Annotated in this window: 795 protein-coding genes, 9 tRNA genes, 9 rRNA genes, 1 other RNA gene, 12 pseudogenes, 1 riboswitch and 1 other annotated feature (1 of these 828 only partly in view); of the genes and pseudogenes, 477 read left to right on the forward strand and 349 right to left on the reverse strand. The window is 43.9% G+C overall.

Annotated features, from left to right (window positions below; all coding sequences use genetic code 11):
* From dnaA to ACIH2S_RS00025, 5 genes are all read left to right on the forward strand, one after another.
* A complete protein-coding gene (dnaA, locus tag ACIH2S_RS00005; RefSeq protein WP_036950671.1) occupies positions 1-1,392 on the forward strand; it encodes a chromosomal replication initiator protein DnaA in 1,392 nt (463 codons plus the stop codon).
* A 5-nt stretch (positions 1,393-1,397) separates the two neighbouring features.
* Positions 1,398-2,498, forward strand: a complete 1,101-nt coding sequence (gene dnaN, locus ACIH2S_RS00010; protein ID WP_132496996.1) for a DNA polymerase III subunit beta — start codon at positions 1,398-1,400, stop codon at positions 2,496-2,498.
* Between the two features lie 9 nt (positions 2,499-2,507).
* On the forward strand, positions 2,508-3,602 hold the full coding sequence (gene recF / locus ACIH2S_RS00015; RefSeq protein WP_430247881.1) for a DNA replication/repair protein RecF: 1,095 nt from the start codon (positions 2,508-2,510) through the stop codon (positions 3,600-3,602).
* An 18-nt stretch (positions 3,603-3,620) separates the two neighbouring features.
* Positions 3,621-6,035, forward strand: coding sequence for a DNA topoisomerase (ATP-hydrolyzing) subunit B (gene gyrB, locus ACIH2S_RS00020; protein WP_036950665.1), 2,415 nt, complete (start codon positions 3,621-3,623; stop codon positions 6,033-6,035).
* Between the two features lie 258 nt (positions 6,036-6,293).
* Entirely contained in the window at positions 6,294-9,281 is a 2,988-nt protein-coding gene (locus tag ACIH2S_RS00025; RefSeq protein WP_430247884.1) for an autotransporter domain-containing protein, read from the forward strand.
* A 97-nt stretch (positions 9,282-9,378) separates the two neighbouring features.
* On the opposite strand, the gene asd is transcribed toward ACIH2S_RS00025, so the two are convergent.
* Positions 9,379-10,485, reverse strand: a complete 1,107-nt coding sequence (gene asd / locus ACIH2S_RS00030) for an aspartate-semialdehyde dehydrogenase (protein ID WP_154603205.1) — start codon at positions 10,483-10,485, stop codon at positions 9,379-9,381.
* 325 nt (positions 10,486-10,810) lie between these two features.
* Between asd and ACIH2S_RS00035 the strand changes: the two genes are divergently transcribed.
* Both ACIH2S_RS00035 and yidZ read left to right on the forward strand, forming a co-directional pair.
* The gene (locus ACIH2S_RS00035) at positions 10,811-11,995 is read left to right on the forward strand and encodes an MdtL family multidrug efflux MFS transporter (protein ID WP_108479129.1); all 1,185 of its coding nucleotides are present in this window, start codon (positions 10,811-10,813) and stop codon (positions 11,993-11,995) included.
* Positions 11,988-12,953, forward strand: a complete 966-nt coding sequence (yidZ, locus tag ACIH2S_RS00040; RefSeq protein WP_036950656.1) for an HTH-type transcriptional regulator YidZ — start codon at positions 11,988-11,990, stop codon at positions 12,951-12,953. Before ACIH2S_RS00035 ends, yidZ begins: the two co-directional genes overlap by 8 nt.
* Positions 12,954-13,027: 74 nt before the next feature.
* Here yidZ and ykgO read toward each other — a convergent pair whose 3' ends face one another.
* Entirely contained in the window at positions 13,028-13,153 is a 126-nt protein-coding gene (gene ykgO / locus ACIH2S_RS00045) for a type B 50S ribosomal protein L36 (protein WP_006660624.1), read from the reverse strand.
* Positions 13,154-13,364: 211 nt separating this feature from the next.
* Here ykgO and nagK point away from each other — a divergent pair, with 211 nt between their 5' ends.
* From nagK to ACIH2S_RS00070, 5 genes and pseudogenes are all read left to right on the forward strand, one after another.
* Positions 13,365-14,276: an N-acetylglucosamine kinase gene (nagK, locus tag ACIH2S_RS00050; RefSeq protein WP_036950654.1), complete on the forward strand. Its 912-nt coding sequence runs from the start codon at positions 13,365-13,367 to the stop codon at positions 14,274-14,276.
* A 429-nt stretch (positions 14,277-14,705) separates the two neighbouring features.
* On the forward strand, positions 14,706-15,344 hold the full coding sequence (locus tag ACIH2S_RS00055; RefSeq protein WP_108479127.1) for an OB-fold-containig protein: 639 nt from the start codon (positions 14,706-14,708) through the stop codon (positions 15,342-15,344).
* A gap of 74 nt (positions 15,345-15,418) precedes the next feature.
* Positions 15,419-17,620, forward strand: a complete 2,202-nt coding sequence (locus ACIH2S_RS00060; RefSeq protein ID WP_036950649.1) for a flotillin family protein — start codon at positions 15,419-15,421, stop codon at positions 17,618-17,620.
* Between the two features lie 120 nt (positions 17,621-17,740).
* Positions 17,741-22,678, forward strand: a pseudogene (locus ACIH2S_RS00065) (DNA repair ATPase).
* The gene (locus ACIH2S_RS00070; RefSeq protein WP_187128525.1) at positions 22,678-23,256 is read left to right on the forward strand and encodes a rhomboid family intramembrane serine protease; all 579 of its coding nucleotides are present in this window, start codon (positions 22,678-22,680) and stop codon (positions 23,254-23,256) included. The pseudogene ACIH2S_RS00065 and the gene ACIH2S_RS00070 overlap by 1 nt, the downstream one beginning before the upstream one ends.
* On the opposite strand, the gene ACIH2S_RS00075 is transcribed toward ACIH2S_RS00070, so the two are convergent.
* A complete protein-coding gene (locus ACIH2S_RS00075) occupies positions 23,240-23,902 on the reverse strand; it encodes a helix-turn-helix transcriptional regulator (protein ID WP_187128526.1) in 663 nt (220 codons plus the stop codon). The genes ACIH2S_RS00070 and ACIH2S_RS00075 overlap by 17 nt on opposite strands.
* Before the next feature lie 74 nt (positions 23,903-23,976).
* On the opposite strand from ACIH2S_RS00075, the gene ACIH2S_RS00080 reads away from it, so the two are divergent.
* Positions 23,977-25,428, forward strand: a complete 1,452-nt coding sequence (locus ACIH2S_RS00080) for an MFS transporter (protein ID WP_349488156.1) — start codon at positions 23,977-23,979, stop codon at positions 25,426-25,428.
* 231 nt (positions 25,429-25,659) lie between these two features.
* Here the strand turns inward: ACIH2S_RS00080 and ACIH2S_RS00085 are convergent, their stop codons facing one another.
* Positions 25,660-27,150, reverse strand: a complete 1,491-nt coding sequence (locus ACIH2S_RS00085) for an MFS transporter (protein ID WP_108479122.1) — start codon at positions 27,148-27,150, stop codon at positions 25,660-25,662.
* Positions 27,151-27,243: 93 nt separating this feature from the next.
* On the opposite strand from ACIH2S_RS00085, the gene ACIH2S_RS00090 reads away from it, so the two are divergent.
* Entirely contained in the window at positions 27,244-27,783 is a 540-nt protein-coding gene (locus ACIH2S_RS00090) for a TetR/AcrR family transcriptional regulator (protein WP_430247887.1), read from the forward strand.
* Between the two features lie 69 nt (positions 27,784-27,852).
* On the forward strand, positions 27,853-28,785 hold the full coding sequence (locus tag ACIH2S_RS00095) for a hypothetical protein (RefSeq protein ID WP_430247888.1): 933 nt from the start codon (positions 27,853-27,855) through the stop codon (positions 28,783-28,785).
* A 61-nt stretch (positions 28,786-28,846) separates the two neighbouring features.
* Here ACIH2S_RS00095 and ACIH2S_RS00100 read toward each other — a convergent pair whose 3' ends face one another.
* A complete protein-coding gene (locus tag ACIH2S_RS00100) occupies positions 28,847-29,923 on the reverse strand; it encodes a nitrilase-related carbon-nitrogen hydrolase (RefSeq protein ID WP_108479119.1) in 1,077 nt (358 codons plus the stop codon).
* A 559-nt stretch (positions 29,924-30,482) separates the two neighbouring features.
* Between ACIH2S_RS00100 and ACIH2S_RS00105 the strand changes: the two genes are divergently transcribed.
* The gene (locus tag ACIH2S_RS00105; protein WP_108479118.1) at positions 30,483-31,775 is read left to right on the forward strand and encodes an MFS transporter; all 1,293 of its coding nucleotides are present in this window, start codon (positions 30,483-30,485) and stop codon (positions 31,773-31,775) included.
* A 53-nt stretch (positions 31,776-31,828) separates the two neighbouring features.
* Here ACIH2S_RS00105 and ACIH2S_RS00110 read toward each other — a convergent pair whose 3' ends face one another.
* The 3 genes from ACIH2S_RS00110 to ACIH2S_RS00120 all read right to left on the reverse strand — a co-directional run bounded on the left by ACIH2S_RS00110 (position 31,829) and on the right by ACIH2S_RS00120 (position 34,830).
* Complete coding sequence (locus ACIH2S_RS00110) at positions 31,829-32,473, reverse strand: 3-keto-L-gulonate-6-phosphate decarboxylase UlaD (protein ID WP_154599602.1); 645 nt, start codon at positions 32,471-32,473, stop codon at positions 31,829-31,831.
* 50 nt (positions 32,474-32,523) lie between these two features.
* Positions 32,524-32,991: a PTS sugar transporter subunit IIA gene (locus tag ACIH2S_RS00115; RefSeq protein ID WP_036950629.1), complete on the reverse strand. Its 468-nt coding sequence runs from the start codon at positions 32,989-32,991 to the stop codon at positions 32,524-32,526.
* Positions 32,992-33,057: 66 nt separating this feature from the next.
* Positions 33,058-34,830 (reverse strand): PTS ascorbate-specific subunit IIBC, encoded by a 1,773-nt coding sequence (locus ACIH2S_RS00120; protein WP_430247889.1) that lies wholly within the window; start codon positions 34,828-34,830, stop codon positions 33,058-33,060.
* Positions 34,831-35,257: 427 nt separating this feature from the next.
* Between ACIH2S_RS00120 and ulaR the strand changes: the two genes are divergently transcribed.
* Entirely contained in the window at positions 35,258-36,013 is a 756-nt protein-coding gene (gene ulaR / locus ACIH2S_RS00125) for an HTH-type transcriptional regulator UlaR (RefSeq protein ID WP_154599604.1), read from the forward strand.
* 115 nt (positions 36,014-36,128) lie between these two features.
* Complete coding sequence (gene ulaG / locus ACIH2S_RS00130; RefSeq protein WP_430247890.1) at positions 36,129-37,196, forward strand: L-ascorbate 6-phosphate lactonase; 1,068 nt, start codon at positions 36,129-36,131, stop codon at positions 37,194-37,196.
* Between the two features lie 105 nt (positions 37,197-37,301).
* Here ulaG and ACIH2S_RS00135 read toward each other — a convergent pair whose 3' ends face one another.
* A complete protein-coding gene (locus tag ACIH2S_RS00135) occupies positions 37,302-38,597 on the reverse strand; it encodes an SLC13 family permease (protein ID WP_154634338.1) in 1,296 nt (431 codons plus the stop codon).
* Positions 38,598-39,317: 720 nt separating this feature from the next.
* Here ACIH2S_RS00135 and ACIH2S_RS00140 point away from each other — a divergent pair.
* Entirely contained in the window at positions 39,318-39,557 is a 240-nt protein-coding gene (locus tag ACIH2S_RS00140; RefSeq protein WP_001353740.1) for a BrxA family protein, read from the forward strand.
* Between the two features lie 187 nt (positions 39,558-39,744).
* On the opposite strand, the pseudogene intI2 reads toward ACIH2S_RS00140, so the two are convergent.
* Positions 39,745-40,722: pseudogene (gene intI2, locus ACIH2S_RS00145) on the reverse strand (class 2 integron integrase IntI2).
* 322 nt (positions 40,723-41,044) lie between these two features.
* On the opposite strand from intI2, the gene sat2 reads away from it, so the two are divergent.
* The 6 genes and pseudogenes from sat2 to ACIH2S_RS00175 form a co-directional block, all read left to right on the forward strand.
* Entirely contained in the window at positions 41,045-41,569 is a 525-nt protein-coding gene (gene sat2, locus ACIH2S_RS00150) for a streptothricin N-acetyltransferase Sat2 (protein ID WP_000704156.1), read from the forward strand.
* Between the two features lie 57 nt (positions 41,570-41,626).
* A pseudogene (gene aadA1 / locus ACIH2S_RS00155) lies at positions 41,627-42,462 on the forward strand (ANT(3'')-Ia family aminoglycoside nucleotidyltransferase AadA1).
* 28 nt (positions 42,463-42,490) lie between these two features.
* Entirely contained in the window at positions 42,491-42,988 is a 498-nt protein-coding gene (locus ACIH2S_RS00160) for a hypothetical protein (RefSeq protein ID WP_001444089.1), read from the forward strand.
* Between the two features lie 291 nt (positions 42,989-43,279).
* On the forward strand, positions 43,280-43,420 hold the full coding sequence (locus ACIH2S_RS00165; protein WP_425326962.1) for a hypothetical protein: 141 nt from the start codon (positions 43,280-43,282) through the stop codon (positions 43,418-43,420).
* Between the two features lie 409 nt (positions 43,421-43,829).
* On the forward strand, positions 43,830-44,207 hold the full coding sequence (locus ACIH2S_RS00170; protein WP_001271300.1) for a hypothetical protein: 378 nt from the start codon (positions 43,830-43,832) through the stop codon (positions 44,205-44,207).
* 22 nt (positions 44,208-44,229) lie between these two features.
* Positions 44,230-44,382, forward strand: a pseudogene (locus ACIH2S_RS00175) (IS256 family transposase); the annotation flags it as partial.
* 55 nt (positions 44,383-44,437) lie between these two features.
* Here the strand turns inward: ACIH2S_RS00175 and ACIH2S_RS00180 are convergent.
* From ACIH2S_RS00180 to asnC, 20 genes are all read right to left on the reverse strand, one after another.
* The gene (locus ACIH2S_RS00180) at positions 44,438-46,054 is read right to left on the reverse strand and encodes a Tn7-like element transposition protein TnsE (protein WP_000251879.1); all 1,617 of its coding nucleotides are present in this window, start codon (positions 46,052-46,054) and stop codon (positions 44,438-44,440) included.
* Positions 46,055-47,581 carry a TnsD family Tn7-like transposition protein gene (locus tag ACIH2S_RS00185; RefSeq protein ID WP_001243518.1) on the reverse strand — a complete coding sequence of 509 codons (1,527 nt, stop codon included), beginning with the start codon at positions 47,579-47,581 and terminating at the stop codon, positions 46,055-46,057.
* 2 nt (positions 47,582-47,583) lie between these two features.
* A complete protein-coding gene (locus tag ACIH2S_RS00190; RefSeq protein WP_001276994.1) occupies positions 47,584-49,251 on the reverse strand; it encodes an AAA family ATPase in 1,668 nt (555 codons plus the stop codon).
* Entirely contained in the window at positions 49,248-51,356 is a 2,109-nt protein-coding gene (locus tag ACIH2S_RS00195; RefSeq protein ID WP_000267723.1) for a DDE-type integrase/transposase/recombinase, read from the reverse strand. The genes ACIH2S_RS00190 and ACIH2S_RS00195 overlap by 4 nt, the downstream gene beginning before the upstream one ends.
* Positions 51,343-52,164 (reverse strand): TnsA endonuclease N-terminal domain-containing protein, encoded by an 822-nt coding sequence (locus ACIH2S_RS00200; RefSeq protein WP_001029679.1) that lies wholly within the window; start codon positions 52,162-52,164, stop codon positions 51,343-51,345. Before ACIH2S_RS00200 ends, ACIH2S_RS00195 begins: the two co-directional genes overlap by 14 nt.
* Positions 52,165-52,323: 159 nt before the next feature.
* Entirely contained in the window at positions 52,324-54,156 is a 1,833-nt protein-coding gene (gene glmS, locus ACIH2S_RS00205) for a glutamine--fructose-6-phosphate transaminase (isomerizing) (RefSeq protein ID WP_036950619.1), read from the reverse strand.
* 261 nt (positions 54,157-54,417) lie between these two features.
* The gene (gene glmU / locus ACIH2S_RS00210) at positions 54,418-55,788 is read right to left on the reverse strand and encodes a bifunctional UDP-N-acetylglucosamine diphosphorylase/glucosamine-1-phosphate N-acetyltransferase GlmU (protein ID WP_108479114.1); all 1,371 of its coding nucleotides are present in this window, start codon (positions 55,786-55,788) and stop codon (positions 54,418-54,420) included.
* Positions 55,789-55,911: 123 nt separating this feature from the next.
* Entirely contained in the window at positions 55,912-56,337 is a 426-nt protein-coding gene (locus tag ACIH2S_RS00215; protein ID WP_006660646.1) for a F0F1 ATP synthase subunit epsilon, read from the reverse strand.
* A gap of 21 nt (positions 56,338-56,358) precedes the next feature.
* Positions 56,359-57,741 (reverse strand): F0F1 ATP synthase subunit beta, encoded by a 1,383-nt coding sequence (gene atpD / locus ACIH2S_RS00220; protein ID WP_006660647.1) that lies wholly within the window; start codon positions 57,739-57,741, stop codon positions 56,359-56,361.
* A 34-nt stretch (positions 57,742-57,775) separates the two neighbouring features.
* Positions 57,776-58,639, reverse strand: coding sequence for a F0F1 ATP synthase subunit gamma (atpG, locus tag ACIH2S_RS00225; RefSeq protein WP_006660648.1), 864 nt, complete (start codon positions 58,637-58,639; stop codon positions 57,776-57,778).
* 55 nt (positions 58,640-58,694) lie between these two features.
* Positions 58,695-60,236, reverse strand: coding sequence for a F0F1 ATP synthase subunit alpha (gene atpA / locus ACIH2S_RS00230; RefSeq protein WP_006660649.1), 1,542 nt, complete (start codon positions 60,234-60,236; stop codon positions 58,695-58,697).
* A 14-nt stretch (positions 60,237-60,250) separates the two neighbouring features.
* The gene (gene atpH, locus ACIH2S_RS00235) at positions 60,251-60,784 is read right to left on the reverse strand and encodes a F0F1 ATP synthase subunit delta (protein ID WP_036950613.1); all 534 of its coding nucleotides are present in this window, start codon (positions 60,782-60,784) and stop codon (positions 60,251-60,253) included.
* A 12-nt stretch (positions 60,785-60,796) separates the two neighbouring features.
* A complete protein-coding gene (gene atpF / locus ACIH2S_RS00240) occupies positions 60,797-61,267 on the reverse strand; it encodes a F0F1 ATP synthase subunit B (RefSeq protein ID WP_036950611.1) in 471 nt (156 codons plus the stop codon).
* A 57-nt stretch (positions 61,268-61,324) separates the two neighbouring features.
* Positions 61,325-61,564 carry a F0F1 ATP synthase subunit C gene (gene atpE, locus ACIH2S_RS00245; protein ID WP_004246596.1) on the reverse strand — a complete coding sequence of 80 codons (240 nt, stop codon included), beginning with the start codon at positions 61,562-61,564 and terminating at the stop codon, positions 61,325-61,327.
* 47 nt (positions 61,565-61,611) lie between these two features.
* The gene (gene atpB / locus ACIH2S_RS00250; RefSeq protein WP_006660652.1) at positions 61,612-62,430 is read right to left on the reverse strand and encodes a F0F1 ATP synthase subunit A; all 819 of its coding nucleotides are present in this window, start codon (positions 62,428-62,430) and stop codon (positions 61,612-61,614) included.
* A gap of 33 nt (positions 62,431-62,463) precedes the next feature.
* Entirely contained in the window at positions 62,464-62,838 is a 375-nt protein-coding gene (atpI, locus tag ACIH2S_RS00255; protein WP_036950608.1) for a F0F1 ATP synthase subunit I, read from the reverse strand.
* A 590-nt stretch (positions 62,839-63,428) separates the two neighbouring features.
* Positions 63,429-64,052 (reverse strand): 16S rRNA (guanine(527)-N(7))-methyltransferase RsmG, encoded by a 624-nt coding sequence (gene rsmG, locus ACIH2S_RS00260; protein WP_036950606.1) that lies wholly within the window; start codon positions 64,050-64,052, stop codon positions 63,429-63,431.
* 1 nt (position 64,053) lies between these two features.
* The gene (gene mnmG / locus ACIH2S_RS00265) at positions 64,054-65,943 is read right to left on the reverse strand and encodes a tRNA uridine-5-carboxymethylaminomethyl(34) synthesis enzyme MnmG (RefSeq protein WP_036950604.1); all 1,890 of its coding nucleotides are present in this window, start codon (positions 65,941-65,943) and stop codon (positions 64,054-64,056) included.
* Between the two features lie 376 nt (positions 65,944-66,319).
* Positions 66,320-66,766 carry an FMN-binding protein MioC gene (mioC, locus tag ACIH2S_RS00270; protein ID WP_036950602.1) on the reverse strand — a complete coding sequence of 149 codons (447 nt, stop codon included), beginning with the start codon at positions 66,764-66,766 and terminating at the stop codon, positions 66,320-66,322.
* Positions 66,767-66,857: 91 nt separating this feature from the next.
* Complete coding sequence (gene asnC / locus ACIH2S_RS00275; RefSeq protein WP_036950600.1) at positions 66,858-67,319, reverse strand: transcriptional regulator AsnC; 462 nt, start codon at positions 67,317-67,319, stop codon at positions 66,858-66,860.
* Between the two features lie 161 nt (positions 67,320-67,480).
* Here asnC and asnA point away from each other — a divergent pair, with 161 nt between their 5' ends.
* Positions 67,481-68,473, forward strand: a complete 993-nt coding sequence (gene asnA / locus ACIH2S_RS00280; protein WP_036950599.1) for an aspartate--ammonia ligase — start codon at positions 67,481-67,483, stop codon at positions 68,471-68,473.
* Here asnA and viaA read toward each other — a convergent pair whose 3' ends face one another.
* Positions 68,474-69,931 carry an ATPase RavA stimulator ViaA gene (viaA, locus tag ACIH2S_RS00285; RefSeq protein ID WP_036950597.1) on the reverse strand — a complete coding sequence of 486 codons (1,458 nt, stop codon included), beginning with the start codon at positions 69,929-69,931 and terminating at the stop codon, positions 68,474-68,476. It abuts the gene before it with no gap.
* Positions 69,928-71,451 (reverse strand): ATPase RavA, encoded by a 1,524-nt coding sequence (gene ravA / locus ACIH2S_RS00290; RefSeq protein WP_108479113.1) that lies wholly within the window; start codon positions 71,449-71,451, stop codon positions 69,928-69,930. Before ravA ends, viaA begins: the two co-directional genes overlap by 4 nt.
* Before the next feature lie 392 nt (positions 71,452-71,843).
* On the opposite strand from ravA, the gene rbsD reads away from it, so the two are divergent.
* The 6 genes from rbsD (at position 71,844) to rbsR (ending at position 77,712) form a co-directional block, all read left to right on the forward strand.
* Positions 71,844-72,263, forward strand: a complete 420-nt coding sequence (gene rbsD, locus ACIH2S_RS00295) for a D-ribose pyranase (RefSeq protein ID WP_108479112.1) — start codon at positions 71,844-71,846, stop codon at positions 72,261-72,263.
* Between the two features lie 7 nt (positions 72,264-72,270).
* Positions 72,271-73,785, forward strand: a complete 1,515-nt coding sequence (gene rbsA / locus ACIH2S_RS00300; RefSeq protein ID WP_108479111.1) for a ribose ABC transporter ATP-binding protein RbsA — start codon at positions 72,271-72,273, stop codon at positions 73,783-73,785.
* The gene (rbsC, locus tag ACIH2S_RS00305) at positions 73,782-74,744 is read left to right on the forward strand and encodes a ribose ABC transporter permease (RefSeq protein WP_036950589.1); all 963 of its coding nucleotides are present in this window, start codon (positions 73,782-73,784) and stop codon (positions 74,742-74,744) included. Before rbsA ends, rbsC begins: the two co-directional genes overlap by 4 nt.
* A gap of 39 nt (positions 74,745-74,783) precedes the next feature.
* A complete protein-coding gene (gene rbsB, locus ACIH2S_RS00310) occupies positions 74,784-75,674 on the forward strand; it encodes a ribose ABC transporter substrate-binding protein RbsB (RefSeq protein ID WP_108479110.1) in 891 nt (296 codons plus the stop codon).
* Positions 75,675-75,777: 103 nt separating this feature from the next.
* Positions 75,778-76,701, forward strand: coding sequence for a ribokinase (gene rbsK / locus ACIH2S_RS00315; protein ID WP_036950585.1), 924 nt, complete (start codon positions 75,778-75,780; stop codon positions 76,699-76,701).
* A 9-nt stretch (positions 76,702-76,710) separates the two neighbouring features.
* Positions 76,711-77,712, forward strand: coding sequence for a ribose operon transcriptional repressor RbsR (gene rbsR, locus ACIH2S_RS00320; protein WP_165906962.1), 1,002 nt, complete (start codon positions 76,711-76,713; stop codon positions 77,710-77,712).
* Here rbsR and mdtD read toward each other — a convergent pair.
* Both mdtD and ACIH2S_RS00330 read right to left on the reverse strand, forming a co-directional pair.
* Entirely contained in the window at positions 77,709-79,121 is a 1,413-nt protein-coding gene (gene mdtD, locus ACIH2S_RS00325) for a multidrug transporter subunit MdtD (RefSeq protein ID WP_108479109.1), read from the reverse strand. The genes rbsR and mdtD overlap by 4 nt on opposite strands.
* Positions 79,122-79,166: 45 nt before the next feature.
* The gene (locus ACIH2S_RS00330) at positions 79,167-79,859 is read right to left on the reverse strand and encodes a FadR/GntR family transcriptional regulator (protein WP_036950581.1); all 693 of its coding nucleotides are present in this window, start codon (positions 79,857-79,859) and stop codon (positions 79,167-79,169) included.
* Between the two features lie 529 nt (positions 79,860-80,388).
* Between ACIH2S_RS00330 and ACIH2S_RS00335 the strand changes: the two genes are divergently transcribed.
* From ACIH2S_RS00335 to ACIH2S_RS00360, 6 genes are all read left to right on the forward strand, one after another.
* Positions 80,389-81,928 (forward strand): 16S ribosomal RNA (locus tag ACIH2S_RS00335).
* Between the two features lie 65 nt (positions 81,929-81,993).
* Positions 81,994-82,070, forward strand: a tRNA-Ile gene (locus ACIH2S_RS00340).
* A gap of 133 nt (positions 82,071-82,203) precedes the next feature.
* Positions 82,204-82,279: transfer RNA gene (locus ACIH2S_RS00345), tRNA-Ala, on the forward strand.
* Between the two features lie 201 nt (positions 82,280-82,480).
* Positions 82,481-85,386 (forward strand): 23S ribosomal RNA (locus ACIH2S_RS00350).
* 139 nt (positions 85,387-85,525) lie between these two features.
* Positions 85,526-85,641 (forward strand): 5S ribosomal RNA (gene rrf / locus ACIH2S_RS00355).
* The 16S, 23S and 5S rRNA genes sit together here with 2 tRNA genes alongside, the layout of an rRNA operon.
* 387 nt (positions 85,642-86,028) lie before the next feature.
* On the forward strand, positions 86,029-86,457 hold the full coding sequence (locus ACIH2S_RS00360) for a hypothetical protein (protein ID WP_108479682.1): 429 nt from the start codon (positions 86,029-86,031) through the stop codon (positions 86,455-86,457).
* 58 nt (positions 86,458-86,515) lie between these two features.
* Here the strand turns inward: ACIH2S_RS00360 and actP are convergent, their stop codons facing one another.
* From actP to acs, 3 genes are all read right to left on the reverse strand, one after another.
* Positions 86,516-88,165 (reverse strand): cation/acetate symporter ActP, encoded by a 1,650-nt coding sequence (gene actP / locus ACIH2S_RS00365; RefSeq protein WP_036950135.1) that lies wholly within the window; start codon positions 88,163-88,165, stop codon positions 86,516-86,518.
* The gene (locus ACIH2S_RS00370) at positions 88,162-88,473 is read right to left on the reverse strand and encodes a DUF485 domain-containing protein (protein WP_006663518.1); all 312 of its coding nucleotides are present in this window, start codon (positions 88,471-88,473) and stop codon (positions 88,162-88,164) included. The genes actP and ACIH2S_RS00370 overlap by 4 nt, the downstream gene beginning before the upstream one ends.
* A 204-nt stretch (positions 88,474-88,677) precedes the next feature.
* Entirely contained in the window at positions 88,678-90,633 is a 1,956-nt protein-coding gene (acs, locus tag ACIH2S_RS00375) for an acetate--CoA ligase (protein WP_036950132.1), read from the reverse strand.
* Between the two features lie 397 nt (positions 90,634-91,030).
* Here acs and sodA point away from each other — a divergent pair, with 397 nt between their 5' ends.
* The 3 genes from sodA to ACIH2S_RS00390 all read left to right on the forward strand — a co-directional run bounded on the left by sodA (position 91,031) and on the right by ACIH2S_RS00390 (position 93,422).
* Positions 91,031-91,657 (forward strand): superoxide dismutase [Mn], encoded by a 627-nt coding sequence (gene sodA / locus ACIH2S_RS00380; protein WP_036950130.1) that lies wholly within the window; start codon positions 91,031-91,033, stop codon positions 91,655-91,657.
* Between the two features lie 142 nt (positions 91,658-91,799).
* Positions 91,800-92,480, forward strand: coding sequence for a 6-hydroxyaminopurine reductase (gene yiiM, locus ACIH2S_RS00385; RefSeq protein WP_108479683.1), 681 nt, complete (start codon positions 91,800-91,802; stop codon positions 92,478-92,480).
* Between the two features lie 36 nt (positions 92,481-92,516).
* Positions 92,517-93,422, forward strand: a complete 906-nt coding sequence (locus tag ACIH2S_RS00390) for a LysR substrate-binding domain-containing protein (RefSeq protein ID WP_036950127.1) — start codon at positions 92,517-92,519, stop codon at positions 93,420-93,422.
* A gap of 32 nt (positions 93,423-93,454) precedes the next feature.
* On the opposite strand, the gene ACIH2S_RS00395 is transcribed toward ACIH2S_RS00390, so the two are convergent.
* A complete protein-coding gene (locus ACIH2S_RS00395) occupies positions 93,455-94,333 on the reverse strand; it encodes a pirin family protein (protein WP_036950125.1) in 879 nt (292 codons plus the stop codon).
* Positions 94,334-94,629: 296 nt separating this feature from the next.
* Here ACIH2S_RS00395 and ACIH2S_RS00400 point away from each other — a divergent pair, with 296 nt between their 5' ends.
* Positions 94,630-95,175 carry a toxin-antitoxin system YwqK family antitoxin gene (locus ACIH2S_RS00400; protein ID WP_036950123.1) on the forward strand — a complete coding sequence of 182 codons (546 nt, stop codon included), beginning with the start codon at positions 94,630-94,632 and terminating at the stop codon, positions 95,173-95,175.
* Positions 95,176-95,253: 78 nt separating this feature from the next.
* On the opposite strand, the gene trpS is transcribed toward ACIH2S_RS00400, so the two are convergent.
* From trpS to pilM, 11 genes are all read right to left on the reverse strand, one after another.
* A complete protein-coding gene (gene trpS / locus ACIH2S_RS00405) occupies positions 95,254-96,297 on the reverse strand; it encodes a tryptophan--tRNA ligase (RefSeq protein ID WP_108479680.1) in 1,044 nt (347 codons plus the stop codon).
* Positions 96,298-96,377: 80 nt separating this feature from the next.
* Positions 96,378-97,064, reverse strand: a complete 687-nt coding sequence (locus tag ACIH2S_RS00410) for a phosphoglycolate phosphatase (RefSeq protein ID WP_036950119.1) — start codon at positions 97,062-97,064, stop codon at positions 96,378-96,380.
* Positions 97,061-97,735, reverse strand: a complete 675-nt coding sequence (gene rpe, locus ACIH2S_RS00415; protein WP_430247902.1) for a ribulose-phosphate 3-epimerase — start codon at positions 97,733-97,735, stop codon at positions 97,061-97,063. The genes ACIH2S_RS00410 and rpe overlap by 4 nt, the downstream gene beginning before the upstream one ends.
* Before the next feature lie 36 nt (positions 97,736-97,771).
* A complete protein-coding gene (gene dam / locus ACIH2S_RS00420; protein WP_108479678.1) occupies positions 97,772-98,608 on the reverse strand; it encodes an adenine-specific DNA-methyltransferase in 837 nt (278 codons plus the stop codon).
* An 83-nt stretch (positions 98,609-98,691) separates the two neighbouring features.
* Positions 98,692-99,621: an SPOR domain-containing protein gene (locus ACIH2S_RS00425; protein ID WP_036950113.1), complete on the reverse strand. Its 930-nt coding sequence runs from the start codon at positions 99,619-99,621 to the stop codon at positions 98,692-98,694.
* A gap of 284 nt (positions 99,622-99,905) precedes the next feature.
* Positions 99,906-100,994 (reverse strand): 3-dehydroquinate synthase, encoded by a 1,089-nt coding sequence (gene aroB, locus ACIH2S_RS00430; protein WP_036950111.1) that lies wholly within the window; start codon positions 100,992-100,994, stop codon positions 99,906-99,908.
* A gap of 40 nt (positions 100,995-101,034) precedes the next feature.
* The gene (gene aroK / locus ACIH2S_RS00435; protein WP_036950109.1) at positions 101,035-101,556 is read right to left on the reverse strand and encodes a shikimate kinase AroK; all 522 of its coding nucleotides are present in this window, start codon (positions 101,554-101,556) and stop codon (positions 101,035-101,037) included.
* A 505-nt stretch (positions 101,557-102,061) separates the two neighbouring features.
* The gene (locus ACIH2S_RS00440) at positions 102,062-103,105 is read right to left on the reverse strand and encodes a secretin N-terminal domain-containing protein (RefSeq protein WP_108479677.1); all 1,044 of its coding nucleotides are present in this window, start codon (positions 103,103-103,105) and stop codon (positions 102,062-102,064) included.
* Positions 103,092-103,634 (reverse strand): hypothetical protein, encoded by a 543-nt coding sequence (locus ACIH2S_RS00445; RefSeq protein WP_108479676.1) that lies wholly within the window; start codon positions 103,632-103,634, stop codon positions 103,092-103,094. Before ACIH2S_RS00445 ends, ACIH2S_RS00440 begins: the two co-directional genes overlap by 14 nt.
* On the reverse strand, positions 103,627-104,166 hold the full coding sequence (locus ACIH2S_RS00450; protein WP_108479675.1) for a PilN domain-containing protein: 540 nt from the start codon (positions 104,164-104,166) through the stop codon (positions 103,627-103,629). Before ACIH2S_RS00450 ends, ACIH2S_RS00445 begins: the two co-directional genes overlap by 8 nt.
* Before the next feature lies 1 nt (position 104,167).
* The gene (gene pilM / locus ACIH2S_RS00455; RefSeq protein ID WP_108479674.1) at positions 104,168-105,013 is read right to left on the reverse strand and encodes a pilus assembly protein PilM; all 846 of its coding nucleotides are present in this window, start codon (positions 105,011-105,013) and stop codon (positions 104,168-104,170) included.
* A 116-nt stretch (positions 105,014-105,129) separates the two neighbouring features.
* Here pilM and mrcA point away from each other — a divergent pair, with 116 nt between their 5' ends.
* Positions 105,130-107,670, forward strand: coding sequence for a peptidoglycan glycosyltransferase/peptidoglycan DD-transpeptidase MrcA (gene mrcA, locus ACIH2S_RS00460; RefSeq protein WP_036950099.1), 2,541 nt, complete (start codon positions 105,130-105,132; stop codon positions 107,668-107,670).
* A gap of 95 nt (positions 107,671-107,765) precedes the next feature.
* Here mrcA and nudE read toward each other — a convergent pair whose 3' ends face one another.
* Complete coding sequence (gene nudE, locus ACIH2S_RS00465) at positions 107,766-108,320, reverse strand: ADP compounds hydrolase NudE (RefSeq protein WP_108479672.1); 555 nt, start codon at positions 108,318-108,320, stop codon at positions 107,766-107,768.
* A 277-nt stretch (positions 108,321-108,597) separates the two neighbouring features.
* On the opposite strand from nudE, the gene ACIH2S_RS00470 reads away from it, so the two are divergent.
* From ACIH2S_RS00470 to pckA, 4 genes are all read left to right on the forward strand, one after another.
* Positions 108,598-110,697, forward strand: a complete 2,100-nt coding sequence (locus ACIH2S_RS00470; RefSeq protein WP_108479671.1) for an IgaA/UmoB family intracellular growth attenuator — start codon at positions 108,598-108,600, stop codon at positions 110,695-110,697.
* A gap of 67 nt (positions 110,698-110,764) precedes the next feature.
* On the forward strand, positions 110,765-111,205 hold the full coding sequence (gene hslR, locus ACIH2S_RS00475) for a ribosome-associated heat shock protein Hsp15 (protein ID WP_036950093.1): 441 nt from the start codon (positions 110,765-110,767) through the stop codon (positions 111,203-111,205).
* A 28-nt stretch (positions 111,206-111,233) separates the two neighbouring features.
* The gene (gene hslO, locus ACIH2S_RS00480; protein WP_036950091.1) at positions 111,234-112,106 is read left to right on the forward strand and encodes an Hsp33 family molecular chaperone HslO; all 873 of its coding nucleotides are present in this window, start codon (positions 111,234-111,236) and stop codon (positions 112,104-112,106) included.
* A 203-nt stretch (positions 112,107-112,309) separates the two neighbouring features.
* The gene (gene pckA, locus ACIH2S_RS00485; RefSeq protein ID WP_108479670.1) at positions 112,310-113,929 is read left to right on the forward strand and encodes a phosphoenolpyruvate carboxykinase (ATP); all 1,620 of its coding nucleotides are present in this window, start codon (positions 112,310-112,312) and stop codon (positions 113,927-113,929) included.
* Between the two features lie 100 nt (positions 113,930-114,029).
* Here the strand turns inward: pckA and ACIH2S_RS00490 are convergent, their stop codons facing one another.
* The gene (locus ACIH2S_RS00490; RefSeq protein ID WP_430247905.1) at positions 114,030-114,728 is read right to left on the reverse strand and encodes a pirin family protein; all 699 of its coding nucleotides are present in this window, start codon (positions 114,726-114,728) and stop codon (positions 114,030-114,032) included.
* A 448-nt stretch (positions 114,729-115,176) separates the two neighbouring features.
* A complete protein-coding gene (locus ACIH2S_RS00495; protein ID WP_036950085.1) occupies positions 115,177-116,373 on the reverse strand; it encodes an NAD(P)/FAD-dependent oxidoreductase in 1,197 nt (398 codons plus the stop codon).
* 378 nt (positions 116,374-116,751) lie between these two features.
* Here ACIH2S_RS00495 and pitA point away from each other — a divergent pair, with 378 nt between their 5' ends.
* Entirely contained in the window at positions 116,752-118,239 is a 1,488-nt protein-coding gene (gene pitA / locus ACIH2S_RS00500) for an inorganic phosphate transporter PitA (RefSeq protein WP_036950148.1), read from the forward strand.
* A 126-nt stretch (positions 118,240-118,365) separates the two neighbouring features.
* Here the strand turns inward: pitA and uspB are convergent, their stop codons facing one another.
* On the reverse strand, positions 118,366-118,701 hold the full coding sequence (gene uspB / locus ACIH2S_RS00505) for a universal stress protein UspB (RefSeq protein ID WP_036950083.1): 336 nt from the start codon (positions 118,699-118,701) through the stop codon (positions 118,366-118,368).
* Between the two features lie 433 nt (positions 118,702-119,134).
* Here uspB and uspA point away from each other — a divergent pair, with 433 nt between their 5' ends.
* Both uspA and gdhA read left to right on the forward strand, forming a co-directional pair.
* Entirely contained in the window at positions 119,135-119,569 is a 435-nt protein-coding gene (uspA, locus tag ACIH2S_RS00510; RefSeq protein WP_036950081.1) for a universal stress protein UspA, read from the forward strand.
* Between the two features lie 269 nt (positions 119,570-119,838).
* Positions 119,839-121,173, forward strand: a complete 1,335-nt coding sequence (gdhA, locus tag ACIH2S_RS00515; protein WP_036950079.1) for an NADP-specific glutamate dehydrogenase — start codon at positions 119,839-119,841, stop codon at positions 121,171-121,173.
* Positions 121,174-121,258: 85 nt separating this feature from the next.
* Here the strand turns inward: gdhA and rsmJ are convergent, their stop codons facing one another.
* Together rsmJ and prlC are read right to left on the reverse strand one after the other, a co-directional pair.
* The gene (rsmJ, locus tag ACIH2S_RS00520; protein WP_036950077.1) at positions 121,259-122,029 is read right to left on the reverse strand and encodes a 16S rRNA (guanine(1516)-N(2))-methyltransferase RsmJ; all 771 of its coding nucleotides are present in this window, start codon (positions 122,027-122,029) and stop codon (positions 121,259-121,261) included.
* The gene (prlC, locus tag ACIH2S_RS00525) at positions 122,022-124,064 is read right to left on the reverse strand and encodes an oligopeptidase A (protein ID WP_154610016.1); all 2,043 of its coding nucleotides are present in this window, start codon (positions 124,062-124,064) and stop codon (positions 122,022-122,024) included. The genes rsmJ and prlC overlap by 8 nt, the downstream gene beginning before the upstream one ends.
* 287 nt (positions 124,065-124,351) lie before the next feature.
* Here prlC and ACIH2S_RS00530 point away from each other — a divergent pair.
* Together ACIH2S_RS00530 and rhuM are read left to right on the forward strand one after the other, a co-directional pair.
* A tRNA-Sec gene (locus tag ACIH2S_RS00530) sits at positions 124,352-124,446 on the forward strand.
* Positions 124,447-124,540: 94 nt separating this feature from the next.
* Positions 124,541-124,738 (forward strand): RhuM family protein, encoded by a 198-nt coding sequence (gene rhuM / locus ACIH2S_RS00535; protein ID WP_430248549.1) that lies wholly within the window; start codon positions 124,541-124,543, stop codon positions 124,736-124,738.
* Here the strand turns inward: rhuM and ACIH2S_RS00540 are convergent.
* From ACIH2S_RS00540 to ACIH2S_RS00565, 6 genes are all read right to left on the reverse strand, one after another.
* Entirely contained in the window at positions 124,735-125,097 is a 363-nt protein-coding gene (locus ACIH2S_RS00540; protein WP_036950146.1) for a YibL family ribosome-associated protein, read from the reverse strand. The two genes, rhuM and ACIH2S_RS00540, sit on opposite strands and share 4 nt — an antisense overlap.
* A gap of 181 nt (positions 125,098-125,278) precedes the next feature.
* Positions 125,279-125,983, reverse strand: a complete 705-nt coding sequence (locus tag ACIH2S_RS00545; RefSeq protein WP_051422591.1) for a fimbrial biogenesis chaperone — start codon at positions 125,981-125,983, stop codon at positions 125,279-125,281.
* 2 nt (positions 125,984-125,985) lie between these two features.
* A complete protein-coding gene (locus ACIH2S_RS00550) occupies positions 125,986-127,344 on the reverse strand; it encodes a fimbrial protein (RefSeq protein WP_036950069.1) in 1,359 nt (452 codons plus the stop codon).
* 15 nt (positions 127,345-127,359) lie between these two features.
* Positions 127,360-129,915, reverse strand: coding sequence for a fimbria/pilus outer membrane usher protein (locus ACIH2S_RS00555; protein ID WP_051422589.1), 2,556 nt, complete (start codon positions 129,913-129,915; stop codon positions 127,360-127,362).
* A gap of 14 nt (positions 129,916-129,929) precedes the next feature.
* Positions 129,930-130,643, reverse strand: a complete 714-nt coding sequence (locus ACIH2S_RS00560) for a fimbrial biogenesis chaperone (protein ID WP_108479667.1) — start codon at positions 130,641-130,643, stop codon at positions 129,930-129,932.
* Between the two features lie 58 nt (positions 130,644-130,701).
* Positions 130,702-131,229, reverse strand: coding sequence for a fimbrial protein (locus ACIH2S_RS00565; protein WP_036950066.1), 528 nt, complete (start codon positions 131,227-131,229; stop codon positions 130,702-130,704).
* A gap of 1,211 nt (positions 131,230-132,440) precedes the next feature.
* Between ACIH2S_RS00565 and ACIH2S_RS00570 the strand changes: the two genes are divergently transcribed.
* Complete coding sequence (locus tag ACIH2S_RS00570; protein WP_108479666.1) at positions 132,441-132,761, forward strand: hypothetical protein; 321 nt, start codon at positions 132,441-132,443, stop codon at positions 132,759-132,761.
* Positions 132,762-132,907: 146 nt separating this feature from the next.
* On the opposite strand, the gene ACIH2S_RS00575 is transcribed toward ACIH2S_RS00570, so the two are convergent.
* The 10 genes from ACIH2S_RS00575 to ACIH2S_RS00620 form a co-directional block, all read right to left on the reverse strand.
* A complete protein-coding gene (locus ACIH2S_RS00575) occupies positions 132,908-134,116 on the reverse strand; it encodes a hypothetical protein (protein WP_272536008.1) in 1,209 nt (402 codons plus the stop codon).
* An 81-nt stretch (positions 134,117-134,197) separates the two neighbouring features.
* Positions 134,198-136,867, reverse strand: a complete 2,670-nt coding sequence (locus ACIH2S_RS00580) for a fimbria/pilus outer membrane usher protein (RefSeq protein ID WP_430247909.1) — start codon at positions 136,865-136,867, stop codon at positions 134,198-134,200.
* Positions 136,868-136,948: 81 nt separating this feature from the next.
* Positions 136,949-137,755, reverse strand: a complete 807-nt coding sequence (locus ACIH2S_RS00585) for a fimbrial biogenesis chaperone (RefSeq protein WP_430247912.1) — start codon at positions 137,753-137,755, stop codon at positions 136,949-136,951.
* The gene (locus tag ACIH2S_RS00590) at positions 137,742-138,509 is read right to left on the reverse strand and encodes a fimbrial biogenesis chaperone (protein ID WP_430247913.1); all 768 of its coding nucleotides are present in this window, start codon (positions 138,507-138,509) and stop codon (positions 137,742-137,744) included. The genes ACIH2S_RS00585 and ACIH2S_RS00590 overlap by 14 nt, the downstream gene beginning before the upstream one ends.
* 13 nt (positions 138,510-138,522) lie before the next feature.
* A complete protein-coding gene (locus ACIH2S_RS00595; RefSeq protein ID WP_108479723.1) occupies positions 138,523-139,101 on the reverse strand; it encodes a fimbrial protein in 579 nt (192 codons plus the stop codon).
* Between the two features lie 21 nt (positions 139,102-139,122).
* Positions 139,123-139,704, reverse strand: a complete 582-nt coding sequence (locus ACIH2S_RS00600) for a fimbrial protein (protein WP_108479724.1) — start codon at positions 139,702-139,704, stop codon at positions 139,123-139,125.
* Positions 139,705-139,726: 22 nt separating this feature from the next.
* Positions 139,727-140,218, reverse strand: coding sequence for a fimbrial protein (locus ACIH2S_RS00605; RefSeq protein ID WP_430247916.1), 492 nt, complete (start codon positions 140,216-140,218; stop codon positions 139,727-139,729).
* A 43-nt stretch (positions 140,219-140,261) separates the two neighbouring features.
* Complete coding sequence (locus ACIH2S_RS00610; protein ID WP_108479733.1) at positions 140,262-140,987, reverse strand: fimbrial biogenesis chaperone; 726 nt, start codon at positions 140,985-140,987, stop codon at positions 140,262-140,264.
* 84 nt (positions 140,988-141,071) lie between these two features.
* Positions 141,072-141,611 carry a hypothetical protein gene (locus tag ACIH2S_RS00615; RefSeq protein WP_036983819.1) on the reverse strand — a complete coding sequence of 180 codons (540 nt, stop codon included), beginning with the start codon at positions 141,609-141,611 and terminating at the stop codon, positions 141,072-141,074.
* Between the two features lie 380 nt (positions 141,612-141,991).
* Positions 141,992-142,453, reverse strand: coding sequence for a helix-turn-helix domain-containing protein (locus ACIH2S_RS00620; RefSeq protein WP_230082482.1), 462 nt, complete (start codon positions 142,451-142,453; stop codon positions 141,992-141,994).
* Between the two features lie 618 nt (positions 142,454-143,071).
* Between ACIH2S_RS00620 and ACIH2S_RS00625 the strand changes: the two genes are divergently transcribed.
* Complete coding sequence (locus ACIH2S_RS00625; protein ID WP_036950360.1) at positions 143,072-143,611, forward strand: DUF2058 domain-containing protein; 540 nt, start codon at positions 143,072-143,074, stop codon at positions 143,609-143,611.
* 4 nt (positions 143,612-143,615) lie between these two features.
* On the opposite strand, the gene ACIH2S_RS00630 is transcribed toward ACIH2S_RS00625, so the two are convergent.
* Positions 143,616-144,314, reverse strand: a complete 699-nt coding sequence (locus tag ACIH2S_RS00630) for an RluA family pseudouridine synthase (RefSeq protein ID WP_108478642.1) — start codon at positions 144,312-144,314, stop codon at positions 143,616-143,618.
* Positions 144,315-144,473: 159 nt separating this feature from the next.
* Between ACIH2S_RS00630 and ACIH2S_RS00635 the strand changes: the two genes are divergently transcribed.
* The 7 genes from ACIH2S_RS00635 to ACIH2S_RS00665 all read left to right on the forward strand — a co-directional run bounded on the left by ACIH2S_RS00635 (position 144,474) and on the right by ACIH2S_RS00665 (position 152,446).
* Positions 144,474-144,956, forward strand: coding sequence for a cold-shock protein (locus ACIH2S_RS00635; protein WP_181477794.1), 483 nt, complete (start codon positions 144,474-144,476; stop codon positions 144,954-144,956).
* A gap of 732 nt (positions 144,957-145,688) precedes the next feature.
* Positions 145,689-146,009 (forward strand): helix-turn-helix domain-containing protein, encoded by a 321-nt coding sequence (locus tag ACIH2S_RS00640; RefSeq protein WP_211887029.1) that lies wholly within the window; start codon positions 145,689-145,691, stop codon positions 146,007-146,009.
* Between the two features lie 163 nt (positions 146,010-146,172).
* Positions 146,173-146,781, forward strand: a complete 609-nt coding sequence (gene ecpA / locus ACIH2S_RS00645; RefSeq protein ID WP_108478643.1) for a common pilus major fimbrillin subunit EcpA — start codon at positions 146,173-146,175, stop codon at positions 146,779-146,781.
* Between the two features lie 95 nt (positions 146,782-146,876).
* The gene (locus ACIH2S_RS00650) at positions 146,877-147,560 is read left to right on the forward strand and encodes a hypothetical protein (protein WP_132496815.1); all 684 of its coding nucleotides are present in this window, start codon (positions 146,877-146,879) and stop codon (positions 147,558-147,560) included.
* 19 nt (positions 147,561-147,579) lie between these two features.
* Complete coding sequence (locus ACIH2S_RS00655) at positions 147,580-150,075, forward strand: TcfC E-set like domain-containing protein (RefSeq protein ID WP_430247921.1); 2,496 nt, start codon at positions 147,580-147,582, stop codon at positions 150,073-150,075.
* Positions 150,062-151,699 (forward strand): fimbrial protein, encoded by a 1,638-nt coding sequence (locus tag ACIH2S_RS00660; RefSeq protein ID WP_430248551.1) that lies wholly within the window; start codon positions 150,062-150,064, stop codon positions 151,697-151,699. Before ACIH2S_RS00655 ends, ACIH2S_RS00660 begins: the two co-directional genes overlap by 14 nt.
* A gap of 69 nt (positions 151,700-151,768) precedes the next feature.
* Entirely contained in the window at positions 151,769-152,446 is a 678-nt protein-coding gene (locus ACIH2S_RS00665) for a fimbrial protein (RefSeq protein ID WP_108478646.1), read from the forward strand.
* Between the two features lie 6 nt (positions 152,447-152,452).
* Here the strand turns inward: ACIH2S_RS00665 and ACIH2S_RS00670 are convergent, their stop codons facing one another.
* From ACIH2S_RS00670 to ACIH2S_RS00700, 7 genes are all read right to left on the reverse strand, one after another.
* Positions 152,453-152,989 (reverse strand): fimbrial protein, encoded by a 537-nt coding sequence (locus ACIH2S_RS00670; protein ID WP_108478647.1) that lies wholly within the window; start codon positions 152,987-152,989, stop codon positions 152,453-152,455.
* Between the two features lie 13 nt (positions 152,990-153,002).
* Positions 153,003-153,551, reverse strand: a complete 549-nt coding sequence (locus ACIH2S_RS00675; RefSeq protein ID WP_036950378.1) for a hypothetical protein — start codon at positions 153,549-153,551, stop codon at positions 153,003-153,005.
* A gap of 11 nt (positions 153,552-153,562) precedes the next feature.
* The gene (locus tag ACIH2S_RS00680; RefSeq protein ID WP_196712483.1) at positions 153,563-154,093 is read right to left on the reverse strand and encodes a spore coat protein U domain-containing protein; all 531 of its coding nucleotides are present in this window, start codon (positions 154,091-154,093) and stop codon (positions 153,563-153,565) included.
* An 11-nt stretch (positions 154,094-154,104) separates the two neighbouring features.
* The gene (locus tag ACIH2S_RS00685; protein WP_108478648.1) at positions 154,105-155,115 is read right to left on the reverse strand and encodes a fimbrial protein; all 1,011 of its coding nucleotides are present in this window, start codon (positions 155,113-155,115) and stop codon (positions 154,105-154,107) included.
* Positions 155,116-155,125: 10 nt separating this feature from the next.
* Entirely contained in the window at positions 155,126-155,794 is a 669-nt protein-coding gene (locus ACIH2S_RS00690) for a fimbrial chaperone (protein WP_108478649.1), read from the reverse strand.
* Positions 155,787-158,162 (reverse strand): PefC/AfrB family outer membrane usher protein, encoded by a 2,376-nt coding sequence (pefC, locus tag ACIH2S_RS00695; protein ID WP_196712482.1) that lies wholly within the window; start codon positions 158,160-158,162, stop codon positions 155,787-155,789. The genes ACIH2S_RS00690 and pefC overlap by 8 nt, the downstream gene beginning before the upstream one ends.
* 66 nt (positions 158,163-158,228) lie before the next feature.
* The gene (locus tag ACIH2S_RS00700; protein ID WP_036950387.1) at positions 158,229-158,747 is read right to left on the reverse strand and encodes a fimbrial protein; all 519 of its coding nucleotides are present in this window, start codon (positions 158,745-158,747) and stop codon (positions 158,229-158,231) included.
* A gap of 425 nt (positions 158,748-159,172) precedes the next feature.
* On the opposite strand from ACIH2S_RS00700, the gene ACIH2S_RS00705 reads away from it, so the two are divergent.
* Positions 159,173-160,078: a winged helix-turn-helix domain-containing protein gene (locus tag ACIH2S_RS00705; RefSeq protein WP_036950391.1), complete on the forward strand. Its 906-nt coding sequence runs from the start codon at positions 159,173-159,175 to the stop codon at positions 160,076-160,078.
* Positions 160,079-160,083: 5 nt separating this feature from the next.
* Complete coding sequence (locus tag ACIH2S_RS00710) at positions 160,084-160,545, forward strand: hypothetical protein (RefSeq protein ID WP_036950393.1); 462 nt, start codon at positions 160,084-160,086, stop codon at positions 160,543-160,545.
* Between the two features lie 58 nt (positions 160,546-160,603).
* Here ACIH2S_RS00710 and ACIH2S_RS00715 read toward each other — a convergent pair whose 3' ends face one another.
* Positions 160,604-160,936, reverse strand: a complete 333-nt coding sequence (locus tag ACIH2S_RS00715) for a helix-turn-helix domain-containing protein (RefSeq protein WP_051422597.1) — start codon at positions 160,934-160,936, stop codon at positions 160,604-160,606.
* A 690-nt stretch (positions 160,937-161,626) separates the two neighbouring features.
* On the opposite strand from ACIH2S_RS00715, the pseudogene dmsA reads away from it, so the two are divergent.
* The 4 genes and pseudogenes from dmsA to dmsD all read left to right on the forward strand — a co-directional run bounded on the left by dmsA (position 161,627) and on the right by dmsD (position 166,453).
* Positions 161,627-164,076, forward strand: a pseudogene (gene dmsA / locus ACIH2S_RS00720) (dimethylsulfoxide reductase subunit A).
* An 11-nt stretch (positions 164,077-164,087) separates the two neighbouring features.
* Entirely contained in the window at positions 164,088-164,705 is a 618-nt protein-coding gene (locus ACIH2S_RS00725; protein WP_036950397.1) for a DMSO/selenate family reductase complex B subunit, read from the forward strand.
* Between the two features lies 1 nt (position 164,706).
* Positions 164,707-165,564, forward strand: coding sequence for a DmsC/YnfH family molybdoenzyme membrane anchor subunit (locus ACIH2S_RS00730; RefSeq protein WP_108478652.1), 858 nt, complete (start codon positions 164,707-164,709; stop codon positions 165,562-165,564).
* Positions 165,565-165,838: 274 nt separating this feature from the next.
* Complete coding sequence (gene dmsD / locus ACIH2S_RS00735) at positions 165,839-166,453, forward strand: Tat proofreading chaperone DmsD (RefSeq protein WP_321146503.1); 615 nt, start codon at positions 165,839-165,841, stop codon at positions 166,451-166,453.
* A 36-nt stretch (positions 166,454-166,489) separates the two neighbouring features.
* On the opposite strand, the gene ACIH2S_RS00740 is transcribed toward dmsD, so the two are convergent.
* The 6 genes from ACIH2S_RS00740 to codB form a co-directional block, all read right to left on the reverse strand.
* A complete protein-coding gene (locus ACIH2S_RS00740; RefSeq protein ID WP_108478655.1) occupies positions 166,490-167,098 on the reverse strand; it encodes a sulfite oxidase heme-binding subunit YedZ in 609 nt (202 codons plus the stop codon).
* A complete protein-coding gene (gene msrP, locus ACIH2S_RS00745) occupies positions 167,098-168,105 on the reverse strand; it encodes a protein-methionine-sulfoxide reductase catalytic subunit MsrP (RefSeq protein WP_036949887.1) in 1,008 nt (335 codons plus the stop codon). The genes ACIH2S_RS00740 and msrP overlap by 1 nt, the downstream gene beginning before the upstream one ends.
* A gap of 109 nt (positions 168,106-168,214) precedes the next feature.
* Positions 168,215-169,576: a heavy metal sensor histidine kinase gene (locus tag ACIH2S_RS00750; protein ID WP_108478656.1), complete on the reverse strand. Its 1,362-nt coding sequence runs from the start codon at positions 169,574-169,576 to the stop codon at positions 168,215-168,217.
* Positions 169,573-170,244 (reverse strand): heavy metal response regulator transcription factor, encoded by a 672-nt coding sequence (locus ACIH2S_RS00755; protein WP_036949891.1) that lies wholly within the window; start codon positions 170,242-170,244, stop codon positions 169,573-169,575. The genes ACIH2S_RS00750 and ACIH2S_RS00755 overlap by 4 nt, the downstream gene beginning before the upstream one ends.
* A gap of 172 nt (positions 170,245-170,416) precedes the next feature.
* Positions 170,417-171,715: a cytosine deaminase gene (locus ACIH2S_RS00760; RefSeq protein ID WP_108478657.1), complete on the reverse strand. Its 1,299-nt coding sequence runs from the start codon at positions 171,713-171,715 to the stop codon at positions 170,417-170,419.
* Complete coding sequence (codB, locus tag ACIH2S_RS00765) at positions 171,708-172,955, reverse strand: cytosine permease (RefSeq protein ID WP_036949895.1); 1,248 nt, start codon at positions 172,953-172,955, stop codon at positions 171,708-171,710. Before codB ends, ACIH2S_RS00760 begins: the two co-directional genes overlap by 8 nt.
* An 801-nt stretch (positions 172,956-173,756) precedes the next feature.
* Between codB and dcuC (ACIH2S_RS00770) the strand changes: the two genes are divergently transcribed.
* Both dcuC (ACIH2S_RS00770) and ACIH2S_RS00775 read left to right on the forward strand, forming a co-directional pair.
* Positions 173,757-175,031, forward strand: coding sequence for a C4-dicarboxylate transporter DcuC (gene dcuC, locus ACIH2S_RS00770; RefSeq protein WP_036949897.1), 1,275 nt, complete (start codon positions 173,757-173,759; stop codon positions 175,029-175,031).
* Between the two features lie 15 nt (positions 175,032-175,046).
* Complete coding sequence (locus tag ACIH2S_RS00775) at positions 175,047-176,312, forward strand: amidohydrolase (RefSeq protein ID WP_036949898.1); 1,266 nt, start codon at positions 175,047-175,049, stop codon at positions 176,310-176,312.
* A 68-nt stretch (positions 176,313-176,380) separates the two neighbouring features.
* Here ACIH2S_RS00775 and ACIH2S_RS00780 read toward each other — a convergent pair whose 3' ends face one another.
* The 13 genes from ACIH2S_RS00780 to ACIH2S_RS00840 all read right to left on the reverse strand — a co-directional run bounded on the left by ACIH2S_RS00780 (position 176,381) and on the right by ACIH2S_RS00840 (position 188,787).
* A complete protein-coding gene (locus tag ACIH2S_RS00780; RefSeq protein ID WP_108478659.1) occupies positions 176,381-177,622 on the reverse strand; it encodes a Zn-dependent hydrolase in 1,242 nt (413 codons plus the stop codon).
* A gap of 398 nt (positions 177,623-178,020) precedes the next feature.
* Positions 178,021-179,847 (reverse strand): FUSC family protein, encoded by a 1,827-nt coding sequence (locus ACIH2S_RS00785; protein WP_154609763.1) that lies wholly within the window; start codon positions 179,845-179,847, stop codon positions 178,021-178,023.
* A gap of 222 nt (positions 179,848-180,069) precedes the next feature.
* Positions 180,070-180,354, reverse strand: a complete 285-nt coding sequence (locus ACIH2S_RS00790; protein ID WP_036949907.1) for a helix-turn-helix domain-containing protein — start codon at positions 180,352-180,354, stop codon at positions 180,070-180,072.
* A gap of 1,036 nt (positions 180,355-181,390) precedes the next feature.
* Positions 181,391-182,983, reverse strand: coding sequence for an inverse autotransporter beta domain-containing protein (locus tag ACIH2S_RS00795; RefSeq protein WP_108478661.1), 1,593 nt, complete (start codon positions 182,981-182,983; stop codon positions 181,391-181,393).
* 328 nt (positions 182,984-183,311) lie between these two features.
* Positions 183,312-183,737, reverse strand: coding sequence for a YbaY family lipoprotein (locus ACIH2S_RS00800; protein ID WP_036949911.1), 426 nt, complete (start codon positions 183,735-183,737; stop codon positions 183,312-183,314).
* Positions 183,738-183,763: 26 nt separating this feature from the next.
* Positions 183,764-184,192, reverse strand: coding sequence for a winged helix-turn-helix domain-containing protein (locus tag ACIH2S_RS00805; RefSeq protein ID WP_036949913.1), 429 nt, complete (start codon positions 184,190-184,192; stop codon positions 183,764-183,766).
* Between the two features lie 336 nt (positions 184,193-184,528).
* A complete protein-coding gene (locus tag ACIH2S_RS00810) occupies positions 184,529-185,014 on the reverse strand; it encodes a hypothetical protein (RefSeq protein WP_230082483.1) in 486 nt (161 codons plus the stop codon).
* A complete protein-coding gene (locus ACIH2S_RS00815; protein ID WP_051422580.1) occupies positions 185,004-185,684 on the reverse strand; it encodes a hypothetical protein in 681 nt (226 codons plus the stop codon). The genes ACIH2S_RS00810 and ACIH2S_RS00815 overlap by 11 nt, the downstream gene beginning before the upstream one ends.
* Positions 185,662-186,213, reverse strand: coding sequence for a hypothetical protein (locus tag ACIH2S_RS00820; RefSeq protein WP_036949918.1), 552 nt, complete (start codon positions 186,211-186,213; stop codon positions 185,662-185,664). The genes ACIH2S_RS00815 and ACIH2S_RS00820 overlap by 23 nt, the downstream gene beginning before the upstream one ends.
* The gene (sctJ, locus tag ACIH2S_RS00825; RefSeq protein WP_108478662.1) at positions 186,197-186,952 is read right to left on the reverse strand and encodes a type III secretion system inner membrane ring lipoprotein SctJ; all 756 of its coding nucleotides are present in this window, start codon (positions 186,950-186,952) and stop codon (positions 186,197-186,199) included. Before sctJ ends, ACIH2S_RS00820 begins: the two co-directional genes overlap by 17 nt.
* Positions 186,953-186,955: 3 nt before the next feature.
* On the reverse strand, positions 186,956-187,252 hold the full coding sequence (gene sctI, locus ACIH2S_RS00830; RefSeq protein ID WP_036949923.1) for a type III secretion system inner rod subunit SctI: 297 nt from the start codon (positions 187,250-187,252) through the stop codon (positions 186,956-186,958).
* A gap of 67 nt (positions 187,253-187,319) precedes the next feature.
* Positions 187,320-187,631, reverse strand: a complete 312-nt coding sequence (locus tag ACIH2S_RS00835; RefSeq protein WP_036949926.1) for an EscF/YscF/HrpA family type III secretion system needle major subunit — start codon at positions 187,629-187,631, stop codon at positions 187,320-187,322.
* A 13-nt stretch (positions 187,632-187,644) separates the two neighbouring features.
* Positions 187,645-188,787, reverse strand: coding sequence for a PrgH/EprH family type III secretion apparatus protein (locus tag ACIH2S_RS00840; protein WP_230083351.1), 1,143 nt, complete (start codon positions 188,785-188,787; stop codon positions 187,645-187,647).
* 269 nt (positions 188,788-189,056) lie between these two features.
* On the opposite strand from ACIH2S_RS00840, the gene ACIH2S_RS00845 reads away from it, so the two are divergent.
* The 19 genes from ACIH2S_RS00845 (at position 189,057) to ACIH2S_RS00935 (ending at position 209,153) form a co-directional block, all read left to right on the forward strand.
* A complete protein-coding gene (locus ACIH2S_RS00845; protein WP_036949931.1) occupies positions 189,057-189,872 on the forward strand; it encodes an AraC family transcriptional regulator in 816 nt (271 codons plus the stop codon).
* Positions 189,862-191,562, forward strand: a complete 1,701-nt coding sequence (gene sctC, locus ACIH2S_RS00850) for a type III secretion system outer membrane ring subunit SctC (protein ID WP_108478664.1) — start codon at positions 189,862-189,864, stop codon at positions 191,560-191,562. Before ACIH2S_RS00845 ends, sctC begins: the two co-directional genes overlap by 11 nt.
* Entirely contained in the window at positions 191,553-192,680 is a 1,128-nt protein-coding gene (gene sctW / locus ACIH2S_RS00855) for a type III secretion system gatekeeper subunit SctW (protein WP_036949938.1), read from the forward strand. The genes sctC and sctW overlap by 10 nt, the downstream gene beginning before the upstream one ends.
* A gap of 23 nt (positions 192,681-192,703) precedes the next feature.
* Entirely contained in the window at positions 192,704-194,770 is a 2,067-nt protein-coding gene (locus ACIH2S_RS00860; RefSeq protein WP_036949941.1) for an EscV/YscV/HrcV family type III secretion system export apparatus protein, read from the forward strand.
* 11 nt (positions 194,771-194,781) lie between these two features.
* Positions 194,782-195,186 carry a type III secretion system protein gene (locus ACIH2S_RS00865; RefSeq protein ID WP_036949943.1) on the forward strand — a complete coding sequence of 135 codons (405 nt, stop codon included), beginning with the start codon at positions 194,782-194,784 and terminating at the stop codon, positions 195,184-195,186.
* A gap of 6 nt (positions 195,187-195,192) precedes the next feature.
* A complete protein-coding gene (gene sctN, locus ACIH2S_RS00870) occupies positions 195,193-196,485 on the forward strand; it encodes a type III secretion system ATPase SctN (protein WP_108478767.1) in 1,293 nt (430 codons plus the stop codon).
* Positions 196,485-196,940 carry a hypothetical protein gene (locus ACIH2S_RS00875; RefSeq protein WP_036949946.1) on the forward strand — a complete coding sequence of 152 codons (456 nt, stop codon included), beginning with the start codon at positions 196,485-196,487 and terminating at the stop codon, positions 196,938-196,940. The genes sctN and ACIH2S_RS00875 overlap by 1 nt, the downstream gene beginning before the upstream one ends.
* On the forward strand, positions 196,912-198,180 hold the full coding sequence (locus ACIH2S_RS00880) for a type III secretion protein (protein WP_108478665.1): 1,269 nt from the start codon (positions 196,912-196,914) through the stop codon (positions 198,178-198,180). The genes ACIH2S_RS00875 and ACIH2S_RS00880 overlap by 29 nt, the downstream gene beginning before the upstream one ends.
* Complete coding sequence (locus ACIH2S_RS00885) at positions 198,180-199,109, forward strand: FliM/FliN family flagellar motor switch protein (RefSeq protein WP_036949950.1); 930 nt, start codon at positions 198,180-198,182, stop codon at positions 199,107-199,109. Before ACIH2S_RS00880 ends, ACIH2S_RS00885 begins: the two co-directional genes overlap by 1 nt.
* Positions 199,110-199,111: 2 nt before the next feature.
* Entirely contained in the window at positions 199,112-199,777 is a 666-nt protein-coding gene (locus ACIH2S_RS00890; RefSeq protein ID WP_036949952.1) for an EscR/YscR/HrcR family type III secretion system export apparatus protein, read from the forward strand.
* 16 nt (positions 199,778-199,793) lie between these two features.
* Entirely contained in the window at positions 199,794-200,066 is a 273-nt protein-coding gene (sctS, locus tag ACIH2S_RS00895; protein ID WP_036949954.1) for a type III secretion system export apparatus subunit SctS, read from the forward strand.
* Entirely contained in the window at positions 200,063-200,857 is a 795-nt protein-coding gene (sctT, locus tag ACIH2S_RS00900; RefSeq protein ID WP_036949956.1) for a type III secretion system export apparatus subunit SctT, read from the forward strand. The genes sctS and sctT overlap by 4 nt, the downstream gene beginning before the upstream one ends.
* A gap of 32 nt (positions 200,858-200,889) precedes the next feature.
* Entirely contained in the window at positions 200,890-201,963 is a 1,074-nt protein-coding gene (locus tag ACIH2S_RS00905; protein ID WP_108478666.1) for an EscU/YscU/HrcU family type III secretion system export apparatus switch protein, read from the forward strand.
* 128 nt (positions 201,964-202,091) lie between these two features.
* A complete protein-coding gene (gene sicA, locus ACIH2S_RS00910) occupies positions 202,092-202,625 on the forward strand; it encodes a type III secretion system translocator chaperone SicA (protein WP_108478667.1) in 534 nt (177 codons plus the stop codon).
* A 13-nt stretch (positions 202,626-202,638) separates the two neighbouring features.
* Positions 202,639-204,783 carry a type III secretion system translocon subunit SctE gene (gene sctE / locus ACIH2S_RS00915; protein WP_430247926.1) on the forward strand — a complete coding sequence of 715 codons (2,145 nt, stop codon included), beginning with the start codon at positions 202,639-202,641 and terminating at the stop codon, positions 204,781-204,783.
* 18 nt (positions 204,784-204,801) lie between these two features.
* Positions 204,802-206,118 carry an IpaC/SipC family type III secretion system effector gene (locus tag ACIH2S_RS00920; RefSeq protein ID WP_430247928.1) on the forward strand — a complete coding sequence of 439 codons (1,317 nt, stop codon included), beginning with the start codon at positions 204,802-204,804 and terminating at the stop codon, positions 206,116-206,118.
* A 5-nt stretch (positions 206,119-206,123) separates the two neighbouring features.
* Entirely contained in the window at positions 206,124-207,122 is a 999-nt protein-coding gene (locus ACIH2S_RS00925; RefSeq protein WP_196712478.1) for a hypothetical protein, read from the forward strand.
* 54 nt (positions 207,123-207,176) lie between these two features.
* On the forward strand, positions 207,177-208,883 hold the full coding sequence (locus ACIH2S_RS00930) for a hypothetical protein (RefSeq protein ID WP_349488121.1): 1,707 nt from the start codon (positions 207,177-207,179) through the stop codon (positions 208,881-208,883).
* A 9-nt stretch (positions 208,884-208,892) separates the two neighbouring features.
* Positions 208,893-209,153 (forward strand): acyl carrier protein, encoded by a 261-nt coding sequence (locus ACIH2S_RS00935; RefSeq protein WP_036949962.1) that lies wholly within the window; start codon positions 208,893-208,895, stop codon positions 209,151-209,153.
* Between the two features lie 65 nt (positions 209,154-209,218).
* On the opposite strand, the gene ACIH2S_RS00940 is transcribed toward ACIH2S_RS00935, so the two are convergent.
* Together ACIH2S_RS00940 and ACIH2S_RS00945 are read right to left on the reverse strand one after the other, a co-directional pair.
* On the reverse strand, positions 209,219-210,067 hold the full coding sequence (locus ACIH2S_RS00940) for an alpha/beta hydrolase (protein ID WP_430247929.1): 849 nt from the start codon (positions 210,065-210,067) through the stop codon (positions 209,219-209,221).
* 102 nt (positions 210,068-210,169) lie between these two features.
* Entirely contained in the window at positions 210,170-212,221 is a 2,052-nt protein-coding gene (locus ACIH2S_RS00945; RefSeq protein ID WP_187128594.1) for a TonB-dependent receptor domain-containing protein, read from the reverse strand.
* Between the two features lie 476 nt (positions 212,222-212,697).
* On the opposite strand from ACIH2S_RS00945, the gene emrA reads away from it, so the two are divergent.
* Together emrA and ACIH2S_RS00955 are read left to right on the forward strand one after the other, a co-directional pair.
* Positions 212,698-213,870: a multidrug efflux MFS transporter periplasmic adaptor subunit EmrA gene (gene emrA / locus ACIH2S_RS00950; RefSeq protein ID WP_108478675.1), complete on the forward strand. Its 1,173-nt coding sequence runs from the start codon at positions 212,698-212,700 to the stop codon at positions 213,868-213,870.
* A 4-nt stretch (positions 213,871-213,874) separates the two neighbouring features.
* Positions 213,875-215,404: a DHA2 family efflux MFS transporter permease subunit gene (locus ACIH2S_RS00955; RefSeq protein ID WP_036949968.1), complete on the forward strand. Its 1,530-nt coding sequence runs from the start codon at positions 213,875-213,877 to the stop codon at positions 215,402-215,404.
* Between the two features lie 97 nt (positions 215,405-215,501).
* Here ACIH2S_RS00955 and paaY read toward each other — a convergent pair whose 3' ends face one another.
* The 13 genes from paaY to paaA all read right to left on the reverse strand — a co-directional run bounded on the left by paaY (position 215,502) and on the right by paaA (position 226,984).
* A complete protein-coding gene (gene paaY / locus ACIH2S_RS00960) occupies positions 215,502-216,095 on the reverse strand; it encodes a phenylacetic acid degradation protein PaaY (RefSeq protein ID WP_349488123.1) in 594 nt (197 codons plus the stop codon).
* 22 nt (positions 216,096-216,117) lie between these two features.
* On the reverse strand, positions 216,118-217,059 hold the full coding sequence (gene paaX / locus ACIH2S_RS00965) for a phenylacetic acid degradation operon negative regulatory protein PaaX (RefSeq protein WP_036983814.1): 942 nt from the start codon (positions 217,057-217,059) through the stop codon (positions 216,118-216,120).
* Positions 217,060-217,212: 153 nt separating this feature from the next.
* Entirely contained in the window at positions 217,213-218,526 is a 1,314-nt protein-coding gene (gene paaK / locus ACIH2S_RS00970) for a phenylacetate--CoA ligase PaaK (RefSeq protein ID WP_108478678.1), read from the reverse strand.
* A 68-nt stretch (positions 218,527-218,594) separates the two neighbouring features.
* Complete coding sequence (gene pcaF, locus ACIH2S_RS00975) at positions 218,595-219,797, reverse strand: 3-oxoadipyl-CoA thiolase (RefSeq protein WP_036948369.1); 1,203 nt, start codon at positions 219,795-219,797, stop codon at positions 218,595-218,597.
* Positions 219,794-220,234 carry a hydroxyphenylacetyl-CoA thioesterase PaaI gene (gene paaI / locus ACIH2S_RS00980; protein ID WP_036948371.1) on the reverse strand — a complete coding sequence of 147 codons (441 nt, stop codon included), beginning with the start codon at positions 220,232-220,234 and terminating at the stop codon, positions 219,794-219,796. The genes pcaF and paaI overlap by 4 nt, the downstream gene beginning before the upstream one ends.
* Positions 220,231-221,799: a 3-hydroxyacyl-CoA dehydrogenase gene (locus ACIH2S_RS00985; protein ID WP_430247931.1), complete on the reverse strand. Its 1,569-nt coding sequence runs from the start codon at positions 221,797-221,799 to the stop codon at positions 220,231-220,233. Before ACIH2S_RS00985 ends, paaI begins: the two co-directional genes overlap by 4 nt.
* A gap of 2 nt (positions 221,800-221,801) precedes the next feature.
* Positions 221,802-222,611, reverse strand: a complete 810-nt coding sequence (paaG, locus tag ACIH2S_RS00990) for a 2-(1,2-epoxy-1,2-dihydrophenyl)acetyl-CoA isomerase PaaG (protein ID WP_430247934.1) — start codon at positions 222,609-222,611, stop codon at positions 221,802-221,804.
* Between the two features lie 2 nt (positions 222,612-222,613).
* Positions 222,614-223,387 (reverse strand): 2,3-dehydroadipyl-CoA hydratase PaaF, encoded by a 774-nt coding sequence (paaF, locus tag ACIH2S_RS00995; protein WP_323084744.1) that lies wholly within the window; start codon positions 223,385-223,387, stop codon positions 222,614-222,616.
* A 9-nt stretch (positions 223,388-223,396) separates the two neighbouring features.
* A complete protein-coding gene (paaE, locus tag ACIH2S_RS01000; RefSeq protein ID WP_430247935.1) occupies positions 223,397-224,452 on the reverse strand; it encodes a 1,2-phenylacetyl-CoA epoxidase subunit PaaE in 1,056 nt (351 codons plus the stop codon).
* Positions 224,453-224,462: 10 nt separating this feature from the next.
* A complete protein-coding gene (paaD, locus tag ACIH2S_RS01005; RefSeq protein ID WP_108478684.1) occupies positions 224,463-224,963 on the reverse strand; it encodes a 1,2-phenylacetyl-CoA epoxidase subunit PaaD in 501 nt (166 codons plus the stop codon).
* 5 nt (positions 224,964-224,968) lie between these two features.
* Complete coding sequence (paaC, locus tag ACIH2S_RS01010) at positions 224,969-225,727, reverse strand: 1,2-phenylacetyl-CoA epoxidase subunit PaaC (protein WP_430247937.1); 759 nt, start codon at positions 225,725-225,727, stop codon at positions 224,969-224,971.
* 10 nt (positions 225,728-225,737) lie between these two features.
* Entirely contained in the window at positions 225,738-226,025 is a 288-nt protein-coding gene (gene paaB / locus ACIH2S_RS01015; protein WP_036948387.1) for a 1,2-phenylacetyl-CoA epoxidase subunit PaaB, read from the reverse strand.
* 20 nt (positions 226,026-226,045) lie between these two features.
* The gene (paaA, locus tag ACIH2S_RS01020; protein WP_108478685.1) at positions 226,046-226,984 is read right to left on the reverse strand and encodes a 1,2-phenylacetyl-CoA epoxidase subunit PaaA; all 939 of its coding nucleotides are present in this window, start codon (positions 226,982-226,984) and stop codon (positions 226,046-226,048) included.
* A gap of 326 nt (positions 226,985-227,310) precedes the next feature.
* On the opposite strand from paaA, the gene paaZ reads away from it, so the two are divergent.
* Positions 227,311-229,371, forward strand: coding sequence for a phenylacetic acid degradation bifunctional protein PaaZ (paaZ, locus tag ACIH2S_RS01025; protein ID WP_321146810.1), 2,061 nt, complete (start codon positions 227,311-227,313; stop codon positions 229,369-229,371).
* Between the two features lie 43 nt (positions 229,372-229,414).
* On the opposite strand, the gene ACIH2S_RS01030 is transcribed toward paaZ, so the two are convergent.
* The 8 genes from ACIH2S_RS01030 to proP all read right to left on the reverse strand — a co-directional run bounded on the left by ACIH2S_RS01030 (position 229,415) and on the right by proP (position 236,062).
* On the reverse strand, positions 229,415-229,726 hold the full coding sequence (locus ACIH2S_RS01030; RefSeq protein ID WP_154602233.1) for a monooxygenase: 312 nt from the start codon (positions 229,724-229,726) through the stop codon (positions 229,415-229,417).
* Between the two features lie 116 nt (positions 229,727-229,842).
* Entirely contained in the window at positions 229,843-229,932 is a 90-nt protein-coding gene (locus tag ACIH2S_RS01035; protein WP_231138130.1) for a DUF6392 family protein, read from the reverse strand.
* Positions 229,929-230,438 carry a DUF6392 family protein gene (locus ACIH2S_RS01040; RefSeq protein WP_430247939.1) on the reverse strand — a complete coding sequence of 170 codons (510 nt, stop codon included), beginning with the start codon at positions 230,436-230,438 and terminating at the stop codon, positions 229,929-229,931. The genes ACIH2S_RS01035 and ACIH2S_RS01040 overlap by 4 nt, the downstream gene beginning before the upstream one ends.
* Positions 230,439-230,497: 59 nt before the next feature.
* Entirely contained in the window at positions 230,498-230,989 is a 492-nt protein-coding gene (locus ACIH2S_RS01045; RefSeq protein ID WP_430247940.1) for a DUF6392 family protein, read from the reverse strand.
* Positions 230,986-231,489, reverse strand: a complete 504-nt coding sequence (locus ACIH2S_RS01050) for a DUF6392 family protein (protein WP_349488125.1) — start codon at positions 231,487-231,489, stop codon at positions 230,986-230,988. The genes ACIH2S_RS01045 and ACIH2S_RS01050 overlap by 4 nt, the downstream gene beginning before the upstream one ends.
* On the reverse strand, positions 231,486-232,889 hold the full coding sequence (locus ACIH2S_RS01055) for an S-type pyocin domain-containing protein (RefSeq protein ID WP_349488126.1): 1,404 nt from the start codon (positions 232,887-232,889) through the stop codon (positions 231,486-231,488). Before ACIH2S_RS01055 ends, ACIH2S_RS01050 begins: the two co-directional genes overlap by 4 nt.
* A gap of 220 nt (positions 232,890-233,109) precedes the next feature.
* Complete coding sequence (gene phrB, locus ACIH2S_RS01060) at positions 233,110-234,534, reverse strand: deoxyribodipyrimidine photo-lyase (protein WP_430247941.1); 1,425 nt, start codon at positions 234,532-234,534, stop codon at positions 233,110-233,112.
* 25 nt (positions 234,535-234,559) lie between these two features.
* Positions 234,560-236,062, reverse strand: a complete 1,503-nt coding sequence (gene proP / locus ACIH2S_RS01065; protein WP_108478692.1) for a glycine betaine/L-proline transporter ProP — start codon at positions 236,060-236,062, stop codon at positions 234,560-234,562.
* 369 nt (positions 236,063-236,431) lie between these two features.
* On the opposite strand from proP, the gene ACIH2S_RS01070 reads away from it, so the two are divergent.
* Together ACIH2S_RS01070 and poxB are read left to right on the forward strand one after the other, a co-directional pair.
* Positions 236,432-237,400: a 3-oxoacyl-ACP synthase III family protein gene (locus ACIH2S_RS01070; protein ID WP_132496875.1), complete on the forward strand. Its 969-nt coding sequence runs from the start codon at positions 236,432-236,434 to the stop codon at positions 237,398-237,400.
* A 300-nt stretch (positions 237,401-237,700) separates the two neighbouring features.
* Positions 237,701-239,425 (forward strand): ubiquinone-dependent pyruvate dehydrogenase, encoded by a 1,725-nt coding sequence (gene poxB, locus ACIH2S_RS01075; protein WP_036948406.1) that lies wholly within the window; start codon positions 237,701-237,703, stop codon positions 239,423-239,425.
* Between the two features lie 81 nt (positions 239,426-239,506).
* On the opposite strand, the gene ACIH2S_RS01080 is transcribed toward poxB, so the two are convergent.
* On the reverse strand, positions 239,507-240,424 hold the full coding sequence (locus tag ACIH2S_RS01080; RefSeq protein WP_430247945.1) for a DNA-3-methyladenine glycosylase family protein: 918 nt from the start codon (positions 240,422-240,424) through the stop codon (positions 239,507-239,509).
* 210 nt (positions 240,425-240,634) lie between these two features.
* Here ACIH2S_RS01080 and ACIH2S_RS01085 point away from each other — a divergent pair, with 210 nt between their 5' ends.
* Genes ACIH2S_RS01085 through ACIH2S_RS01095 form a run of 3 tightly spaced genes read left to right on the forward strand, consistent with a single transcriptional unit; the run spans position 240,635 to position 242,064 of the window.
* A complete protein-coding gene (locus ACIH2S_RS01085) occupies positions 240,635-241,132 on the forward strand; it encodes a DUF2569 domain-containing protein (RefSeq protein ID WP_230085102.1) in 498 nt (165 codons plus the stop codon).
* A gap of 28 nt (positions 241,133-241,160) precedes the next feature.
* Positions 241,161-241,520 (forward strand): DUF488 domain-containing protein, encoded by a 360-nt coding sequence (locus ACIH2S_RS01090; protein ID WP_036948410.1) that lies wholly within the window; start codon positions 241,161-241,163, stop codon positions 241,518-241,520.
* 13 nt (positions 241,521-241,533) lie between these two features.
* Positions 241,534-242,064 carry a DUF2569 family protein gene (locus tag ACIH2S_RS01095; RefSeq protein ID WP_430247947.1) on the forward strand — a complete coding sequence of 177 codons (531 nt, stop codon included), beginning with the start codon at positions 241,534-241,536 and terminating at the stop codon, positions 242,062-242,064.
* Between the two features lie 48 nt (positions 242,065-242,112).
* Here ACIH2S_RS01095 and ACIH2S_RS01100 read toward each other — a convergent pair whose 3' ends face one another.
* Entirely contained in the window at positions 242,113-243,696 is a 1,584-nt protein-coding gene (locus tag ACIH2S_RS01100; protein WP_108478697.1) for an ATP-binding cassette domain-containing protein, read from the reverse strand.
* Positions 243,697-244,043: 347 nt separating this feature from the next.
* Here ACIH2S_RS01100 and ACIH2S_RS01105 point away from each other — a divergent pair, with 347 nt between their 5' ends.
* Together ACIH2S_RS01105 and ACIH2S_RS01110 are read left to right on the forward strand one after the other, a co-directional pair.
* On the forward strand, positions 244,044-244,352 hold the full coding sequence (locus ACIH2S_RS01105) for a helix-turn-helix transcriptional regulator (protein WP_036948418.1): 309 nt from the start codon (positions 244,044-244,046) through the stop codon (positions 244,350-244,352).
* A 1-nt stretch (position 244,353) separates the two neighbouring features.
* On the forward strand, positions 244,354-245,616 hold the full coding sequence (locus ACIH2S_RS01110; protein ID WP_108478698.1) for a type II toxin-antitoxin system HipA family toxin: 1,263 nt from the start codon (positions 244,354-244,356) through the stop codon (positions 245,614-245,616).
* Between the two features lie 95 nt (positions 245,617-245,711).
* On the opposite strand, the gene glpD is transcribed toward ACIH2S_RS01110, so the two are convergent.
* The 6 genes from glpD to ACIH2S_RS01140 form a co-directional block, all read right to left on the reverse strand.
* Complete coding sequence (gene glpD, locus ACIH2S_RS01115; protein WP_036948421.1) at positions 245,712-247,214, reverse strand: glycerol-3-phosphate dehydrogenase; 1,503 nt, start codon at positions 247,212-247,214, stop codon at positions 245,712-245,714.
* 258 nt (positions 247,215-247,472) lie between these two features.
* Positions 247,473-248,231, reverse strand: coding sequence for a DeoR/GlpR family transcriptional regulator (locus ACIH2S_RS01120; protein ID WP_036948423.1), 759 nt, complete (start codon positions 248,229-248,231; stop codon positions 247,473-247,475).
* Between the two features lie 27 nt (positions 248,232-248,258).
* Positions 248,259-249,104: a rhomboid family intramembrane serine protease GlpG gene (gene glpG / locus ACIH2S_RS01125; RefSeq protein ID WP_154599868.1), complete on the reverse strand. Its 846-nt coding sequence runs from the start codon at positions 249,102-249,104 to the stop codon at positions 248,259-248,261.
* Between the two features lie 16 nt (positions 249,105-249,120).
* A complete protein-coding gene (glpE, locus tag ACIH2S_RS01130; protein ID WP_430247949.1) occupies positions 249,121-249,444 on the reverse strand; it encodes a thiosulfate sulfurtransferase GlpE in 324 nt (107 codons plus the stop codon).
* 99 nt (positions 249,445-249,543) lie between these two features.
* Complete coding sequence (nfuA, locus tag ACIH2S_RS01135; protein WP_036948432.1) at positions 249,544-250,122, reverse strand: Fe-S biogenesis protein NfuA; 579 nt, start codon at positions 250,120-250,122, stop codon at positions 249,544-249,546.
* Between the two features lie 63 nt (positions 250,123-250,185).
* On the reverse strand, positions 250,186-250,869 hold the full coding sequence (locus ACIH2S_RS01140; protein WP_108478700.1) for a phosphoribosyltransferase family protein: 684 nt from the start codon (positions 250,867-250,869) through the stop codon (positions 250,186-250,188).
* 56 nt (positions 250,870-250,925) lie between these two features.
* Here ACIH2S_RS01140 and bioH point away from each other — a divergent pair, with 56 nt between their 5' ends.
* Positions 250,926-251,699 (forward strand): pimeloyl-ACP methyl ester esterase BioH, encoded by a 774-nt coding sequence (bioH, locus tag ACIH2S_RS01145; RefSeq protein ID WP_272535481.1) that lies wholly within the window; start codon positions 250,926-250,928, stop codon positions 251,697-251,699.
* 39 nt (positions 251,700-251,738) lie between these two features.
* Here bioH and ACIH2S_RS01150 read toward each other — a convergent pair whose 3' ends face one another.
* The 4 genes from ACIH2S_RS01150 to ACIH2S_RS01165 all read right to left on the reverse strand — a co-directional run bounded on the left by ACIH2S_RS01150 (position 251,739) and on the right by ACIH2S_RS01165 (position 257,374).
* Complete coding sequence (locus ACIH2S_RS01150) at positions 251,739-251,972, reverse strand: FeoC-like transcriptional regulator (protein ID WP_036948442.1); 234 nt, start codon at positions 251,970-251,972, stop codon at positions 251,739-251,741.
* A gap of 10 nt (positions 251,973-251,982) precedes the next feature.
* Positions 251,983-254,301, reverse strand: coding sequence for a Fe(2+) transporter permease subunit FeoB (feoB, locus tag ACIH2S_RS01155; RefSeq protein WP_108478701.1), 2,319 nt, complete (start codon positions 254,299-254,301; stop codon positions 251,983-251,985).
* 54 nt (positions 254,302-254,355) lie between these two features.
* Positions 254,356-254,586, reverse strand: coding sequence for a ferrous iron transporter A (gene feoA / locus ACIH2S_RS01160; RefSeq protein ID WP_036948447.1), 231 nt, complete (start codon positions 254,584-254,586; stop codon positions 254,356-254,358).
* A gap of 448 nt (positions 254,587-255,034) precedes the next feature.
* Positions 255,035-257,374, reverse strand: coding sequence for a Tex family protein (locus ACIH2S_RS01165; RefSeq protein ID WP_036948450.1), 2,340 nt, complete (start codon positions 257,372-257,374; stop codon positions 255,035-255,037).
* A gap of 162 nt (positions 257,375-257,536) precedes the next feature.
* On the opposite strand from ACIH2S_RS01165, the gene greB reads away from it, so the two are divergent.
* The 14 genes from greB (at position 257,537) to hemN (ending at position 271,933) form a co-directional block, all read left to right on the forward strand.
* Entirely contained in the window at positions 257,537-258,022 is a 486-nt protein-coding gene (gene greB / locus ACIH2S_RS01170; RefSeq protein ID WP_036948453.1) for a transcription elongation factor GreB, read from the forward strand.
* 114 nt (positions 258,023-258,136) lie between these two features.
* Positions 258,137-258,856 (forward strand): two-component system response regulator OmpR, encoded by a 720-nt coding sequence (ompR, locus tag ACIH2S_RS01175; protein WP_036948456.1) that lies wholly within the window; start codon positions 258,137-258,139, stop codon positions 258,854-258,856.
* Positions 258,853-260,184 (forward strand): two-component system sensor histidine kinase EnvZ, encoded by a 1,332-nt coding sequence (envZ, locus tag ACIH2S_RS01180; RefSeq protein WP_036948459.1) that lies wholly within the window; start codon positions 258,853-258,855, stop codon positions 260,182-260,184. The genes ompR and envZ overlap by 4 nt, the downstream gene beginning before the upstream one ends.
* 436 nt (positions 260,185-260,620) lie before the next feature.
* A complete protein-coding gene (pstS, locus tag ACIH2S_RS01185) occupies positions 260,621-261,664 on the forward strand; it encodes a phosphate ABC transporter substrate-binding protein PstS (protein ID WP_036948462.1) in 1,044 nt (347 codons plus the stop codon).
* 111 nt (positions 261,665-261,775) lie between these two features.
* Positions 261,776-262,732 carry a phosphate ABC transporter permease PstC gene (gene pstC / locus ACIH2S_RS01190; RefSeq protein ID WP_036948465.1) on the forward strand — a complete coding sequence of 319 codons (957 nt, stop codon included), beginning with the start codon at positions 261,776-261,778 and terminating at the stop codon, positions 262,730-262,732.
* Position 262,733: 1 nt separating this feature from the next.
* Positions 262,734-263,615 (forward strand): phosphate ABC transporter permease PstA, encoded by an 882-nt coding sequence (gene pstA, locus ACIH2S_RS01195; protein WP_036948467.1) that lies wholly within the window; start codon positions 262,734-262,736, stop codon positions 263,613-263,615.
* A gap of 38 nt (positions 263,616-263,653) precedes the next feature.
* Positions 263,654-264,430, forward strand: coding sequence for a phosphate ABC transporter ATP-binding protein PstB (gene pstB, locus ACIH2S_RS01200; protein WP_036948470.1), 777 nt, complete (start codon positions 263,654-263,656; stop codon positions 264,428-264,430).
* 13 nt (positions 264,431-264,443) lie between these two features.
* Positions 264,444-265,175 carry a phosphate signaling complex protein PhoU gene (gene phoU / locus ACIH2S_RS01205; RefSeq protein WP_006663093.1) on the forward strand — a complete coding sequence of 244 codons (732 nt, stop codon included), beginning with the start codon at positions 264,444-264,446 and terminating at the stop codon, positions 265,173-265,175.
* 241 nt (positions 265,176-265,416) lie between these two features.
* Entirely contained in the window at positions 265,417-266,256 is an 840-nt protein-coding gene (locus ACIH2S_RS01210; RefSeq protein ID WP_036948477.1) for an ABC transporter substrate-binding protein, read from the forward strand.
* Between the two features lie 74 nt (positions 266,257-266,330).
* Positions 266,331-267,083, forward strand: a complete 753-nt coding sequence (locus ACIH2S_RS01215; protein WP_036948481.1) for an amino acid ABC transporter permease — start codon at positions 266,331-266,333, stop codon at positions 267,081-267,083.
* Position 267,084: 1 nt separating this feature from the next.
* Positions 267,085-267,837: an amino acid ABC transporter permease gene (locus tag ACIH2S_RS01220; protein WP_036948484.1), complete on the forward strand. Its 753-nt coding sequence runs from the start codon at positions 267,085-267,087 to the stop codon at positions 267,835-267,837.
* Between the two features lie 227 nt (positions 267,838-268,064).
* Positions 268,065-269,399, forward strand: a complete 1,335-nt coding sequence (locus ACIH2S_RS01225; protein WP_108478703.1) for an NCS2 family permease — start codon at positions 268,065-268,067, stop codon at positions 269,397-269,399.
* 426 nt (positions 269,400-269,825) lie between these two features.
* Positions 269,826-270,344: a Der GTPase-activating protein YihI gene (gene yihI, locus ACIH2S_RS01230; RefSeq protein WP_036948490.1), complete on the forward strand. Its 519-nt coding sequence runs from the start codon at positions 269,826-269,828 to the stop codon at positions 270,342-270,344.
* Between the two features lie 215 nt (positions 270,345-270,559).
* Positions 270,560-271,933, forward strand: a complete 1,374-nt coding sequence (gene hemN / locus ACIH2S_RS01235) for an oxygen-independent coproporphyrinogen III oxidase (RefSeq protein ID WP_272535393.1) — start codon at positions 270,560-270,562, stop codon at positions 271,931-271,933.
* A gap of 190 nt (positions 271,934-272,123) precedes the next feature.
* Here hemN and ampC read toward each other — a convergent pair whose 3' ends face one another.
* Positions 272,124-273,266: a class C beta-lactamase gene (ampC, locus tag ACIH2S_RS01240; RefSeq protein ID WP_430247954.1), complete on the reverse strand. Its 1,143-nt coding sequence runs from the start codon at positions 273,264-273,266 to the stop codon at positions 272,124-272,126.
* A gap of 154 nt (positions 273,267-273,420) precedes the next feature.
* Here ampC and ACIH2S_RS01245 point away from each other — a divergent pair, with 154 nt between their 5' ends.
* Positions 273,421-274,311 carry a LysR family transcriptional regulator gene (locus ACIH2S_RS01245; RefSeq protein ID WP_036948499.1) on the forward strand — a complete coding sequence of 297 codons (891 nt, stop codon included), beginning with the start codon at positions 273,421-273,423 and terminating at the stop codon, positions 274,309-274,311.
* Positions 274,312-274,394: 83 nt separating this feature from the next.
* Here the strand turns inward: ACIH2S_RS01245 and ACIH2S_RS01250 are convergent, their stop codons facing one another.
* From ACIH2S_RS01250 to ACIH2S_RS01360, 23 genes are all read right to left on the reverse strand, one after another.
* Positions 274,395-274,682 (reverse strand): helix-turn-helix domain-containing protein, encoded by a 288-nt coding sequence (locus ACIH2S_RS01250; RefSeq protein ID WP_036948501.1) that lies wholly within the window; start codon positions 274,680-274,682, stop codon positions 274,395-274,397.
* 75 nt (positions 274,683-274,757) lie between these two features.
* A complete protein-coding gene (locus ACIH2S_RS01255) occupies positions 274,758-274,985 on the reverse strand; it encodes a helix-turn-helix domain-containing protein (RefSeq protein WP_108478706.1) in 228 nt (75 codons plus the stop codon).
* A gap of 186 nt (positions 274,986-275,171) precedes the next feature.
* A complete protein-coding gene (locus ACIH2S_RS01260; protein ID WP_108478707.1) occupies positions 275,172-275,432 on the reverse strand; it encodes a helix-turn-helix domain-containing protein in 261 nt (86 codons plus the stop codon).
* Positions 275,433-275,514: 82 nt separating this feature from the next.
* Entirely contained in the window at positions 275,515-276,504 is a 990-nt protein-coding gene (locus ACIH2S_RS01265) for a fimbrial protein (protein ID WP_108478708.1), read from the reverse strand.
* Positions 276,505-276,586: 82 nt separating this feature from the next.
* Positions 276,587-277,081: a fimbrial protein gene (locus ACIH2S_RS01270; RefSeq protein WP_108478709.1), complete on the reverse strand. Its 495-nt coding sequence runs from the start codon at positions 277,079-277,081 to the stop codon at positions 276,587-276,589.
* 10 nt (positions 277,082-277,091) lie between these two features.
* Positions 277,092-277,598, reverse strand: coding sequence for a fimbrial protein (locus ACIH2S_RS01275; protein WP_272535402.1), 507 nt, complete (start codon positions 277,596-277,598; stop codon positions 277,092-277,094).
* A 9-nt stretch (positions 277,599-277,607) separates the two neighbouring features.
* Positions 277,608-278,588 carry a fimbrial protein gene (locus tag ACIH2S_RS01280; protein ID WP_272535404.1) on the reverse strand — a complete coding sequence of 327 codons (981 nt, stop codon included), beginning with the start codon at positions 278,586-278,588 and terminating at the stop codon, positions 277,608-277,610.
* An 11-nt stretch (positions 278,589-278,599) separates the two neighbouring features.
* Positions 278,600-281,092: a fimbria/pilus outer membrane usher protein gene (locus tag ACIH2S_RS01285; RefSeq protein ID WP_430247958.1), complete on the reverse strand. Its 2,493-nt coding sequence runs from the start codon at positions 281,090-281,092 to the stop codon at positions 278,600-278,602.
* Positions 281,093-281,116: 24 nt separating this feature from the next.
* A complete protein-coding gene (locus ACIH2S_RS01290; protein ID WP_036948517.1) occupies positions 281,117-281,788 on the reverse strand; it encodes a fimbrial biogenesis chaperone in 672 nt (223 codons plus the stop codon).
* A gap of 59 nt (positions 281,789-281,847) precedes the next feature.
* A complete protein-coding gene (locus tag ACIH2S_RS01295; protein ID WP_036948519.1) occupies positions 281,848-282,378 on the reverse strand; it encodes a fimbrial protein in 531 nt (176 codons plus the stop codon).
* Positions 282,379-282,972: 594 nt separating this feature from the next.
* The gene (locus ACIH2S_RS01300; RefSeq protein ID WP_036948522.1) at positions 282,973-283,293 is read right to left on the reverse strand and encodes a helix-turn-helix domain-containing protein; all 321 of its coding nucleotides are present in this window, start codon (positions 283,291-283,293) and stop codon (positions 282,973-282,975) included.
* Between the two features lie 31 nt (positions 283,294-283,324).
* Positions 283,325-283,597, reverse strand: a complete 273-nt coding sequence (locus ACIH2S_RS01305) for a helix-turn-helix domain-containing protein (protein ID WP_036948525.1) — start codon at positions 283,595-283,597, stop codon at positions 283,325-283,327.
* Between the two features lie 272 nt (positions 283,598-283,869).
* The gene (locus ACIH2S_RS01310; protein WP_036948527.1) at positions 283,870-284,364 is read right to left on the reverse strand and encodes a fimbrial protein; all 495 of its coding nucleotides are present in this window, start codon (positions 284,362-284,364) and stop codon (positions 283,870-283,872) included.
* Between the two features lie 9 nt (positions 284,365-284,373).
* Positions 284,374-284,880, reverse strand: a complete 507-nt coding sequence (locus ACIH2S_RS01315; RefSeq protein WP_036948530.1) for a fimbrial protein — start codon at positions 284,878-284,880, stop codon at positions 284,374-284,376.
* Positions 284,881-284,889: 9 nt separating this feature from the next.
* A complete protein-coding gene (locus tag ACIH2S_RS01320) occupies positions 284,890-285,909 on the reverse strand; it encodes a fimbrial protein (RefSeq protein WP_430247959.1) in 1,020 nt (339 codons plus the stop codon).
* Complete coding sequence (locus ACIH2S_RS01325) at positions 285,900-288,389, reverse strand: fimbria/pilus outer membrane usher protein (protein WP_430247960.1); 2,490 nt, start codon at positions 288,387-288,389, stop codon at positions 285,900-285,902. Before ACIH2S_RS01325 ends, ACIH2S_RS01320 begins: the two co-directional genes overlap by 10 nt.
* Positions 288,390-288,413: 24 nt before the next feature.
* Complete coding sequence (locus tag ACIH2S_RS01330) at positions 288,414-289,085, reverse strand: fimbrial biogenesis chaperone (RefSeq protein WP_036948534.1); 672 nt, start codon at positions 289,083-289,085, stop codon at positions 288,414-288,416.
* 75 nt (positions 289,086-289,160) lie between these two features.
* Positions 289,161-289,691, reverse strand: a complete 531-nt coding sequence (locus ACIH2S_RS01335) for a fimbrial protein (protein ID WP_036948536.1) — start codon at positions 289,689-289,691, stop codon at positions 289,161-289,163.
* Between the two features lie 469 nt (positions 289,692-290,160).
* Positions 290,161-290,424: a helix-turn-helix domain-containing protein gene (locus ACIH2S_RS01340; RefSeq protein ID WP_108478719.1), complete on the reverse strand. Its 264-nt coding sequence runs from the start codon at positions 290,422-290,424 to the stop codon at positions 290,161-290,163.
* A gap of 179 nt (positions 290,425-290,603) precedes the next feature.
* Positions 290,604-292,052: a nitrogen regulation protein NR(I) gene (gene glnG / locus ACIH2S_RS01345; protein WP_430247962.1), complete on the reverse strand. Its 1,449-nt coding sequence runs from the start codon at positions 292,050-292,052 to the stop codon at positions 290,604-290,606.
* Positions 292,053-292,061: 9 nt separating this feature from the next.
* Positions 292,062-293,111: a nitrogen regulation protein NR(II) gene (gene glnL / locus ACIH2S_RS01350; RefSeq protein WP_036948543.1), complete on the reverse strand. Its 1,050-nt coding sequence runs from the start codon at positions 293,109-293,111 to the stop codon at positions 292,062-292,064.
* Between the two features lie 164 nt (positions 293,112-293,275).
* Positions 293,276-294,685, reverse strand: coding sequence for a glutamate--ammonia ligase (gene glnA, locus ACIH2S_RS01355; RefSeq protein WP_036948546.1), 1,410 nt, complete (start codon positions 294,683-294,685; stop codon positions 293,276-293,278).
* Between the two features lie 347 nt (positions 294,686-295,032).
* Positions 295,033-295,857 carry a helix-turn-helix transcriptional regulator gene (locus tag ACIH2S_RS01360; RefSeq protein WP_234413555.1) on the reverse strand — a complete coding sequence of 275 codons (825 nt, stop codon included), beginning with the start codon at positions 295,855-295,857 and terminating at the stop codon, positions 295,033-295,035.
* Between the two features lie 426 nt (positions 295,858-296,283).
* Between ACIH2S_RS01360 and typA the strand changes: the two genes are divergently transcribed.
* From typA to fabY, 4 genes are all read left to right on the forward strand, one after another.
* On the forward strand, positions 296,284-298,107 hold the full coding sequence (gene typA / locus ACIH2S_RS01365) for a ribosome-dependent GTPase TypA (RefSeq protein WP_036948555.1): 1,824 nt from the start codon (positions 296,284-296,286) through the stop codon (positions 298,105-298,107).
* 250 nt (positions 298,108-298,357) lie between these two features.
* Complete coding sequence (gene yihX, locus ACIH2S_RS01370; RefSeq protein ID WP_036948558.1) at positions 298,358-298,972, forward strand: glucose-1-phosphatase; 615 nt, start codon at positions 298,358-298,360, stop codon at positions 298,970-298,972.
* Positions 298,973-299,027: 55 nt separating this feature from the next.
* Positions 299,028-299,465 carry a D-aminoacyl-tRNA deacylase gene (dtd, locus tag ACIH2S_RS01375; RefSeq protein ID WP_108478723.1) on the forward strand — a complete coding sequence of 146 codons (438 nt, stop codon included), beginning with the start codon at positions 299,028-299,030 and terminating at the stop codon, positions 299,463-299,465.
* Positions 299,466-299,491: 26 nt separating this feature from the next.
* Positions 299,492-300,415, forward strand: a complete 924-nt coding sequence (gene fabY / locus ACIH2S_RS01380) for a fatty acid biosynthesis protein FabY (protein WP_036948563.1) — start codon at positions 299,492-299,494, stop codon at positions 300,413-300,415.
* A gap of 96 nt (positions 300,416-300,511) precedes the next feature.
* Here the strand turns inward: fabY and ACIH2S_RS01385 are convergent, their stop codons facing one another.
* The gene (locus ACIH2S_RS01385) at positions 300,512-302,305 is read right to left on the reverse strand and encodes an AsmA family protein (RefSeq protein ID WP_430247965.1); all 1,794 of its coding nucleotides are present in this window, start codon (positions 302,303-302,305) and stop codon (positions 300,512-300,514) included.
* A gap of 125 nt (positions 302,306-302,430) precedes the next feature.
* Entirely contained in the window at positions 302,431-303,819 is a 1,389-nt protein-coding gene (locus ACIH2S_RS01390) for a uracil-xanthine permease family protein (RefSeq protein WP_108478725.1), read from the reverse strand.
* Between the two features lie 233 nt (positions 303,820-304,052).
* Between ACIH2S_RS01390 and gltS the strand changes: the two genes are divergently transcribed.
* Complete coding sequence (gene gltS, locus ACIH2S_RS01395) at positions 304,053-305,267, forward strand: sodium/glutamate symporter (protein WP_036948572.1); 1,215 nt, start codon at positions 304,053-304,055, stop codon at positions 305,265-305,267.
* Between the two features lie 117 nt (positions 305,268-305,384).
* Here gltS and recG read toward each other — a convergent pair whose 3' ends face one another.
* The 5 genes from recG to gmk are packed head-to-tail and all read right to left on the reverse strand — an operon-like array spanning position 305,385 to position 311,324.
* Positions 305,385-307,466: an ATP-dependent DNA helicase RecG gene (gene recG / locus ACIH2S_RS01400; protein WP_108478726.1), complete on the reverse strand. Its 2,082-nt coding sequence runs from the start codon at positions 307,464-307,466 to the stop codon at positions 305,385-305,387.
* A gap of 9 nt (positions 307,467-307,475) precedes the next feature.
* Positions 307,476-308,189 (reverse strand): tRNA (guanosine(18)-2'-O)-methyltransferase TrmH, encoded by a 714-nt coding sequence (gene trmH, locus ACIH2S_RS01405; RefSeq protein WP_036948577.1) that lies wholly within the window; start codon positions 308,187-308,189, stop codon positions 307,476-307,478.
* Positions 308,190-308,219: 30 nt separating this feature from the next.
* Positions 308,220-310,349: a bifunctional GTP diphosphokinase/guanosine-3',5'-bis pyrophosphate 3'-pyrophosphohydrolase gene (spoT, locus tag ACIH2S_RS01410; protein ID WP_154599873.1), complete on the reverse strand. Its 2,130-nt coding sequence runs from the start codon at positions 310,347-310,349 to the stop codon at positions 308,220-308,222.
* A 19-nt stretch (positions 310,350-310,368) separates the two neighbouring features.
* Positions 310,369-310,644: a DNA-directed RNA polymerase subunit omega gene (gene rpoZ, locus ACIH2S_RS01415; RefSeq protein WP_006659598.1), complete on the reverse strand. Its 276-nt coding sequence runs from the start codon at positions 310,642-310,644 to the stop codon at positions 310,369-310,371.
* 56 nt (positions 310,645-310,700) lie between these two features.
* Positions 310,701-311,324, reverse strand: a complete 624-nt coding sequence (gmk, locus tag ACIH2S_RS01420) for a guanylate kinase (RefSeq protein ID WP_036948585.1) — start codon at positions 311,322-311,324, stop codon at positions 310,701-310,703.
* 310 nt (positions 311,325-311,634) lie between these two features.
* Here gmk and ligB point away from each other — a divergent pair, with 310 nt between their 5' ends.
* Complete coding sequence (gene ligB, locus ACIH2S_RS01425; protein WP_108478728.1) at positions 311,635-313,347, forward strand: NAD-dependent DNA ligase LigB; 1,713 nt, start codon at positions 311,635-311,637, stop codon at positions 313,345-313,347.
* 38 nt (positions 313,348-313,385) lie between these two features.
* On the opposite strand, the gene ACIH2S_RS01430 is transcribed toward ligB, so the two are convergent.
* Complete coding sequence (locus ACIH2S_RS01430; RefSeq protein ID WP_036948588.1) at positions 313,386-314,000, reverse strand: trimeric intracellular cation channel family protein; 615 nt, start codon at positions 313,998-314,000, stop codon at positions 313,386-313,388.
* Between the two features lie 123 nt (positions 314,001-314,123).
* On the opposite strand from ACIH2S_RS01430, the gene ACIH2S_RS01435 reads away from it, so the two are divergent.
* Positions 314,124-315,452, forward strand: coding sequence for a DUF3748 domain-containing protein (locus ACIH2S_RS01435; RefSeq protein ID WP_108478729.1), 1,329 nt, complete (start codon positions 314,124-314,126; stop codon positions 315,450-315,452).
* A gap of 288 nt (positions 315,453-315,740) precedes the next feature.
* Here the strand turns inward: ACIH2S_RS01435 and ACIH2S_RS01440 are convergent, their stop codons facing one another.
* On the reverse strand, positions 315,741-316,031 hold the full coding sequence (locus tag ACIH2S_RS01440) for a YceK/YidQ family lipoprotein (RefSeq protein WP_230083271.1): 291 nt from the start codon (positions 316,029-316,031) through the stop codon (positions 315,741-315,743).
* A 408-nt stretch (positions 316,032-316,439) separates the two neighbouring features.
* Here ACIH2S_RS01440 and ACIH2S_RS01445 point away from each other — a divergent pair, with 408 nt between their 5' ends.
* The gene (locus tag ACIH2S_RS01445; RefSeq protein ID WP_154599876.1) at positions 316,440-318,098 is read left to right on the forward strand and encodes a putative transporter; all 1,659 of its coding nucleotides are present in this window, start codon (positions 316,440-316,442) and stop codon (positions 318,096-318,098) included.
* A gap of 219 nt (positions 318,099-318,317) precedes the next feature.
* Here the strand turns inward: ACIH2S_RS01445 and ACIH2S_RS01450 are convergent, their stop codons facing one another.
* Positions 318,318-319,574, reverse strand: coding sequence for a valine--pyruvate transaminase (locus tag ACIH2S_RS01450; RefSeq protein ID WP_108478732.1), 1,257 nt, complete (start codon positions 319,572-319,574; stop codon positions 318,318-318,320).
* Positions 319,575-319,779: 205 nt separating this feature from the next.
* Positions 319,780-320,343: a DNA-3-methyladenine glycosylase I gene (locus ACIH2S_RS01455; RefSeq protein WP_154599877.1), complete on the reverse strand. Its 564-nt coding sequence runs from the start codon at positions 320,341-320,343 to the stop codon at positions 319,780-319,782.
* Between the two features lie 199 nt (positions 320,344-320,542).
* Between ACIH2S_RS01455 and glyQ the strand changes: the two genes are divergently transcribed.
* The 10 genes from glyQ (at position 320,543) to ACIH2S_RS01505 (ending at position 333,026) form a co-directional block, all read left to right on the forward strand.
* Positions 320,543-321,451, forward strand: a complete 909-nt coding sequence (gene glyQ / locus ACIH2S_RS01460) for a glycine--tRNA ligase subunit alpha (RefSeq protein WP_006659589.1) — start codon at positions 320,543-320,545, stop codon at positions 321,449-321,451.
* A gap of 9 nt (positions 321,452-321,460) precedes the next feature.
* On the forward strand, positions 321,461-323,530 hold the full coding sequence (gene glyS, locus ACIH2S_RS01465; protein ID WP_430247968.1) for a glycine--tRNA ligase subunit beta: 2,070 nt from the start codon (positions 321,461-321,463) through the stop codon (positions 323,528-323,530).
* Between the two features lie 231 nt (positions 323,531-323,761).
* Positions 323,762-323,838, forward strand: a tRNA-Pro gene (locus tag ACIH2S_RS01470).
* A 685-nt stretch (positions 323,839-324,523) separates the two neighbouring features.
* Positions 324,524-326,134 (forward strand): dipeptide ABC transporter periplasmic-binding protein DppA, encoded by a 1,611-nt coding sequence (gene dppA / locus ACIH2S_RS01475; protein ID WP_108478735.1) that lies wholly within the window; start codon positions 324,524-324,526, stop codon positions 326,132-326,134.
* Between the two features lie 176 nt (positions 326,135-326,310).
* Positions 326,311-327,330, forward strand: coding sequence for a dipeptide ABC transporter permease DppB (gene dppB / locus ACIH2S_RS01480; RefSeq protein ID WP_036948611.1), 1,020 nt, complete (start codon positions 326,311-326,313; stop codon positions 327,328-327,330).
* Positions 327,331-327,341: 11 nt separating this feature from the next.
* Positions 327,342-328,244 (forward strand): dipeptide ABC transporter permease DppC, encoded by a 903-nt coding sequence (gene dppC, locus ACIH2S_RS01485; RefSeq protein ID WP_108478736.1) that lies wholly within the window; start codon positions 327,342-327,344, stop codon positions 328,242-328,244.
* Positions 328,245-328,256: 12 nt separating this feature from the next.
* Entirely contained in the window at positions 328,257-329,237 is a 981-nt protein-coding gene (gene dppD, locus ACIH2S_RS01490) for a dipeptide ABC transporter ATP-binding protein (RefSeq protein WP_036948618.1), read from the forward strand.
* Positions 329,234-330,244 carry a dipeptide ABC transporter ATP-binding subunit DppF gene (gene dppF, locus ACIH2S_RS01495; RefSeq protein ID WP_036948621.1) on the forward strand — a complete coding sequence of 337 codons (1,011 nt, stop codon included), beginning with the start codon at positions 329,234-329,236 and terminating at the stop codon, positions 330,242-330,244. The genes dppD and dppF overlap by 4 nt, the downstream gene beginning before the upstream one ends.
* A gap of 196 nt (positions 330,245-330,440) precedes the next feature.
* Positions 330,441-331,139 (forward strand): HAMP domain-containing protein, encoded by a 699-nt coding sequence (locus ACIH2S_RS01500; RefSeq protein WP_036948625.1) that lies wholly within the window; start codon positions 330,441-330,443, stop codon positions 331,137-331,139.
* A gap of 354 nt (positions 331,140-331,493) precedes the next feature.
* The gene (locus ACIH2S_RS01505; RefSeq protein WP_108478737.1) at positions 331,494-333,026 is read left to right on the forward strand and encodes a M16 family metallopeptidase; all 1,533 of its coding nucleotides are present in this window, start codon (positions 331,494-331,496) and stop codon (positions 333,024-333,026) included.
* Positions 333,027-333,087: 61 nt separating this feature from the next.
* On the opposite strand, the gene ACIH2S_RS01510 is transcribed toward ACIH2S_RS01505, so the two are convergent.
* Positions 333,088-334,080, reverse strand: coding sequence for a serine hydrolase domain-containing protein (locus ACIH2S_RS01510; RefSeq protein WP_349488140.1), 993 nt, complete (start codon positions 334,078-334,080; stop codon positions 333,088-333,090).
* Between the two features lie 244 nt (positions 334,081-334,324).
* Here ACIH2S_RS01510 and ACIH2S_RS01515 point away from each other — a divergent pair, with 244 nt between their 5' ends.
* A complete protein-coding gene (locus tag ACIH2S_RS01515) occupies positions 334,325-335,383 on the forward strand; it encodes an NAD(P)H-dependent flavin oxidoreductase (RefSeq protein WP_036948633.1) in 1,059 nt (352 codons plus the stop codon).
* A gap of 62 nt (positions 335,384-335,445) precedes the next feature.
* Here ACIH2S_RS01515 and yhjD read toward each other — a convergent pair whose 3' ends face one another.
* Entirely contained in the window at positions 335,446-336,438 is a 993-nt protein-coding gene (gene yhjD, locus ACIH2S_RS01520) for an inner membrane protein YhjD (RefSeq protein ID WP_272535437.1), read from the reverse strand.
* 175 nt (positions 336,439-336,613) lie between these two features.
* The gene (locus ACIH2S_RS01525; RefSeq protein WP_272535439.1) at positions 336,614-337,015 is read right to left on the reverse strand and encodes a DUF1090 domain-containing protein; all 402 of its coding nucleotides are present in this window, start codon (positions 337,013-337,015) and stop codon (positions 336,614-336,616) included.
* A 229-nt stretch (positions 337,016-337,244) separates the two neighbouring features.
* Here ACIH2S_RS01525 and ACIH2S_RS01530 point away from each other — a divergent pair, with 229 nt between their 5' ends.
* Positions 337,245-338,087: a 23S rRNA (adenine(2030)-N(6))-methyltransferase RlmJ gene (locus ACIH2S_RS01530; protein ID WP_036948638.1), complete on the forward strand. Its 843-nt coding sequence runs from the start codon at positions 337,245-337,247 to the stop codon at positions 338,085-338,087.
* Between the two features lie 132 nt (positions 338,088-338,219).
* Positions 338,220-339,572 carry a glutathione-disulfide reductase gene (gene gorA / locus ACIH2S_RS01535; protein WP_108478741.1) on the forward strand — a complete coding sequence of 451 codons (1,353 nt, stop codon included), beginning with the start codon at positions 338,220-338,222 and terminating at the stop codon, positions 339,570-339,572.
* An 87-nt stretch (positions 339,573-339,659) separates the two neighbouring features.
* Here the strand turns inward: gorA and ACIH2S_RS01540 are convergent, their stop codons facing one another.
* Both ACIH2S_RS01540 and ACIH2S_RS01545 read right to left on the reverse strand, forming a co-directional pair.
* Positions 339,660-340,259, reverse strand: a complete 600-nt coding sequence (locus tag ACIH2S_RS01540) for a glutathione S-transferase family protein (protein ID WP_036948643.1) — start codon at positions 340,257-340,259, stop codon at positions 339,660-339,662.
* 51 nt (positions 340,260-340,310) lie between these two features.
* Complete coding sequence (locus ACIH2S_RS01545; RefSeq protein WP_430247976.1) at positions 340,311-341,009, reverse strand: helix-turn-helix transcriptional regulator; 699 nt, start codon at positions 341,007-341,009, stop codon at positions 340,311-340,313.
* Positions 341,010-341,230: 221 nt separating this feature from the next.
* Here ACIH2S_RS01545 and ACIH2S_RS01550 point away from each other — a divergent pair, with 221 nt between their 5' ends.
* The 6 genes from ACIH2S_RS01550 (at position 341,231) to ACIH2S_RS01575 (ending at position 346,984) form a co-directional block, all read left to right on the forward strand.
* Positions 341,231-342,448 carry an ABC transporter substrate-binding protein gene (locus ACIH2S_RS01550; protein WP_108478744.1) on the forward strand — a complete coding sequence of 406 codons (1,218 nt, stop codon included), beginning with the start codon at positions 341,231-341,233 and terminating at the stop codon, positions 342,446-342,448.
* Positions 342,449-342,512: 64 nt separating this feature from the next.
* A complete protein-coding gene (locus ACIH2S_RS01555) occupies positions 342,513-343,376 on the forward strand; it encodes a carbohydrate ABC transporter permease (RefSeq protein WP_036948646.1) in 864 nt (287 codons plus the stop codon).
* Positions 343,377-343,378: 2 nt separating this feature from the next.
* The gene (locus ACIH2S_RS01560; RefSeq protein WP_108478746.1) at positions 343,379-344,191 is read left to right on the forward strand and encodes a carbohydrate ABC transporter permease; all 813 of its coding nucleotides are present in this window, start codon (positions 343,379-343,381) and stop codon (positions 344,189-344,191) included.
* 12 nt (positions 344,192-344,203) lie between these two features.
* A complete protein-coding gene (locus ACIH2S_RS01565; protein ID WP_430247978.1) occupies positions 344,204-345,244 on the forward strand; it encodes an ABC transporter ATP-binding protein in 1,041 nt (346 codons plus the stop codon).
* A complete protein-coding gene (locus tag ACIH2S_RS01570; protein WP_430247979.1) occupies positions 345,234-345,974 on the forward strand; it encodes an MBL fold metallo-hydrolase in 741 nt (246 codons plus the stop codon). The genes ACIH2S_RS01565 and ACIH2S_RS01570 overlap by 11 nt, the downstream gene beginning before the upstream one ends.
* Positions 345,971-346,984, forward strand: a complete 1,014-nt coding sequence (locus tag ACIH2S_RS01575; RefSeq protein ID WP_036948654.1) for a LacI family DNA-binding transcriptional regulator — start codon at positions 345,971-345,973, stop codon at positions 346,982-346,984. The genes ACIH2S_RS01570 and ACIH2S_RS01575 overlap by 4 nt, the downstream gene beginning before the upstream one ends.
* A gap of 33 nt (positions 346,985-347,017) precedes the next feature.
* Here ACIH2S_RS01575 and mobB read toward each other — a convergent pair whose 3' ends face one another.
* Both mobB and mobA read right to left on the reverse strand, forming a co-directional pair.
* A complete protein-coding gene (gene mobB, locus ACIH2S_RS01580; RefSeq protein ID WP_108478748.1) occupies positions 347,018-347,536 on the reverse strand; it encodes a molybdopterin-guanine dinucleotide biosynthesis protein MobB in 519 nt (172 codons plus the stop codon).
* Positions 347,533-348,126, reverse strand: a complete 594-nt coding sequence (mobA, locus tag ACIH2S_RS01585; RefSeq protein WP_036948657.1) for a molybdenum cofactor guanylyltransferase MobA — start codon at positions 348,124-348,126, stop codon at positions 347,533-347,535. The genes mobB and mobA overlap by 4 nt, the downstream gene beginning before the upstream one ends.
* Before the next feature lie 214 nt (positions 348,127-348,340).
* Here mobA and ACIH2S_RS01590 point away from each other — a divergent pair, with 214 nt between their 5' ends.
* From ACIH2S_RS01590 to polA, 4 genes are all read left to right on the forward strand, one after another.
* Complete coding sequence (locus tag ACIH2S_RS01590) at positions 348,341-348,610, forward strand: YihD family protein (protein ID WP_006659561.1); 270 nt, start codon at positions 348,341-348,343, stop codon at positions 348,608-348,610.
* Entirely contained in the window at positions 348,611-349,612 is a 1,002-nt protein-coding gene (locus ACIH2S_RS01595) for a serine/threonine protein kinase (RefSeq protein WP_430247980.1), read from the forward strand. It begins immediately after the preceding gene.
* A gap of 33 nt (positions 349,613-349,645) precedes the next feature.
* Complete coding sequence (gene dsbA / locus ACIH2S_RS01600) at positions 349,646-350,269, forward strand: thiol:disulfide interchange protein DsbA (RefSeq protein ID WP_036948659.1); 624 nt, start codon at positions 349,646-349,648, stop codon at positions 350,267-350,269.
* 329 nt (positions 350,270-350,598) lie between these two features.
* On the forward strand, positions 350,599-353,403 hold the full coding sequence (gene polA / locus ACIH2S_RS01605) for a DNA polymerase I (RefSeq protein ID WP_430247981.1): 2,805 nt from the start codon (positions 350,599-350,601) through the stop codon (positions 353,401-353,403).
* A 708-nt stretch (positions 353,404-354,111) separates the two neighbouring features.
* On the opposite strand, the gene yihA is transcribed toward polA, so the two are convergent.
* Positions 354,112-354,732: a ribosome biogenesis GTP-binding protein YihA/YsxC gene (yihA, locus tag ACIH2S_RS01610; RefSeq protein ID WP_036948665.1), complete on the reverse strand. Its 621-nt coding sequence runs from the start codon at positions 354,730-354,732 to the stop codon at positions 354,112-354,114.
* A 268-nt stretch (positions 354,733-355,000) separates the two neighbouring features.
* Between yihA and ppiA the strand changes: the two genes are divergently transcribed.
* Positions 355,001-355,573 (forward strand): peptidylprolyl isomerase A, encoded by a 573-nt coding sequence (gene ppiA / locus ACIH2S_RS01615; protein WP_108478750.1) that lies wholly within the window; start codon positions 355,001-355,003, stop codon positions 355,571-355,573.
* 87 nt (positions 355,574-355,660) lie between these two features.
* Here ppiA and ACIH2S_RS01620 read toward each other — a convergent pair whose 3' ends face one another.
* Entirely contained in the window at positions 355,661-355,891 is a 231-nt protein-coding gene (locus ACIH2S_RS01620) for a plasmid stabilization protein (RefSeq protein WP_154637314.1), read from the reverse strand.
* Positions 355,892-356,288: 397 nt separating this feature from the next.
* On the opposite strand from ACIH2S_RS01620, the gene ACIH2S_RS01625 reads away from it, so the two are divergent.
* Together ACIH2S_RS01625 and ACIH2S_RS01630 are read left to right on the forward strand one after the other, a co-directional pair.
* Positions 356,289-356,864, forward strand: coding sequence for an aminodeoxychorismate synthase component II (locus ACIH2S_RS01625; protein ID WP_036948669.1), 576 nt, complete (start codon positions 356,289-356,291; stop codon positions 356,862-356,864).
* A 131-nt stretch (positions 356,865-356,995) separates the two neighbouring features.
* Positions 356,996-358,210 carry an aspartate aminotransferase family protein gene (locus ACIH2S_RS01630; RefSeq protein ID WP_430247982.1) on the forward strand — a complete coding sequence of 405 codons (1,215 nt, stop codon included), beginning with the start codon at positions 356,996-356,998 and terminating at the stop codon, positions 358,208-358,210.
* Positions 358,211-358,270: 60 nt separating this feature from the next.
* Here ACIH2S_RS01630 and ACIH2S_RS01635 read toward each other — a convergent pair whose 3' ends face one another.
* Positions 358,271-359,809 (reverse strand): hypothetical protein, encoded by a 1,539-nt coding sequence (locus tag ACIH2S_RS01635; RefSeq protein WP_349488148.1) that lies wholly within the window; start codon positions 359,807-359,809, stop codon positions 358,271-358,273.
* Between the two features lie 213 nt (positions 359,810-360,022).
* Positions 360,023-360,655 carry a cAMP-activated global transcriptional regulator CRP gene (crp, locus tag ACIH2S_RS01640; protein ID WP_006813718.1) on the reverse strand — a complete coding sequence of 211 codons (633 nt, stop codon included), beginning with the start codon at positions 360,653-360,655 and terminating at the stop codon, positions 360,023-360,025.
* Positions 360,656-360,978: 323 nt separating this feature from the next.
* Here crp and ACIH2S_RS01645 point away from each other — a divergent pair, with 323 nt between their 5' ends.
* Positions 360,979-361,383: an OsmC family protein gene (locus ACIH2S_RS01645; RefSeq protein ID WP_154626510.1), complete on the forward strand. Its 405-nt coding sequence runs from the start codon at positions 360,979-360,981 to the stop codon at positions 361,381-361,383.
* A 79-nt stretch (positions 361,384-361,462) separates the two neighbouring features.
* Here the strand turns inward: ACIH2S_RS01645 and ACIH2S_RS01650 are convergent, their stop codons facing one another.
* The 3 genes from ACIH2S_RS01650 to ACIH2S_RS01660 are packed head-to-tail and all read right to left on the reverse strand — an operon-like array spanning position 361,463 to position 363,576.
* Positions 361,463-362,329, reverse strand: a complete 867-nt coding sequence (locus ACIH2S_RS01650) for a phosphoribulokinase (protein WP_036948682.1) — start codon at positions 362,327-362,329, stop codon at positions 361,463-361,465.
* A 48-nt stretch (positions 362,330-362,377) separates the two neighbouring features.
* Positions 362,378-362,596: a YheU family protein gene (locus tag ACIH2S_RS01655; protein ID WP_108478754.1), complete on the reverse strand. Its 219-nt coding sequence runs from the start codon at positions 362,594-362,596 to the stop codon at positions 362,378-362,380.
* Positions 362,593-363,576 carry a hydrolase gene (locus ACIH2S_RS01660; RefSeq protein ID WP_108478755.1) on the reverse strand — a complete coding sequence of 328 codons (984 nt, stop codon included), beginning with the start codon at positions 363,574-363,576 and terminating at the stop codon, positions 362,593-362,595. The genes ACIH2S_RS01655 and ACIH2S_RS01660 overlap by 4 nt, the downstream gene beginning before the upstream one ends.
* A 113-nt stretch (positions 363,577-363,689) precedes the next feature.
* On the opposite strand from ACIH2S_RS01660, the gene ACIH2S_RS01665 reads away from it, so the two are divergent.
* Complete coding sequence (locus ACIH2S_RS01665) at positions 363,690-364,295, forward strand: LysE family translocator (RefSeq protein WP_108478756.1); 606 nt, start codon at positions 363,690-363,692, stop codon at positions 364,293-364,295.
* Between the two features lie 61 nt (positions 364,296-364,356).
* Here ACIH2S_RS01665 and murP read toward each other — a convergent pair whose 3' ends face one another.
* The gene (gene murP / locus ACIH2S_RS01670; protein WP_108478757.1) at positions 364,357-365,826 is read right to left on the reverse strand and encodes a PTS N-acetylmuramic acid transporter subunit IIBC; all 1,470 of its coding nucleotides are present in this window, start codon (positions 365,824-365,826) and stop codon (positions 364,357-364,359) included.
* 27 nt (positions 365,827-365,853) lie between these two features.
* Positions 365,854-366,765, reverse strand: a complete 912-nt coding sequence (murQ, locus tag ACIH2S_RS01675) for an N-acetylmuramic acid 6-phosphate etherase (protein WP_036948695.1) — start codon at positions 366,763-366,765, stop codon at positions 365,854-365,856.
* Positions 366,766-367,015: 250 nt separating this feature from the next.
* Here murQ and ACIH2S_RS01680 point away from each other — a divergent pair, with 250 nt between their 5' ends.
* Positions 367,016-367,876 carry a MurR/RpiR family transcriptional regulator gene (locus tag ACIH2S_RS01680; protein ID WP_108478758.1) on the forward strand — a complete coding sequence of 287 codons (861 nt, stop codon included), beginning with the start codon at positions 367,016-367,018 and terminating at the stop codon, positions 367,874-367,876.
* Between the two features lie 96 nt (positions 367,877-367,972).
* Positions 367,973-370,240 (forward strand): arginine decarboxylase, encoded by a 2,268-nt coding sequence (gene adiA / locus ACIH2S_RS01685; protein ID WP_430247986.1) that lies wholly within the window; start codon positions 367,973-367,975, stop codon positions 370,238-370,240.
* Positions 370,241-370,386: 146 nt separating this feature from the next.
* Here adiA and ACIH2S_RS01690 read toward each other — a convergent pair whose 3' ends face one another.
* The 3 genes from ACIH2S_RS01690 to ACIH2S_RS01700 form a co-directional block, all read right to left on the reverse strand.
* Positions 370,387-371,106, reverse strand: coding sequence for a DUF4105 domain-containing protein (locus ACIH2S_RS01690; protein ID WP_231138128.1), 720 nt, complete (start codon positions 371,104-371,106; stop codon positions 370,387-370,389).
* Between the two features lie 7 nt (positions 371,107-371,113).
* A complete protein-coding gene (locus tag ACIH2S_RS01695; protein ID WP_108478761.1) occupies positions 371,114-372,316 on the reverse strand; it encodes a peptidase in 1,203 nt (400 codons plus the stop codon).
* Between the two features lie 417 nt (positions 372,317-372,733).
* The gene (locus ACIH2S_RS01700) at positions 372,734-374,668 is read right to left on the reverse strand and encodes an ABC transporter ATP-binding protein (protein ID WP_108478762.1); all 1,935 of its coding nucleotides are present in this window, start codon (positions 374,666-374,668) and stop codon (positions 372,734-372,736) included.
* Positions 374,669-374,819: 151 nt separating this feature from the next.
* Here ACIH2S_RS01700 and kefG point away from each other — a divergent pair, with 151 nt between their 5' ends.
* The 5 genes from kefG (at position 374,820) to ACIH2S_RS01725 (ending at position 379,674) form a co-directional block, all read left to right on the forward strand.
* The gene (gene kefG / locus ACIH2S_RS01705) at positions 374,820-375,380 is read left to right on the forward strand and encodes a glutathione-regulated potassium-efflux system ancillary protein KefG (protein ID WP_108478763.1); all 561 of its coding nucleotides are present in this window, start codon (positions 374,820-374,822) and stop codon (positions 375,378-375,380) included.
* Entirely contained in the window at positions 375,373-377,181 is a 1,809-nt protein-coding gene (gene kefB / locus ACIH2S_RS01710) for a glutathione-regulated potassium-efflux system protein KefB (protein WP_036948714.1), read from the forward strand. The genes kefG and kefB overlap by 8 nt, the downstream gene beginning before the upstream one ends.
* Before the next feature lie 9 nt (positions 377,182-377,190).
* A complete protein-coding gene (locus ACIH2S_RS01715; protein WP_036948717.1) occupies positions 377,191-377,394 on the forward strand; it encodes a YheV family putative zinc ribbon protein in 204 nt (67 codons plus the stop codon).
* 86 nt (positions 377,395-377,480) lie between these two features.
* Entirely contained in the window at positions 377,481-378,086 is a 606-nt protein-coding gene (slyD, locus tag ACIH2S_RS01720; protein WP_006659533.1) for a peptidylprolyl isomerase, read from the forward strand.
* 250 nt (positions 378,087-378,336) lie between these two features.
* Complete coding sequence (locus ACIH2S_RS01725) at positions 378,337-379,674, forward strand: aryl-sulfate sulfotransferase (protein WP_430247987.1); 1,338 nt, start codon at positions 378,337-378,339, stop codon at positions 379,672-379,674.
* Between the two features lie 4 nt (positions 379,675-379,678).
* Here the strand turns inward: ACIH2S_RS01725 and ACIH2S_RS01730 are convergent, their stop codons facing one another.
* A complete protein-coding gene (locus ACIH2S_RS01730) occupies positions 379,679-379,900 on the reverse strand; it encodes a SlyX family protein (RefSeq protein ID WP_036948724.1) in 222 nt (73 codons plus the stop codon).
* Positions 379,901-380,133: 233 nt separating this feature from the next.
* On the opposite strand from ACIH2S_RS01730, the gene fkpA reads away from it, so the two are divergent.
* From fkpA to rpoC, 17 genes are all read left to right on the forward strand, one after another.
* Positions 380,134-380,877, forward strand: a complete 744-nt coding sequence (gene fkpA / locus ACIH2S_RS01735; RefSeq protein WP_430247988.1) for an FKBP-type peptidyl-prolyl cis-trans isomerase — start codon at positions 380,134-380,136, stop codon at positions 380,875-380,877.
* Positions 380,878-381,216: 339 nt separating this feature from the next.
* Positions 381,217-381,921: a helix-turn-helix transcriptional regulator gene (locus ACIH2S_RS01740; RefSeq protein WP_108478765.1), complete on the forward strand. Its 705-nt coding sequence runs from the start codon at positions 381,217-381,219 to the stop codon at positions 381,919-381,921.
* On the forward strand, positions 381,918-382,322 hold the full coding sequence (tusD, locus tag ACIH2S_RS01745) for a sulfurtransferase complex subunit TusD (RefSeq protein ID WP_430247989.1): 405 nt from the start codon (positions 381,918-381,920) through the stop codon (positions 382,320-382,322). The genes ACIH2S_RS01740 and tusD overlap by 4 nt, the downstream gene beginning before the upstream one ends.
* 45 nt (positions 382,323-382,367) lie before the next feature.
* Entirely contained in the window at positions 382,368-382,727 is a 360-nt protein-coding gene (gene tusC, locus ACIH2S_RS01750; protein WP_430247991.1) for a sulfurtransferase complex subunit TusC, read from the forward strand.
* A gap of 58 nt (positions 382,728-382,785) precedes the next feature.
* On the forward strand, positions 382,786-383,073 hold the full coding sequence (gene tusB, locus ACIH2S_RS01755) for a sulfurtransferase complex subunit TusB (RefSeq protein WP_036948734.1): 288 nt from the start codon (positions 382,786-382,788) through the stop codon (positions 383,071-383,073).
* A 136-nt stretch (positions 383,074-383,209) separates the two neighbouring features.
* A complete protein-coding gene (rpsL, locus tag ACIH2S_RS01760; RefSeq protein ID WP_004265905.1) occupies positions 383,210-383,584 on the forward strand; it encodes a 30S ribosomal protein S12 in 375 nt (124 codons plus the stop codon).
* A 98-nt stretch (positions 383,585-383,682) separates the two neighbouring features.
* The gene (gene rpsG, locus ACIH2S_RS01765; RefSeq protein WP_006813694.1) at positions 383,683-384,153 is read left to right on the forward strand and encodes a 30S ribosomal protein S7; all 471 of its coding nucleotides are present in this window, start codon (positions 383,683-383,685) and stop codon (positions 384,151-384,153) included.
* An 86-nt stretch (positions 384,154-384,239) separates the two neighbouring features.
* Positions 384,240-386,366 carry an elongation factor G gene (gene fusA, locus ACIH2S_RS01770; protein WP_036948738.1) on the forward strand — a complete coding sequence of 709 codons (2,127 nt, stop codon included), beginning with the start codon at positions 384,240-384,242 and terminating at the stop codon, positions 386,364-386,366.
* Between the two features lie 78 nt (positions 386,367-386,444).
* On the forward strand, positions 386,445-387,629 hold the full coding sequence (gene tuf, locus ACIH2S_RS01775; RefSeq protein WP_187128653.1) for an elongation factor Tu: 1,185 nt from the start codon (positions 386,445-386,447) through the stop codon (positions 387,627-387,629).
* 388 nt (positions 387,630-388,017) lie between these two features.
* A complete protein-coding gene (secE, locus tag ACIH2S_RS01780; protein ID WP_006657042.1) occupies positions 388,018-388,404 on the forward strand; it encodes a preprotein translocase subunit SecE in 387 nt (128 codons plus the stop codon).
* Positions 388,405-388,950, forward strand: coding sequence for a transcription termination/antitermination protein NusG (gene nusG, locus ACIH2S_RS01785; protein WP_006657043.1), 546 nt, complete (start codon positions 388,405-388,407; stop codon positions 388,948-388,950). It abuts the gene before it with no gap.
* Positions 388,951-389,117: 167 nt separating this feature from the next.
* Positions 389,118-389,546 carry a 50S ribosomal protein L11 gene (gene rplK / locus ACIH2S_RS01790; protein WP_006657044.1) on the forward strand — a complete coding sequence of 143 codons (429 nt, stop codon included), beginning with the start codon at positions 389,118-389,120 and terminating at the stop codon, positions 389,544-389,546.
* 4 nt (positions 389,547-389,550) lie between these two features.
* Positions 389,551-390,252, forward strand: coding sequence for a 50S ribosomal protein L1 (gene rplA / locus ACIH2S_RS01795; RefSeq protein ID WP_006657045.1), 702 nt, complete (start codon positions 389,551-389,553; stop codon positions 390,250-390,252).
* Positions 390,253-390,587: 335 nt separating this feature from the next.
* Positions 390,588-391,085 (forward strand): 50S ribosomal protein L10, encoded by a 498-nt coding sequence (gene rplJ / locus ACIH2S_RS01800; protein ID WP_006657046.1) that lies wholly within the window; start codon positions 390,588-390,590, stop codon positions 391,083-391,085.
* A gap of 60 nt (positions 391,086-391,145) precedes the next feature.
* A complete protein-coding gene (gene rplL / locus ACIH2S_RS01805; RefSeq protein ID WP_006657047.1) occupies positions 391,146-391,511 on the forward strand; it encodes a 50S ribosomal protein L7/L12 in 366 nt (121 codons plus the stop codon).
* A gap of 357 nt (positions 391,512-391,868) precedes the next feature.
* On the forward strand, positions 391,869-395,897 hold the full coding sequence (gene rpoB, locus ACIH2S_RS01810; RefSeq protein WP_154609798.1) for a DNA-directed RNA polymerase subunit beta: 4,029 nt from the start codon (positions 391,869-391,871) through the stop codon (positions 395,895-395,897).
* A gap of 109 nt (positions 395,898-396,006) precedes the next feature.
* On the forward strand, positions 396,007-400,230 hold the full coding sequence (rpoC, locus tag ACIH2S_RS01815; RefSeq protein WP_036953634.1) for a DNA-directed RNA polymerase subunit beta': 4,224 nt from the start codon (positions 396,007-396,009) through the stop codon (positions 400,228-400,230).
* A 74-nt stretch (positions 400,231-400,304) separates the two neighbouring features.
* On the opposite strand, the gene ACIH2S_RS01820 is transcribed toward rpoC, so the two are convergent.
* A complete protein-coding gene (locus ACIH2S_RS01820) occupies positions 400,305-400,814 on the reverse strand; it encodes a pyridoxamine 5'-phosphate oxidase family protein (protein ID WP_108479685.1) in 510 nt (169 codons plus the stop codon).
* Positions 400,815-400,892: 78 nt separating this feature from the next.
* Positions 400,893-401,615, reverse strand: a complete 723-nt coding sequence (locus tag ACIH2S_RS01825; RefSeq protein WP_036953632.1) for a class I SAM-dependent methyltransferase — start codon at positions 401,613-401,615, stop codon at positions 400,893-400,895.
* Positions 401,616-402,126: 511 nt separating this feature from the next.
* Here ACIH2S_RS01825 and ACIH2S_RS01830 point away from each other — a divergent pair.
* The gene (locus ACIH2S_RS01830; protein WP_154599619.1) at positions 402,127-403,107 is read left to right on the forward strand and encodes a VWA domain-containing protein; all 981 of its coding nucleotides are present in this window, start codon (positions 402,127-402,129) and stop codon (positions 403,105-403,107) included.
* Between the two features lie 172 nt (positions 403,108-403,279).
* Complete coding sequence (locus ACIH2S_RS01835; protein WP_108479687.1) at positions 403,280-403,735, forward strand: hypothetical protein; 456 nt, start codon at positions 403,280-403,282, stop codon at positions 403,733-403,735.
* Positions 403,736-403,816: 81 nt separating this feature from the next.
* Here the strand turns inward: ACIH2S_RS01835 and dcuC (ACIH2S_RS01840) are convergent, their stop codons facing one another.
* The 14 genes from dcuC (ACIH2S_RS01840) to ACIH2S_RS01905 form a co-directional block, all read right to left on the reverse strand.
* Positions 403,817-405,190, reverse strand: coding sequence for a C4-dicarboxylate transporter DcuC (gene dcuC, locus ACIH2S_RS01840; RefSeq protein WP_036953630.1), 1,374 nt, complete (start codon positions 405,188-405,190; stop codon positions 403,817-403,819).
* On the reverse strand, positions 405,187-406,440 hold the full coding sequence (pepT, locus tag ACIH2S_RS01845; RefSeq protein ID WP_036953623.1) for a peptidase T: 1,254 nt from the start codon (positions 406,438-406,440) through the stop codon (positions 405,187-405,189). Before pepT ends, dcuC (ACIH2S_RS01840) begins: the two co-directional genes overlap by 4 nt.
* Before the next feature lie 569 nt (positions 406,441-407,009).
* Positions 407,010-408,131, reverse strand: a complete 1,122-nt coding sequence (gene thiH / locus ACIH2S_RS01850; protein WP_036953614.1) for a 2-iminoacetate synthase ThiH — start codon at positions 408,129-408,131, stop codon at positions 407,010-407,012.
* Complete coding sequence (locus ACIH2S_RS01855) at positions 408,128-408,898, reverse strand: thiazole synthase (RefSeq protein ID WP_036953610.1); 771 nt, start codon at positions 408,896-408,898, stop codon at positions 408,128-408,130. Before ACIH2S_RS01855 ends, thiH begins: the two co-directional genes overlap by 4 nt.
* A gap of 2 nt (positions 408,899-408,900) precedes the next feature.
* On the reverse strand, positions 408,901-409,101 hold the full coding sequence (thiS, locus tag ACIH2S_RS01860; RefSeq protein ID WP_430247995.1) for a sulfur carrier protein ThiS: 201 nt from the start codon (positions 409,099-409,101) through the stop codon (positions 408,901-408,903).
* Positions 409,089-409,847, reverse strand: a complete 759-nt coding sequence (locus ACIH2S_RS01865) for a HesA/MoeB/ThiF family protein (protein ID WP_036953605.1) — start codon at positions 409,845-409,847, stop codon at positions 409,089-409,091. The genes thiS and ACIH2S_RS01865 overlap by 13 nt, the downstream gene beginning before the upstream one ends.
* Positions 409,837-410,514 (reverse strand): thiamine phosphate synthase, encoded by a 678-nt coding sequence (thiE, locus tag ACIH2S_RS01870; RefSeq protein WP_108479689.1) that lies wholly within the window; start codon positions 410,512-410,514, stop codon positions 409,837-409,839. Before thiE ends, ACIH2S_RS01865 begins: the two co-directional genes overlap by 11 nt.
* Complete coding sequence (gene thiC / locus ACIH2S_RS01875) at positions 410,498-412,474, reverse strand: phosphomethylpyrimidine synthase ThiC (RefSeq protein WP_108479690.1); 1,977 nt, start codon at positions 412,472-412,474, stop codon at positions 410,498-410,500. Before thiC ends, thiE begins: the two co-directional genes overlap by 17 nt.
* Positions 412,475-412,621: 147 nt before the next feature.
* Positions 412,622-412,734, reverse strand: a riboswitch (TPP riboswitch).
* Between the two features lie 208 nt (positions 412,735-412,942).
* Positions 412,943-413,620, reverse strand: a complete 678-nt coding sequence (locus ACIH2S_RS01880) for an HAD family hydrolase (protein WP_036953593.1) — start codon at positions 413,618-413,620, stop codon at positions 412,943-412,945.
* A gap of 32 nt (positions 413,621-413,652) precedes the next feature.
* Positions 413,653-414,669 (reverse strand): ABC transporter ATP-binding protein, encoded by a 1,017-nt coding sequence (locus tag ACIH2S_RS01885; protein WP_108479691.1) that lies wholly within the window; start codon positions 414,667-414,669, stop codon positions 413,653-413,655.
* The gene (locus ACIH2S_RS01890) at positions 414,666-415,481 is read right to left on the reverse strand and encodes an ABC transporter permease (protein WP_036953587.1); all 816 of its coding nucleotides are present in this window, start codon (positions 415,479-415,481) and stop codon (positions 414,666-414,668) included. The genes ACIH2S_RS01885 and ACIH2S_RS01890 overlap by 4 nt, the downstream gene beginning before the upstream one ends.
* Positions 415,468-416,373 carry an ABC transporter permease gene (locus ACIH2S_RS01895; RefSeq protein WP_349488222.1) on the reverse strand — a complete coding sequence of 302 codons (906 nt, stop codon included), beginning with the start codon at positions 416,371-416,373 and terminating at the stop codon, positions 415,468-415,470. The genes ACIH2S_RS01890 and ACIH2S_RS01895 overlap by 14 nt, the downstream gene beginning before the upstream one ends.
* Positions 416,373-417,191: an alkaline phosphatase family protein gene (locus tag ACIH2S_RS01900; RefSeq protein ID WP_108479694.1), complete on the reverse strand. Its 819-nt coding sequence runs from the start codon at positions 417,189-417,191 to the stop codon at positions 416,373-416,375. Before ACIH2S_RS01900 ends, ACIH2S_RS01895 begins: the two co-directional genes overlap by 1 nt.
* Positions 417,192-417,214: 23 nt before the next feature.
* A complete protein-coding gene (locus tag ACIH2S_RS01905; protein WP_108479695.1) occupies positions 417,215-418,267 on the reverse strand; it encodes an ABC transporter substrate-binding protein in 1,053 nt (350 codons plus the stop codon).
* A 226-nt stretch (positions 418,268-418,493) separates the two neighbouring features.
* Between ACIH2S_RS01905 and nudC the strand changes: the two genes are divergently transcribed.
* The 6 genes from nudC to ACIH2S_RS01935 all read left to right on the forward strand — a co-directional run bounded on the left by nudC (position 418,494) and on the right by ACIH2S_RS01935 (position 423,090).
* On the forward strand, positions 418,494-419,282 hold the full coding sequence (gene nudC, locus ACIH2S_RS01910) for an NAD(+) diphosphatase (RefSeq protein ID WP_108479696.1): 789 nt from the start codon (positions 418,494-418,496) through the stop codon (positions 419,280-419,282).
* Positions 419,283-419,370: 88 nt separating this feature from the next.
* Complete coding sequence (hemE, locus tag ACIH2S_RS01915) at positions 419,371-420,435, forward strand: uroporphyrinogen decarboxylase (RefSeq protein WP_108479697.1); 1,065 nt, start codon at positions 419,371-419,373, stop codon at positions 420,433-420,435.
* Between the two features lie 133 nt (positions 420,436-420,568).
* Positions 420,569-421,240: a deoxyribonuclease V gene (gene nfi / locus ACIH2S_RS01920; protein WP_036953569.1), complete on the forward strand. Its 672-nt coding sequence runs from the start codon at positions 420,569-420,571 to the stop codon at positions 421,238-421,240.
* A gap of 74 nt (positions 421,241-421,314) precedes the next feature.
* Positions 421,315-421,902 carry a YjaG family protein gene (locus ACIH2S_RS01925; protein ID WP_036953566.1) on the forward strand — a complete coding sequence of 196 codons (588 nt, stop codon included), beginning with the start codon at positions 421,315-421,317 and terminating at the stop codon, positions 421,900-421,902.
* A 199-nt stretch (positions 421,903-422,101) separates the two neighbouring features.
* Positions 422,102-422,374, forward strand: a complete 273-nt coding sequence (locus tag ACIH2S_RS01930) for an HU family DNA-binding protein (protein WP_006657071.1) — start codon at positions 422,102-422,104, stop codon at positions 422,372-422,374.
* Between the two features lie 32 nt (positions 422,375-422,406).
* Positions 422,407-423,090, forward strand: a complete 684-nt coding sequence (locus ACIH2S_RS01935; protein WP_430247999.1) for a DUF1481 domain-containing protein — start codon at positions 422,407-422,409, stop codon at positions 423,088-423,090.
* Between the two features lie 316 nt (positions 423,091-423,406).
* Here the strand turns inward: ACIH2S_RS01935 and purD are convergent, their stop codons facing one another.
* Positions 423,407-424,693, reverse strand: a complete 1,287-nt coding sequence (gene purD, locus ACIH2S_RS01940; protein ID WP_321146317.1) for a phosphoribosylamine--glycine ligase — start codon at positions 424,691-424,693, stop codon at positions 423,407-423,409.
* A gap of 15 nt (positions 424,694-424,708) precedes the next feature.
* Positions 424,709-426,298, reverse strand: coding sequence for a bifunctional phosphoribosylaminoimidazolecarboxamide formyltransferase/IMP cyclohydrolase (purH, locus tag ACIH2S_RS01945; protein ID WP_108479701.1), 1,590 nt, complete (start codon positions 426,296-426,298; stop codon positions 424,709-424,711).
* 642 nt (positions 426,299-426,940) lie between these two features.
* Here purH and ACIH2S_RS01950 point away from each other — a divergent pair.
* From ACIH2S_RS01950 to aceK, 8 genes are all read left to right on the forward strand, one after another.
* A 16S ribosomal RNA gene (locus tag ACIH2S_RS01950) occupies positions 426,941-428,480 on the forward strand.
* A gap of 85 nt (positions 428,481-428,565) precedes the next feature.
* Positions 428,566-428,641, forward strand: a tRNA-Glu gene (locus tag ACIH2S_RS01955).
* Between the two features lie 357 nt (positions 428,642-428,998).
* Positions 428,999-431,904 (forward strand): 23S ribosomal RNA (locus ACIH2S_RS01960).
* Between the two features lie 142 nt (positions 431,905-432,046).
* A 5S ribosomal RNA gene (gene rrf / locus ACIH2S_RS01965) occupies positions 432,047-432,162 on the forward strand.
* 464 nt (positions 432,163-432,626) lie between these two features.
* On the forward strand, positions 432,627-433,556 hold the full coding sequence (gene metA / locus ACIH2S_RS01970; RefSeq protein ID WP_036955456.1) for a homoserine O-acetyltransferase MetA: 930 nt from the start codon (positions 432,627-432,629) through the stop codon (positions 433,554-433,556).
* Positions 433,557-433,920: 364 nt separating this feature from the next.
* Entirely contained in the window at positions 433,921-435,519 is a 1,599-nt protein-coding gene (aceB, locus tag ACIH2S_RS01975) for a malate synthase A (protein ID WP_154599669.1), read from the forward strand.
* A 68-nt stretch (positions 435,520-435,587) separates the two neighbouring features.
* Positions 435,588-436,895 (forward strand): isocitrate lyase, encoded by a 1,308-nt coding sequence (gene aceA / locus ACIH2S_RS01980; RefSeq protein ID WP_187128664.1) that lies wholly within the window; start codon positions 435,588-435,590, stop codon positions 436,893-436,895.
* A 108-nt stretch (positions 436,896-437,003) separates the two neighbouring features.
* Positions 437,004-438,746: a bifunctional isocitrate dehydrogenase kinase/phosphatase gene (aceK, locus tag ACIH2S_RS01985; protein WP_036955445.1), complete on the forward strand. Its 1,743-nt coding sequence runs from the start codon at positions 437,004-437,006 to the stop codon at positions 438,744-438,746.
* A 42-nt stretch (positions 438,747-438,788) separates the two neighbouring features.
* Here the strand turns inward: aceK and ACIH2S_RS01990 are convergent, their stop codons facing one another.
* Positions 438,789-439,427, reverse strand: a complete 639-nt coding sequence (locus ACIH2S_RS01990; protein ID WP_108479271.1) for a bifunctional 4-hydroxy-2-oxoglutarate aldolase/2-dehydro-3-deoxy-phosphogluconate aldolase — start codon at positions 439,425-439,427, stop codon at positions 438,789-438,791.
* Between the two features lie 25 nt (positions 439,428-439,452).
* Positions 439,453-441,303, reverse strand: coding sequence for a phosphogluconate dehydratase (edd, locus tag ACIH2S_RS01995; RefSeq protein ID WP_108479272.1), 1,851 nt, complete (start codon positions 441,301-441,303; stop codon positions 439,453-439,455).
* Positions 441,304-441,537: 234 nt separating this feature from the next.
* On the opposite strand from edd, the gene ACIH2S_RS02000 reads away from it, so the two are divergent.
* The 3 genes from ACIH2S_RS02000 (at position 441,538) to ACIH2S_RS02010 (ending at position 444,238) form a co-directional block, all read left to right on the forward strand.
* Positions 441,538-442,332, forward strand: coding sequence for an N-acetylmuramoyl-L-alanine amidase-like domain-containing protein (locus ACIH2S_RS02000; RefSeq protein ID WP_051422797.1), 795 nt, complete (start codon positions 441,538-441,540; stop codon positions 442,330-442,332).
* A 411-nt stretch (positions 442,333-442,743) separates the two neighbouring features.
* Positions 442,744-443,022 carry a helix-turn-helix domain-containing protein gene (locus ACIH2S_RS02005; protein WP_036955440.1) on the forward strand — a complete coding sequence of 93 codons (279 nt, stop codon included), beginning with the start codon at positions 442,744-442,746 and terminating at the stop codon, positions 443,020-443,022.
* 328 nt (positions 443,023-443,350) lie between these two features.
* Positions 443,351-444,238, forward strand: a complete 888-nt coding sequence (locus ACIH2S_RS02010) for an N-acetylmuramoyl-L-alanine amidase (protein ID WP_036955437.1) — start codon at positions 443,351-443,353, stop codon at positions 444,236-444,238.
* A 56-nt stretch (positions 444,239-444,294) separates the two neighbouring features.
* Here the strand turns inward: ACIH2S_RS02010 and iclR are convergent, their stop codons facing one another.
* Complete coding sequence (iclR, locus tag ACIH2S_RS02015; protein ID WP_036955435.1) at positions 444,295-445,125, reverse strand: glyoxylate bypass operon transcriptional repressor IclR; 831 nt, start codon at positions 445,123-445,125, stop codon at positions 444,295-444,297.
* Positions 445,126-445,386: 261 nt separating this feature from the next.
* On the opposite strand from iclR, the gene metH reads away from it, so the two are divergent.
* The 4 genes from metH (at position 445,387) to ACIH2S_RS02035 (ending at position 452,067) form a co-directional block, all read left to right on the forward strand.
* On the forward strand, positions 445,387-449,070 hold the full coding sequence (gene metH, locus ACIH2S_RS02020; RefSeq protein WP_108479274.1) for a methionine synthase: 3,684 nt from the start codon (positions 445,387-445,389) through the stop codon (positions 449,068-449,070).
* A gap of 72 nt (positions 449,071-449,142) precedes the next feature.
* Positions 449,143-449,730, forward strand: coding sequence for a hypothetical protein (locus ACIH2S_RS02025; protein ID WP_036955429.1), 588 nt, complete (start codon positions 449,143-449,145; stop codon positions 449,728-449,730).
* A gap of 195 nt (positions 449,731-449,925) precedes the next feature.
* Complete coding sequence (locus ACIH2S_RS02030) at positions 449,926-451,482, forward strand: SEL1-like repeat protein (RefSeq protein ID WP_036955425.1); 1,557 nt, start codon at positions 449,926-449,928, stop codon at positions 451,480-451,482.
* A gap of 339 nt (positions 451,483-451,821) precedes the next feature.
* Positions 451,822-452,067 carry a hypothetical protein gene (locus tag ACIH2S_RS02035; protein ID WP_036955421.1) on the forward strand — a complete coding sequence of 82 codons (246 nt, stop codon included), beginning with the start codon at positions 451,822-451,824 and terminating at the stop codon, positions 452,065-452,067.
* Between the two features lie 90 nt (positions 452,068-452,157).
* On the opposite strand, the gene lysC is transcribed toward ACIH2S_RS02035, so the two are convergent.
* Positions 452,158-453,525 carry a lysine-sensitive aspartokinase 3 gene (lysC, locus tag ACIH2S_RS02040; RefSeq protein ID WP_036955418.1) on the reverse strand — a complete coding sequence of 456 codons (1,368 nt, stop codon included), beginning with the start codon at positions 453,523-453,525 and terminating at the stop codon, positions 452,158-452,160.
* Between the two features lie 359 nt (positions 453,526-453,884).
* Between lysC and pgi the strand changes: the two genes are divergently transcribed.
* From pgi to ubiA, 3 genes are all read left to right on the forward strand, one after another.
* Positions 453,885-455,531, forward strand: a complete 1,647-nt coding sequence (gene pgi / locus ACIH2S_RS02045) for a glucose-6-phosphate isomerase (protein WP_108479277.1) — start codon at positions 453,885-453,887, stop codon at positions 455,529-455,531.
* A 305-nt stretch (positions 455,532-455,836) separates the two neighbouring features.
* On the forward strand, positions 455,837-456,340 hold the full coding sequence (ubiC, locus tag ACIH2S_RS02050) for a chorismate lyase (RefSeq protein WP_036955412.1): 504 nt from the start codon (positions 455,837-455,839) through the stop codon (positions 456,338-456,340).
* Between the two features lie 74 nt (positions 456,341-456,414).
* Positions 456,415-457,269, forward strand: coding sequence for a 4-hydroxybenzoate octaprenyltransferase (gene ubiA / locus ACIH2S_RS02055; RefSeq protein ID WP_036955408.1), 855 nt, complete (start codon positions 456,415-456,417; stop codon positions 457,267-457,269).
* A 78-nt stretch (positions 457,270-457,347) separates the two neighbouring features.
* On the opposite strand, the gene plsB is transcribed toward ubiA, so the two are convergent.
* Entirely contained in the window at positions 457,348-459,852 is a 2,505-nt protein-coding gene (gene plsB / locus ACIH2S_RS02060) for a glycerol-3-phosphate 1-O-acyltransferase PlsB (RefSeq protein WP_430248003.1), read from the reverse strand.
* A gap of 124 nt (positions 459,853-459,976) precedes the next feature.
* Here plsB and ACIH2S_RS02065 point away from each other — a divergent pair, with 124 nt between their 5' ends.
* Together ACIH2S_RS02065 and lexA are read left to right on the forward strand one after the other, a co-directional pair.
* Entirely contained in the window at positions 459,977-460,351 is a 375-nt protein-coding gene (locus ACIH2S_RS02065; protein ID WP_430248004.1) for a diacylglycerol kinase, read from the forward strand.
* Positions 460,352-460,488: 137 nt separating this feature from the next.
* A complete protein-coding gene (lexA, locus tag ACIH2S_RS02070; RefSeq protein ID WP_108479281.1) occupies positions 460,489-461,106 on the forward strand; it encodes a transcriptional repressor LexA in 618 nt (205 codons plus the stop codon).
* A 158-nt stretch (positions 461,107-461,264) separates the two neighbouring features.
* On the opposite strand, the gene zur is transcribed toward lexA, so the two are convergent.
* Positions 461,265-461,780 carry a zinc uptake transcriptional repressor Zur gene (gene zur, locus ACIH2S_RS02075; RefSeq protein ID WP_036955395.1) on the reverse strand — a complete coding sequence of 172 codons (516 nt, stop codon included), beginning with the start codon at positions 461,778-461,780 and terminating at the stop codon, positions 461,265-461,267.
* Positions 461,781-462,745: 965 nt separating this feature from the next.
* On the opposite strand from zur, the gene ACIH2S_RS02080 reads away from it, so the two are divergent.
* The 7 genes from ACIH2S_RS02080 (at position 462,746) to ACIH2S_RS02110 (ending at position 469,158) form a co-directional block, all read left to right on the forward strand.
* The gene (locus tag ACIH2S_RS02080; RefSeq protein WP_036955392.1) at positions 462,746-463,324 is read left to right on the forward strand and encodes a fimbrial protein; all 579 of its coding nucleotides are present in this window, start codon (positions 462,746-462,748) and stop codon (positions 463,322-463,324) included.
* A gap of 92 nt (positions 463,325-463,416) precedes the next feature.
* Positions 463,417-465,906: a fimbria/pilus outer membrane usher protein gene (locus tag ACIH2S_RS02085; RefSeq protein WP_036955388.1), complete on the forward strand. Its 2,490-nt coding sequence runs from the start codon at positions 463,417-463,419 to the stop codon at positions 465,904-465,906.
* Between the two features lie 34 nt (positions 465,907-465,940).
* Entirely contained in the window at positions 465,941-466,678 is a 738-nt protein-coding gene (locus ACIH2S_RS02090) for a fimbria/pilus periplasmic chaperone (RefSeq protein ID WP_108479282.1), read from the forward strand.
* An 11-nt stretch (positions 466,679-466,689) separates the two neighbouring features.
* The gene (locus ACIH2S_RS02095) at positions 466,690-467,181 is read left to right on the forward strand and encodes a fimbrial protein (protein ID WP_036955381.1); all 492 of its coding nucleotides are present in this window, start codon (positions 466,690-466,692) and stop codon (positions 467,179-467,181) included.
* A gap of 11 nt (positions 467,182-467,192) precedes the next feature.
* Positions 467,193-467,687: a fimbrial protein gene (locus ACIH2S_RS02100; RefSeq protein WP_132497088.1), complete on the forward strand. Its 495-nt coding sequence runs from the start codon at positions 467,193-467,195 to the stop codon at positions 467,685-467,687.
* Positions 467,687-468,238 carry a fimbrial protein gene (locus tag ACIH2S_RS02105; protein ID WP_132497089.1) on the forward strand — a complete coding sequence of 184 codons (552 nt, stop codon included), beginning with the start codon at positions 467,687-467,689 and terminating at the stop codon, positions 468,236-468,238. Before ACIH2S_RS02100 ends, ACIH2S_RS02105 begins: the two co-directional genes overlap by 1 nt.
* A 65-nt stretch (positions 468,239-468,303) precedes the next feature.
* On the forward strand, positions 468,304-469,158 hold the full coding sequence (locus ACIH2S_RS02110; RefSeq protein WP_132497090.1) for a hypothetical protein: 855 nt from the start codon (positions 468,304-468,306) through the stop codon (positions 469,156-469,158).
* A gap of 147 nt (positions 469,159-469,305) precedes the next feature.
* Here the strand turns inward: ACIH2S_RS02110 and ACIH2S_RS02115 are convergent, their stop codons facing one another.
* The 8 genes from ACIH2S_RS02115 to ACIH2S_RS02150 form a co-directional block, all read right to left on the reverse strand.
* Complete coding sequence (locus ACIH2S_RS02115) at positions 469,306-469,782, reverse strand: FidL-like protein (protein ID WP_108479285.1); 477 nt, start codon at positions 469,780-469,782, stop codon at positions 469,306-469,308.
* A complete protein-coding gene (locus ACIH2S_RS02120) occupies positions 469,783-470,742 on the reverse strand; it encodes a winged helix-turn-helix domain-containing protein (RefSeq protein WP_108479286.1) in 960 nt (319 codons plus the stop codon).
* A gap of 452 nt (positions 470,743-471,194) precedes the next feature.
* Positions 471,195-473,225: a TonB-dependent receptor plug domain-containing protein gene (locus ACIH2S_RS02125; protein ID WP_349488181.1), complete on the reverse strand. Its 2,031-nt coding sequence runs from the start codon at positions 473,223-473,225 to the stop codon at positions 471,195-471,197.
* A gap of 141 nt (positions 473,226-473,366) precedes the next feature.
* On the reverse strand, positions 473,367-474,212 hold the full coding sequence (modD, locus tag ACIH2S_RS02130) for a ModD protein (protein WP_108479288.1): 846 nt from the start codon (positions 474,210-474,212) through the stop codon (positions 473,367-473,369).
* Complete coding sequence (locus ACIH2S_RS02135; RefSeq protein ID WP_154634465.1) at positions 474,209-475,027, reverse strand: class I SAM-dependent methyltransferase; 819 nt, start codon at positions 475,025-475,027, stop codon at positions 474,209-474,211. Before ACIH2S_RS02135 ends, modD begins: the two co-directional genes overlap by 4 nt.
* Positions 475,028-475,038: 11 nt before the next feature.
* Positions 475,039-475,806, reverse strand: a complete 768-nt coding sequence (locus tag ACIH2S_RS02140) for an ABC transporter ATP-binding protein (protein ID WP_430248009.1) — start codon at positions 475,804-475,806, stop codon at positions 475,039-475,041.
* On the reverse strand, positions 475,803-476,807 hold the full coding sequence (locus ACIH2S_RS02145) for a FecCD family ABC transporter permease (protein WP_349488184.1): 1,005 nt from the start codon (positions 476,805-476,807) through the stop codon (positions 475,803-475,805). The genes ACIH2S_RS02140 and ACIH2S_RS02145 overlap by 4 nt, the downstream gene beginning before the upstream one ends.
* Positions 476,804-477,835 (reverse strand): ABC transporter substrate-binding protein, encoded by a 1,032-nt coding sequence (locus ACIH2S_RS02150; protein ID WP_321146419.1) that lies wholly within the window; start codon positions 477,833-477,835, stop codon positions 476,804-476,806. Before ACIH2S_RS02150 ends, ACIH2S_RS02145 begins: the two co-directional genes overlap by 4 nt.
* 194 nt (positions 477,836-478,029) lie before the next feature.
* Between ACIH2S_RS02150 and gntR the strand changes: the two genes are divergently transcribed.
* From gntR to gntU, 3 genes are all read left to right on the forward strand, one after another.
* Positions 478,030-479,025, forward strand: a complete 996-nt coding sequence (gntR, locus tag ACIH2S_RS02155; RefSeq protein WP_036955346.1) for a gluconate operon transcriptional repressor GntR — start codon at positions 478,030-478,032, stop codon at positions 479,023-479,025.
* Between the two features lie 215 nt (positions 479,026-479,240).
* Positions 479,241-479,783 (forward strand): gluconokinase, encoded by a 543-nt coding sequence (gene gntK, locus ACIH2S_RS02160; protein ID WP_036955343.1) that lies wholly within the window; start codon positions 479,241-479,243, stop codon positions 479,781-479,783.
* Positions 479,780-481,138: a gluconate transporter gene (gntU, locus tag ACIH2S_RS02165; protein WP_036955341.1), complete on the forward strand. Its 1,359-nt coding sequence runs from the start codon at positions 479,780-479,782 to the stop codon at positions 481,136-481,138. The genes gntK and gntU overlap by 4 nt, the downstream gene beginning before the upstream one ends.
* A gap of 91 nt (positions 481,139-481,229) precedes the next feature.
* Here gntU and ACIH2S_RS02170 read toward each other — a convergent pair whose 3' ends face one another.
* The 8 genes from ACIH2S_RS02170 to ACIH2S_RS02205 all read right to left on the reverse strand — a co-directional run bounded on the left by ACIH2S_RS02170 (position 481,230) and on the right by ACIH2S_RS02205 (position 490,430).
* Positions 481,230-482,456: an SGNH/GDSL hydrolase family protein gene (locus ACIH2S_RS02170; protein WP_430248013.1), complete on the reverse strand. Its 1,227-nt coding sequence runs from the start codon at positions 482,454-482,456 to the stop codon at positions 481,230-481,232.
* Positions 482,407-483,591 carry an SGNH/GDSL hydrolase family protein gene (locus ACIH2S_RS02175; protein WP_430248016.1) on the reverse strand — a complete coding sequence of 395 codons (1,185 nt, stop codon included), beginning with the start codon at positions 483,589-483,591 and terminating at the stop codon, positions 482,407-482,409. Before ACIH2S_RS02175 ends, ACIH2S_RS02170 begins: the two co-directional genes overlap by 50 nt.
* Positions 483,578-484,996 carry an MBOAT family O-acyltransferase gene (locus tag ACIH2S_RS02180; protein WP_108479293.1) on the reverse strand — a complete coding sequence of 473 codons (1,419 nt, stop codon included), beginning with the start codon at positions 484,994-484,996 and terminating at the stop codon, positions 483,578-483,580. Before ACIH2S_RS02180 ends, ACIH2S_RS02175 begins: the two co-directional genes overlap by 14 nt.
* A 410-nt stretch (positions 484,997-485,406) precedes the next feature.
* On the reverse strand, positions 485,407-486,213 hold the full coding sequence (locus ACIH2S_RS02185; RefSeq protein WP_036955332.1) for a protein bax: 807 nt from the start codon (positions 486,211-486,213) through the stop codon (positions 485,407-485,409).
* A 471-nt stretch (positions 486,214-486,684) separates the two neighbouring features.
* The gene (locus ACIH2S_RS02190) at positions 486,685-487,836 is read right to left on the reverse strand and encodes a DUF4056 domain-containing protein (RefSeq protein WP_196712530.1); all 1,152 of its coding nucleotides are present in this window, start codon (positions 487,834-487,836) and stop codon (positions 486,685-486,687) included.
* Positions 487,836-488,981: a BamA/TamA family outer membrane protein gene (locus tag ACIH2S_RS02195; protein ID WP_349488187.1), complete on the reverse strand. Its 1,146-nt coding sequence runs from the start codon at positions 488,979-488,981 to the stop codon at positions 487,836-487,838. Before ACIH2S_RS02195 ends, ACIH2S_RS02190 begins: the two co-directional genes overlap by 1 nt.
* Positions 488,981-489,982, reverse strand: coding sequence for a hypothetical protein (locus tag ACIH2S_RS02200; protein WP_108479295.1), 1,002 nt, complete (start codon positions 489,980-489,982; stop codon positions 488,981-488,983). Before ACIH2S_RS02200 ends, ACIH2S_RS02195 begins: the two co-directional genes overlap by 1 nt.
* Positions 489,983-490,247: 265 nt before the next feature.
* Positions 490,248-490,430 carry a hypothetical protein gene (locus tag ACIH2S_RS02205; RefSeq protein ID WP_006658236.1) on the reverse strand — a complete coding sequence of 61 codons (183 nt, stop codon included), beginning with the start codon at positions 490,428-490,430 and terminating at the stop codon, positions 490,248-490,250.
* 263 nt (positions 490,431-490,693) lie between these two features.
* Between ACIH2S_RS02205 and ACIH2S_RS02210 the strand changes: the two genes are divergently transcribed.
* From ACIH2S_RS02210 to arnT, 6 genes are all read left to right on the forward strand, one after another.
* Complete coding sequence (locus ACIH2S_RS02210) at positions 490,694-492,142, forward strand: DUF4026 domain-containing protein (protein ID WP_108479296.1); 1,449 nt, start codon at positions 490,694-490,696, stop codon at positions 492,140-492,142.
* A 69-nt stretch (positions 492,143-492,211) separates the two neighbouring features.
* Positions 492,212-492,670 carry a regulatory protein RecX gene (locus tag ACIH2S_RS02215; RefSeq protein WP_108479297.1) on the forward strand — a complete coding sequence of 153 codons (459 nt, stop codon included), beginning with the start codon at positions 492,212-492,214 and terminating at the stop codon, positions 492,668-492,670.
* A gap of 280 nt (positions 492,671-492,950) precedes the next feature.
* A complete protein-coding gene (dcuC, locus tag ACIH2S_RS02220) occupies positions 492,951-494,309 on the forward strand; it encodes an anaerobic C4-dicarboxylate transporter DcuC (protein ID WP_036955315.1) in 1,359 nt (452 codons plus the stop codon).
* A gap of 478 nt (positions 494,310-494,787) precedes the next feature.
* On the forward strand, positions 494,788-496,047 hold the full coding sequence (locus ACIH2S_RS02225; protein WP_036955312.1) for an aromatic amino acid transport family protein: 1,260 nt from the start codon (positions 494,788-494,790) through the stop codon (positions 496,045-496,047).
* A 234-nt stretch (positions 496,048-496,281) separates the two neighbouring features.
* Positions 496,282-497,556 (forward strand): bifunctional O-acetylhomoserine aminocarboxypropyltransferase/cysteine synthase, encoded by a 1,275-nt coding sequence (locus ACIH2S_RS02230; protein WP_154599654.1) that lies wholly within the window; start codon positions 496,282-496,284, stop codon positions 497,554-497,556.
* A gap of 434 nt (positions 497,557-497,990) precedes the next feature.
* On the forward strand, positions 497,991-499,637 hold the full coding sequence (gene arnT / locus ACIH2S_RS02235) for a lipid IV(A) 4-amino-4-deoxy-L-arabinosyltransferase (RefSeq protein ID WP_430248019.1): 1,647 nt from the start codon (positions 497,991-497,993) through the stop codon (positions 499,635-499,637).
* A 112-nt stretch (positions 499,638-499,749) separates the two neighbouring features.
* Here the strand turns inward: arnT and ACIH2S_RS02240 are convergent, their stop codons facing one another.
* Genes ACIH2S_RS02240 through ACIH2S_RS02250 form a run of 3 tightly spaced genes read right to left on the reverse strand, consistent with a single transcriptional unit; the run spans position 499,750 to position 504,165 of the window.
* Positions 499,750-499,956: a hypothetical protein gene (locus ACIH2S_RS02240; RefSeq protein ID WP_430248020.1), complete on the reverse strand. Its 207-nt coding sequence runs from the start codon at positions 499,954-499,956 to the stop codon at positions 499,750-499,752.
* Positions 499,953-503,057 carry a MexW/MexI family multidrug efflux RND transporter permease subunit gene (locus ACIH2S_RS02245; RefSeq protein ID WP_132497107.1) on the reverse strand — a complete coding sequence of 1,035 codons (3,105 nt, stop codon included), beginning with the start codon at positions 503,055-503,057 and terminating at the stop codon, positions 499,953-499,955. Before ACIH2S_RS02245 ends, ACIH2S_RS02240 begins: the two co-directional genes overlap by 4 nt.
* A gap of 10 nt (positions 503,058-503,067) precedes the next feature.
* Positions 503,068-504,165, reverse strand: a complete 1,098-nt coding sequence (locus tag ACIH2S_RS02250) for an efflux RND transporter periplasmic adaptor subunit (RefSeq protein WP_108479302.1) — start codon at positions 504,163-504,165, stop codon at positions 503,068-503,070.
* A gap of 101 nt (positions 504,166-504,266) precedes the next feature.
* On the opposite strand from ACIH2S_RS02250, the gene soxR reads away from it, so the two are divergent.
* From soxR to ACIH2S_RS02285, 7 genes are all read left to right on the forward strand, one after another.
* Complete coding sequence (gene soxR / locus ACIH2S_RS02255; protein WP_430248023.1) at positions 504,267-504,749, forward strand: redox-sensitive transcriptional activator SoxR; 483 nt, start codon at positions 504,267-504,269, stop codon at positions 504,747-504,749.
* A gap of 194 nt (positions 504,750-504,943) precedes the next feature.
* Positions 504,944-505,729 carry an SDR family oxidoreductase gene (locus tag ACIH2S_RS02260; RefSeq protein WP_036955294.1) on the forward strand — a complete coding sequence of 262 codons (786 nt, stop codon included), beginning with the start codon at positions 504,944-504,946 and terminating at the stop codon, positions 505,727-505,729.
* Positions 505,730-505,764: 35 nt separating this feature from the next.
* Positions 505,765-507,012 carry a styrene monooxygenase/indole monooxygenase family protein gene (locus ACIH2S_RS02265; RefSeq protein WP_108479303.1) on the forward strand — a complete coding sequence of 416 codons (1,248 nt, stop codon included), beginning with the start codon at positions 505,765-505,767 and terminating at the stop codon, positions 507,010-507,012.
* A gap of 11 nt (positions 507,013-507,023) precedes the next feature.
* Positions 507,024-507,560, forward strand: coding sequence for a flavin reductase family protein (locus ACIH2S_RS02270; protein ID WP_230082440.1), 537 nt, complete (start codon positions 507,024-507,026; stop codon positions 507,558-507,560).
* Positions 507,561-507,574: 14 nt separating this feature from the next.
* Positions 507,575-508,357, forward strand: coding sequence for a cyclase family protein (locus tag ACIH2S_RS02275; RefSeq protein ID WP_036955285.1), 783 nt, complete (start codon positions 507,575-507,577; stop codon positions 508,355-508,357).
* A gap of 3 nt (positions 508,358-508,360) precedes the next feature.
* Positions 508,361-509,974, forward strand: a complete 1,614-nt coding sequence (locus tag ACIH2S_RS02280; RefSeq protein ID WP_321146436.1) for a phytoene desaturase family protein — start codon at positions 508,361-508,363, stop codon at positions 509,972-509,974.
* 110 nt (positions 509,975-510,084) lie between these two features.
* Positions 510,085-510,981 (forward strand): SphA family protein, encoded by an 897-nt coding sequence (locus tag ACIH2S_RS02285; protein WP_036955277.1) that lies wholly within the window; start codon positions 510,085-510,087, stop codon positions 510,979-510,981.
* A 175-nt stretch (positions 510,982-511,156) separates the two neighbouring features.
* Here the strand turns inward: ACIH2S_RS02285 and ACIH2S_RS02290 are convergent, their stop codons facing one another.
* Positions 511,157-512,164: an AraC family transcriptional regulator gene (locus ACIH2S_RS02290; protein ID WP_036955273.1), complete on the reverse strand. Its 1,008-nt coding sequence runs from the start codon at positions 512,162-512,164 to the stop codon at positions 511,157-511,159.
* A gap of 716 nt (positions 512,165-512,880) precedes the next feature.
* Here ACIH2S_RS02290 and ACIH2S_RS02295 point away from each other — a divergent pair.
* From ACIH2S_RS02295 to ACIH2S_RS02355, 13 genes are all read left to right on the forward strand, one after another.
* On the forward strand, positions 512,881-515,079 hold the full coding sequence (locus tag ACIH2S_RS02295; RefSeq protein ID WP_108479305.1) for an indolepyruvate ferredoxin oxidoreductase subunit alpha: 2,199 nt from the start codon (positions 512,881-512,883) through the stop codon (positions 515,077-515,079).
* 8 nt (positions 515,080-515,087) lie between these two features.
* Complete coding sequence (locus ACIH2S_RS02300) at positions 515,088-516,632, forward strand: indolepyruvate oxidoreductase subunit beta family protein (protein ID WP_272535842.1); 1,545 nt, start codon at positions 515,088-515,090, stop codon at positions 516,630-516,632.
* A gap of 10 nt (positions 516,633-516,642) precedes the next feature.
* Positions 516,643-517,065: an acyl-CoA thioesterase gene (locus tag ACIH2S_RS02305; RefSeq protein ID WP_036955269.1), complete on the forward strand. Its 423-nt coding sequence runs from the start codon at positions 516,643-516,645 to the stop codon at positions 517,063-517,065.
* 28 nt (positions 517,066-517,093) lie between these two features.
* Positions 517,094-519,409 (forward strand): bifunctional salicylyl-CoA 5-hydroxylase/oxidoreductase, encoded by a 2,316-nt coding sequence (locus ACIH2S_RS02310; RefSeq protein WP_272535837.1) that lies wholly within the window; start codon positions 517,094-517,096, stop codon positions 519,407-519,409.
* A gap of 28 nt (positions 519,410-519,437) precedes the next feature.
* Positions 519,438-520,565: a cupin domain-containing protein gene (locus ACIH2S_RS02315; protein WP_036955260.1), complete on the forward strand. Its 1,128-nt coding sequence runs from the start codon at positions 519,438-519,440 to the stop codon at positions 520,563-520,565.
* Between the two features lie 97 nt (positions 520,566-520,662).
* Positions 520,663-521,574, forward strand: a complete 912-nt coding sequence (locus ACIH2S_RS02320; RefSeq protein ID WP_272535834.1) for a fumarylacetoacetate hydrolase family protein — start codon at positions 520,663-520,665, stop codon at positions 521,572-521,574.
* A gap of 18 nt (positions 521,575-521,592) precedes the next feature.
* A complete protein-coding gene (locus tag ACIH2S_RS02325) occupies positions 521,593-522,624 on the forward strand; it encodes a carbon-nitrogen hydrolase family protein (RefSeq protein WP_036955252.1) in 1,032 nt (343 codons plus the stop codon).
* The gene (locus tag ACIH2S_RS02330) at positions 522,621-523,376 is read left to right on the forward strand and encodes a maleate cis-trans isomerase family protein (RefSeq protein ID WP_036955248.1); all 756 of its coding nucleotides are present in this window, start codon (positions 522,621-522,623) and stop codon (positions 523,374-523,376) included. Before ACIH2S_RS02325 ends, ACIH2S_RS02330 begins: the two co-directional genes overlap by 4 nt.
* Before the next feature lie 85 nt (positions 523,377-523,461).
* A complete protein-coding gene (locus ACIH2S_RS02335) occupies positions 523,462-523,914 on the forward strand; it encodes a MarR family winged helix-turn-helix transcriptional regulator (RefSeq protein ID WP_036955244.1) in 453 nt (150 codons plus the stop codon).
* Between the two features lie 274 nt (positions 523,915-524,188).
* Positions 524,189-525,835, forward strand: coding sequence for a Na+/H+ antiporter (locus ACIH2S_RS02340; protein ID WP_108479310.1), 1,647 nt, complete (start codon positions 524,189-524,191; stop codon positions 525,833-525,835).
* Positions 525,836-526,080: 245 nt separating this feature from the next.
* Complete coding sequence (locus tag ACIH2S_RS02345) at positions 526,081-526,497, forward strand: YybH family protein (RefSeq protein ID WP_036955236.1); 417 nt, start codon at positions 526,081-526,083, stop codon at positions 526,495-526,497.
* Positions 526,498-526,660: 163 nt separating this feature from the next.
* Positions 526,661-526,930 carry a zinc ribbon domain-containing protein gene (locus ACIH2S_RS02350; protein ID WP_108479311.1) on the forward strand — a complete coding sequence of 90 codons (270 nt, stop codon included), beginning with the start codon at positions 526,661-526,663 and terminating at the stop codon, positions 526,928-526,930.
* A 36-nt stretch (positions 526,931-526,966) separates the two neighbouring features.
* Positions 526,967-527,524, forward strand: a complete 558-nt coding sequence (locus tag ACIH2S_RS02355; protein WP_036955231.1) for a class I SAM-dependent methyltransferase — start codon at positions 526,967-526,969, stop codon at positions 527,522-527,524.
* A 46-nt stretch (positions 527,525-527,570) separates the two neighbouring features.
* On the opposite strand, the gene ACIH2S_RS02360 is transcribed toward ACIH2S_RS02355, so the two are convergent.
* Entirely contained in the window at positions 527,571-528,191 is a 621-nt protein-coding gene (locus ACIH2S_RS02360) for a flavin reductase family protein (RefSeq protein WP_036955226.1), read from the reverse strand.
* A gap of 680 nt (positions 528,192-528,871) precedes the next feature.
* Between ACIH2S_RS02360 and ACIH2S_RS02365 the strand changes: the two genes are divergently transcribed.
* The 9 genes from ACIH2S_RS02365 to ACIH2S_RS02405 all read left to right on the forward strand — a co-directional run bounded on the left by ACIH2S_RS02365 (position 528,872) and on the right by ACIH2S_RS02405 (position 536,474).
* Complete coding sequence (locus tag ACIH2S_RS02365) at positions 528,872-529,216, forward strand: helix-turn-helix domain-containing protein (protein ID WP_036955222.1); 345 nt, start codon at positions 528,872-528,874, stop codon at positions 529,214-529,216.
* Between the two features lie 131 nt (positions 529,217-529,347).
* Positions 529,348-529,899, forward strand: a complete 552-nt coding sequence (locus ACIH2S_RS02370) for a fimbrial protein (protein WP_108479312.1) — start codon at positions 529,348-529,350, stop codon at positions 529,897-529,899.
* 75 nt (positions 529,900-529,974) lie between these two features.
* The gene (locus ACIH2S_RS02375) at positions 529,975-530,556 is read left to right on the forward strand and encodes a fimbrial protein (RefSeq protein WP_413784993.1); all 582 of its coding nucleotides are present in this window, start codon (positions 529,975-529,977) and stop codon (positions 530,554-530,556) included.
* 72 nt (positions 530,557-530,628) lie between these two features.
* A complete protein-coding gene (locus ACIH2S_RS02380; protein WP_108479313.1) occupies positions 530,629-533,133 on the forward strand; it encodes a fimbria/pilus outer membrane usher protein in 2,505 nt (834 codons plus the stop codon).
* 54 nt (positions 533,134-533,187) lie between these two features.
* Positions 533,188-533,916 carry a fimbria/pilus periplasmic chaperone gene (locus tag ACIH2S_RS02385; RefSeq protein WP_108479314.1) on the forward strand — a complete coding sequence of 243 codons (729 nt, stop codon included), beginning with the start codon at positions 533,188-533,190 and terminating at the stop codon, positions 533,914-533,916.
* A gap of 31 nt (positions 533,917-533,947) precedes the next feature.
* Positions 533,948-534,340: a hypothetical protein gene (locus ACIH2S_RS02390; RefSeq protein WP_036955200.1), complete on the forward strand. Its 393-nt coding sequence runs from the start codon at positions 533,948-533,950 to the stop codon at positions 534,338-534,340.
* The gene (locus ACIH2S_RS02395; RefSeq protein WP_430248034.1) at positions 534,333-534,863 is read left to right on the forward strand and encodes a fimbrial protein; all 531 of its coding nucleotides are present in this window, start codon (positions 534,333-534,335) and stop codon (positions 534,861-534,863) included. The genes ACIH2S_RS02390 and ACIH2S_RS02395 overlap by 8 nt, the downstream gene beginning before the upstream one ends.
* Positions 534,863-535,396: a fimbrial protein gene (locus ACIH2S_RS02400; protein ID WP_036955195.1), complete on the forward strand. Its 534-nt coding sequence runs from the start codon at positions 534,863-534,865 to the stop codon at positions 535,394-535,396. Before ACIH2S_RS02395 ends, ACIH2S_RS02400 begins: the two co-directional genes overlap by 1 nt.
* A gap of 13 nt (positions 535,397-535,409) precedes the next feature.
* Positions 535,410-536,474, forward strand: coding sequence for an adhesin (locus ACIH2S_RS02405; protein ID WP_108479316.1), 1,065 nt, complete (start codon positions 535,410-535,412; stop codon positions 536,472-536,474).
* 2 nt (positions 536,475-536,476) lie between these two features.
* On the opposite strand, the gene ACIH2S_RS02410 is transcribed toward ACIH2S_RS02405, so the two are convergent.
* Positions 536,477-537,250: an AraC family transcriptional regulator gene (locus ACIH2S_RS02410; RefSeq protein ID WP_132497125.1), complete on the reverse strand. Its 774-nt coding sequence runs from the start codon at positions 537,248-537,250 to the stop codon at positions 536,477-536,479.
* Positions 537,251-537,455: 205 nt separating this feature from the next.
* On the opposite strand from ACIH2S_RS02410, the gene ACIH2S_RS02415 reads away from it, so the two are divergent.
* Genes ACIH2S_RS02415 through ACIH2S_RS02425 form a run of 3 tightly spaced genes read left to right on the forward strand, consistent with a single transcriptional unit; the run spans position 537,456 to position 541,374 of the window.
* Complete coding sequence (locus ACIH2S_RS02415) at positions 537,456-539,867, forward strand: DMSO/selenate family reductase complex A subunit (protein ID WP_196712528.1); 2,412 nt, start codon at positions 537,456-537,458, stop codon at positions 539,865-539,867.
* Positions 539,864-540,502: a DMSO/selenate family reductase complex B subunit gene (locus ACIH2S_RS02420; protein WP_036955182.1), complete on the forward strand. Its 639-nt coding sequence runs from the start codon at positions 539,864-539,866 to the stop codon at positions 540,500-540,502. Before ACIH2S_RS02415 ends, ACIH2S_RS02420 begins: the two co-directional genes overlap by 4 nt.
* Positions 540,499-541,374, forward strand: a complete 876-nt coding sequence (locus tag ACIH2S_RS02425) for a dimethyl sulfoxide reductase anchor subunit family protein (protein ID WP_108479320.1) — start codon at positions 540,499-540,501, stop codon at positions 541,372-541,374. Before ACIH2S_RS02420 ends, ACIH2S_RS02425 begins: the two co-directional genes overlap by 4 nt.
* Before the next feature lie 33 nt (positions 541,375-541,407).
* On the opposite strand, the gene ACIH2S_RS02430 is transcribed toward ACIH2S_RS02425, so the two are convergent.
* The 5 genes from ACIH2S_RS02430 to ACIH2S_RS02450 are packed head-to-tail and all read right to left on the reverse strand — an operon-like array spanning position 541,408 to position 547,069.
* Positions 541,408-542,109 carry a fimbrial biogenesis chaperone gene (locus ACIH2S_RS02430; RefSeq protein WP_108479321.1) on the reverse strand — a complete coding sequence of 234 codons (702 nt, stop codon included), beginning with the start codon at positions 542,107-542,109 and terminating at the stop codon, positions 541,408-541,410.
* Between the two features lie 11 nt (positions 542,110-542,120).
* Positions 542,121-543,197 (reverse strand): fimbrial protein, encoded by a 1,077-nt coding sequence (locus ACIH2S_RS02435; RefSeq protein WP_430248039.1) that lies wholly within the window; start codon positions 543,195-543,197, stop codon positions 542,121-542,123.
* 11 nt (positions 543,198-543,208) lie between these two features.
* A complete protein-coding gene (locus tag ACIH2S_RS02440; RefSeq protein WP_108479323.1) occupies positions 543,209-545,716 on the reverse strand; it encodes a fimbria/pilus outer membrane usher protein in 2,508 nt (835 codons plus the stop codon).
* Between the two features lie 14 nt (positions 545,717-545,730).
* The gene (locus ACIH2S_RS02445) at positions 545,731-546,423 is read right to left on the reverse strand and encodes a fimbrial biogenesis chaperone (protein WP_036955168.1); all 693 of its coding nucleotides are present in this window, start codon (positions 546,421-546,423) and stop codon (positions 545,731-545,733) included.
* Positions 546,424-546,475: 52 nt separating this feature from the next.
* On the reverse strand, positions 546,476-547,069 hold the full coding sequence (locus ACIH2S_RS02450; protein WP_006663314.1) for a fimbrial protein: 594 nt from the start codon (positions 547,067-547,069) through the stop codon (positions 546,476-546,478).
* Positions 547,070-547,719: 650 nt separating this feature from the next.
* Here ACIH2S_RS02450 and ACIH2S_RS02455 point away from each other — a divergent pair.
* Positions 547,720-548,142 carry a DoxX family protein gene (locus tag ACIH2S_RS02455; RefSeq protein WP_036955165.1) on the forward strand — a complete coding sequence of 141 codons (423 nt, stop codon included), beginning with the start codon at positions 547,720-547,722 and terminating at the stop codon, positions 548,140-548,142.
* Positions 548,143-548,203: 61 nt separating this feature from the next.
* Here the strand turns inward: ACIH2S_RS02455 and ACIH2S_RS02460 are convergent, their stop codons facing one another.
* The 3 genes from ACIH2S_RS02460 to ACIH2S_RS02470 are packed head-to-tail and all read right to left on the reverse strand — an operon-like array spanning position 548,204 to position 551,389.
* Positions 548,204-549,019, reverse strand: coding sequence for a nucleotidyltransferase domain-containing protein (locus tag ACIH2S_RS02460; protein WP_413784992.1), 816 nt, complete (start codon positions 549,017-549,019; stop codon positions 548,204-548,206).
* 22 nt (positions 549,020-549,041) lie between these two features.
* On the reverse strand, positions 549,042-550,268 hold the full coding sequence (locus ACIH2S_RS02465) for an RtcB family protein (RefSeq protein WP_006663311.1): 1,227 nt from the start codon (positions 550,266-550,268) through the stop codon (positions 549,042-549,044).
* Positions 550,269-550,270: 2 nt separating this feature from the next.
* On the reverse strand, positions 550,271-551,389 hold the full coding sequence (locus ACIH2S_RS02470; protein WP_108479324.1) for a slipin family protein: 1,119 nt from the start codon (positions 551,387-551,389) through the stop codon (positions 550,271-550,273).
* A 480-nt stretch (positions 551,390-551,869) separates the two neighbouring features.
* On the opposite strand from ACIH2S_RS02470, the gene rtcR reads away from it, so the two are divergent.
* Entirely contained in the window at positions 551,870-553,450 is a 1,581-nt protein-coding gene (rtcR, locus tag ACIH2S_RS02475) for an RNA repair transcriptional activator RtcR (RefSeq protein ID WP_108479325.1), read from the forward strand.
* A 30-nt stretch (positions 553,451-553,480) separates the two neighbouring features.
* Complete coding sequence (rnz, locus tag ACIH2S_RS02480) at positions 553,481-554,395, forward strand: ribonuclease Z (RefSeq protein WP_108479326.1); 915 nt, start codon at positions 553,481-553,483, stop codon at positions 554,393-554,395.
* A 154-nt stretch (positions 554,396-554,549) separates the two neighbouring features.
* Here the strand turns inward: rnz and ACIH2S_RS02485 are convergent, their stop codons facing one another.
* Together ACIH2S_RS02485 and deoC (ACIH2S_RS02490) are read right to left on the reverse strand one after the other, a co-directional pair.
* On the reverse strand, positions 554,550-555,329 hold the full coding sequence (locus ACIH2S_RS02485) for a DeoR family transcriptional regulator (protein ID WP_036955059.1): 780 nt from the start codon (positions 555,327-555,329) through the stop codon (positions 554,550-554,552).
* 46 nt (positions 555,330-555,375) lie between these two features.
* Positions 555,376-556,044, reverse strand: a complete 669-nt coding sequence (gene deoC, locus ACIH2S_RS02490) for a deoxyribose-phosphate aldolase (protein WP_036955058.1) — start codon at positions 556,042-556,044, stop codon at positions 555,376-555,378.
* A gap of 183 nt (positions 556,045-556,227) precedes the next feature.
* On the opposite strand from deoC (ACIH2S_RS02490), the gene rbsK (ACIH2S_RS02495) reads away from it, so the two are divergent.
* The 3 genes from rbsK (ACIH2S_RS02495) to ACIH2S_RS02505 all read left to right on the forward strand — a co-directional run bounded on the left by rbsK (ACIH2S_RS02495) (position 556,228) and on the right by ACIH2S_RS02505 (position 559,696).
* Positions 556,228-557,148: a ribokinase gene (gene rbsK / locus ACIH2S_RS02495; RefSeq protein ID WP_006663306.1), complete on the forward strand. Its 921-nt coding sequence runs from the start codon at positions 556,228-556,230 to the stop codon at positions 557,146-557,148.
* A 160-nt stretch (positions 557,149-557,308) separates the two neighbouring features.
* Positions 557,309-558,616: an L-fucose:H+ symporter permease gene (gene fucP, locus ACIH2S_RS02500; RefSeq protein ID WP_108479327.1), complete on the forward strand. Its 1,308-nt coding sequence runs from the start codon at positions 557,309-557,311 to the stop codon at positions 558,614-558,616.
* A 63-nt stretch (positions 558,617-558,679) separates the two neighbouring features.
* Positions 558,680-559,696, forward strand: a complete 1,017-nt coding sequence (locus tag ACIH2S_RS02505; protein ID WP_196712527.1) for an aldose 1-epimerase family protein — start codon at positions 558,680-558,682, stop codon at positions 559,694-559,696.
* Between the two features lie 44 nt (positions 559,697-559,740).
* On the opposite strand, the gene ACIH2S_RS02510 is transcribed toward ACIH2S_RS02505, so the two are convergent.
* Positions 559,741-560,148, reverse strand: coding sequence for a DUF2750 domain-containing protein (locus ACIH2S_RS02510; RefSeq protein WP_430248045.1), 408 nt, complete (start codon positions 560,146-560,148; stop codon positions 559,741-559,743).
* A 142-nt stretch (positions 560,149-560,290) separates the two neighbouring features.
* Here ACIH2S_RS02510 and ACIH2S_RS02515 point away from each other — a divergent pair, with 142 nt between their 5' ends.
* From ACIH2S_RS02515 to ACIH2S_RS02545, 7 genes are all read left to right on the forward strand, one after another.
* On the forward strand, positions 560,291-561,304 hold the full coding sequence (locus ACIH2S_RS02515) for a mechanosensitive ion channel family protein (RefSeq protein ID WP_036955051.1): 1,014 nt from the start codon (positions 560,291-560,293) through the stop codon (positions 561,302-561,304).
* A 272-nt stretch (positions 561,305-561,576) separates the two neighbouring features.
* Complete coding sequence (locus ACIH2S_RS02520) at positions 561,577-563,736, forward strand: ornithine decarboxylase (protein WP_108479329.1); 2,160 nt, start codon at positions 561,577-561,579, stop codon at positions 563,734-563,736.
* 99 nt (positions 563,737-563,835) lie between these two features.
* Positions 563,836-564,771 (forward strand): nucleoside hydrolase, encoded by a 936-nt coding sequence (locus tag ACIH2S_RS02525; protein ID WP_036955049.1) that lies wholly within the window; start codon positions 563,836-563,838, stop codon positions 564,769-564,771.
* 16 nt (positions 564,772-564,787) lie between these two features.
* Positions 564,788-565,261 (forward strand): DUF6882 domain-containing protein, encoded by a 474-nt coding sequence (locus ACIH2S_RS02530; protein ID WP_108479330.1) that lies wholly within the window; start codon positions 564,788-564,790, stop codon positions 565,259-565,261.
* A 197-nt stretch (positions 565,262-565,458) separates the two neighbouring features.
* Positions 565,459-566,124: a hypothetical protein gene (locus tag ACIH2S_RS02535; RefSeq protein WP_430248046.1), complete on the forward strand. Its 666-nt coding sequence runs from the start codon at positions 565,459-565,461 to the stop codon at positions 566,122-566,124.
* A gap of 214 nt (positions 566,125-566,338) precedes the next feature.
* A complete protein-coding gene (dusA, locus tag ACIH2S_RS02540) occupies positions 566,339-567,364 on the forward strand; it encodes a tRNA dihydrouridine(20/20a) synthase DusA (RefSeq protein ID WP_108479332.1) in 1,026 nt (341 codons plus the stop codon).
* Between the two features lie 97 nt (positions 567,365-567,461).
* Positions 567,462-567,635 carry a hypothetical protein gene (locus ACIH2S_RS02545; RefSeq protein WP_181477955.1) on the forward strand — a complete coding sequence of 58 codons (174 nt, stop codon included), beginning with the start codon at positions 567,462-567,464 and terminating at the stop codon, positions 567,633-567,635.
* Positions 567,636-567,740: 105 nt separating this feature from the next.
* Here the strand turns inward: ACIH2S_RS02545 and ACIH2S_RS02550 are convergent, their stop codons facing one another.
* A complete protein-coding gene (locus ACIH2S_RS02550; protein ID WP_036955043.1) occupies positions 567,741-568,724 on the reverse strand; it encodes a quinone oxidoreductase in 984 nt (327 codons plus the stop codon).
* Between the two features lie 212 nt (positions 568,725-568,936).
* Here ACIH2S_RS02550 and dnaB point away from each other — a divergent pair, with 212 nt between their 5' ends.
* From dnaB to ACIH2S_RS02565, 3 genes are all read left to right on the forward strand, one after another.
* The gene (dnaB, locus tag ACIH2S_RS02555; RefSeq protein WP_036955040.1) at positions 568,937-570,346 is read left to right on the forward strand and encodes a replicative DNA helicase; all 1,410 of its coding nucleotides are present in this window, start codon (positions 568,937-568,939) and stop codon (positions 570,344-570,346) included.
* Between the two features lie 195 nt (positions 570,347-570,541).
* Positions 570,542-571,624 carry an alanine racemase gene (gene alr / locus ACIH2S_RS02560; protein WP_108479333.1) on the forward strand — a complete coding sequence of 361 codons (1,083 nt, stop codon included), beginning with the start codon at positions 570,542-570,544 and terminating at the stop codon, positions 571,622-571,624.
* A gap of 64 nt (positions 571,625-571,688) precedes the next feature.
* On the forward strand, positions 571,689-572,885 hold the full coding sequence (locus ACIH2S_RS02565) for an aromatic amino acid transaminase (RefSeq protein WP_036955033.1): 1,197 nt from the start codon (positions 571,689-571,691) through the stop codon (positions 572,883-572,885).
* A gap of 103 nt (positions 572,886-572,988) precedes the next feature.
* On the opposite strand, the gene uvrA is transcribed toward ACIH2S_RS02565, so the two are convergent.
* Positions 572,989-575,823, reverse strand: coding sequence for an excinuclease ABC subunit UvrA (gene uvrA / locus ACIH2S_RS02570; protein WP_430248049.1), 2,835 nt, complete (start codon positions 575,821-575,823; stop codon positions 572,989-572,991).
* Between the two features lie 343 nt (positions 575,824-576,166).
* Here uvrA and ACIH2S_RS02575 point away from each other — a divergent pair, with 343 nt between their 5' ends.
* The 4 genes from ACIH2S_RS02575 to ilvN all read left to right on the forward strand — a co-directional run bounded on the left by ACIH2S_RS02575 (position 576,167) and on the right by ilvN (position 579,113).
* Positions 576,167-576,685: a single-stranded DNA-binding protein gene (locus ACIH2S_RS02575; protein WP_036955024.1), complete on the forward strand. Its 519-nt coding sequence runs from the start codon at positions 576,167-576,169 to the stop codon at positions 576,683-576,685.
* Positions 576,686-576,934: 249 nt separating this feature from the next.
* The gene (ivbL, locus tag ACIH2S_RS02580) at positions 576,935-577,024 is read left to right on the forward strand and encodes an ilvB operon leader peptide IvbL (protein WP_108479355.1); all 90 of its coding nucleotides are present in this window, start codon (positions 576,935-576,937) and stop codon (positions 577,022-577,024) included.
* A gap of 104 nt (positions 577,025-577,128) precedes the next feature.
* Positions 577,129-578,826, forward strand: coding sequence for an acetolactate synthase large subunit (ilvB, locus tag ACIH2S_RS02585; RefSeq protein WP_430248050.1), 1,698 nt, complete (start codon positions 577,129-577,131; stop codon positions 578,824-578,826).
* Positions 578,827-578,828: 2 nt separating this feature from the next.
* The gene (gene ilvN / locus ACIH2S_RS02590) at positions 578,829-579,113 is read left to right on the forward strand and encodes an acetolactate synthase small subunit (RefSeq protein WP_108479335.1); all 285 of its coding nucleotides are present in this window, start codon (positions 578,829-578,831) and stop codon (positions 579,111-579,113) included.
* A 45-nt stretch (positions 579,114-579,158) separates the two neighbouring features.
* On the opposite strand, the gene ACIH2S_RS02595 is transcribed toward ilvN, so the two are convergent.
* Entirely contained in the window at positions 579,159-579,716 is a 558-nt protein-coding gene (locus ACIH2S_RS02595) for a helix-turn-helix domain-containing protein (protein WP_036955464.1), read from the reverse strand.
* A 339-nt stretch (positions 579,717-580,055) separates the two neighbouring features.
* Here ACIH2S_RS02595 and ACIH2S_RS02600 point away from each other — a divergent pair, with 339 nt between their 5' ends.
* A complete protein-coding gene (locus tag ACIH2S_RS02600; protein ID WP_108479336.1) occupies positions 580,056-581,252 on the forward strand; it encodes an MFS transporter in 1,197 nt (398 codons plus the stop codon).
* Between the two features lie 68 nt (positions 581,253-581,320).
* On the opposite strand, the gene ACIH2S_RS02605 is transcribed toward ACIH2S_RS02600, so the two are convergent.
* Positions 581,321-583,006: an ArnT family glycosyltransferase gene (locus tag ACIH2S_RS02605; RefSeq protein ID WP_430248051.1), complete on the reverse strand. Its 1,686-nt coding sequence runs from the start codon at positions 583,004-583,006 to the stop codon at positions 581,321-581,323.
* A gap of 552 nt (positions 583,007-583,558) precedes the next feature.
* Between ACIH2S_RS02605 and ACIH2S_RS02610 the strand changes: the two genes are divergently transcribed.
* From ACIH2S_RS02610 to ACIH2S_RS02620, 3 genes are all read left to right on the forward strand, one after another.
* The gene (locus ACIH2S_RS02610) at positions 583,559-584,905 is read left to right on the forward strand and encodes an NCS2 family permease (RefSeq protein ID WP_036955005.1); all 1,347 of its coding nucleotides are present in this window, start codon (positions 583,559-583,561) and stop codon (positions 584,903-584,905) included.
* A 292-nt stretch (positions 584,906-585,197) separates the two neighbouring features.
* Entirely contained in the window at positions 585,198-586,847 is a 1,650-nt protein-coding gene (locus ACIH2S_RS02615; RefSeq protein ID WP_036955001.1) for a Na+/H+ antiporter, read from the forward strand.
* Between the two features lie 66 nt (positions 586,848-586,913).
* Positions 586,914-587,801 (forward strand): carboxylate/amino acid/amine transporter, encoded by an 888-nt coding sequence (locus ACIH2S_RS02620; protein ID WP_036983738.1) that lies wholly within the window; start codon positions 586,914-586,916, stop codon positions 587,799-587,801.
* Here the strand turns inward: ACIH2S_RS02620 and metR are convergent.
* The gene (gene metR, locus ACIH2S_RS02625; protein WP_036954997.1) at positions 587,698-588,654 is read right to left on the reverse strand and encodes an HTH-type transcriptional regulator MetR; all 957 of its coding nucleotides are present in this window, start codon (positions 588,652-588,654) and stop codon (positions 587,698-587,700) included. The two genes, ACIH2S_RS02620 and metR, sit on opposite strands and share 104 nt — an antisense overlap.
* A gap of 108 nt (positions 588,655-588,762) precedes the next feature.
* On the opposite strand from metR, the gene metE reads away from it, so the two are divergent.
* Complete coding sequence (gene metE / locus ACIH2S_RS02630) at positions 588,763-591,042, forward strand: 5-methyltetrahydropteroyltriglutamate--homocysteine S-methyltransferase (protein ID WP_272535788.1); 2,280 nt, start codon at positions 588,763-588,765, stop codon at positions 591,040-591,042.
* Between the two features lie 64 nt (positions 591,043-591,106).
* Here metE and ACIH2S_RS02635 read toward each other — a convergent pair whose 3' ends face one another.
* Positions 591,107-591,496, reverse strand: coding sequence for a YidB family protein (locus tag ACIH2S_RS02635; protein ID WP_036954990.1), 390 nt, complete (start codon positions 591,494-591,496; stop codon positions 591,107-591,109).
* Between the two features lie 421 nt (positions 591,497-591,917).
* On the opposite strand from ACIH2S_RS02635, the gene ltnD reads away from it, so the two are divergent.
* The 17 genes from ltnD to tatC all read left to right on the forward strand — a co-directional run bounded on the left by ltnD (position 591,918) and on the right by tatC (position 607,759).
* Positions 591,918-592,826 carry an L-threonate dehydrogenase gene (gene ltnD / locus ACIH2S_RS02640; RefSeq protein ID WP_430248055.1) on the forward strand — a complete coding sequence of 303 codons (909 nt, stop codon included), beginning with the start codon at positions 591,918-591,920 and terminating at the stop codon, positions 592,824-592,826.
* The gene (gene otnK, locus ACIH2S_RS02645) at positions 592,823-594,100 is read left to right on the forward strand and encodes a 3-oxo-tetronate kinase (protein ID WP_036954980.1); all 1,278 of its coding nucleotides are present in this window, start codon (positions 592,823-592,825) and stop codon (positions 594,098-594,100) included. The genes ltnD and otnK overlap by 4 nt, the downstream gene beginning before the upstream one ends.
* The gene (locus ACIH2S_RS02650) at positions 594,093-594,734 is read left to right on the forward strand and encodes an aldolase (protein WP_036954976.1); all 642 of its coding nucleotides are present in this window, start codon (positions 594,093-594,095) and stop codon (positions 594,732-594,734) included. The genes otnK and ACIH2S_RS02650 overlap by 8 nt, the downstream gene beginning before the upstream one ends.
* 10 nt (positions 594,735-594,744) lie before the next feature.
* Complete coding sequence (gene otnI / locus ACIH2S_RS02655) at positions 594,745-595,524, forward strand: 2-oxo-tetronate isomerase (RefSeq protein ID WP_036954971.1); 780 nt, start codon at positions 594,745-594,747, stop codon at positions 595,522-595,524.
* 9 nt (positions 595,525-595,533) lie between these two features.
* Entirely contained in the window at positions 595,534-596,301 is a 768-nt protein-coding gene (locus tag ACIH2S_RS02660; protein ID WP_036954967.1) for a DeoR/GlpR family DNA-binding transcription regulator, read from the forward strand.
* A gap of 56 nt (positions 596,302-596,357) precedes the next feature.
* Positions 596,358-597,317, forward strand: coding sequence for a D-erythronate dehydrogenase (denD, locus tag ACIH2S_RS02665; RefSeq protein ID WP_036954963.1), 960 nt, complete (start codon positions 596,358-596,360; stop codon positions 597,315-597,317).
* 11 nt (positions 597,318-597,328) lie between these two features.
* The gene (locus tag ACIH2S_RS02670; protein ID WP_036954960.1) at positions 597,329-598,705 is read left to right on the forward strand and encodes a GntP family permease; all 1,377 of its coding nucleotides are present in this window, start codon (positions 597,329-597,331) and stop codon (positions 598,703-598,705) included.
* A 282-nt stretch (positions 598,706-598,987) separates the two neighbouring features.
* The gene (gene udp / locus ACIH2S_RS02675) at positions 598,988-599,743 is read left to right on the forward strand and encodes a uridine phosphorylase (RefSeq protein ID WP_006658334.1); all 756 of its coding nucleotides are present in this window, start codon (positions 598,988-598,990) and stop codon (positions 599,741-599,743) included.
* A gap of 282 nt (positions 599,744-600,025) precedes the next feature.
* Entirely contained in the window at positions 600,026-600,808 is a 783-nt protein-coding gene (locus tag ACIH2S_RS02680) for a tyrosine-protein phosphatase (protein WP_036954957.1), read from the forward strand.
* 146 nt (positions 600,809-600,954) lie between these two features.
* Entirely contained in the window at positions 600,955-601,485 is a 531-nt protein-coding gene (locus ACIH2S_RS02685) for a DedA family protein (protein WP_036954954.1), read from the forward strand.
* A gap of 105 nt (positions 601,486-601,590) precedes the next feature.
* The gene (gene rmuC, locus ACIH2S_RS02690; protein ID WP_430248060.1) at positions 601,591-602,946 is read left to right on the forward strand and encodes a DNA recombination protein RmuC; all 1,356 of its coding nucleotides are present in this window, start codon (positions 601,591-601,593) and stop codon (positions 602,944-602,946) included.
* 75 nt (positions 602,947-603,021) lie between these two features.
* Positions 603,022-603,777: a bifunctional demethylmenaquinone methyltransferase/2-methoxy-6-polyprenyl-1,4-benzoquinol methylase UbiE gene (gene ubiE / locus ACIH2S_RS02695; protein WP_036954951.1), complete on the forward strand. Its 756-nt coding sequence runs from the start codon at positions 603,022-603,024 to the stop codon at positions 603,775-603,777.
* Between the two features lies 1 nt (position 603,778).
* The gene (locus ACIH2S_RS02700) at positions 603,779-604,432 is read left to right on the forward strand and encodes a ubiquinone biosynthesis accessory factor UbiJ (protein WP_036954948.1); all 654 of its coding nucleotides are present in this window, start codon (positions 603,779-603,781) and stop codon (positions 604,430-604,432) included.
* Entirely contained in the window at positions 604,419-606,053 is a 1,635-nt protein-coding gene (gene ubiB / locus ACIH2S_RS02705; RefSeq protein ID WP_108479344.1) for a ubiquinone biosynthesis regulatory protein kinase UbiB, read from the forward strand. Before ACIH2S_RS02700 ends, ubiB begins: the two co-directional genes overlap by 14 nt.
* Before the next feature lie 113 nt (positions 606,054-606,166).
* Positions 606,167-606,454, forward strand: coding sequence for a twin-arginine translocase TatA/TatE family subunit (gene tatA / locus ACIH2S_RS02710; protein WP_036954943.1), 288 nt, complete (start codon positions 606,167-606,169; stop codon positions 606,452-606,454).
* Between the two features lie 3 nt (positions 606,455-606,457).
* Positions 606,458-606,994 carry a Sec-independent protein translocase protein TatB gene (gene tatB / locus ACIH2S_RS02715; RefSeq protein WP_036954940.1) on the forward strand — a complete coding sequence of 179 codons (537 nt, stop codon included), beginning with the start codon at positions 606,458-606,460 and terminating at the stop codon, positions 606,992-606,994.
* A gap of 3 nt (positions 606,995-606,997) precedes the next feature.
* Complete coding sequence (gene tatC / locus ACIH2S_RS02720; protein WP_036954937.1) at positions 606,998-607,759, forward strand: Sec-independent protein translocase subunit TatC; 762 nt, start codon at positions 606,998-607,000, stop codon at positions 607,757-607,759.
* A 90-nt stretch (positions 607,760-607,849) separates the two neighbouring features.
* Here the strand turns inward: tatC and rfaH are convergent, their stop codons facing one another.
* Positions 607,850-608,344 carry a transcription/translation regulatory transformer protein RfaH gene (rfaH, locus tag ACIH2S_RS02725; RefSeq protein WP_036954935.1) on the reverse strand — a complete coding sequence of 165 codons (495 nt, stop codon included), beginning with the start codon at positions 608,342-608,344 and terminating at the stop codon, positions 607,850-607,852.
* A 174-nt stretch (positions 608,345-608,518) separates the two neighbouring features.
* On the opposite strand from rfaH, the gene pepE reads away from it, so the two are divergent.
* From pepE to fre, 3 genes are all read left to right on the forward strand, one after another.
* Positions 608,519-609,244, forward strand: coding sequence for a dipeptidase PepE (gene pepE, locus ACIH2S_RS02730; RefSeq protein ID WP_036954932.1), 726 nt, complete (start codon positions 608,519-608,521; stop codon positions 609,242-609,244).
* A gap of 111 nt (positions 609,245-609,355) precedes the next feature.
* Positions 609,356-610,828 carry a 4-hydroxy-3-polyprenylbenzoate decarboxylase gene (gene ubiD / locus ACIH2S_RS02735; protein ID WP_006658346.1) on the forward strand — a complete coding sequence of 491 codons (1,473 nt, stop codon included), beginning with the start codon at positions 609,356-609,358 and terminating at the stop codon, positions 610,826-610,828.
* 10 nt (positions 610,829-610,838) lie between these two features.
* The gene (gene fre / locus ACIH2S_RS02740) at positions 610,839-611,540 is read left to right on the forward strand and encodes an NAD(P)H-flavin reductase (RefSeq protein ID WP_036954929.1); all 702 of its coding nucleotides are present in this window, start codon (positions 610,839-610,841) and stop codon (positions 611,538-611,540) included.
* Positions 611,541-611,820: 280 nt separating this feature from the next.
* On the opposite strand, the gene fadA is transcribed toward fre, so the two are convergent.
* Together fadA and fadB are read right to left on the reverse strand one after the other, a co-directional pair.
* A complete protein-coding gene (gene fadA / locus ACIH2S_RS02745; protein WP_108479345.1) occupies positions 611,821-612,987 on the reverse strand; it encodes an acetyl-CoA C-acyltransferase FadA in 1,167 nt (388 codons plus the stop codon).
* 4 nt (positions 612,988-612,991) lie between these two features.
* Positions 612,992-615,184 carry a fatty acid oxidation complex subunit alpha FadB gene (fadB, locus tag ACIH2S_RS02750; protein WP_321146531.1) on the reverse strand — a complete coding sequence of 731 codons (2,193 nt, stop codon included), beginning with the start codon at positions 615,182-615,184 and terminating at the stop codon, positions 612,992-612,994.
* 258 nt (positions 615,185-615,442) lie between these two features.
* On the opposite strand from fadB, the gene pepQ reads away from it, so the two are divergent.
* From pepQ to rrf (ACIH2S_RS02790), 8 genes are all read left to right on the forward strand, one after another.
* Positions 615,443-616,777 (forward strand): Xaa-Pro dipeptidase, encoded by a 1,335-nt coding sequence (gene pepQ, locus ACIH2S_RS02755; RefSeq protein WP_036954921.1) that lies wholly within the window; start codon positions 615,443-615,445, stop codon positions 616,775-616,777.
* Positions 616,777-617,403: an IMPACT family protein gene (locus tag ACIH2S_RS02760; protein ID WP_036954919.1), complete on the forward strand. Its 627-nt coding sequence runs from the start codon at positions 616,777-616,779 to the stop codon at positions 617,401-617,403. Before pepQ ends, ACIH2S_RS02760 begins: the two co-directional genes overlap by 1 nt.
* A 15-nt stretch (positions 617,404-617,418) precedes the next feature.
* Positions 617,419-618,870, forward strand: a complete 1,452-nt coding sequence (gene trkH / locus ACIH2S_RS02765; protein ID WP_108479348.1) for a Trk system potassium transporter TrkH — start codon at positions 617,419-617,421, stop codon at positions 618,868-618,870.
* Between the two features lie 48 nt (positions 618,871-618,918).
* Entirely contained in the window at positions 618,919-619,443 is a 525-nt protein-coding gene (gene hemG / locus ACIH2S_RS02770; RefSeq protein WP_108479349.1) for a menaquinone-dependent protoporphyrinogen IX dehydrogenase, read from the forward strand.
* A gap of 459 nt (positions 619,444-619,902) precedes the next feature.
* A 16S ribosomal RNA gene (locus ACIH2S_RS02775) occupies positions 619,903-621,442 on the forward strand.
* Between the two features lie 85 nt (positions 621,443-621,527).
* A tRNA-Glu gene (locus ACIH2S_RS02780) sits at positions 621,528-621,603 on the forward strand.
* Positions 621,604-621,829: 226 nt separating this feature from the next.
* A 23S ribosomal RNA gene (locus ACIH2S_RS02785) occupies positions 621,830-624,735 on the forward strand.
* Between the two features lie 139 nt (positions 624,736-624,874).
* Positions 624,875-624,990 (forward strand): 5S ribosomal RNA (rrf, locus tag ACIH2S_RS02790).
* 391 nt (positions 624,991-625,381) lie between these two features.
* On the opposite strand, the gene idi is transcribed toward rrf (ACIH2S_RS02790), so the two are convergent.
* The 4 genes from idi to ACIH2S_RS02810 all read right to left on the reverse strand — a co-directional run bounded on the left by idi (position 625,382) and on the right by ACIH2S_RS02810 (position 629,548).
* Positions 625,382-625,903, reverse strand: coding sequence for an isopentenyl-diphosphate Delta-isomerase (gene idi, locus ACIH2S_RS02795; RefSeq protein WP_154599534.1), 522 nt, complete (start codon positions 625,901-625,903; stop codon positions 625,382-625,384).
* A gap of 178 nt (positions 625,904-626,081) precedes the next feature.
* The gene (gene narL, locus ACIH2S_RS02800; protein ID WP_080675620.1) at positions 626,082-626,738 is read right to left on the reverse strand and encodes a two-component system response regulator NarL; all 657 of its coding nucleotides are present in this window, start codon (positions 626,736-626,738) and stop codon (positions 626,082-626,084) included.
* 36 nt (positions 626,739-626,774) lie between these two features.
* Positions 626,775-628,553 carry a nitrate/nitrite two-component system sensor histidine kinase NarX gene (gene narX, locus ACIH2S_RS02805; RefSeq protein WP_108479617.1) on the reverse strand — a complete coding sequence of 593 codons (1,779 nt, stop codon included), beginning with the start codon at positions 628,551-628,553 and terminating at the stop codon, positions 626,775-626,777.
* Between the two features lie 74 nt (positions 628,554-628,627).
* Entirely contained in the window at positions 628,628-629,548 is a 921-nt protein-coding gene (locus ACIH2S_RS02810; protein WP_036950169.1) for a DUF808 domain-containing protein, read from the reverse strand.
* Between the two features lie 212 nt (positions 629,549-629,760).
* Here ACIH2S_RS02810 and ACIH2S_RS02815 point away from each other — a divergent pair, with 212 nt between their 5' ends.
* The 5 genes from ACIH2S_RS02815 to ACIH2S_RS02835 all read left to right on the forward strand — a co-directional run bounded on the left by ACIH2S_RS02815 (position 629,761) and on the right by ACIH2S_RS02835 (position 635,333).
* Positions 629,761-630,747 (forward strand): glycosyltransferase, encoded by a 987-nt coding sequence (locus ACIH2S_RS02815; protein WP_036950171.1) that lies wholly within the window; start codon positions 629,761-629,763, stop codon positions 630,745-630,747.
* A gap of 239 nt (positions 630,748-630,986) precedes the next feature.
* Positions 630,987-631,733 (forward strand): helix-turn-helix transcriptional regulator, encoded by a 747-nt coding sequence (locus tag ACIH2S_RS02820; RefSeq protein ID WP_036950174.1) that lies wholly within the window; start codon positions 630,987-630,989, stop codon positions 631,731-631,733.
* Positions 631,734-632,082: 349 nt separating this feature from the next.
* Positions 632,083-633,384, forward strand: a complete 1,302-nt coding sequence (locus ACIH2S_RS02825; RefSeq protein WP_036950176.1) for an NAD(P)/FAD-dependent oxidoreductase — start codon at positions 632,083-632,085, stop codon at positions 633,382-633,384.
* A 57-nt stretch (positions 633,385-633,441) separates the two neighbouring features.
* Positions 633,442-633,810 (forward strand): cupin domain-containing protein, encoded by a 369-nt coding sequence (locus tag ACIH2S_RS02830; protein WP_036950178.1) that lies wholly within the window; start codon positions 633,442-633,444, stop codon positions 633,808-633,810.
* Positions 633,811-633,839: 29 nt separating this feature from the next.
* Positions 633,840-635,333, forward strand: a complete 1,494-nt coding sequence (locus ACIH2S_RS02835) for an aldehyde dehydrogenase family protein (RefSeq protein ID WP_272534804.1) — start codon at positions 633,840-633,842, stop codon at positions 635,331-635,333.
* A 63-nt stretch (positions 635,334-635,396) separates the two neighbouring features.
* On the opposite strand, the gene ACIH2S_RS02840 is transcribed toward ACIH2S_RS02835, so the two are convergent.
* Positions 635,397-636,065 (reverse strand): helix-turn-helix transcriptional regulator, encoded by a 669-nt coding sequence (locus ACIH2S_RS02840; RefSeq protein ID WP_272534965.1) that lies wholly within the window; start codon positions 636,063-636,065, stop codon positions 635,397-635,399.
* Between the two features lie 397 nt (positions 636,066-636,462).
* Between ACIH2S_RS02840 and ACIH2S_RS02845 the strand changes: the two genes are divergently transcribed.
* The 5 genes from ACIH2S_RS02845 (at position 636,463) to ACIH2S_RS02865 (ending at position 641,298) form a co-directional block, all read left to right on the forward strand.
* The gene (locus tag ACIH2S_RS02845) at positions 636,463-637,956 is read left to right on the forward strand and encodes an APC family permease (protein WP_036950184.1); all 1,494 of its coding nucleotides are present in this window, start codon (positions 636,463-636,465) and stop codon (positions 637,954-637,956) included.
* A complete protein-coding gene (locus ACIH2S_RS02850) occupies positions 637,931-638,536 on the forward strand; it encodes a DUF3156 family protein (protein ID WP_231138138.1) in 606 nt (201 codons plus the stop codon). Before ACIH2S_RS02845 ends, ACIH2S_RS02850 begins: the two co-directional genes overlap by 26 nt.
* 196 nt (positions 638,537-638,732) lie before the next feature.
* The gene (phoA, locus tag ACIH2S_RS02855; RefSeq protein ID WP_036950188.1) at positions 638,733-640,172 is read left to right on the forward strand and encodes an alkaline phosphatase; all 1,440 of its coding nucleotides are present in this window, start codon (positions 638,733-638,735) and stop codon (positions 640,170-640,172) included.
* Between the two features lie 188 nt (positions 640,173-640,360).
* Positions 640,361-640,891, forward strand: a complete 531-nt coding sequence (locus ACIH2S_RS02860; protein ID WP_036950191.1) for a GNAT family N-acetyltransferase — start codon at positions 640,361-640,363, stop codon at positions 640,889-640,891.
* Positions 640,892-641,043: 152 nt separating this feature from the next.
* Positions 641,044-641,298, forward strand: coding sequence for a DUF1435 family protein (locus tag ACIH2S_RS02865; protein WP_036950193.1), 255 nt, complete (start codon positions 641,044-641,046; stop codon positions 641,296-641,298).
* 109 nt (positions 641,299-641,407) lie between these two features.
* On the opposite strand, the gene ACIH2S_RS02870 is transcribed toward ACIH2S_RS02865, so the two are convergent.
* The 3 genes from ACIH2S_RS02870 to rsmC form a co-directional block, all read right to left on the reverse strand.
* A tRNA-Leu gene (locus ACIH2S_RS02870) sits at positions 641,408-641,493 on the reverse strand.
* Between the two features lie 209 nt (positions 641,494-641,702).
* Positions 641,703-641,788 (reverse strand) — tRNA-Leu (locus tag ACIH2S_RS02875).
* Between the two features lie 174 nt (positions 641,789-641,962).
* The gene (rsmC, locus tag ACIH2S_RS02880) at positions 641,963-642,976 is read right to left on the reverse strand and encodes a 16S rRNA (guanine(1207)-N(2))-methyltransferase RsmC (RefSeq protein WP_349488012.1); all 1,014 of its coding nucleotides are present in this window, start codon (positions 642,974-642,976) and stop codon (positions 641,963-641,965) included.
* Between the two features lie 132 nt (positions 642,977-643,108).
* Here rsmC and ACIH2S_RS02885 point away from each other — a divergent pair, with 132 nt between their 5' ends.
* Positions 643,109-643,519: a DNA polymerase III subunit psi gene (locus tag ACIH2S_RS02885; RefSeq protein ID WP_036950197.1), complete on the forward strand. Its 411-nt coding sequence runs from the start codon at positions 643,109-643,111 to the stop codon at positions 643,517-643,519.
* A complete protein-coding gene (gene rimI, locus ACIH2S_RS02890; RefSeq protein ID WP_430248074.1) occupies positions 643,488-643,958 on the forward strand; it encodes a ribosomal protein S18-alanine N-acetyltransferase in 471 nt (156 codons plus the stop codon). The genes ACIH2S_RS02885 and rimI overlap by 32 nt, the downstream gene beginning before the upstream one ends.
* Positions 643,959-644,051: 93 nt before the next feature.
* On the opposite strand, the gene ACIH2S_RS02895 is transcribed toward rimI, so the two are convergent.
* The gene (locus ACIH2S_RS02895) at positions 644,052-645,614 is read right to left on the reverse strand and encodes a BCCT family transporter (RefSeq protein ID WP_430248076.1); all 1,563 of its coding nucleotides are present in this window, start codon (positions 645,612-645,614) and stop codon (positions 644,052-644,054) included.
* A gap of 292 nt (positions 645,615-645,906) precedes the next feature.
* On the opposite strand from ACIH2S_RS02895, the gene ACIH2S_RS02900 reads away from it, so the two are divergent.
* The 3 genes from ACIH2S_RS02900 to ACIH2S_RS02910 are packed head-to-tail and all read left to right on the forward strand — an operon-like array spanning position 645,907 to position 649,478.
* The gene (locus ACIH2S_RS02900) at positions 645,907-647,034 is read left to right on the forward strand and encodes an aromatic ring-hydroxylating oxygenase subunit alpha (protein ID WP_036950201.1); all 1,128 of its coding nucleotides are present in this window, start codon (positions 645,907-645,909) and stop codon (positions 647,032-647,034) included.
* A 24-nt stretch (positions 647,035-647,058) separates the two neighbouring features.
* A complete protein-coding gene (locus ACIH2S_RS02905) occupies positions 647,059-648,507 on the forward strand; it encodes an NAD-dependent succinate-semialdehyde dehydrogenase (RefSeq protein ID WP_154599531.1) in 1,449 nt (482 codons plus the stop codon).
* Positions 648,508-648,524: 17 nt separating this feature from the next.
* Complete coding sequence (locus tag ACIH2S_RS02910) at positions 648,525-649,478, forward strand: PDR/VanB family oxidoreductase (RefSeq protein ID WP_036950203.1); 954 nt, start codon at positions 648,525-648,527, stop codon at positions 649,476-649,478.
* A 62-nt stretch (positions 649,479-649,540) separates the two neighbouring features.
* Here ACIH2S_RS02910 and ACIH2S_RS02915 read toward each other — a convergent pair whose 3' ends face one another.
* Together ACIH2S_RS02915 and ACIH2S_RS02920 are read right to left on the reverse strand one after the other, a co-directional pair.
* A complete protein-coding gene (locus tag ACIH2S_RS02915; protein WP_036950205.1) occupies positions 649,541-650,446 on the reverse strand; it encodes a helix-turn-helix domain-containing protein in 906 nt (301 codons plus the stop codon).
* The gene (locus ACIH2S_RS02920; protein WP_036950207.1) at positions 650,446-651,390 is read right to left on the reverse strand and encodes a LysR substrate-binding domain-containing protein; all 945 of its coding nucleotides are present in this window, start codon (positions 651,388-651,390) and stop codon (positions 650,446-650,448) included. The genes ACIH2S_RS02915 and ACIH2S_RS02920 overlap by 1 nt, the downstream gene beginning before the upstream one ends.
* Positions 651,391-651,486: 96 nt before the next feature.
* Between ACIH2S_RS02920 and ACIH2S_RS02925 the strand changes: the two genes are divergently transcribed.
* Both ACIH2S_RS02925 and ACIH2S_RS02930 read left to right on the forward strand, forming a co-directional pair.
* Positions 651,487-652,557 (forward strand): tartrate dehydrogenase, encoded by a 1,071-nt coding sequence (locus ACIH2S_RS02925; protein ID WP_036950209.1) that lies wholly within the window; start codon positions 651,487-651,489, stop codon positions 652,555-652,557.
* Positions 652,558-653,416: 859 nt separating this feature from the next.
* Complete coding sequence (locus tag ACIH2S_RS02930; protein ID WP_000127614.1) at positions 653,417-653,611, forward strand: helix-turn-helix transcriptional regulator; 195 nt, start codon at positions 653,417-653,419, stop codon at positions 653,609-653,611.
* Between the two features lie 16 nt (positions 653,612-653,627).
* Here the strand turns inward: ACIH2S_RS02930 and ACIH2S_RS02935 are convergent, their stop codons facing one another.
* From ACIH2S_RS02935 to ACIH2S_RS02945, 3 genes are read right to left on the reverse strand one after another with little or no spacing between them, the layout of a single operon-like run.
* Positions 653,628-654,869, reverse strand: coding sequence for a tyrosine-type recombinase/integrase (locus ACIH2S_RS02935; protein ID WP_064497193.1), 1,242 nt, complete (start codon positions 654,867-654,869; stop codon positions 653,628-653,630).
* Between the two features lies 1 nt (position 654,870).
* Positions 654,871-655,140 (reverse strand): hypothetical protein, encoded by a 270-nt coding sequence (locus ACIH2S_RS02940; RefSeq protein ID WP_064497194.1) that lies wholly within the window; start codon positions 655,138-655,140, stop codon positions 654,871-654,873.
* Between the two features lie 2 nt (positions 655,141-655,142).
* Complete coding sequence (locus ACIH2S_RS02945; RefSeq protein WP_000497807.1) at positions 655,143-656,117, reverse strand: ParM/StbA family protein; 975 nt, start codon at positions 656,115-656,117, stop codon at positions 655,143-655,145.
* A 464-nt stretch (positions 656,118-656,581) separates the two neighbouring features.
* On the opposite strand from ACIH2S_RS02945, the gene mobI reads away from it, so the two are divergent.
* The gene (gene mobI, locus ACIH2S_RS02950) at positions 656,582-657,025 is read left to right on the forward strand and encodes a conjugative transfer protein MobI(A/C) (RefSeq protein WP_000348524.1); all 444 of its coding nucleotides are present in this window, start codon (positions 656,582-656,584) and stop codon (positions 657,023-657,025) included.
* Between the two features lie 10 nt (positions 657,026-657,035).
* Here mobI and umuC read toward each other — a convergent pair whose 3' ends face one another.
* Entirely contained in the window at positions 657,036-658,208 is a 1,173-nt protein-coding gene (umuC, locus tag ACIH2S_RS02955; protein ID WP_001142610.1) for a translesion error-prone DNA polymerase V subunit UmuC, read from the reverse strand.
* A gap of 283 nt (positions 658,209-658,491) precedes the next feature.
* On the opposite strand from umuC, the gene ACIH2S_RS02960 reads away from it, so the two are divergent.
* The 8 genes and pseudogenes from ACIH2S_RS02960 to ACIH2S_RS02995 all read left to right on the forward strand — a co-directional run.
* Positions 658,492-659,085 (forward strand): Tn3 family transposase, encoded by a 594-nt coding sequence (locus ACIH2S_RS02960; protein WP_000107352.1) that lies wholly within the window; start codon positions 658,492-658,494, stop codon positions 659,083-659,085.
* Positions 659,086-659,198: 113 nt separating this feature from the next.
* Complete coding sequence (locus ACIH2S_RS02965; protein WP_000985631.1) at positions 659,199-662,177, forward strand: Tn3 family transposase; 2,979 nt, start codon at positions 659,199-659,201, stop codon at positions 662,175-662,177.
* Between the two features lie 93 nt (positions 662,178-662,270).
* Positions 662,271-662,483 (forward strand): annotated as a pseudogene (locus ACIH2S_RS02970) (repA); the annotation flags it as partial.
* A gap of 111 nt (positions 662,484-662,594) precedes the next feature.
* A complete protein-coding gene (locus ACIH2S_RS02975) occupies positions 662,595-664,088 on the forward strand; it encodes an IS91-like element ISCR2 family transposase (protein WP_001120888.1) in 1,494 nt (497 codons plus the stop codon).
* 30 nt (positions 664,089-664,118) lie between these two features.
* On the forward strand, positions 664,119-665,003 hold the full coding sequence (locus tag ACIH2S_RS02980) for a DUF3363 domain-containing protein (protein ID WP_001447541.1): 885 nt from the start codon (positions 664,119-664,121) through the stop codon (positions 665,001-665,003).
* Between the two features lie 216 nt (positions 665,004-665,219).
* The gene (floR, locus tag ACIH2S_RS02985; RefSeq protein WP_000214122.1) at positions 665,220-666,434 is read left to right on the forward strand and encodes a chloramphenicol/florfenicol efflux MFS transporter FloR; all 1,215 of its coding nucleotides are present in this window, start codon (positions 665,220-665,222) and stop codon (positions 666,432-666,434) included.
* Between the two features lie 27 nt (positions 666,435-666,461).
* Complete coding sequence (locus tag ACIH2S_RS02990) at positions 666,462-666,767, forward strand: LysR family transcriptional regulator (protein WP_001255015.1); 306 nt, start codon at positions 666,462-666,464, stop codon at positions 666,765-666,767.
* A 111-nt stretch (positions 666,768-666,878) separates the two neighbouring features.
* Positions 666,879-667,283 (forward strand): annotated as a pseudogene (locus ACIH2S_RS02995) (IS91 family transposase); the annotation flags it as partial.
* A gap of 106 nt (positions 667,284-667,389) precedes the next feature.
* On the opposite strand, the gene ACIH2S_RS03000 reads toward ACIH2S_RS02995, so the two are convergent.
* The 3 genes from ACIH2S_RS03000 to sul2 are packed head-to-tail and all read right to left on the reverse strand — an operon-like array spanning position 667,390 to position 669,893.
* A complete protein-coding gene (locus ACIH2S_RS03000; protein ID WP_000480968.1) occupies positions 667,390-668,226 on the reverse strand; it encodes an aminoglycoside O-phosphotransferase APH(6)-Id in 837 nt (278 codons plus the stop codon).
* Positions 668,226-669,029, reverse strand: coding sequence for an aminoglycoside O-phosphotransferase APH(3'')-Ib (gene aph(3'')-Ib / locus ACIH2S_RS03005; RefSeq protein WP_001082319.1), 804 nt, complete (start codon positions 669,027-669,029; stop codon positions 668,226-668,228). Before aph(3'')-Ib ends, ACIH2S_RS03000 begins: the two co-directional genes overlap by 1 nt.
* A 60-nt stretch (positions 669,030-669,089) precedes the next feature.
* Positions 669,090-669,893, reverse strand: a complete 804-nt coding sequence (gene sul2 / locus ACIH2S_RS03010; protein WP_108947322.1) for a sulfonamide-resistant dihydropteroate synthase Sul2 — start codon at positions 669,891-669,893, stop codon at positions 669,090-669,092.
* 57 nt (positions 669,894-669,950) lie between these two features.
* On the opposite strand from sul2, the gene ACIH2S_RS03015 reads away from it, so the two are divergent.
* From ACIH2S_RS03015 to ACIH2S_RS03130, 24 genes are all read left to right on the forward strand, one after another.
* A protein-coding gene (locus tag ACIH2S_RS03015; RefSeq protein ID WP_102140835.1) for an IS3 family transposase occupies positions 669,951-671,104 on the forward strand; the annotation gives its coding sequence in 2 pieces (ribosomal slippage) (positions 669,951-670,197 and positions 670,197-671,104; 1,155 coding nt in all).
* Positions 671,105-671,223: 119 nt separating this feature from the next.
* On the forward strand, positions 671,224-673,374 hold the full coding sequence (gene mobH / locus ACIH2S_RS03020; protein WP_064497046.1) for a MobH family relaxase: 2,151 nt from the start codon (positions 671,224-671,226) through the stop codon (positions 673,372-673,374).
* Positions 673,375-673,422: 48 nt separating this feature from the next.
* A complete protein-coding gene (traD, locus tag ACIH2S_RS03025; protein ID WP_064497045.1) occupies positions 673,423-675,243 on the forward strand; it encodes a conjugative transfer system coupling protein TraD in 1,821 nt (606 codons plus the stop codon).
* A gap of 9 nt (positions 675,244-675,252) precedes the next feature.
* Positions 675,253-675,813: a hypothetical protein gene (locus ACIH2S_RS03030; RefSeq protein ID WP_064497044.1), complete on the forward strand. Its 561-nt coding sequence runs from the start codon at positions 675,253-675,255 to the stop codon at positions 675,811-675,813.
* Positions 675,800-676,435 (forward strand): DUF4400 domain-containing protein, encoded by a 636-nt coding sequence (locus tag ACIH2S_RS03035; RefSeq protein ID WP_064497043.1) that lies wholly within the window; start codon positions 675,800-675,802, stop codon positions 676,433-676,435. Before ACIH2S_RS03030 ends, ACIH2S_RS03035 begins: the two co-directional genes overlap by 14 nt.
* Positions 676,436-676,473: 38 nt before the next feature.
* Positions 676,474-677,145 carry a hypothetical protein gene (locus ACIH2S_RS03040; RefSeq protein ID WP_124724881.1) on the forward strand — a complete coding sequence of 224 codons (672 nt, stop codon included), beginning with the start codon at positions 676,474-676,476 and terminating at the stop codon, positions 677,143-677,145.
* The gene (locus ACIH2S_RS03045) at positions 677,138-678,244 is read left to right on the forward strand and encodes a helix-turn-helix domain-containing protein (protein ID WP_031500457.1); all 1,107 of its coding nucleotides are present in this window, start codon (positions 677,138-677,140) and stop codon (positions 678,242-678,244) included. Before ACIH2S_RS03040 ends, ACIH2S_RS03045 begins: the two co-directional genes overlap by 8 nt.
* Positions 678,245-678,380: 136 nt before the next feature.
* On the forward strand, positions 678,381-678,662 hold the full coding sequence (gene traL, locus ACIH2S_RS03050) for a type IV conjugative transfer system protein TraL (protein WP_000433891.1): 282 nt from the start codon (positions 678,381-678,383) through the stop codon (positions 678,660-678,662).
* A gap of 8 nt (positions 678,663-678,670) precedes the next feature.
* A complete protein-coding gene (locus ACIH2S_RS03055; RefSeq protein ID WP_430248098.1) occupies positions 678,671-679,285 on the forward strand; it encodes a TraE/TraK family type IV conjugative transfer system protein in 615 nt (204 codons plus the stop codon).
* Positions 679,266-680,165, forward strand: coding sequence for a TraK domain-containing protein (locus ACIH2S_RS03060; protein WP_342639964.1), 900 nt, complete (start codon positions 679,266-679,268; stop codon positions 680,163-680,165). Before ACIH2S_RS03055 ends, ACIH2S_RS03060 begins: the two co-directional genes overlap by 20 nt.
* A 2-nt stretch (positions 680,166-680,167) precedes the next feature.
* Entirely contained in the window at positions 680,168-681,457 is a 1,290-nt protein-coding gene (locus tag ACIH2S_RS03065; RefSeq protein WP_064497041.1) for a TraB/VirB10 family protein, read from the forward strand.
* 74 nt (positions 681,458-681,531) lie between these two features.
* A complete protein-coding gene (traV, locus tag ACIH2S_RS03070; protein WP_024008834.1) occupies positions 681,532-682,104 on the forward strand; it encodes a type IV conjugative transfer system lipoprotein TraV in 573 nt (190 codons plus the stop codon).
* The gene (traA, locus tag ACIH2S_RS03075; protein WP_032469918.1) at positions 682,101-682,487 is read left to right on the forward strand and encodes a TraA family conjugative transfer protein; all 387 of its coding nucleotides are present in this window, start codon (positions 682,101-682,103) and stop codon (positions 682,485-682,487) included. The genes traV and traA overlap by 4 nt, the downstream gene beginning before the upstream one ends.
* Before the next feature lie 178 nt (positions 682,488-682,665).
* Complete coding sequence (locus ACIH2S_RS03080; RefSeq protein ID WP_001883769.1) at positions 682,666-683,499, forward strand: type IV toxin-antitoxin system AbiEi family antitoxin; 834 nt, start codon at positions 682,666-682,668, stop codon at positions 683,497-683,499.
* Positions 683,492-684,430 carry a nucleotidyl transferase AbiEii/AbiGii toxin family protein gene (locus tag ACIH2S_RS03085; RefSeq protein WP_064497040.1) on the forward strand — a complete coding sequence of 313 codons (939 nt, stop codon included), beginning with the start codon at positions 683,492-683,494 and terminating at the stop codon, positions 684,428-684,430. The genes ACIH2S_RS03080 and ACIH2S_RS03085 overlap by 8 nt, the downstream gene beginning before the upstream one ends.
* A 131-nt stretch (positions 684,431-684,561) precedes the next feature.
* Entirely contained in the window at positions 684,562-685,254 is a 693-nt protein-coding gene (locus ACIH2S_RS03090) for a DsbC family protein (protein ID WP_001228924.1), read from the forward strand.
* The gene (traC, locus tag ACIH2S_RS03095) at positions 685,254-687,653 is read left to right on the forward strand and encodes a type IV secretion system protein TraC (protein WP_064497039.1); all 2,400 of its coding nucleotides are present in this window, start codon (positions 685,254-685,256) and stop codon (positions 687,651-687,653) included. Before ACIH2S_RS03090 ends, traC begins: the two co-directional genes overlap by 1 nt.
* The gene (locus ACIH2S_RS03100) at positions 687,646-687,993 is read left to right on the forward strand and encodes a hypothetical protein (RefSeq protein WP_064497038.1); all 348 of its coding nucleotides are present in this window, start codon (positions 687,646-687,648) and stop codon (positions 687,991-687,993) included. The genes traC and ACIH2S_RS03100 overlap by 8 nt, the downstream gene beginning before the upstream one ends.
* The gene (locus ACIH2S_RS03105; protein WP_175215521.1) at positions 687,977-688,489 is read left to right on the forward strand and encodes a S26 family signal peptidase; all 513 of its coding nucleotides are present in this window, start codon (positions 687,977-687,979) and stop codon (positions 688,487-688,489) included. The genes ACIH2S_RS03100 and ACIH2S_RS03105 overlap by 17 nt, the downstream gene beginning before the upstream one ends.
* A 121-nt stretch (positions 688,490-688,610) precedes the next feature.
* Positions 688,611-689,624 carry a TrbC family F-type conjugative pilus assembly protein gene (locus ACIH2S_RS03110; RefSeq protein ID WP_430248102.1) on the forward strand — a complete coding sequence of 338 codons (1,014 nt, stop codon included), beginning with the start codon at positions 688,611-688,613 and terminating at the stop codon, positions 689,622-689,624.
* Positions 689,608-690,636: a TraU family protein gene (locus ACIH2S_RS03115; RefSeq protein WP_000735887.1), complete on the forward strand. Its 1,029-nt coding sequence runs from the start codon at positions 689,608-689,610 to the stop codon at positions 690,634-690,636. Before ACIH2S_RS03110 ends, ACIH2S_RS03115 begins: the two co-directional genes overlap by 17 nt.
* Positions 690,637-690,638: 2 nt before the next feature.
* Positions 690,639-694,331 carry a conjugal transfer protein TraN gene (gene traN / locus ACIH2S_RS03120; protein ID WP_064497036.1) on the forward strand — a complete coding sequence of 1,231 codons (3,693 nt, stop codon included), beginning with the start codon at positions 690,639-690,641 and terminating at the stop codon, positions 694,329-694,331.
* Positions 694,332-694,789: 458 nt separating this feature from the next.
* Positions 694,790-696,208 carry an SIR2 family protein gene (locus ACIH2S_RS03125; protein ID WP_004249371.1) on the forward strand — a complete coding sequence of 473 codons (1,419 nt, stop codon included), beginning with the start codon at positions 694,790-694,792 and terminating at the stop codon, positions 696,206-696,208.
* Entirely contained in the window at positions 696,205-698,244 is a 2,040-nt protein-coding gene (locus ACIH2S_RS03130; protein WP_004249372.1) for an ATP-binding protein, read from the forward strand. The genes ACIH2S_RS03125 and ACIH2S_RS03130 overlap by 4 nt, the downstream gene beginning before the upstream one ends.
* Positions 698,245-698,652: 408 nt before the next feature.
* Here ACIH2S_RS03130 and ACIH2S_RS03135 read toward each other — a convergent pair whose 3' ends face one another.
* From ACIH2S_RS03135 to ACIH2S_RS03150, 4 genes and pseudogenes are all read right to left on the reverse strand, one after another.
* The gene (locus ACIH2S_RS03135) at positions 698,653-699,327 is read right to left on the reverse strand and encodes an endonuclease (RefSeq protein WP_048608563.1); all 675 of its coding nucleotides are present in this window, start codon (positions 699,325-699,327) and stop codon (positions 698,653-698,655) included.
* A gap of 41 nt (positions 699,328-699,368) precedes the next feature.
* Positions 699,369-700,656 (reverse strand): annotated as a pseudogene (locus ACIH2S_RS03140) (ISL3 family transposase).
* A 21-nt stretch (positions 700,657-700,677) separates the two neighbouring features.
* Positions 700,678-701,190 (reverse strand): signal peptidase II, encoded by a 513-nt coding sequence (gene lspA / locus ACIH2S_RS03145; RefSeq protein ID WP_003821921.1) that lies wholly within the window; start codon positions 701,188-701,190, stop codon positions 700,678-700,680.
* A 3-nt stretch (positions 701,191-701,193) separates the two neighbouring features.
* The gene (locus tag ACIH2S_RS03150; RefSeq protein WP_071192896.1) at positions 701,194-702,090 is read right to left on the reverse strand and encodes a cation transporter; all 897 of its coding nucleotides are present in this window, start codon (positions 702,088-702,090) and stop codon (positions 701,194-701,196) included.
* Between the two features lie 95 nt (positions 702,091-702,185).
* Here ACIH2S_RS03150 and cadR (ACIH2S_RS03155) point away from each other — a divergent pair, with 95 nt between their 5' ends.
* Complete coding sequence (gene cadR, locus ACIH2S_RS03155; protein WP_053409935.1) at positions 702,186-702,593, forward strand: Cd(II)/Pb(II)-responsive transcriptional regulator; 408 nt, start codon at positions 702,186-702,188, stop codon at positions 702,591-702,593.
* A gap of 463 nt (positions 702,594-703,056) precedes the next feature.
* Here cadR (ACIH2S_RS03155) and ACIH2S_RS03160 read toward each other — a convergent pair.
* The 4 genes and pseudogenes from ACIH2S_RS03160 to tet(C) all read right to left on the reverse strand — a co-directional run.
* Positions 703,057-703,326: pseudogene (locus ACIH2S_RS03160) on the reverse strand (site-specific recombinase); the annotation flags it as partial.
* An 11-nt stretch (positions 703,327-703,337) separates the two neighbouring features.
* A complete protein-coding gene (locus ACIH2S_RS03165) occupies positions 703,338-703,529 on the reverse strand; it encodes a hypothetical protein (RefSeq protein WP_009873362.1) in 192 nt (63 codons plus the stop codon).
* 4 nt (positions 703,530-703,533) lie between these two features.
* Positions 703,534-703,872: a hypothetical protein gene (locus tag ACIH2S_RS03170; RefSeq protein WP_002310911.1), complete on the reverse strand. Its 339-nt coding sequence runs from the start codon at positions 703,870-703,872 to the stop codon at positions 703,534-703,536.
* A complete protein-coding gene (gene tet(C), locus ACIH2S_RS03175; RefSeq protein ID WP_053409934.1) occupies positions 703,776-704,966 on the reverse strand; it encodes a tetracycline efflux MFS transporter Tet(C) in 1,191 nt (396 codons plus the stop codon). The genes ACIH2S_RS03170 and tet(C) overlap by 97 nt, the downstream gene beginning before the upstream one ends.
* Before the next feature lie 92 nt (positions 704,967-705,058).
* Between tet(C) and tetR(C) the strand changes: the two genes are divergently transcribed.
* The 3 genes from tetR(C) (at position 705,059) to ACIH2S_RS03190 (ending at position 707,255) form a co-directional block, all read left to right on the forward strand.
* Positions 705,059-705,718, forward strand: coding sequence for a tetracycline resistance transcriptional repressor TetR(C) (tetR(C), locus tag ACIH2S_RS03180; RefSeq protein WP_001038045.1), 660 nt, complete (start codon positions 705,059-705,061; stop codon positions 705,716-705,718).
* 67 nt (positions 705,719-705,785) lie between these two features.
* Positions 705,786-706,019 (forward strand): hypothetical protein, encoded by a 234-nt coding sequence (locus tag ACIH2S_RS03185; RefSeq protein ID WP_240774974.1) that lies wholly within the window; start codon positions 705,786-705,788, stop codon positions 706,017-706,019.
* A 531-nt stretch (positions 706,020-706,550) separates the two neighbouring features.
* Entirely contained in the window at positions 706,551-707,255 is a 705-nt protein-coding gene (locus tag ACIH2S_RS03190) for an IS6-like element IS26 family transposase (RefSeq protein ID WP_001067855.1), read from the forward strand.
* 189 nt (positions 707,256-707,444) lie between these two features.
* On the opposite strand, the gene ACIH2S_RS03195 is transcribed toward ACIH2S_RS03190, so the two are convergent.
* A complete protein-coding gene (locus ACIH2S_RS03195; protein ID WP_000018329.1) occupies positions 707,445-708,260 on the reverse strand; it encodes an aminoglycoside O-phosphotransferase APH(3')-Ia in 816 nt (271 codons plus the stop codon).
* A 129-nt stretch (positions 708,261-708,389) separates the two neighbouring features.
* Here ACIH2S_RS03195 and ACIH2S_RS03200 point away from each other — a divergent pair, with 129 nt between their 5' ends.
* Complete coding sequence (locus ACIH2S_RS03200; protein WP_001067855.1) at positions 708,390-709,094, forward strand: IS6-like element IS26 family transposase; 705 nt, start codon at positions 708,390-708,392, stop codon at positions 709,092-709,094.
* A gap of 52 nt (positions 709,095-709,146) precedes the next feature.
* Here the strand turns inward: ACIH2S_RS03200 and intI1 are convergent.
* A pseudogene (intI1, locus tag ACIH2S_RS03205) lies at positions 709,147-709,944 on the reverse strand (class 1 integron integrase IntI1); the annotation flags it as partial.
* 157 nt (positions 709,945-710,101) lie between these two features.
* Between intI1 and dfrA32 the strand changes: the two are divergent.
* The 3 genes and pseudogenes from dfrA32 (at position 710,102) to ACIH2S_RS03220 (ending at position 712,911) form a co-directional block, all read left to right on the forward strand.
* Positions 710,102-710,575, forward strand: a complete 474-nt coding sequence (gene dfrA32 / locus ACIH2S_RS03210; RefSeq protein ID WP_032084013.1) for a trimethoprim-resistant dihydrofolate reductase DfrA32 — start codon at positions 710,102-710,104, stop codon at positions 710,573-710,575.
* A 192-nt stretch (positions 710,576-710,767) separates the two neighbouring features.
* Positions 710,768-711,988, forward strand: coding sequence for an EreA family erythromycin esterase (gene ere(A) / locus ACIH2S_RS03215; protein WP_032084014.1), 1,221 nt, complete (start codon positions 710,768-710,770; stop codon positions 711,986-711,988).
* An 84-nt stretch (positions 711,989-712,072) separates the two neighbouring features.
* Positions 712,073-712,911, forward strand: a pseudogene (locus tag ACIH2S_RS03220) (AadA family aminoglycoside 3''-O-nucleotidyltransferase).
* Between the two features lie 132 nt (positions 712,912-713,043).
* On the opposite strand, the pseudogene ACIH2S_RS03225 reads toward ACIH2S_RS03220, so the two are convergent.
* The 3 genes and pseudogenes from ACIH2S_RS03225 to ACIH2S_RS03235 all read right to left on the reverse strand — a co-directional run bounded on the left by ACIH2S_RS03225 (position 713,044) and on the right by ACIH2S_RS03235 (position 715,767).
* Positions 713,044-714,333: pseudogene (locus ACIH2S_RS03225) on the reverse strand (ISL3-like element ISPpu12 family transposase).
* Between the two features lie 21 nt (positions 714,334-714,354).
* The gene (gene lspA / locus ACIH2S_RS03230; RefSeq protein WP_003821921.1) at positions 714,355-714,867 is read right to left on the reverse strand and encodes a signal peptidase II; all 513 of its coding nucleotides are present in this window, start codon (positions 714,865-714,867) and stop codon (positions 714,355-714,357) included.
* 3 nt (positions 714,868-714,870) lie between these two features.
* Positions 714,871-715,767, reverse strand: coding sequence for a cation transporter (locus ACIH2S_RS03235; RefSeq protein WP_071192896.1), 897 nt, complete (start codon positions 715,765-715,767; stop codon positions 714,871-714,873).
* A 95-nt stretch (positions 715,768-715,862) separates the two neighbouring features.
* On the opposite strand from ACIH2S_RS03235, the gene cadR (ACIH2S_RS03240) reads away from it, so the two are divergent.
* Positions 715,863-716,270: a Cd(II)/Pb(II)-responsive transcriptional regulator gene (gene cadR / locus ACIH2S_RS03240; RefSeq protein ID WP_053409935.1), complete on the forward strand. Its 408-nt coding sequence runs from the start codon at positions 715,863-715,865 to the stop codon at positions 716,268-716,270.
* 229 nt (positions 716,271-716,499) lie between these two features.
* On the opposite strand, the gene ACIH2S_RS03245 is transcribed toward cadR (ACIH2S_RS03240), so the two are convergent.
* Positions 716,500-717,102 carry a hypothetical protein gene (locus tag ACIH2S_RS03245; RefSeq protein ID WP_048608523.1) on the reverse strand — a complete coding sequence of 201 codons (603 nt, stop codon included), beginning with the start codon at positions 717,100-717,102 and terminating at the stop codon, positions 716,500-716,502.
* 366 nt (positions 717,103-717,468) lie between these two features.
* On the opposite strand from ACIH2S_RS03245, the gene ACIH2S_RS03250 reads away from it, so the two are divergent.
* From ACIH2S_RS03250 to ACIH2S_RS03330, 17 genes are all read left to right on the forward strand, one after another.
* Entirely contained in the window at positions 717,469-717,795 is a 327-nt protein-coding gene (locus ACIH2S_RS03250) for a hypothetical protein (protein WP_048608521.1), read from the forward strand.
* Positions 717,796-717,810: 15 nt separating this feature from the next.
* A complete protein-coding gene (locus ACIH2S_RS03255; protein WP_012368368.1) occupies positions 717,811-718,230 on the forward strand; it encodes a single-stranded DNA-binding protein in 420 nt (139 codons plus the stop codon).
* A gap of 79 nt (positions 718,231-718,309) precedes the next feature.
* Positions 718,310-719,128 carry a phage recombination protein Bet gene (gene bet, locus ACIH2S_RS03260; RefSeq protein WP_000414662.1) on the forward strand — a complete coding sequence of 273 codons (819 nt, stop codon included), beginning with the start codon at positions 718,310-718,312 and terminating at the stop codon, positions 719,126-719,128.
* 82 nt (positions 719,129-719,210) lie between these two features.
* The gene (locus ACIH2S_RS03265) at positions 719,211-719,354 is read left to right on the forward strand and encodes a hypothetical protein (RefSeq protein ID WP_015066581.1); all 144 of its coding nucleotides are present in this window, start codon (positions 719,211-719,213) and stop codon (positions 719,352-719,354) included.
* Between the two features lie 60 nt (positions 719,355-719,414).
* Entirely contained in the window at positions 719,415-720,431 is a 1,017-nt protein-coding gene (locus ACIH2S_RS03270; RefSeq protein WP_024015926.1) for a YqaJ viral recombinase family protein, read from the forward strand.
* A gap of 209 nt (positions 720,432-720,640) precedes the next feature.
* Positions 720,641-721,600 (forward strand): AAA family ATPase, encoded by a 960-nt coding sequence (locus tag ACIH2S_RS03275; RefSeq protein WP_024015927.1) that lies wholly within the window; start codon positions 720,641-720,643, stop codon positions 721,598-721,600.
* Positions 721,600-722,367 (forward strand): hypothetical protein, encoded by a 768-nt coding sequence (locus ACIH2S_RS03280; protein ID WP_053410253.1) that lies wholly within the window; start codon positions 721,600-721,602, stop codon positions 722,365-722,367. Before ACIH2S_RS03275 ends, ACIH2S_RS03280 begins: the two co-directional genes overlap by 1 nt.
* A gap of 98 nt (positions 722,368-722,465) precedes the next feature.
* Positions 722,466-723,419 (forward strand): DUF3150 domain-containing protein, encoded by a 954-nt coding sequence (locus ACIH2S_RS03285; RefSeq protein WP_000027441.1) that lies wholly within the window; start codon positions 722,466-722,468, stop codon positions 723,417-723,419.
* 61 nt (positions 723,420-723,480) lie between these two features.
* Positions 723,481-723,921 carry a hypothetical protein gene (locus ACIH2S_RS03290; RefSeq protein ID WP_024023027.1) on the forward strand — a complete coding sequence of 147 codons (441 nt, stop codon included), beginning with the start codon at positions 723,481-723,483 and terminating at the stop codon, positions 723,919-723,921.
* 69 nt (positions 723,922-723,990) lie between these two features.
* Entirely contained in the window at positions 723,991-725,646 is a 1,656-nt protein-coding gene (locus ACIH2S_RS03295) for a VWA domain-containing protein (protein ID WP_053410252.1), read from the forward strand.
* Positions 725,647-725,728: 82 nt separating this feature from the next.
* Positions 725,729-726,226, forward strand: a complete 498-nt coding sequence (radC, locus tag ACIH2S_RS03300; protein ID WP_000797298.1) for a RadC family protein — start codon at positions 725,729-725,731, stop codon at positions 726,224-726,226.
* Positions 726,226-726,567 (forward strand): hypothetical protein, encoded by a 342-nt coding sequence (locus ACIH2S_RS03305; protein WP_024023025.1) that lies wholly within the window; start codon positions 726,226-726,228, stop codon positions 726,565-726,567. Before radC ends, ACIH2S_RS03305 begins: the two co-directional genes overlap by 1 nt.
* Positions 726,568-726,658: 91 nt before the next feature.
* Entirely contained in the window at positions 726,659-727,732 is a 1,074-nt protein-coding gene (locus tag ACIH2S_RS03310; protein WP_024023024.1) for a DUF7146 domain-containing protein, read from the forward strand.
* 89 nt (positions 727,733-727,821) lie between these two features.
* Positions 727,822-728,526 (forward strand): hypothetical protein, encoded by a 705-nt coding sequence (locus tag ACIH2S_RS03315; RefSeq protein WP_024023022.1) that lies wholly within the window; start codon positions 727,822-727,824, stop codon positions 728,524-728,526.
* A 92-nt stretch (positions 728,527-728,618) separates the two neighbouring features.
* Entirely contained in the window at positions 728,619-729,563 is a 945-nt protein-coding gene (locus ACIH2S_RS03320; RefSeq protein ID WP_053410251.1) for a thioredoxin family protein, read from the forward strand.
* 2 nt (positions 729,564-729,565) lie between these two features.
* Entirely contained in the window at positions 729,566-730,954 is a 1,389-nt protein-coding gene (locus ACIH2S_RS03325; protein ID WP_064497420.1) for a conjugal transfer protein TraH, read from the forward strand.
* A 3-nt stretch (positions 730,955-730,957) separates the two neighbouring features.
* Positions 730,958-734,527, forward strand: coding sequence for a conjugal transfer protein TraG N-terminal domain-containing protein (locus tag ACIH2S_RS03330; protein WP_064497034.1), 3,570 nt, complete (start codon positions 730,958-730,960; stop codon positions 734,525-734,527).
* Positions 734,528-734,559: 32 nt separating this feature from the next.
* Here the strand turns inward: ACIH2S_RS03330 and eexS are convergent, their stop codons facing one another.
* Genes eexS through ACIH2S_RS03365 form a run of 7 tightly spaced genes read right to left on the reverse strand, consistent with a single transcriptional unit; the run spans position 734,560 to position 738,235 of the window.
* Positions 734,560-734,991, reverse strand: coding sequence for an entry exclusion protein EexS (eexS, locus tag ACIH2S_RS03335; RefSeq protein ID WP_024015938.1), 432 nt, complete (start codon positions 734,989-734,991; stop codon positions 734,560-734,562).
* A gap of 57 nt (positions 734,992-735,048) precedes the next feature.
* Positions 735,049-735,582: a FlhC family transcriptional regulator gene (locus tag ACIH2S_RS03340; RefSeq protein WP_000566755.1), complete on the reverse strand. Its 534-nt coding sequence runs from the start codon at positions 735,580-735,582 to the stop codon at positions 735,049-735,051.
* Positions 735,579-735,878, reverse strand: a complete 300-nt coding sequence (locus ACIH2S_RS03345) for a flagellar transcriptional regulator FlhD (RefSeq protein ID WP_000210563.1) — start codon at positions 735,876-735,878, stop codon at positions 735,579-735,581. The genes ACIH2S_RS03340 and ACIH2S_RS03345 overlap by 4 nt, the downstream gene beginning before the upstream one ends.
* Positions 735,875-736,423 (reverse strand): lytic transglycosylase domain-containing protein, encoded by a 549-nt coding sequence (locus tag ACIH2S_RS03350; protein WP_024015939.1) that lies wholly within the window; start codon positions 736,421-736,423, stop codon positions 735,875-735,877. Before ACIH2S_RS03350 ends, ACIH2S_RS03345 begins: the two co-directional genes overlap by 4 nt.
* A complete protein-coding gene (locus ACIH2S_RS03355; protein ID WP_024015940.1) occupies positions 736,410-737,072 on the reverse strand; it encodes a DUF6475 domain-containing protein in 663 nt (220 codons plus the stop codon). The genes ACIH2S_RS03350 and ACIH2S_RS03355 overlap by 14 nt, the downstream gene beginning before the upstream one ends.
* The gene (locus ACIH2S_RS03360; RefSeq protein WP_024015941.1) at positions 737,059-737,928 is read right to left on the reverse strand and encodes a hypothetical protein; all 870 of its coding nucleotides are present in this window, start codon (positions 737,926-737,928) and stop codon (positions 737,059-737,061) included. Before ACIH2S_RS03360 ends, ACIH2S_RS03355 begins: the two co-directional genes overlap by 14 nt.
* Before the next feature lie 55 nt (positions 737,929-737,983).
* Positions 737,984-738,235 (reverse strand): helix-turn-helix domain-containing protein, encoded by a 252-nt coding sequence (locus ACIH2S_RS03365; protein ID WP_024015942.1) that lies wholly within the window; start codon positions 738,233-738,235, stop codon positions 737,984-737,986.
* A 117-nt stretch (positions 738,236-738,352) separates the two neighbouring features.
* Here ACIH2S_RS03365 and ACIH2S_RS03370 point away from each other — a divergent pair, with 117 nt between their 5' ends.
* The 12 genes from ACIH2S_RS03370 to deoD all read left to right on the forward strand — a co-directional run bounded on the left by ACIH2S_RS03370 (position 738,353) and on the right by deoD (position 750,831).
* A complete protein-coding gene (locus ACIH2S_RS03370; RefSeq protein WP_000854920.1) occupies positions 738,353-739,000 on the forward strand; it encodes a LexA family protein in 648 nt (215 codons plus the stop codon).
* Positions 739,001-739,256: 256 nt separating this feature from the next.
* A complete protein-coding gene (gene prfC / locus ACIH2S_RS03375) occupies positions 739,257-740,846 on the forward strand; it encodes a peptide chain release factor 3 (protein ID WP_108479204.1) in 1,590 nt (529 codons plus the stop codon).
* 320 nt (positions 740,847-741,166) lie between these two features.
* A complete protein-coding gene (locus ACIH2S_RS03380) occupies positions 741,167-741,283 on the forward strand; it encodes a Hok/Gef family protein (protein ID WP_224061125.1) in 117 nt (38 codons plus the stop codon).
* A 395-nt stretch (positions 741,284-741,678) separates the two neighbouring features.
* Positions 741,679-741,795 (forward strand): Hok/Gef family protein, encoded by a 117-nt coding sequence (locus tag ACIH2S_RS03385; protein ID WP_430248554.1) that lies wholly within the window; start codon positions 741,679-741,681, stop codon positions 741,793-741,795.
* 266 nt (positions 741,796-742,061) lie between these two features.
* Positions 742,062-742,475, forward strand: coding sequence for a BON domain-containing protein (locus ACIH2S_RS03390; RefSeq protein ID WP_036950212.1), 414 nt, complete (start codon positions 742,062-742,064; stop codon positions 742,473-742,475).
* A gap of 142 nt (positions 742,476-742,617) precedes the next feature.
* Positions 742,618-743,694, forward strand: a complete 1,077-nt coding sequence (locus tag ACIH2S_RS03395; RefSeq protein WP_036950214.1) for a patatin-like phospholipase family protein — start codon at positions 742,618-742,620, stop codon at positions 743,692-743,694.
* A complete protein-coding gene (locus tag ACIH2S_RS03400; RefSeq protein ID WP_430248118.1) occupies positions 743,687-744,472 on the forward strand; it encodes a TatD family hydrolase in 786 nt (261 codons plus the stop codon). The genes ACIH2S_RS03395 and ACIH2S_RS03400 overlap by 8 nt, the downstream gene beginning before the upstream one ends.
* 295 nt (positions 744,473-744,767) lie before the next feature.
* Positions 744,768-746,063, forward strand: coding sequence for a NupC/NupG family nucleoside CNT transporter (locus tag ACIH2S_RS03405; protein WP_036950218.1), 1,296 nt, complete (start codon positions 744,768-744,770; stop codon positions 746,061-746,063).
* 460 nt (positions 746,064-746,523) lie between these two features.
* Positions 746,524-747,303 (forward strand): deoxyribose-phosphate aldolase, encoded by a 780-nt coding sequence (gene deoC / locus ACIH2S_RS03410; protein WP_108479208.1) that lies wholly within the window; start codon positions 746,524-746,526, stop codon positions 747,301-747,303.
* A 101-nt stretch (positions 747,304-747,404) separates the two neighbouring features.
* Positions 747,405-748,727, forward strand: coding sequence for a thymidine phosphorylase (gene deoA, locus ACIH2S_RS03415; RefSeq protein WP_036950222.1), 1,323 nt, complete (start codon positions 747,405-747,407; stop codon positions 748,725-748,727).
* Between the two features lie 80 nt (positions 748,728-748,807).
* Positions 748,808-750,031, forward strand: a complete 1,224-nt coding sequence (gene deoB / locus ACIH2S_RS03420; RefSeq protein WP_036950225.1) for a phosphopentomutase — start codon at positions 748,808-748,810, stop codon at positions 750,029-750,031.
* An 83-nt stretch (positions 750,032-750,114) separates the two neighbouring features.
* Positions 750,115-750,831 (forward strand): purine-nucleoside phosphorylase, encoded by a 717-nt coding sequence (gene deoD / locus ACIH2S_RS03425; RefSeq protein WP_006657106.1) that lies wholly within the window; start codon positions 750,115-750,117, stop codon positions 750,829-750,831.
* 72 nt (positions 750,832-750,903) lie between these two features.
* Here the strand turns inward: deoD and ACIH2S_RS03430 are convergent, their stop codons facing one another.
* Positions 750,904-751,404, reverse strand: coding sequence for a GNAT family N-acetyltransferase (locus ACIH2S_RS03430; protein WP_036950229.1), 501 nt, complete (start codon positions 751,402-751,404; stop codon positions 750,904-750,906).
* Between the two features lie 213 nt (positions 751,405-751,617).
* On the opposite strand from ACIH2S_RS03430, the gene ACIH2S_RS03435 reads away from it, so the two are divergent.
* Together ACIH2S_RS03435 and ACIH2S_RS03440 are read left to right on the forward strand one after the other, a co-directional pair.
* On the forward strand, positions 751,618-752,298 hold the full coding sequence (locus ACIH2S_RS03435; protein WP_196712521.1) for a hypothetical protein: 681 nt from the start codon (positions 751,618-751,620) through the stop codon (positions 752,296-752,298).
* A gap of 107 nt (positions 752,299-752,405) precedes the next feature.
* Positions 752,406-753,671: a hypothetical protein gene (locus tag ACIH2S_RS03440; RefSeq protein ID WP_108479210.1), complete on the forward strand. Its 1,266-nt coding sequence runs from the start codon at positions 752,406-752,408 to the stop codon at positions 753,669-753,671.
* An 81-nt stretch (positions 753,672-753,752) separates the two neighbouring features.
* Here ACIH2S_RS03440 and ACIH2S_RS03445 read toward each other — a convergent pair whose 3' ends face one another.
* The 5 genes from ACIH2S_RS03445 to ACIH2S_RS03465 form a co-directional block, all read right to left on the reverse strand.
* A complete protein-coding gene (locus ACIH2S_RS03445; protein WP_108479211.1) occupies positions 753,753-756,542 on the reverse strand; it encodes a M16 family metallopeptidase in 2,790 nt (929 codons plus the stop codon).
* Positions 756,532-758,238 carry an ABC transporter ATP-binding protein/permease gene (locus tag ACIH2S_RS03450; protein WP_108479212.1) on the reverse strand — a complete coding sequence of 569 codons (1,707 nt, stop codon included), beginning with the start codon at positions 758,236-758,238 and terminating at the stop codon, positions 756,532-756,534. Before ACIH2S_RS03450 ends, ACIH2S_RS03445 begins: the two co-directional genes overlap by 11 nt.
* Before the next feature lie 46 nt (positions 758,239-758,284).
* Positions 758,285-761,038 (reverse strand): secretin and TonB N-terminal domain-containing protein, encoded by a 2,754-nt coding sequence (locus ACIH2S_RS03455; protein WP_430248120.1) that lies wholly within the window; start codon positions 761,036-761,038, stop codon positions 758,285-758,287.
* Positions 761,039-761,155: 117 nt separating this feature from the next.
* Entirely contained in the window at positions 761,156-762,157 is a 1,002-nt protein-coding gene (locus ACIH2S_RS03460) for a FecR family protein (protein WP_051422595.1), read from the reverse strand.
* Positions 762,157-762,693, reverse strand: a complete 537-nt coding sequence (locus ACIH2S_RS03465) for an RNA polymerase sigma factor (protein WP_036950242.1) — start codon at positions 762,691-762,693, stop codon at positions 762,157-762,159. The genes ACIH2S_RS03460 and ACIH2S_RS03465 overlap by 1 nt, the downstream gene beginning before the upstream one ends.
* Positions 762,694-762,858: 165 nt before the next feature.
* On the opposite strand from ACIH2S_RS03465, the gene ACIH2S_RS03470 reads away from it, so the two are divergent.
* Positions 762,859-763,641 carry an energy transducer TonB gene (locus tag ACIH2S_RS03470; protein WP_036950244.1) on the forward strand — a complete coding sequence of 261 codons (783 nt, stop codon included), beginning with the start codon at positions 762,859-762,861 and terminating at the stop codon, positions 763,639-763,641.
* Positions 763,642-763,654: 13 nt separating this feature from the next.
* Here ACIH2S_RS03470 and ACIH2S_RS03475 read toward each other — a convergent pair whose 3' ends face one another.
* A complete protein-coding gene (locus ACIH2S_RS03475) occupies positions 763,655-764,416 on the reverse strand; it encodes an AhpA/YtjB family protein (RefSeq protein WP_430248121.1) in 762 nt (253 codons plus the stop codon).
* A gap of 141 nt (positions 764,417-764,557) precedes the next feature.
* Here ACIH2S_RS03475 and serB point away from each other — a divergent pair, with 141 nt between their 5' ends.
* The 3 genes from serB (at position 764,558) to nadR (ending at position 768,565) form a co-directional block, all read left to right on the forward strand.
* Entirely contained in the window at positions 764,558-765,535 is a 978-nt protein-coding gene (serB, locus tag ACIH2S_RS03480) for a phosphoserine phosphatase (protein WP_036950248.1), read from the forward strand.
* 204 nt (positions 765,536-765,739) lie between these two features.
* Positions 765,740-767,122 (forward strand): DNA repair protein RadA, encoded by a 1,383-nt coding sequence (gene radA, locus ACIH2S_RS03485; RefSeq protein WP_036950249.1) that lies wholly within the window; start codon positions 765,740-765,742, stop codon positions 767,120-767,122.
* A 198-nt stretch (positions 767,123-767,320) separates the two neighbouring features.
* Positions 767,321-768,565: a multifunctional transcriptional regulator/nicotinamide-nucleotide adenylyltransferase/ribosylnicotinamide kinase NadR gene (nadR, locus tag ACIH2S_RS03490; protein WP_036950251.1), complete on the forward strand. Its 1,245-nt coding sequence runs from the start codon at positions 767,321-767,323 to the stop codon at positions 768,563-768,565.
* A gap of 44 nt (positions 768,566-768,609) precedes the next feature.
* On the opposite strand, the gene ettA is transcribed toward nadR, so the two are convergent.
* From ettA to ACIH2S_RS03505, 3 genes are all read right to left on the reverse strand, one after another.
* On the reverse strand, positions 768,610-770,277 hold the full coding sequence (gene ettA / locus ACIH2S_RS03495; RefSeq protein WP_108479217.1) for an energy-dependent translational throttle protein EttA: 1,668 nt from the start codon (positions 770,275-770,277) through the stop codon (positions 768,610-768,612).
* 360 nt (positions 770,278-770,637) lie between these two features.
* Positions 770,638-771,831, reverse strand: a complete 1,194-nt coding sequence (locus tag ACIH2S_RS03500; RefSeq protein ID WP_230083164.1) for a hypothetical protein — start codon at positions 771,829-771,831, stop codon at positions 770,638-770,640.
* Positions 771,832-771,842: 11 nt separating this feature from the next.
* Positions 771,843-772,604, reverse strand: a complete 762-nt coding sequence (locus ACIH2S_RS03505; protein WP_036950255.1) for a hypothetical protein — start codon at positions 772,602-772,604, stop codon at positions 771,843-771,845.
* Positions 772,605-773,130: 526 nt separating this feature from the next.
* Here ACIH2S_RS03505 and sltY point away from each other — a divergent pair.
* Both sltY and trpR read left to right on the forward strand, forming a co-directional pair.
* Positions 773,131-775,047, forward strand: a complete 1,917-nt coding sequence (gene sltY, locus ACIH2S_RS03510; RefSeq protein WP_196712523.1) for a murein transglycosylase — start codon at positions 773,131-773,133, stop codon at positions 775,045-775,047.
* Between the two features lie 131 nt (positions 775,048-775,178).
* Positions 775,179-775,496, forward strand: coding sequence for a trp operon repressor (gene trpR, locus ACIH2S_RS03515; RefSeq protein ID WP_036950344.1), 318 nt, complete (start codon positions 775,179-775,181; stop codon positions 775,494-775,496).
* Positions 775,497-775,600: 104 nt separating this feature from the next.
* Here the strand turns inward: trpR and yjjX are convergent, their stop codons facing one another.
* Positions 775,601-776,137: an inosine/xanthosine triphosphatase gene (gene yjjX, locus ACIH2S_RS03520; protein ID WP_006657125.1), complete on the reverse strand. Its 537-nt coding sequence runs from the start codon at positions 776,135-776,137 to the stop codon at positions 775,601-775,603.
* Between the two features lie 52 nt (positions 776,138-776,189).
* Here yjjX and gpmB point away from each other — a divergent pair, with 52 nt between their 5' ends.
* Positions 776,190-776,837, forward strand: a complete 648-nt coding sequence (gpmB, locus tag ACIH2S_RS03525) for a 2,3-diphosphoglycerate-dependent phosphoglycerate mutase GpmB (protein ID WP_036950261.1) — start codon at positions 776,190-776,192, stop codon at positions 776,835-776,837.
* 132 nt (positions 776,838-776,969) lie between these two features.
* Here the strand turns inward: gpmB and ACIH2S_RS03530 are convergent, their stop codons facing one another.
* A complete protein-coding gene (locus tag ACIH2S_RS03530) occupies positions 776,970-777,374 on the reverse strand; it encodes a RidA family protein (protein WP_108479220.1) in 405 nt (134 codons plus the stop codon).
* Positions 777,375-777,746: 372 nt separating this feature from the next.
* Here ACIH2S_RS03530 and ACIH2S_RS03535 point away from each other — a divergent pair, with 372 nt between their 5' ends.
* Positions 777,747-778,184: a GNAT family N-acetyltransferase gene (locus ACIH2S_RS03535; protein ID WP_108479221.1), complete on the forward strand. Its 438-nt coding sequence runs from the start codon at positions 777,747-777,749 to the stop codon at positions 778,182-778,184.
* 203 nt (positions 778,185-778,387) lie between these two features.
* Here the strand turns inward: ACIH2S_RS03535 and robA are convergent, their stop codons facing one another.
* Positions 778,388-779,290, reverse strand: coding sequence for an MDR efflux pump AcrAB transcriptional activator RobA (gene robA / locus ACIH2S_RS03540; RefSeq protein WP_108479222.1), 903 nt, complete (start codon positions 779,288-779,290; stop codon positions 778,388-778,390).
* A gap of 251 nt (positions 779,291-779,541) precedes the next feature.
* On the opposite strand from robA, the gene creA reads away from it, so the two are divergent.
* On the forward strand, positions 779,542-779,979 hold the full coding sequence (gene creA / locus ACIH2S_RS03545; RefSeq protein ID WP_282560337.1) for a protein CreA: 438 nt from the start codon (positions 779,542-779,544) through the stop codon (positions 779,977-779,979).
* Between the two features lie 160 nt (positions 779,980-780,139).
* Here the strand turns inward: creA and arcA are convergent, their stop codons facing one another.
* A complete protein-coding gene (gene arcA / locus ACIH2S_RS03550) occupies positions 780,140-780,856 on the reverse strand; it encodes a two-component system response regulator ArcA (RefSeq protein WP_004905684.1) in 717 nt (238 codons plus the stop codon).
* Positions 780,857-781,979: 1,123 nt separating this feature from the next.
* Here arcA and thrL point away from each other — a divergent pair.
* The 4 genes from thrL (at position 781,980) to thrC (ending at position 786,824) form a co-directional block, all read left to right on the forward strand.
* Complete coding sequence (gene thrL, locus ACIH2S_RS03555) at positions 781,980-782,048, forward strand: thr operon leader peptide (RefSeq protein WP_108479263.1); 69 nt, start codon at positions 781,980-781,982, stop codon at positions 782,046-782,048.
* Positions 781,987-782,108: a sequence feature (Thr leader region), on the forward strand. (Overlaps the previous gene by 62 nt.)
* Positions 782,109-782,132: 24 nt before the next feature.
* On the forward strand, positions 782,133-784,592 hold the full coding sequence (thrA, locus tag ACIH2S_RS03560) for a bifunctional aspartate kinase/homoserine dehydrogenase I (protein ID WP_108479224.1): 2,460 nt from the start codon (positions 782,133-782,135) through the stop codon (positions 784,590-784,592).
* 3 nt (positions 784,593-784,595) lie between these two features.
* Positions 784,596-785,525, forward strand: a complete 930-nt coding sequence (thrB, locus tag ACIH2S_RS03565; RefSeq protein ID WP_108479225.1) for a homoserine kinase — start codon at positions 784,596-784,598, stop codon at positions 785,523-785,525.
* A 3-nt stretch (positions 785,526-785,528) separates the two neighbouring features.
* Positions 785,529-786,824, forward strand: a complete 1,296-nt coding sequence (gene thrC / locus ACIH2S_RS03570; RefSeq protein ID WP_036950269.1) for a threonine synthase — start codon at positions 785,529-785,531, stop codon at positions 786,822-786,824.
* 70 nt (positions 786,825-786,894) lie between these two features.
* Here thrC and ACIH2S_RS03575 read toward each other — a convergent pair whose 3' ends face one another.
* The 4 genes from ACIH2S_RS03575 to yaaA all read right to left on the reverse strand — a co-directional run bounded on the left by ACIH2S_RS03575 (position 786,895) and on the right by yaaA (position 790,029).
* On the reverse strand, positions 786,895-787,557 hold the full coding sequence (locus ACIH2S_RS03575) for a hypothetical protein (protein WP_230480589.1): 663 nt from the start codon (positions 787,555-787,557) through the stop codon (positions 786,895-786,897).
* A gap of 58 nt (positions 787,558-787,615) precedes the next feature.
* Positions 787,616-787,825 carry a hypothetical protein gene (locus ACIH2S_RS03580; protein WP_036950273.1) on the reverse strand — a complete coding sequence of 70 codons (210 nt, stop codon included), beginning with the start codon at positions 787,823-787,825 and terminating at the stop codon, positions 787,616-787,618.
* Positions 787,826-788,049: 224 nt separating this feature from the next.
* Positions 788,050-789,045 carry an aldo/keto reductase gene (locus ACIH2S_RS03585; RefSeq protein ID WP_108479226.1) on the reverse strand — a complete coding sequence of 332 codons (996 nt, stop codon included), beginning with the start codon at positions 789,043-789,045 and terminating at the stop codon, positions 788,050-788,052.
* 207 nt (positions 789,046-789,252) lie between these two features.
* Positions 789,253-790,029 carry a peroxide stress protein YaaA gene (gene yaaA, locus ACIH2S_RS03590; protein WP_036950277.1) on the reverse strand — a complete coding sequence of 259 codons (777 nt, stop codon included), beginning with the start codon at positions 790,027-790,029 and terminating at the stop codon, positions 789,253-789,255.
* A gap of 372 nt (positions 790,030-790,401) precedes the next feature.
* Here yaaA and tal point away from each other — a divergent pair, with 372 nt between their 5' ends.
* A complete protein-coding gene (tal, locus tag ACIH2S_RS03595) occupies positions 790,402-791,355 on the forward strand; it encodes a transaldolase (protein WP_036950279.1) in 954 nt (317 codons plus the stop codon).
* A gap of 221 nt (positions 791,356-791,576) precedes the next feature.
* A complete protein-coding gene (gene mog, locus ACIH2S_RS03600; protein ID WP_036950281.1) occupies positions 791,577-792,161 on the forward strand; it encodes a molybdopterin adenylyltransferase in 585 nt (194 codons plus the stop codon).
* A 92-nt stretch (positions 792,162-792,253) separates the two neighbouring features.
* On the opposite strand, the gene satP is transcribed toward mog, so the two are convergent.
* Positions 792,254-792,820 carry an acetate uptake transporter gene (gene satP, locus ACIH2S_RS03605; protein ID WP_036950283.1) on the reverse strand — a complete coding sequence of 189 codons (567 nt, stop codon included), beginning with the start codon at positions 792,818-792,820 and terminating at the stop codon, positions 792,254-792,256.
* A 352-nt stretch (positions 792,821-793,172) separates the two neighbouring features.
* Between satP and dnaK the strand changes: the two genes are divergently transcribed.
* Positions 793,173-795,080 (forward strand): molecular chaperone DnaK, encoded by a 1,908-nt coding sequence (dnaK, locus tag ACIH2S_RS03610; protein ID WP_430248124.1) that lies wholly within the window; start codon positions 793,173-793,175, stop codon positions 795,078-795,080.
* Between the two features lie 110 nt (positions 795,081-795,190).
* Positions 795,191-796,339: a molecular chaperone DnaJ gene (dnaJ, locus tag ACIH2S_RS03615; RefSeq protein WP_036950288.1), complete on the forward strand. Its 1,149-nt coding sequence runs from the start codon at positions 795,191-795,193 to the stop codon at positions 796,337-796,339.
* A 61-nt stretch (positions 796,340-796,400) separates the two neighbouring features.
* Here the strand turns inward: dnaJ and ACIH2S_RS03620 are convergent, their stop codons facing one another.
* Both ACIH2S_RS03620 and ACIH2S_RS03625 read right to left on the reverse strand, forming a co-directional pair.
* Complete coding sequence (locus ACIH2S_RS03620; protein ID WP_430248555.1) at positions 796,401-797,768, reverse strand: amidohydrolase; 1,368 nt, start codon at positions 797,766-797,768, stop codon at positions 796,401-796,403.
* A gap of 137 nt (positions 797,769-797,905) precedes the next feature.
* Entirely contained in the window at positions 797,906-798,754 is an 849-nt protein-coding gene (locus ACIH2S_RS03625) for an EamA family transporter (protein WP_036950292.1), read from the reverse strand.
* A gap of 394 nt (positions 798,755-799,148) precedes the next feature.
* Between ACIH2S_RS03625 and nhaA the strand changes: the two genes are divergently transcribed.
* Positions 799,149-800,336 (forward strand): Na+/H+ antiporter NhaA, encoded by a 1,188-nt coding sequence (gene nhaA / locus ACIH2S_RS03630; protein ID WP_430248125.1) that lies wholly within the window; start codon positions 799,149-799,151, stop codon positions 800,334-800,336.
* Positions 800,337-800,510: 174 nt separating this feature from the next.
* On the forward strand, positions 800,511-801,434 hold the full coding sequence (gene nhaR, locus ACIH2S_RS03635) for a transcriptional activator NhaR (RefSeq protein WP_036950297.1): 924 nt from the start codon (positions 800,511-800,513) through the stop codon (positions 801,432-801,434).
* Positions 801,435-801,511: 77 nt separating this feature from the next.
* Here the strand turns inward: nhaR and rpsT are convergent, their stop codons facing one another.
* Positions 801,512-801,772 (reverse strand): 30S ribosomal protein S20, encoded by a 261-nt coding sequence (gene rpsT, locus ACIH2S_RS03640; protein ID WP_036950300.1) that lies wholly within the window; start codon positions 801,770-801,772, stop codon positions 801,512-801,514.
* A 599-nt stretch (positions 801,773-802,371) separates the two neighbouring features.
* Here rpsT and ribF point away from each other — a divergent pair.
* The 9 genes from ribF (at position 802,372) to ACIH2S_RS03685 (ending at position 815,246) form a co-directional block, all read left to right on the forward strand.
* On the forward strand, positions 802,372-803,310 hold the full coding sequence (gene ribF / locus ACIH2S_RS03645; RefSeq protein ID WP_036950302.1) for a bifunctional riboflavin kinase/FAD synthetase: 939 nt from the start codon (positions 802,372-802,374) through the stop codon (positions 803,308-803,310).
* Between the two features lie 28 nt (positions 803,311-803,338).
* Positions 803,339-806,149 (forward strand): isoleucine--tRNA ligase, encoded by a 2,811-nt coding sequence (gene ileS, locus ACIH2S_RS03650; protein ID WP_108479229.1) that lies wholly within the window; start codon positions 803,339-803,341, stop codon positions 806,147-806,149.
* Positions 806,149-806,652 carry a signal peptidase II gene (gene lspA, locus ACIH2S_RS03655; protein ID WP_036950306.1) on the forward strand — a complete coding sequence of 168 codons (504 nt, stop codon included), beginning with the start codon at positions 806,149-806,151 and terminating at the stop codon, positions 806,650-806,652. The genes ileS and lspA (ACIH2S_RS03655) overlap by 1 nt, the downstream gene beginning before the upstream one ends.
* 102 nt (positions 806,653-806,754) lie before the next feature.
* Entirely contained in the window at positions 806,755-807,225 is a 471-nt protein-coding gene (fkpB, locus tag ACIH2S_RS03660; RefSeq protein WP_036950308.1) for an FKBP-type peptidyl-prolyl cis-trans isomerase, read from the forward strand.
* Positions 807,206-808,159: a 4-hydroxy-3-methylbut-2-enyl diphosphate reductase gene (ispH, locus tag ACIH2S_RS03665; RefSeq protein ID WP_132496157.1), complete on the forward strand. Its 954-nt coding sequence runs from the start codon at positions 807,206-807,208 to the stop codon at positions 808,157-808,159. The genes fkpB and ispH overlap by 20 nt, the downstream gene beginning before the upstream one ends.
* A 221-nt stretch (positions 808,160-808,380) precedes the next feature.
* Positions 808,381-809,202 (forward strand): 4-hydroxy-tetrahydrodipicolinate reductase, encoded by an 822-nt coding sequence (dapB, locus tag ACIH2S_RS03670; RefSeq protein ID WP_108479231.1) that lies wholly within the window; start codon positions 808,381-808,383, stop codon positions 809,200-809,202.
* Between the two features lie 448 nt (positions 809,203-809,650).
* Positions 809,651-810,814, forward strand: coding sequence for a glutamine-hydrolyzing carbamoyl-phosphate synthase small subunit (carA, locus tag ACIH2S_RS03675; RefSeq protein ID WP_108479264.1), 1,164 nt, complete (start codon positions 809,651-809,653; stop codon positions 810,812-810,814).
* Between the two features lie 14 nt (positions 810,815-810,828).
* On the forward strand, positions 810,829-814,050 hold the full coding sequence (carB, locus tag ACIH2S_RS03680; protein WP_108479232.1) for a carbamoyl-phosphate synthase large subunit: 3,222 nt from the start codon (positions 810,829-810,831) through the stop codon (positions 814,048-814,050).
* Positions 814,051-814,217: 167 nt separating this feature from the next.
* On the forward strand, positions 814,218-815,246 hold the full coding sequence (locus tag ACIH2S_RS03685) for a MerR family transcriptional regulator (protein ID WP_036950320.1): 1,029 nt from the start codon (positions 814,218-814,220) through the stop codon (positions 815,244-815,246).
* 83 nt (positions 815,247-815,329) lie between these two features.
* On the opposite strand, the gene ACIH2S_RS03690 is transcribed toward ACIH2S_RS03685, so the two are convergent.
* The 3 genes from ACIH2S_RS03690 to metC form a co-directional block, all read right to left on the reverse strand.
* Positions 815,330-816,229, reverse strand: a complete 900-nt coding sequence (locus ACIH2S_RS03690; RefSeq protein WP_036950323.1) for a PhzF family phenazine biosynthesis protein — start codon at positions 816,227-816,229, stop codon at positions 815,330-815,332.
* A 143-nt stretch (positions 816,230-816,372) separates the two neighbouring features.
* Positions 816,373-817,047, reverse strand: a complete 675-nt coding sequence (locus ACIH2S_RS03695; RefSeq protein ID WP_154628321.1) for a DedA family protein — start codon at positions 817,045-817,047, stop codon at positions 816,373-816,375.
* Between the two features lie 138 nt (positions 817,048-817,185).
* Positions 817,186-818,370, reverse strand: a complete 1,185-nt coding sequence (metC, locus tag ACIH2S_RS03700; RefSeq protein ID WP_036950327.1) for a cystathionine beta-lyase — start codon at positions 818,368-818,370, stop codon at positions 817,186-817,188.
* A 353-nt stretch (positions 818,371-818,723) separates the two neighbouring features.
* Between metC and exbB the strand changes: the two genes are divergently transcribed.
* From exbB to yedF, 4 genes are all read left to right on the forward strand, one after another.
* The gene (gene exbB, locus ACIH2S_RS03705) at positions 818,724-819,665 is read left to right on the forward strand and encodes a tonB-system energizer ExbB (RefSeq protein ID WP_108479234.1); all 942 of its coding nucleotides are present in this window, start codon (positions 818,724-818,726) and stop codon (positions 819,663-819,665) included.
* Positions 819,666-819,670: 5 nt separating this feature from the next.
* On the forward strand, positions 819,671-820,102 hold the full coding sequence (exbD, locus tag ACIH2S_RS03710; RefSeq protein ID WP_036950331.1) for a TonB system transport protein ExbD: 432 nt from the start codon (positions 819,671-819,673) through the stop codon (positions 820,100-820,102).
* A 1,376-nt stretch (positions 820,103-821,478) separates the two neighbouring features.
* A complete protein-coding gene (gene yedE / locus ACIH2S_RS03715; RefSeq protein WP_036950333.1) occupies positions 821,479-822,693 on the forward strand; it encodes a selenium metabolism membrane protein YedE/FdhT in 1,215 nt (404 codons plus the stop codon).
* Positions 822,690-822,929, forward strand: coding sequence for a sulfurtransferase-like selenium metabolism protein YedF (yedF, locus tag ACIH2S_RS03720; RefSeq protein WP_006657165.1), 240 nt, complete (start codon positions 822,690-822,692; stop codon positions 822,927-822,929). The genes yedE and yedF overlap by 4 nt, the downstream gene beginning before the upstream one ends.
* Before the next feature lie 585 nt (positions 822,930-823,514).
* On the opposite strand, the gene ACIH2S_RS03725 is transcribed toward yedF, so the two are convergent.
* Positions 823,515-824,024: a GNAT family N-acetyltransferase gene (locus ACIH2S_RS03725; RefSeq protein ID WP_108479236.1), complete on the reverse strand. Its 510-nt coding sequence runs from the start codon at positions 824,022-824,024 to the stop codon at positions 823,515-823,517.
* 236 nt (positions 824,025-824,260) lie between these two features.
* Complete coding sequence (rdgC, locus tag ACIH2S_RS03730) at positions 824,261-825,166, reverse strand: recombination-associated protein RdgC (RefSeq protein ID WP_108479237.1); 906 nt, start codon at positions 825,164-825,166, stop codon at positions 824,261-824,263.
* Between the two features lie 176 nt (positions 825,167-825,342).
* Here rdgC and mak point away from each other — a divergent pair, with 176 nt between their 5' ends.
* Entirely contained in the window at positions 825,343-826,251 is a 909-nt protein-coding gene (mak, locus tag ACIH2S_RS03735) for a fructokinase (protein ID WP_108479238.1), read from the forward strand.
* A 636-nt stretch (positions 826,252-826,887) separates the two neighbouring features.
* Positions 826,888-828,837 carry a bifunctional 2',3'-cyclic-nucleotide 2'-phosphodiesterase/3'-nucleotidase gene (locus ACIH2S_RS03740; RefSeq protein WP_272534868.1) on the forward strand — a complete coding sequence of 650 codons (1,950 nt, stop codon included), beginning with the start codon at positions 826,888-826,890 and terminating at the stop codon, positions 828,835-828,837.
* A 264-nt stretch (positions 828,838-829,101) separates the two neighbouring features.
* On the opposite strand, the gene ACIH2S_RS03745 is transcribed toward ACIH2S_RS03740, so the two are convergent.
* The 4 genes from ACIH2S_RS03745 to sbcD form a co-directional block, all read right to left on the reverse strand.
* Positions 829,102-829,401, reverse strand: a complete 300-nt coding sequence (locus ACIH2S_RS03745; protein WP_036953789.1) for a hypothetical protein — start codon at positions 829,399-829,401, stop codon at positions 829,102-829,104.
* A 451-nt stretch (positions 829,402-829,852) separates the two neighbouring features.
* Positions 829,853-830,452 (reverse strand): nitroreductase family protein, encoded by a 600-nt coding sequence (locus tag ACIH2S_RS03750; protein WP_036953792.1) that lies wholly within the window; start codon positions 830,450-830,452, stop codon positions 829,853-829,855.
* 216 nt (positions 830,453-830,668) lie between these two features.
* A complete protein-coding gene (locus ACIH2S_RS03755; protein ID WP_430248130.1) occupies positions 830,669-834,352 on the reverse strand; it encodes an AAA family ATPase in 3,684 nt (1,227 codons plus the stop codon).
* Positions 834,353-834,354: 2 nt separating this feature from the next.
* Positions 834,355-835,569 carry an exonuclease subunit SbcD gene (gene sbcD, locus ACIH2S_RS03760; RefSeq protein WP_154600149.1) on the reverse strand — a complete coding sequence of 405 codons (1,215 nt, stop codon included), beginning with the start codon at positions 835,567-835,569 and terminating at the stop codon, positions 834,355-834,357.
* Between the two features lie 333 nt (positions 835,570-835,902).
* Here sbcD and phoB point away from each other — a divergent pair, with 333 nt between their 5' ends.
* From phoB to brnQ, 3 genes are all read left to right on the forward strand, one after another.
* Complete coding sequence (gene phoB, locus ACIH2S_RS03765; RefSeq protein ID WP_036953802.1) at positions 835,903-836,592, forward strand: phosphate regulon transcriptional regulator PhoB; 690 nt, start codon at positions 835,903-835,905, stop codon at positions 836,590-836,592.
* A 23-nt stretch (positions 836,593-836,615) separates the two neighbouring features.
* The gene (phoR, locus tag ACIH2S_RS03770) at positions 836,616-837,935 is read left to right on the forward strand and encodes a phosphate regulon sensor histidine kinase PhoR (protein ID WP_036953805.1); all 1,320 of its coding nucleotides are present in this window, start codon (positions 836,616-836,618) and stop codon (positions 837,933-837,935) included.
* Positions 837,936-838,429: 494 nt separating this feature from the next.
* The gene (gene brnQ, locus ACIH2S_RS03775; RefSeq protein WP_036953807.1) at positions 838,430-839,758 is read left to right on the forward strand and encodes a branched-chain amino acid transport system II carrier protein; all 1,329 of its coding nucleotides are present in this window, start codon (positions 838,430-838,432) and stop codon (positions 839,756-839,758) included.
* A gap of 74 nt (positions 839,759-839,832) precedes the next feature.
* Here the strand turns inward: brnQ and ggt are convergent, their stop codons facing one another.
* The 3 genes from ggt to ACIH2S_RS03790 all read right to left on the reverse strand — a co-directional run bounded on the left by ggt (position 839,833) and on the right by ACIH2S_RS03790 (position 843,233).
* Positions 839,833-841,599: a gamma-glutamyltransferase gene (gene ggt / locus ACIH2S_RS03780; protein WP_154600150.1), complete on the reverse strand. Its 1,767-nt coding sequence runs from the start codon at positions 841,597-841,599 to the stop codon at positions 839,833-839,835.
* A 213-nt stretch (positions 841,600-841,812) separates the two neighbouring features.
* Positions 841,813-842,415 (reverse strand): peroxiredoxin C, encoded by a 603-nt coding sequence (locus ACIH2S_RS03785; protein WP_036953813.1) that lies wholly within the window; start codon positions 842,413-842,415, stop codon positions 841,813-841,815.
* 206 nt (positions 842,416-842,621) lie between these two features.
* Complete coding sequence (locus ACIH2S_RS03790) at positions 842,622-843,233, reverse strand: ACP phosphodiesterase (protein WP_272534879.1); 612 nt, start codon at positions 843,231-843,233, stop codon at positions 842,622-842,624.
* A gap of 193 nt (positions 843,234-843,426) precedes the next feature.
* Here ACIH2S_RS03790 and queA point away from each other — a divergent pair, with 193 nt between their 5' ends.
* The 19 genes from queA to ACIH2S_RS03885 all read left to right on the forward strand — a co-directional run bounded on the left by queA (position 843,427) and on the right by ACIH2S_RS03885 (position 861,912).
* On the forward strand, positions 843,427-844,503 hold the full coding sequence (gene queA / locus ACIH2S_RS03795; protein WP_430248132.1) for a tRNA preQ1(34) S-adenosylmethionine ribosyltransferase-isomerase QueA: 1,077 nt from the start codon (positions 843,427-843,429) through the stop codon (positions 844,501-844,503).
* Positions 844,504-844,584: 81 nt separating this feature from the next.
* Positions 844,585-845,712 (forward strand): tRNA guanosine(34) transglycosylase Tgt, encoded by a 1,128-nt coding sequence (gene tgt, locus ACIH2S_RS03800; protein WP_036953825.1) that lies wholly within the window; start codon positions 844,585-844,587, stop codon positions 845,710-845,712.
* 216 nt (positions 845,713-845,928) lie between these two features.
* Complete coding sequence (gene yajC, locus ACIH2S_RS03805; RefSeq protein WP_006657183.1) at positions 845,929-846,261, forward strand: preprotein translocase subunit YajC; 333 nt, start codon at positions 845,929-845,931, stop codon at positions 846,259-846,261.
* Between the two features lie 27 nt (positions 846,262-846,288).
* The gene (secD, locus tag ACIH2S_RS03810) at positions 846,289-848,136 is read left to right on the forward strand and encodes a protein translocase subunit SecD (RefSeq protein ID WP_071992161.1); all 1,848 of its coding nucleotides are present in this window, start codon (positions 846,289-846,291) and stop codon (positions 848,134-848,136) included.
* A 10-nt stretch (positions 848,137-848,146) separates the two neighbouring features.
* Entirely contained in the window at positions 848,147-849,115 is a 969-nt protein-coding gene (gene secF, locus ACIH2S_RS03815; RefSeq protein WP_036953831.1) for a protein translocase subunit SecF, read from the forward strand.
* A 116-nt stretch (positions 849,116-849,231) separates the two neighbouring features.
* Entirely contained in the window at positions 849,232-849,681 is a 450-nt protein-coding gene (gene nrdR / locus ACIH2S_RS03820; RefSeq protein WP_006662792.1) for a transcriptional regulator NrdR, read from the forward strand.
* 5 nt (positions 849,682-849,686) lie between these two features.
* Positions 849,687-850,802, forward strand: a complete 1,116-nt coding sequence (ribD, locus tag ACIH2S_RS03825) for a bifunctional diaminohydroxyphosphoribosylaminopyrimidine deaminase/5-amino-6-(5-phosphoribosylamino)uracil reductase RibD (RefSeq protein WP_430248134.1) — start codon at positions 849,687-849,689, stop codon at positions 850,800-850,802.
* 102 nt (positions 850,803-850,904) lie between these two features.
* Positions 850,905-851,378 (forward strand): 6,7-dimethyl-8-ribityllumazine synthase, encoded by a 474-nt coding sequence (gene ribH, locus ACIH2S_RS03830; protein WP_036953837.1) that lies wholly within the window; start codon positions 850,905-850,907, stop codon positions 851,376-851,378.
* A 69-nt stretch (positions 851,379-851,447) separates the two neighbouring features.
* On the forward strand, positions 851,448-851,864 hold the full coding sequence (gene nusB, locus ACIH2S_RS03835) for a transcription antitermination factor NusB (protein ID WP_036953841.1): 417 nt from the start codon (positions 851,448-851,450) through the stop codon (positions 851,862-851,864).
* A gap of 129 nt (positions 851,865-851,993) precedes the next feature.
* Positions 851,994-852,965, forward strand: a complete 972-nt coding sequence (gene thiL, locus ACIH2S_RS03840) for a thiamine-phosphate kinase (RefSeq protein ID WP_036953844.1) — start codon at positions 851,994-851,996, stop codon at positions 852,963-852,965.
* Between the two features lie 10 nt (positions 852,966-852,975).
* Positions 852,976-853,485, forward strand: coding sequence for a phosphatidylglycerophosphatase A (gene pgpA / locus ACIH2S_RS03845; RefSeq protein ID WP_132496181.1), 510 nt, complete (start codon positions 852,976-852,978; stop codon positions 853,483-853,485).
* A 760-nt stretch (positions 853,486-854,245) separates the two neighbouring features.
* Positions 854,246-854,785 carry a fimbrial protein gene (locus tag ACIH2S_RS03850; RefSeq protein WP_108479248.1) on the forward strand — a complete coding sequence of 180 codons (540 nt, stop codon included), beginning with the start codon at positions 854,246-854,248 and terminating at the stop codon, positions 854,783-854,785.
* Positions 854,786-854,848: 63 nt separating this feature from the next.
* Entirely contained in the window at positions 854,849-855,577 is a 729-nt protein-coding gene (locus ACIH2S_RS03855; protein ID WP_430248136.1) for a fimbrial biogenesis chaperone, read from the forward strand.
* Complete coding sequence (locus ACIH2S_RS03860) at positions 855,558-856,124, forward strand: fimbrial protein (RefSeq protein ID WP_234413564.1); 567 nt, start codon at positions 855,558-855,560, stop codon at positions 856,122-856,124. Before ACIH2S_RS03855 ends, ACIH2S_RS03860 begins: the two co-directional genes overlap by 20 nt.
* A gap of 11 nt (positions 856,125-856,135) precedes the next feature.
* Positions 856,136-856,672, forward strand: a complete 537-nt coding sequence (locus ACIH2S_RS03865) for a fimbrial protein (protein WP_222717601.1) — start codon at positions 856,136-856,138, stop codon at positions 856,670-856,672.
* A 56-nt stretch (positions 856,673-856,728) separates the two neighbouring features.
* The gene (locus tag ACIH2S_RS03870) at positions 856,729-857,481 is read left to right on the forward strand and encodes a fimbrial biogenesis chaperone (RefSeq protein ID WP_321146760.1); all 753 of its coding nucleotides are present in this window, start codon (positions 856,729-856,731) and stop codon (positions 857,479-857,481) included.
* Positions 857,472-858,221 carry a fimbrial biogenesis chaperone gene (locus ACIH2S_RS03875; protein WP_349487998.1) on the forward strand — a complete coding sequence of 250 codons (750 nt, stop codon included), beginning with the start codon at positions 857,472-857,474 and terminating at the stop codon, positions 858,219-858,221. Before ACIH2S_RS03870 ends, ACIH2S_RS03875 begins: the two co-directional genes overlap by 10 nt.
* Positions 858,211-860,793, forward strand: coding sequence for a fimbria/pilus outer membrane usher protein (locus tag ACIH2S_RS03880; RefSeq protein ID WP_231138141.1), 2,583 nt, complete (start codon positions 858,211-858,213; stop codon positions 860,791-860,793). Before ACIH2S_RS03875 ends, ACIH2S_RS03880 begins: the two co-directional genes overlap by 11 nt.
* 15 nt (positions 860,794-860,808) lie before the next feature.
* A complete protein-coding gene (locus ACIH2S_RS03885) occupies positions 860,809-861,912 on the forward strand; it encodes a hypothetical protein (protein ID WP_349487997.1) in 1,104 nt (367 codons plus the stop codon).
* Between the two features lie 66 nt (positions 861,913-861,978).
* Here the strand turns inward: ACIH2S_RS03885 and dxs are convergent, their stop codons facing one another.
* The 3 genes from dxs to xseB all read right to left on the reverse strand — a co-directional run bounded on the left by dxs (position 861,979) and on the right by xseB (position 865,191).
* Positions 861,979-863,844 carry a 1-deoxy-D-xylulose-5-phosphate synthase gene (gene dxs / locus ACIH2S_RS03890; RefSeq protein ID WP_036953864.1) on the reverse strand — a complete coding sequence of 622 codons (1,866 nt, stop codon included), beginning with the start codon at positions 863,842-863,844 and terminating at the stop codon, positions 861,979-861,981.
* Positions 863,845-864,018: 174 nt separating this feature from the next.
* The gene (gene ispA / locus ACIH2S_RS03895) at positions 864,019-864,936 is read right to left on the reverse strand and encodes a (2E,6E)-farnesyl diphosphate synthase (protein WP_036953867.1); all 918 of its coding nucleotides are present in this window, start codon (positions 864,934-864,936) and stop codon (positions 864,019-864,021) included.
* A 3-nt stretch (positions 864,937-864,939) separates the two neighbouring features.
* On the reverse strand, positions 864,940-865,191 hold the full coding sequence (gene xseB, locus ACIH2S_RS03900; RefSeq protein ID WP_036953869.1) for an exodeoxyribonuclease VII small subunit: 252 nt from the start codon (positions 865,189-865,191) through the stop codon (positions 864,940-864,942).
* A gap of 223 nt (positions 865,192-865,414) precedes the next feature.
* Between xseB and thiI the strand changes: the two genes are divergently transcribed.
* Positions 865,415-866,866 (forward strand): tRNA uracil 4-sulfurtransferase ThiI, encoded by a 1,452-nt coding sequence (thiI, locus tag ACIH2S_RS03905; protein ID WP_108479254.1) that lies wholly within the window; start codon positions 865,415-865,417, stop codon positions 866,864-866,866.
* 54 nt (positions 866,867-866,920) lie between these two features.
* Here thiI and yajL read toward each other — a convergent pair whose 3' ends face one another.
* Positions 866,921-867,514 (reverse strand): protein deglycase YajL, encoded by a 594-nt coding sequence (gene yajL / locus ACIH2S_RS03910; protein WP_036953876.1) that lies wholly within the window; start codon positions 867,512-867,514, stop codon positions 866,921-866,923.
* Positions 867,477-868,388, reverse strand: a complete 912-nt coding sequence (gene panE / locus ACIH2S_RS03915; protein WP_036953879.1) for a 2-dehydropantoate 2-reductase — start codon at positions 868,386-868,388, stop codon at positions 867,477-867,479. Before panE ends, yajL begins: the two co-directional genes overlap by 38 nt.
* Before the next feature lie 174 nt (positions 868,389-868,562).
* Here panE and ACIH2S_RS03920 point away from each other — a divergent pair, with 174 nt between their 5' ends.
* Positions 868,563-869,054: a YajQ family cyclic di-GMP-binding protein gene (locus ACIH2S_RS03920; protein WP_036953882.1), complete on the forward strand. Its 492-nt coding sequence runs from the start codon at positions 868,563-868,565 to the stop codon at positions 869,052-869,054.
* Positions 869,055-869,130: 76 nt separating this feature from the next.
* On the opposite strand, the gene ACIH2S_RS03925 is transcribed toward ACIH2S_RS03920, so the two are convergent.
* The 9 genes from ACIH2S_RS03925 to ACIH2S_RS03965 form a co-directional block, all read right to left on the reverse strand.
* On the reverse strand, positions 869,131-870,492 hold the full coding sequence (locus ACIH2S_RS03925; protein ID WP_036953884.1) for an MFS transporter: 1,362 nt from the start codon (positions 870,490-870,492) through the stop codon (positions 869,131-869,133).
* Between the two features lie 351 nt (positions 870,493-870,843).
* Positions 870,844-871,731, reverse strand: a complete 888-nt coding sequence (gene cyoE / locus ACIH2S_RS03930) for a heme o synthase (protein ID WP_036953887.1) — start codon at positions 871,729-871,731, stop codon at positions 870,844-870,846.
* Between the two features lie 12 nt (positions 871,732-871,743).
* The gene (locus tag ACIH2S_RS03935) at positions 871,744-872,076 is read right to left on the reverse strand and encodes a cytochrome o ubiquinol oxidase subunit IV (RefSeq protein WP_006657209.1); all 333 of its coding nucleotides are present in this window, start codon (positions 872,074-872,076) and stop codon (positions 871,744-871,746) included.
* Positions 872,077-872,691, reverse strand: a complete 615-nt coding sequence (locus tag ACIH2S_RS03940; protein WP_036953890.1) for a cytochrome o ubiquinol oxidase subunit III — start codon at positions 872,689-872,691, stop codon at positions 872,077-872,079.
* On the reverse strand, positions 872,681-874,672 hold the full coding sequence (gene cyoB, locus ACIH2S_RS03945) for a cytochrome o ubiquinol oxidase subunit I (RefSeq protein ID WP_036953892.1): 1,992 nt from the start codon (positions 874,670-874,672) through the stop codon (positions 872,681-872,683). Before cyoB ends, ACIH2S_RS03940 begins: the two co-directional genes overlap by 11 nt.
* A 4-nt stretch (positions 874,673-874,676) precedes the next feature.
* Positions 874,677-875,669: a cytochrome o ubiquinol oxidase subunit II gene (gene cyoA, locus ACIH2S_RS03950; RefSeq protein ID WP_036953895.1), complete on the reverse strand. Its 993-nt coding sequence runs from the start codon at positions 875,667-875,669 to the stop codon at positions 874,677-874,679.
* Between the two features lie 426 nt (positions 875,670-876,095).
* Entirely contained in the window at positions 876,096-876,869 is a 774-nt protein-coding gene (locus tag ACIH2S_RS03955; RefSeq protein WP_036953898.1) for an outer membrane protein OmpK, read from the reverse strand.
* Positions 876,870-877,146: 277 nt separating this feature from the next.
* Positions 877,147-878,673 (reverse strand): muropeptide MFS transporter AmpG, encoded by a 1,527-nt coding sequence (gene ampG, locus ACIH2S_RS03960; protein WP_036953900.1) that lies wholly within the window; start codon positions 878,671-878,673, stop codon positions 877,147-877,149.
* A gap of 182 nt (positions 878,674-878,855) precedes the next feature.
* Positions 878,856-879,437, reverse strand: coding sequence for a YajG family lipoprotein (locus ACIH2S_RS03965; RefSeq protein ID WP_108479255.1), 582 nt, complete (start codon positions 879,435-879,437; stop codon positions 878,856-878,858).
* Positions 879,438-879,700: 263 nt separating this feature from the next.
* Between ACIH2S_RS03965 and bolA the strand changes: the two genes are divergently transcribed.
* The 9 genes from bolA (at position 879,701) to ACIH2S_RS04010 (ending at position 890,598) form a co-directional block, all read left to right on the forward strand.
* Complete coding sequence (bolA, locus tag ACIH2S_RS03970; RefSeq protein WP_036953906.1) at positions 879,701-880,039, forward strand: transcriptional regulator BolA; 339 nt, start codon at positions 879,701-879,703, stop codon at positions 880,037-880,039.
* Between the two features lie 339 nt (positions 880,040-880,378).
* A complete protein-coding gene (tig, locus tag ACIH2S_RS03975) occupies positions 880,379-881,683 on the forward strand; it encodes a trigger factor (RefSeq protein ID WP_036953907.1) in 1,305 nt (434 codons plus the stop codon).
* A 502-nt stretch (positions 881,684-882,185) separates the two neighbouring features.
* A complete protein-coding gene (clpP, locus tag ACIH2S_RS03980; protein WP_006657219.1) occupies positions 882,186-882,806 on the forward strand; it encodes an ATP-dependent Clp endopeptidase proteolytic subunit ClpP in 621 nt (206 codons plus the stop codon).
* 117 nt (positions 882,807-882,923) lie between these two features.
* The gene (clpX, locus tag ACIH2S_RS03985; protein ID WP_006657220.1) at positions 882,924-884,201 is read left to right on the forward strand and encodes an ATP-dependent protease ATP-binding subunit ClpX; all 1,278 of its coding nucleotides are present in this window, start codon (positions 882,924-882,926) and stop codon (positions 884,199-884,201) included.
* Between the two features lie 233 nt (positions 884,202-884,434).
* Positions 884,435-886,864 carry an endopeptidase La gene (gene lon, locus ACIH2S_RS03990; protein WP_036953910.1) on the forward strand — a complete coding sequence of 810 codons (2,430 nt, stop codon included), beginning with the start codon at positions 884,435-884,437 and terminating at the stop codon, positions 886,862-886,864.
* 238 nt (positions 886,865-887,102) lie between these two features.
* On the forward strand, positions 887,103-887,378 hold the full coding sequence (gene hupB / locus ACIH2S_RS03995; RefSeq protein WP_006662768.1) for a nucleoid-associated protein HU-beta: 276 nt from the start codon (positions 887,103-887,105) through the stop codon (positions 887,376-887,378).
* Positions 887,379-887,551: 173 nt separating this feature from the next.
* Complete coding sequence (gene ppiD / locus ACIH2S_RS04000) at positions 887,552-889,420, forward strand: peptidylprolyl isomerase (protein ID WP_430248145.1); 1,869 nt, start codon at positions 887,552-887,554, stop codon at positions 889,418-889,420.
* A 163-nt stretch (positions 889,421-889,583) separates the two neighbouring features.
* Complete coding sequence (locus ACIH2S_RS04005) at positions 889,584-889,955, forward strand: ComEA family DNA-binding protein (RefSeq protein ID WP_108479256.1); 372 nt, start codon at positions 889,584-889,586, stop codon at positions 889,953-889,955.
* Positions 889,956-890,169: 214 nt separating this feature from the next.
* Positions 890,170-890,598 (forward strand): acyl-CoA thioesterase, encoded by a 429-nt coding sequence (locus ACIH2S_RS04010; protein ID WP_036953922.1) that lies wholly within the window; start codon positions 890,170-890,172, stop codon positions 890,596-890,598.
* A gap of 54 nt (positions 890,599-890,652) precedes the next feature.
* Here the strand turns inward: ACIH2S_RS04010 and queC are convergent, their stop codons facing one another.
* A complete protein-coding gene (gene queC, locus ACIH2S_RS04015; protein WP_036953925.1) occupies positions 890,653-891,354 on the reverse strand; it encodes a 7-cyano-7-deazaguanine synthase QueC in 702 nt (233 codons plus the stop codon).
* A 229-nt stretch (positions 891,355-891,583) separates the two neighbouring features.
* Here queC and ACIH2S_RS04020 point away from each other — a divergent pair, with 229 nt between their 5' ends.
* The 3 genes from ACIH2S_RS04020 (at position 891,584) to ACIH2S_RS04030 (ending at position 895,656) form a co-directional block, all read left to right on the forward strand.
* Complete coding sequence (locus tag ACIH2S_RS04020; RefSeq protein ID WP_036953928.1) at positions 891,584-892,045, forward strand: Lrp/AsnC family transcriptional regulator; 462 nt, start codon at positions 891,584-891,586, stop codon at positions 892,043-892,045.
* Positions 892,046-892,129: 84 nt separating this feature from the next.
* On the forward strand, positions 892,130-893,875 hold the full coding sequence (locus ACIH2S_RS04025) for a SmdA family multidrug ABC transporter permease/ATP-binding protein (RefSeq protein ID WP_036953931.1): 1,746 nt from the start codon (positions 892,130-892,132) through the stop codon (positions 893,873-893,875).
* On the forward strand, positions 893,872-895,656 hold the full coding sequence (locus tag ACIH2S_RS04030; protein WP_154600161.1) for a SmdB family multidrug efflux ABC transporter permease/ATP-binding protein: 1,785 nt from the start codon (positions 893,872-893,874) through the stop codon (positions 895,654-895,656). Before ACIH2S_RS04025 ends, ACIH2S_RS04030 begins: the two co-directional genes overlap by 4 nt.
* Positions 895,657-895,813: 157 nt before the next feature.
* Here the strand turns inward: ACIH2S_RS04030 and tesB are convergent, their stop codons facing one another.
* Positions 895,814-896,680 carry an acyl-CoA thioesterase II gene (gene tesB / locus ACIH2S_RS04035; RefSeq protein ID WP_272534906.1) on the reverse strand — a complete coding sequence of 289 codons (867 nt, stop codon included), beginning with the start codon at positions 896,678-896,680 and terminating at the stop codon, positions 895,814-895,816.
* A gap of 238 nt (positions 896,681-896,918) precedes the next feature.
* On the opposite strand from tesB, the gene ACIH2S_RS04040 reads away from it, so the two are divergent.
* Together ACIH2S_RS04040 and ffs are read left to right on the forward strand one after the other, a co-directional pair.
* The gene (locus ACIH2S_RS04040; RefSeq protein ID WP_036953939.1) at positions 896,919-897,377 is read left to right on the forward strand and encodes a YbaY family lipoprotein; all 459 of its coding nucleotides are present in this window, start codon (positions 896,919-896,921) and stop codon (positions 897,375-897,377) included.
* A gap of 180 nt (positions 897,378-897,557) precedes the next feature.
* An RNA gene (gene ffs / locus ACIH2S_RS04045) (signal recognition particle sRNA small type) lies at positions 897,558-897,654 on the forward strand.
* Between the two features lie 369 nt (positions 897,655-898,023).
* On the opposite strand, the gene ACIH2S_RS04050 is transcribed toward ffs, so the two are convergent.
* The 4 genes from ACIH2S_RS04050 to gloB all read right to left on the reverse strand — a co-directional run bounded on the left by ACIH2S_RS04050 (position 898,024) and on the right by gloB (position 901,410).
* Positions 898,024-898,227, reverse strand: a complete 204-nt coding sequence (locus tag ACIH2S_RS04050; protein ID WP_004905417.1) for an HHA domain-containing protein — start codon at positions 898,225-898,227, stop codon at positions 898,024-898,026.
* Between the two features lie 72 nt (positions 898,228-898,299).
* Positions 898,300-898,668, reverse strand: a complete 369-nt coding sequence (gene tomB, locus ACIH2S_RS04055; protein WP_036953942.1) for an Hha toxicity modulator TomB — start codon at positions 898,666-898,668, stop codon at positions 898,300-898,302.
* Between the two features lie 527 nt (positions 898,669-899,195).
* Entirely contained in the window at positions 899,196-900,575 is a 1,380-nt protein-coding gene (gene mltD / locus ACIH2S_RS04060; protein WP_430248150.1) for a murein transglycosylase D, read from the reverse strand.
* 82 nt (positions 900,576-900,657) lie between these two features.
* On the reverse strand, positions 900,658-901,410 hold the full coding sequence (gene gloB, locus ACIH2S_RS04065; protein WP_036953947.1) for a hydroxyacylglutathione hydrolase: 753 nt from the start codon (positions 901,408-901,410) through the stop codon (positions 900,658-900,660).
* 34 nt (positions 901,411-901,444) lie between these two features.
* On the opposite strand from gloB, the gene ACIH2S_RS04070 reads away from it, so the two are divergent.
* On the forward strand, positions 901,445-902,170 hold the full coding sequence (locus tag ACIH2S_RS04070; protein WP_108479261.1) for a class I SAM-dependent methyltransferase: 726 nt from the start codon (positions 901,445-901,447) through the stop codon (positions 902,168-902,170).
* A 12-nt stretch (positions 902,171-902,182) separates the two neighbouring features.
* Here ACIH2S_RS04070 and rnhA read toward each other — a convergent pair whose 3' ends face one another.
* Entirely contained in the window at positions 902,183-902,653 is a 471-nt protein-coding gene (gene rnhA / locus ACIH2S_RS04075; protein ID WP_036953952.1) for a ribonuclease HI, read from the reverse strand.
* A 54-nt stretch (positions 902,654-902,707) separates the two neighbouring features.
* On the opposite strand from rnhA, the gene dnaQ reads away from it, so the two are divergent.
* From dnaQ to fbaA, 11 genes are all read left to right on the forward strand, one after another.
* Entirely contained in the window at positions 902,708-903,469 is a 762-nt protein-coding gene (dnaQ, locus tag ACIH2S_RS04080; RefSeq protein WP_036953954.1) for a DNA polymerase III subunit epsilon, read from the forward strand.
* 122 nt (positions 903,470-903,591) lie between these two features.
* Positions 903,592-903,668, forward strand: a tRNA-Asp gene (locus ACIH2S_RS04085).
* Positions 903,669-904,757: 1,089 nt separating this feature from the next.
* Positions 904,758-905,267, forward strand: a complete 510-nt coding sequence (locus ACIH2S_RS04090; protein ID WP_036953956.1) for an OmpA family protein — start codon at positions 904,758-904,760, stop codon at positions 905,265-905,267.
* 65 nt (positions 905,268-905,332) lie between these two features.
* Positions 905,333-911,896 carry an Ig-like domain-containing protein gene (locus ACIH2S_RS04095; RefSeq protein WP_430248152.1) on the forward strand — a complete coding sequence of 2,188 codons (6,564 nt, stop codon included), beginning with the start codon at positions 905,333-905,335 and terminating at the stop codon, positions 911,894-911,896.
* 82 nt (positions 911,897-911,978) lie between these two features.
* The gene (locus ACIH2S_RS04100) at positions 911,979-913,238 is read left to right on the forward strand and encodes a TolC family protein (protein WP_108479492.1); all 1,260 of its coding nucleotides are present in this window, start codon (positions 911,979-911,981) and stop codon (positions 913,236-913,238) included.
* 3 nt (positions 913,239-913,241) lie between these two features.
* Complete coding sequence (locus ACIH2S_RS04105) at positions 913,242-915,458, forward strand: type I secretion system permease/ATPase (RefSeq protein ID WP_154609947.1); 2,217 nt, start codon at positions 913,242-913,244, stop codon at positions 915,456-915,458.
* Position 915,459: 1 nt separating this feature from the next.
* Positions 915,460-916,695, forward strand: a complete 1,236-nt coding sequence (locus tag ACIH2S_RS04110) for an HlyD family efflux transporter periplasmic adaptor subunit (protein WP_036953962.1) — start codon at positions 915,460-915,462, stop codon at positions 916,693-916,695.
* 481 nt (positions 916,696-917,176) lie between these two features.
* Complete coding sequence (tkt, locus tag ACIH2S_RS04115; protein WP_108479489.1) at positions 917,177-919,171, forward strand: transketolase; 1,995 nt, start codon at positions 917,177-917,179, stop codon at positions 919,169-919,171.
* Positions 919,172-919,508: 337 nt separating this feature from the next.
* Positions 919,509-920,528 carry an erythrose-4-phosphate dehydrogenase gene (gene epd, locus ACIH2S_RS04120; RefSeq protein WP_036953966.1) on the forward strand — a complete coding sequence of 340 codons (1,020 nt, stop codon included), beginning with the start codon at positions 919,509-919,511 and terminating at the stop codon, positions 920,526-920,528.
* A gap of 103 nt (positions 920,529-920,631) precedes the next feature.
* Positions 920,632-921,795, forward strand: coding sequence for a phosphoglycerate kinase (gene pgk, locus ACIH2S_RS04125; protein WP_036953968.1), 1,164 nt, complete (start codon positions 920,632-920,634; stop codon positions 921,793-921,795).
* A 60-nt stretch (positions 921,796-921,855) separates the two neighbouring features.
* Positions 921,856-922,746: the 5' portion of a class II fructose-bisphosphate aldolase gene (gene fbaA / locus ACIH2S_RS04130; protein ID WP_006657248.1), read on the forward strand. 186 nt of this gene lie beyond the right edge of the window; the window shows 891 of its 1,077 coding nt (coding positions 1-891); it begins with the start codon at positions 921,856-921,858; its stop codon lies beyond the right edge, outside the window.

Genomic DNA, 922,746 nt, shown 5'->3' on the forward strand with positions numbered 1-922,746 from the left:
GTGTCACTTTCGCTTTGGCAGCAATGTCTTGCCCGATTGCAGGATGAACTACCTGCCACAGAATTCAGTATGTGGATACGCCCTCTTCAAGCTGAATTAAACGATAATACACTGGCACTGTATGCCCCGAATCGTTTCGTCCTTGATTGGGTGAGAGATAAGTACATCAATAATATCAATGAATTATTGAATGACTTTTGCGGTTCTGATGCCCCTGCTCTACACTTTGAAGTAGGCAATAAACCGATGACCATCGCGCCGGTGAGCCCTCAAGTACGCACTAATAATGAAATGCCTGCGTTCGCCGCACCATCTGCACCAGTAAAGCCAAGTTGGGACAACTCAGCTAAAGTTCAACCAGACGTGTCATACCGTTCAAATGTGAACCCAAAACACACGTTTGATAACTTCGTTGAAGGTAAATCAAACCAACTGGCTCGCGCGGCAGCGAGGCAAGTTGCTGAAAACCCTGGCGGCGCTTATAACCCACTGTTCCTTTATGGTGGAACAGGTTTAGGTAAAACGCACTTATTACACGCCGTGGGTAATAGCATAATGCAGCACAAGGCCAACGCTCGCGTGGTCTATATGCATTCTGAACGATTTGTACAAGATATGGTCAAAGCATTGCAGAATAACGCCATTGAAGAATTCAAGCGCTATTACCGTTCTGTCGATGCCTTGCTGATTGATGATATTCAATTTTTTGCTAACAAAGAGCGTTCACAAGAAGAGTTTTTCCATACATTCAACGCCCTGCTTGAAGGCAATCAACAAATTATTTTGACCTCCGACCGTTATCCTAAAGAGATTAACGGCGTAGAAGATAGATTAAAGTCCCGTTTCGGCTGGGGTTTAACCGTTGCGATTGAACCACCTGAGTTAGAAACCCGTGTGGCTATTTTGATGAAAAAAGCCGATGAAAACGAAATCCAACTGCCCGGTGAAGTGGCATTTTTCATCGCAAAACGCTTACGTTCTAATGTGCGTGAGTTAGAAGGTGCATTAAACCGCGTTATTGCTAACGCGAATTTTACCGGTCGCGCTATCACTATCGATTTTGTTCGAGAAGCATTACGTGACCTATTAGCACTGCAAGAAAAGCTGGTAACTATTGATAATATTCAGAAAACTGTTGCTGAGTACTATAAAATCAAAGTCGCTGATTTACTTTCTAAACGTCGTTCTCGTTCTGTCGCTCGTCCGCGTCAGATGGCAATGGCACTGGCGAAAGAGCTGACAAACCATAGTTTACCTGAAATCGGGGATGCTTTTGGCGGTCGTGACCACACTACAGTGTTGCACGCTTGTCGTAAAATTGAACAATTACGAGAAGAAAGCCATGACATCAAAGAAGATTTTTCAAATCTAATCAGAACATTATCATCTTAATTGCTATGAAATTTATTATAGAACGCGAGCAGTTATTAAAACCGTTACAACAGGTTAGTGGCCCTTTAGGTGGACGTCCAACGTTGCCTATTTTAGGAAACCTTTTACTTCACGTAAAAGAAGGTGCCCTGCAACTGACGGGAACCGACCTAGAAATGGAGATGATGGCCAATGTTCCGCTCACTCGTGAGCATGAAATTGGTGCCACCACGGTGCCTGCGCGCAAGTTTTTTGATATTTGGCGTGGTTTACCGGAAGGTTCTGAAATCCAAGTCGAGCTTAATGATGACCGACTGCTTGTGCGTTCTGGACGCAGCCGTTTCTCATTATCCACTTTACCTGCTGCTGACTTCCCGAACTTAGATGACTGGCAAAGCGAAGTCGAATTCTCTCTGCCTCAATCCATACTGAAACGTTTAATTGAAGCGACCCAGTTTTCAATGGCGCACCAAGACGTTCGTTATTACCTGAACGGCATGCTGTTTGAAACAGAAGGGCAAATGCTGAGAACTGTCTCCACAGACGGTCACCGCCTTGCAGTTTGCTCAATGGATATTGGTCAAGAATTGCCATCCCATTCTGTGATAGTACCTCGCAAAGGTGTCATGGAACTGATGCGCCTACTCGATGGTGGCGATGCGTTATTGCAGCTACAAATTGGTAGCAACAATATTCGTGCTCATGTTGGCGACTTTATCTTTACCTCTAAACTCGTTGACGGTCGCTTCCCTGACTACCGCCGCGTTCTGCCAAAAAATCCAGATAAAACCTTAGAAGCTCGCTGTGATTTGCTCAAACAAGCTTTCTCACGCGCAGCGATTTTATCTAACGAAAAATTCCGTGGCGTACGCTTATTCTTCAGTGAAAACCAATTACGCATCACGGCGAATAACCCTGAGCAGGAAGAAGCGGAAGAGATTGTTGATGTGAATTACCAAGGTGGTGAGATGGAAATTGGCTTTAACGTCAGTTACATCCTCGACGTCTTGAACGCGCTGAAAAGCGAAAATGTCACCCTGTTTTTAACGGATGCCGTTTCTAGCGTACAAATTGAAGATTCAGCAAGCCGCTCTGCGGTCTATGTTGTTATGCCAATGCGTTTGTAATCAGTCCGTATGATCCTTTCGCGTTTATTGATCCGCGATTTTCGTAATATAGAAGACGCCGATCTCTCCCTTGCAACTGGGTTCAATTTTTTAATTGGACCTAATGGGAGTGGCAAAACCAGTGTACTGGAAGCAATTTATACACTTGGTCATGGACGAGCCTTTCGCAGCATTCAGGCGAATAGAGTTATCCGTCATGACCAAGAACAATTTATTTTACATGGTAAACTGGGACACTCAGACACCGAACGTAAAACATTGTCGCTGGGTTTGAGTAAAAACCGCGAAGGCGACAGCAAAGTCCGAATTGATGGCACCGACGGGCATAAAATTGCGGAACTCGCAAAGTTATTGCCAATGCAGCTCATTACCCCTGAAGGGTTTAACTTGCTGAATGGCGGTCCAAAATATCGACGTGCGTTTATCGATTGGGGATGCTTTCATAATGAAGCCCTCTTTTTTTCAACGTGGTCGGACTTAAAACGTTTGTTAAAGCAGCGGAATGCGGCTTTACGACAAGTGACTCGTTATGAGCAAATTCGCCATTGGGATCAGCAACTCGCCCCAATTTCCGAACAAATTAGCCAATGGCGCGGCGAGTATATTGCAGGTATCGCAGAAAATATTGAGCAAACCTGCAAACAATTTTTACCCGAATTTTCACTCTCAGTCTCTTTCCAGCGTGGTTGGGACAAAGAAATTGATTATTCAGAACAGTTAGAGCGGCAGTTTGAGCGCGATAGAGCGTTAACCTACACCGCATCGGGGCCACATAAAGCTGACCTGCGAATTCGAGCCAATGGCATTCCCGTTGAAGATATGCTCTCTCGCGGTCAACTGAAATTATTAATGTGTGCACTCAGGTTAGCGCAGGGTGAATATTTCACCCAACAGAGCGGGCAACAATGCCTGTATCTACTGGATGATTTTGCTTCAGAACTTGATTCTGGTCGCCGGCAATTATTAGCGGCTCGACTCAAAGCTACGCAAGCACAAGTGTTTGTAAGTGCTATTACACCGGCGCAAGTCAATGATATGATTGATGCCAACAGTAAGATGTTTAGTGTAGAGCAAGGCAAAATAGAAGTTCAACCTCAGGAATAGAAAGAGCAGGAAACGTTGATGTCGAATACATATGACTCCTCAAGTATCAAGGTATTAAAAGGACTGGATGCGGTGCGTAAGCGCCCGGGCATGTATATCGGTGATACCGACGATGGAACAGGTCTTCATCACATGGTCTTCGAGGTTGTGGATAACGCTATCGATGAAGCCTTAGCAGGTTTCTGTGACGATATCGTCATCACTATCCATGCCGATAACTCCGTCTCTGTCCAAGATGATGGACGTGGTATCCCTACGGGCATCCACGAAGAAGAAGGTGTCTCCGCTGCAGAAGTCATCATGACTGTTCTGCATGCTGGCGGTAAATTTGACGACAACTCCTATAAAGTTTCCGGTGGTCTGCACGGTGTAGGTGTTTCGGTTGTTAACGCCTTATCTGAAAAACTTGAATTAGTGATCCGCCGTGATGGTAAAGTCCACGAGCAAGTGTACAAGCACGGGGAGCCACAAGGTCCTCTGACTGTGGTTGGTGAAACTGACCAAACAGGGACTCGCGTACGTTTCTGGCCAAGCATGGATACCTTCAAAGGTGTCACCGAATTCGAATACGACATTCTGGCAAAACGCTTACGTGAACTTTCATTCCTAAACTCAGGAGTTTCCATCCGTTTAATTGATAAACGTGATGGCAAAGAAGACCATTTCCACTATGAAGGTGGGATCAAAGCATTCGTTGAGTACCTGAGCCGTAACAAAACCCCAATCCACCCATCCGTATTCTATTTCTCCACTGAGAAAGACGGCATCGGCGTGGAAGTTTCCATGCAATGGAACGATGGTTTCCAAGAGAATGTTTACTGCTTTACCAACAACATTCCTCAGCGCGACGGCGGTACCCACTTAGCGGGCTTCCGTGCTGCGATGACCCGTACCCTGAACAACTACATGGAAAAAGAAGGCTACCAGAAGAAAAGCAAAGTCAACGCAACAGGTGACGATGCTCGTGAAGGCTTAATTGCCGTTATTTCTGTGAAAGTGCCAGATCCAAAATTCTCTTCTCAGACCAAAGAAAAACTCGTTTCTTCAGAAGTAAAAACTGCTGTAGAAACCATGATGAATGAGAAGCTAGTTGAATATTTATTAGAAAATCCAAACGACGCTAAAATCGTTGTTGGCAAAATCATTGATGCTGCTCGTGCGCGTGAAGCTGCACGTAAAGCGCGTGAAATGACCCGCCGTAAAGGGGCATTAGATTTAGCAGGCTTGCCGGGTAAACTGGCAGACTGCCAAGAACGTGACCCAGCATTATCTGAACTGTACTTGGTGGAAGGGGACTCTGCGGGCGGCTCTGCAAAACAAGGTCGTAACCGTAAGAACCAAGCAATTTTGCCACTGAAAGGTAAAATCCTAAACGTGGAAAAAGCGCGTTTCGATAAAATGCTCTCTTCCCAAGAAGTCGCAACACTGATCACCGCATTAGGCTGTGGTATTGGTCGTGATGAATATAACCCAGATAAACTGCGTTATCACAGCATCATTATCATGACGGATGCTGATGTCGATGGTTCGCACATTCGTACGTTACTGTTGACCTTCTTCTACCGTCAAATGCCAGAAATCGTTGAACGTGGTCACATCTTTATTGCTCAGCCGCCACTGTATAAAGTAAAACGCGGTAAACAAGAGCAATACATTAAAGACGACGAAGCGATGGACGACTATCTGATCTCTATCGCGCTGGATGGCGCTGAGCTGCACTTAAGCGCAGAAGCCCCAGCAATGAAAGGCGAACAACTGGAAAAACTGGTTGTTGAATACAATGCTGCACACCGTATTATCCGCCGTCTTGAGCGCTTATATCCACAAGCGCTGCTGAACAGCTTAGTGTATCAATCCACACTGACTGAAGAAGCACTGAAAGATAGCGCGCAAGTTGAAGAGTGGGCAAAAACCTTAGTGGCACGTTTAGAAGAGAACGAGCAAGCGGGTAGCTCTTACAGCTATATCATTCATGAAAACCGCGAGCGTCAACTATTCGAACCAACTATTCGTATCCGTACCCATGGTGTTGATAGCGACTACAACCTCGATTTCGACTTCGTTCATGGTAGCGAATACCGCCGTATCACCGAATTAGGTGACATCATCGGTGGATTAATCGAAGAAGGCGCTTATATTCAACGTGGTGAACGTCGGCAGAATATCGACAACTTCGAGCAAGCATTAGATTGGTTAAGCCGTGAATCTCGTCGTGGTTTATCCGTACAGCGTTATAAAGGTCTTGGTGAAATGAACCCAGAACAACTTTGGGAAACCACCATGAACCCTGAAACTCGCCGCATGATGCGTGTAACGGTCAAAGATGCCATTGCAACTGACCAGCTGTTCACTACCCTGATGGGGGATGCGGTTGAACCTCGCCGTGCCTTTATCGAAGAGAACGCCTTAAAAGCCGCGAACATCGATATTTAATCGATTTTCCAGAGAAGTTATTAAATAACCCTATACTTCGGTATGGGGTTATTTTTTTATTTAATTTTAATCTTAAGCATCTATTTATTATTAATTCCAATTCAAATTTAATTAAATAAAATGACTAATTGAATTTCATTAATAGAATGAAGAATAAAAATAAAGTTTGTCTCATTTGATTTTTAATTTATAGAAAATAAAAATTACCGCATTAAGATGAAATAGATTTTACCCTCTCTAAAAATCTATAGGTCTATAATGAACAAAATAACTCCTGCTGTATCGTTCAGTTTATTTGCTCTATTTAACACCCAGATTACCTTTGCAAACTCAGATTATATCGATGCCAGTAAATTCATCATTGATCAGCGAAATCAGCGATTTGACGAACTAAAAAACCAAATCATCCCGCCGTACCCAGCCCCGCAGTCTCAAGCGGCGCAATGGGATAAAGACGTTAGCCAGCAAGCAACGCAATTAACAGGAAAGCGCAAAAAGAACGCTGAAAAAGATAAACAAAGCACACCAGAATATCTTTTTAACATTTACCTAGAATACGTATTTAATAAAAAAGGGTTTAATTATAATGATTTTAAACAAATTAAAGCCTATAACCGTTTAAATAATTTATTCCATTTAGCCACCTTTGCAGATGACCCAATTCAAAACCGAGCTCGCTCAATGGATTTTATTCTCAAAGACTATTATTTACGTGGTCGCCCAAATCAAGTTCTCGATGATAAAGGCGAATATCTCCTAAACTATGTCGATATTACAGGCTCTTCTTACCCAAGCGGACATACTTGGAATGGATTTAAACAAGCGGCTGTATTTGCCACAATTTTTCCAGAAAAAGGAGCTCAATTTTTTGATAGAGCCATCGGCTACGGGGAAAGCCGTGTGATTGTCGGCGCACATTTCCCAACCGATACCATTGCCTCGCGCGCCGCCAATTATTATCTTCTCGCCCATTTACTGAAAGAGGATAAAACCGCCAATGCACTGATTAGCCAAGCCAAAGAAGTACGCCAAGAACTGAACACTCAATGCACCATCAATGAAAAAAAATGCAAACCACCAATAGGCTCACTTCCCTCTTTTAATGAAAACCTAGGTTATTACGCTAAGCAAAGTGAGCAGCCATCTCAGGCACTTCGCGTTGATCAAGTCCCTGCTGACGCCGCGTATTTGCTACGCTCTCGCTTTGCCTATCTTAATAAATCTCAATGGCAGCAAATTATTGCAGGCACCGCCTATCCCACTAACTCTTTAGCGGGCTGGGAAGCTAAACAAAATCAACCCGAAAGCCACTGGGGGCTGATTAACTTACCGAAAGCCTATAAAGGGCCTACGCATTTCGCTGAAGATTGGGTCGTCAATCAACGGGTAACTCAAGACGACGTTGCAAACGTCGGCATTACCGATATTTGGAGTAATAACATCGATGGCAAAGGGCGGTTAATCAAACAAGGGGAAGGCTCATTAACCTTAGCTGGAATTAACCATTTTGCAGGGCTTGAAATACAGCAAGGCCGTGTGGTTTTAGTACAAGAAAACCACTTAACAGGCCCCGTCAATGTCAAGGGTGGAAAGCTTGAGGTCAAAGACATCCTACATGCGCCAGTCAACGTCACCAATGGCACATTACAGCTCACTCACAGCATTAAAAATACAGTGACATTAAACCAAGGAGCCCAATTTATAGCTTCTGGCTTGGTTGATGACTTAGTGGTTAATAGCGGTGCTATCTTAACCCCTGGAGATAATCTTAAAGACCCAACACGGCGTATGACGGTGAATAATACTGCTACCTTCCAACCCGGCAGTGCATTCCATGTGAGTCTTCAAACAACACACACACAGGAATTTGATGCCCTACATGCTGGCGGTACTGTGACTATTAACGGCGGTAAGGTCAAAGTGTTCTTCGCTGAAGAATCACCGCCATTCAATGAACGTATACCAAATGAAGATGAAATTCAGGGGCGATTTCGAACCGAATACAACATTATTCGCGCCCCCAATATCCAAGGGAAATTTGATAGCATCGAACCTAACTACCTGTTTATTGGTACTACATTGAATTATGGTACTGATCCTCGCTCCCCCTCGATGAAACTGGTTACACTCAATGTCGGTCGTAGTGAGCTGGCTTTTGATTCATTTGCAAAAACGCCAAACCAAACCGCCATCGCTCACGTCCTTGAAGATCTTCCATTGAATAACACCCTGTATAAACGCTTAATTCTCAGCAAAACCACAGCAGGGGTTTACGACCTTCTTCACACTCTATCCCCACAAATTCATATCGATACCCTAGCTAGCCAATTGAATAACCATCGCCAATATCACGGTACGCTGCTGCAACAAACTCGCGTATCGGAAAACATCGTCAAAGAGCGTGGAGATAACCGTGGCAATGTGTGGGTAAATATTCCCTACCATTGGGACAGAACCCAAAGCGATGGAAATGCTTCCGGCTTTACAAACAGCAATTATGGCGTGTTCTTAGGGACTGATAAGCATTTCTTCAATGATGACGTTATCTTTGGAATGAGCACCGGTTTTACCAAAAATTCCGTCTCTGGCGGAGTTGGTCATAGCCATAGTAACAACTATTATTTAGCCGCTTACGGTTCCCTGCAATTGGCACCAATCACCTTACGCGCAGGGCTTGGACACACATGGCACACCATCAAGACCGATAGAACAGTCACTTCATCCATTTATTCCGATCACAATACCGCCGACTACAAAGGCAAAACCAACCACCTGTTTATAGAAGCGACTTATCCGTGGAAATCGGCATTCATCAACGCCGAACCGTTTGCAAACTTTGCCTTTACCAATGCCGAAAGCCATGGATTTAAAGAAAAAGGGGAAAAAACCTCGCTGGTGACAGGTCGCCAATCCCTCGATGCCACGACCACAACGCTGGGATTACGTTTAGATAACCAATGGAAAGTGGGCAATACATCCTCAATCGATGTACACGGGGAATTCGGCTGGCAGCATCAATATGATAAGCGGGAGCGTGAAATGGCTTTCCGATTCGCCCACCGAGACCAGCTTGCACCACCGCTAAACTATCGCGGGATTAATGCGCCGAAAGATGGCATGGCTATCAAACTGGGCTCCAGCCTTCAGCTGACAGACAATTTCAAACTGTCCATGGATTACAGCCAATTTACTGCTAAGGGATATTTAGAAAATAATCTTGATGCCAAATTGTTAGTGTCGTTTTAATCCATCAACACCACAAACATTAACATAATAAAAAATGGCACTGGAGCGTTTAATCACTCCAGTGCCATTCCTATTTTAGTTCGTTAAGAGAAGCGAACTACAGCAGAATTCTCAACATACGGCGCAGAGGCTCCGCAGCCCCCCACAGTAACTGATCGCCCACGGTAAACGCAGACAGATACTCAGGTCCCATGTTTAACTTACGCAGACGCCCTACTGGTGTGCTCAGAGTCCCCGTCACTGCCGCAGGAGTCAGTTCACGCATTGTAATTTCACGGTCATTCGGCACCACTTTCACCCACTCATTATGGGAAGCCAGCAGTTGCTCCACTTCATTCAGTGGCACATCTTTTTTCAGTTTCAGCGTGAATGCTTGGCTATGGCAGCGTAATGCGCCCACACGAACACATAAACCATCAACCGGAATAATATTGCTGCCCGTTGCCAGAATTTTGTTGGTTTCTGCCTGCCCTTTCCACTCTTCGCGGCTTTGACCGTTTTCTAACGCTTTATCAATCCACGGGATCAAACTGCCCGCTAGCGGAACACCGAACGCATCCGTTGGCATGGAACCACTGCGCGTAAAGTCTGTGACTTTTTTCTCGATTTCTAAGATGGCCGATGCCGGATTTTGCAGCTCTTTCGCCACTTGCGCGTGTAAAGAACCCATTTGTGACAACAGCTCACGCATATTGCGTGCACCCGCACCGGATGCCGCTTGATATGTAGCCACGGAAGCCCACTCAACCAAGTTATTCGCAAACAGACCGCCCAACGACATCAGCATTAAACTCACCGTACAGTTACCGCCGACGAAGGTCTTAATGCCTTTATTTAAGCCGTCTTGGATATGCTGATGGTTCACTGGGTCTAAAATAATAATCGCATCGTCTTTCATACGCAGTGCAGACGCGGCATCAATCCAGTAACCTTTCCAGCCCGCTTCACGTAATTTTGGATACACTTCATTGGTATAATCGCCGCCTTGGCAGCTAATAATAATATCCAGTGCGCTCAGTGCATCGATATCAAATGCATCTTGCAACGTGCTGCGATGACCACCAAAAACAGGCGCCTCAGCCCCATGCTGGGAGGTGGTAAAAAAGACCGGGTGAATAACGTTAAAATCCCCTTCTTCTACCATTCTTTGCATCAATACGGAGCCGACCATTCCGCGCCAGCCAATAAACCCTACATTTTTCATTCTCTTCACCCTGTCTGTTTACATACATCACCCAAAAAATTTCTATCCTCGACTTTCACTTTGCCAATCGAAGCTGGAAATTTTTCGGAAAGATAAAATTCAGAAATCATCAATCAACCGTATTAAACGTGACAAAATATGAACCAGTGTGCAAGTGAATTTCATCACTAATAGCAAGAAGATTAGTAATGACGCTAATAATTAGTAAAAACTTATTGGTTGATAATTTCCATTTTGGAAAATACTATTTTCCAATTAATCCATACATTCCATCATTCAACCCCATTAAGATTAGCGAGTTAATCCTCACAAAGTAGCGTATCTCATGACCAAATATGTCCTTTTCAGTTTCTGGATCGTCCTTATCTATCCTTTGGGCGTTGACCTCCATTTAACCGGTATTCCTTATATTGCCGCCGATTTAAATGCCAATGAAAGCCAGCTCCATGTGGCATTTTCTATCTATTTAGCGGGTATGGCATCCACCATGTTAATTGCCGGATGGTGTGCCGATCATATTGGTCGAAAACCTGTCGTTTTAGTCGGTACGATGGTATTTGCCATCGCCTCTGTGATCGCCGGAAATGCCACCTCCATTGATACCTTCTTAGTATCGCGATTCTTTCAAGGGATTGGCGCAGGTTTCTGTTATGTCGTAACCTTCGCTATTTTGCGTGATGTACTGACACCGCAGCGCCGCACCAAAGTACTCGCCGCAATGAATGGTGTGACCTGCATCGCGCCCGTGTTAGCGCCTGTCATTGGATTTGCCATTTTGCTGATTCACCATTGGTCGGTGATGTTCTACTTTATGGCGGGTTATGCGGTTATCAGTATGCTATTTTGCTTAATCTCAATTAAAGAAACTAAGCCTTCTTCAGCATCACCAGCTATGCAATCGAATGCCCAACCAGTCACAGAAGAAAAGCTATTTAGCACCTTCTTTGTCACGCGCTTGATTATTTCCTGCTTCGGCATGGGCGTGATCCTGACTTACGTGAACGTCGCCCCAATTATCTTGATGGAAAACCTCGGTTTCACAACCGGCCAATACTCTACCGCCATGACCTTACTGGCGATGGTGAGTATGGGAACCTCATTCTTGATGCCAAAACTGATTTCGACATTTAATAGCCATACCTTGCTCAATACAGCCCTAAGCCTGTTTCTAGTTAATGGCATCCTGCTCTTCATCTATCTGCTGGCTCTCCCACATTTGGCGCTGCTGTACATCGTCTTCGCCTTCTGCGGTATTGGTTTCTCAATGCAGTTTGGCATCATTATGAGCCAAGCACTGTCACCATTTGCCCAAAAAGCGGGTATTGCCAGTTCTGTATTGGCCATCTCACAATTAAGCTGCGCCTCAGCGTATATTTGGGTGATGGGTGTGATGGGCGTTCCATCAATCAGTATGTTGTTAATTATCTTGCTTGCGGCGGGAATGATTGGCATGGTGTTGCTAAGAGTGCCCACCACGCAAGTCAACCAACAGGTCGCTACATGTGAATAAGCAACTGCATCGATTAGACTTAAATTTACTGGTTATTCTGCAATATCTGGTGGAAGAGCGCAGTGTTAGCCTCGCAGCTAAACGCCTTGCAATCACCCCATCATCGGTCAGTAAGTCGTTGTCTAAACTGCGCCAATGGTTTGATGACCCTCTATTTATCCGCAGCCCACAAGGGCTGCTTCCTACCCCACTCATGCTACGCATTGAAAAATCACTGCCTGAGTTTTTAAATCTCTCACACTATATTGCTGAAATTCGTGATACCGAGAAACCACGAGGCATGACTTTCCGCTTAATGATGGAAGCACCGTTAAACTTAATCATGCTCCATGATTTATCCCTGAATATCCTCAATCAATATCCAGAATCCGAGGTCATTGTACGAGATTGGGATTATAACTCGTTGGCAGCACTGATTGCGGGGGATGCCGATATTGGGTTAGTCGGTCGTGAAAGTTTTCATTTATCTAGAGAGTCGATAAGCCAACTACCCGATATTCTAAATTTCGAAGTGTTATTCACCGATAAACCTCTGGCGTTTATCCGCAGTGACCACCCCATTTTGCAAGAAGAATGGACGTTGGCAAATTACTTGAAATATCCCCATATCAGCACTGAATTTGGCAACCGTATTCCGTGGGCGCTCGATGATTTACTGGAAACCATGGGGTTACATCGCCAAATCCATTTATCCTTTTCGACCTTTGAACAATCCCTCTTAATGGCTTCTCGCCCCGACCATAACCTTATTACAAGCTCCCCGGGCTATTGCCAACATTATGTTAATGATTTTAACCTTGATTTAGTCTGCCTTCCTCTTCCTGTTGATGACATTCTCTACCAGCAGCTCGAAATCCCTTTTTTGATGCTGTGGCACAAACGTAATTCCTATAACTCAAAAACCTTATGGTTAAGAGAGCAGATCAAAAACAGTACGCTTGAGTTTGTAACAATATAAAAAAACGCCATGGCAAGGAGTATGAATTGCCACGGCGAAAGCAAGGATGCGAAGAAACAGAGAATAACGGAATACTAACCTTGAACGGCTTTGAAACGAGGATTGGTTTTACAAATTACGTAGATACGACCACGACGACGCACAACTTGGCAATCAGGATGGCGCTGCTTAGCGGTTTTTAATGAGCTGAGGACTTTCACGGTAACTCCCAATAACTATTTAATGTAAATAAAATACAATGTAATGTTATAACATAACATTCATGGGATATGACAATAATCGAATTAAAATCATCCCGCAATCATTTTTTGGGAAACTTTTGTATACTTAAGCCATTACTGACTCTCTGTCATTATTTATCAAATAGATACATTTCTATTTAATGAAATAGACCAATTTGAGGAAGATGAAATGTATTACGGCTTTGACATGGGCGGCACCAAAATTGAATTAGCAGTGTTCGACCAAGCGCTCAATCAAGTGTGGCAAAAACGTGTTCCAACCCCCAAAGATGACTATCTCGCGTTGCTCAATGCTTTTCGTGATTTAACGGCTGAAGCCGATGCGCAGTTTAACTGCCAAGGTAAAATTGGCATTGGTGTTCCGGGGATCGTCAATCACGCAGAAGGCGTGGTATTTACGACCAATGTCCCAAGCGCACAATACAAACCTTTCATTCATGACCTAACCAAGCTGTTAAATCGCCCAGTTAGAGTTGAAAATGATGCCAACTGCTTTGCCTTATCAGAAGCGTGGGATCCTGAATTCAAGCGTTACCCTAGCGTGTTAGGTTTGATTCTGGGCACTGGTGTTGGTGGCGGTTTCGTCATCAACGGCAAGGTCTTATCAGGGAAAAATGGCATTGCTGGGGAAATCGGACACATGAACATGAGTGTTCGTGCTGCAAAATATCTCGGGGACACCGTACCTGAAATTGTCTGTGGTTGCGGTCAAACAGCCTGTTTTGAAACCTACCTTTCAGGCCCCGGTTTCGAACGTATTTATGCCGCATTTACCGGTGAGAAACGCTCTGCTATCGAGATTATTGAACGTTATCACAACGGTGACATCGCTGCGAAACAGCATGTTGAACGCTATATGATGGTGCTGGCGATGTTTATGGGGCAAGTTATTACTGTCTTTGACCCTGACTTAGTGGTGATTGGCGGCGGCTTGTCACAATTTGATGAAATTTATCGCCTATTACCGGAAATGGTACCTCAATATCTTTATGGTATTGCGAAAATGCCCGTTATCGAAAAAGCCCGTTATGGTGCCTCTGGTGGTGCCCGTGGTGCTGCATTTTTGAACCTGGTCGATTAATTTTCCGCACTCATTAATACCCGTACTTAATGTCCGCAAACTGCTCTTTCCGCACATTATTCCGCAATCGCATCTCTACTCTTTCGACTTATCGAGAGTAGAGATGACCAATACCTCAAAATCACCAAAATATAATTGAGAATAGTTATCATCTTTGTTATTTTTAATTAAATTAGCTAATAATCAACAAGTTAAATCTTTTTTCTTTTTCAGATTAACTACAGAAAATTAACCATAGAAATCAGCGAGATAATCTAGAAACTAGACTTAGACTAGTCCTATGTTGTTAACGCGAAAAGAGCTTATGATTAACGTGGTTTTGCTCATTTTTAGATAAATTCGCGATAAAAACACAGTTAAAGGCCATACACGTAACAGACAGATACCCGCTAAAGTCACATTCAGCCACTTAACTAAAGAGAAAAATAAATGAATTTGTTTTTAGAAAATTGCTTGGCTTTCCCAACCATTATCTTTAGCGGTTTACTGATTATTGTCCTGTTTTACTGGCTTTGTGCCGCTTTTGGTCTGTTAGATATTGATTTATTTAATATCGATACCGAATTGGATGCTGACGGCATCGATCTCACTGGCTTTGCTGGCTGGCTGACAAAACTTGGTTTAGCCGGAATTCCCGTCACCATTATCTTGACGCTATTCACCCTCTTCGGCTGGCTGATTAGCTACTTTGCTGCGCATTTATTCCTACGCTTTATTGATATGACCTTGCTGCGTTACGCCGTTGGAGTCACGTCGCTAGTGATCACCGCCTTTATTTCCCTGCACTTAACCGCCATTTGCCTAAAACCCATCCGTAGCCGACTGGTTAATATTAATAAACCCAAAACGGTTCATCAGCTAATGGGAAAATTGGCAACCGTGCGCTCAGGGACTGTCACAGAACAAAATGGGGAAGCCACCTTAGAAGATGGCGGTGCGGGGCTGATTTTGCAGGTTAGAGCACCTAGCGCCGAAAATATTAAACGCGGGGATCGCGTCGTTATCATCAGTTATGACCCTCAATCCCACAGTTACCAAGTTGTCACCGAGAACGAATTCAGGCAGTAAACACAAAAAATAAACTACCTACTTTGCTAATTAATAAAGAATGACGACATCGTCAGAACCCATGGAGAAAAAATATGGATTTGGCTGAATACATGCCTTTTTTAACGGTTGTTGGGGGAGTGATCATCATCATTCTTGGGTTCTTTGGTTTATTTAAAGCCTTCTACATCAAAGTCCCTCAAGGTACCGCTCTGATTGTCAACGACATGTCGTCACAACCAAAAGTGCATTTCACGGGTGCGTTAGTGTATCCCGTTATCTACAAGAAAGAGTTTATGCGCATTTCGCTGCTGACGCTGGAAGTGGATCGCCGTGGTAAAGACGGCTTAATTTGCCAAGATAATTTACGTGCAGATATCACTGTTGCCTTCTATCTGCGTGTTAATGAAACCACCGAAGACGTCTTAAAAGTAGCAAAAGCCATCGGTGTTGAGCGCGCCTCTGACCATCAAGCCGTCAGCGCCCTATTCAGCGCTAAATTCTCTGAAGCCCTGAAAACGGTTGGTAAGCAATTAGAATTAGCCAAACTGTTTGAAGACCGTCAAAGCTTCCGTGACCGTATTGTTGATGTGATTGGTAAAGACCTTAATGGTTACGCGCTAGAAGACGTAGCAATCGACTATTTAGAACAAACGCCGAAATCTGCCCTCGATCCGAATAATATTTTCGACTCCGAAGGTATTCGCAAAATCACTGAAATTACCGCTATCCACAATATCGAAACTAACCAAAAAGAGCGCGACCAAGAGTTAGCTATCAAAAAGAAAAACGTGGAAACCCGCGAAGCGAGCTTAGCATTAGAGCGCCAACAAGCCGACGCTGAAGCCCGTCAAAAACGTGAAATTGATAATATCCGTGCACGAGAACAAGCTGAAACCCTACGCGTTCAAGAAGAAGAGCGCCTCAAGTCAGAGCAAGCGCGTATTCAAACTCAGCAAGAAATTGAAATTCGTGAAGAAAACCGCATGCGTGAAGTGGAAGTGGCTCAACAGAACCGCACCCGCGCCGTGGCTATCGAAGAAGAGCGTGTCAACCGTGCTCGCGAGCTAGAAATTGTCGCCCGTGAACGTGAAGTTGAGCTGCAACGTATTGAAAAAGAAAAAGCGCTAGAAGAAGAACGTAAAAATATCTCTAACGTGATCCGCGAACGTGTTGCCGTCGAAAAAACCGTCGCGCAGGAAGAGGAACGTATCAAGGAAGTCCGCGAAATTTCAGAAGCTGAGCGTATGAAGCAAGTCACCGTGATCAACGCCCAAGCGGAAGCTGAAGAAGCCTTAGTCCGCCAGGTGAAAAAAGCCGAAGCCGATGAAGCAAGTGCCAAGCACCGTGCAGAAGAAATCAGTACTATGGCACAAGCAGAACTGGAAGCTTCCGCCAAACAAGCTGAAGCCAAAAAACGCTTAGCGGAAGGGATTGAAGCAGAACATGCAGCATTAGGCTTAGCAGAAGCCCGTGTTCGCCAAGCCACTGCCGAAGCTGAAGAGAAAGAAGGTCTGGTTCAAGCCAATATCACCGCGGAAAAACTGTTAGCCGAAGCTCGTGGTCTGAAAGAAAAAGGCTTAACCGAAGCGCAAGTGATGGAAGCTAAAGCGAACGCCGAACGCCAGCAAGGTTTTGCCGAAGCGAAAATTCTGGAAGAAAAATTGGCAGCGCAGGCTCGTGGTGAAGAACAACAAGCCAACGCGAAAGAAAAACTGGGCTTGGCAGATGCAAAAGTCTTGGAAGAAAAACTGGCAGCCCAAGCTCGCGGTGAAGGTCAATTAGGGGCAGCGCAAGCCGAAGTGATTCGCCAGCGTCTGAAAGCGGAAGCTGACGGTCTGACTGATAAATTCCAATCTATGGATCACCTCAGTGATACGGCTCGTTCACATGAAGAGTTCCGTATGCGCCTTGAGAAAGAGTTCGAGCAATCCATGGCATCCATTGAAGCGAATAAAGAAATTGCTCGCGAGCAAGCGGATGTCCTGGCTGCGGCACTGAGCAAAACCAACATCGAAATTGTGGGCGGTGATGGCGACTTCTTTAACACCTTCTCCAAAGCGCTGAGCTTGGGTAAAGCCGTTGATGGGTTTATGGATAAAAGTAGCTTTGCCAAAGATAACCTTGAAAAGTTAGTCAATCGAGTCACAGAAGAGAAGAAAATTGATATCGCGTCCTTACTGCAACACCCTGAAGTCAAAGATTTAATCAATGGTTTTATGGCTGCAAAAAGCGCACCACAAACAGCGAAAAACATCGTGAACAAACCCGTGTCTTACGATGATAACCAAAGCTAATTTATCAATATTCAGGCTTTTCAAGTAAGTTTTATACCTCATCCCGCCAAGTTGCAGCACATAGGCAACTTGGCGGTTTATGAGCGTATCTTTTTTTAAGACCAAGGAAATTCGTTAAACATGTCAGAAACCCAAGATGTGAATCGCGAACAGGAAATTCTCGACAGTGCCGTCGCGGAAGGTGGTGCGTACGAAATATTACGCAAGCGCTTAACCGAACAAGGGCAGCAACTTCACCAAAAAGCAGCTCAACTCAACGACAGCCGGTTGACTGAATTTGGTCAAAGCCAGATGGACATTATCGGGCGTATCCGTATTCGTACCGAAAATAACTGCCAAGCAAGGGACATTGTCCGTGTCGGTGACTGGCTGCTATTTGGCTATAACGTTTTTCTGGGTCTGAAAAAAGAAACTCACATTGAAGATGTTTTTTCCTTATATCAACTCACTGAAAATGAAGGTGATTTTGATGTAATCTCTGTCCCTTACGAAGAGACATTCCTCAATGATACGCGCTTTGTTCAGGATTTTACTGAGCTATATACCTATTACAAAAACACGCAATTACTGCAATTGGTCGAGCGTGATGGCAAGCTGTTAGCCAGCTTCCAAATTGGTGATCGGTTAACCGACGTGCGTGTTTTCCGCTGGTCAATTTCCAGCGATAAATCCCGCATCGAATACATCGATAACCGGGGTGAACGTGATATCGCCCTACCCCCCACCAATGATTTCGAATGGGTACGTACTACGCGGGAAAATACCGTTAATGGACGCTATCCTCACATTAATATTCTCGATACCGTCTTTGTGGAAACCATCGGCGGCGACCTAACCATCAAATGTGAAAATAATACCGAAGATGGGTTGGGCATATACCGCGAAGCGGTACTCGATAAAAACCAATCCCTCGATGACGCCCAAATTGAATATGCTCAGACTGGCAGCCTAATTTTACTCAAAATCTTGCCATACCGCGAAGAGAGCTGGCGCTATCTGGTTTACAACATTCTGAATCAAACCGTTCACCGTATTGATGCCATAGGGCAAGCGTGCGTGCAGTTGCCGGAAGATCACGGAATTATCTTCCCAGGGGGTTACTACCTGCAAAACGGGGAGTACAAAACCTTCGAGCAACCAATGGATGGCATGCGTTTTCGTCGTCTGCGCCGCTCACCCAACGGGGAAGATGTGCTGTATGTGTTTTATTCCCCGAACCAAGGTCGTATCGCCCTTTTCAATTACAATTTAATTGAACGTAAACTTGCCGTACCATTAATCGGTCATGGTTATGCCATGCTCGAAGATGGCAAAATGGTGCTGTTCGAAGGGGAAGGTGACGAAGCCACTCGCGTTCACCCTATGCAGGTGTGGCAAACCCCATTCTATTCTGACGAATTTGCCGATAAGCAGCCGCCACGGGGTGGGTTTCTTGGGCGTATCGGTAATGCCGATTTAGTCCGCGGGATCTCCGAAATTCTCCATGTCGCCAAAGAGATTGAAGGCAACCAAGTTTCCGTTTCCCGCTATGAACAGCTCAGCCAGCAACCTAAAAACTTGCTGGATATTTTCTATTGGTTTAATGACGAACAATGCTTAGGTATTGGCAAACTCTTAAAAGAGATCGCTCAAACCAGTGAGTTGGTACTCGACGAATACGAGAAAGTCGAAAGCATCCGCCAGCAATCCGTCAAATCAATGAATGAGGCGGTCACTCGCCAACGCTCCTTACTGTCCCTCACATTGCCTGAAGGATGGACGGATATTCAACAATTTGTAGATGGGCTAAACGCCTTAAATGCCCAACAAGGGCATCTGATTTCATTGCGAGAATTCCGCTATATGGATCTCACAAAACTCAGTGAGATGGAAAATGAAATCACCGAAGCACAGCAACGCGTTTCCCAAGGCACTGCGCAATTTCTTGCCAGCAACAAAGCTCTGCAACCGTTTAAAACTCAGCTCGCGACCTTTGAAGAGTTAATTGAAAAAGCACAAACCAGCGCGCAGTTAGATGTCCCAATGAATGACATGGAAAAAATGTCAGCGGATTTGGACATGCTCTCTAATTTAATGGCTTCATTGAGTTTTGATGATGTCACCTTACAGACCCATATCATCGATGCCATTTCGCACATTTATGCCCAGTTAAACCAGTCCCGCGCCCGTTTGCAGCAAAAACGTAAATCTCAAACTAGCATTGAGAGCGTGGCGCAATTTGGGGCGCAGTTCCGCCTATTTAGCCAAGGTATCACCAACGCATTATCCCTCGCGACTGACCCAGAACGTTGTGATGATCAGTTATCCCGATTGCTGGTTCAATTAGAAGAGCTAGAAAGTCAGTTTAGCCATCACGATGAATTTCTTGATGATATTCTGGCAAAACGCGAAGAATTACTGGAAACGTTTGAATCCCATAAACAAATCCTGATTGATGACCGCCAGCGCCGTTCGCAGAATTTATTAACGGCCGCCGACCGCTTATTAGAAAGCCTTCAACGCCGTACTGTACGCTTGCAAAACCAAGATGAACTGAATGCGTTTTTTGCTACCGACCCGCTCGCACAAAAAACCCGTGAAATCATCGAGAAACTACGAGAAATCAACGATAACGTCAAAGCTGACGATATCGATGCCAGACTCAAAGCCTCTCGTGACCAAGCCATTCGCATTTTGCGGGATAAAACCGATATCTTTGAAGATGGCGGCAACATTATTAAGCTGGGTCGCCACCGTTTCAGTGTTAACACCCAAGAGCTTGACCTGACTATCTTGCCAAAAGATAACCAACTGTGGGTGTACCTCACCGGAACGGATTTCCAAGAACCCATTGAGAACGCCGAACTTACACAGTTGCAACCTTATTGGACAGCCAACCTTGAATCTGAATCTGATACCGTTTATCGCGCTGAATAGCTCGCGTACTCCATCATCTATGCCGCAGCAAAACGCCAAGATGGTTTGGATTACGACACCCTAAAAAGTGCGCTGTCTGCCCCTGAAAAAATCGACAAACTGGTGCGTGATTTTGCGGCTCCACGCTACAAAGAAGGCTACGAAAAAGGGATCCACGACCACGACGCTATCGCGATATTGAAAAAGCTGATCCCGATTGGTGAAAGCGCGGATTTACTGCGCTTCAACCCAACAGCTCGCGCCATTGCGGCGATTTTTTGGCATCACATTCAAAGCAACGAATACCCTGCCCAATGGCCAGAACGAGCCAGAACCGCGATGAATATCCGCCAGCTATTCAATAACGATGATGCCCTTTTAGATCTTCAAGCGGAGATCGAGGCAGATGTCAGCTTATTCCTGCAAGATAATCCAATTAATTGCCAAGCTCATGAGCAAGCTCAAGCTGCGGAATACCTCAGTTTTGCGTTAGCCAGAACGCCGATTGAATTGGTGTACAGCAAATATGCGCGGGACTTAGTGGCAGCACTACAAACGCGCTTAGAAGAAGCCCATATGTGGCTGGATTTCAATCATTCACAGCAAAACCTTGGCACTCGCTATGCTCAGCGCTGGGCGCTGTTGCAAAATTGGCTGCAAGGGCTGTGTTCGATTGACGAATTTGCACATTTACGTCCATACATTCCAGGCGCCATCGCCATTATTATCTTAGATAAAATGGCATCGGCACGTTATAGCGAAGCCGATTTATACTTTAAAGTTACTGGATTACTGGGGGATCACCCGACAATCCACAACCAAACTCTCTCGTTAAGTTTGGATGACTTTTTCAGTCGAATGCGCGAACAGCGCAAGCAATTTATTCCAGCCTTCCGTAAATACCAAGCACTGCGTCAGCGCATTGTGAGTGAAGAGCGCAGCCGCCTAAAACTTCATGAGTTCAAAGCTAAGCCACTGAGCTCATTTGTGCGTAACAAGCTGATCAATGACGTCTATTTACCGATTATCGGTGACAACATGGCGAAGCAAATTGGCGCTCTAGGCGAAAACAAGCGTACCGATTTAATGGGCTTGTTACTGATGATCTCCCCGCCAGGTTACGGTAAAACGACCCTGATGGAGTACGCGGCTGACCGCCTTGGTTTGATCTTTATGAAGATTAATGGTCCTGCGCTTGGGCATGATGTGCTGTCCCTCGACCCAGAGCAAGCCCCGAATGCTACCGCCAGACAAGAGCTGGAAAAACTAAACCTCGCCCTCGAAATGGGCAACAACGTGATGCTGTATGTGGATGATATTCAACATACTCACCCTGAATTTTTACAGAAATTTATCTCCCTGTGTGATGGAACCCGTCGCATCGAAGGGGTATGGAAAGACAAAACCAAAACCTACGATATGCGCGGTAAAAAATTCTGTGTTGTCATGGCGGGTAACCCGTATACCGAATCTGGCGAAGTGTTCCGTATCCCTGATATGCTCGCCAACCGTGCGGATATTTATAACCTGGGTGAAGTGCTCGGTGGGATGGATGATGCCTTTGCATTGAGCTACATAGAAAACAGCCTGACCTCAAACCCAGTATTAGCACCGTTGGCGCTGCGCGATTTAAATGATTTGTATTTGCTGGTGGATAAAGCCATGGGCAAATCAGTCTCCACTAATGCACTCAGCTACCCGTATTCCGATGCGGAAGTAAATGAAATTACTGCGGTTATTTCCCGATTACTCAGCCTGCGCGATGTGGTTCTGAAGGTAAACCAGCAATATATTGCCAGTGCCGCACAGTCCGATAAATATCGAACCGAGCCGGCATTCCGCCTGCAAGGCAGCTACCGAAATATGAACAAGCTCAGCGAGAAAGTCTCTTCCGTTATGAATGATGATGAATTAGAGAGATTGCTGGATGACCATTATCTTGGGGAAGCGCAATTATTAACGACAGGTGCTGAAGAGAACTTATTGAAGCTGGCAGAATTACGCGGAAGGCTGAATGAGAAAGATGCAGCACGCTGGCAGCAAATCAAGAAAGATTTCTTGCGTAACAAAGCATTAGGTGGTGATAATGCCGATGTGGGCGACCGCGTTGTCACTCAGCTCGCCCAACTGGTTGAAAGCGTACAATCTCTCGGACATCGATAATGCAAACTTGGCTAAGCCCGCGAATTAAATTACTGATTACCCTTGCGGGTTTGCTGATCGCTATTCAAATCGCCAATAGTTTAAGTGGCTACGCGCTTGTTGGGTTCGGCATCCAACCAAGAACGCTGCACGGGCTGGTGGGGATTATCTTCGCCCCACTGATCCACGGTGATTGGGCACATCTTCTGAGTAATCTGCCGCCGTTACTGGTTTTAAGCGCCCTGCTGCTGCATGATTCCATTCGAAAATATGCTTATGCCAGCGCGTTTATTATTGTGGTTGGCGGCTTGATTGTCTGGCTAGTGGGCAGAAATGCGCTGCACATTGGCGCTAGCGGCTGGATTTTTGGGCTTTGGGGCTTATTGATTGCCCAAGGTTTTTTCCGCCGCAAACTGTTAGATATCGTTATCGCCCTGTTAGTACTGTTCTATTTTGGTGCGATGGCGAGCGGGTTATTGCCTGTTCACCAGCAAATATCGACAGAATCCCATATTGCCGGTGCTATCGCCGGAATTGCCTATGCATGGTTAGCCAATAAAAAATTAAAAGCGACGCCGCCGACTACCCTTTCAAAGTAACCCGATATACACAGCGCCCTGCGCCATCAAGCAGGTATTGCTCCCGTTCAACATTCACCTTTTCCCCTAATACTTCGCGAAATAGTGCCAATTCAGAACGGCAAAAGTTTTGGCACGCGGTTGCCGCCGCGCAGATAGGGCAATGGTTTTCGATAAATAACCAGCTATCGCCTTCCTGCTCAACCTTCGCCATATAGCCCTCTTCGCTACGAACCTCAGCGAGTGCAGCTAAACATTGTTCTAATGGCAGCCCTTGGCAGCGCCCCAAATATTTACTGCGACTTTCCACTTCTCGCTGTTCAATCAGTTTTTCTAGCCCCTCATCACCAAAAATGGTTTTCACTGAATCAATGAGCTGCAAAGCCAGCTGGGCATGGGTATCGGGAAAACGTTGATGTCCCAGTTCCGTTAATACCCAATTTTGCCGAGGACGCCCAGCGCCAGATTGTGCGGTGCATTGAACACCTTCCACCAGCCCCAGTGACGTTAATTTATGGATATGCTGGCGTGCTGCTTCCCCCGTTAAACCCAGGTCATGGGCAATCACTGCTGTGGAAACGGGTCCTTTGGTTTTGATGCAAAACAGCACCTTATCCACTGCTTGAGTGAGATTTAGATTATCAAAGTATTTACTTGCTTTATTCATAGTGTAATTTTATTATCCAAGCCAATACTTGGATAATACCCTTTTCTTTACTCTTTCGTCCAGCAGGTCTGCGTATGAGCAACAAAACAGTCACCGAATCCAATAAAAACGGCACCAAATCCAATGAAACCAGTACCGAATCTCAAGGAAAATGGGCTGATTTACTCAGCGGCACCAATGCGTTATTGACGATAGCCCTCACAGGTGGCGTCGCACTTCATGCTATCAATATTTATATTGTCACCACGATTTTACCGAGTGTCGTCAATGATATTGGCGGTCTTGAATATTATGCGTGGAACACCACGCTGTTTGTGGCAACCTCCATTATTGGTTCTGCATTATCCAGTAAAGTACTGGACAGCCTAGGACCTAAACTTGCCTATCTTAGCGCTCTGTTACTGTTTTCCTTGGGCGCCATTTGGTGTGCATCCTCACCGTCCATGCTCACCTTATTGGGTGGGCGCGCCTTGCAAGGGCTTGGCGGCGGAATGTTATTCGCGCTTAGCTATGCGCTGATCCGTATTGTCTTCACGCCAAACTTGTGGTCTCGCGCCATGGGGGTGATATCCGGTATGTGGGGGATAGCTACGTTGTGTGGTCCTGCTATTGGCGGTATTTTTGCTCAAGGGGGTCATTGGCGCTGGGCTTTTTGGGCTTTATTGCCCGTGGCGGTTGTGCTGGCAGTAATTGTTATCAACCAATTGCCGGGGAAAAAATCTCAGCAATCGCAAACAACAAAAATTCCCATTTTTGCGATTTCACTGTTAGTTATTTCCGTACTTGCTATCTCAATTGGCAGTTTATCGGAAAGCTTGCTCAGCAATCTTATCGGATTATTTATTGGTATTGCCTTACTCATCACCATTGCGCTTATTGATGGTAAAAATGGAAAGCGTTTACTCCCCACAGGGGCTTACTCCCTAAAAACTCAGCTTGGGGTTATTTTCCTGACAATGGGTTTACTGGTGGGGGGAATGACCACCGAAATTTATGTGCCTTACTTCCTGCAAACCATTCACCAGTTTTCACCATTGATGGCAGGTTATTTAACTGCCGTGATGGCAGCGGGGTGGACGGTGGGTGCTTTACTCAGCGCTAATAAAACGGGTGCCATCGTTTTACGCATCCTTAAAGCGGGTCCCGTTATCATCCTGGTATCGCTGATAATTCTAGCGGTTCTAACCCCTAATCTGGATTTGGTTAACTCCATTCCATTATTTATTCTTTACCTACTCGCCATGATGGGAGTTGGATTAGGAATTGGCATCTGCTGGCCTCATTTAGTTCTGCGAGTATTTAATGCGGCACCTAAAGGGGAAGAAAACTTAGCATCCTCTTCAGTGATTACGATCCAATTGTATGCAACTGCCTTATCTGCGGCATTAGTGGGCGTGGTGGTCAATAATAGCGGATTGATTAATCCTGGTGGGTTAGTTGGTGCTCAACAAGCCTCTGTCTGGTTATTTACCCTGTTTGCTATTAGCCCATTCTTGGCTGCAGTTTTAATTCGCAAAGTTAAATAATCAGACCATAGAAGGATGCTCAATCACGAGCATCTTTCTATTTTGTTGATTATTTTTTAAATAAAAATAATGGGTTAGAAATTTCTCTCGAAAATTCCTTATTGGTTTTAAATTCCCGTAGAGATAGACACTCAGGCCCGTGAATCATTTTTTGTCTATTAAATGAAAAGTGCGCCTTTATTCGGCGCACTTTTTTCTTAATTTTTAGACAAGGTTATTTGAACAATATTGTTAGGCAGTACGCTTTTGACGAAAGAAAAAAGGTAGAACCAAAATACTCACCACCAGCACGATTACAGTAGCAATCATGACAGACATAAATGCGCTATCAAATGCTATACTCGCCTGACTCACTAAGAGACTTGCACTATCTTGCGATAACCCTTCAGCCACAATTAACGCTTCATCAAGGCTATCATAGACTTTGTCTGCTACCGTTAAACCTGCCGGTAATACCAGCTTCGCGGTATAAACTGCACTCATCAAGCCACCCATAAATGTTACACCGAGCACGCTACCTAGCTCGTAAGCCACTTCTTCAATGGATGCTGCCATTCCTGCTTTTTCATCTGGCGCATTTAACATGATGGTCGTTGATGCTGTGGTAAAAATGGCACCTAATCCGAATCCAACACAGAATAAGAATGACAGTAATACCAAGCCGGTTGAGGTTTTGAATACCCACGCAACCCCAATAACGCCCACTAGTGTGCAAATAAATCCTAAAATCATCATTAGCTTAGCGCCGACTTTATGCAGGTATATGCCCGCTAACGGAGACGCTAACACAGACGCAATCGGGATCGGAATAATGTATAACGCCGCCTCGAATGGGGTATAACCTAATACCAACTGCAAGCGCTGACTTAGCAAAAGCTCGACACCAACGATAATCACGATGGATAAAATCGCCATCATAATACCCGCAAAAAATCGAGGGTCGCCAAGTAATTTGAAATCAATCATGGGCGATTCTGATGCTAACTGTCGACGGCTAAAAATAACCAAGAAGGCAATGCCGATAGCCCCTGCAATAAGTAACGTGAACCAATCAATATTGGCTTTTCCAAGTTCTTTCAAGGCGTAAATTGAACCAATCAGCCCCACCAAGACAAACAAAGAGCCTAAATAATCAATCGGTTGCTGCGAATTTCTCGTACTTTTTGGTATTAAAGAAAGCGCAAATGGGATCACCAACAGCACGACAGGTACGTTGATTAAAAAGACGGAGCCCCACCAGAAATGATTAAGTAATACACCGCCGACTAATGGTCCAATTGCCGCACCACCCGATGCCACTGCAGACCAAATACCAATCGCCAGTGCCCGCTCTTTCGGATCTAAAAATACTTGGCGAACAATGGCTAATGTCGCTGGCATACTAATCGCAGCACCCACCGCTAAGAAACCTCGAGATAAAATTAAGCTCAATGCACTCGGCGAAAATGCCGCGCACAGAGAAGCCAAGGCGAATAAAGGCAGCCCAAGCATAAACATCCGCTTATGACCTACTTTATCACTTAACATACCCGCAGCAGGCAATAGCCCCGCAACCACTAGCGGGTAAGCATTCATGATCCATAATTTTTCAGACGCTGTTGCACCTAGATCATGGGTGAGCTTAGGCAGTGCGGTATATAGCACGGTGACATCAATGACGATGAGAAATAAAACACTCGATACTAAGAGTAGAATAATCCAACGTTTATAATCTGCTATCATAAAATCTTCTCAACTTGTTTAATTGATCACCTTGATGGATGATCGTGCTATAATATAATTCCATACGTACGTATTGAAAAGAGGTTTTTTTAAATGGGACGTCAACGAACAATCGATCGCGAAAAAGTGCTAGAAGCCGCAGAAGAGATTGTCATTAATCAAGGTGCTACCGCACTGACGATTGATGCAGTCGCCAAATCAATGGGGATTTCTAAAGGGGGAGTCCAATACTGCTTTGGTAACAAAGAAGCCTTAATTGATGCCATATTTGAACGCTGGAGCCACTCTTACGATGAAATTTTCAGTAAAGCAATAGCCCAAGATAACAGCCCTGAAGGTCGAGTGATTGCCCACATAAAAGCCACAGCGGATCACGATAAAACCAGTATCGCCAAAGGTGCCGCATTAATGGCTTCTCTGCTTCAAACACCTGAGTATTTAGAAAGCACCCGTAAATGGTATCGAGAACGCATTGCGCGTTTAGATTTATCAACCGAAAGTGGCAAACGCGCTAGATTGTTATTTTTAGCCACTGAAGGCACTTTTATTTTGCGCCATTTTGGTTTGATGGATATTGATGATGCAGAATGGCAATCAATATTCAGCGATATCGAAAACACGTTTAAAGTTTAGGTGAAAATCCATTTTTGATATATCTAACACTCTCTTTTTTATATTTTTATCTAAAAAGGAGAGTATTCAATGAAGAAAATAAGTCATGAGTATACAGGTAAAATACTGCAACCACATATTGAACAAAACCAATCCGCTTTGGCGAAACCTAAAAATAAAAAAAACGGGTTTATAGAGAGAGTAAACAGGTTGTTTAATACCTGCTTGTTTAACACATTGTTAAAACGCCCCAAGAAAACAAAAAATACAGAAATCATCCCTTCCCATCAAAGTTTCGTAAAGCTGACAATACCAGAGAATCCTTCTCCACAAAAAATAGAAAAAAATACGAATTTAGCGCCTAATGATATACATATTGAGCCTATAATCGCAAAAATAGTACCAAGCGAAATAGACCAGTTCACAGAAAAGTTGCATCGCCTCAATATCATCTTTAAAAATGATGCGTTCGGCGCTGATCATCGACCTATCTTTTTAGTCAAAAATCACTCGACATGTCGCGCGCGCTCCCTCAGCAAACACAATGAACTTGGTGAGAAGGAATATGACACGCTCACCCTCAACATGCGTCATTATCTTGGTAAAGGGGAATATGGAACCGCCTATCGCGTGGGTAACTTTGCGATTAAAATTCCTCATCGCGATTTAAACTTTAAATACAATAAATATGCGAAATATGATCGCTGCGCCAGAGTATTAAATGAGGTAAATCAAGATATTAACTTTGCACGATCTACTACGCTCGCAAATGGCAATGCCATTTTAGTCACTAAGTTTATTGATGGGAGATCGATAACAGGTAAGGAGGCTTCTGGTTTTGTTGAATCCCGGGGACGCACTCTTTTTGATCATGGCTCCGAAGGCAACGTAAGAAAAGATAGGCAGAATAACCTATTTTTAATTGATGCTGATTTTGCTGCGCAACCTAACCAGCTAAATCGCACCCTGTCTATAGGTACCATTAAAATCTATAAGCGTTATGAAAATAACGATATCCATTAGCTTAGAATTAAAAAAACCAACAACGTAATACACGCTGTTGGTTTTTGATTAATCGCGACCGTTATTGCTTATCATACACACTCGGTACAAACACATTTCGTCCGATCATTTTCTCGATTTGCTTATTTAAAATGGTTTCTCGGTAGTGTTTATGATTGCCTTGAGGCTCATGTAAGTAGGTATTTTTCGGGTAAATTGGCGTTTCATAAATGAGTTGAGCACATTCAGTCCGAATATCTTTCAGCCAATTACTGACCGAAGCATTGGCGCGGTGATGGCGCATCGCTTCGATATCAATCACCCCATAAACATAGGTAGAACCATTAGTATCCTCTTGTTTACCCACGATTTTACCCTTGTAGTCCACAATCAGTGAACGACCGCCACCACAGTCAATTGGCGCTTGTGTGGTTGGGAACATATACATTGAGCCAATATTCGGCGCCACAACATAGAAATTATTTTCCAACGCACGGGCGCGGTTAGAAATTTCAAACAGGTCATTTTCAGTAAATGGCGTTGGTAATGAAGCGCGGTACACCACTTCTGCCCCATTTAATGCCAGACCACGACCGTTTTCAGGGAAGTTTCCTTCCATGGCCATCATTACCCCTAATCGACCAATTTCAGTATCAACCACCGGCCAGAAAGATTGTAATGAACGCCCATATTTTTTTATCCACTCATCGTACAGATCATGAGGCGATGCCGAACGTTCACACGGCAACAAAGAGGACATTTTATGGTGTTTCAGGATAATGTTGCCTTTGGGATCAATAACAAACCCAACGTTAAACATAATTCCTGGCCAATCAGGATCACGAGTTTTCGCTTGCGCCATGATGTACACATTTTGAGATTTCGCTAATTCACCCAGTCTATCAGTCTCAGGGCCTGGAATATCAATAGCGCCATCTTTTAAGAATTCAGCAATCGGTAAATCCAATGCTTCATCGTTGAAACCTTGTAAAGCACCTTCAGGGAGAACAAGTAAACGAACAGGGAGATCCAATGAAGATAGCCACAGCGCACCGTGAGATAGCTCCTCAAGATGGTCGATATTTTTCATAATATCGCTACGCGTTTTTATTCCCCACGTTGTTGGCACTAAACCCACTACACCATATGGCTTTATCATAATAATTCTCCGATTTTATTTTCGATTTACCTGCATTTGGCATTGTTCAAAAATCAAACTCATCGAATATTATTCATATGTTAAATTTATGTCAAATAAATATTAAATTATACTTTTTGGATATTCACACTTAATCCATTCAATACTTCACGCTAATATTTAAAATAAAAAATCAGGCTATAAACATATTAACAATCTAGTGATTATCTTATTAGTTATAAATATAACCTCGCGTTACTTTATTTTAAAATACATAAATATCAATTAGATGAAAAATTATTGCTATTTTTAATTTCCTCATAAAATTAATATAGGAAAACATTTTCATTCTTAAAAACAGAAACAAAAACTGCGAGTAAACTTAAGTTTTATTAATATTTAATCCAAAAACAAAAACTGCAATAAATATCCTATTTCTGCATTTATTGTACATTTAATTAACATTTCTATTGTGATTTAACTTAAAAAAGTAAAGTGTAATGTCGGCTTTTCAGATTTAAAAAATATACGTACTTGCCATTAAAAAAATATCGGTCGAATAACGATTAGAGAGTGATTTATGACAATACAAACATCTGAAATTACATCTGTCTCCTCAAAACGCACGACCTTTAAAGTCATGTTGGTTTGCTGGCTAAGCATTTTATTTGAAGGTTATGACGTGGGGGTGATGGGTGCAGTTTTACCCACACTCTCTGAATATAAAGAGTGGAATTTAACCCCTATTGAATTAGGCGCCTTGAGCAGTTACACCCTTGTGGGAATGTTCTTCGGTGCTTTTATTATCGGAACGTTAAGCGAGTTATATGGTCGACGACGCATGCTACTAATCTGCGTTACGCTATTTTCGTCCACCATGTTAGCCACCGCTTTAGCGCCAACACCTTGGTTTTTTGGATTAATGCGTTTTATCGGCGGAATTGGACTTGGGGGCGTGATCCCCGTAGCCGCGGCTCTCACTATTGAATATTCACCAACTGAAAAACGGTCGTTTAACTATGCCATTATGTACTCAGGCTACTCTCTGGGTATCTTATGTGCTGCGCTAGTGGCGATTGCGATTCTTAGCCAATTTGGTTGGCGTGGTGTCATGATGATAGGGTCATTGCCTTTGTTATTAATTTGGCCAATGTCCCGCCTATTGCCTGAATCTATTGAATACCTGAATAACCGAGGGCAACACGAAAAAGCGAGAAAACTGGCGGAGAAACTTGAAGTTACCTATCACGAACCTGTGAAACAAGAAAAGCAGGCTTCCCGTAGCTTAAAAGAAGTTGTCGCGATTATCTTTTCCAAAGATTACCTGCGAGCAACCTGCTGTTTTTGGGTCGCTCTGTTCTGTGGTGGCTTCATCGTTTACGGCTTAAATACGTGGCTGCCATCCATTATGCGTAAAGAAGGTTATGATCTCGGCTCCAGCTTAACATTCTTAGTGGTGTTCAGTTTATCTTCTGCGCTAGGCGGGTTATTCCTCGGGAAAGTCGCCGATAAATGTGGCGCTCGCGGTACAGTTGCATTCTTCTTTATGCTAGGTGCAATGGGTATTGGATTGATGGTCTTCAAGCAAAATATCTATATGAATTATTTACTAGTGGGCCTCGCGGGGATTGGTTGTATTTCTGCGCCATTAATTTTGACGGGCTATGTCGCCCATTTCTATCCATCCAGTGTGCGGGCTTCTGCAACAGGTTGGACAATGAGTATTTCCCGTGTAGGTGCCATGTCTGGTCCCATGTTTGGCGCTTATATTGCCAGCCTTGGGGTCGCCAGCAGTTGGAACTTTGCCGCGTTCTCTGCGGTGACGGTAATAGGCGGTATTGCCGTAATGCTACTGCCAAGTAAACGCTTATAAACCCAAAAACAAAATCCCCTCGGTAATTTCGAGGGGATTTTTATCAATACCAATTACCAGAAACGAGCAATTTGTTCACGCAGAGCTTCTGCGGTGGCTTTTCCTTTTTCACCGACCAATGCGCGCCCAGCAATAAAGGCTTTGGCTTTGATACCTTCAAAAAGATGAATATCTTCCGGCACAATCCCGCCAGTTATCGACAGTTCGAGACCTAAATCAGAAAGTTGGCGCATTTTGGTGAGATCTTCAGGTCCCCAGCCCACGCCAGCGAGCTCAGCATCACGAGAACGATGGTAAATCGCCTGTTTGATCCCTAAATCTACCCAGCGCTGAGCATCGTCTAATGTCCAGTTACCATACAGCTCAATTTGGATTTCACGTCCAAATTCATCCGCCACTTTTTTACATGCCGTGATAGTGGCAATATGTGCCGCTGCTGAAACCGTGATCCAATCCGCACCTGCTTCGAACGCCATTTTCGATAAAATCGCACCGCCATCCGTGGTTTTCATATCGCAAACAATAATGTGTGATGGATGATTTTTACGTAGCGTTGAAACTGCATTCATACCTTCCGCAAAAGCCAAAATAGTACCAATTTCAATCACATCAACAAAAGACTCCACATTATCAGCAACCGCCAGCGCATCTTTCAGATTGGTTTGGTCTAATGCAATTTGAATTAAAGGTTTAGTCATTTGATTATCCTAGTGTTTTAGATTAAATCGGGTATCTGGTGAATAACTGCTTAAGCCAATGCGGCATCAATCACCTGATAGACCTCGTCTGCGCTGGTGCAGCGGCGAATTTTATCGAGATCAATCCCCGTTTCGCTCTCTTCATCATCCAGTACTTGAGTCACTTCCATTAAGCCTTCCATATGTTCATCAGAAGAACTTCCCGCGAGGGTAATAAGGACATCCACTGGCTCACTTTCCCCATCAAATACGATCGGTTCTTTTAATGTCACCAAGGCAAATGCGGTTTTTAAAACGCCATTTTCTGGGCGGGCATGAGGTAAGGCTAAATGAGGTGCAATACAGATATAAGGGCCTAACTCTTTGACGCTGCTAATAATGGCGTCATGGTAATCCGGCAAAATCGCCCCAGATGCGATGAGCATATCGGTGCCAATCTTAATCGCGTCCTGCCAATTATCCGCTGAGGCATGTAATTTAATGGAGTTGTTATCCATTAGAGATTGTTTGAAACCCATGACATTGCTCTCCTATCGTCATGGGCATACATCACTGAATCCCCATGACAAATTTAGTTATTGGATTTATTTCGACTCACTAAAGTTATTATGAATAATCGCCAGTAATTCATCGCCGAATGAGTTCGGATTTAACATATTCTGCACACCCAGTACGAATTTACCTTCCCCCGCATCCATTTCAGAAGAGAGATGCTTGGAAGAGACAATAATGTCTGTATTCGCCAGTTTGGATTTGTAATCAGAAACAGCGCAGGAATCCATCACATGAGGGATGCCTTTGCCTTCAAGGTACTTGGCAATTTTCATTTTCATCATCATTGATGAACCTTGCCCATTACCACACACCGCAAGAATACTGACGGGTCTAGCGCCTGTTGAAATAGGCAGTTCTGTTGGTTCAATCGGTGCATTTTCAACACTCAGCTCTACTTGTGGCTCAGCTTCCGCAGCGGCTTGCGCATCTTCTTCCGCACGTAATCTTTTCGACGCAAAGTACATGTAAACAAACGACAGCCCAATCAAAACAAAGAAGAAATATTTGGAGAAGGAAAGCCCCTGCATCACTTGTGGGAAAACTAACGCCCAGTCAGCCATCCCCATCCAGCCACTAAAATCCGTTCCTTGCTGGCTAAATAATGAAATCGCCCATGCAGACCCAAACACCTCAATGATCCCCATCACGAAACAGATTTTCATGACTGCTTTCCAGCCACCGAAATGGTTGGCAAATACCCCAATTGTCGCGTTGGAGAAGAACATCGGGATAAAGCCAGGAATAATCATGATCGGGGAGCTTAATCCCAACATAATCAACACCGCAGTAAACTGCCCCAACGCTCCCCACATAAAGCCGAATACCATGGCATTAGGAGAGAAGGCGTAAATTGCCGCACAGTCAATGGCGAGTACCGCATTAGGAATAACGCGCTCGGAAATCCCTTTAAACGCTTCAGAAAGCTCGGCAACAAACATCCGCACACCGGTAACAATAATCTGGATGGCGACGGCGAATTTCAAACCGGTTTCGAGAATATAGATGGTCCAATGGGTTTTCCCTGCCATTTCTTGCAAGTTAGTTAACCCAAAGGAAAGAAGAATGATGCCGAAGAAAACAGTCATCACAATCGCGGTGGCCGCGATGCTATCATGGAAAATATGCAACCATTTCGGTAGTTTAAGATTATCAACGCTATCGTTTTTATCACCGAGTTTATGGGCAATTTTAGTGGCGACCCATGATGCGACTTGCTGCTGGTGACCGATTGAAAACCCTGCCCCACCCGTGACTGATTCCGTTGGCTTGAACATAATATTGGATGAAATTCCCCAATACAGCGCCATGAGAACGGCTGAGTAAATAATGGTTTCCCACATGCTGGTGCCCAGCACAAAATAGAATACCGCGATCAACCCTGCTTGCTGGAACATGATATGTCCCGTCAGCATAATGGTTCGGATCCCCGTGATACGGCGGAAAAGCACCAAAAGAATATTAATCGCCAGTGCAATTAGAACCGTATATCCAACCCATGAATAGTTATCCCCCATGGTTTCCATGGTGGCCATCATTGAGGTATAAGGGTCGATAACTGAACCGGTAAGATGATGATATTCTGACATTTTTGCAATGACAGGTTTGAAGCTGGAGACTAATGTATCGGCTCCAACTTGCACTAACATAAAGCCGACAATCGTTTTTATGGTTCCCTTCAGGATGGTTGTGCCATCTCTCTTTAGAAGCCAGTAGCCAATCAATGTCACTAATCCCAGTAATAACGGGGCTTTGGTCATCACTTGGCTGTAAAAAATATAGAATGAGTCATACAGAAAATCCATATTTTTACCCCTAAATCAAATTTAGTGTGAATTATTATCTTATTTAAAATTACATTACCCTGATCACAGACAAGCATTCTCACGCTATAATCAAACAGTTCATCAATTCAATCACTCAAATACATTTTGTAATCATAAGTAATCACCATTTGCTCATTAATGATTATTTGAAGTGACACTTTTTGACCAGTAAAAAACCCTACATTTGTTGAGTCGATCACAACAAATATAGTAAAAATCAATATTTACATATAGTTAAAGAATTAAATTGGCATGGGTAATTTTTGAATTTAGTGAGTTGACAATTTTCATTATAATCATATAGAATCAAATCCAATCATTTTGAGTCAAAAGTTATCATGGAATCGTGATTATAATAATCATCACTAAAGACGAAAAATGATTATACAGAAATAAGGCGCTACACATGAATGAGACACAAAGACATCATGAAATATTGTCTTTATTGAAAGAAAATCAAATCATTAACGTATCTTTTATCACAAAACATTTTGATATCTCACCGGCAACTGCTCGCCGAGATATCGCCAAGCTGGATGAGCAAGGCAAACTCAAAAAAATACGTAATGGTGCAGAGCGCATTGAAGAAAAAAGACTCAGATGGTCACCGCTGAATATCAACAGCACCGACCATTATGAAGAAAAGTCACAAATCGCCATGAAAGCGGCAGAACTTTGCCAACCGGGAGATAGCGCTGTTATCAACTGTGGATCCACCGCATTTTTGCTAGGACAGCAACTGTGTGGAAAAGGGGTTCAGATAGTAACGAACTATTTCCCTCTCGCCAGCTACTTGATTGAAGAAGAGCATGAAGATGTGGTTCTGATTGGCGGGCAATATAACCGAACACAAGGTATTTTCCTCAATCCTGCATTAAGCACATTGATGGGATATGCCGGTAACTGGATGTTCACTTCAGGGAAAGGTTTAACCGAAACAGGGTTGTACAAAACAGATATGCTGACTGCGGTCGCGGAGCAACAGATGCTCGATCGTATTGATAAATTGGTTGTCGTTGTGGATAGCTCAAAAGTCGGAAGTCGAACGGGCATGTTATTTTGCCCTACCGAAAAAATTGACTATCTCATCACCGGTAAGAATGCCGACCCGAAAATTATCAAAGCCATCGAAGCCCAAGGCACGCAAGTCATCCTTGTATAATTAGATTAACTATCTAATTCAACGAATTAACAAATTTATTCTGTATTTCGCCTTATTTTCATTAATAAGGCGCTAATCCCTTACATTTGAAATTCTGGATAGGAAAGGTGTTGCTATGAGTAAAGTAAATGAAATTACCCGTGAATCTTGGATTTTAAGCACATTCCCTGAATGGGGAACCTGGCTCAATGAAGAGATCGAAAAAACCGTCGTAGAACCTAACACATTTTCTATGTGGTGGCTGGGCTGTACAGGTATTTGGTTGAAAAGCGAAGGTAACACTAACATATCCATCGATTTTTGGTGTGGCACTGGCAAGAAAACCCAGAAAAACCCACTGATGAATCAACAGCATCAAATGATGCGTATGGGGGGTGTTGAAGCTCTGCAACCTAACTTACGCACCGCGATTTTTCCCCTCGACCCATTTGCGATTAAAGATGTCAATGCCATTTTAGCGTCTCATGACCATGCGGATCATATTGACGTCAACGTTGCGGCGGCCGTACTACAAAATTGCGGAGACCACGTTAAATTTATTGGTCCACAAGCCTGCGTCAACCTATGGACAGGTTGGGGTGTACCAGAAGATCGCTGCATTGTGGCCAAAGTGGGCGATGTGATTGAAGTTGGCGATATGAAAATCCGTGTTTTAGATTCATTCGACCGTACCGCGCTAGTGACCTTACCAAAAGGCGTTTCTTCCTATGACAAAGCCATTTTAGACGGTATGGATGAACGTGCGGTGAACTATTTAATTGAAACCACAGGCGGCTCTTTGTATCACTCTGGGGATTCTCACTATTCCAACTACTATGCGGCACACGGTAATCGCTACAATATCGATGTTGCCCTGCTTTCTTACGGCGAAAACCCGCGCGGTGTCACCGACAAAATGACCTCTTCCGATATTTTACGTGCCGCAGAATCATTAGATTGCACGACAGTTATTCCATTCCACCACGATATTTGGGCTAACTTCCAAAATGACCCTCGTGAAATTGAAGTGTTATGGAATATGAAAAAAGAACGTCTGCAATATAAATTTGCCCCATTCTTCTGGCAAGTTGGCGGGAAATATACCTACCCAACTGATAAAGGACGCATGCATTATCAGCATTTCAGAGGCTTCCAAGACATCTTTAAAAACGAACCTGAATTGCCGTATAAAGCCTTCTTATAAGATTGTTATCGATTAAAAAAACAAAATCCGGTAAGGCATATACCCTACCGGATTTTTATTATCTTTATAAAATAGCTAACTTTATGTTAATCACCAAAATCGTGATTAAGGGATCACGCCCAGCAATTTAAACCAGAAATAATCCAGAGGCACCAAGAGGAAAAAGGTCAAAATAAACAAAATCAGACACAGCCTTACGCCATCCATTAACGGCACTTTGCCCATTCCCATCGCGACAACAATCGGAGACGCTTGATAAGGCAATAAAGGTGTTGAGTAACCGATGACTTGTACCATGAGAACCGCAATTAGTGGTAAGCCCGTGGCATTAGAGAGAGATTCTGCTAACGGGGTATACAGTGCTGGAACGCCGTTTGCCGTCACCACAAAGTTTAAGCCGCTAGTCAGTCCCACTAAGCTACCAAAATCCATAAACGGGCTATTTGGATCCAGTGGCAGCATCTTTTGTAAGTAAGTACCAACCACCATTCCAACGTTGGAATAACTCACCAATGTTGCTAGGCTCAAAATCCCTGCCACATAGATACAAGTACGGATATTCACCGCTTTAACAAACTCGTCATTGGTGACAAAACCGACTTTAGGCAGCAAGCAGAAACATGCCGCGACTAATCCCACCCATGCTGGTGAAATACCGTGTGTGGTATCCGTGATCCAGAAAAGCAATGTGACTGCCAGCACAACACCGAGCTTTTTCTCATCGCGGCTCATTGGCGGCAAGGTTTTTTGTTCAGCCACCGGCTGCAATTTGGCAGGAAATAGAAAATAGATACACAGGACCACCATTGCGCCTTTTATCAGCCCTAAGATTGGCATATGCAGGAACAGGTAATTCAAGTAGGAAAGTTTAAGGTGGTAAGTGGTTTCTATCGCCCCCGCCATGACGAGGTTGGGAACGTTCGCAGGCAGCACAGTTGCAGAAAGTTGGAAGGTACCAAAACCCACCGCCAGCGCTAACCCGATACGCCCTCGGCTGCCACTTTCTAGCCCGACTTTATCTGCTATTGCCATCACAATCGGCATCAGTAATGCAATTCGCCCCATATTCGACGGCATAATAAACGCCAATCCATAGGCGAGGATCACCACGCCAATGATCAATGAGAGCCAGGATTTTGTGAAACGCCCCGAGATATGCTGCGCAATCCGTTCCGCTAGCCCCACTTTATTGATGGCAAACCCAAGAATGAATCCGCTTAAAACGAGCCAAAATGCTTCCGAGGTGAACCCCGAGAAAATCACATTGGTTGGCGCTAGATGTAAGCATGCCGCTGCTGCTAAAAACAGTAATGCTACTAAATATTCCGGTAGTTTTCCTGTCGCCCAAAACCCTATTGTGATTGCGATGACAACCGCACTTAACCATTCTATCTCTGCCATCCACGTCGCCTTCTGCTGATTTTTATTGTTGTTTATTATTGCTCAATACTGCATCAAGAAAATTAAGTATACGTGAAATTGATAGCGAATAGATGCATGCAAAAGCAACTAATTAGCATCGGATTGTTATAGTTCAGTAGGGAAATTTTAATGGAGTGTAAGAATAGAGAAGCAATAAAAAGCCGGTGTTCTTTTACAGAACACCGGCTGGTGTGGGCGGACAAAATAGTTGGGAACTGGGAGGGGTGGAAATGGAGTTTTTAAGGATTATTTAGGGAAGAGTGACAAAATAGATGGGAACTGGGTGTAGCGTCGTAAGCTAATACGAAAATTAAAAATGACAAAATAGTTTGGAACTAGATTTCACTTATCTGGTTAACTAATCTAGCTAACCTGCCGCTCAGCTTAGTACGATCCTATATCCAACTGATCATAATCCTTTCATCAGTATCCCAAATTAAATCCCCCTCCTAGACTGCCTCACCAACACTTTACAGTGATCCCGTATTTCCGGACAGGTGATTGATTTTTTTCGCTTGTACAGGTGTTAAGCCACAGTTATCTTGATGTGGACATTATGCATTGTAATAGCCCATTAACATGCGCTAAGAGCATAAATTAATATACAGTAACAAGCATTACGAGGTGCTAATGTTTGGAAAGCAGCCTCTTCCAACTACAATAATAAGTTAACTATCCTCCACCCACAAATAATTACAAATGACCCCTTTCCGCTATAACTCCGATCTCACCAGCGGCTCGCTACAAACCCGAGAGTGTCGCATTATTACTGGCTTGTTACTCCAAGAGCTTGATGAAGCTGCCTGGGATAAAGCCATGTATAAGGAAAATGTGCTTCAGAAACGCACGCAATCTACGGTAAGACGTATTTCTTCAGCGCTTAGAAAACGCCTAGAACACCTAAGCTCTGACTTTTGGGCTTTTGCGTTTTTATGTTAGGCATTGTCTGGCAACTGGAGGAAGTGTAATGACCATGAATGGTCACTGTGATTGACAGTATCTTGCTTAAACTTATCTGAACAATGGTAGAACTGGCTCATATTTATCCCCTCTATGATTGTTTATCTTTTTCACCATAAAAAGTATCAGGGGCTACTCAGGGCTACATAAAGATATTTATCTACTTTTACTGATTGATAAGTAGCATCAGTCCATCCGCAGGACTGGTGGTGCCGGCAAAATGCTGACCCAACACATGCGTATAGATTTGCGTGGTCTTAACATCGTTATGCCCTAAGAGTTCTTGCACAGTGCGAATATCACGCCCCGCTTGTAATAGATGCGTAGCAAACGAGTGACGAAATGTATGACAAGTGACACGCTTGCTAACGATGCCTGCTTTTTGTACGGCTGCCTTCAATGCCTTTCGCGCAACGGAGTCATGCAGATGATGGCGGCATAATTTGCCGTTATACGGGTGGTTGCAGAGCGTGCTGGAGGGAAAGACAAACATCCACGCCGCTTGTCGATAAGCAGAAGGGTATTTGTGATCTAAAGCAAAAGGCAGCGATGGCCCTACGCCTTGTAAGTTGTCGTCTTGCTGAATAAGCCGCGCTTGCTCAATGAGTTATTTTATTGCTGGGATTAGGCGCGTGGGCAGTAGGCTGTTTCTGCTTTTCCCACCCTTACCGTCATGCACAGTGATGCAGCCATTATCAAAATCAAAATCTTTAACCCGCAAACGCAAGCATTCATTAATGCGCAAACCTGCACCATACAGCAGCGTAAAAATAACTTGGTTGCGAGTATCCATAACCTGCAAAATGCGTTGCACTTCATTTGCAGAGATAACAGAGGGTAGCCGTCTAGGCTTGCTTGCAGGGATATAATCAATATCGCCCAACGGCTGTTGTAAAAACCTGTTGTACAAAAAAGCTAGGGCATTTAAAGCGATTTTCTGCGTGTTTATGGCTACATGTCTGCTGTTTGCTAAGCTGGATAAAAACAGCCTGACCTCTTCACTGCCCATGGTCTGAGGATGACGTTTTTTGTGAAACAGAATAAAACGCTTAATCCAGTGCAGGTAAGTTTTTTCAGTTTTCAGCGCATAACCTTTTTGTCGCATATCCGTGCGTATAGAATTTAAAAATGGACTGTTAGACATAAAACGCTCCTTGTCTTGCAACTGTCTGCCTATACAGCCTATTCTAGCTGGGATTTAAAAAAGTGCCTGTTTTTTACGCCTAGAGATGCTTGTTTACCGGTAGAGTTTTAATTTAATGCTAAATAAATTAAAATGTTATGAGTTCTTTGGGTGAGATAATGTGCATCGTGCAAGCAGGATAGACGGCATGCACGATTTGTAATAACAGAGTGTCTTGTATTTTTAAAGAAAGTCTATTTAATACAAGTGATTATATTAATTAACGGTAAGCATCAGCGGGTGACAAAACGAGCATGCTTACTAATAAAATGTTAGGCGTCATATGAAGATTTCGGTGATCCCTGAGCAGGTGGCGGAAACATTGGATGCTGAGAACCATTTCATTGTTCGTGAAGTGTTCGATGTGCACCTATCCGACCAAGGCTTTGAACTATCTACCAGAAGTGTGAGCCCCTACCGGAAGGATTACATCTCGGATGATGACTCTGATGAAGACTCTGCTTGCTATGGCGCATTCATCGACCAAGAGCTTGTCGGGAAGATTGAACTCAACTCAACATGGAACGATCTAGCCTCTATCGAACACATTGTTGTGTCGCACACGCACCGAGGCAAAGGAGTCGCGCACAGTCTCATCGAATTTGCGAAAAAGTGGGCACTAAGCAGACAGCTCCTTGGCATACGATTAGAGACACAAACGAACAATGTACCTGCCTGCAATTTGTACGCAAAATGTGGCTTTACTCTCGGCGGCATTGACCTGTTCACGTATAAAACTAGACCTCAAGTCTCGAACGAAACAGCGATGTACTGGTACTGGTTCTCGGGAGCACAGGATGACGCCTAACAATTCATTCAAGCCGACACCGCTTCGCGGCGCGGCTTAATTCAGGAGTTAAACATCATGAGGGAAGCGGTGATCGCCGAAGTATCGACTCAACTATCAGAGGTAGTTGGCGTCATCGAGCGCCATCTCGAACCGACGTTGCTGGCCGTACATTTGTACGGCTCCGCAGTGGATGGCGGCCTGAAGCCACACAGTGATATTGATTTGCTGGTTACGGTGACCGTAAGGCTTGATGAAACAACGCGGCGAGCTTTGATCAACGACCTTTTGGAAACTTCGGCTTCCCCTGGAGAGAGCGAGATTCTCCGCGCTGTAGAAGTCACCATTGTTGTGCACGACGACATCATTCCGTGGCGTTATCCAGCTAAGCGCGAACTGCAATTTGGAGAATGGCAGCGCAATGACATTCTTGCAGGTATCTTCGAGCCAGCCACGATCGACATTGATCTGGCTATCTTGCTGACAAAAGCAAGAGAACATAGCGTTGCCTTGGTAGGTCCAGCGGCGGAGGAACTCTTTGATCCGGTTCCTGAACAGGATCTATTTGAGGCGCTAAATGAAACCTTAACGCTATGGAACTCGCCGCCCGACTGGGCTGGCGATGAGCGAAATGTAGTGCTTACGTTGTCCCGCATTTGGTACAGCGCAGTAACCGGCAAAATCGCGCCGAAGGATGTCGCTGCCGACTGGGCAATGGAGCGCCTGCCGGCCCAGTATCAGCCCGTCATACTTGAAGCTAGGCAGGCTTATCTTGGACAAGAAGATCGCTTGGCCTCGCGCGCAGATCAGTTGGAAGAATTTGTTCACTACGTGAAAGGCGAGATCACCAAGGTAGTCGGCAAATAATGTCTAACAATTCGTTCAAGCCGACGCCGCTTCGCGGCGCGGCTTAACTCAAGCGTTAGAGAGCTGGGGAAGACTATGCGCGATCTGTTGAAGGTGGTTCTAAGCCTCGTACTTGCGATGGCATCGGGGCAGGCACTTGCTGACCTGCCAATTGTTTTAGTGGATGAAGCTCGTCTTCCCTATGACTACTCCCCATCCAACTACGACATTTCTCCAAGCAACTACGACAACTCCATAAGCAATTACGACAATAGTCCATCAAATTACGACAACTCTGAGAGCAACTACGATAATAGTTCATCCAATTACGACAATAGTCGCAACGGAAATCGTAGGCTTATATATAGCGCAAATGGGTCTCGCACTTTCGCCGGCTACTACGTCATTGCCAACAATGGGACAACGAACTTCTTTTCCACATCTGGCAAAAGGATGTTCTACACCCCAAAAGGGGGGCGCGGCGTCTATGGCGGCAAAGATGGGAGCTTCTGCGGGGCATTGGTCGTCATAAATGGCCAATTTTCGCTTGCCCTGACAGATAACGGCCTGAAGATCATGTATCTAAGCAACTAGCCTGCTCTCTAATAAAATGTTAGGCCTCAACATCTAGTCGCAAGCTGAGGGGAACCACTAGTGTCATACGAACCTCCAAGAGACGGTTACACAAACGGGTACATTGTTGATGTCATGTATGACAATCGCCCAAGTAAGTATCCAGCTGTGTTCAGAACGTACGTCCGAATTCCAGACTATGTCGAACTAGATAACGCGGAGGAGCTGGCCGACGCAATCATTCGAGAGGTTGAGTTAAAGGAGGCATGGCTCACAAGGGTCTTGGGGAACTCAGCCGATCCTGACGCTTCTGTGGGCAAGTGGGACCGGCGCCTAGCGCAGTGCGGTGGTATTGATGAGATGTCAAGTGGGGTGCAGGCAACATACTTCAGTCCAAACGGTCAGCTGGTCGGCTTAGTGGCATACATTGATGCCGAATGGATGGATGAATAGCTCTGACGTTACGATTCAGGTGAGACAACCAGATGGGCATTGCGTACAAGCTCAGTTGCCACCGATGTGGCTACGAGTCTGATCTTCTTTACCTAGGCCAAGGTATGGCGATGCTTCCTGAGCAAATAGTCGGAACGTGCACATGCTGCGACAATCTAACGACGATTTCTATAAATGAAAGCTACGGAGTATGCTCACTTTGTGGGGCTAAGGATCGTGTGATATTTACAAGCTATCAGCATGAGGCAAGGCCAAGAAATCCCTGCTATCTAGAGAGAAGTTTCAAATATCAATGCCCAAGATGCCATGCCTTCAGTATGGAGCCTCCGGATCTACCGGAGATGCTTTGGGACTAATGCTCCGCTTTGCCTCGGGTATCCGTTCGACCTATGTTTAAGAGGAAACGCACGTGTCTGCCGCCAAAGCTCTTGCCTATGCACTTTGTGACAAGTTGGAAAGCAAAAAAGTTGATGAAGTCGTACGAAATCTTGTTTCTAGCGGCTGGAATATTAGGGAAGTGGCCTGGGAAGCTTCGTCCTTTGATCATGAAATGCCCTACTTTGACACGGGGCGGGACTTCGATATTGGATTTCCTGACACGCTGTCATCCAAGATTGAGTTTTTGACCGCGAATGGATCAATCGTCCAAGCACGTGCTCGCCTGCACTTCAAGCAGGCTCTAATTTTTGCCAAGGCGTCCAAACATGTCGCCGCGCTCAAGAACTCATTGGATTACTACTATGGATCGTCTGTAATCCCCCCTCAAAACCACGGAGGCTATTTGTAGAAAATTCCATTAATATGAACTCAAGGTGTTCCCTACGGACGAATCAGCGATGAAGGTGGTGTACCTGGCTATCCAGGCGGCGACCAAGAAATGGACGATGCCGATCCGCAACTGGAAGCCGGCCATGAACCGTTTTATGATCGAATTTGGTGACCGTTTAAATGGCCACCTTTAACTGACCGGCAAAAGCACTTACACAAAAGGGTTTACAGGCTCTTTCAGTCATTCCTTTAATGCGTAAATTGCTCTCTAACCACTCTCTCAGCCCACCCTTCCATATCCTCTCTCGATACTTGCAGCTCCCCCAACCCCTTTGGATGATTCACCCCTCTATGCCCGTCTTGTCCATATAATTGATCAAACAAACTATTTGGCCAATTCAATGAGCTCTTCACCACTCCACGCCGTATCTTTTCAAAATCATTCCGCCATGTTTCGCTATCAACGCCACTCAACACTTTGGTAGAAAGCATTTTCACCCCATCCGATGCATCCACCTCTAGCAATACAAATTCACTGCCATTACGTTGCACCCCAACGGCTTTAATCACTCTTGGTGAGCCATCTTTACACAGATGTAATCGGCTACGCCCAACTTTTGGCAAAACCAAGGTTTCTTCAAAAAGCACCCGACATGCAAATTTAGTTTTTAGAATTGAAAGTAGCTCATCAAAAGCAGCAAATCGATTAGCAAAAATAGAGTTGTAATTGGTTGCATCCTGCTTCCCACCCACATCTGCCGCTGCTAGGACACCACCTAAGTGTGGCTCATCAGTACTAACCAAATTACTATTTTCACTTGTTGTTGCTTCTTCTTTTTCTAAAATAGTTTGGCTACTTTTTCTTGCCCTGCGAGATTTTTCAATTCGACTAGGTCTACTAAAACTTATCCATGTCGGCTCAGCCTCTATGACTCGTGTGTCTGTGTCTATATTGGCTGTTTCCTCATCGTCCAACTGTAGATGCTCATCATCAACAACTGACTCTGTTGAAACCGCTATGTGCTGCGTACTACCATCACCTGCCTCCTTTTCCTGAAAAGAGGCATGGCTAATAGCTGTTGTGCTAGGAAGCATAGCGTTGATTTCTAAACCTACTATTTCCTCAACTAAATAATCCTTATCCTCGTTAGAAGAACGTCCTTTTACATGTAATTTCCAACCCTGCATGGGCGGAGGGTCAAAGCTAAAGCACCAGCTTTCAACGCCGTTCTTAATTTCTCTATTTTGTTGATAGTGCCTAAAAATACTTTCATACGAATCCATAACATCTTGATCCGAAAACAACCAAACCAAAAGCTGCACTACGGCCGACTGCTCTAACGCCCCTTTAGGAAACGATGAACTGGGTAAGATCCTTATCTCTAAATGATCTCGCTCAACCTCATACTGAACGTCGAACTCTTGCTGTAAAGCGGTACTGCTCAAACAGCTTCGACAGAAATAGGAGTTAATTAAAAATAATGACCGAGCTAGCTCTAACTGTGGGATGTGATAACGAGTCTTGCTATATGGTGTTTCAGCTTCGTAAATAAATGAACTCTGCGCTCCATCCTTGTTGCGTACGGAAGCAAAGGACGAGAGATTAGGAAAATCGATTATTTTGGCTCGTTGAAGATCCGATGCTTCAAACTCAATCACACGATCCGCCTTATTTATTTGCTTTGTTGTACTGTTAACCACCTTAGCTCGACTTAATAAAGGCAAATGAGTAAATCGAGTCCATTTCCGTTCTTGCATTGGATTAAACCAAACAAAAATACGCCACTCCTTATGACCCGAGTTACGGAATAAATGACCAATATGTACAACCTGCACATTGTCATTAAATGTAGCTAGCCTAACCACTCACTCTTCCCCATAAACCATTTCCAAGAATCTTTGTGCTTCCTCAGTTATCCGCTCTTTAGATAACGTTGCACTTCTTAATAATCGCCAGCGCCTAAGCTCAACATCTTCCTGTTTAAGCTTAATAAAAGCTTGGCTAATCCGTCTAATTTGATAATCTTCCACACTCTCTGAGTAACGCTTTAAGCAAAGCGCTACCAAAGGCAGTTTCTGTAGATTTTTTGCAAGAGAGGTTCCGTTAGGAGTTTGCTTTAACAGCCAGCTCGATGTCGCTCTTGGGTGATCAAGGCTACTATCTAGACGCTTTATGATTCTTAATAGTTGTCGTACAGCAATTCGATCTCTTTGGTTCCAATCAACTCTAGGGGCGGGTGCCAGACGCTCTTGTTGATGCTGTTGATTCCAGTGAACTAGCCAATCCCTGTCATGTCGGTAAAGCCAAGCGTATAGCACCCCACCCTCTAAAGACTGTCTTGCCGCCTTAATTCCTTGGTATTTATGCACTAGTTGCTGCCAGTCTTTATGCTTAACAGATAAATCTTCAGAGTTAGGTTGCACAGACTGGCTAACAGGTCTTGTCGTTATAGAGTGCTCAGTAAGAGCACTTGCCTGCTGTAGCGCTTCTATAACCGTTAGTTTTGGCAATAAGGCTTGCCACACAATACTATGCTGTAAATAACTAAAGGCTTTTCTATGCTTACGGAATATACTTTTCAGCCAACACGTGTCCTTGTTCTCTGCCAACTTTAAATCCAGTTTCTCTAGTGCCTCATCACTAAAAGTCTGCCTCACTCTCTCCGCCACCAAGTCATGACGAATGTGCTTGCTTTTGGTTAGCCCTAGATCCTGCGCTAAGCGCTGATAAAACAGCGTCCACTGCTCAAGGCTTGGGGAAAGCTCTTGCGCTCGTGGAGCATCTAACAGAGGGGCTATATAAGCAGCTAGTGCTGTTAATTGAGATAGGGAGTCTTTGGGGTAGTCTGAAAGCAGCTCAGTATGACCCAAAGCCCAAAATTGATGTCGGTGATCATCTACAGCTCTATCAAAGAAGACTAAAGCACCGTGTTTTGGACAATATGGCAAAGCGGGCAAATACCAATCTCGTTGCCAAAAGGCTTCCCCATACCTATTTAGCTGAAGAGCAACGCAATCAGGGCAGTATCTAAAGCGGTTATCGCTCTTAACTCTAGAAGCAGCGACTCCTAGCATTAAATGCACCGCACCTTGCGCTTGGTACTCCATTAACCGAATAGCTTCGTCTCGGCGCTCCTTGCCTACAAACGGAGCATATAAAGGGAATAAGGTATGCTCATAAATAAGCTGCTGAACAGCGTAACGTCCTGTTTGATGTAGATGTCTTGCTATCACACCTAAATGCGAGGGCAGACCTAAGGTAGCGACCACCTTGCGGTTGCCATACACCTCATCCAACAGCTGCTTAGGACTAACAATCCCTTGATAAACGCCTGCCCGTGCAATAGTGCTATAAATCAGCTCATTCGAGTACGGAACAGGAAAGTTTCTCATGGCTAACCTGCTTGTTTAAATAAGCTCGCCATATCCACTATTACCCCTTTCCCTTTTAACCGTTCATGCATGGTTTTTTCAGGTTGGCGTTGTGAATAGATATAACGTAAATCCGTATCAGGTAAGCTATCCCAGTCGCTGGGCTTGACTACCTTTATAGCCGAAACCTTTTTACTCTTGGAGGGCTTTTCTAGTTCTGACACTACCGTTTCGCCTTCCATCAACCACTGCAAAACAAGAGGCAGTAACTTTTGTCTTGTCATCGTTGGATTCTGGCTAAACGCTTTTTTAATAGTGGGAATTAACAGGCTTGAATCGTAATCCTCTTTCAGCATCAGATATAAATGACGCTGATCTTCGGTATCTAACTCTTGAAGGGCTTTTTCTTCTGGTGTTTGTTCTTGTATCGCTGCGATATCTAGCTGAAGTTGGATTAACCGTTTATCAATCTCGGGAACGACTAGATCAGAATAACGAGCAATGCGTTCTGGGATACCCGAGCGTAATGCCTCTAGCATGGGGTGCACAGGCTTTAACTCATCTTGATACACTTGCCGCAATAAACCAGCGGTAATACGCTCATTGCCTAAAGCTAGCGCACGGAGCTGAGCGAGTACAAAAAGTTTTACTACAATGTCCATCACTCCTTGGCTTAGCTCATACCACACATCACGGACCTCATCCGATAACAGCGCATCTTTGCGTTGTAAAAGCTGTAATTGCCAAAGATTATCCGTAAAAGCGATCCACTCTTGATTGGGCTTTCCACGTTGCGTTTGTTGTATAGGATCCCAGAATATAGCTCCAAACCCTGCCCCTCTACGTGCAGACCGCAAATCAGCCTCAAAAATCTCTCGTGCTTTAGGGGTACCAATCAACATCACTGGTACGCCAATAATATTCACCATCGTCACAAAAAAGTTCAGCATCTCTTGAGATCCACCCGAACGAGAGCGGCTTAAATGCTGAATTTCATCAATAACCAACAACCCTAAAGCATGTGCATTGGCTATTTGCGACATCAAAGCCAACATGGTTTCTATACCATGACGTTTTAAGCCATAACGACGCTCATAGTTCGAGCCCAAGGCTCGATCCAACGCTCTGAAAAAATTCAAGCAGATTTCTTTTAGCGAACCATTATGCGAGCAGTCTATTTTCAAATACACCACCTGCTCTACATTGAGTTCACGATGGTAAATCACCTGAGGATACGTGGCTAGAATACGATGAAGAGAGGTCGTCTTCCCACTACCAGAACAACCAATTAACAATAAGCTTTGTGCCGTAGATCGTGCCTCCTCAAAGCGAAATGTCTCCAACTCTCCCGTTTGAACACGCTCATAACCATTTTGTAAATGCTTTTGTAAATCTCCTGTTTTAGGATTTCTGCCTACGTAGCCACCTCGAATCATGACCGAAATACGCTCACTTAGTAGCAAATGCGTACCTAATGGCTGAAAATAGTCATCTGGAATACGACAAATGGTATGAGCTCTGATAACACGGGACTTTTGCAAGTCAGAGGAAGTAAGCTGTAAAGAGGATTTCAGTGATGCAGCACTATTCACTGACTCTTGTAATGGTGGTAAGGCCTCGATAAAAGGATTATCACGATAAGCCTCTACCCCCGTATCACGATAAACTGCTTGAATCCGGGTAGCACTCATGACTCATCCTTTTCTGGTGGATCCTGAAATAATTCAGGCACGTATGTGGGTAGGCTGTAATCTTCTTGATCATCCGCTTCCACTGCGTTGAAAGGAATAACTTTAGCCTCATCACCTGAAGAGCTTGGCTTCAAATGCTCCGCACGTTTTTTACGCTCCGAGGTCACGGCTTCTTTTTTATTAGTTTTAATCTGCTTAATGCGTGTTGATTTGGGCTCAGTAGTACTGGGCGTTAACTTATTCGCTTTCTGAATGGTTTGCTGAATAAACGCCTCAAGCTCCCTGCGTTTAGTTAACTCATCCTGCTTCGCATTGGCTTTATTGTGTTTTTCTTGTGCTTGTATATCCCAAACCTCCCAAAATGAGAGACCTTTAAACTGCCGACTACGTTCCGTCAGATTACAGCGCCAAAATACACGGCTGCCAACTTGCGGAAACAAATAAATCGTATCAACCAGCACTGGGTCATAAGCCGCTTCTAAATGTTGAGGTCTAGCTATATCAGTGCTCCGCTGCAACCAACCCTCACGCAGAATCTCTGACCCCGAGTAATACAAACCCCACAAATTAACGCCAAATGAAGAAATAGAGACCTTTCGGCGAGGCAGTAACGCTACTCGCAACTGCTCTTGCTCCACAGCCCTTAAACTACCTGTACGATGCTGCATACCCCATTGCCATAGCTGGACAGGAATAGACGGTAAATCTGTAGGAAAATCAGCATCTCGATCGTATTTATCCATCACCAGATGGTTATTTCTGAATAAGATCGTACGCAAAATAATTTGTGTGAACTCAAATACCGACAGAGATGCATCTAACCTATAGTCTGTTTCACCATGGCTTTTGATCCGACTGCCCTCTACAATGCCAGGTGCAAAGGACTTAAACTCGGCTTGTAGTGTTCTAAAAGTGCTTTCCACTATGCCTTTAGCATCGCCACGTCTAGGTGGAGCACTTTCCACTCGCACATTAAAACTAGAAACTAAGGCTTCGACCTGATGACTCATTAATTCGCCACGGTCCGCTAGCAACACATCTGGCAAACCTACACACGGCCAGTCTGAGCTACTAATCTCAATATCATGCTGGGCACAAATGGCCGTTTTGTCAGAGCAAGCATTTACAAAAGCCTGCATCGCCACCACATAAGACGGATTTTCAAAGCCGATATAAAAGCCCGTGATCATCCGACTAAACACATCAATCACAATGTAAAGCGTTGGTCTTCCTATGATTTTTTGGCGATCATGATGATCCACTAAATAAATATCAGCAATCGTGGCATCAATCTCATAACGACTCCCAGGGCCTAACGCCTGAGAAGTGGCTGTACTACTTAAGGGTCGTACGTCTTTTTTATATACCCCTGCTTTAACTCTAGACTTTAAGCGCTGAGCTTTAGGGTATTCTCGATCATAAAAATAACGAAACTGACGTAGTGTTGGGTAATCCTCTTGGGGAATGCGAGGAAAATACTGAGCAAACAAGTCCACAAATCGTCTATAGGCAACGGTGGTCTTTGTACCTTTTTGATTTAACAGGTGCTTTTCTATGGTCAACCTAAAAAGGCGTTCAATCTCGGGCGTTACCTTGGTTCCTTCACCCTTACCATATTCTCTGGCTCGGCCAATCTTTGCTGTTCCTGTCGCTGAACGTCTTTCCCCTGGTGCTCCGCTGTTTTTGTAGTCAGGAATTAATGCATTAGGCGTTTGACCACGCTGCCAGTAACGGCGTAACAACTTATAAACTGTAGCCTTAGTAACCTTATGTTCTTGGACCACATGCTCAACGAGTTCGCTTCTGACTTTAGGGTCGAAACGATCCTTACTATTAATAATAGGAAGAATTTTTCGATAATCCTCCTCGCGCTTCTGGAAGCTGACAGAATCTACAGACGGCTCTTCTAAATCAAGATGTACATAAGGGTCATCAGTTCTAACTAAGCGGCCTTCATCTAAATACTGCATTAGCAACAACTCAGCCCTAGCTTGTGGAACTCCTTTATCAGCGCTTATTTGCATCCAGACAACTTGGCCATCCTCTATAGCCAAAATGCGATACGGATCATTATCAAATAGCACAACCTCATTAATTTGCCACATAGCGCAACTCCTCCATATTCACTACTTGGCTAATACAGAGATCTGCACACTTATTTGCCCTGAAAGACTTATAAATATTGAACTTAATAAAACCATTTGCGGTTAAGGCTCGTATCTCACTCAATGTTTTGCCTAACTCCAAATCATAAGCAATATCAACCTGCTTACAGACATTGATAATGTTTTCATCTCCTTTTTCTTGCAGGATATGGGCCAATGGGGATAGTTGTGCTAAAAGCTCCGCAGAAACTTCTTCTGTTTTCACTGAATAAAGCCATTCAATATTTTCTTTTACTACGGGATTTATTTCTTTATCAGTAAAAATGAACCAAGGAATTTGCTTTTGCTGCCAATAGCGACGCTCTAGTTCTAGTTTTTCTAAGGTACGCTCGTCTTGTAAGGCTGCTGCAGGTTTGACTTGAATAGCAAACTGCTCAAAAGGACCATCTTTGCAGTCCACTAAAAAATCAGTAGACATAACCTGATCTACACCACGAATAACAGGATGCTTAATACCACTATCTATTGCAATCTGCCTGGTATCACTAGGTAATAAGGGGAACTGCTCGCGTATATCTAGCACGCTGCTCTCCCACTCAAGACTGAGAAAAACAGCAAGCTCTAAGTCAGATAGCAAATGATGGACTCGTCCCGTCTTATGAGAATAAATACGGTGGGAACGACCTGAAGAAGGAACTTCTTGTACTGTTAGCCATGGAATATAGTCTTTACCATGCCCTTGGCCACGCCCCTCTTTAATACGACGGGCAATTTGCACTTCAGAAAATGAAGAGTTTGCTTTAGCCATAACAAAAGTCCAGTATGCTTTTTCACAGCATAACTGGACTGATTTCAGTTTACAACTATTCTGTCTAGTTTAAGACTTTATTGTCATAGTTTAGATCTATTTTGTTCAGTTTAAGACTTTATTGTCCGCCCACAGCTGGATTTTTAAATCAGAACGAGATTACTCAACAGTCACTGATTTTGCTAAGTTACGCGGCTGATCCACGTCAGTTCCTTTGATTAACGCAACATGGTAAGAGAGCAGTTGCAGAGGAACAGTGTAGAAAATTGGTGCGATTAACTCTTCCACATGCGGCAGGGGAACAATTTTCATGTTTTCACTTGCCACAAAACCAGCATCTTGGTCAGCGAACACATACAGCAGACCACCACGCGCGCGAACTTCTTCAATGTTAGATTTCAGTTTTTCTAACAGTTCGTTGTTCGGAGCAACGATGATAACTGGCATATCTGCATCAATTAACGCTAATGGTCCATGTTTTAATTCGCCCGCTGCATACGCTTCGGCGTGGATATACGAAATCTCTTTCAGTTTCAGTGCGCCTTCAACGGCGATAGGGAACTGATCACCACGACCTAAGAACAGTGCGTGGTTTTTGTCTGAGAAATCTTCAGCTAACGCTTCAATCACTTTGTCTTGAGACAGCATGCTTTCAATACGCGCAGGCAGTGCGTGAAGCGCATGAGCAATACGCTCTTCCAGTTCTGGGTTTGCCCCTTTCAGGCGTCCCATATACGCCACCAGCATCAACAATACCGTTAACTGGGTTGTGAATGCTTTGGTGGAAGCAACGCCAATTTCCGCACCCGCTTTGGTCATCAGCGAAAACTCAGATTCGCGGACTAATGAAGATGCGCCAACGTTACAAATCGCCAGGGACGTTAAGTAACCCAGTTCTTTAGACAAGCGTAAAGCGGCTAAAGTATCTGCCGTTTCCCCTGATTGGGAAATGGTGATCATCAAGCTGCCTTTACGATGTGCCGGTTTACGGTAGCGGTATTCAGACGCAATTTCCACGTCACAAGGAATACCCGCCAATGATTCAAACCAGTAACGCGCAACCATACCAGCGTTGTACGAGGTTCCGCAGGCAACGATTTGGATATGGTCAACTTTGGACAGAATTTCGCTGGCTTTTGGACCTAACTCGCTAAGGTCGATACCATTATCTTGGTTAAAACGCCCTTCGAGGGTGTTTTTAATCGCCATTGGCTGTTCATAGATCTCTTTTTGCATGTAATGGCGGTATGCGCCTTTATCACCTGCATCGTATTGAACATTCGATTCGATTTGCTCACGTTCAACTGGTGCGCCTTGCTTATCAAAAATACGCACAGTGCGACGAGTAACTTCCGCAATATCCCCTTCTTCTAAGTAGATAAAACGGCGAGTCACAGGCAATAATGCCAGTTGGTCAGAAGCTAAGAAGTTTTCGCCAACACCCAGACCGATAACCAACGGGCTACCTGAACGTGCTGCGACTAATAATTCTGGGTTGCGGCTATCCATAATTACGGTGCCATAAGCGCCACGTAATTGTGGGATCACGCGCTGAACCACTTCCAGCAATGTGCCACCTTGCTGCTGTTCATGATGAACAAGGTGTGCAATCACTTCAGTGTCAGTGTCTGAACTAAAGATATAGCCAAGTTTTTTCAGCTCTTCTTTCAGTTCTAAATAGTTCTCAATAATTCCGTTATGAACAACGGCAATGTAACCCGAGGTATGAGGGTGAGCGTTACGCTCGCTTGGAATACCATGAGTCGCCCAGCGGGTATGCGCGATACCAGTTCCACCAGAAACCGGATTCTTTTCTGCTTCTTCCGCCAGCATTTGCACTTTACCGACTTCACGTAAGCGTTGCAGATGACCTTCGTGATCAACCACCGCCATACCCGCTGAGTCATAACCACGGTATTCTAAACGGCGAAGACCTTCTAACAGAATTTCCGCGATATCACGTTGTGCGACAGCACCAACAATTCCACACATATTAAGTTATTCCTAAATAAAGGGGTTATTCCCCTCTTATTGTCGCAACCTGATTATTGTTCAGCTTTCGCTGTTCCCCAGCCTTGTAGAAACGGGGAATTTTATTGTTTTGTTTGTTTGCTACTTTGTAGCGATTTTTATATTAAAAGATACTGACCGACATTGCTTAGACTGCTAATTCTTAGATAACTAATTCGTTCATAGCTAATCATAGGAGAGACTTGAATATCTCTCCTCTATATTTACTTATGTTTTATTTACTTATTTTTTCTTTACTGGGCGCTGCCAGTTTTTAATGTGTGTCTGTTTCACGCGGCTCACTACCAGCTCACCTTCGTTAATATCACGAGTGACCGTGGTACCAGCGCCAATGGTTGCGCCATTAGCCACACACACAGGAGCAACTAACTGAGTGTCAGAGCCAACAAACACATCATCACCAATAACCGTTTTAAATTTATTCACACCATCATAATTACAGGTGATCGTGCCCGCACCAATATTCACATTACTACCAATCTGAGCATCACCCAGATAGCTTAAGTGACCCGCTTTAGAGCCTAAGCCCAGCGTGGCATTTTTCATTTCAACAAAGTTACCCACATGGGATTTCGCTGCTAATTTAGCACCAGGGCGTAAACGAGCGAAAGGTCCAACAGTACATTCCGTGGATAATTCAGAATTTTCAATCACTGAGTATGGGCTGATAATTGAGTTATCGCCAATCACACAGTTTTTTAGTACGCAGCCTGTTTGGATCTGAACGTTATTACCCAGCGTCACGTTACCTTCGATGATCACGTTGGTGTCGATCACCACATCGCGACCGTGAGTTAAGGTTCCGCGAATATCAAAACGCGCAGGATCAATCAACATCACACCCGCTAACAGTAATTTTTCAGCTTGTTCTTTTTGGTAGATGCGCTCTAACGCAGCTAATTGCAGACGGTTATTAACCCCTTCCATTTCACTGAGATGGCTTGGGTGAACGGTCGCAATTTTGTTACCTTCTTTATGAGCAAGAGCAATGATGTCGGTAATGTAGTATTCACCTTGGGCATTGTTATTGTTCAGTTGGCTCAGCCAGCGGTTAAAGTCTTTTCCGCTTGCAACCATAATACCGGTGTTGATTTCTTGGATTTTACGCTGTTCTTCACTGGCATCTTTCTGTTCGATGATACCAACGACTTCGCCGTTTTCGCGGATAATGCGACCATAACCGGCTGGGTTATCTAGGATAACAGTGAGTAAGCCAATGCCGCCTTCTGGCTTAGCTTCTACCAGTCGTTGTAATGTGTCTTTAGCGATCAAAGGTACATCGCCATAAAGCATGACAATATCTTCATCATCTTGGAAGTGAGGAGCGGCTTGCTGCATCGCGTGGCCAGTACCCAGTTGCTCTGCTTGCAGAACCCAATTGAGGTTTTGTTCACCCAGTTTTTCTTTCAGTAAATCACCGCCATGTCCGTATACCAGATGAATATCCGACGCACCGATTGATTTCGCTGTATCAATCACATGCTGAACCATTGGTTTACCTGCGAGTAAATGCAGAACTTTAGGTAAGTCTGAATACATCCGTGTGCCTTTACCGGCAGCTAAAATCACGACACTTTTTCTTTGCACAGTCATATTTTCCTGAAACTCCAACTTTGGGGTGAAAGTAAACCTATTTCCTGTATAAATTACTACATATTTCGCACAAATAAAAAAGCCAGTTAGTCAAACTAACTGGCTTTTTCTATATTGCTATCATTACATAAGCTTTTTAGTTAACTCGATAACTCGAAGTTTCGCTATTGCTTTTGCAAGTTCTGCTGATGCCTGAGCATAATCAACATCGCCGTGTGCTTTGCGGACATGTTCTTCCGCTTTGCGTTTAGCTTCCACTGCACGAGCTTCGTCTAAATCTTTACCACGGATCGCTGTATCAGCGAGTACGATAACACCTGTTGGTTGAACTTCTAAAATACCGCCGGAGAGGTAAATTAGCTCTTCTTCACCAAACTGCTTCGTAATGCGTACCATGCCCGGTTTTATGGCAGTCAGCAGCGGGGTATGCTGCGGATAAATCCCCAACTCACCTTCACTACCTGTCACCTGAATTTTTTGTACTAAGCCTTCAAACATCTGTTTTTCCGCGCTTACTACTTTCAGGTAGTATGTCATTGCAGCTACCATATCAACCTCTCGTCAGATGGATTAAAGCTTTTTCGCTTTTTCCACAGCTTCTTCAATGGTACCAACCATGTAGAACGCTTGTTCTGGCAGGTGGTCGTAATCACCGTTCAGGATGCCGCTGAAGCCACGGATAGTGTCTTTCAGAGAAACGAACTTACCTGGTGAACCGGTAAAGACTTCTGCAACGAAGAATGGTTGAGACAGGAAGCGCTGGATCTTACGAGCACGAGCAACAACCAGTTTGTCTTCTTCAGACAGTTCATCCATACCCAGGATTGCAATGATATCTTTCAGTTCTTGGTAACGTTGCAGAATAGACTGAACGCCACGAGCAACATCATAGTGCTCTTGACCAACTACCAGTGGGTCTAATTGACGGCTGGTAGAATCCAGAGGGTCAACCGCAGGGTAGATACCCAGAGATGCGATTTGACGGCTCAGAACTACGGTTGCGTCTAAGTGAGCAAAGGTGGTTGCTGGTGATGGGTCAGTCAAGTCATCCGCTGGTACGTATACCGCTTGAACGGAAGTGATAGAACCAGTTTGAGTTGAGGTAATACGTTCTTGCAGAACACCCATCTCTTCCGCCAGCGTTGGTTGGTAACCTACCGCTGATGGCATACGACCTAACAGTGCTGATACTTCAGTACCTGCCAGTGTATAACGATAAATGTTGTCAACGAACAGCAGTACGTCACGACCTTCGTCACGGAATTTTTCAGCCATAGTCAGACCAGTCAGCGCAACACGCAGACGGTTTCCTGGTGGCTCGTTCATCTGGCCATAAACCAGTGATACTTTATCCAGAACGTTTGAGTCGGTCATTTCATGATAGAAGTCGTTACCTTCACGGGTACGCTCACCAACACCGGCGAACACTGAGTAACCTGAGTGCTCAATCGCGATGTTACGGATCAGTTCCATCATGTTTACTGTTTTACCAACACCCGCACCACCGAACAGACCTACTTTACCACCTTTCGCGAATGGACAGATTAAGTCCATTACTTTGATACCGGTTTCCAGCAGTTCAGTTGAGTTAGCTAACTCTTCGTAGCTTGGTGCAGCACGGTGAATAGACCAGCGCTCTTCTTCGCCGATATCACCTTTCATGTCGATTGGTTCACCCAGAACGTTCATGATACGTCCCAGAGTTGCTTTACCGACTGGTACTTCGATTGGGTGCTCTAGGTTTACAACTTCTAAACCACGGCTCAGACCGTCTGATGTACCCATTGCGATACAACGGACAACACCACCACCTAACTGTTGTTGAACTTCCAACACCAGTTTTTCTTTACCGTTAATAACCTCAAGAGCATCGTACACTTTTGGTACGTTATCTTGAGGGAACTCGACGTCCACAACGGCGCCGATTACCTGGATAATCTTTCCAGTAGCCATCTTGAATCCTCTACGTAATTCGTAAACCTAGCTGTTAAACCGCGGCAGCACCAGAAACGATCTCGGTCAGTTCCTGAGTAATGCTGGCCTGACGAGCTTTGTTGTAAACCAACTGCAACTCTTTGATCAGGTTTCCACCGTTATCTGTAGCGGCTTTCATCGCTACCATTCGAGCGGCCTGCTCACTAGCTAGGTTTTCAACGACGCCCTGATAAACCTGCGACTCGATATAACGACGCAGCAGGGTATCCAGCAACGCCTTAGGATCGGGTTCATATAAATAATCCCAAGATTTCTTCTTCAGTGTTTCGTCATCGCTTGCAGGCAATGGCAGTAACTGAAGAATCGTTGGCTCTTGAGACATTGTATTGACGAACTTGTTGTTCACCACATACAGTTTATCTAAACGCCCTTCATCATAGGCTTGTAGCATAGAGTTAACCGGGCCAATCAGGTCAGAAAGGGTCGGGTTATCCCCCATTCCGGTTACTTGTGAAACGACATTGCCGCCTACAGAACCGAAGAATGCTACCGCTTTAGAACCGATTAAAGCCAAATCAACCTGAACGTTTTTCTCAGACCACGTTTTCATATCTGCTAGCAGTTTTTTGAACAGGTTAACGTTCAAACCACCACACAGACCACGGTCTGTTGAAACAACCAAATACCCGACGCGCTTAACTTCGCGCTCTTCGAGATATGGGTGTTTATATTCCAGATTACCTAATGCAAGGTGACCAATCACACTGCGCATGGTTTCTGCATAAGGACGGCTGGCCGCCATGCGTTCCTGCGTTTTACGCATTTTGGACGCCGCGACCATTTCCATCGCTTTAGTGATCTTCTGTGTGTTTTGCACACTTCCAATCTTGGAACGTATCTCTTTTGCGCCGGCCATTTCTGCTTCTCCTTATTAACCAGACGGCCCATAAAAATTCACGGGCCGAATAGTATTACCAGGACTGGGTGGCTTTGAATGACTCGAGCAGTTTATTCAACTTAGCTTCGATATCATCGTTATATTTGCCCGCCAGACCAATTTCGTTCATAAGGTCAGCATGCTCGCGCTGTGCAAATGAAACTAATGCAGCTTCGAATGCACCAATTTTTGCTAACTCAACATCGTCCAGATATCCACGTTCTGCAGCGAACAGAGACAGTGCCTGCTCTGCTACTGACATTGGTGCATACTGTTTCTGTTTCAGCAGTTCAGTTACTTTCTGACCGTGGCTCAACTGTTTACGAGTTGCGTCATCGAGGTCGGAAGCAAACTGAGCAAACGCTGCCAGTTCACGGTATTGAGCCAGTGCTGTACGGATACCACCAGACAGTTTCTTAATGATTTTAGTCTGAGCAGCACCACCAACACGAGATACTGAAATACCTGGGTTAACCGCTGGACGAATACCAGAGTTAAACAGGTTAGATTCCAGGAAGATCTGACCATCAGTAATCGAAATTACGTTTGTTGGTACGAATGCAGAAACGTCACCCGCTTGAGTTTCAATGATTGGCAGAGCAGTCAATGAACCAGTTTTACCTTTCACTTCACCTTTAGTGAATGCTTCTACGTAATCAGCGTTAACACGAGCAGCACGCTCAAGTAAACGGGAGTGCAGATAGAAAACATCACCTGGGTATGCTTCACGTCCTGGTGGACGACGCAGCAACAGTGAAATTTGACGGTATGCGACAGCCTGTTTAGACAGGTCATCATAAACGATCAGAGCATCTTCACCGCGGTCACGGAAATATTCACCCATCGCGCAACCAGAGTATGGTGCTAAGTATTGCAGTGCAGCTGATTCAGATGCAGTTGCAACAACAACGATAGTGTTTTCCAGTGCGCCGTGTTCTTCGAGTTTACGTACTACGTTAGAGATAGTTGATGCTTTCTGCCCGATAGCAACGTAAACACATTTGATGCCAGAATCACGCTGGTTGATGATTGCATCGATCGCCAGAGCTGTTTTACCAGTTTGACGGTCACCGATGACAAGCTCACGCTGGCCACGGCCGATTGGAATCATCGCATCGACTGATTTATAACCAGTCTGTACAGGTTGATCAACTGATTGACGGTCGATAACACCCGGAGCAATAACTTCTACAGGAGAGAAGCCATCGTGCTCAACAGGACCTTTACCATCAATTGGTTGACCCAGTGTATTCACTACACGTCCTAACAGGCCACGGCCTACTGGAACTTCAAGAATACGACCAGTACATTTAACTTTCATGCCTTCTGCTAAGTCAGCATAAGGACCCATAACAACCGCACCAACAGAGTCACGCTCTAAGTTCAGTGCAATTGCGTAACGGTTGCCAGGCAGTGCGATCATTTCACCCTGCATGACTTCGGCTAAACCGTGAATACGAATGATACCGTCGTTAACGGAAACAATCGTACCTTCATTGTGAGCTTCACTCACAACATCGAACTGAGCAATACGCTGTTTGATCAGTTCGCTGATTTCGGTGGAATTCAGTTGCATATGCTCCAGTCCCCTTAAGACTGCAAGACGTCAGTTAAACGCTCTAAGCGACCGCGGACACTACCGTCAATGACGAGGTCTCCCGCACGAATGATCACTCCAGCAATAACAGACTTGTCAATTTTGCAATTCAGCTTAACTTTGCGTGACAGACGTTTTTCCATCGCGGCAGAAATTTTAGCTGACTGCTGTTCACTCAGTTCGTTCGCAGAAAGAACATCAACTTCAACAGTTGATTCCAGCGTATCGCGCAATTGGATAAATTGAGCTAATACTTCTGGCATCGTTGTTAAACGACCGTTTTCCGCCATAACACGAATCAGATTTTGAACATGCTCGTCAATTTCATCTCCACAAACAGAGATAAACGTTTTAGCTAATGTTTCTGGTGCAATAGAACCAGAAAGCAGCTCACCAACCTGTTCATTGCGCGTCACCTCAGAGGTGAAGGCCAGCATTTCCTGCCATTTAGCAACAGCTTGGTTTTCCACAGCAAAGTCAAAAGCTGCTTTGGCGTAGGGGCGAGCTACAGTAGCGATTTCAGACATGCCCCTCCCTCCTTACAGTTCAGCGACTAGTTTATCAACGATGTCGCTGTTAGCAGCTTCATCCACGGAACGTTCGATGATCTTCTCGGCACCTGCGATAGCAAGCATCGCAACCTGTTTACGTAACTCTTCACGTGCACGTTTACGCTCAGCATCAATTTCAGCTTGCGCTTGTGCTACGATTTTTGCACGTTCTGCTTCTGCTTCCGCTTTAGCTTCATCAATCATTTGAGTGCGTTGTTTATTCGCTTGTTCAATGATGATTTGAGCTTCAGCTTTCGCTTTTTTCAGTCGGTCGGTTGCGTCGGTTTGCGCCAGTTCCAGGTTCTTTTTAGCACGTTCTGCGGAAGATAAACCGTCAGCAATTTCTTTTTGACGTTTTTCTATGGCCGCCATAATCGGTGGCCATACATACTTCATACAGAACAAAACAAACAGGACAAACGCGATAGCCTGGCCGAGGATTGTTGCATTTAGATTCACAGACAATACCTCTTATTTATTAGTTAGTTAATGTTCTTAATGTGTGCCGAACGTTAATTAGGCAACAGCGAACATTACATATAAGCCCAGACCAACAGCAATCATCGGAATAGCATCGACCAGACCCATTACGATAAAGAACTGTGTACGCAGCAGAGGAATTAAATCTGGCTGACGAGCAGCGCCTTCTAAAAATTTACCACCTAGGATGCCGATACCGATCGCAGCACCGATCGCCGCTAAACCCATCATAATAGCGGCAGCCATGTACAGCAGATCCATACTCAGGTTTTCCATGACAGTCTCCAGTTTGTTTCAGTTAATACAATTATTGATTAATAAAATTAGTGCTCTTCAGAAGCCATCGACAGATAGACAACAGTCAGAACCATAAAAATAAAGGCTTGTAGCGTAATAATCAGTATGTGGAAGATAGCCCAAGGCAGGCTTAACAACCACTGTGACCACCACGGAAGCAGAGCCGCGATAAGAATAAAGATCAATTCACCTGCATACATGTTACCAAACAGTCGCAGACCGAGTGATACAGGTTTTGACAGCAGGCTAACCCCTTCAAGAATCAAGTTTACAGGGATAAATACCGGATGGTTGAAAGGCTGCATAGTGAGCTCTTTCGTGAATCCGCCAATTCCTTTCATCTTGATGCTGTAAAAGATTATTAGGATAAACACACCAATTGCCATCGACATCGTGATACTCACATCTGCGGTTGGAACAATACGCAGAGCAGGTAAACCTAAGTAGTGCTCACCGATGTATGGGATGAAATCAATTGGAAGTAGATCCAGAAGGTTCATTAAAAATACCCAGACGAACACCGTTAATGCCAGAGGGGCAATAACTTTGCTCTTCCCGTGATACATATCACGGACTGAGTTATCAACGAAACCAATGATCAGTTCTATTGCAGTCTGTAACTTACCGGGTACGCCACTAGTCGCATTGGCAGCAACTTTTCTAAATAGCCACAGGAATAAAGCCCCGAGAACTACTGAGAAAAAAAGCGAGTCAATGTTTAACGCCCAAAACGTTGGACTAGCGTGGGGATCGACCAACTCAAAGGTACGTAGATCCAACTGAAGGTTTCTCAGATGGTGACCTATGTACTCATTTGTAGTCATCACTTCTCCTGATGCAGACATGATGCCTCTTACCCTTTTGTAGTTTAAAAATACTTACCGTTTTACAACGGCTGGTGCAACAATCTGAACAATCAGCACCGCTAAATAGGTCAAACCCAGTGGTGTTATTGACGCTTTAAACACACCAAAAGCAACAACTAAGACAGTAATAGTTGTCACAACCTTTAACCCTGCTCCTAATGCAAAGAACCAGGCAATGCGGACAGGTTCATCCTCTTCTTTTGCTTTTTCAAAGCGTGATAGCAGCATAAATACGATATTAGGTAACCAGCATGCTAACCCACCAGCAAGAGCAGAGGCCCCCCATTCTATACTATTTGCACAGAAAGCCCCACTGAGGATTACAAAAGTTATTAACTGAATAGACAGTTGCTTAGAAGCATTACTGCCATAAAGGGAAACAGACATAACTTTGTGTACTCCCAGCTCTCTCAGCCTAAGAAACGCTAAGGGTTGTAATAAAACTGCCTTTGCTTAAATGTGTCAAGAGACAAAAACGTGCAAATTATACGGGCAGGCGAAATGAATTCAATCAGTAAGTAGCGAAAAGGTGAATAAATATTTAATTTTTTCGAGATAGCGCAGAATTAAGACAGGTAGGATTAATAATTTATTAACGATTCGTCGCCTAAAAATAACTTTATGTGATTAAGATCACAACAAATCTTAATCTCTTGATTAATAACCACACTCTTTATCCGGTTAGAACCCTATTTTTAAGCCATAAATCAAATAATTAAATTTGTTATTTTTTAGGCAAAAAAATGAAAAAATAATTTGGATATTTCATTATTAATGCTAAAACGATTTAGTAATAATATTAGATTAGGAATATTATTACGATTAATGTGATTATTTTTGATATATATTCGTTAATATTCTGTAAATAACAAGTGAATTTAAATTATCTTTATTTTAATTATATATAAAAATAGCCGTAACATTGTAAATGTACGGCTACCGCTCTAAAAGATAAAATAATTTTACTAGAAACTACGTTATTTTTTGAATAATTTAACCAAGTGACGCTGTTCGTCTAATTCTGGAATTTTTAGCTCTGTAATGGACTCAACTTCAAATCCTTCAGGTAGCTGTGTGAGTTCTTCGTTACGAACCACACCTTTTAACGCATAAAAGCGCCCTTCCCTTGCAGGAAGATGGTGGCACCAACTCAGCATATCGTTGAGTGATGCAAAGGCTCTGCTAATTACGCCATCAAATCCATCTTCAACAGGGTACTCTTCCACTCGAGATTGAACTGGCTCAATGTTAGTTAGCCCTAACTCATGCTGAACCTGTTTTAGGAAGCGTATACGCTTCCCTAAGCTATCCAATAAAACAAAGTGAGCATCAGGTCGTACAATCGCTAAAGGTACGCCAGGAAGCCCTGGGCCCGTTCCTACATCGATAAACTTGTCACCCTTAAGGTGATCGTTCACCACGATGCTGTCCATGATGTGGCGAACTAACATTTGTTCCGGCTCACGTACCGACGTTAAATTGTACGCTTTATTCCATTTGTGCAATAAACCAACATAATCAACTAACTGCTGTTTTTGCTTGCCAGTCAGTTGAATGTCGGCCTTTGCCAATAGCTTTGTCAGTTTGCTAAGTAAATCCATATTATGCACTCCGACGTAGCATGCCTTGTTTTTTGAGCCACACTAACAAAATTGAAATTGCTGCTGGTGTGATCCCTGAAATACGAGAAGCTTGACCAATTGACGTTGGTTTGTGGTCATTCAGTTTTGCCATGACTTCGTTGGATAAGCCTTTCACCTGCTTATAATCTAAATCAACAGGGAGTAAGGTATTTTCATTACGCAGTTGACGCTCGATCTCTTCTTGCTGACGAGCAATGTAACCTTCGTATTTCACTTGAATTTCAACTTGATCTGCAGCTTGAGGATCTTCAACTCCTGGAGCAAACAAATTCAAAGAAGTCAGCATTTGATAAGTCATTTCAGGACGGCGTAATAAATCTTCACCATTGGCTTCTTTCGATAATGGAACGGTTAAAATTTGGTCGATTTCTTCATGATTATCAGATTTAGGGTGAACCCAGATATCTTTTAAGCGTTGACGCTCTTTTTCGATCATTTCGACTTTGCGGTTGAAGTGCTCCCAACGAATATCATCCACAAGACCTAATTCACGTCCTTTTTCGGTTAAACGTAAATCTGCATTATCTTCGCGTAGCATCAAACGGTATTCCGCACGGGAAGTAAACATACGGTACGGTTCTTTAGTTCCTAATGTGCACAAGTCGTCAACTAATACGCCGACATAGGCTTGGTCACGACGAGGGAACCAACCTTCTAGGTCAAATGCATGTTGTGCAGCGTTAAGACCTGCTAATAAACCTTGAGCTGCGGCTTCTTCGTAACCTGTTGTACCGTTGATTTGACCCGCAAAGAACAAACCTTCGATAAATTTGCTTTCGAGAGTTTGTTTTAGATCGCGTGGGTCAAAGAAATCGTACTCAATGGCATAACCAGGGCGGACGATCCTTGCATTTTCCATTCCCTTCATGGAATGAACTATTTTCATTTGAACATCAAATGGCAAGCTGGTGGAGATCCCGTTTGGATAAATTTCGTTGCTAGTTAAACCTTCTGGCTCTAAGAAGATCTGATGTGCATTTTTATCCGCAAAACGCATGACTTTATCTTCAATTGAAGGACAGTAACGAGGGCCGATCCCTTCAATGATCCCTGCATACATAGGGCTGCGATCTAAATTATTACGGATCACATCATGAGTTTGCTCATTGGTATAGGTGATGTAGCAAGGCACTTGTTGTGGATGCTGCTCTTGCGAACCTAAAAATGAGAATACCGGCATTGGGTCGTCACCTAGCTGTTGAGCTAACTGACTGAAATCAATAGTTCTTGCATCAATACGTGGTGGTGTACCCGTTTTTAAGCGGTTTACACGTAATGGCAATTCTCTTAAACGTTGAGATAACGTAATTGCGGGTGGATCACCAGCACGACCACCACTGTAATTTTCTAAACCGATATGAATTTTTCCATCAAGGAAAGTACCTACGGTTAATACCACCGCTTTGGCTTTAAATTTTAAGCCCATGCGGGTAACAGCGCCAGTTACTCGGTTATTTTCAACAATCAGATCTTCAACAGGTTGTTGGAAGATCATTAAGTTTGGTTGGTTCTCTAATGCAGTTCTAACGGCTTGGCGATATAGCACGCGGTCTGCTTGTGCGCGAGTTGCACGAACCGCTGGGCCTTTACTTGCATTGAGTGTTCTAAATTGAATACCCGCTTTGTCAGTTGCGGTAGCCATTAAGCCACCGAGGGCATCAATTTCTCTTACCAGATGTCCCTTACCGATCCCACCGATGGCTGGGTTGCAAGACATCTGGCCCAATGTATCAATATTGTGAGTCAGTAATAGGGTTTGACGCCCCATACGTGCAGCTGCCATTGCTGCTTCAGTACCGGCATGACCACCACCAATTACGATGACGTCAAATTGCTCTGGATAAAACATGTGTGAACCTTAACGTTAGAAAATGCGGATTCTGCATTCGAGGAGTGAATTCTACTCAAGTTTGATGGAGAGACCAAGCCCTGGCCTCTCGCCTATATAATATAAAGATCTTTTTTATTTAAAGATCTCTTTATTAGATCTTTTATTAGGATCGACGGTTTCTGTGGATAAGTGAATTTTCACTTTAAAGATCATCAAAATGTAAAGGATCATATACTGTGAATGATCCGTGATCCTTTTGCGTATAAGCTGGGATCAAAACAGGAACTTATGCACAGGTCTTGGACGACCTAAAACTTATAATCTGGATAACTACCGGTTAATACCATGATCTTACCTGAGTTATCCACAGTTGTTTGCTGTTAATTTGAACAGATTAGAGTTCGTTTGCCCAAATTTTAACCCAAACACCAGCGGGATCTTCAGGAATTTCGTGTTGCTGAACATCAATTTCGAAGCAATCACCGATCCTTTTTGCACCATGATCCTGTAATAAGGTATCAAGGGTATGGATCGCACCACAAAAAGTGTCATATTCCGAACTACCAATCCCCACTGCACCGTATTTGATCTTACTCAGGTCTGGTGACTGAGATTGAATTGCTTCCGCTAACGGTTGGATATTTTCGGGAAGATCCCCTGCGCCATGTGTGGAGCTCACCACCAGCCATAACCCTTCAAGTGGTAAGTCATCTAGTTCAGGACCGTGCTGTATATCCGTTTCATAGCCGAGTTCTTCTAAAATCTCTGCCATATGCTCCGCTACATATTCGGCACTGCCCATGGTACTGCCACTAATTAAGGTTACTTTTGTTACGCTCATGGTCACTCTCTTTCACATTAACAGGCCGCTATTGTACGCTGTGAATGAGCTGGGATCTACCTGTGGATAATGTGGTTATATCATTTTTTTTCTACGGGGTGATCGTTCGCATGATCGGGTTCTGTAAGGAGATCAGCGTTTCGGTTGATTGTATTTCATCGATAGTCTGAATTTTGTTGATAAGTACATCTTGAAGGGAATCTATCGAGCGGCACATTACCTTAATAAAGATACTGTATTGACCCGTCGTATAGTAAACCTCCACGACTTCCTCTAAAGCATCTAACTTTTTGAGGGCAGTATGATAATCCTTGGCACTTTTTAAAATGATCCCTATAAAGCAGCAGACATCAAAACCCAATTGTTTTGCGCTGATATCGATACGGGTTCCTTTTATGATCCCAGCTTGCTTCATTTTTTCCACTCGCACATGAATAGTTCCGGGACTTACCGAGAATTTTTTGGCGAGTTCAGCATAAGGTGTACGTGCATTGACCATTAATTCGTGAAGTATGTCACGATCGAGATTATCGATTTGATAATTTTCTGGCATTATTTAGCCCTCATTTTGATGATTATTCATTTTTATACCCATTTTTTTAATGAAAATAAACAGTAAAGGCTTTTTTTAATGATGGATATTGAATTTATACCTCATTTTGTTGCTTAATCTACACATCGGCTAATTACAGCTAACAAATTATGGGTAAAATTATGGACAAGTCATTCATCGAACATCAGCAACAAATCAGCTTTGTTAAATCCTATTTCTCACGTTTACTTGAAAAAGAGCTTGGCTTAATCGAAGTTCAAGGTCCTATCCTGAGCCGTTTAGGTGATGGTACACAAGACAACTTATCAGGCTGCGAAAAAGCCGTTCAAGTAAAAGTGAAATCAATTCCTGGTGCAACGTTTGAAGTGGTTCACTCTTTGGCTAAATGGAAACGCAAAACCTTAGGTCGTTTTGGTTTCAGCGAAGGTCAAGGTCTGTACACACACATGAAAGCGTTACGTCCGGACGAGGATCGCTTAACCCCAATCCACTCCGTCTATGTTGACCAGTGGGATTGGGAAAAAGTGATGGCAGATGAGGATCGTACGCTTCCTTATCTGAAGCAGACAGTGGGTAAAATCTATAAGGCAATAAAAGAAACAGAAGCTGCCGTAAGTAAAGAATTTGGGCTGGCACCGTTCCTGCCAGACCAAATTCACTTTATCCACAGCGAAGAGCTGCTAAAACGTTATCCAGATTTAGACGCGAAAGGTCGTGAGCGTGCGATTGCGAAAGAATTGGGTGCGGTATTCTTAATCGGTATTGGTGGAAAACTGTCAAGCGGTGAATCCCACGATGTACGTGCACCAGACTACGATGACTGGACAACCGAAAACGAAGATGGCTTCAAAGGCCTAAACGGTGACATTATTGTTTGGAACCCAGTATTACAAGACGCATTTGAAATCTCTTCAATGGGGATCCGTGTCAGTCCTGAATGTTTAACTCGCCAACTCGCATTAACAGGTGATGAAAAACGTATGGAACTGGAATGGCATCAAGCGTTAGTCAAAGGTGAAATGCCGCAATCTATCGGTGGTGGTATTGGCCAATCTCGCTTAGTGATGTTACTGCTGCAACGTCAACATATCGGTCAAGTTCAGTGTGGTGTTTGGTCACCAGAAATGGCTGAAACAGTTGAAGATATGCTGTAATTAGCGATTAAAACGGCGTAGTAGTCGGCTTTTTAGCCCTGTATCAAAGCGCCAGATATGATCAAATATCTTCATGATACCGGGCTTCCCATAATTTGAGACGGATACCGCATGGAAGCGGTATTTACCAACCTTCTGAAGGGACTTAATCTTCTGAATTAACTCATCCGGTAAGCGTTGAGCCACAAAGTCCGAAATGACAACCGCATCGGCATCACTCCACTGTTTTGACTCTAATTTTACCGTTGTTTCTCGTAAACATGCTGCCAAGTCTGTTCCACCACGGAATGTTTGATGCAAGAAGCGCATGCATTGTTCTAAGCCATCCGCAGAGAGAAGGTCATAATGAACAATTTCAGTGGAAAACAGCATCACGTGACAAGCTCGGTTATCCGCCAGCGCGATTTTCATTAAAGCCAGACAGAACGCCTTTGCACAGCGTTCATTGATTCCACCCATAGAACCTGAAGTATCGATACATACCACAAATGGTCCTCTGGGCTGATCTTCATGTTGATGATGGGTCACAGGGCGTAAAACTTTGCGTTCTTGCCAGCTTTCCCCTTGTAAGCGATAGGTAATAAGCTGTTTCTCTAATAACTTGCGGTAGAACTCGAATTCAATATCTTCAAGCCCTAACATCGCAAGCTCAGCAGGTAATAGCCGCAGAATATCGTCACTCTGGTTTAAGCCATTCACTTGTTCAGGTACAGTTTCCGGGACTTTTTCCATCACCGTCATCGGCTCAAGGATCACATTATCATCCAGAATAGATTTGGCTGATTGGCTACGCCCCAGTAGCTGAGCAATTTTTTCAAGCTCGGGTTGCTGGCGCAAAAAATCACTGTAGCGCGCGATTAATTGATCATTATAAGCCGCTGGGTTACTAAACCCTTTGCTCAGATCCCATAATCGCCCAGAAGAGCGCTCATTTTCCCCTAGAATATCCTCAAGATTTCCGCTCAGTGCTAAACGGCGCTGTAATTCCGCCAGCAGTTGCTCTTTTTCCTGTTCTAAGAGTTCTTTATGTAATGTAGTCACCTGCAAAATCAAACTAATACGCCAACGCTGAACAATCAAAGATTGTCGCGCACTGCGATTTTCAATTTTTCCCTTTTGCAGTTGCAGGGCTTCACGGTAAAACGGGGAATCTAACTGCTCGAGCCGTGCTATCACATCGGGTAATTGCGTGAAAAACTTATCAGTGGGAATCCCCAATGACTTCTGATATAGCCCAAATTCTTCAGAAAGTTGCTGAGGAACTAACGCATCTTGCAGCTTCTGTTTAAGGTCTTTTTTCCAACTGGAGAGATCTTTTAATAGCGCCTTTTTCAATCGAGGATGCTTTTCAAAGAAAACCGCCAGCTGTGGGGTGGCGAGAAGAGAAATAATAATCTCTTCAATCAGCTGGCTTTCATTCACCGAAAGCAATAATTCGAGGGACGCTAGGCTCATCATAATGAGTTAGTCACCTTTCCCATAATTTGCTGGCGGAGCTGGGTCAATTTATCGCTAAGCTTAATAAAGCTCTCTTCAACATCCGCGAGCCAGTGCGCCTCGATAAACAGGTTAGGTTGCTGCTTCTCAAACTGATATTTAGCCCCTTGGATCTCATTTTGGATGGCATCAAGCTTATCCAACCACTCTTTATTATTGGTTGTCGGTGCCGCTGTAGGGTTTTTATCTTGTAAATATAAGGTTGATGCTTGATGGCTAACATCTAATAGTTGGATCTGGTTTAAATTATTCACTTCAGCGGCTAGCTCTTGCGCGAAACCAATCCCATTAAGATGAGCGGATAAGGTGGTGCCTTTATTAAGGAAATTTGCCAGTGATTTTTTCTCGGTGGTAATAAAGGTCACTTTCATATTATGTAGCTGTAATGGGCGATGTAAAAATAGGGTTACACGCCCTTCGCTAATATTCTCAGGCAACACATAAGAGGCTTTTCGTGCAAACATCGCGTTATTTTTTAAAACTTTAAAAGCATCTTGGTTATTTTGATCTTGGGTGGATGACATCCACTGTTGGTAAATTTGCTCAATTTCTCGTGTAAATTTACGTTGTTGCCAACCATCTTCTTGTACTAATGACTTGAGCAATTGGGGCAGTAAGTTCATTGACTGCATATCGTGCCATAAGCAATCTTTGAGTAGCACAATATCCAACGGTGAAACAGAGTTTCGACCATTAAAGAATGCGCTAGCCTGCAATAAATAAACGGCTTTTTTCCAACGTCTATCAGAGACATACAGATTCTTCTCTGTGGCATCAATTTGTTGGCGTAATTGGTAAATCAATTCAAAACAGTGATCGGGCAGCGAAACCTTGGGAATTTCTTTTTGCCATTCTCGGTACTCTTCTTCACTGATTTTTAGGTGATCAGGAACCAAATTTTCTTCTTGCTGAGATTTGCCAGTCAGCAGCGCACGGAAATTTTGTTTCTCTTGTACTTTATCCAGCCAAATTCGCAGCAACATCCTATCAAACAGCGCTTCAAGACTATTATCCGCATCCGGTAGCTCGTTGGATGCGGTGACTAGCAAGCGCATTGGGATATTTTTCTCTTCATCCCCATTACGGAATTTGCGTTCATTTATGGCAGTTAGTAAGGTATTTAAGATGGCAGGGCCTGCTTTCCAAATTTCATCCAAAAACACCACTTCCGCATCGGGCAGGTATCCTTTGGTTAAACGCTCATAACGCCCTTCATCTTTTAAGGCTTGAATGGAAAGCGGTCCAAAAATTTCTTCGGGGGTAGAAAAGCGCGTCATTAAATATTCAAACGCATTCGCTTGGCGGAAGGCATATTTCATGCGGCGGGCAATTAAGCTTTTCGCTATCCCAGGAGGACCCAGCAAGAACACGCTTTCCCCACTCAGCGTGGCGAGCAAACACAAACGAATAGCTTGCTGACGTTCATACAAACCACCTTCAAGGTAGTTGCTTAATTGGGCTATCCGTTCTGCTAATTGCATAAGGTGTTCCTTTTCTCTAAATAACTCTTCTAAGGGTTAGAGGGAGATGGTTATTGGCCAAGCTATTGCTAGGTTAGCTGTCCTTTTATTCATTGTGCAATCAGTTTTGTGATTTTTCTTTGATGTTATTTCGGATAAAGAGCAACAAATTTAGGTTGTAGCGAACAACTGAGTATTAATTAAGCAGGAACGATTCAGCGACAACTTATTCAATAAGTTAGCTTTTTATGCGTAAAAATAGGCTAACGAAACGTTTCGATAGTGATCACAAAACCAAGATAAGAACATTGAGTTGTGACTGTTCTTTACTATTATTGTATAAGCGAAACGTTTCGCTCATGCAGAGCCGAAACTCAAAAGTAGAAAAAATAGACTAAAAACGGTGGTAAAGAATGAAGAAAGGTATGTTGCTTAACTCAAATGTTGCTTCCGTGATTGCAAAACTCGGTCATACCGACCATATCACGCTGGGAGATGCAGGCTTACCCATTCCTGCCAGCGCTGAACGTATCGATCTGGCTGTGACGCAAGGACTACCGGATTTTATGTCTGTTTTGCGAGTGATCACCCAAGAGATGCAGGTAGAAAAAGCGATACTTGCTCAAGAAATCAGCAAAATAAATCCTCAAATGGAAAAAGCCATTTTAGCCCATCTTCATGAATTGGAAGCGGCACAGGGAAACCATATTGAAGTCATCTATTGCAGCCATGAACATTTCAAGCAACGTACTCATGAAAGCAAAGCCGTGATCCGAACAGGGGAATGTTCACCATACGCTAATATCATTCTTTGTTCTGGTGTGACTTTCTGAGGTGACTATGCAACCTTTATTAGAACTTATTGGCATTGATAAAGCCTTCCCCGGTGTAAAAGCTCTCTCGGGAGCCGCCTTAAAAGTCTACCCTGGTCGAGTGATGGCGCTGGTGGGGGAAAATGGTGCGGGTAAATCCACCATGATGAAAGTGCTCACGGGGATCTACAACAAAGATGCGGGCGCGATCCGTTACCTTGGTAAAGAAGTCGTGTTTAATGGTCCGAAAAGTTCCCAAGAAGCGGGGATCGGGATCATTCACCAAGAACTGAATTTAATTCCTGAACTTACCATCGCTGAAAACATTTTTTTAGGTCGCGAATTTGTGAACAAATTCGGCAAAATCGACTGGAAAAAAATGTTCAGCGAATCAGACAAACTGCTCCAGCGATTAAACCTTGATTACGATAGCCACCAAACTATCGCCGAATTATCTATCGGTGAACAACAAATGGTGGAAATTGCCAAAGTTCTCAGCTTTCAGTCTCAAGTCATCATTATGGATGAGCCGACGGACGCACTGACCGATACCGAAACTGCCTCACTTTTTCGCGTGATTGAAGATTTAAAATCCCAAGGCTGCGGCATTGTGTATATCTCTCACCGTTTAAAAGAGATCTTCGAAATTTGCGACGACGTGACTGTTTTTCGTGATGGCCAGTTTATTGGTGAAAAGCCAGTCAGTGAATTAGAAGAAGAAAAACTGATTGAGATGATGGTAGGACGCAAACTGGAAGACCAATATCCGCGAATCGATGTGCCTGTTGGCGATATTCGTCTGCAAGTTGAAAATGTTTCAGGACCTGGTGTCACCAATGCCAGTTTCACGCTAAAAAGCGGTGAAATTCTAGGAGTTTCAGGTTTGATGGGCGCAGGACGTACGGAGCTGATGAAAATCATCTACGGTGCAGCTCCGAAAAAATCTGGCAATATCCAGTTAGAAGGTAAAAACGTCACCTTAAAAACCCCGCAAGATGGTTTGAATAACGGCATCGTTTATATTTCGGAAGACCGTAAGCGCGATGGGTTAGTGCTGGGGATGTCAGTAAAAGAAAATATGTCCTTAACGGCATTAGGTTACTTCAGCCACTTTGGCGGCACATTAAAACATGGCGAAGAGCAAATGACCGTGGGGGATTTTATCCGCTTATTTAATATTAAAACCCCATCCATGGACCAAATTATTGGCAACTTATCTGGTGGTAACCAGCAAAAAGTGGCTATTGCCCGTGGACTAATGACACGACCGAAAGTGCTTATCCTCGATGAGCCAACCCGTGGTGTCGACGTCGGGGCAAAAAAAGAGATCTACCAACTCATCAACCAATTTAAAAAAGAAGGGCTGAGTATCATCCTCGTATCTTCAGAAATGCCTGAAGTGATTGGGATGAGCGATCGCATTTTGGTTATGCATGAAGGGCATATCAGCGGCGAATTCTCTGCCAAAGAAGCAACGCAGGAAGCCTTAATGGCGGCCGCAGTCGGTAAAAATTACGGCTCAGTTCAGGAGTTAACAGCATGAGTTCAACAACCGCACCATCAAAACGCTACTTCAGCAAAGCATGGCTAATGGAGCAAAAATCCTTAATCGCCCTATTAGTCTTAATTGCGATTGTTTCAACCCTAAGTCCTAACTTTTTTACGGTCAACAACCTGTTTAACATCTTGCAACAGACTTCTGTGAACGCGATTATGGCGGTGGGAATGACATTAGTGATTCTTACGTCGGGCATTGATTTGTCTGTGGGATCACTATTGGCATTAACAGGCGCAGTAGCTGCATCGATGGTCGGAGCTGAAGTGAATGCCTTTGTTGCTGTCGCAGGAGCATTAGCGCTCGGTGCTGCAATTGGTGCATGTACAGGGGTGATTGTTGCAAAAGGTAAAGTCCAAGCTTTTATCGCCACATTGGTCATGATGCTATTACTGCGTGGTGTAACCCGGGTTTATACCGATGGCAGCCCAATCAATACGGGTTTTAGTGATAACGCCGATTTATTTGGTTGGTTTGGTATTGGTCGCCCATTAGGTATTCCTACCCCAGTATGGTTAATGGTTATCGTCTTTGCGGCGGCTTGGTACATGCTACACCACACTCGCTTAGGTCGTTATATCTATGCGTTAGGCGGAAATGAATCAGCGACCCGCTTATCCGGTATTAATGTCGATAAAATTAAAATTATCGTTTACTCCCTGTGTGGTTTATTAGCAGCGCTGGCGAGTGTGATTGAAGTTGCACGTTTATCTTCAGCTCAGCCAATGGCGGGTAACGGTTATGAACTGGATGCGATTGCTGCGGTTGTACTGGGCGGCACAAGCCTTGCTGGTGGTAAAGGGCGCATTGTAGGTACGCTGATTGGTGCGCTGATCCTTGGTTTCTTAAACAATGGATTGAACTTACTCGGTATTTCCTCGAACTACCAAATGATCGTAAAAGCCGTTGTGATTTTATTAGCTGTACTTGTTGATAACAAAAAATAGTGATTCTGACCCCTACCCGATAATGACAGGAATTTTCTTATGAAACTGAACAAATTAGCGACTTTATTTACCGCTTTTGCACTAACAGCAACCGTCAGTGTGAACGCGATGGCCAAAGAGAGCATTGCGCTGGTTATTTCAACCCTGAACAACCCATTCTTTGTGACTATGAAAGATGCGGCACAAAAAGAAGCGGACAAACTGGGTTATGAACTGATTGTTTTGGATTCTCAAGATAACCCGGCGAAAGAGTTAGCGAACGTCCAAGATTTAACGGTACGTGGTACCAAATTAATGCTGATCAACCCAACTGACTCTGACGCAGTGGGTAACTCTATCCTGATGGCTAACAAAGCGAAAATCCCCGTGATCACCTTAGACCGCGCCGCTAACAAAGGTGAAGTGGTGAGCCATGTTGCTTCTGATAACCGCATGGGTGGAAAAATGGCGGCAGACTTTATTGCCAAGAAAACGGGCAATGACGCCAAAGTTATTCAATTAGAAGGGATTTCTGGAACGTCGGCAGCTCGTGAACGTGGTGAAGGTTTCAATACGGGTGCGAAAGAGCATAAATTCAACGTATTAGCGAGCCAACCTGCGGATTTCGACAGAACTAAAGGCTTGAACGTTATGCAAAACTTATTGACAGCGCACCCTGCAGTTCAGGCTGTTTTTGCACAAAACGATGAAATGGCATTAGGTGCGTTAAGAGCATTACAAACTGCTGGTCGTGATGACGTTTTAGTGGTTGGTTTTGATGGCACAAATGACGGTATCAAAGCAGTTCAAGGCGGAAAATTAGGCGCGACGATTGCTCAGCGCCCAGATCAAATTGGTATTGTTGGGGTGCAGATCGCAGATAAAGTATTAAAAGGCGAGAAAGTTGAAGCAACAGTTCCCGTTGAATTAGAACTCGTGGTAAAACAATAAATCTATATAAAGTAATTATCCTTGATAAAACAATAAGATTGGTAAATCGCCGTGAAACTTTGCGGCGGTTTATTTAATTGCGTAGCGAAAGGACATAAATGTGATGGCAGCAGCTAAACTGGTTGTTTTAGGTAGTATCAACGTTGACCACATTCTTAATGTGCAACAGTTTCCCCAGCCAGGCGAAACAGTAAGAGGTGATAGTTACCAAGTTGCTTTCGGCGGTAAAGGCGCGAACCAGGCAGTCGCCGCAGGTCGTAGTGGTGCTGATATCACATTTATTGCTTGTGTCGGTGATGACGATGTCGGCGTCAGCATCAAAAAACAACTGCAAAAAGATACGATTAAGATTGATTGCATCGACTCAGTTGCTGGCGAAACCACGGGTGTTGCACTTATTTACGTAAACGGGCAAGGCGAAAATATTATTGGGATTAATGCTGGGGCTAATGGTCATCTCTCCACAGAGCGACTGGCAGGGTATCAGCAAAAAATTGTCGATGCGGATGCGCTATTGATGCAGCTTGAGTCCCCAATTGAAACTGTCCAAATGGCCGCTGAGATTGCGCGCCAACATCAAACCCAAGTGATCTTAAATCCTGCGCCTGCACAAGCGTTACCTGATTCGCTACTGTCGCTGGTGGATGTGATCACGCCAAACGAAACGGAAGCGGAGCATTTAACGGGCATCGCTGTTAATGATGAAGAAGGCGCACAAAAAGCAGCACAAGCACTGCATCAAAAAGGCATTAATAAAGTGATGATTACATTAGGTGCCAGAGGGGTTTGGTTCAGTGAATCTGGCAAGCAAGGCAAAATAATTCCGGGCTTTAAAGTGAAAGCGGTGGACACCATTGCAGCAGGTGATACATTCAATGGGGCGTATGTAACTGCGCTACTTGAAGGTCAGTCCGATGAAGATGCGATTGTCTTTGCCCATGCGGCTGCTGCAATTGCAGTGACGCGTCCCGGCGCACAACCTTCTGTTCCATGGCGTAATGAAATAGACCAGTTTCTTCTTCAATAGGATTAATTTGTGGCAACAATGAAAGATGTTGCTCGCCTTGCTGGCGTGTCAACATCCACCGTCTCCCATGTTATCAATCAAAATCGCTATGTTAGCGAAAGCGTTACTTCACGGGTAAAAAGTGCCATCGAACAACTCAACTATGCGCCATCGGCCTTAGCGAGAAGTTTGAAGATGAACCGCACCAATACCATTGGAATGTTACTGACAGCCAGTAATAACCCGTTTTATGCGGAAGTCGTGCGTGGTGTAGAACGTAGTTGCTACGAATTGGGTTACAGTTTGATCCTGTGTAACACCGAAGGGGATTTTAAGCGGATGGATCATAGCTTAGAAACTCTTCTGCAAAAACGCGTCGATGGGCTTCTTATTATGTGCACCGAAGCGCAAGGTCCATCCAAAGCGGTATTTTCTCGTTATCCCTCCGTTCCTACAGTAATGATGGACTGGTCTCCGTTTGAATCAGCCGGAGATATTATTCAGGATAACTCGTTCCTCGGCGGTGAAATCGCCACGCGTCATTTAATCGATGCTGGGTTTACTCGAATCGCCTGTATTGCCGGTCCTCAAGATAAATCTCCCGCACAAGCGCGTTATCAAGGTTTTCTTCATGCCATGAAGGCTGCATCCCTCAAAATCCACGAAGAATATATTATCTTTAGTGATTTTGAATTTTCAGGTGGATTTGATTCAATGAATAAGCTTTTGGCGTTATCGAATCCTCCAGATGCTATTTTTGCGGGGAATGACGCGATGGCGGTCGGTGCTTACCAAGCTATTTACCAAAAAGGCATGAAAGTACCTGACGACATTTCCATTATTGGTTATGACGATATTGCACTCTCTTCTTATATGATCCCACCACTTACCACTGTTCATCAGCCAAAGGATGAACTTGGTCAGCAAGCGGTTAACCAACTTATTTATCGAATGGATAACCCAGATGCGGAACCCTCTGTTTTAGTTTTAACGCCAAAACTCGTGGAACGCCAATCAGTGAGGAAACGCTAATTCTGCGTTTTCTCAGATTTTTTGCTTTTGCCTTTAATCAAATTATCACCATCAGTTTTACTGAGTAATAAAAACACAAAGGCAGAAAGTAACGTGATAGCCCCGATAGTAATAAAGGTGTAATGGAAGTTATCCACGACATTACTATTTGGCTGGTTATCAAAAAAGCTCAAAATGGTGGCGCTCACCGCGATCCCAAAGCTAATCGAAAGCTGTTGAGTCACCGCTAGCATACTGTTGCCAGCGCTAGCGTTATTATCTGTTAAGTCCGCTAAGCAAATGGTATTCATGGCAGTGAACTGGGTGGACATCACCATTCCTAAAACAAACAACGGAACGATAAGCAGATAAATCGACATATCTGGAGATTGCAGCGAAAACTGCGAGACCATCAACCCAATAATCACCGTGACAGTAAATAGCGTATTACGGTATCCAAATCGGGTTAGAATTCTTGTGACTGCGGATTTTGCTGTAATCGAGCCAATGGCCAGCGGAGCCATCATCATTCCCGCCACCACAGCTTCATAACCAAATCCCACTTGCAGCATCAATGGCATTAGGAATGGAATGCTTCCAGTACCTAATCGAGTGGCGATGTTACCGCTAATACCGATGGAAAAGGTTCTCGTCTTAAATAAGTTAAGCGGAATAATGGCGTGCTTAATGCGCCTTGCATGAAGTATATAAAGAAGAAGACAAAGAAAACCGCCTAGAACAATAGCCAAAGGAATATAGCTAGATAATGATTTATCGCCAAACAGATCCAAACTGACGGAAAGCATGACCAAGCCAAACCCAAATAAAATAAATCCAAGGGTATCAAACTTGCGTTTTGGCATTTTAAAATCAGGCATATGCTTTAATGCATATACAATCCCAAGCACACCAATAGGGATATTAATAATAAATATCCAATGCCATGTGGCATAGGTGACGAGAATACCACCCAGCAGGGGGCCTAAGATGGGGCCAACTAATCCAGGGATGGTGACAAAATTCAAAATAGGCAAAAGTTCACTGCGCGGATACGCCCGAATTAATGCGAGTCGCGCTACTGGCATCATCATTGCTCCGCCAATTCCCTGGATAACGCGAGAAATAACGAGCACAGTTAATGAAGGGGAAAGAGCGCAGAGCAATGATCCTAAAGAAAACAGAGAAACTGCAATAATAAAGATACGTCGAGTACCAAATCTATCGGCAAACCAACCACTCACCGGAATTAACAGTGCAACTGTTAGGGTATAGCTCACCACGGCAGATTGCATCGCTAATGGGGAGTGATGCAAACTTTTGGCGATATCAGGCAGTGCCGTATTCAATATCGTGGCATCTAACGCTTGCATAAAGAAAGCCATCGCGGCAATCCATGGCAAACCCGACATATTTTTAGCAGTTTTAAACATCCGTTACCTATTGATAAATTTGGTGAGCGAATTCGTTCTGTTAGCTTATTTGTTCATTGTCGTTAATAAGGTATAGCAGAGATCGTAAGCTTCACGACTATTGCCATTAATAATAGCATCAGCAAGTTGTTGATGAAGTTCCACTTCAATCGCATCATTTTCTGTTATTGCATCAAAATAAAGCTGGTACACCGATCTAAACAGATTCGCGAACGAAATTAAAAAAGGATTACAGCACGCCCGATAGATAGTGAGATGAAAACGAAAATCAACTTTTATCCAGTGAGGTCTATCGAACTCTTTTTCTAAGGTTACCATTTCATTTGATAGTAATTGTAGAGACTGTTTTTGTTCTTCTGTGGCATTCAGTGCAGCGAGATAGCAAGCTTGAGGCTCAATGGCGAGACGAACAACTTGAAAGTGTGTAATTACCACTGACTTTTCTTCGCTGTTAATCCACCAATTTAATAAGTCTTGGTCGAGAAAGTTCCAATTCGATGAGGGCATGACTCGTGTACCAATTCGAGGGCGAGCTAAAACCATGCCTTTTGCTGCTAATGTTTTAATGGCTTCTCTTATGGCGGTTCGGCTGGCATTAAACTGCTTTGATAATTCTAATTCACTGGGAAGAATAGAGTCAGATAAGTAGGTGCCTTTTAATATGAGCTGTCCAAGACTCCGCGCAATAATAAAAGAGAGGTTTTTTTGTGAGGCATTTTGTTGCTTGCTCAATTCCATAATTCATCTCATACAGATACTAATCAATGATATGTTACGTGAGTAAATCAATTATTGCTGCTGAAATAGTCAAAAAACAGTAGTAATTTACGCTATTAAGTCATATTTGGCTAAAAAAAACGCGAACGAAATAAATATGTAAAAAAACACTTGCGAGATTTTTCGAGCTCCCTATAATGCGCATCCGTTGTCACGACAAACCGGCTCGAAGAAAACCTCGAAGCCCCGTGATAACAGAGGTGAAGAAAGAAAATAGTTGAAAATAATCGCTTGACTTTCTAAATAAAAAACGTAGTATACGACACCTCGCGACAACGACCTAAAGTCGATAATCAAAAGATTAAGTCGCACCGCTCTTTAACAATTTATCAGACAATCTGTGTGGGCACTCACAGGACACTATCAAAAAAATATTTGATTTTAAGTCTTGAAGAGTGACTAACACGTTAATTCATATATATGAACTAATAGGTAATTTGGTTTCTTCGGAAATCAAACGACAGTAACATTCTTTGAGCATCAAGCTTTTTAATTGAAGAGTTTGATCATGGCTCAGATTGAACGCTGGCGGCAGGCCTAACACATGCAAGTCGAGCGGTAACAGGGGAAGCTTGCTTCTCGCTGACGAGCGGCGGACGGGTGAGTAATGTATGGGGATCTGCCCGATAGAGGGGGATAACTACTGGAAACGGTAGCTAATACCGCATAATCTCTCAGGAGCAAAGCAGGGGAACTTCGGTCCTTGCGCTATCGGATGAACCCATATGGGATTAGCTAGTTGGTGAGGTAATGGCTCACCAAGGCGACGATCCCTAGCTGGTCTGAGAGGATGATCAGCCACACTGGGACTGAGACACGGCCCAGACTCCTACGGGAGGCAGCAGTGGGGAATATTGCACAATGGGCGCAAGCCTGATGCAGCCATGCCGCGTGTATGAAGAAGGCCTTAGGGTTGTAAAGTACTTTCAGTTGGGAGGAAGGCGTTGATGCTAATATCATCAGCGATTGACGTTACCAACAGAAGAAGCACCGGCTAACTCCGTGCCAGCAGCCGCGGTAATACGGAGGGTGCAAGCGTTAATCGGAATTACTGGGCGTAAAGCGCACGCAGGCGGTTGATTAAGTTAGATGTGAAATCCCCGGGCTTAACCTGGGAATGGCATCTAAGACTGGTCAGCTAGAGTCTTGTAGAGGGGGGTAGAATTCCATGTGTAGCGGTGAAATGCGTAGAGATGTGGAGGAATACCGGTGGCGAAGGCGGCCCCCTGGACAAAGACTGACGCTCAGGTGCGAAAGCGTGGGGAGCAAACAGGATTAGATACCCTGGTAGTCCACGCTGTAAACGATGTCGATTTGGAGGTTGTTCCCTAGAGGAGTGGCTTCCGGAGCTAACGCGTTAAATCGACCGCCTGGGGAGTACGGCCGCAAGGTTAAAACTCAAATGAATTGACGGGGGCCCGCACAAGCGGTGGAGCATGTGGTTTAATTCGATGCAACGCGAAGAACCTTACCTACTCTTGACATCCAGAGAATTTAGCAGAGATGCTTTAGTGCCTTCGGGAACTCTGAGACAGGTGCTGCATGGCTGTCGTCAGCTCGTGTTGTGAAATGTTGGGTTAAGTCCCGCAACGAGCGCAACCCTTATCCTTTGTTGCCAGCGATTCGGTCGGGAACTCAAAGGAGACTGCCGGTGATAAACCGGAGGAAGGTGGGGATGACGTCAAGTCATCATGGCCCTTACGAGTAGGGCTACACACGTGCTACAATGGCGTATACAAAGAGAAGCGACCTCGCGAGAGCAAGCGGAACTCATAAAGTACGTCGTAGTCCGGATTGGAGTCTGCAACTCGACTCCATGAAGTCGGAATCGCTAGTAATCGTAGATCAGAATGCTACGGTGAATACGTTCCCGGGCCTTGTACACACCGCCCGTCACACCATGGGAGTGGGTTGCAAAAGAAGTAGGTAGCTTAACCTTCGGGAGGGCGCTTACCACTTTGTGATTCATGACTGGGGTGAAGTCGTAACAAGGTAACCGTAGGGGAACCTGCGGTTGGATCACCTCCTTACCATTGAAGTGTTTTTGTGAAGTGCTCACACAGATTGTCTGATGAAATAGAGTAACGGTATCGATAGGCTTGTAGCTCAGGTGGTTAGAGCGCACCCCTGATAAGGGTGAGGTCGGTGGTTCAAGTCCACTCAGGCCTACCAAAATCGAATTGATGCTTCGTTATAACTCAGCTCGTTTACCAGACGTAAACGTCGCCAAGTTATGCCTTGCTTAAATTCGATTTAACTCAAAATTCTTTCTTAGTGAGAGAATCGATACTGGAATTACCTTTATGGGGCTATAGCTCAGCTGGGAGAGCGCCTGCCTTGCACGCAGGAGGTCAGCGGTTCGATCCCGCTTAGCTCCACCATAAACTTTCTGATTATTCAGAATAGATTAGAAATAGTCTATTGCGAATAATTATGCTCTTTAACAATCTGGAACAAGCTGAAAATTGAAAACAACGCACATTGTTTATCGCTTAAACAATGTGAGAGTCTCTCAAAAATCTCAACTTGAATGTGTTCAACTGGCCGTCGGGTCAGTTGGTAAAGACACCTTCGGGTTGTGAGGTTAAGCGACTAAGCGTACACGGTGGATGCCTAGGCAATCAGAGGCGATGAAGGACGTGCTAATCTGCGATAAGCGTCGGTAAGGTGATATGAACCGTTATAACCGACGATTTCCGAATGGGGAAACCCAGTGCAATTCGTTGCACTATCGTTTGATGAATACATAGTCAAACGAAGCGAACCGAGGGAACTGAAACATCTCAGTACCTCGAGGAAAAGAAATCAACCGAGATTCCCCTAGTAGCGGCGAGCGAACGGGGAGCAGCCCAGAGTCTTAATCAGCATTAGCATCAGGAGAACGGTCTGGAAAGGCCGGCAGTAAAGGGTGATAGCCCCGTATCCGAAGGTGTTGGTGTTGTGAACTCGACGAGTAGGGCGGGACACGTGTTATCCTGTCTGAATATGGGGGGACCATCCTCCAAGGCTAAATACTCCTGATTGACCGATAGTGAACCAGTACCGTGAGGGAAAGGCGAAAAGAACCCCGGCGAGGGGAGTGAAATAGAACCTGAAACCGTGTACGTACAAGCAGTGGGAGCACCTTTATGGTGTGACTGCGTACCTTTTGTATAATGGGTCAGCGACTTATATTCTGTAGCAAGGTTAACCGTATAGGGGAGCCGTAGGGAAACCGAGTCTTAACTGGGCGAATGAGTTGCAGGGTATAGACCCGAAACCCGGTGATCTAGCCATGGGCAGGTTGAAGGTTGGGTAACACTAACTGGAGGACCGAACCGACTAATGTTGAAAAATTAGCGGATGACTTGTGGCTGGGGGTGAAAGGCCAATCAAACCGGGAGATAGCTGGTTCTCCCCGAAAGCTATTTAGGTAGCGCCTCGTGAACTCATCTTCGGGGGTAGAGCACTGTTTCGACTAGGGGGTCATCCCGACTTACCAACTCGATGCAAACTACGAATACCGAAGAATGTTATCACGGGAGACACACGGCGGGTGCTAACGTTCGTCGTGAAGAGGGAAACAACCCAGACCGCCAGCTAAGGTCCCAAAGTCATAGTTAAGTGGGAAACGAAGTGGGAAGGCTCAGACAGCCAGGATGTTGGCTTAGAAGCAGCCATCATTTAAAGAAAGCGTAATAGCTCACTGGTCGAGTCGGCCTGCGCGGAAGATGTAACGGGGCTAAACTATGCACCGAAGCTGCGGCAGCGATATGTAAATATTGTTGGGTAGGGGAGCGTTCTGTAAGCCTGTGAAGGTGACCTGTGAGGGTTGCTGGAGGTATCAGAAGTGCGAATGCTGACATAAGTAACGATAATGCGGGTGAAAAACCCGCACGCCGGAAGACCAAGGGTTCCTGTCCAACGTTAATCGGGGCAGGGTGAGTCGACCCCTAAGGCGAGGCAGAAATGCGTAGTCGATGGGAAACGGGTTAATATTCCCGTACTGGTGATAATTGCGATGGGGGGACGGAGAAGGTTAGGCTGGCCGGGCGACGGTTGTCCCGGTTTAAGGATGTAGGCAGGTGAATTAGGCAAATCCGGTTCACTATATGCTGAGGTCTGATGACGAGTCACTACGGTGGCGAAGTAGCTCATACCCCGCTTCCAGGAAAAGCCTCTAAGCTCTAGATTATCATTAATCGTACCCCAAACCGACACAGGTGGTCAGGTAGAGAATACTCAGGCGCTTGAGAGAACTCGGGTGAAGGAACTAGGCAAAATGGTGCCGTAACTTCGGGAGAAGGCACGCTGGCATTAGGTGAAGTGATTTACTCATGGAGCTGAAGCCAGTCGCAGATACCAGCTGGCTGCAACTGTTTATTAAAAACACAGCACTGTGCAAACACGAAAGTGGACGTATACGGTGTGACGCCTGCCCGGTGCTGGAAGGTTAATTGATGGGGTTATCCGTAAGGAGAAGCTCTTGATCGAAGCCCCAGTAAACGGCGGCCGTAACTATAACGGTCCTAAGGTAGCGAAATTCCTTGTCGGGTAAGTTCCGACCTGCACGAATGGCGTAATGATGGCCAGGCTGTCTCCACCCGAGACTCAGTGAAATTGAACTCGCTGTGAAGATGCAGTGTACCCGCGGCAAGACGGAAAGACCCCGTGAACCTTTACTATAGCTTGACACTGAACATTGAGCCTTGATGTGTAGGATAGGTGGGAGGCTTTGAAGCGTGGACGCCAGTCTGCGTGGAGCCAACCTTGAAATACCACCCTTTAATGTTTGATGTTCTAACGTAGCCCCGTAATCCGGGGTGCGGACAGTGTCTGGTGGGTAGTTTGACTGGGGCGGTCTCCTCCCAAAGAGTAACGGAGGAGCACGAAGGTTGGCTAAGCATGGTCGGACATCATGCGGTTAGTGCAAAGGCATAAGCCAGCTTGACTGCGAGAGTGACGGCTCGAGCAGGTACGAAAGTAGGTCTTAGTGATCCGGTGGTTCTGTATGGAAGGGCCATCGCTCAACGGATAAAAGGTACTCCGGGGATAACAGGCTGATACCGCCCAAGAGTTCATATCGACGGCGGTGTTTGGCACCTCGATGTCGGCTCATCACATCCTGGGGCTGAAGTAGGTCCCAAGGGTACGGCTGTTCGCCGTTTAAAGTGGTACGCGAGCTGGGTTTAGAACGTCGTGAGACAGTTCGGTCCCTATCTGCCGTGGGCGTTGGAAGATTGAAAGGGGCTGCTCCTAGTACGAGAGGACCGGAGTGGACGCACCACTGGTGTTCGGGTTGTCATGCCAATGGCATTGCCCGGTAGCTAAGTGCGGAAGAGATAACCGCTGAAAGCATCTAAGCGGGAAACTTGCCTTGAGATGAGTCTTCCCTGACCCTTTAAGGGTCCTAAAGGAACGTTTAAGACTAAGACGTTGATAGGTTGGGTGTGTAAGCGTAGCGATACGTTGAGCTAACCAATACTAATGAACCGTGAGGCTTAACCTGACAACACCGAAGGTGTTTTCGGGATGAGAGATTAAGTTGATTTTCAAAGAAAGTGAGAAGCCGGAAGGTAGACACACAGCTTGTTCAGGATTGATATTCTGGTTTAAGAGAAAACTTAGACGGGAATAAACAGAATTTGTCTGGCGGCAATAGCGCGGTGGTCCCACCTGACCCCATGCCGAACTCAGTAGTGAAACGCCGTAGCGCCGATGGTAGTGTGGGGTCTCCCCATGTGAGAGTAGGGAACTGCCAGACATCAAATTAGCCGAGAAGCCACCCATTGGGTGGCTTTTTTGCGTTTGGGGGAAATGAATAATTGGTAATACATTGGCTTATTGTGACCCTAGTTATAAAAACTCTGTTATAAAAACCATTATTTTCACAATTGATTAAAATTAATAATCGCTCATCGAAATTAATTGATTATCATTTAAGCATCTAACACATTATTCTTTCTCTATTTTTTACACAGAATTCCCCCTCAATTACTCTAATGTAAAATATAATAGGTAAGTATTGTTAAATTGATGTTTAATTCCATTATTCATATACTATTAAAAATGGTTATTTTTAATCAATTAAGATGTTGAATTGTTAAATTTAGCGGAAAGAAGATGAGCATTCATCAAATAGGTGGGTTATATGAATAAAATGAAAAGCAGCAATAGCCAGATTTTTGAGCAGATTATTTCTGTGAATAAACAGCAAGAGAATGAATTTAACAATGGACAAGATGGCGCCATTATCCTTTCACTGTTAGTTATGTTTTTTGTACCCTTCTCTTTACTCGTGATGGTGAAAAATCACCTTGGGTTAGAGAACAATGCTATGGCAATTGTTTCAGTGGTTGTTCTTAGTATTGGAATTGCCGCTGGTTTATATAAAAGCTTTAGAATAGGGGCTAAGTTTGTCGATAAACGCCCTATGTTGGAGCAATTGCTTTCGCGTTATACACCTAAAGATAAAGCGGAGTATCAAAAGTTACTCGTTGAAAAGCAAAGTAACCCTCAAGGCTTTTATGCTTTAGTAGAAGATTGGTTAGCAATAGAAAAACGCGCTTACGCCAATTAAGTCTAAGCATTAAAAAAAGCGACTCATTTGAGTCGCTTTTTTGTTTCTATCGATGAATTTAGTGAGATTTGCCTTGCTCAATACCTAAGCCAATTTGTGAGCGTACAAACTGCTCTTTAAAGCGGGCTCTTTCCATTTTACCTCTCTCTGAATTATCGGTGACTGAGAATAGCCAAGATGCCGTAAACGCGACAATCAAGGAGAAGAATGCTGGGTATTCATAAGGGTAAATCGGCTTTTCATGATGCAGAATAGTCACCCAGATTGTTGGGCCTAAAATCATCAGAACAACCGCTGTAATCAAGCCTAACCAACCACCTGCAAGAGCACCTCGCGTGGTTAACTTGCTCCAATACATTGATAGTAGGATGATTGGGAAGTTACAGCTTGCTGCAATAGAGAAGGCTAAGCCCACCATGAAGGCGATATTTTGTTTCTCGAACAAAATTCCTAAACCAATCGCTACGAAGCCAAGGATCACCACGGTAATTTTTGATACGCGCAATTCATCGCGTTCATCGGCTTTACCATTTTTAATCGCCATCGCATACAGGTCGTGGGAAACCGCAGACGCACCCGCCAACGTTAAACCAGCAACAACCGCGAGAATGGTGGCGAAAGCAACCGCAGAGATAAACCCAAGGAAGAAGTTTCCACCTACAGCATCGGCGAGGTGTACCGCTGCCATGTTGGTACCACCGATTAAGGCGCCAGCTGCATCTTTAAAGTCAGGGTTTGAGCTAACCAGAACGATAGCTCCAAAACCGATGATAAATGTCAGAATGTAGAAGTAACCGATAAATCCAGTCGCGTAGAACACGCTCTTACGGGCTTCTTTTGCATCGCTAACGGTGAAGAAGCGCATAATGATGTGAGGTAAACCTGCTGTACCAAACATCAAGGCCAATCCAAGAGACAAGGCGGATATTGGGTCGGAAACCAGTCCTCCGGGGCTCATAATGGCGATACCATTTTTATGTACTTCAACGGCTTCTTTAAATAACGTATTGAAGTTGAAGCCGACATGTTTCATGACCATAACAGCCATAAAGGTTGCGCCTGCGAGTAACAAAATGGCTTTGATGATCTGTACCCATGTGGTTGCGAGCATCCCACCGAATAGGACATATAGCACCATCAATATCCCAACAATCACGACAGCAATATGATAGTTAAGCCCAAATAACAGCTCTATCAGCTTTCCTGCCCCAACCATCTGAGCGATTAGGTACAGTGCCACAACCACTAAGGAGCCCATTGCAGACAGAATGCGGATAGGTCTTTGTTGTAATCGATATGACGCGACATCCGCGAAAGTATAGCGACCTAAATTTCGTAAGCGCTCGGCAATTAAGAACAGAATAATTGGCCAGCCAATTAAGAAGCCGATGGAATAGATAAGCCCATCGTATCCCGAAGTATAAACTAGAGCCGAGATCCCTAAGAATGAAGCTGCGGACATAAAGTCACCCGCAATTGCCATTCCATTTTGGAAACCCGTAATTTTTCCGCCGGCAGTATAGTAATCAGAGCGAGAGCGAGTTCTTTTTGAAGCCCAGTAAGTGATATAAAGCGTAAAACCCACAAACAGCAAGAACATCACAATGGCTTGAATATTGACAGGTTGACGCTCAACATCGCCTGTCAGGGCATCAGCGAACGCCATTGACGAGGTAAAAAACAGAATAAGTGAGAGCAAGACTTTCATTTTTCTACCTCTTTTAAGATTTCGGCGGTTAAGCGGTCAAATTCACTGTTAGCACGGATGACATATAAACCCGTTAAGATAAACGAGATCACAATCAGCCCAACGCCTACAGGAATACCGCGGGTGATATAGGAACCTTCAGTTATTGGGGTTCCTAGCCAGCTTGGATCAAACGCGATAAGAAAGATAAAACCAACATACAGAACTAACGTTATTGCAGATAACAACCATGAAAAGCGACTACGTTTTCTCACTAATTCTTGAAAGAGAGGGTTTGCCTCGACCTTTTCGTAAGCAGTAGCATTCATCAGAGTTCTCCTCTGTTATTGTATTATTGGCATACTCTGATAGCTCAAAGGCGGATTTTAGGGCGACACATGGCTACCCAAGGAATTAACTGGGTATTCGGTCAGACTCTATTTTCTGCTGATTGAGTGATGCTGAGTATTGATTTTAGGTCGCCCGAAGGCGACCTGTAGTGCCATGAGCTATCTACACAACTATTTATATAGCTACGAGATACTCATTGACTGTTTTTCTTCGAGCAGTTTTTCGACAACACCTGGATCTGCCAGTGTGGAAGTATCTCCAAAATTACTGGTATCACCTGATGCAATTTTTCGTAGGATACGGCGCATAATCTTACCGGAACGCGTTTTCGGTAAAGAATCTGTCCAATGCAAAACGTCTGGCGTGGCAATTGGACCAATTTCTTTACGAACCCAATTACGCACTTCAGTGTACAACTCTGGGGATGGTTCCTCGCCAGAAATCAACGTGACATAGGCATAGATTGCCTGCCCTTTGATGCTATGAGGAATACCCACGACAGCAGCTTCAGCAACCTTCGGATGTGAAACGAGGGCAGATTCAATTTCTGCTGTCCCTAAACGGTGACCTGAAATATTCAGGACGTCATCAACACGACCTGTGATCCAGTAATAGCCATCTTCATCACGACGCGCACCATCACCACTAAAGTACATTCCTTTAAAGGTGGAGAAATAGGTTTGTTCGAAACGTTCATGGTCTCCAAACAGGGTACGAGCTTGACCCGGCCAAGAATCCACAATGACTAAGTTACCTTCCGTTGAGCCATCGAGCGGCTCACCAAGGTTATCAACCAATGCAGGGCGAACGCCAAAGAATGGCAGTGTTGCTGAACCTGGTTTTAACATCGTTGCACCCGGCAGTGGTGTGATCATGAAACCACCGGTTTCCGTTTGCCACCATGTATCAACCACTGGGCAGCGGCTGTTCCCCATTTTCTTGTAGAACCATTCCCACGCTTCTGGGTTGATTGGCTCACCGACCGATCCCAAAATACGTAGAGAATCGCGCTGGGTACCTTCAATCGCTTTATCACCTTCCGCCATCAGTGCACGAATAGCAGTTGGTGCGGTATATAGGATATTGACTTGGTGCTTATCAACGACTTGAGCCATGCGGTTAACCGCTGGATAATTTGGCACACCTTCGAACATTAAGGTTTTTGCACCATTAGATAACGGTCCATAAAGCAGATAGCTATGACCCGTTACCCAGCCCACATCCGCCGTACACCAGTAGACTTCATTTTCATGATAATCAAAGGTGTATTTGAATGTCAGCGTTGCATAAACCAGATAACCGCCCGTGGTGTGGAGAACCCCTTTAGGTTTACCTGTGGAGCCGGAAGTGTAGAGAATAAACAGCGGATCTTCTGCATTAATTTCTTCCGGTGGGCAATCTGCGCTTACGCCTTGGATAACGTCGTGCCACCAAAGGTCACGGCCTTCAACCCAGCTTGGTGCATTACCTGTACGGCGGTAAACAATCACATTCGCGACGGTAGTGACTTGTGGGTTTTGCAGTGCATCGTCCACGTTCTTTTTCAGTGGAATAGCGCGACCTGCACGCAAGCCTTCATCAGAGGTGATGATAAGCTTAGCTTTACAGTCAATAACGCGCCCAGAGACTGCCTCAGGGGAGAATCCCGCAAAGATGACGGTATGGATAGCACCGATACGCGCACATGCCAGCATCGCGACAGCGGCTTCAACCACCATTGGCATATAGATAGCGACGACATCCCCTTTGCGGATGCCTTGCTTCTTAAGAACGTTTGCGAACTGGCACACATCATGGTGCAGCTCACGGTAAGTGATATTTTTTGATTGGTTAGGGTCATCACCTTCCCAGATGATAGCGGTTTGGTCGCCACGAGTGGCTAGGTGACGGTCTAAACAGTTAGCGCTCAGGTTTAAGGTGCCATCTTCGAACCAGCGGATATTGACATGCCCTGGATCGAATGAGGTGTTCTTAACGCGAGTGTAAGGTTTAATCCAATCAACGATTTTCCCTTTTTCGCCCCAAAATCCTTCGGGGTCTTGAATCGAGCGTTGGTACTCATCGTTATACTGTTGTTCGTTTATCAGGGCATTTTTAGCAATATTAGCAGGAACGGGATGTTTAGTTATTTGTGTCATATTATTATCTCCTTGCAGATGTTAATAGTATGTCAAAAAACAGTTAACTGAAGTATGGATGGTTACTTTGTTTTTCTTTTGAGCGGAAGATCACGTATTAATAGTAATGGGATTTGCAGTATGATCATTTGATGCTAAATCCATGATTGAAATAAAAATTCAAAAATATAACTAACATTAGAATTAAAGAAAAACAAAGGCGAATTATAGTGGTATTAGTTACTGAATAATCTATTGATGATAGTTGTTGGAAAAATCCACAGAATTCACATGGATATGATAATGATTTTCATTAACACTAAAATAACTATAATGGGTGCGTGGTTAAAAACACGCAGTTACTGAAATCCTAATTCAGTCTGTGAGGTAGAAAGATAAGTCACTGGAGACAAACAATATGAGTTATACATTACCTGCTTTACCTTATGCTTACGATGCGCTGGAACCTCATTTTGATAAACAAACCATGGAAATCCATCACACCAAGCACCACCAAACTTACGTGAATAACACCAATACCGCCTTAGAAAAACTGCCTGAATTGGCGGGTTTAGATATTGATGTGTTAATCCAAAAATTAGACCAAATCCCCGCAGATCAACGTACTTTTGTACGTAATAACGCGGGCGGCCACTCAAACCATAGCCTGTTCTGGAAAGGGTTAAAATTAGGTACTGACCTGCAAGGCGAACTGAAAGCCGCTATTGAGCGTGACTTTGGTAGCGTTGATGCCTTTAAAGATCTGTTCGAAAAAGCCGCAGCTTCCCGTTTTGGTTCTGGCTGGGCGTGGCTGGTATTAAAAGCCGATGGCAAACTGGCTGTGGTTTCTACTGCAAACCAAGACAGCCCATTAATGGGTGAAGCAATTTCCGGCGCTTCAGGTTACCCAATCCTTGGTTTAGATGTTTGGGAGCACGCTTACTACCTGAAATATCAAAACCGTCGCCCTGACTACATCAAAGCTTTCTGGTCAGTTGTGAACTGGGATGAAGCAGCAAAACGCTTCGCAGAAAAAACCAAGTAATTTTTTTGCTAACTGATTTTTTTAATAAGCGCGGTTCTTAGGAGTCGCGTTTTTTGTTTTTACCGTCGGTATAACGTTGTTATCTCTATGGTCATTCTTTATGATGAAAACTCTTTCTGGCTGGGTTATCGGGAGCAAAACGGTGAAAATACATCCTCAAGTTTTTATTGGTACCATTCAAAGCACTGCCCATTGTGGAGTTAGCGCTATTCATAAGCGAGCAGTGGATGGGGTATTAACTTTAAACAGCTTAGGCATTGAAGGGGATGAACAAGCAGAAACGCGTTTTCACGGTGGGCCTGATAGAGCGTTATGTCATTACCCGCAAGAACATTATGAATTTTGGCGACAACGATACCCGCAATTAGAGGATTTATTCCTTCCTTCCGCTTTTGGTGAAAACCTGTCAACTCAAGGAATGACCGAAGAAAACGTTTTTATCGGTGATATTTATGCTTGGGGTGACGCACGTATTCAAGTCACTCAACCGCGTTCCCCTTGTTATAAACTCAATGGGTTAACGGGAGTGGAAAATTTTGCTCAAGTCATGCAGGACGAAGGTCGCTGTGGTTGGTTATATCGAGTCATTAAAGGCGGTAGTGTCGGTGTGGATACCCCACTTAAACTCTTGAGCCGTAATAGTGATGTCTCTATGCAAGAAGCGATTATGATAGCTTTCCATGCGCCGTATGATGAAGAGTTGTATCGTCGATTATTGTCTGCGGCGGGGCTATCGGCGAGTTGGAGCCTGACGATGCAAAATCGGTTAGAGCATCATAAAATTGAAGAGTTTAGCCACCGTTTATTTGGTCGACGCGGCTGATGGTTTATCACTGTCATTAGGATTGAGGAAAACAGCATGCAGTACGATTTAAATGATCTCTATTATTTCGTTAAAGTCGTTGAACATGGTGGTTTTTCTCAAGCAGGTGCGGCGCTTGGGATCCCAAAATCAAAACTCAGTCGTCGTATTGCCGACTTAGAGCAAAAACTAAATGTCTCACTGATTTATCGATCAACACGGCAATTTCATGTCACTGATATTGGACAAGTTTTTTATCAGCAATGTAAGAATGTCGTGGAAGAAGCGGATATCGCCCATGAACTGATTTGCTCAGTACAAACACATCCCAAAGGTACTATTAAGCTCTCGTGCCCCGTTACTTTATTACAAGTCTATTTGCAGGATTTACTGATTGATTTTATGGAAAAATACCCTGATATCGATGTGCAAATTCTGGCAGTTAACCGCCCCGTCGATGTGATCAGTGAAGGGTTGGATTTGGCATTACGCGTACGTTCATTACCCCTAGATGATTCTGGAATGATGATGAAAGTGTTGGGGTATTCTCGGCGGATATTAGTTGCAAATCCAAGCGTATTCCGTGAAAAAGGGGAACCATCAACCCCTGAACAGCTGGTGGATTACCCAGTTCTTGCCAATACGGAGCATTCACAGCGTTACACTCTATCTTTAAAAAACAGTGATGAGCTGAGTGTAACTGTGCATGTCACTCCCAAGCTAGCCACCACCGATATTTTAACGTTATACCGTGCTGCGGTAAGAGGGCTGGGGATCGCCCGTATACCCCGAGGTGTGGTTGAAAATGAGTTAAAAAGTGGTGAATTGGTGGAAGTGTTGCCAGATTGGCAATTTCCAGAAGATATCATTCATGCTGTGTACCCTTCCCGTAAAGGGTTGTTACCCGCAGTTCAGTTATTTCTAACTTATTTGGCTGAGAATATGGCGGCTGGGAAAAAATAAAGTCCCCTGAAAAAATTCAGAGGACTTTATGGTTATCTGGCATTCGGGATCCGACCAAATTTACCGCTATTAAAATCATTCACGGCTTCGTTGATTTCCTGGCTCGTATTCATCACAAATGGGCCATATCCCACCACTGGCTCATCGATAGGATCACCGCTAAGCAGCAGCACTAAAGCCTCATCGGTGGTGGCTTCTAACAGCACATTGCTATCAGTAGCATCGAGGATCATCAACTCACCTTCATTCAATGCAGTATGACCATCCACAAATAGGCTGCCTTTCAACATCACCAGTCCAACATTGCGACCAGTTTTGGTTGGCAATCCCACGACTTTCCCTTTATTCAGACGCAGATCCCAGACATCAAGGGCGGTAAATGTGCGTGCGGCGCCTGTGTTGCCTAGATAGTCGCCTGCAATGACCCGTAATGTGCCCGCCTCATTCGGTAAGTTAATGGTCGGGATAGCATCGCGAGTCAGCAATTGGTAACCCGGTGCAGCCAGCTTATCTTTAGCGGGTAAGTTGACCCACAACTGCACCATATCCAAAGTACCGCCATTTTTCATAAAGTTATCAGACTGATATTCTTGATGAAGTATTCCTGATGCCGCTGTCATCCACTGCACATCACCTGGTCCGATAACCCCACCTTCTCCAGTAGAATCGTGGTGAGCCACTTCGCCGTCATACACGATGGTAACGGTTTCAAAGCCTTTATGTGGATGCTCGCCAACACCACGGTTATCCCCTTCAGATGCTGGGAATGGGTGCGGACCCGCTCTGTCCAACAGTAAGAATGGGTTCAGGTATTTCCCGTGGTTGCTATAACTAAACATGGAGCGAACAGGGAAACCATCACCAACCCAGTGGCTACGTGGGGATTGATAAATACCAATAATCTTTTTCATGGTGAGACTCCAAACTGGTTTTATAAACTGATCAGTGTTATGAACTAATCATTTCGATGAACCAATAATAGAAGAGCCAAAGCAGGGTGAGTAGAGGCAAAAATAGGTTTGATTGTTCTATAAATAGAACAATGTAGTCATGGATGAGTGAGTTAAATGTCGGTTTCTAGTATGCTTCGGGTTAGCAAAAATCGGAGCGTTCCTCTTCATTTATTCATCTTAAACATGAACGATCAAGAATACTAAATAGGTATGATGTCTCCGAGTAAACCTGTGATTCCGATAAAAGGATTGTAATGAAAACAACTAATATCGCCATGGCATTTTCTGTTGCCTTCATGTTGTCTGGCTGCCTTTCTCAGCCAGCGCCTCAGTATGACAACAATGGTATACAGTTAGAAGAGTTTAAAGAGCTAGAAAGCTTGAGAATGCCAGAGCTGGATATTCCTGAAGGGGCGCCGGACGGGGACTATATTGAACGTTATGGAAATGGTGCCATTCAGTTTAAATCGTGGGTGAAAAACAACTGCTTAGATAAAAGCATTACGGTTTATTATAAAAATGGTCAGCCAAAAATGTTTATTCCTATAAAAAATTGCAAAGTGGATGGTGTCATTAAGTCTTACCATCCTAATGGAAATTTAGATACCGAGATGGGATATAGCAATGACCGACTCAACGGCGATTATAAATCCTATTACGACACGCCAAAGAATAATCTGCATCTTAAAACGAGTTTTGTTAATGGGGTTGCGGAAGGTGTTCTTGAAGAGCGCGGACAGGATGGCGAGCTATTAAAGCAGGGTCTGATTAAAGACGGTAAGTTATATACCGCGAAGTAAGTGGATTACAGATAAAATAAAAGCCAATTAACTGTGAGAAAGTTAATTGGCTTTTTGCTATTGAATAGCGATGTAAGATTAAAGCTGTGGGCGTTTTACAAAGCCGATTGCATCGTAAACCTTGTCTAAGGTTTCTTGAGCGCGAGCCGCTGCTTTGGTCGCGCCTTCATCCATAATTTGGTTCAGCAGCGCTTCATTATTGCGGAACTCATGGTAACGAGCTTGTAAGTTAGTCAGCATGTCGGAAACTGCTTCCGCGACCACACCTTTCAGATGACCGTACATTTTGCCTTCAAACTCGGCTTCCAGCATTTTCACGCTTTTGCCTGTCACGCCAGCAAGAATATCTAGCAGGTTAGAAACACCCGCTTTGTTTTCAACATCGTAGCAAATACGTGGTGGCTCTTCAGAGTCAGTCATGGCACGCTTGATTTTCTTCACAACGGATTTCGGATCTTCCAACAGCGCAATCACGTTATTGCGGTTGTCATCAGACTTAGACATTTTCTTGGTTGGCTCTTGTAATGCCATCACGCGAGCGCCGCCATCAGTTGGGATAAATGGCTCAGGTACGGTGAAAATATCTCCGTAAATGGCATTGAAGCGCTGAGCAATATCACGGCTCAGTTCAAGGTGCTGTTTCTGGTCAATTCCAACAGGAACTTGGTTAGTTTGGTAAACCAGAATATCGGCAGCCATCAGAACTGGGTAGTCAAACAGACCGGCGTTGATGTTTTCTGAGTGGCGAGCAGATTTGTCTTTGAACTGGGTCATGCGGCTCAGTTCACCGAAATAGGTGTAGCAGTTTAGTGCCCAGCTCAGTTGTGCATGTTGTGGCACATGTGACTGAACAAAAATGGTGCTTTTCTTAGGATCAATACCGCAAGCTAAGTAGAGCGCTAATGTATCAAGGGTTCTTTTACGCAGTTCAACAGGGTCTTGGCGAACGGTAATGGCGTGTTGGTCAACGATACAGTAGATGCAATCATAATCATCTTGCATTTTAACCCACTGACGTAACGCACCCATGTAGTTACCGATGGTTAATTCACCGGAAGGCTGTGCGCCGCTGAATACAATAGGTTTCTGGGTTTGTTTAGATTTCTCAGTGGGTGTGCTCATTTCTTTGTATGTCCTTGTAGTATTTTTATACCCTGTTAAGTTTCGAGCCACGCCGTTGGTGACTCGAATTATTGGGGATTTTATTTTGATAAATCAATAACGGAGAGTAGCTCAGAAAAGTGGCTTAACACGTAGTCGGGCTCGGTAATTGCGATTGATTCACCATAGTTGTAGCCGTAGGTTAACCCTACACTTGGGCAGCCTGCATTGTGGGCTGCGATAATATCATTACGGGAATCGCCGACAAAAAGCAATTCTTCTTTGCGTAAACCGAACTGACCCATTGTTAAATAGAGTGGCGCTGGGTGCGGTTTGGTTTTTACCACATCATCGCCACCAAGTACTAATGAAAAGTAGCTATCGATGCCCAGCTTTTCGAGTAATGGCGCCACAAATGGGGTTGGTTTGTTGGTTACAATCGCCATAGGCAAGTTGTGTTTCGCAATGGTTTCGAGGGTCTCTTTGACCTCAGGGAACAGCTGGCTACCGGTATTAACTGTCGTCGCATAATGTTCATCGAAGCGGATACGAGCTTGCTTTTTCAGCTCTGGCGTTACAGTCATTCCCGCCCATTCTAGCGCACGCTCTACGAGCATATCAGCGCCGTTACCTACCCAGATGGAGACACGCTCTTTGCCTGCTGGTGGTAAGTTAAGCTCTTCGAGGGTCTTGTCGATGGCGTCGGCTAAACCGCCGGCGCTGTCAACAAGGGTTCCATCCAAATCAAACGCAATCGCTTTAATACTCTCTAAAACCGCATATGTCATTGAGATACCTTTTTCAATTCTTGGCGCATTTCATCGATGACTTTTTTGTAATCTGACTGATCAAAAATCGCGGAACCAGCAACGAAGGTGTCTGCACCTGCTGCGGCAATTTCTGCAATGTTATTGACCTTCACGCCACCATCGACTTCTAAGCGAATATCATAACCACTTTCGTCAATCAATTTACGAACTTGGCGCAATTTGTTCAGGGTTTGTGGGATAAAAGATTGACCGCCGAATCCTGGGTTAACAGACATCAGTAGGATCATATCAACTTTATCCATCACATAATCGAGATAGCTAAGTGGGGTCGCTGGGTTAAATACCAGACCCGCAGTACAACCATTCTCTTTGATGAGTTGTAAGGTTCTATCGATGTGCTCGCTGGCTTCTGGGTGGAAACTGATGTGAGTCGCACCCGCTTTAGCGAAATCTGGAATAATGCGATCGACCGGTTTAACCATTAAGTGAACATCAATCGGGGCGGTGATACCGTAATTGCGCAGGGCTTTACAGATTGGTGCACCGAACGTGAGGTTCGGTACATAGTGGTTGTCCATCACGTCGAAATGGACAATGTCTGCGCCCGCAGCAAGAACTTTGGCGGTATCTTCGCCTAAACGTGCAAAGTCAGCAGATAAAATAGATGGGGCAATGAGAAAATCTTTCATAATTGTCTCCGATTATTCGTCGTTATCTGACAGCACCTATGATTTTTTAGATGCTCCCGCTCCCGCATATAAAGCCAAAAGCTCGTTGACTTTGGCACGGTTCAAAATATTTCTACTAATGGTGCGACGCACTTTTACGATATGTAACTGTGCTTGATAATACCACTCTCGAGTCACCGGGGTCTCATGATTTGAGATAAGAACTGGGATCTTGCGCTCAGATGACAACTTATGTGCCAAAAAAGCCAGATTCTGTTGTTCTTGCGCACTAAAGGCGTTGGTGTGATAGGCCGTAAAATTAGCGGTATCAGACAGCGGTGCATAAGGTGGATCGCAGTAGATGACTGAGCCATCCTGCGCATCGAGTAATGTTTTGCTGTAAGACTGCGTCACAAAGGTCGCTTTCTGAGCTTTTTCAGCAAACCACAGTAATTCGTCTTTCGGAAAATAGGGTTTTTTATAGCGCCCGAAAGGCACATTGAATTCACCACTTAAATTATAGCGGCATAGTCCGTTATAACAGTGGCGGTTAAGATACAAAAAGAGAATGCTACGTTTAGCTGGGTCATCTGATTGGTTAAATGCTCGGCGCATTAAATAATACTGTTCAGAGGTATTAAATTCAGGTGTGAACAGTTGCTGAGCTTCTTCGATAAAAGCATCAGAGCGATATTTAACCGTGTTGTAGAGGTTGATAAGATCGCTGTTAATATCTGCAAGTACGTACGAATCGTAGTTGGTATTTAAAAATACCGATCCTGCACCAACAAAAGGTTCTATTAAGCAATCTCCTTGTGGAAGATGTTTTTTGATCTCGTCCACAAGCGGGTATTTACCCCCAGCCCATTTTAAAAAAGCGCGTTTTTTTTTCATGCCGTCTTATTATTACAATCGTTTAAGAGCCGCCACTTGGCGGCTCTTTCAGGACAACATTATGCGCCCGGGGAAAAACGTTGTTATTTTTGATCCTGTTTAACTTGTTTCATATTACGCACCCACGGTTTTTTCGCTTGCACTGCGGCAGGTAAGGCTGCAATTGCATTTTTTGCTTCGCTCACTGAGCTGTAATTTCCGTGGATCAATACATACCAAGTTTGGCCATTACGAATGGTTTTATACACTTGATAGTTAGCAAGTTTATTCTCTTTTGCGAAAGCTTCCAGTGTATCTGAACGACTTGCGCTACTTAATTGCAATGTATAGCTTCCAGAGGGGGCTGCAACGGTACTACCACTTTGGCTTGTGCTAGTTGCTGGCTTAGTAGTTGTTTTTGGCTGAGCAGGTTGTTTTTGTTCAACAGGCTTAGTCGCTTTTGGTTGTGTTTTTTCTGGGGTGACAGGTTTAACTGTTGGCTGTTTTTCCACAGGTTTGACTTGTGGTGGTGTCAACGGTGTCACATTTTGTGGTGGCGTCGTGGTGCTTTCAGACGGCAGGTTTTGACCTTGGTTGAGAGCGTCGGCAACATCACCTGGAATTTCAATACGTTCACCAAGACCATTTTGTTGAGTCTGAGTGTCTGCTTGAGTTGGCATTGGGTTAATTTGCTGACCATTTAACTCTTGCGCTTGGCTTGTTTGCGGTTGCGTTGTGGATTGAGTATCTGAGTTGGTCAGTGATGAAGAACCTGATAAATCGATATTACGCTGATTAGCGCTATCATTTTGTAATTTCTCATGTTCTGTTGGTGCTTTTAATGCGGAACTGATTGCAATGATCAGCAGAAGCAGCACTAAAACGCCGACACCGATCATGATGTGTTGACGTGATAACGCAATTTTTGGCTTAGCTGCCGCAGCAGGACGCGCACGTCCGGTTGGTCTATCTGATGTATCAGGCCTTAAATCATTCTGTACTTGAGGCTGATTGTCTGGTTTAAATTCGTCCATTTTCCTCTCCCGAAATTAGTTCGCCTGTGTAGAGATGAAATGTCTCTTATCATTACGACCTGTTCACGACTAAGCAATTGCTTCTGCTCACTTTTAAAGAATAGATTGTTTAGCAATTTCATTCCAATTTCAATGAGATTGCGACCACCTTACTTCGTTACTCGTTATAGGTGCTAGGCGTGCGTATAATTTAACGGCTTTAGTTGATATCTGCCAGTAACATTTTAAAACCCCTGAAAATATTCAGGAGCCAATTAATGATTTTTACTTAGTTCAGTAATAATTTATGGCATACAAGCCGAAATAGCGGCAATTACTGTTGAGGCATCCACATCGGAACGCATTTCTGAACTACCGATAGTGGTTGGAAGGATAAGATGCAATTTGCCTCCCATGACTTTTTTATCTCGCATCATGTGAGGTAAATAGTCATCAGGTTGCATTTTTGCAGGACCAGTAACAGGTAGCTCGGCTCGTTTTAAAAGGGCGATGATGCGTTCTGTTTGTTCTGGGGTAAATTGGCCAATCAGCTCAGCGGTTTTAGCAGCCATGACCATACCAGTAGCAACAGCTTCTCCATGGAGCCATACACCGTAGCCCATTTCGGCTTCGATAGCATGACCAAAGGTATGCCCTAAATTTAATAGTGCACGTAGCCCGCTGGTTTCTTTTTCATCGGCGGCGACCACTTGTGCTTTCAGCTCGCAACAACGGCGAATACAGTACGCCATGGCTTGGTTATCTAATGCCATTAAGGCATCGATATTTTTTTCCAACCAGCTAAAAAATTCACCATCAAGAATGATGCCGTATTTAATGACTTCAGCCAGGCCAGAAGAGAGTTCGCGCTTAGGTAAGGTCTTTAAGCAATCGAGGTCAATCACGACGGAGGCCGGTTGATAAAATGCCCCAATCATATTTTTCCCCAATGGGTGGTTAACGGCGGTTTTTCCACCAACCGAAGAGTCCACTTGGGAGAGTAATGTAGTTGGAACCTGAATAAAGCGTACGCCACGTTGATAGCTAGCTGCTGCAAATCCAGTTAAGTCACCGATTACTCCCCCACCAAGGGCGATGAGGGTCGTGTCACGGTTATGGTGCTTTTCGAGTAATGCCGTAAAAACATCATTCATGATAAATAAAGATTTATACTGTTCGCCATCAGGTAAGACGATAGAATCGACTTTGACACCTGAGGCTTCAAGAACGGCTTGGATCTTATGTAGGTAAAGTGGAGCGAGAGTTTCGTTAGTCACTATCATTGCTCGCTGACCCGCAGTTAGTGGCCAAAATGCATCCTTGCCTTGGTACAAACCAGGTGCAATATTGATTGGATAACTGCGTTCATCCAGAGTAACAGTGACTTTTTCCATCTTGCTTTACCTTGAATTCATGACTTCTGATGTATAAAAATTAGTTTTTTTCTAACATTTCAATGATTTGATTGGCAACAACTTTTGCGCTTTGCTCATCAGTATGAATTGTTATATCCGCTATCTCTTCATACATAGGATTGCGTTCATCGGCTAATTTTTCTAAAACTTCGCGAGCGGGCTCATCCACTTGTAAAAGAGGACGTTTTTTATCGCGTTGTGTGCGGGATAATTGCTTCTCAATGGTGGTTTCGAGATACACGACAACCCCACGAGCGGACAAGCGGTTACGCGTCTCTTTGGATTTAACAGAGCCACCACCTGTCGCTAAGACAATGCCTTGCTTTTCAGTGAGTTCATTGATGACTTTCTCTTCGCGATCGCGAAAGCCTTCTTCACCTTCTAGGTCGAATACCCAACCTACATCTGCGCCAGTGCGTTTTTCAATCTCGTGATCGGAGTCAAAGAACTCCATATTAAGCTGTTGAGCTAACTGACGACCAATAGTGCTTTTTCCGGCTCCCATTGGTCCAACCAGAAAGATATTGCGTTTCTCTGCCATGTTTTTTGGTATTACTACGATTATTCGTTAATGATCACCCGCCCCGCCAATCAAATTAGCGGCGGGACCTAAACTGAAACCTCATAAGTGATGATGTGAGATCAGATAAGAAAATTATCTCAATACATCAACCTGAATTGCAACTATATAAATATGGCACTTAGAAAACAAAGTGCCATATTCTTCGTTGCGGGTTTCTATATATTTGAGCCGTCTACATTACATAATGCACTGTTTAGCGAGCTTATTAACAGGTTGTTTATTCCACTAAATGAATGGAACCTGTTAATTATAAAGCAAAATTTCTGTAGCTATTTTATAAGCGGCTGATAGTTTGTTCTTTCATCTACCGATAGTTAGAACACTCAATGGATAACCTTGTATGCTAAAACGACCTCAGCGTCAAATTTATCCGGTATGTTTATGGCACAAAAAGTAATAATTTCACGGTACTTTGAGGAATTAAACATTCAACTAATTGAATGTATAGGCGTTATTTTTTACGCTAAATCTTAATAAGTTTTGGTGTAATAAATACCAGTAAAACACGCTTATCAACGTGTTGTGTCTTATTGATAAATAAACTTCCTAATAGTGGGATTTGTGAAAGAAATGGGATACCTGAATCCGTTTTTTCTTGCTTCTGTTGAAAAATGCCACCCAATATTAGGGTGTTATTATTTTTGATAGTCACTGAGGTCGCAATTTCTTGTTTATTGATGGCGAGATGTTGGTTTGGATTGACGGTGAGAGCGGTATCTGGGGAGTTATGGCTGATTTTTAATACCATTTCGACTCTGTCATCCCGGGCAATGGTTGGCGTGACTTCCATACCTAACACCGCATCTTTAAACTGAACATGGCTTTTTTTATCGGAAGTGGTGACATAGGGAATTTCGCTGCCTTGTTGGATGCTGGCGGGCTGTTTATGGGATGCAACCAAACGTGGGCTCGCAATAATTGACAATAAATTTTCTTTTTCTAGGGCGTTAAGCTTCATTTCAAGTAGGCCTTCTCCGAGCCGTAATACATTTAATGCCATCTGTCCTGATTGGCTGCTGTAACGGTTATAGCGGCTATGGTGCCCATCAGTTACTGACTCACCTAGCATTCCCCACTCTAAACCTAACGCTTGTAAAGCGGTGCGTGAACTGCTGATGATGTGGGCCGTGATTTGTACTTGCTGCTGGGGAATATCTTTTTGGGCAAGCCATGTTTCAATTAATGCCAAGCGTTCTTTGGTGTCCGTAATGATCAAACTGTTGGTGGTGGCATCAAAGTGGGCTATGCCTTTATCGGATAGGAGGCGCATGTCAGGCTCCGTGATCTGTTGATGAACAGTTTGAGCGTCGATAGAGACTAATGGAAAAATTTTTTCAGTGAGAATTATTTCCGGTGCTTTAGGTGGAATGATGGTGTCTAAGAGCTGGGTATCTTCTTCTGTTGGGGATATGGGTTCAAAAGGGTCTCGGGGTGTTTGCGCATACCCGAAGAAAGCGCTGCATAGCATTAACATTAATATGGGAACGAAAAAATTAGTTTTGCTCATTAGGGTGTTCATCCTTGATAAATGTGAGCGACAAATTGGCGGTCAGTTGCTGATTTTTGGTAGTCAAAATGACATCAGAAAATTGCCAATGTTGCTGTGGGAGCGTATGGGTGAGTGATTGCATAAATTCGAGGAGATCATTAAATTTCCCTTGGATCTCAAGTTGGTACTGAGAATTCAACGGATCCGATGGCTGAAGCTGATTTAAGACAATATTGTAATTCGCAATGAGCTGCTGTAAGTGAAGAACAAAGAAATGAGGATCTAAGGTAATTTCCTCATTAGAAGGGAATGAAGCAAGTTCTTGTTCTAGCCAAACGCGAGTCGGATTTTGGGCGAAAAATTGGCTACTGGCTTGGTTTTGTAGGCGCAAGGCAGAGCTGTTTTGTTGTAAATCTGCCCATTGATTTCGCTTGTCTTGCCAAATAAAGGTATAGCCAGCGGTAATGCCTACCACCAAAATCAACGGTATCGTTAGATATTGCTGCCAAAGGGGGCGATACCAAAAAGCGGCAAAGTGGTTATTCATCAATGACACCTCGATAATCGGCAATAAGGTGTAGTTGGTTAACGGCAGCAACCCGCCGTAACGTGCGCAGTTGCACGTTATCGACCTGAGGTGTCTGGCTAAATTGAGTTAACAGCAAGTTCAGGTCTTGAAAGCGATAACTGAGCGCTTTAATTTCTAAACGACCTTCACGTAGCTGAAAGGTGGATAGCCAGCTTTTAGGTGGCGTGAGATTGGATAGCGACCTTAATAGGTTGAGTAAGGCATGGTTATGTTGTGCATAGGATTGACGCTGATTTTGCTGAAACGTGAATTTTTCTAGCTGTTGTTGCTGCGCTTGTAATTGTGTTTTTAGTTGTTCAATGTGCTGTTGATGTTGCTGCTGAGTAGCAAGGTATAAGTGGGCTTGCGATATATCCTCTAGAAGCAAACTGATTAAATAACCAAAGATAACGATGACAAAAATACAGCTGCTCCACGTCACCATTAAAAAATAGCGTCGCTGGCGAGTGAGCTTATCGGTTCGCCAAGGTAGGAAGTTAACCTGATACATATTAAAGATCCCCATGACGCAGAGCCAGCCCCGCAGCAATCACAAAGTCCCCCAATTGACGGGGTAATTTGATGGGGTATTGATGAAAAGCTTGCAGTAAATCCCATCGATACTCTATGCCTTGAATATCGTGGTCACTAATGCAGTAAATCGGTAATTTTAAGGCTTCAGGATCGTCAGTTAATAAGGATTGAATCTGGTTAATGTGCACTGATTGATTATCTTGAGTCGGATTATCGCTTTGAATATGACTATAACTTGCAGGTTGGCTGATAGGCCCTGACCAAAACCATTCGTTTTGGCGATAGTAAACAAGCCAACATTCGTTAGGCAGCTGAGCATGCCGAGCAAGGTAACGCAGCGCGATGGGGGCAATATCTACAGCCAGCAGGTGATAGCCGCTCTCCAGTAATAAATCTTGCCAGAAGGTAATATCAGATTGGCGTGCGGCATTGAAGTAAACTTGTTGCCCAATGATCCGATAATCTACAGCAAGCTCTTGGGCTTGCATGGGAAAAAGTTGGTCAACTTGCGCTTGTAAATACCAGCTTAGCTCAGGTTGCTGCAAGCTCATTTGGTTGGGAAGTGAGACCTGTTTTTGGAGAGACCTTAGTGAGGGTAATGCGATAGAAACAGAGCAGTTTTTAGGTAATTTCTGACGCCATTGTCGCAAAATATTGCGTAAAATTACGCGGTGTTCATCAAGGGTATGTGATGCGCTGTCAAAAGGTAGCGCTTGTTGCCAACATTCACATAACGACCAGAGTTTGCGATGTTTTTTTGCAGCAACTAACTGAATGTGGTGCTGAGATAGCTCAATTCCGATGTGCCATTTTGGTGAATACATACATAATATCCTTATCATTAACAATTAAATTACGTTTTCTATTGTGCTGTATAAGCTTTATACTATGCAGCAGTGATATCTAAACCCGCCTGTCAGTTGCATATGGGAATTCTTCGGTGAAGTTCGTAAAATATTTTTTAATTCTGATTTTCTGTTGCATTTTTTTGGGAAGCGCCTCGATTTATGGCATGTACAAATATGTCGAAGGTGAGCTGCCTGATGTCGCAACAATGAAAGACATTCGTCTGCAAACGCCAATGCAGGTATTCAGTGCAGATAATGAACTGATCGCCCAATATGGTGAAAAGCGCCGTATTCCATTGCCATTAACTGACATTCCTCCAATGTTAGTGCATGCCTTTATTGCAACAGAAGATAGCCGCTTCTATGAGCACCACGGTATTGATCCAATTGGTATCTTCCGTGCTGTGACTGTGATGGCTTCATCGGGTCATGCATCGCAAGGGGCGAGTACCATTACTCAGCAGCTGGCGAGAAACTTCTATTTAAGCCCAGAAAAAACCTTGATGCGTAAAGCAAAAGAGGCATTTTTGGCGATTCGTATCGAACAGTTATTTACCAAAGATGAAATTATGGAGCTGTACCTGAATAAAATTTATTTAGGTAACCGTGCTTATGGTGTGGGTGCAGCCGCTTATGTTTATTTTGGTAAAACAGTCAATGAGTTAACGCTAAGTGAAATGGCAATGATTGCCGGCTTACCGAAAGCGCCATCAACATTCAACCCGCTTTACTCTTATGACCGTGCGGTTAACCGCCGTAACGTCGTATTAATGCGGATGTTAGAAGAAAAATACATCACGCAAGATCAGTACGAGCAAGCGAAAAGTGAAAAAATTGTCGCTTCTTATCACGCACCAAAAGTGGATTTTTCTGCGCCTTATTTAGCGGAAATGGCACGCCAAACGATGTATGAAAAATACGGTGAAGATGCCTATACCGATGGTTATAAGGTGTACACCACGGTTGTGCGTAAAGACCAGTTAGCGGCGACCGAAGCTGTACGTAATAATTTGATAGATTACGATATTCGCCATGGTTATCGCGGTCCTGCAGAAGTGTTATGGAGCGGTAGCCAAGCCGCATGGGATAAAGAACAAATCGTTGAGAAACTGAAAAAATTACCAAACTATGGTTCATTGGTTCCAGCCGTTGTCACGTCTGCGAGCAGCAGCGATGCAAAAGTCATGCTGGCGGATGGATCGGACATCCAAATTACGATGGCGGGTGTGCGCTGGGCGCGTAAATTTATTTCAGATACTCAGCAAGGTGGTACGCCATCTGCCGTGAATAAAGTTGTGCAGCCTGGTGAGCAAATTTGGGTTCGTCAGGTTAAAGATAGCTGGTGGTTAGCACAAGTCCCTGATGTGAACGCAGCATTTGTTGCATTGAATCCGAATGATGGGGCGGTGATAGCCCTTGTGGGTGGTTTTGATTTTAATATGAGTGAATTTAACCGCGTGACGCAATCATTGCGCCAAGTGGGCTCAAATATTAAGCCATTCTTGTATACGGCTGCGATGGATAAAGGCTTAACGTTATCGTCATTACTCAATGATGTGCCGATTAGCCGTTGGGATGCGGGAGCTGGTTCAGACTGGCGTCCGAAGAACTCACCACCGCGCTATGATGGTCCTATCCGTTTACGTCAAGGTTTAGGTCAGTCGAAAAACGTGGTGATGGTGCGTGCGATGCGCGCCATGGGTGTGGATTATGCCGCAGATTATTTAACGCGTTTTGGTTTCCCGAAAGAGAATATTAACCGTACAGAAGCGTTGGCGCTGGGTGCTCCATCATTTACCCCAATGCAAATGGTGCGTGGTTACGCCGTGATGGTGAACGGGGGATACCTTGTTGATCCTTACTATATCTTGAAGATTGAGAATCACAGCGATGAAGTAATTTTCGAAGCGAAACCAAAAATTGCGTGTCCTGAGTGTACAAATATTCCGGTCATTTATGGGGATACGGCGCGTACGATTGCGCTGAGTGATTCTGAAGGCGAAGACGCAACAGAGGAAGTGACTCAATCGAATAATAATGTGGTGGAGCAAGAGCCAACGATGGCACTGTCTACGACCGCAGAACAGCAGAGCCCTGAAGACCAATATGCCCCGCATGTTATTAGCACACCGCTGGCGTTCTTAATTCGCGATGCGATGGTGACAAATATTTATGGTGAGCCAGGTTGGTCAGGTACCGGTTGGCGTGCGGGGCGTGATCTGGGCGGTCGTCGTGACATTGGCGGGAAAACAGGAACCACGAATAGCTCGAAAGATGCGTGGTTCTCCGGTTATGGTCCTGATATTGTTGCCTCAGCATGGATTGGCTTTGATGATAACAAGCGCACATTAGGTCGTACCGGAATAAGCGGTGGTGAAGCAGGTGCGAAGAGTGCTCAGCCGATTTGGGATGACTTTATGAAAGCCGCCCTTGACGGCGTTCCGGTGAAAACTATGCAACCACCAAAAGGAATTATTTCAGTCTCTATCGATACCCGTACAGGTAAACTCTCATCCGGTGGACCTTCTCGTAGTGAATACTTTATCGAAGGAACTGAGCCGAAAGAGCGCGCGGTACAAGAGGTTGGAACGACCATTTCAACGGAAAATGGAGCCAGCCAAGAGCTATTCTAATGAGCTGTTTTGAGTGTAAATAAACTGCACCCCATCGCCGTTTGGCATGGGGTGTACTTATTTAGGGTATTGGATAGATTGAATATCGAGTGGCGTTATTTCGCGTTATTTTTTAAGTAACGTTCCACATAAAACAACGCGCTAATATTGCGGGCTTCATTGAAGTCAGGGTGGTCGAGGAGCTCCATCATACGTGCAATCGGCCATTTGACTTGTTGGAGCGGTTCTGGCTCATCCCCCTCAAGTTTTTCGCTAAATAGGTCGTTAGCTATAAGTATGTTCATCTTGCTGGAAAAGTAAGATGGGGACATGGTGAGTTTTGCCAAAGGGGTAATTTGGCGAGCCCCATAACCGATTTCTTCTTTGAGTTCTCGCTGAGCTGCCTCAAGAGGGGCTTCTCCTGGGTCTACGGCTCCTTTAGGGAAGCCTAGCTCATAGTTTTCGATACCCACGGCGTATTCACGGATCAAAATCAGGTGATCATCAATGATGGGGACGATAAGAACTGCTTCACGCTTTGCGGGGCGCATTCTTTCATAAACACGTTTTTCGCCATTACTAAATTCGAGGTCAACAGATTGGATACTGAATAGTTTAGATTTAGCAACATCTTGAATATTCAGGATTTTTGGTTTTTTTAACTCTGTCATAACGATTTCCGAATCAGGTGAATGGGATCCATGAGGGCAAGCATACATTGTCTTTAACTATGACGCATATCAAAAAAAAATGATAGAGATTATAGGGTGGAGAAAATGCTGTTAGTATAATCTACTTATGAAAATCGCACTGATTAATAAGTAAAACATTTTATTTACAACATATTGTAAAATAAAACAAAAACTGAAAGAGAATAGGAATTGGCTTATATAGTGAATAGCATTACGTTGCTATGCTTTTTAAGTAGACAATTCTGTTGAGAAAAAAATGCTAAACACCGTCATTATACTGGCTCTGATAATAGCTAGCCTAATTATAATGGTTTCCGTTCTGTTCTTCCGGCGGGGACGGCGTTCTAGTGTCTATCAAATACCCTCTCTAGCAACACCCGCGTTTAAAAAAATGATTGAGTCTGATTTCCAGACTATCACCCAGTATCTTAATCACAGTGCATCTAAAAACCTTCATTCGCCTTCCCAAGCTGCATGGCAAATACGAAAAAATGCGACTGTTGCTACCATCTGTAATGCCATTACGCGATTTAATTTGCGTCAAGAGCAAGGGCAGGGTTGGCGTTATTTTATTGATACGATTGAAGTTCAGTTACCTTCTCAACTAGAACCGTTCTTACAACGACAAAATGCCATGGAAATTGTAGAAACGGATCATCTGCCTTTAATTGTGGCTCTCAATGGTCACTCATTGAAGGAATTTAGCTATGAATGGGAAGTCCCTTCAGAGGAGCCTAGGACTCAACCTGAGGCTGATATCCATGAAGGTGAACCGAACACCATTCAATTGCTGAAGATGCGTAAGGAAAGTAAAGAGGAGCATCGACTCCATAATTCTTCCGGGTGGTTAGGGGCGATTGTGGTGAGCCTCAGTTTTTTTATCGGCTATCTGACGATTGTTTCTATTCCCATTTTTCAAGGATGGGGGCTGACATTAGCTGCGGTGGTTTTTATCCTCGGAATGTTTTTATTATTCCGTTTACGTCTTTTTCCTAGACCCTATCAAGATGTGCAATGTATTTATGGGCAAGCCAAACGCTGGGAATTGTACGGAGAGTTAGATAAAAAATACTCATCCACCATTTCGATAGGGGGCGTAGATTTGCACTACCCCACCTATTGGCTCCCTTACCTAAAATATGAGCTAAACCATCCTACGAATATTGACCTCTATTCGACGGGAGAAGTGCTACGGTATGGTCGATATCTCTCAGTTCATGAAGAGGAACGCTATTACCCCTATAAACGATTTAAAAAGAATGTGCTGATGTTTTTCAGTGCATTGCTCGTTTTGGCGATGGTGTTTTCTTATCAATCGATTAGTTTGCCAGTAAAATTAGGTTTTGCGTGGATTGAAGGTGCGAAAAAAGTCAGTGTTGTTGACCCTTCAGATTTAACAGCGCGTAAAATTAGAGTTGGAGATACATTATCAGCGAAGGGAATGGGGATGTGTTATCGTCCTCCTAATTTGAATGATGCCAATCAAGCGTTGTTTGTGCCTTTTGATTGTTCGGGTGTGTATTGGAATAATATTAACCTGATTACTGAGCCGCAATCTGAGATTGTGAATCGAGCCATAGATTTATTGAATAGCGTAAAAAATCAATTACATCCAGATAAAGATGCCCCGGGAATTAACCCAAGATTGCAGCGTGAAATTATGAAATCGGGAATGAATATTATTTTCGATTTTTCAGAAATCGTATTAAAAACCAACGCGTTGTGTGATCAACAAGATCATTGCATTAAACTCAAAAGCGCATTGTCTAACTTGGGTGGAAGTGTGGATGATTGGCCGGGATTGGTAAATAAAGCGTCTTCAGGAAAATTAAGTGGTGCGCATGTTTTATTACGTGCAGGAAGTGCTGATGCCTTGGAAAACCTCGTTGAAGACACCACATATGATTTCATCAAGAAAGAACTTGAGAAGGAAGTTCGTAAACTCAATAGCCCACCACCAGGTGGGGTATTGTTGATCAGCGATGAAAACCGCCCGCTGGTAGATATAATGCCAGTAAGTTCACTGAGCGAAATGAACCAAGTTCAGCGATGGTATGAGTTAAAGCGCTTATCTAGCATTCTGATTAATACCCCATTTGATGTTGAAGGGGTTATCACGAACATTTCGACAGATGCCAATGGCACATTGCAAGTGGTGGTTCATGAACGCTTGGATGAAGATGTGTTATCAGAATATGTCTGCCGTTCAATGTTGGTTTTCTTCTTAATCATTTGTACCTTGATAAATGGAACATTAATTATTATTCGAGTTTTGAATAACAAACGGCGTTTGCGTAAAATCACTGAATATTACGATAAATGCTATGAGGCAGATAATCCTTCCGAGTCTAGATAGTATTATCCTTCCCTGACCATGGAGCCTCATTTTGGTTTGGCATTCAAACTAAGTGTGAGGAGGCACCATGAAGCCGTTATCGACAAATCAATCTTCAACAAAGCCATCATCCGCTGAACAAGTTCGCCTTGATAAATGGCTATGGGTTGCACGTTTTTATAAAACACGTTCCATTGCTCGTGAGATGATTGATGGCGGAAAAGTCCATTACAATGGGCAAAGAAGTAAGCCGGGCAAAATTGTTGAATTGGGTGCGATGATAAAAGTGCGTCAAGGAAATGATGAGCGGATTATCGAAGTGCTCGAGATCAGCAATCAACGTAAAGGCGCACCAGAAGCTCAGTTACTCTACCGTGAAACCGTAGAAAGCCTTGAACAACGTGAAAAGATGGCGATGGCACGTAAGATGAATGCACTCACGATGCCACATCCTGACAGACGTCCCGATAAAAAAGAGCGTCGGACTCTGCTAAAATTTAAACACACGAATTCCCATGAATCGTCTTAATAGACTGCCTGAGTAATAGAGAGAAATTATGGCTAAACAAGACCAACTCCACCGTTTCCTGTTCGAACAGCATGCGGTACGTGGAGAAATGATTACTGTCGATGAGACTTTTCATCATATTCTAGAAAATCATGATTACCCAGAAGCCGTCAAAATGCTGCTGGGAGAACTGCTGGTTGCGACCAGCTTACTGACTGCAACTTTAAAATTTGATGGTGACATTACCGTTCAAATCCAAGGTGATGGCCCTGTTAAGTTAGCCGTGATTAACGGTAATAACCTACAACAAATGCGCGGTGTTGCCCGTGTTGAGGGTCCTGTTGTCGCGGGAAGTACGTTGCAGCAAATGATTGGTAACGGGTTCATTGTCATCACAATTACACCAAAACAAGGTGAGCGTTATCAAGGGATTGTGGCGATTGAAGGCAACAGCATTGAAGAGAGTATTGATGCCTATTTCCGCCAATCTGAACAGTTACCAACCCGCCTGTTTATCCGTGTTAGTGAACAAGATGGCAAAGCGATTGCTGGCGGGATGTTGCTGCAAGTTTTACCAGCTGCAGGAGAGACTAGCCACGAGTTTTTTGATCACTTAGTGCAACTGACTGCGACTATCAAAGGCAAAGAGCTCAGCGAATTAGACGTGAAAGAGGTACTTCATCGTCTATATCATGAAGAAGATGTCACGCTGTATGACCCACAATCTGTTGAGTTCCGTTGCACTTGTTCACGTGAGCGTTGTGAAGCGTCTTTAGCGACATTAACCCATGAAGATGTTATGGATATTTTGCACAAAGATGGGAAAATTGATATGGAGTGTGAATATTGTGGCTCACACTATGTATTTATTGAATCCGATATCATCGGGTTAAATAATGAGCGAAATCAGCAACTTCACTGATACGATTTAGCAACCTAATTATGTGACGAGGGTGCAATTTTGCACCCTTTTTTTATAATTTTAAAGGATTATAACGTGCTCTAAGTCTCATTATGAATTAAAAAAAATTATACATTTTCAATTCTTTGATAACTATCGCTGTTAATTAGTCGTAAAGATTTATGATCGTCGGCAGAATAGCTATGTTTACCAGGAGCAATATAATGAGCGCTAAAAGCATTACCCTGAAGGATCTCGAAAAGTACGGCATTCATGACGTCGCTGAAGTTGTTTATAACCCAAGTTATGAGCTGTTATTTCAGGAAGAAACCAAGCCAGGTCTTGAAGGTTATGAACGCGGTACCGTCACTACGTTAGGTGCTGTTGCTGTTGATACCGGTATTTTTACAGGACGTTCCCCAAAAGATAAATATATCGTTCGCGATGATGTAACCCGTGATACCGTTTGGTGGGCTGACCAAGGTAAAGGTAAAAACGATAACAAACCAATGAGCCAAGAGGTTTGGAGCAGCCTGAAACACTTAGTGACTGAGCAGCTATCAGGCAAACGTTTGTTTGTTGTGGATGCATTCTGTGGTGCGAACGCAGATACTCGTCTGAAAGTCCGTTTTATCACTGAGGTTGCATGGCAAGCTCACTTCGTGAAAAACATGTTTATTCGTCCATCTGATGAAGAGTTAGTTGGTTTTGAACCAGACTTTATCGTGATGAACGGTGCAAAATGCACTAACCCGAATTGGAAAGAGCAAGGTCTGAACTCAGAAAACTTTGTTGCTTTCAACTTAACTGAGCGTATGCAGTTAATCGGCGGTTCTTGGTACGGCGGCGAAATGAAGAAAGGTATGTTCTCTATGATGAACTACCTGCTGCCATTAAAAGGCATCGCATCAATGCACTGCTCTGCAAACGTTGGTGAAAAAGGCGACGTTGCAATTTTCTTCGGCCTGTCTGGTACAGGTAAAACCACACTGTCTACAGATCCAAAACGTAAGTTAATTGGTGATGATGAGCATGGTTGGGATGATGACGGTGTATTCAACTTCGAAGGCGGTTGCTACGCGAAGACTATCAACCTGTCTAAAGAAGCTGAGCCAGATATCTATGGCGCAATCAAACGTGATGCGTTATTAGAAAACGTCATGGTATTGGCTGACGGTTCCGTTGATTTCAATGACGGTTCTAAAACTGAGAACACGCGTGTTTCTTACCCTATCTATCACATCGAAAACATCGTAAAACCAGTTTCTAAAGCTGGCCATGCGACAAAAGTTATCTTCCTGACGGCAGATGCATTCGGTGTGTTACCACCAGTTTCTCGCTTAACGCCAGAACAAACTCAGTACCACTTCCTGTCTGGTTTCACGGCGAAGTTAGCCGGTACAGAGCGTGGTGTGACTGAACCAACTCCAACATTCTCTGCATGTTTCGGCGCAGCATTCTTATCTCTGCACCCAACTCAATACGCGGAAGTATTAGTGAAGCGTATGGAAGCCGCAGGCGCGAAAGCATACTTAGTCAATACTGGTTGGAACGGTACAGGCAAACGTATCTCTATTAAAGATACGCGTGCAATCATCGATGCAATCTTAAGTGGCGATATCGAAAAAGCGGATACCATCAAGCTGCCAGTGTTTGATTTAGAAGTCCCAACAGCATTACCGGGTGTGGATACCAATATCCTTGACCCACGTAATACTTACGCTGATAAATCTCAGTGGGATGAAAAATCTAAAGACTTAGCGGAGCGCTTCGTGAAGAATTTCGATAAGTACACTGATACCCCTGCAGGTGCAGCACTGGTTAAAGCCGGTCCTAAACTGTAATTTCGGGTAGTACAGATAAAAGAAGGCTCTACAACGATTGAAGATAACATCATCGTGTAGAGCCTTTCCCATTGGTGTTAGCGTTTACTTACCTGAAAAATTATTCCGCAGCAGGCAAGTCAAAAACTAAAATTTCACTCTCTTCATCAGCTTTAATCGTTAGCTGATTTTCTTGCCAAATGGCTAAACCATCGCTAGTCGTTGCTTTCTGCCCATTAACTTCAATGTTGCCTTTAACGACTTGGATCCAAACAACACGTTTTTCTGCGATGTCGTGAGTGCTTTGCTCATTAGCTGGTAATGCCCAGCGCCATAAGGTCATGTCTTGGTTAACTTTTAGCGAGCCATCGCGTGCATCTGGTGATAACACCAATTGCTTACCACTTGTCGAATCAAAGCGTTTTTGCTCGTAACGTGGCTCGATGCCATTTTTATCTGGAATGATCCAGATTTGGTATAAACGCAGCTCTTTTTCATTACTTGGGTTGTATTCAGAGTGACGAACACCCGTTCCCGCGCTCATGATTTGGAATTCACCCGCAGGGATCTGTTCCATATTGCCCATGCTGTCTTTATGCTCAACGGCACCATCCAGCACGTAGGTCAATATTTCCATGTCTTTATGAGGGTGAGTACCAAACCCTTGTCCCGCAGCGATGTAGTCTTCATTGATGACTCTTAACGCTGAGAAACCCATAAATTTTTCATCGTAATAGTTAGCGAACGAGAAAGTGTGCCAGCTGTCCAGCCAACCGTGGTTTGCGTGTCCACGTTCATTTGCTTGGCGTAAATAGATCATTGAGTCATCTCCTTAAAAGCGGATATCCAATTTTCATTGGGCTCTTGCTTAACTTGTTGATGACAGTTTAGCCAAATTGTAGAAAGAGAAAAGTAGGCGACATTAACCATAGGATCCAAAAAATTTGAATAAGATTCTAGGATATCACCAAGATGATTTTCGGTATGAAATGGCAAGGTACAGATAAAAAAATAGCCAGCATATGCTGGCTAAAGTAAACACTGGAAGCAATGTGAGCAATGTCGTACCTCCTACAAGAGACTGACTAAGTTAAGTCGCCTGCGGAAGATGTGATAATGATAATAGTTATCACTATCGTTTGTAAAGAGTTATTTTTAACCAATTTTAGATTTATTTAAACTCAATGCTCAACTGCCTGATTTGGTTGAAATTAAATAATATCCATTATTTTTCAATGGATTAAATAATTTCATAAAAGCGTGCGCGATTAAGCTTGATGGAGCAAGTTTTCCGCACAAGCAGAAGCGGAACTCCACGCCCATTGGAAATTGTATCCCCCTAACCAACCCGTCACATCCATCACTTCGCCAATAAAATAAAGTCCGGGAGACTTGAGCGATTCCATGGTTTTGGATGAAATTTCATGGGTATCAACGCCACCAAGAGTCACTTCCGCAGTACGATAACCTTCTGTGCCGTTAGGTTGTACTTGCCAGTTATGCAACAAGTCATCAAGAGCATCAATCTGTGCGTGGGTGAGTTGTTTGAGTGGGCAATCTGGAATCTGTCCAAGTTGTTGTAAGACCTCAATTAAGCGTTTAGGTAACAGTGTCGCTAAGGTATTTTTGAGCGATTGATTAGGGCGCTGTTGTTTCTCATTGGTCAGAAATTCCCCCAATGAAATCTCTGGAAGTAAGTTAATACTCACATACTCGCCGGGTTGCCAGTAATTCGAAATTTGTAAAATTGCCGGACCTGATAGTCCCCTGTGAGTGAACAGGATATTTTCTTTAAATAGCACACCGCTGGCGGATGTAACGGTTGCCGCCACGGAAACCCCAGAAAGGGCTTGCAGTGCTTCAAGTAGAGGTTTGTGTAAGGTAAAAGGAACGAGTGCAGCACGGGTAGGGATGATGCTGTGCCCAAATTGCTCGGCAAGTCGATAACCAAACGGAGTTGCTCCTAAGCCTGGCATTGAAAGTCCGCCAGTTGCAACCACCAGTAAGCGAGTACTTACTTGATCTCCGTTCACCGTGACAACATAGCCGTCATCCGTTTTGTCGACTTGGGTGACTTCACTGCGTAGCTTGATAGTGACATTGGGCTGATCACACTCACTTTTCAGCATATCGACGATATCTTGCGCACTATTATCGCAAAATAGCTGTCCTAGGGTCTTTTCGTGATAAGGAATCTGATATTTGCCAACAAGCTCAATAAAATCCCATTGTGTATAGCGAGCAAGTGCTGACTTACAAAAATGAGGGTTAGTCGAGAGATAGTTATTGTGATCGGCGTACATATTGGTGAAATTACAGCGTCCACCGCCGGACATCAAAATTTTACGCCCTAATTTTTTACCGTTATCCAGTACAAGGGTATTTAAACCGCGCTTACCAGCGAGTGAAGCGCAAAATAATCCGGCCGCGCCTGCACCTAAAATAATAACGTCAATATTTCTCACAATCAGGGTTCTCTATATATATTTGATTTTTATCGTAATTACGAATATTTATGCCGCTATTTTACGCGATTTAACGTAGGTTGTAATGCAGCGGATCATCGAAGAATTAATGAAAAGTATGGTAGACGTATTATAATTAGGAAAAATCGCGAAAAAAGACTATTTCCCCCAGATTTTCACAAATTATCATAAAAAAAGTTTCAAAAATTCAGAATAACTTTAATTGTGGTAACTGGATGATATTAAAGGGATAGTTTGTATTTGATGATTTTTTGATTGGTATTTAAATCAAAAAAAGGTCAGATTTCGCTTCCACCGCTAGCGTTTGTCACTGATAATGCGCCGCGTTCATGTCCAACCAATAATGGCTTAACGTCTATGCTACATCTTTTTACAGGTTTAGAATTTTACACAGGTCTATTGTTAGTTCTAGCACTGTTATTTGTGCTGTTCTATGAGGCGATTAACGGATTCCATGATACTGCTAACGCGGTCGCAACGGTGATTTACACCCGAGCAATGCGCGCTCAGTTCGCGGTTGTCATGGCCGGGGTATTTAACTTTTTCGGTGTCTTGCTGGGAGGGCTGAGCGTGGCATATGCCATTGTTCATCTTTTACCAACAGACCTTCTCCTTAACGTGAGCTCTGCTCACGGCCTTGCAATGGTCTTTTCATTGCTACTGGCTGCTATCATCTGGAACCTTGGAACCTGGTATTTAGGTATTCCAGCATCAAGTTCTCACACGCTGATCGGTGCCATTATCGGTGTTGGTTTAACCAATGCGATAGTGACTGATACATCGGTGGTTGATGCGCTGAATATTCCTAAAATGATCAGTATTTTCATGTCCTTAATTCTTTCTCCGGCTATCGGTTTTGTGATTGCAGGGCTGATGATTTTCATGTTACGCCGTTATTGGAGCGGAACGAAAAAACGTCGCCGTATTCACTTAACGCCAGCTGAGCGTGAGAAGAAAGATGGTAAACGCAAACCACCATTTTGGACGCGTACTGCATTGATCCTGTCTGCTGTCGGCGTGAGCTTCTCTCACGGCGCGAATGATGGGCAAAAAGGTATCGGTCTGATTATGCTGGTGTTAATTGGTGTTGCACCAGCAGGCTTCGTCGTTAACATGAATTCAAACGGTTATGATATCGCGAGAACACATGATGCGGTGGTTCATCTGCAACAATACTATGAAACACATAAACCAGCCTTAAACCACGCAATTGAAAATACGCCTATGATGGCGGAGAACAAGCCAGAAGAAGGCGAGTTCCATTGTGACAGTTCGCGTACGCCAATTATCTTAAATCAAGCTCAGAAGATGCTCAGCGGCATTCAGAGCTATGATGAGTTAACACCTGACCAGCGCAACCAAACTCGTCGCCTGTTAATGTGTATCTCCGATACTGCGAATGCCGTGGCGAAGTTACCAGAAACTAGCGCAAAAGATGCGAGCTTACTGAAAAAGCTGAGTAATGACCTGCTGTATACTGTTGAGTATGCACCGTTATGGATTATCGTTGCCGTTGCGTTAGCACTGGCACTGGGTACCATGTTCGGTTGGCAGCGTGTTGCGGTGACTATCGGTGAGAAAATCGGTAAGAAAGGTATGACTTACGCACAAGGCGTATCGGCTCAGGTCACTGCGGCGGTATCTATCGGTGTGGCAAGTTATACAGGTATGCCTGTTTCAACAACCCAAGTTCTCTCTTCTGCGGTAGCGGGTACGATGGTAGTTGATGGTGGTGGTGTTCAGAGTAAAACGATTAAGAGCATTGCGCTTGCATGGTTACTGACGCTTCCTGTTTCCATCATTCTGTCCGGTGTACTGTACTGGATTGCTCTGAAGATTATCTAATCAGCGGTAGGGAGCCCAGTTAGGGCTTCCTGCACACTCTAAGCATAAGCATTCTAAAATAGTGATGATCGGTTTCCGGTCATCACTATTTTTTTGCCTTGAATAAAGGGAATAACAAACGCGAGGTTAATTGGCTATTACCATATAGACCAAACTCACAACGACTAAAATGCTTAATCGGCTGATCAACATAAACTGCTTGCGAATACGTTCACAACGGAATATTACATCAGGATCGTAGTGCTCAAGGTACTGTTTGGTATTGATATAACGGACAAGGCGCAATTGCTTGTTAAGCTGACCGTGAGTCGTGAAAAAGCCATTACCATCAACGGATTGATAAAGTAGAGGATCCGAATCCCTCAGAATAGATAATAAAACGCGAATAGAAGAAAAATAGCGCATCATATTTAAGATGCACAAAATGCAGAGTGCCCAAAATAATGCAATTACACTGAACATAATCCCCTCCTTAGAACGAACCTAAATTGCCCCGTTGTCACTAAAGGAAATACCGCCAAAATATTGCACTAACATCATTTATTTTCATTGTAGGGCATGTCGTTACTTAAACACAATTCATTGCTTAAAAAAAGTGCAGATGGTTCAAATTTTGACTTCAAAAAAGTGGGAGTCATAAACTGTTAATTTACAGATTGTTGATTACACTTACTGGCATTGCGGTAATTCGAATTTTGAACTGATATATATTAATATTGAATGAATGATGTTATTGTTTTATCAAATGTTCTGTCTTTTAATCCTTAAAAATTAATCTGCTAGATGTGATCAAAACGACACTTAGTTATCGCGATTAGCAGGTATAGTATATTCATAAGATATTGGTGAACGTCGTTAACCACCAGTTAAATCAGCATTTGGAAGGAGTTTACTTATGGCTTATAAACATATTCTTGTCGCGGTTGATTTATCACCTGAAAGTAAAGTTTTACTGGATAAAGCAGTTTCTATGGCGAAACCGTACGGAGCCAAAGTCTCTATGATCCATGTTGATGTTAATTACTCGGATCTGTACACCGGCCTTATCGATGTGAATTTAGGTGATATGCAACAACGCATCACTGACGAAACTCGTAATTCACTAAGAGACCTTTCCGCAGGTGCGGGTTATGACATCCAAGAAACCCTTAGCGGTAGCGGTGACTTAGGTCAGGTGTTAGTGGATGCTATCAAAAAATACGACATGGACTTAGTTGTCTGCGGACATCACCAAGATTTCTGGAGCAAGCTGATGTCTTCGGCTCGCCAGCTAATCAATACTGTTCATGTGGATATGCTGATTGTTCCACTGAATGACGAAGAAGAATAATTCTTCATCGATAAATTGAAATATTATTCACTGAAAACGCCTGCTTATGCAGGCGTTTTTTTTGCGGCAAAATAATCGTCTGAAGGGAGTGATTGGCAGGTCAAGCAATTTTTTTTTCAAATGAGTAAAAAAAAACCTTGAATTGAGAATATAAACTAATGATATATTCAATAGGCAAACACAAATCGACCTCACATTTCCTAAAAAAAAAAGATAAGAAATAGTGAGGCACCTCACAACAATATCCACATTGAAAAAGGAAGACAAAGATGGCTCAAACACTATCTTCATTCTTGGAGTCTGTCCAAAAAAGAGACCCTTCACAGCCTGAATTCCTACAAGCAGTGCGTGAAGTATTCACTTCTCTTTGGCCTTTCATTGAACAAAATTCAAAATATCGCGATCAAGCACTTCTCGAACGCTTCGTTGAGCCAGAAAGAGTGATCCAGTTCCGCGTATGTTGGATGGACGATCAAGGAAAGGTGCAAGTTAACCGCGCATGGCGTGTTCAATTCAGCTCTGCGATTGGTCCATTCAAAGGCGGCATGCGTTTCCACCCATCCGTTAACTTATCCATCCTGAAATTCTTAGGCTTCGAACAAACCCTTAAAAATGCACTCACAACCCTACCAATGGGTGGAGCAAAAGGCGGTTCTGACTTTGATCCTAAAGGAAAAAGCCATGGTGAAGTGATGCGTTTCTGCCAAGCATTAATGACAGAACTTTATCGCCACTTAGGGGCTGATACTGACGTTCCTGCTGGTGATATCGGTGTAGGCGGTCGTGAAGTTGGCTTTATGACTGGGATGATGAAAAAACTGTCTAATGACACCTCTTGCGTTTTCACCGGTAAAGGTCTGTCATTTGGTGGTAGCTTAATTCGTCCAGAAGCAACCGGTTACGGTCTTGTTTACTTCACTGACGCGATGCTCAAACGCCACGGTTTAGGTTTTGAAGGCATGCGAGTGGCTGTTTCAGGTTCGGGTAACGTTGCTCAATACACCATTGAAAAATGTATGGAATTAGGTGCAAAAGTCGTTACTGCATCCGACTCTAGCGGTACTGTCGTGGATGAAGCCGGTTTCACCCCTGAAAAACTTGCACGCTTAGAAGCTATTAAAAACAACTACGGTCGTGTTGAAGAATACGCGAAAGAGTTTGGTTTAACTTACTTAGCGGGTAAACAACCTTGGGGCGTTCCAGTGGATATCGCACTGCCATGTGCAACACAGAACGAACTGGATGTAGACGCGGCTAAAGTGCTGATCCAAAATGGCGTTAAAGCTGTCGCGGAAGGCGCAAACATGCCAACCACTATTCCTGCAACTGAGCTATTCCTTGAAGCAGGTGTTCTATTTGCTCCTGGTAAAGCAGCTAACGCTGGCGGTGTTGCAACTTCAGGTCTGGAAATGGCGCAGAACGCAGCACGCTTAAGCTGGAAAGCAGAAAAAGTGGATACGCGTTTACACCACATTATGTTGGACATTCACCACCACTGTGTTGAATTCGGTGGCGAAGCCAAACAAACCAACTACGTCCAAGGCGCGAACATTGCTGGCTTTGTTAAAGTCGCTGACGCTATGTTTGCACAAGGCGTTGTGTAAGGTTTAACTCAAAACGTAAGCGAAAGGGCGGTCGTACAAGTTTGTCGCTGTGATAAACCGTACAAACGCCCTTCGCCGTTACGTTTTAATCGCTGTGTTTAATACAGGGATAGATATCGAATCGATGGCTTTTGGTTGTGACTGCTGAAGGTGCTTTTTGCCCCGCAAGCGGTTCGGCGTAATCAGGTCGCTTAACCACAACACGGCGTTTTGCCAGCGCAATGGCTGGTGCCAGTAAAGAATCTGCATCATCATCAGCCCCGACCAATGACTGAAACACCCGCATCTCTTTCTTCACTAATGCACTTTTTTGCCGATGTGGGTACATCGGGTCGAGGTAAATCACGTCCGGCGCTTCAGTAATTTCGGCTAATGCGGTAATGCTCGATGCGTGGATCAGTGACATTCGTGATTGTAGCCATTCCCCAATTTCAGGGTCTTGATAACCACGTTGTAAACCATCATCAAGCAGTGCAGCTACCACTGGATGACGCTCTAACATCCGTACTTTACAGCCCAAAGCCGCCAGTACAAAAGCATCGCGCCCTAAACCGGCTGTCGCATCAATTACATCGGGCAGATACTCTTTTTTGATCCCCACCGCTTTAGCAACCGCCTCACCGCGTCCACCACCAAATTTACGGCGATGCGCCATCGCGCCTGAGACAAAATCCACAAAGATGCCGCCTAATTTTGGTTCATCCATTTTGCGTAATTGCAGGTTTTCGGGGGTTAACACCAATGCCATCAAGGCGTCAGGTGTATGTGTGAGTTGCCATTTTTCAGCAAGTTGATTGAGAGTGCCAATATCGGCACCCTCTTCACAGATTAATTGGATAGCAATATTTTCAGCCATGAATACCGTAGCTCTTCAACATCGCATCTAATTCTGGTTTACGACCACGGAAACGCTCGAACAGTACCATAGGCGCTTCAGAACCCCCGCGACTTAAAATATTGTCGAGGAAGGATTGACCAGTTTGGCGATTAAAAATGCCTTCTTCAGAGAAGCGAGAGAACGCATCAGCAGCCAACACATCCGCCCATAAATAGCTGTAATAACCCGCTGCGTAGCCGCCGGCAAAAATGTGGCTAAATGCGTGCGGGAAACGCCCCCATTTTGGTGATGGTACCACGGCAACTTTTTCTTTGATGGCATACAGCGTTGGCATCACTTGCGCGCCTTTTGCTGGGTCATATTCCGCGTGTAAGGTGAAATCAAACAGACCAAATTCAAGCTGGCGCAGTACAAACATCGCCGACTGGTAGTTTTTCGCGGCTAACATGCTTTGTAGCATATCGGCTGGCAAAGGTTCGCCAGTTTCATAGTGACCAGAGATAAACTCAAGGGCTTCAGGTTCCCAGCACCAGTTCTCCATAAATTGGCTTGGTAATTCCACGGCATCCCATGGAACCCCATTGATACCCGCCACATCGGCAACATCAATCTGGGTCAGCATATGGTGTAGACCATGACCAAATTCGTGGAACAGGGTGATGACTTCATCGTGGGTAAATAAAGCAGGCTTATCCCCTAGCGGCTTATTAAAGTTACAAGTTAAATAAGCCACAGGATTTTGCAGTGAACCATCTTTATGCACCATACGACCCACGCAATCATCCATCCATGCACCGCCGCGTTTGTGCTCGCGAGCATATAAATCGAGATAGAAGCTACCGCGTAGGGTATTGGTATCATCATACAGTTCGAAGAAACGGACATCATTGTGCCAAGTTTCAACATCCTGGCGCTCTTTAGCCGTTAAACCATAAATACGGTGAACGACTTCAAACAGCCCATTTAACACGCGCTGCTCTGGGAAATAAGGGCGCAATTGCTCATCATTAAGTGAGAATTTATGCTGTTTTTGTTTTTCGCTGTAATAGGCTAAATCCCAAGATTCGAGGGTATCAACACCATAATTTTCTTTCGCGAATGCGGTCAGTTCCGCGAGTTCTTCTTTACCTTGCTGATGAGCGCGGTTTGCTAAATCATTCAGGAAACCTAAAACTTGCTCAGGGGATTCTGCCATTTTGGTGGCGAGGGATTTTTCGGCAAAGTTTTTAAAACCAAGCAGTTGAGCCAGCTCATGGCGTAACGCCATTAACTCATCGATAAGTTCGCTGTTATCCCATTTACCTGCGTTAGGGCCTTGGTCGGAGGCGCGAGTGCTATAGGCATAGCTCATTTCGCGGCGTAGCTCTGCATTATCGGCGTAGGTCATGACAGGCAGGTAGCTTGGCATATCTAAAGTCAGTAAATAACCTTCTTCACCTTTAGATTCCGCCATGGCTTTTGCTGCGGCGATGGCGCTTTCTGGCATGCCTGCCAGCTCGCTTTCATCTTTAATGAGTTTTGACCAACCCATTGTGGAATCTAGGACGTTATTACCAAACTTAGAGGCGATCTCCGATAAACGTGCGACGATTTCACCATAACGTTGCTGTTTTTCAGCAGGTAAACCAATACCGGACAGTTCAAAATCACGCAGGGTATTTTCGATAGATTTGCGTTGAGCTTGGCTTAATTGATTAAATCCAGCGTCTTCTTTGAGGGATTTATAAGCTTGATACAGTGGCTCATGTTGTCCCATCCATGTACTGAATTCGGACAGTAATGGGAGGCATTGCTCATAAGCTTCACGTAGCTCAGGGCTATTTTTAACAGAATGTAGGTGGCTCACTGGGGACCAAACGCGGGAGAGTTTATCGCTCGCTTCTTCTAATGGTTGGCACAGGTTGTCCCAAGTGTAGTGGCTGTTGGCTGCCAGAATATTTTCAACGGTTTGGCGATATTCGCCTAAAACATGTTCAACTGCCGGGAAAATATGTGCAGGTTCAATATGTTCAAAACGGGGTAATGCGGAATCGGCTAATAATGAGTTTGTCATAAAAAAACATCCTTGAATGCAGGCTTGCGCTCGGGAGCCAAGGCTTACTGTGCTGACAATGAAAGTGTTGGCGGGGTGACTATTTGTGAAATCAGCGCGCCGTATGTAGACATGAATAAGTATATGGGGGCAATTGTATAAACCTCAATATCACATTTGTGCTTTTTGTTATCAGTTTTTGAGAATGGCGTGGCATTATTGGCGTGTATCAATAATTTGAATGGTTGTTCTCACAATACCTTGGAAAATAAATAATTCAGTTTATAATCGAACACCTACCAAATAGAGGAAGATCGTCGTCTCCGGTGAGGCGGCTGGATTTCAAATCCAGTTGGGGCTGCCAGCAGTCCCGGGCAGGTTCGACTCCTGTGATCTTCCGCCACTTTTCTCCCTCTATCTTCGTATTAATACCATTTTTTGTAGTTTGTCTTAATCTATAAAGACTTGCTCAAAACTCAATCATCCTGAAGTTCCGGATAGTTCGATTAGAGGGAAATGGTCAGGTTTCCAGAGAGGTCGATTACTATAGTTTACTTGCCATTCTTATGGTCGGTTACCGCGTCCGTTCTGTTCGCAGCACACAATTTGTCAGAGAACTGCACGCTTTCCAATATAGAAACCGCGCATTTTTTAATCTAGGCAAAACACGATCTAAGACAAATTTTTCTTATTAAAAATCAGTCTTAGAAAAACCGGTCATAGCATCCAACTCCATTTCGCGACCTAATGCTGTCATTGGGTGGACAATAACGAGGCCTCGTACGGATTTCTTCAGTTTGCCCATATCCGCTTGCTCTTTCTTTGTGATAGGGCGCTTGAATGGCATATCCATCAATTTCTGTGCTTCTTTACTTAGCTTCTTGTTACGCATTTCTTTCAGACGAGCGATTTCAACTTCCAGCGTCGCTTTTTCTTTTTCGAGCTCGGCGTATTTTTCCGCTTGGGTCGACAGTTGCATACTTGCCATTTGGTGACGAATAAGGTCTAAGCGGTCGCTAAGCGTTTTAATCTGTGTTTTTTCAGTTTCTTTCATCATTAATTAACCGTGAATAAATTTCCTGCCGGCAAGTATACATCATTCCGCATAAGAGGGCGAAAGGGGATAGCACCTATTAAGGCTCATCATCAAAATACGGTTATTTGCGATTTATCTATCACTATTTCACTGCTTATTTTTACTCAAAAACCAATTCGAAGCATGGTGAGTTGAATTATCAGCGGACAATTATTTCTTTTTCATAATGATTTTGTTCACCGGAATCATCAATGAGGCTAAACAGTATCTTGTTATTAGTATTATCTTTTTTAATTTCAGTCTGTTGCTCCGAAAAGGGGGGCAATAACATGGTCGGTAGTTGTTCTTCTGTTTTACCCATTTGTAGTTTATTGAACGTAATATAAAAAGGGGTGGGGTTTTTGATAGTTAAGCGTTGGCTTCCTTTATCTAACGTAAATTGGATTTGATCGCTTATTTCACCAATGGTCGCGTTAAGGTTATCAGGTCGGTAAAAGACCTTAATTTGTAGCCTGACTGCGACATTGATAATACTGGCATTGCCTTTTTCATTGTCAGGGGTCGGTGTGATTTCATATAAATTTAGCCAATAAAGTGATTCTCTGTCTGTTGAAGATGGCATAAATTTATTAACTAACCGAATGTATTTTAATTCGTTTTCATTAAGGCGGAAAATAGTAGGAATAGCAATGACAGGAGAGTGACTTGCTTTTTCTGGTGTGCCATCGGGAGCCCCATCATCAACCCAGCTTTGGATAATAACTGGGTATTTACTGGTATTTTTAATGGGCAATGTTGCTTCTCTTTGAGAATGCTTGATGATAACCCGTGAGCCTTCAATCATCATTGCTGCCTGACTATAAGAAGAAAGCAAGATCATTAACGCGAATAAGGTAGATTTCATTGTCATTGAACCTGAATAATCACTTGAACAGTTGCATCAAACTTTCCGGGTTTGACGACTTTACCTGGGATCTTTTCAAGTGAGGCATTGACTGTTTTAGAATACGTCGTCACGCCATTGACTACACCAACAGAAATAGCATCGGTCAGAACAGGGTACCACCCATTAGCCGCTCCTTGACCGGTGTTTGATAAAGACGATAGGTAATTTAAAGCCGTGCCGTTCAGTTGATACAATCTAACCCCGACGCCTGTTGCAATGTTTGGCATGCCATACCCATTTGACAGTAAATGCGTGACTCCGGATCCCGAACTAACGGTTAAGTTTTCTTGAATGGCAGAGGTAATATTTGCTGGGTTAGGTAAAAAACCCATCGCAGTTTGTGTATTTGCGGTTCCGCTGACAAACCCTGAAAGTCCGCTATTTGCAGGGGAGCCGGATTGGCACTGAAATCGAATATTAATAGGCGCGGTGACTTTCACATTATTATCGATCTCATTCTTAGAGATTAATGGGAAAAATACATTTGGTGTCACGTTTTCAACCATACAAGTGGCGGCTCGTCTAACAACGATGTTTTGGTGCAAATTAATGGCTCCGGGCCAATATAGATACCAACCATTATAGTAGTATGCGGAATCTGCATTCTCCGTTACGTTTAAAGAGCATTGCTTACATTTAAACGCCGTATAGGTAGAAGGTTGAGTCCAAGAAACAGTCCCCGTTGTTACGCTTGGCACGGGAACTCCTGAACCATAGTCAATTTTAAATAACTCTATGCTTGAGTCGGAAAAGTTTTTGGCTTTAACCAGAATCCAACCTTGGCTATCTCTATCTAGATTTGTTAGTGGGCGAGATTTCCAATAGCGAGAAAAATACTCCCCTGTATTGACATTCTTAACTCTAATTCCGACACCATTAACGATGGTTGTATAGGTCTGATCGAGCCCTAAAGCAGGGTTAGCTTGATACATGCCAGCATATGCTGAATCACCATTGGTGGCATAGAATTCTTTTAAAAACCCATCTTCATCAGCGGTGCAACGAAATAAAATTTGTTCCGGTTCATAACGTGCAGAACCTGAATCTAAAAAAGAAACATATCCTGTAGCGATTAAAGACCCTAAAGGTTGAAAGTTATTATTATTAATATTAATAACTCTTGGCGTTGTACCCATTGTACCCGATGAATCCGTAGACCCTCCCCAAGCACCAGCCGTTCCCTTTCCAGGTTCGGTATAATATACGCTACCAGAGTTCGTATTTATTGATGTGATTCGATAGCATGTTGCGAATGTATAGGTAGTAAAAGAAGAAAGTAGCAGGGCTAGCAATATTTTTGCAAAAGAAGATGTTGTCATTTTAATCGCCTTTACTTACTCGCAAGTTTCATTTAATAAAATAAGACTCAATGCTTTTTTGTCATCAGGAATGTTGTACGTTACGTGGCAATCGCCTAATTGCTGGGCAACGGATAGAGTGCCATTCAATTGTTCAACTCGAGCGTATATCTGATTTCCTTGTCCTACTAATCCAACGACTTGTTTGTTGGCATCATAAACGTCTGCACCCAGAGGTAATGATATAGATTGAGGTATAGAAATAAGGATAGGATAACCTACGGATGTATTAAACTTCAGTTTTACGTTGGCACCTGCGTAAGGTGCAATTTTTTGGGAGTTTTCAGCTAATGCAACATGATTATCCTCAATTTCTTTACTGTCTAAGCCAACGTTATTGTATTGATAAGGGATGAGAGACGGGATAATTGCATATCCGAACCTATCAATTGAAGCGCCAGAACCATTAATCACTCTAGCCCCTTTAGCGCCTTGCGCTTCAACTAACGCAAATGTGTCGCTAACATACGGACCCATGGTGACTCCTCCACCATGAGCAACGATGGCTCCCCTAGCAGAAAGGCTGCCTTGAGTATAATTTTCACCTTTAGATACACTGCCGGAAATTGTCGCTTCAGGAAATTGTTTCGTTAAATGAATTCCTGAGCTTACATTTCTATTATTCGCATCATAGTCGGCATTCACGCTGTAACTGAGTGTTTGGTCTTCTCCCATAATTCCAGATAGGTTGGCTTGATAGCTGGAATTACTGTCGCTATTTGTACCACCGAGCATCAGCATAGGAGAGTCATAGCTCCCTCCCAGAGGGACTGAAACCGTGAACATCACGATTTTATCGGTTTTTGAATTATCACGTTGATCACTATACGTGTAATTGTCGTTAACATGTCCAACTTTTTGTTGGCTATAAACAATACTGTATCCAATATTTTTATATGTGTTTGAATACCCTAGTTGGAATTGAGTATCGCGTTCACGGTTACCATAATAATTATTGATTGAACCCGATGTAAAAACTTGTCCCCACTCCCCTAAAGATTGGTTGATGTGTAGCACCATTTGGCTTTCTTGTTTATAGGTATTGGAGTTCCAGACTTCATTTTCTGATTTCATTCCTCTCACACCTAAAACATCAGCTAATTCACGAAACCCTTCAGTTGAATATTTATAGCCAGCTAATGTAATAATCGTATTTGTTGTCGACAAAGTACGGCTGTAATTTATGCCAACTCGCGCGCCCTGATGAGTTTCACCATTGATATCAGCATTAGAAAAGGCGGATTGTAGCCCAAAAGCACCAAATTGAGTCGCAAGTACTGTTCCAACAGAAGCCGCATAGTATTTATCTGCTGCACGGATACCACTGCTTAGCGTTAGCATGTTTGTTAAACCATGCTGAAAAGATGCATCAACAAACCGATTATTTATTCGGTTGAAATTCTTCAATTCACCCATCGCGATAGCATAGCGAGTATATCCTGGGCGAACAGACTCAGGTACGGCAGAGAAAGGCACAACAAATGATGTTACCTTGTCATTTGCTTCTTGAACTTCAACAAGCAGGTCGCCTTCATAGCTGGTTGGGTATAAATCTGTGATTTCAAATTGGCCTGGAGATACCGTCGTTTGGTAGATTTCAACGCCATTTTGCTTTACTGAGACGCGAGCGGTTGTTGTGGCGACACCACGGATAACGGGCGCATATCCTTTTTGCGAGTCAGGCAGCATCCGATCATCTGAAATTAACTGAATGCCTCTAAATGAAAGGCTGCCAAAAATTGAACCAGCGGTAGATATTTCACCAACTAACAATTGCGATTTTAGTGAAACAATAGGACGTTGCAGATAAGTTCTTATCCAATTAAATTTCGTTTTTTTGCCATTATTATTTTCTGTCGATGTGTAATTCATTGATGCTTGTTGGCGAAACTGCCATAAACCTAAATTTATTCCCCCGTTGAAACTGGCAAACGCATAATCAGAGTTGTACCCTTTGGACTTATTTTTGTAATAGTTGGTATCATAATTAGCGAAAAGCATCGCTGTTCCAGCATTTAAGCTACTTTCCGGGACAAATCCTTTAGCATCTTGTTTGATATAAATCTGTGGAATGAGGAGATTTAATCTTAAATTAGAAGAGTCAAAACTCACTTTAGCGTCAGGGATAATGTCTTGAATAAACAAGCATTGGGCGGATTCTGTTTCTATGGAAGCATTGGCTTTTTTGAGCAAAATGCCCATAGACTCTAATTCTTCAGGTGAAAAACATGGAGAGGTGGTATCTGTCTTATCTAACTTGAACTCAACCTCTTTTTTTTCATAGAAGTTACTGTTAACAAAAAGATTGACTAAATATTGCCCTGTTGGGACATAGTTATTCTCACTAAATTTATTAATATCAATATTTTGCCCTCCACCTAGTAACATACTTTGGTCAAAGACAAATGATTGCTCATGATGTTGAGCATTAGCTTTAGAGATAAATAAAACAGCAATAAAGCAATAAGATGCAATCTTGTATTTAAACGATAGGTTTTCTCTCCTTAAATAGGAACAACGTCTGATTGTCATCTTATTTTTATCCACTAATTATATTTATACGTGTATTCGACATTACCACCCAAATCGTTGGTAAATGAGAATATGACTTTGTCTTGCTTTGAATTTATGGTTTTTTCATCTTTAAGCGGCAATTTTTTACTGGCAAATGGCGGGATCATTGTTGGTATTAATTCTATTTTTTCACCTGCTTGACCGAATACTTTTACAGAGTTCAATGATAAAAAATAAGGTGAGTTGTTCTTAACTTCGATACCTGAAGACGTTATGCCTGAAAATGAGATATGTTTCCCTATGTCATCGGCTCCTGAGGAGAGTGATGTTGGACGGTAGAAAATTTTAATACGATGGCGAATTAAAAAAGAAAGTTCATTCTCACTTGAAGCAGCATCGCGAGGAGGAATTTGCACTAAATTTAAATAAAATAGGGATTCCTTATCTTGAGGTAAACTTCCTCCGGTATAAATTAAGTTCGCGTCTCTACCTGTATTTGGCTCAATACGAAATACTGTCGGTTGAACAATGAAAGGGCCATCTGCATCGGCTGGTGTTGAATTCGGATTATCGATATCCGTCCAGATTTGCATGATATAGGGGGTATTGTCGTTATTCTTTAATTTTAATGTTTCTGACTTGGTATCTGACAGATAAACAACACGAGTTTTTAACATCGTGACAGATGCTGATGCGCTTGAAACAAAGGCAAAAATAAAAAGAATAAAAAAAATAAATTTTTTCATTATTTGGCTCTTTTTATAAAAACAATCTCTCTTCTTTTTGAGAAGAGAGATTAGGGGCTTAATTATAAGAAATAGAATATTGAACACTTCCTAACACAGTACCCGCTTCAGCCTGACCTTCAGCATAATAACGAACGGCATAGTCATGAGTTGCCGATTTTTCATTTTGTTTTAATACTAATCCAGCATTAGATTTAGTACCTGTTACATCAAGTGCGGCTTTACTACCAGTTGGTTCAATGAGTTCTAAAGAAACATTAGTTGCCGTACCAGTATTACCAACGCGGTTACTGGATGTAATATTGTTAGCAACAAAAATGGTGTTGATATTTGTATCTGTAGTTGTCGATCCTGTACAGCCACTCACTGCGATGGTAAATGGTGTTTCACCAGCAGTACTACCTGATGATGCTAGGTCTTTCTTTGATACTGTTGGCAATAAAACAACAGGTAACGCGGTGTTTCCATTAATTGTTACAGTACATGTTTCATCAGCAACTTCGCCTTGAAAACGTATTGTATTATTAGAAGCAGCTATTGCATTAGAAGAAACAATACAGGCTGCGATAACTAAATATTTATTCATGATTACATTCTCTCCATTCAAAAATATGTAATTTTTATTTGCTTACAAAAAAGTATTAAATTGATACAAGAAAAACTAATACATTATTTATTAAAGATGCTAAAAGCCATCTCATTAATAAGTTAATGAGAGATGTTTAAAGGAGATGTTTAATTTTTCTTTGTTAGGAAAATAAAGTTATGAGAATGAATTTCATTTCTTTATTATCGTTACCACATTTAAAAATGTATCCCTATAAATACAAGGAAATTTAAATCAAAAAAATATTAACATAACTAATACTCACTTAAAAGGTGTGAAAAACAAATTTAGGGATGTAAATACTTTCAATTTGAAACAATTAAACATATTTTGATACAAAATCTTAAAGCATAAAAATAATTAATGATAAATAAGTGATGCTTATTATTCTGAAAAATCAAAAGGCTAATTAAATAAGTAAAAATGAATCACTCTAAGTTAACTTAGTTAGACTAATTTAAATTTAGGATAAGTAGAAAAACGTATGTAATAAATTTTTTAGTAAAAAATGTTTCCGCCTAAAAATTAAGATAATTCTTAATTCGTTATATAGAAAAGTAATAAAAAGCAATTTTTGATGGTGCATCTAATAAGGTGACTCGCTTTCTATGTACCTTATATTTCTTTTTGAATGTATCTGAATGTTGAGATGAAAATAATTTAAATTGTTGGTGGTGTTGTTGTATTTAGTTGTTTTTATTGGAGTTATATTCGGTTTTTAATTTTTTATTGATTGGGTTTTCTTGGGGGAGGTAATGATTATTTTTAATATATTAAATACTCGTTTTATTGGTAAAAATATGTCTTAAACATGAAGTTTAATAAGACTTAAGACTTAAGACTTAAGACTTAATACTTTAGTTTTAAAAGTCAGTAAGAGAATTTTAATAGTGATACTGAAGGGTATTAATAGCATCTCATTTAATGTATGACCCTTGATTAAAATTCAATGCTAATATTTAGTATCAGCCAGTTATATTAAGGTAACTAAATTATATTGATTAAACCATTATCGCATTAAAATTAACTAATTAATTTGGTAATGATAAAATAATATGCTAGTTTTGATTTTGTGAGGGTAATGTTTAAGTTTATTATTTAATGTTAATTTTATGATGTAATTTTGTTTCTTAATGCTTGAGGTTTTTTAAAATAACATTTTATGGTGAAGAGATACAAAGGACTTCCCAATGAAATATAAAATTATCTACAAAGACCAAATTATTGGGATGAGCGAACTTGAAAAAAGTGACCCGCCAATGGGATTTGTCTTTGGTGAATTAGTACCAACACCGTTTTATAAACCCAATATCAGTACCGTGAGCTGCAAACTGTATTGCAGTGATACCCATGAAGAGATCCTTTGTAAATCTATCATGATTGAAGATCATTCAGACAAGTTTGGTGAGCAATACATCGAGGTAACGGTTTTAGTCGAGTCAGCAGAAGAGTTCGAGAAATTTTTTAAGCATCATCTAGACGCTTATGAAGAACAATTTATCTCAGAATAATAGTGGAGAATGGCTGTAACCATCTCTTTAGATGCAATTTAAAGAGATGGTTAATTTTTAAAGGGAAGGAAAATAATTTAAATGATGATCAGCCGCTTTAGTTATTATTTAGAATAATCACTGTTTGACCAGAAAACTCACCTAGGTTATTCCCAATCAATGGTGACGGTAGCAGTGGCGGAGGCTGCGCCAATTTTAAAGCCTTCTCCAAGCGCACAGAGGCTAAAACGGTAAGGGACTTGGTGTGAACCGACGGTAAGTCCGCCTAAATCCACGACATTTCCTGGTTCAGGGTTTGTGCTGGGATCAAAATATATTCCGTCGGAGCTGCATGCTGATTTGATTGATTTAATTGACGCTCGTACGGTTGCAGGAGCAACTTCACCAGTGGCATCCATCGTCATTTTTAAGTCATTTGCATAACCTTGAGTGTTTCCCTTAAGTGTTAATTTAGCGGGAGAATGAGCGCCATTATCTCCAGTGCAGTTGATCATGAAATTCCCATCAGCCACCCCTAAAACATCCTTACGATTCCCTCCTGGTGTACCGGAAGTATTGCCTCCCCAATCCCAAACATTGACCTTACCGAAATCAATCTTAGGCGGGGTGTTAATGGTACACATCATTGGTTTCTCAATAGTAATAGTGCTATTACTAATAGTAAAAATTTTCGAGGCAATAGAACCCGACTCTTTACGCCAATAATAGTCGGGGATCACATAAGTACCAGCTGACGCTGATGGTGAAATATACAAAGAGTAACGTACATTGACACTGCTTGCCCCTGTATATTGATTATCTGACGGTGGTACAACCCCTGATGAACATAATCCAGTACTAAGGATATTCAGAGTATTAGTCAAACTATATGGAACACCACCACTTCCATTAAAACTAATAGTAAAGTTTTTTGTTGCGTTTGAATTAGTCGTTGCCTTAGTGGTACCTGTAACAGCACCATCAATTATCAATAATATTCCCTCTGCAATTTTTAACCCACTATATCCATCAATCGTAGTAAATGTAGGATAGTTTTCCGGATACGAACAACTACCACTATTACTGATTGTTGATATAGATATTGCGGTAGGGTAAACGTAATTATAAGGCGACCAATTACCACCCCCTACTTCAAGATTTTCGCTTTGCAATCCGACATCAGGTATCAAAGTACTTTTGCCTGATATGGCGGACCAAGTTTCTGCTGCGATAGCTATATTATAGTGACTACTGAAAATATAAAAAATTGCTAATATGTAAGACCTTAATATCATTAACTTACTTTTCTCATACAACAATTTCCAAGCCGTGCCCAAATAAGTGTTATTACGAGAATACGATTCATTCTTATGCATAATAGTGCTCCTCCGCTGGTGTCTGTCGCCAGCATTTTTGATGATCTAATTGCATTATTTTTCTCCTACTGGTGACTATAACTAACGCGTTTCTGGTGTATTCGATACCATAGGCTGAGCTTGCGGTTGCCCACTGACACAGCGATAAGAGACTTGGCGGATTGGCATATCCGCAGAGACGTCCACATGGCGCAAATCGAATTTCACCTGACATTGCTGTGCGGCGGTCTCTCCCCACTTCACTAACAATTCCCCGGTTTCTGGTAATCCCGTCAGGTACACCTGCCCGGCATCCCCCACAATGCTGCTAATGTTGTCAGCGCTGTTATCGGACGTTAAGGTGGCAATTGCCCCAAATGGCACATACTTGGCACCCTGTTTTAAGGTCATGAGCACTTGGTAGCCGATACGGGTACGGAAACTGGCTTTCACCACTGCGCCTTTGGTGGGGTAAACGTTGGTATTGGATTGCGGTAAATCGACGTTTTCAGGCAGCGTGCTTGGGTCTAAGCCAATGCTGTTTTTGTTATAGTCGGAAAGATAAGGTGCCACGGCATAGCCTCGCCAATCGGTCACGGCGGTTCCGCCATTAACACTGACCCCTTCGGCGCCCGGCGCGCTGATAAGCGCAACTGAATCCCCCATAGAGCGGCTTAATGTCAGCCCTTCGGCGTGCAGTAATGCGCCGCCGCTGGCATTCATATTGATTGACTGGGAATTATTGCTATAGCTATAACCGGTACTGATACTGCCTTTATCGCCTTGGTAGCCTGCATTTAGGTTGGTGTTCGCGATTTGCCCTTTATTTCCCCAGCTTTGTGACGCGCCATACGACAGCTTGCCATCCATAAAGCTGCCGCTCAGGCCGCTATTATTTTGCGTGCGTCCATTTTGGTCATGACTCATGGAGTAGGTGGCATAAATGGACTGCAAATCACGGTCTTGGGTAAACACACTGAACGGCACGCTTAAGTTAAAAGAGAGCTGGCGGTTTTCCGGCCAGTTATTGCGGCTGTCTTTCACGCGGTCGATATTGTAGTTCACACCGTAACTGACCCCTTTAAAGCTGTTGCTGTAGCCCATGGATAAACCCGTTAAGGTTCGGCTGCTGCCCCAGTAATCATCGCGGTTAGCACGAAAATGCAGTGAGCCATACTGTTGCATCTGTTGGCTGAGCTGGGTTTGGAAGCTGCTGCGACGACGCTGTAAAGTCCACGGGCTAAGACCCTCTTCAAGGCGATAACCTTGGCTGTTAAATTCGCTAAAATTATAGAAATGCTCGGTGGAGTAACGTAATGCGGTTAAATCCACCGACGTGCCGGTTGCCATTAAGCTTTTTGAATAACGGATACGGTAAGATTGCCCCGTTTTTCGCTCGCTAGAGCTGGTAACTGGGTTGGAATAAGTAAATTTAGCCGATGAGTGCGTGACGTCCGTGGAGACAGCACCGAAGTCACCTAAAGAGACTCCTGTTCCCACACTCAGAGATTGATAATCTTTTGCCAGCAAGGCGCCGCCATACACCGTGACATCGTTATGCAGCCCATAGACAGCGGTACCGAGAATAAAGTCAGAACGACGTGAGCTGGTGGTCAAGTTACCGTTATAGCGACCGGAGGCCACTTCGTATTTCCAGCCGCCGGGGCGCAGCATCACGGGTAAAGATGAGTAGGGCACCACAAACTGGCGTTCAGCGCCATCGGCTTCGGTGACTGTGACGTCATAATCCCCGGATAAGCCCGCTTGCTGGATATCATTGATATAAAAGGGCCCTGGAGCCACATAGGCTTCATACACGATATTGCCATTTTGGCGAATAGTGACGCGAGCGTTGCTGTTGGCAACACCACTGATCGCCGGCGCATAGCCGCGTAATTGGCTTGGCAGCATTTGCTCGTTAGAGGTTAGCTGCACGCCCTTAAAGGGCACACCATCAAACACATCGCTGCCCGTGCTGCTTTCACCGACTAACAATGTCGAGCGTAATGCCCGAATATCCCGTGATAGGGTGGTATTGGAAAAGTAGGTTTGGGTGTTGGTCGTGGCCGATTGGTTCTCGCTCCCGCTGTATTCGAAACGGGAATGGGTGAGGTTACTGCGCAGACGCCACGGCCCTGCATTGGCACCCAAGCGTGCGGACGCAAAGACGTTGGTATTTTGGTTTTTTTTGCCGTGATCATAGCGACTGGTGGTGCGACCTGCACTGACGTTATAGTTCGCCATGAGCGCCGGAATCCCATCGTCCCATAATGACGGATCGGCATTACGATTGACTTGAGATTGCATCGCCACTTGCGGCACGCTGATGTTTAATCGTAAGCGTGACAAATCTAATCGGGTTGTCGCTTGTGGGATCAGGGCGCCTAAATCTGAAATAAACTCGCCGTTAGGTAAGTCTTTCAGGACAGGAATTTGCGACACATTGACCCCAAATGTGTCGAGCTGCTCAGGGGTTAATTCCGGTGCGATTTCACCGTGGGTATTTTTGATAAAATTAAGCGTAAATTGCCCCACGTCCTGTTGGTTCACAAATACGGAAACGGTGTATTCCCCTTCAGCAACGCCACCGGCTTGTGAGAAGGCGGATAAATCCACGTCTGTGTTTTCACCTGCAACCCCTAAAAAACTGGGATCAAAGTAATCTTCGGCCTGTGTTGGAGCGACCGCCAATAGCAATACACACGCCAGCGGGTGATAACGGAAAAAAGGATTTTTTGGCTGGTGTTCAGCAATTTTATGGGCTTTTTTCATGGTCTTCCTTTATCTTGCGAATGCAAGAATCCCCCCGTTGCCAATGCGCATCGGGTGAATGTGTTTATCTGTCGGGTGTGGTTACATTGCTGAGAGTTGGCGTGTTCTCATTTTGTCGGTTCCGCCATCGTCTTCCATGAGCTGCCAATGAATGTCGCTTCCCATATGGCTGGCATCAAGGGGCCACTGCGCCTCCCCAAAGGGGGGGATCATGCGTGAGGAACTTAAATTCAGGGCGTTCTTCCCCACCGACAGTGACGCTAACGTGACATAAAAAGGCGTCGGGTTTTTCAGGGTTAGCGTGTTTTTTGTACGCTGAAATTGCAGCTGTTCGGCGATGTTGTCGAGATGATGTTCCGGTAATCCCGCGGGGCGATAAAACAGCTTCAGATTATTTTGTACGGCAAGGATCATTTGCGCGCCTTCCGCCGCCTCTTTTGATTGCGCGGGGATGGCTGTCAGTGACAACTGCGCAATCGACTCTTTATCTTGCGCGAGTAAATGATGTTTTTGAAGAATGCGCAATGTGAGTGTTTCACCCGGTTCGAAGCGCTGTAACGGCGGTAAAGCAATGAATGCCGTCAAATTTTCATCGGCGGCTTCGGTATTCTCGTTCGCCGTTTTGCTTGATGAATTTCCTTCCCACGGTAATAAGCGTGCCTGTAATAAATACGGTATCGCCGTATTATTGGTGATAGTGTACGTCACCCCGTTTTTGGCATCATGGGGGTAGATAATACGGGTTGAATGCAGTGTCAGCCCATTAATTTGGTCTTGGATGTTATTTGCCCATACAGTCTGGGTAAAAAGTGAAGCCAATAGGGCAATCCCGCCAATCAGGCGATACAACGCAGGTTTTTTAATCTTCAATAACTTAATGTTGTTCATCGCGAATATCTCCTGATTGAACCTTCCCCTGATACGCGGGGCTCATATCCCCATAATCCGTAATCACTCTCCACTCTGCACGTGTAGCACCGCCTTTGACGGGGTAAATTTGGGTGGAGAAGGGCGCAATCATGGGGCCCAGTTCTCGTACATCAATGGGATGCTGATCCACGCTCAATTGCGCCAACGTGATGTAATACGGCGTTGGGTTACGGACTTCGAGCTGTTGACCTTGCTGGCGAAAAACCAGTTGGCTTGAGGCGGTTTCGACGCTCATGGGTAACCCTTTCGGGCGATAAAACAGCTTGATAACGTTGCGGATCCCCACCGAAACTTGCGCACTGGTCATCTCACCTTCGGGGGCATTCGCTTTTGTGGTGGAAGGGATCGCTAATAAGCTTAAATAAAACACGGATTCTCGGTCTGTCGGCAGCTCTGCGGTACCATTACGCACAATGAGCAGCGTATTTTGGCTCTCTTTTTCTAAGCGAGACATGGGTGGGGTCACAATAAACGGGGGCGCGGGTTTGTGGGCATTCCCCTCAGGCGTATTGAGGACATCGGCTTTGATTAAGTAAACCTGCGGGCTGCTATTTTTGATGGCAATTCTGGCATTTGGGTTTGCCGCATCGAACACGACACGCGTTTGAGCCAAGCGTAAACCGCCTTCAGTAGCGGAAGCCAAGGCTGAAAAAACACCCCATATCAATACAATAATAAGCGTGTGAGAGTAAGAAAAACGATTCGAAAACATACTGATTACCCAATTAGTCATATACGAAGCTAAACGTGACGGTTGCGATAAGTTCACCGTTTTGCAAATTGTCACTGGCCGTGCAGGTGCCGCAGGCCAGCACAGCAGTAAAATCAAGCGAGCTGTTTAATCTTGCGACATCGCTGGTTCCATCCGATGGCCATGTCTTGATGGTGATCACCTCATTGCCGGGTTTCGCAGTATTGTCATTGGCATTAAAAAGCGTATTTCCGGGGGTGGATAGCCTGACGCCATAGCCTTTTGCGGTGCTGGATGCATCGGCATACAGCGATTCATTGTTATCTGCGGTGAACGTGTTCCCTTTGACCGCAATTCTGGGTGTTAAAAAATAGCCCTGGCACCCTGAGAGGGTTAACGTGAATCCGCTACGTTGCGGATTTTTCAGAATTTCATCGTAGGGCAGTGGTGCGCCATTGTTATACGTGACGGTATTTGGCACCGTCACATCGCAGCTACCGCCATAAAAAAAGGCGGAAAAGGAGAGGGTGGTTGAGGCACTGCCTGCCTGTAATTCACTGGCTGGTAATAGCAACCCTACAATCACGCTAAAGAAAGACAGTTTTCGTATCATTGTTATTAACGGCCTTCAAAATCAGTGATAGAAAAAATTAAATGTTAATGAGGCGGTTAACTCGCCGCCTTGTAAGTTATTGGCAGTACAGGTTCCACAACTGACGGTTGCCTTCAGTGGGATGGTTCCATTCAATGTGCTGGCAAAGGTTTTATTCCATTCTTTGGTGGTGAGAGCCGTGATTTTTTTATCCGTTGCCAGGTTGTCACTACCTTCGAAGTTAGTATTGCCAGCCGTCGACAATAAAATGCCATAGCCTGTACTGGTGCTGCCGGGACTCACAAACAGCGCTTCACCGGAGGCACTATCGGTGTCCCCTTCGAGGGTTATCGAGGGGGTTAACCCGTAACCTTTACAGCCAAGAATGGTGAGGTCAAAGGTTTCGCTGATATCACTGGTGGTGGTGATCTCTTCAGCAGGAATAAGATCCCCGTTACGGATCGAAACAGTTGAGGGCGCGGTAATTTGGCAGCCACCACCGACAATGCTGGCACTGATTTTAGTGGTGGCCGAGGTTGCCGCTATCGCGGATTGCCCCAGACTTGCCGCATACAATGCAGTGGGGATGAGCAGGGAATAGAGTGACTTTTGAGTCAGTGTCATGATGATTTCCTATTTTTAGGTCTTACTGAAAAATAAGGTTAAACGTCAATGAGGCTGAGAATTCACCAGGAATGGCTTCCCCATCCACGGGCCCCACTAACCCTACGAGAAAAGTCTCTTCGGTTTGGTGATGGTTCTCTTTGGTCAGTGGCGTTAAGGCAATCTGTTCACCGCGTTTAAAGGCTTTGCTTGTGTCATAAAAATCACTCAGGGAGAGCGGCGTGCCATCACTGAGGCGTAACATAAACCCTGTGCTATTTGGGGTACCATCCAAGAAAATCGTGCTTTCGTTATAGGGGGTATTTCCCTGTAATGTAATTTTTGGGGTCAGATTGCCCGTTTTATCCACACAGATAAATTGCGCTTTCAAGGGCTTAATTTGATGGGTGGTCACTGCGCCTTGAAAATCGGATGTGCGCATCGGGGTAAATTGCAATGAGTTAGGAATGCGAATTTCACACCCAACATCATCGGTAATGAGCGCTCTAATCTCGGTTTTTTCGGCCAGTGCCATGTGCCATCCGTTAAGTAACATGGCGAAAAAAAACATGCATAATTTATTGAATTTGCGCATGAAACTCGTCCTTTCCGCCATAGTCATTAATGGCTTTCCATTCAACCGAGCCTTGTCGTTGAACATGGGAATAGGTGATGCTGCTAAACGGCGCAATCATGTTATTTCCCTTTTTGGTACTCAGAGAAACGGGCTTATTGGCAATTTTTAAGCTGTCTAAGGTGATGTAGTACGGGGACGGATTGGACACTTGAACCCCATTATTTACACTCGAAAATTTCAGCGATTTCATGGCTTGTGGCTGGGTCATGCCTAACTGATTCGGGCGATAAAACAGCTTAATGATGTTTCCCGTCGACACTTGTACGGCACCATCAATATGATTTTGTGGGGCATTCAATCCTTTTTCGCTGGTCGGCATGGCGATGGTACGAAAATAAAAAACAGATTCTTTATCTTGCGGGAGCGCCACACTGTTTTTCATTATACGGACTTGATTGGTCGACCCTTTTTCTAAGCGGAATAAGGAGGGCGTCACCACAAAAGGGGTTTCTCCTTGCTCGCCATAAGGGTCACGCAACATTTGTGCTTTGACTAAATAAGGCGTGAGTGATTGATTCGAGCTGGTTATCCCCACACTTTTTCCGGTGGCGTTATCACTTTCTGAAAAGATAATTCGAGTGGTGTCGATAGCGATCCCGGCTATCGATGAACCTGATAGCAATAGCAAGCCACCGCAGATCCCTTGCATAAATCGGTTATTTCGCATTTGTCTATCCTCATAGTTTTCGTGGCAGAATATAGGTAAGACGGAGCCCGCCTTACCTCAATCGACTGAGTTAATTAAATCGAATTAGTCAACGATATAAGCCACTAAGATGGGTGCGCTGTAGGAACCTGCTTCAGGTGCATCTGTTGTTGTTGCCATACCAACTTTGAAGGTGTATTGCGCGTCAGTATTTTCTGCACCAATACCAAATGCGATTTTTTCGCCATTAGTGACAGTTTTATTCGCTTCGTTTTCAATCATAAAACCAACGGTTTTCGAATCGTCAGAAACAAAGAGGTTACGTTCGTTGTTACCTACGGAAGTAATCCCTTGAATGATCAAGTTGCCCTTTTCACCCTTGGTGCAACCGACTAAAGTCACTGGCATATCAACGGTTGTAGAGGACATTGCATTGACTGCGGTAAAGTCTGAACCTGCACCCACAGAGGTTTTTAAAACACCTACGTTTAAGACTGATTTACCGCCATTAATGGTGACATCACAGGTTGTGTTGGTCAGGATCCCTTGCAGAGTCACTTCTGCAGAAGGTGCTGCCATTGCATTTAAACTTACACAGGAAGCGCCAGCAAATAATGTTGTTAACGCTAATTTTTTAAAAGCCATATTGAAATTCCTTTATATATAAAAAACGAAATAAAACATACTTCAAGAAATCTGTGAAAGTGGTGATATCTTTACCCACATTCACAGTAAAAACAGATGCGCTCATTAAACTAACAGCAAGCGCATCTACAATGATTTTTCACTGATTTAATTTCTTTAATAAAAAAACAATAAATAGCTTTAAATACAGCTATTTTAGAAGCATTGATTAAAACAAATGGAAAATACCCATATGGAGTGGGTTTTTAAAATTGTTTTTTTATAGATTAAAAAACATTAATTTCAATTAATTATTTTTTAATTGAGAATGAATGATAATAAGTTTTAATTTAAGTGATTTTAAATTAAACGCTAATTTAGTGTTATTAATTCACTGTTATTTATTTTGAAATTAGAGCGCCATGTTGCTCAAATAATAAATTAAACTCATCGTAAAGCTCTGGTTCCTTGGCTTCTATGCGTTCAGAAACAAAGAAGAAGAACGATTCTAAAGATACACCCAAATAATGAAGTAAAAGACATAAGGTAGATAAAGTTATTTCACAGATACCATTTTCATAGCGTGAAATTTGTTGTTGGGAAACTCCAATGAGTGAGCCTAATTGTCTACCTGATAATAATTTTTTCCTTCTTAAGCTTGCAATTTCATCTGCGATAGCTTGAGAAAATGATTCTGTAATTCTCTCTATTTTTTTCAAACTCATCATAAACCTTAAATAAGAATCAATTTCAAAACATATTAAATAAAACAAATGCGTAAGCACATATCTGTTTTTATTTTTAAACAAATTAAGAGTAAAAAACAATAGGGTGAAATTTGACAATATTTCCAACCAAAGCATGATTTACACATTATCCTCAATGTGAGTTTGTTAAAATAAATAAATTACAAAAGGTTACGATATCCTTACTCGTAATATGGCTTAATGCGGCTTAATATGGTAGCGATAAATTCTATTATAATTCTTTTTTTGTAGGTAATTTTAGATTTATATGTCGTCAAAAATATATTTTCATAGTTACATTTTAAAAAATCAAAGAATATGAATGCATAACAATGAGGAATATAAAAATAACAATAAAATTCAGATGTATAGGCTATGCATTATTCAAGACATGCTTAGTAACAATTATGAATTCAAAAAATGAAATATACAAAATATGTCGAAATGTTATTTCGATTACATTTAATGACATTGAATTTGACTTAAGTTGTTGATGTTTGTGATTCAGATCACTTTAAGATGTATTGAAAATGACACATTCATTTAAGACGCGGGTTTTATTTATGGGGTTGAAACAAATTCAGATTATTGTTGGTCATACCGACATTTTTTGATGGGAATTGATGACATGATGTTTCCATCACTCATCAAGCAAGAATCGCAAAAGTAACCGAAAAGAAATCGAATTTGCAGGTATAATCTCTCCAATTTCATTCAACAGGCTTAGATACCCACATGGCAAAACTTACCTTACAAGAGCAAATGCTCCAAGCGGGACTCGTCACCAGTAAAAAAATGGCGAAAGTACAGCGCACAGCGAAGAAATCACGCGTGCAGGCTAGAGAAGCCAGAGAAGCGGTAGAAGAGAATAAAAAAGCGCAGCTTGAGCGCGATAAGCAACTGAGCGATCAACAAAAACAAGCGGCACTGACGAAAGAGTATAAAGCTCAGGTGAAGCAGCTGATTGAGATGAACAAAATTGACGTGGCGAAAGGCGATATCAGCTTTAACTTCACAGATAATAACCTCATCAAGCAAGTGACCGTCGATAAAACAACACAAAACCAACTTATTAGCGGCCGTCTCGCTATTGCGCGTTTAGCGACTGACAATCCAGAAATGAGCACTTACGCAATTATTCCTGCGAGTGTGGCGGATAAAATCGCTCAACGTGATGAAAGCAGCATCGTATTAAATAACGCCTTGAGTCAGGAAGAGCAGGATGAAGACGATCCGTACGCAGATTTTAAAATTCCTGACGATTTAATGTGGTAGTTGTTTAGAACGGGCTTTTGCTGTGTGCGTGAATGGATTTTCCAGTTATCGGATGAATAAAATTCAATTCACTGGCATGCAGCATCAGTCTCGGCGCAGGTTCAATATCTGCAAGCAGTAAGCCTCCATACAGATCGCATCCCAAAATAGGATGACCGAAAAGTTGGCTGTGAATGCGCAGCTGATGGGTTCGTCCTGTTTCTGGGATAAATTTCACCCTCGTCAGTGGCAACTTACGTCCATCGTCTAGCTCACGATAAAACCGCTCAATTACCTGATAATTGGAACGTGCCGGTTTACCGTGAGTCACGCAAATCGACATTCGGGGAAATAAAGCCGGATCTTTGGCTATCGGCGCATCTATCACACCATGATCATTTTCCACATGCCCACACAGTAACGCACTGTAGGCTTTCGTCACGGTTCGCTGGCTAAACTGTCGGCATAACTCTGCATTTATGGCTTTATTGCGAGCCACGACCATGACACCAGAAGTACCAAAATCAAGGCGGTGCACTAGGGTGCATTCAGGGAACAATTGAACGAGCCGGTAATGTACTGAATCGAGATTTTGTGGATTCTTTCCAGAGAGGCTCAGTAGCCCTGAAGGTTTATTGATAATAATAAGGTGCTCATCCTGCTCAATGATTTCAATGTCATCATGGCAAGGGGGCGCAATAAAGGTATCAATAATCGTCGACATCAGGTTATCCAGATAAAAAGTGGCTATGGATAATACCCAATTTTGCACTATCTGACGATAATGTTATTGGGTGTGTAAAACTAAAGGCGTAGTCTGGGCAGGCATTGTGTTTTATACTGCGCGCTGTGAAATTGAGTCAATATAGAAGGTGGTATGGCAATGAACGGAACAATCACAACGTGGTTTGAAGATAAAGGTTTTGGGTTTCTCAAAGATGAAAACGGGGATAACCGTTATTTTCATGTGATTAAAGTTGCCAACCCAGAACTGATTAAAAAAGGGGCGGCGGTTACGTTTGAGCCAACCACAAATAATAAAGGTTTATCCGCCTTTGCGGTTAAAGTGATCCCTGAAAGCAAATATATCTATATTGCTGGTGAGCGCATTAAGCTGACGGCTATCAAATCATTCCGTATCTATTATGAAGATGTTCCGGCAGATACACGTATTGATAAAGAAAATACCGTGTTATCGATTGGTGCATTAATGAACAGCATTAAACCTAAAACGAATATTAAGCCGGGGGCAACTCGAGCACTGAAAAAGCTAATTATTGAAACCCAGCATGGAACAACATTAACGTTCTCTGAAGATGAGATTGACGTGGATGAAACCATGAAACAGCTTAAAGGTGTTAAATAGCTTTCGACTGAACTAAAAAATCCTCCAACTCCATTGCCTCTCATTTAGAGGCAATGCTTTTCCAGCACTATTTGCGATACCCTTTCCTAAATTTGAATAAAAGATCAACAAATGATCTAAAAAGAGAATATTTTTAATAAGCAAACGCTACATATTAAGCAAGATGTATTAATATATGCGCGAACTGCATTCTGATACGTCCAATTTATAGCGCCTTTATGGCATACAATCTGGATTGTAAATATTATGATGCGAGTTGGTTGTTGTTAAGTTGGTAATCTAAATGAAAATTATTGCGGAATAACGAATTAAGCTGTAGAAATATATTTTTATATTGGTATATTACTCATCTCATGAGTTTTTTATTTTGCAAAAAACAATTTAGCTGTTTCAAATTGTAATTTGTTGTAATAAATGATGTATTTTATCTCGTTTTTATAGGATTTTACTCCTCCCACGTAAATTTTATTTTAAAAAAATAAAAAATATATTAAATAAATTGAACAACGCTTTATTTAATATATATCAGTTAGTTAATTCTACTTATCATATTAGGTGTACTCGCACTCGTTGTATCTTAATAAAGCCCGACGATCAATAAATTACTATTTGATAGGTGGTACCTATCAAAATAATCTTGTTCGATCGGTATAAACGTTTTTACTCTTATTTTAATGTATTTATTATTAATGGAAATTAAATAAATTGTTTCTTTATATTGGAGTGTGGTTAATGAAATCTAATATAATTAGTGGTCAGGTGGGAGCTTTTTTAAGAAAATCACGTAAAGAAAAGAACATGACGGGAAAGCAACTGGCGAAATTAATAGGAATCAGCCAGCAACAGATATCAAGATATGAAATGGGAATCACTGCGATTACTTTAGATCAGCTAGATGTTTTTTTAAATATTCTAGATAAACGATGGGTCGATGTCATTAAATATGTCGAAAAAGATACTGACTCTGAAAAAAGAATGGGTAATAAAGGAAGTGCGAGTAAATATACTTCCTGGGGAAATTACTCAACAAAAACCATCATAAATAACTGCTAATTTTTCCTCTTAAATTAGAAATAAAATAATCAGTTAATTCTGGTTATTTTATTAAGCATATTCTCTTGGAAATTCGATTGTTTTTTATAAAACACACAATGAATGTGTTTTTTATGCTATGCAATTAAATTTTTCTTCATGGATATTAAATAGAGAGAACAACATGTTAAATAAAAAAATGGCATCTGTTTTGCTATCAACAATTATTGCTGCTTCCTTTGCTACAGTTGCTAATGCTGACACGCGTACTGCTCAAGCGACAGCAACATGGCAAGCGACCGCAATTAAAGATACGACAAGTATGCTGGTTGTTACGCCATTAAAAAGCTTAACATTTAACTATGCAGAAGGTCAGAAAAGCTTTAACCAACAAAATGGCGCATTTGATATCGCTATTCAAGGTCAATCAGGTGCAACAGATTTTAAATTAGCATCAAAAATCATTTCTAACACTTTAGCGAGAACAACAGATGATTCTAAATTAACTGTTGGCGTTAAATGGAATGGTGAAGATCTGAATAAAACGACTGACACTGTGTTAATCGATACTTCAAAAGGCTTAACATCAGGTTTAGATAACTTAGCTGCAGATGGTATCTACAATGGTTCAGAGCGTGCAACTGACCGTGGTGAGTTCACCTTCGTTATCGCTAGCGCGGAAGCGGCTGGTGCAGCGACAGACTTCAAAGCACTGACCGACGGTTCATGGGATGGTGATGTTAAAGTTCAGTTCACTGCAACTTGGGATGGTACTTTCACACCAGCTCCTTAATTGATTATTTACGCTTAGTGAATAACTAATTTTCACGATAAAGATACTATAGGGAAATATTATCTTTATCGTTATCTTTTTTAAAATTAATAATTATGAAAAAAATAACACTAGCATTAGCTTTATTATCTATTCTCCCAATAAAAATGAGCTTGGCGGTTAATGTAGGTAATATTACTGAAATCATATCGTCAGATGAAGACTCATTAGCAAAAGAAATTGAAAATACAGTTAATACGGCAAGGCTCGTTAATTTAACTATCGAGAAAATAGACTCGCCACTTGAGAATGGAAAAGTCATTCCCGTTACGGATCCGAACGAAATATTATCAACCCCCGCTAATCTTATTTTGCCGGGGCAAGCAAAAGATGTTTTTAAAATTATTTATCAAGGTCCCAAAGACGATAAAGAACGTTATTACCGATTAAATTGGAAAGATGACCCTATTGGTGAAAGCGGTGTAACAAAAAGTGCAAAATCTGCCTCAGCGACAACGTCAGCAACCATTAGTACCATCTTGGTTGTTGCACCAAGAATTGAAAAATTTAATTACCAATATGCAAACTCTCAAGTTTCCAATATAGGGAATAGTTCATTTCGTGTGGTGGCATCAGGGCCATGTTTACCTGAAAAACAAAAATATAGCGTGGATGGTATTTGTCGTGAACGTTATTACCTCATGCCACATTTAGCTGTGAAACTACAGTTTGTCGATCTTAATAATAAAAAATCTAGCGTAGGTATTTGGCACAAAGGAGATTTCATTGTCGTCAAATAATTAATAACGGACTTTAATCATGCGTAAGAGTGTTATTGCTTTATCAATATTAAGCATTTTTTTTTCAAACACCATTCATGCTAGTGAGATGAAGAGTATTAAAATTGGTGGTTACATTATTCCTCCGGCATTTGTGAGTGCATTGGAAGAAGGAATGTCTGTGCCTGTTTTTCTACGATTAAGTGATGATGCTAAAAACAACCAAAGCGAAGATAAAATCGCGGATGCAGTTATTGTCATTGACCAAGGTAAAATTAAATTATCCAGTATTCACCTCATTGACAGTACGCAAGGTCCGCAACTGAATAGCTTGCTGGTTGATAAAATTGAAAATAAACAAGATGCCATTTTTGATGATAACAATGGTATTGTTATCGACAATAATGCAGTGCTGAAATTAAATATTTCATCATTCAATTTATCATTAGATGTTGATAAAGCTGCATTTGCACCGAAAACTCACGCAAGGCATTCTGTATTAGGTGATTCATCCGTTAATTCACTTTCGGCAGTGGCAAACTATGATTTAGGTGTATTCCAAAGTCAGGTAAAAAATGCAAAAAATAGCTCCAGTAGCTATTTCAATTTAGACGCGTTATTTGCCGCAGCAGAACACCATTTTAATATCAATGCATCGGCGTATAGCATCGGTAAATCCAATGCAAGTGTTGAATTATACCGAGCGATGTATGAGCGTGACTTTAATGGGCTGCGTGTCGCATTGGGTTTAATGAGTACGTGGAATTTACAATCCATTGCGAGCTTAACTGCGTTGAGCAGTAGCAAAATTTATGCGGTCACTATCGGGAATAACTCCGAGAGTGTCGTCAACAATAAACAGCAGTCACTGACCCCTATTTATGCCTTCTTAAATAGCCCTGGCGAAGTTCGTATTTATCGTCAAGGTAAGCTTCTTAATATCCAAAACTTCCCAATGGGTAACTTTGAAGTTGATACCAGTATGCTGCCTTTTGGTATTTATGATGTCACTATCGAAACGGTTGTCGATGGGAAAGTGGTCACCACTCAAAACCAGACAATTAATAAATCCTTAGGGGCAATCGGAGGAAACTTCGACAAACTGAATTGGGAAATGTACGGGGGCTATGTTGATTTCGATAAAAGAAATTATGCCCGTGGAGAAGGTCGCCATAGCCAAGCTCCAGAGAAAAGTTATTTAGCGGGAGCGTCATTCGCCTATAACTTCCCTGTGCTGTCGGGGATACGCTTCCAGATGTCAAACTATGGTTTTGATAAATTCCTAGTTCAAGAAACGAGCATTAACGCATCGATTAATAACTACATCTCAGTCTCTTGGCAGGGCATGCTGGAAAACCACGGCAGCCATCGCAACATTGGTACAATTTCTGTCAGTATTCCTGACGGTTATGGTTCTTTTTGGGCATCACGAGAGCGAACGGTGATCGAAGGGGATTTGCCGCTTTACGATGCGGATAACTATTCCTATGGCGCAACAGTTAACTTCGACAAGATTATTGATAGGACGGGTTCATTCACGATCAGTAATACCAAAGACCGTCGCGTAGGCAGTGATTCAATTAACTACGAATATGCAAATACGCTATTTTCTGGGCGCTATGGAACGGTTGGGCTCAGAGCCGGTGTACAGCGTTATCACTATGATAATCAAAACAGTACCAACGAAAAATATGTGAATCTGGACTTCTCATTACCGCTGTCTACGTGGTTAAGCACGGGCGTTTCTTCCACGAACGGTAATATGAAAGCCAATATTTATGCCAACAAAAGTTTTGAAAATTCACCGATTACCAATGCGGGAATTTCAGTCTCTAAGTTAGTGCGTGATAAAGATAATGGCGCTTCGGATTTTTCGACGCTGGCCTACGCCTCTTATGACATGAAATATAACTCGGGTACCGTCACGATTAACCGACCGGATAGCGACCGACTGAATGGTAACTTAACCTCTCGCGGATCGGTGGCTTACAGCAATGGGATGATCACACCAAGCGGCAACCAAGGAAAATCAGGGGTCATTATTAATTCTGAGATTCAAGGCGCCGGTAGCATGGTGGCAAAAGTGAATGGGCAAAATTACCCAATTAGCGGAAAAAATACCTTTATTCCATTGTCACCGTATTCAGATTACGACATCCAGTTAATGAACGACGGGAAGTCAAAAGACAGTTTTGACATTGTCTCTGGACGCAATAAATCCGTCACGCTGTATCCCGGCAATATCGCGTTTTATCAACCCGAAGTTCGTCAGTTGGTCACGGTGTTTGGACGGCTTAAATCACCGGATGGTGAATACATAAAATATGCCTCGATTCGTAACCATATAGGGCGAACAAAAACCGATAAAAATGGGGAGTTCTCCATGGACGTTGATGTGCGCTATCCCGTAATTTCGTTATTGCAAGAAGATGAGAAAACGATCTGCGAAGCCGATTTAAACCTACAAGGCGCACGCGGTGCTTTATGGGTCGGTGAGGTGACTTGTGAGCCGCAATCTAGTTATGCGAAAAGATAATGAGAATTTAACGATGAAGAGAAATAGATTTCTTATATTCATAATTGCTCCTTTTATTTTGAATTTTTTATTAAGCGCGGCAACGCACGCTGTCACTGTGACTAACAGCTATGTTTTTATTGAAAATAATGTTGATGACGAATATTTCATTACACCAAGAACAACGGATCCACGTTTTTCGGGGGCTAACAAATATACACGTTACTCAAAATCGCTACAGCTTAGTTTGGGCTATATGGGGTATGTGAATACAGCCATTCAAGCAAACCAATTTGTTGATATCTGGTTAGAAAATTCTCAAATAGATAGACCATTTACTGGGAATCGGTGTATGCGGGGATATTGCAATGACGACAGTGGTTATTGGCCTGCGCAATACCTTGGGAAAGATGGTGCATACAAGATAGTGCAAAGTAATATTAATGGGGAATCTTACTATGCGAGAGGGATCTTCAGCGACTCTGCTTACCAATATTTCCTTAAATTACCTGTGGGAACCGTCGAAAGTTATAGTTATAGATCTTGCATGACAAAAACAGATTATAACCCAAGCAAAGGTGAGACTTGCCAAAGTGTAGGTGGGCAGATTATTGCATCCCATGAATTCAATATTACTAAATCTGGGCATATCAAGCTGACTTCAACGGGAGCGCTGCAAGAGATTTTTATAGATAGTAATGGAAATCCAACCTTAGGATTAGGCTCTCAATTTTGCCGAGTTGGTATCGTATTAAGTCAAAATGGGATCATCTGTCAAGTTGTCGACCATGAGACAAAGGGAGAGATATTCGCCAATATTATGTTGAGTTTAAAAATTAATAATACATTGATTCCGTTTGTACCTGCGGCTAACACGATATTGATTGGTCCTGATGACGGGAGTAATAGTTGGTATTATTACAATACAACTTATCCGGCGAGCTATTATTTTAAAGGCAACAATAAGAATGTATCGATATTTTTATCTAATACATTTTTGAAGCAACTTGTGTCGTCGAATGTTGATTTTAAAAATAGCCAAGAGTTTTTTACGTTTTCATTTACTAACTCAGCGGTACCTCAATCTGGGTATTATGAGTTCACACCGTCTAATACTATTATTCTTAAACCTCGAGATTATGGGATCAGTATTATCCCTGCCGACTTTAACCCGAATCAATCGAAAACCGGGAAAGTGGGTAATGAAGAGCCGCCAATTGAATTTAATTATATTGTGACGACCAGCGGACCAAGGCAGGCAGATTCAATCACCGCCAAAGTGGAAGGTCCAAGCACCACGCTAAAAGGGCAATCGTACTGCTTATTTAGCTCAAATGATGACAAATTCAAAGTGCCATTTTCAGCGTATTTGTCATTTAAAAATCACACGGGAAGCTTAGAGTCTTACCGAGCCAGTTGCGATAGCAATGAAATTTCCCTCAAAAATGCGCTATGGGAAGAGACGCCGTGGGCAAGACCAAATGAAGATTTAGGTTCCTTTTATCGCACCAATTTAGACCTGCTATTCCCAATGAATGAGGCGAATTCTTTCTTCACGTTAGATGGCATTGATTGGCTAGGGACAGTCTCAGCAAGCGGAACGGTGACAGTAAAAGCCATCTGGACAGGGCCCGATATTCAATAAATTAATTCATTTTTTAGGCGACTCATTCAGTATGCAGTTGCCTTTTTCTTCAGCGCTAACAGGTTAATTATGAAACTCAATTCTTTGCTGAAATTCTTATTACTATGCACACTGTTTTCGTTTAATGCTAGCGTTCATGCGCTTTACATTAATTCGGATATCTCTTCGATGGATTCCGATAAAGAATTTTTTTCTAAGCCCTATATTAACGATACGAAAAAGACCAATTTATATAATTTTAGCGCGTATCAAATTGATAAACCGGGCAGCCATGAACAAGGGCGAGCCATTCATAATGGGGAAATTATCTTTACCCCACTGAAGAAAATTTTATTACCAGGAGAGCAGGAATTCTTTAAAATTTTTTATCGCGGAACCGCTGATAACCAAGAGCGCTATTACAAAATCATCATTAGTGAAACGCCGCTTGAAATGCAAAATGATCATGAGGAACGTAAACAGCCGCTGTTTTACCCAACGGTCAGTTTAGAAACGTACTTCGTCGTGAGACCCAAACAGCCTGATTTTAAATATACGCTCGACCAAAATGCAGGCATTTTGAAAAACACGGGGAATACCTACTTTAGAGTGCTTTTGCATAACAATTGTGATGCAGAGGATGATACTGAGCCTTACGTCCTTTACTTGCTACCTAATCAAACGTATCAAGATGCACGTTTAACCAAGAAAAGTCGCAAGTACATTGTGATTTTTGATAAATATTACGCCGTAGGTAACTGTGAGTAATCGTTATTATTTGTAGAGCGCACTAATAATAACGCTGCTTTTCATGATACCTTTTTCGACACTTGGTGATTGAGCATATGGCTTGGCAAAAAAGCTAATATCAAATTGGTTATTACCATTAGCACTGAATCGTTGGTTTTTTCCAGATAAATCAATAGGACTCTTATCCATCCAAGATAAATAAATTCCAACACCAGATAAGTTGGTTTTCAACTCACCACCAACACCATTATTAAGAGCCCCTTGAGCACCAGGATAAACTTTAATATCTATGTTATTAGGCTTAAAGCCACTTTTATTGCAATCCACAATAAATTGCGTTTTTACAGCAGGTTGTTTTCCTGCAAGTAAATCGGTTTCATTGATCACATCGAAATCGACAATTTTATTGAAGCCTTTCCCATCATTAATATCGCAAGTGATATTGACGATATCTAGCGAGATGCTCAGAACCGTGTCGGGTAAAATTTCATCGGCAACGGTATGCAAAGGGTAGCCACTCATCAGCATGAAAAGAAAGCAGAAGGGAAGTGTTTTATTCATCAATTCGCTCACATTAAAGGTATTTTATTTTGATTGTAATGTGGGTGCTCCCACTGCCTAGAGTCACGCTATTGCTGCCAATGGGTAGTGCAATAGGTTTTACTTTCAGTTTCACTTTCATTAATGAGGCGGTGGGTTTTTTAAGTAAAAGCTCTTTTCCCATCGGCACACCTGTGCCAAGGTCTCCAACTTGGCTATCTTCCCATGCGACTAAATAACCAAGAGTGTTGTTAACAGAACCAATATAGCCAGATGCCCCCATGGTTAAATGAGGGGTAGCGGGTTCAAATAAGAGTGAAACACGTTGTGGAACTATGGTTCCTGAGCAATCTAATGATAGTGTGGTATGCCCCTCTATTTCGCCAGATAAAACAGTTGCGCTATCTAATGCACCAAAAGCAATATTATCGATCGTTGCTGGCAGGCAAGTGGCAATTTTCACACTCATCCTAATTTGCGATGCCAGCTCTTGACCAACCATGGATGATTGTTTGGTGAGTGCTCCATAGCTATTGATATGTGTAAAAATCAATACGCTGATGAGCAAAATAGATTTGCGCATAGTCACCTCAACTAGTTGAATGTTAACTTAATATTTAATGCTGTACTGGCGGCTCCAGGTGAACCCGTCGTACCAAGTAAAACGGGTTTTACGTTAATAGGAATGGATACGTTAGGTGTTGTGGGTTTCGTGACAGGGGCTTTTGCAACGCCATCAACCAAAACGGGAGTATTGATGGCAGCCATTTCAGCGGTCTTCCATGTCAACTGATAACCTATAGTGGTATTTTGTTTGGTCTTCAAAATACTTTTTGTGGCATCAACGCCATCAGCCGAGGTTAATGCCATCGTATAAGATGCTAAAGTTGCATCACAAGTGATTGCAATCGTCATCGGTTTTTCAACCACTTTGCCATTTTTAATGTCACTGACAGATTGCTCGCCAAAGTCGATATCTGCTACTGAAGCGGCACAAGAAGCCTTGACCGTCATCTTAATATTCGAGGTGACTGTCCCGCCTGTTACGTTGGTCGCAAAGCTTGTTGCATTAGCATAAATAGAAAATAACGATGCAGTACAAAGGAAGAGAGATCTCTTGATCATAAAAAATCCTGTTAGTTTAGTTTTACATTAATGGTCAAGGCGGTATTAGCTGCCCCCACTGCCGTTTGAGTTGTTAACGGAACGGGTTTGACGGTAATTGGAATCGTGAAATTTGCTGTTGTTGGCTTGGTATTTGGTGCCATAGCCGCGCCATTGATAACGACGGCACTATTTACAGGTTTAAATGCACTATTACCCCATGTGAATTGATAACCAACGGATGGATTACTTTTCACATTGATAATTCCATTCGCAGCATTGTTGACACCATCCTTCCCTGAAAAACTTAAGGTATAGGCGGGTAGCACCGCATTACAGGTAAATGCGACGTTGATGGTTTTACCGGCAACAGATTTTGCGTTAACTGAACTTGCAGTTTGGTTGCCAAAATCCACATCGTTGACTGAGACCGCACATGATGCGTTATTGACGAGGGTCATCGATGTTGGGGCACTGAACGCGACACTCTCTGTCATTAACGTACGGCTGTTATTACCAATTCGTGAATAGAATTTTCTGGTTAACATGTAAGTAGGGTTTACAACCGTTTTTCCAACAGGGGGTTTTTTCTGTAAGTAAACGGTACCGGAGTCTGTTCCTCCGCCAGCATTGGCTAAATTGGTATAGCCCGTTCCACTGGTTTTGTAGTCTAAAACCAGTATCCAAGCACTGTTACTACAGCTTCCTGTTGATCGAAATCTTAAAATGCCATCGGATGAGGTTTTATCGACGGTTCCACCATTTGGGCAATCATTTGGTGATGCGCCATATTTATCAACAATATAAATAAAGTTACCTGTCGTATTCCCTGCACCACTTGAAGCACGTAAGCATTGCCCTGCTAAAGTTAATGGGACACCAGGGGCGCCAAAAGTATAGAGTTGATCGCCAACTTTTTTGTTCGTCACGTCGATTTGTGCTGGAAATGAATATTTGATGGATATATTTCGGCATCTTGCCGCAGAGGCATCTAACGCGAAAAAAAGCATCAATATTCCAAGGTAAAACCCTTTTTTTGCCATGATGATGTCCTTATTGCAGTTCGATCACACGTCGAGCGCCGTAGTCATCAATGGCTTCAACAGTGACTTTACCGGATAACGGGCGCTGTAAATCCATCTCGCTGAAAGGCGGGAATAAGCTAATTGAGCGTTCAACATCCGCGGATAAAGACAGTGGTTTGTTGTTGACGGAAACTTGTGTGAGTGCAAAGTAGTAAGGTGTTGGGTTCTTCAGAGTTGAACCGCTATACGTGATATTTTTTTCTGCATCCTCTCGGCTTTCTGCAAGGATTTTAGGGCGATAAATGAGCTTAACTTGTGTATTTAATGCCACAGCAAGGACATTGCCCTCTTCCGCAGAGGCAACTGGTGGGATTTCTTGAACATTCAGCCAAAACAGTGATTCCCTGTCTTTTGGCAGTATGTCATTAATATAAATTAAGCGAACAAGCTGTTTTTCATTGGCTGCGACTTTAAATAAGTTGGGTGCAGGAACAAAGAAAACATCATCCCCTTTGAGGTTATCGATCCAGACCTGCCCACCGTAGGCTTTTTCGCTATTATTCTTAACTTCAACCGCAATATTTTTACGACCTTCATCATAGATAAATCGAGTGCCATTCAGCGTGAATGCGGAATAGGCATTAAAACAGGTTAACAAAAATGGCAAGATAGCGAGTTTGGATATGAGCTTAATCATTGCATTCGATCTCCATGATTTGGTTTTCATTGGGTTCTACCCCATTCATATTTAAGGTGCATACCTCATCATTTGAGGAGGTAATGAAAATGGCATTAGGCTGACTTAATAAATTCAACAGCAAAACACCGCCATTGGAGACAAATCCCACATAGTCGTTATTTTCTGTTCGTGCTGAGCTACCGGCAGACACAAACTCACCGTTTTTCTTTTTCAGTCTTAAAATGTATCGATGTATGGTTGAGTATTTGAACTCGCGATAAACAATGGCTTTATCTGTTGGAACAACGCGTTGTACAGAATCGAGTAACTCAACGTTGTTTGGAACTTCCTCAGTATTGATTTTTAAATTATTTTCAATATAAGGGGAGACACCAATTACGGTATTTCCATGTCTATCTGTAGGCGGTGAGTCATTAAAAACAATATTTCCGATATTCTTAATGTTGGCGATGGCGACAGTATCTTGTCGCACATTGGTTAAAAATAAGCCGGTTTGTTGCGTGGCAAGCAAGCTACCGGAGGCATTGATAGAGCCTGTGGTTTGATGCTGGTTTTGGGCAATAGCCACACCTGTATTCACCCAGTCTTGGTTAAATCCAAAGTAAGCAGAGTTTGACCAACTATCACGATCTTTGCTGGTATTCACGCTATAGTTCACTTTTTCATTAATGTTCCCTGCGATACCAGAGTTAAAACTGGCTTTATTATCACGGTCATAGCTTACAGAGTTCGTCCAAAAATGGTTTTTATCAAACACACTAAACGGAATATTCACACCGATGGAAATGGCATAATTATCACGGTCATGGTCATTTAATTTTTGATAATCAGCGGATACCGAAAAGTCGATACCTTTGAAGGCTGTGTTATAAGTCACGTTAGCGCCGATTTCATTGCGGATACGATTACGGTAGGTTTGTACCCATCCCGACAGGCTGATAAAGCTGTTATCAAAATTTTGAGAAATAATGGTTTCATAGCGCTCTTTACGATTACTTCTTTGGTACAGCGCATTTTGGTTAAACTCATTAAAATCAACGTACTCTTTACCTGTATAACGGTAAGTTAAAAGCTGTAAGTTAGTCGTATTCGACAGTGAATTGGCATACTTCAGCATATAACTTATCCCTGATTGCTTAGCATCAGGTGATGTGGGAGTCTGTTTTTGAAAGTGACTGTTGGCCGCGTTCACGTTAAAAGAGACCGCACCAAATTGACCAAACTCTTTACTCAAACCAATTCCAGCACTTTGATAATCACTGTGTAAAATTCCCGCCGTTTGCAACGTAAAATACGTAAATCCATAATCAAGAGCGCCCAAAAGGAATGGGTGGCTTTCACGCTTTCCAGCTAGCTCTCGCTCACCAATGACGAGGTTGTAATCCATCTCATTGGCTCGTAATAATGATGGGAGTGTGGCAACTGGCACATATCTCACTGTTTTGGTTCCATTATCTTCTTCAACAGTAATGGTCAAATCACCATTACTGACGGGGGAAATATCATTTAATTGATATGCTCCCGCAGGAACGACTTGAGAACTAAGAACGTATCCATTTTGTGAAATAGTAATTTTTGCATTCGAACTGACCACACCTGAAATGACAGGGGCGTAACCTCGCATTTCCCATGGGCGCATATTTTTTTCTGAACGTAACGCCATTCCGTAAAACACAAAGTTAGGTAACATCGTCATTGATGTTATTGTTTTACCGGCAATAAAACTTCCCTGTATAGACTTCATGGCAGTTGAAATGGTAGCTTCTGAAGTCTCGGTTCCTGAATCTTTAAGATAACTACTGCGGACGTAGCCTACCCATCGACCAAAATTAGAATATAAGTCGAAATCCCCATAAAGTTGGGTATTAGCGGATGTTGTTTTAGAGACATACCCGGAATAGTTAACTTTGATCCCTGGTATTCCATAATCCCATTCTTGTTGATTTTTTGAGTTATCTAAGGCGACTTGTGGAATATTAAAAGTCAAAACCTGTTTTGCATTATCAAAGTCAATTTTAACACCTGGATAATAACCTAAGTTGTAGCAGTTTCTTTCTGCATCGAATTCATTTTCAAATAAGGATAAATTAATAGGCAATGAAAGCTCATTTATCCATGTTGTATTTAAACAAAGATTTTCTCTATCTTTGGTTAATATAATTAATTCTTTTTTTCCCATTGGGTGGCGATTAAAAATCACCTCTACAATATAGTGACCTTCAGGATATTTAACACTGTCATCAAAAATACTTGCTGCTTGAGATTGAACTCCTCCATGTAAGAAGTCCATATTCAAGTTTGCATATACACAAAATGGACTTACCAACAGGGATAATATAAAAGCATTGACTGGTTTTAAACGCATATATCCATCACTATTTGTAAGCGGTAATAAGGGTCAAAGACCCTTAATTTAAAAATATAAAACTAATTATTTATATGCCACTGCATAAGTTGCAGTAGAAATGATGGTACCTTCGGTAACAGTTTGACCTGTTGTTGCCAACATTCTTGCTTTGAAATTCATATTTCCAATAGCATCGGTTCCATTACCAAAATCAACTGTTTGGCTGTTATAAGTTACATCTTGATTTGGAGTGGTTGAGTTCATTGCGGTTAATTGAATAGAAACACCATTTGCTGTTCCTTTCATATTTGCAAGACCAGAATTAGTAAATCCAGCGCTTTGCCAACCTACTTGACCATTAGTTTTTTTCAAACATTCGTCAGTACGTGGAACTAAACTAAATTCAACGTAGTCACCATTGGTATCTGCTGTTGTCATTTTGCCTAAATCAATTGTAGATTTAACTAACCCACCGACTTCGGTATCAATATCACAAGTTGCAGAAGTTACCGCTCCAATAAATTGTACTTCCCCTGTATTTGCAAATGCAGCGCCACTAAGTAATACGCTGCTACAAATTAAAGGTAATAACATCTTTTTCATTTAATCATCCTCATAAGAGTATTTATATTTAATAATGTGTATTAAGAATCTCTGGATATGCATATCCAAAGATTCAAATTTAAATTTCACCATTTTTAATGTCAGGAACTGTGCAGGCGAAATGATAGATAATAAAAATCATTTACATCATTAAGAGATGAATGTTTTGGAGCCTGCTCGTTCTGTGATGCAGAATACTCTCACTCCTCAGCTGGATAAACTAAATAAACTACTTAAGTATTTTTATTTATATAGAATTCTAAAAATATTCATTATTAACAATAGGTTGTGGATTCATGGTGCTAAAAAACTCAATAAAACCTTCAAATTTATTTTAGTTTTTTATGATTTATTTCAATTTTCGGTTCACTCGCATGGGTAGTATAGTGTGGCGATGTTTTACTATATTAATAAAGAATGAAATTATGAAATCGAGTATAAAATATATAATTAATGACAAGTTTGAGTTTGACTACACCAATAAGAAAATCACATACATACTTAATGGAGATAAACGTAAAGTCTTAACGCCAGCTGCGAATATTCTTTTATTTTTAATAAAAAACAAGGTAGATGGAGATAATGAAGTTATTTCACAAGATGAGCTATTTAGTGCAGGTTGGGGTGAAAAAAAGAAGTTTGTGACAATCAATACGTTTTATCAAAACATTTTATTGTTACGAAAGGCATTTAGCGAACTCGAACACAATTTTGAGATAATAAAGAATATTCCTAAAAGAGGCTATAGGCTTGTTGATGATATACATATTCTTAACTCATCGATAAATAATGTAAATAGTAGTAGGTTTAGAAATAAACACAAAATTGATAGGAAATATGATGGGAAAATAGAAAAAATCCATATCCCTAAAGTGGAAAAAGTAGAAAACCATAAAAACATCAGCATAAATACTCCTCCTAAATATCCCTCTGGGTATATTAAAAAAAAGAATGTGTGGCTCAGTTTCTCAAATCGTGAAGTGAAAAGAACAATCATTATGCTAGTTCTAATTGTGTTGATGACAACAATTTTTTTTAGCTATATCGATTTTCAAAAAAAAAGTAGTAGCTTATCGAACTACACCCATTGTGGAGAAATTAATAGTAAAATAATACTCTGTAATAAGCAGATGGATTTAAATGCGAAATTATCTAAATTTCTCTCAGATGAAATTATTTCAAAGTCATTTGATGATTATCAATATATGTATGTGATAAGACGGAATTTCACTAATAAATTATCAATCATTTATTGCATCAGAGAGTTAGATTCATTTTCGTTAAAAGATAATGAATGTGTTTCGTATTACATCATGGATTGGGCTGGATAATAAAAATGAAAAAAAGCATCTTGAAAGCTGTTGTTTATACATCAGCAATTATTCTTTCTTCTATTGCTGTATACCAGGTTAATGAGTCAGATGACATTATTTGTCGATCCTCATTTAGGACTATTTCTATTGAAAACAATGTAAAACTCTCTTTGAGTATTTCTTACACCTTAGGCGATCATGAAGGGTGGGTGAATTTAAAGGGCAAGTTTAGCCAAAATGGTATTGAGAGTGAGGTAGCAAGAAAGGTTTATATCGATATTATAAAGATTGGCGATAGTCTTAAAATTAAATCTAAGAAAAATATTTTATTGAATTCGGATAATACGGACTCTTCGGAGTTAGAAAAATATTTGTCTCAGTCTTATTTGGACCCCAACCTAGATATGGATATCTTTCTCTATCCTCAGAAAAGTGGTGGGTATGTCTTTTTCACCAATGATATGTATGCTTTTTATTGCAAATGATTAAATATGAGCGTGATAGATAATCTATTCAATAAAAAGATTATCTATCACTACCTCTTTAATCCTGTGTATGTAGTCGTTTAACGATCATGACAAGGTCGTTGAGGAAAGTCTCAATATCCATGTCAAGTTTGCTAATAATTAAAAATAATCTCGGTAATGTGATATTGCTGATCCCTACCTCATACCGTGAAAACTGTTGCTGACTGACACCGACACGGCTAGCGATTTGGCTTCCAGTCAAACCCAGTTCTTTTCTTTTTTTTCTTATATAGTGCCCGATTAAATTGTTTATTTGAGCTTCATTCTCTCCGGCAAAGTAAAAGCTAATATCTTGAATGGGTAATTTATAGGCTTGCGTGCTTTCAAAGGAAAGGTGTTCACTCATCATATGTCCTCTTGCGTGATGGAATCATAATTGTTGTATTTCCACCGAGGGGTGTAAACCAAATTAAAAATCAAATAGTTTTTAGTCTTTTAATCTAGGTTTTTTATGTAGTTAGGGAATTTCTTTATTAAAAAATTAAGTTTTCATATTTTCTTAATTAAAAGCAAAATGAGTATTTTGAAAGAGAAATCGTTTGAAATGATAATAGAAACCAATCTTATTAAGATTATTATTTATTATTAGTGGTATCACAATAATTTGCGCAATATGATGTTTTTTAATCAAGGGTTCTTTTCGCAGGAATATCGATAAAAATAATCAGAAAATAATAAAGCTTTAAGCGTGTTATTTTTGAATAATCATTTGAATATAGACAGTTATATATTATAAATCTCTTTTTTATATATTTAATTATATAGCGAATAGGTGAAATAAACCGAGAATGAAGCGGCATAAACACATTGATGATGTTGATTATCAATGTATTTATTGATGTAAGACAATCTCTCGAGTTCCCCGATTGATATTATTAACTCAATCAAAACTCTAATTACCTCTAATTATGTGGCTGGCGGTTTTATCGCTAATGGCACACAAACTGCATTTTTTAATTCCATTGTTTTAACGAAAAAAATTTAGCGAAAAAACTTCTTATTATTTTAAGCAATTGCAATTTAAGTGAGCGAGTTATATATGGCCAATATAAAAGAGAAAGCTGCTATTTTTGCTCCTCTTAGCCGTCGCGGCTTTGTGAAAGCGGGCGCCGTGACAGGTTTAGCCGCCGCAGCGGGAGGATTTTCTCTTCCGTTTAGCGCTTCAGCGGAAACAGAGCAAAAAACATCGACACCATCAGGGAATGAAAAAGTTGTTTGGAGTGCATGTACAGTTAACTGCGGAAGCCGTTGCCCATTGCGCATGCATGTCGTAGATGGCGAGATCAAATACGTCGAAACCGATAATACGGGTAATGACGTGTATGAAGAGCTGCATCAAGTCCGTGCATGTTTACGTGGCCGCTCTATGCGCCGCCGCGTCTATAACCCTGACCGTCTGCGCTACCCAATGATGCGTGTAGGCAAACGCGGTGAAGGTAAATTTAAGCGAATCAGTTGGGAAGAAGCTTTCGACGCTATTGCCGATAACATGAAGCGTTTAATTAAAGATTATGGCAATGAGTCCATTTACCTGAACTACGGTACAGGTACTCTTGGCGGTACCATGACAAAATCATGGCCACCGGGCGCAACTTTGATTGCTCGCCTCATGAACTGCTGTGGTGGTTATTTAAATCATTATGGCGACTACAGTACCGCACAAATTGCGGCAGGTCTGAATTATACCTTTGGTGGCTGGGCAGACGAGACGGTAATAGCCCTTCAGACATCGAAAACTCTAAATTAGTGGTGATGTTTGGTAACAACCCTGGCGAAACGCGTATGAGCGGCGGCGGGGTGACTTACTATGTTGAACAAGCACGCGAAAAATCTAACGCGAAAATGATCATCATCGATCCTCGCTACACCGATACGGGTGCAGGGCGTGAAGATGAATGGATCCCAATTCGTCCGGGTACTGATGCGGCGCTCGTTAACGCCATTGCGTATGTGATGATCAAAGAAGACTTAGTGGATAAGCCATTCTTAGATAAATATTGCGTAGGCTACGATGAAACCACCATGCCAGCTGGCGCACTAAAAAATGCGCATTACAAAGCTTATATCCTGGGTGATGGTCCTGACGGTCAAGCGAAAACCCCTGAATGGGCGTCATCCATCACCGGTATTCCGGCAGATCGCATTGTAAAATTAGCCCGTGAAATTGGTACCGCAAAACCTGCGTATATTGTGCAAGGTTGGGGTCCTCAGCGTCGTTCGAATGGTGAGCTGACGTCTCGTGCTATCTCAATGCTGGCGATTTTAACTGGTAACATCGGTATTCATGGTGGTAACACGGGGGCTCGTGAAGGCTCTTACAGTATTCCATTCGTGCGTATGCCGACCTTAACTAACCCAGTGCAAACCAGCATTTCCATGTTTATGTGGACTGACGCCATCCTGCGTGGTCCTGAAATGACGGCTACCCGTGATGGTGTCCGTGGTAAAGATAAATTGGATGTGCCAATTAAAATGGTATGGAACTACGCAGGTAACTGTTTAGTTAACCAACATTCAGAAATCAACCGTACCCACGATATCCTGCAAGACGAATCGAAGTGCGAAATGATTGTGGTGATTGATAACCACATGACCGCCTCTGCAAAATATGCCGATATCTTACTGCCAGACTGTACTGCGTCTGAGCAAATGGATTTCTGTATGGATGCTTCCGCGGGGAATATGTCCTACGTTATTTTTGCTGACCAAGCTATCAAACCCCGTTTTGAAAGCCGAAATATCTATGAAATGACCAGCGAAATTGCCAAACGCATGGGTGTCGGTGAGCAGTTTACTGAAAATCGTACCCAAGAAGAGTGGTTACGTCATTTATACGAACAATCTCGCGCTGCATTACCTGAGCTGCCAACGTTCGAAGAATTCCGTGAGCAAGGTATCTTCAAAAAACGTGACCCTAAAGGTCACCATGTGGCTTATCAAAGTTTCCGTGAAGATCCGATTGCGAACCCATTAACCACGCCATCAGGCAAGATCGAGATCTATTCCGCGCAATTAGCGGAGCTGCAAAATTCATGGGAGCTGGAAGAGGGAGATGTTATCCATCCATTGCCAGTCTATTCCGTTGGGTTTGAGCAGTATGGCGATCCATTAATGGAGAAATTCCCATTACAGTTGACGGGCTTCCACTATAAATCACGTACCCACTCAACCTATGGCAACGTGGATGTATTGAAAGCGGCTTGTCCTCAAGAGTTATGGATCAACCCACAAGATGCGGCGAAACGCTCCCTGAAACATGGGGATTTAGTCCGCGTATACAATGACCGAGGCGAAGTGCGTGTCAAAGTCAAAGTTACCCCGCGTATTTTACCGGGTGTGGTTGGTTTAGGAGAGGGTGCATGGTATGACCCAGATGGTAACCGTATTGACCATGCGGGCAGCATTAACGTGCTGACCACGCAGCGTCCATCGCCACTGGCGAAAGGGAACCCATCACACTCTAATCTTGTTGAAGTTGTGAAAGCTTAAGGATGCCAGATATGTCAACGCAATATGGTTTTTATATCGATTCAAGTCGTTGCACTGGCTGCAAAACCTGTGAGTTAGCCTGCAAAGACTTTAAAAACTTATCTCCAGAAGTGAATTTCCGCCGTATTTATGAATACGCGGGCGGTGATTGGACTGAGCAAGATGGCGTTTATGGGCAGAATGTTTTCGCCTATTACCTGTCTATTTCGTGTAACCACTGCGATGATCCAGCGTGCGCTAAAGTGTGTCCAAGTGGTGCGATGCACAAACGCGAAGATGGGTTTGTGGTGGTGGATGAAGAAGTCTGTATTGGTTGCCGCTATTGCAGTATGGCATGCCCTTACGGTGCGCCTCAGTTTGACCAAGTCAAAGGTCATATGACCAAGTGTGATGGTTGCTATGAGCGTGTAGCAGAAGGCAAAAAACCAATTTGTGTGGAATCTTGCCCATTACGCGCATTGGATATGGCACCGATTGAAGAACTACGCGCTAAATATGGCGATTTAGCGGAAATCGCACCATTACCATCGGCTGAGTATACTCATCCAAATATCGTTTTAAAATTGAATGCCAATAGCAAACCTGTCGGTGATACCACGGGTCATCTGGCTAACCCGGAGGAAGTTTAATATGGGCGCGGGAATTCATGAATGGCCATTGATGTTTTTCACGGTTATTGGTCAAAGTGTTGCGGGTGCATTTATTGTGATGGCAGCGGTTTTATTAAGTGGAAAACTATCCCCTGAACTTAACCATAAAGTGCATTACAGCATGTTTGGTTTGTGGGTATTAATGGGAATTGGTTTCTTATTATCCACGATGCACATGGGGACACCACTGCGCGCATTTAATGCCTTTAATCGCTTAGGAGCTTCTTCACTGAGTAATGAAATTGCCAGTGGTGCAATCTTCTTTGCCTTTGGTGGCTTGTATTGGTTGTTGGCAGTGTTAAATAAAATGCCTGCTGCGCTAGGTAAACTGTGGTTAGTGGTGGTGGCTGTTCTTGCGGCTATCTTTGTGGTGGCGACTTCCCGTGTGTACCAAATCCCAACGGTACCAACATGGAATAACAGCTATACCATGATCAACTTCGTGCTAACGGCATTCTTAGGTGGACCTATCTTAGCCGCGCTGTTATTGCGTGTCGCTGGGTTTGACCTGCAATGCATTCGTCGTCTCCCTGCATTGAGTGCGATAGCATTATTAGTGAGCGCTGCTGCCGCAATCTCTCAAGGATTTGACTTGGCGAGCATTGAAACCGCAGTACAAAAAGCAACGGATTTAGTGCCTGATTACGGTTTCTTAATGGATATTAAGATTGTTGCCGTAGCGATGGGGCTGGGCTGCTGGATCATGCCGTTAATCGCAAAACGTAATCCATCCGTCATCAACTTGGGTATCGGTACTTTGTTAGTGTTGGCGGGCGAGATTGTTGGACGCGGTGTGTTCTATGGTCTGCACATGACCGTGGGCATGGCAGTTAACTAATCATCACCTCAAAGGCTTAGCAGATGGTTGCTAAGCCTAAGGTTGATGACAAAGAGGGATAAAAGCGTGGTTTTTCCCTCTTTGTGTTATCAGGCGAAAATCAATAAATTGATTTTCCTTGTTAATGTTACAACTCAAACGAGCCATTTCCAAACCTGATGGGTTTGGAAATGGTCTGGGGCTTAGCAGATGGTTGCTAAGCCTTTCGTTCCCAAGAATTTTTATCAATAATAAGCAAAACAAAAAATAACACATGAACAGTGGATTACACACCATGAACGAACTCGCTTTAAATGATGTTTCTGTGACAGCTCGGATCCTTGGTGCGGCATTCTATTATTCCCCTGACCAAGTGCCTGAGATTATCGAATTATTGGTATCCGGTGAATGGGTTGCAGATTGGCACTACGGCTTTGAAGAGCAAAAACAAGGGATTGCCGCAGAGATGGCGACAATGCAACGTGATGATGAAACCCTTGATGAAGCTTATCAACGCCTCTTTATTGGCCCTTACGCACTCCCTGCTCCACCATGGGGATCGGTCTGGCTCGATAAAGAAAATGTGCTGTTTGGCGAATCTACCTTGCAACTTCGCGAGTGGATGCAAGCCAATCAAATTGATATTCATTTAACCCAAAACGAGCCTGAAGACCATTTTGGTTTATTGATGATGATGGTGGCTTGGGTGGCGGAACATCAACCTGAAAATCTTTCTGAATTATTAGGGAAACATATTTTGCCGTGGGGCCTGCTGTATTTAGATAAAATGCAGGAAAAAGGCGATTCTCCCTTTTATGTGGGGCTGAGTAAGCTGGCGCATTTAACGCTGGTGGCTTGGCAGAATTCGATGAATATTGAAGTGGATAAAAAACTGATTTTTTATCGCTGATGAGTCGGTTGGCGATCTTGGGGATCGCCATTTATCCTAAGGTTTGATCGGCTGTTTTTGTTGGCTCCAAACACGATAAGCAAAAGCAGCACCCACTAATACTAAGTAAATCACTGGCTCAGGCGTTAGGGTTTTTAATGACAAAGCATAGTGGCAAAGTGCGAGTAATAGTGTTGGGTAAAGCAGCATGTGAATTCTTTTCCACCATACACCTAGGCTCATTCGTATGCGGTTGAACGAACTCACCGCCATCAAAAATAAGCATAGCCAAGCCATGGCGCCAATCACTAAGTAGACCCGCGAAAAAACCTCCTCAAAAAAGAGTGATAAATTATTGACGCCAATCTCCAATAATAAATAGCTACTCAAATGCAGTAGAGCCCAGAAAAAGCACCATAATCCCAGTAATTTTCGTGTCTGAAACAGCGTGGTAAATCGCAATAATTTAGCGATAACGGGGATCAGTGCGATAACGATGAGCAAACGCAAAGCGGCTATTCCCGTAAAATGTTGGATGTCTTTAGCGGGATCAGCGCCAAGTCGCTGAGTATCAATTAAAAAAATCAGCCATGCCAAAGGAAGCAGAGCAATAAGATGAAAGCCTCCTTTGGTTAATCTCACTAATAGCCTGTTTTCTTGGGGCATTAGAAGTATCTCCGCAAGTCCATTCCCTGATACAAGCTCGCGACTTGGTCTGCGTATCCATTAAAAAGTAACGTAGGCTGTCGGGTTACTTGACCTAAACCCCCCGCGCCAATAAAACGCTCGGTCGCTTGCGACCAACGAGGGTGATCAACTTGCGGGTTCACATTGGCAAAAAAACCATATTCACTGGGCGCGGATAGGTTCCATGTGGTATCTGGCATCTGTTCGGTTAGGCGAATTTTGACGATAGACTTAATTCCTTTAAAACCATATTTCCAAGGAACAACCAAGCGGATCGGTGCGCCATTTTGATTGGGTAATGTTTTTCCATATACGCCAGTGGCAAGTAAGGTTAGCGGATTCATGGCTTCATCTAAACGTAGCCCTTCAACATAGGGATAAGGTAAGCCACCGCCGATATAACGGCTTTTTTGTCCTGGCATTTGTTCGGGAGCATAACGAGTTTCAAAGGCGACATATTTGGCTTTGCTGGTGGGCTCCACCAATGCCAATAGTTTGGCTAACGGAAAGCCCACCCAAGGAATAACCATCGACCAAGCTTCGACGCAGCGCATGCGATAAATACGCTCCTCTAGGGGAAACTTGGCGTTGATATCATCTAAATTAAGGGTCAAAGGACGATTCACTTCCCCATCAATGGTTACTGTCCATTCGTCGGTAATGAGGGTATGCGCGTTTTCAGCTGGATCAGATTTTCCTAGCCCAAACTCATAAAAGTTATTATAGCCAGTCACTTTATCTTCAGGTGTCAGGGTTAACGATGACTGAAACTCTTCAGGTTGAATAAATGTCAGTGCTTTTCTTGGCGCTGAGGGCGTTGCTGGCGCATCGTCACTTAGCCAAGAAAATAAGCCCGCATTTGCTGTCGCTGCAACGGTTAAACCTGCTGCCCCCAGACCTAAGGCTTTGAGTAGCTGCCGGCGCTTCATAAAAAAAATGGATTCATCCGTGATTTGAGAGCCGGGGATTTTAGGTAACTTTTTCATTGTGCGCTCCATAGCAAAAAGAAGAATGAAATCAGTTATACCGAATGCGTGATAAAAGTGGCTGACAGTAAGATGACAAATTTGTCATCTTACTTAATTGTAGGAGATTTTAGATTGTAGGAAACGTTAGCGTAATGGTGCTGGTACCTGCTTCGTGTTCAAAACTAACCGAACCGCCATGCAGTTCAACAATCGCTTTGACAATCGCCAGCCCCAACCCAGTTCCCTCCGTGGTTCTGGCATTATCTCCGCGCCAAAAACGGGTGAAAATTTCCTCGCTATTTTGTAGGGAGTTCCCTTGGTTAGTGATGCGGATTTCTCTCTGCTGGGGAAGCTCAATGATCTGGGTGACCACGCGAGTATTTGGGTGAGAGTATTTAATCGCATTAGCGATAACATTCATGAATACACGGCTCAGTAATACCGGATCAGCATCAATCCTGAGAGTTGAAGGCTCACAATAAAGCGCAATCTGTTTCTCTTCTGCATAAGCCGAAAATAGTTCATAAACATCATTCACTAATTCTGATATTGAGAGATTTTCTCGATTTAACGTGATGTTTTTATTTTCAGCACGAGCAATAAATAACGTGCTTTGGATCATCTGTGCCAGCTTATCAAGCTCTTCAATATTGCTAATGATGACCTCTTCATATTCGCTCACATTACGGGAGCGTTGGAGTGTAATTTCATTTTGCACTCGAATGGCATTAATGGGCGTTCTTAGCTCATGGGCTAAGTCATCGGCGAACTGGGTTAGTTTAACAAAGTCATGTTTTAGCCGTTGGCGCATGGTATTCATTGATTCGCCCAGCTCTTTTAACTCTTGTGGAAGCTGATCAATATCGATCGGATCATTCAGCGCATGTACGTCCGTTTTGATCGTGATCTGGCTCAGTGATTGAATATCGGAGAGCCCTTTTTTCAGTAACCATAAACTCAGTAATCCCATCAACAATATTGAGAGGGCAGACACCAGCACGCTTTGGGTTAAATATTGGGTTAATACTCCGCTGCGGTCGACGGAGACTTTACCGAGTACCACATGGAGCTGCCCTAATGGTGAGTTCATGGCGAAATAGACCGCGGAGATGGGAATGTTTTGTGTGGTTTGCCAATGGTTGATGGCATGGATATTGAGCTGCTCAAGGTTTACTAGCCGCAGTGGTTGGGTATCCAGAAGTTCGCTGTTAGTCGCGACGAGTATATGCCCACTCGCATCAGAAATCTGGATCAAATCTTGGCGCATGTCCATCATGCTTTGGAAATACATCGGCAGCGTTTTGATATCGATGCCACCCGAAATTAATTTAGCGAGCTGCTCCGCACGGTTCACGAGCAAATTATTATCTTGTTCAGACAGCTCATTCTTCAGCGAGTGATATAAAACCCATGTCACGACGCCAGCATTAGCGACCATTAGAATGATAAACAGGGAAATAAGTTTAAAGCGTAGCGACTTTTTTTTCATTCTATTGGCCTATTTAATCGGTATCCCATCCCTCGAATGGTTTCGATAAGCTTAACTTCAAACTCATCATCAATTTTCTTTCTCAATCGACGAATGGCGACATCGATGATATTGGTATCACTGTCAAAATCGATGCCCCAAACTTCACTGGCAATTAAGGTTCTAGGTAAAATTTCATCGCTATGCAGCACGAAAAATAGCAACAAAGAAAATTCTTGGCGGGTTAAGATGATTTTCTTTCCTCCGCGTTCAACATCATGGCGGGTCAGATCTATCTTTAAATCTGCAATCGTCATGGTTGTCGAGGTTGGCTGATTCACTTTGAGTTGGTTTTTAACGCGCGCTAATAATTCAGAAAACGAAAATGGTTTCACAAGGTAGTCATTGGCACCGAGCTCTAAGCCTTTAATGCGATCATCTACGGCATCCCGCGCCGTGAGGCAAATAACGGGAATACTTTTCGCAGTGCGTAAGATTTTTAAAATATCCCAGCCACTCATACCCGGCAGCATGATATCGAGAATAACCAATTGATAATTGTTTTCTAAAGCAAAGTAGAGTCCATCACGGCCATCATTAGCGACATCCACCAGAAAACCCGCTTCTTCTAAGCCATTTTTAACCCAACCTTGGGTTTTAAGGTGATCTTCAATTAATAGTATTCTCATGGAAACCCAGCAATCGTTTTATTTGACTTAATTCATCTTAAAGAAACTTTTACTGTAAAGAAACAGTCTGGGGTTTAGCAATAAAAATGAGGTATATGAAGATATTTCAGGGGAAAAAAACACGGGGAACTCATTGATTGCAGGCTCAACAAGCCCCGTGTTGGGGTAATACTTAGTTTTCGCTATGTGGCTGATAACCGTAACGAATTGTCTCGACATCGTCGAGTTGAATTTGGGTCACGGTTGGCTGCGTAGTGGCAATGACGCGACCATCGCGGATGGAATAGCGTACTGGCACTTGGCGGCGTACAGCATCAAAACCGTTTTCAGCAGGCAGGATCAGTAAGCTTGCACGTTTCCCTTCATCAATACCGTAATTTTGCAAATTCAACGTTTTTGCACTGTGCTCAGTGATAAGCTTCAGACCATCATTAATCTGACCATAGCCCATCAATTGGCAAACATGCAGACCCATATGCAGCACTTGCAGCATATTTGCGGTACCCAGTGGATACCATGGATCGAACACATCGTCGTGACCGAAGCAGACATTAATATTGGCGGCGAGCATTTCCTTCACGCGGGTGATCCCTCGACGCTTTGGATAGGTATCGAAACGACCTTGTAAGTGAATGTTCACTAACGGGTTGGCGACAAAGTTAATCCCTGACATTTTCAGCAGACGGAATAAACGTGAAGCATATGCCCCGTTGTAAGAGTGCATCGCCGTTGTATGGCTGGCGGTAACGCGTGCGCCCATATTTTCACGGTGAGCAAGGGCGGCAACGGTTTCGACAAAACGTGACTGTTCATCATCAATTTCATCACAGTGAACATCAATTAAACGGTCATACTTTTGTGCCAGTGCAAAGGTCTTATGCAGGGATTCCACACCATATTCACGGGTGAATTCAAAGTGCGGGATAGCCCCGACCACATCCGCCCCTAAACGTAGCGCTTCTTCTAATAGCTCTTCGCCGTTTGGATAGGACATGATCCCCTCTTGAGGGAAAGCAACGATCTGCATATCCACCCAAGGCGCCACTTCTTTTTTCACTTCCAGCATGGCTTTCAGTGCCGTTAAAGTGGCATCGGAAACGTCAACGTGGGTACGAACATGTTGGATGCCGTTAGCAATCTGCCATTTTAGAGTTTGCCATGCACGCAGTTTCACATCGTCATGGGTCAGCATTGCTTTGCGTTCTGCCCAGCGTTCAATCCCTTCAAACAGGGTGCCAGACTGGTTCCAATTTGGCTGCCCAGCGGTTTGGGTTGTATCCAAATGGATATGTGGCTCAACAAACGGTGGAATGGCTAAGCCGCCTTCACCATCAAGGCTATTAGCGAGTACTTCACCTGCGGGCTGCGGAACGATAGCTTTAATTTGTTGATTTTCAATATCGATTCGCCACAGACCTTCACGCTCAGGTAAACGGACATTGTGGATATGTTGAATATGTTGATTAAGCACGGGTCATCTCCGAATTAGTGGCGCGTACGCGATTCAATAATGGATTCAGGATGGCGTAGCAGATAGCGCCGCCAAGCACTGCGTTAACAGGGACAATTCCCGGTAGCCAATGTCCTGCGGCAACACCCGCAGCCACGGCGATTAACGCACTGATATTCACATCGCGCATTTTGCTCATGTCAAAAGTGACATAGCGATGACGATACATTAAGTAATCCGCAATGATAATGCCACCAATCGGTGGAATGGCTGCGGATAAGAAGGTCAGCCAGCTAACAAAGTTGTTGTACAGCCACAGTGCGCAGAGTGTGCCCACTAAGCCGTTGATAATGGATAACGTCTTGCTGGATAAGCCTGTAATGTTGGCGAACCCTAAGCCGGAAGCGTACAGCGCGTTGTCGTTGGTTGTCCAAATGTTCAAACCAAGAACGATAATTGCTGGTAAGAGTAATCCTTGCGCGATCATTACGTCGGAGATATCCGCCATACCTAAGGAAGCTGCGCCCGCCGCACCGAAGATAAACATCAGTGAGTTGCCCAAGAAGAACGCCACAATGGCCACCAGTACCGCGATTTTCGGCTTACGCCCGAAGCGTACGAAGTCAGCGGTTAAGGTTCCTGCGCTGACAAACGAGCCGACGACCATCGCCAGTGCAAGGTTGAAATCGATTGGTTGTTCCGGTTTTACCATTTGCAGAGCGCTTAAACCACCGGCATCAGTGACAGCAAGATATACGGAGTAGCTTCCTAAGATAGCAATGGCAGGAACGGCGACAATGGACAGCACGGTTAACGCGGAGATACCGAAGAACACTGTGACGGTCATCAAAATACCGGAAATACCAATCAGTAAGTTGATATCCCAGCCTGTTGCTTTACCAACGGGAATGGCGAACATGGCAACGCCGACACCGAACCAGCCGACCTGTGTACCGCCAAGTAAGAAAGAAGGGAGCCAAGAGCCGCGAATACCGAAAGAATAACGTGCAAGAAGGTGGGTTGTTAAGCCTGTTTTAGAACCGATAAAACCAAGGAAGGCGGTGTAGACACCAAGAATAAGATTACCAATGAGAACTGCGAGGAAGAAATCGTTGAAACTAAGACCGGTACCGAGAGCGCCTCCGGTCCACATGCTGGCGGAAAAGAACGTTAAACCCAGCATTACAAAGGTTAATGCGAGCCCGCCTTTTCTTGCGGATATGGGTACTGGCTCATGACTATAATTTTTATCACCGGACACAATTGCCTCCTGTAGCTTTCCTCTGGCCAAAAAAATCTGACGAATTCTATAGCCGTAAAAATAAAAAGCAAACGGTTTCGCACATGCTTAAAAAGAATTAATGAATTGTGTTTTTGCTCATTTTTTATTCTAGTCTGTAGCGTAACTGGAAAGGGCGTGAGGCGGTAAACAGCTTGATGGGGTGGGATAAAGTCACGATAAAAACCAGCGGTTAGAATAGCCAATGATACAAACAAAAAACGTAAAATTAAGATAAAAGACTTCCGAATGTGTGGGTATCAATGATTCGTTTTTTTTATTTATATTTATTCAATAAAATATAATGTTTAAACAAATTTTAATATTTTATTTATTATTACGCATTTAAATTGTTGATTGGAATTTATTACTCCTTTTTTTGAGTAAAATATGATTTTAATCTAAATGAGAATCGATATTTATAAATCTAATTATTTACGTAATTTAATATTTAATTATTTAATGAGTAAAGAGTAAAAAAAGAGTTTCAATATTACCAAAATGATAACAACGTTAATTTTATCGTCATTTTGACGAAATTTAATGTTTCTTACTGGTTGATCATGATTATGTTTTTAAAGGATATTTTTTAATTTTGAATGATTTTTTTATAGTAAACATCGCGCTGATCACAAAATGAGGGTTAATTTCCAGATAGGGAATTAAAATTGATATCCCTCAATTAAATAAAACAATTAAAGTTCACAATGAATTACCAATTAAAAATTCATTCTTTTCTTTATTTGTTCTATCTATTTCTCCAGGGAATAAAAGAGGTCAGTCATGATAATACAAATTATCGCGGCATTAGTTATCGTTGCTACAATTTATCTTTTAATTAAAAAATATGAAACTCGGATGGTATTAATTGCTGCTGGGCTAGTACTCTGTATTATTAGCCTCGTGCCAATGGATGCCTTAAATGCATTTAGCGAGCGCATGGTTTCGGCTCCGCTGATCCAAGCCATTTGTTCCAGTATGGGTTTTGCCTATGTTATGAAATACACCAAGTGTGATAAACACTTAGTACTGGTGCTATCTCGTGTTCTAACTCGACTGGGCTTTTTCCTGATCCCCGCAGCAGTCGTACTGACTTTCTTTATTAATATCGCGATCCCTTCTGCGGCTGGGTGTGCTGCCGCGGTTGGTGCGACATTGATTCCGTTACTGATTGCTGCACGTATTCACCCAGCTATTGCTGGTGGTGCGGTGCTGTGCGGTACGATAGGGTCTATGCTGAGCCCTGGGTTGTCACATAACCCATTTGTGGCGCAGATGTCGAACATGAGTATTGTTGACTTAATTGCTCGCCACGGACCATACAGCTTAGCAGTTGGAGGCATCGCTGCCGTTTCCTTAGCTATCGTTGCTTTAGTGAAAAAAGAGTACAACATGAAAGCGGTTGTCGAAGTGAATGGCACCGCGGGCACAGAACAAAATGCAGCGGCAGAACAGCCAAACTATCTTTACGCGACAGCGCCGTTTATTCCATTAATCCTATTAATTCTGCCATTTATGGATGCGCTGAAAGCGTATCAAATTAGTGTGCCAGCAGCGATGGTCATTGGGGCAATTTATGCGTTAGTTATCACGCGTACTAACCCTTCAACCATTACTAAAGAGTTCTTTAAAGGGATGGGGAATGCCTATGGGGATGTTCTTGGGATCATCATCGCTGCTGCTGTTTTCTCTGCGGGTCTCAAAGCATCTGGCTTAATTGATTCCTTTATTGGTTTTCTGATCCACTCTCCTGAATTTGCACGTTGGGGAGGGACATTGGGCCCATTCTTAATGGGAATTATCACGGGTTCAGGTGATGCGGCCGCGTTTGCTTTCAACGAAACGGTAACACCATTTGCCCAGCAATTTGGTTATGAAATTCCTGATTTGGGGATGGCTTCTGCAATTTCAGGCGCATTGGGTAGAACCATGTCACCGTTAGCAGGTGCGGCTATCGTCTGTGCAGGTTTAGCCAATGTGAACCCGATGGAAATTGTGAAGCGTACTGCGCCTGGCATGATTGTTGGGGTGATCTTCATTGCGCTCATCATGCTTTAATTTTAAGGAGATAACATGTCAAATATTACATTAGAACAACTGACTCAATGGCGTCGTGAATTCCATCAATACCCTGAAATTGGTTGGTCTGAGTTTTTAACCACAGCAAAAATCGTTGAAGAACTGCGCCGTTTAAACTTGGACGTCAAAGTGGGTCCGCAGGTGATCAATCCTGAATATGCCTTTGGACGTCAACAGAAAGTGGTTGATAAAGGTTTAGCGGTGGCGAGAAAGCACCAAGTTGATGAAAATCTGCTGGCTGAAATGCAGGAGTTGACAGGGTGTGTTGCCATTTTCGATAGTGGCAAAGCAGGACCGACAATCGCACTGCGTTTTGACATTGACTGTGTCGGTGTGACAGAAAGTACTGATGAAACCCATCGCCCAAAAAATGATAATTTTAGCTCTTGTCATCCTGGTGAAATGCATGCGTGTGGTCATGATGGGCATATCGCGATTGGTTTAGCGGTCGCGCATTGGCTAGTAGCAAATAAAGAGAGCTTATCTGGCAAAGTAAAATTGTTATTCCAACCTGCGGAAGAAGGCGTTCGTGGTGCGAGAGCAATGGCAGAAAGTGGTATTGTGGATGATGTGGATTATTTCTTAGGGGCGCACTTAGGGTTCATTGCCAATAGCGGTGAAATTGTGATTAACCCAACCCATTTCCTCTGCACAACAAAACTGGATTTTCGCTTCAAAGGTGCACCATCCCACGCAGGAGCAGAGCCTGAATTGGGACGTAATGCGCTAGCCGGTGCTTGTCATGCTACAACGCAAATGTTGGGAATTTCAAGACACGGTAAAGGAATGTCGCGCATTAACGTTGGGGTACTGAATGCCGGTGAAGGGCGAAACGTGACGCCATCTTATGCTCAAATGCAGATAGAAGTCCGCGGCGAAAATGAAGAGATTAACCGCTTTATGAGCGAAAATGCGATTCGCATGGCAGAAGGCTCCGCACACAGCTTCCAGCTAGAAATGGAAAGTGAAGTGATGGGAGAAGCGGTTGATTTAACCAATGACCAAGAGTTGATTGACACCTTGGCTAGTGTGGTAGGGCAACATGGGGAATTAACTGCAGTAGCGACTCGACCGTTTGGTGGTAGCGAAGATGCCACTATTTTGGCAAAACGCGTCCAGCGTCACGGGGGTAAATCTCTGTATTTTGTTGTCGGTGCTGACAGAACCGCAGGGCATCACCAAGCTAATTTTGATTTTGATGAAAAACAGATGTTAACAGCCTATCAGCTGTATACCGGATGTTTGGTGTCATTAATGTAATTTTTTGGTGATAGGAAAAAGCCGCTGAGAGAGCAATCTCCCAGCGGCTTTTCTATTTCGCTAAGGCTTTATTTTGCTAATGAATACAGGGTATCTTTCAATAGATTAGCGGCAATAATGATGTCGTCGAAATCAGTGAATTCATCAGGGTGATGGCTAATTCCATTTTTTGATGGTGTGAAAATCATTGCGGTTGGGAATTTTTGGGCGAGATTCATAGAATCATGACCCGCACCGCTCAACATGGTCATATAACCGATGTTTTGTTCAAGGCAATGCTGTTCAATACACTGACAAATCTCGTTATCTAATTTCACTGGTGCTTCTGCTGAAATTTCACGAATTTGAATCGAAACATCGTTGTCTTGTTCAGATTTTCTAATGGAATTTTTCAAGTGAGTGGCAACGCGAGCAATACTTTCTGGTTCAATGCCGCGAATATCAACCAAGAAGTTCACTTCACCGGGAATAACGTTCATGGAATTTGGATATACATTGAGTTTCCCAATGGTACCGACGGTTCCCCATACAGATTCACGGCAAGCTGCTCGGTTCACATCGCTGATTATGGCGGCGCTGGCCACTAATGCATCGTGGCGTTGGTACATTGGGGTGGCGCCGGAGTGATCTGCATGCCCTGTAACCTGAACTTGGAAGCGGGTTGGAGCGGCAATTCCGTTCACAATTCCCACTGATTTTCCTTCAAGTTCAAGGCGCCGACCTTGTTCGATATGCATTTCGATAAAAGCTGAATAATGGTTATCAGCCAATTCGCACTGTTCAATTTCGTGGCTTGGATAACCAAGGCTATCGAGGACATCGAAAAAGCTGCGTCCATCATCATCTCGGTTGAGAGCCCATTTTTCACGATCAACTTTCCCAAGTAACACTTTGCTACCAATACAGGAAAAACCAAATCGGCTGGATTCTTCCGCCCTGAAAATGACGAGTTCAAGGGAGCGGGATAATTGCTGTGGCTTAAACTGCATCAGCGCATAAAATCCTGCCACGACACCAAGTGTACCATCATAAGCACCACCATTAGGAACCGTGTCCAAGTGAGAGCCAGTGCCAACAGCAGGCAAATCGGGATTTTTTCCCGGTAATCGGCAAAAAATATTCCCTATCGCATCTTGGCGAACAGTAAACCCAGCTTTTTGCATGGTTTCTATCATGTATTGGTGTGCCAATTGGTCTGTGGGTGTATAAGCCAAACGTGTCACACCTTTATTTTCAGGATAAACAGTAAAGGATGCTAATTTTTCAAATAATAATTTCATTTCATTAGTAGAAAATAATTCCCTAGTCATGAAAACCTCTTTCATAAATTGTAATCAGATATATTTAAATGTGTTGGAATAAATAGGATTGAAAATAAAAAGCAGAAAAGTATAAAAATTATTATGAGTACTACTATGCAAATAGAAATGGAGTAAGTCAAACAGAAGTATGAAAAAAAGAAGGTTGCATGATATTTATCAAATTACTGATATTAAACGAAAATATAACAAATTTTACGTTTGTAACAGATTGAAGTTATTAAGGGTTAATTTAAATATCTTTTAAATTAACCCTCGATTTTTTCATTATTTATTGATGATATTTTGGGGTTCTATAATTTAAGTAAGAGATTTATTTTTTTAAATCAATTTAGAACGGTAATTTATTTTATTGTTTTCAATCTCTCGCTGATTGTTATTTTTTATATTCAATTGTTAGTTTCTAAATAATGCAAGTAGAGATGAACATCATTATACAATTGACGTAATTCAGCACTGTTTTGTTGCCTACGTAATAGTGTTTTCAACAGGCGGTGAATTTTTTCAACATTAGGCTGTGGGTGCTGCAAACGTAAAACGAGTCCTTTTAGGGCTCGATTGTGTGATTCAGAGGTAGAGAACTGTTTATAAACTTGCATCAGATTGAGCCAAATAGCGTGGCGAACGGCAAAAAATTGTATTGTTCTATCAAATGGATAATCACTTTTACGAGCCAATATTAACCCGCTAAATAGGCGATGGCTCATCTGTGATGTTGATGGTTTTTGTCCGGTAATAATTTTATTAAGACCCAATTTAAATTGTTGTTCACTGAGTAAAATAAGGTTTTGGTAACGTTTCTTCGGATTTGTTGGGTAAATCCAATAAAAAGCCCCCATCGCGACTAACGGTCCACAAATAATGGCGATGGCATTACCGAGGCTTTCTGGAAAACTTAAGGTAAAAGGGTAGCTTGGTTGCAGTAAGATCAAAGAGACCATGATGTAATCAAAGGCAATTAAAATCAGTTTTTTGTGGGCAAAAACCAAAATTCCACTGATGATGACGGGCACAATGAATAAGGTCATTTGCCATGATGATGATGCAAATGGCCATAGACACCAAGTACAAATCAACGCGGCAAGTGCTCCGAAAGATTGTCCTGTGAAGATGTTTTTCATAAACCTAGCGGGGTAATCGAGGGATGCGAACAGAGCGATCATCACCGATAACCCGAGAGTTAAATATGCCAGTGCTTGCCACTGGGTCACTAGCCAGAGTAAGCCTACGGTGGCAATGGCAACGAACGAGCGCGCAAAAGCTTGCCAAGCAGCAATGCGATCATGGTGGAGCTTTAGCTTATCTACCCGGTATTTTGCCTTGATAGCTAACCCTTTTGACACGTAAAACAGTGGGATAAGAAGATTTTTCAATACGCCATTCGGGCATAGGGATAGGATATGTTTCCATTGTAATTCAGTCGGTTGTGTTGCTGGGAATGGAAATGCAGCTATCCCTTTAAACGTATCAAGTTGTAGCAAAATCTGGCTTTGCGCGAGTAGTTGTTGGCGGGCTTTTACGACTTGTTTACGGTGATAACGCCATCCAATACGGTTGGCTTCTAACTGCTCATCATAGGCGGCCATTTGCTGCCATAAGATGTCAATGTCCTGTTGTTCAATAGACTCTTTTCTATATAAAGAACGGTGCAAAATCTGGTAAAACTGCTGATCAATTTGTTGTTTGAGCGCGATGATAGAGGCTTGTTCTCGTTTAGGGGTAAATAAAAAGTTAAACAAAACTGCGCATAATACGCCAACTAAAATAGTCCAAAATCGATCCCATGCAACGGCAAAAATATTATCGGTGGCATGAACGCTAAGCATGCTCACCATCACCGCTGAGTAACCTGCCAAAAAAGTACCGTAGGCTACAAAGCCTTTTTGTAGCTGTCCGATACCGCTACATGCACCTAACCACCCCGCTAAACTGATCACAAATAATAATGGGCTGATTAGGTGAATTTGAATGAGAGCAATGCCAGCAACGACACCAATAACAGTACCTGCAAAACGCCACCAACTTTTTTCTAATAAGTTTTCACGCCAAGGTTGCGCGGAAGCCCATACAGTCATTGCTGCCCATTGGGGGTGAGTAAGTCCTGCATATTCAGCAATAAATAGTGCAAGAATGGATGCGCAGGCGGTGATTATTGCAAAGCGTAAACGGTCAGAATCAAATCCGAATCGCTGTATTAATGTAGTTGGCTGTGACATGGTTTTTCGCAGATGGGTGAATAAAACTGCGTATAGGGTAGTGCTTGTGGTGATAAATCGCAAACAGAGGTGGAAAGCGCCAATATTGGAAAACAGAGCTCGAGGTAAAATAAAAAGTAAAAGCCTTAAAATAGGCTTTTACTTTTTATGCAAGAGCATCATATATGGACTTTTTTAAATCAAAAAATAGTTGAAGTTAATACGGAATACCGATTACGCATATTATGCGTAAGATTCAACTGATTCTTGGATTTTATTTTCGTATTTAGTATCTTGATTGTCTTGAAATACATCACAAAATATATCACTGATATTAACATCTAATATTTTTGTTACTCTAGCTAAGCAATCAATATCAATACGATTAACACCTCGTTCATAACGGAATAGTTGTTGTTCACTGATATTGCATTCTCGTGCTAATTGAAACACAGTATAACCTTGAGACTTTCTTAATGACTTGATTTTTTGTCCGACAGCATAAGCGACAGGAAATTTTCTATTCATAAATATTCTCTATTAAATTATATTGTTGAGATAACAATCAATGTGAATTTTCAGATTTTATAAAAGTGATTTAATATAATCTGCGCATTTTAATTTTGGGCTAAATATATAGTGACCCTCAAGTGCCACTCACTGAATGATATACTATCCTTATAATTGTTTTCAATTAGTCCCAAAATGACGTCTAAAATATCTACATGTTTACGATTATTAATTTTAAATATTTAATGAAAGAATTATTTTTTCATTTTCAATGGTTTAAATTTAAATTCCTGCGATGTTATAACAAATGTAAATTTTAGTGTATTGTTTTTGATCAATATAATTTATCGTTAATTTTGATTAATTCAATATTTAAACCCAAAAAAACAGAAAATAAAACATTAACAATACAGGATTTCTATATTTAATCTCTGTAATTTGGTTTAATTATTTTTGGTTTTTGATTTATTTCATAAAGACATCAATCTAGGAAGATCGTTATTTGATCAATTTTTTTATGATTTTATGAAATATGTATATTCATGGCATCTTAATAAAGATCAAAATATTTTGATTTCTATTTTATTTTTTTGTTTCTAACGTGATAGTTATTTTAGTATCAAAGATTTGGTGAGCAAGTGGGAGGTTTGTATGATGATTAAAATTAAAACTTTGCATTAATCATTTTAAGTCAAATAGTACTAAATTGTCTGCCACTTTAGTAGTAAAGGATTTCCGATTTTAATCTTTGCAGTATAAATATTCGTTATACGGCTATCAATAAAGTAATAAATTTCAGATTATGATTTTCGCATATTTTAAAAACCTCCAAGATCTTACGTGTATTTACTTAGTGATTGTAATTTGTTGACCTGCAAATTCTAATATTGTGGTGAGATTTCTGTTACCTTTAAGATTCGCTTACAATTCATTCTTATTGCCTTAGATTTTCCATTGGCAGTCACCGTAATTTTGGCATCTCCGGCTTGCTTGCTGGTGAAGCCGCTTTTACCGTCAGCGATTAGATCAATTTTGCAGGATGAAATGACCCTTGTTAGGGGTGAATAACAGGTTGGGTAACCGAAACACGCACAATAGCTTTGGAAGAGGTATTCCCTTTCTTGTCGATAGCAATGGCGGTAATAGCGTAATTGTTCGCATTTTTGGTATTTTTATAGGAAGGCAACACAAGGTTATATTGACCATTTTCATTGAGTATGTGTCCGCCTGCGGCAACCAGTGCTTGAGCATCCCATTTTATGTGACTTAACCCATATTTGCTGGTCACTGTGAAATGTAAAGGGATCTTTTCCCCTGCGTAGCCCGTGATAGAGTCCGTTATGTTTAGGTGGATGACGTCATTTTTTTTATAATCCAGAACGATATGGTTGTTACGACTGACGAAATCATAGCGATTGCCCATCAATGAACGAAATGCATTGACGGATTCCGGATCCAAATGTTGCTTCAAGCTTTTGCCAAATTGGTAGTTGAGTTGTAAACCAATTCGCGAATCTTTCTTGCTGGCTTTTCCTTGGCGATGTTCCGCATTGAATGTGATTAATGGAACCGGAGTATAGTTAAGACCTATATTGATGGAATATGGATCACGTTGTAAATTTTTGGTGCCGAATAGCGCAACATCATCACCATAATATTGTTCGTAAGTGAGCTTTCCACCAATATGTGGATAGGTAGGTAACCAACCCTCTGCGCGGAGATCCCATCCATTAGATGGTCTAGCTGAATGATCGGTTAATTCTCGGGCATTGCGCCAGCTGCTAAGACGATGGTAGCTGTTACCTGACAATTTTAAGAAGTCACGACGATATTCAACACCTAATCCTAAACGAGAATGACCACGTGAAATATCGTAGTCAAAGAAGGTATTTCCGCCAACCATTTGATTTTCACCATACCAACGTGCCCCAAAGCCGAGGTTGGTTTCAATGCGCTGTTCTTGACGATGAAAACTACCTTGAGTAAAGAATAAACTTTCTTCGTTTTCATAAATTGGCAGCAGCAAATCAATTTGCGAATTTTTTAATGAAAATTTCTTATCCGCAACCAGCTTTATTTGTGAGCTACCAAAATGATTAAACCAATCTTGTAGATAGCTGCTTGCTGTGGTTGTGATTATCTCTTGGGTAAATGCTTTGGTTTTGTGATGATTAGGCTGCTTTGTAAAAAATTGGCCCGCTTTGGAAACAAACTGCGCCAGTTTAATTTCTTCTTCACTCGATGCTTCTGGTGGAATATAAACAGGTTTTTCGTTTTCCCATTCTAAAGTTGGTAACGGCGACATAGGAATATCTAGCTCATCGCCGGCTTTTAGGGTCTCGAAACTTTGAGAAAATGTTCTAAATTGATTAAGCTTACGTAATTGCTCCAAACTTATATTATATTTTTTGGCAATACTCTGAGTTGTTTCTCCCGCTTGTAGTGTATATGGCTGAGTTTCTCTTAAAGTAAGCGTATTTTTTTTGGGTAATAAAAACGTGCGTTGTTGATGGTTTTGCTCTGTAAATGCATTGGCTGCGACAGGTGCAAAAACTGATACTAAAGGAAAACTAATCTGCGTTGCAATATTTATCCACGCAATAAATGTAACATGATAAGGAATAAAATCCTTAGACTTGCGATTCATTAAGGAACTCCGAGAATATAGGGTTAATTAAATATCGTTGATGAGTATTTTAAAAATCCCTGATTTATAACAGTCCTTAAGATTTTCACAGTCATTAAAATAAGCTGCCAATACTCAACATCATTCTATTTATATTTGAATGAAGTATATTTACTTTTTTAAGATCTATTTTTTGAATAATTTTGAATTTTTCTTCAAAGAAAAGTAATTCCAATGAATTCTAGTGATGACTAATTCTTTGTTGTGTCGATTTATGCATTTAGCAATTTTTCATTAGGCATTAAAGTATTTAAGTGCTGTGGTTACTGATATTCTCTAACCTAATAAATCAAATAGAATTTACTTTTAAAGAAAATCTTTCAGATTTAGATTGATTTAATGGAGTAATTTGATTACTCATCATCAGTAATTCACCCTTTTTTTCAACTCTCACGCTTAATCCAAAATAGTGACCTTGGGTTAATAACGGTTCCGGTAAATTAATGGAAAAATTAACCGTTCTCGCTGATTTTCTGGTTGTCATAGTATAATCATAATGACTTTTTTCAGAGTAACTGTTTCCGTTTATTGGGGTGACCGAAACGGTAATTAGCGCATCACTAGGAATATCGATAGATTGGCTGTAAACATCACCTTGAATATTAAATGTATTTCGATTTTGATTTATTGGGTTATTACAAGCAAATAGAAATAAACAACACGCTAAAATAAAAATTGAATGTAAAATAAATTTTGATATAGCAATTCTTGGCATGATTTTTCTTCTTTTATATGAATAATTTATTGATATGAGCGATTAAATACTTTCTGAAAAAAACAGCGAACATACGCATACATGTTTTTTCGCTCATTAACTCTTGATAAAATTGGCATTTCTGATTTTTCGCCAGTATACAAGATACCAATTCTGGGCAGTGTCATGATAAGATTTTCATCTAACTCAACTTTCTTAAATGATTGTCGTAATTGTCTGACTAACTTGTAGTAACTGCTTTCAGTCACGATAGTTCCGCGCTTTTCCCAAATTTCATGCATCACCTCTCGCTTGCTATTCGTTTTTAATAACAACAGTTTTAAGAGGCAGGATTCATTTTCAGATAAATTCACGGTTCTTTTTCCGCGAGATAGCGTTCTCTTCAGAGGGTCATAAACGACTTGACCACATAAAAGCATCATTGGCTCTATTTTATTGTATTCCATGTTATTCATAATATTTCCCACAGATATAGTTCAATATAAAATTAATTATCGACATCGTAATCATCAGTAAAATTATGTTGAATATAAAAAAACAGTAGGGTAATGAGTTAATGAAAAATTAAGGCGTTTTTTTAAATTCGAACAATGTGTTTTGGTGATGTAAATTTAAACTACTATCTGTGAGTGTATATATCAATTTCAAATTTATTTTTTTTATGTTTTTTAAAAAGGAGGGAGTTAAAAAGCTTAGGTTATAAAAAATGTACTCTAAGCTTATAAATATTCGTCGGTGAGACGCTAAGTAATGAACTAATCTAATAGTACAAGGTTATCTAATCATTATGGTTATATGATTGATGAATCTTCATCTTCATCGCCATCAAGATTGAAGCTAGTCATGTTTTTATTCAATTGTTCAGTAAATGGAGTATTCATTAAACTTATCGACATATAACGTTGAATAGCTTTAGTGAAATATTTATATAAAGCAGGGTCAGATTCAGATGAAGACTTTAATGTTTGAACGATTTGAGTAATGAATGATTCTTTATCATTACGGTTCAAATTCACCATGGTTTTAAACACCAATGCGAATCGTGTTTTATCACTATCTTGGTGTTTAAATTCACTAATAAAACTTTGTATTTTAGTGTTTTTATCCTCAGAAATGTGGGGGATATTTTTTTCCTGATAGTTCTGTATCTCTTTCATGTTGATATGGGAATTCCAAAGGGTACTCATTTTAGTGTGTAGGTCGGATAGACTCGATGGCGTATTGCCATGAGTACGCGAAGCTGACAAAGTATTCAGCAAATTAGAGTCAATTTTCATATTTTCCCCTCCTTGTTTCTTCTTGTTGGAGTGCACGTTCTTGTTGGATTAGCCGTTTTTGTTGAATTAATAGTGCATAAGCTTGTTTGTGTTGTTGCAAAATTAAACAACGGGTCGAAATCGGAAAAATATGCGGTAATATTTTTTCTGCCGCCAGTTTCGGCGAGAATTGTGTAATTTCGTTATTCACTTCTAACGTGATTGAATTATCGGGGCTAGTACATATTTTGGTGCCGTTAGCTCTAGTGCTTATCTTGGTTTGCAAGGATGCCGGTATGTGTAATTGAACCTGGTGAGCTTCGGATTGTAATTGAGCAAAGTGTTCTACCACAATTTCTTGTAGACGCGCGTCAGTAAACAAACCGATGAGTAATTGAGTTAATTGGCTTTCTGTTTGGCTCACCTGATTTTGGTATTGGGCTTCACTGTCATTGAGGGCACCAATAAAATCATTCAAAAGCTGTGTTAATCCATCTTGGTAGCCTTGTTGATAGGCAATAGTATGAATATTTTTCTCAGACTGTTGAGCTTGTTGAATATGTGCTTTGGCTTTTTGATGTGCCTGTTTAACAACCGACTGGGCATATCTATTGGTGTCTAAAACCGGATACTTAATCAGCACATTTTCAATTAAAGTCTGCTGGATATTAGGTTGTGTGTTCTCTGACATAGCGGCAAGTTTCTTCAATAATATTCCAAGGTAGCAGAGTGGAAGCCGTGTGAGGGATCATCTGCTGTGTGCGGTGGCTAAACATATATTTTGCGCGGGTAGCATAGCCGTGACTAAAGGTGTTTAAACACATCAAAAGCTGCTCAGCGCCTAATGCAAGTAAATGCTGAGGCGTATCGATGGTCTGTGTTATGTCTTGCCATGAAGGGTGGCTAAATTTCTGATGCAATTGTCTATATTGAGATAGCTCTCCCCACCAAGGCAGAGGGCCTGGGTACTGAATAACCCCCAAACCCCACGCCACAGAAGGTAATAATGACCAATTTTCGGCAAGTATCTCGGGTAATATCAACGTTTTTTCATCGGGTAAATCTAATTGATATTGCTCAATAAGCTGCAAGTTTTGCAGCTGTTGTAGCGGAACGGGTAGCTGATGATAATGCTCATCAACGAACTCCGAGTGAAAATAATCCCCCGGTGCTAAGAAAATATTTTTTTGGTCAATCAGCAGCTTACTCAATTGGGGCATGATTTGATTTCTCCACCTCTTCTTCATTTTCATCGCTTTGTTTATTGTTGCGATGGTATAGATACAATCCAAATGCAATTAGCATACCGATTAATGCAGTGATTAAAGCAGAGGCAATCACTGGATTAAATGCTGGGGTTGGACCATTTTGGGTTTGATACAGCAGCGGAGGGCGGTTGACTATCACAACAGAAACATTGTCATAGGTGGTTTCGGCAAAGCTATTATTGAGGAATAACTTAATCTTATTCATCATCACTTTTGGGTCTTCATTACCTGAGTAAGTCACGAGACTGGAAACTTTTTGCGCCTGTTTTACGGGACCATTACCTGAGATAGGGTAGCTCACATGGACTCTCGCATTGACCACATTAGGAATGGTTAGTAGAGATTGCTCAAGCCGTTGTTCAATCAAAGATAATAATCGTGTTCGTTCAGCTTGCGGTGAGGCAACCAACGAATCTCCAGGAAAGGCATCAATAATTTCCACTGGATTTTTGGATGGCAGGTTGTATTGACGTAAAAGATCCACCGCAATAACAAAATCGTCAGGTGCTACGCGAATCGAGTCTCCATTTTTAGAATCCTGTTTACGCTTAGCATCAACCCCGTGCTCTTGCAAAATCGCAAGCACTTCGTTGCTTTGGCGCTGGCTTAAATTGCTCAGTAATAGCTGGTTATCACAGCCGAGCAGTAAGCTAATAAACCCGATTAATAGGAATTTCTTTAATATATTCATGGTCTATTGTGCTTTTAATACCGTATCGATGGCAGAAACACTTTTATGTGTGAGTGTGCTGACCATATTCAAGGCGAGGCTGTAATTACCGACTTGGTTTTGTAATTCCAATAATTTAGCGGGGTCGCTTGGGTCAACGGTATTCATTTTCTCCAGAAGATCCGCTTTTTCTTGGCTCACAGAGGTCGTGTACTCAGCAAATAACTGTTTCACTTTATCTTCCAATGGGATAGCCGCTGGAGTAACAGGTGCCATTTCAGCGATATTTGATAATACTGAAACAGGATTAATAGGTAACATAAGTATCTCCTATAAAAATAGAGCATCAGGATCAGTGATGCTCTGATGTAAATTAAACGTTGCGGGCTTACACGTTACGAATAATGGCTTGCGCCGCATCTTTAAAGGACTTCATTATGTTGCTTTGTAATTGACGTGCCATATTATAGTTACCGCTTAATGCTGTGATTTTACCCAGAGTCAGCGGGTTATCGACTTCCAGATTTGGGTTGTCGATCATAGACTTTAATTCATCAGCGATAGTTTTTGTTCTTTCGCTAATACCTGCGGAGCTGCGATACATCATGCCCCATTTATTATCTGTTGCTATGGTAGATGCTTGTTCTAATGCAGATGCATCCCAATTACCATTTGCATTACTAATGCCTGGAGTTGCCATATTTATTACCTCATTAATTAGGTTGATTTGAGTTAAATAACCAATGATTATTACCTAACAACGTAATACCATTAGAATTGGTGATAAACGATTTTCCAGCCAGTTCATTATTGGCAAGGGAGACGGAAAATTGAATTTGCTTGGTTCCCCACTTTTGACTAAATGAATTGGTGAAGCTAATTAAAGAGAGAGTCTGTTTATCATTTAAACTATCTCTTATAACAAAGATAATGTAGTTACCTTTGGTTATTCTTTGCCATTTCACATTACTTTCAGTCAATCCTAACTCTGCTCTCTTGATGAGTTCATCAAGAGGAATCTGTACAAGTTGGCTTTGGTTATAACAACTGAAGTAACTAGATAAAATGCGATTAATATTTTTATCATCATTATTCGGTAGTGGGTTTTTCACGACTCGAATGACGGGTTGACAAGGGTTGCTAATGTCAACCTTTAATAAATTGGGTACAGTATCTATTAACTTATCTTCAATTTCTTTTTCAAGAAGGTTTATTTTTTTGATGGTATATTTTTCTTGATAATCTGATTTTAGTAAAACTTGACGGCTCCAGTCTTCATCTCTTTGCGATTTGACGAGAATAAGTATTTCGCCATTTTTATTCTGCGTATAGATAATAGGGTAATAGCTTCCTTTTAATATATTATCTATATTTTTAATCTGTTTTGCAGCGTTATTTTTTGGATTAATTTGGAATTCAACGAATAATATAAAAATAACAACAAATGTTAATAATAAAACAAAAAGCCATTTCTTATTAAACTTTGGTTTCTGTTTTATGGCAGTGGATCTATTTTCTGTAAGCGATAGTGATTTAGATGACAATGGTTTTTGGTCTTTTTCGGGGTAATTCCATTCAGTATTCAATAGCTTAATTACGATTGGAAAGGTGTCAATGAGCAAGATTTCTTGTAGTGTGACAGTGAGGTGACGACTTTTTCCATCTTGTTTAAGATTAATTGCAAAATTATTACTATGTTCGTCATGAGAAACAATAGAAAACTCGCACTGGGTATGTTCGCTAGGAATATAATAGGTTGTGAAACCGTTTTCATCTATTTCAGTTTTGTATTTAGTATATTGCCCAACGATAATAAGATTTTTATCGATGTTAATCATTAGCTCTTGACTATTCATCGAACCACTAATGATTTTCATTATGCAGGTGTGGTATTTTGTTTCTATCATAAGATAATCTCAATTAATAAAAAATAGCGAATCATATTGACTTCAATGCTCAGCATTTAAATATAAGAACATAATATAGTCAGCTGAATTTATCTTATTCATTCACACCCTTTATTTTTATAGTTAATTCCAAACTATTCCAGAGTATTCATTTGTTTTTTTATATTTAATCAATGAACCTATATCAAGTAAAAATCAATGGATAAGGTCTATTTATAATGTCGAATGAAGATATTGCTAAATTATTGGCGAGTAGAAATAGTTGCTTTTCTTTACAAGACGTATTGGTCTTGTCAATACCAAAAGAAACTATAACCTCAATAGAAACTGTAACCACAGTAAAAGCGAAAGCGACGCTTTGTTATAAATCTCGGTATACAAATTTAAATATTAAAGTACAAGAACCCGCTATCTTTGTTTGCGGTTTGGATGAATTAACGATTGAAGATAAAGCCTTATGGGATATCTATACAATGGAATTATCTGAACTCGTTGAAACGCTGGCTATTATTGATACTGCAATGGGGCAATCCTTTCTTGCAAAAAAAGCCACCAGAGAGAGTGATGAAAACCAACTAGGTGAATTCATTCTATTTGACGATGAAATATCAGCACCTGTTTTAATTAAAAATATCGTAATTGATTTGATCATTAAAAAGCAGCCGTTATTTGATGATTGGTGTGATGTATTAAGACGCTATGAAGCGTATGGAATGATGCGCTTTTTAATTTCAGCCGCTCAGCAAGACAAAAACGCCAATATTAATCAACTGTGTGCCCGTTACGGCATTTCCGCTTCTTATTTTAGACAACTCTACCGAGAAAACTTTAATAAAACCGCTAAACGCAAAATTATGGGCGTACGTATGGGGGCGGCCATTTTGCAATTAATTGAAAGTGAAAGTTCTATTTTAGATGTTGGGTTAGAAGCAGGTTACTGCTCCGCCTCTCACTTCACGAATGATTTGAAAAAAGAATTGGGATTAACCCCATCAGAAATAAGGCACCTTGGAGCAACGTTATATGAACAGTAAAAAATTAATGGCGGTTTTTATCTCGCTGTTTTTACTGAGTGTAAATATCAATACCGCGCAATCAGAAATGATGATTGCAGAGCCGGTAACACAAGAAAGAAGTGCAGACACGTTTGTCGCGAATAATATCGCGGTAGGCAAAGTGTTTGATGCTGTAGCGGAACAAATTAACAAGCCGATTATTTTAAGTAAATTGGCATCCCAGAAAAAAGTGACGGGAAATTTTAACCTCGCGAATGCCGATGAAATGTTTAAAGCCTTAACGCGTCGTATCGCGTTAGTCTGGTATGACGATGGTGCAGGCATTTATGTCTATGATAATAGTGAAATGCGTAGTCTGATTATTCCAACTCATAAAGTCAGTAGCCAGCAAGTTCTCAGCTATATTCAACGTAATGGCATCTATGATGCGCGTTTTCCTGTTCGTTCCCAAGGTGGCGACACGATGTTATTTGTGTCGGGACCGCCGCTCTATGTTGAGTTGATTAAAGGTGCCGCGTTGTATCTTGGCGAGCAACGCAAACAAGAAGAAAAAACCAGTGGTAATGTTGCGGTACTCCCGCTGAAGCATGCCTCTGTAAGCGATCGAAGTTACTCATTACGTGGTCAATCGATCACGGTTCCCGGCATGTTATCGGTGATCAGTTCCCTGTTTAAAAATGGGGGCAGTAGCGTCGAAGAAACCCTCGAAATTTTACCTGCAAAGCTCAATACCGATGGGGATGAAATTGATGCCTTGATGGATGCACCCATTGGTGGCGCTCGTCCTGAAAATCGCCAAGTCACCGTCAAACGTGGTGGCGCATCAAATAGTAGCTTTTCTCTGGTTGCCCATCCTGACAGCAACAGCCTGATTGTGAAAGGTAGCCCTGAGCAGATCCGTTACGTCCGCGATTTGGTTAAAACATTAGATAACCGCCGCCGCCAAGTGGAGCTTTCTTTGTGGATCATCGATATCACGCGTTCTGAGTTAGATAACTTAGGGGTCAATTGGGAAGTCGGTTCTTTTAACGTAGGCGGTGGCTCTGTTTCTTTCAATCGAAGCACTTTACCCGATAGCAGCAAGTTTTTAGTACAAATTGATGCGCTAAGCAAAAATGGTAATAGCCAAATTGTCTCGCGTCCGGTGCTACTGACCCAAGAAAACGTTCCTGCGCTGTTTGATAACAACACCAGTTTCTACGCCAAGCTACAAGGTGAACGTACCGCAACTCTCGAATCTGTCACTTACGGCACGATGATCAGCGTCATGCCGCGCATTTCAGCCGGCCAAAGTGTTGAAATGGAAGTCAATATCGAAGACGGTGCAGAGAACCGTGATAGCAGCGGTAAAACGTCCAGCGTTGAAGGGCTTCCGACGGTTAACCGTACCAGCATTAATACCGTGGCACGTATCGCCAAAGATAGCAGTTTATTAATCGGTGGTTATACCCGCGACCAATATATTGAAAATGAAAGCAAAATTCCTCTTCTTGGTGATATTCCTTGGGTGGGTGGCTTATTCCGCCATAGTTCGACCAATCAACAAAAAATGGTGCGCATCTTTTTAATCCAGCCGCGTTTATTGGATGAAAACGAAGTGTGGGATGGGAGACAATTTTCCGAGAAAGCCCGTATTACACAAAAAGATAGCCAACTGCATGGAACTGTACAGTTTCTCCAGCAATACATGAGGGATTCATGGCAATAACCCCGCTGAGCTATAGCAATCGCACGCTACTGAACGCACAAGATAAGAGTCGTACAGCCACGAAAAGCAGTGATGACTCCGATGAAGCTGCGCGTGGTGCGGGGGTGATTGACAGTTCCAGCGAATACGCTTCGATGGCGATGTTGGCCGCGAGCCATGTTCGTCGAGGCGGTTCGAAAAAAGGGCAAGAAGAGGAGTGGATGCGCTTTGCTGAGCGCATCTTAGAAAACAATGCGGACGAAAAAGTGCTGAAGATTGAAGGAATACTCAATCGTCAGTTGATGACACCTCAGCAGCTACGCGCCTTTTTATTGCAGTTTTTCTCTGATCCTAGCGATTTACTGATGGTGCTTGCCGCGCTTATCAACCGTAAAAAACTCAAGCAGGAGCAGATTGATCATTTACAAGAGTTAGAGCGGTTACTGCTAACGGAAGATACCAACCGTACGGCGCAGGCAGGGGCAAACATCGCGCTAATTGCCAAAGCGTTTGCCCAAACTCTGCGTGAAAGTGCTGGGAACTTACGCACCTTATACCGCGAATTTATCGGTTATGACGGTCCAGTGGTCTATTTATACGAACAGTGGGTAGAAGAAATGGAACTGATTCAACGGGAAAACATGATGCGTTATCTCGCAAGGGCCTTGGCGTGTGACTTACAAGCACTGCCGCTGGGAGACCTCAATATCAGTGAGTTTGGCAGCTTCTTTACACGAATTGGTCGTCTGCGTGAATTGCAGTCACTAGACCGCACATTTAGTCAGCAATTTCTCCAATCGGGTCTGTTTCGCCAGCAAGCGAGCTTGTCACAAAAACAGTTGTCACAAAACCTCTTGCCGCAGAGCCAATTGGAGAAGGTGCTAAGCCAATTATTTACCAGTGGGATCCGTAGCCAAGAAAGTTTCAATGACAAGCTGGTGAATTTTATTCAGGAACAATTAAGTGCCATGACCACGGATCTACGTGCTCGCTTTGTTCAGCTTCTGATTATTGCGTTTTCAATTATCCCAGTTGCCATTTTTTACTCATTGGAAGCGCGTGATGAATTACTCGACCAATTAAAAATACAGATGGATCAACTGTTGGCGCAAGAGCAGCGCTTACGTCGACAACCCTAATTTGACAGGAAATACACGATTTCATGAAAAACTTAACCGGATTTTTATTGCAGATCCGTAATCGCCCTGAGCTGATGGTGCTAGTCATCATGGTGATGGTTATTGCGATGCTGATTATTCCGTTACCTACCGTCTTGGTCGATTTATTGATTGCACTGAACATTATGATTTCGGTGCTGATCTTTATGAGCTCGTTTTATATTACGCGAGTTCTTAACTTCCAATCCTTCCCGTCTATTTTGCTGATTAGCACGCTGTTTAGATTGGCGCTCTCTATTAGTACCAGCCGACTTATTCTGCTTGAAGCAGATGCTGGCGACATTATCGATACCTTCGGTGAGTTCGTTATTCAGGACAACTTAGTGGTAGGAATGGTGGTATTCGCCATCGTGACGATCGTGCAATTTATTGTTATCACTAAAGGTTCAGAACGTATTGCTGAAGTGGCAGCTCGCTTCTCCTTGGATGCGATGCCCGGAAAACAGATGAGCATCGATGCGGATTTACGCGCCGGGGTTATCGATGAAGCGACCGTGAAAATTAAACGTGGCGAACTGGAAAAAGAGAGCCAATTATTCGGTTCTTTTGACGGTGCGATGAAGTTCATCAAAGGGGATGCCATTGCCGGTATCGTGATTATTTTCGTCAACTTAATCGGCGGAATATCCGTGGGTACGGCTCAGCAAGGCATGGATCTCTCCACGGCATTAAATACCTTCACGTTATTAACCATCGGTGATGGGTTGGTCGCACAAATTCCAGCGCTTCTTATCTCTATCAGTGCGGGCTTTATTGTGACCCGCGTGGGTGGCAATGATAAAAACTTGGGTGAAAACATTGTTTCTGAACTTTTTGACAATGATTTCACCATCCTGATCACCGCATTTATCGTGCTATTCATGGGGTTTTTACCCGGATTTCCAACCGCCATTTTCTTATTCCTTGCGGCATTGCTGATGGGGTTATTTGCCACTCGCTATTTTAAAAAGCGTAAAGCACAGCGAAAAGAGCAGCAATTGGGTGAAGAAAATCTGCAAACCGAAGCCACTGAAGGGGAAACTCAGCGCGCGAATGATGATTTCGACGATGAGTATATTCCTGAAACTTTACCCGTCATTATCTCGGTTAATCAGCAATATAAGCAGCATCTAGAAGATAATAATTTTCTATCTCGCATGAAAAAAGATGTGTTTATTCGTTATGGATATCGCATTCCAGATATTGCTATTAACTATTCGCCTATCGTGCCAGAAAACAAAATTGTGGTGCTAATAAACGAAGTAAAAGCGGGTGAATACGATGTCTATTTTCATGGTCAACGCTTACTAACAGCGAATGATGAGCTGGAATACCTTGGTATGGAACTCATCAAATATACCGATGAATATGGTTCAGTCAGCACCTGGTTTGACAACCAATACAGCGAAAACGTCGAGCAACTCGGTCTATTAGTGCGCGATGACGTAACGGAAATGATTGATTGCGTCAGTACGCTGCTTTTACGCCACATCAATGAATTCTTCGGGATCCAAGAAACTAAAAATTTACTGGATGATCTTGAAAGAAAGTACCCCGAATTACTGAAAGAATGCTATCGCCACGCCACCGTACAAAAAGTCACGGAAGTTTTTCAACGTTTATTAATGGAAAAAATTTCGGTGCGCAATATGAAGCTAATTATTGAAACCTTAGTGCAATGGGTGCCCAAAGAGAAAGACAGCATGATGCTGGTAGAGCACATTCGCAGCTCAATGGCGCGTTATATCTCATCCCGTTTCTCGGTGGAAGGGCGTTTGAATGTCTTAATGGTGAATGCCGAACTGGAAGACACCATTCGCCAAGGTATCCGTCAATCATCTGGTGGCGTTTATTTGCATTTAGAACCTGAAAAAAGCAATGAGCTTATTCAGGCTGCTGAATTGGCATTAGAAAACAGTTACTTATCTGTTAGAGATGTCAATGTACTGGTACCAGTGGATATCCGCCGGTTTGTGAAAAAAATCTTAGAAGGTCGTTTCCCTGAACTTGAGGTGCTCTCATTTAATGAGGTTTCCGAAATGGTGAAGGTCAACGTTATTAAAACGATATAAGGAATACGTAAATGAAATACCGTTTTGTCGAAAAATTGAATGAATTTTTAAATGCCATGGGGCGCAGTGATTTAGTGAATCCGCAGCTTGATTGCCATTCCAATATTCAACTCGAAATGAGTGATGTACCTGCGATTAATATTGATTTGTCATCGGATGATTTAATTATTTGGTGCAGCTTAATGGAATGTAATTACAGCCGGCTCGATGCATCCCACGCTTCATTATTAAAAAGCATTTTAGAATATGTACCACGTAATTTTTATCCAGGGCAACCTGCACTCAATATTATGGAAAATAACTTGGTGCTGTCCGCGGTATTAAAGGAGACTTCATTGGATGACATGCAATTATTTGCTGATTCTTTTGAAGAATTCTTTGAACGCGTTAACGAATTGCGTCTGCAATTATCGTAATTGATGATGAAACTTTTTGACGTTTGCGCACATCCTGTGCGCATTCATGGATGCCTGATTGAAGCTCCATTGAATGGCGTATTTATTGGCGAGATCTGCTTTATTGAGCAGTCATTGGCACAGCCAAAAGTTATCGCCAAAGCGCAAGTAATAGGCTTCAAAGAAGGGCTAACTGTTTTGAGCCTCATTGGCCGTGCTCAGGGCTTCACTCGTGAAGTGGTTATTCGCCCAAGTGGCTACCCATTTGTATTCCAAATGGGGGAGCATCTTGCTGGGAATATTTTTAATGCTGCTGGGGAATTAGAAGGCGCATTAAGTCAGAAAAATAGCGAAATCACCCAGTTAAAAACCAAGCTGCAACGCATTGATAATCCTCCAGTGAGTGTGAATAAACGCCGTCCGGTGAATGAACCGATGGTCACAGGAATTCGCGCTATCGATGGATTGCTCACGTGCGGGTTAGGTCAGCGTATCGGTATTTTTGCAGCCGCGGGTAGCGGTAAAACCTCCTTAATGAACATGCTGATTAATCACGCTCACGGGGATATTCATATCGTGGCACTGATTGGTGAGCGTGGGCGAGAAGTGATTGAGTTTATTGAAGAACTCAAGCAGTCCCCCCATGCGGATAAAACCATTTTAGTGTATGCCACCTCCGACAGCCCGCCGATTGAGCGTTGTAATGCCGCCTTATTGGCGACAGCGATGGCGGAATATTTCCGCGATTTAGGAAAACAGGTTTTATTGTATGTCGATTCGATGACCCGTTATGCAAGGGCGTTGCGCGATGTGGCTCTTGCGGCAGGAGAGCTTCCTGCACGTCGTGGTTATCCTGCCTCTGTTTTCGAGCAACTTCCGTTATTACTCGAACGTCCAGGGCGCGTAAAACAGGGTTCTATTACTGCGTTTTACACCGTGTTATTAGAAAGCGAGGAAGAAGCCGACCCTATCGGAGATGAAATTCGCTCTATTTTGGATGGACACATTTATCTCAGTCATAAACTTGCGGGGCGAGGACATTACCCTGCGATTGATATTTTGCACAGTATTAGCCGTGTTTTTCAGAAGGTAACAACGCCGGAACATCGCCAATTTGCTGTCGATATTCGTGAAAATTTATCTCGCTTAGAGCAGATCAAGCTGTACCTCGAATTAGGGGAATACCAGCGAGGTGAAAGCCAAGAAAATGACCGTGCTTTAGATAAACAGCAGGATATCAATCATTTCTTACAACAAAACATGGATGAGTCAGAGGGCTTTGAGGAAATGTTAGCCCAATTACACCATTTGGCATCCTGATGATTAATCAATTATTAGCGTTGACTGAAAAGCGTCTCGAAAGAGTGCAGTTAGAGCAAAGCAAGCTGAAAATCGCCATTTTGCAGTTGCAGCAACAGCGCCAAGATATCCACCAACGGATCGCCATATTAACTCTACAAGTTGGGGTGTATGAAAAATCTGAAGAATTAACCCAAATGGATTTTTGGGAACGTCAACGGCAAAAAGCCGTGGTTTTATCAGAAATCGCCCAATGTGAATTTCAGATAGAAAACATCAACGCTGAATTATCTAAGTACCATTTATTGAAGCAGCAAATGACTGAAAGAACGTTCATTTTGCGTAATAAGTGCGAGAAATTCCGAAAATATCTCAAGCAACAACGTAGGGCGCGGTGGTTAAAATTAGAGCGTCAGCAACAAAATGAAATCGAGGAGCTGTTTGTTCATGTCGACAATAAAATCACTGCCCAGTGACAATACATTTAATTCCGTAATGGAAGCTAAAATTTCATCACTTGGTTTTAATCATCAAAAATATAACCAGCAAAAACCGGGTTTTCAAAAGCAGGGCAGTCAGCAGCATTCAGTCAAAAAAGCGGCTCAGGATATTGTTCAAAAAAAACTGACTCAAGTGACCGGTAATAATAAAAAGCCTAAAAAACCAGTAGAGGAGTTGGCAGTACCCGTTCTGTTGAACTTACCGACTCAAATCCAGCATATGCACTCTGGCGTGAAAGTGGCATTTCTCTCTGCAGAATATGGCTCAGATAAAAACAACAGCGAAGCGAACCATTCACTAAGTGCACAACCTGATGACTTATTAGGGCAAACGGTGAGTGAAGATGATATTCCTCAGATTACGTTTAACGCCAATGTTGAGGTGGTATCGATTGGTCAATTAACTAACGCGAAGACCGTTAAAACAAAAACTATAGAACAAAAAGCGGCTCGCTTTTTGTCAGATAACCCGACAAGTGTCAAGCAGACCCAATGGATGAGCATCCCATTAGCGCAGCAGACTGAAGTTGTGGATATCGCGGTATTGAAATCACCTTTGCGTGATGGTCAATCAAGTTTAGTGAGTGAAACTCACTCTGTGACTGAGCCTGTTATGCAAGCTCAGCATGATTTTGAGGGGCAGAATGCCTCTGCGAGTCACGAAAGCCGACCTGTGCCAAATGAGCGTCCTGTACCAAATGAGCGCCCGGCACCGCAACATTTTCCTGATATGAAAAGCTTCAATATTGAAAAATCAGAAGTCATTCAACCGGATGAAATGGATATTACCAAAAATATTTTAACGCAAGTGCGTGCAGAGATGGGAGATAAGCCACTGGCGGTGACGCCTCAAATTTCTACTTTTCAAACCTCGGCTTCTCAAACTTCAACACACACACAGCAAGCCTCTTCAATGGTAAACAAAGTCGCTGAATTGATGGCAGCTTCCGAAGTTGAAAGTTTCAAAACGGTGCCTTCTCGCACACTGAGTTACACCTTTAGCCAATGGCAAAATGCACCAACGGTCTCTTTTGCTTTAGCGAGTACCAACAAAGATCAGGTGGTGGCATCAACGCAAAGCGATGAGGTTCAGCAGGCTTTGCAAGACAACCAGCATTTATGGACAGGTGAACAAAAAATGGTAATCCGACGTGAAGAGCAGGAAGGTCAACAGCGTCAACGGCAGCAACAGCATCAGCAAGACGAGGAGTCCTAATGCTAAACATTCATCGAATTAGCCACCGAGAAAAGCAGGTGAGAGAGTGGCAGCAGCGTTTTCAATGGGACTTAGACATGCATATTCCCAAAGTTGGAGAGCGCTATTTTCAAGTCACTCTACACAGTAAAAAGCAGAAAACTCAAGTGCTGGTGAATGCTGAAGAGTGGTGCCGTCACCGCTGGCCTAAGTTGGCTCATTACGCATGGAATCTTTTAGATACCAAAAGCTTATGCAAAGTTTTTACTTATGAAAATACCGGAAAGGCGTTTTTCTCCGAGCAATTCCGTTGTCATGGCGTCGAGATTATTGATGATGAACAGCTCCTACAACCAAGGTTCACGGTGAAAGAAAAGAAACTTGGCATTGTGCTGTTAGCTGAGCCTATTGAAGGGCTAATCGAGCGTAAGGCGCAAAACGGGATAGCCGAGCAGCTTAAGCTGCAAGCCGACTGGATTTTAGGTTATAGCCATATCAGTCGCAAAATTTTGCAGTCTATCGCGCTTGGCGATGTGCTGCGTATTCAGCAATTACAATTAGATATGACCGTTGCAGGGCGTGTATTGGCCCATTTTCAAAAACAACAAGAAGGCATTTTTATGATTGAACAGTTAATGACAGCAGATGACGAACAGATAGATTCTGCGGTGGAAGAGGAGTTTGTTGATGAAACTGTTCGTCCTTTTAATTTGCACGACCTCACGGTCAAACTGACCTTTGTATTGGGTCATTCAGACATCAGTGTAGAGGAATTGGATTCACTCCAGCCGGGAGCAATCTACTCAATTGGTGAAAATAAAGAACGTGAAGTGAAGGTGTATGCCAACAAGCAACTGATCGCAGAAGGCGAGCTGACCTATATTGGTGATAGTGACGAATTAGGCTTAGAAATTAAGCGATTGGTAAGCTTAGGCGATAAAAGGTTATAAGCATGCCAACGGTTCCGAATGAAATACCTTTATTAGTCCTTATCGCCTTTTCCACACTGCTACCTTTTATTATTGCAGCGGGAACTTGCTATCTAAAAATCTCGATTGTGCTGATTATGGTGCGCAATGCGATGGGCGTACAACAAGTCCCTTCGACGATGGCACTTAATGGTATCGCCTTATTACTGTCCATTTTTGTGATGATGCCTGTGCTGCAAGATGTGAACAATTACATGCGCCACGAAAGCGTGGATTTTAGCAATGTGGAATCCATCGACAACTTCGTTGATAACGGACTAGGGCGTTATAAAGATTACTTAGTGAAATATTCCGATCCTCAATTAGTGAATTTCTTCGAGTCTATTCAGCAGGGTAAAACGGAAGCCGAGGTACAAGAAGAGCAAGCGGCGCCAACGCTATTTTCATTACTGCCAGCCTACGCATTGAGTGAAATTAAATCTGCGTTTGAAATTGGTTTTTATATCTATTTACCGTTTGTGGTTATCGACTTGGTGATCTCAAGCATTCTGTTGGCACTCGGTATGATGATGATGAGTCCCGTGACTATCTCAGTGCCAGTGAAATTGATTTTGTTTGTGGCAATTGATGGATGGTCACTGATTTCGAAAGGGCTGGTGATGCAGTATTTCGAACTCGCACAGCATTGACGTAAGGGAATAGAAAATGGATTCAATCATTTATGTCAGCAATAAAGCGATGTTGTTGATCGTCATATTGTCAGCGATTCCTGTGATTGTGGCGACGGTCGTGGGGTTGTTAGTCGGGCTTTTACAAACCGTGACCCAACTTCAGGAACAGACATTACCTTTTGGTATCAAGCTATTAGCCGTATTTGGTTCCTTGTTTATGATTTCAGGTTGGCTGGCGGATAAAGTGATGAATTACGCTATTGAAGTCATGACCACCGCTCTGCCTGCGATAGGGTTATTTGGATGAACCAGGAGATGCTCTCATTAGCGTCGTCCTTGTATTTTAATTTCCAACAAGGGCTAGTGAAGATTGCGTTTGCATGGTTGCGCATTGCCCCTGTGATGTTCTTCCTGCCTTTTTTGAGTAATAAATTACTCAATGGTGGGATCATTAAAAACTGTGTCGTTGCGTATTTGGCGTTAGGAATGTGGCCTTATCTTACCGCTCGCGAAATAAATTGGGATGAAATCAGCCTCAGTGAGGTTTTCATTTACGAAATCAGTATTGGCATTGTATTGGCGCTGATTTTAGGGCTGCCATTTATGATTGCCAATGTTATCGGCGAGTTGATAGATACCCAGCGGGGAGAAACCATTAGTAGTATTGTAGACCCTGCGAGTGGTACAGAAGCCTCTGAATTAGCAGTATTTATCAGTTATATCGTGTGTATGGTGTTTTTGGCGCAAGGGGGCATGTACCAACTCGCCAACGTATTTGCGCAAAGCTACCAATTATTGCCCTTTGCTCATGGGTTTACGTCATTCAATAGTTTACCGTTAGGGGAATGGATAAATAAGGCAGTAGTGAACGGAGTGATATTAACGGCACCGATTATTGTGACACTCTTTATTTCGGAAGTAGCGCTTGGGTTATATTCCCGTTTTTGTCCGCAATTAAACGCATTTTCATTGTCTTTGGCAATTAAGTCGATTATTGCTTTTATTGTATTTTTACTTTATTTCCAAAATGAAGTTCCAGATATTTTGGTCAATATGATTTCGATATCGCCATTAAAAACTATTTTTTATTCACCTTAATGATTATTGATACGGAATTATGAGGCTGTGCTATGGCTGAAAAAACAGAAAAGCCTACCGACAAAAAAATAAAAGACTCTGCCAAAAAAGGACAAAGTTATAAAAGTAAGGACACCATAGCAGCAATTGTTTTAGTCACTGGTGCATTTGTTATTGGCGGAATGTCCAGTTTATATGAACTGGGTGGGTTAATGAAAAAATTATTATTAAACCCACATGATATTCATATCGATAATTTACTTTGGCAATTCTCAAAAATATTTTTGAGCATAGTGGTGCCTATTTTGATTGCCTGTTTTTTATCAGGCACCATTATTTCACTATTACAGAGTCGGTTTAGATTAGCGACCGAGGCAATCAAACTCGATTTTACAAAATTAAACCCAATTGCCGGATTTAAAAAAATATTCTCTTTAAATTCGCTTAAAGAGCTGATTAAAGCCATTTTGTACTTATTGGTCTTTAGTGTTTCCGCTGCCACTTTTTTTGTGGTGTGGAGACACGAAATTTTCATGTTATATCGAACCACGATAAATGGCATGACTACGCAGTGGGTAACTCTTTGTATTATCTTTGTATTTGTCTTTCTTGCAGTGGCGCTCATTATTGTTTTAGTGGATGCAATTGCAGAGTTTTTCTTATTTATTAAAAACTTAAAAATGGAAAAACAGGAAGTTAAAAAAGAGTACAAAGATAATGAAGGTGACCCCCATATTAAAAGCGCACGTAAAGGGCTACACCAAGAAATATTATCAGAGGAAGTGAAGTCAAATATTAAAAACTCGACATTCGTTATGGCAAACCCGACACACATTGCCATGTTAATTTACTATGACTCGAATGTCGCACCACTGCCTTTCTTAATGTTAAAAACTCGCGGGGTACAAGCGAAAGCCGTTATTAAATATGCAGAGCAACAGAATGTACCTGTAGTACGAGATATTATTTTGGCTCGTCAAATATGGCGAAATTATAAAAAGAACAGCTTTATTGATGAAAATGGATTACAGGATGTTATGCAAATAATTACTTGGCTGATCCGCGTGGAATTAGAGAAATTAGGAATAGATGTTGATGAAGCATTGGAAAAGTTAATTTCATCATAAATTTATGATGCTATGAATTAATTATTCATACATTGAATCGTTTTTTATAAGAAATGAGAAATTTGATTAATTATGATGCAACAGAGCAGTTTGCATCATATATCACGTATTAATAACGAGGTGACTATATGAACCACACAGAAACAAGCAGTACCCAAACTAACAGCACTCAAATCGAAATGGAAGCATTACTCGACGGAATTACCACGGCACTCATGGATGGGGCAACGTATAAAGATATTCATGGTATTCCACAAACCACGATGGATGGCATTTATGCCTACGCTTATGAATTTTATCAGCAAGGCAAGTTAGAAGAAGCAGAAACCTTTTTCCGCTTTTTAAGTATTTACGATTTTTATAACACTGACTATGTCATGGGGTTAGCGGCTGTTTATCAATTAACAAAACGTTATGAGAAAGCAACGGAATTATACGCACTCGCCTTTGTTTTGGCGAAAAATGATTACCGACCATTATTCCACGCAGGGCAGTGCAACTTGATGCTGAAGAAAAGCAGTGCGGCAATTCACTGTTTTGAAAGCGTAATTGAAAACAGCCTTGATGCGGATTTACAGAAAAAATCAGAAGCTTATTTGAGTGCTTTGAAGGCAAATATCGAAAAAGCAGAGACATCAGAATTATCGAACTCTAACACCTAGAGAAGGAAACACCATGAGTCAAGTCACCATGCCAGGCGTAAGTCACGCTTCAGGTAATGATCGAATTAATAATATTCACACTTTCTTGCAAGGGAATAACCCTTTGGGGCTAGGTGAGGCGAGCGCAAAAGCGGTATTAGCCTTAGAAGAGGCATGTGGTGAACTGATGTCTTCAGAACAAATGAAACGTCAGCGTTCAGAGCATCTTCCAAAGCTAGTAAAGCCTAAAATGTCGGCAATGAAAATGTCACCTGAAGCTCAGCAAGCGAAAGGATTTAATGCCAACGCGGTACTGATTGAAACATTCTCAACCATCCGCCAGTTATTACATGAAGGTAATATCGGTGAGTTAAATAACCGCTTGCAGTTATTAAATATTGAGTCGGCTGCATTACGCCAAAAAGGTGCGGAGTTATTGGATTCCTTTGCTGGTTCCACTGACCAGCTGAGAGACACCCATGACAAAATTGCTGAAAAAAAGGCTCAATTAAAGCCGCTGAATCTTAAATCTAACGACTTGGTTAACCAGCGCTCGAAAAATGTCTCTTTATTTACAAGTAATGAGCAAAAGCTGACCGAGCTAAGCACTCAGTTAGCAGAAAACAAAACCGCATTAGCTCAATTAGATTCGCTCCCGAAGCCTTATACCGAAGAAGTGTATCAGCGAGAGGTGATGTTGGAAGCGAACATTGCGCAACTTTCGAGTGAAATTGAGCAAGTTACCCAACAGCAAAAAACGTTAGATTCAAGCATTACAGCCTTCGATAGCGAACTCAGCGTACTCAAAAATGAGATTAACCAGTTAAACGTATCATTAGATTCGTTGCTAGATGATTCTGCCAAGATAGCCGCAATTGCGGATAAAGATCGTCAAAAATTAAATCAATTTATAGAGACTGCACCGCTGCAAACGAATGTTGATGGTGAAAAATGGGAAAATACCATTGCGCTGTTAACCATGCTCACCGCACAGCTCAAAAAAGCGATGAATGAAGATTCAATCCGCAACATGAAAGAGCAAGAAGAGGTGATGATGAAAATCAATGAAGCCTCTCGTAAAGACTCTGATAAAAAAGCCAAAGAAGCGGCTGAAGCAGAACGTAAGGCGGCAGACGCCAATAAAGCAGCATCTTGCGCCAGTAAGATTTTCAGTTATGTGATGCTCGCAGTTTCTGTGATTGCCACGGTTGCTACGTTTGGTGCCGCCGCACCTTTAACGTTGGCCGTTGCCGCGATTGGTATTGCGATGTCTGTCGCGGATATTGTCTTGGAAGAGACCGGACAGGGGAGCTTGATGCAAATGTTGGCGACGGAAATTTCCAGTGTCGTCACGGATATGTTGATTACTTTTGGTGTGCCAGAAGCGGAAGCCAAAAAGATTGGCAGCATCGTGGGAATGGTTCTTGCCGCAGTGGCATTTTTGGCAATTTCACTACTTTCTATGTCTTCATTTGTTAAAAATATCGCAAATACAGTAACTAATGTCACCAAAATGTTGGCGAAGAACGTGGGAACTTTACTGAAAAGTGCCGTGAAAGCGATGCCGAAAAGTTTTACGAATGCGCTAGGCAATATGGCAACGAAAGGTACCAAAATGGGACAGGCCGTTGCAGATAATACGGATGAAATGGTGAAACTGACAAAATTCACCAAGCTAGCCGATAAATTCGATGATGTTCAAAGCTTTGCTAAGGCGACGGATCAATCTTCGGACTATGTTTCCCTTGGTGGGCAAATGGTAAAAGTGAGTGATACAACAAAACTTGCGAAAGCCGCTGATAAGCTTGATGACGTAAAAGATATTGGTAAAACAGTAGAAAAAGTCTCTTCTTCAGGAAAAACGCAAAGCGTCAATATGGCGCGTTTGGAAGTGGGTATGAAAGGAACTGGCGCAGGTCTTTCTGTTGCCAATGCGGCAACTTCAGGTGGGTTACGTCTAGAAGCAGCAGCTCAGATGCGTGATATGAAAGAGATGCTCGCAGGCATGATGCTCAATAATGAAAGTATCCAAATGCTGACGGAGCTAATTAATTTATTAATCAAATCTATGTCTAAAAGCCATGAGCAATTTGAGGAAATGTTCAGCGGCATGATGACCACTCTTCACCAATCAAATAACAATAAAGTCGATATGCTGAAAACGGCTCGCTTCGCTTAAATTTTGGAGAATTTTTATATGACAACTATCGCTCAATCATTAAATTTACCTGCACAGATCCAACATAATGGCATTGGGTTTTCGGTTATACCTAAAACACAGCCTTCTACAGTAAATAATGCGCGCCAAGATATTCAGTTGAATGATATTTCTGGTGATTTCTCTGAGAGCGCCATTGATAGACCTGCATTATCTGTACCTGCATCAATAATGACGCCAATACAACTGCAAGCTGCATTATCAAAGTTAGATTCAGTGGAAAAAAATGCGCTATTGAACGATTTATACGGCTTTACTCTAATAACGCCAGAACAAGCGCAACAAGCAGTAGAAAAAGTCTTCGCCGCAGAAAGTAAAACGCTTAATCAGGTGTTGGCTAATAACCAGCAGCTGGATGAAACTGATTACAAACAAATTGCCCTTGCCATTCAAGTGATGATTGGCAGCAGTTTCTTCGATGGGTCATCGAAAAATTCGGACGTGATTGAGTTGGATAAGAAATCCACCAAGTCACTAGAAGGTGCAAAAGCTCAGCAATTTGTTGGCATCATTAGTAGCGACATCATGTTGGAACTGATTAAGCTAGTTCGTAAAGTGGTTGCAGAGCTGAATATTTCGGACCGTAGAATTAGTGCCGAATTTTTAATGCTTAACGCGAAAATGGTTGAAGCGGCAGCAGAGTCAACCATCAAAGAAGGTAAAGAGATGTTCACGGGTGCATTGACGGGGTTCTTTACTGCCTTGGCAATTAGTACAGCAGGCGCAGCTTTCCAAGCAAAATCTCTCCATCAACAGAATCAATCAATTAAAAATAACTTGGTTAAGGCGAACCAAAATGGCTCAGCAGCAGACCGCTTGAATGAGCTGAATGCAAATTCTCTGTCTTCGTCTTCAAAAAACAGTTCACTGACACTGAAAAATAAAGAGGGTGTGAGTGTGGAACTCGTTGATCAAGCAACGCCAGCACAGCAGGCACTGGCTAACCAGCGTGGTGCAGAGGCTGCACAACGTACTAATAAATTGGGGCTGTCTGAGCGCGATGAACATGAGCGTATTATGAACAAAACCCGTACAAAGATGGGGATTGCTGAGCAAGGTGGGCGCTTATCTGACAACGCAGGTCAAATGGCAACATCAGCGAATCAGGTTAATGTCAAAGCGGAAGAAGCGAATAAAATGACGCAGCAATCTGTTGCGGATGTGGCACGGAGCGTCTCTGCGGATAAAGATAAGCAAATTGATAAAAGCATGGACTTGGTTAAACAGATGAATGAGCACCTGCGCGAGATCCGTGAAGGTCAATTGCGTACCTTCCAAAGCGTGGTAAGGGGTTAAGCACGATGGAAATCATCACACAGAGACATTTAAACCCACAATCACCAGTCAATGGATCAGCGACCAAGCATCTAGATGCTCAGGACTCTTCCCTTGTTATAGGGGAAGGGCTAGTACTAAACCCCTCTTTAGATGTCTACCAACAAGGTCTTCAATTTGCCGCACAATTGGGCTCAGAAGTGATTGAAACGCAATTTCGTGAGAGTGCTGTTTCGGGCAACCTTGATAAAGTCAAAGATCAATATCGCTCAATGATGATGGCGATGAAACATTCATCTGATCAGTTTCAACGTGCCTCTCAATTAGTTGAGGATGGTCGTAGCCATATTTCTGCAACTTTTAATTTAATTGAAGAAATTCACGGAGACTACCAGAAAAAATACGGTGAAATCGTTAAAGCATCGACGGAGTATATGCAGGATGTTAATACGGCTGTGGGCCTAATGAGTTCTTGTGTCCAGGCAGGGAAAGACGGCAAAATTAATTTTAAACCTCTCGATTTTTTACACAAATTAGAAGGTTCGGTTTCAAAATATGCGGACGATAAACTCACTACTCCTAAAGATCTGGCTATGCGAGTATCTGAACCAAGTACATATTATAAATCCTGGTCTAGTAAAGACTCTCAAACAAAGCCATTTGTTACGTTTGACTACACGGAGGCAGAATTTAAATTCTGGGAAAAAAAACTCAGTGGTCAAGGATTTATTGTTAGGAAAAAGGGTGAAAAAATTGAAATCTGCCCTGATTTAAAGCCTATACGTGAAATATTTAAGTCTGTTGTTGAATCATCAGCTGAGTGGGGGGGAAGTGACATCATGGCTCAGGAATTGCAGAGCCTACAAACAGCCATTGATGCCCAAAAAAATTCGGTTAATAGCAGTACTTCCCGTTTATTAGAGACTTTTCGTCAAGATAATAGTCATTTTGAAACACTAGTTCAGTTATTAATTCAATTAATTAAAGACTTAAATCAAAATAATAATAGTCTGATCAATATGTAATTTAAGTCATTTATCCTATTTAATTTTAATCATAAGTAATTATGAGGAGTTTTTATGCCTATTATTGGAAGCGCTAATTCCGAAATAAGACGTTCGTCAGATATATCATTAAATACTACATCGCTAGCGGGTAATAATCCTATCAGCTCACAAATTTCGGCTGTTAATTCGGTAGGGGATCAAAATAGTTTCCCTGGGCGTTCTATAACAAATGACCAAGTTGCGATTACCGGAGATCGTAATGAATTACACCGAGCTAATCATAATAAACAAGCTACGATTATTCATCGGATGTTAAATGAGGCATTTCCAACAATTTCAAAGGACATGATTTCATCGGCACTTTGTGCGGGTGCGAGTGGTAATTTGATTCAACAAGAGATTAATTATCGCCCAGAGAATAATTTAATTCTATTAACGTTATTAAAACCGGAAGAATTAAAAGCTGAAAGAGGTCTTATAGAGAGCGCCGCAAACCTAATTAAAAAACTGCATGTGATGGGTGAAAAAAACTCGCAGGCAAAACATGTACTGGGGAATGAAGAAAAAACATTCGATAAAAAAATCGAATCGGTAATCTCTGGATTGGGTCAAGATAAACTGCAAATATTAGCCCAGCGTTTTCAGCAACAGTATGTTGACCCTGCAATCAAAGAAACCCTCCTGACTTATTTCAATCAAGAGGAAATTGATAGTCGCCCGATCAACGATTTCTTAGTGAGTTCTCTGAATCATGGTTGTGAGCAACGAGCAGCGGGTGCGATTAATGAGTATCAGCAACATAAAAGCCAAGCATTTGTGGATAAAGCCTGCCAAATTCATAATCTATTTTTGGCGTTGGAGGAAAAAATTGAAACCATTCGCCCTTTAAAAGTGATTATGGATTTAGGTCAGTCTTCAGCTCAGACACAATCTCCAACCGAAGAATTACCTTTAAGGGCAAATCGCATGGGGGATGATGAAATTGACGCTGGAAGACCGCATTTCAGAGCCTCTCCATCAACGCCTTTAACACCGTCAACACCGTTATTGCCAAGCAGCACTAGCCATAATGAAAATATGTATAATACTTATACTACGTATAATACGACAAATAATAACTATGCCTTTCCTCATGAAACGACGAGCATCAATTCTGTTCCATCCAATGATGAAGGAAATGAAAAACCATTATTACCGACGTCATTTAAATCTGTTTTGAATATAGAATTAGCTTCACCTGTCGTTCAAACATTGGGAAGTGTGAAAACCACACTTGAAATCCCAAACATTAAGCAATACCAACCACAAGTTGCTGAAAAGTCATTTTTAGAAAGTAAGCTATTAGTAAGTGAGAAAACGGTTAAGAAAGAAACTAAGCCAGTAATTGAGCAAGAAACTCAGCCAGGCATTGAGTTAGAAACCACCGAGCAAGTTAAACAACCTCTAAAATATGTTGCGGATATTCAATGGCTATTGTCGAAAAATTCAGGTTTCCAGAATCGCTATATTCAAACGAAATCAGGCTGGAAATTGAGTAATGGATCAGAAAATGCAGCAAAACCCGTTGTCACGACAGTAGGAGGGTTAAACCGCAGCCAAGCAGATAAAGAGATTTATCAAGGGTTGCGTACAGCACCACAAACGGTACCTGCGGAGCAAATGTTTGCAGATTCTATCGCGAAAGCCGATGAGCTTTTCACGGGTACGGAGCATGGCGCTTTAAGACCAAACCAAGCGGAAGTCGAGCGGTATAACGATAACGCCAAACGTTTTCCATAAGGTAATGACATGACCACACAACAAGATATTGCGCAGCAATGGCTAGAACGCCATCTTCAGCAAATTCGTGAGTATTCAGGTATCAACAAAACCTATTCCATGGATGCAGAGCTGATTGCCGATGTGCATATCGATTCTTTAGAGCTGTTGGAATTGATTACAGCGATAGAGGAATATACTGAACAGCCATTAAAGGATGAGGTGTGGATGAAGTGGCGACGGTTACAAGATATTGTGGATTACCTCGTTAGCGCCACCATAGACAGTTAAGTTGTCTTGTCAGTTTTCATCAATAACAACTCGGTTTCGTGCTTTTGGGCAGGAAACCGAGTTTTTTATGGCTCGGATGTGGCGATTTCCAACGCTTTCTTGATGGCATCAGGAATGACGCCACCATGAGTTTTGCCCGAAAATAAGGTGAAATCACAAACCCGTTGAGGGCTGTTTATGGCTTCACACACTTCACGCGGAGAAATCCAACTTTTGCGCGTTTGATAATTCTGCTTCTGCTCATCGGTTAAACGGCTTAAATCTGGCGTCTCTTCTAACTCACCGAGAGTGATATCTAGCGGTGATGCCTTCGATGGGCGCGTTAACTTATCTAAATTCACCATTTTCCCTTCTCCCCACCACAATGATGGGCTTGCCGCGACAAAATGCTGGAAATCCGCAGGGTGGTCTTGGTATGCCATCAGGGTAAATAACCCCCCAAATGAGTGCCCAAATAAGGTTTCACGCTGGGTATCTATCGGGAACTGCTGCTCAGCCCATGGGCGAATGGTGAAGGTGAGAAACTGGTACAGAGATTCCGCACCGCCCCCGTGTTGGAATGCATCGCCAGCAACTTTCGGCGTGTAGTCGTATGTGCGTTCTTTGTTGGGAAAAGCCTCAGGGCTGGGATAGCCGATACCAATAATAATCGGTAATTTTTCAGGGGAAAATTGCTGCGCAGCCTGATTGACCGCGAGCGGGTACAGGCCGTTCCCGTCTAACATAAACAGCACGGGACGTTTTCCTGAAATATGCTGTGGAACGGCGCTGTAGATACGCAGCTCGCGCTGACCATTGCGCATGTCATGATGCTGCACCGTATATACGTCCGCCACACGCGCATCGAATTCAGGAATATTCGGGTTGGGACGCGCCCAAGTATTGCTTGCGATACACATACTTGCGATACACATCAAGAGACTCGCTATAAACCGTTTTTTTATCATTGGGATTGTCATCGAACTAAAAAGAATCAGCGGGTAATCAGCGATAAGCATCATACCCGCAATCAGGGATTAGAATGTCACGTTGACATTCGCCCAGTAACGGCGACCATCTTCAACATCCCAGTTACCGCCATTCTCAGCGTCAATCTTAGAGCCTTTCTCGTTGGCAATATTTAACACCGCAAAATTCAGCTTGGTATTTTTCAGTAGCTGATAAGTCGCGCCCACATCCATAGTGGTATAGCCTTTACGGTAACGTGGAACGGAAGAACCGTTACGCTGTGCAGCCCACACTTGCTCACCTTCGTAATGCGCACGGGTGTATAAGTTGAGGTCTGGGCTATATTGCCAATCTAACTTCGCATTGGCTAAGTGCTTCGGCGTTTTATCCAATGGGTAGCCTTTGAGGGATTCGCCACTGGTGAGTTTTTCATCATTACTTTTACGTTCTGAATCGGTGTAAGTGTAGTTCAGGCTAAGGTTCCAATCTTCGGCAAATGGAATACCTGCTGCGATTTCTACCCCTTTAATATTGGCTTCACCGACGTTGTCATAGGTGTACAGGTTTAAGCCTGTCACTGGGTCTTTATCACCGGTGTAGTAGCTGGTGAGCTTATTTTTAAAGTCAGTATTAAAGAACATCAGGCTCGCGTTGAAGCCAGATTCATGGTCATATGCGATACCAATTTCTTGGTTAAAGCTTTTTTCAGGTTTCAGGTTGTCATTACCGTAAATGATCCCTTTACCTTTTTCTGTCGAGGTTTTGTAGTTCGGGCTAATTTCACGCAGGGTTGGTGCACGGAATGCTTGCGAGACCCCACCTTTGATGGTGATTTCATCGGTTAAATGATAAATCGCATAGCCGCGTGGGTTCCAGTGGTCGCCATAGAATTCGTGGTGATCTAAACGAATGCCACCGGTTAAAATCAGGTTTTCAGTGGCAGTAAATTCATCTTCTAAGAACAGAGCGTATTGATCTGCGGTTAACGAGACATTTTCCGTGGTTTTCGCACCAGTTGCGGAGGTATCTTTCAGTTTGGCGTGTTGGTACTGAGTCCCCGCCGTTAAGATATTATCCGGCAAGAAGGCGGTGACTTTACCATCCACTACCGTGTTAGTAATTTCTGGTACGCGCGCTTCATAAGCGTAATTATACAGCCCCGTTTTTGCGTCTTTGGTTTCGGCTTTAGTCTTACGTTTGGTTTGTTCTTGATAAACACTCACTTCCGTTTGGATAACATCCCAATCGCCTTTGTAGGTCAGCGCCATATGGTTACGGTTATTGTGAGTTTCAGACTTGGTATTATCACGTTTTACACCATTGAACATGGAGTATTCCGCCAGTGATTTACCCGGTTCCGCATAGCGTTCTTGGGTGGTTCTACCCGCTTCAAATAAGAAGGTTTGATTTTCCATCGGCGTGAAGGTTAATTTCGCGGTCAGGCTTTTATTGTCCTTTTTATCATGACCATCTGGAATTTTGTCTTCTTTACGGTAATCCCCGCCACCGTACAGTTGTAAACCGAGTTTATCTTTGATCAGCGGACCAGACAGGTAGAAGTTACCGTCCATGGAATCGCCGCTTTCGCTATTTTCTTGAATAATTGCGCCCGTAGTCACGCTACCGTGCCATTCATTGGTCACTTTCTTGGTGATGATGTTAATGACGCCGCCCATGGCATCAGAGCCATACAGGGAGGACATAGGACCACGGATCACCTCGATACGCTCGATAGCTTCAACAGGCGGCATAAAGCCCGCTTCAAAGCCGCCGCTACCATTTGGGCGAGATTCACGGCTATTTTGACGACGACCATCCACCAAGATTAAGGTGTATTCGCCGGATAACCCGCGAATATTAATATCTTGTTTATTGGCGCTTCCGACGACGCTGACACCTTCAACATCTTTGACTGCATCGGCTAAGTCGCGCACAGGTTTGTTTTGTAGTTGCTCGGCGGTAATAACGGTAACACTGGCAGGAGCATCGCGTAATTGCTGGGAATAACCCGATGCCGTAACGATCATTTTGTCTGAATTTTCTTCTGCTGTGGCGCTAAATGAAGCCAATGCTGCGCAAACACCCGCAGCGATTAAAGAGTAGTGATAGTGCGTTTTCATGTTTTTCCCTAGTAAAACTAAATGATAATGATAATCATAATGTTTGCGAATATTAACACAGATGCAGATAGAAAATAAATAATTAGCGAGCTATTTTTTGGGCAAAGTTTGATCACGGTTAACATTTTTTGCGAGGGAACTAGAGAGAGTAAAAAGCCGTACACATGGTAGAAAATGGACTAAAAAACGAGAGAATGACTTTTCTGGAGTGAAAGAAATAAATACCAATTATTATTTAACGATTCGCAATTATCTTATTTAGAATGTTTTTTATTATCTTTAAATAATCTCATCTTTTTTTGATTGCATTTGATTTTTCTAATTTAAAAACAAGATTGAAGATTGATTTAAAACAGAAAATAAAAATTAAAATGGATATTTAGTTAATATAAAACAGTTGGCTATTGCATTATCACGGTGAGTTCGTAAAGATAGGTTTATTGCTTAAATAAAGTCTATTTCCCTTGAGAGTTATTATGGAACAACCGACAAATTCAATTGAAGAACATCAAAAAACGAAACAAGAAAATAAAAGAACACTGTGGATGATCATCGCCACGGTTATTTTTGTTTTGCTGTTTGTCGCCTATGGCGTGTATTGGTTTTTGGTTCTGCGTTTTCAAGAATATACCGATGATGCCTATGTGTCGGGTTTGCAGATCCCTATCGTTGCGCAAACTACCGGAAATGTCACTCAAGTGAACTTTGAGAATACCGACTTGGTGAAAGCAGGTGATGTGCTGGTGGTATTAGATAAAACCAATGCGCAACTGGCTTATGAACAGGCCAAACATGATTTAGCGTCTACGGTGCGCAAAACTAAAGAGTTGTATATCAATGGAGATCAGTACCAAGCCCAAATCCAACAAAATCGAGTTTCGCTTGCACAAGCGCAAAAAGATTATCAGCGCCGTGCCGCATTAGGTCGCAGTGGGACGATTTCAAAAGAGGACTTACAGCACTCTCAAGAAGCTGTTCAACTGGCGCAAGCGGCGCTGGATATTTCGATTCAACAATATAACGCCAACCGCGCGTTGTTGCGTAATACGGCACTGAAAAACCAGCCAGCGGTGCAACAAGCGGCTGATAGTGTGCGCAGTGCGTGGATCAATCTACAGCGGACAGAAATCAAAAGCCCGATGACGGGATATGTTTCTCGCCGTAATGTGCAAGTGGGTTCCCAAGTTAGCCCGCAAAGCTCGTTAATGGCGATTGTGCCGGTTCAGCCTGTTTGGGTCGATGCTAACTTTAAAGAGACGCAACTTGAAAATGTGCGTATCGGTCAGCCAGTCACGATTAACAGTGACTTTTATGGTAGCAATGTAAATTACAAAGGCACCGTAGTGGGGCTGGATATGGGGACGGGAAGTGCGTTCTCATTGCTACCTGCGCAAAATGCCACGGGGAACTGGATCAAAGTGGTGCAGCGCCTACCTGTCCGTGTGGAGTTAGACCCTGAGCAAGTGGCGAAATACCCGCTGCGCATCGGTTTATCCATGAATGTGACCATCGATATTAAAGACCAAAATGGTCCCGTGTTGTCAGAAGTTCAACGCACGACTCCTGCGTTTGAAAGTGATGTTTTGGTGCTGAAGTTAAACGATGTGGATCAGGTGATCGACACCATTATCAGCGATAACGCGGATTAGTCCCATGGCTGATATTCAACCGCTAAAAGGGGCTAAACTCGTCTGGGCGACTATCGCCCTGTCTCTGGCGACATTTATGCAGGTGTTGGACTCCACGATTGCTAACGTGGCTATCCCGACAATTGCGGGAAATCTTGGGGTGTCTGTCTCTCAGGGGACGTGGGTGATCACCTCGTTTGGGGTATCGAACGCCATCTCTATCGCGATTTCCGGTTTTCTAGCCAAACGGTTTGGGGAAATAAGAGTCTTCCTGTGGGCAACGGCACTGTTTACGCTATTTTCATTACTGTGTGGATTTTCTGATAGCCTTGGCATGCTGATTTTATTCCGTGTGCTACAAGGGGCGGTTGCTGGGCCTGTTATCCCGCTCTCGCAAAGTCTCATCATGCGGTGTTATCCGCCGAAAATGCAGAATATGGCATTGGCATTTTGGTCGATGACCATTATTTTAGCCCCTGTTTTTGGACCTATTTTTGGCGGCTATATTAGCGATAACTTCCATTGGAGCTGGATCTTCTTTATGAATATCCCTCTTGGGATCTTCGTGATCATTGTTGGCTCGATCATCCTCAAGGGAATGGAATCGACAGTGGTTAAAGTGCCATTCAATGTGATCGGTTTAGCGTTGTTATCTGTTGGTGTTGGCTGCTTGCAGGTATTGCTGGATAAAGGGAAAGAGCTCGGTTGGTTAGCGTCCAATGAGATTGTGATTCTTGCCGTGATTTCCACGATTGCGCTGGTGTTTATGGTTATTTGGGAACTGACCTCCAAAAACCCAATTGTCGAATTATCACTGTTTAAATCCCGCAATTTTACCATCGGGACGATTTCGGTCAGTTTGGCGTATATGGCATATTTTGGGGCGATCGTACTGTTGCCGCAGCTGCTGCAAGAAGTGTACGGCTATACCGCAACATGGGCGGGGTTAGCACTCGCGCCAATCGGTCTTTTGCCAGTCTTGTTCTCAGCACCTGTCGCAAAACTCTCTGACTTTTTAGATATTCGCTGGATAGTCACCTTTAGCTTCGTGTTTTATGCCATTTGCTTCTTCTGGCGCGCCTATACTTTTGAGCCATCCATGGGGTTCGATGCCGTTGTCTGGCCGCAGTTGGTGCAGGGGATGGCGGTAGCCTGTTTCTTTATGCCGTTGACCACCTTGACGCTGTCGGGGCTGCCTCCTGAAAAATTAGCCTCAGCTTCCAGCTTGGCGAACTTTTTCCGTACGTTGGCGGGCTCAATTGGGACATCGATCACCACCACACTGTGGAGTGATAGGGAGGCAGTGCATCATAGCCAGCTCACTGAATTTATTACGGATTACAACCCAGAATCCCTCGATATGTACCAAGGGATGGCGGCGCATGGCATGACCACGGAGCAAACCTCCGGCTTTATTGCTCAGCAGATCACTAGCCAAGGGCTGATTATCGCGGCGAATGAGATTTTCTGGTTATGTGGCTGGGTGTTTATCGCGTTGATTGTGACGGTGTGGTTTGCGAAGCCGCCGTTTGGCAGCAAAGCTAATAAATCATAAATACGGCGAGTCATTGATGGAAATAAGGGCGCGTGAGTGATTGGCACGCGCTTTTTTATGGTAGGTTTTTACAAAATAGTTTTTACAGAATGGTTTTTTACAGTCTGGACTTGGGAACAACATCGTCAAAGACCAGTTTCGGGCGGTTAGGCTCTTCCTCCGTCAGCGGCATCACTTCTTGGAACGTATTGAGGCAGCGGGTCACTAAGGTTTGGTAATCCAGTGTTCCCTTGCTTTTCCATTCAATTTCTTGCTCTGACAGGCTACGCAGTACTTTAGCGGGTGTTCCAACAATCAAACTGTTATCGGGGAATTGTGCATCCGCTTTGATAAATGCACAGGCGCCAACAATAGAATTTTCGCCCACTACCGCGCCATCCATCACCACGCTGTTCATGCCTATCAGTGCATTACGTTTAATATGGCAGCCATGCAAAATAGCCCCATGACCGATATGTCCATCTTCTTCAATGATAGTATCGAATTGCGGAAAACCGTGCATCACGCAGTTATCCTGCACATTCGCCCCATCTTTAATAATCAGTCGCCCAAAGTCCCCACGTAAACTGGCGTTAGGTCCAATATAAACACGTTTTCCAATCACGACATCGCCAATGATCACGGCGGTAGGGTGAACAAAACTTTCAGGGCTGACTACAGGGGTAATACCGTCAATTTGATAAAATGGCATAAAGGTTCCTTTAGCATAATGATTATGCGGCTGCTAGCTCCCGAAGAATACCGCCAAAACGTCGATAATAGGCGCTGGAGGGTTGTGGAAGTTCCCCAACGGTGGTTTCACACAAGCCAGTGACGTACTGGGTGGCACCTTGGTCGATACGCTGGTAAATATTGGTGCACAAATGGCGCGCAATGTGTCCTTCCCACTGTGCTGGAAGCAGCTCATCGGGCAGCAACGGGTCTTTTAATATCACGCGGCGATAAAAATGGATCAGTAATAGGCGTAGCTGGAAGCATAATTCAGGGGAAATCGCCTGTTCTCCATGCTCTTTCAGTAATAATGCGACTGGGCGGAATAAGCTGATAAATTGATGATAATGCTCTGAAATTTCAGGGAGAGACCAGGCATCAAACACTAACTCTTTTAATTTTTTCTCGGAGCGGTTGAAGGGATAATCGGCACGGAAGTAAATGACTTGATCAGCCGCGTTTAACTCCCCCAGTAAGGCGGGAATGTCGCTTTGTGTCCGGCTTGGCGCTGCCATCAAGCCGCTATTAAATTGCCCAAACCCGAGCCAACCAAACTCTTTTTTAAGGCGAATCTTTTCATCTTTATCTGCGCTTTCCAGCAGCAATAAATCCCATGTTCCATCCCATTCAGGTTGTTCGCTGAGGTAAATCTTGCTTTCCGCTCGACGAAAGCGATTTTGCCCACGCTCTGAAATACGGTAATAGCTACGGCGTCCTATTTTCTCGACATCCAGCCAGTTTTCTTTTTGTAGACGAAATACGGAAGTACGCACAAAGCGGTCGGAAAACCCCATAGGCTCAAGCAATTTGGTCAGGCTACCTAGCCAAACCTCGCCCCCACGGTGGTGCAAGGCATCCCCATATAGGGAGCTGATAAGCGATGTTCCGCTGATAGGTTGGCTCTCAATGGCGTAGTGTATAAATTGGCTGAGTTTGGTTTCCATTATGCTTTTATCCCTAAAATTAATGTATCAGGTACTTGGCAAATCTTAGACAAAAACCAGAAGGTTGTCTTGTTTTCATACCAAAGAGTGTGAGCATTGTGAGGAAACCTGCCGAGAGGCGTATTCATTATGAATACACCTCATTCTCGGAGATTAAATGGCAATTCGTGTATCAATCACTCGTTGGGCTTTGCCTTGTGAGCGGGGGATATCCCCACAGTTGACTATGCTTACGCGGGTGCTGATCCCCACCATGGATTTAATACGGTGTTTGAGGTTGTGGCAGATATTACAGCGTTCATCAAAGGTCAGTTGTTCAGGGTGTTTGAGCTCAACACGAATAGAGAGGTTATCCATGTTGCCTTGGCGACCGATTTCCAGCTGGTAGTGTGGAGATAACTCTTTGAATTGCATAATTTGCTCTTCAATTTGAGACGGGAAAACGTTCACGCCACGGATAATCATCATGTCATCGGAGCGCCCCGTGATTTTTCCGATACTGCGCATCTGGCGGTTTCCACCGGATTTTAGGTGAGTAAGGTCGCGGGTTCGATAGCGGATCACTGGCATGGCTTCTTTTGTAAGGGTAGTGAACACTAACTCACCATGCTCCCCATGACCGAGGGTTTTTAGGCTATTTGGGCAGATAATTTCAGGGTAAAAGTGGTCTTCCCAGATAGTTGGACCGCTTTCGTCGGAGTCTGCACACTCCATGGCAACGCCAGGTCCCATCACTTCAGATAAGCCATAAATATCTAAGGCTTTGATCCCCAAGCGAGTTTCAATTTCAGTTCTGAGGGATTCTGTCCACGGTTCTGCTCCAAAGACGCCAATTCTTAGTGAGCACTTACTAGCGTCTCCGCCCATGATTTTCTCAAGTTCGTCGATAATACTAAGGCAGTAAGATGGCGTTACCATGATGATATCGGGCTTAAAATCGACAATCAGCTGCGCTTGTTTCTCGGTTTGACCGCCGGACATGGGAATAACTGCCGCGCCAAGACGCTCAGCACCATAGTGTGCTCCGAGTCCGCCAGTAAATAGCCCGTAACCGTAAGCAACGTGGACTTTATCCCCGCGAGTGGCACCCGCAGAGCGCAGGCTACGAGCGATTAAATCTGCCCAATTATCAATATCTTGTTGGGTATAACCGACAACCGTCGGGCGCCCTGTGGTACCGGAAGAGGCGTGAATACGGATAATTTGATCCATTGGTACGGCAAAAGTATCGAATGGGTAGTTTTCACGTAAATCCTGCTTTGTGGTATAGGGAAATTTTTCGATGTCGCTAAGCTGTTTAAAATCGTCAGGGTGTACGCCTGCGGCATCGAATTTTTTGCGGTACATTGGCACATTTTCGTATGCGTGAGTGAGTGTCCACTTCATTCGTGAGAACTGCAACGCCTCGATCTCATCGCGGGAAGCAAACTCGATCGGGTCGATATTATCGTGTTGTGTCATGCTCATAATTGCCAATCCTTATTATTATTGATACTTGCCTGAACAGGTGTAGGGGAGTCAGGCAGTTTTGTTATTCAGACGCGTTCAATAATCATTGCAATACCTTGACCCACACCGATGCACATGGTGCATAACCCGTAGCGACCTTGCTTGCGGTGCAGTTCATTCATGGCGGAAATCACCAAGCGAGACCCGCTCATACCCAGCGGATGCCCTAAGGAGATAGCCCCACCATTGGGGTTAACCTGTGGGGCGTCATCTGGCAGACCTAAGCCCCGTAATACAGCCAGTGCTTGAGCGGCAAAGGCTTCGTTAAGTTCAATCACATCCATTTGTTCGATAGTCAGCCCTGCCATCTTTAAGACTTTTTGTGTGGCAGGTAGTGGACCAATGCCCATTAAGCGCGGTTCGACGCCACAAGTGGCTGTGGCAATGACTCGCGCTCTCGGGGTTAACCCTTGCTGCTTGGCAACCGCTTCGGAAGCGATAATTAATGCGGCAGCGCCATCATTGACTCCAGAAGCATTGCCTGCGGTGACGCTGCCATTTTCACGAAACGGTGTTTTTAGTTTTTGCAGCTGTTCGTGTGTGGTTTCAGGGCGTGGGTGCTCATCTTCAGTGACTTGCTTCTGTGCTTTGCGCAATGTCACGGTGACGGGAACAATCTCTTCGGCAAAGATACCTTTAAGGCGAGCCGCTTCGGTGCGCTGTTGGCTGCGCAGGGCAAAGGCATCTTGGTCTTCGCGGCTGATATTGTAGGTGTGCGCCACGTTTTCCGCGGTTTCTGGCATGGAGTCGGTGGAGAATTGCTGCTCCATTAATGGGTTGATAAACCGCCAGCCAATAGTGGTATCAAAAATTTGCGCTTGGCGAGAAAAGGCAGAATCTTGTTTTCCCATCACGAACGGCGCGCGGCTCATGGATTCTACACCACCGGCAATCATCAATCCCGATTCCCCTGCTTTGATACTGCGAGCGGCAAGAGCTATGGCATCTAAGCCAGAGCCACACAGGCGATTGATGGTGGTGCCGGAAACTGAAATTGGTAAGCCAGACAGTAGCCCCGCCATTCGCGCGACGTTGCGGTTATCTTCCCCCGCTTGGTTGGCGCAACCGAGGATAATGTCATCGGTCAGTGTCCAGTCCAGTTGTGGGTTACGTGCCATCAATGCTTTAAGAGTGACGGCAGAAAGGTCATCGGGACGCAGTGAGGATAATGCGCCGCCATAGCGACCAATCGGGGTGCGAATACCATCGCAAATATAGGCGTCATTCATGAGGCTTCTCCAACTAAACGGTGACCTAAACGGTGGGAACGGCCTTGAAACAGCGCCAGTGGCTTGCCATCTTGGTTGATGATCTCTACTTCATACAGCCCGCTGCGCTTACCTTGGTGCTGCATTTTTGCGGTGGCAGTCAGTACATCCCCTTCAAAACCGGGGCGCAAAAAATCGATAGAGCACATAGAGGCGACGGCGGCATAACCTTGGCTGTTGCAGGCATACGCAAACGCGGTATCTGCCAGACTAAACAACTGCCCGCCGTGGCAGGTTTTATGCCCGTTAAGCATATTGGGCATAACCACCATGGTGAGTTGCGCATAGCCTTCAGCAACATCTTCAATCACCATGCCCATGGCTTTAGCGCAAGTATCATCGCGATACATGGCATGTGCCGCTTGCTGAGCGAGGGTGATGTTGGGCAGTGAATTCATGACAACGCCTCCAATGAGAGTGATTGAAAACCGGCAGCAAGCTGGCGTAGTAATGGGTTGGGGCGATAGCGCGTGTCCCCATAGAAATCAGTTAACTGTTCAAGGGTGTGCAAAATATGTGACCAACCGATTTGCGCGCCCCATGCTAATGGCCCTTTCGGGTAATTCACGCCGAAACGCATCGCCAGATCAGTATCTTGGGCGCTTGAGACCCCTTTATTCACCACATCCAAAGCCTCATTGCACAACATGGCAACGGTACGCAGGGTTAACAGTGCAGGGTAGTCCGGCAGCACAATCACTTGCTTACCGAGGGACTGAAAAAAGGCAATCGCATCTTGGTTTTGCTGGTGGCTATTTTGTACTGCGCAACTGATAGCGATAGTGGTTGCCGCAACGTAGTTGGCGGATAAATCAAATTGCACTACGGGCTTATCAAGTTTTTGCGCAAGGGTGGATGTCATTTCACCATTTGTTAACATAATAATAACTCCGTTAACAACCAGTGAGGGTGACGGGCGCGTTTTTTGTTCAACTTCTTCGAGGCAGATCCCGTTTTGCTGTAAGAGTTGCTTAAGTTCAGGAAATATTTGCCAATTTCCATAGGCTTTGATGTCGAGCTGGCGAGGCTGTGTCACGGCAGGCGCAATATCGACCCGAGATGCGGATTTATTATGATCATCATAATTATCGGCGGTGTAATCATAAAATCCGCGACCTGATTTACGTCCTAGGTGCCCTGCTTGTACTAATGCCAATTGCGCAAAGGCGGTTTGGAAACGCGGGTCATAGCCAAATGCTTGAAACATGGATTCTGTCACGGCGTAATTAACATCATGCCCGATTAAATCGGTGAGCTGCAAAGGACCCATGGAAAAGCCTCCAGCATCACGCATGACACTGTCTAATGTGGCGGGGTTGCCCACTTGCTCTTCTAATGCGCGTAAGGCTTCTGCATAAAAAGGTCTTGCTACACGATTAACAATAAAGCCTGGCGTGGAGTGGCAAATCACCGGAATTTTATTGAACGACAGTGTCAGGGCTTTTAGGATTTCAATCACGTTCTCCGCGGTTTCGAGTCCGCGGATCACTTCTACCAGTTTCATCACGGGGGCAGGGTTAAAAAAGTGCAATCCAGCCATACGCTCAGGGTGTTTGAGTACGCTGGCAATTGCCGTGATAGATAATGACGAGGTGTTGCTGGAAAAAATAGTATTTTCGCGGCAAATGGCTTCAAGTTCACTGAAAATAGCCTGCTTAATGGCAAGTTTCTCTGCGACTGCTTCAATCACTAAATCGGCGTCAGCAAGGGCGGCAAGACTGTCGACAACATGGAGGCGATCAAGGATTTCTTCCGTGCATTTGGCGTCGGCTTTTCCTTGCTCAACGCGTTTGCGTAAATGAGTGATGAGTGCTGTTAAAGATTGCTGCAACACTTGGGCGTTCACGTCAAAAATGTGCACTTGTAGACCTACACTCGCAGCGACTTGCGCAATTCCAATCCCCATAGTACCTGCACCAATCACAGCGACATTTTGTATTGATGAGCTTAGTGAAGTCTTCATGGTTATTTCCCTTGGAACGTCGGTTCACGTTTATTTAAAAACGCATCGACGCCTTCGCGATAATCTTGGCTGCGCCCGCCTAAGCGCTGTAAATCTCGCTCTAAATTGAGCTGCTCATCAAGGGTATTGGTGGCGGCACTGTGAATCGCTTTTTTGATCAGCCCCAACCCATAGGTCGGTTGAGTTGCAAGGTGCTTCGCGAGGTTGTTGACGGTGGTGGCGAGTTGGTCATTTTCCGTGACTTGCCAAATCATACCCCACTGCAATGCTTGTTCCGCGCTAATTTTATCCCCTAGCATCGCCATACCCATGGCACGAGCACGACCGACTAATTGCGGTAAAAACCAGCTTCCCCCGGAGTCAGGCACCAGCCCAAGGCGGCAGAATGATTGAATAAAACTGGCGCTTTTCGCGGCGATAACAATATCTCCCGCAAGGGCAATCGCTGCTCCTGCACCTGCGGCAACGCCGTTCACAGCACAAATAATCGGTTTTGGTAAGGCGACGAGGCGGCGGATCAGCGGGTTGTAGTAAGTTTCGACGGAAAAGCCCAGATCAGGGGCTTTGGATCCGACGGAGACATTACGATCGTTAAGATCTTGCCCGGCGCAGAATCCACGGCCCGCTCCGGTGATCACTAAGCAACGGACGGTTTCGTCTTGTTCGGCGATTTTAATGGCTGCGCTCAGCTGGCGATGCATCTCATCGTTAAAGCTATTTAGGCGGTCAGGGCGGTTTAAGGTAATCGTGAGCACCCCATTTTCCAGCGTTGTAAGGATCATCTCGTCGGTGAGAGCGGTGTCATTTATCATGATTAGCGTCCTGTAAATTGGGGGGATCGTTTTTCGAAAAAGGCGGCGATCCCCTCTTGGCGATCGTCAGTACCCGCAAGGCTGACAAAGTATTGGCGCTCCAGTTTTAAGCCTTCGGTCAGGTGAGTTTCTTGGGCGCTCACTAGCGCAGCTTTGGCGGCGTTTACGGCTAAAGGCGCATGACCTGCAATGCGTTTGGCAATGGCTTGAGCGCGTTCAAGGGTGAGTGCGTCCACACACACTTCACTGACCAATCCGGCTTGTTGGGCTTGCTCAGCGCTGATGGTGTCTCCGGTCAGTACCATTTGCATGGCAAGGGATTTGCCCACGGCACGAATAAGGCGCTGAGTACCGCCCGCTCCGGGGATCAGTCCAAGGGTAATTTCCGGTAGACCAAAGCGAGCGGATTCCCCTGCAATAATGATGTCGCTGGCGAGCAATAACTCGAACCCCGCGCCTAACGCATAGCCATTAGCGGCACAAATAATCGGCTTGCTGATTTGCGCAAAGCGGCGCCAAACTTGCGGACGTTTATCTGTTATAGCGCTGGCAACGGTTTGCTGCTGAAGCTCTTTAAGATCAGCCCCTGCGGCAAAGAAACGCGGATTACCCGTGATGACGATAGCGCCGATATTGTCGTCGGTTTGCGCATGTTCAAGATGCTTAACCAGTAATTCAAGGCACGGTGTACTCAGTGCGTTGCGCACATCGGGGCGATTAAGCGTCAGCGTCAGAACGCGGTGATGTTGTTGAGATAAAATCCAATTATTTTCCATTGCTCATCCCTACACATCAAAGTCCAATACCACGCCATCCCCTTTTGGCCATGCTTGGCAACTGAGGATATAACCGGCGGCAATTTGGTCAGGTTCGAGACTGTAGTTCACGCCCATTTCAACTTCTCCTGAGCGCAACTTACATTTGCAAGTGGCGCAAACACCACCTTTACAGGCATAAGGCAGGTCAGCGCCTTGGCGCAGTGCGGCATCGAGGATGCTGTCATCTTGCCCATCCATATTGATATTTAAGGTGCGCCCATCTAATTGAAGGGTGACTTGGCGGTTTTCGCTGGTGGCAAGGGTCGGTTTGAATTTCGCGCCAGAGGTATTAAAGCGCTCAGTGTGTACGCGCTCTTGTGCCATGCCGTGATGAATTAAGGTTTCTTGAACCTCATCCATCATAGACTCTGGACCACAAATAAAGGTGCGGTTGAATTGGCTAAAATTGAGAAGGGATTTTCCTAAGGCACTAAGTTGTTGCGCATCAATGCGCCCGCTGAGCAACGCGCTTTCTTGAGGCTCTTGGCTAAACAGATACAGCACTTGAAAACGGGTGGCAAAGCGGTTTTTTAAGTCAGCGATGGCTTCTTTGAACATCACTGAGCGGCTATTGCGATTACCGTAAATCAGCACAAAGCGGCTATTTGGCTCGGTTTGCAGCGTAGCTTTGATGATGGATAACAGCGGGGTAATACCGGAGCCTGCCGCCACGGCTAAATAGTGTCCTTGTTGCTGGCTATCGGGTTGGTAGCCAAATTGCCCTTGAGGGATCATCACTTCTAAGCTATCTCCAACATTCAGTTGTTGGTTGATAAAGTTAGAAAATCGCCCTTCATAGATAGCTTTAACGCCAATTTTGAGCCCGTTTTCATCGGGGGCGCTACAAATGGAGTAGCAGCGACGAAGATTTTCGCCATTAATCGCGGCTTTTAGCGTCAAATGTTGACCTGGGCGGTAACGATACTGCGCTTGCAGCGATTCAGGAATATGAAAGGTGACCGCCACAGCATCGGGTGTGTCACGATCAATAGCGGCAATACTTAAACGGTGAAAGACAGTCATGAGTGTGCCCTTAAATACATTTAAAGTAATCAAACGGTTCTAAGCATTCGTTGCAGCGATATAGCGCTTTGCAGGCGGTAGAGCCAAACTCGCTAATTTTTTCCGTCTGTTCGCTGTCACAACGTGGGCAACGAATTGCCCCAGTATGTTCAGGATGCTCGCAGGCAACGCCTTGTGGGGGCGCAATGCCAAATTCACGTAAGCGCCTTTTGGCATCTTGGTTCATCCAGTCAGTGGTCCATGCGGGGGTTAATACTACTTCCACATCCACAGGCGAGAAGCCCGCGCTATCGAGAACCGTTTTGATTTCATTGATTAAAAATTCGGTGGCGGGGCAGCCTGAATAGGTTGGGGTAAACCCAATTTTCCAGCCTTGTTCGGTTGGCTTCACATGGCGCACCATACCAAGATCAGTAATAGACAGAGCCGGCAATTCAGGGTCTGGGATCTGCTGAAGTTGCTGCCAGATCTGATGAATATCGGGGGATTGAAGTTGCATTCTCTGTTCCATCACTATCACCATTGGCTGTTGGGGTAAGCGCGTTGCACAAATTGCAGCTGTGTGAGAATTAAACCGAGGTGCTCAGTATGGCTGCCTTGTTTACCGCCTAATCGGTAAGCTGCTTGTTCAGGCAGGCTGAGAGTGGCTTCTTCAAAGGTTTCATTCACAGTTTGCAGCCAAATATCGCGCAGCGTACGCGGGTCAACGGCAATGCCTGCCTCGCTTAATGCCATTTCAATGGCATCGGCATGGAACAATTCACCGGTAAAGCGCCATAAGCAGTTGATAGATTGCTGCAACTTCTGCTGGCTCAGTGGGGTGCCATCCCCTAAACGGATCATCCAGCCACGACTAAAACGCAGGTGGTACAGGGCTTCTTTGAGAGATTTTGCTGCAATGGCGGCCAGCTGCGGGTCGCGGCTTTGGGTCAGTGCGCTGTAAAGAGGCACATGGTAGGCATCGATAAAAAACTGGCGAACGAGGGTGTCGTTGAAGCCGTCATTTGGCTGCTCAACAAGCAGTAAATTGCTAAATTCACGCTCATCACGCAAGTAAGCCAGCTTATCTTCGTTGTAACCTGCGCCTTTGAGTTCAGCGGCGTAGCTAAGAAAGTTGCGCGCTTGCCCCAGTAAATCTAAGCCGATGTTAGATAGCGCTAGGTCAATTTCGATTTCAGGGGCGTGACCACACCACTCACACAGGCGTTGTGCCAGAATCAGTGGGGTATCTCCGAGGCGTAACACATAATGTTGGAGCTGCTGTTTTTCGGTCATTTCAAGCTCCTTACATGTTTTTGATGCCATCAGGGATGGTGTAAAAGGTTGGATGGCGGTAAACCTTGCTGTCCGCGGGGTCAAAAAATTGATCTTTTTCATCAGGTTGAGATGCGACCAAATGGGCGGCTTTGACGACCCAAATGGAGCAACCTTCACTACGGCGAGTGTAAGCATCGCGAGCATTTTCCAGTGCCATTTGGTCATCGGCGGCGTGCAAACTTCCCACATGGCGATGGGCTAAACCTTGTTTACTGCGAACAAACACTTCATACAGTGGCCAATCTTGATTGTTCATCGTCTTTTCCTTCTTGGTGGCTAAGCCGCAGATTTAATGGCTTTTTGTTTTTGACTGTGAGCCATTGCGCCTTCGCGCACCCAAGCTCCGTCTTCCCAACCTTTGCGCTTCGCATCAAGGCGTTCTTGGTTGCAGATCCCTTGCCCTTTAATCACTTGGTAGAACTCTTCCCAATCAATCTCACCAAAACGGTAGTGACCTAGCGCGTCATCCCAGTGCAGGTCAGGGTCGGGGATAGTCATGCCGAGGGCTTCCACCTGCGGCACGGTGTTATCCACAAATTTCTGGCGCAGCTCGTCATTACTGAAGCGCTTGATTTTCCACGCCATACTTTGCGCGCTATGAGGGGAGTCAGAATCATTCGGACCAAACATCATTAATACTGGCCACCAAAAGCGGTTGATAGAGTCTTGCAACATGGCTTTTTGCTCATCAGTCCCTTCAGCCAGTGCCATGACGGCTTCATAACCTTGGCGTTGATGAAAACTCTCCTCTTTGCAGATTTTCACCATCGCACGGGCGTAAGGCCCGTAAGAAGCGCGGCACAGCGCCACTTGGTTAACTATTGCTGCACCATCAACTAGCCAGCCAATCACGCCCACATCCGCCCAGTTGAGAGTTGGGTAGTTGAAAATGGAGGAGTATTTCATCTTTTCGTCGAGCATCTTTTGGTAGATGTCTTGGCGAGTGCATCCCAACGTTTCTGCGGCGCTGTAGAGGTATAAACCGTGTCCTGCTTCATCTTGAATTTTTGCCAGCAGAACAGCTTTACGGCGTAGAGTTGGGGCACGAGTGAGCCAGTTGGCTTCCGGCAGCATGCCAATCACTTCTGAATGGGCGTGTTGCCCAATCTGGCGAATGAGGTTTTGTCTGTAAGCATCGGGCATCCAATCTTTTGGCTCGATGGCGATGTCGGCTTCGATTTTGGCATCGAAGTGGATTTGGTTTTGCTCGCTCATTGTTATTTTCCATTAAAGTGATTCATAAAAATTAAGTTAATGTAAAAATATGGAACACATTTATTTAACATTAATGCTAGGAATAGTTAACAATAAGATCAATGCTGTTTGTGGGGTTTTTGCGATTCACCTCACAAGTAATTAAATTATATTCATATAAATCAATGTAATGAAATCATCATTTTTTGTTTGGTTCTTGCCGTAAACACTCAAATCAACCCTATTTGTATTTTATTTGTTAAATTTCGATTGGCATCTATGATTGTTTATGTGATACATATTTAACATCTAAAAATGGTTTATTGTCGTTTTTCTGGAGATGGAACATGCAACATTTAACAAGTTACATTATGGGGAAGTGGGCAACGGGTGCAGGGGAAGGTCGTCCGATTTTTCATGCGCTAACCAATGAAGCACTCTATGCCGTGACCTCTGAAGGGCTACCGTTAGCGCAAAGCTTACAGTACGGGCGTGATGTCGGTGGCGAGGCGCTAGGGAAATTAACGTTTCAACAGCGTGGAGAGATGCTTAAAGCAGTTGCTCGACATTTACTTGCCCATAAAGAGGCGTTATATGTCATTTCTGCCCAGACTGGCGCCACTAAATCAGACAGTTGGGTGGATATCGAAGGGGGGATCGGCACCCTATTTTCCTATGCGGGACTGGCAAGCCGTGAGCTGCCGGATGATACCGTGTGGTCAGAAGACGAGATGATCCCGCTATCAAAACAGGGGCAGTTTGTGGCCCGCCATATTTTAACATCGCGCCGTGGCGTGGCTTTGCACATCAATGCGTTCAACTTTCCGTGCTGGGGTATGCTAGAAAAACTGGCGCCAACATGGCTCGCGGGGATGCCTGCCATCATCAAACCCGCCACCGCATCCGCGCAACTGACTCACGCGATGGTGAAATTGATGATGGAGAGCGGGCTAGTTCCTGAAGGGGCGATTCAATTAATTTGTGGCGGCGTTGGGGATATGTTCGACCACTTGGATTTTGAAGATGTGGTGACCTTTACAGGCTCAGCGGGAACCGGACAAAAACTCAAATCTCACCCGCGCATCAATCAAAAATCTGTGCCTTTTACCATGGAAGCGGACTCATTGAACTGTGCGATTTTAGGTTCAGATGTTCAGCCTGAACAACCTGAATTTGCGCTGTTTATCAAAGAAGTGGTTAATGAAATGACGACGAAGGCAGGGCAAAAATGTACTGCAATTCGCCGAATTATCGTCCCTAAAACTCAGTTGGAGAATGTGAAAAATGCCCTCCTAAAACGCATCTCGAATGTCGCGGTGGGTGACCCTGCTGCCGAAGGGGTTCGAATGGGCGCATTGATTAACCTTGAACAGCGCCAAGATGTGCAGGACAAAGTGAATTATCTGCTAGCCAATGGCTGCGAACGCTTATGTGGTGGTAGCTTTGTCAATATGCAGGTGGTGGGTGGCGATAGCGAGAAAGGGGCATTTTTCCCACCGACATTGCTGTACTGTGCCGAGCCATTTGTGCATCAAGCGGTACACGAAACCGAAGCGTTTGGTCCCGTGGCGACATTAATGAGTTATGACGGGTTAGATCAAGCGGTGCAATTGGCGGCGCTAGGAGGCGGAAGCTTAGTCGGTTCGCTGGTGACTGCCGATAGCCAAGTAGCGCAGACGGTGATCCGCGCAACGGCACGGGCGCATGGGCGGATGTTTATTCTGGATGAAGCGGCATCAAAAGAATCCACAGGGCACGGCTCACCTTTGCCAATGTTGGTACATGGTGGACCGGGGCGTGCCGGGGGCGGTGAAGAGCTGGGCGGCTTGCGAGCAGTAAAACATTATATGCAGCGTACGGCACTGCAAGGCAGCCCATCCATGTTGACTGCGATTAGTAAGCAGTGGATGCGCGGCGCTGAGGCTATTGCTGATGTGGTGCATCCGTTCCGTAAATATTTCGAAGAGTTAGTGATTGGCGACACTCTACTGACCGCGAGACGCACGGTAACTGAAACGGATATTGTGAATTTTGCCTGTCTCAGCGGGGATAATTTCTATGTGCATGTGGATAAACTTGGCGCCGAGCAATCCATGTTTGGTGAGCGCATCGCCCACGGTTATTTTGTGGTATCGGCAGCAGCAGGGCTGTTTGTGGATGCGGGAGTAGGGCCTGTTATCGCGAACTATGGGATGGAAAACTTGCGTTTTATCGAGCCAGTCAAAATTGGCGATACTATCCAAGTGCGCTTAACGTGCAAGAAAAAGATCAAAAAAGCCCAGAAAAAAGCCGAAGATAAGCCTAATGGAGTTATCGAGTGGGATGTCCAAGTGTTTAATCAGCACAATGACATTGTGGCGCTGTACAGTATTTTAACGCTGGTGGAGCGTCGCCACGGGGATTTTTGAGGGCGAAGTTATCAGAGAGGGCAAAATGCCCTCTCCATTGAAACTATTTTTGAATAAATTGCGCTTGGTTCAGTTGGCTGAGTGCGGTATTCACACTAAAAATTTGCCCGCTCACTTCAGGTACGCCAAAGGATTTGAGTCGCGCGCTGTGCATTTCGAGATACGCTTGCGCATCGGCTTGGTTAGCAAATAAGTAAATGCCTCCCGCCCGTTGAGTTTGTTGGTTTTCAGTCCAAATTTTCCAAATAAATCCCGGCTCTTGGTTAATGGATTGCGCTAATCCTTCCATTGCCGCCGCCATCTCTTCACCCCATGGGCCTTGGTATGGGAAATCAACCTGTAAAATCACCTGCATTATTGCCTCCTATTGTTGTTGTCTGGTTATCATAACCAGTAATTTTTATTTAGGATTGATCAAATTGGGGATTGGGGGAGAAATAAGTGCAAGGAGTGTGGATATCATGATCTGAGTTACCTTGAGGTAGGGATTAACCTGTCGCGATAAAGTTCATCATAGGTATCCCCTAACCGTTGTACTAATGCTTCAATATTTACACTCATTTGTAATGATCTACTTTCCAGCGTTTTTCTAAATTCGCTAATAATTCAAAAGTAACTTCTTGAGCAAGCATTTTCATCTCGGGGTGAAAGCTCACAATCATAGCTATAGGCTCCATAGATTGCGTTGTAATGCTTAGCTTAAATACCTCAGTTTTTCCTATAGGGATACCTAAAATAACATCTTCAGGAGCTTGTCTTATTGGATTGCCTATATGCTCATAAAACCAAACATCAGACATCACTTGTTCTAATCCAAAGGGAATTTGGTTCGGGAAAATCCACCCATTACGCTTATTATCTGGTATGAGAGTCATAGTAATCTGTGATAATTTTTTGGACGGATTATCAAATGCTAAAAATGTATATTCCTTTGACATTCTAAGTGTTAATACATCATCTCCAGAGTTGCCTTGGGGCTTAGTTTTATAAGGGATTAATCCGTCACGATAAAGTGCATCATAGGTATCCCCTAAGCGTTGTACTAACGCTTCAATATTTACACTCATTTGTATAATCCTTTTGCTTAGCTCCTTTTGGATTAGTAGCACATTAGAGAATTACGATTTTATTGTTTCCATTCGTTCTCTAATACATCAAGGTATAAAAAAGTAACACTCTTAACATTTACTTTTTTATATCCATATAATATTGAAACTGCGATTTTTTTATCTAAAAGAGGAGATTTCAGAATGAAAACCTCTGTTTTTCCAAAACTAACCCCCATGATTATTTGTTCAGGTGCGCTTCTAATAGGCGAACCTAAATGTTCATGTACCCATTGTTCAGTCATTACTTGCTCTAGCCCAAAAGGAATATCATTCGGAAACTTCCACCCATTACGCATATCATCTGGAATAACCGTTATCGCGACTTCTCTTAACGTTTTTGACGGGTTATCAAAAGATAAAAAAACATATTCTTTTTTCATATCTAGCGTGACAACATCATCTCCTGAATTCCCTTGGGGCTTAGTTTTATAAGGGATTAACCCGTCACGATAAAGTTCATCATAGGTATCCCCTAACCGTTGTACTAACGCTTCAATATTTACACTCATTTGTAATGATCTACTTTCCAGCGTTTTTCTAAGTTATCTAACAATTCAAATGAAATGCTTTTAACATTAACAGTGTCATAGCCATAGCGGCAATGTATAGCAATATCATGAATCAAAGAGTTATTTCTAAACTTAAAAACCTCCGATTTACCTAAAGGCATCCCAACAACTATTTTTTTAGGTGCAACACGAATTGGGGAGCCAAAATGCTCATATAACCAACGTTCCGTCATTACTTGTTCTAGTCCAAAGGGAATATCATTCGGAAATTTCCAACCATTTCTCATGCCATCAGGCAATACAGTAATAGTTACTTCAATTAATTTCTTAGAGGGGTTTTCAAATGCTAAAAATGTATATTCCTTTGACATTCTAAGTGTTAATACATCATCTCCAGAGTTGCCTTGAGGTTTTGTTTTATAAGGGATTAATCCGTCACGATAAAGTTCATCATAGGTATCCCCTAACCGTTGTACTAATGCTTCAATATTTACACTCATTTGTATAATCCTTTTGCTTCGTTTAGTTCATGAATCTTATCTAATTTCTCATCCAGTAATTTACTATCGTAGCCTTCACTTTCTAAGCATTCTCGGTTCGCATCCCAATTTCGCTCAACGGCTTCTCGTAAATTTTTAGCATCCAACTCTTTTCGTCGTAACGACGTGCCATTGTCAAAGTCAACCCAACTGTTATTTCGTCCACCGTAAGTTTCGCTGCATTTACGATGAACCTCTTTCGGTATAGCTATTGATGCGATCTGACCTAACCTTAGATCTATATCCTCTTCACTCATATCTGGATATGTTTTTTTTAAATATATCCGAATTGCAGCTTGAGAAGGTAAATGATCGATTTCATACAACCCATTGCGGGGGCGTCCTTTAAAATTATCGTAATAATCCACTTCCAAATCATCGACTGGCTCTTTTTGAAAAAACACATAGATTGCAGGTACTTCCCCTCGAGGATCGACAATCACATAATCATTAAAATCCGTTTCGTGAATAGGCACCCATTCAATCCATCCCGTTGATTGTTCGGGTATCGGACTTACGGTTATTTCTGGTTTTTCAATATCGGGAATAGGATTTGGTAAGCTCCAAATTTTTTGCGGTTCAGGTAAAGGGGTTGGTGGGGATGTATGTCCAATTTCACCACCATCATGAACGATGCTTTCCCGACGTCCGTTATCTAAACTAAATTTAACGGATTGAAAACCTAATATTGGTTTTTCTGCGACTTCCTGAGCGGTGTAATCATTGTATTCCACCGTATTCTCTTTGAGATCCCAAACAAATTGTCCTTTAAACTCAGGGTCTGAAAATGTCGCCGTGCCATCCTCATGAATTTCAGCAAAGCGGACTCTCACCCTATCTAATCCACTTTTTTCATCCACTTCATACCCAGCAATTTTCGGATTTCCCGTTTCTTCGTCTACTATGACTCGAAAACGAACACGGGTTGTTACCGTACTTTTTGCCGCAGCTATTTCTCTTAAAAAGGCTTCAGACGTATAGTCATACGTAGATACCGTTGATGCAGAACGAGAAAAACCACCAAAAATGAGTCGCTTCTCAAAAGGACGACCAATAAAAATACGGTCCATTGTCGCATCACCCACACTCGGTGAGTAAAAGAGACCCATCAATAATATCGTCATCGGGTTTGGCGCTTTAACTACTTGAGTTAAAACATCTAAGGCATCTTTCGGGGATATTGATGGTTTTGGTATTGCGGTGGTTGGTGGAGAAAGCGGGATAGATTGCGCAGGAGCAAAAGATAGCGCTCTAGGCTCCATGAAAAATCGTAGTTTCGGGACAGTGACATAAACCGTTGTCGTTGATGTTCCTATATTTGTTCGGCTACTTGCACTTCCAATGTAGTTATTTTCTGGCATCCGAGCATCTCCTTTTAGCAGCAGGCTCCAATCTTAAAATGTCATGACCTTATTAAGACCATACAGTGAGATTAACTCAAATTCACCATTTAATTGATTTAGACTTAGTCTGAATTTTAGATAAGGTGGAATTATAGATTGAGGAAATAAGGATGTTTCAGAAAATGAAAAGGAAGCTTTATATCGGTATGGAGCTCGTGAAAAAATGGCGAAACTAACGCTATACAGCCCGCTTTCCTGCCTCAAATGCTTCCAACGTCATCAGCCGTGCTTGCTTATGGTCAACGATAGGCATTGGATAATTCAGAGAGACTTGGTGAGATTCAGCCCATGTATGGGGTTCGTGAATAAATTTCTCGGGAACATCGCGAAGTTCGGGAAGCCACTCGCGGATAAACGTGCCTTGTGGGTCGAATTTTTTCCCTTGAGTGGTTGGGTTAAAAATACGGAACCACGGCGAGGCATCAACCCCCGTTGACGCTGACCACTGCCAGCCGCCATTATTCGCCGCCAAAGTGCCATCGATTAACTGGCTCATAAAGTAGTGTTCGCCTTTACGCCAATCGACCAGCAAATCCTTGACTAAAAAACTCGCCACAATCATCCGTAGCCGGTTATGCATCCAGCCTGTTTGGTTGAGCTGGCGCATGGCGGCATCTACTATCGGGTAGCCTGTTTGTCCACTTTTCCATGCCGAAAATACAGCGTCATCAGGGTTCCATTGAATATGTTGCGTCCATTCAATAAATGGCTGGTGACGACAAAGGCGCGGAAAAGCGACCAATAGATGACTATAAAATTCTCGCCAAATTAATTCATTTAGCCAGCTAAAACCGCCACTTTCTTGGGAGTCAAAAACCTGCGGGTTCTCTGCCAATAAGCGATTCACACATTGGCGAGGCGAAAGCACTCCAAGGGCTAAATAGGGGGATAATTGGCTAGTACCATCAATGGCGGGAATATCTCGGTCGCGTTGGTAATCTTGTACGTACTCGCTGCAAAACTGCCGTAACTTCGCTAATGCAGCTTGTTCTCCGGCAATAAATTGCGGTGAAATTTCAACGGATTGGTGAGCAAAAAGTGGAGGTGTATTTTCAACGGCTAATGCCGCTCCCCGTGGTTTGGGGGCGGGAAACGAGCGAAAATCACTCATCATCAATTGGCTCAAAAAGGCGCGGCGAAACGGGGTATAGACTTGGTACATATCCCCTTTTTGCGTCGTCACTAAACCTGGCGTAAGTAATAGCGCATCATCATAGGTGAAAATATTCAGATGTTGCGCCTGCTGGCGTAACTGTTCATCCCGCAAGCGCTCATTTAACTCGTACTGGTGATTGAAATATAACCCTGTGGCATTTTGCTGTTGGGCAAAATCCAGCAACCATTTCACGGAATCCGCAAAGGTCGCAGTGGTATGGCAAATCAGGGGAATACCTCGTTTCGCTAAAGCGTGTTGTAGCTCCACCAGGTTTTGATGCAAAAAGGCAATTTGCCTTGGTGATACGTTGTGAGTTGCCCACTGTTCTGGCGTCGCAATATAGACGCCAATCACAGTGGCAGTAGGATCCTCACAAGCAAAGGTAAGCGCTTTATTATCGGTGACTCGTAGATCGTTGCGAAACCAAACTAAGTGACAAGCCGACATCGCTTTCCTCGCTATTTTTTAAGGGTTAATCTAATTTTGGGTGCTGGTTGATTAGCGATTGACGCTGTTTTTCCAGCTCAGCAATTTGTTGTTCGATATCTTCAACTTTCTGTTCGATATTGTCAAAATGCTCACTCAAAATTTCTTTTGCTTCCGCTTTATCTGAGGCCGCCGGTGTTGCACCACGTAGTGGTTTATTAGCCGTTTCTGGCATTCTAATACCGGTATACAGACCAATTAATGCAATGACTATCAGATAATAGGCAGGCATATACAAGTCATTAGTCGCTTCAACTAACCATGCCGCCGCCGTTGGTGTTGCACCCGCAATTAATACCGAAATATTAAAAGCGATGGCTAATGCACTATAACGAATATGGGTAGGGAAAATAGCGGGTAAAATCGATGCCATCACCCCGGTAAAGCAGTTGAGCAATACCGCAAGAATCAACAATCCGACAAAAATTAAGCCAACAGAACCGCTATTAATCATCATAAATGCGGGGTAAGCCAACACAATTAACCCCACGCTGCCCATGATAACGAAAGGTCGGCGACCAATTTTGTCACTGGCTAAACCAATGATTGGCTGTACAAACAGCATACCAATCATAATGGCGATAATAATCAACACACCGTGGTCGGTTGAGTAGTTCAAATTATGGGACAAATAGCTCGGCATATAGGTCAGCAGCATATAGTACGTCACGTTAGTGGCGATAACTAAGCCGACACAAATCATCAAGCTTTTCCAATATTTAGATGCAACTTCACGGAAAGAGACTTTCGGTGGATTCTGGATATTGGCTTTGTCTTGCTGCTCTAAACTTTCAATATGTTGCTGGAATGCAGGGGTTTCTTCCAATGAATGACGTAAATAGAGACCGATAATACCTAGCGGTAAGGCTAAGAAGAACGGAATTCTCCAGCCCCAATCGTGGAAGTTAGCTTCACCGACAAGGCTTGAAATCAGCACGACGACACCCGCACCCATCACAAAACCTGCGATAGAACCGAAATCTAACCAGCTGCCCATAAAGCCACGCTTACGGTCTGGGGAATACTCAGCAACAAAGATAGCTGCACCGGAATATTCACCACCCACGGAGAAACCTTGAGCCAGTTTAGCGAGCAGTAATAAGATAGGCGCCCAAATACCAATTCTCTCGTATGATGGGATCAGACCGATACAGAAGGTACTGATTGCCATAATAATAATGGTCATGGACAACACTTTTTGTCGGCCGTATTTATCTCCGAGAATACCGAAGACAACGCCCCCAAGGGGTCTAACCAAGAAAGGCACGGAGAAAGTGGCTAACGCCGCAATCATCTGAACGCTCGGTGATGCGTCCGGAAAGAAGACTTGACCCAGTACATAGGCTAAGAAGCCGTAAACACCGAAGTCGAACCATTCCATCGCATTACCCAGCGAAGCCGCTGTGATTGCTTTTTTCAATTTTCCATCATCAATAATTGTAATATCGTTGATATTTAATGGTTTTTCTTTTTTCTTTCTGATCTTCATGGAACCATCCTCTTATTTGAATTTTAAGATGTGGGTTTCCCGATCCGATTTGCTCGGACAATCTGCAAATAATGAAAATTAGTATGGATAATTAAATGCAGTATCTAAACTAATTGAATGGAAATTTATTGATTAATAAGCTTGTTGAATAAGCTATATCAAGTTTTTATAACGAAGTGTATTGATAGGGAAATACTGATTTATTGTGTTTTTAAAATAAAGCAAAAATGTCACCTTTAGATAGTCAAATATGATCCAATAATACAATAATATCGACAAAATGTAAAATGCGGTGGTTTGTGTCGATTGTTTTTTATTAATTGGTGGGTTATACCTTGTGGGTAAACTAATACAGATAAGGGAAATGCAATGAATGAGGCAATAAAAATTTCATCTATTCATATCTACCATCCTGAAAATATTAGGAATAACCAATATTATTTTGATAAGTATCCAAATGTCAAAAATTTACCGGAATTATTGAATGATTTTGGGCAGAAGCAGCGATATATCACGATCCAGCCTGATGAAAATGCGTTGACGATGTCGATTAATGCATTAGCCCCAATGAGTGATAAAGATATCGATGTTTTGATATTTGCCTCAACGACGATGGAATATTTGTCACCACTTAATGCCCTATATTTACATCATCATTTAGCCTTAAAAAATGAGTGTGTATGTATTGATATTAACGGTAATTGCCTCGGAATGTTAATGGCGTTAGAGCAGGCTGCGATCATACTAAAGATGAAAAAAACAGCTAAAAAAGCCCTTATTGTTGCCTCGGACCATCTTTCAAATCTATGTAATCAAAATGAGCTATTCCCATCAGTTCTCTTTGGGGATGCAGCAGTTGCTATGACATTAGAAAAAGTACAAAACGGGACAAGCTCTGGTTTGATGGATAGCTTTTATTATACGGATTCGAGTTTTTGCCGGGAGACTCGTTTTCCTAAGCATGGTTTTTCACAGAGCCAAAATATGCAAGATGAGAAAATTTACTGGGGTAAATTTACAACAAAAGAGTGTTTGCCTCATGCTATTTATCACATTGACAAATTATTAAAAAATAATGGGTTAACTATTGATGATATAAGTTGTTTTTTCTTTTCTCAGGTAATGAAAAGCAATATTTCAGAATTGGCAGAAGCATTAAATATTCCTAATAAAAAAATAGAATATATTGCGGATGAATATGGTTATACAGGGGCAACCAGCCCATTTATTGCTTATTATTGCCACCAGAAAAAGAATTTACTCCGTGATGAAGATATTGTCTTATTTTGGACGTTAGGTGCAGGTTATCAATTTGGAATCGTTCTTTGGAAAATATAAAGATATTTATGACTTTCGATGCGCGCAAAATAAACGGGATTTTGCTGGGTTGTTCATAACTGAAACTAACCCTCTTTTTACGACCTTAAATTTGTCCTGTTATCTCATTCTTCTTTCGATATTCGCGGATGAATATCTTGTTCTGTTTTTGAATGTACTGCATTGGTAGGAATGGGGAATCGATTTAGTTAGAATCAAATACATATTATTAAGCGTATTTGAAAATTAGCACCTCTTGTTAAATATGTCATTGTTAACAAGAATACATTGAATTTAATCCGACTTAAAAAGAGTGCCATTATGAAAAAACAGAGTATTGCATCCTATATTGCGAAAGTACTGGATAACGCAGGTGTTAAGCGCATCTGGGGAGTCACTGGGGACTCATTAAACGGTTTAACGGATAGTTTACGTAAGCAAGGGGCTATTGAGTGGTTAGGCACCCGTCATGAAGAAGTGGCTGCATTTGCCGCGGGCGCAGAAGCGCAACTAACGGGCGAGCTAGCGGTGTGCGCGGGGTCTTGTGGACCCGGTAACATGCACTTAATCAACGGGTTGTATGATTGCCATCGTAACCGTGTACCTGTATTAGCCATTGCTGCACATATACCATCGAGTGAAATCGGTAGTAATTACTTCCAAGAAACCCACCCAACAGAACTGTTCCGTGAATGTAGCCACTATTGTGAAATGGTAACTAACCCTGAGCAAATTCAACAAGTTCTGGGTATTGCGATGCGTAAAGCGATCCTGAATAAAGGCGTTTCCGTTGTCGTTATACCGGGTGATATCGCCCTGAAAGATGCACCAGAATCGGCGAAAGAAGAGTGGTATCAGCCACAAGCACCTTTGATCATGCCTCAGCGCCCTGAAATTGAAAAACTAGCAGAAGCATTGAATCAGTCAGAAAATATCACATTGTTCTGCGGTAATGGTTGTGCTGGCGCTCATGATGAAGTGGTGAAACTAGCAGAAACCTTGAATGCACCAGTGGTACATGCGCTGCGTGGTAAAGAGCATATTGAGTGGGATAACCCAAATAGCGTGGGCATGACGGGGTTAATCGGTTTCTCATCTGGCTACCACGCGATGATGAATGCGGATACCGTTGTATTGCTAGGCACCCAATTCCCGTATCGTCCGTTCTACCCAACTGATGCGAAAATTATTCAGATTGACCTGAATGCCGGAAGCTTAGGCTCCCATTGTCATATTGATATGGGGCTAATCGGGGATATTAAGGCGACATTGACTGCCTTACAGCCACATTTAACGGCGAAACAGAACCGCAAACATTTGGATGGCGCACTGAAGCACTATGCCGAGGCGCGTAAAGGGTTGGATGATTTGGCTAAGCCGGGTCATGAAGGGTTGATCCATCCACAATATTTAGCTACCAAATTGAGCGAGTTGGCGAACGACGACACTATCTTTACCTGCGATGTGGGCACACCAACGGTGTGGGCTGCGCGTTACTTAAAAATGAATGGTAAACGTCGTCTGATCGGTTCGTTTAACCACGGCTCGATGGCCAACGCAATGCCGCAAGCGATTGGTGCGCAAGCTGTTGATAAAAATCGCCAAGTGGTTGCGATGTGTGGTGATGGCGGTTTCAGTATGTTGATGGGTGACTTTATCTCACTGTCGCAGATGAAATTACCAGTAAAAATCATCATTCATAACAACGGTGTGTTGGGCTTTGTGGCGATGGAAATGAAGGTTGCAGGCTTTATGACTGCGGGCACCGATTTACAGAATCCAAACTTTGCTGCGATTGCCAATGCGGCAGGTATCAAAGGCATTCGCGTTGAGAAAAGTGAAGATCTGGACGGTGCGCTGAAAGAAGCTTTTGCCCATGATGGTCCAGTTGTTGTGGATGTATTGACGGCGAAGCAAGAGCTTTCAATGCCTCCGGAAATTGAAGCGCAAGAAGCCAAAGGCTTTAGCTTATATATGTTGAAGGCGATTATGAGCGGTCGTGGTGATGAAGTGGTGCAATTGGTGAAAACCAACTGGTTGCGTTAATTGTTATCTAATCGAGTAGCACCCTAAAATTAGTATCATAAATAAATCCCCAATTCGGTGTACTGGATTGGGGATTTTTGTTTAATAACCCGCAGCAGATTGGCTGCGCCAAAGGTGGGCTGCAACCAGTGCTCGCCACGGTGCAAATTGGGCTAGCCATTGCTGGGTTTCTTTCGCGGATGGTTGCGCATCTTGAACTAATAAAGTTTGTAGATTGCGCCGCACGGCAACATCCCCATGCAGGGAGCCATCTAGGTAATTAAATCCCCGCAGGAGACCATAGCTGACAGTCCAAGGCCCAATGCCTTTGATGGCTAGCAATTTTTCGGTGACATCATGGACATTTTCGGGGGTAACGGCGTTGTCTAAGTCTAATTCACCCGCTTGAATAGCGTTACAAAGCCCGCGTAAGGCGATGATTTTTCCAAGAGAAAACCCCGCTTGTCGTAACATTTCATCGTCCACATTGATGACTGAGGTAACGGTAGGAAAGCACCAAATTCCTGATGAGTGCTGTTGCCCAACAGCTTGAATAAAACGTCGGCGGATGGCGATGGCAGCAAGAACACTAATTTGTTGACCGATAATGGCCCATACGAGCGCTTCAAACGTGGTGGCGGATTGATACACTCGCACACCTCGCTGTGGCGCAATCAGTTTACCGAGTATTGGGTGGGTAAGGTATTTTTCTTCAAATTGCTCAACGGGTTGATTCAATCCGAGTAAATGAATCGCAAGTGTGTGTAGCTCATTTAAGAAAGGCGAGGTTTCTGTATTATCAACATCAAGCTGCAATATTGCTTGTTTATTGTCAGTGGCTTGGTCGTTAATGGATAGGCGAATTTGCGCAGCACGTTCCTGCCAGATAATCCCTTTGCGCAAGGTGTTTTTTTCAACAATCTCAGCGATATTTTGCGGATCTCGCAAGTGAAAAGCAAAAAAATCATCAATACGATAATAAGGTGGCAGTGATATAGAAACAGATTGTGTTGATGCCATAGTTCGTCTTCTTCTGATTTATGCTCATTTTTGGTTAAATTTTGACAAAAAACGTCAAACGCTACATTTTTAGCCGTTAGAGTATGTTAGCTTAGCAAAAAGGTGACTCAGATAATCATGTGCTAATTTAGCTTGCTCATATCTATTCAGCAAATTCTTGCGCAAATCGATGAGCAGATTAACTGCATAAATTAAATCAAGGATGTGAAGGTGAACGCAGTAAATAATGAAATGCCTCCTGTACCAAAACCTAAGCCTGAATTAAATGGTATCGGTGGATGGTTGATTCTCCCATTACTTGGGGTGATTTTTTCGGCACTATTTATGCCGTTTAGACTTTGGCATCATAATCAAGAAGTGATTGAATATTGGAGTGAATTGACGTCACCGGGTTCAGACTATTTCATTCCGCTATTCAAAGAAGTGATATATTTTGAAATGGTTGGTAACGCGATTATTTACGGTACAGTCTTGTATCTTTGTTATCTCTTTTTCACTAAGAAAAAATTAATTATTAAGGTGTATGCCTTTTTTCAAATTTTTTCATTGGCTGTGATGGTTTTTGATTTGGTGCTTGCCAATCAATTGTTAGACCTCGAAATAGATTCCAATGATATTCGTGAATTGATACGAGGATTATTTGGTTGTTTCGTTTGGGTGCCTTACTTTTTTGTCTCTGTGCGTGTTCGCAATACTTTTATTAATTAGTGAACCCCAATGACCGTGGAGCCTGCTAATGATTTACTGTAAACGAGTCTATGACCCTTGTAGTCCTCAGGATGGCTATCGCATCTTGGTGGATAGGCTGTGGCCTCGAGGGATCAAAAAGGTGGATTTGCAGTGTGATGAATGGAACAAAGCGGTTGCGCCCTCCAATGAATTGCGCAAATGGTTTCATCAACATACTGACCAGTTTGAGCAGTTTGTGACGAAATATCAGCAAGAACTTCAGCAAAATGATGAATGGTGTGCTGTATTTACGAAGGCGCAACAAGGAGATATCACGTTGTTATATAGCGCGAAAGATACGCAACATAATCAGGCGTTGGTTCTGAAAGCATTTATCGAAGAAAAACTCAAAGAGCGTAAAGAATAAAAAGGTTATTACTATGGATGTGAATTTATCATCTAATCCCGAATCATTGCCCGCGGCTCAAATACCTGCGCAGAGTCATACTAAACCTCAAAAATTCTTCCAAGGGATTGGAGGCTGGCTGATTTTACCTCTGTTAGGTCAACTGTATATGCTGGGTAATTTGGTCAAAATGATGGTGAATGATATTTCTGAGGTTCAAGGTGCTTGGTCGTTGGCAACGAATCCAGCATCGGACTTTTATATGTCAGGGTTTGCCTCTGGTTTTTATGCTGTACAGTTCAGCCTTGGGGTAATTATCGCATTAATGGTGGGGTCGTTAATTGCGGTGGTTAAAAAGAAAGCTATGGTTAAGTGCTTGTTTATCATTACGATGATGCTCTATGTCGTGGTAATTGGTGCCTCGCGCATCGCTTTTCCTGTCGCGTTTCACCTCGAAATCGACTATAGCTACATTACTAGCTTTTTTAATGGCAGTTTTTATTGCTTGATTTGGGTTCCTTATTTTCTGGTTTCTGCCCGCGTTAAAAATACCTTTGTGAATTAAAGAAAGGGCTGCGAAGCACAGCCCGCACAGTTAACTATCTAACCTTTATTAACCACCTAGTTGTAAATCATGGGTAATATTGCACTGTTCCACGAATGCTTCATCGTGAGAAACCAATAATAGTGTCCCTTGGTAATCCCGTAATAGCCCTTCCAATAGCTGTTTTGAATCTAAATCTAAGTGATTGTCTGGCTCATCGAGCAGTAAAACAGCGGGAGGATAAGGACTATGCGTCAGAGCTAGGAGCGTCGCTTTGAGCTGCTCACCACCACTAAGCTGGCACAATGGTAGTAACGATTTATCTCCTCGAATACGCAACATACCCAATTGAGTTCTCCAGTGCTCTACGGAAATTGCTGGTTGATATTGATAGAGAGCTTCGGCAACTGGTAACGATTTATCCAAAAGATTCAGATGTTGGTCTAAATAGCAAAAAGCACCGCTAATGCGGGATTCCCCAGAAAGTGCCTGCAACTTATTTGCCAACACTTTCAATAAGGTGGATTTCCCCGAGCCATTGCGTCCTTGAATATGCCAATGCTCACCGCTATAGGCAGTGAACGAGAGTGGCGCAATTTGCCCATAAGGTAGCTTTAATTGGGAGACAAAAATGCGCATTTTCCCACCTTCGCTTTGGTAATTGAGTACCATTTTTTGAGGTTGAATATGGCTGACTTTGTCTTGATTTTGCTGATGTTGATGTTGTAATTCGCCTAATACTCGCTGGTGACGCTCTGCTACATTGGATTGTCTTTTTTCGGCTCTGTTTTTCTGCATATCGAGCAACAGTAAGGATTGAGAACCGCCATAGCGAATATTTTCGCCTTGCTTACGTCGTTGAGCGGCTTTTTGTAGGTTGGCTTGCTGCTGTTTTTTCTCTTGGCGAATTTGTTTTTCGAGTTGTTCGCCTTCCGCTTCAATAGCGTTGATAGCAAAGGTTTTCTGCTCATCATACAGGGTGTAATTTCCGCCGTATTCCACTAAGCCTTTATCGGTTAATTCAAAAATTGCGTCCATCTCTTCGAGAAGATGCCGGTTATGGCTGATGACTAAACAGCCGGCTTTGTGCTGACTGAGTTTTTCGCTTAGCCATTGGCGTCCTTGTTGGTCAAGATGGTTGTCGGGTTCGTCGAGCAAAAGAAAGTGGTCAGGATGTAAAAATGCACGACATAGCGCTAAGCGAGTGCGTTCACCGCCGCTCAGTTGTTCAATAGCGGTATCCATTGATGCCGTTAGCTGCGCAGACGCTAACAGCGTTTCCCATGTTGCGGGTAGATGCCAATTATCTTCCGTTAGCTCGAAATCGGTCATGGTGCCGCGACCTTGTTCAATGCGCGAAAAAGCTTGCCAAAGTGCATCAATGCCTAGCGCTTGAGCAAGGGTATCGCCCGTTAAGCGGTTGAGTTGATCCACATGAATTATCGGTAAATGCCAATCAACTTTGCCGTGAGTTGGAGTGAGTTGTCGGGCAAGTAATCGCATTAATACGGATTTTCCACGACCATTGTGACCAATCAGCGCATTTTTTTGGCTAAATAAGCTACCACTCAATGGCGGAAAGAGTGTGGACTGATCGAACTCGATGGTTAATTGTGAAAAATGGCACGCGAGAGCTGGGTTAGCTATTGTCATAGAGACCTCCAAATAGAGGGGCAGACAACGTTACGCTATCTTTCGCACGATCATTTTTCGAAGCATTTTCTTTTAAAAAGCATATTTCGAAAAAGAAGCGATGAAAACTGTGTCTGCCAAGAACAGAAAAATAATGACCTTAAACAAGGCATTGTGGATATTTTCTGGCAGTACTTAGTTCATCGTCGGAAAGGCTCACTTTAAAAGGGGCAAAATTGCGGGTGAATTATAAACAGGATTGCGAGGTGGAAGCAAGCACGGGTTGTATGAAAAGTAAACTTGCAGTAATCGACTTCTAAATCCATAATATTGTGTGTTATTGGTAATATTTTAACTTAAGGCGCAATATGTTGGATTTAAGCTTGAGTAAGCCGAGTGAAATTGTCAAAAAACTCTGTGAAAGATTACGTTTAGAGCGACTGACATTAAAAATGACGCAGGCAGATGTCGCGGAACGTGCGGGTGTGAGTGCGAATACAGTTTCAAACCTAGAGGCAGGGAGAAATGTTAGTTTTGAGAACATGATCCGTATTGCGATGGTGCTTGGGCGCAGTAAAGAGCTTGAAGGATTGTTTATGCCAAATTTAAACAGCATTGATGATATTGTTCGTTACGATGAAAGCAAAAACCGTCAGCGCGTGAAAAAGGATAAGTGAAATGCTGAAGCAAGTTGATGTTTATTATAATGGCTGGGGGGAGCATTGGTTATGGGGGTCTTTGATTTCTAGTACCGCAATTACAGGTCGCCCACTTATTGCATTTGAATACTCCGATGCCGCTAAGCGCAGAGGACTTGAACTTTCACCTCTGCTCCTGCCACTGAAAGAGACTCAACTTCGCACTGATTTTCCTGCTCATCAATTAGGTTTACCTGGACCTGTCTATGATTCATTACCTGATGGCTGGGGAATGTTGTTGATGGACAGATTATTTCGACGAAGAGGCCTGAATGTGGCTCGTATCGGTGCATTAGAACGCTTAGTGTATGTTGGGCATAATGCAATTGGGGCAATGTCATTTGAGCCTGTTGCCACGGAGCTTCTTGATGAGCAAATTAATATTCCTCTCGACCAATTAGCGGAAGAAGTACAAGATGTTTTAAATGGTGAAGGCGAGCAGTTTTTACAGCAACTATTGCAAATTGGGGGTTCACCTCAAGGTGCTAGACCAAAAGCGCTTGTTTACCGAGACCCAAAATCGAATATTTTTACCACCGTTGCTGCGCCAAATCTTGAGGCTTGGCTAGTTAAATTCCCTGCAAAACATGAGCATCCTGAAGTTTGCGCTATTGAAATGGTCTATTCGGAATGTTTACGACGTTGCGGTATCCCAACCCCAAACACATTGCTGTTTAATTTAAAAAATGGGCTAGCTGCATTTGCATCTGAACGTTTTGATAGGCAGGGCGGCTTCAAAATTCCTGTTCAAAGTTTAGCGGCTTTGACTGGAGCAGATTATGCAATTCCAGGCAGCATTGATTATCTTAGTTTTCTTCGTGCAACACATAAATGCACGAATGATATTAGAGAGAAAAAATCTGCATTTGAACGTGTGGCCTTTAATGTCATCTTTAATAATCGTGATGACCACCCAAAGAATTTCGCTTACACCCTGTCTCAGTCGGGTCAATGGGCTTTGGCGCCTGCCTATGATGTGACGTTCTGTGAAGGGCCTGGAGGGTATCATCAAATGGATGTGATGGGTGAAGCGCTAAAAATTGGAAAGAGGCATTTGCTAGCATTGGCTGATGATGCGGATATCACTGCGCAAGAAGCTAATGAGACGATATCACGCCTATGCCATGTTGCTCGCAAATTTAGCGATATCGCAAATGAACATTATCCTAATAGAATTACGTCCACGACATTGAAACAGATCCAATCCAGAATTGATGACAACATCAAATTCTTAGAAAGATAATAAAGTAAAAGCGCCAGTCTGTGGGCACAGATAGGCGCTTTTGGTACAACAACGAGTTTTTTACGATTCTATCTTACTGCGTATCTCTTGCGAGATTATGCTGTCACAGCCACTTTAGTGTGCTCTGCAAGCCATTGTGCAATGTGCTGTTTCTCAGCGTCGTTCAGCCACATGCCCAATTTGGTACGACGCCAAATTGCATCGTCTAATTCTACAACCCACTCATTTTCGACTAAGTAGCGTAATTCGGCTTCATAGACGTTTGCGGCAAATGCTTCACCTAAATCAGACAGTGAGTTTGCACCTGCTAAAATCAACTTACTGTTGCTGCCGTAAGTTCTTGCATAACGCAGTGCTAAGCCTTCTGGGAGCCATGGGTAATGCTGGGTTAATACACGTGCGTAACCATCGCGGTCACAACCTTCGATATCGCCACCCGGTAACTGACCATTTTTAGTCCATGGACCGCTAGCGTTAGGGTAGTACGCCGCTAATTTACCCACAGCTGCTTCAGCCAGTTTACGGTAAGTCGTTAATTTACCACCGAAGACTGACAGTAATGGCGCTTTACCCTCTTCATCGTGAATATCTAAAGTGTAGTCACGAGTGATAGCTTGTGGAGAGTCTGACTCGTCATCACACAGAGGGCGAACACCAGAGTAATCCCACACAATATCTTGTTTAGTCAGCTGTTTTTTGAAGTGGTCGTTATACACTTTCAGCAGATAATTAACTTCGTTTTCGTCAATTTTCACATCTTTTGGATCCCCTTTGTACTCAACATCGGTGGTACCAATAATTGAGAATTCATCCATCCAAGGGATCACAAAGACAATTCGGTTATCTTCGTTTTGCAGGATATATGCTTGTGGTTCATCGTGAGCGCGTGGAACCACGATATGGCTGCCTTTGATCAGACGAATACCATAAGGGGATTTCAGTTTTAAGCCGTCATCGAAGAACTCTTTAACCCAAGGTCCTGTTGCATTGACCAGACCTTTAGCTTTCCAAGTATGAGTTTCGCCAGTACGTAAGTCTTGAGCTTCAACCACCCAAAGACCACCTTCACGGTATGCGCGAGTCACTTTTGTACGAGTGCGCACTTCACCGTTCTTGCGTACTACTTCTTGAGCGTTCAATACTACTAAACGCGCATCATCAACCCAACAATCTGAGTATTCGAAACCTTTGGTTAGTTCAGGTTTTAACACAGAATTCTGGTTGAATTTTAAGCTCTTGCTGCTTGGCAGACTAACGCGTTTACCTAAATGGTCGTACAGGAACAGGCCGATACGGATCATCCAAGCAGGGCGTAAGTGAGGCTGATGAGGTAGACGGAAGCGCATTGGAAATGCGATATGCGGAGCCAGTCGCAATAAGACTTCACGCTCTGCAAGTGCTTCACTCACCAGTCTAAATTCATAATGTTCGAGGTAGCGTAAACCACCGTGGATTAGTTTCGAACTTGCAGATGAAGTTGCACTCGCTAAGTCTTGAGATTCAAGCAGCAGTACAGATAATCCACGCCCAGCAGCATCAGCCGCAATACCAGCGCCGTTGATTCCGCCGCCAATTACAATCAAGTCTTTCGTTTCCATGCATCCCCCTGAGATGTTCGAACCATTTTCTATAATGTTCGTTTTCGCTCATTTGATTGTAATCAAATTTTGTACGTCTGCCAACCTGTAATCCATAAAAATAACAAGCGCGTGATGCTAATAACATTTTGTGTATAAATTTAATCTGTTTAATAAGTTGGCAATATGACAAAGGGATGACAACAGAATGAAAAGAAAGGAAAAAATAAGAATTGATGGTAGGCAAGCTACCATCATTGGGAGGTTAAAGCCAGGGGGCTAGCAGAGCTCTAATTGAACGTTATGCTGTTCGATAACCTTTAGGATACTGGCTGGAGGCGCTTGGGTGGTAAACAAGGTATTGATTAGGTTCATATTGCCTAAATTTACCATCGCATTTCGACCAAATTTGGAGTGGTCGGTAACCAACATGACATGACGAGAATTTTCGATAATCGCGCGCTTGGTGCGCACTTCATGATAATCAAACTCAAGCAATGAGCCGTCCATATCAATCCCGCTGATCCCCAGGATGCCGTAATCCAGCCTAAACTGAGAGATAAAGTCGAGGGTGGCTTCACCGACAATTCCGCCATCGCGAGAACGAACTTCACCGCCTGCAAGGATCAAACGAAAATCCTCTTTTGCCATGAGCAATGTTGCGACGTTCAAGTTGTTGGTCACTACTCGCAGGTTTTTATGATTAACCAATGCGTGAGCAACAGCCTCAGGGGTTGTGCCAATATCAATAAATAGGGTCGCGCCGTCAGGAATTTGGCTTGCCACACGTTGAGCAATACGCGCCTTTTCTTCAGACCACATAGTTTTGCGGTCATTATAGGCGGTATTGACGGAACTCGAAGGCAAGGCTGCGCCACCATGGTGTCGTAGGATTTTATTTTGTTCAGCAAGATCATTGAGGTCTCGGCGAATGGTCTGAGGGCTAACCTCAAACTGTTCGACAAGTTCTTCAGTACTGACATATCCCTGAAGACGCACAAGTTCAACAATTGCATCATGTCTCTGGGTTTGTTTCACAGCATTAGCCTCTAATTATAAAATGTTCTATTTGGAACCTTGGTGTTTAAAACTGAGCCTATTATCCCATATTCCCATCAATAATCCGATAATTAACCCTGAAGTATGTGCGGCATTAGCAATGTCCATACCAAGCAAGTCAAAGTAACCGAAAAATAACCAGATAATTGAGAATACCATGAGCCCGCGAGGGATGCCGATACCAATTTCTGGGCGACGTTCGCCAGTGAGCCAAACATAGCTAACCAGTGCATAAACGACACCCGATAAGCCGCCGAAGTTATTTTCACTGAATAGGGATTGACCCCAGTTACTGAATAATGCGGAGACTAATAAAATGGTGAACAGTTTTCCTGTGCCCATTTTTTTCTCAACTTGCCCGGCAAGAAACCACCAGAGCGCAAGGTTGAAACCGATGTGCGAAATAGAAAAGTGAACGAACGCTGGGCTTATCCAACGCCACAATTCACTTTGCTGATCACCAATAGGCCAACCTAGATAGTATAGAACGACACGGGGATCTGTCAGGGTGACCCAAAGATAGACCGCGATAGACAGCAAAATAACGGCGATAGTTAATGGGCCTGATTGCTGTTTTAAATAACTGAATGTCAGATAGTTTCGATACTGAAATTGGGCATCTGTGCGACCCGTTTGCCAGCTGGCTTCGAGGTAACGAGGATCATTAGGGTTACGCAAAAAGGTTTCTAACTCTTGGCGTACTTGCTCAGTATGCTGCTCATCGGCGAGCCAAAGTTCATAATGTTGTTGGTCGTTGGAAGGATGGAGTTGTAGTTGGATATTTTGTCCAGCCATATAATCGACAAACGCTTGAGCCATCCGTGGGTTTTCAAAAGAGATAATGTGGATCATAAATACGTTGTCTCGTTTAGAGCGCCGTTATGGCTTGTGGGTATTCCCGTGACCATGCCTCAAATCCGCCATTAATGCTATATACAGATTCAAAACCAATATTAATTAAGTATTGCGCCGCACCTTGGCTGCTGTGACCGTGGTAGCACATCACCATAATCGTTTGTTCGTAATCTGTTTTTTCGACAAACGGGCGAAGTGATTCATTGGTTAAGTGGTAAGCGCCTGTCGCGTGACCAGCACGAAAACTTTGGGGATCGCGAACATCGACAAGGATAGCAGTGCCATCTAGCCAGTGCTGATAAGCTTGTTCAGGTGTTAGTGTCTCAAAATGGTCCATAAAATACCGGAAAATTAGGGGAAATGTCATGAAAGAGCATCCACAGGAGTGCTGAGGATGCTCTAATACTCAGTAGAAAATGCGGGTGAGCAGAATCTATTAGTAGAAAGAGTGCTCGCCGCGTTGGTGCTCAGTCAGGTCTTTAACACCTTTTAATTCACCTTCGAACATTTTCAGTAATTCTTTTTCGATACCTTCTTTCAGCGTCACATCGACCATGGAACAACCATTACAGCCGCCGCCGAATTGCAGGATAGCAAAACCATCTTCGGTGATTTCCATTAAGGAAACACGACCGCCATGGCTCGCTAATTGTGGATTAATTTGTGATTGTAAAACGTATTCAACACGCTCAATTAATGGCGCATCTTCAGACACTTTACGCATTTTCGCGTTCGGTGCTTTTAAGGTTAACTGAGAGCCTAATTGGTCTGTGACGAAATCAATCTCAGCATCTTCTAAGAATGGAGCGCTAATTTCATCAACATAAGCAGAGAGTTTTTCAAACTTCAGCTCTTTATCGGTGGCTTCTACGGCACCAGGAGGGCAATAAGAAACACCACACTCAGCGGTTGGTGTGCCTGGGTTAATGACAAATACTCGAATTTGGGTTCCTGACTCTTGGCTTTCCAATAACTTGGAGAAGTGAGTCTGTGCTGCTTCTGTAATATTAATCATAATCTCTTGCTCAATAATAGTTGACTGCTTTAGTTGGTTATAATACGCCCATTTACACCCATCCTACAAGGTGCGACAGAGTGACCACGCGTCAACAGTATGCGCTCCCGCACAAATCAACAATTGAGCGGCGGCATGCATGGTTGAGCCAGTTGTAATCACATCATCAATAATAGCTATGTGTAGACCCGAAACCGAAGTTTCAAGGGTAAATGCCTCTTTTAGGTTATTGCGGCGCTGCTTACGTGTTAATGAAACTTGCGCCAGTGTATCACGAGAGCGCAATAATGAATTTTGCGAATAGGCAATATTTAACCATGTGGTTAAATTACCACCAATTAATGCCATGTGATCAAATCCTCGACGCCAACATCGTCGAGGGTGGGGAGGTATGGTTATCAATAAGTCGGGTTTTTTCCATTGCTGTTGGCGATATCCATTCAGCCAATAAAGTAAAAATATCCGCGTCAGGGGGATAGCTAACTGGGGTTGATAACGAAATTTATATTGATGGATAAGCTGGCGTAATGGCGCTTGATATGGCGTTACGGTAATCAACCTTTGCCAAGGCGGTGGCTGTACAAGGCAGCGCCCGCAAGGAAATTGATGATATTCACAAGGAAGAGCGCATTGTGGACAAACCTTCGGCATTGGCGGTAAGTTTTTGATACAAAAGCTGCATATTCCTTGCTGGGGAATTTTTAATAACTGCCGGCATAGCCAACAGACCCCTTCCATTGCTAGCATAGGCGAGTCCTAGATTGAAAAATCAGAATGAAAATAATATTGAAGAGAGTGTAACCATGGCGACGTTATATTGGCAGACAGTGGGTGAAGGAAAACAAGATATTGTGTTACTGCACGGATGGGGACTGAATGCCGAAGTCTGGCAAACAATTATTCCTCGACTGGCTTCGCAATTTCGCATCCATTTAGTTGATTTACCGGGTTATGGGCGTAGTCACGATTTCACTCCGATGACCATTCAATCAATGGCCAATGTTGTGTGGGAACAAGCACCTAAAAATGCGATTTGGCTGGGGTGGTCTTTAGGTGGGTTAGTAGCAAGCCGTATCGCGCTTGATCACCCTAATGAGGTAAAAGCCTTAATCACCGTGGCATCTTCCCCTTGCTTTGGGGCTCATGATGAGTGGCAAGGTATCAAGCCCGAAGTCTTACTTAATTTTGAGCAGATGCTGGCTGAAAATTTCCAGCGTACCGTTGAGCGTTTTCTGGCACTGCAAACATTGGGAACTGAAAGCGCCCGTGAGGATGCGCGTACATTGAAATCTGTGGTATTGGCGTTGCCAATGCCATCGGTTGAAGCCTTGAATATGGGGCTGGAATCTTTACGTACTGAAGATTTACGAGAGGAACTCAACCATTTACAGGTGCCTTTCTTACGCGTTTATGGTTATTTAGATGGCTTGGTCCCGCGTAAAATCGCAGGGAAATTAGATGAGTTGTATCCCAATTCATTATCCGTTGTGATGCGTAATAGCGCTCATGCGCCGTTTATTTCTCATCCCGATGAGTTTTGTGAAACATTGGTTCAGTTTGCGAAATCATTGAACTAAATCAGTGTATTAGAAGCTGATTCGCTGAGATGAAAACAACTATTTAATCTTATAGACAAAATGTGAGCAATCGTGACTCTCGGGGCATCCTTTACAACTGGTACCCGTAAGGCACGCGCTCACATCGATTTTTTCAATTTTCCCCATACTGACCAGCTTTTCAGCCATGGCATTGACCAGTGCAGCAGGGGCGTTTAGTTGAGAACTCAGAAGCGCAATGTCAGCTTGCCCATATAATGCAATTAAATCTCGGACTTGCAGCAAGCTGACCATCGTATTTTCCTTAGTGGCAACTGTTGTTAGAACAACCTGAACATTGTTGCGCTGTTTTGGATTTAATATTAAACGTCACACGGCTGCGCATACGGCGTAGAGCGGTGATCAGTACAATATTAAACAGTAGCACCGCGCCAATGGTGATCAAGCTGCTTTGTGGATGTTCGCTAAATGTAGCTGTTTGATAGAACAGTGCTGCGAGGCTATAAGCCACGTTTAATCCCCACAGAATAGAGAATGTCATCCAGCTTTTGTTGGTTTCACGGGCGATTGCTCCCATTACTGACACACAAGGCACATACAGCAGCACAAAGATTAGGTAACTATAAGCGGCGATATCTGAACCAAATTTCGCTGCCATGGTACCCATGGAGCCTGTTGCCATCTCGGCATCACCCATACTCGCTTCGATTGGGTTGGATAATGCACTGATGGAGAATGTCTCTTTTAAGCTATCCCACGTATCCGTGACTGCCCCACCTAACTCATCGAGCAGGTCAAACGATTCTGCATCGAAAGGTTCACTGGTAATCGCTTCGGCGGTGTACAGGGTATTTAAGGTCCCAACCACCACTTCTTTAGCCATTGCACCGGTGATCAAACCTACAGTCGCTTGCCAGTTATCATTGTGTACGCCGATAGGCTGTAATACTGGGGTGATCACTTTACTGACGGAAGCCAGCGCAGAGTCATTAATGTTGTCCACAGGCTTGCCGGATAACGAAAAGCTATTTAGCGCACCGATAAAAATACTCGCTACCACAATGACTTTACCTGCACGGATCACAAAGCCTTTTAAACGCTGCCAAGTTTGGATAAGCAATGTTTTTGCATGAGGTACATGGTAGACCGGCAGTTCCATCACAAACGGGGACGCTTCACCGCGCATCAAGGTATGTTTCAGTAGCAGGCCTGTTAGGATTGCCACGACAATACCGAGAATGTAGAGGGAGAACACGACGCTTGCGCCGTTTTTACCAAAGAATGCCGCTGCAAATACTGCGAAGATAGCTAAGCGAGCACCGCAGGACATAAACGGTGCCATAAGCACGGTGATCAAGCGTTCACGAGGTGCATCTAAGGTTCTTGCTCCCATGATAGAAGGTACGTTACAACCGAAGCCAACAATTAATGGAACAAAAGATTTACCCGGTAAACCAAGAGATTGCATCAGTCTATCCATAACGAAAGCTGCTCGAGCCATATAGCCTGAGTCTTCCAAGATAGATAAGAACAGATACATCATGCCGATTTGTGGCACCAGAGGCAGAACGGTATTGATACCACCGCCAACACCTTGAGCAAGGAAAACGGTCAACCAATCAGGGAAGTTTGCTGTTGCTCCAATCCATTGAATACCATGAATAAAGATAGCTTCAGAGGCCCCTTCAAAGAACGGTTGTAAAGCACCACCGATATTGATCGCAAGGACGAACATTAGATACATCACGAACAAGAAAATTGGCACGCCAAGCCAGCGGTTCAAGATAAATTTATCCAGCGCTTGAGTGAGTTTATTCGGCTCAGCGGCACTGTTATTAATCGCGGCGTCACAAATTGAGGCAATGGATTGATAGCGAGCGTCCGCAATGAGCAACTCGGGTTCTTCTTGCAAGGTATCTTTAAGTCTAAGGCGAGTTTCAGCAAATACTTGCTCAGAGATATCAGCTCGTTGGCGGCTATAAATATCGCCTTCTAAAATCTGGAGAGCTAACCAACGGCGCTGCTGCTGACTAAATTGCTGAGCAGAAATTTGCTCTGAAAGCATATCCACGGTTTGTAACAGTTGTGGCGGATATTGCACTAGGGCTTGTTGGCTATTTTGAGGATGGCTATCAATCGCTTGTTTGAGCTGTTCAAGGCCAGTTGCACGGGTAGAGATCATTGGGATAACAGGGCAACCGAGCTGTTTTTCGAGCTGTTTAACATCAATATCGATATGTTGGCTTTTGGCAATATCCAGCATGTTCAGTGCGACGATGCAGGGAACACCTAGTTCAACAAGCTGTAATGTCAGATATAAATTGCGCTCGAGGTTTGAGGCATCCACCACGTTGATCAACATGTCGGCTTCGCCACTTAAAATAAAGTAGCAGGCGATTTGCTCATCGAGGGAGGTTTGCTCTGAGATAGTTGTAAGGGAATAAGTACCTGGTAAATCAACGAGTTCAATCTTGTGTTCAGGTGTGTGGAAGCGTCCAACTTTACGTTCGACGGTCACTCCTGCCCAGTTACCGACGCGCTGACGTGACCCTGTTAACTGGTTAAACAAGGTTGTTTTACCTGCGTTAGGGTTGCCAATAAGGCCGATAGTTAATGGTTTCATAGTGTATGCCAGTCGTGAAAATGAAAATCTTTATTGGAATTAATCCAAAAATAATTAGTTCGCTTGAGCTTCATCTAAGTTAATCAGAGCTAAATCTTTTTTGCGTAATACTAAGCTGACGCGATGAGTTTCAATTTGCACGGGATCACCAAACGGCGCTACGCGCACAACTTTGAACACTGAGCCTGGAAGCAGACCGAGGGAAAGTAATTTTTGGCGATAGGCCGGACTTATCTCTGGTGAAAAGCCAAGTATTTTATAACTGCATTGAGGAAGTATGGACATAGTACCTTCCAATTACGGTTTATTCTGTTGATTTAACATGAAAACTGCGATGTTAAATTACAGAGAGTGTTATTAAGAATAATATTGATAATTATTATTATAAAAGTGGTTATCTTTAAAAGAAATAGAATGGAAGATAAAATTAAATCTAATTAACAATGAGAATCATAATCATCTACCATGATTATATTTAGCCTCTTTTTCGGGCAATATTAAATGATGTGGATCAAAAAGGGATTTAGTTGGCGGAGTTTTTTAAAACGAAAAGGCAGATGTTAGTATTGTTAATTAATATAATTAAATAAGACAAAATGCAGATAATAAATTGAATTAGTTATTTAATTTATTTCTATAAGAAAAATGGAATATGTTTAAATTAAGTACGGAGAGATGATTGAATACATTTTAATAAATGCCCTTACCGATGAAACAGCAAGGGCATCATATCTTAGCGCTTTTTACCAAAAGCAGCAGCCAGTGCATCACTCATCGCACTGTTGCTAGACGCAGAGCTAGATGATGAATTTCCTCGCGCATTCCCTCGTGAAGCAGGGGCTTTACGGGTATTTCTATCTTGCGCTGGAGCCGCACTGCGAGGTGCGCTGTTACCTTCACCCGCTTGTTCATCTAAGCGCATAGTGAGCGCAATACGCTTACGAGCAATATCCACATCCAGCACTTTGACTTTCACAATGTCACCCGTTTTGACGACTTTGTGAGGATCTTCAACATAGCTGTTTGAAAGGGAAGAAATATGCACTAGGCCATCTTGATGAACACCAATATCCACAAATGCCCCGAAATTAGTGACGTTAGTCACTGCACCTTCTAAGATCATTCCCGGTGTTAAGTCATTCATCGTTTCGACGCCGTCAGCAAAGGTTGCCGTTTTAAACTCAGGGCGTGGGTCACGGCCCGGTTTTTCCAGCTCTTTGATGATGTCTGTGACGGTAGGAACCCCAAACTGTTCGGTGGTAAATTCACGTGGGCTTAAGCCATTTAATACCTGTGAATTGCCCATGATCTCTTTGAGTGGCTGACGTACAGCTTCAAGGATTTTTTCAACAATTGGGTAGGCTTCTGGGTGAACCGTTGAGGCGTCCAGTGGGTTATCCCCATTGGTGATACGCAAGAAACCCGCACACTGTTCAAAGGCTTTCGGACCTAAGCGAGCGACTTTGAGTAACTGTTTTCTGTCATTGAATTGACCATTCGCATCACGCCAATCAACAACATTTTGCGCGATCATTTTGCTCAAGCCAGCAACACGGGTAAGTAGTGCCACGGAAGCGGTATTTAAATCGACGCCGACGGAGTTTACGCAGTCTTCAACGACTGCATCTAACTTACGGGCTAGCTGAGTTTGGCTGACATCATGCTGATATTGGCCGACACCAATAGATTTCGGGTCGATTTTCACCAGTTCAGCCAGCGGGTCTTGTAAGCGACGAGCAATAGAAACCGCGCCACGCAGAGATACGTCTAAATCAGGGAATTCTAATGCTGCCAGCTCAGAAGCGGAATAAACAGAGGCGCCTGCTTCACTGACAATGACTTTTTGCGCCGTGACGTCAGGGAACTGTTTTTGTACTTCAGCAAAGAAGCGTTCGGTTTCTCGTGATGCAGTTCCGTTACCAATCGCGACCAGCTCAACGTGGTATTTCTGGCATAATGCGGCAACGATAGCAGCCGCTTTGGCAGCTTGGCCTGTGTGCGGGTAAATGGTATCTGTCGCCATGACTTTACCCGTCGCATCAACGACCGCGACTTTGACACCTGTACGTAAACCCGGATCGAGACCCATCGTGGCACGCATACCCGCAGGAGCTGCCATCAATAAGTCACTGAGGTTACGGGCGAATACGTTAATTGCTTCTTCTTCCGCTTTCTCGCGCAGGGCGCTCATGATTTCGGTTTCTAGGTGCAGTAACACTTTGACTCGCCACGTCCAACTGATGACAGCTTTACGCCATTGGTCAGCGGGGGCATTGTTCAAACGAACATCTAAATGGCGAGTAATAATTTCTTCGCAATAACTCTCTTTTGGCGGCTCTTCAAACTGAGGGTCGCAGTTGAGGGATAACTGCAAAACACCTTCATTGCGACCACGGAACATGGCCAAAGCGCGGTGTGAAGGAACTTGAGCAACGGGTTCATGGTGATCAAAATAGTCGCTAAATTTTACACCCTCAGTCTGTTTGCCATCAGCAACAACAGAAACAATGTGCGCATTCTTCCAAATATAGTCGCGAACTTTCGCTAATAAGGTAGCATCTTCGGCGAAACGCTCCATTAAAATGTAGCGAGCACCATCTAAAGCGGCTTTGGTATCCGCAACGCCTTTATCTGCGTCAACATAGCTTTGTGCAAGTGTATCCGGTGACTGGCTTGGATCGTTCCACAGCGTATCCGCTAAGGGTTCTAAGCCCGCTTCGATAGCAATTTGCCCACGAGTACGGCGCTTTGGTTTGTAAGGGAGGTAAAGATCTTCGAGTTCGGTTTTATTCAGCGTTGTATTGATAGCAGAAGCGAGTTCTGGAGTAAGCTTACCTTGTTCATCAATGGATTTTAGAATGGTTTGCTTACGGTCGTTTAACTCTCTCAAATACCCTAAACGGCTCTCTAGCTGACGTAGCTGAGTGTCATCCAATCCCCCCGTAACCTCTTTACGGTAGCGGGCGATAAATGGGACGGTATTGCCTTCATCCAATAATGTAATGGCTGAAAACACCTGTTTTGGTTGGGCTTGTAGTTCGGCCGCAATAATTTGGCTTAGAGTTTCATTCATGTCGTGTTTAAATACCTACTCAAAGAACAGTGAAAATAGACTGCACAGTTATACTTGCTGGTAGACAGAATTGCCAGACAGAATTTTTGTCTAGTGGTAGGCAAGTCGCAGATTATATTTTATAAAATATTATAATTATCCGATTTATATACCTTTAATGAGATGAATAAGAGCCTTTTAATTACCCGTGAAGGATGGGACGCTTTAGACAAAGAACTTAAGTATCTTTGGAAAGAAGAGCGCCCTCGAGTGACGCAGTCTGTCTCTGAAGCCGCAGCCCAGGGGGATCGTTCCGAAAACGCAGAATATATCTACGGTAAAAAACGGTTGCGGGAAATAGACCGCCGTATTCGTTTTCTATCCAAAAGGTTGGATCAGCTTAGAATTGTTGAACCCGATCCTCGACAAGAGGGGCGTGTGTTTTTTGGCGCATGGGTTAAGCTTGAAGATGATAATGAAAATATCAGAATTTTCCGGTTAGTGGGGGCGGATGAATTTGATCCTGCTAAGCAGTGGATTTCTATCGATTCACCAGTCGCTCGCGCATTAATTGGCAAGCAGGTTGATGATGAAGTGGTCGTCACAACGCCGGGCGGAAAAGTCACCTATTTTGTGCTAGAGATTAGCTATAAACCATTAATCAGTTAACGAGTAAAATGATTCATTAAAGTTAGTGTTAATGGTAAATTAATGGCATGAATATTATTTTTGTTACTTTCATCAGCAGAATAATTCTAAAATTCCACACTTTGGGGGCTATAAATGCAGGAAAGTTATAAAGTTCTCGTCGTCGATGATGATATGCGTTTACGTGCTCTGCTTGAACGTTACCTCACCGAGCAGGGTTTTCAGGTAAGAAGTGCAGCGAATGCTGAACAGATGGACAGGATCCTAACACGGGAATCTATTCATTTAATCGTATTGGACTTGATGCTTCCTGGGGAAGATGGCTTATCTATTTGCCGTCGTTTACGTAGTCAAAATAACCCAATTCCAATCATTATGGTTACCGCGAAAGGCGAAGAAGTTGACCGTATTGTGGGCTTAGAAATTGGTGCGGATGACTATATCCCTAAACCGTTTAACCCTCGTGAACTGTTAGCGCGTATTCGTGCGGTGCTGCGTCGCCAAGCGAATGAGCTACCAGGTGCGCCATCGCAAGATGATGCCGTCATCACTTTTGGTAAATTCAAACTGAACCTCGGAACCCGTGAAATGTTCCAAGGCGAAGAGAATATGCCATTAACCAGTGGTGAGTTTGCGGTGTTGAAAGTATTAGTTTCTTATCCACGCGAACCATTATCTCGTGACAAGCTGATGAGTTTGGCTCGAGGTCGTGAATACAGTGCGATGGAGCGTTCTATCGACGTTCAAATTTCACGTTTACGCCGTATGATTGAAGAAGATCCTGCGCACCCACGTTACATTCAAACCGTTTGGGGCTTAGGATACGTATTTGTTCCAGATGGAAGTAAAGCATGAAGCGACTGAGGTTCTCACGACGTAGTACATTTTCTCGCTCGTTATTTTTGTTTGTCGCACTCCTGTTCGCAAGCCTTGTGACCAGCTACATGGTTGTATTGAATTTTGTTGTGATGCCAAGCTTACAGCAGTTCAATAAAGTGCTTGCCTATGAAGTACGTACATTGATGACAGAGAAAATGGTTCTACAAGATGGAACCTCAGTGCGAGTTTCACCCGCATTACGTAAAAAAATCTACAATGAGCTCGGTATTACCTTTTACGCCCATTCAGCGGCGATGGAAGAGGGATTAAACTGGGCAAAAGAGTATGATTTTCTAAGTGAAAACATGTCGGAATACTTGGGTGGCAAGGCCAGCGTGCATCTGGAACTTGGGCGTGAGTATCCGATATTGTGGTTAACATCCTACCTAGCACCAGATATTTGGGTGCGCGTTCCGCTCACCGAAATCGGCCAAAATCAGTTTTCTCAAGTTTTCCGCTATACACTCACGGTCTTCCTCACGATTTTTGCGGGGGTTTGGCTCTATATTCGCTATCAAAACAAGCCATTATTAGAGCTGGAATATCACGCGGGTGAGGTCGGTAAGGGGCATGTTATGCCGCCGATGCAAGAGAAAGGTGCCACAGAGGTTCGCGCGGCTATTCGCTCGTTCAACCATATGGCGGCAGGGATAAAATCCCTCGAAAATGACCGCACTGTATTAATGGCAGGGGTCAGCCATGACCTTCGAACGCCACTAACCCGCATTCGTCTCGCAACGGAAATGATGGGACCAGAAGATGGCTATCTCGCTGAATCTATCAACAAAGATATTGAAGAGTGCGACGCAATCATCGGTCAATTCATGTCTTACCTGAAAACAGGGCAAGAAATGGATATGGAGTTTTGCGACCTTAACGCTATTCTCAACGAAGCTGTTGTTGCTGAAACCAACGTCGTGGGAGAGATTGAAACCAATTTAGTCCCAGGACCAGTGATGTTCAACGGTAACCATCTTGCTATCAAACGCGCGATTACCAACATGATAGTCAACGCTTATCGCTACGGAAATGGCTGGATCAAAGTCAGCAGTGGTAAAAATGAAGATTATGTTTGGTTCCAAGTTGAAGATGATGGTGCAGGGATCAAAGAAGAAGACATTCAGCGCCTATTCCAGCCGTTCGTACAGGGTGAAAAAGCCCGTAGCAACAAAGGTACAGGGCTGGGACTCGCGATAATTCGCAGGATTATAGATGCTCACGAAGGGAATATTGAGATCCATAAAAGTGAGCGCGGCGGGTTTGCTATTCGGGCCTTGCTCCCTCTCAAAGAACGCGAAGACTAAATATCTCGTCGTATTTCGCGTTGTAGCGTTGTTGGCTGCGCTCGTTAACCCTAGTCACATACTTGTGTATGCTCCCAGGGCTTAACTCGTTTGCCGCCTAGCTACAACACGAAATACTTAGAGATATACTGTGTAGATAGAAAGATAGAAAGATAGAAAGATAGAAAGAGAAATAAATTTTTTCATTTATGACAATATGTCATATTCCAAACGCTAAGCTGTCACATTCGCTGTTCTTATTTAGTTTATTGAAAAATAAGTAAATAATCATTTCTGTACCATTCTGCTACACTTAATCATGTCGATAAAATCCGCAAATGTCATAAAACTGTCATAAAGATGACATATTGCCGTAACTCAATTGTCCTATTTTCCCTACCGTGACATACACCCAATAATTTAATACTTGATTATTTCTTACATCCCCGGAGGGATTATGAAAATGATGCGTACCACACTAGCAAGCGTAATGGCAGCAACCTTATCTCTGACTGCAATGTCTTCTTTTGCTGCTACCAGCCTGACCGGAGCTGGCGCGACATTCCCTGCTCCTGTTTATGCGAAGTGGGCAGATACTTATCAGAAAGAAACAGGTAATAAAATTAACTATCAGGGGATCGGTTCTTCTGGTGGTGTAAAACAAATTAATGCAAAAACAGTTGATTTCGGTGCGTCTGATGCGCCATTGACTGATGAAAAACTCAAAGAAGACGGCTTATTCCAATTCCCAACCGTGATTGGTGGCGTGGTTTTAGCGGTAAACGTTAAAGGCATCGAATCTAATCAACTGGTTCTTGATGGTAAAACTCTGGGCGACATCTACTTAGGCAAAATTGCAAAATGGAATGACCCAGCCATCGCAAAACTGAATCCAAACGTAAAATTACCTGACCAAAACATCGCTGTAGTTCGCCGCTCTGATGGTTCTGGTACCACATTCGTTTTCACAAGCTACTTAGCAAAAGTTAGCTCAAACTGGAAAGATGAAGTGGGTGCAGGTTCAACGGTTAACTGGCCGAAAAACAGCGTAGGCGGTAAAGGTAACGACGGCGTTGCAGCCTTTGTTCAACGTCTGCCAGGCTCTATCGGTTATGTAGAATATGCTTACGCAAAACAGAATAATCTTGCGTATACTAAGCTGGTTTCTGCAGATGGTCAGCCAGTTTCACCAACAGGTGAAAGCTTCAGCGCAGCAGCGAAAAAAGTGGATTGGTCTAAATCATTTGCACAAGACCTGACTAACCGTGAAGGCGCTAACGCATGGCCAATTACCTCAACCACATTCATCTTAGTTCACAAGCAACAAGCGGATGCTGAGAAAGGTAAAGCGGTTCTTGATTTCTTCAACTGGGCTTACGACAAAGGCGGTAAACAAGCAGAAGCATTAGATTACGCTGTGTTACCTCAAGAAGTTGTGACCGCAGTACGTGCAGCATGGAAAACAGAAGTAAAAGATAGCCAAGGTAAAGCACTGTTCTAAGTGCCCCTCGGGTTGGAAAAGGGTAAGCGGGGGCTGAGGAATAGCTCCCGCTTATTCACCGTAGTAACGTAAGTCCTACTGAAAAGTAGGCATGGAATGAGAACAAAGCGCATGGCCGAAAAAATAACGGCATTCAAAGCCCCTAGTAAATCGGGCGACGTGATTTTTAGTGCATTAGTTAAAATAGCAGCGCTAATCACTCTCCTCATGCTTGGTGGCATTATTATTTCCCTGATTTTCGCATCTTGGCCAAGTATGCAGAAATTCGGGTTTTCGTTTTTGTGGAATAAAGAGTGGGATGCGCCAGCAGAGCAGTTTGGTGCATTAGTGCCTATCTACGGCACCATCGTCACATCATTAATCGCTCTGATTATCGCCGTACCCGTGAGTTTTGGTATCGCATTATTCTTAACAGAGCTAGCGCCTAACTGGTTAAAACGCCCATTAGGTATTGCGATTGAGCTTCTCGCTGCAATCCCAAGTATTGTTTATGGTATGTGGGGACTGTTTGTCTTCGCTCCGTTATTTGCAGAATACTTCCAAGAACCAGTTGGTAATGTCATGTCGAGCATTCCAATTGTTGGCGAACTGTTCACCGGTCCTGCGTTTGGTATTGGTATTCTTGCGGCGGGTATTATCCTTGCCATTATGATCATTCCTTACATCGCCTCTGTAATGCGCGATGTATTTGAACAAACTCCTGTGATGATGAAAGAGTCAGCCTATGGAATTGGCTGTACTACATGGGAAGTGATTTGGAATATCGTTCTGCCTTATACCCGTAATGGGGTGATTGGTGGTGTGATGCTGGGGCTAGGTCGTGCATTGGGAGAAACCATGGCGGTTACCTTCGTCATCGGTAACACTTACCAGCTCGATAGCCCTTCACTGTTTATGCCGGGTAATAGTATTACCTCTGCGCTGGCGAACGAATTTGCTGAAGCGGAAAGTGGTTTACACACGGCGGCATTGATGGAACTTGGTTTAATTCTGTTTGTGATTACCTTCATCGTTCTGGCGATTTCCAAGCTGATGGTAATGCGCCTTGCTAAGAATGAGGGACGCTAATATGTCGATTTCTGAACCTGTTGTAGTGAATCAAAAAGAGCGTGCACGCCGCCAAGCATGGCGCCGTCAAGTCAACAGAATGGCATTATTAGTCTCCATGCTGACGATGGCATTTGGTCTGTTCTGGTTAGTGTGGATTTTATTCTCCACGGTAACCAAAGGGATTGATGGTATGTCCCTCAATCTGTTTACTGAAATGACACCGCCGCCAAACACTGAAGGCGGTGGTTTGGCGAACGCCATTGTGGGAAGTGGATTGCTTATCTTGTGGGCGACCGTTATCGGAACACCATTAGGGATTTTAGCGGGTATCTACTTAGCGGAATATGGTCGCAAATCGTGGTTAGCTTCGGTGACGCGTTTTATTAACGACATTCTGTTATCTGCGCCTTCAATTGTGGTTGGTCTGTTTGTTTACACCATTGTGGTGGCTCAAATGCAGCATTTCTCGGGTTGGGCGGGGGTAATTGCACTTGCATTACTGCAAATCCCAATTGTTATTCGTACCACTGAGAACATGTTGAAGCTCGTGCCTGATAGCCTGCGTGAAGCGGCATATGCACTGGGCACACCAAAATGGAAAATGATTTTATCCATTACATTAAAAGCATCTGTATCTGGGATTATTACCGGTATTTTGTTGGCTATCGCGCGTATTGCGGGGGAAACCGCACCGCTGCTGTTTACGTCACTCTCGAACCAATTCTGGAGCACCGACATGAATGAGCCAATTGCTAACTTACCAGTGACTATCTTCAAATTTGCAATGAGTCCGTTCTCTGAATGGCAGCAATTAGCATGGGCAGGGGTTCTCCTAATCACCTTATGTGTCCTGTTAATCAATATCATTGCCCGTGTTGTGTTTGCACAGAAAAAACACTAATCCCAGACGAATAAAAGAATTGATAGAGAGAAGTAGCCATGATTAATGCAAACGATATTGCAAACAGTAAAATTAAAGTTCGTGACCTTAACTTCTACTATGGAAAGTTTCACGCGCTGAAGAATATCTCTTTAGACATTGAAAAGAACAAAGTGACTGCGTTTATCGGCCCATCAGGTTGTGGTAAATCCACACTGCTGCGTACCTTCAACAAAATGTACGAACTGTATGGTGAGCAACGCGCAGAAGGCGAAATTTTACTGGATGGTCAAAACATCCTGACTGATAAACAAGACATCGCGTTATTACGTGCAAAAGTCGGTATGGTGTTCCAAAAACCAACGCCATTCCCGATGTCTATCTACGACAATATCGCGTTCGGTGTGCGTTTGTTTGAAAAGCTGTCCCGCGTCGAAATGGACGAGCGTGTGCAGTGGGCGCTAACAAAAGCGGCACTGTGGAATGAAACCAAAGATAAACTTCACCAAAGCGGCTACAGCCTCTCTGGTGGTCAGCAACAGCGTCTGTGTATTGCGCGTGGTATCGCCATTCGCCCAGAAGTTCTGTTACTCGATGAGCCATGTTCTGCTCTGGACCCAATCTCAACGGGGCGTATTGAAGAGCTGATCAGTGAATTGAAATCAGAATATACCGTGGTGATCGTTACCCACAATATGCAACAAGCGGCACGCTGCTCTGATTACACGGCATTTATGTACTTGGGTGAGTTGGTGGAATTTAATAACACTGACAAGATGTTCACCACCCCAGAAATGAAACAAACTGAAGATTATATTACTGGCCGCTACGGTTGATATGGAGCCGACGATGGATACGCTGAACCACAACAAACATATATCAGGGCAGTTCAACGCTGAACTGGAACATATCCATACTGAGTTGATGACCATGGGAGGGCTAGTTGAAGAGCAGCTCACCAAGGCTATCACTGCGATGCATAATCAGGATGAAGCCCTAGCGCGAGAAGTGATTGCCAATGACCATAAAGTCAACATGATGGAAGTGGCAATCGATGAAGAGTGCGTCAAAATCATCGCCAAGCGCCAGCCAACCGCGAGCGACTTGCGTTTGATTATGGCAATCTCAAAAACCATCGCTGAGCTGGAAAGAATCGGTGACGTCGCGGATAAAATCTGCCAAACCGCACTGGAAAAATTCTCTCAGCAGCACCAGCCATTGTTGGTGAGCTTGGAGTCATTAGGTCGCCATACCGTGCAAATGCTGCATGACGTGCTAGATGCTTTTGCGCGCATGGACTTGGAAGAAGCTATCCGTATTTATCGTGAAGATGAAAAGGTAGACCAAGAATACGAGGGGATTGTCCGTCAGTTAATGACGTATATGATGGAAGACCCGCGTACCATTCCAAGTGTTTTAACTGCGCTGTTCTGTGCTCGCTCCATTGAGCGTATCGGTGACCGTTGCCAGAACATTTGTGAATTTATTTTCTACTATGTTAAAGGGCAAGATTTCCGCCATGTAGGTGGAGACAGCCTTGAAAAAATGCTGACTAGCTCGAAAGACAGCAACAAAGAGTAACTGTTAAACCACTGGGGTGCTGGCCACCTCAGTGTTCATCTTCTTCATTTTCTTCTTGCTCGATAAGAGTCTTAATCTGCAACATTTTAGGGGTCGCTCCGATGGATTTTCGCCCCTTTTTTTATGTCTATTCATATTCCAAATTGATATAAATATATTATTTAATATTATTTCAAGTGCTAAGAAATAGTTGATAGCTTGTGATGGTCGATTTACACAAATTTACCGTTAGGGGTATTCAATGAAAGCTCGTTTTCTTACTTCCGCACTTTTAGTTGCAGGTCTGGCGCTGACAGCGAATGTCGCTAGCGCAGATAAATTAGATGATATTAAACAAGCGGGAGTGATCCGCATTTCTGTTTTTGACAGTAATCCCCCATTCGGATTTATTGATCCTAAAACCAAGAAACTCGCTGGCTATGATATCGATATCGCCCAAGCGATTGCTGATGATCTTGGCGTGAAATTAGAGCTGCGTCCAACCAACCCAGCTAACCGCATTCCACTGTTAACATCCGGCAAAGTTGACCTGATTGGTGCCAACTTCACAATTACAGATGAACGTGCAAAACAGGTGGATTTCTCCATTCCTGACTTTGCAACAGGGCAAAAATTTATCGCGCGTAAAGGCGTACTGAAAACCCCTGAAGATATCGCTCCACTGCGTATTGGTGCAGACAAAGGAACTGTTCAGGAAGTGACTCTGCGCGAACGTTTCCCGAATACCAAAGTTATCTCTTACGACGATACCCCGCAAGCTTTCGCAGCGCTACGTAACGGTAACGTACAAGCGATCACCCAAGATGATGCGAAGCTGGTGGGCTTGCTCGGTAACTTGCCAGAAAAAGTGAAAGCAGACTTTGAAATTTCACCATTTAGCTTAACCAAAGAGTACCAAGCGCTAGGCGCGAGCAAAGGAGAAACGCGTTTAATTGAAAACGTGAATGCTACCTTGCTGAAACTGGAGAAAGAAGGCAAAGCGAACGAGATTTATAACCGTTGGTTTGGTCCAGACACCAAAGCGGCACAACCACGTGGTGAATTCAAATTTGCCCCATTGAGCGAGCAGCCTAAATCTTAAGTTAGTCATGCAGTTTAGTGAGAGTAAACGCCCCTGCCATGTTGCAGGGGTTGTCAGTTATAGCGAGGCGAAATATGTTCGACAAATTTTTCAGCGGTGACTTCTGGTCTGCGCATCTACTAGCACCACAATACCTTGAGTGGTTTGGCTATGGCTTTTTGCTTACAGTCTGGATCTCGATTTGTACGATCATCGCTGCCACGCTATTAGGTTTTATTGCCGCCTCGGCAAGAGACAGCCAAATCGCGCCGCTACGCTGGTTTGTGACCGTTTATATTTCGATTTTCCGTAATACGCCACTACTGGTGCAACTGTTTTTCTGGTATTTCGCCTCGGGAGAAATTCTCCCTGAATCAGCGATGGAATGGCTGAATACTCCCCATGAAATTGAAATTTTAGGGATAACATTGGGTTGGCCATCCTTTGAATTTTTAGCCGGATTTGTCGGCTTAACGCTATACACCGTACCTTTCATTGCGGAAGAAGTGCGCTCTGGTATCCGAGGAGTGCGTCAAGGACAGAAACAAGCAGCTCTTGCTTTAGGGCTGACATCATGGCAGTCCATGCGTTTAGTGATTTTACCGCAAGCCGTAAAAATCGCGTTACCGCCGCTGTTAGGGCAATACATGAACGTCGTCAAAAACTCGTCATTAACGATGGCGATCGGGGTGGCTGAGCTTTCTTATGTATCACGCCAAGTAGATAGCCAATCATTACAAACATTTGCTGCATTTGGTTTAGCTACAGTACTGTACATTGCAATCATCGCATTTATGGAAGGCTGGGGTCAGTGGCGACAACAGCGTCAATTGGCCCAGGGGGTATAAGATGGATTTTTCAGTCATTACGGATAACTGGCAATATCTGCTATTTGGGGCTTATCCTGATGGTCCCTTGGAAGGGGCAGCACTGACGCTGATTATGAGCGTATTGGCTGGCGCTGCGTCTATTGTCCTCGGCACATTGGGTGGTATTGCGCTGGCGATGCTACGTGGCTTCTGGATGAATTTATTTGCCGCCGTTTTAGGTTTTTTCCGCGCCATTCCCGTCATCATGTTGATTTTCTGGACTTACTTCCTACTGCCTATTGTCTTCGGAACGGAAATTCCAGGCGTGACGGCGGTGGTGTGCGCATTAGCGCTGATCACTTCAGCCTATTTAGCGCACGGCGTGAAAGCGGGAATTTTAGCTATCGGTCAAGGGCAATGGAACGCTGGGCTTTCTCTCGGGTTTAACCGCTGGCAAGTTCTGTGGAATGTGGTGTTACCTCAGGCATTACGAATGATGGTGCCTTCCTTTATTAACCAATGGGTTGCGTTAATTAAAGATACCTCTCTGGCGTATATTGTGGGAGTGGCAGAGCTGTCATTCTTAGCAACACAGGTGAATAACCGTGAAATGATCTATCCGCTGGAAGTGTTCTTGTTTGTGGCATTTATCTACTTTGTGATGTGCCTGTCAGTAGAAATTATTGCCAATCAAGTGGCGAAAAAGCTCAGTGATAAAAGTGCAGCGCGCAGCCGTTCAGCAAAACGCGGTTGGCTGTTTTGGCGACGTCAAAAGCTGATTGCGCTTTCTTAATCGCACAAAGGCGGCTTAATCCCTCAATGGCGGTATGACAACCGCCATATCTCCCTCGATATTCATTTACAGTATCAGTCAGTTAGGAAATACGACTTATTTAAAATGACGCAATCGTTTTCTTTTGCATCGTTTAGTTGTACCATGAGCCGAAAAAAACTTTTTTTCGTGCCCACCACGCATCCATTGGCAATCTAGGGCATGACATTTCGACAAGGCGCATTTTAATGACTAATCAATCATCTGGCTCCTCGCAATCGCAGGGTCTGTTTCAGCGTGTGTTTAAATTACAAGAACACGGCACCACCGCAAGAACAGAGGTCGTTGCAGGGTTCACCACCTTCCTGACGATGGTATATATCGTTTTCGTTAACCCACAAATTTTGTCCGTCGCTGGCATGGATATCAAAGCGGTATTCGTGACCACCTGCTTAATCGCAGCCATCGGCAGTATTTTAATGGGCTTACTGGCTAACTTACCTATTGCTGTTGCACCCGCGATGGGGCTAAATGCCTTCTTTGCCTTTGTGGTCGTTGGGGCGATGGGCTATTCATGGCAAGTCGCTATGGGGGCGGTATTCTGGGGCGCAGTTGGCTTATTTATTCTAACGTTATTCCGTATTCGTTACTGGATTATCGCTAATATTCCCCTGAGTTTACGTGTGGGGATCACCAGCGGTATCGGTCTGTTTATCGCCATGATGGGACTGAAAAACTCCGGTATTATCGTCGCAAACCCAGATACCTTAGTGTCAATTGGTAACCTAACTCACCATAATGTGTGGTTAGGGGCATTAGGCTTTTTCATTATTGCCATTTTAGCTGCGCGTAATATTCATGCGGCAGTATTGGTATCTATCGCCGTGACGACGCTGATTGGTTTAGCGCTGGGTGATGTGAAATATACGGGCATTTTCTCAATGCCACCAAGCATTACCAGTGTTGTTGGACAAGTGGACTTTGCGGGCTCACTGGATCTGGCACTTTCTGGGGTTATCTTTGCCTTTATGTTAGTGAACCTGTTTGACTCCTCGGGCACCATGATTGGGGTAACAGACAAAGCGGGTATTACCAACGAGCGTGGAACTTTCCCTCGCATGAAACAAGCGCTGTATGTGGATAGCTTAAGTTCTGTGGCAGGCTCTGCAATGGGAACTTCGTCTGTAACGGCGTACATCGAAAGCTCTTCAGGGGTATCGGTGGGCGGTCGTACAGGTTTAACCGCGATTGTCGTCGGTGTGTTATTCCTGCTGACGATGTTTATCTCTCCGCTGGCAGGCATGGTTCCTGCTTATGCAACCGCAGGCGCGCTGATCTATGTTGGTGTTCTGATGACTTCAAGCTTAACGCGCGTGAAATGGGATGACTTAACGGAATCCGTTCCAGCGTTTATTACTGCGGTCATGATGCCATTTAGCTTCTCGATTACAGAAGGTATTGCGCTAGGCTTTATCGCGTATTGTGCGATGAAGATTGGTACAGGGCGCTGGCGTGATCTGGGTCTGTGTGTAATTTTAGTCGCGGCGATGTTTTTACTCAAAATGGTTCTCGTCGACGCCTAATATTCGTCATACTTCAAGCTGTGGCGTTGTTGTCTTCTCTCGGCTACTCGGGTCACATACTTATGTATGCTCCCCGAGATAACCTCGATTGACGCCTAGCCACAACTTGAATTATTTAGAATATTACTCAGGATATCTTTCTATTTTCTGGTGATATAGCTAGTTAGAGCATTGAAATGCTTAGGCAACTTGAGTTATTTAGAGCATTGCTCAAGGTGACTCTCTATTTTCTGGCGATACAGCTAGTTAGGCTCTCCCTTTTTGTTGCTTGCATGCAACTCAAATTATTTAAGGTATAATCATTAAAGTACTGTTGCGAATGCAAAGTGAGATAAAATTCACCTAAATTGCAAAGTAGTGCTTTCGCTGCTTAAGGGATCCTGCTAGATTCCGCTGCAGAAACTGATTTTATCAAGGTAGCAAACCATGAATTCACCGAAAAAACCGACCGCAAAACTGAAGAAAAAATACCGTAAGACGAAAGAAGAGCTCAACGCAGAAGGTCGTGAGCGTAAACGCGAGAAAAAACATCGCGGGCATAAGTCTGGTAGCCGTAACCAAGACGGTGCTTCGAATGGTCAAAAAAATGGGCAAAATGTTCAGGCTGACCCACGTATTGGCAGTAAAAAACCAATTCCACTGGTGGTTGAAAGTAACCAGCCAGTTGCGCGTCCTGTCGTGAAAGAAAAGCCAGTTGCTAAAGAAAAACTGACGCCAGAAAAAGAACTGGAAATGCTGGAAAGCAACGATCGCTTAGATGAGATTCTGGCACGACTGGAAGATGGCGAAACCATTACTGCGCAAGAGCAGCAATATGTTGATACCTGCTTAGATCGCATCGATGAACTGATGAATATCCTCGGTATTGAATATGCGGACGAAGACGGTGATGAAGAGGAAGAAGAGAAATTTGATGACATTATGCGCATCTTAAAAAGTAAATAATTGCCTCTCTATTCGTTCCTCCCGTGGTAAACGGGAGGAATTCTGCTTAATTTCTCGCCTATCTTCCTTTTCTTTGATGTTGCATCAAATCTGTTTTTCCTAACATCGCTATAATCTTTGCGGTATAGACTCTTTACATAAATAGCTAAAAAATAATCTAAAGAGATATAATTAACAGTGATGCTTTCGAGCTTGTGGTCAATTAAGGAATATCAATGTCAGAGCAAAATATCGTTTGGGATCTCTCTCTCATCCAGAAATATAACTATTCAGGTCCACGTTATACCTCTTATCCAACAGCCTTAGAGTTCAATCAAGACTACAACGAACAGGCTTTTGTTGAGGCAACCCAGCGTTATCCTGACCGTCCTTTGTCTCTGTATGTGCATATCCCGTTTTGCCACAAACTGTGCTATTTCTGCGGCTGTAATAAGCTAGTTACTCGCCAAAAACATAAAGCGGATGAGTATTTACAAGTCATTGAAAAAGAAATTATCCAGCGTGCCGCGTTACTTAAAAATCGTACAGTGACTCAAATGCACTGGGGCGGTGGTACACCAACGTATTTAGACAAGGTGCAAGTGAGCCATTTAGTTGGCTTGCTGAAAAAACATTTTCATTTTGCGCCTGATGCCGAGATGTCCATCGAAGTGGATCCCCGCGAAATCGAACTCGACATGATTGACCATCTGCGCAGTGAAGGCTTTAACCGCCTAAGCATGGGTGTTCAAGATTTTAATAAAGAAGTGCAAGTTCTGGTTAACCGCGAGCAAGATGAAGAGTTTATTTTTGCGCTCATTAAACGTGCCAAAGAGACTGGCTTCACTTCAACCAGTATCGACCTAATTTATGGTTTACCAAAACAAACCCCAGAAAGCTTCGCATTTACATTGAAAAAAGTGGCGGAGCTCGCTCCCGATCGTTTAAGCGTTTTCAACTATGCGCATTTACCGAATTTATTTGCAGCGCAGCGTAAAATTAAAGATGAAGACCTGCCAACGGCGGAGCAAAAACTGGATATTCTGCAAGATACTATCGCAACGCTGACATCCGACGGTTATCAATTTATCGGGATGGATCACTTTGCGCGCCCAGAAGATGAACTGGCGGTCGCACAGCGAGAAGGAATTTTACATCGTAATTTCCAAGGGTATACCACCCAAGGAGATTGCGATTTATTAGGATTAGGAGTATCAGCGATCAGCATGCTCGGCGATAACTACGCCCAAAATCAGAAAGATTTAAAAACTTACTACGCGCAAGTGGAAGAAAAGGGGCATGCCCTATGGCGTGGATTAGTGCTAACTGACGACGACTGCCTGCGCCGTGACGTGATCAAAACATTGATTTGCAACTTCCAATTGAGTTTTGCGCAAATAGAAGCGCTCTACCCAATTGACTTCAAAACCTATTTTAAAGAAGACCTAGAACTGCTGAAACCAATGGCAGAAGATGGGCTGGTGGAAGTCAGTGAAACGGGGATTAAAGTCACGCCACGCGGGCGTTTGCTGATTCGTAATGTGTGTATGTGTTTTGATGTTTACTTACGAAGTCAAATGAGGCAGCGCCAATTCTCCCGAGTCATCTAAATGTTCGTCATACTTCACGCCGTGGCTTTGTTGTCTGCTCTCGGTCACTCGGGTCACATACTTTTGTATGCTCCCCGAGATAACCTCGTTTGACGCCTAGCCACAACGTGAATTATTTAGAACATTGGATGCTTGGCATATGATTATTTTGAGTATTAAATTTCCTGCATATTCCGCGTTTGGCGCAGGGCTAGTGCTTCACTTTTTCGATGAGCTGGTAGGCAGTGTTGATGCGCTCAGGGATTGGGTACCATTGGTTGGAAAGCAGCACCACGGCGATTTTTTCTTCGGGAATAAATACCGCGTAGGTGGCGAATCCGCCGGTGGAGCCAGTTTTGTTATACAGTGAGCGAGATTCTGGTGGCATCGGTGGCTGAATGGCATCCACTTTTTGCGGTTTCAGTGCCATATCATCACGGTTACCTTGTTGTAACTGGGCGAGTGAAACTGGCCACGGATAACTTTCCCACATCAAATCTTGCACAAAAGAATCCGTCATATACACGCCAGCGTGCGTATCTTCCACCGCCTCTTGCCACGGTTTCGCTACGTTGGCCACTTGCATATTAATATCTAAAAAGTGGATCAAATCCTTCGCGTTGGATTTCAAGCCGTAGGCTTCATTATCTAAAATTTGTGGAGTTACACGCACCGGCTGATGCTGCTTGTTATACCCTTGAGCATAATTTTTTTGCTGATTTTGCGGTACCTGTAAATAAGTATGCTTCATGCCCAAAGCTGGTAACATCATCTTTTCTATTGCATCAGGGAATGACTGATTAAGTTGCTTAGCAGTCACCATGCCTAATAAACCCACACCAAGATTGGAGTATGAACGGTATTCACCAATAGGTTTTACAGGGGACCACTGCTGATAATAATGGATTAGCTCCGCGCGGTTAGTCACTGCATCCGGAACAAATAGCGATAAGCCTGAAGTGTGGGTGGCTAGATTCATCACTGTTACTTTATCAAATGCGCTATTTTTTAATTTGGGTAAATAATGGCTGACGGTTTGTGCAAAATCTAACTTACCTTGTCCTTGAGCATAGGCGGCAAGCGTGGCGGTAAAGGTCTTTGATAAAGAACCGATTTCATACAACGTATTGTTGCTCACAGGCACCTGAGTCTGTTTAGACTGCACGCCATAGTGATAGATAAAATGCTCACCATCCACGGAAATCGCAACAGACATTCCCGGAATTTGCTGCTGTTTCATCAACGGTTTAATAATGCTGTCCACATCGGATTGCGTTAATGCCACGCTAGATAGTGAGGTAAATGCCAAACTTAGGGCGACAAGCAGCCGTCCGCGACGAAAAAGATTTTTCATACAGATATCCATTTAAATAAAAGTTTTAGTTATGATGAGTGACAAACAAGAGGCGGTCACATACCAAAGGAAGCGTGATTCTGGTATCGGAGTATGCGGCTTTTTTGGCATTAGTTAAAACGATATAAAATTCGATGAGGTAAAAGAAAATCTTATGGCTGAAAATGCTCGCTACCGTTTACCCCTCAATGCACTCAGAGCCTTTGAGGCATCTGCGCGCCATCTAAGCTTTACTCGAGCAGGTATGGAGTTAAATGTCACTCAGGCAGCGGTAAGCCAGCAAGTTCGTGCGCTGGAAGAACAACTAGGCTTAGAGCTATTTATTCGTTTGCCTAGAGGGCTAGCACTGACCGATGAGGGGTTGGCATTATTGCCTGTCGTTAGCCGATCTTTCGACCAAATCGAATCATTATTGCAGCAATTCGAAGATGGTCATTATCATGAGGTTCTGAATGTTTCTGTGGTGGGTACCTTTGCGGCGGGCTGGCTATTACCGCGTTTATCGCATTTTTCCGATCTTTACCCTTATATTGATTTGCGCATTATGACCCATAATAACGTGGTGAATTTAGCTGGAGAAGGGGCTGATTTTGCGATCCGTTTTGGGGAAGGGCTTTGGCCATTAGTGGAAAATACGCCGTTATTTTCTGCGCCGCATACGGTGCTTTGTGCCGAAAAGGTCGCTCATAAACTTAAGCATCCCATTGATTTACAAAATTTTCCGTTGATGCGATCTTATCGTAAAGATGAATGGGAAAAATGGTTTTTAGCGGCGAATGTGGAACCGTGGCGTGTGAAAGGACCTGTTTTTGATTCTTCCCGTTTAATGGTGGAAGCGGCTTTATTGATGGACGGTGTTGCCATCGCACCAAGCTGTATGTTTGAGCGGGAGCTAAGTGCAGGGGATTTGGTTCAGCCATTTGATATTTCCGTGACTCTCGGGGGTTACTGGCTGAGTCGATTAAAATCCAAACCGATGACACCAGCTATGACGATTTTCCAGCAATGGTTACTTGAAGAATCCAAAAAGAAGGATCATTTATAGGGTGATAAATCGGTGCTTAAATTTTAAAGCACCGATTGTGAAATTAGCTAGGGTGTGGCGAGTATGAATTCAGAAACGTTCGTTCAGAAAACGACCGACTCGGCAGCGTAGTAACTTTTTTTATGGTCTTGCTCCTCGCGGCTGCTAGTTATTTCATTAAATTCTGCAAAGAAATAGGCAGGGTCGACCGAGAAAATAAGAGAGAAATGGTAGAGCGTGTCCACATGAATATTCACATCGCCATTTTCGTAGCGAGATAAATGTTGCTGACTGATCCCCAATTGTTCGCTCAGTTGTTTTCCACTGATTCCGTGGCTATCTCTTAGCGCTCTTATTTTTAGACCGACAGATTTTGATACTATTTTCTCCATATCGTTAACTCCTAGGTATATTTATTATGAGAGTTAATTAGATTGTTTTTAAATAAATAGAATATATCGAAACACTTATTTTTTATTGATATCTAAAAGGTCTTTTATACCAATTTCAAAATAGTCCGCATATTGCCCTAATCTATCTAAATTAATTCTATTAACTCCTCTTTCATAACGTGACTGCTGCTGCTCGCTAACACCAATGGTATCCGCAAGCTCCCTTAATGTGATTTCATTCATTTTGCGATAATAAATAATTTTACTACCGACCATTTTAGATATGAGATAATTTTTAGACATATTGAGCCTCCTTGTGAATAAGTGAATACATGGAAATAAATCAATCTTAATTAGACGATTTATTAAGCCTAACAAGCTCAATATGATTATTAACCTAGCATTAATTCTCAGGTTAAACTATAGATCTAGGTCAATAAATGAAAATTTCTCTTGTTGTACTTATATTGAATAATGGTCGATATTAGATTATCTATCAAAATGTATTTTTACATTTTTAGTTTCATGTTCACTCAGGTTAAAAAAATCTAATAAACCAATATTGAATATTTCTGCATACTGACTAAGTCTATCCAAATTAATACGGTTAATTCCTCGTTCATAACGAGATTGTTGCTGTTCACTAACATTAATCATTTTGGCAATATCGTAAAGAGATAATCCATTCATTTTTCGATAATAGGTAATTTTCTTGCCAATAATTCGGGACACAGGATAATATTCAGGCATCATCAACTCCTCTTTAATCATCTAATTCGATTATTATTCAATAAAATTTCTAATTAACGAAAATAGATAATCTATTTCTTACCTACTCATAGCGAATATTAACAGTTGCATTAGCATTTGCTGTTCCTGGTGTTACTATTGCTGCGGTTTTGATATAGCGTGCTTTCCAACCAAAAATATAGTCATTTGCAGGCACGGAATTTTGCTGTACTAATTTAGTATTTAACTGAATTGGGGTTCCAGCGTTATTCAGTAATTGCACAGCAATGCCTGTGGCTTTATTTGCTCCACTTAACCCAAGCCGCCCATTTGCTGCATTATCAACAGTATCTGAAGTTACTGTGTATTTTATATTGGTACCTGTTTGGCAACTTAATGTTATCGGAATATTAACCGTTCCTTGGAAATCACCAATATTTTTAAATTGGGTGTCATACCAATCGCCTAAATTAATATCATAGGTATTTTTACTGTTTTTTAGTGAACAACTAACGACGTTGATTCGATAGTTTGTTGGAAGACTTAATCTATTTCCTATAAATCGGGTTCCTGTTGTCGAATTACCTTGGGTTATATAGGCGATTTCTCCACCTCTTAATGTTCCTGAGGATGTAATAGTACCTGTTTTTACAATTTGAATATTCCAACCAGAGGGTGGCATCACCCAACTAGCTCCGCTTCCTGCATTAGATGACGTTATAGGAATATAGCTATTTGAACCAAAAGTACTGTAATTGATTCTAATACCTATACCAGCGATACCAGTTGCTGCTATTTTACTGGCATTAGCTGACCACCCATTCACATAATACAGATCTTGGTATCCACCGCATGCAACTCTGCCAGTGGCAGAGTCTGCAAAATTATAATTACTCGAAAATGCTTGCACATATTGTGTATCAAGAACGGTTCCGATTGCTGAGATATTATCGTACTGCACAGTAATCGTTTTTCCTGAAGCTGTACTTCTTAAGTTATTTTGCGGATTTTGAGCACATTCAGCCAAAGAGTAATGGGAATATAAAAATAAAGTCCCAATAACTAATATGGTGCGATAAATACGATTTTTCATTTTGTATACCTTATTAAAGATTTATCACAAGAGTGCTATTAAATATTATTAAGCTATTACAGTACATTTTTAAGATTGTGTTTTACTGATATGTCAGCGAAAACTCTAAATGGCTTTTAAAATCCCCAGGGGTAAACATGGGTTGAAGGCTAATCATTCTTGCAGATAACGGAATTTCGGCACTTTTGGTTGTGCTATTGATAGCCATATCTACCGCACTGCCATTTTTAATCGTGGCTTTATTACTCGTTTGTGCGAGATGCAGCAAGCTATTTGTAGAGCTACCTGTATTCACAAAATAGTTATTATCGGTGGCATCGGCAGTGCCATTAACACTGAATTTGGCATTTTTTGTTGAAACAGGGCAATCAACCAGTTTGATAGAAAAATCCACCCATGGGCTTTGCGCAGGGTTGCGATAATTCCAACGGTTTATCTTACCTAACTCCACGTTATAACTGGTATTTTCAACTTTGCAGGGCATAACAACGACATTACCATGCACATAGATATTGACGTTTTCTGCCATCACCGGCAGGGCGCACAATCCAAGTAAACTGAATAATATTCTTTTCATGATCAGCCTCTTATAAATAGGTAATCGTGGCGGTAATATTGGCGGATAAAGTGCCCGCGGTACCATTGCCGAGTGAGGAAAATGCCCTTGTGCGTAGGGGAATACTGACCAAAGGCTGCCCGTTGGTGGGAACCGTTAATATCTTGGTATTGCCTAGCGGTGTAGCCCCATCGCCACTTTGTAGTTGAATGGCAATATTGGTAGCGGTGCCGCTATTTTTATATAGGCTGGCGATATCGGCACTATCTGCGGTTCCTGTGAACGTTAATTTCACGCTATTAATAAATGAGGAGCAATCTTTTAATTCAATGGTAAACGATTTCCAATCTGAGGCTTTCGTTCCACTATAAAAAGTATCTAAAGGAATGGTGGTCAGATCCACATCCACATTATTACCGGTAGATAAATTGCACGTTGCAGCTTTTATATTTCCGGTAAATTTTAGATAGACAGTATTCGCAGCATAAGCCGTTATCGATATATTTAAGAATAGTAAGGCGAGCAGTAATTTTTTCATTTTAAACCTCTATTCATAAAGAATATTGACGGTAGCATTGGCATTTGCCGTTCCTGGTGTGACTGTTGCAGCCGTTTTAATATAACGGGCTTTCCAGCCAAATATATAATCCCCTTGGGAAACATTATTTTGTTGAGTAAATTTTTGATTTAATACAATAGGTGTTCCGGCATTATTTAATAATTGCACTGCAATACCTGTCGCTTTATCTGCACCGGTTAAACCCAGTCGACCATTCGCTGCATTATCAATTGTATCTGATGTTACCGTGACTTTAATATTGGTGCCAGCAAGACAACTTAGTGCAATTGGAATATCAACTGTACCTTGTGTATCATTAATATTTTTAAATTGGGTGTCATACCAGTCGCCCATATTAATATTATAGGTGCTTTGGCTGTTTTTTAATGAACAGCTTAATACGATTATTTTCATTGTATTTGCTGGAAGTATTGCTGTAGTTAAATTCCAAGCCCAACGTGTATTTACACCATTTTCATTACCAAGCCCTTGTAGTGTTCCTATAGTTCTAGCATTCACAGTTCCACCAGTCCGAACATAGCCTGTTTTTTGTACTTTAATTTCCCATAAAGGGCTATTAATATTGAGTAATGTACCACTATTTTGCCAAACACTAATTGGTTGACTTACTTTTAATGCCGCAGTTTCAGCAGTGAAAGTGATGCCTGGAATTGAAGTAGATATAGTTGTATTTGTTATTGGCGGGCTGTTGAGTAATTGTAGCCCAATATTGTAGCAACCACTCGGATTCGCAGTTACAGATAAAGGTGCAGTTCCATAAGTTAATTTGATGGTATCTAAAACTTTGGTGCTACTATCGTCATATTGAATAGTATATGTTCTAGCAGGAATATATTCAGTTCGATTATTTAAATTAGGATTCTTAGCACATGCAGCAGAATAGCCATAACCAGAATATAAAAATAAGCATCCAATGGTACATGTAAATTGAATAATGAGTTTTTTCATTTTATGTTCCCTTATTGGCAAACTGCAGTGGTTTTGTATAAGCCAATATAATTCGGTAAGCCCGCCAAGTTATAAGAAACTTGGCACTGCTGTTTATCGTTATATTGAATGGTAAATGAACCGCTTTCTGGCATTCCCGACAAATAAATTTCCCCGTCATTACCTACCATCGCATTGAGTTGATTATTATCTGGGAAAATCGCCTGCGCCCCGAATGGCACCGGTTTACCATCTTTAAAATTCAAAATTATGATAGCGCGATAGCCCACATTGGCATTAAAGCTGGCTTTAGCAATGGCTCCACGGCTTGGCGCCACGTTTTGGGTGGTTAACTCCATTTCGGTATCACTTGGTAATTTGCTGGTATCAATTTGAATCCCATTACTACGATACGCGGTGACATACGGCACTAAGGCATAGCCTTGCCCGTTAGTTTGAATACCGGTTTGGTTCAGAATCGGGACATTAGGCGCATCGGGAATTTCCACCAAGGCTGCCGTTTCACCCAGTTGCTGACCAAGAACTACCCCTCCGGAATGAGCGACCACACTGCCGCTGGCACCGTAATACAGGTTGTAATTGTTGGTGCTGTATCCCGTCCCCCCAGTGATTTCCCCATACTGCCCGCGGTAGCTGGCATTTAAGTTACCGGAAGCCCCTGAATCACGGGTTGGGAAGTTTTGCTGAGCACTCCAATTTAAGCGATTGTTCAGCTGGGTTGCTGAAATCCCCATGCTCCCTGACGAGCCATTGGCGCTGCTACTGGTACTGTTAAAGTTGTAATAGAAGGTGTCTTCAAACACGCTAAACGGCACGCTCACTGTAAAAGCAAATTGGTGATCATCATCTTTCGTGCGTCCACCACTATTCATGTTCGGGTTAGTATTTTTGTTATAGCTGTAATTCAATCCGTAACTGATATTATTCCAGCTATTGTTATAGCCAATAGTAGTGGATTGGGTTTTACGATCACTGTTCCAGTAATCTTCGCTAACAAAACCGACAGACAGTGAACCCCAGTTATCCCCTAAGCTTTGGCTAAGGGTGATTTCCCCGCGGTTACGGCGGCGTTCATACAGTGGGCTAAATCCACTTTTACGATAGCCATCAAACACTTCCGCCAAACTGTAGAAGCCTTGCGTAGAGTAGCGATACCCTGCGAGGGCAATGTTGGTACCAATATCATTTAGGTTTTTGTTATAGCGAAAACGGTAAGATTGCCCGCTTTCCGTGGTGCCATTATTTAAAGTGGAGTTGGCGTGGGTGACATCCACAGATAATGCCCCAAAGCGCCCTAAGTTTTGCCCCGCACCCACAGAATAGGCTTGGTATTTATCACTCAGTTGGCTACCCCCAAAGGCGGTGAGCCCCCACGGTAAGCCGTAGATCAATGTGAACTGGGCGAACGGTTTTTTATCTACGCTGCTGTCATAGCTGCGATATTGCCCACCCGTCACGCTATAGGAAACATAGCCTTCACGTTGTAAAACTGGCAAAGAGGCATACGGGATAATTTGATATTGCTCGCTACCATTGGCCTCTTTGATGGTGACGTGCAGATCTCCGCTACCGCCAGTGGGGTAGAGGTCGTTAATTTCAAACGGACCTGCTGCCACATCGGTTTGGTAAATGGTGTAACCGTTTTGGCGAATGGTGATCTGCGCATTACTGCGCGCAATACCGCGTACCACGGGTGCATACCCACGTAAGCTTTCTGGGTTCATATCATCATCGGTCGCCAACTGCGCCCCACGAAACGGCACGCTGTCAAAAATATCCGATGGTGATGTGCTATCCCCGAGAATCAGCTGGCTTTTTATCGCATTGATATTCCGGCTTAAATAGGTATATACCGTGTCCCATTTATTGCGCTGCCCGTCACTGCTTTGCCATGTGGTGTAGTTACGCAGACGCCACGGGCCGATATTGAGCCCCGGACGTAAGTTCACATAGTTGGAGTTGCTGCTGTTTTTGTCGTTTTTGCGATCGGTATTGCGTGAGCCGTTATAACTGTAATTGAGTAACAGGGCGTTGATCCCATCATCAATCGCCGCCAGATCCACATAGCCGCGCGGGTTCATATTCAACGCAATCTGCGGAATACTTAAATAGAGACGTTGAGAGCCAAATTCAAACTCACTTTTGGCATCGGGGATCGCGGATAGATTCACGCACGAATTCCCTGCGGTTTGTAGATTAGGATAATCTGTAACTTTCACACCCACATCTTTTAAATCGCTGAGCGTCAGGCATGGCTCCAGCTCTTTCTTGGCATTATTGGAAAAACTGACACTCTTTGAACCTATCAGGCTCTTATTAATGTAGATATCCACATAATATTGACCTGGTAATTGTTCATTACGTTCGAATTGCCCTAAGTCCACCGATTCTTTATTTGGTAGCTCAAGAAATTCAGGATCAAAATAGGTGTCTGGCTCTGCTGAGGACGTCGCAATATAGCCTAAGGCGATAAATAGGCTAAGGCATATTTTATTTATTTTCATAGATAAACCTAATTGCCATTAAGGCTATATTTTTATTTCCGCCGGATTATTGGCTGAGCCATAATCGTTGATCACTTCCCATTTAATGGTGCCGTGCAGTTCAGGGCTAATTAGTGAGAAAGACTTGCTGGAAAATGGTGCCACGTAAGAGACATCATTCACTTTTTTTCCATTAAAACTGATACTTTGGAAATTCATATAATAGGGGGTTGGGTTTTTGACGGTGATCGATTGACCGTCTTTTAACCAGGTTAATTTCTTCTGCTCTTCCAAAAAATCGACTTTACTAATGGCACTCGGGCGATAAATTAATTTCATCTGAGTTTTAAACGCGATTTTTAATGAGTTTTCTGTTTTCTTTTCAGTGGCTGGAATAGTTTTAATATTTAGCCAGAATAATGATTCTCTATCATTGGGTAGTGTATTTTGGGTTAAGAAAATACGTAATGTGTTGGTTTTTTCTTGGTTTAAACGAAAAAGTGGTGGCGTAATGGTAAAGTCCGTTTGCTTGCCTTCATTGGCATTTTCAATCCATGATTGAATTAAATAGGGCACTTTATCCGGATTTTCGACGCTAATACTGACATCCTTATTCCCTTCTGGATAAATTACGCGGGTTCCCCCAATAATCACACCGGCATAGGCCGACTGACTGAGCGCAAATAACATGATACAGACAGAGATAATTGTTTTCATATTGCCACCACTGGGTAAAAATAATTAAGGTTTATATCCGTATAAACCTTAATTAATCATTAGTTATAGTTAATTGTGAAGGTTGCTGTTGAATTCGCTAAACCGACGGTCACTGTGTCAGACATCGCAATATAACGCGCTGTAAAATCTAAGTTGTTCACAACGGTTTCTTGTAATGTGTATGGGCTAGAAGCGGTATACAGTGGGACAGTTAAGCCTTTAACGTCTTGAATTTGGATACCAACACCGGTTGCAACACCAGAGGTATTTGGATTAGTTAATTGAAGTACACTGTTGTTGCCTTCATAGGAAACACCATCAAATTTTACTGTTGCGGTGGTCACTGCCGCAGGGCAGTTTTCCAATTGGATAGTAAATTTAGTGGCAGCGGCGGTGCTACCTGTGCTTGGCAATGCCGTTCTAGAAACTTTCCCTAAATTTACTTGGATAGCATCTGAGCCCGCTGCAAGTTGACATGCGTTATCCGTAATTTCACCTGTGAAATTAATATCACCATCTTTAGCAAAGCTATTGGCAGAAATTAATAAGGTGCTCGTTGCAATTAAAGATGCAATGACGTGTTTTTTCATTTTTTACTCTCCGAAACTTAATTCGATATTCAATTTAATTGGGGGGGAATATATAAATTTGCTTATCTACTCAAAGCACGAGTATTTTGTGGCTATTTTTATAAATAAACAAGATGGGGGTATTTTGAATTTTAATAACAATATTTTTAATTTGTTATTACTAATTTTTATATAAACACATTATGCGCTAGCATTTGGTATCATTATTTAAATAAGGTGTTTTTATTGGGCTTCATTTATTTAAACTAAAGTAAAATAACAATATAAAACTAAAAATAATTATTTTATGATTTTAAACTATAAACTATCTCGCATATGGAGATTATTTAAACGTAAAATTTGAGGGGAGAATACGCTTTTATTATTAGTGACAAATATGTATTATCTAAAAATGAAAAATAAAACTTAACATTCTCAATAAGAATATCGAAATTAGTCTTAGGATGAGTATCTATACCGAAATAGCGTAAATGATTATAAATTTTAGTCTGTCATTAATGGGGGTTATTTTTGCTAATATTGGTCAGAGAGAAACTTTAAAAGGATACCTGCCAGTATCAATGATAAAAAAGATACCGGTAGGCGGCTTGAGTATTATTTAAACAGTGAAAAATCTTGTTCTGGTGAAATCAAAGATTCAGCCTGATAGCGACGACTGCGATCAGCCTTACAGACATAATTAAAACCATCTTCTTGTTCAGTGCCGTCACAGATTAATTCTATAATATCGATGTCTAAAATTTCAGCAATTGAATATAAGGTATCAACGTGAATACGCATATCGCCCAGTTCATGGCGGGAATGGTGTTGTTGGCTAATGCCCAGTAATTTGCTTAACTGTTGAATGCTCATATTTTGCTCTTTTCTGAATGAGCGAATGCGAGCGCCAACAATTTTGGAGGTGTTCTTTTTCATTATAATGACCAATATTGATTAAGTAAAAATACTATATATTTGGAGATCTTTTAAGACTCTGCTTTATTTTTTCCCTTTCACTTTCATTAAATAAAAAGAAGTCATTAATACTCGTATTGAAATAAATAGCATATTGTTTGAGCCGATCAATCGATATTCGATTATTCCCACGTTCATAACGAAGCTGTTGCTGTTCACTAATTCCAATCGATTGAGCTACAGTGAGTAGGGATAACCCTTTTTCTTTACGTAACTTTCGTATTTTATATCCAATAACAGCGGAGACTGGATAGCTATTTTCCATTAATTCACCTCTTTTTATTATTTGCGATATGTTAAATAAACTAACAGATGGCAAATGAATATTATTACCTCAAAGATATGTTTATCAGGTATTTAACTTGATATCTTGACTTAAATCACATCAATTAAAGTTATCCATTTTATATGGAGGTTAATAATTAAAATTTCAATTAGAGAATGCTATTTTCATCCTATTTATAATGTTTTTCATAATAAGAGCATTATATTAAGATTATCTTTAACGGATAACGATATGAATATCATATTCCTTTATTAAGGATATATAACGGAAAACTCTAAATGGCTTTTAAAATTTCCTGATATAAACATAGGCTGTAAACTTACCATTCTTGCCGATAGTGGAATTTCGGCACTTTTAGTGGCGCTATTGATAGCCACATCTACCATACTGCCATTTTTTATGGTGGCTTTATTGTTTGTCTGCGCGAGATGTAACAAGCTGCCTGTGGAACTACCTGTATTCACAAAATAGTTATTGTCGATGGCATCAGGTGTTCCATTAATACTGAATTTGGCATTTTTGGTTGTCACAGGGCAATCAACCAATTTAATAGAAAAATCCACCCATGGGCTTTGTGCAGGGTTACGGTAATTCCAACGATTTATCTTACCGAGCTCCACGTTATAACTGGTATTTTCAACTTTGCAGGGCATGGCAATCACATTGCCATGTACCTTAATATTGACGGTTTCTGCCATTGCAGGTAGCGCTAATAACCCCAATACACTGAATAAAAATATTTTCATTATTCGCTCCTATAGATAAGTAATGGTGGCAGTAATATTGGCGGATAAGGTGCCCGCGGTACCATTACCGAGTGAAGAAAATGCCCGTGTACGTAGGGGAACACTCACCAAAGGTTGCCCATTGGTGGGAACCGTTAATACCTTGGTATTGCCTAGCGGCGTTGCTCCGTCACCACTTTGCAGTTGAATGGCGATATTGGTGGCAGTGCCGCTGTTTTTATATAGGCTATTGATATCTGCGTTGTCAGCAATTCCTGCAAAGGAGAGCTTCACGCTATTAATAAAGGATGAGCAATCTTTTAATTCAATGGTAAACGGTTTCCAAGGTGAGGCGCCTTGTGCAGAAATAAAGGAATCTAAACCTATATTCGTAAGGTCAACATCAATATTATTTCCAGCAGATAAATTACAGGTTGCTGCTTTAATATTTCCGGTAAATTTTAAATAGACAGTATCTGCTGCGTAAGCTGTTATCGTTATATTCAAAAGTAGTAAGATAGCGAGCATTTTTTTCATTTTAACTACCTATTCATACGTAATATTGACTGTGGCGTTGGCATTTGCGATACCAGGTGTGACTGTTGCAGCCGTTTTAATATAACGAGCTTTCCAACCGAATATATAGTTGCCTTGGGCAGTGTTATCCCGCTGAGTAATTTGTTGATTCAATGTAATAGCTACTCCAGCATTATTTAATAACTGCACTGCAATACCGGTGGCTTTATCTATGCCTGTTAAGCCTATTCGGCCATTGGCTGCATCATCAATATTGTCTGAAGTGACAGTGACTTTAATATTTGTACCTGCAACACAAGATAATGAAATTGGAATATCAATATTATTACTTACATCTCCAATTTTATTAAATTTTGTATCAAACCAATCACCTAAATTTATATTAAAATTATTTGAACCATTTATTGTGCAACTAGCAACGGTAATACGAAAATTATTTGGAATGGCCAATTTACTGATGGTCTGTCTTCTGTCTATTGTGTAATCGAAAGTATAAAACTCAGCAAATGGACCCGCTTTGATAGTCTGTCCATTTGCATTACTTATAGGACCTGTTTTAATAATATAGACATTCCAGTTATACCCTCCAGGAATAGACATTTTTCCATTGGCATGAATAGGACTAGTTGTAAATGATACTGAATAACCGATAATATCCTTGTTCATTGGTGCTGCTCTTATACCTATTCCATTAATGTTTGTTTGAGCAATTTTATTGCTGGCATATTGATCCCAACCATTTAAATATTTAGAATTAAATGAAAAATTGCAGGTTCCTCCACTTAAGTAATAAGGATGGCCTACAGGATAAGTATAAACTTCGTAGCTTTTTAGTATCGTATTTACTGGTATCGACTCATCGGACTGTATAATAATATTATCTACGGGTAGGTAAACTGTTTTACCTAAATTAGAATTAGGTACACACCCTGCTGCATTTGCTAAAGAGTAAGGTAAGATAAATAAGGTAATGATGGTAACTAGTTTGTGTATCAATCTCTTCATTGTAAATATTCTCGCTATTGGCATACCGCCTCCGTTTTATATAAACCAATATAATTCGGTAATCCCGCTAAGTTATAATTCACCTGACACTGTTGCTTATCGTTATATTGAATGGTAAATGAACCACTCTCAGGCATTCCTGACAGATAAATTTCCCCATCATTACCGACCATCGCATTGAGCTGATTATTGCTTGGGAAAACTGCCTGCGCACCGAATGGCACTGGTTTGCCATCTTTAAAATGTAAGGTCATGATGGCGCGATAGCCCACATTGGCATTAAAGCTAGCTTTGGCAATTGCCCCACGGCTTGGCGCCACGTTCTGGGTGGTTAACTCCATTTCGGTATCATCTGGCAATTTACTGGTATCAATTTGGATACCATTGCTGCGATATGCAGTGACATACGGCACTAACGCATAGCCTTGCCCGTTAGTTTGAATACCAGTTTGGTTCAGAATAGGGACATTAGCCGCATCGGGAATTTCCACCAATGCCGCAGTTTCACCCAGTTGCTGACCGAGAACTACCCCTCCGGAATGGGCGACAACACTGCCGCTAGCACCGTAGTACAGGTTGTAATTATTGGTGCTGTAACCCGTACCCCCAGTGACTTCTCCATATTGTCCACGGTAGCTAGCATTTAAGTTACCGGAAGCCCCAGAATCGCGGGTTGGGAAGTTTTGCTGAGCACTCCAGTTCAAGCGATTATCCAGTTGCGTTGCTGAAACTCCCATGCTGCCCGAGGAGCCATTGCTACTGCTGTTTGTGCCGTTAAAGTTGTAATAGAAAGTGCTATCAAACAGGCTAAATGGCACACTCACCGTAAAGGCAAACTGGTGGTCATCGTCTTTATTGCGTCCATCGTAGTTATTTGGGTTGGTGTTTTTGTTATAGCTATAATTCACCCCATAGCTAATGTCGTTCCAGCTATTGTTATAGCCAATAGTTGTAGACTGCGTTTTGCGATCACTATTCCAGTAATCCTCGCTCACAAAGCCGACAGATAAGGAACCCCTGCCGTCCCCTAAGCTTTGGCTAAGGGTAATTTCTCCACGGTTACGGCGGCGCTCATGCAATGCGGTAAATGCTTCTTTTCGATAGCCATCAAATACTTCCGACAAGCTATAAAACCCTTTAGTGGAATAACGATAGCCCGCTAAGGCGATGTTGGTGCCAATATCATTCAGGTTTTTGTTATAGCGAAAACGGTAGGATTGTCCGCTCTCTTTTTCACCGTTACTGAGGGTCGAACTGGCGTGGGTGACATCGATAGATAACGCACCAAATCGCCCTAAGTTTTGCCCTGAACCGATAGAGTAAGCCTGATATTTGTCACTGACTTGGCTACCACCAAACAGAGTCACCCCCCAAGGCAGCCCGTAAGTCAATGCAAATTGGGCAAAGGTTTTTTTATCTACGCTACTGTCATAACTGCGGTATTGCCCGCCTGTCACGCTATAGGAGAGATACCCTTCACGTTGTAAAACCGGTAAAGAGGCAAACGGAATAATTTGGTACTGTTCACTACCGTTGGCTTCTTTAATCGTAACGTGTAAATCACCACTCCCCCCTGTAGGGTAGAGATCGTTGATTTCGAACGGACCCGCTGCCACATCGGTTTGGTAAATGGTGTAACCGTTTTGACGAATGGTGATCTGTGCATTACTGCGCGCGATACCCCGTACCACTGGTGCGTACCCACGTAGGCTTTCTGGATTCATATCATCGTCAGTGGAAAGTTGTACCCCACGAAACGGCACACTGTCGAAAATATCGGACGGTGATGAGCTGTCTCCAAGGATCAGCTGACTTTTTATCGCATTGATATTACGGCTTAAATAGGTATATACCGTGTCCCACTTATTGCGTTGTCCATCGCTACTTTGCCACGTGGTGTAGTTGCGCAGACGCCACGGACCGATATTCAGCCCCGGGCGCAAGTTCACATAGTTGGAATTGCTGCTGTTATTATCATTTTTACGATCGATACTGCGCGAGCCGTTATAGCTGTAATTGAGTAACAGGGCAGTGATCCCATTGTCGATCGCCGCGAGATCCACATAGCCGCGCGGGTTCATGTTCAATGCAATCTGCGGAATGCTTAAATAAAGGCGCTGAGAACCAAATTCAAACTCACTTTTGGCATCAGGAATCGCAGACAAATTAATACATTGGTTACCTGCGACTTGCAGCTCAGGGTATTCCCCGACTTTAACCCCAACATCTTTCAGGTCAGAGAGCGTTAAGCAAGGCTCCAGTTCATTATTTTTATTGGTGGAAAAGCTAACGCTTTTTGAGCCAATCAAGCTCTTATTAATGTAGATGTCCACATAATATTTACCCGGTAACTGTTCATTACGCTCAAACTGTTCTAAGTCCACGGATTCTTTATTCGGTAGCTCAAGAAATTCAGGATCAAAATAGGTGTCCGTTTCTGCCGAAGATGTCGCAATATAGCCTAGAGATAAAAATAGGCTAAGGCATATTTTATTTATTTTCATAGATAAACCTAACTATCCTTAAGGCTATATTTTTATTTCTGCTGGATTATTGGCGGAGCCATAATCATTAATCACTTCCCATTTAATGGTTCCATGTAATTCAGGATTGCTAATATTAAAACTTTTCTCTGAAAATGGTGCGACATAAGAAATATTTTCTGCGCTCTTCCCATTAAATTTAATACTCTGGAAATTCATATAATAAGGTGTAGGGTTATTCACCGTGATTACTTTACTGTTTTTCGACCATTTAAGTTTTTTTTGCTCTTCATGAAAATCGACATTCGTTAATGAATCAGGACGATAAATTAATTTCATTTGAGTTTTGAATGCGATCTTTAGTGAGTTTTCTGATTTTTTCTCTGTTGCAGGAATTGTTTTTACATTTAACCAGAATAAAGATTCTCTATCTTTTGGTAGAGAGTCTTGGGTTAGAAATATTCGTAAAGCATTTGTCTTTTCTTGGTTTAAACGAAAAAGTGGTGGCGTAATAGTAAAGTCCGTTTGCTTACCTTCATTGGCATTTTCAATCCATGACTGAATTAAATAAGGTATTTTATCTGGGTTTTCCACACTAATACTCACGTCTTTCTTTCCTTCAGGATAAATGACGCGGGTACCACCAATAATAACACCGGCATTGGCTGTACTGATAAATGTGAAAAAAAAGATAAAAATAGTAATTATTGATTTCATATAGCCACCACTGAGTTATAACAAAACAAAAAATAAATCACTAAGGCTTATATCCCTATAAACCTTAAATTGAAATTAGTTATAATTAATTGTGAATGTTGCCGTTGAGTTTGCTAAACCAGCACTGACAGCATCAGACATCGCAATATAACGTGCAGTAAAATCTAAATTATTTACAACTGTTTCTTTTAGTGTGTACTCATTGGATTCTGTATATAAAGGAACAGTCACCCCTTTAGCATCTTGGATCTGAATACCAACATCTTTAGCAATTCCAGATGCTCCCGCATTGGTTAACTGCAGAACGCTGCTATCACCTTCATAAGAAACGCCATCAAATTTTACCGTTGCAGTGGTTACTGCGGCAGGGCAGTTTTCTAATTGAATGGAAAACTTAGTGGCAGCAGCAGTACTACCAGTACTGGCTAATGATGTTTTAGAGACTTTACCTAAGTTCACTTGAATCGCATCAGAACCGGATGCTAACTGACATGCGTTATCGATAATTTCGCCTGTGAAATTAATATCACCATCTTTGGCAAAGCTATTAGCAGAAATTAATAAAGTTCCTGTTGCAATTAACGATGCAATAATCTGTTTTTTCATTTTAACTCTCCGAACTGAGTTCGATATAAATATAATTTCGTGAATGTTTTTCGCTTGTGAATTAAAGCTTAAGTATTTTGTGTTTGTTTTTATAAATAAACAAGTTTGTGTTTTTTTAGATTTTAAATTTCATCTTGAGTTACGGTTATTTATTTTTGTTTTAAATTCACTATACGGGTGGGGTTTTTATTTAGGTTAATTTGGAAAATTGAAATATTAATAATTTCAATTTCAATGTGAATTGAAAATAAAAATTAAATGTCAGGATTTATTTTAGAGTGCGAGATTGTACAAAAACACGCTTTATGGGTTGGGAGAGTGAGATTTTATCGTAAATGTAAAATATTGATGGCAGGTTTTGACATAAAACAATATTCTTATTTATACATTGATTTATTTTTTATGAAGTTAAATCATCCTATTTCAATCATGAAATAAGATTGGTCTATTTGCGTATATCTTATAGTGACTACTTTTTATTAAGATAATGTAAAATAAATTTCTTCTCCGCTTCACTAAATATAAAAAAGCTTAATAAACTAATCTCAAAATAGTCGGCGTATTGTTTTAGTTTATCGACGGGAATTCGTGCCTTTCCTTTTTCATATTTCAGCTGTTGAAATTCGCAAACACCAATTTCATCAGCTAGTTCTTTTAATGACAAATGATGATATTCACGGATTAGTGTTATTTTATGTCCAATAATTTCGGATATTGTATGGTTTTCGCTCATAGGAAACCCTCAATGACGGTATATTGACAGATGATGGTTATCGAGCATCGATATTCAATTAGTGCGGCTTTTTGATGATATTTTATTGATAATCAATATTAACCAATGAAAAGTTAACACGTTTTTTCGCGTGTTAACCTAATTAAATCATAGCTGCTAGATGGTGAGCTTTCTAGAAATTAATCTTCGATACCGAGCTCTTTTAATTTTCGCGTTAGGGTATTTCGACCCCAGCCTAATAAGCGAGCTGCTTCTTGCTTATGTCCGTGGGTATATTTGAGGGCGCAATTGAGCATGGTTTTCTCTAATAACGGCATGGCGTTATTAAATAAATTTTGCTGGCCGGCGTTCAGTGCGGAGTCAGTCCATTTTTCTAATAGATCAAACCACGCAAGGTTAGGATCTTGAGAATGGATGGCGGATGAAGCAGGATCTTTCGCTGACTTGTTGGATTCTTGCTTATTAAATAGATCGCTTGGTAAATCTTGCGGAAGCACCTCTTGGCTAGCTGCCATCACGGTTAACCAACGACAGACGTTCTCCAATTGGCGCACATTTCCCGACCAAGAATAGCGTTGAAGAATTTTAATGCTGTCAGGGTGCAGAACTTTGCTTTCTACCCCTAACTCCTTGGCGGTATTTTGCAAAAAGTAATGGGCCAGACGAGGAATATCTTCAACGCGTTCCCGTAATGGCGGAAGCTGTACGCGGATCACGTTCAGTCGATGGAACAAGTCTTCGCGGAATAATCCTTCTTCCACGCGTTTTTCTAAGTTTTGGTGCGTTGCGGCGATAATCCGCACGTCAACCTTAACAGGGGTATAGCCACCAATTCGATAAAATTGCCCTTCAGCCAGTACCCGCAATAAGCGCGTTTGCACATCCAGAGGCATGTCACCGATTTCATCGAGGAATAGTGAACCTCGATTAGCTTGCTCAAAGCGCCCTTGGCGAACTTGGGATGCGCCTGTAAAAGCCCCTTTTTCGTGACCAAATAGCTCAGATTCAATTAAATCTTTTGGAATAGCCGCCATATTTAAGGCGATAAAAGGCTCATTAGCACGTGGGCTGTGTTGATGCAACGCGTGGGCAACGAGCTCTTTACCCGTTCCAGATTCCCCGTTGATAAGTACACTAATTGAGGAGCGGGAAAGACGCCCAATGATCCGATACACCTCCTGCATAGCAGGGGCTTCGCCGATCATCGTTGACGAAATCACCGCGGCTTGCGGTTTATCGCTAGCAGCATTGTTTTGTTCACGGCTGTGGTTTAGTGCGCGCTCTACTAAGGCGACGGTTTCATCGATATCAAAAGGCTTAGGGAGATAGTCAAAAGCGCCAGATTGATAAGCGTTAACGGCGGCATCTAAATCGGAATGCGCGGTCATGATAATAATCGGCAGTAATGGATGGGACTGTTTTAGCTGGCTGAGTAAAGCGAGTCCGTCCATGCCCGGCATACGAATATCGGAGAGCAATACGTCAGGGACGTCATTGTTGAGGGCGGCAAGCACCGCATCGGCGCTGTCAAAACAGGTGCAATTAAGTTCGGCACTGTTGAGCGCTCGCTCTAGTACCCAGCGGATTGAACTGTCATCGTCAACAACCCAGATTTTTCCCTTCTGCATGGCTATCTCCTATTTTTTGATGGGTAGATAAATAGAAAACTCGGTGTGACCCGGCCAACTGTTAAACTCAATTTTCCCCGCATGTTGATCCACTAGACTGCGCGCGATAGATAAGCCTAAGCCAGTGCCATCAGGGCGACCGCTGACCATCGGGTAAAACAGCGTATCTTGGATAGCGAGTGGAATACCGGGACCGTTATCTTCAATATCAATCCGCGCAGCCAGCTTATAGCGCTCCCCTTGCAGCATCACTTGGAATGCGGTGCGCGTGCGCAAAGTGATGGTGCCACCCGTATCGCCAAGTGCTTGCAAGGCGTTACGCGTGATATTGAGCAGCACTTGCTCTACTTGGTCTGGGTAGTATTCCAGATCGGGAAGGCTTGGGTCGTAATCGCGAACCAGCGTGATATTGTCTGGTTTTTCTAACCCGACTAAGCGCATCACATTTTCCACACTATGATGGATACTTTGCTCGGTTTTCGGTCCCGGATATTGAGGTCCTAATAACCTATCGACTAAGGCACGTAGGCGATCGGCTTGCTCAATAATCACTTGGGTATATTCATTTAGCTGCGGGTCGGGCAGCGCCTTAGACAATAATTGCGCCGCACCACGTAATCCACCCAATGGGTTTTTGATTTCATGGGCAAGCCCACGGATCAATTCACGGGCAGCAAGCTGCTGGGCATTTTGCGCTAACTCTTGGCTAAGGCGTCGCTGGCTATCCAATTGGGACAGCTCGACAAGAATAAATTGGTCGGATAAAGGCTGAGCACTTAAAGACATCATGTGAGAGTGGTTATTAAGCACCAGAGTCACTTCGTTTTCGGTAAAACTGTGGCCGGTTTTGAGGCTATTGAGCATCTGTTCATCATTTAATGAACAATAGTTGAATAGTAACGGGAGCGGGGTGCCATAGAGCTTACGGGGGCTTTGTGCCAAAATTTGTAAGGCGGCATGGTTGGCATAATGAATGACTAAATCGTAATCCAGCACTAATACGCTGTTAATTAAGGAATCGAGGAGATGTTCGGGGACAGGTAAATGCTCGGCTTTCATGTAATATTGCTCCTGCACTATTTTGGTGCATTATACGTTATTTACTGATTAACCGATACGTCGAAGCCAATATTTGCTGTTTATCACTCGGTGCAGAGAAAAGGCCCCATCCAAAGATGGGGCAAGTGCTTCACGGCAACAAAGACTATCAGTGGAACGGCGTGTTACGCACTGTAGTACATTTCAAATTCGAGTGGGTGTGGTGCCATACGAACGCGTTGGATATCAGCACGCAGTAATTCGATGTAAGCGTCGATAGCATCGTCAGTAAATACACCACCACGAGTTAAGAACTCACGGTTTTTATCCAGTTCAGCCAGTGCTTCTTCTAAAGAACCCGCCACTGTTGGGATCTCTTTGGCTTCTTCTGGCGGTAAGTCATACAGGTTTTTGTCCATCGCATCGCCTGGGTGGATCTTGTTGATGATGCCATCAAGACCTGCCATTAACTGAGCAGCAAACGCTAAGTATGGGTTAGCCGCTGGGTCTGGGAAGCGAACTTCGATACGACGTGCTTTCGTGCTTGCAACCACTGGGATACGGATAGAAGCAGAGCGGTTACGTGCAGAGTAAGCCAGCATTACTGGTGCTTCAAAACCTGGGACTAAACGTTTGTAGGAGTTAGTCGTTGGGTTAGTGAATGCGTTCAGTGCGCGAGCGTGTTTGATGATACCGCCGATGTAGTACAGCGCCATCTCAGATAATCCGCCGTATTTATCGCCTGCAAATAGGTTCACACCACCTTTAGATAAAGACATGTGGCAGTGCATACCGGAACCGTTATCACCAACTAATGGTTTTGGCATAAAGGTCGCAGTTTTGCCGTATGCGTGTGCAACGTTATGGACAACGTATTTGTAAATTTGAGTCTCATCCGCTTTTTTGGTCATGGTATTAAAGCGAGTTGCGATTTCGTTTTGACCTGCAGTTGCCACTTCATGGTGGTGAGCTTCAACCACTAAGCCCATCTCTTCCATCGTGGTACACATAGCCGAACGTAAATCTTGTGATGAGTCTACTGGTGGTACTGGGAAGTAACCGCCTTTCACTGCTGGACGGTGACCTTTGTTACCGCCTTCGTATTTAGTGCCAGTGTTCCATGCGGCTTCGATATCATCGATGTGATAGTAGCTGCTGTGCATGCTGTTGCCGAAGCGAATGTCATCGAACACGAAAAATTCTGGTTCAGGTCCAAATAACACCATATCCGCAATGCCGCTAGAACGCAGGTAATCTTCAGCACGTTTAGAGATAGAGCGGGGGTCGCGATCATAACCTTGCATAGTGCCTGGCTCTAAAATGTCGCAACGAATGATTAAGGTATTATCGGCGTAGAATGGGTCTAACATTGCGGTAGATGCATCAGGCATTAATACCATGTCAGACTCGTTGATGCCTTTCCAGCCACCGATGGATGAGCCATCAAACATTTGACCTTCTTCAAAGAAGTCTTCGTCAACTTGATGAGCAGGGATAGTGATGTGTTGCTCTTTACCTTTTGTATCAGTAAAACGCAGATCAATAAATCTAACATTGTGCTCTTCGATTAACGATAAAACATGTTTAGCGGACATTCTCGGCTCTCCTGGTCGGGTCTAATCAACTCACGCAGCAATTAAGGTGCGCATGGGTTGGTTTATCTGGCTTCGCAAGATTAATGATTATTTCATTAACAATATTGCAAGCTCTCTAGGGTTATATAAGCGAAAAGCGTGCCAACTTTTAAAATCATCGTAAATGGGGATGATGACAAGAAGATGGCAATGATTAGGCTAAAAAACAGTCTATCATTGCGCTGTATTGGTGCAAGGAAAAGATTTGTCGCACTAATATGGTGCAATTAATGGAACGCGGAAACAAAAACGGTGTAGTGCCATTGATTGGCGCGACACCGTTGGTATTTTTAGAGATATAAAAAGGTTTATTCGTCATTACTGTCAGTTAATAACGTGTTTACTTCTTCAATTTGTTTGACGGCATCATTGATGATCGCTGCAATTTGATGAGTTTGTTCTTCATTTAATTGCTTGAGCACCATTTTGTGGCGGAGCAGGGCTTTAAAACGGCTCACAGCCATTTCGATATCTTCTGATAAGTTGGTGCCTTGCTGTAGTTCACGGGCTTTGGCTAATTTACGGCTGATAACGGCTTCAGTTTCTTTATTCTGCGCGAGGTGTTCAGCCCCTTCTGGAGTAATAGAGAAACTTTTGCGATTACGCTCGACAATTTGGGATTCCAAAAAGCCTTGTTCTTCTAATAGGGTTAAGGTTGGGTAGATGACCCCAGGGCTTGGTACATATAAGCCATTAGATGCTTCTTGGATGTCTTTGATGATTTCATAACCATAGCTTGGTTTTTTTGCCACTAAAGAGAGCACCATAATGTGCAGATCTCCATGGTCAAATAGGCGACGTAAGCCTTTGCCGCGTCCGCGACGCCCTTCGCCGTGGCAGCCTTCATTACGTCCATGACCGTGACGACCCTCGCCGTGACAGCCTTCACCGTGTCCACGACCGTGACGACCCTCGCCGTGACAGCCTTCACCGTGTCCACGACCGTGACGACCCTCGCCGTGGCAGCCTTCATCGTGTCCACGACCATGACGACCCTCGCCGTGACAACATTCCCCGTGGCCATGACCATGACGATGTTCTTGGTGCTCGCTATTGTGGCAGCAGCCACCGTGTCCTCGTTGATGTTCGTCATGATGTGAGGCATAAACATGACGGCATTGATGTATTCTCATAGGAACCTCTGTTATTATTTCGATATATCTAAATTGCGTTGATGGGTTCACTTTATTCCGATATATCTAAATTGTCAAATTAGATATATCTAAATAATAAAAAATACATTGAAATGAGTGATAGACGAAGAAAGTTTATTTTTTATTCTTTTTTTCGGCTGCTAATATTTCCTTTTTAGCGTATTATCCTGCCACTTTGTGATTTCCTAGTGCTGATAATTGCTATTTTTTTGAGCATCTTTGCACGACGACGCAACTGAATGTTTTTTAGCTAAAAACTTTTTTAATAGTGATGGCTTTCACATTTATTCCACTTGTGTGGAAAAACGTGTAAAATAACAGCAAATTAACGTAGAAAGTATGCTTTGGGCATTACAACAACTCATAAAGCATATTCCTTTCCTGTCAATTAAACGGTAAAAATCCTTGTCAATTCAAAACTTAAGAAACATCGCCATCATCGCTCACGTTGACCATGGCAAGACAACACTGGTTGGTAAATTACTGCAACAGTCCGGCACTTTCGGTGAACGTGAAACTGTTGATGAGCGTGTTATGGACTCCAATGACTTGGAGAAAGAGCGTGGTATTACAATCCTTGCTAAAAACACCGCTATCCAATGGAATGGTTATCACATCAATATCGTAGACACCCCAGGCCACGCCGACTTTGGTGGTGAAGTTGAACGTGTTATGTCCATGGTTGACTGCGTTCTGCTGGTTGTTGATGCGATGGACGGCCCAATGCCACAAACTCGCTTCGTAACGCAAAAAGCGTTCGACCACGGTTTACGTCCAATTGTTGTTATCAACAAAGTTGACCGCCCAGGCGCGCGTCCTGATTGGGTTGTTGACCAAGTATTCGACTTATTCGTGAACTTAGGTGCTACGGATGAGCAATTAGATTTCCCTATCGTTTATGCATCTGCATTAAACGGTATCGCTGGTCTTGACCATACTGACATGGCTGAAGACATGACTCCACTGTACGAAGCTATCGTGGAACACGTTGAGCCACCAGCAGTTGATCTGGAAGGTCCATTCCAGATGCAAGTTTCTCAGTTAGATTACAACAGCTACTTAGGCGTTATCGGTATCGGTCGCATCAAGCGTGGTACTGTTAAACCTAACCAACAAGTGACTGTTATCGATAGCGAAGGTAAGACTCGCAACGGTAAAATCGGTAAAGTTCTGACTCATTTAGGTTTAGAGCGTATTGATTCACAACAAGCTGAAGCTGGCGACATTGTTGCACTGACTGGTTTAGGTGAGCTGAATATTTCTGACACCATCTGCCAAGTGGGTAACGTTGAAGCATTGCCTGCACTGGCGGTTGATGAGCCTACAGTTAGCATGTTCTACTGTGTTAACACCTCACCATTCTGTGGTAAAGAAGGTAAGTTCGTTACTTCACGTCAAATCCTTGATCGTCTGAATAAAGAACTGGTTCACAACGTTGCACTGCGTGTTGAAGAAACTCAAGATCCAGATGCATTCCGCGTTTCTGGTCGTGGTGAGCTGCACTTATCTGTTCTGATCGAAAACATGCGTCGTGAAGGCTTCGAATTAGCCGTTTCTCGTCCAAAAGTTATCGTTCGTGAAATCGATGGTCGTAAACAAGAGCCATTCGAACAAGTGACTTTGGATGTTGAAGAACAAAACCAAGGCGACGTGATGAAAGCGTTAGGTGAGCGTAAAGGTGACCTGCGTGACATGATGCCAGATGGTAAAGGTCGTGTACGTTTAGACTATATCATTCCTAGCCGTGGCCTGATTGGCTTCCGTACTGAGTTCATGACTATGACTTCAGGTACTGGTTTACTGTACTCTACATTCAGCCATTACGATGATGTTCGCCCAGGCGAAATCGGCGGCCGTCAAAACGGTGTTCTGATCTCTAATGGTCAAGGTAAAGCAGTTGCATACGCACTGTACAGCCTGCAAGATCGCGGTAAGTTATTCTTAGGTCACGGTGCTGAAGTGTATGAAGGCCAAATCATCGGTATTCACTCACGTTCTAACGACCTGACTGTTAACTGCTTAACCGGTAAAAAACTGACTAACATGCGTGCATCAGGTACTGATGAAGCGACAACTCTGTCACCACCTATCAAAATGACTCTGGAACAAGCTCTTGAGTTTATCGATGATGATGAATTAGTTGAAGTAACTCCACTGTCAATTCGTCTGCGTAAGCGTCACTTGACAGAGAACGATCGCCGCCGTGCTGGCCGTTCTAAAGAAGATTAATCGTTAGTCTTTGAATTAAAATAGAAGGTGCCAAATATGGCACCTTTTTTTATGCCCAAAAATTGAACGATAAATGAATTTAGTTATATCGGAGGAAAAAATTTGTTTATCCAGACACAAACACAGTTTCTTTAGCCAATTTGCTTAATCGATAAATTGAAAAAATAACCTTAATAATCCTCAATTAGGGCTGTTCAGTTGCCTCAATAATGATTAAAGTAAATTTAATGAATAACTAAGAGGACAATTTATGCTGTATATCTTCGATATGGGTAATGTGATTATTGATATCGACTTCAATCGTGTGTTTGATAAGTGGTCTGAACTAAGTGGTACCCCAAGTTCAGAAATCAAAAAGCGATTCACTTTTGGCAATATCTTCCAGCTCCACGAGTGTGGCAAAATTTCAGATATCGAATTTGCTGAACTGCTCTGTGAAGAATTGGGTATCACCCTAAGCTTTGAAGATTTTGCGGAAGGCTGGCACTCAATTTTCATCTCACTAAGACCAGAAGTCATTGATATTATGGAACGTCTGCGTGAGCAAGGTCATCGCGTTGTCGTGTTATCTAACACTAACCGCCTGCATCTTGATTATTGGCCAGAACACTACCCTGAAATTGCAGCGTCCTCTGACTTCCTGTATCTATCCCAAGATTTAGGAATGCGTAAGCCAGACCCAGAAATTTTCAAATATGTTCTGGAATCTGAAGAATTTGAAGCAGCTGATGCGGTGTTCTTTGATGATGTAGAAGAAAACGTAAAAGCGGCGGAAGCACTTGGTATCAAAGGTGTTCATGTCTTGAATAAAGACACCGTTCCTGAATATTTTCGTACTTACGACTTTAGCGCCGAAGTCGAATAATCCAGTTCTTAATAAGGAGTAACGGTGACGTTACTCTTTTTTTTATCGAGTACCCATGATTGCATTAATCCAAAGAGTCACTCACGCGAGTGTGGTTGTTGATGAAAAAACAGTAGGGCAAATTGGTCCTGGTCTTTTAGTTTTGCTCGGTGTTGAAAAAGACGATGATGAGCAGAAAGCAAAACGCCTTTGTGAGAAAGTCCTTGGCTATCGTATTTTTAGCGACGAGCAAGGCAAAATGAACCTTAACGTTCAACAAGCTGGTGGAAGCTTATTAGTGGTTTCACAGTTCACGTTAGCCGCAGATACCAAGAAAGGGATGCGCCCAAGTTTCTCAGGCGGTGCGGAACCGGCGAAAGCGGATCAGCTGTATCAATATTTTGTTGAGCAAAGCCGTGCACAAGGCGTCGTGGCAGAAACCGGTGAATTTGCGGCGGACATGCAGGTTAGCCTGACCAATGATGGCCCCGTGACTTTTTGGCTACAAGTGTAGAAAAATCGCTTAAGGGAGGGGGAGAGATGTACCACCTACGGACACCAAAAGATGAACTTGAATTCGCTGCATACTACCAATTTCGCTGGTCAATGCTGCGAGAACCGTTCAAACAACCCCTTGGCTCTGAAAAAGACGGTTATGATTTAACCGCTCACCATCAAATGGTGGTTGATGAAAAAAATCGCATTTTGGCCATTGGGCGCCTATATATTAATGCCGATAATGAAGGCGCTATTCGCTTTCTCGCGGTTAATCCTGTCATGCAAGGCAAGGGTTTAGGCAAACTGATTATTATGGCGCTTGAAACCATTGCAAGGCGAGAAGGTGTTAAACGCATTGTGTCCAGTGTTCGAGAAGAAGCCGTACCTTTCTTCGCCAAAATGGGTTTTGAACGTCGTGGCGAAGTCACCGGGGAGCTAAAAACCCCAGTTCGACACTATTTGATGATCAAACCAATTGAAACCCTTGACCAAATTCTCCATCGTCCGGATTGGTGCGGTGAGCTCCAGCAAGCTTGGCACAAGCATATTCCATTGAGTGAAAAAATGGGTGTACGTATTGAACAGTACACAGGAAAGCGCTTTGTGACGACAATGCCAGAAGCAGGCAACCAAAACCCTCATAATACTATTTTTGCTGGAAGCCAGTTTTCTCTCGCCACGTTAACTGGCTGGGGAATGATTTGGTTGCTGCTACAAGAGCATCAATTAGGCGGAGAAATTGTTCTAGTCGATGCCAATATTCGCTACGCAAAACCCGTTAGTGGGCGTCCAACCGCAGTGGCTGATCTATCACACCTTAGTGGGGATTTAGATCGCCTCGCCCGAGGAAGTAAAGCGCGGGTAAAACTAGAAGTGCATGTGAGCAATGCAGAAAACCAAGTGGGTGCGGTATTTAGCGGCATATACATGGTGCTGCCAGAAACGAAAAAAGAGAAAAGCGAATAATGTTTTTAGGTGGCTGACTGTTTTTGGTGAAGAATCGAAAAAGCAGGCAATCCGAAGGGATGAGCCTGCTTTTTTATTGCTTACTAACTCACTGCTTTATTGAGTAGCCATATCAGGAACATGCCTATCAACAGGGTAGGTATTTTCTGCTGGTACAGTGTGTGATTCTAGCTTGGGTTGGGATTCTGCTGATGGCTCTACGGGGGCGACGCCAGACGCCACATGGCCATCAACCACAGTACGCAGTTGAGCGCTTCCTTGAAGTGGCTTAGCGGTTAATTTTCCGTTGAGGCTTGATACTAGAGGTGATGCGAGTAAATCCCCTTGTAATGAAGCCTCGAAATCTCCCCACATTTGTGGTGAAAAGCCTGACCAACCCCATTGGTTTAAATCACTTAAATCAATGTTGGTCCCTGATGCACGTAATTCAAAAGGTACTTTATTTGGCTCTTGCTGTGCCAGTAAACCAATTTTTGCGATACCACGGTCAACGCTGCCACTGAGGCTTGCGGCGGCACGCCCATTACTTCCTGCAATTTCTAAAAGTGGACGACGGATCATCACCTGGTTGATGGTACCTGTATCGGCATTGAAAGTAGCTTGCCCCTTCCAGATTCCCCACTGTTTCTGTTTGATCAGGTCAACATAGCGAATGTTGCCGCTTAACGCGGTAAATTCGAAAGGAAATTCAGGTTGAATATTCATCAGCAAAGATTGCGTGACGGTAAAATTATCAATGGCGAATGTGGATAACCACGCTGGTGTGGGTTGAGCAAAGAACGACAGCCAATTATCTGGCAAGGTATACAGAACCCCAGCGAGCGTACCGTCAGTGATGGTCAGTGATTTATCATTACGTTGCCAAACCGCACTGAGGTTAAAAATACCTTTATTGTAGTAGCCGGAGAGCTTATCAACATTGAAGTTATCACCGTCAATGTTCAGCTCACCGATGAGCGTATCAATTTGCTGGTCTTGGATAACCAATTGATCGACATTGAAATTAATATGGCTTTTCGAGCTGCTCCAACTCCCTCTCACCAAGGCAATTTGATCGACTTCGCTGCTCAGACCCGACAGTGCCCAATCGCGCCCTTGAATATCTACATTGGTTAGTTGTAATTGGTTGATTTGCAATGTTCGGTCACTGTTTATTGCATCAAACAGCGCATCAAAGGTTAAGTCATTCTGCCAGCCCACTTTATTCATCGACAGGTTATCAATGGTGATAGAACCGTCAGCAAACCATTTTCCTTTACCCGTGATCGCCCCATTATTGAGGTAGCCGCTGATTTGGCTAAAATCTGTTACCTTTTCTTGTAATTTCCCCGTGACCGCGACATTTCTAAAAGGGAGAGAATTCAAGGTTAATTGATTGGTAGTAAAGCGAAAATCACCATAACCAAATGGATTTTCAGTTGTTGGTTTCCATGGAGTTATACCCCCAGTAAACCCTGCGACTTGAACGGTGCTTTTGTCTTGAGTTAATTGAATCTGGCTATTTTCAAATTGTAGGACTTTTGCAGAAAGCGGTAACGGCGATGTGTTCTCGGTAAAGTTTGCAGATAAGTCTCCTTGAGTGATGGTTAAGCGTTGAATAGCTTCGCCACTGAAAATATGCCGCCAATTGACATCCACCACAATTTGCCGAGCATCTAATTCTAGCTGCTTGTTGCTTGATTCAATCTTAATGTCTTGGAAAATAAATTTACCCGGATCGGAGAATTGATGTCCCATAATGCCGACGTTAATGTCATAAGGCGTAAATTTGCTCAGAAGTTGGCTGGCGTAACCTGCTCCCCATCGAGTTTGTAAGGCAATATAGCAGGCAAGAAATACAATCAAAAGAAGCAGAAAAATATAGCCGAAAAACCTCAGTAACCCTTTCACGTTTGTCTGCTCCCTTATTAATCAGATAAAAATATAAATTGCCGATATGTTTAATATATCGGCAACTCAAGGATAGCATACAGAAGAACCGCCGGCGTGTTCAACTCTTGCGGCGGTATAGGGAATTATTTTTCGTGAGGGAAAATCAAGTTCAGTACAATCGCAGTTAAACCACCTGCTGCAATACCGGATGAAAACAGGGTTTTCAGCCAGTCAGGCGCAAATTGTAGGATTAACGGTTGCTGAGAAACCCCCATTCCTACGGCTAGAGACAATGCAATGATCATAATTGCGCGGCGATTGAGTGGCTCGCGAGAAACGATACGCACACCGGACGCAGCAATTGTGCCGAACATCACAATGGTAGCACCACCTAGAACAGGTTCAGGAATTTGTTGCACAAAACCTGCCACTGCTGGGAACAGACCCAGTAGCACTAGCATCAACGCCACTAAGTAACCCACATAGCGGCTAGCAACACCTGTTAATTGGATAACGCCATTATTCTGACCAAAGCAGGAGTTAGGAAAGGTATTAAACACCGCTGACACCATAGAATTTAGTCCATTGGCTAATACACCGCCTTTAATACGTTTCATATAGAGAGGTCCGCGTACTGGCTGCTCGGAGACATCTGACGTTGCTGTGATATCACCAATGGTTTCTAGCGACGTCACCATAAAAATTAGAATTAGTGGAATGAGTAAATTCCAGTCAAAAGAGAGACCATAATAAAAAGGTTCAGGGATCGTAATCAGAGATTGATTGGCATCACTGGCTTGCGTAGTTGGCAGCATATTCATCCACCAAGCAGCAAGGTAGCCTACTGCCATTGCAATCACTAATGATGCAACGCGTAAGTACGGGTTCTTCTGGCGAGTTAACAGGATAATGACGGCTAACACAATGCCTGCAAGAATGAGGTTATCAGGGGAACCGAATGTGTTATCGCTCAGTGCACTGTAACCCCCACCAATTGAGGTTAAACCGACTTGAATCAGTGATAAACCAATGATCATGACCACAACACCAGAAACCAGCGGCGTGATAACTCGGCGAGCTAAATGTAAGAAACGCGATAAGATAACTTCGGTCAGTGCTGCGACCATTAATGTGCCGAATAATGCCGCCATCATGGAAGGGATATCGGCTCCGCCTTGCTTGAGTGCAACTCCCCCCATAATCAACGGTGCAACAAAGTTGAAACTGGTGCCTTGAATGGAAAGTAATCCTGAGCCGACAGGACCCCACGCGCGGATCTGAATCAGAGAGGCGATTCCTGAAGCAAACAATGACATGCTGATGATTCGCTGGGTGTCATGAGCGGGTAGCCCAAGTGCTTGGCAGATAAGCATTGCGGGGGTAATCACCGCGACAAACATCGCTAATAGATGCTGTCCAGCAGCAAACAGCGCCTGAGGTAAAGGTGGCCTATCTTCAAGGCGATAGATCAGTTCGCTTTGGTTTTGTACTGTTTTTTCAACATTTTGTTCTTCAGATGCCGTTGCGTTCATTATTCCAATTCCACTAGCAAAAAGCGCATTTTAAAGAGAATAATACAAAAAGCAATCGGTTGCGCAAAAAAATTAAGGTGGATATTAAACTAAGAGCGTCACATTTTTATATGTTTTAACTTGTATTTATCGCGATTTTTTTTTCTAATCCATGCACCTGCTTTTGGCGTTTTAAGGAAAAAAATAACGTCTAATTAGTTTTAAATAATATTAACAACAGACGAGGTACATAAATGTATCATCTCGATGTCTACGGCACTCTGGTCGCTGCTACACTCGTGCTATTACTCGGACGTAAACTGGTAAAGTCAGTTTCATTTCTTGAAAAATACACTATCCCTGAACCCGTTGCAGGGGGATTATTAGTCGCTTTTACCCTGTTAGTGGTTAAGCAAGTATTTGATTGGAGCCTCTCCTTCGACTTATCACTGCAAGAACCGATGATGCTCGCATTCTTTGCGACCATTGGTTTGAATGCTAACTTAGCGAGCTTAAAAGCTGGCGGTAAAGCATTGTTAATTTTCATTTTTGTCGTTGTCGGTTTATTGCTAGTTCAAAACACAGTCGGTATCGCACTTGCGAAATTATTAGGTTTAGACCCTCTTATGGGGCTATTAGCCGGCTCAATCACTTTATCCGGTGGACATGGTACAGGCGCCGCTTGGGGTAAAATCTTTACTGAAGATTATGGCTTCAAGAGTGCAACTGAAGTTGCAATGGCTTGTGCAACCTTTGGTTTAGTACTTGGAGGGCTTATTGGTGGCCCTGTTGCACGTTTCTTAATTCGCAATATCCCAACACCTGGTACCGCGGATGAGGACAAAGATGTTCCTACCGCATTTGAAAAGCCACAATCCAACCGCATGATCAACTCGATGGTGTTGATTGAAACTATTGCGTTGATCGCTATCTGTTTGCTAGCAGGAAGCTGGATTGCAGGGCTACTATCAGGCACCGCATTTGCACTGCCTAAATTTGTTTGCGTATTGTTCGTCGGTGTTATCTTAAGTAACAGCCTATCTTTACTTGGTTTTTATCGAGTATTTGACCGCGCGGTTTCTGTGATGGGTAACGTCAGTCTATCCTTATTCTTAGCCATGGCATTAATGAGTTTAAAACTGTGGGAACTGGCGTCTTTAGCAATCCCAATGTTAGTCATTCTCGGCGTTCAAGCTTGCGTTATGGCAGGATATGCGATTTTTGTTACCTTCCGTGTGATGGGTAAAAACTATGATGCTGCTATTTTAGCGGCGGGTCATTGTGGTTTCGGTTTAGGGGCAACACCAACCGCTATCGCTAACATGCAAGCGGTAACCGATAAATTTGGTCCATCTCATCTAGCATTCTTAGTCGTGCCGATGGTAGGGGCATTCTTTATCGATATTGTGAATGCGTTAGTGATTAAGTTCTACTTATGGTTGCCAGTTTTCCCAACGATTGGCGGCTAGTACAGAACAAGTATTGAAGTAAATACAAACATATATAACTAAATGTATAAATAAAGCAGGTATTGCCGTGGACATGGATGTGTTCACGGCAATTTTCATTTTAAGGAAGGAAAAAGCTTAAGCGTGGCTATATTGCTCGCGCTCAGGGAGCCAGCGTTCAATAATCTTTTGAGCATGCTCAGGGTAGTTTTGTTGAATATGTCGTGCCAACCGTTGCACTTCTGGCAACATATATTGATCTCGTAGCAAGTCTGCCACTTTAAAGTCCGCATTCCCTGTCTGCCTGGTACCTAGCAGCTCTCCGGGGCCTCGAATTTCTAAGTCTTTTTGGGCAATCACAAAGCCATCATTACTGTCTCGTAAAACTTGTAAGCGCTGCTTGGCGGTATGAGTGAGTGGCGTTTTATAAAGTAGCACACAGTGAGATGCGACAGAGCCACGACCAACCCGCCCCCGTAGTTGGTGCAATTGTGCTAATCCAAGCCGTTCGGGGTTATCAATAATCATCAGGCTTGCGTTCGGAACATCCACCCCGACTTCGATAACGGTGGTAGCAACAAGTAACTGTATTTCGTTATTCTTAAATGCCGCCATAATGCTTTGCTTTTCGGCGGGTTTCATTCGACCATGGACTAGTCCAACTTTGAGTTCAGGTAGGGCCAACGCGAGTTCTTCGCTGGTAACTTGGGCAGCTTGCGCTTCAAGTACCTCTGAGTCATCAATCAATGTGCACACCCAATAAGCTTGCCGTCCTTCCTCTAAACAGGCTTGGCGAACGCGCTCGACAATATCACTACGTCGGGTGTCTGGAATCGCCACAGTAGTGACCGGAGTTCTTCCTGGTGGAAGCTCGTCAATCACTGAGGTATCGAGATCGGCGTAAGCAGTCATTGCCAGCGTGCGTGGGATTGGCGTAGCGGTCATGATTAATTGATGTGGGTGGAATCCTTGCTGTTCACCTTTCTCGCGCAAAGCGAGCCGCTGGTGAACGCCAAAGCGGTGTTGTTCATCAATGATGACTAACCCTAAAGAGTGAAAGCTCACTTGCTCTTGGAAGATGGCATGGGTACCGACTACCATCGAGACTTCACCACTCGCAATGGCATCTTGTTGTTGCTGGCGGGCTTTACCTTTTTGTTTACCTGCTAACCAGCCTACTTTGATACCTAGAGGTTCAAACCATTGCTTAAAGGTATTTGCGTGCTGCTCTGCAAGAATTTCAGTCGGTGCCATTAAGGCAACTTGTTTACCATTTTCAATGGCACACAGTGCGGCTAATGCAGCCACAAGTGTTTTACCGGAACCGACATCACCTTGGATCAAACGCATCATTGGGGCATTTTTTCGTAAATCAGTTTCGATTTCTGCTACGACGCGTTTTTGCGCGTTAGTTGGTGAGAACGGCAAATTTGCCAGTAAAGGCGTTTTAAACTTTCCAGATGAAACCAATGGTTCAGCATAGAGCCGTTCATTGCCAGCCCGAATGGCAAGCATACTTAAATGGTGAGCCAGTAACTCTTCGAGGATCAAACGCTTTTGGGCTGGGTGATGCCCTTTTTCCAACTCTTCTAACGAAACATCCGGTGGTGGAGTGTGTAACAGTCGGATGGCATCGGGGAGGCTAATTAGGCTACGGCTGAACTCTTCGGGCAGTAACTCTTGAATATTGCCACTTTCTAACATGGTGAGCGCTTGCTCCATCACTTTACGCAGTGTGGCTTGGCGGACACCTTCGGTTGTCGGATAAACCGGAGTTAGGTTCTCTTGAAGGGCGATATTATCCGTTTCTTGAGAGACTTTATATTCAGGGTGAATAATTTCAGGTCCTGTATTACCACGACGCACTTCTCCGTAGGCAGTCACTTGGCGACCTTCGGCTAAACTGTTTTTCATTGCAGCAGAGAAGTTGAAAAAACGCAGCGTTAGGTTGCCTGTACCATCGCTGATCAGGCAGGTCATCATTCTTTTACGTCCAAAAACGACTTTGGTTTGTAGAACGTGACCAGTGATAGTGGCTGTTGTGCCGGGCATCAAGTCTTTAATCTGATAAAGACGCGTATGATCTTCATAACGCAGTGGAAAATGCAGAAGCAAGTCCTGAACTGTGTTCAACCCGATTTTACTCATTTTTTCTGACTGGCTGGCACCAATGCCATGAAGTGAAGTCAGTGAAATGGTATTAAGCAGACCACGGTTCATGTTGATTCCTTAACTGAGTTGTTTTCTCTTCATTTTTTCAGAAAGCTGCATTTGTGCCCACCAAGCATCATCAGCTTCTATCTGACCTTGCTGATTGATAAATGGGCGAGGAAGCCCTTTGCGTTTAGCAACTTCAGCCAATACAGGATAGCCGCCTTCAAATAGCCATTCTTGTTGTTCTTGCTCAGATAATAGACTATTTTCTCGGTCATACATGCCTGCGAGTTGGCGCTGACGTTGGGCTTCATACAAAATAAGTGCAGAGGCGACAGAGACATTGAGTGACTGCACCATACCAACCATTGGGATGATAATATGTTGATCTGCAAGGGCTAATGCCTTATCCGAGATACCCGTTTTCTCTTGTCCCACCATAATACAGGTTGGGCGGGTATAATCAATTTCTCGAAAATCGACAGCCGTATCTGACAGATTCGTGACTAAAATCTGCATACCTTGGGATTTTATCTGAGTAATGGCGCTTTCGGTGGATTGGTGCGAGATGACTTTTACCCAACTATTACTTCCCGCTGCAGAGGAGACGGAGAGTTTAACCTGTTGGTCTGGCCAAATGGCATGAATTTTATGGATCCCGACTGCATCAGCACTGCGCACAATTGCAGAAACATTATGAGGCTTATGAATTTCTTCAAGACAAAGTGTTAGGTCGGGCTGCCGCATCGCCATCATTTGGCAAATGCGGCGATAGCGGCGTTCATTCATAGTGAGAGTTCGTATTTTTAATGATATCGACTAATTACGGTTACGGCTGACGCGTAGAACATCTGGCATGATACGAATTTTACGCATCACGTTAGCCAATTGAATACGGTTTTTAATCGACAAGCGAATAAAGGCGCAGTAAACACGACCATCTTTCTCTTCAGTGTTCATGCTTTGAATACTTGAGTTCGCATCATTGATAGCGGCGGTCAAGTTAGCAAGGGCACCTTGATGGTTTATCATATCAACTTTAATTTCAGCGATAAAATCCGTGTCTGTCTCGGTATCCCACTCAACAGCCATAAATTTATCCGGTTCTTTCTGATAACCACGGATATTACGGCAAGATTCATGGTGAATAACCAATCCTTTACCTGGGCTAATATGCGCAATAATTGGGTCGCCCGGGATAGGACGGCAGCATTTAGCAAAGGTAATTAAGACTCCATCAGCCCCTTTGATGGACAGCTTATTACGGTTCTCCGTAATCACTGGTTCTTCAACGGCACTTGACTGAGCACTCTGAGGGTTACTTTGCAAGTTACGAGCTACTACAACACTCATGGCATTACCTAAACCAATTTCGGCAAGTAAATCGTCAATAGAGTGGAGCTTCATGCGAGCTAATTCGGCATCAATACTTTCACGAGGTATATCCGTGATTTTGGTGCCTGTACCTAGCGCATGATTGAGTAGGCGACGACCTAAATTAACGGAGTCTTCGCGTTTTAAATTCTTCAGTAACTGACGGATTTTTGCACGTGCTTTTGAACTTACCACAAAGTTCAACCATGCCGCATTTGGTCGAGCGCCTGGAGCCGTAATAATTTCTACCGTTTGACCGCTAGAAAGTGACTGGGAGAGTGGGTAAGGTTGGCGATCAACTCGTGCACCCACACAGGCATGCCCGATGTCAGTATGCACGGCATACGCAAAGTCCACCGGTGTTGCACCTGTCGGTAATTCGACAATACGACCTTCGGGAGTGAAAACGTAAATTTCATCAGGAAAGAGATCTGATTTTACGCTTTCAATAAATTCAAATGAGCTTCCCGCACTCTGTTGGAGTTCGAGCAAGCTTTGCATCCAACGCTGAGCTTTCACCTGCGCAGTGGTTCCCAATTCGCCTTGTTCTTTATATGCCCAGTGAGCAGCAACACCCATTTCAGCCATTTGGTCCATATCTTCAGTACGAATTTGTACTTCGACAGGTACCCCATGAGGCCCAATTAATGAGGTGTGGAGGGATTGGTATCCGTTAGCTTTAGGAATAGCAATATAGTCTTTGATTCGCCCCGGACGAGGTTTATAAAGACTGTGCATTTGCCCTAAAACACGGTAGCAGGTATCAACGTCTTCAACGATGACCCTAAAAGCATAGATATCCATAATGGAATGGAATCGCTGCTCTTTTTGATGCATTTTCCGATAGATAGAATACAGATGTTTTTCGCGACCACTGACTGTACAGGGTACACCTGCTTCCGTTAATCGACCGTCAATTTCAGAAAGGATTTTTTGGATCATTTCTTTACGGTTACCACGAGCGGATTTCACCACTTCCTTGATAACACGATAACGGTTTGGATACAGCGCTTCGAAACCTAACTCTTCGAGTTCGGTTTTAATATGGTGGATACCTAAGCGATGCGCGAGAGGACTGTAAATTTCCAGTGTTTCACGCGCTATGCGGCGACGCTTATCGGGTCGTAATGACCCAAGCGTGCGCATATTGTGAGTACGGTCTGCCAGTTTGATCAAAATGACACGGATATCTTTCACCATTGCCATGATCATTTTACGGAAGTTTTCTGCTTGAGCTTCTTTCTTGTCGCGGAAATTCAGCTTATCCAGTTTGGAAACCCCTTCGACTAAGCCGGCGACGGTAGTTCCAAACAGCTGCTCTATGTCTTGAAATGTCGCTGGAGTATCTTCAATCACATCATGAAGTAGCGCAGCCATCAGTGTTTCATGATCCAAACGCATTTCAGCCAGAATACAAGCAACAGCAACAGGGTGAGTAATATAAGGCTCACCACTGGAACGGGTCTGCCCTTCATGAGCATCCCGTGCGACAACATAGGCTTTTTTCAGTAATTCAACTTGCTCTTTTGGGAGATATTGCTGAATTATTAGATTTAGGCTTTCAAACAGATACAAGGCAGACCCACCTTAGTAACTAGCGACGACCTTCAGCGATCGCAGAAACTGCCTGCATTTCAGCGGCTTCTTGCTCTTGCTGTTCTTGGCGTTCACGCACATCCAAAATGTGACCGTTAATTAAACCTTCTTCTACTTCACGTAGCGCGATAACAGTGTGCTTATCGTTTTCTTCTGGAACTAAAGGATCTTTACCACCAGTTTGTAACTGACGAGCTCTACGTGCTGCGACCAGTACGAGGTCAAAACGGTTACCAATTTTTTCTACTGCGTCTTGAACAGTTACGCGTGCCATAAGTGTGCTACTCCAAAGAAATAAAAAAATGACCTGATATGATACTGAAACTATTCTCAGTCTGCTAGTAATTTGCTGATTAAAGCATCATGTCGCTGGACTTGGCGACCTAATCTCAAGCGCTCAGCACGCATGATAGATTGTAAATCGCTCAGTGCGGTGTTGAAATCGTCGTTTACAATGACGTAATCGTATTCATTGTAATGCTCAATTTCGCCAACTGCTTGTGACATGCGCTTTTCAATGACTTCATCACTATCTTGACCACGACCACGCAGACGGCGATATAGCTCATCTTTTGATGGCGGTAGAATAAAAATACTACGTGCCTCTGGCATTTTCGCGCGAATTTGCTGAGCACCTTGCCAGTCAATATCGAGAAACACATCCACGCCACTATTTAAGACTTCCTCAATAATGGGTTTTGAGGTGCCGTAGTAGTTACCGAAAACACAGGCATGCTCTAAAAAGTCATTGTTCTCAACCATCTGAAGAAATTCAGCTTCAGAAACAAAGAAGTAATGCTCGCCATGAATTTCGCCTGGGCGTGCAGCTCGAGTTGTATGAGAAACAGAAACTTGAGTGTCATACAACGGTTGTGTCTTCAGTAATGCTTGGATAAGACTGGACTTACCTGCGCCACTAGGAGCAGAGAGAATATATAACGTGCCTTGTATCATGATGATTTCTTGAATATTTGTGGGTTAGACATAAAAGATAGTGATAAACCCTACATAGTATACACGTACTTAAGACAACATGCAGCGATATCAATTAACCATGAAATAAGAGTAAAAAAGTTTTGGTTATTGGAAAATTGTGAACGCCTTCCAGAAAATAAATTTAACTTAATGAAAATACCATCTGTTTTGCGAAGCGCTATGCAATTAACGGCATTGCCTGCTGCTACCCTTGATTTATTGACTCAGAATGCAATGCAACACATAGCGGTTCGGAACATGGTTTAAACTTAAATATAATAGGGACATTATGTATTATTTTTCAGTCAGGAAACTCTGGAAATTTGGTTGGTTCTGCCTATTACTTCAATCTGTTATTTCAATAGGCTATGGTGCGGAAACCGTATATTCTCAAAAAGCATGCCGTTCATTAGATAATGAATTAACAAGAATGGAACAGCGGCGGCTGGGAGAGCAGCTACAAGAGTGGGACAGGCAATATCAGATTGGCGGTGTGAGCGGTGTGAGTGACGAGGTTTATGACCAACTTTTGGCGAAGTGGCAGCAGGGGCAGCGCTGTCAAAATTTACCTGACACTCTAGTACAACCGTTACAGTCTAAAACTGAACGATTAATAAAGCATCCCATACCCCATACGGGATTGAAAAAATTAAAATCAGAAGAAATAGCAGCATGGATAAAGGCTCGTAATGAAGTTTGGTTGCAACCTAAAGTCGATGGTGTTGCGGTGACGCTGCACTATGAAAATGGACGTTTAGTGTCAATGATTAGCCGGGGCAATGGGAATGAAGGGCTTAATTGGCGAGATAAAGCCGACTTTATTCAAGCTATCCCCAAAACTATTTCAGCGAAGCAACATCTTGTTTTACAGGGTGAATTATTTTGGAGACTCAATGGACATGTACAAAATGTGGATGGTGGAAAAAATGCACGGAGTAAAATTGCGGGTTGGCTGATGCGCAAGGGGCTACCTACACAAGTCACGGGTGATATCGGCATTTTTATCTGGGCATGGCCAGATAACTCTGTCGCTATGAATCGTCAATTGAGTGAATTATCGACGCTAGGATTTGATTGGGTACAACGATATAGCCATCTAATCTCTGACTATCAATCAGCAGCCAAGTGGCGTGACCACTATTATTCAGCGCCAATGCCATTTGCAACCGATGGTATCGTTTTGAAAAGCTTTCCATCACCGCCTTCATTGTCTTGGCGAGCAAACCAAAACAGTTGGAGTGTGGCATGGAAATACCCGTTAAAAAGTGTGGTTTCAGAGGTTATGGATTTAACTTTTCGGGTAGGAAAATCAGGGGCTGTAAATGTGATTGCTAGCATTGAACCCGTCACGATCGATGACAAAAAAGTGAGTAAAATCCGCATTGGCTCGCTCAATTCCTGGAAACAAAAAGATGTGTTAGTTGGGGATAAAATCCAGCTAACGTTATCAGGACATGGGACGCCATTTATGGAGCAAGTCATTTGGCGGCGAGAGCCTAGGTTGCATCCGAATACATCCTCTCTCGAAAACTTTCATTCATTGAGCTGTTTAGCGTATACACCGGATTGTGCTCCCCAATTTGTTGCTCGCCTGGCTTGGCTAGGTAAACAATTAAAGATTCGCGGGGTGGGCGAAAAAACATGGAAGATATGGGTAGAGCAATATGGACTCTCAACGTTACTTGGCTGGCTTTCTCCTCATTGGCAAGATTCATTACCTAAGAATAAGAAAACGACAAATGCGCTTAGCCAGCTACAAAAAACATCTATGCAGCCAATAAAAAATTGGTTGAAGGGGATAGGAATTCCTTTAGAAATTAAACATCTAAGCATGATATCAACGATAGAAGAATTGAGTGAACAAGAGACTGTGGAGGCGCTGGGTTTATCTGAAAAGCGGAAGCAGGCATTAAAGTACTGGTTGGCAGAGCCTGAAATTCAGAAGGTGCTATACACTTTACAGGAACTGTATACTCTGCAGAAACTAGATATCAGCCATTAGCGGTTAAACGAATGGCTGATGGGAAAATCAGATTTTAGTTAATCTTGGCTTTCATAATTAAAAATAGGTAATCCCAAACGGTAGCGGATGGCAAGCAGCCTGGCACTTAAACCTGCGACCAACGTGATAATAACCACGATATCTTTAGGGAGCGGTGTATACAGCAAGCCGATATATAACCATGCGGCAGCAAAAGAGACGCCTGCGTAGACTTCTTTTTGGAAAACCAGAGGGATGGTGTTACACAGCATGTCACGAAGTACACCCCCAAATACACCGGTAACTACAGCCGCAATGGCGGCAATAATAGGGCTATAATTCATATCGAGGGCTATTTGAGCACCAAGAATAGAGAAGACGATTAAGCCAATTGCATCAAGTATTAAGAAGAGCCGACGAAGGTGTTTCATCATCGGGGCTATCCAGATGGTGACAATGGCGGCACCTGCTACGGTCATGATGTATTCGGGGTGGGCAACCCAACCTAGAGGATAGTGACCGAGTAGAATATCACGAACAGAGCCACCGCCGATGGCTGTCGCAGAAGCAATAATAATCACGCCAAAGACGTCCATTTTACGGCGTCCAGCAGCTAAAGCGCCTGTCATGGCTTCGGCAGTAATACCAATAATATAGAGAACACTTAATAACATGATGGTTTTATTCAATACTATAGTGATTGTCTAAGGGTAATATTACTTGTGAAACTTCTCGACTGAGATTTTTTATTCTCTTAAAGAATTGATTAGTTAAAGTAATCCGATAGCCTGTGTTAAATGATGTCAAAGGATAACAGATTGAACAATAAAATGCCTTATAAAGAAATGTGTATTACTGATGATTCGCGAAGTCATCAGCTTACAAATATTAATGTTTGGACACCAGATAGCCAGTGGTTAGCTTATGATGTTCGACCAAGTGGCAGTTCATTTACCGGGCAAACCATAGAAAAAATTCATGTTATTACCCATCAAAAAGTAGAAATTTATCGAGGGTTGCATGGTGCCCATGTTGGCGTAGTCACTGTAAGCGCTGAAAATCCTCCTCGTTATGCTTTTATTCAGGGGCCAGAGTATCCCGATGAGTCTTGGCAGTATGATTTCCATCATCGCCGAGGTGTTTACGTTGATGATTGCCAACTCGGTAATGCACATCCGATTGATGCAATGTGCATTACGTCACCCTATATGGCGGGTGCGCTCAGAGGTGGAACACATGTTCATGTTTTCAGCCCTGATGGGAAGTGGCTGAGCTTTACCTATAATGACCATGTTTTACATGAGCTCGATCTTCAATTAGACCAACGCAATGTGGCTGTTGCCGTACCTGCAGGCGCTGTGACTGTTGAACCTATTGGCCATGAAAGAGAATATAGCGGCGATTTTTTCTGTAGTGTTGTGACGAAGACGACTTTGGCGCCAACTCCGAATAGCGACGAGATTAGCCGAGCCTATGAAGAGGGGTGGGTTGGTCAACGTGGTTATATGAATCAACAAGGTCAGTGGCAACGGCGTGCATTAGCGTTTATTGGAGATACGCATCATCAAAATGGCGAAGTGATCCCTGAAGTTTACTTAGTTGATTTACCCGAAGATCCAAATGAATTCAAAATCCAAGGCGATGAACCTCTGCAAGGTACCGAAAAAACCATGCCAGCGCCGCCTAAGGATGTGAAACAAAGGCGTTTAACGTATACGCATCATCGGAAATTTCCAGGGTTAGCGAAACAGCCAAGACATTGGTTGCGTTCTTCACCAAATGGCGAATCAATCGCCTGTTTGATGCATGATGATCATGGCATTGTGCAATTATGGTTGGTGGCAACGGCAACAGGAGCGCTCACCCAGGTGACATTTGGCAAGTTTTCAATTCAGTCTGCATTTAGTTGGAATAAGACTGGTGAGTATCTCTGCTTTGTGTATGACAATAGCGTTGTACGTTGCCATGTGGCGACCGGAAATTTAGAACGGTTAACTCAGAGAACAGAAATAGCCCCTGTGGCAGATGCTGTTGTCTTTTCTCCAAATGATAAATTTGTAGCATTTATGCGAGATATTAATGGGTTTAGACAGATTTATATTGTTGAAACAGGGTTGTCTAATTAAAGTTTATCTGGAATAACACTCATGAAGAATAAAAAGGTGGGTATTCATCTTTTTATTCTTCAAAAAAAGAGGGGTTAAGTAATCATTAAATTAAATGCTCAATATTTGATTCATGTATATTGATTTGAAATTAATAAGTGGTGGGTTAATAGAATAGATTAAAAAAGATGGAAATTTGTTCAGTAAGATAAAGGATTTATTAACCTAAATTAACTTAATAATATTAATTGCATTTTAAGTATTATATTCCTGATTAGAGCATCAATAAGCTACTTTAATATAGGAAAATCATTGAGGGTTCTTTGGCGGTTGTTTATCAGATTGCAGCTTGTCAGATGATTGTTTATCAAGTCGCTGTTTATCAAGCTGTTCTACACGTTTTTTTGGTGAGTCTGCCTCTTGTGAACTGTTTGAATGCATATAATCCATCGGAATTAATAATGTATCCATGAGTGCAGTAAATGGTAAATCAATAACCAGCAACGGCTTAACTACCCAGCCAGTATCTTCATGCTGCAGCATATCAACGCTATTTTTTGTCCCAGGATAATAGCTATCAGTAGGACCAGCATGAGTCATAATACTGGAGCACCCACTTAATGTAAGAGTCAATAATGAGGAAAATGCTAACGACCTAAAAAAAATCAAGCTTGGCATATATATGTTGACCTGCATTTAAATGAATTTTGCCTAATCAGAGATCATAATAACTAAAAACTAAAAATTCACAATCGAGCAACTCTATTATTATTTAAGATACCCTCAGAATAATAGCTCTTTTTTGTATTATTTTATGTCGGTGATGTTAATAATTAGCAATTAAATTGTTTTTAACTAAAGTATGAAAATGCATAATTGAATTGCTGTGAATTGTGCTCTATCACACAACTTCCTCTGTGTTTATTTGGCACAATCGATTCAGTTGCAAATGTAATAACTCCGTATGTCCCGTATTTTGGTTCATTGTCGTCAAAAGGATAGCGGTCTATGAGTGAATTAGCGCTTACAGTCAGTTTATTAGCATTAGCTGCCGCACTAGGCTTATGGATAGGTAATTGGAAAATCCGCAACGTTGGCTTAGGGATTGGCGGGGTTCTTTTTGGTGGAATTATTGTTGGGCATTTTGCGCGAAGTTATGGCTTGTCTCTCAATAATGACATGCTGCATTTTATTCAAGAATTTGGTTTGATCCTCTTCGTTTATACCATCGGGATACAAGTTGGACCCGGTTTTTTCTCTTCTTTGCGTGTTTCAGGTTTAAAACTCAATGGATTTGCCTTGATGGTGGTTATTTTAGGGGCAGTCGTTACTGCTATTATCTATAAAATCGCAGATATCCCTTTACCTATTATTTTGGGCATTTTCTCGGGCGCAGTCACGAATACACCATCGTTAGGGGCTGGGCAGCAAATTCTATCTGATTTAGGGTCTGATCCGAGTTTGGTCGGGCAAATGGGAATGGGGTATGCGATGGCTTACCCTATGGGAATTTGCGGTATTTTGCTGGTGATGTGGCTCGTTCGTATTATTTTTCGTATCTCGGTAGATAAAGAATCCGCGGAGTTTAATAGTGCGAACGTTCAGCATCGTGACTCACTGCAAACGATGAACATCGCGGTGCGAAATACCAATCTTGATGGCTTGATGATGCAAGATATTCCCATGCTTGGCAGTGAAGACATTGTTTGCTCGCGGCTAAAGCGCGGGGAAATGCTGGTGGTGCCTCAGCCGACGACAGAAATACATCTTGGAGATCTACTGCATGTTGTTGGGCAAAGAGAAGACTTAAATAAAGTCCGCCTAATCCTTGGTGAGGAGGTTGAAGCTTCATTATCAACTTCAAGTTCTGTATTGCACTCTGTCCGAGTGGTCGTGACTAATGACGCTGTACTAAGTAAACGTTTAAAAGAACTGAATCTCAAGCAGAAGTATGATGTGGTGGTAACTCGTTTGAACCGGACTGGGATTGACCTGATGGCAAACAACAATTCTGTACTGCAATTTGGTGATATCCTCAATATTGTTGGGCGTCCTGAATCAATTGAAGCGGTCACAGCAATACTTGGAAACGCGAAACAAAAATTACAGCAAGTCCAGATGCTGCCTGTATTTATTGGAATAGGTTTGGGGGTTGTTTTAGGCTCGTTACCGATATTTGTACCGGGCTTTCCTGCTGCATTGAAGCTAGGTTTAGCGGGCGGACCATTAGTTGTTGCCTTGATCCTTGGACGAATAGGTACCATTGGACGACTGTATTGGTTTATGCCACCAAGTGCCAACTTAGCGTTGAGAGAGCTTGGAATTGTGATGTTCTTGGCAGTTGTCGGGCTGAATTCGGGAGGGAGTTTTATTGAAACTCTTATTCAAGGTGATGGGCTCACATGGATTGGCTATGGGCTATTAATTACCTTTATTCCTCTGTTTATCACCGGCTTAGTTGCACGCATTTTCGGAAAAATGAATTATTTAAGCCTATGTGGTGTATTGGCAGGCTCTATGACAGATCCACCAGCATTAGCTTTTGCAAATAATATCCATCCAACCAGCGGAGCACCGGCACTTTCTTATGCCACGGTATATCCTTTAGCGATGTTTTTACGCATTATTTCGCCGCAGTTATTAGCTATCTTATTTTGGGCATTATGATTGTGAATAAAGGAAGGAATAAGATATGGAGAAAAAGTATCCGTCTATATAAGGGCGTAATTGGTCTTTGTTCTAGCCATAACTGATATTGAAAAAGTGGTTTAATAACCGCGAATAAGATTTGTCGTGTACAAATATATTCGATTTCAATTATGGAGTTCTCGCTAATTTTGGCCCTTTCCTCAATGGAAAGGGCTTTTTTTAACCCTACAGCTAGATTTAGCGTTCAGATTCTTGATAGGCTTTTTCTAATTCTTGAGCAAGGATTTGAATCCCTTGCTCAATCTTTTCCGGCTCAGGAACATAGTTCATACGCATACATTCATGGGCATGTTGCCAATCTTCTTCAAGTCCTGGGAAAAAGTAATGTCCCGGAACCATCAATACACCACGTGCTTTTAAGCGGCGATAAAGTTCTAAACAGCTAATTGGCAGGTCTTTAAACCACAACCACAAGAAAATGGCGCCCTCAGGTTTATGAATAAGGCATTTATCTTCAGGGATATAGCGGCGAATGATCTTAATGACTTCTTCAACGCGCTGTTTATAGAATGGTCCTATAACATTTTGAGATAATTCAAATAAATCGTCACGCTGTAGCATTTCAAGTGCGATGCTTGGACCGATACCACCCGGAGCAAGACTAATAATGCCATTCATATTACTGATGGCACCAATCAACTCTTCATTACCAATAATAATACCGCAGCGAGTTCCCGGTAGACCGAGTTTTGATAAGCTCATACACAGGATGACATTGTCATTCCAAAATGGTGTGGCTTCGCTAAATATAATGCCGGGGAAGGGAACACCATACGCATTATCAATCAATAATGGAATATTATGTTGCTTAGCTAATTGGTCAAGATGCAGCACTTCCTCATCGGTGATCACGTTTCCTGTTGGATTCGTTGGGCGAGATACGCAAATTACACCAATATCTTCAGTAATTTCAAGGGTGTTGAAATCAACGTGATATTTAAACTGACCATCAGGCAAAAATTCAATTTGCGGCTTATTTGCCACAAAAAGATCATCATCAAGTCCAGAGTCTGCATAACCCACATATTCAGGGGCAATTGGGAAAAGCACTTTACGAGAGATACCATCTTCAAAGCGACCAGCAAGTAGGTTAAATAGATAGAAAAACGCACTTTGGCTGCCGTTTGTTAGCGCAATATTTTTCGCGCTGATATCCCAGCCTAGTTTCGCTTTTAGAGTTGCTGCTAGCGCTTTCAACATGGCATCTTTGCCTTGAGGACCATCATAGTTACACAAGGTATCGGTCAATTGCCCATTGGCACACATTTCAGCGAGGAGATCTTGGAAATATTTATCCATCTCAGGAATATGAGCAGGGTTCCCACCACCAAGCATAATAGCACCAGGGGTTCTGAGACCTTCATTCAAGTCTTTCATTAATTCTGAAATGCCTGAATTCTTAGCAAATTTATTACCAAATTTAGAGAAATTCATTGTATTTATTCACATTTGTTTATTAGGTTGTTAATGGAATTTCCAACATACCGCGCCCCCACCTAGAGTTCAATAGCTTAATTACAGTTCTTTTTCATATAAAATGTCAAACATAGGTAATAAATTAGTTTTTTGGGTTATCTTATTGATCAAGCTTAGTTTATTTGTGTTGTTATATATTCAGGTTCCATCGATAAATTTTGATTTATCGATACTGGCAACAATTTACAAGGTGGTCATTGACCATCCCAGTGGCTTGCATAAAGGCGTAGCAAGTAACAGAACCTACAAATTTGAAGCCATGTTTTTTCAGTGCGTTAGACAAGTTTTTAGAAAGTTCTGTTTCCGCAGGAACTTGGGCAGATTCCGTCCATTTATTCACAATAGATTGGTGGTCCACAAAGCCCCAAATGAAAGTAGAAAAATCTATTCCTTCGTTTTTCATCGCTAAATAAGCTTTGGCGTTAGCAATAATCGCGTTGATTTTTAATCTGTTACGAATAATTCTTGAGTCTTGCATAAGCCGCTCTACATCTTTTTCATCCATCAAGGCAATCTTTTCAGGATCAAATTGATGGAATAGGTCTCGGTACCCTTGGCGCTTTTTCAAAATAGTGTACCAAGAGAGCCCTGCTTGCTGGCCTTCGAGGCAGATCATTTCGAATAATTCTTGATTATCCTTGGTGGGTTTTCCCCATTCATTATCGTGATAGGCAATATATTCGGGATCTTGGTTGACCCAATGACAGCGAGTGAGTGAGGTTTCCATTTTCATCCTTTTTCTAATTATGTTCAGCTTGTGAGCAAGAATAGAATCTTTATACTGTATAAAAACACAGTTTTAAAGGGGTGAAATTAATTTTTTTTCTTTTTAGAATGGTTACAGACGTATTCATTGCTGTATATCTGGCGGTCAAAGGGTATACTGGTCACTTTCTTAAATTTCACGTATCGCGTGCGGATCTAACATGCAAAAGTTTGATACCAAAACCTTTCAAGGTCTTATCCTGACATTACAGGATTACTGGGCGCGCCAAGGCTGTACCATTGTTCAACCACTGGACATGGAAGTCGGCGCAGGTACTTCACACCCAATGACGTGTTTGCGCGCTTTAGGTCCAGAGCCTATCGCAGCAGCTTATGTTCAGCCATCTCGCCGACCAACTGATGGTCGCTATGGTGAAAACCCGAACCGTCTACAGCACTATTACCAATTTCAGGTGATCATTAAGCCTTCGCCTGACAATATCCAAGAGTTGTACTTAGGTTCATTAAAAGAACTTGGTATTGACCCAACTGTCCATGATATCCGCTTCGTTGAAGATAACTGGGAAAACCCAACACTGGGTGCTTGGGGGCTGGGTTGGGAAGTTTGGTTAAATGGTATGGAAGTGACTCAGTTTACTTACTTCCAGCAAGTGGGTGGTCTGGAGTGCAAACCTGTCACCGGTGAAATCACTTATGGTCTTGAGCGTCTTGCTATGTATATTCAAGGCGTTGATAGCGTGTACGATCTGGTTTGGTGCGATGGCCCACTGGGTAAAACCACGTATGGCGATATTTATCACCAAAACGAAGTTGAGCAATCCACGTATAACTTTGAACATGCCAATGTTGAATTCTTATTCAAATGCTTTGAAGAGTATGAAAAAGAAGCTCAATATCTGCTTGCTTTAGAAACGCCTCTGCCACTTCCGGCTTATGAGCGTATTTTAAAAGCGGCTCATACTTTTAACTTACTGGATGCCCGTAAGGCAATTTCAGTCACAGAACGCCAGCGCTATATTTTACGCATCCGTACCCTGACGAAAGGGGTGGCAGAAGCTTATTATGCTTCTCGTGAAGCGCTGGGTTTCCCTATGTGTCATAAGAACTAAGAGGCTGTCATGACTCAACAGACTTTCCTAGTGGAAATCGGTACAGAAGAGTTACCGCCGAAGGCTCTTCGTTCTCTTGCAGAATCATTCGCCGCTAACTTTACTGCGGAATTAGATGGTGCAGATATCGCTCATGGAGCAGTGAATTGGTTTGCTGCGCCTCGTCGTTTAGCGCTGAAAGTGGAAAACTTATCCGCGGCTCAGCCAGATCGCGAAGTTGAAAAACGTGGCCCTGCAATTTCCCAAGCATTTGATGCTGAAGGTAAACCAACAAAAGCAGCCGAAGGTTGGGCGCGTGGCTGTGGGATCACTGTTGATCAAGCAGAGCGCTTAACCACAGATAAAGGCGAATGGTTACTGTATCGCGCACAAATGAAAGGGCAGCCAGTCAGCGAATTACTGATTGATATGGTTAGCCGTTCACTAGCGAAATTACCTATCCCTAAATTAATGCGCTGGGCAGATAAAGAGACTCAGTTTGTACGTCCAGTACATACTGTGACATTACTGCTGGGTAGTGATGTTGTTAAGGGCGAAATTCTTGGTATTAAGAGCGATCGTATTATCCGCGGTCACCGTTTTATGGGTGAAGCTGAATTCACAATTGATAACGCGGAACAATACCCAGAAATTTTACGCACTCGCGGTAAAGTAATCGCAGATTACGCTGAGCGTAAAGCGACAATTATTGCTGATGCAGAAAAAGCCGCTCAAGCGTTGGGCGGTAAAGCAGATTTAACCGACAGCTTAGTTGAAGAAGTGGCTTCTTTGGTTGAATGGCCAGTAGTATTAACAGCAAAATTCGAAGAGAAATTCTTAGAAGTTCCTGCTGAAGCACTGGTATACACCATGAAAGGCGACCAAAAATATTTCCCTGTTTATGATAATGAAGGCAAGTTAATGCCGAACTTTATCTTCGTGGCGAATATTGAATCTTCAGATCCGCAGCAAATTATCTCCGGTAACGAAAAAGTTGTTCGTCCGCGTTTAGCGGATGCGGAATTCTTCTTCAAAACTGACCGTAAGCAGCGCTTAGAAGATAACTTACCACGTTTAGAAACCGTTCTGTTCCAGCAACAGCTAGGTACTCTGCGTGATAAAACTGACCGCTTAGAAGCATTATCGGGTTGGATTGCGAGCAAAATTGGCGCGGATGTAAATCACGCAACTCGTGCAGGCTTACTGGCTAAATGTGACTTGATGACTAACATGGTCTTTGAGTTCACAGATACCCAAGGTGTTATGGGGATGCACTATGCTCGCCATGATGGTGAGTCAGAAGATGTTGCTCTTGCGCTGAAAGAACAGTATCAACCGCGTTTCGCGGGTGATGAACTGCCATCTACCGATGTTTCTGCGGCATTAGCATTAGCAGAAAAAATGGATACTCTCGCAGGTATCTTCGGTATTGGTCAGCATCCTAAAGGGGATAAAGACCCATTCGCTCTGCGCCGTGCTGCATTAGGTGTGTTACGTATTATCGTTGAAAAAGGCTATCAGCTTGACCTTGTGGAAATGACCCAAGAAGCTGTGCGTCTGTATGGCGATAAACTGACTAACAAAAATGTCGTGGAAGATGTGGTTGAGTTCATGCTAGGCCGTTTCCGTTCTTGGTACCAAGAACTGGGCTACAGCATCGACACTATCCAAGCGGTATTAGCTCGTCGCCCAACTCAGCCAGCTGACTTCGACGCGCGTGTTAAAGCAGTGACTCACTTCCGTTCTTTAGAAGAAGCACAAGCGCTGGCAGCTGCCAACAAACGTGTTTCTAACATTCTGAGTAAGTCAGAAGAGAAACTCGCTGATAGCGTGTTAGCGTCTGTACTGAAAACGCCAGAAGAAGTGAAGTTAGCCACTCATCTTGTGGTACTGCAAGACAAGTTAGCGCCAATGTTTGCTGAACGTAACTACCAAGAAGCACTCGTAGAGTTAGCCTCATTACGCGAAGTAGTTGATGAATTTTTTGCGAACGTCATGGTGATGGATGAAGATCCTGCTGTGCGGAATAACCGTTTAACACTGTTAAGTCAGCTTCGTGAGTTATTCTTAAAAGTTGCAGATATTTCATTACTTCAATAGGTTGATTTTTAGTCAGTTATTTTTGATTTAGAAAATGATTGAATAAATATGACCTTCCCAGTGATTGGGATAAATAAGCGCTAAAATATTTTTAGCGCTTATTTTTTACCCAAAAATAGACGTAAAAATAAGAAACCATACCATTTTGATGGTTTTATCAGCATACGAACGGTTTTAGCGAAAAATAGGGTTGACGATCCCCATTCTTGGCAGTATTATTCACACCGTTTTCGGCGAGTAGCGCAGCTTGGTAGCGCAACTGGTTTGGGACCAGTGGGTCGGAGGTTCGAATCCTCTCTCGCCGACCAAATTCTAAAACCCACCTCATTGAGGTGGGTTTTTTCGTTTCTATCCCTCTCATTTTTCCAACTCCTTTTAGTTACCTCTATTACGCTCATTTAATGCACATTACGTATTAATAAGCTTTTCATTGCTTTTAAGCTCAGCGCTCAGAACAAAACAAACTTATCTAGCAAAACAAGTCTGTTAATCAAAACTAGCTTTCATAATCTGATTGGTATTTTCCCCCGCGATTCCTTGAAAACGGTAAGAGGATATATAAACCCGCCAATAATTCTTTTTAGTATAAAAAACATGCAAAACAATCAGCTAACAAATAGTTTCATGTGAATTCTATTTAGCGTTTTATGTTGCAGTTTTTTGTATTGCCCACTATTTCCGCTCAGTAATTCAGCACTTAATCACAAATATACAAATAATTAACGTCCTTATAAAAATCTATCCAGTAATGTTTCTGTGGTTATAACCGCTAGGAAATAAACATTTTTGTAACATATAAGGCTATATTTGCACCGAAATAATCCAATAAATGTTATTTAAGCGAAATTGTTACAGTGAATAATGCTATTGACGAAATGTATTCCAGTTGATTAATTGCACAGTGAATAACAAAAAATACAGATACGGCATCTGTCTTATTCAAGATGGATTTCAGTATTCGATAAAACAACATACACCACAGGAGCATTACCAATGACGCTCTCGATGAAAAAGACAGGTTTATTGACGGTAGGCTTAACATTAGCTGCTTTAGCAGTATCTGCCTCAGTACAGGCTAAAACACTGGTTTATTGTTCTGAAGGTTCACCTGAAGGGTTTAACCCGCAGTTATTCACCTCTGGAACAACTTATGATGCGAGTTCAATCCCTCTGTATAACCGTTTGGTTGAATTTAAGCTGGGTACGACTGAAATTGAGCCGGGCTTAGCAGAAAGCTGGGAAGTCAGTGACGATGGTAAAGTGTACACATTCCACCTGCGTAAAGGCGTGAAGTGGCACTCCAATAAAGAGTTCAAACCAAGCCGCGACTTAAATGCGGATGACGTGATCTATACGTTCATGCGCCAAAAAGATCCAAACCACCCATATCACAAAGTTTCTGGCGGTAGCTATGAATACTTTATGGGAATGGACATGGACAAAATCATCGACAAAGTTGAAAAAGTCGATGACAACACAGTTCGTATCACATTAACACGCCCAGAAGCGCCATTCTTAGCGGATATGGCAATGGACTTCGCATCAATTTTATCAGCGGAATATGCTGACCAAATGATGAAAGCGAAAACTCCAGAGAAAGTTGACCTGAACCCAATTGGAACAGGACCTTTTGAACTGCAACAGTATCAGAAAGACTCTCGTATTCTGTACAAAGCGAACAAAGATTACTGGGGCGCAGTACCGAAAATTGACCGTTTAGTTTTCTCTATTACCCCTGACGCGTCAGTACGTTATGCAAAACTGCAGAAAAATGAGTGCCAAGTAATGCCGTATCCAAACCCGGCTGACTTAGAGCGCATGAGAGCAGATAAAGAAATTACGTTAATGGAGCAGCCTGGTCTGAACGTAGGCTACCTGTCTTACAACGTTGAAAAGAAACCACTGGATAACCAAAAGGTTCGCCAAGCGCTGTCGATGGCTGTGAACAAAGACGCGATTATCCAAGCGGTTTATCAAGGTGCGGGTCAAAAAGCGAAAAACTTAATTCCACCAACTATGTGGGGTTACAACGACGCGATTAAAGATACCGAATATAATCCAGAAAAAGCCAAGAAATTGCTGGCGGAAGCGGGCTTCCCAGAAGGTTTTGAAATTGACCTGTGGGCAATGCCAGTTCAACGTCCATATAACCCGAATGCACGCCGAATGGCGGAAATGATCCAAGCTGACTGGGCGAAGATCGGGGTTAAATCGAAAGTGGTTAGCTACGAATGGGGTGAATACCTGAAACGTGCTAAGAGCGGCGAGCCTCAAACCGTAATGATGGGTTGGACTGGTGACAATGGTGACCCTGATAACTTCTTCGCGACCTTATTCAGCTGTGCTGCGAAAAAACAGGGTTCTAACTACTCTAAATGGTGTAATCAAAGCTTTGAAGACGTGATCCAGCCTGCACGTATGACATCTGATCACAACAAACGTGTAGAACTGTACAAACAAGCTCAAGTGATCATGAACGAACAAGCGCCAGCGCTGATCATCGCTCACTCCACCGTATTTGAGCCTGTGCGTAAAGAAGTAAAAGGCTACGTGGTTGATCCATTAGGTAAACACCACTTCGAAAACGTAGACATTGATAAGTAATTGTTTTTAATCTGTAAATGCCCTTCGCTGCCTCTTTGCAGCGGAGGGCGTTTTCTCCTCTGACGTTCAGAAGATGCAGATAAATTTAGTTATTTGTGAGCAGATGAAAACGTTGTTTTTCTGACCAGCCAAGCGGACTAAGAGCCGTCGACGGCATTATTAAAGAGACTCAGGATATGCTGCAATTTATCCTCCGACGATTCGGGCTCGTGATCCCCACCTTTATCGGTATCACGCTACTTACTTTTGCTTTCGTTCACATGATCCCAGGCGACCCAGTCATGATTATGGCGGGTGAACGCGGATTATCTCCAGAAAGACACGCATACTTAATGGCTGAATTAGGACTTGACCAGCCACTTTGGAAACAATACCTCCATTACCTGAACGGCATAATGCATGGTGATTTAGGGATCTCCTTAAAAAGCCGCATTGGCGTTTGGGAAGAATTTTTACCTCGCTTTTTAGCCACCGTAGAACTAGCCACTTGCGCCATGATTTTTGCGGTTTCTGTTGGGATCCCTGTCGGGGTTTTAGCGGCAGTTAAACGTGGTTCGATTTTCGATCACACTGCGATCGGGGTTTCATTAACAGGCTACTCTATGCCGATCTTCTGGTGGGGGATCATGTTGATCATGCTGGTCTCTGTTCAGTGGGATCTCACTCCTGTTGCGGGAAGGGTAAGCGACACAGTTTTCCTTGATGACTCGAATCCGCTCACGGGCTTTATGCTGATTGATACCCTAATTTGGGGGGAAGCGGGAGACTTCAAAGATGCAGTGGAGCACTTAATTTTGCCATCCATTGTACTCGGAACCATTCCACTGGCTGTGATTGTGCGTATGACTCGCTCGGCGATGCTGGAAGTATTAGGGGAAGACTATATTCGTACGGCGAGAGCCAAAGGTGTTAGCCGTGCTCGCGTGATTTTAATTCACGCCCTGCGTAACGCATTACTGCCGGTTGTCACGGTCATTGGTTTGCAGGTCGGTGTGATGCTCGCCGGTGCAATTTTGACGGAAACTATTTTTTCATGGCCGGGATTAGGTCGTTGGTTAATTGAAGGATTACAACGTCGAGATTACCCAGTGGTTCAAGGTGGCGTCTTACTTGTCGCAACGTTGATTATCTTCGTTAACTTAGTGGTTGATGTGCTGTATGGCATTGTTAACCCACGTATTCGTCATAAGAAATAAGGAGCGCAAACATGTCTCAAACAACTGAGTCGAAAGCTGTCAGCGCCCCGAAGCCGATGACACCCTTACAAGAATTCTGGCATTACTTTAAGCGCAACAAAGGCGCTGTTGTTGGTATGTTCTACATCATCTTGATGGTATTAATTGCTATCCTTGCGGGTGTATTAGCGCCTCATGCTCCTGATGAGCAATTCCGTCAGGCGTTACTGACGCCGCCAGTCTGGGAAGAAGGTGGCTCATGGGAGTTTATTCTTGGTACGGATGATGTCGGGCGCGATTTATTATCTCGCCTAATGTACGGAGCAAGGCTTTCGTTATTAGTGGGCTGTCTCGTGGTGGTGTTATCCCTAATTATGGGGGTCACTATTGGGGTGATTGCGGGCTATTTTGGCGGCGTAGTGGATGCGCTGATTATGCGTATCGTCGACATTATGTTGGCTCTGCCAAGTTTATTACTCGCATTGGTCTTGGTGGCAATTTTCGGACCTTCGATTGTCAATGCCTCGATAGCGTTAACCTTTGTGGCATTACCGCACTATATTCGTTTGACGCGAGCCGCGGTTCTCGTGGAAGTGAATCGTGACTATGTGACTGCCTCGAGAGTGGCGGGAGCAGGGGCGTTGCGTCAAATGTTCGTCAATATTTTACCTAACTGTCTGGCACCATTGATTGTACAGGCATCTTTAGGCTTCTCGAACGCCATCTTAGATATGGCTGCACTGGGTTTTCTGGGAATGGGGGCACAGCCACCAACACCAGAATGGGGAACTATGTTGTCTGATGTGTTGCAGTTTGCACAAAGCGCATGGTGGGTCGTAACGTTCCCAGGATTAGCAATTTTATTAACGGTATTAGCGTTTAACCTGATGGGTGATGGTTTACGTGACGCCTTTGATCCAAAACTCAAGCAGTGATGAGGTAATCTAATGGCATTGTTAAATGTAGAAGAACTCTCCGTTCACTTTGGTGACGAAGGGACACCGTTTCGCGCCGTTGACCGCATCAGCTACCAAGTTGAGAAAGGGCAAGTGGTGGGGATCGTAGGCGAATCAGGTTCCGGTAAATCAGTTAGTTCACTGGCGATTATGGGGTTAATTGATTACCCCGGCAAAGTGATGGCGAAATCGTTGCAGTTTGATGGACGCGATTTATTGTCGATTCCTGAAAAAGAGCGTCGCCAAATTGTCGGCGCAGATGTGGCAATGATTTTCCAAGATCCGATGACCAGTTTGAACCCATGCTTTACGGTCGGTTATCAGATCATGGAAGCGTTAAAAGTACACCAAGGGGGCAATAGAAGCACCCGTAAACAGCGGGCCATTGACCTGCTAAACATGGTGGGAATTCCTGATCCGCAGTCACGCCTTGATGTATATCCTCACCAGTTATCTGGCGGGATGAGTCAGCGAATTATGATTGCGATGGCGATTGCTTGTCGTCCAAAGTTGTTGATCGCCGATGAACCCACTACGGCGCTTGATGTGACCATTCAAGCACAAATCATTGAATTATTGTTGGAATTACAACAACAAGAAAATATGGCGCTAGTACTGATTACCCATGACTTAGCGTTAGTGTCAGAAGCCGCACACCATATTATCGTGATGTATGCAGGGCAAGTGGTCGAGTCTGCGAAAGCGAAGGATATTTTTAAACATCCGAGACACCCCTATACCCAAGCATTGCTGCGCGCATTGCCTGAGTTTGCTAGCAACAAATCGCGTTTAGCTTCTTTGCCGGGTGTTGTACCCGGTAAATATGACCGCCCTGAAGGATGCTTACTCAACCCGCGTTGCCCGTATGCAACGGATCGTTGTCGCCAAGAGGAGCCTGCGTTACAAACCATTGGTGACCGTCAGGTGAAATGTCACATGCCACTGGATGATATGGGGAGACCAACGCTATGAGTGAGCAACAAGCTAAAGGAATGCCGTTATTAAAAGCGGTGGACTTGAAAAAATACTATTCCGTGAAAGGCGGGGTCTTCTCGAAGGAGAAAACACTCAAAGCGCTTGATGGTGTCTCTTTTGAGTTAGAAAAAGGGAAAACATTGGCGGTGGTTGGGGAGTCAGGTTGTGGAAAATCCACACTTGGGCGCTTATTAACAATGATTGAGCAACCATCGGACGGTGAGCTGTATTATCGTGACCAAAACTTACTGATTGCTGATAAAGCAGCAGAGAAACTACGTCGCCAAAAAATCCAAATTGTCTTCCAAAACCCATATGGTTCGCTGAACCCGCGTAAAAAAGTCGGGCAAATTTTGGAAGAGCCTTTATTGATTAACACTTCGCTATCGAAAGAGCAGCGTAAAGAAAAAGTGTTATCCATGATGGCAAAAGTGGGTTTGAAAACAGAGCATTATAGCCGTTATCCGCACATGTTTTCTGGTGGGCAACGTCAACGTATCGCTATCGCTCGTGGGTTGATGTTAGACCCTGATGTGGTTGTGGCGGATGAGCCAGTATCGGCGTTGGATGTGTCCGTACGTGCTCAGGTATTGAACCTGATGATGGATTTACAGCAAGAATTGGGGCTTTCCTATGTGTTCATCTCCCACGATTTATCGGTGGTAGAGCATATCGCGGATGAAGTGATGGTGATGTATTTGGGGCGTTGTGTGGAAAAGGGGACTAAAGAGCAGATTTTTAACAATCCTCAGCATCCATACACTCAAGCGCTACTTTCTGCGACGCCACGTTTGAACCCTGACCAACGCCGTGAGCGCATCAAATTAACGGGAGAATTACCGAGCCCAATGAATCCGCCTCCGGGGTGTGCGTTTGCAGCACGTTGTCGACGCGCTTTTGGTCCTTGCACGCAATCTCAGCCTGCATTGAAAAATTACCGTGAGCAGTTAGTCGCTTGTTTTGCCGTTGATGAAGACGAAAAGCAGGTAATAGTCGCAAATTAATTACTTTAAACGGCAGAAAAGCAAACTTTCTGCCGTTTCTTTATGCTGTATCTACTCACTTTAGCGGTTAATTTGGAGCTTATCTTAAATAAGTGATCTTTCTTTTTTAAAGCTGCACCTTTATACAGAAAATCAAGTATACTGTTTGTCCGATTTTTTTCTTTAAAAAGCAGCTTGATTAGGAAGGTTGTGGGAAATGAACACTCGTGTCCAACGTTCACTCACGTTTAAGAGCATGGTCGTATTCTTTGTGATTACGTTGCTTTTTCTTGCACTTTTTTTGTCCATTCAATTTACTTACCTCTTAGAACAGCGCAAACAAGATTATTTAAATCAACTGAGCAATGCCGTAGTTCAAGTCCAAAAACCATTGACGGACTCACTACTTAGCTCTGATTTAAACGAAGCCAAAAGGCTACTTGTGAGCCTGAAAACCTCGGGGATTATGGGAAAAGCCATTGTTACGGTGGATAATGCGACGGTAATGAATTTAAGCTTTGCCACGCCGAAACCGATCCCAGAATGGTCTTTACCGCTTATTGGTATTCCGGTTGAGATGACTGTTCCATTGTATGCCTATGGTACGGTAGCGCCACAAGCGAAACCTCAAGGTTATTTGACGTTACAAGTGGATTCTAACCGGGTTTACCGTTTTGCACTCAACACCTTTGCGTTGCTAACGACAACGTATTTGCTGCTAGCGCTGATTATCTCCATTGCGATGACGTGGTGTGTGAGCCGCATGATTGTACGCCCACTGCGTAAAATGGCGGGGGAGTTGCAAGCAAATCAGTACGTCGACCATTTGGAAGTTTCTCAATATCATCAAGATGATGAGATAGGGTTATTGGCGAAAGGTTATAATCGTCAAATAAAACAACAAAATTCAGATTAAGCCATGAACATGTTATAAGGTTTGTGGTCTAATATCATTACACATACCTATCATATTGTTAGCAGCAAGATTTGGGCGACTTACTCACTATCTGTCGTATCCAAAATGCGAAATATCAGCAAATAAATGGTGATGTTTAACATGCATTTTAGTGATCAACTTAGCGACTTAGCGTATTGAGCGCCGCCCAATTATCTCAATAACATGCAGCGATGTTTTTTTCGGGTATAGTGATAATCAAATTTTTGATGAAGCCAAACTATATCGCTTAACCGAGTCAATTAGCGTTTTTCGTTAATTTTTCTGTTGCTGTTTACGGTTAAATACAAGGATATAAAGAACATAGGGGTCTACATGCAGGGTTTGAAAGTGCGATATATCATCGGCGTGGTACTTTTATCAGTCACTGGTTTTGCTAGTGCTGAACCTTTACAACCCGATCCAGCATGGCAGCAAGGAAAGCTCGAGAATGGCTTTAATTGGCAGTTATTACAAACACCACAGCGTCCAAATGATCGAATCCAACTTCGGTTAGCCATTAAAACAGGTTCGTTATCTGAAAAAGCCAGTGAAAAAGGGTACAGTTATCTGATCCCTCGAATGGCGCTATTCCATCAATCTGAAGCTTTTCCTGCTGCTACATTGCAAAATTTTTGGCGTCAGGCAACCGACCCTGATATGCCGTTACCTCCAGCCGTCGTTTCTTACGACTACACAATTTATAGTTTAAGTCTGCCTAACAACCGCCCTGATTTGGTGAAACAAGCATTAAGTTGGTTGGCAACGTCTGTGGCTGGGGCGCAATATACTGAGAATTCATTACAGAGTGGGTTAACTGTTCCCAATATTCCAGTGGCTACCTTACCAGTCAATGCCAACGACCCTGTTTGGCGTGCTCGTCTCAATGGGTCGGCGATGCTAGGTTATGATCCAGGGCAGAAGCCAAACGGTAAAGTCGATTTAGCCAGTGTGAATTCGTTCTATCAAAAATGGTACACACCTGATGTCATGACATTATATGTCGCGGGGCATGTGGATTCTCGCATGTTATCTGACAGTATCACTCAAGCGTTTTCATCGTTAGAAGGTAAGCGTTCTGAGCCTGTTTCAGTTGCTGTTTTATCGTCAGTGAAGCCTCAGGCAATTGATATCCTTCAAGACAAATCAACGCAAGATACCCTTTCGCTAATTTGGGATATCGATTGGTTGCCAATCAAAGATTCCAACGTGTTGCTGCGTTATTGGGGAAGTGACCTCGCTCGAGAAGCCATTTACCGCTCATTACAGAAGTCCTTTAAACAAAAGTTTGCGGAAGAGGGTGTGACGCCGGGCTTAGATTGTCGTGTTCAGTATCAAAAAGCGAGCTGTACGTTAGCGATTTCTGCACCACCAGAAAAAATGGCAGCAGTGGCAGACGTGGCGTTGAATGAGCTGGCGGCAATCAAACAAAATGGTATTGACCCAGAGCTGTTCAATGACATGATGAAAGAGAAGCAAGTTCAATTATCACAACTGTTTGCGGCATATGCGCGTACCAGTACCGATGTGTTAATTAGCCAGCGTTTGATTTCACAACAAAATGGCGTCGTGGATATCGCACCTGAGCAGTATCAATTACTCAGACAAGCGTTCTTAGGAACTCAAAATCTTGAACAAGTAAATATGGAAGCGCGTCGTTTACTGTCTCAAGAAGCGGCGATTGTCTTAGCACAGCCGAAAGAAAAACAGACCATGGATGCAGAGCAAATTCGCCAGAAATTCACGCAAGTGTTATGGCCTAAATTACCTGCGGTTGTGGAGCCGGCGCCAGAATCTCCAGCAGTCGCAGAGCCTCAAGAGGGCGGGCCTGCACCAGCGTTACCGATTCCAGCACCATTGACCCGTTAGTGATCAACTGAATAAAAATAGCCCTCACTGATGAGGGTTATTTTTTTGTGTTGATGGCGCTTTATTTAGACGTCAACAATGCTTCAATCGCGTTAATCAGTTCGTTCCGTGAATCTCGATTATCCACAAACCCCGCAGCGCTGGTTTGAGTTGCCGGTGAGTAGTACGCAACGGAACCCCAAAAGCCTAAATGGGAATAGAGTGTCATGCCGTTGACCTCGCTGACCATGATCCCTTGCCGATAGCCTTGCGCCCCTTCATGGGAGCCTGCACTTAACATGGTGTCTAGGGTTTCCGATTTGGTAAAAATCTTACCGCTAAATAGCGCTTCAAAGAACTGCGCCATTTGTTTCGAGGACATCACTAAGCCACCACCGCCATACACATCCATTGAAGGATCCATGTCGGAGCAATCGAGTTTTCCGAGGTACTGTTTTGCACGAGGTTCCGTTGTAGCAGGGAGTTCAAATGTTTCCCAGTAGGCGGTCTGCAAGCCAATTTCATTAAACTTCAAGAGTTCTCGGACGGCTTCTCCCAGTGCTTGTCCCGTCATTCGTTCAATAATATTCCCAAGCAGAATATAGCCCGTATCAGAATAGATAAAAGCTTCGGAGGGGCGGAAAAAGGGGTGATCTTGCTGAATATATAGCTCAATTTGCTCTGAACGTGTCCATTGATAATCAGGACGTTTTAAAACGTCTTTGAGGTATTCCTCGTTGGCATGATCCAATAGCCCACTACTGTGGTTGAGTAGGTGACGGATCGTAATCGCATCGGTGTCGTATTTTGGTGAGAGTAATTGATTGTATTTTGGTGAAATATAATGAGAAATACTGTCATCTACAAACAGCTTGCCCATCTCAGCCAAGCGTAAAATCGCCGCTGCAGTAAAGGGTTTAGTGTTACTCGCAATGCGCAAAGGCGTATCGACAGTTAATCGTTTCCCCGCAAGATCGCTACCTCGCGCACAGAATGTGCCAACGCAGTTTTGTGGCTGATTATGGTAATAAACGACGACACCACAAGATAGATTTTCCAATTGAGAGATTTGCATTGTCGGATTCCTTAGGCGTGAGTTCACTGTATCTTAGGCAGTTTGTTGCTATAACATACACGCTTAAAATGCGTTTAGTTTGCTAATTTTATGATAGTAATGAGAAATGCGGCTGTTATCACATTCCGAAAAACAGTTAGGTTCATTGAGTAAATATTGGGATAGAATGATAAAGATACATATTATATGCAATTTATTAACATGCTATTCATCTATCGCGTAAGCATAAAAAGGTAAGGAAAGTATGAGCCACTCCAATGTATTACTGCATCGCCTAAACCTACGTTATCCTATTATTCAAGCACCTATGGCGGTGGTTTCAACACCTGCGTTGGTGGCCGCTGTTTGTGAGGCGGGCGGATTGGGCTCCTTAGCACTGGGTGCCAGCTCGGTAGATCAAGCTAGGTCAATGATTGCAGCCACTCAAGCACTAACAAACAAACCATTTAATGTGAATGTGTTTTGCCATACGACACCACAACGCAATAGCCAGAACGAACAGGCTTGGTTGGCACATTTACAGCCTAAATTTCAGCAGTTTAACCATCAAGCCCCAGAGCAATTGGATGAAATTTATCTCTCATTTTTAGATAACCCAGCCATGTTGGAACTATTTTTAGAAATGAAGCCCGCAGTCGTGAGTTTCCACTTCAATGTGCCGTCTCGTGAAGTTATCAATGCTTTGAAAGAAAAAGGTATTTTTACGATGGCGACGGCAACAAACTTACATGAAGCCCAATTAATTGAACAAGCGGGCATTGATGCAATTGTGGCGCAAGGAATAGAAGCTGGTGGTCATCGTGGCATGTTTGATGTGCAATTAAAAGATGAAGAACTGACAACAAATCAGCTGGTTGCGCTACTTGCTAAACACACGCAATTACCGATTATTGCGACAGGGGGGATCATGGATGGTGCGGATATCAAGCAAGCCCTTGCTCATGGTGCTTCTGCCGCACAATTAGGAACCGCCTTTCTGTTATGCCCAGAATCTGCGGCAAATGAAGGATATCGTCGTAAACTGAAAAGCCAAACAACGGATAATACTTATTTAACAGCCGCTATTTCAGGGCGGCCTGCCCGAGGTATTTTCAACCAGTTTATGCAAGCGGGGCAGCAGTATGATGAAAGTAAATTGCCGGATTATCCCATCGCTTATGATGTGGGTAAGCAGCTGAATGCCGCGGCAACTCATTCCGGCAGTGATGAATTTGCCGCCCATTGGGCGGGACAAAATGTGGCAAAAGTCCGTGAAATGAGCACAAAAGATTTAATGGCGACGCTCATTAAAGAGATGGAATAAGCAAATAAATGGAATAAATGCGTGAGGGGAATGATGAATCCGTCATTCCCCTATGATTAGTATTAGGAAGTGAGAACGTCTTGTGCACCCCCCTTCGGCTCATCCGTGGCAATCCACGCAGCGCAAAAGAGTGTGAGTCGGGCAAAGAAATAGAAAAATGCCATTAACCCCAATACTGAACCAAAAGCTGCCCCCGATGGTGAAGAGGCTAAGGTTGGTAAAATCCATGTCATGATAGATTTGATGATTTCAAATCCAATCGCGGCGAGCAAGGTGCCTTTCAGCAGTGAGCGGCGACGGTGCTGCATGCGTGGTAAAATCCAGAAAATCCACAAAAATAATAAGAAGTTGGCGGTAATGGAAATTGCTAAGCCAATCAGTGTCCAAACGGGCTTAAGCCACTCGATGCTGTCTAGGCCAAGTGTACTGACAATGGTCGCTTGCGCAGAGCCTGCTACGGAGGTCAGTGTAATGGTGACAATTAACGCGATTAGCAAGCCTATTAGCGCGAAAAAGTCCCGAACATAGCGGAAAATGATATTTTCTTGTTCTGATTCGTTTCGTTCCCAAATGGTGCGAGATTGCGCTAAAATCGCTAAGCGCAAGTTATTTACCCAGTTAACGCCAGAATAGACCGCTAGTGCTAAACCAGTTAACCCCACGGTGGTACGCTGGCGGATAGCCGTATCAATGGTTTGTTCAAGGGTATTTGCGAGTGTGGGATCAGTAATGTTGGCAGAAATGCCACGAATGAGCTTCTCAAGTAATTCAGGATTGCTGGCTAACACAAAACCCGCCGCAGCGAAGCTAAACATCAGTACAGGGATCAGGGATAAAAACGAGAAATAGGTAATTGCGGCACCAAACTGGTTACCCATTCTATCGGTAAAACGTTGGGCAGTGCGGATTAAATGCGCAATAAATGGAATTGCACAAACAAAATCGACCACTCTCATTGAGAACGTTAGGGCTTTTTTACTGCCATCTAGGCTTTTGTTTAGAGTGGATTTTAATTTGTTGGTCTCTTTTTGTTGCTCATCTTGCATGTTTGACATGCGTTCCCCTTTTCACTGCTTAATCAAAATATTCTTATAATTCACCATTCTATATTCTTTTATACTATAGCCTAAGTTTGTTGATAATTTCACCCCATGCCTTTATTTATCCAAAATTAGGCATAGGGTGAGATAAAGAATAAAAATTAACTATTTGATTAAATTTAATTTTTTATTAAAGGGTATCTTTGTAGATGTCTGAGAGCTCTTGAGCTTCTTTAAGCTCAGCCTTTGCTTCGGCAACCTTGCGCTTATGTTTAGCGATTTTTTCAGGATCACCTTTTTGAATGGATTCTTGCAATTCAGCTTCACGCTCAGCGACTTTTTTCTGTTTTTCGGCAATTTTCTCCTGGCTATCGCGATACAGCGAATCAGAGGTACAGTAGCGGTTAACGTTCTCGAGTGCGCGCTCTAAGCCATTTACGCGGTAGGTATTACCGTGTGCTTTGGCATATTTGAGCTGAGTTTCAATTTTCTGCTTTTTGATTTCACATCCTTGGGATGAATTACCTGCCATTGCAGAATTATTCACTAAAAATAACGCTAAAATGGAAGATATTATAAATACTCGTTTCATTGGTTTCCCCTGTTGTGGTTTTTAATTTTGCTTAGGATAACTTTTTGCTAAGGAAAGGTCATGTGCAATTTTGTCATGTTTTGTCACTATGACAATCCCATCAAATTTTAGCTATAATGGCGCGAAAGAAATTATTTGGTCTATTTTTCATTCAACAGACCTTCTGTACAGATTCTATTAACAGCATTCACAAAAGTGACTGCTGAATTCCTCAGGAAATAAACGCGACATGTTAAGTTATCGTCATAGCTTTCACGCAGGCAACCATGCGGATGTTCTCAAACATACGGTGCAAAGCCTGATCATTGAATCTCTTAAAGAAAAAGAGAAACCATTTCTGTATCTGGATACCCATTCCGGCGCGGGTCGTTATCAATTAACCAGCGAACATTCAGAAAAAACAGGGGAATATCTCGAAGGGATTGCACGAGTATGGGAGCAACCGGATTTACCTGAGGAATTACTGCCCTATATGCAAGTTGTACGCCGTTTAAATGAAAATGGTCGCTTACGCTATTACCCGGGTTCGCCACTATTAGCGAAACATTTACTGCGTGAGCACGATAAACTGATTTTAACTGAGTTACATCCAAGTGATTATCCATTATTGCGTACTGAATTTTCTCGCGATGAACGTGCACAAGTTGCCCGTGAAGATGGCTATCAACAGTTAAAATCGAAATTACCTCCACAAAGCCGCCGTGGTTTTATGCTGATGGATCCACCTTATGAGATGAAATCAGACTATGAAGCGGTCGTAAAAGGCGTTGTTGAAGGTTATAAACGTTTCGCAACAGGCACTTATGCGATTTGGTATCCAGTGGTTTTGCGCCAACAAATCAAACGTATGGTGAACCAGCTAGAAGCAACGGGTATCCGTAAAATTCTGCAGATTGAATTAGCGGTGCGCCCTGACAGCGACCAACGCGGCATGACCGCATCCGGTATGATTGTCATTAACCCGCCTTGGAAACTTGAGCAGCAGATGAAAAATGTCCTGCCATGGTTACATAAAACACTGGTGCCAGAAGGCACTGGGCATACATTAGTTGAGTGGATTGTACCTGAGTAAATTGTACTTGAGTAATAATAGACTCTCGCTATTGCAGTAACAGGCAATAGCTATCTTAAATGTTTATGTTTACATAGCATAATAAGAGAATATTAACGTATTCGTAATTCAACAAATGGGAATCACCAAGTTATGAGCAAACATTACGACTATATTGCAATTGGCGGCGGTAGCGGCGGTATTGCGTCAATGAACCGTGCGGCAATGTACGGACAAAAGTGTGCCCTGATTGAAGCTAAAGAGTTAGGCGGCACTTGTGTTAACGTCGGTTGTGTACCGAAAAAAGTGATGTGGCATGCAGCGCAAATTTCTGAAGCTATTCGCGCCTATGGTCCAGACTATGGTTTCGATACCACTATCAATGATTTCAACTGGAAGAAATTAATTGAGAGCCGTACTGCTTATATCGATCGTATCCACCAATCTTACGATCGCGTACTTGGCAATAACAAAGTCGATGTGATCAAAGGTTTTGCTCGTTTTGTTGATGCACATACTGTTGAAGTGAATGGCGAGATTTACACCGCGGATCATATTCTGATCGCAACCGGTGGTCGTCCGGTGATCCCTGCGATCCCTGGCGCAGAATATGGCATGACTTCAGACGGTTTCTTTGAACTGGAAGCACTGCCTAAACGTGTTGCCGTTGTCGGCGCGGGTTACATTGCCGTTGAACTGGCTGGCGTACTGAATGGTTTAGGTAGCGAAGCGCACCTGTTTGTGCGTAAACATGCTCCACTGCGTGCGTTTGACCCGCTTATTGTTGAAACGTTAGTGGAAGTGATGAACGCAGAAGGCCCAACGCTGCACACAGAATCCATTCCGAAAGAAGTGGTCAAAAATGCAGACGGCTCACTGACACTGAAATTAGAAAATGGTCACGAGCAAACTGTTGATGCGCTGATTTGGGCAATCGGTCGTGAGCCAATGACGGATAACCTGAATATTGAAGCGGCAGGCGTTGAGCTAAATGCGAAAGGCTATATTAAAGTCGATAAATATCAGAATACCAATGTTGCGGGTGTTTACGCAGTGGGCGATAACACCGGCGCGGTAGAGTTAACGCCAGTCGCCGTTGCTGCGGGTCGCCGTTTGTCTGAGCGTTTATTTAATAACAAGCCTGACGAGCATTTAGATTACACCAACGTGCCAACGGTGGTATTCAGCCATCCGCCAATTGGTACAGTGGGTTTAACTGAGCCAGAAGCGATTGAAAAATATGGCGCAGATGCAGTGAAATGCTATAAATCTTCATTTACGGCGATGTATACCGCAGTCACTTCTCATCGCCAACCATGTCGCATGAAGCTGGTGTGTGTGGGTAAAGAAGAGAAAATTGTCGGCATCCACGGTATCGGTTTTGGTATGGATGAAATGCTGCAAGGCTTCGCGGTTGCTCTCAAAATGGGCGCAACCAAGAAAGATTTCGACAACACTGTCGCAATCCACCCGACTGCCGCCGAAGAGTTTGTGACAATGCGTTAAGCATCGTTTAACTCTCTTTAGCGAGAAATTAAAAAGGCGCAGGTTAATTCTGCGCCTTTTTGCATTTCACGGTGATGATAATAGGTACTACATCGCTAGCAGCGTAGCAATCTCTGGGTGTGTTGCTAGGCTATCCATATAGGTTTGCATTGGCGGTGTTGCGGTATACCCGCAATATTTGATTAAAAACATCACAAAGCAGCCCACATACACATCCACTGCGGTTAATGTTTCACCGCAAATATACGGTTTGGCACTGGCGAGGCAGACATCTAGCGTCGCTAAAGTGCGTTCAACGCTACCAAAGCCTGACGATTTTTGCTGTTCTTCTGTTAATTCCACACCTAAATCAAGGACGGTAAACGCAGATTCAATCGGACCTGCCGTGAATAAAAACCAGCGGTAATAAGCACCACGCTCAGGGCTATTAAGTGCGGGGGCAAAACCCTTTTCAATAAACTTATCGGCTAAATAAAGACAAATCGCCGCGCACTCAGTAACAACCACATCACCATCAACTAAAGCAGGTACTTTTGCCATTGGATTAATGGCAAGGTATTCCTTGGTGTGCATCTCTGCACCATAAGCTAATTCAATGCGCTTATAGGGAACGTCCATCATTTTTAATAGTAAATCAACGGTATTGCCGCGGGACATTGCATTGGTAAATAGAACTAGCTCGCTCATAGTGGTTTTTCCTTAAATTAAGTAGAGCACTGACTATAAGCGAAGGCGGTGTCAGAAATTGTCAGGAGTGACACACAAAACTTCTTTCTGCCAACGGCTGAGTAAATAGCCTTTCGGGTAGGGCAGCGACTCACCCAAGACGGTGTAAGCTTGGATTCTATCTAAGCGGAAATGGCGATAGTTTTGGCGCAATTCGCACCACGCCGCTAACACTTGGGTATCTTTCATATAACCCACCGCAATCGGCCAAATAATTCGTTCACTGGATTGTCCTTTAATATCCACATACGCGATTTTGGCTTTGCGCTCTTCCCGTAAACTCAGGCGTAAATTTTTAGCCACATGCTCGTCAATTTCATTAAGTTGGGTCGTTGGGGCAAATAGCGTATTACTGTTTAGGATGATCTGTGCCTCTTTACCCACCACAGCATTAATTTTATTGAGTGTGCGCAGGGCAGAGTTTTTGAGTTCTTCATCGGCATTACTTTGTACCCAGCGTAAACCTAAAATTAGCGCTTCTAGTTCATTCTCATCGAACATCAATGGTGGCAGTAACAATCCGCTTTTTAACTGATAACCAATGCCCGCTTCACCTGTAATTTCAGCTCCTTGGTCGCGTAGCGATTCGATATCCCGATAAATGGAACGAACACTCACCTCTAACTGACAGGCGAGGGCATCTGCGGTGACTGGATAGCGATTCTCTTTCAGGATCTGGATCAGCGTGAGTAAGCGTTGGGTGCGAGTCATTCGGCTCTCAGTTAGGATGTTATGCAAAGAATTGCCCATCATACTAAAGAAAGCGGCTATTGAATTCCAATCGTCTTTATCATTCGGAATAAAACCTTCACTTCACCTTCATTTGGTTGTCATCTTCTCGCCGTAGCCTGCCATGGCAATTTGAACGCGCGTGCAAAAAAACTCAACCGAAAATTCATACAAAAACAAGAGACATCCACTAGGAGAAGCAAATGATTAAGCGCACATTATTGGCATCCGCTCTGATAGCCTCAACACTTGGCGCTAGCGCCTCAGAATTAATTATTGCCGGACGAGATAGCAGCTACGGCGATGCGATGCAGTTTGTTGTCGACGAATATAAAAAAAATAATCCCAAGGCTGAAATCACCTTAGTTAAGCGTCCGAGTAAAGGGCTGTATGAAAGCGTCGTGCTCTCCATGCGCGAGAAAACCGGTAACTATGACGTGATTTTAATGGATGACACATGGGCACCTGAATTCCTTGCCAACAAGTGGTTATCCCCACTTCCTGACTCACTCCAAGATAAAGACTTTATTCAATCCACTGTGGACATCGGTCGCCAAGATGGCAAAGGTGCGAGCTATGCATTGCCAATGGTGGGTAACGTGGCAATGTTCGCGTGGAATAAAGACCTGTTCGATCAGTACAAACTTCAACAGCCGAAAACATGGACGGATGTGTTGAACTCAGCGAAAACCATTAGCCAAGATGGCAAAGCCAATGGCGTGGTGTACCGCGGAGTAAAAGGCAACCCAATCGTGACGGGATTTTTACCCATTCTGTGGGGATATGGTGGCGACGTTGTCGATAGTAACGGAAAACCGACCTTGAATACCCCGCAGGCTAAACAAGCGTTAGAAACCTTCTTAGCCATGAAGCAATATGCGCCGAAAGGGGTGGATGTGTTTAACGCAGATGAAGTTCGCGATGCATTACAAAAAGGTACCGCAGCGATGGCAATCGAAGTATGGCCAGCTTGGGTGCCGGATCTTGATAATGCCAAAGTCTCGAATGTGGTCGGCAAAATGGAAATGATGGCGCCACCAGCAGAAATAGGACAGCCATCACCGATGCTGGGTATCTGGCAGCTTGCGATTCCGGCGGATGCGAAAAACAAAGTGGAAGCGGAGCAATTCCTTGCATTTGCTAGCAGTGCCGAAATGCAAAAAGCGTTAGCACTAAACTTTGGTACACCGCCAACGCGCCATAGCGTCTACGCAGACCCGCAAGTTGTTAGTCAATACCGTTGGTATCCGCAACAAGCAGCCGCATTAGAAGCGGGTAAAGCACGCCCACGCATTCAAAACTGGGCAGAAGTGGAAAGTATTCTTGGGGACTTTTTACAAATGGCGATGATGGGGCAAATGACCGGAGATCAAGCTTTGGAACAAGCGCAAAAACGCATTGAACGTAGCACCAAAAAATAGCACCCAAAAAAATAGTGATGTTTTTCATGGCGCTAGTTTCTAGCGCCTTTATGGAATGCTGAGTATGTTATTTGAAAACCGTAAACAGTTGTTTTGGTTACTCCTCCCAGCGTTGATTATGCTGGGGTTATTGACGTTGTATCCCATCGTATCCGTGCTGTATCACGCATTTGGGCAAGTGGATTATATCGATGACAGCTATCACTTTATTGGCTGGTCGAATTTCTCGGAATTGTTCGATGACTTTTTCTTTCTGGCTGCGATTAAAAATACTTTCGTGTTTACCCTCGTGGCGTCCATTGCCCAAGTTCTTTTAGGGCTGTGGCTAGCACTGCTGTTTAACCGTCAATTTGCTGGGCGAAAATTTGCGTTGCCCATCATTATCTACCCGATGATGCTCTCCACGCTGGTGTGCTCCTCGATTTGGCGCTCTTGGTACAACTATGATTTTGGATTCTTAAATAGCCTGCTGGTGGCGGTGGGTTTACCCGCCCAAGAGTGGTTGTTCAATCCAGATTTAGCCTTATATTCCATAGCGTTAGTGGATACCTGGCAATGGACGCCAATGGCATTTCTGATCATTTTGGCGGGCTTGCAATCCATTCCTAAAGATATTGGCGAAGCGGCGATGGTGGATGGTGCAAAAGGCTGGAAATCCTTTGTCTACATCACGCTTCCGCTGATCAAAAAGCAACTGATGCTGGCATTTTTATTGCGCTCTATCGATACCTTTAAGTTATTCGACAAAGTGTATGTGATGACGGGGGGCGGTCCAGGAAATTCAACCGAGACATTATCTATGTTTGTCTATAAATACGGTTTCCGCTTCTTTGACTTAGGCATGGCGAGTGCGGCGGCGTTAGTGATGTTGGCGATTTCCTTGCTGATGACATTGATTTATGCCCGAAACGTAATGAAAGGACGCTGATCATGAAAGCCAAAATACATACATTGTTGGTTTGGTTGGCAGTGTTGATCATGACGCTGCCGATTATTTGGATGTTCGGCACGGCGTTTAAATCCCCGTCTGAAATTATGCAATCGGGGGCGCAATTACTACCAAGCCAACCGAGCTTATCGTCGTTTGAAAAGCTATTTGAAGGGGACTTGCTGCGCTTAGTGGGCAACACGGTTTTAGTCTCGGTAGGGGCAACGGCGGTTTCGGTGGTACTGGCGTTCTTTTGTGCTTACGCCTTAGTGCGTTATCGCTTCCCTGCTAAGCTCGATAACGTGTTTTTGCTCGGTGTATTGATTATTAAAATGATGCCGCCGATTGTGATTGCCATTCCGCTCTATTCCTTGATGAACCAAGTTGGGTTACTGAATACGCGCATTGGGCTGATTTTGTCTTATCAGGTGTATACCTTGCCGTTTTGTATCTGGATGCTGCTCGGTTTTATTCGCGATATTCCATTAGAGATTGAAGAGGCAGGGGCGATGGATGGGGCGAACTTACTGCGCCGTTTAGCCTATATTGTCTTTCCGCTTTGTGCGCCGGGGTTAGTCGCGACGGCGATTTTCTCCATGATCCTCGGTTGGAATGAGTTTTTATTCTCGCTGTTATTTATTCATACGCCAGACAAATTCACTATCCCATTATTTATCTCTAATTTTATGACTGAAGACGGTACTGCATGGGGAGAAATGATGGCGATAGGGATTGTTTCTTCGCTGCCGATGCTGGCGCTGGCGGGCTATATGCAGCGCTATTTATTACGTGGTTTCTCGATGGGATTGAAATAGTAGGCACTTATCATGAAAAAACTTGAACTGATTAATATTGGTAAAAGCTACGCAGGGCATTGCGTGATCCCACAGGTGGATTTAACCATCGATAATGGCGAATTCGTGGTGTTTGTTGGACCTTCTGGCTGCGGGAAATCCACGTTGCTACGTATGATTGCAGGGCTAGAATCCATCACTGAGGGGGAATTGAGACTCAATGGTCAACCGTTGAATGATGTGCATCCCTCACTGCGACAAGTGGCGATGGTGTTCCAATCCTATGCCCTATATCCCCACATGAGCGTGGAAAAGAATATGGGATTTCCGCTGAAGATGGCGGGAATGAGTGCGCGAGAAATTACCCAAAAAGTACGGGAAACCGCCGAGAATTTACAATTAACTCATTTGCTTGACAGACTACCATCGGCGCTGTCTGGTGGGCAGCGTCAACGGGTGGCGATTGGGCGCGCGATTGTGCGTGACCCTGAGTTATTTTTGTTTGATGAACCGCTGTCAAACCTTGATGCGAAGCTACGTGGCGAAATGCGCATTTACTTGAAGCAACTTCATCAAAACTTGAAAGCCACCATGATTTACGTGACTCACGACCAAGTTGAAGCGATGACTTTGGCTGACCGTATAGTGGTCTTAAATCAAGGACGTATTGAGCAAATCGGTACGCCTGAAACGTTGTACCAGAAGCCAGCCAATAAATTTGTAGCGTCATTTATTGGGTCACCGGTGATGAATTTTCTCCCACCGCAAATGTTCGATTCAATCGATATTTCGCTACCTGCTGGGACGGAGTGTATAGGCGTTCGTCCTAATCAAGTGGTGGTGGATAGCCAAAACCCAGATGCCTTTATGCCAATCACGGTGGTGGAGCCTCTAGGGCATTCACGACTTTACTATGGTTTATTAAAGGGGCAGCATTTTGTGGTGGAGAGTGACCAGATTTATGGATTGGGGGACAGGTTACCCATAAGCTTAGCGCGTTCGACGTTGCACCTTTTTGATGAGCAAGAACAACGGATTGAAATGGCTAAAACAAGGACAAACCATGCAGCCTAGTTTTCAAATTACGGTGGTGGGAACCGGGGATGCTTATGATAGCGAACGCGTCAATGCCAGCATTCTGGTGGAAGAGTCAGACTACCAATTGCTGGTGGATTGTGGTCCGACGGTGCCTCAAGCGCTGTTTGGACAAATGCATGTGGAAGAATTGGATGCTATCTATTTGACCCACACTCATCCGGATCACTGTTTGGGGCTAACCTCCTTGCTTAACTGGATGGATTCGTACCGACGAAAGCGCCCACTGACGATTATTGCTCAGCGGGAACAATGGGCGCTATTGACGCCGCTTCTTGCTTTTTCATATTGGCCTAAAGCGCAATTAGGTTTTGAGATCATTCAACAAAATAGTGAAGAGATTCAATTTATTGGTGATTGGAAAGTGACAACGGCGTTAACTCAACATTCGGTCAGTAACCGCAGTTTGCACCTGACGGCGAATTCGGGGCGTAGTCTGTTTTATTCAGGGGATGGTGAGATTTCACCCCAAGGGGAACAATTGGCGTTGCAAAGTGATTGGGTATTTTTGGAGTGTGAAACCCTCGATATTCATCCCAGTCATGGCTCTTGGGCATCACTACACCAGCGGTTGCAAAAGTTATCTCCCAAATCTAATAGCCAATGGCGGCTTTATCATATTGAGCCGCGTTACCGAGATAGCCTGCGTGAACATATTTCCGAATATCCGTTTCTTCAGTTGGCTCAGCAGGGGGAATGCTTATCATGATGCAAAATCGCAAAGTGACGGCATCGGATGTGGCTGAAGTGGCAGGCGTTTCCCGCTCGTCGGTATCCCGAGCATTTACCGAAGGTGCGAGTATCCACCCAAAAAAACAGCAAAAGATTTTAGACGCCGCGAAGCAGCTGGGTTATCAACCTAATTTTTTTGCTCGTACACTGAGTACGCCTAATCAGAAAAAACGTTCCAATATCGTGGCTATTCTTGTCAGTGACTTATCGAATCCGTATGAATCCTATTTGTTTGAAGCCTTATCCAGTGCATTACAAGGGCACGGAAAACAGCCAATGCTGTTGAATGTGAAAAAGGCGGGCGACCTTGATGAGGCGATTTTGCAATTATCGGGATATCAAATTGATGGGGTGGTTGCTGTCGTGGGGTCACTGCCAGTCGAGCATTTTCATCAATGTTTAAAACTCTCTTTACCGCTAATTACACTGGGACGCAGTGATGCTGCGGGATTGGTTCCATCAGTACAAACAGATAACCAATTAGCCGGAGAAATGGCGGCAAAATATCTATTAAGTTTAGGCTTAACTCGGTTGGGGTTTCTGGCTGGGCGTGGAGATGGGCAAGCATCAAATGAACGCTATCAAGGTTTTAAAAACTATTTAATGGCAGCGGGTTATCCTGAGCCAATGTGCTTATCTGCGGGGAGCTATCGTTATCAAGCGGGTTTTGAAGCGGCGTTGCAGCATCAGCAGCAACTACAATCGTTGGATGGCTTATTTTGTGCCGCAGATTCTTTGGCGCTCGGGGTAATGGATTGTTGCCGGCAAAAGTTGAATATCACGGTTTCTGAACAACTCAGGATCGTGGGGTGTGATGATATTCCGATGGCGGGGTGGGAAGGGTATCAGCTCACCACATTGGCGCAGCCTGTAAATCGTATTGCCCAGCAAGTGATTACCTTGCTTGAAGGCATTTGGGCGCAGTCAGAGAATCAACCGAATCTTATCAAGCTTGAACCTGAACTGGTTGTACGCAAAAGCGCATAAAAAATGCCTCGAATGAGGCATTTAGAGCGGCAATTACTGGCTTTTCTGCCACCAAGAAACAATATAATCCGCCACCTGTTCGGGGTTATTGATATCCAATTGTGGCACGTCGGTATCAATAATTTCGTCGCTGGCAACCGCCACGACATACTCGTCAATTAAGCCGTTTAGCGGCTTACCTACATCGGATCGAAATAGCGCGATTTTATCGATGGGCTCACTTTTGAATCCTTCCACTAAGATCAGATCTAGCGAAGCAGGATCAAAGCGGCTAGCCAGATAGCTCAGATTCATTTCATTGCATTCAGGGGTTTCGGTCATTAATGCCCAGCGCTGATTGCTGGCGACTAACGTTTGGGCTGCACCTGCTTTGCGTAATTCATAACTGTCTTTGCCCGGCGTATCAATTTCCATATCGTGATGCGTGTGTTTGATTAAGCCCACACGAACATGACGTAGTCTCAGTAAAGGGATAACTTTCTTGAGCAAAGTAGTTTTCCCGGTGCCACTGTAGGCGGTGATCCCGAGTAGAGGTAACGTGTTCTGGTTCATGATTTTTTTTGTTGTAACTCCCAGTTACGGCTATCTTCCGGCGTATTTAAATTAGCAAATGTGCCGGTTTCAGAGGTAAACATGACGCCTTTTGCATCGATTTCACGCATAAATAGCATCAGTTTGCGATCTCCTCTTGCGAGGTAATCATTCAACGGTTTCTGGAGAGACCGATGGAGTAGGGTAAATGTCGGGTGCTCTCGTTCGTTATCGCAGGCGTAGCAGGCAAGGTGCTCGCCTTTTTCGCGAAACATTTTTTCGGCTAAATCAGTTGGGAATTCGGGAACATCGCAAGGGACAAATAGCAGCCAATCGGTGGTGACCTGATGGAGTGCAGCTTGCATCCCTGCTAAGGGACCCGAAAAATCTGCGGTTAAATCCGTGAAAACGGGCAGCTGGCTTTGTGCATATTCTGCGTGGTGGCGATTAGCGTTGATCATCAATTGACCGACTTGCGGCTGCAAACGCTCAATAATATGGCGGTATAGCGGCTTACCCAATAAAGGAATTAAACCCTTATCTTGGCCTCCCATGCGGGTGCCTTTGCCCCCGGCGAGGATCACGCCTGTAATCGACTGACGAAATGACATGTTCAATATCTCTGAAAATCTTAGCGAAAATGTTTTAACGAACTTAAGTAGTTTTTTGAGTATAGTAACAGCTAAAATCTATTCTATTTTCCTATAAAATCAATGAATATTAATACAAGAAACGGTTAAACTTTACTTAGATTGACAACTGTTCCCTTTTTCTCTTGTAGGATTATTGGTAACTTGTATCGAATATTCGTGATAAGGAATAAACATGAAATGCCATCGTTTAAATGAAGTCATCGAACTTCTGCATCCAGTATGGAAGGACAATTCAGATTTAAATTTAGTGCAATTACTGCAAAAACTGGCAGATGAAGCGGGTTTTAAAGGCAGTTTATCTGAACTGACAGACGACGTATTAATTTATCATCTAAAAATGCGTGGCACTGACAGCAATGCGGTGATCCCCGGTATTCAAAAAGATTACGAAGATGATTTTAAAACGGCCATTCTACGTGCTCGTGGCATCATAAAAGATTAAATGAACATGGATTTAACAGAACAATCGAGCTTCCATTTTAGTGGGATCTCCCCTGATTTGATCCTTGATGCGCTGATGGAAGCGGGGATTTACCCAGAATCAGGGCTGACAGAGCTTAACAGCTACGAAAATCGCGTTTACCAATTTCAGGATGAAAATCGCCAACGCTATGTGGTGAAATTTTATCGTCCTGAGCGCTGGAACCGTTCTCAAATTCAAGAAGAGCATGATTTTACCCTTGAGCTACAAAATGAAGGCTTATCGGTGGCTGCGCCTTTAGAATTTGCCGGACAAACGGTATTAGAGTTTGGTGGGTTTATGTTTGCACTCTTTCCGAGTATCGGAGGGCGCCAATATGAAACGGATAATTTATTCCAGCTTGAGGGTGTCGGTCATTTATTAGGACGAGTGCATCAAATCGGTAAACAGCGAAACTTTGCATTTCGTCCGACTCTTGGTGTGGAAGAGTACCTTGACCAGCCGAGAAATATTATCGCCGCCAGTTCATTGATTACTGAACGTGATAAAGCACCTTTGATAGATTCATTGGATAAGTTGATTGCCCAAGTTAAAGCCCTGTGGCCTGCTCAACAATCTTTTATTCGCCTGCAAGGGGATTGCCACCCTGGCAATATTTTGTGGCGTGATGAAGCGTGGCTGGTGGATTTTGACGATGCGCGCAATGGCCCTGCGGTGCAAGATTTATGGATGTTGCTTAATGGTTCACGCCAAGAGCAAATTATCCAACTGGATACGTTATTAGAAGCGTATAACGAGTTTTGTGATTTTGATGTACGTGAGTTAAAGCTGATTGAACCGCTACGTGCGATGCGAATGGTGCATTATTTAGGATGGATCCTTCGTCGCTGGCAAGATCCCGCTTTCCCGAAAGCATTTTCTTGGATCCAATCTGCTGATTTTTGGCAAAAGCAATCTATCGAGTTTGCACAGCAAACTGAACGGTTGTTAGATGCTCCTTTGCAATTGAACCCGCAATTTTAATATTTAAGACTATGTTTTTGGAGAAAGTTTTCTATGAAAAAAATCATGTTGGCTTTGATTGGTATTGCCATGTCTTTTGGTGCTGCGGCAGCAAATTATTCAGAAGGTAAAGAGTACACGGATGTTAAGCCTCCGGTACAAGACTTACCGCAAGTTCTGGAGTTTTTCTCATTCTACTGCCCACACTGCTATCAGTTTGAAAGCATCTACAAAGTGCCACAAACGGTAGAGAAAAACCTGCCAGAAGGTGTAACTAAAGCGCGTTATCACGTTGATTTCTTAGGCCCTCTAGGTGCTCAAATGACTCAAGCGTGGGCTGTGGCGATGGTGCTGAAAGTTGAAGATAAAGTGACGCCAATTCTGTTTGAAGGCATTCAGAAAACCCAAACGATCAATACCCCTGCGGATATCCGTAATGCGTTTATTAAAGCGGGCGTAACGGGTGAAGAATACGATGCAGCGCTGAATAGCTTCGTCGTAAAATCGTTAGTTGCTAAGCAACAAAATGCCGCACAAGATTTAAAACTGCGTGGCGTGCCAGCGTTATTCGTCGATGGTAAATATCAAATCCGTAATAACGGAATTTCTGTCGATAACGCAGAGGATTATGCTAAAGAATACTCAAAAGTTGTGAACTTCTTAGTCAGCAAAAAATAATCAATGAAGATAGCGGCAACTTGCCGCTATCTTTTTATTTACTGATTGTCCGTTATCAATATCCACAATTCGACCATCCCCCCTGATTTGCGATAAATCAAAGCCTCATTAGCTAACTTATTGATTTTATTTTATTGTTTTCTTCTTGCAATTCTCTTACTCATTGAATCCTTTAGATAACTAAATTTTACTCACAAAGTTATCCACAGGAAGTTATCGCATAAGAAATGGGATAACTCAGCGGGAAATTGAATCTCAAGGTGTATCTGAAGCCACAATGTGGCATCCTATCCCCCATTCATTCCCGATAAAAAAGATGATGACAGATTATGGCTCAGATTGCTGAAAATCCCCTTATTTTGGTAGATGGCTCTTCCTACCTGTACCGTGCTTATCATGCATTCCCTCCATTGACCAACAGCGCTGGTGAACCTACCGGAGCGATGTATGGCGTGTTGAATATGCTGCGTAGCCTAATCATGCAATATACCCCGAGTCATGTGGCGGTTGTCTTTGATGCTAAGGGAAAAACGTTCCGTGATGAACTGTTTGAAAGCTACAAATCCCATCGTCCGCCAATGCCGGACGATCTGCGCGCTCAAATTGCACCATTGCATGAAATGGTGGAAGCCATGGGGCTGCCGCTGCTAGTGGTACCTGGTGTGGAAGCGGATGACGTCATCGGTACGTTGGCGCGTGAAGCCAGCAGTAAAGGGATGCCAGTGCTGATCAGTACGGGCGATAAAGATATGGCTCAGTTGGTTGAACCGAATATCACTCTGATCAACACAATGACCAACACCATCTTAGGTCCTGAAGAAGTGGAAGCGAAGTATGGGGTTCCACCAAGCCTAATTATCGACTTTTTAGCCTTAATGGGGGACTCATCCGATAATATTCCGGGTGTACCGGGTGTCGGTGAAAAAACCGCATTAGCATTATTGCAAGGTATTGGTAGCTTAGACGACATCTATAAAAACTTAGATGCGATTGCTCCACTCGGTTTCCGTGGCTCTAAAACCCTCGCACCAAAAATGGAAGAAAACCGCGAACTCGCACTGTTATCTTACCAACTGGCGACGATTAAAACGGATGTTGAGCTAGAAAAACCGTGTGAAGAACTCAAAGTGACGGAACTGGATGCGGATAAACTTCATTCACTGTTTAGCCGTTATGAATTTAAACGCTGGTTGGCCGATGTTGAAAATGGTAGCTGGATGGACGGCAAAGGGGGGAAACCAACTAAAGCCGCAGAAAGTTACCGTGCACCAGCAAGCCAGCCTGCGGCAAAATCTAAGCCAGTAGTTCCAACGCTATGTGCTGAAAATTACCAAACAATTCTCGATAAAGAACAGTTAGATAGCTGGGTGAAAAAACTCAGCGAAGCGACGCTGTTTGCCTTTGATACAGAAACTGACAGCCTGGATACTCAAGAAGCTCGTTTAGTCGGTATGTCATTTGCCATCGAAGCCGGTCATGCCGCCTATTTACCTGTCGGGCATGACTATCTTGATGCGCCAGATCAGTTGCCTTTAAAAGACGTTTTGGCAGCGATGAAGCCTATCTTAGAAAATGAGAAAATCGGCAAAATCGGTCAAAATCTAAAATACGATGCGGAAGTGTTATTAAATTACGATATTTCGCTAAAAGGCATCGCGTTTGACACTATGTTGGAATCTTATGTATTGAACAGTGTGGCAGGCATGGGACGTCATGATATGGACAGCCTTGCAGATCGCCATCTCAACCATAAGACCGTGAGTTTTGAAGAGATAGCGGGTAAAGGCAAAAAGCAGTTAACCTTTAACCAAATTCCATTGGAACAAGCGGCAAATTATGCGGCGGAAGATGCGGATGTGACATTGTTACTGCATCAAGCGCTGTATCCACAACTGGAAGCAGAGCCAAAATTAGCCCACGTTTTCCAAAATATCGAAATGCCGTTGGTGCCTGTGTTAGTGCGTATGGAACGTAAAGGTGTGCTGATTGACGCGGCGGCATTAGGGGCGCAGTCTCAGGTGATCACCGCGCGTTTAGCGGAGTTGGAAAAACAGGCGTTTGAGTTAGCGGGTGAAGAGTTCAATCTGGCATCTCCGAAACAGTTGCAGACGATTTTATTCGAAAAGCTGCAATTGCCAGTTATCAAGAAAACACCAAGTGGCGCTGCTTCAACCAACGAAGAAGTGTTGGAAGAGCTGGCATTAAACCATGCACTACCAAAATTACTGTTAGAGCATCGTAGCTTAGCGAAGCTAAAATCCACCTATACGGATAAGCTGCCGCTGATGATTAATCCAAAAACTCATCGCGTGCATACCTCTTATCACCAAGCAGTAACAGCGACGGGACGTTTATCTTCCCGTGACCCGAACTTGCAAAATATTCCAGTGCGTACCGAAGAAGGTCGACGTATCCGCCAAGCGTTTGTGGCGCGTGATGGTTACAAAGTGATGGCAGCGGACTATTCACAAATTGAATTGCGTATTATGGCGCACCTTTCCCAAGATAAAGGCTTATTGAAGGCGTTTGCGGAAGGGAAAGATATCCATAGAGCCACCGCAGCCGAGGTATTTGGTGTTCCGTTAGAGGAAGTCACCAGCGACCAACGCCGTAGTGCAAAAGCGATTAACTTCGGTTTGATTTATGGCATGAGTGCATTTGGTTTGGCTCGCCAGTTAGGCATCCCACGTGGAGAAGCACAGCGTTATATGGATCTCTACTTTGAGCGTTATCCAGGTGTGCTGCGTTATATGGAAAATACCCGCCTGCAAGCGTCTGAACAAGGTTATGTTGAGACATTAGAAGGGCGTAGATTGTATCTTGCCGATATTAAATCTAGCAATGGCATGCGCCGTAAAGCAGCAGAACGCGAAGCGATCAATGCTCCAATGCAAGGTACAGCAGCTGATATCATCAAAAAAGCGATGATAGCAGTAGATAATTGGCTCGAAACCGAAAAACCAGATGCAGATATGCTCATGCAGGTGCACGATGAACTGGTGTTTGAAGTCAAAGAGTCCGAGTTAGAGAAGGTACAAGCGAAGGTTCAGGCGCTGATGGAGCAGAGTATGACGCTGGATGTTCCTCTCAAAGTGGAGGTGGGTGTCGGCTCGAACTGGGACGAAGCGCACTAATACTCGTCATATTTCACGCTGTGGCTGTGTTGGTTTCACTCAGCCACTTGGGTCACATACTTGTGTATGCTCCCCAAGCTGTCTTCGCTCACCGCCTTGCCACAACATGAACTATTTAGAGTATTGGTTGGTAAAACGATCTTAGAAGTAAAAACTAAAAGCAAAAGCAAAAGCAAAAGCAAAAGCTAAGAGTTAAGTAGAAGATAATGTAAGGCACCCCAAAGGTTGGAGACAATTTTTGGGGTGTTTTTTTATGCTTAGAATATTTTTTATAGTGGTATTTACGCAGCTAATTGGAGGCGTTTTATTCCCTTTAAATTTCACATAATTCATGGGTAAAACACTGAATTTTAAATATATCGTTGGGATGGCGAAGGCTGTTATTATGCGACTTAGATCTCATAAATATGTAGTAAAAATACGTTTTTAACGAATTATTAGGCAATTTGCAGGGCTGAATCGTAGTAAGCTTTGAAAAAAAACTACAAAAAGCCTTTTTTTCGAGCGGAAAATAAAGTACATTATCAGGCGTAGGGTACAGAGGTAAGATGTTCTATCTTTCAGACCTTTTACTTCACGTAATCGGATTTAGCTGAATATTAGCTGCTCCAGTCAAGTTTTTGACTGGAGCATTTTTTTTGCATAAATTTTGATGCGCTAACGGCATAGACCGTTGTACGCCGAATGGGCGTACAAGGAATGAAAAGATTATTCTGCGGCGTTACTGTACCAACTGTCGAGTTTGATACGTAATTTATCGATACCCATTTTTTTCAGTGCAGAAAAATATTCCACTTCAATATCGCCTTCCACTGATAACGGCGCTAATGCTTGGCGAACTTCCATTAACTGTTTCTTTCTTGCGCCTGAAGCGAGCTTATCCGCTTTGGTGAGTAGAACAAGAACAGGAATGCTCATGGCGACTGACCATTCGATCATCTGCATATCGAGGTCTTTTAATGGATGACGGATATCCATCAAAATCACTAACCCTTTGATACATTCTCTTTTCTGTAAATATTCACCGAGAGCTTGCTGCCATTTGCGCTTCATCTCTTCAGGTACTTCGGCATAACCGTAGCCCGGAAGGTCAACTAGGCGAATGCCCTCTTCAACTTCAAACAGGTTGATAAGCTGAGTTCTTCCCGGTGTTTTACTGGTTCGCGCTAAGCTTTTTTGCTGTGTTAATGCATTTAATGCACTGGATTTGCCCGCGTTAGATCGGCCAGCAAACGCCACCTCAATGCCCGTATCTTTTGGTAGATGACGGATATCGGGGGCACTGATGACAAATTTTGTCATGTGGTAGTTGTGGTTTTTAATTGCCATTGGTGGTTCTCCCTGAGTAGCCTCAAAAGGCTGGGGGATTATAGCGACTGAATAGCATACAAACAACAAAAGGGGGATATTTGGTGCGATATCTATTTGAGAATGACATTAAGCGAAGGTTTTTTCATTAAATGGCTCTACAATTAATTTAATTCAGCAAAATTTAACTATTTGGCGTAAATATAGGTAAATCTTTAGCAATTACTCCCGCTTCGCTCTAGAATTGGGCAATTAATATGTTTTTGGGTATTAACAAAAGGGATCTTGAATGTTGAAACGAATTTTTGTGCCATTATTGGCAATCTGTGCAATGAGCACAACTTCTCTTGCATTAGCCGCGGGTGAAACTTACGTTAAATTAGTCACCTCCGCAGGTAATATTGAATTAGAACTCAATAGTAAAAAAGCCCCTGTTAGTACTGAAAACTTCCTGCAATATGTTAATGAAGGCTATTACAACGGTACAACCTTCCATCGTGTTATTCCTGGATTTATGATCCAAGGCGGCGGTTTTAATAAAGAATTGCAGCAAAAACAAACCCGTGCACCAATCGCTAACGAAGCTGATAATGGATTACGTAATTTACGTGGCACTATTTCAATGGCTCGTAGCGCAAATAAAGACAGTGCAACCAGCCAATTCTTTATTAATGTTGCTGACAATGCGTTTTTAGATCATGGGCAACGTGATTTCGGCTATGCGGTATTTGGTAAAGTCGTTAAAGGAATGGATGTTGCAGACAAAATTTCTAAAGTGAAAACAGAGAACGTAGGCCCATATCAAAATGTTCCTGTTGAACCTATTACGATTATTTCCGCGGAAGTGATTAAAAAGCCTTAATATCATTTCTAATAAAGAGGGTGGTTTATTGCAATCATCCTCTTATCTACAAAGCCTTTCTTTGCATTTTTTCTTACACTCTTTCCATTATAAGTCATCCCAACTCACTTCTATTTCATCATCATCCATGCGTGCGATTGCTTTTTCTAATAGGAGTTGATCGCCAAGTTTTTCTACCATTAGCTCGAATAAATCGGTAGGTACGCAGTAGAAGATCGCTTTGTTGTGGCTCAAAATGGCAACAGGCTCTCCATTTGATTCATTCATTGCGGCGGAGGGTTTTTTTAAATTCGCTAATTGATGATGTTTTTTTAGCAAGAAGCGTTTTGGTATACATAGCAACCTCTAAAATTAGCACTAAATATGGAGCTTATTTTAGAGTGAAAAAATATTGTACATGAAATACACAACATGAAGGGCAATCTAATTTAGTCTGGCTGCTGCTATTTTATTCCATTGTATTTAAAGCAATTATTATCAAATTTTGAATGTTGTTATATTCTTGTGAATATAATCCCATGATTTTTATATGGAAATTTTATACTGAAAGTGGGTTACTTGACGTAAATAGGCTATTTTCCTGTCTTGGCTGTGCTATGATAGCCGCCCTTTGTGATAATTTATGGTTTTTGGGACGCGTTCTAATTGCTAACCGCCACAAATTATGCATAAACAAAAAAACTTATAATGATAAAAATCAGTCGGATAGGCTACTATGCTTTTACTTATTGATAATTACGATTCATTTACATACAACTTATACCAATATTTCTGCGAACTAGGGGCGGAAGTGCTGGTGAAACGTAATGACGAAATTACCATTGAAGAAATTGAACAATTGGCTCCAACCCATTTGGTCATTTCACCGGGTCCTTGCACGCCTGATGAGGCAGGGATTTCTCTGGAAGCGATAAAACATTTTGCCGGGAAAGTCCCCATTTTGGGGATCTGCTTAGGTCATCAAGCCATTGGGCAAGCTTTTGGTGCCTCTGTCGTGAAAGCGAGAGAAGTGATGCACGGCAAAACGTCATCTATCCACCATAATCATCAAGGGGTATTTAAAGGACTTAATCGGCCTTTAACGGTGACTCGCTATCACTCTTTAGTGATTGCGGCAGAAACACTACCAGCCTCTTTTGATGTCTCCGCATGGTCACTGAATAACGGGGATATCGATGAAATTATGGGGATCCGCCATAAAACCCTGCCAATTGAAGGGGTTCAATTCCATCCTGAAAGTATTCTCAGCGAACAAGGTCATGAGTTGTTGAGTAACTTTCTCAAATATTAGTGGTTGATTTTCGCGAATAGCAAAATTAATTATGCATATTTTACCCTTCCCTATTGCTCTTTATTGATTTTTTATTCATATTTGATGCTTATATTTTCACTTAGGCATTCGATAAAGAGCAGGTGAGGGGTATGTCAGAACAACACGCAGTCAATCGGCAAACTTTTGATCAGGTTATGTTACCTATTTTTTCGCCAGCTGAATTTATTCCAGTTAAAGGCGAAGGTAGTCGCGTTTGGGATCAGCAAGGTAAAGAATATATTGATTTTGCAGGTGGGATCGCGGTTTTAGCGCTGGGTCATTGCCATCCAAGTTTAGTCGCTGCTGTTCGTGAACAAAGCGAAAAACTGTGGCATGTGAGCAATGTTTTTACCAATGAGCAGGCGTTAAAGCTGGCTCAAAAATTAACCAAAGCAACATTTGCAGACCGTGCATTTTTTGTGAACTCTGGCTCTGAAGCGAATGAAGCCGCATTCAAGTTAGCGCGTCGTTATGCCATCACCAAATATAGCCCATATAAAACGAAGATCATTGCATTCAAGCAAGCGTTTCACGGCAGAACATTATTTACTGTCTCAGTCGGTGGACAAGCGAAATATGCAGATGGTTTTGGTCCAAAGCCTGCGGATATTATTCATGTGCCTTTTAATGACCTTGATGCCGTTAAAGCCGTGATCGATGAAAATACCTGTGCAGTGGTTTTGGAGCCAGTTCAAGGGGAAGGCGGGGTAACCCCAGCAACACCAGAATTTCTGCAAGGAGTTCGTAAGCTTTGCGATGAAAATAATACATTACTTATTTTTGACGAAGTGCAAAGTGGAATGGGGCGTACGGGGAAATTATTCTCTTATATGCACTATGATGTCGTTCCCGATATTTTAACCACAGCAAAAGCCCTCGGCGGCGGCTTCCCGATTAGTGCGATGATTACAACCGCTGAAATTGCTAAGACTATGGAAGTGGGCTCACACGGAACCACTTATGGTGGTAATCCGCTGGCGTGTGCGGTGGGTAATGCCGCTTTTGATATTATCAATACCGATGAAGTACTTGATGGGGTTGCTAAGCGCCGTGAGTTATTTGTCGCCCATTTAAACAAGCTTAATGACCAATATGGCATTTTTGCTGAAATTCGTGGAATGGGCTTATTAATTGGTGCAGAACTAAATGGCAAATTACTGAATCGCTCAAAAGATATTCTACAAGCTTGCGCGGCTGAAGGGCTGATGATGCTGAATGCGGGTACAAATGTATTGCGCTTTACACCATCACTGATTATTTCTGAAGATGAAATTAATAGCGGGATGGCGAAGTTAGAAACGGCAATTAGTAAGTTGCTAGCCTAATTGTATTTTTATAGTGACAGAGGCATATTTGCCTCTGTCACTGATCAATTACTCAAGCTGTTACTTGTTATTAAGCTTAGCTAATTTCGCTTGAATTATCGCAGAGTGTGCTTCTTCTTTGGCTATTTGTTTGCTCAGATTATTTATTTCATTCATGGTTTTTTCTGTTTTATCCAACATAGCATCTAAATTTTTAGTATTGGGTTTTCCTTTATTTGATGCTATTTTTGATGAGTTTTCATTTGATGAAAACTGATATTTTTCACTATTATGTTTGGCTCTTAACATTGATGTTCTAGTTTGGTTAATTTTTCCATTAAATTGATATGTTTTTTTCTTTGGCTTCACGACAATGTGTGTTTTTTTATGAGGCGTCTCTGTATTCTCTGTTTCTTTGTTTTTTAATTCTTTATTTTTTTGAGTAGCAATATGATCATTTTTTACATGTATCTTTGCTGTTTCTTCTGAACTATATCCTGATTCATCCGTTTTTTCTGAAAAATAGCCGGATGAGTTGGAGTTTAAACTTTCATTACTGGAATGAATTTTATTTTCAAGTTCATTCAGTGTGTCCATATTTTTAAGATGTCGATTTATTGATTTCATGTCAGTTTCATCAACAAGTAATTTATTTAGTTGATGTGTTGATGGAGTTGATAAGCGAACCAAACTGCCGTTAATTTTTTTGTGTAAATTATGACTCCAATCACTAGTGTCATTATCCCACTCAAGCTCATCATTGAACTCAAATTCGTTATTATTGCTCTTTATTTTATTCTCATCATTTATTTTTAAAATAGAAGTTTTCTGTATCATGCTTGATTCAGCTTCTTTTTTTATTCTCTCTTCATCTGCTTTTATTGCATTTTCTTTGTCTGTCTCTGTTTTTTTCAGTTGCTCAGCTAGGTTAGCTTTTAATGATTTTAGCGTGTTAAGATTATCTTCAACCTTTTGAGTCGAAGCGGTATTTTGATAAGTGATTACATTGTTTTCTTTTGTTATTTCATGTTTTTTTTGGGTTTCGATTTCCTTTTTAAAGGTGACTAAAAATTGTTCACTCTTGTTTTTTTTAAAGATGTTTTTTAAATAGCGAATACCTTTTTCATGGGTCGATTTTATTTCTAAAATTAAGTTTGAAAATCGGCTTGATGAACGTTTTAAATTAAATTCTTTAAAAACATTGGTTTCTGGAGTACTTGTTTTATCAATTAGCATTAGTTTGGCATCCTGTTTTTCATTAATAAGTGGCTGGTTTTTTATTGAGACGGAATGGTTAAAAACACGTGGGGATTTAAGAATTAAAAAATGGTCATTAACTTCAATAGCTTCATGATATTTATAGGGAAGTGTTATTTTTTCTACAGGAGGTGAGTATTTAATTAGATTAATTTCTTTTTGTTCACTTGGCTCAAAGTGACAAGTCGATATAGCGAAATGTTTTTTTTGATAATGTAAATTAGATAGGCGATTATTATCGGGTATGCATGAATCAATATTATTGGTTTTTTTTATTTTATTAGATAATGATGAAGTGGTTATGATTTTATTATCATTGATATTAATAATGCTTTCGTTTCTTGGATTGATATTTTTAATCATCGTGTTGTCAACTCTCAATAATGGTTTAGTTACCACTATCTTAATTTGACAATTAACTATAATTATATAAAGAAACGATACTCATCAATGAACGTATATAAATGAGAGGGAGAATATAAAGGTTCTTAATTAAGAGAAAATAGCTTTGTACGTGAAGTATAAAGCTATTTCAATATCGAAGCCTCACCAAGAAAGGTGAGGCTGACAGGTAAATTAGCGAGTGCCGTAAACAACGATTGTTTTGCCGTGTGCGGAGATTAAGTTTTGATCTTCCAGCATCTTTAAAATACGACCGACAGTTTCGCGAGAACAACCTACGATTTGACCGATTTCCTGACGAGTAATTTTGATTTGCATACCGTCTGGGTGAGTCATCGCATCAGGCTGTTTAGCTAAATTCAACAATGTTTGAGCAATACGACCAGTAACATCTAAGAATGCAAGGTTACCAACTTTTTCAGACGTGGTTTGCAAACGACTTGCCATTTGCGCGGAAAGGCGCATCAGGATATCAGGATTGACTTGAATCAGCTGACGGAATTTCTTGTAAGAAATTTCAGCGACTTCGCAAGCAACTTTCGCGCGAACCCACGCAGTACGTTCTTGCCCTTCTTCAAATAACCCAAGTTCGCCAATGAAATCTCCCTGATTGAGGTAAGAGAGAATCATTTCCTTGCCTTCTTCATCTTTGATTAAAACAGCCACTGAACCTTTAACAATGTAGTAAAGGGTTTCTGCTTTTTCACCCTGATGGATCAGAGTGCTCTTGGATGGATACTTATGAATATGGCAGTGTGACAAAAACCATTCAAGAGTAGGGTCTGTTTGTGGCTTGCCGAGAACCATTAGCGTTATCCTCTGTATGTTATTGCAACCTTTCGAAAAGTAGGGAAAGGCTGACTTTAAAGTGTCTAGCTTAGCATATTAAGTCACATTGATGCCTATTATTAATGCTGCTCTAGGCTAACGTAAATTAATATCAATTGTATAATATAATCAATTAAATCGTTGAGTTTTGATCTTAATCCTATCAACTGACCATTGTTTGTATCATATCCAATGCCGAAAGTCTTCCCTGTATCGCTTCAGCCTAATAATGCTGATATAACATTGTCTAGATATATGGAACAATGTGACGATAAATATCACTATTTTCGAGAGGAATAAAAATGGAAGCACGCGTAAAGTGGGTTGAAGGGCTCTCTTTTCTAGGTGAGTCGGCATCAGGTCATCAAATCATGATGGATGGTAATGCGGGCGACAAAGCACCGAGTCCGATGGAAATGGTTTTAATGGCAGCAGGCGGATGCAGCGCGATTGATGTGGTTTCTATTCTGCAAAAAGGTCGTCAGGATATTGTTGATTGTGAAGTGAAATTAACTTCACAACGCCGTGAAGAAGCCCCGCGTTATTTTACGGATATCAACCTGCACTTTATTGTGACGGGACGTGAATTAACGGACAAAGTGGTAGAGCGTGCGGTTCAACTTTCTGCTGAAAAATATTGTTCAGTTGCTATCATGTTAGAAAAAACGGTTAACGTGACTCATAGCTTCGAAATTAAAACGCCGTAATTATTTTCTTGATATTAAGATGCTTATCGATAATTAAGATAAGCATCTTGTTATTTATCTATTTAATGAGAATCTCAAACTACCCATTTCGTTGTTTCATTAATTTTTCCACTAATGGCATCATAATAAGCTCCATCGCGAGCCCTAATTTCCCTCCGGGTACCACAATGGTATTCATTGCTGAAATAAACGAGCCATTTAACATGGATAATAAATAAGGAAAATCGATCTGCTCTAATCCTCTAAAGCGAATAACAATAAAACTTTCGTCCTGTGAAGGAATGGCTTTGGCAGAAAAAGGGTTAGAGGTGTCAACGGTAGGAACCCGCTGGAAGTTAATATGGGTACGAGAAAACTGCGGCGTAATATAGTTAATATAATCCCCCATCGAACGGACTACAGAATCCATTACGGCTTCACGAGAATGCCCTCGCTCGGTGGTATCGCGGATCAATTTCTGGATCCATTCAAGGTTAACAATCGGTACTACACCGACAAGTAAATCAACATGCTGAGCAACATCATGCTCTGGGGTGACTACGCCACCATGTAATCCTTCATAAAACAGCACATCAGTATTAGCGGGTAATGGCTCCCATGGCGTAAATGTGCCGGGTTGTAGACCATAAGGCACGGCTTCATCGTAAGTGTGTAAATATTTCCGAGATTGACCGCCACCCGTTTGGGCATAATCAATGAGGGTTTGTTCCAGTAGAGAAAAATCATTGGCTTCTGGGCCGAAATAACTGATATGGCGCCCTTGCTCGCGAGCTTTACGAATAGCCATATCCATTTCAGGGCGGGTATAACGATGAAAACTATCCCCCTCAAGGGTGGCTGGGCGGATATTTAATTGATGGAAAATTTTACGAAAAGCTTGGCTCGTTGAGGTTGTTCCTGCGCCACTCGAACCCGTCACTGCAATAATCGGATGCTTCTTCGACATAGTGGACTCCCTGTTTTACGCCATGACCACTATTTTTGAGAAACAGCGCTACGGGCGAAACTGGTTATTAGGCATGAAATTTACCGATTCATGTAACTCAGACCAGACTAGCACAATTTCGCCGGAAACTAACTGCCGTTTCACATCATTGACTTTGTCCTGCAAGCTTTTTTCGTGAACGCCATAATCGGTTCCTTCGCGCAAAACATAACTCTCGATAAGATTTTCGAGGGTTTCAGGTGCGAGATCTTTCCACGGAATAATCATGATTTTTGCTCATTCAAATACGCAGTTAGCCACAGAGGGATGCGAGTTTCTAACCACATTTGTGGTTTTCTAAAACTACCGCCGACAAACCCGACGTGCCCACCATGCTCCGTCATTTGGTATTCAATATTTTCGGGTAAATGGCTTAAATCAGGCACGACTTCGGGCGCCATGAATGGGTCGTCTTTTGCGTGAATAATCAGGGTTGGCTTAGTAATTTGAGATAACTTAGGTAGCGCACTGCATTTTTGGTAATAATCAGCAGCGTCATCAAAACCATGAATACGCGCGGTGATCACATCATCGAATTCACGAATGCGTTTTAACTGTTTTAGCTGCAACAAATTAAGAGGAAGTGAACCCGGATAACGCACCAGTTTGCGGGTGGCGTTACGTTTCAATCCATTTAATAGGTAACGTTGATAGAGCTGAGAAATTCCTTTCTCCATTTTCATGGAGCAGGCTTCAAGCATTAATGGCGCCGAGACAACGACGCCAGCATCTAATTCAGCATTCTCACCGTTTTCAGCTAAATAACAGGCGAGCATATTACCGCCAAGGGAATAGCCTACCGCGGCGGTGGGGGCATCACCCCATGTCTGTTTTAGCCAATGTAAAAAATAGCGTGCATCACTGGTTTCACCGGAATGGTAAATACGTTTTTGGCGATTAGGTTCACCACTGCATCCTCTAAAATGCATGATCACGCCGAGCCACCCTTGTTTCTGGGCGCTTTCTAACATCCCGTGGGCATAGGGGCTTTTAAAATTTCCTTCCAACCCATGAAAAATCACTAAACGAGGCTTTTCGCTCGCTTGTTCTGGGTTTTCACTCCAAGCAAGATCGATAAAATCACCGTCAGGCAATTCTAATCGCTGCCATGTTGGGATAATTTTCGGGGTACGGCGAAAGATCCTTGGCAATAAGGTTTGGAGATGTGGGTTCTTTGCCCAACTCATAGGGCGGAAATTTTCTGACATGGCCTTATTTTTTATTTAGTGGAACGCTTGTGAGTGACATAACATACTGTTATTTTTCTGTGATGCAAGTAAACAAATCTAGAAACAAATTTAGGTTGAGGAACATAGTATAAATGACTCTGGGGCTAATTTTTTCGCTTTTTACGTTTTTATTCATTGCAGCAGTCACACCCGGCCCTAACAACATGTTGTTGACCTCTTGTGCAGCTAACTACGGTTTTCGTCGCAGTATCGGATTATTATTAGGAATAATGCTGGGCATGCAGTCAATTTTATATTTGTCTGCCTTCGGTGTTGCCGCGCTATTACTATTATATCCTGCAATTCATATTGTGCTGAAAATCATTGGTAGCGTTTATTTATTATGGCTAGCGTGGAAAACAGCCACTGCCAGTTACGAGCCACTCAAAACAGACAGTAAAGCCTCTAAAAGCGTTACTTGGTTTCAAGGCGGACTGTTGCAGTTCTTAAACCCGAAAGCATGGATGATGGGGCTAGGCGCAGTAGGGAGTTTTAGTCTTCCAGGCGAGTTATTTACTCAGTCTATTATCGTGATGAGCATAGCGTTTGTGATTGTGAATTTCGTCGCGGGCTTGATTTGGATGGGCTTTGGTTCCTTGATCGGAGTTTTCTTACGTAGCCGCCGCGCATGGTTTATTTTTAACCTAGTGATGGGGATACTGACCGCAGCGTGTGTACCGTTAATTTGGCTGGAGTAAGTTTTTCTACGAGAAAAAAGGCACGTTAGGTGCCTTTTTGCTTTTCAATCCACACTATTCTCTAGTCCAAATCGACATTTTTACTACCAAATAGATAAGTGAAAATAAACCCGCATAGATAAGAGACTAAGACACCGCCTGCATACACTGCCATTGCAGGAAGCACGCCTTGATCTGACGTCATCAACGGAATAGCGATTAGCCCTGAAGGACCGAATACAGTATTTAACCCAACAGGTAAACCCATCCACGCGACCGCTCCGATAAAGAAACCACCAGCAGCGCCCCCTAAACAAGCGGTTACAAACGGTTTCACGCGCGGTAACGTCACCCCGTAAATTAATGGTTCACCAATGCCTAAGAAGCCGGGGAATAGGGCACCACCAATTTGACTACGGGTAACAGAGCCTTTTTTGGCTTTCACGTACAGCGCTAATGCGGCGCCTACTTGACCCGCACCCGCCATCGCTAAGATTGGGAATAACGAGTTAAACCCTTGCGCTTCAACTAACGCGACATACACCGGAATAAAGCCTTGGTGGACACCAAACATTACCGCAATTAAGAACAGACCCGCTAAGACGGCTGTGCCGATAGGGTTTCCGTTTAAATGCATGAATAGCCAAGACATCCCTTCGAATAACCACACGCCAATAGGCATGATGAAAACAAAGGTCGCAGCACCGACGATTAACAGCGTAATCGTTGAGGTTAAAATAATATCCAAGCTGGCTGGAATGATTTTACGTACTTGTTTTTCAACCCAAGCACCAAAAATACAGGCAATTAGGATCCCGATAATGTTGCCTCTCGGGTCGATATACCAACCAAAGAAGTCTGTCATGCCGGAATAGAAGCCTTTAGTGGCCGCCGGGTCGTAACCTAAAATAAACAGCGCAGCGATAATGGCACCGTTAACACCGCTTCCCCCAAACGCTTTTTGGGCATTATAACCAATCAACAATCCCATAAAGGTGAATAACCCTTTACCGAATACACTCATATACGCAATTAAGCTTTTGAGATGGGCAAGTTGGGTTGAATCCGCAGGAAATAAGTTTTGGTTCGCCGATAATAATGTGAGCAATGACGCCAAGCCCATTAATAGACCTGCGCCAATAAAGCCCGGAATTAATGGCGTAAAAATAGTCGCAAATTTAGATAGAAAGCGGTGAACGGCGCTGGTTTGTTTCTTTTTCATCTGCTGTTTATTGGCAGAAGCAATCTCTTTCAGATCTTGGGTCGCGTTAGCGTCATGAGCTTCATCCGCTTCGCCATTTTCTAACATTTGCTTCATTAAATCCGCGGCTGTTTGGGCTTTTCCTGGACCCAAAACAATTTGCAGCTGGTCGTCACTTTCAATCACGCCCAGTACGCCGGGGATTTTTTTGATTTCGGTTTTATCGATAAACTGATCATCATGTAAGGTGAGCCGTAAACGCGTCATGCAGTTACCGCACTGCTTGATATTACGACTGCCCCCCACGTGTTGCAGGATCTGCTGTATCATTTCATTTGTTATTTTAGCCATACTGTTTCTCTCATAGAGATCCGCTGATTAGACGGATTTTGCGATGTTGAGGGCAGTGCGAATAAAGCCATGATTTTTAGCGAGCAATTGACGAGCTTCATCGGCATTTAAGCCAGATAAAATCATCAAAATCGCGGTCTTACAGTGTCTATCACATTGTTGTAATGCAGATTCTGCGCTTTGGCGGTCACATTCGGTTGCTTCCATCACAATTTTAGTCTGGCGCTCAATGAGCTTGGCGTTGGTCGCCTCCACATCTACCATTAAATTGCCAAAGACTTTACCGATGCGGATCATCGCCCCTGTGGTGATCATATTTAAAATCAGTTTTTGTGCGGTTCCCGCTTTCATGCGCGAAGAGCCAGTGACAACTTCAGCACCCACAATCGGGGTGATGGCAATGTCAGCAGCTTGGGAAACAGGGCTATCAGGGTTGCAGCTAATTGAGGCAACGGTTGCACCTAAGGAGCGAGCATATTTCATGGCTCCCAGAACATAAGGCGTGCGACCACTAGCGGCGATGCCAACTAGAATATCTTTTTGATTAAAATCGATATTCTTTAAGTCTTGCTCTCCTAACTCGGGTTTATCTTCCGCATTTTCAACTGCACGGAAGATGGCTTGGTGACCACCAGCAATCAGCCCAATAACTTGTTCATGAGGGGTTCCATAGGTCGGTGGACACTCACTGGCATCGAGGATCCCTAAACGTCCCGAAGTACCTGCACCGGAATAAATCAGACGGCCACCTTGCTGGAAAGCTGCCGCAACTTTATCGACCAATTCTGCAATTTGCGGTAAGGTTTTTTCGACAGCCAAAGGGACTTTTTTATCTTCATTGTTGATTACTTGAAGCATTTCAATGGTAGATAATTGGTCAATGTGGGTACTGGCTTCGTTACGGCTTTCCGTGACCATCTTGCTTAAATCAATCGACATAGTAATAACTCCTTAAACGTATCATGGGGGTATGCTATGGAATTATTTATTCCTTTGATGTGATGGTTATCACGGTGCTATCTATTCTCTCTTGCCAATATAAGCGAATAAATTTAGTCGCTTATTGCTCGATAAAATAATATTTATTTGAATTTAAATGATTAAATGACAAGCATTGAGTTTTTATTGAAGGAATAATTTATTTGTAAATTTATTCTGTTGATGAGGCTTTACCTTTTTGAGGGCTACTATGACACTACTCGATACCATCACGTACCTCTTGCCGCGATTAGCGGAAAATCAACGCAAAATTGCACAATTTATCTTAGAAAGTCCGGAAAATGTGCTGAAACTGTCGTCTTCGCAGTTAGCGGGGCAGTTGGGGATCAGTCAATCCGCTATTGTGAAGTTTAGTCAAAAATTAGGTGTAAAGGGGTATCCCGCGCTGAAATTGGCGTTGAGTGAAATCATTGGCCGCCAACAGCAAGAGTTGGGGGAGCCTCACAGTGCGTTGCATAACCGTATTACTCAAACGGATAGCTTGATGGTGGTCGCGCAGAAGCTGGCATTAGAGAAAAATTATTCCATCACAGAAACAACGAAACGCCTTGATTTTAAACAGTTTGAAAAAATTATTGAACGTATAGACAGTGCGCAACGTGTGCAGATTGTTGGGATTGGTGGCTCAGGGCTCACTGCGAAAGATTTAAGCTATAAACTTCAGAAAATCGGTATTACCACTCTCGTGGAGCCGGATCATCACGTTCAAATTGCTGCCGCCTTAACCTTGACGCCGAAAGATGTGCAAATTGTTATTTCCTTCTCTGGAAAGCGTAAAGATATGCTCACTGCCGCGAATATTGGGCATCAAAATGGTGCTTGTGTTATCGCTATCACGCGCTCCAAAGATTCACCCCTCGCTCAAATGTCAGACTATATGTTGGAAAGTGTGGCGGAAGAGAACGAATGGCGGAGCTCATCAATTTCGTCAAGAACGGCACAAAATACCCTTACCGATTTGCTGTTTATGGCGTTGTTACAAAAACGGGAAGATAAAGCGAAAGCATTGGTGATGAATGCCAAAGTGATGATTAATAAACTTGACGAATAGCTATTAATGTCTCGATAACTTTGCAAAATAATCTTATCTGCGTTAAGACTAAAGGAGGCATTATTTAGCTTAAAATAATTCATTGAGGGAGAGTCCATGAGGGCATTGATCGTTTATACCGAGCTTACAGACGAAGATTCTGTGATAAGCCATGCGGTTGCGCGGCTGGCAAGCGAACTGAATGACGAACACGTCGAAACGGTCATTATCCGTGATTTTGAAGACGGTCTCGCCTATATTCGCTCAAACACCAGCATTGACTGCTTACTTTACGGACGAGATATGTCCGATAAGGAAGAACAGGCTCAAGCTCACCGGCTGATCACCCAACTACATCGTCGCCAAGAAGATGTGCCCGTTTTTCTGTTGAGTGATCGTGAAGAAGCCTTAGTGGCATTTGATAGAAAAATGATGGAGCAAGTGGATGAATTTGCATGGATTTTAGAGGACTCCGCGGACTTTATTGCCGGACGTGTTCTTGCTGCTATCATCCGTTACCGTGCGCAATTGCTCCCACCATTAATGAAAAGTTTGATTAAATACAGTGATGTACACGAACACTCATGGGCAGCACCGGGACATCAAGGCGGAGTGGGTTTCACTAAAACGCCAGCAGGGCGTATTTATCACGATTTTTTTGGCGAAAATTTATTCCGCACAGATATCGGCATCGAGCGAGTTGCCGTTGGTTCATTGCTCGATCACACTGGGGCATTTGGCGAGTGTGAGAAAAACGCAGCACGGATTTTTGGTGCAGATCAATCCTATTCTGTAGTGGTCGGGACTTCGGGCTCGAACCGCACCATTATGCAAGCTTGCATGACGGATGACGATGTGGTGGTCATTGACCGAAACTGCCATAAATCCATCGAACAAGGCTTGATTTTAACGGGAGCAAAGCCTGTTTATATGGTCCCGAGTCGTAACCGTTATGGAATTATTGGACCGATTTACCCCACAGAAATGTCCCCTGAAGCTATTCAGAAAAAGATTACTGATAATCCATTTACTACCGATAAAATCGGGAAAAAACCGGCGTATAGCGTGGTAACAAACTGTACTTATGATGGTGTTTGCTACAACGCGCGCAAAGTGCAAAATTTATTGGATAAATCCCTCGATAGAATTCATTTCGATGAGGCATGGTATGGCTACGCGCGATTCAATCCGATTTATCGTGACCATTTTGCGATGCGTGATGAAGAGCGCAAAGACGATGACCCTACCATTTTCGCTACTCACTCAACGCACAAATTATTGAATGCGCTGTCGCAAGCTTCGTTCATTCATGTTCGTAATGGACGTAATGCCATTGATTTTAATCGCTTTAATCAAGCCTATCACATGCATGCAACCACATCGCCGTTGTATGCCATTTGCGCATCGAACGATATTGCGGCAGATATGATGGATGGAAATAGTGGGCGCTCATTAACCGATGAAGTGATCCGCGAAGCCATCGACTTTCGTCAATCACTCGGCTATCTGTACAAAGAGTTCCAAAATGATGGTGAGTGGTTTTTCAAACCGTGGAATCAGGAAACGGTGAAGGATCCTGCAACTGGTGAGCGTTATGATTTTGAGTTTGCCCCTGTTGAATTGTTGATGAAAGAGCAAAGCTGCTGGGTAATGAACCCTGAAGATACGTGGCATGGTTTCAAAAATATTCCTGCAGATTGGGCGATGTTAGACCCTATCAAAGTGAGTATTTTGGCACCAGGAATGGGGGACGATGGCAAGCTACTTGATTCCGGTGTTCCTGCGGCGCTCGTCACCGCATGGCTAAATCACTATGGTATTGTGCCGACCCGCACTACCGATTTCCAAATTATGTTCCTATTTTCTATGGGGATCACCAAAGGAAAATGGGGCACATTAGTCAATGCATTGCTCTCCTTTAAACGCCACTATGATACCAACACTCAACTGAAAAAAGTGTTACCTGAAGTGGTGGAAGTGGCGCCTGAAATTTATGGTGAGATGGGGCTGAGGGACTTGGGGGATAAGATGTTTGCTTATTTGCAGCGTAATAATCCGGGAAGTCAGCTAAATCAAGCCTATTCAGAGTTACCCAATGTCATGATGAGCCCACGTGATGCCTATCAACAGATTGTTGCGAATCGCGTTGAAGCTGTGCCGTTAGATAAGCTGGCTGGGCGTATTGCAGCGAACTCGATTATTCCTTATCCACCGGGGATCCCAATGTTGTTATCCGGCGAAAGCTTTGGAGAAACTAACAGCCCGCATATTGGCTATTTGCGTAGTTTACAAGCATGGGATAGTGAGTTCCCGGGTTTTGAACATGAAACGGAAGGCACAGGAAAAATTGATGGCGAATACCATGTTATGTGCGTGAAGGTGTGAAACGACACCCTATAACAATTGCATGAAATGCGTCTAATATTTTTTATTCTTGTACTGCCTAGCCAAATTGATTTAGCCTGTTTTTGCCATACATTTCAACGCTGCCTTCGCTATTTTTTATAGCGTTTGGCAGGTTTTTTTCATTATTATCGGCGTATTATTTGAGAAAATTGGTTATCGACCAATTGGATTAATGGGATTTGTTGTTTGTTAAAATAATCTTTATCTTCAATAAAGCCTAATTGATGGCAATAATGTGAAGCGTAGCCACTGACTAACAGTTTCCAGTTAAATTTAAAATCAGGGTAGGTTTTTTTGGCGATTTTATAAATGCTGGTTGTGCAGTTATTCCACATGGAATGGTATTTTTCGTTGGTCTCTTTGAGCTGATTAAGTTTGCTCATATAATTGAGAAACAGTTCTGTAATAAGTGGCTTATCTAAATTTAAGGGATAAATATAGACTTGCTCATTGCGTAAATTAACGCGAGTACCAATTAAATCCTGCTCATCAGCAACTACATAGATAATATCGTAGTTATAGAAAAATCCCTTCCAAACTGAAAATTGTTGATGTGCTTTTCGCCTTGTCTCGATAGAAAAAGAGACATAATCCCCATTGGAAAAACCGAAGCTCAGAAAAACATGGGCGATCATTTTGCCAGACCAGTGGGATTGTACTAAATCTACACTTTGCAAGTTAGACAGATTGTAATGCTTAGTATCCCAAGTATATTCATTTTTGTCGGCAAACTGAAAAGAGCGAAAATTATGGATGGAGATGTCTGAAGTTTCGTTATTAAAATCCATATGGGATTTATAGCGATACTCCGTTCTCCACTCATTCTGAGGTAATAGATTGCTCATCTGCACGCTACATTTTCAATAAAACGGACATGGCGCGGGAATAATCTAAAACAATGCCCGGTGTCCACGTCATAATACTTGCATGTTTTCTGAGTTGGGACATAACCCAAAGCTCAGGGCTAAAGAGCAATTTAAGCAGTAGCATGAAACCGCCTTTTTTCTCAGTAAAATATCCCTCGGTACTTTTTATCAGCGCCAAAGAAACGACGGTTGAACAATTACGACTAGTTAAATTGTAGGTCGTGTCTTTACTGTATTCTTGCCAGAATGCGTCTAGCTTTTCTTTACTGATCCCTTCAATGGTTAATTTGAAGTTTGATGGTGGCGCAATTTTCATTTCATCAAGATAACTGATTTGAAAAACGCCTGTGTCATTGTTTTCTTCGGTGGATTTTAATATCTGCAAGAATTGCGCGGTATCGCGGTCAATATCTTTCTCTGGGTAGTGGCTGATATAAATTTCATCCAGCTCGAAAGCAACATGCCCAGTACTAATCACACCCAATGAATTACGGGAAACAATATAACGCTGGATAATTTTAAAAAATAGCGGCAGTTGCCCGGTAGTTGTCCATACATGTAGTGTGCCGCGCTCTCTATTTGAAGCGTCATTATTGCGCGTAAATACCATATGATTGGCATTGGGAATTTGGCTGCTCACAACAAAGTAGTAAACAAAGAATGAGTCGAGGGAGAAGATCATAATCAGCGTGCCGACATCCCAATAAACTTGGCGAGATGAATAGTCAAAAGACCAAGGAATGAAATTCCATAAACCTAATGAGAATTCAATAATGGAGACAGTGAGCATCAACTTCCAGCGTTTAAATTTCAAAACCACGCTATTGGACATTTTCCAGATAGCGCTGACCATGAGATATAAGCCAGTAATAAATCCAGAGAGAACGGTTTCCCACGCATGTATTTTAGAAAACAAGACAATGTAGACCATTAAAAGTAGCACTAATCCGCGACTGATCCTCAGTCCTCGGGTAGCACCTTGGCAATACATCGCGCAGACAAACGAGCGAATGGCTTCCAATAAAATTGGAATACAGAGGAAGATCATAAACTCATGGGGATCAGCAAAAAAAGGTAATAGAAAAAAGCAGGCACCAATCAGTACACCAAATAATGTGAGTGCCAGAATAAACCAGAAATATTTTTTTGCTGTGTCTCTGCCATAGAGCATCGTAATGATATAAATCATGCTGCACCAACCATAGAATCTTGATAAGTGCTAATGCCTTATCTTTATAGGTTTTTATTTTTAGTTTGTAGAATTGGCTTCATTATAATGGGGATATTTAAGCGACAAAATAGATGGCAATTAGTGCGTTTTATGGTGATTTTAATTCATTGAAGAATAAGTGTTATTTCTTGTGTTACACTTTGATTGTGTGGCTATAACTGCTTCAGGTTAACGATATGTTAATATTTAATTCTATTAATAATACGTCAACGCTTCGGATTATGTTTTAAAGAAACCTTAAATAAGATTTTTATGTGTAATTAAATTTTCAAATGCAAGAAATCCAATTATGATTATCTTTTTTGGTTGTTTATTGAAATAACCCCTTATTAATTTGATTTTAATAAAGGGTTATTATTGAAAGGCTATTACGAATTAGCCAGCTTCAAACTCATTGGTCATAGTTTCTAACTGCTCTTGCAGATCCATCCATTCCATTTCAACGTCTTCAAGGGCTGATTTATGCTCAGTTTGCTTTTTCAAACAGTCAGTTAGCTCCGCTTTTTTATCTTGCTCATAAATGGCAGCATCGGATAACTTCGCCTCTAACTCAGCTAATGATGCAGAGTGTTTTTCCATTTTCTTTTCCAACTCCGTGATTTTTTTACGGATAGGCTGGGTCAGCTGACGGAATTCGGCTTCACGGCGTTTTTGGTCTTTTCTATCTTGCGCCGTCACGGTTGATGTGCTGGCTGGCTTTTCTTTATCAAGCAGATCACGAGCTTGCTGTAGCTCCATTTTGTTCTGCTCGGCTAACCATTGTTGGTAATCCTCAAGATCTCCATCAAACTGCTCGACTTTTCCGCCATGAACCAGATACAGCTCATCGGTGGTCGTGCGCAGTAAGTGCCTATCATGGGAAACCACAACCAATGCGCCTTCGAAAGCCATTAACGCTTCGGTCAGTGCTTGGCGCATATCCAAATCTAAGTGGTTGGTTGGCTCATCGAGTAACAGTAAGTTAGGGCGCTGCCAGACAATTAGAGCTAATACTAAGCGGGCTTTTTCTCCACCGGAGAAACGTCCGCTAGGATCCGTCACTTGGTCACCTTTAAAACCAAAGCCGCCAAGGTAATCACGTAATTGCTGCTCGGTTTGCTCTGGCGCAAGGCGAGCAAGATGCTGTAATGGGGACTCATCCGCATGCAAATATTCTAATTGATGCTGGGCGAAATACCCCAGTTTGATCCCTTTAGCGAGTGAGATTTCGCCGTGTAATGGCGGCAAGTCGCCTGCTAGCATTTTGATTAATGTGGATTTACCGGCACCGTTACGGCCGAGTAACCCAATGCGAGAACCCGGAACTAAATTTAATTTGATGGATTCTAATACCACTTTTTCGCCGTAACCTGCGCTGACTTTTTCCATTTTTAATAATGGATTAGGCAGGCTTTCCGGTTGACGGAATGAAAAATGGAATGGGTTATCCACGTGCGCAGGGGCGACCATCTCCATACGTTCAAGCATTTTAATTCGGCTTTGTGCCTGTTTAGCTTTGGTGGCCTGCACTCTAAAGCGGTCAATATAGCTTTGTAAGTGGGCGGCTTTAGCTTGTTGGCTTTCATACAAGGCTTGTTGCTGCGCCAGCTTAGTGGCACGTTGGCGTTCGAATGAAGAGTAGTTGCCTGTGTATTCGAACATGGTTTCTTGTTCGATATGCAGCACTTTGTCGATGATTGGGTCGAGGAAGTCCCTATCATGGGAAATCAAAATTAAGGTGCCAGAATAGCTCTTAAGCCATTTTTCCAGCCAAATCACCGCATCTAAATCTAAGTGGTTCGTCGGTTCATCGAGAAGTAATAAATCGGAGCGGCACAGTAAGGCTTGTGCAAGGTTCAGGCGCATACGCCACCCACCGGAGAATGATTTTACCGGAGACTGTAGCTGTGCTTGGCTAAAGCCAAGACCATGTAGCAAACTCGCTGCACGGGATTGAATTGTCCACGCATCAATCGCATCTAATTGCCCATGAATAACGGCGATAGCGTGACCGTCATTTTTTTCGTTCGCCTGTTGGAGTTTATGTTCTAAGGCACGAAATTCACGATCGCCATCAATCACATACTCAATACAAGGTACATCAAGGGCTGGGGTTTCTTGGTTCACCCATGCCATAGACCAATTGCTTGGAAAGGTTGCTGATCCTGCTTCCGCTTGCAATTCACCCTTTAACAGTGCCAGCAATGTGGATTTTCCGCAGCCGTTTTTACCCACTAACCCGACTTTTTGCCCCGGATTGATAGTCGCAGTTGCATTGTCCAGCAGAACACGTACACCTCGGCGAATTTGTAATGAAGAGAAAACAATCATAGAAACCGTCTATTGAAAATATGTTAAATTATTGAGTTAGATATATTCGAATAATAAAGTTATTACTGAAATATATTAAGCTTAAAGTACATTTAGCAGGCTGCATGGTAACGGAAAATTATCCGCCTGACACGCCTTTGAGGAGGGAAAGATGTCAAATACGCCAAAAGTGCTCGTGGTCTATGCTCACCCAGACCCCCATGAATCTGTTGCTAATCGTCTGTTGTTAAATGCAGTGCGCGGTTTTGACAATGTCACTATCCACGATTTATACGCAACATATCCCGATTATTTTATTGATGTCACCGCAGAACAAAAGCTGCTTTGCCAGCATGATGTCATCGTATTTCAGCACCCGCTGTATACTTATAGTTGTCCCGCGCTATTAAAAGAGTGGTTTGACCAAGTTCTGACTCGCCGATTTGCCACAGACCAAGGATACCAAAAATTGAAAGGCAAATATTGGCGCTCGATTATTACTACTGGAGAGCCAGAAGAAGCTTACCAATATGGTGGCTATAATCGTTATCCATTATCTGAAATCCTTCGTCCATTTGAGTTGACCTCATTGATGTGTGATATGCACTGGATGGAACCGAACATTATCTATTCTGCCCGCCGACAGAGCCCACAACAGTTACAGCAAATGGTTGAAGAGTATAAGCAATGGATGAGACAACCCCTCAATACGGGAGACATTTCAAATGGATGAATTAAATCTATTTGAATCGGTGATCATATTTTTATGCGCCGGTGTGGTGATGGTGCCGATTGCCCAAAAAATCCGTTTGGGTGCGGTCTTAGGTTATTTACTGGCAGGGATTGCGATTGGTCCATTTGTATTGGGCTTTATTCGCAATGTGGATGACATCCTGCATTTCTCGGAACTGGGTGTTGTCTTCTTAATGTTTTTGATTGGGTTGGAACTGAAGCCCTCGAAATTATGGGAGTTGCGTCGGTCGATTTTTGGTGTCGGCACCATTCAAGTGGTTGTGACCGCAGCTTTGATGGCAGGTATCCTGATCCTTGCTCAGTTTTCTTGGCAGGCAGCAGTGGTTGGTGGGCTGGGAATGGCGATGTCCTCCACGGCAATGGCGCTGCAATTAATGAATGAAAAAGGGATGTCCAACCAAGAAAGTGGGCAGCTTGGCTTTTCTGTTTTACTGTTCCAAGATATGGCTGTGATCCCGATTATGGCGCTGATTCCGCTGTTGGCAGGTGATACGGGAAGCAGCGATTGGTACAAAATTGGATTGAAAGTGGTGGCGTTTGCAGGGTTATGGATTGTCGGACGTTATTTACTACGTCCATTATTTAGGCTTGCAGCGAAATCGGGCGTGCATGAAATTTTTACCGCAGCGGCGTTGTTAGTCGTACTGGGTTCCGCATTGATAATGGAAAGCCTTGGCTTTTCAATGGCCTTGGGGACGTTTATGGCGGGGGTGATGCTCGCTGAGACGGAATTTCGTCATGAACTTGAAATCAATATCGAGCCGTTTAAAGGTTTGCTGCTGGGGCTGTTTTTCATTTCCGTCGGTATGTCATTAAATTTACAAGTCTTGTGGGCTTATCTCCCTCAAGTTTTATTGGCAGTTTTGGTGCTGGTCGCTGTGAAAGCGCTTGTCTTATATGTGCTGGGATTTGTGGCACGTTTACGTACAGGCGCCCGAGCGCAATTCTCAGGGGTGCTTAGCCAAGGTGGTGAGTTCGCCTTTGTGATTTATGCCACGGCATTCGGAGCTAGCGTGATTGATGAAAGGCAAATGGATTTATTGTTGGTGGTGGTGACGCTATCGATGATGACAACGCCACTTGTGATGCAGCTGATAGATGCGTATCTCAACCGCCGTTATAATCAGCAGCCAACCTCTACCGAAAAACCGTTTGTGGAAGACACCAATCCTCACGTGATTTTAGTGGGATTTGGACGAATGGGGCAGGTGGTTGGTCGTCTATTGATGGCGAACAAAGTGAATATTACGGTGCTTGAACAAGATGTTACCGCGATTAGTACCATGCGCCGCTACGGTTACACCGTTTATTATGGGGATGCGCGAGAACTACAACTTCTACGCTCAGCGGGAGCGGATAAAGCCAAAGCCATTGTGATCACCAGCAACGTTCCTGAAGAAGTGATGGAAATTGTGCGTATTTGCCAAGAAAACTTCCCGAACTTGCATATTATTGCCCGTGCAAAAGGGCGTTTAGAGGCTCACGAATTACTGCATAGTGGCGTGACGGATTTTAGCCGTGAAACCTTCTCAAGCGCGTTAGAAATGGGAAGTAAGGCACTGATTAGTACAGGTATGCATCCTCATAAAGCTTATCGTGCAAAACAGCATTTTCGCCGGCTTGATATGCGTATGTTAAGGGATATCATTCCTGAAAATGAGAATAGCGATAGCGGGCAAATTTCGCGTATTAAAGAGGCGCGGCGTGAACTCAACGAACTTTTCGAAAAAGAGATGCAAAGAGAAAATCGCCAACCGCACAGCTGGAATAATGAACAGTAAGGTAGAAAAATGGCAGCAACACGTAAGCGTTTTATTGCTGGGGCAACCTGCCCTAAATGCAAGTCTCAAGACACCTTAATGATGTGGCGAGAAGATAAAATTGATGTGGTTGAATGTGTCAATTGCGGGGATCAACAACGTCAAGCTGAAGGCGATGCGACTGAGCATGTGAGAAAGCAAGAACAAGTTATTGGAATTTTTACCCCAGAATAAGAGAATTTTGTCAATTCTCAATACAGCACAATTGTTTTCCGGTACAATTGGCAAAAATTTTTCCCTTACGGGTCGTAGGAGATGTCATGAAAGTAGCAAAAGACTTGGTTGTAAGCTTAGCTTACCAAGTAAGAACAGAAGACGGTGTTTTAGTTGATGAGTCCCCGGCAAATGCGCCAATGGACTATCTGCATGGCCGTGGTTCTTTAATTTCTGGTCTGGAAAAAGCATTAGAAGGTCGTGAAGTTGGCGAACATTTCGATGTTGAAGTCGCTTCAGACGATGCATATGGTCAATATGATGACAACTTAGTTCAACGCGTACCGAAAGATGTATTCATGGGCGTTGATGAGCTGGAAGTGGGTATGCGTTTCTTAGCGGATACTGACATGGGTCCAGTTCCAGTTGAAATCACTGGCATCGAAGGCGATGAAGTTATCGTTGACGGTAACCATATGTTAGCAGGTCAAAACCTGAAATTTAATGTTGAAGTCATGGCTATCCGTGAAGCAACTGAAGAAGAAATCGCTCATGGCCACGTCCATGGTGCTGATGGTCACGACCACGACCATGACCACGAAGGTGGTTGCTGTGGCGGTGGCGGTCATAGCCACGGTTCAGAAGGCGGTTGCTGTGGTGGTGGCGAAGGTCAAGGTCACGGTCACAAGCATGGCGGTTGTGGTTGCCACTAATCTCTAAAAGAGAGATTCAATAAAAAGCGAACTCGTTTTTTATTTCGAAAGTAGGCTCAACATTTTTATGTTGGGCTTTTTTTTGCTCAAAATTCGGTCTCAAGCATTCCCCGTCATTAAATTTAGTAATCACTAAAATTTATTATAAATCAATTGGTTAATTTTCTGTCTTATAATTCCCATGATGTTTATCGAGATTAATTTCTTTGTTTATCTCGCGTCATAGTCTCAATCATCTAGGAAAATTATTATGGGAACTCCCTCTATTTACCCTACAAAAACAACAATTTATAGACCAGATAAAGCATGGGATGGTTATACATTATTCTCAGCGGCGAATAAGGGCGCTGTGCTTATTGATATGAATGGCAATGAAGTTCATGTTTGGCAGGACAGTGATGGCGTGCCTTGCAAAATGTTACCTCAAGGCAATCTGCTGAGCTATGAAAAGCCAAAAGAGGGTAATAAATATCGCGAATATACCAGGTTGGTTCAGCGGGATTGGGATAATAACGAAGTTTGGTCATTCGATCGTGTAGAGTCATTGACGGATGATGTCGGAAAACAATATTGGTCTGCAAGGGCGCATCATGATTTTCAACGAGAAGGAAATCCCGTCGGGTATTATACGCCTGGCTTGATATCCCCTGTTCATAATGGAAAAACATTATTACTTTGCCATCGAAATATTCAAAATCCTCAAATATCAGATAAGCCATTACTGGATGACGTCTTTGTTGAGATTGATTGGCAGGGAAATATTGTATGGGCATGGGCGTTCAGTGATTACTTTTCGGAGCTCGGTTTTTCTGAAACTGCTAAAAATGTCTTTTATCGTAATCCTAATCTCATCGCTGGTGATGTGGGGGATTATTTGCATATCAATAGCCTATCTTGGCTTGGCCCCAACAAACACTATGATAATGGCAATGCTGATTTTCATCCTGAGAATATAATATGGAGCTCTCGGGAAGCGAACATTATTGGAATTACCAGCCGTGAAACAAGAAAGATTGTATGGCAAATTGGGCCTGATTATACCCATGATAATATTAAACATTTAGGGGGAATTATTGGTCAACATCATGCCCATCTTATTCCTCAAGGGTTACCGGGGGCTGGGAATATTTTACTGTTTGATAATGGCTGGCAAGCAGGCTATGGGCAAGCAACGCCAACCTCGCTTTATGGATTAAAAAATGCGGGTCGTGACTATTCTCGAGTCTTGGAGATAGACCCGATCAGTTTAGATATTGTTTGGCAGCATTCTGCAAATGAGCAGGGATTTAAAATACCGACGAATCGTTTTCGATTTTATAGTCCGCATGTTAGCAGTGCGCAACGATTACTTAATGGTAATACTCTGATTACAGAGGGCGCGGATGGACGAATTATTGAAGTTACCAAGGAAAATAAAATTGTTTGGGAATATATTTCCCCTTATACCGACGAGCAATACGCATGGAATAACATGATTTATCGGGCTTATCGAGTCCCCTATGAATGGGTTCCTCAGTTGAATAAGCCCGAAGAAGTGGCATTGCCTGATATTGATATCTCCCAATTTCATATCAAGGCGAATAGCTGAGAGATTAATAATGTGGAGGGGGAGTCTCTTCTTCAGGGCGGGCAAGATGAGATGATTGCGACGCTTTCAACCTCTCCGCAACGATGCGTAAATGTTCTTGCATTTTTGACAGCTGCATTTGTTGTTCTGTAATCACTTGGTTAAGCTGCTCAATGGTCAATTCTTGGAAAGCAACTTTGCTTTCTAAAAGTTCTAAACGCTGTTCAAAATTGTCTGATGAATCCATTTTAGACTCTCCTTATGGGTTCTCACCATGAAAAAAACATCATAATAACCGAACATTACAAATCAACAGATAAGTTTTATTTAAAGGTGTAGGCGTTGAAACCTCTTTTTGTTAATGTGGTCTAAGATATTCTTATATTTTTTGTGTTAACTGACAGCTTGTTTTTTAAGATAAGGAACAGCTATCAATAAAAATGAGCCGTATGGCTCGAATAATAGCTATCGGAGATTAGGATGAAATCACTGTTTAAGGCAAGTCTATTAGCAACAACATTAGCATTCGCTTTTACTGCCCCACAAGTTATGGCAGAAGAAGCAAAAACACAAACGAGCGCTTTCAAAAATGCTGAAGAGCGTAACGCATACGCATTAGGTGCCTCTTTAGGCCGCTATATGCAGAATTCTTTAGAAGAACAAAAATCGATCGGTATTAATCTGGACAAAGCTCAATTACTGGCTGGTGTTCAAGATGCATTCAACGGCAAAAGCAAAATGACTGATGCTCAAGTTGAAGAAACATTACGTCAATTCGAAGGACAAGTGAAAAAAGCAGCTGAAGATAAAATCAAAGCTGAATCAGTAGCTAACGTGAAGAAAGGTGACGAATATCGCGAGAAATTTGCAAAAGAAAAGGGCGTAGTGAAAACTAAGTCTGGCCTACTGTACAAAATTGAGAAAGATGGCACTGGCGCAAAACCTAAAGAAGACGAAACCGTTGTTGTTCACTATAAAGGCTCTTTAGTCGATGGCACAGAATTCGATAGCTCTTATTCTCGTAACGAGCCACTGACTATTCCATTAAACTCAGTGATCAAAGGCTGGACTGAAGGTTTATCTAACCTGAAGAAAGGCGGCAAGATGACATTAGTTATCCCACCAGAATTAGCTTACGGTGAAAATGGCGTTCCAGGTATCCCTGCAAACTCAACGCTTGTCTTCGATGTTGAGTTATTAGACATCAAACCTGCTGCAAAATAAGATTTCACATCGTTAAAAATAAAAAAGCTCAGATTCGTTCTGGGCTTTTTTCATTGAGTTACGCAATCCAATGCTAAAAAAGCAGAGTTGTGTCATTCTCGATTAAAAATTTGCATTTAAAAATCTTATATTCTTTAAAACTTGTGATAAAACATACTCTCTTGCATTCATTCGCTTGACGGCAACGCCTCGGAGTTTTAACTTCAATAGATTCGTTTTTATTTTTAATCATCACATCCGTTGACTATGTACGATAAAATGAAGGCAAATGAGTCGAATAATGAATGCCTCATTGGTTGACGTGATGAATTTTATACACTTTAGAAGGATGACGTTGAAATGTCTGATGCATTACAATCCCAAGACCTCAGTGATATTAATATTCTTGATAACCAGCCGTTTACTGAGACTGACCACGAAATTTTAAAATCATATGAAGCTGCGGTTGACGGGCTCGCTATGCTAATTGGTGAGCATTGTGAAATTGTTCTTCACTCTTTAGAAGACCTCAAATGTTCAGCAGTGAGAATAGCGAATGGTCAGCATACAGGGCGTAAGATTGGCTCCCCTATCACTGACTTAGCATTAAGAATGCTTCATGATATGGCGGATGCAGAATCCAATGTCTCTAAAGCCTATTTTACGAAAGCAAAAAGTGGCGACTTAATGAAGTCTGTGACGATTGCGATTCGTAACCGTAAGCAACGTGTTATCGGCTTACTGTGTATCAACATGAACTTGGATGTGCCATTCTCTGAAATCATTAAGTCTTTTGTGCCAGAAGAAAAGCAAGACGTGACTTCGGATGTCAACTTCGCGTCTTCAGTCGATGACTTGGTTGCACAAACATTAGAATACACCATCGAAGAAGTTAGCAATGACCGTAATGTTTCTAACAACGCGAAAAATAAACAAGTGGTTCTGAACTTGTACGAAAAAGGTATCTTTGATATCAAAGATGCTATCAACCAAGTGGCTGACCGCCTGAATATTTCTAAGCACACCGTCTATTTATATATCCGCCAATTTAAGAGTGGTGAATGAGTAAAACAACCCCGCTAACCTATTGTTTGTTAGTGACTGGCCCCGCATACGGCACTTCACAATCAGCAAGTGCCTATCAATTTGCCAAGGCCCTTCTTAAAGAGGGGCATTTATTGAAGACGGTGTTTTTTTATCAAGATGGCGTTCTTAATGGCAATGCTTTAACTTCCCCTGCAAATGATGAATTTGACCTGGTCAAAGCATGGTGCCAACTGGCACAAGAATCGGGCTGTGAAATGAATGTCTGTGTTGCCGCAGGGTTACGTCGTGGTATTACAGATAAAGAACAAGCTAACGCGCTATCGCTATCTGCTCATAACTTATCTGAAAGTTTTACCATGAGCGGTTTAGGCAGTCTTGCTGAATCCATGTTAACCGCTGACCGCACCATCCAGTTTTAAACCTGAACATCATGAACGACGTCACTCTATAAGATAAGGTCTCTTGTGAAGAAAATAGCCTTTGTTTTTACGACTATACCACATGGTAGTGCCAGTGGGCGCGAAGGACTGGATGCATTATTAGCAACCTCGGCACTGACAGAAGAAATTAGCGTATTCTTCCTTTCTGATGGTGTATGCCAATTACTCGCTCATCAGCAGCCTAAAGAAATTTTAGCTCGGGACTATATTTCGACGTTCAAGATCTTACCTCTCTATGACATTGAAAATATTTACCTATGTTTAGAGTCATTAAAGGAAAGAGGTCTTAGCCAGCAAAATGAGTGGGTTGTGACACCTGAATTCTTAACACCCCAGCAGATCCAAGAGAGGCTATCCGCCTGTGATGTTGTGCTCAAATTTTGAGATTGTGTTCAAAATTTGATCTTGTGTTCGGATTTTGATCTATAGTAGGATCCTACCTATGCTATACACTCTAGCCACTTCTCCATTTAAATGTGATTTCTCAGCGCTATTGCGTTTAATCACCAATGAAGACGCTATATTGCTTTTCCAAGATGGTGTGATTGCCGCTGTTTCACAATCCAAATATCTTGCGGAACTACAAAATAGCGGTGCCCAAATCTATGCCTTGGATGCAGATATTCATGCCCGAGGGCTACAAGATCAGGTAGCTGATGACGTTTCTATCATCTCATATCAAGGTTTTGTAAAGCTAACTGAAGCTCATAAGCAACATTTTGCCTTATAAAGTCACTAAAAGTTGTATATTTCTTGACACCTGAGCCAGTCGGCAATAAAATTTCGCGTCCTCGTGTATCGTCATGTTGGCGAACGAGGTCAAAATCCGTGTTTACGAAGCAAAAAAACCAGGAGCTTTTTTAATAATGGCAACTATTAATCAGCTGGTACGCAAATCTCGTAGCTCGAAAGTTGTGAAAAGCAACGTTCCAGCACTGGAAGCTTGCCCGCAAAAACGTGGCGTATGTACTCGTGTATATACTACCACTCCTAAAAAACCAAACTCAGCATTACGTAAAGTATGCCGTGTTCGTTTAACTAACGGTTTCGAAGTATCTTCCTACATCGGTGGTGAAGGCCACAACTTGCAGGAACACTCCGTAATCCTGATCCGTGGCGGTCGTGTTAAAGACTTGCCAGGTGTGCGTTATCACACCGTTCGCGGCGCACTGGACTGTTCTGGTGTTAAAGACCGTAAGCAAGCTCGTTCTAAATACGGCGCGAAGAAACCTAAGGCTTAATGGATTTCCGTTAAGTAAGGCCAAACATTTTTAATCTTAATGTCAAAATACTCTCGTAGAGTTTTGGACAAACCTGAATTAACAACGGAGTCATATCCATGCCACGTCGTCGCGTAATTGGTCAACGTAAAATTCTTCCAGATCCTAAGTTCGGATCAGAATTACTGGCCAAATTTGTAAATATCCTGATGGTAGACGGGAAAAAATCTACTGCTGAAGCAATCGTATATAACGCACTTGAGCTCCTTGCTCAGCGTTCTGGTAAAACTGAACTTGACGCATTCGAATTAGCACTTGATAACGTGCGTCCGACTGTGGAAGTTAAATCCCGCCGTGTTGGTGGTTCAACTTACCAAGTTCCAGTTGAAGTTCGCCCGGTTCGTCGTAATGCCCTGGCAATGCGTTGGATCGTTGATGCTGCTCGTAAACGCGGTGATAAATCTATGGCACTTCGCCTGGCAAACGAATTATCAGACGCTGCTGAGAACAAAGGTTCATCTGTTAAGAAACGTGAAGACGTTCACCGTATGGCAGAAGCTAACAAGGCGTTCGCACACTACCGTTGGTAATCTCTTACCAATCTTAGTGATGTATCTCAGGGTAGCTTTCAGCTGCCCTTTATATGAAGAATTGAACGCCCACGAGAGAGGAAAAAATGGCTCGTCAAACGCCCATAGCACGCTATCGTAACATCGGTATCAGTGCACACATCGACGCCGGTAAAACCACAACTTCTGAACGTATTCTGTTCTATACTGGTGTAAACCATAAGATCGGTGAAACCCACGAAGGTTCTGCAACAATGGACTGGATGGAGCAGGAGCAAGAGCGTGGTATTACTATCACTTCAGCTGCGACTACTGCATTCTGGTCTGGTATGGCTAAGCAGTATGAACCACACCGTATCAACATCATCGACACCCCGGGACACGTTGACTTCACAATCGAAGTAGAACGTTCTATGCGTGTTCTTGATGGCGCGGTAATGGTTTACTGTGCGGTTGGTGGTGTTCAGCCACAGTCTGAAACTGTATGGCGTCAGGCTAACAAATATAAAGTTCCACGTATCGCGTTCGTTAACAAAATGGACCGTATGGGTGCGAACTTCTTACGTGTTGTTGAGCAGTTAAAAACTCGTTTAGCAGCTACTGCAGTTCCACTGCAATTACCAGTTGGCGCAGAAGAGTCGTTCACTGGTGTTGTTGACTTGCTGAAAATGAAAGCAATCAAATGGAACGATGAAGACCAAGGCGTTACCTTCGAATACGAAGATATCCCTGCGGACATGCAAGAGCTGGCTGAAGAGTGGCACAACAACCTGATCGAATCCGCTGCAGAAGCATCAGAAGAACTGATGGAAAAATATCTGGGCGGTGAAGAACTGACTGAAGCAGAAATCAAAGGTGCTTTACGTCAACGTGTTCTTGCTAGCGAAATTATCCTGGTTACCTGTGGTTCTGCCTTTAAGAACAAAGGTGTTCAGGCGATGCTGGATGCGGTCGTGGATTACTTACCAGCTCCTACAGATGTACCGGCAATTAACGGTGTTCTGGACGATGGTAAAGATACTCCAGCTGAACGTCATGCAAGTGACGAAGAGCCGTTCTCATCTTTAGCATTTAAAATTGCAACTGACCCATTCGTTGGTAACCTGACATTCTTCCGTGTTTACTCCGGTGTTGTTAACTCAGGTGATACCGTTCTGAACGCTGTTAAAGCGAAGAAAGAGCGTTTTGGTCGTATCGTTCAGATGCACGCTAACAAGCGTGAAGAGATTAAAGAAGTTCGCGCTGGTGACATCGCGGCTGCTATCGGTCTGAAAGACGTAACTACAGGTGATACTTTATGTGCAGTTGATGCACCAATCATCCTGGAGCGTATGGAATTCCCAGAGCCAGTAATCTCTGTTGCAATCGAACCAAAAACTAAAGCTGACCAAGAAAAAATGGGTATCGCATTAGGCCGCCTGGCTCAAGAAGACCCATCATTCCGCGTATCAAGTGATGAAGAGACTAATCAGACTATCATCGCTGGTATGGGTGAATTGCACTTGGACGTTCTGGTTGACCGTATGCGTCGTGAATTCAAAGTTGAAGCGAACGTTGGTAAACCACAAGTAGCTTACCGCGAAGCAATCACTGCTAAAGTGACTGATATCGAAGGTAAACACGCGAAACAGTCTGGTGGTCGTGGTCAGTACGGTCATGTCGTTATCGATATGTACCCACTGGACAAGAAAGACAAAGATGGTCTGCCAATGGACTACGAATTTGTCAACGAAATCAAAGGTGGTGTAATCCCTACGGAATACATTCCTGCGGTTGACAAAGGTCTGCAAGAGCAGCTGAAGTCTGGTCCATTAGCTGGTTATCCAGTAGTTAACATGGGTGTTCGTCTGCATTTCGGTTCTTACCATGATGTTGACTCCTCTGAATTGGCGTTTAAATTGGCAGCATCGCTGGCATTTAAAGACGGCTTCAAAAAAGCGAAACCAGTTCTGCTTGAGCCAATCATGAAAGTTGAAGTGGAAACTCCAGAAGACTACATGGGCGATGTAATTGGTGACCTGAACCGTCGTCGTGGTATGATTGAAGGTATGGATGACTTACCTACTGGTAAAGTTGTTCGTGCACAAGTACCATTGTCCGAAATGTTCGGTTATGCTACTGACCTGCGTTCTCAGACTCAAGGTCGTGCTTCATACTCTATGGAGTTCCTGAAGTACAATGAAGCGCCAAACAACGTTGCACAAGCTGTAATCGAAGCTCGTAACGCTAGATAATCGATTTTTATCGATTTAACTACTTTAATTTAAGTTCCTTCTTTATCGTGAAGAGGGAACTCCATAAGGAATAGAGTCGTGTCTAAAGAAAAATTTGAACGTTCAAAACCGCACGTTAACGTTGGTACAATCGGCCACGTTGACCATGGTAAAACTACCCTGACAGCAGCAATCACTACTGTTCTGGCGAAAACTTACGGCGGTAACGCTCGTGCATTCGACCAAATCGATAACGCACCAGAAGAAAAAGCGCGTGGTATCACCATTTCTACTTCTCACGTAGAATACGATACTCCAACTCGCCACTACGCACACGTAGACTGCCCAGGTCACGCCGACTATGTTAAAAACATGATCACTGGTGCTGCGCAGATGGACGGTGCAATTCTGGTTGTTGCTGCGACTGATGGCCCAATGCCACAAACTCGTGAGCACATCCTGTTAGGTCGCCAAGTAGGTGTTCCTTACATCATCGTTTTCCTGAACAAATGTGACATGGTAGACGACGAAGAACTGTTAGAATTAGTTGAAATGGAAGTTCGTGAACTTCTGTCTCAATACGATTTCCCAGGCGACGACACTCCAGTTGTTCGCGGTTCAGCACTGAAAGCGCTGGAAGGCAACCCAGAGTGGGAAGCGAAAATTGTTGAATTAGCAGGCTACCTGGATTCTTACATCCCAGAACCAGAGCGTGCAATTGACAAGCCATTCCTGCTGCCAATCGAAGACGTATTCTCAATCTCTGGTCGTGGTACAGTAGTAACAGGCCGTGTTGAGCGTGGTATCATCAAAGTTGGTGAAGAAGTTGAAATCGTTGGTATCCAAGCAACGGCTAAGACGACTTGTACTGGCGTTGAAATGTTCCGTAAACTGCTGGACGAAGGTCGTGCGGGTGAGAACGTTGGTGTTCTGCTGCGTGGTACTAAGCGTGAAGAAATTCAACGTGGTCAAGTACTGGCTAAACCAGGTTCAATCAAGCCACACACTCAATTCGAATCAGAAGTTTATATTCTGAGCAAAGATGAAGGTGGTCGTCATACTCCATTCTTCAAAGGCTACCGTCCACAGTTCTACTTCCGTACAACTGACGTAACCGGTACTATCGAACTGCCAGAAGGCGTAGAGATGGTAATGCCAGGCGACAACATCAACATGATCGTGACTCTGATTCACCCAATCGCGATGGATGATGGTTTACGTTTCGCAATCCGTGAAGGTGGTCGTACTGTAGGTGCGGGTGTTGTTGCAAAAATCATTGCATAATACCGCTCTTTCTGAATAAGAAAGAACCACTTTAGTAAAAAGGGCATCGACTGATGCCCTTTTTATACTCAAGTTTTTAAAATGTTAGCGTTTAAACCTAAGAACCTATCTCATCAATCGTTTTCATAATTATTGGTGAGATAGGCTCTGAAACAACGATTTACTGACTGTATTGAAAGCCCGATGCAGTTATATGAGATTTATTAAGGTTTTGCTCAGAAGTTATGGTATATTTTACCGCTGCCACGAAAAGAAATTTATTTTCGAAATAGGGTGGTGATTAAATTTACTGGGTATGCTGGCATATTCTATTGGTGTGCTCTGATTGCCATACTGCAAAGGTAAGGCAAGCGAGCTTTATACATACTTCATGGTAACAGGTTGAATTATGAGTGCGAATAGCGAAGCTCAAGGAAGTGGACGCAGTGCAGACATCTTCAAATGGGTAGTTGTCTGTGCCTTATTATTAGTTGCTATCGTAGGCAACTATTACTTCCGTCAATATAATCTCGCACTGCGTGCTTTTGCAGTTGTGGCTGTAGTAGCTATTGCTGGTGCTGTTGCTTTGTGGACCACAAAAGGTAAAGCAACTCTGGCGTTTGCGCGCGAAGCTCGCATCGAGGTGAAGAAAGTCATTTGGCCTACTCGCCAGGAAGCATTACAAACGACTTTGATTGTTGCTGCTGTAACGGCTGTAATGTCACTAATCCTGTGGGGATTAGATGGTATCCTAGTGCGTTTAGTTTCATTTATTACAAGCCTGAGGTTATTCTAAATGTCAGATTTACCTAAAAAACGCTGGTATGTCATTCAGGCATTCTCTGGTTTTGAAGGTCGCGTAGCACAGTCTCTGCGTGAACATATCAAATTACATAATATGGAAGAGTTGTTTGGCGATGTTATGGTTCCAACTGAAGAAGTTGTTGAGATCCGTAGCGGCCAGCGCCGTAAAAGTGAGCGCAAATTCTTCCCTGGTTACGTATTAGTTCAAATGGTCATGAATGATGACTCTTGGCACTTAGTACGCAGTGTTCCGCGTGTAATGGGCTTTATCGGTGGGACTTCAGATCGTCCAGCACCAATTAGTGATAAAGAAGTTGATGCGATTATGAATCGCTTACAACAAGTGGGTGATAAGCCACGTCCTAAAACGCTATTTGAACCAGGTGAAATGGTTCGTGTTAGTGAAGGTCCATTCGCTGACTTCAACGGTGTTGTTGAAGAAATCGACTATGAAAAGAGCCGCTTAAAAGTCTCTGTTTCTATTTTTGGTCGTGCAACTCCAGTTGAGTTAGACTTCGGACAGGTAGAAAAAGCCTAACAATTCCGAATAGCAGACTTGCAAAAGGCGCGAAATTTTCATACAATTTCGCGCCTTTTGTTTTTTATGCTTGGCATCATACTGTGCAAACGGTGTTTTGCGGGGCGTTAATGTAACGGGGAGCCTTAATCCATTAAGGCGTTATTACCCAATTTGAGGAAATATTCATGGCTAAGAAAGTACAAGCCTACGTTAAGCTGCAAGTAGCAGCTGGTATGGCAAACCCAAGTCCACCTGTTGGTCCAGCACTGGGTCAGCAAGGTGTGAACATCATGGAATTCTGTAAAGCGTTCAACGCAAAAACAGACAGCCTGGAAAAAGGTTTACCAATTCCTGTTGTTATTACTGTTTATGCAGACCGTTCATTCACTTTCGTAACTAAAACTCCACCGGCAGCAGTTCTGCTGAAAAAAGCGGCTGGCGTTAAGTCTGGTTCTGGTAAGCCGAACAAAGACAAAGTTGGTAAAGTGACTTCTGCACAGGTTCGCGAAATCGCAGAAACTAAAGCTGCGGATATGACTGGTGCTGACGTTGACGCGATGATGCGTTCAATCGCTGGTACTGCTCGTTCCATGGGCCTGGTAGTGGAGGACTAATAGAATGGCTAAACTGACTAAGCGCATGCGCAATATCCGTGAGAAAGTTGATGTAACTAAACAGTATGACATCAATGAAGCCGTTGCTCTGCTGAAAGAATTAGCGACTGCTAAATTCGTTGAAAGCGTTGACGTAGCTATCAATCTTGGTATCGATGCTCGTAAATCTGACCAGAACGTTCGCGGTGCAACTGTACTGCCACACGGTACTGGCCGTTCAGTTCGCGTTGCTGTGTTCGCACAAGGCGCAAACGCTGAAGCTGCTAAAGCTGCTGGCGCTGAACTGGTTGGTATGGAAGATCTGGCTGATAAAATCAAAGCTGGTGAAATGAACTTTGACGTTGTTATTGCTTCTCCAGATGCAATGCGCGTTGTTGGCCAATTAGGTCAAGTTCTGGGCCCACGTGGTCTGATGCCAAACCCGAAAGTTGGTACTGTAACTCCTAACGTTGCTGAAGCAGTTAATAACGCTAAAGCTGGTCAGGTTCGTTACCGTAACGACAAAAACGGAATCATCCATACCACTATCGGTAAAGCTGATTTCGACGCTGACAAACTGAAAGAAAACTTAGAAGCACTGCTGATCGCGCTGAAAAAAGCAAAACCAGCTTCTGCTAAAGGTGTTTTCATCAAGAAAATCAGCCTGTCCACTACCATGGGCGCAGGTGTTGCTATCGACCAATCTGGTCTGTCAGCAGCAGTTTAATTCCGTTAGCATTTGCTAATCGGCAATTAGGCTTTACCTTTGCGTCAAATTTGTATAAAATTTGACGCCTCGAGTTTGTTGGGTATAGAAATATGCTCAACAAACCACAAATTTCGGTATGGAGTCTGGCCTTTCCAGACCCCGTCCAAGACCGCAGGTGTAGTTTATTAGTTACTAGTAGCTACTTAATTTACCTGCGTAGACGGTGACAGAGATACCTAGAATTTAATTCTGGATTTCTATTCTGCTCACCGTGTTTTAGCGCTCTTACATAATGTTGTGTTTGAGTGATGTGAGTCCCGGGTTTTCCCGGTTAATCCAGGAGCAAGAAGCTAATGGCACTAAATCTTCAAGACAAACAAGCGATTGTTGCTGAAGTCAGCGAAGTAGCCAAAGGCGCGCTTTCTGCAGTTGTTGCTGATTCACGCGGCGTAACTGTAGCAAAAATGACTGAACTGCGTAAAGCAGGTCGCGAAGCTGGCGTTTATATCCGTGTTGTTCGTAACACACTGATTCGCCGTGCTGTTGAAGGTACAGCTTATGATGTACTGAAAGACGCGTTTGTTGGTCCAACCTTAATTGCTTTCTCTAACGAACATCCGGGCGCTGGCGCTCGTCTGTTCAAAGAGTTCGCGAAAGCGAATCCAGCATTTGAGATTAAAGCTGCGGCCTTTGAAGGTGAGTTAATCCAAGCGAAAGATATCGATCGTCTGGCAACTCTCCCAACTTACGATGAAGCAATCGCACGCCTGATGGCAACCATGAAAGAAGCCGCTGCCGGCAAATTGGTTCGTACTCTGGCTGCTCTGCGCGATCAGAAAGAAGCTGCATAAGCCCTTTCCTTCGTTGCTTTTTAACGTATAAACTATTTCTGAATTTTAGGAACACTTGTTATGTCTATCACTAAAGACCAAATCCTTGATGCAGTTGCAGAAATGTCTGTAATGGACGTTGTTGAACTGATTACTATGATGGAAGAAAAATTCGGCGTTTCTGCTGCTGCAGCTGTTGCTGTTGCTGCGGGTCCAGCTGAAGCTGCTGAAGAAAAAACTGAATTCGACGTTGTTCTGGCATCTGTTGGTGCGAACAAAGTTGCAGTTATCAAAGCAGTTCGTGGCGCAACCGGTCTTGGCCTGAAAGAAGCTAAAGATATGGTAGAATCAGCTCCAGCAGTTATCAAAGAAGCTGCAAGCAAAGACGAAGCTGAAACTCTGAAAAAATCTCTTGAAGAAGCAGGCGCTTCTGTTGAACTTAAATAAGTTCAATTTCAAGAACGCAGCTTAAGTAATTAGGCTGATGGCTGGTGATTTTTTAATCACCAGCCTTTTTGCGCTGTAAAGCGTGATGGGTGTTAACAGCTTTTCACGCAGTTTTAATGTTAACAAACAACCCTCCAATACTTCTTTCTATTTGACGACTTAATATACTGTGTTCTGCGCTACGACCCGCTCGGGTAGCTCGGTAGCAACTGCAACGCAATGAAATGATTTAAGAGTAATAGAAATGGGTATTCAGGAAAGTATTCATTTTCCATTTCTTCAAAAAACGCGTTCCTGTTCTGCCCTTAATCCAAAGGCGAACGATTTGGGTCACTGATCAACGAGCTGAGGAAACCTATGGTTTACTCCTATACCGAGAAAAAACGTATTCGTAAGGATTTTGGTAAACGTCCACAAGTTTTGGATATACCTTATCTCCTTTCCATCCAACTTGACTCGTTCCAGAAGTTTATCGAGCAAGATCCTGATGGCCAGAATGGTCTGGAAGCTGCTTTCCGTTCCGTATTCCCAATTCAGAGCTACAGCGGTAATGCTGAGCTGCAATATGTCAGCTATCGTTTAGGTGAGCCTGTTTTTGACGTTAAAGAATGTCAAATTCGCGGCGTGACCTATTCTGCACCACTGCGTGTAAAACTGCGCCTGATCGTGTATGAGCGAGAAGCTCCAGAAGGCACCGTTAAAGACATCAAAGAACAAGAAGTCTACATGGGTGAAATTCCACTCATGACTGAAAACGGAACTTTTGTTATCAACGGTACTGAGCGTGTTATCGTTTCTCAGTTACACCGTAGTCCTGGTGTATTCTTCGATAGCGATAAAGGTAAAACTCACTCTTCAGGTAAAGTGCTGTATAACGCACGTATTATTCCTTACCGTGGTTCATGGCTTGATTTCGAATTCGATCCGAAAGATAACCTGTTTGTACGTATTGACCGTCGCCGTAAATTACCTGCGACCATTATTCTGCGTGCAATGGATTACAACACCGAAGAAATCTTAAATCTGTTCTTCGACAAAACTGTATTCCAAATCCGCGATAACAAACTGATGATGACGCTGGTTCCTGAGCGTCTGCGTGGTGAAACTGCTTCTTTCGATATCGAAGCAAACGGCAAAGTGTATGTTGAAAAAGGCCGTCGTATCACTGCTCGTCATATTCGTCAGTTAGAAAAAGAAGAAGTTAGCAACATCGAAGTTCCTGTTGAATACATCGCAGGTAAAGTTGTTGCAAGAGATTACATCGATGAGAGCACCGGTGAGCTGATTTGTGCAGCGAACATGGAACTGTCATTAGATATGTTGGCACGTCTGAGCCAGTCTGGTCACAAAACAATTGAAACATTGTTCACCAACGACTTAGACCACGGTGCTTATATCTCTGAAACCGTTCGCGTCGACCCAACGAACGATCGCTTAAGTGCACTGGTAGAAATCTACCGTATGATGCGCCCTGGTGAGCCGCCAACACGCGAAGCTGCAGAAAACCTGTTCGATAACTTGTTCTTCTCTGAAGACCGTTACGACTTGTCTGCTGTAGGTCGTATGAAGTTCAACCGTTCACTGAACCGCGATGAAATCGAAGGTTCTGGTATCCTGAGTGAAGAAGACATCATTGATGTTATGCGTAAACTCATCGATATCCGTAACGGTAAAGGCGAAGTCGATGATATTGACCACTTAGGTAACCGTCGTATTCGTTCCGTTGGCGAAATGGCTGAGAACCAATTCCGTGTAGGTCTGGTTCGTGTTGAGCGTGCAGTGAAAGAGCGTCTTTCTCTGGGTGACCTCGATGCATTAATGCCACAGGATATGATCAACGCTAAGCCAATTTCAGCAGCAGTTAAAGAGTTCTTTGGTTCCAGCCAGCTGTCTCAATTTATGGACCAGAACAACCCACTGTCTGAAATTACGCATAAACGTCGTATCTCTGCATTAGGCCCAGGTGGTCTGACTCGTGAACGCGCAGGCTTCGAAGTACGTGACGTACACCCAACTCACTATGGTCGTGTTTGTCCAATCGAAACCCCTGAAGGTCCGAACATCGGTCTGATCAACTCATTATCTGTTTATGCACAGACCAATGAGTACGGTTTCTTAGAAACTCCATACCGTTTAGTCCGTGATGGCATCGTAACTGATGAAATCCATTACCTGTCTGCAATCGAAGAAGGTAACTTCATCATTGCTCAGGCTAACACCGTATTAAGCGACGATGGCCGTTTCATCGAAGAATTAGTTACTTGCCGTAACAAAGGCGAGTCAAGCTTATTCAGCCGTGAACAAGTTGAATATATGGACGTTTCGACTCAACAGGTTGTTTCTGTTGGTGCGTCACTGATCCCATTCCTTGAACACGATGACGCCAACCGTGCATTGATGGGTGCGAACATGCAACGTCAAGCGGTTCCTACTTTACGTGCTGACAAACCATTAGTTGGTACAGGTATGGAACGTGCAGTAGCGGTTGACTCCGGTGTTACTGCTGTTGCAAGACGTGGTGGTTTAGTTCAATACGTTGATGCTTCTCGTATCGTTATCAAAGTTAACGAAGATGAGATGTATCCGGGCGAAGCTGGAATCGATATCTATAACCTGACTAAATATACTCGTTCTAACCAGAACACCTGTATTAACCAGATGCCTTGCGTATCTTTAGGTGAACCAGTTGAACGTGGTGATGTGTTAGCGGATGGTCCTTCAACAGACCTCGGCGAATTAGCACTGGGTCAAAACATGCGCGTGGCATTCATGCCATGGAATGGTTATAACTTCGAAGACTCCATCTTAGTTTCTGAGCGTGTTGTTCAAGAAGACCGTTTCACAACTATTCACATTCAGGAACTCTCTTGTGTGTCTCGTGACACCAAATTAGGGCCTGAAGAGATCACTGCGGATATTCCAAACGTTGGTGAAGCAGCACTGTCTAAACTTGATGAATCCGGTATCGTTTATATCGGTGCAGAAGTGAAAGGCGGAGACATTCTGGTTGGTAAAGTCACTCCTAAAGGTGAAACCCAATTAACGCCAGAAGAAAAACTGCTGCGTGCTATCTTCGGTGAAAAAGCTTCAGACGTTAAAGACTCTTCTTTACGTATTCCTAACGGTGTATCAGGTACGGTTATCGACGTACAAGTATTTACCCGTGATGGAGTAGAGAAAGACAAACGTGCTCTGGAAATCGAAGAAACTCAGTTACGTGATGCGAAGAAAGACTTAACAGAAGAGCTGCGTATTTTTGAATCCGCACTGTTCTCTCGTATCCGTTCTGTACTGATCAGCGGTGGTATTGAAGCTGATAAACTGGACAAACTGCCTCGTGACCGTTGGTTAGAATTAGCATTAGCTGATGAAGAGAAACAGAACCAGTTAGAGCAATTAGCTGAACAGTACGACGAACTGAAATCTGAGTTCGCTAAGAAACTGGAAGCAAAACGTCGCAAGATCACTCAAGGTGATGACCTTGCACCGGGCGTACTGAAAATTGTTAAGGTTTATCTGGCAGTTAAACGTCAGATCCAACCGGGTGATAAAATGGCGGGTCGCCATGGTAACAAAGGTGTTATCTCAAAAATCAACCCAGTTGAAGACATGCCTTACGATGAAAACGGTAACCCAGTTGACATCGTTCTGAACCCGCTGGGCGTACCATCACGTATGAACATCGGTCAGATTCTGGAAACTCACTTAGGTATGGCTGCTAAAGGTATTGGTGAAAAAATCAATGCTATGCTTAAACAGCAGCAAGAAGTTGCCAAACTGCGTGAATTCATCCAGAAAGCTTACGATTTAGGTGATGATCCGCGTCAGAAAGTTGACTTAAATACTTTCTCTGATGAAGAAGTTATGCGTTTGGCAGAGAACCTGAGAAAAGGTATGCCAATTGCAACACCAGTGTTTGATGGTGCAAAAGAGAAAGAAATTAAAGAACTGCTGAAACTGGGCGGTCTGCCAACTTCAGGTCAGATTACATTGTTCGACGGTCGTACTGGCGAAAAATTTGAGCGTCAAGTAACCGTAGGTTACATGTACATGCTGAAACTGAACCACTTGGTTGACGATAAGATGCACGCCCGTTCAACTGGTTCTTACAGCTTGGTTACTCAGCAGCCGCTGGGTGGTAAAGCGCAGTTCGGTGGTCAGCGTTTCGGGGAGATGGAAGTGTGGGCACTGGAAGCATACGGTGCAGCCTATACTCTTCAAGAAATGCTTACAGTTAAATCGGATGACGTTAACGGCCGTACGAAGATGTATAAAAACATCGTCGATGGCAGCCATCAGATGGAACCTGGTATGCCGGAATCTTTCAACGTATTGCTGAAAGAAATTCGCTCACTGGGTATCAACATCGAGCTGGAAGACGAGTAATTCGTTCTGTGCCGGAAGGTTCGCCTTCCGGCCCGTGTAAGCACTGGGATTTGGGGAGAGTGGCTTCGAGCACTCACCTGACAGGTCTAACTCCGACAGGAGCCATTTTGTGAAAGACTTAATTAAGTTTCTGAAAGCGCAAACCAAGACCGAAGAGTTTGATGCGATCAAGATTGCTCTGGCATCACCTGACATGATCCGTTCATGGTCATTCGGTGAAGTTAAAAAGCCAGAAACCATTAACTACCGTACGTTCAAACCTGAGCGTGACGGTCTTTTCTGTGCGCGTATTTTCGGGCCAGTAAAAGACTACGAATGCCTGTGCGGTAAGTACAAGCGTTTAAAACACCGTGGTGTGATTTGTGAGAAGTGTGGCGTTGAAGTTACACAAACTAAAGTGCGTCGTGAGCGTATGGGTCATATTGAACTCGCGTCTCCAACTGCGCATATTTGGTTCTTAAAATCACTGCCATCCCGTATTGGTTTGCTGCTCGATATGCCACTGCGCGATATCGAACGCGTTCTGTATTTTGAATCTTATGTTGTTGTTGAAGGCGGAATGACCAGCCTTGAGCGCGCACAGATTCTGACAGAAGAGCAATACTTAGATGCGTTGGAAGAGTTCGGTGACGAATTTGACGCGAAAATGGGTGCGGAAGCAATCCAAGGTCTGCTGAAAAACCTCGATCTTGAGAACGAGTGTGAAACGCTGCGTGAAGAGTTAAACGAAACTAACTCAGAAACCAAGCGTAAAAAGCTGACTAAGCGTATCAAACTGTTAGAAGCGTTTATTCAATCTGGTAACAAACCAGAGTGGATGATCCTGAACGTTCTGCCAGTTCTGCCACCTGATCTGCGTCCATTAGTACCACTGGATGGTGGTCGTTTCGCTACATCGGATCTGAACGATCTGTATCGTCGCGTAATCAACCGTAACAACCGTCTGAAACGTCTTCTGGATCTGGCTGCGCCAGACATCATCGTACGTAACGAAAAACGTATGCTGCAAGAAGCGGTTGATGCACTGTTAGATAACGGTCGTCGTGGTCGCGCAATCACTGGTTCTAACAAACGTCCTCTGAAATCTTTGGCAGATATGATCAAAGGTAAACAAGGTCGTTTCCGTCAGAACTTACTTGGTAAGCGTGTTGACTACTCAGGTCGTTCTGTAATCACCGTAGGTCCATACCTGCGTCTGCATCAGTGCGGTCTGCCTAAGAAAATGGCACTTGAGTTATTCAAACCATTTATCTACGGCAAATTAGAATTACGTGGTCTGGCAACAACCATTAAAGCTGCGAAGAAAATGGTTGAGCGCGAAGAAGCGGTTGTTTGGGATATCTTGGATGAAGTTATCCGCGAACACCCAGTGATGCTGAACCGTGCACCAACACTTCACCGTCTGGGTATCCAAGCGTTCGAACCAATTCTGATCGAAGGTAAAGCTATCCAATTGCACCCACTCGTTTGTGCGGCATATAACGCCGACTTCGATGGTGACCAAATGGCGGTACACGTTCCTCTGACTCTGGAAGCTCAGTTAGAAGCGCGTGCGTTGATGATGTCAACCAACAACATCCTGTCTCCGGCAAGTGGTGAGCCTATCATCGTTCCTTCTCAGGACGTTGTATTAGGTATCTACTACATGACGCGCGACTGCGTAAACGCGAAAGGCGAGGGCATGGTTTTAGCCGGTCCTAAAGAAGCTGAGCGTGTTTACCGTTCTGGCCATGCTTCACTGCATGCCCGCGTTAAAGTTCGTATCACTGAAGAAGTGAAAGACAGCGAAGGTAACATTACGATTAACACTGGTTTAGTTGATACCACTGTTGGCCGTGCAATTTTATGGATGATCGTACCGAAAGGTCTGCCTTACTCGCTGGTTAACCAAGCGTTAGGTAAGAAAGCTATCTCCAAAATGCTGAACACCTGTTACCGCGTACTGGGTCTGAAACCAACGGTTATTTTTGCTGACCAAATCATGTATACCGGTTTTGCCTATGCGGCACGTTCTGGTGCATCGGTTGGTATCGACGATATGGTTATTCCAGAGAAAAAAGCTGGGATCATCGCCGAAGCAGAAGCAGAAGTTGCAGAAATTCAGGAACAGTTCCAGTCTGGTCTGGTTACAGCAGGCGAACGTTACAACAAAGTTATCGATATCTGGGCAGCGGCAAACGAACGTGTTGCTAAAGCGATGATGGAAAACTTGTCTACTGAAGCAGTCATTAACCGTGACGGTGAAGAAGAACAACAAGTTTCTTTCAACAGTATCTTTATGATGGCCGACTCCGGTGCTCGTGGTTCTGCAGCGCAGATTCGTCAGCTGGCCGGTATGCGTGGTCTGATGGCTAAGCCAGATGGCTCAATCATCGAAACGCCAATCACGGCGAACTTCCGTGAAGGTCTGAACGTTCTCCAGTACTTTATTTCTACCCACGGTGCTCGTAAAGGTCTTGCGGATACCGCATTGAAAACTGCGAACTCCGGTTATCTGACTCGTCGTTTAGTTGACGTTGCTCAGGACTTGGTTGTCACTGAAGATGACTGTGGTACTCACGAAGGTATCCTGATGACTCCGGTTATCGAGGGTGGCGACGTTAAAGAACCACTGCGTGAACGTGTACTTGGACGTGTAACTGCAGAAGATATCCTGATCCCAGGTACTGCAGATATTCTGGTTCCACGTAATACACTGTTACACGAAAAACTGTGTGACCTGTTAGAAGCTAACTCTGTTGACAGCGTGAAAGTACGTTCCGTAGTAAGTTGTGAAACTGACTTCGGTGTGTGTGCTCACTGTTATGGTCGTGACCTTGCTCGTGGTCATATCATCAACAAAGGTGAAGCTATCGGTGTTATCGCGGCACAGTCAATCGGTGAGCCGGGTACACAGCTGACGATGCGTACGTTCCACATCGGTGGTGCGGCATCTCGTGCGGCAGCAGAATCAAGCATCCAAGTTCGTAACACAGGTACGTTGAAACTGTTCAACGCGAAATATGTTACTAACTCAGAAGGCAAGCTGGTAATTACTTCTCGTAATACAGAACTGCGTCTGATCGACGAATTCGGTCGTACTAAAGAGAGCTATAAAGTTCCTTACGGTGCGCACTTAACGAAGGGTGATGGTGCAGCAGTGATCGGCGGTGAAACCGTTGCAAACTGGGATCCACACACCATGCCAGTTGTCAGTGAAGTATCGGGTATCATCAGCTTCTCCGACATGCTTGAAGGTCTGTCAATGACTCGTCAAACTGATGAGTTAACTGGTTTATCTTCAATCGTTGTTATGGATACCGCTGAGCGTACCAGTGCTGGTAAAGACTTACGTCCTGCACTGCGTGTAGTCGATGCGAACGGTAAAGATGTTCTGATCCCTAACACAGACATGCCTGCTCAGTATTTCTTACCGGGTAACGCAATTGTTCAGTTAGATGATGGCATTGCAATCAACGTCGGTGATACTTTAGCGCGTATTCCACAAGAATCCGTAGGTACTAAAGATATCACGGGTGGTCTGCCACGCGTTGCTGACCTGTTCGAAGCTCGTCGTCCGAAAGAGCCTGCGATCCTGGCTGAAATCAGCGGTATTATCTCGTTTGGTAAAGAAACCAAAGGGAAACGCCGTCTGGTTATCACTCCATTAGATGGAAGTGAGCCATACGAAGAGATGATCCCTAAATGGCGTCAGCTTAACGTATTCGAAGGTGAAATCGTTGAACGCGGTGACGTAGTTTCTGATGGTCCAGAGTCTCCACATGATATCCTGCGTCTGCGTGGTGTTCATGCTGTGACTCGTTACATCACGAACGAAGTTCAGGAAGTTTACCGCTTACAAGGCGTTAAGATTAACGATAAACACATCGAGGTTATCGTTCGTCAGATGCTGCGTAAAGTCACCATCGCGGATGCAGGAAGCTCTGAATTCCTCGAAGGTGAGCAAGTTGAGTACTCACGAGTTAAAGTTTCTAACCGTAAACTGGAAACTGAAGGTAAGATTCCAGCTAACTTTGAACGTGATCTGTTGGGTATTACTAAGGCATCTCTGGCAACAGAATCCTTCATCTCAGCGGCATCGTTCCAAGAAACAACTCGCGTACTGACAGAAGCAGCGGTAGCAGGTAAGCGTGATGAACTGCGCGGTCTGAAAGAGAACGTTATTGTTGGACGTCTGATCCCAGCAGGTACCGGTTTCGCGTACCACCAGGATCGTATCCGTCGTCGTCATCTGAGCGAAGCTGTGGAAGCTCCACAAGTTAGCGCAGATGAAGCAACAGCGAACTTAGCTGAACTGTTAAATGCAGGCTTCACCAGCGACAATCAGAACTAATTTCTGATTTACAAAATCGCTTAATAGAAACCGGTGTCGAAAGATGCCGGTTTTTTTTACCTACCCATTGCCAGCTATTCATCATTAAGGTAGCTCAGCGGCACAGGAATGCGGCGACTTTCTTGATTAGCCAGCCAATGTTCCATATCAAACAACCACCACTGATCAATAATAAGTTCATAAAAGCGTGAATGGCCGCCTTTTTGAAGTTGCTCAAGGGCAATAGAGGGCAACGTATTTTGAGCTTCATCGAAAAGTGAATGTTGATGAAATTCCCTATAAGCTTCTGCAGACTCATCAACCGATAATTCCCGTGCTGTTCCTATGAACTGAGCGCCGTCAAAACCGGCAGAATCAAACTCAGGTAAATGATAATTAAACAGCGTTCCACTTACTTGGGCGTGATGGCGAATATTTTGGGAATGCTGGCTTTGATGTGCGGAATACCAAAGAAATCGTAGAGGATTGAATAGAATTTTCGGCTCGACGGTGGTTGCCCACGGAATATTTTCGGGGCTGAGTGTAGCAAAAGTAACAAAACGGGTGGCGTGCAAAAGAATTAAACTGCGCTGCTTTAAACTCATGGGGTCTCCATTGTATGTATATAAGAAGAAAGCCCACTGTAGGGACTTTCGTGATTGGGTATCATGTTTTGAACTAATTTAAGGAATTGTTTTTGTTGCAGTGATAATGACAGTATGAGGACACTGAATATAATGAAACAGAGATGGGTCTTTTTCTAAAGATGAAGTTGAATGACAAAGCGTCGAGACATGGATGAACCCAGCATGTAAAAACGTATTCTCTAATGTTTGCATCGCATAATAGTAGGCGGTCAGTGTATAACGCTTTTGCCCTGTATAAAGTATCAAATCGACGCAGCTTCCATCATGCCGAGGTTTCGACTCAATTAATTGAAAACCATAAGGAAGATAATAATCGGGGTCGGCCGAAAAATCAGGAGATAGGGTTATTGCAATAATCTTACCTTGAGGGGTTAAGGTACGGTACATGCTTTTAAGTAGTGAGAGTAGATGTGTTTCATTGGTTGCATACGGAAGAACATAGATAGCGACCACAATATCAAATTGGTGATGAGTGAGGTCGTCTAATTCACTGAAATACTCAATATTTAATGGTTCTTTTATTTCATGCATTTGGGCGCTATTAATCATGCCAATTGAACTATCATACCCTACAACTTGCTGACATCTTTGGTTTGCTAACCAACGCGAAATCCCTCCTGCGCCACAACCATAATCCAGTATTTTTAGTGAACGAGTGTCACCTAACCAATTTTTTATCGTGGGTAATTCGAGTTCTTTTCGATATGGCCATTCCAAACTTTCATTATAGAGTTCGGCTAAATTATCAAATTTTTTCATTTTTTAGATAGTGTTCTAATTCGGTGTTAGTAAATGATTTACGTCATTATTAGAATAATTTTTGTATAACGAGATGCTTTTAATTGACTGTTTTCATGGTGATTAAGTATGTCAGTTAAAATTTTGAAGTAATATAGGTGAACAGTAACGCGATGAATATTACCTCATTTATTAGGGGATAATAATAATTGAAACGCTCCTGTGGAGAATTTATTGTTTTATTTTAAATCAATGTATTGTCTTCTTATCTTGCCTGGTAAAACATGAACAATAAAAATATTTAATTAATTTTATTTGTTAATATATTGATTTTTAATTGGATACTTTAATAAGTGTTAACGCATTGACATTTATTATTATGTCAATGCAAATACGAATAAATTAATAATACCGCCCTCGATTGAATCAATTAAGGGGTGATTAAATACGTTATAAAAGTATTATATGAATATATTATTCGAATATGAAAATCCAATAAATTAAATACTATGAAATTAACAGGAATATAAATATGGGTAAAAATACAGAAAGTAATGACATTGAAAATGATAATAAAATAACGTCTAACAGCATGATGCAAAATATGGCTTCGTTTGGGGCACCAAGTATTATGGTTAACCAAACTTCACAGCTGGTTACAGGAACGGGGGATATTGCCTTAGATTTGGTCGTGGTGATTGATACCAGCGGTTCCATGTCTGATGAATCTGCGGATCTTAGCCAACAAATTGACGCTGCTATTGAAAAAGCAGCAGCAAATTGTCCATCACATTTACGCGCCACATTCTTGGGGATACAAGGTGTTTGGACGGGAACTAAATTCGATCAATCGGTGAGTGATTATTTAATCTTAAAAGGAGTTAACGAAAGTAGCCTACAAGCACGTCCTCCATTTAAAGAAGCGGATGGTATTGACCATGCGGGGAACAAAGAAGATCTCTGCCGAGCCGTCATTGATGTAAGTCGATACTTTGACTGGCGTGATGGTGCTAGACGAGCCATTTTTGTCTTAGGTGATGAAGGCATGGAGGGCGGTGGTGGTCGACTTACCAGTGCGGCAATAGCCAAAAACAATGAAGCGATTGAAATTGCTCAACATGCTCATGTCAAAGTGTACACCTATCAAGGGACACCGGATGATGCGCCAACCAATCTTGACCGTTTCCCAAGCCTAGCTGATAGAGACAGAGTAACACAAGAATATGCCCGTTTAGCTGAGCAAACAGGTGGACGTTCTTATATCTACACCACGGGCATCGCCAATTTTGCTTTAGTCTTGCAAGAAATTCTTTGTGACAGCCTGATCCCGCCGACTATCCCAAATCCAGAGCGTTCGGACTGTGCGAATGTCTGTGACCAACTGCCGACTATCTTAGGAACAGTGAATACGCTAGCTGAAATTATCAATAAGGCGATAGATGCTTGCTGTGGTAACGAAAGTCATCATGGTCACCACTCGCATCATCATTCAGCTTGCCAGTGTCAAAAATAATAACAAACAGGCCTGCAATTGCAGGCCTAATACTATGAGAGTCAAACGAATATTTGTGAGAAAGCCTTTATAAATTGGGATTACTTGCTGGTATCTATGATAAAAAATGAATAAAGTACCTTGCTAATATGCCACTTACAACGTTAACCACAGCGTAGCAAAGGATAATATTTTGGCGCCTATCACCGAAGAAAAGCATGATGGACAAATTCTACTCGTCAGTAGCTCACGGCTAAATGATGAAACATCTATTATGTTTTATCGAATCGGAACAGATAAACCTGAATATGAAATTGAAATATATAGCCATGCTAGTCGTTCCAGCTCAGAAGATATTTTATGGTTAGATTATGATGCAGAGTATGGCTGTGGTGATGTCCACTCAGACACTTTTCTCAAAATAAATGATGGGGAAGAAGAGGGATTACCTTGTCACTGTTATTACAGCGGAGATAGCATTATTCTGCATGCACAGCTCCCGATTAGCACCCTTCACCTTATCCAGACATCGAATAGATTGCAATTAAGATTATCTATTTCAGGATTGACCACTAATCACGGTAATCACACAATATTGCTGTCCGACAAGATAAGAAATGAGTGGAAACAGATTATTGTTCTTCAATAGAATAAGACCCTCAATGGATTCCATTGGGGTCTTATTTGTGGTGTGCAGATTAAACTCTATGGATATATCCCAGAGTACGATTTAATAGAAAATTCCAATAATTGCACAGTGCGCGACAAACCCAACCATCAACGGTATGGCGGTTCGTTTCACCACATCGAATGGTTGAAGTTTGGCACCACTGGATACGGCGATTATCACCCCCGAAACCGGAGACATACCACGCCCCATATGCGAAGCTTGCTGCATTGGTAGGATCATCGCAATCGGGTTAACCCCCATACTGTGTGCAATTTGTGGGATTAACTCCACGAATGCTAAGAATGGTGCGTTACCAGAACCCATAATAATAGCGGCGGCTAACGTGACTAATGCAAACACAATCGCCATCGCAAATGGTGGTAAACCGACGGATTCTGCGCCAAGGATTAATTGGTCGATGGCACCACTGACTTTGATCCCGTGAGCAAACACACCCGCAGCAACTAACAGTCCGACTACGTTACTAAACGCATGCCCCATCCCATTTAAGAAGGTTTGGAAACCATTACACACTTGCTTGAAGTTACGTACTCGCACGGTTTCTAGTACCATACAAATCGCCATAGCAATCAGTACGATGGTCACAACGTCGAGGTGAATTCCCTCAAAAAACAGGTTGGAAGAGCCGACTGCCATAATGATTGGTAGCATCGGTAAAATGGCATAGTAGCCGGGCACCGATTTGGCTGTTGCTTCTTTGTCATGGGACTGCACCGCTTTACCAATTTCAGGGACGAAACCTTGTTTACGGTCACAATGACGTTGCCAGAAAATATGGGTAATACCGACCACCAGCACCGTGGCTAATGCCGCAGGCCCTTGGTAGTAAAGTACATATTCAACGACTGACATATCAACGGCTTTCGCACCACGGATAGCATCAATCGCGGTTGGTGTATAAGCAACCCCAAGGGATGTTGCGATAACCCCAGCGGCAGATGCAGGGGAGAGTCCCAAACCAATCATAATTGGGAACATGGTCCCCATTAACAGTACGGCTAAGCCTGTTGCTGACGGAATCGCTAACTGCAAGATACTCGCTAACAAGAATGAAAAAAATAGCAGCACATAAGGCGAACGCATATTTTTCAGTGGTTTAGTTGCTACGCGTACTACTGCTTCGTTGGCACCGATGTGATCCATATAGTGAGCAAAACCCATTAGCGCCATGATCATTAAACCAAGGTCAGCAGCACGGCTACTAAACAGGTCACGCATCACTTCAAACGGATCAAGCCAAGTAATGCCCGTGGTTGCGACGCTTTTCGGTAGGATAGGACCCCAGCCCAAGGCTAGGGTGAAAATCATCAACACTAAACCGGCAATTAACAGCACTGGTTCAGCTTTGTATCCCTTCAGAATAAAGCGTGCAACCAAAACAACGATAATTAGAACCGTTAGAATTGGGATCATGCTTTAGCTCCTGGCTTGAAACGTTCTGCTGTAATTTGTACCACTTGTTTTAAAACATCACTGGCGGCATACAGAGATTTCACTGGTAGATATTCATAAATCGAGTGGAAGTTATGAGCGCCAGTGAAAATGTTCGGGCAAGGAAGACCATTCTGTGAAAGTGCTGCACCATCATAGCCTCCACGCATAGGGATAACTTTTGGCGTGATCCCGCAAGCTTCATATGCTGCGTGAGCAATATCGATTGGATAACGGTTTTCACCTTGTAAGCTGTTGTACACGTTTGAGTAACGGTCAGCTAAGGTACAGGTTACGCTTTCTGGTCCCCACAGGTCTTCACAATGACCCGCCAATTTTTTCAGGAATGCCATACGAGCGCGGTAGCCCTCTTCGGTAAAGTCACGCACATCCATTTTCAGAACAGTGCGAGCGCTGTTACCTGACATCTGCTTAACCCAGTAATAACCTTCACGGTTTTCAGTATATTCAGGCGCTTCGCCACCGGGCAGCATTGCGATAAATTTCTGCGCCATTAGCAGGGAATTCACCAGTTTGCCTTTAGCGGACATTGGGTGAGCTGACTTACCTGTAAAGACGATTTCAACATCCCCCGCATTCCAGTTTTCATACACCAGCTCGCCAATACCACAGCAGTCTAGGGTGTAGGCAAAATCTGCACCAAACTCTTTTACATCAAACACTTTCGCGCCGCGTAGACCTTGTTCTTCATCAGGAACGAAGCCCACTTTGATATCCCCGTGTTTGATGTCTGGGTTTTGTTTAAAGTACTGCAACATATCCATAATCGAGGCGATAGCAGCTTTATCATCGGCACCTAATAGGCTGGTACCGTCGGTGACAATGATGTCATCACCAAGGTAATTTTCTAATTCTGGGAACTCACTTTTACGCAGGTAAATATTGAGTTCTTTATTCATGCAAATATCTTCGCCGTTATAAGGCAAAATTTGTGCTTTGGTGTCGTTAGTCTGCTCTGCGCTCGTATCTAAGTGACCAAAGAATGCCACCGTTGGCACTTTATAATCCAGGTTGGAAGGCAGTGTTGCGGTAACGATAGCTGTATCACGCAGTTTGATATCCTGTAAGCCTAAGCCTTCTAACTCTTGAACTAGCTGTTTGGCAAGAACGCGCTGGCCTTCAGAGGATGGCATGATGCCTGCGGCGCCTTTTTCCCTATTCGTGGTGGTGTTAATTTTTGTATAAGAAATAAAACGGTCAACAATATTCATTATTCTCATTCTCCAGCATCATCGTGATGCATTATTTTTATACTTTCATTATTGCAATGAAGATAAACATACTTCGTTGCAATATTCTTTTATCATGAATAATGCCAAAATAAATATCTGACCAGTTATTTTTTTGACTAAAGACACAGAGTGATTAAAAAAGAAGAATAGAAGTGGCAATATTTAATTATTAAATTAGAATGTGCATCACAAAATACCTGGTGGGAGATTTATTTATCTAATTGATATAAATGAGATATTTTTGGTTGCCTACCGCTGGTTATATTTAATACTAGATATTCATCTTTCCTAACTTAAATTGTTATTTAACGAAGATAATAACAATTTAAAATTCAGTTATACTATTATCATAATTTCATCGTAGTTTAAAAAACTATTAAAATATTTTTTAAATATTATTAATATTTTAATTCAGACTGATTGATGACGTATTCTTTTAGTTTTTGTGATCAGATTAATATTATTATTTAAAAATTAAACGTCGTATATTCTTAGTTCCATTTAATGGGAAATATTCTCTTCAATATTTCCCATTAAAAATGGAGCCATTAACGTCCTAAGTAGCCATCCCAATCTTTCCAAACAGGTTGTAGACCGGCTTGTACTAAGGCATGTGCGACTTGTGCTGCACTGCGGTTATCGTGGGGCGAGAACTGCTCTAACTCGGTTTTCGAATCCGCATAGCCTCCTGGTTGGGTTTTAGAGCCAGCACTGACGCTGTTAATCGCCAGTGGTACCACATGATCCCGAAAATAAGGGGATTCTCGGGTGGATAGCGACAATTCTACCGTTGGGGCAAGCAAGCGAAATGCACAGATTAACTGAACCAGCTCCGCATCCCCCATCAGCGAGGCGGGTTCGATTCCTCCCGCGCAAGGGCGCAAGCGTGGAAATGAAATAGAATAGCGGCTTTGCCAATAGTGTTGCTGCATATACAGAAGATGCTCTGCCACCATGTAACAATCCGTTCGCCAGCTACTGGAAAGCCCGATTAATGCCCCCAATCCAATTTTATCAACACCCGCTTGACCAAGGCGCTCTGGCGTTGCTAATCGCCAATGAAAATCCTGTTTTTTGCCTTTTAAATGATGAAGTTGATAAGTCGGCTCATGGTAGGTTTCTTGGTATACCATCACACCATCTAATCCTAAGGTTTTCAGCTCGCGATACTCTTCGGTTGATAAGGGCTGAACCTCCATCATAAGGGAACTGAAATAGGAGCGGATCACCGGGATATGGCGACGAAAATAGTCCATTCCGACTTTGGTTTGATGTTCACCTGTTACCAAGAGCAAACTGTCAAAACCGATTTGGCGGATGGTTTCGCATTCACGGACAATTTCGGCATCGTCGAGGGTTTTGCGCTTAATGCGGTTGCTCATCGAAAACCCGCAATAGGTACAGTCATTGGCACATAAGTTGGAAAGGTACAAAGGAACATAAAATCCAACGGTATGGCCGAAGCGTTGACGCGTTAGGCGCTGCGCCTTTTGTGCCATCGGCTCGATGTAATGCCGCGCCGCAGGGGAAAGCAACGCCATAAAATCATCGAGAGTCAATGTATCACTCTGCAACGCTTGCTCTACATCCGAGGCGGTTTTGCTATTGATCTGTAATGTGAGGTTGTCCCAATCTAACTGTTCCCAACGCTCCCGAAAGCTTTCAATCATTGCAGCGCCTCCAAAAATTGAGTCAGAGGACTAGATGCCTCCGCTCTCTGTTTGGGTGCCGCAAGTCCACTTTGGCGAGCGAGTTGTGCAGCTTCGACCGCCATTTTAAAGGCTTGTGCCATTAATATGGGCTGTTTAGCCACGGCAATGGCGGTATTGACTAACACCGCATCGGCGCCCATCTCAATAGCTTCGGCGGCATGGCTAGGTGCGCCAATTCCTGCATCCACCACTACTGGTACATTAGCCTGTTCGATGATGATTTGCAGCATCTCCTTAGTCACTAAGCCTTTATTGGTACCAATCGGCGCGCCCAGAGGCATCACGGCAGCGCAGCCCACTTCTTCCAGTCGCTTACATAGCACGGGATCCGCGCTGCAATAAGGCAACACCACAAATCCTTCTTTAACCAGTTGCTCTGCTGCGAGTAACGTTTCGATAGGGTCTGGCAATAAGTAACGGACATCGGGATGGATTTCGAGTTTTACCCAATGAGTGCCGAGGGCTTCACGAGCGAGACGCGCAGCAAAAATCGCTTCTTGGGCATTCTTGGCGCCGGAAGTATTGGGAAGCAATTTAACTCCTAACTCTTGAAGTGGCTGTAAAATACCATCATCTTGCCCACGTAAATTAACGCGTTTCATCGCCATGGTCACCAGCTGGCTGCCCGATGCTTGGATGGCTTGCTGCATTAATGTTGGATTGGCAAACTTGCCTGTTCCGGTAAATAAACGTGACTGAAAAGTGACATCAGCAATTTTTAACATCATTAACCCCCTGCGATAGCTTGAAACAGCAGAATGTTGTCTTGTTCATTCAAAAAATGACTTTCCCACTGGCTTTTAGGAATGATGACTTGGTTGATAGCCAGTGCTGAGCCGGATGTACTTTGCCCGAGTTGCGTTAATAGCTGGTGGACGGTAATGGGCGGTTCAACCTTCATCGGCTGGTCATTGATTATGATATGCATGTGACCTCTCGGCAGACAGGGCAATGTTTTGAACGGGTCAGCTGCAAGGTATTCCATTGCTGCTGCTTTCCATCAAACAGGCGTAGTTTTCCACTTAACGGGGACGGTAATCCCACCAGCAATTTGATGGCTTCTAATGCTTGTAACGTCCCAATCACTCCTACCACCGGACCTAAAACCCCCGCCGTGCGGCAGTTACGTTGTGGTTCTTCTTGGTCGGGATACAAACAGGCGTAGCAGCCAGATTGAAAAGGAGGCTCAAGAACCATCAATTGCCCACCAAAGCCAACGGCACTGCCGCTGACGAGCGGGGTATTGCTAATGACGCACGCGGCATTGACCGCATGGCGAGTGGCCATGTTGTCACAGCAATCCAGCACCAAATCCACCTGTTCCACTAAGGGAAGTAAGCTGTCCGCATCAAGCTTTTGTTGGAAAATGCGCGTCTTAGTATGGGGGTTAAGCTGCTTTAAACGCGCTGCGGCCAGCTGCGCTTTCGACTGGTTAATATCCTGCGTGTCATACAGCACTTGGCGCTGCAAGTTAGACACATGCAGGTCATCATGATCCGCTATCCATAATTCACCGACACCCGCTCCCGCAAGATACAAACTTGCAGGGGAGCCTAGTCCACCTAAACCGACAATCAGTACCTTGCTTTGTTTGAGTTTTTGTTGCCCTTCAGGGCTGACATCCTCAAGCAGTAATTGGCGGCTATAACGCATAAATTCGAGATCATTGAGCATGGTCGTTTTCCTTTAAGCGAGAGGTCGATTCAACCAGATCCAGCAATGTTCGCGTTGCACTTTGCCAGTCATCGGCTTGTGTGATGGCACTGACAACCGCTACACTGCCAACGCCAGTGGCGAGCACGGCAGGCACGCGTTCAATGGATATCCCGCCTATTGCCACTGTCGGATAGTCTGGCGTCTCCTCAACCATCTGTTTTAACGCTTCTAAACCTTGCGGCGAGGAAGGCATCTGCTTGGTTTGGGTTGGAAAGATATGCCCCAGTGCGATATAAGACGGACGCACCGTTTTGGCAATCGCGACTTCATCAGGATCGTGGGTGGAGATCCCCAGCCGTAGCTCCGCTTGGTGAATCGCTACTAGATCGGTAGTTTCCAGATCTTCTTGCCCTAAGTGTACGCCATAGGCACCCAGCTCTATGGCTAAACGCCAATAGTCATTAATAAATAATCGGGCATTATGCTGCTTACCAAGGGCTATTGCTTGCTGGATCTGTTCACGTACTTGGTGGTCTTGCTTGTCTTTGATGCGCAATTGCAAGGTGGAAACACCTGCATTTAGCAGGCGTTCAATCCATTCAACAGAATCCACAACCGGGTACAGACCGAGGCAGTGCTCGGTCGGTGGAAATGGACTATTCGGGAGATTAAGCGTTTTGTTCATCACTCACGACCTCAGCAATCTCAGCCCCATGATAGAGTTCGCTACCGTGAGCGCGGAAAGCTTCCGACATCTGCTCCATGCCCGCCTCTTTTTGTGCAGCATAGTCACGAACTTCTTGGGAAATCTTCATGGAGCAGAATTTTGGTCCACACATAGAGCAGAAGTGGGCGATTTTCCCTGACGCTTGCGGTAAGGTTTCATCGTGATATTTACGCGCGGTTTCAGGGTCTAGGGCGAGGTTAAACTGGTCTTCCCAACGGAACTCAAAACGCGCTTTGGACATGGCATTATCACGAATTTGTGCACCCGGATGACCTTTCGCGAGATCAGCGGCGTGGGCAGCAATCTTGTAGGTAATCAGCCCCTGTTTGACGTCTTCTTTGTTCGGTAAACCAAGGTGCTCTTTTGGCGTCACGTAGCACAGCATCGCACAACCAAACCAGCCGATCATTGCTGCGCCAATACCGGAAGTGAAGTGGTCATAGCCCGGTGCGATATCGGTGGTTAGGGGGCCTAACGTATAGAATGGGGCTTCGTGGCAGTGCTCTAGCTCTTCGGTCATATTGCGGCGGATCATCTGCATCGGCACATGCCCCGGTCCTTCAATCATCACCTGCACATCGTATTCCCACGCAATTTTGGTGAGCTCGCCTAAGGTATGCAGCTCTGAGAATTGGGCTTCATCGTTGGCATCTTGCACAGAACCCGGACGTAACCCATCTCCAAGCGACAGCGATACATCATAAGCGGCACAAATTTCGCAAATTTCACGGAAATGCTCATACAGGAAGTTTTCTTGGTGGTGGGATAAACACCATTTCGCCATGATAGAGCCGCCACGGGAGACTATGCCGGTCAGGCGCTTCGCCGTCATTGGTACGTAGCGCAGTAAAACGCCGGCATGGATAGTGAAGTAATCTACTCCTTGTTCGGCTTGCTCTAGCAGAGTATCGCGGAACATTTCCCACGTGAGGTTTTCAGCAACACCGTTCACTTTTTCGAGCGCTTGGTAGATAGGTACGGTACCAATTGGCACTGGGCTATTACGTAAAATCCATTCGCGGGTTTCGTGAATATAACGACCTGTGGATAAATCCATCACCGTATCTGCACCCCAGCGAGTAGACCAAATCAGTTTTTCCACCTCTTCTTCGATGGATGAAGTCACGGAGGAGTTACCGATATTGGCATTCACTTTCACTAAGAAATTGCGCCCGATAATCATCGGCTCAGATTCTGGATGGTTAATATTGGCAGGGATGATAGCGCGACCTGCCGCCACTTCTTGGCGTACAAATTCCGGCGTAATATTTTCTGGCAAAATAGCACCAAAGCTTTGCCCCGGATGTTGCTGCCTTAACACTTCACTGCGAATGCGTTCACGACCCATATTTTCACGGATGGCGATAAATTCCATTTCAGGGGTCACAATACCTTGACGAGCATAATGCAACTGAGTGACGCATTTGCCTGTTTGCGCTTTCAGTGGTGCAGGGCGGTGATTAAAACGTAAGTGATCTAAGCCCGCATCGGCTAAGCGCTGCTGGGTAAAGTCGGAGCTGAGATTTTCGACAGCAACAGTATCCGCGCGTTCACTGATCCACGGCGCACGGATTTTTTTCAATCCTTTGTGAACATTGAGTTCAGAGGCCGGGTCGCCGTAAGGACCTGAGGTGTCATAAACAGGGACGGCCTCGTTATCTTCAAATTTGGGATTATCTTTGTCTCCGCCGATAAGCGTTGGGGAGAGCTGGATTTCGCGCATGGGAACTTGGATATCATCCCGCGAGCCTTGCAGGTAGATACGTTCAGAGTTAGGGAATGAAACACCGGAAATGGTATTGATAAAGTCTTCTGCGGCATCACGCTGCTCTTTTCGAGAGCGTGCTGGTGCAGCTTTAGAGGAAATATCGGTACTCGGTATAACTGCATTATTAGCATTATTAGCATTATTGGACATAGCAATTTCCTGACATCGTCACAGGCTATACGGCGTAAAGCGCCAATAGCGGGTTTATCGAAAGAAAGTTGCTTGTCTGGAGTTCGGAGGAGTAATGGTAAGGCGTTGCGGCTAGTTTTTCGCCAAATAAATAAGCGAAAATTGCGCTGAATGATTACTCTTGTTCCCTTCGCGGGTATTAACCCGATCAGGTTCCGCGGATCCCGAATTAACGGTCTCAGCCTGATGTTTGCACATGCTAGGCACTCCGACAAGAATTAATCAGTATAAAGTTTCCCCGTCATTCTTCAAGCGATAAGTGCGTTGGCTTCTCTCGGCTACCCTAGTCACATACTTGTGTATGCTCCTAGGGATATCCTCGCTTGCCGCCTTCTTCTCACTCGAATAATTTAGGGGAAATCAGTGTATTGGGTAAAAATCCAAAACCTAGAAATTAAAAGTTAAAACTAGGTTGGCTAAATATGGGTTTTACAAACTCCACGAATATTGTGGCCAGTGATTTTCGTTGGCGGCTTGGAGAAGGCGCGGGTCGCCGTTGACGATAAATGTCTCATCGGCGAAATGACACATAGGTAGGTCATTGGCGGAATCGGTGTAGAAATAAATATACGCATCGGTGATTGGCTGGTGGGAAATCCACTGAGTTAAACGCTTAACTTTACCCTCTTTAAAGGTCGGGATACCGTCAACTTCGGTGGTGTAGCAGCCATTTGAACGCTTAATATCAATTCCCATCGTGACATCGGCGCCAAGGTGATCCGCGATCTTCTTCACGATAAAGGTAACCGTTGCAGAGATCACAATGATCGGGATCCCTTGAGATCGATATGAGGCGATAGTGCTTAATGCGCTAGGGTAAATGCGCGGAATGATAATGGTATCCACAAAATCATCTAACCACTCATCGACTTGCTCTGTCTTGATGCCAGCAAGGGTCTGCAAACTAAACTTTAAGTAAGTCACCATATCCAAATTGCCCGCGTTGTATTGCGCCATCATCTCTTTATCGGCTTCGACAAAACGCGGGTCGGTAATGATTTTCTTATCCCACAAATATTGCGTCCAAAGTACGCTACTATCGCCACGGATCAGGGTGTCATCGAGATCAAAAATCGCTAATTTGGTTTGTGTAGACGGGTTTTGCATGAGGTTCCTTTCGTTGACTAGCTCGTCGTTGATTAACTTAAAGCACGAATTTCATTTTTATTAAACATTAACTCAAGGCGTGTGCCTGGCTCAAATAAACGCTCGGATGAGCGGTTGAGCAAGTCTACGGTCATATCCCCCGCAGGCGTGTTCACGCTATAGCGAATAATATTCCCTAAAAGCTGGTGGTCAAGGATCACGGCATCTACAGGGGCGGAAATATGGCTGCCATATTGGCGTCCGACTTCGCGAACATAAATGGACTCAGGGCGAATGGCGAGGGTGCCTTGTAAATTGACGCCCAACATCCCATTGGCTTTTTCTGCTTCCACCAGATTGTAATGCCCCATAAATCGAGCCACAAATTCAGTGGCAGGCTGAGTATAGATATTTTCCGCGGTATCGCTTTGGATAATCGAGCCTTTGTTCATTAAGAAGATGCGGTCAGACATAATCATTGCTTCGTCTTGGTCGTGGGTGACGAAAATGGTAGTGAGCTTCAGCTCTCGCTGGATTTCACGAATTTGCTGGCGTAAGTGCTTACGAATACGTGCATCAAGGGCGGATAACGGCTCATCGAGGAGTAAAATTTGCGGCTTCATCACCAATGCACGGGCGAGGGCGACACGTTGGCGCTGACCACCCGAAAGCTGGTGCGGATATTGGTTCTCTTTTCCTTGTAATTCCACCATATCAATGACTTCTGCCACGGCTTTATCTCGCTCAGCGGGGGGCATCTTACGCATTTTCAACCCAAACGCGATGTTTTCAGCCACGGTCATATTTGGGAATAGAGCGTAGCTTTGAAACACCATGCCCACGCCGCGCTGTTGAGCTGGCTGCTGAGTGATATTCTGGCGGTTGATATACAGCTCCCCGCTGTCAGGCTGTTCAAGTCCCGCAATACAGCGCAGTAACGTGGATTTCCCACAGCCACTTGGCCCCAATAGCGTAATAAATTCCCCTTGTTCAATCGTAAACTGGATATCAGAGAATACTTGGTTCTGACCAAAGGATTTAGTTAGGTTTTCCGCAATGACGTAGCTCATCGTTCATCTCCCGCACGATTCAAGCGCGTTGCTAACCAAGTCAGCAGCAACGTAAATAAGAAGTAAGACATCACTAGCGCAGAGGTAAAGTGTCCGCTAGTTTGGCGCATATTAAACAGATAGATCTGCAAGGTTTCGAAACGGGTTCCCACTAAGATATTGGCGAATACGAACTCCCCCATTAAGAATGAGAAGGAAATCAGTAAAGAAACCAATAACCCTTTACGGATATTTGGCAGCACTATCATTAAAAAGGCCTTAAAGGTGCTGGCACCGAGTAAGTGAGCGGCGTCCATTAAGTCATGCAGATTGATTCCTTGAAAGCTATTCGCCAGTGCGCGGTACATAAATGGCAATGTAATGGTGAAGTAGGTGCCAATTAAGATCCACGGGGTACCGACCAACATGAATGGCTCATCCGCAAAGATTTGCAGTAAACCGACTGAAGAGACCACGGGTGGGATCGCAAAAGGGAGAATAATCAGTAAATCCATCAACCCTTTGAGGTTTGGAAAGCGGTAAAAAACGGCAAAAGTCATGGGTAAAATCACGAGCACGCTGATCAGCAATGTGCCAAAGCAGATCAAGAGTGATCGTCCAAATGCCATTAGAAATCGTGGATCTTGCCATAGTTGTAGATACCATTTGATGGATAGGGCATCAGGCATAATCGTCGCACCCCATGAGCTCGAAATGGAGTAAATAAAGGTGGCGATAATCGGCAGCGCAAGAATGGCGGCAACGGTACCAAGAACCATTTTATGAAACAGTAAACTCGGTGCTTTTGGGCTACGAATATTAGGATTTAGCATGGTAGCTCCGCTTTAATAACCAGTGGTGAATGGCGGTGATAAACCCGAGGATCGCAATCAGAACAACGGATAGCGCGGCTGCCATATTTGGCTCTAAGAACAGGTCGCCAGAGACAAGGCTGGCAATGCGGATAGTCACTAGGTTGTAGTTACCACTGGTGAGTGCGTAAGTACTGGCATAAGCGCCAACGGCATTGGCAACCAAGATAATAAATGTGCCTAACAGTGCAGGAGAAATGACCGGAATACCCACTTTCAGCCAATAGGTTAACTTGCTGGCTCCCATAGTTTTTGCGGCATCTTCCCACTCAGGTTTGAGCGCATCAAATGCGGGATACAGCAATAAAATCCCCAAAGGAATTTGGAAATACACGTAAATCAACATGAGTCCAGTCGCGCTGTAAATGTTGAATTCATCAATCCATCCCCAAGCTTTTAATTGCAGGGTAATTGCGCCGTTGAACCCAAGAATAATAACAAAAGCAAAGGCGAGAGGAACGCCACTAAAGTTACTCGCCATGGTCGAAAAGGAAATCATTAAACGGCGTACTTTTCCGCTCATTTTGTAGATAGAAAATGCCGTTAAACAGGAGATAAATAGCCCTATCAAACTACTAATGATGGAAAGCCATAATGTATTTTCAAATGCTTGAAGGTAGAAATCATTCGTGAATGTCTCGACATAGTTAGCTATCGACCACGCTTCTTCATAAATAAAGCTATTGAAAAACACCCAAATCATGGGTGCTAATTGGAATAAACAAAACAGGACGGCAAAAGGCAGGATTAAAAGTGCAGCTTGCCAATGAAATCGCGCAAATCGTTTCTTTAGCGTCATGACGTTATCTACCTGTTGGCCGGTAGGTTTGCAGGGGGCAGAGATATCGGCCATTAGCGTTCCCCTGCCAATAATTCATAGCACACTTTTTTATCTGGGTGAGAAATGCCCAAAAGATGGCAAACGGTGCCACAAATCGCCGTTTGTAGCATTTCACAATCGGTGTGATGAGAAAATTTATCCCCAATAGTGAATAATGGAACCGTGCGTTCTTCCGGCAAAATACCCCCATGACTCCGATCATTATTCATACCATGATCGCTCGTGACGATAATTTGATAGCCTTGTTCTATCCATGTCGGAAGATACCGAGACAGATACACATCCGCTTTACGTGCCGCATTACGATATTGTGAAGAATCAAACCCAAACATGTGCCCCGCATCGTCGATATTCATCGGATGGATTAACAGAAAATCAGGGTCATACTGGGTTCTTAAATATTCGGCATCCATAAACAGATGGTCATCAGGGTAGTGATCAACCTGATAAAAGCAGCCGTGCTGGATAGCCAGTTGTTCATCATGAGTGAAGCGATCGCGCTCAGGAACAAAAGGCGCTCGATTGTACAATTCACTGACCCAATGATAAGCCGCTGCGGCAGTCGTTTTGCCAGCTTTCTGTGCAAGAGAAAAAATGCTCTCGAAATGGGAAAGTCGAACAACGGCATTATTCACAATGCCACTTTCTACCGGGGGAACGCCAGTGAGAATACATTCGTATAATGGGCGAGACATGGACGGAAGTGCGCATTCTAATTTATAAAGAGTTGCTTTATCGGCTTCGATTAAACCATTGAGATAGCCCATACTCTGATGGGCTACTGAATAATTTAAACCGTCGAGAACAACAAGGATGACTTTCTCAGACATTGGTTTTTTGATTCCTAAAGACATTATTGGAGATTAATTAATACTTGCTGTTGCCACATTTTTGGTAATGTGCGAGATGATTTTTCCCACGCTTCACCATCTTTAATTGGCTGTGCATTTTTATATTGTTCGTCTGGCAGTAACTTCGCTTTAATATCCGCTGGCAGGGTTAAATACGGAGAACGGATTGGGCGGGCATAACCTTCAGCGAGGTTGACTTGACCTTTATCACTGAAAATAAATTCACGGGTTAATTTAGCCGCATTAGGGTTTTTCGCGTATTTGTTGATGATAGTGGTATAACCAGAAACCACCGTACCATCCGATGGGATCACCACGATGAAACGATCGCGGTTGATTTGATCACGGTAATTTAATGCGTTGAAGTCCCACATCAAGCCGACTTCCACTTCGCCTTTTTCAATGTTGGCTAACGTAGGGTCATTGACTGAAAGGCGCTTTTGTTTTGCAAGTTCAGCAAAAAATTCAATGGCAGGTTTTAAATTTCCTTCATTACCACCACGAGCGAATGCGGCGGCTAAAACTGCATTGTTTGCTTGAGCGGCAATACCGACATCCCCGACAGTGACTTTATATTGACCTTTGAGCAGATCTTCCCAACTTGTTGGGACATCTTTGACTAAGTCTTTATTGATCATAAACGCGATAGTGCCGGTATAAGCTAACGCCCAATGGCCGTCTTTATCTTTTGCCCAATCAGGAATTTGTGACCATGTCGTTGGTTTATAAGGTTGCGTGACACCTTTTTGTACTGCGACAGGGCCGAAAGAAGCACCCACATCACCGATATCAGCGGTAGCATTATTTTTTTCAGCCGCAAATTTCGCAATTTCCTGTGCGGAACTTAAGTCCGTATCTTGGTGTTTCAAGCCATATTGAGAAGCTAAATCCTGCCATGTGCCTTTCCAGTTTGCCCATGTATCAGGCATCCCAACGCTATAAACTTGGCCTTCTTTCTTTGCCGCTTCGATAAGCTTGGTTAAATCGCTGTCAGCCGCAAATGCCATTTGAGACGCGCTGAGTGACAGTAAAATTGCAGGTACGATAGCTTTCATCTTGTTTCTCTCTATAAGAGTCGCCGGATTGGTTAATTGGCATGCTAATTATTCAAGATGACAATCAATTGACGGTTATGTGACACTTTTTAGACGCGGTGACTTTTAAATGTCTAAAAAGTGTCAAAATTGCGAAAGGGTAGTGACGAATCAAACGGTTGTATGACAATCTATAAAACAAGCGTATCTTTAACCGCAACTCAGCATGCTGAAATAGAGAAACAGAATGAATAAACACACATTAGCAGGAACGGAAAGCGGCTGGTGGTTTGTCTGCTTTGCGGGGCGACTGTGGTTGCCCCAAGGAGATGTGCCTAGAGGTGCTGCACAGCAGTTCGGATTAACAGGAAAACTTGCGACGCCGATCGGTGAGTGGCAGGGGGAAATTGTTTGGCTGATCGCTGAAAAAATGCCATCAGATATGGCTTCGCCTCGCGTGGTGGCTTCTCAAGATGAAGGGCTATTTCGCCTAGCCGGACGGGGTGTTCAACTCGCGGAGTTTTATCGCTCTCATCGTTACTGTGGATATTGCGGAACGGCGATGCGCCACAGTTCAACGGAATGGGCATGTCTGTGCGACCACTGCCATGAGCGTTATTATCCGCAAATCGCCCCGTGTATTATTGTCGGTATTCGCCGCGATGATCATATTTTGCTGGCACAGCATCGTCGCCATTCACAAAACCCGCTGTTCACGGTGTTAGCAGGGTTTGTGGAAGTGGGGGAAACCTTAGAAGAGGCGGTCGCGCGCGAAGTGATGGAAGAGAGCCATATAAAAGTGCGCAATATTCGTTATGTCTCTTCCCAGCCTTGGCCATTCCCACACTCATTGATGATGGGCTTTTTAGCTGATTATGATAGTGGGGATATTCAAGTTGACCCCAAAGAGTTAGTGAGCGCTAACTGGTATCACTATAATGACCTGCCGCTGATCCCGCCGGGAGATACGATTGCTCGGCGATTAATAGAAGATAGCGTGGTGTTATGTCGTCAATTTGATGAAGATAACCAGTAATTGCGCTGGCGCTGATATTGTTTCCCTTTGCTGGTATAATATGGCGCCTTAGCCATTTGCGGCGGCCACAATAATAATGGAGTAAATAATGACTGAGTTGAAAAATGACCGCTATCTACGTGCGTTGCTACGTCAGCCTGTAGATGTGACCCCAGTATGGATGATGCGTCAAGCAGGGCGTTACCTACCAGAATATAAAGCAACTCGTGCAGAAGCTGGTGATTTTATTGCTTTGTGTAAAAATACTGAGTTAGCGTGTGAAGTCACGTTACAGCCACTTCGTCGTTTTCCATTAGACGCCGCAATTTTATTCTCTGATATTCTGACCATCCCTGATGCAATGGGGCTGGGGCTTTATTTCGAAACTGGCGAAGGCCCACGTTTTGAAAAGCCAATCAAGAACGCTGCCGATGTTAAAAACATCCCAATTCCCGATCCGGAAATGGAACTGGGCTACGTGATGGATGCGGTTCGTGCCATTCGTAAAGCCTTAAATGGCGATGTGCCACTGATTGGTTTCTCGGGTAGCCCGTGGACATTAGCGACCTATATGGTTGAAGGTGGTAGCAGCAAAGCGTTCACTAAAATCAAAAAAATGATGTATGAAGATCCAAATACGCTGCATTTACTGCTGGATAAGCTGGCAGATAGCGTGATTTTGTATCTGAATGCTCAAGTGCGCGCAGGCGCTCAATCCCTGATGATTTTCGATACGTGGGGCGGCGTGCTGACTAAGCGTGATTATCTGGAATTCTCCTTGCGCTACATGCACAAAATTGTTGATGGCTTAATTCGTGAAAATGACGGTCGTCGTGTGCCTGTGACCCTGTTTACCAAAGGTGGCGGGCAGTGGTTAGAAGAGATGGCGGCAACAGGCTGTGATGCGCTAGGTTTGGATTGGACGACCGAAATTGCGGATGCTCGTCGTCGCGTTGGTGACAAAGTGGCGCTGCAAGGCAATATGGATCCTTCAATGTTATATGCACCACCTGCGCGTATTGAACAAGAAGTGCAGCACATTTTAGCAGGCTTTGGTCAAGGTGAAGGGCATGTCTTCAATTTAGGTCATGGTATTCATCAAGATGTGGCGCCTGAACATGCGGGTGCGTTTGTGGACGCGGTTCACCGTTTCTCTCGTCAATATCATCAGTAGCCGCCAAGGCATAATCGAGGTAGAACTTGGTGTTTTATCTCGATTTGAACCTCTCAATGTGTGGTGTATTTACAGGATCTTGTAAGTACATCATTATCATCTATGATTAATCCTTATTAATAATGGTTCCGTGATGGCAATTGATACTCAGCAGTTGCGACAACAGCAGGTAGAGCTAGCTCAACAAGTCATTCTGAATGATGAATTTGTCCCGCCGCGTTTTATTGGTGGTGCGGATGTCGGTTTTGAGCAAGACGGTACCGTCACTCGCGCGGTGATTGTGGTGCTTTCATGGCCTGAGCTGCAATTGGTGGAGTATCAAATAGCACGGATCCCAACTCAGTTACCCTATATACCCGGGTTGCTCTCGTTTCGTGAAGTCCCAGGGTTAATGGCTGCGTGGGAAAAAATCCAACAAAAGCCCGACTTAGTGCTGGTGGACGGTCAAGGTATTGCTCATCCGCGGCGTTTTGGTGTGGCTTGCCATTTCGGATTGTTGGCCGATGTCGCAACGATAGGGGTAGCAAAAAGCCGTTTATGTGGTGATGATGTTGAACTCAATGCTGAACCTGAAAGCGTCGAAATGTTGAAAGTGGCTCAAGAGCAATTAGGATGGGTTTATCGCAGTAAGAAACGCTGTAATCCTTTATATCTTTCTCCGGGTCACAAAGTCAGTTTTATTTCCTCGCTAGAGTGGGTAAAACGGTGTATTCAGGGGTATAGATTGCCAGAACCGACCCGTTTTGCTGATGGAATCGCTTCGAATCGCACATTTTTTAAGCGAATGAATGAGAAAATTGGCTAATTATCAGCAAAATATGTGGCATTGGCAGATTTTCAGGTAAACTGCGAAGTATTGAGATTGATGAGTCAGAAATTATGTTAAGAAATCCTATTCATTTGAGGTTAGAGAAACTAGAAAGCTGGCAGCATATGACCTTCATGGCATCCCTGTGCGAGAGAATGTATCCTAATTATCAAATGTTTTGCCAGCAAACTGAATTTGCTGATGCGAAGGTTTATCGTGCCATCCTTGATTTAGTTTGGGAAACCTTGGTTATCAAAGATAGCAAAGTCAATTTCGACAATCAGTTAGAGAAGTTAGAAGAAATTATTCCAGTCGCCGATGACTTCGATATGTACGGTGTTTATCCCGCTATCGACGCTTGTATTGCTTTAGGTGAACTCATTCATGCAAAACTGAGTGGTGAAACCCTTGAGCACGCAATCTTAGTCAGTGAAGCATCGATTCGTACTGTTGCTATGCTTGAAATGACCCAAGCAGGGCGTGAAATGACCGATGAAGAGCTAAAAGTGGTGCCTGCTGTGGAAGAAGAGTGGGACATTCAATGGGATATTTTCCGCTTATTAGCCGCTTGCGAAGAACGAGACTTAGAGTTAATTAAAGGATTAAAATCTGACCTCCGCGAAGCGGGTGTCAGCAATATCGGCATTACTGTCGCGTAAATTTTGCACTTTTAAGTGCGAAAACGTGACTTAAAGCAGTAATGCTGTGTACTAAGACTTCACATTTACCCCTACTCTGTTCTACATTTAGGGGCGAGAAGAAGTGGCTATCGGGGGCGTGTATCAGGGGCTGTCTATCTGGCATATCCGACGCACTCGATGCTTTGCAAACGATAAACACACTGTGTAAGGATAATTTATGAACAAGACTGAATTAGTTGATGCTATCGCAGAATCAGCAGATCTGACTAAAACTCAAGCTAAAGCAGCTTTAGAAGCAACTCTGAGCGCAATTTCAGATTCTCTGAAAAGCGGCGAAGCAGTACAACTGGTCGGTTTCGGTACTTTTAAAGTTAGCCACCGTGCAGCTCGTACCGGTCGTAACCCACAAACTAAAGCAGAAATCCAAATTCCTGCAACAACTGTACCAGCATTCTCTGCCGGTAAAGCACTGAAAGACGCTGTAAAATAAGTACATTGTCTACGAGAATTATCAGAGGGGGTATGAAGTTACCCCTTTTGTTTATTCGCCAAAGGTTGCTGGTGTTGGGAGCAGTCTCAATACTAAGCGCCTGTTCTTCTAATTCGCCTCGACTCCCTGAGTTTAGTGCCAGCGGATTTATTGCCGATGAAGGCGTAATCCGAATGTGGAGACTGAATGATGCGAAGAGTCAGCCGTTGGTCTTAATGGTGGTGTATAGCCCCTATAAAAGAACCGACACCTCCGTCAATTTCTTCGAATATCGTGATGGTAAATTGTGGCAGATCCGCAGCCAAGTCCTCAATCAAGGGGATAACAACATCACTGAACAACTGCGCTTTAGTAAAGATAATGAAATTGTGTTTATGCAGCGCGCGCAAAATAATATCAAAACCCCGCTTTCCTCTGATGAAATTAACCGCTGGCGTTTTGAAGCTGACCGTATCCTGAATATCAATACCGCGTTGATAGTGGGTGGTGTAGAACTACATCAAGGGTATTGGAAGCAAGGTAAAATCACCACTTGTGATGGTGAAAAGCGCGATGTTACTTTCGAACCGTATGCACAGAAATGGCTAGATGATAGAGCCAAAGTCTGGATGAAAGAGCTGAATTTGGCGTGGCTGGAGTCGCCAGAGGGCACTCAGCTTTTGATGGTGGCGGATACCAACTTCTGCAATTGGCAACCTAGTAAAGATTCTTTGTAGGTCACCGCTCGTCGTCTTTCGAACCACAGCTGTATTGCTACGTTCGTTCACCCTAGTCACATACTTATGTATGCTCCTAGAGATTCTCTCTCTTGCAGCTTTGCTGTGATTCGAAATACTTAGAGCCATTGGCGGTGTGAAGGTCAAAGGCAAAACAAGTTCAAAAAATAAAAAGATAGAAAGATAGAAAGATAGAAAGATAGAAAGATAGAAAGATAGAAAGATAGAAAGATAGAAAGATAGAAAGATAGAAAGATAGGCAATAAAAAAGCTGATAAAAGTTTCCTCTTATCAGCTTTGGGATTATTTGTTTCTATTACTTAATGCGGGCGATAGCGCGGTAGCCGATATCGTTGCGATAGAAGCTGTCGGACCAATTGATGGTTTTGGCAACTTCGTATGCTTTAGCTTGAGCTTTTGCGATGTCGTTACCTAATGCAGTGACACACAGAACGCGACCACCGGCAGTGACGACTTCGCCTGCTTGGTTGAGCTTGGTACCTGCGTGGAACACTTTGCTATCAGCGGCTTCTGACGTTGGTAGACCCGAAATTACATCGCCATTGCGATAATCACCTGGATATCCCCCTGCCGCAATCACGACGCCGAGCGCTGGACGTTCATCCCAAAGAGAATCTTTACCTGCGAGTTCGCCTTTAGCACCCGCTAAACACAGAGCGACTAAATCAGATTGTAAGCGCATCATAATTGGCTGAGTTTCTGGATCGCCAAAACGGCAGTTAAATTCGATGACTTTCGGGTTACCCGCTTTATCAATCATCAAACCTGCATATAAGAAACCTTGATAACGGTTCCCTTCTTGATCCATCCCTTTAACGGTTGGATAAATGACTTGCTCCATGACACGTTGATGAACCGTATCTGTCACCACTGGCGCAGGTGAATATGCACCCATACCGCCAGTGTTTAACCCAGTATCACCATCGCCAACACGTTTATGATCTTGGCTAGTTGCCATCGGAATGACATTCTCACCATCCACCATGACGATGAAACTCGCTTCTTCGCCATCAAGGAACTCTTCGATAACGATACGATGACCGGCATCACCGAATGCATTGCCAGCCAGCATATCATGGACGGCATCTTTGGCTTCTTGCAGCGTCATTGCCACAATCACGCCTTTACCAGCAGCCAAACCATCAGCCTTGATAACGATAGGTGCGCCAACTTTATCTAAATAAGCCAAAGCAGGCTCAATTTCAGTAAAGTTTTCATAAGCTGCGGTCGGAATCTTGTGACGCGCTAAGAAATCTTTGGTGAACGCTTTCGAGCCTTCTAACTGCGCAGCACCTTGAGTTGGTCCAAAAATGGTTAAACCAGCTTGTTTGAATGCATCGACCACACCGATAACTAATGGTGCTTCTGGACCTACGATGGTTAGACCGATTTGTTTGTCTTTGGCAAATTGCAGTAAGCCATCAATGTCAGTTGCTGAGATATCGACATTTTCCAGTGCAGCTTCCAGTGCAGTACCCGCGTTACCCGGCGCAACATACACTTTATCTGCTAATGGAGATTGTGCGGCTTTCCATGCTAAAGCGTGCTCGCGACCGCCACCACCAATAATCAGTATATTCATAGAAACCCCTAGCAATTAGTGACGGAAGTGACGCATGTTAGTAAAGATCATTGCGATGCCATGTTCATTGGCAGCGGCAATCACTTCATCATCACGAATAGATCCACCTGGTTGAATAACGCAAGTAACGCCTACAGAGGCTGCGGCATCGATACCATCGCGGAATGGGAAGAATGCATCGGATGCCATTGCGCAACCAGCAACTTCTAAACCTTCATCGGCAGCTTTGATCCCTGCAATCTTAGCAGAGTACACGCGGCTCATTTGTCCTGCACCAATACCGATAGTCATGTCGTTCTTCGAATAAACAATCGCATTTGATTTCACGAATTTCGCCACTTTCCAGCAGAACAGCGCATCTTTTAACTCACGTTCCGTAGGTTGGCGTGTGGTTACGACGCGTAAATCTTCCGCTTCGACCATACCTAAGTCACGATCTTGAACCAGTAAACCGCCATTCACGCGTTTGAAATCTAAACCTGCAACAGGTTTACTCCACTCACCACATACCAGAACACGCACGTTTTGCTTGGTAGATAAAGAAGGTAACGCGTCTTCAGCAATAGAAGGGGCAATGATCACTTCAACAAATTGGCGTTCAATGATGGCTTCTGCGGTGGCTTTATCTAATTGACGGTTAAAAGCAATAATGCCGCCGAATGCAGAGGTTGGGTCAGTCTTGAATGCTTTATCATAAGCGGCATGGATATTGTCACCAATGGCAACACCACAAGGGTTAGCATGCTTAACAATAACACAAGCTGGCTCATCAAAGGATTTTACACATTCCAGAGCTGCATCGGTGTCTGCGATATTATTATAAGAAAGCGCTTTACCTTGAATTTGGTTCGCAGTGGCAATCGACGCTTCTTTTGGATTTTCTTCTATATAGAAAGCCGCATCTTGATGGCTGTTTTCGCCATAGCGCATATCTTGCTTCTTAATGAAGTTTAAATTCAGGGTACGAGGAAAACGACCTGATGGCTGAGTAGTATCACCATGATATGGGGCAACCAGTTCGCCAAAGTAGTTGGCAATCATGCTGTCATAAGCTGCTGTGTGCTCGAACGCTTTAATAGCTAAGTCAAAGCGTGTTGACCAATTCAGCGAATTTTTGTGGTTATCCATCTCTTCGATGATTTTGTCATAGTCATTACTGTTAACCACGATAGCCACATCTTTATGGTTCTTCGCTGCGGAGCGAACCATGGTTGGACCGCCAATATCAATATTCTCAACGGCGTCTTCTAATGTGCAATTTGGTTTTGCGACGGTTTGAGCAAATGGATAAAGGTTCACAACCACCATATCAATAGGTGCAATGTCATGCTGCTGCATGATGGCATCATCTTTACCGCGACGACCTAAGATCCCACCGTGAACTTTCGGGTGCAGAGTCTTAACGCGACCATCCATCATTTCAGGAAAACCTGTGTAATCTGAAACTTCAGTGACCTTAAGGCCTTGCTCTGCTAGTAATTTAGCGGTTCCACCGGTAGAAAGCAGTTCAACACCACGGTGAGAAAGCGCCTTAGCGAATTCAACAACCCCTGTTTTATCAGACACACTAAGCAGGGCACGGCGAATAGGACGAAGCTGTTGCATGAGATAGATCCCTTGGATTTGGATAAAGAAGCAATATCTATATATAAGTCACTAACAATTTCAGAGCATCAAAATAAAATCAATGCCGAATTTTCGCGCTAATTGTAGCGCAAACGTTTGCGTAATGCGCGAACTATTTTCACTATTTTTTCAGTCTGTGGATAAATCTGTGTGTAAGTAGGTATAAATAGGGGTTTTGCTGTGGAATGCAGCAGTTGAACTAAAAACCGTAAAAAATCTTAAAAAAAGGGTTGCAGGATTTCTGCGACTCCCTATAATGCGCATCCACTGACCGGGAACAAGCCAACGCAAAGCGCGATGGACACTGAACCGGCAGCGAGAGAATCTGAAAAGATTAAGTAAAAAAATACTTGACTCTCAATGAGGAAAGCGTAATATACGCCACCTCGCGACAACGACCTAAGTTGATAAAAACTGAGTCGAATTTCTCAAGAAATGTCGCACCGCTCTTTAACAATTTATCAGACAATCTGTGTGGGCACTCACAGGACACTATCAAAAAATATTTGATTTTAAGTCTTGAAGAGTGACTAACACGTTAATTCATATATATGAACTAATAGGTAATTTGGTTTCTTCGGAAATCAAACGACAGTAACATTCTTTGAGCATCAAGCTTTTTAATTGAAGAGTTTGATCATGGCTCAGATTGAACGCTGGCGGCAGGCCTAACACATGCAAGTCGAGCGGTAACAGGGGAAGCTTGCTTCTCGCTGACGAGCGGCGGACGGGTGAGTAATGTATGGGGATCTGCCCGATAGAGGGGGATAACTACTGGAAACGGTAGCTAATACCGCATAATCTCTCAGGAGCAAAGCAGGGGAACTTCGGTCCTTGCGCTATCGGATGAACCCATATGGGATTAGCTAGTTGGTGAGGTAATGGCTCACCAAGGCGACGATCCCTAGCTGGTCTGAGAGGATGATCAGCCACACTGGGACTGAGACACGGCCCAGACTCCTACGGGAGGCAGCAGTGGGGAATATTGCACAATGGGCGCAAGCCTGATGCAGCCATGCCGCGTGTATGAAGAAGGCCTTAGGGTTGTAAAGTACTTTCAGTTGGGAGGAAGGCGTTGATGCTAATATCATCAGCGATTGACGTTACCAACAGAAGAAGCACCGGCTAACTCCGTGCCAGCAGCCGCGGTAATACGGAGGGTGCAAGCGTTAATCGGAATTACTGGGCGTAAAGCGCACGCAGGCGGTTGATTAAGTTAGATGTGAAATCCCCGGGCTTAACCTGGGAATGGCATCTAAGACTGGTCAGCTAGAGTCTTGTAGAGGGGGGTAGAATTCCATGTGTAGCGGTGAAATGCGTAGAGATGTGGAGGAATACCGGTGGCGAAGGCGGCCCCCTGGACAAAGACTGACGCTCAGGTGCGAAAGCGTGGGGAGCAAACAGGATTAGATACCCTGGTAGTCCACGCTGTAAACGATGTCGATTTGGAGGTTGTTCCCTAGAGGAGTGGCTTCCGGAGCTAACGCGTTAAATCGACCGCCTGGGGAGTACGGCCGCAAGGTTAAAACTCAAATGAATTGACGGGGGCCCGCACAAGCGGTGGAGCATGTGGTTTAATTCGATGCAACGCGAAGAACCTTACCTACTCTTGACATCCAGAGAATTTAGCAGAGATGCTTTAGTGCCTTCGGGAACTCTGAGACAGGTGCTGCATGGCTGTCGTCAGCTCGTGTTGTGAAATGTTGGGTTAAGTCCCGCAACGAGCGCAACCCTTATCCTTTGTTGCCAGCGATTCGGTCGGGAACTCAAAGGAGACTGCCGGTGATAAACCGGAGGAAGGTGGGGATGACGTCAAGTCATCATGGCCCTTACGAGTAGGGCTACACACGTGCTACAATGGCGTATACAAAGAGAAGCGACCTCGCGAGAGCAAGCGGAACTCATAAAGTACGTCGTAGTCCGGATTGGAGTCTGCAACTCGACTCCATGAAGTCGGAATCGCTAGTAATCGTAGATCAGAATGCTACGGTGAATACGTTCCCGGGCCTTGTACACACCGCCCGTCACACCATGGGAGTGGGTTGCAAAAGAAGTAGGTAGCTTAACCTTCGGGAGGGCGCTTACCACTTTGTGATTCATGACTGGGGTGAAGTCGTAACAAGGTAACCGTAGGGGAACCTGCGGTTGGATCACCTCCTTACCATTGAAGTGTTTTTGTGAAGTGCTCACACAGATTGTCTGATAGAAAGTAGAGCAAAAAGCGCGTCTGCGAAGCTGACTGTAGTGTCCCCTTCGTCTAGAGGCCTAGGACACCGCCCTTTCACGGCGGTAACAGGGGTTCGAATCCCCTAGGGGACGCCAATTGCGCGGAGAATGAGTGAAAGACGTTCCCCACAAATAATGATTAAGCCAATTACGTTGTAGTTGGTTTAACAATTATGCTCTTTAACAATCTGGAACAAGCTGAAAATTGAAAACAACGCACATTGTTTATCGCTTAAACAATGTGAGAGTCTCTCAAAAATCTCAACTTGAAGATGTTCTCTGTTACGATGGTAAATCGTAATGAGCGAGCAGTCAGCCATTCAAGGCGGACAGCGCACAGCAAGCGCAGCATACATTAGTATGTGAGCATTGCGAGCACTGCCCAACACAGAATGGATGCACGCGCAGCCATTACTTATCAGAATGACACGAAAAGACACCTTCGGGTTGTGAGGTTAAGCGACTAAGCGTACACGGTGGATGCCTAGGCAATCAGAGGCGATGAAGGACGTGCTAATCTGCGATAAGCGTCGGTAAGGTGATATGAACCGTTACAACCGACGATTTCCGAATGGGGAAACCCAGTGCAATTCGTTGCACTATCGTTTGATGAATACATAGTCAAACGAAGCGAACCGAGGGAACTGAAACATCTCAGTACCTCGAGGAAAAGAAATCAACCGAGATTCCCCTAGTAGCGGCGAGCGAACGGGGAGCAGCCCAGAGTCTTAATCAGCATTAGCATCAGGAGAACGGTCTGGAAAGGCCGGCAGTAAAGGGTGATAGCCCCGTATCCGAAGGTGTTGGTGTTGTGAACTCGACGAGTAGGGCGGGACACGTGTTATCCTGTCTGAATATGGGGGGACCATCCTCCAAGGCTAAATACTCCTGATTGACCGATAGTGAACCAGTACCGTGAGGGAAAGGCGAAAAGAACCCCGGCGAGGGGAGTGAAATAGAACCTGAAACCGTGTACGTACAAGCAGTGGGAGCACCTTTATGGTGTGACTGCGTACCTTTTGTATAATGGGTCAGCGACTTATATTCTGTAGCAAGGTTAACCGTATAGGGGAGCCGTAGGGAAACCGAGTCTTAACTGGGCGAATGAGTTGCAGGGTATAGACCCGAAACCCGGTGATCTAGCCATGGGCAGGTTGAAGGTTGGGTAACACTAACTGGAGGACCGAACCGACTAATGTTGAAAAATTAGCGGATGACTTGTGGCTGGGGGTGAAAGGCCAATCAAACCGGGAGATAGCTGGTTCTCCCCGAAAGCTATTTAGGTAGCGCCTCGTGAACTCATCTTCGGGGGTAGAGCACTGTTTCGACTAGGGGGTCATCCCGACTTACCAACTCGATGCAAACTACGAATACCGAAGAATGTTATCACGGGAGACACACGGCGGGTGCTAACGTTCGTCGTGAAGAGGGAAACAACCCAGACCGCCAGCTAAGGTCCCAAAGTCATAGTTAAGTGGGAAACGAAGTGGGAAGGCTCAGACAGCCAGGATGTTGGCTTAGAAGCAGCCATCATTTAAAGAAAGCGTAATAGCTCACTGGTCGAGTCGGCCTGCGCGGAAGATGTAACGGGGCTAAACTATGCACCGAAGCTGCGGCAGCGATATGTAAATATTGTTGGGTAGGGGAGCGTTCTGTAAGCCTGTGAAGGTGACCTGTGAGGGTTGCTGGAGGTATCAGAAGTGCGAATGCTGACATAAGTAACGATAATGCGGGTGAAAAACCCGCACGCCGGAAGACCAAGGGTTCCTGTCCAACGTTAATCGGGGCAGGGTGAGTCGACCCCTAAGGCGAGGCAGAAATGCGTAGTCGATGGGAAACGGGTTAATATTCCCGTACTGGTGATAATTGCGATGGGGGGACGGAGAAGGTTAGGCTGGCCGGGCGACGGTTGTCCCGGTTTAAGGATGTAGGCAGGTGAATTAGGCAAATCCGGTTCACTATATGCTGAGGTCTGATGACGAGTCACTACGGTGGCGAAGTAGCTCATACCCCGCTTCCAGGAAAAGCCTCTAAGCTCTAGATTATCATTAATCGTACCCCAAACCGACACAGGTGGTCAGGTAGAGAATACTCAGGCGCTTGAGAGAACTCGGGTGAAGGAACTAGGCAAAATGGTGCCGTAACTTCGGGAGAAGGCACGCTGGCATTAGGTGAAGTGATTTACTCATGGAGCTGAAGCCAGTCGCAGATACCAGCTGGCTGCAACTGTTTATTAAAAACACAGCACTGTGCAAACACGAAAGTGGACGTATACGGTGTGACGCCTGCCCGGTGCTGGAAGGTTAATTGATGGGGTTATCCGTAAGGAGAAGCTCTTGATCGAAGCCCCAGTAAACGGCGGCCGTAACTATAACGGTCCTAAGGTAGCGAAATTCCTTGTCGGGTAAGTTCCGACCTGCACGAATGGCGTAATGATGGCCAGGCTGTCTCCACCCGAGACTCAGTGAAATTGAACTCGCTGTGAAGATGCAGTGTACCCGCGGCAAGACGGAAAGACCCCGTGAACCTTTACTATAGCTTGACACTGAACATTGAGCCTTGATGTGTAGGATAGGTGGGAGGCTTTGAAGCGTGGACGCCAGTCTGCGTGGAGCCAACCTTGAAATACCACCCTTTAATGTTTGATGTTCTAACGTAGCCCCGTAATCCGGGGTGCGGACAGTGTCTGGTGGGTAGTTTGACTGGGGCGGTCTCCTCCCAAAGAGTAACGGAGGAGCACGAAGGTTGGCTAAGCATGGTCGGACATCATGCGGTTAGTGCAAAGGCATAAGCCAGCTTGACTGCGAGAGTGACGGCTCGAGCAGGTACGAAAGTAGGTCTTAGTGATCCGGTGGTTCTGTATGGAAGGGCCATCGCTCAACGGATAAAAGGTACTCCGGGGATAACAGGCTGATACCGCCCAAGAGTTCATATCGACGGCGGTGTTTGGCACCTCGATGTCGGCTCATCACATCCTGGGGCTGAAGTAGGTCCCAAGGGTACGGCTGTTCGCCGTTTAAAGTGGTACGCGAGCTGGGTTTAGAACGTCGTGAGACAGTTCGGTCCCTATCTGCCGTGGGCGTTGGAAGATTGAAAGGGGCTGCTCCTAGTACGAGAGGACCGGAGTGGACGCACCACTGGTGTTCGGGTTGTCATGCCAATGGCATTGCCCGGTAGCTAAGTGCGGAAGAGATAACCGCTGAAAGCATCTAAGCGGGAAACTTGCCTTGAGATGAGTCTTCCCTGACCCTTTAAGGGTCCTAAAGGAACGTTTAAGACTAAGACGTTGATAGGTTGGGTGTGTAAGCGTAGCGATACGTTGAGCTAACCAATACTAATGAACCGTGAGGCTTAACCTGACAACACCGAAGGTGTTTTCGGGATGAGAGATTAAGTTGATTTTCAAAGAAAGTGAGAAGCCGGAAGGTGAAGGACACACAGCTTGTTCAGGATTGATATTCTGGTTTAAGAGAAAACTTAGACGGGAATAAACAGAATTTGTCTGGCGGCAATAGCGCGGTGGTCCCACCTGACCCCATGCCGAACTCAGTAGTGAAACGCCGTAGCGCCGATGGTAGTGTGGGGTCTCCCCATGTGAGAGTAGGGAACTGCCAGACATTAAATTAGCCGAGAAGCCACCCAATGGGTGGCTTTTTTGCGTTTGGGGGCCTAAAAAATAGGTGATAAAAGGCAAGATAGTCATCCTTTGAAGCGTGATTATCGAAACAGCCCCCTTCAGATCTCACTAATTTCGTTGTTCTTACTCTCTGGATGCCTGTATTTAAAGGCCACTATGCAAAAACTACCACCCAAAAATCATGATTCAAGAAATCATAAGTCTTAAAATCCTCTCTACTTCAGATCAAAAAAGTCTAAGCCATTTTAGCTATTAAGTTGTAATAAAAAGTCTGAATATCATTAAGTTACTAGTTTGCTAGACTTTTAATATTCCTAATACACCAACCATCGCTTGAAATTATTTCAACTTGCTTTGAAACGCTCGACAAGTAGAGTCACATTAGTTAGATTGTTTAGCATTCTAGAAGTCTAAACGTACAAAGTATATTTAAGGGGATGAACCATGCCAATTCGCCTGCCTGATGAGCTACCAGCAGTTAATTTCTTGCGTGAAGAAAATGTTTTTGTCATGACCACGACAAGAGCCAGCCTTCAGGAGATCCGTCCCTTGAAAGTACTGATACTGAACCTAATGCCGAAAAAAATTGAAACTGAAAACCAATTTTTACGGTTACTATCAAACACGCCATTGCAAGTCGATATCCAGCTTCTACGCATTGATCAGCGAGAATCTAAGAATACGCCAACTGAACACTTGAACAATTTTTACTGTGATTTTGAAGATATTAAACACCAAAATTTTGATGGATTAATTGTAACAGGTGCTCCGCTCGGCTTAGTTGAATTTGCTGACGTGTGTTATTGGGAACAAATAGAGCGGGTCATTGCATGGGCAAAAGAGCATGTGACTTCAACATTATTTGTTTGCTGGGCGGTTCAAGCTGCACTTAACGTATTGTATGATTTACCTAAATTAACCCGCAAAGAGAAACTCTCTGGCGTATATTCACACGAAACATTAGAGCCTTATGCGTTATTAACTCGCGGATTTGATGCTTCTTTTTATGCGCCGCATTCCCGTTATGCCGATTTCCCTGAAGACTATATTCGTCAGAACACAGACCTTGATATTTTAGCCAGCTCACCGGAAGCGGGAGCGTACTTATTTGCATCAAAAGATAAGCGTTTGGCCTTTGTCACGGGGCATCCTGAGTATGATGCGGAAACATTATCTCAAGAATATTGGCGTGATGTGGATGCCGGGATCACACCTGAATTACCGTGTAATTATTTCAAAAATGATGATCCGAATAATTCGCCGGAAGTTCGTTGGCGTAGTCATGGTCACTTGTTATTCTCCAATTGGCTGAATTATTATGTGTATCAGATCACACCATTCGATCTTACTCATATGGAACCAACATTAGATTAAAAAAACTCACTTAATGCCAGCTAACTGGTCATATCTCAGAATATAAGGCTGAGTAATCAAAATTATTTAGCCTTTAAATCAAAATTCCTCCCATTTTTTAGATGAATAAAAAATCAATTTTTGTCTGCTTACTCATTTTCTTTGTTCAAAAGAAAATTTCGACTTATACATAACTTCATGATTTAACTTATATTTAACATTTTATTTTTAGAGATAGAAATTAAGAACAAAATAATAAATTCATCTAATTACTTTATAATCAATATGATATGTTGATTATAAATTAAAATGGAAACCGTTTTTGATTTATTTGTTTTTTAAGTTTACTCTTAATTCATAGCCAGCCATGAATGAGGAAAAAACAATGGATCAGCAGTTATCTATTTCAGATTTAACCTTCAAGAAAGCATTTTCTCAGCAAGCAAAACAAATATTAAGTTCTGATTCTATTGGCTTTCTTTCTTATCTTGTCGAAGGTTTCTTGCCAAGAAGAGAGCAGCTACTCAAAGACAGAGTGCATCGTCAAAAAGAGATTGATGCAGGTGATTTACCTGATTTCATTATGGAATCTAATTCCATTAAAAATTCGGACTGGAAAATTCAAAATATTCCTGATGATTTACAAGATCGTCGCATAGAAATTACTGGGCCAGTTGATCGGAAAATGGTGATCAATGCATTGAATGCTAACGTAAAAGTATTTATGGCTGACTTTGAAGACTCTCTATCGCCATCATGGGAAAGATTGATCGACGGGCAAATTAACCTACGAGATGCGATCACTGGCGAAATCTCCTATACCAATGAAAATGGCAAAGTTTATCAGCTGAAATCTAACCCAGCCGTATTGATAGCTCGAGTGCGTGGACTGCATTTAGATGAAAAACATGTGCTTGTCGATAATCAACCGATCCCCGGTGGGCTATTTGATTTTGCTCTCTACTTTTTCAATAACTATCAGGCATTACTGGCGAAGGGTAGCGGTCCTTATTTCTATATTCCGAAACTGGAATCTTGGCAGGAGGCTCAGTGGTGGAGCGATGTATTTAGCGCTGCAGAAGATTATGTGGGCTTACCACGCGGCACTATCAAAGCCACGGTATTAATTGAAACACTCCCTGCGGTTTTCCAGATGGATGAAATTTTGTACCACATGCGTCATCACATTGTTGGGCTTAACTGTGGACGCTGGGACTACATTTTCAGCTATATCAAAACATTGAAAGAGCACGCTGACCGCGTTTTACCTGATAGGCAGTCGGTGACAATGACGCAGGAATTTCTAAGCGCCTATTCACGTTTGCTGATCAAAACCTGTCATCGTCGCGGAGCATTTGCGATGGGGGGAATGTCCGCCTTTATTCCAAGCAAAGATACGCAGGAAAATCAAGCCATTCTCGCCAAAGTTAAAGCGGACAAAGAGCTGGAGGCGCGCAATGGTCATGATGGTTCATGGATTGCACACCCAGGTTTGGCAGACACCGTCATGGCGGTTTTCAACGAAGCATTAGGTGAGCGAAAAAACCAGCTGAATATCCGACGTGAAAATGATGATGAAATTACAGCGCAGCAGCTACTAAAACCTTGTGAGGGCGAAAGAACCGAAGCGGGTATGCGCGCCAATATTCGAGTGGCGGTGCAATATATTGAAGCATGGATTTCAGGAAATGGCTGTGTGCCTATCTACGGTTTGATGGAGGATGCGGCAACGGCTGAAATTTCGCGGACATCAATTTGGCAGTGGATCCGTCATAGCAAATCACTATCGAACGGCATGAAAGTCACTAAAGAGTTATTTGAAGAGATGCTGGATGAAGAGTTGCAAGTCATCCAGAAAGAGCTTGGCGACCATCGTTTTCAAAGTGGGCGATTCAAAGAAGCTAGTGAGTTGATGCGCCGAATCACAACCCAAGATGAATTGATCGAGTTCTTAACTATACCGGGCTACCAATTGCTTGATTAGCCAACTTGAAGAATAGAGATAGCACTCAATTACCCTACAAAGACAGATAACAAGAAAGGATGTAAATCATGACAACATCGCGCTTAGAACAGATTGCTCAATTGGAAAATGAGTGGAAAAAACCACGCTGGAAAGGCATCACGCGCCCATATACGGCGGAAGAAGTGATCAAATTACGTGGCTCGGTCAACCCTGAGCATACATTAGCTCGTAAAGGTGCTGAACGCTTTTGGGCACAGCTGAATGGCGGCGCGAAGAAAGGCTACGTAAATGCATTAGGTGCATTAACTGGCGGGCAAGCATTGCAACAAGCAAAAGCGGGGATTGAAGCTGTTTATCTCTCTGGCTGGCAGGTTGCGGCAGATGCGAACTCGGCATCCAGCATGTACCCTGACCAATCACTCTATCCTGTAGACTCAGTGCCTAACGTGGTTCAGCGGATCAACAACACATTCCGTCGTGCGGATCAAATTCAGTGGGCGAATGGCATTGGTCCCGATAATAAAGAATATATTGATTTCTTTTTACCTATCGTCGCGGATGCAGAGGCTGGCTTTGGTGGGGTTCTGAATGCGTTTGAATTGATGAAGCATATGATTGAAGCGGGCGCAGCGGCGGTGCACTTTGAGGATCAATTGGCGGCAGTGAAAAAATGTGGCCATATGGGCGGGAAAGTCTTAGTTCCAACCCAAGAAGCAATTCAAAAATTAGTTGCGGCACGCTTAGCGGCGGATGTTTCAGGTGTTCCTACTATCTTAGTTGCTAGAACGGATGCGGACGCTGCTGATTTATTAACATCAGATTGTGACTCTTATGATGAGCCATTTATCACTGGTGAGCGTACGGCCGAAGGCTTCTTCCGTACCACGGCAGGGATAGAGCAAGCGATTAGCCGAGGCTTAGCTTATGCCCCTTATGCTGATTTAGTCTGGTGTGAAACCTCCAAGCCAGATCTGGAAGCTGCGCGTCAATTTGCTGAGGCAATTCACGCTAAATTCCCTGGTAAATTATTGGCTTATAACTGTTCGCCTTCATTTAACTGGAAGAAAAATTTGGACGATAGCACCATTGCTCGTTTCCAACAAGAGTTGTCAGATATGGGCTATCGCTTCCAGTTTATTACCTTGGCGGGGATTCACAGCATGTGGTTCAACATGTTCGACCTTGCCCACGCTTACGCGCAAGGCGAGGGAATGAAACACTATGTTGATAAAGTACAGGAATGTGAATTCGCCGCTATCAATAAAGGCTATACCTTCTCTTCTCATCAGCAAGAAGTGGGAACTGGCTATTTTGATAAGGTGACGACGGTGATTCAAGGGGGGAGCTCTTCAGTCACGGCATTAACAGGTTCGACTGAAGAAGAGCAATTCTAATCGGGGAGAAATATACGGTTCCTATTGCTCGGTGTATGTGTGTTGACATAAGTGTATCTTTTGAGTTTTCAGGCACGGAAGTGCCTGTTTTTTATTGGGAGAGTGAAGATGACCCTCGAAACTGAACAGATCATCGCTCAAACCATTTTGCAGGGCTTTGATGCGCAATATGGGCGATTTCTTGAAATCACATCGGGTGCTCAAGAACGCTTTGAACGCGGGGATTGGCATGCCGTTCAACACGCGATGAAACAAAGGATAAAGCTGTATGACCATCATGTGGGGCTTGTCGTTGCTCAGCTGCAATGTATGGGGCTAGTGCAATCGCTCAGTCCCTACAATTTGGCGAGGATCAAACAGGTCTATGCGACATTGCTACCGGATTACCCACGTTTTGAAATTGCTGAAAGTTTTTTTAATTCAGTGTATTGCCGACTGTTTCAACATCGAGAGTTAACCCAAGAAAATCTGTTTATCTTTACTTCACAACCTGCTCGGCGCTTTTGCACCTTACCGAGGCCATTAGCTCGCGAATATAAGCTTAATGGGAACATGGAAACGGTATTTAATGGGATCTTAAGCGGGTTGCCGATTCGCTTGGTGTGGCGAGATTTAGCCTTTGATATTGAATGTATTGTGGAAACACTAAGGCAGCGCTTCCCTGAGATTGTAGAGCAAAGTGCCCAATTACATGTGGCGAATGAGTTGTTTTACCGAAATAAAGCTGCATGGTTAGTTGGGAAGCTATATATCAATCATCAAGTTTACCCATTCTTATTGCCTATTCACCATAATGAAGACGGCAAAATGTATGTAGATGCGTGTTTAACTGGCTTTGATGACGCAAGTATCGTGTTTGGCTTCGCTCGTTCCTACTTTATGGTGTACGCCCCGTTTCCCGCAGGGTTAGTTTTCTGGTTACGTGAAATTTTACCCAGTAAATCAATCGCTGAATTGTATATGGCGATTGGTTGTCAAAAGCATGGTAAAACAGAATATTACCGAGAATATTTGGCGTATTTAAACTTTTCACGAGAACAATTTACCCTTGCCCCCGGTGTGAAAGGGATGGTGATGTTGGTGTTTACGGCGCCATCATTTGATCGAGTATTTAAGATTATTAAAGATAAATTTGCGCCACAAAAAGAGGTGACTAAAGCTCGAGTGCTTGAGTGTTATCAAATGGTCAAAGAGCACGACCGAGTGGGGCGCATGGCAGATACTCAAGAGTTTGAAAACTTTATTATTGAAAAGCGTTTTGTCAGTGATGAGCTAATGACCGAGTTACTGGCGGAGGCGCCGTCTCAGGTTGAAGATTTGGGGGATAAAATATTAATTCGTCATCTCTATATGGAACGTAAGATGATCCCGCTGAATATTTTCATGGATGAAGCATCGGATGAGCAGCTTTATCACGCGATAGAAGAATATGGTTGCGCCATCAAGCAGCTGGCTGCCGCCAATATTTTCCCGGGGGATATGCTATTTAAAAACTTTGGGGTAACACGCCATGGTCGGGTGGTATTTTATGATTATGATGAAATTTGCTATATGACCGAGGTGAATTTCCGCCATATCCCTGAGCCGCTCTACCCTGAACAAGAGCTCTCAGGCGAACCTTGGTACAGTGTGCGAGAGCAAGATGTTTTCCCCGAAGAGTTTGCGCAATTCTTATGCCAAGATCCGAAAGTCAGGGACTATTTGCAGATGCATCATCAAGATTTATTTAGCGCGGATTATTGGCAAAAACTGCAAAAACGCATTTTGGATGGGTATGTCGAAGATGTGTTTGCTTACTCGGAAGATCAGCGCTTTTGTCGTCGATTTTTTCGCACTATCTCTACGGTTTAGTTGATTAAAAGTGGGTCAATGACCCACTTCATGACTTAACAATTACAGAGCACCTTGCACTGCTTGTTGTGCTAATTCGGTGATTTTATCGTAGTTGCCATTTTCCAGAGCATCTTCAGGTACCAACCATGAGCCGCCAATACATAACACGCTGTCTAGCGCGAGATAATCACGGTAATTGGCGAGGGAGATCCCGCCAGTTGGGCAGAAGCGAACTTGAGAGAAAGGTCCTGCAATTGCTTTGAGCGCTTTCACGCCACCATTGGCTTCGGCTGGGAAGAATTTGAATTCTTTAAGCCCATAGTTCATGCCCGCCATTAATTCAGATACGGTGGAAATCCCAGGAATTAATGGAATACTGCCTTGATTTGCAGCCGCTAATAACTCGTCCGTTAAACCGGGACTGATAGCAAATTGCGCACCCGCTTGTGTCACTTCTGCTAGCTGTTTTGCATTGATGACAGTACCAGCGCCGACAATCGCTTCAGGGACTTCTTCAGCAATCAGTCGGATAGCTTCGATAGCGCATTCCGTTCTCAACGTGACTTCCAATACTTTGATACCGCCTTTGAGTAAGGCTTTTGCTAAAGGAACGGCTTGCTCGAGTTTTTTGATCACAATGACAGGAACAACAGGACCTTGTTTTAGAACATCTTCAGCGGTCATTTTCCAATTATTCATAATAAATCCTATTAAGCGGTATAAATTAAAAATTAATGCTGCAAGCACCTTCTTCGGCGCCAGATAAATGTTGTCTTAATGCACCAAACAGCTCTCGACCACAACCCACTCGTTCTGCACTCAGGTCAGCTTGATAAGGTTGACGAGCAGATAAAATTTGTTCGTCCACGAGAAGCTCAATCTCTCCCGTTAATGCATTAACGCGAATTAAATCACCATCTTGGACTTTTGCAAGTAAGCCGCCATTGTAAGCTTCTGGCGTGACATGAATAGCGGAAGGCACTTTACCCGATGCTCCCGACAACCGTCCGTCAGTGACTAACGCTACTTTATAGCCTTTGTCCAATAATACCCCGAGTGGTGGCATTAATTTATGTAATTCAGGCATGCCATTCGCAGATGGTCCTTGGAAACGAACCACAATGACGCAGTCTCTGTCTAATTCACCAGCTTCAAAACGTGGTGCAATATCATTTTGATTATTGAACACGATGGCTGGGGCTTCAATCACTTGGTTTTCAACGGGTACGGCTGAGGTTTTCATCACAGCGCGACCGAGGTTTCCAGACAGTAGTTTAGTCCCACCATGATGGGAGAAAGGATGATCAATATCAGCAATCACTTCAAGATCATAAGAATTTTTTGCCCCTTCACGCCAAGATAATTGACCGTTGTCCAACCAAGGTTCGAGGGTATAGCGTGATAGCCCAAATCCGGCAACGGTGTGAACGTCATCATGGAGTAAACCTTTAGCAAGGAGCTGGCGGATCAACAATTGAACGCCACCGGCCGCTTGGAATTGGTTAATATCGGCTTGGCCATTTGGATAAATACGGCAAATCAGCGGAACGACAGCAGAAAGATCAGAGAAATCATCCCAATTGATAATGATGCCAGCAGCACGTGCAATCGCCACCAGATGCATGGTGAGGTTGGTGGATCCCCCTGTTGCCAGAAGCGCTACAATACCATTCACAATGACTTTTTCATCAACCAGTTTACCAATCGGTAAATAATTTCCTGATTGCTCAGTAAGACGTGTAATTTGGCGAGCTGCAGCATGAGTAAGTTCATCACGTAATGGGGAATCAGGCGGAACAAAGGAAGAGCCAGGTAAATGTAGTCCCATCACTTCCATCACCATTTGGTTAGAGTTTGCAGTGCCGTAAAATGTGCAGGTACCAATGCTGTGATAGGACGCGGCTTCAGCATCAAGTAATGCATTACGATCCACTTTTCCTTCAACATATAGCTGACGAATTCTCACTTTTTCTTTGTTGGGCAAGCCTGTGCTCATAGGACCTGCGGGGACAAAAACGGCGGGTAGATGCCCAAAAGAGAGCGCGCCCATCATCAGCCCTGGAACAATTTTGTCGCAGATCCCTAAATAGAGCGCACCATCGAACATATTGTGGGAAAGGCCGATGGCAGTGGACATCGCGATAACATCGCGGCTCAGTAATGAGAGCTCCATACCATCTTGTCCTTGGGTAACGCCATCACACATGGCAGGAACACCAGCGGCTACTTGCCCAATGGCGCCATTTTCAAGTAATGCTTGTTTCAGCTGGTCAGGGTAGCGGTCATAGGGGCGATGGGCGGAAAGCATGTCGTTATAGGAGTTAATGATAGCGATATCGGAACGGGTCATGCTTTTGAGAATGCTTTTTTCTTCGCTTTGGCAGGCGGCAAAACCATGAGCCAGATTCCCACACGCTAATTCAGCGCGATGTACAGTACTGCTACGAGCCTGTTCAATTTTTTCGAGATAGGCTTTTCGAGTCTCTTTAGAACGCTCGATGATACGTTGGGTGATCTGTAAAATGTGGTCATTGACCTTCGTTGAAGGCGTGACGTCAGAAATATTTTTGCTCATGATAATGGCTCCATTATACAAACAGTATTCTTTATGTTACCGGTAACATTGTTCAATGAAAAAACAATTGTTGCAATGATAAAAATGAAGATTTCGACATATATGTGATCTGAATCAAGAGGAGGATCGGAGAGAAATTGGGAGTAATCGTGACCATTTCAGCCTAACAGAATGATAAATAATAACTATAATGAGTTAGTCGATGGCATTGAGATAAAAATCAAGTAGGGAAATATGGCTGGGTTGAAAAAACGTAATCCGCTTGGGTGGCTGTTAGGTATTTTTTGGTTGTGCTCAAGCAGCGTTCAAGCGACAGAAGTGCCTGAAGTGGTCTTAACCACTGGATCTTACGGCGTTTTAGAGAAGGTGATTTCAGCCAGCCAAGGTAGTTCTGCGGAGCAAAAAATGGCGAATGCCACTGCTATTTTGTTGGGCACCCCGTACAACAATCGCACTTTAAATATGGATGCATTCTCTGCTGAACGGTTAATCATTGATTTAAAAGCCGTTGATTGCATGACATTTATTGAGTATAGCGAAGCCTTTAAACATGCGGATGATGCTGAACAATTTGCCTCATATTTAGAAAAAGTACGTTATGTCGATGCAAAAGTCGCATTTAATCAACGTCGTCATTTCTTTTCTGATTGGGCGGAAGGGGAGCATAAAGTTGTCTCTGATATAACGGCTCAATTAAGCCCCCATACGGTTTTTGTTAATAAACAACTTAATAAAAAAAGTAACGGTGACCCTATTATTGCTACGGTTAAAATAACACCAAGAGTGATTAGTTATGTCCCAACTCGATTTATTGATAGAGCACTACTGAAGCAGTTAAAAACAGGGGATTACATTGGTATTTATTCCTCAGCATCAGGATTGGATGTTACCCATGTGGGGGTTGTGATTCGAGAAGGGGAAAAGGTGCTATTTCGCCATGCTTCTTCACAACGAAAAAATTTACGGGTAATGGATGTCGAGCTATTTTCGTATCTTCAAGGAAAAAGTGGAATTATGGTATTTAGATAAAGTCGGTTTTAAAGTTAAGCTATCTAATTACCTATTTTTTAATGTTAATTACGCCCGTCTTATTTTAAATAAATTTTAATTTTTAAAATAAACTTAAATCGTAAGTACAAGTGATTTTTAGTTACTAATCATTGCCATAACCGTGTAAATTGTAAGACATTATTAAATTAGAGATGTTTTAATAATAGTTTCACATGGTTAAAACAACTACTGATATTAAAAAAATATTTTATAAAGCAATGAATTACAACCCAGAGTAGTAAAGATTAAAAATTAAAATCATAATGACACCTTAAATTCCTATCAATAATAGTTAATTCGATTGTTTTTATCTATTTTAAAAAAAATAGATTGTTTTTATAATGCCCATTAATGTTTGATTAGATTCTTTATATTGAGGTGAGCGTGTACATGTCAGAAAAACAAAATATTTATGCTTTGCTTGGCAATCATCTTCGTAAAGCTAGGGTACGTAAAGGGTTATCAGGACAGGAGTTGGCGGCTATTATTCAGCTTAGCCAGCAGCAGGTATCTCGATATGAATTGGGTGTTAACAAGCTAAGTTTAGATAAATTAATCGAGATTGCTATTTTACTTGAAATTGATATTCATGAAATTACCACTATGATTGCACGTCAGTTTGAGAAAGAGAGGATTAATTCAAGTGAGCTAGCGTTAGCGAGTTTTTAATTTATTTTATCTTATTTTAAAATCTTATAGATTAATAAAACTACAATGATTAAATGATTTTAATTATTAATGCTATCTTTAACGTATTAATTAAATTTCATAAATCTGATGATTCTGCTTTTAAATGATAAAAGCAGATAACGATTAAATTCAATTAGATTATTTTTATAAAAGTATTCATATTTTGTTTTTTTGATTCATTTAATTTACGCTTTTTTTAATATTTGTTCATATTTAAGACGATTCTTTGCGCAAAGTTCTCATGGTTTTATCGAGGTCGGTGTGCTTAAATGTGCGACAATTCAACATGGAAAAAGGGCAGTTTTAAATGGCTAGGGCAATATGGATATTTGTCATATTCCTACTTGTCGGTTGTTCAACGACACCTTCAAAAACGGGTTACTATCTCGATCAGAGTTACCCGTCACAGAATACCAGCGAGCGTATTCAATTTATTGTTCTGCATTACACTGTTTCTGATGATGCCCACTCAATTAAAATATTAACGAAAGGAAAGGTGAGTTCCCATTACCTCATTCCTAGTCAACCTGCACAAAAAAATGGTCAGCCTGTCATTTTACAACTTGTTCCTGAGCGCTTGAAAGCGTGGCATGCAGGGGATAGCCGTTGGCAATATCATCACGGGCTTAATGATAGCTCGATTGGTATTGAAATCGTTAATGAAGGTTTGGTGAGAAAAAATGGTCAAGATATCTGGCCGCCTTTTAATGACTCGCAGATAGATGCGTTGATCCCGCTATTGAAAGACATTATGCAACGTTATGACATTCCTCCAGAAAATGTCATTGGCCATAGTGATATCGCCCCGCTGCGTAAACAAGATCCGGGTCGTGCATTCCCGTGGCAATCATTAGCGCTGCATGGGATTGGCGCTTGGCCAGACCCTCAAACCGTTAATAAGTATTTAGCAGGGCGGCAGATTAATGCATCTGTCAGTGTGTTAAACCTACAAAAAGCATTGAAATTTTATGGCTATGCAGGGATCCCACTGACAGGAAAATTAGATAAAGAAACGAAACAGACGTTACGTGCATTCCAAATGCATTATCGTCCACGGGATATTGATGGGCGGGCAGATGCAGAAACGGAAGCTATCGCTTTAGCCTTGATTGAAAAATATCGCAATATGCCGAAGTTCAAACAATCTTTGAAATCGAATAAATCGGAAAGTGCGTCCAATCAACAGGGTGATTAGCCCGCCAGTAACATGATTAATTTAAGAAGTGCGGGGAGATCCCGCACTTTTGCTTGCTAGCGATTAGCGCCATATTCATGGCTGATTTCTTTAGCGGCTTTGATCACCATCGCTCCCAGCTCTGTTACCCGATCATCGGTGATCCGCGAAAGTGGTCCAGAAATTGAGATCGCGGCAAATGCCTCTTTATGCTCATCATAAATACAGGCACCAATACATCTTAACCCCAGCGCATGCTCTTCATCATCATAAGAAAATCCTTGTTTTTTAGCTTGTTGCAGATTTTCTTTCAATGCTGATGGATTAGTTAATGTATGCGGTGTATAGGCATGTAAGCCTTTTTTGCCCAGTAATGGAATTAGCTGCTCTTCAGGCAAATTGGCAATAAACGCTTTTCCTGCACCCGATGCATGTAATGGCAGCTTTCCGCCAATTGGGGCAGACATGCGCATTAACGCATTACATTGCACCTGGTCAACAATCACAGCGTCATATTCTGTGTGATCCAAAATCGCTAAATTGACGGTTTCGCCAGATTCTTCCATCAAACGGCGTAATATTGGATGGACAAGGGCTAATAAATTACGACTTTCAAGGAAGCTACTGCCGATGATAAAGGCATGAGAAGCGATGACCCACAACCCAAGATCCCCTGTCTGGCGCACAAAACCGTGCTGTTCGAGGGTCATTAATAAGCGGTGAGTCGTGGAATTAGGTAAACCAGCTTGAAGGGCTAAATCGGTGAGGGCGATCCCCCCAGTTGATTCAGAAATGTATTCCAAAAGCGTCAGTCCACGGCTTAAGGATTGAACTTGTCCGGCAGCCGTAGCGCCACTCGCAGGTCCTTTTGCCTTCTTTATTTTTTTAGTAATGGGTGTAGCCGCCATCAAGTGTCTCCTGACAGGAATGAGTATTCGTTTCTATTATGAATGATTTCATTCAAAAATACTCATCGGATCAGCAAAAAGTCGATCTTTGGCAACCTGAAAAACTCTCATCATAACGACGAATTTTCTCTTCTGAAGTTATGGTAGGATGTGATTCATACAAATTTAGTTTAGTTTCAATTCATTGACGATTTAGCTGTGCGAAGTCACAGCATGGGGCAGATTAAGCCGAGGGATTATCATTTTCAGGAGGACAGTGCAGTGTCCAGCAAGAAAAACCAATTAGAACAACAATTAAAAAATAGAATTCTCGTCCTAGATGGTGCGATGGGAACGATGATCCAACGCCATAAACTCTCTGAAGAGCAGTTTCGCGGCGCGCGTTTTGCAGATTGGCCAAGTGATTTGAAAGGCAACAATGACTTACTTGTGCTAACTCAGCCTGAGATTATTCGCGATATCCATAGCCAATATTTTGCGGCAGGGGCGGATATTGTTGAAACCAATACGTTTAACTCCACCACCATTGCGATGGCGGATTATAAAATGGAAGCACTTTCTGCGGAAATAAATGAAACCGCAGCTCGCCTTGCTCGTGAATGTGCCGATGAGTGGACATGTAAAACCCCAGAAAAACCGCGTTATGTGGCTGGGGTTCTGGGACCAACAAACCGTACAGCATCGATCTCCCCTGATGTGAATGATCCGGCCTATCGCAACGTGACGTTTGATCTGCTGGTGGACGCGTATCGTGAATCCACACGATCGCTGATTAAGGGTGGTGTCGATCTGATCATGATCGAAACTATCTTTGACACATTAAATGCAAAAGCGGCGATTTTTGCCGTAGAAACTGAATTTGAATCCCTTGGGATCCACTTGCCTGTGATGATTTCAGGGACTATCACCGATGCTTCGGGGCGAACTTTATCGGGGCAAACTACGGAAGCATTTTACAACTCATTGCGCCACTCTCAGCCGTTATCATTTGGGCTTAATTGCGCATTGGGACCTGATGAACTGCGTCAATATATCGCTGAATTATCTCGTATTTCAGAGTGCTATGTTAGCGCTCACCCCAATGCAGGGTTACCGAATGCATTCGGTGAATACGATCTTGATGCCCAAAATATGGCGCAGCAGATCCGCGAATGGGCGGAGGCTGGCTTTTTAAATATCGTCGGTGGATGCTGTGGTACCACGCCACTTCACATCCAAAAAATGGCACAAGCCGTTGAGGGACTAAAACCTCGCCAGTTACCAAAATTACCTGTGGAATGTCGGTTATCCGGTTTAGAACCGCTGAATATTGGTGCGCAATCTCTATTTGTGAACGTTGGTGAGCGCACTAACGTCACAGGCTCTGCAAAATTTAAGCGTTTAATTAAAGAAGAAAATTACCAAGAAGCCCTTGATATCGCTCGCCAACAAGTGGAAAACGGCGCGCAGATCATCGACATCAATATGGATGAGGGCATGTTAGATTCCCACGCGGCGATGGTGCGTTTTCTGAATTTGATCGCGGGAGAACCTGATATTGCACGAGTGCCTATTATGATCGACTCCTCGAAATGGGACGTGATCGAAAAAGGGCTGAAGTGCATCCAAGGCAAAGGGATCGTGAACTCCATCTCCATGAAAGAGGGGGTAGATGCCTTTATTGAACACGCCAAATTAGTCCGTAAATATGGTGCGGCAATGGTGGTCATGGCGTTCGATGAAGTGGGGCAAGCTGATACCCGCGAGCGTAAAATCGAAATTTGCCGCCGCGCATACCAAATATTAACGGAAACGGTCGGTTTTCCACCTGAAGATATTATTTTTGACCCGAATATTTTTGCAGTTGCTACGGGGATTGAAGAGCATAATAACTATGCTGTTGATTTTATTGAAGTCTGTAAAGATATCAAAGATCAACTGCCCCATGCGTTGATCTCAGGTGGGGTGTCTAACGTCTCTTTCTCATTCCGAGGCAATGATCCGGTGCGTGAGGCAATTCACGCTGTTTTCCTGTATCACGCGATCCGCAATGGGATGGATATGGGGATCGTCAATGCGGGGCAACTGGCCATTTATGACGATCTTCCCGCCGAGCTAAAAAACGCGGTAGAAGATGTGATCCTCAATCGCCGAGAAGACGGCACTGAAAAGCTACTGGAACTGGCTGAAAAATACCGTGGAACAGGAGGACAGGAGCAGCAAGTTCAACAAGCGGAATGGCGCAGCTGGGAAGTGGAAAAACGGCTTGAATACTCGCTAGTGAAAGGGATTACGGAATTTATTATCCAAGATACGGAAGAGACTCGCCAACGTGCGTCAAGCCCGATCGAAGTGATTGAAGGCCCGCTAATGAACGGCATGAACGTGGTGGGTGACTTATTTGGTGAAGGAAAAATGTTCCTGCCCCAAGTGGTGAAATCCGCCCGCGTGATGAAGCAAGCCGTGGCGTACTTAGAGCCGTATATTCAGGAGCTAAAACAGTCGGGAAGCAGTGCAGGTAAAGTATTACTAGCGACGGTGAAAGGGGACGTACACGACATTGGCAAAAATATCGTAGGTGTCGTTTTACAGTGTAATAACTATGAAATCATTGATTTAGGCGTCATGGTGCCGTGTGAAACGATCCTAAAAACCGCCCGGGAACAAAACGTCGATATTATCGGTTTATCGGGTCTGATTACGCCGTCATTGGATGAGATGGTGCATGTGGCAAAGGAGATGGAGCGACAAGGGTTTACCTTACCACTATTGATTGGAGGCGCAACGACCTCGAAAGCTCATACTGCGGTGAAAATCGAGCAAAACTATTCAGGACCTACGGTCTATGTGCAGAACGCATCCCGTACGGTGGGGGTCGTCGCTGCATTACTTTCAGCAACCCAAAAAGCCGAGTTTGTTGCCCGAACGCGTCGTGAGTATGAGACGGTTCGCCTGCAACATGGGCGCAAAAAACCAAGAACGCCACCCGTTACATTAGAAGCCGCTCGCGCTAATGGGGTGAATATTGATTGGCAACAGTACCAGCCGCCGGTTCCTAAATTCCTAGGCGTTCAAGAAGTGACGGCTTCCATTAAAACATTGCGTGACTATATCGATTGGACACCATTCTTTATGACATGGTCATTGGCTGGTAAATACCCGCGAATTCTCGAAGATGAAGTGGTCGGGGAAGAGGCGCGCAAATTGTTGTCTGATGCCAATGCGATGCTCGACACGTTGGAAAGCCAAAACTTACTGACGCCAAAAGGGATTTTTGGAATTTTCCCAGCAAACCGCGTGGTGGATGATGTGGAAATCTATCGTTCCGATGCTCGGGATGAAGTCCAAGCGGTGGCACTTAATTTACGCCAACAAACGTTGAAAACCGATTTTCCGAACTACTGTTTATCCGATTTTGTGGCACCTAAAGAGAGCGGTAAAGCGGATTATATTGGTGCATTTGCCGTGACTGGCGGGTTAGAAGAGGATGAGTTGGCCCAGCAGTATGAAAATACCCACGATGATTATAATAAAATCATGGTGAAAGCCTTGGCTGATCGCTTAGCAGAAGCCTTTGCAGAATATCTGCATCAACAAGTCAGAATTCAGTATTGGGGCTATGCGTCAGAAGAGGCGTTGAGTAACGAAGAGTTGATCCGTGAGAATTATCAAGGCATTCGCCCTGCGCCGGGTTATGCCGCTTGCCCTGAACACACAGAAAAGGAAAAAATCTGGCAACTTCTGAATGTGGAAGACAAAATTGGTATGAAACTGACTAGCTCTTACGCCATGTGGCCGGGAGCCTCGGTGTCGGGTTGGTACTTTAGTCACCCTGATAGTAAATACTTTGCGGTGGCACAGGTGCAAAAAGATCAAATTGAAGATTATGCCAAACGCAAAGGAATGACTGTCGCAGAATTAGAACGCTGGTTAGCGCCAAACTTAGGCTATGACCCAGAAGATTGATTTGATCCATAAGATTGATTTTTCAGTTATTCGCCTCCATCTTATAGGTAGGAAATCTATTGGGAGCAAATGATGAGCTATGAATTTATAATTGAAGGAAAACTGCCGTCCTCGGTAGTTTATCCTTATCAGATCCAAAATAGCGCCGCGCCAGAGACATTTATGATGAGCGAAGACGCGGTGAGTGCCATGATGAGTATTTTGCAAATCATGGACAAATTGGATACTGAAGATTCATTGACGGAACATTGCTTTAACCAAATTTGGTTAAGAAGCGAGTTAACGCCAGCAAGAGCAGAAGAAATTTATCTGTTCTTGGAAAACCAAGAGCGGGTTGAGCCGATCCCTTCACAAGAGGAAATCGATGCGTTTTATCAAGCTCAACAAGCAGAAGATAAGTTACTCTCTAAAGAAAGTACCAAAGAAGGTATGGTTCCGGTTCATAAATTTGCGACCAATGATGGCTGGTTAATTACAGCGAAAGAGAGTGGATTAATTGCCGAGGTATTTTCAGAAGAATTAGTGGGTGAAAACCATTTTGTGGTTTCCCAAATATCGACGCTATGCAAAATTAGCCATCAAAAATTGGAATTGATTTTAATTGAGTGGGGTAAGTTTAATTTATTTGCCAGTAAGCATGGTGGATATCGCGTTAATTAATTTTGGGCATTAAGACAATTTAATTATTAATTAGAGGGTGATTAGCTCGTTTTATAACCAATTACGATAATCACCCAAATTATTTTCTTAAAAATTCACATCATTTGGTTATTTTCTGCTTATAGTCCTTATGATTTTTGTATGGGAATGATATCTTATATAGCAGTGGTCAATGCCAAGCTGTGAGTAAATGTCATGAAATTACCCTCTCTCTTATTTAGTTTCTGCATTATCTGTGCCCCTTATGTGCAAGCAGAGCCAATAGAGTCGGGTTCGTTTCATAACCAGCCAACCAAAGCGGCTGCTAACCAATCTTCCAACCCAATTATCACCCCTGTGGTTTTGACGCCTCAGGCGGACTCCGCTTTAGTTGAACCTTTACCTAAAGCCCTTGAAGTGACTGAGCCAAGCAACCTTCCAACCGATTTTCAAAGCAGTATTAAAGAGGCCAATGCGGGTAAAGTTGATGCCATGATTGACGTGGGTGTCGCTTATTTGGATGGCACAGACTTTCTCGATTCCGATGAAAATAAAGCCTATTACTGGTTTAAGAAAGCTTCTGATTTAAATAGCAATGATGGTGATTACTACATCGGGATGCTGGCACAGCGCAAAAAGGATTATGAGCAAGCGGGTAATTGGTATCGTAAATGCGCCGAAAAAGGCGATGCATACTGCCAATATGCGATGGGCTATTTATTTGAGCGTGGTTTAGGTGTCGAAAAAGACTATAAACAAGCTCGCGCTTGGTATTATGAGGCCGCAGAACAAGAGCAAGAGTATGCACAGTTTGCCATTGGGTTGTTCTACCATGATGGGCTTGGTGGTGATATTGACTACAATAAAGCTTTTACATGGTATGAGCGCAGTGCACGTAATGGCGTAGCCTCTGCCGTGAACAACTTAGCCGTGATGTATGAAAATGGCGAAGGCATGGAAAAAGATGAGGATACGGCGATTTACCTGTATCGCCAAGCCGCGAACATGGGCTCCCCAGTTGCACAAAAAAATATGGGAGACTTTTACAGCAAAGGTCATCCGCTCGTTGAGCAAAATAACTACCAAGCCGTTTACTGGTATAAGCGCGCGGCAAACCAAGGTGAATTTTCGGCTCAATATGCGTTAGCGCAAGCGTATGAGACAGGCGATGGCGTTGGGCAAGACCTGAGCGAAGCCTTCAAGTGGTACCAAATGGCAGCGGATAATGAATCTGCTGAAGCCGCCATGAAAGTCGCTGAGTATTATGAAAAAGGCCTTGGCGGCGTTAAACCGGATATGGCGAAAGCGACCCAGTGGTATATCGAATTAGCGGATTCAGATATTGTCGACGCACAATTAAAGTTAGCGAATTTATATCTGGCAGGTCAGTTGAAAGATGTTGAGATCCAGCAGATTGTGAAGTGGCTGGAAGTTACTAAAGAAGACAATATGGAAGCAAAAAACCAGTTAGCGATTTTTTATCTGACTGGAACTGGGGTTCAGCAAGATAGCCAAAAAGCACGGGAGCTTTTGGAGTCTGCGGCATTCAAAGAAAACAGTGATGCGCAAAATAACCTCGGCGTAATGTATGCCCGAGGAGAAGGTGGCAGTAAAAATATTTTCCGCGCTATTATGTGGTTTGAGCGTGCGGATAAACTGGGTAATGTGACCGCAAAAAATAACTTAGCATTATTGCAAAAAGACCATAATGCAAAAGCGAATATGCTGCAATATACAGAAAGTGTAAAAAATTCATTGCCTTCTAAAAAATGAATCACTGAAAGAATCCATTCCATTTCATTTAAAAGCCAATAACCTTATTAATACTATTGGCTTTTAATCATCTCTATCTATTTTGCTGTTTTCATCGTAATGACAAATATCATTTTGATATTCTTAAAAATTACTTTCTTACTCTTTCTTTTAAGATAATTACGTATTTCTACACCATAAAATTTATTAATCTTTGTGAATTAGGAAGCTATTTTTATTTAGCTAAATAATGAAGTATAGTTTTATTAACTGGTTCTTTGTTGAGTCTTTGTTGTAAATCTCTCCATTAGATTAGAACGAGTTTAGTTGTTTTTTGAGCATGAAAAAATGAGGTGTTAAATGAGCACTTATTGTTTTTTTATTAAATCTGACGAAGTTGTTGCGTTAGAGATGACTGAAACCCAAAATGCTACCGAGTTAGTGAATATGGGTTACCAAAAGCAGTTTGAAGAGATTGAGGCGAATAGCAAAGAATTAGCGTTAGCGCGCTTTGCAGATATTCGCGGAGAAGAGCTAAAAAGCACTTATGCTTTTGCAGGTGAGTCGACGTTTAGTGGGCTGATTACCTCTTTCCTAAGTCGTTAAATTTATTTTTATTAGCAAGTCAAACGGGCAATCAAAAGATTGCCCGTTATCGTTTATGGATTGCTATTATTTATGGTTAGCTATCCGCTATCACTCAAAAAGATTATTGTGCAGTGTGCGAACAATCTCTTCCGCGTCGTTACCTGGCACAAGCAGACAAATATTATGGCTGCTAGCACCGTAGCTGATCATACGGATATTAAAGGATTCCAACGCGCCGAAAATCTGTTTGCCGAGCCCGTTCACTTGTGAAAGTTGGTTACCAATAATCGCCACCAGAGCCAGGTTTTCTTCCACTTCTACACGGCACAGCGCGGATAATTCGGTCATTAAGGCATTAGTCAGCAAGCTACCATTAGTGCCTGTTGAGCCCGTTGTATCTAATGTCAGTGCGACACTCACTTCCGACGTGGTGATCAAATCCACGGAAATATTATGGCGCAGCAAGATAGTAAAAATCTCTGCCAGGAAACCACGTGCATGCAGCATTTTCAAACTGTGCAAGGTCAGTAACGTTTGTTTGCGGCGTAATGCGAGCGCTCTAAATTGCGGAGGGTTTTCCGTTTGGTCGCTGACAATCGTCCCGCCTGCTTCTGGGGCTTTACTCGAGCCGACGAATACAGGGATCCCCGCACGCACTGCGGGTAATAACGTGGCTGGATGCAGAATTTTTGCTCCGAAAGTTGCCATTTCAGCGGCTTCATCAAAGGCGATTTCATCGATTTTTTGGGCATTCGGCACCACGCGAGGATCGGTGGTGTAAATGCCGGGTACATCCGTCCAAATATCTACGCGGGATAGGTTCAATACTTCAGCCAGTAAGGCAGCGGTATAGTCACTTCCTCCGCGCCCTAGTGTGGTAGTGCGCCCTTTGGCATCACGCCCAATAAACCCTTGAGTGATAACAATCGATTCGGCTAAGCGTGGAAGTAATTGCTGCTGTGCGAGCACTTGTAGCTGTTCAAGATCCGGCTCAGCACGACCAAAGCTTTCATTGGTTCTCATCACTTTACGGACATCAAACCATTGTGAGGATGCCCCGCGCTGGCGCAATACTTCCACAAACAGTAATGTGGACATAATCTCACCGTGGCTGACCATTTCGTCCGTTAAGGCATCAGAAGTGGCAAGAGAGGCGGAATCAGCTAAATGAGCGATGTTCTCAAGTAGACGGTCGATTTCTTCGCGAATAACGTTCGCAGTTTGCAGGTGTTCGATAATGTCATACTGAGTCTGTTTGACTCTTTGCAGTAGCTCATTGCGTTTATCAGTGTCGCAGCCTTCAGCGAGTTCAATGAGTAAGTTGGTGATCCCTGCACTTGCAGAAAGCACAACCACACGAACTTGATCATTTGCCAGTACGATATCTGCACTTTTATTCATGGCGTCGAAGTTAGCGACGCTTGTGCCGCCGAATTTTGCGATAACAAACTGATTACTGCCAGCTACTGTATTCATTTTCCAATCCCTTTAATTAAACCGCCTATCTTTAAATAATGCATGAACCCAAAATAATTCCTGCGGCGCAGGCCGAATACGGCACGACATCAACAGCTTGAAATACGTTGGAGTAATAGATTTATCGACTTTGGCACGTATCGTCAATAATGAATCGAGGTAAATCAGTAATTCTAATGATGGGCAAATGATTATCGGTTTTCTCAATATCATTTTTGGGATGAGATGACAGTGGCCGTTAGGTTTGGGAGAATAGACCTAACAACAGCAGATTATGAGAACGCAGAAAACCGATAAGCTTCGTGTCCTCGGCGAGTTACAATCTATTATTATTTGAAATTGTTTTGGAGGTGTTATCCATGAAAAGTATCAATCCAAGCCAGACGGCGGCATGGCGAGCGCTAGAGCAGCATTATGCAGACATGAAAAATGTGCATATGCGTGACTTATTTGCACAAGATAAACAGCGCTTTACGAAGTTTTCAGCCACTTTTGATGACCAAATCTTAGTGGATTTCTCCAAAAACCGTATTACACAAGAGACATTGGACAAACTTTTGGCATTAGCCAAAGAAACGCAACTGGAAGATGCAATCAAAAGTCTGTTCGGTGGTGAGAAAATCAACCGCACTGAAGATCGTGCTGTGCTGCATACCGCATTACGTAACCGCGACAATACCCCAGTGCTGGTGGATGGCAAAGATGTGATGCCAGAAGTGAACGCGGTACTGGAAAAAATGCAGCAATTCAGCGCACGCATTATCAGTGGCGAGTGGAAAGGATACACCGGTAAAGCCATTACTGATGTGGTGAACATTGGGATTGGTGGTTCAGATCTGGGACCATTTATGGTGACTGAGGCGCTACGTCCTTATAAGAACCATTTAAATATGCATTTTGTTTCTAACGTTGATGGTACTCAAATTGCAGAAACATTGAAGGATCTCAATCCTGAAACTACGTTATTCCTGATTGCATCGAAAACATTTACGACGCAAGAAACCATGACCAATGCGCATTCAGCGCGTGAGTGGTTATTGACGTTTGCCAAAGATGAAAAACATATTGCGAAGCATTTTGTGGCGCTTTCAACGAACAGCGAACAAGTCGCAAAATTTGGTATTGATACCAATAACATGTTTGAATTCTGGGATTGGGTTGGTGGTCGTTACTCTCTGTGGTCAGCGATTGGTTTGTCTATCATCTTATCCGTCGGTTATGAGAATTTCGTTCAATTACTGAGCGGTGCTCACGCAATGGATAAGCACTTCACGCAAACGCCTCTAGAAAGCAATATCCCTGTTTTATTAGCGCTGATCGGCATCTGGTACAACAACTTTTTTGGTTCAGAAACTGAAGCGATTCTCCCATACGACCAATACATGCATCGCTTTGCCGCCTATTTCCAACAAGGCAATATGGAATCAAACGGGAAATATATTGACCGTAATGGCAATGCAGTCACTTACCAAACAGGTCCGATTATTTGGGGTGAACCGGGAACTAACGGGCAACATGCGTTTTACCAGTTAATTCACCAAGGGACAAAAATGATCCCATGTGACTTTATTGCGCCGGCAGTGACACATAACCCGCTGGGGGATCACCACGCTAAGTTGCTGTCTAACTTCTTTGCACAAACGGAAGCATTAGCCTTCGGTAAAACCCGTGAAGTGGTGGATGCTGAATTTGCTGCGCAAGGTAAAACTGTCAAAGAGATGGAATATGTGGCGCCTTACAAAGTGTTTGAAGGCAACCGCCCAACTAACTCTATTTTACTTAAAGAGATCACTCCGTATTCATTAGGGGCGCTGATCGCTATGTATGAGCATAAAATCTTTACCCAAGGTGCAATTTTGAATATTTTCACCTTTGACCAATGGGGGGTTGAATTAGGTAAGCAACTGGCGAGCCGTATTCTGCCTGAATTGGAAAATAGCCAAGCGGTAGAGAGCCATGATAGCTCTACCAATGGGCTGATTAATTGCTATAAAAACTGGCGTTAATGGCGTTTTTTTAAGCGACTAATAGCCTGTAATTGGCAGGCTATTAGTATCCTAATAAAATACGATTTTTAAGCTAACTCATTATAAATCAAATATTTTTCACAAAATTTTTACAATTTGTGTTGAATTAGCGACTTTTTATATAAATTGTTATCTATCTTTAACCTTGCACAATAACAACGTGCTATTCTATCGCCCAATAATTTAGATGAACGATGCTGGTTGTGGCTTTAATACGCTAGACGTTAACAAGCTTGAGTAGCAATCAGGGGATAACCATAATTACTATGGTGGAATTTGATTGAATGCCTGAAACGATTTTTACCTCTCACCCGATAAACTGGTTAGAAGAGGGCGACGAGAGTGTTCCTGAAAGTGTATTAGATTGGTTGCAAGAGCAAGGGTCGATGACCAAGCGGTTTGAGCAGCATAGTCAGAAAGTGACGGTAATACCTTATTTAGAACGCTATATCTCACTGGATATGCTCACCGCCGACGAACAAAAATGCTTACCAATTAGTGAGCGTTATTGGCTACGGGAAGTGATTATGTATGGGGATAATATCCCTTGGTTGATTGGCAGAACGCTGATCCCAGAAGAGACGCTCACTGATAATGACAAAAAATTAGTGGATATTGGGCGTGTCCCATTAGGGCGCTACCTCTTTAGTCATGAAAACCTAACCCGAGATTATATTGAAATGGGATCCAGCGCTGACCGCTGGGTACGCCGCTCCCTACTTAGATTGTCCCAAAAACCATTATTATTAACCGAAATATTTTTACCTGAATCACCTGCATATAGATAACTATCTAACATAATTCAAATAACGTTTATGGGTAAAATAGAAGCATAAAGGAGCACGATAACGTGGAGGGAAGTATGGCGCTAAGTAAATGGCATGCATACAGCCGTTTAATGCGTATTGATAGACCTATTGGCTCACTGTTATTACTGTGGCCAACCTATTGGGCGCTGTGGATTGCCGCCCAAGGCACGCCAAGTTTGCATATTCTGATTGTCTTTACGGCCGGTGTATTTTTAATGCGTGCCGCAGGCTGTGTTATCAATGACTTTGCTGATCGTAATTTCGATGGGCATGTAGAAAGAACTAAACACCGACCACTGCCTAGCGGTGATGTTACGGAAAAAGAAGCAAAAATTCTATTTGCTGCGTTGGTAGGGCTCTCTTTCTTATTGGTATTGAGTCTGAATACCATGACCATCTGGTTATCGGTCGCAGGCTTAGCGCTAGCGTGGATCTACCCGTTTGTGAAACGTGTGAGCCATTTGCCTCAAGTAGTCTTGGGCGCTGCATTTGGCTGGTCAATCCCGATGGGATTCTCAGCAGTTAGTGAGTCCTTACCACTAGTTTGTTGGTTACTGTTTTTAGTGAATATCATCTGGTCAGTGATTTATGACACGCAGTATGCCATGGTCGATCGTAACGATGATTTAAAAATTGGCGTGAAATCAACGGCGATTCTGTTCGGTCAATATGACAAGCTGATTATTGGTTTGCTGCAAATTGTGATGGTTGGCTTGCTGGTGGTGATTGGCTCATTAGCTAACTTAGGCATGGTTTATTATGGTTCGTTAGTGCTAGCCGCTGCGCTGTTTGTTTATCAACAGCAATTGATGGTGAACCGAGAACGAGCACCGTGTTTCAAAGCGTTTATGAATAATAACTATGTTGGCTTTATTCTGTTTATCGGTATGGTGATTAGTTATTTTTAACCGCTAAAACGGGATAAGAAAAAGGGTAATGCAGATGCATTACCCTTTTTTATTGCTGAATATCATTGAGTTGCGATATTACTCTTGCGAGGTTTCTGAGTTTTCATCAGCACTTTCCGGCGTATTTTTCGGCGCTGGTTTTGGTGCATAAAGTTCTTCAGTTTGGCTAACGCTCTCAATGGTCAGACGGATTTCCGGTGACATCAAGCGTGCAAGCACGGCGTACAAGTTCTTCGCATTCGTCGAGAAAATATCATTCTCGTTATTGTCGATATAGCCTTCTTCTTTGAGGGTATCGACCAGTGTTGAGAACACGGCTTTATCAAAGAATTCAGGGGCGTTAATACCGTGCAGAACGGACAGACGCTGCGCGAGCATACGACTCTCTTTCTCTAACGTATTGCGGCTGACTTCTGGGCTTGCATTGAGCAATGACAGTGTAATGGCGTAGCGTTGCAGTGTTTCACGAACACCAGCTGCCAGTAGCTGTAACGGACGGATACGGCGAGGATTTAACACCACCATATTCTCATCTTTCAAGCAGATCAGTTGTTGGTTATTCAGCTCATCAATCAATGTATCCACTGTTTCCGTAAGCGCATTTGCGTCATAACGCATAAACAGCTCAGCTTTCAGGAATGGATAAATCAGCGCAACTTGCTGGTGGATTGCATCACGGCTAATGCGCTCATGGTGCAGCACAATGCTGGCGATAAGCGAAGGCAGAACCAGTAAGTGATGAATATTGTTACGGTAATAGGTCATTAAGACGGCATTTTCGCGTGGCAGAATAATAATATCCCCCATGCTGTCTTTTTCGACTTCAAACTTGTTCATCTGCAAAGCGTGTTCAAGCAGCTCTTCAGCCGTTTTGTTCGGCGTAGTTGCATCGGCAGTGTAAGGTACATTGCGCAGTAGCTGTAGATAGCACTCGATTTGTTCAAGCAGTTGTTCACGGGTGAGCGAGCGCTGACGTGAAGCCAACAATGCCGTTGAACATAGGTTAATCGCGTTGGCAGCTGCCGCATTATTGATATTCACCATAATGTTATCGGCTAAGCTGCTGACGGTTGGGTTTAACCAGCTCGGGCGCTGTGGTTCAATCGGGTCGATAGATTCACGCCAATTTGGTACGCGGTTATTTAAGTACTGGGTCAGTGAAATTGGTTGCCCAAAGTTCACATAACCTTGACCCAAATTACGTAGTTTACGCAGACCACGTACCATGGAGAAGAAGCCTTCTTTCTCTTTCTCAGCGCCACGCAGCTCTTTTGCGTAAGTTCCTACTTCCATCACATGCTCGTAACCAATATAGATAGGAACGATGGTGATAGGGCGGGAGTCTCCGCGTAGCATCGCTTGTAGGGTCATCGACAAGGTACCGGTTTTCGGTTCCAGTAAGCGACCTGTACGTGAACGACCTCCTTCCACAAAGTATTCAATCGAATAGCCGCGAGCAAATAGCTCACTGAGGTATTCGCGGAATACGGTGGAATAGAGTTTATTACCTTTGAACGTACGGCGAATAAAGAACGCGCCTAAACGGCGGAAAATAGGACCGGCTGGCCAAAAGTTAAGGTTAATACCCGCCGCAATGTGTGGTGGCACCAAGCCTTGGTGATAAAGCACATAAGAAAGCAGCAGGTAGTCCATATGGCTACGGTGAGAGGGCACATACACAATTTCGTGACCATCTTGCGCCAGCTGGCGAACGCGCTCAGCATGTTGAACATTGATCCCTTGGTATAAGCGGTTCCATGTCCAACCGAGTACACGGTCAGTCAGTCGCACTGCTTCATAAGAGAAGTTAGCAGCAATCTCTTCCATCATCGCCACGGCATTTTGCTGGGCTTTTTGTAATGGGATTTTTTTACTGCGCGCTTCGTCTTCAACGGCTTTTTCAATCGCTTTAGAGGATAGCAGCTTATTAAATAGCTCATAACGGGCAGGCAGTTTTGGCCCGACCGCAGCTAAACGCTGACGAGAGTAATGAATACGTGCTACGCGAGCAAGTTTGTTGGCAATGATGGTATCAGTGCCATGCTCTTGTGCCATCTGGCCAAGAGAAATGCTCGGAGAAAAACGCACAAAACTATCGCGCCCTAACCACAGGACTGCAAAGAATTTTTGCACACCGTTTAAGAGTTTTAGCGGGGCAGGCTTATGCCCTTCGCGACCCGGCGCACGTCCAAACATGACGGATGCAGGTAGCATTTGAATATCAAGATTTGGATTGTTTTTATGCAAATCCAGATACGCATGGAATATTTTTACTGACTCTTTACGTGGATCTGGGGAGTAGTAGCGGAACACGCGCGGACCATCATCAATAAACACATAGGCTGGAAGCTTGGTGCCATTGATGTCGTTATCCACGAGCGGATCAGGTAAACCAATCGCTAAGCATTGTTGGCGAAGCGTGAGCAGGTCGGACTTTGAGTGATATGGCAAGACGTACAGCGTTGGCTTGCCTGGGTCAAGCTGTAACTCTGTTATCGGGTCCGTTGGGATTAGTTTACTTTTTACCAATAATTTCAGTGGTAAATTCAACGTGTTGTAATATATTTTACGCCATAGTGACATAAATGATTATAGCCTCTTGTTAGTAATGCTGCGCAATCATATCAGAAAGCAATGTTTAGATCTGTTATCGATAATTCACTTTGACTGCAAAAGTTGATTATTGTTTAGAAATTAAGGAAAAAATATGGCAAGTCAAACTAAGGGACTCACTCGGGTCATCAAAGCGGCTGGATACTCCCTTAAAGGTTTAAAAGCAGCATGGGTAAATGAAGCTGCATTTCGTCAAGAAGCGATTGCTGCTATCATTGCGATAATTATAGCTTTTTGCTTGGATATTAGCCAAATTGACAGGATTTTGTTGATTGGTTCAGTTGTGTTAGTCGCTATTGTTGAGTTAATTAACAGTGCAATTGAGGCGGTTGTTGATCGTATTGGCAGTGAATACCATGAATTATCTGGGCGAGCGAAAGATATCGGCTCCGCAGCCGTGTTCGTCACGATAGGATTGGCACTGTTTATCTGGGGAACCGTATTATGGGCGCGTTATTTTGCGGTTTAGTGGGCTAAAAACAGTAAAAGCGATAAAAAGCCAGAAATTCATCAACAAAAGCAGATTTTGGCTAATTTAACAGTTCCCAATACCCATTTACCTGTATATACTCACAGTCTGACTGTATAAACAAACAGGGGAATGGGATGAAAGCACTGACAGCTCGACAACAGCAAGTTTACGATCTGGTGCGTGACCACATTTCGCAAACGGGCATGCCACCAACACGCGCTGAGATAGCAGCAAGTTTGGGTTTTCGTTCGCCTAATGCGGCAGAAGAACATTTAAAAGCCTTAGCTCGTAAAGGGGTAATTGAAATTGTTTCTGGAGCTTCCAGAGGCATTCGTCTGTTGTTAGAAGAAGAATCCGAAGATTTAGGGCTTCCTCTGATTGGACGTGTTGCTGCCGGCGAACCATTGCTTGCGCAAGAACATATTGAAAGCCATTACCAAGTTGACCCAGAATTATTTAAACCACACGCAGATTTTTTATTACGCGTAAATGGTATGTCGATGAAAGATATCGGTATTATGGATGGTGATTTACTTGCGGTACATAAAACGCAGAATGTCCATAATGGGCAAATTGTTGTGGCGCGTATCGAAGATGAAGTCACGGTTAAACGCTTTAAGCAACAAGGTAATCGCGTTGAACTTATTGCTGAAAACGCTGATTTTGCACCAATCGTGGTTGATTTGCGCGAACAGAATTTTACCATTGAAGGCCTGGCTGTTGGGGTTATCCGTAACAGTGATTGGCATTGATGATGAGATATTGAGTCTGGCAGCAGACTCAATATCTCTATTTTTTGAATAGCCTTTCTTTATATAGCTATTTTCATACTGTTTTTCTTTATATAGCCATCTTCCATGTTGCTATATAGCTTCCTTTATTTTACTTCCTGTAGACCACTTATTCTATATCACTTCTTTTTTGAACTGACCGTGGCGTGATGGTTATGCTCACAGTGTTCATGATCTTGGCAATTGGAAATCTCAAAACATTTTTGACATAAACCATGGTTTTCTACCACCGTATGCCTGAGATGAAAATGATTTTCTTCCGCTAGTGTGCTAATCGCTTGTTCGATAGTCGTGCAGTCACTTTCGGTCACATTGCCACAATTATCGCAAATCAACATCACTGAAATATGGCTTGGATTATCCACATGGTGACAAACCACATAGCTGTTTGTGGATTCAATTTTATGAATAAATCCTTGTTCCATGAGGAACTCTAAACCGCGATAAACGGTAGGGGGTTTAGCCTGAGGCTCTATTTCACGCAGTAAATCTAGTAGATCATAAGCACTGATCGCACCGTGTTGCTGCGCAATTAATCGCAGAACAGTCTCTCTTTGTGGGGTCAAACGCACGCCTCGAGACTGACAAATACGTTCGGCCGTCGTAAGCAGCATGTCTTCACTGATTGTTTTCATCTTGTTTGGCCCCACCTAGATAGCTTCAAGTTTTTATTACTGTTTAGTTTACCATAACTTCCATTTCTGTTGTGTTTGAAATGGTGGTGATGAAATAAACAATTTTTTACTAAATTGAATACGCAATTTTAACTTTAATAAAGGCAACATTAATAAAAAATGAACTCCTTATTTAAGAGATGGTTTTTTCTATTTTAAATAAATCATTAATTGCTACATTTTAGTTAATCATTGGGTGTTAAATTTAACCAAATAAAAACAATTATTGAAATTCATTGTTACTATTTAGCGTTGATTTTAATTAAGACTTATCTTACCCCTTGTTTCTTATGTAGCGATTACTGACGCGAAAAAGACACTGGATAGATGTTAAATCTAATAAATTTACATCTGTTCGGTTTATTAAGTTGTATTTAAATATAAATATAGATTTTTATATTTATAGGTTTTTTGCAATATTTAGACATTTTTATAAATGCAAAATGAAGTCTTCATATAAATCTTTCTAAGTAATTCATCATTTCTTTAGATTTAATTACTCATTCAGTGGATAAAAGTTGTCTTTGTGCATTTTGTCGATATAAAAAACCAAGTCAACGCTTCATTTGGGTGGTTTTTGACAACATATGTCACGTATGTAGAATTGACATCAGAAAATATCACAAGGTAGTTATCAGAATTCATTTAGTGTTCTATATCAATTTTAATTAATTAATGAATGACTCAGTAATTAATTTAGAAGTGAGAATGTTGGCTTAATGATTTCTGTTTTTTAAATCACATAAATGAGATGGAGCTCGTTTATATAAAAAAATCTCTAACCTGAATGAAATTCATCAAGTAGGAAAGCTAGAGGAATTTTCAAGGGTGCACTGATTAAGTAAATAGACTTAATTTTGCATCAGTGGAAACAGGAAAGAGAAAAAGAGAAATAGCAGTTCCTACTCATTTAAAGGAAAACTTTTATGAAACTGAATAAATTAGCATTAACTCTAGCTTTAGGTTTAGGTGTTGGCGTTTCAGGTGTTGCTTTAGCTGCTGATCCAGTAGAAAGCTCACAAGGTGAAATCCGTTTTACTGGTTTCATTAACGACGTTCCATGTTCAATCGATGCTGACAACCTGAAGCAATTAGTTGAATTCGGCGAAATCGCGTTACACGAACTGACTTCTAACCAATTCCGTTCAGACAGTAAAGCGTTCGATATCGTTCTGAAAAACTGCTCTACTGAAACTTACAAAAACGCAAAAATCACATTTACTGGTTCTACAGTAAACGGTTTCCAAGGCTTCACTGGTGACTTACTGGGCTTAGGCGGTAAAGTTAAAAACGCTGGTATCGTAATCACTAACGGCGCTGACAAAATCGTTGAATTCGGTAAAGCATTCCCAGGTACTGGTGACGGCTACGCGTTAAACAATGGTGACGGTTCACAAACTACTCTGCACTTCGCAGCGTACGTTAAAGGTAACGAAGATCCAACTCAAAAAGCTACTACAGGTCGTTTTGACACTGTAGCTAACTTCAAAATTGTTTACCAATAATAGTCAGTTCCTATAGAGAACAATATGGCGTAGTCATACGCCATATTTCTTATATCGTCTTCACTGTATTTGTTTGTATAGGCGCATAGTTAATGAAAAGCATGAAGCTAAATCTAATTACAAAATTAATGCTTTTAATGTTAACGCCAATGGTTGCATTCTCTGAAGAGGCCGTTGATTTTAACACCGACTTCATTGATTCTGAAGGTAAAGAAAACGTCGACTTCAGTAAGTTCTCTCATGCCAACTATGTCCCTCCTGGGGATTACTCTTTAGCGATTGAAGTTAACCGCGCTAAAGTTTCTATGGAACAACCTATCACCTTTTTTAATCCTAATTACGACGACAAAGTTTCGTTGGCATGTATCACGCCTGAAATTTATGCATTATTGGGATTAAAAAAGGAGTGGAATAGCCAAGTCAAATGGCTAGATGATGGAAAATGTTTGGATATTCGCTCAGTTCCGGATATGACCATTCAAGGGGATTTGGCAAAGAACGTTGTACAGTTCAATATTCCTCAGGCCTACATGGAGTACTCAGACCCTGATTGGGACCCACCATCTCGTTGGGATGACGGGATTATGGGTGCATTTATTGACTATAACGCGACAGGACGCGTTGTTAATAGACAAACCGGCGATAAAGGAACGAAATCAGGTCTGACGGCCACAGGGACAATGGGTGCAAACTTCGGTGCATGGCGTTTGCGTGCCGATTGGCAAACTCAAAACGGTGAGCTGAATAAAGGTAGTAAATCATGGTCTTGGAACCAATTATACGCCTATAGAGCGATTCGTTCACTGAGTGCGCGTTTGACGATCGGGGAGCAATATTTAGCGTCAAACCTGTTTGACAGTATTCGTTATCTTGGTGCGAGTTTAGAAACCAACGAATCCATGCTGCCACCTCGCTTACAAGGCTATGCGCCTGAAATTGCGGGTGTTGCAAAAACGAATGCGACAGTCATGGTAAAACAAGATGGTCGTATTATTTATCAAACAGAAGTTAGCCCTGGTCCATTCCGTATTCAGGATGTGAACTCATTCGGTGGCGGTACGCTGGATGTAGTGATTCAAGAGCAAGATGGCACAACAAGCAGCTATCGAGTGGAAACCTCTCGACTGGGTACGTTGACACGCCCTGGTCAGCTGATTTATCAATTTGTGATGGGTAAACCGACAAAAGATGACCATGATACTCAAGGCCCTGCATTTAGCATGGGATCGCTCTCTTGGGGGGCGACAAACAATATCACGGTTTATGGTGGTTTACAGGCATCATCTGAATATCAAAACGTTGCATTTGGTTTAGGTCGTGACTTTGCGCCATTTGGTGTTTTATCGGGAAACATCAACATTTCTCGCGCGCAAATGGGGCGACTGGATGACAATGAAACGTTAACCGGTAACTCTTATAACCTGACGTATTCTAAGCAGTTTGATGAAATTAACAGCCAGATTACGTTTGCGGGTTATCGATTCTCTGAACGAAATTATATGTCAATGAGTCAGTTTATTGACCGTCGCTATAAAGGCGATAAGGTCGATAGCGGTAAAGAACTTTATACCATTATTTTTGGTACGGCGTTCCCGGATTATAACGCCAATATGTATTTGAACTATTCGCACCAAACCTATTGGAATAGAGCATCAACCAACCAGTATAACTTTACGCTTTCAAACTATTTTGATATTGGCAAAGTAAAAAATATCAGCCTGAGTTTAACAGCTTATAAAACGAAATCACGTGACCGTGATGATGATGGCGTTTATTTAAACCTCATGATCCCATTAAATAAAAATGAGTCGAGCATAAGTTATTCCAGTTCCTTTTCTGGGGGGAATAACTCTAATAACGTTAACTATTATAGCCGAATTGATAATCGCTCTTCTTACTCTGTATCTGCAGGTAACTGGGATAAAGATAAAGTCACGACCGCGGGTACATATAGTTACGATGGCGATAGAAGCCAGCTGAATTTGAGTGGTACCTATATTCAGGATAACCAAACCGCCGTTTCTATGCAGTTAAAAGGCGGTATGACGATGACACCTGAAGGTGGCGCGATACACCGTAATAACTCAGTTCGTGGCGGATCCAGAATATTAGTCGATACTAATGGTGTCGCAGATGTACCCATCTTAAATGGAGTAACACCAATAAAAACTAACCGTTACGGTAAAGCGGTGGTCACCAGTGTGATGGACTATAACCGTAATAACTTAAATATTGATCTGAAAAATGTGCCGGATAATGCAGAAGCGCTGCAATCCACACAGTATGCAACTCTGACAGAAGGTGCCATTGGTTACCGTAAATTCAATGTCATCACGGGTGAAAAATTAATGGGAATTATCAGCTTAGCTGATGGAAGCTATCCACCATTTGGGGCTTCAGTGAAAAATGCGAAAAAAATAGAAGTCGGAATTATTTCAGATAAAGGTTTTGTTTACTTAGCGGGTGTTAACCCATCAGAGTCGCTTGATGTGACATGGGGTGATGATACTTCATGCCATATTCAACTGCCTGAAAAATTAGATAGCAACATGGAGCATGATGTTTTACTGCCATGTAAATAATTAAAAAAAAATTTTTAACGTCAACGGTGAATATATGAATTTATTAACTAAACGCAATGCGGTCGCTATTTTAAGTGCCTCATTATTGGCTCAATCAGCTTATGCAGCCATTGCTATTGATAGAACTCGTGTGATTTACAACGAGGGCGATAAATCAGTGAGCGTAGGTTTAAGTAATGAACACAAAACCAGCCCTTATTTGGCGCAAGCATGGATAGAAAATGATAAAGATGAAAAAGTAAATTCACCTTTTATTGTGACTCCGCCAGTACACCGACTTGAGGCGGATTCAAAAAGCCAAATTAAAATTCAGTCTGTACCTGCTATCGCTAAATTACCGAAAGATCAGGAAAGCGTTTATTACCTAAACGTGCGAGAAATACCACCGCGCAGTGAGAAAGCCAATGTATTACAAATTGCGTTACAAACAAAAATTAAACTGTTCTATCGTCCCGCTGCGATTGCAACGAAAGATAGAATGGAAACTATTCCTCAAGAAAACGATATTAAACTGGTGAAACAGGGTAGTGGATATGTCGTTAAAAACCCAACCCCTTACTTCCTATCAGTCACTAAACTCAGCAAAGGTAAGACAGAAGTTGCCGATTTTGAACCTATTATGGTTCCACCACGTGGTGAAACTAGCTTAGGAAAAAATACAGGGGATATCGGGGCATCACCAACCTTAGTATATCTCAACGATTTTGGCGGTACGATTGACTTGAAATTTAACTGCAGCGCGGTTGAGTGTTCTGTCGTACCTAGAAAATAAGGTCTACCGCTATGATGTCTATTAAAAATTTAGCCAAGGTATTATTGATATCATCGACTCTTTTTACGTCAGGTGCCCTTGGATTTTCAGGCTACCTGTATGTAGAAATTAAAGGTGTCGTCTTATCCAAACCCTGCCAGATTAATAATGGACAAGCCATAGAAGTCGATTTTGGCGATGTCATGACAACGCGTATTGAAGGTGAAGTGTATAAACAGCCAATGGACTACACCATTACCTGTAAAGACGGCGTTCAGCCAAAATTGAATATGTATATTGACGGCACGCCCGCTGCATTTGACCAGCGGGTGCTTAAAACGAGTGTCGATAATCTCGGTGTCCTTTTTAAGGCGGATACCAGCGATTTCCCATTAAAAACTAGGCGTGCCTTTAACTTTGCATCACCGACTAAATTATTTGCGGTGTTGGTGAAGAAAAGCGGTACTGATTTGCCAGCGAAAGCCTTCACGGCTAATGCGACACTCAAAGTTGAGTATCAATAAGGGTGATAAACATGCGGGACATTTATAAGCTTATTGGGGTGTTTTTACTGTTTATCTTATTTCCTTTCTCTTCAATGGCGAGAGATAACGAAACAGACATTCTGATTAAAGGTAATTTAATCACGCCGCCACCGTGCCATATTGATAATGGTAAAGATATTGAAGTGGAGTTTGGTAACGTTTCCATTAAATCCATTCAAGGTAATGCTCAAAAAAGACAAGTGAATTACCAAATCCAGTGTGAAGAAAACAAGAACAACTGGGCCATGTATTTAACATTAAATGGCGCAAAAAGTGCATTTGATACTAATGGGTTGAATACAGGAATTACCAATCTTGCGGTTAAATTTCAACTGGGCGATCAAACTTTAGATTTAGGCAAAAAATATTTAATTAACCCAAGTAACCCTGGGGTACTTTGGGCTGTATTGGTTCGTGATGGTAATAAAGAGCTGAAAACGGGCGACTTTATTGCAAACGGAACCATGCTAGTGGAGTACCAATAATGAATAAGAAAATACGTTTTGGAATTTTATTTGCATTACTGGGAAACTTCGCTGTGGTAGCAACGATGCCTGCGCAAGCCGCGCAGAATAATATGAAAATCAAAGGGACGCTGGTGAACGCACCTTGTGTGGTGTTACCAGAAAATTCAAAGGTTGAAGTCGATTTTGGTGATATCCGACTGTTGGATATCTATGAGCCGGGATTTCAATTTCCGAATGAATCCTTCACGTTAGTGTTGTCAGATTGCGATTTGACCATTGCACAAAAGTTGAAAGTGAAATTCTCTGGAACTGAAAACTTATTGTTACCGGGTTCCCTTGCGTTGACGGGCAGTGATTTAAACCCTGGATTAGGTATTTTTATTGAGTTAACTGATGGAACCCCGATGAAAATTAACCAATTTTCATCGCTAATGCCGATCAGTAAAGCGGGTAAGAATGAATTACAGTTTAATTCATTTATCAAAGCGACATCGGATGTTGTGAATAATAAACAAGTGAAAGTCGGTAAAATATCAGCCACTGCAACATTTATATTTGAGTACGAGTAATTTTATTATCAAAGTTTATGGCTTTGATTTAATTAAGCTTTATTAAGTAAATAAAGAGAACTGAAATGGGAAAACGAATTCAAAGGTTATTTTTAATACCGTTGCTTTTTATAAGCTCTCTTGGTTATGGGTCGACATATTTTTCGTATGTTGAAGACATTGTCTCTTCAGGGAGTAGCCATACCTATTATTACCAATTTGACTATTGGAGAGCTAGCTCTCCTACGGAACCAAACCCATGTGTTTCTGTTCTGGGTTCTGGTGGCGCTAGGAACTGTTATTTTACGATTAACCATTTACATACAGCGCCAAATATTGGGGGAGCAGGGTCTCGTAAAGACTGGGAGTGTTCCATAAATTTCGCGACTTACCCGACGATGCAATCAATTATTGATGCAGCGCAAAATCAATGCGGTTTAAGTTTTCCTAAAAGAGGGGATAGTCGTCACTCCGGAGCGATTACAGCAGATGAGTGTGTCGGTATCTTTTTAGACACAAACCGCACTAGTAGTTCTGCGAAAATGCTACCCGGTGGGATCTGTGGTATTGCGCCACCACCTGCCGGTAAGTGCTATTTCAATTATGTTGCAAATAACCGAATGGAATTAGATCACGGTACATTGAACACTGGGGATCTGAATGGAAATACGCAGCGTGGATTCTTCTCGATTGTTTGTAACCAAAACATGCGAGTAAAAGTTTCTTCAAATATGTTGCAAGAGTATGTGAATTTACGTCCGAATGGTGAATTGATGTCACGAGTGACATTGAACGGTCAACCGGCTTGGTTTGGCACGATTATCAATGCAAGAGCAAATACGAATGAGCTTGTGACAGTAGAATCTGTATTGAAAACGAATGGTACGGTTGCAGCGGGTAACTTTAGTGGTGTAATTACACTGGTAATGACCATTCCATAATGTAAAGCGTTAAGAATTTTGTATTCGTCATTTTCCCATGTTGACGGTTTTGCCTACTTAAACGTAAATGTTGGTAGGCTTTTTTTTAATCTTTTTTATTTATTCTAAAATACGCATTTCTAATATAGAACTTATTAAGCTTTATGCTTATTCAACATAACAGGTGAAGGCAGAATAGGCCTCATCCTTCAAAATATAAACATTATCCTCCATTCTAGTCACATTTACATAATATTTTATTTTGTCTTTTTCCAATTGAATGAAATTGGTAAATACGTCATTAGGGGTGCTATCAGAGTTTGTCACTGATGAGGAATTCATCACGATTAAATAATTACCTTTTTTATCTACCGGTGTATAGGAAAAATAAATAGCACGATCTAATCGATAAATGGTTTCTTGGTTTTTTATATAACCATAAAAATTCATTCTGCCATTATGATTGTCTGAAACCTGTAATGACATTTTAGATTTAAGGATAATACCATCCGGTGTGCCATTTTCTTTTATCCAAACAATTTCAGAATGACAAAGTTTTACATCATCTTTATCTTTTGCAAAGGTAACATAAGTAATGGGGATAATAACCGCAGCTAGAGCCGCAGTAATAAGATACTTTTTCATTTAAATTCTCTGATCGTTAATAGAAACACAGTCAAACTTATTATTTTTTTCTTTACAAACGCTAATTGCAGCATTTTTATCGAATGAGTAAGAGGCATTGACATCTGAAAGAACAATAATTCGTTTTGGTTCTTCGCAGGCAATATTATATTTATCTAGCTTTTTATTAATAAAATTGAGATTGGTTTTTTTTGCCTGTTCATTCATTTTGATGGGAGATTGAAATACGCAATTATCTCGGCTTCCAAATGTTGTATAGCTATTCCTTTCATCATTATTTGGTTTTAGTGTATTGATAAATAAGTAAAATGATCCAATAAAGATGAATGAAATGATAGCGAATAAAAGCATCCTACCTTTTAGATTACTATTTTTAGTGGCAATGATTTCTGAAGTTGCAATGGGTTTCGTCTTTGAATTATCGGTGCTATTACTTATTGAAGTATTAAGTTCTAAAATTTCATTTTCACCCTCTGAAATAGCGACTTTTGTCAGTTCAGTATTTTGGGGTATTAGCAAATTCTTAGATGGGGTGACAAGTGTTTCTGTTATTCCATAATTATCTGAAGTGATAATTTCATTGGATACAGTTTGCTTGTTGTCATTATCCATTGCAATACTGGATAGATGACTATCAATTCTAAATCCTTTTTTGGGAACCGTAACAATTGTTTTTGGATCAATACCAACCAGCTCAAGCTTTTTCCTTATTTCGCTGATATAGGTGTTTAAATTATTATTTGATCCAACCAGACCATATTCTTCCCAAACATTTGTAAGAAGTTCGTCTCGAGTAGCAATACCTTTCTTTAAATTTAATAAAAGGATTTCACCAAATAATCGAGCGGCAGGTTTAGATAATTCAATATGTTGATCTGGATCATCTTTTAGAAAAATACGACTTGTCCTGTGCTCAAAAATAAACTTGTTATCGATTGTATAATCATGTTTTTCAATCATAGTTATCTTCTGCTCTCTGAAATTCAAATAATTCAATAGCTAAGCCACTATTAATTAGTGGCTTAATGTAATTTAAGTTAAATTTATTCTAGGGATTTATATATTTTTATTAATTTAATTATAGGTATAGTCTAAATAGGGATTGGAATAACTTCAAGTATTCGGAGATGAGCTTTTTTGCTGTAAATTAGCAAAAATATTGATTTGAATATCATATTGGAGTAATAAACTAAATAAAATATTATTGCTAGTTTATTATTATAAATATATTCGTTTTCGTTGTTATATCGGTAGATAAAACTAAATTTCTAGAGCGATAAGTAGAGTTATTTATAAGAATTATCCTAAGGGATTTCGCTTAATTCTATTTATAGGTCAAATTAACTGATAAGACAATTTATTTCTCAATTTATAAGGCAAGAAAGTAATATCTTGCCTTATAAAATTAAGTATTAGTATTTATATTCAATTCCTAGCCAATAGTTGCGACCTTCTTCTATATAGCCATCAGTATATTCATAAGACTTGTCGAACAGGTTGTTGACTGAGCTGTTCACAGATAGCCCATGCCCTAAGTCATAATCCACGCGGAGGTCAGTTTTGGCGAAGCCGCGTACCTTATCTTCACTGTCCACATAGTTAAATGCCCAGCTTCTGGCTTCTTCTGTAATCGTAATGCTCATTGGCTGATATGGGGTAAATTTCACCCAAGCAAACGCTTTGTGGGTCGGCAGCTCTGCAACATGGCGTACGCTATAGTGTTTCGGATCCGCGTGGATATAGCTGTAGTTCACACCTGCTTCCATCCAATCAGTGATTTGCCCTGTAGTGCCTAAATCCGTGCCGATATAATCCACTTTGCCGCTATTACGGTTTTGCAGTAATGCGCCACCTTTTTTATTTTCGCCTACATGGTGCGCCATAATGGCATCAGAAACGTGGTTATAGTAGGTGCTTGCGGTGTAGCTCCACACTGGAGTGAAATGTCCTTTATAAGTCAAATCAAAGGTTAGTGCACGCTCTGCATCTAAATGCGGGTTAATGAGGAATGAATCATCATTCTTCATTTTATTTTCGGTGTAGCGCTCTTTTTGTGTCGGGAATCGGCTTCTTTCGGATACAGAGAATTGAACGGTATCTTCATTTTCTAAATGGTAACGGGCCATCATTTCCCAGTTAAAGGCATGTTGGTTGTTATTGTCATAATGTTGAACGCCTTCCATTGCGCCGGTTTTTTTATTGTATACATAGCGTTTTCCATCATCACTATCACGCCAGTCATAGCCAATTCCGCCGATGATATCGAGCTTATCTGTCGCAACCCATTGGTATTCGGTAGAGACAGACCAGGTTTGATCTTTGTAACGGTCAAATGGGTTGGTTTTATTACTGCGAGAGCGGTGAACGTCTTCTTTCCAGTGTGCGGCAAATGACAGCATATCTAATTCACGTACAGTAAAGTCTGCACGCAAGTCTGCACCGTTGCTGTAGTCATCATAGCGGCTGTAGTTATAATTACCTTTTTGATAATCCTTGACGGATTTGTACTGGTGCAGCGTGTTTTTGAATGAATCGTGATAAACGCGGCTTTGCAGGGCAATACCGTCAGTGACTTGGGTGGTGCCATTAAAGTAGATGCTTTCTTTATCATAAGCTGGCCACTGCCAGATCTGCTGCTTATCAGAGTTGGCATTCGGCGCACTGTTTTTGTCACCATCTTGCTTAATATAAGTCACCACATACTCATCGGCTTCTCGTGGCGTCCAGCCCATTTTCAGCATCAAACGCTTATCATCGGTGGCGGAGTTAGTGCGGCGTCCATGCGTTCCCGCATACGGGTTATTATCATCAGAGCTAGGTAGACCCATAAAGCGCTGCTTATATTGGCTACCACTGACTTGAATAAAACCTAAATCATTGCGACCACCAAGGCGGGCGCTAACGTTATGGGCATTATCTGCACCACGCGCAAAGCCTTGGTTCAGGCTGATATTCGCTTCGAACGGTTTTTTTGGGGTCGCGGTGGTTAAGTTGATGGCACCGCCCATTAAGTTCGGACCTTGTAACAGGGACGTATACCCCGTAGAAAGCTCGACACTCGCCAGTTCACTGGTCATAAAACGCCCAAGGTCAAGGGTACCGTCATAAGGAACATAGGTCGGGATACCGTCGAAGAAAACGGGCACTTGGCGGCTGTCAAAGCCACGTACGTTGACTTGCGTTTCGTTACGGTTACCGGATTTTTGGATCGCCACGCCGGGTAGGGTGCTGAGAGCTTGAGCCACGTTGGTTTTATTGAGTTGCTTCATTTGCGACTCAGTGATCACGTTAGCATCAGCGGCGAGTGGGGTACTCCAGACTGACATCACATCGCGGCTCGCGTCAGCTTGTGCCTGATTATTCTCTGGAGAGGTCGTTGCTGCTTGCCCCTGTGTTGCGAATAACGCCATTCCTATCAAATAGGTAATTTGTTTTATTTTCATTATTAATAATTTCCAGTTAGTTTTTCCTGCGACTTATATCGATATATTTATTTTTATATAACGATGGGCGTCGCTTTTGCCATAAAACACCATCCCGCGGTGAGCCGCAGGATAAGGTTTTAAATCTCTATATTTGGGTCGTTAAGATTTAAATATCTGTACTTTGATGTCTCTCGGGTTTGCGTAATAGGGAGCTGAAGTGATCAACAGAGGAACACCCGCTTGGGCGAAACTTTCGATAGTTTGCAAGTTAACGCCACCGGCAATGGATAATCGGCAGCGGGATTTTTTCTCATTCACCAAGCGTTGTAATTGCTGAATCTGCTCCACAGGAAGTTTATCCAGCTGGACAATATCGGCGTTGGCATCAATGGCAAGCAGGGCTTGCTGATAATCATCGGCTTCAACGATGATCTGCTTCTCAGGCGCGGCCGCTCGTAACGTATCGACATGAGATTGCCAATCATCGGGATTTGTAAGGCAGTTGCGATGATTGGTAAACAGCAAGATAGTTTCTGCGCTGCCAGCACGATGGACAATGCCGCCACCAGCGAGGATCGCGGTTAACGCAAGGGGCTTGGTCGCGGGAATGGTTTTCCGTGTGCAAGCGAGCTGCCCATTAGGGTGATATTTTTTTAATATCGTGACCATTTGATGGGTGTAGTGACTGACGCCACCGCACCATTCAAGGACATTCTGGACTGCCTTCCACCCTTGATGCAGTGCTTCAACCGAGCCAGACGCGTTAATCAAGCGGCTTTGTGGCTCCACAATATCTCCGTCACGAAATAGGCATTCGCTGTGTATGCCCAGCTTTGTGAGCATACGCTGGGCGATATCCAACCCGCTGACGCAGCCGCCAAGCTTCGAGGTAAAGGTCATGGTGCCTTGCTGGGTGTGTAAGCCAAGGGCGCGGCTGGTGAGATCCCCATACTGGATATCGTCGAGAAGCAGCTGGTCAATTAGGGTGTCAGGCAAGTAAATCATAATGTCAGTTCCGCTTCATCCACCACATCCCATGAGACCATCGCCCAATCGCGGGATGGGAACGGCAGGGCTTTACCATCGGCGGTTTGTTTCTCGTAGTAAGCGCGCAGCTTTTCAGTTTCTTCTTCGGTGAGATCTTTGAGCGACCAGTTTACGCTGTCGATAAATGCATCCACGTTATCGAATCCACCTCGATTTGGACTTTTAATAAAGTCGACACGGGCATGGATCCCCATTTGATGCAGGACATTCACGGCATAGATATAGGTTGGCAGGCTAACCACTTCGCGCCCAATTTCACGGATAATTTTCTCATCAATAAATGTCGGGTTAACGGTGTGAGTGGTATACACGCGCAGGTTAGTTTGGCGGTTGAGTTTTAACATCGCAGCTTTTAAGTCATCCACGAGGGTAGAGCGGGAGGCCACCGAAATATCGGCTTTTGGTAAGTCGTCCCAGCTATCTTCCCACGCAAGGGTTTTAAATTGCGCATTGGTGACATTCATCTCTTTGGCGCGAATATTGGCCATTTCGAGCATACCTGCACTGTAGTCAATGCCGGTGACAGATTGAAATTGGTTAGCGAGATAAAGGCTAATAGAGCCAGGTCCACATCCCACATCCAGCAAGGTTTTTGCACCCGTAAAATCCATTAATTGGCGAAAGCGAATTAAATATGGGTCGTTCGGATTGGCACAGTTTTGCGCCATTTGGTGGGCTTTTTTATCCCAATGCTCTGGTTCTTTGCGTGTGCGTTGGGCTTGTTGCATATGCTGCTGATACATCGCGGCAAAATCGAGTTGGTGAATAAGCATGATCCCTGACCTTAACAAGTAAAATTGAGTGGAAGCTGAAAATGCGCCGTAATACTCGGTGCATCGATATTATAGAGTTCTGCCAAGTTAGTGAGCGTTAACATACTTTGAGTCGAGCCTTGCCGTGCCTGCTGTTGTTTGTTTAATAAAATCACATGGTCGGCAATGGCAGCGGCATGTTGGGGGTGATGGGTGGACATTAACACCGTGATCCCATGCTGCTTCAGTGTTTCGATATACTGTAACAGCCGAATTTGATTGCCAAAATCGAGGCTGGCTGCGGGTTCATCCATAATCAATAACTTGGGTTTTTGGACTAAGGCTCTGGCAATTAAAACCAGCTGCTTTTCTCCCCCGCTGAGGGTGCTATACAAGCGCTCTGCAAGGTGAGCAATGCCAAATTGGGTCAATTGCTCCATGGCACTGGCTTTCTCTTTTTCCCCCGGTACGCTGAACGCTGAGAGATAGGGGGTGAGCCCCATCATCACCATATCGACCACCGAAAACGTAAAGGGCGTATCGTGAGCTTGGGGTACGTAAGCAATCACTTTCGCGATGTCTCGCTGTTTCAGCCGGCTGATGGATTGCCCTTGCAAGCGTATATCCCCATCAATGGCAGGAAGTAACCCTAATAAGGTTTTCATTAAGGTGGTTTTTCCGCACCCATTCGCGCCCAGCAAGCAGGTCATCTCACCTTCAGGTAAATGCAGGTTAATGCCTTCAATAATGGCTTGGTGGTGGTAGCCAATCGCCACATTGTCTAGGGTTAAAATACTCATTTAACCCGCCTTGTTTGTAGCAAAATGGCTAAGAAAAAGGGGGCGCCCACGGCGGAGGTTAAGATCCCGAGCGGTAACTCAATGGCTGCAATGGTGCGAGCTAGCGTATCGGTGATCAGCAGTAAAATAGCGCCGATAGCCATTGCTGCAGGGAGCTGATAGCGGAAGTTAGCACCCACTATCATTCGCGTAATATGGGGAACAATTAGCCCTACCCAGCCAATAATGCCAGCTATCGACACCGTGCTGGCGGTAATCAGGGTTGCGCTAACAATCAAAATGGTGCGATTGAGCGTAACATTCACGCCTAAGCTTTTGGCTTCTTCATCGGATAAACTCAGCAAATTCATGCGCCAACGCAGCATCAATAATGGCACGAAACCCACGATCATAATGGGCAGCACTGACCATAAATCTTGCTGAGTAATGGAAGATAAACCACCGAGTAGCCAGAACGTGATAGAAGGAAGCTGCGTGTAGGGGTCAGCTAAAATTTTCATTAATGAGATGGCGGAGCCGCAAATCGCACTGACGGCAACCCCAACCAGCACAAGGGATAGAATAGGATCGTGCTGGCGGGCTAGACGAGCAATCAGATACACCACCGCCACCGTGATAAGCCCACCCACAAAAGCAAACAGTTGGATAGAAACCAGAGATTGTCCGAGAAATATCCCTAAAACCGCCCCGACGCCAGCGCCTGCGGAAACACCAAGAATATCGGGAGAAACGAGGGGGTTACGGAACATGCCTTGATAAGCTGCGCCTGCAATCGCCAGCCCGCCACCAATTAAGATGGCGGCTAAGACGCGCGGAAAGCGAATTTGCCAAAATACCGTATTGCTACGAGGATCATCGACGGGCGCTTGAGTAAACAAGCGATAGAGCTCTTCCAAGGTTAGTGAGTATTTACCACTGGTTAATGCCATCAGAAAAAAAAGTAGCAAAATAGCCATCAATAACAATGGCTTAGTTTTGGTATTGAGCCAGCTCGCCGTCATGACCTTTCCATTAGCAAGTCGACCTGCTCTTGAGTGAGCGATGAATGGTAGAACAGCTCAAAAAATTGTCTTAGATCGTGAGTCATCGTCTCTTCAACTGCTTTATCAAAGTGGCTCTGTAAGCGTCTCATGCCCAGTAAACGGTTGATCCCTGGTGGACCATCTAACCAACCGAATGGCATCCCACTGAATACGAACAGGTTATTCGATGAGATGGCTTTGAGTCCTGCCCATAATGGCGAATGAGTGATTAATTCAACAGATTCATCATATTGGGTGATGATAATATCGGGTTCCCACTGGTACAGCTGTTCCATGGAAACATCGGTCAAACCGTGGAACCCATCGATGTCCACCACATTACGAAAACCGAGCATTTCGATGGCTTCAGTATGAATGGAACCTTTTGTGCCGGTTTGTAGTCCTTTTGCACCTCTGGCGAGGTAAAAACTGAGGGGTTTTTGTTGTTGAGTCAGTGCAAATTGCTGCGCATTGCTAAGATAGCGTTCTGCTACCATACTCAGTTTTTCAGCTTGCTGATTAACATTCAATAGACGACCAAGTTGACGCAGCTGTTGCGGAGCATCAATCAGCTTACCGTCCATCAGCAAATACGGGATCCCCGTTTGTTTGGCGACTTTTTCCGCTTGGGAACGGTAGGTTTCATCGATATTGCCAGTATCGAGGATCAAATCAGGGTGATAAGCCAATAATTGTTCAAGGGATAACGTGCTACCTCGTCCCGCAAGACGACCATAAACAGGCAAATTCATCCATTGTGGCGCAAATAGTTCACTATTCCCTTTTTTCAAGTTAATAGAGGCAAAACCCACCATTTTTTCTGGGGTGAGGGCAAACATCAGTAAGTCTGCGGGCGGACCCGCCGTGATCACCTTTTGAATGTTACCATTTGCAGGTAAAGTACCGAATAATGCCTCTGCGACAGGGCTGCGACTAAATGCAGGTAAACTGTAGTATGCCGCAAGGACAGCGCAGGATTGGATAAAATGTCTTCTGTTCATTGCCATAATTAACATCGTTATACTTATATTTATATAGCGCGAAAATTAGCGAAGTCAGGCAACAGAGTCAACAGTAAAAATGAGATAGCACTGAAAAGTCGATGTTTCTGTGATTTAAAGCAATATCAAGGATTGATATCCACTGGCAGATCGCAGAACATAGCGAAATATAACGGCGTATTATAGATAATCTGGGATATATGAAGAATAAACGACCTTCTTTGCAAGATGTAGCCGACCGAGTCGGTATCACAAAAATGACGGTGAGCCGTTTCCTGCGAAATCCTGAGCAAGTTTCAGAATCCTTGCGCGGGAAAATTGCCAGTGCAGTGGAGGAATTAGGCTATATCCCAAACAAAGCGCCTGATATTTTGTCGAATGCCACAAGCCACGCCATCGGCGTTCTATTGCCATCATTAACTAACCAAGTTTTTGCCGAAGTGATCCGCGGTATTGAAGCCGTCACCGACAAACATGGTTATCAAACCATGTTGGCGCACTATGGTTATCGTGCAGAAAAAGAGGAAGAGCGCTTAACTTCGTTACTTTCTTACAATATTGATGGCGTGATTTTAGCGGAGCGTACCCATACCGAGCGCACCCTGCGCATGTTAAAAACGGCGGGGATCCCTGTCGTCGAAATTATGGACAGTATTTCGCCTTGTTTTGATGCCGCAGTCGGCATTGATAACTTTGAAGCGTCTCGCCAAATGACGCAGGCGATGATCGACCGTGGCTGCCGAAAAGTAGTCTATTTAGGGGCGAGGCAGGATGAGCGGACAATCATCCGTTTGGAAGGTTATGAAAAAGCCATGCTCGATGCCAAACTAACTCCGCGTAATTTAATGACTCAAGAGAGCTCCTCTTATTCTCTTGGCGCACAATTACTTCAAGAATGCCGCGTAAAATACCCCGATACTGATGGGCTATTTTGTACCAACGATGACTTAGCCATCGGCGCGATTTTTGAATGCCAGCGTTTAGGGATTAATGTCCCCAATGATTTGGCTATTTCGGGCTTCCATGGACACGATGTGGGACAGGTGATGACACCGAAATTAGCCAGTATCTTAACCCCTCGTGACCTTATGGGGCGCAAGGCGGCAGAAGTGCTGCTGGCAAGGATGCGCGGTGAAAAATTAGCACAGAAAAAATTCGATGTTGGTTTTAAGTTACTAACTGGTGAAAGTATCTAGTAAGGTTGCATCGAGTCAGCAAAACATTATTGCGATTACCATCACAATTCCGCTGTTTTCTTCACCTATCTAATTGCTAAATAAATATCCACTAGCAATAATGTTACCCGTAACCTGTTACCGGTAACATCCAGCCAGGGCACCGGAATAACAACCTAAATTAAATTTCAAATCTAGAATTAAATAACCTCTTTTCAACACCCGAGGAGTTTCCTATGAGTGATACCCAAAATCAAAACTACACATTTGTCTTAATGGGGGTATCGGGTAGCGGCAAATCCGCAGTGGCGAGTGGCGTTGCTCAGCAGTTACAAGCTGCCTTTTTAGACGGGGACTTTTTGCACCCGAAATCCAATATTATGAAAATGGCATCTGGACATGCACTGAATGATGATGACCGTCGTCCGTGGTTAGAAGCGCTGAACGGTGCCATTTTTGCAATGCAAAGAACCAATCAGGTTTCTCTGGTTGTGTGCTCTGCATTGAAAAAGAGTTATCGCGATATTCTTCGTGAAGATAATAAAAATCTCTATTTTATCTATCTGAAAGGCGATGCAGCAGTGATTGAAGAGCGTTTAAGAGCGCGTCGTGGTCATTTCTTTAAACCAGAAATGTTGAAATCACAGTTCGATACACTGCAAGAACCAGATACCCAAGAAGCCGACGCTTATGCGGTTGATATCCGTCCTGCGCTCAATGAGGTTATCGACAATACCTGTGCAACCATTCGTCAAATCATGACGGGAGATAAAGCATGAACGCACCAGTAGAAACATTAAGTACCTTAACATTGGTACTGACCGCCGTTGGCTCGGTGGTATTATTGCTATTTTTAGTGATGTACGCGCGTTTACACGCTTTTGTAGCGTTAATGATTGTGTCGATTGGCGCGGGTCTATTTTCTGGTATGCCAGTCCAAGATATCACTGCAACCATGCAAAAAGGGATGGCGGGAACCCTGGGATTCCTTGCTATCGTCGTCGCCTTAGGTGCCATGTTCGGTAAGATCTTGCATGAAACGGGCGCTTTGGATCAGGTTGCTCATAAGCTATTAGACCTTTTCGGTGAAAAGCGCGCGCATTATGCGGTGGGGATCGCCGGTTTAATCTGCGCACTGCCATTGTTCTTTGACGTGGCTATCGTGCTATTAATCGGCGTGGTATTTGCGGTCGCAAACCGCACTGGCCACAACGTAGTTCGCTTAGCAATTCCTCTGTTTGCTGGTGTGGCAGCAGCGGCAGCCTTCCTGTTACCGGGACCAACACCAATGCTGGTGGCGTCGCAAATGGGTGCAGATTATGGCTGGATGATCTTAATTGGTCTGTGTGCGGCTATCCCGAGCATGATTTTAGCGGGTCCACTGTTTGGTAGCTTTATCAGCAAGTTTGTTAGTATTGAAATTCCTGCTGACTACCAAGCACCACAAAGCACTAACGGCAAAATGCCAAGCTTTGGCTTCAGCTTAAGCCTCGTGTTGTTCCCATTACTGCTGGTTGGTTTAAAAACCATCGGGACTCACTTTGTGGAAAAAGGCTCGAATCTAGAAAACTGGTTAGAGTTTATTGGTCATCCATTTACTGCATTATTACTGGCATGTTTGCTGGCAATCTACGGCTTAGGCTTCCGCTACGGCATGGATAAAGAGCGCGTGATGGCGGTCTGTTCCGCAGCAATTCAACCTGCGGGTATCATCCTGTTAGTGACTGGTGCGGGTGGTGTATTCAAACAAGTGCTGGTGGACTCAGGTGTAGGTCCGGCATTAGGTGATTCGCTGATTGGTGCAGGTTTACCGATTGCTGTCGCGTGTTTCGTCTTAGCGGGTGCGGTGCGTGTTATCCAAGGTTCTGCGACTGTTGCTTGTCTAACGACTGTTGGTTTAGTCCTGCCTGTTATCGGTGAGCTAGGTTACTCTGGTGCACAACTGGCTGCATTAGCGATTTGTATCTCTGGTGGTTCATTAATTCTGAGCCATGTGAATGACTCCGGTTTCTGGTTATTCGGTAAATTTACAGGTGCAACTGAAGCTCAAACCTTAAAAACGTGGACTATCATGGAAACGATTTTAGGAACGACGGGTGCGATTGTTGGGATGATTTTCTTTACCTTCCTGTAAAACTGATTTCTTTCTATCTCTTCTGTAAAAAACAAAAGTCAGCTTACTTAGGTAGGCTGACTTTTTTGTATGTGAAGATAACGAAATAGGTTTATTTCAACATCTGATTAAACTGGCTATACAAAGCTTGGGCGCTTTTCTTATAACCATCCGCAGAGAAATGCACATTATCAGGACGGGCTAAACCTTGGGATGCCCATGCGCGGATAGAGCAAGGTCCGCCCATGTTCGCTTGCCAATCCCAAAACAGCGTATGTTCCTGAGCGGCAATGTTTTTCTGAATACGAATCACATCCATCAAATTCACCGGCATCTGTGCGCTACAACCCGCCGCATTACTGAATTTAATTGAGTCGCTAGGCCCCACTAGCATAATCACGGCATTAGGTGATTGCTGGCGGATCTGACGAATTTTATCCCGTAGATTTTGTTCGTAAGCCACTAAGTTCAGTGTGTCATTAAACGCTTCATTGGTGCCGAAGGCTAAAATCACCATATCTGGCGACATTTGAGCCAGCGTGGCACTCCACTGTGGTTGCCATTTATTCAGCATGTTGATGGTCGCACCGTTTAAACCGATAGCAGATAACATCACACCGGGTTTATTCGAACGGACTAACCATCCACCCACTTTGAGATTACTTGTTGTTCCAACTGACACAGTTGATGGCAATTGCGTGCTCACTGGCGCAGAGAATTGCCAACTATTTCCCGTGGCAGGTAAGGCAACTGTCGAAGATGAGGATGGCGAAACCTGCATCTGGGCACCATTCGAGCTTTGGTACAGTGCTTGTAAGCGATAACTATTTTGGACAGGCTGCAACGGTTTTAATAACACATTGCTCTTGCTACCTTGTGGCTCCGCTATCAATCCACCTAACGGGTAGTCAAAACGCTCGTCTTTGCGGCTACTGGAAAGTGACCAATCTGACTTATCACTGACGCGATTAATGGTGGCGGTGCGTTGACCCGGTACCGAAATTGGCGGTACAAAACCAGGACCTGCATCTCCATAACGTTGTTGGAACAATGCTCTTAATTCACCAGTGAAAAAATCTGCGGCCGTGTGTGAATCCCCTATCTGAACGATATGGACTTGTTGACCACCTTGGCGCAGTTTAGACGCCAATTGACTTAAATTGGGTTCACCGTTATTGACTAACTGCCCTTGCTCTGTAGGCGCTTGCCACTGAGTTTGCGACGTTTTGCCGCGTTTAGTATCAGGGGTTTGACAAGAGACTAAGCCTAATGACAGCAGGGTAATAACACTAGCTGTGAGTAGCTTGCTCTTGACCTGATTCTGGTTGTTCAGTTTCATGAGGTTCCTTGTCTTCCTCTTCGAAATGGATCAGTGAAAATACGCTTTCGGCAATCATTTGTTGCCCTTTACCACTGAAATGGATCCCATCACCACTGCGCAATTTTATAGCATTGCTACTATCCCCAATATAGTCGGAATAGTCGTCATTTTTATATTTAAAGACGTCATTAGCAGAAATGTACATTTCGCCATACTTCGCAACTTCGGTTTGGTAGAGACCGCGTAGGAACTTCATTCCATCGGAGAGAGTGTTTTTACGCATATTCGGTGGACCCACCCAAATCACATCGACATGATGTTGGCGTGCGGTGGAAAGAATTTCACTGATACGCGAACGATAGGTTTGCTCCCACTCTTCACTCTTGAATTTCACATACTTATAGCCCGATTGTGGTGGCATATCCCACGGGTCATTAGGACCTAAAAATACCACTAAGACTTTAATTTTCGGGTTATCGTTCAATGCTTTGGCAATGGTATCTGGCCAGTTAAAGAATTTAGGGTACGCGAGACCGGTACTCTGCTTACTTAAGTTAATACTCTCAATATTATACTTTTTCAACAGCATGTTTTTAACATGGGGAGCGACGCCCTGCATCATGGAGTCCCCAGCAAACAAGACTTGATCCCCTGCAGCAATATTGGCTATCTGTTTTTGAACAACAGGTCCTTCAGGCTGCGCAATAGTCACTCCTGCAAAGGTTCGACCTGGAATTTTAGCGCGAGCTTGAGGGCGTTTTAATAACTCAGGGAATGTGACCGATAAGCTCTCTGCGGGATGAATATAACCATTAACAAAGTGTAGCCCGACACGGAAATCTTGTGGGAAAACTAACGTTTCATGGTTAGCGGTCATTTGGGCGGCAAGTTTATCTTCAGCGGCTTTTTGTCCAGATGCGTGATAGGCAAAAGTTGCCCCTGCTTCTTGGACACCATCATGTAACGCGCTCCCGTAATCCCAGACAGGGTTTCCACTGATTTTCGCCCATGGGGTATCTTGGTGATACTTTTGCTGCCAGAATCGCTCTAAGGAGCTTTGGTTTAACCAAATCAGTAGCAAGCCAGTGATGATGACAATCAGCACCACTTGTCCGGTTTTTTTCAGGTTATTTTTAAACTCAGAAGTTAGCATAGATAAATCCTGGCATTCCTGAAGGTGAAAGCATAAACATAATCGTCAACACGATGGCTAATGGGATTGGGTAATAGTACCAAGCGATATCTTGATATTTCTTGGCAACATACTGGTAGCCTTGAACGAAATAAGGGTAGGCGAAGAACAGTAACCAGAATGCAATCAGCAAGCCGAGGTTCGCGCTAATTGAGGCGATAAATCCAGGCTCAATAAATTGATTGAGCATCACCAGAGCATCATCAAACGATGGGCTACGGAAAAAAATCCATGCAAAGCAGACAAAATGGAAAGTCAGAATTCGTGCAAGTAATTTTGAAACATGGGCGTTGGGAATTAAGTGGGTTCTCCCCAGTTTTTTCATTAGCTCAGTTTTGATATTAAAAATTACCGTCCCTAAGCCATGAATTGCGCCCCAAATAACAAATGTCATTGCAGCACCATGCCACAGACCCGAAATTAACATTGCGGTTAATACGTTGATATTTTTGCGTACAAATCCTTTGCGACTGCCACCTAATGGAATATAGATATAATCCATGATGAAGGTCGATAAACTGATATGCCAACGTTTCCAGAAATCTTGCAAGTTAGTGGCTAAATATGGGGCATTAAAGTTAAGTGGCACTCTAAAGCCTAATAGTAACGCAATCCCCGTCACTAAATTGGTATAACCGGAGAAGTTAAAATAGATATTCCACGCGTAAGCGTAGGTGGCAATTAATATTTCCCCTGCGCTAAAGCCTGCGGGAGCATCAAATACTGGATTAACGTAGTTTTCAGCGAGGTATGAGCTGAATAGAAACAGTTTTACCAGTGCTAAGCTAATTAACAAAATGGCGCGGCGAGAGTCGAGAATAACGCGGCTTTCAGCTTGGATTTGCGGTAAAAAGTTTTTTGCACGGTTAATTGGACCCGCAACGATACTTGGGAAAAAAGCCAAATATAATACGACGTCAAAAAAGTCGGCTTTTTCAATTTCTTTGCGGCATACAGAAACGGTATAGCTGACGGAATGGAAGGCGTAGAAAGAGAGCCCCAATGGTGCCAACAGTTCCAGTACAGGCAGTCCAACGCTAAATCCAAACTTATCGAGGGTTTGCTGAATAGTTTCCTGGAAAAAAGAATAATATTTAAACGCAGTAAAGCAGCCAATGATCCCGATAGCTAATAACGAATATACCCATCGATTAGATAACCAAACCGTTGCCCAGTTGGTGAGCAAATAGATAAATAACGTGTAGCCAAACAGAATATAGGCAAAGTCAGGGCTAAACGAGTAGACAAAGAAATAACTTGCTGTGATGAGCAACCCATTCTGCAATTTAGAGCTGGGTTGGCAGCCCCAATAAATAAGAAAAAAAACTAAAAAAGAGCCAAGAAACTCAAATGAGAAGAAATTCATATTAGACTCAGGTGTTATTTGTTATGGGTGACCATGATATTTATTCTTCCTCGGCTTGCAATCAGAATTTCGTCATATTTCGCGCCGTCGCGGTGTTGTCATCGTATTGCCACCCTAGTCACATACTTGTGTATGCTCCTAGGGATATCAATCCTCGACGCCTAGCGACAACACGAACTATTTAGAAATTCAACCGTAGATGAATTTTTCTTACCCAAAAACCCTAATTATTTAGAGTAAATCGAGGATAGAGAAAATAAGTTATACAAGACTCAAGACTCAAAGTTTAAGAAGTATAGCTGGGGTGGGGTGGGTTGTCATATTTCGAGTGGATGGGAAAACGTGCAAAAAAAATCCACTTTCGAAAAAGTGGATTTTTATACTGTGTACCTGGTGTGTAGATACTAAAATTAGCTGCGAGTCGCTGCTCTTTGTTGAGCTTGTGTAATCAATTCTTCGTTGCTCGCGTACATCTCTTTCAAATAGCGGTTATATGATGAACCTAACTCTGAGTACCCTTTCATATCGTTAATCAGCTTGACGGAGTCTAACTCATCTTGTGATTGACGCTGTTTAGCACGCGAGTGACGTAAAGACTCATACGCGTTATGGGTATTCATATTCTTCATATAGGCAGTCACTGTTGCTTCAACAGAAGCGTAAGCTGAGTAGCCTTTGATCTTTCCTTTGCTAACTTGGCAACCGCTACCACAGCGCATACCAAATAAATTTCCGTTTTGTAGAGCAAGCTGAGAAGTACCCCAACCAGACTCTGTAGCCGCTTGTGTCGCAACTAAATGCGTTGGCATGATGTCTACACGACTTAACAGCTTATCCCAATTAATACGTTTTGGGTTGCTGCAACTGATGCCATAACTATCGCAGATCTGGGTTAGGCGACGTAGCTCTTGGGCGCTCCATTTGGTGTTCGTGCGCACGGAAAGCAGCCAGTTACGCTCTTCCATAATCTGTTGATTGACTTTTTCAATCACCGGGACAATCGTTTTCAAAAACGCTTTCTTACGTGGAGTACCAGACGGGTATTTACGCATATCAGGCAGTGGTGTTTCTGCTTGATTTGAGTTTTGTGCCGACTTCAGTGTGAAGTCTTTTTTAAGCATCGTACTGGTACTGGTGGAGCCAAAACTGAGGCCCGAAAACAAAAGTAAAAATAAGAAAGCGAAGACGGCGTTTGTCCCCATCGTTCGAGAGGGCATTTGCTTCTCCTATGTTTCTCTGAACAAAAATCGAGCGAATGGTAGCAGAATAATTTTTCACGAGCTACCTTTATCCGACTCACATTAGGTAAATTTCTGTATTAGTATGTCATTAAATGTTGATTTATTTTAACTTAATGATTTTACATTAAAAATAATTGCGTTATTTATATTTTCAATGCTTTATTTATCAATTTTTGTTTTTGATTTCATCTTGCAATCATCTGATTTAAGCTAAATTAGATTGATTTTCAAACAATTAACAGGTGTATTGTAGGGTTATTATGCTTAAAAAATAACCGATCAGTGGTCTAAATTTTAAACAAAATGGGGTGTTTCGCATTTTATGAGTGGTATTGGTTGTTAAAAATACAGAATCAAAATCGACTTTCAATGTGTGAAAAGGACAAAAAAAATGCCGTTTTTTGACCTTTTGCCTCAGCCAAATATTACTATTAGTCGACGACTTTTTTAGTCGTAGAATGGCACGGTTTGCTGTTTCTGATCTTCAATTTTTGCATTCTCCGCGAGCCGTTTGAAATCATCAACTGTCCAATATGTCTCTGGGATAGGAAGTTGTGCCATATGATCGGTGGGTACTAAGCGAAACTGTGCGAGAGAGGATAATGCAAATCCTGCATATTCCGACGGCAAACTGAGTTTCAGCCCCAAAGTCGCTACAGCTTGGGTTGGTAAAAACGGATAGCGGCTATCGGTGGTGTCATAATCGCGTGTGAGCACTAAAAATTTATCTGGAACACGCTTCGCACTATTCCACCAAAGCCCATCAATTTTGTTAAATGCATCGCGAGTTAAGGGTTTTTCTTGAGCCCCAAGTTGATGTAGTGCAATGGGAAGCAGTGCTTCGAGAGATTGCGAGAATATCGCAAGTGACTCAGCACGACCTTGTAAAATCAGCGAACTTGCTAGTCTTGCTCCCACTAAGTTGGAATATAAGTCTTCGGGAGAGAAGGCAGATATCCCCTCCGAAAAGCCAGGAACTGATTGATAGCCATACCATTGTGCAATTTCATGCCAAGCAGCTAACTGAAATGCAAGTTTAGCTGCCAGATAAGCACTTAACGTATAGCGCTCTGCGGGGGACGCAGGTGGTGTAAAGGCTGAAAAATGGATTTGTCTGCTCGCGAGTTCATCGCTGAGGGTTAGTGTCCACTCTTCACCAAGTTTTGGGTAAATCTGGCTAAAGAGATATAACGTATAGTCGGCGGTATCTCGAACATGTGCAATATCAATAAACCCGCCATCTGTGGTATAGATAAGCCCCACTTTTTCGTTACTGATCCCCATTAGACCTGCGGTGGCGCCCAAGTAACTATCATTATAATGGTGCTCACCAAGATTATCGGCTTCCACTATGTTGTCGATGGTATAGAAAGGAACGGGGATACCTGCCACTTCCGCTTGCAGGTCATAGCCAAAAGCACAGCAGGCTCGAAGTCCTTGAGGGGCTTTGAGATCTTGTAGAACAGACCACGCTTTAGATGCTTCCTCGTTGGAAATCGTATCTAGATTAAGGTTCGCCGCAGGTAAGTTCAGCTCCTCGCGAGTTTGGCAGGCGACGAGCATAAGTAAAAAACATGAAGTTATTAGCAGCTTAAACATTAAAAAGACTCACCAACTTGGAAATAGACGCCCGTACTGTTGCGACCAACACCAAAATCCAGTCTCACATTCATCCGAGGCTTAAATTCAAAACGATAGCCTACACCGGCACTTGGTAGCCAGTGTCCAGCACCTAATTCTGAGGGAGAGTCGCTCATGGTCCCCGTGCCTAACCAGCCAACAACCCCGTGCCGCCAGTCTAATTTATGCCGTAACTCGATTTGACTAGTAAAAATATTGTTGTCCCGATAGCGCCCTTCATAGTAACCCCGCATGCGGTTACTGTTACCTAATAAAGAAAGCTGATTCCACGGCACATCTCCCGTGGTAAAGCGGGCATAGTTATCAACGGCTACGACGGTTTTCTCTGTGAGCTCATGGTAATAGGCATACTGCAACTGGGTCGCTTGAAAACGGGTATCACTACCGAGGTTCGGTGAAAAATAAGTATAAATAACCTCAAGTGTTTGCCCATGGTGTGCGTTGGGTAAAAAGTCTCGGGTGTCATAGCTATAGTAGGCGCTGACGCCTGAACTGATAACCGAACGCCCGCCAACTGATTGCGAAAAGTAAGCTTTTGCGCCTTCATCGGGATCGCTGGCATTGATCGACGAAAAATTCCAACCTAGTCCCACATAGGTGGCATCGGTTAGCTTATATAAAGCCCTTGGGGTAATTTTGAACTCTTGGGAATGGTATTTTTCTTTATTGCTCTCTTTTTTACCCGCTGCGTATCCTTTACCCCAATAATAAGTCGGTACATTATTGATGGTGCCAGATACAAACAGTCGCCATTGGTCGCTATCTACAAAGTTGTAGTTAGTGAAGTTGAGTCCAAAAGCCCCTGTGGATGATGCAAAACCACTTAATCCAATCGAAGAGGGCTGGGTTTTGGTGTCTTGTTTGTCGAGACGATATAAACCCACTAAAGCGGTTCCGACACCTAACCCCATTTCAGGAGTATAGAAAGGCCCCGGTAAGACGCCCCAGTCGATAGTTTTGGATTCATCAAAGCTGTTTTCGCCCCCAAGCTCGCTGAGCCAACCATCAATTTGCTCACGTTCAGGAAGGATTTGCGCTTGCGAGGAGAAGGCAATGATAAGGCTGAGCAGTGTCAGCCTACGCAGGTGTTTCTGTTGTAACATTAAAAACGGAACTCGCCTGAAATAAAGAAGCTGTTACGGTTATTAAAGCCCACTTCGGTCAGAACGTTAAAGTTACGAGTTAACTCAACGCGAGCACCGACGGTATTATTCCATTTATGGGCAAGGTGTTGTTTAACATCGAATTTTATATCCGTATATTTAGACATTCCATTAACGATATCTGATAATTCAGGAGGCATGTCAAGTTTGCTAACGTTACCTTTAAAGCGCTGGGTAATATCTTGGTACATAGCGCCTGTCCAAACTTGAACTTTGGTATTCCCTTGACCGGCAATTAAAGGTTCAAAAACGAATTCATAACCGATACGCGGTGTGACAACAAAGGCACTAATATCACCATCAAGGATATCGAGGTTGGTACGGGTATAGTTCATATCTAACGTACCGAAGAACTGATTATATGCACCTGCAAATGTGACACCTCCACCATAGGTTTTACCTTCAAAATCTAATTCAAAAGGAATGTCTTTTCCGAGAACTAATGGATTATTAGGATCAAAAGCAATACTAACACTATTTAAGTTGGTTTTTGATTTTCCTTTAGTTTTTCCATAGACACCATACATATTCATAAATGGCAAAACCCATGCATCTAATTTCAATGTATGGGTTTCATTTTTTTCGCGAGTGTACCCTGGATCTATTTTTATAGCATCTTGTACCCCTTGCCAATCAGGGGAGGTGAATTTAAATCCAATGCTATCAACGACAATATCCTGACGCAGATTCATATAGCCATAACTGACACCAAAAGGTTCTGGTAAGTCATAACCTCGAGCGCGTGCTTCATCTCCCCAAATAGGCAATACACGGGATTCAGTCGTGGATGAACGCGTGACGCCGCCTTCGCTATTATTTTTAGGGACTCCAGATTCGCTCATGCTTAATGAAAATAGTGGTGTGTCACTATCGGCAAAACTGGCAGGGATAGCCAGACAAGAGGAAAGTAGCAGCGCTGCGCTGTATTGAATGCGTGTCATAATGGACTCAATGATTAGTAGAATAGAATGAAGGAAACAATAAATTAATTAACTTACAGTTATCGACAAAAGTTTAGCATATATGGCAATTGATAGTATGGCTCATGGTGCTATTTTAATGATATTTCGCTACCTATGAACGCATATTATTATCAATATGATGGATGTGATTAAGATATTAAGAAGATGCTATTGAGGTACTAAAAAACGTGCTGAAACTCTGGGTATTTCAGCACTGAAATGCATTAGAGGAGTAAGAGCGGTATTATTTGCTGTTTTTCTGATGAAACTGAACACGCTCATGGAAATAATCTTTTAAATGCGCTTCCATGCTGTGAATTTTTTGTTCCAGCGCATTAATTAAGACATCATCATTATTCATATCAAAAACGCGCTTCATTGCGAGGTCATCAATATATTCTTTTTGTTTCTCAGATAAATCAGCCATGTTGTAAAGCCTCTATTTTCAAAACCTATATAAGAAAGGATTATTTCACCAACCAAAAGCCTTGGTGATGCTGGTTCTCATTGTGCCCTAGTGAATACGGGATGAAAAGTGGAATTACGTTGCATCAAATAATGATGATTAATGCTCCTAGTTTAAATATGAGAGATTAAACGCCTATCTGATTGGGTTAAGAATTATCACAATATTCTTATCGAATATAAGCTGATATCCTCCAGTAAGATAATAAATAACAGGGCAAAATAGTGAACAATAAACAACAATACCTTGATATTGCTGCTGGAAACGGGGAGAAAGAAGCCTCGATGATGGTGGCAATCCCTGCATCAGAGCTGACCTCCCTACAACTTGAACAGCGTCTGGAAGAGCAAACCTACTTTACTGAAGGGGAAATTGATTACCTGCCTGATGAAGAAGGCGGCGGTTTCTTCTTTAGCTGTAAACGTGGCGAAGAAGAGTTACGTTTTTACGTTTCGCTTGTGGAGAGCGACCCGGAATACACCATCAACCCGTATTTCGCGACAGATCCTATTAGCCAAGAACTTTACACGCAGGCAAGCAATGCGCCACAGGCCGTGGTGGTTGAATGCCTATTCCAAGAAAAGCCTCTTGTGAGCTACTTACAGCAGCTTAAAATTATCCAAATTTTAGTACCTAATTTATTACTGGGTTTGGATATTTCTGCCGCAGGTAAAGTCTTTACCCGTGAATGGCTTAACTTCCAGCTGATCGACGATTTAATGCCAAGCATTGATTCCCTGTATGTGGTGCATGCCATTTACGATCACGATGAAAACTCCGAAGATTCAGCGCCGACCAAATATTGGTTCCATACTCATGGGTTAGCCCGTTGTGGTTTATCGGAAGCGGAAATTATCATTCCACACCCGATTGCGTCTTATTATGGGATCCCTGAGTTGTTCTGGAGCTTTGTGAACAACAGCATTACCAACGGAAAAATCGACTTTAATGAGCCGATTTTCATTGGGCAAACACAAACCGGCTATGAATATTTAGTGGCGGTACCTTTTGAAGAAGGTCTCCTTCATGTAGGAACTTCCACACCGATCGATAACTTAAAACCGCTGGAAGAGATGAACTTCGAGTTTGGCGATATGAGCTCTGAGCGTTTTATGGGGGATTGGCACGACCGTGACGAATCTCACCAGCATCCATCCGTAATGTTATTCCGTGTCACGCAAGAAAACCCAACATTGGAAAGCTTCTTTGAAGGGTTTGAAGACCAAAATGCAATGATGTTTATGCGCACTGATGAAGAAACGGCGGATATGTCCAGCAAAGCCAGACTACGTTGGGAATACTTCACTCACATGCTCGATAACTATGGTCCAAAGCCAGTCGCACCGAAAAAAGGGCTATTTGCGAAGCTGCTCGGAAAATCGGAAGAAGAGGAAGAATCAGAGTGGCGCTTCTTAATTAAATGCGGCATTAGTTATCAAGATGAAGAGGGTGATGAAGGGCACGAACATATGTGGTTTGAGCCGTTGACATGGAACGGCGACCAGTTTGAAGGCCGTTTAATTAATCACCCATTCTATGTGGAAACCATGGAAGAGGGCGGTGTTTATCCGCTAACGCGTGACCATATCACGGATTGGACTATTTATTATCAGGACGGTAGCTATACTCCTGATACAATCTATAAACTTCTTAGTGGTGCTCAAGTGCATTAATCTATCTTGATTGACTAATGCGAATAGGGCACTGAATTCAGTGCCCTTTTTAATGAGTTAAATGTGACAATGACCCAACCTGAACTGTACCAATATGCCCTATTTTTACTTTCCAGACGCGATTATGGCAAAGCGGAGTTATTTGCCCGTATGAAGCGCCGTATGTATGAAAAAAATGAGGGGATTATCGATGAGCAGTTGATTGAAGGGGTGTTGGATAAACTGAGTGAGCAGCACTTTTTGGATGATGACCGTGTGGTATCACTGCTATTGCAAGGGTATGCGCGTAAAGGATATGGACCTTTACGGATCAAACAAGAAATGCGGCAAAAAGGATTTGCCGAGACATTAGTCGAACACCATTTTGCTGAGCTTGATGTCGACTGGTTTGAAAAGGCAGCAGAAGTACGCAGTAAAAAATTTGGGGATGAAATCCCAACTGACTTTAAAGAGAAGGGTAAACAAATTCGTTATCTGCAATACCGAGGTTTTTTTGGTGACATGATATTTGAGTTATTCTCGCGCTAATTTTTGCAGTTAATCTTACATTATTTATGATGGTCATTATGTAGATAATCACGCCATTTAATATCGCTTAAATTACTATTATTTGACTTTAGTTTAAATGTTTAATGCCCCTGAATTTCATTTCTTTTGCTTAGTCAAAAAATAATATTTTTTTGACTTGTGTTTTTATCTATTTCTAGATTAAAAATATTGTCCACTATGATCATTATCAGTGTATTTCGCTTTTTTTTTAGGCAGAGTACCACCAATAATTACAAAATGAGACGGGCAGGAGAAACACATGATTGAGCTCTTAATAGGCGTATTGGTCGCCGTTGGAGTTGGGCGCTATATAATAAAGGGTTACTCTGCAACTGGGGTATTAATGACGGGGGGTATTTTACTCCTAATTATTACTGCGTTAATGGGTAAAAGCATTTTACCAGAATCAGTGAAAGCAACGGGATGGCGCGTTACTGATATTCTGGAATACATCAAGTTCTTATTAATGAGCCGAGGTGGTGACCTCGGTATGATGATCATGGTGCTGTGTGGGTTTGCGTCTTATATGACTCACATCGGTGCGAATGACGTGGTGGTTAAAATTGCCTCCAAGCCATTAAAAATGATCAACTCCCCATACTTATTGATGGTTGCGGCGTATATTGTTGCTTGCTTGATGTCACTGGCAGTTTCATCGGCAACAGGTTTAGGGGTGTTATTGATGGCAACCTTGTTCCCTGTGATGGTTAACGTCGGGATCAGCCGTGGCGCAGCGGCGGCTATCTGTGCATCACCGGCCGCTATCATTCTGGCACCAACGTCTGGAGACGTTATCTTAGCGGCGAAAGCAGCAGAAATGCCTCTGATTGATTTCGCATTCAAAACCACACTGCCTATCTCCATCGCTGCCATTGTTGCGATGTCAGTGGCTCACTTCTTCTGGCAGCGTTTTCTGGATAGAAAAGAGCACGTTAAAACCGAAATGCTGGATGTGAATGAAATTAAAACCCACGCACCAGGTTTCTACGCGATTCTACCATTTACTCCAATCATCGGCGTATTAGTGTTTGATGGTAAATGGGCGCCTGAGCTACATATTGTCACCATTATTGTTGGCTGTATTATTATGGCTGCAATCATTGAGTTCATTCGTAGCTTCAGTGCAAAACATGTCTATGGTGGCTTAGAAGTTTGCTATAGAGGTATGGCTGATGCGTTTGCAACCGTCGTGATGCTGTTAGTGGCAGCTGGCGTATTTGCTCAGGGCCTAAGCACCATCGGCTTTATTAAAGGCTTGATCGACTTAGCACAATCCTTTGGTTCTGGCGCGATTGTGATGATGATTGCGCTGGTGGTGATCACTATGTTAGCGGCGATGACCACTGGTTCTGGTAACGCGCCATTCTACGCATTCGTTGAATTGATCCCTCACTTAGCGAAGCAAATGGGCGTCAACCCAGCTTACCTTGTCATTCCAATGCTACAGGCATCTAACTTAGGTCGTACATTATCACCGGTTTCTGGGGTGGTGGTTGCGGTATCGGGGATGGCGAAGATTTCACCATTTGAAGTGGTGAAAAGAACCTCGGTTCCCGTATTAGTTGGGCTTATCGTTGTTGTGATTGCCACTGAGATTTTAGTGCCAGTCTATTTGTAACAAAATAGGTATTTACCAAACAAAAATGGCTAGAAATTATTCTAGCCATTATGTTGCTGACAAAGAGGGATAAAAGCGTGGTTTTTCCCTCTTTGTGTTATCAGGCGAAAATCAATGAATTGATTTTCCTTGTTAATTCTACAACCCAAAAGAGCCATTTCCAACCCTGATGGGTTTGGAAATGGTCTGATGGCTAGAAATTATTCTAGCCATTTTTTTATCGATATTTATTTCGGTTAAAACTTAGGTTCAAAAGAAAAAAACTCTACGCTTTTTTGACGTGGTGTTTTGGTATTTTCAATCAAATGATAAAAATTTATTTGCGATTATTAACAAATTGTCATTTTTTTAAATTCAGATATGAGATCTACACCAAAAAGCCAGAAAGATTAATCAAAATAAGCTAGTTGCTCTAACGCATTTAATGCAAAATTCGCCGCATCTTTTTTTATCCATTTTAAAACGATGAAGTGACGGTATGAGCACAATAAAAACCGCAGTAAACACGACAGACAAACCTGCCAGTAAGTGGACTTATAAAGACTTCACTTGGGTATTATCTCTTTTTGGTACCGCCGTTGGTGCGGGTGTTCTTTTTCTGCCAATTAAAGCTGGCGCGGGTGGTTTCTGGCCATTAGTTGTATTAGCTTTAATTGCAACGCCAATGATTTGGTTAGCTCATAAAGGGTTAGCGCGTTTTGTTTTATCGGCTAAGAAACACGATGCTGATATTACCGATACTGTGGAAGAACATTTCGGTAAAACAGGTGCGAATATTATCACTTTTGCTTATTTCTTTGCGATTTACCCAATCGTATTAATTTACGGCGTGGGTATCACTAACACAGTAGACTCATTCTTAGTGAACCAAATTGGTATGGACCCACTGCCACGTTGGTTGCTGTCTGGTGTGTTAATTGCAGCAATGACCGCAGGTGTCGTATTCGGTCGTGACTTAATGCTGAAGCTCACTTCTATGATGGTTTATCCATTAGTCTTCATCTTATTAGCGCTGTCTCTGTACCTGATCCCTGAGTGGAATACGTCGATGTTAGAAGTCGCACCAGATTGGAGCGCAATGCCGATTGTTGTCTGGATGGCGATTCCTATCATCGTATTCTCTTTTAATCACAGCCCAATCATCAGCCAGTTTGCAAAAGACCAACGTCAGCAATTTGGCGACCAAGCTGTGATTAAAACTGACATGATCACTGGCGGCGCAGCATTTATGCTAACTGGCTTCGTGATGTTTTTCGTATTCTCTGTGGTTCTGTCACTGAGTCCTGCTGAGTTAGAAATCGCGAAGAAAGAAAATATCAGCGTGTTATCCCACATTGCGAACATTAACCCATCACCAATCCTGTCTTACTTAGGTCCTATCGTGGCATTCGCAGCTATCGTTTCTAGCTACTTTGGTCACTTCTTAGGTGCGCACGAAGGTCTGGTTGGATTAGTCAAATCGCGCTCTTCAGTTTCTGTGAAGAAAATTGAGTTAATCTCTTTACTGTTCATTGTAATCACCACTTGGATCGTCGCGATTATCAACCCAAGTATCTTAGGTATGATTGAAACCATGGGTGCCCCAATGATTGCGGCAATCCTGTTTATCCTGCCAGTTGTGGCGATGCGTATCGTGCCTGCAATGAAACCGTTTAGTACCTCTAAGCCAGCGCAAATCTTTACGCTGCTATGCGGCTTAGCATCAATTACCTCTGTGATTTATGGCGCGTTCGCGTAATTAAATTCAGTTGTACCGAAACCCATATTGCTTCGGCAATATGGGTTTTTTTGTTTCTAATGCGGTCTTATTTATTTTATGAATAACTTTAGATGAAATTATTTCAAGTCTAGATGGTTGTGCGAGGAATTTACTTGGGGGATATTGGAAAGGACTGCCGTGAAATAATAAGTACCGTGAAATAAAAACAAGAACCCATTCAATTGGCAGTGCGGGTATAACAAGGATAACTCAATGAAATTAGAAACATTATCAATCCACGCAGGCTATTCTCCAGACCCTACAACCAAGTCTGTCGCGGTGCCTATTTATCAAACCACCTCTTATGCATTTGACGATACACAGCATGGCGCGGATCTGTTCGACTTAAAAGTTGCAGGTAATATCTATACCCGCATTATGAACCCGACCAACGATGTGCTAGAAAAGCGCGTTGCTGCCCTTGAAGGGGGAATTGCTGGGCTGGCGGTGGCTTCGGGCATGGCAGCTATCACCTATGCAATTCAAACTATTGCCCAAGTCGGCGATAACATTGTTTCGGTGGCAAAACTGTATGGCGGTACGTACAACTTACTGGCGCATACTCTACCGCGCCTTGGTATCGAAACCCGGTTTGCTGAACACGATGATTTAGCCGCACTAGAAGCCCTGATTGACGAGAAAACAAAAGCCGTTTTCTGCGAATCTATCTCTAACCCTGCGGGCTTCATTGTTGACCTTGCCGCGCTGGCGGAGGTCGCTCATCGCCATGGCGTACCTCTGATTGTCGATAATACCGTAGCGACTCCGTATTTATGCCGCCCATTCGAACACGGTGCGGATATCGTGGTGCACTCGTTAACCAAATATATCGGTGGTCATGGCACCTCAATCGGCGGAATGGTGATTGATTCAGGTAAATTCCCATGGGCAGAGCACGCAGAGCGTTTTTCTCTGCTGGTTGAGCCGGATATCGCTTATCACGGTGTCAGCTATACAGAGCACTTCGGTGCGGCGGCGTTTATTGCGCGTTGCCGTGTGGCACCGCTGCGTGGAACGGGAGCAGCATTATCGCCATTTAACGCCTTCTTGATCTTACAAGGTCTGGAAACGCTCGCGTTAAGAATGGAGCGCCATACTGAAAACGCAGTGAAAGTGGCACAATTCCTCGAAAACCATCCGCAAGTGGCATGGGTAAAATATGCGGGGCTACCAAGCAACCCTGAGCACGCACTTGCGCAAAAATATATGCAAGGTAAACCTGCTAGTATTATGTCTTTTGGGATCAAAGGCGGGCAAGAAGCGGGGGCGCGTTTTATTGATGCACTGAACCTGATTGTTCGCTTGGTCAATATTGGCGATGCAAAATCATTAGCTTGCCACCCAGCATCGACCACCCATCGTCAATTAAATGATGCAGAGCTAGCTCGTGCAGGAGTATCGCGCGATATGATCCGTTTATCCATTGGTATTGAACATATCGATGACATTCTTGCTGACTTAATCCAAGCCTTGGATGCAGCCAAGTAAATCTTGTTAAGTAGCTACCGATAAATAAAGGTGGTTATTGTGAAGAATATATTGCAATAACCGCCTTTATTGTTACCTGCGTGATTAACTGTTGGGTTTTATTCTTCTTCCTAGAATTAATAACTATTCGTAAGCGGCACCGTTTTTTAATTTATTTTTCATTCTGTTAAAAATAAATGGAAATCGCTGAACTATTGTTTTTTAATCGAGTCTTAACAAGCAGCTCATCCTGTTATCTTAATGTTGAAATAAAAGATTCATTTATTGATTGTTTATCTCATATGGATGTATGAAATACGAAAATGTTTATTGGTTTATACTGGGTTTAGTCGAACTAATGATAATAGAACCCTGATTTTATTAATCAAAAGTGCCTGAAGCTTCGGCGCAAATAATAATTATTAAATATTTATGACAATAATGGTTGAGATTAAATGATGATGGCAAATAATAAAGTTGCCTACTTTAAGTGGTGCCTATTATTCGGTTTTGTACTCATAACCTATTTTCTTCCTCTCAATGGGCGCATGCTATGGCAGCCCGATGAGCTACGCTATGCAGAAATCAGCCGTGAGCTGATATTAAGTAGCCATTGGAGCGTGCCTGAGCTGCTTGGTATCCGCTATTTTGAAAAGCCGATTTTTGGTTATTGGGTCGGTTCTTTCTTCCAAATGTTATTTGGTGAAAACAATGTCTCGGTTCGGTTAGGTGTGGTGTTTAGCACCCTTATCAGCGGGTTATTTGTTTATCTTAGTGCAAAGATGGCATGGAAAAATAAAGATCTCGCGTTTAATGCGGTGCTTATTTATCTTTCCATGTTTATGATTTTGACCATTGGGGCTTATAACATCCTTGACCCAATTGTGACCGCCTTTATTACGATGATTATCTTCTTTTTCCAATGGGGGATAACCACGACACAACGCGCTCATAAATTATATGCCTATATTCTGATTGGCGTGGCATGCGGTTTAGGCGTTATGACAAAAGGCTTTTTAGTTTTAGTGCTTCCCGTTTTAGTGTGTTCCGTTAGCGCAATTTACTTTAAAAAGTTCAAAGACGTCTGCCTGTACGCATTAATTTCGATTCTTGTTGCCGTGTTAGTTTGCTTACCGTGGGCGCTTACTATTGCAAGCCTAGAGCCAGATTATTGGAGCTACTTTTTCTGGGTTGAGCATATTCAGCGTTTTATGGCGGATAACGCACAAAACAAATCTCCGTTCTGGTTCTATATGCCGATTTTGTTGGCGGCGGTGCTTCCGTGGTTAGGTTACCTCTTCTCATCCATTGCACACGCAGTTCGCGCGAGAGGCATGAACCTCTATTTCTTATTGTGGGCGGCGCTACCTTTCCTGTTTTTTAGTGTGACAAAAGGGAAGCTTCTCACCTATATTCTGCCGTGCATCGCACCCATCGCGATTTTGATGGCATCCTATTTGCAGCAGGTTTTAACTCAGAATAAAGTGGCTACCATTCGCCTGAATGCGCTGATAAACATCACGTTGGGTATCGCGGCGGCAGGGGCATTTATTGCATCACCTTATTTCCCTAAAATGAATTTATATCAAGGGGATGAAAGCTACAAAATGTGGATTGCCGCAGGGGCATTTCTGTTTTGGGCTGTGATGGGTGTAGTGTCATTTAACCGCAAATTCTGGTCATGGGCAGCCGCCTGTACGTTAGTACTCAGCCTCAGTATTGGGCATGTGATCCCTAAATATATTGAGAGCAATAACACCCCGCAAGGCGTGTTAACAAAATACCAAGATCAGCTACAAAACCGCGCGGTACTTTTAACCAACAATGTGGGATTAGGCACTGCGTTGGCTTGGGTACTCAAACGCGATGACATTACCATGCTGTATCAAACGGGTGAGCTAGGTTACGGGTTGAATTACCCTGATGCGGAAAATCGTTTTTACCGTTTAGAGCAGCTACCAAGCTTGCTGGCGAGCCAAAATAATCGCAACGTCGCAGTGGTGGTTGATGCTTCGCAAAATGAAGTCATTGATGCTTTACCGGGTACGCCAATCATTATTAAAGAAGGTAAGTTAGTGATGGCCTTCTATGAAGGTCAGTAAATTAACAGCCTGATAATAGCTTGAAGAAGAGCCGCACTACGAAAGTATGCGGCTCTTTTTTCTATTGATTAGCGTATCAATTCAAACATTAATTCAAACATAGCCGAGAACACTATTTACGCCATCGGTTTGTGACGTCGGAGTGCGTGTTCCTTACCGGATAAGGATGATAAATCATCATCATTGCCACACTGTTGCTCATAGGACTAGCCGCTGAATCCGCAGATTTGCTGTCATGAACTGACCGTTTATCATGAACGGTTCGCTTTTCCTTGCGAGCGGGGACAAGTGAAAGATGATTTAACGATGATAAATTCATGGTGCCGTCTCCTCAGAGTGTTTAATTAAACGGTTAGCTTCAGCCAGCTCATAACGTCTTGGGGTTAATGCTGTCGCGCTGTGATTACGTGCGAGCACGGAATAGATAGTTGGCAACACAAACAGGGTAAATAACGTCCCCACCAGCATGCCTGTGACAATCACCAAACCCAGCCCAAAGCGGCTATTTGCTCCAGCGCCAGTCGCGAACAGAAGAGGAACTAAACCGATAACCATTGCTGCCGTCGTCATCAAAATTGGGCGTAAACGGATTTGTGCTGCTTTTAAAATGGCATGGCGTTTATCTAACCCTTCGTTAGCTTGCAGCTCATTGGCAAACTCCACCATCAAGATCCCGTGTTTACTGATTAACCCGATCAAGGTAACTAAGCCAATTTGGGTATAAATATTGAGGGTGGCATAACCCAATGCCAGAGGAATCAAGGCACCACAGATAGACAGCGGAACGGTAATTAAGATAATTAACGGATCTACTAAACTTTCATACTGAGCCGCGAGCACTAAATAGATAATGAGCAGCGCCGCCATAAACGCGAAGGCGAGGGTGTTTCCTTCTTGTTTATATTGGCGCGAATCGGATTGCCAATCATGGCTAAAACCAGCTGGCAGCTCACTGGCTATCTCATCGAGATACGCCACCGCTTGCCCTATGGTAACGCCCGGTGCAGGGATCGCTTGGAAAATGGCGGCATTTTGCTGATTAAATTGAGACAATTTATTCGGCTCTACTTGCGTTGAAATATCCACCACCGTCGACAGCGGGATCATGCTGCCATCTTCGGACTTAACATAATGGCGGGATAACGCTTCAGGCGTCAGTCGCTGGCTGCGTAGGCTTTGCGGGATCACATCATAAGAGCGTCCATCCATGCCAAAGCGGTTGATATAATTCTCACCCACCAGCAACGTTAGGGACTCACCAATATCCTGCATACGAATGCCTAAACTGTTGGCTTTCGAACGATTAATGCGAACCTCAACCACAGGGTTGTTATAGTCGAGGTCGCTATCTACCACCATAAACAGGCCACTTTCACGAGCTTGCTGTTTAATTTCTTCCATGGTGCGATACAGTACCGGATAATCTTGCGGGCTTTTTAGCACCATCTGAATAGGCAAGCCGCCCGTAGAGCCGGGTAATGCAGGTAACTGGAACACAAAAATACTGTTACCTTCCACATCACCAACACGATTTTGTAAATCCGATTGGATCGCCGACGCAGGGCGCTCTCGTTGCTCCCAAGACGTTAAGTTTGTGCCTCCGAAACTGGCTGATGGGCCATCGGTACCGTTAATAATCCACGTACTTTCCGTTTCGGGTAGCTCCATAAACACATCGTGTAATTTACGGGAGAAACGCTCCACATACTCAAGGTTGGCATGCTGCGGAGATTTAATTGCCGTTAAGACGCTCGACTGGTCTTCAACAGGTGCCAGCTCCCGCGGTGCGGATTGATACAACATTGGCAGGCTGATCACGACACCGACAGCCAAAATTCCGGTGATCCAGCGGTTTTTCAATGAGAAATTCAGCACCGCCGTATAGTAATGGGCAAGGGTCTCGAAGAAGGTTTCTGCCATTCGCGCCATACGCCCTTCATTCTGTTTTGAGTTCAACATAAACGAACTCATCACCGGAGAAAGGGTTAACGCCACGATGCCAGATACAATCACCGCGCCCGCCAATGTGAGCGCAAACTCTTTAAATAATGCCCCTGTTAATCCAGACATTAAGCCAATCGGTGCATACACCGCAGCGAGGGTAATGGTCATCGCGATAACGGGACCTGCTACCTCTCGGGCGCCGATCAATGCCGCCAAAACAGGGGATTTCCCTTCCTCAATATGGCGATGCACGTTTTCCACCACCACAATGGCATCATCCACCACCAACCCAATCGCCAGTACCATCGCCAGTAAGGTCAGCAAGTTAATACTAAAGCCGAACGCCATCATCAATGCCGCTGCACCCAGCATAGACAGCGGGATGGCAAGGATAGGAATAATTACGCTGCGAATCGAACCAAGGCACAGATAAATCACGGCGATAACAATCAGTAGGGCTTCAACAAGGGTGTGGATCACTTGGTCGATGGAGGCTTTAATAAACCGTGAAGTTTCAAAGGCCATTTCCACTTTTACCCCCGGCGGCAGGGTTTTGATGATATCTGGCATTAACTTATTCATGCCATCTACAATCACCAGCGGGTTACCGGTTGGGGTTGCAAATAAACCTAAGTAAATGGCAGGTTCCCCGTTCATTAAACCGCTGGTTTCTGTAGATGCTGCCCCCAGCTCAATGGTACCCACATCCTTTAAGCGTACCAATCCGTTACCATCATTGCGGATCACCAAATCGCGAAATTCATCCACATTGGTTAAATCGGTGTTCACATACACGTTAGAAATGACAAACTCACCTTTCACCTTACCGGGAGCTGCTTGATAGTTATTTTGGCGCACCGCTTGGGCGACCTCAGCCGCTGAAATGCCGCGACCCGCGAGCTTATCCGCATCCAGCCATAAACGCATCGCCAGTTGTTGCCCGCCAAATACTTGCACTTTCGCTACGCCATCAATGGCGGAATACATTGGTTCTACCACGCGGGAAAGGTAATCGGTTAGTGCGGGAATCGAAAGTTCGGTACTGGAAAAACCAATATAAGCGACGGCAGTGGACTCTCCTGAAGAGAGCTCAATCACAGGGTCATAGGCCTCTTTCGGTAACTTATAACGTACTTGGTTCACCTTCGCCATCACTTGGGTGAGAGCTTGGGTTGAATCGCGGTTTAGCTCCATGCGCACAGTCACAAGGCTGCTGCCTTGAACGGATGATGAGGAGAGGTAATCAACCCCTTCAACGGAAGAGACCGCTTGGGCAATCGGCTGAGTCACAAACCCCTGCATTAATTTTGCCGATGCGCCCGGATATTGCGTGGTAATTGTGATGGTTGAACTTTCTAATTGAGGATATTGGCGAATGGGTAATTTACTCAGCGCAAACAGCCCGATCAATACAATTAAGGCACTGACGACTAAAGCCAATACCGGTCGGCGCACAAACAGGTCCGTAAATTTCATAGCACCGTCCTTAGGAACCTTGCGGAGTTTCAGATAATGTATTTTGAGCGATAGGGGTAATGGCAGAGCCATTATTCAGACGTAGCTGGCCAGAACTGACCACTTGGTCGCCCTCGGCAAGTCCGTGCTCAATTTCGATATTGCCATCAAAACGCTGCCCCGTTTTCACGGAAACGCGTTTGACCGTCATGGCGTCCCCAGTACCTTCAGCGATAAATACCGTATCCCCATAAGCGGTGTAAGTGACTGCTGTTTCAGGAATGGTCAGCACTGCATTGTTGGCTTGTCGCACTACAGTGACATTGGCGTACATACCCGCTTTTAGCTTGCCATTGCTGTTATCGAGCGTAGCTTGCAACGCAATTGTTCGGGATTTGCCAATCAACGGATCAATCGCCGTCACTTTGGCGGGGAATGGTGTATCGGGGTAAGCATCGACGGTGATATCCACCACTTGCCCTTGATGCAATTCCGGGGAGGCTTGCTCATCCAATGAGAAATTCAGCTTCAACGTTTGGGTATCCACAAGGCTGGCTATCGCTTCACCAGGACTAAGGTATTGGCCTTCATGGACTTGGCGAATACCAATCGTGCCATCGAAAGGGGCATAAATGGCTTTTTGCGCAATCAGCGCTTGGGTTTGCTGAATCAGCCCTTGTGCCATATCGCGCTCGGCACGGGTGCTATCCACCTGCGCTTCCGCCACTAAATGTTGCGCAGACAGAGAACGGGTTCTGTCATATAGGCGGGCGGCATTGCGGTATTGTGCTTGATAGCGAGCTAAATCCGCACGTTCTACCGCATCATTGAGCTGCACCAGTAATTGCCCTTTTTTGACCTGTTGACCGGATTCAAAACCAATTTTGGTGATGCGCCCACTGGTTTCTGCGGCTACAAACACCTGACTACCCGCTTCTAATTCCCCCACACCGTAAAAAGTGCGTGGAGCATTAGCCAAGGTGACGGGAGCAAGAGCCACTTTCACTGGAGGATACTGATAAGCCGCTTGTGGCTTATCGTCTGAGCTGGCGTAAGTCGAGTAAATGGCGGCTCCTCCACCTACGGAGAGAAGCCCTGCACATAGCAAAGTTAGCGTTTTTTTATTCATTATCATTGGCATCTTAAATTGACAATTAAAGAGGCTGGCACTATAAAACCTTAAGTTAAGTTGAGGTCAATAGGGGGAAAGAAGAAATGGTGGGTAAAACCATGAATACGATAAAAACGCGAAAAATTGCCGCTGAAAAGGTGGATTTTTCACGGGCACTGACGGTAGGAGAAGTGGCTAAGCACGCAGGCGTTCCGGTTTCTACCGTACATTTCTATGAGGCGAAAGGGCTGATTCAAAGTACCCGAACACAAGGGAATCAACGGCGTTTTCCACCTGTGGTTTTACGCTACATTGCCATTATCAAAGTGGCACAAAGCACAGGTATTCCCCTCAAAGAGATCCAAGATGCACTGGGGCAGTTTCCGGCAAACAGCAAGTTGACCGCGGAAGAGTGGAAAGGGATGTCAACGGAATGGAAAAGTTCATTAGATAGACGAATCAAACAGTTAACTCGATTGCGCAATGAGTTGGATCACTGTATTGGTTGTGGTTGTTTGTCTCTCAAAGATTGCCCATTGCGCAACCCTGAAGATATCTTAGGCCATCAGGGTTCGGGCGCCCAAATCCTCGAACGTCCTTAAATCACACTTTTCACTATCTGGATAGCCACGGCAAGATGTGGCTATTTGTTCTGTATTATCATCATGTTATTAAATAAATAGCCGCGCTGTGTGGATAATCTTTGCGCATATGGGCTACAGGCTTTTGCCTTTTTTGCGTAATGATTCGTCATGTTAATTTTTTGTGAACGAATGAGAGCAAAGAGGGCACAGTGATGAAAGGTCTGAATAATAAAATTGCCATCGTGACGGGTGGTGCAACCAAAATCGGTGCAACCGTGGCAAAAATCTTATGTTCCTATGGGGTCAAAGTCACCATTTTTGATATCGACAAAACCAATGGGGAAATTGTGGCGCAATCGGAGCCCAACATTGATTTTCTACCCGTAGATATCACTGATGACCAACAGTTAAAGCAAGGTATTGACCGCGTTGCGCAAAAATATGGTCAACTCGATTTTTTGGTTAATCTGGCCGCCACCTATCTGGATGACGGTCAAGCCTCTTCACGTCAAGACTGGCTAACGGCATTAAATATTAATGTGGTGAGCGCTGTGATGGCAGCGCAATTTGCCAAGCCCCATCTAGCCAAAGCGGGCAAAGGTGCAATTGTAAACTTCACCAGTATCTCCTCTTCGGTGGCGCAAACAGGTCGCTGGCTCTATCCCGCATCGAAAGCCGCCATGCTAGAAGTGACGCGTAGCCAAGCGATGGATTATGCCCCCGACGGTATTCGCGTCAATTCTGTTTCCCCCGGTTGGACATGGTCTCGGGTGATGGACGAATTGACGGGTGGCGATCGCCAAAAAACCGACCGTGTCGCGGCGGATTATCATCTTTTACAACGTGTTGGCGACCCTGAAGAGGTGGCTCAAGTTGTGGCATTCCTACTGTCTGAGCTAGCGAGTTTTGTCACTGGCGCAGATTACGCGGTCGATGGTGGATACTCCGCCATGGGACCTGAACAGGCGAAACCCGCCATTCCCCGTCTTGCTGAATAAGACACCCTGATTTTAATTTTATCGAGGAATTCACTATGCGTCGTATTGCAATCGTAGGTGGTGGTCAGGCGGGTATGCCATTGGCATTAGGGCTGCTGGACAAAGGTTATGACGTGACGGTTGCCACCAATCGTACTCCAGATGATGTGAAAAATGGTCGCGTGATGTCCAGCCAATGTATGTTCGATATTTCGCTGCAATTTGAGCGCGATTTAGGGATCAACTTCTGGGAAGACAAATGTCCGCCAGTAGAAGGTATTGGTTTTACTGTCCCGCATCCTGAAAAGGCAGGTGAAAAAGCCATTAGCTGGCGCTCACGTATCGATAATTATGCTCAAGCCGTTGATCAGCGTATCAAAATGCCTTATTGGCTGGAGTTATTTGCCGCTCGTGGTGGCAATTTGATGATTGAAGATGTGGGCGTAGCAGAGTTAGAAAAACTCGCTGAAACTCACGATTTAGTGATTTTAGCGGGAGGAAAAGGGGAAATCGTTAAGCTGCTAGAACGTGACCCTATTCGTTCTCCGTATGATAAACCTCAGCGTGCATTAGCGCTCACGTACGTTCACGGCATGCTGCCAACCCCTGAATTTTCACAAGTCTCCTTCAACCTAATACCGGGTGTGGGGGAGTACTTTGTGTTCCCATCTCTAACCAATAGCGGCGACTGCCACATCATGGTTTTTGAAGGTGTACCGGGTGGGCCGATGGATCAGTGGGGAGAAGCACGTACACCACAAGAACATTTGGCCTACAGCAAAAAAATCATCGATACCTATTTACCGTGGGAAGCAGAGCGCTGCCGCCATGTGGAGTTAACTGACGAAAATGGCATTCTGGCGGGGCGCTTTGCCCCAACAGTCCGTAAGCCAGTTCTCACGCTGCCATCAGGCAAAATTGTCTTTGGTTTAGGGGATGCATTAGTGACCAACGATCCACTGACTGGACAAGGATCGAATAACGCCACGAAAGCCAGCAAAGTCTACTACGACGCTATTTTAGCCCGTGGTGACAAGCCGTATACGGCGGAGTGGATGAACGACACGTTTGAGCAATTCTGGAAATACGGTCGCCATGTGGTGGAGTGGACGAATGCTCTATTGGCGCCGCCACAGCCGCATGTTCTTAATGCATTAGGCGCAGCGCAACAACTGCCAACCTTAGCGCACACCATCGCGAACGCCTTTAACTATCCGCCAGTTCTTGCACCATGGTGGCATGATGCCCATGCCTGCGATGCCTATATTCAATCGCTGATGCAAGAAGAAGTTCGCGCTTCGTAGGAGAAATCAGTATGTCGATGATTGCAGAGGACACGCTTATGTGCGAAAGCGAATGGGGTCATACCGAGTTTGAATCGAAAACCTTACGCAATTTACTAGGCTGCTACCCCACAGGGGTAGCAGTTGTGACCACTCGCACCCCTGATGGACGTGACGTTGGATTGACCATCAACTCATTTGCGTCACTGTCGCTCGACCCGCCTTTGGTGCTATGGAGTTTAGTTAACCATTCGCCCAATCTCGCGGTATTTCGTGATTGCCAACATTTCACGATCAATATCTTAGGCAAAGATCACCAAGAGTTAGCAATGCGTTTTGCTAATCCTCGAATCGAAAACAAATTCGAAGATGTAGCCGTACACATCACGCCAGAAGGGATCCCCGCCTTACACGGCGCGATCGCCACCTTAGTGTGTGAAAACCACAAGCAAGATCATATTGGAGATCACTTATTGATGGTGGGGCATGTACGCCGTATCGGCAGTGAAACAGGCAAGCCTTTAGTTTTCCACGGCGGCACATTTACCGCTCTACATGAAGCGCAATAGGCGCAGGAGATAGTATGGAACAGCAAACTTTGATGTCATTTGCCAGCGAGTTACAAAAAGGCAATATTCAGATTATCGACCTGACACAAACCTTATCGCCTTCATTTCCGGCATTGCAACTGCCCGCTGAGTTTGGGCAAGTGTGGTCATTCAAAATGGAGCAAATTTCCCGTTATGATGAGAATGGTCCCGCTTGGTATTGGAACAATTTTAGCTGCGGTGAACACACCGGCACCCACTTTGATGCTCCCATTCATTGGATCAGTGGTAAAGATCAGCCAAAAAACACCGTTGATACCATCCCGCTACACCACTTTATTGCCCCAGCGGTAGTGGTTGATGCAAGTAAAGAAGTCGCGCAAAACCCCGATTGGGTCTTAACTGTGGATTTCCTGCAAAAGTGGGAAGAGAAACACGGCAAAATTCCAAAAGCGGCATGGGTTTTACTACGTACAGATTGGTCGAAAAAGTCCGATAACCCAGAAGCGTATGTGAATATGCGCGAAGATGGCGCTCACACGCCGGGTCCTTCTCAAGAAGCGGTTGAATGGCTTATCCATCAGCGTGATGTCAAAGGTTTTGGGGTTGAAACTATCAATACGGATGCGGGGCAATCTTACAGCTGGCCAGTGCCATACCCGTGCCACACGCTAATGCACGGCAACAATAAATACGGTCTGCAATGCTTGAAAAACCTCGACCAACTACCGGCTACTGGAGTGGTGATCGTCGCTGCGCCCCTGAAAATTGAAGGCGGTTCGGGCAGCCCATTACGCGTGCTTGCGCTGGTGGGGTGAGGTATGGCGACCTTATCCAATCCCCAAGTGATCGTGGTCGGCAGCGGGATGAATTCGCTGATGTGCGCCGCCTTATTGGCGGTGCGTGGGAAATCGGTTTTGGTTCTAGAACGTAACGATCGCTTTGGCGGTTGTATTCGTACCGAAGCGTTATTTGAAGGCTACACTCACGACTTACTTTCATGCTGGTATTCACTGTTCGTTGGTAGCCCAGGCTACCAAGAGTTAGCGCCATTGCTTCAACAACAGGGTTTGGAGTTCGCGCAATGCGATTATTCCACTGGATTGGTGCAACCTGATGGCAAATCTGTGGCATTAAAGCGGGATATAGCGCAGGCTGCTAAGCAGCTAGATGCTATCGCCCCCGGAGATGGCTTAGCGTTTCGTCAAATGGCAGAAAAACTGTTTAGCGAAGATGCCGCACTGACATTTGGTTTATTAGGGCAAAACCCCTACAGCGGCGGCATGTTCAAGTTGCTGTTTTCCGAGTGGCGCAAACGCGGTGTTGATGGCTTGCTGGATTTTGCTAAATCTGGCATGGAAAGTTTTCGTCGCTGGTCTGAGCGGGAATTACAGCATGATTTTAGCCGTGCGTTGATGGCGCCGTGGGTGCTGCATACGGGGTTAGGGCCTGATGAAGCCAGCTCGGCGCTGATTGGTAAACTGACGTTTGCCGCGGTTGTGGCGGGTGGAATGCCCGTTGTCAAAGGTGGCAGCTATCGGATTGTCGATGCGTTTGCCAAAGTGATTGAGCAACATGGTGGTGAGTTACGTACCAACGCCCATGTGGAGAAGATCATTACACAAGGCAGCGGTAAAAATAGCCGTGCCACAGGGGTTCGTGTGAATGGGCAGTTTATCCCTGCGAGTGAAAGTGTGGTGTGCAACGTAACGCCAACCCAGTTATATGGCGGCTTGCTTGATGAGGTTTCACCACAAGTGAAGCAGCGGGCGAAAGGTTATCGTTATGGTCGCGGTGGGATGCAAATCCATTTTGCGCTAAGCGCGCCGCCGCCATGGTGCAATCCTGAATTACTGAATGTGCCGTTGGTTCATTTCACAGAGAGCATGGAACAAGTGTGCTTATCTGTCACGCAAGCCAATAATGGCTATCTACCTGATCACCCGACGTTTGGGATCGGTCAACCGACCACATTAGACCCAAGTCGTGCCCCTGAAGGCGGGTGGATCTTGTGGATACAAATGCAGGAACTGCCTCGCCATCTTAAAGGGGATGCAGCGGGAGAAATTGCGATCCCTGAAGATGGCCGTTGGAATGATGCGGTGCGTGAAGCAGTTGCCGATCGCATTCAGCAGCGTTTGGAAATGGTGATGCCGGGGGTGTCTGATTTGATAGTCGGTCGTAAAGCAATTTCCCCAGCCGATCTTGAGCGTTATAACTGCAATCTGGTGGGGGGGGATCCTTACTCAGGAACCTGTTCGCCAGATCAATTCTTTTGGTTGCGACCGTTTGCCGCTTCAGGGCAGACCAAAGCGCATCAAACGGCAGTCAAAAATCTGTTCCATATTGGGGCATCAACCCATCCGGGTCCCGGTCTTGGCGGGGGCTCTGGGTATTTAGTTGCTGAGAAATTAGCAGCGAAGAAAAAGCGGTAATAGAGAATGGGCCTGAATCAATTCAAGGCAAGACAAACACAGCAAACATACAAGTAAACATCAAAGTAAACATATAAAAAATATCATAAAACCACTACAGCGGCAGGTAAATGATGAATAAAGAAATGGTGAATAAGCTGCTCGTCGGCTCGTGCTTGGGTGCACTGTCATTTGGTGCTGTCGCAACAGAAGGGGGCGGTCTTGGGATCTACCCTGATGGGCTAGAAAACTTTATGTCTGGCGCACTGCCACCGCAAGGTGTCCATGTGTTGGTCTATGGTGGAAATGCCCACTATGACAGTGTTCGCGACAACAAAGGCGATAAAATTCCAATCCCTGGGTTTAGTGTGAATGTGAACGTACTCGCACCACGTTTTATCTGGGTAACTGACCAAAAAGTGTTTGGTGGCGATTTAGCGTTTCATACCATCCTTCCTTTGTTGGATGTGACGGCGAAGGCGGCGGGGAATAAAGAAACCAGTCGTGGACTCGGGGATATTACTTTTGGTCCCGCACTCGGTTTCCATCCTTCCGCTGACTTGCATTATGTCTTAGGGCTGGATGCTTACGCGCCAACCGGAAAATACAGTAAAACCGACCCATCAAGTTTAGGGAAAAATTACTGGGTATTACAGCCGGTGTGGGCAATCAGCTACATTCCTCCTGTCGGGGTGAATGCGGATTTAAAAATGATGTATGACTTTAACTTCCGTAACAATGATACGGACACGCGTTCAGGGCAAGCATTCCACGCCGATTATGCATTAGGCTGGGGCTTTGGTAATGGCTGGGTCGCGGGTGTTGGGGGTTATGGATTTATGCAAACCACCAATGACAGTGGTCCAAACTCAGCGCAAGGTAAGGCTCAAGCTTTCGCAGTCGGTCCTTCAATCCGTTATGCAAACCCACAAGGTTGGCTATTTACGGCGAAGTGGGAGAAGGATTTTTCTGTGAAAAACCGTCCTGAAGGTTCACAAATTTACCTCAAAGCGTCTATTCCGTTTTAATTCCTTCCTCCTCAATATTGGCAGCCTTTCGGCTGCCAATATTGAAGTACGTAATTCTTATTACCTATTTTCATTTTCAGGTGATAGTTGAGCCTTCCATATATGAAAAATGACCGTACAGCTTGCTAATCAGCCATACGGTCACTTTAACCTAGATAGGTTTTAATACGTGAATTTACGCTTTTTTCATACTTTGGCTTGGGCTTTCTCCGTAGCGTTGCTTATATTCTGCGCTAAACCGTCCCATGTGGGCGAATCCCCAGCGTAGTGCCACGCCAGTCACGCTGGTGGCTTCCCCTGACATCAATTCGGCTCTAACTCGCTCCATACGCAAATCACGTAAATATTGCATCGGGCTAATATCTAAAAACTCTTTAAAACCGGCATATAAGCTGCGCAAACTGACGCCAGCAATATGGGCGAGTTGTTCAACGGTAATCGGTTCATGGGCGTGTGCTTCGAGGTACTCTTGAACGCGGCGCACATGACGCGGGCGAATGGTGGCACGGCGCATACCAGAATCTTCTAAATAATTATGCTGGTGGGTGGAAAGTAGGGTAACAGAAACCAACTGCTCTACTTGGGTGGTTATCAGTTTATGCTGCAGTAAATCAGGTGTACGTGTAGCGCATTCAACCAAATAATTCATCAACGTACGCCATGCAATACAAGACTGCCAAGCAAACCCTAATTCAAAAACTAATGGTTTCTCTAAGGTATGCCCAAGCTGCCCAACTAACGTACGCTCTAATAAAGAACGAGAAATTCGTAGCATAAATTGGTCATTGTCACTGTTCCAACGCATCACCGTAGACTCTTCTGGGCTAAGCAAAGAAGCCATTTGTGGTGTGGATTCTAAAGTTTTCCCGCCACTTTCGATAATTGCACTACCTGATAATGGCATTTGCACCAGGAAAAAATCTTCCAGTTGTCCAGGGGTGATAGCGACATCTGCCCCATAGCGTAGCCGGCTGAGAGAAATATCCCCCATTGGAATGTAATGCATGCGAGCATCAAGACGCTGATGCTGGTTAAGTAACTGAAATTGATGAGGCTTCATCACACGCCCCACCATAGATTTAATCTCTTCAGGATCAGCAGAACTGAATAATAATCGCTCAGAAGAACAGAGTTGGTTCTCTATCTGAGGTGCAGGTGCGTAAGGCCATGAATTGCTCAACATAAGGAGGTGCCTCCAAAGTAAACACTGTGACCTTGATAGGTTGCCTAGCGAGTGTCGCGATAAGCTAGGATCCTCGAGGGTCACTATGGGATATTTCGATATCTCATTGTTATTTTTTTATTATCTTCGACTTATTACACAGGTCGATTTTATTAACATTTTATTAAACAAATTTTAACCAATTACGCTTCGAACATAGCATAAAGGAATTTGCTTACCTAGCCATATTTGTGCAAAAACTATCCAGATACTGCAAAAAAATAGAGAGAATTCACTGAATGTGATTTCTATAACAAACTAAAAAATAAAGTTATTCTTATTAATTTTTAGTTATAAATATATGATTTTTCATATTGTTTTGTATATTCACCTACCTATTGATTAAGCAAAAAGTTATCTATGGTGGCATTTCATTTTTTATTAGAGGAATACTCTAATACCCTTCTATTTGTAAGTGATAATTAGGATTATTCGTTGATTCATTAGGAAAGTTAGCCACAGCTTTCTTTGGCGAAGATTCTTATCCATTGTCCATTTCTATGACATTTTTTCATTGTTTTACAATGATTTTGTCCGCTCTATGCACCTCTTATCCACTCTCTGCAAAAATCTAATATGCATGATTAATCATGGATTGACCATTTATTAACAAATGAGATACAAGAAAGAAACACAAAAAAGATAACAACGTGCTGACGTTGACTGGTGAGGTTAAAATGGCTGAGCGCTCGTTTGTTCAAGAAGTTCAAAAATTACGGCAGGGTGAAGGCGAAGTCTTTAGCGGTGAAGGGATACTTGCCGTTACGAAAGCGTTACTTGAATCAGGGGTTTCCTATGTGGCAGGCTATCAAGGCGCTCCCATCTCCCACCTGATGGATGTGCTGGCAGATGCGCAGGATATCTTATCGGATTATGGTATTCGCTTCGAAAATAGCGCCAGTGAAGCTACTGCTGCCGCAACACTAGCTGCATCAGTTAACTACCCTTTACGTGGTGCAGTGACATTCAAAGCAACTGTTGGGACTAACGTAGCTTCAGATGCATTAGCAAACTTAGCTTCTGGCGGTGTACTGGGTGGTGCGTTGATCATAGTCGGCGAAGATTACGGCGAAGGTTCCTCCATCATGCAGGAACGTAGCCACGCATTTGCCATGAAATCCCAAATGTGGCTACTTGACCCACGCCCTAATTTACCTTGCATTGTTCAAGCAGTTAAAGATGGTTTTGATCTTTCCGAAGCCAGTAATACCCCAGTTATGCTGCAAATGCGTATTCGCTCTTGCCATGTTCATGGGCAGTTCACATGCTCTGATAATCAATATCCAAAATTTACGGTCAAAGACGCGCTAGAGAACCCAACTCGCGACGTGAGCCGCATCGTGTTACCGCCCGCCAGTTTTTTACATGAAAAAGAGAAAATTGAGGCTCGCTGGCCTGCTGCCATCAAATTTATTCAACAACGTGAACTCAACGAATTTTTTGCGGAAGATGCCGAAGATGTGGGGATCGCCTTACAAGGTGGTAACTACAACACGCTGATCCGCGCATTAAACCAAATTGGTCTAGCCGACGTTTTTGGTAATAGCAAAATCCCGTTGTATGTCATGAATGTGGCTTACCCGTTGATTGATGACGAATTTGAACGTTTTTGTCGCAATAAAAAAGCTATTTTAGTTTTAGAAGAAGGGCAACCGAATTTCGTTGAGCAAAACGTGGCAAATATTTTACGTCAACGCAATATTGACGTGGCGCTACACGGTAAAGATATGCTCCCGATGGCGGGAGAATATAACACCGCAACGGTATTAGCAGGGCTGCGCTCATTCTTCGAACGTTATGGCAAAATTGAGCCACAAGTGAAAGCGGCTGCAAATCAGATTCGTATTCCAACTATTAATGTCGCGGCTGTCAAAGCCGATGATGACCTACCTGAATATGTGAATGCGGCGGAACCGACTCTGAATGAAACGGTGCATGCACGCCCACCTGGATTTTGTACGGGCTGCCCTGAACGTCCCATTTTTACTGCAATGAAGCTAATTGAGCGTGAACTGGGTGAACACCATGTGAGTGCGGATATTGGCTGCCATTTATTCTCTATTCTGCCGCCATTTAACCTCGGTAACACGACGATGGGATACGGGCTTGGTGGCGCGGGTGCTGCTGCGTTAAATGCCAAAGCGGGTAAACGAGCGATTTCTGTGATGGGCGATGGCGGTTTTTGGCACAACGGGTTAACCAGCGGTATTGCTAACAGCGTATTTAACCGTAGCGATAACTTAACCATTGTTGTTGATAACAGTTATACCTCTGCAACCGGTGGGCAAGATATTTTATCGTCAACGGCGCTAAATTCTACCCGCAGCACTGGGCATGAGATTGAAAAAGCAGTTAAAGGCGTTGGGGTGAATTGGGTAAAAACCATCAAACGTACCTACGATTTAAAAGCCATGACGAATACGCTGCGTGAGGCACTGACGACGACAGAAAGCGGTCCTAAAGTGTTAATTGCGCAAAGCGAATGTATGTTGAACAAACAGCGCCGCGAAAAGAAAAAAGTTCGTGATGACGTTTCAGCAGGCAAGCGAGTTGTCCGTGAACGTTTTGGCGTTGATTCAGACACTTGCACGGGAGACCACTCCTGTATTCGTTTATCGGGTTGCCCATCGTTATCAATCAAACCTAACCCAGATCCTTTACGTACAGACCCTGTCGCGACAGTGATGGATAGCTGCGTAGGCTGTGGACTGTGCGGTGAGGTTTCCCATGCCGCAGTGCTGTGCCCTTCATTCTTTAAAGCTCTGATTATTACCAACCCAAATGGCTGGGACAAATTGCGCCACCGTGTTCGCGGTTGGTTTATTGGTTTCTTGCAGCGTCGTGATGCACGCCGCCGTGAACAACTGAGTTTCTAGGGGGGCACATGGCTCAATCTTTAATGACTTCTCAACCGTTAATGACCTCTCAATCGCTAATGGCCTTACAGCCGATCAAAATCGCCATCCTTGCGATGGGCGGAGAAGGTGGTGGCGTTCTCGCTGACTGGATTGTCAATCTTGGCGAAGATAACGGTTATTTTGCGCAAACTACTTCTGTGCCAGGAGTGGCACAGCGTACAGGGGCAACAATTTATTATGTTGAATTATTCCCTGGTGCTGATAACCCGCAGACCCCTTCACCTATTTTAGCGTTAATGCCAATGCCCGGTGATGTGGATGTGGTGTTGGCTTCAGAGCTGATGGAGGCTGGGCGTGCAGTACAACGTGGTTTTGTGACCGCGGAGCGTACCACGCTGATTAGTTCGACCCATCGGGTTTATTCCATCGCAGAAAAATCGGCAATGGGGGATGGGCGAGTGGATAGCCAAGCGTTGATCCGTCATGCGGGGCAAGCCGCCCGCCAGTTTGTGCATTTTGATATGGCACAAGCTGCGCAAGAGAGTGGCAGCGTGATCAGCGCCGTGTTGTTCGGTGCGCTGTTTGGTTCGGGGGTTCTGCCCTTTAGCCGTGAACAATTTGAAGAAACCATCGTTCGTGGTGGCGTTGGCGTGAAACCGAGTTTGCGAGCATTTGCATTGGGTGCTGAAAAAGCGGCTCAGCCTGAAGAGGCTTATCAAGCAGAATCTGCAAAAGCGGTAGAAAAAACACCAAAAAACAAACATGTAGCAGCTCTCCTTTCTCGGATTGAAAGTCAGTTTCCTGACCATGTTCACTACCTTGCGACCGAAGGCGTTCGTCGGCTGGTTGATTATCAAGACCCTGCATATGCCGAGACGTACCTCAATCGATTGCAAGGGCTATTTGCGCAAAAAGGCGGTGATGACCCGCGTTTACAGCGTGCGTTAGTACGCCACTTAGCGCTATGGATGTCCTATGAAGACACCATTCGCGTTGCGGACTTAAAAATTCGTGATAGCCGTTTTGCCCGAGTACGCAGTGAAGTCCAAGCGAAAGATAACCAATTGCTCGACATCAATGAATTTATGCATCCAAGAATCGAAGAGATTTGCGAAACGCTTCCCAAAAATTTAGGCAATTGGTTGATGAAACCACATTGGGTACACAAAGCCGTTCGCAAATTGACGCAAAGGGGACGAACAATCACTACCAGTTCCTTATGGGGATTCTTACAGTTATACGTGCTAGCTGCATGGCGCAGAGGGCGCCGCTCAACGCTGCGTTATCAGCTTGAAAATAATCGTATTGAAAAATGGCTAGCCACTGTGGCGCAAGCCGCAAGCAGTAACCCTGCTTTGGCAACCGAAATTGCGCAATGTCAGAGAGTGGTGAAAGGGTATAGCGACACCCATGCTCGTGGATTGCGCAATTTCCAAGTTTTGATGGAGATTGTTGAACGTCATGGTAGCCAGTTGGCACCGATAAATTTACGTGAATTACGTGAAGCGGCGCTGGCGGATGAACATGGTAATGAGTTGAAAAAATGCCGTCAGCGTTTGGCGATGGAATAAGGATAGCATCATGAGTTTACTGACATTTTCTCGAAACCATCGGATCAGTTTTTCAGAATGTGATCCTGCTGGGATCGTGTTTTACCCACAATATTTCGTGATGTTTAACAATCTCATTGAGCGTTGGTTTGATGAATTACTCCCTGAAGGATTTGCAGGGTACATCCTCGATCAACGTTTTGGTTTGCCCACAGTGCATTTAGAGGCGGATTTTAAAGCGATTAGCCGTATGGGGGATGACGTTCAGCTTGAGCTGCATGTCGAACGCATTGGCGGTAAATCACTGACTTTACGTCAACGCTGTACCAGCCTTGATGGCGAGTTGCGCATGGAAGTGACGCAAACCTATGTCACTACATCACTGATTACGCATCAGGCTATTCCTATCCCTGAAGCACTGTATAGCGCCTTAACCCAGCAGCAACCGGTGTAATGGCACAACGTAATAAAGGAGAAACTCCATGAATATCGTTTGTATCGGCGGCGGTCCCGCAGGGCTTTATTTCGGGTTGCTGATGAAACTGCAAAACCCAAGCAACCGTGTGGTGGTCGTTGAACGTAACCGCCCTTATGACACCTTCGGTTGGGGCGTGGTATTTTCTGATGCCACATTAAGTAACTTGCGCAAAGCAGACCCAGTCTCAGCAGAAACGATCAGTGCTGAATTTAGCCATTGGGATGATATCGACATTCACTTTAAAGGTAGCTGTAACCGCAGTGGCGGGCATGGTTTCATCGGTATTGGGCGTAAAAAGCTCCTCAATATCTTGCAAGATCGCTGCCTTGAAGTGGGGGTGGAATTGGTATTTGAAACCCAAGTGGCGGATGACCAAGAAATTGCACGTCAATATGATGCGGATCTGGTGATTGCGTCCGACGGGATCAACAGCGCAGTCCGTACTCGCTATGAAAATATCTTCAAACCCGATATCGACCAACGCCGTTGCCGTTTTGTTTGGCTAGGCACGAAAAAGATTTTCGACGCATTTACCTTCTTGTTCGCTGAAAATGAACACGGTTGGTTCCAAGTTCACGCGTATCAATTCCAAGAAGGGTTATCCACATTTATCGTAGAAACCACGGAAGAGACTTGGTTGAAAGCAGGTATCGACCAAATGTCTCAGGAAGATGGGATTGCTTACTGTGAAAAGTTATTTGCCCCATGGCTGGATGGTGAAAAACTGATTGCCAATGCAGCACACTTACGTGGTGCCGCGATTTGGATTCGTTTCCCTCGCGTGATTTGTGATAACTGGGTGCACTGGACACAACCAACAAGCAGTAAGGAAGTTCCTGTGGTGCTGATGGGAGATGCCGCTCATACCGCCCACTTCTCTATCGGTTCAGGAACTAAACTGGCTCTGGAAGATGCGATTGAGCTGTGCGAAAGCTTGAAAGCGACTCAAGGAGATTTGCGCAAGGGACTTGAGCACTACCAAAAAGTTCGCAGTGTCGAAGTGCTAAAAATCCAGAATGCGGCGCGTAACTCAACCGAGTGGTTTGAAAACGTGCAGCGCTATGAAAACCTCGATCCTGAGCAGTTTGCTTACTCTTTATTAACTCGTTCTCAGCGCATTTCTCATGAAAATTTACGTGTGCGTGATGGTAACTGGTTAACTCACTATGAAAACTGGTTTGCCGAAAAATCGGGTTTACCAGCGCAGGTGGCTAATCAAAAAGTCGCCCCGATGTTGACGCCATTTCGCTTGCGAAATGTGGAACTGAAAAACCGTGTGATAGCGTCTCCAACGTTGCTGTATTGCGCAACTGATGGGCTAGTCAGTGATTTCCATCTGGTACATATCGGTAGCCGCGCATTAGGTGGGGCTAGCCTGATTATGACGGAAATGACGGCAATTTCTCCTGAAGCGCGAGTGACGACAGGCTGCCCGGGAATTTGGAATGATGCGCAAGTGGCGGCATGGAAAAATGTGACGCAATTTGTACACCAAAAAACGGATGCGAAAATTGGGATCCAACTAGGACATGCTGGGCGTCGAGGCTCAACACAGCGCGGCTGGGAGCAAGAAAACCATCCAATGAAACAAGGTAATTGGCCATTAGTTTCCGCATCACCATTACCTTATTTACCTTCAATTTCACAGACGCCCACTGAGCTAACCGAAGCCCACATGGCAAAGATTATCGACCAGTTTGTGGCGGCAGCAAAACGCGCGGATCAAGCCGGTTTTGATTGGTTAGAGTTGCAAGCTGGGCATGGTTATCTGCTATCAAGCTTTATTTCTCCGTTAACTAACCAGCGTACCGATGGGTTTGGTGGGTCTTTAGAAAATCGTCTGCGTTTCCCGCTAGCGGTAGTGAGCGCGGTCAGAAAAGTATGGTCTGAGGATAAGCCTCTGTCTGTGCGTATCTCTGCGACAGATTGGGTTGACGGCGGCACAACAGTCGATGAGGCGGTATTAATTGGGCAGGCACTTCATCAAGCGGGCGCAGATATTATCGACTGCTCATCTGGCGAAGTATCCCCTCTTCAACAGCCTGTTTATGGGCGTATGTACCAAACCCCAATGGCGGATCGTATTCGCAATGAAGGATCGGTGCCGGTAATTGCCGTTGGTGCGATCACTGATGCGGATCAAGTGAATAGCATTATCGCGTCAGGGCGAGCAGATCTTTGTGCGCTCTCTCGACCACTTCTTGCCGACCCTGCTTGGTTACTCCATGAGTGTGCTCGCTTTGGGTGGAATTCAGTCTCGTGGCCAGCACCTTATGAGTATGGTCGCCAACAATTAATCCAACAATCGAAAAGCCGTTAATGGCGTAAATGCGAGAGGGGGAAACACCATGACGATTCAGTCCCATGACCAATACAGAGAAAATGTCGCAGGACGCGCAGATGTGGAAGATACACCAGAATTGTTGGCGTATTACAAACAGTTAGATGAACTCAAAACGGGCGCATTGTGGACGGTTGCCAACAAAATTGAGCCGTGGCAGCCAAAATCTCAATCTGTGCCTGTTTTATGGCGTTACCAAGATTTACGTGAGCATGTTTTGCGTTCGGTGGATTTGGTGACTCCGGAAAAAGCAGGTCGCCGTGTTATCTACTTAAACAACCCTGGTCGTCAAGATGTGGCAGCGGCAGTGGGTTGGTTGTATTCCGGTTTACAGGTGATGCATCCGGGAGAAGCCGCTTCGGCTCACGCACATTCATCATCAGCATTGCGTTTCATCATGGAAGGGCGCGGCGCCTACACCATTGTGGAAGGGCAAAAAATGATTTTAGAAGCCAATGACTTTGTGCTGACACCAAATGGTACTTGGCATGAACATGGTGTGGAAGAAGGTGGATTACCGTGTATTTGGCAAGATGGTTTAGATATTCCATTAGTCAATGCAATGGAAGCGGGTTTCTACAAAGTTCACCCCGATTTGCATCAAGCACAAACTCGTCCAATTGATTATCCCGTTGGCATGTGGGGAGCGACTGCATTACGTCCGCACCATGTGGGATGGGATAAGCCCTATTCGCCATTATTCAAATACCAGTGGGGACCCACTTATGAAGCGCTGCAACGCGCCGCAAAAGTAACGGATGGCTCAGTATTTGATGATGTTTTAATGAATTACACCAACCCATTAACCGGTGGGCCAGTGATGCCAACGATTGGGGCTAGTATGCAGTTATTACGCCCTGGATTTGTCGGCAAAGCTCATCGTCATACGGGCAGTTTTATCTACCAAGTGGCGAAAGGAAAAGGGTATTCGATTATTAATGGGCAGCGCTTTGACTGGCAAGAGCGAGATATTTTTTGTGTGCCATCATGGATGTTCCACGAACATGTGAATACATCCCAGAGCGAAGACGCGTGTCTGTTCTGTTTTAACGACTTGCCAGTGATGCACTCCCTTGGCCTCTATTATGAAGAGGCGCTTGTGGACAATGACGGGCACCAAAAAGTGATTAGCTAACTATTTATTTTTTATAACTTTTTATTCCGATGACTTATTTTAATTGTTTACGTGAAGATTTTAGTTAGGTCTGAGACCTGACTCAAGGAGAAAAACTATGCGTCTTATTACTTACCGTTCAGATGTTACCGCAGCAGCACGTTTAGGGGCGATTGTTAACGAGCAAGTCGTGGATTTAGCGAGATTAGCTGAAGAGAATGGTCAATATCTCCCTGATAATATGCTGGATTTTATTGATTTAGGTCCACAAGGGATCCGTGCAGGTACTGAATTATTAAACGCACATAAAGGGCAATTTCCTGCGGGAACTGCATGGCCAGTACAGAATGTAAAAATTTTAGCGCCAATTCCACGCCCAAGAAAAAACATTTTTGGGATCGGTCTGAACTATGTTGAGCACGTTGCTGAGTCGAGCCGTACTCTGGATACCTCTAAAGATCTACCAAAAGAGCCGGTTATCTTTTCTAAGCCGCCAACAACGGTGATTGGACCGGGTGATGCGATTGAACATAACAGCCAAATTACTCAGCAATTAGATTGGGAAGTGGAGTTGGCGGTGATCATGGGGACGCGTGCTAAAGGGGTTTCTGAAGCAGATGCCCTGAACTATGTGTTCGGTTATAGCTTAATGATTGATATGAGTGCACGTGATTGTCGCCGTGCAGGTCAATGGATTTACTCTAAAGGGCAGGATACCTACGCCCCATTCGGTCCTTGCATTGTGACTGCCGATGAAATTCCTGATCCTCACTCACTAAACCTGAGTTTGAAAGTTAACGGTGTAACCAAGCAAGACTCCAATACTCGCCATATGCTGTTCAATGTGAATGCGTTGATTGCTGATATCAGCAAAGGCATTACGTTGGAACCGGGGGATATTATCGCAACGGGCACACCTGAAGGGGTTGGTGCGGGTCGTTCCCCACAAGAGTGGGTATGGCCGGGTGATGTAATTGAAGCGTATGTCGAAAAAATCGGTGAGTTACGCCACCCAGTGGTTGCGGTATAACTCAAGGGAGATACTAACATGTTGAATCTACCTCAATTTAAGGCAGCGGCTGTACAGGCCGCCCCTGTATTCCTCGATACCGATGCTACCGTTGATAAAGTGTGTCGGTTGATTGAAGAAGCAGCGGATAATGGTGCCAAATTAGTGGCATTTCCTGAAGTGTTTGTCTCTGGCTACCCGTATTGGAGTTGGGTAATGAACCCGATTGATGGCAGCCCTTGGTTTGAAAAACTGTGCAAATCTGCCATTGAAGTCCCTGGACCTGAAATTAAAAAAATCGCCCAAGCCGCCGCTCGTCACCATATCAACGTGGTTGTGGGGGTGAATGAGCGCAATCCGAACGGAATTGCCACGTTATACAACACGTTAGTGACGATTTCTGATGAAGGTAAAATTTTAGGACGTCACCGTAAATTAGTCCCAACGTGGGCGGAAAAATTGACGTGGGCAAATGGGGATGCCTCCTCGCTGAAAGTTCACCAAACCAGCATTGGTCCTTTAGGGGCGTTGGCATGTGGCGAAAACACCAATACATTGGCACGTTTCTCGTTGCTGGCTCAAGGTGAGTTGGTTCATATTGCCAGTTATATTGCACTGCCAGTGGCACCAAAAGACTATGACATGGCGGATGCGATTCGTTTACGTGCCTCTGCTCATTGCTTTGAAGGCAAAGTATTTACCATCATTTCTTGTTCGACAGTCTCTGAAGAAATCGTTGAAGCCATGGCGGCGTCGCATCCCGAATCCCGTGAGTTGCTTGCGCGTCCAAATAGCGCATTTTCCGGCATTATTGGTCCTGATGGACGAGTAATTGGGGAACCATTGATTGATAAAGAAGGCATTGTTTACGCTGAAATTGATTTGAATCGCTGTATTCAACCACGCCAAATGCATGATATTACAGGGCACTATAATCGCTTTGATATCTTTGACTTACAGGTTAATCGTCGCCCATTAACGGCTGCTCGTTTCCATCATGGTGGGCAAGATGTCGATGAACTTAATCAGTTTGCTGAATCGGATGACTCTTCAGTGGAGAAAGGGCTATGAGCTTAGCGCGTACGTTTCGTATTGGGCAGATTGTGCCTTCATCTAATACCACCATGGAAACTGAAATTCCGGCTATATTACGCGCCCGTGAAGCGATGTTTGCAGAGCGTTTCACATTCCACTCTAGCCGTATGCGTATGCAGAAAGTGACTAAGGATGAGCTTGCCAAAATGGACTCAGACAGTGACCGCTGTGCTATTGAACTGTCAGACGCCGATGTCGATGTATTAGGGTATGCCTGCTTGGTTGCCATTATGAGCATGGGGAAGGGGTATCACCGAGTTTCGCAAAAACGCCTCCATCAATGCACCATAGATAATGGGCATCCAGCGCCGGTTGTCACTAGTGCAGGGGCATTAGTCGAAGGGCTGCATGCCATTGGCGCGAAAAAAGTGTCGATTTTGACGCCGTATATGAAGCCATTAACGCAAATGGTTATCGACTATATTGAACATGAAGGTATTGAAGTGGTTGATAGCATCTCATTGGAGATCCCCGATAACCTCGAGGTGGGGAGACAAAACCCATTAGCACCAGTGGAAATCACCAGAAAGCTAAATACCAATGTGGATGCGATTGTGGCATCAGCTTGCGTGCAAATGCCGTCATTACCGTCGATTCAACTTATCGAAGATAGAGTGGGCTTACCAGTATTGTCTTCGTCTGTGGCAACAACTTACATGATGCTAAAAAAATTGGGACTTGATACGCGAGTGGATGGTTTTGGCTCACTACTTAGCGGAAGATTTTAGTTAAATTATGTTAAGAGTTCGATTTCCTTCTGCTACTCTGCTAGCTTCTAATGTCATAAAACCAGAAGCAAGAAAAGAGGAATTGATGCCTGAATCGAAAGTCTTCGTTGATAATTACCTGCCTGCTCTTTTGGGGCAGGCATGGATGCTAGTTTCATCTGAATTTCATGCGGTTGTAGAAGCCAATGGGCTATCGGTGTTGGAGTGGCGAGTGCTTTCTACATTGGCCAATAATGGTTCGATGGGGATCACTGAGCTGTCGCAAAAAACAGTCAGCAAGCAACCAACAATCACGCGGGTATTACAACGATTGGAACAACAAGGGCATGTGATCCGTCACAATAACCATACAGGAAGTGACCGCCGCGTGACTTTAGTGAGTGTGACTTCTAGTGGCGTTGAGCTAGTCGAAGGGTTATTGATTGCTGCGGAAGAGCATGAAAGGCAAGTTTTAGCGCCTCTTGGTGTTCGTAAAAGCAAAATGCTCAAGCAGGTTTTACAAGAATTAATTGATAGACATAGCCCAGAAATCAAATAGATAAGTTGCATTAAAATACTCGGAATTATCCGTTTTTGATGAGTGATAAGGGTTTATACCAGAAGAACAGATTAAATCCTTATAAAACACGAGTATATTGAATGGATATGTAATGTATTGGAAATTAAGTAATATCCTGTAACACAATGATTGCTATCGTAGTTTTTGATTTATTTTGTTTTTTTATTTGGTAATAAATTGATGCTTTACATTGATTTGATTTATCTATTTACTGCAATGCAGATAACTAAGATAAACCATTATGGAGCACTCAATGTCAGTAGTGACACTTGTACTCGTTTTTTTACTTGCAGTCATCGTGAGCGTATTTGTTTCCCGATTACTTAAAGACATCATTCCATTGCCAATTATCCAGATAGCGTTAGGGGCTGCCTTATCGTTCTACGGATTTACAGTGGAATTCGAACCACATCTTTTTCTCTTTTTATTTATTCCTCCATTGCTATTTCTTGATGGATGGCGAATTCCAAAAGAAGCCTTATTCCAAGAAATTAAGCCAATTATGTCATTGGCGATTGGCTTAGTGGTCGTCACCGTTATTGGGATGGGGTTCTTTATCCATTGGCTGATCCCAACGATTTCACTGGCGGTTGCCTTTGCACTGGCAGCTATCCTTTCCCCAACTGACCCTGTGTCGGTATCTGCAATGACAGTGAATTCGCCACTACCATCGCGTATGGCGCACATTCTTGAAGGGGAATCTCTACTCAATGATGCGACGGGCTTAGTATGCTTTAGCTTTGCGGTTGTGGCTGCGCTGACAGGGGAGTTCTCTCTGACATCTGCTGCGGGGCAATTTGTGCTGGTGGCATTTGGTGGGATAGTGATTGGTTTATTAGTCGCATGGGCAATTGGCTGGTTAAACCAATTCTTAGTCAAGCGCACAGGTGAAGAGCCAGCTATCCAAATTATGATCAGCCTGTTAATGCCTTTTACCGCGTATCTGCTGGCTGAACATTTACATGTTTCCGGAATCCTTGCTGCCGTTGTTGCGGGTATTGCGATGCACTACGAAAAAATCGCAGGGCGTATGCAAGCGGCGACTCGAATGCAAAGTAAGGCAGTTTGGGACACGGTACAAACAGGTTTGAACGGCATGATCTTTATTCTACTGGGTGAGCAGCTACCAGGGATGTGGACCAATTTGCCTCAGGTGGCCGAAGCTGCAGGTGCTAGCCATCCTTGGATGCTGTTTGTGTATGTTGCCGTTATCACCATTGCATTAGGTGCACTGCGTTTTGCTTGGGTATGGATATCAATGACCCTGACAGTTTTCCACAATCGTCGTCGTGGAAAGCAAGCGGATGAAGTACGTATTCGCATGATGGCGGTGATGGCAACGGCGGGAGTTCGCGGGGCAATTACGTTAGCCGGTATTTTAACGTTGCCATTCTTAATGCCCGATGGATCATTATTCCCTAACCGTGATGTGGCTATCTTCCTCGCGATGGGGGTGATCCTGTGTTCGCTGTTAATTGCCAGCATCGCCTTGCCGATTTTAACCAAAGGTTTAGTGCAAGATTTACCTTATGATAACGATGAAATTCGCGCTCGTCTGGCACTCAATGAAGCAGCAATGGCACATATTCGTGAGCTGATGAACCACCCTTCTGATGATATGGATGAAATTGCGATGCGTACCGAAGTGGGTGCTCAGCTGTTAGAAATTTATGGTCGTCGTTTAGATAATACGGATGAAACAGAGTCAGATGTGTTTGATTTACATCGGATGATCGAGATGGAACGTTCGATGTCAGATTCGGCTCTGAAGGCGAAGCGGGAAGCGTTATATCAAATGCGTAAAGGGAAAAATATCAATGAGCGAGTGTACCATCGCTTACGTGATGAGCTTGATTTAAAAGAAGAAACATTAAATCACCATAAGAGTTCAAAACACTAGTTTCTAATTTACGACTAAAGGGCTTAAGGTAACTTAAGCCCTTTTTATATACTCATTGAAAAAAATTTTATTGCTGATAATGTAATCTCTAATTATATTCAGGAAAAAATTATGTCACAGCATGTAGCTCACCTCATTATTATGATGACCATCACTTAACTGGTGGTAGTTTGCTACATCCTCAACCCGCCAGATAAGGCGGGTTTTTTGTCCTTGTCTGGTTAGTATTCAACAAGGAGCCCTCTATGAATCTTTTCGACAATACTCAAAAACACACGCAAGAACTTGAAGCCCTAATTGCCAGCGCAGATCGCGCCATCACAGAAGAAAATTTCAGCTATTTAATGGATTTTTATTCTGAGAATGGCTCGTTAGTGGTGAAAGACGGTTTACATGTCCATGGAAAAGAGAACCTAAAGAAAGCATTTTCTGCTATCGCTGAATTTTTTAATCACAGCCTGCAAGTATCTCAAGGTACGGTAAAAGTTATTTTTGGTGAAGATTGCGCCTTAGTCTTAGCTGAAACTATTTTGAGTGCGCAAATGCAAGATGGTACGCCGTTTAATACTGTGCGAGATGCCACCTACGTATTTAAACTCATCGATGGTAAGTGGCTATGTGTGATTGATAATTCTTATGGAACTTCACTGCTCAAATCCTAAGGAAAGCTTTGTCTCATTCACCCGCGTGTGTCATGAAAAAATAGCGATATTCAGTTTACGTAATAAATGGTTTTTTATTGTAATTATTCAGTTTTACTGTTGTCTCTGGAGTTAAGTCTAAGGTTTATACTCGGGACAAGAATAACAGTGGAGGATATTTATTATGTCAATTTTCAGCTGGTTATTTAACCTCGGCAGAAATCGCTATAACTCGAAACGCGATAACCAATATTGGGGTCATTCAGGGCATGGCAGCAGTTCCAAGCATGGTTCTCGAGGTAAGCATGGCGGGAGTTATCAGCACAATGATGGTCGAGGCGAAGACAACTATTTTTCACACGGACAAAACATCCAAAAAATAAGATGCCGACAATGCAAAAGTGCCGTAGACCCAAATGCCAATTTTTGCGGTGAATGTGGAGCATCAATTTAAGGAAATAGAAAAGGTATTTTTGATTCAGGAGGAAGCATGGCGGAATCGTTTTTTTCTCATAAAAATCATTACCAGCTCTACGTTAAGAATTTCATTGCATCACCAGCTTCGATGGGAACGGTGTTCCCATCATCTCGTTGGTTATGTCATACCATGATTGACAATATTGACTGGGCTCAATGTCATCAAATTGCAGAGATTGGTGCGGGTAACGGCGTCATGACTCGCTATATTGTGAACAAAATTACGACGCAAACACGTTTAGATCTCTATGAAATTAATCGTGATTTTATCGATATTTTAAATCAGATTGATGACCCGAGAGTGGCTGTTAATCCATGTTCAGCAGAATATTTATTGGGTGATTATGATTTGATTATTTCAGGAATTCCTTTTCTGTCCCTGAATAAAAAAACCAGCATGCGAATATTAAAACAGGTGCGTCAGAGCCTATTAAAGAATCAGGGTAAATTAGTGCTATTTCAGTATACCCAAGGTTGTGAACCGCTATTTTCACGTTATTTTTCATTCACAAAAGAACGTGTGTATCGCAATTTTCCACCTGCATGGGTGTATACCTGTGTCCCCAAATAATGAATCTTAGGCCAGTGTGATAGAAACTGGCCTAAGACTTTTTACGTTATTTAGGGCGATACATTTCGAGTTTTTGTTGCTCTTCAATCCAATAATAATCCGCAGGTCCGCCTGCCCGCATCAAAGGTTTTTGGCGAGCACTGTTATATAAGCCTTGCTCTAAGGTAGCTTCATCGATATGCACCATTACCACTTCTCCCATGATCATCCACGTATCCAATAGGCTACCGTCAGCGCGTTTTAATTGCTGATATTCAGTGACTACACACTCCATGGAAACAGGCGTTTGGGCGATGCGCGGAGGCGTAATCAATGTGGACGGTAAGGTGGAAAGCCCAGTAAGGTCAAACTCACTTTCTCCACGAGGTAACATTGCACTGCTTGAATTGACCTGCTGCCCAAGCTCAAGAGTTGCAAGATTATAAACGAACTCACCTGTTTCGATTGCATTGGTGACGGAATCTTTTTTCCCAACGCTCGAGAAGACCAAAATGGGCGGTGAATAATTAAAGATATTGAAGAAGCTATAGGGCGCAAGATTGGTGTTACCTTGCTTATCGCATGTGGAGATCCAGCCAATAGGGCGTGGACCAATTAATGAGGGTATCGGATCATGGGGAAGCCCATGACCTTGTTGCGGTTGGTAGCTGTAAAACTGAGTTGTCATTATTGGCTCCTTTTTTTGTTATCCTAACGGATTAATTTATTCTAGTTAATATTAGAAAATGAAAAGTGCACGATATGCATAGTTTAAGCATGATATGGATAATGGAAAATTTATCATGATTAATATGACTTATTTTGATGAATTTAAATTATATTTAAAGTTTTATTGAATGAATTTATAAAACACAAAATATGAGTTATTTAAGTATATTTTTATTTCTCATTAAAATATTAAGTTTTTATGTTTGATATTCTTGATTTTTTATTTTTAATAAATTTAAATAAGTTATTATATGCGATATTTATAATTGGATAATTTTCTTTTATTTAAATTGAAATAATGTTTTTTTTAAGGGGTATCATGATTAAGATAAGTGAATATTTAAATTACTAGCTAATTATATTATATAGTCTTATTTGTGTAACCTATTGATATTTAATTTTATATAAATCAAATTCAGATATTAAAACGATCAATAAAGTTAATTTGATAGGTATTAACTATTAAATCATATATTTTCGATCGATATAAACGTATTTACAGATTTATTTCCTGTATCTATATTTTAATAAATTAAATTTCCTGCACTTTGGATATATCCATTTTTTATTACGCTATTTGCTCAATGAATTGGCTATCTTTGAGTAAATGAAATTAAAGCTATTTAAACTGGTTTTAATATGATGAAAAACAAATATCGATTACGTGAAGAAGTTGGTTTATTTATTCGGGAAGCACGGCTTAATTGCTCATTAACAGGTGAGGAATTAGGGCGTATGCTTCATATTAGTCAACAGCAAATATCTCGCTATGAACGTGGTATTACGAGTGTAAATATAGAAACGCTTGACGCCATATTAAAGAAATTAGGTAAGGATTGGTCTGAATTCTTTTTCAAAGTTATTGCTAACTATTCAGATGAAATAGCAGAGATAAAATTACAAGATAATTTTTTATTTCAAGATAAAAAATCAAAATATTCCTATTACGATAAATTAAAATTCAAAGCCTTACATGATCTTTAATCATGATTAATTAAATTAACATGTTCTTTGGTGATTATATAATTAATTGTTATTTAATGTTTTTCTGTTCCATTAATTATTTAATGGTGTATTGCGTTTCTCCTATTTTTAAACGAAAGGAAAGTCATTATATGAAACTTAATCAGTTAGCAATCATTACACTGCTGGCAACATCAGCGACTTCTTTTAGTGTAATGGCAGAGAATACAGGTACGGTGAATTTTATCGGTACAGTGGTGACTTCACCCTGCAATATTGCACAACCATCGTTAAAACAAACTATTGATTTTGGTCAGCTTTCTCGCCGTGGTTTAGAGAATGGCAGAACGGCTGAAGTGAATTTTAATATTGAATTAACAGGGTGTGATTTTTCAGATTACACCAAAGATGGTACAGGGGCGTCAGCAGCAGTGAAAAGCATGGAGTTAGTCTTTACAGGGCAAAATTACGCCGATGCGGGTAACACTTTGCTTTCAACTTCTCCGGGCAATGTAAACAACGTAGGTATTGGTATTGATGGTTTTGAATTTGGCAAAGCTAAGGATATTTTATCGCGAATTATCAATAAGAAGGGGGATAACACCTTAACCTTCACAGCATTAGCTAAAGCTATTGATACCACAAAAGATGTCGCTGAAGGTAAGTTTAGCGCCGTAACTAACTTCCGAATTACCTATCAGTAAGCATCTGAGTCTACCGCCAGTGAATAACTGGCGGTATCAATACGGAGTTGAAGGAGAAAGTTGAGGGAGACAATTGTGATTGTTTATCAACGGGTAACTCGCCAATTAGCTCAACTGATGACGATAACCATTCTGACGTGCCTGATGATTTCGGGGGCGGCGGCGAATAAAAAAATAGAGCTTGATGGCAGCGCAACATTGAAAGGTATTGTTATCGCTACACCGTGTTCGGTTGTAATTGAAAATAGATTTCAAACGATTGATTTTTCACCTTTGGCAATCCCCCTGCTTGGTACAAAGTTGCAGCGTGAGCAGCATAACCAACCTTTTATTATTGAGTTACGAGACTGCGGAAGCCTTTACTCTTTACTCGACAGTAAAACATGGTCTATTCGATTTGCAGGGGAAACAGCGGAACACATTGATGCATTTGTACTAAGAGGCGCATCACAAGGTCTTGGGGTTTCTGTCCTTGATAGTCGTTTTAATACATTGATTCCAGGGCAATATTACCCTTTGGTAAATAATGTATTACAGCAAGACAAATCAGGGAAAGCGCTCTATCTACAGTACTTTTTACGTCTAGAGCTAACTGGGCGACCTATTCAAGCGGGTAACTATCAAGGGTTAATCCGTTTTTTTATCGATTATCAATAAATTGCAGATAAACATGATCTCGAAGTCATTTTCGAGAGGGGCACACTCGTCGCATTTGGGATGGTATAGAGCATGATGTTCAAACATAGCAAACTAAGACAGACGATTTTATTGGCGCTAAGTATGGGAATTGGCAATAGCTATGCTGCTGAATTTAATACCGATGTGTTAGATGCCGAAGATATGAATAACATTGATATGAGCCAGTTCTCTGTTGCGGGATATGTTCCACCTGGAGACTATGTTTTGACTGTTTTTGTTAATGGTCAGCGTTTAGGCGAGCCGCGAGATGTTGCTGTTTTTGATGATAAAAGTACAAAAAGTGTAGGTTCTCAGCAAGTGTGTCTGGCACCTCAGTTGCTGGATTTTATGGGACTAAAAAAATCTGCGGAGGAAAAAGTCACATTATTTCATGATGAAAAATGTTTGAATTTTTCGGCTCTGGCTGGGGTACAAACCAAAGTGGACTTGCCTTCTATGTCCCTAAAAATGACCATTCCCCAAATGTGGATGGAATATCGTGATCCTTATTGGGTTCCCCCAAAATTATGGGAAGAGGGGATCAATGGTTTGTTTGTGGACTACAGTGCGAATATTTCTGCCACAAAAGAAACCGATGGCGACAAGCGCGTTTATTTATCTGGTAATGGGACATCGGGCATTAACATTGGGGCTTGGCGGTTGCGTGGTGACTTCAATGGGACTTATCAAAAGCAACATGGGGGCAGTTATTCGCAAGAAAAACACAACTTTGATTTCAGTCGGTTATATGCTTTTCGATCATTGAAAGAAAGCGCTGCTTTGCTCACGCTCGGGGAAAATAACTTTTACTCGGACGTGTTTGATTCTTGGCAATACACGGGTATTTCGATTGAAAGTGATGATCGCATGTTGCCGCCAAAATTGGTGGGATATGCCCCTGAAATTATCGGTGTGGCAAAGACTAACGCCATTGTGATCGTTCGGAGTCAGGATCGGATCATTTCAGAAACTTCGGTGCCACCGGGACCTTTTCGCATTCAAACCCTTGATAGCGGGATCCGTGGTGTGCTGGATGTGACGGTACGTGAAGAAAATGGGGAAGAGAATAAATTTAGTCTTAGTACTGCATCGCTGCCCTATTTAACTCGTCCGGGTCGGGTAAATTATAAAGCGGCGCTGGGGAAAACACGTTATGACAATCGACATTTAACGGGAGATCCCGTCATTAGTGGTGAATTGTCATATGGTGTATCAAATGCGTGGTCGTTGTATGGGGGAACTCAACTTAATGCCTATTACCAAAGTGCCGCTTTAGGGATTGGGCGTGACTTGTTCTCTTTTGGGGCCGTCGCGGTGGATATTACCCAATCTTTTGCTGATTATTCAGATGACGATAAAGGTCACTTACAGGGGCGCTCTTACCGTTTTAATTATGCGAAGTCATTCGAGGATCTTCGTACCGATATTACTTTTGCGGGCTACCGTTTTGCAGATAAAGAGTATCGAACGTTAATGCAATATATGGATGAGGACAGAACTGGGCATTCACCGCAAGCCACCAAGGAAAATTACCAAGTCTACTTAAATAAATATTTTGATGATTTTAACTTCTCGTTAAATTACCAGTACAGCACCTATTGGCAGGATGACCCACAAACCCAGTACGGTTTATACGCCAATACAAGCCTGAATTTTGCTTCCCTTTCCCAATATAGCGGCAATATTGCTATCTCCGCGACGCGAACGGAGCGAAGTAACGGTTATGAAGATGATGCCATTAACCTTTATTTGACGATCCCGCTGTACAGCGGACATAGCTTGACGTTTTCTGAGTTGTACTCTCGTTCCAATAAAAAGAATCAATATAACCATAATGTGGGATATAGCGGTTATGGGGAGAGGGATAATTACAGCCTAACGATGGGGTATAACCACGGGCAAGATGTGGATAGCCAAACGAGCTTGAGCGGTTTTTATTCCCGTGACCTCTCGGATGCCAGTGTGTCCATTAATGGCAGCTATGTCCCTCATCAATACCGCAGTATTGGGGCATCGATTAATAGCGGGATCACAATAACGACCAAGGGAGCCGCGCTGCATCGCTCTGCCCACGGTGATACTCGCTTAATGGTGGAAACTTCAGATATTGGCGGCGTACCACTGAATCATGGCGTTACAAAAACCAACCGCTTCGGTTTAGCGGTGATCCCAAATGTGAATAGTTACCGTAAATCCTCGGCTTCCATTAACACCAGCAAATTACCTGAAAACATTGAAGCGCTCAGTGCCACCAGCGACATCACGCTTACAAAAGGCGCGATTGGCTATCGAAGTTTCCCTGTGATGAAAGGGGAAAAACTCTTCTCGGTGATCACCTTACCGGATGGTAAAAAACCACCGTTTGGTGCCAGTGTGCGTAATGAGGTGAATCAAGAACTTGGGATAGTCGGAGAAGAAGGGGTGACCTGGTTGGTGGGGATCGAGAAGAATACCGCGTTGTGGGTTTATTGGCGTAACCAAAAACAGTGTCAGATAACGTTGCCAGACAGGTTAACCACATCCTCTTCAATGCTGTTACTACCATGTCAAAAATAACTGGCATGTCAAAAATAACGAAATTTTTATTCTCTTTAATCTATGAGGTTGATTATGTTGAATTTTAAACCTATTTTTGCAGCATTGATAAGCGGGCTTATTGGAATACCACAAGCCTCTTATGGCGCGGTGACTCTGGATAGAACGAGAATTGTTTTTCCGGGTAATGAAAATTCTATTAACGTGCGCATCGCGAATGATAATCCCGAAGAAGCCTATTTAGCGCAAAGTTGGATTGAAGACCTTCAAGGTAAAAAACTCACTCAAGGCGCGATCCTTGCCACGCCACCATTACAGCGGATAGAAGCCAATAGCCACAGCCTAGTGCGCTTGAGCAAAACGCCATTATTAAGCCAATTACCCGATGATAGAGAGTCCGTTTTCTATTTCAATTTGCGTGAAGTTCCGCCGAAATCCACGGAAGAAAATACACTGCAAATTGCGTTGCAATCCCGCGTCAAATTGTTCTATCGCCCTGAAAAAATCCTCGAAGCTTCTCAAACCAAATGGGCACACAACATTACGTTGCAAAAAACGGCCAAAGGCTACCGTTTGAATAACACCACGCCGTTTAACTTAACGGTGATTGGGGTGGGGAATAGCAAGAAACAGTCGGAAGAGAGCAGCTTCGAGGTTGTTATGGTCGCCCCTAAATCCACATTCGAGATTAACAGCCACACGCTGGCCACCCCTTATCTCACTTACATCAATGACTATGGCGGCAAGCCAACACTGGTATTTCGTTGCCAAGGAGACACCTGCACAGTCTCCGGGGAACAGTAATAGAACCAAGGCATAAAAGGGGAGAATGAGGATGAATATTATCCGGTTAGCTATCGGGATTATCACAATGACCGTAAGTGCTTGGGGGCAAGGAGAGGAATTTCTAGGCAGCGTGCCACCCACTGAATCCCATTATGAATCTTCACAGGCGGGCTGGTTTTTGGTGAATGCCACGCTATTCAATGCCCCGTGTGGTTTAACGGTAGGGAAAACGCTGACGTTGACCCATTGCGGCGCAGGAGTTGCATTCAGTGAAAATAAACATGGAGCAAAAACACCGGCAATTTTGCTCGTGGTGGATATGTTAACGGGGGAAGAAACAGTGCGTTACCCCGTGGCACTTATTGATGGAAATAACCCCGTTCAGCTTCCTTCTGTGATTGAGAGCGCGCATCCACTGCGACTGGAGGTGAGTTATGAGTAAGGTAACCCTGTTTTGGTGGCTGCTAGCGCCCCTTTTCTGGAGCTTTTCGACTCAAGCTAATGCGCAATTTCTGGATGTGGAATTTAGCGGAGAGTTAGTGCATTTATCCTGCAAAGTGAGTGCAGGTTCCGTCAAAAAAGAGATTCAATTAGAAAATTTACGTATGGAGTCTCTTAATCTGGGGGAGACCAGCGTTATCACGCCGTTTTCCATTGAAATTGACCATTGCCAGCATGCGGAGCTGGGAAAGCTCATCAAGATAACGTGGCATGGAACGCAGCTAGTGAATATTGATGGGGATAACTACCTTATCACTCAAGGTGATAGCGGCGTAGTACTGGGGATCATGGATAGTAAAGATAAACTCATTGATTGGGATGAGCCTATTGATGTGGGCAGCGTTGCAGTGGTGAATGATGAGCAATCTTTGTCCTTTGGTGTGGTAGCGCGCAAACCTCCTTATGGTTACGTTGGCACAGGGAATTTCTCCGGTTGGGCTACATTTTCCGTGGAGTATAAATAGTGAAGCAAATCAATAAAATCAGGAAGTATTGGTGGGGTTTTCTGATATTTATCTCACCGGTGGTTAATGGGGATGTGTTTGTGGATGTCGTGGCCACAATGGTCGACCCTGCTTGCCACGTACGCAGTGAAAATAACGACTCACCACTGCAAATTAATTTTGGGGTGGTTGAAATTAATGGCGCGCCAGGGGTTTCGTTGACCAAAGATTTTCCGGTGTATATCAGTGGGTGCTCAGGGAGAAAAACGTTGTCGGTGTTACTCAACCCAAAAGGTTATGGAACGGAAGAGTACCAAGGTCGCCAAATTTTATCCACCAGCGCAAAAGGGTTGGGGATCGATTTTTTTGATATCACGGATGGACTAACATTTCCTTTAGAGCTCAATCAAATACAAACTATTACACCACAACCTATCAGCGCGACGGAGCACCGTATTAATCTTCAAGCAAAGTTGGTGAACACTCGACCACTAAGCCAATTACCCGCAGGAAGATTTACGTCGGCCATGATGATCTCAGTCACTTATCACTAATGGGAACAGCAATATGTTGACAATTAAATCCATAGCGCGGGCAGGTTGTTTAGTCGGAGGAATACTGTCAGCGATGATGGCTCATGCAGATTATGCGGCACAAATTATCGATCCTAATACGGGCTATACCATACGCGTGAATAACAGCAGCACGCTGGCGGATCACCCTGATAGGGGGTCTGACGGTCAAAATTATTATCAAGTTGGAGAGCCTTTTGTGGTAGATAGTAACCTTGCGGAACCGACCGGTATGGTGAAGTGTGTCGGGCGCCGCTGGGGAAGTACAAGCACGCAAATTCTGCCAGCAAATGCGTTTCATCGATTATTCATGTATGTGCCTGAAACGGGGTTTTCGATTGCAGGACTCAAAGCGTATCGGTTGAACGCCAACCTCGTGATGACGGTGCAATCCGACATGATGGAATGGACGAACCGCAGCTCCGGTGTGTGCTCAATGTCTTATGCAGATACACAATTTGAGGTTCCTCGATTTAATAACCATTTTCCTATCACCATGACGTTTTATATCAAAGAGCAAATTATCGATGGGCAGTTGATTATTAGTGAAATGCCATTAGCGGGTTACGTGCGTGCATTTACCAATCCAAAAGTGGCGCCACCTTATGATAGCTGGCCGCTTCACGAATCTTCTGTGCCATTACGCTTGGCGGCTTCGCAAATTAATATCGGTGCAAAATGCACATCCAGTACCAGCAGCGGGGAAAAAGGGATACTGAACCTACGCCATGGGCAGTTAAACAGCTTGTACTATGATAACCGCGCTAGTGGTCAAGTTACCTACAGTTGCCTCTTCCAGTCGGCAACTAAAGTACGTTTACGCTTGGATTACACGCAGGATGATGATCCTCAAAAGCGTTTACCGATGAAAAATGAGGCGAATGATACGATCTACAGCAATTTGGTGATTACGGATCTTGAAACGGGACAATCCGGCAAAGAGATCAACGCAGAAATTCACAGCCTGAAAGAGTTCGAAATCAGTAGCCACCTGCAAGGGGAAAATGCCCAAGCGGGTGACTATCGTGGTTCTGCATGGCTGATTGCCACCTTGGATTAAGGTTAGGATTCAATACGCTGAATAAAACTCGATGGGGTTTGTCCGAGCCATTTCTTAAACATGGTTGAGAACGAACCCACATTGCTGTAACCAAGATCAAACGCCACTTCAGTGATCGATTTACCTGCTGAAATTTGGCTAATGGCACTCAGTAAGCAGGCTTGTTGTCGCCAATCTGAAAATGACAAACCCGTTTGCGCCCCAAAAAAGCGGCTAAATGAGCGGTCGCTTTTGTGCAGTTTTGCAGCCCACTCTTGGGGAAGCGAGGTAATTTGCGGTGATTTTAAAAATTCGCGGCACAAGGCTGCGAGGCTTTCATCTCGCGGGATCGGGGCAAAGAATGGTAGTGGCTCGGCGCGCGCCACTTCATGGAGGATCAGCTGCATCAATGAGCCATCTCGTCCGTTAAGATCATATTCCAGTGGCACATCAACCGCTTCTAATAGCAATTGGCGAAGTAAAGGCGTGACGCGCAAAACTTCGCATCGATTGCCTTGGCGGGGCGCAGCCGCAGGTTCGATATATAAACTGCGAGTGCTGACATTCAGCATCCGTGTTTCATGGGCTGTATTCTCAGGGATCCACACGCCACTGTCGGGGGGAATAACCCACTCACCATCTTCAGTACTCACCTCAATTAGCCCCGTTGCCCCATATAAGAATTGAGCGCGGCGATGCTTATGAGAATCCAACAGCACGTTGGGTAAGTAATCTGTCGCGAGTGCGATAACATCCCGAGCGACACTATCAATGGTACTCAGTGGAATATTTCTCATTGTAATTTTGGTTACCGTCGTTTATTGGCTGAAATTCAAACATAACGAATTATTTTCTGAATATAGGCAAAATTTATTGATATAACCACATGTTTCACGCGGTTGGCTGAAATTCCAATGCCTTTGGCGGTTTTTCAAAAGTTGGCTCAGTGGGAAATGTTTACGCTATCGCGGCAACCTAATGTATGCCAGAGGTAGAGTTATCATGAAAAATTATAATGATCAGAGTGAACATCTGATTGAACCATTGACCCGTCGTCGGTTTATTCAAGGCAGCTCTGCACTCATGGCTGTCCCATTTATTGCCACGAACACGGTCGCTTCAACACCAGAAAACTCCAATATTATCCCTACGACCACCTTACCGAATGACGGTGAGCGAGTGGTTTCCACATGCAGCAGTTTTGACTGCGGCGGAAAATGTGATATTCGCGCCCACGTTAAGCAGGGTGTTGTTACGCGCATCAGTACACGTCCTGACGGGGATCTTGATGAAGAGATGCCGATTATGCGTGCTTGTGTGCGCGGACGCAGCTATCGCAAATTTGTCTACCATCCGAACCGCTTAAAATACCCAATGAAGCGAGTAGGCAAACGCGGTGAAGGGCATTTCGAACGAATTAGCTGGGAAGAAGCCACCACGCTGATTGCTGAAAATATGCAGCGAATTAACCAGCAATATGGTCCTGCATCGCGATTTGTCAGCCTAAGTACTGGGGTGACGGGCGGCATTTTTTCAGGGGCGAATATGTTACGCCGCCTGTTTAATTTGACGGGGGGATTTCTCGAAAATTACCACTCTGTCAGTAACGGCAACACTATGGCAGTGACGCCCTACACTTATGGCACCTCGGCGAGTGGCAGTACGTTAGACACATTGGAAGAGACTCCGCTGGTGATTTTATGGGGACATAACCCAAATGAGACTATTTTCGGGCATACCAACCATTACTTCCAAAAAATGAAGAAAAATGGCACCAAATTTATTGTGGTGGATCCGCGCTACTCCGATACCGCGTCTTCGTTAGCGGATCAGTGGATCCCGATTTTGCCTACCACCGATAACGCCATGATGGATGCCATGATGTACGTGATCATTAGCGAAGGTCTGCATGATCAGGTATTTATCGATACCTACACCGTTGGCTTTGATGAGCACCAAATGCCTGATGGTGTACCGGAGAATGAATCCTTAGTCGCCTATTTGATGGGAAAAAAAGATGGTGTGGTGAAGACCCCTGAGTGGGCGGAACCCATCACCAAAGTGCCTGCGCAAACCATTCGCCAACTGGCTCGTGAATATGCCACAACCAAACCCGCTGCCTTGATGCAAGGGTGGGGACCTCAGCGTCATATTTGTGGAGAACGCTCTGCGCGTGGTGCGACATTGCTGGCAACCATTACGGGAAACGTCGGTGTGAAAGGGGGTTGGGCTGCTGGTTATGGCATGGCCGTGACGCCTGATCTTCGTAAAACACTGGCGGGTCCCAGCCTATTTGAAAACCCCGTTAAAGCGAAAATTAATATTACTAACTGGGTACAAGCCTGTGAGGATGCCAGCCTAGTCACACCGGATAACGGCTTAAAAAATGCAGAAAAACTGGATACCGAAATCAAAATGATTTTTTCCCTTGCGGGAAATTACATGACGAACCAGAACCCCGATATTCGCCATGCCGCCAAAGTGCTGGAGGATGAAAATAAGGTTGAGTTTATCGTCTACAGTGATTTGTATATGACGCCAAGCGCCAAATATGCCGACATCTTACTGCCTGAAACCAGCTTTTTAGAACGCTGGAATGTCGGCGGGACATGGGGTACAGGGAACTACATTATTCTGTCTGAAAAGGTCGTGGAACCTGAATTTGAGCGCCGCAGTGATTATGAATGGCTCTGTGATGTGGCAAACAAATTGGGTGTGGGTGAAAAATTCAGTGAAGGGCGCACGGAAAAGCAGTGGATTGAACATCTGGTCAATGATGCTCATGAAAAACGTCCTGAAGATGGAATTCCCACCTTTGATGAATTGCTGGTTAAACGCCGCCATCTTTTGAAACATAAACCCCACACGGGGCATGTGGCATTTGAGAAAAATATTAAAGATTTAGCCAATAACCCGTTTGAAACCCCATCGGGCAAAATCGAGATTTTTTCGAAACGTCTATATGACCGTAATGACCGCGATATTCCCGCACTCTCTCATTATGTGCCTGCGATTGAAGGCCCTGAAGATGCTCTAACGCAGCAATATCCGCTGCAATTGATTACATGGAAAGGGCGCAACCGCGCGAATTCCACTCAATTTGCGAACCCGTGGTTACAAGAGGTGCAGCGCCAAGAGTTGTGGATCAATCCGATCGACGCGAAACGCCGCCACATTGCTGATGACGATCGCGTGAAAGTGCATAACGATCGAGGTGTCACGATGGTACCTGTCAAAATTACCTCGCGGATCATGCCGGGGGTGGTGGCACTACAAGCGGGAGCCTGGTGGCAGCCAGATAAAAATGGTGTCGATCAAGGGGGATGCGCCAACGTTTTAACGTCAGCGCGCAGTACGGCAATGGCGCACGGTAATGCCCATCAAACCTTATTGGTGGAGGTAGCAAAAGCATGAGTAAATTCCACGTTTATCCCGCAGTGAGCGACAAACAACTCGGGTTTTATATTGATTCGGCACGCTGCTCAGGGTGTAAAGCGTGTCAGGTGTCCTGCAAAGATAAAAACAATCTCGAAGTTGGACGTAAATTTCGTCGAGTTTACGAAATTACGGGTGGGGAATTTATCGAAAATGGCTGCGGTAGCTGGGAGAACAATGTGTTCGCCTATACCTTGTCTATTTCGTGTAACCATTGTGCTGACCCAATGTGCGTGAAAAACTGCCCAACCACGGCAATGCATAAGCGTGAAGGGGATGGCATCGTGATGGTGAATACGGATAAATGCGTGGGGTGCGGAACTTGCGCGTGGTCGTGTCCATATGGTGCACCGCAGATGAATCCTGAAACCAAGCAAATGTCCAAGTGCGATTTCTGTATTGATTTACAACTGCAAGGGCAGACTCCCGTGTGTGTGGCGACGTGCCCACTCGGTGCGATTCAGTTTGGTCCCATTGATGAGCTGCGCGAACGGTTTGGTTCGCAAGCGGATGTGAAAGGGCTGCCAGACTCATCCATTACTCACCCTAATTTAGTGATCCACCCGCACCAAGGGGCGGGGCGTCATACCGTGATCCAAGGAGCGAAAAAATGAATGAATGGCCACTATTGATATTTACCTTGTTGATGCAAGCCTCTATCGGGCTAAGCGTGATGCTGGGGATTTGTGCAAAAAGATTGGCGACGACTCTGGGTGGAAATATTCCTTCGAGCTTTCTGCTGCGCTATTTATTTATCGCTTGTGTGCTAGCGGGAGTGGGGTTGCTCTCCTCCATTACACACTTGGGAGTGCCACTTAATGCGCCTAATTCGTTATTAAACATTTTCTCCTCTTGGCTCAGTCGTGAAGTGGTTTTTACGGCAACTTACTTTACGTTCTTGGGTCTCACTTTTTTGTGGATGTGGTTTAAAAAACGCCTGTCCTATGGGTTACTGGGGCTGGCGATTATCGCGGGGCTGTGTGATGTGTATGCGATGGGATCGATTTACCGTTATACCTCCATGTTAGTGTGGATGAATGACAATACCTACCTGATGTTTTATGGGGCGATGTTGACCCTAGGGGCGGCAGGGTACTATTTACTGGTTAGCTTCCTATTGAAAGATAAAGGTCAAAATAGGGCGCTTGCATTATTGATGGTGGTGGGAGTGAGCTTAGTGGTTCGTTTGATTTATCAACCATTCTACGAAAACTATTTGCTGGAAACTGCTTACACTAATGAATCCGTTACTTTTCCCATTGATTCAATTAATGCTTATCAACAAATTTGGTCACTGCGTTTAGCCAGTTGGGTGGTTGGGTTTATTGCCATTGTGGCTATCGGCATGGGAGCATTTTGCCGAATTAAAGGCGAGGCACAGGGTGTTCTGGTTGGGCGTAGCCAATATGTTCTTGTGGTGGGCTGCGTTTGTGCTTTGATTGCTGAATTTATGCTGCGTTACTGTTTTTATACAATCCATATTTAAAAATGAATAACCGAGCCAGATAGGTTCGGTTATCTAATTTACGCTTAAAGCATGGGTGACTAAGCTACCTTGATCATTGATATACACTGCAATAAGTTTGCCATTTTGCCGATGACTTCCTTCTAGCTTTTCGGTTGAATATGGTGGGATCATAATGCTTTTCGCGATGGGGGTATTTTGGTTATTTTCATAATAGAGCTGTGAAATATTCAAAAAATAAGGCGTGGGATTTTTAATTGAAAGCTGACTCTCGGAATGCAACGCACTCACGTTATTGATAAACGACTCTATGCCATTGGCAAGCGCTGCAGGTCGATAAAAAACTTTGATACGAATTTGTAGCGCCAGCTGGATAATATTCATTCCTTCTTTATTTTGAGGTTTTGGTGAAATATCAAGTACATTCAGGTAAAAAACGGATTCTCTATCTTGTGGTAAATCCCCACCAATAAATCGAATCCGTAATTGCGTACCATCATGAGCGGCGATTTTGGTCACTGGGGGGGTCACAATAAACGGTGCCTCTGTCGTTTCAGGGGTGGAATGGATATTGCCCTCATCAATCCAACTCTGGACTAAGCTTGCGTGTTCACTGTCATTAACGGCTTGAATATTGGCAGATTTTTGGTCGCTTAAGTAAATCAGACGCGTTTTTTTGAGCATTAAGCTCGCGTGCGTTTGTGAGCTAAGAAGAAGCAATATTAAACCGTAAATAATTCCTTGAATATACTGCATTTCTCATCCTTCTAATTGTATGACATGACCACCGTTGCGGTGCTGGATACAGGGCCTTGCGTCACGATGGCAGGGGTATAAGGGTAATAGTAAGCTCCCATGTTGAGGGTAAATGATGGGGAAATGGGACTTCCTTTTGCCACAGTGAAAATAGACGTTGCGGTACTTTGTGCTGACACGCTATTGGATAGAGTGATAGGCGTATTAGGATTACTCGCCATAACGAGTCTAAAACCTACACCGGCAGCGCCTTGGCTGGCAGTGTTATTCATGGTGGTTTTATCTGCTGGGAGTAAGCTGCTGCTGGATAAGAAAATACTGATATCCCTTGATGCGTTGCCTCCCGCAAGAAAATCACTGCAAGTGAAGTTGAGATTAAAGGGAGTGTAACCTGCGTGCGTTGCTGATTTGACGGTACTGATGCTGACAGGGGGCAGAGTGACGACTAAACCTTGGTTTGAAAAGTTACAGGTGGTGGTAATAGGGCTATAAGTCACTTGAACGGGTTGCAAATAGATATCATCAGGCTGAGTTGTCCATACAAATCCCAGTAAAAATGCTAAGAGTCTAGCCACCACATCAAGAAGCCATTGTACAAGACCTAAAGTGGATGCATCTGAAGCAAAAACAACGGGGTTAATGGTTGCGGTGCTTCCTGCAATTTCAATATAGTTCGAGCTTGGTTTGACGGTCACCAGGGTAAATTGCATGGTGAAATTTACATTGAGTTCATTGGCATTGTGGGTACCGGGGGACAAGTTTGACACATTATTTTTTTCTAATTGGGTGACGGTGACTTCGACTAATTGCTTACCCCCATTAAATCCCACGGTCGCTTTTCGACCTTGAAATGGTGAGGCAATACCTACGACATTGGGGAGTAATCCATTATTGGTACAAGTAAATGTACCGGAAAATATGGTTCGAGAGTCTTTGGTCACGACAGTCGATGAGCTGGTTAAATCGTTTGATAAATTAAAAGCAATCGGGGATGCCGTGACGGTTGACGCTTGTCGACAGTTAGCGGAGGCATACTGGCTGACGGCAAGTAAACTTGAAAATAATAGTGCCAATGTGGTTTTTTTCATTGGAGTTTCCTTTATTGACAGCGGTTTTTACCTTTATCCATCGTGTTAACTGGTTGATGGATCACGCACTCTTTTTCCCCTTTCAGCTTGATGTGTAAGGCTGAAGGTAGCTGTTCACTCTTAAGGTACAGCACGCCAGATTGCCCAACATATCCAATATTTTGCTGTTGTGGATCGACTACTTCAGTACCGAATGGCAGGCTGTGACCATTCGCTAACTCACCGCGTAAAATAAAGGTTTGTCGAGTGTCAGTTTCTAACTTGATGTAGTTAACTGCGCCTTGGTACGGGCTGATATTTGCCATATTTCCGAGCACTTCAGCGCCAGCCGTATTTTCGGTATCAGACAGGGTATATGAGTTAGCGCGATAAGGGGTGCTGTTGGTCACTAGTACCACACCGCGCTGATTGGTTAGCGTGGTTTTATCATCATTCACCATCATATTATTGGCCATTGGGGCATCAATGATGGTGTAAGTATCTCCAGTATCACCCGATAAGGCGATATGGTTAGGAATGGCGACCAAGGTACCTCGAGCGCCTAACCCTGCCTGACGATAATCATTCGCTTCGGTATAAGAACCGGATAATGTGGTGTAAGGGTGTTTATAGGTAATATTTCCGCCGAGGACATTGTTGCCCCCAGACTGATTTGTGCCTGTTACGGTGTAATTAATTTGGTTATCTTTCCCCGCGATGCCACTGACACTCAGGGCCGTTTGTTCATAGTGAGAGTCAGTAAAATAGCTGCCTAAGCTTACGTTAGCACGTTTTTCGAATAAGCTAATGGGAACGCTGACATTCATATAAACCCGGGTTTCTTCTTTATTATCATAATTACGCACCCGTGATACGGATACGTTGTAGGAAATGTCGTTGTAGTTGTTGGCATAACCGACTTGATATTCTCGGCTACTGCCGTGAGTGTTCCAGTAATCACGATGAGTTCCAGAAACAAAAACAGAGCCATAATCGTCGCCAAGCTGCTGATTCAAGTTAATGGTGAAGGTATTTTTCGCTCGTGAGCCACGTAGGGCATCGAAGTTGCTTAACGAAAGATCTGAATTGTTATTATTATTGCCAATTGGGTTAGCATTTTGGTCTTGATATCGCTGCCATGCTTTGTAGTTATCATGAGAGTAAATTGAATCAACAAAGCTATAGTAGCCGCTAGTGGAATAGCGGTATGTGGCGAGAGTTAAACTGGTTGAAGTGGCATCAATAAATTTACTGTAGGTTAAACGATAGCTTTGACCACTCTTATCTCCACTATCCAATTGAGTTTTGGCGTGAGTGACGTCCGCGGAGATAGCACCAAAGCGAAAGTTCCAACCACTTCCAATGACGGCGGAATAATATTTCTCACTGAGTAGAGCGCCTGAATAGAGCGTCACCAAGTTATTCAAGCCGTAATGATATTCGCCTTGAATAAATTTAGGTTGGTATGAGGTATTGTCGATTTTTGCTTGCCCAGCAAGAACGTTATAGTTAGAAACACCCTCTTTAAGCATGTCTGGTACAGCAGAGTAGGGAACAGAAAATGACTCTTTTCGACCATCGGCTTCTTGTATTACCACCAATAAATCACCGCTTCCCGCACTAGGTTGAATATCGTTAAATGCGAACTCTCCTGGCGGCACGCTTTCTTGATAGACCAAATACCCATTTTGATAAACGGTGACTAAGGCATTGGTTTGTGCGACGCCCCGAATAATAGGAACAAAGTTTTGGCTTGAGTTTGGCAACATGCCCACTTCCGTTGCGAGCATAATGCCTCGCATACGAATGCTATTAAATAGCGCTGTTGGTGTATAAAAATCGCCAGCCTTTAGCCCTGAATTAATCTGGCTGATTGGGCGGTATACATAGCGGGTGTTATTGCGCCATTTTTGCGAGCCATGGGATGAATAGCGATAACTGGATTCATCACGAAATTGCCACGCACCTAAATTGACACCCGAGTTGAGGGTGGCATAGAAATTCTCATTATTTCTCTTTTCGTGTTTCTTCTCTTTATAAGTGTAATAGTTTGTATTATAAGCAAAAATAATGGCGGGTACGCCATGTTGCCACAAGCTGGGATCGACATAACCAGATTCAGATTGTTTAATCGACACTTGTGGAACGGTAATGTTTAGTCGTAATTCGCTGATTTTAAATTGGTAATGTAGATTGGGTGCCAGTGAGCTGAGCTGAACATATGCATTATTCTCAGGCTGATCTACTTGGTTAGGTGTGGTTTTTAAACCGAGCTTAGGGACATCACTTTGCGCAAGGCTGATCTGCTTACCATTGTCTTCAACATTGATGTCAAACTGCCCTTTCCAAACCTGATTAACATAGATATCCGCAAGCTGTTTGCCCGCTGGAATTTGTCCATCAGAATAGAAACGAGAAATATCTCCTTTCGCAGATTCACCCACCAAAAGGGAGGTATCGAATTCATCTGCAAATGCATTTTTTAGATAAGTCTGTAGCCCTATTAAAATAAGGATGTAGAGATAATTTTCTTTTTTCATGATGGTTTCTTCTGTTAAAGCTGAAGGTTTTTAGATTTGAAAACACCATAATCATCAACATAAGTCAGAATAAGATTGCTACTTTTTAACTGTTTTTTTAAAGGCAGTGTTTTGGATGTGTGTGGTGGAACCATCTCTGAATCAACAAGCGCTGTTTTTTTATCTTCAGACGTTGTAATAGCAGCAATAGTAAAATGGTATTGGGAGTTATTATTCACGACAATACCGTTATTATTTAGCTGGTAATTAATATTGTCCGTGATATTTTCAGGTAATTCAGTTAATCCATTAGGTCGATAAAATAATTTTATTCTTGAACGCGCTGCTAATTGAATGACATTTTTCCCTTTCATTGAATCAGGCGCTTTAGGAATATCTAGGACATTTAAATAAAAAACACTTTCAACATTATCTGGAAGTTTTCTATCTGTTTTTTTAATTTTTAATTGTTGACCTTGTAAACCCTCTATTTTGATAATAGGAGGATAAAGATAAAACGGTGCATCTGAATTTTCAGGTGTTGAGTTTATATTACCATCATCAATCCATGATTGAACTAATGACGGTGTGTTACTGTTATTAGTTAATTGCACAGACATGCTTTGTGCAGCTTCTGGATATATAATCCTTGTTCCTGTAATAATAACGTTTGAAAATGTTTCTTTAGAAAATAATAAAAGAAGTAAGAATAATAATTTTATTTTCATAATAAATTCTCACTAAAAGCTAGGTTCAGAGGAACCTAGCTTGAGTTTATTGTTATAGATATGAAACGGTATAAACAACGTTTGATTGCAGCGCACCGACAGATGCGGCAGTCGCATTTGTTTTGTAGTAGCTAGCAATTAAGTTCAATGTTGCACCAGCAGCTGAAGTGGTATTGGCTGCGGTTAACTGAGTATCAAAGGTCGTATTTAATGGAATAGCAACGGTTGGTGATCCAGTCTGTGACAAGCTAAAGCCCACGTTACGAGCAACGGCCGGATCATTTTCGTTCACTGTTGTATTCATTAAATACAGGCCTGAAGGCGAAATATTACTTGAAGAGAAGTGAAGTTTTAATGTCCCTGCTGGCGTACCTCCACCAACAATTGCACAGTTTGAAAAGGTAAGCCCAAAGGCTTTTTGGTTTTTTGTAATAACTGTACTTGCCGTTGTTCCTGCATCAGAAGATATAATCGGATCTAAAGCAATCGACATATCAGCGCTGTTATTACCATTAATCGTACAGGTAGTATCACTAATTGCACCGGAGAAAGAAATAATACCTCCAGGGCTATTTGTGGCAGCAATTACTGAGCCAGATAACACGGATAAGGACAGTATTGATAGAGAAAGTATATGTCTAGGCATAATTAACCCCATCGAGGTTCTCGATTAATTAAAATAAGTGATTTTTTTTGCGAGTCAGAATTAACTAGCTTTTTAAGCTTAGACAAGGTTTAAAGATCTTCAAGATATGTAAAGTGGAATTAATGGGTTTATAAATCCAATGATTTCAAATTTTCAGATTAAAATTTTGTATTTTTTGTTTTTTATTATTTAATGTGCTGAATTTTTACTTGTAATGAGTGATGTTACTTAGTTAAGTATAGATAATATAAGGAATATTTTATTTTGTGATTTTGTTTCTATTTTATTTTTATTCTGGATTTTTTTGTTTCTATTTATCTTCAATATTTAAACAAGTAAAAAGAGTATTATTCTTTTTCTAATATTTTTGTTTAATTAATTAAAAATTTATTGAGTGATTAATCTTGTTAATTATGTGGTTAATTTTTTGATGGGATATTTTTCAATTGAACTGCACATTGAGTCGTTGGGTTCAAAAATTTAGTTCAAAAAAAGAGAGCACAGACGCTATTTTTGAATAAGAAATAGTGGATTAAAAATAACTAGAATTACCTTGATATAGATGAATAAAATGAAAATTAAAACAATTCTCATTTCTGATTTTTGAACCATAATGATAAGTAACATAACGTAGAGAGATGGGGTGCAAAATGGTCGGACTTTTCAATCGTTGTTTGTCACATGAAGATGCAGGAAAATTGCTGTTGCGCTTAGCTGTGGGTGGGTTAATGCTATTTCACGGAATGAGCAAGCTGCTAACAGGTGCGAGTGGCATCAAAGGGTTGTTAGCCTCTTATGGTTTACCTGAATTTATTGCTTACGGCACAATTTTGGGTGAAGTGGTTGCTCCTATTTTCATTGTGTTGGGTATTTTAACCCGACCATCTGCATTGTTAGTGGCGTTCACGATGATTGTTGCATGGTTAATGGTGGGGTTAGATAAAACGTTCTTACTGGATAAAACAGGGGCATGGGCGATTGAGAGCATCGTTTATTTCTTTGTGAGTGCGCTGGCGATTGCGTTACTGGGGGCAGGGAAATTCTCTGTGGTAAAAAGTGAGAATTGGCGATAAATAGCGTGGAATAGTGAAAAGGGCATCGAAATCGATGCCCTTTGTTTGATAACGGGAAACGCTATTTAGTACTAAATTCTAAGATGGTTTTCTGTAAGAACGCATCTAACAGGCGACTATCTTTACAAGACGGTTCTGGAAATTGGTAGCGTTCCATGCTGTCTATGGTTTCTTGGATTAAGGCATCAATAGCGGGTCTGCGCGCGCCATATAGGCTTTCTTTGCCTCGACCTTTTATCTCTAGCAGCGTATTAATTTCCGTTAATACATTCTTTTGTCTGACACATGCCGCGACTAAATCACGAAAAGCCATCGGTGGCATATTTTTATGGTTCTCTATCCATCGCAAAGCTAATACTGACCGTAAGATATAAAAGTATTTTTTTAATTTCACTTCTTCGCCCTTAAAATCAGAGTATAAGTTCCTTTTACTGATAGAAAGATAGTGATAACGCGCTTTTAACGGTGAGTAAAATTGTTCAGCCAATGATTCTAACTGAGCAAAAAAGTCCTCATCTTTATGATAAACAATCGGCGACTGTAACCATTCAATTAATGCGGGGTTAGAATTACGCATCAGTTTTAAGGCTTTTGATAATTCCCAACCAGACACATCTAGCTCGTCGTCAATCGGCTTTTCTATCACATCACGCTTTCTATCGAGTGTCAGATACCAATCGAGGGAATGCACATAGATAAAGCGCACATCATAATCACTGTCTTGTGAGGCAAATCCCCAACCACGACTACCGGATTCACAGGCAAATAATATTTTGACTTGGTGAGTGCGTTCTATCTCGCTTAATGTTTCACGTATCCTTTCTTGCATAAGCATGGATACGCCATCACTCATTTTTTCCATGCTGTTACTTTTCATTTGAACTCCTAATTGGGGTAAATTACCCCTTCACACACACCACTTGGCGTAATGTATGCACAATTTCTACCAGCGACGATTGGGCTGCCATCACTGCATCAATGTCTTTATACGCCATTGGAATTTCATCGATTACATCGCTATCTTTTCGGCATTCAACATGGGCGGTGGCTATCTTTTGGTCGCTCACGGAAAAACGTTTTTTGGCTTCTGTTCGGCTCATTACGCGTCCTGCGCCGTGGCTACATGAACAAAAACTCTCTTCGTTTCCTAGACCGCGAACAATAAAGCTTTTGGCTCCCATTGAGCCTGGAATGATCCCCATTTGCCCTTTTTGGGCAGATACTGCCCCTTTTCGAGTCACCAAAATTTCTTCACCAAAATGCTGCTCTTTCTGCACATAGTTATGGTGGCAGTTTACGGCTTCTTGCTGCGTCATAAACGGTTTGGTGATTTCTTTCGACAGTGCTTCCAGCACGCGATGCATCATCACTTCACGGTTATGACGGGCAAAATCCTGCGCCCAACCTACGGCTTCCATATAGTCGTTGAAATATTGGCTTCCCTCTTGAAAGTACGCCAAATCACGGTCTGGCAAATTGGCGATATGTTGCTGCATATCTTTTTGCGCCAAGGTAATAAACAAGTTACCAATCGCATTTCCCACTCCGCGAGACCCGCTATGTAGCATCACCCAAACGCGGTCTTGCTCATCCAAACACAGCTCAATAAAGTGGTTCCCTGTTCCCAGCGTCCCTAAGTGGTTGTAATGGTTTGTCCCACGTAGCTTCGGGTACTTATCGCAGATGCGTTTGAACTCTTCATCCAGTTGCGCCCAGTGGGTATCCACAATATCAGGGGCACGATGCCAAGCGCCTTTATCTCGACCGTGTCGATGAGTGGTTCGCCCATGAGGTACTGCCGCTTCAATGGCAAAACGAATATTTTGCAGGCTATCGGGTAAATCCGATGCAGTTAATGATGTACGCACCGCAATCATTCCACACCCAATATCCACTCCAACCGCCGCAGGGATAATCGCCCCTTTGGTTGGGATCACGCTCCCGATAGTGGAACCTTTACCCACATGCACATCCGGCATCACTGCGAGGTGTTTAAAGATAAACGGCATTTTTGCGGTGTTTTGCAATTGGGTCACTGCCGCAGGGTCAACAGGGACTCCGTGAGTCCACATTTTTACTGGCGCACTATTGGGCTGCATAATTTGGTTAAAGTTATTGTTATTCATTGTTATTCCTTAATTTTTACCAATCCGTTTAATACTTGATCCAATCCACCATAAACGGAAATTTGGTCGATTCGATGTGCAATACTTTCTAAGGTTTCGAGCTCTTTCAAACGCAAGGCAACGGGGTTGTTTTCCATCACTTTGGCGGTATTTAACAGTGAGCGCGTGGCGGCAGTTTCTTCACGGCGACGGATCACGTTGGCTTGTGCTGATTTTTCGGCTTCTACTACCTGAGACAAGATGGTGCGCATGTCTCCCGGTAAAATAATGTCTTTCACGCCAATGCTATCGATTTCTAAACCGAAGGTGAGGGCGGTTTGTACCACATGCTCCATCATCAGCTGGTCGATTAACTGCTTGTTTTCCAACAGTTCATCTAAGGTGCGTGTGCCGATAATTTCACGCAGGGCAAATTGCAGCTCGCGATATAAATAATCTACCGGTTGGCTCAATTTGGATAACGCCAACAGGATGTCGGCATAGCGCCAGTTTGCCGATAAGTTAACACGCAAAGTGACTTTATCTTTGGTCAAAATCTCCTGACCGCTGACTTCCAATGCCTGTAACCGTGTATCAATCACGTCCACTTCAGGTTTACGGCAAATCTTCCAGTAGCCGTAAGTGCCGGGCTGTAAAATGGCTTGAATTTCACCATCTAATTTGAAGATACCTACATGCCATGCAGGAACTTGGCTGATTAACGCCAGATCGGTACCTTTGATGCGTTTTTTACCCGCCAAACGCGCCAGTAGTGTTGGGTTGATAACCACATCGTCCGTCGATTGAGTTTCGATGTGCAACGTATTGCCCGTTTTCCAGTACAGTCGGCGCGTCGCGGGCGCTAAAATTTCATTCAAGCTGTTATGCAAATACACAAAGCCCATTTCATCATCTGCAAGAGTGATATCCACACAGTATTCTTCAACCCAATCAGGGTGAAACTGGCGTAAATGCTCAGCAAGTTTCTCTTCAATTGGGTCATTATTTAGTTCAAACAGTGAAACGGTCAGTTTATTAAACCAATCATTAAGGCGATATTCGCCAGCCACGAACAGTTGCTTGAAGTCGCCTTTGTTTGAAGTCAGTGCAATGTATCCCTGTGCCACGTTAATTTTTGTCATTGTTATTTTCCTTTTTATTTATTGAGGTGTTATCGAAATCATCGACGAAGCGAGGAGGGAAACAATCGAGCGCCATACGGCTGTCTACTGTTTTGCTCAATGCCCGGTGCGATGACTCGGATAACACTGTGTGGCGAAACGGCAACCACGTTTTATTCATTTGGTTTTGAATGTCGGGACTCGAACCCGATAGCGCATGCTATTACCAGATAGGTCTTACCAACGGCGGAATACAGACCATGAAGTGGGGCTAGCCACCATGTCTGCACCGGTAGAACTGAAGTTCTGACAAATTCCGGTAGTGGACAGTCAGACTATTGCCAGATGCGTGCCAACTTTCTAAAAATGCCATTAAATATTTTTAATTAATTGATAATTAACATTTAATTATTTTTTTGATTTTTCCGGTGCCATTGTTTATCAGAATGACTTATGCTTATTTATATATTTTTATATCGTAACTTATAAATATTTATAAATATGAATCAAAAAAGAAAAGTGGTTATTGGCGTATTGGGTACTGTGCTTGATAGACGCGGTAAAAAAGCCAATCGCTGGAAAAAATGGCGTCCTACTGTGGGACTGTGCCAGCAAGCAGATTTAGATATTCACCGTTTTGAGCTAATTCATCAGGTGAACGACTACTCGCTCGCGTGCCGGGTGAAAGAAGATATTGAGCAGGCATCACCGAAAACTGAGGTGATACTGCGTGAAGTGGATATTGCGGATCCGTGGGATTTTGAAGAGGTCTACACTTCACTGCTGGATTTTTCTGCGAACTACCCTTTCGATACAGAAAACGAAGAGTATTTGGTGCATATCACGACAGGCACCCACGTGGTACAAATCTGTTGGTTCTTACTGACGGAAGCACACTATTTGCCTGCAAAATTGATCCAAACTTCACCGACTCGCGGGGAACGGGAAACCGATCCTGTGGGTATGTATGCGGAAATTGATCTTGATTTAAGCCGTTATGCGCAAATCACCAGCCGCTTTGATAGCCAGCAGCAAACTCAGTTGGCATTCTTAAAAGCGGGGATCGCCACCCGTAATCAGGCATTTAATACCATGATTGAGCAAATCGAGCGTGTGGCACTACGCTCTAAAGCGCCGATTTTGCTCAATGGTCCAACGGGGGCAGGAAAATCATTTCTGGCTCGGCGAATTTATCAGTTACGCCAAGGGCGCCATCAAGTCAAAGGGCGTTTTGTGGAGATTAACTGCGCCACCTTGCGCGGCGATAATGCGATGTCCACGTTATTTGGGCATGTGAAGGGTGCATTTACGGGCGCGCTTAACCCACGCCAAGGGTTACTGAAAGAGGCCGACGGCGGCATTTTATTTTTGGATGAAATTGCCGAGTTAGGGCTTGATGAGCAGGCAATGCTATTAAAAGCCATTGAAGAAAAAAGCTTTTTCCCATTTGGTTCGGACAGTGAAATTCAAAGTGATTTTCAGTTGATAGCTGGCACCCATCGTAACCTTGCCGCGTGGGTGGAAGAGGGAAAATTCCGCGAAGATTTATTCGCCCGTATTAATATGTGGACGTTTGCGCTGCCAGGGCTGGCGGATCGCCGTGAAGATATTGAGCCGAATATCGATTATGAGCTGGCAAAATTCTGCCAAGCAGAGCAGAGCCAAATCCGTTTTGATAGAGAAGCACGTCAGCACTATGTTCAGTTTGCTTGCTCCCCTAAAGCCGCATGGCGAGGCAACTTCCGTGAATTAGGCGCTTCAATTTCCCGAATGGCAACCTTCGCTGAACGTGGGCGTATTACGCAATCTGTGGTGGAGGAGGAAATTCAGCGTTTAAGCCAGCAGTGGCAGCCGAAATCTAAACTACAGCTACCTGAGCACGTCGGGGAAATCGACCTGTTTGAGCAGCAGCAGTTAGCCACCGTACTGGATGTGTGCCGAAAATCGTCTTCTTTATCTGAGGCCGGGCGCACGCTATTTGCGGTGTCTCGCCAACAGAAAAAGCAACCGAATGATGCAGATAGGTTGCGAAAATATTTAGCTAAATTTGGATTGGATTGGGATAAAATCAATCAGATTTAAATAATAACAAGGATAAAACAAGGAATTATGATGGAGCTGACTTTCTTGGGTACTAGCGCAGGTGTGCCAACAAAAGAGCGCAATGTCACCAGTATGATATTAAATTTAGTCGGTATCCGTAAAAGCTACTGGCTCTTTGACTGTGGCGAAGGCACTCAGCACCGAATCTTAAACAGCCCCTTTAAAACACCCAAAATCGAGAAGATTTTTATTACTCATTTACACGGTGACCATATTTTTGGTTTACCGGGATTGCTGTGTAGCCGCTCGATGGGGGGAACGACGGATCCCTTAACGCTATATGGACCAAAAGGGCTGAAACAGTACGTGGAAACCGTCTTATCAGTGAGCGACTCCTATATGACTTATCCTCTTGAAATTGTAGAAATTGAGGCAGGTAAGTTATTTGATGATGGGGAGATGATCGTCACTGCGTATCGGTTGGATCACCGCGTAGAATGTTATGGCTATCGTATTGAAGAACATCCAAAACCGGGGGCGCTAAATGTGCAAAAACTGGAGCAAGATGGGATCCCTCGCGGGCCTTGGATGCAGGCGCTGAAAAAGGGCGAAGTGATTGAGCTAGAAGATGGTCGTACCGTGAATGGAGCTGACTACCTTGGTGAGCCAGTTGCAGGTAAAGTAGTGGCGATGTTTGGGGATACCATCCCAACGCCAGATGCGTTGTTATTGGCAAAAAATGCCGATGTGATGGTGCATGAAACTACACTAGAAGTGGCGCTAGAGGCGAAAGCCAATGAACATGGGCATTCTTCTACCCGACAAGCGGCGCAACTTGCCAAACAAGCAGGAGTAAAACGGTTTATTGCGACGCATATCAGTGGGCGTTATGGGTCGGATGACATTCCGCGTTTACTGGCGGAGTGCCAAGCTGAGTTTCCTGAGACGCAGATTGCGGAAGATTATTTGACGGTGCGGATTTAGTTTTTAAGCAATCGACACGCATAAGGAAAACGTGTCGAAAAACTGACGAAAAATATACATATAGGAAAATTGTGTCGACTCAATCGATACATAGATATGAAATGTCGATTTTTATTGTAAAAATCGACATATAAAGAAGAAGGGATATATTGTACTAATAAATCACTTTCACAAATCCATTACGGCAATATGTTTCGTATTCATCACTGAGTTGCCGATTTGTGACAATCACATCAAACTGGGATAGTTCGCCCATATTGGCGGTCGCCACTTCATCAAACAGATTGTAAGGTGCTAATAAAATCTTACGGATAGATTTTTCCATGCCTTTCTTTTTCATCGGTAAATCATCGAGATTATAGCAAGTCACCCCATAAGCACTGTGAACCCCAGTGGCGGACATAAACGCTTTTTTGGGGTTAATGGAATCTAATAACGAAGGCAGCGTTGGGCTGTAAAAAGAATCACTTTTTGGGCGGTATTCCCCACCGCACAGTAGCGCCGTGGCATTTTTTTTCTGGCTCAATGCGAGAAAAACGTTATGAGAATAACAAATTCCGGTAAAGCTAATTTCTTCTGGGATTAAGGCTATTAAGGTCGCCATTTCGATGCCATTGTCGAAAAAGATCACATCGTCTTCACTGACCATACTGGCGGCTAAATTAGGAATATATAGGTCTTCAGTTTGATCTGGCGTGAAAATATCGGCATGGGGTTCGTGAGGAGCTAAAGCGGTAGGTTGAGTGACAGAAACAATATAGCCACCAAGCAGTGACATTGGGATAGGACCTTCGGTGTCCGCATTGAGATCTCGGCGAATGGTCATTTCAGAGACTTCGAGTATTCTCGCGGCTTCTTTAAGATGAATGCGTCCTGAACGTTTAATACATTCACTTAATCGGCGAAGGCGTTCTTTTTGTTTAGTTTCTATCACCCTGCAATCCTTTTTATGATGGCGCGGACGAACCGCGCCCCGTTGTTTAGTAGTCACTTGGAGTGGTATTTTCTCCCGTCACAATAGCGACACTCGCACTTGCACCAACGCGGTTAGCACCAGCTTCAATCATCTTAATTGCGGTTTCACGCGTACGTACGCCACCGGATGCTTTGACGCCAATTTCATTACCAACCACTTTGCGCATTAAAGCGACGTGATGCTCAGTGGCACCCATTGTACTGAATCCTGTTGAAGTTTTCACAAATCCAACGTTAATTGTGCGGCAAATTTCACAAACCTGTGTGATTTCTTCATCAGTTAACAGGCAAGTTTCGAGGATCACCTTTAATGTTGCCTTACCACAAGCCGCAAAAACAGCTTCGATATCTTGGCGAACAAAGTCTAAATCACCGCTTTTCAGCATGCCTACGTTGATGACCATATCCACTTCATCGGCACCACGGCGTACTGCTTCAGCAGCTTCAAACGCTTTGGCTTCTGTTAAACATGCGCCTAATGGGAAACCAACAACACAGCACACCATCACATCGCTATCTTTTAAACATTCGCTTGCCAATGGCACATAGCCAGTGTTAACACACACAGAGGCAAAGTGATGCTCTGCGGCTTCTGCACATAACGTTTTGATATCGTTAACTGTTGCATTGGCAGCCAATAAAGTGTGATCAATATATTTCGCTAAATCTTGCATTTTAAACCTTCCTATATGAAGTTTTTCAGAATAGATGTGGAATAGGTAACAAAGAATGAGGAAATGTGGCAGATATAACACTTGATCATTCGTTATTCGAGATCCTAATCACAAATGATATTTTTGCAACATGATAATGTTAGGATTATATCATTATGTGATTTATTTAACACGAGGGACATTATGGATATAGCAGTTATCGGTTCAAACATGGTCGATTTGATCACTTACATTGATCAAATGCCTAAAGAAGGGGAAACCCTCGAAGCCCCAGCCTTCAAAATCGGCTGTGGCGGTAAAGGGGCAAACCAAGCTGTTGCCGCAGCAAAATTAAACTCCAAAGTGATTATGCTAACTAAGGTCGGTGACGACATTTTTGCGGATAACACTATTCGTAATCTTGAGTCTTACGGCATCAATACGCGTTATGTAGAAAAAGTGCCATGTACCTCAAGCGGTGTTGCGCCAATTTTCGTTAACCAAAATTCGTCTAACAGCATTTTGATTGTCAAAGGGGCGAATAAGTTTTTATCCCCTGAAGATATCGACCGCGCTGCGGAAGATCTGAAAAAATGTAAATTGATCGTATTGCAGCTGGAAGTGCAGCTGGAAACGGTTTACCACGCAATTGCCTTTGGTAATAAGCACAACATCCCTGTATTGCTTAACCCAGCGCCAGCACAACGCGCACTGGATTTAGATTACGCATGCCGTTGTGATTTCTTTGTACCGAATGAAACCGAGCTAGAAATTCTGACCAATATGCCTGTGGATACCATGGATAATGTGCGTCGTGCGGCTCAATCCTTGTTAGACAAAGGCCTGAAAAATCTGATTGTCACTTTAGGTGATAAAGGTGCGCTATGGATGACTCGCGACAGTGAGCTATTCATTCCCGCTATTAAAGTGAACGCGATTGATACCAGCGGGGCAGGGGATGCGTTTATTGGTTGCTTCTCTCATTACTATGTTCACACCGGAAATATTGAAGAAGCGATGAAAAAAGCGGTTCTGTTTTCAGCCTTTAGCGTAACGGGAAAAGGCACGCAATCGTCTTACCCAAGTATCGAGCAGTTCAGTGAGTTTGTGCAGTTGAATAATTAGTACGCATCATCTTTCAAGCACCAGAAGCATTACCTGTACCCACAATATTTGCTCTGAATTTGAATGATGTTGAGCATGACCGGTTGAAATGAAGGTTGCCATTAGAGCAAAAAGCCCGTTTAGCCGGTTAAAAATATAATAAAAATTATTAAGGGTTAATATGAACATCAAAAATATAACTCAGTTACCTGATGGGTACCTGAATAAGACACCTATATTCCAATTTATCCTACTTTCCTGCTTATTCCCGCTCTGGGGATGTGCAGCAGCACTGAATGATATTTTAATCACACAGTTTAAAAGCGTTTTCGAACTCAGTAACTTTGCCTCTGCATTAGTGCAAAGTGCGTTCTATGGCGGTTACTTCTTGATTGCCATTCCAGCTTCACTGGTTATCAAAAAAACCAGTTATAAATACGCGATTATGATCGGACTTATTTTGTATATCGCGGGTTGTTCCATGTTCTTCCCTGCGTCTCATATGGCGACTTACACCATGTTTTTAGCCGCGATTTTTGCTATCGCGATTGGTTTAAGCTTCCTTGAAACCGCAGCGAATACTTACAGTTCGATGATTGGTCCAAAACAGTACGCGACTCTGCGTCTGAACATCAGCCAAACCTTCTACCCAATTGGTGCCGCAGGCGGGATCTTATTAGGTAAATATTTGGTCTTCTCTGAAGGAGAGAGCCTACAAAATCAAATGGCAAACATGGATGCGACTCAAATCCATGAATTCCGTTTAGCGATGCTGGAAAACACCCTTGAACCATACCGTTATATGATCATGGTATTGGTTGTTGTGATGATCCTGTTTTTACTGACTAAATTCCCGAAATGCAAAGTGGCAGAAACGGCGGAACATAAACGTCCTTCTGCACTGGATACCTTAAAATATTTAGCTAAAAACAGTCGCTTTAGAAAAGGGATCATTGCCCAGTTCTTATATGTGGGAATGCAAGTTGCCGTTTGGTCGTTCACCATCCGTTTAGCGCTGGAAATGGGGGATATCAACGAGCGTGATGCCTCTAACTTTATGGTCTACAGCTTTGCCTGTTTCTTTATCGGTAAGTTTATTGCCAACATCTTAATGACTCGCTTTAACGCGGATAAAGTACTGATTATCTATTCGATTATTGGTGTGCTGTTCCTGGTGTATGTGGCCTTTATGCCGAGCTTCACTGCGGTGTATGCAGCAGTACTGGTGAGCATCCTGTTTGGACCGTGCTGGGCAACTATCTATGCGGGCACTTTGGAAACCGTCGACAACGAGCATACTGAAATGGCGGGTGCAGTGATTGTCATGGCGATTGTTGGTGCGGCAGTTGTACCTGCTATCCAAGGCTATGTCGCGGATATCACTCACTCTCTGCAACTCTCTTTCTTAGTTTCCATGTTGTGCTTCGTCTACGTGGGCATTTACTTCGTTGGCGAACGTCGCTTTAAAGCTAAACAACAAGCCAAATAATTAACTGTGACTCAGGGTAGGCGCTACACCTACCCATCTTTACCTCAAACCGTGAGTATGACAATGAACACAATTATCCCGTTACATAAACGCTTATTTACGGAAAAACCGACCTTAGTTTTGAAAAATAGCCAGTTTTCCGTTTCCGCATTTGTCTATCAATCTGGCGTGCAAGGGCTGCGTGTTGAAAACTCGCAGGGGCATTTAACCATTTTGCCATTTTTAGGGCAGATGATTTGGGATGCTGAGTTTTGCGGGCAAAATCTGAAAATGGAAAATATGTTTTCAGAACCTAAGCCTGTTCCAACCGTGATTGAAACCTATGGCTGTTTTGCTTTCCATTCTGGATTAATCAGTAATGGTTGCCCATCGCCAGAAGATAACCATCCATTACACGGGGAAATGCCCTGCGCACCAATGGATAGAGCATGGCTTGAATTGACAGCAAACAGTCTTAAAGTGTGTGGTGAGTATGAGTATGTGATGGGCTTTGGGCATCGTTATCGTGCCGCGCCATCTGTACAATTAAATGCGGACAGTGCGTTGTTTGATATTCATATGTCCGTGACTAACTTGGCATCCGTGCCAATGCCGCTCCAATATATGTGCCACATGAACTATGCCTATGTGGACGACGCCACTTTAACGCAAAATATTCCTGAACAGGCGATTAAGCTGCGTGAATCCATTCCGGGGCATGTGCATCCAACGCAAAAATGGCTCGATTTTAACCAAGCGCTTAAGTCCGGCGAAGTGACGCTGAATCAGCTGAATCAGCCGCAAATGTGCGACCCTGAAATTGTTTTCTTTATGGACAATTTGAGCCAATACACGGCAAACCCTGAATTTAAGATGACTTCGCCAGCGGGTAATACCTTTGTAACCCGCTTTAAAGCCAATGAACTGAATTATGCGACTCGCTGGATTTTATATAATGGCGATCAAAAAGTGGGGGCATTCGTGTTACCAGCAACCTGTCGCCCTGAAGGGTTTATTGCTGCGAAAAATAACCAAACGCTGATTTGGTTGGAGGCGGGGGAAAACCGTCAATTTACCGTGACGACGGGTGTTGAACAGTAAATTTTGTTTTTTAATTTTTTATGAGGCTGCCAATACGCAGCCTTTTACTCATATTGCTGGCACTCTTCTTGTAAGTCATCGAGCACGCTCTGAGCATCAAATATCGGGGTACCCTTACCATTAGGTAGCATCATAATTGCCGTTTTAATATTGGCGCTCGCCATGTCAGGTAATATTTCCGCCATTAAATGTTCCAGTGTCATAGGAAGCGGGTAACATCTGCTCCATTCATCGGTTAAGCATAATTCGGCATACTCTTTTGCGACCCACAGAGGTAAAAATAAACACTGGCTATCATCTTGTGCCGTGACTAAACCCTCATGGTTACCCAATGTCCATACTTGCTCCCAATCTGCAACCTTGCCGATAAAATAGTCATATCGTTGATGAGGATTCAGTAGTAGAACATTTTGAATTTCTTGTTTTTTAGGTGAGAAATAGACATTGTTCATTATTAGACTACCTGAAAAGTAATTGATAATTATTGAGAAAATTAAATGAATAATTGATATCTTAGCAGTTATTCACTCACTATTTAGAGTGTTATATTTTACACAGCAAATTAGTTTTCAATGTCAGTTTAGGGCAATAAACATGATAGAAGCATTACTTGAAAAATATGCCATTGGCATGACCATCATTGCCGTCTGTTTAGCGTTGTATTTGCTTTTTGAAGTTTTACACAAGCGGCACAAACATAAGCGAAAAAGCATTTTGGTGCATGTGATCCAAACCATGGTGCTGTGCGTGATGGTGTTGGTGACAGCTCAATCTGTAGATATGGCAGCCAGTGACTTTGATTTAACCTTTATTTCAACACCACTGATTAATCTAGTCGCCATATCGGTGATAGCATTGATTATCACGCGAAAATTCTTTCAGTTGGTTAACCGCCTAGAGAAAAAACAGATTAAAAAAGGCAGTGACCCGACTTCCGCGCGGATTATTGCACGAGTATTTAAGACTGCGGTCATCGTCATCATTATGCTGTTATTTGGCGAACATTTTGGCATGAGTTTGTCAGGATTAATGGCATTTGGGGGTATTGGCGGTATCGCCATCGGTATGGCGGGTAAAGATATCCTGAGTAACTTTTTCTCAGGGATCATGCTCTATTTCGACCGCCCGTTTAATATTGGGGATTGGGTCAGCTCGCCGGATAGAAATATTGAAGGGACAGTCGTCGAAATTGGCTGGCGGATCACCAAGATTGTTACGTTTGACCATCGTCCGCTTTATATTCCTAACTCGCTATTTTCTTCCATTAGTGTTGAAAACCCAGGGCGCATGACTAACCGACGGATTAAAACAGAAATCGGTTTACGTTATGAAGATGCCGACAAAGTCAGCGCGATTGTGGACGATATTCGCACCATGCTGAAGCAAGATGAAAATATCGATACAGGGCAAACCTTGCTGGTCTATTTTGATGCGTTTGCGGATTCTTCCCTAAATATTATGGTGTACTGCTTTACGAAAACCACCGTATGGGCAGAATGGCTGGATGCGCAGCAAGCGGTCTATTTGAAAATTATTGATATAGTTAAGCGTCATAATGCGGACTTTGCATATCCATCTCAAACTCTGTACGTAGAAAGAAACAAGTAACCTCGTCGTCTCGAAAAATTAACCGACTGATCCACTGTCATTATTGTCTGTTTCGGTCGGTTAATCTGCAAATAATCTATTTTTCATGGTTTATGACTAAAAATCCGGTGAGGTTATCCGGAAATTTTTATACTATTAACCAGTAAGTTATAAAAAATATTCACTCTAGGCAAAACTGAATAATTTTGCATTAATTCTGACTATTTCAATCTCAGTATCTATCAAGTATATTGAGCCCCTCTTTACCTCAGCTAACCAAGAGCCAGACTGCTATGAAGAAAATCAATGTGGCATGTAGCCAGGGGGTCGCTATCTATTTTACGGGTCAATTCCAGTGGGTAGATATTCGCGATGCACAGTTAAATAATATCGCTGCGGTTGTGCTCTCTGAACAAGATGCCAACCAAGGGCTGTGGAAGAGAGTTGCAGACAGTAAACTCAGTATTCCGCTGTTTGTCATTAGTGACAAGCAGCTACCAGACAATGCACCAACACCTGACTATTTGACCGCATTATTACTGCCAGCGCCTGCTGCGCGTGAAGAGAATAGCCGTCAATTACGGGATGCTGCAAACCAATACCTTGAACAGTTATTACCGCCATTCTTTGCGCGAATGATGGATTATGCTGCGGGTCACAATGTAACGTTTGCCTGCCCAGGACACCAAGGTGGACAATTTTTCCGTCGTCATCCAACGGGTGAACAGTTCTACCAATTCTATGGTGAAAATCTCTTTCGCACTGATTTATGTAACGCTGATGTGGCGATGGGGGATTTGCTGATCCACGAAGGTGCGGCAAAAGAAGCCCAAAAATTTGCGGCGAAAGTGTTCAATGCAGATAAAACCTATTTTGTGCTTAATGGCACGTCGTCATCCAATAAAGTGGTCTTAAATGCCTTATTAACACCGGGTGATTTAGTGCTGTTTGACCGCAATAACCATAAATCTAACCATCATGGCGCCCTGATCCAAGCAGGGGCAACACCCGTTTATTTGGAAACAGCGCGAAATCCATTTGGGTTTATTGGTGGGATTGATGCTCACTGTTTTACCGAAGAATACTTAAGAAACGCGGTGAGCGAAGTGATGCCGGAAAAAGGGCAGGCAGAAAAACCGTTCCGCCTTGCCGTGATCCAGCTCGGGACTTATGACGGCACAGTCTACAACGCGAGACAAGTGGTGGATAAGATTGGGCATCTTTGCGAATACATTCTGTTTGATTCTGCGTGGGTGGGTTACGAACAATTTATCCCGATGATGCGCCAATGCTCGCCGTTGCTGCTGGAACTGAACGAGAATGACCCCGGTATCATGGTGACGCAATCTGTTCATAAGCAGTTGGCGGGTTTTTCGCAGGCTTCGCAGATCCATAAAAAAGATAACCATATCAAAGGCCAAGAGCGCTTTGTTTCCCATAAGAAACTGAATAACGCGTTTATGATGCACGCCTCTACCAGCCCGTTTTACCCACTGTTTGCTTCATTAGATGTGAATGCGCGCATGCACCAAGGGGAAGCGGGGGAAATGATGTGGATGGAGTGTGTGCGACAAGGGATTGAGGTCAGAAAATCCATTATTCAACACTGCCGTCACTTTAGACCGTTTGTGCCTGAGCGAGTGGATGGAAAGCCGTGGCATGAATACCCAACAGAACAAATTGCATCGGAGCAGCGTTTCTTTAATTTCATTCCGAAAGAGCGTTGGCATGCGTTTGAGGGTTACGCGCAAGACCAATATTTCGTTGACCCATGCAAGCTGATGCTGACGACGCCGGGGATTGATGTAGAAAGCGGCGAGTATGAGTCTTTCGGGGTTCCTGCGACGATTTTGGCACATTTCCTGCGTGAACATGGGGTGATCCCTGAAAAATGCGATTTAAACTCGATTTTATTCCTGCTAACACCAGCGGAATCACGTGAAAAGCTGGAATTGCTGGTTTCTCACTTAGTACGTTTCGAGCAGCTTCTGGATGAAGACGCATTATTTGAAGACGTTTTACCATCCGTGTATCAGCGTTATCAGGAACAGTATCAAGGGTATACTCTGCGTCGATTGTGCCAAGAAATGCATCAATTAAGCGTGGATTTTAATATTAAACAGCTACAAAAAGAGATGTTCCGCAAGGCGCATTTCCCTGTAGTGAAAATGAATCCACAACAGGCACATCTGGAGTTTATTCGCGGCAATGTGGAATTACTGCCACTGGATGAGTTAGAGGGGCGAATTGCCGCAGAAGGGGCGTTACCTTATCCGCCGGGCGTGCTGTGTGTGGTACCGGGGGAAGTCTGGTCAGGGCCTGTTCTTCAGTATTTTAAAGCGCTGGAAGCGGGAATTAACGCCTTGCCGGGCTTTGCACCAGAGCTACAAGGGGTCTATATTTCAAAAAATGAAAATGGACCAAAACGCGTGTATGCGCATGTTTTGAAATAAATTTCTCCGTATTCAGACATCGAGCATAGATTTTGCCGCATGAGATAGCTAAATTGGGATCCGCAAAATGTGGATCCCGATTGACGATAAGGCAACCCTATGACGAAAAAGATTATTTTAGACTGTGACCCAGGGCATGACGATGCCATCGCTATGCTACTGGCTTACGGTAATCCAGACATCGATTTACTCGCCGTCACCACGGTTGCAGGCAACCAAACTCTCGAAAAAGTCACCCGTAATGCCCGTGCGATTGCTGAAATGGCGAATATTCGCGGCATTCCTTTTGCTGCGGGTTCAGCGCGTCCATTAGTGCGTGAAGTGGAAGTGGCGCCCGATATTCATGGGGATTCCGGGTTGGATGGTCCTGAGCTCCCAACCCCAACGTTAGCGTTGGATGAGCGTCATGGGGTGAATTTGATCATCGATACCATCATGTCCCACCCACCAAAAACCATTACCTTAGTTCCTACGGGGGCGCTGACCAATATCGCGTTAGCGGCAAGGCTAGAACCTCGAATTGTGGAGCGAGTGAAAGAAGTGGTGTTGATGGGCGGTGGCTACCATGTGGGAAATTGGAGTCCAGTCGCGGAATTTAATATCAAAATAGATCCAGAAGCCGCACATATTGTTTTCAATGAAAAATGGCCGCTAACGATGGTTGGTCTGGATCTCACTCACCAAGCACTGGCAACGCCAGAAGTCGTGGCGAAAATTGCTGAAATAGACACGAAATGCTCACAGTTTGTCGTCGAATTACTGGATTTCTTCGGAAAAATGTACAAACAAGCCCAAGGTTTTGATGCGCCGCCAGTGCATGATCCTTGCGCTGTTGCCTATGTGATAGACCCATCAGTAATGACCACCCAAAAAGTCCCTGTGGATATCGAATTAACGGGAACGCTGACCCTTGGTATGACGGTGGCAGATTTTCGACATCCTGCTCCTGCGGATTGCCATACCCAGGTTGCCGTGAAATTAGACCGCGACAAGTTTTGGCAGATGGTTATCGACGCACTGAAAAATATTGGTTAATGGAATCGTATTTAACATGAAGAGTGAATTAGAACAGATGCCTTATGAGGCATTAATTGAACGCAGCATGAACTCTCTGGAATTGAAAAATCAGTTCCATTGCGATAATTGGAAATTGGATGAAGCCAGTTGGTCGGTGGATCAAGATGAAGGCACCATTATTTTCCATGCACCGGACAATATAATGGTAACGGCACCCGTGCAAATCATTGGGACTTATGACCAAAATGTCGGTAGTTGGATGTGGGGCTGGGCGAATAGCTCCATTGATGAGTCATTAATGCGAGATGCGATTGCGGTTAAAGCCTACGGCGAGCGCCAAGATAATAGTTTGCTGACTTCCCGTGTGAGCGATATCGAAGAGTATGATGCATGGCAGTTGGCGGCATTGGCTTGTGAGTTAAATGAGCAACAAGGTGTTTATCGCGGCGTTGCAGGTAGTACACTGATTTTTATGACGTTCGGCCAAGTTTCCCTTCAAAAAATGTAAGCCAAAGGCGCCTTTTTTATCATAGATAACAAGGGCGTTTGGTTTCAGTCTATTTATTCTTGTTAACTCAATGATTAGCTTGCTAATTTTTATTCGGAAAAAGTGTTTTTCTATATGCGTTATATTCAGAAATTCAGAAAGTATTGGAATGCGAATATTTTCTATTTTTTCTTCATGAAACGCATAAGGAACCTTATATGTACGAAGGTCAGAAACCAGATAAAGTATTACCTGAGAGTGCACAACTGCAATGGGTTATCCAAGGAATGGGGGCTTACAATACCCTTAAGATCACGCTAGAAAATCACATAACGAATATCACGAACAAAGTAGATAGCAATCATGAAACTCTGAAGGAAAAACTGGACGACAGGCATGATTCTGTGCTGGCAAGAATGGATGATAGATGTGGTGTTTTGCAAGAAAAAATAGATGATTTGCAAATAAAAATGGACGAACGATGTGATGCTTTACAGACAAGGATGGATGAACGATGTGGTGTTTTGCAAGAAAAAATAGATGATTTGCAAATAAAAATGGATGAACGATGTGATGCTTTACAGACAAGGATGGATGAACGATGTGATGCTTTACAGACAAGGATGGATGAAAGATGTGGTGTTTTGCAAGAAAAAATAGATGAACGATGTAATGCCTTGCAAGCAAGAATGGATATTCTATGCGGTGCTTTGCAAGAAAAGATAGATGATAAATATAATATATTAGTTCAGTCTATTCTGAGATCGGAACAATCAGTTCTTAACCAGATTAAAGATATGCAATCCGCTAATTTAAAATGGTTTATTGGGATCATCACGGGCACTGGCATTGCATTTTATAAAGTATTTACCATGACTCCATAAGATTGAAATTCAGCCAACGTCTTCTTGCTTTTTAATTATTTGAATATTGATAGACTATTCTTAAAACAAAAATCCCAAAAAGTTGCTTAACTCCTCGAAAACGACCTGCACAGTTTATTATGACAAAAGAAAGCCAGCTGTTAAAATGCGGCTTTCTTTTGCTATTTCACAACAGCATAAGCCTTAAATTCGATATCAACGCCAAAAGACCAACATGCAACAAAATCAAACGATAGAACAAAATACACCATCAATAACAGGTGGTTACAAAAATCTTAACCGCTTCTCGGTTGCGCCTATGCTCGATTGGACCGACCGCCATTGCCGTTATTTCCATCGCTTATTAACGAAAAATACGTTGCTGTACACCGAAATGGTGACGACGGGCGCGATCATTTATGGCAAAGGCAATTATCTTGCTTATAGCGAAGAAGAGCATCCTGTTTCCTTGCAATTGGGTGGCAGTGACCCCGCAGCTTTGGCGCAATGCGCAAAGTTAGCACATGAGCGTGGCTACGATGAAATCAACCTGAACGTCGGTTGCCCATCAGACCGCGTACAGAACGGGCGTTTTGGTGCATGTTTAATGGCGGATGCTCAGCTGGTCGCTGATTGTGTCAAAGCGATGCGTGACGTGGTGTCTATCCCTGTAACGGTGAAAACACGCATTGGGATTGATGAGCAAGATAGCTACGAATTTTTATGTGAATTCATTGATACCGTCTCCACAAAAGGGGACTGTGACATGTTTATTATCCATGCTCGCAAGGCGTGGTTATCAGGGTTAAGTCCAAAAGAAAACCGTGAAATTCCCCCACTAGATTACCCTCGCGTATACCAATTAAAACGTGATTTTCCGCATCTCACCATGGCTATCAATGGGGGCGTTAAAACTCTCGAAGAAGCTAAAGAACATCTAAAACATTTAGATGGCGTGATGGTGGGTCGTGAAGCGTATCAAAATCCATCAATCTTAACCGCGGTAGATAATCAATTGTTTGATGAAACAATGCCCATTGTCGATAGCGTTGCTGCTGTCCGTAGCATGTATCCATACATCGAAAAAGAGCTGTCTAACGGGGCTTATTTAGGGCATATGACTCGCCATATTTTAGGGATTTTCCAAGGAATTCCGGGGGCTCGTCAATGGCGTCGCCACTTAAGCGAAAATGCCCATAAACAGGGTGCTGACTTATCAGTGGTTGAACAAGCGCTCGCGTTTGTGACCCGTGGCGAGTAAATATTACTTAAATGAAATTGCGATTTTGGCTGATGCGGGCTGAGTAGGATTATCTGCATGCTATGATAAAACTCATTAATGAATGAGGAAGAAGCAGATGAAAATATTAATAGCAACCTCTTTGCTGCTGTTAGTTGCTGGATGTTCGGGGTCAGGTGGGCAGATGCGAGAACCACCAAAGCAAGATCCCTATGAGGGAACAGTGTTAAACACCATTAAAGAGAACCAGCAGATCTACAAAGAGCAGCAAGCACGCAAAGGGCACTATTAATTCGTGCAACTGAAGTAATTATTTAGTGCAACGGAAGTGAGTAAAAATTACCGTTGTTAGAATTTTAAAAGCGCCAGTTATTGATAGCTGGCGCTTTTTTATGAATTAAGGAATGAGCAAGCTTGAGCCTTGAGTCTTACGTTGTTCTAATGTTTGGTGCGCCTTTTGGGCATCTTTCAGCGCAAAAATTTGAGATGCCGGTACATCCACATTCACTTTGCCACTTAAAATCATGTCAAACAGGGCTTTGCTGGCTTGGTCTAACTCTTCTCTGTTAGTGACATAGCCACCTAATGATGGGCGGGTCACATACAAGGAGCCTTTTTGATTTAAGATCCCTAAGTTAACTCCAGTTACGGCGCCAGAAGCGTTACCAAAGCTCACCATCAAACCGCGACGTTTCAGTGAATCTAAAGAAGCGAGCCACGTCGCTTGACCTACGGAGTCATACACGACATTCACTTTTTCACCGTGAGTGATTTCTTTCACTCGCTCAGCAATATTTTCAGTTTGGTAATTGATGACTTCCCATGCACCTGCGGCTTTCGCACGCTGCGCTTTTTCTTCAGAGCCAACGGTACCAATCATTTTCGCGCCTAACGCTTTTGCCCATTGGCAAGCAATTAGACCAACACCACCCGCCGCAGCGTGGAATAAGAAAACTTCATCTTTTTGAACTTGATAGGTTTGATTGAGCAGATAGTAAACTGTCATCCCCTTAAGTGAACAGGCAGCTGCTTGTTCGAAAGTGATACCATCGGGTAAGTGTGCCACGGCATTGACAGGTACATTATGAACTTCACTGTATGCGCCTAGCGGACCTTGTGCATAAACTACGCGATCACCTGGTTTGAAACCGGTGACTTGGGAGCCAGTTTTAACCACGACACCCGCCGCTTCGGTGCCGAGTCCACATGGCAAACTTGCAACTGGATACAGTCCACTGCGTACATAGGTATCAATAAAGTTAATACCAATTGCACGGTTTTCGATTTGGATTTCGTTTTCAGCTGGCGCATTCGGGGAATAGTCGACAAAATTGAGGACTTCAGGACCACCATGTTGCGAAAATTCAATACGTTTTGCCATGATCATCTCCAATGAGTGAGTTTGTTTTTATTAACAGTATCAATTGCCCCATCATAACGCGATGCTTTACTGAGAAGAATTATCGGTTTGTGCGCTGCGTTAAGATTGTGCCTGCAATAATATCTTGTGCAGATAACAATAAAGACGCCACATGACACCTAAGATTGGCGTATACTAACTGTTGGTTAATTATAGACGTGGATATTTCAAGTATGGCTAAAAAACCCTCCTCAGATTACAAGACAAACCCACCGCGCGATCAGCAAATGGAAGGTTTAAAACTTCCGCCGCACTCTATCGAAGCGGAACAGTCTGTATTGGGGGGACTGATGTTAGACAACGAACGCTGGGACACGGTCTCTGAGCGTGTCACGTCAGCTGACTTTTTTAGTCGTCCTCACCGCACAATCTTTGCACAAATGCAGATCCTGCTGGAGCAGGGTAAGCCTATTGACTTGATCACCCTGTCAGAATCCCTTGAACAGCAAGGAGAATTGGACAGCGTCGGAGGCTTTGCTTACTTAGCGGAATTATCGAAAAATACCCCAAGTGCGGCGAACATTAACGCTTATGCGGACATCGTGCGCGAACGTGCCATTGTTCGCGATATGATCTCTGTCGCCAATGATATTGCTGATGCAGGGTATGACCCACAAGGTCGCAGTAGCGAAGATTTACTCGATTTCGCAGAAACCAAAGTTTTCCAAATCGCAGAATCTCGCGCGAATAAAGATGAAGGTCCGAAAGGGATTGAAGCGATTTTGTCGGAAACCGTTGAGAAAATAGAACAGCTTTATCAGCAGCCTCATGATGGTGTCACCGGTGTTTCTACGGGTTATCAAGATTTAGATAAGAAAACCGCAGGGTTACAAGGCTCAGATTTAATTATTGTTGCCGCGCGTCCATCCATGGGTAAAACCACCTTTGCGATGAACTTGTGTGAAAATGCGGCGATGACTGAAGAAAAACCAGTACTTATCTTCAGTTTGGAGATGCCCGGCAACCAGATCATGATGCGTATGCTCGCATCACTGTCTCGCGTAGACCAAACCCGTATTCGTACGGGGCAGCTTGATGATGAGGATTGGGCACGAATTTCGAGCACCATGGGCATATTGATGGAAAAACGCAATATGTACATTGATGACTCATCGGGGTTAACGCCAACGGAAGTGCGTTCTCGTGCTCGCCGAATTTACCGCGAACACGGGGGGCTAAGCCTGATTATGATCGACTACCTTCAGTTAATGCGTGTGCCAGCGTTGTCGGATAACCGTACATTAGAAATCGCCGAAATTTCCCGTTCCCTCAAAGCGTTAGCGAAAGAATTAAACGTACCAGTGGTGGCGCTTTCTCAGCTAAACCGTAGCTTGGAGCAACGTGCAGACAAACGCCCAGTAAACTCCGACTTACGTGAATCAGGCTCCATCGAGCAAGATGCCGACTTAATCATGTTTATCTATCGTGATGAGGTCTATCACGATAACAGCGACCTCAAAGGGGTCGCAGAAATTATTTTAGGTAAACAACGTAATGGTCCGATAGGGACGGTGAGGCTGACGTTTAATGGGCAGTGGTCGAGGTTTGATAACTACGCCGGCCCGGCTTATGACGACGAGTAATCTCGTCATACTTCACACTGTGGCGTTGTTGGCTGCGTTCGCTAACCTGAGTCACATACTTTTGTATGCTCCCCAGGCTTAGCTTCTCTTGCCGCCTAGCCACAGTGCGAATTATTTAGAGCTTATAGAAAATTGAAGATTGAAGACTGAAGACTAAATAAGTTAAATTTTAAAATGAATAATTAAGAGGAAGAAATGAAAGCGGCAACCGCATTAATAAACCGCCGCGCTCTGCGACACAACCTGCAACGCGTGAGAGAATTGGCGCCGAATAGCCGTCTGATTGCAGTTGTTAAAGCAAACGCTTATGGTCATGGATTAATTGGAGTTGGCACCGAAATTCAAGGAATTGTCGACGGTTTTGGGGTGGCGCGTTTAAATGAAGCCCTGCTGCTTCGACATCAAGGCGTGACAAAACCGATTGTTTTATTAGAAGGTTTCTTCGAAAAATCCGATTTGAAGTTGATGGTGGAATACAACATCGATACGGTGATCCACTGCATTGAACAACTGGAAATGCTGGAAAATGCCCAGCTCGCTAAAAAAATCAAAGTATGGATGAAACTCGATACTGGCATGCATCGCCTTGGCGTACTTCCTCAGCATGCGGAAAGTTTTTACCAACGTCTTCAAAGCTGTAGCAACGTGGATTTACCTATCAACATTGTCAGCCACTTCTGTCAGGCCGATGCGCCTGAACTCCCAACCACCAAAAAACAAATCGAATGCTTCCAACAGTTTGTCTCTGATAAACCGGGTGAAAAATCCATCGCGGCATCCGCGGGGATCCTTTTATGGCCAGAAGCCCATTATGACTGGGTTCGCCCCGGCATTATGATGTATGGCGCCTCACCGCAAGAAGGCAAAAGCGCTGCAAGCTTTGGTTTATTACCCGTCATGACTTTAAAATCCAGCCTAATTGCAGTGAGAGAGCATTCGGTAGGGCAGTGTGTTGGCTACGGCGAAACATGGTGCAGTGAACGCAATACCCGCCTTGGGGTGGTAGCGATTGGTTATGGAGATGGTTATCCGCGTAACGTACCATCAGGAACACCCGTTCTAGTAAATGGGCGAAAAGTACCGATTATTGGACGAATTTCCATGGATATGACCGTCGTGGATTTAGGACCAGATGCCACCGATAAAGTGGGGGATGACGTCATTCTATGGGGAAATGCTCTGCCTGTGGAAGAAATTGCCACACAAACAGGCATCATTAACTATGAGCTTTTGACGAAATTGACCTCACGAGTCGCAATGGAATATGTAGACGAATAGGTTTTAAAGGGTTATTTTCACAAGACAAAAGTAATAAAGAAAACCTACAAGTAGGAGATATCCTGTGTACCAACATGTTGATGCTTATCCGGGCGACCCAATTTTATCGCTGATGGATGAATTTAATAAAGATACTCGTGAAGGCAAAATTAACCTGAGTATTGGTCTTTATTATGATGCAGAGGGGAAAACCCCTGAGCTGGAAACCGTCGGCACAGCGAAAGCTGCACTGAGAAAACTTCCGGCAAGTGCATCGCTTTATCTGCCAATGGAAGGTTTGAAAGATTACCGTACTGAATTACAAAAATTGGTGTTCGGTGAAGATTGTCCGCTAATTGCTCAAGAGCGTATTGCTACCGTACAAACCATCGGTGGTTCTGGCGCACTGAAAATTGGGGCTGATTTTTTACACCATTATTTCCCGAATTCAGAAGTCTGGTGCAGTAACCCAACATGGGAAAACCACGCCTCTATCTTCTCTGGCGCAGGCACGAAAGTGCATTACTACCCTTATTTCGATGAAAAAACCAAAGGGGTTAAATTTGATGAAATGCTGGAAACCTTCAAGAAGTTACCAGAGAACAGCATCATCTTAATGCACCCTTGCTGCCATAACCCAACCGGCTCGGATTTAACCCCAGCTCAGTGGGATGAAGTGACGAAAGTGGCACTTGAACACAAATTGATCCCATTCTTAGATATCGCATATCAAGGTTTTGCGGAAGGTATCGATGAAGATGCTTATGCAATTCGCACGATGGTAAAAGCGGGTCTGCCAGTATTCGTCAGCAATTCATTCTCGAAAATCTTTGGTATCTACGGTGAACGTGCGGGTGGTTTATCTGTTATCTGTAAAGATAAAGATGAGCGCGACCGCGTGTTGGGTCAATTGAAAGCGGGTGTCCGTCGTCTGTATTCAAGCCCACCGTCTAACGGCGCAAAAATTGTTGCGGCAGTACTGACTGATAGCCAACAAAAAGCCAAATGGCTGGACGAAGTGGAAGAGATGCGTTTGCGTATTTTAGATATGCGTACTGTTTTGGTGGATGAGCTGAAAAAAGCACTACCAAACAAAAACTTCGACCACTTGTTAAAACAGCGCGGTATGTTTAGCTACACGGGTTTTTCTCAACAACAAGTTGACCGTCTGAAAGATGAGTTTGCGGTTTATTTAGTTGGAACAGGTCGCGTGTGTATGGCAGGTGTAAACCGTCATAACGTGAAGCGTATCGTGGAAGCGTTCGCGGCAGTTAGCCAGTAATCGTTAGTAACGAACGGTTATATAAGCATTAAAAAGGGGAACTGAGTTCCCCTTTTTCTATTTTGATTGGCGGTTTCTGTTAACTATTTTTACTTCAGTTAACTCAGTAGCCACGCGCTAAGATAGGCTTCAAGAAACGCGCAGTATGGGATTTTTCACACTCAGCCACTTGCTCAGGGGTACCTGAAATTAAAATCTCACCTCCACCGCTACCACCTTCTGGGCCTAGGTCAACAATCCAGTCTGCCGTTTTGATCACATCCAAGTTATGCTCGATGACGACGATGGTATTGCCTTGATCACGCAATTGGTGCAAGACAACAAGCAGTTGCTGGATATCGGCAAAGTGCAATCCGGTGGTTGGCTCATCCAAGATATAGATGGTCTGTCCGGTGCCGCGTTTAGACAACTCGCGAGCTAATTTTACGCGCTGGGCTTCACCGCCGGATAAGGTTGTCGCAGATTGACCTAAGCGAATGTAGGAGAGACCCACATCCATCAGCGTTTGCAGCTTACGCGCTAGCGCAGGCACGGCATCAAAGAATTCGCGGGACTCTTCGATGGTCATATCCAACACTTCATGAATGCTTTTACCTTTGTATTTGATTTCTAAGGTTTCGCGGTTATAGCGCTTGCCCTTACATTGGTCACACGGCACATAGACATCGGGCAGGAAGTGCATTTCCACCTTAATTACACCATCCCCTTGGCAGGCTTCACAACGACCGCCTTTCACGTTAAAGCTGAAACGCCCTGGGTTATAGCCGCGAGTCCGTGATTCTGGTACACCCGCGAACAGCTCACGAATTGGCGTAAAGATACCCGTATAAGTGGCTGGGTTCGAACGTGGGGTGCGTCCAATAGGGCTTTGGTCGATATCGATCACTTTATCGAAATGCTCTAAACCTTCGACATTGGTATACGGCGCAGGGTTAATCACTGTTGCCCCATTTAACTGGCGCTGAGCAATTGGGAATAGCGTATCGTTGATGAGCGTGGATTTACCGGAACCAGAAACCCCTGTAATACATGTAAATAAGCCAACAGGAATATTCAGGGTGACATTCTTCAGGTTGTTGCCTGTTGCGCCCATCACCGTCAACACTTTATCTTTATTAAATGGAACCCGCATTTGTGGGATATCAATCTTGCGCTCACCACTTAAGAATTTACCCGTTAAGGATTCTGGGTTAGCAACGATATCTTCCAATGTACCTTGCGCCACAATTTGACCACCGTGAACACCGGCACCTGGACCAATATCAATCACATGGTCAGCAGCGCGGATCGCATCTTCATCGTGCTCAACCACAATCACGGTGTTCCCTAAGTTACGTAGGTGAATCAGGGTTTCCAGTAATCGGTCATTATCGCGCTGGTGGAGCCCGATAGACGGTTCATCCAGCACATACATCACACCGACCAGACCCGCACCGATTTGGCTTGCTAGACGGATACGCTGGGCCTCACCGCCGGATAATGTTTCTGCGGAGCGTGAAAGGCTTAAGTAATTGAGTCCCACATTCACTAAGAACTTCAGACGGTCGCTGATCTCTTTCAGGATTTTTTCGGCAATCTTGGCGCGTTGCCCACTGAGTTTTAAGTTTTGGAAAAACTCCATTGCATGACCGATGCTGTAATCTGCAATTTCAGGCAGGGTGGTATTTTCCACAAACACAAAGCGAGCTTCTTTACGCAGACGGGTTCCGGAGCAAGTCACACAAGGGCGGTTGCTAATGTATTTTGCTAACTCTTCGCGCACCGCGGTGGATTCCGTTTCTTTATAACGGCGTTCCATATTGTTAAGCACACCTTCGAACGGATGGTAGCGTACGGTAATATCTCCGCGATCATTACGATATTTGAATTCAATAGTTTCTTTGCCTGAACCATACAAAATTACTTTTTGAATAGCTGGGCTGAGTGAGTCATAGGGGGCTTCAACATCAAACTTATAGTGTTCGCCCAATGACATTAGCATCTGAAAATAATAGAAATTACGACGATCCCAGCCGCGAATAGCCCCGCCCGCAAGGGAAATTTCGGGATTTTGAATCACACGCTCAGGATCAAAAAATTGCTGAACCCCTAAGCCGTCGCAGCTTGGGCAAGCCCCTGCTGGGTTGTTGAATGAGAACAGGCGTGGCTCTAACTCCATCATACTATAGCCACAAACAGGGCACGCAAAGTTAGCAGAGAACACTAATTCTTCGGCTTTTGAGTCATCCATATCAGCGACAACAGCGGTGCCGCCAGATAACTCGAGTGCAGTTTCAAAGGATTCTGCAAGACGCTGGGCGATATCGTCGCGTACTTTGAAACGGTCAACCACGACTTCAATGGTATGTTTTTTCTGTAACTCGAGTTTTGGTGGATCGGATAAATCACAAACTTCACCATCAATACGGGCGCGAATATACCCTTGGCTCGCTAAGTTATCGAGTAACTTAACGTGCTCACCTTTACGTTCTTTTACGACCGGAGCCAGCAGCATCATGCGGCGATCGGTCGGCTGTGCGAGGACGTTATCCACCATCTGGCTAACGGTTTGTGCCGCAAGCGGAATATCATGATCAGGGCAGCGTGGCTCACCTACACGGGCAAACAATAGACGCAGGTAGTCATGGATCTCGGTGATGGTCCCAACCGTTGAACGTGGGTTATGAGAAGTGGATTTCTGTTCAATGGAGATAGCAGGCGACAGCCCTTCGATATGGTCAACATCCGGCTTTTCCATTAAAGAAAGGAATTGACGAGCATACGCGGATAGTGACTCAACATAACGACGCTGACCTTCAGCATAGAGGGTATCAAAGGCAAGGGAAGACTTCCCTGAACCAGATAGCCCTGTAATAACTATCAGCTTGTCTCGGGGGATGATGAGATTGATATTTTTTAGGTTATGCGTGCGTGCGCCGCGGACTTCGATATTCTCCATTTACCACTTCCCGAATGAATTGATAGTGAACAAAAATGAACTTGGTAGTCTTAATTAACGAGCCAGTATTAATAAACGATTTAGTATTGCACAAAATTTGCTGAATGGATATACAGTATATGTGCTCTTTATATTTCATTCCATAGGGGACTGATAGCAACTTATCTGTGACGCCAATAATTAGCGTCTATACTAAAAAACAGTAATGCAGATTTCACTTAAATTTGGAAAGCGCTTCGCAACTTCTCATCAGCAATCTCAATTTATGGTGCAATACAGATAGGTCGTGGTAAACTTCACGGTCAGTCCAGAGATTAAAAATTCAATGCATCAGGAGTAATAAATGGCCACCAGAGGCGTAAATAAAGTAATTCTTATCGGTAACTTAGGACAAGATCCAGAAATCCGTTATATGCCTAACGGCGGAGCTGTCGCTAACCTGACTCTGGCAACTTCTGAAAGTTGGCGTGACAAGCAAACCGGTGAAATGCGTGAAAAAACCGAATGGCACCGTGTTGTGATTTTCGGTAAATTAGCCGAAGTTGCTGGTGAATACCTGAAAAAAGGTTCACAAGTTTATATCGAAGGTTCATTGCAAACCCGTAAATGGCAAGACCAAAGCGGTCAAGATCGCTACACCACCGAAGTTGTGGTAAATATCGGCGGTTCAATGCAGATGCTTGGCGGTCGCGGCGGCGATGCCCCATCACAAGGTCAAAGCGGCGGACAAGGCGGTTGGGGTCAACCACAACAGCCACAAGCAGCACAACAATTCAGTGGCGGTGGCGCAGCACCAGCGCGTTCACCAGCGCCACAAACCAATGAACCACCAATGGATTTTGATGACGACATCCCGTTCTAATTTCTAAATTAGAAAATCAAAATCATCGATTAAAGCCCTTAATTTTAAGGGCTTTAATTTTTTATGAGCAATTTCAATTCAAATTATCACAACTCAACAACATTCTGTGATATGCCTCTCATTTGAAATCCACAACCAAGAAAAACGAAAAAAAGGGTTGTGAAGGTTAGGGTTTTATGGTTTCTTAGATGCAGCAAACACAAAAATGAAAAATCAGACAGAATTAAATTACAGGAAACTCTCGTGAAAATGACTGCTAACCGTTCAAACCTACTACTTACCGCGCCACTAGCCGCGGTAGTCGTGCGTGTGGTGGTGGTCGTGGGCTTAGCGCCGTAACGGGAACAAATCACGCGATTTAGAAACCCCGCCGGCGCAAACCGAGCGGGGTTTTTTTATGACCTAAAACTCGGATCCGCAGGCTAGTGAAGGAATAAAAAATTATGAGCGAGTCGGGCACAACATCACCACAAAAAAACTATTTTACAGGCGCAGAATTGATCGTCCATTTGTTGGAAAAACATGGCATTACCATCGTTTCTGGTATCCCCGGCGGGGCTGCATTGCCATTCTACGATGCGCTGGGGCAGAGCAAAAAAATTCGCCACATACTGGCGCGTCACGAGCAAGGTGCGGGTTTTATTGCACAGGGAATTGCACGTAGCACAGGCAAAGCGGCAGTGTGTATTTCCTCAAGCGGTCCCGGTGCCACTAACTTAGTGACAGCCATTGCGGATGCTAAGCTGGATTCAATTCCACTGGTATGCATCACTGCGCAAGTGCCATCTTCGATGATTGGTACCGATGCGTTTCAGGAAGTTGATACTTACGGTATTTCAATTCCGATTACGAAACACAATTATTTGGTGCGCAGCATTGAAGACCTGCCTCGTGTTATCTGCGAAGCATTTCGTATTGCTGAGTCTGGGCGTCCAGGACCTGTTTGGATTGATATTCCAAAAGATGTACAGACTGCGACCATTGAGTTAGATGTGCTGCCAGAGGTTTTACCGAAAGATAAAGCCCCAAGTTTCGATATGGAAAAAGTAATTCAAGCGGCGGAAATGATCAACCGTGCGAAGCGTCCTGTACTCTATTTCGGTGGTGGGGTGATTAGCTCAGATTCAACCGCGACGGCTATCGCTTTTGCGGAAAAAGCCTCTTTACCAACGACAATGACCTTGATGGCGCTGGGAACGATCCCAATGCGTCACCCGCTGTATTTGGGCATGTTGGGTATGCATGCGGCACGAAGCACGAACATGATCATGGAAGAGTCTGATTTACTGATTGTTATCGGTGCTCGCTTTGATGATCGCGCCATTGGTAAAGCGGAAAAGTTCTGCCCGAATGCCAAAATTATTCATGTTGATATCGATAAAGCGGAAATCAGTAAAATCAAACGTCCAGATATTGCTATCCATGCGGATGCGGGACAAATATTGGAGCTGTTGCTGCCATTAGTTGAGCGGAATGATCGTCAAGAGTGGGTTCAGCAAGTTAATGATCTGAAAAATAATTATCCGCTGAATTTAGCCAATGCGGATGATCCATTAGATCATTACGGTTTGGTATTAGCCACCGCGCGCGCCGCAGGGGAAGAGGCGATTGTCACGACGGATGTTGGGCAACATCAAATGTGGGCGGCGCAAGCTTACCCATTATCACGACCTCGCCAATGGTTAACATCCGGTGGTTTGGGCACCATGGGCTTTGGTTTACCGGCAGCCATTGGCGCGGCATTGGCTCACCCAGATAAAACCATCGTTTGTTTTTCTGGTGATGGTAGCTTGATGATGAATATTCAGGAACTGGCGACAGCGGCGGAGCATCAATTAAACATTAAGATAGTTTTAATGAACAACCAAGCGCTGGGCATGGTTCATCAGCAGCAAGATCTGTTTTTTGAGAATCGTATCTTTGCAGCAGCTTACCCGTATCAGACCGACTTTATTAAAATTGCCTCTGGGTTTGGTTTCCAAACGTGCGATTTAAATAATGAATCCGACCCTGAAATGGCGCTGGAAGCGATTATGAACACTAAAGGACCTTGCTTAATTCATGCCCTGATTGATGTCAATCAGAAGGTATATCCAATGGTTCCTCCTGGTGCCGCTAATATTGATATGATCGGAGCGTAATTATGGTATTTGAACATCACCCAATCGCCTTAGAATTAATTGTTCGCAACCATCCGGGCGTCATGTCACATATTTGTGGGTTGTTTGCGCGTCGGGCCTTTAACGTGGATGGTATCCTATGTATGCCAATTAAAGATAAGGACGAAAGCCGAATTTGGTTATTAGTTCAGAAAGATGAGCGTTTATCGCAGATGGTCAACCAAGTTGAGAAATTGGAAGACGTCCGCGAAGTTCGTTTTAGCGATGACTTGCGTGTGTTTGAAACCATGCAGGATTATTTGCAGTAATTCTGAATGAATGTGGTCAGCCTACAAGGATTGTGGGCTGACTTATTAAACTCCATCACTCAAATGTGAATAGGTCATCACGACGGTGGCGTGTACATCCCCCTCAATACATAAGTAAGCGTGAGGAAAGTCTCCGCTGAAAGCGTAAAAATCTCCAGCCTCAAGAACGACATTTTGCTCATCGTCTAAGCGCAGCATAAGGGAGCCCGCGTGTACCATAATGTGTTCATGGGTGCCGACCATATGCGCGGGGCTGTTAATAATTGCACCTCGTTTCATACTGAGTTGCCAAATTTCAGAGACGTTTCCCATACTGATACGGAATTTAAATTGCTCTAAATAATCGCCTTCAAGCTGTGTGGCCTTCACCAAATAGGGATAAGATTCATTTTGGCGTGTAAATAAGTCACTGAGCGGAAAACGTAGCGCAGCTGCAATGGACTCTAAGGTGTCGATGCGCGGGTTTGAATCCCCTGATTCCAACTTAGAAAGAGCGGCTTTGGAGATCCCTGATAAGTGGGAAAGCTCACTCAGAGAAAGGTTTCTCGCCTGACGCAACAGACGTACTTTCTGGCCAATTTTTATATTTATTTTATTTTCCACGACACTGTCTTCCACAATATTATTTTTATAAATTCTCATTTCTGCTGCCAATTCTAACATCTTAAATATGAAATGTCAGAAACCCGATATTATGAAAATAATATTTTGCTGAATGCGAATAAATGGAAAAATAATCTAAAAATTATTTTTTAAATACACAGTTATAAAAATAAGATTTATTGTTTTTCAGTGTGTTATTTTGTTGAATAAATTCATGATATAATTTAGTTTGTATTATTCTAATGACTGAATGTGTCACAGTGTTTTATTTCAAATAAATAATATCTTTTCGGAGTTTATATCTGACAATTAATCCTAATTGAGCAGATTAATACAAAAATGAGCCCTGCTAATTCGAGTTTTCAACATTTTCGACGTTCTGCTTCTTTTGCTATTTTTACGATTACAACCAGCATTGCCGTTATCGGCATCGTGATTGGTCTCAGTATCCCGATGGTGGCGCTGCGACTGAATAATTTTGGTGTGAGTGAATTGTACATTGGCATTATCTCTGCGGCTCCTGCCTTGGGAATGTTTTTGATTGCCCCTGTGGTACAGCGTATTGTGAAGTGGTGTGGAAAGCGCAAAGCTATGTTAATCGCGACGGTGATCTCCGCCATTAGCTTACTGCCACTACTAAGTTCATTGCCTTTATGGCTACTTTTCCCTTTGCGGTTGATTACGGGACTTGCAAGTGGTGTGATGATTTGTTTGGGGGAAACGTGGATCAACGAATTATCCCCTGAAAACAAGAGAGGGCGGATATTGGCTATTTACACGACGGTATTTACTGTGAGCCAATTATTAGGTCCGTCATTTATTGCCTATTACGGTGTGGAAGATAAATCGCCTCTGTTTATTTGTACCTTGATTCACTTAATTTCTGTGGCTTTATTCCTACTGATGGATCAGAAAGTGGGAGATAGGCTCGCAGAAACGGCGTCAGAATCTAACTTTTCAATTGTGCAATTCGTGAAAGTTGCCCCTGGAATTTGTGCCGGAATCCTATTTTTTGCTTTTTTCGATGGCACTATCTTGTCGATGTTCCCAATTTACGGGATGGGCATGGGGCATACCGAGGCGGTTGCGGCGATGATGATCAGTGCAATTTTGGCAGGAGATGCGATTATGCAGATGCCGTTTGGTTGGTTAGCTGATCATATGAATCGCGAAAAATTGTATCGTATTTGTGGCGTGGTGACGTTAGGAGCCAGCATGCTGCTGCCATTCTTAATTACTCACACTTACTTTATCTGGGTTTTATTGTTTGTGTTGGGGGCGACAGCTGGCGCCATTTACACCATCGCTTTAGTGCAGATTGGTCAATACTTCAGAGGGAATGAGCTGATTATTGCTAACGCCGCAGCGGCAATGTTATGGGGTATAGGTAACCTTTCTGGTCCGTTATTGGCAGGGGCTGCAACGGCGATTTCGCCATCAGGTCTGCCAATATTATTGATTGGAATAGCGGGGCTATTTTTATGGTTTACCCGTGAAAAATATGGTGCTCAAGCCATTGAGCAACAAGCTCAGTAACGTCTTTTTATCACTAATGTATTAAAAAATCCCCGAGTTTTGTCTCGGGGATTTTTATTCGCAACCAACTATTCTATTACTCGATAAACCACTAAATTTTCGCGAAATTCATCAGGACGATGATTTGACCAAAACAATTCCATGTCTTCAGGAGCGGGTTGAATTTCTTTGGATAATACAATCAGCCATCGGCACTGTTGTGGTTTTTCAAATTCCATCTGTCTTTGATGCAAAATACCGGTGTAGTAATAGAGCATCGGTGCTTCTGATTCCCCAAGGTTTTCGGAAGCCATGCAGTCATTTTGGGTAAATTGCCCTTCTAAATGATGTCGAAGATCCAGGAAAACCCCTTCGTAGCCTTTTGAATAATCAATCCAACCAACAAATAATGTGAGAATAATGCTCCACACACTCACCATTCCCAGTGACCAGTTTCTTATCGCTTGGAAAGCGCTGCTTGATGAGGAAATAAGATGATTGCGGAAGAACCAAAAACAGGTAATAAAAATACCCGCTATCAACGCAAATACAGAAAAATGCATTTGGTAATCAAGAGGTAGCCAACGACCAAAAACAGGCAACCATTGGGCGTGATGACCCGTTAATACGATAGCGTAGCAAGCCCACAGAAAGAGAATTACCCCAGACCAGAAGAAGGCGGCGAAGCGTGCGAATGCGTTTAAGACTTTCTCTGAAAACCAGCCAAGAGCCTGTACAGCGAGGAGCGCCATCGGAGCAATAAAGGGCAGTAAATAGAGCGCTCGCCCACTGGCAGACATTTGCAAGAATACCACGCCAAGGACAGGAAATATGGCAATCAAATATTCATTATGATCACGCAGGCGTCTGAGCGGATGACGTAACAAATAGGCAGTTGCCAGTAGCCCAGCAGGAAGCGCAAAAAATGCGACTGCAGAAGGAATACGCGTGAAATTGGCTTTAGCCCCTAACTTCTCAACGGAGAATCCAAGGAAGCGACCAATGTTATTTTCCCAAAACCAAGTCACGAACAGCTCGGGATGCTGTACATACAGCATGACTGGCCAAGGTAGAATTGCAATGAGGGCAACCAAACCCGCGAATAGTGCGGGTAGCCAAAACTGTTTAGATCGGCATTGAATAAGAAATACAGGTGCCAAAAATAGGCTGATCCACAGAACGCCGGGAATAAACACGCCTTTAGATAAGGTGGTGATAATGGTGCCAAGGCACAGCCAGAAGGCGGATGCAGCAATTTTTTGTTGCTGAATTAACCCTAATAAGCCATATAAACCGATAGTTGCCCCTGTAATTAACGAAACATCGGTGAACATTTCATGGGTGTGACGTAATATTCCTGGTGCACAAACATACAGTGCAAAGGCTATCCAAATACGGGCATCAGAAAAGCTGTCGGATTTAAAAAAGCGACGAGCTAATAAAATAAAAAATGAAAAATTAATAATAGAAAAAAATAAGCTCGCACTGCGTGCGGCATCGTATAACGGCATCATTCCCGATAATAAATGAGCAAAAACCGTCGCCGTCCAATAATAGAATGGCGGTTTTTCCATAAAAGGCTCACCCGCATTGGTAGGAACCAGCCAATTACCCGTTTCATACATCGTTTGAATAATACCAAAACTGTAGTTTTCATCCTGCTTCCATGGACTATGCCCATAAATCCCGGGAAGGAGATAAATCAGTAAAAATACAGCAAAAAGTATTAAGGCACTTTTTGGTATTGTTTTAATTGAGGCTGTAATGGTTGACATAATATTTATAGCGAGTGTTAAGTATTATTAAAAAATATATTTATAAAAATAATCACCAGGGAAATGAGTTATTTAATTAGTATTAGAAAGTAAATATGTTCATAAACAGACTATTTATTAAAAACTCAATATTAGTGGGGATTTTAGCAACACTCTCACGCGTATATTTAAACAAAGAGTATATAGAACGGAATATGACTGACTTTTATGGAAGATTGTAAGAATATGACACAGTTTTTATGGTTCATGGTTAAAAAATGGCCAGCCATAAAACACTTGATCAATTCCCCCCTTTCGAACGATAATTACGCTCTTCACAATTCGCCTCACTTTGTTCTAAAAGCCAAACGTTTGCGCACTGTTCCTAGAGAGTCATTCTGTTCACCAGTTATCTCGGTTCAGTGAACATTTATCAAAAAGGTAATCGTTTACGTGAGTTTCAGTTTGAGGTGATATTCGCTAAGTTATCAAGCAAAATTGAATAAATGCTTATAAAAAACTTAGCAAAAATAGTGACATAGAATTTTCTAAAATTAATAGCAGAGGTATACCATGGCAGGCCAACAGGCTTCATCCAATTGCAAATTGGATTCATATTTTAAGATCACAGCGCGTGGCTCATCAGTGCGCCGCGAAATCATTGCGGGATTAACGACATTCTTAGCGATGGTTTATTCTGTCATCGTGGTGCCGGGTATGTTAGGACAAGCAGGCTTTCCACCTACTGCTGTGTTTATCGCAACCTGTTTAGTGGCAGGTTTCGGTTCTTTATTAATGGGGTTATGGGCGAATCTGCCAATGGCAATTGGCTGTGCAATCTCATTAACCGCGTTTACTGCCTTTAGCTTGGTGTTAGGGCAACATATTAGTATTCCAGTTGCGCTGGGTGCCGTATTCTTAATGGGGTGTTTATTCACCATTATCTCTGTGACAGGTATCCGTAGTTGGATTTTACGTAACATGCCAATGGGCGTGGCTCACGGTACGGGTATTGGTATCGGTCTGTTTTTATTGTTGATAGCAGCAACGGGCGTTGGCTTAGTGGTTAAAAACCCAAATGCAGGTTTACCTGTTGCGTTGGGTGAATTCACTTCATTCCCTGTTTTAATGTCTCTGATTGGTTTAGCGGTAATTTTCGGTTTAGAAAAACGCCGTGTACCAGGTGGGGTGTTATTAGTCATTATCGCGATTTCGATTATTGGTTTGATTTTCGACCCAGCCGTTAAATACCAAGGTTTCTTTAAACTGCCTTCATTCGGTGAAGATGGTTTAGCGCTGATGTTCAGTATGGATATCATGGGCGCACTTCAAGCGGCGGTTCTGCCAAGTGTTCTGGCATTAGTGATGACAGCAGTTTTTGATGCAACAGGGACTATCCGCGCTGTTGCGGGCCAAGCGAACTTGCTGGATAAAGACGGTCAGATTATCGATGGTGGAAAAGCATTAACCGCTGACTCTGTCAGCAGCATTTTTGCTGGGGCGATCGGCGCATCACCCGCTGCGGTATATATTGAATCCGCAGCAGGAACTGCAGCAGGCGGCCGTACAGGTTTAACCGCCGTAGTTGTTGGTGTTTTATTCTTATTTATCTTGTTCTTATCGCCATTATCTTATCTGGTACCTGCCTATGCGACAGCACCAGCGCTGATGTATGTGGGTCTGCTGATGCTGAGCAATGTCTCGAAATTGGATTTCGATGATTTTGTGGATTCGATGTCAGGTTTACTGTGTGCGGTATTCATCGTATTAACCTGTAATATCGTCACCGGTATTATGTTAGGTTTCGCATCACTGGTTATCGGGCGTATTTGTGCGGGTGAGTGGCGTAAACTGAATATTGGTAGCGTAGTTATCGCGGTTCTGCTGGTAGCGTTTTATGCTGCCGACCTCGCTATCTAAAGGTAATTCTAATGATAGGGCGGCAGCTGCTGTCGCCCTTTAACGGATTGTTGCGATTCGTTCTAAAGTCCAAATTATTTTCCCGTCAGATAGCCTGTTAAGGATAGAATAGTGCTAAGGCGGTAAATGAAGTGAAAATGCCTATTTTTAACCAGTGGCTGCCTTGACTGAAAATCTCATGGTCTGGACGGTGCTATCTCTTACTATGCGGCGGCAGGCAAATTTTGGGTTCTCCCGTTATACTTTAAGCTGCGATATTTAGGGTATGCATTAGTTAATAAGTAAGGGCAACATGGAAATTTTCTTTACTATTCTTATTTTGATCTTGGCTGTCTCTGTTTCTGGTGTGGTGACGAAAGTCATTCCCATCCGTATTCCCCTTCCTCTTATTCAAATTGCTATCGGTGCATTATTAGCGTGGCCTCAGTTTGGGTTACACGTCTCTTTTGACCCTGAACTCTTTATGGTTCTGTTGATTCCACCGCTGTTATTCGTCGATGGTTGGAAAACTCCTACCCGTGAATTTTTCCAGAATGGACGAGAAATTTTCATTCTGGTATTAGTGCTAGTATTGGTAACCGTTATCGGGATTGGTTATTTGATTTACTGGCTGATGCCTGGTATCCCGCTTATTGCCGCCTTTGCGCTGGCTGCTGTACTTTCCCCAACAGATGCGGTGGCATTGTCCTCTATCGTCGGGAAAGGGCGAATTCCCAAACGCATGATGAGCGTACTCGAAGGGGAAGCATTGATGAACGATGCTTCCGGTCTGGTGGCGTTGAAGTTCGCCGTGGCGATTGCTATGGGAACGATGGTCTTCAGCGTATCGGGCGTCACAATCGAATTCTTTAAAGTCGCAGTCGGTGGTTTGTTGGCAGGTGTTGCTGTTACATGGTTATACAGCAAGTCTCTGCGCTTAATGAGCCGCTGGAGTGGGGATGACCCAGCAACGCAAATCGTCTTCATGCTGCTGTTACCATTTGCCTCTTACATGATTGCGGAACATATCGGTTTTTCAGGTATTTTGGCAGCGGTTGCTGCGGGTATGACTATCACCAAATCCGGCGTTATCCGCAATGCGCCTTTGGCGATGCGTTTACGTGCTGATAGCGTTTGGTCGATGTTAGAGTTTGTCTTTAACGGCTTAGTGTTCATTATGCTCGGTCTGCAATTACCGGGGATTTGGGAAACATCGGTTATTCAAGCAGAACTCGACCCAAGCGTCGAAACCTGGATGCTGTTTACCGCGGTCGTTATCATCTATTTTGCCTTGCTGATTTTACGTTTCTGCTGGTTATGGTTGATGAAGAGATTCAGCCGTCTGTTCCTGAAAAAACGCCCATTACAGTTCGCGAGCTATACCGTCCGTGAATTGTGGTTAGCGTCGTTTGCTGGGGTTCGCGGGGCGATTACCTTAGCCGGTGTGCTCTCGGTGCCACTATTTTTAACCGATGGTTCTCCGTTCCCTGCAAGGTACCAGCTAGTATTTATCGCCGCTGGGGTTATTTTATTCTCCATTTTTGCGGGCGTTGTGGCGTTACCACTCCTGCTGCGCAATTTTAAAGTGGGGGATAAAGAGGCGGATATTAACGAAATCCGTATGGCGAAAGCAGCAATGGCTGAAGTGGCAATTGTCAGCTTGAACAAGATGCAAGAGCGTTTATCTGCGGATGTGGAAGAGCAATTAGACTCGGAAGACATCAACGAGGTCGCGACAAGGGTGATTGGTCATTTACGTCGTCGAACCGCCGACCAAGACGAGATGGAACACAACTTGCAGATTGAAGATCTTGAACGGCGTTTTCGTTTAACGGCGCTACGTGCAGAACGCGGTGAGCTCTATCACTTACGTGCAACACGGAAAATCAGTAATGAAACCTTGCAAAGCTTGCTGGTGGATTTGGATTTATTAGAAGCCGTGCTGATTGAAAAAGAGCATTAAAACGAAAAAACGAGTATTCTACAGGCATCTTGTTTGTTAAATCATTGTGCTTGAGAGTGAACAACAATGTGGTTACTCGTTTTCACGACGCTGCTCTGGGCAGCGTCTTTTAGTTTAATGGGGGAATACCTCGCAGGGCAGGTGGATAGCTGGTTGTCTGTGCTTATCCGCGTGAGTTTAGCTTCTCTGGTATTCCTACCTTTCCTGCGTTGGCGTAACTTCAGTGCCAAAGTGATCTCACTGTATATGCTGGTGGGCGCTTGCCAGCTGGGGATAATGTATTACTTTGTTTTCCAAGCCTATAAATACCTGAGCGTGGCAGAATTTTTGCTATTTACGGTATTAACCCCGCTGTATGTCACGTTAATTTACGATCTCTTAGAGCGCCAACGCCTACGTAAAGGCTACCTGTTTAGCTCGATATTAGCCGTGATTGGTGCTGCCATTATTCGTTATGACCACCTCAGCGAATCATTTTGGATTGGATTGATGTTTGTACAGCTCGCCAACATCTTCTTTGCACTTGGGCAAGTAGGCTATAAGCGCTTAATGGAAGTGCACCCGATTCCCCAGCATCAAGCCTTTTCATGGTTCTATCTCGGGGCGACGTTGATTGCCTTGATGGGATGGCTACTGTTTGGGAATAAGGCGATGGTGCCGACAAGCCAAGCTCAATGGATAGTTTTACTCTGGTTGGGTGTGGTTGCATCGGGGATAGGCTATTTTCTGTGGAACTATGGTGCGACGAAAGTGGATGCCGGAACCCTCGCGATAATGAATAACATGATGGTTCCAGCAGGTTTATTAGTGAACTTTGCCATTTGGCAGCAACATCCTAATTGGCTCAGTTTCACCATGGGGTCGAGCCTGATAATTGCGTCTCTGTGGGTGCATAAGCGCTGGATCCTCGCACCGGCTTCACGTAAGACAAATTCTCCACCGCGTGATCAGTAGCGGTATTGGTAAATGTTTCAATGGCTGGCTGGCGCTGTTCTCCTTCACGACATGCAGCGTACAGTCGGCTCCATAACCCACTTCCTAACGTTTTCGTCGTAATCAAACCTTGCTTTTCAAAGGAATCCACCGCCCAGTGTGGGAGTGCCGCAATTCCCATTTTAGCCGCCACCATCTGAATTAAAATCAGCGTATTGTCGACGGTTTTAATATTAGGTGAAACACCCGCTGGCTGTAAGAAATGACGCCAGATATCAAAACGTTGACGCTGAACTGGATAAATCAGCAATGTCTCTTTGGCAAGATCATGAGGCTCAATTAACGGTTTTTTAGCTAAAGGGTGATCATTCGCCACGACCAGTTTCACTTCATAATCAAACATCGGCGTGTAGTGCAAATCTTGATCCGCAAGAATATCAGAGGTCATCACGATATCTAATTCTCGCGAAAGTAACTCGGGTTGCGGGTCAAAGGTCACGCCAGATTTAAAATCTACGGTCACTTGTGGCCATGCTTGTCTAAACTGTTGCAATGCAGGGGTCAGCCACTGAATACAGCTGTGGCATTCAATTGCGATACGTAGCGTACTGACCGTCGGTTCATTGCAGACACGAATGGCATCTTTCACCATTGGCAAAATACGTTGCGCTAATTGCAGGAGAACTTCCCCTTGCGGCGTGAAATGGACGGGCTGAGTTTTACGAACAAATAGTTTGTAGCCTAAGCGATGCTCTAAATCACTGAATTGGTGAGATAGCGCAGACTGAGTCTGGTGCAGGTGCGTCGCAGTGGCAGCTAATGATCCGTATTGGCTGAGCGCCTGCAACGTTTTTAAATGTTTTAATTCGATCATGAGAAACCTTCAAGTAGACGATGAATAATTTGCGCTTGTGCTTTATACAGTACCTGTTGATTATAGATGTGTAAACATCTAGACGGCTAAATATTTTAAGGGGTCAATATGTCTGTTATAAATCATACACTTGGTTTTCCACGTGTCGGTCTGAAAAGAGAACTCAAACGTGCACAAGAAGATTATTGGGCAGGCAAAATTGACCAATCTGCACTTCTTGAAACAGGTTACCAACTACGTGTTCGTCACTGGGAACAACAAAAAAATGCAGGTGTAGACCTGCTACCCGTCGGTGACTTTGCATGGTATGACCAAGTTTTAACCACTAGTTTATTACTAGGAAACGTTCCACCGCGTCATCAAAATGAAGATGGCTCTGTCGATTTAGATACCTTATTCCGTGTAGCTCGGGGTCGTGCGCCAACAGGCAAGCCAGCGGCAGCGGGGGAAATGACGAAATGGTTTAATACTAACTATCACTATATCGTGCCAGAATTCCAGCAAGGACAAGAATTTAAACTGTCGTGGAATCAACTGTTTGACGAAGTCGACGAAGCATTAAAACTCGGTCATAACGTTAAACCTGTCGTCATTGGTCCAATTACCTACCTGTGGTTAGGAAAAGTGAAGGGACCAGCCTTTGACCGCCTATCCTTGCTGAAGGATCTGCTGCCTGCTTACCAAGAAATTCTTGCTCGACTGGCTGAAAAAGGCGTGGAATGGGTGCAAATTGACGAGCCAGCACTGGTACTCGATTTACCTATTGAATGGCAGAATGCTTACCAACAAGCGTATCAATCCCTCGCAGGTAAAACTAACTTACTGTTAACCACCTATTTTGACGGTATTAGCCATCACTTGGATGTCATCAAACAACTGCCAGTGCAAGGATTGCATGTGGATGTGGTTGCGGGTAAGGATGATATCGCAGCATTGCATCAAGCGCTTCCTGCGGACTGGGTGCTTTCGCTCGGATTAATTAATGGCCGCAACGTATGGAAAGGGGATTTAGGCGAGAAATTCCAACGGGTGAAACCGCTGCTAGGAGAGCGCGCTCTGTGGATTGGTTCATCTTGCTCGCTACTGCATAGCCCAATTGATTTAAATGATGAAACGCGTCTGGATGCCGAAGTGAAAAGCTGGTTTGCATTTGCGCTGCAAAAATGTGAAGAACTGGCGCTATTGACGAAAACACTCAATCAACCAACGGCAGAAAATATCGCAGCGTTAGAAACCTATAGTGCACCAATTCGTGATCGACGCACCTCTTCTCGAGTCAATAATGCACAGGTCGCTCAGCGCTTAGCGGCAATTAACGCGAAAGATACCGAGCGTACTCGCCCTTATGTAGAGCGTGCTGAACTTCAGCGCCAACGTTTTAATCTGCCATTGTGGCCAACCACGACAATCGGCTCTTTCCCGCAGACCAGTGAAATCCGTTCTTTGCGCCTTGATTTCAAAAAAGGGAATGTAGACCAACTGAATTACCGCACCAGTATCAGTGAGCACATCAAACAAGCTATCAAGGAGCAGGAGCTGCTGGATATTGATGTCCTCGTGCATGGTGAAGCTGAGCGAAATGACATGGTGGAATACTTCGGTGAACACTTTGATGGTTATGTCTTTACGCAAAATGGTTGGGTACAGAGTTACGGTTCTCGCTGCGTGAAGCCACCTGTGATCATCGGTGATATTAGCCGCCCAGAAGCCATTACCGTGGAGTGGGCCAAGTATGCGCAGTCGTTGACGGATAAACCGGTGAAAGGAATGCTGACAGGCCCGGTGACCATCCTGTGTTGGTCATTCCCTCGGGAAGATGTCAGCCGTGAAACGATAGCCAAGCAAATTGCGCTGGCATTGCGTGACGAAGTGGATGATTTACAAAAAGCGGGTATTGGCATTATTCAGATTGATGAGCCAGCGTTACGTGAAGGGTTACCGCTGCGTCGCGATGAATGGAATGACTATCTGACTTGGGCGGTGGATGCCTTTAAATTAAGTGCAGCCATCGCCGATGATAAGACGCAAATTCACACCCATATGTGTTATTGCGAGTTTAATGACATCATGGATTCGATTGCTGCGCTAGATGCTGATGTTATCACCATTGAAACCTCGCGCTCGGATATGGATTTATTAGATGCATTCGAAGATTTTGATTACCCAAATGAAATTGGTCCGGGGGTTTATGATATTCACTCGCCTAACGTCCCAAATGTAGAGTGGATTGTAGCGCTATTACGTAAGGCTGCACAGCGAGTGCCAGTGGAACGTTTATGGGTGAATCCAGATTGCGGTTTAAAAACCCGCGGATGGACGGAGACTCGCCAAGCACTGGCAAACATGGTGGAAGCGGCGAAAAAACTGCGAAATGAGTATCAAAGCTAGTAACGGGTTAGTTTAGTAAAAAGCCCACTTTAAAGTGGGCTTTTATTTGTGCCAAAGACTGGGCTTAACCGAACAGTTTTTGTTTCAGTAAGTTCATGCCAATTGAGGCTAAATCGATATTTTCTGGTAGCACACCATTCGGGCTCGCGCTATCTACGATAGTCGGTAAATATTTAGCGACCATATCTGTTGCTTGTTGTGGATCTAAACCAACGCGTTGAGCGAGTTCTTGGATCCCTGAATCACCGAAAACTTGCATTAACTGGCTAGCATTAACTGGCAAATTTTCACCTTCAGCAACCCATGATGAAACGATCCCGCCTAAGCCTTCAGTGTTAAATTTATCGACGACACCTGAGAGCCCGCCTTGCTTTTCAACCCAATCAATAACAGATTGAAACTGTTGCATTTTATCGCCTGCAACCATGCCTAACACTTGATCAAACAGACCCATTTTGACTCCTCGATAACGTAATTGATGCGTTCAATACCAAGTATGGAACATTTTACAAAAAATAATAGGCGGCTATTTTGGGGAATTTACTCAACAGGTCAATGAAAATCAGAGACAAAGAGGGAATTTAATAGGTATAAAAACCAGCAGATCAGAAAACAACCAAATCGGTCACAATTTTTATCACACTTTCTTGTGAAGGGTAGCATAAGAATGTTAAATATAAAAATTCATATATATCAGTACATTAATAATTAATTGTTTAAAATTTATATTATCTTTAGTGTGATGGTAGTCATGTGTTTGTGAATTTGGTTATGTGAAAATTCACAATATTCACCAGAATTCACAGTGTTTACCAAAACTAACCGTATTCACCAGAATTTATCATTTGTTGGAACTGACAACATCAGGGGGCTAGATGAAAAATACCGTTAACCATGTTGGCGTTATTGGTCTGGGTTCGATGGGGATGGGGATCGCGCAATCACTAATAAGAAATAAGATCCCAACCTATGGGTTTGATTTAAATCCACAGGCATGCGAGGCGCTACTCGAATATGGGGCGCAAGCCACAGGGCAAGATGCCGCGCAGTATGCACAACAGCTAGACGCGCTACTTATGGTGGTCGTCAATGGTCGGCAGGTTGAGGCGATTTTATTTGGTGGTGAGAAGCCACTGGTAGAGAAGCTTCGTCCAAATACTGTCATTGTGTTGCACAGCACACTGGCTGCGGAGCAGACAAAACAGATCGCGCAGCGCCTTGCTGAATACCAGCTTCCATTAGTCGATGCGCCTATATCTGGCGGAGCGATTAAAGCGGCAGAAGGTAAACTGACCGTTATGGCATCGGGTTCCCCTAAGCTATTCGCTCAGCTTTCTACGGTGTTTGATGCAATTTCAGAGCGTCTCTATCGTGTCGGAGATGAAATCGGTCTTGGCTCCACAGTGAAAACTATCCACCAGCTATTGGCGGGGGTACATATTGCGGTTGCAGCGGAAAGTATGGCGCTGGCGGCAAAAGCGGGCATCGATTTAGATGTGATGTATGACATCGTCACCCATGCAGCTGGCAACTCATGGATGTTTGAGAACCGTATGCAGCATGTGCTTGATGGAGACTATACCCCTAAATCGTCAGTCGATATTTTTGTGAAAGATCTCGGTTTGGTGATGCAAACCGGAAAAGCGCTGAATTTCCCACTGCCACTGGCAGCAACGGCGCATCAAATGTTTATCTCAGCCAGCAATGAAGGTTTTGGTTTACAGGATGATAGCGCCGTTATCAAAACCTTTAAGGGCATTACTTTACCGGAGAAAAAGGCATGACAGTGAAATTAGGTGTGATTGCTGATGATTTTACCGGCGCGACAGATATTGCAGGCTTTATGGTGCAAAACGGCTGGAAAGTGGTGCAGCTACTGAATGAGCCGAATGAAAACACTCCAATCCCTCAAGATGTGGATGCCATTGTGGTGAGCTTGAAAAGCCGTTCTTGTCCAGTAGATGAAGCCATTAGTGCCTCGGTAAATGCATGTCGCTGGCTGAAAGAATCAGCGAAATGTCAGCAGATTTTCTTTAAATATTGTTCAACCTTTGATTCAACAGAGAAAGGCAACATTGGTCCAGTAACCGATGCACTGATGAAGCAGCTGGGTACGTCATTATCATTAGTATGCCCTGCATTGCCCGTTAACGGTCGAACCGTGGTACATGGGCACCTGTTTGTTAATGGTCAATTGCTCAATGAAAGTGGAATGCAGCACCACCCAGTCACACCAATGACTGATGCCAACCTAATGCGCGTAATGGAAAAACAGTCAGCCGGTAAAGCAGGGCTGATTAATCTTGCGACAGTGCAAAAGGGCAGCGCCGCCATCACTGAACAGTTAGAACAGCTACGCCAGCAGGGTATCAGTTATGCGGTTATGGATAGCTTCACGATGGATGATTTACTGCCTATTGCTCAGGCTTCGCAATCACTGCCTTTATTAACGGGTGGGTCAGGATTGGGGGCTGCCCTTGCGAATATTGATAGCCAAGTGGCTTGGGGACAAGGGGAAAGCCGTGGCAGTAAGCCGACAGGGAAAGACAGAAAAACGGTCATTCTATCGGGAAGCTGCTCTCTAATGACCAACAAACAAGTACAAAGCTATCAGCAAGTTGCACCTAGCAAAGCGCTAGATGTGGGTGAATGCATCAATAATTCAGATTATGCAACCGTATTGGCACAATGGGTTAAAGACCAGAAAATCACTGGGTTAGCGCCTTTGTTATATGCCACCCAACCACCAGAGTTATTGAAGCAAACGCAGGAAAAATACGGTGCCGCATTATCGAGTACCGCGGTAGAAAATGTGTTTGGGCAAGTAGTGACGTTACTTCAGCAGCAAGGTTATAACACTTTTATTATCGCGGGCGGCGAAACGTCTGGAAAAGTGGTTCAAAGCCTTGGAACTGAACAATTAAGTATTGGCTCACCTATCGCGCCGGGTGTGCCTTGGGTACAAGACTTAGCAAGCGGTAACTGGTTAGCACTGAAATCAGGCAATTTTGGTCAAGAGAATTTCTTCCAGTTAGCACAGGAGATGGTTAATGAGTAATGAAAAGGCGCTACGCCAAGAGTTAGTGGATTGGGCGAAGTCAATGTTTAATCGCGGATACAGCAGCGGTGGTGCAGGCAATATCAGCGCACGCTTGCCGGATGGCTGTATTATTGTCACCCCGACTAACTCGAGCTTTGGCGATTTAGATCCTGAGCGCCTGAGCAAGCTCGATGCGCAAGGTAACTGGATTGATGGTGACAAACCAACAAAAGAAGTTTCCATGCATATGGCAATGTATTTGCAGCGTCCAGATTGCCAAGCGGTGGTTCATCTGCATTCACCTTGGCTAACGGCTCTATCCTGTTTGCCGAATTTAGATACCGCAAACTGTTTACCACCGATCACACCTTATTACGTGATGCGTGTGGGCAAATTACCTTTGATTGAATATTTACCACCGGGTGATGACCGTATTGGTGAAGAAATCGCAAAATTAGCACCTCATCATAATGCGATTTTACTCTCTAACCACGGCCCTGTTGTTGGCGGAAAAACCTTAAGGCAGGCGTTTTTCAATGCGGAAGAATTAGAAGATACCGCGCGCCTATACATTACATTGCGCCCACACGGCTTCACCACGTTAACGCAAGAGCAGGTTCATGAGCTCGAAAGCCGTTATCCACAGAAATGAGGCGATAGACATGGCTAAATTTGCAGCAAATCTCAGTATGATGTTTAACGAAGTTCCGTTTATTCAACGCTTTGAACGTGCCGCTCAGGCTGGTTTTAAGGGCGTTGAGTATCTTTTCCCTTATGAAGAAGATGCGGATGTTATTGCGGGTGAATTGAAAAAACATCAACTTACCCAAGCATTATTTAATATGCCTGCGGGGAATTGGGGCGCTGGCGAGCGTGGAATGGCGTCTATTCCTGGTCGTGAAGCCGAGTTCGCTCAAGGGGTACAAACTGCCCTGAAATACGCTTTAGCATTAGGCTGTAAACAAGTGCATGCCATGGCGGGTAAAGTGGATGAGAAATTCACACCTGAAGAGCAAAAAACGTGTTTTATTAAGAATATACAGCATGCAGCGGATGTGATGGCTGAGCACGGAATTCGTGTGCTTATCGAGCCGATTAATACCCGCGATATGCCAGGGTATTTCTTAACGACCCAAAAGCAGGCTGAAGCGCTGTTACCTGAAATCAATCGCGAAAACGTGTTTATTCAATTGGACTTGTATCACTGCCAGATTATGGAAGGTGACTTATTGAAAACAATTGAGCGTCTTTGGGGTAAATTTAGTCATATTCAGATAGCATCAGTACCTTTTCGCCATGAACCTGATAGCGGTGAAGTCAATTATCCATGGATTTTTAATCAACTCGATGAAATGGGATATGAAGGCTGGCTGGGATGTGAATACCACCCAGCAGGACGCACCGAAGACGGTTTAGGCTGGCTAAAGCAAGCTAATTCCTAGGAGAACCGAATGATCCCTTCCGAACGTCGTGATTTTATTTATCGCTATGTCTATGAGCACCAAACTGTGTCTATCAATGACTTAGTGGGTTTAATGAATGTCTCTCATATGACGGTTCGACGTGATATTCGCATGTTGGAAGAGGAAGGGAAGGTTGTCGGAATTAGTGGTGGTGTTCGGTTAAATGATGCGTTACGCCAAGAGCTACCGTGGAGCGAAAAGGCAAGACTTCATCATCAAACGAAACGCGAAATCGGTCAATTTGCCAGTTCACTAGTTGAAGATGGTCAGGTGGTTTACCTCGATGCAGGCACCACCACGTTTGAAATTGCCCGCGTATTGGGTGAGCGTTTTAATCTCACTATCGTGACCAATGATTTTTCCATCATGCAGTATTTGATGAATAAATCACAACTTAACCTGTACCACACTGGTGGGCAGGTTGATAAACGCAACCATTCCTGTGTTGGCAATACGGCGGCCGCTATGTTGCAAACACTAAACGTGGATATTGCGTTTATTAGTACCAGCTCATGGGATTTGCAACATGGGGTTTCCACACCGCATGAGGAAAAAGTCCAAATAAAACAAACATTATTGGATGTCGCTCGTCGGTGTGTACTGGTTTCAGATAGCAGTAAATTCGGTAAATACGGTATGTTCCGTGTCTGCCCATTAGATCAATTGCACGACATCATTTGTGACCAACATTTACCGTCTGATGTGGTGCAACGGATACTCGAAAAAAACATAAAACTTCATTTAATAAATACATAAAAAACATCTTACCTACTGATGCATAACCCGGCAGGGTTATAGCAAGGAGAATGACAATGAAAGTTATTATTACTGGTGGCGCAGGTTTTCTGGGCCAGCAGCTAGCCGCTGCTTTGCTTAAAAACAACCAAGGATTAAAATTTAACCAGCTCGTTTTAGCGGATATTCAATGCCCTACATCGCCTATTGAAGACCCTCGTGTGAGTTGCGTTGCATTAGACTTAACCCAGCCAGAAGCCGCAGATAAGCTGATTGATGCGCAAACTGACGTGGTATTCCACCTTGCGGCGATTGTCAGTAGCCATGCTGAAAGTGATTTTAACTTAGGCATGAAAGTGAATTTCGATGCGACTCGCCAATTGCTTGAAGTCGCTCGCGCGAAAAACCCTGCCATCAAGTTTTTATTCACCAGCTCCCTTGCGGTATTTGGCGGTGAATTACCCGATGTGATCACCGACTTGTGTGTTGTTAACCCGCAATCTTCTTATGGTGCTCAAAAAGCCATGTGTGAATTGATGGTGAACGACTATTCCCGTAAAGGCTATGTGGATGGACGCGTGATGCGCTTACCTACCATTAGTATTCGCCCTGGAGTCCCGAATAAAGCAGCATCTTCTTTTGCTAGCGGCATTATCCGCGAGCCTCTAAATGGGATTGAGAGTGTTTGCCCAGTGTCTCCAGAGTTGGCGTTATGGTTATCTAGCCCAGAAACGGTGATCAACAACTTCATCCATGCGGTTTCAATTCCAGCAGAGAAATTTGGTCTTTCACGTACTGTGAACCTGCCGGGGATCACCGTGACAGTGCAAGAGATGATTGATGCCCTGCGTGATGTCGCTGGTCAACAAGCGGTTGATTTAATTCGTTTTGAGCCTGATGAAGCCGTCAACCGCATTGTGGCAAGCTGGCCGGGTAAATTCGATATTCGCCGTGCACTGGATTTAGGTTTTAAAGCTGATGGGTCATTTAGCGATGCGATCCGTTCCTTCATTAAGCACCACGGCTGTGCAAAATAGGAGATTAAATAATGTCCTATATTCCTATTATTGGCCTCGCGGTGGCCATATTTGTCCTTATCTTTTTAGTATTGCGAACGCGGGTTCACGCCTTGTTAGCGATGTTGATTGCGGCTGCAATCGCAGGGTTATCAGGGGGATTAACTGCGGCGGAAACCGTCACCGTTATTACAAAGGGCTTTGGTTCGACCCTCGGTAGCATTGGTATTGTTATCGGTCTCGGGGTAATGATGGGAAGGGTGCTGGAAGTGTCCGGTGCTGCTGAGCAGATAGCTTATAGTTTTATCAAATGGTTAGGTAAAAAACGCGAAGAGTGGGCGCTGGCAATTACCGGTTATATTGTCAGTATTCCTATCTTTGTAGACTCTGCATTCGTCATTTTGTATCCGCTGGCAAAAGCGTTAGCGAAGAATGGAAAACGCAGTATTTTAACTCTTGGTGTTGCATTGGCGGGTGGTTTAGTTGTTACCCACCATACTGTGCCGCCAACTCCAGGTCCTCTCGGTGTTGCCGGGATCTTCGGGGTTGACGTTGGTGCTATGATTTTAGCGGGTATGACGCTGGCAGTGCCGTGTGTCATCGGGATTGTGTTCTACGCCAAATGGTTGGGAACTAAATACCCTGAATTCATGCCAGATGAAACGGGCAGCGAAGATTTAAAAGAAGTGCATGCGCGTTACATGGAAGAAAAAGCCAACAAACCATTACCAAGCTTATTCTTATCATTGTTACCAATCATCACGCCAATTCTGTTGATTTTTATTAATGCTATCAACGGATTATTACTGAAAACTGCCGCATTCCAAGGCATGGATGATAACTGGTATTTCCAATCATTCCAATTCTTAGGGGCACCGATTATCGCCTTATCCATTAGCGTCCTGATTTCGGTTTATACGTTAATGCCAAAAGCGTCGAAAGAAGAAGTTATCGACCGTATGGAAGAAGGTTTGCAAGCGGCGGGTATCATCTTGCTTGTAACTGGTGCTGGTGGAGCATTAGGCGCAGTATTGCGTGACAGCGGAACGGGAACAATTCTTGCGGAGCATGTCGCGAATTTACCGATTACACCTGTATTAATCCCGTTTATTATCGCGACATTAGTGCGTTTAATTCAAGGGTCAGGAACGGTAGCAATGATCACCGCAGCTTCGATTTCTGCGCCAATCATTAGCCAAATTCCTGATATCAACTTATTAGTTGCGGCCCAAGCGGCAACGATGGGATCTCTGTTCTTCGGTTACTTTAACGACAGCCTTTACTGGGTGGTGAACAGAATGATGGGGATCAAAGACGTTAAACAACAAATGATTGTTTGGTCTATTCCAACAACAATAGCTTGGGCTATCGGGTTGGTTGGGGTCTTGATCCTTGATGTCGTGCTGTAAATTTAGCATATTGATATTATAGTGTTTTTTTCTTCTGCCTAATAAAAGCGCCCATTCGGGCGCTTTCTTTCGATAATCACAAACATTCATCTATACTGGGTGTATCTCATTATTCACATTCATCTCAATAAGACTTATTTGTGATCGCGATCTCGTTTTAATGAAATTCAAGTGAATCTGTTTCCATTAAAGTAGATATTGGTCACTAAATTAATCAAAGCTAAGCGCTATATTGACAATAATGTACTAATTCAATGATGCCATTGTGTAAAGGAGTTTGATATGTCTGACGTTTTCCACTTAGGTTTAAAAAAGAGTGACTTACAGGGTGCAACCGTTGCTATTGTTCCTGGGGATCCTAACCGTGTTGAAAAAATTGCACGTCTGATGGACAACCCTGTACATCTGGCTTCATTACGCGAATTCACCTCATGGCGTGGCGAGCTTGATGGCAAAGCTGTGATTGTCTGCTCAACCGGTATTGGTGGTCCATCAACCTCTATCGCAGTTGAAGAACTGGCTCAGTTAGGTATCCGTACTTTCTTACGTATTGGTACAACAGGTGCAATCCAAGAAAACATCAATGTGGGTGATGTACTTGTCACCACAGGTGCTGTTCGTTTAGATGGCGCAAGCCAGCACTTTGCACCACTGGAATTCCCAGCAGTCGCTGACTTCACTTGTACTAATGCGCTGTATGCTGCGGCGACAGAAGCGGGTGCAACCGTACACGTCGGTATTACCGCATCTTCCGATACCTTCTACCCAGGTCAAGAACGTTACGACACCTACACAGGTCGCGTAATGCGCCATTTCAGAGGCTCAATGAAAGAGTGGCAAGACATGGGCGTGATGAACTATGAAATGGAATCAGCAACACTGTTAACTATGTGTGCAAGCCAAGGCCTGCGTGCGGGTATGGTGGCTGGGGTTATCGTAAACCGTACTCAGCAAGAAATTCCAAATGAAGCGCTACTGAAAAAAACAGAAGGTAATGTTCTGAGCATCGTTGTCGAAGCTGCTCGCCGCCTGCTGTAATCCTAATTAGCTGACCCGTTTACTGATTTCACTCGGTTGTGGATTTTCGGTAAACGGGTTCAGTTATCATCCTTATACCCATGTATCTTAAATATTCTTGTATATCTAAATGATCAGCGCTAAATTTATTTTCTCGCGTTTTTCTTATTCCCTTCATCTATGAATCTGTTATTGTCATTTAAAACAATTAATAGAAGCCTCTTAAGTTACTCAAATTACAAGTAATTGATGATTTCGTTTATTTTTAGTTTGAGCAATGACAGAGCTAAAAAGGGAAAACGTATGTCAACCAAACCTTACCTTCACCCCTCTGTGCTGCCTTTAACCGGTGGAATTAACTTTCGTGATTTAGGGGGAAAAAAACTGTCCAATGGCGGAAAAATAAAGCCCGGTGTTTTATTTCGTTCTGGGGCGCTCGACCGCTTAACCCAAGATGATGAAAAAGTCTTACAGTCACAAAACCTTTTCCAAATTATCGATTATCGCGATGAAGCTGAAATTTTAGATAAACCAGATGTGGTGTGGAGTGGTGCTCATTATGTGCATGCCCCTGCAAACCCGCTGGCAAAAGAAGTGAGTGCAAACCTTGATAAACTCACTCCTGAAGTGCTGGAACAGTTTGATCCTCAAGCCTTTATGTTCCGCCTCTATGAGTTGCTTCCGTTGAACAATGCCGCTTATCACCAATTAGTGAACATGTTGAAGCAGCCAGAAAAGGGTGGGCTTGTGCAACACTGTGCAGTGGGTAAAGACCGGACAGGGGTTGGCTCGGCTCTCGTGCTGTTTGCGCTGGGCGCAGATGTGAATACTGTGATGGATGATTACCTTTTAACGAACGAGACGTTAGCGCCATTTCGTAACCATTTACTCGAAGAATTTTCCAAGACCATGAGTGAAAATGTGGTGAAAAAATTCGAGTATGTATTTTCTGTTCGTGAAGAGTTTTTACAAACTGCATTGAAAAGCATAGAAAATAACTATGGAAGCGTGGATAACTGGCTAGAAAAAGACTTTGGTTTAGATAACGCTCAGCGCGGTGTACTTCAAAGTTACTTCCTCGAATAAACCTCTGCGGAATTGAAGTTGCAACGCGTCAGTTTTGTTGCAACTTTATTTACTTCCAAGAACTATAATATGTTTACTTAGCTGAATAATAGTTACTTAGTCGACTTATAGTTAACAAATCAATCTTAAACTGTAGGAATTCGCCCTTGAGTATTAATGAAATTGTCACGGTCATTACAGAATTCACTCGCGCTCACGAAGTGTGGGCGATCCCTATTGTTTTTATTCTTGCGTTTGGTGAATCCCTCGCGTTTCTATCGTTATTGCTCCCTGCGACCGTTATTTTGCTTGGTCTGGGCGCATTGATTGGTGAAAGTGAAATTGCCTTTTTCCCGATTTGGTTAGCCGCTGCATTAGGTGCATTTTTTGGGGATTGGGTCTCTTATTGGTTTGGTTTTCACTATAAAGAAAAAGTTCGTGAAATGTGGCCAATTTCCCGCAATCCTGAAATGATCGACAAAGGACATCGATTCTTTGAGAAGTGGGGCGTTTGGGGAATATTCTTCGGTCGATTCTTTGGACCATTACGCGCGGTGGTACCGCTTGTTGCAGGGATTTGTGAAATGCGGCAACGACATTTCCAAGTCGCTAACTTAGCCTCTGCGATGATTTGGGCATTTGGTATTTTAGCCCCCGGTGCGCTTGGTTTACGTTGGTTTGCGAGCTGGATGGGATAAGCTGCGAAGCCGCTCGCAAAAAGTAGCCGTTGGGAGATTTACCTCTGGACACTTATACAGTATCCCATTACCTTACTCTAGATTTTAAAAAGTAAGGATTGATTCGTGGATACCTCTCTTTTATATGCAATTATTGGCGCCTTAAGTGGCATTTTGGTCGGCGGTTTAGCGGCCTGGTTTTCTATTGTCCAAAAAATAGCGGGAAAAGAGCGAGAGCTACAAGAGGTATACCGCCAATTGGCGGCGAGTGATGAAAAAAATGTGCATTTAGCGCTGTGGAAAGAGGAATGTGACAGGCTCGATCAGGAGCTACGTACACAGCGAGATATTAACCGCGAACAAGAAGCAGAGCTGCGGGAAGTGATGACCCGCTTTGAACAGACGCAACTTGCCAATGAAGAAAAACAACGGATTTTACAAAATAGCGAGCAGCGCCTTACGGCTCAGTTCGAAAATCTAGCTAATCGTATTTTTGAGCAGAATGAACGTCGAGCATCCGAACAACATCAGAAAAATTTAATGGCGATGCTGTCACCGTTTCGTGAGCAACTTGAAGGGTTTCGCCAACAGGTGCAGCAAAGCTATGGCGAAGAAGCCAAAGAGCGCCATACACTCACTTATGAAATCCGCCAATTACAGCAGTTAAATAATCAAATGACCAAAGAAGCGGTCAACTTAACTCGAGCCCTAAAAGGAGATAACAAAATCCAAGGGAACTGGGGGGAAACGATTTTAACGCGGATTTTAGAAGTTTCAGGGCTGCGAAAAGGCAGTGAATTTGAAACTCAGGTGAGTATCAACACCGGCTTCAATAGCCGATACCAACCCGATGTGATTATCCATCTTCCTGAAGGCAAGGATGTGGTGGTCGATGCGAAAATGTCGCTGGTGGCTTATGAACACTATTTTAATAGTGATGACCCAGAACAGCAGCAGCAAGGCATAAAAGAGCATGTGGCTTCCATTCGTAACCATATGAAAATGCTCAGTCGCAAGGACTACCATCAATTACCGGGAGTTCGCTCTTTAGATTATGTGCTCATGTTTATTCCGATTGAGCCTGCGTATTTATTAGCATTAAAAGAAGCACCTGAACTACTTGATGAAGGATTAAAACTGAATATCATGTTGGTTTGCCCATCTACCTTGCTGGTGGCAGTGCGTACCATTAATAATTTATGGCGCTATGAACGGCAAGAGCAAAATGCTCAAGAAATCGCAGATAGAGCCGCTAAAATGTACGATAAGCTGCGTTTATTTATCGATGATATGCAGGTATTAGGCTCGAGTTTAGAGAAAGCAAATCACACTTATTCTTCAGCCATGAAGCGCCTTGCTGAAGGCCGAGGTAATTTGCTTGCTCAAGCGGAAAGTTTTAAAGAGTTAGGTGTGGAAGTTAAGCAATCTATAGACCCTCAGCTAGCTGAGCGGGCTGACAAGTCTAATTGTGCGGAATCTTAGAGTTATAATAGGGTTTTCACTCAAAGGCTGGTACACTTCACAAAAAAGTTTGAACGATTAACAGGCATAATAGAAATGACCGAACCAACAAAAGAAACCATCGATTTTGGTTTCCGTACTGTAGAGAAAGAAGAAAAAGCTGGCCTAGTAGCAAATGTTTTTCACTCTGTAGCCTCTAAATATGACCTGATGAATGACTTAATGTCTTTTGGTATTCATCGTATCTGGAAACGTTTCACAATCGAAGCGAGTGGTGTGCGTCGTAATCAACGCGTACTTGACCTTGCTGGTGGAACCGGTGACCTCACTGCAAAATTCTCTCGCCTTGTGGGTGAAAAAGGTGAAGTGGTTCTCGCAGATATTAACGATTCAATGTTAAAAATGGGACGCGAGAAACTGCGCGATTTAGGCATTGTTGGTAATGTTAATTACGTACAAGCTAACGCAGAAGAGTTGCCATTCCCTGATAACTATTTTGACTGTATTACCATCTCTTTTGGTTTACGTAACGTCACCGATAAAGATAAAGCATTACGCTCCATGTTCCGTGTATTGAAGCCGGGTGGACGCCTGTTAGTGCTTGAGTTCTCTAAACCAATTCTTGAACCACTGAACAAAGCTTACGATGCTTACTCATTCCATATTTTACCGCGTATCGGTCAAGTGATTGTGAATGATCCTGAAAGCTATCGTTACCTTGCTGAATCTATCCGTATGCACCCAAATCAAGAAACCTTGAAAGGGATGATGGAAAACGCAGGTTTTGAGCAAGTCTCTTATGACAATATGACCGGTGGTATTGTTGCATTACATAAAGGGTTTAAATTCTAAGATGGAAGCACCATCAGCGCATATTGAAAATCCTAATACTGTTTTATATTCCTTGATGACGGCATTAATGGAAACCTCCTTGAACCATATGTTGTTCAAGGAAAAAGTCTTGCAACCTGCAAGAATGCGTTTAGCAGGTAAAGTGATGGGGATTGAGCTTAAAGAGCTGAATAAAACTCTGACACTTATTTTTGCTGAAAATCATGTAGATGTATTAAGTGAATGGCAGGAACCTGCAGATTGCACTATCAAAACGTCACTGTTTACGTTGATTAAGTTGAAAGATAAGCAGCAGCTTTCACAACTTATCAATAATGGCGACATTGTGATTGAAGGCGATATGCAAATTGTTCAACACTGGTCTTCATTACTGGATTTAGCTATCTGGAACCCAGCTCATTATTTATCGCCTTATATTGGTGATATTGCGGCAGAAGGCATCAGTAAAGTGTTGGGTAAAGGAGCTTGCCTCGCTTCTCGATTAGTTAGTCGTCAAAAAACATACGTTAAAGACATTATTCTGGAAGAGTGGAAAATGGCACCAAGTCAGTTGGAATTAGTGCACTTTAGCGATGAAGTTGAGCAGGTTTCAAATTCAATGAGTCAGTTAGAACAACGACTCAATCAGTTGGAGGAGAAGAATGACTCCCGGTGAAATAAAACGTCTTTACTTCATTATTCGGGTATTTCTCTCTTATGGACTAGATGAGCTGATCCCTAAAATTAAGCTGACATTGCCTTTAAGAATCGGGCGGTTAGGTTTTTTCTGGATCAAAAATAAACACAAAGATAAAGATCTTGGTGAACGGCTACGTTTAGCATTGCAAGAATTAGGACCGGTTTGGATAAAATTTGGTCAAATGCTTTCGACCCGCCGAGATTTATTCCCTCCTGCAATTGCTGATCAATTGTCATTGTTACAAGACAAAGTGGCGAGTTTCGATGGTAAATTAGCCCGTCGTTATATTGAAGAGTCACTCGGTGGTCCATTAGAGCAGTGGTTTGATAACTTTGATGAGCAGGCTCTTGCCTCCGCATCGATCGCCCAAGTTCATACTGCAACATTGAAAGAAAATGGCAAAGATGTTGTTTTGAAAGTTATTCGCCCTGATATTTTGCCTGTCATCAAAGCGGACATTAAGCTGATGTACCGTATTGCCAATTGGGTTCCTCTTCTTCCTGATGGACGACGTTTACGTCCTAAAGAAGTTGTGCGCGAGTACGAGAAAACCTTGATTGATGAGCTAAATCTTCTTCGCGAATCTGCTAACGCTATCCAGTTAAGACGCAACTTTGAAAACAGCTCTATGCTGTATATCCCAGAAATTTACCCTGATTATTGCCGTGAAAACGTGATGGTCATGGAGCGTATCTACGGTATTCCTGTTTCGGATATTGCGGCATTAGAAGCGCAAGGTACGAACATGAAATTACTGGCAGAGCGGGGCGTAAAAGTCTTCTTTACTCAAGTATTTCGTGACAGTTTCTTCCACGCAGATATGCACCCGGGCAACATTTTTGTTAGTTACGATCATCCAGAAGATCCGCTCTACATTGGTATTGATTGTGGGATCGTGGGTTCGCTTAACAAAGAAGATAAGCGCTATTTAGCTGAAAACTTTATTGCCTTCTTTAATCGTGACTATCGTAAAGTCGCTGAATTGCATGTGGATTCTGGTTGGGTTCCGCCAGATACTAATGTTGAAGATTTTGAGTTTGCTATTCGCACCGTTTGTGAGCCTATCTTTGAAAAGCCATTAGCTGAGATTTCATTTGGGCATGTGTTATTGAATCTGTTCAATACCGCTCGTCGATTTAATATGGAAGTTCAGCCGCAATTGGTGTTATTGCAGAAAACCTTATTGTACGTTGAAGGTCTTGGTCGTCAGTTATACCCGCAGTTGGATTTATGGAAAACAGCAAAACCATTCTTAGAGGATTGGATCCATAGCCAAGTGGGTATTCCGGCTATTACCAAAGCGTTAAAGGAAAAAGCGCCATATTGGGCAGAGAAAATGCCAGAAATCCCTGATTTGATCTATGGGGCATTAAAGCAGCACCGTTTCTTGCAGTCCAATATTGAACAGCTTACACAAGAGTTAAAGCACCAACGCACTAAACAACGTAAATCACAGTACCTATTAGGAATTGGGGCGACCTTTATTCTTTGTGGTAGCTTATTCTTTATTTCTGACTTAACCCGAATTGCAGCAGCATTTATGGCTGTAGGTGCATTGTCGTGGCTTGTAGGTTGGTGTAAAGGAGAGGATAATTAAGTAGACTTTGTTTTGCGACAAGTTTATAAGGCTGTGATCATTTCCGTATTTAGCGTTGGTTGTATATAATAGAGTTAGTTACAATTGATCCCAAAACTATAGAGGTATTAACAATGGAATCAACTTTTGCAATGGCTGCTTTCGGTAGTCCTTGGCAATTAATTATCATTGCTTTGCTTATCATTTTAATTTTCGGCACCAAGAAATTACGTTCTTTAGGTTCTGATCTGGGCGAATCACTTAAGGGCTTCAAAAAAGCAATGAGCGATGATGAAGCTGCAAAAGCGAAAGCAGAGCAAGAGAAGCAAGATGCTGATTTTGCACCGAAAAACATCACTGAACAACAGGCTCCTGAGAAAAAAGACAGCCCAGTTGAGAGCAAAAATAAAGAGCAGGGATAAACCGTGTTTGACATAGGTTTTAGTGAACTACTGCTAGTTGCGATCATCGGTCTTGTGGTATTAGGCCCCCAACGTCTACCAGTGGCAGTGAGAACTGTTGCTGGTTGGATTCGTGCTATGCGCTCTATGGCTGCTAATGTCCAGAATGAGCTATCACAAGAACTGAAATTGCAAGAACTGCAAGAGACTCTTAAAAAAGTTGAAGAGAAGGCGGGTTTGGAAACTCTTTCTCCGGAACTTAAAAAGTCGATGGATGACCTGCGTCATGCTGCTTTGTCTTTACAAAGCGGTTATCAGGCAACAACCAATGATGTCCAATCTGAGTTGAACAAAGCAAAAGAGATCACAGAAAACTACGATGCTGCGGTAAAGGAATCCCATGCTAGTTCTTCGCAAACTCAAGAGTCAGATCCTGATCCTGAGTATGCTGCTAAGATGGCTGCCGTTGTTGAAGAAAAACCTGCTTCAGCAACACCAACAGACTCTAAGCCACTCGATGCTAAAGTAACAAACTCCAATCAAACAGAAAGTGAAAAATAACACATGGCTGTCAATGATGCTCAACCACTTATTAGCCACCTGATTGAACTAAGAAAGCGGCTACTAAACTGTTTGATTACGGTATTAATCGTCTTTGCGGCGCTCGCTTATTTTTCAAATGATATTTATCGCCTTGTTGCTGCGCCTTTGATTGATAAGCTGCCTGTTGGTTCTCAAATGAGTGCGACAGACGTAGCATCGACGTTTTTTACTCCGATTAAACTAACCATGATGGTATCTGTATTTGTTTCGATACCCGTCATTTTGTACCAGGTCTGGGCATTTATCGCGCCTGCGCTGTATAAGCATGAACGTCGATTAATGCTGCCGTTACTGGTATCAAGTAGCTTCCTATTTTATTTAGGAATGGCTTTTGCTTACTTTGTGGTATTCCCGTTAGCTTTTGGTTTTTTTGTAAAAACAACACCAGAAAGTGTTAACTTTATACCTGATATCAGCAAATACCTCAGTTTTGTCATGACATTGTTCATGGCATTCGGGGCTGCGTTTGAAGTACCAATTGCGATTATTTTACTATGCTGGACTGGCGTAACGACTCCAGAATCACTTAGACGTAAACGTCCATATATCTTAGTGGGTGCGTTTATTGTCGGGATGTTCCTGACTCCGCCAGATGTTTTATCACAAACTCTACTTGCAGTACCGATGTATTTGCTGTTTGAGCTTGGGGTATTACTGTCTAATTTCTATGTTGGCAAAGGTCGACGTAGAGGTGATGACGAAGAAGAAGAGCCTGAAGAATAATCACGGTGACAACATTATTGTGAAATAAAAAGCCCATTCAATCGATGGGCTTTTTTTATGCCAGTTTGAAGCAAACATATCGTGAAAAACTTATTCAGACTCTTTTCTAAATTGCGTATTATCAATGACTTTTGCGACAGTGGTATTTAAGATGTTAAGCAAGAGGATTGAGCGCGACTCACCATTTGGTTCATTGAAGATGGCCTTAACGCCGGCAAAAATACCTTCAGTAATGACAACACTATCTCCCTGAGAGGGGAGATCCGGTGATTGAGTATGGCTGACGGGCGTTTGTTGTATGAGTTCAATTATCTCTTCAGGAACTTCAGCCGGTAATGCGCCAAAGCGAATAAAGTGGCTGACGCCGCGTGTAGATTGGATGGTGGTTGTATGAATTTGCTCATGGTCGAATTTCACAAACAGGTAATTGGGGAATAACGCTTCAGTAATAACTGTGCGCTTGCCTCGAACGACTTTCTCCATTTCAGTCATTGGAGTCATACAAGTCACATGCTGTCGAGTTAAGTGCTCAACCGCTCTATCCAGTTGCCCTCGTTTGCAATACAGCAAATACCATTTTTCCATTTTTTGATCCCATCCAACAAATTTATGCTCATGATAACAAATTAAGGCATAAGAATGTGACTAATGATGAGTTGCACAATATTATTCATCTACACAAGTATAGATTAATTCGATAGTTACGAAATTAGATACACAATAAACATAGCAGTTAATACACTTTTTGTAGGAGACACCATGGATATCTTTTTACTGAGTAATGGCAAACTTTCCGGCAACCCTGTATGGCTAAGTTACGCATTACCAAGAATTAGCGAAATGATTGAACGTAAACAGATTAAGTCAGCAGTATTAGTGCCTTATGCTGTTTTACGTGGTTCTCACGATGAGCGTGCAGAGCAGTTAAGCGATGCTTTAGGCATTAAGGTAACTTCGATTGAACATTTTGAAAGCCCAGTCGAAGCCATCGAACAAGCAGAATGTATTCTTGTGAGTGGCGGTAATACATGGTGGTTAAACAAATGCTTGCATGAGAATGGCTTAATTGTTGCTATCCAACGTGCAGTACGTGAACGCGGTGTACCTTACATTGGTTGGAGTGCGGGTTGTAACGTGGCGACCCCAAGTATTCGTACAACGAATGATATGCCTGTGAGCAATGCGGTTATCATGCCGTCTTTAGGGCTGTTTCCAATGCAAATTAACCCACATTATATCGATGCGCATATTTCTGGGCATATGGGTGAAACACGAGATGAGCGCTTACAAGAATTCTGTGTTATTAACCCTCATGAAGTTGTTGTCGCGTTACGCGAAGGTAGCGGATTACAGATCAAAGGAAATGAATTAAGCTACTTCAGTGGTAAAAATGAAGGTTTCAAGCTGTTTCAGCACAACAAAACATTCCCTGAGCAATTTGATACCGTATCATTAAAGGATTATGTTCCGTTTGATTGCAAGTAAAGTGATATACTTAATCTGAAGATATTGATTATTAAGTATGTTTAACAGCAACTTGTAACCTTGGCTGGGAACCTTATAATGAGGTTCCCCCTGTAATAGTAAAAGAAGATAATGAAATACCGTGACCTTAGAGATTTCATCGCGCAGCTTGAAAAGCAAGGCGAACTAAAACGCATTACGATGGAAGTCGACCCTTATTTGGAAATGACTGAAATCGCAGATCGTACACTAAGAGCAGGGGGACCAGCCTTACTATTCGAAAACCCTAAAGGCTATAATATGCCCGTTCTGTGTAACTTGTTTGGTACAACCAAGCGCGTTGCTATGGGAATGGGGCAAGAAGATATTAAAGCCTTACATGATGTGGGTAAGTTGCTCGCTTTCTTGAAAGAACCGGATCCTCCTAAGGGTTTTCGTGACTTAATGGACAAGTTGCCGAAATTCAAACAAGTGCTGAATATGCCAGCTAAACGCTTAAGCTCAGCGCCTTGTCAGGAAGAAATTTGGGCAGGTGATGATGTTGATCTGACTAAGATCCCCGTTATGCATTGCTGGCCGGAAGATGCTGCGCCACTGATTACTTGGGGTTTAACGGTCACTAAAGGTCCCCATAAAGAACGCCAAAATTTAGGTATCTATCGCCAGCAAGTCCTTGGCAAAAATAAAGTTATTATGCGTTGGTTATCTCATCGTGGTGGTGCGCTGGATTTCCAGGAGTGGTGTCAGGCACATCCAGGTGAACGATTCCCAGTCGCTGTGGCGCTAGGTGCTGACCCCGCAACGATTTTAGGCGCAGTGACACCAGTTCCTGATACGCTATCTGAATATGCTTTTGCTGGGTTACTCCGAGGCAATAAAACGGAAGTCGTAAAGTGTATTTCTAACGACTTAGAGGTTCCTGCAGGGGCGGAAATTATCCTTGAAGGATATATTGAACCGGGCGAAATGGCACCAGAAGGCCCTTACGGTGACCACACTGGTTATTATAATGAGATTGATGACTTCCCAGTATTTACTGTGACTCATGTGACTCAACGTCGCGATGCGATTTATCACTCTACCTATACAGGCCGTCCACCAGATGAACCTGCAGTATTAGGGGAAGCCCTGAACGAAGTTTTAGTGCCTATTTTGCAAAAGCAGTTCCCTGAAATTGTGGATTTCTATTTGCCACCAGAAGGTTGTTCCTATCGTCTGGCGGTTGTTACCATGAAAAAACAGTATGCAGGACACGCAAAAAGAGTAATGATGGGCGTCTGGTCTTACCTGCGCCAATTTATGTATACGAAGTTCGTGATTGTTTGTGATGATGATATCAATGCTCGTGATTGGAAAGATGTTATTTGGGCCATCACAACACGTATGGATCCTGCTCGTGATACTGTCATGATGGAAAACACGCCGATTGATTATCTCGATTTTGCATCACCGATTTCTGGGCTTGGTTCCAAAATGGGAATGGATGCGACCAATAAATGGCCGGGAGAAACCAACCGTGAATGGGGACGCCCTATTGTCATGACGCAGAGTGTCAAATCCCGCGTAGATGATATCTGGGAACAGTTAAATATTATTGAAAAGTAAGAGGAAAATCATGGCAACTTTGAGCTGTAAAGTCACATCTGTTGAATCTATCACGGATACAGTTTATCGGGTTATTTTGTTGCCAGACGGACCTTTTCATTTTAAAGCGGGTCAATATCTTATGGTCGTTATGGATGAAAGAGACAAACGACCATTCTCTATGGCCTCTACTCCCGAAAATAATCAATCTATCGAACTGCATATTGGCGCGTCGGAATTTAATTTATACGCTATGGCGGTGATGGATCGCATTTTAGAACAGCAACGTATTGATATTGATATTCCTCACGGTAAAGCGTGGTTCCGCGAAAATAGCCAAAACCCGATGATCTTGATCGCAGGCGGTACCGGCTTCTCTTATACCCATTCTATTCTATTGGCTGCTTTGGCTGAAAACCCTCAACGGGATATTACTTTCTATTGGGGCGGTCGCCAGTTAGAGCATTTGTATGACCTCGGTGAATTGCAGGCTATTAGTGAGCGTTATCCTAATCTGAAAGTGGTTCCTGTTGTCGAGCAACCGGATGAAAATTGGCGTGGAAGAACAGGAACTGTTTTGAGTACCGTGCTAGAAGATTTCGGTGACTTATCTGGGCATGATATTTATATTGCGGGTCGTTTTGAGATGGCGAAGATTGCGCGGGATAGGTTTTGTAATGAGAGGGGGGCAAAGTCCACCCAGTTGTTCGGCGATGCCTTCGACTTTTTGTGATTTGAGTATCCCCGTCATATTTCAAGCCACAGGGGTGTTAGCTTCATAAAGCTACCCTATCACATACTCCAGTATGCTCAAGGGATAGCTTTACTTGCCGCCTACCTGTGACCTGAACTATTTAGGGGATGGACTGAGTTGTATTCAATATTCTGGTTGATTGGTTGATTGGTTGATTGGTTGATTGATTGATTTCACTGAGCTGGTTCGTGGATAAAAAAATCCCGCCCCTGACTAGGCGGGAACATTGCAAGATACGACAATGTAACGGCAAAATGAATTAGACTCTTTCGATAATTGTGGCGATGCCTTGCCCAAATCCAATACACATTGTAGCTAAACCAAACTGCTTATCATGTTGTTCTAACTGATTAAGTAACGCAGTTGTGATCCTTGCGCCAGAGCAACCGAGAGGGTGCCCTAAAGCGATTGCTCCACCACTTAAATTCACTTTCTGATCCACTTGGCTTTCTGAAATTTGCAGCCCTTTTAGGCAAGCAATAGACTGAGCCGCGAAAGCTTCATTAAGTTCAATAATATCAATATCATTCAACGTCAGCCCCGCACGCTTTAATGCTAATTCAGTGGCAGGAACTGGCCCAAAACCCATGATTGAAGGATCGCAACCAACCACGGCCATGGCGCGAATTTTTGCACGAGGTTTCAATCCATGCAGTTTGGCATAAGACTCACTGGCAAGTAGCATGGCTGAAGCACCATCGGACAGTGCTGACGAATTACCTGCGGTCACGGTACCACTGACAGGGTCGAAAGCGGGTCTTAATGCAGCAAGTCCTTCCAAATTGGCATCAAAACGGATGACTTCGTCATAGTTCATTGAAATAAGTTTGCCATCAGCGTCATGTCCTGAAATCGGAACGATTTCACTGCTAAATTTACCATTCTTAGTTGCCGCTGCCGCGCGTTGGTGAGATCTCAATGCAAAGGCATCTTGTTCTTCGCGACTGATTTTATACATTTTGGCAAGCATTTCGGCAGTTAAACCCATGGCTCCAGAGGCTTTTGCTACGCGTAATGTGAGCTTTGGATTGAAATCAATACCGTGAGTCATTGGAACATGACCCATATGCTCAACACCTCCAATCAAAACGGAATGTGCATCTCCAGTCATAATGAAACGGCTTGCGTCATGAATGGCTTGCATCGAAGAACCACATAGGCGATTGACCGTGACCGCAGGAACTGTATGAGGAATATCAGTCAATAAAGCGGCATTTTTTGCGATGTTAAAACCTTGCTCTAAGGTTTGCTGAACACATCCCCAAATAATGTCATCCAACTCTTTCTTTTTCGCATTGGGATTGCGTTCAAAAATTGCATTCATCAGGTGTGCAGAGAGGTCTTCTGCTCTTACATGACGAAATACACCGCCTTTGGAACGGCCCATTGGTGTGCGTATACCATCAATAATGAAGACATTTTCCATAGGATTAACCTCTCGCAACTTTTTTAACATCAATAGCCACAACCGGTGGCTGCGGATAGTATCTGGCGTTAGTGGCCGCTTTTTCTTTCAATCCATTTGGAACTTGATAAAGCGGGCTTAAATGGGAGTAGGACTCCGCAGTTTTGACATAAGACTGGCTACCGAGTGTATCAAGATAGCAGAAAACACCTCCGCGGAATGGCGGGAAACCAAGTCCATAAACTAGCGCAATATCGGCATCTGAAGGGCTTTGAATAATGCCTTCTTCAAGGCAGCGAACCACTTCGTTCACCATTGGCGCCATCATTCGAGCAATAATTTCATCTTTAGTAAATGAACGCTTACTTTGGCGAATCGAACTTAATAATTCATCGGTTTTTGGGTCATCAATTTTCTTTGGTTTTCCTTTTTTATCTTTTTCATATTGATAAAAGCCTTTGCCATTTTTCTGACCAAAACGTTGTTGTTCAAACATAATATCGATGGCGTTCTTACCGACTTTTTGCATTCTTTGCGGAAATCCTTGAGCCATGACTTGCTCTGCATGAAATGCGGTATCAATCCCGACAACATCAAGTAGATAAGCCGGCCCCATTGGCCAACCAAATTCTTTTTCCATGACTTTATCGATTTCTCTAAAATCGGCGCCATCTTGAAGTAATAAGTTAAACCCAGCGAAATAAGGGAAAAGAACGCGGTTAACGAAAAAGCCAGGGCAGTCATTTACAACAATAGGGGTTTTTCCCATTTTATTCGCATAAGCAACCACTTTAGCGATGGTGGCATCACTGGTTTTTTCACCTCGAATAATTTCGACCAAAGGCATGCGATGAACAGGATTGAAAAAATGCATACCACAGAAGTTTTCTGGGCGTTTAAGAGAGTTCGCTAGTTCAGTGATTGGAATAGTTGAAGTATTTGAAGCCAGTATAGTCTCTGATGTGATTAGTGATTCCACTTCGGATAACACGGTGGCTTTTATTTTAGGGTTTTCAACGACAGCTTCAACGATCACCTGAGAATTATCAATGCCAGCATAAGATAAAGACGGATGGATAGAGGCTAAGGTTGTTGCCATATTATCTGCAGTGATTTTTCCTCGTTCAAATTGACCATTAAGCAGCTTTCTAGCTTCATCGATACCTAAATCTAAGGATTTCTCATTGATATCCTTCATCAGAACGGGAACACCCTTGCTCGCAGATTGATAAGCAATACCTCCACCCATAATGCCTGCACCCAGTACAGCTGCGTGTGCCGGTGCAGTAGAGGAACCTGCGATTTTTTTACTGGTCGATTTAACCTGTTGATCATTCAGAAAAACGCTAACTAATGCACGAGCAACATCACTATGAGCCAGCGGGACGAAAGCAGCAGTTTCATGTTTCAGTGCCTCATCTCGAGTGCAGTTTGCAGCTTTCTCGATAGTATTGACTGCACTCATTGGTGCTGGATAGTGTTTTCCAGCAACTTGATAGACCATACCTTTAGCAACGTTAAAGCTCATTGCTTGCTCTAGTGCGCTAAGTTTTAGCGGCTCAAGTTTTGGCTGCCGTGCTTGACGCCAATTTAATACGCCAGAAATAGCTTGTTCGATGATGTGCAAGGCTGCCTGTGGTAATTTTTCAGTTTCGACAATCGCATCCACTAAACCGAGTTTCAATGCTTGAGATCCACTAACATCTTTACCCGCAGTGATAATTTCCAGAGCGCTATCAAGACCAATAAGTCGAGGCAAACGGACTGATCCGCCAAAGCCAGGCATAATTCCTAACTTTGTTTCAGGTAAGCCAATTCTGGCATCGGGTGACGCAATTCTAAAATCGGTAGCGAGTACACACTCACATCCACCGCCTAGGGCATAACCATTAATTGCGCTAATAGTTGGAACAGGGAGATCTTCAAGGCGATTAAATATACTATTCGCGTAACCAAGCCAGTCACTGAGGGTTTCTTTGGATGCTTCGAATAGAGATAAAAATTCTTTAATATCTGCGCCAACAATAAAAGCGGGTTTATCTGAGCGCAAAATAACGCCTTGTAAATCGCTTTGTTGTTCGAGTACTGCAACTGCTTCATCAAGTGAAGCGACGGTATGAGTATCCAATTTATTGATTGGTCCTGATGAGTTAAACACCAGTTCTGCAATACCTTTTTTCAACCATTGAATAGAGATTGTCTCACTTTGATAAAGCATGCTGTTCTCCTTTATGTGGCGGTCTTATCTGGTATGACCAGATGAAAATCAGTGTGACGATAATGTTAATTAAATGCAAATGATTAATAACAAAACTGGAAGGCGGCTCACAGGAATTAAGGTAAATAACACAAGGTGAAAATGATATTTCTATTAATAATCAATGCATTAATCTTATCTTGTCATTGAGTGCATACACGTTATTAGCAGAACGTGATAAGCTTGATTTTTCTAACTAATACTGAAAGGTTGAACGAAATGGAAAAACTGGCTGGACTCTACGCAGAACATATTAAAACGCTACAAAAAACGACTCAGCAAGTTTTGCAACGCAGTAAATTAGATGCCATCTTGATTCATTCAGGAGAGCCAATTCGCATTTTCCTCGATGATAGTGACTACCCATTTAAAGTGAATCCACATTTCAAAGCATGGGTTCCAGTGACGGACGTCCCGCATTCTTGGTTATTAGTCGATGGAGTGAATAAACCGAAGTTATGGTTTTACTCACCAGTTGATTATTGGCATAGCGTTGAACCTTTACCAACTAGCTTCTGGACGAAAGAAGTTGAGCTTATTCATCTGAAAAATGCGGATGAAATTAAAGGCTTTTTAGCGAATTTACCGAAAGAGCATCTAGCTTATATCGGCTCCTCTGCAAACAAAGCCGAATCTTTAGGTATTTCGACACACAATATCAACCCAAAACCTGTACTCGATTATTATCACTATCACCGTTCATATAAGACAGACTATGAGCTGTACTGCATGCGCGAAGCCCAAAAAATGGCGGTGAATGGTCACTTATCAGCTTTCGAAGCTTTTCAAGCTGGGGCAAGTGAGTTTGATATTAATATTAGCTATTTAGAAGCGACAGGGCATCGTGATACGAATGTGCCTTACGGTAACATTGTAGCTTTAAATGAAAATGCAGCCGTGCTTCACTACACTAAATTACAGCAAACGGCTCCGAGTGAATTACGTAGCTTCTTGATTGATGCTGGTGCTGAGTATAACGGTTATGCCGCTGATATTACTCGTACTTATGCCGCTAAGAACAAAAGCGAATTTGCAGAATTAGTTGCAGATTTGAATACAGAACAACTCGCTTTGATCGCTTCAATTAAAGCTGGCGTGCGTTATACCGATTACCATGTAGATATGCATCACCGTATTGCGAAATTACTTACTAAGCATGGAATTGTGAAAGGGATTAGCGAAGATGCTATGGTTGAAAATGGTTTAACAACACCATTTTTACCACACGGATTAGGTCATCCATTAGGTTTGCAAGTTCATGATGTAGCAGGTTTTATGCAGGATGAAGACGGTACTCATTTAGCAGCGCCGAAAATGTATCCATTCTTACGCTGTACTCGTATTTTGGAACCAAGAATGGTGTTAACTATCGAACCGGGTCTTTACTTTATTGAGTCCTTGCTTTCTGCCTGGCGTACAGGGGAGTTCAGTCAGCACTTTAATTGGGATAAAATCGAGCACTTCAAACCTTACGGTGGTATTCGAATTGAAGATAATATCGTTATCCATCATAACCATATTGAAAATATGACTCGAGATTTGCATTTACCGTAATGAAAGCGTACTCAATTCCGGCAGAAACGATCTCTTTTTCGGAAGAGATCAAAAAAAGCCGTTTTATTACTTATATCGCTCATACCGAGGGTATTGACGCTGCGAAAGATTATATTCAATCGATTAAAGCGCAATACCCCGATGCCCGGCACCATTGCTGGGCATTTGTTGCGGGGCGACCTGATGATTCCCAGCAATTAGGTTTTTCCGATGATGGAGAGCCTACGGGAACGGCAGGTAAACCCATTATGGCGCAGCTATTAGGTAGCAACTTAGGTGAGATCACTTGCGTTGTTGTGCGTTATTTTGGTGGAATAAAGCTAGGTACGGGTGGGTTAGTCCGTGCTTATGGCAGTGGGGTTCAGCAGGCGCTGAAGTTGCTCCCAACACAAACTAAAGTCCCTCAAAAAATCTTCAATGTGGTATGTGATTACTCACTTATCAATGGAGTTGAGCAATTATTAGCTCAGGTAAATGGTACTATATTGCTCAGTGATTATAATGAGTCTGTATCTTTGCAAATTTCTATTCCTGCTACTTGTGAGCAGGAGGTCAATGATAAATTACGTGATATCAGTCGTGGGGAAGTTACTCTCTTAGAACCGTCACAAGAGCAAACAGCATAGCAAGGAACCGGCCGAATGCATTTTCGCGCAATAACTCGTATTGTCGGGTTACTCGTCATTATCTTCTCTTTTACTATGGTCATACCTGGTATTGTCGCACTGATATATCGCGATGGTGCGGGACGAGCATTCAGTCAAACTTTTATAACGGCGTTGCTGATTGGGCTTTTTTTATGGCTGCCTACGCGAAATAGTCGACATGAATTAAAAGCAAAAGAAGGTTTTTTAATTGTTGTTCTGTTTTGGACGGTGCTAGGGAGTGTCGGGGCACTGCCGTTTATCTTCTCTGAAAAACCCAATTTATCTGTTACAGATGCCTTCTTTGAGTCCTTTTCTGGGCTAACAACCACCGGTGCAACAACTCTGACGGGATTAGACTCTCTTCCGAAAGCGATCTTATTCTATCGGCAGATGCTGCAATGGCTTGGAGGGATGGGGATCATTGTACTCGCCGTCGCGATTTTGCCTCTCTTAGGTGTCGGGGGGATGCAGCTCTATCGTGCAGAGATGCCGGGGCCATTAAAAGATAACAAAATGCGTCCGCGAATTGCGGAAACGGCAAAAACCCTTTGGCTTATTTATGTGTTGCTAACTATCGCGTGTGCGATTGCATTATGGATCGCCGGTATGGATGTGTTCGATGCGATATCACACAGTTTTTCAACCATCGCGATCGGTGGGTTTTCTACTCATGATGCCAGCATAGGCTACTTTAATAGTCCTGCCATTAATACCATTATTGGCGTGTTTCTAATTATCTCGGGTTGTAACTTTGGCTTGCACTTTGCGGTTTTAACGGGAAGAAGCCTCGGAATTTATTGGCGCGACCCTGAATTTAGAATGTTCATCAGTTTCCAGTTTGTTCTAGTCGTGATCTGTACCGCGGTGCTGATGTATCACTCCGTATATGCTGGCTTTGGGCAAACGTTGGATCAAGCCTTTTTCCAAGTGGTCTCGATGGCGACCACTGCGGGTTTCACCACTGACAGTTTTTCTGGCTGGCCGCTGTTCTTGCCAATGCTTCTACTATGTGCGGCGTTTGTCGGTGGTTGTGCAGGGTCAACGGGTGGGGGATTAAAAGTGATTCGTATCCTTTTACTGTTCCTGCAAGGTTCCCGAGAGTTAAAACGATTAGTGCATCCTAATGCGGTCTATACCATTAAATTAGGACAAAGGGCGCTGCCAGAAAGGATCATTGAAGCTGTCTGGGGATTTTTCTCTGCTTATGCTTTAGTTTTCGTGGTTAGCTTGCTGCTTTTAATCGCCACTGGGGTGGATGAGTTTTCTGCATTCTCAGCGATTGCGACAACGTTGAATAACTTAGGCCCTGGCTTAGGTACTGTTGCTGATAACTTCACGACAATGAATCCTGCAGGTAAATGGATTTTAGTTGTCACGATGCTGTTTGGTCGTTTGGAAGTGTTTACTTTATTAGTATTACTGACCCCTACTTTCTGGCGTGAGTAATATAGCTGCGCCGCTAACGTATATAGATAGTAACGATTAGGAATAAAAATGAGTTATCTACTTTTGCACTCAAGCACCGATGGGCAAACCAAAAAAATCATACTTAAAATGGCAGATCAATTACGTCGCGCTGGGCGTGAGTGTGATATTCGTGATTTGAATTCAGATAAAAGCTTTAACTTATCTGCTTACGAAAAGGTGCTAGTGGGAGCTTCTATTCGTTATGGACATTTCAATAAGCAGTTAGTACGTTTTGCCACAACCCATCAGACTCAGCTTAATTCGATGAAAACGGGGTTCTTTGCCGTTAACCTTACAGCAAGAAAAGAAGGCAAGAATACCGTTGAGACGAATGCCTATACTCGTAAGTTCTTAGAGAAGTGCCCATGGCAGCCGACCGTGAAGTCTGTTTTTGCAGGCGCGCTGTTTTACCCTCGCTATAAATGGTTTGATAGAGTGATGATCCGGCTCATTATGAAAATGACAGACGGACCAACCGACCCAAATACAGAAATTGAATATACCAATTGGGATAATGTTGCGGCTTTCGCAACTGAATTTGATAATCTCTAGCTCGATATTTAAACAAAACGTGGTTGTTTTGCACGATTTGTTTAAAAAGGAAACGGTTGAATAAAAATATTCAAAAAACACTTGCGAGATTTTTCGAGCTCCCTATAATGCGCATCCGTTGTCACGACAAACCGGCTCGAAGAAAACCTCGAAGCCCCGTGATAACAGAGGTGAAGAAAGAAAATAGTTGAAAATAATCGCTTGACTTTCTAAATAAAAAACGTAGTATACGACACCTCGCGACAACGACCTAAAGTCGATAATCAAAAGATTAAGTCGCACCGCTCTTTAACAATTTATCAGACAATCTGTGTGGGCACTCACAGGACACTATCAAAAAATATTTGATTTTAAGTCTTGAAGAGTGACTAACACGTTAATTCATATATATGAACTAATAGGTAATTTGGTTTCTTCGGAAATCAAACGACAGTAACATTCTTTGAGCATCAAGCTTTTTAATTGAAGAGTTTGATCATGGCTCAGATTGAACGCTGGCGGCAGGCCTAACACATGCAAGTCGAGCGGTAACAGGGGAAGCTTGCTTCTCGCTGACGAGCGGCGGACGGGTGAGTAATGTATGGGGATCTGCCCGATAGAGGGGGATAACTACTGGAAACGGTAGCTAATACCGCATAATCTCTCAGGAGCAAAGCAGGGGAACTTCGGTCCTTGCGCTATCGGATGAACCCATATGGGATTAGCTAGTTGGTGAGGTAATGGCTCACCAAGGCGACGATCCCTAGCTGGTCTGAGAGGATGATCAGCCACACTGGGACTGAGACACGGCCCAGACTCCTACGGGAGGCAGCAGTGGGGAATATTGCACAATGGGCGCAAGCCTGATGCAGCCATGCCGCGTGTATGAAGAAGGCCTTAGGGTTGTAAAGTACTTTCAGTTGGGAGGAAGGCGTTGATGCTAATATCATCAGCGATTGACGTTACCAACAGAAGAAGCACCGGCTAACTCCGTGCCAGCAGCCGCGGTAATACGGAGGGTGCAAGCGTTAATCGGAATTACTGGGCGTAAAGCGCACGCAGGCGGTTGATTAAGTTAGATGTGAAATCCCCGGGCTTAACCTGGGAATGGCATCTAAGACTGGTCAGCTAGAGTCTTGTAGAGGGGGGTAGAATTCCATGTGTAGCGGTGAAATGCGTAGAGATGTGGAGGAATACCGGTGGCGAAGGCGGCCCCCTGGACAAAGACTGACGCTCAGGTGCGAAAGCGTGGGGAGCAAACAGGATTAGATACCCTGGTAGTCCACGCTGTAAACGATGTCGATTTGGAGGTTGTTCCCTAGAGGAGTGGCTTCCGGAGCTAACGCGTTAAATCGACCGCCTGGGGAGTACGGCCGCAAGGTTAAAACTCAAATGAATTGACGGGGGCCCGCACAAGCGGTGGAGCATGTGGTTTAATTCGATGCAACGCGAAGAACCTTACCTACTCTTGACATCCAGAGAATTTAGCAGAGATGCTTTAGTGCCTTCGGGAACTCTGAGACAGGTGCTGCATGGCTGTCGTCAGCTCGTGTTGTGAAATGTTGGGTTAAGTCCCGCAACGAGCGCAACCCTTATCCTTTGTTGCCAGCGATTCGGTCGGGAACTCAAAGGAGACTGCCGGTGATAAACCGGAGGAAGGTGGGGATGACGTCAAGTCATCATGGCCCTTACGAGTAGGGCTACACACGTGCTACAATGGCGTATACAAAGAGAAGCGACCTCGCGAGAGCAAGCGGAACTCATAAAGTACGTCGTAGTCCGGATTGGAGTCTGCAACTCGACTCCATGAAGTCGGAATCGCTAGTAATCGTAGATCAGAATGCTACGGTGAATACGTTCCCGGGCCTTGTACACACCGCCCGTCACACCATGGGAGTGGGTTGCAAAAGAAGTAGGTAGCTTAACCTTCGGGAGGGCGCTTACCACTTTGTGATTCATGACTGGGGTGAAGTCGTAACAAGGTAACCGTAGGGGAACCTGCGGTTGGATCACCTCCTTACCATTGAAGTGTTTTTGTGAAGTGCTCACACAGATTGTCTGATAGAAAGTAGAGCAAAAAGCGCGTCTGCGAAGCTGACTGTAGTGTCCCCTTCGTCTAGAGGCCTAGGACACCGCCCTTTCACGGCGGTAACAGGGGTTCGAATCCCCTAGGGGACGCCAATTGCGCGGAGAATGAGTGAAAGACGTTCCCCACAAATAATGATTAAGCCAATTACGTTGTAGTTGGTTTAACAATTATGCTCTTTAACAATCTGGAACAAGCTGAAAATTGAAAACAACGCACATTGTTTATCGCTTAAACAATGTGAGAGTCTCTCAAAAATCTCAACTTGAATGTGTTCAACTGGCCGTCGGGTCAGTTGGTAAAGACACCTTCGGGTTGTGAGGTTAAGCGACTAAGCGTACACGGTGGATGCCTAGGCAATCAGAGGCGATGAAGGACGTGCTAATCTGCGATAAGCGTCGGTAAGGTGATATGAACCGTTATAACCGACGATTTCCGAATGGGGAAACCCAGTGCAATTCGTTGCACTATCGTTTGATGAATACATAGTCAAACGAAGCGAACCGAGGGAACTGAAACATCTCAGTACCTCGAGGAAAAGAAATCAACCGAGATTCCCCTAGTAGCGGCGAGCGAACGGGGAGCAGCCCAGAGTCTTAATCAGCATTAGCATCAGGAGAACGGTCTGGAAAGGCCGGCAGTAAAGGGTGATAGCCCCGTATCCGAAGGTGTTGGTGTTGTGAACTCGACGAGTAGGGCGGGACACGTGTTATCCTGTCTGAATATGGGGGGACCATCCTCCAAGGCTAAATACTCCTGATTGACCGATAGTGAACCAGTACCGTGAGGGAAAGGCGAAAAGAACCCCGGCGAGGGGAGTGAAATAGAACCTGAAACCGTGTACGTACAAGCAGTGGGAGCACCTTTATGGTGTGACTGCGTACCTTTTGTATAATGGGTCAGCGACTTATATTCTGTAGCAAGGTTAACCGTATAGGGGAGCCGTAGGGAAACCGAGTCTTAACTGGGCGAATGAGTTGCAGGGTATAGACCCGAAACCCGGTGATCTAGCCATGGGCAGGTTGAAGGTTGGGTAACACTAACTGGAGGACCGAACCGACTAATGTTGAAAAATTAGCGGATGACTTGTGGCTGGGGGTGAAAGGCCAATCAAACCGGGAGATAGCTGGTTCTCCCCGAAAGCTATTTAGGTAGCGCCTCGTGAACTCATCTTCGGGGGTAGAGCACTGTTTCGACTAGGGGGTCATCCCGACTTACCAACTCGATGCAAACTACGAATACCGAAGAATGTTATCACGGGAGACACACGGCGGGTGCTAACGTTCGTCGTGAAGAGGGAAACAACCCAGACCGCCAGCTAAGGTCCCAAAGTCATAGTTAAGTGGGAAACGAAGTGGGAAGGCTCAGACAGCCAGGATGTTGGCTTAGAAGCAGCCATCATTTAAAGAAAGCGTAATAGCTCACTGGTCGAGTCGGCCTGCGCGGAAGATGTAACGGGGCTAAACTATGCACCGAAGCTGCGGCAGCGATATGTAAATATTGTTGGGTAGGGGAGCGTTCTGTAAGCCTGTGAAGGTGACCTGTGAGGGTTGCTGGAGGTATCAGAAGTGCGAATGCTGACATAAGTAACGATAATGCGGGTGAAAAACCCGCACGCCGGAAGACCAAGGGTTCCTGTCCAACGTTAATCGGGGCAGGGTGAGTCGACCCCTAAGGCGAGGCAGAAATGCGTAGTCGATGGGAAACGGGTTAATATTCCCGTACTGGTGATAATTGCGATGGGGGGACGGAGAAGGTTAGGCTGGCCGGGCGACGGTTGTCCCGGTTTAAGGATGTAGGCAGGTGAATTAGGCAAATCCGGTTCACTATATGCTGAGGTCTGATGACGAGTCACTACGGTGGCGAAGTAGCTCATACCCCGCTTCCAGGAAAAGCCTCTAAGCTCTAGATTATCATTAATCGTACCCCAAACCGACACAGGTGGTCAGGTAGAGAATACTCAGGCGCTTGAGAGAACTCGGGTGAAGGAACTAGGCAAAATGGTGCCGTAACTTCGGGAGAAGGCACGCTGGCATTAGGTGAAGTGATTTACTCATGGAGCTGAAGCCAGTCGCAGATACCAGCTGGCTGCAACTGTTTATTAAAAACACAGCACTGTGCAAACACGAAAGTGGACGTATACGGTGTGACGCCTGCCCGGTGCTGGAAGGTTAATTGATGGGGTTATCCGTAAGGAGAAGCTCTTGATCGAAGCCCCAGTAAACGGCGGCCGTAACTATAACGGTCCTAAGGTAGCGAAATTCCTTGTCGGGTAAGTTCCGACCTGCACGAATGGCGTAATGATGGCCAGGCTGTCTCCACCCGAGACTCAGTGAAATTGAACTCGCTGTGAAGATGCAGTGTACCCGCGGCAAGACGGAAAGACCCCGTGAACCTTTACTATAGCTTGACACTGAACATTGAGCCTTGATGTGTAGGATAGGTGGGAGGCTTTGAAGCGTGGACGCCAGTCTGCGTGGAGCCAACCTTGAAATACCACCCTTTAATGTTTGATGTTCTAACGTAGCCCCGTAATCCGGGGTGCGGACAGTGTCTGGTGGGTAGTTTGACTGGGGCGGTCTCCTCCCAAAGAGTAACGGAGGAGCACGAAGGTTGGCTAAGCATGGTCGGACATCATGCGGTTAGTGCAAAGGCATAAGCCAGCTTGACTGCGAGAGTGACGGCTCGAGCAGGTACGAAAGTAGGTCTTAGTGATCCGGTGGTTCTGTATGGAAGGGCCATCGCTCAACGGATAAAAGGTACTCCGGGGATAACAGGCTGATACCGCCCAAGAGTTCATATCGACGGCGGTGTTTGGCACCTCGATGTCGGCTCATCACATCCTGGGGCTGAAGTAGGTCCCAAGGGTACGGCTGTTCGCCGTTTAAAGTGGTACGCGAGCTGGGTTTAGAACGTCGTGAGACAGTTCGGTCCCTATCTGCCGTGGGCGTTGGAAGATTGAAAGGGGCTGCTCCTAGTACGAGAGGACCGGAGTGGACGCACCACTGGTGTTCGGGTTGTCATGCCAATGGCATTGCCCGGTAGCTAAGTGCGGAAGAGATAACCGCTGAAAGCATCTAAGCGGGAAACTTGCCTTGAGATGAGTCTTCCCTGACCCTTTAAGGGTCCTAAAGGAACGTTTAAGACTAAGACGTTGATAGGTTGGGTGTGTAAGCGTAGCGATACGTTGAGCTAACCAATACTAATGAACCGTGAGGCTTAACCTGACAACACCGAAGGTGTTTTCGAGATGAGAGATTAAGTTGATTTTCAAAGAAAGTGAGAAGCCGGAAGGTGGAGACACAGCTTGTTCAAGATTGAAGTTCTGGTTTAAGAGAAAACTTAGACGGGAATAAACAGAATTTGTCTGGCGGCAATAGCGCGGTGGTCCCACCTGACCCCATGCCGAACTCAGTAGTGAAACGCCGTAGCGCCGATGGTAGTGTGGGGTCTCCCCATGTGAGAGTAGGGAACTGCCAGACATTAAATTAGCCGAGAAGCCACCCAATGGGTGGCTTTTTTGCGTTTGGGGGCCTAAAAAATAGGTGATAAAAGGCAAGATAGTCATCCTTTGAAGCGTGATTATCGAAACAGCCCCCTTCAGATCTCACTAATTTCGTTGTTCTTACTCTCTGGATGCCTGTATTTAAAGGCCACTATGCAAAAACTACCACCCAAAAATCATGATTCAAGAAATCATAAGTCTTAAAATCCTCTCTACTTCAGATCAAAAAAGTCTAAGCCATTCTAGTTATTCTATTGTAAGAAAATATCTATATATTAATTGGTTATACTATCTGTTGCTTATGAAAAGACTATCTGGTAACAGAGAAAAAAGGAATACGTTATGGCTGACGTAATATAAAAGAAGGATTAGGAAGAAAAATTCAGTAACGGGTATTTTTCCCAGATTTTCTTGAACCACGGAGTAAATTTTTCAGGATGAGTACTGATTTCTTGGGCTAAAGTTTCAAGGCTAATCCAGCAGGTAGCACTGACTTCTTCAGGATTAGGAATGACTTGATTGTCATAGTAGCCCACAAATAGGTGGTCATACTCATGCTCAATTAGCCCGCCATTCACATCAGCTTTATAAATAAACTCACCAACATGAGTTAATGAAGTTGAAAACCCGAGTTCTTCTGTTAAGCGGCGTAAAGCTGCATCATGGGTATCTTCTTGCGGCCTTGGATGGCTACAGCAGGAATTTGCCCACTGCCCAGCGGAATGATATTTATGAAATGCGCGTTGTTGAATGAGTAATTCGTTCTTACGGTTATAAATAAAGATAGAAAATGCACGATGTAGGCAACCTTGCTGATGAGCAAGTAGTTTTGGCATGCTACCAATTGGCGTGTCTTGTTCATTAACTAAAATAAGTTGTTCTTCTATCATAAGGATAATCTGTATCAGTAAGAGTCAAAAGCAAGCTTATTATAACTGGAAAAAAATGACTTGTAGATTAGAGCTATTAATAGCCCTTGCTAATTTATACAGTGAGATTGATAAGTGCACTCATAGCTAGATGAATCAATCATTTAGCTATGAATGAAGACGGTATGATGAAAAAATATTATTTTTGTTGGAGCACCCAGACAGCAGCTTCGACTCTAGATTTTAGATTTAGTTTTTTAAGTAAATGTTTTACATGTACTTTTACTGTGCTCTCTGCGATATCTAAATTTCGAGCGATCATTTTATTTGATAATCCTTGAGCGATAAGCTCTAAAATGTCGGATTCTCGTGGTGTTAGTGCGATTGCATCGCTTTCATTTTGTGATTGGTTTTCTCTTAATGATTCAGCAAGGACAGAGGTTAATGTCGGGCTAACCACCATTTTTCCACTTGCGGCTTCTTTGAGTGCGATAATCAGTTCTTCAGGCTCCATATCTTTTAGCAAATAACCATCAGCACCTCGCTTAAGCGCACTGATCAAATCATCACTATAATTCGATACGGTAAAGAGAATAATTCTGCCTGAGAGTTCACGTTTTCTGAGTTCATCTAGGGTTTCAAAGCCATTCATTCCAGGCATATTGAGATCTAAAAGGATCAGGTCAGGATCTTGCTCTTCTGCTATCTGAATACCTGTTTTTCCATCTCCAGCTTCACCGATAACTTTAAGTGAAGGCTCTAAGCTAATCAGCTGTTTTACACCATTTCGGAGCATTGGGTGATCATCAATAAGTAGGATCGTTGATTTTTCGGTCATTATATTTTTAGTCTCCATGAATGATTTGATCCGGTGTTCTAAATATCAGATGTTTTAGATGTCAGATAAGGGGAATGTGACTTTCACTTCGGTTCCCCCTCCGGCACGTTGAGTAATGTAGCACTCGCCATTCAGGCTAAGTGCTCTTTCTCTCATAATAATGAGGCCATAATGGTTAAGTTTATTTGGATTGTCATCAATACCATTGCCATTATCATCAATTGTAATGGTGACAGTGCCTCTATGTTGGCTTAATGAAACTTTAGCCCAAGTTGCATTAGCATGCTTCAGAATATTACTTAGCGCTTCACGAATTATTTGTATTATGTGGATAGATTGGTGTGGTGAGATACTTTTCGCTGGAATTTCATAATGAAGCTGAATATTAAAGCCAATACGCCCACTAAATTCACCTAAAGTACTTTTGAGTGAAGGTAATAGACCTGATTCAGTGAGTTTCAAGCGGAAAGTCGTTAATAATTCCCGTAACTGGCTGTATGCAGTATTAATTTCTGTACGCATCTCATTGAGCAAATGTAGAGTTGTTTCTGGTAATGGTTCTGGTTGCATTTGCAGATAGCTAATTTGCATTTTTAAACATGAGAGTGATTGTGCGATAGAGTCATGAAGCTCTCTAGCAATAGCGGCACGTTCATCCATGATTAGCAGCTGCTGCTGTTGCTCTATCTGTTGCTCCATGGTGAGCATACCTGAAATCTGTTTCGCTAGCATAAGAACCAATCTGTTTTTTTCATCAGAAAATGGTTGTTTTTGCTCAATTTCACCAATAATTACACCATATCGGTGCATGTTATCAGAGAGATCCCACTGTAACGTTTGATATTCTTTTGCTGGATCATTGTGTAATGGATGCTGATTAGTGGAAGATAGCTTTGTTTTATCTATTTCGAGATTGGTCGTGGCATAAGAGATTTCATGAAAATATTGTTCATTGCTATCTTCATATAATTTGAGGCGCAAGTTCTCTAGCTGCGTAATGTTTTTCAGCTCTGCGAGAACTTTTTGTAATCTTGAATAAAGCGTTTCCGATGAGTGTAATATTTGATTTGATTGATAAAGATATGACAAAACACGGTTTTTAGCGAGTAAGTCCGCGGTTTTTTCGGCCACACGTTCTTCGAGTTGGTGGTAACTTTGCGCCAGCTCATCAGACATATGATTGAGGGTTTCACCTAGGGCATTGAGCTCATCTTGCTTATTATTCTTCATGGGATAGCGCTGAGTAAAGTCTTTACGCCCAATAGCATTAACCATAGAAAGCAGTTTCATCCATGGGTAATAAATTTTTCGTCTTAAATGCCAGATTGTTCCCATCAACAGTAAAAAGACTAAGCTAATAAAAATCAGCTGAGTCATTGCAACGTAAGCGATTTTTTTCTCAGTTTTATCATCAATGTTATGAACTAACTCATTGAGCATATTAACAAAAGTAATGACTTCATAACGGGCATCATCAGGTGAAGATGCTTTTGTGAGTGCGGGTCTTAAAGTGTTTAGCCAAAATTCATGTATTTTATTAAATTCAGGTGTAAGGTTTTCAATTTTAACCACTTGGGTGAGTTCGGGGCTGAGTAAGTCTTTCTCTAATTCATCAAGATAATTCTGACTATGCTGGTTTATGGGCGTTAAAGAAAGTAGGCGGTAACTTTGCATGCGCAAGGAACCTGATGTGTTAATGGCATGAGCATTGCCTTGTACACTGATGATCATACGGTTGGAAATTGTCATACCGATAATGCCTAAAACAGCAATAAGTAGCATTAACCCAATAACCTGGTTGATGATCGAAAATCGTCGGTAAAGTGTCGGCATTCTCTCTTTTTCCTGATACAAAATAAACTGACTATTACCATAATGTATTTAAGGATATTAGTCAGTTTTTAGCTTTATTTTGTTTTTTTAAATCGAGCAAAAAAGTTAATAATGAAAACAATAAGTAAACCGATAACTAGACCAAAAATTAAATTAAGAATGGAAGGAGTCAAAAATTGTAGTGTATTACCAACAACACCGATGCTGCCTGTCTTTTCTGCCATTTTTTCGATCCATAAATGCAGATAGGTAATTCCGTGAGTGAGTATCCCCCCTCCGACCATAAACATCGCGGCCGTTCCTACAACAGATAATGTTTTCATTAAATAAGGGGTTACATAAATTAACCCATTACCGCATTTACGCAGCAAAGTAGAGGCTTTTTTCTGTAGATAGAAGCCTAAGTCATCTAGTTTGACTATACCAGCAACTAATCCATACACCCCGACAGTCATAACAATGGCAATAATTGATAAAACTGCAAATTGGTTTAGGAGCGTTGTTGAAGAAACGATACCTAAAGTAATAGCGATAATTTCCGCCGATAAAACAAAATCAGTACGGATTGCACCTTTAATTTTTTGTTTTTCAAATGCCGCTATTTCTTGTTCTGAACGCTGAGCTTCTCGTGCTGCTTCTGATGGTGAGATTTCATGTTTGTGTAGATACTTATGGGCAAGTTTTTCAGCGCCTTCAAAGCAGAGATATGCGCCTCCAATCATTAATAATGGTGTGACTGCCCACGGAATGAAAGCGCTAATCAGTAATGCTAGTGGGACTAAAATGAGTTTGTTGATGAATGAGCCCTTTGCGACAGCCAAGACGACAGGGATCTCTCTTTCAGCGCGAACGCCTGTGACTTGTTGCGCATTTAAAGCGAGGTCATCACCCAGAACACCAGATGTTTTTTTTGCCGCCATTTTTGTCATCACGGACACATCATCTAAAACTGCTGCAATATCATCTAATAAGGCAAGTAAGCTACTTCCAGCCACAGGAGGATCCTTTTGTTAAGGTGAGGTATAATTGACATTTCTTAGGTAAGATAAGTCAAAATTAGTTCACAGCGATTTGATAATTTGAGTAATAATCGGGATAGGTAAAGTTGCTCTTATCATAACAGCTTTGATTTGATTATGAATTTTTCATGAAAAACAAGAATATATTTTGTCATTATCATCATTTTTAATGAGCGTAAGGTTAATCCATGTCCCTTCAGCCTGTATTGAGTATCGTTGTTGCTGTTTATAACGGCGAAAAGTTTTTACCCCATTTTTTTGACAGCTTAATTGCCCAAAAGCTCGAAAACTGGGAACTGATCGTTGTGAACGATGGTTCAACAGATGATAGCGAATCAGTCATTCGTCAATACGAAGATAAGTTTGAGAATTTCAAAGTACTCACTCAGGAAAACGGTGGCGTTTCCGTTGCGCGTAATACCGGAATGGCTGTCGCAACAGGGAAATACATCACTTTCCCTGATATTGATGATGAAATTGATGCCAGAATGTATGGTCGTTTATTAGAGATTGCCTTAGTGGGGGATCTGGACGTAGCAACTTGCAATGGTACTTATGTGTACACCAATGGGGATGCGCCAAAAGCTATTTTTCCGCCAAATAAAGTGCCTTCTACTGGCGTGATCACGGGCCCTCAATGGCTGCAAATTGGCTTGAGCTCTCGTAAATTTCTCCATGTAACTTGGTTGAATCTGTATCGCTTGTCATTAATTAGAGAACACAATTTTTCCTTTGAACCAAGATTACACCATCAAGATATTCCTTGGACTACCGAAATGCTGCTCGTTGCTAAACGAGTGCAGTTTATCAATGAACAATATTATGAATATCTGATCCATAACCAATCCGTTTCTCACTCTTTAACCGGAGATGAGCGCTCAGTACGTAAGATCAATACCTATCTGAAGATCTTAGATATGTTGATGGATATCTATAAGCGCCATCCTGAAGAAGTGAAACAAGCACCGGCTTGCTTATGGCAAGTGGGGAAAGAAGGCTTAGGGGTTGTTTTAGCGCTATTAGCCATCAAGTCACCGGAAACGCAAAAGCAGATGGTTCAGCTGTTTTTCGATAAAGGTTACTGGGATATTGTTTGGAAGCATGCCACAACGCTGAAATTAAAGTGGCGTTTGATCCGTCGTTACAGCAAATTGAAGGCCATTATCAATAAATAGTTCTCTAGCAGCCTTTCGGGGCTGCTCTCTTTTATTACTCCTGTACTTTCTTCGAACCCCTTCAACTTATTAAATAATTGATAAAATATTATTAATATCCATGGCATATATTGTGATTTAATTAACATATTAATAACAAAAAAATTGAGCTTCCTCTCAGAATATGGTCTTTATAGGGTTATAGTTCGCCTGAATATACACGGTGATAAATTATTAATAAGTTAATGAGTGAGGGCTGAATGGATCATTATCTGCATAAATTACCTGACCTTATTGACTCCGTGGCAACCAACCAGTTTTACCCCAATTTGTTGTCATGGCTGTCCTCTTTTGTGGTCTTTGATAACGCCATTATTTATGCCTTTGAAAAAGAAGGTGCGCCGCGTTTTCTGTCGAAAGTTGAGAAGCGCAATAGTGACAGTATCAATCGTATTTATCAGCGTGGCGCTTATCTGATGGATCCTTTCTATCAAGAACTACAAAAAGGTGGCAGCTCGAAGGTGCTGACATTGAAAGAAGTTGCACCGAAAGGGTTTTATCATACTGATTATTATCTTAACTTTTATCGTAAGACCGGTTGGTGCGATGAGGCGGGGCTGTTGCTGGAGCTATCGGCCGATAAACAATTAGGTATTTTCTTTGGTAATGAAGACCAGCCTTTTCTTTCAGACGAAAATAAACAAGCCTCATTAAAAGAAGCCTTTGATATTATTCGAAGTATCGCTCGATTACATAAGGAAGTCGTGCCTAACTCAGTATCCAGCCATTACCGTAATACTGACTTACAAACTTGCTTTGGTTTGACGCCAAGAGAGTGTGAGGTCGTTGAATTAATTTTGGAAGGTAAAGGCTCCCCACAAATTGCCGAGGCGCTGTTTATTAGCTTGGGTACTGTCAAAAATCACCGCAAGAATATCTATCAAAAATTAGAGATTAACTCTCAAGTTGAATTGTTTAATTTATTAATGACTCCAATAAAACAGTAATTGAGTAGAGTTAGTGTATTTCTTGTATATATCAGATGGTTAAACTAGACAACCTTGATAAAGCTTTATTTTTCAATTAGTTGTATTTTTCTCTTGGCAATGAAATACTCCTTGCCTTCATCCTTTACTAAAATATGTAATAATTTCTATTAATATAATAATAAATATTTATCCTTTTGAATTAAAACATAAAAGGTTTAAATTGATTTAATCTTATTTATAAGTAAATATTGTATCCACGTCACAAATGTTAACTTTATGTTTCGAATATCCCTAAAGGGCTATGTAACTGTTAATGATTGGTTAAGATAATCAAGGTTATTGCAAGATACTAGATAGGGTATCCATTATGAATAACCAAGTAGAATCATTAACTTATTACTCAGCAACCAAAAAATATGATCTGCGTTTCCCAACCTTGAAAGAAGACATTGATGTGGATGTCGTGATCATCGGTGGTGGATTCTCAGGGATTAATACCGCATTGGAATTGTGTGAAAAGGGAATTACCAACATTGCTATCTTGGAAGGTCGCCACCTTGGGTATGGCGGTACAGGACGTAATGGTGGGCAAGTGATGGCTGGTATTGGTCATGACCTCGATGCGATTAAAAAACACGTTGGTTCTGAAGGTTTAGAAACGATTTTTAAACTGAGCAACATGGGCGCGGGGATCATGCGTGACCGTATCGCCAAATACAACATTGATGCGGATTTTTGCCATGGTTATGCCTACTTAGGTAGTAACAAGCGCCAAGAAAAAACATTGCGCAGTTGGCTTGCAGATTTTAAAGCCGTCGCGCCAGATGAAGAAATTGAATTTTATACAGGTTCAGATTTAAAGCAGATTATCGGCTCTGACGCTTATACATGTGGAATCAAACACATGGGAGGCGGACATGTTCATTCACTTAACCTGTTACTGGGGGAAGCGAAAGCGGTGAGTGAATATGGCGCAAAAATTTTTGAAAACAGCCAAGTTTTGAATGTTGAGTACGGCGATACAGTAACGGTTCGTACCGCGATGGGTTCCGTGAAAGCGAAAAAAATGTTGTGGGCGTGCGATGGCTTCTTGAATGGTCTTGAGCCGACGTTATACCCAAAAACAATTAACACCTATGCTTATCAGTTAATGACGGAAGAGCTTTCCGATGAATTAATTGAACGCATTAGCCCAATTCGCGGGGCATACAGCGATATTCGCCCAGTCATCGATTACTACCGTGTAACAAACGAAAATCGCCTGCTATTTGGTAGCTCGACGTACTTTTTAGAATACATTCCATCCGACTTGAAAGAGTGGAACCGCAAATTGATGCTGAATGTTTTCCCATACCTGAAAGACGTCAAAATCGAGCTGGCATGGGGAGGGCCAATGGCGTGTAGTGCTAACTTATTCCCGCAAATTGGCACGATCCCTGGTCATAAAAACGTGTTCTACGTACAAGGCTATTCAGGCTTTGGTGTTACGCCAAGCCAGATCGTGTGCAAGGTGCTTGCTGAGGGAATGGTTGAAGGCTCCAGCCGCTATGACCTGATGAGTTCGATTCCTCATGCTGACATTATGGGGAAAGACAGCATGCGTAATGCCATTGTGTCACTTGCCAAGTGTTGGCATCAGTTATCAGGATATTGGCAAGGTCGCCGCTAAGTTTTCCTAAATTTAATGTCCATTTTTGATTTTATTACATAAGAGAAGGTAAGAAAGATGATCAGCCCATTACTGTTAAACAAAGCACTTCCTGAATTACTGAACATTGGTAGCGTGAGCAATTTAGGTTCTGTGGTTGTTGAAGGTGATCCACAAGCAAGCGTGGCGATGATCCACGGAGAGCCAACAGATAATCTGACTTGCGGTATTTTTGCTTGTACAACAGGCAAATTTAAGATGGTTTACCCATTTGATGAAATGGCAACTGTCCATGAAGGTTCGGTGAAATTAACCGACGTAAAAACAGGCGTCACCGTGGAATACCATAAAGGCGACTCTTGGTTTGCAGCCAAAGGCACTGAAGTACTTTGGGAAATCAGCGCACCACGTTTTGTAAAACACTATTTAGCCTGCGTGAATGCGTAATTCGATAAATTAACGAGGTGGAGATAACGATGAGTGAGTTAACCCTGTTACCAGAAGTTAGAGAATTCTTGAACCGTCAACACGGTCATTTTATTAATGGATTGGCTGTTTCTGGCAAGGGAGATGCTTATTTTGAAGTCGTGAATCCAGCCACCGAGCAAGTGATTGCGAAAGTGAAAGAAGGAACTTGCGAAGAAGTTGATGCAGCGATGAATGCGGCATATGCCGCATTTAAAGGCTCATGGGCAAATACCACGCCGATGGAACGAGGCAACTGTTTGAATCGTTTAGCAGATTTGCTCGAAAAACACTTAGAAGAATTAGCGCAATTAGAAACCTTAAGTTCTGGGAAAACCATTCAGTTATCACGTTTTCTGGAAGTTGGTTCAGCGGCACAGTTTTTACGTTATTTTGCGGGCTGGGCAACTAAAATTAGCGGTGAAACCCTGAATGTTTCTTTGCCATCATTTAATGGCGAAAAATACTCGGCATTTACCCAGCGTGAGCCTGTCGGGGTGGTTGCTGGGATTATCCCATGGAACTTCTCCATTATGATTTCCATTTGGAAATTAGCGGCTGCATTGACATGTGGCTGCACGATTGTACTGAAGCCAAGTGAGTTTACCCCTCTGACCATGTTGCGCGTGGCTGAATTAGCCAAAGAAGCGGGTATTCCTGATGGTGTAATCAATATTGTAAATGGTGGTGGTCGCGAAGTGGGACCTGCTTTAATTAGCCATGAACTTTGTTCGAAAGTGACCTTTACAGGCTCAGTGCCGACTGGATTGGCGGTAGGGCGCTCAGCGATGGAAGGCAAACTGACTCGCGTCACATTAGAATTGGGCGGTAAAAATGGTGCAGCATTCTTAGCGGATTTATCCGTGGATAAGATTGTGAGCGGCATCATTGAAGCGGGTTATTTAAACCAAGGGCAAATCTGTGCAGCGGCAGAGCGTTTCTATATTCCATCTAAATTGATGGATACGGTTCTGGAAGCGCTAAAAACGCGTTTATCGGCAATGAAGGTTGGCTCGCCATTGGATGAAACCACAGAAATGGGACCATTAGCCAATAAAGCTCATTACGATAAGATCTTAAGCCTATTTGAAAAAGCACGCCAAGATGGCAGTGAAATTGTCTATGGTGGGCAGCCAATTGCTGGTGCGGGTTACTTTGTTCCGCCTACGATTATCCGAGCAAATGGCCCAGATGATGTGTTAATGAAAGAAGAGACATTTGGTCCTATCGGCACTTTCTTGGCTTATGATGATGAAGATGAGCTGATTACGATGATGAATAGCACGCCATTTGGCTTGGCTGCGAGCGTATGGACAAATGATCTTAGTAAAGCAATGCGCATGGTCTCACAAATTGAAGCTGGAACTGTTTGGGTGAATATGCACACCTTCCTCGACCCAGCAGTACCTTTCGGTGGTATTAAGTCCTCTGGAATTGGTCGTGAATTTGGTAGTGCATTCATCGAGCACTACACTGAATTAAAGTCCGTCATGGTGCGTTATTAGAGCGTTAGTGGTTTTGTTTTTTCTGTAAAGCAACAGTTTTCCCGGCCAATGCGCCGGGATTTTTTATAAAATTTTATCTTGGCGCAGTATAAATCCGGAGGAAACTAATTCTGTCCGGTTGCTCACATTGGCTTTGGTAAAAATATTGCGTAGATGGGTTTTTACAGTGGAAAGCGAAACACCCAACAGCAGCGCAATACGCTTATTACTGGCGCCTTCTCGCACTAAATGAATAATTTCTTGCTCTTTCGGGGTATAGGAAACCAGAGAATCGGGTCGCACATCAAATGTCATAAGCTCCGCAATTGGTAAGATTGCATTGAGCCTAATCACCTCTTCCGGCGTAAATGGCGTATCGCGTAGCACGGAAATTCCCGCCACAATCTTATTTTTACGGCGAATAAAAATCTCTGCCATATCTGCGATATGGTTTGGCTGCATAAAATCATGGAAGAAGGTTTGATCGTGCTGACGCATTTCCACTGGCATCTTCACTAAACGGAGATCCTCACCACGAAAATGGTCGGGATGTAGAGGGTCGTGCTGGAAAAAGGCAGAGAGATACTCTTCATGCATACGTGCAGAAATTCCATATAGTACATGGTTTTCTGGCTGCCAGTGCTCATTTACTAGATAATAAACCGCCGCAGAAATAGGAATGATATGGGCAATTGTATTTAGGCAGCAGTCGATTAAGCCCTGTTGACTCTCACTAAATAGCGGTTGAACCATCATCATACCCCATCAAAATATACAGCTTACTATCATGCAATTTAATTCGATTAACATAAAATAAACATGTTAATAACGTGAGCGTGGTTACACTATTTAAAACTTGTTTTTTATCGTTTAAAGGGAGTTTACTGCCTTTGGGTATCTTTTGTAGTGTGTTTGTTAATATGTTAATGAGGTTATTTTTTACTAACCATTGATATTTCAATGATTATTATATTATTTGAGTTTTAAAAGGGTACTTTTCGTTTTGGGCTCTGTGTGCTCCCCTCTCTCTGGGTATCGTTCTAAAGGACGATGGCGAGATGTTTAGGCTTATTTCTATAGTGAGAATGCAGTCACTTCATTTTTACAAAAAATTCACAATTTGGGCTGTGAGCAGAGAGAGGGAAGCAAAATGAATTTATCCTCAAAATTAACATCACACATTGAAAAAGGTAAGGTTGGCTTTCCAACAACGCTCGCTAGTTCGGTTGGCGTGATTATGGCAAGCCCTGTGATCCTCACTGTAACCAGTGGTTTTGGGATCGGCGGTGATACTTTTGCCTTAGCTGTTTTACTGAGCTTTATCATGATGCAGGCTCAATTAACCACATTCTCCGAAGCGGCGGCAATTTTACCGACCTCCGGTTCTGTTTACGACTATATCTCCTGCGGTATGGGGCGCTTTTGGGCGATTACAGGGGCACTGTCTGCCTATCTGATAGTTCACGTTTTTGCAGGTACAGCAGAGACCATTTTGTCCGGTATTATGGCGTTAGTGAACTTTGAAAGCTTGAATACAGTGCTGGAAACCAATAACTCCTCTTGGATGGTGGGGGTTGGTTTAGTTGTGGCATTCGGCTTATTGAATGCATTTGGTATCGAAGCTTTCGGCAAAGTGGAAGTGGTGCTCACTTTTGCAATGTGGAGCACGTTGGTGATTTTCAGTATTTGTGGGCTGCTAATGCCATTCCATGTTTCCGCAGAAGGCTGGTTTGGTCAAGGGCTGAATATTTCTGACCCGACCCTTGTTCTTAGCTTTGTGGGAATGGCGATGTTTATGTTTGTCGGCTGTGAGTTAGTGACACCGATGGCGCCGGAAATTAAAAATTCAGCCAAAGTGATCCCGCGTGCGATGGCGATTGGTTTATGTGGCGTGGCATTCTGTATGTTCCTGTTTGGTGCGGCACTGACAAACCAAGTCGAAAACGTGATTGTTGACCCTCAAAATGGTGTGAGCCTATTAGAAACACCGATGGCTATTCCTGCGTTTGCTGGGCAAATTATGGGTGACTTCGGTAAATACTGGATTGGAATTGCATTATTGCTGGCGGGTGGGGCGACCATTAACACCTTAATGGCAGCGGTTCCGCGTATTCTTTACGGTATGGCGTTAGATGGGGCATTACCAAAAGTATTTGCCTACTTACACCCTCGTTTTAAAACGCCTGTGTTCGGTATTTTAGTGGCGGTGATGATCCCATGTTTACACGCATTTGCTATCCAAGGGGATTTAGATCGCATTATCCCGTTGGTGCTGGCGGCTGTGTGTTCGTGGGGAACGGCGTACTTATTAGTGACGATTTCTGTGGTGCTATTGCGTATTCGTCGCCCTGATTTACATCGTGCTTATCGCTCACCATTCTTCCCTATCCCTCAAATTATTTCGAGTGTGGGGATTATTCTAGCGATTGTTTACATCACGCCGCCGGGCATGAATAAAGCGGACGTGTATATTCCATTTGCCATTATGTTGGGATTAACCGCGAGTTATGCATTAGGTTGGACCGTGTTAGTGCAGAAAGTGAATCCATTTAAGCCCGTTCCGGTTGAACAAGTATTGTCCAACTCATTTGACGATGACAATGCAGAGGAGGTGGAACTTGAGCCTTTACGTAACCTTGCCTAAGTCACCATGGTGGAAAAGGTTAACTCAAAAACGCCTCCCGACAGGGTATCAAGCGGGGTTAACTTTAAATCGGATTGAGAAAGATATCGCTCCTTATGTTTGTGAGTGGGGGGCGCCTGGAGTGTTGCTCATCCAATTGCCTCAAGGTATTAAAGTGGAAGTGACTGAGCGTGTGAAAACCTTGTTTATGGCGTTTATTGTGCATAGTCGCTTTGCAGTTTCGGGAAAATGTGACAGTGCGCTGGTGGCACAGATTGATGTGAAAACAGCAGGGTCAGCGCGGAAAAAACACGTTCAGTTCACGACTCAACAAACAGATGGGAAATTTTTGGTCGAAAGCTTAGAGCAGTACCCCGTGATCCGCCAAACTTTCGAAGAGCTAGATTTCACTCACTGTCATATTGCTGTCAAAAATGGCGTTTGGCGTTGCGAAATTGAGCCTTACACTGCTTCTGAAATGGTTAGTCGGATCCCTGCTGCTCGGCGTTATTTACGTTTGACTGATCAGCAGCGACATCGCTTATTAAGCGCACTACAGCTGATTTCTCAACTCATGAGCCAACAAACACCTCATCAATAATTTTTTCTCATCGATAACGCCCTGATTGGGCGTTTCGCTTTTATGATTGTTATGTTTATGGCTGCTATGTTTATGACAATCATCTTTATATCGACATAAAACCGTCATTCAACTGTCATCTGGCTGCTCTAGCATGCTGGTCAATTATTCGAAGTATATTCACTCTTCTTTTTATTGATTGGCAAGGATAAAAGTTATGACAGGTAATTTTATGAAATCTATGTTAGCCGTCGCTGTAAGTACGTTAATTTTAGGAACTGCAATCCCCGCTTATGCCGCGGATAAAAATGATGCAGTTTCAGAAAGTCGCGCTGCAAAAGGGGATATCACTAAGTTTGGTGGTGCTCGCCGTTTATCGACTGAACAGACGGATATCATGAAAGCGGCACTGCATAATGGTCAAGCAAAGAACGTCATTTTATTTATCGGCGATGGTATGGGGGATTCTGAAATTACCGTCGCACGTAACTATGCTGAAGGGGCTGGCGGTTTCTTTAAAGGAATCGATGCATTGCCAATCACTGGACAATACACCCATTACGCATTAGATAAGAAAACACAAAAACCAGACTATGTAACTGATTCTGCGGCATCTGCAACAGCATGGTCATCCGGTGTGAAAACCTATAACGGCGCTTTAGGGATTGATGTATTCGGTAAAGACCATGACACATTGATTGAAATTGCGAAACGTAATGGTAAAGCAACGGGTAACGTGACGACATCTGAAATCCAAGATGCAACGCCAGCGGCTCAGTTTTCTCATGTGACGGGGCGTAAATGTTACGGTCCTGAAGAGACCAGTGAAAAGTGTGCAACCAATGCGCTGGAAAATGGCGGTCGTGGTTCTATCTCTGAACAGTTAATGATCACCCGTGCCGATGTCACATTAGGTGGTGGTGCGAAAAGCTTTAAGCAGGAAGCTAAAGCGGGTGATTACAAAGGGAAAACCTTGGAAAAACAAGCGGAAGAGCGTGGATTCACTATCGTCCGTGATGCTAAGTCACTCGATGCAATCAAAGAAGCTAACCAAGATAAACCTGTGTTAGGTCTGTTCCATGATGGCAACATGACCGTGGCGTGGGAAGGCCCAAAAGCTACTTATCACGGTAACTTAAATAACGCAGCATTAGAGTGTAAACCGAATTCTAAGTTAGACCCGAATGCACCGACATTAGCGCAAATGACTGAAAAAGCGATTGATTTATTGAAAGTAAATCCGAATGGCTTCTTCTTACAAGTTGAAAGCGCTTCTATCGATAAGCAGGATCATAAAGCGAATCCATGTGGTCAAATCGGTGAGACTGTCTCGCTGGATCAAGCGGTACAAGTGGGATTAGATTTCGCTAAGAAGCACGGTGATACACTGGTTATCGTGACCGCTGACCACTCGCATTCTAGTCAAATTATTCCAGACGGAACTAAATCATCAGGCTTAACTCAAGCGCTGATTACTAAAGATGGTACCGTGATGACCGTAAACTACGGTAACTCTGAAGAAGAAGATTCACAGGAGCATACAGGTGCTCAGCTACGTGTTGCGGCCTATGGTCCACACGCCGCGAACGTGATGGGTCTGACTGACCAAACCGATTTGTTCTTTACCATGCGCGATGCGATGGGATTGAAGCAATAAACCAACCCCTGTAGTTAAAAGTTCTCTGCGGCAGGATGCTACAGAGAACTTTTTTGTTTATAAAGTCCAATAAATCCTCATTAAGTTTCCTTCTTCATGCCCTGATTTCTTTTTGATTGTGTAGCCTGTATGCTCTCTATGTATCCGATTTATATAGCCTTTATACAAGCATTAAGAGACTAATAAAAATGAGAATAACACGCGAGCTCACGCGGGATGAGATCCCAAATGTGTGGTCGATTGATAGAACTGAATTGATTGAACACCTTTATCTTCACCAACAAGGAGAGTTAGTTCTTTCTGCTCAACGCTTTGATATGAAAGGTTGGCCGGAAGGTGAAACGGATGCATACACCCCGCATTTGCTGGAAAGTTATGATAATGGCGCTGTTTTCTTTGGTATTTTTGATGATGAAAAACTGATCGCCGCAGCGAGTTTAGATAATGTATGGCGAGGGGAAAATCAGGATCTGTTACAGCTCTCTTTTCTTCATGTTAGTTACCAATATCGTGGTGAAGGGCTGGGCGGCCAGCTTTTCAAACTTTGCCAGCAGAGGGCGTTGGAGAAAGGCGCTGGTGGGTTGTATGTTTCTGCAACCCCTTCCGAAAATACGGTGCATTTTTATCAATATATGGGCTGTGAACTACTCGAAAAGCCCGATCCTGTGCTGTTTGCGCTAGAGCCTGAAGATATTCACTTTATTTGTATTTTTGAGTGATGTTTTTACTGTGGGGGAAATATTTTCCTCACAAAAATTTGATTGATTTTTATAGAAACGCAGATATGATTGATAATCATTATCATCTTTAACAAAATTATAGACTAATTATGAGTTAGCTAAAGACTCGTTAGCTATAAATGGGAGGCGTTATGGGAACTAGCGTATCAAAAGCAACAGGGTTGCGGCGTATTGGCGCTGGTTTGTGGGGCGTCTTCGCGGTGGTGTTACTGAGTATTATGTATTTGCTGAGCAATATGGGGTTTGATCCACTGAAAGTGGCAATGATCACCTTGATGATTGCGACGGCAGGCATGCTGTTTAATCGTGGCTCACGGCGTTTACTCATTATTCCAGCAGTAATGTCTTTAGGCTGCTTCTTGCTGATTTTTATTATGCGAAGCTAAGATTGTTTAAACGATATTTAGGTTAGGAATGTTGGTGGGCGAATGGCTATCGAGGATTGAACCTTTGAAGATTGAATTCTTGAAGATTAAGGTTACGAATCATTAACAGTGGTGCGAAAGGGGGGACTTGAACCCCCACGTCCATAGGACACTAACACCTGAAGCTAGCGCGTCTACCAATTCCGCCACCCTCGCAAATACTGTCAAAATTCTTTCTATTGATACTTGTGTATATCATGCTCAATACATAGATAATTGAAATTATGATATGAGCTTTCTTACTCAAAAGAATTTCAATTAGATAAAGGCGACAAACGCCGCTATTCCGTTGAGCATAGATAACTATGTGATACGGATAGCGAAGAGCAGTCAACGCATAGATAATTGAAATTATGAAGAGTAAGTGGTGCGAAAGGGGGGACTTGAACCCCCACGTCCAAAGGACACTAACACCTGAAGCTAGCGCGTCTACCAATTCCGCCACCCTCGCAATACTAACTCTTTTGCATAATTGCTCATGCATCAATAGTACGGTGCGGATTTTAGGCTAATTTGCGCAGACGTCAATAAATTTTTATCCGCGTAATTTTGTTTGATGAAAAAACGGTCAACTTAGAAAGTTGACCGTTAGAAACAAAATCGACAATGAGATAATTTCGTCGTTTTAGCGCTTAATGGCTTCGTAAACTTTGAATTTACCTGTCTTAGCCAGAACCACATGACCGCCAAACGCTTTATCCAGTAAGTCAGGATAAGGTAAAAATGCATTCGCCACGATCCGTAAGCGCCCACCTTTTTTCAGGTATTTAGGGGCTTGGAAAATAAGCGTTTCTACCGCGTTATAACTGGTGTTGATCCCATCATGGAACGGCGGGTTAGAAATGATCCAATCAAATTTATCATCAAGATCGGAATAAACGTCGCTTGGGATCACTTTTCCGGTCAGGTTGTTGGCTGCTAATGTTGCTGTAGCTGAATCAATCGCGGATGCGCTGACATCACTCAGGGTTAAGGTGACATCTGGATTTTGTGAGCCGATAACCGCGGCGAGTACGCCGTTACCGCAAGCCAGATCAAGCACATTACCGCTCATTGGCTCAGTCAATGTGGAGAGCAGTAAATCACTGCCGATATCTAACTCGTTATGGCTGAATACACCTGGAAGTGCATGAATTTTCACATTATCAACCTGATAGTTACGCCACCAGCGCTTAATATCAAATTCGGTTGGTTGCTCTAATTCACCGTAATAGAGCCCACAGCGGCGTGCGGAATCAATTTTTTTCAGTGTCGCAATCCCTTCCATTATCGCTTCGGCACTTTTTACGCCGCTGCGGTTTTCGCCGACGATAAAAATTTGGCTGCCAGCAGCAAGATGGGTACATAAATCATCAAGTTGGAACGCGGCTTCTTGTTTGTTCTTAGACCAAAAGTAAATTAAGGTGTTGCAAGGTTTAACGAATTCCGCGGTTGCTGTTGAAGCAAACAGAACATTTTCACCCAATGCCGGCTGTAAGTTTTTCCAGCGATGGTACTGGTTAGTGAGCACGCGCACGCTGGCGGCTTCTAAAATTGCACCAAGTTCATCCTGAATATCGCCTGCCAAAAGAACATGACGATCGGTAAAGTGCTCTAAATGGCGTTGAATAACTTCGCTGGCGGGTGTCAGTAATGACATATTCTGTCTATCTCCTAAAATGAATATAACCACGCGGACTACCTTACCAGAAAAAAGATAAATAGCATTGCTGTTGGCGCTATTAATCCCCTTTGATAAGATGTGGTTGTTAACTAACGACTGGGTAAAGCAATGACACGACGTGACAGACTTTTAGAACAAATGGGGATCACTCAATGGATGGTGAGAAATCCGACTGTGTTACGTGGTGAACGTGGTGTACGCATTCCTGAGTCGACTAAGCTTATTATTATCACTGATGAGAACCTTGATTTAAACAGCCAGCTGTTAAAAGATATTTTTCTCACAATGAAGATCGATGAGATTGACGTTGTGTGCATTAATTCCGATCAGCTCAAACTCATTCCAACACCAATAACAATACCTTGTTGGGTGATAGGGGATGGCATTCATCCCGAAGGTTCAAAAGTCACATTTCTTTCTCCTGTTTTGTCTGAACTGATAGCAAGCAGCAATGCTAAACAGGCACTATGGAAACAAATTTATCAATATGATGAAAATTTCAACACTCAAGCAATCTGATCTCGCGACAGCCTTCTTAATTGAAAAGTTAAGTCATGATTTTCCATGGACTGAGCGAGTTTTTTATGGAAACCAAGGTGAAAAATACCATAATCTAAAAATATCAGTTAATAATCAAATTGTTGGGTATGCAATAACTCAGTATGTATTAGATGAAGCTACGCTGTTCAATATTGCTATTCACCCTGATTTTCAAGGAAATGGCTATGGACGAATGCTATTAGAAAGATTAATTCACGATCTTGTTAATCGAGGGATTTCAACGCTGTGGTTGGAAGTGAGAGAGTCTAACGCTTCAGCCATTCATCTGTATGATAAACTTGGTTTTCAACAGGCGACAGTACGTAAAGACTATTATCCGACGAAAACGGGTCGAGAAGATGCGTTAGTACTGGCATTAACCTTGTTCAGCGAAGACATGTTTAGCCAAAAAGCGTAATACATTTTTCTAAAGAAAAACCACGGTAGCCTGAAGTGACCCGATAAAGTCAGCAGCTACCGTGGTTTTTTTATGCCTTAATGAACCTATAATTTACGATTTTTCTGTTTCCGTGAAGATAGGTTTTCTAAGGCGACCAACTTTTTCTCTCAGGCTCCTTTTTACTTTGACCGTGGTTTTGACTTCTTCATTCAAACCTTTATAGGTTGAGTAGCACATAATCAACATTAATACCGAAAGTGGAATTGCTGTGGCGACAAGTGCGGACTGCAAACCCGTTAGCCCTCCGGTCATGATAAGCACGATAGCAATTGCTGCAATTACCACTCCCCAGATAGTTTTGGTCACATGACTTGGATTTGGGTTACCATTTTCACTGACCATACCTAAAACGAATACCGCTGAGTTTGCTGACGTAATAAAGAACACCATCACCAAGACCATGGCTAAAATACTAATTAACGTCGGTGCTGGGAAATAATCTAAGAATTTAAACAGTGCAGACGTGACATCGGTTTTGACAGCATCCGCCAAGGCCACTTCACCGAGATTTTGGATAATATGGATGGCTGAGCCGCCCATCACCGCAAACCAAGCAAATGAACCTAATACCGGAATAAATACGGCACCAATCATAAACTCTTTGATTGTACGACCTTTGGAAATACGCGCCACGAAGCTACCCACTAATGGCGCCCATGCAATCCACCAGCCGAAGTAAAACAGTGTCCAGTTAGCAATCCAGGAACCATCATTATAAGGCTCAGTACGAAATGACATGCTGACGAAATTTTGCATGTAATCTCCGATACCTTGGAACAGTACTTTCAAGATAGTTTGTGTTGGACCGGCAAACAGAATAAACCCCATTAATGCGAAGGCAAGCAACATGTTGAGGTTAGAAAGATGCTTGATGGCGCCCTGCAATCCTGAAATGGTAGAAGCGATATAAATCACAGTCACAACGGCAATAATCGCGATTTGAATATAAATACTAACAGGCAAATCCCACAGATAATGCATTCCGCTGTTGACTTGTAGCGTACCAAACCCAAGGGATGTGGCGATACCAATCACAATGGATAACACGACCAGTACATCCACCCATTTTCCAATTGATCCTTTGATACGATCGCCAATTAATGGATAAAACACGGAACTTAATGAGGATGGTAATTTTTTTCTGAATTGGAAAAAGGCCAAAGAAACCCCGACTAAGGCATAACACGCCCAAGCCGAAACACCCCAATGCAGATAGACATATTGCATCGCCGTTTTTGCGGATTGCTCCGTCATCCCAGGTCCCATTGGTGGGCTGATATAGTAAGAAACGGGCTCTGCGACGCCCCAGAATACTAAGCTGATCCCTATGGATGCGCTAAACAGCATGCCGACCCAAGTGGCAGTGTTGTACTCCGGTTTGTCATTATCATCGCCTAAGCGAATATGACCAAATTTCGAAAATCCAAGGTACATACAGAAGCTAAAAAAAATGAATACAGCACCAAGGATAAACCAACCTAAGTTGTTATAGATAAAGCTCAGTGCAGAGTGTGAAAATGTTTCCAGTTTATCGGGAATAAAAGCCCCTAAGCCGATGAGGATCAGGCTAAAAGCGAGGGATACGTAAAATACAGACCTTTTATGATTCATCATACCTCTTCTCCAGTTGCTCACTTCTTTATTATCTCTTTTATTGAGTCGTTATTTTGCAGGTGATGCTTACTTTGGGTTTACAAAGAATAGCCGTGCAAAGATTGCATAGTCAACAAATAATTAACCAAGCATTAACATTGCGTTTGTGTATTTATTTTTTATCTGATTGAATTTTATGGTTAATAATTTTTTTTATAAAGCCTGATGATATTTTGTTTGATCATTATTGCGATCTTCGTTAACATCCGATCAAAATATGTTAACTATAAGTTTACAAAAAGAGAGGGCAATTATGAGCAATGCAGCTAAAGTCATTTCGATTAATGATCACCTTGATATAGATAATGCATGGACTATCCCTGCACGTTATTACACATCTGAAGACATTTTTGATTTTGAAAAAGAAAAAATTTTTGCTAATTCATGGGTTTGTGTTGGTCATGTGAGTGAGGTAAAAGAAAAAAATTCCTATATTACACGCCAACTAATTGGTGAAAGCCTTGTGATTGTTCGTGGTCGTGATGATGTTCTGCGCGGTTTCTACAATGTTTGCCCACACCGTGGTCATCAACTAATTAGTGGTGATGGCGGGAAAATGAAAAATGTGATTACCTGCCCTTACCATGCTTGGGCATTCAAGTTGGATGGGCAGTTGGCGCATGCAACCAACTGTGAAAACGTGAACAACTTTGAAGCGGATGCTATGTCATTAAGTTCTTTCCATGTGACTGAGCACGCAGGTTTTATCTATATAAACCTGACGGAAGGTGAACCTCAGCCAATTGAAGAGCAGCTACCTGGTTTAGCAGAAAAAATGGAAGAAGCGTGCGCGGTTATCAATGACCTGAAATTAGCAGCGCGCTTTGTTAGCCATACCCCAGCTAATTGGAAAACCATCGTTGATAACTACATTGAATGCTATCACTGCCCGACTAACCACGTTAGCTTTGCCAGTTCGGTGGATGTGAATGTGTATGAGCATTTGCTTAAAGATAATTGGACGGTACAAATCGGCAAAGCCAAGCCATCTGAATCTTCTTATCAGTTCGATGAGTCAGTATTAGACCCGCGCTTCTTTGGTTTTTGGATTTGGCCAAGCACCATGTTCAATATGCCTCCTGGCGGCGATTTTATGACGGTGATTTATGAATTCCCTGTGAATGCGGGTGAGACATTGCAGCATTACGATATCTATTTCCTGAATGAAGAACTGACTGAATATCAGAAAAATTTAGTGGAATGGTACCGCACGGTATTCCGCCCTGAAGATTTACGTTTGGTGGAAAGTGTACAAAAAGGTCTGCGTTCCCGTGGATATCGTGGTCAAGGGCGCATTATGGCTGATAGACAACGCAGTGGGATCAGTGAGCACGGTGTTGCTCATTTCCACAAAATTGTGGCTGGCGCTCATACGGAATAATCGCAAGGGATGGGAGATGTGACGATGAACAGGTTAAAACATGCCGCGCTATTTCGCCAAGCCTGCTATATCAATGGTCGCTGGGTGGAAACGGAGAAAACAATTCCCGTGACAAATCCTGCCTCTCAAACTGTGCTGGGCACCATTCCCAGCCTAACAGCAGCGCAGGTTGATGAAGCCATTGAACAAGCCCATGCCGCGATGGCGGGATGGAGCCAATTAACTGCGAAAGCGCGCTCAATTATTTTGCGCCGTTGGTTTGAGTTGATTGAGGCAAATATTGATGATCTTGGGTTGTTGATGACTCTTGAGCAAGGTAAGCCGTTGCATGAAGCAAAAGGCGAAATTCGTTATGCCGCCTCTTTTATTGAGTGGTTCGCAGAAGAAGGAAAACGTGTTTATGGGGAAACTATCCCACAAACCGTTGGAACTAATCGCCTTTCTACGATTAAGCAACCTATTGGCGTATGCAGTGCGATTACGCCATGGAATTTCCCTGCGGCGATGATCACACGCAAAGCGGCACCCGCACTTGCAGCAGGGTGCAGTATCATCATCAAGCCAGCTACAGAAACACCATTTACCGCATTGGCACTGGCTCAACTTGCCGATGAAGCGGGGATCCCTGCGGGTATTTTTAACGTGGTGACTGGAGAATCACGTTTTTTGGGGGAAAGGCTGACCAAACATGCGCTGATCAGTAAGTTTTCTTTTACGGGTTCCACCCAAGTGGGGCGTGTATTAGCGGAGCAATGTGCATCGACTATCAAGAAAACATCGCTTGAATTAGGTGGAAACGCACCATTTATTGTTTTCGAGGATGCGGATATTGATAAAGCGGTCACTAGCGCCATTCAAGCCAAATTCCGTAATGGTGGGCAAACCTGTGTCTGCGTTAACCGTTTTTATCTTCATGATGTCATTTTTGATGAATTTGAACGAAAGTTTGTGGCACAAGTAGCCAAATTGAAAGTCGGTAATGGCGTGGATGCTGGTGTGGATATTGGACCGATGATCACCATTAAGGCAATTGATGGTATGAACCAATTACTTGAGGATGCTCTCGCTAAAGGCGCCCGTCGAGTGACATTAGGTTCTGAAATTGAGGAGCATGGCCACTTTATCAATCCGAAAGTGCTGGTGGATGTCGATGATTCAATGGATATCGTCCACGAAGAGATCTTTGGCCCTATTGCTACATTGATTCGATTTAGTGATGAAGATGAAGTTCTCAGCCGTGCCAATAACACCATTTATGGTTTAGCCGCTTATTTCTTTTCTCGGGATGTAAACCGTATTTACCGAGTGGCTGAAAAGCTGCAAAGCGGAATGGTTGGGATCAATACCGGTTTGATTTCAAATGAAGTGGCTCCGTTTGGTGGGGTTAAACAGTCGGGGTTAGGTAAAGAAGGTTCCCATTATGGTATCGATGATTATTTAAGCATCAAATATCTGTGCCTTGATATTGCGTAACGGAAAAAGGAACTGTGATGAGCCAACAAAAAATAGCGGTGAATGTTAGCCGAATTGAACAGGTCAGCCCAACCATTAAAATGTTCGAATTCGTGGCGCAAAAAGGACAACTTAGCCCGTTTAGCGCGGGGAGCCATGTCACGGTTCATATGGATGAGCAAATTGGGCTACAACGTGCTTATTCATTAATAAGTGACCCTCAGCAGTGCGATCGTTACTGTATCTCTGTTTTGCGTGACCAGAACTCGAAAGGGGGCTCTGTTTTCATGCACGATAACATTGCGCAGGGGGATGCACTCTATTTATCCCCTGCGCAAAATTTTTTCGCATTAGCGCAAGCGCAGAGCAGCAAACATATTTTGATCGCTGGAGGGATTGGGATCACACCATTTTTATCCTACTTGTATGAGCTTGAGCACTCAGGAATGGATTTTGAGCTTCATTACGGGTTCAGTGATAAAGCGACGGCGGCGTTTGTCGATGAATTACAGGAACGCATTGGCTCCCGTTTATACACTTATGATAAATCCCAAGCTCAACGGATGCCTGTCGCCACATTAATCCAATCCCAACCTAAAAATAGCCATGTGTATGTGTGCGGGCCTGAAAGATTGATTAATGACGTGATTGAACAGGGCAATCAGCACCTTGGTAGCGCACAAGTGCATTTTGAAAATTTTGGCGAAGTGGCGAGTGAGGGGGATTCTTTTGAAGTGCATTTTCAGCGTTCAGGATTCAGTTTACAGGTTGCGGAAGACCAATCCATTTTGCAGGTTATCGAAGCGGATAAGCGTATAAAGGTGGAATGTATGTGCCGCAATGGCGTTTGTGGAACCTGTGAAACGGCAATTTTGGAAGGGGAAGCTGACCATCGTGATTTGTATCTTGACGATGATGAGAAAGCGGAGCAAAAAACTATGATGCTGTGTGTTTCTCGGGCGAAGGGGAAGCGGCTGGTGTTAGATTTATGATGGTGAATGTGTAGATTGATAGTGGAAAGCCCCAGTTTAATCACTGGGGTTTTTACTGATATTTACGAGGGTTTTAGTTCAAACATCAAGAAGGATTGATGCTCATCATTAAGATGATGATAGGCGGTGATCTGCTTGTCCTGAAACACAATTTGCCCACGACCTGTTTGGATAACATCGTCGAGCCACGTTTTATGATTAATGGCTAACTGATAGAGAAGGCGCTGTAAGGCTAAATAATCAATATCTGTTGATTGGCTTTTAAGATTGCTGGCGAGGATTTCTCCGGCTTTGTCGGTAAAGGCAACCAAATGTTGGAAGTGTGTCAGTAACACATCAAAGTAGCATTTGATTTTTCGTAGACGTAACTCATTGTTTTTTCGCTCAGTATTATCCAAGCTGATCCCAACTAATTTTGTGACTTTGCCGTTAGGTCCTTTAACGCCCGCGGCTCTGGATGTTATCCAGCGGTAGTCACCTTCCCAGTTGATTTTAAAATCCATTTCATGAGCACCGCCTTCTTTAATAATTTTGGAGTAACCATTGACCAGCTTATCTTTGGATGCCGGATCCATTAACGCCCAGAAATCTTCGTTGGTGGTGATTTTTATGCCATACACCGCTTCAACGTTATCGGAATAATTCAGTTCGCCAGTCAATAAATCCCATTCCCAAGTGACTATCTCCGCCGATTCTTGTAAATGTACTTCATTGATATTGCGTGTGCCGCCTACGCTGGACTGGGGATGTTGGGATTGCGTGTATTCACCATACTTGAGCCAAATCTTATCGACATCGAGTAAGTCTGCCAGCTTATTGAGGTTATCTTCGTCAATCATGCCGCCTTTTGTCCATTTATTGACGGCAGTACGGGAAACACCAAGCTGTTCCCCAACTTTTAACTGGCTCATTTTTTTCTGTTTTAATAGCTTGAGTAAGCGCTCTTTAAAAGTCTCTGGTTCGGTCATTAATGGGCATCCAATTGGTTATATTCATCCCCAAAGATGGGTGGTAAATGGGTGGCGAGATACTTTTCAAGATTTTCAATGAAAACTCTAAGACTAGCACTATTACGTAAACTACGTGAATAGACAGCAAAAACGTCAGCACCTTGATGCCATTGTGGTAGAACGCGCACTAATTTTCCTGACTGAAGTTCAGGAAGTACACTCCAAAGTGAACGTAATAAAATTCCTTCACCGCTGAGACACCACTGTTTGGCGACTTCACCGTTATTGACCATTAATTTACTATTCGGTGTGATGGTCATGCTTTCTTGTTGGTGCTCTAGTTTCCAGATTGCGGGAGCTTGATTGCGCTCTTTGATGGCAATGCACAAATGTTTCTGCTCTAGCTCTTGGGGCAAAGAAGGCTGTCCATATTTTTGAATATACGCAGGTGAGGCACAAAGTACTCGGCTATTGCGGGCTAACCGGCGTGCAATAAATTGATCCGAAATGGTGCCGCCAATGCAGATATCAAGATCGATGTTCTCACTGATGATATCGACAGAACGGTCCGTTAACGTCAGATCAATACCTAAAAGCGGGTAATCAGCACGTAATGCCAGAATAAAGGGATTCAGATAGGTGCTACCAAAGCCTGTACTGCAACTGATACGCAGCTCTCCGCTGATCTCCTCGCGGCAAGCTTGTAATTCTCCCTGCATACGTTCCAATTCTTCCAGCAACCGCTCACTACTACGCAGAACAATTTTCCCTTCCGGGGTCAATTGAATGGCGCGAGCATTACGGAAAAACAGCGTTTGCCCTAAGTTTTCTTCCAGTAATTTAATGCGTTTCGATATATAGGCTGGAGATACCAATAGTTGCTCTGCCGCTTGAGAGAAGCTCATCAATCGGGCGGCGGTGACAAATACACGGATATCTTCAAGCAAAGGTAGCTTGTTCATAGTTTGTAAACCTAGGGATTACAGTTCATGCCTATACTTTATCACAGCAAGCCATAAACTGGAGGACATGCATAGATAATAATAAGGGCGTTGAAAATGGCACAATTCAATATAGCAGTCATTCCGGGTGATGGAATTGGAACGGAAGTGATCCCTGAAGGATTACGTGTTTTAGAGGCAGCGGCGCAGAAGCATGGTGTAAAACTTAACTTTACACACTTTGATTGGTCGTGTGAAACCTATCATCGTACAGGACGCATGATGCCGGAAGATGGCTTAGAGCAACTGAAAAAATTTGATGCTATTTTCCTTGGTGCCGTTGGGTTTCCGGGGGTTCCTGACCACATTTCCTTATGGGGCTTATTACTACCAATCCGCCGTGCGTTTAATCAATATGTGAATCTGCGCCCAGTTCGTTTATTTGAGGGGATTAAATGCCCATTAGCGGATAAAAAACCAGGGGATATTGATTTTTATGTAGTGCGTGAAAACGTAGAGGGCGAATATTCTGCAATTGGCGGGATTCAGTATGAAGGGACGGAAGATGAAATGGTGTCCCAGCAAAGTATTTTTACCCGCAAAGGGACTGACCGAATTTTAAAATATGCTTTCGAACTTGCCCGTTCTCGGGATAAAAAACATTTAAGTTCAGCCACGAAATCCAATGGATTATTCCACTCCATGCCGTATTGGGATAGCCGTGTGGCTGAAATGGCAAAACAGTATCCAGATGTGAAAGTCGATCAATTCCACATTGATATTTTTGCGGCTAACTTAGTGAGAATGCCGGAATTTTATGATGTGATTGTGGGATCAAACTTATTTGGGGATATTTTGTCGGATCTTGGTCCTGCGTGTACGGGGACGATTGCCATTGCACCGTCAGCGAATATCAACCCTGAAAAACAGTTTCCATCGATGTTTGAACCGGTACACGGTTCTGCGCCAGATATTGCTGGGAAAAATATTGCCAACCCAATTGGGACTATCTGGGCGGCAGCGATGATGATGCAGCATCTCGGTTGTCAAGAAATGCACGATACGATCATGTCAGCGGTTGAAACGGCGATTCGTGAACGTCGTCACTTGACTCGCGATATGGGAGGAAATTCCAGCACACAAGAATTAGGACTAGAAATTGCTCAGTTAGTGGCAGCGTCGATGTAAATTTATTGGGCTCCATCCAGTGGGTGGAGCACCTAACATTTCAGGCTCTGATTGTTTATAACCCCAAGATCTGCGAAAATAACCGCCAATTACGATTAACAATACGGATTTGCTGCGCTTAGAGCCACCTCGAGCCTCTTCCTGATGCCCATACAAATCTGGATATAGACGAAAAGAACGGTTAAATGACAGATCAGAATTTTCTCCATGAAGTTAGCACCCGTAGAACGTTTGCTATCATTTCTCACCCTGATGCCGCCCAGCCTTTCAACGCTTAAAACCACCTTTCATTGCACACCACAATCACATCTCTACGTACTGAATTTAAAGGCTTTTTGTCTTTTTCTCGTTTCTTTGCTTTTCAATGATGTTCAAGCGTAACCTCGGAAAGTGTGTACAAACTTGAGTACAAATTCCGTTTTAGAGGCCTTTGGCGAAATTTCCATGACACAAATCTGGCTGTAGGCCTTGCTGTTACTGGTTTTGATGAAGAAAGTACCTCCTGCTTTTGGCACTTTGGTTTCGACATTACAAAAGCGGAATAAATGCGATCATCTCTAGTTTTTTGTTTATAAGCTTATGAATTTAAAGGGTTCGTTATTGTGGTTTTTGGTGTGTCATCGTTGCGAGTGTACAAACAGTGTGTACAAATTTTTCTCGTTAGGCATGTTGATTGCTATTCATGACACAAACCGCCTTGTAGCCCTTGTTATTCATAGGTTTGAGCTGAAAAGTACCTAATAGCAACATTTGTGTTTTGATAAGGCTGATCTTCTGAACAAATCATGCATCTTTCTGACCATCAACAAGTGATGAATCAGGCGATGATAGCTTTACATTGATTTTCAGGAGAATGCAGATGACAGCAGTAGCGCACCAGGTAACCCCTTTTCTAACGTCTTACGAAGTGATGGCTCGTTACCACATTAGCTATACGACGCTCTGGCGAAGAATAAAAGATGGCAGCTTGCCGCAACCTCGTATCAACCGAAATACACGAAACAAGCTGTGGCACATTGAAGACTTGGAGGAGTATGAGAAGAAAGAGGACTGAGCCTCTTTCTTTTATTTTACTGTCCGAAACGCCAGTTGAATGGAAAGCCTGTCGGCTCGATGATGGTTTCTAGTTGTTGATACCAAACGTCGTAAGCATGACGCATTTCATCCAGGTACTGATATTGGTTATAGATAGCATCCAACCCTTTTTTGCTGTGGCCAATCATCAACTCGGCAACTTCTTGCGTCGTGATGGCAGACATTCGCGTTCGCATCGTTCTGCGAAGATCATGCATAGACCAGTGTTCCATCTCAATACCAAGCGATCTGCGAGCCCAGATTTTCACATTGTTAGGAATAGTGGTATCAAAGCCATTTGTGGCAAGCTCTTCTTGTCCGTTCGCGGGAAACAAGTAGGTTGATTTGCTCATCTGCATCGCCAGTTCAATAAGCTCAATAGCTGGCTTAATCAATGGCCGCATGATCGGCGCTCCAATTTTCTCACCTTGTTTGCGGATCTCTATGGGCACTGTCCACATTGCAGATTGCAAGTCAAAGTGATGCTTTTCAGCTTGAATGAGTTCGCCCTTGCGCCCTCCCAATAAGAGAAGCAGTTTTATGTAGATGCGATTCTTCTCAGTGATTTTTGACTCATGCAAATACCGCCAAAGTATCCTGATTTCGTTGTCGTTTAGCACCCGAGTTCGTTTGCCTTTCTTGCCGCCGACTTTCTTTGCAGTGATTCCAGCGGCAGCGTTAATTTCCAAAATCTGTTCATCTATCAGCCAGTCATAGAACTTATGCAGTACAGACACTAGGCGTTCTGTGTTTGAAGGGGACGACTCCGAAACCTCACGAAGACAGTTACGCAAGGATAATTCATTGATGTCAGTTAATGGGTACTTGCCAAGTCGGGGCAGCAAATATATTTCACTGCTGCGTTTTTGGTAGTGCCACGTTGTCTCCTTTAGCCCTTGCTTACCGGCAGAGTCTATCCAGTCTCGAAAAATCGATTCGAAGCTTTGATTGGCAGAATACTTGGCCCGTTCCTGCTGTAGGTAGAGCTTGGGGTTTCTGCCCTGGTCGAGTACAGCCCTTAACCTATCCAGCTCATTCCTAGCTTCAGCAAGCTTCATAAGTGGGTAAGTACCTATGTCTACCCGCTGTTGCTTGCCATCGAAACGATAACGAAACTGAAAAACAATTTTGCCCTTGGGCGATACCCGAGCACTTAGCCCATCTCGGTCGGCTTTTACTACGGTTTCTTTTGCTTCTTTATTTAACCTGGCATCGAGCCAGCTAACTGATAACGCCATGTTATAAGCCCAGCCCTAGTTTTGATTTTAATGATTGTTTACGTGATTCTGCTTTGGGTTCTGGCGCTGTACTCATAGAAGTCACTTCACCATCTGGAGCATGGCCATCCACCGGTGCAGATGTCGTGGATAGATTGGGTTGGCTCATGTGAATTAACCCAAAGGTGGCCATCATCCGCAGACGCTCAGCGCGTTCCCGTGGTGGCGTCTTTTCCAATTCTTTGAGTAGTTCTGGGTGGCTCCCTGGGGGAATGTTGACGACAACTCTCATGATCATGCCCCATAAAACCAGAAGCCTCGGACGTTCGCCAAAACAGACTGCTCAGGCACGATGATCTTGCTTCGTGAAAAAATCTCCTTGGCCGCTTCCTTATAAGCCAAGGCTCCACCTCCGGCGATCAATACCAAGTCCGCATTAATGCTTTCGTCACGCATGGATTGACGCATGGCTGTAAGAGCAACAGGCGCTACCTTTTTCATGGCAGCATTCAGATAAGGTGAAATATCGACTTTTTCTCCAAATAGCAGGACCTGTAAGTCGCCGGTTCTCATGGCTTTTTCAAGTCGATCCATTCCGACTTTGGCACCATGATCTTCCGAAATCAGCTTATCGATGGTTTCCAGTAGCACGGACATTGCCTGAAGACTGGTTCCTGATGAGCTGTAGCGAATTTCTCCGGCCTCAAGGGCAACCCAATCAACAGAAAAGAAGCCGGGATCAATGACGACGACACGACCTTCTTCAATCAAGCCCAGATCACCACCCGTTTGAACCAGATCCATATAGGCACCGGCAGGCTGTGGTAGTACTTTGACGTCATGAACGGTGATGCTGCGCTTAGGCGTCACTTGATGGACACCTTTTAAACGCTGCACAAGGTCAGACTTACGTTGTGGTTCATGAAACTGGGAAACCGGTAATCCAGTGACAACCAAATCGATGGATTCTGTTTCAGCCATTAACAAGGCGGCATGAAAAAGTGCCTTATAGGTTTTTGTGGTGGGATATTCCGGGTGAAGCTCTCGTTCCCAGCCTTGAAGGCGTCCAGCAGGAACACCAGCGGCCCAGCGCTCATTATCGACAGAGACATACAAACAAGTTTCATCATCGCCTCCACCGATACGCTCCGGCATACGATCCGCTGGACCGGCACCCGCAGGTAGAATAATGGTTTTCGGTTCACTACCTGATTGGCCAATTGCCAGCTTCAGGTTTGAGTAACCGATATCTACGCCTAGTACAAACATACTTATCTCCTGTGCACTCAAAGTGCTCTAACGGTTTTCAATCAACCGCGCTGTTCACGCTTGGGCATTTCCAAGTGCTCTGGCGGTTTACTCAAATGTCATTATCAGGATTCGGTGCACTGGCGGTGGGCAGAAAGGTGACAAATCCTTTCATCTATCTGCCTATTGCATTTTTGCAAAAGTATGAGAATAGGCTCTGTTTGGCGGCTGGTGACCTAGCCAAAAAAATTGAGACGCCAAACGTCGTTTGCATTCTGGCCTGAACTTGCCAAACGGTTTGTATCTTCATGGCGATACGTCTTTTTAGGTGTTTTTAAGTGAAATCAGCCTGTATCCCTTGTCGGGTATGGGATTGAGCGAGTCGATTTATATCGAGACGCCAAACAGTGATTGTGACGGCAGTTTTACGTTTGGCGTTTCGATCCAAAAGCCAAACGGATAGTGGTTTTGGCTTTAGGGGTTAATTGGATGGGGAAATTGGTTTGGTAGAAATCGTCAATGAACAATGGAAAGCAGATGTATCAGATTTACTTCAGCAAGAAACGGACAGGCTAAAAGCGCTGGCACGAGCTGAAGTTGATGACTTTTGGGTTACCCATTACAAGGTTCGAGAGAATGAGCCCTTTAAAGACTGGGGTCTGCTTGGTGTCCGTATCAGAGACTTTAAGTATGGCTTTGGCATAGAGTGGTATATCAACAGTTTTCACGGTCAACGAGGCAAACGCGTGGTCTTTAGCAAGGGGCTGCGTATCTCAAAGACGAAGCTGAGATACGCATTTTTAGACTGCCAAGGTTTGGCCAAAGAATGGGAGCTAGCGCTGGCCATGGAGAAAGAGGAATTCTTCAGTGATATTCGACGCCAGGTTGATAAGCTCAACATGCTGCGTCGCAGAGTGAATGCGTATTGAGTCAACTGCGCTACTTCACTCGCGGTAACTGGTCCCAGCGTGTTGTATAAGCGGGAGACAAATGCTCTCGCTTCATCGACCAATCTTTCTTGAGTCCTTGTCCAGCAAAGAAAACCTTTCCGGCACCGCTTTGGTTAATGGTGTCCAATACAGACATTAGCTGCTGGCTATTAGAGCGGGTCGATACGTCATCGAATAGTCCTGGTTGAAACATGCCAGGATCGTAAAAGTCAGACAGCATGACGCCCGCTTTGGCATAACGAAAACCATCCTTCCATATCCGCTTGAGTAAGTGATTGGCCAGCTCGATAAAATCCCGCGTGTCGCAACTGGGGATTAGCAATTCACCCGATGCAGAGTTGCTGTACTGCGGCTCGTTGTCCTTAAAGGGGCTGGTACGTATGAACACGGTCAGCACTTTGGCTTGCTGCTGTTCTTTGCGAAGTTTCTCAGTGGCGCGGGTTGCGTATTCGCATACGGCTTCACTTAAAAATTCAAAGTGCGTCACTTTTACGCCAAATGAACGGCTACAGACGATTTGCTTCTTAGTTGGCGGGATCTCTTCAAGTTCAATGCACGACTCACCATTGAGTTCTCTGACGGTTCTTTCTAAAACCTCTGAAAACTGGTCTCTGATGGCTCTAGGAGAGGCATTGGCGAGATCTAAGGCTGTGGTGATACCCAACGCATTTAAACGCTTAGAAAGCCGTCTACCAACGCCCCAAACATCATCAACCGGGACTAATGCGAGCAATCGACGTTGCCGATCTGGATTGGTCAGGTCTACAACCCCCTGAGTAGCTGGATATTTTTTGGCGGCATGGTTAGCCAGTTTGGCGAGTGTTTTAGTCGGTGCAATGCCTACACAGACGGTGATCCCAATCCAGTGGCCTATGCGCTCTCGCACTTGTTGTCCGAACTCGACAAGAGATATGGCAGACTCAATACCGGTTAAATCCAAAAACGCTTCGTCAATAGAGTAAACCTCTACTCGTGGTGCCATCTCCTCCAAAGTGCGCATCACTCGACTGCTTAAATCTGCATACAGCGCGTACAGTTGGCTAAGAATTCCCGCTAAAAATAGACGAGTAAGTGAGCAACCATTCTGCCGCATGGGTTGCTGGCGTCTAACACCAGAAAAATCACCCAGCCCAACCCGCTGTCTATTTTTTAAGGTGGGCATTCATCTACATGTCTAATTTTTTACCAATTTGATCGCTAAGATGTACTAATTTGATTACCGAGGGAGACTGACGGACTAATTACTTAGGGGCTTAATCGTACAATCTCCACTCGACACCACACAACTCACTTCTGGACATTTCTGAGTTGCATTTTAGCTAATTTAGAAAAACATGAATTAGATAAAGTATGGAAATTTCAAATCAATATGAGGCGGACATGAAGAAATTGAAAAAAGTAGCTTAACTGGGTTGGTCAATTTTGGTTGACCACGTCATGTTCCGGTGAGTACGCAAGTCATTGGCGCTAACGAATATGAAGGTCACTTTGCTTTTGACTTACTCTATAACAACTCTTCAGATATACAGCCTAATACCTTATCGACCGATACGCATGGTACCAATAATGTTAACTTCGCTATATTAGATTTCTTTGGTTACACATTCGCCCCTCGATACGCGAAAATGAAAAAGGTGTTTTTTGAGCTATTTGAAGTGACTGAAGAGAACGGAGGCCGTATTCAATTAAAGAAAGATATTAATCATAAGCTAATTGCTGAAGAATGGGACAATATTCAGCATATTGTTTGTTCATTGAGTCGTAAAACCACCACTCAAAGCACAATCATTAGAAAGTTGAGTAACGGCAAGAGCCGAAGATTGTCAGCATTGCATGAGTACGACCGTTTAATTAAATCTATTTATGTTTTGGAGTATGTTGATAATTCAACGTTGCGTCATTACGTCCAGCAAGCCTTGAACAGAGGTGAAGCATACCATCAGTTAAAACGTGCTATTACTTCAGTTAATGGCAATAAATTTCGTGGGGGGAATGATTACCAAGTATCACAATGGGGTTCTAGGGATTTTCCCCTCTAAAAAGACTTAATCCTCTGTAGACCACACCAATAAATGGCTGCGGAGGTGGGTTACTACTTATAAGTGTGGCAAATTAGGTAAATATCGTACATTTAATACGGAACAGCCCTGATATGGCCATCAAAAACGAAATTACTATTCTCACGAGAGCAGAACAGGCAGATCTTTATTCCCCACCCATTTTTTCAATCGAAGAACAACGTCTGTACTTTTCTCTGAACGATGCGGAATTGGCAGTTTTTCGGTCAATTCGTCTCAGAGCTCATAGATGTTACTTTGTCGCGATTTTGGGATACTTCAAATCAAAGCCCGTCATCCTAGATATCGCTTACTCGCAGGTTTCTAAGGATTTAATGTTCATCAGTAAAGAGCTGCTTGGCGGCAAGGGGCTCAGACCATTCACTCCCTCACAAAAACAAAAAGATCGACTCTACGCAAAAGTATTAGACCTTGCTGGTTATCACAAATGGGACGAAAGTCAGCACTTCAATTCTCTTTTCGACCACCTTGTTCAGGTGGGCAATGCCTGGCTGGAGCCGCGTTACCTCTTTGATACTGCTATTGAATTCCTAACCAGTCACAGCATTGCTATCCCTAGGTACACCGTACTCCAGAGACTGATAAGCAGAGCGATGCAGCAGGTCAGAAAAGACCTGGCGCACCAACTTAATCAACTCACCAGTCCTGAACTTCACGTCTTTCTGGACAGCATAACAGCCATTGATGACGGACTAAGCCTGAACCAGCTCAGAGGCGGTGCAAAAAGTCTGACCGTACCTGAACTTAAAAAAGAGCTTGCCCTTTATCATCAGTTAGCGCCATGGCGCACGCAAATCAATGGCGTTATCGATGGGCTTAATCTGTCTCTTAAAAATCGACAACACTTCGGTGAGCTCATCAACTATTACGGTAGTAAACTCAAACGATTCAAACGCGCACAGCAGCATCTATGGTTGCTATGTCACCTGACAGAGCGGATACAACTGGCACTGGAACGGTTAACTGATGGGTTCATTTACCATATCCGCAAGCAACAAGAAGCTGCCAACACCTTTGCACAACAAGCAGTGTTCCTGTCCTGGCAGTCAGCCGCGGACAATGTCACGAAAGCGGCAGAGTTACTGCATCTGTTTGTGGATGAGAACATTGATGATAATCAACCCTTCTCAGTAGTCAGACAACAGGCATTGAAGGTCATGAATGACAGGGATATCCAGACCCTCTGCCTTTACCTGAAAAAACAGAAACGGACCGTGGAAGAGTACCAGTGGCAACATTACGATGAACAATGCAATCTCCTGGAGCAACTGTTAAGGCAGGTGTTCTTGTGCCTTGAATGTGAGGCCGGTAAAGGCTCAGAAGCCGTCGTCGCCCAACTTCAACAGATGCAGACGGAAATCGCATTCGGTGGACCACTGAAGACGATGGATACGTCGCTCATCCCGAAAAAGCACCTCCCATGGTTGGTTAAACAGGATAACGTTAACCCGCAACGTTACGAATGGCTGCTCTACCGGCAGTTAACCTCACGACTGAATGGACGCATTTATTTGCCAAATGTTACCAAATACCGCGCACTGGAAGACGACCTGATCCCCCAGACATCGCAGGATACCTTGCTGGCCTCATCAACACTGGACAGACTAAAACAGCCCGCAGAGTTATTGTTACAGGAGAAACAACACCGGCTGGAAAGTGCACTCAAAGACGTTGCTCTCCATATTGATGAGGGAGACAATCGAAATGTGATCATGAAAAATCGTACCGGTACCCGCTGGCGTCTGCCGACCAAAAGCGCTACATCTCTGGTCAACAATCCCTTTTTTAAGCGAATGCAACCGGTCGGTATCGCGGATGTACTGCGGTATGTAGAGCGCGAAACCGGGTTCATGAAATGTCTGACTCATGTACTTCCGATACAAAAACAAGGGTTCACTCATCAGGATGATTTACTGGCCATTCTGATTGCCAACGCCACTCACCGTGGTGTGTATGGCATGGCGCAGATCTCCGATCGAAGCTATGAACACCTGAGTACGGTGCAGGCCAACTATATCCGGCCTGAAACGCTGCATGACGCCAGCGACGTGATCAATAATGCGGTTGCAGCGCTACCCATCTTCCGCCACTACCATATTCAGGAGGACCAGCTGCATGCCAGTGCGGATGGTCAGAAATTCGAAACCCATCTGGAAACCTTTAAAACCCGGTACTCCTCTAAGTATTTCGGCACCAACAAAGGGATCACGGCCATGACACTGGTGGCCAACCACAGCGCCCTCAATGCTCGGATCATCGGTTCCAACGAGCACGAATCACACTATATTTATGACCTGTTACAATCCAACAGCAGTGAAATCAAACCTGACGTACTCTCGACAGATACACACGGTGTCAATCATGTTAACTTCGCCTTACTGGATCTATGCGGTTACAGTTTTGCACCGCGATACGCGCAGTTCAGTAGTGTCATCAATGATCTGTTTGATGTGACTGAAAGTGAACAAGGCAGCACCATACTGGCGCTAAAGAAGCCTATCAGAACGAATGTTATTACAACGGGATGGCAAGATATCAGGCGTATTGTTCTGTCACTTCAGACAAAGCGGACGACACAAGCAATGCTGGTAAGAAAGTTGTCTGGTTACCCTTCTGGACACCCAATATTACAGGCTCTGACGGAGTATAATCGACTGGTTAAAGCGCAATATTTACTTGACTACATCGACGATGCCAGTTTGCGGCAGTATGTGCAACGTGCCCTGAACCGGGGAGAAGCATGGCACTTCCTTAGACGAGCCATTGCGTCGGTGAATGGTGATCAGTTCCGTGGCAAAAACGAGTCTGAAATCGCTATCTGGAATGAATGCGCAAGATTGCTTGCCAACGCGATCATCTACTTCAACTCCGCGATACTGAGTCATCTTCTGGGACACTTTGAAGCGAGAGGAGATGAAGAGAAAGCGGGTATCACTCGTGCTGTTTCGCCCGTTGCGTGGCAAAATATCAACTTAAGCGGAACGTATAACTTCACTAATACTGGGAAATTGCCCAATATTGGCGAAATAACAAGGCCGATAGTGGATGATTAGGCTCCAAGCTGAAAGTAAACCACCTCCGCAGCCATTTATTGGTGTGGTCTACAGAGGATTATGTCTTTTTAGAGGGGAAAATCCCTAGAACCCCACCTTGAGACAGAACGCGCCTTGGTCAGAATCCCAGTCGCTGGGCGGGTTTGCGCCTACGCTCTTGACCCCCACGAGGTCTGGAAAGGGTACGACAACGCCAAAGAATACGCGGCCTTCGTGACCAAGACGCTGGTCAACAAGGACGGCGATATTAAGCGCCGGATCATGTCGATGTTTAGCCCAGAGGAACGCCCAGACGACAGGGAGTGACGGGCACTGGCTGGCAATGTCTAGCAACGGCAGGCATTTCGGCTGAGGGTAAAAGAACTTTCCGCTAAGCGATAGACTGTATGTAAACACAGTATTGCAAGGACGCGGAACATGCCTCATGTGGCGGCCAGGACGGCCAGCCGGGATCGGGATACTGGTCGTTACCAGAGCCACCGACCCGAGCAAACCCTTCTCTATCAGATCGTTGACGAGTATTACCCGGCATTCGCTGCGCTTATGGCAGAGCAGGGAAAGGAATTGCCGGGCTATGTGCAACGGGAATTTGAAGAATTTCTCCAATGCGGGCGGCTGGAGCATGGCTTTCTACGGGTTCGCTGCGAGTCTTGCCACGCCGAGCACCTGGTCGCTTTCAGCTGTAAGCGTCGCGGTTTCTGCCCGAGCTGTGGGGCGCGGCGGATGGCCGAAAGTGCCGCCTTGCTGGTTGATGAAGTACTGCCTGAACAACCCATGCGTCAGTGGGTGTTGAGCTTCCCGTTTCAGCTGCGTTTCCTGTTTGCCAGCCGGCCCGAGATCATGGGGTGGGTGCTGGGCATCGTTTACCGCGTCATTGCCACGCACCTGGTCAAGAAAGCGGGCCATACCCACCAAGTGGCCAAGACGGGCGCGGTCACCCTGATCCAGCGTTTTGGATCGGCGCTCAATCTGAATGTTCACTTCCACATGCTGTTTCTCGACGGTGTGTATGTCGAGCAATCCCACGGCTCAGCGCGTTTCCGCTGGGTCAAGGCGCCGACCAGCCCAGAGCTCACCCAGCTGACGCACACCATCGCCCACCGGGTGGGTCGCTATCTGGAACGGCAAGGCCTGCTGGAACGGGATGTCGAAAACAGCTATCTGGCCTCGGATGCGGTGGATGACGACCCGATGACACCCCTGCTGGGGCACTCGATCACTTACCGTATCGCTGTCGGTTCACAGGCGGGGCGAAAGGTGTTCACTTTGCAAACTCTGCCGACCAGTGGTGATCCGTTCGGTGACGGGATTGGCAAGGTAGCCGGGTCCAGCCTGCACGCCGGCGTGGCGGCCAGGGCCGATGAACGCAAGAAGCTCGAACGGCTGTGCCGGTACATCAGCCGCCCGGCGGTATCCGAGAAGCGGCTGTCGTTAACACGAGGCGGCAACGTGCGCTACCAGCTCAAGACGCCGTACCGGGACGGCACCACGCACGTCATTTTCGAACCATTGGATTTCATTGCAAGGCTGGCCGCCCTGGTACCGAAGCCCAGAGTCAACCTAACCCGCTTCCACGGGGTGTTCGCACCCAACAGTCGGCACCGGGCGTTGGTCACGCCGGCAAAACGGGGCAGGGGCAACAAGGTCAGGGTGGCTGATGAACCGGCAACACCAGCACAACGGCGAGCGTCGATGACATGGGCGCAACGGCTCAAGCGTGTTTTCAATATCGACATCGAGACCTGCAGCGGCTGCGGCGGCGCCATGAAAGTCATCGCCTGCATTGAAGACCCTATAGTGATCAAGCAGATCCTTGATCACCTGAAGCACAAAGCCGAAACCAGCGGGACCAGGGCGTTACCCGAAAGCCGGGCGCCACCGGCTGAGCTGCTCCTGGGTCTGTTTGACTGACGAGCCTGAAGGCCAACGATACCAATCAAAATGCTGCGTTCACAGCGCCGCGGCAGGGATCCGCCGTGCTGGTTGTCGGAAAAGGAGCCGCTAGTGGGAAAGAGGAGGGTAAATTTTCAGCGTTGCTGGCTCCCCGTCAGCCGGATTGGGTTGCATCGCAGGGGTGTCGAAAGAGTCAACTGCGGTCCAAAGCTGTTGGACTTGGGTGAAAAGGGCGTTTATTCTTCCTATACGTGCCGCGTTCCAGGCGGCGACTATGAGGGCTATGTCGATGCCCATGTGCGCCGGCTGGAGGCGCTACGCCGGGCCGGTATCGTCGAGCGGATCGACGCCGACCAATGGCGCATCCCCGATGATCTGGTCAGCCGTGCCGCCGCCCATGACGCCGGCCGAGACAGTCAGGCCAGCGTTCGCGTCCTTTCCCCGGTCGATCTGAACAAACAGATCGGATCGGACGGCGCGACCTGGCTGGACCGGCGGCTGATCCACGGCGAGACGGCCGACCTTGCGCCAACCGGCTTCGGGCAACAAGTCCGCGAAGCCATGGACCAGCGCCGCGAGCACCATATCGAACAGGGCGACGCCACCCGCAGCCGGGACAGCCGCGTCTTCTACCGGCGCAACCTTCTCGCCATCCTGCGGGAGCGCGAGGTAGCCGGCGTCGGATCGGATATGGCTTTGAGTAAGGGCCTGCCGTTCCGCGCCGCCACGGACGGCGAGAGCGTCAGCGGCAAGTTTACCGGAACCGTGCATCTATCGAGCGGCAAGTTCGCCGTGGTCGAGAAATCCCATGAGTTCACCCTTGTCCCGTGGCGGCCGATCATCGACCGCCAACTCGGCCGCGAGGTTATGGGCATCGTGCAGGGCGGGTCGGTGTCGTGGCAGTTAGGGCGGCAGAGGGGGCTGGAACGCTGAGTGCGCCCATGCCGCATTGCGAAGCAAAAGATAATCGGATAAAATGTAGCAATTCATATTCGTAAGCGTGGAGTAATCAGATGGGAAATTCCAAGTCAGCAGACAAGTAAGCCGCAACAACCAGTATTGTTGTTGCGGCGCTCTGTAAGGCTAGTCTCATCTGATTGCTGACGAGCAGACGTCGCCCGGTATTCCTTAATCGAGGGTTGATTCGTCATGACCACCACACGCCCCGCGTGGGCCTATACGCTGCCGGCAGCACTGCTGCTGATGGCTCCTTTCGACATCCTCGCTTCACTGGCGATGGATATTTATCTCCCTGTCGTTCCAGCGATGCCCGGCATCCTGAACACGACGCCCGCTATGATCCAACTCACGTTGAGCCTCTATATGGTGATGCTCGGCGTGGGCCAGGTGATTTTTGGTCCGCTCTCAGACAGAATCGGGCGACGGCCAATTCTACTTGCGGGCGCAACGGCTTTCGTCATTGCGTCTCTGGGAGCAGCTTGGTCTTCAACTGCACCGGCCTTTGTCGCTTTCCGTCTACTTCAAGCAGTGGGCGCGTCGGCCATGCTGGTGGCGACGTTCGCGACGGTTCGCGACGTTTATGCCAACCGTCCTGAGGGTGTCGTCATCTACGGCCTTTTCAGTTCGATGCTGGCGTTCGTGCCTGCGCTCGGCCCTATCGCCGGAGTATTGATCGGCGAGTTCTTGGGATGGCAGGCGATATTCATTACTTTGGCTATACTGGCGATGCTCGCACTCCTAAATGCGGGTTTCAGGTGGCACGAAACCCGCCCTCTGGATCAAGTCAAGACGCGCCGATCTGTCTTGCCGATCTTCGCGAGTCCGGCTTTTTGGGTTTACACTGTCGGCTTTAGCGCCGGTATGGGCACCTACTTCGTCTTCTTCTCGACGGCTCCCCGTGTGCTCATAGGCCAAGCGGAATATTCCGAGATCGGATTCAGCTTTGCCTTCGCCACTGTCGCGCTTGTAATGATCGTGACAACCCGTTTCGCGAAGTCCTTTGTCGCCAGATGGGGCATCGCAGGATGCGTGGCGCGTGGGATGGCGTTGCTTGTTTGCGGAGCGGTCCTGTTGGGGATCGGCGAACTTTACGGCTCGCCGTCATTCCTCACCTTCATCCTACCGATGTGGGTTGTCGCGGTCGGTATTGTCTTCACGGTGTCCGTTACCGCGAACGGCGCTTTGGCAGAGTTCGACGACATCGCGGGATCAGCGGTCGCGTTCTACTTCTGCGTTCAAAGCCTGATAGTCAGCATTGTCGGGACATTGGCGGTGGCACTTTTAAACGGTGACACAGCGTGGCCCGTGATCTGTTACGCCACGGCGATGGCGGTACTGGTTTCGTTGGGGCTGGTGCTCCTTCGGCTCCGTGGGGCTGCCACCGAGAAGTCGCCAGTCGTCTAACCGACGACTGGTAGCAGGCCCGCTCCGATGCGGCGCACTAACCATCGAAACCTCGTGAATGTCGGTATCCTGTCTGGCAGGATACCGCTCATTTCCCTTGTTCAGTTCATCGCCGTCGCCGAGCATCTGAATTTTCGGCATGCGGCCAAGGCACTTGGTATCAGCCAGTCGAGCGTCAGCGCGCGTGTGAAAGCGCTGGAGGATAACCTTGGTGTCCTGCTATTTGAGCGCCATGCGCGGGGCGTTCGGCTAACAGACGCAGGCAGGCACTTCATGGAGCGTGTCACGGCGGGTGTCGATCAACTCGATCACGCAGTGAAGACCGCGGAGTGACGGGCACTGGCTGGCAATGTCTAGCAACGGCAGGCATTTCGGCTGAGGGTAAAAGAACTTTCCGCTAAGCGATAGACTGTATGTAAACACAGTATTGCAAGGACGCGGAACATGCCTCATGTGGCGGCCAGGACGGCCAGCCGGGATCGGGATACTGGTCGTTACCAGAGCCACCGACCCGAGCAAACCCTTCTCTATCAGATCGTTGACGAGTATTACCCGGCATTCGCTGCGCTTATGGCAGAGCAGGGAAAGGAATTGCCGGGCTATGTGCAACGGGAATTTGAAGAATTTCTCCAATGCGGGCGGCTGGAGCATGGCTTTCTACGGGTTCGCTGCGAGTCTTGCCACGCCGAGCACCTGGTCGCTTTCAGCTGTAAGCGTCGCGGTTTCTGCCCGAGCTGTGGGGCGCGGCGGATGGCCGAAAGTGCCGCCTTGCTGGTTGATGAAGTACTGCCTGAACAACCCATGCGTCAGTGGGTGTTGAGCTTCCCGTTTCAGCTGCGTTTCCTGTTTGGGGTCGTTTGCGGGAAGGGGCGGAATCCTACGCTAAGGCTTTGGCCAGCGATATTCTCCGGTGAGATTGATGTGTTCCCAGGGGATAGGAGAAGTCGCTTGATATCTAGTATGACGTCTGTCGCACCTGCTTGATCGCGGCCGCGATAGCTAGATCGCGTTGCTCCTCTTCTCCATCCGCGTTCCAAGCTGCGGAAAGGCACCCATAAGCGTACGCCTGGTCGAGCAGGCGACGCGGATCGACGTCCAGCGCACGAGAGAATGCGTCCGCCATCTGTGCAATGCGTCTAGGATCGAGACAAAGGTCGTCTCTGTCAGCCGGATCGTAGAACATATTGGCGGCGCCAAAGCCCACTTCACCGACCAGACCGACGGGATCTATCACCAGCCAGCCGCGACTGGAGAACATGATGTTTTCATGATGCAGATCGCCATGTAGCCCACGCAGTTCCGAGGCATTGCTCATCATTTGATCGGCTATAATCGCCGCGTGGACGTAGTCAGTTTGACAACCTGCGTTTTGATCATCGCGCGCCCGCTGAAACAAAGCTGCAAAGCGATCCCGGATCGGGAGAAGGGCAGAAGGCAGGGGTTCCTCAGATGCGGCATACAGCTTCGCCATTAGTTCCGCTGCAATTTCGGTCGCCTGGTAGTCGCCGTGCTCGGCAACGATGTGAGAGAGCATTCGCTCCCCGGCATATTCGAGCAACATCAGATTGTTCTCACGACCGAGCAACCGGACTGCTCCCCTCCCATTGCGCCATACCAGATAGTCGGCCCCGCGCAGTTCATCAGCAATGTCTTCTATAGGTTTCAATCCCTTGACGATTGCAGGAGTCCCGTCTGGCAATGAAACTTTCCAAACGAGGCTGGAAAAGGTGTCCGCAATGAGAACAGGTTGCGAAACGTGCCAATGAGCAGGAAAAACAGGCGGCATGAACATCAACCCCAAGTCAGAGGGTCCAATCGCAGATAGAAGGCAAGGCGTTCGCGGTCGGGGGCTTCGATCCCCAATACATTGAATAGGACAGCGAAGGCGCGCTCTGCTTCATCTGGCGCTGCCCAGTTCTCTTCGGCGTTAGCAATCATGAGTGCCAAATCGGCATAGCGATCTGCTGTTCCGAGCCGCCCAAGGTCGATCAGACCCGTGCATTGAAGAGTTTTAGGGTCCACCATGAAGTTCGGCATGCAGGGATCACCATGGCAAACAACCATATCGGTGCGCTCTTGGTCGAGCCGCACCGGTAGCTCTCGTTCGACACGAGCCAAAAGATCGAGCTGCGGCGTACTCTTGTCCTCGTCCGGTAAGAAGTCGGGATTGACGGCATTGCGGGACACCACATCAACGGCGCGTCCGAACATTCGCGACAGCCTGCGCTCAAACGGACATTGATCAACCGATAGGCTGTGAACAGCGCCAAGTTGCTGCCCCATTGACGGCCACGCTTTGAGCAAATCCGCTCCAGACAGATCAGCCGCCGGTACTCCCGGAATTGCCGTTATCACCAAGCATGCACCCTCCTGTTCCTCCTGCCAGTTGATGACCTCGGGGCAAGCCACACCTCGACCTTTGAGCCAAATGAGGCGGTCACGCTCTCCAGCGAGCTCACCGCGGCGGGAAGCAGGTGCGATTTTCGCGAAGGCATGCCCGTCACCACGTCGAAAAACAAAATCACCAGATTCTCCGCCTCTGACAGGCAACCAGTCAGAATGCGATTCACCAAAAAAAATATTAGTTCGATTCAATGGAGGTTCCTTCAGTTTTCTGATGAAGCGCGAATATAGAGAAATATCCCGAATGTGCAGTTAACGAATTCTTGCGGTTTCTTTCAGCGCCGCCAATACCGCCAGCCCGTCGCGCAAGGGGCGCGGCTCGTGTGTGCGGATGAAGTCAGCTCCACCTGCGGCGGCGGCAAGCTCTGCAGCGAGTGTCGCGGCCCCGACATCCCCCGGACCACGGCCTGTGAGCGCGCGCAGAAAGGATTTGCGCGAAACAGACAGAAGCACCGGCAAATCGAAGCGCAGCCGCAATTCATCGAACCGCGCCAGCACCGAGAGCGAGGTTTCGGGAGCAGCCCCCAGAAAAAACCCCATGCCGGGATCAAGGACAAGGCGGTTGCGTTTGATACCGGCACCCGTCAGCGCCGCGATGCGCGCGTCAAAGAACGCCGCAATGTGATCCATGATGTCGCCAGCGGGTGCCTCGCGCCGATCTGCCTGCCCGTCTTGCACCGAATGCATAACGACGAGTTTGGCAGATGATTTCGCCAATTGCGGATAGAACGCAGCGTCTGGAAAACCGCGAATATCATTGAGATAGGCCACACCACGCGACAAGGCATAGGCTTGCGTCGCGGGTTGATAACTGTCGAGCGAGACGGGAATGCCATCTGCCTTGAGCGCGTCCAGCACCGGCGCGATACGCGCGATTTCTGTGTCGGACGAAACAGGCGCGGCGTCGGGATTGCTGGATGCCGGACCGAGGTCGATCACATCTGCCCCCTCGGCCATCAGCTTACGCGCCTGCGCAATGGCTGCGTCTGGCGCCAGATACCGGCCTCCATCGGAGAAACTGTCCGAGGTTATGTTGACGATGCCGAATGATCTGATTTAATGGCACCGCACACTTTTGTGAAGGATAATTAGTCCAACAACAAAGGTGTGAAAATGACCCAACGAAGAAAACCTAGAAAATATACTGATGAGTTCAGAGAAGAAGCTGTAAAGCTAGTCACTGAACAAGGTTACAGTGTTACTGAAGCAGCCAAATCATTAGGCATAACAACTAAGCTGCTTTACAACTGGAAAGACAAACTAGCCAAGCAAACTTCAGGCGAAGCATTAAGCAAAGATGAGAGAGCTGAACTGGTTAAGCTCAGAAAAGAGAATAAACGCTTACAGATGGAGCGTGAGATCTTAAAAAAGGCGAGTGCCTTCTTTGCGAAAGAAATGAAATAAAGTTCGAATATATTAAAGAGCAGCAATGGCGCTTTCCAATTAGCGTTTTGTGCGAGGTTCTAGAAGTGAGTCGGTCAGCCTATTACGCATGGCTGAGGCGACCAGCCAAGATTATTAGTGTTGAAGAGTTAATGCTTTATCGTCGCATGAAGAGGTTATTTGATGATAGCCGCAGTAGTGCTGGTGCCAGAACCTTAATGAAGTTGCTACGCAAAGAAGGCTTTAAAATTGGTATTTGTCGGGTTAAGAGCTTGATGAAAAAGCTCGGTTTAGTCGTTAAACAGCGAGTGGCTTATAAAGTGACGACTATGCGCAAACATAGCCATGCGGTTGCTGATAACTTATTGAAGCGCCAATTCAATCCAGCCAGAGCAAATCAGGCGTGGGCGGGTGATATCACCTATCTAAGAACGCATCAAGGCTGGATGTACCTAGCTGTTGTGATGGATTTGCATTCTCGCCGTATTATTGGCTGGGCGTTGAGTAAACGCATGACGGTTGATTTAACCATGAGAGCGATGCAAATGGCTATCAACCTGCGTCAACCCAAAGCAGGCTTGATCTTCCATAGCGACAGAGGCTCACAATACACCAGTAAGCGTTTTCAATCATTGCTATGGAGCAATCGAATTACGCCATCAATGAGTGGTTGTGGAGCATGTTTAGATAATGCTGTGGTTGAAAGGTTTTTCGGCAGCTTGAAAAATGAATGGCTATTAAATGTTTACCATTTAACCAGAGAAAGCATGAAAACTGATGTAGAGAAATACATCAAATACTACAACTCAGTTCGGCTTCATACTTCATTAAATGATATGTCGCCAATTGAGTTTGAAAGTGTAAGGAAAAAGTGTGCGGCCTAGCTTGACCAGATCAAAAAAGACCTAAATACATTGTCTGCACATTTAGGTATTAAATCTTTGAATCTAATTAACCAGCAACGCCAGATTGAACCTTCACACTATCGTGTCGGAGGTCCACTATGTTCAAAAACCTATTTTTTCAAGCCAAAGCACTACCAGAACTGTCATCGCAACTGGATGCAGAAATTCCACGCTACCCGCCATTCCTGAAGGGGTTGCCAGCTGCGTCACCCGAGGATTTGCAGTCCACACAAGACGAGCTAATTGCCAAACTGCGCCAGGTACTTGGCTTTAACCAGCGTGATTTTCAACGTCTGATTCAGCCCTGCATTGACCATCTTGCTGCTTATGTTCATTTGTTGCCAGCTTCTGAGCATCATCATCACAGTGGTGCTGGCGGTTTATTACGTCATTCGTTGGAAGTTGCTTTCTGGGCGGCACAAGCAGCTGAAGGGATCATCTTTGTTGCCAGTGGCACTCCAGTTGAGAAAAAAGAGCTAGAGCCAAGGTGGCGTGTTGCGGCGGCTCTTGGCGGTTTGTTCCATGATATTGGTAAGCCCGTTTCAGACTTGTCCATCACGGATGAAGATGGACGCTATCAATGGAACCCTTTTTTAGAAACCTTATCCCAGTGGACCAGTAACAACAGCATTGAACGCTATTTTATTCGCTGGCGCGACGGACGGTGCAAGCGGCACGAGCAATTTTCAATTTTGGTATTAAACCGGGTGATGACACCTGAGTTGCTCGCCTGGTTAACCCAGCCGGGCCCTGAAATTTTGCAAGCCATGCTAGAGGCAATTGGCAATACCGATCCCGAGCATGTCCTGTCTAAATTGGTTATTGAAGCTGACCAAACCAGTGTCCAGCGAGACCTGAAAGCTCAACGAATTTCCGTTGACGACAATGCCCTTGGTGTCCCAGTTGAACGCTATCTTCTTGATGCCATGAGGCGATTACTTGCCAGTTCGCAATGGCTGGTCAATCAGCGAGATGCCAGAGTTTGGATCCGAAAATCGAATCAATCAACCCATCTTTACCTGGTTTGGAAAAGCGCGGCTAAGGACATCATTGAGCTGTTGGCCAAAGACAAGATACCTGGCATTCCAAGAGATCCCGATACCCTTGCGGACATCCTTATTGAGCGAGGATTGGCCACTAAATCCGCCTCGAATGAGCGATATGAAAGCCTTGCCCCGGAAGTGCTGATCAAAGACGACAAGCCAATCTGGTTAGCTATGCTACATATAGTTGAGGCCGATTTATTGTTCAGCTCGAATGTACCAAGTAGCGTGAGACTGTTTAGCAAATCTGAGTGGGAAGCAACACCGCAAACACAAGCAGAGCCACAGAGTCGCTCCAGTGAGCAGCCAGGCTTGCCTGACGCGTCATCATCAATCGAACACGGCAATTCGTCTGAGTCGCCATCGACAAAATCGTCCGACCAAGATGATGAACTTCGTCTTGCTAGTGATGTTAATAACCCCCAGGCAAATGAAAATGCTCCAGGTGATGGATGTGAAAACCCTAACAACTCATATGATGGCGCTATCTCAAATAACGTAAACCAGCACGATGCAGAAGCATTTAATCTGCCTGAATCTTTGGCATGGCTCCCAGAGGCCAGTAGTGCGTTGGTTATGGTTGATGAACAGATAATGATCCGCTATCCCGATGCCGTAAGACATTGGTGTGCTCCCCGAAAACTACTTGCTGAACTCAGTCGATTAGATTGGCTTGAACTAGATCCGGCAAACCCGACGCGTAAAGCCAGAACTGTGACTACGAAAGATGGCGTTCAGGAGCAAGGGTTGCTGTTGAAAGTATCGATTTCTAAAGGGCTAACTGCACTGATAGACCTTCCCAAACAAGACGCAGAACCGGCGGCAGCAATTCAGAACGAAGAGGCTTTACAGCGTCCGAGTCGAACTAAGACAACTAATGCCCAAGCAAAAGAGCCCGCCACAAGAGCGGAGCGTAAGCAAAAGCCGATTGGGCCCAATGCGAACTCAAGTACAGACCCCAAACACGCGCAGCGGCAACAGATGGTTAATTTTGTGAAAGATTTGCCCATCTTACTGACCGATGGCGATTACCCATACGTGGATCATAGTGCCGATGGTATTCGCGTCACAATTCAAACCTTACGCCAAGTCGCCAAGGAGCATGGCATTCCAGCCGGGCAATTGCTTCGGGGGATCTCGGCCAGTGACGAATGCCAGTTTGATGAGGGGGAAACGGTTCTGTTTACCGCTCGCGCTGAACGTTAATCCATTTGAAATTAATCGGATTGCAAACGGTTATTTTGCGGAGCATGAATGAAAGAAAACGCATACGAAATGCCCTGGCGCACGAACTATGAAGCCATGGCAGCAGCAGGTTGGCTGGTTGGGGCAACTGGGGCGATTGCCGCAGAAATGCTGACTGAGCTACCACCTGAGCCATTTTGGTGGATGACAGGGATTTCCTCGGGCATGGCGTTGTACCGCCTTCCTGAGGCTTATCTCCTTTATAAGTTGCAGATGGGGCTAAAAGGCAAACCATTGGCATTTATGGAGCTGTCGCATTTGCAAAAGGTGATGGCAAAACATCCTGATGAATTGTGGTTAGGGTATGGCTTTGAGTGGGATCAACGTCATGCTCAACGCGCTTATGAAATATTAAAGCGGGATAAGCAAACCTTGCTTAACCAAGGTCACGGCAAACAAATGGGTTCGACCTGGATTCATGGTGTTGAGCCCAAAGAAGAAGATGTGTACCAGCCAGTTGGTCACACTGAAGGGCACACCTTAATTGTCGGCACGACCGGTGCCGGGAAAACCCGATGCTTTGATGCGATGATCACTCAGGCCATTTTGCGTAATGAAGCCGTGATTATTATTGACCCTAAGGGAGACAAGGAACTTAAGGATAATGCGCAGCGAGCTTGTATTGCCGCCGGTAGTCCTGAGCGCTTTGTGTATTTTCATCCGGGTTTTCCAGAGCATTCGGTACGGCTTAATCCCCTTAGAAACTTTAACCGGGGTACTGAAATCGCCAGCCGAATTGCGGCATTAATACCATCTGAAACCGGTGCTGATCCATTTAAAGCTTTTGGCCAAATGGCACTGAATAACATCGTGCAAGGTTTGTTGCTTACTTCACAGCGTCCTGATCTGAAAACACTGAGACGATTCTTGGAAGGTGGCCCAGAAGGCTTGGTAGTAAAAGCCGTCACGGCCTGGGGGGAGCAGGTGTATCCGAACTTTAGTGTGGAGATCAAGCGCTTTACCGAAAAGACCAACACCTTGGCTAAACAAGCCATGGCGATGCTGCTTTTCTACTACGAACGCATTCAGCCCATTGCCGCCAATACCGATTTAGAGGGGCTATTGAGTATGTTTGAGCATGACAGAACCCACTATTCCAAGATGGTGGCCTCATTGATGCCGGTACTCAATATGCTCACTTCAAGTGAACTAGGCCCATTGCTATCACCGATTGCAAACGATGTGGATGACAGCCGGTTAATTACGGATTCTGGCCGTATTATCAACAATGCCCAAGTGGCGTATATCGGCTTGGATTCATTAACCGACGCCATGGTTGGCAGCGCCATTGGTTCGTTGCTTTTATCCGATCTCACCGCCGTGGCTGGTGACCGCTATAACTATGGTGTTGATAATCGTCCCGTAAATATCTTCATCGATGAGGCGGCTGAAGTTGTCAACGATCCCTTCATTCAACTGCTCAACAAAGGCCGTGGCGCAAAAATGCGTTGTGTGATTGCTACTCAGACCTTTGCTGACTTTGCCGCTCGTACAGGCAGTGAAGCTAAGGCTCGCCAGGTGTTAGGTAACATCAACAACCTGATAGCTCTTCGGGTGATGGATGCCGAAACACAGCAGTACATTACCGACAATCTGCCTAAGACTCGGTTGCAGTACATCATGCAAACTCAAGGTATGTCGTCCAACTCGGACAGCCCCGCGTTGTTTACCGGCAATCATGGCGAACGCTTGATGGAGGAAGAAGGCGATATGTTTCCACCGCAGTTATTAGGCCAGCTACCTAACCTGGAGTACATCGCCAAGCTTTCAGGTGGCCGTGTGATCAAAGGTCGCATTCCTATTTTAACCAGCTCTACACAGGCAGCATAAGGAGTCTGTATGCATCATTCTGTTTGTCTGAAAATGACAACACTTACCAGTCAAGAAATGCTCGCTCAGTGGCAGCAACATAACCCCCAGTTCAAGGAAACCATAAGACTACTTGAAACCGACTGGCCTCATGCTTTGGCTTCAGTGCACTGTTTGGCGGACTACTTAACGGATGCGTTCACGTTAGATGGCCATTCCATCTTTGATTTGTGTCTGTGCAATGGCTTGGGTAGTTATGAAGAAGTCAGTTGTGATGATGACAGTGTACGACTGTGGCATTTCATTGAGGCGCTGACCTGGACTGCCGCCAGTGCTTTAACTGGGATTCGCCTGCGTGATCCTGACCATTTCGAGTGGGCCGCCGTGGATGGTGTGTATTTCTACTCCTGGATTCGTAATCGTCCAAATCGGATGGCGTATTTGGCTGAAGGACGCATCGATGTGCGTTATGTCAGTGGCCATACGACGACAAAGCGGCTTCAACAAGTGATTAAAGCCCGGATTATGACGCCAACCGTTGCAGCCATGCTGGCGCGAGTAGAAGAGGAAGTTTGGCATGAGCAAGCATAAGTCGGTTTGGCTGCTGTGTCTGGCGCTGATGCTGGAGATTATTGCCATTGGCGTGTTAGTGCCCGGTGATTGGACTGGCCGGGTTATTAGTAAAGAGAAACAGATGATCCAAAATCAATTGGGCGCACAAACAAGCTATTGGATTGGTCAAACTAGCCATGGCTGGTATCAGTCATGGATTGTGGATACGCAGATGGAGCAATCTGTGCGTGATTTTCTAATCCCCACTGAAGAGCAACGACAGCGTTCTAAAGGGATGGAGAACATGGGAGGCTTTTGGTTTGTGTGGGTAGAAGACCGTATTCAGGCATTTTTTGATGTGTTGTACCAAGTGTTTACTCGATTTGCTTTACTGATGGTCTGGTTGCCCTTTGCGCTTATTCTCATGTTACCGGCGCTGTGGGACGGCTTGATGACCTGGAAGATTAAGAAGACAACCTTTGATTTTTCGAGCCCAATCATTCACCGCTACAGCATGATTATCCTGGGCTCAGGTGTCATTTTGCTGTTTATGGGATTGTTCGCCCCGCTGGCTATTCCACCGGTGGTGTTGCCGTCGCTGATCATCGGTTTGGCATTGATGGCGGGGTTGGCGTTAAGTCACTTGCAGAAGAAGATTTAGTTTACATTTTAATCTCAGGTTAACAAGTTGGTGGCAGGTTGACAAATTTTAAAATTAGCATATTATTGTCCATGGTATCTAATCCTATTGCTTTACTACCTGAGGTAACAAATTTGAACACACCGATGACACTAAACCCTAATTTTAAAGAAAGTCAGCTGATTGAAGTTGCTCAACTTTTAGCAGATGTTCGAGCAGAAGTTGTAGATTTACACAACAGAGATTTGGGTGACACCAATAAATCATTGGGCATAAGGTCCTACGAGTGTTGTTGTACACATTTAGTAAGGAAGTCACTTGAAGTTGATTGGCTTAAGATACTGACCCCGAAAGGGAGGTTTACGTTTAGTATCGCTGACGTTCCAGTTCGTTTCTGGAAAGGTCAGCCTGACAAACTCCCATCAGGGAAACTGATACGTTCCCATGAAGCTATGATGCAAATGGAGTTATTTTCAACACAAGATAGTCCGTCAGAGATCATTTGGTTTTTTGTTCTGAGCACTGATCAAACTAAATGTGTAGATCGCGCCTTTTTCGTTGGTTATAGCGATGTTGGTGAAATTGTAGTCAACTGGGAAGTGCCAATGAATTCTAAGGTTACGTTAATAACAGATACTGATGAGAATGTTTCTCATGGTGTTGAACTTGAATCGGCTGTTTCTAAAATCAAAATTAAGAAAAAGTCGAAAAATGCAGTAAATCATGAATAACGAATTTTTTGGTGAAAAACTAAGACTGGCGAGATTGATGGCCGGAATTACTCAACAAGAACTTGGTGAGTTAGTTGCGGTCAGTCGTCAGTTTATACATCAGCTTGAAGCAGGTGTTAAACCACCTGCTGAAGACCTGCTTTTGGCATTGGCTGAAGTATTAAAAGTGAAAAGTGATTTCTTTTTTAAGAAACCACAAAATGATGTTAAGTATGAGCAATGCCACTTTCGCAAGCGCAAAACAACACCAGTTGGACTTGCAAATCGAGTATTGGCTCTCGGCACCATTTTTGAACTATTAGTTGAGATTATTGAAGATCATCTTGAGTTGCCTGTTGCCAATTTTATTGATTTTGAAGAATCAGATCTGAGTGCGGAGGCTATCGAAAGAGCTGCGGAGCAATGTCGTATTAACTGGGGTTTGGGTTTGGATGCACCAGTTACAAACATGGTAAGAGTACTGGAGAATAATGGCGCTGTAATCACTTGCTTTGATGGTGTTTCAGATAAAGTTGATGCGTTATCAATGAATCGAAAAAGACCCATCATAGTAAGAAATAATGCGAAGGAAAGCTGCTGTAGAATGCGCTTTGATTTGGCGCATGAATGTGGCCATTTGGTTTTGCATCAAGGTGTAGAAACTGGGTGTGCTAAAACAGAGAGAGAAGCTGATGCTTTTGCAAGTGCGTTTCTTTTTCCACGTAAGGCTTTTCTGAAAGAGTTTCCTCAATGTGTGGGACCAGTTCGAATCAGGTGGGAGAAAATCTTTGCATTGAAACTTAGATGGCGTGTTAGTGCGAGAGCAATAATTTATCGAGCTAATTATCTTGGGTTAATTTCGTCGCAACAGTACAGAACCGCCAATGTTTATTTGAATAAATCGGGTCAATCGAAAACAGAAGACTTAGATGATCAAATACCAATGGAACAGCCAGAGCTTTTATCAGCTGCAATAGATCAGCTTAACGAGCATTTGGGTATTTCGATTTTTGATATTGCAAACGATTTAGGTGTTTCAGAGCAGATAGTTGCTCAGTTAACCAGTTACGATTTGACTAAGCAAATCAATAAGTCAAATGTCAGAAATATCAATTTCTAAGACAACCACCTCCCTAAAACAGATGAACTAGCGCTCGGTAGTTCAAAACCTTCAAGAATTCGATATCTACCTGACCACAGCCCTGAGTTATTTCGGGGCATTCTTCACTTCTCAATTCAAACAACGAGGAGTGACTATGGAACCTGTGAGTATTCCGTCCTATATCGATGACCCGCCGCACTTCCTGCTTTGGAGTGCCGATGAGATGGCTCCCATTCTGTTGGGGCTAGTGATCGGCATTTTTACCGGTAATGCCTTGGTTTTATGCCTGTTGGGGTTGGTGACAACCAAGCTCTATCGGCGTTTTCGTGATGGTCGCCCTGATGGTTTTATTCTTCACGCCATCTACTGGGCTGGACTGTTGCCAACCAAAGCCAAGACGATCCCTAACCCATTTATCAGGAGCTATCTGCCGTGAAGTTCGACGTGTTTTTAAAATCATGGCAAGGCACGCAATTAGAGAACCGATGGCAGCGGTTCCTGATTGCAGTGCTGGTGCTATCTAATTTGCTGCTTGCGGTAGCGGCATTTTCTCGCAATACCGTGGTAGCTATTCAACCACCAACCTTGTCTGAAACGGCTGAAGTGTCACGAAACCAAGCCACTCAACCTTACCTTGAATCCTGGGGACTCTACCTGGCTGAGCTTATGGGCAACGTGACGCCGGGTAATGTGTCTTTCATCCGGGTTGCCATTGAGCCGCTACTTTCTCCAGCGGTGTACCAGCAAGTGGTCGATGCACTGGAGATTCAGGCAAGACAAATCCGCGAAGACCGAGTCACGCTCAAATTCCAACCCAGACAAGTGGAGTATGAGTATGAAACCGGCCATATCTTTGTGACCGGTTATTCCTTGGTCTCTGGACCATCTGGAGATGAGCAGCGCCAAACTCGCACCTATGAGTTTGATATCGATATTGAGCAATACCGTCCAAAACTTAGCTGGATGGATACGTATGAGGGGCAAGCTAGAACGAAGCGCGTTCGTGAAAAGTTGACCCAAGAGCAAAACCGGAGGGTGAATGATGCGAACCAAAATTAGTCGATGGATGACACCAAGCTTAATCGCAATGAGCTTAAGTGGCGTCCTATTATCTCAAGCGTCGTATGCGGACGTGGAATTGCCGATTGTGCCAGCCAGTGTGATGAAGCAGTCTGCTACTGCAAATCCATCGGTTCAAAGCAATACGGTTGCAACGGATGCGCCAACAACGCTACTAATGACACCGGGAGTCAATGAACTGATCCCTGTGGCACTTGGCCATCTGAACCGGATTGTGACGCCGTTTGAATCGCCTCAGGTGAGAACAACCAGTGATGCTCAGACGCAAATCAAGGGGAATGTAGTATATGTGGCCACGGACAAAGAATCACCGGTTTCACTTTACATCACTCCGACTGGTCAGGAAGCGCCTGCGTTATCTGTCACCTTAGTACCTCGTCGTATTCCACCGCGTGAAATCACCTTAGCTATTGATGGTCAGCAGTGGCCCATTAAGGGCGTCGTGAACCGAAAAGCCGCCACTTGGGAAACGGCTCAGCCATACGTCGATAGCTTACGTGATTTACTCAGACGCCTTGCACTAAATGAGTTACCACAAGGCTATGACATCCGTTTAGCTGGCCAAACTGACACAAGCCCGAAATGTTTTCAGCCGGGCTTAAAGTTTGGTTTTAAGCAGGGGCAAATTGTGACGGGACATTACTTCACCGTCTATGTAGGACTGGTTGAAAGCTTTGCCGATGAGCCGATAGAAGCCAGTGAAATAGCCTGTCATGCACCAGATATAGTGGCAAGCGCCTACTGGCCTCGCAATATCTTGTTGCTGGGTGAAAAGACTGAGTTGTATGTGGTTGTTCGCAATCATCGTGAAGAAGCGTTGGAAAGTCAGCGACCTTCGCTTCTTGTGGGAGGTGAATAACGATGAAAGCACAATGGGAACAAATGAGCCCGAACATGAAGCGGGGCCTATCGGTTGCCGGTATTGCTGGTGGTCTCGTCTTTATGGTGATGGTGTTTTCACCTACTCCTGACGATGGCTCAAGCAGTCGGAACCGACAGGAAACGATCCGGCACATTCTTACGGATACCAATACTCGTGATGTTGGGGTCGATAGTTTGGCTGCGAACGTAAAACTACTCAGTGAGCGCAATGAACAGTTACGTCGTGAAGTTGAGCGCTTGCGTCGTGACGTCGATTCAGGACGGCTAAGCCCAGGTTTGCCTTCTATACCAAGTGAGGTCAATGCGGAGTTGGCTCGCCTTCGAGCGGAACTTGATGATGTTCGCGCTGGGGGAGATTCAGTAGTTGAAGGCACAAATAGCCGTTTTGAAGTGCCTTTATCTGCCATGGAATTACCCAAAGACGAAAAGCCACTGCCGTCTAACCCAGACGACTATTTTGCCAATGCGCCGCTGCCTGATCCGCTCTATCAGCAGCCAGCCAATGGCCAAGGTACACGAGCACGAGATGTTCCATTGCCGCCAATCACGATTCGTATGATTGAGCCTGAAGTGGTTGCTGAACCAGAGGTTGTTGTGCAAGAAGCGCCGCCTTTGTATCTACCGGCGGGCAGCATCATCTCAGGTACTTTGATCACCGGTTTGGATGCACCTACTCACGAGTCCGCAAGACGCGAGCCTTTTCCTGCATTGCTGAGGATTCAAAAGGAAGCCATTTTACCCAACCGATTTAGAGCGGATATCAAAGAGTGTTTCTTGATCGCCGCAGGTTACGGTGATTTGAGCTCTGAGCGTGCTTATTTGCGAGGCGAGACCATTTCATGTGTGAGAGAAGATGGTGGCGTCATTGAAACGCGACTGGATTCTTATGCCGTGGGTGAAGACGGCAAAGCCGGTATTCGTGGCCGATTAGTGTCGAAACAAGGCCAGCTGGTGGCCAAATCGATGATGGCCGGATTCCTTCAGGGCTTGGCTGGCGCATTTGATGTGAATCCTGTACCAACGATTCAGACGGGTAATGCCGGTGATACTCAGCTGTACCAGCAAGTCATGAGCCAAGAAGCATTACAAGGCGCTGCGATTAAAGGCACAGGTAAAGCATTGGATCGAGTGGCCAAGTTCTATTTGGACATGGCTGAAAATATGTTCCCAGTCATAGAGGTAGACGCTGCAAGGAAAATTGAAGTCATAGTCACTCGTGGGGCCTCGTTGTCATTGGCCACTTCACAAGGGGTAGGTGCAAGAAGATGAAAAAATCCTGCATGTTGCTAACCGATCGAAGTCCGCTTCAGACAATAAGATGTGTATCCAGAGGAGAGTTAACCATGACGACATCAATGCAGAACAACCCAAAGCACCAGTCAAAACAGTGGTCTAAAGCTGGATTACTTTTATTGGCAGTCGGCTCAACCTTATTGTCTGGCTGTAGTTCATTGGGTCTTGGGAGTAGTGAATATGGATGCCCAGGTATGCCTGACGGTGTGCGCTGTTTATCCGCTCGTGAAGTCTATGAGCTTACCAGTAATGGCGCTGCACCCAAGACGATTGATGCTGTGGCGACTCGAATTGGTTCTCCCTCTGGGTATTCACAATCTGATTTAGAGACAGGACTGCTGAGCCATCCAGCATTACCTGAGACGCAGCAATCTGCACCTATTCGCATTCCTTCAAGGGTGATGCGAATTTGGATTGCGCCTTGGGAGGATGACCGTGGAGATCTGAATTTATCCAGCTACGTGTTTACCGAAATTGAACCGCGCCGGTGGGATATTGGGGTGTCAGCACCTCGAACGGTTTCGCCTGTGCTACGTCCACTTCAGACTCAGAGCGATTCAACCTCAGCGGGAGCTGATGGTAAGCGCGATAACTTGAGTATCTACGGAGAAACTAACGAATGACAAATGCAGTTCGCACCATTCAAACTCAGCGCCTAATGACCATTGGTGCGCTTGGTTTGATGGCGTTAATGATTTCGGAGCCCTCATTTGCGGGCACCGGCGGTGATGCTTTCACCGATGTGTGGGATACCCTAAAAGATTGGACCCAAGGTACTTTGGGACGGATCGTAGCGGGAGCCATGGTACTGGTGGGTATTGTGGGCGGTATCGCTCGCCAAAGCTTGATGGCCTTTGCCTTGGGCATTGGTGGCGGTATGGGTCTCTACAACACACCAACAGTCGTTGAAAGTGTTATGTCTGCAACCTTACCTGTTGTTGCCAGCACTCAAGAAGTCATTGGCACAACAGTTCCAGCAATCAGCGTCGTCTTACTGGGCACCTGAATGTGAGCCATATTAGGCAGTTCACTTAAGGCAATCAAACTTAGGTATACACAACATCGGGTTATTGGTGATGTTGTGTAGACCTTTTCATTTCAGCGACGCCACATTAACGAACTTGGTTTACATTATTTTGTATATTAATACCTAAGGTGTTAAAATTCCTATCGTAATAAACTATATGGTTTATACTGTTCGTGATATTCATACTTTGGGTGTTAAAATGTCATCTAAAATAAACTGGCTTGTTGCTCATACTTCTCCTGGTGCGCTAGTACTTCAGCAATGGCTGACTGAAAACGGCGTGAGCTACTCGTTGGCTCAAAAGTACGCGCAGAACGGTTGGCTGAAGAAGCTTAGTTCTGGTGTGTACTATCGTCCAAATGCGCAGGGCGATATAAAGCCAACTTGGGTTGATGCCATTCAAGCATTGGATGTGCAATTGGGCGTTCCAGTTCATTTGGCTGGATTGAGCAGCTTAACTCACCAAGGACTGAGTCACTATTTGCAGCTGAACAAAGAGCAAGTTTGGATTTGCGTTAAAAACAAGTCGTCCTTACCGAAATGGTTTCGTGAATTCCCTTATCAGAATTGGTTTTACTGCGGAAACCATAAGCTTGAAGTGAATCCCGAGAAAGATTTGAAAAGGATCACGGTTAAAGAGAAAGAGCTCACTGTCAGCTGTGCAGAACTTGCTGCCTATGAAGTGGTAGATGCGATTGGAAAGCTGATTTCATTTGAGCATGTCGCAGAATTATTTCAGGGTTTAGTCAATCTTAGCCCTAGAAAAGTACAAGATATTCTTGAACGAAGCAGCTCTGTTCAGGCAAACCGAATATTTCTATTTCTGGGTCGATACTACGATCACCAGTGGGTCAATCGCATAGATGAAACAAGAATTAAATTGGGGGCAGGAAAGCGGCAGGTTGTCGAAAAAGGACGTTTTGATGAGCGATATCAAATCACAGTGCCAGAGATATTAAGCGTCAAAAAAGGTGAACAACATAATGGATAAAGATAGCCCATATTACAAACAGGTTTCTTTGCTCATAAGAATGCTGCCTGTGGTAGCAACAGAGACGGTTTTTGCACTTAAAGGTGGCACCGCCATTAATTTATTTGTGAGAGATTTTCCTCGGTTATCTGTAGATATTGATCTTGCTTATCTTCCACTTGAACCAAGAGATGAGGCTTTGATTAATGTCAGGGCTGCATTGCAGCGCATTACAGACAGAATCAATACTCAACCAGATATCAGAGCGGCATTTCAGGATAATAAAGCTGATGAACTGAGAATAATTGTATCAAGTCCGGTTGCGACGATCAAAATTGAAGTGTCGCCCGTCGCCAGAGGTACATTGCATAGTGCAGAAATAATGGCAGTTCAAGAGTCTGTTGAATACGAGTTTGGTTATGCTGAGATTCAGGTAGTCAGTCTTCCCGATCTGTATGGTGGGAAATTGTGTGCTGCAATGGATCGCCAACATCCTCGCGACTTATTTGATGTGCGTATGTTACTTGGCAGTGAAGGGGTTTCGAGAGAGATTTTAGTGGGTTTTTTAACCTATACATTAAGTCATCCTCGGCCTATTAATGAAGTCATGTCGCCAAACTGGCAGCCGCTGAATGAGAAATTTCAGGCAGAATTTGATGGAATGACTTTTGAAAAAGTTGAATGCGAAGACTTAGCTTCTGTTAGGCCTATGATGTTAACTTCGCTGCAAAAACATTTCACAGAAAGGGATTATGCTTTCCTTATGTCATTCAAAAGAGGGCAACCTGACTGGGCATTGTTTGACTATCCTAATGCAGCAGACTTGCCAGCGATTCGTTGGAAGTTGCAGAACATAAACAAATTGGCAAAGAATCAAGCAAAACATCAAGAGCAATTAGATAAATTGAAGCAAGTGCTTGATGATTGGCTTGTTAACGCAAACGCCGAGTAATTCGTTTATAACAAACCTCAACGAGCTATAAGCCCCCTAGTTAGATTGCGATTTCTTCAATCTATCTAACCGAGTCCACATAGGACAACTGCATAGACTGGAGCCTCGATTTACATTAACGAGGACTCCTCATGCGAAAACTATCTCCAATTATTCTGGCGCTTGCGCTGTCTCCTTTGGTTCAAGCTGAACCTGTATCTGAAGTGTCGCCCGTTGGCAAAATTGACGGCATGGTTTCTTTACCTGTCACGGGTATGAAAGCTGTCGAAAGCAATGGCCGTATTGTTTTCATGTCAGATAGTGGCCGGTTCGTCATTGATGGCACGCTCTATGATGCCTGGTCCAAAAAGCCACTTACCAGCCTTGAAGAAATTCGAGAAGCGGGAAACACTCTGGATTTAAGTCGCCTTGGCTTAAAAATGGATGATTTGAACCCACTGACGCTGGGCGAAGGCAAAAAGAAAGTGGTGGTCTTTGTTGATCCACGATGCCCGCACTGCCATGAGCTTTTGAAACAAGCTTTACCGCTAACCAAAGAATACACCTTCCAAATACTCCCTGTGCCAGTGCTTGGTCCTGATTCAGAGCGTCAGGTTCGCCAGCTTGGCTGTGCGCGTGACAAAAAAGCGGCCACCGATGCATTGCTGAATGGCCGGATTGGTAACCTAGAACAGGATGATGCCTGCAACTTAGAACCAATGCAGCGTACCTTGGTGACGGCTCAAATCCTGGGCATTCAAGGTGTGCCTTTCATCGTCGCCAATGATGGTCGCATCAGCCGAGGCCGTCCTTATGATCTTTCTGCTTGGTTGGAGGGGCGTTAATGAAAGCCTCTCTGTATTCAGGGCAACGCGCTTCAGAGCTCTTGCCAGTATTGGCCTATTCCGACGATGAGCAACTGTTTTTCATGGAAGACCAGAGTGTTGGCTTTGGTTTTCTATGTGACCCATTGCCGGGTGGTGATGAGTCTGTTGCAGACAGGGTTAATGTTCTACTCAACAACGACTGGCCAAAAGACACTTTGCTGCAATTTGGCCTGTACGCATCCCCTGATATTCAAACCGACCTTCAGCGCATGATGGGCTTACGGCATCGTCAATCCGATCCATTGCTTAGGGCGTCGATACGCAAACGTGCGGATTTCCTCGATGGGGGCACGGTTCAACCGATAGAAGAATCGACCCAGACTCAGGTACGCAACTTTCAACTGATCGTCACCTGCAAATTGCCTTTGGAAAGTCCTATACCGACGGATCGTGAGTTGAGTCGAGCATCCGCGCTTCGGGCTTCTTTCTCGCAAGCGCTGGCAACGGTTGGTTTTCGCGTCACTGAGATGACTGACCGAAACTGGCTCGCGGCATTAAGTGCGCAGCTTAACTGGGGAAAAGATGCTTCCTGGCGCAATCCATCACCAATCCGCAGTGAGGCAGATAAACCACTTCGAGAGCAAGTGTTGGATTATGACAGAGCTATCAAGGTGGATAGCCAAGGTCTGATGCTGGGCGATTACCGAGTTAAAACCTTATCGTTTAAGCGCTTGCCTGAGCGGATCTGGTTTGGTCATGCCGCAAGTTTTGCGGGCGATATGATGACGGGCAGTCGCGGTTTACGCGGCAGCTTTTTGCTGAATGTCACCATTCACTTTCCCTCAGCCGAGGCGATGCGATCTCGTTTAGAGACGAAGCGTCAATGGGCGGTCAATCAGGCCTATGGCCCGATGCTCAAGTTTGTGCCGGTGCTTGCAGCCAAGAAAAAGGGATTTGATGTTCTTTTTGAAGCCTTGCAAGAAGGTGATCGTCCTATTCGGGCAAATATGACCTTAACGCTGTTTTCACCAACAGAAGAAGCGTCGATCAGCTCTGTTTCAAATGCTCGAACCTATTTCAAAGAACTCGGATTTGAGCTGATGGAAGACAAGTACTTCTGTTTGCCCATTTTCCTGAATGCCTTGCCATTTGGTGCTGACCGCCAGGCGATGAACGATTTGTTTCGATTCAAGACCATGGCGACACGGCATATCATCCCTCTGTTGCCTTTGTTTGCGGATTGGAAAGGCACTGGCACGCCGGTGATTAACTTTGTTTCCCGCAATGGCCAGATCATGAGTGTGTCCCTTTATGACTCGGGCAGTAATTACAATTGTTGCATCGCGGCGCAATCGGGATCGGGTAAGTCATTCCTGGTGAACGAAATCATCTCCTCCTACTTATCAGAAGGCGGCCAATGCTGGGTGATTGATGTTGGCCGCTCTTATGAAAAGCTGTGTGAAGTCTATGACGGTGAGTTCTTACAGTTCGGGCGGGACAGTGGCATTTGCTTAAATCCGTTTGAAATCGTTGAGGACTATGACGAAGAAGCGGATGTGTTGGTTGGGTTATTGGCCGCAATGGCCGCTCCCACGCAGTCATTAACCGATTTTCAGATGGCCAACCTAAAGCGTCAGACCCGTGAACTGTGGGAGAAAAAAGGTCGTGCCATGTTAGTTGATGATGTGGCAGAGGCCTTGAAAAATCACGAAGACCGACGTGTGCAAGACGTGGGTGAGCAGCTCTATCCGTTTACGACACAGGGCGAATATGGCCGATTCTTTAATGGCCACAACAATATTCGCTTCAAAAACCGTTTCACCGTTCTGGAGTTAGAAGAGCTTAAGGGGCGTAAGCATCTACAACAAGTAGTGTTGCTTCAGCTTATCTACCAAATCCAACAAGAGATGTACTTAGGTGAGCGTGATCGTCGCAAGATTGTGTTCATTGACGAAGCCTGGGATCTGCTGACTCAAGGTGATGTCGGTAAGTTCATCGAGACGGGTTACCGTCGATTTCGAAAATATGGCGGCAGTGCTGTAACGGTAACGCAGTCGGTCAACGATTTGTATGACAGCCCTACAGGTAAAGCCATCGCTGAAAACTCGGCCAATATGTACCTGCTTGGCCAAAAAGCTGAAACCATCAACGCGCTCAAAAAAGAAGGCCGCTTGCCACTAGGTGAAGGCGGCTATGAATACCTGAAAACGGTTCATACCGTCACTGGTGTCTATTCCGAAATTTTCTTTATTACCGAAATGGGCACCGGGATTGGCCGCCTCATCGTCGATCCGTTTCACAAGCTGTTGTACTCGTCCCGTGCAGAAGATGTAAACGCGATTAAACAGTTAACGCGCAAAGGCCTTTCTGTTGCTGATGCCATCTCCCAGTTGTTAAAGGAGCGAGGCTATGAATAAGTCCACGCTTTGGCCATTTATGGCCTCTATTACTTTGTCTGTTGCTGGTAGCGGGTTAATGACCAGCTGGCTCTTAATGAAAACACTCGAACCCATCCACAGCCAGTTGGCGTTAAGTACGCCCATTGCAGTCGTGGATTTTGGGGAGGCGGTGTTGTCACTGGGCCCCAATGCCAGCGAACAGGAAATCGAATCTAGGTTGCTTCAGACCAATCAGCAAATTGAAAAGTTAAAAACGGCCGGTTTTATCGTGCTGGATGCCCAGGCGGTGGTGGGTGCTGATGAGTCCGTATTTGTGCCAGTAGGCTCAAAGGAGGTGTCTCATGCAGATACTCCGTAAAAGAATGCCTTGGCGGCCATATCTCATCCGGTTGACTGTTCTTGCGTTAATCATGGCCTTGGTAGGCACCTACGCCATGATGCGCTACCGAATAGGTATTGATACCCAGCAAGAGCGCTGCCTTCCTGATACCACGGTATATCTGATTGACCTATGGAATAAAGAGCCCGTTAAGGATGGTCTGTATGCCTTCCACTCAAAAGGACTCGCTCCGTTATATAACGACGGTACTCGGATGCTGAAACGCCTAACAGGGATGCCAGGGGATGAAGTCAAGGTGACGCCTGAGCATGTGCTGGTGAATGGTGCTGAAGTCTCTACCGGCATGACATTAGCCCAGCGTCTTGGTGTGGCTGAAACAGAATTTAGCCGCTCATTGACGCTGCAAGAAAACGAGTATTGGTTTTCCGGCGAGGCTGCAACGAGTTTCGACTCCCGCTATTGGAATGCCGTTAAGCGCGAGCAGATTGTCGGTCGCGCTTGGCCGCTTTGGTAAGAGGTAGATGATGCAAAGACTATGTCTCTTATTTTTGTTGGTTGCTCCATTGTCTTGGGTTCAAGTGTCCTGGGCACAAGAGCCTTTTCTGTTGTCTGACGAAGACAAAAAGATCGTCGAAATGAGCCGCAGCATTTTACAAAGTGCTGTGGATGGTTCATCTGAATTTATCGAGCCTTTTGCACCGGTTGAACAACCTGTGTCGCTCAAACACAACGATGAATGGTTGATATTTGCGTCGTCCTCATTGGGTGATTCGTCACTGAAGCAACTATTTAAAGAGGCCAGTGTTACCGGTGCTATTGTGTTGTTTCGGGGAATTCCTGAAGGAAAGACCTTGGGGGCGGCTATCCGTGATTGGCATACCCTGATGGCGGGACTTGATCCTGTTCCTCAGGTTCGAATCGATCCGAAAGCCTTTGTGCACTGGCGGGTGACTAGCGTGCCTGCCATTTTTCGCATAGACGATGACAAGGTGACTGCAAGTGCACTAGGGGTTTACAGCAAGGACTGGTTGCAACGCCAAATTGAAAGCGGCAATACCGGTTCATTGGGTCAACGCGGTCCGATTCATTCGATTTTAGAACCGGATTTGATGCAAGTGGCGATGCAGCGATTACAGTCGATTGACCTGGGCGCATTAAAGAAAAAAGCCATTGAGCGTTTCTGGTCTCGCCAAACATTCACTGACTTACCCAAAGCCACGCAGTATCGGATAAGAACGGTTGATCCAACCATCGTCATGCAGCGGCCACTATTGGATGCCAATGGCCGAACATTGATCCCAGCAGGAACGCGTATTAACCCGCTCAAAGCCTTGCCATTTACTCAGCAGCTCGTGGTGTTTAATGCGTCGAACGCTGAAGAAGTGGACGCAGTAGCGCATTGGCTTGAGGGCCAAGATAGGACGCTGCGCCGCATTACGCTTATCACCACGCAGCTCGACCGTGCTCAAGGTTGGAATAGCCTCAATGCGCTCGAAAAGACATTGGACAGTCCGGTTTATCTTCTCAATGCCTCGCTAAAGCAGCGCTTTGATTTGCAAGTCACCCCATCGTTTGTTCAAGCAAAGGGACTCGCGTTTGAAATAGAAGAAATTCCAGCAAAGGAGCTTGTTCATGAAAAAGCTCAATAATACGTATCGTCTGTTGCGGACTCTCGTTGTCATGTTTGTCCTTGGCGCATCTATTCCTGCAAAAGCCGAACTGACCTGCCCAGACGCGGGGTTATTGTCGGGTAAGTTGCTGACGGATGTTTGCTGGTCATGCATTTTTCCTATCCGAGTTGCGGGTCTTCCTCTTGGCTCTGGCAGTGTCCCAAGCGGCGCATCAAACAAGTCATTTTGCTTATGTGAAGACAACTTAGGTGTGCCAAGGCCAGGTATTGTTACCAGCATGTGGGAGCCAGCGCGTTTGATTGAACTGGTCAGAACGCCAGGTTGTTCGCCTTCACTGGGAGGGATTCGTTTACCGTTAGGTGATAGGCGATTGCAAGGTGGTCATGGTGAAGGTGAATACGATACCGGTGATCTTGCTTTCTACCATTACCATTATTACGCCTTTCCGCTTTTGGTCATGCTCGATTTGTTCATGGATGGCAATTGCAATGCCGATGGTTACATGGACTTTGACTTGATGTATTTGTCGGAATTGGACCCAACATGGCTGAACGATGAACTGGCCTTTTTTACTCAGCCTGAAGCGGCTGCCGTTGCCAATCCATTGGCTATATCTGCTTGTACCGCTGACGCTGCTTCATCAACGCTTGGTAAACCCATCGACCAGTTGTTTTGGTGTGCTGGCAGTTGGGGCCATCTCTACCCGTTATCTGGCCACACCTTAGCCTTTGGCTCATTAGCAGAAAACACCAGCCATTTAGCGGCGCGTGCAATCGCGGCTCAACACAGGCGTGGTCTTGCTAGGCGAACAATGGGGAACAGTGCGCTATGCCGACCTGTTGTCGAACCCATGCTGCCGAAATCCCAATACAAGATGAGTATGTTCTTCCCTGTACCGGAAACTGAAAGTGCACATGTCATCGGTGAAAGCACCATGAAATGGGGAGAGTGGCGAACGATCCCCGGTGCCGGTGAAGATGCGCTCTACATTTTGTGGCGCTGGCAAGACTGCTGTAACTCGGGAGGTTAACTATGAAACCAACATTTTTTACCCGAGTGTTAGCGGGTATTTTATCTATCACTATGGCGTGCTTGCCCTTACATGGTGTGGCCGCTGATGTGCAGCGCCAATCCGGCCTAAGCGGACAACAAGAAGGTAAGCAATTGCTGCAAAACTGGACGATGCCCGCACTCAATGGCAATACATTGTCAGTGCCGAATGGCAGTGGTAATGAGTCCATTAACCTGCAAGAGCTTTTCCCTGGTATGGATCAAGGCTCATTGGATGTCTTAACGGGCGTTTATGGCTCTGATGCCAGCATGAATCAATTGGGGACGCAGCGCCAAGAGAGCATGGCATCCGAAAATGGCGCTACGGGTGAGGCGTTTCGCTCGCTCCAGCAAATCAAAGACAGGTCTCGGCCAGATATGGTCAATGATCCGCTTTGGGCATTAACCGATGCGGTTCAAACTGACCCAAATCTATTAACTCAAAGCTTCCCAGGCTGTGAGTCTCAAGGTGAAGGCAGCCCAAACTACCAGCAATGTGACAGGCTCAATACAGCGGTTAACAGCTGCACTATCACTCACGATTACACGGCAGGTATCATTGAGCATGTTTCAGGGCCGATGAACCTTCGCTCTTGTGGTGAAGGGTGTCTTGAAGTTTGGATAGGACGAATTGGTGACAACTACTGGAGTGGTAGTTGTAAAGTGTTCGAACAGGCCATCACACTCAAAGTCGTGAATCCCGATGCGATTACCTCAGCCGTACTTGAGTACGCCAAATGGGATGACTACATGCAAGTGTGGCTTGGTGATCAGAAAGTCTGGTCTGGGCCGAACAATAATTTTCCACCAGAAACGGCAGGTCGCTGCGAGCTCAGTACCAGTTGGGAGCGCAATCCTAATACCGATCTAACGGCCAAGCTAAAAGCGGTAGAGCCCGGTTTAGAAGTGCCAGTCAAAATTCGCGTATCGGTCACTGGTAGTGGTGAGGGGTATGCACGCATCAAGGTACGCTTTGATCCAACCAAGGTGGTGATGAATGATAGTTGGTCACCACAGTCCTGTATCGAACAAGCCGCGGATATCCCGGCTAAGTTTTCAGACTACAGCATTCAATGCACGGATCAGCCGTCTTCAACCAACGGATGTACGGTGGTCAATGGTGTTTCAGTTTGTGAATCCTATTTTGCCCCAAGCCCAGTGGCTGGCATATCGCCTTTGTGTCGTCGTGTACAAGTCAGTGTGGATGATGAAAGCTATAAGGGGATTGAAAATCAGGCCTGCCAAGTGCTTGAAGCGAACCCTTCATGTGGCTTCATGTCGTCAGAATGTGCCGAAACCAATGATAAAGGTGAATGCATTCGTTTTACCGATACCTATGACTGTGGATTGCAAACCAGCGATCCAAAGTGTGTGGTATCCAATCTTATGCCGAGTAGTTTTGAGGCCTGTGAGCCTACTCAGACGATTACGCCATTTACTGAAACCAAGCATGTACCCGATTACCAGGTGTGCGAGAAGATCAGCACGCTTACTCAGTGTCAGTTAGAGCGACGTGTATCCGCTGAAACCCATCAACAAAGCTGGTCCATTGAGCGTGGTTGCTTTAGCTCCGAAACGCTCAGTTTTGTTCCACAGCACAGCAGTACTATGCAAACTGGAAACGCTACGCTGAGGATTTTTGATAATCAAAATACTGAGATAAAAATCACCGAGTCGCCATCCAAGGCAAATGGCTGGAAAACGACACTCTCATTGACGGGCAATAAGGAGACGGTGACTGAGACGAAACCGTCCATTAAATACCCTGAAATGACCTGTCCAAAAGGAACCTTGGTTGGCTCATTGTGTAAAGTCGTCAATGGTTCGATTATTTCGTGGCATGAACCCCAGGAGGTCACTCGTTCCAGATGCGATTCCGGCTGGAACAAAGTCGATTTCGACACTTGCAGCCGAGAAGTTCAGAAGTGTTTGGCTCCTGCGAAACTGAGTGCTTCCTTGACCTTCTCCGGCAAGTACTTAGAGCAAGACGTTGTTCATCAATCAAGTGATCCGGGCATAGACCAATGCTTGATGCAAACGGATCAGTTTACTGCGGTGCAGTGGCAGTGTTTGGATACGGGCACAAAACGAATCGACGGGTTAACGGTTGGTAGTAGCGAGTTGGCGAAGCTTGGAAGTCTTTATCCGGCTGTTGTTTCGTCTCCTGCTCATTTAACCAGTCGTGGCAGCTCTGATGGACTGGGGCTCTCATGCTGGAGGGCAAAAGCGACCTATAATGCCTCGACTGCTCACCCAGAGTTCAACATGGGCAGCTCAGATAGCTGGGTAGATGCCAATGGTAATACACAAACCATCGTCAATAACGGACAAAACACGACCACCAATACGTGTGCCGCGCTAGAGCAAAATCCGGCCTGCCAGTACGTCAGAACCGAATGTACTGAGGGCGGGGCTGGTCATGAAGGCTTCTGTTATATCCAAAGTTTGGTGTATGACTGCGGACAAAGCGTTGAAGTGCAAAACGCTCGAATGGAAACTCAATACAACTGTGAGGGGCCAGTTCGCTGTATGGGCACAGATTGTTTAGAGCCAGAGTCAATCAAGCAGGCTAACTTTGCAGAGGCCGCTGCGATGCTTAATGCGGCGCAGTTTATGACCAATGATATGTCATGCACAGGAGCTGATGGCCAAGATAACGTCGAGTGTACGGTCTTTAAAGGTAATGCTGGCCAGTGCAAAAAAGCCGTTGGCGGCATAGTGGATTGCTGTGAAAAGCCAAGTGGCGTGTCGCTATCGGATTACATCACGATGATAGTTGCGGTCAACAAGCTTGATACGGCAGTCATGGCCATGAATCCGTCTTCGGCAATCTATGGTTCGTGGAATACGCTCAGGGAACCAATCACCAGTACCTGGAGTGCGGTTAAAGAGCCTTTTGTGTCTGCATGGGACTCTCTCATGGGGGCTGGGCCATCAACGGCTGCTGGCGCGGGAGCGGAGCAAGCTGCGACTGGCTTTATGCAGGTGTTGACCAACAAAACGGCTGAGTGGGTAGGCTCTACGTTTGGTTCGGGGGCGCAATCGGCACTGTTTAGTAACGTTGGTGGTGCGGTTGGAGCCGATGGTGTCGTTTCGGGTGGTAACTTTGCCCTGGGGGGCGCTGCGGGCGCGGTTCTGAGTACGGTTATGACGGCCTACATGATTTATTCAGTCACTATGATCCTCATTCAGCTTATCTGGAAATGTGAGCAGAGCGAGTTTGAAATGAACGCCAAGCGGGTATTGAAGAGTTGCCACTATGTAGGCTCTTACTGCAAGTCTAAGTTCTTAGGTGCCTGTGTTGAAAAACGGCAGTCATATTGCTGTTTTACTTCGCCACTTTCACGGATCATTCAAGAACAAGTACGCCCTCAATTGGGCCTTGGTTGGGGCAGTGCCAAGTCACCAAACTGTGAAGGTTTGACCGCGAGTCAGTTAAACCAGGTAGATTGGAGCCAAGTCAATCTCGATGAATGGATAGGTATCTTGTCGATAACAGGCAACCTACCCGAAGTACCGTCACTGGATCTGGAACGACTCACAGGCTCAGGAAGTACGCTAAACGTTGATGGAAATCGTCAGAGTGCCGCAGATAGAGCCATTGAACGGCTAAACGGAATGGATGCCCAGAAACTTCGCCAGGAGGCAACGGAAGAAGTCTCGGGGAACAATTAGAATAAATTGCTCCGTTAGCCCCGTTTTGCAGGACTAATGGAGCAGAAAAAATAATCAATATGCATTTATGTAACTGCGACAAATTTGCAAAAATGTGTTTGTAGTAGTTTCGATAAATAGAGTTGGACATCGGACAGATAGCTATGAGCGAGGAACTGACGTGGCCAACCAAAATCGACCAACCCAGCTAAGCCACTTTTCTCAATATCTTCATTTTTAATTCATACATATTTGGGCTTGGATACCTCAAATATGTATGCAAACGTTCTGTATTGTAAAATGTCATGCTAAGCTCGAAAGCACGATTGAACACCTTGGTGTCGAGATTGAAGATGTACTAAGGATTTCAGATAGTTGTGACGGATGATTCAATGCCAACGGCTTAAGTTGTAAATATTCATGGCAGACGTTTGTGTCCCCAACGCTATATCTTTCACACAAATATGAGAAGTGTATTTATGACTATTCAGCAAATTAAAGTTGGCAGTGTTCCTGATATTATTGAGCTAACACCAAACTCCAATGAGCAAAGTGATTCTTATCCTTTTATCCTATCAACGAATACTTCATGGGGAGAACAGGGTTCTAAAATATCAATAGAGAAATTACGCCAAAATATTGAGCCTTGGTTAACAGCACTTTTTCAATCCGAACATTTAAATCTATTGATCGGTGCGGGTTTAAGTACGTCTATTCAAATGTCGGCTACAGGCGTGCCACCCGTTGGAATGGGGTGGATCAGTGATCTAGCGGTCTGTCAAAGCGAAATAAATGAATTCGCTACAAAAGCTGCCAAATCGGCTGGTCGCGCACAAGGAAATATAGAAGATCAAATTAGAGCTATTAATGAACTTATCAAAGGTCTTGAAATTTTAACAGTGTTGGATAGCCCGCAACCTGAAAACCCCCCGGCTCCATATGCAGCCTATAGAGACCTAAAAGCTGATTTAGCTGCAATTAAGGGGGAATTGTCTCGATGTCTAGGTGAGTTTTCAAAATCTGTCAGTACAGGAGAACACTTAATTAAAAGTGCTGAAAAAAAACGAAAAGAGGAAACTTTCAATTATCTTGTGAGTTTCTTAATGAGCTTTGCAAGTAGAACCGCTACACGCGACAGATTGCATATTTTTACAACGAACTATGACCGAATTATCGAGGTTGGTGCTGAACTTGCTGGTTTAAGACTCATAGACCGTTTTGTTGGAAGTATTGCTCCCGTTTTTAGATCCTCAAGATTAGAAGTTGATTATCACTATAACCCTCCGGGAATACGTGGTGAACCAAGATATTTGGAAGGAGTGGCACGTTTTACCAAACTTCACGGTTCTCTAGATTGGCACGAACAAGATGGTGCGATTAGGCGCTTTGGCCTACCTTTTGGAGCTCGCTCTGTTGAACCGTTTCTAGAAGCAGAGGGGCACGAAAGCGATAGTTATGAACAACTTATGATTTACCCTAATTCAGTCAAAGATAGAGAAACCGCTGAGTACCCCTATGTAGAGTTATTTAGAGACTTAGCAGCAGCGACTAGCCGTCCAAACAGTACATTAGTCACGTATGGCTATAGCTTTGGTGATGAGCATATAAACAGAGTAATTGAAGATATGCTTACCGTTCCATCTACCCATCTAGTCATCATTGCTTTCGGAGATCCGCTAGAAAGAATTATGAACTTCATTGGTAAAAGTGGAAGAAAAGCTCAAATCACTTTACTAATGGGTGACCATTTGGGGGATCTAAAAACTTTGGTTGATAACTATCTACCTAAACCAGCCATAGATAAAGCATCAATAAAGATGGCCGAATTACTAAAACAGCGAGGCTTTATCCAGTCAGAACACTCAGGTAATGCAACTACCACCGAGGTAACATCATGAGTTACTTGCCTATAGAAAGACTGGAACAGTTACGAATCGGAACCGTTGGTTTTGTATCGCCTAGTGAAATTAGAGTTTCCTTAGAAATTGATTCCCCAGACTCAGTCTCTCTTCAAGGAGGCTCACCTCGCAACTTTCCTCGAATCAACAGTTATGTGCTTATAAACAGTGATGATGGATTTCTAGTTGGTCAAGTTGAGTGGATCGCAGTAGAACACTCGCCATACCCCAAAAGAAGAGGCTTGCAAGATTTTGGCTTGATAGACTTACCTTTTCCTCTAAAAAAGCTCAGTATCAACCCCGTTGGTACATTGAGAAGCGATAGAAAAAACGATGGTTTCAAATTCACCAGAGGAACAGATGCATTTCCTTCAGTTGGTGATTCAGTGCTTTTACCTACTGACCAACAATTAAACTCAATAATCGAATCAGGTGAAAACAGAAGGGTTAAAATAGGAGATAGTCCTCTAGCTAACAATGCAGAAATAAAAATCGACCCCGATAAGCTTTTTGGGCGACATATAGCTGTTTTAGGCAACACAGGTAGTGGTAAATCTTGCTCTGTGGCGGGACTAATTCAATGGTCACTGGACGCAGTTTTACAACAGGGCCAAACTCCGAACGCTCGATTTATAATACTTGATCCTAACGGGGAGTACAGCCGAGCATTTGGTCCAAAGTCAAAATATAAGGGGAATTTATTGCGCGTAGAGGCTAACTCTGATTATGGTGAGTTAGAACTTAAAGTACCATCATGGCTATGGAACAGTTCAGAATGGGGGGCGTTCACTCAGGCAAGTTCAAAAGTTCAACTCCCATTACTACGACGAGCTTTGAGGGCGATGAGAAATGATGTGTTGTCAGAAGATGATGTGACAATTCAAGCAAAACATTTTTGCGGAATACTTTTAGTTTCAATAAGGCAACTAGCAAGTCAAGGGCAGATATATGTGAATGGTGGTCATGCCAAAGGCTTAGTTGAAAGTTTAACGTCATGGGAAACTAGCCTCATAACATTAAACGAAAAAATCCACAACCAACCTTTCAATAGTGTAATAAGCACGATAAATACTTACCTATCTTCCAGAAGAGGAGCACAGTGGCCTGCTAAGCCTGAAGTCAGTGATACTGATAAGTTGATTTCTGAGTTAAAAGAAGCTCATGTTGCACTTGGTGGTGATGAACAAGAACTTCTCCCGAAAAGTGAAGATACGCCTATTCGCTTTGAAGGTGATGACTTCGTCGCCTATCTCGAAGCTTTAGCACAAGAAACGGGAACTGAGCAGTTCATGGAATTTCTTTTGACTCGAATTCGCACAATGCTAGGTGACACCCGAATTAGTGCAGTTACTAAAGATTCTGAGGAACCAATAAGTTTAACTGATTGGCTAGATACTTTTCTTGGGAAGGATACTCATGGTGCTATCACTGTTATCGACCTATCACTAGTTCCCAATGAAATTATCCATCTTGTAACAGCAGTAATCTCTAGAGTGACTTTTGAAGCTCTTCAACGATATCGGAAGATGAATGGAAAACCATTACCAACAGTAATGGTTGCAGAGGAAGCTCATACATTTATCAAACGATACAAAGAAGAAAGTGAGAGTCAATCAGTTTCTGATGTGTGCTGCAAAGTATTTGAAAAAATCGCTCGCGAAGGGCGTAAATTTGGTTTGGGACTAGTAGTATCATCCCAACGACCTTCTGAGTTATCTCCTACTGTTCTTTCTCAATGTAATACTTTTTTACTGCACAGAATTAGCAATGATAGAGACCAAGAACAAGTTCATAGGCTTGTTCCCGATAACATGAGGGGGCTATTAAGAGAGCTACCATCGCTACCATCTCGACATGCAATTTTACTCGGATGGGCTTCAGAACTACCGGTGTTAGTTCGAATGAAAGAACTTAGTGAAGAGCAAAGGCCTCAGTCTGATGATCCTGACTTTTGGGACGTATGGTCTAACTCCACAGGTGAGCCTCGTGAAGTAAACTGGCAGCCAATCGTTGAAGAATGGCAAAACAGAGATTAATTTACCAGCCAAATTAGCGCCAAATAGATGCTTAACAATACGAATAAGATTAACTTTCTATGGCGCATTTGTTCCAAAGCGATGAGTGGCGTGAACTATTAGTGGTGTGCGAATCAATAGGCTATTACGCTAATTTCGATAAACGGGTACTTTCCAAAGTGACTTAGGGTTCCTTTCTGACAATTTATTAAATGCATAGATATTAACGACGCTATACGAGAGAAATTTGGGGGAATTACGATTGATTGAAAATTCGACTTAATTCGACAAAGCTGATGATGGTTCAAAAGCGAGTCAGATCCGAACGTCCACTTTGGCAGTTGCCGACTATCAGATTAATTTTAGTAATGTTAATCTGATTTTCGCTAAAAGAACCTTGTCCAACAAGTTTGTCTCAGCTAGTTTCAATTAACAGCTATTTGACACATGGCAGTTAGAGTTACCTTGAATAGTTTTAATCTTAAAATCACGCACTTTTTCCCATTCGTCAACAGGGTCCATTCTTGACCAAGCTTCAAATAGCTGAGTTTGTTGCCTACTGAGTCTTAGGCCGTATTGATCTCGCATGTAGAAATAAATTCTAGCAATATCACCCTGACGGTTAGCTGGTGGTTCTGCTCGACGGTCTTTGAAATCAACTTCGAAATCACATTGACCATAGGATCTTGGTTCATTCGGAATCATGCCAAATCGAAAATTTGACCTATCCCCATTGAGCTCTCCTACAGATGGTACGAGGTTATGGAGATCCGAAACCATTTTAGAAAACTCAGGATCATTCTTTTCGCAGTTCCGACGACCACCATTTTGCCAGCATTGGCGTTGATGGCCAATTTCCCAAGCTGAGACTACATGTTCCCACTCTAAGCGTTCACCTCGTTTCGGTTGCTTTCTTGGTTCATATCCGCAAGATGCAGCATCAATCGCACCATCATTGCTATAGCTACATCCACAGTAAAACGTACTCTGGTTGTCTTGGTAAATTTCTCGGGCAAATCGTTTTGCCTGACTGAACGATGTGGGGTGTTCTGCAATTGCAGGTATAGCGAATAACGCTATAAAGAAAGGGTATACGGATTTAATGGTTGATGGGGCACCTTCACCCCACCAACCTGATACCACCCTCAGATGGTTGATAGATCGACCCCGTAGTTGAGTTCCTCTGCGAAGTCCGGCAGTCCGTAACCGATGGTTTTCTTGTAGAACGGAGAGACCTTCGCAGTCGGAGCCTTCTTCTTGTGCTTCGTAGTGTAGAGCATTCGTGCCCGCATCACCTCGAAGGAGTAACCTCGCCCTTCACGGTTCTTGTCCTTGGCCAGTCGGTTGATGGACTCCGTGTAAGCATTGGTGACGGGCATGTCCGTCTCGAAGTAGGTCATGATCTCTTCGCGCCAGTTGCCCACAGCCCTGACCAGATCGCTCCAGACTTCCTTCTGGCCCTTCGGAATGGTGGCTATCCAGTCGTCCAGGGCGGTTTCTGCCTGGGGTCGTGTGGTGGCGTCCCAGATGCCGTAAAAGCGTTCCTTGTGCTCGTAGGCGGCCAGCAGTTGCGGGAATGCGCCTGTCCAGGTCTCCATGATGAAGCGTTCCCGGTCTGAGACTTCGTGAGCGCGTTTCAGCAGGATTTTCCGGTCTCCCTTGAGAGTCCGGCTCTGGGACGGTTTCAGCTCCTTTCTGGAGCCCTTGCGCACTCTCTAGGGCATCGTTGGCCATGCGCACCACATGGAACTTATCGACCACGATACGGGCCTGGGGCAGCACAGCCTTGACCGCTGCCCGGTAGGGGTTCCACATGTCCATGCTGACGATCTCGACCTTCTGCCGGTCTTTCAGCTTCATCAGGTAGTTGGTCACCACGTCCTGGCGGCGGGTGGCCAGCAGGTCGAGCAGGGTTCGCTCCTCAATGTTGGTCAGAATGCAGCGGTAGCGCTTGTTCAGGTATAGCTCGTCAATGCCCAGGATGCGGGGCGTCTCGAAGCGGTGCCAGCGCCCCAGGAACTCGGCGCGGGCGTTGAAGATGTCGCGCACCGTCTTCTCGTCCAGGCCGGTCTGTGCCGCCACAAAGGTGTAGGGGTGGTTGAAGGATTCCTTCTCCACGTACTCATGCAGCCGCAGTGTCATACGGAATCCGTCCACCATCTCCGGTAGCTAGGGCCTGAATGTTGTCTTGCAGGCCCGGCAGGTGTATCGGCGGCGGACCACCCAGAGAGTGACCCGCTTGCTGTGGATGGGCAGATCACGATAGGGAACGTCACGCTTGCCGAACCGTACGAACTCACCCTGCACGCCGCATTCCTCGCAGGCGATGGGATCGGGCACGTCCACCTGGAAGTGCATTTCGTCGTCGGTTGATTTGCAGCCCAGTACTTGGTATTGCGGCAGGTGAAGGATGTTGTCGGGAAGTTCGGTCATGGTGTTGTATAGGCGTAGGTGTCAGTCAGATCCATCCGACTCGGCATTGGTGTTTGCTTTTTTACCCAACAAGCTGCTGGAAACGAAAAGTAAGGCACCGAGGACAATTGCAATATCAGCCAGGTTGAAGGCCGGCCAATGCCAGTCTCGCCAATAGAAATCAAAGGAATCCACAACATAGCCGCGAAAGACCCGGTCAATCAGGTTGCCCATGGCGCCACCGAGGATAAGACTGTAAGCGATGGCTTCTCCTTTATGACGATTTTCAAGGATCAGCTTGATCAGAAAAATCGAGACCACTACCGCGATTCCGATAAAAAAGTAGCGCTGCCAGCCTCCACCATTCGCAAAAAGACTGAATGCGGCACCGGTGTTCCATAGGTGCACCCAGTTAAAGAACGGGGTCACCGAAACATACTCGCCATAGGCCATTGATTGCTGCACCAGCCACTTTACAGCCTGATCAGACGCTGCCAGCAGGCCCGATATGGACAATAGGGCATACGGCGAGAGCTTTTTGCCAATAATGAGCATTATTTAACCCTTCAACGCCAAAATGCGTCTGGCACCGTTAAGTACAATGCCCCCCGCGATGGTGCCGATAATCAGATCCGGATAATTGGACCCGGTCCACGCGACCAGGGCGCCGGCGGTGATGACCCCCAGGTTGATCACCACGTCGTTGGCCGAGAATATCCAGCTTGCCTTCATGTGCGCCCCGCCTTCCCGATGTTTGGATATGAGCAGCAGACAACTGGTATTGGCAATCAATGCGACGAATGCGATAGCCATCATCACCAGCGATTCAGGCTCACTACCGAATACAAAGCGCCTCACGACCTCTACGAGTACGCCAACAGCCAAAACCAGTTGGACCACACCAGCAACGTGCGCAACACGGACCTGCCTTTTCACGCTATGCCCAACCGCATAAAGAGCGAGTCCGTACACTGCCGCATCAGCAAAATTGTCCAGGGACTCTGCAATGAGGCCAGTTGACTGAGCCATCAGACCGGCAGTAATTTCCACCACGAACAGAAGTGCATTGATGCCGAGCAACCAGCGCAGGGTCCCGGATTCTTGCTTAGCAGAAGCTGCCGAAAACTCGGCGGCCTTGATGGTCTCCGGATTTGCAGCGACGGTTTCCTGAAGCGAGGCGCCTAGCCCCAAGGTCTTCAGTTTCGAGGTGACGGGCTCGACCTCGCCGTCATGCACGACCTTCAGCCGGCGGTTCGACAAGTCGAAGGACAGCGCCCGAATCTCCTCAAAGCCGTTCAGGGCTAGGCGAATCATTCGTTCTTCTGATGGACAGTCCATCTTCGGCACGGCATAAACACTGACCCATCTCCCTGGCGCCTCGGAGGAGGCCTGTATATCGGTATCCGCTGCGGACGTTGCATCACCGCCACAGGCGCCACCACAGGATTTGCTCATGATACGACTCCACTTGAACAATGTTGTGGTACCATTTAAAACTATAAAGCTACTATAAGGTCAATAGAGTAAAGAATCCGTTGGGGAGGAGGCTGATGCGCATTGGTCAGTTGGCGCAGTTGGTAGGGGTCGAAACACAGACGATCCGCTTCTATGAACAGCAGGGCTTGTTGCCGCCGCCTGATCGGCAGGACAACGGTTACCGTGTCTATACCGAGAAGCATGGTGAGGGGCTGGCCTTCATCCGTCGCTGCAGAATCCTGGGCCTGTCACTGGCTGAGGTTCACGAACTACAGAGCTATCAGGACGACCCTCATCAGCCTTGTACCGCCGTCAACGCCTTGCTCGATGATCACATCTCTCATGTGCGGTCGCAGATAACCGCTCTGCAAGCGCTTGAGAAACAACTCGTTTCACTGAGAGCGAGTTGCAACGATGACCGGGAAGTTGAGGCGTGTGGGGTTCTTGCTGGAATTAGCGAAGGAAACATGCACCAGCAGTAGGTGAAGCATCAACCAGATAATCCGATGAGATGCCGGTCTGTCTCACTCTCATGCAAAGGTAAGATCAACCATTTAATCCGCTTACCCTGAAATGTAAGGCCTTTGAATAAGACAAAAGGCTGCCTCATCGCTAACTTTGCAACAGTGCCCCTGCGTGCGCTGCTGCCATGTCCACTACCTGACGCCGGTGATGGTGATGGCCTCGCCGGAGCGGGAATTTCTTAACCTCGACGAATTTAGACGATCGGCGGGCGAGGGGATGTCGTGGCAAGGTCCGCCTTGCGCTGCTCCGCAAGGGCGACACCAGCGGGTTCGTCGGCGGCCACGCCTAGCGCGACCGCAACCAAGCGTCGAAAAAGTATACGCTCGTCACCCGCCGTCTCCTGTGCTGAGAGTCTCAGGCCGATCGGCCGGCAGGGCTCAATGTCAGCAAACGCGTGATGAGCGGTGGCCTTCAACAGTGATAAGGCGGCACCAGAGAAAAATCACTCAGGGTCAATGCCAGCGCTTCGTTAATACAGATGTAGGTGTTCCACAGGGTAGCCAGCAGCATCCTGCGATGCAGATCCGGAACATAATGGTGCAGGGCGCTGACTTCCGGTGCCAGCAGATATTTTGGCAGTTTGCCTTGGATCAGAGCCATCTGACGCAGGGCTAGTGCAGCCGGATAGTCAATAGCTACCGGCAGCGGTGCGGACTGTTGTAACTCAGAATAAGAAATGAGGCCGCTCATGGCGTTGACTCTCAGTCATAGTATCGTGGTATCACCGGTTGGTTCCACTCTCTGTTGCGGGCAACTTCAGCAGCACGTAGGGGACTTCCGCGTTTCCAGACTTTACGAAACACGGAAACCGAAGACCATTCATGTTGTTGCTCAGGTCGCAGACGTTTTGCAGCAGCAGTCGCTTCACGTTCGCTCGCGTATCGGTGATTCATTCTGCTAACCAGTAAGGCAACCCCGCCAGCCTAGCCGGGTCCTCAACGACAGGAGCACGATCATGCGCACCCGTGGCCAGGACCCAACGCTGCCCGAGATGCGCCGCGTGCGGCTGCTGGAGATGGCGGACGCGATGGATATGTTCTGCCAAGGGTTGGTTTGCGCATTCACAGTTCTCCGCAAGAATTGATTGGCTCCAATTCTTGGAGTGGTGAATCCGTTAGCGAGGTGCCGCCGGCTTCCATTCAGGTCGAGGTGGCCCGGCTCCATGCACCGCGACGCAACGCGGGGAGGCAGACAAGGTATAGGGCGGCGCCTACAATCCATGCCAACCCGTTCCATGTGCTCGCCGAGGCGGCATAAATCGCCGTGAAGATCAGCGGTCCAATGATCGAAGTTAGGCTGGTAAGAGCCGCGAGCGATCCTTGAAGCTGTCCCTGATGGTCGTCATCTACCTGCCTGGACAGCATGGCCTGCAACGCGGGCATCCCGATGCCGCCGGAAGCGAGAAGAATCATAATGGGGAAGGCCATCCAGTCTCGCGTCGCGAACGCCAGCAAGACGTAGCCCAGCGCGTCGGCCGCCATGCCGGCGATAATGGCCTGCTTCTCGCCGAAACGTTTGGTGGCGGGACCAGTGACGAAGGCTTGAGCGAGGGCGTGCAAGATTCCGAATACCGCAAGCGACAGGCCGATCATCGTCGCGCTCCAGCGAAAGCGGTCCTCGCCGAAAATGACCCAGAGCGCTGCCGGCACCTGTCCTACGAGTTGCATGATAAAGAAGACAGTCATAAGTGCGGCGACGATAGTCATGCCCCGCGCCCACCGGAAGGAGCTGACTGGGTTGAAGGCTCTCAAGGGCATCGGTCGACGCTCTCCCTTATGCGACTCCTGCATTAGGAAGCAGCCCAGTAGTAGGTTGAGGCCGTTGAGCACCGCCGCCGCAAGGAATGGTGCATGCAAGGAGATGGCGCCCAACAGTCCCCCGGCCACGGGGCCTGCCACCATACCCACGCCGAAACAAGCGCTCATGAGACCGAAGTGGCGAGCCCGATCTTCCCCATCGGTGATGTCGGCGATATAGGCGCCAGCAACCGCACCTGTGGCGCCGGTGATGCCGGCCACGATGCGTCCGGCGTAGAGGATCCACAGGACGGGTGTGGTCGCCATGATCGCGTAGTCGATAGTGGCTCCAAGTAGCGAAGCGAGCAGGACTGGGCGGCGGCCAAAGCGGTCGGACAGTGCTCCGAGAACGGGTGCGCATAGAAATTGCATCAACGCATATAGCGCTAGCAGCACGCCATAGTGACTGGCGATGCTGTCGGAATGGACGATATCCCGCAAGAGGCCCGGCAGTACCGGCATAACCAAGCCTATGCCTACAGCATCCAGGGTGACGGTGCCGAGGATGACGATGAGCGCATTGTTAGATTTCATACACGGTGCCTGACTGCGTTAGCAATTTAACTGTGATAAACTACCGCATTAAAGCTTATCGATGATAAGCTGTCAAACATGAGAATTCGCGAATGAACAAGCTCCAACGCGAGGCCGTGATCCGAACCGCGCTCGAACTGCTTAACGACGTGGGCATGGAAGGTCTAACGACGCGCCGACTGGCTGAGCGCCTCGGGGTGCAACAGCCAGCGCTCTACTGGCATTTCAAGAACAAGCGTGCGTTGCTCGACGCACTTGCCGAAGCCATGCTGACGATAAATCACACGCATTCGACGCCAAGGGATGACGACGACTGGCGTTCGTTCCTGAAGGGCAATGCATGCAGTTTTCGACGGGCGTTGCTCGCTTATCGCGATGGCGCGCGTATTCATGCCGGGACGCGGCCAGCCGCGCCGCAGATGGAAAAAGCCGACGCGCAGCTTCGCTTCCTTTGCGATGCTGGCTTTTCGGCAGGTGACGCGACCTATGCGTTGATGGCAATCAGCTACTTCACCGTCGGCGCTGTTCTTGAGCAGCAAGCTAGCGAGGCAGACGCCGAGGAGCGGGGCGAAGATCAGTTGACCACCTCAGCGTCTACGATGCCGGCGCGCCTACAGAGCGCGATGAAAATCGTCTACGAAGGCGGTCCGGACGCGGCATTCGAGCGAGGCCTGGCTCTCATCATCGGCGGTCTTGAAAAAATGAGGCTCACTACGAACGACATTGAGGTGCTGAAGAATGTTGACGAATGACAGGGGGCGGCAGGTGCGGAGGGCGCGGTTGCTTCGTCATATGAAGCAAAGTCACCTAGCTGAATTAATGGGTGTGGATCAGGCAACCGTGTCGCGCTGGGAGCGGGGCACCCTTGCATTGTCGGATGGGAGGTGGTCAGCGGTTCTTCAATTGCTTACCGGGCCTTCCGATTCATCGTACGACGCTGCGCTGAAGCGTCTGGTGCAATCCTCCGCCCACAAAGTCCATCTGGTAGCGACCGGACACATTGTTTGCTCGCGGCATCTCCGGCCAGGCAAAGGGAATTGCGGATTGACCTAGCCGAACTCCTTGGTAAATCGCTGCGTGTTTATGCGTCCCCGAGATAGTTGCGGCCGACTCTGCGCTTAATGGGCTCGGTTGGCATGAGGGGCGGCTGGGGTCACTCGAGGTGGATACCGGCCCGAACTGGAGCGAGGAACTTCCATACTGCCAAGGCGAATGCTGTGGGAGCGCATCATGCTCGCTGATGGTAGCCCGGCACTACTTGTTACCACCACAGCTTAATGCGAAGGGTGCTCCTGTTCTTGTGCATATTTTATGCGCTGCTGATTGTGCATCGAACTGATAACCTCAACGGGTCTGCTTTGTAGTTCACCACACCCCTGACGCGCGCGTGCCGGATAAGCAGAACTATGGTGCCGATGGATGTCAGGAACACTCGGCCTGGTTCGTAACTAGGTCGTCCTGCGCGATCCTGCGGCTAGGGCCGGAATCGTGCTCGCCAGTCAGGCGCTGATGAAGCCTATGGGCACTGTTGCAAATAGTCGGTGGTGATAAACTTATCATCCCCTTTTGCTGATGGAGCTGCACATGAACCCATTCAAAGGCCGGCATTTTCAGCGTGACATCATTCTGTGGGCCGTACGCTGGTACTGCAAATACGGCATCAGTTACCGTGAGCTGCAGGAGATGCTGGCTGAACGCGGAGTGAATGTCGATCACTCCACGATTTACCGCTGGGTTCAGCGTTATGCGCCTGAAATGGAAAAACGGCTGCGCTGGTACTGGCGTAACCCTTCCGATCTTTGCCCGTGGCACATGGATGAAACCTACGTGAAGGTCAATGGCCGCTGGGCGTATCTGTACCGGGCCGTCGACAGCCGGGGCCGCACTGTCGATTTTTATCTCTCCTCCCGTCGTAACAGCAAAGCTGCATACCGGTTTCTGGGTAAAATCCTCAACAACGTGAAGAAGTGGCAGATCCCGCGATTCATCAACACGGATAAAGCGCCCGCCTATGGTCGCGCGCTTGCTCTGCTCAAACGCGAAGGCCGGTGCCCGTCTGACGTTGAACACCGACAGATTAAGTACCGGAACAACGTGATTGAATGCGATCATGGCAAACTGAAACGGATAATCGGCGCCACGCTGGGATTTAAATCCATGAAGACGGCTTACGCCACCATCAAAGGTATTGAGGTGATGCGTGCACTACGCAAAGGCCAGGCCTCAGCATTTTATTATGGTGATCCCCTGGGCGAAATGCGCCTGGTAAGCAGAGTTTTTGAAATGTAAGGCCTTTGAATAAGACAAAAGGCTGCCTCATCGCTAACTTTGCAACAGTGCCAATTTATGAGTAAAGGATTATGTCCACGATAAGCACCTGGGTCGATTCCTGGGAGGCGGCCATGAGGGTAGGGAAGCGCCGTCCCGTCAAGTCAGCGTAATGCTCTGCCAGTGTTACAACCAATTAACCAATTCTGATTAGAAAAACTCATCGAGCATCAAATGAAACTGCAATTTATTCATATCAGGATTATCAATACCATATTTTTGAAAAAGCCGTTTCTGTAATGAAGGAGAAAACTCACCGAGGCAGTTCCATAGGATGGCAAGATCCTGGTATCGGTCTGCGATTCCGACTCGTCCAACATCAATACAACCTATTAATTTCCCCTCGTCAAAAATAAGGTTATCAAGTGAGAAATCACCATGAGTGACGACTGAATCCGGTGAGAATGGCAAAAGCTTATGCATTTCTTTCCAGACTTGTTCAACAGGCCAGCCATTACGCTCGTCATCAAAATCACTCGCATCAACCAAACCGTTATTCATTCGTGATTGCGCCTGAGCGAGACGAAATACGCGATCGCTGTTAAAAGGACAATTACAAACAGGAATCGAATGCAACCGGCGCAGGAACACTGCCAGCGCATCAACAATATTTTCACCTGAATCAGGATATTCTTCTAATACCTGGAATGCTGTTTTCCCGGGGATCGCAGTGGTGAGTAACCATGCATCATCAGGAGTACGGATAAAATGCTTGATGGTCGGAAGAGGCATAAATTCCGTCAGCCAGTTTAGTCTGACCATCTCATCTGTAACATCATTGGCAACGCTACCTTTGCCATGTTTCAGAAACAACTCTGGCGCATCGGGCTTCCCATACAATCGATAGATTGTCGCACCTGATTGCCCGACATTATCGCGAGCCCATTTATACCCATATAAATCAGCATCCATGTTGGAATTTAATCGCGGCCTCGAGCAAGACGTTTCCCGTTGAATATGGCTCATAACACCCCTTGTATTACTGTTTATGTAAGCAGACAGTTTTATTGTTCATGATGATATATTTTTATCGGCACTGTTTCAAATAGTCGGTGGTGATAAACTTATCATCCCCTTTTGCTGATGGAGCTGCACATGAACCCATTCAAAGGCCGGCATTTTCAGCGTGACATCATTCTGTGGGCCGTACGCTGGTACTGCAAATACGGCATCAGTTACCGTGAGCTGCAGGAGATGCTGGCTGAACGCGGAGTGAATGTCGATCACTCCACGATTTACCGCTGGGTTCAGCGTTATGCGCCTGAAATGGAAAAACGGCTGCGCTGGTACTGGCGTAACCCTTCCGATCTTTGCCCGTGGCACATGGATGAAACCTACGTGAAGGTCAATGGCCGCTGGGCGTATCTGTACCGGGCCGTCGACAGCCGGGGCCGCACTGTCGATTTTTATCTCTCCTCCCGTCGTAACAGCAAAGCTGCATACCGGTTTCTGGGTAAAATCCTCAACAACGTGAAGAAGTGGCAGATCCCGCGATTCATCAACACGGATAAAGCGCCCGCCTATGGTCGCGCGCTTGCTCTGCTCAAACGCGAAGGCCGGTGCCCGTCTGACGTTGAACACCGACAGATTAAGTACCGGAACAACGTGATTGAATGCGATCATGGCAAACTGAAACGGATAATCGGCGCCACGCTGGGATTTAAATCCATGAAGACGGCTTACGCCACCATCAAAGGTATTGAGGTGATGCGTGCACTACGCAAAGGCCAGGCCTCAGCATTTTATTATGGTGATCCCCTGGGCGAAATGCGCCTGGTAAGCAGAGTTTTTGAAATGTAAGGCCTTTGAATAAGACAAAAGGCTGCCTCATCGCTAACTTTGCAACAGTGCCTTCTACGGCACGTTTGAAGGCGCGCTGAAAGGTCTGGTCATACATGTGATGGCGACGCACGACACCGCTCCGTGGATCGGTCGAATGCGTGTGCTGCGCAAAAACCCAGAACCACGGCCAGGAATGCCCGGCGCGCGGATACTTCCGCTCAAGGGCGTCGGGAAGCGCAACGCCGCTGCGGCCCTCGGCCTGGTCCTTCAGCCACCATGCCCGTGCACGCGACAGCTGCTCGCGCAGGCTGGGTGCCAAGCTCTCGGGTAACATCAAGGCCCGATCCTTGGAGCCCTTGCCCTCCCGCACGATGATCGTGCCGTGATCGAAATCCAGATCCTTGACCCGCAGTTGCAAACCCTCACTGATCCGCATGCCCGTTCCATACAGAAGCTGGGCGAACAAACGATGCTCGCCTTCCAGAAAACCGAGGATGCGAACCACTTCATCCGGGGTCAGCACCACCGGCAAGCGCCGCGACGGCCGAGGTCTTCCGATCTCCTGAAGCCAGGGCAGATCCGTGCACAGCACCTTGCCGTAGAAGAACAGCAAGGCCGCCAATGCCTGACGATGCGTGGAGACCGAAACCTTGCGCTCGTTCGCCAGCCAGGACAGAAATGCCTCGACTTCGCTGCTGCCCAAGGTTGCCGGGTGACGCACACCGTGGAAACGGATGAAGGCACGAACCCAGTGGACATAAGCCTGTTCGGTTCGTAAACTGTAATGCAAGTAGCGTATGCGCTCACGCAACTGGTCCAGAACCTTGACCGAACGCAGCGGTGGTAACGGCGCAGTGGCGGTTTTCATGGCTTGTTATGACTGTTTTTTTGTACAGTCTATGCCTCGGGCATCCAAGCAGCAAGCGCGTTACGCCGTGGGTCGATGTTTGATGTTATGGAGCAGCAACGATGTTACGCAGCAGGGCAGTCGCCCTAAAACAAAGTTAGCCATATCGGGAGTTAAATTGAAAATTTCATTGATTTCTGCAGTGTCAGAAAATGGCGTAATCGGTAGTGGTCCTGATATTCCGTGGTCAGCAAAAGGTGAGCAGCTAATCTTTAAGGCGCTCACATACAATCAGTGGCTTCTTGTTGGAAGGAAAACATTTGACTCTATGGGAGTTCTTCCAAATCGCAAATATGCAGTAGTGTCAAAGAATGGAATTTCAGGGTCAAATGAAAACGTCTTGGTTTTTCCTTCAATAGAAAATGCTTTGCAAGAACTATCTAAAATTACAGATCATGTATATATTTCGGGTGGGGGGCAAATCTATGAAAGCCTTATTGAAAAAGCAGATATAATTCATCTATCTACTATTCATGTTGAGGTTGAAGGTGATATTAAATTCCCTATATTACCTGAAGGTTTCAACTTGGTTTTTGAACAGTTTTTTGTGTCTAATATAAATTATACATATCAAATTTGGAAAAAAGGCTAACAAGTCGTTGCAGCACCAGTCGCTCCGCTCCTTGGACAGTTTTTAAGTTGTGGTTTTATGGTTTTGCTGCGCAAAAATATTCCATAAAACCACAACTTAAAAACTGCCGCTGAACTCGGCGTTATGCTGTGACCCGGGTTGTTGGCGAAGCGAACGTATGGCGATTAAAGTAATAAACGCAAAGGTAAAATAATGACGTGGAGAACGACCAGAACACTTTTACAGCCTCAAAATCTGGACTTCAATGAGTTTGAGATTCTTACTTCCGTAATTGAGGGCGCCCGAATTGTCGGCATTGGCGAGGGCGCTCATTTTGTCGCGGAGTTTTCACTGGCTAGAGCAAGTCTTATCCGCTATTTGGTCGAAAGGCATGATTTTAATGCGATTGGTTTGGAATGTGGGGCGATTCAGGCATCCCGGTTATCTGAATGGCTCAACTCAACAGCCGGTGCTCATGAACTTGAGCGATTTTCGGATACCCTGACCTTTTCTGTGTATGGCTCAGTGCTGATCTGGCTGAAATCATATCTCCGCGAATCAGGAAGAAAACTGCAGTTAGTCGGAATCGACTTACCCAACACCCTGAACCCAAGGGACGACCTAGCGCAATTGGCCGAAATTATCCAGCTCATCGATCACCTCATGAAACCGCACGTTGATATGCTGACTCACTTGTTGGCGTCCATTGATGGCCAGTCGGCGGTTATTTCATCGGCAAAATGGGGGGAGCTAGAAACGGCTCGGCAGGAGAAAGCTATCTCAGGGGTAACCAGATTGAAGCTCCGCTTGGCGTCGCTTGCCCCTGTACTGAAAAAACACGTCAACAGCGATTTGTTCCGAAAAGCCTCTGATCGAATAGAATCGATAGAGTATACGTTGGAAACCTTGCGTATAATGAAAACTTTCTTCGATGGTACCTCTCTTGAGGGAGATACTTCCGTACGTGACTCGTATATGGCGGGCGTAGTAGATGGAATGGTTCGAGCGAATCCGGATGTGAAGATAATTCTGCTGGCGCACAACAATCATTTACAAAAAACCCCAGTCTCCTTTTCAGGCGAGCTTACGGCTGTTCCCATGGGGCAGCACCTCGCAGAGAGGGTGAATTACCGTGCGATTGCATTCACCCATCTTGGACCCACCGTGCCGGAAATGCATTTCCCATCGCCCGACAGTCCTCTTGGATTCTCTGTTGTGACCACGCCTGCCGATGCAATCCGTGAGGATAGTATGGAACAGTATGTCATCGACGCCTGTGGTACGGAGAATTCATGTCTGACATTGACAGATGCCCCCATGGAAGCAAAGCGAATGCGGTCTCAAAGCGCCTCTGTAAAAACGAAATTGAGCGAGGCATTTGATGCCATCGTCTGTGTTCCAAGCGCCGGCAAGGACAGCCTAGTTGCCCTATAGGAAACCGGAAATGAAAATGAGGGAGCATAACCTGCGAATCCACCGGACGGTTTTCAACCGCCGGTGATCAGCGCGTTAGACATCATGAGGGTAGCGGTGACCATCGAAATTTCGAACCAACTATCAGAGGTGCTAAGCGTCATTGAGCGCCATCTGGAATCAACGTTGCTGGCCGTGCATTTGTACGGCTCCGCAGTGGATGGCGGCCTGAAGCCATACAGCGATATTGATTTGTTGGTTACTGTGGCCGTAAAGCTTGATGAAACGACGCGGCGAGCATTGCTCAATGACCTTATGGAGGCTTCGGCTTTCCCTGGCGAGAGCGAGACGCTCCGCGCTATAGAAGTCACCCTTGTCGTGCATGACGACATCATCCCGTGGCGTTATCCGGCTAAGCGCGAGCTGCAATTTGGAGAATGGCAGCGCAATGACATTCTTGCGGGTATCTTCGAGCCAGCCATGATCGACATTGATCTAGCTATCCTGCTTACAAAAGCAAGAGAACATAGCGTTGCCTTGGTAGGTCCGGCAGCGGAGGAATTCTTTGACCCGGTTCCTGAACAGGATCTATTCGAGGCGCTGAGGGAAACCTTGAAGCTATGGAACTCGCAGCCCGACTGGGCCGGCGATGAGCGAAATGTAGTGCTTACGTTGTCCCGCATTTGGTACAGCGCAATAACCGGCAAAATCGCGCCGAAGGATGTCGCTGCCGACTGGGCAATAAAACGCCTACCTGCCCAGTATCAGCCCGTCTTACTTGAAGCTAAGCAAGCTTATCTGGGACAAAAAGAAGATCACTTGGCCTCACGCGCAGATCACTTGGAAGAATTTATTCGCTTTGTGAAAGGCGAGATCATCAAGTCAGTTGGTAAATGATGTCTAACAATTCGTTCAAGCCGACCGCGCTACGCGCGGCGGCTTAACTCCGGCGTTAGATGCACTAAGCACATAATTGCTCACAGCCAAACTATCAGGTCAAGTCTGCTTTTATTATTTTGGGTATACGGATTTAATGGTTGATGGGGCACCTTCACCCCATCAATCTGATACCACCCTCAGATGGTTGATAGATCCACTCCGTAGTTGAGTTCCTCTGCGAAGTCCGGCAGTCCGTAACCGATGGTTTTCTTGTAGAAAGGAGAGACCTTCGCAGTCGGTGCCTTCTTCTTGTGCTTCGTGGTGTAGAGCATTCGTGCCCGCATCACCTCGAAGGAGTAACCGCGCCCTTCACGGTTCTTGTCCTTGGCCAGTCGGTTGATGGACTCCGTGTAAGCGTTGGTGACGGGCATGTCCGTCTCGAAGTAGGTCATGGTCTCTTCGCGCCAGTTTCCCACTGCCCTGACCAGATCGCTCCAGACTTCCTTTTGGCCCTTCGGGATGGTGGCTATCCACTCGTCCAGGGCGGCTTCTGCCTGGAGCCGTGTGGTGGCGTCCCAGATGCCGTAGAAGCGCTCCTTGTGCTCGTAGGCGGCCAGCAGTTGCGGGAACGCGCCTGTCCAGGTCTCCATGATGAGGCGCTCCCGGTCTGAGACTTCGTGAGCGCGTTTCAGCAGGATTTTCCGGTCTCCCTTGAGAGTCCGGCTCTGGGACGGTTTCAGCTCCTTTCTGAGGCCCTTGCGCACTCTCTCTAGGGCATCGTTGGCCATGCGCACCACATGGAACTTATCGACCACGATACGGGCCTGGGGCAGCACAGCCTTGACCGCTGCCCGGTAGGGGTTCCACATGTCCATGCTGACGATCTCGACCTTCTGCCGGTCTTTCAGCTTCATCAGGTAGTTGGTCACCACGTCCTGGCGGCGGGTGGCCAGCAGGTCGAGCAGGGTTCGCTCCTCAATGTTGGTCAGAATGCAGCGGTAGCGCTTGTTCAGGTATAGCTCGTCAATGCCCAGGATGCGGGGCGTCTCGAAGCGGTGCCAGCGCCCCAGGAACTCGGCGCGGGCGTTGAAGATGTCGCGCACCGTCTTCTCGTCCAGGCCGGTCTGTGCCGCCACAAAGGTGTAGGGGTGGTTGAAGGATTCCTTCTCCACGTACTCATGCAGCCGCAGTGTCATACGGAATCCGTCCACCATCTCCGGTAGCTAGGGCCTGAATGTTGTCTTGCAGGCCCGGCAGGTGTATCGGCGGCGGACCACCCAGAGAGTGACCCGCTTGCTGTGGATGGGCAGATCACGATAGGGAACGTCACGCTTGCCGAACCGTACGAACTCACCCTGCACGCCGCATTCCTCGCAGGCGATGGGATCGGGCACGTCCACCTGGAAGTGCATTTCGTCGTCGGTTGATTTGCAGCCCAGTACTTGGTATTGCGGCAGGTGAAGGATGTTGTCGGGAAGTTCGGTCATGGTGTTGTATAGGCGTAGGTGTCAGTCAGATCCATCCGACTCGGCATTGGTGTTTGCTTTTTTACCCAACAAGCTGCTGGAAACGAAAAGTAAGGCACCGAGGACAATTGCAATATCAGCCAGGTTGAAGGCCGGCCAATGCCAGTCTCGCCAATAGAAATCAAAGGAATCCACAACATAGCCGCGAAAGACCCGGTCAATCAGGTTGCCCATGGCGCCACCGAGGATAAGACTGTAAGCGATGGCTTCTCCTTTATGACGATTTTCAAGGATCAGCTTGATCAGAAAAATCGAGACCACTACCGCGATTCCGATAAAAAAGTAGCGCTGCCAGCCTCCACCATTCGCAAAAAGACTGAATGCGGCACCGGTGTTCCATAGGTGCACCCAGTTAAAGAACGGGGTCACCGAAACATACTCGCCATAGGCCATTGATTGCTGCACCAGCCACTTTACAGCCTGATCAGACGCTGCCAGCAGGCCCGATATGGACAATAGGGCATACGGCGAGAGCTTTTTGCCAATAATGAGCATTATTTAACCCTTCAACGCCAAAATGCGTCTGGCACCGTTAAGTACAATGCCCCCCGCGATGGTGCCGATAATCAGATCCGGATAATTGGACCCGGTCCACGCGACCAGGGCGCCGGCGGTGATGACCCCCAGGTTGATCACCACGTCGTTGGCCGAGAATATCCAGCTTGCCTTCATGTGCGCCCCGCCTTCCCGATGTTTGGATATGAGCAGCAGACAACTGGTATTGGCAATCAATGCGACGAATGCGATAGCCATCATCACCAGCGATTCAGGCTCACTACCGAATACAAAGCGCCTCACGACCTCTACGAGTACGCCAACAGCCAAAACCAGTTGGACCACACCAGCAACGTGCGCAACACGGACCTGCCTTTTCACGCTATGCCCAACCGCATAAAGAGCGAGTCCGTACACTGCCGCATCAGCAAAATTGTCCAGGGACTCTGCAATGAGGCCAGTTGACTGAGCCATCAGACCGGCAGTAATTTCCACCACGAACAGAAGTGCATTGATGCCGAGCAACCAGCGCAGGGTCCCGGATTCTTGCTTAGCAGAAGCTGCCGAAAACTCGGCGGCCTTGATGGTCTCCGGATTTGCAGCGACGGTTTCCTGAAGCGAGGCGCCTAGCCCCAAGGTCTTCAGTTTCGAGGTGACGGGCTCGACCTCGCCGTCATGCACGACCTTCAGCCGGCGGTTCGACAAGTCGAAGGACAGCGCCCGAATCTCCTCAAAGCCGTTCAGGGCTAGGCGAATCATTCGTTCTTCTGATGGACAGTCCATCTTCGGCACGGCATAAACACTGACCCATCTCCCTGGCGCCTCGGAGGAGGCCTGTATATCGGTATCCGCTGCGGACGTTGCATCACCGCCACAGGCGCCACCACAGGATTTGCTCATGATACGACTCCACTTGAACAATGTTGTGGTACCATTTAAAACTATAAAGCTACTATAAGGTCAATAGAGTAAAGAATCCGTTGGGGAGGAGGCTGATGCGCATTGGTCAGTTGGCGCAGTTGGTAGGGGTCGAAACACAGACGATCCGCTTCTATGAACAGCAGGGCTTGTTGCCGCCGCCTGATCGGCAGGACAACGGTTACCGTGTCTATACCGAGAAGCATGGTGAGGGGCTGGCCTTCATCCGTCGCTGCAGAATCCTGGGCCTGTCACTGGCTGAGGTTCACGAACTACAGAGCTATCAGGACGACCCTCATCAGCCTTGTACCGCCGTCAACGCCTTGCTCGATGATCACATCTCTCATGTGCGGTCGCAGATAACCGCTCTGCAAGCGCTTGAGAAACAACTCGTTTCACTGAGAGCGAGTTGCAACGATGACCGGGAAGTTGAGGCGTGTGGGGTTCTTGCTGGAATTAGCGAAGGAAACATGCACCAGCAGTAGGTGAAGCATCAACCAGATAATCCGATGAGATGCCGGTCTGTCTCACTCTCATGCAAAGGTAAGATCAACCATTTAATCCGCTTACCCTAAAGAAAGTAACGAAAAAATTAGTTCTATTCATGTAGCTTGGCCAAAAATGACAGTTAAATTCATTTTAATGATTTTGATAGAAAATACAGCAAGATGAAGAGCCCCTTCGAGAGGGGCTGGTTGATGGGAGCCTAGTTGGCTAGTTGGCGGGGTTATCTGTTTCCTCTTCAGTGATATCGTCATCGGTTGAAGGCACCGCTTGCTCAACTTCTGCTTCTTTACCCTTAGCTTGGGCTGATTTTCGTGCTCGAATTTCGATATCAATAATGCGTCGTGCAAGTTTGATAATGCGCTGTTGCCATGCGTAGTTGCCATCAACGCGTTGCTTGTTGCTAAGCACGCTAGACAACCAGAGAGTGTCCATTGAGATCATTAACGCATCGAGTTTGCGCACTAAGCCGACAAACTGGCCAACCTGAGGCGAGCTTATTTTGGCGTTGAAGGTAATCGGGTCGGTGTAGTCAGGTACTTCATCGATACCGTTGGACTCCATCAATTTGTCTAAACGAGCTTGTTCGTTGTCTACCGCCTTAGCGCAATCCTCGATCAACTGGCTAATGATCTGTTCCACTTCATCAATTTCGTTCTCATCGCCGATGATGCGCAGGATGACATCGATTCCGTAAAGCGCACTGACCGTCCGTCTAAAAACACGGTCAACGACACGTTGCGCCTGTAAGCTATTAATTGTGAATGATTGTTCAAAGATGGGTTTTGAGTAATTGGGTCTTGCTTGGGCCATAAGTTTGCTCCTGATATGACAATAATCAGTCCCTAGCCTAATCCTCTGTGCGGTAATGGCCTTTCAGCTAGGTGGAAGAATTGAGCATCTTTCTAACTATCCTGTCTGGATAAGACGGTTACACTGACTATCAAATATTGCTGATCTGTTTCAGTGATATCTGCGCCTGAGAGCATGAGCTCAAAGGAAGCCCGCCGCTGAGTTTTCTCAGTGGTACTAAGAGGTAGCTAGCCTCCTTAAACAAATAGCCTGCATGTTTTTACATGCGCAACCATGCGTTCCTTACGGTTCGCCTTTTCACCACCCAACTGGGGGAGTTTTCCCCAGTTGGGGTGACTCCTTCACAACCAAATTAAGGAGTCACCAATGGAATATATCTTCGGATTTATTATCCAAATCGCAGGCATTATGTTGCTTGCAAAACTGAGCTGGTCGCTTTTGCGATTACTTGCTCGTCAAACCGTGCGCCCGTTTCGATTTGTACTTACTCAAATCAAGCGATTGCTCACACCAACATCAAAACGTCGTCCAATGGCAGTGCCTAAAGCTCCTGGTATGCCCCGTTTGACATCTGCGTTTTACAAAGAGCCACATCAGTACGACATGGCTTTACTCGAAATACCAACCTATCTGCGTCGTCAGTCTTCTTTGCCCAGTCGGGTAGAAGCAACTGTGTGCACAGAGTTCAACTAAGACGAGGAGAACATCATGAAAAACCAAGTAACACTCATAGGCTACGTTGGCTCTGAGCCAGAGACGCGAGCCTATCCATCAGGTGATTTAGTGACCAGCATTTCACTGGCCACTTCTGAGAAATGGCGCGACCGTCAATCCAATGAGCTCAAAGAGCATACGGAATGGCATCGGGTCGTTTTTCGAGATCGTGGTGGATTTAAGTTAGGGCTAAGAGCAAAAGATTTGATCCAAAAAGGAGCGAAGCTTTTTGTTCAAGGGCCTCAGCGCACGCGCTCATGGGAGAAAGATGGCATTAAGCATCGATTGACCGAAGTGGACGCGGATGAGTTTCTGCTTCTTGATAGTGTGAACAAAGCATCTGAGCCATCACCGGCGGATGATGCGAGCTCCCAAGCTAATTGGGCACAAACTTATCCTGAACCAGATTTTTAACCGAGCGATAACGCTTTAACCCAGCCGGGAGTACTTTCCCGTCAGGGGCAGACTCCCACTTTGATTGTCGGAGTCCATAATGGAAAAACCAAAGCTAATCCAACGCTTTGCTGAGCGCTTTAGTGTCGATCCAAACAAGTTGTTCGATACCCTAAAAGCAACAGCATTCAAGCAACGTGACGGTAGTGCACCGACCAATGAGCAGATGATGGCGCTCTTGGTGGTTGCAGATCAGTACGGTTTGAACCCTTTCACCAAAGAGATTTTTGCGTTCCCTGATAAACAAGCTGGGATTATCCCAGTGGTAGGTGTCGATGGATGGTCTCGCATCATCAATCAACACGACCAGTTTGATGGCATGGAGTTCAAGACTTCAGAAAACAAAGTCTCACTGGATGGCGCGAAAGAATGCCCTGAATGGATGGAATGCATCATCTATCGGCGCGACCGTTCGCACCCAGTCAAAATCACTGAGTATCTGGATGAAGTCTATCGACCGCCTTTTGAAGGTAATGGCAAAAATGGCCCTTACCGTGTAGATGGTCCATGGCAGACGCACACTAAGCGAATGCTAAGACATAAATCCATGATCCAGTGTTCCCGCATTGCGTTTGGCTTTGTGGGAATTTTCGATCAAGACGAAGCGGAGCGAATTATCGAAGGCCAAGCAACACACGTTGTTGAGCCATCTGTGATTCCACCCGAGCAAGTTGATGATCGAACCCGAGGGCTTGTTTACAAGCTTATCGAGCGGGCGGAAGCTTCAAACGCTTGGAATAGTGCATTGGAATATGCCAATGAACATTTTCAAGGTGTTGAGCTGACGTTTGCGAAGCAAGAAATCTTTAATGCTCAGCAACAAGCAGCCAAAGCGCTCACACAGCCTTTAGCTTCTTAGCGCCACGCATTCATTTTACTAACCCTGGCGGGATTATTCTCCCGTCAGGGGGAAGGTCTCGTCTTTTTTTTGGAGATCTTCCATGACTAAATCAGCCTCACTTTTTCGCTTGGTATTGGTTGTTGCCCTTGTCTTAGGTTCGATTCAAGCCGGTAAAGCGGCAATTGATTCGGTTCAAGCAAGTGTTGTTCAGCACCAAACAGCGTTAGCACAAGCTGCAAAGTAACCACTTAACCCTGAAGGGGAGTTCTCTCCTTCAGGGGAGTCTCCCTTCAAAGGAGGCAATATGAAGGTTATCGACCTATCACAACGTACTCCTGCATGGCACCAGTGGCGCATTGCAGGGGTTACGGCATCTGAAGCCCCAATTATTATGGGGCGTTCACCCTACAAAACACCTTGGCGATTATGGGCAGAAAAAACCGGATTCGTATTACCGGAAGACCTGTCGAATAATCCAAATGTGCTTCGTGGTATAAGGTTGGAGCCTCAAGCAAGGCGAGCATTTGAGAATGCGCATAATGACTTTCTTCTGCCGTCATGTGCAGAAGCCGATCATAACGCAATCTTTCGAGCCAGCTTTGATGGCATCAACGATGCGGGCGAACCCGTTGAACTGAAATGTCCTTGCCAGTCAGTTTTTGAGGATGTGCAAGCTCACCGAGAACAAAGCGAGGCGTACCAGTTGTATTGGGTGCAAGTACAGCATCAAATACTGGTCGCCAATAGCACGCGAGGTTGGTTGGTTTTCTATTTTGAGGATCAACTGATTGAGTTTGAAATACAGCGAGACGCGGCGTTCTTAACTGAGTTGCAAGAAACAGCGCTTCAGTTTTGGGAGTTAGTACAGACCAAAAAAGAGCCGTCAAAATGCCCTGAGCAAGATTGTTTTGTTCCCAAGGGTGAAGCCCAATACCGTTGGACATCGCTGTCTCGACAGTATTGCTCAGCACATGCCGAAGTGGTCCGACTGGAAAATCACATTAAATCTTTGAAAGAGGAAATGCGAGACGCCCAGTCAAAATTGGTCGCCATGATGGGTAACTACGCTCATGCCGACTATGCTGGGGTCAAACTCAGCCGCTACATGATGGCGGGCACGGTGGACTATAAGCAATTGGCCACCGATAAGTTAGGCGAGCTGGATGAACAGGTTTTAGCCGCTTACCGAAAAGCGCCACAAGAGCGGTTGCGCATTAGCACCAATAAGCCAGAGCAGCCCGTTGAAACACCAATCAAAATCAGTCTTGAGCAAGATAACTTGGTTCTGCCAGGTGACTCGCCGAGCTCATTTTACTTTTAACGTTCACTTGGAGCCGATTTCGGCTCCTTTCTCATGCGCTTACATCGAGTGCATCAGAAAGCAGTTTCACTCGTAGCCAATGCTGGGTACGAATGATAGAGCGAGCTGAACTCTTACATACACAGCCATACCACAATCAACACACCACCCGACGGGGACTTCATTCCCTGTTGGGGCATGGGGCCTCGTTAAAACTAATGAGGTTTACCATGACAGAACAATCCCCATTTTTGGTTCAAGTGAATCAAGCGTTTAATGTCCCGGCTCCTGATGCTTTCGTTCTGGAAGGATTTAGTGCCGACACTACCCATCCAAACATTCCCGTTCGCAAGGACGAGTATGTTTTTAGAAAAGAAGACTTACGTGACGTATTGGCGTTCTTGTCTCACCCAGACGGTGACGGTTTGTATATTACAGGCCCCACTGGATGCGGTAAGACCTCGCTAATTTGCCAAGTTGCTTCTCGATTGAATTGGCCTGTTCAGCAAATTACTGCGCACGGTCGATTGGAGTTGTCCGATCTTATCGGTCACCACACACTGGTTAATGGCAACATGACCTTTGTGTATGGGCCGCTGGCACTGGCTGTCAAGCATGGCCATTTGCTGATCATTAATGAAATGGATCTTGCTGAGCCTGCTGAACTGGCTGGGCTCAATGACATTTTGGAAGGTGCCCCGTTGGTCATCGCACAAAATGGCGGTGAGATCATCATGCCACATACCAAGTTTCGTTTTATCGCTACCGGCAACAGTGCGGGCAGCGGTGACCAAACGGGCTTGTATCAAGGTGTGCTCCAACAGAATTTGGCTTTTCTTGATCGCTTTAGAATCATCGAAGCGACCTATGCAGAGCCTTCTGTAGAGGAAGCCATTCTGGAGAACGTTGCGCCGGGCTTGCCAGAAGTCTTTCGCCAAAAAATGGTGAAAGTGGCTGGTGACATTCGTCGTCTCTTTATTGGGGGCGCGGATGGTGGTGCTGAGCTTAGTATCACTATGTCCACTCGGACCTTGGTGCGCTGGGCAAAGTTAACACTTGCTTTTAAAGGCGCTCCTAACGCAGTGGAGTATGCACTGGTTCGGTCTTTGACGGCTCGTGCTGAGTTGGAGCAACGAGAAGCCATTCACCGTATTGCCGCTGATGTCTTCGGTGACCATTGGGAGGATTGATGATGGATAAGTGCTTTGCTCTTTACCGTTACCGTCATTCTGATGGGACAGCCAAAGAATGGGCCATTTACGTTGGATCGGATACCCAGGAGATTGAAGTTCGGTTTGGAAAAGCCGGTCAATTGTCGCAGCAGCGATTGATTGATTCGACTGATCCTAACGCTGAAGCAGACCGACGAATCAATGAGAAAATCAACAAGGGTTATCGATTGGTTGGACAAGTCGGCATTGATCATCAAGGGCGGCCATTTGAACTCTCAAATGCGCTAGATAGTGTCGCGTGCGTCAATAACGTCAGTTGGGAGTTTCGTACTCGCAAGGACGTCAATGGCCAAATATCGCTGGCGAAAAAAGCGTTGTTCGATATGGCAAAGCTGCTTGAAGCCTATGGCTTGGCTGTTATTGATGATAACCAAGTCAGGATTGGAGAATGGTCATTAGGGTTTTGCAAAAGCGGATTACCTAGTACCAATCAAATCAGCATGGTGTCAGGTGAAGGCGCTGGCATTGTTAACACTGATGATGGCCCGTGGCCATTGTTGCTGTTACTGGCTTTTAAGCGTCAATTACCACCACTGTGTTCGCTCACAGTAGCGAGTCCTGAAGGGATAGAAGTATCCGACCAACTGAAGTTGGAAAAAGATGTATTGCGGTTGCTAGGCAGTGATTTAGAGCGGGTTCGCCCGATAGCTGAAGCACTGGACTTAATGCCTGTGAAAATCGATCTCAACCAATCGTCGCCTGATTCGCAAAATTACTATTTCTGATAGTGGTATTGCCATTAGCGCGTCAACTACTACCACCCAAACGGGGGCCATTGCTCCTGTTGGGAGTGGTGCGTCCCCATCTCGCATGAGGATGCACTATGAGTATTCAAACCCTCGACAAACTGTTGATTTGTCACATCGACTGTTCCATCTGGAGCGGTAGAAAAAAGCTAAGGCCTGAAGATTTCAGATTAGCCAATGGCAGCCAACTTCCACCGAAGGATGTTGCCAGCTTAGGGAGTAAAAAAATTTGCGACCCAGAGGCATTGGCGAACTTTGAAAGGCTTAAGAAAGAAGCGCAGCGCTTGTGTGAGCAAGTCGGTGTGCGGTTTTTAGGTGGCTATGCCGTCCCTGAAGACCGAATTGATCAGATTGTTCCAGAGCTTGACAGGATCGGTCAGGAGTTTGCGCAGTGCAAGCAGTTGTTCTTGGACAACTATGATCAGGTGACGTTTGACTGGGTTGCGAAACACCCGGAATTTGCAGATGCAATTCGGCGTGCGCTGTCACCCATCGAAGACGTGGAACAACGGCTTCAGTTCGATTATGCCATCTATCGAATGCAACCGGCTGAACAAGCTGGTGGCTTAGATGACAAGGTCAATGGCATGGGACACACCCTATTTAGGGAGGTGGCTCGTGATGCTAATGAACTGTTTGAGCGTTCCGTTGCAGGAAAGAATCAAATCAGTCAGCGTGCCCTTAATCCTCTCAAGCGATTAAGAGACAAGTTGGATGGTTTGTCATTCCTGGATCATCGAGTTCAGCCGATGGTTGAAGCGATGGACAATTTATTTGTTCGTCTGCCGAAGACCGGCCCTGTGACAGACAATCTCTATCACGAACTGATGGCGACCATTTTAATTTTGTCTGATCCAGACAAGATGAGAATGCACGGTGAAGGTCAATTGGATATCAGACAACTGATGCCCAAACCTGAACCTAAACCCGCACAGCCAGTATCTGCTCAGGCAGATAACTTACGTGCAATACCACAACCAACCGTCAGACCAAACCTTGGTTCGACTGTACCAAACTCATTTTATTTCTAACGTCCTTGAGGGCATGTTGCCCTTAAGGGCGCATGTCCTCTGAACTATGTAAGAGGAAATTATGCAATCAACCATCCATAACCCCAGCCAACTGAACCAGTTTGAACCGCATTTTCGTGGTGTGACTGATGCGGTTGAAAGTGAATCGATACCAGAAGTGGCGTGTTGTCGAACGTTAGTACAACGATCGTACTCAACACATAGTGTCGTGATCCCCAAGAACCCTGTATTGATCGCAGATGCGGACGGGCAAGGTGTTTGGGTAACGGCCATGGTGTTTGTTCCAAACATGGCATTGCAGCAAACCGCTCATGAGCGGGCCTGGCTGCAATATCAACACGAGGTGTCTACTCAGTTACAAGACCAGTATGGTCTGACATTGGATGACATCCTGAGTTTAGACCAGCTTAAAACGTCATTTGAGCAGCACGAGAGTACCGCTCAATTGGTGGCTTGGTTAGGTCAAAAATACGACCTGGTTAAGCTAAAAGCACAGGTTTAAACACTTACATTCCCAGCGGGGAAACGCTCCCGCTGAGGGAGTATTCCCCCTAATGATTAGGAGACTCCCATGAATCATCCATTAAAAAATGCACTGCCAATCGTTGCCGCCGCTTATGGCGAAAAGTTTGGTGTGAAGGTGCTTATTCAAGGACAAGATGCGTTTACCGATGGTGAGCGGATTGTGATCCCAACAGCAAACCCAGACGACCCACACTATCAACAAATAGCTTGGGGTTATCTGGCTCATGAAGCGGCGCATATTCGGCATACCAATTTTGACATGGTGAAGAAGGCGTCGTCTAAGCCGATCCGTAAGGCACTTCTCAATATTATTGAGGATGTGCGCATTGAAAACGAATTGGCAAAGGATTACCCCGGAACCCGGCGCAGTATTTCGCAAGTGATTGAGTACATGGTGGACACACAGCAAATGTGTGTACCTGAACAGCCTGAGCCTGCATCTAACTTGCAAGCCTGGTTGTTGTTTCGCTTGAGATGCCATTTTCTGGGCCAGAAAGCGCTGACGCCTTTGTATCAAGCTGTTGATGAAAGAGTGAGACAACTCTTTCCTGCCGCAGCGATGAGCCGGTTAAGCGCCATGCTGACAGCAGTGCCTAGCCTGGCATCTACAGGTGAAGTGCTGAAACTTGTCGATGCCATCGTTGCCATGTTGGAAGAAGAATCTCGTCCACCACAGGATGAGTCTGATGCTGATGGCGGTGATGACATTGGACAAGATGCGAGTAATGACAGCAATAGCAGTAGTGACAGTCAAACCCCGGAAACAAGTTCGTCTGCAACAGGGGATGCTGCTGAAACGAGTGATTCAGATAACTCTGATCAAGCTGATAATTTGCGACAAGCCTTAGAGGCCAGTGCCGCTCACTTTGAACCCGATACCTTTGCACAAGTGGCAGAAGTGTTGTCGGAACAAGCAGAAGGACATCAGGGCGTCACTCCACTCAGTTTGCCCCAAGCAGAGCAAGCTATGTTGGGTGATGAGGCTATCTTGACCTTATCGGCGTCTGAGTCGGCTCAAATTCGAGCCCGACTTAGGGGCATGGTTCAGTCCAGTCAGGACAATCGGAATCATGCCAAACGGTACGGTCTTCGAGTGGCAACTCATCGTCTTGCCGCTTCACAAGCAGGTGAGTCGAGATTGTTTATTCAAAGGCAGCCCCGCATTGCGCCTAATGCTGCTGTGCACTTGCTTGTCGATATATCGGGCTCAATGGGTAAGCCCATTGGCGAAGGTAATCGCAAGTATTTTCATGTTGCCAATGAAGCCGCTTTGGCTTTAGCCATGGCATTGGAAGGTATACCGGGTGTTGTACCTGCGGTCAGTTATTTTCCTGGTATTCATCAGGAAGTTTCTATCGCGTTATTGCCCAAGCAATCGGTTCGACATCGGGCCGCCTGTTTTGACCAAAAACCAAGAGGTTGTACGCCTATGGCACAAGCTATGTGGTTTGCGGCAAACAGTTTGTTGGCACAAAAACAGAAGCGAAAGCTAATGATAGTGCTAACGGATGGTGACCCAGATGATTGGGCTGCCACGCATGACATTGTTGACCGGTGCAGACGCAGTGGCTTTGAGCTGCTGGGGATCGGGATTCAAACACGCAGTGTTGAGAAATTCTTTCCTCGAAGCATCGTGATTAACGACGTCAAAGATCTGAAGCGTGAGTTATTCGAAGTAACACAACAACTGATAATTCAGTAACCACATCCATTTTACCACCCTGCGGGGACGATTCCGTCCCCGCCTGGGCATGGGTTCGTCTCCGTTTTTTTTGGAGACTCCTATGAAAAACAGAAAGTTCTTAGCTGGCGAAGAAGCCGGTACTTACATCGTTCCTGAGCAAGTGACTGAAGCGGATATCTTAGATATGGCGCTCAAGCTTGCCCGTGGTCGATTGAGTAAAGGTCGAAAAATTGAACAGCCATCGTCGGCGTTCTCATACCTGCAAACACTGATGCACGAGTATGAGCACGAAGTCTTTGGCGTACTGTTTCTTGATACAAAGCATCGCGTTATTCGATTTGAAGAGCTGTTCAAAGGCACTTTAGATGCAGCGAGCGTTTATCCAAGGGAAGTAACAAAACGAGCGCTAGAACTTAATGCGGCAGCAGTGATACTGGTTCATAACCATCCATCGGGTGATCCTGAACCCAGTGAAGCTGATAAACGCATCACTCATCGACTCCGTGACGCCTTGTCACTTGTTGATATTCGAACGCTTGACCATGTCGTGGTCGCATCCGAGGGCTGCGTTTCGCTTGCCGAACGCGGTTATCTTTAATGAATGGGCGCATTGCCCATTCTCCTTCATCACAAAAGCAGTCCTATCAACACACGTCATCACAGCTCGAATTTCTATTTGAGTTTGATGATGCCCCAGTCACTTGGTCTGACACGGAAATCTGGCAGTTACGCGAAGGCATTCTATTGGATGCGATCCGTGTATTGCTGGACGGTCGTGTCAGTACTCGATTGCGAAGGGATGTGTTGTCGTGGATTCAAAATGACGAATTAACGCCATTTTGCTTTCGTGTTTGCGCGATGGCTGCGGTTGTCGATCCTGATGTGCTTCGTGATTCCATCATGTGGCTATTAAGACGACATGGTATCCAGCTTGACTAACGTTCCTGCATTAACCAAACGGCTCAATGCAGGACCCAAGCTGACTTTTACCACCAGTGGTAGGAGTCGGCTTTTTACTTAAGGAGGTTATATGGCGTTACCTTTACAAATTGAAACAGTAAGGCCATATCTTAATGGCCAATGGCTTCAAGTATTAGCGGTATTGGTGCCAGAACTTGATGCCGCCATTGCTCGAAAGGGCCGTCATGTGGCTTGTCCTGTTCATGGCGGTCGTGATGGCTTTAGGCTATTCAAAGATGCTGAATATACCGGAGGTGGCGTTTGTAACACCTGCGGTATCTTTCATGATGGTTTTGAACTGTTGTCTTGGATTAATGGATGGAACTTTGCTCAGTCTATTGAAGCAATCGGCCAGGTTCTTGGTATTCAACCCGGACAAATACAAGCGCCTATTCGGCCAATACCGAGTAACGCAGTTGATTGGAAGGCTAGAAAGCAGGACGAGGACAAAGCGATTATCCATCGCTTGAATCAAACCTGGGGAGAAACGTTTTCTCTTGCAGATACTCGTGCGCAACCAGTTTGGAACTACATGCATCGTCGTGGCATTGTTACCCGGCTTCGTCCTGAATGGGATTCGGTGCTGAGGTATCATCCAAACTTGCCTTACCATGATGAAGATGGCTTGTTTATCGATAGCTACCCAGCGCTGCTAGGTAAAATCGTTACTCAGCAAGGGCGTTCGGCCACGTTTCATCGGATCTACCTAAGTGAAGATGGATTCAAAGCGCCGGTTGAAAAGCCTAAAAAGATGATGCCGATACCAAGTGACAGAACAATCACTGGTGGTGCCATTCCGATAGGTGAGCCTGGTGAGGTATTAGGTGTTTCTGAAGGCATCGAAACAGCTTTAGCGGTTACCAGAGCTACGGGACAGACATGTTGGTCGGTTGTGAATGCAACGCTACTGGCTAGGTTTGAACCACCAAGTAATGTGAAAATGCTGTACATCTGGGCAGATCACGATCTCTCTGAGACCGGCCTGAATGCAGCGAATGAACTCAAGAAAAAAGCCTGGCAAAAAGGCATTCTGACACAAGTTCTGATCCCTCCGATACCAACGTCACTTGGCGTGAAAAGTTGGGATTGGAATGATGTGCTGAATGTTTACGGAGCCATGGGCTTTCCGAAAGTTCATATCTGATCTAAGGGGCTTCGGCCCCTTTTTTTGCGCCTTGCATATTTGAAAAATCATGGAGAATGAAAAATAGATAACCAATAGGAGAAACAAACATGATGGTATTAACCCTGTTAACAAAGCAGATTGATGGTGAGTTTACGGTTTACTGGAAGACCGGCCTTCGAAGAGGTGGTGAACTAAAGGTCGATTTAGGTGAGCAATACGACAAGCTAACTGAGCAGCAAAAGCCAATTGCAGCTGAGCTCTATGCGATTCATCACCTACTGTCAGTGAAAGAGGTGATGGGGAGTAACCGAAGCGGTAATGGGCTTCAAATCCGGGTCAGTAAAGGAGCTATCAAAAAGTTACAGAAACAACGCTCAACTCAGCATTCACTTTACAGCCTGACTAGGTTTTTGCTCACTCGATACCAGGAAGCACAGATATCGGTAGAGAAACGGGAAGATTGGCTCTCATATTCCTTCGAAGAATACAGCGTCGATAATGCTACCGTGAGAGAAATCGATGAGGTCATCAACGTTCCGAACATTGGGCCTGTCGTGGTGACTCGTCATGCACTGGAAAGGTTTGTGGAACGGCTTTCAGGCGGTGTACCTAAGCATCCTTGGAAGGCTTTGTGCGCTAAATTGTGTAGCACAGAATTGGCAAAATCTTTATTGCCAGAATGTATAGCTTCAAAGAAAGCAAAAAAATATTTCGTACAGGCAGAGTTTTGGTGTCATGGGAGCTCTGGTATGCACTTTGTGATGGTGCCATCAGCCAAAGCACTTACGTTAGTAACAGTGTTTAATAGATAGTCAGAAACACACACGATTCCTTCATCTATCTGGCCAATCGCTCTTACGGGGATCTTTAGCATGTTAGCTCTGTGAAATTTCTGGAGCTGACAATGAGAACGCCTTTGTTACCTTGGTTCATCCTATGGGTGACCATCCCAATCATTATTTTCTTTCTATTCATCTTGCCCGCCTATGCTAGTGATGGGCAATTCTATCAGCGTGGTCAGGAAGGTTGGTTTTGGTATCAGGTCATTCCCGAGCCAGCCGAGTCTGAAGACCTAATGAAGCCGAAATCTGGTGTTGTGGAGCCCACTAAGGACGGGCTAAAGCCTTTCAGTGCTGCCTGGTTTCGTGAGCACATGCAGTCGTTCATGGACAAGGCAATTGATGAGCCGACGAATGAGAACGTCAGAGCCTATCTGTATCTCCAGCGCGTCATGATGGATAAGGGCTCACAGTTTGCTGATGTTAGTCAGCAGGTGGTCATGGGCGATCCTGTTTTGGATGAAATCAGTCGCAGACCCTTGGCGACCTATGCTGCCAATCGGATGGATCGAGAAGCTGGCACTCAACGTGATGTAGCTTTAGGTGAAGTAGCGAAGCGGGCTGGTTTGTTCTTTTTCTATCGTTCGGATTGCCCTTATTGCCATGCTCAAGCGCCTATCATCGAATCTATGGCCTTGAACTATGGGTTCGAGGTGTTTGCTATTGCTGTCGATGGCTTGCCTTTACCCGGTGGAGAGTTTCCCAATTACAAAGTCGATTCAGGACAAGCCCAATCCTTGTCCGTTACGACTGTCCCTGCCGTGTTCTTAGTTGACCCGCCTAACGTTATTACTCCGATTGGACAAGGCGCAATGAGCCTTGATGAGCTCAATAATCGAATCATTCTCGCAGCCCATCAAGCCGGTTGGATTGACGATCAAACTTACTATGCCACCAGACCTGTTCAACCCGGCGTGTCACTCGCGATGTCAGCCCAAGAGCTTAACGAAAAGATATTACAGGACCCTGAGTTCCTTGTTCGCTATCTGCGTGCACAAGGAGGGTTATAACAATGAAAAAAGTAATCCGAGTATCGCTAATCGCCTGTGCGATTGGTTTTTCATCTATGAGCCAAGCAAGCTTGCAACAGGAGATGAACCAGTTGTTTGGTTCAATGACCAACACCACTGCGCCTGGTGTATTCGAGAGTCAGCGGCGTGGCGTTATATCTGGAGGAAGCGTTGTTGTTCGTAACAGGATCATGAACGAGAACCTCGTCTCTATGGTGCCACCGTCATTCCAAGCCGGTTGTGGCGGCATTGATATGTTCGCGGGAAGTTTGTCATTTGTTAACGCGGATCAGTTTGTTCAATTACTTCGCTCTGTTGCTGCAAACGCCAAGGGGTATGCATTCCAATTGGCGCTCAGTGCTATGTGTGAGAAATGCTCTCAGCACATGGAGACACTGCAAAAGAAAATCCAGCAGTTGAACGAGTATTTTGGTAATTCCTGTCAAATGGCTCAGGGAGTCGTGAACGATACCCTGGCTGCTTTTGGTAAAAAGGGGCAAACAGAAGCCAGCATGTTGAGCTCACTTAAAGGGGCTGGGGACATTTTTACCAGTTGGAGTGAGTCCAATGGTAAGAACCCATATGAGAACGCTTCGAGTGTCGCGGCATCTGATGTAAACAGAACGATTAAAGGTAATTTGGTTTGGCGAGCACTGAAACGTCATTCGGCATCAAGCTGGTTTGCATCGGGGGATGACCGTTTTCTTGAAGCGGTTATGTCCGTGACGGGCTCGATCATCGTTGGTGATTTAGCGAATGCGGCTGATGGTCAAGGTAAAGCCCCGAAACTGACCAGACTGAATGGCAATAAAGTGACTATTGAACATCTAATTCATGGCGGTAACGTCGCTATGTACCGATGTGACACAGTGACGCAAGACGGTTGTCTGAACCCAATAATCACTAACGTGACTCTTACCGGGTTATCAACTCAGGTAGAAAATTTACTTCTTGGTACAGGTTCTAGTAACGGCATTATTTTTAAGTTTGCTCGAAATACAGGGGCTGCTAGCGCCACCGAAAAGGCTTTTATGACCTCGGCTCCTGCCAGCATTGGGGGCATGATTCGAACTCTTTCTGCATTAAATGAAGGGGCCGCTAGGTCGTTTGCTTCACGAGCGGCACCATTTATTGCTGTTGAGATGGCCCGAGCATTAGTTGAAGACATGCTCAATGCAGCTAGAAGTACCTCCGGTGTGGAAGATCATGCCTATGCGAAGTTATTAACGGAAGACCTTGAACGTGCACGTCGCCAAATCAATGAGGAGTACGCCGCGTTGCAGCGAAGATACGGCTCAGAGCAAGAGTTGCTGGCACATTTTAACCAGGTGATACAGACCATTCGCAAACAGCGTTATTACACCGTTAAATCTACGGCGCTGGGGGAATAGGTCATGTGGGAAATCTATTCCATCGGGGATTCGGCTTTTTTAGAGCAGGTCCTGAACGCTGTCGCGATGATCACTGGTACAGGCGATTTTACTTCAATGGTTCGCATTGGCTTGCTCATTGGGGTATTGATGGTCTCTGTCCAGGCCTTAATGCAAGGCGGTCGTGGGATTAACTTTCAACACGTTTTAGTCTCATGGCTAGTCTTTGCAACCATGTTTGGACCCAGTACCCGAGTGAGCATTGAGGATGCGTACACCGGACAAGTTCGAGTGGTTGATAATGTGCCCATCGGTGTTGCTGCCGCAGGTAGTACGATTTCGACTGTTGGCTTTCAAATCACGCGATTGTTTGAAACCGCCTTCTCAACTCCCGCGATGACGGAATACGGCTTTGCATCCAGTTTACAGTCACTGATTAAAGTGAGAAAACAGGTGATGGATCGCTCTGGGTTGGGTGATGCAAATCGTGTCGGCGGCTCGGACATCGAGCAATCGTGGTTTAACTACATCAAAGAGTGCACCTTGATTGGTATCGACATCGGCCAAAAGAACCTCGATCAGGTGCTGAGTGATCCTAACCCGATGACAGCGATTAGGTTTGATTCGCGCATTTATGGCACTCGAATCATGCTCAGTGGTAGCAGTAGCGATCTGGACTGCACCGATGCCTATAGCCAACTGAAACTCATGACAGAATCAACCTTCATTCCAAGGCTTAAACAGGTTCTGTCAGCCTCATTGGGGACTTCGTCAGCAACGGACACTGATGACGTGATCCGAAATGCACTGAATAACCTTGGTTTGGCTTCGGTTAACACCCAAGAGTATATGACCGCGTCAGTGCTTTTGCCTATTTATGAGCAAAGCGTGACGGGCAAGTATATGGATGATCAAGCTTTCACCGCAGCCGTTATGGTTAACCAAGCGATTGAGCAGCGTAATACGCAATGGGCGGCGGAGCAGACCCTGTTCCAGAGTATCGTTCGTCCGATGATGACGTTTTTTGAGGGGTTCATTTACGCCATCACCCCATTGATGGCCTTTGTGATAGCCCTTGGCCAAATCGGGATGCGAATGGCTGGGAAGTACTTGTTAATCCTGCTTTGGATTCAACTTTGGATGCCTGTCATGGCCATCATTAACCTGTATATTCATTTAACCGTTGCAGGGAAAATGTCTGCTCTTGATGCCTTTGCAGGTACAGAAGTGCCATCTTTTGCTGGGATGATGCAGATGGATTCAGTGCTGCAAACCTGGATAGCTACTGGCGGCATGTTGGCGTCGAGTGTTCCGGCGATTTCGCTCATGCTCGTTTATGGCTCAGCAATAACCGCTACCCACTTGGCTGGGCGTCTACAAAACGGTGATGCCATTGATGAAAAGCTGGCAAGTCCAGATGTCGCGAAAAATGCCCCGGTAATGCAATCACAGTCAATGTTCCAAAATTCAGCCCTCACTGGTTCTGCTATGACCGGCGCGTCAAACCTACTAAGCAGTTTCTCTGTCGGAAACGCAGTGGGTTCAATGGTCGGCTCTGCAAAAGAATCCATGACTCAGGCAACTCAAGCCTTTAGCCGTCAGGTTGGCAATACCATGAGTCGAACCTTTGGTGAAAAGCTAAGTTACGACAACCTTTCTTCGGTTGGACGTCAGATTGGTTCTTCTAACTCCGCATCTAGCGCCGTTGTTAATCAGGTTACTGATGACCTGCAAACTCGGTATGGTTTTGGAGACGATAAAAAAGATGCTGTACGTGGCTTGGTATCGGGCGTGCTATCGGGAGGCCTAAGGGTCGGTGGCGATGGAACCATTACTAATCCCGGTGAGAAAGAAGTTGCTGATAAGGGCTTTCTTGGAAGGCTTCTTGGTACTGGCGGCAATGATTCTCCACAGGGCAACTTGCCAGGAGTCGATAAGCCAGACTCATCTCGTGTACCAAAACTATCAAGGGTACGAGCAGGGCTGGATTTAGGTGGTAACTTTAGTGGCCAAGTTGAGTCGTCAGAAGGCAGTTCTCGATCTACGACCGCAAATACGCTCACTGGGGAGATGCAAAGCTTGGCATTAAGTGATTCACGACGTGCTGAGTATCGCGATGCGATGGTTAAGGACCTTTCAGATTCAAGACGTTCTGGCGTTGAAATGTCGTTGTCTAACCAAGACTATCAGTCACTTCAGAGTTCAGCACAAGACGTTGTCACGGCATCAAATCGCTTTAGTGAGCTTGATCAGGCCAGCTACAGTCTATCAGGACAAAGAAATACTGATGGTGCGACGTTAACCCGATTAGCGGCGGACAATCCTGAAGTCATGGATTATTTAGGTCGCTATATGAACCAGCATGTTGAAGCAGGTAACCGTTTACGTGAAAACCTTCCAATGTATCAGCGCTTGCTACCTGATGATAATCAGGCGTATGTAGCGGCAGCTATGGAGTCTTTAACCTATAGCAACTCTTCAACGCCCGCTGAACGCGACAATGATTATCAAGCTGCAATGACGGTTATGGCCATGGCTACCGGAGCCGATTTACGATCAATTCAGCCGCGCTCAAATGAAGGCTTGTCATCAACTGCACCTACTTTTGGTGGTACTCAAAGCCAAGTTGAATCGGGTGTATTGGGCGGCTACGAGGATGCAGCAACAGTTCAAACTCAGTTCAACGCAGCTCAATCGGCTTACCAAACCAATCTGTCTGGTATAGATGGACAGTTGAATGCGCATCAGCAGCAAGCTCAGCAGGCCGTAGCTACTGACACAAGTACCTATCAATCTGGACTAAACAGTGAAGCTGGATCTCAGTGGCGATCACGCATTATGGCTGATGATAGCGGAGTTTCTGGTGCTGAAATGTTCTTCAACAGCGCCAGTGCTATTGGTGATTTCAGTGGCAAGCATACTGATGCAGCTCTGCATACCTTGAATCACTTTGGCGAAGACTATGAGAGTTACAAAGAACAAGCGCTTGAAGATCCTGGCTCACGAGGTTTCTTGCACAACGCAACGGTGGCCAGCAAATCAACCTGGGATGGGTTAAAAGCCGCCGTTGATGCCGGAACCTCTTTGGAAAATCCATTGACGGCGTTTAATGATGCATACAGTGGATCGAGTTCGCAGTATGCCTCCGAAGTAAACTGGGGCACTAAGTCTGAAGCCATGTTGGCGGGGGCATTTGGTGCGGCAGTTAACAATCGATATGGTGAGTTCTTAGAACAGTATGCCGATGATTTCAAACAGGAAGCATACAGCGAAGGGCAGAGAATGGGATTGACCCCGATTCAAAGTCAAGTGTTCGCTCAAGCTTTCAATGAAGGTTTGGCGGGACGCGTATTCAACTCTGAAGACTCATCGAGTTGGTCGCCTGAAATGCTAGGTCTAAGGGAGCAAATGCTAAATGAGTATCGTCAAAAGGATGAGAGTGGCGCTTACATCCCTGACAGTGTGTCTGAAGAAGATAAAGCATTTGTGGATAAGCAGATAGCGGTGATCTCAAATGCATCGCTTGCGGGAGATTATGCTCAGAACAACTTGATCGATATTAGGGCTTATAACCAGGCATCAGGAAGGAACTGAAAATAGAAGGTAGCCAGCTTGTGGTTGGCTGGCTATTTTTTTGGCTTTTTGGGATACCTTGGATAAAAGCCATCAAAAAACGAATGGAGCTTATACCAATACCATTTTTCTTCAATGCTCAAAGTTCTACCCGAATCTTTAACTTGGCTACTCAAGAATCTAATTCCAGTACAAATAGCTAAGAAAGAGAGTCCCAAACCAACAATTGTCCAACTCGCTTGCCAATATGCGATTGCTACAAGCATAGTGATTATGGCTATAAGTCCGATGGGATTACAGGTCGCTTTGAAACCCAAGTAGCTGAAAAAAACGACGGTGCAGAACAGAAATGGCAAAGCCGCTAACTTGGCAGATGCCGTTAATATTTCTGAAGGAAAGAAATGAGCCGCAGCCAAAGTCGCCAGAAAAAGCCCCAGTGATATAAACCAGCAGCGTGCTGGTAAAGATTTAAGTAAGTTTGTCATCTTCTTAGTACTCTCAAAGTGCACGGGAGGTGCACAATCAAATCATGCATCTGCATGTTAGTTCTCAAAAAGTGCTCTAGTGGTTTGCTCGGCCATAATCTCACACACAGGACATTTAAGCTGAATGCGCTGTTGTGATACCGTCAAATACAGACTGCCGCATCGACACCGGTGTAAGGATGCAAGCTGTGATCTTAAATCACGAGCTAGAACCCAACCTTCATTGATGGTCAGTTTTTTCCAGGGGATCTCAGCTGGAAGATCTGCTTCTTTTCTTGCAACCAAATACGCATCGTAAGCCTTCATCAAAGCATCGATATTTAATTGCTTGTAGACATTATCACCACCAATATTGACATAAAGCGCCATAAGCAGGGAGCCTTCAACTAATGCTCTTCTGCTTTTGACGATGGCATCAGATTCTGGCAATTGACCAGGACAAGGTGACTTGCCAGTCACTTCTTTGTGGAGCCTTCTGATAATGTGGATTGGCAAACCTGTATCGAGCGCGATAATGGTTGTTCGAAATCCGTATTTAATAAGCAGCGAGGCTCGGGTAAATAGCTCACTTTTGGACAGGTTATCAATCATGCATCCCCCTTGTTGTTTAGGGTTGATAATAAATAAGCGATTCTTGGGATACCTGTGCCTTTGCTCTTCACCATCTCAATCAGTTGGCTTTGGTTACCCCTTGGTTGAAACAGCATGAATGATGAGGTCGCCACTCGTTGCAGGTCGTCAACACCAGCATTAATCAGAGCATCAACCACGTCGCGTGTAAGTCCAAAGCGCAAGACGGCCTCTTGCGGATCAATTCGCGCCAATTCTCGTGCTGCGTGTAGGTACGCCAAATTTAATTGATAGAAGTCTTGTTGATTGGTTGTCATTGACGGACCTCCAGTTCATGTAAAATATTGCGATAGATAGAAAGCACTCTTTGCCCATACCAGCGTGCACGCTCTTCGTTCCAACTGTGATAGCGGCCTATGCCAAGCTCTAAATCATTTGGTGAAGACTTGATTGCTTCGGCCAAAATACTTGAGCCGACCGTAAGGTTGGTGATGGGGTCTAGCAGTTCCGCTGCTGAGCTCACCCGATGCCCATGCCAATGCAAATTGATTTGCATAAGGCCAATATCGAGCTGATATTTTTCAGTCTCTTGCAGTGCCTGGTTTAACAGTTGCTCTGCTTCTGTCTTAGATTTGGCGTAGGTTGCGTTTGAACCATTGCGAATTGCGTATGGCCATGGACTGGTCATGTTGAGACCACGATGTGAGGCCGACTCAGCCAAGGCAACGGCGTAGAGCATGACTGGATCAATACCAACGCTATGTGCTGCTTTTTCCCACTGATAGCCCGGAAACGCATAGACTGAAGTGCTTGCGGACATGGCTATCACTAGGGCAATGGTTTTTGCTTTAATCGTTTTCATTTTTGTCCTCTAATTGATTTCCGAGAAGCGCCTGAATGGCTTTCGGGCTTATTCTTTTTAATGGCACTGCGCTAAAGTCGGCGATGCCTCTCGTATAAACTTGTGCCGCTTTTGACCAGTCGCCTACGGCAACCGGCGCTTGCATATCAAATCCTTTTTGCTGGTTCTGATGGTCTGCAATACCCTGTAATAGCCTTGGGTATTCACCCACTTCGTCCCGCAGCAAGTAAGCCTGGTAGCGTGTTAAAAACTCTTTTTGCTTAAAGGGGTATTCCCTGTCATCAACCTTGCAGAGTTCAACCCATCCACCCATGTCTGAAATCACGCGGTGGATAAGCGCATCGTCAAACATCACGGATGTCCAAGCGCCAACCTGACGAACAGCCTTGTCAACTTTGTTCCAAGCAACCATGGCTCTTGAACCTGAGTTGCCGTCGATATGCTTGATGACGTCAGCGGGCTTTGGAAAAAATTGCCCAGTATCCGGTGATTGAATATGCCGAGTCAGACCGATTCGCACTTCTTCAATGCTATAAGCACGAAGGGCTTCAAATGCGATGGATAGCAATTGCGGTGATACGCTTTTGCCATACATGGCCCAAGCTGCTCCCCAAATTTCAGCAAACTCGCGTTTATCAACCTCCTGCACTTGAACGAACCTCCCGAATACCTGGTCCGGCCCAGCTTTCAGCAATGCGGCGATTGCTTTCTTCAATATTCAATTGGTGATTGCTGCCCTTTAGGCTCGTCGATGATTGCTGTACTTCATCAATGCGAACGTACTCGTCTTCCCATTGCCGGTTTAAAAGCCAGTTATGTGGCATAGGGGTCTTAGTCCGATCTTGATACTGCAATCGGTTGTCTCGTTGCTCTTTCCAGCGTGTTAGCACTTCCAAGGCGAGTTCATGGTCTTCATTGAGGCCCATGCGTAGCCATTCTTCTTTGGCTTTCGCTTTTTTTTCTTTGCGTATTTGTACATCCCAGAAGTCTTCAAACTGTATCTGGTCAACAGTTTTAACTGTTGGTTTATTGCTTCTCTCAGAGTCATCCGACCGTTGAGAGTCCCTTACCGGGTTGCCATCAGGCATAAACAATGATGAAAATTCTTCTGGAAGCCGAGCTTGAAAAGCGGCAAGAGATTTCAAAAGCGATGCCATACCAACGAAGTCGGCAGGTACATCTTTAAGCAACCGAAAGGCTGCCTTACCTTGGTTTGGGTTTTCGATTGGGTTGTGCTTCAGAAAGCTTCGAATCAAAGTCCAACCAGATCCCTCGCAACGAATCAGGAACTGATCTTGTTCTAACTCACTTAACGCCTTGGCAACCTGTTGCTCATCCCAGTTCAAGTCAGAAGCAACGTAACCAATCGGCAGTCGAAAGCAGCCAAGCAAATTACAATGTGGGCATGTAAGCAAATACAGTCCTAGCAACTTCGCAGAGTCACTCCAGGACAAAACGTTTTGCTTTAGCCAAAAGCGGGTATAGACCTTGCCATAATCACGCATGGAGGTACTCGCTTCTGTGTTTACGTAAAATGCTGACCATTACTTGCCCTTAATCCTACTGGTTACTGGCTTTCAGCTCGCTTGGGCATTCGGGATAGATGTCCGGTCTTAACTGAGATCGGGTTACCTGTCCTTGCGTAGCTTGTTCGATGGGTAAAACGAATTCAGCGGGAACACGCCCTGATTTATTCAACCAAAACCAGACGTTTTGCTGTTTTGAGTTGATGGCTCTTGCTAATGCTGATTGCCCGCCGACCAAGTCAATGGCACGGCGGAGATGTTTTTGTGTCGTTTTGAACACTTCCATACCGTCTCCTATTACAATAATAACTGTTACAAGATTGAATGTTACAGTTTAAACTGTAGATAAGTCAACAGTTAAAATTGTTGAAAGACTACAGTTTTATTTGTAGAATGCGGGCTTATGAAAACTTTATCCGAACGACTAAACCATGCCTTGCAGCTTACTGGGGTAACTCAGTCTGAGTTGGCTCGTCGCATTGGTATCAAACAGCAGTCGATCAGCCAGATTTGCTCTGGTAAATCGGCTAGGTCTCGTTACACCATGCAGATCGCGGAGGCGCTTCGCGTGAATGCTCATTGGCTCGCCACAGGTGATGGCGAGATTGGCTTGGGGGTCGGTAATGTAGAAGTCGGGCCTGATATTAAGGGAAGAATTCCTCTCATTAACTGGGTTCAGGCCGGTGATTGGACTGAAATAGCGGAGGGATTTGCCCATGAAGATGCTGAGGAGTGGCGTGAAGTCACTGGGAAAGCACATGAGGGTTGTTTCGCACTTCGCGTAAAAGGCGACAGTATGGAAAATCCAAGCGGAAAAAAATCCATACCTGAGGGGGCAGTGATCGTTGTTGATCCTGAGTTACCTTACTCTTCAGGTTCATTGGTTGTTGCGCGTTTGGATGATTCGAAAGAAGCAACCTTTAAGCAGTTGGTTATTGATGGTGAACAGAAGTATCTAAAACCTTTGAACCCGCAATACCCTGCAATACCGATCAACGGCAACTGCACCATCATCGGTGTAGTACGACAAGCTATCATCGATTTCTGGTAGCGAAGGAATTTGTGGTTTAGCCACAGTTGTTCATTAGCTGAAGAAGCAACGATTGCAAACAGCTACAACTGAGCATTGGTGCACGCTGAGAGTAAATGGTAACCGATTAGATAACCATTGATTGTTTATAAAGTCAAGATCAGCGAAAATAGCGGCCAATTACGATTAACACGACGGATTTGACAAGCGAAGAACTGAAAAGAGAGTACTTCCAAAAGTGTGTACAAATCCGTGTACAAACTAAAAGAATTTATACATGGCAAACCAAGATTTTCTTAATGAAATCAATAAGCGAAGGACCTTTGCTATCATCTCTCACCCCGATGCAGGTAAAACCACGATCACTGAAAAAGTATTACTTTTCGGACACGCAATTCAACGCGCGGGAACAGTAAAAGGTCGCGGTTCTAACCAGCATGCCAAATCAGACTGGATGGAAATGGAAAAGCAGCGTGGTATCTCAATCACCACCTCTGTGATGCAATTTCCCTATAATGATTGTTTAGTGAACCTATTAGATACCCCAGGACACGAAGACTTCTCGGAAGATACTTATCGTACACTAACCGCCGTTGACTGTTGCTTAATGGTTATCGACTCCGGTAAAGGGGTTGAAGATCGTACTCGTAAGCTGATGGAAGTTACCCGCCTGCGCGATACACCGATTCTGACCTTTATGAACAAATTGGACCGTGATATTCGCGATCCAATGGAGCTATTAGATGAAGTGGAAAATGAGCTGAAAATTGCTTGTTGCCCAATCACATGGCCGATTGGCTGCGGTAAATTATTCAAAGGTGTTTACCACTTACTGCGTGACGAGACCATTTTGTACCAAACAGGTCAAGGTCACACAATTCAAGAAGTTCGCATCGTTAAAGGGTTAAATAACCCTGAATTAGACGCGGCTGTTGGTGATGAATTAGCTTCTCAGCTTCGCGAAGAGCTGGAGTTAGTTCAAGGGGCTTCCCATGAGTTTGACCACGATGCATTCTTAGCGGGTGAACTGACCCCTGTATTCTTTGGTACCGCCTTAGGTAACTTCGGTGTGGATCATATGCTTGATGGCCTCGTTGAGTGGGCGCCTGCACCGCAGGCACGTAAAACTGATGTGCGTGAAGTGGAAGCCACTGAAGAGAAATTTACCGGCTTCGTTTTCAAAATTCAGGCGAATATGGATCCAAAACACCGTGACCGTGTTGCCTTTATGCGTATCGTCTCGGGTACTTATGAAAAAGGGATGAAGCTACGCCAAGTTCGCATTAAGAAAGACGTGGTGATTTCTGATGCGCTGACCTTTATGGCGGGTGACCGTTCTCAAGTTGAGAATGCGTATGCAGGGGATATCATCGGTTTGCATAACCACGGTACTATTCAGATTGGGGATACTTTCACCCAAGGTGAAGAACTGAAATTTACAGGGATCCCGAACTTTGCTCCTGAATTATTCCGCCGTATTCGTCTGCGTGATCCGCTGAAGCAGAAGCAGCTACTGAAAGGTTTGGTGCAGTTATCCGAAGAGGGTGCTGTGCAGGTCTTCCGTCCATTAATCAATAATGACTTGATTGTGGGGGCGGTAGGGGTGCTCCAGTTTGACGTGGTGGTTTCTCGCTTGAAGAGTGAATATAACGTTGAAGCGATTTATGAAGCGGTTAACGTTTCTACTGCTCGCTGGGTTGAGTGCGATGATGTGAAAAAATTCGAAGAATTTAAGCGCAAAAATGAGCAGAACTTAGCCTTAGATGGTGGTGATAATTTATCGTATATTGCACCAACAATGGTTAATTTGAACTTAACCAGCGAACGTTATCCTGAAGTGAGATTCCGCAAAACGCGCGAACACTAATCATTATCTCTAATTAGTGCATTTATATCGAAATGGTCAACTGAGTTGGCCATTTTTGTTATTTATTCAATTAATCATTAATATTTTCAATGCCATAACTAATCGAATCGATATTTTTTCGCGATAGGTATGCTGCTATGATGGCGGTGGGTGCTTGGATCATTTTGGTTCAAGCAGACATTAAGTTGTGAGACCCAAAAGACGAAAGCCCCGAGTTCCATTAACAGTAACTCGAGGCAGTCTCCAACCCAACAATTGGATTCTGTCTCCTTTTTGTACAGGAGTCAAGAGGAATGACCAAGTTTGCTCTTATCGGGCTAATGACCGTGTGCGCCACGGTATTGTGCCTTTCACTGCTGCTGCGGGACCGACTTTGTTCGGTTAATGTAGTCAGTGGAAACACAATGGTTCAAGCTACTCTGTTATGCGTTGAGTAGTCTGGTGGGGGAGTCATCCCCCACATTTCTCTCTGATTGTGGGTTAGGTGGTACAGGCACCCTTTTTCAAGTCAGATAACCCTTAAAAAATCCCATTTCCTATCGATTAGCTATAATAAATAGCCATTAACGATAGTAATCATTAAAAATGAATTTAATATCATATGGTTAGTTAATTGAATCGATATTTTTTCTCGATGAGCATACTGCTATGATGGCGGTGGGTGCTTGGATCATTTTGGTTCAAGCAGACAACAAGTTGTGAGACCAAAAAGACGAAAGCCCCGAGTTCCATTAACAGTAACTCGAGGCAGTCTCCAACCTAGACAATTGGATTTTGTCTCCTTTTTGTACAGGAGTCAAGAGGAATGACCAAGTTTGCTCTTATCGGGCTAATGACCGTGTGCACCACGGTATTGTGCCTTTCACTGCTGCTGCGGGACCGACTTTGTTCGGTTAATGTAGTCAGTGGAAACACAATGGTTCAAGCTACTCTGTTATGCGTTGAGTAGTCTGGTGGGGGAGTCATCCCCCACATTTCTCTCTGATTGTGGGTTAGGTGATACAGGCACCCTTTTTCTATTTTTCTCATCGATAGATATTAGACAATTATTTTTAATTTCTTATTCAAATCATCTAATTAAGATTAATTATCTCAAAACTGAAAATTACCTTGAGTCATACTCTGTAAGATGAGTTATTTGACTTTATTTTTACCTGTTTTTTACTTAGGCTATGACATTGTTAGTTTATTAATCATACCAAGAGGAAGGTTCCAATGAAAAAGATCGCCGTTTTACGTTCTTTAGGTGTCATTGGATTGAGCTGGGCACTTTTTGCTTGTAGCTCATCATCTGATAGCGCCTTGAAAAAACAAGCTTCAGAAACTTGGGACAGCGCAGCTAAAACTGTTGAAATGGCGGGAAAAGATACAGGTAATGCCATCTCTAGTGGTGTGAAAAGTACCGATACCTATATTGATGATTCGTCCATTACTGCGGATATTAAAAGCAAACTCTTAGGTACCAGTGGGCTCCCAAGTAATAGTGTGTCGGTGAAAACTGTTCAGGGTGTGGTTTACCTCTCTGGTTTTCTCAAATCTAGCGAGCAGATAAATCAAGTTGTACAGATTGCATCGACCGCGAAAGGGGTAAAATCAGTACAGAATGGTTTAGTTCTGACGAACAAGTAATTTCTTTTAAATGGGCTTTCAGCCGAAAGCTCATTTTACTATTTGCTCTCCCTGAGAAAAGCGGTTTAATGAGAATCATTTAATTTAATCATATTTATAATGGGATTGATTAAATACACGTCAATATAGAGAAAGGGTTACTATGGGAAAGCATGTTCCAGTCACTTTAGGCACGATTGAGCCACTCGCGTTTTCTGATGAAATTAACGGAAGAAAAACTGCCCTTATCTGCGAAGGTGGCGGTCAGCGTGGTATTTTTACGGCCGGTGTATTGGATGAATTTCTGATAGAAAACTTTAACCCTTTTGATTTGATGATAGGGACGTCTGCGGGCGCCCAAAATTTATCCGCTTATATTTGTGGTCAAGCAGGATATGCCCGCCGAGTTATTACTCGCTATACCACAAATCTTAATTTTTTTAACCCGCTGAGATTTATTCGTGGAGGAAACTTAATTGACCTTGATTGGTTGATTGAAACGACGGCTAAAGAGTTTCCACTTAATATGGATGCAGGGCTTGAATTATTAGATTCTGGTCGTGAATTCTATATGGGAGCCAGTCGTAGCGATGATTTTTCAGCAGCATTTTTACAGCCTGATGCGGATTCTTGGTTGGATATCATTCGTGCCTCTAGCGCCATTCCAGGATTTTATCGAACTGGCGTAGAGTTTAGCGGCGTGCGATACCACGATGGAGGAATAAGCGCAGCGATCCCTGTCGAGGAAGCTTATCGTCGTGGGGCTGATACGATAGTTGTGATCCGCACTGTACCTTCTCAAATGTACTTTACGCCTGAATGGGTAAAACGAATGACACGCTGGCTGGAAGGTGATAATTCGGCGCTGCAACGCATGGCGGCCATGTTAAAAGTTCACTTGAAGAGTTATCGAAAAACCCAGGAATTTATCGAAAATCCACCCGATGGCGTGCAGATTTTTGAAATATACCCACCAACACCACTGAAAAGCAGTGCTTTAGGCAGTAAAATTAGTGCCTTAAACCAAGATTACCATGTCGGACGGCGCTGTGGGCGTTACTTTATTGCGGCATTAGCTCAACAGTTTGCGAGTAATGATGCTGATTTCGGTCGATTTTCTAAGAACTCGAATTCATTAGAGTTGATGCATATGGAAGATCAGCGAGAGTCTTTATTAGCAGGAAAAACAGTTGAGGCAGCAAGTGCTAGCGCCCTGCAAGGCAATCCTGCTCATGAGTGATAATATTCGATTTATTGACACCCACTGTCATTTTGATTTTCCCCCGTTCAGTGAGGCACTTACAGAAAGTCTAGAAACCGCGAAGCAAGGTGGAATTACGGATATTATTATTCCTGCGGTTAGTCAGGATAACTTTCAACGCATATGGAATTTAGCGCATGAGTATTCTCAACTCCATGCAGCAATGGGATTTCATCCTCTATATTTAAGTCAGTTTCAAGAATCACATTTTGAAAAACTGACGGATTTTCTGATGCGTAAAAACCAGAAGTGCGTGGCGGTAGGAGAGATTGGGCTTGATCTCTATATGGAAGATCCTCAATTTGAAAGGCAGCAAATATTACTTCAACGCCAGTTGAAGCTAGCTAAGCAGTTTGACTTACCCGTTATTCTGCATTCACGAAAAACCCATGACCAGTTGGTTGCGATGTTACGTCGCTATGAAGTCCCCGCACGTGGTGTAGTGCATGGTTTTGCTGGCAGCCTTTCTCAAGCCGAAAGTTTTGTGAAACTGGGGTATTACATTGGTGTTGGCGGGACAATCACTTATGAGCGCGCGAATAAAACCCGCCAAGTTATGGCTCAACTCCCGCTAAGTTGTCTTGTGTTTGAAACCGATGCACCGGATATGCCTGTATCCGGTTTTCAAGGTGAGCCTAATCGGCCTGAGCGTATTCAATGGGTATTTCAATCTTTGTGTGAGCTGCGCCACGAATCTCCGGATGAAATAGCACAACAACTTTACAACAATAGCCGGACGTTATTTAATCTAATTTAGACTATAATTAGTCAATTAATAATTATTTCTTAAGTATTTTATGTAGTTATCCGAGTAAATCCATTCAGCTTTTTACCTCTTCTACTATCGCTTTAGTGCTTTTCCAGACTAAACTGATCTTCTATTGTGATTTTCGTCACAATATTTGAATTTATGTTACTTATTGCACTTTGGATTTGTGATGAATGTTGGGGGTTATTAATGATGACTGGTTATAATCATCGAACTAAGATTCGTGGAATCTTGCGAGTTTCTTTATACATTAACCTAGAATTAAGTGAACAGGGATACTTCCATGCAACTCATTTTGAGTATTGTTGGGATGGCGGTGCTTATTGCGATAGCCGTTCTCTTCTCCAGCAATCGTCGCGCAATTAGACTTCGTACAGTCGGCGGTGCTTTTTTAATCCAAGTCGCTATCGGCGCATTCGTTCTATACTCCCCAGCGGGACGTAGCGTTTTACAAGGCATGTCCGACGGTGTTTCTAAAGTTATCGGTTACGGTCAAGATGGGATGAGCTTCATCTTTGGTGGTCTAGTTTCCGACAAAATGTTTGAATTATTTGGCGGCGGCGGCTTTATCTTTGCTTTCCGTGTATTGCCGATCATCGTCTTCTTCTCATCTCTGATTGCAGTCCTGTATTATCTCGGCATCATGCAACTGGTCATCAAAATTCTAGGTGGTGGTCTGCAAAAAGTACTGGGAACGTCAAGAACCGAATCACTGTCTGCAACCGCGAATATTTTCGTCGGTCAAACTGAAGCGCCTCTGGTTGTTCGTCCCTATATTTCTACCATGACTAACTCTGAGCTGTTTGCCATCATGTGTGGTGGTTTAGCGTCTGTAGCGGGTTCAGTATTAGCGGGTTATGCGCAAATGGGTGTTCCAATGGAATATCTGATTGCGGCATCCTTCATGGCGGCACCGGGTGGATTACTGTTTGCTAAGTTAATGGTTCCTGAAACTGAAGTTGCTAAAGATGATGTGGATGCTAAAGATTTAGTGGCAGAAGAAGATCGCCCAGCGAACATCATCGATGCAGCCGCATCTGGTGCAGCATCCGGTATGCAACTGGCTCTGAACGTGGGGGCAATGTTACTGGCGTTCATCGCATTAATTGCATTAATTAACGGTATTTTAAGTGGCGTGGGTGGCTGGTTTGACTATCCGCAATTATCCCTCGAATTATTACTAGGTTGGGTATTTGCCCCAATCGCATACCTGATTGGTGTGCCGTGGAGCGAAGCGACAATTGCCGGTTCTTTCATCGGGCAAAAAGTGGTTGTAAACGAATTCGTTGCTTTCATGAACTTCGGCGAATATATGAAAGCAGATGCGGATGTGATTGCGGCGGGCAAACAAGTTCTGTCTGATCACACTAAAGCGATTATTTCCTTCGCGCTGTGTGGTTTTGCGAACTTATCTTCTGTGGCAATTTTGCTGGGCGGCTTAGGTGGAATGGCACCAAATCGCCGTAGTGATGTGGCTCGTTTAGGTATGAAAGCTGTTATGGCGGGTACACTCTCTAACTTAATGAGTGCAACGATTGCTGGCTTCTTCTTAACATTAGCTGCAATGACCGCAATGTAATCCCCCTGTTTGTGTAGCGGAAAGGCGATTGGTCTTTCCGCTGTCATTTTCTTCTGCGATATTCTTTTTCTGGTTTTTATCGTAACTCTTACTTTTTCAACTATTCTTAACGTAATCAATTTAAGACGAGAAGGCTGCAGCCTGTATAATGGCTGACAAAGAGTGAGCAATTACCTATGGAATTGTGATATCGTTCACGAATATATATTTAATAATGTAACGTTCAGTCGATAAATGTGATTTGTAGCGCATAAAATACCCCAGTTACGTGGTCAAATAGGTAACAGTAAGTTGCCACGGAACTGATAGTTCATAGAGTCAACTGGCTCTAGGGCATCGTGCGGTGAGATGGATCTCAGCTGCTGAGTTTGGAAAACCTAACTAGCATCTTTATGGAACAAGCCCGCTCGCCAACAAAGAACGTATCGTTCTGAAAGAATTAACATCGTTGGAGAGTTATATGACTGATTTAAAAGCAGCAGCGCAACGCGCACTGACCCTGATGGATTTAACCACGTTAAATGACGACGACACTGACGCAAAAGTGATCGCCTTATGTCACCAGGCAAAAAGCCCAGCAGGTCACACCGCTGCTATCTGTATTTATCCTCGTTTTATTCCTATCGCACGTAAAACTTTACGTGAGCAAGGAACGCCAGATATCCGCATTGCAACCGTCACCAACTTCCCACATGGTAATGATGATATAGAGATTGCTTTAGCAGAAACTAAAGCTGCCATTGCTTATGGTGCGGATGAAGTTGACGTTGTATTCCCATACCGTGCACTGATGGCTGGTAATGAAAAAATCGGTTTCGATTTAGTGAAAGCATGTAAGGATGCTTGTGCGGCTGCAAATGTATTACTTAAAGTGATCATTGAAACTGGCGAACTAAAAGATGCCGCTTTAATCCGTAAAGCGTCTGAAATTTCAATTAATGCAGGTGCTGATTTTATTAAGACATCTACAGGTAAAGTGCCTGTGAATGCCACTTTAGAAAGCGCAGAAATCATGATGCAAGTCATTCATGATATGGGCGTTGCGAAAAGTGTTGGTTTCAAACCTGCTGGCGGCGTTCGTACCGCTGAAGAAGCAGCACAATATTTAGCCTTAGCAAGCAAAATCTTAGGCGATAACTGGGCTGATGCTCGCCATTTCCGTTTCGGCGCATCTAGCTTATTAGCGAATTTATTAAATACGCTGGGATTTGACGTTAAAAAATCTTCCAGCAGCTATTAATAATCGCAATTATTAGTGACATCAGACTGTTGCCCAATCTCACTTGGGCAACAGCCGTGACTATTTAGCCGAAGAATTCGATGTGAATTAAGGAGCCTATTGTGTTTCTCGCTCAAGAAATTATTCGTAAAAAACGTGACGGCAAACCATTAAGCGAAGAAGAGATCCGCTTCTTCATCAATGGTGTGCGTGATAACACGGTTTCTGAAGGTCAGATTGCAGCCCTAGCAATGACCATCTATTTCAATGATATGACAACCCCAGAACGTGTTGCGCTAACGCTAGCGATGCGTGACTCAGGTACCGTATTAAATTGGAAATCACTGAATCTTAATGGCCCACTCGTGGATAAACACTCCACCGGTGGCGTGGGTGACGTGACTTCACTCATGTTGGGACCTATGGTTGCTGCATGTGGTGGTTATGTTCCGATGATTTCCGGTCGCGGCTTAGGTCACACCGGTGGAACACTTGATAAGCTCGAAGCTATTCCTGGGTTTGATATTTTCCCTGACGATGAGCGTTTCCGCGACATTATCAAAAATGTCGGCGTGGCGATTATTGGTCAAACCAACTCATTAGCGCCTGCTGACAAGCGTTTCTATGCGACTCGCGATATCACGGCGACTGTGGATTCTATTCCGCTTATCACCGCGTCTATCTTAGGTAAAAAATTAGCCGAAGGGTTAGATGCGTTAGTGATGGACGTTAAAGTGGGTTCTGGTGCATTTATGCCAACCTACGAAAAATCAGAGCAACTGGCTGAATCTATCGTGCAAGTCGCCAATGGAGCAGGCTGCAATACCACCGCATTATTAACTGACATGAACGAGGTACTGGCATCTAGCGCCGGTAATGCCGTTGAAGTCCGCGAAGCCGTGCAGTTCTTGACGGGCGAATACCGTAACCCACGTTTGTTCGAAGTCACCATGGCGTTGTGTGTGGAAATGCTAGTGTCAGGTAAGTTGGCGTCGGATCGTGACGATGCGCGTCAGAAATTACAAGCGGTGCTGGATAACGGTAAAGCGGCTGAAGTGTTTGGACGTATGGTCGCAGCACAAAAAGGGCCAAAAGATTTTGTTGAGAATTACAGCAAATATCTGCCAACAGCTGTCCTCAGTAAAGCCGTTTACGCGCCTCAAGCGGGAATTATCACACAAATGGACACACGAGCACTGGGTATGTCTGTGGTAACGTTAGGGGGTGGTCGTCGTAAAGCTTCAGATTCTATCGATTACAGCGTTGGTTTAAGTGATATCGCAGCATTAGGTAGCAAAGTTGATACCCAAACTCCACTTGCGATCATTCATGCCAATAGCGAAAAATCATGGGAAGAGGCGGCGAAAGAAGTTCGCGCTGCTATGATTATTGGGGATAAAGCCCCAGAAGCGACACCAATGGTCTATCGTCAAATTAGTGAATAAACCGATATCCGCATCTTTCACAGAAGGGTGCGGGTTAGATGACGCGATGAACAGATAAGCTGTATCGCAGGAGAATAAATATGAAACGCACATTTATCATGGTACTGGATTCCTTCGGGATCGGCGCTGCAGGTGATGCCCACAAATTCGGCGACGAAGGTTCGAACACTCTGGGTCATATCGCAGAAGCTTGTGCTCGCGGGGAAGCAGACAAAGGTCGTAAAGGTCCATTACACCTGCCGAACTTAACAAAATTAGGTTTAGGAAAAGCAGGGGAAGAATCAAGCGGAAAATTCCCTGCGGGTCTGGATCCAAATGCAGAAATTATCGGTGCATATGGTTATGCAAGCGAGTTATCTTCAGGTAAAGACACGCCGTCTGGTCACTGGGAAATTGCGGGCGTTCCTGTTCTATTCGATTGGGGCTATTTCGAAAAACACGAAAACAGTTTCCCACAAGAATTGCTGGATACACTGGTAGAAAAAGCCAACTTACCGGGTTACTTAGGTAACTGCCATTCATCGGGTACGGTCATTCTGGACCAATTGGGTGAAGAGCACATGAAAACTGGCAAGCCAATTTTCTATACCTCTGCGGACTCTGTATTCCAAATCGCGTGCCATGAAGAGACTTACGGCTTAGACAAATTGTATGAGCTGTGTGAAATTGCCCGTGAAGAGTTAACCAAAGGTGGTTACAACATCGGTCGTGTCATTGCGCGTCCATTTGTTGGCGACAAAGCGGGTCACTTTGAGCGTACGGGGAACCGTCATGACTTAGCGGTAGAGCCACCAGCGCCAACCGTTCTGCAAAAATTAGTGGAAGAAAAACAAGGTGAAGTGGTATCTATCGGTAAAATTGCCGATATCTACGCACACGTTGGTATCACCAAAAAAATCAAAGCAACAGGTATTAATGCTCTGTTTGACGCAACCTTAGAAGAGATGAAAATCGCGGGTGATGACACCATCGTTTTCACTAACTTTGTAGATTTTGACTCTGCATACGGTCACCGTCGTGATGTTGCTGGTTATGCCGCAGCATTAGAATTATTCGATAGCCGCTTACCTGAAATGCTGAAACTGGTTAAAGAAGACGACATTCTGATCTTAACCGCTGACCACGGCTGCGACCCAACTTGGCCAGGCACAGACCACACTCGTGAACACATCCCAGTGCTGGTTTACGGACCAAAAGTTAAACCTGGTTCTTTAGGTCACCGTGAAACGTTCGCGGATATTGGTCAGACAGTCGCGAATTATTTTGATTTATCACCGATGGAATACGGTAAGCCGATGTTTTAAGCTTGCGACAGGGTGATTTGAAAATAAGGCAGGAAACTGCCTTATTTATTGTGCACAATTTTAATGATTAAAAGGGAATACGAATGGCTACTCCACATATTAATGCAGAAATGGGTGATTTCGCAGACGTCGTACTGATGCCGGGTGACCCACTGCGCGCGAAGTACATTGCAGAAACTTTCCTTCAAGATGTTCGCCAAGTGAATAACGTACGCGGTATGTTAGGTTTCACAGGGACTTATAAAGGTCGTAAAATTTCCGTTATGGGTCATGGAATGGGTATTCCTTCATGCTCCATCTATGCAAAAGAGTTGATCACTGATTTTGGCGTTAAAACGCTGATCCGTGTTGGTTCATGTGGCGCAGTCATGGATGACGTGAAACTGCGTGACGTGGTTATCGGTATGGGCGCATGCACAGACTCTAAAGTGAACCGTCAGCGTTTCAAAGACCATGATTTTGCGGCAATTGCAGATTATGACTTAGTGCATAACGCTGTTGAAGCGGCAAAAGCGCGTAACGTAAACGTTCGTGTTGGTAACCTGTTCTCTGCGGATCTGTTCTATTCTCCAGATCCAGACATGTTTAAAGTGATGGAAAAATACGGCATCCTTGGTGTGGAAATGGAAGCTGCTGGTATCTACGGTGTGGCTGCTGAGTTTGGTGCCCGCGCACTGACTATTTGTACCGTTTCTGATCACATCAAAACTGGCGAACAAACAACCTCAGAAGAGCGTCAAACCACGTTCAATGAAATGATTGAAATTGCACTGGATTCAGTTCTGTTAGGCGATAAATAATCGTTGATTAGCGCTCTAATCTGAATACAAAAATGCCACTTTAAACGTGGCATTTTTGATTTATAAATCTGCTTAAATTTTTGATTTAATTCGACTCATCACAATAGCATCCACATACTCACCATCACGAAAAGCATAATCGCGTAAAATCCCCTCTTGCTTGAAGCCAAATTTCTCATATAGACCCAAGCCGCTACCATTAGAGGCAAAGACTTCTAATTCAATGCGGTGAACATTCAGCCAATTGTCACAATAATCCACCATAACTTGCATTAATTTCGAACCAATTCCTTTGCCTTGATAAGCCTGACTCACGGTAATACCGAAACTCGCCACATGTCGGCGGCGTATTTGAGCTGGTTGATGCACGACAAGTAACCCAACCACTGCGTTATCGAGTGTGGCGACAAATTGAGTCACCAGCGGATCGTTGGCTCCCAGTCGTGCTTCCCAGGTTTTTTCAGTGGGATAAGGCAATTGCAAAGTGTTGGCATAAGCGGAGTAATCCGCGTGCATTTGTGTGATAGCGTGGACATCGTCCAAGGTGGCTCTACGTATTATTACGTTGTTCACAAATTTTTCCTTTTATTATCGTTTTTTAGAAGAATATTAATCACATTAAAAGCAATGTATGTCAACGAAGTAAATGATTTATCTCCTTGGATTAATATAAGAAATATTAATTTTTATATGGGAAATATATAAGTGGCGATATTTGATATCGTTGAGGAATTTAAAAAAATATTATTATTTCTATTTTATGTCATTTAAATTAAGGAAGTGAGTATGTCTCTTATTGAACATAGTTCAGTTAAAAACAACAACAATATTTCCCTGGAAAAGTTGATGAATTATGATATTCAGCAAAATCCTGGGTTCAAAAATGCATTGAATGCAAAGATTGGATGCTTTATTTTATCTATTAAAAATAATCTTGATTCAATCAGTGAAATGGTTTTCCGTAAAAAAATAATTAGAAGCTATCATTCAGTTATTGAAGCCATTGAATTTAAGTCAGCGAATAATGATATTTCAGGAAAGTCACTAAGAAAAATAGAGCGTAAAGTTATAGAAATTAATAAAAAATACTCTTTCCTAGATAGTGTGGATATTAAACAAGCAATCATATCTAAAACGAGAGAAGCTAATAAACCTGTACGTGATAAAATTAGCGATATGCTTGATCGTAAATTTGGAATTAATATTTATTATAATAAAGAGCATCCTAGTGCTGAAATGAACTTAGCTGAAAATAAAAGATATATTCTCAGTAAAAATATTGACATTCTTCCTTCGATTGAGGAAGTTGATGAGGAAGAAGGTAATGAAAATAATGCTTTCATTTTTGAAGGTGAAAGAAATGGAATAACTAAAGATCTTTCTAACTTGCATGAGAATTATAGCGATAAAATTAATGAATTATATTTCCATGATCGTTTTATAGTTATGAAAAGCTTAATTAAATAATTTTTAATAAAGTAATTTTACCATTTTCAATAGAGCTTGTTTCTTAATTAAGACCAAGGATAAGCTCTTTTTTAAAGCTAAACTAGTTTATACAAAAAGGAATATATATGAGAATTTTTCAAACTAAACTGCAAGATTCTATATTAATGAATTATTCATTAAGCGATATGGTAAGGGAAATAGTCAAAAAACCAACAGTTTTCAAAGGGAGAAGTTATATTATCATCAATAAAATAAAAACAATTAAAAACAATAGCACGAATGGTTTGAAAGAAATAAATGAAGCATGGGATATTGCTAAGAATGGGAGTAAGGAAGCGCAAAGAAAAACTAACAAGTACTTTATGGAAGGAACGAAAGCAAGTGAAAATTATTTTCTTAAGCCTACTGAACAGCCACTTTCTACTCAAGAAGTAAAAATAGAGAAAAGAAAAAATATTCTTGATAAAGAGGTTGCTCGAAAAGCATGTGATGATGATTTTTCTAATCATTCAATTAAAAAAATTACGCCAATAGAGGGTGATGCTAAAAATGATGTCACTATCGAAAAGATGGGACCTTGTGAAGGTGTGATTGATAAACCGAAGAATGAAGTCGTTGGTGAGAAGGCAAATAGCTTTACCAGAGGGTTCTCAATAATAAAAAATAAATTAAATCATCAGAATTCAAGTGAAAATGAACCTAAACCTCAAAGAATTCTTCCTAGTGATACGATAGAGGAAGCAATTAAAAAAAAAGTGGCTTTTAATGGGATTTCGGATAGGTCATTAAACTTAATTAAGTCTAAAATTAAAGCGAAATTTAATGAGTTAAAGTCAAGTAAAACTCCCGAACTCTTTGAAAGAGAAATGTTTAATGCACAGGGAGTACTAAAAAAATACGATAATGAATTAGTTTGTGGAAAAATTAATAATATTATTAATAAATATTTGGATAAACATGAAATCCATATTAGAGAAAGTAAAAGTCCAATAAGTCGAGTCTGGTATGCAATAAATTCCGTAAATTCATTACAAGATATTACACCACGTAAGTTAAATGAGTTTAAAATGGCAATCACAGATTACTTGAAAGAAGAACCAATTGAAAATATTGAAAAGTATTCATCCGAATTAATGCAGAAAATATCAAATTATACACATAAAAATATTGTTGAGCAGGTTAATGATTTCATAACGGCTTATTCGGGAGGTAGAGTAAACGAATTGAAGGGATATGAAAAAATCAGTGTTGAAAGTAAATCCGAGTTATTGAAACCTAAAGAAAATATCGATGCAGAAGAGTTAATGAAGAGTTTAAGTTTAAAAAAGATAATTTCACATGTGTTCAAGAGAGTAATTAATAATGTACGAAGATTTTTTTCCAAAAATTAATTATGAATTTTATTTTTTTAAGAATACGGTGAAAAACAAATAAATCAGCCCGTTGTATTCACGGGCCGATTCTTTCTCAGATTAAGGCGTCATCATAAATACTTTCTGATTTTGACCTAAGTATTTACTAGCTAATTGATTTATCTGTGGGAGTGTTAAGGACTCAATCACTGCACGTTCTTGCGTGAGGCGCTGATATTGCCCATCATCCGCCGCAACTTGCGCGAGGGCTTCAGTCCAATAGCTAGAGCTATCCGTGACTTGAGCATTTTCAGTGAGCCAAATATTTTTGGCTTCCATTAACTCTTTTTCCGTTACGCCCGTTTGGCGCAGCTGCGCAACGGTATTGCGTGCCAACGTCACCATTTCTGAAGCGCGTTCAGGCGCTGTGGTGAAATTTAAGCGTCCGGTGTAATACGGTTGTGGTTTTTTGGCTAACATTTGCGAGAAACTAAGGGCATAAATACCGCTGGCTTTTTCACGCAATTCGCTACGTAGGCGTTGACTAACAATGGTATCAATCAATTGCAGAGCCAGCTGATCTTGCTGAGACCACTGGGCAGGTGCAGCAAATTGAATGCTTACCATGCTCTTATCGCTGCTACTGATTGGATACTGCTGATTAAAGCTCGCCATCTTCGGCATGATCCCTTGGTTGCGCCATGCCAGTTTTCCATCATGGGCAGGTAGCGTCGCAATCCACTGCTCCAATAATGGTTTCAGTTCGCGGGCATTCATTGCACCAGTGATCACCAGCGTCATATCTGACGTGGAGGTGAGTAATTGGCGGTTCGCTTGTTGAAGTTGCTGAGCGGTAAATGTCTTCCAAGCTCCTTCAGGGGAGATCACTAACAGCTCACCATGCTGGTAACTTTGCTGATTAATATGGTCGAGGAAGGTGCGCTCTACAGGCATTTTCGATAAGTTCAGTGCGAAAGCCTGCTTTTGCTGCTCGAGTTTCTCTCCACTAAATTGCGGTGCGGTCAGTTTTAAATTCAGTAACTGCAACGCCGTTTCAAGATTATCTACCGGGGTTTTGCCGCGATAACCGTGGTTGAGTAATTCGCTATAAGGGCGAACGCTGACCTGATTTTGTTTCGCCAACAATGCTAAGTCGCGGGCGCTGTAATTGCCATAACCGCTGCTTTCTGGCAGCTTCATTGCCCAATCGGTTAAGCCTGCGGTTTGCAGGGTTTCAAGGGAACGACCACCTGGTAGCTGTAAGTTAAATTGAATATCATCTTTAAGATTTTTATCCGTTTTAACAATCACCTTGATGCCATTACTGAGTGTCCATTGTTCCGTTTTTTCGATAGGCAGTGACGCTTGCTCGGTAATTGCGCCTTTTGCCACAACAGGTAATTTCAAGCTAATGGCTTGCGAGCGCAGCGTGAACGGTCCCGGTTGTGTTTGGCGAATACGTTGCCACTGTTCACTGAACGTTTGTTTGTTTACCGCCTTTTCATCGGTATCAGGACCAATCAGCGCTAAGCGTGGGGATGCCACTTGTAAAAGGCTAGCCACATGGCGCTGTAAATCTTGAGGCTGGATATTTTTGGTTAATTGGTAGCTATTATCCAACTGCTGGCGTTTGTTCCACATCGGCATCTCATATTCGAGTGCAGTGGTCAGTTGCCCTGCTAAGTATTCATTACTGTAACGCTGCTCGGAACCAGCTTGTTGGCTAAGTTTCTTCAGCATGCCTTGTTTGGCGCTATCCAGCTCTTGCTGAGTCACAGGCTCGGTCGCTAAGCGTTGCAGTTCAGTAAACAGAATTTCGGTTGCACCCGCATAATCATTGCCTTTTGGATGGATGATCATGAGCTGCTGAAGGCGCTGGTTATCTAGCATTGCCCCTTGTTCATTAATACTAATGGACGGCAAAATGCCATTATCGACCATCACGGAAAAACGTTGATTTAAGATGGTTAACCATAAATTATCCATCAGATCGTCAGTTTGACCTTGGCGAGTATTCAGCGGTGCGGAGACATTTTTTTGCAGTGAAAACTGAACGTAGCGCGCACCTTGTTCTTTATCAAATACCCCTTGAACGAGCATATTGTTGGAATCGGTAAAGCGCTTCCATTCTGGAGAATCTTGGGAAATTTTTTCCGGTTTCGGTAACGCAAACAAGGTTTTTACTTCATCACGTACTGTCGATGTACTGAAGTCTCCAATAATCAATAAGCTCATGCGCTGAGGCTGATACCACGTTTTGTAGTAGGCTTTGGCTTGTTCAATAGGGGCTTGGCGAACCACATCAAGAGAGCCAATAGGGTTACGCTCTGCGTAGCGGCTACCGTGGTAACGCAATTTTTCGAGGCTGTCATTAATACGATAGCCCATGCCTTGACGTAAACGCCACTCTTCAATAATGACGGGGCGCTCTTTTTCAAATGCTTCTGTATCGAAGGTCATATTAGCCGCCCAATCCGCCATCACTTGTAACCCTGTGCTGACTTGCGCTGGCGTGGCATTTGGCAATGATAATTTATATAGGGTGCTGTTGATGCTGGTGATCGCATTGACGTGGCTACCGAGTTTAAGCCCTTGCTGCTCTAATTGCTTAAAGCCAGTGGTACCAGGGAAATGCTGGGTGCCTTTAAACGCCATATGCTCAGTGAAGTGAGCTAAACCGAGCTGTTGCTCAGTTTCTTGCAATGAACCCGCATTGACCAATAAACGCAGCTCGACCCCGGGTTGATTACGCTGAAGCAGATAAACTTGCAGCCCATTATCGAGTTGATAATGTTGCAGATCTTGGCGTACTGGCAGCAATGTTTGATCGCCAGATTGTCGAGGTGCGCCGTTAACACAGCCTCCTAAAAGTGCCGCAACGGCGGCGACCAAGGTGATTTTACGAAGCATATTCTGGGGCTCCTGTCATAAATGGGGTATTTTGCGTTGTTTCAGATAAACGCAGATGCTTGTCAGCTAATTGGTCAATAAAGCCTTGGTGGCTAACCAAAATGATGCTGCTGGCGGGAAGCTGAGCTTTCAGCATATTCAGTAAAGCGAGTGCACTTGGCTCATCAAGAGCGGAGGTCATTTCATCCAATAGCATTAACTTCGGTCGATTCAGAAGCAGTCGCGCAAACATAATGCGCTGCTGTTCACCGCCAGAAAGCCGGTTGTTCCAATCGGTTTCCAAAGCCAGTTGTGAATGAAGTTTTTCCAACCCAACAAGGGTCAGCGCATATTTCAGATCCGAAGCTGCAAATTGGCTGGCATCTTGTGGGTAAGCCAATAAATTATCTAAACGGCTTATTGGTAAATAAAGCCGTTGTGGGATCCACATGACGTTATCTGTACGAGTAATTTTGCCGTCAAAGAACGGCCAATGACCGCTTAATGTGCGCAGTAACGTGGATTTGCCAATACCAGAACGACCGGAGATCAACATCAGCTCACCGCTGTTGATGCTAAGAGAAACGGCGCTTAGTAGTGGGCGATGATCTGCCGTAAACAGGCTCAAGTTTGCCGTTAATGGTAGGCTATCTTCGTTGATAGTGGCTTCTGGGGTTTTATCGTTTTCCAATAAAACCACGAAGTTATACAGACGCGCGATGGTGGCTTGCCATGCTGCAATCTCTTTATAGGCAAAAATAAACCAGCCTAATGAAGTCGCTACGCTGGTGAAGGCTTGGCGTAGCTGCATTAATCCACCCAGCATAATTTCACCCGCTAAAAACTTAGGTAATGCGAGTAACACAGGGGCGAGGGCGGTCACTTGCTGATAGCCAACGGTATAAAACGATAAATTACGTTCACAGCGAATTAACTGGTTCCAGTTACGGATAATTTCGCTAAAGCGTGCCATCAGCTCTTTGCGGTCTTGTGGCTCACCCCGTTGCCCTGCGATAGCGTCCCCATGTTGGCGGCAATTGATTAACGAGCTACGGTAATCTGCTTCACGGCGCTGTTTATCCATATGCAGGCGGCGCAGTGGGAAACCAATGAGCTGGGTTAGCGCGATGCCGATGATGGTGTAAATAATACAGGCCCAGAACATATAGCCTGGAACGGTCCAATCGCTATCGGCGAAATTAAATGAAAGGCTTCCTGAAAGCGTCCACAAAATTGCAGCAAAAGAGATCAATGTCAGCATTGAGTGCAGGAAGGTGACTAACAGATTCAGTGTGGATTCAATCAGTAAGCGAATATCTTCTGCGATACGTTGGTCTGGGTTATCTGGCTCTTGGGAGGCGAGCCTCAGCATATAGTGTTTACTGTTGCCCGAAAGCCAGCGACCAAGTACTTGCTCGGTCATGCCTTTACGCCAACGGATAATTAGCATCTGCTTGAGGTAGGTACCCATCACCACCACAAAAATCAGCCCGCTGACTAAAATTACAAAGTATTGCAGCAGCCCATACAGTGCTTGTCCGTCCAGCTTTTGCAGGGCGTTATAGAAATCCCCGTTCCACATGTTCATTTTGACATTGAACCAAACGGAAGAAAGGGTAAGCCCTAACGAGGCAAACAGCAGCACCCAGCACAAAAGGGCAGCACGCTGCCCCCAAAAAGGTTTAACTAAATAGAGAAATTGTTTAATGGTCTTCATGACTCGATTTCTTGGTTATGTGTTTGACATTGCTCACGGCTATCACTTAGAGATCGTAATTCACTTGCAGCCAGAACTGACGACCCGGATCATAAGATTTGATCGTGCGGTCATCGAACATAAAGCGGTCTGCAATATTTTTATTATTCAGTACGTTATTCACTTCAACCGAGAATCCAAAGCCGTAAGCAAAATCAGGTTTCCAGCCTAGGCGGGTATCCCATGTGTATTTGCTCGCGAAGTTTTGCTTGGTGTATTTGCGTAACTGACCATATTCAGGATCGGTGTAGTAAGCGTTGTCATAACGAACCGCTTGGTCACGAGAACCCCACCATTGAAGGCGGTTGTACCATGTGACGTCATACTCATCCCAAACACTGGTCATCTCTAGGTTAAGCTTAATCGGCGAGTTAAAGCTGGTGGATGGCAGTTTTGATGAATCAATCACTTTGCCGTCGTACCACACTTTGTTGAGGTTAACTTTGTTACCTGGATCGAATGAGTTATAGCCAGAGTCTTTTGGTGTATTACTTTCGCTTTGCTGCCATGTGAACGAGGCGGTCATGACATGGGATGCCTCTGCCCATTCCCACGGTTGGCTATTGTTGACGGATAATGTAACCGTATCGTGAGAGCTGCGCCCACCGTTGTCGTACATACGGATGCTACGTTTATTAGCATCGCGGCTGTTGTATTTGGTGCGGGTACGCACTTCGTCATAGCCTTCACGGTGAACATACTGTAAGCGCCAAGTGGTCGATAAGATTTCTTGTTGCAGTGCGAGGGTTAGCTCATCGTTATAAGGGGTTTTAAGAGAATCGATCCCTTCGTAGTCACGGGCATCATCCCAATCGTTTTTGCTAGGATCGACATCGCACATAAAGGTACAGTTTTGCATTCCCGCATTCTGCGCACCATACAGGGCATAAGTCAGCATTGAGCGACCGTAATAACGGTTTGCCCCTGCTATTAGTAGGGTTTGCTTATCGCCAAATAGGTCATAGGTACCTGAAAGACGAGGGGCAACGTTAGTACGATTAACAAAGTCATCACGATCAAGGCGAACGCCGGGACGTAAGGTTAATTTGCCATATTGCAGATTATCATCGAGGAAGATAGCGTAATTGGTGTAATCAGCCGAGTGTGTGCCAGCTTGGAATCGCGTGATATTTTGGGCCGCCCCAACCCATTGGAGATCATCCGCATTGCCCACAAAACGATAACGATAATAGTCTTTATCACGCTTATAGGTGCCTTTGGTATACGCAATTTCGGAACCCAGTGTTGGCTGGTGGGTTATTCCGAGTCCATCTACCATTGAATTTAAACGCATTACCGCTTTTGCAGAATGCATTCTTTGCTCTGTGGTTAAGTCACCTTGACCACCACTGCGTAAGGATTGTGGGTTTTTCCAATCGCTATAATCCAGCAGCTCCACATAATCTTTCTGATCATTTTTACGATCATCTTTGAGATCTTGTGTGCTGGCGGTTAACTCTAATTTCCCGATATCAAATTCATGCTTGAATACACCAGTAAACCCAAGACCATCATGAGTGCTGTCATAGCCTGAGTTTAATACTGAGCTAGCGAATAGATAGCTATCGTATTTTGCATAGTTTACAGAAAGGTCAACAGAGTCCCGTGGAGTCAGATCCATCGTATATTTCAGGAAAAAGTTATCAGAGTCACGGCGTTGTTTTCTGGTGCCTTCTGCGGAATAAATTTCTTCTAGTTCACCGCTACCATTGAGTGTCACTCCCGTTCCACCCGTCACCGTCATCGGAATCGTCGAACTACGGCGAGATGCGGAGAACACCACACCTGAGTTTTCTGTCACACCCAATTCAAACCAGCCACCAAAATCATTTTTATCGTAACGATCTTGGAAACGAGCAGGGTTGGCAGTGTCATTTTTGGTGGTATCAATGGGCTGGCTCGGATCGTTGAACAGATTATTCCAGCCAGAACGGGTTAAGCGGTAGTAAGCGTGAGCGCTATTTTCCCCTTGCCAACGACGACTGTTTACCTCAACGGTTCCTCCCGTAAAGCCACCGAATTCCACAGGGATGTTGTTATCATAAACGGCCATGCTATCAATCAAGCGACTGTCGATGTAAATCCCTTGGTCGCTGCTACTCAGTCGTGTGGCGGTTTCACCTAAGCCACTGTCGGCAGGGTCAAAGTCATTGTTGAAGCTCACGCCATCAAGGCGATAGGCATTTTGGTAGCTACTGGAACCATGAATAGAAATACGCGAAGGCTTAATTTCCCCTTGGTTCATGGAGTTGCTATCGTTATTCGCAAACTGCACGGCAGGGTTAGTTTTCATTAAATCGGTAATATTGCCGTCACCAGTATTTTTTTGGCTGATTTCTTCTGAGGTGACGTATTGCGGTGCAGACATGACGTCCATGGCAGGGTGATTTTGCACCACGCCCGACACTTGGGTTTCAGGTAAAACTAACGTGCCTTGGTTTAAGTTTTGAGGACGAATAACCAGCATGCCGTTTTCGTTAACCAGCTCTAACCCGCTACCAATAAGAATTTTTTGTAATGCGGTTTGCGGGGTATAGCTGCCAGAAAGGGCGGGTGCGCGTAGCCCGTTGAGCTGGCTTTTGTCATACAGCAGTGAAACTTGACCTTGGCGACTGATTTGATCAATAGCGCTCGCAAGACCTTGTTCGGGTAACGAGAAAGTAATTTCTTGGGCGATAGCAGATTGGCTGACTAAAGCACTGGTGACCGCCAGTGACAGCGCAATCGGCTTGAATCGGCCGAGTGTGAATTGAATTGCCATGGATATCCCTTATTCTTAAGCTGCACGAAAAATGTGCTAAAAAGTCATCAATAAAATGAAGCTACTTAAGAAGAGGGAGAAATGAGAATTATCCTCACCTGCAAATGAAAATATTTTTTATTTATTTTTTTTGTTTTGGATAATCAGTAGGTTATTTTTATCCTGATACACGACTTGCACAGGAAGGAGTGAGGGAAGTGCCTGAAAAAAGGCATCTGGCTGCTGAAGGTTAATGCGTCCGGATATTTTCCGGTTGGCTAAATTGCTCGGAGAGAGTTCAACCTGAAAGTCGGAATAGGTTTTTAATTCAGACAAAACTTCACCGAGGGGCTTATCCACAAAGCTGAGCTCACCGAAACGCCATCTTGCCACCTCTTGCGGGGAGACTGAATTGAGCGCGATTTTTCCATTGATGCTCGGGCTTAACGCCCCTTGTCCGGCAAGCAGTAATACAGGTTTTTGGCTGTTGAGGCTTTGAAAACTCACAATGCCTTGGCTGACACTGACCGCCACCTGCTCGCCTTTTTTATTCACTTCAAATTCCGTTCCGACGACCTGAATTCGCCGTTGATCGACATTGATAACGAACGGGCGATAAGGGTTGGATTTCACTTTAAAATAAGCGGAACCTTGGTCTAAGTAGAGCTGGCGGATTGGCGTTTCATAAGCGACTCGAATGCGGGTATCGCGATTGAGAAACAGCTGAGAGCCATCTGACAATGTCACTTCTTTGGTGGAGTCAGTGGAAACCAGCGTCATGTTATTGAGCAACATGGAGGGAAGCTGGCTGTAAGGTAAAAACAGGACGGCAGCAATAAAACAGGCGGCAACTAGATGACCGAGAGGCTTCCAAAACGATGAAAAACCAAATTTTGACGCTGTCGATTTAACAGGCGCAGGGCGCGGAACTTTTTCAATATCTTGCCAAATCCCCGCAATTGCTTCATAGGCATCCTCATGGGCTTTTGAAGCACGTAACCAAATTTTAAATTCTTGAGATTGTTGGTCACTGAGCTGTTGACTATGAACACGGGTAAACCACAGCGCCGCGTCTTCGTCGATGCGTTGTTGCTCGACTGACGAGGTATTTTCTGGCTGCTGGGTTTGGTTGTTTGCCATTACGGATGATTGCTCTTATCGTCTAGATATTTTTTACAATGCACTAATGCCGCTGCAATATGTTTTTCCACCATACTGATCGAAATTTCCATACGCTCTGCAATTTCACTTTGAGATAACCCATCAAAGCGATACAGCAAAAAGGCTTCTTTACGCCGTGGAGGCAAAAGATCAATCGCCTCGCCAAGTCGCGCAATTCGCTGTTGGTGCTCTAAAATTTCGCTAGGGTCGGCGGTGGTTTGCTCAAAACTTTGTTCATGCACCACTTCATCAATCGAGGTATGGGACTGGCTCTGTTGATGATTCCGTCGCCAATGGTCAATTAACACATTGCTAGCGATTTTAAACAGATAAGCACGGTTCTCCTTCACAGGATCCTGCGCTTTACGGTTTAGCCATAGTGTAAACACATCCTGTGATAAATCATCCGCATCGTTACTATTACCTAGTCGACTGCGGAAAAATCGCACAAGCTGACCGTAGGTTGATTGATATGCGCCGCTGATTTTGCGGGCAAGGGATTTATCGATAGTCATTTTCTGGTGTCAAAAGTGAAAATAGTTTAATAATTAGCTCAAATTGACTTTATAAATTAAATCAATACCTTGTAGTTACTATTGTTATTTTATTAATAATAATGAATATCATTTTGATTTGTATTATGCCTATAATCAGCGAAAAATAAAGATGTGAGGCAAAATATGAACAGCAGTGTGGGGCAGCTGGGAAGCCCAATTTTTCGTCCTCTGGGCGGTTTATGTGGAAGTCTTGTTTTCCATGGAATACTGGCAATGCTTTTTATTGGGTGGTTTACATCAAACCTACCCAAAACTGGGGTTTTACCCCCCGCAATTTCTTTACAATTAGGGCTTTATCAACTGGAACAGCAGCAGGAGCCTGAAGTTAATAATGCGCCTAAACAGCAGATGGCAACACGAGAAGAAATTGAGCCTGAAGTTGTTGAAAAAGCAGAGAAGTTACCCCAAACACCACTGGTTGATAATGGGACATTGACGCGCGTCACCGAGAAAAAACGCCCGCCAAAGAAAAAGCCAGTTCAAGAGAAAAAAGTAGTGGAAGAAGCTCCCGTTTCGACTCAAGAATCCGAAGTGACGTCGGTGCCAACTTCTGGCAGCGCTTCGAATAGCAGTGCGAATTTTGCGAGCAGTGCCGTTGCACCCGTCAGTGGTCATCATGGGTGGGAAAGTGAAGTTCATCAACGATTAGCGAAAGCAAAGCGATACCCACGCGCTGCATTGCGTTTTCGTTCAACGGGCGTTTCTCAAGTCAAAATTATTGTGGATAATCAAGGCCAGTTAGTGAGTGCTAGCTTGATTAATTCGTCAGGTACCAAGCTCCTCGATAAAGAAGCGCTAGCGACTATCGAACGCGCAGCACCGTTTCCGATGCCACCTGAGACTTTGCTAGCCAACGGAAAAGTGGAACTAATTGCACCGATCGTGTTTGATACGACGTCAATCTAGGTGGAATTAACGGTTATTGTTTTTCTGTAAACTTGCGCGCCACCCGTCTTGGTCGATGTGGACTTGGTTCTTTACGGCGTTTGGCGTGTGGTGATTTTAAGGGGCTACGTGTATTTTTAGCCCCATTTGTCCCTATGCTCTGTTCCTCGGGCTTATCTTCACTCTCTTCCGCGTTTTCGTCAGGTTCGATAATCAATTGCTGCTGACCTTTCTTTTTCTTCAGGCGCATTAGGGTGTTCGCCAAAATAAAGCCAATACACAAAGATAATAAAATAAATACGCGCATGATATTAACGGTGTTATCGGCTTGCTGAAGATCAGTAGTGAGCGACTCAGTATCGATGGTCAGGCGTAAATAGCCTTTAGGTTCTTTGGCGCCTTGAACGGGAACCACTAATTGATACTGAAAATTCTGTAGTCCAGTGTTTCCTTCGAGGGAAAGTCGCTCTTTGACCGTGGCGGGTTCCCCCACTTGGGTGACTAACACGCCTGCCGCCGTGTATAAACCGACATCCAAAATATAGTGATCTTTAGCTAGATGATTTAAATTGGCATTAATTCGTTCTAAATTAAAATCTTTGCTGCCGGGAACCACATAATCGGATAAGCTGAATGCCACTTGCTCAGCTAATACTTGAGTTAATTGCTTAAATTGCTCTAGTCTGCTCTGGCTTTGGTTATAACCTAAATATGAAACCCCGTGCATTAGGAAGGTTATCAGCGCAACGCAAACAATGATAATAACGGTTTTGTGCAGCCTAAATGGGAGTTTCATAGGAATAATCGTGCTCTTTGTCTGTTTTATCGCAATTAGCAAAGTTATGAAGCGTTAACTTGCTGGAAAATTTAAGTATAGTAATTTTATGCAGGGTATACATTATAAAAAAAGTTGTATCCACAACAGGAGCTAATTTTCATGCCAACGAGTTTGACCTACTGTTATCTGCCTGATGAAATTCAAAAATGGCCGGGTTTACCCTTATCGCTAAGTGGTGAAGAAGTGATGCCATTGGATTATCGTGCAGGGGACACTGGGTGGTTGTTATATGGTCGCGGCTTAGATAAAGCACGTATCAGTGATTTCCAGCAGCGTTTAGGGATAGCGATTGTGATTGTTTCCTCTTGGCGCATTGATGATTACCAAGTTGTGCGCATCGCGGGCAGCATTACCCCTCGCATCAAAAAATTGGCAGATGAAAGCCAATTGGATGTGGTGCCACTCGGTAAAATCCCACGTTTACGATCCCCTGGGATCTTACTCATGGATATGGATTCCACCGCGATCCAAATCGAGTGTATCGATGAAATCGCCCGTCTGGCAGGAGTCGGCGATCAAGTCTCTGAAGTGACCGAACGCGCCATGCAAGGGGAGCTCGATTTCACAGAAAGTCTACGTGCTCGTGTGGCACTGCTCGAAGGTGCCGACGCGGCTATTCTCGACCAAGTGCTCGAAACCTTACCGTTAATGCCGGGGTTAACCAGCTTAGTTCGTAAGTTACAAGCGATGGACTGGCATATTGCTATTGCTTCCGGCGGATTCACTTTCTTTGCCGATAACCTACGCCAGCGATTAAAACTGGTCGCGGCCGTTGCTAACCACCTTGAAGTCAAAAATGGCAAACTGACAGGTAAAGTTAAAGGGGCGATTGTCGATGCAAAATACAAAGCGCAAACCCTCGTTAAACTGGCAGAAAAACTGAATATCCCAATGGAGCAAACCGTCGCCATCGGTGACGGAGCAAACGACTTGAAAATGCTCAGAAAAGCAGGACTGGGGATAGCGTATCATGCAAAACCAAAAGTGTTTGCAAGGGCGAAAGTGGGGATTAAGCATGCGGATCTGATGGGAGTGTTATGTGTCCTTAGCGGAGGCCTCAAGCACGAAGAACGCTAAAATCTTCTTCATTCTTAGCGTGACAACGTTGTTGGCTGCTCTTAGCCACCCTAGTCACATACTTGTGTATGCTCCTAGGGCTGTCTGCGTTTGCCGCCTAGTTGTCACGCGAATAATTTTGAAGATTAGAACTTGTGTCAGTTAAAGATTTAAAGATTTAAAGATAAAGCGTTAAACATTTTTTTGGGTGATTAAGGAGTGGCTGTGGCGAAAGGTGCGAAAAGGGCATTTGTGTGTAATGAGTGTGGGGCGGATTATCCGCGCTGGCAGGGGCAGTGTAGTGCCTGTAATGCATGGAATACCATTACGGAAGTGCGTTTGGCATCGACGACTGCGGCACGTACGGATAGGCTGACGGGCTATGCCGGTAATGCGGCGGGCGTCAGTAAAGTCCAAAAACTCTCTGAGATTAGCCTCGAAGAACTGCCACGCTTTACCACTGGATTTAAAGAATTTGACCGCGTGCTAGGTGGTGGGGTTGTGCCAGGCAGTGCCATCCTTATCGGGGGGAATCCCGGAGCGGGGAAAAGTACCTTACTGCTGCAAACCATGTGCTTACTATCGCGGGAGATGAAAACCCTGTATGTCACGGGGGAAGAATCCTTACAGCAAGTTGCCATGCGTGCCCACCGATTAGGACTACCGACTGATTCACTCAATATGCTGTCGGAAACCAGTATTGAACAAATCTGCCTGACCGCAGAGCAAGAGCAACCCAAGCTGATGGTCATCGACTCCATCCAAGTGATGCACATGGCGGATATTCAATCCTCGCCGGGCAGTGTGGCGCAAGTGCGTGAAACCGCGGCATATCTAACTCGCTTCGCAAAAACTCGCGGCGTGGCGATTATTATGGTGGGTCACGTCACCAAGGATGGCTCATTAGCAGGACCTAAAGTGCTTGAACACTGTATTGACTGCTCCATTATGCTCGATGGTGATGCCGACAACCGCTTTCGTACCTTACGCAGCCACAAAAACCGCTTTGGTGCCGTCAATGAGCTGGGCGTATTTGCCATGACGGAACAAGGCTTAAAAGAAGTCAGTAATCCGTCCGCCATCTTCTTAAGTCGTGGAGATGAAATTACCTCGGGCAGTTCTGTGATGGTCGTTTGGGAAGGTACGCGACCATTGCTGGTGGAGATCCAAGCCCTTGTCGACCACTCTATGATGTCGAATCCGCGCCGTGTTGCGGTGGGGCTGGAACAGAACCGTTTAGCGATTTTGCTGGCGGTATTGCATCGCCACGGTGGATTACAAATGTCCGACCAAGACGTGTTTGTGAACGTCGTGGGCGGGGTAAAAGTGACGGAAACCAGTGCTGACCTCGCGCTGCTATTATCGTTAGTTTCAAGTTTTCGTGATCGCCCATTACCTCGCGACCTTGTGGTATTTGGTGAAGTGGGGCTGGCTGGGGAAATTCGCCCAGTCCCAAGTGGGCAAGAACGTATTTCCGAAGCCGCAAAACATGGCTTCAAGCGGGCCATTGTGCCTCACGCCAATATGCCGAAAAAGTTACCTGCCGATATGAAGGTTTATGGGGTGAAGAAGTTGGCGGATGCGCTTAGTATTCTCGATGAATTCTAAATTATCGTCATGCTCCGCGCTGTTGCTTGCGCTTGCTAACCCTAGTCACATACTTTGTGTATGCTCCTAGGGATTAGCGGCACTTAGCGCCTAGCGACAACACGGATCATTTAGATAATATAATGTTCAGATAATGATGAGATAGCGAGAGAAAAGATTCTCTGTTAAAAAGGGAATAAAAGCGAAAGGATAAATAATATGGCTGAATTTGACTATCTAAAGAGTGCCATCAAAGGTGCGGGTTACACATTGCAGCAAGTAGCGGATGCGACCGAGATGACCAAAGGCTATCTCAGCCAGTTAATTAACGACAAAATTAAAAGCCCCAGTGCGCACAAAATCGCGGCGCTTCATCGCTTTTTAGGCTTAGAGTATCCGCTTCAACAAAAAACCATTGGCGTTGTTTTTGGTAAGTTTTATCCGCTCCATACGGGGCATATCTATTTGATTCAACGAGCTTGCAGCCAAGTGGATGAGCTGCACGTGATCCTCTGTCACGATGAGCCTCGTGATAAAGAGCTGTTTGTGAATAGCTCCATGTCACAACAACCTACTGTCAGTGACCGCCTGCGCTGGTTATTACAAACCTTTAAGTATCAGAAAAATATTCATATTCACTCCTTTGATGAGCAAGGAATAGAACCCTATCCTCACGGTTGGGAAGTGTGGAGTGACGGGATGAAAGGCTTTATGAAAAAGCACAACATCAACCCGAGCTTTATCTATTCCGGCGAGCCTCACGATGTGCATCGCTATAAAAAATACCTTGGGATCGAAACTATTCTTATCGATCCTGAACGCACATTTATGAACATTAGCGGCAACCAAATTCGCCAAGCGCCATTCCGCTATTGGGAATATATTCCAACCGAAGTGAAGCCATTCTTTGTGCGTAAAGTGGCGGTGTTAGGCGGCGAATCAAGCGGTAAATCCACCCTCGTCAATAAATTAGCCAATATCTTTAATACTACCAGTGCGTGGGAATATGGGCGCGATTATGTGTTTAGCCACCTTGGCGGTGACGAGATGGCGCTGCAATATTCTGATTACGATAAAATTGCGTTGGGTCACGCTCAATATATTGATTTTGCAATTAAATATGCGAATAAAGTGGCGTTTATTGATACGGATTTTGTCACCACGCAAGCATTCTGTTTGCGCTATGAAGGGAAAGAGCACCCATTTGTGCAGGCGCTGATCGATGAATACCGTTTTGACCTTGTTATCTTGCTGGAAAATAATACTCCGTGGGTAGCAGATGGTCTACGCAGCTTAGGCAGTGATAAAGATAGAATGGAATTTCAAACATTACTGATTGAAATGCTGAAGAAAAATAATATTGAATTTGTGCATGTGGAGTCGTCAGACTACGATTCACGCTTCTTAGAGTGCGTTTCTTTGGTTCAGCAATTATTGATGCTGGATGATTCACTTTCCGCATAAAAAAATGGCACCCAAGGGTGCCATTTTTGATCGTAATAGACGAATTATTTAGTCATCTTTTTGTACTTGATGCGGTGTGGCTGCAGCGCATCCGCACCTAAAGTGCGTTTCTTGTAATCTTCGTACTCAGAGAAGTTACCTTCGAAGAAGGTGATATTGCCTTCATCTTGGTAGTCGATGATGTGCGTTGCGATACGGTCAAGGAACCAACGGTCATGGGAAATAACCATTGCACAGCCCGGGAATTCTAACAGGGCGTTTTCCAGCGCACGTAAGGTTTCAACGTCGAGATCGTTGGTTGGTTCATCGAGCAGCAATACGTTACCGCCAACTTGCAGCAGTTTTGCCAGATGTAAACGACCACGCTCACCACCAGAAAGCTCGCCCACGCGTTTACCTTGGTCAACGCCTTTAAAGTTAAAGCGGCCGACGTAAGCACGGCTTGGGATCTCAAAGTTGCCGATACGCATGATGTCTTGGCCGTTGGAAATCTCTTCCCATACAGTTTTGCTGTCATCCATTGCATCACGGAACTGATCCACAGAAGCAATTTTCACGGTATCACCCAAGGTGATTGAACCAGAATCTGGCTGCTCTTGACCGGAAATCATACGGAACAGGGTAGATTTACCTGCACCGTTTGGACCGATGATCCCGACAATCGCTCCTTTCGGGATCGAGAAATTCAGGTTGTCGATCAGAACGCGATCACCATAAGACTTGCTCAGGTTTTCCACTTCGATAACTTTGTCACCTAAACGCGGTCCAGGTGGGATAAACAGTTCGCTGGTTTCATTACGTTTTTGGTATTCCACGCTGTTAAGCTCTTCAAAGCGAGCCAGACGCGCTTTACCTTTGGATTGGCGACCTTTCGGGTTTTGACGGATCCACTCAAGTTCTTTCTCAATGGATTTACGACGAGCCGCTTCTGTTGACGCTTCTTGCGCCAGACGCTCATCTTTTTGTTCCAACCAAGAAGAGTAGTTACCTTCCCATGGAATACCTTCACCACGGTCAAGTTCAAGGATCCAACCTGCAACGTTATCGAGGAAGTAACGGTCATGGGTGATCGCCACAACGGTGCCTTCGTAGTCGTGCAGGAAGCGCTCTAACCAAGCAACGGATTCAGCATCCAAGTGGTTGGTTGGTTCGTCGAGCAGCAGCATGTCTGGTTTTTCCAGCAGCAGGCGGCAGATAGCCACACGGCGGCGTTCACCCCCAGACAAGTTGCCGATAACCGCATCCCAAGCTGGCAGGCGCAGTGCGTCAGCAGCACGTTCCAGTTGGTTGTCTAAATTATGACCGTCTTGTGCGGCAATAATCGCTTCCAGCTCGCCTTGGATTTTCGCAAGCTTGTCAAAATCAGCGTCTGGATCGGCATATTGTGCATACACTTCGTCTAAGCGAGTTAAAGCATTTTTAACTTCACTGACCGCTTCTTCAACGGCTTCACGAACGGTATGTTCCAGATTCAGTTTCGGTTCTTGTGGCAGGTAACCAATTTTAATACCTGGTTGAGGGCGTGCTTCCCCTTCAATCTCAGTATCAATGCCAGCCATGATGCGCAGTAATGTTGATTTACCCGCGCCGTTGAGACCTAAAACACCAATTTTCGCCCCAGGGAAGAAGCTCAGAGAGATGTTTTTTAAAATATGACGTTTCGGGGGAACTACTTTTCCCACTCGATACATACTGTAAACGTATTGAGCCAATTTATTTACCTTTTGTTTTATAACATAATTTTTAATCGCATCGCTCGGTTATTCACTTTGTAAGAACTCATAAATTCAAGGCGAATAGTGAGATTCCAAAAGCGAAAGTGTGTAAAACGAGCCACTCAAAAGTAATTGCGTCTAACTGTAATTGTTCCTGCCTTTATGTCAATAACTTCCCATGCAAGTGATGACAATTCAGGGGGCTATCACCTCATCATGCAATCAATATTAATTCATTATTGATGTCGATTATTACATATAACAAAAGGCTCGAAATAGGTGTTGAGTAGGGTTGGGATGATAATTGATGGGATCTGAACTGCAAACGGCTAGACCCCAATATATGAAGTAATGGTATTAAAGATAAGTGAAGTAAACCTCAGACATTTCACATTCGATACCATTTATAATAGCTGTAGAACGTTCGCCAATAAGGTTACTATTTTCATCAATAAAATCAACAATGTCGAAATCTGTATTAATTCGCTCAACACCTAATTCTTGTAACGTATATATTTCACCTGCATGAGATATGCCGTCCATTTGATGATTTACCCATATGCGCAATGAAGCGTAAATTTCATCATTTTTGTCGATATATCCTTTTTTGTCTTTGTCCAAATCAACAAGTTTAAAGAAACCTTCCATGCGCTCAGAGCCACCAAACAGATCATTAACGCTAGTTACGTTGTCAATACCTTGTTTGTTGTAAACTAAAAAACCAGAAGTTGGCATAATCCACGCGGAGGTAACGTTATGGCCAATTCCTAATAAATCAAACTGAACGGATTGATCAAAAATTGAGGTCGTTTTTATGCCACAGCCGTCTAGATTAATAACAATCGGTGAAGCAACAGTGAGGTTCTTAACCACAAATTCCTGAACTTCTAGTTCGCAAGTTCCCTGTTCCATAGTAAAATGCTTGGCAACATCCCATGCATCCGTTGATTTAGTGTCAAGCCATTTCCCCCCTGAAATTGTAGTTGGCACAACAGCATCTATACACGGTTGAGCCCAATTAGGTAATTGTTCAGGTCTCCATCTATTAGGGGTTAATACCACTTTGCGTGCTTCTTTAATTTGATAATTATCGCCAGAGCAAAGAGCATTACTTAGGTTTGCATAAATACTCACTGCAGTATTTGGTTGTAAATAATTAGGCAATTGACTACGCCCTAAAGTAGTTTGATTAAATACTTGCATTCCAAAGTCAACACAATTGCCACAAGCCAGCGCATATTTCATATTACCAATACTAGATTCATGATGTGCTTTTTGGGCATATTTTAACGCGTTCGTAAAATCATTAGATGACAACTTTGCGTAACTGAAATGATGCGGTGATTTTGCATCGATTTTACGTCGATTATCACTTTCTTCATTAGATACACCAGATGGGCGATCTTTATTTTTTAGATTTGCACCAAAAGTTCCTTTATTAACACCATTACCATCGATAAAAGTAAAATTAACATGCCCTGTTGCAGATTTAACGCCTACATCAGAGTAATTAGCCTCAAACTGATTAATACGGATATATGGTTGAGCCATAAAAAAAATCCTTATTTTTTATTGCGAATAAGTAATATTGATTGCATCTTTTCATCTACAATCGACGAGTAAGTTTCTGGATTTTTTGTATCACAATCTAGAATGTAACGTGCCTCACCTCCTGTTCTGCCTAAGTATGAAATGTATGGATATTTTAAGTTGGTAAATTTTTTTGCATCTTCAACAGAGGTTAAAAATGCACAAGGGTTTTCCATGGCATTAATGACTAGTTCTCTTTGTTGTAAATTATCAAAAATAAAAGGTGCTATTTTGAAAACAAAACAAGAGGTTGGTGTGTCATTGATGCGATAGTCATTACAACTGTTTTGCCGAATTAGAGGATTTGGTTCAGTGATATATTTGACTGTTACTCTCATTGTGGGAGTTATAATTGTATTAGGATCATGAACATCAATTTCTACCATCTCACCGTTTTTATTTATGAAATGCTTAGTCTCTAATAAAGTAAATGAATCGGATTCAACTAACGAACACCCTCCAATTAAGGCAGTATTTACAACTTCATCCTTTCCATTACATAAGTGTTGAGATACTTTTTTGTTTTTATTATTTTTTATTAAGCCAGTTGCATAAGCTGCGTAGATGTTTTTACCAGTAATATTTTCCATTAATGCAGATGTAGCGGCATCCTGTACCGCAATAGAAGGGATAAATCCAAACGAATCTCCTTTATGCATCGAGTATGCATTTGTAAAGAAAGGAATTAGCACAATACTGAACATTAATACATTAGGCTTACAACTAAAATTCATATACAAATCCACTTTTAGTTTGTCAAAAAAGCATAAAAAAATATTACATATAACACCCGTAAATGGAAATGATTATCATTACAAAATTTAATTTTGTTCAATAAAAATGAAAAGATAATAAATAACTCTATCTCCCTACTTTAATTGAGACATTTCGACTTTGAATTTTCTAACATGCCAAGCTCAACAAGTTTTAAATATTCACTATCTGAGTTTCTGTCAAACCTGCTTCTTGAATATGACCTTTGCAATAGTAGGGCAGAAAATCTAATTATAATTATCTTATTTTAGGGAAAGTCGGCAGAGGCCTATACCCGATTGCCCCTAGGCTGGTCTAGGTTATCCGTGTTGTCAGGGTTAACGAATCGAATAAGTAAAAGATTGTAAACCCAACCATTTCAAGAAATCTCCTCTGTCGCTGGCTGAAAACTTTAGGTAGCATTAACATTATTGATATATCTAATGAATGCTTTGAGTATGTTTGAGGTCAATCTCTAACAAGATTTAAGCGATGGAGCGAATAAATATGAAAGGTTGGTTAGCGGCAGTTCCGGTCACTATGCTGTTGGTATCCACAACAGTTTGGGCGGATTCTTTACAGGCACAACGTGAACGTTATCAAGCAATTAAAGTCGCTTGGGATGCCAATAAAATGGATGAAGTCGAGCGTTTATTGCCAACCTTACGTGATTATCCGCTGTATCCGTATTTAGAATACCGCGAGCTGTCACAAGATTTAGATATTATCTCACCAAAACAAGCGCAAGAATTTATCGATACATACCCAACGTTGCCTGTGGCGAAAACTCTCAAAAACCGGTTTGTAAATGAGCTGGCGCGTCGCCAAGAGTGGACATCGTTATTGGCATTTAGCCCTGAGCCGCCACAACCTGCGGAAGCGCAATGTAATTTCTATTTCGCGAATTGGGCGACAGGAAATAAACAAGTCGCGTGGCAGGGCGCTGAAAAAATGTGGCTTAATGGTAATTCCATGCCAGCAGCATGCGACAAACTGTTTACTGAATGGGAAAAAGCCGGATATCTTTCAACGGATATGATTTTGGCGCGTATTCACCTTGCTATCAAAGATGGTAATACGTCAACGGCAACTTACCTCGCGAAACGCTTACCAAGCAGTTACAAAACTATCTCTGATGCGTTGGTTAAACTACAAAATGACCCCGCTTCGGTTGTCACGTTTGCGAAAACATTGACGCCGACCGATTTTACGCGTCAAGCCACATTAGCTGGATTTAGCCGCTATGCGCGTCAATCCCCTGATGCAGCCCGTACTGCATTAGCAGGGATTAGCTCTGCCCAGAAAATGAATATGGCAGAAAACCAGCAAATGAAAGACAGCATTGCGTGGCAATATATGGGAGTTGATGTCACTCCTGAGCAGGCAATGTGGCGTGATGAAGTGATCCGTGAAACCAATTCTGCCGCCTTAAAAGAGCGCCGTGTACGTTTAGCGCTGGGAGAAGGGGATAAAACGGGATTAGCGTCATGGTTGCGACAACTACCGAACGACGTAAAAAATAAGGAAGAGTGGCAATATTGGCAGGCTATCACCTTGATTGATCAAGGTAAAACGGCTGAAGGTGAAAGTATACTGCGAGAGCTAACGTCGAAGCGTGGATTCTACCCAATGGTTGCCGCTCAGCAGTTAAAAATGGATTACCCAGTCATGGTGAATAAAGCCGTGAAACCAGACTCCAGTATTCATAGCATGCCGCAAATTCAGCGCATCCGTGAGCTAATGTATTGGGAGATGGATAATCTGGCGCGCTCCGAGTGGATCAATTTGGTCTCTTCCATGTCACCTAATCAACAAGAGCAGCTCGCCCGTTATGCCTTCGATAATAAATGGGCAGATCTGAGCGTTCAAGCCACGATAACCGCAAAACTGTGGGATCATCTTGAAGAGCGTTTCCCGCTGGCATGGGAAAAACAGTTTGATAATTACACTCGCAGTAAAATGATCCAAAAAAGCTATGCGATGGCCATTGCTCGTCAAGAAAGCGCATGGAACCCGCAAGCGCAGTCTCCAGTTGGCGCGACAGGCTTAATGCAGTTAATGCCTGCGACAGCAAAACATACGGCGCAAAAACAAGGCATCACTGGTTATGTGAACGCAGGGCAACTGACTAACCCTGTGATGAACATTGAGTTAGGTACTGCGTATCTTGACGATGTTTATCAGCAATTTGGTAATAACCGTATTTTAGCCAGTGCGGCGTATAATGCCGGCCCATCACGAGTGACTCGCTGGTTAGGTAACAGCGCAGGGCGTATCGATGCGGTGGCTTTTGTGGAAAGTATTCCGTTTGCAGAAACCCGTGGTTATGTAAAAAATGTTCTCTCTTATGATTTGTTTTATAAACATTTCTTAGGTGAAAAAGGCAATGTGTTATCCGTGAACGAATGGAATATGAAGTATTAATTTGTATGGCGTTTCATCTTGTTGGTCGGTTTGGTTTACCTCCAACAAGATGAGCGCTGTATTTTTAACTATACGAAATAGTGTTCTGTGCTATTATTTGTACTAGTTTAATAGTATGGAAGGGTAGAATGATGACTGTAGAATATAAACCAGACCCGGCGTTAACCGCCGATGAAAATGCGGATTGGCAACGTTTTGTGGAACTGCTACAAATGGCCTTTGAGCAAAATATACAGGATTCGATTCTTCAGCTATTACTCACACCGGATGAACGGACGGCTTTAGGGACTCGCGTTAGGATTGTTCAAGAATTAATGCGCGGTGAAATGAGCCAGCGTGAATTAAAAAATGAGCTCGGTGTAGGCATTGCCACCATTACTCGTGGTTCAAACAGTTTGAAATCAGCCCCTATTCCGGTAAAAGAGTGGCTGGAATCTAAGCTACTGTAGTTTTTGATTATCTTTTATAGCAGCCAATGATTATTCTCTAAAAATAAATGTGGGGCTCTTATTGCTAAGAGCCCCACATGCATTTTAAATCGTTTTGAGTATAATTAGTCTTCTATGTGATTTAGCTCTTTATAAATTTCGTGTTTAATAGGAACTAAAGCCAGTATGAGTGCTTGTTGATAAACGCTGGTGCGCGTCAATACGCCATTGGTGAAGAAGCCAATCGCACCGCCTTGTTGTTTGATATTATCAATACCAGTAAGGTCAGCCATTTCATCACCCAGCTCACGACCTTCACGGATCCCCGCAAGCACTTTTTCTGGGATCATAATACTGGCAGAGCGTGATTCTCCACGGATTTGATGGTGCTCAATCACAATCCATGCAAATGTCATGTCATCTTCAACACCCGCCTCAATACCTACCCAAAAGTCAGCTTCTGGGCGTACTTGGCGTGATGCCATCACACGTTGTCTTGCTCCTGTACGGGTTTCATTATTACCGATAGGTTGCTGTGGAACACTGCTATCGACATTAATATCTTCAATTTGATAACTGCCAGGCCCAAAAACGGCATCGAAAGCAAGATGAATCGCTTTAATTTTGGCTGGATTCGTCGTTGCAGCTATAACTTGGTACATTAATTATTTTCCTTTGAACACATACTTTGTACAGTAATAACGGAACACATCTATGTTACAGGTTTATCTTGTTCGCCATGGCGAAACTGAATGGAACGTTGCACGTCGCATACAGGGACAATCTGATAGCCCGCTGACCTCACTTGGTCGTCAACAGGCCATGCAGGTTGCTCAACGGGTTAAATCCGAAGGTATTACCCATATTATCACTAGTGATATGGGACGCACACTTGAAACTGCACAAATTATTGCACAAGTGTGCGGGTGTGAAATTATCACAGAACCGCGTCTGCGTGAATTAAATATGGGTGTCTTGGAGCAACGAGAAATTGGCTCGTTGTCTGAACAAGAAGAACAGTGGCGTCAAAGCCTTATAAATGGTGTCGAAGGTGGTCGTATTCCTGAAGGGGAATCGATGGATGAACTTTTCACGCGTATGTTTGCGGCGTTAAATAATTGCCTTGAACTACCTGAAGGAAGCCGTCCATTATTGGTTAGTCATGGCTTGGCGCTCAGTACATTATTAAGTCGTATCTTAGGTGTACCTGCAAACTCTCCACGACGTTTACGTCTGCGTAACTGCTCGCTATCTCGCGTTGATTACCAAAATAGCCCATGGTTAGCCAATGGCTGGATTGTGGAAACCGCGGGGGAGGTGACACATCTTTCTCAGCCTGCTCTTGATGAACAGCAAGGTTAAGAAATAAATCAGCGAAAAAGAAAAAAGGCGTTTCAGTGTATGAAGCGCCTTTATTTTGGGTGTTTCAAGCCCTTGAAAAGACACTTTAAGAGGTTTGGTGGCTTGTGCCCCTATTAGGACTAGTCAATATCTCTAATCTAAAACTGCATGGGCCTCTATCTCTATCAGCCATTCGGGTAATGAAAGCCCTGAGACGATCACCCAAGAGGACGCTGGTGGGAAATCACCAAATTTTTCTTTTAGTGCATTTGCAATATCAAGCTGCTCTTCATGGCTATTAAAACCATTCTTAATATAAATACGCAACATTGTTACGTTGGATAAATCACCGCCAGCTTCACGTAATACATGCTCAATATTAATCAACGATTGAACTGTTTGCTCATACATTCCACCGGCCACGGTTTCTTGTTGAGCATTAACACCAACCTGCCCGGAAAGGAATAATTGGCGTGTTCCTGTTGTTTCTATTGCTTGGCTAAAGCCATACTGTAAAGAATTAAACACAGAAGGAGGGTTTATTAATTTTTTAGTCATTGTACATTCTCGGAATAAAAATAGAGGATAAGCATAAGCCCGCATAATACTCTTTGCTAGCGTCAACTCTCACACTCCAATGCAACCAGTGTTTTTTGAAGACTCAGCCAGCCATTGAGTCGCTAAAATAGGAATTTCTAGTTGGCGAATGAAAACACATGACTGATTTTTGCGTAAGTGAAGAGAGTGTCTCTTATTTTAAGATATATTTGAGGGCTGAGTTTTGCTTTCTAGTTGCAAAGTCCTTGTCCATTTGAATAGTGGCTAACTCGATCATTTCTATGTTGTTAGCTCCAAATGTGCTACTCCTACCGTTCACAATTGATCACCTTAAAACGCCTTGGTAGAGTGAAGAATTTGAGGGAGATAAATATGCATATCCATCTAAAGCCTATAGATAAATCAAATTATGAATCTATTATCATGCTTGAAGTTACTGAAACCCAAGAAGAGTTTGTCGCTTCTAATATGTTTTCTTTGGTAGAAGCGGCTTATGATGAAACCCTTACTGTTCGAGGTATTTACAATGGTGATATACCTGTTGGTTTTTTTATGTGGAAAAAGGCCTCAGATCTTAAAATAGAGATTTGGCGTTTCATGGTGGATAAATCGCATCAGAAGCTTGGAATTGGGCGAAAGGCGTTAGAGTTAGCTTTAAACGAGATTAAACAAGACACACTGATAAATGAAATTGAAATCTGTTATGACCCATTAAACCCTATAGCGAAGCCTTTTTATGCTTCTTTTGGATTCAAAGAAATTGGATTAGATGATGAGGGAGAAGAAATGCTCGCTGTTATTTTGTTTTAGCTTTCTCTTTCTTGTTAGGCTGTATACCACATCACATCAATTGTTGGGCTGACAAAAAGCAACAACAGCTTGTGTCATTTCTCCTTACACCTCGACTGAGAGGGAGCTGAAGTAGCCTTCACGTTAATAAATCAAACAGCGAAAAAGAAAAAGGCGTTTCAATGTATGAAGCGCCTTTATTTTGGGTGCTTAGTTATGACGGCTTAATTAGCTTCAGGCTTTTTGATGGGAACATAATAGCTGAATGCTTCAATGTGAGTTCTTGGATCCGTATCCGTTATCTCATTGTGCGTCACATCCTTGATTTTGTAGTGTTCTACATCATAGCCTGGACGGCGAGTGAGATTCAGTTTTGGCAAGTAGACCCCATAAACATGGTAAAGGAACTCCTGCATTCTTTCTCTCGTCGTCTCACCGCGATAATTAAATTTCACATATTCGCCTGCGGGGATCGTAACATGGCTATATTCGGTGTTACTAAAGCTCGCATCTTCGGGTTTCACTGCGGTGGTGTAAAACACAGTTTGCTCATCATCTTTCTCGGCACTATGAATCGCATGATGTAAGCCAAAGACTTCAGAAGCCACTTTGGTGGTGTGCTCTAAATAATAGCGCCAGAAAGACTGACGCATTTGCGAGCAGGCAGTTGACCACTCTTCAAGCACATAGGAACAACTTTGCTCCAAACCAACCAATGGCTGCTCGACCATCGTGACAAATTCATAATCCAATGGAGAATGTTCATCCAACACGATCGGTGGACAAATACCGGTTGCGCACCATTCTTCAGTGCGGCGATAAAATGCAGGCGTCAAATTGAACTGTTTTTTAAAAGCGCGAGTGAAAGTTTGTTGTGAATCAAATCGATACTGTAATGCAATATCAAGAATGGGACGGCTCGTTAAGCGCAGTGCAACCGCGGCACGAGATAGGCGTCTAGCGCGAATATAAGCACCAATTGCTTGGTCGGTCACATCCTTGAACATTCTCTGTAAATGCCACTTTGAATAACCCGCTCTCGCGGCAACATTATCTAATGACAATGGTTTATCAAGGTTATCATCTATCCAACGAAGAAGGTCGCGAATAATATTTGTTTGATCCATGGATATCCCCAGGCAATACGACTCACAGAACAGATATGAGTAATCAATGAGTGGCTATTCTATAACAACTTACCTTTTTCGTTTATAGTAAATGAGTTGTATTTAAGAATTAGTTAATAAACAGAATTATTGCCGTTTAGGTTATTTAAAATTCAGATGTTAAGCTGAAAAGGGAATACTGTATGCGTTCTTCCAAATTTAAAAAAGGTATTGCGAAAGGTAATACACTGAAAAACCTCATTTTGGGATCAATGTTGTCTGCACTATCTTTTATGGCAGTCGCAGAGGAAATCGGCTCAGTTGATACTGTATTCAAGGTGTTTGGACCTGACCATAAGATAGTGGTAGAAGCCTTTGATGACCCGGATGTGGACAATGTGACTTGCTACCTAAGCCGTTCAAAAACGGGTGGGATTAAAGGTGGGCTTGGATTAGCTGAAGATACCTCGGATGCTGCCATTTCTTGCCAACAAGTGGGTCCTATTGAGCTAAATGACCGAGTGAAACGTAACCCGAAAAAAGGTCAGGTGGTTTTCCAAAAGAGAACGTCACTGGTGTTTAAAAAGCTCCAAGTGGTTCGTTTTTACGATCCAAAACGTAACGCGCTCGTCTATTTGACCTATTCCGATAAGATGATCGACGGCTCGCCTAAAAATGCGCTAAGCGCCGTGCCAATTATGCCGTGGTGATAGTGCTTTAATATAAAAATCGCCACTGATTATGTTTAAAATGAGTGGCGATTTTTGAATGACTTTCAGTTTTAATTTTTTAGAATTGGAATAATGTTTTGGTATTTTAAGTTCCAATAAAAAACCGGCTTGCGCCGGTTTTCATTAAATCAGAATGAAATCACTCGTCTAAATCACCGCAGAAACGATAGCCTTCACCGTGGATGGTGGCAATGATTTCTGGGGTATCTGGCGTAGACTCAAAGTGCTTACGAATGCGACGGATAGTCACATCGACTGTTCTGTCATGAGGTTTTAACTCACGGCCAGTCATTTTCTTCAGTAAGTCTGCACGAGTTTGGATTTTGCCTGGGTTTTCACAGAAGTGAAGCATTGCACGGAATTCACTACGTGGTAATTTGTAGTGCTCACCAGCAGGGCTCACTAAAGAACGGCTATTAATGTCTAATTCCCAACCATTGAACTTATAGCTCTCAACCAGACGGCGCTCTTCTGTACCGCCCGCTAAATTCATAGTACGGGACAGTAAGTTACGTGCACGGATAGTCAATTCGCGTGGGTTGAATGGTTTGGTGATATAGTCATCAGCACCGATTTCAAGACCAAGAATCTTATCAACTTCGTTATCACGACCAGTTAAGAACATTAATGCGATACTTTCTTGCTCACGTAGTTCACGAGCCAGCAGTAAGCCGTTTTTGCCTGGTAAGTTAATATCCATGATCACTAAGTTGATGTCATGTTCAGAAAGAACATTGTTCATTTCTTCACCATCGGTGGCTTCATGAACAACATAACCTTCCGCTTCAAAGATACTTTTCAGCGTATTACGTGTGACAATCTCGTCTTCAACGATCAAAATGTGTGGGGTCTGCATATTTGCTACCTAAAGTATTAAAATAAAAATACTGAACCCATAGGCCGTTTCCAGTTAGGTGGTTGTTGGTATGATTATCTGGAAAAACACGTCTATGAGTATAAATTTGTCTTTACATTTTTCAGTGACTTAGCGTTGCCTATCCATTAGGCTGAAGGTCATAAAACTCACCAAAACTTAAGCACTTTCCCAATATTGGGCTGTTAACAGCAATATAACAGCTAATACTGCATTTACCACCTAAAAAACTAACTTTTGTTGATACATATCAAAATCAATTGTAGCACGTTAACAATGATTGTTAGGCAGATAATTATACCAAAATTATTTGTTATAGAGATATCGAATAGACGATAAAAATAAGAGAAAAAAAGAGAGATAATGCACGTTTTTCATCGTGATACCGTACAGAAAGGTCGATATGAATAGGGATGAAGATATTTTGATTTAACTTAAGCTAAGTCACGTAAGTGATTTTTGTGTCTTTAGAACACCTTAAAATTGTCAGAGAGTAAAATTTCGTTTAGCACATCAAAATCGCGTAAAAAAAGTATTTTTGGTTTTTTATAAGAAAAACTAGGTGATTACACTTACTTGCTTTGCGTGAATCTATTTTGTTTTACAAAAAAATAACAAGACTCCTCAGAACTATCTGAATTAATGTTTGCATGCTTATAATTAACTAAATGACTATTTGGTTTCTTATGTGCAATTTTGATCTGAAACTAAGTAGGTTTCTTTAAGGTTGGTGCAAATCTTGATCAAGATTAATCGAAGAGAGAAAGATAGGACATCAGTGGCAATTTATTTCAAATTTACTGTTGAGAAATACGGTTAAAATACCGTCATCAAATTTGGTGTTTGATTGTTTTTTGTACATGGGAGGCGCTAATTTTTTAAATAAAATTAAAATCTATTAATTTTAGAATTAATGAATTTTACAACTGGAATATCTAGGCTAGCTCTCTTTTTATGAAGATGTTTTTGATGAATACAGTGGATCTCCGAGCTGAATTACTGCTTCTTTTGAGGTCATAAATACAAATAAATTTGACATTATTGTGTGATTACTTTAACCGTATAGGGAGAAAACGAAATGTTCCCTACGAGACAAACAAATTTTATGCGTAACATCAGCCTGACTACGATTATTACCACCACCACCGTAACCACAGGAAACGGGGCGGGCTGACGCATCCAAAAAATAAAAATGAAAAAGCCCGCATCCTAAAAAGATGTGGGCTTTTTTTTGGCGCTAATTCAGGAGAGAAATACCATGCGTGTGCTTAAATTTGGCGGTACTTCAGTCGCAAATGACGAACGGGTACTTAATGTTGCTGATATCGCGGAAAGCAAATTGGCAGATGGGCAAGTTGCGTTGGTGCTATCTGCACCCGCGAAAATCACCAACCATTTGGTGGCAATGATTGAAAAAACAGCAGCAGGTCAGGATGTCATCACGCATGTTAGTGATGCGGAAATGATTTTTGCTAATCTCTTAAAGGGATTGAAAGAAAAGCAGCCCGGGTTTGAATATGACAAACTGAAAAAGCTGACTGAACACGAATTCGCGCAAATCAAACAAGTACTGCATGGTATTACTCTTCTAGGACAATGTCCTGATAGCATCAACGCCTCTATTATCTGCCGTGGTGAGAAGCTCTCTATCGCCATCATGGAATCTGTATTAAAAGCTCGCGGTCACAAAGTCACTGTGATTGATCCGGTGAAAAACTTGCTGGCAAAAGGTCACTATCTTGAATCCACCGTTGATATCAATGAATCCACTAAACGCATTGCAGAGCTGAACATTCCTAAAGACCATTTCGTGTTGATGGCAGGCTTTACGGCTGGAAATGAGAAAGGTGAACTGGTGGTGTTAGGACGTAATGGTTCCGACTATTCGGCTGCGGTATTAGCGGCATGTTTACGTGCAGATTGCTGTGAAATTTGGACAGATGTTGATGGGGTTTATACTTGTGACCCACGTTTAGTGCCTGATGCCCGTTTACTCAAAGGGATGTCATACCAAGAAGCGATGGAGCTTTCTTATTTTGGCGCGAAAGTCTTACACCCTCGTACTATCGCCCCAATTGCACAATTCCAAATCCCTTGCCTGATCAAAAACACCACTAATCCAAGTGCACCGGGTACGCTGATTGGTGATGGTCAAACGGATGTTAGTACACCAGTGAAAGGGATCACTAACCTGAATAATATGGCGATGATCAACGTCTCAGGTCCGGGTATGAAAGGCATGGTTGGTATGGCAGCACGTATTTTCTCGGTCATGTCCCGTAAAGGGATCTCCGTGGTGCTGATCACGCAATCATCGTCGGAATACAGTATCAGCTTCTGCGTGCCGCAAAATGAGCTACAGCGCGCTCGTGGCGCATTAGAAGAAGAGTTTTATTTAGAGCTTAAAGACGGGGTATTAGACCCGTTAGATGTGATGGAGCAACTGTCCATCATCTCCGTTGTTGGGGATGGTATGCGTACATTAAAAGGCATCTCCGCACGTTTCTTCTCAGCATTAACCCGCGGCAATATCAACATCGTTGCTATTGCGCAAGGCTCGTCTGAGCGTTCAATCTCTGCGGTGATCGCCAATGAGTCTGCCACTTCAGCGGTGCGTTTATGTCACCAAATGCTGTTCAATGCTGAGCAAGTGATTGAAGCCTTTATTGTCGGAGTGGGCGGCGTCGGTAATGCGTTGATCGAACAGATCCACCGTCAACAACAGTGGCTGAAACAAAAACATATTGATCTACGAGTCTGTGGGATAGCGAACTCAAGAGCGATGCTGATCAATATGCAAGGAATTGACTTAGATAATTGGAAAGCTGAATTAGCTGAAGCCAAAGAAGCGTTTAGCCTCAGCCGTCTGATCCGTTTAGAGCGTGAGTACCATTTTTTAAATCCGGTGATCATCGACTGTACGTCTAACCAAGAGATCGCAGAGCAATATGCTAGCTTCTTAAAAGATGGCTTTAACGTCGTCACGCCGAACAAAAAAGCCAACACATTGTCGATGGATTATTATCATCAACTTCGTGCTGCCGCCGAGAGCTCAAAACGTAAATTCCTTTATGATACCAACGTAGGGGCGGGTTTACCGGTTATCGAAAACCTACAAAACTTACTGAACGCAGGGGATGAATTAGTTCATTTCAGTGGAATCTTGTCAGGATCCTTGTCATTTATTTTCGGTAAATTGGATGAAGGAATGTCCTTATCAGAAGCGACAACGTTAGCGAAGGAAAAAGGCTTCACCGAGCCAGATCCACGCGACGATTTATCCGGCATGGATGTGGCGCGTAAATTACTGATTTTAGCCCGTGAGGCGGGTTATGAATTAGAACTTAGCGACATCAATATTGAATCTGTACTTCCTGCTGATTTCGACAGTTCAGGCAGTGTTGCCGAGTTTATGGCGCGTTTACCACAACTTGATGCCCAGTTTGCTGCGCGGATAAAAGCGGCAGAAGCAGAGGAAAAAGTGTTACGCTATGTGGGTCTTATCGAAGAAGGTCGCTGTCAGGTGAAAATGGTTGCCGTTGATGGAAATGACCCACTGTTTAAAGTAAAAAATGGCGAAAACGCACTGGCATTCTACACACGCTACTATCAACCAATTCCTTTAGTTCTCAGAGGTTACGGTGCTGGTAATGATGTAACTGCAGCGGGTGTATTTGCGGATATGCTGCGTACCCTATCATGGAAATTGGGAGTTTAAGAAGTGATCAAAGTTTATGCACCCGCTTCAATTGGTAATGTGAGCGTTGGATTTGATGTGCTAGGCGCAGCAGTCTCTCCGATTGATGGCTCACTGCTCGGTGACTGTGTCAGCATTGAAGCGGCAGAGACATTTTCATTAGAAAACCAAGGTCGATTTGTTTCTAAGCTACCGAAAAAAATGGAACACAACATTGTTTACCAATGCTGGGAACTGTTTTGCGAGCGTCTTGGTAAAAAACTGAACGTGGCAATGACCCTTGAAAAGAATATGCCAATTGGTTCGGGTTTAGGTTCAAGTGCTTGCTCCGTCGTCGCTGCACTGATGGCACTCAATGAGTTTGCAGATAAGCCATTTGACCAAACCGCACTGCTTGGCATGATGGGCGAGCTAGAAGGGCGTATTTCAGGCAGTATTCATTATGACAACGTCGCGCCATGCTACTTGGGGGGCTTACAGCTGATCATCGAGCAAAATGGCATTATTTCTCAGCCCGTCCCTGCGTTTGAAAACTGGTATTGGGTGATGGCCTATCCGGGTATTAAAGTCTCTACCGCAGAAGCGCGAGCCATTTTACCCGATAGCTATTCTCGCCATGATATTGTAAATCATGGGCGCTATTTATCAGGCTTTATCCATGCATGTCATACTCATCAGCCTGAGCTAGCGGTCACGATGATCAAAGACGTCGTCGCAGAGCCATACCGTACTCAGTTGCTGCCAGGTTTTGCGAAGGCACGAGAATATGCGAAGCAAATTGGTGCTCTGGCATGTGGTATTTCGGGATCAGGACCAACAATTTTTACCATTTGTGATGATAAAAAAATCGCAGAAGAGATGGTGCAGTACCTACAACAACATTACATTCAAAATGATGAAGGCTTTGTGCATATCTGTCGTTTAGATATGGCGGGTGCAAGGACAATAGGGTAAACGATGAAACTGTATAATTTAAAAGATAACAACGAACAAGTCAGCTTCGCGCAAGCCGTGAAACAAGGGTTAGGTAAGCAACAAGGGCTATTTTTCCCTCAAGACTTACCTGAGTTTAGCGCCAGTGAAATTGATGAATTACTGAAGTTGGATTTTGTCACTCGTAGTAGCCGTATCTTAAACGCGTTTATCGGAGATGAAATTCCAGCTGAGCAGCTCGCTGAGCGTGTTAAAACGGCTTTTGCATTTCCTGCACCTGTTTCCAAAGTTGAAGATGATGTGGCTACGTTAGAGCTGTATCACGGACCAACACTGGCATTTAAAGACTTTGGCGGTCGCTTCATGGCGCAAGCGTTAGGTCAAGTAGCTGGTGGTGCGCCAGTCACTATCTTAACCGCGACATCTGGTGATACCGGCGCTGCTGTTGCCCATGCATTCTATGGTTTGGATAATGTTCAAGTGGTTATCTTATACCCAGAAGGCAAAATCAGCCCACTGCAAGAAAAACTATTCTGTACGCTGGGTAAAAACATCCATACTGTGGCTATCAAAGATGATTTTGATGCGTGTCAGGCGATGGTCAAACACGCTTTTGATGATGAAGAACTGAAAAAAGCCCTGTATTTGAACTCTGCGAACTCCATCAATATTAGCCGTCTGTTAGCGCAGATTTGTTATTATTTTGAAGCGGTTGCTCAGATCCCAGCAGAAAAACGCGATCAACTAGTGATCTCTGTGCCAAGTGGTAACTTTGGGGATTTAACGGCAGGCTTGCTGGCGAAATCTATGGGATTACCAGTGAAACGTTTTATCGCTGCCACTAACGTTAATGACACGGTTCCGCGTTATTTAGTTGATGGTAAATGGGCGCCACATCAAACCGTTGCGACTTTATCTAACGCAATGGATGTCAGCCAGCCAAATAACTGGCCGCGTATTGAAGAGTTATTCCGTCGCAAAGGTTGGTCATTAAAAGAGTTAGGTTACGGTGCAGTGAGTGATGAAGTGACTCAAGAAACCGTACGTGAGTTAGATAAGAAAGGGTATTTATCGGAGCCTCATGCAGCGGTTGCTTATCGAGTCCTGCGTGATCAGCTGCAAGATGGTGAATATGGCCTGTTCTTAGGAACTGCTCATCCTGCGAAATTTAAGGAGAGCGTGGAAGCTATCTTAAATAAACAAATTTCGCTGCCAAAAGAGCTGGCGGAACGTGCAGATTTACCTCTGCTTTCTCACTTCTTACCGTCAAATTTTGCTCAATTACGCGAATTCTTAATGAAGTTAGCACCGAAACAATAATTGAAACCTGCGATTGACGGGGATCTTAATAACGGAAGCTGTATTGGCTTCCGTTTTTTTTGAGGAAAAGCTAATAATTAGAGCCGTCCGTGCCATTTTGACCGCCATCGGGTCCTCCTTTACCACCTTTGCCCGCTTGTCCTCCAATACCTGCATTTCCTCCATTGCCGCCATCGCCACTACCAGAGCCATCCCCCCCATTACCGCCATGACCGCCATTGCTTCCTCCGTGTCCGCCATTGCCGCCATTGCCGTTGACGGAACCATTTCCACCGTTCCCCCCGTTACCTAGACCATCTCCGTTACCGCCGTGTCCGCCGTCTCCACCATTCACGCCACCATTTCCGCCGTTGCCACCATTTCCATTACTGCCAGGCGTCGCGTGACCTCCGTGGTTGCCATGACCATGACTGCCACCGTTGCCACCATTTCCACCATGTTGACCATTACCTCCGCTGCCGCCATTACCACCGATTCCGCCATTACCGCCGTTTCCTCCACTGCCATTTTGTCCATGAGTTCCATTTATGCCATTTTCGGAAAAATGGAAATAATAATTTCGGTAATAAAAAGGAATGCAGGAATTAGACTGAGAAATATTATCGATAAAAATGGTTTTATTTAAATGGAATAAAGTGTTTTTATTTGATTGAATATAATTGGAATGACTTAATGTTGGTATTGCAGTGAAAAATAAAATAGAGAAAAATTGAAATAGAGATTGATTAACCATTGTTTCCTCCATCCCCCTTCATATATGAAGGGGGAAATAATTAAATAATCGGGTTTATTTAATTTCCATTACCACCGTTTCCACCATTGCCTCCATGCCCGCCACTACCACCACTTCCACCATTGCCCCCATGCCCACCGTTACCGCCATTTCCTCCGTTGCTCCACAGATATTCGGTATCCGTTTGTTGGGCGTTGGTCGATATAGTCATGGAAAGTGCGGATAAAGGGAATAATAAGGTGATTAAGACAGTAGAGATTTTACGCATATAAATTCCTCGTTATAAAGTGAATTAATTAAACTGCAAATAAAGCTTAAATGACTCACTTAAATAATTAAAGAATGTTATCGATTAATTAATGACTCAAATTTGTTTTGTATGAATATAAAATAATAAACCAGAATGTTATTCGTTCGTTTGTATTTAAATTAAAGATAATAAATAGAAAGCTATCCCTTAAATATATTTTAAGAGATAGCGATAGGAAGGGCTTAGATTGAGTCTTCGAGGATCAGCTCAATGGCTTTTAACTCATTTTGGCTAAAATCACGATTTTCCATCATGCCGAGAGCGTCATCGATTTGGCTGATACGGCTTGCGCCGATAAGCACGGAAGTAATGCGGTCGTGGCGCAGTAACCACGCTAAAGACATTTGACTCAATTTTTGCCCACGATTTAAGGCTAATTCATTGAGTTTTTTAACTTTTGCTAAAATAGCGGATGTAAGTCTTTCAGGCGGCAGTGATGGATTACCTGCTGCACGAGAATCAGCGGGAATACCATTGAGATAACGATCCGTTAAAATACCCCCAGCCAGTGGTGAGTAGGCAATCGAGCCGACACCTTCCTCTTCGAGCAAATCGAGGAGACCTTCTTCTGGGGTACGTTCTAGCATGGAGTATTTAGGTTGATGAATAAGGCAGGGGGTGCCCAGTTGATTGAGAATACGGATAGCTTCTTGCGCCGTTTCTGCTGGGTAATTCGAAATTCCCACATAAAGCGCTTTACCTTGTCGAACGATCAAATCAAGGGCTGCCATGGTCTCTTCTAATGGAGTTTGAGGATCGGGTCTATGGTGATAGAAAATATCCACATAATCGACGCCAATTCTTTTTAAACTTTGGTTAAGACTGGCAACTAAATATTTTTTACTGCCCCAATCACCATAAGGACCTTCCCACATGGTGTAACCTGCTTTGGAGGAGATCACCATTTCATCGCGATAAGGACGAAAATCTTGTTGTAGAATGCGACCAAATTGTTGTTCTGCGGAGCCAGGAGGTGGCCCGTAATTGTTGGCGAGATCAAAATGGGTGATCCCATGATCAAACGCATGTCTTAACATGGCTCGGCAGTTCTCAATTGGCTTGTTGTCACCAAAATTATGCCAGAGTCCTAAAGAGACAAGGGGGAGATTTAATCCACTCCGACCGCACTGACGATATTCCATATCTGTGTAACGATGTGACGCAGCAGAATATGGCATGGCTCACCTCCAAAATAAATGGCAAAGATTTACTCGAATTTTGGCATAACTCTGTCGAGCTCACTGGTGAAAGAATGCTATACAGCTTAAGAGGTGATTATTTTATCGCCAGATTGTGACGGGGATTTGAAATAAGATATCGTATGTTGAGTATGAGGCTTATAGGGTGTGATGCATTCCCCATAAGCCAACGTAGTGAGTCTATGATTAGGCTTGCTCAGGTCGTGTAAAGACTAATTCATTACCTTTCGACTGCGCTTGATCAAATTGGTAGCCTTCTAAATTAAAGTCAGATAGCTGTTCGGATTTAGTCAGTTTATTTTGAATGATAAAACGGCTCATTAATCCGCGAGCTTTTTTTGCATAAAAACTGATGACTTTATATTTGCCATTTTTCTCATCTAAGAAAACGGGTTTAATAATTTCAGCATCTAATTTTTTGGTATTCACAGACTTAAAATATTCATCAGAAGCTAAATTAACAAGGATATTATCTCCTTGCGCTGCCAGTGCTTTATTTAAATGCTGAGTGATGATATCTCCCCAGAATTCATATAAGTCTTTACCACGGCTGTTTTTAAGGCGAATTCCCATTTCCAAGCGATAAGGCTGCATTAAGTCTAATGGACGCAGCACACCATATAGGCCGGACAACATACGTAAATGTTGCTGAGCAAATTCAAAATCAGCGGGAGAAAACGTTTCGGCTTGCATGCCGGTATACACGTCCCCTTTGAAGGCGAGGATGGCTTGGCGTGCATTATCAGGGGTAAAGTTTGGCTGCCATTCACCGAAACGCGCCGCATTCAGCCCTGCAAGTTTATCACTAATTTTCATTAAGCTGGCGATATCCGCTGGCGTGAGTTTTCGGCATGTTTTAATTAGTTTTTCAGACTCAGCGAGGAGCTCGGGTTGAGTAAACGTGTCGATGGCGAGCGGGCTTTCGTAGTCTAATGTCTTGGCCGGTGAAATAGTAATCAGCATAACTTAACCCTTGTGATAGTAAATTTATCCATTACTTTAACAAAAAATCAGATGAAATGGCGAATCGCTGTAATAAGTCGCGCTTATAGTGGTTATCTGGTTTACTGATGAGATTATTCTAACTAGCTAAATGCATTCAGTTCCTAGGGATACCGCGAAAACGATTGCTGATCAAATAGTTGCTTTCAAGGATATTTCCTCGCTTGCAGCAACGTAGATGCGTGATATTATCATGGGACGGTGCGGCGCTAGCCTCAATTCCTTAATAATACACAAAGTAGTTTAAGTTGCGGGTAGATGGCAAGGGTGAGTGAATGTAGCCAACACCCCTACAACTTGAAGTATGACGGGTATAACAACGAGATTAAAGAAATGACCGACAAACTAACCTCCTTACGTAGTCTGACAACTGTTGTTGCCGATACTGGCGACATCGAAGCGATGAAGCTGTACAAACCACAAGATGCGACGACAAACCCATCGCTGATTTTAAATGCTGCACAAATTCCTGAGTACCGTAAATTAATTGATGAAGCGGTAGAGTGGGCGCGTAAGCAAAGCAATAACCGTGAACAACAAGTTGTCGATGCATGTGACAAACTGGCTGTTAATATCGGTTTAGAAATTCTGAAATTAGTCCCAGGTCGTATTTCAACAGAAGTTGATGCGCGTCTTTCTTATGATGAAGAAGCGTGTATTACTAAAGCTCGCCGTCTGATGAAAATGTATAACGAAGCGGGTATCAGCAATGATCGCATTTTGATCAAATTAGCCTCTACTTGGCAGGGTATCCGCGCGGCGGAAAAACTGGAAAAAGAAGGCATCAACTGTAACTTAACTTTATTATTCTCTTTTGCTCAAGCGCGTGCTTGTGCGGAAGCTGGTGTTTACCTGATCTCTCCATTCGTAGGTCGTATCCTTGACTGGTACAAAGCAAACACCGATAAAAAAGAGTTTGCTGCACATGAAGATCCAGGCGTGGTTTCTGTGACTGAAATCTACAACTTCTATAAAGCACATGGTTATAAAACCGTCGTGATGGGCGCAAGCTTCCGTAACGTAGGTGAAATCATTGAGCTGGCAGGTTGTGACCGCCTGACTATCTCTCCAGCGCTGCTGAAAGAGCTGTCTGAATCACAAGGCGAATTAGTGTGTAAACTGAAAGATGAAGGTAAAACTCAAGAGCCAGGCGCTAAACTGACTGAAGCTGAGTTCTACTGGCAGCATAATCAAGATCCAATGGCGGTTGATAAACTGTCTGACGGTATCCGTAAGTTTGCTGTAGACCAAGAAAAACTGGAAAAAATGATCGCAGCTCTGCTGTAATTTCCTTTTTCTTAGAAAACCCAGTCAGTTGGCTGGGTTTTTTTATGCTGCGTTTTCATTGATTAAACTCTCAATTCCACATTTCGACACAAACACGACGCTGTCAGGCATTCGACCTCATGGTATGATGCACCATGTTTATCATTATTGGCTTGGTATTAATTAAGTTAGTATTTTCTCGCCAAATGAACGAATTTAAATGATTAATTTTTGAGGTTTGTATGAATGAGTTGCGCATAGGTCTGGTGTCGGTTTCTGATCGTGCTTCAGGCGGTATCTACGAAGATAAAGGGATCCCAGCACTGGAGGAGTGGCTAACGAAAACCATCACCACGCCTTTTCGTTTAGAAACTCGTTTGATCCCTGATGAGCAAGTCATGATAGAGCAAACGTTGTGTGAGCTGGTGGATGAATTTTCCTGTCATTTAGTCCTGACCACAGGCGGCACAGGTCCTGCTCGTCGAGATGTCACCCCAGATGCAACGCTTGCAGTTGCCGATCGCGAAATGCCTGGCTTTGGTGAGCAGATGCGCCAAATTAGCCTGAAGTTCGTGCCGACGGCGATTTTATCTCGCCAAGTTGGCGTGATCCGCAATCAGTCACTGATTTTAAACTTACCGGGGCAGCCAAAGGCGATTGCTGAAACCCTAGAAGGGCTGAAAGATAAAGAAGGAAATGTGCTGGTATCAGGCATTTTTGCGAGTGTGCCATACTGCATTCAACTACTTGATGGCCCATACATTGAAACAGACGAAAGCATCGTTAAAGCTTTCCGACCAAAGTCGGCTATTCGCACAGCCGAGTAATCCCTTCTAAAAAATCAGGCAGAACGTGATGTCTGCCTGATAATTCTTGTTACAGTTTTCTTTCTGTCTATTTAGCTTAACAGGCTATCGACTCAGCTGCGTTGGCCAATTGGCAGGATGGTTTTGCCATACTGCTCATTTAAGATCTCAGCGACAGCCAGATAGAATGCGCTCGCTCCACAGATAATTCCTTCATAGCCCGCATATTGAAGCAGAGTGGAATCGTTGGTCAAATTACCCACCGCTAACATTGCAAACAGTACGGTTAGGCTGCCAAAGATAAATTGCAGCACAAAATTTGCTTTGAAGGTGCCTAAGAACATAAAGAAAGTAAAGATCCCCCATAAGAGAAGGAACATCCCTAAAAATGTAGGGTCAGTTGCTTCAGCTAATCCCATGGTCGGTAAAAACAGCAGACCAACTAACGCAAGCCAAAAGAAGCCGTAAGAGGTAAATGCAGTCGCACCGAACGTATTACCTTTCTTATATTCAATAAGCCCAGCAATCACTTGCGCGATACCACCATAGAAAATCCCCATACTTAAAATCACAGATGAGAGAGGGAAAAAGCCTGCATTATGAATATTCAGCAGGATTGTTGTCATACCAAAGCCCAATAAACCGAGTGGGCCTGGATTGGCAAGCGAACTAGATTGCATATAACCTCTGGTAAAGTATTTAAAAATCAAATAGATACAATAAACTTTTGTAGCCCCATAGGACGGGGAGGCGCATAATACGCAGTTTTAATTGTCGAAACAATGATCAAGAGACGGGTTTTTTTGCATTAAATGTAAAACTTTTTTAGTTTTGCCCCTTGATGAATGAATTTGTGACCCCATCTTTAAGACATCAACAGTTATCAATCTAAATTATTGCGAATTGCAAAAAGAATTAAGGTTGCAAAAAAAATCAAGGTTGAAGTAAAAACTCCCTTGAAAATGAAATATTGAGCCTTATATAGATTGATATCGAAATTAAATGAAAAGAATTCCTTTGGAGGCGTTTTAAATGGGTAAAATTATTGGTATCGATTTAGGTACAACTAACTCATGCGTTGCAATTATGGATGGCACTACTGCGCGTGTTCTTGAGAACAGCGAGGGTGATAGAACTACTCCTTCCATCATTGCATATACACAAGATGGTGAAATTTTAGTTGGTCAGCCAGCAAAACGTCAGGCTGTCACTAACCCAGAAAATACATTATTTGCGATCAAACGTTTGATCGGTCGTCGTTTCCAAGACGAAGAAGTTCAGCGCGACGTGTCTATCATGCCATACAAAATTGTAGCGGCTGATAACGGTGATGCGTGGTTAGATGTGAAAGGCCAAAAAATGGCACCGCCACAAGTTTCTGCTGAAGTGCTGAAAAAAATGAAGAAAACAGCGGAAGACTATCTGGGTGAACCAGTAACTGAAGCGGTTATCACTGTTCCAGCTTACTTTAACGATGCTCAGCGTCAAGCAACCAAAGATGCGGGTCGTATCGCTGGTTTAGAAGTAAAACGTATCATCAACGAACCAACAGCAGCAGCGCTGGCTTACGGTTTAGATAGAGAAGTTGGCAACCGTACTATCGCGGTTTACGACTTAGGTGGTGGTACATTCGACTTATCAATCATCGAAATCGATGAAGTTGATGGCGAAAAAACCTATGAAGTTCTGGCAACTAACGGTGACACTCACTTAGGTGGTGAAGACTTCGATACTCGTTTAATCAACTACTTAGTTGACGAATTCAAGAAAGAACAAGGTGTTGATCTGCGTAACGATCCACTGGCAATGCAACGTCTGAAAGAGTCTGCTGAAAAAGCAAAAATTGAGCTGTCTTCTGCTCAACAAACTGACGTTAACCTGCCATACATCACAGCAGATGCGACAGGTCCAAAACACATGAACATCAAAGTGACTCGTGCAAAACTGGAGTCACTGGTAGAAGATTTAGTTAAACGTTCTATGGAGCCAGTTAAAGTTGCTCTGCAAGACGCTGGTTTAAGTGTAGGTGACATCAACGACGTTATCTTAGTTGGTGGTCAGACTCGTATGCCAATGGTTCAGAAAGTTGTTGCTGATTTCTTTGGTAAAGAACCACGTAAAGACGTGAACCCAGACGAAGCCGTTGCAATGGGTGCAGCAGTACAAGGTGGTGTATTAGCGGGTGATGTTAAAGACGTTCTGTTACTTGACGTAACTCCACTGTCTTTAGGTATCGAAACCATGGGTGGCGTGATGACTTCGTTAATTTCGAAGAACACCACAATCCCAACTAAACACAGCCAAGTGTTCTCTACTGCAGAAGATAACCAAGCAGCCGTGACCATTCACGTACTGCAAGGTGAGCGTAAACGTGCGAGTGATAACAAATCACTGGGTCAGTTTAACTTAGATGGTATTCAAGCAGCGCCACGCGGTATGCCGCAAATCGAAGTGACTTTTGACATCGATGCGGACGGTATCCTGCATGTTTCTGCGAAAGACAAAAACAGCGGTCGCGAGCAAAACATCACCATTAAGGCATCTTCTGGTCTGAATGACGAGGAAATCGAAAAAATGGTACGTGACGCAGAAGCTAACGCTGAAGCAGACCGTAAATTTGAAGAGTTAGTGCAGGTTCGCAACCAAGCAGACCAACTGATTCACGGTACTCGTAAACAAATCGAAGAAGCAGGCGACAAATTACCAGCTGAAGATAAAGCGAACATCGAAAAAGCAACTTCAGAATTAGAAGTCGTTTCTAAAGGTGAAGATAAAGCTGAAATCGAAGCGAAAATCCAAGCGCTGGTAACGGCATCTGCGAAACTTCTGGAAATTGCACAGCAACAAGCTCAAGCGGGCGCTGCGGGTGCAGAAGCGAAGAAAGATGACGATGTTGTTGACGCTGAATTCGAAGAAGTTAACGACAAAGACAAAAAATAAGGCCCTTAGCGGGCGCAGTGACTATCGCAATAATGTTAAATAGTGACTGATACCGGACACGGGCGTTGAGGGAACTCTGCGCCCGTGTCTGCATGTTAAGGGAAAAATAAATGGCGAAAAGAGATTTTTATGAGGTTTTAGGCCTCGAAAAAAATGCTTCAGAAAAAGACATTAAGCGAGCGTATAAGCGCTTAGCAATGAAATACCATCCTGACCGCAATCAGGAAAACAAAGATGAATCTGAAGAGAAATTCAAAGAGATAAAAGAAGCTTACGAAGTCCTGTCCGATGAGCAAAAACGTGCCGCTTACGATCAATATGGTCATGCCGCGTTTGAACAAGGCGGTATGGGTGGCGGAGGTGGATTCGGCGGCTTTGGTGGCGGCGATTTCAACAGTGATATTTTTGGTGACATCTTCGGTGACATTTTTGGTGGCGGTCGTCGTCAACAGCGCCCAAGCCGTGGTTCTGATCTGCAATACAACATGGAACTGACTCTTGAAGAAGCAGTCCGTGGAGTGACCAAAGAGATCCGTATTCCAACGCTCGAAAGCTGTGACGTGTGCCACGGTAGCGGTGCAAAACCAGGCACTAGCGCAGATACATGCCAAACCTGTCACGGTATGGGCCAAGTACACATGCGTCAAGGTTTCTTCTCAGTACAACAACCTTGCCCAACCTGTCACGGTCGCGGGAAAGTTATCAAAGACCCATGCAACAAATGTCATGGCCAAGGTCGCGTTGAAAAATACAAAACCTTATCCGTTAAGATCCCTGCAGGGGTTGATACGGGTGACCGTGTTCGTTTATCCGGTGAAGGTGAAGCCGGTGCGAATGGTGCACCAGCAGGGGATTTATTCGTTCAAATGCATGTTTTACCTCACGATATTTTTGAGCGTGATGGTAATAACTTACATTGTGAAGTGCCAATCAACTTTGCAGCAGCAGCGCTGGGCGGCGAAATTGAAGTCCCAACCCTTGATGGTCGCGTTAAACTGAAAATTCCTGCGGAAACCCAAACGGGCAAAACGTTCCGTATGAAAGGTAAGGGCGTGAAGTCAGTACGTGGTGGTATGCAAGGTGATTTAATGTGTCACATTGTTGTCGAAACCCCAGTCAAACTGAATGAGAAACAAAAAGAGTTACTCAGAGAGTTTGGTGAGTCGTTAGGCGGTACGGGTGGCGAGAAAAATAGCCCACGTTCAAAACGCTTCTTAGATGGCGTGAAAAAATTCTTTGATGATTTAACCAATAAATAAGGGTTAATCGCTAAGTTAAGAATCATGGCTGATCCAGTGAAAAACTGAATCAGCCATTTTTTTATTTCACAGTTTCACCGCTGGCAACCACGGTTTTACGAACTTGATCGGCAAATTGTAGAGCCTCTTTCACAATCGCATTTTCATCAACTGTGAGTACTTTGCGGTCTTCCATTAATAGGTTTCCATCCACAATGGTATGGCGTACATTGGAAGCATTCGCGCCATAAACCAGTGCGGCATAAGGGCTATACATCGGAACCATATTCGGTGATTTTGTATCGACAACGATAATATCTGCCAATTTCCCCGCTTCTAGAGAGCCTAACTTATCTTCCATGTGAATGGCTTTTGCGGAGCCTTTGGTCGCTAATTCAACCACGGTAATGGGCGGCATTGCAGCTCTATCTTTATTTTCGAGCTTATGAATTTTACCTACTAAATTTAGTTCATTCATGGTTGTTAAGGTATTGCTGGACATCGGACCATCGGTTCCTAAGCCTACACGAACTCCTTTTGCTAACATCGCGGTCACTGGTGCAACACCTTTGGCTGATTTGGTATTCGCACTGACATTATGAGCCACTCCAACATCATACTGTTTGAGTAGGTTGATATCGTTTTCATCAACCATAATGGCATGAGCCGCAATGACTTTGTTATTCAATGCACCGATATCAGCCATATATTGAACCGGGCTTTTTCCGCCAGTACGCTTGGCAATTTCTTCTTGTTCTCGATCGGTTTCCGCTAAGTGGATCATCACGGGAACATTAAGTTCTTGAGAAAGTTTAGCAATTTTCTGTAGATGCTCAGTGGTATTGGTATAAGGTGCGTGAGGAGCAAAAGCTGGCGTAATGCGCGGGTGGTCTTTGTATTGGTTGATAAAATTCACCGCATAAGCGATACCTTCATCAGCATTTTTAGCATCGGCAACAGGGAATTTGATCACAGATTCCCCAAGGATCGCTCGCATACCAATTTTATCGACAGTTTTCGCAACTTCATCTTCGAAATAGTACATATCCACGTAAGTTGTAACGCCACCTTTGACCATTTCGACGTTGGCTAAGTTAGCGCCTACTCGCACCATTTCACGGGAAACCATCTTGCTCTCTAATGGGAAGATATAGCGGTGCAAACGGTCGGGGACATCGTCGGCAAGGGAACGAAATACAGTCATTGATGCGTGAGTATGGGTATTGATTAACCCTGGCATGACTATATCGCCATCAACATTTAGCCGTTTTTTGGCGGTATATTGTGTGGCAAGCTCAGGGCCGCCAACAGCGATAATTTTATTTTTATCAATAACAACGGTCCCATTCTCAATAACTTGATTATTGGCATCCATTGTCAAAACAGTACCATCAACAATGATTAAATCCGCTGGAGTGGTGGCAAGTGCCGCGATAGGTGCTGCCATCATCGATATGGCAACGAGAGATCGGAGTAATGTCATTCTTACCTCATGACTCAATGAAAAATAGGGCTAAAAATTATTTGTATCAAATATTATGGGCATCAAATATAGGATGTAAAACTTATCTTCTAAGCACCGCTATCTTAACTGGATAGTTTCGCCAGTAACACCCCAAGTAAGATGACAATACAGGCGAGGACTCGCATTCCATTAAATTTCTCTTTAAGAAATACAATGGAAAGAAACATAGCAAAAAGGACACTAGTTTCACGAATAGCAGCAACGAGTACGATGGGGGCTTGGCTCATTGCCCAGATTGCGATGCCGTAGCTAATTAACTGCATTAACCCGCCAAGCAACCCTGAGCGCCAATATTGCCTAAACCCGTGTAGTAATGAACTTTTGTATTTCATCACTCCGGGGATGGCGAGTACCGCACCATTTAATAAAAACAGCCATAGGGTATAAACAACGGGATCTTGGCTGGCTCTAGCGCCATATCCATCCGAGAGGGTATAACAAGCCGTAAAAAAGGCAGTGCACAATGCAAAGCTAAGCGCTTTACCTTTGATATTCAAAGTAAATTTTCGACCTGCAAACGCGATGGCTACCACGCCTGAAATGATGAAAATAATCCCTACAAAACTCATAAATGGTAAGGATTCATTGAATAAAACAATACTTAATAACGCGGTGATTAAAGGGGCTGAGCCGCGAGAAATAGGGTAAATTTGGCTGAGGTCACCATGGTTATAAGCTTGGCTGAGAAAATAGATATAACCGATGTGAAATAATACTGACAAAGCTAGCCACGGGACGGCATCGGGAGATGGCAGCCCAAACCAAAAGAGGGCTGGAATAGTTAAAATTCCAGAAAAAACGGCAATCATTATCAAACCAAAGAAGCGGTCATTACCAAATTTAACCAGAGCATTCCAACTGGCATGGCAAAACGCAGCAAACAGCACAGAAAGCAGTACGTATAGGGACATAATATAGAGAGATAGTGATTGCTTAAGAGTGGCTCGAGTATCACATAAAGCGTCTTTTTTATGAAGAGGCACGCAAGGAAGAGAGGGCAGGTACTTTTATTTTTGCGAAGGGCTTCGAAAATAAAAAAATAAACGATTTTTTGGACTATCGATAATGGTCATTTTTCATTAGTCTCTAAAAAAGTTGAATATTTAAAGCGCTTTACTCAGTAAATTTATTGTTGGTTTTTAGAATAGTTGCCTATAGTTAAATTAACGATTTATTATCATTCGTCGTGATCTCGATTGTTAAATACTCGGAAATTACGATCATTAATGGATAAATAAACGATTTTTTACGAATTAATGATTATCATAATATTAACATTCAAAAGTATTTTTTGGGGTTATTCATATGACAGCAATTATTCGTAAATTTTTAAAGTTAGAAGCAGCAGGAGGGCTACTCCTAATTATTGCTGCCATTGTCGCTTTAATAATGGCTAATACGCCTTTACAAGGATCTTATCAGCAATTTTTAGATATTCCGGTAGCCATTAAAATCTCAACATTTGAATTAGATAAACCTCTGATTCTATGGATTAATGATTTCTTAATGGCTGTGTTTTTCCTGGTTGTTGGTTTAGAGGTAAAGCGCGAGTTATTGGAAGGATCCCTGGCGGGACGTGATAAAGCGATATTTCCGGCAATTGCGGCTGTGGGTGGAATGATTGCACCAGCGTTAGTTTACTTAGCGTTCAATGGTGCTGACGATATTACTCGTCAAGGTTGGGCTATCCCTGCAGCAACAGATATTGCATTCGCGTTGGGTGTGATGGCGTTATTGGGTAAGCGTGTTCCTACAGAGCTCAAAGTATTTTTATTGGCATTAGCTATCATTGATGACCTTGGTGTCATTGTGATCATTGCCTTTTTCTATACCAGCTCAGTTTCTGTCGTCGCATTGAGTTTAGCTGCACTGTGTGTGGCAATACTGTGTCTAATGAACTGGCGACGAGTTGAAAATACGGCAGCTTATTTGGTGATAGGCCTAATCTTGTGGGTTTGTATTCTGAAATCAGGTGTTCATGCCACTCTGGCAGGAGTGATTGTTGGTTTCTTAATTCCATTAAGAGGGACTAATAATACAAAACCGTCGGAAGAATTAGAGCATGTGCTGCACCCTTGGGTTGTTTATCTCATATTGCCTATCTTTGCATTTGCAAATTCAGGCGTACAGCTCAATGGCGTCACCTTTGATGGTTTAATGAGCCCATTACCACTTGGTGTCGCAGCGGGTTTGATACTGGGCAAACCAGTCGGTATTTTCTTATTTAGTTGGATTTCGGTAAAAGTAGGGTTGGCTAAATTGCCAGCATCGATTAACTTGAAGCAAGTGTTTGCTGTTTCTGTGCTTTGTGGAATCGGTTTTACTATGTCTATTTTTATCACCGGGCTCGCTTTTGAAGGGCTTGATGAAGTGTATAGTACCTACTCGAGACTGGGCATTTTAATCGGTTCAACAACAGCTGCATTGTTAGGGTACTTTATGTTAAGGGTAGTGTTACCGAAACCAAAAGTTTCGCACAGTGATGCAAAATAAACATAATAGACGTAATTATTAGTAAGAATTTTCGAGTTAATCTTCTATGATATGCCCGCGGTATGAGTTGCATACTGCGGGTATTTTAACTTATAACTCCCGATTACGGGGTACGGGTAAAGCGTATGGTCATTATGCACTGCGGTCATTATTGGCGATACAAAAGGAATCGATATGCGGGTTTCACATCTTAATTTTAACCACCTTTACTATTTCTGGCATGTTTGCAAAGAAGGCTCTGTTGTCGGTGCTGCCGAGGCTCTTTACCTGACTCCACAGACAATTACTGGGCAAATTAAAGCACTCGAAGAACGGTTAGGTGGAAAATTATTTAAACGCCAAGGTCGGGGGCTAGTGCCTTCAGAGCTGGGACAACTGATTTTTCGTTATGCTGACAAAATGTTTATGCTCAGCCAAGAAATGCTGGATATCGTCAACTACAGCCGAGAATCTAACCTACTGTTTGATGTGGGCGTGGCTGACGCATTATCGAAACGTTTAGTCAGCCGTGTACTAGAAACAGCAGTTGTAGAACATGAGCAAATTCATTTACGTTGCTTTGAATCAACTCATGAGCTGTTACTGGAGCAATTAAGCCAGCACAAGCTGGATATGATTTTATCGGATTGCCCTGTGGACTCTTCACAACAAGAGGGGCTGTTCTCTGTTAAATTAGGCGAATGCAGCGTCAGTTTTTTCTGCCGTCAGCCAGTACCGAAGAAACCATTCCCTGAATGTCTAGAAGAGCGCAGGTTATTAATTCCAGGGCGTCGTTCGATGCTTGGTCGCCATTTATTAACATGGATCCGCAATAAAAACCTACAAGTTGAAGTACTTGGTGAATTTGATGATGCTGCATTAATGAAAGCATTCGGAATGTATCACAATGCCATTTTCGTGGCGCCATCTTTGTATGCGAAAGATATTTTTGCTGATAATGAAGTGCAGGAAATTGGCCGCTTAGATAGTGTTAAAGAAGAGTATTACGTGATTTTTGCGGAAAGAATGATCCAGCACCCAGCAGTACAACGTGTCTGTAACAAAGATTTTTCTGAGTTATTTTCTGCGCCGTTCGATAATTTAGAACAGAAAGTTTAGAACACGAAAGTGTGAGGCAAGAAATTAGCAGACAAAAAAACCGGCCTAAGCCGGTTTTTTATAATCAAGAAGCGAAATTACATTGCTTTGATTTGAGCAACTAAGTTAGCTTTATGACGTGCTGCTTTGTTTTTGTGGATCAGGCCTTTGCTAGCGTGGCGATCAACAAGAGGTTGCATGTCATTGAATGCTTTCTGAGCTGCTTCTTTATCGCCTGCAGCGATAGCAAGGTAAACTTTCTTAATAAAAGTACGTACCATAGAGCGACGGCTAGCGTTGTGCTGGCGACGTTTCTCTGATTGAACGGCACGTTTCTTAGCTGATTTGATATTAGCCAAGGTCCAACTCCCAAATGTATTCTATTGAGGACAATTTAAAGGTCAAGGAATATGCCCTTTCGCCCTTCATTTGTCAATGGATTTGTGCAAATAAACATCGTGTACTTCGATGTCAATGCGTTGTGAATGGTGCAAGATTCTACCAGCAAATATCAGAAGAATACAGATCTGCGCGTGAAAAAAAGCATAATTGATAGAAGATATTTTAAATCATTTTTCAGAAAAAATTTTTTTAGTGATATCAAACGTTCATTAAGATGAAATTGAATGATAACTAGAGTGTTTTTTGTACACTTGAGTTTGTTATACAAAATGGATGATAAGAAAACTATAAAAATTAAATATTTTTAGAGATCTCCGCGTCAATTTGTTGTATTGATAATCTATTGGTTATCCAAACTTTTTTGATTTGCCTATGGACAATGATCAGATTCAGCAGCGCGGTGTCGTGCAGAAAGATGCTTAGCAGTGTAAAATCATCTGATTAAATAGTGTAGTGATCAAAAAAATAGGGTTTAATGAAAGCTTTTACGAACTTAGGTTAACCTTATGCGTCGTACAAGGTATAATCCTGCAATTTCCTCGGTATTGAGCCAGTTATGGAGCTAATTCGCGGTATACAAAATATCCGGTCGTACCATCATGGTTGCGTACTGACTATTGGTAATTTTGATGGTGTTCATCGTGGGCACCAAGTATTACTTCAAAATTTGAAGCTCAAGGGTAAACAGTTAGGTTTACCAACTGTTGTGATGATATTTGAACCACAACCCCTTGAATTTTTTACGGGTGATAAGGCTCCTGCGCGTTTGACACGCCTAAGAGATAAAGTGAAGTACCTTGCTGATAGCGGGGTCGATTATCTATTATGTGTGGAATTTAACCAGCATTTTGCCTCATTAACGCCAGACGCTTTTGTGTCTGACTTATTAGTCGACAAACTCGGTGTGAAATATCTCGCCATTGGTGATGATTTCCGATTCGGAAAAAATCGGATGGGGGATTTTTCTTTTTTACAGCAAGCCGGTCAAAAGTTTGGTTTTGAAGTCGCAGACACCGAAAGCTTTTGTGATTCAGGTGTGCGCGTCAGCAGCACTGCGATCCGTAAAGCGATACAAAACAACGATCTGGCATTAGCTGAAAATTTATTAGGTCACACATATCGCATTAGTGGGCGTGTGGTTCACGGTAATCAGCTAGGTCGTACGATAGGTTTTCCGACAGCAAACCTACCGTTAAAACGTTTAGTCACACCGGTGACTGGCGTGTATGCTGTAGAAGTTCATGGTCTGGGCGATAAGCCTGTACCGGGCGTGGCAAACATTGGCACACGTCCAACGGTATCTGGAAAAGGTACCCAGTTAGAAGTCCATCTGATTGATGCACATATGGATTTATATGGGCGTCATATTGATGTTGTGTTACGTAAAAAATTACGTGACGAACAGCGGTTTGCTTCGTTGGACGCGCTGAAGGAGCAAATTGCTAATGATGTAGTTGCAGCCAGAGAATATCTCGCAGCAATTGGAATCAGATAATTTAGCGGAAAATTGGAACTGAGAATCGATGAGTGACTATAAAAATACCCTGAATCTACCAGAAACAGGGTTCCCAATGCGTGGCGATCTCGCTAAACGCGAACCACAGATGTTAGAGCGCTGGTACAAAGAAGGTTTGTATCAGGCAATCCGTAAAGCAAAATCGGGCAAGAAAACCTTTATTCTGCACGATGGTCCTCCGTATGCTAACGGCAGTATTCATATTGGTCACTCAGTAAACAAAATTCTCAAAGATATTATTATTAAATCCAAAGGGCTGGCGGGCTTTGATTCCCCATACATCCCTGGTTGGGATTGCCATGGCTTACCTATTGAACACAAAGTTGAACAAATCGTAGGTAAACCAGGGGAAAAAGTTTCCGCCGCTGAATTTCGTGCAAAATGCCGTGAATATGCCAAAGAGCAAATTGAAGGGCAAAAAGCTGATTTTATCCGCTTAGGTGTGTTGGGTGAGTGGGACAAACCTTACCTGACCATGGATTTTAAAACCGAAGCGAACATCATCCGTGCTCTGGCGAAAACCGTTGCAAATGGTCATTTAGTGAAAGGGGCAAAACCCGTTCACTGGTGTACAGCATGTGGTTCCTCATTGGCTGAAGCGGAAGTCGAGTATTACGACAAAACATCCCCATCTATCTACGTTCGCTTCCCTGCGGTAGATAGCAAAGCCGTTTGCGAAAAATTTGGTGTTTCTAGCGATAAAACGCCATCTTTAGTGATCTGGACGACAACGCCTTGGACGTTACCAGCTAACCGTGCAATCTCTCTGAACCCAGAGTTCAAATACTCTCTGGTGGATGCGAATGGTGATTTAGTCATTCTAGCAACTGACTTAGTTGAAGAAGTCATGAAGACTGTCGGTGTTGAGTCATGGACAGTATTAGGCGAGTGCGAAGGTAGTGCATTAGAGTTACTTCGTTTTGCTCATCCATTTATGGGCTTTGATGTGCCTGCAATTTTAGGTGACCACGTTACGCTAGATGCGGGTACAGGTGCGGTACATACAGCGCCAGGTCATGGTCCTGAAGACTATGTTGTTGGACAAAAATATGGTTTAGAAACAGCGAACCCAGTGGGTCCAGATGGCTGCTTCTTGCCAAATACTTACCCAGGTTTAGATGGTTTATTTATTTTCAAAGCTAATGATGTGGTGCTGGAAATTCTGAACGAGAAAGGCTTATTGATGTACAAGAAAGCTATCTCTCACAGCTATCCATGTTGCTGGCGCCATAAAACCCCAGTTATTTTCCGTGCGACACCACAATGGTTTATCGGCATGGATAAAAACGGTCTGCGTGAACAATCTCTGAAAGAGATCGACATTGTTCAGTGGATCCCAGGTTGGGGGCGTGCACGTATCGAGTCAATGGTTGAAAACCGCCCTGACTGGTGTATCTCACGTCAACGTACTTGGGGTACCCCAATGTCGTTATTCGTGCACAAAGAGACTGAAGAACTACATCCGCGTACTTTAGAGCTGATGGAAGAAGTCGCTAAGCGCGTTGAAGTTGATGGTATCCAAGCATGGTGGGATTTAGACCCTGCTGAATTGCTGGGCGCTGATGCTGAAACTTATCGTAAAGTACCAGACACTTTAGACGTTTGGTTCGATTCAGGATCCACCCACTTTGCTGTGGTTGATGCTCGTCCTGAATTCCATGGTAACTCCGCAGATATGTATCTGGAAGGTTCTGACCAACATCGTGGTTGGTTCATGTCTTCTCTGATGCTGTCTACTGCGATGAAAGGCAAAGCACCTTACCGCCAAGTTCTGACCCACGGTTTTACCGTTGATGGTCAAGGTCGTAAGATGTCTAAATCTTTAGGTAATACAGTGAGTCCGCAAGATGTGATGAACAAGCTGGGCGCTGATATCCTGCGTCTGTGGGTGGCATCAACTGACTATACGGGCGAAATCGCTGTATCTGATGAAATTTTAAAACGTGCAGCAGACTCTTATCGCCGTATCCGTAATACCGCGCGCTTCTTACTGGCAAACTTAAATGGTTTCAACCCAGAAACCGATATGGTGAAACCAGAAGATATGGTGGTGTTAGATCGCTGGGCGGTTGGTCGTGCATTAGAAGCACAGAAAGAGATTACGAAAGCGTACGATGAGTATGATTTCTTAGGTGTTATCCAACGCTTAATGCATTTCTGCTCTATCGAGATGGGCTCGTTCTATCTGGATATTATCAAAGACCGCCAGTACACCGCGAAAAGTGATAGCGTTGCGCGTCGTAGCTGCCAAACTGCACTGTTCCATATTGTGGAAGCGTTGGTTCGTTGGATTGCACCGGTTCTGTCCTTCACATCTGATGAAATCTGGAACGAATTACCGGGCAAACGCGCTCAATTCGTTCTCACTGAAGAGTGGTATAACGGCTTATTTGGTTTAGACGAATCTGAAGCGATGAATGATGGCTTCTGGTCTGAACTGTTAGCCGTACGTGGCGAAGTGAACAAAGTTCTGGAACAAGCGCGTACAGACAAGCACATTGGTGGTTCGTTAGAAGCTTCGGTAACGTTATATGCGGATAGCACATTAGCTGCTAAGTTAAATAGCTTAGGCGATGAACTGCGTTTTGCGCTGTTAACATCTCAAGCGAATGTGGCTGATATTGCAACGGCGCCTGCGGATGCACAAGACAGTGAACTGAAAGGCCTGAAAATTGCCTTCAGTAAAGCGGCTGGGGAAAAATGTCCTCGTTGCTGGCATTATGCAAGTGATATTGGTGCAGCGGCAGAACAACCTGAAATCTGTGGTCGCTGTGTGACTAACGTAGCCGGAAACGGTGAATTACGTAAGTTTGCTTAATGAAGACACCTATTTGTTCTACTGGTTTGCGTTGGCTGTGGCTGACGGTTGTGATTATCGTTGCAGATTTAGCAATTAAGCAATTGGTCTTAAAAGAGCTGACTCTGTACGATCCACACCCTTTAATTCCGTACTTTAACCTTATGTACGCTCAAAACTTTGGTGCGGCATTTAGTTTCCTGGCGGATAAAGGCGGCTGGCAGCGCTGGTTCTTTGCTGGAATAGCTATTGCCATCTCCATTACGTTAATGGTGATGATGTATCGCCAAAGTGTGAAAAAACGCCTGAGCAATATTGCTTATGCGTTAATTATTGGTGGTGCGATCGGTAATTTATTTGACCGTTTAGTGCATGGCTTTGTGGTTGACTACATTGATTTTTATGTTGGCAACTGGCACTGGCCGACCTTTAACTTGGCGGATATGGCCATTTGTATTGGTGCGGCATTGGTGATTTTTGAAGGCTTTTTGCCGGATAAACCCAAACAGCAAGATGCTAAATAGAACAGATAGTGCGATAGGTTGATAAAACCCAATATTGCATATTAATCATCTCAGCCCGACGATAGTCGGGCTGAACTTTATGATAAAAAACAGGTTTAGATTATGTCTACTCAAATACAGGCGCAGAGTTCTGTTTTACTGCATTTCACTCTGAAATTAGAAGATGGCTCCACGGCAGATTCTTCTCACGCACAAGGAAAGCCTGCGTTGTTTGCTCTTGGAAATGATTCACTGTCGCCAGAATTAGAAGCGCAACTGATTGGGCTATCTGAAGGTGAAAAGAAAACATTTTCCTTAGCTGGGGATACGGTATTCGGGAAACATAATCCAGACTTAGTGCAATACTTTTCATTGCGTGATTTTATGGAAACGGGGATCCCTGAAATTGGTACCATCATGCTGTTTACGGGCATGAATGGGAGCGAAATGCCGGGCGTCGTGAAAGCAATCGAAGGGGAATCAATTACTGTTGATTTTAACCATCCTCTTGCTGAGCAACAAATTACCTTTGAAATTGAAGTGCTAGAAATAGACCCACAATTGGAGAGTCACCATGCAAATATTAATGGCTAATCCTCGTGGATTTTGTGCGGGTGTTGACCGTGCAATCAGTATTGTTGAACGCGCCTTAGAAATTTATGGCGCACCGATTTACGTTCGCCATGAAGTGGTGCATAACCGCTATGTGGTTGACGATTTACGCCAGCGTGGCGCTATCTTCATTGAAGAAATCTCTGAAGTTCCGGATGGCTCTATTCTAATTTTCTCAGCTCATGGCGTTTCACAAGCCATTCGCCAAGAAGCCCGTTCCCGCGATTTAACCATGTTATTTGATGCGACCTGCCCATTAGTGACTAAAGTGCATATGGAAGTGGCTCGCGCAAGCCGTAAAGGCAAAGAAGCGATTTTAATCGGTCACGCAGGACATCCTGAAGTGGAAGGGACAATGGGGCAATACAATAACCCTGAAGGGGGAATGTATCTTGTTGAAAGCCCTGAAGACGTTTGGAAGCTACAGGTAAAAGATGAAAACAACCTGAGCTTTATGACGCAAACGACGCTTTCAGTGGATGATACCTCCGATGTGATTGATGCGCTCACCCGTCGATTCCCTAATATTGTTGGACCGCGTAAAGACGATATTTGCTATGCGACCACGAACCGCCAAGAAGCGGCGCGTGAGCTCGCGGAAAAAGCCGATATCGTGCTAGTTGTTGGTTCGAAAAACTCGTCCAACTCAAACCGTTTAGCTGAATTAGCTTCTCGAATGGGGAAGGCCGCATTTCTGATTGATGGTGCTGAAGATATTCAAACTGAGTGGTTAAAAGATAAGAAAATTATCGGATTGACTGCGGGGGCATCCGCGCCAGATATTTTAGTCCGCCAAGTGATTGATAGACTGAAAGAGCTGGGTGCCGACTCCGTGGTTGAGCTACAAGGGCGAGAAGAAAATATCGTTTTTGAAGTACCAAAAGAGCTGCGTGTGGACGTTAAAGAAATTAACTAATACATTGATTTTATTATAGTAGCGGCTGGTTTGGTCGCTGCTATTTTCTATTTTTTTAGCATCCCATTCCATATCAATACAATTTTTTCTGATAATCATCCCCCTCTCTACGGTTTTATTAATATCTCCAGATTAGTGCTGGCGTCCCGATTCAAGTTTCTTTAAGGTATAACCAAGATTTTATTTTGGTTTTCGCCTCAATATTTACGAAAGGATCAAAAATGGCAGATTCAACTGTACGCGTTGCGATTGTCGGTGCGGGTGGGCGCATGGGGCGCCAATTAATTCAAGCAGCACAAGAACAAGACGGAATTCAACTTGGTGCAGCTATTGAGCGTGAAGGCTCTTCGCTTATTGGCACTGATGCGGGTGAACTGGCGGGAATTGGGCAAATTGGTGTGAAAGTCGTTGGTCACTTAGATTCTGTTGTTAATGATTTTGATGTACTGATTGATTTCACCCGTCCTGAAGGTACCTTACAATATTTAGCGTTCTGCCAATCTCACCAAAAAGGCATGGTCATTGGGACCACAGGATTTGATGAACAAGGAAAATTGGCCATTGCTGAAGCCGCAAAATCTATCCCAATTGTCTTCGCTGCCAACTTTAGCGTTGGTGTGAATCTGGTGCTGAAATTACTGGAAAAAGCGGCGAAAGTGATGGGAGATTACACTGATATTGAAATTATTGAAGCCCATCATCGTCATAAAGTTGATGCCCCTTCAGGCACTGCGCTGGCGATGGGGGAATCTATCGCGGATGCATTAGGAAAAGATCTGAAAGAGTGTGCGGTGTATGCACGTGAAGGCTATACCGGAGAGCGTGAGCCGGGCACGATTGGTTTTGCTACTGTACGTGCTGGCGATATTGTTGGTGAGCACACTGCAATGTTTGCTGATATTGGCGAGCGTGTAGAGATAAGCCACAAGGCTTCCAGTCGTATGACCTTTGCTAAAGGCGCGATAAGAGCATCATCTTGGGTTAATTCCAAGAAAGATGGGTTGTACAATATGAAAGATGTCCTTAATCTTGATGATTTGTAGTTTTTTATAAAATAAATTTCCATTTAAAATCAGATGGCTTCGATTGAAGCCTCTGATTTATCGTAATCTATTTATTTAATTTAATTAAATCCGTTGTTTTCTATTATCTTTGTGTCATTTTTTCTCTTTTTTACTCAAAAATTGCACTTTAGATCCTCCCTTGTCTGCGCTATTATCCATTTTGCACTTTTCTTCGCTATTAACCGTTTGCGTTTTTACCCATGAATAGTTATTTCATTAGCCTTCTATAGAAAAAATAGGTAAGAATGCAAAAAAGTAAGCTAAAAGTGAAAAAAATGCATTTTTTTCTAGACAAGACTCTATCCCATCATTAGAATGCGCGCAATTTGCCAAAAATTTGCTTAAAAACTCATTTTGGCATTGATTTAGATCGCAAAATCTGAATCAATATGCAAAAAATATGATTGATTATTCTCCGGAGGATGTTTTGATAAAGTCAGCTATATTGGTTCTGGAAGACGGAACCCAATTCCACGGGCGTGCCATTGGTGCTGAAGGGGCCGCTATTGGAGAAGTCGTTTTCAATACTTCAATGACCGGATATCAAGAAATAATTACTGACCCTTCCTATTCCCGCCAAATTGTTACTCTCACTTATCCCCATATTGGTAATGTCGGCACTAATGCTGATGACGAAGAATCTCCTAACGTACACGCTCAAGGCCTTATCATTCGCGACTTACCATTAATTTACAGTAACTTTCGTGGTCAGGAAGGCTTGTCTGAATATCTGAAACGCCACAATGTGGTGGCTATCGCGGATATCGACACGCGCAAATTAACCCGCCTGTTAAGAGAAAAAGGCGCACAAAACGGTTGTATCATCGCAGGGGATAACCCAGATGCGGCGTTGGCTTTAGAAAAAGCACGCAGCTTCTCAGGTTTAAATGGCTTAGATTTAGCAAAAGAAGTTTGCACCAAAGAGATTTACAGCTGGACTCAACGCTCTTGGAACTTAGAAGAAGGGCAACCAGCAGCAAGCAAAGAAGATGAGCTGCCATTACACGTTGTTGCTTACGATTTTGGTGCAAAGCGCAATATTCTGCGTATGTTAGTTGACCGTGGGTGCCGCTTAACCGTCGTTCCGGCAACAACACCAGCAGAAACGGTGTTAGCGATGAACCCAGATGGGATTTTCTTATCAAACGGCCCTGGCGACCCAGCCCCTTGTGACTACGCTATCAACGCTATCCAAGAATTCTTAAAAACTGAAATCCCCGTATTTGGCATTTGCTTGGGTCACCAATTGCTAGCATTAGCAAGTGGTGCCAATACCGTGAAGATGAAGTTTGGTCACCACGGTGCTAACCACCCAGTTAAAGATTTAGATAAAGATGTGGTGATGATCACGGCTCAAAACCACGGTTTTGCGGTTGATGAATCCACACTACCCGACACATTGCGTGTGACGCACAAATCGCTGTTTGATGGCACTTTGCAAGGTATCCATCGCACAGATAAACCTGCATTCAGTTTCCAAGGTCACCCAGAAGCCAGTTCTGGTCCTCATGATGCCGCAGGTCTTTTTGACCACTTCATTGATTTAATCAACGAATACCGTCAAAACACACCACGTTCAAACGCAAAATAATCGGGAGAAAGAAAATGGCAAAACGTACAGATATTAAAAGCATTCTGATCCTCGGTGCGGGCCCGATTGTTATCGGCCAAGCGTGTGAGTTTGACTATTCAGGTGCGCAAGCGTGTAAAGCTCTTAGAGAAGAAGGCTACCGCGTTATTCTAGTGAACTCGAACCCAGCGACTATCATGACAGACCCAGAAATGGCGGATGCAACTTACATCGAGCCAATTCACTGGGAAGTGGTACGCAAAATCATTGAAAAAGAGCGCCCAGATGCAGTATTACCAACCATGGGTGGACAAACCGCGCTGAACTGTGCCCTTGAGCTTGAACGCCAAGGTGTATTGGCTGAATTTGGCGTGACCATGATTGGTGCGACTGCGGACGCGATTGATAAAGCAGAAGACCGCCAGCGCTTTGATAAAGCGATGAAAAAAATCGGTTTAGGCACAGCGCGTTCAGGTATCGCACACACAATGGAAGAAGCTAATGCCGTCGCTGATGACGTTGGTTTCCCGTGTATCATTCGCCCATCTTTCACCATGGGGGGGTCCGGTGGTGGTATCGCGTATAACCGCGAAGAATTTGAAGAAATCTGTACTCGTGGTTTAGATTTATCTCCAACTAACGAATTATTAATCGATGAATCGTTAATTGGTTGGAAAGAGTATGAAATGGAAGTAGTTCGCGATAAGAAAGATAACTGCATTATCGTCTGCTCCATTGAAAACTTCGACGCAATGGGAATTCACACTGGTGACTCCATCACCGTCGCACCTGCGCAAACACTGACAGATAAAGAATACCAAATCATGCGTGATGCCTCGATGGCAGTACTGCGTGAAATCGGCGTTGAAACTGGTGGTTCTAACGTTCAGTTTGCTGTTAACCCGAAAGATGGTCGCTTAATCGTTATTGAAATGAACCCACGTGTTTCTCGTTCATCCGCACTAGCGTCAAAAGCAACGGGCTTCCCAATTGCTAAGATCGCTGCAAAATTAGCGGTTGGTTACACTCTCGATGAGCTGATGAATGACATCACAGGCGGTCGTACTCCTGCGTCATTTGAACCGTCTATCGACTACGTTGTGACCAAAATCCCTCGTTTTAACTTCGAAAAATTCGCAGGAAGCAATGACCGTCTGACCACCCAAATGAAATCAGTGGGTGAGGTGATGGCTATTGGTCGCACATTCCAAGAATCTATGCAAAAAGCACTGCGTGGTCTGGAAGTGGGCGCAACAGGTTTCGACCCGAAAGTGAGCCAGGACGACCCAGAATCGTTAACTCGCATTCGCCGTGAGCTGAAAGATGCGGGCTCCGACCGTATTTGGTACATCGCTGATGCATTCCGCGCAGGCTTATCTATCGATGGTATCTTCAATCTGACCAATATCGACCGCTGGTTCTTAGTGCAAATTGAAGAGCTGGTGCGTTTAGAAAACGAAGTGGCAGAGTTAGGAATCAATGGTCTGACTAAAGATTTCTTACGCCAACTGAAGCGTAAAGGTTTTGCGGATGCGCGTCTGGCAAGTTTAGTGGGTGTGTCTGAAGCTGAATTACGTAAGTTACGTCAAGGTTATGATTTACATCCAGTTTATAAGCGTGTAGATACCTGTGCGGCAGAGTTTGCGACCGACACTGCTTATATGTACTCGACTTATGAAGATGAATGCGAATCCAATCCGAACAACGACAAGCCAAAAATCATGGTATTAGGTGGCGGTCCAAACCGTATCGGACAAGGTATCGAATTCGACTACTGCTGTGTACACGCTTCATTAGCGCTGCGTGAAGATGGTTATGAAACTATCATGGTCAACTGTAACCCAGAAACGGTTTCAACAGACTACGACACTTCTGACCGCCTCTATTTCGAGCCAGTGACACTGGAAGATGTATTAGAAATCGTCCGTATCGAACAGCCGAAAGGGGTGATTGTTCAGTATGGTGGTCAAACGCCACTGAAATTAGCGCGTGCATTAGAAGCTGCGGGGGTGCCGGTTATTGGTACTAGCCCAGATGCGATTGACCGTGCAGAAGACCGTGAGCGTTTCCAACAAGCGGTTAACCGCTTAAACCTGAAACAGCCACAAAACGCCACTGTTGCAACTATCGAACAAGCTGTTGAAAAAGCAGCGGGTATCGGCTATCCACTAGTGGTTCGTCCATCTTACGTACTGGGCGGTCGTGCGATGGAAATCGTTTATGACGAAGTTGACCTGCGTCGCTACTTCCAAACCGCGGTGAGTGTGTCTAACGATGCGCCAGTCCTATTAGACCGCTTCCTTGATGATGCGATTGAAGTTGACGTGGATGCAATCTGCGACGGTGAAATGGTGCTGATTGGCGGAATTATGGAGCACATTGAGCAAGCGGGTGTTCACTCTGGTGACTCAGCATGTTCACTGCCAGCTTATACATTAAGCCAAGAAATTCAGGATGTGATGCGTGAACAAGTGCGCAGTCTGGCATTCGAGTTACGCGTTCGCGGTCTGATGAACGTCCAGTTTGCGGTGAAGAACAACGAAGTTTACCTGATTGAAGTGAACCCGCGTGCAGCAAGAACGGTGCCATTTGTTTCTAAAGCAACAGGCGTACCACTAGCGAAAGTTGCCGCGCGTGTTATGGCGGGTCAAACACTGACTCAGCAAGGCGTGACTGAAGAAGTCATTCCACCTTACTACTCAGTCAAAGAAGTGGTTCTGCCATTCAACAAGTTCCAAGGTGTTGACCCAATCCTCGGACCAGAAATGCGCTCAACGGGTGAAGTGATGGGTGTTGGTCGCACATTTGCTGAAGCATTTGCTAAGGCGATGTTAGGCAGCAACTCAACCATGAAGAAATCCGGTCGCGCACTGCTGTCTGTTCGTGAAGGCGATAAAACGAAAGTTGTTGATTTAGCAGCAAAACTGCTGAAACACGGTTTTGAGTTAGATGCGACTCACGGAACGGCGATTGTCTTGGGTGAAGCGGGTATTAACCCACGTTTAGTGAACAAAGTTCACGAAGGTCGTCCACACATTCAAGACCGTATTAAGAATGGAGAGTACAACTACATCGTGAATACAACGGCAGGTCGTCAAGCGATTGAAGATTCAAAACTCATTCGCGGTAGCGCACTGCGTTACAAAGTTCACTATGATACAACCCTCAACGGTGGCTTTGCGACGGCATTATCCCTGAGCGCAGACCCAACGGATAAAGTGATTTCTGTACAAGAGATGCACGCATTAATTAAATAATCACTGATTCGCTGATTATTAACCCCAGTGGTGTTATCGCCTCTGGGGTTTTTTTATGGGTAGCGAAAAAGTGAAATAAATTAATATAAATGAAAAATAGTGCACAATAGTGATTGACCCTCACGTAACGTGAGGCACTAACCTGCATTTCAGGACAGGAGGCTAAGATGCTATTTCAAGTGGGTGAGATTGCAGAGAAAACAGGATTAACCATTCGTACCCTTCATCATTATGAAGAGATTGGTTTATTACTGCCGACTGCCAGAACCGATGCAGGTTATCGACTCTATAATATGCAATGTATTGAACGTTTGACGCAAATTCAGATGCTGCGTCAGGTGGGAGTCAAACTGAAAGACATCGGTGAGTTACTTAATGGTCACAGTGGCGATATCTCTCTTTTGCTGCAAGAGCGTATTAGTCTGTTAACCGAGCAGATGAAGCAGATTGAAAAACTGCGTTCACGTCTCGAGCGGTTACAGCAGCAAATGCAACAGGGAGATAACCCCACTCAGGCTGATTGGTTTTCATTATTGGAGATGATGTCGATGTTTGATAAATATTTTACCCCTCAAGAGCTTGAGCAATTGCCACTATACACGGCGAACACATTGAAAAATCAAGAGTGGCAACAGCGGGTCGCCACAGTAAAATCGTTAATGGAAAAAGGTGAATCACCGAAATCAGCTGAAGTACAAGCGGTTGGTGTTGAGTGGATGACTGCCTTGGAAAGAGATACGGGCGGAAACCCTGATTTCTTTGCGCGTTTAAATCAAATTCACTTAACCGACAACGAGCTAATGTTCTCGACAGGGATCACCGAAGCGATCATTGACTTTGTAGCTCGGGGCTTTAGTGAGTACCAACTATCACGTTTTAAACCCCATTTAACCGCTGAGCAATTTGCTGTTGTTAGCCAACATTACTTTGAGTCAGGCAAGGTATGGCCTGAATTTATTTCAGGAATTTATAATGCTTTGAAAGCGGGGGATGCCCCAGATTCGCCGAATGTGCAGAAATTGGCAGGAATGTGGTTAACCATGTTTAACCAATTTACTGGGGGCGATCCGCTATTACAGGAAAAAATCCGCACGATTTATCGCGAAGATCCGGTTATTTCTCAAGGAACATGGATGACGCCAGAAATTGGGCAGTATCTGTTTTCCGCCATTAGTTTCTTATTGGCGAAGCAATAACAGCGTAAGTTAGCAATCCATCCTTGATATCAAAGTCGCGACAGAATATGCCGCGACTTTTTTGTTTTAGGTGTGTTAAGAGATTAAAAATGGACGGTTTGGACACCCATTGTTGCGGCTTGTCCACCCACATAAACTCGACTGATAGCCTGATCTTGATGAGAGATTTCCACTTGAATTTGCGAGGAACACCCCATTGCTCGCCCTTGCTCTAACAGAAAATGGGTTTCTGTGGGGAAGACATGTTTCACAAGATAGCAGCCAAGAGCACCACTGGCGCTACCGGTTGCGGACTCTTCATTAATTCCGTAGAGCGGAGCAAAATTTCGGCAATGAGCAGTAAAAGAAGGCGACTGGTTTAACTCAAAAACATGAAAACCAATCGAGTCAAATTCACGGCTCAGCTGCGCGATAGCATCATAATTAGGTTTTAAATTATCCAATTGATTGGATTGCACGGGGACTAAAATATCAGGTAATCCAGTGGAGATAATTTCAATAGGTAAACCTGTTTCTGTGATTGTCTCAGCTGGGATACCTAATGCGGCAGCGACGGTATTCACATCAGGCCCTTGGCGAGTAGCGGGGAGTGTTTGTTGCATAGTGACCCCATCAGCACTGACCGTAACATTTAAAATACCTGCTTTGGTTTTTTGGGAGTAGGTGCCAGCGGCTAATTGATTCAGTGAAAATAGGGTAAAAAAGACAGCCAATGTTGCATGTCCACAAAAGTCGACTTCACTTTCAGGGGTGAAAAAATCCACTTTAAAATCCGTTTCTTCACCCGCACTTTCTCCGGAATAGACAAACGCCGTTTCGGAAAATCCCACTTGGCGAGCAATCGTAATTTTTTGTGCATCACTGAGTTTCGGGGGATTGAGCACGACTCCGGCAGGATTTCCGCCTGTGTTATTTCGAGTAAATGAGTTTACAAGATGAACGTTAAGCGTGTGTTCATTCGTAGGTATTGCTGTGTTGTGCATAGTGGCTCCAGGGAAATTAAGCGCGTTTATTGAGTTATTTATTAGTACGAAGTGAGCGCATATTGAGAGGTAGATATGGTTTTGTAGCGGCGACCAAACACTGAAACTTGTGTTGGTCGCGTGAGATGATTTAGGCGTGCAATTTAGCTTTCTTTGCTGCCTTTCAAAGCTTTACGGTGCTTCCAGTAGACGATAATGGAGCCAATCAAACCACTGACCAACAGCACAACAGGGATGATCATCAGTGCGGTGATCACGATTTGTTCATGCTCTTTAACGAAAGGAATTTGGTTAACGGCATAGCCCAAAGTCACAATAATACCGACCCACAATAACCCGCTAAGCCAGTTGAATAATTGGAAACGGCGGTGGCTTAAATCGGATAATCCCGCTAACAATGGCAGTAGCGTTCTCACGAATGCCAGAAAGCGTCCGATCAATAATGCATACAAACCTTGTCGGTTAAACATATCATTGGCTTTTTTATGATATTCCTCAGGGAGTTGAGAAAGCCAGCGTTTAACTATCTTCGTTTCGCTTAACCAACGCCCTTGAACAAATCCAAGCCAGCAGCCTAAACTCGCAGCCGTCGCTAGCAGCAAGATTGTGGGGACAAAGTGCAAAACACCTTTGGCAATCAATGCACCAGAAAGCAGTAAAAGGGTATCACCTGGTAAAAATGCGGCGGGGAGCACGCCATTTTCTAATACAATCACCACAAAGAGTACGGTGTAAATTACCCAGAGAACTTCTGGGTTGGCGAGCTTCATAAAATCGTGTTGCCAAAGTGCCAGTACGATTTCGCGTATGACTTCCATAATCGTTCCTGTATCTGCATAAAGCGAATCATTGGGCTCTATATTACAGGAAAAATTTCAGCCTAGTTTGATTTGTTTGGGTAATTATCTAAAAGGCAGTGATTAACTGCCTAATAATTAAGGACGGAATGTTGATGTTTAAATGCGCGCGAAAGCACGTTGTAAATCATCAATGAGATCTTGCGGGTGTTCTAAGCCGACATGCAGACGGAAAAACGACCCACTATCCGGTTGATAATTGTATTGGCGCATACTGAGTAAATCTTCGGTTTGATAACCAAGAATCAGTGATTCAAACCCGCCCCATGAATACCCCATTTTAAAATGGCTAAAGTGGTCGAGAAAATCGCTGAACTGTTTAGGGGATAACCGCGAATTTAATTGAAATGAAAACAACCCGTTGCAGCCACTAAAATCCCGTTTAAAGAATTCATGCCCAGGGTGGCCTGGAAGTGCAGGATGAAAAACATGTGCCACAGCGGGATGCTCTACTAACCAGTTTGCGACGGCTAAACTGTTCGCTTCATGCTGCTTGAGGCGGGTTGGTAAGGTGTGAAGACCTCTACCAGCCATGTAAACAGTATCAGGATCGGCAGTTTGCCCCAATAAATATGAATTTTCTCGCAAAGTTTCGATGCAGCGCTGGTTGGCAACAGCGACCCCTAACATGCCATCTGAATGACCATTAATGTACTTTGTCGCGGATTGAATAGAGATATCTACATCAAATAAAAGAGGTTTAAGTAAGACACCCGCAGCCCATGTATTATCGAGCATGATAATGATTTCTGGGGATTTTTGACGAATGGCTTTTACAATAGCAGGAAGGTCATGGACTTCCATAGTGATAGAACCTGGCGATTCCAAAAAAACAATTTTGGTATTTGGACGGATTAAATCGGCAATTTTTGCGCCAGTTAATGGGTCGAAATAATTCGTTTCAACATTCAAATTAGTGAGGATTTTGTCGCAGAAGTTTTGTGTCGGGTCATAGGCTGACCCCGTGACCAGAATATGATCCCCCGCGCTGATAAATGACATAATGGCATTGGTGATCGCTGCTGCACCTGAAGGGTAAAGAACACAGCCAGCACCACATTCCAATTCGGTCATCGCTTCTTGGAAAGCAAAATGGGTCTGTGTACCTCGGCGACCATACATTAATACGCCATTTGCGCGATTGCGTACAGCATGCTTTTTATCTTCTACCGAATCAAAAATCACGGAAGAGGTACGTTGAATGACAGGGTTTACCCCTTTTTGAGTGAATTTAGGGTTTCTACCAAGATGCACGAGCTGGGTTTCTGGTCTTATGTTTGCCATTGAGTTATCCCTTATTTACCGATAGAAAATCAAATGATTGGCCAAGTTATCACCTGACGTTAAATGATTTTGGTCTACCAGAGCAAGAACAAAAGTGGTTAGCTGAATTTTCTTCATTATCAAGCAGCAAATCGAGTCGTCTCTCGAAGGGTTATGTTGATAAGCGACAAAAAATTGCGAATACTAATGATAATTACTATCAATTCGTGGTGTGTTTGATATTATCTGACATCTTGACGAAAAGAGATGAATGCGTGAATCAAATTTCGCTTTTAATGGTTAGTCGATGAATGGCACAATCATCGATATAAATTTTTTTATACAACACAAAATAAGAGAGTAAAGGCCAACTGATGCGTAAATTAACAGCTTCTATTCTATTGGCGATCGGCTTAATGGGCACGGCATCCGCAGAAACAACACCCGCTGTCACACCTACTACACCAGTAGCTAACCAAGGTTCAACAGCCGCTCCTGCAAATACTCCTTCCACAACGGAAGTGACTGCAACTCAAGCAACGACAACTCCAGTAGCAACACCGGAATCTGTCGTGACAAATACGGTAGTGACTGAAAATGTTGAGATTGCGACTGAAGCTCACGGTGGCGGTTTTGATCAGGATTTATCGGTTTGGGGTATGTATCAAAACGCAGATGTTGTTGTAAAAACGGTGATGATTGGTCTGTTACTCGCATCCGTGATTACATGGGCGCTATTTTTATCCAAAGGAAGTGAGATTTTAATTGCACGTCGTCGTTTAAAAGATGAAGCAAAAGCAATTGCAGAAGTAAAATCTCTTGATGAAGCGGTATCTATCGCGGAAGGGTTTAAAGCAGGTAGCATTACGCGCATGTTATTAGCTGAAGCGACAACGGAAAGAGCGCTTTCGGCAAACAGTCAAGATCTTGCGGGTATTAAAGACCGTACAGGTTTCCGTTTAGAAAGAGCGGTTGCTGCAATCAGCCGTTATATGGGGCGTGGAAATGGCTATTTAGCAACAATTGGAGCGATTTCTCCATTTGTCGGTCTATTTGGCACAGTGTGGGGGATCATGAATAGCTTCATAGGTATTGCCCACTCACAAACCACAAACTTAGCGGTTGTTGCTCCAGGGATCGCAGAAGCGCTGCTGGCAACGGCAATCGGTCTTATTGCCGCGATTCCTGCGGTGGTTATCTATAATATTTTTGCTCGTATGATCAACAACTATCGTGGTCAAGTGGGTGATGTTGCTGCACAAGCAGCGTTGTTACTGGGGCGTGACCTCGATCTGGCAAACAGCAAAGCAAGGTAATTATTATGGCAATGCGTTTAGGTGACGAACAAGACGATAGCGGTGAAATGCATGAAATCAACGTAACACCGTTTATCGATGTTATGTTGGTTCTGCTGATTATCTTTATGGTTGCAGCGCCACTGGCTACCGTTGATATTAAAGTCGACTTACCTGCTTCCACTGCGAAGCCTCAGCCTCGACCAGAAAAGCCAGTATTCTTAACTGTGAAATCAGATAGTCAGCTGTTTATCGGCGAGCAAGCGGTTAGTAAAGAGCAGTTAGGTTCAACCCTTGATCAAGCGACAAACACCAATAAAGAAACCACAATTTTCTTCCAAGCGGACAAAAGTGTGGATTATGAAACGATGATGGATGTAATGAATGCATTGCGTCAATCGGGGTATCTCAAGATTGGTTTAGTCGGTATGGAAGCAACAGCGGCTAATGCTAAATAGCTAAGTTGTTTTACGTAGTAATGCGTTTTATCTTTGCATCGCGGATGTCATTCTCACGTTGATGCTTTGAGATAAAACGCATTTTTTTATGCCTATCAATTTTCATCCATCATATCTTTTGCATATTCTTGCAACATTTCTGATAAAAAAATGCTCTCTCTTTATAGTTTCACAAACAAATGGTTTAATTTTATTCGGAATTTCTTCTAATTTTATTTAAGTTAGAGTGATTTTAAATTCTGCTCACATAAAACCACGTTTAAAAAAGGCTTGATAAGGTTAATTGAAAATAAACCATCCATATTGTGCGGGATTATTCACATACAGAGTAATTTCTCTGAATACCCAAATTAAGAGTATCGATTTTAGAGTGTTTTGTGTGAATTACCATGGAACTTACTGATTATTAGAATAATCATGAATAAAGGCGATATCATCGTTCAAAATAACAGCAGGGTTAACCCATTAGATGAAGTTCAGACAAAAAAAGAGAATAATAAAAATTATTAATACATTTAAATCTAATTGAAATGATAAAAAAAGCGAGTAAATAAGCTGGATAATTTTATTAATATAAGTGTTATTAATAAAAATATTTTAAATGTACTTGAACAATGAAATATAAATATGTAATTACTGTTATAAATGCAAAGCTGACACGTTTATTAGTGTTTTTTGGGTTCAATACATTGTTATTTATTGTTTTTTTGACTTATTGCTAATGCTTCTTAAATAAAATAAAAAAACACTTGCGCAACATTTCATGAGCGCTATAATGCAGCCAATAACATTTAGAAATACTTTTTAATAACTTTTCATCTCGAGTTTTTTATTTTTCAATTTACTAATGCTAGGGAATAAATAAAGTACTAGTCGCTGTTTGATTAGGCTTTATATTAAAAATAAATATAATCAATCATACTCGAGTGTACGATGTTCAGTTGTTAGATGTAAGTTCGGATGTTATTACTGAAGTCAAATGGGCTGACTTTAGACGACACACAGCAAAATGATGTAATAAAAATATTTCATATTATACTCCTCTATAAATAAGATAAGACTATACTTCCATGCGCCATCATTAAGATGGCGTTTTTTTTATGCATGTTTATTTATCTTTCAAGCATCAACTGTACCCTCAGAATTTATGTGAAGAATCGGTGATATGCGGTGTGATTAAGCATGTGGTTAAATCAATCTTTCTGAGAGTATTCATAATTTATTATTTAATGATAAAAAGTATCAGAGTATGATGTGCACCTCTTCGCTGTGGGGCATTTAGCTATACATCATGTAGCAATACATCATGTAGCAACACATCATACAACAGCGAAATTCTTTGCCAGGTACTGGCTTGAAACATTCTGGAAGTAAAAATGACTTGGTCTGAGTTTAAATCTCACTATCTCATCGGTTTTTGGAAACCGTTACCTGCGGTGATTGCGGCAGGTATCTTATCGACTTATTATTTTGGTTTAACAGGCACTTTTTGGGCTGTAACCGGTGAATTTACTCGCTGGGGCGGGCATATCATGCAGCTATTTGGTGCGCATCCAGAAGAATGGGGCTATTTCAAAGTTATTGGTTTTCAAGGTTCGCCACTTGATCGAATTGATGGCGTGATGATTATCGGTATGTTTGCTGGCTGTTTTGCCGCGGCACTTTGGGCAAATAATGTCAAAATTCGCATGCCGCAGCATCGGGTTCGAATTTTTCAAGCCATCCTCGGTGGGATCATTGCTGGATTCGGCGCTCGTCTAGCCATGGGATGTAACTTAGCGGCATTCTTTACGGGGATTCCACAATTCTCGTTACACGCTTGGTTCTTTGCTGTAGCGACTGCCGTCGGCTCTTACTTTGGTGCCAAATTCACCCTGCTGCCAATGTTCCGTATTGCGGTAAAATTGAAAAAAGTCTCAACAGCATCGCCATTAACTCAAAATCCGAATACAGCTAAAAAACGCTTTAAATTAGGCATGGCTATTTTTGCTGTCGCACTTGCGTGGGGCTTTTATACACTGCTAGATGCACCAGTCATGGGCTTTGCTATCTTATGTGGGATTGGTTTTGGTTTGCTGATTGAACGTGCTCAAATCTGTTTTACCTCCGCGTTTCGTGATTTATGGATCACTGGTCGTACTCATATGGCGAAAGCGATTATCATTGGTATGGCGGTCAGTGCGATTGGTATTTTCAGTTATGTGCAATTGGGCGCGACACCTAAGATTATGTGGGCTGGTCCAAATGCTGTGATTGGTGGATTACTATTCGGGTTTGGTATTGTCTTAGCGGGTGGTTGTGAAACTGGCTGGATGTACCGTGCCGTTGAAGGTCAAGTTCATTACTGGTGGGTTGGTTTCGGTAACATTATCGGTGCGACTATCTTAGCGTATTACTGGGATGATTTAGGCCCATGGTTGGCTACAGACTTTGACAAAGTGAACTTGCTAGAGACATTTGGTCCGGAAGGCGGCTTGCTCGTTACATACGCTTTATTAGCCATTGCATTTATTTTGATGCTGGTATGGGAAAAATATTTCTTCCGTAAACGTGCCCAAAAACTGGCGAATACTTCCATGGAGGCCGCATGAGCCATAAAGAAATAGTACCGGATTATCGATTAGATATGGTGGGCGAACCTTGCCCATACCCTGCGGTTGCGACGTTAGAAGCGATGCCATCGTTAAAACCTGGAGAGATATTAGAAGTGGTAAGTGATTGCCCACAATCTATCAATAATATCCCTTTAGATGCAAAAAATTATGGTTATAAGGTGTTGGATATTCAGCAAGATGGGCCGACTATTCGTTATCTTATCCAAAAATAACAAATACGCGTCATATTTTGCACTGTCGCGGTGTTGGCTTCATTCGTTAGCCCTAGTCACATACTTGTGTATGCTCCTAGGGTCTAACGCATTTACCGCCTTGCGACAGCACAAACTATTTAGCGTATTGGTATTAGTCATATTTTGCACTGTCGCGGTGTTGGCTTCATTCGTTAGCCCTAGTCACATACTTGTGTATGCTCCTAGGGTCTAACGCATTTACCGCCTTGCGACAGCACAAACTATTTAGCGTATTGGTATTAGTCATATTTTGCACTGTCGCGGTGTTGGCTTCATTCGTTAGCCCTAGTCACATACTTGTGTATGCTCCTAGGGTCTAACGCATTTACCGCCTTGCGATAGCACAAACTATTTAGCGTATTGGTATTAGTCATATTTTGCACTGTCGCGGTGTTGGCTTCATTCGTTAGCCCTAGTCACATACTTGTGTATGCTCCTAGGGTCTAACGCATTTGCCGCCTTGCGACAGCACAAACTATTTAGCGTATTTCAGTGATACCCTAAAATATTAAAGCTACCTATCAGTCGTGAAATTACAACTGATTGTTATAGGTGATAGTTCGGTTACTCATCCTGCCAGCTCGCAATATCCAGCACAAGCTCGCACTCATCATCGATATAGCCACCTGTCGGAATAAAGCCAAGTTTCTGATAAAACTCAAATGGGCTCTCTTCTCCTTCACCGCAACTATTATACAGCCGTGGGTAACCTTTCTTTTTCAAGTAACGGATCACTTGAATTAACGCCTCACGACCAAATCCTAATTTTTGGTAAGGCTCGGCTATCATAAATCGCCATAGCATAATGCCATCGTATTCAAGCTCATCATCATCTAGCCCAGAATGCAGCATAATGAATCCTACAGGGATATCATCCGCATAAATGCCTCGATACCAAGCACAGTCAGAGAATTGGGCCTCAACCATGGAATAGGCATTATCTGCCACCATGCTACGCTGTGCTTCACTGAGTGTATGGCTCAGCAAACAGATTTCCGAAAAGTTTTCAGCTGTTACCTTCTGCAAGGAGACAACGGAATTTTCATCCACTTCTGGCTCGATGAACTCTATCATAACCATTCCTTCGCTCGAATATTGACCAAAGCTTCACGAGGAAGCTGCTTGTGTTGTTATTATTGAATAATCAAAATTGCTACTGATTTGTTACATGGATGTAATTTAATCAACCAGAGATCGAGGAGGCAGTCAATGACTTAATTGTGGCTATGCAAGCGGGGTCTAAAAAGAAAATGGCAACTTGCGTAAATGCCCGTTGCCATCGTGAAGTCAGGATAAAAAGCTAAATAATATTAATGTTCGGCTTCACCGCCCAGAACATCAATTAGGCGAGCGATTAAGGCGCTGAGTTCGCCTGTCATCAGAATATAATCAGCATCAAATTTCTGAGCAAAATCTTCTCTAGGAATATCGTCATTTTGTTCTTTTAGTTTTTCACTGAATTTCAGTTTCTTCAGAGAGCCATCATCTGACAGCATAAACTGAACGCGCTCTTCCCAATCTAACGATAATTTAGTGACTAATTTGCCAGCTTCAATATGGGTGGCAATTTCGTCAGAAATTAGGTCTTGTTTCTTACAACGGATGATCCCGCCTTCTTCTAAAATCGCTTTTAATTCCGCTTCATCCATAGCGGCAAAACCTTGAGGTAATGCACCAGAACGCACCCATTCAGTCAGGGTTAACTCAATCGGGTCTTTAAAGGTCAGTGGAACAACAGGAAGCGAGCCTAAGCTTTTACGTAATAATGCTAAATTATCTTCGGCACGCTTAGCACTAGCGGCATCAACAATAATTAGCTGATTAACGGTATCAATCCAAATGTAGGTTTTGCTGAATTTACTGAATGCGCGCGGAAGTAAGTCATGAACCACTTCGTCTTTTAGCGAGGCTTTTTCAGTTTTTTTCAGTTGGCGACCTTGGTCCGCTTCTAATTTTTCAATTTTCTCTTGTAATGCTTGCTTGATCACGGGGGATGGCAGCATTTTATCTTCTTTCTTGGCACAAATAAGAATTTGGTTATTTGCAGCATGGGTGAGTGCATCTGCGCCACGCATTGGCGGCACCCAGCCCGTTTTCATCATGTCTTGGCTTCCACAAGGGGTATAAGTTAGCGGCGCAAGTTGTCTTTCCAGATCATCCGCGGAGAGTGCCAAATCCCGATTCAGGCGATAGACCAATATATTCTTGAACCACATGAAAAACCTACCTTTGTCATTAAAAACATGTTTAGCAAGGCGGACATGATAGCGAATTGTCCGTTATTAAGCGAAAAAAAATGCCCGCCATTTTGCGGTGTTTTACTTTCTATAAAGGTCGTCTAATAATGTAAGCAGGCAATTAAATGAAAAATAGATAATAAGTGAGTGCCATTATGAGAATAGGGATTGATTTAGGCGGTACAAAAATTGAAGTGGTCGCGCTGGATGATGGTGGCAATATTCTATTTCGTCAGCGTATGCCAACGCCACGAGGTGATTATCAAGGCACTCTCGATGCAATTAAGCATTTAGTTGGTGAGGCGGAAGCGGCAACGGGGCAAGTTGGAAGTGTGGGTTTAGGGATCCCTGGAACACTTTCTCCAGTGACGGGAAAAGTGAAAAATGCCAATTCTACGTGGCTAAACGGACAACCATTCGATAAAGACCTTGCTCAATGTTTAGGTCGCCCAGTGAAAATGGCCAATGATGCCAATTGCCTTGCTGTTTCAGAAGCCGTAGATGGTGCAGGGGAAGGTGCTAAAGTGGTATTTGCGGTTATCATCGGAACGGGCTGTGGCGCAGGGATCGCCATTAATGGGCAAGTTCATTCTGGTGGAAATGGCGTCGCAGGCGAATGGGGACACAACCCTTTGCCATGGCAAGATGACCAAGACCGACTATTTCTGGCTGACGAAAAATGTTATTGCGGGCTGAGTGGCTGTACAGAGCAATTTGTCTCCGGTACGGGATTTATGGCGGATTACAAAAAACTGGCCGGAGAATCCAAAACAGGCACCGAAATTATTCAATTGGCGCGAAACGGCAATAAACACGCGATAAAAGCCTTTGAACATTACCAAAATCGTCTAGCAAAAGCGTTAGCACAAGCCGTCAACATGCTAGACCCAGACGTCATAGTGTTAGGGGGCGGAATGAGCAACGTCGATGAGCTCTATGAAAATTTGCCAGAAAAAATTCGTCAATGGGTGTTTGGTAGGGAGTTTGATACGCCAATCAGGAAGGCGGAGCATGGGGATTCGAGTGGGGTGCGGGGGGCGGCCTGGCTCTGCTCTGAGGGTTAATGCTCGTCATACTTCACGCCGTAGCTGCGTTGGCTACGCTCGCTAACCCTAGTCACATACTTGTGTATGCTCCTAGGGACTAGTTTCACTTGCCGCCTTGCTCGTCATACTTCACGCCGTAGCTGTGTTGGCTACGCTCGCTAACCCTAGTCACATACTTGTGTATGCTCCTAGGGATTAGCCTCTCTTGCCGCCTTGCTACAACGCGAATTATTTAGAGCAATGGGTGAGGGGAAGGGCGAAAAAGATAAAAGAATAAAAGGAAAAAGAAAGGCAAAAGCAAAAGAAGGGCAAAAGTGAAAATGAGCTGGTGGGTTTGACTACTGATAAAGTGAGTGTCGGTGAGTTATTCGGGGAATAGCGGGTTTTATCGATAACTCAAATAATAGCGGTGATTTTTATCGGATAAATCTATTTTTGTGAGCTATATAAAAGTCGGGATTCATAAATGGACTAAAACCGTGATTTAGTCACAAAAAATGGTTACTGTTTGCAGGCATTATCATTAAAACTTGATATCCAACACACAGTGACAGGCTCAATTTCGGGTATGGTTAGGTTCTTGACCAATAACCATGAAATGAATCTGGACTTTATGAGAGGCATTCTCTCAAAAGGCAACAAAGGGGATTTAACGTGAAAAAGGCTCTAAAACTTTCATCTTTGGCACTGCTGGTGGCATTTAACGCCAACGCTGCCACGGTTGACTTGCGTGTCATGGAAACATCCGATGTACACAGCAACCTCATTGACTTCGACTACTACAAAGACAAATCTACTGAACAATTTGGCCTAGTACGTACTGCGACATTAATCAAAGCCGCGAAAAATGAAGCCACCAACGCTATCCTCGTGGATAACGGGGATTTAATCCAAGGCAGCCCACTGGCTGACTATATGGCGAACAAAGGCTTAAAAGAGGGAGAATCTCACCCTGCTCATAGCTTAATGAACACCATGGGCTACACCGTCGGTAACTTTGGTAACCACGAATTCAACTTTGGTTTAGATTACCTGAAACAAGCCATTGCAGGCGCGAAATTCCCTTACGTCAACGCCAATATCGTTGATGCTAAAACCGGTGAAAACTACTTCAAACCGTACATTATTGTTGATACGCCGGTAAAAGACCGTGATGGTAAAACACATACCATTAAAGTCGGTTATATCGGCTTTGTTCCGCCACAAATCATGATTTGGGATAAACCAAACTTAGAAGGCAAAGTGAAGGTGAATGACATCACTGAAACTGCTAAAAAGTTTGTGCCGCAAATGAAGAAAGAGGGCGCTGACCTGATTGTGGCAATTCCTCATTCAGGATTCTCACAAGAGCCATACAAAGCGATGGCAGAAAACTCTGTGTACTATCTCAGCGAAGTGCCGGGCATTAACGCTATCATGTTTGGTCACTCTCACGGTGTGTTCCCAAGTAAAGAATTTGCTGATATTAAAGGTGTCGATGTTGCCAAAGGCACAGTCAACGGCGTTCCAGCAGTTATGCCAGGACAGTGGGGTGATCATTTAGGCGTGGTTGATTTGGTGGTTAACAATGACAGCGGCGATTGGAAAGTGGTTGAAGCTCAAGCCCATGCCCGCCCTGTTTATGATAAAGCCAATAAGAAAGCACTGGTTGAGCGCGATGAATCACTCGTGAAAATCATCCAAGAGCAGCATCAAGGTACCCGTGATTTCGTGGGTAAACTGATTGGTAAAGCCTCTGAAAACATGTACAGCTACTTGGCATTAGTTCAAAGCGATCCAACGGTTCAGATTGTGAATGATGCTCAGATGGATTACACCCGTAACTTTATCCAAGGCGATCCAGACTTAGCGGACTTACCAGTATTAGCGGCAGCGGCACCATTCAAAGCCGGTGGACGTAAAAATGCGCCTTCTGAGTTTGTTGAAGTGGAGAAAGGGGATTTAACTTTCCGTAATGCGGCGGACTTATATCTCTATCCAAATACCTTAGTGGTAGTAAAAGCAACAGGTGCGGATGTGGTTGAATGGTTAGAGTGCTCTGCGGGCATGTTCAACCAAATCGATGCTCAATCAACTAAACCGCAAAGTCTGATCAACTGGGATGGTTTTAGAACCTATAACTTTGACACCATTAGCGGTGTGAATTACCAGATTGACCTAACTCAGCCAGCTAAATATGACACTGACTGCCAAGTGGTCAATAAAGATGCGAATCGTATCAAAAATGTGACTTACCAAGGCAAGCCAATCGATCCTAAAGCGGCATTCTTAATCGCGACTAATAACTATCGTGGTTACGGCGGTAAATTTGCAGGTACTGGTGATGCGCATATTGCATTTGCTTCACCAGATGAAAACCGTGCAATTTTAGCGGCTTATATCGCTAAAGTGTCTAAAGAAAAAGGCGAAGTGGTTTCGAAGGCGGATAATAACTGGTCCTTCACGCCAATTAAAACCGATAAAAAACTCGATGTACGCTTTGAAACTTCACCAAGTGAAAAAGCTGCCGAGTTTATTCAGCAACATGCTCAATATCCAATGAAAAAAGTAGGTACTGACGATATCGGTTTTGCTATTTACCAAGTTGATTTAACCGCTAAGTAATAGCAGTCATAAAATATTGATAACCGAAAGCCTGTCACTTGTGTCAGGCTTTTTTTCATAGAAATGTATGTTCGATGACATTCGTATGAAAAAAAAGATTAGGGAAAGCATCATGGCGGAAAGGTGCATAGAAGAACAGAAAAATAGCTGACGAGCTATGTGCTAACAAAAGCGGATTAATATAGAAATAAAGTTCGGGGAGTTTAAACTTAAGAGTAAATGGCAGCTCCCCGAAATATTATGCTTATTAGATCTTCAATTAACTTATTCATAAGTCACGTTTAACATAGGTAATTTACTGTGTTTGTCATATTCAACTTTGACATACTCGGATTCGATTTTTTTACCATTTTTCAATGAACCTGATGCAGTGACTGTTTTACCATTACGATAACAATCCACATTTGCATGGGTTTGATTCACGATATTGACTTCACACTGAGGCTCATAGATATAACCACCAAATGAAACTGTACCTCCTGAAGATGGGTTGATATTATTTGCAAAAGAACAACTCGAAATGAAGATTGCCACTACAGTAGTTAATAAAGATAAACGTTTCATAGTCCACCCCCTTAATAACACTGACCACCATCCAATACTGCTTCTGTGCTCTTATTTTTAGTGTAGTTCAAATGCCGATAATGCAAAAATAAAAGTTTAGTCTATAAGTAAATACTATTACCCTGAGGATATAACATATTGATGTCAATCAAATTAAGGTTGTTTTTCAGTTTCATGTAAGTGATTAAAAATGCTATTTTTTATAAAATTGCGACCAATATATAAAAATGAAATATTATTTTTGAATAAGTGTGATTGATTTTGATTAATATTCCGAGGGTGTTTTTCTATTTGGGTAATTTGTGATAGTTGAGGGTTTTATATTGTTAATAATTTAATGAAATTCAAATGTATTATATAAATAAATATATAATGGCTTGGGTGAATAAATAAAATAAAGCCTCTGCAAATATTTGCAGAGGCAATAAAGATAATAACGATCAGTGATGAATTATTTGAATACTTTGAAACGAACGTCGTCGTCCATAAAGTCTTTATCACCAGCAGGTTGTTCAATTGAACCAAATACCATTTGAGCGCGTAAGATCCAATTTGCTGGGATATCCCACTCTTGTTGAACTTGATTGTCAATTAATGGGTTGTAGTGCTGTAATGATGCGCCCACATTTTCCTGAGATAATGTTGTCCATACTGCCAGCTGTGCCATGCCGCTCGCTTGTTCTGACCAGATAGGGAAGTTATCTGCATAGAGCGGGAATTGTTCTTGTAAGCCAGTGACGACATTTTTATCTTCAAAGAAAAGAACGGTACCGGCACCTGCTGCAAAGCTATTAATTTTTTGCTCAGTTCCCGCAAATGCTGCTTCTGGTACGATAGCGCGTAACGCTTCTTTGGTGATATTCCACAGTTTTTTATGTTCTGCACCAAATAGCACCACAATACGTGACGTTTGTGAGTTAAATGCTGATGGGGAGTGCTTAACCGCTTCTTTGATAAGCCCAGCCACTTTCTCTTCCGAGATTGGTAATGAATCGCCTAAGTTATAGATAGTGCGACGATTTTTAATCATTTCGATAAATGCGTTAGACATGTGTGTCCCCTTGCTTTTGTTTAGAGCACGGCAATTTATTGAACAACCTCAGAAGCCGTAACTTGTTTCGAAGTAAATTGTTTCGATGTGAACAACTATAAAGGTATCCCAACCAAATCATAGAAAAAAAATTTAACCTTAATGTTCAAATTTTTGCATGTTGTTATAAAAGTTAAATAAATTCACTTGGTTATCTTTATTTTCTAGCCTATTGTATTAACTAACACGATAGTGACTTGGAAGTTCACTAAAGCCGAATCCGTTAGTTTTTTTCACTGCAATTTGTACAGGAATTCGTTCTTTCATCGCTTCTACATGGCTAATCACACCAATGGTTTTTCCTGATGCATTTAGGCTCTCTAATGCATCTAGGGCGATGTCTAAAGTTTCAGCGTCTAGCGTACCGAAACCTTCATCTAAAAAGAGTGACTCTAATTGTGTTCGATGGCTCACCATGTCAGAGAGTGCAAGGGCTAGGGCGAGACTGACTAAGAAACTTTCCCCCCCTGAAAGGGTCTTCGTATCGCGAATGCTATCCCCTTGCCAACCATCAATAACCTGCAACTCGAGGTTGGCTAAATGGCTACGCTGTAGCAAATAACGACCATGTAATTTATCGAGTTGTTGGTTAGCGAGCGAGACTAAACAGTCTAGAGTTAGCCCTTGAGCATAGCGACGGAATTTATCCCCTTCGGCGGAGCCGATTAAGGTATTGAGATAACTCCAATCATCGTAGCTTAATTGGCTCTGTTCAATTTTATTCAATAACTCACGCTGCTGGTGACGTTGCTGCTGATCACGCTCAAGCTGGTTAATGATTTGCCCTTGTTGCTGGTTCAATATCTTGATTTGGCTCTCTAGTTGTTCGAGAGCTTGCTGAATTTTTTCCACAGAGAACTCAGTGAATTCCACTAAACGCTGTTGCTCATGATTTGCTATGGCTGACTGGCTTTCTTGGTAGCGAGTTTCCGCCTCCAGCCGCTGTTGAGTGACTCGCTGTTTAAGCTGCTCCAGCTCAATTTTCTCTTCAGTCGGCAGTAAGGCATTAAGGAACTGCTCTTGAGTATCGAAAGGGCTGCTACTGAGTGCAGCAACAAACTGAGTGTGAGCGGCTAACTGTCGTTGGCTTAGTTGCTTCAATTGGTGATCAAGTTCTTGGGCACTCCCGTTGAGTACAGCAATATTTTTATCTATTTCGCTAATTTTCTCTGAAAGTGTATCAACTTGATGTGTGTATTGAGCTTGTTTTTCTTGCATTTTTTGGACAAAAACAGCAACTGTTTGGCCATCTAACAGATTCTGGCGTTGCATATTTTTTTGTTCAATTTGCTGATTTAATTGCTCTAATTGCTGCTGTTGAGCAGAAAGTTGCTGAGTTAATTGCTGAGCATTAGCTGTTTCGGCTGCAAGCGTAGCCGTATCAACGTCAATATTTTTGGTGATTTGCAGAAAGGTGTTTTTTTGTGCTTCATAATATTGCCCGCGTTGCTCAATCTCTTGTAGCCAAGTATTAAATTGTGCTTGGCTTGGAAGAATGAGATTAAATGGCGCCAGCGAGGCCGTAAGCTGCTGTACTTGTTGTTCTAAGCGTTGTTGCAGAGATTGTTGCTCAGCTTGGTTTTCTTCTAATTGCTGGGAGTGATGCTTAAGTTTCTCATCAAGGAGAGATAACTCAGAAAACAGCTGTTTAGCTTGGGTTTGCTGTTCATAATATTGATTTTTAGCATCTTGGTACTGACGCTCTAATTGTGCAAATTCATTGATGATGGTTTGCTGAGCGGTAAGCTTTTCTTGTAATTCAATGAGAAATTGTTCTACTGCAGATGCGTTTTTGGCTAGTTCAGGTGTAAGTGCTTGCTCACATGCTTTCAGCCATTGACGATTCAGGTTGTTGAACTGCTCTTGTAGCTGTTTTTGAGCCAATTCGTTATCTTGCTGGTGGCGCTTGTCTGCTTGCAATAAGGCTTGCAGCTCAGTAAATTTTTGTTTTTCAGTTTCAATTTGAGTGACCAGCATAGCCAGTTGTTGCTGAGTCTCATTGGGTATAACGGCTTGATATGATGCTAAAGCAGGGTGATCCAATGAGCCACAAAGAGGGCATGGAGTCCCTTTAATGAGCTGTTGGCGTTCATGTTCTAAGCTGACAATCTTTTGTTCTAGCTGAAGTTTTTGCTCCAAAATTTGCCGTTGCGGCTGGAGCTGAGTCAGTCTATCTTGCGTAATGGTAATCTGTTGCGACAATTGGTTGATAGATTCGCTAAGTTGGTTTTGCAACTGCGTTTGTGACTGTAACTGTAGCTGTTTTTCCTCATGTTGAGTCAGTAAAACAGGTAGTATTTTCGCATGCTGCAAACGTTCTTGCTGCTGTGAAATTGCTGCTTTAATTTCCTCGATATTGTGCTTTTCTTTATATTCCTGAAACTGCTTTTCGAGCTGATTAAAGCGAGAATGCTGCTCTTCTAAATGGCTTTGATCCTGTTGAGACTCTTTGGCTTTTTGCTGCTGAACCTGTTGTAGGGTTTGCCATTCTTGGTGGATAGCTTTCTGCTTTTGCTGATTTTGGGTTAGGCGTTCTGTGAGTTCATAAATAAATTTCCCTTGCTGTTGCCAGCTTCCGAGTTGCGCGACAATCTGGGCGTCATTTTGGTGTTCTTGCAGAAATAACTGGGTTTTATTCAACTCATTATTGGCATGAAGAATTTTCTGCTGAATATTTTCTACACTCGATTTTTTCTGTAAATATTCTCCATTTAGTTGATTTAATTGCAGGTCCAATTGGACTTTTTGCTGGTTAAGCTGCGTAAGCAAATTGTCGAGTGGTCGCACTTCGTTATCAATCATCGCCGTGGTTTTTTGTACCCAATCTTTATATTGATTTTGCTCCGACTGAGCGTGAGTGTATTGGGCGACCAATGGTAAGCGCTGCTTTTGAGCGGTTTCTAAAAGTAATGTGGTGCGCTGCTGTTTTTGGGTCTGTTCATCGAGTTGAGTTTGCAAGCTTTGTACTGCCAACCAATCTGGGCGTAAGGCTTCTGCTGGGGCGCTTTGTGCCAGCTTATGTAGGCGGGGTTCGGCGGCTTGATATTGTTGTAGAGCTTGCTGCTGTGCAATCTGTAATCGCTGGGTATTTTGTACCAATTGTTGATGTTGCTGGTGCCATGTTAGCGCTTGTTGATGGCGGTTTTTATTCTGATTCAGTTGCTGTTCTTGCGCTGAATATTGTTGCTGTTTTTCAACGAGTTCTTGATGTTCAGCTTCAGTGAGTAAGTTAATGCTACCGGCTTGCGCCCGAAGAATATCGAGATCGGTTTTAGCTTGTTTATGTTGGTTAAAAATATACACCGAAATCTGGCTGTAAATTTCGGTGCCAGTGATTTCTTCCAGTAAATCGGCTCGCTCTTTTTCGGTCGCATTTAAAAAGGCGGCAAAATCCCCTTGAGAGAGCAAAATGGATTTAGTGAAACGCCCAAAATCTAGCCCGGTGATTTGCACAATTTTTTCACGCACTTTACTGATTTTTTCTGCAATGATTTGCCCATCAGCGACGGTTGCTAGCTCAGCTTTTGCGTCTTGCAGGTTACCATTGGGTTTATTGTTTGCCCTGCGTTGGCTCCAAAATGCGCGATAAGCGACGCCTTTAACTTCAAATTCCACTTCAGCTAAACATTCACTCGTGTGGCGGGTCATTAACTCATTTTTGCTTTTTGATATCGCGCCTAACCGTGGAGTTTGGTGGTACAGTGCAAGGCAGATGGCATCCAATAACGTGGTTTTTCCCGCGCCAGTTGCGCCTGTGATGGCAAATAACCCATTGCTGGCAAAAGGCTCTTCTGTGAAATCAATCTTCCATTCACCTTTTAGGGAGTTAATGTTTTTCAGGCGTAAGCTTAAGATTTTCACAGTTATTCCCCCTGTTCATTGCGCAAGTTGGCGTAGGATTGCTTGAACAGCTGCAATAAACGCTGTTCTAACGCTTTGTCTTCCAATGACTCTTCTGTAAGTCGTCGAGTAAAGACTTCCTCGGCGGTCAGTTCATTTAATGTTTCATTCTGTGGAGTGAGGTTTTGACCAGTCTGCGCCTGCCGCGCTCGGCGTAGGCGAACAACTTCAACAGGGAGTTCTTGAGTAAGAGCTTCAATACGTTGTTGGATATCTCCTAGATAATCTTGAGTGGCGACTTCAATATCTAACCAAATAGGGAGCTCATTTTCTTTGACAGGTAAGGCCATTAATTGTTTTTGTAGTTCTTTCAAAGAGCCTTTTAAACTCAATAGTGGCTGAAAAACGGGTATTGGTAGTAAAGTAACATTGGCAAATTGGTGCTGATTAAATTCCACTAAGCAGACACTTTTTTGTTGTTGTGATTCATCAAAGCTAAGTGCAATCGGAGAACCACTGTAGCGAATATGTGCTTGCCCACCAATCAGTTGAGGGCGATGGATGTGCCCTAGTGCAATATAATCCGCAGGTGGGAATGCGCCGGAAGGAAAAGCATCCAATGTGCCAATATAAATCTCACGCACGGAGTCTGTCAGCTCTGCACCAACAACGGTCAAATGCCCCGTGGCAATAATCGGGATATCTAAGTTCAGTTCAGTACGTTGCTCAACGGCTTTTTGGTAACAGCTTTGGTAGTGTTCATGAATGGCATTTTGTAATGAAAGTTGTTTCTCTTCACTGCTTTGCCCTGCAATGCTGACTTGGATATCTCGTGGTCGTAAAAAGGGGATCGCGCACACCAGCCCATTAGGGTTTCCTTGTTTATCTTTCAATGTGATGACTGGGGACTCGCTGTTTGATGTGATGACGTGAGTATTTAAATAACGTAATAACGCGCTGGATTCATTCAAAACAGAGACAGAATCATGGTTACCGCTCAAAATAACTAATTGGCAGCCTGTTTTTTGCAAATCAACAATAAACTGGTTGTAGAGTTCGCGCGCATAACTTGGCGGAGCGCCAGTATCAAAGACATCACCAGCCACAATCAGGGCATCCACTTGGTACTGTTTGACTTGTTCTATTAACCAACGCAAAAAGTGTTGGTGTTCAGCAGATCGGTTTTTAGTGAAAAAATACTGACCTAAATGCCAGTCTGAAGTGTGGATGATGCGCATGAGCTAGCGGTTCCTGTAATTATGACGCTTTTACTATATTAATATTCTGATGCTTTATACTAATATTCAAACCATTTGGTTTGCGGTGTCACAGTATACTGTATATAGGTTCAGTGAAAGCAAAGGTATGGCAAATTAAACAGTAAAAATAAGAGAGTTGCGAAGCGCTTCGCAATGATAGCCAGATGTGGTGTTAATATTTCACTTACATGACATTAAACTGTTAATCTAATGATAGATCTTGATTGTGGGTTGAGATATTCATAATTCTGTCACAAAACTGACGCATAATGCGGTCACATTAAAAATCTCTTCTTATTTACAGGAACAATCATGGCAAGACGCATTCTAGTCGTTGAAGATGAAGCGCCCATCCGAGAAATGGTTTGTTTTGTATTGGAACAGAATGGTTTTCAGCCCACAGAGGCTGATGATTATGATTCTGCAATAGCGCAATTGGTTGATCCACTTCCTGATTTAGTGTTGTTGGACTGGATGATCCCCGGTGGTTCCGGTATCCAAGTCATTAAACATATGAAGCGTGATAGCGCCACGCGTGATGTCCCCGTGATGATGCTAACTGCAAGGGGCGAAGAAGAAGATCGCGTGAAAGGATTAGAAGTGGGGGCGGATGATTATTTAATCAAACCATTTTCACCAAAAGAATTGATAGCTCGAGTTAAAGCCATTTTACGACGTATCTCTCCAATGGCGACAGAAGACATTATTGAGATGAACGGGTTAGTTCTTGATCCTACTTCTCATCGCGTTACCAGCAAAGAAATTCCCATTGATATGGGGCCTACCGAATACAAGTTACTTCACTTCTTTATGACCCATCCAGAGCGAGTATATAGCCGCGAACAGTTACTCAACTATGTTTGGGGCGCAAACGTGTATGTGGAAGACAGAACGGTGGATGTGCATATTCGTCGTTTAAGAAAAGCGTTAGAGTTAGATGGGCATGATAAGATGGTGCAAACGGTTCGTGGTACTGGCTACCGCTTCTCTGTTCGCTATTGAGAAACCATTAGGGAGAAACATGGGTGCTTGAACGCTTATCCTTAAAACAGCTGATTTGGGGGCTGTTTTTATTTATTTTACCCGCATTGATACTGTCTGTTTTTATTGGGCATCTTCCGTGGCTATTAGTGATTTCACTGCTCGCAGCACTCATTTGGCACGGATATAACCTGCTAAAACTTTCAGATTGGCTCTGGTTGGATAGAAGTATGCTGCCGCCGGATGGCAAGGGGGGATGGGAGCCGATATTTTATGGTATCTATCAGATGCAGCAGCGCAATCGTAAGCGTCGCCGTGAATTAGGTCAGTTGATTAAGCGCTTTCGCAGCGGAGCTGAATCCTTGCCTGATGCGGTGGTAATTATGACCACCGAAGGCAATATTTTCTGGTGTAACCGCCACGCTCAACAGCTTCTAGGCTTTCGCTGGCCTGAGGATAACGGACAGCATATTTTTAACTTGCTACGTTATCCTGATTTTAGTCGTTATTTCACCGTGAAAAACTATGACCAAGCACTGACGATTGAGCTTAATAGTGGCGAAATTGTTGAGTTTCGGATCTTACCATATGCGAGTGATCAGCTTTTGATGGTGGCTCGAGATGTGACTGAAAAACGCCGTCTAGAAAAAGCACGTAGAGACTTTTTTGCTAACGTGAGCCATGAGTTACGTACGCCATTGACCGTTATCCAAGGCTATCTTGAAGTTATGGATGACCAAGAAGGCACTTCACCGATGAATAAAAAAGCGTTGTCGGTGATGCAAGAACAGACTCATCGAATGGATAACCTAGTGAAGCAATTGCTGCAATTATCCCGTATAGAGGTTGCCCCTCAAATTAATCTAGACGAACAGATTAATATGCCGGTCATTCTCAAGATGATTGAACAAGAAGCGATTAGCTTAAGCCAAGGGCGGCACGAGTTTGAATTCAGTATTGATGAAAAACTTCGAGTTCATGGAAATGAAGAGCAGCTACGAAGCGCGGTTGCTAACTTAGTGTATAACGCCATAAACCATACGCCGGATGGTACGAAAATTAAGGTGAAATGGCAGCGAACCAGTAATGGTGCCCAGTTTAGTGTGAGTGACAATGGTCCGGGAATTCCAGCCGAGCACCTTCCTCGCTTAACAGAGCGTTTTTATCGTGTGGATAAAGCGCGTTCAAGGCAAGGTGGCGGCGGAACAGGATTGGGCTTAGCGATTGTTAAGCATGCGATTCAGCATCATAGTAGCCAGCTCTCAGTAACCAGTCAGGTTGGTAAGGGCAGTGAGTTTTCATTCACATTACCGCCAGTGTTTATTGTGTCAGACAAGAAAGTGAATACATTAAGCGCGAAATAATCAGAAAACCGAAACCTTGCTAATAAAATCATCATATTAGCAAGGTTTTTTGTTTTGTGTTTCATCCTATATTGGTGCTATTTCTAACGCCTACGCTATATTTTCAATTTTATCCTGCAATTTTCTTCATCTTATTCTGTGAACATTTCTTCGGTATGGTTAAAAAATGTTTTATTGGTGATTTTTTAGCCTGAATATATACGGGATATTGCAATTTTACTGACAGTAATCACTGGTTCTTAAATTTAGTTTGGTGCATTGTTCTTGTTTTCTGGTTTGCTCTTGCCTTTTTTCCCTATAAAAGTTTTACTTGTCGCCAGTTATTGGCGATTTTTACTGTTTTTTGATGTTTAGTATTGCAAAGCTAACCAAGACATGCATTTTGTATTGTTAATGTAATGTTAATCAGAACTCTATTTCGTCATATATGTTCCAATAGGTTACGGATGAAGTGACCTATTTTTATTTCATAATTTACTAAAAATTAACATAATATGGCTCATCGTTTATCATCCAGAGATATCCTCGCCTTAGGTTTTATGACCTTTGCGCTGTTTGTTGGGGCTGGAAATATTATTTTCCCGCCAATGGTCGGTTTACAAGCCGGTGAACAAGTTTGGACTGCGGCACTTGGCTTCTTAGTCACAGGTGTCGGTCTTCCTGTTCTTACCGTCGTTGCATTGGCGAAAGTGGGGGGCGGTATTGAAGCGCTCAGCACGCCAATTGGTAAAACTGCCGGTCTGCTATTAGCTATCGTTGCATATTTATCGGTGGGGCCTCTTTTTGCGACCCCAAGAACGGCAACCGTTTCTTATAAAGTGGGTATTGCACCATTGCTGGGCGGTGAATCGGAAATATCACTGCTGATTTATAGCGCCATCTATTTTGTACTGGTAATCGGTATTTCGTTATACCCAGGTAAATTGCTAGATAGCGTTGGGCACATTTTGGCACCAGTCAAAATGTTGGCACTGGCAATTTTAGGCGTTGCTGCGGTTATGTGGCCTGCTGGAGAACCGATTCTGGCAACCCCTGAATACCAAAATATGGCATTTTCCAATGGCTTTATTAATGGCTATTTAACGATGGACACATTAGGTGCCATGGTTTTTGGTATTGTCATTGTGAATGCGGCCCGTTCCCGCGGTATTGAAAACTCATCATTATTAACTCGCTATACCATGTGGGCAGGTTTAATTGCTGGGGTATTATTAACTCTGGTCTATTTATCGTTGTTTAAACTGGGCGAAAATAGTGGATCATTGATTCCAAATCCAGCTGATGGCGCTGATATTCTTCACGAATATGTTCAATACACGTTCGGTAACTACGGTAGCTTCTTCTTAGCGGTGTTGATTTTTGTTGCCTGTATGGTAACTGCTGTAGGGCTAACCTGCGCATGTGCTGAGTTCTTCAGCCGCTATGTGCCAATCTCTTACCGTAAATTGGTATTGATTTTAGGCTTGTTTTCTATGGTGATTTCAAACCTAGGACTGAGTAAGCTGATTGCGTTCTCATTGCCGGTATTGGTTTCGATTTATCCACCTTGTATCGTTTTGATTTTAATGAGCTTTACGTTGAAGTGGTGGCGAAACCCAACCATCGTGATTGCTCCAACGATGTTAACAAGCTTTGTGGTCGGTTTGATTGGTGCAGTGAAAGCCTCTGATAACTTGAAGACTTATATCCCAGACTGGATGACGTCTATTCCATTATATCAGCAAGATTTAGCGTGGTTATTACCATCGGTGGTTGTGTTAGTGGTTGCTGCGCTATGTGACAGACTTATCACACCATCAAGTCAGCATCATAAGCACGCATAATATATTGTAAATTCCTAAAAAAATGCCAGTAGATGATAAATCCACTGGCATTTTGCATTTTAGTTATCGACTAACTAATTCACACCCACCGCACTGCCCGCAGGGCGGCGAACATCGTTAGATCCGTAAATAAAGCCTTCACGGACTTTGCCAGAAACGGCAGAGTCGTTGCCGGAAGATTTCGCACTCACACCCGCACCGTCAGGAATACCGATCATAATTAGCTCAGCAGCGCCCCATGGGGTCTGCTCTACCATTTTATAACCCATTTTATCGAGTAACGCTAAACTGTCTTTAGACACGCCGCGTTGCTCATAATAAACCTCATCAGGCAGCCATTGATGGTGAATGCGAGGGGCATTTACCGCCTCTTGTGGTGGCATGCCGTGGTCAATAATGTTTAGTGCAGTTTGCAAGGTAATTGAAATGATCCTTGAGCCTCCTGGAGAGCCGAGTACTAAGAAGACTTTGCCATCTTTAGTGACAATTGTCGGACTCATTGATGATAGTGGGCGCTTACCGGGGGCGATAGAGTTTCTTTCCCCTTGTACTAAGCCATACAGATTTTTCTCACCCACTTTGGTGGTGAAATCATCCATTTCATCATTCAGGAAGAAACCTGTACCTGGCGGAATCACTACAGAGCCAAATCGACCATTGATTGTATAAGTGGTTGAAACGGCATTGCCTTTGTCATCTACGACCGAATAGTGGGTCGTTTCTGGTTTTTCGTGAGGTCCTATTCCCGGTTGAACTTCAGTGGATGGTGTCGCTTTATTTGGCACAATCTCTTTGCGCAAATCAGCGGCGTATTGTTTGCTGAGTAGCTTACCTGTCGGGTTATCTACAAATGCAGGGTCGCCTAAGAATGTATTGCGGTCCATATAGGCGTGGCGCATCGCTTCAGTCAGCGTATGAATATATTCAGCGGAGTTGAAGCCCATCTCTTTGAGATCATAACCTTCTAAAATATTGAGGGTTTCACAGATAGTTACGCCGCCCGAACTTGGTGGTGGTGCAGAGATAAATTTGTAACCACGATAGGTGCAGCTAACGGGAGTGGTATCTGAAATGGAGTAATCAGCAAAGTCTTGAGCTGTTAGGATCCCGCCATTTTTCTTCGATGCGGCTTCTACAATTTTAGGAATATCCCCTTCATAGAATGCAACGGGGCCTTTATTGGCGATTTTTTCCAGCGTGTTTGCCAAATCGGTTTGTACCAGCAAGTCTCCCGGTTGGTAAGCACTTCCATCCGGTTTTAAGAAGATCCGAGCTACTTCGGGATCTTGTTTGAAGCGTTCGGTCGTTGTGTCGAGCACATCGGTATCACCACGGGTTAGGACAAAGCCTTCTCGAGCCAGTTTAATCGCGGGCGCCATTACTTGTTGGCGGCTCATGGTGCCATATTTTTCAAGGGCATAATCTAAGCCTTTCACTGTACCCGGTACACCCGATGCGAGGTAGCCATATAGGCTGGCATCTTTGATAAGTTTGCCGTCTTTATCTAAATACATATCAGCGCTGGCGGCTTTTGGGGCTGTTTCTCGGAAGTTAATAAAGATATCTTTACCATCCGCAAGGTGGAGTGTCATAAAACCACCACCACCAATATTGCCACAGCAAGGGTTAACGACTGCTTGGGCATAACCCACTGCAACTGCCGCATCAACCGCATTTCCTCCGGCTTTTAAAATGTCAGCACCAATTTGTGAAGCAAGGTGTTGAGAGGAGACAACCATGCCTTTTGTTGCTTCAACGGCAGGTTCTGAAGCAGCATAAAGTTGACTTGAAGTTAGTAACGAAATCAGTAGTAAAGAAGGGCGCCATGCATTTTTTATCATTGGTATCTCCCGATTAAATGAGGAAGTAACGCGTAGATGTAATACAAATAAATAATTTGTTAAATATTTGTATCATCCAGATATAGCATGAATGGTTTGAGGGATTGAATAACAAAAGTGAAAAAGTGTTAACGCGGTAGGAAAAAATTTTAGATAGGGATAGATGCAAAAATGCCGGCATTAAGCCGGCACTTGAAAACTTAACAGGTCAAATTACAGACCAGTTGCGTTCTTAGTCAGGTAAGCAGCAACGCCTTTTGGAGATGCGTTCATGCCTTCTTTACCTTTTTCCCACTGAGCTGGGCAAACATCACCGTGCTCTTCGTGGAATTGCAGCGCGTCAACCATACGCAGCATTTCGTCGATGTTACGGCCTAATGGCAGGTCGTTAACCACTTGGTGACGAACAACACCGTTTTTGTCTACTAAGAAAGAACCACGCAGAGCAACGCCCGCTTCAGGGTGCTCGATGCCGTAAGCTTTCATGATGTCGCGTTTGATATCAGCAACCATCGGGTATTTAACTTCACCGATACCGCCGTTATCAACAGGAGTTTTACGCCATGCGTTATGAACAAATTCTGAGTCGAAAGAAACACCAACGATTTCTACGCCGCGTTTTTTGAATTCTTCATAGCGATGATCGAATGCAATCAGTTCTGAAGGACATACAAAAGTGAAGTCCATTGGCCAGAAGAAGATCACAGCTGGGCGACCGTTCAGGTGTTTTTTCAGGTTGAAGTTTTCAACGATTTCACCATTACCAAGAACAGCTGCAGCAGTAAAGTCAGGGGCTTGACGTGTAACCAGAACCATAATGTACTCCTATGAGTTTTAAGGGTTTCTATCTCCGCAATCGAAATGGGGCATGCGGATAAATATAACCTAAGGATAAGGTTTTATCCTTGGAGAATAAAGACATTAAAACCAATTGATATGATAGCTTTTACCTATCAATGGTATCAATTTGGCAGATTAATATCAATAAGATAGTTTTATTCCATTAAAGTGCAAGTTTTAATTTATTCGGATGCACGTAATGTGAACTCTTGGGCAAAAAGTTGCTGTTTTGCCGCCTCAATCATTTGTGGATAAAACTGAAAGAAAATATGTTCAAGTTCTAGATAATTAAGCAGAAAATCATCGAATGAGCCACTTAGAGCCGCGAGTTTTGGGCGGCGCCTTGCCATACCATTCAGTGACTTACCGATATACGCTTTTTCTGCGTATCGGGTCAACCATTGTTGAGACCAGAGATACTCATTTAACTCCTGAAATTTTTCAGGGGTATGACACAAATCTGGTTCAATGGTTTGCCTGGCAAAATGCACAAAATCAGAGAGTGAATGTGAGGGAACGAGACGCTCCCAATGCCGAGAAAGAAAATGATCCCAGACTAAATCCAGGGTGATAGGTGCGACTCTGCGGTATTCTTCGCGAAATAGCTGACGAGCTTGTTTGACGAGCGGATGGGTATCGGTGGTTCTATCTACGGCTCTGTGCATGCGGATCCCTGCAACAATTTCAGGAGAATAAGCTCCCGCAGGATTACCGCGTACGTAGTCTGCCATCATGTTTCCCAATAGGGAGCTTTTAGCAAGATGGGCAAGATGAAGATGAGCAAGATAGTTCATATCGGTACTATAAACGAAAAATGTCAGAAACGAAAAATTGAAAGAAAAAAGACAGCCGACACATTCCGTGCGGTTTCAGAAAATATTTGCATAATATTGGTGTTTTTTTATACAAAATGGCGCTTATTTCTTGCGCCAAAGGCAGTGCAGCACTAGACTAGTCGCCTTATTTTTTTAGATTGATGTCAATACAATGCGTGTATCCGATTTTACTTTTGAATTACCAGAAGAACTTATTGCCCACTATCCTCAGGCTGAGCGTAGCTCATGTCGCTTACTTGGTCTTGATGGTGCCACGGGACAGCTCACGCATGGTGTGTTTACCGATATTCTTGAAAAATTGGAGCCAGGGGATTTGCTGGTGTTCAACAACACTCGCGTGATCCCTGCTAGATTGTTCGGTCGTAAAGCGAGCGGCGGTAAAATTGAGGTTTTGATTGAGCGTATGCTCGATGAACATCGTGTTTTAGCTCATGTTAGAGCCTCTAAAGCACCAAAAGAAGGTGCAGCGCTGCTACTGGGTGAAGATGAAAGTGTGAATGCAACGATGGTCGCTCGTCACGGCGCACTGTTTGAGCTGCGTTTTGATGATGCGCGCGATGTATTAAGCATTCTTAACCAGATTGGTCACATACCATTACCGCCGTATATCGACCGTCCAGATGAAGAGTCTGATAAAGAGTTGTATCAAACCGTGTATAGCCAGCGTCCGGGCGCGGTTGCTGCACCAACAGCGGGTTTACACTTTGATGAGCCTTTATTAGAAGCATTACGCCAAAAAGGCGTTGAGATGGCATTTGTGACATTGCATGTCGGGGCGGGAACGTTCCAACCGGTGCGTGTTGATTCCATCGAAGACCATATTATGCACTCTGAATATGCGGAAGTTCCGCAAGAGGTGGTCGATGCCGTGTTGGCGTGTAAAGCGCGTGGAAATCGTGTGATTGCAGTGGGAACAACATCTGTTCGTTCACTCGAAAGTGCCGCGAAAGCCAGCGAAAACGCTTTAATTGCTCCATTCTTTGACGATACCCAGATATTTATTTATCCGGGTTATGAATATCAAGTGATTGATGCCTTGATCACTAACTTCCACTTGCCAGAATCCACATTAATTATGCTGGTCTCTGCGTTTGCGGGATATCAAAACACCATGCAAGCCTATAAAGAAGCTGTTGAGCAAAAATACCGTTTCTTTAGCTATGGTGATGCCATGTTTATTACGCCAAACGCCAATGCTCGTTTTGAGCAAGTCGGCTCGGCAGAATAAGAATAAGTGGCAGCGTAGCTGCTTGCTTAGATTCAGTAACCAATAGCACCAGACTGTTTTTCTGATGCTAGGAGATAAAACGTGAAATATGAATTACAGACAACCGACGGCAATGCGCGTCGTGGTCGCCTGATTTTTGAACGCGGCGTGGTAGAAACTCCGGCGTTCATGCCAGTAGGAACTTACGGCACGGTTAAGGGAATGACTCCTGAAGAAGTGAAAGAAACCGGTGCTCAAATTTTACTGGGTAATACCTTCCATTTATGGTTGCGTCCAGGTCAAGAAATCATGAAATTACATGGTGACCTGCACGATTTTATGCAATGGCAAGGTCCTATCTTAACGGACTCAGGTGGCTTCCAAGTCTTTAGCCTTGGTGCAATGCGTAAAATTAAAGAAGAAGGCGTTCATTTCCGTAATCCAATTAATGGTGAAAAAGTCTTCTTAAGCCCCGAAAAATCGATGGAAATTCAGTACGACCTCGGTTCCGATATCGTGATGATTTTCGACGAATGTACGCCGTACCCAGCAGATTGGGATTACGCAAAGACATCAATGGAAATGTCATTACGTTGGGCTGCGCGTAGCCGTCAGCGCTTTGATGAGTTGAACAATAAAAATGCGCTGTTCGGGATTATCCAAGGCAGTGTTTACGAAGATTTACGCGATATCTCCGTGAAAGGGCTGGTGGAAATTGGCTTTGATGGGTACGCTGTAGGCGGCTTAGCAGTCGGCGAACCAAAAGAAGATATGCACCGTATTTTAGAGCATGTATGCCCGCAAATTCCGGCAGAAAAACCACGTTACCTAATGGGCGTTGGTAAGCCGGAAGATTTAGTGGAAGGTGTACGTCGTGGTATCGATATGTTTGACTGTGTGATGCCGACACGAAATGCACGTAACGGGCATTTATTTGTCACCAGTGGCGTGGTAAAAATCCGTAATGCGAAGTATAAGTCAGACACATCACCTCTCGATGCAGAGTGTGACTGCTATACTTGTCGTCATTACAGCCGCGCGTATTTGCATCATCTTGACCGTTGTAATGAAATTTTGGGTGCACGACTCAATACCATCCATAATTTACGTTACTATCAACGCTTGATGGCGGGTATTCGCCAAGCGATTGAAGCGGGTAATTTTGAGCAGTTTGCTGCGGATTTCTATCAGAAGATTGGCAAAGCCCAGCCTTCATTAAATAGAGAGTGAATTTAAAGTGCGAAGTTAGCCCGAACTGTGTAGCATATCGGGCTGTACCCTTCGTTCTTGCAGCTGATTGTGGTTATTGGCATCAGCCAAAAGAATTATTTAGTGCAAATTATAGTTTTTGGTTCTAGTTACATGATGGTTTGATGTATTTTATGTAACTTGAACTAGTTAAAGTGTAAGTTTGAAATTGCTTTCAATAACAATGAGGAAAGTTGAATGAGTTTTTTTATTTCTGAAGCAGCGGCATCAGCAGGCGCACCCGCTCAAGGTAGCCCGTACTCTCTGATTATTATGCTGGTTGTTTTCGCGCTGATTTTCTATTTCATGATCCTGCGTCCACAGCAAAAACGTGCTAAAGATCACCGTAAACTGATGGAATCAATCGCTAAGGGTGACGAAGTTTTAACCACTGGTGGTTTAATCGGTCGTGTGACTAAAGTGTCTGAAACAGGTTATGTTGTTCTTGAACTGAGTGAGAACACTGAAGTAACTATCAAACGTGATTTCGTTGCTGCTGTTCTACCTAAAGGCACAATGAAAGCAATCTAATTCTGAATTTTCCCGAAGGGAACTGCCGTGCTAAACCGTTATCCTTTATGGAAGTATCTGATGTTGATCACTGCGATCCTCATCGGTTTGCTGTATGCACTTCCAAACCTATATGGTGAGGATCCGGCTGTTCAGATCACTGGCGTGCGGGGAACCGCCGCCAATGAACAAACGCTGATCCAAGTCCAAAAAGCTTTAGAAACAGACAAAATTCAGAGCAAATCTGTTGCTCTCGAAAATGGGGCAATTTTAGCCCGTTTCAACAACTCTGACGTTCAGTTACGTGCTCGTGAAGTCATCATGAATGCACTGGGTGACCAGTATGTTGTTGCATTAAACCTTGCACCTGCTACACCAAAATGGCTTGAAGCTCTCGGTGGTGAACCGATGAAGCTGGGTCTGGACTTACGTGGTGGGGTTCACTTCCTGATGGAAGTTGATATGGACACTGCATTAGGTAAATTGCAGGAACAAAACATGGATGGTTTGCGTAATGACTTGCGCCAAGCAGGTATTGCGTACTCTTCTATTCGTAAAGGCAGTGATTACAGCGTCGAAGTTCGCTTCCGTAACGCTGACGATCGCAGTCTTGCTGAGAAAACACTGGCGCGTAAATACCCAGATTTAGTATTTTCTGACGGCAGCGATAACACCATGATTGCTGTTATGACTGATGAGCGCTTACGTGAAGCGCGTAACTATGCCGTCTCTCAAAACATCACGATCATTCGTAACCGTGTTAACCAATTAGGTGTTGCTGAACCACTTGTTCAACGCCAAGGTGCGGATCGCATTGTTGTTGAATTACCGGGTATCCAAGATACTGCGCGCGCAAAAGAAATCTTAGGCGCAACTGCAACCTTAGAATTCCGCTTAGTGAATACTGGTGTTGATAGCGCAGCGGCAGAAAGTGGACGAATTCCGGGTGACTCAGAGCTTAAGTCTGATCGTAATGGCGTGCCTTATGTTCTGTATAAGCGTGTTGTCTTAACGGGCGACCATATTACTGATTCTACATCTGAAACTGATGAAAATGGTTATCCGCAAGTCAGTATTAGCCTTGATAGTGCCGGTGGCTCAATCATGTCTGACTTTACTCGTGACAACCAAGACAAGCTGATGGCAACCCTGTTTGTTGAATACAAAGACAGTGGTAAAAAAGATGCCGCAGGCCGTGCGATTTTAGTTAAAGATGAAAAAGTGATTAACGCCGCGCGTATTCAAGCTCGTTTCGGTAGCAAATTCCGTATTACGGGAATTGATAACGCGAACGAAGCGCGTCAATTATCTTTACTGTTGCGTGCTGGTGCTCTGATTGCGCCAATCCAAATTGTTGAAGAACGTACTATCGGTCCAACATTGGGTATGCAAAACATCGAGCAAGGTCTGAAAGCGTGTATCGCGGGTCTGTTGGCCTCTATCCTGTTTATGATTATTTACTATCGTAAATTTGGTCTGATCGCGAGTAGTGCTCTGATGGCTAACTTGGTCTTAATCGTGGGTGTGATGTCTCTGTTACCAGGGGCGACACTGACTATGCCAGGTATTGCCGGTATCGTCCTAACCCTTGCGGTTGCCGTCGATGCCAACGTTCTCATAAACGAACGTATTAAAGAAGAACTTCGTAACGGACGCTCAGTGCAACAAGCGATCCACGAAGGGTATAAAGGCGCCTTCTCAAGTATTACCGATGCAAACTTAACGACCTTAATCACCGCAATAATTCTGTATGCAGTGGGTACTGGTTCGATTAAAGGCTTTGCGATTACGACAGCGATTGGTGTCGCAACCTCTATGTTTACAGCTATTGTTGGTACACGTGCAATCGTGAACCTGCTATACGGCGGTAAACGTATTAACAAGCTGTCAATTTAAGGAGCACGTTGTGGCACAGGATTATACTGTTGAACAATTGAACTATGGTCGTAAAGTCTATGACTTTATGCGCTGGGACAACGTTGCCTTTAGCATTTCTATCATTTTACTGATCGCTTCTTGTGTGATTATCGGTGTTAAAGGTTTTAACTGGGGACTCGATTTTACGGGCGGTACCGTCATTGAAATCAACCTTAGTCAGCCTGCTGATTTGGATAAAATTCGTGATAGCCTGTCTAACTCGAACCATAAAGATCCATTAATTCAGAACTTTGGTAGTAGCCGAGACATCATGATCCGTTTACCGCCGGTTGAAGGCATAGCGGGTCAAGAGGTTGGTAAAGAGATCATTACTATCATCAATAAAAACGTTGATGAGCAAGCGACGGTTAAGCGTATTGAATTCGTGGGACCAAGCGTAGGTGCTGAGTTAGCACAAACAGGGGCATTAGCGTTATTAACAGCGCTTATCTGTATCCTGATTTACGTTGGCTTCCGTTTTGAATGGCGTTTAGCGGCAGGTGCCGTATTGGCATTGGCTCATGACGTGGTGATCACTTTAGGTATTCTGTCTCTATTCCACATTGAGATTGATATGACTATCGTGGCGTCATTGATGTCGGTTATCGGTTACTCCCTTAACGATAGTATCGTGGTATCTGACCGTATTCGTGAGAACTTCCGTAAGATCCGTCGCGGTACACCGTACGAAATCATGAACGTCTCTTTGACCCAAACATTGAGCCGTACCATCATGACATCAGCAACGACATTATTAGTGGTTCTGATGCTGTATCTGTTTGGTGGCGCGATGTTAGAAGGCTTCTCACTGGTTATGTTAATCGGTGTGACGATTGGTACGATTTCATCTATCTATGTGGCTTCTGCATTAGCACTGAAGATGGGTATGAAGCGTGAGCACTTAATTCAGGCGAAAGTCGAGAAAGAAGGCGCAGATCAAGAGTCTTTATTACCATAACGAATACAGACACTCGTGTATCATAAACACCCTGCGGATAAATAATCCTCAGGGTGTTTTTCATTTCAGGTCTGAGTTACACTATCTACCCTACAAAAATAGAATCAGGAATTCCTATGCATTGCCCATTTTGCTCAGCTGTAGATACGAAAGTGATTGACTCGCGTCTGGTTGGTGAAGGCTCACAAGTGCGCAGGCGCCGCCAGTGTTTGGTTTGCCATGAACGCTTCACTACATTTGAAGTGGCGGAACTTGTTATGCCTCGGGTAATTAAAAGTGATGACATTCGCGAGCCTTTCGATGAAGAAAAGCTCAACAGAGGCATGTTGAAAGCCCTAGAAAAACGCCCTGTCAGTTCTGATGCTATCGATCAAGCCATAATTTCTATTAAATCCCACCTACGAGCGACTGGCGAACGCGAAGTTCCCTCGAAGTTAATTGGTAATTTGGTGATGGATGAACTCAAAAAACTCGATAAAGTGGCTTACATTCGCTTTGCCTCGGTCTATCGTAGTTTTGAAGATGTACGTGAATTTGGCGAAGAAATTGCCAAGTTACAGGACTAATACCGATGCTTGAACAAGACCGTATCTACATGGCCCGGGCCTTTGAATTGGCAAAAAAAGGGCGTTTTACTACATCGCCGAACCCCAATGTGGGTTGCGTGATTGTGCGCGAAGGTGAAATTGTCGGCGAAGGTTATCATCAAAAAGCAGGAGAGCCGCATGCGGAAGTCCATGCGCTTCGAATGGCGGGTGATAAAGCGAAAGGCGCGACAGCTTACGTGACTCTTGAGCCTTGTAGCCATCACGGTCGCACCCCACCTTGTGCGGAAGCATTAATTAATGCGGGGATCACTCGCGTAGTCGCTGCAATGCAAGACCCTAACCCTCAAGTGGCTGGTCGCGGCTTATTTATGCTATCCCAAGCGGGAATAGAAACTGCTAGTAATATTTTGTTGGAAGAAGCCGAAGCAATAAACCGTGGCTTTTTAAAACGTATGCGTACCGCATTTCCTTATATTCAATTAAAACTTGCTGCATCATTAGATGGCAAAACTGCATTAGCGAATGGGGAAAGCAAGTGGATTACTAGCCCTGCGTCGCGTAAAGATGTTCAAGTTCTACGTGCTCAAGCCAGCGCTATTTTAAGTACCAGTAATACCGTGCTTGCTGATGACCCTGCATTAACGGTGCGCTGGAACGAATTACCTGCGGATGTTCAAGCTCAATACCCAGAAGAAAAGCTGCGCCAACCTATTCGTATCGTGTTAGATAGGCACAATCGCGTGAAACCTGAACACAAAGTGACGCAGTTAGACGGTGAATGCTGGCTAATTCGCCCAACGCCGGATACCACAGAAACATGGCAGGGAAATGTCGAACAGCTTGCTATTCCTGCTGATGATAATGGCATCGACTTAGTGATTTTGATGATGCAATTAGCGAAACGTAATGTGAACAGTATTTGGGTAGAGGCGGGTGCTAAGCTTGCAGGTTCGTTATTAAAACTCGGTTTAGTCGACGAACTGATCGTCTATATCGCCCCTAAATTACTTGGGGATACTGCGCGTGGGTTAGTGAGTCTCCCTGAATTAAGCGCATTATCAGATGCGCCTCAATTTGAATTTACTGACGTTGAGAAAGTTGGAAATGACCTTCGCGTCAGGTTACGACCTGTATGGTAAATGTGTTTTTTTAGCGGTTTGCTGAAATTCACTCGTACGGTTACCTAAAGAATGTGATAAAATCCGCGCCCCGCGGGTTGTAATTAATATTTGAGGAAGATTATGAACGTAATCAAAGGTGTTGTTGCTGCGCCAAAAGCGCGTGTTGCTATCGCTATCGCTCGTTTTAACAACTTTATTAATGATAGCCTGCTGGACGGTGCTGTTGACGCGTTAGAGCGTATTGGCCAAGTTGCTCAAGATAACATCACCGTTGTTTGGGTGCCAGGTGCTTATGAATTACCACTGACCGTGAAAGCATTGGTTGAAACCAAAAAATATGATGCAGTTATCGCATTAGGTACTGTTATTCGTGGCGGTACTGCCCACTTTGAATTTGTTGCGGGTGAGTGCAGCTCAGGTCTGTCTCATGTTGCATTAAATAGCGAAGTTCCTGTGACTTTCGGTGTATTAACCACTGAAAATATCGAGCAAGCCATTGAGCGTGCTGGTACTAAAGCAGGTAACAAAGGTGCAGAAGCTGCACTGACCGCTCTCGAAATGATTAATGTGATTAAAGCTGTAAAAGGCAAATAATACGCGCCATATCTCGGGCTCTGTGAGTTCGAGATATGCTGTGTAGTTTTTTTATTTAAGGGGAATCTTGTGAAACCTGCTGCTCGTCGCCGCGCTCGTGAGTGTGCTGTACAGGCCATCTATTCATGGCAATTATCCGGTAATCCTATTGCCGACGTAGAATATGAGTTTATTGCTGAACAGGACATGTCTGACGTTGACGTAACCTATTTCCGTGAGCTGATTTCTGGTATTGCAAACAATGCTACGAAGCTGGATCAATTAATGTCACCTTACTTATCTCGTCAGTTAGAAGAGTTAGGTCAAGTTGAGAAAGCGATTTTACGTGTAGCAATGTATGAACTAAGCTATAGAGAAGATGTACCTTTCAAAGTTGCTATCAACGAAGGTATTGAATTAGCTAAAGTTTTTGGTGCCGAAGATAGCCATAAATTTGTCAACGGTGTGTTAGATAAAGCAGCACCTGCGGTACGTCGTAAGAAATAAACATAATCAGGTTCCCTCCTGTAATACGTAAGTCATAATGGGTAGGCTGGGTTCCAGTCTATCCTAGTACTTATGTCTGGCTTTTCAGTTTATTGACGAGCTAGGCATAGCGAAAATGGAAAATCTACCATGTCATATGGCGAATTTGACCTCATCGCACGTTTTTTTAATCGCCAACCTGTAAACCGACGTGATGTTAACATCGGTATTGGCGATGATTGTGCGCTAATGACTATCCCTGAGAAACAGCAACTTGCTGTGAGTACGGACACCCTAGTTTCCGGTATTCATTTTCTACCCGATATCTCTCCCGCTGACCTTGCCTATAAATCCCTAGCTTCAAATTTAAGTGATCTTGCTGCGATGGGCGCTGATCCTGCTTGGGTCTCTTTAGCTATTACCCTACCGAGCGTAAACCATGAATGGTTGCAATCTTTTAGCGATATGTTGTTTGAACAACTGAATTACTATGGAATGCAGCTGATTGGGGGAGATACGACCCGTGGACCAATGAGTTTAACCTATACCGTTCATGGTCTTGTGCCAATTGGCAAAGCGTTATCTCGCTCTGGTGCACGTAATGGTGATTGGATTTATGTGACGGGTACTTTGGGAGATAGTGCTGCGGGACTTGCGATACTGCAAAACAGGTTACAGCCTGAAAGCCCTGAGCATAAGGAGTGGTTGATTGAGCGTCATTTACGCCCACAACCGCGTATTTTGCAGGGGCAGGCTTTACGCAATTTGGCTTCATCTGCGATAGATATTTCAGATGGGTTAGTTTCTGATCTCAACCATATATTAAAAGCGAGCGGTTGTGGGGCGAGGATCAATCTCGATGCGCTACCACAGTCCGATGCGTTGAAGCAGAACTGTTCTGTGGAGCAAGCAAGAGTTTGGTCGTTAAGTGGTGGTGAAGACTATGAGCTATGCTTTACAGTACCTGAAATGAATCGGGGAGCCTTAGAAGTAGCGCTTGCTCATACGGGGTCAGGTTTTACCTGTATTGGTCAAATCAAGCCTCAATCTGAAGGGATCAGTTATTTTTGTGATAACCAAGCTGTTGAGGTTGACCTCAAGGGCTTCGATCATTTTGTTTAGGAAAATGTCCATGGCAACCGCTCAAGAAAAAGCAGCAGCAAAAAAACGATTGAATATGCGTAATCCGTGGCACCTGCTAGCGACGGGGTTCGGAAGTGGTTTATCGCCAATTGTTCCCGGTACAATGGGCTCATTAGCCGCCATTCCATTTTGGTTGCTAATGGACAAGCTCCCTGTATGGAGCCTCTGGGTTATTATTGTCATTGGATTCTGGTTTGGGTGTTGGATATGCCAACGTACTTCCGATGATATGAGGATCCATGACCATGGCAGTATTGTTTGGGATGAGTTTATTGGAATGTGGATCACGTTAATGGCCATCCCTGTGGTGAGTCTCCAGTGGGTTCTCACCGGCTTTTTGATTTTCCGTGTTTACGACATGTGGAAACCTTGGCCTATCCGTATCTTTGACCGTCGAGTCAGTGGCGGGTTTGGCATTATGATTGATGACATTATTGCTGCCATATTTGCCTATGTGACGATTTGGCTATTAGTGCATTATCAGGTGATGCCTTTTTGATTTGAGTTATTCCCTCCTTCAAAGATAAAATATCTTATTTTAGATAAATAAAGTCCTAGTTAAATACTAGGGCTTTATTCTTATCCTAAATTATTTTTTATTTTTACCTCTATTTTTTATGAATAAAGTTAAATTTATTTTTATTGTGAAAAATAAAAAATTCGTTATTTGTAAAAATTAATTTCACTATAATTATGCTTTCATCATGGTTTCCTATTTATTAAAAAATGTAAAAAATAAAGAATCAATATTAACTCGAAATATGGGTGGTTATTTTATTTTTTATTTTTCTGTTATGAGAAAAAAATAACTTAGTCAAATTCACGTATACGTGATGTTTGGTATAATTCTTTTATTATCTAAGTGAGAATGATTTTCATTTATTTAAATGCGAAAATCACAAGTATGATTTATTTAGGTTGTTTTTGTTAATTTAATGTAATCAGGAATTGAGTAAAGTTAAAATTTTTAATTGAATTTACTAACCATGAGTGTACTTTTGGGGTCTTATTATGAAATGGCAATTTACAGATTGTTACTGATATGACTCTTGAGGTGCGTATACCGAGTAAGAATATTCAAGTAGTATGCTTGGGAAATAACAAGCATGAATTAATTTTTATAAAACACGCCTTAATTTGTTTTTTAGAAAAATTAAATTTTTTATTTGGCCTGTTATTTTTAATAAAGTCATATCGGTTTTGTTTTGATAAAAATATATTTACTTCAATTTTATATTGCCTATTAATAAGGGTTTACTATGTTAATTAATAAAAAAAATCTGATCGTATTATCTATCGCTGCTGGCTTAGGCTTTTCAGGTGCAGCAATGTCAGCAACGAACGCACAAGTGACAGTAACTGGAAATATTGCTGCCGCAACATGTGATTTAAGCGTCACAAATACCAATATCGATTTAGGAACGTTTATCTCTTCAGATATTCAAACGGTTGGAACTATAGCTGGTAGTACTCATAATTTTGATATGAGCTTATCTAACTGTAGCCAAGAGTTCGATGGCGAAAATGGTAAGTTTGTACAAATGTACGCGAAAGGTACTGCGTTAGCAGCGAATACTTCTTTATTTAACAACGTTGAAAAAGGAACTGTTGGTGTGGCAGTGACTGCTGACGGTAAAGAAGTAAAACCAAATACAAACGTTCAATTAAGCAGCATTAAGTCTCTGGTTGAAGGTGGTTCAGCTGTGATCCCAATGAATGTGGCACTGAACTCAACGGTGAGCAAACCTGCTTCACAGCGTATCGAAGCGCCGATTACTTTCTCTGTAAGCTACGAGTAAGTTTGTCGTGAAATGGCAGAAGCCTGCCATTTCACTTTGTAACGCATCACGAGAAGGTAAAACATGAAATTATTCACTTTACTCCGTACGCTCCCTATTTTTGCAACCCTGTTTTTTATTCAAGTAGAAACGGCGTCTGCGGCTGGCGTCGGCATCAATGCTACTCGAGTTATTTTCAACCAAGGAAATCAGTCAGTCCCTGTCACTCTGCGCAATAGTACAGAGAAGGAAGAATATTTGGTTCAGGTTTATCTGACAAAAACCGCCAAAGGTGCGGCGCAAGACCAAGCTTTAGATGTGCTTCCTCCTATGTTCTATCTGGCATCAAGCCAGCAGCGCGATGTTCGTTTAGTGGAAGGTGCAGGAGCATCTGTATTACCGAAAGATAGGGAATCAGTTTTTTATTTTCATGCTAGAGCCATTGCGGCAAGTGAAAAGAATGTTGGGCAGCAGAATGCAGCGATGAAAGGTGAAGTGAAAATTGCATTAGAGAGTGTGATTAAAGTTTTTTATCGCCCTAAAAACCTGACGTTAACGGTAGAGCAAGCTCAAGGTAGCCTGACATTTGAAGAGACAGCGAGCGGAATCAAAGTGATTAATCCATCGCCGTATTACATCACGTTGTCATCATTGAGTGTGGGGGGAAAAGCGGTGACGTTAAACCCTGAAATGAATAACACCATGATAGCGCCTTTTAGCAGTATGGATTACCCAACCCCGGTGAAAAAAGGCAAAAAAGTCTGGGCTGCCATCAATGATCTTGGGGGACGAAGTGAGTATTCACAACCTTAAACTGGGACAGTATCGATGGGCGCTTTTCGCTGGGATATTTTCCATTGTGGCGATACCTGAAGTGAATGCAGCGAATACCTTAGAGTTGACCGCAGAAATTGACAATGCAGGAGAGTGCGATATTGCGGTTAGCCCTTCATTGATTGAATTCAAACGACGTCCTTCTGTGGGCGAATTTGCGGCGAATGATGCGGTAGATATCCAGCTATTAAGCTTGTCGTATAAATGTACGGGCTATGAAACCAATGCTCGCCCTGAAATAAAAGTGACAGGGAATACAGCTGCCGATACCAATTTGTTTTTAACAGCTGATCCAAAAGGCGCCAAAGGTGTTGGTTTTATGCTGAAAGATGGCGCGGTGAAGGAGCTTTCTGGTTATTACAATGCAGGAAAAACAGTCGTTAATGGTGATTCTGTGCTTCTACCTGCAGGGGATAATGATGGAGAAAAACCTTTTACGGTAGGGTTTATTCGCCAAGTCGGTAATAACACCGTCACTGCAGGTGCTGTGAAAGCTGCCATTTTATTCACTGTTGTGATGCCATAAATGGAGGTGATATGAACAAATATTCATATTTTCTTATAGCTTCATTATTCGGTTTCACAGGGGAAATGTTTGCAGCCTCAAATTCGGTGAGTATTAATTTTGATGCGCATTTATATCGCAGAACGTGCGATGTAAACCTCTCCGAAAGTGTGGTGGCTTATGGAAAAGTGAAACCTCAAACCATTGTTGATAATGACTTAGGTACCAGTACCGCTCTGAATCGTAATGTTATTTTAACCTTAGCTAACTGCTCAGGACTGGGAACATTAAATGGTAGCAAAGTCATTGTGACTGGCCCTAGTCAAGTCATGAACGGGGAAGCCTTGTTTAAGGAAAGTGGCTCTTCAGGCGGTGTGGGGATTCGATTAAAAGCAGATGGAAAAAATAAGGTCAGTGGAGATTCAGTTTGGGATTTGTCTACGACCAGCAATCAAGGAAGTCAAATTACAGTGGTCACGGCACTTTCATGTGGAAATTGTCAAAACGTTCAGAAAATTCAATTAGGCACATTTAAAGCCACCATGATGTTTACCGTTTTAGCTTATTGAGCCGTTTATTGAGTGATAAATCTATTAATAATAAAAATAACGGAATACTTTCAAAAATGTTTAAGAAAACAGGTGCATTATTTTTCATTTCTCATTTATTGGTGCTGTTAATTAGCATTAACGTTAATTCAGCACAAGCGGGATTACGTCTAGAAAAAAGTCGTATTATTTGGAGTGATTCCGACACTCAGCAATCAGTGGCATTAACCAATGACAGTGATGACATTTATTTAATTCAGTCCGGTGTATTTAATACACCAACGGGCACTCAAGAATCGCCACTGTTTTCTGTTATTCCACCTTTATATCGTTTAGATGCGAATAAACAGCAAACGATGAAAGTCTTATTACAAAGCTCTCCAGAATCATTGCCTCAAGATAGAGAGTCAGTTTTCTATTTTAGCGCGATTGCTATTCCTGGTGTTTCTCCTGAATTAACAGAAAATGCAGCGGCGCAATTATCTATCGGTACTCGCTTAGTCATTAAGCTATTTTATCGTCCCGTTAAATTTACTCAGTCGCCAGATGCTGCCGTTGCTAATTTGCAATTTCATACATCGCCGAAAGGTTTATGTGTAGCGAATCACTCCCCTTATTTTATTACGCTCAGCGAAGTCAAAGTGGGTAATCAAGTGTTTGCTCAATTCGCTGGCACGATGGTGGCACCTTTTAGTCAGCAGACATTGGCGATTTCAGAATCCATTTCCGTACAAACTCCGATGCGTTGGCAAGCCATCAATGATTACGGTGGTGACACTGCACCTTACTCCGGTTCGGTGAAGGAAAATAAGGGGTCGTTATGTCAGTAATGAAATCGCTGTGTGGGTGGGTTTTAATGATGACGCTAAGCCATGCATTTGCCTCAGAGACAAATGAAGGTTTTCATTTTTCACCTGAACGTTTGGTCTATTTGGAAAGTAATACCAAAGGGATCTCTGCGGGTCTACAAAATGGTACCTCAAAAGCGGCATTGATCCAGGCGCAGGTTGTACCGACAGATCTTCAAACCGGTTTACCTTTGACTGAACATCAAGGGGAAAGTCATGAGGCTTTTTTGATTACGCCGCCATTACATAAATTAGATATCAATGAGCGTTTTAACTGGCGTATTCAGCGTGTTAATGATGGAAAGCTCGCTACCGATAGAGAAACTGTTTTCTACGTTGCACTGAAAGTGATCCCAGAATCTAGCGCGAATGATAAGACCTCATCACAATTTATTTTGGCGCCAACTATTTATTTAAAAATGTTGTATCGCCCGAAACAAATTGAAGAATTGCGTTTAGATGCTCAAACCGCAAAGTTAGACGTCACTGTGCAAGGCAGCAAAATCACTATTACTAATCCAACGCCACTCTCTATGACATTAGCCAGCCTGTCAGTGGGGGATTATGAGGTGCCAGTAGAAAAGTTCACCCATGGAATTGCCCCTTTTGGGCAACAGGTTATTTTTCTCGAAAAAAATGTATCAGGTACGATTACATGGCGTGTGTTGAATGAATACAGCATACCGACAAAGGTTGAAGTGAGAGGCGAGAATGAAAGCTAAAATGCGTGATGGCGCTTTTACCGTCTCTCCGATTGCTTTGGCTCTGGCATGTTGTTTATCCATGGGGAATGCGGTGGCAGAACCTTATTTTGATCCGACACTATTAAATCTACCTGAAGGAACTAGCATAGATAGCATTGATTTATCTGCATTTACGCGCTCTGAATCGGTAACGGCGGGGCGTTATATGGTTACACTGAGGATCAACAAAGAAGATCAAGGGCAAAAAGAGATCTATTTTTCCGCAGATACGGCGGGAAATATTGTGCCGGAAATTACACCTGCGTTATTAGATGAATATGGCGTTAATGTTGAGAGTATTCCAACATTAAGATCCTTACCAAAAGATGAACCGATTGCGTCTTTAGAGGCTGCTCTACCAGATTCTCAAGTTCAGTTTGATATATCTAAGTTGGATCTCAATATCAATATTCCTCAAGTTGCCATGCGTCATAAATCGCGTGGTGCGATAGACCCGAGTTTATTGGACCAAGGGGTCACTGCGTTTTTGTTTAATTATCAAGTCAATGGAAGTAAACAAAAGCACAGTGGCTCCAGTGCAAGTGGTAAAAATACCAATGATTCGTTGTATGCCAATATTAGCGGTGGTTTTAACTTGGCGGCGTGGCGCTTGCGTTCAAACTTTCAGTATATGGAAAACAAATCCAAGAGCAATGGCTACAGCACTAGTCATCGGGAAAGCGAGTTTTCGCGCACAACGGTTTCACGGGACATTCAGCGTTTAGATTCTGAGTTAGTGATTGGGGAAACCAGTACACTCAGCGATGTCTTTGATAGCGTTCCATTTAAAGGTGTTCGCTTGTTATCGAATGAACTCATGCTGTCCAAAGGAGATCGTGGATTTGCTCCGGAAATTCGTGGTGTTGCAATGTCTAACTCGCGGATCATCATCAGACAAAATGGCAATATTATTTATCAAACCTATGTGGCACCGGGACCTTTTGTCATCAATGATATTTATCCAACGGGAACGGCAGGGGACTTAGAGGTTTCTGTTCAAGAGGAAGATGGAACAACGCGAGTATTCACTCAAGCATTCTCTTCATTGCCTGTCATGCAACGTGCTGGCGGAGTTAAATATGAAGTTGCTGCGGGTAAATATGATGGAGGGATCACGGACGGTTCCAAAGAGCAGCAGTTTATTATGGGAACGCTGATCTATGGTTTACCGAAGTCAATCACTCTGTATACAGGTTTACTCGGGGCAAATCATTATTGGAGCGGAATGGTTGGAACTGGGATTTCACTCGGTAGTTTTGGTGCGCTTTCCATGGATATTACCCACGCACAAGCCTCAATTAATCATGAAAGTAAGCAAGGGCAATCTCTTCGTGTTCGCTATTCTAAAAACTTATCAGAAAGTGGCACATCCGTTGATTTAACCGCACTGCGCTACTCAACGAAAGAATACTACAGTTTTGCGGATTTCAACCAAGTGGGTTATCAGTTAAAAGAGAACGTTGCACCGTGGCTTAATGGTCGCCAGCGTAGCAGTTTCCAAACCTATATTAACCAATCTCTGGGTAAATGGGGTTCTATCTATTTACGCGGAATGCGCAGTGATTATTGGGGTAAATCTGACACAGTAACGACGCTAGGCATTGGTTATAACGGTTTTTATCGTGGTATCAACTATGGCATTGATTACAGCATTAGCCGTACCGAAGGTAATGGAAATTGGCCTGAAAATAAGCAAGTTAGTGTGAATATGAGTATTCCATTCAGCATTTTCAGTGAACACAAGAATATTGAGAACATTAATAGTACGTTCCAAGTGAGCCATGATAATTCAGGGCGCACTTACCAGCAGGTTGGTATTAATGGCCAGTTATTAGATAACAAGCTGAGTTATCAGCTGACTGAAAGTGGCGATAATCGCGATCAAAAAATGACAAACTCGGTGAATGTGGGCTATCAAGGCAGTAAAGGGTATTACGGTGGCGGATATAGCTATGGTCGTGATAGCCAAATGATGTATGCCAATGCATCAGGTGGAATAGTTATCCATTCAGGTGGTGTTTTGCTAAGTCAGTATTTAGGTAATTCGGCAGCCATAGTTTATGCCCCAGATGCAGCGGGAACTAAGGTGAATAATGGCTCAACGGTTATCGATGCCAATGGCTACGGTATTATTCCGCATTTATCAGACTATACGCAAAATATTGCAAATTTGGATGTGAATACATTACCAGAGAACGTTGAAAGCAAAGAGAATGCGCTGAACCTTTACCCAACTAAAGGGGCAATCGTGAGAGCGAACTTTAAAACCTTAAAAGGGTATCAAGCGATGATCACTTTGCAGCAACCGAACAACGTTCCAATGGGCGCAATCGCCTCGTTGCACCAAGATGATAATACAGATGATGCCATCATTTCAGGCATTGTGAGTGATAACGGACGCGTTTATTTAAGTGGATTGCCAGAGTCAGGGCAGATAGTTATCAAATGGGGTAAAAGTGGTTCCGAGCGCTGCGAAGCGCCTTTTAATATGGATAAATCCACAGAAAATGCCTATTCATCATTACGCAATTTAACCCTATCATGCCACTAATTGGATGAATATTTTATGAAAATCAATGTAATAAAGAACAAGATATTAGTGGGATGGAAAAGCTTACTACTGGGCAGTGTGTTAGCTTTTATGGCGAGTATACCCAGTTTTGCCAAAACAGTGACGGTTATGAATGGACGTGGATTGATTGGTGTTTATGGTGAATATAATACTTCGCTAACGGGGATGACGAACCCACCCGCTTGGAATGAAAAGGCTAATTTTTACTATGTACAGTTTTATAATAATTTTAATGGAGTCATAAACTACTGTGTTGATCGTGGGGGGTTAGTCATCAATATTGATGGTGTCAGAGGGATGCCTATTGCTGGCGGTGAGATGATCATGGTACCTGAATTTGTGTTTGTTGATGAAAGAAGAAACTACTCAAACAATAGCTACCTCGATACCATCACTGGGCATTTTAATGGATGGGGATCTGGCACCAATGAGCAGTTAGGTATAGGAGACTGCCTCTGGTCCCCCAATCAAAGTACGCCAACACCGGCAATACGCCATACCGTTACCGCAACAGGGCGTATGTTGATTTATGGAACGGGTAACCAACGTAGTGGCACCTACCGATTAGATGATGATATTGGCATTGTTATTCAAAATCCTCAAAATAGAACGACTGCCAGGCAAATTGTTCCCAAAACAGAAAATATTATCGTGACGGTATCAGGGCTAACTTGCACATTAAATACACCATCTTATGTGAATTTTGGTTCTCATAGTGCAAGTAGCAAAAGTAATGAGTTGCTTTCTACTATGCGAAATAACATGTCGGTGCAGTGCGATCAAATTGCGAATAAGATCGCCGCGACGATTTCGTTATCAGGCAATGTGAAGCCGCAGTACTACGCAGGCAATAATCTGGAAGTGAACTTATTGAATGCTCAACAGCAAGCCGGTGCGTATGTCAAAATGTACGTCATGGTTAATGGTAATAAAACACCGATTACCTTAGATCAGAAGCCGATTGATTTAGCTAAAATTACCGCACTACAAACCAATGTTAGCTTTAATAATGAGCTAGTGTATGAGCTTTATTCTCGTGGTAATAATGTGGCGGGTAAGGTGAGTGGCAGTGCAGAATTATCAATAATTATGCGCTAAAAGTAAGATGAATTAGTCCGTGATTTAAGGCGTTACTTTTGTGGTAACGCCTTAATTTTTTATAAGTTACTTATTTTGGTAAGTATTGATGGAACTCACGATCCCTGCAGCATCTAAACCGAGATCTGCTAGTAACTCATCTTGGGTACCTTGGGGGATAAAGAAATCCGGTAGGCCCAAGTTCAGAACTGGTAGAATTTTCTTCTCGCTCATCAGGAATTCATTCACACCGCTGCCTGCACCGCCCATAATCGCATTTTCTTCCAGCGTTACGATTAGGTCATGGGTATTGGCCATTTCTAGGATCAGCGCTTCATCTAATGGTTTCACAAAACGCATATCCACGACGGTGGCATTGATTTGTTCTGCGGCTTCTAAGGCGTTACTCAGTAATGTCCCAAAGCTGAGGATCGCCACTTTTTCGCCTTGGCGGCGGACAATCCCTTTACCAATTTCAAGCGGTGCTAATGGCATTAGCTCAGCCCCTGTACCTGCGCCACGAGGGTAGCGAACCGCGGTAGGACCTTCTTGATAATGGTAGCCAGTGTGCAGCATTTGACGGCATTCATTTTCATCACTTGGCGTCATGATCACCATTGTTGGGATGCAACGTAAGAATGAAATATCGAATGATCCTTGGTGAGTTTGACCATCAGCACCGACGATACCGGCACGGTCAATGGCAAACATCACTGGGAGTTTCTGGATGGCCACATCGTGGATCACTTGGTCGTAACCACGTTGTAAGAACGTCGAGTAAATTGCTACGATCGGGTTATAACCCCCAATGGCAAGACCTGCGGCGAAGGTGACTGCATGCTGCTCGGCAATCGCGACATCAAAATATTGGTCTGGGTACTCTTTCGAGAAACGCACCATACCAGAACCTTCACGCATCGCTGGGGTGACGGCCATCAGTTTATCGTCGTCTTTAGCTTCTTCACATAACCAATCCCCAAAAATTTTGGAGAATGTCGGTCTGGTATCTTTGCTTTTTGGTAACGTAAAAGTGGCAGGGTCAAACTTAGGTACGGCGTGCCAGCTAATTGGGTCTTTCTCTGCCGGCTCATAGCCACGACCTTTTTTGGTCATAATGTGCAGGAATTGAGGGCCTTTTAACTCGCGCATATTTTTTAACGTTTGGATCAGCGCAATCACATCGTGTCCGTCAACAGGACCAATGTAGTTAAAGCCTAATTCTTCAAACATGGTGCCAGGCACAACCATGCCTTTGATATGTTCTTCCGTTTTCTTGAGTAACTCTTTGATTGGCGGAATATTCGAGAAAACTTTCTTTCCACCTTCACGCAGCGTGGTATATAGCTTGCCGGAAAGTAAATGGGCTAAATGGTTATTCAGCGCGCCAACGTTTTCTGAAATCGACATTTCATTGTCGTTGAGGATCACCAGCATATCGGGCGCAGCATCCCCAGCATGGTTCATTGCTTCGAAAGCCATACCCGCAGTAATGGCGCCATCACCGATAACACAAACTGTTTTGCGGTTTTTATCTTCTTTTTCTGCGGCGATAGCCATACCTAAACCGGCACTAATGGAGGTTGAGGAATGACCAACACTAAGAATGTCGTACTCGCTTTCGGCACGCCATGGGAATGGATGTAACCCATTTTTTTGACGAATGGTGTCGATTCTGTCACGGCGCCCAGTCAAAATTTTGTGTGGGTACGCTTGATGACCGACGTCCCAAACAAGATTATCAAACGGGGTTTTATAGACATAATGTAGAGCAACAGTTAATTCAATGGCGCCCAACCCAGAGGCAAAGTGACCGCTCGAGCGACTGACGCTATTTAATAGAAATTGTCTCAGTTCATCACAAAGCTTTGGCAAGCTTTCTTTTGGCAGAAGGCGCAGTTCATCAGGCGTCTCTGCCAGTGCCAGCGTTGGATATTTCGCGGTATCTATACTCATTAGGTGCTCACTACTTAAATTAATTAGGGCGATGCCTGTTAACGTCGAGCGGTTGCTGACCGTGCTTTTTTTGTGTTGAACGTATTTTATAAGTCGTCACAACGGCTCTAAGTTACTCAGGTAATCAATGTTATAATTATCAGTCTTATCTATACCAAAAGGCAAAGCATATTGTTAGCTTTTGCGCTCAATGACAAAATTGGCTAAAGCTCTCAATAACTCTGTATTGTAACCTTGAGATTGCAATGATTCTAAAGCCGCGATCGCATCTTGATAGAGCTCTTTGGCTTTTTGTTGAGCAGCTTCAAGACCTAACAGTGATGGATAAGTGCTTTTTTCATGTTGTTCATCAGCACCTTGGCGTTTGCCTGTCACTGCGCTGTCTCCGATGACATCTAGAATATCGTCTTGAACTTGAAAGGCAAGCCCAATAGATTCGGCGTATTTATCTAAACTAGCTAATGCTTGATGACCTTTATGACCTGCGGCATAGGCGCCGAGACGAATAGCGGCTCGAATTAACGCGCCAGTTTTATGCTGGTGGATACGCTCGAGCGAAATTAGATCAACGCGCTTGCCTTCAGCATCAAGATCCAATGCTTGTCCACCGCACATCCCCGCTAAACCGCTGGCATAAGCCAGTTCTGCAATCATCGCAATACGGTCTTTATCGGACACATCAGGCATAGGGGCGCTGGAGAGTAATTGGAATGCGAATGTTTGTAAGGCATCTCCGGCGAGTACGGCATTACCTTCACCAAACTTTATGTGGCAAGTTGGTTGCCCGCGGCGCAGGTCATCGTCATCCATGGCAGGTAAATCGTCATGGATCAGCGAATAAGCATGAATGCATTCTACAGCGGCAGCGGGCGCATCTAAGTTATCAAGGCTAACGCCCAGCATTTCACCGACGGCATACGTTAAGAAAGGGCGTAAGCGTTTACCACCAAGTAAAGTGCCATATTTCATGGCTTGCGCTAATGGCAAATCAGCAAAAGGGAGCGCATCTAATGAGGTTAATAAGTATTGATTAACTCTGTCATGAGCTTGGCGTTGCTGGCGCACAAAGGTGTCTGGGTGTTGTTCGGACATAATTTATTCTGTATCAGGTGAGAAATCGTCGAGGGCTTTATTTTCGTCATCGCTCAGCAAAATTTGTACACGTTGTTCTGCTTGCTGGAGGACTTTTTGACCTTGCTTAGCAATTTGGACGCCTCGCTCAAATTCGTTTAAGGCATCTTCCAAAGGCAGCTCTCCGGATTCTAGGCGAGCGACAATTTGCTCAAGCTCTTGAAGCGAGTTTTCAAAACTAACAGTGGGAACTTGCTGAGATTTTTCTTTAGCCATAATCGTTAATCACTAATGTTAAATCACTTAAAAGTGGGGGGAACTTTAATTATTGTGCAGACTAACTTAGTCTCGCAATGGTTACAATTTATTATTGGTGTTTTTAGATTCAGTACGCAAGATAGTGCTATAATACGCCTCTTTATTGACAACTGGTAAAGTGCACGACAGTCACTTTTTCGCAACGTCCGTTTGCCCCACTAACCAAGAACATGCCACGACTATGAAGTTTATTATTAAGTTATTCCCAGAAATCACTATCAAAAGCCAAACAGTTAGACTCCGTTTTATTAAAATTCTAACCAGTAATATCCGCAATGTATTGAAGAGTCTTGGCGAAGAGATCTCGGTTGTCCGTAATTGGGATAACATTGAAGTGCGTGTTAAAGGGGAATCAAAGCACGACGAAATTTGTGACATGCTGAGCCGTATTCCTGGTATCCACCACATCTTAGAAGTTGAAGAGAAGCCTTTTACCAGTTTACACCATATTTTTGAAATGACACTGGAAGCCTACGGGGCATCGGTGGAGAACAAAACGTTCTGTGTGCGAGTGAAGCGCCGTGGTAAACACGAGTTTTCATCCATTGATGCAGAGCGTTATATCGGCGGCGGCTTAAATCAGCATATTGCTTCTGCAAAAGTGAAACTGAAAGATCCTGATACCACCGTACATCTGGAAATTGAAGGTGATAATTTGATTCTCGTGAAAGCGCGCATCGAAGGGATCGGTGGTTTCCCAATTGGTACACAAGAAGATGTACTGTCACTGATTTCAGGTGGTTTTGACTCCGGGGTTTCCAGCTATATGTTAATGCGCCGTGGTTGCCGAGTGCATTACTGCTTCTTTAATCTCGGCGGTGCTGCCCATGAAATTGGCGTAAAGCAAATTGCTCACTATTTATGGAACCGCTTTGGCAGCTCCCATAAAGTGCGTTTTATTGCCGTTAACTTTGAACCTGTTGTGGCTGAGATTTTAGAGAAAGTCGATGACGGTCAAATGGGTGTCGTATTAAAACGTATGATGGTACGTGCGGCTTCTAAAGTGGCTGAGCGCTATGGCGTTCAAGCTATCGTAACGGGTGAAGCACTGGGACAGGTTTCTAGCCAAACGCTAACTAACTTACGTTTAATTGATAATGCGTCAGATACCTTAGTGTTACGTCCGCTGATCTCTCACGATAAAGAACACATTATCAAGTTAGCTCGTCAAATTGGTACGGAAGATTTCGCGAAAACCATGCCGGAATATTGCGGTGTGATTTCGAAAAGCCCAACCGTGAAAGCGGTGAAAGCACGTATTGAAGCGGAAGAAGAGAACTTTGATTTTGGTATTTTAGAGTCTGTCGTTGAGCAGGCACAAAACATTGATATTCGCGAGATTGCGCAAGAAAGTCTTGAGAAAGTACCTGAAGTTGAGATGGTTAGCCAACTTTCGGCAGATAATGAAGTTATCTTAGATATTCGCTCAATCGATGAGTTTGAAGATAAACCATTGAAGGTCGAAGGAATTGAAATTAAACATATTCCATTCTATAAGCTTGGTACGCAGTTCGGTGATTTACCTAAAGAGAAAACGTACCTGCTGTATTGCGACCGTGGCGTGATGAGCCGTCTGCAAGCGTTGTACTTGAAAGAGCAAGGCTTTGAGAATATTAAGGTTTATCGCCCGTAAGTTGTCAGGTGATATTGAACAAAAAAGCGAGCTGATTAGCTCGCTTTTTTGTTTCTAATCTTCCAGATAATCATTAATGCCCGGTGGCAAAACGAGTTGTGAGGCGACATTGGCAGCGGTTTCTCGCCCTTGCAATAATTCAATCAATTTCAGTGCAAAGTCAAAGGCTGTTGCAGGGCCTTGGCTAGTCAGTAAATTCACTCGCTCATCAAAATAGACGCGTTTATCGACCCATTTATGGGCTGGAATTTTATCCCGCATGCTTGGAAAACCAGTCATGTTTCCGAGAGGAAATAGCTGGTGGTATTCCAAAACTAATGCAGGGGCGGCACAAATGGCTGCCACAATTTTTCCATCTAAATGCATGCGCCTGACTTTCTCAACCACCAGTGGGCTATCACGAAAAGCTTCTGCACCGGCTAGACCGCCGGGTAACACGATGGCGTCAAAAGGTTCGTCCGCAACGCGGATGATGGGCAGGTCAGCAACGAGTTTAATACCTCGAGATGCGGTTATCTCTAACGCTCCGTCTTCCGTCACACTGGCTAATGTCACTTGTATTCCGGCACGAACCAGTAAATCGGAGGTAGTGACTGTTTCAATTTCTTCACTACCATTGGCGATGCATATCAGCACGGAGGTTGTCATAACTTTGTTCTCTATTTTTAATTAAGTGGTACAAACGGTCATTCTCAGGGGTGGCTAAGCCATGAGCTCGGGCTTTTTTGATTAAGAAGCCCGTGATGTAATCAATTTCAGTTCTGCGATGATGACGCACATCTTGCAGCATGGATGAATAGTTTTCTGAGGTTTGATGAATAATGTCATAGACGCGCTCAGTCATCTCTTCTTTATCTGTATGCAATCCCTCGGCAACCATCACTTGGCAGCATTCATCTATGACCCGAACAATCTGTTCTGGATAGTGAATGATTTGCCCATTGGTACAATTGTGTTCCGTGGAAAGCGGGTTTATCACGCAATTAACCACCAGTTTTCGCCAAATAGTATTAAGGATTTGATTATGCCATGCCACATCCGGTAGGGCTTCATGCAAAATATTGGCGATAGGGTAATAAGCTTCTGCTTGAGAGTTGACGGCGCCGATATGAGTGATGCCGCTAGCAATATGAAAAACTTGGTTGTTATCTTGCCATGCCGCATGAGTTGTGACCCCACTCAAAAATGGATGGCGTAATGTGCCTAACTCTTCCAATGTGCCTAATCCGTTATGCAGTAGGAGAATAGGGCTAGTTTCAGGAATAATGGGCAGCAGGGGCAATAAGGCATCCGAAACTTGCCATGCTTTCAAACAGACGATCACTAATTCGCTTGTGTGTAGGTGCTGATGATTATTGCAAGGAATTAATTCGCGGAAAATTTTATCGTCAGGTCCATTAACATCAACAAATAAGTCGGATTGAGCAACTCGCAGCCATCCTTGAACATCGTGTCCTTGTGAGGAGAGGGCGGCTAGCCAAAGTTTACCAATAGCACCACAGCCAATCAGGGTTATTTTCATCGATTTTCCCTACTATCTGAGAGCGGTTGATTTGGATTAATAACCGCCATCATAGCGATTTTAATAGGATATCCAAATAATTAGTTGTGTTATACAAGTGAGCCAATCTGACAACATGGAGTGTCATGGGCAAATAAGCTATTATAAGCCAATTGATTATAGGAGAGCGTTAAAATGCCATCATTTGATATTGTATCTGAAGTTGAAATGAGTGAAGTCCGCAATGCGGTAGAAAATGCTCAGCGCGAACTTACTAGCCGTTGGGATTTTAAAAACATCACTGCAAGCTTTGAACTGAACGATAAAAATGAGTCTATCAAAGTGACCAGTGAATCCGATTTCCAAGTTTTACAACTGCTTGATATTTTAAGAGAGAAAATGGCAAAACGGGGAATTGATGGCGCAGTGCTGAATGTCCCTGAAGATATTGTACATAGTGGTAAAACTTACAGCGTGGAAGTGACTTTAAAACAAGGCATTGAAGCGAGTATGGCGAAGAAAGTTGTTAAGCTGATTAAAGACAGCAAGTTGAAAGTGCAGGCGCAAATTCAAGGTGAACAAGTGCGTGTAACGGGCAAAGCGCGAGATGATTTGCAAGCTGTTATGGCGTTAGTCCGTGGCGGCAATTTAGGTCAACCATTCCAGTTCAATAACTTCCGCGACTAATTGATAAGCGTGTTTTAGTTATTGAAAATAGCCCGCGATATTGCGGGCTATTTGTTATTTATAAGATTACATATGATTAAGCATGAACAATGGCTTCAAGCTCTGCTCGGTTAACCACTTTTTTATCAATCTTGATATAAATACTCATCTCTTCAGCAATCACAACCACATCAAGCACACCGTTCATGGCTTTTAACTGTTCCTGAAGCTTACTGATATTTTTAAAACGATGCGGGAGAACCATGCGAATACTGCTGACGTAAGGCGGTTGTTTCATGGTTAAGCTGATAACGAACCAGATAACGCAAAGTAGTAATCCGCCGATAAATACGGTACTGGCCCCTTCAAATTTATACAACCAGCCGCCCAGAATTCCGCCTAAGGCTACTCCTAGAAATTGGCTGGTGGAGTAGACGCCCATGGCTGTGCCTTTGTATCCGGCAGGCGCTTCTTTACTGATCAGGGACGGCAAAATGGCTTCCATCACGTTAAATGCAATAAAGAACAGTTGGATCCCTAAGAAGATAATCCAAAGTTGGCGACCTGATTGCCATAAAACAATTTCCGCAGCCGCTAAGAGCAAAATGCAGAACAGGAAAACCTGCTTCATCTTGCGCTGTTTTTCCGCGTAAATAATAAAAGGAAGTACGCAAACAAAGGCGACTAACATGGTGACTAAATACGCTTTCCAGTGATCTTTTGCCAAGTAACCGGCATCGGCCATGATCAAGGGGAGGGCGACAAAGCTGGACATTAACAGTGTATGTAGGCTTAAAATCCCAACATTCAGCTTGAGAAGTTGAGAGTTAAGTAAAACGGCTTTTAAATTGCTTTTAACAAAAGCAGATTCACGGTTTACAACATGGTGAGTATTGTTAGGTACCACAAAGATAGTAACGAAAATAGCGCCGACGGCTAATAAAGTGATTCCCCAAAATAAACCGCTTAAACCAACGGCATGGGTTACAATCGGTCCTAAAACTAAGGCAATAGCAAACGTTACGCCAAAGCTTATACCTAAAAATGCCATCGCTTTTGTACGATTTTGTTCACGGGTCAAATCCGATAACAAGGCCATAACGGCAGCAGAGATAGCGCCAGCTCCCTGTAAAGCTCGACCAATAATAATGCCCCAAATAGAATCGCTTAATGCGGCAATGACGCTGCCCATAATAAATATCAGCAACCCAAAAATAATCAGTGGTTTGCGACCAATACGGTCAGACATTAAACCAAAAGGAATTTGAAAAACAGCTTGGCTAAGCCCATAAATACCAATCGCCAAACCAATCAAAAACTCGTTAGCGCCCTGTAAATGCATCCCATAGCTGGTGAGGATCGGGAGCACCATAAACATGCCAAGCATGCGAAGGGAGAATACGGATCCTAGTCCCCAAGTTGCTCGGAGTTCTAAAGCTGTCATTTTATTATCGTTCATAAATACTCGTCATATTTCGGGTTGTAGCTGTGTTGGCAGCGCTCACTAACTCAGGTCACATACTGGTGTATGCTCCCTGAGATTAGTTTCACTTGCCGCCTTGCTACAACACGAACTATTTTGAGTATTCAATTTCTATTCTTTTTATTTCGGGCTGTAGCGGTGCTGGTGTTAATTTGATTTTAAATCAATGAGTTAAGTTAGTTTGCTATATGACAATATTGGTTTATTAATAGCAGGCGGCTATTTAACCATAAAAATCATCACAAAAATATTCGCAGACAAAGAAAAACGGCGGGAAGTTTGCACTCCCCGCCGTTTGAACACATTTATTGTCAATGATGCAATAAATTATCGGACTAACGCTATAACAGTATCGCTTGTAACGGTTGGGTCAACTGACATCATCACACTTAGCGAAGTAATCGCAACGATGGAGAAGATGAACAGTTTACGCGCCCAAACTCGGTCGTCATTTTCGGTTTTGAAACCAGAAATTGCCATACCAAGCCACCATAAGCTAACCGCAGCGCCGACAACCAGATATTTATAGCCCGCGTATCCGCTAATCGCTAACATTAATGTTGCGACCATAAACGCAAGGATATACAAGAATATATGAGTCTTAGCGACAGATATGCCCTTGATCACCGGTAACACCGGAATGTTTGCGGCTTTGTAATCCTTAAAGCGGAAAATTGCGATGGCATATGAGTGCGGCATCTGCCACAAGCTGAATATTAATAGCAGGATTAAGGCTCCAGCGTCAAATTCATTTGTGACAGCGCAGTAGCCGATAACCGGTGGTGCTGCGCCAGATAGGCTGCCAATCAACGTGCCATAAACTGACTTACGCTTCATGTACAGGCTATACACGCCCACGTACACAATGAAACCAATGAGTGCAAGTAGCATTGCCAGTGCATTGGCTGCTACGAGTAGCAGCACCATACCAGCAATACCTAATGCAGCAGCGTAAATCAGGCTAACTTTCGGGTCAATCAGCCCTTTAACTAAAGGGCGATTCTTAGTTCTTTCCATGATACGGTCAATATCACGGTCGATGTAGTTGTTAAATACACAACCAGAAGCCACGACCAATGATACACCCAGCAAAGTCGCAATAAACAGCGGGTAGTCAATTGACCCTTTAGAGGCCAGCAGAAAACCGCCGATCACAGAAATCAGATTTCCGAATATAATTCCTGGTTTGGTCACTTGCAGGTATTGCTTAAACATATCGGCAACTCTTTAGTCGAGCATCATATTGATGTTCAGGTTGTACATAATCCACAGAGAGCCAATAACAACGATACCGATGATTAGCATAGTGAACAGGAATGCAATCAGGTTCCAGCGCTCATCTGATGATGTATTCATGTGTAAGAAACAAACAAGGTGTACAAGGATTTGCACAACAGCCATTCCAACAACAGTTGCTAGAATAACGCCTTGTGAAGCGGTTCCATTCATCACCATCCAGAAAGGAATTACAGTCAGGATAACTGACAGAATAAAGCCAATCAGGTATGTCTTAACGCTACCGTGGCTTGCTCCAGTATGAGCATCTTTTGCATGACTCATTTAAATAGCCCCCAGAAGATAAACAACGGTAAATACACAGATCCAAACAACATCTAAGAAGTGCCAGAACAGGCTCAGGCAGTTCAGACGGGTTTTGTTAACCGCAGTCAGACCACGACGACAGTTTTGGATAATCATCAGAATGATCCAAACCAGACCACAAGTTACGTGGATACCGTGAGTCGCAACTAATGCGAAGAAAGCAGATAAGAAGCCACTGCGATCTGGGCCGTAGCCTTCAGCGATCAGTTCGTGGAACTCATAAACTTCCATAACAACGAAGCCAAGACCAAATAAGAAAGTAATGAACAGCCATAAGTTAACGGCAGCCACTTTCTCTTTGTGCATTGCAATCATTGCAAAACCGTAGGTGATACTACTGAATAACAGTAAGAATGTTTCACCTAATACGAACTGCAAACTAAAGATGTCTTTACCAGCAGGACCGCCAGCAGTGCCATCAGATAAAACCACGTAAGTTGCAAACAAGCTAGCAAACAGGATCAGGTCACTCATTAAGTAGATCCAGAATCCGAATACTTTTGTTGCACCCGCATCGTGGTGCCCATGCTCTGCATGGGCTACATTATGATTAGTCATTGTATTAGTTGACATCGTTCACACCTGCCTTACGTAATTCTTCAAAGTGCTTATTCTCGATTTGTTCGATTTCAGCCACAGGTACGTAGTAATCAACATCTTCGTCGAAGCTTTTTGCAATCCAAGTAACAATCATGCCACCGAAACCAACGATTGCCAGCCACCAGATGTGCCAGATCATTGCGAAACCAAAAATTAAGCTAAATGCAGCGATGATAACGCCAGCGCCTGTATTTTTCGGCATATGAATTTCTTCATATGAAGTAGGTTTCTTATGAGCGATACCTTTCTCTTTCATATCCCACCAAGCATCGCGAGTTTGAATCTGTGGTTCAACAGCGAAGTTGTAGAATGGTGCCGGAGAAGAAGTTGCCCACTCCAGAGTACGTCCACCCCATGGGTCACCGGTTAAATCACGGTTTTCATGACGGTCACGGATACTCACGATAATTTGGATAACTTGGCAAGCAATACCCAGAGCAATCAGACCAGCACCACACGCAGCTGCAACCAGCATACCGTGATAGGTTGGATCAATATTTTGGCTCAGACGACGGGTCATGCCCATAAAGCCAAGGATATATAACGGCATGAATGCTAAGAAGAAACCAGTGATCCAGAACCAGAAGGCACGAACACCCCATTTCTCATTCAGTGTGAAGCCGTAAGCTTTCGGGAACCAGTAAGTCATACCAGCGAAGCATCCGAATACTACACCACCGATAATAACGTTATGGAAGTGAGCAATCAGGAACAGGCTGTTGTGCAGAACGAAGTTCGCACCTGGAACCGCTAAGAGAACACCAGTCATACCACCCACAGAGAAGGTGATGATAAAACCGATAGTCCATAACATTGGTGATTTGAACTCGATACGACCTTGGTACATGGTGAACAGCCAGTTGAAAATCTTAACCCCTGTAGGGATTGCGATAATCATTGTAGCGATACCAAAGAAGGCGTTAACGTTCGCACCTGAACCCATCGTAAAGAAGTGGTGTAACCAAACGATGAAGGACATAACGGTGATAACGATGGTTGCCCACACTAATGAGGTATAACCAAACAAACGCTTTTTCGAGAAGGTTGCTGCAATTTCTGAGAACACACCGAACACTGGCAGAACAAGGATATACACCTCAGGGTGACCCCATGCCCAAATCAGGTTGATGTACATCATCATGTTGCCGCCCATATCGTTAGTGAAGAAATGGGTGCCCAGATAACGGTCTAATGTCAGTAACGTGATGGTCACTGTCAGAATTGGGAATGCTGCAATAATCAGGATGTTGGTACAGAATGCTGCCCAGCTAAATACTGGCATTTTCATCATCGACATACCCGGTGCACGCATGCGGATAATGGTCGCGAAGAAGTTAACACCTGTTAATAGCGTACCAATACCGGATATCTGGAGACTCCATATCCAATAATCGACCCCGACCCCAGGGTTGTACTCCAAGCCGGACAGAGGAGGGTATGCTAACCAACCAGTTTGTGCGAATTCACCTACCCCTAATGAGATGTTGATTAATACAACACCTACTACGAAGAACCAGAAGCTCAGGGAGTTAAGGAATGGGAATGCAACGTCACGGGCACCAATTTGCAGAGGAACAACTAAGTTCATCAGACCAACAACAAATGGAGTTGCCATGAAGAAAATCATGATAACGCCGTGCGCTGTAAAGATCTGATCATAGTGGTGAGGGTTTAAGAAACCTTCTTGACCCGCTGAAGCCAGCACTTGCTGACCACGCATCATGATAGCATCCGCGAATCCACGGAATAACATCACCATCGCAACGATGATGTACATAATACCAATTTTTTTATGGTCAACAGACGTTAACCACTCTTTCCACAGCCATTTCCATTTTCCGAAATAGGTGATTGCACCAACTAAGCCAAGTCCACCGAGGACAATGGCAATCAGTGTAATAACGATAATCGGTTCATGAAGTGGAACTGCGTCCAGTGTTAATTTTCCAAACATGCCCTTATTCCTCAGCGCCTGCATGAGCGTTATGGCTCATATGCATTGAATGACCTGTAGATTCTTGCGCTTGAGCAGTGTTGCCCATGTGCATAGAATGATTTGCTTCATTATTCGCATCTACAGGAGCGTGACCTTTATGGTGCTCATGACCAAACTTCATAATGATGTCTTCATAAAGTTTAGGTTTCACGCTAGAGAAGTAGGTAACAGGAACGTTCATGCTAGGTTTAGCAACTTCGTCGAATGCCTGCATCGTATCCATAGTTTTTGGTGATGCTTTTACTTTCTGTACCCACTCATCGAAGCCTTGGCGATCTGCTGTAGCAATAGCATTAAACTTCATATCTGAGAATCCGTGACCGCTATAGCTTGCTGAGAAGCCTTTATAGGTACCTGGTTCGTTAGCGATTAAGTGAAGTTTTGTCTGCATACCCGCCATCGCGTAGATCTGTCCACCTAAAGATGGGATGAAGAATGAGTTCATCACAGAATCAGACGTGATTTTGAAGTTTACAGGAACACCAGTAGGGAATGCGATTTCATTGACTGTAGCAATGCCTTGATCTGGATAGATAAAGATCCATTTCCAGTCAGCTGAAATAACTTGAATGGTAACAGGTTCCTGATCACTAACTAATGGCTGATACGGGTCCAGCTCATGAGTCGTTTTCCAAGTGATAGCACCTAGAATAATGATAATAATGATAGGAACTGTCCAGCAGACTAACTCAATTTTGTTAGAGTGAGCCCAGTTAGGACGGTAGGTAGCTGACTTATTGGATTCACGATATTTTACAGCGAAGATAATCGCCATAAAAATAACAGGAATCACAACAAGGAGCATCAAACCAATTGCAATAAGAATCAGTTCTTTTTGTTTTACGCCAACGGCGCCTTTCGGATCCATCAACACCATATCACAACCGCCTAATAATAAGGCTGCTGCAACAAGTGAGATTGCTCCAATGCTTTTTTTGTAGTTCATAAGTCTCATCCACGACCCCAAATGACAAGAATCTAATTGTCGTTTCATCAGTGCGGGCATTTTACGGTAAGGTTGTGCGAGTGTAAATGATTGTAAGGTAAAGAAACGGAATTGTTAGCTCTTTATGTTAATATGATCACATGTAAAGCTTTTGCTTCTAAAAAGTTAAAATTGCTGCTAATTATAGGTATGTTTTGATAAAACAGTATGAATACTAAATTATCTTGGTAATTTTTCAAAGAAAAATATATACAAAATTGACAAAAAAATGTGAAAACTGCTTGGGTTGTTAAGATATTCCGTAGGGGAAATTACTGATTATATTGCCGATAAAGTGAAATTGGCTACTTTACCGGCAAAATAATAAAGAAAAATTGTTACATTTTTGAAACTAAAGGAAATATGTTAAAAATATAAACAATATTTCCTTAGTCACTAGAAGTTATACTTTAATGTATAAATGATTGCATCTTGGTAGAAATCATCACCTAACTTATTGTCAGCATAACGATATTGAATACCAGCAGCTAAATTTGGTGTGGCGTTCCACCAGAAAGCTAATGCGCCGTTCACGCCATCACGCCCACCGTTGCCATAACGCTCATGACGTGCAAATTCCATTTCATGCCAGTTAGTGATCATGAAATCTTCTTGGAACATTTTGAAGTTATAACCAGCAACCCAACCAACTACATAGCCGTTATTACCGGAATAATAGGTTTGGTCAACATAGTGCAAAGCCACGAAAGGTTTGAACCACAGATCACCAATCGAGGTGTTATAACCGATACCATACAGTGTGTTGACTTCGTGGAAGTTGCCGCCGTGTTTGTCACCCGGTAAAGACCAAGTACCATAAACGTGGCCGTATAAGTTGAATCCAGTATCTGCGATATAGACGCGAGCTGTTGTTTTCAGCGTATAACGCTGGTTTTTGCCTGGATCTTCATGCTGTTTATTAAATGGGTTTTCAACGTCAAAGAAACCATATAATTCACCCCAATTGAAATTAGCGCCACCTTCTAATTCGAAGTAAGCGAAATCTTCCTTATGGGTTGTATTTTTAGATTTATTTTCTGTATGACGGGACCAGTCGAGATAGTTCACGTTGATATCTGCGAAACCATTCTGATACCCAAGAAAATTTTCAGCATTTGCGGTCCCTGCCAATGATGCTAGAGCAGCAGCACAGAGTAGTGTTTTTTTCATAAGACATTATTTTCGTTTATGTATTAATAAAAATTAGTTGTTACGCAAATTTTTAGCTTGTCAACTAACCATCCTCAAACATGTGAGATATTAAGCTTTCAATTTGTAATTAAAAAATCCATTTCAGAAAATGAGTGATTCAAATCACGTTTTTATCGATCTTTAAGCGATATTTGCAAGAGAGATCTAATTTGCGAAAAAAGGAGAGATTCCCCAAATTAATTAGTTTAACTTGGGGAAGTCATGAGCTGAATAGAATGGGAATTAATCAAAAATATCAGAATGATTTATGTTTTATGGCTTTGCGGACAGCGAGGAAGTCGAGGGTTCCACCAACAATAAGGCTGATAGCACCAATGGCTATACCAATGTTAAATATGAGATTCTGATAAGTTGGGAGCGCTAACCACAGGGATATATGGGTAGTAAACAAGTAAACTTTCACCCCTGCAAATGATGTGATTAGTAAACTAATTAACCAAACCGTCAGTATACATGCTGCTGCCATTAGCGCATAAACCGCGATTTTATATTCTCGAGGAAAAAACTCTCTACGTTGAAATTCTCCCGTATCTTGGGTGTATAACAACGAAGTTCGGCAAGCGAGTAGCAATAAAACCCCCGGTACTGCAACGCCGATGGAAATTAAGTAGAACATGGGCCAGCCATAGGTGCTGACAAAAATACTTGCGACGGGGCCGATATAGACACGGCCTACAGCGGATAATGCTGAAAGCAAGGCGAATTGAGTGGCTGATAAAGACTTATTACATAAGGTCATTAATAAGGCGACAAATGCCGCAGTTCCCATTCCTGAAAAGATATTTTCGAGGAATATAATAGATCCCATGCTGATAATATTTGGCGGTGTTACTGCGAGGAACCAGTAGCCGATATTCGAACCACCTTGAAGTACACCGAAGACGAATAATGCTCTAAATAGGCTCATATTCTTCATCAGATAACCCCCAAATAGGGCTCCGATGATTGTCGCCGCCATACCAACGGTTTTATTTACTGTACCTACTTCGCTTAAACTAAAGCCAAGGGCATTGAGTAAAAAGTTAGTATTTAGCGCCATAACGAAAGCGTCTCCCATCTTATAAAAGATAAGAAGCAGTAAAATCAGCCATGCATTATTGCGGCTAAAAAATTCGGCAAGTGGCTCATAAATAGCATCTTTTAACGAAGTTGGTGGAGCGGTATTTTCTTGAGGTTCTTTCGCAAAAAGTGTTGCGAAGATCCCAATAAACATTAGCCCTGCCATGAATAAATAAAGTTGCTGCCAAGTGAGGAATTTATCAGCAAGCCAAAGTGCTAATCCCCCAGAAACCAACATACTGATGCGATAGCCCATGACCGATGTTGCTGCACCAATACCTCGCTCTTCTGCACTTAATAAATCTGTTTTATAGGCATCAAAGACAATATCTTGGGATGCGGAACAGAAGGCTACAGTGACCGCTAGCGCAGCTAACCACCAAAGGTGCTCCGACGGATTCATAAAACTCATGCCTGCAATGCTAATAACAAGCAAAATTTGCGTTGTTAATAGCCACCCTCTACGTCGCCCTAAAAATGGGGGGGTATAGCGATCCATCATGGGGGACCATAGAAATTTTAAAACGTAGGCCTGACCGACGAGAGAAAAGAAACCGATGGTTTTAATGTCAATTTTTTCAACGGTTAACCAAGCTTGTAATGTTCCAGCGGTTAATGCCAAGGGCAACCCTGAGACAAATCCCAGTAAAATTAAGGTCACATTATTGGGCAGTGTAAATCTGGGTAGTGTAAAACGTGGCATTATTCCCTCATCGCCTGATGCTGGTGTATTACGTTGCGCGAAGAATGGCGCAGTAGCAAGATAAAACAACCCAAGCTATTTGTATTAAAGAAATAACTCGGGTTAGTAGGATAAAGCAGACTGTTTTTACAGTCTCCGATGAACCAGAATGATACTAGTATGAATTCATTCTTGATACGCGATTAATATCGTGAATTTTGTCTGATAAAATCGGCCACTTCTTGGTCTTTCGCCATATCTGAAATTAAATCACTTAAAGCAAGGTTAATTGCCGCAGCAATTTTTTCATTGGTTGCGCCTAATGCCCCTTGGGTATTGTAATTACGGCTATAAGTCCGGCTCTTAGTTGAGCCATTTGGTGCGGTAGCATTAACGACAACGCTGGAATTAACCGTAATATTATGGCGTAAACTTCCTTCACTCACTTGGGTGCTCAACTTGTTTAATTGAACCACTAAGTTGATATTGGCGGGAGATGTCACCATGAAACCACGAGCAGCCATTTGCTTTTCTACGGCTTCTTGCATTAGATAACGCGGATCGCGAGAGGGATTTAGCACCTCTAAAGTACCGTTTCGGTTAATTTCAGCTAATGCGCGATTTGTACGGTTATCAACGCTACTCACGCTAATTGAAGTCGCATTGAGCGTCGGGTTTTTGGCTGGCAATGCAATTTTAGGTTCGAGGGACAGCGTATTAGACGGTGCAGTACAGCCCGCTAATAAAAATAACGCAAAAAGTGGAAAACACAGTTTTCTTAACATAATTCTTCCCAGTTCATCTTTCCTAATTGAAAATGTTCCGTTATGGTTCGGGGTGCAACAACTCACACTATTAGACAACAGTTTGAGAAAAAATTCGCGTAAATGTGCAGTCGATGAACATTTTGCATACCCGGACCATAGTTTCAACAATGTAGATGCTATTATCCGCTATTTCTATAATAAGAAGATAGTTACCAACAGCGTGATTAGGGGATTTTTTTTCAGATGTGCTTTAGCGTTTTTTAATTAATTTAGGAGTCTCTATGGACGCCAATATGCCACAAACTATGCAGTCTCGCGTGAGTGAAAAGCTACAGTCTGCATTTGAACCTGAACATATGGAGGTGATTAATGAAAGTCATCAGCATAATGTGTTACCCGGTTCAGAGAGCCATTTCAAAGTGGTTTTAGTCAGTGATAAATTTGAAAACAAACGTATGATTGGTCGTCACCGTGAAATTTATGCTATTTTGGCTGACGAGCTTGCAGGTGAGATTCATGCTTTAGCCTTACACACTTATACTCCAAAAGAGTGGAATGAATTAGCGAGTACTGCGCTAAAATCACCTGCTTGTCGTGGTGTTGGTGGTGTGAATCGCTAATCAAACGTCTTGATGACATACGAATACCAATAGTGTGTTTATCGAGTGGCTGTAAGTGAGCGTTTTTTCCTCAATTCGAGAGAGGAAAATGAATTTTTAGTCAGAAAAGTCACAAATAAAGAGGAATAATCGCTTCTTTTATCGGCTTTTCTCGACTCAGGGCGCATGCATCGGTATAATGCTGCGTCTAATTTTCAGTAAGGTTTCGGGACGCTTCTGATATCAGGGATGACCGTTATGAAAGTAACGCCCCCGGTTCTGGAAGGGAGATTGCCATTATGATTTAATGGCATAACTCTGGAGTAGACCGATCACTAAGATTTATTTTGAGGTAAGAAGATGCAAGTTTCTGTTGAAACGACTCAAGGCCTTGGGCGTCGTGTAACAATCACCGTTCCTGCCACTGATATTGAAAAAGCGCTGAATAGCGAGCTGGTTAACGTTGCTAAGAAAGTCCGTGTTGATGGTTTCCGTAAAGGGAAAGTACCAATGCACATCGTTAAACAACGTTACGGTGCGTCTGTAATGCAAGACGTTCTGGGCGATGTTATGCAACGTAACTTTATCAATGCAATCATTGAACAAAAAATCAACCCAGCTGGCGCGCCAAGCTACAAGCCAGAAATGTTCGAAGACGGTAAAGACTTCGTTTACGCGGTTGAGTTCGAAGTGTACCCAGAAATCGAATTAAAAGGTTTTGAAACTATCGAAGTTGAAAAACCAGCTGTAACGGTGAAAGACGAAGATCTCAACGACATGCTGGAAACTCTGCGTAAGCAACAAGCACAGTGGAAAGAAGTTGAAGATGCAGCAGCAGCTGATTCACGTATCACTATTAACTTCACAGGTTCTATCGACGGTGAAGAATTCGAAGGTGGTAAAGCTGAAGACTTCGCACTGGTTATGGGCGAAGGCCGTATGATCCCAGGTTTCGAAGAAGGCGTTGTTGGTCATAAAGCTGGTGAAGAATTTGATATCGAAGTTAACTTCCCAGAAGATTACCATGCAGAAAACCTGAAAGGTAAAGCAGCTAAGTTTGCTATCGTTCTGAAGAAAGTTGAACAGCGTGAATTGCCAGAATTTACTGAAGAGTTCGTTAAGCGTTTCGGTATTGCTGACGGTTCAGTAGAAGGTCTGCGTGCAGAAGTTCGTAAAAACATGGAACGTGAGCTGAAAAATGCAGTTCGTAACCGTGTTAAAGCGCAAGTTCTGGAAGGTCTGGTTAACGCGAACGAAATCGAAGTCCCAGCAGCAGTTGTTGATGGTGAAATCGATGTTCTGCGTCGTCAAGCTGCACAGCGTTTTGGTGGCAACGAAAAACAAGCGATGGAATTACCACGTGAACTGTTCGAAGAACAAGCTAAACGTCGTGTAATTGTTGGTCTGCTGTTAGGCGAAGTTATTCGTACTAACGAGCTGAAAGCTGACGAAGATCGCGTTAAAGCGCTGATCGAAGACATGGCTTCTGCTTACGAAGATCCATCAGAAGTTATCGAATACTACAGCAAAAATGAAGAGCTGATGAACAGTGTTCGTAACTTAGCGTTAGAAGAGCAAGCTGTAGAAACTATTCTGGCAGCGGCTAAAGTAACTGAAAAAGAAACTAACTTCACTGAGCTGATGAACCAAGTTCAAGCTGGTTAATTTTTCTTTTTAGCAGTACTCTTCTTTTTAGAAGTACAAAGCAAAACCCGTGGTGTTTCACTGCGGGTTTTTTGTCAATTAGCGTCGTAATATTTAGACTTTGTGCAAATCATCTTGAAAATTACATTTAAACCCTAATTATAATAAGAGTCATCAAGATATCGTTCGCTAGATGATGATGGGATTTTTGTGTGGAACACATTTTTCGACAGTATAAAACCGTGTAACTAGATAGACTTGTGTTAAACTCTTTAGCAGAGCGTCTTGCCTATCGCAGTGTTTTCAACAGTATTCTGGCTTAATTCTTTAGCGACTTTTTAACCAAGATTTAAAAAAGTGACTAAAATAATGAAGTAAGCGAAGAGTATAAACAGGCAGACACAACTAACTTAGAAAGAGTGTTTTTTAGAAATATTGTTTGTAGCACGATCCCTGCCCAAAATGGCGGACAGACAGCAAATTAGGCGCAAGCACCAGAAAAAGTTTTTAATAGGAGATTTCGATGTCACATTTTGGCGGTCAGGAGCAGTTAGCATCCCAAATGGCACTTGTGCCAATGGTTATCGAGCAAACCTCTCGAGGTGAGCGCTCATATGATATTTATTCACGTCTCTTAAAAGAACGTATTATCTTCCTAACCGGTCAGGTGGAAGATCATATGGCGAACTTAATTGTCGCTCAAATGCTATTTCTTGAAGCAGAAAACCCAGAAAAAGATATTCAACTTTATATTAACTCACCAGGCGGCGTGATTACTGCAGGGATGTCAATTTACGACACCATGCAATTTATCAAACCTGATGTGAGCACTATCTGCATGGGACAAGCGTGCTCAATGGGTGCGTTTTTATTAACCGCAGGTACAAAAGGTAAACGTTTCTGCTTACCAAACTCTCGCGTCATGATCCACCAACCGTTAGGTGGCTATCAAGGACAAGCGACAGACATTGAAATTCACGCTCAAGAAATCTTGAAAGTGAAATCGCGCATGAATGAATTGATGGCCCAACATACAGGGAAATCCATCGAAGAAATTAGTCGTGACACAGAGCGTGACCGTTTCTTATCAGCAAATGAAGCTAAAGAATATGGTCTGGTTGATCATATTTATACCAGCCGTTAATTTGCGAATATTTTGATATAATTAATTTATATCCTAAAGTTTTTGAAAATTTGTTGCCTTGTTTTACTACGAAAATTAGATAAAACAAGGCATTATAAATATAAGTGAGGTCTACTGATGACAGATAAACGCAAAGAGGGAGCAGGTAAATTACTGTACTGTTCTTTCTGCGGAAAAAGTCAGCATGAAGTGCGTAAGCTGATTGCCGGTCCGTCAGTCTATATTTGTGATGAATGCGTGGATTTATGCCTCGACATCATCCGTGAAGAGATCAAAGAACTGGCTCCGCATCGCGAGCGTAGTGAATTACCAACTCCCCACGAAATCAGACAGCATCTTGACGACTACGTTATTGGTCAAGAAAAAGCGAAAAAAGTGTTAGCGGTCGCTGTTTATAACCACTACAAACGTCTACGTAATGGCGATAAAACCAGCGATGGTGTTGAATTAGGCAAAAGTAACATTCTGCTCATTGGTCCGACGGGTAGTGGTAAAACGTTATTAGCAGAAACGTTAGCTCGCTATTTAGATGTGCCATTCACTATGGCGGATGCGACCACATTAACTGAAGCGGGTTACGTGGGTGAAGATGTTGAGAATATCATCCAGAAGCTGCTACAAAAATGCGACTATGATGTTGAAAAAGCTCAACGTGGTATCGTCTATATCGATGAAATTGATAAAATTTCTCGTAAATCCGATAACCCATCCATCACGCGTGACGTATCAGGTGAAGGGGTGCAGCAAGCATTACTGAAACTGATTGAAGGCACTGTAGCCGCGGTTCCGCCACAAGGCGGTCGTAAGCATCCGCAACAAGAGTTTTTACAGGTAGATACCTCGAAAATTCTGTTTATCTGTGGCGGTGCATTTGCCGGGTTGGATAAAGTTATTGGTCAACGTCTGAATACTCGTTCAGGTATTGGTTTTGCGGCGCAAGTTAAAGGTGAATCTGAGAAGGCAACAGAAGGTGAGTTACTCACTCAAGCGGAGCCTGAAGATCTCATTAAATTTGGTTTGATTCCTGAGTTTATCGGTCGTCTACCTGTGGTTGCCACTTTGACTGAGCTGAGTGAAGAAGCTCTGATTCAGATCTTAAAAGAGCCGAAAAACGCATTGACTAAACAGTATCAAGCTCTGTTTAACCTCGAAGGCACTGAATTAGAGTTTCGAGAAGAAGCATTAACGGCGATAGCGAAAAAAGCAATGGCGCGTAAAACAGGTGCTCGTGGCTTACGTTCAATCGTCGAAGCTGCTCTACTTAATACCATGTATGATCTACCTTCAATGAGTGATGTTGAGAAAGTCGTTGTAGATGAAAATGTGATTAATGAACAGTCAGAACCTCTGTTAATCTACAGCAAACCGGATGCCCAAGCTTCTGGCGATAATTAACTTCTCGTCTGTGTTCAATAAATAATCAATCAAAATGAGGGGTAACCCTCATTTTGTTTTTTATGCTTAACTAACCATTGAATGCTAAAATCTTGTCCCCATATAGTTTATATTCTTAGTTGTGGTTTCCTTATTTTGAAAGAGCACTGTTTATATCGCAGTGTTTTACAAGAATTTTTTCTGTTATAAGCAGAAACCCTTAACTGGCGTGTGCTAAACGAAGAGAGAGCTTTATGAATCCAGAGCGTTCCGAACGCATTGAAATACCAGTATTGCCTCTGCGTGATGTAGTGGTGTACCCACATATGGTGATCCCACTGTTTGTTGGACGTGAAAAATCCATTCACAGTCTGGAAGCAGCAATGGATCATGATAAGCAAGTGATGCTGGTTGCGCAAAAAGAAGCCTCAACCGATGAACCTGGGGTGAATGATTTATTTACTGTTGGGACAATTGCATCTGTGATCCAGATGCTGAAACTACCTGACGGTACCGTTAAAGTGCTAGTTGAAGGCCTACGTCGTGCTCGTATTACTAGCCTGACTGATAACGGCGAGTATTTCTTAGCGCAAGCTGAATATCTCGCGAACGATAGTGTGAAAGCGGCTATCTATGATGACGCATCAAAAGCGCCTAGCACTACCGAATTGGTTGACGAAAAAGAGCAAGAAGTATTATATCGTACGATTGTTAGTCAGTTCGAAAGTTACATTAAACTGAACAAAAAAATTCCACCTGAAGTTCTGACTTCACTGCATGCGATTGAGCAAGACCAGCTAGATAAACTGGCTGATACGATTGCTTCACACATGCCGTTAAAACTGGCAGACAAACAGCGCGTTTTAGAAATGGCAAACATTGCTGAGCGTGTTGAGTTCCTCATGGCAATGATGGAATCAGAAACTGAACTACTGCAAGTTGAAAAACGCATTCGTAACCGCGTGAAAAAACAGATGGAAAAAAGCCAGCGCGAGTACTATTTGAATGAGCAAATGAAAGCGATTCAAAAAGAACTTGGCGAAATGGATGATGCTCCAGATGAAAACGAATCGCTGAAACGCAAAATCGAAGAAGCGAAAATGCCAAAAGAGGCACAAGAAAAAGCCGAAGCTGAATTGCAGAAGCTGAAAATGATGTCTCCAATGTCTGCTGAAGCGACGGTGGTTCGTAGCTACATTGATTGGATGGTTCAGGTTCCATGGCATAAGCGTAGCAAAGTCAAAAAAGACTTAGTGAAAGCGCAAGAAGTGCTCGATACAGATCACTATGGCTTAGAGCGCGTTAAAGACCGTATCCTTGAATACCTCGCGGTTCAAAGCCGTGTTAGTAAAATCAAAGGACCAATCTTATGCTTAGTCGGACCTCCAGGGGTTGGTAAAACGTCTCTGGGGCAATCTATCGCTAAAGCAACAGGGCGTGAATATACCCGTATGGCTCTGGGTGGGGTTCGTGACGAAGCGGAAATCCGTGGTCACCGTCGTACTTATATTGGTTCAATGCCGGGTAAACTTATCCAGAAAATGGCGAAAGTAGGGGTTAAAAACCCACTATTTTTACTGGATGAAATCGATAAAATGTCTTCAGACATGCGTGGAGATCCTGCATCAGCACTGTTAGAAGTGTTAGATCCAGAACAAAACGTTGCATTCAACGACCATTATTTGGAAGTTGATTATGACCTGTCTGACGTGATGTTTGTGGCAACATCGAACTCGATGAATATCCCTGCACCATTATTAGACCGTATGGAAGTGATCCGTCTGTCTGGTTATACCGAAGACGAAAAACTGAATATTGCTAAGAGACATTTACTATCTAAGCAAATTGAGCGTAATGCCTTGAAAAAAGGCGAGTTATCTATCGATGATGGCGCAATTATGAGCATCATTCGTTACTATACTCGTGAAGCTGGCGTGCGTGGATTAGAACGTGAAATTTCTAAACTGTGCCGTAAAGCTGTTAAAGCATTGCTGATGGATAAAAAACTGAAGCATATTGAGATCACTGCAGATAATCTGAAGGATTACTTAGGTGTTCGTCGCTTTGATTACGGTCATGCTGATACCGAAAACCGAGTAGGGCAAGTGACTGGTTTAGCATGGACAGAAGTTGGTGGTGACTTACTTACCATTGAGACAGCCTGTGTACCGGGCAAAGGTAAGTTAACTTACACCGGTTCTCTGGGTGAAGTGATGCAAGAATCAATTCAAACAGCGCTGACAGTGGTACGTGCTCGTGCAGAAAAACTGGGTATTAACGGTGACTTCTATGAAAAACGTGATATTCATGTTCACGTACCAGAAGGCGCAACACCGAAAGATGGTCCAAGTGCGGGTATCGCAATGTCAACGGCACTGGTTTCTTGCTTAACGGGTAACCCTGTAAAAGCGGATGTGGCGATGACCGGTGAAATCACGTTACGCGGTTTAGTATTACCAATTGGTGGGCTGAAAGAAAAATTACTGGCAGCTCATCGTGGTGGTATTAAAACGGTTCTTATCCCTGATGATAACAAACGTGATTTAGAAGAAATTCCTCAGAATGTGATTGCTGATTTGCAAATCCATCCTGTTAAGACAATTGAAGAAGTCCTCTCATTAGCATTAGTCAATCCTCCTTTTGGGGCTGAAGTGGTCCAAAAGAAAGCTAAAAGAGTGAGCTGAATCAAGAAGCTTGTATAAAATTAAGGCTGACAGCTAATTTAGGGCTTGTCAGCCTTTTTTTTCGTGGTTACTTTAGCGAAGATTCTGATAATGGTTAGCGTGCTATCTGTTTTCTTGCCATTAATATTCAGGATTGATATAACGGCTGCATCATTAATTAACTATACTTAGTAATGTTAACTATACTGTAGTTGGTTAATTAACCGATAAAGTCAAAACTAATATGGGGATGATAATAGTGAATAAGTCTCAACTGATTGAAAAAATCGCTGCAGAAGCGAACATTTCTAAAGCCGCAGCAGGTCGCGTAGTCGATGCTTTCGTTGCTTCTGTAACGACTTCTCTGAGCAAGGGTGATGATGTTACTTTAGTTGGTTTTGGTACTTTTAATGTACGTCAACGCGCAGCACGTACAGGTCGTAACCCGCAGACAGGTAAAGAAATTAAAATCGCTGCGGCAAAAGTTCCTGCATTCCGTGCAGGCAAAGGTCTTAAAGACGCTGTTAACGGTTAATTGAGTTTAGTTTCGTCTTTCACGCATTTTTGCGAAAACTCAAACTGACGTAATGTCTTTAATCAGCTAATATATAAGCGCGCCATGGAAATGGTGCGCTTTTTTTTCTATCTGAGTTAAAATTAGCGTAATATTAAGAAATTCAACAAAGCAAAGCGGAGTTAAGCCTTTTTATGATGGAAGATCTACGCACGAAGGCGAACAGTCCTTTTATTAAAGTGTTGTTAGCTATTATTATCTTGTCATTCGTGCTGACAGGTGTTGCTGGCTATGTGATTGGTGGCTCAAGTAATAATGCTGCTGAAGTCAATGGACAGCCAATAAGCAAGGAACAATTACAGCAAGCTTTCCAGCAAGAGCGCCAGTCATTACAAGAATACTTAGGAGATAAATTCTCTGAAGTTGCAAGTAATGACAACTACATGAAAGAGCTGCGTACCCAAGCTTTGAATAACTTAATCAATAATCAATTGATTAACCAATACGCTAATGAATTACAACTCTCTGCTAGCGACCAACAAATTGAGCAAGCTATTTTTGCTATGCAAGTTTTCCAAACAAATGGAAATTTTGATAGTGAAAAATATCGCGAGATTTTAAAACGTTACAATATTAATGCAGATGATTTTGCGGCACAAATTCGCCAAGATTTAGTTCGTGCGCAATTAGGTAAATCGTTCACCGGAACAGAATTTGCACTGCCTTCAGAAGTCAAAGCGTATGCGGAACTGTTTATGCAAGAGCGTGAAGTCCGTACGGCAAGCTTGTCGTTAGCTGCGCTAGAAGCTAAACAAACCGTTTCTGAAGATGAATTAAAAGCGTATTACGCGGCAAATCAAAACAGTTTCATTTCACCTGAACAAGTTCAAGTAAGCTATGTCGAAATGGATGCGGCATCTATGCCAACAGCATCTGTGACGGCTGAAGAAGTGAAAGCTTACTACGATGAAAATCTGAAGAATTTTACTAAAGCGGAACAAAAGCTGTATAGCATGATTCAAGTCGCATCAGAAAAAGATGCACAAGCTTTAGAAGCCGAGCTGAAAGGCGGCGCTGATTTCGCAACGTTAGCTACTGAAAAATCCACAGATAAATTCAGTGCTGGCAACAAAGGCGTGATTGGTTGGATGGAAGCAACTTCTACACCAAGCGAAATCATCAGTGCGAATTTAACCGAGAAAGGTCAAATTTCTGCACCGATCAAAGTCCAAGATAATTATGTCTTATTCCGTTTGGATGATGTTAAGCCAGAAGCAATTAAGCCTTTTGATGACGTTAAATCAAGTATTGAAACTAGTTTAGTTCAAGATAAAAGCGTCAAACAGTTTTACGATTTACAACAGAAAGTGAGTGAAGCTGCGACGAATGACAATGAATCATTAGCATCAGTTGAAAGCATTTCTGGCTTGAAAGTTGCGACTACTGGCTGGTTTGATCGCCAAAACCCACCGACACAACTGAATTTCCCGAAAGTCGTTAACGAAGTATTCAGCGACCGTTTAGTCGATAAAAAAGGTACAACAGGTATCAACTCTGACGTGATCAACGTTGAAGGGGATCGTGCATTTGTTCTGCGTGTGACTGATTATAAAGCGGAATCAACAGAGCCATTCGAAACAGTAAAAGCGGATATTGAAGCATTAGTTAAGCGTCAGAAAGCGTCTGCACAATTAAAAGCGAATGGTGAGAAATTACTGGCAGAGCTACAAGCTGGTAAAGGTGATGAAGCATTGAAAGCTGCAGACACCCAATTTGGCGCTGTTCAAACAGTTTCATTCCTTGCACCTGCAACGGATGTGACGGGCGTTGCGATGAAAATGACACCGCCAACTGACGGTAAACCAACTTACGCAATCGCTTATGATCAAAAAGATAATCTACTAATTGTTCAATTAGATAAAGTGACTTTAGGTCAGCCAACAGCTGAAGAATTGAGCCAGCTATCTAACGAATATCGTGGTGCAATGAGCTCAGCGGTGAATGAAGCGTTAATGCTGAATTTACGCGCGAACGCAAAAATTGAAGTGCAAAGCTTAGAATAAGTTATTTGCATGGAATAATTGCGAAGCGCTTCGCAACTAAAATTGTAATATCTGTAATAGAAGGCCACCCATTGGGTGGCCTTTCGCATTGTATAAACTGAAGAAAAGTTTTTGAAAAAATTCTCTGGCATTGTGATGTTTCAACACACATAGGAGAACAATGATGAAATGGAATAAAAGCATTAAACAAGGATTAGGGACAGCGTTAATGGTAGCAATGTTATGCCCTTTATCTGCATTTGCAGTGGTTAAAAAAGCAGAAACTGAAAAACCAGCCACGGCGATAGTGCAACCTCAAAATAGTGATGAAGTAAAAAACGTGGCGAGTTTAACATCTCCAGACCAAGTGAATATTAATCAAGCCACTGCTGAAGAATTAGCGAGAAAACTCAATGGAATTGGTAAACAGAAAGCTCAGGCTATTGTTGAATACCGAGAAAAATATGGCGCTTTTAATACAGTTGAAAATATCCTTGAAGTACAGGGAATTGGACCTGCATTTTTAGAGAAAAATCGTAATAAACTTGTCCTATAAGCAAAAACAGCCCACTTTCAGCGTGGGCTATTTTTTTAGAAAATGGAAAGTAGCGTTATGAGATTAAAAATAAATTATGGGTAATATTTGTGCTATTAAATTTGATTTAAGCATGAATATGAGAGCTAAGTCTGATTAGTGATATTTTTTAAGCAGCCCTTTCAAATATTTGTTATTTTTATGTTATCAAATAATTTAACTGGTCGGAGTAGTTATGGCGATACACATAAAAGTGCTCGGTTATCACATTGATGTCTTTCAGCATGTCAATAATGCTCGGTACTTAGAGTTCTATGAAGCGGATAGATGGGATTGGATGGGAAAAGCTAATCTTATTGAATGGGCTATTCAGCATAGAATCGTGATGGCGGCAGTGAATATTAATGTTAACTATTTCCAAGCCGTTGGGTTGGGCGATGAGCTAACCGTCATTTCACGAATGGATAAAATCGGAGTGAAGAGTGCAGTCTGTTACCAACAAATTATTCGCCATCGTAATGGTGTTGATGAAGTGGTATCTGATGCGTACGTCACGTTTGTCTTCATTGATGGTAAAGTCAATAAAGCCATGGTGATCGAGGATGAACTCCGAGAAAAAATTGAGTCACTGAAAAATAAAACAGATGCTTTCATCGAAGTATAGGCAAATTAGGAGTATAGCCAACCAGTAAATATTCACTAAGGTTGGCTTTTAGAATTACTTCGTTGCGTTGAGTTGTTTGAGTAATGAATCCATAACGGCTTGTTGATTATTGAGATAATAATTCAAGCCTTTGCTACGTAAATGGCATGCGGCACACTCGGAACAGCCATCACCTGGAATACCATTGTAGCAAGTGAGAGTTTGAGTGCGGATAGTCTCAAGGTGCCCATAGTAGTCAGCAAGAGCCCATGTTTGTGCTTTGTCTAACCACATAAGTGGTGTTTCGAAACGAATATCTTTTGCTAGTCCTAGGCTAACCGCATGATTGAGCGCTTTGACAAACTCATCACGACAATCAGGGTAACCTGAAAAGTCAGTTTCACAGACACCGGTGATCACCGCTTCAGCTTGTACTTGGTAAGCATAGATAGCAGCGAGTGTTAGGAATAGAATATTACGCCCGGGTACAAAAGTACTTGGTAACCCGCTGGCTTCGCTTTCTTCATAGTCAGGAACTGGAATGTTATCACGGGTTAAACTACTAACCGCTAGCTCATTGAGCAAGGTAACATCGAGAACTTTATGCGCTTTTGCGCCTAATTGTAGGCTAAGCTTTTGCGCAATGTCGATTTCTAAGCGGTGGCGCTGACCATAATCAAAGGTGACACAATGAACCTCATCATAATGTTTGAGTGCTTGAATTAGGCAGGTTGTTGAATCTTGTCCTCCGCTGAAGACAACAACAGCACGTTTCATGAGTCTCTCCTAAGATTAAATAATGAGAATATTAATTTAGATCTATGTTAACGAGCCAAGAGGGGAATGAACAGTCTGTTTTTGTACCTTCAACCTCTAAAATAAGCAATTTATGCTATATTTCAGTTATTCATGCAAAGTTATTCTACAATACTAGCAATTCGTAACAGCTTTATTATTTCATCATGATAGAATTTTGCGGATAACAGGATTCGCTTAGGGGCTAAACATGCTGGATAAAATAGATAAAAAACTACTTTGCTTATTACAAAATGACAGCAGCCTATCATTAAACTCATTAGCAGAAGCCGTCAATTTAACCTCGACACCATGCTGGAAGCGACTTAAAAGGCTAGAGGACGAAGGATATATTCGAGGACGAGTCACGCTATTAGATGGCGAAAAGCTGGGATTGGGGCTGACGGTGATTGTCATGATTAAAACCCAACAACATAATAGCGAATGGTATGCGCAATTTGTTTCATTTGTGGAAAAATTACCAGAGGTTTTAGTGTTTTATCGCATGGCTGGTGAATATGACTATCTGATGCAAGTCGAAGTTCATGATATGAAATCCTATGATCTATTTTATAAGAAATTGGTTAATGGCGTTCATGGCTTAATTGATGTAACCTCCAGTTTTGCAATGGAAAAAATAAAATATACAACCGTTTTGCCAATCCCTGACTAATCCAAAAGTCATATATTAGCCCAAGAGCGCAGAGCTCCTAATAATAGAGCAAGCAGTCACTAACATCATTCAAGGCAGTAATACGTGCGATTATTTTCACAATTACGTTGGTATTTTATAAGCGAATGGCGTCGCTATGTTGGCGCTATTTGTTTTCTTGTGGTCATTGCTATTTTACAAATGATCCCACCACGCTTTGTTGGTGTGATAGTGGATGGTATTAGCAAAGGGTCGATGACTAATCAACAACTTGTGACGTATGTATTATCCATGCTCGGAATTGCTTTAACAGTTTATGGGTTGCGCTATGTTTGGCGTTTATGGCTATTTGGTGCTTCCTACAAATTGGCTGTTCGACTAAGACAACAAATTTATCAGCAGCTTAGCTTACAAAATCAGCCATTTTATTTGAAATATCGCACAGGAGATCTTATCGCGCGTACCACGAATGATGTGGATCGTGTGGTATTTGCCGCAGGTGAAGGCGTTTTAACTCTCGTTGACTCTCTGGTGATGGGATGTGCCGTCCTTATTATGATGAGCATCGAAATAAGTTGGCAGCTAACACTCCTTGCCTTGATTCCTATGCCTATCATGGCACTGGTCATTAAGCGTTATGGCGACCAACTTCATCATCGTTTTAAACATGCTCAAGGTGCTTTTTCATCATTAAATAACCACGCACAAGAGAGCTTAACCAGTATTAGAATGATCAAAGCATTTGGCCTTGAAACGCATCAATCCAATCAGTTTGAGCAAGTTGCCACTGAAGCTGGACGCAGGAATATGCATGTAGCGAAGATTGATGCTCGTTTTGATCCGACCATTTTTATGGCGATAGGAATGGCAAATTTGTTAGCCATCGCAGGCGGAAGCTGGATGGTGTTGAATGACACATTAACCCTCGGAGAGCTCACCAGCTTTGTCATGTATTTAGGGTTGATGATCTGGCCGATGCTTGCCCTTGCATGGATGTTTAACATTGTTGAACGAGGAAGTGCAGCATATAGCCGGATTTTAAGCTTACTTGACGAGCCATTAGTGATTAAAGATGGTAACCAAAGTTTGCTTGCGGAAAAAGGCGAGTTAAACGTCAATATCAGAACATTTTCGTATCCCGAAACCCAGCGCCATGCTTTGCATGATATCCAGTTTGATGTAAAACCTGGACGCTTCCTTGGGTTATGTGGACCAACGGGATCAGGGAAGTCGACATTAATTACTGTGTTACAACGCCATTTTGATGTGAATGAAGGTGAAATTATTTATCAAAATAAATCACTGACAGATATTCGACTCGATGAGTGGCGGGCAAGGTTATCAATAGTGAATCAATCCCCATTCCTATTTTCTGATTCGGTCGCAAACAATATTGCTCTTGGGCAGCCAAATGCAACAATGGAGCAAATAGAAGACGCGGCTCGAGTTGCTTGTGTGCATGAAGACATTTTACGTCTACCGGAAGGGTATCAAACCCAAGTGGGAGAGCGTGGTGTCATGCTGTCTGGGGGGCAAAAACAGCGAATTTCCATTGCACGGGCGATTTTACAAAATGCGGAAATCCTTATTTTGGATGATGCGCTGTCTGCCGTTGATGGGCAGACAGAGCACACCATTTTGCAGAATTTGAGTCGTTGGAGACAGGGGAGAACGTTGATTATTAGCGCCCATCGTCTATCAGCTTTGGTGGATGCCGATAATATTCTTGTTTTATGTCATGGGAGTATAGTTGCCAAAGGCACTCATAAAGTACTTTCCCAGCAATCTGGTTGGTACAGCGATATGTATCATTATCAGCAAATTGAAGCTGCTTTGGACGGTGATCTATGAACCAAAGAAAGCCGCTTTGGCCAGCATTAAAACGTTTATTATCTTACGGTAAACCTTACCGCGGTACCATGGGGATAGCGATTGCTATGCTTTGGTTGGCTGCCGCCGCAGAAGTGAGTGGGCCCTTACTGATTAGTTACTTTATTGACAATATGGTGGCTAAAAAACAGATCATTATGCCGCTAACGCTGTACATGGTGATTGGATTTATTGCGCTGCAAATCATTGCAGCACTTCTTCACTACCATCAAAAAATTCTGTTTAATCAAGCCTCTGTTGGAGTGGTGCAAAATCTACGAACTGATGTGATGAATGCGGCTCTGCGCCAGCCATTAAGTGCCTTTGATAAGCAACCCGTGGGGCAGATTATTTCTCGTGTGACCAACGACACCGAAGTGATTAAAGATTTGTTTGTCATGGTAGTACCAACAGTATTTCGCAGTTTGGCATTAATTTGTGCCATGCTAGTCGCCATGTTTTCTTTAGAGTGGCGAATGGCATCCATTGCGGTACTCATTTTTCCTGCGGTTCTGATCGTAATGTTGGTTTATCAGCGGCTTAGCACGCCAATTGTGCGCCGTGTTAGGGCGTATCTTGCAGATATTAATAATGGTTTCAATGAAGTCATTAATGGCATGACGGTTATCCAGCAATTTTTACAGCAAGCTAGATTTGGGCAAAAAATGCTGGAAGCAAGTGAAGAGCACTATCATTCCCGAATGAAAGCATTGAAATTAGATGGATTACTACTCAGGCCACTACTGAGTTTGTTCTCTGCCTGCGTATTATGTGGGTTATTATTGCTATTTGGATTTGATGGTACCAGTACTGTCGGTGTCGGGGTTCTGTATGTTTTCATTAACTATTTAGGTCGTTTAAACGAACCATTAATTGAGCTAACATCTCAGCAGTCCATGTTGCAACAAGCGGTTGTATCCGGTGAACGTGTTTTTGAATTGATGGATAGCCCACAGCAAGGTTATGGCGAAAATATTGCGCCATTACAGGGCGGAGCAATTGAGATCAAACACCTCTCTTTTGCTTATCGAGATGATAAAAAAGTCCTTGATGATATTAATTTATCCGTCCCAGAACACCATTTCGTGGCACTTGTTGGGCACACGGGAAGTGGAAAAAGTACCATTGCAAACTTAATCATGGGGTATTACCCATGGCAGGAAGGGGAAATTTTACTGGATGGACGGGATTTAAATTCACTGTCCCATCAAGTATTACGAAATGGCATTGCTATGGTGCAGCAGGATCCGGTAGTACTCGCGGCTTCATTTTTTGATAACGTTGCTCTAGGACGTGATATTTCCCAAGAAAAGGTGTGGGAAGTCCTTGAAACTGTACAATTAGCTCAGCATGTCCGTGAATTGCCAGATGGATTGGATTCATTGTTAGGTGAGCAAGGAAACACTTTATCTGTTGGGCAACGACAGCTATTGGCGATGGCGCGAGTACTCGTCGTAACACCGAAAATTCTGATATTGGATGAAGCGACCGCGAATATAGATTCTGGCACTGAACAGGCTATTCAAAAGGCGCTACGTGTTATTCGTCGAAATACTACACTCGTGGTGATAGCTCACCGCTTATCAACGATTGTGGATGCTGATCAAGTTGTTGTTCTTCATCGAGGAATGATCGTTGAGCAGGGAAATCATACTGAACTTCTTCAGCAGGAAGGTCGCTATTACCAGATGTATCAATTACAACAAGTGGGCGAGTCACTGAACTCTCGTGATGAAGCGGCTGCAGAAGCATTATTAGTTTAGTTAGTGCTTACTGACATACTTTATGTTGAATTGACGAGTTAATTAAGTTACTAAGCAAGGAAAAGCCTCACAATTAGGAATTCCTATATAGTTGAGACTTTTCTTGTCTTAAAGTTAGTAACGACTTACTTTTTTCGGGCTGATATAAATCGGGACATTATCGAGGTTTTCTTTTACGAATGACCCCTTCTTGTACTGTTGTTGCCACTAAATCCCCTTGCTGATTATAAATTTGCCCTTTAACAAAACCACGCCCGCCAGAAGCAGAAGGGCTTTCAATGGCATAAAGTAACCATTCATCGAGGCGATAAGGGCGATGGAACCACATTGAATGGTCAATCGTTGCCACTTGTAAATCGCGTTCCATAAACCCACGTCCATGAGGCTGTAATGCTGCAGGAAGGAAATTGTAATCCGATGCGTAGCCTAACAAGTAATCATGCAACTCTGGTGTATTGGGGAGTTCTCCTTTCGCCTTAAACCAAATATAGCGAAATGGTTCTTGAGGGACGCTATCAAACGGGCTATAGAACTGAATCGGGCGAAACTCGAAAGGATTAGGGCGCAGTGCATATTTTTTGACAGCATCGGGAAGCTGATCTGCGAAGCGTTGAATGATTTCATCTTGTGAAATCAATTGCTCTGGCGCGGGGACATCGGGCATTAGATTTTGATGGTTAAATCCATCTTCATGTTCTTGAAATGAGGCCGTCATAAAGAAGATCGGTTTACCATTTTGAATGGCACTAATACGGCGTGTACTAAAACTACCACCATCACGCAAAATTTCTACATCGTAGACAATCGGTTTTTGGCTATCACCTGGACGCAGAAAATAGCTATGAAATGAGGTTATGATGCGATCTTCGGGAGTGGTTTGTTTCGCTGCATACATCGCTTGTCCAACAACCTGTCCACCAAAAACTTGTGGTAAACCAAGATCTTCACTTTGCCCCCGAAAAATACCTTCTTCAATTTTTTCGAGTTTTATTAGGCTAATTAAGTTTTGTAATTCTGTGCTCATAGTTACCTTGAAGATGGTTAAAAAATATCAGATGTCGCTATTTTCCCATTAATCCACAGAAATAGGTAGGTAGTTTGTGTACGGATTAATTGACAATCGTTTTTGGTTACAATTTGAAATATAATTTCATTATTTAATTTGTATTAGATATAATTTTCTAAGTTTAGATAAACTCTAATATATCAAGAATAATCATATTAAAATGTCTAATTAAATCAAAATATTATAGGTAATTATAATGACATTCTATCGCTACATGATTAGTTCGTTGATACTTATTTTCTTAGTAGGGTGTGAAGGGAACAACGCCAATCCCCCTGAAAAAAGGGTAAAAGGGAAAAGTAATCGCGAAAATCAGCAAGTAGACATCGGTACGATTAGCGGAAATATCCTTATTGCTAAAAATAAAGGGTTATCTGAAAACGTGGATATTACAGTCACCATGGTAGATAACTCATTTGTTGAGTTGCCAGCGCTGATATTATCTCAAAAGCACTATACTAACTTGAACAATCAAGTGACGCTTCCGTATCAGCTGACATACCACAAAAATGAAATAAGAAACCAAGCTAAAATCACGGTTAGTGCGACGTTACACGCTGATGGAAAATTAATCTATATTACAGAATCATCGACTGAAGTGATCAATAATGGCATGGTTGAAAATATTGATTTACTTTTGGTTCCTGCTAACTAGCGGCTGGTTCTTATTAGTAAGTGTTAATTCCTACCAATATTTATTGTTCATACCAATCTGTATTAAATAACCCTTCAGATTTTTGTGTAATAAAACAGCACTTGATCGCCACTTTCTTGCTATTTAGCTATCTATCAAGCATAATGCCCGTGCTTTGAAAGAAGCAATCAATGGGGGCTCTGTTGGTTCTCCCGCAACGCTAACTTGTTAACTAGGTCAGGTCCGGAAGGAAGCAGCCATAGCAGGGGTCGTGTGTGCCGGGATGTCGCTGGCAGGGCTCCCACCCAATATTAAGCCCTCTCTTAATCTCCATATCCCTGTTTCATCAATCAAATGTTCAGTAGAGATAATCATTGCCTTTTAGCTATGCTTTCTTGTTATTATCGTGCTTAGTTTACTATATTTTAATAATAAGAAATTGATTGCTATTCTTAATTGGTATTTACAATGGTTAAGTTGATATTGAAATAGCTATTATCGCATGAAATGTTAAATTAATTGGGATTAGGGAAAGGTGAAAATAAAAGGATATAAAGAGGCTGCCAGTATTCAGTGAATACTAACTAAGATAAATAAGGAATTTTCATTGAGCCGATAAAGTATTACCGGCTATAACCATTCACTATCTATGCGTGTAAATAAGTATTTATCTAACAAACTTCCAAACAGATGCTGGGATTTTATCGTAAAGTTTATTCATAGTGAGTTCGGCAAGACGATGATCAGCTGCGGAGTAAAATAACTCTAATTCATCATCAGATAACTCATACTTATTTTTTTCAATAACGCGCTCAAGTGTTTCAATAGTGGTGCATTTTCTTAAACGCATCAGATAATCGGATTTGGTCATAACGCCCTTTCTTTATGTGTCGATAACCTAAAATGTACTATAGGATAGTGAAATTAAAGGTAAATGGTGATTCTATGTCTTACTTGTCAGGCATTTTAGATCATCATCGAGCACTGCGACAAGATTTTGATTCATACTTTCCCAGTCAATGATTTCGCTGAAAGTAATTACTGGGCTGCCAAATAAATTATATGTCTCGTCAAGATACTCTTCAACAAGAGAAATAACGAGATTTTCTTTCGGATACTTGATTTTGAATCGCCAGACAAAAGCTGCAATATGCTCAACGAGCTCATTGAGGCTGATGCTTTGTGCCGAACTAAGATCATTTACCCAATGGGTGTTTGTTTTTTGTAAACTTGATATTGCGTCTCTATTCAAACTGTTACATAGATATTTTAATTCGGCTATATCATGTTTCTTGGGTGAGTATTCATCCATAATCACCTCCATGGGCGAATCTGACTTTTACTTTGCGTATTTTTGTATCAAAAATAATGTCACATCAACTAAATATAAGCATCTGTTTTCAATATAAACAAACATGGTTAGTATATTGATAAATATAAGATTATCACTAATTGAGAGAGTTTTAGGTTGTCACTAATATAAAAGTAATATTCAAATATAAACTGATTGCTCAGATTGCTTTCGCCACATCAATAATAATAGCACTTTTATTTCATAAGTCACCACCCAATAATGACTTTTTTAAGCAGGGAATCGTAAGGGGAAACTAGGAAAAATCGGGATAATTATTTTTTCTATCACACCCTAATCAAGAATGTAAATGATATTGTGCGATTTCGGCAATTAAGTGTATTTGATGATATGTTACAACTCAAATTGTGATCCAGATTGATATCGAGATTAAGGCTAATTAAATAGTTTATTTCTAATCATTGAAATTTATTTAATATAAAATCCCCTAAGGTTTAACCTTTATGGGGATTTTTGAAATATTTAATTTAAAGATATAAATTCAATGTAACACCTGGCTTTAAATCTGCCATTTTAACACCTGAGTTCCAATTCATCAGGTCGTTAAGTTTAATTCCATGACGCTTAGCAATACTGTAATAAGTATCGCCTTTTCTGACTTTGTAAGTTCCACCTTTACGATTATTGCTGGCCGGTGTCGTACCTGAAATTTTTAATGTTTGTCCTGGAACGATGTTCGCTTTAGCTGTTTTTAACCCATTTAGCTGTTGGATATTCTTAGCTGTTGTATTGAATTTTTTAGCAATGCTTGCGATAGATTCACCTTTGCGAACTTTATAACTAAAGGTTTTAGCTTGCTTTGAGTTCGCTTTTGCTGTCTGGATGTTACTCGCCGCGGCTTGCGCATAACGATTTTGTGCTACTGCGTTGCGAATATCATTTAATACGTCTTGATCCGTCAGTGAAACTTTTAGCTGCTCAGCTTTTGCTGTTGGCAACATAATATAATGTGGACCATTTGGCGACGTAACGCCTCGGGTATAACCCGAATTATAGGTTTTAATAGATTCTTCCGTTAAACCTGTTAATTCAGCTGCTTGAGTCAATGTGATTTGTTGTCCCACATCAACTTGCGTTAACCCTCTATTCTTATTACTTTTTGGTAACCTGACTTGATAGCGTTCTGGTTGTCTCAGCACTTGGCTAAGCGCAAGGATCTTTGGAACATATTGTTTGGTTTCTTTTGGTAATTGAAGAGACCAAAAATCTGTTGGTAAGCCAGCAGCTTCATTCTTTTTAATCGCGTTTTGAACGCAACCTTCACCGCAGTTATAAGCAGCAAGTGTGAGCTCCCAATCGTGACCGAACATAATATTCAGATTCTCAAGGAGATCTAAAGCCGCTTTTGTGGATGTCACAACATCACGGCGTTCATCAACCCATTGTGTCTGTTTTAGCCCATATGAACGTGCAGTAATGGGAACGATTTGCCAAAGACCTGCCGCTTGCGCGGGAGAGGTGGCTTTAGGATTATATGAACTTTCAATGACAGGAATTAAGGCTAATTCCATTGGTAAGTTACGATCATTGATTTCATCTACAATTAAGTACATGTAAGGCTCAGCTCTTACTGCCACATCATAGATAAAACTTTGTTTATTGGAGTAACTATTGGCCATTTCCCGAATTGTTGCGTTTTCGGGGATATCCATCTTCAGCTCACCACTAATATAACCCCAAAGGTCATGATCGACTTTGGAAACCTGTCTACTTGCTGCTTGGTTATGGGATGCAACAGTGTCAATTGAGTGGTTGGCTGAAGATTTTGGTTGCTTAACGGTGACTTTAGAAGTGCCTTGACAGCCCGCAAGCAAAACAATGGCGATGAGGGTCGCGATTATCTTCATTAGCTCTGTTTTTCTTTGTTTTTAATGTTTAAAAGTTGACCAGATAATACTGGCTTTAGCTGTTATTGACAATAATTATACATCAATATTCATCTTTTAATTGGCGTAATAATGTAAAAACTGCTCGTAATGATGGATTTGTCATATTAATGTTCAGTTTTTGTTGTAATTCAGGGTTATCGCACTGTAAAAAAATGTTGATATTTTTCTCTATTTTCAATGTGCTAGGTACTGTTGCTTGCTGATTATTGCGCAAAGTTCTTACTTTTTCGGAATAATTCGTAATTGTCTCATTTTCAGGCCAAATATGATGAGCAAATTGTAAATTAGACTGCGTATATTCATGTGCACAGCAGATGAGAGTATCATCAGGAAGTGCTGCGATTTTTTGAATCGATTGATACATTTGATCGGGGGTACCCTCGAAAATCCGCCCACAACCGGCTGAAAATAATGTATCACCACAAAATAGGTAAGGAGCTTGGTAAAAACCAATATGTCCAAGTGTGTGACCCGGGAGACCAATGACTTGAAAATTGAAGTCATCAATAATGACGGAATCGCCATCACATACCAGCTCTGTCGCCCCTTTAACTAAGGTTTCTTGGGGGCCAAATACGGGGAGTTTTGGATATTGAGCAATAATAGCTTTTACACCCTGAGTATGGTCGTTATGATGATGGGTGAGTAAAATTGCAACAGGGGTCAATTGGTTAGCCGTTAATATTGAGAGAACCGACTCTGACTCAGCAGGGTCAACGATGATACACTGCTGGTTGTTTGCTAGTAGCCAAATGTAATTATCATTTAACGCTGGTACTCGAATTAACTCCATAATCAACCTCGATCCGATTTTTAAGGGGAATGTTATGAAACCTGCGCGTATTGAAGAAAAGATTCAAATGCCCGCCAGTTGGTCTGATATTCCTTTTGGTGAACACTATCGCCAAGCCTTGGAAGCCCAGTTAGCGCCTTGGTGGCAAAAAATGTTTGGTTTTCACCTGCTTAAATTAGGTCATTTGAGTACAGAAATCCACACTAAAGAGTGCATGATCCCTCATCAATTCACGCTAGGTGAAGATCCTCACTTATTTGATGTTGCGGCAAATCCCGAAGCTTTGCCTTTTGCGGATAAGACAATTGATGCCTGCTTAATGCCTCATTTACTTGCTTATAGCCATGATCCACATTGGATCTTACGGGAAGTGGATCGGGTATTGATCGATGATGGTTGGCTGATTTTATCGGGATTTAACCCATTCAGCTTAGCTGGAATGGCTAAATTAGTACCGATTTTACGTAAGCAGCAGCCTTACTGTAGCCGTTTTTTCCCCTCTCTCCGGGTATTTGATTGGCTAGGGTTACTCAATTATGAGGTGCTATATCACCGAAATTGCCAAGTGTTACCTTGGATCTCATCGGAAAAACGGGTAAATAAACGTTGTGGTGGAATTGGCGTGATCAGCGTGATCGTTGCAAGAAAACGTACATATCCATTAACGCCAACGCCCTTGAAATTTAAGCAACCTAAAGTGAAAATTTCAACAGCGCTGGGTGCAACGAAAGAAATCAGTAAATCGAAGCAACTTCGTTAAATCTGAACCTGGCTATTCTTGAGTTGGTTGGTAGCCTGTATCTTCTTTTGTTGGCGCATTGGCCGCGGCGCGAGCTAATTCATCACATTTTTCATTCTCAGCATGACCAGCATGACCTTTCACCCAGCGCCAATCGATAGTATGGCGTGTAATTGCTTGGTCGAGACGCTTCCAAAGATCCACATTGACCACTGGCGATTTATCCGCCTTTTTCCATTGACGGCGTTTCCAATTGTGGATCCACTGAGTGATCCCTTGGCGTACATATTGGCTATCGGTGGTCAGAATAATATCGCAAGGTCGGGTCAGCGACTCTAAAGCAACGATTGCCGCGAGTAATTCCATGCGATTATTGGTGGTGAGGAAAAAACCATCACTGAGTGTTTTCTCATGTTGCTGATAACGAAGTACGATACCGTATCCGCCGGGTCCTGGGTTACCTAAACAAGACCCATCAGTGAAAATTTCTACCTGCTTTGTCATTTCTGTTACACTCTTCCTTATTCATCAACTTCTAGTTTGACACAAAAAAACATTATGAGCACGGCGATAACCCGACAAATTGTCCTCGATACTGAAACCACAGGTATGAACAAGCTTGGTGTTCATTATGAAGGGCACAATATCATTGAAATTGGTGCCGTAGAGGTGATTAATCGCCGCTTAACAGGGCGCAATTTTCATGTCTACATCAAACCAGACCGTCTCGTTGACCCAGAAGCTTTCGAAGTCCACGGAATCAGTGATGAATTTTTGCAAGACAAACCGGTATTTGCCGATATAGCCGATGAATTTATCGAATTTATTCGCGGTGCAGAACTCGTCATTCACAATGCACCCTTCGATATCGGATTTATGGACTACGAGTTTCGCAAGCTCAACAGAGGCATTCCTCCAACCTCAGAATTCTGTACTATTACCGACAGCTTAGTATTAGCTCGTAAGATTTTCCCCGGTAAACGTAATAACTTAGACGCCTTATGTGATAGATACCTTATCGATAACTCCAAGCGAACATTGCACGGAGCTTTACTCGATGCCGAGATCCTCTCTGACGTCTACTTAGCGATGACAGGGGGGCAGACCTCTCTTGCATTTTCAATGGAATCTGAATCCAGCAATACAGAACAGACCAATGAAATTCAACGTATTGAGCGTCCAGTAAGTGGATTAAAAATTATTTATGCTTCTGATGAAGAAATTGCAGAGCATGAAGCCCGCTTAGATATTGTGGATAAAAAAGGGGGGAAACCCTGTTTATGGCGGCAAACTGAGCAAGATGACGAAACCCTTCATTAAGGGCGACAGTTTTGTGATCTAATAAGGCTAAAAACTGCTCAACCGTACGATTTTTCAAGAAAAAGAGTTGACTGTCATATCAAGTATTCGTAATATGCTTGGCGTTCCCAGTAGGGAACTTCGGAGCGGTAGTTCAGTTGGTTAGAATACCTGCCTGTCACGCAGGGGGTCGCGGGTTCGAGTCCCGTCCGTTCCGCCAATTTATTAAGCCCTGAGTCTTACGACTCGGGGTTTTTTTTGCTTCAAAATTCCCCATTACATGACATCTCCAGCCTTTGGATGTACATGCCTCAATTCGCTCTTACACTCATTCTCACCCTTACAGGGGAAAGCTAGGTGGTTTATTACAGCCAATTCTGTTTTCTGTACTCACGGGGGGGCATATACAGTCATCAAATTATTTATAGGAACGATAATTAATCCTATTATCGATAGACGTTATTACTGAGATATTGTTATTTTCGATTATTGAAATAGGAACCATCAATGTATATTAAATTAACATTTCATTTTACGAACTAAGAATAATTCCTATGTGAATTGGGAATTATAAGGGAATATTCTTAGTTTATATTCAAATATTGAATTTAAGTGAAATTATGAAAATTAATAGATGATATATATTACTAATTATGGGCTCTGACTATTTTGAAGGCGATTAAATGATAAAGGTATTTAATTAGAATGCGATAAACTTATATTTTACACGCAGCGGGAGTATTTCGTGATAATAAGTTATTTACTCGTATTAAGGTATTTTTACCAGAATGTTAATAGGCATTAACACCGCCTATAGACCCCTCTTTTAGGATGGTTTTAACTTAGATATAAATTCTTTGTATTTATATATATATAGAATTTAAGTTTTATTTTTATCAATTTTATGGTTTTTATGCTCACGCACTATATGAGTTAGAAAAATAAATAATTTTTTAACATGTAAATTATTTCAATAAAAACAGTATATTATGAATCAATTGATAGAATAGCGACTAAAGCTGATAGCATTTCTTTGGATTGGTAAAATTCGGGGGAGTAAAATTGACGCATATCAACTTTGAACGATATAATGCTGAAGTTTTCATCATGTAACAAAATGCTTCAGGTACCCATTTAATGGGTTAAATTGAAGCAAAAATAATTATAAGCATTTTATTTTTAAGCTGGAGACTAAATGATTTCCAGCTTTAGTATTTATTCAAATCACTACGATATTTATTCTCTCTAATATTACGTAGAGGGATTTTGCTTTGCATAAATTAAACACCATAGCGTTGAAAGGATTAATATGAAAAAGATCACTAGCGTTGTAATACTATTATGTATTGCAGCATTGACGGGTTGTGTGCGTAATGAAGGATTGCACGGGTATAATAACGAAACATGGAAGAATAAGAATATTCTTAAAGAAAGCAAGGAAGTTGAAAGTAATAAAGCATTAGTCTCTTTCTATAGAATAGATAATCAAGTTGAAGGGAAAACAATTAATATATTTGTGAATAAACAGTACCTCACTTCATTAGAGCCTAATGCGACTAAACAAATTAAATTATGCTCTGGAAACAACAATTTCACTGCATATAAGACAGATGTTAGCGAGCGCTATAATACCAAATTAAACGAAATCGATAATAAGCCACTAGAGCCAGGCAAATCCTATGCATTCTTGGTTACTGAAACCAATGGAACAGTATCATTAAAACCAATGACAGAAAAAGAAGTTAATGAATTTAAAGGGAAAGTTAGCACCCAGGTTCATACTTTACCTCGTGTGGATGTAGCTCAAAGCTGCCAATAATTAACACGATTTTAAACTAAATTTAATTCAATAAATAATTGTCCGATACGAGGCAATGGATAACTATGTCTATTAAAAAAATATCAATTAAAGTTAATAATAGCAAAGAGACGATTGAGCAATATTCTGTTACTGGTGGGGAAAACGGTGCAGGACAATTAAAACAACCACTGCATATTAATGCACAAAAAGATGTAAATTATTTATTAATTGATGAAAGTACACAATTCGCACCAGAAAACATTGCGGTTAAGCGTGTTGATAAAAATCTTGTCATCGCATTTGAAGGCGGCGATGTAGAAAGTCCTGATTTAATTATCGAAAATTACTTTGCTGAGAATGGCGCCATTGGTTATCAAGAAGGCGATGCAAACCTCATTATTGGTCAATATGAAAATGGCCAATACTTCCCATACGTTCCGGAAAGTGCAGTAAAAGCAGATGCAATCAGCCAGTTAGCTGACGGTCAAGCGGCTGGACAAGCTATTGGTGGCGATGCATTACCTCCATTGTGGGCATTTAACCCATGGTGGTTAGCTGCACTGGTTCCTCTTATTGGTATTCCTGCTGTGGCAATCAGTGGCGGCGGTGGTGGTGGCGGTCACTCTAAAGTTGTCGACCATGCACCTATCGCGGGTGATGACTCTGCACATGCAAAACATAATACTCCTGTTACTATCCATGTTACTGCGAATGACAGTGATGTTGATGGCGACTTAAATCCAAACTCTATTCGTATTGTTAAAGAAGGTTCTAAAGGAACCGTGACAATCGGTAAAGATGGAAAGATTATCTATACACCAAATAAAGGTGAATATGGCGTTGATACCATCACTTATGTGGTGAAAGATCGTGCAGGTCATGAGTCGAATGTTGCTACCATCACTGTAAAAATTGACGCGGCTCCAGAAGCGAAAGACGATTCTGCAGCAACCAAAGAATCTAAACCTGTCACCATCGATATGGAAAATAACTACTCCGATAAAGACGGGGATGTTGACCATAGCTCTTTAGCGATTAAAACCAATGGTGGCAAAGGTTTCGCGAAGTTTGTTAATGGTAAGTTAGTGTACCAGCCGAATAAAGGCGAAGTGGGTACTGACACCATCACTTATACCGTGACAGATAAAAACGGCAACGTCTCTGAAGATGCGACGATCACCATCAACATCGATGCGCCACCAGTAGCGAACGACGACTCAGCTAAAGCCAACAAGGCAACGCCAGTTGAATTAGATGTTTTGGATAATGATACCGATCTCGACGGTGATATTGATCCAACGACATTAGAGGTTGTGGGTGAACCAACCAAAGGCACCGTCAAAGTTGTTGACGGTAAGCTGGTGTACACCGCGAACCCAGATGCCACGGGTCAAGATACGATTACGTATCTGGTCAAAGATAAAAATGGCAACGTGTCTAATAAAGCGACTGTGACCATTGATATCACTGAGCCGCCAGTTGCCAATGAAGATAAAGCCGATACTCGCCACAATACCCCAGTTGAAATTGATGTCACAGCGAACGATACTGACCTCGACGGTGATTTAGATAAAAACAGCGTAGTGATCACTCAGCCGGGCACCAAAGGCACCGTGACCATCGGCGAAGATGGCAAGCTGATCTATACCCCAAATCCAGGGGCAACGGGCACAGACACCATCACTTATACCGTGAAAGATAAGAACGGTAACGTCTCCAACGAAGCAACGGTGACTATTAACATTGATGCGCCACCAGTGGCAGGCAATGATGTTGCCGATACGCGCCACAATACGCCCGTTGAAATCGATATCACCGCGAACGATACCGATCTTAATGGTGATCTGGACAAAAACAGCGTAGTGATCACCCAGCCGGGCAGTAAAGGCACGGTCACCATCGGTGAAGATGGCAAGCTGATCTTCACCCCAAATCCAGGGGCAACGGGTACCGACACCATCACTTATACCGTGAAAGATAAAAACGGTAATGTCTCCAACGAAGCGACGGTAACTATCAATATCGATGCACCGCCAGTAGCAGTTGATGATACAGCGGCCACCAAAGAATCGGTGCCGGTGACCATTGACGTGTTAGCCAACGACACCGATTTAGACAAAGATATCGACCCAAGCACGCTGGTGATCAAGACCAATGGCAGCAAAGGCACCGCCACTATTGTCGACGGCAAGTTGGTTTATACCCCACATGCGGGTGAAGTGGGTACCGACACCATCACTTATACCGTGACAGATAAGAACGGTAACGTCTCCAACGAAGCGACGGTAACTATCAATATCGATGCACCGCCAGTAGCAGTTGATGATACAGCGGCCACCAAAGAATCGGTGCCGGTGACCATTGACGTGTTGGTCAATGACACCGATTTAGACAAAGATATCGACCCAAGCACGCTGGTGATCAAAACCAATGGCAGCAAAGGCACCGCTACCATCGTTGATGGCAAGTTGGTTTATACCCCGAATGCGGGTGAAGTGGGCACGGATACCATCACGTACCAAGTGTTCGATAAGAACGGTAATGTCTCCAATGAAGCGACGGTAACTATCAATATCGATGCACCACCAGTAGCAGTTGATGATACAGCGGCGACCAAAGAATCCGTGCCGGTGACCATTGACGTGTTAGCCAACGACACCGATTTAGACAAAGACATCGACCCAAGCACGCTGGTGATCAAGACCAATGGCAGCAAAGGGACGGCAACTATTGTCGACGGCAAGTTGGTTTATACCCCACATGCGGGTGAAGTGGGCACGGATACCATCACGTACCAAGTGTTTGATAAAAACGGCAACGTGTCGAATGAAGCGACGGTAACCATCAACATCGATGCGCCACCAGTAGCGAACGACGACTCAGCTAAAGCCAACAAGGCAACGCCAGTTGAATTAGATGTTTTGGATAATGATACCGATCTCGACGGTGATATTGATCCAACGACATTAGAGGTTGTGGGTGAACCAACCAAAGGCACCGTCAAAGTTGTTGACGGTAAGCTGGTGTACACCGCGAACCCAGATGCCACGGGTCAAGATACGATTACGTATCTGGTCAAAGATAAAAATGGCAACGTGTCTAATAAAGCGACTGTGACCATTGATATCACTGAGCCGCCAGTTGCCAATGAAGATAAAGCCGATACTCGCCACAATACCCCAGTTGAAATTGATGTCACAGCGAACGATACTGACCTCGACGGTGATTTAGATAAAAACAGCGTAGTGATCACTCAGCCGGGCACCAAAGGCACCGTGACCATCGGCGAAGATGGCAAGCTGATCTATACCCCAAATCCAGGGGCAACGGGCACAGACACCATCACTTATACCGTGAAAGATAAGAACGGTAACGTCTCCAACGAAGCAACGGTGACTATTAACATTGATGCGCCACCAGTGGCAGGCAATGATGTTGCCGATACGCGCCACAATACGCCCGTTGAAATCGATATCACCGCGAACGATACCGATCTTAATGGTGATCTGGACAAAAACAGCGTAGTGATCACCCAGCCGGGCAGTAAAGGCACGGTCACCATCGGTGAAGATGGCAAGCTGATCTTCACCCCAAATCCAGGGGCAACGGGCACAGACACCATCACTTATACCGTGAAAGATAAGAACGGTAACGTGTCGAATGAAGCGACGGTAACTATCAATATCGATGCACCGCCAGTGGCAGTTGATGATACAGCGGCGACCAAAGAATCGGTGCCGGTGACCATTGACGTGTTAGCCAACGACACCGATTTAGACAAAGACATCGACCCAAGTACGCTGGTGATCAAGACCAATGGCAGCAAAGGCACCGCCACTATCGTCGACGGCAAGTTGGTTTATACCCCAAATACGGGTGAAGTGGGCACGGATACCATCACGTACCAAGTGTTTGATAAAAACGGCAACGTGTCGAATGAAGCGACGGTAACTATCAATATCGATGCACCACCAGTAGCAGTTGATGATACAGCGGCGACCAAAGAATCGGTGCCGGTGACCATTGACGTGTTAGCCAACGACACCGATTTAGACAAAGACATCGACCCAAGCACGCTGGTGATCAAGACCAATGGCAGCAAAGGGACGGCAACTATTGTTGACGGCAAGTTGGTTTATACCCCAAATGCGGGTGAAGTGGGCACGGATACCATCACGTACCAAGTGTTCGATAAGAACGGTAATGTCTCCAATGAAGCGACGGTGACAGTCGATATCGACGCGGCGCCAGTGGCAGTTGATGACTCAGCAAAAGCCAACAAAGCGACACCTGTTGAGATTGATGTACTCGGTAATGATACTGACTTAGATAATGATATCGATCCAAATACGTTAGCAGTTGTTGAGCAGCCATCACAAGGCACTGTGAGTATTGTGAACGGCAAGCTGGTGTACACACCGAATGCGGATGCGAAGGGTACGGACACCATCACTTACACAGTGAAGGATGCTAACGGTAATGTTTCCAATAAAGCGACCGTGACCATTGTAATCAATGAACCCCCCGTTGCTGGTGATGACCATGGTCAAACTAAGCAAGGTGTTCCGACAATTATTGATGTGTTGATTAATGACAAAGATCCTGATGGAGAGTTGGATAAATCAACCCTGCATATTGAAAAGAATGGCAGCAAAGGTACCGCGACGTTTGATGCAGATGGCAAACTGATTTATACACCAAAACCAGGTGCTACAGGCCAAGATACCATCACTTATACCGTGAAAGATAAGGATGGCAGCATCTCAAATACAGCGACTGTCACTATTGATATTACACCAACGCAAACGACACCGACGGAAGTCTTCGAGAAAGGCTTAAGAACGGATGGAACTGCGGGTGATAAATCGCCTGTGACTGTGCATGGCGTTATTGAGTTATCTAATCCAACAGATAAACCAACAACTCCAAGCGATATTAAGATCATTGAGCCGACAACTAAGCTGACTTCAGGTGGAGAACCTATTTCATGGGAATCTACTGACAATGGTTTTGTGGGTAAAACACCAAATGGAAAAGAAGTGATTTCCGTTAAAGTGACAGATACCCCAACCGCAGATGGCAGCACAAAGGTTAATTATGAAGTTAATCTCAAAGGCCTTGTTGATCATCCAGCAGGCAAAGACTCTCTGAATATTGATTTTGGTGTGAAAAATGGCACCGATGAAGTGAAAACTGAAATCGTGGTTCATGATGATAAGCCTGAAGCCTCGAATGTTGAGTTATCAGTAGAACCACCAGTTGAAAATACCTTTTATGCTAACTTGATTATCTCGTTAGATTTGTCCAGTAGCATGGGTAGAGATGATAGTGGTATTCAAGGCGGTAACACTGCATCAGGAATGAAAACGCGATATGACGCTGCGTTAGATTCAATTGATAGCGTGTTAAGTAGTTATGAAGAGCGTCTAAACAGCGCTAATGCAGGAGAAGTGCGCGTTAGCATTAATGGTTTTGCTAAGCAAGCATCGGCAATTGGTGGGGCGCCGGGTTACCCAATGGATCAACCATACTGGTGTACCATCTCTGAGGCAAAACAAATTATTGAAGGTTTACGTGGCGCTCAAACGCTACGCCCAGACTGGCATGTTATCGGTGTAGATACTAACTATGATGCAGCATTGCAGCAGGTGATCAGTATTTTCCAAAAAACATCCAGTAGTGGCATGGAACCGATTGATGCAAAAGATATTAATGGAAAACTAGATAATACATTGTTTGTGATTACTGATGGTATTCCGAACTATGGTAACCAAAGCAATAGTCAGGATCCTGTTGCTGGAAATGGTATAGCACCAACATCACCAAATGGTTTTGTCCCAGGAAGCCCAAATACTGATATTGGTGAAGATAGCTGGAAGGCTTTCTTAACAGAAAAAGGTATTCGCTCTGTGGCTATTGGTATTGGTCAAGATATGCTCAATAGCGTGGGTGGTAAAACAGGTGAAGAGTTTATTCAGCCTATCGCTTTTGATGGTCAAAAAGGCCAAAACAACGATGCTAACGACGTTATCGTTCTGAAAGATATGAGCTCTTTAGGTAACATCCTGAGCAAATATGTCCCTAATGAAAACACCATCGAAAGTAGCTTCTCAAAAGCGAATGATGGCAAGGAAACCCTGAGCTTCGGCGCGGATGGCATGAAATCTATCAGCATTGAAGTGGATGGCCACACTTACAAATACGATCCAAAAACCAAGGGAATCACGTCGGATAACCTTGATAAGAGCATGTGGGTTGATTTTGGTCAGGGTGAATTAGCCGTTAAAACCGATGCGGGCGGTTTACTCTCTATCTCTTTAGGTGAGAAAAACTTTGGTCACTTAACCTATCGTCCGGGGGCTACACGCCCAACGGGAATGGAGAAAGAGACCTTTACGCTGACGTTAACCGATAACGACGGTACCAACGGTAAGTCATCAATTTCAGTGGATATCAGTAAGTTAAAAGAGTCAGGTAACACAGGCTTGAATGATACTGATTTAACAGCCCTGAAACTATTCTCACCAGAAAGTGCAATGGAGTTACATGGAGTAGACACCGATGTCAATGCAACATCAAGTCACTCTACTGGTTTCATGAACTCATCGTTAGATGCGTTACAAGAAACTCAGAGCGCCATTATTTAAGGCTAATGATTGAGGGTTACCATGGGTAGCCCTCAATATTTTATTTCGCCAACACCAGTTTTATTTACTTTGTGCCAACTTTATGAAATCTCTAATTAATAGCATCTTAGCGCTATTCCTCGTGAAGATGCTTTCCCTTTCTGCTGTGGCAGATGTGATTGAATTAAAAAACTTATTAAAAGATTCACTCGATAATGCCCCAGAAGTCCAAGAGGCTTATGCCAATTATCAAGCGGCACAAAGCAACGTTAGTGCAGCGGAAGCTGGGCATTACCCAGTCGTCAGTTTAATGGGAACTCAGCCTCTTGCGCAGCAACACAAATACGAAAGTAACGCGATGGAATCGGGGTTTCACCTTGGTACCAAAGCGACCATGAACATTTATGCTTGGGGTGGAATTGAAGCGGGTGTAGACCGCGAACAGTCCAAGCAAAGTTACTATGAAAACCAATATATTCTTTCTCAAGAAGATATTAGCGTGCGCATCAGCCAGCTTTATTTGCAGGTTTTACGCCACAAAGAAACCCTTGATGTGATTGATGAAAACCTCGTTCGTCATCACCAAATTGAAAAGCAACTGACCTCGATTGTTCAGCATGACTCTGGTCGAATGAGCGAATTAACGCAAGTGAAAGCGCGTACCTTAAAAGTGGAAATGAGCCGCGCTGAAACAGAAAGAAACCTGAATTTAGCCCTGAGCCAATTATCGATTTTGACTCAGCGCCAGCTAACTGTTGACCAATTTGTTGACCCATTCAGAGCCACGACTAGCGGTGCGATTTTAGCCAAATTTCAAGAAGATAATCTAGAAAATAACCCAAGCTATAAAGCCCAAGTGGCCGATGCTCAAAGCCTTGATGCTGAAGTTAAAGTCGCCAGCGCCATGAGAAAGCCAGCACTGAATTTAGAAGTTAATGCGACACCAGATAATAGCGAAGTTTTCTTACGTGTTTCTTGGAATATTTTCGACCAAGCGAGCTATTACAGCCAAGCACAGAAAGAGTACGCCCTGTCCGCAGCCAATGAACGTATTAAAAAAACATTCCGTGAAATCAAAGAAATGAGCCAATCTGCGGCGATCAATATGGCGCAAAGTGAAAAACAAGGAAATATAGCCAAAGCCTATATCGCAGAGCAAAAAGTGGTGATCAGCAACTATGAAAAGCAATTTACGATCAACCGCCGCACTTTGATTGATTTGCTTGATGCGTATAACGAGCTAGCAAGTATTCAAACCAGCGCTGTTATCTTACAAAACGACTTCCGTGACGCGACACTCAATTACCTCAGTGTGCAGGCAAAAATGTCTGCATGGATGAACCAAGAATTGGCTTCCAGATAAATTATGAACATTATTAATAACCTATCTTTAGTTACTAAGCGTTTGGGTTATACCCTTTCACCAGAAATTTTATTAGCACAAACTAAACGCACGGAATCGAAATCTTTTGATTATGCCTCGCTGGCGAGTGTGTTGAACTCACACCAATTTGATAACCAGATCATTGAAATCGATCTGCATAAGATCCCGACGATTGCGGCGCCATTTCTGGTGCTATTAGCAAACAATGAATCGGTAGTGATCAGCAAAATTGAAGATGGCGAACATGGGCGTCATTTTGAGATCTTAACGGAAGAAGGTTTACGTCAAACATTAAGTGTGAAAGATCTGGCAGCGAACTACAGCGGTTACAGCTGGTTTATTAAACGCAATATTCGCTCGGAAACTCGTTCAGAAATCGATAAATACGAAACTAGCGGTTTCTGGAAAGTGATTTGGCGTTATAAAAAATATTACTACCAAGTGATCGTCGCATCATTTGTGATCAACTTATTAGCGTTAATCAGTTCCCTGTATGTGATGAACGTGTATGACCGAGTGATCCCAAACCAAGCTTACGAAACTTTATGGGTACTGACCATCGGTGTTGTGCTGGCAATTGGTTTTGAGTTTCTCGCCAAAATGTTGCGATCTTATCTATTAGATATCGCAGGGAAAAAAGCGGACATTGTGATCAGCGCGATGCTCTTCCACCGCGTGATGGGGATCCGCCTTGATAAGCGCCCAGCCTCATCGGGATCGTATGCGAACAACTTACGTGACTTCGAATCCATTCGTGAATTTATGACCAGCGCGAGTTTATTAGCCCTCGTCGATCTGCCGTTTATTTTGCTGTTTATCGGCGTAATCAGCATGATTGGTGGCTACCTAGCATTAGTGCCACTGACGATTATCCCGATTGTAGTGATCGCAGGTCTTTTGATTCAAAAGCCACTGGCGAAAGGGATCAACGCCTCAATGAAAGAAACATCTCAACGCCAAGGCTTAGCGGTGGAATCCATTGAAGGGATCGAAACCTTAAAGCTGAATAATGCGGTGAATTGGGCGCAACAACGCTGGGAAATGCTTACAGAGAAAACGGCATTTTCATCCATCGCCGTGCGCAATCTAACCAATTTTATGGTCAATTTCAGTGCGGCGATGCAGCAGCTCAATACCGTCGGTTTAGTGTGCTTGGGAACTTACCTGATCCATGCGAATGATGTGAACTCGCGTATTACGATGGGGGCGCTGATCGCCAGCGTGATCTTATCTGGTCGAGCATTAGCGCCACTGGGACAAATTGCGGGTCTGGCAACACGTTTCCAATCAGCGCGTATGGCATTAGCCGGCGTACGAAATATCTTTAGCCGTCCTATCGAGCGTGAAGATCATAAAAAATACATTTCACCAACTGCAGTTCACGGGGCATTACAACTGGCGAATGTGACTTATCAATATAGTAAAGATGGGCAGCCTGCATTAAACAACATTAATTTAGAGATCAAAGCGGGAGAGAAAGTCGCGATCCTCGGCAAAATCGGTGGTGGGAAAAGTACATTACTTAAATTACTCACCGGGCTATATGAACAGCAGCAAGGGAATATTAGCTTAGATGATCTCGATATTCGCCAAATTGACCCGATTTTCCTCAGAAGCAAAGTCGGTATGCTGACGCAAAAGCCGCGTTTATTCTTCGGAACCTTACGTGAAAACTTGGATTTAGCACGTCTTGATGGCTACTCCAGCGATGACGATTTAGTGCGTGCGCTCAAACGCTTCCAGCTCGATAAAATTATTCGTCAGCATCCAGCAGGGCTTGATATGCCCCTTGGTGAAGATGGTTTAGGGCTTTCAGGTGGACAAAAACAGATGGTGGCACTGGCACAGTTAACCCTGCATAACCCAAATGTGGTGTTACTGGATGAGCCAACCACGGGAATTGATGTGGATACTGAAAAATTGGTGCTCGATGCGCTAGAGGCGTGGACGAAAGATAAAACGCTGATTGTCGTTACCCACAAGTTACCAATTTTACGTTTAGTTGACCGCATTATCGTGATGGATGAAGGCAAAATCTTAATTGATGGGCCGAAGCAGAAAGTCTTAAAAGCGTTAGGACAAACGGAGCAAGCCACTGGCACAGTTACCACAGATAAACCTGCTCCACAGTCTGCGCCGCAAGTGCGAGTCGTTTCACAGGTTAGACGCGTAATTAATAAAGAAGAAGGGGCGATTTAAAATGGATCAATATGGTAAAGCGCCAAAAGAGCATCGCACTTTTTCCAGTGACTTTTCTCATGATCTAGAATCCGTGATGAGAAAAGAGCGCAGTAACTTACTGTTTTTGCCTATTATCTTTCTGGCGTTGTTACTGACGATTTTTGTGGTCTGGGCGTATAACAGCCACTTAGAAGAGATCATTCGTGGGCAAGGAACCATTATTCCAAGTAGCCGTGAGCAAGTCATTCAAAGTATCGACCCTGGCAATATTCAAGAGATGTACGTTAAGGAAGGGGATATTGTTGAAAAAGGGCAGATTTTGCTGAAGCTGGATGATGCGCGAAGTATGGCATTATTGCGTGAAAGCCAAGCTCGAGTACAAAACCTTGAAGCCATCTCAGCGCGGTTGCAGGGAGAATCTCGCAACGAAGTTCCTGATTTTTCAAAGATAACGGATCAAGACTTAGTAGAGCGTGAAACCAATGCTTATAACGCGAAAAAAATGCAGCGTGATCAAGCTATTGCAGGCTTACGTCAAAGCAAAGGATTATTAGACCGAGAAATCGCTATTACCAAACCGCTGGCGAAAGAAGGGTTAGTTTCCAATGTGGAAATTCTGCGTATGGAAAGACAGTCCGTTGAGTTAGCGACGCAAATTAATGAACGCATGAATAACTACCTTGCGGAAGCAAACGCTGAGTTGGTGAAAGTGGAATCGGAGCTGGATCAAGCGGAAGAGACCATGAGTATGCGTGAAGATCCTGTCACTCGCTCGGAGATACGCGCGCCCGTTCATGGCATCGTAAAAAATATTAAGATCAATACCATCGGTGGCGTCGTGAATACAGGGCAAGACATCCTTGAAATTATTCCCCTCGATGACAAATTGATGGTGGAAGCTTATATTCGTCCGCAAGACGTGGCTTTCTTAAGACCGGGAATGCCGGTGGTCGTTAAAGTCACTGCTTATGATTACGCGATTTATGGGGGCTTAAATGGAGTGGTGAAATTAATCAGCCCAGATACCTTAAGTAATGATACGCGTCGTAGTGAGTTAAAGCTTAATCCCGATGAGACGTTCTACCGAATTCTTGTCGAAACAGATACCAATTACTTGTTAGACAAAAATAACCATAAAATGGAAATCATTCCGGGTATGGTGGCATCAGTGGATATCAAAACGGGTGAGAAAAGCGTCTTTGATTACCTGATTAAGCCTATCACACGGATGAAACAGGCGATGACAGAGCGTTAATCGCGATAAAAAAATCAAAAAGAAAGCAATGTGAAAACAAGGGCGCAAAAATGAGCGCCCTTGTTGTTTTGTGCGGGTTTACCAGTGAAAAATTTGCCAAATATCACTAATATTGCGGCTAATTACGCAAGATGCATAAATCACCTTGATCCTAAGTGGTGAACTCAGGTTTAATAAGGTCAGGCAATTGCGCAAAACGAAGAACTCAAAGGGATATTTTGCGCAATGGAAAGGATTCAGCTTGACGGTTGCGATAAAGATCCGCAGTCTGCTGTCATATTGTTTCAAATAATTGCTGTATGGATGAAATTGCGCTAGTTTCGTAGGGTCTCATCGCCAAACTTCAAGTTGTGGGTAGGTCTAATAAGCTTTTATGCACCTGCGGCTCGAATTATTGAGGCTAACTCTATAAACCGCAATGATTCCCTATTGCGTTGTGAATATTGGTTTAAGTACGTTCTATCCTACTTGGAGTATACTAATGACGACTCGTAAAACCCTTGCTAATGCTATCCGCTTTCTAAGTATGGATGCGGTTCAAAAAGCAAAATCAGGGCACCCTGGCGCACCAATGGGCATGGCTGATATTGCTGAAGTTCTTTGGCGCAACCATATGAATCATAACCCAGCAGATCCACATTGGGCTAACCGCGACCGCTTCGTACTGTCTAACGGTCACGGTTCAATGCTGATTTACAGCTTGCTGCACCTGACCGGTTATGACTTATCTATTGATGAGTTAAAGAACTTCCGTCAATTACATTCTAAAACCCCGGGTCACCCAGAATATGGTTATACGCCAGGTGTTGAAACCACTACCGGTCCTTTAGGTCAAGGTATTGCAAACGCAGTGGGTTTTGCGATTGCAGAACGTACTTTAGCGGCACAATTTAACCGCCCAGGTCATGACGTTGTCGACCACCACACTTATGTGTTCATGGGTGATGGTTGTATGATGGAAGGTATCTCCCACGAAGTCTGTTCATTAGCGGGTACCCTGAAATTAAATAAACTGGTCGCATTCTACGATGACAACGGCATCTCTATCGATGGTGAAGTCGAAGGTTGGTTTACTGATGATACCGCAGCACGTTTCGAAGCATACGGCTGGCACGTTATCCGTGACATCGATGGTCACGATGCAGATCAAATCAACGCTGCAGTGAACGAAGCTCACAAACAATCAGACAAACCAACGCTGATTATGTGCAAAACCGTTATCGGTTTTGGTTCACCAAACAAAGCAGGTACCGAAGCGGTTCACGGCGCACCTTTAGGTGATGCAGAAATCGCAGCAACTCGTGAAGCACTGGGCTGGAAATTCGGTCCATTCGAAATCCCAGCAGATATCTACCAAGCTTGGGATGCGCGTGAAGCCGGTAAAGAAAAACAGCATTCTTGGAATGAAAAATTTGCGGCATACGCAAAAGCATACCCAGAATTAGCGAAAGAATTCGAACGTCGTATGGCGGGTGAACTGCCAGCGAACTTTGATGCAGAAGCGAAAAAATTCGTTGAAAACCTGCAACAAAACCCTGCGAACATCGCAAGCCGTAAAGCATCTCAAAACGCATTAGAAGCATTTGGTAAAGTATTACCAGAATTCATGGGCGGTTCTGCGGACTTAGCGCCAAGTAACTTAACCATGTGGTCAGGTTCTAAACCTCTGAACGAAGACAAAGCGGGTAACTACATCCATTACGGTGTTCGTGAATTCGGTATGTCCGCTATCATGAACGGTATCGCTCTGCACGGCGGTTTCATCCCTTACGGCGCAACATTCTTAATGTTCGTTGAATACGCACGTAACGCAGTACGTATGGCAGCGCTGATGAAAATTCGCAGCATCTTCGTTTACACTCATGACTCTATCGGTCTGGGTGAAGATGGTCCAACGCACCAACCAGTAGAACAGCTGGCGAGTCTGCGTGTGACACCAAACATGAGCACATGGCGTCCATGTGACCAAGTAGAATCTGCGGTTGCATGGAAATATGCCATTGAGCGTAAAGATGGTCCAAGCGCACTGATTTTCTCTCGTCAAAACCTAGAACAGCAACCTCGTACCGCTGAGCAATTAGCAAATATCGAGAAAGGCGCTTATATCCTGAAAGATTGCGCAGGCACGCCTGAGCTGATCTTTATTGCAACCGGTTCTGAAGTTGAATTAGCGGTGAAAGCGGCTGACCAACTGACTGCGGAAGGTCGTAAAGTTCGCGTTGTTTCTATGCCTTCTACAGATGCATTCGACAAGCAAGATGCGGCTTATCGTGAAGCCGTTCTGCCTGCAAACGTCAGTGCTCGTGTGGCTATCGAAGCGGGTATCGCAGATTACTGGTTCAAATACACTGGTCTGAATGGCGCTATCATCGGTATGCACTCATTCGGTGAATCAGCACCAGCTGATCAGCTCTACAAAGAGTTTGGCATTACGGTTGAAAACGCCGTTAAAGCTGCAAAATCTCTGCTGAAATAATTCATTTAATTGTTTGAGGTGTGTTCCGAATAAACGGTCGCGCCTCTGAAAATAAAGTGAATTAACCTAATTTACGCCTCAATATCAAGTTTGGTATTGAGGCGTTGTTTTTTTGTGCACCGTTTCTTGTTTTTCTATTGCGTTCTCTAAATATATCCCTTAATCTAAAACTTGATAAGCTGAACCGTTTCAGTTGCATTTGAAATAATGTAAATAAATTTTAAAAATGTCGAGTGAAGCACACTTTTGATGTTTGACAGTTAAAATGAGCAGTAGAGTTGGTGGTAGTCAGTTATCCTTAGCAACCGTGTGATTTTGCTCAGATACAAGGTGTAGAATGGCAATCAGGGTAGCAATAAACGGCTTCGGTCGAATTGGTCGAAGTGTTCTCAGAGCGTTATATGAATCAGGTCGCCGGGCAGAAATTGTCGTTGTTGCGGTCAATGAATTAGCGGAACCTGAAGGTATCGCTCATTTGCTGAAATATGATTCAAGTCACGGACGCTTTGCGTGGGATGTTCGCCTTAATGGCGACCAGCTACAAGTTGGAGATGACAGTATGCGTCTTTTCCATCAAGCGGATATCAGCAAGCTACCTTGGAAAGAGCTCGGTGTGGATGTGGTATTAGATTGCACGGGTGTTTACGGCTCTCGCGAAGATGGGTTAAAGCATCTGCAAGCCGGCGCGAAAAAAGTGCTTTTTTCCCATCCAGGAACCGATGATCTCGATGCGACCATTGTGTATGGTGTTAACCATGACAGCCTACAAAGAAGCGATAACATCGTTTCCAATGCATCTTGTACCACCAACTGTATTATTCCAGTCATCAAAGTGTTGGATGATGCATTTGGTATCGAGTCAGGCACAGTCACCACCATTCATGCATCCATGAATGATCAACCCGTGATTGACGCTTACCATAAAGATTTACGCAGAACGCGCGCAGCGAGCCAATCGATTATTCCTGTTGATACCAAATTAGCAGCGGGGATCACTCGAATTTTTCCAAAATTCCAAGGCAGCTTTGAAGCGATTTCTGTACGCGTTCCAACCACTAATGTCACCGCCATTGACTTAAGTGTCACTGTAGATGCGGATGTTTGTGTTGATAAAGTTAACAAGCTATTACAGAGCGCCGCGCACGGGCATTTTCGTGGTATAGTAGACTATACTGAACTACCGTTAGTCTCGATGGATTTTAATCATGATCCGCACAGCGCGATTATTGATGGCACGCAAACACGAGTTAGCGGCAAGAACTTAATCAAAACCCTGGTTTGGTGTGATAACGAATGGGGGTTTGCTAACCGGATGCTAGATACAACCCTAGCGATGGCAGCAACAGGTTTAAACTAATTGGCGCCTGACAGACAGCGGGGCACAATAGGTAAATACACTATTGACCTCCTCGCACAGTCGCTAATGAAAACTTTATAGAGAATCAACAAGAGGATTCACCATGTCTGTAATTAAGATGACCGATTTGGACTTAGCGGGTAAACGCGTTTTCATTCGTTCGGACCTAAACGTTCCTGTTAAAGACGGTAAAGTTACTTCAGATGCACGTATCCGTGCTTCATTACCAACAATTGAATTAGCGCTGAAACAAGGTGCTAAAGTCATGGTTACTTCCCACCTCGGTCGTCCGACGGAAGGTGAGTACAATGAAGAGTTTTCACTGCAACCTGTTGTTGACTATCTGGCAGAAAAATTAGACAACCCAGTTCGTTTAGTTAAAGACTACCTGAACGGTGTTGATATCGCTGCTGGCGAATTAGTTGTTTTAGAAAACGTGCGCTTTAACAAAGGCGAGAAGAAAGACGACGAAACGCTGTCTAAACAGTATGCAGCACTGTGTGATGTCTACGTTATGGATGCATTCGGTACGGCTCACCGTGCTCAAGCGTCAACGCACGGCGTGGCTAAATTCTCACCAGTTGCGTGTGCAGGCCCGCTGTTAAGCAACGAATTAGAAGCATTAGGCAAAGCGTTAGGTAACCCAGCGCGCCCAATGGTTGCTATCGTAGGCGGTTCTAAAGTTTCCACTAAACTGACGGTATTAGATTCCCTGTCTAAAATCGCTGACCAACTGATTGTGGGTGGTGGTATCGCGAATACTTTCATCGCAGCAGAAGGCAACAATGTGGGTCGTTCACTGTATGAAGCGGACCTGATCCCAGAAGCGAAAAAATTACTGGCTAACTGCCAAATCCCAGTGCCAACTGATGTTCGCGTGGCTACCGAGTTCTCAGAAACTGCTGAAGCAACACTGAAAGCAAGTAACGCTATCAAAGATGATGAGCAAATTCTGGACTTAGGTGATGAATCCGCAGAACGTCTGGCTGAAATTCTGAAAAATGCGAAAACCATTCTTTGGAACGGCCCTGTGGGCGTATTCGAATTCCCTAACTTCCGTAAGGGAACAGAAATCGTTGCTCGTGCTATCGCAGACAGTGACGCTTTCTCAATCGCTGGTGGTGGTGACACCCTAGCGGCGATCGATTTATTCGGTATCGCTGATAAGATTTCATACATTTCTACCGGTGGCGGTGCTTTCCTTGAATTCGTTGAAGGTAAAAAGCTCCCAGCCGTTGTGATGCTAGAAGAACGTGCTAAAGCGTAATTAATTTGTTCATACACAACAGGCAGCGTAGGCTGCCTGTTCACCACAGGACCTTTTCACATGTCTAAAATTTTTGATTTTGTTAAACCAGGTGTTATCACTGGTGATGATGTACAGAAAGTTTTCGCGGTTGCCAAAGAAAATAACTTTGCATTGCCAGCTGTGAACTGTGTTGGTACTGATTCAATTAACGCCGTACTTGAAGCGGCAGCTAAAGTACGCGCTCCGGTTATTGTTCAGTTCTCTAACGGTGGTGCTGCATTTATCGCAGGTAAAGGCCTGAAAGCTGAAGGGCAACAAGCAGCTATCTTAGGTGCAATTTCAGGTGCACACCACGTACACCAAATGGCAGAGCACTACGGTGTGCCAGTGATTCTGCACACTGACCACTGTGCGAAGAAATTACTGCCATGGATTGACGGTCTGTTAGATGCGGGTGAAAAACACTACGCGAAAACGGGTAAACCACTGTTCTCTTCTCACATGATTGACCTGTCAGAAGAATCTCTGGAAGAAAACATTGCAATCTGTTCTAAATATTTAGAGCGCATGGCGAAAATCGACATGACTCTGGAAATCGAATTAGGTTGTACTGGTGGTGAAGAAGATGGTGTTGATAACACTGGCATGGACAGCTCAGCGCTGTACACCCAACCAGAAGACGTGGCTTACGCTTACGAAAAACTGAACGCTATCAGCCCACGTTTCACTATCGCGGCTTCTTTTGGTAACGTACACGGTGTTTATAAACCAGGTAACGTACAATTAACGCCAAAAATTCTGCGTAATTCCCAAGACTACGTGTCTGAGAAATTTAACCTGCCACACAACAGCTTAGATTTCGTTTTCCACGGTGGTTCCGGCTCAAGCGCTGCTGAAATCAAAGAAGCAGTAAGCTACGGTGTTATCAAAATGAACATCGATACCGATACTCAGTGGGCAACATGGGAT

This window comes from Providencia lanzhouensis, assembly GCF_050469745.1.
Taxonomy (GTDB): Bacteria; Pseudomonadota; Gammaproteobacteria; order Enterobacterales; family Enterobacteriaceae; genus Providencia; species Providencia lanzhouensis.

Coding starts and splice junctions, on each gene's coding strand:
- dnaN (WP_132496996.1), top strand. CDS start 1,398: ATGAAATTTATTATAGAACGCGAGCAGTTATTAAAACCGTTACAACAG.
- recF (WP_430247881.1), top strand. CDS start 2,508: ATGATCCTTTCGCGTTTATTGATCCGCGATTTTCGTAATATAGAAGAC.
- gyrB (WP_036950665.1), top strand. CDS start 3,621: ATGTCGAATACATATGACTCCTCAAGTATCAAGGTATTAAAAGGACTG.
- ACIH2S_RS00025 (WP_430247884.1), top strand. CDS start 6,294: ATGAACAAAATAACTCCTGCTGTATCGTTCAGTTTATTTGCTCTATTT.
- asd (WP_154603205.1), bottom strand. CDS start 10,485: ATGAAAAATGTAGGGTTTATTGGCTGGCGCGGAATGGTCGGCTCCGTA.
- ACIH2S_RS00035 (WP_108479129.1), top strand. CDS start 10,811: ATGACCAAATATGTCCTTTTCAGTTTCTGGATCGTCCTTATCTATCCT.
- nagK (WP_036950654.1), top strand. CDS start 13,365: ATGTATTACGGCTTTGACATGGGCGGCACCAAAATTGAATTAGCAGTG.
- ACIH2S_RS00055 (WP_108479127.1), top strand. CDS start 14,706: ATGAATTTGTTTTTAGAAAATTGCTTGGCTTTCCCAACCATTATCTTT.
- ACIH2S_RS00060 (WP_036950649.1), top strand. CDS start 15,419: ATGGATTTGGCTGAATACATGCCTTTTTTAACGGTTGTTGGGGGAGTG.
- ACIH2S_RS00070 (WP_187128525.1), top strand. CDS start 22,678: ATGCAAACTTGGCTAAGCCCGCGAATTAAATTACTGATTACCCTTGCG.
- ACIH2S_RS00075 (WP_187128526.1), bottom strand. CDS start 23,902: ATGAATAAAGCAAGTAAATACTTTGATAATCTAAATCTCACTCAAGCA.
- ACIH2S_RS00080 (WP_349488156.1), top strand. CDS start 23,977: ATGAGCAACAAAACAGTCACCGAATCCAATAAAAACGGCACCAAATCC.
- ACIH2S_RS00085 (WP_108479122.1), bottom strand. CDS start 27,150: ATGATAGCAGATTATAAACGTTGGATTATTCTACTCTTAGTATCGAGT.
- ACIH2S_RS00090 (WP_430247887.1), top strand. CDS start 27,244: ATGGGACGTCAACGAACAATCGATCGCGAAAAAGTGCTAGAAGCCGCA.
- ACIH2S_RS00095 (WP_430247888.1), top strand. CDS start 27,853: ATGAAGAAAATAAGTCATGAGTATACAGGTAAAATACTGCAACCACAT.
- ACIH2S_RS00100 (WP_108479119.1), bottom strand. CDS start 29,923: ATGATAAAGCCATATGGTGTAGTGGGTTTAGTGCCAACAACGTGGGGA.
- ACIH2S_RS00105 (WP_108479118.1), top strand. CDS start 30,483: ATGACAATACAAACATCTGAAATTACATCTGTCTCCTCAAAACGCACG.
- ACIH2S_RS00110 (WP_154599602.1), bottom strand. CDS start 32,473: ATGACTAAACCTTTAATTCAAATTGCATTAGACCAAACCAATCTGAAA.
- ACIH2S_RS00115 (WP_036950629.1), bottom strand. CDS start 32,991: ATGGGTTTCAAACAATCTCTAATGGATAACAACTCCATTAAATTACAT.
- ACIH2S_RS00120 (WP_430247889.1), bottom strand. CDS start 34,830: ATGGATTTTCTGTATGACTCATTCTATATTTTTTACAGCCAAGTGATG.
- ulaR (WP_154599604.1), top strand. CDS start 35,258: ATGAATGAGACACAAAGACATCATGAAATATTGTCTTTATTGAAAGAA.
- ulaG (WP_430247890.1), top strand. CDS start 36,129: ATGAGTAAAGTAAATGAAATTACCCGTGAATCTTGGATTTTAAGCACA.
- ACIH2S_RS00135 (WP_154634338.1), bottom strand. CDS start 38,597: ATGGCAGAGATAGAATGGTTAAGTGCGGTTGTCATCGCAATCACAATA.
- ACIH2S_RS00140 (WP_001353740.1), top strand. CDS start 39,318: ATGACCCCTTTCCGCTATAACTCCGATCTCACCAGCGGCTCGCTACAA.
- sat2 (WP_000704156.1), top strand. CDS start 41,045: ATGAAGATTTCGGTGATCCCTGAGCAGGTGGCGGAAACATTGGATGCT.
- ACIH2S_RS00160 (WP_001444089.1), top strand. CDS start 42,491: ATGCGCGATCTGTTGAAGGTGGTTCTAAGCCTCGTACTTGCGATGGCA.
- ACIH2S_RS00185 (WP_001243518.1), bottom strand. CDS start 47,581: ATGAGAAACTTTCCTGTTCCGTACTCGAATGAGCTGATTTATAGCACT.
- ACIH2S_RS00190 (WP_001276994.1), bottom strand. CDS start 49,251: ATGAGTGCTACCCGGATTCAAGCAGTTTATCGTGATACGGGGGTAGAG.
- ACIH2S_RS00195 (WP_000267723.1), bottom strand. CDS start 51,356: ATGTGGCAAATTAATGAGGTTGTGCTATTTGATAATGATCCGTATCGC.
- ACIH2S_RS00200 (WP_001029679.1), bottom strand. CDS start 52,164: ATGGCTAAAGCAAACTCTTCATTTTCTGAAGTGCAAATTGCCCGTCGT.
- glmS (WP_036950619.1), bottom strand. CDS start 54,156: ATGTGTGGAATTGTTGGTGCTGTCGCACAACGTGATATCGCGGAAATT.
- glmU (WP_108479114.1), bottom strand. CDS start 55,788: ATGACTGTGCAAAGAAAAAGTGTCGTGATTTTAGCTGCCGGTAAAGGC.
- ACIH2S_RS00215 (WP_006660646.1), bottom strand. CDS start 56,337: ATGGTAGCTGCAATGACATACTACCTGAAAGTAGTAAGCGCGGAAAAA.
- atpD (WP_006660647.1), bottom strand. CDS start 57,741: ATGGCTACTGGAAAGATTATCCAGGTAATCGGCGCCGTTGTGGACGTC.
- atpG (WP_006660648.1), bottom strand. CDS start 58,639: ATGGCCGGCGCAAAAGAGATACGTTCCAAGATTGGAAGTGTGCAAAAC.
- atpA (WP_006660649.1), bottom strand. CDS start 60,236: ATGCAACTGAATTCCACCGAAATCAGCGAACTGATCAAACAGCGTATT.
- atpH (WP_036950613.1), bottom strand. CDS start 60,784: ATGTCTGAAATCGCTACTGTAGCTCGCCCCTACGCCAAAGCAGCTTTT.
- atpE (WP_004246596.1), bottom strand. CDS start 61,564: ATGGAAAACCTGAGTATGGATCTGCTGTACATGGCTGCCGCTATTATG.
- atpB (WP_006660652.1), bottom strand. CDS start 62,430: ATGTCTGCATCAGGAGAAGTGATGACTACAAATGAGTACATAGGTCAC.
- atpI (WP_036950608.1), bottom strand. CDS start 62,838: ATGTCTGTTTCCCTTTATGGCAGTAATGCTTCTAAGCAACTGTCTATT.
- rsmG (WP_036950606.1), bottom strand. CDS start 64,052: ATGGATTTACTTAGCAAACTGACAAAGCTATTGGCAAAGGCCGACATT.
- mnmG (WP_036950604.1), bottom strand. CDS start 65,943: ATGTTTTATCCAGAGCAATTTGACGTCATCGTAATTGGTGGTGGTCAT.
- mioC (WP_036950602.1), bottom strand. CDS start 66,766: ATGAGCGTAACAAAAGTAACCTTAATTAGTGGCAGTACCATGGGCAGT.
- asnC (WP_036950600.1), bottom strand. CDS start 67,319: ATGCCAGAAAATTATCAAATCGATAATCTCGATCGTGACATACTTCAC.
- asnA (WP_036950599.1), top strand. CDS start 67,481: ATGGACAAGTCATTCATCGAACATCAGCAACAAATCAGCTTTGTTAAA.
- viaA (WP_036950597.1), bottom strand. CDS start 69,931: ATGATGAGCCTAGCGTCCCTCGAATTATTGCTTTCGGTGAATGAAAGC.
- ravA (WP_108479113.1), bottom strand. CDS start 71,451: ATGCAATTAGCAGAACGGATAGCCCAATTAAGCAACTACCTTGAAGGT.
- rbsD (WP_108479112.1), top strand. CDS start 71,844: ATGAAGAAAGGTATGTTGCTTAACTCAAATGTTGCTTCCGTGATTGCA.
- rbsA (WP_108479111.1), top strand. CDS start 72,271: ATGCAACCTTTATTAGAACTTATTGGCATTGATAAAGCCTTCCCCGGT.
- rbsC (WP_036950589.1), top strand. CDS start 73,782: ATGAGTTCAACAACCGCACCATCAAAACGCTACTTCAGCAAAGCATGG.
- rbsB (WP_108479110.1), top strand. CDS start 74,784: ATGAAACTGAACAAATTAGCGACTTTATTTACCGCTTTTGCACTAACA.
- rbsK (WP_036950585.1), top strand. CDS start 75,778: ATGGCAGCAGCTAAACTGGTTGTTTTAGGTAGTATCAACGTTGACCAC.
- mdtD (WP_108479109.1), bottom strand. CDS start 79,121: ATGTTTAAAACTGCTAAAAATATGTCGGGTTTGCCATGGATTGCCGCG.
- ACIH2S_RS00330 (WP_036950581.1), bottom strand. CDS start 79,859: ATGGAATTGAGCAAGCAACAAAATGCCTCACAAAAAAACCTCTCTTTT.
- ACIH2S_RS00360 (WP_108479682.1), top strand. CDS start 86,029: ATGAATAAAATGAAAAGCAGCAATAGCCAGATTTTTGAGCAGATTATT.
- actP (WP_036950135.1), bottom strand. CDS start 88,165: ATGAAAGTCTTGCTCTCACTTATTCTGTTTTTTACCTCGTCAATGGCG.
- ACIH2S_RS00370 (WP_006663518.1), bottom strand. CDS start 88,473: ATGAATGCTACTGCTTACGAAAAGGTCGAGGCAAACCCTCTCTTTCAA.
- acs (WP_036950132.1), bottom strand. CDS start 90,633: ATGACACAAATAACTAAACATCCCGTTCCTGCTAATATTGCTAAAAAT.
- sodA (WP_036950130.1), top strand. CDS start 91,031: ATGAGTTATACATTACCTGCTTTACCTTATGCTTACGATGCGCTGGAA.
- ACIH2S_RS00390 (WP_036950127.1), top strand. CDS start 92,517: ATGCAGTACGATTTAAATGATCTCTATTATTTCGTTAAAGTCGTTGAA.
- ACIH2S_RS00395 (WP_036950125.1), bottom strand. CDS start 94,333: ATGAAAAAGATTATTGGTATTTATCAATCCCCACGTAGCCACTGGGTT.
- ACIH2S_RS00400 (WP_036950123.1), top strand. CDS start 94,630: ATGAAAACAACTAATATCGCCATGGCATTTTCTGTTGCCTTCATGTTG.
- trpS (WP_108479680.1), bottom strand. CDS start 96,297: ATGAGCACACCCACTGAGAAATCTAAACAAACCCAGAAACCTATTGTA.
- ACIH2S_RS00410 (WP_036950119.1), bottom strand. CDS start 97,064: ATGACATATGCGGTTTTAGAGAGTATTAAAGCGATTGCGTTTGATTTG.
- rpe (WP_430247902.1), bottom strand. CDS start 97,735: ATGAAAGATTTTCTCATTGCCCCATCTATTTTATCTGCTGACTTTGCA.
- dam (WP_108479678.1), bottom strand. CDS start 98,608: ATGAAAAAAAAACGCGCTTTTTTAAAATGGGCTGGGGGTAAATACCCG.
- ACIH2S_RS00425 (WP_036950113.1), bottom strand. CDS start 99,621: ATGGACGAATTTAAACCAGACAATCAGCCTCAAGTACAGAATGATTTA.
- aroB (WP_036950111.1), bottom strand. CDS start 100,994: ATGGAAAAAGTCACTGTTACTCTGGATGAACGCAGTTATCCAATCAAT.
- aroK (WP_036950109.1), bottom strand. CDS start 101,556: ATGGCAGAGAAACGCAATATCTTTCTGGTTGGACCAATGGGAGCCGGA.
- ACIH2S_RS00440 (WP_108479677.1), bottom strand. CDS start 103,105: ATGAGCAAAACTAATTTTTTCGTTCCCATATTAATGTTAATGCTATGC.
- ACIH2S_RS00445 (WP_108479676.1), bottom strand. CDS start 103,634: ATGAATAACCACTTTGCCGCTTTTTGGTATCGCCCCCTTTGGCAGCAA.
- ACIH2S_RS00450 (WP_108479675.1), bottom strand. CDS start 104,166: ATGTATCAGGTTAACTTCCTACCTTGGCGAACCGATAAGCTCACTCGC.
- pilM (WP_108479674.1), bottom strand. CDS start 105,013: ATGTATTCACCAAAATGGCACATCGGAATTGAGCTATCTCAGCACCAC.
- nudE (WP_108479672.1), bottom strand. CDS start 108,320: ATGACAGAGTTAAAAAAACCAAAAATCCTGAATATTCAAGATGTTGCT.
- ACIH2S_RS00470 (WP_108479671.1), top strand. CDS start 108,598: ATGCTAAACACCGTCATTATACTGGCTCTGATAATAGCTAGCCTAATT.
- hslR (WP_036950093.1), top strand. CDS start 110,765: ATGAAGCCGTTATCGACAAATCAATCTTCAACAAAGCCATCATCCGCT.
- hslO (WP_036950091.1), top strand. CDS start 111,234: ATGGCTAAACAAGACCAACTCCACCGTTTCCTGTTCGAACAGCATGCG.
- pckA (WP_108479670.1), top strand. CDS start 112,310: ATGAGCGCTAAAAGCATTACCCTGAAGGATCTCGAAAAGTACGGCATT.
- ACIH2S_RS00490 (WP_430247905.1), bottom strand. CDS start 114,728: ATGATCTATTTACGCCAAGCAAATGAACGTGGACACGCAAACCACGGT.
- pitA (WP_036950148.1), top strand. CDS start 116,752: ATGCTACATCTTTTTACAGGTTTAGAATTTTACACAGGTCTATTGTTA.
- uspB (WP_036950083.1), bottom strand. CDS start 118,701: ATGTTCAGTGTAATTGCATTATTTTGGGCACTCTGCATTTTGTGCATC.
- uspA (WP_036950081.1), top strand. CDS start 119,135: ATGGCTTATAAACATATTCTTGTCGCGGTTGATTTATCACCTGAAAGT.
- gdhA (WP_036950079.1), top strand. CDS start 119,839: ATGGCTCAAACACTATCTTCATTCTTGGAGTCTGTCCAAAAAAGAGAC.
- rsmJ (WP_036950077.1), bottom strand. CDS start 122,029: ATGGCTGAAAATATTGCTATCCAATTAATCTGTGAAGAGGGTGCCGAT.
- prlC (WP_154610016.1), bottom strand. CDS start 124,064: ATGACAAACTCATTATTAGCCGATTCCGCATTACCCCGTTTTGAACAT.
- ACIH2S_RS00540 (WP_036950146.1), bottom strand. CDS start 125,097: ATGAAAGAAACTGAAAAAACACAGATTAAAACGCTTAGCGACCGCTTA.
- ACIH2S_RS00545 (WP_051422591.1), bottom strand. CDS start 125,983: ATGAAATCTACCTTATTCGCGTTAATGATCTTGCTTTCTTCTTATAGT.
- ACIH2S_RS00550 (WP_036950069.1), bottom strand. CDS start 127,344: ATGACAACATCTTCTTTTGCAAAAATATTGCTAGCCCTGCTACTTTCT.
- ACIH2S_RS00555 (WP_051422589.1), bottom strand. CDS start 129,915: ATGACAATCAGACGTTGTTCCTATTTAAGGAGAGAAAACCTATCGTTT.
- ACIH2S_RS00560 (WP_108479667.1), bottom strand. CDS start 130,643: ATGAAAAAATTTATTTTTTTTATTCTTTTTATTTTTGCCTTTGTTTCA.
- ACIH2S_RS00565 (WP_036950066.1), bottom strand. CDS start 131,229: ATGAATAAATATTTAGTTATCGCAGCCTGTATTGTTTCTTCTAATGCA.
- ACIH2S_RS00570 (WP_108479666.1), top strand. CDS start 132,441: ATGAAATATAAAATTATCTACAAAGACCAAATTATTGGGATGAGCGAA.
- ACIH2S_RS00575 (WP_272536008.1), bottom strand. CDS start 134,116: ATGCATAAGAATGAATCGTATTCTCGTAATAACACTTATTTGGGCACG.
- ACIH2S_RS00580 (WP_430247909.1), bottom strand. CDS start 136,867: ATGAAAAAAGCCCATAAAATTGCTGAACACCAGCCAAAAAATCCTTTT.
- ACIH2S_RS00585 (WP_430247912.1), bottom strand. CDS start 137,755: ATGAACAACATTAAGTTATTGAAGATTAAAAAACCTGCGTTGTATCGC.
- ACIH2S_RS00590 (WP_430247913.1), bottom strand. CDS start 138,509: ATGTTTTCGAATCGTTTTTCTTACTCTCACACGCTTATTATTGTATTG.
- ACIH2S_RS00595 (WP_108479723.1), bottom strand. CDS start 139,101: ATGATACGAAAACTGTCTTTCTTTAGCGTGATTGTAGGGTTGCTATTA.
- ACIH2S_RS00600 (WP_108479724.1), bottom strand. CDS start 139,704: ATGACACTGACTCAAAAGTCACTCTATTCCCTGCTCATCCCCACTGCA.
- ACIH2S_RS00605 (WP_430247916.1), bottom strand. CDS start 140,218: ATGGCACTGGCCGAAAAAACCGAGATTAGAGCGCTCATTACCGATGAT.
- ACIH2S_RS00610 (WP_108479733.1), bottom strand. CDS start 140,987: ATGCGAAATAACCGATTTATGCAAGGGATCTGCGGTGGCTTGCTATTG.
- ACIH2S_RS00615 (WP_036983819.1), bottom strand. CDS start 141,611: ATGGCTTTTAAAAAATTAGCGTTAACAACATTATTTGCTGGCGCTTCC.
- ACIH2S_RS00620 (WP_230082482.1), bottom strand. CDS start 142,453: ATGCTTTGGTTGGAAATATTGTCAAATTTCACCCTATTGTTTTTTACT.
- ACIH2S_RS00625 (WP_036950360.1), top strand. CDS start 143,072: ATGGCAAAACTTACCTTACAAGAGCAAATGCTCCAAGCGGGACTCGTC.
- ACIH2S_RS00630 (WP_108478642.1), bottom strand. CDS start 144,314: ATGTCGACGATTATTGATACCTTTATTGCGCCCCCTTGCCATGATGAC.
- ACIH2S_RS00635 (WP_181477794.1), top strand. CDS start 144,474: ATGAACGGAACAATCACAACGTGGTTTGAAGATAAAGGTTTTGGGTTT.
- ACIH2S_RS00640 (WP_211887029.1), top strand. CDS start 145,689: ATGAAATCTAATATAATTAGTGGTCAGGTGGGAGCTTTTTTAAGAAAA.
- ecpA (WP_108478643.1), top strand. CDS start 146,173: ATGTTAAATAAAAAAATGGCATCTGTTTTGCTATCAACAATTATTGCT.
- ACIH2S_RS00650 (WP_132496815.1), top strand. CDS start 146,877: ATGAAAAAAATAACACTAGCATTAGCTTTATTATCTATTCTCCCAATA.
- ACIH2S_RS00655 (WP_430247921.1), top strand. CDS start 147,580: ATGCGTAAGAGTGTTATTGCTTTATCAATATTAAGCATTTTTTTTTCA.
- ACIH2S_RS00660 (WP_430248551.1), top strand. CDS start 150,062: ATGCGAAAAGATAATGAGAATTTAACGATGAAGAGAAATAGATTTCTT.
- ACIH2S_RS00665 (WP_108478646.1), top strand. CDS start 151,769: ATGAAACTCAATTCTTTGCTGAAATTCTTATTACTATGCACACTGTTT.
- ACIH2S_RS00670 (WP_108478647.1), bottom strand. CDS start 152,989: ATGAATAAAACACTTCCCTTCTGCTTTCTTTTCATGCTGATGAGTGGC.
- ACIH2S_RS00675 (WP_036950378.1), bottom strand. CDS start 153,551: ATGCGCAAATCTATTTTGCTCATCAGCGTATTGATTTTTACACATATC.
- ACIH2S_RS00680 (WP_196712483.1), bottom strand. CDS start 154,093: ATGATCAAGAGATCTCTCTTCCTTTGTACTGCATCGTTATTTTCTATT.
- ACIH2S_RS00685 (WP_108478648.1), bottom strand. CDS start 155,115: ATGGCAAAAAAAGGGTTTTACCTTGGAATATTGATGCTTTTTTTCGCG.
- ACIH2S_RS00690 (WP_108478649.1), bottom strand. CDS start 155,794: ATGATTAAGCTCATATCCAAACTCGCTATCTTGCCATTTTTGTTAACC.
- pefC (WP_196712482.1), bottom strand. CDS start 158,162: ATGCGTTTAAAACCAGTCAATGCTTTTATATTATCCCTGTTGGTAAGT.
- ACIH2S_RS00700 (WP_036950387.1), bottom strand. CDS start 158,747: ATGAAAAAGATGTTATTACCTTTAATTTGTAGCAGCGTATTACTTAGT.
- ACIH2S_RS00705 (WP_036950391.1), top strand. CDS start 159,173: ATGAAATCGAGTATAAAATATATAATTAATGACAAGTTTGAGTTTGAC.
- ACIH2S_RS00710 (WP_036950393.1), top strand. CDS start 160,084: ATGAAAAAAAGCATCTTGAAAGCTGTTGTTTATACATCAGCAATTATT.
- ACIH2S_RS00715 (WP_051422597.1), bottom strand. CDS start 160,936: ATGATGAGTGAACACCTTTCCTTTGAAAGCACGCAAGCCTATAAATTA.
- ACIH2S_RS00725 (WP_036950397.1), top strand. CDS start 164,088: ATGTCAACGCAATATGGTTTTTATATCGATTCAAGTCGTTGCACTGGC.
- ACIH2S_RS00730 (WP_108478652.1), top strand. CDS start 164,707: ATGGGCGCGGGAATTCATGAATGGCCATTGATGTTTTTCACGGTTATT.
- dmsD (WP_321146503.1), top strand. CDS start 165,839: ATGAACGAACTCGCTTTAAATGATGTTTCTGTGACAGCTCGGATCCTT.
- ACIH2S_RS00740 (WP_108478655.1), bottom strand. CDS start 167,098: ATGCCCCAAGAAAACAGGCTATTAGTGAGATTAACCAAAGGAGGCTTT.
- msrP (WP_036949887.1), bottom strand. CDS start 168,105: ATGAAAAAGTTACCTAAAATCCCCGGCTCTCAAATCACGGATGAATCC.
- ACIH2S_RS00750 (WP_108478656.1), bottom strand. CDS start 169,576: ATGAAAAAAAAGTCGCTACGCTTTAAACTTATTTCCCTGTTTATCATT.
- ACIH2S_RS00755 (WP_036949891.1), bottom strand. CDS start 170,244: ATGAGAATACTATTAATTGAAGATCACCTTAAAACCCAAGGTTGGGTT.
- dcuC (WP_036949897.1), top strand. CDS start 173,757: ATGATAATACAAATTATCGCGGCATTAGTTATCGTTGCTACAATTTAT.
- ACIH2S_RS00775 (WP_036949898.1), top strand. CDS start 175,047: ATGTCAAATATTACATTAGAACAACTGACTCAATGGCGTCGTGAATTC.
- ACIH2S_RS00780 (WP_108478659.1), bottom strand. CDS start 177,622: ATGACTAGGGAATTATTTTCTACTAATGAAATGAAATTATTATTTGAA.
- ACIH2S_RS00785 (WP_154609763.1), bottom strand. CDS start 179,847: ATGTCACAGCCAACTACATTAATACAGCGATTCGGATTTGATTCTGAC.
- ACIH2S_RS00790 (WP_036949907.1), bottom strand. CDS start 180,354: ATGAATAGAAAATTTCCTGTCGCTTATGCTGTCGGACAAAAAATCAAG.
- ACIH2S_RS00795 (WP_108478661.1), bottom strand. CDS start 182,983: ATGAATCGCAAGTCTAAGGATTTTATTCCTTATCATGTTACATTTATT.
- ACIH2S_RS00800 (WP_036949911.1), bottom strand. CDS start 183,737: ATGCCAAGAATTGCTATATCAAAATTTATTTTACATTCAATTTTTATT.
- ACIH2S_RS00805 (WP_036949913.1), bottom strand. CDS start 184,192: ATGAATAACATGGAATACAATAAAATAGAGCCAATGATGCTTTTATGT.
- ACIH2S_RS00810 (WP_230082483.1), bottom strand. CDS start 185,014: ATGAAAATTGACTCTAATTTGCTGAATACTTTGTCAGCTTCGCGTACT.
- ACIH2S_RS00815 (WP_051422580.1), bottom strand. CDS start 185,684: ATGTCAGAGAACACACAACCTAATATCCAGCAGACTTTAATTGAAAAT.
- ACIH2S_RS00820 (WP_036949918.1), bottom strand. CDS start 186,213: ATGCCCCAATTGAGTAAGCTGCTGATTGACCAAAAAAATATTTTCTTA.
- sctJ (WP_108478662.1), bottom strand. CDS start 186,952: ATGAATATATTAAAGAAATTCCTATTAATCGGGTTTATTAGCTTACTG.
- sctI (WP_036949923.1), bottom strand. CDS start 187,252: ATGTTACCTATTAATCCTGTTTCAGTATTATCAAATATCGCTGAAATG.
- ACIH2S_RS00835 (WP_036949926.1), bottom strand. CDS start 187,631: ATGGCAACTCCAGGCATTAGTAATGCAAATGGTAATTGGGATGCATCT.
- ACIH2S_RS00840 (WP_230083351.1), bottom strand. CDS start 188,787: ATGAATAGTCAAGAGCTAATGATTAACATCGATAAAAATCTTATTATC.
- ACIH2S_RS00845 (WP_036949931.1), top strand. CDS start 189,057: ATGTCGAATGAAGATATTGCTAAATTATTGGCGAGTAGAAATAGTTGC.
- sctC (WP_108478664.1), top strand. CDS start 189,862: ATGAACAGTAAAAAATTAATGGCGGTTTTTATCTCGCTGTTTTTACTG.
- sctW (WP_036949938.1), top strand. CDS start 191,553: ATGGCAATAACCCCGCTGAGCTATAGCAATCGCACGCTACTGAACGCA.
- ACIH2S_RS00860 (WP_036949941.1), top strand. CDS start 192,704: ATGAAAAACTTAACCGGATTTTTATTGCAGATCCGTAATCGCCCTGAG.
- ACIH2S_RS00865 (WP_036949943.1), top strand. CDS start 194,782: ATGAAATACCGTTTTGTCGAAAAATTGAATGAATTTTTAAATGCCATG.
- sctN (WP_108478767.1), top strand. CDS start 195,193: ATGAAACTTTTTGACGTTTGCGCACATCCTGTGCGCATTCATGGATGC.
- ACIH2S_RS00875 (WP_036949946.1), top strand. CDS start 196,485: ATGATTAATCAATTATTAGCGTTGACTGAAAAGCGTCTCGAAAGAGTG.
- ACIH2S_RS00880 (WP_108478665.1), top strand. CDS start 196,912: ATGTCGACAATAAAATCACTGCCCAGTGACAATACATTTAATTCCGTA.
- ACIH2S_RS00885 (WP_036949950.1), top strand. CDS start 198,180: ATGCTAAACATTCATCGAATTAGCCACCGAGAAAAGCAGGTGAGAGAG.
- ACIH2S_RS00890 (WP_036949952.1), top strand. CDS start 199,112: ATGCCAACGGTTCCGAATGAAATACCTTTATTAGTCCTTATCGCCTTT.
- sctS (WP_036949954.1), top strand. CDS start 199,794: ATGGATTCAATCATTTATGTCAGCAATAAAGCGATGTTGTTGATCGTC.
- sctT (WP_036949956.1), top strand. CDS start 200,063: ATGAACCAGGAGATGCTCTCATTAGCGTCGTCCTTGTATTTTAATTTC.
- ACIH2S_RS00905 (WP_108478666.1), top strand. CDS start 200,890: ATGGCTGAAAAAACAGAAAAGCCTACCGACAAAAAAATAAAAGACTCT.
- sicA (WP_108478667.1), top strand. CDS start 202,092: ATGAACCACACAGAAACAAGCAGTACCCAAACTAACAGCACTCAAATC.
- sctE (WP_430247926.1), top strand. CDS start 202,639: ATGAGTCAAGTCACCATGCCAGGCGTAAGTCACGCTTCAGGTAATGAT.
- ACIH2S_RS00920 (WP_430247928.1), top strand. CDS start 204,802: ATGACAACTATCGCTCAATCATTAAATTTACCTGCACAGATCCAACAT.
- ACIH2S_RS00925 (WP_196712478.1), top strand. CDS start 206,124: ATGGAAATCATCACACAGAGACATTTAAACCCACAATCACCAGTCAAT.
- ACIH2S_RS00930 (WP_349488121.1), top strand. CDS start 207,177: ATGCCTATTATTGGAAGCGCTAATTCCGAAATAAGACGTTCGTCAGAT.
- ACIH2S_RS00935 (WP_036949962.1), top strand. CDS start 208,893: ATGACCACACAACAAGATATTGCGCAGCAATGGCTAGAACGCCATCTT.
- ACIH2S_RS00940 (WP_430247929.1), bottom strand. CDS start 210,067: ATGTGTATCGCAAGTATGTGTATCGCAAGCAATACTTGGGCGCGTCCC.
- ACIH2S_RS00945 (WP_187128594.1), bottom strand. CDS start 212,221: ATGAAAACGCACTATCACTACTCTTTAATCGCTGCGGGTGTTTGCGCA.
- emrA (WP_108478675.1), top strand. CDS start 212,698: ATGGAACAACCGACAAATTCAATTGAAGAACATCAAAAAACGAAACAA.
- ACIH2S_RS00955 (WP_036949968.1), top strand. CDS start 213,875: ATGGCTGATATTCAACCGCTAAAAGGGGCTAAACTCGTCTGGGCGACT.
- paaY (WP_349488123.1), bottom strand. CDS start 216,095: ATGCCATTTTATCAAATTGACGGTATTACCCCTGTAGTCAGCCCTGAA.
- paaX (WP_036983814.1), bottom strand. CDS start 217,059: ATGGAAACCAAACTCAGCCAATTTATACACTACGCCATTGAGAGCCAA.
- paaK (WP_108478678.1), bottom strand. CDS start 218,526: ATGAGCATGACACAACACGATAATATCGACCCGATCGAGTTTGCTTCC.
- pcaF (WP_036948369.1), bottom strand. CDS start 219,797: ATGAATGACGCCTATATTTGCGATGGTATTCGCACCCCGATTGGTCGC.
- paaI (WP_036948371.1), bottom strand. CDS start 220,234: ATGAATTCACTGCCCAACATCACCCTCGCTCAGCAAGCGGCACATGCC.
- ACIH2S_RS00985 (WP_430247931.1), bottom strand. CDS start 221,799: ATGAAGACTTCACTAAGCTCATCAATACAAAATGTCGCTGTGATTGGT.
- paaG (WP_430247934.1), bottom strand. CDS start 222,611: ATGATAAATGACACCGCTCTCACCGACGAGATGATCCTTACAACGCTG.
- paaF (WP_323084744.1), bottom strand. CDS start 223,387: ATGGAAAATAATTGGATTTTATCTCAACAACATCACCGCGTTCTGACG.
- paaE (WP_430247935.1), bottom strand. CDS start 224,452: ATGACTGTCTTTCACCGTTTAAGTATTGCCGCTATTGATCGTGACACA.
- paaD (WP_108478684.1), bottom strand. CDS start 224,963: ATGGAACAGAGAATGCAACTTCAATCCCCCGATATTCATCAGATCTGG.
- paaC (WP_430247937.1), bottom strand. CDS start 225,727: ATGACCGAAAAACAGCAGCTCCAACATTATGTGTTACGCCTCGGAGAT.
- paaB (WP_036948387.1), bottom strand. CDS start 226,025: ATGAACAATCAAGATTGGCCACTGTATGAAGTGTTTGTTCGCAGTAAA.
- paaA (WP_108478685.1), bottom strand. CDS start 226,984: ATGAGCGAGCAAAACCAAATCCACTTCGATGCCAAAATCGAAGCCGAC.
- paaZ (WP_321146810.1), top strand. CDS start 227,311: ATGCAACATTTAACAAGTTACATTATGGGGAAGTGGGCAACGGGTGCA.
- ACIH2S_RS01030 (WP_154602233.1), bottom strand. CDS start 229,726: ATGCAGGTGATTTTACAGGTTGATTTCCCATACCAAGGCCCATGGGGT.
- ACIH2S_RS01035 (WP_231138130.1), bottom strand. CDS start 229,932: ATGAGTGTAAATATTGAAGCATTAGTACAACGGTTAGGGGATACCTAT.
- ACIH2S_RS01040 (WP_430247939.1), bottom strand. CDS start 230,438: ATGAGTGTAAATATTGAAGCGTTAGTACAACGCTTAGGGGATACCTAT.
- ACIH2S_RS01045 (WP_430247940.1), bottom strand. CDS start 230,989: ATGAGTGTAAATATTGAAGCGTTAGTACAACGGTTAGGGGATACCTAT.
- ACIH2S_RS01050 (WP_349488125.1), bottom strand. CDS start 231,489: ATGAGTGTAAATATTGAAGCATTAGTACAACGGTTAGGGGATACCTAT.
- ACIH2S_RS01055 (WP_349488126.1), bottom strand. CDS start 232,889: ATGCCAGAAAATAACTACATTGGAAGTGCAAGTAGCCGAACAAATATA.
- phrB (WP_430247941.1), bottom strand. CDS start 234,534: ATGTCGGCTTGTCACTTAGTTTGGTTTCGCAACGATCTACGAGTCACC.
- proP (WP_108478692.1), bottom strand. CDS start 236,062: ATGAAGATCAGAAAGAAAAAAGAAAAACCATTAAATATCAACGATATT.
- ACIH2S_RS01070 (WP_132496875.1), top strand. CDS start 236,432: ATGAATGAGGCAATAAAAATTTCATCTATTCATATCTACCATCCTGAA.
- poxB (WP_036948406.1), top strand. CDS start 237,701: ATGAAAAAACAGAGTATTGCATCCTATATTGCGAAAGTACTGGATAAC.
- ACIH2S_RS01080 (WP_430247945.1), bottom strand. CDS start 240,424: ATGGCATCAACACAATCTGTTTCTATATCACTGCCACCTTATTATCGT.
- ACIH2S_RS01090 (WP_036948410.1), top strand. CDS start 241,161: ATGATTTACTGTAAACGAGTCTATGACCCTTGTAGTCCTCAGGATGGC.
- ACIH2S_RS01095 (WP_430247947.1), top strand. CDS start 241,534: ATGGATGTGAATTTATCATCTAATCCCGAATCATTGCCCGCGGCTCAA.
- ACIH2S_RS01100 (WP_108478697.1), bottom strand. CDS start 243,696: ATGACAATAGCTAACCCAGCTCTCGCGTGCCATTTTTCACAATTAACC.
- ACIH2S_RS01105 (WP_036948418.1), top strand. CDS start 244,044: ATGTTGGATTTAAGCTTGAGTAAGCCGAGTGAAATTGTCAAAAAACTC.
- ACIH2S_RS01110 (WP_108478698.1), top strand. CDS start 244,354: ATGCTGAAGCAAGTTGATGTTTATTATAATGGCTGGGGGGAGCATTGG.
- glpD (WP_036948421.1), bottom strand. CDS start 247,214: ATGGAAACGAAAGACTTGATTGTAATTGGCGGCGGAATCAACGGCGCT.
- glpG (WP_154599868.1), bottom strand. CDS start 249,104: ATGATCCACATTATCTCTTTTGAAAACCCACGGATGGCTCAAGCGTTT.
- glpE (WP_430247949.1), bottom strand. CDS start 249,444: ATGGACCATTTTGAGACACTAACACCTGAACAAGCTTATCAGCACTGG.
- nfuA (WP_036948432.1), bottom strand. CDS start 250,122: ATGATTAATATTACAGAAGCAGCACAGACTCACTTCTCCAAGTTATTG.
- ACIH2S_RS01140 (WP_108478700.1), bottom strand. CDS start 250,869: ATGCTAGCAATGGAAGGGGTCTGTTGGCTATGCCGGCAGTTATTAAAA.
- bioH (WP_272535481.1), top strand. CDS start 250,926: ATGGCGACGTTATATTGGCAGACAGTGGGTGAAGGAAAACAAGATATT.
- ACIH2S_RS01150 (WP_036948442.1), bottom strand. CDS start 251,972: ATGGTCAGCTTGCTGCAAGTCCGAGATTTAATTGCATTATATGGGCAA.
- feoB (WP_108478701.1), bottom strand. CDS start 254,301: ATGAAACCATTAACTATCGGCCTTATTGGCAACCCTAACGCAGGTAAA.
- feoA (WP_036948447.1), bottom strand. CDS start 254,586: ATGTCCATACTTCCTCAATGCAGTTATAAAATACTTGGCTTTTCACCA.
- ACIH2S_RS01165 (WP_036948450.1), bottom strand. CDS start 257,374: ATGAATGAAACTCTAAGCCAAATTATTGCGGCCGAACTACAAGCCCAA.
- greB (WP_036948453.1), top strand. CDS start 257,537: ATGAATAAGAGCCTTTTAATTACCCGTGAAGGATGGGACGCTTTAGAC.
- ompR (WP_036948456.1), top strand. CDS start 258,137: ATGCAGGAAAGTTATAAAGTTCTCGTCGTCGATGATGATATGCGTTTA.
- envZ (WP_036948459.1), top strand. CDS start 258,853: ATGAAGCGACTGAGGTTCTCACGACGTAGTACATTTTCTCGCTCGTTA.
- pstS (WP_036948462.1), top strand. CDS start 260,621: ATGAAAATGATGCGTACCACACTAGCAAGCGTAATGGCAGCAACCTTA.
- pstC (WP_036948465.1), top strand. CDS start 261,776: ATGGCCGAAAAAATAACGGCATTCAAAGCCCCTAGTAAATCGGGCGAC.
- pstA (WP_036948467.1), top strand. CDS start 262,734: ATGTCGATTTCTGAACCTGTTGTAGTGAATCAAAAAGAGCGTGCACGC.
- pstB (WP_036948470.1), top strand. CDS start 263,654: ATGATTAATGCAAACGATATTGCAAACAGTAAAATTAAAGTTCGTGAC.
- phoU (WP_006663093.1), top strand. CDS start 264,444: ATGGATACGCTGAACCACAACAAACATATATCAGGGCAGTTCAACGCT.
- ACIH2S_RS01210 (WP_036948477.1), top strand. CDS start 265,417: ATGAAAGCTCGTTTTCTTACTTCCGCACTTTTAGTTGCAGGTCTGGCG.
- ACIH2S_RS01215 (WP_036948481.1), top strand. CDS start 266,331: ATGTTCGACAAATTTTTCAGCGGTGACTTCTGGTCTGCGCATCTACTA.
- ACIH2S_RS01220 (WP_036948484.1), top strand. CDS start 267,085: ATGGATTTTTCAGTCATTACGGATAACTGGCAATATCTGCTATTTGGG.
- ACIH2S_RS01225 (WP_108478703.1), top strand. CDS start 268,065: ATGACTAATCAATCATCTGGCTCCTCGCAATCGCAGGGTCTGTTTCAG.
- yihI (WP_036948490.1), top strand. CDS start 269,826: ATGAATTCACCGAAAAAACCGACCGCAAAACTGAAGAAAAAATACCGT.
- hemN (WP_272535393.1), top strand. CDS start 270,560: ATGTCAGAGCAAAATATCGTTTGGGATCTCTCTCTCATCCAGAAATAT.
- ampC (WP_430247954.1), bottom strand. CDS start 273,266: ATGAAAAATCTTTTTCGTCGCGGACGGCTGCTTGTCGCCCTAAGTTTG.
- ACIH2S_RS01245 (WP_036948499.1), top strand. CDS start 273,421: ATGGCTGAAAATGCTCGCTACCGTTTACCCCTCAATGCACTCAGAGCC.
- ACIH2S_RS01250 (WP_036948501.1), bottom strand. CDS start 274,682: ATGGAGAAAATAGTATCAAAATCTGTCGGTCTAAAAATAAGAGCGCTA.
- ACIH2S_RS01255 (WP_108478706.1), bottom strand. CDS start 274,985: ATGTCTAAAAATTATCTCATATCTAAAATGGTCGGTAGTAAAATTATT.
- ACIH2S_RS01260 (WP_108478707.1), bottom strand. CDS start 275,432: ATGCCTGAATATTATCCTGTGTCCCGAATTATTGGCAAGAAAATTACC.
- ACIH2S_RS01265 (WP_108478708.1), bottom strand. CDS start 276,504: ATGAAAAATCGTATTTATCGCACCATATTAGTTATTGGGACTTTATTT.
- ACIH2S_RS01270 (WP_108478709.1), bottom strand. CDS start 277,081: ATGAAAAGAATATTATTCAGTTTACTTGGATTGTGCGCCCTGCCGGTG.
- ACIH2S_RS01275 (WP_272535402.1), bottom strand. CDS start 277,598: ATGAAAAAATTACTGCTCGCCTTACTATTCTTAAATATATCGATAACG.
- ACIH2S_RS01280 (WP_272535404.1), bottom strand. CDS start 278,588: ATGAAAAAACTCATTATTCAATTTACATGTACCATTGGATGCTTATTT.
- ACIH2S_RS01285 (WP_430247958.1), bottom strand. CDS start 281,092: ATGAAAATAAATAAAATATGCCTTAGCCTATTTATCGCCTTAGGCTAT.
- ACIH2S_RS01290 (WP_036948517.1), bottom strand. CDS start 281,788: ATGAAAACAATTATCTCTGTCTGTATCATGTTATTTGCGCTCAGTCAG.
- ACIH2S_RS01295 (WP_036948519.1), bottom strand. CDS start 282,378: ATGAAAAAACACGTCATTGCATCTTTAATTGCAACGAGCACCTTATTA.
- ACIH2S_RS01300 (WP_036948522.1), bottom strand. CDS start 283,293: ATGAAAAAGAACACCTCCAAAATTGTTGGCGCTCGCATTCGCTCATTC.
- ACIH2S_RS01305 (WP_036948525.1), bottom strand. CDS start 283,597: ATGGAAAATAGCTATCCAGTCTCCGCTGTTATTGGATATAAAATACGA.
- ACIH2S_RS01310 (WP_036948527.1), bottom strand. CDS start 284,364: ATGAAAATATTTTTATTCAGTGTATTGGGGTTATTAGCGCTACCTGCA.
- ACIH2S_RS01315 (WP_036948530.1), bottom strand. CDS start 284,880: ATGAAAAAAATGCTCGCTATCTTACTACTTTTGAATATAACGATAACA.
- ACIH2S_RS01320 (WP_430247959.1), bottom strand. CDS start 285,909: ATGCCAATAGCGAGAATATTTACAATGAAGAGATTGATACACAAACTA.
- ACIH2S_RS01325 (WP_430247960.1), bottom strand. CDS start 288,389: ATGAAAATAAATAAAATATGCCTTAGCCTATTTTTATCTCTAGGCTAT.
- ACIH2S_RS01330 (WP_036948534.1), bottom strand. CDS start 289,085: ATGAAATCAATAATTACTATTTTTATCTTTTTTTTCACATTTATCAGT.
- ACIH2S_RS01335 (WP_036948536.1), bottom strand. CDS start 289,691: ATGAAAAAACAGATTATTGCATCGTTAATTGCAACAGGAACTTTATTA.
- ACIH2S_RS01340 (WP_108478719.1), bottom strand. CDS start 290,424: ATGAGCGAAAACCATACAATATCCGAAATTATTGGACATAAAATAACA.
- glnG (WP_430247962.1), bottom strand. CDS start 292,052: ATGCAGAAGGGAAAAATCTGGGTTGTTGACGATGACAGTTCAATCCGC.
- glnL (WP_036948543.1), bottom strand. CDS start 293,111: ATGAAAGCCGAGCATTTACCTGTCCCCGAACATCTCCTCGATTCCTTA.
- glnA (WP_036948546.1), bottom strand. CDS start 294,685: ATGTCCGCTAAACATGTTTTATCGTTAATCGAAGAGCACAATGTTAGA.
- ACIH2S_RS01360 (WP_234413555.1), bottom strand. CDS start 295,857: ATGAGAATACATCAATGCCGTCATGTTTATGCCTCACATCATGACGAA.
- yihX (WP_036948558.1), top strand. CDS start 298,358: ATGCTGTATATCTTCGATATGGGTAATGTGATTATTGATATCGACTTC.
- dtd (WP_108478723.1), top strand. CDS start 299,028: ATGATTGCATTAATCCAAAGAGTCACTCACGCGAGTGTGGTTGTTGAT.
- fabY (WP_036948563.1), top strand. CDS start 299,492: ATGTACCACCTACGGACACCAAAAGATGAACTTGAATTCGCTGCATAC.
- ACIH2S_RS01390 (WP_108478725.1), bottom strand. CDS start 303,819: ATGAACGCAACGGCATCTGAAGAACAAAATGTTGAAAAAACAGTACAA.
- gltS (WP_036948572.1), top strand. CDS start 304,053: ATGTATCATCTCGATGTCTACGGCACTCTGGTCGCTGCTACACTCGTG.
- recG (WP_108478726.1), bottom strand. CDS start 307,466: ATGAACCGTGGTCTGCTTAATACCATTTCACTGACTTCACTTCATGGC.
- trmH (WP_036948577.1), bottom strand. CDS start 308,189: ATGAATGAACGCCGCTATCGCCGCATTTGCCAAATGATGGCGATGCGG.
- rpoZ (WP_006659598.1), bottom strand. CDS start 310,644: ATGGCACGCGTAACTGTTCAAGACGCAGTAGAAAAAATTGGTAACCGT.
- gmk (WP_036948585.1), bottom strand. CDS start 311,324: ATGATACAAGGCACGTTATATATTCTCTCTGCTCCTAGTGGCGCAGGT.
- ligB (WP_108478728.1), top strand. CDS start 311,635: ATGTATTATTTTTCAGTCAGGAAACTCTGGAAATTTGGTTGGTTCTGC.
- ACIH2S_RS01430 (WP_036948588.1), bottom strand. CDS start 314,000: ATGTTATTAAGTGTTCTCTATATTATTGGTATTACTGCCGAAGCCATG.
- ACIH2S_RS01435 (WP_108478729.1), top strand. CDS start 314,124: ATGATGTCAAAGGATAACAGATTGAACAATAAAATGCCTTATAAAGAA.
- ACIH2S_RS01440 (WP_230083271.1), bottom strand. CDS start 316,031: ATGACTCATGCTGGTCCTACTGATAGCTATTATCCTGGGACAAAAAAT.
- ACIH2S_RS01445 (WP_154599876.1), top strand. CDS start 316,440: ATGAGTGAATTAGCGCTTACAGTCAGTTTATTAGCATTAGCTGCCGCA.
- ACIH2S_RS01450 (WP_108478732.1), bottom strand. CDS start 319,574: ATGAATTTCTCTAAATTTGGTAATAAATTTGCTAAGAATTCAGGCATT.
- ACIH2S_RS01455 (WP_154599877.1), bottom strand. CDS start 320,343: ATGGAAACCTCACTCACTCGCTGTCATTGGGTCAACCAAGATCCCGAA.
- glyQ (WP_006659589.1), top strand. CDS start 320,543: ATGCAAAAGTTTGATACCAAAACCTTTCAAGGTCTTATCCTGACATTA.
- glyS (WP_430247968.1), top strand. CDS start 321,461: ATGACTCAACAGACTTTCCTAGTGGAAATCGGTACAGAAGAGTTACCG.
- dppA (WP_108478735.1), top strand. CDS start 324,524: ATGACGCTCTCGATGAAAAAGACAGGTTTATTGACGGTAGGCTTAACA.
- dppB (WP_036948611.1), top strand. CDS start 326,311: ATGCTGCAATTTATCCTCCGACGATTCGGGCTCGTGATCCCCACCTTT.
- dppC (WP_108478736.1), top strand. CDS start 327,342: ATGTCTCAAACAACTGAGTCGAAAGCTGTCAGCGCCCCGAAGCCGATG.
- dppD (WP_036948618.1), top strand. CDS start 328,257: ATGGCATTGTTAAATGTAGAAGAACTCTCCGTTCACTTTGGTGACGAA.
- dppF (WP_036948621.1), top strand. CDS start 329,234: ATGAGTGAGCAACAAGCTAAAGGAATGCCGTTATTAAAAGCGGTGGAC.
- ACIH2S_RS01500 (WP_036948625.1), top strand. CDS start 330,441: ATGAACACTCGTGTCCAACGTTCACTCACGTTTAAGAGCATGGTCGTA.
- ACIH2S_RS01505 (WP_108478737.1), top strand. CDS start 331,494: ATGCAGGGTTTGAAAGTGCGATATATCATCGGCGTGGTACTTTTATCA.
- ACIH2S_RS01510 (WP_349488140.1), bottom strand. CDS start 334,080: ATGCAAATCTCTCAATTGGAAAATCTATCTTGTGGTGTCGTCGTTTAT.
- ACIH2S_RS01515 (WP_036948633.1), top strand. CDS start 334,325: ATGAGCCACTCCAATGTATTACTGCATCGCCTAAACCTACGTTATCCT.
- yhjD (WP_272535437.1), bottom strand. CDS start 336,438: ATGTCAAACATGCAAGATGAGCAACAAAAAGAGACCAACAAATTAAAA.
- ACIH2S_RS01525 (WP_272535439.1), bottom strand. CDS start 337,015: ATGAAACGAGTATTTATAATATCTTCCATTTTAGCGTTATTTTTAGTG.
- ACIH2S_RS01530 (WP_036948638.1), top strand. CDS start 337,245: ATGTTAAGTTATCGTCATAGCTTTCACGCAGGCAACCATGCGGATGTT.
- gorA (WP_108478741.1), top strand. CDS start 338,220: ATGAGCAAACATTACGACTATATTGCAATTGGCGGCGGTAGCGGCGGT.
- ACIH2S_RS01540 (WP_036948643.1), bottom strand. CDS start 340,259: ATGAGCGAGCTAGTTCTATTTACCAATGCAATGTCCCGCGGCAATACC.
- ACIH2S_RS01545 (WP_430247976.1), bottom strand. CDS start 341,009: ATGACTCGCACCCAACGCTTACTCACGCTGATCCAGATCCTGAAAGAG.
- ACIH2S_RS01550 (WP_108478744.1), top strand. CDS start 341,231: ATGATTAAGCGCACATTATTGGCATCCGCTCTGATAGCCTCAACACTT.
- ACIH2S_RS01555 (WP_036948646.1), top strand. CDS start 342,513: ATGTTATTTGAAAACCGTAAACAGTTGTTTTGGTTACTCCTCCCAGCG.
- ACIH2S_RS01560 (WP_108478746.1), top strand. CDS start 343,379: ATGAAAGCCAAAATACATACATTGTTGGTTTGGTTGGCAGTGTTGATC.
- ACIH2S_RS01565 (WP_430247978.1), top strand. CDS start 344,204: ATGAAAAAACTTGAACTGATTAATATTGGTAAAAGCTACGCAGGGCAT.
- ACIH2S_RS01570 (WP_430247979.1), top strand. CDS start 345,234: ATGCAGCCTAGTTTTCAAATTACGGTGGTGGGAACCGGGGATGCTTAT.
- ACIH2S_RS01575 (WP_036948654.1), top strand. CDS start 345,971: ATGATGCAAAATCGCAAAGTGACGGCATCGGATGTGGCTGAAGTGGCA.
- mobB (WP_108478748.1), bottom strand. CDS start 347,536: ATGAACCAGAACACGTTACCTCTACTCGGGATCACCGCCTACAGTGGC.
- mobA (WP_036948657.1), bottom strand. CDS start 348,126: ATGTCATTTCGTCAGTCGATTACAGGCGTGATCCTCGCCGGGGGCAAA.
- ACIH2S_RS01590 (WP_006659561.1), top strand. CDS start 348,341: ATGAAATGCCATCGTTTAAATGAAGTCATCGAACTTCTGCATCCAGTA.
- ACIH2S_RS01595 (WP_430247980.1), top strand. CDS start 348,611: ATGAACATGGATTTAACAGAACAATCGAGCTTCCATTTTAGTGGGATC.
- dsbA (WP_036948659.1), top strand. CDS start 349,646: ATGAAAAAAATCATGTTGGCTTTGATTGGTATTGCCATGTCTTTTGGT.
- polA (WP_430247981.1), top strand. CDS start 350,599: ATGGCTCAGATTGCTGAAAATCCCCTTATTTTGGTAGATGGCTCTTCC.
- yihA (WP_036948665.1), bottom strand. CDS start 354,732: ATGGCAATTAAAAACCACAACTACCACATGACAAAATTTGTCATCAGT.
- ppiA (WP_108478750.1), top strand. CDS start 355,001: ATGTTGAAACGAATTTTTGTGCCATTATTGGCAATCTGTGCAATGAGC.
- ACIH2S_RS01625 (WP_036948669.1), top strand. CDS start 356,289: ATGCTTTTACTTATTGATAATTACGATTCATTTACATACAACTTATAC.
- ACIH2S_RS01630 (WP_430247982.1), top strand. CDS start 356,996: ATGTCAGAACAACACGCAGTCAATCGGCAAACTTTTGATCAGGTTATG.
- ACIH2S_RS01635 (WP_349488148.1), bottom strand. CDS start 359,809: ATGATTAAAAATATCAATCCAAGAAACGAAAGCATTATTAATATCAAT.
- crp (WP_006813718.1), bottom strand. CDS start 360,655: ATGGTTCTCGGCAAGCCACAAACAGACCCTACTCTTGAATGGTTTTTG.
- ACIH2S_RS01645 (WP_154626510.1), top strand. CDS start 360,979: ATGGAAGCACGCGTAAAGTGGGTTGAAGGGCTCTCTTTTCTAGGTGAG.
- ACIH2S_RS01650 (WP_036948682.1), bottom strand. CDS start 362,329: ATGTCGAAGAAGCATCCGATTATTGCAGTGACGGGTTCGAGTGGCGCA.
- ACIH2S_RS01655 (WP_108478754.1), bottom strand. CDS start 362,596: ATGATTATTCCGTGGAAAGATCTCGCACCTGAAACCCTCGAAAATCTT.
- ACIH2S_RS01660 (WP_108478755.1), bottom strand. CDS start 363,576: ATGTCAGAAAATTTCCGCCCTATGAGTTGGGCAAAGAACCCACATCTC.
- ACIH2S_RS01665 (WP_108478756.1), top strand. CDS start 363,690: ATGACTCTGGGGCTAATTTTTTCGCTTTTTACGTTTTTATTCATTGCA.
- murP (WP_108478757.1), bottom strand. CDS start 365,826: ATGGCTAAAATAACAAATGAAATGATACAGCAGATCCTGCAACACGTG.
- murQ (WP_036948695.1), bottom strand. CDS start 366,765: ATGTCGATTGATTTAAGCAAGATGGTCACGGAAAGCCGTAACGAAGCC.
- ACIH2S_RS01680 (WP_108478758.1), top strand. CDS start 367,016: ATGACACTACTCGATACCATCACGTACCTCTTGCCGCGATTAGCGGAA.
- adiA (WP_430247986.1), top strand. CDS start 367,973: ATGAGGGCATTGATCGTTTATACCGAGCTTACAGACGAAGATTCTGTG.
- ACIH2S_RS01690 (WP_231138128.1), bottom strand. CDS start 371,106: ATGAGCAATCTATTACCTCAGAATGAGTGGAGAACGGAGTATCGCTAT.
- ACIH2S_RS01695 (WP_108478761.1), bottom strand. CDS start 372,316: ATGATTTATATCATTACGATGCTCTATGGCAGAGACACAGCAAAAAAA.
- ACIH2S_RS01700 (WP_108478762.1), bottom strand. CDS start 374,668: ATGATTGTTTTCTCTTCATTACAAATTCGCCGAGGTGTACGTGTTCTG.
- kefG (WP_108478763.1), top strand. CDS start 374,820: ATGTCAAATACGCCAAAAGTGCTCGTGGTCTATGCTCACCCAGACCCC.
- kefB (WP_036948714.1), top strand. CDS start 375,373: ATGGATGAATTAAATCTATTTGAATCGGTGATCATATTTTTATGCGCC.
- ACIH2S_RS01715 (WP_036948717.1), top strand. CDS start 377,191: ATGGCAGCAACACGTAAGCGTTTTATTGCTGGGGCAACCTGCCCTAAA.
- slyD (WP_006659533.1), top strand. CDS start 377,481: ATGAAAGTAGCAAAAGACTTGGTTGTAAGCTTAGCTTACCAAGTAAGA.
- ACIH2S_RS01725 (WP_430247987.1), top strand. CDS start 378,337: ATGGGAACTCCCTCTATTTACCCTACAAAAACAACAATTTATAGACCA.
- ACIH2S_RS01730 (WP_036948724.1), bottom strand. CDS start 379,900: ATGGATTCATCAGACAATTTTGAACAGCGTTTAGAACTTTTAGAAAGC.
- fkpA (WP_430247988.1), top strand. CDS start 380,134: ATGAAATCACTGTTTAAGGCAAGTCTATTAGCAACAACATTAGCATTC.
- ACIH2S_RS01740 (WP_108478765.1), top strand. CDS start 381,217: ATGTCTGATGCATTACAATCCCAAGACCTCAGTGATATTAATATTCTT.
- tusD (WP_430247989.1), top strand. CDS start 381,918: ATGAGTAAAACAACCCCGCTAACCTATTGTTTGTTAGTGACTGGCCCC.
- tusB (WP_036948734.1), top strand. CDS start 382,786: ATGCTATACACTCTAGCCACTTCTCCATTTAAATGTGATTTCTCAGCG.
- rpsL (WP_004265905.1), top strand. CDS start 383,210: ATGGCAACTATTAATCAGCTGGTACGCAAATCTCGTAGCTCGAAAGTT.
- rpsG (WP_006813694.1), top strand. CDS start 383,683: ATGCCACGTCGTCGCGTAATTGGTCAACGTAAAATTCTTCCAGATCCT.
- fusA (WP_036948738.1), top strand. CDS start 384,240: ATGGCTCGTCAAACGCCCATAGCACGCTATCGTAACATCGGTATCAGT.
- secE (WP_006657042.1), top strand. CDS start 388,018: ATGAGTGCGAATAGCGAAGCTCAAGGAAGTGGACGCAGTGCAGACATC.
- nusG (WP_006657043.1), top strand. CDS start 388,405: ATGTCAGATTTACCTAAAAAACGCTGGTATGTCATTCAGGCATTCTCT.
- rplK (WP_006657044.1), top strand. CDS start 389,118: ATGGCTAAGAAAGTACAAGCCTACGTTAAGCTGCAAGTAGCAGCTGGT.
- rplA (WP_006657045.1), top strand. CDS start 389,551: ATGGCTAAACTGACTAAGCGCATGCGCAATATCCGTGAGAAAGTTGAT.
- rplJ (WP_006657046.1), top strand. CDS start 390,588: ATGGCACTAAATCTTCAAGACAAACAAGCGATTGTTGCTGAAGTCAGC.
- rplL (WP_006657047.1), top strand. CDS start 391,146: ATGTCTATCACTAAAGACCAAATCCTTGATGCAGTTGCAGAAATGTCT.
- rpoB (WP_154609798.1), top strand. CDS start 391,869: ATGGTTTACTCCTATACCGAGAAAAAACGTATTCGTAAGGATTTTGGT.
- ACIH2S_RS01820 (WP_108479685.1), bottom strand. CDS start 400,814: ATGAGTTTAAAGCAGCGCAGTTTAATTCTTTTGCACGCCACCCGTTTT.
- ACIH2S_RS01825 (WP_036953632.1), bottom strand. CDS start 401,615: ATGAAAAAATTTGATAATTTAGCCGAACTCTATAATGAAAGTTTGGAA.
- ACIH2S_RS01830 (WP_154599619.1), top strand. CDS start 402,127: ATGGGTAAAAATACAGAAAGTAATGACATTGAAAATGATAATAAAATA.
- dcuC (WP_036953630.1), bottom strand. CDS start 405,190: ATGATCCCAATTCTAACGGTTCTAATTATCGTTGTTTTGGTTGCACGC.
- pepT (WP_036953623.1), bottom strand. CDS start 406,440: ATGAATATTGTTGACCGTTTTATTTCTTATACAAAAATTAACACCACC.
- thiH (WP_036953614.1), bottom strand. CDS start 408,131: ATGATTGAAAGCTTTCGGGAGCGTTGGGAACAGTTAGATTGGGACAAC.
- ACIH2S_RS01855 (WP_036953610.1), bottom strand. CDS start 408,898: ATGTTAAAAATTGCTGATGTCACTTTTCAGTCACGTTTATTTACCGGA.
- thiS (WP_430247995.1), bottom strand. CDS start 409,101: ATGCATATCATAATCAATGACCAGCCGATGAAGGTTGAACCGCCCATT.
- ACIH2S_RS01865 (WP_036953605.1), bottom strand. CDS start 409,847: ATGCTCAATGATCTCGAATTTATGCGTTATAGCCGCCAATTACTGCTT.
- thiE (WP_108479689.1), bottom strand. CDS start 410,514: ATGAACAAAACGCTTAATCTCCCGAATAGTCCATTTCCACCGACCGAG.
- thiC (WP_108479690.1), bottom strand. CDS start 412,474: ATGTCCAATAATGCTAATAATGCTAATAATGCAGTTATACCGAGTACC.
- ACIH2S_RS01880 (WP_036953593.1), bottom strand. CDS start 413,620: ATGCAAAACCCGTCTACACAAACCAAATTAGCGATTTTTGATCTCGAT.
- ACIH2S_RS01885 (WP_108479691.1), bottom strand. CDS start 414,669: ATGAGCTACGTCATTGCGGAAAACCTAACTAAATCCTTTGGTCAGAAC.
- ACIH2S_RS01890 (WP_036953587.1), bottom strand. CDS start 415,481: ATGCTAAATCCTAATATTCGTAGCCCAAAAGCACCGAGTTTACTGTTT.
- ACIH2S_RS01895 (WP_349488222.1), bottom strand. CDS start 416,373: ATGGCCGATATCTCTGCCCCCTGCAAACCTACCGGCCAACAGGTAGAT.
- ACIH2S_RS01900 (WP_108479694.1), bottom strand. CDS start 417,191: ATGTCTGAGAAAGTCATCCTTGTTGTTCTCGACGGTTTAAATTATTCA.
- ACIH2S_RS01905 (WP_108479695.1), bottom strand. CDS start 418,267: ATGAAAGCTATCGTACCTGCAATTTTACTGTCACTCAGCGCGTCTCAA.
- nudC (WP_108479696.1), top strand. CDS start 418,494: ATGAATAAACACACATTAGCAGGAACGGAAAGCGGCTGGTGGTTTGTC.
- hemE (WP_108479697.1), top strand. CDS start 419,371: ATGACTGAGTTGAAAAATGACCGCTATCTACGTGCGTTGCTACGTCAG.
- nfi (WP_036953569.1), top strand. CDS start 420,569: ATGGCAATTGATACTCAGCAGTTGCGACAACAGCAGGTAGAGCTAGCT.
- ACIH2S_RS01925 (WP_036953566.1), top strand. CDS start 421,315: ATGTTAAGAAATCCTATTCATTTGAGGTTAGAGAAACTAGAAAGCTGG.
- ACIH2S_RS01930 (WP_006657071.1), top strand. CDS start 422,102: ATGAACAAGACTGAATTAGTTGATGCTATCGCAGAATCAGCAGATCTG.
- ACIH2S_RS01935 (WP_430247999.1), top strand. CDS start 422,407: ATGAAGTTACCCCTTTTGTTTATTCGCCAAAGGTTGCTGGTGTTGGGA.
- purD (WP_321146317.1), bottom strand. CDS start 424,693: ATGAATATACTGATTATTGGTGGTGGCGGTCGCGAGCACGCTTTAGCA.
- purH (WP_108479701.1), bottom strand. CDS start 426,298: ATGCAACAGCTTCGTCCTATTCGCCGTGCCCTGCTTAGTGTGTCTGAT.
- metA (WP_036955456.1), top strand. CDS start 432,627: ATGCCAATTCGCCTGCCTGATGAGCTACCAGCAGTTAATTTCTTGCGT.
- aceB (WP_154599669.1), top strand. CDS start 433,921: ATGGATCAGCAGTTATCTATTTCAGATTTAACCTTCAAGAAAGCATTT.
- aceA (WP_187128664.1), top strand. CDS start 435,588: ATGACAACATCGCGCTTAGAACAGATTGCTCAATTGGAAAATGAGTGG.
- aceK (WP_036955445.1), top strand. CDS start 437,004: ATGACCCTCGAAACTGAACAGATCATCGCTCAAACCATTTTGCAGGGC.
- ACIH2S_RS01990 (WP_108479271.1), bottom strand. CDS start 439,427: ATGAATAATTGGAAAATGACCGCTGAAGATGTTCTAAAACAAGGTCCT.
- edd (WP_108479272.1), bottom strand. CDS start 441,303: ATGAGCAAAAATATTTCTGACGTCACGCCTTCAACGAAGGTCAATGAC.
- ACIH2S_RS02000 (WP_051422797.1), top strand. CDS start 441,538: ATGGCTGGGTTGAAAAAACGTAATCCGCTTGGGTGGCTGTTAGGTATT.
- ACIH2S_RS02005 (WP_036955440.1), top strand. CDS start 442,744: ATGTCAGAAAAACAAAATATTTATGCTTTGCTTGGCAATCATCTTCGT.
- ACIH2S_RS02010 (WP_036955437.1), top strand. CDS start 443,351: ATGGCTAGGGCAATATGGATATTTGTCATATTCCTACTTGTCGGTTGT.
- iclR (WP_036955435.1), bottom strand. CDS start 445,125: ATGGCGGCTACACCCATTACTAAAAAAATAAAGAAGGCAAAAGGACCT.
- ACIH2S_RS02025 (WP_036955429.1), top strand. CDS start 449,143: ATGAGCTATGAATTTATAATTGAAGGAAAACTGCCGTCCTCGGTAGTT.
- ACIH2S_RS02030 (WP_036955425.1), top strand. CDS start 449,926: ATGAAATTACCCTCTCTCTTATTTAGTTTCTGCATTATCTGTGCCCCT.
- ACIH2S_RS02035 (WP_036955421.1), top strand. CDS start 451,822: ATGAGCACTTATTGTTTTTTTATTAAATCTGACGAAGTTGTTGCGTTA.
- lysC (WP_036955418.1), bottom strand. CDS start 453,525: ATGAATACAGTAGCTGGCAGTAATCAGTTTGTTATCGCAAAATTCGGC.
- pgi (WP_108479277.1), top strand. CDS start 453,885: ATGAAAAGTATCAATCCAAGCCAGACGGCGGCATGGCGAGCGCTAGAG.
- ubiC (WP_036955412.1), top strand. CDS start 455,837: ATGCCTGAAACGATTTTTACCTCTCACCCGATAAACTGGTTAGAAGAG.
- ubiA (WP_036955408.1), top strand. CDS start 456,415: ATGGCGCTAAGTAAATGGCATGCATACAGCCGTTTAATGCGTATTGAT.
- plsB (WP_430248003.1), bottom strand. CDS start 459,852: ATGTCACTATGGCGTAAAATATATTACAACACGTTGAATTTACCACTG.
- ACIH2S_RS02065 (WP_430248004.1), top strand. CDS start 459,977: ATGGCAAGTCAAACTAAGGGACTCACTCGGGTCATCAAAGCGGCTGGA.
- lexA (WP_108479281.1), top strand. CDS start 460,489: ATGAAAGCACTGACAGCTCGACAACAGCAAGTTTACGATCTGGTGCGT.
- zur (WP_036955395.1), bottom strand. CDS start 461,780: ATGAAAACAATCAGTGAAGACATGCTGCTTACGACGGCCGAACGTATT.
- ACIH2S_RS02080 (WP_036955392.1), top strand. CDS start 462,746: ATGAAACTGAATAAATTAGCATTAACTCTAGCTTTAGGTTTAGGTGTT.
- ACIH2S_RS02085 (WP_036955388.1), top strand. CDS start 463,417: ATGAAAAGCATGAAGCTAAATCTAATTACAAAATTAATGCTTTTAATG.
- ACIH2S_RS02090 (WP_108479282.1), top strand. CDS start 465,941: ATGAATTTATTAACTAAACGCAATGCGGTCGCTATTTTAAGTGCCTCA.
- ACIH2S_RS02095 (WP_036955381.1), top strand. CDS start 466,690: ATGATGTCTATTAAAAATTTAGCCAAGGTATTATTGATATCATCGACT.
- ACIH2S_RS02100 (WP_132497088.1), top strand. CDS start 467,193: ATGCGGGACATTTATAAGCTTATTGGGGTGTTTTTACTGTTTATCTTA.
- ACIH2S_RS02105 (WP_132497089.1), top strand. CDS start 467,687: ATGAATAAGAAAATACGTTTTGGAATTTTATTTGCATTACTGGGAAAC.
- ACIH2S_RS02110 (WP_132497090.1), top strand. CDS start 468,304: ATGGGAAAACGAATTCAAAGGTTATTTTTAATACCGTTGCTTTTTATA.
- ACIH2S_RS02115 (WP_108479285.1), bottom strand. CDS start 469,782: ATGAAAAAGTATCTTATTACTGCGGCTCTAGCTGCGGTTATTATCCCC.
- ACIH2S_RS02120 (WP_108479286.1), bottom strand. CDS start 470,742: ATGATTGAAAAACATGATTATACAATCGATAACAAGTTTATTTTTGAG.
- ACIH2S_RS02125 (WP_349488181.1), bottom strand. CDS start 473,225: ATGAAAATAAAACAAATTACCTATTTGATAGGAATGGCGTTATTCGCA.
- modD (WP_108479288.1), bottom strand. CDS start 474,212: ATGATTTACTTGCCTGACACCCTAATTGACCAGCTGCTTCTCGACGAT.
- ACIH2S_RS02135 (WP_154634465.1), bottom strand. CDS start 475,027: ATGCTTATTCACCAACTCGATTTTGCCGCGATGTATCAGCAGCATATG.
- ACIH2S_RS02140 (WP_430248009.1), bottom strand. CDS start 475,806: ATGAGTATTTTAACCCTAGACAATGTGGCGATTGGCTACCACCACCAA.
- ACIH2S_RS02145 (WP_349488184.1), bottom strand. CDS start 476,807: ATGACGGCGAGCTGGCTCAATACCAAAACTAAGCCATTGTTATTGATG.
- ACIH2S_RS02150 (WP_321146419.1), bottom strand. CDS start 477,835: ATGGCAATGAACAGAAGACATTTTATCCAATCCTGCGCTGTCCTTGCG.
- gntR (WP_036955346.1), top strand. CDS start 478,030: ATGAAGAATAAACGACCTTCTTTGCAAGATGTAGCCGACCGAGTCGGT.
- gntK (WP_036955343.1), top strand. CDS start 479,241: ATGAGTGATACCCAAAATCAAAACTACACATTTGTCTTAATGGGGGTA.
- gntU (WP_036955341.1), top strand. CDS start 479,780: ATGAACGCACCAGTAGAAACATTAAGTACCTTAACATTGGTACTGACC.
- ACIH2S_RS02170 (WP_430248013.1), bottom strand. CDS start 482,456: ATGAAACTGAACAACCAGAATCAGGTCAAGAGCAAGCTACTCACAGCT.
- ACIH2S_RS02175 (WP_430248016.1), bottom strand. CDS start 483,591: ATGCTAACTTCTGAGTTTAAAAATAACCTGAAAAAAACCGGACAAGTG.
- ACIH2S_RS02180 (WP_108479293.1), bottom strand. CDS start 484,996: ATGAATTTCTTCTCATTTGAGTTTCTTGGCTCTTTTTTAGTTTTTTTT.
- ACIH2S_RS02185 (WP_036955332.1), bottom strand. CDS start 486,213: ATGCCCTCTCGAACGATGGGGACAAACGCCGTCTTCGCTTTCTTATTT.
- ACIH2S_RS02190 (WP_196712530.1), bottom strand. CDS start 487,836: ATGTTTAAGCTGCTAATAACTTCATGTTTTTTACTTATGCTCGTCGCC.
- ACIH2S_RS02195 (WP_349488187.1), bottom strand. CDS start 488,981: ATGTTACAACAGAAACACCTGCGTAGGCTGACACTGCTCAGCCTTATC.
- ACIH2S_RS02200 (WP_108479295.1), bottom strand. CDS start 489,982: ATGACACGCATTCAATACAGCGCAGCGCTGCTACTTTCCTCTTGTCTG.
- ACIH2S_RS02205 (WP_006658236.1), bottom strand. CDS start 490,430: ATGGCTGATTTATCTGAGAAACAAAAAGAATATATTGATGACCTCGCA.
- ACIH2S_RS02215 (WP_108479297.1), top strand. CDS start 492,212: ATGACCCAACCTGAACTGTACCAATATGCCCTATTTTTACTTTCCAGA.
- dcuC (WP_036955315.1), top strand. CDS start 492,951: ATGATTGAGCTCTTAATAGGCGTATTGGTCGCCGTTGGAGTTGGGCGC.
- ACIH2S_RS02225 (WP_036955312.1), top strand. CDS start 494,788: ATGAGCACAATAAAAACCGCAGTAAACACGACAGACAAACCTGCCAGT.
- ACIH2S_RS02230 (WP_154599654.1), top strand. CDS start 496,282: ATGAAATTAGAAACATTATCAATCCACGCAGGCTATTCTCCAGACCCT.
- arnT (WP_430248019.1), top strand. CDS start 497,991: ATGATGATGGCAAATAATAAAGTTGCCTACTTTAAGTGGTGCCTATTA.
- ACIH2S_RS02240 (WP_430248020.1), bottom strand. CDS start 499,956: ATGAATTTATCATCGTTAAATCATCTTTCACTTGTCCCCGCTCGCAAG.
- ACIH2S_RS02245 (WP_132497107.1), bottom strand. CDS start 503,057: ATGAAATTTACGGACCTGTTTGTGCGCCGACCGGTATTGGCTTTAGTC.
- ACIH2S_RS02250 (WP_108479302.1), bottom strand. CDS start 504,165: ATGAATAAAAAAACGCTAACTTTGCTATGTGCAGGGCTTCTCTCCGTA.
- soxR (WP_430248023.1), top strand. CDS start 504,267: ATGAATACGATAAAAACGCGAAAAATTGCCGCTGAAAAGGTGGATTTT.
- ACIH2S_RS02260 (WP_036955294.1), top strand. CDS start 504,944: ATGAAAGGTCTGAATAATAAAATTGCCATCGTGACGGGTGGTGCAACC.
- ACIH2S_RS02265 (WP_108479303.1), top strand. CDS start 505,765: ATGCGTCGTATTGCAATCGTAGGTGGTGGTCAGGCGGGTATGCCATTG.
- ACIH2S_RS02270 (WP_230082440.1), top strand. CDS start 507,024: ATGTCGATGATTGCAGAGGACACGCTTATGTGCGAAAGCGAATGGGGT.
- ACIH2S_RS02275 (WP_036955285.1), top strand. CDS start 507,575: ATGGAACAGCAAACTTTGATGTCATTTGCCAGCGAGTTACAAAAAGGC.
- ACIH2S_RS02280 (WP_321146436.1), top strand. CDS start 508,361: ATGGCGACCTTATCCAATCCCCAAGTGATCGTGGTCGGCAGCGGGATG.
- ACIH2S_RS02285 (WP_036955277.1), top strand. CDS start 510,085: ATGATGAATAAAGAAATGGTGAATAAGCTGCTCGTCGGCTCGTGCTTG.
- ACIH2S_RS02290 (WP_036955273.1), bottom strand. CDS start 512,164: ATGTTGAGCAATTCATGGCCTTACGCACCTGCACCTCAGATAGAGAAC.
- ACIH2S_RS02295 (WP_108479305.1), top strand. CDS start 512,881: ATGGCTGAGCGCTCGTTTGTTCAAGAAGTTCAAAAATTACGGCAGGGT.
- ACIH2S_RS02300 (WP_272535842.1), top strand. CDS start 515,088: ATGGCTCAATCTTTAATGACTTCTCAACCGTTAATGACCTCTCAATCG.
- ACIH2S_RS02305 (WP_036955269.1), top strand. CDS start 516,643: ATGAGTTTACTGACATTTTCTCGAAACCATCGGATCAGTTTTTCAGAA.
- ACIH2S_RS02310 (WP_272535837.1), top strand. CDS start 517,094: ATGAATATCGTTTGTATCGGCGGCGGTCCCGCAGGGCTTTATTTCGGG.
- ACIH2S_RS02315 (WP_036955260.1), top strand. CDS start 519,438: ATGACGATTCAGTCCCATGACCAATACAGAGAAAATGTCGCAGGACGC.
- ACIH2S_RS02320 (WP_272535834.1), top strand. CDS start 520,663: ATGCGTCTTATTACTTACCGTTCAGATGTTACCGCAGCAGCACGTTTA.
- ACIH2S_RS02325 (WP_036955252.1), top strand. CDS start 521,593: ATGTTGAATCTACCTCAATTTAAGGCAGCGGCTGTACAGGCCGCCCCT.
- ACIH2S_RS02330 (WP_036955248.1), top strand. CDS start 522,621: ATGAGCTTAGCGCGTACGTTTCGTATTGGGCAGATTGTGCCTTCATCT.
- ACIH2S_RS02335 (WP_036955244.1), top strand. CDS start 523,462: ATGCCTGAATCGAAAGTCTTCGTTGATAATTACCTGCCTGCTCTTTTG.
- ACIH2S_RS02340 (WP_108479310.1), top strand. CDS start 524,189: ATGTCAGTAGTGACACTTGTACTCGTTTTTTTACTTGCAGTCATCGTG.
- ACIH2S_RS02345 (WP_036955236.1), top strand. CDS start 526,081: ATGAATCTTTTCGACAATACTCAAAAACACACGCAAGAACTTGAAGCC.
- ACIH2S_RS02350 (WP_108479311.1), top strand. CDS start 526,661: ATGTCAATTTTCAGCTGGTTATTTAACCTCGGCAGAAATCGCTATAAC.
- ACIH2S_RS02355 (WP_036955231.1), top strand. CDS start 526,967: ATGGCGGAATCGTTTTTTTCTCATAAAAATCATTACCAGCTCTACGTT.
- ACIH2S_RS02360 (WP_036955226.1), bottom strand. CDS start 528,191: ATGACAACTCAGTTTTACAGCTACCAACCGCAACAAGGTCATGGGCTT.
- ACIH2S_RS02365 (WP_036955222.1), top strand. CDS start 528,872: ATGATGAAAAACAAATATCGATTACGTGAAGAAGTTGGTTTATTTATT.
- ACIH2S_RS02370 (WP_108479312.1), top strand. CDS start 529,348: ATGAAACTTAATCAGTTAGCAATCATTACACTGCTGGCAACATCAGCG.
- ACIH2S_RS02380 (WP_108479313.1), top strand. CDS start 530,629: ATGATGTTCAAACATAGCAAACTAAGACAGACGATTTTATTGGCGCTA.
- ACIH2S_RS02385 (WP_108479314.1), top strand. CDS start 533,188: ATGTTGAATTTTAAACCTATTTTTGCAGCATTGATAAGCGGGCTTATT.
- ACIH2S_RS02390 (WP_036955200.1), top strand. CDS start 533,948: ATGAATATTATCCGGTTAGCTATCGGGATTATCACAATGACCGTAAGT.
- ACIH2S_RS02395 (WP_430248034.1), top strand. CDS start 534,333: ATGAGTAAGGTAACCCTGTTTTGGTGGCTGCTAGCGCCCCTTTTCTGG.
- ACIH2S_RS02405 (WP_108479316.1), top strand. CDS start 535,410: ATGTTGACAATTAAATCCATAGCGCGGGCAGGTTGTTTAGTCGGAGGA.
- ACIH2S_RS02410 (WP_132497125.1), bottom strand. CDS start 537,250: ATGAGAAATATTCCACTGAGTACCATTGATAGTGTCGCTCGGGATGTT.
- ACIH2S_RS02415 (WP_196712528.1), top strand. CDS start 537,456: ATGAAAAATTATAATGATCAGAGTGAACATCTGATTGAACCATTGACC.
- ACIH2S_RS02420 (WP_036955182.1), top strand. CDS start 539,864: ATGAGTAAATTCCACGTTTATCCCGCAGTGAGCGACAAACAACTCGGG.
- ACIH2S_RS02425 (WP_108479320.1), top strand. CDS start 540,499: ATGAATGAATGGCCACTATTGATATTTACCTTGTTGATGCAAGCCTCT.
- ACIH2S_RS02430 (WP_108479321.1), bottom strand. CDS start 542,109: ATGCAGTATATTCAAGGAATTATTTACGGTTTAATATTGCTTCTTCTT.
- ACIH2S_RS02435 (WP_430248039.1), bottom strand. CDS start 543,197: ATGAAAAAAACCACATTGGCACTATTATTTTCAAGTTTACTTGCCGTC.
- ACIH2S_RS02440 (WP_108479323.1), bottom strand. CDS start 545,716: ATGAAAAAAGAAAATTATCTCTACATCCTTATTTTAATAGGGCTACAG.
- ACIH2S_RS02445 (WP_036955168.1), bottom strand. CDS start 546,423: ATGAAAATAAAATTATTATTCTTACTTCTTTTATTATTTTCTAAAGAA.
- ACIH2S_RS02450 (WP_006663314.1), bottom strand. CDS start 547,069: ATGCCTAGACATATACTTTCTCTATCAATACTGTCCTTATCCGTGTTA.
- ACIH2S_RS02455 (WP_036955165.1), top strand. CDS start 547,720: ATGGTCGGACTTTTCAATCGTTGTTTGTCACATGAAGATGCAGGAAAA.
- ACIH2S_RS02460 (WP_413784992.1), bottom strand. CDS start 549,019: ATGAAAAGTAACAGCATGGAAAAAATGAGTGATGGCGTATCCATGCTT.
- ACIH2S_RS02465 (WP_006663311.1), bottom strand. CDS start 550,268: ATGAATAACAATAACTTTAACCAAATTATGCAGCCCAATAGTGCGCCA.
- ACIH2S_RS02470 (WP_108479324.1), bottom strand. CDS start 551,389: ATGACAAAAATTAACGTGGCACAGGGATACATTGCACTGACTTCAAAC.
- rtcR (WP_108479325.1), top strand. CDS start 551,870: ATGAATCAAAAAAGAAAAGTGGTTATTGGCGTATTGGGTACTGTGCTT.
- rnz (WP_108479326.1), top strand. CDS start 553,481: ATGGAGCTGACTTTCTTGGGTACTAGCGCAGGTGTGCCAACAAAAGAG.
- deoC (WP_036955058.1), bottom strand. CDS start 556,044: ATGCAAGATTTAGCGAAATATATTGATCACACTTTATTGGCTGCCAAT.
- rbsK (WP_006663306.1), top strand. CDS start 556,228: ATGGATATAGCAGTTATCGGTTCAAACATGGTCGATTTGATCACTTAC.
- fucP (WP_108479327.1), top strand. CDS start 557,309: ATGAACATCAAAAATATAACTCAGTTACCTGATGGGTACCTGAATAAG.
- ACIH2S_RS02505 (WP_196712527.1), top strand. CDS start 558,680: ATGAACACAATTATCCCGTTACATAAACGCTTATTTACGGAAAAACCG.
- ACIH2S_RS02510 (WP_430248045.1), bottom strand. CDS start 560,148: ATGAACAATGTCTATTTCTCACCTAAAAAACAAGAAATTCAAAATGTT.
- ACIH2S_RS02515 (WP_036955051.1), top strand. CDS start 560,291: ATGATAGAAGCATTACTTGAAAAATATGCCATTGGCATGACCATCATT.
- ACIH2S_RS02520 (WP_108479329.1), top strand. CDS start 561,577: ATGAAGAAAATCAATGTGGCATGTAGCCAGGGGGTCGCTATCTATTTT.
- ACIH2S_RS02525 (WP_036955049.1), top strand. CDS start 563,836: ATGACGAAAAAGATTATTTTAGACTGTGACCCAGGGCATGACGATGCC.
- ACIH2S_RS02530 (WP_108479330.1), top strand. CDS start 564,788: ATGAAGAGTGAATTAGAACAGATGCCTTATGAGGCATTAATTGAACGC.
- ACIH2S_RS02535 (WP_430248046.1), top strand. CDS start 565,459: ATGTACGAAGGTCAGAAACCAGATAAAGTATTACCTGAGAGTGCACAA.
- dusA (WP_108479332.1), top strand. CDS start 566,339: ATGCAACAAAATCAAACGATAGAACAAAATACACCATCAATAACAGGT.
- ACIH2S_RS02545 (WP_181477955.1), top strand. CDS start 567,462: ATGAAAATATTAATAGCAACCTCTTTGCTGCTGTTAGTTGCTGGATGT.
- ACIH2S_RS02550 (WP_036955043.1), bottom strand. CDS start 568,724: ATGGCAAAACGTATTGAATTTTCGCAACATGGTGGTCCTGAAGTCCTC.
- dnaB (WP_036955040.1), top strand. CDS start 568,937: ATGGCTAAAAAACCCTCCTCAGATTACAAGACAAACCCACCGCGCGAT.
- alr (WP_108479333.1), top strand. CDS start 570,542: ATGAAAGCGGCAACCGCATTAATAAACCGCCGCGCTCTGCGACACAAC.
- uvrA (WP_430248049.1), bottom strand. CDS start 575,823: ATGGAGAATATCGAAGTCCGCGGCGCACGCACGCATAACCTAAAAAAT.
- ACIH2S_RS02575 (WP_036955024.1), top strand. CDS start 576,167: ATGGCCACCAGAGGCGTAAATAAAGTAATTCTTATCGGTAACTTAGGA.
- ivbL (WP_108479355.1), top strand. CDS start 576,935: ATGACTGCTAACCGTTCAAACCTACTACTTACCGCGCCACTAGCCGCG.
- ilvB (WP_430248050.1), top strand. CDS start 577,129: ATGAGCGAGTCGGGCACAACATCACCACAAAAAAACTATTTTACAGGC.
- ilvN (WP_108479335.1), top strand. CDS start 578,829: ATGGTATTTGAACATCACCCAATCGCCTTAGAATTAATTGTTCGCAAC.
- ACIH2S_RS02600 (WP_108479336.1), top strand. CDS start 580,056: ATGAGCCCTGCTAATTCGAGTTTTCAACATTTTCGACGTTCTGCTTCT.
- ACIH2S_RS02605 (WP_430248051.1), bottom strand. CDS start 583,006: ATGTCAACCATTACAGCCTCAATTAAAACAATACCAAAAAGTGCCTTA.
- ACIH2S_RS02610 (WP_036955005.1), top strand. CDS start 583,559: ATGGCAGGCCAACAGGCTTCATCCAATTGCAAATTGGATTCATATTTT.
- ACIH2S_RS02615 (WP_036955001.1), top strand. CDS start 585,198: ATGGAAATTTTCTTTACTATTCTTATTTTGATCTTGGCTGTCTCTGTT.
- ACIH2S_RS02620 (WP_036983738.1), top strand. CDS start 586,914: ATGTGGTTACTCGTTTTCACGACGCTGCTCTGGGCAGCGTCTTTTAGT.
- metR (WP_036954997.1), bottom strand. CDS start 588,654: ATGATCGAATTAAAACATTTAAAAACGTTGCAGGCGCTCAGCCAATAC.
- metE (WP_272535788.1), top strand. CDS start 588,763: ATGTCTGTTATAAATCATACACTTGGTTTTCCACGTGTCGGTCTGAAA.
- ACIH2S_RS02635 (WP_036954990.1), bottom strand. CDS start 591,496: ATGGGTCTGTTTGATCAAGTGTTAGGCATGGTTGCAGGCGATAAAATG.
- ltnD (WP_430248055.1), top strand. CDS start 591,918: ATGAAAAATACCGTTAACCATGTTGGCGTTATTGGTCTGGGTTCGATG.
- otnK (WP_036954980.1), top strand. CDS start 592,823: ATGACAGTGAAATTAGGTGTGATTGCTGATGATTTTACCGGCGCGACA.
- ACIH2S_RS02650 (WP_036954976.1), top strand. CDS start 594,093: ATGAGTAATGAAAAGGCGCTACGCCAAGAGTTAGTGGATTGGGCGAAG.
- otnI (WP_036954971.1), top strand. CDS start 594,745: ATGGCTAAATTTGCAGCAAATCTCAGTATGATGTTTAACGAAGTTCCG.
- ACIH2S_RS02660 (WP_036954967.1), top strand. CDS start 595,534: ATGATCCCTTCCGAACGTCGTGATTTTATTTATCGCTATGTCTATGAG.
- denD (WP_036954963.1), top strand. CDS start 596,358: ATGAAAGTTATTATTACTGGTGGCGCAGGTTTTCTGGGCCAGCAGCTA.
- ACIH2S_RS02670 (WP_036954960.1), top strand. CDS start 597,329: ATGTCCTATATTCCTATTATTGGCCTCGCGGTGGCCATATTTGTCCTT.
- udp (WP_006658334.1), top strand. CDS start 598,988: ATGTCTGACGTTTTCCACTTAGGTTTAAAAAAGAGTGACTTACAGGGT.
- ACIH2S_RS02680 (WP_036954957.1), top strand. CDS start 600,026: ATGTCAACCAAACCTTACCTTCACCCCTCTGTGCTGCCTTTAACCGGT.
- ubiE (WP_036954951.1), top strand. CDS start 603,022: ATGACCGAACCAACAAAAGAAACCATCGATTTTGGTTTCCGTACTGTA.
- ACIH2S_RS02700 (WP_036954948.1), top strand. CDS start 603,779: ATGGAAGCACCATCAGCGCATATTGAAAATCCTAATACTGTTTTATAT.
- ubiB (WP_108479344.1), top strand. CDS start 604,419: ATGACTCCCGGTGAAATAAAACGTCTTTACTTCATTATTCGGGTATTT.
- tatA (WP_036954943.1), top strand. CDS start 606,167: ATGGAATCAACTTTTGCAATGGCTGCTTTCGGTAGTCCTTGGCAATTA.
- tatC (WP_036954937.1), top strand. CDS start 606,998: ATGGCTGTCAATGATGCTCAACCACTTATTAGCCACCTGATTGAACTA.
- rfaH (WP_036954935.1), bottom strand. CDS start 608,344: ATGGAAAAATGGTATTTGCTGTATTGCAAACGAGGGCAACTGGATAGA.
- pepE (WP_036954932.1), top strand. CDS start 608,519: ATGGATATCTTTTTACTGAGTAATGGCAAACTTTCCGGCAACCCTGTA.
- ubiD (WP_006658346.1), top strand. CDS start 609,356: ATGAAATACCGTGACCTTAGAGATTTCATCGCGCAGCTTGAAAAGCAA.
- fre (WP_036954929.1), top strand. CDS start 610,839: ATGGCAACTTTGAGCTGTAAAGTCACATCTGTTGAATCTATCACGGAT.
- fadA (WP_108479345.1), bottom strand. CDS start 612,987: ATGGAAAATGTCTTCATTATTGATGGTATACGCACACCAATGGGCCGT.
- fadB (WP_321146531.1), bottom strand. CDS start 615,184: ATGCTTTATCAAAGTGAGACAATCTCTATTCAATGGTTGAAAAAAGGT.
- pepQ (WP_036954921.1), top strand. CDS start 615,443: ATGGAAAAACTGGCTGGACTCTACGCAGAACATATTAAAACGCTACAA.
- ACIH2S_RS02760 (WP_036954919.1), top strand. CDS start 616,777: ATGAAAGCGTACTCAATTCCGGCAGAAACGATCTCTTTTTCGGAAGAG.
- trkH (WP_108479348.1), top strand. CDS start 617,419: ATGCATTTTCGCGCAATAACTCGTATTGTCGGGTTACTCGTCATTATC.
- hemG (WP_108479349.1), top strand. CDS start 618,919: ATGAGTTATCTACTTTTGCACTCAAGCACCGATGGGCAAACCAAAAAA.
- idi (WP_154599534.1), bottom strand. CDS start 625,903: ATGATAGAAGAACAACTTATTTTAGTTAATGAACAAGACACGCCAATT.
- narL (WP_080675620.1), bottom strand. CDS start 626,738: ATGGAGACTAAAAATATAATGACCGAAAAATCAACGATCCTACTTATT.
- narX (WP_108479617.1), bottom strand. CDS start 628,553: ATGCCGACACTTTACCGACGATTTTCGATCATCAACCAGGTTATTGGG.
- ACIH2S_RS02815 (WP_036950171.1), top strand. CDS start 629,761: ATGTCCCTTCAGCCTGTATTGAGTATCGTTGTTGCTGTTTATAACGGC.
- ACIH2S_RS02820 (WP_036950174.1), top strand. CDS start 630,987: ATGGATCATTATCTGCATAAATTACCTGACCTTATTGACTCCGTGGCA.
- ACIH2S_RS02825 (WP_036950176.1), top strand. CDS start 632,083: ATGAATAACCAAGTAGAATCATTAACTTATTACTCAGCAACCAAAAAA.
- ACIH2S_RS02830 (WP_036950178.1), top strand. CDS start 633,442: ATGATCAGCCCATTACTGTTAAACAAAGCACTTCCTGAATTACTGAAC.
- ACIH2S_RS02835 (WP_272534804.1), top strand. CDS start 633,840: ATGAGTGAGTTAACCCTGTTACCAGAAGTTAGAGAATTCTTGAACCGT.
- ACIH2S_RS02840 (WP_272534965.1), bottom strand. CDS start 636,065: ATGGTTCAACCGCTATTTAGTGAGAGTCAACAGGGCTTAATCGACTGC.
- ACIH2S_RS02845 (WP_036950184.1), top strand. CDS start 636,463: ATGAATTTATCCTCAAAATTAACATCACACATTGAAAAAGGTAAGGTT.
- phoA (WP_036950188.1), top strand. CDS start 638,733: ATGACAGGTAATTTTATGAAATCTATGTTAGCCGTCGCTGTAAGTACG.
- ACIH2S_RS02860 (WP_036950191.1), top strand. CDS start 640,361: ATGAGAATAACACGCGAGCTCACGCGGGATGAGATCCCAAATGTGTGG.
- ACIH2S_RS02865 (WP_036950193.1), top strand. CDS start 641,044: ATGGGAACTAGCGTATCAAAAGCAACAGGGTTGCGGCGTATTGGCGCT.
- rsmC (WP_349488012.1), bottom strand. CDS start 642,976: ATGTCATTACTGACACCCGCCAGCGAAGTTATTCAACGCCATTTAGAG.
- ACIH2S_RS02885 (WP_036950197.1), top strand. CDS start 643,109: ATGACACGACGTGACAGACTTTTAGAACAAATGGGGATCACTCAATGG.
- rimI (WP_430248074.1), top strand. CDS start 643,488: ATGATGAAAATTTCAACACTCAAGCAATCTGATCTCGCGACAGCCTTC.
- ACIH2S_RS02895 (WP_430248076.1), bottom strand. CDS start 645,614: ATGATGAATCATAAAAGGTCTGTATTTTACGTATCCCTCGCTTTTAGC.
- ACIH2S_RS02900 (WP_036950201.1), top strand. CDS start 645,907: ATGAGCAATGCAGCTAAAGTCATTTCGATTAATGATCACCTTGATATA.
- ACIH2S_RS02905 (WP_154599531.1), top strand. CDS start 647,059: ATGAACAGGTTAAAACATGCCGCGCTATTTCGCCAAGCCTGCTATATC.
- ACIH2S_RS02910 (WP_036950203.1), top strand. CDS start 648,525: ATGAGCCAACAAAAAATAGCGGTGAATGTTAGCCGAATTGAACAGGTC.
- ACIH2S_RS02915 (WP_036950205.1), bottom strand. CDS start 650,446: ATGACCGAACCAGAGACTTTTAAAGAGCGCTTACTCAAGCTATTAAAA.
- ACIH2S_RS02920 (WP_036950207.1), bottom strand. CDS start 651,390: ATGAACAAGCTACCTTTGCTTGAAGATATCCGTGTATTTGTCACCGCC.
- ACIH2S_RS02925 (WP_036950209.1), top strand. CDS start 651,487: ATGGCACAATTCAATATAGCAGTCATTCCGGGTGATGGAATTGGAACG.
- ACIH2S_RS02930 (WP_000127614.1), top strand. CDS start 653,417: ATGACAGCAGTAGCGCACCAGGTAACCCCTTTTCTAACGTCTTACGAA.
- ACIH2S_RS02935 (WP_064497193.1), bottom strand. CDS start 654,869: ATGGCGTTATCAGTTAGCTGGCTCGATGCCAGGTTAAATAAAGAAGCA.
- ACIH2S_RS02940 (WP_064497194.1), bottom strand. CDS start 655,140: ATGAGAGTTGTCGTCAACATTCCCCCAGGGAGCCACCCAGAACTACTC.
- ACIH2S_RS02945 (WP_000497807.1), bottom strand. CDS start 656,117: ATGTTTGTACTAGGCGTAGATATCGGTTACTCAAACCTGAAGCTGGCA.
- umuC (WP_001142610.1), bottom strand. CDS start 658,208: ATGCCCACCTTAAAAAATAGACAGCGGGTTGGGCTGGGTGATTTTTCT.
- ACIH2S_RS02965 (WP_000985631.1), top strand. CDS start 659,199: ATGGCCATCAAAAACGAAATTACTATTCTCACGAGAGCAGAACAGGCA.
- ACIH2S_RS02975 (WP_001120888.1), top strand. CDS start 662,595: ATGCCTCATGTGGCGGCCAGGACGGCCAGCCGGGATCGGGATACTGGT.
- ACIH2S_RS02980 (WP_001447541.1), top strand. CDS start 664,119: ATGCTGCGTTCACAGCGCCGCGGCAGGGATCCGCCGTGCTGGTTGTCG.
- floR (WP_000214122.1), top strand. CDS start 665,220: ATGACCACCACACGCCCCGCGTGGGCCTATACGCTGCCGGCAGCACTG.
- ACIH2S_RS02990 (WP_001255015.1), top strand. CDS start 666,462: ATGCGGCGCACTAACCATCGAAACCTCGTGAATGTCGGTATCCTGTCT.
- ACIH2S_RS03000 (WP_000480968.1), bottom strand. CDS start 668,226: ATGTTCATGCCGCCTGTTTTTCCTGCTCATTGGCACGTTTCGCAACCT.
- mobH (WP_064497046.1), top strand. CDS start 671,224: ATGTTCAAAAACCTATTTTTTCAAGCCAAAGCACTACCAGAACTGTCA.
- traD (WP_064497045.1), top strand. CDS start 673,423: ATGAAAGAAAACGCATACGAAATGCCCTGGCGCACGAACTATGAAGCC.
- ACIH2S_RS03030 (WP_064497044.1), top strand. CDS start 675,253: ATGCATCATTCTGTTTGTCTGAAAATGACAACACTTACCAGTCAAGAA.
- ACIH2S_RS03035 (WP_064497043.1), top strand. CDS start 675,800: ATGAGCAAGCATAAGTCGGTTTGGCTGCTGTGTCTGGCGCTGATGCTG.
- ACIH2S_RS03045 (WP_031500457.1), top strand. CDS start 677,138: ATGAATAACGAATTTTTTGGTGAAAAACTAAGACTGGCGAGATTGATG.
- traL (WP_000433891.1), top strand. CDS start 678,381: ATGGAACCTGTGAGTATTCCGTCCTATATCGATGACCCGCCGCACTTC.
- ACIH2S_RS03060 (WP_342639964.1), top strand. CDS start 679,266: ATGATGCGAACCAAAATTAGTCGATGGATGACACCAAGCTTAATCGCA.
- ACIH2S_RS03065 (WP_064497041.1), top strand. CDS start 680,168: ATGAAAGCACAATGGGAACAAATGAGCCCGAACATGAAGCGGGGCCTA.
- traV (WP_024008834.1), top strand. CDS start 681,532: ATGACGACATCAATGCAGAACAACCCAAAGCACCAGTCAAAACAGTGG.
- traA (WP_032469918.1), top strand. CDS start 682,101: ATGACAAATGCAGTTCGCACCATTCAAACTCAGCGCCTAATGACCATT.
- ACIH2S_RS03080 (WP_001883769.1), top strand. CDS start 682,666: ATGGTTTATACTGTTCGTGATATTCATACTTTGGGTGTTAAAATGTCA.
- ACIH2S_RS03085 (WP_064497040.1), top strand. CDS start 683,492: ATGGATAAAGATAGCCCATATTACAAACAGGTTTCTTTGCTCATAAGA.
- ACIH2S_RS03090 (WP_001228924.1), top strand. CDS start 684,562: ATGCGAAAACTATCTCCAATTATTCTGGCGCTTGCGCTGTCTCCTTTG.
- traC (WP_064497039.1), top strand. CDS start 685,254: ATGAAAGCCTCTCTGTATTCAGGGCAACGCGCTTCAGAGCTCTTGCCA.
- ACIH2S_RS03100 (WP_064497038.1), top strand. CDS start 687,646: ATGAATAAGTCCACGCTTTGGCCATTTATGGCCTCTATTACTTTGTCT.
- ACIH2S_RS03105 (WP_175215521.1), top strand. CDS start 687,977: ATGCAGATACTCCGTAAAAGAATGCCTTGGCGGCCATATCTCATCCGG.
- ACIH2S_RS03110 (WP_430248102.1), top strand. CDS start 688,611: ATGAGCCGCAGCATTTTACAAAGTGCTGTGGATGGTTCATCTGAATTT.
- ACIH2S_RS03115 (WP_000735887.1), top strand. CDS start 689,608: ATGAAAAAGCTCAATAATACGTATCGTCTGTTGCGGACTCTCGTTGTC.
- traN (WP_064497036.1), top strand. CDS start 690,639: ATGAAACCAACATTTTTTACCCGAGTGTTAGCGGGTATTTTATCTATC.
- ACIH2S_RS03125 (WP_004249371.1), top strand. CDS start 694,790: ATGACTATTCAGCAAATTAAAGTTGGCAGTGTTCCTGATATTATTGAG.
- ACIH2S_RS03130 (WP_004249372.1), top strand. CDS start 696,205: ATGAGTTACTTGCCTATAGAAAGACTGGAACAGTTACGAATCGGAACC.
- lspA (WP_003821921.1), bottom strand. CDS start 701,190: ATGCTCATTATTGGCAAAAAGCTCTCGCCGTATGCCCTATTGTCCATA.
- ACIH2S_RS03150 (WP_071192896.1), bottom strand. CDS start 702,090: ATGAGCAAATCCTGTGGTGGCGCCTGTGGCGGTGATGCAACGTCCGCA.
- cadR (WP_053409935.1), top strand. CDS start 702,186: ATGCGCATTGGTCAGTTGGCGCAGTTGGTAGGGGTCGAAACACAGACG.
- ACIH2S_RS03165 (WP_009873362.1), bottom strand. CDS start 703,529: ATGAATCACCGATACGCGAGCGAACGTGAAGCGACTGCTGCTGCAAAA.
- ACIH2S_RS03170 (WP_002310911.1), bottom strand. CDS start 703,872: ATGGAACGGGTTGGCATGGATTGTAGGCGCCGCCCTATACCTTGTCTG.
- ACIH2S_RS03185 (WP_240774974.1), top strand. CDS start 705,786: ATGGGTGTGGATCAGGCAACCGTGTCGCGCTGGGAGCGGGGCACCCTT.
- ACIH2S_RS03190 (WP_001067855.1), top strand. CDS start 706,551: ATGAACCCATTCAAAGGCCGGCATTTTCAGCGTGACATCATTCTGTGG.
- ACIH2S_RS03195 (WP_000018329.1), bottom strand. CDS start 708,260: ATGAGCCATATTCAACGGGAAACGTCTTGCTCGAGGCCGCGATTAAAT.
- ACIH2S_RS03200 (WP_001067855.1), top strand. CDS start 708,390: ATGAACCCATTCAAAGGCCGGCATTTTCAGCGTGACATCATTCTGTGG.
- lspA (WP_003821921.1), bottom strand. CDS start 714,867: ATGCTCATTATTGGCAAAAAGCTCTCGCCGTATGCCCTATTGTCCATA.
- ACIH2S_RS03235 (WP_071192896.1), bottom strand. CDS start 715,767: ATGAGCAAATCCTGTGGTGGCGCCTGTGGCGGTGATGCAACGTCCGCA.
- cadR (WP_053409935.1), top strand. CDS start 715,863: ATGCGCATTGGTCAGTTGGCGCAGTTGGTAGGGGTCGAAACACAGACG.
- ACIH2S_RS03245 (WP_048608523.1), bottom strand. CDS start 717,102: ATGGCCCAAGCAAGACCCAATTACTCAAAACCCATCTTTGAACAATCA.
- ACIH2S_RS03250 (WP_048608521.1), top strand. CDS start 717,469: ATGGAATATATCTTCGGATTTATTATCCAAATCGCAGGCATTATGTTG.
- ACIH2S_RS03255 (WP_012368368.1), top strand. CDS start 717,811: ATGAAAAACCAAGTAACACTCATAGGCTACGTTGGCTCTGAGCCAGAG.
- bet (WP_000414662.1), top strand. CDS start 718,310: ATGGAAAAACCAAAGCTAATCCAACGCTTTGCTGAGCGCTTTAGTGTC.
- ACIH2S_RS03265 (WP_015066581.1), top strand. CDS start 719,211: ATGACTAAATCAGCCTCACTTTTTCGCTTGGTATTGGTTGTTGCCCTT.
- ACIH2S_RS03270 (WP_024015926.1), top strand. CDS start 719,415: ATGAAGGTTATCGACCTATCACAACGTACTCCTGCATGGCACCAGTGG.
- ACIH2S_RS03275 (WP_024015927.1), top strand. CDS start 720,641: ATGACAGAACAATCCCCATTTTTGGTTCAAGTGAATCAAGCGTTTAAT.
- ACIH2S_RS03280 (WP_053410253.1), top strand. CDS start 721,600: ATGATGGATAAGTGCTTTGCTCTTTACCGTTACCGTCATTCTGATGGG.
- ACIH2S_RS03285 (WP_000027441.1), top strand. CDS start 722,466: ATGAGTATTCAAACCCTCGACAAACTGTTGATTTGTCACATCGACTGT.
- ACIH2S_RS03290 (WP_024023027.1), top strand. CDS start 723,481: ATGCAATCAACCATCCATAACCCCAGCCAACTGAACCAGTTTGAACCG.
- ACIH2S_RS03295 (WP_053410252.1), top strand. CDS start 723,991: ATGAATCATCCATTAAAAAATGCACTGCCAATCGTTGCCGCCGCTTAT.
- radC (WP_000797298.1), top strand. CDS start 725,729: ATGAAAAACAGAAAGTTCTTAGCTGGCGAAGAAGCCGGTACTTACATC.
- ACIH2S_RS03305 (WP_024023025.1), top strand. CDS start 726,226: ATGAATGGGCGCATTGCCCATTCTCCTTCATCACAAAAGCAGTCCTAT.
- ACIH2S_RS03310 (WP_024023024.1), top strand. CDS start 726,659: ATGGCGTTACCTTTACAAATTGAAACAGTAAGGCCATATCTTAATGGC.
- ACIH2S_RS03315 (WP_024023022.1), top strand. CDS start 727,822: ATGATGGTATTAACCCTGTTAACAAAGCAGATTGATGGTGAGTTTACG.
- ACIH2S_RS03320 (WP_053410251.1), top strand. CDS start 728,619: ATGAGAACGCCTTTGTTACCTTGGTTCATCCTATGGGTGACCATCCCA.
- ACIH2S_RS03325 (WP_064497420.1), top strand. CDS start 729,566: ATGAAAAAAGTAATCCGAGTATCGCTAATCGCCTGTGCGATTGGTTTT.
- ACIH2S_RS03330 (WP_064497034.1), top strand. CDS start 730,958: ATGTGGGAAATCTATTCCATCGGGGATTCGGCTTTTTTAGAGCAGGTC.
- eexS (WP_024015938.1), bottom strand. CDS start 734,991: ATGACAAACTTACTTAAATCTTTACCAGCACGCTGCTGGTTTATATCA.
- ACIH2S_RS03340 (WP_000566755.1), bottom strand. CDS start 735,582: ATGATTGATAACCTGTCCAAAAGTGAGCTATTTACCCGAGCCTCGCTG.
- ACIH2S_RS03345 (WP_000210563.1), bottom strand. CDS start 735,878: ATGACAACCAATCAACAAGACTTCTATCAATTAAATTTGGCGTACCTA.
- ACIH2S_RS03350 (WP_024015939.1), bottom strand. CDS start 736,423: ATGAAAACGATTAAAGCAAAAACCATTGCCCTAGTGATAGCCATGTCC.
- ACIH2S_RS03360 (WP_024015941.1), bottom strand. CDS start 737,928: ATGCGTGATTATGGCAAGGTCTATACCCGCTTTTGGCTAAAGCAAAAC.
- ACIH2S_RS03365 (WP_024015942.1), bottom strand. CDS start 738,235: ATGGAAGTGTTCAAAACGACACAAAAACATCTCCGCCGTGCCATTGAC.
- ACIH2S_RS03370 (WP_000854920.1), top strand. CDS start 738,353: ATGAAAACTTTATCCGAACGACTAAACCATGCCTTGCAGCTTACTGGG.
- prfC (WP_108479204.1), top strand. CDS start 739,257: ATGGCAAACCAAGATTTTCTTAATGAAATCAATAAGCGAAGGACCTTT.
- ACIH2S_RS03380 (WP_224061125.1), top strand. CDS start 741,167: ATGACCGTGTGCGCCACGGTATTGTGCCTTTCACTGCTGCTGCGGGAC.
- ACIH2S_RS03385 (WP_430248554.1), top strand. CDS start 741,679: ATGACCGTGTGCACCACGGTATTGTGCCTTTCACTGCTGCTGCGGGAC.
- ACIH2S_RS03390 (WP_036950212.1), top strand. CDS start 742,062: ATGAAAAAGATCGCCGTTTTACGTTCTTTAGGTGTCATTGGATTGAGC.
- ACIH2S_RS03395 (WP_036950214.1), top strand. CDS start 742,618: ATGGGAAAGCATGTTCCAGTCACTTTAGGCACGATTGAGCCACTCGCG.
- ACIH2S_RS03400 (WP_430248118.1), top strand. CDS start 743,687: ATGAGTGATAATATTCGATTTATTGACACCCACTGTCATTTTGATTTT.
- ACIH2S_RS03405 (WP_036950218.1), top strand. CDS start 744,768: ATGCAACTCATTTTGAGTATTGTTGGGATGGCGGTGCTTATTGCGATA.
- deoC (WP_108479208.1), top strand. CDS start 746,524: ATGACTGATTTAAAAGCAGCAGCGCAACGCGCACTGACCCTGATGGAT.
- deoB (WP_036950225.1), top strand. CDS start 748,808: ATGAAACGCACATTTATCATGGTACTGGATTCCTTCGGGATCGGCGCT.
- deoD (WP_006657106.1), top strand. CDS start 750,115: ATGGCTACTCCACATATTAATGCAGAAATGGGTGATTTCGCAGACGTC.
- ACIH2S_RS03435 (WP_196712521.1), top strand. CDS start 751,618: ATGTCTCTTATTGAACATAGTTCAGTTAAAAACAACAACAATATTTCC.
- ACIH2S_RS03440 (WP_108479210.1), top strand. CDS start 752,406: ATGAGAATTTTTCAAACTAAACTGCAAGATTCTATATTAATGAATTAT.
- ACIH2S_RS03445 (WP_108479211.1), bottom strand. CDS start 756,542: ATGCTTCGTAAAATCACCTTGGTCGCCGCCGTTGCGGCACTTTTAGGA.
- ACIH2S_RS03450 (WP_108479212.1), bottom strand. CDS start 758,238: ATGAAGACCATTAAACAATTTCTCTATTTAGTTAAACCTTTTTGGGGG.
- ACIH2S_RS03455 (WP_430248120.1), bottom strand. CDS start 761,038: ATGGCAATTCAATTCACACTCGGCCGATTCAAGCCGATTGCGCTGTCA.
- ACIH2S_RS03460 (WP_051422595.1), bottom strand. CDS start 762,157: ATGGCAAACAACCAAACCCAGCAGCCAGAAAATACCTCGTCAGTCGAG.
- ACIH2S_RS03465 (WP_036950242.1), bottom strand. CDS start 762,693: ATGACTATCGATAAATCCCTTGCCCGCAAAATCAGCGGCGCATATCAA.
- ACIH2S_RS03470 (WP_036950244.1), top strand. CDS start 762,859: ATGAACAGCAGTGTGGGGCAGCTGGGAAGCCCAATTTTTCGTCCTCTG.
- ACIH2S_RS03475 (WP_430248121.1), bottom strand. CDS start 764,416: ATGAAACTCCCATTTAGGCTGCACAAAACCGTTATTATCATTGTTTGC.
- serB (WP_036950248.1), top strand. CDS start 764,558: ATGCCAACGAGTTTGACCTACTGTTATCTGCCTGATGAAATTCAAAAA.
- nadR (WP_036950251.1), top strand. CDS start 767,321: ATGGCTGAATTTGACTATCTAAAGAGTGCCATCAAAGGTGCGGGTTAC.
- ACIH2S_RS03500 (WP_230083164.1), bottom strand. CDS start 771,831: ATGGCTCAACCATATATCCGTATTAATCAGTTTGAGGCTAATTACTCT.
- ACIH2S_RS03505 (WP_036950255.1), bottom strand. CDS start 772,604: ATGAATTTTAGTTGTAAGCCTAATGTATTAATGTTCAGTATTGTGCTA.
- sltY (WP_196712523.1), top strand. CDS start 773,131: ATGAAAGGTTGGTTAGCGGCAGTTCCGGTCACTATGCTGTTGGTATCC.
- trpR (WP_036950344.1), top strand. CDS start 775,179: ATGACTGTAGAATATAAACCAGACCCGGCGTTAACCGCCGATGAAAAT.
- yjjX (WP_006657125.1), bottom strand. CDS start 776,137: ATGTACCAAGTTATAGCTGCAACGACGAATCCAGCCAAAATTAAAGCG.
- gpmB (WP_036950261.1), top strand. CDS start 776,190: ATGTTACAGGTTTATCTTGTTCGCCATGGCGAAACTGAATGGAACGTT.
- ACIH2S_RS03530 (WP_108479220.1), bottom strand. CDS start 777,374: ATGACTAAAAAATTAATAAACCCTCCTTCTGTGTTTAATTCTTTACAG.
- ACIH2S_RS03535 (WP_108479221.1), top strand. CDS start 777,747: ATGCATATCCATCTAAAGCCTATAGATAAATCAAATTATGAATCTATT.
- robA (WP_108479222.1), bottom strand. CDS start 779,290: ATGGATCAAACAAATATTATTCGCGACCTTCTTCGTTGGATAGATGAT.
- creA (WP_282560337.1), top strand. CDS start 779,542: ATGTTGTCTGCACTATCTTTTATGGCAGTCGCAGAGGAAATCGGCTCA.
- arcA (WP_004905684.1), bottom strand. CDS start 780,856: ATGCAGACCCCACACATTTTGATCGTTGAAGACGAGATTGTCACACGT.
- thrA (WP_108479224.1), top strand. CDS start 782,133: ATGCGTGTGCTTAAATTTGGCGGTACTTCAGTCGCAAATGACGAACGG.
- thrC (WP_036950269.1), top strand. CDS start 785,529: ATGAAACTGTATAATTTAAAAGATAACAACGAACAAGTCAGCTTCGCG.
- ACIH2S_RS03575 (WP_230480589.1), bottom strand. CDS start 787,557: ATGGTTAATCAATCTCTATTTCAATTTTTCTCTATTTTATTTTTCACT.
- ACIH2S_RS03580 (WP_036950273.1), bottom strand. CDS start 787,825: ATGCGTAAAATCTCTACTGTCTTAATCACCTTATTATTCCCTTTATCC.
- ACIH2S_RS03585 (WP_108479226.1), bottom strand. CDS start 789,045: ATGCCATATTCTGCTGCGTCACATCGTTACACAGATATGGAATATCGT.
- yaaA (WP_036950277.1), bottom strand. CDS start 790,029: ATGCTGATTACTATTTCACCGGCCAAGACATTAGACTACGAAAGCCCG.
- tal (WP_036950279.1), top strand. CDS start 790,402: ATGACCGACAAACTAACCTCCTTACGTAGTCTGACAACTGTTGTTGCC.
- mog (WP_036950281.1), top strand. CDS start 791,577: ATGAATGAGTTGCGCATAGGTCTGGTGTCGGTTTCTGATCGTGCTTCA.
- satP (WP_036950283.1), bottom strand. CDS start 792,820: ATGCAATCTAGTTCGCTTGCCAATCCAGGCCCACTCGGTTTATTGGGC.
- dnaK (WP_430248124.1), top strand. CDS start 793,173: ATGGGTAAAATTATTGGTATCGATTTAGGTACAACTAACTCATGCGTT.
- dnaJ (WP_036950288.1), top strand. CDS start 795,191: ATGGCGAAAAGAGATTTTTATGAGGTTTTAGGCCTCGAAAAAAATGCT.
- ACIH2S_RS03620 (WP_430248555.1), bottom strand. CDS start 797,768: ATGATGGCAGCACCTATCGCGGCACTTGCCACCACTCCAGCGGATTTA.
- ACIH2S_RS03625 (WP_036950292.1), bottom strand. CDS start 798,754: ATGTCCCTATACGTACTGCTTTCTGTGCTGTTTGCTGCGTTTTGCCAT.
- nhaA (WP_430248125.1), top strand. CDS start 799,149: ATGACAGCAATTATTCGTAAATTTTTAAAGTTAGAAGCAGCAGGAGGG.
- nhaR (WP_036950297.1), top strand. CDS start 800,511: ATGCGGGTTTCACATCTTAATTTTAACCACCTTTACTATTTCTGGCAT.
- ribF (WP_036950302.1), top strand. CDS start 802,372: ATGGAGCTAATTCGCGGTATACAAAATATCCGGTCGTACCATCATGGT.
- ileS (WP_108479229.1), top strand. CDS start 803,339: ATGAGTGACTATAAAAATACCCTGAATCTACCAGAAACAGGGTTCCCA.
- lspA (WP_036950306.1), top strand. CDS start 806,149: ATGAAGACACCTATTTGTTCTACTGGTTTGCGTTGGCTGTGGCTGACG.
- fkpB (WP_036950308.1), top strand. CDS start 806,755: ATGTCTACTCAAATACAGGCGCAGAGTTCTGTTTTACTGCATTTCACT.
- ispH (WP_132496157.1), top strand. CDS start 807,206: ATGCAAATATTAATGGCTAATCCTCGTGGATTTTGTGCGGGTGTTGAC.
- dapB (WP_108479231.1), top strand. CDS start 808,381: ATGGCAGATTCAACTGTACGCGTTGCGATTGTCGGTGCGGGTGGGCGC.
- carB (WP_108479232.1), top strand. CDS start 810,829: ATGGCAAAACGTACAGATATTAAAAGCATTCTGATCCTCGGTGCGGGC.
- ACIH2S_RS03685 (WP_036950320.1), top strand. CDS start 814,218: ATGCTATTTCAAGTGGGTGAGATTGCAGAGAAAACAGGATTAACCATT.
- ACIH2S_RS03690 (WP_036950323.1), bottom strand. CDS start 816,229: ATGCACAACACAGCAATACCTACGAATGAACACACGCTTAACGTTCAT.
- ACIH2S_RS03695 (WP_154628321.1), bottom strand. CDS start 817,047: ATGGAAGTCATACGCGAAATCGTACTGGCACTTTGGCAACACGATTTT.
- metC (WP_036950327.1), bottom strand. CDS start 818,370: ATGGCAAACATAAGACCAGAAACCCAGCTCGTGCATCTTGGTAGAAAC.
- exbB (WP_108479234.1), top strand. CDS start 818,724: ATGCGTAAATTAACAGCTTCTATTCTATTGGCGATCGGCTTAATGGGC.
- exbD (WP_036950331.1), top strand. CDS start 819,671: ATGGCAATGCGTTTAGGTGACGAACAAGACGATAGCGGTGAAATGCAT.
- yedE (WP_036950333.1), top strand. CDS start 821,479: ATGACTTGGTCTGAGTTTAAATCTCACTATCTCATCGGTTTTTGGAAA.
- yedF (WP_006657165.1), top strand. CDS start 822,690: ATGAGCCATAAAGAAATAGTACCGGATTATCGATTAGATATGGTGGGC.
- ACIH2S_RS03725 (WP_108479236.1), bottom strand. CDS start 824,024: ATGATAGAGTTCATCGAGCCAGAAGTGGATGAAAATTCCGTTGTCTCC.
- rdgC (WP_108479237.1), bottom strand. CDS start 825,166: ATGTGGTTCAAGAATATATTGGTCTATCGCCTGAATCGGGATTTGGCA.
- mak (WP_108479238.1), top strand. CDS start 825,343: ATGAGAATAGGGATTGATTTAGGCGGTACAAAAATTGAAGTGGTCGCG.
- ACIH2S_RS03745 (WP_036953789.1), bottom strand. CDS start 829,401: ATGAAACGTTTATCTTTATTAACTACTGTAGTGGCAATCTTCATTTCG.
- ACIH2S_RS03750 (WP_036953792.1), bottom strand. CDS start 830,452: ATGTCTAACGCATTTATCGAAATGATTAAAAATCGTCGCACTATCTAT.
- sbcD (WP_154600149.1), bottom strand. CDS start 835,569: ATGCGCATCATCCACACTTCAGACTGGCATTTAGGTCAGTATTTTTTC.
- phoB (WP_036953802.1), top strand. CDS start 835,903: ATGGCAAGACGCATTCTAGTCGTTGAAGATGAAGCGCCCATCCGAGAA.
- brnQ (WP_036953807.1), top strand. CDS start 838,430: ATGGCTCATCGTTTATCATCCAGAGATATCCTCGCCTTAGGTTTTATG.
- ggt (WP_154600150.1), bottom strand. CDS start 841,599: ATGATAAAAAATGCATGGCGCCCTTCTTTACTACTGATTTCGTTACTA.
- ACIH2S_RS03785 (WP_036953813.1), bottom strand. CDS start 842,415: ATGGTTCTGGTTACACGTCAAGCCCCTGACTTTACTGCTGCAGCTGTT.
- ACIH2S_RS03790 (WP_272534879.1), bottom strand. CDS start 843,233: ATGAACTATCTTGCTCATCTTCATCTTGCCCATCTTGCTAAAAGCTCC.
- queA (WP_430248132.1), top strand. CDS start 843,427: ATGCGTGTATCCGATTTTACTTTTGAATTACCAGAAGAACTTATTGCC.
- yajC (WP_006657183.1), top strand. CDS start 845,929: ATGAGTTTTTTTATTTCTGAAGCAGCGGCATCAGCAGGCGCACCCGCT.
- nrdR (WP_006662792.1), top strand. CDS start 849,232: ATGCATTGCCCATTTTGCTCAGCTGTAGATACGAAAGTGATTGACTCG.
- ribD (WP_430248134.1), top strand. CDS start 849,687: ATGCTTGAACAAGACCGTATCTACATGGCCCGGGCCTTTGAATTGGCA.
- ribH (WP_036953837.1), top strand. CDS start 850,905: ATGAACGTAATCAAAGGTGTTGTTGCTGCGCCAAAAGCGCGTGTTGCT.
- thiL (WP_036953844.1), top strand. CDS start 851,994: ATGTCATATGGCGAATTTGACCTCATCGCACGTTTTTTTAATCGCCAA.
- pgpA (WP_132496181.1), top strand. CDS start 852,976: ATGGCAACCGCTCAAGAAAAAGCAGCAGCAAAAAAACGATTGAATATG.
- ACIH2S_RS03850 (WP_108479248.1), top strand. CDS start 854,246: ATGTTAATTAATAAAAAAAATCTGATCGTATTATCTATCGCTGCTGGC.
- ACIH2S_RS03855 (WP_430248136.1), top strand. CDS start 854,849: ATGAAATTATTCACTTTACTCCGTACGCTCCCTATTTTTGCAACCCTG.
- ACIH2S_RS03865 (WP_222717601.1), top strand. CDS start 856,136: ATGAACAAATATTCATATTTTCTTATAGCTTCATTATTCGGTTTCACA.
- ACIH2S_RS03870 (WP_321146760.1), top strand. CDS start 856,729: ATGTTTAAGAAAACAGGTGCATTATTTTTCATTTCTCATTTATTGGTG.
- ACIH2S_RS03875 (WP_349487998.1), top strand. CDS start 857,472: ATGTCAGTAATGAAATCGCTGTGTGGGTGGGTTTTAATGATGACGCTA.
- ACIH2S_RS03880 (WP_231138141.1), top strand. CDS start 858,211: ATGAAAGCTAAAATGCGTGATGGCGCTTTTACCGTCTCTCCGATTGCT.
- ACIH2S_RS03885 (WP_349487997.1), top strand. CDS start 860,809: ATGAAAATCAATGTAATAAAGAACAAGATATTAGTGGGATGGAAAAGC.
- dxs (WP_036953864.1), bottom strand. CDS start 863,844: ATGAGTATAGATACCGCGAAATATCCAACGCTGGCACTGGCAGAGACG.
- ispA (WP_036953867.1), bottom strand. CDS start 864,936: ATGTCCGAACAACACCCAGACACCTTTGTGCGCCAGCAACGCCAAGCT.
- xseB (WP_036953869.1), bottom strand. CDS start 865,191: ATGGCTAAAGAAAAATCTCAGCAAGTTCCCACTGTTAGTTTTGAAAAC.
- thiI (WP_108479254.1), top strand. CDS start 865,415: ATGAAGTTTATTATTAAGTTATTCCCAGAAATCACTATCAAAAGCCAA.
- yajL (WP_036953876.1), bottom strand. CDS start 867,514: ATGACAACCTCCGTGCTGATATGCATCGCCAATGGTAGTGAAGAAATT.
- panE (WP_036953879.1), bottom strand. CDS start 868,388: ATGAAAATAACCCTGATTGGCTGTGGTGCTATTGGTAAACTTTGGCTA.
- ACIH2S_RS03920 (WP_036953882.1), top strand. CDS start 868,563: ATGCCATCATTTGATATTGTATCTGAAGTTGAAATGAGTGAAGTCCGC.
- ACIH2S_RS03925 (WP_036953884.1), bottom strand. CDS start 870,492: ATGAACGATAATAAAATGACAGCTTTAGAACTCCGAGCAACTTGGGGA.
- cyoE (WP_036953887.1), bottom strand. CDS start 871,731: ATGTTTAAGCAATACCTGCAAGTGACCAAACCAGGAATTATATTCGGA.
- ACIH2S_RS03935 (WP_006657209.1), bottom strand. CDS start 872,076: ATGAGTCATGCAAAAGATGCTCATACTGGAGCAAGCCACGGTAGCGTT.
- ACIH2S_RS03940 (WP_036953890.1), bottom strand. CDS start 872,691: ATGTCAACTAATACAATGACTAATCATAATGTAGCCCATGCAGAGCAT.
- cyoB (WP_036953892.1), bottom strand. CDS start 874,672: ATGTTTGGAAAATTAACACTGGACGCAGTTCCACTTCATGAACCGATT.
- cyoA (WP_036953895.1), bottom strand. CDS start 875,669: ATGAGACTTATGAACTACAAAAAAAGCATTGGAGCAATCTCACTTGTT.
- ACIH2S_RS03955 (WP_036953898.1), bottom strand. CDS start 876,869: ATGAAAAAAACACTACTCTGTGCTGCTGCTCTAGCATCATTGGCAGGG.
- ampG (WP_036953900.1), bottom strand. CDS start 878,673: ATGCCACGTTTTACACTACCCAGATTTACACTGCCCAATAATGTGACC.
- ACIH2S_RS03965 (WP_108479255.1), bottom strand. CDS start 879,437: ATGTTAAGAAAACTGTGTTTTCCACTTTTTGCGTTATTTTTATTAGCG.
- bolA (WP_036953906.1), top strand. CDS start 879,701: ATGGACGCCAATATGCCACAAACTATGCAGTCTCGCGTGAGTGAAAAG.
- tig (WP_036953907.1), top strand. CDS start 880,379: ATGCAAGTTTCTGTTGAAACGACTCAAGGCCTTGGGCGTCGTGTAACA.
- clpP (WP_006657219.1), top strand. CDS start 882,186: ATGTCACATTTTGGCGGTCAGGAGCAGTTAGCATCCCAAATGGCACTT.
- clpX (WP_006657220.1), top strand. CDS start 882,924: ATGACAGATAAACGCAAAGAGGGAGCAGGTAAATTACTGTACTGTTCT.
- lon (WP_036953910.1), top strand. CDS start 884,435: ATGAATCCAGAGCGTTCCGAACGCATTGAAATACCAGTATTGCCTCTG.
- ppiD (WP_430248145.1), top strand. CDS start 887,552: ATGATGGAAGATCTACGCACGAAGGCGAACAGTCCTTTTATTAAAGTG.
- ACIH2S_RS04005 (WP_108479256.1), top strand. CDS start 889,584: ATGAAATGGAATAAAAGCATTAAACAAGGATTAGGGACAGCGTTAATG.
- ACIH2S_RS04010 (WP_036953922.1), top strand. CDS start 890,170: ATGGCGATACACATAAAAGTGCTCGGTTATCACATTGATGTCTTTCAG.
- queC (WP_036953925.1), bottom strand. CDS start 891,354: ATGAAACGTGCTGTTGTTGTCTTCAGCGGAGGACAAGATTCAACAACC.
- ACIH2S_RS04020 (WP_036953928.1), top strand. CDS start 891,584: ATGCTGGATAAAATAGATAAAAAACTACTTTGCTTATTACAAAATGAC.
- ACIH2S_RS04030 (WP_154600161.1), top strand. CDS start 893,872: ATGAACCAAAGAAAGCCGCTTTGGCCAGCATTAAAACGTTTATTATCT.
- tesB (WP_272534906.1), bottom strand. CDS start 896,680: ATGAGCACAGAATTACAAAACTTAATTAGCCTAATAAAACTCGAAAAA.
- ACIH2S_RS04040 (WP_036953939.1), top strand. CDS start 896,919: ATGACATTCTATCGCTACATGATTAGTTCGTTGATACTTATTTTCTTA.
- ACIH2S_RS04050 (WP_004905417.1), bottom strand. CDS start 898,227: ATGACCAAATCCGATTATCTGATGCGTTTAAGAAAATGCACCACTATT.
- tomB (WP_036953942.1), bottom strand. CDS start 898,668: ATGGATGAATACTCACCCAAGAAACATGATATAGCCGAATTAAAATAT.
- mltD (WP_430248150.1), bottom strand. CDS start 900,575: ATGAAGATAATCGCGACCCTCATCGCCATTGTTTTGCTTGCGGGCTGT.
- gloB (WP_036953947.1), bottom strand. CDS start 901,410: ATGGAGTTAATTCGAGTACCAGCGTTAAATGATAATTACATTTGGCTA.
- ACIH2S_RS04070 (WP_108479261.1), top strand. CDS start 901,445: ATGAAACCTGCGCGTATTGAAGAAAAGATTCAAATGCCCGCCAGTTGG.
- rnhA (WP_036953952.1), bottom strand. CDS start 902,653: ATGACAAAGCAGGTAGAAATTTTCACTGATGGGTCTTGTTTAGGTAAC.
- dnaQ (WP_036953954.1), top strand. CDS start 902,708: ATGAGCACGGCGATAACCCGACAAATTGTCCTCGATACTGAAACCACA.
- ACIH2S_RS04090 (WP_036953956.1), top strand. CDS start 904,758: ATGAAAAAGATCACTAGCGTTGTAATACTATTATGTATTGCAGCATTG.
- ACIH2S_RS04095 (WP_430248152.1), top strand. CDS start 905,333: ATGTCTATTAAAAAAATATCAATTAAAGTTAATAATAGCAAAGAGACG.
- ACIH2S_RS04100 (WP_108479492.1), top strand. CDS start 911,979: ATGAAATCTCTAATTAATAGCATCTTAGCGCTATTCCTCGTGAAGATG.
- ACIH2S_RS04105 (WP_154609947.1), top strand. CDS start 913,242: ATGAACATTATTAATAACCTATCTTTAGTTACTAAGCGTTTGGGTTAT.
- ACIH2S_RS04110 (WP_036953962.1), top strand. CDS start 915,460: ATGGATCAATATGGTAAAGCGCCAAAAGAGCATCGCACTTTTTCCAGT.
- tkt (WP_108479489.1), top strand. CDS start 917,177: ATGACGACTCGTAAAACCCTTGCTAATGCTATCCGCTTTCTAAGTATG.
- epd (WP_036953966.1), top strand. CDS start 919,509: ATGGCAATCAGGGTAGCAATAAACGGCTTCGGTCGAATTGGTCGAAGT.
- pgk (WP_036953968.1), top strand. CDS start 920,632: ATGTCTGTAATTAAGATGACCGATTTGGACTTAGCGGGTAAACGCGTT.